Annotated in this window: 859 protein-coding genes, 8 tRNA genes, 1 rRNA gene and 4 pseudogenes (1 of these 872 only partly in view); 499 read left to right on the forward strand and 373 right to left on the reverse strand. The window is 66.9% G+C overall.

What is annotated here, in order from left to right; all coding sequences use genetic code 11:
* The 4 genes from rrf to AB0L82_RS00020 form a co-directional block, all read left to right on the forward strand.
* Positions 1-92 (forward strand): 5S ribosomal RNA (gene rrf, locus AB0L82_RS00005); the annotation flags it as partial.
* A gap of 176 nt (positions 93-268) precedes the next feature.
* Positions 269-1012 (forward strand): rhomboid family intramembrane serine protease, encoded by a 744-nt coding sequence (locus AB0L82_RS00010; RefSeq protein ID WP_364628574.1) that lies wholly within the window; start codon positions 269-271, stop codon positions 1010-1012.
* 33 nt (positions 1013-1045) lie between these two features.
* Complete coding sequence (nucS, locus tag AB0L82_RS00015; RefSeq protein WP_364628577.1) at positions 1046-1726, forward strand: endonuclease NucS; 681 nt, start codon at positions 1046-1048, stop codon at positions 1724-1726.
* 8 nt (positions 1727-1734) lie between these two features.
* A complete protein-coding gene (locus AB0L82_RS00020; RefSeq protein ID WP_364628580.1) occupies positions 1735-2043 on the forward strand; it encodes an ATP/GTP-binding protein in 309 nt (102 codons plus the stop codon).
* 144 nt (positions 2044-2187) lie between these two features.
* On the opposite strand, the gene AB0L82_RS00025 is transcribed toward AB0L82_RS00020, so the two are convergent.
* Entirely contained in the window at positions 2188-3156 is a 969-nt protein-coding gene (locus AB0L82_RS00025) for a hypothetical protein (protein WP_364632686.1), read from the reverse strand.
* An 86-nt stretch (positions 3157-3242) separates the two neighbouring features.
* Positions 3243-3713: a methylmalonyl-CoA epimerase gene (gene mce, locus AB0L82_RS00030; protein WP_364628583.1), complete on the reverse strand. Its 471-nt coding sequence runs from the start codon at positions 3711-3713 to the stop codon at positions 3243-3245.
* Between the two features lie 113 nt (positions 3714-3826).
* Here mce and AB0L82_RS00035 point away from each other — a divergent pair, with 113 nt between their 5' ends.
* The 3 genes from AB0L82_RS00035 (at position 3827) to AB0L82_RS00045 (ending at position 6409) form a co-directional block, all read left to right on the forward strand.
* On the forward strand, positions 3827-5008 hold the full coding sequence (locus AB0L82_RS00035) for an acetyl-CoA C-acetyltransferase (protein ID WP_364628586.1): 1182 nt from the start codon (positions 3827-3829) through the stop codon (positions 5006-5008).
* Between the two features lie 122 nt (positions 5009-5130).
* Positions 5131-5502, forward strand: a complete 372-nt coding sequence (locus AB0L82_RS00040; RefSeq protein ID WP_364628588.1) for a DUF3817 domain-containing protein — start codon at positions 5131-5133, stop codon at positions 5500-5502.
* A 58-nt stretch (positions 5503-5560) separates the two neighbouring features.
* Positions 5561-6409, forward strand: a complete 849-nt coding sequence (locus tag AB0L82_RS00045) for a tetratricopeptide repeat protein (RefSeq protein ID WP_364632688.1) — start codon at positions 5561-5563, stop codon at positions 6407-6409.
* A gap of 120 nt (positions 6410-6529) precedes the next feature.
* Here the strand turns inward: AB0L82_RS00045 and AB0L82_RS00050 are convergent, their stop codons facing one another.
* A complete protein-coding gene (locus AB0L82_RS00050; RefSeq protein ID WP_364628591.1) occupies positions 6530-6760 on the reverse strand; it encodes a hypothetical protein in 231 nt (76 codons plus the stop codon).
* A gap of 210 nt (positions 6761-6970) precedes the next feature.
* Between AB0L82_RS00050 and AB0L82_RS00055 the strand changes: the two genes are divergently transcribed.
* The gene (locus tag AB0L82_RS00055) at positions 6971-7591 is read left to right on the forward strand and encodes a TIGR03086 family metal-binding protein (RefSeq protein WP_364628594.1); all 621 of its coding nucleotides are present in this window, start codon (positions 6971-6973) and stop codon (positions 7589-7591) included.
* Here the strand turns inward: AB0L82_RS00055 and glgB are convergent.
* The 3 genes from glgB to AB0L82_RS00070 all read right to left on the reverse strand — a co-directional run bounded on the left by glgB (position 7535) and on the right by AB0L82_RS00070 (position 12479).
* Positions 7535-9751, reverse strand: a complete 2217-nt coding sequence (glgB, locus tag AB0L82_RS00060) for a 1,4-alpha-glucan branching protein GlgB (RefSeq protein WP_364628597.1) — start codon at positions 9749-9751, stop codon at positions 7535-7537. The genes AB0L82_RS00055 and glgB overlap by 57 nt on opposite strands.
* Complete coding sequence (locus tag AB0L82_RS00065; RefSeq protein WP_364628600.1) at positions 9751-11751, reverse strand: alpha-1,4-glucan--maltose-1-phosphate maltosyltransferase; 2001 nt, start codon at positions 11749-11751, stop codon at positions 9751-9753. Before AB0L82_RS00065 ends, glgB begins: the two co-directional genes overlap by 1 nt.
* Before the next feature lie 77 nt (positions 11752-11828).
* Positions 11829-12479, reverse strand: coding sequence for a hotdog domain-containing protein (locus AB0L82_RS00070; RefSeq protein ID WP_364628602.1), 651 nt, complete (start codon positions 12477-12479; stop codon positions 11829-11831).
* A gap of 194 nt (positions 12480-12673) precedes the next feature.
* Between AB0L82_RS00070 and glgP the strand changes: the two genes are divergently transcribed.
* Complete coding sequence (gene glgP, locus AB0L82_RS00075) at positions 12674-15241, forward strand: alpha-glucan family phosphorylase (protein WP_364628604.1); 2568 nt, start codon at positions 12674-12676, stop codon at positions 15239-15241.
* 13 nt (positions 15242-15254) lie between these two features.
* Here the strand turns inward: glgP and AB0L82_RS00080 are convergent, their stop codons facing one another.
* On the reverse strand, positions 15255-17309 hold the full coding sequence (locus AB0L82_RS00080) for an AMP-binding protein (RefSeq protein WP_364628607.1): 2055 nt from the start codon (positions 17307-17309) through the stop codon (positions 15255-15257).
* A gap of 268 nt (positions 17310-17577) precedes the next feature.
* Between AB0L82_RS00080 and AB0L82_RS00085 the strand changes: the two genes are divergently transcribed.
* The gene (locus AB0L82_RS00085) at positions 17578-18939 is read left to right on the forward strand and encodes an NCS2 family permease (protein ID WP_364628610.1); all 1362 of its coding nucleotides are present in this window, start codon (positions 17578-17580) and stop codon (positions 18937-18939) included.
* Positions 18940-19089: 150 nt separating this feature from the next.
* Here the strand turns inward: AB0L82_RS00085 and AB0L82_RS00090 are convergent, their stop codons facing one another.
* The 3 genes from AB0L82_RS00090 to AB0L82_RS00100 all read right to left on the reverse strand — a co-directional run bounded on the left by AB0L82_RS00090 (position 19090) and on the right by AB0L82_RS00100 (position 23291).
* Positions 19090-21153: an ATP-dependent DNA helicase gene (locus AB0L82_RS00090; protein ID WP_364628612.1), complete on the reverse strand. Its 2064-nt coding sequence runs from the start codon at positions 21151-21153 to the stop codon at positions 19090-19092.
* 88 nt (positions 21154-21241) lie between these two features.
* A complete protein-coding gene (locus AB0L82_RS00095) occupies positions 21242-21811 on the reverse strand; it encodes an isochorismatase family protein (protein WP_364628615.1) in 570 nt (189 codons plus the stop codon).
* A gap of 181 nt (positions 21812-21992) precedes the next feature.
* Entirely contained in the window at positions 21993-23291 is a 1299-nt protein-coding gene (locus AB0L82_RS00100) for a nicotinate phosphoribosyltransferase (protein ID WP_364632690.1), read from the reverse strand.
* 275 nt (positions 23292-23566) lie between these two features.
* Here AB0L82_RS00100 and clpS point away from each other — a divergent pair, with 275 nt between their 5' ends.
* The 10 genes from clpS to rdgB all read left to right on the forward strand — a co-directional run bounded on the left by clpS (position 23567) and on the right by rdgB (position 30506).
* Positions 23567-23842: an ATP-dependent Clp protease adapter ClpS gene (gene clpS, locus AB0L82_RS00105; RefSeq protein ID WP_364632692.1), complete on the forward strand. Its 276-nt coding sequence runs from the start codon at positions 23567-23569 to the stop codon at positions 23840-23842.
* A gap of 22 nt (positions 23843-23864) precedes the next feature.
* A complete protein-coding gene (locus AB0L82_RS00110) occupies positions 23865-24434 on the forward strand; it encodes a DUF2017 domain-containing protein (protein WP_364628617.1) in 570 nt (189 codons plus the stop codon).
* 31 nt (positions 24435-24465) lie between these two features.
* The gene (locus AB0L82_RS00115) at positions 24466-25527 is read left to right on the forward strand and encodes a P1 family peptidase (protein WP_364628620.1); all 1062 of its coding nucleotides are present in this window, start codon (positions 24466-24468) and stop codon (positions 25525-25527) included.
* Between the two features lie 125 nt (positions 25528-25652).
* Entirely contained in the window at positions 25653-26102 is a 450-nt protein-coding gene (locus tag AB0L82_RS00120) for a M67 family metallopeptidase (RefSeq protein ID WP_364628623.1), read from the forward strand.
* Between the two features lie 32 nt (positions 26103-26134).
* The gene (locus AB0L82_RS00125; RefSeq protein ID WP_364628625.1) at positions 26135-26413 is read left to right on the forward strand and encodes a MoaD/ThiS family protein; all 279 of its coding nucleotides are present in this window, start codon (positions 26135-26137) and stop codon (positions 26411-26413) included.
* Between the two features lie 3 nt (positions 26414-26416).
* Entirely contained in the window at positions 26417-27379 is a 963-nt protein-coding gene (locus AB0L82_RS00130; protein ID WP_364628628.1) for a cysteine synthase, read from the forward strand.
* Positions 27380-27500: 121 nt separating this feature from the next.
* Positions 27501-28199, forward strand: coding sequence for a rhomboid family intramembrane serine protease (locus tag AB0L82_RS00135; protein WP_364628630.1), 699 nt, complete (start codon positions 27501-27503; stop codon positions 28197-28199).
* Positions 28200-28273: 74 nt separating this feature from the next.
* Positions 28274-29038, forward strand: a complete 765-nt coding sequence (locus AB0L82_RS00140; RefSeq protein ID WP_364632693.1) for a cyclic nucleotide-degrading phosphodiesterase — start codon at positions 28274-28276, stop codon at positions 29036-29038.
* Positions 29039-29124: 86 nt separating this feature from the next.
* Complete coding sequence (rph, locus tag AB0L82_RS00145) at positions 29125-29898, forward strand: ribonuclease PH (protein ID WP_364628633.1); 774 nt, start codon at positions 29125-29127, stop codon at positions 29896-29898.
* Complete coding sequence (rdgB, locus tag AB0L82_RS00150; RefSeq protein WP_364628636.1) at positions 29898-30506, forward strand: RdgB/HAM1 family non-canonical purine NTP pyrophosphatase; 609 nt, start codon at positions 29898-29900, stop codon at positions 30504-30506. Before rph ends, rdgB begins: the two co-directional genes overlap by 1 nt.
* A gap of 83 nt (positions 30507-30589) precedes the next feature.
* Here rdgB and AB0L82_RS00155 read toward each other — a convergent pair whose 3' ends face one another.
* From AB0L82_RS00155 to AB0L82_RS00170, 4 genes are all read right to left on the reverse strand, one after another.
* Positions 30590-30997, reverse strand: a complete 408-nt coding sequence (locus AB0L82_RS00155; protein WP_364628639.1) for a DUF3817 domain-containing protein — start codon at positions 30995-30997, stop codon at positions 30590-30592.
* On the reverse strand, positions 30994-31458 hold the full coding sequence (locus AB0L82_RS00160; protein WP_364628642.1) for a transcriptional regulator: 465 nt from the start codon (positions 31456-31458) through the stop codon (positions 30994-30996). The genes AB0L82_RS00155 and AB0L82_RS00160 overlap by 4 nt, the downstream gene beginning before the upstream one ends.
* A gap of 71 nt (positions 31459-31529) precedes the next feature.
* Positions 31530-32405 carry an oxidoreductase gene (locus AB0L82_RS00165; protein ID WP_364628644.1) on the reverse strand — a complete coding sequence of 292 codons (876 nt, stop codon included), beginning with the start codon at positions 32403-32405 and terminating at the stop codon, positions 31530-31532.
* A 155-nt stretch (positions 32406-32560) separates the two neighbouring features.
* Entirely contained in the window at positions 32561-33499 is a 939-nt protein-coding gene (locus AB0L82_RS00170; protein ID WP_364628647.1) for a sigma-70 family RNA polymerase sigma factor, read from the reverse strand.
* Positions 33500-33572: 73 nt separating this feature from the next.
* Here AB0L82_RS00170 and AB0L82_RS00175 point away from each other — a divergent pair, with 73 nt between their 5' ends.
* The gene (locus AB0L82_RS00175; protein WP_364628650.1) at positions 33573-34229 is read left to right on the forward strand and encodes a TetR/AcrR family transcriptional regulator; all 657 of its coding nucleotides are present in this window, start codon (positions 33573-33575) and stop codon (positions 34227-34229) included.
* A 110-nt stretch (positions 34230-34339) separates the two neighbouring features.
* Positions 34340-36376, forward strand: coding sequence for an MDR family MFS transporter (locus AB0L82_RS00180; protein ID WP_364628653.1), 2037 nt, complete (start codon positions 34340-34342; stop codon positions 36374-36376).
* A 59-nt stretch (positions 36377-36435) separates the two neighbouring features.
* Here the strand turns inward: AB0L82_RS00180 and AB0L82_RS00185 are convergent, their stop codons facing one another.
* From AB0L82_RS00185 to AB0L82_RS00195, 3 genes are all read right to left on the reverse strand, one after another.
* A complete protein-coding gene (locus tag AB0L82_RS00185) occupies positions 36436-37650 on the reverse strand; it encodes an FAD-dependent monooxygenase (RefSeq protein ID WP_364628656.1) in 1215 nt (404 codons plus the stop codon).
* 202 nt (positions 37651-37852) lie between these two features.
* The gene (locus AB0L82_RS00190; protein ID WP_364628658.1) at positions 37853-38515 is read right to left on the reverse strand and encodes a PadR family transcriptional regulator; all 663 of its coding nucleotides are present in this window, start codon (positions 38513-38515) and stop codon (positions 37853-37855) included.
* Positions 38516-38648: 133 nt separating this feature from the next.
* Complete coding sequence (locus AB0L82_RS00195) at positions 38649-39449, reverse strand: helix-turn-helix transcriptional regulator (RefSeq protein ID WP_364628661.1); 801 nt, start codon at positions 39447-39449, stop codon at positions 38649-38651.
* Between the two features lie 158 nt (positions 39450-39607).
* Here AB0L82_RS00195 and AB0L82_RS00200 point away from each other — a divergent pair, with 158 nt between their 5' ends.
* Positions 39608-40051: a hypothetical protein gene (locus tag AB0L82_RS00200; RefSeq protein WP_364628664.1), complete on the forward strand. Its 444-nt coding sequence runs from the start codon at positions 39608-39610 to the stop codon at positions 40049-40051.
* Between the two features lie 50 nt (positions 40052-40101).
* A complete protein-coding gene (locus tag AB0L82_RS00205) occupies positions 40102-41121 on the forward strand; it encodes an NAD(P)-dependent alcohol dehydrogenase (protein ID WP_364628667.1) in 1020 nt (339 codons plus the stop codon).
* 63 nt (positions 41122-41184) lie between these two features.
* Here AB0L82_RS00205 and AB0L82_RS00210 read toward each other — a convergent pair whose 3' ends face one another.
* Positions 41185-41994 carry a LysR substrate-binding domain-containing protein gene (locus AB0L82_RS00210; RefSeq protein WP_364628669.1) on the reverse strand — a complete coding sequence of 270 codons (810 nt, stop codon included), beginning with the start codon at positions 41992-41994 and terminating at the stop codon, positions 41185-41187.
* 91 nt (positions 41995-42085) lie between these two features.
* Between AB0L82_RS00210 and AB0L82_RS00215 the strand changes: the two genes are divergently transcribed.
* The 3 genes from AB0L82_RS00215 to AB0L82_RS00225 all read left to right on the forward strand — a co-directional run bounded on the left by AB0L82_RS00215 (position 42086) and on the right by AB0L82_RS00225 (position 43724).
* Positions 42086-42589: a nuclear transport factor 2 family protein gene (locus AB0L82_RS00215; RefSeq protein ID WP_364628672.1), complete on the forward strand. Its 504-nt coding sequence runs from the start codon at positions 42086-42088 to the stop codon at positions 42587-42589.
* A 141-nt stretch (positions 42590-42730) separates the two neighbouring features.
* The gene (locus AB0L82_RS00220; protein ID WP_364628674.1) at positions 42731-43222 is read left to right on the forward strand and encodes a hypothetical protein; all 492 of its coding nucleotides are present in this window, start codon (positions 42731-42733) and stop codon (positions 43220-43222) included.
* A gap of 34 nt (positions 43223-43256) precedes the next feature.
* Positions 43257-43724 (forward strand): hypothetical protein, encoded by a 468-nt coding sequence (locus AB0L82_RS00225; protein ID WP_364628677.1) that lies wholly within the window; start codon positions 43257-43259, stop codon positions 43722-43724.
* Positions 43725-43748: 24 nt separating this feature from the next.
* Here AB0L82_RS00225 and AB0L82_RS00230 read toward each other — a convergent pair whose 3' ends face one another.
* Both AB0L82_RS00230 and AB0L82_RS00235 read right to left on the reverse strand, forming a co-directional pair.
* Positions 43749-44489 (reverse strand): VIT family protein, encoded by a 741-nt coding sequence (locus AB0L82_RS00230; protein ID WP_364628680.1) that lies wholly within the window; start codon positions 44487-44489, stop codon positions 43749-43751.
* Between the two features lie 94 nt (positions 44490-44583).
* Positions 44584-45720, reverse strand: a complete 1137-nt coding sequence (locus AB0L82_RS00235; RefSeq protein ID WP_364628683.1) for an SDR family NAD(P)-dependent oxidoreductase — start codon at positions 45718-45720, stop codon at positions 44584-44586.
* 96 nt (positions 45721-45816) lie between these two features.
* On the opposite strand from AB0L82_RS00235, the gene AB0L82_RS00240 reads away from it, so the two are divergent.
* Complete coding sequence (locus AB0L82_RS00240) at positions 45817-46260, forward strand: MarR family transcriptional regulator (RefSeq protein ID WP_364628686.1); 444 nt, start codon at positions 45817-45819, stop codon at positions 46258-46260.
* Positions 46261-46345: 85 nt separating this feature from the next.
* Positions 46346-47431: an ionic transporter y4hA gene (locus tag AB0L82_RS00245; protein WP_364632694.1), complete on the forward strand. Its 1086-nt coding sequence runs from the start codon at positions 46346-46348 to the stop codon at positions 47429-47431.
* An 8-nt stretch (positions 47432-47439) separates the two neighbouring features.
* On the opposite strand, the gene AB0L82_RS00250 is transcribed toward AB0L82_RS00245, so the two are convergent.
* On the reverse strand, positions 47440-47643 hold the full coding sequence (locus AB0L82_RS00250; protein ID WP_364628689.1) for a nuclear transport factor 2 family protein: 204 nt from the start codon (positions 47641-47643) through the stop codon (positions 47440-47442).
* A 443-nt stretch (positions 47644-48086) separates the two neighbouring features.
* Between AB0L82_RS00250 and AB0L82_RS00255 the strand changes: the two genes are divergently transcribed.
* From AB0L82_RS00255 to AB0L82_RS00305, 11 genes are all read left to right on the forward strand, one after another.
* A complete protein-coding gene (locus AB0L82_RS00255; protein WP_364628692.1) occupies positions 48087-48935 on the forward strand; it encodes an ABC transporter permease in 849 nt (282 codons plus the stop codon).
* Positions 48932-49798: an ABC transporter permease gene (locus AB0L82_RS00260; RefSeq protein ID WP_364632695.1), complete on the forward strand. Its 867-nt coding sequence runs from the start codon at positions 48932-48934 to the stop codon at positions 49796-49798. Before AB0L82_RS00255 ends, AB0L82_RS00260 begins: the two co-directional genes overlap by 4 nt.
* 33 nt (positions 49799-49831) lie before the next feature.
* Positions 49832-50830, forward strand: coding sequence for an MlaD family protein (locus tag AB0L82_RS00265; protein ID WP_364628695.1), 999 nt, complete (start codon positions 49832-49834; stop codon positions 50828-50830).
* Entirely contained in the window at positions 50827-51822 is a 996-nt protein-coding gene (locus AB0L82_RS00270) for an MCE family protein (protein WP_364628698.1), read from the forward strand. The genes AB0L82_RS00265 and AB0L82_RS00270 overlap by 4 nt, the downstream gene beginning before the upstream one ends.
* Positions 51823-51833: 11 nt before the next feature.
* On the forward strand, positions 51834-52823 hold the full coding sequence (locus AB0L82_RS00275) for an MlaD family protein (RefSeq protein ID WP_364628700.1): 990 nt from the start codon (positions 51834-51836) through the stop codon (positions 52821-52823).
* A complete protein-coding gene (locus tag AB0L82_RS00280) occupies positions 52823-53905 on the forward strand; it encodes an MlaD family protein (RefSeq protein WP_364628703.1) in 1083 nt (360 codons plus the stop codon). The genes AB0L82_RS00275 and AB0L82_RS00280 overlap by 1 nt, the downstream gene beginning before the upstream one ends.
* 197 nt (positions 53906-54102) lie before the next feature.
* Positions 54103-55200 carry an MlaD family protein gene (locus tag AB0L82_RS00285; RefSeq protein ID WP_364628705.1) on the forward strand — a complete coding sequence of 366 codons (1098 nt, stop codon included), beginning with the start codon at positions 54103-54105 and terminating at the stop codon, positions 55198-55200.
* Positions 55197-56153, forward strand: coding sequence for an MlaD family protein (locus AB0L82_RS00290; RefSeq protein WP_364628708.1), 957 nt, complete (start codon positions 55197-55199; stop codon positions 56151-56153). The genes AB0L82_RS00285 and AB0L82_RS00290 overlap by 4 nt, the downstream gene beginning before the upstream one ends.
* A gap of 21 nt (positions 56154-56174) precedes the next feature.
* Positions 56175-56819, forward strand: coding sequence for a hypothetical protein (locus tag AB0L82_RS00295; RefSeq protein ID WP_364628710.1), 645 nt, complete (start codon positions 56175-56177; stop codon positions 56817-56819).
* 217 nt (positions 56820-57036) lie between these two features.
* Complete coding sequence (locus tag AB0L82_RS00300) at positions 57037-58353, forward strand: lipase family protein (RefSeq protein ID WP_364632697.1); 1317 nt, start codon at positions 57037-57039, stop codon at positions 58351-58353.
* Positions 58354-58444: 91 nt separating this feature from the next.
* Positions 58445-59251, forward strand: coding sequence for a nuclear transport factor 2 family protein (locus tag AB0L82_RS00305; protein WP_364628713.1), 807 nt, complete (start codon positions 58445-58447; stop codon positions 59249-59251).
* Positions 59252-59664: 413 nt separating this feature from the next.
* On the opposite strand, the gene AB0L82_RS00310 is transcribed toward AB0L82_RS00305, so the two are convergent.
* Entirely contained in the window at positions 59665-60684 is a 1020-nt protein-coding gene (locus AB0L82_RS00310; protein WP_364628716.1) for an AraC family transcriptional regulator, read from the reverse strand.
* A 70-nt stretch (positions 60685-60754) separates the two neighbouring features.
* Here AB0L82_RS00310 and AB0L82_RS00315 point away from each other — a divergent pair, with 70 nt between their 5' ends.
* The 4 genes from AB0L82_RS00315 (at position 60755) to AB0L82_RS00330 (ending at position 64225) form a co-directional block, all read left to right on the forward strand.
* The gene (locus AB0L82_RS00315; protein WP_364628718.1) at positions 60755-62248 is read left to right on the forward strand and encodes an NAD(P)/FAD-dependent oxidoreductase; all 1494 of its coding nucleotides are present in this window, start codon (positions 60755-60757) and stop codon (positions 62246-62248) included.
* A 90-nt stretch (positions 62249-62338) separates the two neighbouring features.
* Positions 62339-62986: a hypothetical protein gene (locus AB0L82_RS00320; RefSeq protein WP_364628721.1), complete on the forward strand. Its 648-nt coding sequence runs from the start codon at positions 62339-62341 to the stop codon at positions 62984-62986.
* Positions 62987-63104: 118 nt separating this feature from the next.
* Positions 63105-63746 carry an Rv3235 family protein gene (locus tag AB0L82_RS00325; RefSeq protein WP_364628723.1) on the forward strand — a complete coding sequence of 214 codons (642 nt, stop codon included), beginning with the start codon at positions 63105-63107 and terminating at the stop codon, positions 63744-63746.
* A gap of 134 nt (positions 63747-63880) precedes the next feature.
* Positions 63881-64225: an Lsr2 family protein gene (locus AB0L82_RS00330; protein WP_364628725.1), complete on the forward strand. Its 345-nt coding sequence runs from the start codon at positions 63881-63883 to the stop codon at positions 64223-64225.
* Between the two features lie 102 nt (positions 64226-64327).
* Here the strand turns inward: AB0L82_RS00330 and AB0L82_RS00335 are convergent, their stop codons facing one another.
* Positions 64328-68041 carry a BTAD domain-containing putative transcriptional regulator gene (locus tag AB0L82_RS00335; protein WP_364628728.1) on the reverse strand — a complete coding sequence of 1238 codons (3714 nt, stop codon included), beginning with the start codon at positions 68039-68041 and terminating at the stop codon, positions 64328-64330.
* Between the two features lie 264 nt (positions 68042-68305).
* On the opposite strand from AB0L82_RS00335, the gene AB0L82_RS00340 reads away from it, so the two are divergent.
* The 3 genes from AB0L82_RS00340 (at position 68306) to AB0L82_RS00350 (ending at position 71825) form a co-directional block, all read left to right on the forward strand.
* Positions 68306-68536: a hypothetical protein gene (locus AB0L82_RS00340; protein ID WP_364628731.1), complete on the forward strand. Its 231-nt coding sequence runs from the start codon at positions 68306-68308 to the stop codon at positions 68534-68536.
* Positions 68537-68680: 144 nt separating this feature from the next.
* Entirely contained in the window at positions 68681-71227 is a 2547-nt protein-coding gene (locus AB0L82_RS00345) for an ATP-dependent Clp protease ATP-binding subunit (protein ID WP_364628734.1), read from the forward strand.
* Between the two features lie 94 nt (positions 71228-71321).
* Positions 71322-71825 (forward strand): PaaI family thioesterase, encoded by a 504-nt coding sequence (locus tag AB0L82_RS00350; RefSeq protein ID WP_364628736.1) that lies wholly within the window; start codon positions 71322-71324, stop codon positions 71823-71825.
* A 19-nt stretch (positions 71826-71844) separates the two neighbouring features.
* Here AB0L82_RS00350 and AB0L82_RS00355 read toward each other — a convergent pair whose 3' ends face one another.
* From AB0L82_RS00355 to AB0L82_RS00365, 3 genes are all read right to left on the reverse strand, one after another.
* Positions 71845-73269 carry a WGR domain-containing protein gene (locus AB0L82_RS00355; protein WP_364628739.1) on the reverse strand — a complete coding sequence of 475 codons (1425 nt, stop codon included), beginning with the start codon at positions 73267-73269 and terminating at the stop codon, positions 71845-71847.
* Between the two features lie 85 nt (positions 73270-73354).
* Positions 73355-74185, reverse strand: coding sequence for an MIP/aquaporin family protein (locus AB0L82_RS00360; protein WP_364628741.1), 831 nt, complete (start codon positions 74183-74185; stop codon positions 73355-73357).
* 115 nt (positions 74186-74300) lie between these two features.
* Positions 74301-74864 carry a heme-binding protein gene (locus AB0L82_RS00365; protein WP_364628744.1) on the reverse strand — a complete coding sequence of 188 codons (564 nt, stop codon included), beginning with the start codon at positions 74862-74864 and terminating at the stop codon, positions 74301-74303.
* Positions 74865-75069: 205 nt separating this feature from the next.
* Between AB0L82_RS00365 and AB0L82_RS00370 the strand changes: the two genes are divergently transcribed.
* Positions 75070-76290 carry a sensor histidine kinase gene (locus AB0L82_RS00370; protein ID WP_364628747.1) on the forward strand — a complete coding sequence of 407 codons (1221 nt, stop codon included), beginning with the start codon at positions 75070-75072 and terminating at the stop codon, positions 76288-76290.
* Entirely contained in the window at positions 76287-76922 is a 636-nt protein-coding gene (locus AB0L82_RS00375; RefSeq protein WP_364628750.1) for a response regulator transcription factor, read from the forward strand. Before AB0L82_RS00370 ends, AB0L82_RS00375 begins: the two co-directional genes overlap by 4 nt.
* On the opposite strand, the gene AB0L82_RS00380 is transcribed toward AB0L82_RS00375, so the two are convergent.
* The 4 genes from AB0L82_RS00380 to glpK (AB0L82_RS00395) form a co-directional block, all read right to left on the reverse strand.
* Positions 76923-78098, reverse strand: coding sequence for an FAD-dependent oxidoreductase (locus AB0L82_RS00380; protein WP_364628753.1), 1176 nt, complete (start codon positions 78096-78098; stop codon positions 76923-76925).
* A gap of 80 nt (positions 78099-78178) precedes the next feature.
* Complete coding sequence (gene sigJ / locus AB0L82_RS00385; RefSeq protein WP_364628756.1) at positions 78179-79123, reverse strand: RNA polymerase sigma factor SigJ; 945 nt, start codon at positions 79121-79123, stop codon at positions 78179-78181.
* 82 nt (positions 79124-79205) lie between these two features.
* A complete protein-coding gene (gene glpD / locus AB0L82_RS00390) occupies positions 79206-80885 on the reverse strand; it encodes a glycerol-3-phosphate dehydrogenase (protein ID WP_364628758.1) in 1680 nt (559 codons plus the stop codon).
* Between the two features lie 52 nt (positions 80886-80937).
* Positions 80938-82464: a glycerol kinase GlpK gene (gene glpK, locus AB0L82_RS00395; protein WP_364628760.1), complete on the reverse strand. Its 1527-nt coding sequence runs from the start codon at positions 82462-82464 to the stop codon at positions 80938-80940.
* Positions 82465-82615: 151 nt separating this feature from the next.
* Between glpK (AB0L82_RS00395) and AB0L82_RS00400 the strand changes: the two genes are divergently transcribed.
* The 3 genes from AB0L82_RS00400 (at position 82616) to AB0L82_RS00410 (ending at position 85824) form a co-directional block, all read left to right on the forward strand.
* Positions 82616-83380: an IclR family transcriptional regulator gene (locus tag AB0L82_RS00400; RefSeq protein WP_364628762.1), complete on the forward strand. Its 765-nt coding sequence runs from the start codon at positions 82616-82618 to the stop codon at positions 83378-83380.
* An 85-nt stretch (positions 83381-83465) separates the two neighbouring features.
* A complete protein-coding gene (gene glpK / locus AB0L82_RS00405) occupies positions 83466-84980 on the forward strand; it encodes a glycerol kinase GlpK (RefSeq protein WP_364628765.1) in 1515 nt (504 codons plus the stop codon).
* A 10-nt stretch (positions 84981-84990) separates the two neighbouring features.
* Positions 84991-85824 (forward strand): DUF72 domain-containing protein, encoded by an 834-nt coding sequence (locus AB0L82_RS00410; protein WP_364628768.1) that lies wholly within the window; start codon positions 84991-84993, stop codon positions 85822-85824.
* 64 nt (positions 85825-85888) lie between these two features.
* Here the strand turns inward: AB0L82_RS00410 and AB0L82_RS00415 are convergent, their stop codons facing one another.
* On the reverse strand, positions 85889-86890 hold the full coding sequence (locus AB0L82_RS00415; protein ID WP_364628771.1) for an acyl-ACP desaturase: 1002 nt from the start codon (positions 86888-86890) through the stop codon (positions 85889-85891).
* A gap of 304 nt (positions 86891-87194) precedes the next feature.
* On the opposite strand from AB0L82_RS00415, the gene AB0L82_RS00420 reads away from it, so the two are divergent.
* From AB0L82_RS00420 to AB0L82_RS00430, 3 genes are all read left to right on the forward strand, one after another.
* Positions 87195-88436 carry a KasA/KasB family beta-ketoacyl-ACP synthase gene (locus AB0L82_RS00420; RefSeq protein ID WP_364628774.1) on the forward strand — a complete coding sequence of 414 codons (1242 nt, stop codon included), beginning with the start codon at positions 87195-87197 and terminating at the stop codon, positions 88434-88436.
* Between the two features lie 121 nt (positions 88437-88557).
* Positions 88558-90453 (forward strand): long-chain-fatty-acid--AMP ligase FadD32, encoded by a 1896-nt coding sequence (fadD32, locus tag AB0L82_RS00425; RefSeq protein WP_364628777.1) that lies wholly within the window; start codon positions 88558-88560, stop codon positions 90451-90453.
* Positions 90454-90658: 205 nt separating this feature from the next.
* Positions 90659-91477 (forward strand): DUF5995 family protein, encoded by an 819-nt coding sequence (locus tag AB0L82_RS00430; RefSeq protein ID WP_364628780.1) that lies wholly within the window; start codon positions 90659-90661, stop codon positions 91475-91477.
* Between the two features lie 12 nt (positions 91478-91489).
* Here the strand turns inward: AB0L82_RS00430 and AB0L82_RS00435 are convergent, their stop codons facing one another.
* Positions 91490-92809 (reverse strand): diguanylate cyclase, encoded by a 1320-nt coding sequence (locus AB0L82_RS00435; protein WP_364628783.1) that lies wholly within the window; start codon positions 92807-92809, stop codon positions 91490-91492.
* A 117-nt stretch (positions 92810-92926) separates the two neighbouring features.
* On the opposite strand from AB0L82_RS00435, the gene AB0L82_RS00440 reads away from it, so the two are divergent.
* Positions 92927-93733: an SAM-dependent methyltransferase gene (locus AB0L82_RS00440; protein ID WP_364628786.1), complete on the forward strand. Its 807-nt coding sequence runs from the start codon at positions 92927-92929 to the stop codon at positions 93731-93733.
* 72 nt (positions 93734-93805) lie between these two features.
* Here AB0L82_RS00440 and AB0L82_RS00445 read toward each other — a convergent pair whose 3' ends face one another.
* Positions 93806-95206 carry an MFS transporter gene (locus AB0L82_RS00445; protein WP_364632699.1) on the reverse strand — a complete coding sequence of 467 codons (1401 nt, stop codon included), beginning with the start codon at positions 95204-95206 and terminating at the stop codon, positions 93806-93808.
* A gap of 175 nt (positions 95207-95381) precedes the next feature.
* Positions 95382-95927 (reverse strand): NADPH-dependent FMN reductase, encoded by a 546-nt coding sequence (locus AB0L82_RS00450; RefSeq protein WP_364628789.1) that lies wholly within the window; start codon positions 95925-95927, stop codon positions 95382-95384.
* A 217-nt stretch (positions 95928-96144) separates the two neighbouring features.
* Here AB0L82_RS00450 and AB0L82_RS00455 point away from each other — a divergent pair, with 217 nt between their 5' ends.
* Positions 96145-97311 (forward strand): lipase family protein, encoded by a 1167-nt coding sequence (locus AB0L82_RS00455; protein ID WP_364628792.1) that lies wholly within the window; start codon positions 96145-96147, stop codon positions 97309-97311.
* Positions 97312-97316: 5 nt separating this feature from the next.
* Here the strand turns inward: AB0L82_RS00455 and AB0L82_RS00460 are convergent.
* From AB0L82_RS00460 to AB0L82_RS00470, 3 genes and pseudogenes are all read right to left on the reverse strand, one after another.
* Positions 97317-98363, reverse strand: a pseudogene (locus tag AB0L82_RS00460) (YeiH family protein); the annotation flags it as partial.
* A gap of 97 nt (positions 98364-98460) precedes the next feature.
* Positions 98461-98616, reverse strand: a complete 156-nt coding sequence (locus tag AB0L82_RS00465; protein WP_364628794.1) for a hypothetical protein — start codon at positions 98614-98616, stop codon at positions 98461-98463.
* A gap of 175 nt (positions 98617-98791) precedes the next feature.
* Positions 98792-99850, reverse strand: a complete 1059-nt coding sequence (locus AB0L82_RS00470) for an AraC family transcriptional regulator (RefSeq protein ID WP_364628797.1) — start codon at positions 99848-99850, stop codon at positions 98792-98794.
* 82 nt (positions 99851-99932) lie between these two features.
* Here AB0L82_RS00470 and AB0L82_RS00475 point away from each other — a divergent pair, with 82 nt between their 5' ends.
* Positions 99933-101651: a GMC family oxidoreductase gene (locus AB0L82_RS00475; RefSeq protein WP_364628799.1), complete on the forward strand. Its 1719-nt coding sequence runs from the start codon at positions 99933-99935 to the stop codon at positions 101649-101651.
* A 41-nt stretch (positions 101652-101692) separates the two neighbouring features.
* Here the strand turns inward: AB0L82_RS00475 and AB0L82_RS00480 are convergent, their stop codons facing one another.
* Together AB0L82_RS00480 and AB0L82_RS00485 are read right to left on the reverse strand one after the other, a co-directional pair.
* Positions 101693-102664 (reverse strand): nitronate monooxygenase family protein, encoded by a 972-nt coding sequence (locus AB0L82_RS00480; protein ID WP_364628801.1) that lies wholly within the window; start codon positions 102662-102664, stop codon positions 101693-101695.
* Between the two features lie 80 nt (positions 102665-102744).
* Positions 102745-103986: an oxygenase MpaB family protein gene (locus tag AB0L82_RS00485; protein WP_364628804.1), complete on the reverse strand. Its 1242-nt coding sequence runs from the start codon at positions 103984-103986 to the stop codon at positions 102745-102747.
* Positions 103987-104200: 214 nt separating this feature from the next.
* On the opposite strand from AB0L82_RS00485, the gene AB0L82_RS00490 reads away from it, so the two are divergent.
* Together AB0L82_RS00490 and AB0L82_RS00495 are read left to right on the forward strand one after the other, a co-directional pair.
* Positions 104201-104866 (forward strand): TetR/AcrR family transcriptional regulator, encoded by a 666-nt coding sequence (locus AB0L82_RS00490; protein ID WP_364628806.1) that lies wholly within the window; start codon positions 104201-104203, stop codon positions 104864-104866.
* 1 nt (position 104867) lies between these two features.
* Complete coding sequence (locus AB0L82_RS00495; protein ID WP_364628809.1) at positions 104868-105407, forward strand: helix-turn-helix domain-containing protein; 540 nt, start codon at positions 104868-104870, stop codon at positions 105405-105407.
* 10 nt (positions 105408-105417) lie between these two features.
* Here the strand turns inward: AB0L82_RS00495 and AB0L82_RS00500 are convergent, their stop codons facing one another.
* Positions 105418-106071 carry a TetR/AcrR family transcriptional regulator gene (locus AB0L82_RS00500; RefSeq protein WP_364632701.1) on the reverse strand — a complete coding sequence of 218 codons (654 nt, stop codon included), beginning with the start codon at positions 106069-106071 and terminating at the stop codon, positions 105418-105420.
* Between the two features lie 198 nt (positions 106072-106269).
* On the opposite strand from AB0L82_RS00500, the gene AB0L82_RS00505 reads away from it, so the two are divergent.
* Genes AB0L82_RS00505 through AB0L82_RS00530 form a run of 6 tightly spaced genes read left to right on the forward strand, consistent with a single transcriptional unit; the run spans position 106270 to position 112859 of the window.
* A complete protein-coding gene (locus AB0L82_RS00505; RefSeq protein WP_364628811.1) occupies positions 106270-107130 on the forward strand; it encodes a metal-dependent hydrolase in 861 nt (286 codons plus the stop codon).
* Positions 107131-107160: 30 nt separating this feature from the next.
* Complete coding sequence (locus tag AB0L82_RS00510) at positions 107161-108039, forward strand: metal-dependent hydrolase (RefSeq protein ID WP_364628814.1); 879 nt, start codon at positions 107161-107163, stop codon at positions 108037-108039.
* Between the two features lie 9 nt (positions 108040-108048).
* Positions 108049-109617 carry an NAD(P)/FAD-dependent oxidoreductase gene (locus AB0L82_RS00515; RefSeq protein ID WP_364628817.1) on the forward strand — a complete coding sequence of 523 codons (1569 nt, stop codon included), beginning with the start codon at positions 108049-108051 and terminating at the stop codon, positions 109615-109617.
* Positions 109614-110546, forward strand: coding sequence for an SDR family NAD(P)-dependent oxidoreductase (locus AB0L82_RS00520; protein ID WP_364628819.1), 933 nt, complete (start codon positions 109614-109616; stop codon positions 110544-110546). Before AB0L82_RS00515 ends, AB0L82_RS00520 begins: the two co-directional genes overlap by 4 nt.
* Positions 110543-111607, forward strand: a complete 1065-nt coding sequence (locus AB0L82_RS00525; protein ID WP_364628822.1) for a ferredoxin--NADP reductase — start codon at positions 110543-110545, stop codon at positions 111605-111607. Before AB0L82_RS00520 ends, AB0L82_RS00525 begins: the two co-directional genes overlap by 4 nt.
* Before the next feature lie 28 nt (positions 111608-111635).
* Positions 111636-112859, forward strand: a complete 1224-nt coding sequence (locus AB0L82_RS00530; protein ID WP_364628825.1) for a serine hydrolase domain-containing protein — start codon at positions 111636-111638, stop codon at positions 112857-112859.
* Positions 112860-112982: 123 nt separating this feature from the next.
* On the opposite strand, the gene AB0L82_RS00535 is transcribed toward AB0L82_RS00530, so the two are convergent.
* Both AB0L82_RS00535 and AB0L82_RS00540 read right to left on the reverse strand, forming a co-directional pair.
* Positions 112983-114218 (reverse strand): amidohydrolase, encoded by a 1236-nt coding sequence (locus AB0L82_RS00535; RefSeq protein ID WP_364628827.1) that lies wholly within the window; start codon positions 114216-114218, stop codon positions 112983-112985.
* Entirely contained in the window at positions 114215-115453 is a 1239-nt protein-coding gene (locus AB0L82_RS00540; protein WP_364628829.1) for an MFS transporter, read from the reverse strand. Before AB0L82_RS00540 ends, AB0L82_RS00535 begins: the two co-directional genes overlap by 4 nt.
* Positions 115454-115503: 50 nt before the next feature.
* On the opposite strand from AB0L82_RS00540, the gene AB0L82_RS00545 reads away from it, so the two are divergent.
* The 14 genes from AB0L82_RS00545 to AB0L82_RS00610 all read left to right on the forward strand — a co-directional run bounded on the left by AB0L82_RS00545 (position 115504) and on the right by AB0L82_RS00610 (position 132404).
* Positions 115504-116631: an Lrp/AsnC family transcriptional regulator gene (locus tag AB0L82_RS00545; RefSeq protein ID WP_364628832.1), complete on the forward strand. Its 1128-nt coding sequence runs from the start codon at positions 115504-115506 to the stop codon at positions 116629-116631.
* Positions 116632-117014: 383 nt separating this feature from the next.
* Positions 117015-118709 carry a thiamine pyrophosphate-binding protein gene (locus tag AB0L82_RS00550; RefSeq protein ID WP_364628835.1) on the forward strand — a complete coding sequence of 565 codons (1695 nt, stop codon included), beginning with the start codon at positions 117015-117017 and terminating at the stop codon, positions 118707-118709.
* Positions 118706-119365 (forward strand): SRPBCC family protein, encoded by a 660-nt coding sequence (locus AB0L82_RS00555; protein ID WP_364628837.1) that lies wholly within the window; start codon positions 118706-118708, stop codon positions 119363-119365. The genes AB0L82_RS00550 and AB0L82_RS00555 overlap by 4 nt, the downstream gene beginning before the upstream one ends.
* Before the next feature lie 3 nt (positions 119366-119368).
* On the forward strand, positions 119369-120385 hold the full coding sequence (locus tag AB0L82_RS00560) for a 3-oxoacyl-[acyl-carrier-protein] synthase III C-terminal domain-containing protein (protein ID WP_364628840.1): 1017 nt from the start codon (positions 119369-119371) through the stop codon (positions 120383-120385).
* A gap of 9 nt (positions 120386-120394) precedes the next feature.
* Complete coding sequence (locus tag AB0L82_RS00565) at positions 120395-121399, forward strand: aminotransferase class I/II-fold pyridoxal phosphate-dependent enzyme (protein ID WP_364628843.1); 1005 nt, start codon at positions 120395-120397, stop codon at positions 121397-121399.
* Between the two features lie 122 nt (positions 121400-121521).
* Positions 121522-121911: a MarR family transcriptional regulator gene (locus AB0L82_RS00570; RefSeq protein WP_364632703.1), complete on the forward strand. Its 390-nt coding sequence runs from the start codon at positions 121522-121524 to the stop codon at positions 121909-121911.
* A 165-nt stretch (positions 121912-122076) separates the two neighbouring features.
* On the forward strand, positions 122077-123879 hold the full coding sequence (locus AB0L82_RS00575; RefSeq protein WP_364628846.1) for a long-chain fatty acid--CoA ligase: 1803 nt from the start codon (positions 122077-122079) through the stop codon (positions 123877-123879).
* Positions 123880-124232: 353 nt separating this feature from the next.
* Complete coding sequence (locus AB0L82_RS00580) at positions 124233-124640, forward strand: hypothetical protein (RefSeq protein ID WP_364628848.1); 408 nt, start codon at positions 124233-124235, stop codon at positions 124638-124640.
* A 102-nt stretch (positions 124641-124742) separates the two neighbouring features.
* Positions 124743-126254 (forward strand): condensation domain-containing protein, encoded by a 1512-nt coding sequence (locus AB0L82_RS00585; RefSeq protein ID WP_364628850.1) that lies wholly within the window; start codon positions 124743-124745, stop codon positions 126252-126254.
* A gap of 3 nt (positions 126255-126257) precedes the next feature.
* On the forward strand, positions 126258-127601 hold the full coding sequence (locus tag AB0L82_RS00590) for a glycosyltransferase (protein ID WP_364628852.1): 1344 nt from the start codon (positions 126258-126260) through the stop codon (positions 127599-127601).
* The gene (locus tag AB0L82_RS00595; RefSeq protein ID WP_364628855.1) at positions 127598-128554 is read left to right on the forward strand and encodes an ATP-binding cassette domain-containing protein; all 957 of its coding nucleotides are present in this window, start codon (positions 127598-127600) and stop codon (positions 128552-128554) included. The genes AB0L82_RS00590 and AB0L82_RS00595 overlap by 4 nt, the downstream gene beginning before the upstream one ends.
* Positions 128555-128615: 61 nt before the next feature.
* Positions 128616-129449 carry an ABC transporter permease gene (locus tag AB0L82_RS00600; protein ID WP_364628857.1) on the forward strand — a complete coding sequence of 278 codons (834 nt, stop codon included), beginning with the start codon at positions 128616-128618 and terminating at the stop codon, positions 129447-129449.
* 15 nt (positions 129450-129464) lie between these two features.
* Positions 129465-130805, forward strand: coding sequence for a hypothetical protein (locus AB0L82_RS00605; RefSeq protein ID WP_364628860.1), 1341 nt, complete (start codon positions 129465-129467; stop codon positions 130803-130805).
* 96 nt (positions 130806-130901) lie between these two features.
* A complete protein-coding gene (locus AB0L82_RS00610) occupies positions 130902-132404 on the forward strand; it encodes an NAD(P)/FAD-dependent oxidoreductase (protein ID WP_364628863.1) in 1503 nt (500 codons plus the stop codon).
* Positions 132405-132469: 65 nt separating this feature from the next.
* Here AB0L82_RS00610 and AB0L82_RS00615 read toward each other — a convergent pair whose 3' ends face one another.
* The 3 genes from AB0L82_RS00615 to AB0L82_RS00625 form a co-directional block, all read right to left on the reverse strand.
* Positions 132470-133006 carry a hypothetical protein gene (locus tag AB0L82_RS00615; protein WP_364628866.1) on the reverse strand — a complete coding sequence of 179 codons (537 nt, stop codon included), beginning with the start codon at positions 133004-133006 and terminating at the stop codon, positions 132470-132472.
* Positions 132967-133419, reverse strand: coding sequence for a hypothetical protein (locus tag AB0L82_RS00620; protein WP_364628869.1), 453 nt, complete (start codon positions 133417-133419; stop codon positions 132967-132969). The genes AB0L82_RS00615 and AB0L82_RS00620 overlap by 40 nt, the downstream gene beginning before the upstream one ends.
* A 120-nt stretch (positions 133420-133539) precedes the next feature.
* Entirely contained in the window at positions 133540-133743 is a 204-nt protein-coding gene (locus AB0L82_RS00625) for a hypothetical protein (RefSeq protein ID WP_364628872.1), read from the reverse strand.
* Between the two features lie 83 nt (positions 133744-133826).
* On the opposite strand from AB0L82_RS00625, the gene AB0L82_RS00630 reads away from it, so the two are divergent.
* Complete coding sequence (locus tag AB0L82_RS00630) at positions 133827-134852, forward strand: helix-turn-helix transcriptional regulator (RefSeq protein WP_364628875.1); 1026 nt, start codon at positions 133827-133829, stop codon at positions 134850-134852.
* Positions 134849-136270, forward strand: a complete 1422-nt coding sequence (locus AB0L82_RS00635) for an aminotransferase class I/II-fold pyridoxal phosphate-dependent enzyme (RefSeq protein WP_364628878.1) — start codon at positions 134849-134851, stop codon at positions 136268-136270. The genes AB0L82_RS00630 and AB0L82_RS00635 overlap by 4 nt, the downstream gene beginning before the upstream one ends.
* 103 nt (positions 136271-136373) lie before the next feature.
* Here AB0L82_RS00635 and AB0L82_RS00640 read toward each other — a convergent pair whose 3' ends face one another.
* Entirely contained in the window at positions 136374-138605 is a 2232-nt protein-coding gene (locus AB0L82_RS00640) for an Rv1355c family protein (protein WP_364628881.1), read from the reverse strand.
* Positions 138606-138641: 36 nt separating this feature from the next.
* Here AB0L82_RS00640 and AB0L82_RS00645 point away from each other — a divergent pair, with 36 nt between their 5' ends.
* Genes AB0L82_RS00645 through AB0L82_RS00655 form a run of 3 tightly spaced genes read left to right on the forward strand, consistent with a single transcriptional unit; the run spans position 138642 to position 141409 of the window.
* On the forward strand, positions 138642-139979 hold the full coding sequence (locus AB0L82_RS00645) for an aromatic amino acid ammonia-lyase (protein ID WP_364628883.1): 1338 nt from the start codon (positions 138642-138644) through the stop codon (positions 139977-139979).
* Entirely contained in the window at positions 139976-140347 is a 372-nt protein-coding gene (locus tag AB0L82_RS00650) for a hypothetical protein (RefSeq protein ID WP_364628886.1), read from the forward strand. The genes AB0L82_RS00645 and AB0L82_RS00650 overlap by 4 nt, the downstream gene beginning before the upstream one ends.
* Complete coding sequence (locus tag AB0L82_RS00655) at positions 140348-141409, forward strand: aminotransferase class V-fold PLP-dependent enzyme (protein ID WP_364628889.1); 1062 nt, start codon at positions 140348-140350, stop codon at positions 141407-141409.
* A gap of 4 nt (positions 141410-141413) precedes the next feature.
* Here AB0L82_RS00655 and AB0L82_RS00660 read toward each other — a convergent pair whose 3' ends face one another.
* Positions 141414-142112 (reverse strand): hypothetical protein, encoded by a 699-nt coding sequence (locus AB0L82_RS00660; protein ID WP_364628891.1) that lies wholly within the window; start codon positions 142110-142112, stop codon positions 141414-141416.
* A 150-nt stretch (positions 142113-142262) separates the two neighbouring features.
* Positions 142263-143804: a carboxylesterase family protein gene (locus tag AB0L82_RS00665; protein ID WP_364628894.1), complete on the reverse strand. Its 1542-nt coding sequence runs from the start codon at positions 143802-143804 to the stop codon at positions 142263-142265.
* A 66-nt stretch (positions 143805-143870) separates the two neighbouring features.
* On the opposite strand from AB0L82_RS00665, the gene AB0L82_RS00670 reads away from it, so the two are divergent.
* From AB0L82_RS00670 to AB0L82_RS00680, 3 genes are all read left to right on the forward strand, one after another.
* Positions 143871-145238, forward strand: a complete 1368-nt coding sequence (locus tag AB0L82_RS00670) for an ROK family transcriptional regulator (protein WP_364628896.1) — start codon at positions 143871-143873, stop codon at positions 145236-145238.
* 88 nt (positions 145239-145326) lie between these two features.
* Positions 145327-146676 (forward strand): M20/M25/M40 family metallo-hydrolase, encoded by a 1350-nt coding sequence (locus tag AB0L82_RS00675; RefSeq protein ID WP_364628899.1) that lies wholly within the window; start codon positions 145327-145329, stop codon positions 146674-146676.
* Positions 146673-148199: a YfcC family protein gene (locus AB0L82_RS00680; protein ID WP_364628902.1), complete on the forward strand. Its 1527-nt coding sequence runs from the start codon at positions 146673-146675 to the stop codon at positions 148197-148199. The genes AB0L82_RS00675 and AB0L82_RS00680 overlap by 4 nt, the downstream gene beginning before the upstream one ends.
* Position 148200: 1 nt before the next feature.
* Here the strand turns inward: AB0L82_RS00680 and AB0L82_RS00685 are convergent, their stop codons facing one another.
* Positions 148201-148764, reverse strand: coding sequence for a TetR/AcrR family transcriptional regulator (locus AB0L82_RS00685; protein ID WP_364628905.1), 564 nt, complete (start codon positions 148762-148764; stop codon positions 148201-148203).
* Between the two features lie 109 nt (positions 148765-148873).
* Between AB0L82_RS00685 and AB0L82_RS00690 the strand changes: the two genes are divergently transcribed.
* Entirely contained in the window at positions 148874-150184 is a 1311-nt protein-coding gene (locus tag AB0L82_RS00690) for a family 1 glycosylhydrolase (protein ID WP_364628908.1), read from the forward strand.
* Positions 150185-150233: 49 nt separating this feature from the next.
* Here the strand turns inward: AB0L82_RS00690 and AB0L82_RS00695 are convergent, their stop codons facing one another.
* The 3 genes from AB0L82_RS00695 to AB0L82_RS00705 all read right to left on the reverse strand — a co-directional run bounded on the left by AB0L82_RS00695 (position 150234) and on the right by AB0L82_RS00705 (position 153120).
* Positions 150234-151226: an LLM class F420-dependent oxidoreductase gene (locus AB0L82_RS00695; RefSeq protein ID WP_364628911.1), complete on the reverse strand. Its 993-nt coding sequence runs from the start codon at positions 151224-151226 to the stop codon at positions 150234-150236.
* A 110-nt stretch (positions 151227-151336) separates the two neighbouring features.
* Positions 151337-151804 (reverse strand): MarR family transcriptional regulator, encoded by a 468-nt coding sequence (locus AB0L82_RS00700; protein ID WP_364628914.1) that lies wholly within the window; start codon positions 151802-151804, stop codon positions 151337-151339.
* A gap of 95 nt (positions 151805-151899) precedes the next feature.
* Positions 151900-153120, reverse strand: coding sequence for an IS110 family transposase (locus AB0L82_RS00705; protein WP_364628917.1), 1221 nt, complete (start codon positions 153118-153120; stop codon positions 151900-151902).
* Positions 153121-153345: 225 nt separating this feature from the next.
* On the opposite strand from AB0L82_RS00705, the gene AB0L82_RS00710 reads away from it, so the two are divergent.
* Together AB0L82_RS00710 and AB0L82_RS00715 are read left to right on the forward strand one after the other, a co-directional pair.
* Entirely contained in the window at positions 153346-153669 is a 324-nt protein-coding gene (locus AB0L82_RS00710; protein ID WP_364628920.1) for a rhodanese-like domain-containing protein, read from the forward strand.
* 81 nt (positions 153670-153750) lie between these two features.
* The gene (locus tag AB0L82_RS00715; RefSeq protein ID WP_364628923.1) at positions 153751-154473 is read left to right on the forward strand and encodes a dienelactone hydrolase family protein; all 723 of its coding nucleotides are present in this window, start codon (positions 153751-153753) and stop codon (positions 154471-154473) included.
* On the opposite strand, the gene AB0L82_RS00720 is transcribed toward AB0L82_RS00715, so the two are convergent.
* From AB0L82_RS00720 to AB0L82_RS00730, 3 genes are all read right to left on the reverse strand, one after another.
* Entirely contained in the window at positions 154374-155276 is a 903-nt protein-coding gene (locus tag AB0L82_RS00720) for a sterol desaturase family protein (protein ID WP_364628926.1), read from the reverse strand. The genes AB0L82_RS00715 and AB0L82_RS00720 overlap by 100 nt on opposite strands.
* Before the next feature lie 116 nt (positions 155277-155392).
* On the reverse strand, positions 155393-156688 hold the full coding sequence (locus AB0L82_RS00725; protein ID WP_364628928.1) for an MFS transporter: 1296 nt from the start codon (positions 156686-156688) through the stop codon (positions 155393-155395).
* Entirely contained in the window at positions 156688-157323 is a 636-nt protein-coding gene (locus AB0L82_RS00730; RefSeq protein ID WP_364628930.1) for a GntR family transcriptional regulator, read from the reverse strand. Before AB0L82_RS00730 ends, AB0L82_RS00725 begins: the two co-directional genes overlap by 1 nt.
* A 180-nt stretch (positions 157324-157503) precedes the next feature.
* Between AB0L82_RS00730 and AB0L82_RS00735 the strand changes: the two genes are divergently transcribed.
* Positions 157504-157968 carry a YiiD C-terminal domain-containing protein gene (locus tag AB0L82_RS00735; protein WP_364628932.1) on the forward strand — a complete coding sequence of 155 codons (465 nt, stop codon included), beginning with the start codon at positions 157504-157506 and terminating at the stop codon, positions 157966-157968.
* Positions 157969-158044: 76 nt separating this feature from the next.
* On the opposite strand, the gene AB0L82_RS00740 is transcribed toward AB0L82_RS00735, so the two are convergent.
* From AB0L82_RS00740 to AB0L82_RS00755, 4 genes are all read right to left on the reverse strand, one after another.
* A complete protein-coding gene (locus AB0L82_RS00740) occupies positions 158045-159265 on the reverse strand; it encodes a cytochrome P450 (RefSeq protein ID WP_364628935.1) in 1221 nt (406 codons plus the stop codon).
* A gap of 225 nt (positions 159266-159490) precedes the next feature.
* Entirely contained in the window at positions 159491-160507 is a 1017-nt protein-coding gene (locus AB0L82_RS00745) for an NADP-dependent oxidoreductase (protein ID WP_364628938.1), read from the reverse strand.
* Entirely contained in the window at positions 160507-161061 is a 555-nt protein-coding gene (locus AB0L82_RS00750) for a helix-turn-helix domain-containing protein (protein WP_364628940.1), read from the reverse strand. Before AB0L82_RS00750 ends, AB0L82_RS00745 begins: the two co-directional genes overlap by 1 nt.
* A 6-nt stretch (positions 161062-161067) precedes the next feature.
* Positions 161068-161760 (reverse strand): type 1 glutamine amidotransferase domain-containing protein, encoded by a 693-nt coding sequence (locus AB0L82_RS00755; protein ID WP_364628943.1) that lies wholly within the window; start codon positions 161758-161760, stop codon positions 161068-161070.
* A 118-nt stretch (positions 161761-161878) separates the two neighbouring features.
* Here AB0L82_RS00755 and AB0L82_RS00760 point away from each other — a divergent pair, with 118 nt between their 5' ends.
* Positions 161879-162805, forward strand: coding sequence for a LysR family transcriptional regulator (locus AB0L82_RS00760; RefSeq protein WP_364628946.1), 927 nt, complete (start codon positions 161879-161881; stop codon positions 162803-162805).
* A gap of 39 nt (positions 162806-162844) precedes the next feature.
* On the opposite strand, the gene AB0L82_RS00765 is transcribed toward AB0L82_RS00760, so the two are convergent.
* From AB0L82_RS00765 to AB0L82_RS00775, 3 genes are read right to left on the reverse strand one after another with little or no spacing between them, the layout of a single operon-like run.
* Positions 162845-164611: an oleate hydratase gene (locus AB0L82_RS00765; protein ID WP_364628948.1), complete on the reverse strand. Its 1767-nt coding sequence runs from the start codon at positions 164609-164611 to the stop codon at positions 162845-162847.
* 38 nt (positions 164612-164649) lie between these two features.
* Positions 164650-165510, reverse strand: coding sequence for a 3-hydroxyacyl-CoA dehydrogenase (locus AB0L82_RS00770; protein ID WP_364628951.1), 861 nt, complete (start codon positions 165508-165510; stop codon positions 164650-164652).
* The gene (locus AB0L82_RS00775) at positions 165511-166143 is read right to left on the reverse strand and encodes a helix-turn-helix domain-containing protein (protein ID WP_364628953.1); all 633 of its coding nucleotides are present in this window, start codon (positions 166141-166143) and stop codon (positions 165511-165513) included. It lies immediately after the preceding gene.
* Between the two features lie 163 nt (positions 166144-166306).
* Between AB0L82_RS00775 and AB0L82_RS00780 the strand changes: the two genes are divergently transcribed.
* On the forward strand, positions 166307-167626 hold the full coding sequence (locus tag AB0L82_RS00780) for a hypothetical protein (RefSeq protein ID WP_364628956.1): 1320 nt from the start codon (positions 166307-166309) through the stop codon (positions 167624-167626).
* A gap of 10 nt (positions 167627-167636) precedes the next feature.
* Here the strand turns inward: AB0L82_RS00780 and AB0L82_RS00785 are convergent, their stop codons facing one another.
* From AB0L82_RS00785 to crcB (AB0L82_RS00820), 8 genes are all read right to left on the reverse strand, one after another.
* Positions 167637-168812 (reverse strand): hypothetical protein, encoded by a 1176-nt coding sequence (locus tag AB0L82_RS00785; RefSeq protein ID WP_364628959.1) that lies wholly within the window; start codon positions 168810-168812, stop codon positions 167637-167639.
* 132 nt (positions 168813-168944) lie between these two features.
* Entirely contained in the window at positions 168945-169820 is an 876-nt protein-coding gene (locus AB0L82_RS00790; RefSeq protein WP_364628961.1) for an alpha/beta hydrolase, read from the reverse strand.
* 38 nt (positions 169821-169858) lie between these two features.
* The gene (locus AB0L82_RS00795) at positions 169859-170665 is read right to left on the reverse strand and encodes a phosphatase PAP2 family protein (protein ID WP_364628963.1); all 807 of its coding nucleotides are present in this window, start codon (positions 170663-170665) and stop codon (positions 169859-169861) included.
* A gap of 127 nt (positions 170666-170792) precedes the next feature.
* Entirely contained in the window at positions 170793-172196 is a 1404-nt protein-coding gene (locus tag AB0L82_RS00800) for an aminotransferase class I/II-fold pyridoxal phosphate-dependent enzyme (RefSeq protein ID WP_364628966.1), read from the reverse strand.
* A complete protein-coding gene (locus tag AB0L82_RS00805) occupies positions 172193-178588 on the reverse strand; it encodes an SDR family NAD(P)-dependent oxidoreductase (protein ID WP_364628969.1) in 6396 nt (2131 codons plus the stop codon). Before AB0L82_RS00805 ends, AB0L82_RS00800 begins: the two co-directional genes overlap by 4 nt.
* A 61-nt stretch (positions 178589-178649) precedes the next feature.
* Complete coding sequence (locus AB0L82_RS00810; RefSeq protein WP_364628971.1) at positions 178650-179273, reverse strand: GNAT family N-acetyltransferase; 624 nt, start codon at positions 179271-179273, stop codon at positions 178650-178652.
* A gap of 237 nt (positions 179274-179510) precedes the next feature.
* Positions 179511-179870: a fluoride efflux transporter CrcB gene (gene crcB / locus AB0L82_RS00815; protein ID WP_364628973.1), complete on the reverse strand. Its 360-nt coding sequence runs from the start codon at positions 179868-179870 to the stop codon at positions 179511-179513.
* Positions 179867-180394 (reverse strand): fluoride efflux transporter CrcB, encoded by a 528-nt coding sequence (gene crcB, locus AB0L82_RS00820; RefSeq protein ID WP_364628975.1) that lies wholly within the window; start codon positions 180392-180394, stop codon positions 179867-179869. The genes crcB (AB0L82_RS00815) and crcB (AB0L82_RS00820) overlap by 4 nt, the downstream gene beginning before the upstream one ends.
* Positions 180395-180498: 104 nt before the next feature.
* On the opposite strand from crcB (AB0L82_RS00820), the gene AB0L82_RS00825 reads away from it, so the two are divergent.
* Positions 180499-181632, forward strand: a complete 1134-nt coding sequence (locus AB0L82_RS00825) for an LLM class flavin-dependent oxidoreductase (RefSeq protein ID WP_364628978.1) — start codon at positions 180499-180501, stop codon at positions 181630-181632.
* Positions 181633-181642: 10 nt separating this feature from the next.
* Positions 181643-182317, forward strand: coding sequence for an FMN reductase (locus AB0L82_RS00830; protein WP_364628981.1), 675 nt, complete (start codon positions 181643-181645; stop codon positions 182315-182317).
* A gap of 29 nt (positions 182318-182346) precedes the next feature.
* On the opposite strand, the gene AB0L82_RS00835 is transcribed toward AB0L82_RS00830, so the two are convergent.
* Positions 182347-183243, reverse strand: a complete 897-nt coding sequence (locus AB0L82_RS00835) for an alpha/beta hydrolase (RefSeq protein ID WP_364628983.1) — start codon at positions 183241-183243, stop codon at positions 182347-182349.
* Positions 183244-183453: 210 nt separating this feature from the next.
* On the opposite strand from AB0L82_RS00835, the gene AB0L82_RS00840 reads away from it, so the two are divergent.
* Complete coding sequence (locus AB0L82_RS00840) at positions 183454-184716, forward strand: hypothetical protein (protein WP_364628986.1); 1263 nt, start codon at positions 183454-183456, stop codon at positions 184714-184716.
* 9 nt (positions 184717-184725) lie between these two features.
* Here AB0L82_RS00840 and AB0L82_RS00845 read toward each other — a convergent pair whose 3' ends face one another.
* Positions 184726-185157, reverse strand: coding sequence for a hypothetical protein (locus AB0L82_RS00845; RefSeq protein ID WP_364628988.1), 432 nt, complete (start codon positions 185155-185157; stop codon positions 184726-184728).
* A gap of 124 nt (positions 185158-185281) precedes the next feature.
* On the opposite strand from AB0L82_RS00845, the gene AB0L82_RS00850 reads away from it, so the two are divergent.
* From AB0L82_RS00850 to AB0L82_RS00865, 4 genes are all read left to right on the forward strand, one after another.
* The gene (locus tag AB0L82_RS00850; protein WP_364628991.1) at positions 185282-186022 is read left to right on the forward strand and encodes a glutamine amidotransferase; all 741 of its coding nucleotides are present in this window, start codon (positions 185282-185284) and stop codon (positions 186020-186022) included.
* Between the two features lie 56 nt (positions 186023-186078).
* Entirely contained in the window at positions 186079-187608 is a 1530-nt protein-coding gene (locus tag AB0L82_RS00855; RefSeq protein WP_364628995.1) for a phosphatase PAP2 family protein, read from the forward strand.
* Between the two features lie 77 nt (positions 187609-187685).
* On the forward strand, positions 187686-188459 hold the full coding sequence (locus AB0L82_RS00860; RefSeq protein WP_364628997.1) for a hypothetical protein: 774 nt from the start codon (positions 187686-187688) through the stop codon (positions 188457-188459).
* A 117-nt stretch (positions 188460-188576) separates the two neighbouring features.
* Positions 188577-190835: a germacradienol/geosmin synthase gene (locus AB0L82_RS00865; protein ID WP_364629000.1), complete on the forward strand. Its 2259-nt coding sequence runs from the start codon at positions 188577-188579 to the stop codon at positions 190833-190835.
* On the opposite strand, the gene AB0L82_RS00870 is transcribed toward AB0L82_RS00865, so the two are convergent.
* The 3 genes from AB0L82_RS00870 to AB0L82_RS00880 all read right to left on the reverse strand — a co-directional run bounded on the left by AB0L82_RS00870 (position 190822) and on the right by AB0L82_RS00880 (position 193860).
* Positions 190822-192180: a hypothetical protein gene (locus AB0L82_RS00870; RefSeq protein ID WP_364629002.1), complete on the reverse strand. Its 1359-nt coding sequence runs from the start codon at positions 192178-192180 to the stop codon at positions 190822-190824. The genes AB0L82_RS00865 and AB0L82_RS00870 overlap by 14 nt on opposite strands.
* Positions 192181-192308: 128 nt before the next feature.
* Entirely contained in the window at positions 192309-192917 is a 609-nt protein-coding gene (locus AB0L82_RS00875; protein WP_364629004.1) for a dihydrofolate reductase family protein, read from the reverse strand.
* A gap of 64 nt (positions 192918-192981) precedes the next feature.
* Positions 192982-193860 (reverse strand): LysR family transcriptional regulator, encoded by an 879-nt coding sequence (locus tag AB0L82_RS00880; RefSeq protein WP_364629007.1) that lies wholly within the window; start codon positions 193858-193860, stop codon positions 192982-192984.
* An 84-nt stretch (positions 193861-193944) separates the two neighbouring features.
* Here AB0L82_RS00880 and AB0L82_RS00885 point away from each other — a divergent pair, with 84 nt between their 5' ends.
* A complete protein-coding gene (locus AB0L82_RS00885; protein WP_364629009.1) occupies positions 193945-194970 on the forward strand; it encodes a bile acid:sodium symporter family protein in 1026 nt (341 codons plus the stop codon).
* Here the strand turns inward: AB0L82_RS00885 and AB0L82_RS00890 are convergent.
* Entirely contained in the window at positions 194933-195928 is a 996-nt protein-coding gene (locus tag AB0L82_RS00890) for a polysaccharide deacetylase family protein (protein ID WP_364629012.1), read from the reverse strand. The two genes, AB0L82_RS00885 and AB0L82_RS00890, sit on opposite strands and share 38 nt — an antisense overlap.
* Positions 195929-196040: 112 nt before the next feature.
* Here AB0L82_RS00890 and AB0L82_RS00895 point away from each other — a divergent pair, with 112 nt between their 5' ends.
* The 3 genes from AB0L82_RS00895 (at position 196041) to AB0L82_RS00905 (ending at position 198142) form a co-directional block, all read left to right on the forward strand.
* A complete protein-coding gene (locus AB0L82_RS00895) occupies positions 196041-197375 on the forward strand; it encodes a putative glycoside hydrolase (RefSeq protein ID WP_364629015.1) in 1335 nt (444 codons plus the stop codon).
* 127 nt (positions 197376-197502) lie between these two features.
* Positions 197503-197733: a lipopolysaccharide assembly protein LapA domain-containing protein gene (locus tag AB0L82_RS00900; RefSeq protein WP_364629018.1), complete on the forward strand. Its 231-nt coding sequence runs from the start codon at positions 197503-197505 to the stop codon at positions 197731-197733.
* Between the two features lie 103 nt (positions 197734-197836).
* Positions 197837-198142, forward strand: a complete 306-nt coding sequence (locus AB0L82_RS00905) for a hypothetical protein (RefSeq protein WP_364629021.1) — start codon at positions 197837-197839, stop codon at positions 198140-198142.
* Here AB0L82_RS00905 and AB0L82_RS00910 read toward each other — a convergent pair.
* Both AB0L82_RS00910 and AB0L82_RS00915 read right to left on the reverse strand, forming a co-directional pair.
* Complete coding sequence (locus AB0L82_RS00910) at positions 198137-198805, reverse strand: cysteine hydrolase (RefSeq protein ID WP_364629023.1); 669 nt, start codon at positions 198803-198805, stop codon at positions 198137-198139. The two genes, AB0L82_RS00905 and AB0L82_RS00910, sit on opposite strands and share 6 nt — an antisense overlap.
* Entirely contained in the window at positions 198789-199115 is a 327-nt protein-coding gene (locus tag AB0L82_RS00915) for a hypothetical protein (protein WP_364629026.1), read from the reverse strand. The genes AB0L82_RS00910 and AB0L82_RS00915 overlap by 17 nt, the downstream gene beginning before the upstream one ends.
* A gap of 111 nt (positions 199116-199226) precedes the next feature.
* Between AB0L82_RS00915 and AB0L82_RS00920 the strand changes: the two genes are divergently transcribed.
* Positions 199227-199580 carry a helix-turn-helix domain-containing protein gene (locus AB0L82_RS00920; protein WP_364629029.1) on the forward strand — a complete coding sequence of 118 codons (354 nt, stop codon included), beginning with the start codon at positions 199227-199229 and terminating at the stop codon, positions 199578-199580.
* A 3-nt stretch (positions 199581-199583) separates the two neighbouring features.
* Here AB0L82_RS00920 and AB0L82_RS00925 read toward each other — a convergent pair whose 3' ends face one another.
* Positions 199584-200483: a MarR family transcriptional regulator gene (locus tag AB0L82_RS00925; RefSeq protein WP_364629032.1), complete on the reverse strand. Its 900-nt coding sequence runs from the start codon at positions 200481-200483 to the stop codon at positions 199584-199586.
* 69 nt (positions 200484-200552) lie between these two features.
* On the opposite strand from AB0L82_RS00925, the gene AB0L82_RS00930 reads away from it, so the two are divergent.
* Positions 200553-201356: an SDR family NAD(P)-dependent oxidoreductase gene (locus AB0L82_RS00930; RefSeq protein WP_364629035.1), complete on the forward strand. Its 804-nt coding sequence runs from the start codon at positions 200553-200555 to the stop codon at positions 201354-201356.
* Between the two features lie 5 nt (positions 201357-201361).
* Here AB0L82_RS00930 and AB0L82_RS00935 read toward each other — a convergent pair whose 3' ends face one another.
* The 5 genes from AB0L82_RS00935 to AB0L82_RS00955 all read right to left on the reverse strand — a co-directional run bounded on the left by AB0L82_RS00935 (position 201362) and on the right by AB0L82_RS00955 (position 206928).
* Positions 201362-202363, reverse strand: a complete 1002-nt coding sequence (locus tag AB0L82_RS00935; protein WP_364629038.1) for an ABC transporter permease — start codon at positions 202361-202363, stop codon at positions 201362-201364.
* A complete protein-coding gene (locus AB0L82_RS00940) occupies positions 202360-203886 on the reverse strand; it encodes a sugar ABC transporter ATP-binding protein (RefSeq protein ID WP_364629041.1) in 1527 nt (508 codons plus the stop codon). The genes AB0L82_RS00935 and AB0L82_RS00940 overlap by 4 nt, the downstream gene beginning before the upstream one ends.
* An 82-nt stretch (positions 203887-203968) precedes the next feature.
* Positions 203969-204922, reverse strand: coding sequence for a sugar ABC transporter substrate-binding protein (locus AB0L82_RS00945; protein WP_364629044.1), 954 nt, complete (start codon positions 204920-204922; stop codon positions 203969-203971).
* Between the two features lie 25 nt (positions 204923-204947).
* Positions 204948-205988: a LacI family DNA-binding transcriptional regulator gene (locus tag AB0L82_RS00950; protein ID WP_364629047.1), complete on the reverse strand. Its 1041-nt coding sequence runs from the start codon at positions 205986-205988 to the stop codon at positions 204948-204950.
* 133 nt (positions 205989-206121) lie between these two features.
* Positions 206122-206928: a DUF1460 domain-containing protein gene (locus AB0L82_RS00955; RefSeq protein WP_364629051.1), complete on the reverse strand. Its 807-nt coding sequence runs from the start codon at positions 206926-206928 to the stop codon at positions 206122-206124.
* A gap of 115 nt (positions 206929-207043) precedes the next feature.
* On the opposite strand from AB0L82_RS00955, the gene AB0L82_RS00960 reads away from it, so the two are divergent.
* From AB0L82_RS00960 to AB0L82_RS00995, 8 genes are all read left to right on the forward strand, one after another.
* Positions 207044-207658, forward strand: a complete 615-nt coding sequence (locus tag AB0L82_RS00960) for an NAD(P)-binding domain-containing protein (RefSeq protein WP_364629053.1) — start codon at positions 207044-207046, stop codon at positions 207656-207658.
* 66 nt (positions 207659-207724) lie between these two features.
* Positions 207725-208468 (forward strand): hypothetical protein, encoded by a 744-nt coding sequence (locus AB0L82_RS00965; protein ID WP_364629055.1) that lies wholly within the window; start codon positions 207725-207727, stop codon positions 208466-208468.
* Between the two features lie 48 nt (positions 208469-208516).
* The gene (locus tag AB0L82_RS00970; RefSeq protein ID WP_364629058.1) at positions 208517-209695 is read left to right on the forward strand and encodes a cytochrome P450; all 1179 of its coding nucleotides are present in this window, start codon (positions 208517-208519) and stop codon (positions 209693-209695) included.
* Positions 209696-209872: 177 nt separating this feature from the next.
* Positions 209873-210328 carry a hypothetical protein gene (locus AB0L82_RS00975; protein WP_364629061.1) on the forward strand — a complete coding sequence of 152 codons (456 nt, stop codon included), beginning with the start codon at positions 209873-209875 and terminating at the stop codon, positions 210326-210328.
* 3 nt (positions 210329-210331) lie between these two features.
* Entirely contained in the window at positions 210332-210883 is a 552-nt protein-coding gene (locus AB0L82_RS00980) for a hypothetical protein (RefSeq protein WP_364629064.1), read from the forward strand.
* Positions 210884-210888: 5 nt separating this feature from the next.
* Positions 210889-212130, forward strand: a complete 1242-nt coding sequence (locus AB0L82_RS00985; RefSeq protein WP_364629067.1) for an MAB_1171c family putative transporter — start codon at positions 210889-210891, stop codon at positions 212128-212130.
* 284 nt (positions 212131-212414) lie between these two features.
* Positions 212415-214034 carry a hypothetical protein gene (locus tag AB0L82_RS00990; RefSeq protein ID WP_364629070.1) on the forward strand — a complete coding sequence of 540 codons (1620 nt, stop codon included), beginning with the start codon at positions 212415-212417 and terminating at the stop codon, positions 214032-214034.
* A 176-nt stretch (positions 214035-214210) separates the two neighbouring features.
* Positions 214211-215242: an alpha/beta hydrolase family protein gene (locus AB0L82_RS00995; protein WP_364629076.1), complete on the forward strand. Its 1032-nt coding sequence runs from the start codon at positions 214211-214213 to the stop codon at positions 215240-215242.
* Here the strand turns inward: AB0L82_RS00995 and AB0L82_RS01000 are convergent.
* Positions 215239-216666 carry an MFS transporter gene (locus tag AB0L82_RS01000; protein ID WP_364629079.1) on the reverse strand — a complete coding sequence of 476 codons (1428 nt, stop codon included), beginning with the start codon at positions 216664-216666 and terminating at the stop codon, positions 215239-215241. The genes AB0L82_RS00995 and AB0L82_RS01000 overlap by 4 nt on opposite strands.
* 96 nt (positions 216667-216762) lie before the next feature.
* Between AB0L82_RS01000 and AB0L82_RS01005 the strand changes: the two genes are divergently transcribed.
* Positions 216763-217845 (forward strand): Lrp/AsnC family transcriptional regulator, encoded by a 1083-nt coding sequence (locus AB0L82_RS01005; protein ID WP_364629081.1) that lies wholly within the window; start codon positions 216763-216765, stop codon positions 217843-217845.
* A gap of 24 nt (positions 217846-217869) precedes the next feature.
* Here the strand turns inward: AB0L82_RS01005 and AB0L82_RS01010 are convergent, their stop codons facing one another.
* Together AB0L82_RS01010 and AB0L82_RS01015 are read right to left on the reverse strand one after the other, a co-directional pair.
* Entirely contained in the window at positions 217870-218385 is a 516-nt protein-coding gene (locus AB0L82_RS01010; RefSeq protein ID WP_364629083.1) for a TrmH family RNA methyltransferase, read from the reverse strand.
* Between the two features lie 107 nt (positions 218386-218492).
* Positions 218493-219089 (reverse strand): phosphoribosylanthranilate isomerase, encoded by a 597-nt coding sequence (locus AB0L82_RS01015; protein ID WP_364629085.1) that lies wholly within the window; start codon positions 219087-219089, stop codon positions 218493-218495.
* Positions 219090-219198: 109 nt separating this feature from the next.
* Between AB0L82_RS01015 and AB0L82_RS01020 the strand changes: the two genes are divergently transcribed.
* Entirely contained in the window at positions 219199-220947 is a 1749-nt protein-coding gene (locus AB0L82_RS01020) for a hypothetical protein (RefSeq protein ID WP_364629088.1), read from the forward strand.
* Between the two features lie 133 nt (positions 220948-221080).
* Here AB0L82_RS01020 and AB0L82_RS01025 read toward each other — a convergent pair.
* Positions 221081-221162, reverse strand: a tRNA-Leu gene (locus AB0L82_RS01025).
* A 389-nt stretch (positions 221163-221551) separates the two neighbouring features.
* On the opposite strand from AB0L82_RS01025, the gene AB0L82_RS01030 reads away from it, so the two are divergent.
* Both AB0L82_RS01030 and AB0L82_RS01035 read left to right on the forward strand, forming a co-directional pair.
* Positions 221552-230872, forward strand: coding sequence for a fatty acid synthase subunit beta domain-containing protein (locus AB0L82_RS01030; RefSeq protein WP_364629091.1), 9321 nt, complete (start codon positions 221552-221554; stop codon positions 230870-230872).
* Positions 230873-230994: 122 nt separating this feature from the next.
* A complete protein-coding gene (locus tag AB0L82_RS01035) occupies positions 230995-231417 on the forward strand; it encodes a holo-ACP synthase (protein WP_309231616.1) in 423 nt (140 codons plus the stop codon).
* On the opposite strand, the gene AB0L82_RS01040 is transcribed toward AB0L82_RS01035, so the two are convergent.
* Positions 231394-232041, reverse strand: coding sequence for a TetR/AcrR family transcriptional regulator (locus AB0L82_RS01040; protein WP_364632705.1), 648 nt, complete (start codon positions 232039-232041; stop codon positions 231394-231396). The two genes, AB0L82_RS01035 and AB0L82_RS01040, sit on opposite strands and share 24 nt — an antisense overlap.
* Before the next feature lie 340 nt (positions 232042-232381).
* On the opposite strand from AB0L82_RS01040, the gene AB0L82_RS01045 reads away from it, so the two are divergent.
* The gene (locus tag AB0L82_RS01045) at positions 232382-233677 is read left to right on the forward strand and encodes a hypothetical protein (RefSeq protein WP_364629094.1); all 1296 of its coding nucleotides are present in this window, start codon (positions 232382-232384) and stop codon (positions 233675-233677) included.
* Between the two features lie 97 nt (positions 233678-233774).
* On the opposite strand, the gene bcp is transcribed toward AB0L82_RS01045, so the two are convergent.
* Positions 233775-234248, reverse strand: a complete 474-nt coding sequence (gene bcp, locus AB0L82_RS01050) for a thioredoxin-dependent thiol peroxidase (RefSeq protein ID WP_364629097.1) — start codon at positions 234246-234248, stop codon at positions 233775-233777.
* A 99-nt stretch (positions 234249-234347) separates the two neighbouring features.
* Here bcp and AB0L82_RS01055 point away from each other — a divergent pair, with 99 nt between their 5' ends.
* The gene (locus tag AB0L82_RS01055; protein WP_364629100.1) at positions 234348-235451 is read left to right on the forward strand and encodes an RNA-guided endonuclease TnpB family protein; all 1104 of its coding nucleotides are present in this window, start codon (positions 234348-234350) and stop codon (positions 235449-235451) included.
* A 252-nt stretch (positions 235452-235703) separates the two neighbouring features.
* Entirely contained in the window at positions 235704-235925 is a 222-nt protein-coding gene (locus AB0L82_RS01060; protein ID WP_067574554.1) for a DUF3618 domain-containing protein, read from the forward strand.
* Between the two features lie 73 nt (positions 235926-235998).
* Here AB0L82_RS01060 and AB0L82_RS01065 read toward each other — a convergent pair whose 3' ends face one another.
* The gene (locus AB0L82_RS01065; protein WP_364629103.1) at positions 235999-236301 is read right to left on the reverse strand and encodes an excalibur calcium-binding domain-containing protein; all 303 of its coding nucleotides are present in this window, start codon (positions 236299-236301) and stop codon (positions 235999-236001) included.
* A gap of 387 nt (positions 236302-236688) precedes the next feature.
* On the opposite strand from AB0L82_RS01065, the gene AB0L82_RS01070 reads away from it, so the two are divergent.
* A complete protein-coding gene (locus tag AB0L82_RS01070) occupies positions 236689-237153 on the forward strand; it encodes a MarR family winged helix-turn-helix transcriptional regulator (RefSeq protein WP_364629106.1) in 465 nt (154 codons plus the stop codon).
* Between the two features lie 7 nt (positions 237154-237160).
* On the opposite strand, the gene AB0L82_RS01075 is transcribed toward AB0L82_RS01070, so the two are convergent.
* Positions 237161-238219: a crotonase/enoyl-CoA hydratase family protein gene (locus AB0L82_RS01075; protein WP_364629109.1), complete on the reverse strand. Its 1059-nt coding sequence runs from the start codon at positions 238217-238219 to the stop codon at positions 237161-237163.
* Between the two features lie 68 nt (positions 238220-238287).
* Positions 238288-238605 carry a hypothetical protein gene (locus tag AB0L82_RS01080; RefSeq protein ID WP_364629111.1) on the reverse strand — a complete coding sequence of 106 codons (318 nt, stop codon included), beginning with the start codon at positions 238603-238605 and terminating at the stop codon, positions 238288-238290.
* A gap of 122 nt (positions 238606-238727) precedes the next feature.
* On the opposite strand from AB0L82_RS01080, the gene AB0L82_RS01085 reads away from it, so the two are divergent.
* On the forward strand, positions 238728-239576 hold the full coding sequence (locus AB0L82_RS01085) for a GNAT family N-acetyltransferase (RefSeq protein WP_364629113.1): 849 nt from the start codon (positions 238728-238730) through the stop codon (positions 239574-239576).
* Here AB0L82_RS01085 and AB0L82_RS01090 read toward each other — a convergent pair whose 3' ends face one another.
* The gene (locus tag AB0L82_RS01090) at positions 239577-240203 is read right to left on the reverse strand and encodes an APA family fibronectin-binding glycoprotein (protein WP_364629116.1); all 627 of its coding nucleotides are present in this window, start codon (positions 240201-240203) and stop codon (positions 239577-239579) included.
* A gap of 89 nt (positions 240204-240292) precedes the next feature.
* The gene (locus tag AB0L82_RS01095; protein WP_364629119.1) at positions 240293-240733 is read right to left on the reverse strand and encodes a MarR family winged helix-turn-helix transcriptional regulator; all 441 of its coding nucleotides are present in this window, start codon (positions 240731-240733) and stop codon (positions 240293-240295) included.
* A gap of 80 nt (positions 240734-240813) precedes the next feature.
* Between AB0L82_RS01095 and AB0L82_RS01100 the strand changes: the two genes are divergently transcribed.
* Positions 240814-241185: a cupin domain-containing protein gene (locus AB0L82_RS01100; RefSeq protein WP_364629121.1), complete on the forward strand. Its 372-nt coding sequence runs from the start codon at positions 240814-240816 to the stop codon at positions 241183-241185.
* A gap of 19 nt (positions 241186-241204) precedes the next feature.
* Here AB0L82_RS01100 and AB0L82_RS01105 read toward each other — a convergent pair whose 3' ends face one another.
* Complete coding sequence (locus AB0L82_RS01105) at positions 241205-242434, reverse strand: MFS transporter (RefSeq protein WP_364629124.1); 1230 nt, start codon at positions 242432-242434, stop codon at positions 241205-241207.
* Between the two features lie 78 nt (positions 242435-242512).
* Positions 242513-244195, reverse strand: a complete 1683-nt coding sequence (locus AB0L82_RS01110) for an ATP-binding cassette domain-containing protein (RefSeq protein WP_364629127.1) — start codon at positions 244193-244195, stop codon at positions 242513-242515.
* Positions 244196-244313: 118 nt separating this feature from the next.
* Here AB0L82_RS01110 and AB0L82_RS01115 point away from each other — a divergent pair, with 118 nt between their 5' ends.
* From AB0L82_RS01115 to AB0L82_RS01130, 4 genes and pseudogenes are all read left to right on the forward strand, one after another.
* On the forward strand, positions 244314-244961 hold the full coding sequence (locus AB0L82_RS01115) for a CoA pyrophosphatase (protein ID WP_364629130.1): 648 nt from the start codon (positions 244314-244316) through the stop codon (positions 244959-244961).
* A gap of 83 nt (positions 244962-245044) precedes the next feature.
* Positions 245045-245413 carry a hypothetical protein gene (locus AB0L82_RS01120; RefSeq protein WP_364629133.1) on the forward strand — a complete coding sequence of 123 codons (369 nt, stop codon included), beginning with the start codon at positions 245045-245047 and terminating at the stop codon, positions 245411-245413.
* 117 nt (positions 245414-245530) lie between these two features.
* Positions 245531-245725: an RGCVC family protein gene (locus AB0L82_RS01125; protein WP_364629136.1), complete on the forward strand. Its 195-nt coding sequence runs from the start codon at positions 245531-245533 to the stop codon at positions 245723-245725.
* Positions 245674-245820 (forward strand): annotated as a pseudogene (locus AB0L82_RS01130) (hypothetical protein); the annotation flags it as partial. The gene AB0L82_RS01125 and the pseudogene AB0L82_RS01130, both read left to right, overlap by 52 nt.
* Here the strand turns inward: AB0L82_RS01130 and AB0L82_RS01135 are convergent.
* Both AB0L82_RS01135 and AB0L82_RS01140 read right to left on the reverse strand, forming a co-directional pair.
* Entirely contained in the window at positions 245754-247001 is a 1248-nt protein-coding gene (locus AB0L82_RS01135; protein WP_364629139.1) for an acyl-CoA desaturase, read from the reverse strand. The pseudogene AB0L82_RS01130 and the gene AB0L82_RS01135 sit on opposite strands and share 67 nt — an antisense overlap.
* A gap of 57 nt (positions 247002-247058) precedes the next feature.
* Complete coding sequence (locus AB0L82_RS01140) at positions 247059-247784, reverse strand: TetR/AcrR family transcriptional regulator C-terminal domain-containing protein (protein WP_364629142.1); 726 nt, start codon at positions 247782-247784, stop codon at positions 247059-247061.
* 202 nt (positions 247785-247986) lie between these two features.
* On the opposite strand from AB0L82_RS01140, the gene AB0L82_RS01145 reads away from it, so the two are divergent.
* Positions 247987-249441 carry an aldehyde dehydrogenase gene (locus AB0L82_RS01145; RefSeq protein ID WP_364629145.1) on the forward strand — a complete coding sequence of 485 codons (1455 nt, stop codon included), beginning with the start codon at positions 247987-247989 and terminating at the stop codon, positions 249439-249441.
* Positions 249442-249613: 172 nt separating this feature from the next.
* Positions 249614-251215: an ABC-F family ATP-binding cassette domain-containing protein gene (locus AB0L82_RS01150; protein ID WP_364629148.1), complete on the forward strand. Its 1602-nt coding sequence runs from the start codon at positions 249614-249616 to the stop codon at positions 251213-251215.
* Positions 251216-251261: 46 nt separating this feature from the next.
* Here AB0L82_RS01150 and AB0L82_RS01155 read toward each other — a convergent pair whose 3' ends face one another.
* Complete coding sequence (locus AB0L82_RS01155; protein ID WP_364629151.1) at positions 251262-252296, reverse strand: alpha/beta hydrolase; 1035 nt, start codon at positions 252294-252296, stop codon at positions 251262-251264.
* A 72-nt stretch (positions 252297-252368) separates the two neighbouring features.
* Positions 252369-255083 carry an AAA family ATPase gene (locus AB0L82_RS01160; RefSeq protein ID WP_364629154.1) on the reverse strand — a complete coding sequence of 905 codons (2715 nt, stop codon included), beginning with the start codon at positions 255081-255083 and terminating at the stop codon, positions 252369-252371.
* Between the two features lie 123 nt (positions 255084-255206).
* On the opposite strand from AB0L82_RS01160, the gene AB0L82_RS01165 reads away from it, so the two are divergent.
* From AB0L82_RS01165 to AB0L82_RS01175, 3 genes are all read left to right on the forward strand, one after another.
* Positions 255207-255635, forward strand: a complete 429-nt coding sequence (locus tag AB0L82_RS01165; RefSeq protein WP_364629157.1) for a hypothetical protein — start codon at positions 255207-255209, stop codon at positions 255633-255635.
* A complete protein-coding gene (locus AB0L82_RS01170) occupies positions 255635-255757 on the forward strand; it encodes a hypothetical protein (RefSeq protein WP_364629159.1) in 123 nt (40 codons plus the stop codon). Before AB0L82_RS01165 ends, AB0L82_RS01170 begins: the two co-directional genes overlap by 1 nt.
* A 233-nt stretch (positions 255758-255990) precedes the next feature.
* Complete coding sequence (locus AB0L82_RS01175) at positions 255991-257718, forward strand: glycosyl transferase (protein ID WP_364629162.1); 1728 nt, start codon at positions 255991-255993, stop codon at positions 257716-257718.
* Positions 257719-257820: 102 nt separating this feature from the next.
* On the opposite strand, the gene AB0L82_RS01180 is transcribed toward AB0L82_RS01175, so the two are convergent.
* Positions 257821-257896 (reverse strand) — tRNA-Lys (locus AB0L82_RS01180).
* Between the two features lie 342 nt (positions 257897-258238).
* On the opposite strand from AB0L82_RS01180, the gene AB0L82_RS01185 reads away from it, so the two are divergent.
* Positions 258239-259450 (forward strand): Ig-like domain-containing protein, encoded by a 1212-nt coding sequence (locus tag AB0L82_RS01185; RefSeq protein WP_364629164.1) that lies wholly within the window; start codon positions 258239-258241, stop codon positions 259448-259450.
* Between the two features lie 82 nt (positions 259451-259532).
* Here the strand turns inward: AB0L82_RS01185 and AB0L82_RS01190 are convergent, their stop codons facing one another.
* The 3 genes from AB0L82_RS01190 to AB0L82_RS01200 form a co-directional block, all read right to left on the reverse strand.
* Positions 259533-259949 carry a hypothetical protein gene (locus AB0L82_RS01190; protein WP_364629167.1) on the reverse strand — a complete coding sequence of 139 codons (417 nt, stop codon included), beginning with the start codon at positions 259947-259949 and terminating at the stop codon, positions 259533-259535.
* Positions 259950-260033: 84 nt separating this feature from the next.
* Positions 260034-260678, reverse strand: a complete 645-nt coding sequence (locus AB0L82_RS01195) for a cyclase family protein (protein ID WP_364629170.1) — start codon at positions 260676-260678, stop codon at positions 260034-260036.
* 115 nt (positions 260679-260793) lie between these two features.
* Positions 260794-262272: an FAD-dependent monooxygenase gene (locus AB0L82_RS01200; protein ID WP_364629173.1), complete on the reverse strand. Its 1479-nt coding sequence runs from the start codon at positions 262270-262272 to the stop codon at positions 260794-260796.
* A gap of 70 nt (positions 262273-262342) precedes the next feature.
* Between AB0L82_RS01200 and AB0L82_RS01205 the strand changes: the two genes are divergently transcribed.
* Positions 262343-262996: a TetR/AcrR family transcriptional regulator C-terminal domain-containing protein gene (locus tag AB0L82_RS01205; protein WP_364629176.1), complete on the forward strand. Its 654-nt coding sequence runs from the start codon at positions 262343-262345 to the stop codon at positions 262994-262996.
* Positions 262997-263094: 98 nt separating this feature from the next.
* Here the strand turns inward: AB0L82_RS01205 and AB0L82_RS01210 are convergent, their stop codons facing one another.
* From AB0L82_RS01210 to AB0L82_RS01235, 6 genes are all read right to left on the reverse strand, one after another.
* The gene (locus AB0L82_RS01210; protein WP_364629179.1) at positions 263095-263469 is read right to left on the reverse strand and encodes a YbjQ family protein; all 375 of its coding nucleotides are present in this window, start codon (positions 263467-263469) and stop codon (positions 263095-263097) included.
* A gap of 167 nt (positions 263470-263636) precedes the next feature.
* The gene (locus tag AB0L82_RS01215) at positions 263637-265127 is read right to left on the reverse strand and encodes an amino acid permease (RefSeq protein WP_364629182.1); all 1491 of its coding nucleotides are present in this window, start codon (positions 265125-265127) and stop codon (positions 263637-263639) included.
* A 34-nt stretch (positions 265128-265161) separates the two neighbouring features.
* A complete protein-coding gene (locus AB0L82_RS01220) occupies positions 265162-266232 on the reverse strand; it encodes a Glu/Leu/Phe/Val dehydrogenase dimerization domain-containing protein (RefSeq protein ID WP_364629185.1) in 1071 nt (356 codons plus the stop codon).
* A gap of 258 nt (positions 266233-266490) precedes the next feature.
* Positions 266491-269961, reverse strand: coding sequence for an indolepyruvate ferredoxin oxidoreductase family protein (locus tag AB0L82_RS01225; protein ID WP_364629188.1), 3471 nt, complete (start codon positions 269959-269961; stop codon positions 266491-266493).
* A gap of 199 nt (positions 269962-270160) precedes the next feature.
* Entirely contained in the window at positions 270161-270646 is a 486-nt protein-coding gene (locus AB0L82_RS01230; protein ID WP_364629191.1) for an Lrp/AsnC family transcriptional regulator, read from the reverse strand.
* A gap of 102 nt (positions 270647-270748) precedes the next feature.
* A complete protein-coding gene (locus tag AB0L82_RS01235) occupies positions 270749-271291 on the reverse strand; it encodes a hypothetical protein (protein WP_364629194.1) in 543 nt (180 codons plus the stop codon).
* Between the two features lie 188 nt (positions 271292-271479).
* Here AB0L82_RS01235 and AB0L82_RS01240 point away from each other — a divergent pair, with 188 nt between their 5' ends.
* Entirely contained in the window at positions 271480-272190 is a 711-nt protein-coding gene (locus AB0L82_RS01240; protein WP_364632707.1) for a GNAT family N-acetyltransferase, read from the forward strand.
* A 63-nt stretch (positions 272191-272253) separates the two neighbouring features.
* Positions 272254-272520 carry a helix-turn-helix domain-containing protein gene (locus AB0L82_RS01245; protein WP_364629197.1) on the forward strand — a complete coding sequence of 89 codons (267 nt, stop codon included), beginning with the start codon at positions 272254-272256 and terminating at the stop codon, positions 272518-272520.
* A gap of 271 nt (positions 272521-272791) precedes the next feature.
* On the opposite strand, the gene AB0L82_RS01250 is transcribed toward AB0L82_RS01245, so the two are convergent.
* From AB0L82_RS01250 to orn, 5 genes and pseudogenes are all read right to left on the reverse strand, one after another.
* Positions 272792-273175, reverse strand: coding sequence for a nucleotidyl transferase AbiEii/AbiGii toxin family protein (locus tag AB0L82_RS01250; protein ID WP_364629200.1), 384 nt, complete (start codon positions 273173-273175; stop codon positions 272792-272794).
* 31 nt (positions 273176-273206) lie between these two features.
* Positions 273207-273539 (reverse strand): annotated as a pseudogene (locus AB0L82_RS01255) (nucleotidyl transferase AbiEii/AbiGii toxin family protein); the annotation flags it as partial.
* Positions 273529-274101, reverse strand: coding sequence for a type IV toxin-antitoxin system AbiEi family antitoxin (locus AB0L82_RS01260; RefSeq protein ID WP_364629203.1), 573 nt, complete (start codon positions 274099-274101; stop codon positions 273529-273531). The gene AB0L82_RS01260 and the pseudogene AB0L82_RS01255, both read right to left, overlap by 11 nt.
* A gap of 324 nt (positions 274102-274425) precedes the next feature.
* A tRNA-His gene (locus AB0L82_RS01265) sits at positions 274426-274498 on the reverse strand.
* Between the two features lie 66 nt (positions 274499-274564).
* Positions 274565-275182 carry an oligoribonuclease gene (orn, locus tag AB0L82_RS01270; RefSeq protein ID WP_364629206.1) on the reverse strand — a complete coding sequence of 206 codons (618 nt, stop codon included), beginning with the start codon at positions 275180-275182 and terminating at the stop codon, positions 274565-274567.
* A 143-nt stretch (positions 275183-275325) separates the two neighbouring features.
* On the opposite strand from orn, the gene AB0L82_RS01275 reads away from it, so the two are divergent.
* Complete coding sequence (locus AB0L82_RS01275) at positions 275326-277068, forward strand: helicase HerA-like domain-containing protein (RefSeq protein ID WP_364629209.1); 1743 nt, start codon at positions 275326-275328, stop codon at positions 277066-277068.
* Positions 277069-277089: 21 nt separating this feature from the next.
* Here AB0L82_RS01275 and lysA read toward each other — a convergent pair whose 3' ends face one another.
* The 6 genes from lysA to AB0L82_RS01305 form a co-directional block, all read right to left on the reverse strand.
* Positions 277090-278436 carry a diaminopimelate decarboxylase gene (gene lysA, locus AB0L82_RS01280; RefSeq protein WP_364629212.1) on the reverse strand — a complete coding sequence of 449 codons (1347 nt, stop codon included), beginning with the start codon at positions 278434-278436 and terminating at the stop codon, positions 277090-277092.
* Positions 278437-278565: 129 nt separating this feature from the next.
* The gene (cmrA, locus tag AB0L82_RS01285; protein WP_364629215.1) at positions 278566-279360 is read right to left on the reverse strand and encodes a mycolate reductase; all 795 of its coding nucleotides are present in this window, start codon (positions 279358-279360) and stop codon (positions 278566-278568) included.
* A 37-nt stretch (positions 279361-279397) separates the two neighbouring features.
* The gene (locus AB0L82_RS01290) at positions 279398-280030 is read right to left on the reverse strand and encodes a hypothetical protein (protein ID WP_364629219.1); all 633 of its coding nucleotides are present in this window, start codon (positions 280028-280030) and stop codon (positions 279398-279400) included.
* Positions 280030-282057 (reverse strand): NADPH-dependent 2,4-dienoyl-CoA reductase, encoded by a 2028-nt coding sequence (locus tag AB0L82_RS01295; RefSeq protein ID WP_364629222.1) that lies wholly within the window; start codon positions 282055-282057, stop codon positions 280030-280032. Before AB0L82_RS01295 ends, AB0L82_RS01290 begins: the two co-directional genes overlap by 1 nt.
* Entirely contained in the window at positions 282054-282647 is a 594-nt protein-coding gene (locus AB0L82_RS01300) for a PadR family transcriptional regulator (protein ID WP_364629224.1), read from the reverse strand. Before AB0L82_RS01300 ends, AB0L82_RS01295 begins: the two co-directional genes overlap by 4 nt.
* 134 nt (positions 282648-282781) lie before the next feature.
* Complete coding sequence (locus AB0L82_RS01305) at positions 282782-284209, reverse strand: MFS transporter (RefSeq protein WP_364629227.1); 1428 nt, start codon at positions 284207-284209, stop codon at positions 282782-282784.
* Between the two features lie 186 nt (positions 284210-284395).
* Between AB0L82_RS01305 and AB0L82_RS01310 the strand changes: the two genes are divergently transcribed.
* Positions 284396-285367 carry a helix-turn-helix transcriptional regulator gene (locus AB0L82_RS01310; RefSeq protein ID WP_364629230.1) on the forward strand — a complete coding sequence of 324 codons (972 nt, stop codon included), beginning with the start codon at positions 284396-284398 and terminating at the stop codon, positions 285365-285367.
* Positions 285368-285384: 17 nt separating this feature from the next.
* Here the strand turns inward: AB0L82_RS01310 and AB0L82_RS01315 are convergent, their stop codons facing one another.
* Together AB0L82_RS01315 and AB0L82_RS01320 are read right to left on the reverse strand one after the other, a co-directional pair.
* Positions 285385-285852, reverse strand: coding sequence for a hypothetical protein (locus AB0L82_RS01315; protein ID WP_364629233.1), 468 nt, complete (start codon positions 285850-285852; stop codon positions 285385-285387).
* 47 nt (positions 285853-285899) lie between these two features.
* Positions 285900-286694 carry a hypothetical protein gene (locus tag AB0L82_RS01320; RefSeq protein ID WP_364629236.1) on the reverse strand — a complete coding sequence of 265 codons (795 nt, stop codon included), beginning with the start codon at positions 286692-286694 and terminating at the stop codon, positions 285900-285902.
* 443 nt (positions 286695-287137) lie between these two features.
* Between AB0L82_RS01320 and AB0L82_RS01325 the strand changes: the two genes are divergently transcribed.
* Positions 287138-288457 (forward strand): MFS transporter, encoded by a 1320-nt coding sequence (locus tag AB0L82_RS01325; RefSeq protein ID WP_364629239.1) that lies wholly within the window; start codon positions 287138-287140, stop codon positions 288455-288457.
* Here the strand turns inward: AB0L82_RS01325 and AB0L82_RS01330 are convergent, their stop codons facing one another.
* The gene (locus tag AB0L82_RS01330; protein ID WP_364632709.1) at positions 288458-289096 is read right to left on the reverse strand and encodes a TetR family transcriptional regulator; all 639 of its coding nucleotides are present in this window, start codon (positions 289094-289096) and stop codon (positions 288458-288460) included.
* Between the two features lie 189 nt (positions 289097-289285).
* Here AB0L82_RS01330 and AB0L82_RS01335 point away from each other — a divergent pair, with 189 nt between their 5' ends.
* Genes AB0L82_RS01335 through AB0L82_RS01345 form a run of 3 tightly spaced genes read left to right on the forward strand, consistent with a single transcriptional unit; the run spans position 289286 to position 291866 of the window.
* A complete protein-coding gene (locus AB0L82_RS01335; RefSeq protein ID WP_364629242.1) occupies positions 289286-290347 on the forward strand; it encodes a ferredoxin reductase in 1062 nt (353 codons plus the stop codon).
* Positions 290348-290360: 13 nt separating this feature from the next.
* Positions 290361-291509, forward strand: coding sequence for an acyl-CoA desaturase (locus tag AB0L82_RS01340; protein WP_364629245.1), 1149 nt, complete (start codon positions 290361-290363; stop codon positions 291507-291509).
* The gene (locus AB0L82_RS01345) at positions 291510-291866 is read left to right on the forward strand and encodes a hypothetical protein (RefSeq protein ID WP_364629248.1); all 357 of its coding nucleotides are present in this window, start codon (positions 291510-291512) and stop codon (positions 291864-291866) included.
* Here the strand turns inward: AB0L82_RS01345 and AB0L82_RS01350 are convergent.
* The gene (locus tag AB0L82_RS01350; RefSeq protein ID WP_364629251.1) at positions 291860-292474 is read right to left on the reverse strand and encodes a DUF4254 domain-containing protein; all 615 of its coding nucleotides are present in this window, start codon (positions 292472-292474) and stop codon (positions 291860-291862) included. The two genes, AB0L82_RS01345 and AB0L82_RS01350, sit on opposite strands and share 7 nt — an antisense overlap.
* A 461-nt stretch (positions 292475-292935) precedes the next feature.
* Between AB0L82_RS01350 and AB0L82_RS01355 the strand changes: the two genes are divergently transcribed.
* Positions 292936-293256, forward strand: coding sequence for a hypothetical protein (locus AB0L82_RS01355; protein ID WP_364629254.1), 321 nt, complete (start codon positions 292936-292938; stop codon positions 293254-293256).
* 348 nt (positions 293257-293604) lie between these two features.
* Here the strand turns inward: AB0L82_RS01355 and AB0L82_RS01360 are convergent, their stop codons facing one another.
* From AB0L82_RS01360 to AB0L82_RS01390, 7 genes are all read right to left on the reverse strand, one after another.
* Positions 293605-294204, reverse strand: coding sequence for an ATP/GTP-binding protein (locus AB0L82_RS01360; RefSeq protein ID WP_364632711.1), 600 nt, complete (start codon positions 294202-294204; stop codon positions 293605-293607).
* A complete protein-coding gene (locus tag AB0L82_RS01365; protein ID WP_364629257.1) occupies positions 294185-294613 on the reverse strand; it encodes a DUF742 domain-containing protein in 429 nt (142 codons plus the stop codon). The genes AB0L82_RS01360 and AB0L82_RS01365 overlap by 20 nt, the downstream gene beginning before the upstream one ends.
* Entirely contained in the window at positions 294610-295038 is a 429-nt protein-coding gene (locus AB0L82_RS01370) for a roadblock/LC7 domain-containing protein (RefSeq protein WP_364629260.1), read from the reverse strand. Before AB0L82_RS01370 ends, AB0L82_RS01365 begins: the two co-directional genes overlap by 4 nt.
* The gene (locus tag AB0L82_RS01375; protein ID WP_364632713.1) at positions 295035-297905 is read right to left on the reverse strand and encodes a nitrate- and nitrite sensing domain-containing protein; all 2871 of its coding nucleotides are present in this window, start codon (positions 297903-297905) and stop codon (positions 295035-295037) included. The genes AB0L82_RS01370 and AB0L82_RS01375 overlap by 4 nt, the downstream gene beginning before the upstream one ends.
* A gap of 247 nt (positions 297906-298152) precedes the next feature.
* Complete coding sequence (locus AB0L82_RS01380) at positions 298153-299136, reverse strand: ATP-binding cassette domain-containing protein (RefSeq protein WP_364629263.1); 984 nt, start codon at positions 299134-299136, stop codon at positions 298153-298155.
* Positions 299133-299939, reverse strand: coding sequence for an ABC-2 family transporter protein (locus AB0L82_RS01385; protein ID WP_364629266.1), 807 nt, complete (start codon positions 299937-299939; stop codon positions 299133-299135). The genes AB0L82_RS01380 and AB0L82_RS01385 overlap by 4 nt, the downstream gene beginning before the upstream one ends.
* A gap of 4 nt (positions 299940-299943) precedes the next feature.
* Positions 299944-300747: an ABC-2 family transporter protein gene (locus AB0L82_RS01390; RefSeq protein ID WP_364629269.1), complete on the reverse strand. Its 804-nt coding sequence runs from the start codon at positions 300745-300747 to the stop codon at positions 299944-299946.
* 319 nt (positions 300748-301066) lie between these two features.
* Between AB0L82_RS01390 and ectB the strand changes: the two genes are divergently transcribed.
* Complete coding sequence (gene ectB / locus AB0L82_RS01395) at positions 301067-302329, forward strand: diaminobutyrate--2-oxoglutarate transaminase (protein WP_364629272.1); 1263 nt, start codon at positions 301067-301069, stop codon at positions 302327-302329.
* 145 nt (positions 302330-302474) lie between these two features.
* Here the strand turns inward: ectB and AB0L82_RS01400 are convergent, their stop codons facing one another.
* Together AB0L82_RS01400 and AB0L82_RS01405 are read right to left on the reverse strand one after the other, a co-directional pair.
* Positions 302475-304658 carry a protein kinase gene (locus AB0L82_RS01400; RefSeq protein WP_364629275.1) on the reverse strand — a complete coding sequence of 728 codons (2184 nt, stop codon included), beginning with the start codon at positions 304656-304658 and terminating at the stop codon, positions 302475-302477.
* A gap of 194 nt (positions 304659-304852) precedes the next feature.
* Positions 304853-305413, reverse strand: a pseudogene (locus AB0L82_RS01405) (serine/threonine-protein kinase); the annotation flags it as partial.
* Between the two features lie 172 nt (positions 305414-305585).
* Between AB0L82_RS01405 and AB0L82_RS01410 the strand changes: the two are divergent.
* The 4 genes from AB0L82_RS01410 to AB0L82_RS01425 are packed head-to-tail and all read left to right on the forward strand — an operon-like array spanning position 305586 to position 309273.
* Positions 305586-306410 (forward strand): ABC transporter permease, encoded by an 825-nt coding sequence (locus AB0L82_RS01410; protein WP_364629278.1) that lies wholly within the window; start codon positions 305586-305588, stop codon positions 306408-306410.
* Entirely contained in the window at positions 306383-307120 is a 738-nt protein-coding gene (locus AB0L82_RS01415; protein ID WP_364629281.1) for an ABC transporter ATP-binding protein, read from the forward strand. Before AB0L82_RS01410 ends, AB0L82_RS01415 begins: the two co-directional genes overlap by 28 nt.
* Positions 307117-308118: an ABC transporter substrate-binding protein gene (locus tag AB0L82_RS01420; RefSeq protein WP_364629284.1), complete on the forward strand. Its 1002-nt coding sequence runs from the start codon at positions 307117-307119 to the stop codon at positions 308116-308118. Before AB0L82_RS01415 ends, AB0L82_RS01420 begins: the two co-directional genes overlap by 4 nt.
* A gap of 9 nt (positions 308119-308127) precedes the next feature.
* Positions 308128-309273, forward strand: a complete 1146-nt coding sequence (locus AB0L82_RS01425; RefSeq protein WP_364629287.1) for an LLM class flavin-dependent oxidoreductase — start codon at positions 308128-308130, stop codon at positions 309271-309273.
* Here the strand turns inward: AB0L82_RS01425 and AB0L82_RS01430 are convergent.
* Positions 309270-310550, reverse strand: coding sequence for an oxygenase MpaB family protein (locus AB0L82_RS01430; RefSeq protein WP_364629290.1), 1281 nt, complete (start codon positions 310548-310550; stop codon positions 309270-309272). The two genes, AB0L82_RS01425 and AB0L82_RS01430, sit on opposite strands and share 4 nt — an antisense overlap.
* 62 nt (positions 310551-310612) lie before the next feature.
* Between AB0L82_RS01430 and AB0L82_RS01435 the strand changes: the two genes are divergently transcribed.
* Entirely contained in the window at positions 310613-311227 is a 615-nt protein-coding gene (locus tag AB0L82_RS01435; RefSeq protein WP_364629293.1) for a TetR/AcrR family transcriptional regulator, read from the forward strand.
* Positions 311228-311325: 98 nt separating this feature from the next.
* Here AB0L82_RS01435 and AB0L82_RS01440 read toward each other — a convergent pair whose 3' ends face one another.
* The gene (locus AB0L82_RS01440; RefSeq protein WP_364629296.1) at positions 311326-311871 is read right to left on the reverse strand and encodes an HD domain-containing protein; all 546 of its coding nucleotides are present in this window, start codon (positions 311869-311871) and stop codon (positions 311326-311328) included.
* A gap of 122 nt (positions 311872-311993) precedes the next feature.
* Here AB0L82_RS01440 and AB0L82_RS01445 point away from each other — a divergent pair, with 122 nt between their 5' ends.
* Positions 311994-312902 carry a LysR family transcriptional regulator gene (locus tag AB0L82_RS01445; protein ID WP_364629299.1) on the forward strand — a complete coding sequence of 303 codons (909 nt, stop codon included), beginning with the start codon at positions 311994-311996 and terminating at the stop codon, positions 312900-312902.
* Positions 312903-312997: 95 nt separating this feature from the next.
* Positions 312998-313273 (forward strand): hypothetical protein, encoded by a 276-nt coding sequence (locus AB0L82_RS01450; RefSeq protein ID WP_364629302.1) that lies wholly within the window; start codon positions 312998-313000, stop codon positions 313271-313273.
* Between the two features lie 31 nt (positions 313274-313304).
* Here the strand turns inward: AB0L82_RS01450 and AB0L82_RS01455 are convergent, their stop codons facing one another.
* A complete protein-coding gene (locus AB0L82_RS01455) occupies positions 313305-313895 on the reverse strand; it encodes a hypothetical protein (RefSeq protein WP_364629305.1) in 591 nt (196 codons plus the stop codon).
* Positions 313896-314216: 321 nt separating this feature from the next.
* Between AB0L82_RS01455 and AB0L82_RS01460 the strand changes: the two genes are divergently transcribed.
* From AB0L82_RS01460 to AB0L82_RS01470, 3 genes are all read left to right on the forward strand, one after another.
* The gene (locus tag AB0L82_RS01460; RefSeq protein ID WP_364629308.1) at positions 314217-314711 is read left to right on the forward strand and encodes a hypothetical protein; all 495 of its coding nucleotides are present in this window, start codon (positions 314217-314219) and stop codon (positions 314709-314711) included.
* Between the two features lie 158 nt (positions 314712-314869).
* Positions 314870-315649: an ANTAR domain-containing protein gene (locus AB0L82_RS01465; protein ID WP_364629310.1), complete on the forward strand. Its 780-nt coding sequence runs from the start codon at positions 314870-314872 to the stop codon at positions 315647-315649.
* 53 nt (positions 315650-315702) lie between these two features.
* Positions 315703-316440: a GAF and ANTAR domain-containing protein gene (locus tag AB0L82_RS01470; RefSeq protein WP_364629313.1), complete on the forward strand. Its 738-nt coding sequence runs from the start codon at positions 315703-315705 to the stop codon at positions 316438-316440.
* Between the two features lie 227 nt (positions 316441-316667).
* Here AB0L82_RS01470 and AB0L82_RS01475 read toward each other — a convergent pair whose 3' ends face one another.
* Positions 316668-316943 carry a hypothetical protein gene (locus AB0L82_RS01475; RefSeq protein ID WP_364629316.1) on the reverse strand — a complete coding sequence of 92 codons (276 nt, stop codon included), beginning with the start codon at positions 316941-316943 and terminating at the stop codon, positions 316668-316670.
* A gap of 463 nt (positions 316944-317406) precedes the next feature.
* Here AB0L82_RS01475 and AB0L82_RS01480 point away from each other — a divergent pair, with 463 nt between their 5' ends.
* Entirely contained in the window at positions 317407-317838 is a 432-nt protein-coding gene (locus tag AB0L82_RS01480) for a hypothetical protein (RefSeq protein WP_364629319.1), read from the forward strand.
* A 45-nt stretch (positions 317839-317883) separates the two neighbouring features.
* Positions 317884-318582 (forward strand): TetR family transcriptional regulator, encoded by a 699-nt coding sequence (locus AB0L82_RS01485; RefSeq protein WP_364629322.1) that lies wholly within the window; start codon positions 317884-317886, stop codon positions 318580-318582.
* Here AB0L82_RS01485 and AB0L82_RS01490 read toward each other — a convergent pair.
* On the reverse strand, positions 318579-319160 hold the full coding sequence (locus tag AB0L82_RS01490; protein ID WP_364629325.1) for a TetR/AcrR family transcriptional regulator: 582 nt from the start codon (positions 319158-319160) through the stop codon (positions 318579-318581). The genes AB0L82_RS01485 and AB0L82_RS01490 overlap by 4 nt on opposite strands.
* 86 nt (positions 319161-319246) lie before the next feature.
* Here AB0L82_RS01490 and AB0L82_RS01495 point away from each other — a divergent pair, with 86 nt between their 5' ends.
* Entirely contained in the window at positions 319247-320287 is a 1041-nt protein-coding gene (locus tag AB0L82_RS01495) for a beta-ketoacyl-ACP synthase III (RefSeq protein ID WP_364629328.1), read from the forward strand.
* A 3-nt stretch (positions 320288-320290) separates the two neighbouring features.
* On the opposite strand, the gene AB0L82_RS01500 is transcribed toward AB0L82_RS01495, so the two are convergent.
* On the reverse strand, positions 320291-320506 hold the full coding sequence (locus AB0L82_RS01500) for a hypothetical protein (protein ID WP_364629331.1): 216 nt from the start codon (positions 320504-320506) through the stop codon (positions 320291-320293).
* Between the two features lie 101 nt (positions 320507-320607).
* Here AB0L82_RS01500 and AB0L82_RS01505 point away from each other — a divergent pair, with 101 nt between their 5' ends.
* A complete protein-coding gene (locus tag AB0L82_RS01505) occupies positions 320608-321150 on the forward strand; it encodes a YaeQ family protein (RefSeq protein ID WP_364629334.1) in 543 nt (180 codons plus the stop codon).
* Here the strand turns inward: AB0L82_RS01505 and AB0L82_RS01510 are convergent.
* On the reverse strand, positions 321101-322492 hold the full coding sequence (locus AB0L82_RS01510; protein ID WP_364629337.1) for an ammonium transporter: 1392 nt from the start codon (positions 322490-322492) through the stop codon (positions 321101-321103). The genes AB0L82_RS01505 and AB0L82_RS01510 overlap by 50 nt on opposite strands.
* Positions 322493-322573: 81 nt before the next feature.
* Complete coding sequence (locus AB0L82_RS01515) at positions 322574-323542, reverse strand: transcriptional regulator (RefSeq protein ID WP_364629340.1); 969 nt, start codon at positions 323540-323542, stop codon at positions 322574-322576.
* 223 nt (positions 323543-323765) lie between these two features.
* Here AB0L82_RS01515 and AB0L82_RS01520 point away from each other — a divergent pair, with 223 nt between their 5' ends.
* Positions 323766-325013, forward strand: a complete 1248-nt coding sequence (locus AB0L82_RS01520) for a glycosyltransferase (protein ID WP_364629343.1) — start codon at positions 323766-323768, stop codon at positions 325011-325013.
* Between the two features lie 107 nt (positions 325014-325120).
* On the opposite strand, the gene AB0L82_RS01525 is transcribed toward AB0L82_RS01520, so the two are convergent.
* The 6 genes from AB0L82_RS01525 to AB0L82_RS01550 form a co-directional block, all read right to left on the reverse strand.
* On the reverse strand, positions 325121-326170 hold the full coding sequence (locus AB0L82_RS01525) for an ABC transporter ATP-binding protein (RefSeq protein WP_364629346.1): 1050 nt from the start codon (positions 326168-326170) through the stop codon (positions 325121-325123).
* A gap of 16 nt (positions 326171-326186) precedes the next feature.
* Positions 326187-327002 (reverse strand): molybdate ABC transporter permease subunit, encoded by an 816-nt coding sequence (gene modB, locus AB0L82_RS01530; protein WP_364629349.1) that lies wholly within the window; start codon positions 327000-327002, stop codon positions 326187-326189.
* 19 nt (positions 327003-327021) lie between these two features.
* Positions 327022-327819, reverse strand: a complete 798-nt coding sequence (gene modA / locus AB0L82_RS01535; protein WP_364629352.1) for a molybdate ABC transporter substrate-binding protein — start codon at positions 327817-327819, stop codon at positions 327022-327024.
* An 86-nt stretch (positions 327820-327905) separates the two neighbouring features.
* Positions 327906-328304 (reverse strand): TOBE domain-containing protein, encoded by a 399-nt coding sequence (locus tag AB0L82_RS01540; protein WP_364629354.1) that lies wholly within the window; start codon positions 328302-328304, stop codon positions 327906-327908.
* 98 nt (positions 328305-328402) lie between these two features.
* Positions 328403-328675, reverse strand: a complete 273-nt coding sequence (locus tag AB0L82_RS01545; RefSeq protein WP_364629357.1) for a GlsB/YeaQ/YmgE family stress response membrane protein — start codon at positions 328673-328675, stop codon at positions 328403-328405.
* 145 nt (positions 328676-328820) lie between these two features.
* A complete protein-coding gene (locus AB0L82_RS01550; protein WP_364629359.1) occupies positions 328821-330314 on the reverse strand; it encodes a carboxylesterase family protein in 1494 nt (497 codons plus the stop codon).
* 242 nt (positions 330315-330556) lie between these two features.
* Here AB0L82_RS01550 and AB0L82_RS01555 point away from each other — a divergent pair, with 242 nt between their 5' ends.
* From AB0L82_RS01555 to AB0L82_RS01570, 4 genes are read left to right on the forward strand one after another with little or no spacing between them, the layout of a single operon-like run.
* Positions 330557-330901: a YbaB/EbfC family nucleoid-associated protein gene (locus AB0L82_RS01555; RefSeq protein ID WP_364629362.1), complete on the forward strand. Its 345-nt coding sequence runs from the start codon at positions 330557-330559 to the stop codon at positions 330899-330901.
* 3 nt (positions 330902-330904) lie between these two features.
* On the forward strand, positions 330905-331192 hold the full coding sequence (locus AB0L82_RS01560) for a hypothetical protein (protein ID WP_364629365.1): 288 nt from the start codon (positions 330905-330907) through the stop codon (positions 331190-331192).
* A 1-nt stretch (position 331193) separates the two neighbouring features.
* On the forward strand, positions 331194-332402 hold the full coding sequence (locus tag AB0L82_RS01565) for a hypothetical protein (protein ID WP_364629368.1): 1209 nt from the start codon (positions 331194-331196) through the stop codon (positions 332400-332402).
* Between the two features lie 7 nt (positions 332403-332409).
* Positions 332410-332949 (forward strand): hypothetical protein, encoded by a 540-nt coding sequence (locus tag AB0L82_RS01570; protein WP_364629371.1) that lies wholly within the window; start codon positions 332410-332412, stop codon positions 332947-332949.
* 118 nt (positions 332950-333067) lie between these two features.
* Here the strand turns inward: AB0L82_RS01570 and AB0L82_RS01575 are convergent.
* Positions 333068-333141, reverse strand: a tRNA-Arg gene (locus AB0L82_RS01575).
* A 204-nt stretch (positions 333142-333345) separates the two neighbouring features.
* On the opposite strand from AB0L82_RS01575, the gene AB0L82_RS01580 reads away from it, so the two are divergent.
* The 8 genes from AB0L82_RS01580 (at position 333346) to AB0L82_RS01615 (ending at position 345923) form a co-directional block, all read left to right on the forward strand.
* Positions 333346-335385: a cytochrome c oxidase assembly protein gene (locus AB0L82_RS01580; RefSeq protein WP_364629373.1), complete on the forward strand. Its 2040-nt coding sequence runs from the start codon at positions 333346-333348 to the stop codon at positions 335383-335385.
* Positions 335382-336341, forward strand: a complete 960-nt coding sequence (locus tag AB0L82_RS01585; RefSeq protein ID WP_364629376.1) for a threonine/serine dehydratase — start codon at positions 335382-335384, stop codon at positions 336339-336341. Before AB0L82_RS01580 ends, AB0L82_RS01585 begins: the two co-directional genes overlap by 4 nt.
* 130 nt (positions 336342-336471) lie before the next feature.
* A complete protein-coding gene (locus AB0L82_RS01590; protein ID WP_364629379.1) occupies positions 336472-336918 on the forward strand; it encodes a single-stranded DNA-binding protein in 447 nt (148 codons plus the stop codon).
* Between the two features lie 10 nt (positions 336919-336928).
* A complete protein-coding gene (ettA, locus tag AB0L82_RS01595; RefSeq protein WP_364629381.1) occupies positions 336929-338605 on the forward strand; it encodes an energy-dependent translational throttle protein EttA in 1677 nt (558 codons plus the stop codon).
* 442 nt (positions 338606-339047) lie between these two features.
* Entirely contained in the window at positions 339048-343949 is a 4902-nt protein-coding gene (locus tag AB0L82_RS01600) for an NAD-glutamate dehydrogenase (RefSeq protein WP_364629384.1), read from the forward strand.
* A 14-nt stretch (positions 343950-343963) separates the two neighbouring features.
* The gene (locus AB0L82_RS01605) at positions 343964-344410 is read left to right on the forward strand and encodes a thioesterase family protein (protein WP_364629386.1); all 447 of its coding nucleotides are present in this window, start codon (positions 343964-343966) and stop codon (positions 344408-344410) included.
* Positions 344395-345099 carry a hypothetical protein gene (locus tag AB0L82_RS01610; RefSeq protein WP_364629389.1) on the forward strand — a complete coding sequence of 235 codons (705 nt, stop codon included), beginning with the start codon at positions 344395-344397 and terminating at the stop codon, positions 345097-345099. The genes AB0L82_RS01605 and AB0L82_RS01610 overlap by 16 nt, the downstream gene beginning before the upstream one ends.
* 92 nt (positions 345100-345191) lie before the next feature.
* Positions 345192-345923 carry a dienelactone hydrolase family protein gene (locus tag AB0L82_RS01615; RefSeq protein WP_364629392.1) on the forward strand — a complete coding sequence of 244 codons (732 nt, stop codon included), beginning with the start codon at positions 345192-345194 and terminating at the stop codon, positions 345921-345923.
* Between the two features lie 8 nt (positions 345924-345931).
* On the opposite strand, the gene AB0L82_RS01620 is transcribed toward AB0L82_RS01615, so the two are convergent.
* Positions 345932-346249: an AzlD domain-containing protein gene (locus AB0L82_RS01620; RefSeq protein WP_364629395.1), complete on the reverse strand. Its 318-nt coding sequence runs from the start codon at positions 346247-346249 to the stop codon at positions 345932-345934.
* A 96-nt stretch (positions 346250-346345) separates the two neighbouring features.
* Positions 346346-347137, reverse strand: a complete 792-nt coding sequence (locus AB0L82_RS01625; RefSeq protein WP_364629398.1) for an AzlC family ABC transporter permease — start codon at positions 347135-347137, stop codon at positions 346346-346348.
* 202 nt (positions 347138-347339) lie between these two features.
* On the opposite strand from AB0L82_RS01625, the gene AB0L82_RS01630 reads away from it, so the two are divergent.
* Positions 347340-347912 (forward strand): XRE family transcriptional regulator, encoded by a 573-nt coding sequence (locus AB0L82_RS01630; protein WP_364629400.1) that lies wholly within the window; start codon positions 347340-347342, stop codon positions 347910-347912.
* Positions 347913-347930: 18 nt separating this feature from the next.
* Here AB0L82_RS01630 and AB0L82_RS01635 read toward each other — a convergent pair whose 3' ends face one another.
* Complete coding sequence (locus AB0L82_RS01635) at positions 347931-348626, reverse strand: HNH endonuclease (protein WP_364629402.1); 696 nt, start codon at positions 348624-348626, stop codon at positions 347931-347933.
* Between the two features lie 235 nt (positions 348627-348861).
* On the opposite strand from AB0L82_RS01635, the gene AB0L82_RS01640 reads away from it, so the two are divergent.
* The 5 genes from AB0L82_RS01640 to AB0L82_RS01660 all read left to right on the forward strand — a co-directional run bounded on the left by AB0L82_RS01640 (position 348862) and on the right by AB0L82_RS01660 (position 352536).
* Entirely contained in the window at positions 348862-349266 is a 405-nt protein-coding gene (locus tag AB0L82_RS01640) for a globin (RefSeq protein ID WP_364629405.1), read from the forward strand.
* A 178-nt stretch (positions 349267-349444) separates the two neighbouring features.
* Positions 349445-351040, forward strand: a complete 1596-nt coding sequence (locus tag AB0L82_RS01645; protein WP_364632715.1) for a glycoside hydrolase family 13 protein — start codon at positions 349445-349447, stop codon at positions 351038-351040.
* A 77-nt stretch (positions 351041-351117) separates the two neighbouring features.
* Positions 351118-351399: a hypothetical protein gene (locus AB0L82_RS01650; protein WP_364629408.1), complete on the forward strand. Its 282-nt coding sequence runs from the start codon at positions 351118-351120 to the stop codon at positions 351397-351399.
* A gap of 10 nt (positions 351400-351409) precedes the next feature.
* Positions 351410-351853 carry a DUF5130 domain-containing protein gene (locus tag AB0L82_RS01655; RefSeq protein WP_364629411.1) on the forward strand — a complete coding sequence of 148 codons (444 nt, stop codon included), beginning with the start codon at positions 351410-351412 and terminating at the stop codon, positions 351851-351853.
* 347 nt (positions 351854-352200) lie between these two features.
* Positions 352201-352536: a helix-turn-helix transcriptional regulator gene (locus AB0L82_RS01660; RefSeq protein ID WP_364632717.1), complete on the forward strand. Its 336-nt coding sequence runs from the start codon at positions 352201-352203 to the stop codon at positions 352534-352536.
* Between the two features lie 271 nt (positions 352537-352807).
* On the opposite strand, the gene AB0L82_RS01665 is transcribed toward AB0L82_RS01660, so the two are convergent.
* From AB0L82_RS01665 to AB0L82_RS01675, 3 genes are all read right to left on the reverse strand, one after another.
* Positions 352808-353398 (reverse strand): ATP-dependent Clp protease proteolytic subunit, encoded by a 591-nt coding sequence (locus AB0L82_RS01665; RefSeq protein WP_364629414.1) that lies wholly within the window; start codon positions 353396-353398, stop codon positions 352808-352810.
* A complete protein-coding gene (locus tag AB0L82_RS01670) occupies positions 353395-354000 on the reverse strand; it encodes an ATP-dependent Clp protease proteolytic subunit (protein ID WP_364629417.1) in 606 nt (201 codons plus the stop codon). The genes AB0L82_RS01665 and AB0L82_RS01670 overlap by 4 nt, the downstream gene beginning before the upstream one ends.
* A 166-nt stretch (positions 354001-354166) precedes the next feature.
* Positions 354167-354721, reverse strand: coding sequence for a hypothetical protein (locus tag AB0L82_RS01675; RefSeq protein WP_364629420.1), 555 nt, complete (start codon positions 354719-354721; stop codon positions 354167-354169).
* A gap of 95 nt (positions 354722-354816) precedes the next feature.
* On the opposite strand from AB0L82_RS01675, the gene AB0L82_RS01680 reads away from it, so the two are divergent.
* Positions 354817-356142, forward strand: coding sequence for a hypothetical protein (locus AB0L82_RS01680; protein ID WP_364629423.1), 1326 nt, complete (start codon positions 354817-354819; stop codon positions 356140-356142).
* Positions 356143-356199: 57 nt separating this feature from the next.
* Here the strand turns inward: AB0L82_RS01680 and pepN are convergent, their stop codons facing one another.
* Entirely contained in the window at positions 356200-358788 is a 2589-nt protein-coding gene (gene pepN, locus AB0L82_RS01685) for an aminopeptidase N (protein ID WP_364629426.1), read from the reverse strand.
* 182 nt (positions 358789-358970) lie between these two features.
* On the opposite strand from pepN, the gene AB0L82_RS01690 reads away from it, so the two are divergent.
* Complete coding sequence (locus AB0L82_RS01690; RefSeq protein ID WP_364629429.1) at positions 358971-359807, forward strand: phosphoribosylaminoimidazolesuccinocarboxamide synthase; 837 nt, start codon at positions 358971-358973, stop codon at positions 359805-359807.
* A gap of 1 nt (position 359808) precedes the next feature.
* Here AB0L82_RS01690 and AB0L82_RS01695 read toward each other — a convergent pair whose 3' ends face one another.
* Positions 359809-360483 (reverse strand): NAD(P)H oxidoreductase, encoded by a 675-nt coding sequence (locus tag AB0L82_RS01695; protein WP_364629431.1) that lies wholly within the window; start codon positions 360481-360483, stop codon positions 359809-359811.
* Positions 360484-360601: 118 nt separating this feature from the next.
* On the opposite strand from AB0L82_RS01695, the gene AB0L82_RS01700 reads away from it, so the two are divergent.
* Positions 360602-361525 carry an AraC family transcriptional regulator gene (locus AB0L82_RS01700; RefSeq protein ID WP_364629433.1) on the forward strand — a complete coding sequence of 308 codons (924 nt, stop codon included), beginning with the start codon at positions 360602-360604 and terminating at the stop codon, positions 361523-361525.
* Between the two features lie 9 nt (positions 361526-361534).
* Here the strand turns inward: AB0L82_RS01700 and AB0L82_RS01705 are convergent, their stop codons facing one another.
* From AB0L82_RS01705 to AB0L82_RS01715, 3 genes are all read right to left on the reverse strand, one after another.
* Entirely contained in the window at positions 361535-362797 is a 1263-nt protein-coding gene (locus tag AB0L82_RS01705) for a sigma-70 family RNA polymerase sigma factor (protein WP_364629436.1), read from the reverse strand.
* A gap of 9 nt (positions 362798-362806) precedes the next feature.
* Positions 362807-363208: a YciI family protein gene (locus AB0L82_RS01710; RefSeq protein ID WP_364629438.1), complete on the reverse strand. Its 402-nt coding sequence runs from the start codon at positions 363206-363208 to the stop codon at positions 362807-362809.
* A 104-nt stretch (positions 363209-363312) separates the two neighbouring features.
* Positions 363313-364533 carry an FAD-dependent oxidoreductase gene (locus tag AB0L82_RS01715; protein ID WP_364629441.1) on the reverse strand — a complete coding sequence of 407 codons (1221 nt, stop codon included), beginning with the start codon at positions 364531-364533 and terminating at the stop codon, positions 363313-363315.
* Positions 364534-364678: 145 nt separating this feature from the next.
* Here AB0L82_RS01715 and AB0L82_RS01720 point away from each other — a divergent pair, with 145 nt between their 5' ends.
* Positions 364679-365341, forward strand: a complete 663-nt coding sequence (locus tag AB0L82_RS01720) for a DsbA family protein (protein ID WP_364632719.1) — start codon at positions 364679-364681, stop codon at positions 365339-365341.
* A gap of 58 nt (positions 365342-365399) precedes the next feature.
* On the opposite strand, the gene AB0L82_RS01725 is transcribed toward AB0L82_RS01720, so the two are convergent.
* On the reverse strand, positions 365400-366389 hold the full coding sequence (locus AB0L82_RS01725; protein WP_364632720.1) for a M48 family metallopeptidase: 990 nt from the start codon (positions 366387-366389) through the stop codon (positions 365400-365402).
* Positions 366390-366488: 99 nt separating this feature from the next.
* Positions 366489-367496, reverse strand: a complete 1008-nt coding sequence (locus tag AB0L82_RS01730; RefSeq protein WP_364629444.1) for a M48 family metallopeptidase — start codon at positions 367494-367496, stop codon at positions 366489-366491.
* Between the two features lie 102 nt (positions 367497-367598).
* Here AB0L82_RS01730 and AB0L82_RS01735 point away from each other — a divergent pair, with 102 nt between their 5' ends.
* Both AB0L82_RS01735 and AB0L82_RS01740 read left to right on the forward strand, forming a co-directional pair.
* Entirely contained in the window at positions 367599-368072 is a 474-nt protein-coding gene (locus tag AB0L82_RS01735) for a ribose-5-phosphate isomerase (RefSeq protein ID WP_364629447.1), read from the forward strand.
* Between the two features lie 87 nt (positions 368073-368159).
* A complete protein-coding gene (locus AB0L82_RS01740; protein WP_364629450.1) occupies positions 368160-368972 on the forward strand; it encodes a DNA-formamidopyrimidine glycosylase family protein in 813 nt (270 codons plus the stop codon).
* Between the two features lie 12 nt (positions 368973-368984).
* On the opposite strand, the gene AB0L82_RS01745 is transcribed toward AB0L82_RS01740, so the two are convergent.
* On the reverse strand, positions 368985-369425 hold the full coding sequence (locus tag AB0L82_RS01745) for a hypothetical protein (RefSeq protein WP_364629452.1): 441 nt from the start codon (positions 369423-369425) through the stop codon (positions 368985-368987).
* 173 nt (positions 369426-369598) lie between these two features.
* Between AB0L82_RS01745 and AB0L82_RS01750 the strand changes: the two genes are divergently transcribed.
* Positions 369599-370843 carry an MFS transporter gene (locus tag AB0L82_RS01750; protein ID WP_364629454.1) on the forward strand — a complete coding sequence of 415 codons (1245 nt, stop codon included), beginning with the start codon at positions 369599-369601 and terminating at the stop codon, positions 370841-370843.
* Between the two features lie 101 nt (positions 370844-370944).
* On the opposite strand, the gene AB0L82_RS01755 is transcribed toward AB0L82_RS01750, so the two are convergent.
* The 4 genes from AB0L82_RS01755 to AB0L82_RS01770 form a co-directional block, all read right to left on the reverse strand.
* Complete coding sequence (locus tag AB0L82_RS01755; RefSeq protein WP_364629457.1) at positions 370945-372219, reverse strand: glycosyltransferase family 87 protein; 1275 nt, start codon at positions 372217-372219, stop codon at positions 370945-370947.
* Positions 372220-372279: 60 nt separating this feature from the next.
* Positions 372280-373554, reverse strand: coding sequence for a phosphatase PAP2 family protein (locus tag AB0L82_RS01760; protein ID WP_364632722.1), 1275 nt, complete (start codon positions 373552-373554; stop codon positions 372280-372282).
* Positions 373555-373718: 164 nt separating this feature from the next.
* Positions 373719-374597, reverse strand: a complete 879-nt coding sequence (locus AB0L82_RS01765; protein ID WP_364629460.1) for a DUF1542 domain-containing protein — start codon at positions 374595-374597, stop codon at positions 373719-373721.
* Positions 374598-374824: 227 nt separating this feature from the next.
* Positions 374825-375829, reverse strand: coding sequence for a GGDEF domain-containing protein (locus tag AB0L82_RS01770; protein ID WP_364629462.1), 1005 nt, complete (start codon positions 375827-375829; stop codon positions 374825-374827).
* Positions 375830-376250: 421 nt separating this feature from the next.
* Between AB0L82_RS01770 and AB0L82_RS01775 the strand changes: the two genes are divergently transcribed.
* The 3 genes from AB0L82_RS01775 to AB0L82_RS01785 all read left to right on the forward strand — a co-directional run bounded on the left by AB0L82_RS01775 (position 376251) and on the right by AB0L82_RS01785 (position 377515).
* Positions 376251-376321, forward strand: a tRNA-Gly gene (locus tag AB0L82_RS01775).
* Between the two features lie 41 nt (positions 376322-376362).
* A tRNA-Pro gene (locus AB0L82_RS01780) sits at positions 376363-376439 on the forward strand.
* Positions 376440-376678: 239 nt separating this feature from the next.
* Complete coding sequence (locus tag AB0L82_RS01785) at positions 376679-377515, forward strand: hypothetical protein (protein ID WP_364629464.1); 837 nt, start codon at positions 376679-376681, stop codon at positions 377513-377515.
* 48 nt (positions 377516-377563) lie between these two features.
* On the opposite strand, the gene AB0L82_RS01790 is transcribed toward AB0L82_RS01785, so the two are convergent.
* Positions 377564-378289: a GntR family transcriptional regulator gene (locus AB0L82_RS01790; protein ID WP_364629467.1), complete on the reverse strand. Its 726-nt coding sequence runs from the start codon at positions 378287-378289 to the stop codon at positions 377564-377566.
* Between the two features lie 130 nt (positions 378290-378419).
* On the opposite strand from AB0L82_RS01790, the gene AB0L82_RS01795 reads away from it, so the two are divergent.
* The gene (locus AB0L82_RS01795; RefSeq protein ID WP_364629470.1) at positions 378420-378758 is read left to right on the forward strand and encodes a hypothetical protein; all 339 of its coding nucleotides are present in this window, start codon (positions 378420-378422) and stop codon (positions 378756-378758) included.
* Here the strand turns inward: AB0L82_RS01795 and AB0L82_RS01800 are convergent, their stop codons facing one another.
* Positions 378759-379520: a hypothetical protein gene (locus tag AB0L82_RS01800; RefSeq protein WP_364629472.1), complete on the reverse strand. Its 762-nt coding sequence runs from the start codon at positions 379518-379520 to the stop codon at positions 378759-378761. It abuts the gene before it with no gap.
* Positions 379521-379714: 194 nt separating this feature from the next.
* Between AB0L82_RS01800 and AB0L82_RS01805 the strand changes: the two genes are divergently transcribed.
* Both AB0L82_RS01805 and AB0L82_RS01810 read left to right on the forward strand, forming a co-directional pair.
* Positions 379715-380194: an NUDIX domain-containing protein gene (locus AB0L82_RS01805; RefSeq protein ID WP_364629475.1), complete on the forward strand. Its 480-nt coding sequence runs from the start codon at positions 379715-379717 to the stop codon at positions 380192-380194.
* 80 nt (positions 380195-380274) lie between these two features.
* Entirely contained in the window at positions 380275-382362 is a 2088-nt protein-coding gene (locus AB0L82_RS01810) for a glycosyltransferase family 39 protein (RefSeq protein ID WP_364629478.1), read from the forward strand.
* A 211-nt stretch (positions 382363-382573) separates the two neighbouring features.
* Here AB0L82_RS01810 and AB0L82_RS01815 read toward each other — a convergent pair whose 3' ends face one another.
* Positions 382574-385150, reverse strand: coding sequence for a polynucleotide kinase-phosphatase (locus AB0L82_RS01815; protein WP_364629481.1), 2577 nt, complete (start codon positions 385148-385150; stop codon positions 382574-382576).
* A complete protein-coding gene (locus AB0L82_RS01820) occupies positions 385150-386745 on the reverse strand; it encodes a 3' terminal RNA ribose 2'-O-methyltransferase Hen1 (RefSeq protein ID WP_364629484.1) in 1596 nt (531 codons plus the stop codon). Before AB0L82_RS01820 ends, AB0L82_RS01815 begins: the two co-directional genes overlap by 1 nt.
* 181 nt (positions 386746-386926) lie before the next feature.
* Here AB0L82_RS01820 and AB0L82_RS01825 point away from each other — a divergent pair, with 181 nt between their 5' ends.
* The 6 genes from AB0L82_RS01825 to AB0L82_RS01850 all read left to right on the forward strand — a co-directional run bounded on the left by AB0L82_RS01825 (position 386927) and on the right by AB0L82_RS01850 (position 393170).
* Positions 386927-387487 (forward strand): FKBP-type peptidyl-prolyl cis-trans isomerase, encoded by a 561-nt coding sequence (locus AB0L82_RS01825; protein WP_364629486.1) that lies wholly within the window; start codon positions 386927-386929, stop codon positions 387485-387487.
* Between the two features lie 171 nt (positions 387488-387658).
* Positions 387659-389053, forward strand: coding sequence for a trigger factor (gene tig / locus AB0L82_RS01830; protein WP_364629489.1), 1395 nt, complete (start codon positions 387659-387661; stop codon positions 389051-389053).
* A 151-nt stretch (positions 389054-389204) separates the two neighbouring features.
* Positions 389205-389786, forward strand: a complete 582-nt coding sequence (locus AB0L82_RS01835) for an ATP-dependent Clp protease proteolytic subunit (RefSeq protein ID WP_364629492.1) — start codon at positions 389205-389207, stop codon at positions 389784-389786.
* 33 nt (positions 389787-389819) lie between these two features.
* On the forward strand, positions 389820-390497 hold the full coding sequence (locus tag AB0L82_RS01840; RefSeq protein WP_364629495.1) for an ATP-dependent Clp protease proteolytic subunit: 678 nt from the start codon (positions 389820-389822) through the stop codon (positions 390495-390497).
* A gap of 267 nt (positions 390498-390764) precedes the next feature.
* Complete coding sequence (clpX, locus tag AB0L82_RS01845; protein ID WP_364629498.1) at positions 390765-392045, forward strand: ATP-dependent Clp protease ATP-binding subunit ClpX; 1281 nt, start codon at positions 390765-390767, stop codon at positions 392043-392045.
* A gap of 192 nt (positions 392046-392237) precedes the next feature.
* Positions 392238-393170, forward strand: a complete 933-nt coding sequence (locus AB0L82_RS01850) for a DUF389 domain-containing protein (RefSeq protein ID WP_364629501.1) — start codon at positions 392238-392240, stop codon at positions 393168-393170.
* A gap of 13 nt (positions 393171-393183) precedes the next feature.
* Here the strand turns inward: AB0L82_RS01850 and AB0L82_RS01855 are convergent, their stop codons facing one another.
* The 6 genes from AB0L82_RS01855 to AB0L82_RS01880 all read right to left on the reverse strand — a co-directional run bounded on the left by AB0L82_RS01855 (position 393184) and on the right by AB0L82_RS01880 (position 399147).
* Positions 393184-393753, reverse strand: coding sequence for a carboxymuconolactone decarboxylase family protein (locus AB0L82_RS01855; protein ID WP_364629504.1), 570 nt, complete (start codon positions 393751-393753; stop codon positions 393184-393186).
* Between the two features lie 259 nt (positions 393754-394012).
* Positions 394013-394564, reverse strand: a complete 552-nt coding sequence (locus AB0L82_RS01860) for a hypothetical protein (protein ID WP_364629507.1) — start codon at positions 394562-394564, stop codon at positions 394013-394015.
* Positions 394565-394646: 82 nt separating this feature from the next.
* Positions 394647-395021: a nuclear transport factor 2 family protein gene (locus tag AB0L82_RS01865; RefSeq protein WP_364629510.1), complete on the reverse strand. Its 375-nt coding sequence runs from the start codon at positions 395019-395021 to the stop codon at positions 394647-394649.
* Between the two features lie 101 nt (positions 395022-395122).
* A complete protein-coding gene (fdhD, locus tag AB0L82_RS01870) occupies positions 395123-395935 on the reverse strand; it encodes a formate dehydrogenase accessory sulfurtransferase FdhD (protein ID WP_364629512.1) in 813 nt (270 codons plus the stop codon).
* Positions 395936-395941: 6 nt separating this feature from the next.
* On the reverse strand, positions 395942-398242 hold the full coding sequence (locus tag AB0L82_RS01875; RefSeq protein ID WP_364629515.1) for an FdhF/YdeP family oxidoreductase: 2301 nt from the start codon (positions 398240-398242) through the stop codon (positions 395942-395944).
* Positions 398243-398676: 434 nt separating this feature from the next.
* Positions 398677-399147: a hypothetical protein gene (locus AB0L82_RS01880; protein ID WP_364629518.1), complete on the reverse strand. Its 471-nt coding sequence runs from the start codon at positions 399145-399147 to the stop codon at positions 398677-398679.
* Positions 399148-399199: 52 nt separating this feature from the next.
* On the opposite strand from AB0L82_RS01880, the gene AB0L82_RS01885 reads away from it, so the two are divergent.
* Genes AB0L82_RS01885 through AB0L82_RS01895 form a run of 3 tightly spaced genes read left to right on the forward strand, consistent with a single transcriptional unit; the run spans position 399200 to position 404078 of the window.
* Positions 399200-399829 carry a hypothetical protein gene (locus AB0L82_RS01885; RefSeq protein WP_364629521.1) on the forward strand — a complete coding sequence of 210 codons (630 nt, stop codon included), beginning with the start codon at positions 399200-399202 and terminating at the stop codon, positions 399827-399829.
* Complete coding sequence (locus AB0L82_RS01890; protein WP_364629524.1) at positions 399826-401754, forward strand: hypothetical protein; 1929 nt, start codon at positions 399826-399828, stop codon at positions 401752-401754. Before AB0L82_RS01885 ends, AB0L82_RS01890 begins: the two co-directional genes overlap by 4 nt.
* Positions 401751-404078: a serine/threonine-protein kinase gene (locus tag AB0L82_RS01895; protein WP_364629526.1), complete on the forward strand. Its 2328-nt coding sequence runs from the start codon at positions 401751-401753 to the stop codon at positions 404076-404078. Before AB0L82_RS01890 ends, AB0L82_RS01895 begins: the two co-directional genes overlap by 4 nt.
* Positions 404079-404124: 46 nt before the next feature.
* Here the strand turns inward: AB0L82_RS01895 and AB0L82_RS01900 are convergent, their stop codons facing one another.
* Entirely contained in the window at positions 404125-405573 is a 1449-nt protein-coding gene (locus AB0L82_RS01900; RefSeq protein ID WP_364629529.1) for an FHA domain-containing protein, read from the reverse strand.
* 221 nt (positions 405574-405794) lie between these two features.
* On the opposite strand from AB0L82_RS01900, the gene AB0L82_RS01905 reads away from it, so the two are divergent.
* A complete protein-coding gene (locus AB0L82_RS01905) occupies positions 405795-406298 on the forward strand; it encodes a hypothetical protein (protein WP_364629531.1) in 504 nt (167 codons plus the stop codon).
* 88 nt (positions 406299-406386) lie between these two features.
* Here the strand turns inward: AB0L82_RS01905 and AB0L82_RS01910 are convergent, their stop codons facing one another.
* Positions 406387-407928, reverse strand: a complete 1542-nt coding sequence (locus tag AB0L82_RS01910) for a glycerol-3-phosphate dehydrogenase/oxidase (protein ID WP_364629534.1) — start codon at positions 407926-407928, stop codon at positions 406387-406389.
* Positions 407925-408551 (reverse strand): TetR/AcrR family transcriptional regulator, encoded by a 627-nt coding sequence (locus AB0L82_RS01915; RefSeq protein ID WP_364629537.1) that lies wholly within the window; start codon positions 408549-408551, stop codon positions 407925-407927. Before AB0L82_RS01915 ends, AB0L82_RS01910 begins: the two co-directional genes overlap by 4 nt.
* 116 nt (positions 408552-408667) lie before the next feature.
* Between AB0L82_RS01915 and AB0L82_RS01920 the strand changes: the two genes are divergently transcribed.
* Positions 408668-410245: an FAD-binding oxidoreductase gene (locus tag AB0L82_RS01920; protein ID WP_364632723.1), complete on the forward strand. Its 1578-nt coding sequence runs from the start codon at positions 408668-408670 to the stop codon at positions 410243-410245.
* Positions 410242-411168, forward strand: a complete 927-nt coding sequence (locus AB0L82_RS01925) for a YegS/Rv2252/BmrU family lipid kinase (protein WP_364629540.1) — start codon at positions 410242-410244, stop codon at positions 411166-411168. The genes AB0L82_RS01920 and AB0L82_RS01925 overlap by 4 nt, the downstream gene beginning before the upstream one ends.
* Positions 411169-411175: 7 nt before the next feature.
* On the opposite strand, the gene AB0L82_RS01930 is transcribed toward AB0L82_RS01925, so the two are convergent.
* The 4 genes from AB0L82_RS01930 to AB0L82_RS01945 form a co-directional block, all read right to left on the reverse strand.
* Positions 411176-411793 (reverse strand): AAA family ATPase, encoded by a 618-nt coding sequence (locus AB0L82_RS01930; RefSeq protein WP_364629543.1) that lies wholly within the window; start codon positions 411791-411793, stop codon positions 411176-411178.
* Between the two features lie 142 nt (positions 411794-411935).
* The gene (locus AB0L82_RS01935; protein ID WP_364629546.1) at positions 411936-413078 is read right to left on the reverse strand and encodes a cytochrome P450; all 1143 of its coding nucleotides are present in this window, start codon (positions 413076-413078) and stop codon (positions 411936-411938) included.
* The gene (locus AB0L82_RS01940) at positions 413075-414373 is read right to left on the reverse strand and encodes a DegT/DnrJ/EryC1/StrS family aminotransferase (protein WP_364629548.1); all 1299 of its coding nucleotides are present in this window, start codon (positions 414371-414373) and stop codon (positions 413075-413077) included. Before AB0L82_RS01940 ends, AB0L82_RS01935 begins: the two co-directional genes overlap by 4 nt.
* Before the next feature lie 2 nt (positions 414374-414375).
* Positions 414376-415599 carry a hypothetical protein gene (locus AB0L82_RS01945; protein ID WP_364629550.1) on the reverse strand — a complete coding sequence of 408 codons (1224 nt, stop codon included), beginning with the start codon at positions 415597-415599 and terminating at the stop codon, positions 414376-414378.
* A gap of 237 nt (positions 415600-415836) precedes the next feature.
* Between AB0L82_RS01945 and AB0L82_RS01950 the strand changes: the two genes are divergently transcribed.
* A complete protein-coding gene (locus tag AB0L82_RS01950) occupies positions 415837-416625 on the forward strand; it encodes a helix-turn-helix domain-containing protein (RefSeq protein WP_364629553.1) in 789 nt (262 codons plus the stop codon).
* On the opposite strand, the gene AB0L82_RS01955 is transcribed toward AB0L82_RS01950, so the two are convergent.
* A complete protein-coding gene (locus AB0L82_RS01955) occupies positions 416626-417417 on the reverse strand; it encodes an alpha/beta hydrolase (RefSeq protein ID WP_364629556.1) in 792 nt (263 codons plus the stop codon).
* 431 nt (positions 417418-417848) lie between these two features.
* On the opposite strand from AB0L82_RS01955, the gene AB0L82_RS01960 reads away from it, so the two are divergent.
* The 9 genes from AB0L82_RS01960 to proB all read left to right on the forward strand — a co-directional run bounded on the left by AB0L82_RS01960 (position 417849) and on the right by proB (position 430593).
* On the forward strand, positions 417849-420542 hold the full coding sequence (locus AB0L82_RS01960; RefSeq protein ID WP_364629559.1) for a valine--tRNA ligase: 2694 nt from the start codon (positions 417849-417851) through the stop codon (positions 420540-420542).
* Between the two features lie 65 nt (positions 420543-420607).
* Positions 420608-421978, forward strand: coding sequence for a folylpolyglutamate synthase/dihydrofolate synthase family protein (locus tag AB0L82_RS01965; protein ID WP_364632725.1), 1371 nt, complete (start codon positions 420608-420610; stop codon positions 421976-421978).
* Positions 421975-422382: a DUF4233 domain-containing protein gene (locus AB0L82_RS01970; RefSeq protein WP_364629561.1), complete on the forward strand. Its 408-nt coding sequence runs from the start codon at positions 421975-421977 to the stop codon at positions 422380-422382. The genes AB0L82_RS01965 and AB0L82_RS01970 overlap by 4 nt, the downstream gene beginning before the upstream one ends.
* Positions 422383-422442: 60 nt before the next feature.
* A complete protein-coding gene (gene ndk / locus AB0L82_RS01975) occupies positions 422443-422859 on the forward strand; it encodes a nucleoside-diphosphate kinase (protein WP_364629563.1) in 417 nt (138 codons plus the stop codon).
* Between the two features lie 409 nt (positions 422860-423268).
* Positions 423269-426607 carry a translation initiation factor IF-2 N-terminal domain-containing protein gene (locus AB0L82_RS01980; protein WP_364629566.1) on the forward strand — a complete coding sequence of 1113 codons (3339 nt, stop codon included), beginning with the start codon at positions 423269-423271 and terminating at the stop codon, positions 426605-426607.
* A gap of 526 nt (positions 426608-427133) precedes the next feature.
* Positions 427134-427445, forward strand: a complete 312-nt coding sequence (gene rplU, locus AB0L82_RS01985; protein ID WP_067568881.1) for a 50S ribosomal protein L21 — start codon at positions 427134-427136, stop codon at positions 427443-427445.
* Between the two features lie 40 nt (positions 427446-427485).
* Positions 427486-427752: a 50S ribosomal protein L27 gene (gene rpmA / locus AB0L82_RS01990; RefSeq protein WP_364629570.1), complete on the forward strand. Its 267-nt coding sequence runs from the start codon at positions 427486-427488 to the stop codon at positions 427750-427752.
* Between the two features lie 157 nt (positions 427753-427909).
* Complete coding sequence (obgE, locus tag AB0L82_RS01995) at positions 427910-429361, forward strand: GTPase ObgE (protein ID WP_364629572.1); 1452 nt, start codon at positions 427910-427912, stop codon at positions 429359-429361.
* Between the two features lie 131 nt (positions 429362-429492).
* The gene (gene proB, locus AB0L82_RS02000) at positions 429493-430593 is read left to right on the forward strand and encodes a glutamate 5-kinase (RefSeq protein ID WP_364632727.1); all 1101 of its coding nucleotides are present in this window, start codon (positions 429493-429495) and stop codon (positions 430591-430593) included.
* A gap of 4 nt (positions 430594-430597) precedes the next feature.
* Here the strand turns inward: proB and AB0L82_RS02005 are convergent, their stop codons facing one another.
* On the reverse strand, positions 430598-432739 hold the full coding sequence (locus tag AB0L82_RS02005) for a DUF6585 family protein (RefSeq protein ID WP_364629575.1): 2142 nt from the start codon (positions 432737-432739) through the stop codon (positions 430598-430600).
* 378 nt (positions 432740-433117) lie between these two features.
* Here AB0L82_RS02005 and AB0L82_RS02010 point away from each other — a divergent pair, with 378 nt between their 5' ends.
* A complete protein-coding gene (locus tag AB0L82_RS02010) occupies positions 433118-433642 on the forward strand; it encodes a DUF4254 domain-containing protein (protein ID WP_364629578.1) in 525 nt (174 codons plus the stop codon).
* Positions 433643-433838: 196 nt separating this feature from the next.
* On the opposite strand, the gene AB0L82_RS02015 is transcribed toward AB0L82_RS02010, so the two are convergent.
* From AB0L82_RS02015 to AB0L82_RS02030, 4 genes are read right to left on the reverse strand one after another with little or no spacing between them, the layout of a single operon-like run.
* The gene (locus AB0L82_RS02015; protein WP_364629581.1) at positions 433839-434936 is read right to left on the reverse strand and encodes a methyltransferase; all 1098 of its coding nucleotides are present in this window, start codon (positions 434934-434936) and stop codon (positions 433839-433841) included.
* A 40-nt stretch (positions 434937-434976) separates the two neighbouring features.
* Complete coding sequence (locus tag AB0L82_RS02020) at positions 434977-435384, reverse strand: hypothetical protein (RefSeq protein ID WP_364629584.1); 408 nt, start codon at positions 435382-435384, stop codon at positions 434977-434979.
* Between the two features lie 5 nt (positions 435385-435389).
* Positions 435390-436862, reverse strand: coding sequence for an MFS transporter (locus AB0L82_RS02025; protein ID WP_364629586.1), 1473 nt, complete (start codon positions 436860-436862; stop codon positions 435390-435392).
* A gap of 45 nt (positions 436863-436907) precedes the next feature.
* Positions 436908-437750, reverse strand: coding sequence for an NAD(P)H-binding protein (locus tag AB0L82_RS02030; protein ID WP_364629589.1), 843 nt, complete (start codon positions 437748-437750; stop codon positions 436908-436910).
* A 111-nt stretch (positions 437751-437861) separates the two neighbouring features.
* Here AB0L82_RS02030 and AB0L82_RS02035 point away from each other — a divergent pair, with 111 nt between their 5' ends.
* Positions 437862-438350, forward strand: a complete 489-nt coding sequence (locus tag AB0L82_RS02035; protein ID WP_364629591.1) for a MarR family winged helix-turn-helix transcriptional regulator — start codon at positions 437862-437864, stop codon at positions 438348-438350.
* Between the two features lie 88 nt (positions 438351-438438).
* On the opposite strand, the gene AB0L82_RS02040 is transcribed toward AB0L82_RS02035, so the two are convergent.
* The gene (locus tag AB0L82_RS02040; protein ID WP_364629594.1) at positions 438439-440556 is read right to left on the reverse strand and encodes a RecQ family ATP-dependent DNA helicase; all 2118 of its coding nucleotides are present in this window, start codon (positions 440554-440556) and stop codon (positions 438439-438441) included.
* A 117-nt stretch (positions 440557-440673) separates the two neighbouring features.
* Entirely contained in the window at positions 440674-441279 is a 606-nt protein-coding gene (locus AB0L82_RS02045; protein ID WP_364629597.1) for a TetR/AcrR family transcriptional regulator, read from the reverse strand.
* Between the two features lie 71 nt (positions 441280-441350).
* Between AB0L82_RS02045 and AB0L82_RS02050 the strand changes: the two genes are divergently transcribed.
* Entirely contained in the window at positions 441351-442097 is a 747-nt protein-coding gene (locus AB0L82_RS02050) for an MBL fold metallo-hydrolase (RefSeq protein ID WP_364629600.1), read from the forward strand.
* Positions 442098-442198: 101 nt separating this feature from the next.
* Complete coding sequence (locus AB0L82_RS02055) at positions 442199-442681, forward strand: hypothetical protein (protein ID WP_364629602.1); 483 nt, start codon at positions 442199-442201, stop codon at positions 442679-442681.
* Positions 442682-442735: 54 nt separating this feature from the next.
* On the opposite strand, the gene AB0L82_RS02060 is transcribed toward AB0L82_RS02055, so the two are convergent.
* Positions 442736-443956, reverse strand: coding sequence for an RtcB family protein (locus AB0L82_RS02060; protein WP_364629605.1), 1221 nt, complete (start codon positions 443954-443956; stop codon positions 442736-442738).
* 164 nt (positions 443957-444120) lie between these two features.
* Positions 444121-444675 (reverse strand): helix-turn-helix domain-containing protein, encoded by a 555-nt coding sequence (locus tag AB0L82_RS02065; RefSeq protein WP_364629607.1) that lies wholly within the window; start codon positions 444673-444675, stop codon positions 444121-444123.
* Between the two features lie 103 nt (positions 444676-444778).
* Here AB0L82_RS02065 and AB0L82_RS02070 point away from each other — a divergent pair, with 103 nt between their 5' ends.
* The 3 genes from AB0L82_RS02070 to AB0L82_RS02080 all read left to right on the forward strand — a co-directional run bounded on the left by AB0L82_RS02070 (position 444779) and on the right by AB0L82_RS02080 (position 446137).
* The gene (locus AB0L82_RS02070) at positions 444779-445213 is read left to right on the forward strand and encodes an SgcJ/EcaC family oxidoreductase (RefSeq protein ID WP_364629610.1); all 435 of its coding nucleotides are present in this window, start codon (positions 444779-444781) and stop codon (positions 445211-445213) included.
* A gap of 91 nt (positions 445214-445304) precedes the next feature.
* Entirely contained in the window at positions 445305-445772 is a 468-nt protein-coding gene (locus AB0L82_RS02075; RefSeq protein ID WP_364632728.1) for a MarR family transcriptional regulator, read from the forward strand.
* Positions 445769-446137, forward strand: a complete 369-nt coding sequence (locus AB0L82_RS02080) for a DUF5313 family protein (protein WP_364629613.1) — start codon at positions 445769-445771, stop codon at positions 446135-446137. Before AB0L82_RS02075 ends, AB0L82_RS02080 begins: the two co-directional genes overlap by 4 nt.
* A 46-nt stretch (positions 446138-446183) precedes the next feature.
* On the opposite strand, the gene AB0L82_RS02085 is transcribed toward AB0L82_RS02080, so the two are convergent.
* From AB0L82_RS02085 to AB0L82_RS02105, 5 genes are all read right to left on the reverse strand, one after another.
* Positions 446184-446597 (reverse strand): DUF4189 domain-containing protein, encoded by a 414-nt coding sequence (locus AB0L82_RS02085; protein WP_364629616.1) that lies wholly within the window; start codon positions 446595-446597, stop codon positions 446184-446186.
* A gap of 88 nt (positions 446598-446685) precedes the next feature.
* Complete coding sequence (locus AB0L82_RS02090) at positions 446686-447147, reverse strand: pyridoxamine 5'-phosphate oxidase family protein (protein WP_364629619.1); 462 nt, start codon at positions 447145-447147, stop codon at positions 446686-446688.
* 62 nt (positions 447148-447209) lie between these two features.
* Complete coding sequence (locus AB0L82_RS02095) at positions 447210-448151, reverse strand: alpha/beta hydrolase (protein WP_364629622.1); 942 nt, start codon at positions 448149-448151, stop codon at positions 447210-447212.
* A 99-nt stretch (positions 448152-448250) separates the two neighbouring features.
* Positions 448251-449003: a glucose 1-dehydrogenase gene (locus AB0L82_RS02100; protein WP_364629625.1), complete on the reverse strand. Its 753-nt coding sequence runs from the start codon at positions 449001-449003 to the stop codon at positions 448251-448253.
* 29 nt (positions 449004-449032) lie between these two features.
* Positions 449033-450154 carry an LLM class flavin-dependent oxidoreductase gene (locus AB0L82_RS02105; protein WP_364629628.1) on the reverse strand — a complete coding sequence of 374 codons (1122 nt, stop codon included), beginning with the start codon at positions 450152-450154 and terminating at the stop codon, positions 449033-449035.
* Positions 450155-450316: 162 nt separating this feature from the next.
* Between AB0L82_RS02105 and AB0L82_RS02110 the strand changes: the two genes are divergently transcribed.
* The 4 genes from AB0L82_RS02110 to AB0L82_RS02125 are packed head-to-tail and all read left to right on the forward strand — an operon-like array spanning position 450317 to position 454313.
* Positions 450317-451072, forward strand: a complete 756-nt coding sequence (locus AB0L82_RS02110) for a glucose 1-dehydrogenase (protein WP_364629631.1) — start codon at positions 450317-450319, stop codon at positions 451070-451072.
* A gap of 13 nt (positions 451073-451085) precedes the next feature.
* Positions 451086-452753 carry a 3-oxosteroid 1-dehydrogenase gene (gene kstD, locus AB0L82_RS02115; protein ID WP_364629634.1) on the forward strand — a complete coding sequence of 556 codons (1668 nt, stop codon included), beginning with the start codon at positions 451086-451088 and terminating at the stop codon, positions 452751-452753.
* Position 452754: 1 nt separating this feature from the next.
* Entirely contained in the window at positions 452755-453486 is a 732-nt protein-coding gene (locus AB0L82_RS02120) for a glucose 1-dehydrogenase (RefSeq protein ID WP_364629637.1), read from the forward strand.
* An 11-nt stretch (positions 453487-453497) separates the two neighbouring features.
* Positions 453498-454313 carry an SDR family NAD(P)-dependent oxidoreductase gene (locus AB0L82_RS02125; protein ID WP_364629640.1) on the forward strand — a complete coding sequence of 272 codons (816 nt, stop codon included), beginning with the start codon at positions 453498-453500 and terminating at the stop codon, positions 454311-454313.
* A 101-nt stretch (positions 454314-454414) separates the two neighbouring features.
* Here AB0L82_RS02125 and AB0L82_RS02130 read toward each other — a convergent pair whose 3' ends face one another.
* On the reverse strand, positions 454415-456034 hold the full coding sequence (locus AB0L82_RS02130) for a FadD3 family acyl-CoA ligase (protein WP_364629643.1): 1620 nt from the start codon (positions 456032-456034) through the stop codon (positions 454415-454417).
* Positions 456035-456289: 255 nt separating this feature from the next.
* Between AB0L82_RS02130 and AB0L82_RS02135 the strand changes: the two genes are divergently transcribed.
* Together AB0L82_RS02135 and AB0L82_RS02140 are read left to right on the forward strand one after the other, a co-directional pair.
* A complete protein-coding gene (locus tag AB0L82_RS02135; RefSeq protein ID WP_364629646.1) occupies positions 456290-458455 on the forward strand; it encodes a pyruvate, phosphate dikinase in 2166 nt (721 codons plus the stop codon).
* Positions 458445-459224, forward strand: a complete 780-nt coding sequence (locus AB0L82_RS02140; RefSeq protein ID WP_364629649.1) for a tyrosine-protein phosphatase — start codon at positions 458445-458447, stop codon at positions 459222-459224. The genes AB0L82_RS02135 and AB0L82_RS02140 overlap by 11 nt, the downstream gene beginning before the upstream one ends.
* Positions 459225-459230: 6 nt before the next feature.
* On the opposite strand, the gene AB0L82_RS02145 is transcribed toward AB0L82_RS02140, so the two are convergent.
* Positions 459231-460319: a winged helix DNA-binding domain-containing protein gene (locus tag AB0L82_RS02145; RefSeq protein WP_364629652.1), complete on the reverse strand. Its 1089-nt coding sequence runs from the start codon at positions 460317-460319 to the stop codon at positions 459231-459233.
* A gap of 163 nt (positions 460320-460482) precedes the next feature.
* Between AB0L82_RS02145 and AB0L82_RS02150 the strand changes: the two genes are divergently transcribed.
* Together AB0L82_RS02150 and AB0L82_RS02155 are read left to right on the forward strand one after the other, a co-directional pair.
* Positions 460483-461625 (forward strand): DUF6236 family protein, encoded by a 1143-nt coding sequence (locus AB0L82_RS02150; RefSeq protein WP_364629654.1) that lies wholly within the window; start codon positions 460483-460485, stop codon positions 461623-461625.
* A 246-nt stretch (positions 461626-461871) separates the two neighbouring features.
* Positions 461872-463347 (forward strand): FGGY-family carbohydrate kinase, encoded by a 1476-nt coding sequence (locus tag AB0L82_RS02155; protein WP_364629657.1) that lies wholly within the window; start codon positions 461872-461874, stop codon positions 463345-463347.
* Between the two features lie 53 nt (positions 463348-463400).
* Here the strand turns inward: AB0L82_RS02155 and AB0L82_RS02160 are convergent, their stop codons facing one another.
* Positions 463401-464264, reverse strand: a complete 864-nt coding sequence (locus AB0L82_RS02160) for an alpha/beta hydrolase (RefSeq protein ID WP_364629659.1) — start codon at positions 464262-464264, stop codon at positions 463401-463403.
* Between the two features lie 190 nt (positions 464265-464454).
* On the opposite strand from AB0L82_RS02160, the gene AB0L82_RS02165 reads away from it, so the two are divergent.
* The gene (locus AB0L82_RS02165) at positions 464455-464625 is read left to right on the forward strand and encodes a CopG family transcriptional regulator (protein ID WP_364629662.1); all 171 of its coding nucleotides are present in this window, start codon (positions 464455-464457) and stop codon (positions 464623-464625) included.
* 3 nt (positions 464626-464628) lie between these two features.
* On the opposite strand, the gene AB0L82_RS02170 is transcribed toward AB0L82_RS02165, so the two are convergent.
* The 5 genes from AB0L82_RS02170 to AB0L82_RS02190 all read right to left on the reverse strand — a co-directional run bounded on the left by AB0L82_RS02170 (position 464629) and on the right by AB0L82_RS02190 (position 471687).
* The gene (locus AB0L82_RS02170) at positions 464629-466017 is read right to left on the reverse strand and encodes an FGGY family carbohydrate kinase (protein WP_364629665.1); all 1389 of its coding nucleotides are present in this window, start codon (positions 466015-466017) and stop codon (positions 464629-464631) included.
* 16 nt (positions 466018-466033) lie between these two features.
* Positions 466034-467041, reverse strand: coding sequence for a zinc-dependent alcohol dehydrogenase family protein (locus tag AB0L82_RS02175; RefSeq protein WP_364629668.1), 1008 nt, complete (start codon positions 467039-467041; stop codon positions 466034-466036).
* Positions 467042-467152: 111 nt separating this feature from the next.
* The gene (locus AB0L82_RS02180; protein WP_364629671.1) at positions 467153-468157 is read right to left on the reverse strand and encodes a glycoside hydrolase family 172 protein; all 1005 of its coding nucleotides are present in this window, start codon (positions 468155-468157) and stop codon (positions 467153-467155) included.
* Between the two features lie 122 nt (positions 468158-468279).
* The gene (locus tag AB0L82_RS02185) at positions 468280-469224 is read right to left on the reverse strand and encodes a tyrosine-protein phosphatase (RefSeq protein WP_364629674.1); all 945 of its coding nucleotides are present in this window, start codon (positions 469222-469224) and stop codon (positions 468280-468282) included.
* Positions 469225-469293: 69 nt separating this feature from the next.
* A complete protein-coding gene (locus AB0L82_RS02190) occupies positions 469294-471687 on the reverse strand; it encodes a PEP-utilizing enzyme (RefSeq protein WP_364629677.1) in 2394 nt (797 codons plus the stop codon).
* 168 nt (positions 471688-471855) lie between these two features.
* Between AB0L82_RS02190 and AB0L82_RS02195 the strand changes: the two genes are divergently transcribed.
* Both AB0L82_RS02195 and AB0L82_RS02200 read left to right on the forward strand, forming a co-directional pair.
* Positions 471856-473364, forward strand: a complete 1509-nt coding sequence (locus tag AB0L82_RS02195) for an FAD-dependent oxidoreductase (RefSeq protein ID WP_364629680.1) — start codon at positions 471856-471858, stop codon at positions 473362-473364.
* Between the two features lie 69 nt (positions 473365-473433).
* A complete protein-coding gene (locus tag AB0L82_RS02200; protein ID WP_364629683.1) occupies positions 473434-474810 on the forward strand; it encodes an acyl-CoA dehydrogenase family protein in 1377 nt (458 codons plus the stop codon).
* On the opposite strand, the gene AB0L82_RS02205 is transcribed toward AB0L82_RS02200, so the two are convergent.
* Complete coding sequence (locus AB0L82_RS02205) at positions 474811-475836, reverse strand: ATP-grasp domain-containing protein (protein WP_364629686.1); 1026 nt, start codon at positions 475834-475836, stop codon at positions 474811-474813.
* A gap of 401 nt (positions 475837-476237) precedes the next feature.
* Between AB0L82_RS02205 and AB0L82_RS02210 the strand changes: the two genes are divergently transcribed.
* From AB0L82_RS02210 to AB0L82_RS02250, 9 genes are all read left to right on the forward strand, one after another.
* Entirely contained in the window at positions 476238-477995 is a 1758-nt protein-coding gene (locus tag AB0L82_RS02210; RefSeq protein ID WP_364629688.1) for an alpha/beta hydrolase, read from the forward strand.
* 121 nt (positions 477996-478116) lie between these two features.
* Positions 478117-479277: a 3-hydroxy-9,10-secoandrosta-1,3,5(10)-triene-9,17-dione monooxygenase oxygenase subunit gene (gene hsaA, locus AB0L82_RS02215; protein ID WP_364629691.1), complete on the forward strand. Its 1161-nt coding sequence runs from the start codon at positions 478117-478119 to the stop codon at positions 479275-479277.
* Positions 479278-480132: an alpha/beta fold hydrolase gene (locus tag AB0L82_RS02220; RefSeq protein ID WP_364629694.1), complete on the forward strand. Its 855-nt coding sequence runs from the start codon at positions 479278-479280 to the stop codon at positions 480130-480132.
* Positions 480133-480236: 104 nt separating this feature from the next.
* Positions 480237-480758: a DUF664 domain-containing protein gene (locus AB0L82_RS02225; RefSeq protein WP_364629697.1), complete on the forward strand. Its 522-nt coding sequence runs from the start codon at positions 480237-480239 to the stop codon at positions 480756-480758.
* A 96-nt stretch (positions 480759-480854) separates the two neighbouring features.
* Positions 480855-481271, forward strand: coding sequence for a YciI family protein (locus AB0L82_RS02230; protein WP_364629699.1), 417 nt, complete (start codon positions 480855-480857; stop codon positions 481269-481271).
* Entirely contained in the window at positions 481272-482480 is a 1209-nt protein-coding gene (locus AB0L82_RS02235; protein ID WP_364629701.1) for a DUF6596 domain-containing protein, read from the forward strand. It abuts the gene before it with no gap.
* An 88-nt stretch (positions 482481-482568) separates the two neighbouring features.
* Entirely contained in the window at positions 482569-484107 is a 1539-nt protein-coding gene (locus AB0L82_RS02240) for a cytochrome P450 (RefSeq protein WP_364629704.1), read from the forward strand.
* A 7-nt stretch (positions 484108-484114) separates the two neighbouring features.
* Positions 484115-484885: a TetR/AcrR family transcriptional regulator gene (locus AB0L82_RS02245; RefSeq protein ID WP_364629707.1), complete on the forward strand. Its 771-nt coding sequence runs from the start codon at positions 484115-484117 to the stop codon at positions 484883-484885.
* Between the two features lie 25 nt (positions 484886-484910).
* A complete protein-coding gene (locus AB0L82_RS02250) occupies positions 484911-485102 on the forward strand; it encodes a hypothetical protein (protein WP_364629709.1) in 192 nt (63 codons plus the stop codon).
* 44 nt (positions 485103-485146) lie between these two features.
* Here the strand turns inward: AB0L82_RS02250 and AB0L82_RS02255 are convergent, their stop codons facing one another.
* Both AB0L82_RS02255 and AB0L82_RS02260 read right to left on the reverse strand, forming a co-directional pair.
* Positions 485147-486763, reverse strand: coding sequence for an FAD-dependent oxidoreductase (locus tag AB0L82_RS02255; RefSeq protein WP_364629712.1), 1617 nt, complete (start codon positions 486761-486763; stop codon positions 485147-485149).
* An 86-nt stretch (positions 486764-486849) separates the two neighbouring features.
* Positions 486850-489150, reverse strand: coding sequence for a LuxR C-terminal-related transcriptional regulator (locus AB0L82_RS02260; protein WP_364629715.1), 2301 nt, complete (start codon positions 489148-489150; stop codon positions 486850-486852).
* A 173-nt stretch (positions 489151-489323) separates the two neighbouring features.
* Between AB0L82_RS02260 and AB0L82_RS02265 the strand changes: the two genes are divergently transcribed.
* Entirely contained in the window at positions 489324-489686 is a 363-nt protein-coding gene (locus AB0L82_RS02265) for an MmcQ/YjbR family DNA-binding protein (protein ID WP_364632730.1), read from the forward strand.
* A gap of 8 nt (positions 489687-489694) precedes the next feature.
* Here the strand turns inward: AB0L82_RS02265 and AB0L82_RS02270 are convergent, their stop codons facing one another.
* The 6 genes from AB0L82_RS02270 to AB0L82_RS02295 all read right to left on the reverse strand — a co-directional run bounded on the left by AB0L82_RS02270 (position 489695) and on the right by AB0L82_RS02295 (position 496095).
* Positions 489695-490639, reverse strand: coding sequence for an alpha/beta hydrolase fold domain-containing protein (locus AB0L82_RS02270; protein WP_364629718.1), 945 nt, complete (start codon positions 490637-490639; stop codon positions 489695-489697).
* A gap of 24 nt (positions 490640-490663) precedes the next feature.
* Positions 490664-491266 (reverse strand): hypothetical protein, encoded by a 603-nt coding sequence (locus tag AB0L82_RS02275; protein WP_364629720.1) that lies wholly within the window; start codon positions 491264-491266, stop codon positions 490664-490666.
* A 107-nt stretch (positions 491267-491373) separates the two neighbouring features.
* Positions 491374-492594 carry a bifunctional 3,4-dihydroxy-2-butanone-4-phosphate synthase/GTP cyclohydrolase II gene (locus tag AB0L82_RS02280; protein WP_364629722.1) on the reverse strand — a complete coding sequence of 407 codons (1221 nt, stop codon included), beginning with the start codon at positions 492592-492594 and terminating at the stop codon, positions 491374-491376.
* 149 nt (positions 492595-492743) lie between these two features.
* The gene (locus AB0L82_RS02285; protein ID WP_364629725.1) at positions 492744-494459 is read right to left on the reverse strand and encodes an MFS transporter; all 1716 of its coding nucleotides are present in this window, start codon (positions 494457-494459) and stop codon (positions 492744-492746) included.
* Positions 494460-494538: 79 nt separating this feature from the next.
* Positions 494539-495189 (reverse strand): PadR family transcriptional regulator, encoded by a 651-nt coding sequence (locus AB0L82_RS02290; RefSeq protein ID WP_364629728.1) that lies wholly within the window; start codon positions 495187-495189, stop codon positions 494539-494541.
* A gap of 69 nt (positions 495190-495258) precedes the next feature.
* Positions 495259-496095 (reverse strand): IclR family transcriptional regulator, encoded by an 837-nt coding sequence (locus AB0L82_RS02295; protein WP_364629731.1) that lies wholly within the window; start codon positions 496093-496095, stop codon positions 495259-495261.
* 248 nt (positions 496096-496343) lie between these two features.
* Here AB0L82_RS02295 and AB0L82_RS02300 point away from each other — a divergent pair, with 248 nt between their 5' ends.
* The 7 genes from AB0L82_RS02300 to AB0L82_RS02330 all read left to right on the forward strand — a co-directional run bounded on the left by AB0L82_RS02300 (position 496344) and on the right by AB0L82_RS02330 (position 502730).
* Positions 496344-496856, forward strand: a complete 513-nt coding sequence (locus AB0L82_RS02300; RefSeq protein WP_364629734.1) for a flavin reductase family protein — start codon at positions 496344-496346, stop codon at positions 496854-496856.
* A gap of 85 nt (positions 496857-496941) precedes the next feature.
* A complete protein-coding gene (locus tag AB0L82_RS02305; protein ID WP_364629737.1) occupies positions 496942-498096 on the forward strand; it encodes a Rieske 2Fe-2S domain-containing protein in 1155 nt (384 codons plus the stop codon).
* Positions 498097-498107: 11 nt separating this feature from the next.
* The gene (locus AB0L82_RS02310) at positions 498108-498353 is read left to right on the forward strand and encodes a hypothetical protein (protein ID WP_364629740.1); all 246 of its coding nucleotides are present in this window, start codon (positions 498108-498110) and stop codon (positions 498351-498353) included.
* A gap of 32 nt (positions 498354-498385) precedes the next feature.
* The gene (locus tag AB0L82_RS02315; protein ID WP_364629743.1) at positions 498386-499492 is read left to right on the forward strand and encodes a ferredoxin--NADP reductase; all 1107 of its coding nucleotides are present in this window, start codon (positions 498386-498388) and stop codon (positions 499490-499492) included.
* Positions 499493-499511: 19 nt separating this feature from the next.
* On the forward strand, positions 499512-500390 hold the full coding sequence (locus AB0L82_RS02320; protein ID WP_364629745.1) for a VOC family protein: 879 nt from the start codon (positions 499512-499514) through the stop codon (positions 500388-500390).
* 98 nt (positions 500391-500488) lie between these two features.
* Positions 500489-501697 (forward strand): LLM class flavin-dependent oxidoreductase, encoded by a 1209-nt coding sequence (locus tag AB0L82_RS02325; RefSeq protein WP_364629748.1) that lies wholly within the window; start codon positions 500489-500491, stop codon positions 501695-501697.
* 1 nt (position 501698) lies between these two features.
* Entirely contained in the window at positions 501699-502730 is a 1032-nt protein-coding gene (locus AB0L82_RS02330; RefSeq protein ID WP_364629751.1) for a zinc-binding dehydrogenase, read from the forward strand.
* Between the two features lie 56 nt (positions 502731-502786).
* Here AB0L82_RS02330 and AB0L82_RS02335 read toward each other — a convergent pair whose 3' ends face one another.
* Positions 502787-503629 (reverse strand): SAM-dependent methyltransferase, encoded by an 843-nt coding sequence (locus tag AB0L82_RS02335; protein WP_364629754.1) that lies wholly within the window; start codon positions 503627-503629, stop codon positions 502787-502789.
* A 109-nt stretch (positions 503630-503738) separates the two neighbouring features.
* Positions 503739-505433, reverse strand: coding sequence for a nitroreductase family deazaflavin-dependent oxidoreductase (locus tag AB0L82_RS02340; RefSeq protein WP_364629756.1), 1695 nt, complete (start codon positions 505431-505433; stop codon positions 503739-503741).
* A gap of 119 nt (positions 505434-505552) precedes the next feature.
* On the opposite strand from AB0L82_RS02340, the gene AB0L82_RS02345 reads away from it, so the two are divergent.
* Entirely contained in the window at positions 505553-506131 is a 579-nt protein-coding gene (locus AB0L82_RS02345) for a TetR/AcrR family transcriptional regulator (protein WP_364629759.1), read from the forward strand.
* A gap of 49 nt (positions 506132-506180) precedes the next feature.
* On the opposite strand, the gene AB0L82_RS02350 is transcribed toward AB0L82_RS02345, so the two are convergent.
* Together AB0L82_RS02350 and AB0L82_RS02355 are read right to left on the reverse strand one after the other, a co-directional pair.
* Positions 506181-507038 (reverse strand): ribokinase, encoded by an 858-nt coding sequence (locus AB0L82_RS02350; protein WP_364629762.1) that lies wholly within the window; start codon positions 507036-507038, stop codon positions 506181-506183.
* An 81-nt stretch (positions 507039-507119) separates the two neighbouring features.
* The gene (locus tag AB0L82_RS02355; protein ID WP_364629765.1) at positions 507120-508646 is read right to left on the reverse strand and encodes an MFS transporter; all 1527 of its coding nucleotides are present in this window, start codon (positions 508644-508646) and stop codon (positions 507120-507122) included.
* Positions 508647-508872: 226 nt separating this feature from the next.
* Here AB0L82_RS02355 and AB0L82_RS02360 point away from each other — a divergent pair, with 226 nt between their 5' ends.
* The 6 genes from AB0L82_RS02360 (at position 508873) to AB0L82_RS02385 (ending at position 514108) form a co-directional block, all read left to right on the forward strand.
* On the forward strand, positions 508873-510141 hold the full coding sequence (locus AB0L82_RS02360) for a glutamate-5-semialdehyde dehydrogenase (RefSeq protein ID WP_364629768.1): 1269 nt from the start codon (positions 508873-508875) through the stop codon (positions 510139-510141).
* Positions 510102-511046 carry a MoxR family ATPase gene (locus AB0L82_RS02365; protein ID WP_364629771.1) on the forward strand — a complete coding sequence of 315 codons (945 nt, stop codon included), beginning with the start codon at positions 510102-510104 and terminating at the stop codon, positions 511044-511046. The genes AB0L82_RS02360 and AB0L82_RS02365 overlap by 40 nt, the downstream gene beginning before the upstream one ends.
* Before the next feature lies 1 nt (position 511047).
* Complete coding sequence (locus AB0L82_RS02370; RefSeq protein ID WP_364629774.1) at positions 511048-512541, forward strand: VWA domain-containing protein; 1494 nt, start codon at positions 511048-511050, stop codon at positions 512539-512541.
* 10 nt (positions 512542-512551) lie between these two features.
* Positions 512552-512878: an MmcQ/YjbR family DNA-binding protein gene (locus tag AB0L82_RS02375; protein WP_364629777.1), complete on the forward strand. Its 327-nt coding sequence runs from the start codon at positions 512552-512554 to the stop codon at positions 512876-512878.
* 99 nt (positions 512879-512977) lie between these two features.
* Positions 512978-513664: an RsiV family protein gene (locus tag AB0L82_RS02380; protein WP_364629779.1), complete on the forward strand. Its 687-nt coding sequence runs from the start codon at positions 512978-512980 to the stop codon at positions 513662-513664.
* A 96-nt stretch (positions 513665-513760) separates the two neighbouring features.
* Complete coding sequence (locus AB0L82_RS02385) at positions 513761-514108, forward strand: DoxX family protein (RefSeq protein WP_364629782.1); 348 nt, start codon at positions 513761-513763, stop codon at positions 514106-514108.
* A gap of 621 nt (positions 514109-514729) precedes the next feature.
* On the opposite strand, the gene AB0L82_RS02390 is transcribed toward AB0L82_RS02385, so the two are convergent.
* Positions 514730-516055: a helix-turn-helix transcriptional regulator gene (locus AB0L82_RS02390; protein ID WP_364629785.1), complete on the reverse strand. Its 1326-nt coding sequence runs from the start codon at positions 516053-516055 to the stop codon at positions 514730-514732.
* A gap of 165 nt (positions 516056-516220) precedes the next feature.
* Here AB0L82_RS02390 and AB0L82_RS02395 point away from each other — a divergent pair, with 165 nt between their 5' ends.
* From AB0L82_RS02395 to holA, 13 genes are all read left to right on the forward strand, one after another.
* On the forward strand, positions 516221-516574 hold the full coding sequence (locus AB0L82_RS02395) for a hypothetical protein (RefSeq protein WP_364629788.1): 354 nt from the start codon (positions 516221-516223) through the stop codon (positions 516572-516574).
* A 178-nt stretch (positions 516575-516752) separates the two neighbouring features.
* Positions 516753-517037 carry a hypothetical protein gene (locus AB0L82_RS02400; protein WP_364629791.1) on the forward strand — a complete coding sequence of 95 codons (285 nt, stop codon included), beginning with the start codon at positions 516753-516755 and terminating at the stop codon, positions 517035-517037.
* Positions 517038-517137: 100 nt separating this feature from the next.
* The gene (locus tag AB0L82_RS02405) at positions 517138-517314 is read left to right on the forward strand and encodes a hypothetical protein (RefSeq protein ID WP_364629794.1); all 177 of its coding nucleotides are present in this window, start codon (positions 517138-517140) and stop codon (positions 517312-517314) included.
* Between the two features lie 18 nt (positions 517315-517332).
* Complete coding sequence (locus AB0L82_RS02410) at positions 517333-517803, forward strand: Imm15 family immunity protein (RefSeq protein ID WP_364629797.1); 471 nt, start codon at positions 517333-517335, stop codon at positions 517801-517803.
* A gap of 100 nt (positions 517804-517903) precedes the next feature.
* Positions 517904-518101, forward strand: a complete 198-nt coding sequence (locus tag AB0L82_RS02415; protein ID WP_364629799.1) for a hypothetical protein — start codon at positions 517904-517906, stop codon at positions 518099-518101.
* 54 nt (positions 518102-518155) lie between these two features.
* Positions 518156-518767, forward strand: a complete 612-nt coding sequence (gene nadD / locus AB0L82_RS02420; protein ID WP_364629802.1) for a nicotinate-nucleotide adenylyltransferase — start codon at positions 518156-518158, stop codon at positions 518765-518767.
* Complete coding sequence (rsfS, locus tag AB0L82_RS02425) at positions 518764-519177, forward strand: ribosome silencing factor (protein ID WP_364629805.1); 414 nt, start codon at positions 518764-518766, stop codon at positions 519175-519177. Before nadD ends, rsfS begins: the two co-directional genes overlap by 4 nt.
* On the forward strand, positions 519177-519836 hold the full coding sequence (locus tag AB0L82_RS02430) for a histidine phosphatase family protein (protein ID WP_364629807.1): 660 nt from the start codon (positions 519177-519179) through the stop codon (positions 519834-519836). Before rsfS ends, AB0L82_RS02430 begins: the two co-directional genes overlap by 1 nt.
* A complete protein-coding gene (octT, locus tag AB0L82_RS02435; RefSeq protein WP_364629809.1) occupies positions 519826-520587 on the forward strand; it encodes a diglucosylglycerate octanoyltransferase in 762 nt (253 codons plus the stop codon). The genes AB0L82_RS02430 and octT overlap by 11 nt, the downstream gene beginning before the upstream one ends.
* A gap of 77 nt (positions 520588-520664) precedes the next feature.
* Entirely contained in the window at positions 520665-521504 is an 840-nt protein-coding gene (locus AB0L82_RS02440) for a DegV family protein (RefSeq protein WP_364629812.1), read from the forward strand.
* Between the two features lie 116 nt (positions 521505-521620).
* Positions 521621-522805 carry a helix-hairpin-helix domain-containing protein gene (locus AB0L82_RS02445; RefSeq protein WP_364629815.1) on the forward strand — a complete coding sequence of 395 codons (1185 nt, stop codon included), beginning with the start codon at positions 521621-521623 and terminating at the stop codon, positions 522803-522805.
* 362 nt (positions 522806-523167) lie between these two features.
* On the forward strand, positions 523168-524355 hold the full coding sequence (locus AB0L82_RS02450; protein WP_364629818.1) for a ComEC/Rec2 family competence protein: 1188 nt from the start codon (positions 523168-523170) through the stop codon (positions 524353-524355).
* A gap of 42 nt (positions 524356-524397) precedes the next feature.
* The gene (holA, locus tag AB0L82_RS02455; RefSeq protein WP_364629820.1) at positions 524398-525372 is read left to right on the forward strand and encodes a DNA polymerase III subunit delta; all 975 of its coding nucleotides are present in this window, start codon (positions 524398-524400) and stop codon (positions 525370-525372) included.
* A gap of 113 nt (positions 525373-525485) precedes the next feature.
* Here the strand turns inward: holA and AB0L82_RS02460 are convergent, their stop codons facing one another.
* Positions 525486-526229 carry a hypothetical protein gene (locus tag AB0L82_RS02460; protein ID WP_364629822.1) on the reverse strand — a complete coding sequence of 248 codons (744 nt, stop codon included), beginning with the start codon at positions 526227-526229 and terminating at the stop codon, positions 525486-525488.
* 189 nt (positions 526230-526418) lie between these two features.
* Positions 526419-526682 carry a 30S ribosomal protein S20 gene (gene rpsT, locus AB0L82_RS02465; RefSeq protein ID WP_364629825.1) on the reverse strand — a complete coding sequence of 88 codons (264 nt, stop codon included), beginning with the start codon at positions 526680-526682 and terminating at the stop codon, positions 526419-526421.
* A gap of 208 nt (positions 526683-526890) precedes the next feature.
* Here rpsT and AB0L82_RS02470 point away from each other — a divergent pair, with 208 nt between their 5' ends.
* From AB0L82_RS02470 to AB0L82_RS02485, 4 genes are all read left to right on the forward strand, one after another.
* On the forward strand, positions 526891-528525 hold the full coding sequence (locus AB0L82_RS02470; protein ID WP_364629828.1) for a circularly permuted type 2 ATP-grasp protein: 1635 nt from the start codon (positions 526891-526893) through the stop codon (positions 528523-528525).
* Positions 528526-528588: 63 nt separating this feature from the next.
* Entirely contained in the window at positions 528589-529557 is a 969-nt protein-coding gene (locus tag AB0L82_RS02475) for an alpha-E domain-containing protein (protein ID WP_364629830.1), read from the forward strand.
* Positions 529554-530396 (forward strand): transglutaminase family protein, encoded by an 843-nt coding sequence (locus AB0L82_RS02480; RefSeq protein ID WP_364629833.1) that lies wholly within the window; start codon positions 529554-529556, stop codon positions 530394-530396. Before AB0L82_RS02475 ends, AB0L82_RS02480 begins: the two co-directional genes overlap by 4 nt.
* Positions 530397-530450: 54 nt before the next feature.
* Positions 530451-531230 carry an aquaporin gene (locus tag AB0L82_RS02485; protein ID WP_364629836.1) on the forward strand — a complete coding sequence of 260 codons (780 nt, stop codon included), beginning with the start codon at positions 530451-530453 and terminating at the stop codon, positions 531228-531230.
* A 144-nt stretch (positions 531231-531374) separates the two neighbouring features.
* Here the strand turns inward: AB0L82_RS02485 and AB0L82_RS02490 are convergent, their stop codons facing one another.
* From AB0L82_RS02490 to AB0L82_RS02510, 5 genes are read right to left on the reverse strand one after another with little or no spacing between them, the layout of a single operon-like run.
* On the reverse strand, positions 531375-532652 hold the full coding sequence (locus AB0L82_RS02490) for a hypothetical protein (RefSeq protein ID WP_364629839.1): 1278 nt from the start codon (positions 532650-532652) through the stop codon (positions 531375-531377).
* Positions 532653-532664: 12 nt separating this feature from the next.
* Complete coding sequence (locus AB0L82_RS02495) at positions 532665-534086, reverse strand: serine/threonine-protein kinase (RefSeq protein ID WP_364629841.1); 1422 nt, start codon at positions 534084-534086, stop codon at positions 532665-532667.
* 8 nt (positions 534087-534094) lie between these two features.
* On the reverse strand, positions 534095-535330 hold the full coding sequence (locus tag AB0L82_RS02500) for a hypothetical protein (RefSeq protein ID WP_364629844.1): 1236 nt from the start codon (positions 535328-535330) through the stop codon (positions 534095-534097).
* A complete protein-coding gene (locus AB0L82_RS02505; protein ID WP_364629847.1) occupies positions 535317-536780 on the reverse strand; it encodes a serine/threonine-protein kinase in 1464 nt (487 codons plus the stop codon). Before AB0L82_RS02505 ends, AB0L82_RS02500 begins: the two co-directional genes overlap by 14 nt.
* Before the next feature lie 55 nt (positions 536781-536835).
* Positions 536836-537411, reverse strand: coding sequence for a type II toxin-antitoxin system PemK/MazF family toxin (locus AB0L82_RS02510; RefSeq protein ID WP_364629849.1), 576 nt, complete (start codon positions 537409-537411; stop codon positions 536836-536838).
* 156 nt (positions 537412-537567) lie between these two features.
* Between AB0L82_RS02510 and lepA the strand changes: the two genes are divergently transcribed.
* From lepA to AB0L82_RS02525, 3 genes are all read left to right on the forward strand, one after another.
* Complete coding sequence (lepA, locus tag AB0L82_RS02515) at positions 537568-539421, forward strand: translation elongation factor 4 (protein WP_364629852.1); 1854 nt, start codon at positions 537568-537570, stop codon at positions 539419-539421.
* Between the two features lie 395 nt (positions 539422-539816).
* Positions 539817-542195 carry a hypothetical protein gene (locus tag AB0L82_RS02520; protein ID WP_364629855.1) on the forward strand — a complete coding sequence of 793 codons (2379 nt, stop codon included), beginning with the start codon at positions 539817-539819 and terminating at the stop codon, positions 542193-542195.
* Positions 542192-544012: a hypothetical protein gene (locus tag AB0L82_RS02525; protein ID WP_364629857.1), complete on the forward strand. Its 1821-nt coding sequence runs from the start codon at positions 542192-542194 to the stop codon at positions 544010-544012. Before AB0L82_RS02520 ends, AB0L82_RS02525 begins: the two co-directional genes overlap by 4 nt.
* A gap of 16 nt (positions 544013-544028) precedes the next feature.
* Here the strand turns inward: AB0L82_RS02525 and AB0L82_RS02530 are convergent, their stop codons facing one another.
* On the reverse strand, positions 544029-546083 hold the full coding sequence (locus AB0L82_RS02530) for a glycoside hydrolase family 15 protein (protein WP_364629860.1): 2055 nt from the start codon (positions 546081-546083) through the stop codon (positions 544029-544031).
* Positions 546084-546148: 65 nt separating this feature from the next.
* Between AB0L82_RS02530 and AB0L82_RS02535 the strand changes: the two genes are divergently transcribed.
* The gene (locus AB0L82_RS02535; RefSeq protein WP_364629863.1) at positions 546149-546385 is read left to right on the forward strand and encodes a hypothetical protein; all 237 of its coding nucleotides are present in this window, start codon (positions 546149-546151) and stop codon (positions 546383-546385) included.
* A gap of 152 nt (positions 546386-546537) precedes the next feature.
* Positions 546538-546792, forward strand: a complete 255-nt coding sequence (locus tag AB0L82_RS02540) for a hypothetical protein (RefSeq protein ID WP_364629866.1) — start codon at positions 546538-546540, stop codon at positions 546790-546792.
* A gap of 5 nt (positions 546793-546797) precedes the next feature.
* On the opposite strand, the gene AB0L82_RS02545 is transcribed toward AB0L82_RS02540, so the two are convergent.
* Positions 546798-547856, reverse strand: a complete 1059-nt coding sequence (locus AB0L82_RS02545; RefSeq protein ID WP_364629868.1) for a M48 family metallopeptidase — start codon at positions 547854-547856, stop codon at positions 546798-546800.
* A 70-nt stretch (positions 547857-547926) separates the two neighbouring features.
* Between AB0L82_RS02545 and AB0L82_RS02550 the strand changes: the two genes are divergently transcribed.
* The 7 genes from AB0L82_RS02550 (at position 547927) to AB0L82_RS02580 (ending at position 552761) form a co-directional block, all read left to right on the forward strand.
* Complete coding sequence (locus tag AB0L82_RS02550) at positions 547927-548016, forward strand: Ms4533A family Cys-rich leader peptide (protein ID WP_324192512.1); 90 nt, start codon at positions 547927-547929, stop codon at positions 548014-548016.
* A 199-nt stretch (positions 548017-548215) separates the two neighbouring features.
* Positions 548216-549256: a sulfate ABC transporter substrate-binding protein gene (locus AB0L82_RS02555; protein WP_364629871.1), complete on the forward strand. Its 1041-nt coding sequence runs from the start codon at positions 548216-548218 to the stop codon at positions 549254-549256.
* Positions 549257-549291: 35 nt separating this feature from the next.
* Positions 549292-550176: a sulfate ABC transporter permease subunit CysT gene (gene cysT / locus AB0L82_RS02560; RefSeq protein WP_364629874.1), complete on the forward strand. Its 885-nt coding sequence runs from the start codon at positions 549292-549294 to the stop codon at positions 550174-550176.
* Positions 550173-550982 carry a sulfate ABC transporter permease subunit CysW gene (gene cysW / locus AB0L82_RS02565; protein ID WP_364629877.1) on the forward strand — a complete coding sequence of 270 codons (810 nt, stop codon included), beginning with the start codon at positions 550173-550175 and terminating at the stop codon, positions 550980-550982. The genes cysT and cysW overlap by 4 nt, the downstream gene beginning before the upstream one ends.
* The gene (locus AB0L82_RS02570; RefSeq protein WP_364629880.1) at positions 550979-551992 is read left to right on the forward strand and encodes a sulfate ABC transporter ATP-binding protein; all 1014 of its coding nucleotides are present in this window, start codon (positions 550979-550981) and stop codon (positions 551990-551992) included. The genes cysW and AB0L82_RS02570 overlap by 4 nt, the downstream gene beginning before the upstream one ends.
* 212 nt (positions 551993-552204) lie before the next feature.
* On the forward strand, positions 552205-552516 hold the full coding sequence (locus AB0L82_RS02575) for a hypothetical protein (RefSeq protein WP_364629883.1): 312 nt from the start codon (positions 552205-552207) through the stop codon (positions 552514-552516).
* Positions 552468-552761: an MTH1187 family thiamine-binding protein gene (locus AB0L82_RS02580; RefSeq protein ID WP_364629886.1), complete on the forward strand. Its 294-nt coding sequence runs from the start codon at positions 552468-552470 to the stop codon at positions 552759-552761. The genes AB0L82_RS02575 and AB0L82_RS02580 overlap by 49 nt, the downstream gene beginning before the upstream one ends.
* A gap of 62 nt (positions 552762-552823) precedes the next feature.
* Here AB0L82_RS02580 and AB0L82_RS02585 read toward each other — a convergent pair whose 3' ends face one another.
* Positions 552824-554188 (reverse strand): nucleobase:cation symporter-2 family protein, encoded by a 1365-nt coding sequence (locus tag AB0L82_RS02585; RefSeq protein ID WP_364629889.1) that lies wholly within the window; start codon positions 554186-554188, stop codon positions 552824-552826.
* A gap of 181 nt (positions 554189-554369) precedes the next feature.
* Between AB0L82_RS02585 and pucL the strand changes: the two genes are divergently transcribed.
* The gene (gene pucL, locus AB0L82_RS02590; protein WP_364629892.1) at positions 554370-555290 is read left to right on the forward strand and encodes a factor-independent urate hydroxylase; all 921 of its coding nucleotides are present in this window, start codon (positions 554370-554372) and stop codon (positions 555288-555290) included.
* A 25-nt stretch (positions 555291-555315) separates the two neighbouring features.
* Here the strand turns inward: pucL and AB0L82_RS02595 are convergent, their stop codons facing one another.
* Positions 555316-556839: a helix-turn-helix domain-containing protein gene (locus tag AB0L82_RS02595; protein WP_364629895.1), complete on the reverse strand. Its 1524-nt coding sequence runs from the start codon at positions 556837-556839 to the stop codon at positions 555316-555318.
* A 117-nt stretch (positions 556840-556956) separates the two neighbouring features.
* Here AB0L82_RS02595 and AB0L82_RS02600 point away from each other — a divergent pair, with 117 nt between their 5' ends.
* On the forward strand, positions 556957-558036 hold the full coding sequence (locus AB0L82_RS02600; protein ID WP_364629898.1) for a CobW family GTP-binding protein: 1080 nt from the start codon (positions 556957-556959) through the stop codon (positions 558034-558036).
* Positions 558037-558049: 13 nt separating this feature from the next.
* Here the strand turns inward: AB0L82_RS02600 and AB0L82_RS02605 are convergent, their stop codons facing one another.
* The 3 genes from AB0L82_RS02605 to glp all read right to left on the reverse strand — a co-directional run bounded on the left by AB0L82_RS02605 (position 558050) and on the right by glp (position 560843).
* Positions 558050-558478: a molybdenum cofactor biosynthesis protein MoaE gene (locus AB0L82_RS02605; protein WP_364629901.1), complete on the reverse strand. Its 429-nt coding sequence runs from the start codon at positions 558476-558478 to the stop codon at positions 558050-558052.
* Positions 558471-559550 (reverse strand): bifunctional molybdenum cofactor biosynthesis protein MoaC/MoaB, encoded by a 1080-nt coding sequence (moaCB, locus tag AB0L82_RS02610; RefSeq protein WP_364629904.1) that lies wholly within the window; start codon positions 559548-559550, stop codon positions 558471-558473. The genes AB0L82_RS02605 and moaCB overlap by 8 nt, the downstream gene beginning before the upstream one ends.
* Positions 559551-559637: 87 nt before the next feature.
* A complete protein-coding gene (gene glp, locus AB0L82_RS02615) occupies positions 559638-560843 on the reverse strand; it encodes a gephyrin-like molybdotransferase Glp (RefSeq protein WP_364629907.1) in 1206 nt (401 codons plus the stop codon).
* 86 nt (positions 560844-560929) lie between these two features.
* On the opposite strand from glp, the gene moaA reads away from it, so the two are divergent.
* From moaA to AB0L82_RS02630, 3 genes are all read left to right on the forward strand, one after another.
* Positions 560930-561988 (forward strand): GTP 3',8-cyclase MoaA, encoded by a 1059-nt coding sequence (moaA, locus tag AB0L82_RS02620; RefSeq protein ID WP_364629910.1) that lies wholly within the window; start codon positions 560930-560932, stop codon positions 561986-561988.
* A complete protein-coding gene (locus AB0L82_RS02625) occupies positions 561981-562223 on the forward strand; it encodes a MoaD/ThiS family protein (RefSeq protein ID WP_364629912.1) in 243 nt (80 codons plus the stop codon). The genes moaA and AB0L82_RS02625 overlap by 8 nt, the downstream gene beginning before the upstream one ends.
* Positions 562224-562337: 114 nt before the next feature.
* On the forward strand, positions 562338-562481 hold the full coding sequence (locus AB0L82_RS02630) for a hypothetical protein (protein ID WP_364629915.1): 144 nt from the start codon (positions 562338-562340) through the stop codon (positions 562479-562481).
* Between the two features lie 195 nt (positions 562482-562676).
* Here the strand turns inward: AB0L82_RS02630 and nadE are convergent, their stop codons facing one another.
* Positions 562677-563516 (reverse strand): ammonia-dependent NAD(+) synthetase, encoded by an 840-nt coding sequence (nadE, locus tag AB0L82_RS02635; RefSeq protein ID WP_364629918.1) that lies wholly within the window; start codon positions 563514-563516, stop codon positions 562677-562679.
* A 4-nt stretch (positions 563517-563520) separates the two neighbouring features.
* Positions 563521-564144: a helix-turn-helix domain-containing protein gene (locus tag AB0L82_RS02640; RefSeq protein WP_364632732.1), complete on the reverse strand. Its 624-nt coding sequence runs from the start codon at positions 564142-564144 to the stop codon at positions 563521-563523.
* Positions 564145-564301: 157 nt separating this feature from the next.
* Between AB0L82_RS02640 and AB0L82_RS02645 the strand changes: the two genes are divergently transcribed.
* The 7 genes from AB0L82_RS02645 to AB0L82_RS02675 all read left to right on the forward strand — a co-directional run bounded on the left by AB0L82_RS02645 (position 564302) and on the right by AB0L82_RS02675 (position 571573).
* Entirely contained in the window at positions 564302-564871 is a 570-nt protein-coding gene (locus tag AB0L82_RS02645; RefSeq protein ID WP_364629921.1) for an NADPH-dependent FMN reductase, read from the forward strand.
* 207 nt (positions 564872-565078) lie between these two features.
* Positions 565079-565666 carry an NAD(P)H-dependent oxidoreductase gene (locus AB0L82_RS02650; protein WP_364629923.1) on the forward strand — a complete coding sequence of 196 codons (588 nt, stop codon included), beginning with the start codon at positions 565079-565081 and terminating at the stop codon, positions 565664-565666.
* Positions 565667-565773: 107 nt separating this feature from the next.
* Positions 565774-566664: a G1 family glutamic endopeptidase gene (locus AB0L82_RS02655; RefSeq protein WP_364629926.1), complete on the forward strand. Its 891-nt coding sequence runs from the start codon at positions 565774-565776 to the stop codon at positions 566662-566664.
* Positions 566665-567151: 487 nt separating this feature from the next.
* On the forward strand, positions 567152-567391 hold the full coding sequence (locus AB0L82_RS02660; RefSeq protein WP_364629929.1) for a redoxin NrdH: 240 nt from the start codon (positions 567152-567154) through the stop codon (positions 567389-567391).
* Positions 567392-567456: 65 nt separating this feature from the next.
* Positions 567457-567927 carry a class Ib ribonucleoside-diphosphate reductase assembly flavoprotein NrdI gene (gene nrdI, locus AB0L82_RS02665; protein WP_364629932.1) on the forward strand — a complete coding sequence of 157 codons (471 nt, stop codon included), beginning with the start codon at positions 567457-567459 and terminating at the stop codon, positions 567925-567927.
* 56 nt (positions 567928-567983) lie between these two features.
* The gene (gene nrdE / locus AB0L82_RS02670; protein WP_364632733.1) at positions 567984-570065 is read left to right on the forward strand and encodes a class 1b ribonucleoside-diphosphate reductase subunit alpha; all 2082 of its coding nucleotides are present in this window, start codon (positions 567984-567986) and stop codon (positions 570063-570065) included.
* A 449-nt stretch (positions 570066-570514) separates the two neighbouring features.
* Positions 570515-571573: an alpha/beta hydrolase family protein gene (locus tag AB0L82_RS02675; protein WP_364629935.1), complete on the forward strand. Its 1059-nt coding sequence runs from the start codon at positions 570515-570517 to the stop codon at positions 571571-571573.
* Here AB0L82_RS02675 and AB0L82_RS02680 read toward each other — a convergent pair.
* Positions 571547-571807 carry a hypothetical protein gene (locus tag AB0L82_RS02680; RefSeq protein ID WP_364629938.1) on the reverse strand — a complete coding sequence of 87 codons (261 nt, stop codon included), beginning with the start codon at positions 571805-571807 and terminating at the stop codon, positions 571547-571549. The genes AB0L82_RS02675 and AB0L82_RS02680 overlap by 27 nt on opposite strands.
* Positions 571808-572076: 269 nt before the next feature.
* Between AB0L82_RS02680 and AB0L82_RS02685 the strand changes: the two genes are divergently transcribed.
* Positions 572077-573294, forward strand: coding sequence for a lipase family protein (locus AB0L82_RS02685; protein WP_364629941.1), 1218 nt, complete (start codon positions 572077-572079; stop codon positions 573292-573294).
* Between the two features lies 1 nt (position 573295).
* On the opposite strand, the gene AB0L82_RS02690 is transcribed toward AB0L82_RS02685, so the two are convergent.
* The 4 genes from AB0L82_RS02690 to AB0L82_RS02705 all read right to left on the reverse strand — a co-directional run bounded on the left by AB0L82_RS02690 (position 573296) and on the right by AB0L82_RS02705 (position 577379).
* Complete coding sequence (locus AB0L82_RS02690; RefSeq protein WP_364629944.1) at positions 573296-574570, reverse strand: helix-turn-helix domain-containing protein; 1275 nt, start codon at positions 574568-574570, stop codon at positions 573296-573298.
* A gap of 128 nt (positions 574571-574698) precedes the next feature.
* Complete coding sequence (locus AB0L82_RS02695; protein ID WP_364629947.1) at positions 574699-575373, reverse strand: histidine phosphatase family protein; 675 nt, start codon at positions 575371-575373, stop codon at positions 574699-574701.
* A 48-nt stretch (positions 575374-575421) separates the two neighbouring features.
* Positions 575422-576717: a HAMP domain-containing sensor histidine kinase gene (locus AB0L82_RS02700; RefSeq protein ID WP_364629950.1), complete on the reverse strand. Its 1296-nt coding sequence runs from the start codon at positions 576715-576717 to the stop codon at positions 575422-575424.
* Positions 576714-577379, reverse strand: a complete 666-nt coding sequence (locus AB0L82_RS02705; protein ID WP_364629953.1) for a response regulator transcription factor — start codon at positions 577377-577379, stop codon at positions 576714-576716. The genes AB0L82_RS02700 and AB0L82_RS02705 overlap by 4 nt, the downstream gene beginning before the upstream one ends.
* Before the next feature lie 436 nt (positions 577380-577815).
* On the opposite strand from AB0L82_RS02705, the gene mgtE reads away from it, so the two are divergent.
* A complete protein-coding gene (mgtE, locus tag AB0L82_RS02710; RefSeq protein WP_364629956.1) occupies positions 577816-579240 on the forward strand; it encodes a magnesium transporter in 1425 nt (474 codons plus the stop codon).
* A gap of 116 nt (positions 579241-579356) precedes the next feature.
* A complete protein-coding gene (gene nrdF / locus AB0L82_RS02715) occupies positions 579357-580328 on the forward strand; it encodes a class 1b ribonucleoside-diphosphate reductase subunit beta (RefSeq protein ID WP_364629959.1) in 972 nt (323 codons plus the stop codon).
* Positions 580329-580530: 202 nt separating this feature from the next.
* Here nrdF and AB0L82_RS02720 read toward each other — a convergent pair whose 3' ends face one another.
* Positions 580531-581634 (reverse strand): ABC transporter substrate-binding protein, encoded by a 1104-nt coding sequence (locus tag AB0L82_RS02720; protein WP_364629962.1) that lies wholly within the window; start codon positions 581632-581634, stop codon positions 580531-580533.
* A gap of 188 nt (positions 581635-581822) precedes the next feature.
* Here AB0L82_RS02720 and ctaD point away from each other — a divergent pair, with 188 nt between their 5' ends.
* From ctaD to AB0L82_RS02760, 8 genes are all read left to right on the forward strand, one after another.
* On the forward strand, positions 581823-583559 hold the full coding sequence (gene ctaD / locus AB0L82_RS02725; RefSeq protein ID WP_364629965.1) for a cytochrome c oxidase subunit I: 1737 nt from the start codon (positions 581823-581825) through the stop codon (positions 583557-583559).
* Positions 583560-583687: 128 nt separating this feature from the next.
* On the forward strand, positions 583688-584635 hold the full coding sequence (locus AB0L82_RS02730) for a nitronate monooxygenase (protein ID WP_364632734.1): 948 nt from the start codon (positions 583688-583690) through the stop codon (positions 584633-584635).
* Between the two features lie 135 nt (positions 584636-584770).
* A complete protein-coding gene (gene serB, locus AB0L82_RS02735; protein ID WP_364629968.1) occupies positions 584771-586033 on the forward strand; it encodes a phosphoserine phosphatase SerB in 1263 nt (420 codons plus the stop codon).
* A gap of 99 nt (positions 586034-586132) precedes the next feature.
* Positions 586133-586579, forward strand: coding sequence for a protease inhibitor I42 family protein (locus tag AB0L82_RS02740; RefSeq protein ID WP_364629971.1), 447 nt, complete (start codon positions 586133-586135; stop codon positions 586577-586579).
* Positions 586580-586650: 71 nt separating this feature from the next.
* Positions 586651-587406 carry a peptidyl-tRNA hydrolase gene (locus AB0L82_RS02745; RefSeq protein ID WP_364629974.1) on the forward strand — a complete coding sequence of 252 codons (756 nt, stop codon included), beginning with the start codon at positions 586651-586653 and terminating at the stop codon, positions 587404-587406.
* 9 nt (positions 587407-587415) lie between these two features.
* Positions 587416-587778: a hypothetical protein gene (locus AB0L82_RS02750; RefSeq protein ID WP_364629977.1), complete on the forward strand. Its 363-nt coding sequence runs from the start codon at positions 587416-587418 to the stop codon at positions 587776-587778.
* Between the two features lie 25 nt (positions 587779-587803).
* A complete protein-coding gene (locus tag AB0L82_RS02755) occupies positions 587804-588637 on the forward strand; it encodes an ABC transporter ATP-binding protein (RefSeq protein WP_364629979.1) in 834 nt (277 codons plus the stop codon).
* A gap of 205 nt (positions 588638-588842) precedes the next feature.
* Positions 588843-589295, forward strand: coding sequence for a MoaF N-terminal domain-containing protein (locus tag AB0L82_RS02760; RefSeq protein ID WP_364629981.1), 453 nt, complete (start codon positions 588843-588845; stop codon positions 589293-589295).
* A gap of 1 nt (position 589296) precedes the next feature.
* Here AB0L82_RS02760 and AB0L82_RS02765 read toward each other — a convergent pair whose 3' ends face one another.
* Positions 589297-590169, reverse strand: a complete 873-nt coding sequence (locus AB0L82_RS02765) for a LysR family transcriptional regulator (RefSeq protein WP_364629984.1) — start codon at positions 590167-590169, stop codon at positions 589297-589299.
* Positions 590170-590252: 83 nt separating this feature from the next.
* Between AB0L82_RS02765 and AB0L82_RS02770 the strand changes: the two genes are divergently transcribed.
* The 5 genes from AB0L82_RS02770 to AB0L82_RS02790 all read left to right on the forward strand — a co-directional run bounded on the left by AB0L82_RS02770 (position 590253) and on the right by AB0L82_RS02790 (position 595357).
* Complete coding sequence (locus tag AB0L82_RS02770) at positions 590253-591476, forward strand: MFS transporter (RefSeq protein ID WP_364629986.1); 1224 nt, start codon at positions 590253-590255, stop codon at positions 591474-591476.
* Between the two features lie 61 nt (positions 591477-591537).
* Entirely contained in the window at positions 591538-592308 is a 771-nt protein-coding gene (locus AB0L82_RS02775; protein ID WP_364632736.1) for an NUDIX hydrolase, read from the forward strand.
* A gap of 79 nt (positions 592309-592387) precedes the next feature.
* Positions 592388-593155 (forward strand): enoyl-CoA hydratase-related protein, encoded by a 768-nt coding sequence (locus AB0L82_RS02780; RefSeq protein WP_364629989.1) that lies wholly within the window; start codon positions 592388-592390, stop codon positions 593153-593155.
* A 48-nt stretch (positions 593156-593203) separates the two neighbouring features.
* Complete coding sequence (locus tag AB0L82_RS02785; protein ID WP_364629992.1) at positions 593204-594181, forward strand: class I SAM-dependent methyltransferase; 978 nt, start codon at positions 593204-593206, stop codon at positions 594179-594181.
* Between the two features lie 12 nt (positions 594182-594193).
* The gene (locus AB0L82_RS02790) at positions 594194-595357 is read left to right on the forward strand and encodes a class I SAM-dependent methyltransferase (RefSeq protein WP_364629995.1); all 1164 of its coding nucleotides are present in this window, start codon (positions 594194-594196) and stop codon (positions 595355-595357) included.
* Here AB0L82_RS02790 and AB0L82_RS02795 read toward each other — a convergent pair.
* Together AB0L82_RS02795 and AB0L82_RS02800 are read right to left on the reverse strand one after the other, a co-directional pair.
* Positions 595298-596632, reverse strand: a complete 1335-nt coding sequence (locus AB0L82_RS02795) for a hypothetical protein (protein WP_364629998.1) — start codon at positions 596630-596632, stop codon at positions 595298-595300. The two genes, AB0L82_RS02790 and AB0L82_RS02795, sit on opposite strands and share 60 nt — an antisense overlap.
* Before the next feature lie 163 nt (positions 596633-596795).
* The gene (locus AB0L82_RS02800) at positions 596796-597440 is read right to left on the reverse strand and encodes a hypothetical protein (RefSeq protein WP_364630001.1); all 645 of its coding nucleotides are present in this window, start codon (positions 597438-597440) and stop codon (positions 596796-596798) included.
* 135 nt (positions 597441-597575) lie between these two features.
* Between AB0L82_RS02800 and AB0L82_RS02805 the strand changes: the two genes are divergently transcribed.
* On the forward strand, positions 597576-597842 hold the full coding sequence (locus AB0L82_RS02805) for a MarR family transcriptional regulator (protein ID WP_364630004.1): 267 nt from the start codon (positions 597576-597578) through the stop codon (positions 597840-597842).
* A 7-nt stretch (positions 597843-597849) separates the two neighbouring features.
* Here the strand turns inward: AB0L82_RS02805 and AB0L82_RS02810 are convergent, their stop codons facing one another.
* The 3 genes from AB0L82_RS02810 to AB0L82_RS02820 all read right to left on the reverse strand — a co-directional run bounded on the left by AB0L82_RS02810 (position 597850) and on the right by AB0L82_RS02820 (position 601368).
* Positions 597850-599220: a PQQ-binding-like beta-propeller repeat protein gene (locus AB0L82_RS02810; protein ID WP_364630007.1), complete on the reverse strand. Its 1371-nt coding sequence runs from the start codon at positions 599218-599220 to the stop codon at positions 597850-597852.
* A 172-nt stretch (positions 599221-599392) separates the two neighbouring features.
* The gene (locus AB0L82_RS02815; RefSeq protein ID WP_364630010.1) at positions 599393-600046 is read right to left on the reverse strand and encodes a response regulator transcription factor; all 654 of its coding nucleotides are present in this window, start codon (positions 600044-600046) and stop codon (positions 599393-599395) included.
* Positions 600043-601368 (reverse strand): histidine kinase, encoded by a 1326-nt coding sequence (locus AB0L82_RS02820; protein ID WP_364630013.1) that lies wholly within the window; start codon positions 601366-601368, stop codon positions 600043-600045. Before AB0L82_RS02820 ends, AB0L82_RS02815 begins: the two co-directional genes overlap by 4 nt.
* A gap of 124 nt (positions 601369-601492) precedes the next feature.
* Here AB0L82_RS02820 and AB0L82_RS02825 point away from each other — a divergent pair, with 124 nt between their 5' ends.
* Positions 601493-603043, forward strand: a complete 1551-nt coding sequence (locus AB0L82_RS02825) for a multicopper oxidase domain-containing protein (RefSeq protein ID WP_364630016.1) — start codon at positions 601493-601495, stop codon at positions 603041-603043.
* A 43-nt stretch (positions 603044-603086) separates the two neighbouring features.
* Here AB0L82_RS02825 and AB0L82_RS02830 read toward each other — a convergent pair whose 3' ends face one another.
* Entirely contained in the window at positions 603087-604247 is a 1161-nt protein-coding gene (locus tag AB0L82_RS02830; RefSeq protein ID WP_364630019.1) for an FAD-dependent monooxygenase, read from the reverse strand.
* Between the two features lie 220 nt (positions 604248-604467).
* On the opposite strand from AB0L82_RS02830, the gene AB0L82_RS02835 reads away from it, so the two are divergent.
* On the forward strand, positions 604468-605214 hold the full coding sequence (locus tag AB0L82_RS02835) for an acyltransferase (RefSeq protein ID WP_364630022.1): 747 nt from the start codon (positions 604468-604470) through the stop codon (positions 605212-605214).
* Positions 605211-605753 carry a DUF1697 domain-containing protein gene (locus tag AB0L82_RS02840; RefSeq protein ID WP_364630025.1) on the forward strand — a complete coding sequence of 181 codons (543 nt, stop codon included), beginning with the start codon at positions 605211-605213 and terminating at the stop codon, positions 605751-605753. Before AB0L82_RS02835 ends, AB0L82_RS02840 begins: the two co-directional genes overlap by 4 nt.
* Here AB0L82_RS02840 and AB0L82_RS02845 read toward each other — a convergent pair whose 3' ends face one another.
* On the reverse strand, positions 605754-606740 hold the full coding sequence (locus AB0L82_RS02845; RefSeq protein ID WP_364630028.1) for a LacI family DNA-binding transcriptional regulator: 987 nt from the start codon (positions 606738-606740) through the stop codon (positions 605754-605756). It lies immediately after the preceding gene.
* Positions 606741-606910: 170 nt separating this feature from the next.
* Between AB0L82_RS02845 and AB0L82_RS02850 the strand changes: the two genes are divergently transcribed.
* Genes AB0L82_RS02850 through AB0L82_RS02870 form a run of 5 tightly spaced genes read left to right on the forward strand, consistent with a single transcriptional unit; the run spans position 606911 to position 612142 of the window.
* Positions 606911-608200 (forward strand): amidohydrolase family protein, encoded by a 1290-nt coding sequence (locus AB0L82_RS02850; protein WP_364630031.1) that lies wholly within the window; start codon positions 606911-606913, stop codon positions 608198-608200.
* Positions 608201-608225: 25 nt separating this feature from the next.
* The gene (locus AB0L82_RS02855) at positions 608226-609713 is read left to right on the forward strand and encodes an FAD-binding oxidoreductase (RefSeq protein ID WP_364630034.1); all 1488 of its coding nucleotides are present in this window, start codon (positions 608226-608228) and stop codon (positions 609711-609713) included.
* Entirely contained in the window at positions 609710-610897 is a 1188-nt protein-coding gene (locus AB0L82_RS02860; protein WP_364630037.1) for an ABC transporter substrate-binding protein, read from the forward strand. Before AB0L82_RS02855 ends, AB0L82_RS02860 begins: the two co-directional genes overlap by 4 nt.
* Positions 610894-611673, forward strand: a complete 780-nt coding sequence (locus tag AB0L82_RS02865; RefSeq protein ID WP_364630040.1) for an ABC transporter permease — start codon at positions 610894-610896, stop codon at positions 611671-611673. The genes AB0L82_RS02860 and AB0L82_RS02865 overlap by 4 nt, the downstream gene beginning before the upstream one ends.
* A gap of 34 nt (positions 611674-611707) precedes the next feature.
* Positions 611708-612142, forward strand: a complete 435-nt coding sequence (locus AB0L82_RS02870; protein ID WP_364630043.1) for a cupin — start codon at positions 611708-611710, stop codon at positions 612140-612142.
* A 3-nt stretch (positions 612143-612145) separates the two neighbouring features.
* On the opposite strand, the gene AB0L82_RS02875 is transcribed toward AB0L82_RS02870, so the two are convergent.
* From AB0L82_RS02875 to AB0L82_RS02890, 4 genes are all read right to left on the reverse strand, one after another.
* Positions 612146-613297 carry a serine hydrolase domain-containing protein gene (locus AB0L82_RS02875; RefSeq protein WP_364630046.1) on the reverse strand — a complete coding sequence of 384 codons (1152 nt, stop codon included), beginning with the start codon at positions 613295-613297 and terminating at the stop codon, positions 612146-612148.
* 77 nt (positions 613298-613374) lie between these two features.
* Positions 613375-614637: a glycosyltransferase family 4 protein gene (locus AB0L82_RS02880; RefSeq protein WP_364630049.1), complete on the reverse strand. Its 1263-nt coding sequence runs from the start codon at positions 614635-614637 to the stop codon at positions 613375-613377.
* 37 nt (positions 614638-614674) lie between these two features.
* Complete coding sequence (locus tag AB0L82_RS02885; protein ID WP_364630052.1) at positions 614675-616264, reverse strand: glycoside hydrolase family 57 protein; 1590 nt, start codon at positions 616262-616264, stop codon at positions 614675-614677.
* Complete coding sequence (locus tag AB0L82_RS02890; RefSeq protein ID WP_364630055.1) at positions 616261-617043, reverse strand: class I SAM-dependent methyltransferase; 783 nt, start codon at positions 617041-617043, stop codon at positions 616261-616263. Before AB0L82_RS02890 ends, AB0L82_RS02885 begins: the two co-directional genes overlap by 4 nt.
* A gap of 191 nt (positions 617044-617234) precedes the next feature.
* Between AB0L82_RS02890 and AB0L82_RS02895 the strand changes: the two genes are divergently transcribed.
* From AB0L82_RS02895 to AB0L82_RS02915, 5 genes are all read left to right on the forward strand, one after another.
* On the forward strand, positions 617235-618020 hold the full coding sequence (locus tag AB0L82_RS02895) for an electron transfer flavoprotein subunit beta/FixA family protein (protein ID WP_364630058.1): 786 nt from the start codon (positions 617235-617237) through the stop codon (positions 618018-618020).
* Positions 618021-618057: 37 nt separating this feature from the next.
* Positions 618058-619017, forward strand: coding sequence for an electron transfer flavoprotein subunit alpha/FixB family protein (locus AB0L82_RS02900; RefSeq protein WP_364630061.1), 960 nt, complete (start codon positions 618058-618060; stop codon positions 619015-619017).
* A 144-nt stretch (positions 619018-619161) separates the two neighbouring features.
* The gene (locus AB0L82_RS02905; RefSeq protein ID WP_364630064.1) at positions 619162-619614 is read left to right on the forward strand and encodes a hypothetical protein; all 453 of its coding nucleotides are present in this window, start codon (positions 619162-619164) and stop codon (positions 619612-619614) included.
* Between the two features lie 138 nt (positions 619615-619752).
* On the forward strand, positions 619753-620028 hold the full coding sequence (locus AB0L82_RS02910; protein ID WP_364630067.1) for a hypothetical protein: 276 nt from the start codon (positions 619753-619755) through the stop codon (positions 620026-620028).
* 50 nt (positions 620029-620078) lie between these two features.
* Entirely contained in the window at positions 620079-621020 is a 942-nt protein-coding gene (locus AB0L82_RS02915) for an aminoglycoside phosphotransferase family protein (RefSeq protein ID WP_364630070.1), read from the forward strand.
* 3 nt (positions 621021-621023) lie between these two features.
* On the opposite strand, the gene AB0L82_RS02920 is transcribed toward AB0L82_RS02915, so the two are convergent.
* Complete coding sequence (locus tag AB0L82_RS02920) at positions 621024-621434, reverse strand: DUF1707 domain-containing protein (protein ID WP_364630073.1); 411 nt, start codon at positions 621432-621434, stop codon at positions 621024-621026.
* A gap of 64 nt (positions 621435-621498) precedes the next feature.
* A complete protein-coding gene (locus AB0L82_RS02925) occupies positions 621499-622356 on the reverse strand; it encodes a LysR family transcriptional regulator (RefSeq protein ID WP_364630076.1) in 858 nt (285 codons plus the stop codon).
* A gap of 113 nt (positions 622357-622469) precedes the next feature.
* Here AB0L82_RS02925 and AB0L82_RS02930 point away from each other — a divergent pair, with 113 nt between their 5' ends.
* The 10 genes from AB0L82_RS02930 to AB0L82_RS02975 all read left to right on the forward strand — a co-directional run bounded on the left by AB0L82_RS02930 (position 622470) and on the right by AB0L82_RS02975 (position 632286).
* Positions 622470-623762 (forward strand): NAD(P)/FAD-dependent oxidoreductase, encoded by a 1293-nt coding sequence (locus AB0L82_RS02930; RefSeq protein WP_364630079.1) that lies wholly within the window; start codon positions 622470-622472, stop codon positions 623760-623762.
* Between the two features lie 114 nt (positions 623763-623876).
* Entirely contained in the window at positions 623877-624905 is a 1029-nt protein-coding gene (locus AB0L82_RS02935) for a hypothetical protein (RefSeq protein ID WP_364630082.1), read from the forward strand.
* A gap of 9 nt (positions 624906-624914) precedes the next feature.
* Entirely contained in the window at positions 624915-625532 is a 618-nt protein-coding gene (locus AB0L82_RS02940; protein ID WP_364630085.1) for a PadR family transcriptional regulator, read from the forward strand.
* 55 nt (positions 625533-625587) lie between these two features.
* The gene (locus tag AB0L82_RS02945; RefSeq protein WP_364630088.1) at positions 625588-626607 is read left to right on the forward strand and encodes an ATP-binding cassette domain-containing protein; all 1020 of its coding nucleotides are present in this window, start codon (positions 625588-625590) and stop codon (positions 626605-626607) included.
* Positions 626604-627359 (forward strand): ABC transporter permease, encoded by a 756-nt coding sequence (locus tag AB0L82_RS02950; RefSeq protein ID WP_364630091.1) that lies wholly within the window; start codon positions 626604-626606, stop codon positions 627357-627359. The genes AB0L82_RS02945 and AB0L82_RS02950 overlap by 4 nt, the downstream gene beginning before the upstream one ends.
* Positions 627360-627402: 43 nt before the next feature.
* Positions 627403-628089 carry an SDR family oxidoreductase gene (locus AB0L82_RS02955; RefSeq protein ID WP_364630094.1) on the forward strand — a complete coding sequence of 229 codons (687 nt, stop codon included), beginning with the start codon at positions 627403-627405 and terminating at the stop codon, positions 628087-628089.
* Positions 628086-629153 carry an S-adenosylmethionine:tRNA ribosyltransferase-isomerase gene (locus AB0L82_RS02960; RefSeq protein ID WP_364630096.1) on the forward strand — a complete coding sequence of 356 codons (1068 nt, stop codon included), beginning with the start codon at positions 628086-628088 and terminating at the stop codon, positions 629151-629153. Before AB0L82_RS02955 ends, AB0L82_RS02960 begins: the two co-directional genes overlap by 4 nt.
* A 211-nt stretch (positions 629154-629364) precedes the next feature.
* Entirely contained in the window at positions 629365-630210 is an 846-nt protein-coding gene (locus AB0L82_RS02965; protein ID WP_364630099.1) for a GNAT family N-acyltransferase, read from the forward strand.
* A 6-nt stretch (positions 630211-630216) separates the two neighbouring features.
* Entirely contained in the window at positions 630217-631143 is a 927-nt protein-coding gene (locus AB0L82_RS02970; RefSeq protein WP_364630102.1) for a lysophospholipid acyltransferase family protein, read from the forward strand.
* Positions 631144-631245: 102 nt separating this feature from the next.
* Positions 631246-632286 carry an AraC family transcriptional regulator gene (locus AB0L82_RS02975; RefSeq protein WP_364630105.1) on the forward strand — a complete coding sequence of 347 codons (1041 nt, stop codon included), beginning with the start codon at positions 631246-631248 and terminating at the stop codon, positions 632284-632286.
* Between the two features lie 25 nt (positions 632287-632311).
* Here the strand turns inward: AB0L82_RS02975 and AB0L82_RS02980 are convergent, their stop codons facing one another.
* Entirely contained in the window at positions 632312-632878 is a 567-nt protein-coding gene (locus tag AB0L82_RS02980) for a GAF domain-containing protein (RefSeq protein WP_364630108.1), read from the reverse strand.
* Positions 632879-633106: 228 nt separating this feature from the next.
* Here AB0L82_RS02980 and AB0L82_RS02985 point away from each other — a divergent pair, with 228 nt between their 5' ends.
* The 7 genes from AB0L82_RS02985 (at position 633107) to AB0L82_RS03015 (ending at position 639319) form a co-directional block, all read left to right on the forward strand.
* A complete protein-coding gene (locus AB0L82_RS02985) occupies positions 633107-633934 on the forward strand; it encodes a SigB/SigF/SigG family RNA polymerase sigma factor (protein WP_364630111.1) in 828 nt (275 codons plus the stop codon).
* Positions 633935-633993: 59 nt separating this feature from the next.
* Complete coding sequence (locus tag AB0L82_RS02990) at positions 633994-634533, forward strand: TerD family protein (protein WP_364630114.1); 540 nt, start codon at positions 633994-633996, stop codon at positions 634531-634533.
* 103 nt (positions 634534-634636) lie between these two features.
* Positions 634637-635824, forward strand: coding sequence for a SpoIIE family protein phosphatase (locus AB0L82_RS02995; RefSeq protein ID WP_364630116.1), 1188 nt, complete (start codon positions 634637-634639; stop codon positions 635822-635824).
* Positions 635821-637437 (forward strand): CHASE3 domain-containing protein, encoded by a 1617-nt coding sequence (locus AB0L82_RS03000; RefSeq protein ID WP_364630119.1) that lies wholly within the window; start codon positions 635821-635823, stop codon positions 637435-637437. The genes AB0L82_RS02995 and AB0L82_RS03000 overlap by 4 nt, the downstream gene beginning before the upstream one ends.
* Positions 637434-637877, forward strand: a complete 444-nt coding sequence (locus AB0L82_RS03005; RefSeq protein WP_364630122.1) for a response regulator — start codon at positions 637434-637436, stop codon at positions 637875-637877. The genes AB0L82_RS03000 and AB0L82_RS03005 overlap by 4 nt, the downstream gene beginning before the upstream one ends.
* 45 nt (positions 637878-637922) lie before the next feature.
* Complete coding sequence (locus AB0L82_RS03010; RefSeq protein WP_364630125.1) at positions 637923-638369, forward strand: anti-sigma factor; 447 nt, start codon at positions 637923-637925, stop codon at positions 638367-638369.
* An 8-nt stretch (positions 638370-638377) separates the two neighbouring features.
* Positions 638378-639319: a sensor histidine kinase gene (locus tag AB0L82_RS03015; RefSeq protein ID WP_364630128.1), complete on the forward strand. Its 942-nt coding sequence runs from the start codon at positions 638378-638380 to the stop codon at positions 639317-639319.
* 22 nt (positions 639320-639341) lie between these two features.
* Here AB0L82_RS03015 and AB0L82_RS03020 read toward each other — a convergent pair whose 3' ends face one another.
* The 6 genes from AB0L82_RS03020 to AB0L82_RS03045 all read right to left on the reverse strand — a co-directional run bounded on the left by AB0L82_RS03020 (position 639342) and on the right by AB0L82_RS03045 (position 642858).
* Positions 639342-639701: an STAS domain-containing protein gene (locus AB0L82_RS03020; protein ID WP_364630131.1), complete on the reverse strand. Its 360-nt coding sequence runs from the start codon at positions 639699-639701 to the stop codon at positions 639342-639344.
* A 213-nt stretch (positions 639702-639914) separates the two neighbouring features.
* Positions 639915-640070: a DUF6131 family protein gene (locus tag AB0L82_RS03025; RefSeq protein WP_364630134.1), complete on the reverse strand. Its 156-nt coding sequence runs from the start codon at positions 640068-640070 to the stop codon at positions 639915-639917.
* A gap of 104 nt (positions 640071-640174) precedes the next feature.
* Positions 640175-641023 carry an ABC transporter permease gene (locus tag AB0L82_RS03030; protein WP_364630137.1) on the reverse strand — a complete coding sequence of 283 codons (849 nt, stop codon included), beginning with the start codon at positions 641021-641023 and terminating at the stop codon, positions 640175-640177.
* Positions 640983-641795, reverse strand: coding sequence for an ATP-binding cassette domain-containing protein (locus AB0L82_RS03035; RefSeq protein ID WP_364630140.1), 813 nt, complete (start codon positions 641793-641795; stop codon positions 640983-640985). The genes AB0L82_RS03030 and AB0L82_RS03035 overlap by 41 nt, the downstream gene beginning before the upstream one ends.
* Positions 641792-642295: a MarR family transcriptional regulator gene (locus tag AB0L82_RS03040; RefSeq protein ID WP_364630143.1), complete on the reverse strand. Its 504-nt coding sequence runs from the start codon at positions 642293-642295 to the stop codon at positions 641792-641794. The genes AB0L82_RS03035 and AB0L82_RS03040 overlap by 4 nt, the downstream gene beginning before the upstream one ends.
* Positions 642296-642327: 32 nt before the next feature.
* The gene (locus AB0L82_RS03045) at positions 642328-642858 is read right to left on the reverse strand and encodes a phenolic acid decarboxylase (protein WP_364630146.1); all 531 of its coding nucleotides are present in this window, start codon (positions 642856-642858) and stop codon (positions 642328-642330) included.
* Between the two features lie 204 nt (positions 642859-643062).
* Here AB0L82_RS03045 and AB0L82_RS03050 point away from each other — a divergent pair, with 204 nt between their 5' ends.
* The 9 genes from AB0L82_RS03050 to AB0L82_RS03090 all read left to right on the forward strand — a co-directional run bounded on the left by AB0L82_RS03050 (position 643063) and on the right by AB0L82_RS03090 (position 652299).
* Positions 643063-643863, forward strand: coding sequence for an alpha/beta hydrolase (locus AB0L82_RS03050; RefSeq protein ID WP_364630149.1), 801 nt, complete (start codon positions 643063-643065; stop codon positions 643861-643863).
* Between the two features lie 133 nt (positions 643864-643996).
* Positions 643997-645058, forward strand: a complete 1062-nt coding sequence (locus AB0L82_RS03055) for a fused (3R)-hydroxyacyl-ACP dehydratase subunits HadA/HadB (RefSeq protein ID WP_364630152.1) — start codon at positions 643997-643999, stop codon at positions 645056-645058.
* A gap of 57 nt (positions 645059-645115) precedes the next feature.
* Entirely contained in the window at positions 645116-646087 is a 972-nt protein-coding gene (locus AB0L82_RS03060; RefSeq protein ID WP_364630155.1) for an oxidoreductase, read from the forward strand.
* 167 nt (positions 646088-646254) lie between these two features.
* Positions 646255-646821, forward strand: coding sequence for a hypothetical protein (locus AB0L82_RS03065; RefSeq protein ID WP_364630158.1), 567 nt, complete (start codon positions 646255-646257; stop codon positions 646819-646821).
* A 4-nt stretch (positions 646822-646825) separates the two neighbouring features.
* The gene (locus AB0L82_RS03070) at positions 646826-647632 is read left to right on the forward strand and encodes a helix-turn-helix transcriptional regulator (RefSeq protein ID WP_364630161.1); all 807 of its coding nucleotides are present in this window, start codon (positions 646826-646828) and stop codon (positions 647630-647632) included.
* Between the two features lie 103 nt (positions 647633-647735).
* Positions 647736-648956 carry a cysteine desulfurase family protein gene (locus AB0L82_RS03075; protein ID WP_364630164.1) on the forward strand — a complete coding sequence of 407 codons (1221 nt, stop codon included), beginning with the start codon at positions 647736-647738 and terminating at the stop codon, positions 648954-648956.
* Between the two features lie 2 nt (positions 648957-648958).
* Complete coding sequence (gene mnmA, locus AB0L82_RS03080) at positions 648959-650080, forward strand: tRNA 2-thiouridine(34) synthase MnmA (protein ID WP_364630167.1); 1122 nt, start codon at positions 648959-648961, stop codon at positions 650078-650080.
* A 229-nt stretch (positions 650081-650309) separates the two neighbouring features.
* Positions 650310-651356 carry a methionine synthase gene (locus AB0L82_RS03085; RefSeq protein WP_364630170.1) on the forward strand — a complete coding sequence of 349 codons (1047 nt, stop codon included), beginning with the start codon at positions 650310-650312 and terminating at the stop codon, positions 651354-651356.
* A 103-nt stretch (positions 651357-651459) separates the two neighbouring features.
* Positions 651460-652299: an SAM-dependent methyltransferase gene (locus AB0L82_RS03090; RefSeq protein ID WP_364630173.1), complete on the forward strand. Its 840-nt coding sequence runs from the start codon at positions 651460-651462 to the stop codon at positions 652297-652299.
* A 4-nt stretch (positions 652300-652303) separates the two neighbouring features.
* Here AB0L82_RS03090 and AB0L82_RS03095 read toward each other — a convergent pair whose 3' ends face one another.
* Both AB0L82_RS03095 and AB0L82_RS03100 read right to left on the reverse strand, forming a co-directional pair.
* Positions 652304-652675 (reverse strand): hypothetical protein, encoded by a 372-nt coding sequence (locus tag AB0L82_RS03095; RefSeq protein ID WP_364630176.1) that lies wholly within the window; start codon positions 652673-652675, stop codon positions 652304-652306.
* Between the two features lie 79 nt (positions 652676-652754).
* A complete protein-coding gene (locus AB0L82_RS03100; protein WP_364630179.1) occupies positions 652755-654008 on the reverse strand; it encodes an ATP-binding protein in 1254 nt (417 codons plus the stop codon).
* A gap of 149 nt (positions 654009-654157) precedes the next feature.
* Here AB0L82_RS03100 and AB0L82_RS03105 point away from each other — a divergent pair, with 149 nt between their 5' ends.
* A complete protein-coding gene (locus AB0L82_RS03105; RefSeq protein ID WP_364632738.1) occupies positions 654158-654952 on the forward strand; it encodes a metalloregulator ArsR/SmtB family transcription factor in 795 nt (264 codons plus the stop codon).
* A gap of 13 nt (positions 654953-654965) precedes the next feature.
* Here the strand turns inward: AB0L82_RS03105 and AB0L82_RS03110 are convergent, their stop codons facing one another.
* Entirely contained in the window at positions 654966-655814 is an 849-nt protein-coding gene (locus AB0L82_RS03110; protein ID WP_364630182.1) for a LysR substrate-binding domain-containing protein, read from the reverse strand.
* 100 nt (positions 655815-655914) lie between these two features.
* On the opposite strand from AB0L82_RS03110, the gene AB0L82_RS03115 reads away from it, so the two are divergent.
* On the forward strand, positions 655915-656631 hold the full coding sequence (locus tag AB0L82_RS03115) for an SDR family oxidoreductase (RefSeq protein ID WP_364630185.1): 717 nt from the start codon (positions 655915-655917) through the stop codon (positions 656629-656631).
* Between the two features lie 56 nt (positions 656632-656687).
* Here AB0L82_RS03115 and AB0L82_RS03120 read toward each other — a convergent pair whose 3' ends face one another.
* Entirely contained in the window at positions 656688-657107 is a 420-nt protein-coding gene (locus AB0L82_RS03120) for a PPOX class F420-dependent oxidoreductase (protein ID WP_364630188.1), read from the reverse strand.
* Between the two features lie 121 nt (positions 657108-657228).
* On the opposite strand from AB0L82_RS03120, the gene ligA reads away from it, so the two are divergent.
* Entirely contained in the window at positions 657229-659307 is a 2079-nt protein-coding gene (gene ligA, locus AB0L82_RS03125; RefSeq protein WP_364630191.1) for an NAD-dependent DNA ligase LigA, read from the forward strand.
* Positions 659308-659356: 49 nt separating this feature from the next.
* Positions 659357-659857: a GNAT family N-acetyltransferase gene (locus tag AB0L82_RS03130; protein ID WP_364630194.1), complete on the forward strand. Its 501-nt coding sequence runs from the start codon at positions 659357-659359 to the stop codon at positions 659855-659857.
* Positions 659858-660044: 187 nt separating this feature from the next.
* Here the strand turns inward: AB0L82_RS03130 and AB0L82_RS03135 are convergent, their stop codons facing one another.
* The 3 genes from AB0L82_RS03135 to AB0L82_RS03145 all read right to left on the reverse strand — a co-directional run bounded on the left by AB0L82_RS03135 (position 660045) and on the right by AB0L82_RS03145 (position 661798).
* Entirely contained in the window at positions 660045-660566 is a 522-nt protein-coding gene (locus tag AB0L82_RS03135) for a hypothetical protein (protein WP_364630197.1), read from the reverse strand.
* A gap of 1 nt (position 660567) precedes the next feature.
* Positions 660568-660981 (reverse strand): hypothetical protein, encoded by a 414-nt coding sequence (locus AB0L82_RS03140; RefSeq protein ID WP_364630200.1) that lies wholly within the window; start codon positions 660979-660981, stop codon positions 660568-660570.
* A 166-nt stretch (positions 660982-661147) separates the two neighbouring features.
* Positions 661148-661798, reverse strand: coding sequence for an amino acid-binding protein (locus AB0L82_RS03145; protein WP_364630203.1), 651 nt, complete (start codon positions 661796-661798; stop codon positions 661148-661150).
* A 276-nt stretch (positions 661799-662074) separates the two neighbouring features.
* Between AB0L82_RS03145 and gatC the strand changes: the two genes are divergently transcribed.
* Entirely contained in the window at positions 662075-662374 is a 300-nt protein-coding gene (gene gatC / locus AB0L82_RS03150) for an Asp-tRNA(Asn)/Glu-tRNA(Gln) amidotransferase subunit GatC (protein WP_364632740.1), read from the forward strand.
* Complete coding sequence (gene gatA / locus AB0L82_RS03155) at positions 662371-663840, forward strand: Asp-tRNA(Asn)/Glu-tRNA(Gln) amidotransferase subunit GatA (protein WP_364630206.1); 1470 nt, start codon at positions 662371-662373, stop codon at positions 663838-663840. Before gatC ends, gatA begins: the two co-directional genes overlap by 4 nt.
* A gap of 87 nt (positions 663841-663927) precedes the next feature.
* On the opposite strand, the gene AB0L82_RS03160 is transcribed toward gatA, so the two are convergent.
* Both AB0L82_RS03160 and AB0L82_RS03165 read right to left on the reverse strand, forming a co-directional pair.
* Entirely contained in the window at positions 663928-665382 is a 1455-nt protein-coding gene (locus AB0L82_RS03160; protein WP_364630209.1) for an alpha/beta-hydrolase family protein, read from the reverse strand.
* Between the two features lie 257 nt (positions 665383-665639).
* Positions 665640-666335: a hypothetical protein gene (locus AB0L82_RS03165; protein WP_364632741.1), complete on the reverse strand. Its 696-nt coding sequence runs from the start codon at positions 666333-666335 to the stop codon at positions 665640-665642.
* Positions 666336-666768: 433 nt separating this feature from the next.
* On the opposite strand from AB0L82_RS03165, the gene AB0L82_RS03170 reads away from it, so the two are divergent.
* The 5 genes from AB0L82_RS03170 (at position 666769) to AB0L82_RS03190 (ending at position 672348) form a co-directional block, all read left to right on the forward strand.
* Positions 666769-667986, forward strand: a complete 1218-nt coding sequence (locus AB0L82_RS03170) for a histidine kinase (RefSeq protein WP_364630212.1) — start codon at positions 666769-666771, stop codon at positions 667984-667986.
* 188 nt (positions 667987-668174) lie between these two features.
* Positions 668175-668834 carry a response regulator transcription factor gene (locus AB0L82_RS03175; protein WP_364630215.1) on the forward strand — a complete coding sequence of 220 codons (660 nt, stop codon included), beginning with the start codon at positions 668175-668177 and terminating at the stop codon, positions 668832-668834.
* Positions 668835-668907: 73 nt separating this feature from the next.
* Positions 668908-671043, forward strand: a complete 2136-nt coding sequence (locus AB0L82_RS03180; protein ID WP_364630218.1) for a protein kinase — start codon at positions 668908-668910, stop codon at positions 671041-671043.
* Positions 671044-671269: 226 nt separating this feature from the next.
* Positions 671270-672151: a helix-turn-helix transcriptional regulator gene (locus AB0L82_RS03185; protein ID WP_364630221.1), complete on the forward strand. Its 882-nt coding sequence runs from the start codon at positions 671270-671272 to the stop codon at positions 672149-672151.
* Positions 672148-672348, forward strand: coding sequence for a DUF397 domain-containing protein (locus AB0L82_RS03190; protein WP_364630224.1), 201 nt, complete (start codon positions 672148-672150; stop codon positions 672346-672348). The genes AB0L82_RS03185 and AB0L82_RS03190 overlap by 4 nt, the downstream gene beginning before the upstream one ends.
* Before the next feature lie 9 nt (positions 672349-672357).
* Here AB0L82_RS03190 and AB0L82_RS03195 read toward each other — a convergent pair whose 3' ends face one another.
* The 6 genes from AB0L82_RS03195 to AB0L82_RS03220 all read right to left on the reverse strand — a co-directional run bounded on the left by AB0L82_RS03195 (position 672358) and on the right by AB0L82_RS03220 (position 679419).
* Entirely contained in the window at positions 672358-673389 is a 1032-nt protein-coding gene (locus AB0L82_RS03195; RefSeq protein WP_364630227.1) for an ATP-dependent 6-phosphofructokinase, read from the reverse strand.
* 87 nt (positions 673390-673476) lie between these two features.
* On the reverse strand, positions 673477-674376 hold the full coding sequence (locus AB0L82_RS03200) for a hypothetical protein (protein ID WP_364630230.1): 900 nt from the start codon (positions 674374-674376) through the stop codon (positions 673477-673479).
* 100 nt (positions 674377-674476) lie between these two features.
* Positions 674477-675286 (reverse strand): hypothetical protein, encoded by an 810-nt coding sequence (locus AB0L82_RS03205; RefSeq protein WP_364630233.1) that lies wholly within the window; start codon positions 675284-675286, stop codon positions 674477-674479.
* 133 nt (positions 675287-675419) lie between these two features.
* Positions 675420-677309: a protein kinase gene (locus AB0L82_RS03210; protein ID WP_364630236.1), complete on the reverse strand. Its 1890-nt coding sequence runs from the start codon at positions 677307-677309 to the stop codon at positions 675420-675422.
* A gap of 51 nt (positions 677310-677360) precedes the next feature.
* Positions 677361-678020 (reverse strand): response regulator transcription factor, encoded by a 660-nt coding sequence (locus AB0L82_RS03215; RefSeq protein WP_364632743.1) that lies wholly within the window; start codon positions 678018-678020, stop codon positions 677361-677363.
* Between the two features lie 13 nt (positions 678021-678033).
* Positions 678034-679419, reverse strand: coding sequence for a histidine kinase (locus tag AB0L82_RS03220; RefSeq protein WP_364630239.1), 1386 nt, complete (start codon positions 679417-679419; stop codon positions 678034-678036).
* 199 nt (positions 679420-679618) lie between these two features.
* Between AB0L82_RS03220 and AB0L82_RS03225 the strand changes: the two genes are divergently transcribed.
* Genes AB0L82_RS03225 through gatB form a run of 4 tightly spaced genes read left to right on the forward strand, consistent with a single transcriptional unit; the run spans position 679619 to position 684784 of the window.
* A complete protein-coding gene (locus AB0L82_RS03225) occupies positions 679619-679948 on the forward strand; it encodes a hypothetical protein (RefSeq protein ID WP_364630242.1) in 330 nt (109 codons plus the stop codon).
* Positions 679949-680001: 53 nt separating this feature from the next.
* Entirely contained in the window at positions 680002-680763 is a 762-nt protein-coding gene (locus tag AB0L82_RS03230; RefSeq protein ID WP_364630245.1) for an ABC transporter ATP-binding protein, read from the forward strand.
* Positions 680760-683255 carry an FtsX-like permease family protein gene (locus AB0L82_RS03235; protein WP_364630248.1) on the forward strand — a complete coding sequence of 832 codons (2496 nt, stop codon included), beginning with the start codon at positions 680760-680762 and terminating at the stop codon, positions 683253-683255. The genes AB0L82_RS03230 and AB0L82_RS03235 overlap by 4 nt, the downstream gene beginning before the upstream one ends.
* Before the next feature lie 14 nt (positions 683256-683269).
* Positions 683270-684784 (forward strand): Asp-tRNA(Asn)/Glu-tRNA(Gln) amidotransferase subunit GatB, encoded by a 1515-nt coding sequence (gene gatB, locus AB0L82_RS03240; RefSeq protein WP_364630251.1) that lies wholly within the window; start codon positions 683270-683272, stop codon positions 684782-684784.
* Between the two features lie 121 nt (positions 684785-684905).
* On the opposite strand, the gene AB0L82_RS03245 is transcribed toward gatB, so the two are convergent.
* Positions 684906-686054 carry a PQQ-dependent sugar dehydrogenase gene (locus AB0L82_RS03245; RefSeq protein ID WP_364630253.1) on the reverse strand — a complete coding sequence of 383 codons (1149 nt, stop codon included), beginning with the start codon at positions 686052-686054 and terminating at the stop codon, positions 684906-684908.
* 135 nt (positions 686055-686189) lie between these two features.
* Between AB0L82_RS03245 and AB0L82_RS03250 the strand changes: the two genes are divergently transcribed.
* Positions 686190-687131 carry a DoxX family protein gene (locus AB0L82_RS03250; RefSeq protein WP_364630256.1) on the forward strand — a complete coding sequence of 314 codons (942 nt, stop codon included), beginning with the start codon at positions 686190-686192 and terminating at the stop codon, positions 687129-687131.
* Positions 687132-687206: 75 nt separating this feature from the next.
* Here the strand turns inward: AB0L82_RS03250 and AB0L82_RS03255 are convergent, their stop codons facing one another.
* The 4 genes from AB0L82_RS03255 to AB0L82_RS03270 all read right to left on the reverse strand — a co-directional run bounded on the left by AB0L82_RS03255 (position 687207) and on the right by AB0L82_RS03270 (position 690557).
* Positions 687207-687506 carry a hypothetical protein gene (locus AB0L82_RS03255; RefSeq protein WP_364630258.1) on the reverse strand — a complete coding sequence of 100 codons (300 nt, stop codon included), beginning with the start codon at positions 687504-687506 and terminating at the stop codon, positions 687207-687209.
* Positions 687507-687518: 12 nt separating this feature from the next.
* Entirely contained in the window at positions 687519-689360 is a 1842-nt protein-coding gene (ilvD, locus tag AB0L82_RS03260) for a dihydroxy-acid dehydratase (RefSeq protein WP_364630261.1), read from the reverse strand.
* A 128-nt stretch (positions 689361-689488) separates the two neighbouring features.
* Positions 689489-690292: a PH domain-containing protein gene (locus AB0L82_RS03265; protein WP_364630264.1), complete on the reverse strand. Its 804-nt coding sequence runs from the start codon at positions 690290-690292 to the stop codon at positions 689489-689491.
* Positions 690293-690383: 91 nt separating this feature from the next.
* The gene (locus tag AB0L82_RS03270; protein WP_364630267.1) at positions 690384-690557 is read right to left on the reverse strand and encodes a hypothetical protein; all 174 of its coding nucleotides are present in this window, start codon (positions 690555-690557) and stop codon (positions 690384-690386) included.
* A gap of 34 nt (positions 690558-690591) precedes the next feature.
* Between AB0L82_RS03270 and AB0L82_RS03275 the strand changes: the two genes are divergently transcribed.
* The 3 genes from AB0L82_RS03275 to ilvC all read left to right on the forward strand — a co-directional run bounded on the left by AB0L82_RS03275 (position 690592) and on the right by ilvC (position 694151).
* On the forward strand, positions 690592-692544 hold the full coding sequence (locus tag AB0L82_RS03275; protein ID WP_364630270.1) for an acetolactate synthase large subunit: 1953 nt from the start codon (positions 690592-690594) through the stop codon (positions 692542-692544).
* Entirely contained in the window at positions 692541-693044 is a 504-nt protein-coding gene (ilvN, locus tag AB0L82_RS03280; RefSeq protein ID WP_153810031.1) for an acetolactate synthase small subunit, read from the forward strand. Before AB0L82_RS03275 ends, ilvN begins: the two co-directional genes overlap by 4 nt.
* A 105-nt stretch (positions 693045-693149) precedes the next feature.
* Positions 693150-694151, forward strand: coding sequence for a ketol-acid reductoisomerase (ilvC, locus tag AB0L82_RS03285; RefSeq protein ID WP_364632745.1), 1002 nt, complete (start codon positions 693150-693152; stop codon positions 694149-694151).
* A gap of 23 nt (positions 694152-694174) precedes the next feature.
* Here the strand turns inward: ilvC and AB0L82_RS03290 are convergent, their stop codons facing one another.
* Entirely contained in the window at positions 694175-694834 is a 660-nt protein-coding gene (locus AB0L82_RS03290; protein ID WP_364630275.1) for a hypothetical protein, read from the reverse strand.
* A gap of 63 nt (positions 694835-694897) precedes the next feature.
* Here AB0L82_RS03290 and AB0L82_RS03295 point away from each other — a divergent pair, with 63 nt between their 5' ends.
* Positions 694898-695638: a TetR/AcrR family transcriptional regulator gene (locus AB0L82_RS03295; protein ID WP_364630278.1), complete on the forward strand. Its 741-nt coding sequence runs from the start codon at positions 694898-694900 to the stop codon at positions 695636-695638.
* Positions 695639-695693: 55 nt separating this feature from the next.
* On the opposite strand, the gene AB0L82_RS03300 is transcribed toward AB0L82_RS03295, so the two are convergent.
* Together AB0L82_RS03300 and AB0L82_RS03305 are read right to left on the reverse strand one after the other, a co-directional pair.
* Positions 695694-696047, reverse strand: coding sequence for a hypothetical protein (locus AB0L82_RS03300; protein WP_364630281.1), 354 nt, complete (start codon positions 696045-696047; stop codon positions 695694-695696).
* A 107-nt stretch (positions 696048-696154) separates the two neighbouring features.
* Entirely contained in the window at positions 696155-696925 is a 771-nt protein-coding gene (locus AB0L82_RS03305; RefSeq protein ID WP_364630284.1) for an SDR family oxidoreductase, read from the reverse strand.
* 119 nt (positions 696926-697044) lie between these two features.
* Between AB0L82_RS03305 and AB0L82_RS03310 the strand changes: the two genes are divergently transcribed.
* From AB0L82_RS03310 to AB0L82_RS03320, 3 genes are all read left to right on the forward strand, one after another.
* Positions 697045-697665 carry a helix-turn-helix domain-containing protein gene (locus AB0L82_RS03310; protein ID WP_364630287.1) on the forward strand — a complete coding sequence of 207 codons (621 nt, stop codon included), beginning with the start codon at positions 697045-697047 and terminating at the stop codon, positions 697663-697665.
* A gap of 289 nt (positions 697666-697954) precedes the next feature.
* Positions 697955-698860 carry an alpha/beta fold hydrolase gene (locus AB0L82_RS03315; RefSeq protein WP_364630290.1) on the forward strand — a complete coding sequence of 302 codons (906 nt, stop codon included), beginning with the start codon at positions 697955-697957 and terminating at the stop codon, positions 698858-698860.
* Positions 698861-698907: 47 nt separating this feature from the next.
* Positions 698908-699834, forward strand: a complete 927-nt coding sequence (locus tag AB0L82_RS03320) for a NaeI family type II restriction endonuclease (protein ID WP_364630293.1) — start codon at positions 698908-698910, stop codon at positions 699832-699834.
* 86 nt (positions 699835-699920) lie between these two features.
* Here AB0L82_RS03320 and dcm read toward each other — a convergent pair whose 3' ends face one another.
* Positions 699921-701168: a DNA (cytosine-5-)-methyltransferase gene (gene dcm, locus AB0L82_RS03325; protein WP_364630296.1), complete on the reverse strand. Its 1248-nt coding sequence runs from the start codon at positions 701166-701168 to the stop codon at positions 699921-699923.
* A gap of 169 nt (positions 701169-701337) precedes the next feature.
* Between dcm and AB0L82_RS03330 the strand changes: the two genes are divergently transcribed.
* Positions 701338-701799, forward strand: a complete 462-nt coding sequence (locus tag AB0L82_RS03330; protein WP_364630298.1) for a very short patch repair endonuclease — start codon at positions 701338-701340, stop codon at positions 701797-701799.
* Positions 701800-701974: 175 nt separating this feature from the next.
* On the opposite strand, the gene AB0L82_RS03335 is transcribed toward AB0L82_RS03330, so the two are convergent.
* The gene (locus AB0L82_RS03335) at positions 701975-702805 is read right to left on the reverse strand and encodes a hypothetical protein (protein WP_364630301.1); all 831 of its coding nucleotides are present in this window, start codon (positions 702803-702805) and stop codon (positions 701975-701977) included.
* Between the two features lie 199 nt (positions 702806-703004).
* On the opposite strand from AB0L82_RS03335, the gene AB0L82_RS03340 reads away from it, so the two are divergent.
* The 4 genes from AB0L82_RS03340 (at position 703005) to AB0L82_RS03355 (ending at position 707822) form a co-directional block, all read left to right on the forward strand.
* Positions 703005-703682 carry a hypothetical protein gene (locus AB0L82_RS03340; RefSeq protein ID WP_364630304.1) on the forward strand — a complete coding sequence of 226 codons (678 nt, stop codon included), beginning with the start codon at positions 703005-703007 and terminating at the stop codon, positions 703680-703682.
* Between the two features lie 47 nt (positions 703683-703729).
* Positions 703730-705154: a transcriptional regulator gene (locus tag AB0L82_RS03345; protein ID WP_364630307.1), complete on the forward strand. Its 1425-nt coding sequence runs from the start codon at positions 703730-703732 to the stop codon at positions 705152-705154.
* The gene (locus tag AB0L82_RS03350; RefSeq protein ID WP_364630310.1) at positions 705151-707001 is read left to right on the forward strand and encodes a DEAD/DEAH box helicase; all 1851 of its coding nucleotides are present in this window, start codon (positions 705151-705153) and stop codon (positions 706999-707001) included. Before AB0L82_RS03345 ends, AB0L82_RS03350 begins: the two co-directional genes overlap by 4 nt.
* 272 nt (positions 707002-707273) lie before the next feature.
* Positions 707274-707822: an HNH endonuclease gene (locus AB0L82_RS03355; protein ID WP_364630313.1), complete on the forward strand. Its 549-nt coding sequence runs from the start codon at positions 707274-707276 to the stop codon at positions 707820-707822.
* On the opposite strand, the gene AB0L82_RS03360 is transcribed toward AB0L82_RS03355, so the two are convergent.
* Genes AB0L82_RS03360 through AB0L82_RS03370 form a run of 3 tightly spaced genes read right to left on the reverse strand, consistent with a single transcriptional unit; the run spans position 707819 to position 709978 of the window.
* Complete coding sequence (locus AB0L82_RS03360; RefSeq protein ID WP_364630316.1) at positions 707819-708670, reverse strand: oxygenase MpaB family protein; 852 nt, start codon at positions 708668-708670, stop codon at positions 707819-707821. The two genes, AB0L82_RS03355 and AB0L82_RS03360, sit on opposite strands and share 4 nt — an antisense overlap.
* Before the next feature lie 8 nt (positions 708671-708678).
* On the reverse strand, positions 708679-709260 hold the full coding sequence (locus tag AB0L82_RS03365) for a TetR/AcrR family transcriptional regulator (protein WP_364630319.1): 582 nt from the start codon (positions 709258-709260) through the stop codon (positions 708679-708681).
* A 40-nt stretch (positions 709261-709300) separates the two neighbouring features.
* A complete protein-coding gene (locus AB0L82_RS03370; protein WP_364630322.1) occupies positions 709301-709978 on the reverse strand; it encodes a nitroreductase in 678 nt (225 codons plus the stop codon).
* A gap of 81 nt (positions 709979-710059) precedes the next feature.
* Between AB0L82_RS03370 and AB0L82_RS03375 the strand changes: the two genes are divergently transcribed.
* Together AB0L82_RS03375 and AB0L82_RS03380 are read left to right on the forward strand one after the other, a co-directional pair.
* The gene (locus AB0L82_RS03375; protein ID WP_364630324.1) at positions 710060-710515 is read left to right on the forward strand and encodes a helix-turn-helix domain-containing protein; all 456 of its coding nucleotides are present in this window, start codon (positions 710060-710062) and stop codon (positions 710513-710515) included.
* An 81-nt stretch (positions 710516-710596) separates the two neighbouring features.
* Positions 710597-711103: a GNAT family N-acetyltransferase gene (locus tag AB0L82_RS03380; protein WP_364630327.1), complete on the forward strand. Its 507-nt coding sequence runs from the start codon at positions 710597-710599 to the stop codon at positions 711101-711103.
* Here the strand turns inward: AB0L82_RS03380 and AB0L82_RS03385 are convergent, their stop codons facing one another.
* Together AB0L82_RS03385 and AB0L82_RS03390 are read right to left on the reverse strand one after the other, a co-directional pair.
* Entirely contained in the window at positions 711104-712216 is a 1113-nt protein-coding gene (locus AB0L82_RS03385) for an MBL fold metallo-hydrolase (protein ID WP_364630330.1), read from the reverse strand.
* A 73-nt stretch (positions 712217-712289) separates the two neighbouring features.
* Positions 712290-712940, reverse strand: coding sequence for a dihydrofolate reductase family protein (locus AB0L82_RS03390; RefSeq protein ID WP_364630333.1), 651 nt, complete (start codon positions 712938-712940; stop codon positions 712290-712292).
* Between the two features lie 285 nt (positions 712941-713225).
* On the opposite strand from AB0L82_RS03390, the gene AB0L82_RS03395 reads away from it, so the two are divergent.
* From AB0L82_RS03395 to AB0L82_RS03415, 5 genes are all read left to right on the forward strand, one after another.
* Positions 713226-715256, forward strand: a complete 2031-nt coding sequence (locus tag AB0L82_RS03395) for an ATP-binding protein (protein WP_364630336.1) — start codon at positions 713226-713228, stop codon at positions 715254-715256.
* A 244-nt stretch (positions 715257-715500) separates the two neighbouring features.
* A complete protein-coding gene (locus tag AB0L82_RS03400; RefSeq protein ID WP_364630339.1) occupies positions 715501-715716 on the forward strand; it encodes a cold-shock protein in 216 nt (71 codons plus the stop codon).
* 946 nt (positions 715717-716662) lie between these two features.
* On the forward strand, positions 716663-717841 hold the full coding sequence (locus AB0L82_RS03405) for a globin domain-containing protein (RefSeq protein ID WP_364630342.1): 1179 nt from the start codon (positions 716663-716665) through the stop codon (positions 717839-717841).
* A complete protein-coding gene (locus tag AB0L82_RS03410) occupies positions 717832-718551 on the forward strand; it encodes a DivIVA domain-containing protein (RefSeq protein WP_364630345.1) in 720 nt (239 codons plus the stop codon). The genes AB0L82_RS03405 and AB0L82_RS03410 overlap by 10 nt, the downstream gene beginning before the upstream one ends.
* Positions 718552-718594: 43 nt before the next feature.
* Positions 718595-719011: a globin domain-containing protein gene (locus tag AB0L82_RS03415; RefSeq protein ID WP_364630348.1), complete on the forward strand. Its 417-nt coding sequence runs from the start codon at positions 718595-718597 to the stop codon at positions 719009-719011.
* A 109-nt stretch (positions 719012-719120) separates the two neighbouring features.
* Here the strand turns inward: AB0L82_RS03415 and AB0L82_RS03420 are convergent, their stop codons facing one another.
* Positions 719121-720242, reverse strand: a complete 1122-nt coding sequence (locus AB0L82_RS03420) for an alkaline phosphatase family protein (RefSeq protein WP_364630351.1) — start codon at positions 720240-720242, stop codon at positions 719121-719123.
* A gap of 198 nt (positions 720243-720440) precedes the next feature.
* Between AB0L82_RS03420 and serA the strand changes: the two genes are divergently transcribed.
* Together serA and AB0L82_RS03430 are read left to right on the forward strand one after the other, a co-directional pair.
* On the forward strand, positions 720441-722039 hold the full coding sequence (gene serA / locus AB0L82_RS03425; RefSeq protein ID WP_364630354.1) for a phosphoglycerate dehydrogenase: 1599 nt from the start codon (positions 720441-720443) through the stop codon (positions 722037-722039).
* A gap of 262 nt (positions 722040-722301) precedes the next feature.
* Positions 722302-723309: a 3-isopropylmalate dehydrogenase gene (locus AB0L82_RS03430; RefSeq protein ID WP_364630357.1), complete on the forward strand. Its 1008-nt coding sequence runs from the start codon at positions 722302-722304 to the stop codon at positions 723307-723309.
* Between the two features lie 270 nt (positions 723310-723579).
* Here the strand turns inward: AB0L82_RS03430 and AB0L82_RS03435 are convergent, their stop codons facing one another.
* On the reverse strand, positions 723580-724758 hold the full coding sequence (locus tag AB0L82_RS03435; protein ID WP_364630360.1) for an MFS transporter: 1179 nt from the start codon (positions 724756-724758) through the stop codon (positions 723580-723582).
* A 325-nt stretch (positions 724759-725083) separates the two neighbouring features.
* Here AB0L82_RS03435 and AB0L82_RS03440 point away from each other — a divergent pair, with 325 nt between their 5' ends.
* From AB0L82_RS03440 to AB0L82_RS03455, 4 genes are all read left to right on the forward strand, one after another.
* Positions 725084-725857, forward strand: coding sequence for a fumarylacetoacetate hydrolase family protein (locus AB0L82_RS03440; protein ID WP_364630362.1), 774 nt, complete (start codon positions 725084-725086; stop codon positions 725855-725857).
* 13 nt (positions 725858-725870) lie between these two features.
* On the forward strand, positions 725871-727331 hold the full coding sequence (gene gltX / locus AB0L82_RS03445) for a glutamate--tRNA ligase (RefSeq protein WP_364630365.1): 1461 nt from the start codon (positions 725871-725873) through the stop codon (positions 727329-727331).
* Between the two features lie 165 nt (positions 727332-727496).
* Positions 727497-727568, forward strand: a tRNA-Gln gene (locus tag AB0L82_RS03450).
* A 75-nt stretch (positions 727569-727643) separates the two neighbouring features.
* Positions 727644-727716, forward strand: a tRNA-Glu gene (locus tag AB0L82_RS03455).
* A gap of 58 nt (positions 727717-727774) precedes the next feature.
* Here the strand turns inward: AB0L82_RS03455 and AB0L82_RS03460 are convergent.
* Together AB0L82_RS03460 and AB0L82_RS03465 are read right to left on the reverse strand one after the other, a co-directional pair.
* Positions 727775-728278, reverse strand: coding sequence for a PPOX class F420-dependent oxidoreductase (locus tag AB0L82_RS03460; protein WP_364630368.1), 504 nt, complete (start codon positions 728276-728278; stop codon positions 727775-727777).
* A gap of 144 nt (positions 728279-728422) precedes the next feature.
* Positions 728423-729124, reverse strand: a complete 702-nt coding sequence (locus AB0L82_RS03465) for an IclR family transcriptional regulator (protein ID WP_364630371.1) — start codon at positions 729122-729124, stop codon at positions 728423-728425.
* A 138-nt stretch (positions 729125-729262) separates the two neighbouring features.
* On the opposite strand from AB0L82_RS03465, the gene leuC reads away from it, so the two are divergent.
* From leuC to AB0L82_RS03480, 3 genes are all read left to right on the forward strand, one after another.
* The gene (leuC, locus tag AB0L82_RS03470; RefSeq protein ID WP_364630373.1) at positions 729263-730687 is read left to right on the forward strand and encodes a 3-isopropylmalate dehydratase large subunit; all 1425 of its coding nucleotides are present in this window, start codon (positions 729263-729265) and stop codon (positions 730685-730687) included.
* A 55-nt stretch (positions 730688-730742) separates the two neighbouring features.
* A complete protein-coding gene (gene leuD, locus AB0L82_RS03475; protein ID WP_153807886.1) occupies positions 730743-731351 on the forward strand; it encodes a 3-isopropylmalate dehydratase small subunit in 609 nt (202 codons plus the stop codon).
* Positions 731352-731507: 156 nt separating this feature from the next.
* Positions 731508-732149 carry an HU family DNA-binding protein gene (locus tag AB0L82_RS03480; protein WP_364630377.1) on the forward strand — a complete coding sequence of 214 codons (642 nt, stop codon included), beginning with the start codon at positions 731508-731510 and terminating at the stop codon, positions 732147-732149.
* A gap of 195 nt (positions 732150-732344) precedes the next feature.
* Here AB0L82_RS03480 and AB0L82_RS03485 read toward each other — a convergent pair whose 3' ends face one another.
* The 3 genes from AB0L82_RS03485 to cofC all read right to left on the reverse strand — a co-directional run bounded on the left by AB0L82_RS03485 (position 732345) and on the right by cofC (position 736386).
* Positions 732345-733301 (reverse strand): bifunctional NUDIX hydrolase/histidine phosphatase family protein, encoded by a 957-nt coding sequence (locus AB0L82_RS03485; RefSeq protein WP_364630380.1) that lies wholly within the window; start codon positions 733299-733301, stop codon positions 732345-732347.
* Positions 733298-735487: an RNA degradosome polyphosphate kinase gene (locus AB0L82_RS03490; protein WP_364630383.1), complete on the reverse strand. Its 2190-nt coding sequence runs from the start codon at positions 735485-735487 to the stop codon at positions 733298-733300. Before AB0L82_RS03490 ends, AB0L82_RS03485 begins: the two co-directional genes overlap by 4 nt.
* 62 nt (positions 735488-735549) lie before the next feature.
* Complete coding sequence (gene cofC, locus AB0L82_RS03495) at positions 735550-736386, reverse strand: 2-phospho-L-lactate guanylyltransferase (protein WP_364630386.1); 837 nt, start codon at positions 736384-736386, stop codon at positions 735550-735552.
* A gap of 152 nt (positions 736387-736538) precedes the next feature.
* On the opposite strand from cofC, the gene AB0L82_RS03500 reads away from it, so the two are divergent.
* From AB0L82_RS03500 to AB0L82_RS03510, 3 genes are all read left to right on the forward strand, one after another.
* Positions 736539-737534, forward strand: a complete 996-nt coding sequence (locus AB0L82_RS03500; protein WP_364630389.1) for an NAD(P)H-dependent glycerol-3-phosphate dehydrogenase — start codon at positions 736539-736541, stop codon at positions 737532-737534.
* 85 nt (positions 737535-737619) lie between these two features.
* On the forward strand, positions 737620-738720 hold the full coding sequence (locus tag AB0L82_RS03505; protein ID WP_364630392.1) for a D-alanine--D-alanine ligase family protein: 1101 nt from the start codon (positions 737620-737622) through the stop codon (positions 738718-738720).
* Positions 738721-738773: 53 nt separating this feature from the next.
* Positions 738774-739097, forward strand: coding sequence for a DUF6191 domain-containing protein (locus AB0L82_RS03510; protein WP_364630395.1), 324 nt, complete (start codon positions 738774-738776; stop codon positions 739095-739097).
* Between the two features lies 1 nt (position 739098).
* Here AB0L82_RS03510 and AB0L82_RS03515 read toward each other — a convergent pair whose 3' ends face one another.
* Entirely contained in the window at positions 739099-739875 is a 777-nt protein-coding gene (locus tag AB0L82_RS03515; RefSeq protein ID WP_364630398.1) for a DUF3515 domain-containing protein, read from the reverse strand.
* A gap of 165 nt (positions 739876-740040) precedes the next feature.
* Here AB0L82_RS03515 and AB0L82_RS03520 point away from each other — a divergent pair, with 165 nt between their 5' ends.
* The 3 genes from AB0L82_RS03520 to AB0L82_RS03530 are packed head-to-tail and all read left to right on the forward strand — an operon-like array spanning position 740041 to position 742070.
* Positions 740041-741039 carry a thiamine-phosphate kinase gene (locus AB0L82_RS03520; protein ID WP_364630401.1) on the forward strand — a complete coding sequence of 333 codons (999 nt, stop codon included), beginning with the start codon at positions 740041-740043 and terminating at the stop codon, positions 741037-741039.
* A 47-nt stretch (positions 741040-741086) separates the two neighbouring features.
* Entirely contained in the window at positions 741087-741764 is a 678-nt protein-coding gene (locus AB0L82_RS03525; RefSeq protein ID WP_364630404.1) for a uracil-DNA glycosylase, read from the forward strand.
* A 36-nt stretch (positions 741765-741800) separates the two neighbouring features.
* A complete protein-coding gene (locus tag AB0L82_RS03530) occupies positions 741801-742070 on the forward strand; it encodes a hypothetical protein (protein ID WP_364630407.1) in 270 nt (89 codons plus the stop codon).
* Between the two features lie 15 nt (positions 742071-742085).
* Here AB0L82_RS03530 and AB0L82_RS03535 read toward each other — a convergent pair whose 3' ends face one another.
* A complete protein-coding gene (locus AB0L82_RS03535; protein ID WP_364630410.1) occupies positions 742086-742580 on the reverse strand; it encodes a GNAT family N-acetyltransferase in 495 nt (164 codons plus the stop codon).
* A gap of 92 nt (positions 742581-742672) precedes the next feature.
* Positions 742673-742864 (reverse strand): 50S ribosomal protein L28, encoded by a 192-nt coding sequence (rpmB, locus tag AB0L82_RS03540; RefSeq protein ID WP_039799620.1) that lies wholly within the window; start codon positions 742862-742864, stop codon positions 742673-742675.
* A 312-nt stretch (positions 742865-743176) separates the two neighbouring features.
* On the opposite strand from rpmB, the gene AB0L82_RS03545 reads away from it, so the two are divergent.
* The gene (locus AB0L82_RS03545) at positions 743177-745033 is read left to right on the forward strand and encodes a DAK2 domain-containing protein (RefSeq protein WP_364630413.1); all 1857 of its coding nucleotides are present in this window, start codon (positions 743177-743179) and stop codon (positions 745031-745033) included.
* Entirely contained in the window at positions 745034-747301 is a 2268-nt protein-coding gene (gene recG / locus AB0L82_RS03550; protein ID WP_364630416.1) for an ATP-dependent DNA helicase RecG, read from the forward strand.
* 47 nt (positions 747302-747348) lie between these two features.
* Here recG and AB0L82_RS03555 read toward each other — a convergent pair whose 3' ends face one another.
* Together AB0L82_RS03555 and AB0L82_RS03560 are read right to left on the reverse strand one after the other, a co-directional pair.
* A complete protein-coding gene (locus tag AB0L82_RS03555) occupies positions 747349-748770 on the reverse strand; it encodes a short-chain fatty acyl-CoA regulator family protein (RefSeq protein ID WP_364630419.1) in 1422 nt (473 codons plus the stop codon).
* A 216-nt stretch (positions 748771-748986) separates the two neighbouring features.
* Positions 748987-750201 (reverse strand): DUF445 family protein, encoded by a 1215-nt coding sequence (locus AB0L82_RS03560; RefSeq protein ID WP_364630422.1) that lies wholly within the window; start codon positions 750199-750201, stop codon positions 748987-748989.
* 102 nt (positions 750202-750303) lie between these two features.
* Here AB0L82_RS03560 and AB0L82_RS03565 point away from each other — a divergent pair, with 102 nt between their 5' ends.
* Together AB0L82_RS03565 and AB0L82_RS03570 are read left to right on the forward strand one after the other, a co-directional pair.
* Complete coding sequence (locus tag AB0L82_RS03565; protein WP_364630425.1) at positions 750304-751212, forward strand: helix-turn-helix domain-containing protein; 909 nt, start codon at positions 750304-750306, stop codon at positions 751210-751212.
* Positions 751199-751570, forward strand: coding sequence for an SgcJ/EcaC family oxidoreductase (locus AB0L82_RS03570; protein ID WP_364630428.1), 372 nt, complete (start codon positions 751199-751201; stop codon positions 751568-751570). The genes AB0L82_RS03565 and AB0L82_RS03570 overlap by 14 nt, the downstream gene beginning before the upstream one ends.
* Before the next feature lie 3 nt (positions 751571-751573).
* On the opposite strand, the gene AB0L82_RS03575 is transcribed toward AB0L82_RS03570, so the two are convergent.
* Positions 751574-751753: a DUF1737 domain-containing protein gene (locus AB0L82_RS03575; RefSeq protein WP_364630431.1), complete on the reverse strand. Its 180-nt coding sequence runs from the start codon at positions 751751-751753 to the stop codon at positions 751574-751576.
* 205 nt (positions 751754-751958) lie between these two features.
* Between AB0L82_RS03575 and AB0L82_RS03580 the strand changes: the two genes are divergently transcribed.
* From AB0L82_RS03580 to coaD, 3 genes are all read left to right on the forward strand, one after another.
* Complete coding sequence (locus AB0L82_RS03580; protein WP_364630434.1) at positions 751959-755363, forward strand: pyruvate carboxylase; 3405 nt, start codon at positions 751959-751961, stop codon at positions 755361-755363.
* Positions 755364-755373: 10 nt separating this feature from the next.
* Positions 755374-755931, forward strand: coding sequence for a 16S rRNA (guanine(966)-N(2))-methyltransferase RsmD (rsmD, locus tag AB0L82_RS03585; protein WP_364630437.1), 558 nt, complete (start codon positions 755374-755376; stop codon positions 755929-755931).
* 77 nt (positions 755932-756008) lie between these two features.
* Positions 756009-756494 (forward strand): pantetheine-phosphate adenylyltransferase, encoded by a 486-nt coding sequence (coaD, locus tag AB0L82_RS03590; protein WP_364630440.1) that lies wholly within the window; start codon positions 756009-756011, stop codon positions 756492-756494.
* A gap of 58 nt (positions 756495-756552) precedes the next feature.
* On the opposite strand, the gene AB0L82_RS03595 is transcribed toward coaD, so the two are convergent.
* Together AB0L82_RS03595 and AB0L82_RS03600 are read right to left on the reverse strand one after the other, a co-directional pair.
* The gene (locus AB0L82_RS03595; protein ID WP_364630443.1) at positions 756553-757677 is read right to left on the reverse strand and encodes a hypothetical protein; all 1125 of its coding nucleotides are present in this window, start codon (positions 757675-757677) and stop codon (positions 756553-756555) included.
* Positions 757678-757950: 273 nt separating this feature from the next.
* Positions 757951-758487: a GtrA family protein gene (locus tag AB0L82_RS03600; protein ID WP_364630446.1), complete on the reverse strand. Its 537-nt coding sequence runs from the start codon at positions 758485-758487 to the stop codon at positions 757951-757953.
* A gap of 252 nt (positions 758488-758739) precedes the next feature.
* Here AB0L82_RS03600 and AB0L82_RS03605 point away from each other — a divergent pair, with 252 nt between their 5' ends.
* From AB0L82_RS03605 to AB0L82_RS03630, 6 genes are all read left to right on the forward strand, one after another.
* A complete protein-coding gene (locus tag AB0L82_RS03605) occupies positions 758740-759486 on the forward strand; it encodes a DivIVA domain-containing protein (RefSeq protein ID WP_364630449.1) in 747 nt (248 codons plus the stop codon).
* A gap of 76 nt (positions 759487-759562) precedes the next feature.
* Positions 759563-760177: a DUF177 domain-containing protein gene (locus tag AB0L82_RS03610; protein ID WP_364632747.1), complete on the forward strand. Its 615-nt coding sequence runs from the start codon at positions 759563-759565 to the stop codon at positions 760175-760177.
* 81 nt (positions 760178-760258) lie between these two features.
* A complete protein-coding gene (rpmF, locus tag AB0L82_RS03615) occupies positions 760259-760441 on the forward strand; it encodes a 50S ribosomal protein L32 (protein WP_330182376.1) in 183 nt (60 codons plus the stop codon).
* A 19-nt stretch (positions 760442-760460) separates the two neighbouring features.
* On the forward strand, positions 760461-761225 hold the full coding sequence (gene rnc / locus AB0L82_RS03620) for a ribonuclease III (protein ID WP_364630453.1): 765 nt from the start codon (positions 760461-760463) through the stop codon (positions 761223-761225).
* Positions 761226-761231: 6 nt separating this feature from the next.
* A complete protein-coding gene (mutM, locus tag AB0L82_RS03625) occupies positions 761232-762089 on the forward strand; it encodes a bifunctional DNA-formamidopyrimidine glycosylase/DNA-(apurinic or apyrimidinic site) lyase (protein WP_364630456.1) in 858 nt (285 codons plus the stop codon).
* Between the two features lie 111 nt (positions 762090-762200).
* Positions 762201-762788 carry a dihydrofolate reductase family protein gene (locus AB0L82_RS03630; protein WP_364630459.1) on the forward strand — a complete coding sequence of 196 codons (588 nt, stop codon included), beginning with the start codon at positions 762201-762203 and terminating at the stop codon, positions 762786-762788.
* Here AB0L82_RS03630 and AB0L82_RS03635 read toward each other — a convergent pair.
* From AB0L82_RS03635 to AB0L82_RS03665, 7 genes are all read right to left on the reverse strand, one after another.
* Positions 762785-763234 (reverse strand): DUF350 domain-containing protein, encoded by a 450-nt coding sequence (locus AB0L82_RS03635; protein WP_364632749.1) that lies wholly within the window; start codon positions 763232-763234, stop codon positions 762785-762787. The two genes, AB0L82_RS03630 and AB0L82_RS03635, sit on opposite strands and share 4 nt — an antisense overlap.
* A 39-nt stretch (positions 763235-763273) precedes the next feature.
* Entirely contained in the window at positions 763274-764440 is a 1167-nt protein-coding gene (locus AB0L82_RS03640; RefSeq protein WP_364630462.1) for a glutathionylspermidine synthase family protein, read from the reverse strand.
* Positions 764440-765555: a hypothetical protein gene (locus AB0L82_RS03645; RefSeq protein WP_364630465.1), complete on the reverse strand. Its 1116-nt coding sequence runs from the start codon at positions 765553-765555 to the stop codon at positions 764440-764442. Before AB0L82_RS03645 ends, AB0L82_RS03640 begins: the two co-directional genes overlap by 1 nt.
* A gap of 36 nt (positions 765556-765591) precedes the next feature.
* On the reverse strand, positions 765592-765873 hold the full coding sequence (locus tag AB0L82_RS03650) for an acylphosphatase (protein WP_364630468.1): 282 nt from the start codon (positions 765871-765873) through the stop codon (positions 765592-765594).
* On the reverse strand, positions 765870-766334 hold the full coding sequence (locus tag AB0L82_RS03655) for an OsmC family protein (RefSeq protein WP_364630471.1): 465 nt from the start codon (positions 766332-766334) through the stop codon (positions 765870-765872). The genes AB0L82_RS03650 and AB0L82_RS03655 overlap by 4 nt, the downstream gene beginning before the upstream one ends.
* 74 nt (positions 766335-766408) lie before the next feature.
* A complete protein-coding gene (locus tag AB0L82_RS03660; protein ID WP_364630474.1) occupies positions 766409-767077 on the reverse strand; it encodes an HAD family phosphatase in 669 nt (222 codons plus the stop codon).
* 60 nt (positions 767078-767137) lie between these two features.
* Positions 767138-767803, reverse strand: coding sequence for a maleylpyruvate isomerase family mycothiol-dependent enzyme (locus AB0L82_RS03665; RefSeq protein WP_364630477.1), 666 nt, complete (start codon positions 767801-767803; stop codon positions 767138-767140).
* A gap of 82 nt (positions 767804-767885) precedes the next feature.
* On the opposite strand from AB0L82_RS03665, the gene AB0L82_RS03670 reads away from it, so the two are divergent.
* Together AB0L82_RS03670 and AB0L82_RS03675 are read left to right on the forward strand one after the other, a co-directional pair.
* Positions 767886-768323: a MarR family transcriptional regulator gene (locus AB0L82_RS03670; RefSeq protein WP_364630480.1), complete on the forward strand. Its 438-nt coding sequence runs from the start codon at positions 767886-767888 to the stop codon at positions 768321-768323.
* Between the two features lie 147 nt (positions 768324-768470).
* A complete protein-coding gene (locus tag AB0L82_RS03675) occupies positions 768471-769667 on the forward strand; it encodes a cytochrome P450 (protein WP_364630483.1) in 1197 nt (398 codons plus the stop codon).
* Positions 769668-769670: 3 nt separating this feature from the next.
* On the opposite strand, the gene AB0L82_RS03680 is transcribed toward AB0L82_RS03675, so the two are convergent.
* The 4 genes from AB0L82_RS03680 to AB0L82_RS03695 all read right to left on the reverse strand — a co-directional run bounded on the left by AB0L82_RS03680 (position 769671) and on the right by AB0L82_RS03695 (position 774019).
* Positions 769671-770372, reverse strand: a complete 702-nt coding sequence (locus AB0L82_RS03680) for a response regulator (RefSeq protein WP_364630485.1) — start codon at positions 770370-770372, stop codon at positions 769671-769673.
* Complete coding sequence (locus tag AB0L82_RS03685; RefSeq protein WP_364630488.1) at positions 770369-772867, reverse strand: sensor histidine kinase KdpD; 2499 nt, start codon at positions 772865-772867, stop codon at positions 770369-770371. Before AB0L82_RS03685 ends, AB0L82_RS03680 begins: the two co-directional genes overlap by 4 nt.
* Complete coding sequence (locus AB0L82_RS03690) at positions 772864-773016, reverse strand: hypothetical protein (RefSeq protein ID WP_364630491.1); 153 nt, start codon at positions 773014-773016, stop codon at positions 772864-772866. The genes AB0L82_RS03685 and AB0L82_RS03690 overlap by 4 nt, the downstream gene beginning before the upstream one ends.
* 334 nt (positions 773017-773350) lie before the next feature.
* A complete protein-coding gene (locus AB0L82_RS03695; RefSeq protein WP_364630494.1) occupies positions 773351-774019 on the reverse strand; it encodes a hypothetical protein in 669 nt (222 codons plus the stop codon).
* A gap of 293 nt (positions 774020-774312) precedes the next feature.
* Here AB0L82_RS03695 and kdpF point away from each other — a divergent pair, with 293 nt between their 5' ends.
* From kdpF to AB0L82_RS03715, 4 genes are read left to right on the forward strand one after another with little or no spacing between them, the layout of a single operon-like run.
* The gene (gene kdpF / locus AB0L82_RS03700) at positions 774313-774399 is read left to right on the forward strand and encodes a K(+)-transporting ATPase subunit F (protein ID WP_364632752.1); all 87 of its coding nucleotides are present in this window, start codon (positions 774313-774315) and stop codon (positions 774397-774399) included.
* Entirely contained in the window at positions 774400-776070 is a 1671-nt protein-coding gene (gene kdpA / locus AB0L82_RS03705) for a potassium-transporting ATPase subunit KdpA (protein ID WP_364630497.1), read from the forward strand.
* 1 nt (position 776071) lies between these two features.
* A complete protein-coding gene (kdpB, locus tag AB0L82_RS03710) occupies positions 776072-778219 on the forward strand; it encodes a potassium-transporting ATPase subunit KdpB (protein WP_364630499.1) in 2148 nt (715 codons plus the stop codon).
* 1 nt (position 778220) lies between these two features.
* Positions 778221-779102, forward strand: a complete 882-nt coding sequence (locus AB0L82_RS03715; RefSeq protein ID WP_364630502.1) for a potassium-transporting ATPase subunit C — start codon at positions 778221-778223, stop codon at positions 779100-779102.
* A gap of 76 nt (positions 779103-779178) precedes the next feature.
* Here AB0L82_RS03715 and AB0L82_RS03720 read toward each other — a convergent pair whose 3' ends face one another.
* The 5 genes from AB0L82_RS03720 to AB0L82_RS03740 form a co-directional block, all read right to left on the reverse strand.
* The gene (locus AB0L82_RS03720; protein WP_364630505.1) at positions 779179-780774 is read right to left on the reverse strand and encodes a substrate-binding domain-containing protein; all 1596 of its coding nucleotides are present in this window, start codon (positions 780772-780774) and stop codon (positions 779179-779181) included.
* 32 nt (positions 780775-780806) lie between these two features.
* Positions 780807-783029, reverse strand: coding sequence for an acyltransferase family protein (locus tag AB0L82_RS03725; protein ID WP_364630508.1), 2223 nt, complete (start codon positions 783027-783029; stop codon positions 780807-780809).
* Positions 783030-783137: 108 nt separating this feature from the next.
* Complete coding sequence (locus AB0L82_RS03730) at positions 783138-783575, reverse strand: carboxymuconolactone decarboxylase family protein (RefSeq protein ID WP_364630511.1); 438 nt, start codon at positions 783573-783575, stop codon at positions 783138-783140.
* Between the two features lie 200 nt (positions 783576-783775).
* Positions 783776-784900 carry an acyl-CoA dehydrogenase family protein gene (locus tag AB0L82_RS03735; RefSeq protein ID WP_364630513.1) on the reverse strand — a complete coding sequence of 375 codons (1125 nt, stop codon included), beginning with the start codon at positions 784898-784900 and terminating at the stop codon, positions 783776-783778.
* Between the two features lie 2 nt (positions 784901-784902).
* Positions 784903-786135: an acyl-CoA dehydrogenase family protein gene (locus tag AB0L82_RS03740; RefSeq protein ID WP_364630515.1), complete on the reverse strand. Its 1233-nt coding sequence runs from the start codon at positions 786133-786135 to the stop codon at positions 784903-784905.
* 164 nt (positions 786136-786299) lie between these two features.
* Between AB0L82_RS03740 and AB0L82_RS03745 the strand changes: the two genes are divergently transcribed.
* Positions 786300-786740 (forward strand): DUF1707 domain-containing protein, encoded by a 441-nt coding sequence (locus AB0L82_RS03745; protein WP_364630518.1) that lies wholly within the window; start codon positions 786300-786302, stop codon positions 786738-786740.
* Positions 786741-786812: 72 nt separating this feature from the next.
* Here the strand turns inward: AB0L82_RS03745 and AB0L82_RS03750 are convergent, their stop codons facing one another.
* The gene (locus AB0L82_RS03750) at positions 786813-787016 is read right to left on the reverse strand and encodes a cold-shock protein (protein ID WP_067574676.1); all 204 of its coding nucleotides are present in this window, start codon (positions 787014-787016) and stop codon (positions 786813-786815) included.
* A gap of 340 nt (positions 787017-787356) precedes the next feature.
* Here AB0L82_RS03750 and smc point away from each other — a divergent pair, with 340 nt between their 5' ends.
* Complete coding sequence (smc, locus tag AB0L82_RS03755; protein ID WP_364630522.1) at positions 787357-790965, forward strand: chromosome segregation protein SMC; 3609 nt, start codon at positions 787357-787359, stop codon at positions 790963-790965.
* Between the two features lie 106 nt (positions 790966-791071).
* Complete coding sequence (locus AB0L82_RS03760; RefSeq protein WP_364630525.1) at positions 791072-791731, forward strand: HAD family acid phosphatase; 660 nt, start codon at positions 791072-791074, stop codon at positions 791729-791731.
* A 3-nt stretch (positions 791732-791734) separates the two neighbouring features.
* Here the strand turns inward: AB0L82_RS03760 and AB0L82_RS03765 are convergent, their stop codons facing one another.
* A complete protein-coding gene (locus tag AB0L82_RS03765; RefSeq protein ID WP_364630528.1) occupies positions 791735-792631 on the reverse strand; it encodes an NmrA family NAD(P)-binding protein in 897 nt (298 codons plus the stop codon).
* Positions 792632-792736: 105 nt separating this feature from the next.
* Here AB0L82_RS03765 and AB0L82_RS03770 point away from each other — a divergent pair, with 105 nt between their 5' ends.
* The 3 genes from AB0L82_RS03770 (at position 792737) to AB0L82_RS03780 (ending at position 795530) form a co-directional block, all read left to right on the forward strand.
* The gene (locus AB0L82_RS03770; RefSeq protein WP_364630531.1) at positions 792737-793543 is read left to right on the forward strand and encodes a TetR/AcrR family transcriptional regulator; all 807 of its coding nucleotides are present in this window, start codon (positions 792737-792739) and stop codon (positions 793541-793543) included.
* A gap of 111 nt (positions 793544-793654) precedes the next feature.
* Complete coding sequence (locus tag AB0L82_RS03775) at positions 793655-794995, forward strand: hypothetical protein (protein ID WP_364630534.1); 1341 nt, start codon at positions 793655-793657, stop codon at positions 794993-794995.
* 121 nt (positions 794996-795116) lie between these two features.
* Entirely contained in the window at positions 795117-795530 is a 414-nt protein-coding gene (locus AB0L82_RS03780; protein ID WP_364630536.1) for a hypothetical protein, read from the forward strand.
* A gap of 57 nt (positions 795531-795587) precedes the next feature.
* Here AB0L82_RS03780 and AB0L82_RS03785 read toward each other — a convergent pair whose 3' ends face one another.
* The gene (locus tag AB0L82_RS03785) at positions 795588-796175 is read right to left on the reverse strand and encodes a helix-turn-helix domain-containing protein (RefSeq protein ID WP_364630538.1); all 588 of its coding nucleotides are present in this window, start codon (positions 796173-796175) and stop codon (positions 795588-795590) included.
* A gap of 95 nt (positions 796176-796270) precedes the next feature.
* Here AB0L82_RS03785 and AB0L82_RS03790 point away from each other — a divergent pair, with 95 nt between their 5' ends.
* Positions 796271-797377 carry an FAD-dependent monooxygenase gene (locus AB0L82_RS03790; protein ID WP_364630541.1) on the forward strand — a complete coding sequence of 369 codons (1107 nt, stop codon included), beginning with the start codon at positions 796271-796273 and terminating at the stop codon, positions 797375-797377.
* Positions 797378-797386: 9 nt separating this feature from the next.
* Here AB0L82_RS03790 and AB0L82_RS03795 read toward each other — a convergent pair whose 3' ends face one another.
* Positions 797387-797776 (reverse strand): DUF2237 domain-containing protein, encoded by a 390-nt coding sequence (locus tag AB0L82_RS03795; RefSeq protein WP_309231366.1) that lies wholly within the window; start codon positions 797774-797776, stop codon positions 797387-797389.
* Positions 797777-797991: 215 nt separating this feature from the next.
* Between AB0L82_RS03795 and ftsY the strand changes: the two genes are divergently transcribed.
* From ftsY to ffh, 6 genes are all read left to right on the forward strand, one after another.
* Positions 797992-799584: a signal recognition particle-docking protein FtsY gene (ftsY, locus tag AB0L82_RS03800; RefSeq protein WP_364630545.1), complete on the forward strand. Its 1593-nt coding sequence runs from the start codon at positions 797992-797994 to the stop codon at positions 799582-799584.
* A 206-nt stretch (positions 799585-799790) separates the two neighbouring features.
* Positions 799791-801143 carry an ammonium transporter gene (locus AB0L82_RS03805; RefSeq protein ID WP_364630548.1) on the forward strand — a complete coding sequence of 451 codons (1353 nt, stop codon included), beginning with the start codon at positions 799791-799793 and terminating at the stop codon, positions 801141-801143.
* Between the two features lie 3 nt (positions 801144-801146).
* Complete coding sequence (locus AB0L82_RS03810) at positions 801147-801485, forward strand: P-II family nitrogen regulator (protein ID WP_364630550.1); 339 nt, start codon at positions 801147-801149, stop codon at positions 801483-801485.
* A gap of 114 nt (positions 801486-801599) precedes the next feature.
* Positions 801600-804107, forward strand: a complete 2508-nt coding sequence (locus AB0L82_RS03815) for a [protein-PII] uridylyltransferase (protein ID WP_364630553.1) — start codon at positions 801600-801602, stop codon at positions 804105-804107.
* Positions 804108-804262: 155 nt separating this feature from the next.
* Entirely contained in the window at positions 804263-804571 is a 309-nt protein-coding gene (locus AB0L82_RS03820) for a hypothetical protein (RefSeq protein ID WP_364630556.1), read from the forward strand.
* Positions 804572-804678: 107 nt separating this feature from the next.
* A complete protein-coding gene (ffh, locus tag AB0L82_RS03825) occupies positions 804679-806250 on the forward strand; it encodes a signal recognition particle protein (protein WP_364630559.1) in 1572 nt (523 codons plus the stop codon).
* Positions 806251-806365: 115 nt separating this feature from the next.
* Here ffh and AB0L82_RS03830 read toward each other — a convergent pair whose 3' ends face one another.
* Positions 806366-807076, reverse strand: coding sequence for a GntR family transcriptional regulator (locus tag AB0L82_RS03830; protein WP_364630562.1), 711 nt, complete (start codon positions 807074-807076; stop codon positions 806366-806368).
* 116 nt (positions 807077-807192) lie between these two features.
* On the opposite strand from AB0L82_RS03830, the gene AB0L82_RS03835 reads away from it, so the two are divergent.
* The 26 genes from AB0L82_RS03835 to AB0L82_RS03960 all read left to right on the forward strand — a co-directional run bounded on the left by AB0L82_RS03835 (position 807193) and on the right by AB0L82_RS03960 (position 832515).
* Entirely contained in the window at positions 807193-808728 is a 1536-nt protein-coding gene (locus tag AB0L82_RS03835) for an ABC transporter ATP-binding protein (RefSeq protein ID WP_364630564.1), read from the forward strand.
* On the forward strand, positions 808725-810302 hold the full coding sequence (locus AB0L82_RS03840; RefSeq protein ID WP_364630567.1) for a hypothetical protein: 1578 nt from the start codon (positions 808725-808727) through the stop codon (positions 810300-810302). The genes AB0L82_RS03835 and AB0L82_RS03840 overlap by 4 nt, the downstream gene beginning before the upstream one ends.
* Positions 810299-811222 (forward strand): ABC transporter permease, encoded by a 924-nt coding sequence (locus AB0L82_RS03845; protein ID WP_364630570.1) that lies wholly within the window; start codon positions 810299-810301, stop codon positions 811220-811222. The genes AB0L82_RS03840 and AB0L82_RS03845 overlap by 4 nt, the downstream gene beginning before the upstream one ends.
* Positions 811219-812190, forward strand: a complete 972-nt coding sequence (locus AB0L82_RS03850) for an ornithine cyclodeaminase family protein (RefSeq protein ID WP_364630572.1) — start codon at positions 811219-811221, stop codon at positions 812188-812190. Before AB0L82_RS03845 ends, AB0L82_RS03850 begins: the two co-directional genes overlap by 4 nt.
* 26 nt (positions 812191-812216) lie before the next feature.
* On the forward strand, positions 812217-813194 hold the full coding sequence (locus AB0L82_RS03855; RefSeq protein WP_364630575.1) for a BMP family protein: 978 nt from the start codon (positions 812217-812219) through the stop codon (positions 813192-813194).
* Complete coding sequence (locus AB0L82_RS03860; RefSeq protein ID WP_364630578.1) at positions 813191-813409, forward strand: hypothetical protein; 219 nt, start codon at positions 813191-813193, stop codon at positions 813407-813409. Before AB0L82_RS03855 ends, AB0L82_RS03860 begins: the two co-directional genes overlap by 4 nt.
* A 74-nt stretch (positions 813410-813483) precedes the next feature.
* Positions 813484-814584 (forward strand): amidohydrolase family protein, encoded by a 1101-nt coding sequence (locus AB0L82_RS03865; protein WP_364630581.1) that lies wholly within the window; start codon positions 813484-813486, stop codon positions 814582-814584.
* Between the two features lie 214 nt (positions 814585-814798).
* A complete protein-coding gene (locus tag AB0L82_RS03870; protein WP_364630584.1) occupies positions 814799-815377 on the forward strand; it encodes a Uma2 family endonuclease in 579 nt (192 codons plus the stop codon).
* A 306-nt stretch (positions 815378-815683) separates the two neighbouring features.
* On the forward strand, positions 815684-816238 hold the full coding sequence (locus AB0L82_RS03875) for a dihydrofolate reductase family protein (RefSeq protein ID WP_364630587.1): 555 nt from the start codon (positions 815684-815686) through the stop codon (positions 816236-816238).
* A 201-nt stretch (positions 816239-816439) separates the two neighbouring features.
* Positions 816440-816886: a 30S ribosomal protein S16 gene (rpsP, locus tag AB0L82_RS03880; RefSeq protein ID WP_364630590.1), complete on the forward strand. Its 447-nt coding sequence runs from the start codon at positions 816440-816442 to the stop codon at positions 816884-816886.
* Positions 816886-817128, forward strand: a complete 243-nt coding sequence (locus AB0L82_RS03885; protein ID WP_067574801.1) for an RNA-binding protein — start codon at positions 816886-816888, stop codon at positions 817126-817128. The genes rpsP and AB0L82_RS03885 overlap by 1 nt, the downstream gene beginning before the upstream one ends.
* Positions 817129-817668 carry a ribosome maturation factor RimM gene (gene rimM, locus AB0L82_RS03890; protein ID WP_364630594.1) on the forward strand — a complete coding sequence of 180 codons (540 nt, stop codon included), beginning with the start codon at positions 817129-817131 and terminating at the stop codon, positions 817666-817668. It abuts the gene before it with no gap.
* Between the two features lie 5 nt (positions 817669-817673).
* Positions 817674-818363: a tRNA (guanosine(37)-N1)-methyltransferase TrmD gene (trmD, locus tag AB0L82_RS03895; protein ID WP_364632754.1), complete on the forward strand. Its 690-nt coding sequence runs from the start codon at positions 817674-817676 to the stop codon at positions 818361-818363.
* Between the two features lie 189 nt (positions 818364-818552).
* A complete protein-coding gene (locus AB0L82_RS03900; RefSeq protein ID WP_364632756.1) occupies positions 818553-820907 on the forward strand; it encodes a Tex family protein in 2355 nt (784 codons plus the stop codon).
* A gap of 310 nt (positions 820908-821217) precedes the next feature.
* Positions 821218-822087, forward strand: a complete 870-nt coding sequence (locus AB0L82_RS03905) for a hypothetical protein (RefSeq protein ID WP_364630597.1) — start codon at positions 821218-821220, stop codon at positions 822085-822087.
* Between the two features lie 23 nt (positions 822088-822110).
* Positions 822111-823778 carry a thiamine pyrophosphate-binding protein gene (locus AB0L82_RS03910; RefSeq protein ID WP_364630601.1) on the forward strand — a complete coding sequence of 556 codons (1668 nt, stop codon included), beginning with the start codon at positions 822111-822113 and terminating at the stop codon, positions 823776-823778.
* Between the two features lie 221 nt (positions 823779-823999).
* Positions 824000-824341, forward strand: a complete 342-nt coding sequence (rplS, locus tag AB0L82_RS03915) for a 50S ribosomal protein L19 (RefSeq protein WP_364630604.1) — start codon at positions 824000-824002, stop codon at positions 824339-824341.
* A gap of 191 nt (positions 824342-824532) precedes the next feature.
* On the forward strand, positions 824533-825207 hold the full coding sequence (gene lepB, locus AB0L82_RS03920; protein WP_364632758.1) for a signal peptidase I: 675 nt from the start codon (positions 824533-824535) through the stop codon (positions 825205-825207).
* A gap of 31 nt (positions 825208-825238) precedes the next feature.
* Positions 825239-825976, forward strand: a complete 738-nt coding sequence (locus AB0L82_RS03925; RefSeq protein ID WP_364632760.1) for a ribonuclease HII — start codon at positions 825239-825241, stop codon at positions 825974-825976.
* Between the two features lie 43 nt (positions 825977-826019).
* A complete protein-coding gene (locus AB0L82_RS03930) occupies positions 826020-826325 on the forward strand; it encodes a DUF2469 domain-containing protein (RefSeq protein WP_067514125.1) in 306 nt (101 codons plus the stop codon).
* Between the two features lie 85 nt (positions 826326-826410).
* A complete protein-coding gene (locus tag AB0L82_RS03935; protein ID WP_364630608.1) occupies positions 826411-826770 on the forward strand; it encodes a YraN family protein in 360 nt (119 codons plus the stop codon).
* Between the two features lies 1 nt (position 826771).
* Entirely contained in the window at positions 826772-828280 is a 1509-nt protein-coding gene (locus AB0L82_RS03940) for a YifB family Mg chelatase-like AAA ATPase (protein ID WP_364630611.1), read from the forward strand.
* A 149-nt stretch (positions 828281-828429) separates the two neighbouring features.
* Positions 828430-829704: a DNA-processing protein DprA gene (dprA, locus tag AB0L82_RS03945; RefSeq protein ID WP_364630614.1), complete on the forward strand. Its 1275-nt coding sequence runs from the start codon at positions 828430-828432 to the stop codon at positions 829702-829704.
* Positions 829705-829793: 89 nt separating this feature from the next.
* Positions 829794-830717, forward strand: coding sequence for a tyrosine recombinase XerC (locus tag AB0L82_RS03950; RefSeq protein WP_364630617.1), 924 nt, complete (start codon positions 829794-829796; stop codon positions 830715-830717).
* Between the two features lie 148 nt (positions 830718-830865).
* Positions 830866-831666, forward strand: a complete 801-nt coding sequence (locus tag AB0L82_RS03955) for an N-formylglutamate amidohydrolase (protein ID WP_364630620.1) — start codon at positions 830866-830868, stop codon at positions 831664-831666.
* 84 nt (positions 831667-831750) lie between these two features.
* Positions 831751-832515: a siderophore-interacting protein gene (locus AB0L82_RS03960; protein WP_364630623.1), complete on the forward strand. Its 765-nt coding sequence runs from the start codon at positions 831751-831753 to the stop codon at positions 832513-832515.
* A gap of 102 nt (positions 832516-832617) precedes the next feature.
* On the opposite strand, the gene AB0L82_RS03965 is transcribed toward AB0L82_RS03960, so the two are convergent.
* Positions 832618-833184 carry a DUF1990 domain-containing protein gene (locus tag AB0L82_RS03965; RefSeq protein ID WP_364630626.1) on the reverse strand — a complete coding sequence of 189 codons (567 nt, stop codon included), beginning with the start codon at positions 833182-833184 and terminating at the stop codon, positions 832618-832620.
* A gap of 16 nt (positions 833185-833200) precedes the next feature.
* On the reverse strand, positions 833201-833746 hold the full coding sequence (locus AB0L82_RS03970) for a peptidoglycan DD-metalloendopeptidase family protein (RefSeq protein WP_364630629.1): 546 nt from the start codon (positions 833744-833746) through the stop codon (positions 833201-833203).
* 156 nt (positions 833747-833902) lie between these two features.
* Between AB0L82_RS03970 and AB0L82_RS03975 the strand changes: the two genes are divergently transcribed.
* From AB0L82_RS03975 to tsf, 4 genes are all read left to right on the forward strand, one after another.
* Positions 833903-834337 carry a DUF202 domain-containing protein gene (locus AB0L82_RS03975; RefSeq protein ID WP_364630631.1) on the forward strand — a complete coding sequence of 145 codons (435 nt, stop codon included), beginning with the start codon at positions 833903-833905 and terminating at the stop codon, positions 834335-834337.
* Positions 834334-834663, forward strand: a complete 330-nt coding sequence (locus tag AB0L82_RS03980) for a DUF202 domain-containing protein (RefSeq protein ID WP_364630633.1) — start codon at positions 834334-834336, stop codon at positions 834661-834663. Before AB0L82_RS03975 ends, AB0L82_RS03980 begins: the two co-directional genes overlap by 4 nt.
* A 226-nt stretch (positions 834664-834889) precedes the next feature.
* Positions 834890-835753: a 30S ribosomal protein S2 gene (gene rpsB / locus AB0L82_RS03985; protein WP_364630636.1), complete on the forward strand. Its 864-nt coding sequence runs from the start codon at positions 834890-834892 to the stop codon at positions 835751-835753.
* A 103-nt stretch (positions 835754-835856) separates the two neighbouring features.
* A complete protein-coding gene (gene tsf, locus AB0L82_RS03990) occupies positions 835857-836681 on the forward strand; it encodes a translation elongation factor Ts (protein ID WP_364630639.1) in 825 nt (274 codons plus the stop codon).
* Positions 836682-836768: 87 nt separating this feature from the next.
* On the opposite strand, the gene AB0L82_RS03995 is transcribed toward tsf, so the two are convergent.
* The 4 genes from AB0L82_RS03995 to AB0L82_RS04010 all read right to left on the reverse strand — a co-directional run bounded on the left by AB0L82_RS03995 (position 836769) and on the right by AB0L82_RS04010 (position 838962).
* Positions 836769-837083 carry a hypothetical protein gene (locus AB0L82_RS03995; RefSeq protein WP_364630642.1) on the reverse strand — a complete coding sequence of 105 codons (315 nt, stop codon included), beginning with the start codon at positions 837081-837083 and terminating at the stop codon, positions 836769-836771.
* A 4-nt stretch (positions 837084-837087) separates the two neighbouring features.
* Complete coding sequence (locus tag AB0L82_RS04000; protein WP_364630645.1) at positions 837088-837462, reverse strand: hypothetical protein; 375 nt, start codon at positions 837460-837462, stop codon at positions 837088-837090.
* Positions 837463-837540: 78 nt separating this feature from the next.
* On the reverse strand, positions 837541-838068 hold the full coding sequence (locus AB0L82_RS04005; RefSeq protein ID WP_364630648.1) for a cupin domain-containing protein: 528 nt from the start codon (positions 838066-838068) through the stop codon (positions 837541-837543).
* Between the two features lie 9 nt (positions 838069-838077).
* Entirely contained in the window at positions 838078-838962 is an 885-nt protein-coding gene (locus AB0L82_RS04010) for an NmrA/HSCARG family protein (RefSeq protein ID WP_364630650.1), read from the reverse strand.
* A gap of 123 nt (positions 838963-839085) precedes the next feature.
* Here AB0L82_RS04010 and AB0L82_RS04015 point away from each other — a divergent pair, with 123 nt between their 5' ends.
* The 4 genes from AB0L82_RS04015 (at position 839086) to AB0L82_RS04030 (ending at position 842586) form a co-directional block, all read left to right on the forward strand.
* Complete coding sequence (locus tag AB0L82_RS04015) at positions 839086-839946, forward strand: helix-turn-helix transcriptional regulator (RefSeq protein WP_364630653.1); 861 nt, start codon at positions 839086-839088, stop codon at positions 839944-839946.
* Positions 839947-840108: 162 nt separating this feature from the next.
* Positions 840109-840843: a UMP kinase gene (gene pyrH / locus AB0L82_RS04020; protein ID WP_067567919.1), complete on the forward strand. Its 735-nt coding sequence runs from the start codon at positions 840109-840111 to the stop codon at positions 840841-840843.
* A gap of 37 nt (positions 840844-840880) precedes the next feature.
* Positions 840881-841438 (forward strand): ribosome recycling factor, encoded by a 558-nt coding sequence (gene frr, locus AB0L82_RS04025; protein ID WP_364630657.1) that lies wholly within the window; start codon positions 840881-840883, stop codon positions 841436-841438.
* Between the two features lie 101 nt (positions 841439-841539).
* The gene (locus AB0L82_RS04030; protein WP_364630660.1) at positions 841540-842586 is read left to right on the forward strand and encodes a phosphatidate cytidylyltransferase; all 1047 of its coding nucleotides are present in this window, start codon (positions 841540-841542) and stop codon (positions 842584-842586) included.
* A 38-nt stretch (positions 842587-842624) separates the two neighbouring features.
* Here AB0L82_RS04030 and AB0L82_RS04035 read toward each other — a convergent pair whose 3' ends face one another.
* Entirely contained in the window at positions 842625-843050 is a 426-nt protein-coding gene (locus AB0L82_RS04035; protein ID WP_364630663.1) for a TIGR03618 family F420-dependent PPOX class oxidoreductase, read from the reverse strand.
* Positions 843051-843168: 118 nt separating this feature from the next.
* Between AB0L82_RS04035 and AB0L82_RS04040 the strand changes: the two genes are divergently transcribed.
* A complete protein-coding gene (locus AB0L82_RS04040) occupies positions 843169-844083 on the forward strand; it encodes an AraC family transcriptional regulator (RefSeq protein ID WP_364630666.1) in 915 nt (304 codons plus the stop codon).
* 24 nt (positions 844084-844107) lie between these two features.
* On the opposite strand, the gene AB0L82_RS04045 is transcribed toward AB0L82_RS04040, so the two are convergent.
* Complete coding sequence (locus AB0L82_RS04045; RefSeq protein ID WP_364630669.1) at positions 844108-844431, reverse strand: lipopolysaccharide assembly protein LapA domain-containing protein; 324 nt, start codon at positions 844429-844431, stop codon at positions 844108-844110.
* A 175-nt stretch (positions 844432-844606) separates the two neighbouring features.
* On the opposite strand from AB0L82_RS04045, the gene rlmN reads away from it, so the two are divergent.
* Positions 844607-845719, forward strand: a complete 1113-nt coding sequence (rlmN, locus tag AB0L82_RS04050; RefSeq protein WP_364630672.1) for a 23S rRNA (adenine(2503)-C(2))-methyltransferase RlmN — start codon at positions 844607-844609, stop codon at positions 845717-845719.
* A 4-nt stretch (positions 845720-845723) separates the two neighbouring features.
* Here rlmN and AB0L82_RS04055 read toward each other — a convergent pair whose 3' ends face one another.
* The 7 genes from AB0L82_RS04055 to AB0L82_RS04085 form a co-directional block, all read right to left on the reverse strand.
* Positions 845724-846272, reverse strand: coding sequence for a hypothetical protein (locus AB0L82_RS04055; protein WP_364630675.1), 549 nt, complete (start codon positions 846270-846272; stop codon positions 845724-845726).
* 112 nt (positions 846273-846384) lie between these two features.
* Complete coding sequence (locus AB0L82_RS04060; RefSeq protein ID WP_364630678.1) at positions 846385-849636, reverse strand: DUF87 domain-containing protein; 3252 nt, start codon at positions 849634-849636, stop codon at positions 846385-846387.
* Positions 849633-850253, reverse strand: a complete 621-nt coding sequence (locus tag AB0L82_RS04065) for a hypothetical protein (protein ID WP_364630681.1) — start codon at positions 850251-850253, stop codon at positions 849633-849635. Before AB0L82_RS04065 ends, AB0L82_RS04060 begins: the two co-directional genes overlap by 4 nt.
* 210 nt (positions 850254-850463) lie before the next feature.
* On the reverse strand, positions 850464-852116 hold the full coding sequence (locus tag AB0L82_RS04070; protein WP_364630683.1) for a sulfatase-like hydrolase/transferase: 1653 nt from the start codon (positions 852114-852116) through the stop codon (positions 850464-850466).
* A gap of 145 nt (positions 852117-852261) precedes the next feature.
* Positions 852262-853263, reverse strand: a complete 1002-nt coding sequence (locus AB0L82_RS04075; RefSeq protein WP_364630686.1) for a Gfo/Idh/MocA family oxidoreductase — start codon at positions 853261-853263, stop codon at positions 852262-852264.
* 37 nt (positions 853264-853300) lie between these two features.
* Entirely contained in the window at positions 853301-853666 is a 366-nt protein-coding gene (locus AB0L82_RS04080) for a DUF1304 domain-containing protein (protein WP_364630689.1), read from the reverse strand.
* A 15-nt stretch (positions 853667-853681) separates the two neighbouring features.
* Entirely contained in the window at positions 853682-854662 is a 981-nt protein-coding gene (locus tag AB0L82_RS04085; protein ID WP_364630692.1) for a zinc-binding alcohol dehydrogenase family protein, read from the reverse strand.
* Between the two features lie 232 nt (positions 854663-854894).
* On the opposite strand from AB0L82_RS04085, the gene AB0L82_RS04090 reads away from it, so the two are divergent.
* Together AB0L82_RS04090 and AB0L82_RS04095 are read left to right on the forward strand one after the other, a co-directional pair.
* Complete coding sequence (locus tag AB0L82_RS04090) at positions 854895-855602, forward strand: hypothetical protein (protein WP_364630695.1); 708 nt, start codon at positions 854895-854897, stop codon at positions 855600-855602.
* A gap of 258 nt (positions 855603-855860) precedes the next feature.
* Positions 855861-856508 (forward strand): hypothetical protein, encoded by a 648-nt coding sequence (locus AB0L82_RS04095; RefSeq protein WP_364630698.1) that lies wholly within the window; start codon positions 855861-855863, stop codon positions 856506-856508.
* A 93-nt stretch (positions 856509-856601) separates the two neighbouring features.
* Here the strand turns inward: AB0L82_RS04095 and AB0L82_RS04100 are convergent, their stop codons facing one another.
* Together AB0L82_RS04100 and AB0L82_RS04105 are read right to left on the reverse strand one after the other, a co-directional pair.
* Entirely contained in the window at positions 856602-856910 is a 309-nt protein-coding gene (locus AB0L82_RS04100) for a hypothetical protein (protein ID WP_364630701.1), read from the reverse strand.
* A gap of 123 nt (positions 856911-857033) precedes the next feature.
* Positions 857034-857318: a DUF2631 domain-containing protein gene (locus AB0L82_RS04105; RefSeq protein WP_364630704.1), complete on the reverse strand. Its 285-nt coding sequence runs from the start codon at positions 857316-857318 to the stop codon at positions 857034-857036.
* Positions 857319-857418: 100 nt separating this feature from the next.
* Here AB0L82_RS04105 and dxr point away from each other — a divergent pair, with 100 nt between their 5' ends.
* The 3 genes from dxr to AB0L82_RS04120 all read left to right on the forward strand — a co-directional run bounded on the left by dxr (position 857419) and on the right by AB0L82_RS04120 (position 861640).
* Positions 857419-858603, forward strand: coding sequence for a 1-deoxy-D-xylulose-5-phosphate reductoisomerase (gene dxr, locus AB0L82_RS04110; protein ID WP_364630707.1), 1185 nt, complete (start codon positions 857419-857421; stop codon positions 858601-858603).
* A 22-nt stretch (positions 858604-858625) separates the two neighbouring features.
* Positions 858626-859828, forward strand: coding sequence for a M50 family metallopeptidase (locus AB0L82_RS04115; RefSeq protein WP_364630709.1), 1203 nt, complete (start codon positions 858626-858628; stop codon positions 859826-859828).
* Positions 859829-859990: 162 nt separating this feature from the next.
* Positions 859991-861640, forward strand: a complete 1650-nt coding sequence (locus tag AB0L82_RS04120) for a TerD family protein (RefSeq protein WP_364630711.1) — start codon at positions 859991-859993, stop codon at positions 861638-861640.
* A 6-nt stretch (positions 861641-861646) separates the two neighbouring features.
* Here AB0L82_RS04120 and AB0L82_RS04125 read toward each other — a convergent pair whose 3' ends face one another.
* Positions 861647-862324: an endonuclease V gene (locus AB0L82_RS04125; RefSeq protein ID WP_364630714.1), complete on the reverse strand. Its 678-nt coding sequence runs from the start codon at positions 862322-862324 to the stop codon at positions 861647-861649.
* A 183-nt stretch (positions 862325-862507) separates the two neighbouring features.
* Between AB0L82_RS04125 and ispG the strand changes: the two genes are divergently transcribed.
* From ispG to AB0L82_RS04140, 3 genes are all read left to right on the forward strand, one after another.
* Positions 862508-863665: a flavodoxin-dependent (E)-4-hydroxy-3-methylbut-2-enyl-diphosphate synthase gene (gene ispG / locus AB0L82_RS04130; protein ID WP_364630717.1), complete on the forward strand. Its 1158-nt coding sequence runs from the start codon at positions 862508-862510 to the stop codon at positions 863663-863665.
* A 69-nt stretch (positions 863666-863734) separates the two neighbouring features.
* Complete coding sequence (locus tag AB0L82_RS04135; protein WP_364630720.1) at positions 863735-864598, forward strand: GNAT family N-acetyltransferase; 864 nt, start codon at positions 863735-863737, stop codon at positions 864596-864598.
* A gap of 95 nt (positions 864599-864693) precedes the next feature.
* Positions 864694-866481 carry a penicillin-binding transpeptidase domain-containing protein gene (locus tag AB0L82_RS04140; protein ID WP_364630722.1) on the forward strand — a complete coding sequence of 596 codons (1788 nt, stop codon included), beginning with the start codon at positions 864694-864696 and terminating at the stop codon, positions 866479-866481.
* 40 nt (positions 866482-866521) lie between these two features.
* Here AB0L82_RS04140 and AB0L82_RS04145 read toward each other — a convergent pair whose 3' ends face one another.
* From AB0L82_RS04145 to AB0L82_RS04180, 8 genes are all read right to left on the reverse strand, one after another.
* Positions 866522-866728: a hypothetical protein gene (locus AB0L82_RS04145; RefSeq protein ID WP_364630725.1), complete on the reverse strand. Its 207-nt coding sequence runs from the start codon at positions 866726-866728 to the stop codon at positions 866522-866524.
* 208 nt (positions 866729-866936) lie between these two features.
* Positions 866937-867449: a peroxynitrite isomerase gene (locus AB0L82_RS04150; protein ID WP_364630727.1), complete on the reverse strand. Its 513-nt coding sequence runs from the start codon at positions 867447-867449 to the stop codon at positions 866937-866939.
* 87 nt (positions 867450-867536) lie between these two features.
* Positions 867537-868367 (reverse strand): ABC transporter permease, encoded by an 831-nt coding sequence (locus AB0L82_RS04155; RefSeq protein WP_364630730.1) that lies wholly within the window; start codon positions 868365-868367, stop codon positions 867537-867539.
* A 1-nt stretch (position 868368) separates the two neighbouring features.
* Positions 868369-869202, reverse strand: a complete 834-nt coding sequence (locus tag AB0L82_RS04160; protein ID WP_364630733.1) for an antibiotic transporter — start codon at positions 869200-869202, stop codon at positions 868369-868371.
* Positions 869199-870197, reverse strand: coding sequence for an ATP-binding cassette domain-containing protein (locus tag AB0L82_RS04165; RefSeq protein ID WP_364630736.1), 999 nt, complete (start codon positions 870195-870197; stop codon positions 869199-869201). Before AB0L82_RS04165 ends, AB0L82_RS04160 begins: the two co-directional genes overlap by 4 nt.
* On the reverse strand, positions 870194-883546 hold the full coding sequence (locus AB0L82_RS04170; protein WP_364630739.1) for an amino acid adenylation domain-containing protein: 13353 nt from the start codon (positions 883544-883546) through the stop codon (positions 870194-870196). Before AB0L82_RS04170 ends, AB0L82_RS04165 begins: the two co-directional genes overlap by 4 nt.
* Before the next feature lie 63 nt (positions 883547-883609).
* Positions 883610-884074, reverse strand: coding sequence for an AMP-binding protein (locus AB0L82_RS04175; protein ID WP_364630743.1), 465 nt, complete (start codon positions 884072-884074; stop codon positions 883610-883612).
* 149 nt (positions 884075-884223) lie between these two features.
* The gene (locus AB0L82_RS04180; RefSeq protein ID WP_364630746.1) at positions 884224-885087 is read right to left on the reverse strand and encodes a helix-turn-helix transcriptional regulator; all 864 of its coding nucleotides are present in this window, start codon (positions 885085-885087) and stop codon (positions 884224-884226) included.
* 179 nt (positions 885088-885266) lie between these two features.
* Here AB0L82_RS04180 and AB0L82_RS04185 point away from each other — a divergent pair, with 179 nt between their 5' ends.
* Together AB0L82_RS04185 and AB0L82_RS04190 are read left to right on the forward strand one after the other, a co-directional pair.
* On the forward strand, positions 885267-885710 hold the full coding sequence (locus AB0L82_RS04185) for a DUF4254 domain-containing protein (RefSeq protein ID WP_364630749.1): 444 nt from the start codon (positions 885267-885269) through the stop codon (positions 885708-885710).
* Between the two features lie 328 nt (positions 885711-886038).
* Entirely contained in the window at positions 886039-886401 is a 363-nt protein-coding gene (locus AB0L82_RS04190; protein WP_364630752.1) for a hypothetical protein, read from the forward strand.
* A gap of 87 nt (positions 886402-886488) precedes the next feature.
* Here the strand turns inward: AB0L82_RS04190 and AB0L82_RS04195 are convergent, their stop codons facing one another.
* The 7 genes from AB0L82_RS04195 to AB0L82_RS04225 form a co-directional block, all read right to left on the reverse strand.
* On the reverse strand, positions 886489-887286 hold the full coding sequence (locus AB0L82_RS04195; protein WP_364630755.1) for an ABC transporter permease subunit: 798 nt from the start codon (positions 887284-887286) through the stop codon (positions 886489-886491).
* A gap of 3 nt (positions 887287-887289) precedes the next feature.
* Complete coding sequence (locus AB0L82_RS04200) at positions 887290-888186, reverse strand: 2-aminoethylphosphonate ABC transporter permease subunit (RefSeq protein ID WP_364630758.1); 897 nt, start codon at positions 888184-888186, stop codon at positions 887290-887292.
* A complete protein-coding gene (locus AB0L82_RS04205; protein ID WP_364630761.1) occupies positions 888183-888362 on the reverse strand; it encodes a hypothetical protein in 180 nt (59 codons plus the stop codon). Before AB0L82_RS04205 ends, AB0L82_RS04200 begins: the two co-directional genes overlap by 4 nt.
* Positions 888359-889543, reverse strand: coding sequence for an ABC transporter ATP-binding protein (locus AB0L82_RS04210; protein WP_364630764.1), 1185 nt, complete (start codon positions 889541-889543; stop codon positions 888359-888361). Before AB0L82_RS04210 ends, AB0L82_RS04205 begins: the two co-directional genes overlap by 4 nt.
* Positions 889544-889568: 25 nt before the next feature.
* A complete protein-coding gene (locus tag AB0L82_RS04215; protein ID WP_364632762.1) occupies positions 889569-890606 on the reverse strand; it encodes a 2-aminoethylphosphonate ABC transporter substrate-binding protein in 1038 nt (345 codons plus the stop codon).
* A 128-nt stretch (positions 890607-890734) separates the two neighbouring features.
* Positions 890735-891418, reverse strand: a complete 684-nt coding sequence (locus AB0L82_RS04220; RefSeq protein WP_364630767.1) for a phosphonatase-like hydrolase — start codon at positions 891416-891418, stop codon at positions 890735-890737.
* 15 nt (positions 891419-891433) lie between these two features.
* Positions 891434-892549, reverse strand: coding sequence for a TIGR03364 family FAD-dependent oxidoreductase (locus AB0L82_RS04225; protein WP_364630770.1), 1116 nt, complete (start codon positions 892547-892549; stop codon positions 891434-891436).
* Positions 892550-892647: 98 nt separating this feature from the next.
* Between AB0L82_RS04225 and AB0L82_RS04230 the strand changes: the two genes are divergently transcribed.
* A complete protein-coding gene (locus AB0L82_RS04230) occupies positions 892648-893373 on the forward strand; it encodes a GntR family transcriptional regulator (protein WP_364630773.1) in 726 nt (241 codons plus the stop codon).
* A gap of 36 nt (positions 893374-893409) precedes the next feature.
* Here the strand turns inward: AB0L82_RS04230 and AB0L82_RS04235 are convergent, their stop codons facing one another.
* Both AB0L82_RS04235 and AB0L82_RS04240 read right to left on the reverse strand, forming a co-directional pair.
* Positions 893410-894402: a hypothetical protein gene (locus AB0L82_RS04235; RefSeq protein WP_364630776.1), complete on the reverse strand. Its 993-nt coding sequence runs from the start codon at positions 894400-894402 to the stop codon at positions 893410-893412.
* Between the two features lie 72 nt (positions 894403-894474).
* Complete coding sequence (locus AB0L82_RS04240) at positions 894475-895143, reverse strand: TetR family transcriptional regulator (protein WP_364630779.1); 669 nt, start codon at positions 895141-895143, stop codon at positions 894475-894477.
* 93 nt (positions 895144-895236) lie between these two features.
* On the opposite strand from AB0L82_RS04240, the gene AB0L82_RS04245 reads away from it, so the two are divergent.
* Positions 895237-896781, forward strand: a complete 1545-nt coding sequence (locus AB0L82_RS04245) for a hypothetical protein (protein WP_364630781.1) — start codon at positions 895237-895239, stop codon at positions 896779-896781.
* A gap of 46 nt (positions 896782-896827) precedes the next feature.
* The gene (locus tag AB0L82_RS04250; RefSeq protein ID WP_364630784.1) at positions 896828-898423 is read left to right on the forward strand and encodes a GMC oxidoreductase; all 1596 of its coding nucleotides are present in this window, start codon (positions 896828-896830) and stop codon (positions 898421-898423) included.
* Between the two features lie 21 nt (positions 898424-898444).
* Here the strand turns inward: AB0L82_RS04250 and AB0L82_RS04255 are convergent, their stop codons facing one another.
* Positions 898445-899458 carry an LLM class flavin-dependent oxidoreductase gene (locus AB0L82_RS04255; protein ID WP_364630786.1) on the reverse strand — a complete coding sequence of 338 codons (1014 nt, stop codon included), beginning with the start codon at positions 899456-899458 and terminating at the stop codon, positions 898445-898447.
* Between the two features lie 121 nt (positions 899459-899579).
* On the opposite strand from AB0L82_RS04255, the gene map reads away from it, so the two are divergent.
* The 3 genes from map to AB0L82_RS04270 all read left to right on the forward strand — a co-directional run bounded on the left by map (position 899580) and on the right by AB0L82_RS04270 (position 903023).
* Positions 899580-900443, forward strand: a complete 864-nt coding sequence (map, locus tag AB0L82_RS04260) for a type I methionyl aminopeptidase (RefSeq protein WP_364630789.1) — start codon at positions 899580-899582, stop codon at positions 900441-900443.
* A 37-nt stretch (positions 900444-900480) separates the two neighbouring features.
* The gene (locus AB0L82_RS04265; protein WP_364630792.1) at positions 900481-902070 is read left to right on the forward strand and encodes a cobyric acid synthase; all 1590 of its coding nucleotides are present in this window, start codon (positions 900481-900483) and stop codon (positions 902068-902070) included.
* A gap of 389 nt (positions 902071-902459) precedes the next feature.
* Entirely contained in the window at positions 902460-903023 is a 564-nt protein-coding gene (locus AB0L82_RS04270) for an alpha/beta hydrolase (RefSeq protein WP_364630795.1), read from the forward strand.
* 59 nt (positions 903024-903082) lie between these two features.
* Here the strand turns inward: AB0L82_RS04270 and AB0L82_RS04275 are convergent, their stop codons facing one another.
* Positions 903083-904132, reverse strand: a complete 1050-nt coding sequence (locus AB0L82_RS04275; RefSeq protein ID WP_364630798.1) for an alpha/beta hydrolase — start codon at positions 904130-904132, stop codon at positions 903083-903085.
* Between the two features lie 173 nt (positions 904133-904305).
* On the opposite strand from AB0L82_RS04275, the gene mqo reads away from it, so the two are divergent.
* The 7 genes from mqo (at position 904306) to AB0L82_RS04310 (ending at position 911719) form a co-directional block, all read left to right on the forward strand.
* Positions 904306-905832, forward strand: coding sequence for a malate dehydrogenase (quinone) (gene mqo / locus AB0L82_RS04280; RefSeq protein WP_364630801.1), 1527 nt, complete (start codon positions 904306-904308; stop codon positions 905830-905832).
* Between the two features lie 18 nt (positions 905833-905850).
* A complete protein-coding gene (locus AB0L82_RS04285) occupies positions 905851-906303 on the forward strand; it encodes a GNAT family N-acetyltransferase (RefSeq protein ID WP_364630803.1) in 453 nt (150 codons plus the stop codon).
* A gap of 180 nt (positions 906304-906483) precedes the next feature.
* Complete coding sequence (locus AB0L82_RS04290; protein WP_364630806.1) at positions 906484-908649, forward strand: magnesium chelatase subunit D family protein; 2166 nt, start codon at positions 906484-906486, stop codon at positions 908647-908649.
* A gap of 148 nt (positions 908650-908797) precedes the next feature.
* Positions 908798-908941, forward strand: coding sequence for a hypothetical protein (locus AB0L82_RS04295; RefSeq protein WP_364630808.1), 144 nt, complete (start codon positions 908798-908800; stop codon positions 908939-908941).
* 90 nt (positions 908942-909031) lie between these two features.
* Complete coding sequence (cobO, locus tag AB0L82_RS04300) at positions 909032-909652, forward strand: cob(I)yrinic acid a,c-diamide adenosyltransferase (RefSeq protein ID WP_364630811.1); 621 nt, start codon at positions 909032-909034, stop codon at positions 909650-909652.
* Complete coding sequence (locus AB0L82_RS04305; protein WP_364630813.1) at positions 909646-911184, forward strand: cobyrinate a,c-diamide synthase; 1539 nt, start codon at positions 909646-909648, stop codon at positions 911182-911184. Before cobO ends, AB0L82_RS04305 begins: the two co-directional genes overlap by 7 nt.
* Before the next feature lie 193 nt (positions 911185-911377).
* Entirely contained in the window at positions 911378-911719 is a 342-nt protein-coding gene (locus AB0L82_RS04310) for a cobalamin biosynthesis protein (protein ID WP_364630816.1), read from the forward strand.
* A gap of 245 nt (positions 911720-911964) precedes the next feature.
* Here AB0L82_RS04310 and AB0L82_RS04315 read toward each other — a convergent pair whose 3' ends face one another.
* Both AB0L82_RS04315 and AB0L82_RS04320 read right to left on the reverse strand, forming a co-directional pair.
* The gene (locus AB0L82_RS04315; RefSeq protein WP_364630818.1) at positions 911965-913065 is read right to left on the reverse strand and encodes a hypothetical protein; all 1101 of its coding nucleotides are present in this window, start codon (positions 913063-913065) and stop codon (positions 911965-911967) included.
* A gap of 14 nt (positions 913066-913079) precedes the next feature.
* Positions 913080-914213, reverse strand: a complete 1134-nt coding sequence (locus tag AB0L82_RS04320) for a phosphotransferase family protein (RefSeq protein WP_364630820.1) — start codon at positions 914211-914213, stop codon at positions 913080-913082.
* Positions 914214-914538: 325 nt separating this feature from the next.
* Between AB0L82_RS04320 and AB0L82_RS04325 the strand changes: the two genes are divergently transcribed.
* The 3 genes from AB0L82_RS04325 to AB0L82_RS04335 all read left to right on the forward strand — a co-directional run bounded on the left by AB0L82_RS04325 (position 914539) and on the right by AB0L82_RS04335 (position 919138).
* Entirely contained in the window at positions 914539-915885 is a 1347-nt protein-coding gene (locus AB0L82_RS04325) for a DoxX family protein (protein ID WP_364630823.1), read from the forward strand.
* Between the two features lie 424 nt (positions 915886-916309).
* Entirely contained in the window at positions 916310-917587 is a 1278-nt protein-coding gene (cobA, locus tag AB0L82_RS04330) for a uroporphyrinogen-III C-methyltransferase (protein ID WP_364630826.1), read from the forward strand.
* Positions 917588-917677: 90 nt separating this feature from the next.
* Positions 917678-919138, forward strand: a complete 1461-nt coding sequence (locus AB0L82_RS04335; RefSeq protein ID WP_364632764.1) for an MFS transporter — start codon at positions 917678-917680, stop codon at positions 919136-919138.
* A gap of 4 nt (positions 919139-919142) precedes the next feature.
* Here AB0L82_RS04335 and AB0L82_RS04340 read toward each other — a convergent pair whose 3' ends face one another.
* Positions 919143-920135: an SMP-30/gluconolactonase/LRE family protein gene (locus AB0L82_RS04340; protein ID WP_364630828.1), complete on the reverse strand. Its 993-nt coding sequence runs from the start codon at positions 920133-920135 to the stop codon at positions 919143-919145.
* On the reverse strand, positions 920080-921408 hold the full coding sequence (locus AB0L82_RS04345; RefSeq protein WP_364630830.1) for an MFS transporter: 1329 nt from the start codon (positions 921406-921408) through the stop codon (positions 920080-920082). The genes AB0L82_RS04340 and AB0L82_RS04345 overlap by 56 nt, the downstream gene beginning before the upstream one ends.
* An 83-nt stretch (positions 921409-921491) precedes the next feature.
* Here AB0L82_RS04345 and AB0L82_RS04350 point away from each other — a divergent pair, with 83 nt between their 5' ends.
* The gene (locus AB0L82_RS04350) at positions 921492-921938 is read left to right on the forward strand and encodes a helix-turn-helix domain-containing protein (RefSeq protein WP_364630832.1); all 447 of its coding nucleotides are present in this window, start codon (positions 921492-921494) and stop codon (positions 921936-921938) included.
* Between the two features lie 71 nt (positions 921939-922009).
* Entirely contained in the window at positions 922010-922633 is a 624-nt protein-coding gene (locus tag AB0L82_RS04355; protein WP_364630835.1) for a metal-dependent phosphohydrolase, read from the forward strand.
* Positions 922634-922717: 84 nt separating this feature from the next.
* Here the strand turns inward: AB0L82_RS04355 and AB0L82_RS04360 are convergent, their stop codons facing one another.
* A protein-coding gene (locus AB0L82_RS04360; protein WP_364630838.1) for an aspartate aminotransferase family protein crosses the window boundary here: on the reverse strand, positions 922718-922746 show its 3' end. 1357 nt of this gene lie beyond the right edge of the window; only the last 29 of its 1386 coding nucleotides appear in the window; the start codon falls outside the window, past its right edge; its stop codon occupies positions 922718-922720.

Consider the following 922746-nt stretch of genomic DNA (forward strand, 5'->3'; position numbering starts at 1 on the left):
CGCCCGGTCCCATTCCGAACCCGGAAGCTAAGGCCACCTGCGCCGATGGTACTGCACTCGACAGGGTGTGGGAGAGTAGGACACCGCCGGAACATAATTCGAGAAGACCCCCAGCATTCGCTGGGGGTCTTTTTCGTTTGTCGACTTCGTTTGTCGACCGAGTTGCGAACGTTGCGAGATCTGTCTGAGATATGCGAGAGATCTCTGAGAATTTCGGTTGTTTAACAGCATGTTCTCGAGGAACTCGTAGTCTGTACGGAGCGGCGCCATGGATCATGGAGGCAGCGTCGTGGAGAAGGAGAGCACCGTGGTGATCGTCGAGCCGGTCGCAACGACCCGTACGGGTTGGCGTCGCCTGTTCCTGCCGGTCACCTATGGCTATGCGGCCCTGCTCATCTCGGTCACCGTACTGCTCTCCATCCTCAGCGAGGCCACGCAGACCCGGGTGGTGCTGCACGCCAGCACGAATCTGTACAACCTGCTGCACGGCCGTATCGGCACCCTGTTCTCCAGTGCCTTCGTCATCGACGATCTGCAGAGCGCCGCGGTCATCATTCCGCTGCTGGCCTGTCTGCTCGCGCTGGCGGAGATGAAGTTCGGCGCGCTGCGCCTGCTGCGCATCTTCGTGGTCGGTCACGTCGGCGCGACGGTCATCGTCGCCCTCGGCCTGTGGATCGCGGTATCGGCGAATTGGCTGCCGGTGGAGGTCACCCATGTCTCGGATGTGGGTGTCAGCTATGGCGCGATGGCATTGATCGGCGCTTTCATCGCACTGGTTCCCTCGCGCTGGAAGCCGACCTGGGCCATCACCTGGCTGGCCGTCGCGGTCGCCGGTGTGGCGATGGGCCGCACCTTCACCAATGTCGGTCACCTGCTGGCGTTCTCGATCGGCCTGCTGGCCGGTTATCGGGTGCTGCGCCGCGGTCGTACCGAGCTGCCGAAGCTCAATGCCTGGGAGGGCGGGCTGCTCACCGCGGCCTCGATGCTCGGGTACATCATGCTGGTCGGTTAATCCGCGAGAAGGGCCGTCCCCTAGAGTGCTTGGGTGCGCCTTGTGATTGCTCGTTGCCAGGTCGATTACGTCGGTCGTCTGACCGCCCACCTCCCGATGGCCCGCCGCCTGCTCATGGTGAAGGCGGACGGTTCGGTGCTGGTGCATTCGGACGGCGGTTCCTACAAGCCGCTGAACTGGATGAGCCCGCCCTGCTGGCTGGAGGAGCGGGAGCCGGATACCGAAACGGCGCAACAGCTTTGGGTCGTCACCAATAAGGCCGGCGAGGAATTGCGGATCACCGTCGAGGAGATCGAGCACGATTCCAAGCATGAGCTGGGCATCGATCCGGGTCTGGTGAAGGACGGCGTCGAGGCGCATCTGCAGGAGTTGCTGGCCGAGCACATCGAAACCCTGGGCGCGGGCTACTCGCTGATTCGCCGCGAGTACATGACCGCCATCGGCCCGGTGGACATCCTGTGCCGCGATGCCGACGGCGCGACGGTGGCGGTGGAGATCAAGCGCCGCGGTGAGATCGACGGTGTGGAACAGCTGACCCGCTATCTGGAGCTGCTCAACCGCGATCCACTGCTGGCGCCCGTTGCCGGTGTGTTCGCCGCCCAGCAGATCAAGCCGCAGGCCAAAACCTTGGCCGCCGATCGCGGGATTCGTTGCCTGACACTGGACTACAACGCCCTACGCGGCACCGACAGCAGCGAATTCCGGCTGTTCTAGGGTTGGTTATGCCCCGCCGGAAACCTCGCCCCAGGGATGCTCAGGCGCGGTCCCAGCCGGACCGGCGCCCGCTCGGTGACGTCTTCGGCCGCACCGAGGACGGCCCCGGCGGTGACGAGACCTACATGGTCCGCACCATCCCCGGCACCCGAGCCACCAAGTACTACCGCTGCCCGGGCTGCGATCACGAAATCCCGCCCGGCGTAGCGCATATCGTGGCCTGGCCCGCCTACGGCGGCGAGGACGATCGCAGACACTGGCATACCGGTTGCTGGAAGGGCCGTCACACTCGCGGCATCACCCGCCGCTGGTCCTAAGCCTCCCGCGTGGCTTTCGTCCCGTCCAATTCGAATGAGGCGCCGGGAATACCGCGCCCCGAGGATGTTTCGGTGAAATAAGGAAGGCCGCTCCCGGATCGGGAGCGGCCTTCAGGTGTGCGGGTGTCGCCCGGGCGGAGGATGCTAGCCGGAGATGTCGGCGTTCTCGCGCTCTTCGTCGACGAGGTCGTCGTCACGAGTGTCGATGGCCTTGCGGCTGCTCTTGTTCAGCGAGCGCTGTTCGGGAGCGCCGTCCAGCAGTTCGCTTTCGCGGTTGACGGCGGCGAGCATGGCCGGCACCGAATCGAGCTGACCGCGGATGCCGAGCAGCTGGGCCAGCACGCGACCGCGCAGGACGCGCATTTCCTCGGCCAGTTCCTTGGCGTGCGCGATCTTGCGATCGGCGGTGTTGGTCGCCGAGGTGATGAGGCGGTTGGCCTCGTCGGTGGCGTCCTTGATGCGCTGGGCGGCCTCGGCGCGCGAGGTGGCCTCGAGCTCTTCCATGGCGCGGGTGAGCTTGGTGCGGCGCTCGGCCATGGTGACCTCGAAGTCCTGCTGCGCGGCCTTGCGCTTGGCCTCGGACTCCTTGGTGAGGCGATCGGCTTCGGCGTTGGCCGCTTCGACGATCTTGTTGGCCTCGGAACGGGCATTGGCGAGGGTCTGCTCGAATTCGATTTCGAGCGCCTCGCGCTTCTCTTTGGTTTCAGAGAGGAGCGATTCGTACTTACCACGCATCTCGGTCGCCTGCTGTTCGGCGATCGAGATCATTTCGGCGGCCTCGGCCTGGGCCTGCGCCCGCACCTCGGATGCCTCGTCGGAGGCCAGACGCAGCATGCGCGAGATACGGTCCGACATGCCTTCCGCGGTGGTCGGCGGCACGGAGAGGCGGTCGACCTCCTTACGGAGCTCGTCGATCTCGTCGCGGGCGTCCTCCAGCTGGGCCGCCAGGTTGCGCGCCTGGGCTGCGGCGGCATCGCGATCGGTCGCGGTGACCCTTAGCTCGGCATCGAAACGGTCGAAGTAGTTACGCACCTCGTCACGGTCATAGCCCTTCCGCACGACGGTAAAGGGCAGTGCAACGAAGCGATTACGATCGGGCTCAGTGGACGACATGGCACACAAACTACAGCCTGGTGACCACTGATGGTGACCCGACCGCGAATGTTGTTACAGCCTCTTTAGGGTCGCTGATCTCGGTACTAGTGGGTAGTTTTCGCCGCCGGTTCGACGAGTTCGACCAGCACACCGCCAGCATCCTTCGGGTGGATGAAGTTGATGCGCGAACCCGCTGTTCCCCCGCGTGGGGCTTCGTACAGCAAACGCAAGCCCCGTGAACGCAGAAACGCGGAGACCGCCTCGATATCGGTGACTCGATATGCGAGCTGCTGCAGGCCAGGCCCGTTTCGGTCGATGAACTTGGCGATGGTGGAGGACTCGTTCAGCGGAGCCAGCAACTGGAGGGCAACAGTCCCGGCGGGTGCGCCCGCATAGGACAGCATGGCCTCGTGCACGGCCTGCGCCTCGTTGATCTCGCGATGTGCCTCCACCATCCCGAGATTGTCCCGGTACCAGGCCACAGCCGTATCGAGATCGGGGACAGCGATACCGACATGATCGATGGCGGTGATGTATTCGGCGGGGATGAATTCGGTGTTCTCGGTGTTGCTCACCCTTCGAACGGTAGCGCGCACCTGGGGAAGGCCGCCCGGGTCGGTCGGGTTACCTTTGAGTAGGGCTCCGATGGTTGGCGGAGCCACATCACTCGACGTAAGCGAGGCCTATCGTGACCACCACCGTCATCGTCTCCGGCGCCCGCACCCCGATGGGTCGGCTGCTCGGTTCGTTGAAGGATTTCAGCGGCTCCGATCTGGGCGGCATCGCCATCAAGGCGGCCCTGGAGAAGGGCGGCGTCGCCCCGGAGCAGGTCGATTACGTGATCATGGGTCAGGTGCTCACCGCGGGCGCGGGCCAGATCCCGGCCCGGCAGGCCGCGGTCGCCGCCGGTATCCCGATGGATGTCCCGGCGCTCACCATCAACAAGGTCTGCCTGTCCGGCATCAACGCGATTGCCTTGGCGGATCAGCTGATTCGCGCCGGTGAGTACGAGATCGTGGTGGCCGGCGGCCAGGAGTCGATGACCCGCGCACCGCACATGCTGGAGAAGAGCCGCGAGGGTTTCAAGTACGGCGACGTGACGCTGCGCGATCACATGGCGTACGACGGCCTGCACGACATCTTCACCGATCAGGCGATGGGCGCGCTCACCGAGCAGCAGAACGACGTGCAGACCGTCACCCGCGAGGAGCAGGACGCGTTCGCCGCCGCCTCGCATCAGCGCGCGGCCGCCGCGTGGAAGAACGGCCTCTTCGACGATGAGGTTGTGCCCGTTGCGATTCCGCAGCGCAAGGGCGATCCGGTGCAGTTCGCCTCCGATGAGGGCATTCGCGCCGACACCACCGTCGAATCGCTGTCCAAGCTGCGTCCGGCCTTCCGCAAGGACGGCACCATCACCGCCGGTTCCGCCTCGCCCATCTCCGATGGCGCGGCCGCGGTCGTGGTGATGAGCAAGGAGAAGGCCGAATCCCTGGGCCTGTCCTGGATCGCCGAGATCGGCTCCGCCGGTGTGGTCGCCGGCCCGGATTCCACCCTGCAGGATCAGCCCGCCAACGCGATCATCAAAGCCTGTGCCCGCGAAGGCATTTCGCCCACCGATCTGGACTTGGTCGAAATCAACGAGGCGTTCGCGGCGGTCGGCGTCGCCTCCACCCGCAAGCTCGGCATCGACCCGGAGAAGGTCAACGTCAACGGCGGCGCGATCGCCGTGGGCCACCCCCTCGGCATGTCCGGCGCCCGCATCGTCCTGCACCTGGCCCTCGAACTGAAGCGCCGCGGCGGCGGCATCGGCGCGGCCGCCCTCTGCGGTGGCGGCGGCCAGGGCGACGCCCTCATCATCCGCGTCCCGTAGGACCCACTCATCGAAGGGGGTTTGCGGGGGAAGCCCCGCATTCCCCTTTCCCTTCCGCCGCAGGCGGGGGTGTGACCCATCTCCACTACGGGTCGTCGTAGCGGTCCGGCACAATGGACGCCATGGGTGACTTCTTCGACCTGAGCACGGTCGCTAAGCGGGTTCGGTTCTTCGGAATTCTGGAGGCCCCCAGCTGGGCGCTACTGCTGCTCGGGTCGGTGCTCAAGCGCGCGGACGCGCTGGGTATCGCCGATGGGCCGATCACGTGGCCGGTGATGGTTTTCGGCATGCTGCACGGGGCGATTTTCGTCGGATTCGCGATCAGCGTGCTGCTGGCCTCGCGCGAGTTCGAATGGCCCGCCAAGACCACGATCCTCGGATTGGCCTCCACCGTGGTGCCTTTCGCTTCGGTGTTCTTCGAGCGCTGGGCGATCCGTACCGGTCAACTCGGGGAATTGAGTGAGGCTGCGGCACCCGCCGCCGCGCGTTCGTGACAGACTTGTAGTCGTGACTCGACCCGCGCGACGCCCCTCAGCCGCCGCTGCCGCCGCTATGTCCGGCGCGGTGGACCTGTCCAGCTTGAAGCAGCAGCCGGTGACGGATGTGCCCGCGGGGCACGCCGTCACCGAGGCCGATTTCGAGACCAAGGTGCTGCGCCGCTCCACCCAGGTGCCGGTGGTGGTGGCGCTGTATTCGCAGCGTTCCCCGGGCAGCATCGAATTGGTGAAGCTGCTGGAGCAATTGGTCGCCGGTAACGGTGGTGAGTGGGAGCTCGCCACCATCGAGGCCGAGGCCAATATGCGGATCGCGCAGGCGTTCGGCGTACAGGGCATTCCGACCGTGGTGGCGGTGGCCGCCGGTCAGCCGCTCGCGGATTTCACCGGTAATCAGCCCGAGGCGCAGGTGCGGCAGTGGCTCGATGCGGTGGTGGACGCGGTGCGCGGCAAGCTGCCCGGTGTCGGCGAGGGTGAAGGTGTGGCCGAGGAGCCGGAGGATCCGCGTTTCGTGGCGGCCGAAGAGGCTTTGGAGCGTAGCGATTTCGCGACCGCGGAGGCCGCGTACAAGGCGATTCTGAATGCCGAGCCGGGCAATGCCGAGGCCAAGGCCGCGCTGCGCCAGGTGCAGTTCATCGCGCGCGTGCAGGAGATCGATCCGGGCGCGATCGCCAAGGCCGAGGCCGATCCGGCGGATCTGGACGCGGCGCTGGCCGCCTCGGATCTGGAGATGTTCAATCAGAAGCCGGAGGCGGCGTTCGATCGCCTGATCGGCCTGATCAAGCGCACCGCCGGTGATGACCGCACCCGGGTGCGCACGCATTTGCTGGAGTTGTTCGAGCTGTTCGATCCGGCCGAGCCGATCGTGATGGCGGCGCGCCGCAAGCTGGCCGCCGCCCTGTACTGATTCCCGTACAACACTGATTCCCGTACAACGCAACCGCGCCCCCGCCGAATCGGCGGGGGCGCGGTCGTTTTCACCGTGGTGCGCTATCCCCGGCCGTAGGGTCGCCGGGGAGCGGCGCTACTACTTGGCCGGGTCGGTGGCGGGCTTGCTGCCGAGGCTGCCGGTCAGCGTCTCCAGCAGCTTGGGGAGCAGCGAGGAGGAGCCGGTGGTGCCGGTGGGATCCGGCTCGCCCGGGGCGACCACGGGGGAGGCGGAGACCACGGGGGCCTCAGCGGAGGCCATGCCCGCGCCGGAGCCGATGATGGCGGTCGCGGCGGCACCGATGAGCATGGCAGTTCCGAGCTTCTTCATGCAGATTCATTCCTCTTCAAAGGTTTGCGAATAGTTGGCGGCGCCGCCTCGCCAAGTCCACTACAGCGCAACATGATTCGGCAGCCCGAATAGTTCGGGGCATGGAATTCTGTAACGCGTTCCGGATGCCCGCACTTCTGCGGGGTTGACCCCGCGGGGTGGTCCGGCTATGGGCTGGCCAAGTCCGGAAAAATTAGTAAGCTGATGCTTATGATTGAAACATACGACGAACTGCTCGCGGCCGGACCAGAACTGCTGTCCCTCGATGCCCGCGCGGTGCGCACCAGCGTCGATGTGGTCTCGCAACTGTCCATCGCCGACCTCGACGCCCCCACCCCGTGCGCGGGCTGGGCATTGCGGGATCTGTTGGAACACCTGATCATTCAGCATTACGGCTTCGCCGCGGCCTCCCGGGGCGAGGGTGACCTCGCGCTCTGGAAGCCGATCCCGCTCGGCGCGGATCCGATCGCGGAGTACCGTGCCGCGGCCGAGCACGTACTGGCCGCGTTCGCCGTCCCCGGCGCACTGGAGCGGAGCTTCCCGCTACCCGAGATCCGGGACGGCATCGTCATTCCCGGCGCGCTCGCGGTCAGCTTCCATTTCGTGGACTACGTGGTGCATTCCTGGGATGTGGCAAGGGCTTTGGACCTGACCGTCGACTTCGACGCCGATGTGCTGGCGGCGGCGCTGCTGGTCGCGCAGGCGGTGCCGGGCGGTGAGGTGCGCACCCAGCCGGGCGCGTCCTTCGCCCCGGAGATCATCCTGCCGGACGGGTCAGGGCTCGATCAGGTCCTCGCGGTGCTGGGCCGTTCGCCGAGCTGGCCGCACTGAGTCGGCGGGCGGCGCGGTCGGCACCAGCCACAGCCCGCTACTGGGCGGCAGCGTGATGACCGCGGACGCCGGGCGGCCGTGCCAGGTCTCGGCGGTCGCGGTGACCGCGCCCAGATTCCCGATTCCATTGCCGCCGTACGCGATCGCATCGGTATTGAGGACCTCGCGCCACGCACCGGTGCCGGGCAGGCCGATGCGATAGTCGCGATGTTCGGTCCCGGAGAAGTTGTAGACGCAGGCCAGGATCGATCCGTCCGCGCCGTAGCGCAGGAAGGACAGCACGTTGTTGGCGCGATCGTCGGCGTCGATCCAGGAGTAGCCGCCGGGGGAGGTGTCCTGGCTCCACAGCGCGGGCGTGGCCCGATAGCGCTGGTTCAGATCCCGTACCAGGGTGTGAATGCCTTGGTGCAGTGGGTTTTCCAGTTCGTACCAGTCCAGTCCGCGGTCGTGATCCCATTCGCGGAACTGCCCGAATTCCTGTCCCATGAAGAGCAACTGTTTACCGGGATGCGCCCACATGTAGGCGAGCAGCGCGCGCACGCCGCTGGCCTTGGTGAAGTCGTCGCCGGGCATGCGGGTCCACAGCGTGCCCTTGCCGTGCACCACTTCGTCGTGGCTGATGGGCAGCACGTAGTTCTCGCTCCAGGCGTAGGTGAGCGAGAAGGTGATCTCGTTGTGGTGCCAGGTGCGGTGCACGGGATCATGTTTCAGATATCCGAGGGTGTCGTGCATCCAGCCCATATTCCATTTCATGGTGAAGCCGAGGCCGCCGACTTCGGTGGGGCGGGTGACGCCGGGCCAGGTGGTGGATTCCTCGGCGATGGTGACCACGCCCGGATGGTGCTTGTGCACGGTCGCGTTCATTTCCTGCAGGAACGCGACGGCTTCCAGGTTCTCGCGGCCGCCGTGGATATTCGGCTCCCAGTCGGGGCGCGAGTAGTCGAGGTAGAGCATGGAGGCGACCGCGTCCACCCGCAGCCCGTCGATGTGGAATTCCTCGATCCAGTAGCGGGCGTTGGCGACCAGGAAGTTCCGCACCTCGTGCCGGCCGAAGTCGAAAACGTAGGTGCCCCAGTCGAGTTGCTCACCGCGCCGGGGGTCGGGATGTTCGTACAGGGCGGTGCCGTCGAAGCGTGCGAGAGCCCATTCGTCGCGCGGGAAGTGCGCGGGCACCCAGTCCAGTAGCACGCCGATTCCCTTGCGGTGCAGGTGATCCACGAACCAGCGGAAGTCGTCCGGACTGCCGAACCGGGCGGTGGGCGCGTAGTACGAGGTGACCTGGTACCCCCACGATCCCCCGAAGGGATGTTCGGCGATCGGCAGCAGTTCGATATGGGTGAAGCCCTGGGCGGCAACGTATTCGGCGAGTTGTTCGGCCAGTTCGCGATAGCCGAGCCCGGGCCGCCAGGAGCCCAGGTGCACCTCGTAGGCGCTCATGGGGGAGCGGGTGGGATCGTGCGCCTCGCGGGTGCGCAACCATTCGCCGTCGTCCCAGGTATAGGAACTCTCGGTGACGATGGACGCGGTGGCGGGCGGCACCTCGGTGGCGAAGGCGAAGGGGTCGGCGTGGTCGACGATGCGCCCGTCGGCCCCGTGCACCCGGTATTTGTATTTGGCCCCGGCCTCGACCCCGGGCAGGAACACCTCCCACACACCGGAACCGCCGAGTCGGCGCATGGGCGCGGTATGCCCGCTCCATCCGTCGAAATCGCCGATGACCGCGACCCCGCGCGCGTTCGGCGCCCACACCGCGAAGGCGGTGCCGGTCACCTCGCCGTCGAGGGTGGTGTAGCGCCGGGGGTGCGCGCCGAGCACATCCCAGAGCCGTTCGTGCCGTCCCTCGCCGAGCAGGTGCAGGTCGAGCTCGCCGAGGCCGGGCAGGAAGCGGTAACCGTCTGCGTCGATGACGGTGCGGCCGCCCGGATACGACGTGACGATGCGGTAGTCCCACAGTTCCGGAAACGGCACGGTGCCTTCGAATATCCCGTGTTCGAGATGTTCGAGCGGATGATCGTCCGCCCCGATGCGCGCCGCCACCGTCTCCGCGTGCGGCCGCAGCACCCGGATGACGGTGCCGTCCGGATGCGGGTGTGCGCCGAGCACGGTGTGCGGATCGGGATGCGTTCCGGCGGCGAGCAGCAGCAGATCGCGCCGGTTCATCAGAAGTTTCTTCGATACGCGAGTTCGGTGCGGGCGGCGGCGGGGACCGGTGGCAGCACGAGAATGTGCGCGACCGCGCGCGCGGGGTCCAGGCGCACGAAATTGTGCTGGCCCCAGTGGTATTCCTCGCCGCTGATCTCGTCGTACACCACCGGGCGGTCATGCCATTCGCGGCCGATGGCGGGCAGATCGAGCGAGATGTGGCCCTGTTCGGGACCGTACGGGTTCAGGTTCACCACCACCAGGACGGCGTCACCGGTGCTCGGATCGAACTTCGAGAAGGCAAGCAGCGCATCGCTGTCCGTGCCGTGGAAGTGGATGCAGCGCAGCTGTTGCAGGGCCGGATGCGCGCGCCGGATCTCGTTGAGCCGGGTGATCCACGGTTCGAGGGATTCCCCGCGCGCGGCCGCCTCGGCGTACGGGCGGGGCCGCAGTTCGTACTTCTCGGAGTCGAGGTATTCCTCGCTACCGGGTTGTGCCGCTTGATGTTCGAAGAGTTCGAAGCCCGAGTACACGCCCCAGGTGGGCCCGAGGGTGGCGGCCAGCACGGCGCGAATGGCGAACATGCCCGGCCCGCCGTGCTGGAGGGTCTCGTGCAGGATGTCGGGGGTGTTCACGAACAGGTTGGGCCGGGCCTCATCGGCTTTGGCCGCCAATTCCCTGCCGAATTCCTCGAATTCGTGCTTGTGCACCCGCCAGGTGAAATACGTGTAGGACTGGGTGAAGCCGCGCCGGGCCAGGCCGTAGAGCCGGGCGGGGCGGGTGAACGCCTCGGACAGGAAGATGATCTCCGGATGCGTGCGCCGCACCTGCGCGATCAGCCACTCCCAGAAGTCGGCGGGCTTGGTGTGCGGATTGTCGACGCGGAAGATGGTGACGCCCAGGCTGATCCAGTGCCGGACCACGCGCAGCACCTCGGCGTACAGGCCGTCCGGATCATTGTCGAAATTGACCGGGTAGATGTCCTGGTACTTCTTGGGCGGGTTCTCCGCGAAGGCGATGGTGCCGTCCGGCAGGCTGGTGAACCATTCCGGATGCGCGGTCACCCAAGGGTGATCCGGCGCGCACTGCAGCGCCAGGTCCAGGGCCACCTCCATCCCCAATTCCCTTGCCGATTCCACGAATTCGCTGAAATCCGCTTCATCGCCCAGGGCCGGGTGGATGGCGTCGTGCCCGCCCGCGGCGGAGCCGATGGCCCACGGCGAACCCACATCGCCGGGTTCGGCGGTGAGGGAGTTGTTGCGCCCCTTGCGATTCACCGTGCCGATGGGGTGGATCGGCGGCAGGTACACCACATCGAATCCCATGGCGGCGATGCGCGGCAGATCTTTGGCGGCGGTGGCGAAGGTGCCGTGCACGGGCTTGCCGTCGGCATCGCGGCCGCCGGTGGAGCGCGGGAAGAATTCGTACCAGGCCCCGTACAGCGCGCGCTGTCGTTCCACCAGCACGGCGAACTGCGGCCCCTGTGTCACCAGTTCGCGAAGCGGTGTGGCGCGCAGGATTTCGCTCACTTCGGCGCTGAACGCCGGGCCGACCCGCGCGGGCAACTGGGCATCGCCGCGCAGTGCGGCGGCCGCCGCGCGCAATGCCTCCCACTGCTTCTTCGGCACCGCCTGCGCGGCCCGTTCCAGCAGGCGCGCACCGATTTCCAGATCATTGGCGAGATCGATCGCGGTCTGCCCGACCGCGAGTTTCGCCTCGACGGCCGAGCGCCAGGTGGCGATGGGATCGCTCCAGCCTTCGATGCGATAGGTCCACAGTCCCGGTTTCCCGGGTGTGAAGACGGCATTGAAGACATCGGGCTGATAGTCCGGCGTCATGCGGATGCGCTGCGACCGGGAGGATCCGGGCGCTTTCACCGCGAGGGTGGCGGCCACGGCGTCGTGCCCCTCGCGCCACACCACGGTGCGCACCGGGAACACCTCCCCGACGACGGCCTTCGCCGGCCGACCGCCGGGTATCGCGGGGGCGGTGTCATCGATGGCGATGCGGCCGGTCACCCGTCCGAACTTACCGGGTGCCGTGCCCGCGTGATGTCCCGCCGCCGAGGTGTCGCCGCCGCGACGCGCGTATGTGGCTACTGCTGGCCCGGCTTGAGCATGAGGAACAGGCCGTTGGCTTCGGCGCACAGGCGCTCACCGTCGTGCAGGGTGGCGCGGACGAAGACCTTGCGGCCCTCCACTCGCTCGACCCAGCCGTGCACCGCGAGTTCGGTGTTCAGCGGGGTGATGGAGCGGTAGTCGACGTGCAGGTACGCGGTGCGGGTGACGGCGCGGGTGTGCACGGCCGCGGTCATGCCGAGCAGATCGTCGAAGCCGAGGGCGATATGCCCGCCGTGCGCCGCGCCGTTACCGCCGAGATGGAAGGTGCGGAAGCTGATTCGCGCCCGTACGCCTTCGCGGTCGGCCTGATCCACCAGGTACGGCGGCAGGGTGAGATTGCCGCGCGAGGGCAGATCGGTGCGATGCCAGCTGGGCGCGGACCATTCATCGGTGACGACCTCGTCGAGACGCTCATTGAGCTTCTTCAGCTCGGCGATGGCTTCGAGGGCGATCTCATCGGTCGGGCTGGCCAGGCGCACCCGGTCCATCAGGCCGCGCACCTGCTCGATGAATTCGCCGTAGTGGGCGCCGCCCCTGCTGTTGTCCCGGCCCAGTTCCGCGATCGGCCGGAATCCGCCCTCATGGTGCTCCTGGGACGGAGGTGTCTCGACCTGCTGCTCGCTCATGAGAACACGTTATCGGTTGCCACCGGAATGCCATCGGCTGGGTTGTGCGTAATACACATGCCCGGTATTCGCGGCCCGCCCCATTTCTGGACTGAGTGCAGCGGGGGAGCGAAGCGGAGGAGCGGAGGGAGGGAAGAAATGGGGCTTAGGGGGCCGCGAACCCGCCGGAGCGAAGCGGAGGCAAAATAGACACCGTGAAGGCATTGCGTCGTTTCACCGTCCGCGCCCATCTGCCCGAGCGGCTCTCCGCGCTGACCGAGCTGGCGACCAATCTGCGATGGTCCTGGCACGGTCCCACGCAGGATGTGTTCGCCGCACTCGATCCCGCCCTGTGGGTGGAGGTCGGGCGCGATCCGGTGCGCATGCTCGGGGAGGTGCCCGCCGAACGGCTCGACGAGCTGGCGGCGGATGAGGCGTACACCCGGCGCGTGGACGCCGCCGCCGCCGATCTCGCCGACTATCTGGCTCGCCCGCGCTGGTTCCAGCGGCAGGAGCAGGGGCCGAAGGGTATCGCCTACTTCTCGATGGAGTTCGGCGTCACCGAGGTGCTGCCGAACTATTCGGGCGGACTCGGGATCCTCGCGGGCGACCATCTCAAGGCCGCGTCCGATCTGGGTCTGCCGCTCATCGGCGTCGGGCTGCTGTACCGGTCCGGATACTTCCGGCAGTCGCTGACCGCCGACGGCTGGCAGTCCGAGCACTATCCGGCACTGGACCCGCAGGGCCTGCCGCTGCGACTGCTCACCGACGGCGGCGCGCCGGTGCTGATTCACGTGGCCATGCCCGAGGGCCGGGTCTTGCGGGTGCGGGTGTGGATCGCGCAGGTGGGGCGAATTCCGCTGCTGCTCCTGGATTCCGATATCGCCGACAATGATCCGGAACTGCGCGCGGTCACCGACCGGCTGTACGGCGGCGATCAGGATCACCGCATCAAACAGGAGATCCTGGCCGGTATCGGCGGCGTGCGGGCGGTGCGCGCCTACACGCGCGCGTACGGGCTGCCCGATCCCGATGTGTTCCATATGAACGAGGGCCACGCGGGTTTCCTCGGCATCGAGCGCATTCGCGAATTCATGGTCGCCGGAATGGATTTCGACGCCGCGCTGACCGCGGTGCGGGCCGGAACCGTCTTCACCACGCACACTCCGGTCCCGGCCGGTATCGACCGGTTCGCGGGCGCGCTGGTGCGGCGCTACTTCGGCGGCGCGCACGGTGAGCGGGAATCGCTTGTGCTGCCGGGTGTTTCGGTGGATCGCATTCTCGCCATGGGCCGTGAGGCCGATCCGTCGGTCTTCAATATGGCGCACCTGGGATTGCGACTGGCCCAGCGCGCCAACGGCGTATCGAAACTGCACGGTGAGGTGAGCCGCGATATGTTCGCGCCGCTGTGGCCGGGCTTCGACGCGTCCGAGGTGCCGATCGGCTCGGTCACCAATGGCGTGCACGCGCCGACCTGGGCGGCGCGCGAATGGATCGACAAGGCGCGCGAACTCATCGGCGATGAACTCGTCGAGGAGGCGCGCGGCTGGGAACGGCTCTGCGATGTGGACCTGCGCGAGCTGTGGTCGACCCGGAACGCCTTGCGCGGCATCCTCGTCGACGAGGTGCGCCGCCGGGTGCACGCGTCCTGGCTGGAGCGCGGCGCGGCCCCGGCCGAACTGGGCTGGATCGACGACGTCTTCGATCCCAAGGTGCTGACCGTCGGCTTCGCCCGCCGGGTGCCCACCTACAAGCGGCTCACCCTGATGCTGCGTGATCCGGATCGCCTGCGCGCCTTGCTCCTGGACCCCGAACGCCCGGTGCAGCTGGTCGTCGCCGGTAAATCGCATCCGGCCGATGACGGCGGTAAGGCGCTCATCCAGCAGATCGTGCGGTTCGCCGACGATCCGGAGGTCCGGCACCGCATCGTCTTCCTGCCCAACTACGACATGTCCATGGCCCGGTACCTGTACTGGGGATGCGATGTGTGGCTGAACAATCCGCTGCGGCCGCTGGAAGCCTGCGGCACCTCCGGTATGAAGTCGGCGCTCAACGGCGGGCTCAACCTCTCCATCCGCGACGGCTGGTGGGATGAGATGTACGACGGTGAGAACGGCTGGGCCATCCCCACCGCCGACGGTGTGCGCGATGACCACCGGCGCGATGATCTGGAAGCCTCCGCGCTCTACGAATTGCTGGAACGCGCTGTGCTGCCGCGCTTCTACGATCGCGATCACGATGATCTGCCGGTGCGCTGGATGGAAATGGTGCGCCATACGCTCCAGACGCTCGGCCCCAAGGTGCTGGCCTCGCGCATGGTCCGCGATTACGCCGTCGACTACTACACACCCGCCGCCGCGGCCTATACGGCGGTGTCGCAGAACGATTTCAAGGGCGCGCGGGACCTGTCCGAATACCGCCGCCGCATCGAATCCGCCTGGCCGACAGTCCGAGTCGTGCAGGTGGACAGTTCCGGTCTGCCGGATATCCCGGTCATCGGCGCGGATCTGGCCCTGCGCGCCCGCATCGATCTGGGTGGCCTGACGCCCGCCGATGTCAGCGTGCAGGCGGTGCTGGGCCGGGTCTCGACCGCCGACGACCTCACCGATGTGCACACCATGCCCATGACCCACACCGGAACGGACTCGGGCACAGAGGTTTTCACCATCGAAACCCCGGTGCCGCTGTCCGGCGCGGTCGGCTACACGATTCGCGTGCTCCCGAGCCACCCGCTGTTGGCGTCGGAGTCGGAGGTCGGCCTGGTGGCTACCCCGAGCCCCTAGTCCCCTCGGGGTCCTAAGTCGCCTGTCCCAGTGTGCGTTTGAGGATCTTCCCGGTCGCGTTGCGCGGCAGCGCGTCCAGGAAGGTCACATCGCGGGGCACCGAGAATCGGCTGACCCGGTGCCGAATGTAGTTGCGCACCATCTCCGAATCGAGTCCGGAGCCGGGCCGTTTGACCACGAAAGCCGCCAGCCGCTGGCCGAATTCGTGATCCGGCACGCCCACCACCGCGACCTCGCTCACCTGCGGCAGGTGCGAGAGCGCCTCCTCCACCGAGCGCGGGAAGACGTTCTCACCGCCGGAGATGATCATCTCGTCATCACGCCCGGCCACGAAAAGTTTCCCGGAGGCGTCCAGATAACCCACATCGCCGGTGTCGAGCATGCCGTGCGCCTCGGCGGGCGGGGTGGCGTCGGTGTAGCCGTCGAAGAGCATGTGATTGCCGACGAAGATCCGGCCGGTCGCGCCGACCGGCAGAATCCGCTGATCCGGTCCCAGCACACCGATTTTCGTGCCGAGTGGCGGCCGTCCGGCGGTGGTCGGGGACATGCGCAGATCGGCCGGATCGGCGATGCTGGCCCAGGACACCTCGGTGGAGCCGTACACGTTGTAGAGGATGTCCCCGAAGGTGTCCAGGAATCGCAGTACGGTCGCGCCCGCGATCGGAGCCCCGCAACTGGCGACCACTTTCAGACTGGACAGGTCATACCGCGCCCGCACGTGCTCGGGCAGATCGAGGATGCGGTTCACCATGATCGGCACCACGATCAGCGCGGTCACCCGATGCTCGGCGATCCGCCGCAGACAGTCCTCGGCGTCGAAGCGGTCGTTCAGCACCAGGGTGGCGCGAATGGCCGTCGAGATCTGCAACGCCGCCAGCCCCCAGGTATGGAACAGCGGGGACGGAATCAGCATGGTCTCGTTGACGCCGAACGGGATTCGCGACAGCAGCGCCGCGACCGTCCCGAAACCCTTGGGATGCGGTCGCCGCGCGCCCTTGGGCGTTCCGCTGGTCCCGGAGGTGAGCACGATCAGCCGCCCGGGCCGGGAAGGCTTCTTGGCGGTCAGATTGCGCATCGAGATGAGGTCCTCGATGGTGGTGCGCCCCGGTTCGGGCGGCCGGTCATCGGTGGTGAAGCGCGGCAGATCCGCAGGCAGATACCGCACCAGATGCTCGAACTCACTGTCCACGAACAGCGCCGAGAGCGCGTGCCGGTGCACGATCTCCTCGATCTGCCGGGCGGGCAGCCCGGTATTGAGCAGCACCGCGTCCGCGCCGGATTTGCCCGCGGCCACCATGGCCTCGACCATGCCGGTGTGATTGCGGCACAGCAGTCCGACCGCGGTGCCGGTGCCGAAGCCGAGCGCACCCATCGCGCCCGCCAAAGCGGTACTGCGCGAATGCAATTGATCGAAGGTGCTGGAGTACCGATCGTCGAGGACGGCGAGCCGGTCGGGGGAGTGCGCCGCCGCGGCCGCGTACCCGCCCGCCAGGCTGAACCCCCATTTGGCCAGGCTGCCAATCTGTTTCAGCCCTACATCGGGCCGATAGGTGCGCACCACCCCGGAGGCCACCATCTGTCTGGCGACGCCCGCCTGCAACTTCATCGGCGAGTCCTCGCCATTGACGATGACGGCGGTCGGCGCGCCGGTGACCAGTTCGGCCGCGCGCTTGAGCCCGGCGTGCGTCCAGGACACCGCCGCGGCGTTGGGCAGCTGCGCCGCCAGCGGATGCACCAGCGCCGCTTTGAAATACGTGACGGACACCCGGGTCTTATCGCCGGCCTCGCGCAGCCGTACGGCGGCGAAACTGCCGGTGGCGGCGCAATGCAGTTCGAAGCTCTCGTATTCGCGGCCCAGGCGCATCTGTACCTCGAGCGTGCGGACTTCCTGTCCTACGCCGCCGACCCGCAGCGTCAGAGTCGGGTATTCCGCGGCGGCGTCACGTTCCTCACAGGCGCCGATACCGCGAAAGAGCCGGGGGTAGGACTGCGGCTCGACGAGCACATCCCAGAGTGATTTGCGACTGATCGCGAACTCGGCGATCGCGTCGATGACATCGGTAACCACGCATTTGCACTTCTCGTCCGCCGGTTCGAATCCCTCACCCCCGGATTACGCATTTGTAACGTCTCAGACAGTCGTGCGCAAGCTTTTCGTATTACCGGTGAGTAGTAATTTTATTTGCCCTGTAATTGCGCTTACGCCACTGGAAAAACAACGGTGAGGCAGGTGCGATTGCCCACGATTCGCCGGGCCGGTTGAACATCCGGCGAACGGGACAAGTACGGTGCCATGGCACCACTCTGCCCTCCTGTCGACTGGAGACCACACACTCATGAGCACCGACGTCCGCACGCGCACCAAGGGGCGCATCGACGCGTACTTCGGCATCAGCGAACACGGCTCGACCGTCAAGCGTGAGCTGATGGCCGGAACCATCACCTTCCTGGCCATGTCGTATGTGCTCGCGGTCAACCCGGCCATCCTCGGCGACCACGGCGTGCTCGGCGACAAGGGCATGCCGACGCAGGCGGTCTTCACCGCCACCGCCGTCGCGGCGGTCGTCGGCACGCTGGTGATGGGCATCTGGGCCAAGTATCCGGTGGCGCTCGCGCCCGGTATGGGTCTCAACGCGTTCTTCGCCTACACGGTCATCCTGAACATGGGAATCCCGTGGCAGGAAGCGCTTTCGGGCACCTTGCTCTCGGGCATCATCTTCTTCGTCCTGGCCATCACCAAGGTCCGCGAGAAGATCATCGACGCCATCCCGCTGCAGATGAAACTGGCGGTCGGCGCCGGTATCGGCATGTTCGTGGCCTTCTTGGGCCTGAAGAACGCGGGCATCGTGGTCGCCAGTGACGCCACCTTCGTGCACCTGGGCGACTTCCACAAGGGCACAACGCTATTGGCGCTGTTCGGCCTGCTGGTGACGGTCGTCTTCCTGGTGCTCGGCTGGCACGGCGCGGTGCTCTACGGCATCCTCTCCACCACCATCCTGGGCATTGTCTGCGGTCTGGTGGAACTGCCGAATTCCATTGCGGCACTGCCGCACGGGCTGGACAAGACCTTCGGCCAGGCCGTCATCCATCTGCCGGACGCGTTCACCGGGCAGATGATCATCGTGGTGCTCACCATGCTGTTCGTCGACTTCTTCGACGCCTCCGGCACCTTGATCGGTGTGGCCAATCAGGCCGGGCTGCTCACCAAGGAGGGCAAGCTGGAGCGCGCCGGGCAGGCGCTGGCCGCCGATTCGGTCGGCACCGCGGCCGGCGCGATCATCGGCACCTCCACCACCACCGCGTACGTCGAATCCACGGCGGGTGTTTCGGCGGGCGGGCGCACCGGTTTGACCGCGGTGTCCACGGCGGGCTGGTTCCTGCTCGCCATGTTCCTGTTCCCGCTGTTCGCGGTCGTCGCCGATGTGCCGTCGGTGACGGCTCCGGCGCTCATCGTGGTCGGCGTGCTGATGTCGCGCGCGCTCGGCGATATCGACTGGAGCCGTTTGGAATACGCGGTTCCGGCGTTCATCACCGTCATCATGATGCCGCTGACCTATTCGATCGCGAACGGCATTGCCATGGGCCTGTTGTTCTACCCGATCGTCATGGTGGCCAAGCGACGCTGGCGCGAAGTGCATCCCGTGATGTGGGTGCTGATGGCGGTATTCCTGTCGTACTTCTGGTTCCTGGCCGAATAGTCGGGCCGGGGCGGTTTGTGGTCCCCGCGCCGCGTGCAGGGCTTGGCGCGGGGACTATGACACTGCCGATGTGGGAATTGGGGGGTCCACCGGAGTATCGCAAGCCAATTTACTTCTGTTCGGAAGTATGAACCACCCGTGTGACTGTTCTCACACGGGTGTTTTGTTTTGCGAAACACTTTGTGTCAAACGCGCCAAAGCCTTTGTCACCACTTGTGGATCGGATGTTTCCCAATAGGGCGGCAGTGACGCTCGCAAATATCCGCCATAGCGCGCGGTCGCCAGACGTGAATCCAGAATGGCGATTACACCGCGATCATCCACGCTGCGCAGCAGTCGCCCGGTGCCCTGTGCGAGCAGCAGTGCCGCGTGATTGGCGGCGACTGAGAGAAATCCATTGCCGCCCCGCGATTCCACCGCGCGCTGGCGGGCGATCAACAGCGGATCGTCCGGGCGCGGGAACGGAATGCGGTCCAGGATAACCAGACTCAGCGAGGGACCCGGCACATCCACGCCCTGCCATAGCGAAAGGGTGCCGAACAGCGAGGTTTCCGGATCGTCGGCGAATTTCTTGACCAGTGCGCCGGTGGCGTCATCGCCCTGGCACAGCACCGGGGTATCCAGGCGTTCGCGCAGAATCTCGGTGGCCGCCTTGGCCGCTCGCATGGAGGAGAACAGGCCCAGGGTGCGGCCGTTGGCCGCGGTGATGAGCCGTTCGATCTCGTCCAGATAGGCGGTGGGCAGGCCGTCCCGGCCGGGGGCGGGCAAATGCTTTGCCACATAGAGGATTCCGGATTTCGCGTGATCGAAAGGGGAACCCACATCCACCGAATTCCAGCGCAGTTTCGCTGCGTCGGAAGGGGTTTCCTTACCGCTGGCCAATGCCGGATCGACCTGGGCCGACGATTTGGGCGGCAGGCCCCAGGTGACCGCCAGATTGTCGAACGAGCCGCCGATCTGCAGCGTCGCCGAGGTCAAAACCACTGTGGCGGTGCCGAACAGCTGGCTGCGCAGCAGTCCGCCCACCGAGAGCGGGGCCATGTGCAGGGTGCGGCGCGGGACGCCGCGCATCTCGTCCACCGAGAGCCAGATGACATCGCGGTGCGCGGCCGGATCGGGTTCCTCGTAGGTGGTGAGCACGCGCACCGCGGCATCGTGCACCTCCTCGATGGCGGCCAGCGCCTGATTGCGCAGCGCCGCGCCCTCGGGATCGGCCTGCGCGCTGTTCGCGCCCTGCGGGGCGAGCGCGGTGCGGGCATTCCACGCCGCATCGCGGATCAACGCCAAAACCGGTGCGGCGCCGTCGGGTAGGCGATCCCAGCGGCCGGGATTCAATTCGTCGAGCAGGGTGTGCCAGGCTTCTGCCGCGCCTTCGAGCCGATCCACTTCCTGCTCGTCGATGAGCTTGGTGCAGCGTTTGGCGGCGGCGCTGATCGCTGCGGTGGACAGCTCCGCGGTGGCCACACCCGTGACCCGATCCACCAGTTCGTGCGCCTCGTCGATGACGACCACATCGTGTTCGGGCAGCACCTGGATACCGCTGATGGCGTCGATGGCCAGCAGCGCGTGATTGGTGACCACCACATCCGCGGCGCCGGACTCCGCGCGCGCCTTCTCCGCGAAGCAGTCCTGTCCGAAGGAGCAGCGCGACTTCCCGAGGCACTCACGGGAACTCACGCTCACCTGCCGCCACGCCTGATCGCTCACCCCCGGAGTGAGCTCATCCCGATCGCCCTTCTCGGTATCGGACACCCACTCGTGCAGCCGCTGCACCTCGCGCCCCAGTCGCGAGACCGCGAAGGCGTCGAACAACTCCGCCTCGGCGGGCTCGTCCGGAATCGCGCTATTGATCTTGTTCAAGCACAGATAGTTGTTGCGCCCCTTGAGAATCGCGAACTCCGCCACGCGTCCCAGCGGTTCCGCCAGCGCCTGACTCAATCGCGGCAGATCCCGATCCACCAGCTGCCGCTGCAATGCGATGGTCGCCGTCGACACCACCACGGTCCGCCCGGTCCGCACCGCGTGCCGCAGACTCGGCACCAGGTACGCCAATGACTTTCCGGTACCCGTGCCCGCCTGAACGGCCAGGTGTTCCCCGGTATCGATGGAATGCGCCACCGCCGCGGCCATCGTCTGCTGTCCCTTGCGCTCTTTACCTCCCAGCGCCTCGACAGCAGTGGCCAATAGCTTCGGGACCGGTGGGAGTTCAGGCACGGCGGCCAGGGTACTGCGCGCCGCCGACAACCCGCGCGCAAACCTCGGTGTGCCGGACGATCCGACGCGTGCTAGCCGAGTGAGCTACTCACTTCTCCAGCGTGCCCGCGAGGTCCACGCCGGAGGAGCGCAGGGTGTCGAGCGCGGTGCGGACGGTCGCGGGCGTGACGGCGGCCGTGAGCCCGAGCAGGACGCGGGTGTCGAAGCCCGCCGCGCGGGCGTCCAGGGCGGTGGCGCGCACGCAGTGATCGGTGGCGATGCCCACCACGTCCACCGCGTCGATGGCGTGCGCGCGCAGCCAGTCCGCGAGGCCGGTGGAACCGTCCGACGCGGTGCCCTCGAAACCGGAGTAGGCGGCGGTGTACGCGCCCTTGGAGAAGACCTCCTGAATCGGCGCGGTATCGAGCGCCGGATGGAAATCCGCCCCCGGCGTGCCGACCCGGCAGTGCGGCGGCCAGGTGTCCACGTAATCCGGGGTGTCGGAGAAATGCGCGCCCGGATCGATGTGGAAATCGCGAGTCGCCACCACGGCGGTGTAATCCGAGACCCCCAGGTACCGGGTGATCCGCTCGGCCACCGCCGCTCCGCCCGCGACGGCGAGCGATCCGCCTTCGCAGAAATCGTTCTGTACGTCGACGACGATCAAGGCTCGGCTCATGGCGACCTCCCGTGGATGAACCGCGACGGTTCGATGCTCGTATTGCATTGTGCCGCCCGCTGGTCAGCGTGGTCCACGCGCGGTCGGCGGACGCCATTCTCGACGCTCGAGCCCCTCCTCGCGCGTCGAGACATGGCGACCGATTCGGTGCCTGCCGAGCCCGGCGACCGGGGTGCGCGCGCTAGGCGGTGAGGAAGGTGGTCGGGATTGCGGGTTCGCCCGCGGAGAGTTTGAGGCCCTCCCAGGGCAGGCTGATCAGGCCCTGTGCGACCAGGTCCCGGCTCTGCTGGAGGGTGGGCTGGTCGGGGAGGATCTCGCCGTCGCGGACGAGGGGGGTTTGCAGGTCGCGGATCTGGAAGCCGTTGGGCTCGGGATGGGGTGCGGAAGCGGGGTAGACGATTTCCTCCACGACCGTGCCGGTGCTGCGGGACAGGCGCACGGCCTTCTTGGTGCCGCCGCGAGATTCCTTGTGCGAGCTGCGTTTCGCGACCGGGACGCCTTCGACCTCGACGAGTTTGTAGACCATTCCGGCGGTGGGCGCACCGGAGCCGGTGACCAGGGCGGTGCCGACACCGTAGACGTCCACCGGTTCGGCGCGCAGCGAGGCGATGGCGTACTCGTCGAGATCGCCGGAGACCACGATCCGGGTCTTCACCGCGCCGAGTGCGTTCAACTGTTCGCGGACCTGGCGGGCCAGCACCCCCAGATCACCGGAATCGATTCGCACGCCGCCCAATTCGGGTCCGGCGACCTCGATGGCGGTGGCGACGCCGCAGGTGATGTCGAAGGTGTCCACCAGCAGGGTGGTGCCGACGCCGAGCGCGGCGATCTGACTGCGGAAGGCGTCGGCCTCGTGTTCGCCGTCGGATCCGCTGTGCAGCAGGGTGAACGCGTGCGCACTGGTGCCCGCGCCGGGAACGCCGAAGCCGCGCACGGCTTCCAGATTCGAGGTGGCGTCCAGCCCCGCGAGATACGCGGCCCGCGACGCCGAGGGCGCGGCCAGCTCATGCGTTCGGCGCGAACCCATTTCGATCATGCGCCGCCCGCCCGCGGCGCTCACCATGCGCGCGGCCGCGGCGGCGATGGCGCTGTCGTGGTTGTAGATCGACAGCGCCAGGGTCTCCAGCAGCACGCATTCGGCGAAGGTGCCGCGCACGGTCAGGATGGGGGACCCCGGGAAATACAGCTCGCCTTCGCGATACCCGTCGATATCCCCGCTGAACCGATAGTCCCGCAACCACGCCACGGTGTCCGGATCCAGGAACTTCCCGACGATCGCGAGTTCGGGCTCCCCGAAACGGAATTCACGCAGCGCCGCCAGCAGCCGCCCGGTCCCCGCCACCACGCCGTACCGCCTGCCATGCGGCAATCGCCGGGCGAATACCTCGAACGTGCACCGCCGATGCGCGGATCCGTCCGCCAGCGCGGCGGCGAGCATGGTCAGCTCGTACTGATCGGTCAGCAATGCGGTGCTGGTCATCCCGGCGGCGATCGTCACGGGTTCCACTGTAGGCACAGACCGAACGGTCATCCTGGTGACACCGCCCCACGACACGTCGGCGATATAACGCTCGTGGTGGGCGTGTCGTGTGGGCTGTTGTTTCTTCGGGGTCGAGTCGTACCCTGGACGTTATGGGTCTGTGCAGAGAAGACGCTGTCCGGATTGCCGCCCGGACGGGCGGCGTGAGCGGGACGGTATCGGCGGCACAACTGACATCATCGACTTCCCGGGTCGTACTGGGCGCGTCGCAGGCCATGCCCGAGGCGGTCGAGTACACCGAAATCCTCGAGGCCGAGGACCGCCCTTGGGTAACGGTCGTTTGGGACGATCCGGTCAACCTCATGCACTACGTGACGTACATCTTCCAAAAGCTGTTCGGCTATAGCAAAGCCAAGGCAACCGAACTCATGCTTCAGGTGCACAACGAGGGCAAAGCCGCCGTCTCCTCCGGCTCGCGCGACAAGATGGAACACGACGTGCAGCGCCTGCACGAGGCCGGACTATGGGCGACCATGCAGCGTGACCAGTGACCCGGGCGACTACGGTAGGCCCGTGCGGAAGTGGAGCAGGAAGAACTCCCTGGGCGGGCTGAAACTCCGTTCGGAAATGGACGCCCACGAGGCGGAGGTACTGCGCTCGCTGGTGGGCGCGGTGACCGGATTACTCACCGACCGAGCCCGTTCGGCCCCCGAGGACGATCTGGCCGCCCTCACCGGGTTACAGCTGGGCAACTCCACCCCGCCCGATGACCCGCGCCTGGCCCGGCTGCTCCCGGATTTCCACCGCAGCGAACCCGGTTCCCCCGACGCCGACCGCGCCGACCTGAACAGCGCACTGCGCAGTCTGCACGAACCCGACATCATCGAAACCAAGGTCTCCGCGGGCCTGGTCATTCTGGAAACCCTCCCGCCGCAGGGCGGCAAGGTGGTCATCACCCCGGAGCAGGCCGAGCACTGGCTCACCGCCCTCAATGACGTCCGCCTGGCCCTGGGCACCGCGCTCGATATCAGCGCCGATATGCCCGATCAGTTGGACGAGGATGATCCGCGCGCCCCGAGCCTGGACGTCTATCACTGGCTCACCTGGATGCAGGACTCCCTGCTGCAAGCGCTCATGCCGTAATCGCGCCCCCGCCACTTCGGAGGTACACATCGTGAACAACAGTGCGGGACCGAACAATTCGATCACCGATGTGACGGGCGTCCTGGTGGGGCACGAACATCGCATCGATTCGAACGCCACCCTCGGCACCGGCGCGGCCACCGGCTGCACCGTGCTGCGCGTCCCCGGCGGCGCGACCGCGTCGGTGGATGTGCGCGGCGGCGGACCGGGCACCCGGGAAACCGATCTGCTCGATCCCGGCAATACCGTGCGCCAGGTGAATGCCGTATTGCTCACCGGCGGAAGCGCTTACGGCCTCGCCGCCGCCGACGGCGTGATGCGCTGGCTGGAAGAACACCACGAGGGCATTCCGATGGATCCGGCCGATCCGTCCCGCGTGGTGCCGATCGTTCCGGGTGCGGTGATCTTCGATCTGCCGGTGGGCGCGTGGGATATTCGGCCCGACGCCGATTTCGGTTTCCTCGCAACGGATGCCGCCGCAACGGATTTCGCCTGCGGTTCGGTGGGCGCGGGCGCGGGTGCGCGCGCCGGTTCCATCAAGGGCGGCGTCGGCACCGCCTCGGTCCGCTTCACCGACGGCCCGGCCGCCGGAATCACGGTGGGCGCGTTGATCGTCGCGAATCCGGTCGGCTCGGTCTTCGATCCGCGCACCGGATTGCCGTGGGGCGCGGGCACGGACGGTCCGGACCATTTCGGCCTGCGCCCGGTCGCGGCGGACAAACTCGCCGCCGCCAACGCGCTGCCCGTGAAGAGCACCGTCCTGAACACCACCATCGGCGTGGTGGCCACCGATGCCGCCCTGGACCCCTCGGCCTGCCGCCGCCTGGCCACCACCGCCCACGACGGTCTGGCCCGGGCCATCCGCCCCGCGCATTCGCCGCTGGACGGTGACACCCTGTTCGCCCTGGCCACGGGTGCGGTCACCCCGGCCCCCACCTTCCCGCTGCCCCCGGCCTTCCCCGCCGACCTGCTCCTGCTCGACGAGCTCTGTACCGCGGCGGCGGTCTGTGTGGAACGCGCCATAGTCGACGCCATCCTGTCCGCCACCTCGGTAGCCGGAATCCCTTCCTACGCGGAACTTTTCGGCGAATAGCGTGATGCGCACCGGGTGTCGCCGATCACTCACGCCGCGACGGGCGCGGGGTGTGATCCCGGTCGCGGGGAATAGGTGAATATTCTGACCTGTTGAGGGCAGCGGTAAAGGGAAGGATTCGAACTGTGCTGGTGATCAGGGCCGATCTCGTGGAGGCGATGGTCGCGCACGCGCGCGCCGATCACCCGGACGAAGCCTGCGGTGTCATCGCCGGTCCCGAGGGTTCGGATCGTCCGGAGCGTTTCGTGGCCATGCTGAACGCCGAACGCTCGCCCACCTTCTACCGCTTCGATTCCGGTGAGCAATTGCGCGTCTGGCGCGCGATGGACGACGCCGATGAGGAGCCGGTGGTCATCTACCACTCGCACACCGCCACCGAGGCGTACCCGAGCCGCACCGATATCTCGTACGCGTCCGAGCCGAACGCGCATTACGTGTTGATCTCCACCCGCGACGCCGACGCGCACGAGCTGCGCAGCTACCGCATCCTCGAAGGCGTGGTCACCGAGGAGCCGGTCGAGATCGTCCCCGCCTACTCCGGCACCGGGTCGGATACCGAATCCGCCGACGCCTGAACATCTTCCGCCGGAAACAGCAAGGAGTCCCAATGCCGGTCACCGTCTCCATCCCCACCATCATGCGCACCCTCACCGGCGGTGAGAAGCGCGTACAGGCCGAGGGCGCGACCCTGGCCGAACTCATCGACAACCTGGAGGCCAACCACACCGGCCTCAAGGAGCGACTGCTCAAGGACGGCAAGCTCAACCGCTACGTGAATATCTACGTCGACGACGAGGATGTGCGCTTCACCGGTGGTCTGGCGGCCGAGGTGCCCGAGGGCGGCACCGTCACCATCCTCCCGGCGGTCGCCGGCGGTTCCCGCTAAACCGTGGCGCGCTACGAGTCGCTGATCGCGACGCTCGGTGATACGCCCCTGGTGGGCCTGAAGAACCTGTCCCCGCGCTGGGACGGCGAGAACCATGTGCGGCTGTGGGCCAAACTCGAGGACCGCAATCCGACGGGTTCGATCAAGGATCGCCCGGCGCTGCGCATGATCGAACAGGCCGAGGCCGAGGGCAAGCTCACGCCCGGCTGCACGATCCTGGAGCCCACCAGCGGAAATACCGGCATCTCGCTGGCGATGGCCGCGAAACTCAAGGGCTACCAACTGGTCTGCGTCATGCCGGAGAACACCTCGGTGGAGCGCCGTCAGCTGCTCACCATGTTCGGTGCGCGCATCATCGACTCGCCCGCCGCGGGCGGCTCCAATCAGGCTGTGGCGCTGGCCAAGCAGATCGCCGCCGAACATCCGGACTGGGTGATGCTCTACCAGTACGGCAATCCGGCGAACGCGCTCGCGCACTACGAGACCACCGGCCCGGAGATCCTGGCCGACCTGCCCGAGATCACGCATTTCGTGGCGGGCCTGGGCACCACCGGCACCCTGATGGGCACCGGCCGCTTCCTGCGCGAGAAGGTCCCGTCCATCGAGATCGTCGCCGCCGAACCGCGCTACGGCGAACTCGTCTACGGTCTGCGCAATATCGACGAGGGCTTCATCCCGGAGCTGTACGACGCCTCGGTGCTGACCTCCCGCTTCTCGGTCGGCCCCTACGACGCGGTCCGCCGCACCCGCGAACTGGTCCTGGAAGAGGGCATTTTCGCGGGCATCTCCACCGGCGCGATCCTGCACGCGGCCCTGGGCGTTGCCAAGAAGGCCGAAAAGGCGGGCGTCACAGCCGACATCGCCTTCGTGGTGGCCGACGGCGGCTGGAAATACCTCTCGACCGGGGCCTATGACGGCACCCTGGAAGAGGCCGAAGACCGGCTGGAGGGGCAACTCTGGGCCTGAGCGCTCGCGGCGCCGATCGCTTGGGGCGCTGATCACTCGGGCGCGGTGGTCGCGCGTGCGGGCCGCCGGGCGAGCAGCGGCGGTACGCTCGGGGCAGAGCTTGGCCTAGGAGGTACCGGCTATGGGCGGCAGCGGCGTCGGCGCGTCATTCGATCCGGATCGGATCGCGCGACTGCGGGGGCAATTGACCAATCCCGGCGTCGCACAGCGCGGGGGCGGCGCGCTGAAGCTGCTGTGGCAGCGGGCGATTGCGATCATTCTCGCGTTTACCGCCTTCCTCTACGGGGTAGAAGGCGTCGACACCGTCACCGGCCATCACCTCGACGAGGCGGGTGGTGTGAAGCCCCGTCAACTCGACGGTTTGGACGGGATTCTGTTCGCCCCTGTGCTGCATGCCAATTGGCCGCATCTGCTCGGTAATACGGTTCCGGTATTAGTGCTGGGTCTGCTGACCCTGCTGACGGGTATCGGCCGGGGCCTCGCGGCGACCGCCATCATCTGGGTGATCGCGGGGACCGGCACCTGGCTGATCGGCCAAAGCCACTCCGTTCACGTCGGCGCGTCGGTGCTCGTCTTCGGCTGGCTCACCTACCTCATCTCGCGCGGTGTGTTCGCCCGCAATGTGGTGCAGATCGCCATTGGCCTGGTGGTGGGGTTGCTGTATGGCTCGATTCTGTGGGGTGTACTGCCCGGACAGCCCGGAATCTCTTGGCAAGGGCATCTTTTCGGGGCGGTGGGTGGACTGGTTGCGGGGTGGGTACTCTCAGCGGATGAACGTCGTCATCGTCGCGGGGCCAACGCCGGCCGACTCGTGTCGTAAGGGTGACGGTGGACCCGGTCGGCGATTTGGGGGATCCCTCCTTGAGTGAGACAGCAGCGTGGCAGCATGGGGGAATGCGCCTCACCGTGATCGGGTGCTCGGGCAGCGTGTCCGGCCCGGATTCCCCGGCGTCGGGATACTTGCTCACCGGCCCGGATATGACTCCCACCGTCATCGATTTCGGTCCCGGCGTGCTGGGCGCGTTGCAGCGCCATCTGGATCCGGGCGAGGTGGATATCTTCCTCACCCATCTGCATGCCGATCACTGCCTGGATCTGCCCGGGCTGCTGGTGTGGCGGCGCTACCATCCGAATCCGCCAACGGGTAAGGCCATCGTGTACGGGCCTTCGGATACCTCGTTGCGCATCGGCAACGCGTCCGCGGAGATCGGCGGCGAGACCGATGACTGGTCCGATGTGATCGATATGCGGCAGTGGTCGGTGGGGGAGCCGATCCCGTTCGGTCCCGGCCACACCGTCGAGGCGCGCCGCATGTACCACCCGCCGGAGTCCTACGGCCTGCGCATCAAGACCGCCGCCGGGCGCACCTTCGTCTACACCGGCGATACCGCCATCTGCCCCGAGGTCTACGACCTGGCGCGCGGTGCGGACGTACTGCTCGCCGAGGCGTCCTGGACGCACGATCCGGCGAACCGGCCCCCGGGCATCCACCTCTCGGGCACCGAGGCGGGCATGATCGCCGCCGAGGCGGGCGTCGGTGAACTGCTGCTCACCCATATTCCGCCGTGGACCTCGCGCGAAGATGTGATCGCCGAGGCGAAGGCCGTTTTCAGCGGTCCGGTGCACGCGGTGTCCCCGGGCGAGACCTTCGACATCTGACGCTCCCGATCCCACCATTCGCCGACATGTCCGCGACCCGTATGGGCCGCGGACATGTTCGTTCCGTGCACTATTAGGCTGGGCCCGTGTCTAAACGAGCCGATGGCAGGGCGGATGACGAACTCCGCGAGGTAAAGATCACCCGTGGGTTCACCACGCATCCGGCGGGATCGGTGCTGGTGGAATTCGGCGGGACGCGCGTCATGTGCACCGCGAGCGTCACCGACGGGGTGCCGCCGTGGCGTCGCGATTCCGGATTGGGCTGGCTGACCGCCGAATACGCGATGCTGCCCGCCGCCACCCACACCCGTTCCGGGCGTGAGTCGGTCAAGGGCAAGGTCGGCGGCCGCACCCAGGAGATCTCCCGTCTGATCGGGCGTTCGCTGCGGGCCTGTATCGATCTGTCCACCATCGGCGAGAACACCATCGCGGTCGACTGCGATGTGCTGCAGGCCGACGGCGGCACCCGCACCGCCGCGATCACCGGTGCGTACGTTGCGCTTTCGGATGCGGTCACCTATCTGGCCGCGGCCGGGCAGTTGACCGATCCGCAGCCCATCTCCTGCGCCATCGCCGCGGTGAGCGTCGGCGTGGTGGACGGCCGTGTGCGCCTTGATCTTCCGTACGAGGAGGATTCGCGCGCCGAGGTCGATATGAACGTGGTCGCCACCGATACCGGCACCCTGGTCGAGATCCAGGGCACCGGTGAGGGCGCGACCTTCCCGCGCTCCACCCTGGACAAGATGCTGGACTCCGCGCTCGCGGGCTGTGAGCGCATCTTCCAGGTGCAGAAGGAAGCGCTCGCACTGCCGTATCCGGGCGTGCTCCCGGAGCCGTCCGAGGGGAAGAAGAAGTCCTGATGTCCCGCCGCGTCCTGGTCGCCAGCCGAAATGCCAAGAAGCTCAACGAATTGCGCCGCATCCTCGATGAGGCCGGTATCGCGGGCGTCGAAATCGTGGGCCTGAACGACGTTCCGGAATACGAGGAGGCCCCCGAAACCGGCGCGACCTTCGAGGAGAACGCTCTCGCCAAGGCCCGTGACGGTTTCGCGGCCACCGGATTGCCCTGTGTCGCAGACGATTCCGGTATCGCGGTAGACGCACTGAACGGTATGCCCGGTGTGCTCTCGGCACGCTGGTCCGGTACGCACGGCAATGACGAGGCCAACAACACCCTGCTGCTGGCCCAGCTCGGCGATGTCCCGGACGAGCGTCGCGGCGCGAGCTTCGTCTCGTCCTGTGCCCTGGTCGCGGACGGTGTCGAAGAGGTCGTGCGCGGCGAATGGCCGGGCGTCATCTCCCGGAATCCGTTGGGCGACGGCGGTTTCGGCTACGACCCGCTCTTCGTTCCGGAGGGCGGCACCGTCTCGGCGGCGCAGCTCACCCCGGCCGAGAAGGACGCGGCCTCTCATCGCGGCCGCGCCCTTCGCCAACTGCTCCCGGCTCTGAAAGCCTTGGCCGCCAACTGAATTGACCGTGTAATTCCGGCAACGCCAGCACAGCGAACGCGCCCCCATCCATCGGATGGGGGCGCGCTCGTCGTGTGTGCGGCTCAGAGCCCGAAGGCGGCCTTGACCTCTTTGGTGCGCATGTGCTCGAACACGAAGGACAGGAACGGAACCGTGCCCGCCAGGCAGGTCAGCGCCGTGGTGACCGGCTTCCACCGCGCCTTGATGCCCAGATCGATGGTCATGACCAGGTACAGCATGTAGAAGATGCCGTGCACCTGCCCGACGTAGAACAGCCAGTGCGGTGCGGTGCTGCTGTCGTCCAGCAGCAGGTACTTGTAGATCACCTCGCCGGTGAGCACCAGCAGCCACAGACCGGTGATCCAGGCCAGAATCCGGTACCGCAGCAGTGCGCCGCGGATCTTCTCGGGTGCGGCCGCGCCGAGCGGTCGGGGCGCGAGGGTTTCCGCACCGGTCGCGACGGGGGCCTGGGAGTTGTCGCGCGCGGTCACCCGGCGCTCCTTTCGGGGTGGTTGCGCAGCCCGGCGTCCTGGATCTGCTGATCGAGATCGCTGGCGTGCAGTTCGGCCAGGTACCTGTTGTATTCGGCGGTCTGCGGATCATCCTGGGCGGCCGCCTTGGGCCGCTCGGGCAGCAGTCCGGCCGGAATCTCGCGCGGCGCCTGCGGCTTGGGCCGCTTCGGGCGCGGCGCGACTTCGCCTTCGGCGACCGGCGGCGCGGCTTCGAACTCGGCCTCCAGTTCGGCGTCCTTCTCCAGCCGCACGAATCGGAAGTAAGCCCACACCACGAACCCGGCGAACAACGGCCACTGCAATGCGTAACCGAGGTTCTGCGCGGTGCCGGTGCCGGATTCATAGCGCCCCCACTGCCACCAGCCCAGGCCCAGGCAGGCCACGAATGCCACGACCACGAACACGATCAGGGCCGGACGGCGTTGGGGAGCGGAAGACACCATCCCACGGTACCTGCCTACTACGGCCACCGTAGTAGGAGGTCCATCGCATTATCGGAAGCTGTTGATGCTCAGAACTTGTAGGTGACGCCCGTGAGCCGCTCGGACTCCTCCCACAGACGACGCCACAGTTCGCGATCCTGGGACAGCTTGCTGGAGGGCGCGTGCTCGACCGGGCCCTTATTGCCCATCAGGCGGGCCGGGCCCCAATAGACGGTGGGATCGGCGTCCGGTTCGGTCGCCCCGAAAAGGGAGGAGTGCGCGGCCAGGGCGGGTGCGTGGCCGACCAGGCGGATGACCGGTTTGGCGATGCGGTCGATGGGGGTTTCGGTGCGGGCGAACAGATCGGTCGCCGAGACGCCGGGGTGCACGCCGTAGGAGCGCTTGCTGGAACCGGCGGCGGTGAGACGGCGCTGGAGTTCGCGGGCGAACATCAGATTCGACAGCTTGGACTGCGCGTACGCGAGATTGCGCTGGTACCTGCGGTTTTCGTAATTGAGGTCGTCGATCCACAGCTTGGGGGTCTGCTTGTGCGCGATGGACGCCAGCGTGACGACGCGATCGCCGATCTTGTCCAGCAGCAGCCCGGTGAGCGCGTAGTGGCCGAGATGGTTGACGCCCCACTGGGTTTCGAAGCCGTCCTTGGTGCGCGAGAACGGTACGTTCATCAGCCCGGCGTTATTGATCAGTACATCGAATTCGCCTTGGCTGTCCGCGAATTCGCGAATCGATTCCAGGCTGGCCAGATCCAGTCCGGCGACCCGCACATCGCCGTCGATGCGGTCGGCGACCTCTTGCGCCTTCGCGGTATTGCGGCAGGCCATGATGACGGTGCCGCCCTTGCTCGCCAGCACCTTGGTGGTCTGCTCGCCGAGCCCGCCATTTGCTCCGGTGATCACGAAGGTGCGCCCGGACTGGTCCGAGATATCGCTTGGCTTCCATGCCATGGCTGTTGACCTCACAGGTTCGGCTTCGGTGCGCTTCGTCGCGCACACGGTCCGCTGATCTTACTCCAGAGTAAGTTCCTGCGATAGGCCGAGTGTCCGGGACGCACCGGACGGTGTCCGGGACGCGCCGCAAGCCGCGCGACGCGTCCCGGAACTCAGCCGAGCATGTCCGCCAGAGCCGACATGCGCGACGGCTGCCGCAGCCGCTGCATACCCTTGGACTCGATCTGCCGCACCCGCTCCCGCGAAACTCCGAACAGGCGGCCGACCTCCTCCAGGGTGCGCGGCTCCGCACCGTCCAGACCGTAGCGCAGTGTGATGACCTGCGCCTCCCGCTCCGGCAGACCCGCGAGGACTTGGCGGATCCGGCCGCGGGCGGCGGCCTCGGTGACGGTCACCGAGGGATCCGGTGCACTGTCCGCCAGCAGTGCGCCGAGTTCGGTGGCGTCCTCCTCGCCAACCGGGAGATGCAGCGAAATCGGTTCGCGCCCATGGCGTAGCACCTCGCGCACCTGCTCGACCGGAAGCTCCATCGCCGTCGCGAGCTCGTCCATCGTCGCTTCGCGCCCGAGCTGCTGGGACAGCTGTCGCTGCGTGCGCTTGGCCCGGTTCAGCACCTCCACCACGTGCACGGGGACCCGAATCGTGCGGCTCTGATCGGCCAGCGCGCGCCCGATGGACTGTTTGATCCACCAGGTCGCATAGGTCGACAGCTTCAAACCGCGACGATGGTCGAACTTGTCGATGGCGTGCATCAGGCCCAGCGTGCCCTCCTGGGTCAGGTCCAGCAGCGACATGCCCGCCGGAGTCGGATAGTGCTTGGCGATGGAGACCACCAGGCGCAGGTTGGCGCGCACCATATGGTCCTTGGCGCGCCGGCCGTCGGCGCTCGCCAGCTGTAGTGCGCGCCGTTCGGCGGCGCTGAGTTCGATTGCGGTGGAAGCGGACTCGTCCATTCGCTGCCGCGCCAGCCGTCCGGCTTCGATGCGTTCTCCCAATGCGTACTCATCCTGTGCGGTCAACAACGCGGTGCCGCCGATGCGACGGAGGTAGTCCTTGATGGCGTCTTCGCTGAGGGTGATCGCGCTACTCATGCCGACAAACTTAGATGCGACCTAAAAATATGTCAAGAATGAATTTGTGACGGAATCAGATATAGTCCTCGACATGAACGCACAGATCACCGATGGCAGGTCGGCGGGCCTGCGGGAGCGCAAGAAGCAGCAGACCCGGCAGCACATCTCGAACACCGCCACCCTGCTGTTCCTGGAACGCGGCTACGACAGCGTCACCATCGCCGAGATCGCGGCCGCCGCGGACGTCGCCAAGATGACGGTCACCAATTACTTCCCGCGCAAGGAAGACCTGGTGCTCGATCTGCACGACATCTTCGTGGAGACGCTCGCGCAGACGGTGCGTGAGCGCGAGATCGGCGAATCGGCGCTGGCCGCGCTGCGCCGCAACTACCTCGCCACGGTCGCGGAACGCAATGCGGTGGTGGGCTTCTCCGGCCCCGACTTCGCCCGCCTGATCACCAGCAGCTCGGCCCTGGTGGCGCGGCTGCGCGAATTCCACGAGGAGCGCGAGCGCCGCCTCGCGGCCTGCCTGGCCGCCGAAACATCCGCCGGGCCGGACGAATTCGCCCCGCGGGTGGCGGCGGCACTGCTCGGCGGCATCCATCGCGCGCTGTTCGAGGAGACCCTGCGGCGCACGGTCGCGGGGGAGTCCAATGACGTCATCGCCGGGGCGCTGACCGGGAATGTCATCACCGCGTTCGACACCCTGGAGCCGTCGCTGGGTGACTACGCGGTGCGCGCGAAATAGGGCGTATTCGGCACCCGGGCGTGGATCCCAGCCTAAAGCGTGCCGGGATGACGGACTGGTTAGCCGTGTCGTTGCTGTGTCTTCGGTAGTGGGCGAAACATACTGGGCCGATGACCGGTGCCAGCGTGGCCGTCGCTCCTTCGGTGCCCCAGCCTCTGAGTCGGGCCCGGATCAATGTCATCTTCGGCACGGTGGTGCTCGGGATGCTCATGGCGGCACTCGATTCGACCATTGTCGCCACCGCCCTGCCCACCATCGTCGCCGATCTCGGCGGCTCCGGGCATATGGCCTGGGTGGTCACCGCCTATCTGGTCGCCGAGGCCATCGCCACGGCGCTGGCCGGAAAATTCGGTGACCTGTTCGGGCGCAAACTGATCTTCCAGCTCAGCGGGGCCATTTTCATCCTGGGTTCGATCGTCGCCGGAATGGCGCACGGGATGGATTTGCTGATCATTGCCCGAGCCGTGCAGGGGCTGGGCGCGGGCGGACTCATGGTCACCTCGATGGCGCTGATCGCCGATGTGATCCCGCTGCGCGAACGCGGCCAGTACCAGGGTGCGCTGGGCGCGGTGTTCGGCGTGACCACGGTGGTCGGCCCGACCCTGGGCGGCCTGTTCACCGATCACCTGAGCTGGCGCTGGTGCTTCTACGTGAACGTGCCCATCGCCATCATCATGATTCTCGTTGCGGCGCGGACGATTCCGGTGGTCCGCAATGCGGTGAAACCGATCGTCGACTATCTGGGCATCGCGCTCATCGCCATCGGTGTCACCTGCCTGATCCTGGGCCTGGAGTGGGGCGGACAGGAATACGCCTGGGGTTCGGCCATGATCATCGGGCTGTTCGCGGCGGCCGTGGTGGCGCTGGCGGCATTCGTCGCGGTGGAGCTGCGGGCCGAGGAGCCCATGCTCCCCATGCGCCTGTTCCGCAGCAATGTCTTCACCGTCTGCTCGATCCTGAGCTTCATCGTCGGCTTCGCCATGCTCGGCGCGATGACCTACCTGCCCGCGTTCCTGCAATACGTGAAGGGCGTATCCGCCACCGCTTCCGGTGTGCAGACCCTGCCGCTGGTGGTCGGACTCTTCGGCACCTCGATCCTGTCCGGCACCATCGTCGGCCGAACCGGCCGGTACAAGTTCTTCCCGATCGCGGGCACGGCGGTGATGGCGCTGGGCCTGTTCCTCATGTCCACCATGGATGCCGGTACGAGTTTCTGGTTGCAGTCGCTGTACATGCTGATCCTGGGCCTCGGCATCGGCCTGGCCATGCAGGTGCTGACCATCGCGGTGCAGAACAGCGTGCCGTATTCGGATCTGGGCACCGCGACCTCGGGTGTGACCTTCTTCCGCACCATCGGCAGCGCCTTCGGCACCACGGTTTTCGGCACGCTGTACTCGAATCAGCTGGGCCCGCACCTGACTTCTGCGCTGATGGAGGCGAAGGTGCCGCCGGAGGTGGCGCAGAATCCGCAGGCGCTGCGCGCGCTGCCGCCGGAACAGGCCATGCCGATCATCGATGCCTACGCCACCTCCATCGACTATGTCTTCCGCTGGGTGGTGCCGGTCGCGGTGCTCGGCTTCCTGATCGCCTGGTTCCTGAAAGAGGTTCCGCTGCGCGACAGTTCGCGCGGTCAGGCCGCCGATGTCGGCGAGGGGTTCGCGGTGCCGGACTCCCCGGATCGCGGGGTGCAGATGGAGCGGGCCATCGTGCGGGTGCTGCGCAAACTGCGTGACAACGCCGTCCCCGAACCGGGCATCCTCGCGGCGTCGGGCAGTTCCCTGGCCAAGGATGAGGCGTGGGCGCTCGGCCAGGTGCGCATGTATCAGCGCCTGCGCGGTTCGGTCACGGTCTCCGATATCGCCAAAACCCACTGGGTGCCAACGGAATTGGTGGAACCGGTGTTCGAGAAGACCCAGCGCGAGGGTCTGGTCCGCCGCGACGGTGAGGAACTCTCGCTCACCGACCGTGGCATGCGCGAGGTCGACACCGTGCACACCGCCTGGAAGCACTGGCTCGAAAACCAGCTCGACGACTGGGATCTCACCGATCCCAAGGACCGCGCCCTCTTCGATCAGAGCATCGACAATATCGCCACCAAACTCCTCGACGAGGCGGACTACCCGGACGCCCTCCCCGCCAAGCGCTGAACGCCCGTACGACCGTGGCCGTTGCCTGGAAAGGCAACGGCCACGGTCATTTCCATCGCTCAGGCGGTGGCCCGGACCGGTCGCACCGGTGCGTCCCAATCGATTCGGAAATGCTGCTCGGGTCCGAACACCTTCTCCGGATCCATGCGCTTGAACATCATCGGCATGATCATGCCCATGAACGCCCGGGTCACCGGACCCGCCGCCTTGGTGTTATTCATCCGCTTGACCCGATTCGCGACCCCTTCCACCCGGGGCCGCCGCAGCGCCTCATAGGTGGCGAAAGCCAGTGCCGGATCATCGATATCGCGCAGGCAGTGCGCGAGTTCGATGGCACTCTCGATGGCCATGGACCCGCCCTGCCCGGAGGTATTGCTGGGCGCGTGCACGGCGTCGCCGGTGAGCACCATGCGCCCGCGATACCAGTGCGGTACCGGCGGCATGATGTGCAGCGCGCCGACGACCTGCAAATCCGCCGCCTGGGTGGCCTGCGCCAGCGCCGCACCCGGGGTGTCGTCCGCGTACGTCTCGCGCAGGATGCGCAACCATTCCTCATTCGAGACGCTGCGCGCCTCGGTGAGTGAAAGGTATTGCGGGTGCGGCAGATTCGCACCCCAGGCGACGCGCCCGTCCGGCATGACCCAGTACAGGTAGTAGGCGCGCTTGCCGAAGGCGAAGGTCATATCGGACGGTTCCAGATCCACCGGGCATCGCGTGTACGCGCCGAATCCGAGCATATTCAGATACTGCGGTCCCGGAGCCTTCGGATCGATGAGGGTGCGCACGGTGGAGCGGATGCCGTCCGCGCCGATGAGCACATCACCGGTGGCGCTGCTGCCGTCGGCGAAATGCGCGGTAATGCCGTCCGCGTTCTCCTCGACTTCGACCAGTCGCCGGTTGTACTCGAATTTCACCCCGGCGGCGACGGCGACATCGTGCAGCGCGGTGTGCAGATCGGGCCGGTCGACCAATTGCAGCGGTTCGACGCCCTTGATCCCGGGCAGTTTGATGATCTTGCCGTTGACCGACATGGATTGCGCCCGGATCGGCGCGGCAATGGCCCGGACGGCGTCCGCGGCCCCGATGATCTCCAGCGCGGCCAGCCCGTTGGGGGCCAGGGCCAGGTTGGAGCCGATGCCGTAGGCGGGTCCCGGGTACGCCTCGAAGACGCGGGCCTCGATCCCGGCCTTGTGCAGCGCGGCCGCGACGACCGGTCCGGAAATGCCGCCGCCGATGACGAGGGCGCTGCGAATAGCGCGTGAATTGATGGACATGGGTTGTCTCCCTGAATATTCGAAGGGTGCGATAAACCCCGAATCAGAGCGCGCGCGGAGAACCCAGTTATCCTGTAGTTGCCAAACTCGGTACGAGTTCGCCTGCACGAGCACGGATCGGGAAGGTGTGTTCCCGGGTCTCGGCGGTGGTGTTGCAGCACCTTCGCCGGGGCCCGGTCTTATCGGTGAATCGATCGGTGGTTCAGTCCGGCGGCGATTGCGCGCCGGGCAGCCCTCCCTCCACTTGCGCCACGACATCGGCGGGCAGGGAGCCGCCGCTATGCCACTCCCGCCACTGGTCTACCTGGGGAAAACTGCCGTCGGCGAGGGTATCGCGCAGCGTGCGCGCCCAGTTCGCCTCCGCGGTCAGCATGGTGAGCTCATAGTCGTTTTCGACCAGGAATAGGTGCGGCAATGAGCCTGCGAGCGAATCGATTTGGGTGCGGATGGCGGCGATGGTCGTCTCCAGCTTGGTGATTCGGTCGGTGAGCAGGCCGATCACCTCATCGGGCGGCAGCACCGAGAGCACCGAGAGTCCGGCCATGAACGGCCGCTGTTCGGGTTCCGGGCTGGCGATGAGTTCCCTTGTCCAGTCCGTGAGTTCGGCGCGACCGGCCTCGGTGATGCGGTAGATGGTGCGTTCGGGGCGGGCCCCGTCGCGCTCACTGCCGGTGACCTCGAGGAAGCCGTGTTTGGTGAGGTTGTCCACGACGGTATAGAGCGAACCCCATTTGACGCCCATATCGTGGTCTTTGCCGTACTCCCGCAAACGGGCGGCGATCTCATAGCGGTGCATGGGCTGAATGGCCATGACCGACAGCACCGCCAGTGCCATCAGATTTCCGACCTTGCGCTTGCGAGCCATCTCCGGCACCTCCCTTACTCGTCTACGAATATACGTCTACGAGTATATGAAAAACAAGGGCCGATACCTGCCCCGAAACGACAGCGCGCCCCGCACGGCAAGGCCGTGCGGGGCGCTGGGTTCGGTTCGTGCGTCAGGAAGTGGCGAAGCGTGCGCGCAGATAATCCGAGGTGGCCTGATCGGCGGGCAGGAAAGCCTCCAGGTGCAGTTCGGCCAGGGTGATATCGGTGGCCGTCGCGAACGAGGTCAGCGTCGTGATCAGGCGCAACTCGCCACCGGGACTGCGCAGCCGCAGCGGTACCGCGAAACCCAGGTGCTGCGGACCGGGATCGACCGGGGGCAGGTACGCCTCCAATTCGGTGATGAGCGCGTCCAGATCCGGATCCGGACTGCGTGCCGCCCGATTGCGCAGGCTGTCGGTGATATGCCGCCCCCATTCGGGCAGATTGATCACCCGCCGGGCCAGGCCGTCCGGATGCAGCGCCAGCCGCAACACATTCAACGGCGCGTCGAGCAGCTCCGGCGCGCAGCCCTCGGCCAGCATCTCGAATGCGGCATTGGCCGACACCAGGACCCCATACGGCCGGGTCACCACGGCCGGATACGGCAGGTGCCCCTGCAGAATGGTGTCCAGCGCGTGCCGTACGGGACCGAGTTCCGGTGCGTCCAGAGCGGATTCGGGAAACGCGGGAGCGTAACCCGCGGCCAGCAGCAGCGTATTGCGTTCGCGCAGTGACAATCCCAGCGATTCGGCCAGCCGCACCACCATGGTGCGCCCGGGATGTGAGCGACCCTGCTCCAGGAAGCTCAGATAGCGCTGACTCGTCTCGGCGCTGATCGCGAGATCGAGCTGGCTGATCCGGCGCCGGGTGCGCCAGTGCCGCAACTGCTGTGCGAAGGGGCTCGCCGGTGCTGCCACCGCCATGATCGTCATACCTCCACTGTGTGCGCCCGGCCGTCTCCGGGCGATTCCCCGGAGGGAATGGCCCGCCTGTGGAATGACAAGCGCGGCCATTCGATCATTCCCCGCGGAGCATGATCATTCCCTGCGGGGAATCGCGCTCGATCGCGCCGCCGAACAGACTTTCGGTCATGAGCAACGAGCTGAACACCGCCGCACTGACCACCCTGACCGAGCAGTACATCACCCTCTGGAACGAGGCCGACGCGGCCGCTCGCACCAAGCTGATCGCGGAACTGTGGGCCGAGGACGGCGCGCAGGTGCTGACCGATCCGCCGCAGGAGATCCGCGAGGCGGCCGCCGCCATCGCCTTCCCCGTCCCGTACCTGACCGTGCGCGGCCACCGCGAGCTGGACGCCCGGGTCACCCGGGCCTACGAAATGTTCATCGCCCCGGGCGAATACACCTTCCAGCCCCTCGGAGTGGCACAGCGCCTGGCCGGCGGTCTGGCCGGTCTCGGCTGGGCGATGGTCGCCACCGCGGACGGCTCGATCGGCGGCACCGGCTACGACGTGCTGGCGCTGGACGAGGACGGGCGCATCCGCAGCGATCACCAGTACATCGGCCCCGCGTAGCGACACCTTCATCGGCACAACAACTTTCGAACGCTTTCAGGAGAACCACAATGAATGGCATTGCGTACCAGATGGATCCGCTACGCGGCCTCGACGGCCTCGGCACCCGGGCGCAACGGCTGCCCGAGCCCGGACCGCATCAGGTCGTCGTGAAGGTCCGCGCCACCTCGCTGAATCGTCGCGACATCCTGCTCTACGAGGGCAAATACCCGGTCCCCATGACCCCCGGCATCACGCCCCTGGTCGACGGCGTCGGCGAGGTGATCGCCCTGGGCGAGGGCGTGACCCGCGCCGCGCTCGGCGACCGGGTCACCGGCACCTACTTCGTCGCCTGGAACGACGGGCCGCAGACCCAGAAGTCCTCCTTCGAGCAGTACGGTGCGAATCATCACGGCTGGCTGGCCAACTATGTGCTGCTGGAAGAGGATTCGGTGGTGCACGTCCCAGAGCACCTCACCGACGCGGAGGCCGCATCGCTCACCGCGGCGGGCCTGGTGGCCTGGTCGGCGCTGACCAAGCCGGTTCCGGCGGGACCGGGGGATACCGTGCTCACGGTCGGCACCGGCGTGGTCGGGTTGTTCGCCGTCCAGCACGCCAAAATGCTGGGGGCGCGGGTCATTTCGATCACCTCCTCGCCCGATAAGGCCGAGCGCCTGCGCAAACTGGGGGCCGATGAGGTCATCGACCGCAAGGAATTCCCGGACTGGGAGCAGCGGGTCCTGGAGCTCACCGGTGGGGACGGCGTCCAGCATGTGATCGATGCGGTCGGCATGCCGACGCTGCCGAAATCGCAGGCGTCCGGGGCCTACAACGCGATGATCACGCTGATCGGCGCGTTCCCGGCCGAGGCCGGACAGCAGCCCGGTGATCCCACGGGCTTCAAATACCTGGGCGTGCGCCGGATCGCGGTCGGCTCGCGCGCCGATTTCGAGGCGATGAACCGCACCATCACCGACCATCGGATGCGGCCGCTCATCGACCGGGTGTTCCCGTTCGACCAGGCGCGCGAGGCGTTCCGCTACTACACCGAGGACGACCCGTTCGGCAAGGTCGTCATCTCCGTCGCCTAGCCGCCCGCCCCGTCATCCCGGCGCGCTTTGGGCCGGGATCCACAGCCCGGCCGCGATATTCATTCAGCCGGGCTGGGCGGCGACCTCCGCCGCGCTCACGAACTCACGGATACGCGCGGTGTCATTTCCCCTGCGCCACAGCAGCACCCACTGAACCGGCGCGGCATCGCGGAGCGGGACATAGGCGACATCGGGGCGGGCGTGATAGCGCTGCGCGTGAGCCCCGATGGGCAGCACCCCCTTGCCCGCGCCGACCGCGGTCAGCAATTCACCGGTGGTCCCGGTTCCGGTCAGCACGGTGGTGGCCGGGATATCGGCAAGGGTCACCGAACGTCGCTGTGCGAGGCGGTGATTCACCGGCACCGCCAGTATCCGGGCCTCGGTGACCAGCACCGGCCCGGCGGTGATATCCGGATCGTGCACCGGCAGCACCCCCAGTGCGATATCGATCTCACCCTCGCGCAACCACGGAATCACCTGTGCGGGTTGAGCTTCCCGAATTCGCACGGCGCACTCCGGCATCCGCTCGCGGAAGAGTTCGGCCGCGCGGGTGAGTAGTTGTCCGGTCGCCGCTTCCACGAACGCCACCTCCAGGGTGCCACCGCGTCCGCGTCCGGTCGCCACGGTGTGCGCCACCGCCGCCGAGATCCGATCCCAGGCGGGCCGCAGTTCGGCGTAGAGATCACGCCCGGCCGGTGTCGCCGCCACCCGCCTGCTACTCCGGTCGAAGAGCGGAACGCCCAGTCGCCGTTCGAGTTTGGCCACGGTCTGGCTCACCCGCGCGGTGGAGATGTGCAGCCGGTCGGCGGTGCGCCCGAAGTGCAGCTCCTCGGACAGGGTGAGCAGGACCTCTATTTCATGCCGCTCCAGCATGTCCGCCTCCACCAGCATCGTTAAGCCGTGCTTGACGATCGTTGCACACCGTCGCATTGCCGCCGCCCGCGCGGCCGCCGACAGTGAAGCAATGCCTGTCACCGCACCGCACGCCCTGTCCGCCCCGATCGCCGACTACACGGCGACGGTCCGGGAATTACGCGATCGCGCCGAGATCACCGATGCGCTGTACCGCTTCGCCCTCGGCCAGGATCTGGGCGATCGGGAATTGTTCGCCTCATCGTTCACCGAGGACGCCGAACTCGACTTCCAGCCGGCCGCCGACCGCTGGGGTGGCAAGGCCCCGCTCATGGTGGGCCGGGATTTCATCGTCGACACCATCCTGAGCGGCTTCGCGGGCCGCGTCGACACCAGCCACCAGGTCACCAATCCGCGCGTTGTCATCGACGGCGACACCGCCTGGCTGACCGCCATGGTCGAGGCGCAGCACCTGCGCACCTATAACCACGATGTCTTCGCGCTGCTGAAGAACCGCTACGAGGTGGAGCTGGTTCGCGATGGTGAGCGCTGGCTCATGCGGAGCGTCCGCATTGTGAATATCTGGTTCACCGGCGACCCGAAAGCCATCTTCTAGCAATCAGAGAAAATAGATACTGAGCTGGAATGATTCTGAGTCATTAGGTCGATTCAGGTTCATGGCAAACCTGTGTACGGTCCTGGAAGACGAGCTTTTCGGATCGGCGGGCAAGCTGCCCGGGAATCGAAGGAGTTTCCGGTGTCCCTCGGCGCGGTGCGCGATAAACCTCAGGTGAGCGACAACGACGGCACACCCGGCGTGGTGGAGTCCGGCGAGATGTCGGCGCGCACCCTGGTGCTGATGATCGTGCTCTCGCTGGGCGTGGTGCTGGCCCTGGTCGGTGGCAGTGTGCGCAGCAGCTTCGGCGGCACCGGCGACTCCTCCGATGAACCCGCGGCCCCGGTCACCAGCTCTACCCAGCAGCCAGCCGGTGCCGGATCGTCACCTGCGTCGGCTCCCGCGCCCGCACCGCCCCCGCCCGCACCGGCTCCCGAACCGGCGCCAGCCCCCGCTCCGGCCCCCGAGACGTATTACGCCCCGGCCCCGGTCGCTCCGGCTCCCGCGCCCGAACCCGCGCCGCCGCCCGCGCCCGCCCCGCCGCCGCCCGCGCCGGTCATCCCGGACATTCTCGCTCCCATCCTGCCGTTCCTGCTGCCACCGCCCCCGCCACCACCACCCCCGGCGCCCTGACCGGCGGTCGGCCGGAATCCGAAGGAGGACAACCATGCTCGGTAGCCCGCGGCAATCCGACTCGGCGCACGAAGGCGATCTCGACCCGCGCGGTCTGGCCGCGGTCGTCCTCGTTTCCGGGCTCATGGTGCTCGCCATCGGCGCGGGCATGCTGCTCACCCGCTCCGGCGATACCGACGCGAATCCCGTTCGCGGCGTGCTGGATCCGAGCCGTACCTCGATGTATCACCCGCCGGCCGCGCCCGCCGCGGTCGTTCCGCCCCAGCGTGATTCGGTGGTCCCGGGCAATGGGCTGCTGCCCCCGTCGCAGGCTCCGGCGGCCGGTCCCGCCGCACCGGTGAACGGTCCCGCCACCCCGCAGATCGGGTCCCCGGAGCTGGTGTATCCGCGCATGGCTCCGGCGAATCCGCCTGCCGCACCCGCCAATTCGCCGCCCGTGGCGGTGGCTCCGCCCGTCGCACCGCATCCGGTGGACGTTCCGATCCTGCTGCCCCCGCGATAGTCCGGCGTCGCGGGACGGTTCGCGCTAAATTCCGGAAAACCCTGCGAGCTGACCGATTCCGTAGGTGACCGCCATGGCGAGCGCGCCGCCGAACACCACGCGCAGCACCGCTCGCCCCCGACTGCCGCCGCCGAGACGTGCGCTCACCGAGCCGGTGATCGCCAGTGCCACCAGCACTGCCGCGAAGGTGACGGGAATTCGCCACGAGACCGGCGGCAGCAAAATCGCCAGCAGCGGCAGAATCGCGCCGAGCGTGAACGACACCGCGGAGGAAATGGCCGCATGCCACGGATTGGTGAGTTCGGTCGGGTCCAAACCCAATTCGGCTTCCGCGTGCGCCCGGAACGCGTCATGCGCGGTGAGTTCCTCGGCCACCTGTCGCGCCGTCTCCTTGGAGAGCCCCTTGCCCTCGTAGATCTGCGCGAGCTCGGCCAGTTCGAACTCCGGTGATTCGGCCAGTTCCCGCCGCTCCTTGGACAGCAATGCCCGCTCACTGTCCCGCTGCGTGCTCACCGATATGTATTCGCCCGCCGCCATGGAGATCGCACCGGCGGTCAATCCCGCGATACCCGCGGTGAGAATCGCCGAACTCTCCGTCGTCGCCGCGGCCACACCCACCACCAGCCCGGCGGTGGAAACGATCCCGTCATTGGCCCCGAGCACCCCCGCCCGCAACCAGTTCAGCCGCGAAGCCAGCCCCTCGTTATGCGGTTCATGCGGATGCGGTTCCCCGACCCCGCCCGCCTCGACACTCGTTTCGGCCACCCCGAAAGCCTATTCCACCCGCTAGGCGATTTGCCGTATCCGCACGGTTCGGCCGGTGCGGCCGGTGGCGCCGAGGATCGCGATGGTCGCCATATCAGTGCGCGGCCGGGCGGGTGGCGGGCTGGAACTTGAAGGAGACGGCTTCCATGAGGGGTTTGTGCTGGGTCTTCTGGACCGCGGCGATGCGCCACTGGCCATCCATATCGCGAATGACGGTGTAGGTGGCCAGTTTTCCGAGCTTCTTGGCCGTGCCCTTATCGGATTCGCCGCGGGTGAGCACGATCGCGGTGTCCGCGCCGTAGCGGCGGATCTCCAGGATGTCGATGGTGAGCCGGGTGCCCTTGAGGAAGCTGTCGAACAGCGCCTGATGTGCGCCGCCGATCTCGTCGCCGCCGTGGTAGACGGTGCCGACGTAGGTCACGTCGGTGGCATCGGCGGTGAAGCAGGCGCCGTAGGCGGCGCCGTCGCCGCGGCCCCAGGCGTCGGCGCTGCGCTTGATCAGGGCGCGGATGGCGGTGGTGTCGATTTCGGTGGCGTTCATGGTGGCTGCCTTTCGGTAGTGATCATTGGTGTGGACGATTGGCCCGCTGCCGTCGGTCAGCGCGGCCAGTGCGCGGTCGACCACCTGCTGCGGCGTCTGCACGTACTCGGCGGGGACGCCTTCGGCGGTCTGCGAGCGGGTGATGGTCACGCCGGGGCACAGGCCGATGACCCGTACGCCCCGCGAATGTTGTTCCTGCCAGAGGGCTTCGGAGAAGCTGGCGACGAAAGCCTTTGTGGCGCTGTATATCGCGAGTTCGTTCCGAGGTTCGAAGGCCAGCGTGGAGGCCACGTTGACGAGCGCTGCCCCCGGCTCGGCCCCGGCGAGGAAGTGGTGTGCGAGCGCGATCACGCTGCGGCAGTTGAGATCCAGCATTCCCAGCGCGTCCGCCACGGGGGTGACGGTGAACTCGCCGTGCGTCGCGGTGCCCGCATTGTTCACCAGCACCGCGTAATTCGCCGCGTCGAGCCGTTCGGTGACGGTCCGCACGCCGGCGCTGGTAGCGAGGTCGGCGATCAGGAATTCGTGGTCGTTCCCGATCTCGGCCCGGAGTTCGTCCAGTCCGGCCGCGCCCCGGGCCACGGCGGTCACCGTGTATCCGCGTGCCGCCAGCGTGGTGGCGAAGGCCCGCCCGATACCGGCGCTCGCACCGGTGACCAGTGCTCGTCCGGTCCGCGTGGTGGGGGTCATTCGAATCAGCCTCCGTGTTATTCTTCTGCCTAGAAGATGTTTCTTCTTTTAAGAAGTTTCTTCGTTGAGGAAGAGATTAGGTGTAGGAGGCGAACCGTGTCAACACCCGCGGGATCGAAAGAGAGCGAAATCTTCCGGCGGTACGAAAGTGCCGTCGTTCTGCATGCTCAGGCGGGCGCGAAGGCCGTCGGATTGGGCGCGACCGATCTGTACGCGCTCAATATCCTGGGGTTGAGCGGGGCGATGACCCCCGGCGAACTCGGCACTCGCACCGGCCTGACCACCGGCCCGACCACCCGCCTCATCGATCGGCTGGAGGCGGCCGGTTATGTCCGGCGCGCCGCCGATCCGGGGGATCGGCGCAAGGTGATCGTGGAGCCGGTCGGCCAGCCCACCGAGTTGGATAGGGTGCTCGCGCCGGTGCGCCGGGCGATCGGTGAGATCATCGGCGATTACCCGGCTGACCAGCGCGCGGTGCTGTTCGACTACTTCGAGCGCGCGGCCGCCGCCTATCAGCGCGCCGCCGGCGAGATCGGCTGACAAGCGTCATACCCCCGGCTCGCCGAGGGAGGTCTGGCTCTCGTTTTGCGGTGAATGCGAACAATTTGCTGGAACGATGAAGGTCATGGTGCGCATCGTCTGTCGCTATTGGTCACTAGTCATTCCGCTCGTCGCCGCCCTGGTACTGGCCCTTTCCTGGGGTCGTGACCTCGGTCCGGCGGTGGTGGTACTGGTGTCCGCGGCGCTGGTCGGGGCGGTGTTGTCGGCGGTCAGTCATGCCGAGGTGGTCGCGCACAAGGTGGGTGAACCGTTCGGATCGCTGATTCTCGCGGTGGCGGTGACCATCATCGAGGTCGGCCTGATCGTCACGCTCATGCTCTCCAGCGGTGACAAGGCGGCCTCGCTGGCCCGCGATACCGTCTTCGCCGCGGTGATGATCACCTGCAACGGCATTCTCGGCCTATCGCTATTGGTGGCGGCGGCGAGACGGCGGCTGGCGGTCTTCAACGCGGAGGGCACCGGCGGCGCGCTGGCCACGGTCGCCACCCTGGCCACGCTGAGCCTGGTGCTGCCGACCTTCACCACCAGTGAGCCCGGCCCGGTCTTCTCGGCCTCGCAGCTGATCTTCGCCGCGACGGCCTCGCTGGTGCTCTACGGCGTCTTCGTCATGGTGCAGACGGTCCGGCATCCGGGTGACTTCCTACCCGTGGAGGACGGCGACCAGGCCGATGACGACCATGACGAAATGCCCACGCGCAAAAAGGCTTTCATCTCCCTGGCATTGCTGCTGGTGGCCCTGGTCGGTGTGGTCGGCCTGGCCAAGCTGGTATCGCCGTCCATCGAAAGCGGTATCGCCGCAGCGGGTTTGCCCGCCTCCGCGGTGGGTGTGGTGATCGCACTGCTGGTGCTGCTGCCGGAAACCATTGCGGCCGTGCGGGCCGCGCGCCGCGAACGGGTGCAGATCAGTCTGAATCTGGCGCTGGGTTCGGCGATGGCGAGTATCGGCCTGACGATTCCGGCCATCGCGCTGGCGTCGATCTGGATCGAGGGTCCGCTCATGCTGGGCCTGGGCGCGACGCAGATGGTGTTGCTGGCGTTGACCGTCGTGGTCGGCGCGCTCACCGTGGTGCCCGGCCGCGCGACGCTATTGCAGGGCTGTGTGCACCTGGTGTTGTTCTCGGCCTTCGTCTTTCTGGCTGTCAGTCCGTGATCGCGGGTTCACGAGGTCCAGCGATAGATCTGCCCGTCCCGTAGTTCGTACGCGCTGGCGGGTTTGACGCCGTCGTGTCCGGAGAGCAAGGCCATGACCCGGGTGCGCCCGCGCGTGGTGATGCCGTCCTCGGTCCAGTGCACGTAGGGGTGTACCAGTTTGGCGAATGCCGTCCAGTCATCGGACGCGACCGCCGAAAGGACTGCCGACACTGTTGGATCCACAGGCACAGTGAACACTCCGGTCGGTCTTTACGCGCTGGCATGGCGGAAAACCGCCATAGCCGATGCGCACCCGGTATGGGTGGATTCAGGTAGCTGACAGTTCACCAAATTTCGGTTTTGGTATCGCACCAGCCGTTTCAGGTGGCCTGCCGCCGGTTCACTGGACGTGTGTCCAGCATCATATCGATAGCGGTAGCAACTAATAACAAGTTCTAGATCCGCAGGTCACATAGGCAATCGGGTTCTTGAACAGGATCGCCCCACATGTACTGGAAGGTAACTTAGAGTCCTGGGTCACACTTCCGACGGATTTGTTGTAACTCCGCGTAACCATTAGCTTTGATGGCAGGCAGTGTTGCCGATCACGGAGAAGAAGATTTGAACCTCGTCACCCGGCGCCGAATTCGGCGTCTCGCAGAAGTCACCCCGCAATGACCCGGACCCTCGCGCGCCGCTCGGCCGTGCGCAGCAATGTCCGCATCGTTCGCGAGAACTTCTCCGGCACCGCGGTGGCCTCCCTGCGCACCTTCGGCCGCGCGGCCGGCATCGCCCAGGAATCGGTGGCGGGCACCTTCACCGATATCGCGCGCCGCGAATTCCAGTGGAAGGAAGCCATTCTCCAGGCCTGGCGGCTGGTGACGGTGACCGCGATTCCGGCCATCCTGATGGCGATTCCCTTCGGCGTCATCGTCTCGGTGCAGGTCGGCAACCTCATCCACACCCTCGGCGCGGATTCGCTGCTCGGCGCGACCGGCGGCCTCGGCGTCATCAAACAGGGCGCACCGCTGGCCACCGGCTTCCTGCTGGGCGGCGCGGGCGCGGCGGCACTGGCCGCGGATCTGGGCGCGCGCACCATTCGCGAGGAGATCGACGCCCTGAACACCATGGGCATCAGTCCGATTCACCGCCTGGTGATTCCGCGCATGGTGGCCATGCTGGTGGTCGCCCCGCTGCTGAACGTGCTGATCATCTTCGTCGGCGTGCTCGCCGGATACGTGGTGGCCATCGGCGGTCAGGGCGTCACGCCGGGCAGCTACTGGGCCACCTTCGGTTCCTTCACCACCACCGCCGACGTCTGGATCTCGCTGCTCAAGGCGGTCATCTTCGGTTTCATCGTGGTGATCATCGCCTGCCAGCGCGGGCTCGAGGCCAAGGGCGGGCCGCGCGGTGTGGCCGATGCGGTGAACGCCGCGGTGGTGCTCTCGGTGGTCTCGATCGTGGTGGTCAATCTGATCGCCACCCAGATCACCGCCATGTTCCTGCCGACGAGGCTGGCCTGATGTCCGCTACTTACGTCCCGAAGGGACTGGGCTGGTTCGCGCGCTTCTATCACCGGCGCGGGCTACTGCTGCGCCGCGTCGAAGGCGTGGGCTTCGTGCTCTCCTTCGTCTGGCAGGTGCTGTCGTCGATTCCGTTGACGCTCAAGCGCTATCGCGACGAGACCATGCGCGCCATCACCAATATGACCTGGGGTCGCGGCTCCATCATCGTGGGCGGCGGCACCGTCCCGATGATGATCGTGCTCGGCCTGGTCATGGGCGCCTCGGTGGCGGTGGAATCGTTCGCGACCCTGGACATGCTGGGCATGGGCCCGGTCACCGGCCTGGTGTCGGCGTACGCCACCACCCGTGAGCTCGCGCCGATCGCGGCCGCCATCGGGTTCGCCGCGCAGGCGGGCTGTCGCATGACCGCCGAGATCGGTTCCATGCGCATCTCCGAGGAGATCGACGCCATCGAATCGCTCGGCCTGCGGTCGGTTCCCTTCGTGGTGACCACCCGCGTGCTGGCCGGTGTGGTCGCGATCGTGCCGACCTTCCTGATCGCGCTGATCATGTCGTATCTGGCGTGCCGCGGCCTGATCACGCTGGTGCACGGATCATCCGCGGGCGTGTACGACCATTACTTCTTCCAATTCGTCTCCGGCTTCGATGTGATCGCGGCGGTGGTGAAGGTGGCCATCTTCGCGGTGGTGGTGATTCTGATCCACTGCTACTACGGCTTCTTCGCGACCGGCGGTCCCGAAGGTGTGGGCATCGCCTCCGGCAAGGCCGTGCGCGCGAGTTCGGTGGCGATCATCGCCCTGGACATGGTGCTCTCGCTCGGGCTGTGGGGCTTCAATTCGGCGATCACGTTCACGGGGTAGGGGATGCCGAACTACGGAATGCCTGGTGTTGCCGTGGACCGGAAACGGTCCATGGCGGTCGGCGCGGTCGCGCTGGCGCTGATCGTCGCGGTGGCGATCGGCTGGACGGTGTACTCGTCCGCGAAAACCGAAGACGGACTTGCGATTACGCTGCGCACCGAACAGATCGGCGACGGCGTGCTGGTCGGCACCGAGGTGCGGGTGAACGGCGTGGTGGTCGGCAAGGTCACCGATATCGCCCCGGACGCGCACGGTACGCAGCGAATCGGGTTGCGGCTGGACGATTCCCGGTTGTTCGGGATCGACGATTCCATGCTGGTGGACTACGCGCCCGCGAACCTGTTCGGCATCAGTGAGATCGAATTGCGTGGCGGATCCGGCGGTGCGCCGCTGCACGCGGGCGCGGTCATCGATCTGACCGGAGCCCGGGCGAACGCGGTCTACGACGCCACCATGGGGTCGATTCTGCGCAGCGCCTCGCAGGTCGGCGGTTCGGTGCTGACCCCGCAGATGGCGTCGGTGATCGCGCAGGCGGCCGCCGATACCGAGGCTTTGACGCCGCTGGCGCAGGCCCTCATCACCGCCACCCGCACGGTCGCGGACAACCAGAAGATGCCGCTTTCGGAGCTGATGGGCCAGCTCGGCCCGGCGTTCGACGGCGGCGGCAAATTCGCCGGTGCCACCGTGCAGGTGGTCGACATGATCCGCAGTGTGCAACGGCTGCAGGGCAATCGGGCCACCTACGATTCGAATCTGGCGCTGGTGACCGGGCAGCTGCTGCCCGAACTCGCGAAAACCCTTGGCACGGCCGGTAATCAGCTCTCCGGACTGACCGATATGCTCGCGCCGGTGCTGGCCATGCTGGCCCAGATGGTGCCGCAGCCGCAGCAGTCCAGCGCCGAATTGCGCACGCTCATCGAGCGTTTGCGCGCCGCCATGCCGGATAACGGGCAGGGCCCGGTGCTCAATGTCGAGGTCGATCTGCGTGGCGTGCCCGCCGTCGCGATCCCGCTGCTGGGAGGCGCGCGATGACGGTCAAGGGCGCCGCCTGGCGGCTCGGCCTGTTCACCACCGTGATCGTGGTGGTGCTCATGCTGGTGATCACCGCGATTCAACGGCCGGTATCGGGTGAAACCGAAACGCACGACGCGATTTTCACCGATGCCAATGGGCTCAAGGTCGGTGATGACGTGCGCATGTACGGCGTGCAGGTCGGCAAGATCAAGCACATCGAACTGGAGGGCGCGAAGGCGCGGGTCCAGTTGTCGGTCAAGACCGACGCACCGATCTACGACAACAGCAAGCTCGCTATCCGGTATCAGAATCTGACCGGGCAGCGCTATGTCGATCTGCAGCAGCAGCCGCAGCCGGGGCAGCGCGTCAAGGCGGGCGCGCGCATCGAGATCGACCACACCGTGCCGTCTTTCGATGTGACCAGCCTGTTCAACGGCCTGAAGCCGGTGCTGTCCACCATTTCCCCCGAGGCCATCAATCAATTCAGCGCCAGCATGGTCGCTTTGATCGAGGGTGACGGCAGCGGTGTCGGCCCGGCCATGGACGCCATCGGCAAACTCGCGTCCTACGTGGACAATCGGCAGCAGGTGATCGGCACGCTGATCCGCAATATGTCCGATCTCGATGATCGACTGAGCGGCCGGGTGCACTATCTGGTGCCGCTGCTGGCGCGCCTGAGCGACATTTTCGAAGCGCTACAGGCGAATATCGGCGGGCTGGCGCAGTTCGCGGCGACCGCGCCGTCGGTGCTCGGCCCGATCGACAGCCTGTTGCGCACGCTGGGCATCGACAGCGGCAGTGATGTGGACGCGCTGATTCGCCGCGTCTTCCCGGACGCGCAGCAGGCCGTCGAGGTCTTCGGCCGCCTGCCCGCGGTGCTGGCCGCCGCCGATGTCTCCGCGCCCAATGCGACCGGCTGGAAGCCGGTGTGCAGCAAGGGCAATGCCGACGTGCCGCCACTGGTGCAGGTGCTGATCTCCGGACAGCAGGTGTCGATATGCAAGGGATGACGTTGCGGCGCTTGTTCGTTCGGAATGACCGCGTGGTCGATGACGCCACCAAGAAGAAGCGCGAACTGCGCCGGGGCATTATCGGCGCGGCCCTGGTCGCGCTGGGCCTGCTGGCGGCGGGCGTGCTGTTCGTGGTGCCGTTCGGCAAGCACACCTACACCGCCGAACTCTCCGAGGCGCAATCGGTGAAAACCGGTGACGACGTGCGCATCGCGGGCATCTCGGTGGGCGAGGTGAAATCACTGGAGCTGAAGCCGGATCGCGTGGTCATGCGCTTCACGGTGAATTCCGATGTGTTCCTGGGTGATCAGACCTCCCTGGACATCCGCATGCTCACCATTGTCGGCGGTCACTACGTCGCGGTCTTCCCGGCGGGCGATAAAGCCCTGGGCGACAAGGCGATTCCGCCGGATCGGGTGCGCCTGCCGTACAGCCTGGCGCAGACTTTCCAGGACGCGGCGACCCCGCTGGCCAAGATCGACGGTCAGACGCTGAACCGCAATCTGGCCGCGCTCGGCAATTCCGTCGACGGTGCGCCGGACAGTCTGCGCACCACATTGCAGACCGTGAGCACCTACGTCGACGCTCTGGATCGCCAGCGCACCCAGGTCTCCAACGCGGTCTCGGTCGCCGATGAGTACGTGCGCATGTACGACGGCGCCAAAACCGATCTGGGCCGCCTGATGGACAACGCCAACCTGCTGGTGACCGTGCTCGCGGACAAGCACTCCGAAATGGCGGAGGCGCTGCGCCTGCTCAGCGCGGTGCTCGATCGGCTCGATGGCGCGCAGCCGCAGTGGGACGCCTCGCTCAAACCCAAACTGAACGATGCCATCACCCAGTTGGAGCAGCTCGGAACGCGTTTCGCGCCGACGCTCACGGCGGCGCGGGAGCTACAGCAGAAGCTGTCGTCACTGGTGATCCCGGACGGTGGCGTGACCATCGACCAGTCCGCCCAGACGGTGCCGGTATGCGTGCCGCTGCCCGGAAAGGACTGCTGATGCTCAAGCGGATGCTCGCCTCGCAGGCGTTCATGTCCATCGCCGGTGCGGTGGTCGTGGTGGTGCTGGCCGTGGTCGGTTACCTCATCTACTTCGATCCCATGAAGAAGACCGAATCCTATTGCGCGGTAATGCCGGACGCGGTCGGTCTGTACGTGGGCAACAAGGTGACCATGCGCGGTATCGCGGTGGGCACGGTGACCTCCATCGATTCCGACGGCGCGAAGGTGAAGGTCGGCTTCTCGGTGGACGCGAAGTACCCGGTGTACGCCGACGCCGCGGCCACCACGGTCGCGGATTCCATTGTCGCGGACCGCAATCTGGCCGTACTGGCCAGCGGGAAGAACCGGGCGCACTGGGACTCCTCGCAGTGCATCAGCAAAACCCTTACGCCCAAGAGCATTACCGAGACGCTGACCGCGCTGGCGGATCTGTCCTCGCAATTGCAGCAGGCGCAGGCCCCGGACGCTCTGGCACACGGGCTGGCCGGGCTCGATACCGCGACCGCGGGCGCGGGACCGCAGATCAACGCGATCGTCAAACAGCTCGGTTCCGCGCTGGCCGCGCCCGATGCCGATATCGGCCATCTGGCCGGAATTTTCGACGCCTTCGCCTCGGTGGGCGAGAAGGTGGAACAGCACTGGGGCGATCTGCGCTCGATGCTGTTGCGCCTGGCGCCCGCGCTGAACAATGCCAGTACCGAATTGATCGGTCCCGGAGCCGAACTCATCGACCGGCTGGGTCAGGCCCTGCCCATGCTCAATGATCTGATCACCATTGTCGGCGATCCGATCATGCGGGCGCTGGACGACACGCTGCCGCTGGTGCGCCTGCTGCGCGCCAATGTCGGCTCGCTCTCGGAGATCATGCTCAAACTCCCCGTGCTGACCAATGCCGCCAAATCGGTCATGGGCTCCGGCGTCACCTACGGTTCGCCCCGCGCGGCGCTGCCCGCCCCGGACGCCGCCCAGGTCTGCGCGGCCGTGAACGCCGTCACCCCCGGCGCGTGCACCGACCCCGGCAACGGCATGGTCGATGTCCCGCTGGTGCCCCTCGTGCTCGGAATGGCAGGTGCGCGATGAGAATCGGACCTTGGGAAATCACCCGCAACGCCGGTTATATCCGCTTTGCCCACCAGGTAGTAACGCCTGAGCAACCCGCACCGACACACCTCGTGCAAGCAGGGGCTGCGCTGGCCGCAGGTACTGCCGGGCCTATGGAATTTGCGATGAGGGCAGATTCCGCACACCGGGCAGCGACCCCCGGGCGTGCGGGCTCCGTGCCGAGGGCAGTCGGCCGGAGCCACCCCGCCTCCTTCTCGGGCAAACGCATCGGACAGGCCGTCGGCGCGGTGTTGTTGTCGGCGGGCCTGGTGGCCGGTGCGGCGGGTTGCGCGTTCGATCCGGCTTCGGTTCCGGTGCCGGGCACTTCGGTGTCCGGGCCGACGTACCGGATTCACATCGAGTTCGGCAATGTGCTGAATCTGCCTGCGCGGGCGAAGGTTATCGCCAATGGCGCACAGGTCGGGACGGTTGCCGGGGTGCGCGTGGTGGATTCGGCGCATGCGGGCGGACGCGGCGGCTATGTGGTTGTGGACGCCGACATCTCGACCAAGGCGCAATTGCCCGCCACCACCATCGCCGAGCTGCGGCAGAACACGGTGCTCGGCGATATCCATCTCGCGCTGACCACCCCGCCCGACGGTTTCGGCGCGCTGTTGCGCGAGGGCGGCACCATTCCGCAGGAGCGCACGCATCCGGCGGTGCAGCTGGAGGACACCATGGCCGCGCTGGCCGCCTTCACCCAGGGCGGTGCGGTGAATCAGTTGCAGGACATCATCAATCGCTTCAACACGGTGCTGCCCGCCGATCCGAACGAAACCAAGCGCATCGCGCAGAACGCGGCAGGCAACGCCGTGGATCTGGCCGCGAATCTGGATCAGGTCGACTCGCTGCTCAACGGCCTGGGCGTCAATGCCCAGGTGCTGCACGATCGCGCGGATTTCCTGGATCACGAGCTGAGCCAGGAGTCGGTGGACACCCTGAACGGCGTCACCGACTCCATTCGCGGTGTGGCACAGATCTTCACCTCGCTCGGCCAGCTGGGCAATTCGCTGGCCTGGCTGGCCCCCGTGGTGAGCTCCGCCGATGGTGCGGCGAAAGCGTTTGTGCCGCTGGCTTTCTTGGGCTCGCCGCTGGATCTGTCGGTGTCCTCGAATCTCTCGCTGCTGGTTTCCCTGCTGCGCGACAAGCTGATTCCGTTCGTCGAGCACGGCCCGAAGGTGAATATCACCGGCGTGCACACGGATTCGGTCTCCAAGGACGACCAGGTGGGCAATATCCTCTCCACCCTGCGCATGATCGGAGCGGTGCGATGAAATGGGGTTCGCTGGCATCGCTGGGCGGTATCGCCGCGGTCACCGTGCTCGGCGCGAGCTATCTGACCTTCGGTGTGGTGCGTGCGGATCCGTTCGCCGAGTACACCAACGCGTCCATGGTGCTGGCGAATTCCGGTGGCCTGAGCGTCGGTTCGCCGATTCTGCTGACCGGTATGAAGATCGGCCGCATCACCTCGGTGGACAGCAATGCGCGCGGTGTGGAGGTCGGTTTCCGCATCGACGCCGATCGCAAGGTGCCCACCGACAGCGTCATCAGCATCGAACAGCTCTCGGCGCTGGGCGAGCCATACGTGGAGATCCGTCCCAAGACCGGCGGTGCGCCCTACCTGAAGAACGGTCAGCGCCTGGATACCTCGGCGGTGAAATCCCCACTGTCCATTCCCGAGGTATCGCGCCTGGTCAACAAGGTGATGAACCAGCTCGATCCGGCGGTGGCGGCCTCACTGGCCAATACCCTCGGGGTAGCGTTCCACGACACCGCTTCGGCCATGCCCGCGCTCACCCGCGCCGGTGATCTGCTGGCGTCGGCGATCATGAGTCGCGAACCCAAAATCGCGCAGCTACTGAATAGTTTCCAGGCCGCCGCCTCGAATATGGACGGTATCCCGGAGGCGACGGCGGCTGCCGCGCCCGCGTTCATCCGGTTTGCACAGTCTCTGAACGATCTGGTCGAGGCGGTCGGTAGACTCACCGATCGAGTGCCCGGACCGCAGTCCTATGTGGACAGCAATGGGCTGGCACCCTTCCTGGCGAAGCTGACCGATTGGTTGCAGCAGGCCGGACCCGAACTGAAAACCCTCGCGCCCCAATTGCAGCCGCTCGCCGATGCCGCACGCACGACCGGGCCGCAAATAGATATCAGCGCCCTGATCTCGCAGGCCCTCGCCAGTACCGGCGATAACGCCGTGCGGGTGCAGGTCAACGTCAATTAGTCACCGAAGAAGGAGAAGCGGATGTCGCAGGACACCGAGCCGAAGCGGGCAGTCGACGCGGAGGCCGCTGCCGTCTCCGTTCCCGAGGCTCAGCAGCCCGAAGCGCCGAAGGTCGAGATGTCGAAGCCCGAAGCGCCGCAGGCCAAGACCGTCTCGCTGAAGCTCTCCACGCTCGGCACCGTCGCGGCGGCCGTACTCCTGATCGGTGCGCTCATCACCGTGAGCGCGCTGTGGCTCTCGGCGCGCGGGGATCTGCGTGACCGCGATGCCGCGGCCGCGGACGCGCAGCGCGCCGAACAGATCGCCACCGACTATTCGGTCGGCGCTTCCAATATCAACTTCTCCGATCTGAATTCGTGGACCGGCCGCCTCAAGGCCAACACCACGCCCACGCTCGCCGATAAATTCGAGGCGACCGCGCCGAAGTTGCAGGAGATCCTGGTTCCGCTGAAGTGGACCTCGAGCGCGACTCCGGTGACGGCGAAGGTGATGTCGCAGAACAACGGCGTCTACCAGGTGAATGTGTTCCTGAATGTCACCTCCACCAATGCGCAGAATCCGCAGGGCGTGCAGACCACCGTCACCTACACCGTCGCGGTCGATCCGAACAATGGCTGGAAGGTCGCCGATGTGGGCGGTATGAATCTGGCGCTGCCCAAGCAGTGATCCCGCGGGACTTCCCGTCGTTCGGCCCCACCGGCACTTCCGGTGGGGCCGAACTCATTTGGGCGGGATTGCGATCCAGGTCACTTTCATGCGATAGTTCTCCCATCGTGTGAGACGGAGCAGTCTCACATTGCTTCGGAGGTGGAAGAGAGTGCGCAAGCCGAAAACCGCACGGCGAATAGCCGTCGTGCTGGCCGCAATCCTGTCGTCGGCTGCCATGGCGGCCGACGGTAATGCGGGGGCGGATCCGATTCCGGTGCAACCGGCACCGGCGATCGCCGTTCCGCCGGAACTGGATTCGGCCTTCTATCGCCCCGCACCGGATGTGATCGCGAGCAAGGCCCCGGGCGAGATCATTACCGCCCGCCAGGTCAATGTCGCCAATTTCGGTGTCATCCCGGTGAATGTGGACGCCTGGCAGCTCTCCTACCGCTCCAATAACAGTCGCGATGAGCCGATAGCGGCCGTGACCACGGTGTTGAAGCCGCGTGGTTCGGCCCCGGACAAATTGCTCTCCATGCAGATCGCCGAGGACTCGCTGGCCGGATACTGCGCGCCCTCCTACGCGGTGCAGCAGTGGTCGCTGAGCGCGCTCGGCGGTCAGGTCGTGGTGCCCGCCGAATTCGCCGTCACGCAGGGGGCGCTGGCGCAGGGCTGGGCGGTAACGATTCCCGATCATCAGGGCCCGAATGAGGCGTACGCCGCCGGACCGCTGGGCGCGCGCATCACCCTCGACGGTATTCGCGCCGCGAAGAATTTCGACCCCTTGCGACTGGCCGCCGATACCCGCATCGGCATGTACGGCTATTCCGGCGGCGCGATCGTCACCGGGCATGCCGCGGAATTGAAGCAGTCCTACGCCCCCGAACTGAATATCGTCGGTGCGGCCGAAGGCGGTGTGCCCGCCGATTTGGGTGTGACGCTCAATGTGGCGAACGGGCAGGCCACCTCGGGCCTGATCTTCGCCGCGGTGCTCGGATTGACCCGGGAATACCCCGATTTCGCGCGTTTCGTGAATGAGCGCATGGATCCGTTCGGGCAGACCCTGGCCGCGGTCAAGAACAATCTGTGCCTGCAATACACCGCCGCGCTGCTGCCCTTCCTGAATCTCAAGGGCATGCTGCACACCGCCGGTGATCCGCTGCAGGAGCCGGTCGTCGCCGATGTCCTGGACAAGACTCGAATGGGCAAGATCGTCCCCGATATGCCCATGTACATCTGGCAGGGCAATCCGGATGAGGTCATTCCGGTCGGCCAGGTCAATACGCTGGTCGACACCTACTGCCGAAATCCCGAAGCGAATGTGCAATACACCCGCGAGCACCTCGGCGAGCACGTCGTCACCGAGATCTCCGGCGGCGGCCCGGCCATGTTGTGGATGAAGGATCGACTCGACGGTGTTCCGGCGCAACCGGGTTGCTCCACCACCGACGCCGGTTCACTATTCCTGAACCCGCAGGGCACGACCCTGCTGTTCAACACCTTCGGCGAGGTGTTCGCGTCCTTCTTCGGAAAGCCGCTCGGCGCGAAGTGATTCGGGGCGGACGGTGGTGGCCGACCGTTCCCGTGACGCCGGACGGGGCGGCCGGTATCATCGCGCGCGCTACTGATCACCTGGAGGAACCGTGTCCGCGAACCCCACTGCCGCCGAACTGCTGGCGACCGTCGAAGCCTCCCCGCGGGCGGTGGCGGCGCATGATCGCGCCGCCTGGGTCGGCCTTTTCGCCGATTCGGCCGGCGTGGAGGATCCGGTGGGTTCGCGCCCGCATATCGGCCGCGCCGCCATCGAGCGGTTCTACGACACCTTCATCGCGCCCAATGGCATCGCCTTCGATGTCGCGCACGATGTGGTCTCCGGATCGACCGTGTTCCGCGATCTGACCATCGCCACCACCATGTCCACCGGTGTCACCCTGCACGTGCCCATGCACCTGCGCTATGACGTCACCGAGATCGACGGTGAGCTGAAAGTCGCCGCGCTGCGCGCACATTGGGAACTGCCCGGCATGATCACCCAGCTCATGGGCTCGGGTGTACAGGGCCTGCTGGCGGGTGCGAAGCTGGGCCCGCAGCTGCTCGGCAATCAAGGCGTCGGCGGCGCACTGGGTTTCATGAAGGGCATGCGCAGCGTCGGGCCCGCGGGCAAACAGGCCGCCGGTCGCCTGCTGGACGCGGCGGGCCGCGGCGAATCCGCCGGAGCGCACGCCGCCCTGGCCCCGGTGCCCCGGCTGTCCTGGGCCGAGGATGAGCGAATGTCCTTGGAGGACTTCATCGTTCGCGCCAAGGGGCTGCGCTGGAGCAAGCCCATCGCGGCGGGCCGCACCGTCACCGCCACCGTCGAAACCCGCGACGGTCGCGGCATTGCCCAACTCGACTTCCACGAGCGCGGCACCCGCATCGAAGCCGTCCGCGTCTTCGTGCCCTCGCGCTAGTCCCGCCCGCTCACGATCGCCGAAAGTGGATCGGTGCGGCTGAAATTGCTGCCACCGGCCGCGCCGACCACCTTCCCGTGCACGGCGATCATCCACTGTCCGCACACGCACCGTAGGTACTGCACCGAGCGGTGCGAGGACACGGGCGTGGGGGAGGGCCAAGCGCAGGAAGGGCATTCGGCTATCACCACTTCATCCTGCGCGCGTACGCGGCGGCACGCTCGCAGGACACGCGGCAAGATCGCAAACTGATTGCGAGAATTGCCTGGTTCACATTGCCCGATTTCCCAATGGATACAGGCGAACTCGAGCGGGTACTCCCCGCTCGCGTTCCGTGCGCCGCCCGATCGCGGTGGTGTCGTACCGGATGCCGTTGTGTCCCGGCGGCTTTGCCGGATACCCGCGCGCGGTCGTCAGTGCGCCGCGCCGCCACCACCGCGCCGCACCGCGGTAGGCGTTGTGCCCCACCAGCGCTGGCAGCACCGGGTGAAGGTGGATTGTTCGGACAGTCCGACCAGCGACGCGACCTGACTCATCGGCATATCGGTGGTGGTGAGGTAGCGATGCGCCTCGGTGCGCCGCACCTCGTCCAGCAGTGCCGCGAAGCTGGTGCCCTCGGCGGCCAGACGGCGTTGCAGTGTGCGCGGATGAATGGTGAGCAGCCTAGCGACAGCGCCGATTTCGGGCGCTGCGGTGCCGAGCAGCTTCTGCAGCGTGATGCGCACCTGCGGGGTGAGCGCTCTCGAATCCCCGCCGGACAGCTGTGCCAGGAAGGCCATGGCGAGCCGATGCAGATTCTCGTCACCGCCGGACAGCGGGCGATTGGCCAGACTGCTCGGCACCCGCAGCACCGCTGCCGGTCGCTCGATTCGCACTGGCGCGCCGAAGAATTCCTCGTACACCGCGATCGGCGCGGCCGGGCGATAGGGCAGTTCCACCGAGCGCAGCCCGTAGCGTTCCTCGGCCAGCCGCTGAATCGTGCGGTGTACGAAGGCCAATCCCACATCGGTGCCCTGCACCGGCGTCGGCAGTCCGTGCGCGGTGACGCCGTAGCGCAGCGCGGTGACCCCGCGATCGCCGTACGGATCCGGTGTCATGGTCAGGCTGAGCGAGCGCGCGTGCACGAATAGATAGCGCGAGGTGCACTCCAGCACATCCGCGAGTGTCGGCGAATTGCGGATGGCGAGCGCGAGCGGTCCGAGCATGTCCAATTCCTGCCGCCGGGACATGCGCAGCCCCAGATCCGGACAGTTCAAGCGATGCGCGGCCAGCTCGAGTGCCGCGCCGACGGCCTGATCGGGGACGAGCAGATCGTCGGTGTCCAGGGCCTCGGGCGGCAGCCCGCAGAGCGCGGCGAGCTCTTCGGCATCGCCGCCCAGTTCGGAGACGGTGGCGCGAAAGCCGCGCAATCCGGCGGATCGAATGACCGACATGTCGTTCAGAATCAAATACTTGTCGCGCAGAGTCAAGAAGGGCGGGCCCGGCGGACGCAGACTGGAGTTCATGAGCGCCGCGACCTCCAGCACAGTCGAGCATCTAGACGTCGTGATCGTCGGGGCCGGACTCTCCGGCATCGGCGCGGCGTATCGATTGCAGGCCGAACATCCCGGCCGCAGCTACGCCCTGCTCGAATCGCGCGCCGCGCTCGGCGGCACCTGGGACCTGTTCCGCTATCCGGGCGTGCGCTCGGACAGCGATATGTTCACCCTGGGCTACCCGTTCAAACCGTGGACCGATGCCAAGTCCATCGCGGACGGCCCGTCCATCCTGCGCTACATCACCGAGACCGCCGTCGAGAACGGCATCGACAAGCACATTCGCTACGGCACCAAAGTGCTTGCCGCGCAGTGGGACAGCGGCGATTCCCGCTGGACGCTGACCTTGGAGACGCGCACCGGCGACAGCGTGGAACAGCGCACGCTCACCTGTGGCTTCCTCTACTCCTGCGCGGGCTACTACAACTACGACCACGGTTACGAGCCGGAGTTCCCCGGTATCGCCGATTTCGCGGGCACCGTCGTGCATCCGCAATTCTGGCCCGAGGACCTGGATTACACCGATAAGAAGGTCGTGATCATCGGCAGCGGCGCGACCGCGGTGACCCTGGTGCCCGCCATGGCCGAACAGGCCGAGCAGGTCACCATGCTGCAGCGCAGCCCCACCTGGATCTCCGCGGTCCCGGGCCGGGACAAGATCGCCGACCGGGTGCGCGAACTGCTGCCGCCGGGGCTGGCGCACCGGGTGATCCGCACCAAGAACATTCTGTTCAATGTCGGCTTCTATCAGTACTGCCGCCGCCGCCCGGAATCCGCGCGCAAGATGCTGACCGGGCTCACCGCGCGCATCCTCAAGGATGACGCGCTGGTGGCCGAGCATTTCACCCCCGACTACAACCCGTGGGATCAGCGGCTGTGCGCGGTGCCCGACGCCGACTTCTTCAAGGCGATGCGCAAGGGTAAGGCCGAGGTCGTCACCGATCACATCGAAACCTTTGTGCCGGAAGGGATTCGACTGAAGTCCGGGCGGGTCTTGGAGGCCGATGTGGTGATCACCGCGACCGGTCTGCAACTGCTCGCCTTCGGCGGTATCGGCCTCTCGGTCGACGGGGCTCCGGTGGATCTGGCCGATCAGTTCGTCTGGCAGGGCACCATGATCACCGGCGTGCCGAATTTCGCGGTCTGCATCGGCTACACCAACGCCTCCTGGACGCTGCGCGCCGACCTGTCCTCGCGCCTGGTGTGCAAGGTGCTCGGCTATATGGATCGCAGCGGCTACCGGGCCGTCGTCCCGCGGCCCGATCGCGCTCTGGGCGAGCGCCCGCTGCTGGATCTGGCCTCCGGCTATGTGCAGCGCTCGATTTCGGAGTTCCCGCGCCAGGGCGACCGGCATCCGTGGCAGGTGCGCCAGAACTACCTCATCGATTCGGCCACCACCATGCGCACCGATCTGCGCAAGACCCTGCGCCCGGTGGCGGCGAAGACCCCCGCCCGGGTCTGAGTTCGCGACCCGCGCACTGATGTGGCCGCACCGCTCGCCGTGTGGTAGGTCACAGTGGGCTGTGAATTGCCAGTCGTTAGCATCGGATTCGTGAGAGCGAAGCGGACGGCGGCGGCGGTGGCGACCATGGCGGTGCTGGGATCGGCGGCGTGGCTGCTGCCCGCGGCCGCGCACGCCGCCCCACCCGCCGCGGTGGATCTGTGGACCGTGCCCACCGCACCGGCGGATTCCGCGACGCTGATCGTGGCCTACAGCTTCGGCAATCGGCTTGCGCCCGGCACGGATTCGACGCGCACCATCGGCGAACCGGGTCCGGTGAACGAGGCGCTGGCCGCGGCCGTGGTGGCCGCACGCGGTGATCGAGCTGTTCCGGTCTACGCGCAGACCGAGATCGCACAGGTGCTGCGGGACCGGTACGGCCTGACCGATGTGATTTCCATCGATCCCGATCGTGCCGCCGACGGCACGCTCGTCTACCTCTCCACCGACGGCGTGGCGGCCAAGGTCGCGGAATTGCGCGGCGGCGCGGCGGCTTCCGACGCCGCTGCCGTGGTGGCGTTCCAGGACCATCTGTGGCGGGCCACCCGGACCACGGCCAAGCGCGGATTCCATGCCTTCGCGCCCGCCGGGGTGGCGATGCCCGCACAGTACGATCCGCAGTCCGGTCAGCCGTGGACGACGAGCCCGTTGCTGTATCTGCCCACCGATTTCGCCGGGCGGCTGGCGCTGCTGAAGTAGCCCGCGCGCGACATTCCGGCAAGGGGTGCGCGAAGCCGCACTTGGGGTTTACCGCTGGCTACATCGCATGTCAGGCTGCCGATACGGCCGGCTGAATCCGCCGGGGAGGGGAGCGCAGATGATTTCCGGTGATGCCGCGATACCGATTCCGGGTGCCGCCGCGGTGATTTCCGGCATTGCCGCGATACCGATTTCCGGCGTTGCCACGATGCTGCCCGCACCCGATTTCGAACCCGCGACAGCGGCCTGTATCCGGTCCCGGAGTCGTCCCGCGCGGCGGCGCGCCCGGGCGCGAACGCAATCGGCGGCGCAATCGAGCCCGCGCTCCTGTCGCAATCACGTCATGCGTAATGCGGCCGCGCGGCGCACCGGAACCGTTGCGCTACAACGGGTATTACAGGCTTCGCACGCTGCGAAATCACACCCCTGTGACGCGGGCGATACCGCCCCGCGTCAATTCGCCGGGGCGGCACTGCGGTTGGCTCTCGAGGTGCTCGACGGGCGGCGCTCACCGGTACAACTGCGCCCGCTCGCGGAGCCGAGTGTGATCGCCGTACTGCGCACTTTGGCCGAACACGGGCAGGCCCCCGGGAGTGAACTCGGCGCTGCCACCCTCACCAGGATCGATGTGATCATGGCCGGTGCGGGGGCCGCGGAAGTGTGCGCGGGATACGACCGGGGAACGCGACATTTCGCACTTGCCGCCCGTATTGTCCGCGGTCGTTCCGGGTGGCGGTTGACCGTTTTCCGGGTGTGCTGAAGACCGGATGGTCTCCGCGGTAATAGCAGAATAGTCTGATCTCACCGAATTCCATTCGCGCCTGGTTTGAAACTACCCCGCCGCGGCATTAGCATTTCGGCGAATAGCGGCACCTCTACGTGGAAGGGCAGTCCATGGCGAAGAAAGTCACCGTAACTCTGGTTGACGACTACGACGGCGAATCGAAGGCCGACGAGACAGTCTTTTTCTCGATCGATGGCTTGGACTACGAGATCGATCTGTCGATCAAGAATGCCGGCAAGCTGCGGGAGTCTCTCGAACCTTGGACCGAGAAGGCCCGCAAGGTCGGTCGTTCCAAGCAGCGCAAGGTCACGGCCGCGGGCGGGCGCACTCGTCCGGCCGTTGACCGGGAGGAAAGCACCGCGATTCGGGAGTGGGCGCGCGCTCAGGGCCATCAGGTCTCCTCGCGTGGCCGTATCCCGGCCGAGATCGTCGATGCTTACCAGCGGGCGAAGTAAAACCGGGCGATTAACCCTCGCCCGTAGGGAAATTCGGCGGCAGCCGGTGGCCTTCTGGTCACCGGCTGCTGTCATTCCGAGTGGAAATTTCCGACCCAGATGTTAAGCAAGGCGAAGTAGCGAATTTCCGGCTATCGGAAGTTCGGTCCGGATTCGCTCCAGTTGCCGCTCGGCGCGTTCGCGATGTGCGGTCGCCGCGGCGGTATCGCCGAGCGCCTGTGCGAGCGTGGCCAGTACCGTCTCCATCGGTCCGAACGAGGCCATACTGGTTTCGCTGCCGATGATCGCTCCCGAATGCGGCAAAAGGTATTCATAGAGCGCCGCGATATCGTCCGTTTCGCCCAGTGCGATGGCGGTATGCGCGCGCAGTGCCGACATCAGCATCGGATACATCTCCTCGCGCACCCCGGCCGTCTCGCGGTAGACCGCCCGCGCCCGGTCGAGATCACCGGCGTGCACGAGCGAGAGCGCGTACGCCTGCCCGAAAGTGCCCGGCAGCAGCGTGTAGGTCTCGCCCAATCGCCCCACCAGTACCGACAGATCGCCGCGTGCCCATCCGATCGCGAGCGCGCAGAACAGTTTCGCCTCGGCCGCGTTGGCGATCCCGGAACGCGTTATCCGCCTGCCGAATTGCTCGTACAGCCGCTCGGCGGGCTCCACCTCACCGCGCAGCAGCTCCAGGCTCGCCGCGAAACAGCTGACCAGATCCAGCAGCGACTGCAATTGCCCCTCGTCGGCCAGCTCCACCGCCTGCGCAGCCAGCCGCCCCGCCTCCCGCAGATCCGACCGCGCCACCGCCGCACGGTATTCCATATAGTGCGCCACGGCCTGATACTCGGCCAGCCCCGCCCCCGCGGCCACCAACTCCATCTCCGCGATCAACGCGAAGAAGTCGACCCCGTAGTCGTACTCCAGATACGTCACCGCATTGACTGCCGCACAGAACAATTCGGTATCGCCGAGCGTCCGGGCCAGCGCCAGCGCCTCCCGCGCCAACCGCTGCCCCGCCTCATACTCCTCCAGCCCCGCCTCGAACGTCGCCGCGATCAACAGCCGCACCAACTCCTCCAGCGAAAGCCCTTCCGTCACACCCCACTCCGCCGCCGACGCCCGCAACCGCCGCGCCGACAGATCCATATCGGATATGAATTCGCCGGGGGCATAACGGGGTTCGCCCTGCGCGGAGCCCGCGTAGGCGTCCCATCGGGGCGATTGCCCCTGTCCGGCACTCGGCCCCATTGACTGTGGTGTCGTTGCGGCCGTCTCGCCGTCGGTCGCGGGGGATCTGCCGGGCGCGAAGGCCGTTTCGCTGTCGTCTGCGAGTGATGATTTCCGTGCGGCGGGTGTTCCGGTGACCGATTCGGCGGTCCGGAACCCGGCGGGGTAGGTGATGCCATAGGGGGCCAGCGCGCGGGACAGGGCCTGTCGCATGCGGTGGTCGGGGGTGCGCCATTCCCGGATCGCCCAGATGACCGGTGCGCGCCAGCAGGTCAGGGCCTGCGCGCGCAGGCGGGGGGAGCCCAGGGTTTCGGCGAGGGTGAGGGCGCGGGCGCGTTCGGCGCGGGCCTCACGGTGCATATTGTCGTAGGCCAGTGCGGTGACCAGGGCGCAGCGCGTATCCAGCAGGGCGACGCGATCGGCGTGTTCGGCGTGCTCCGCGGTGTCACCGGCGAGTTCGTGCAGTTCCACCGCGGCTCGGAGCAGGCGCACACATTCCGCGCGATTGCGCTGTGCGGTCCGTCGGCGCGCCGCAGTGCGCACGTATTCTATTGCTGCCCTGGCAGTTTCGGTGCTGGCGCCGAGGATGGCGTGCCGCGCCAGCACATCCGAATCGCGCGCCAGGGTGGGCTGGGAATCGGCGTGGGAGCGCAGCAGTTCCAGTGCCGCCCAATGCATCCGGCCCCGGCGCAGCGGTGGGATACCGAGGTAGACGGCATCGCGGATGAGGGCGTGCACGAATCGGATGCCGCCGGTGCTGTCGGTGCCCACCAGCCCGGCGGCCTCGGCGGCGGCGATCAGATCGATGAGGGCGTCCTGTACCAGCCCGGACGCCAGGGTGAGCAGCCCGAGATCCATACCGCTGCCCCAGATCGAAATGTGTTGCAGCACTTCGGCGACGCCGGTGGGCAGCCGCGCGATGCGGTTGTCGACGATCTCCCGAATGGAGTCCGGCACCTGCTCGATATTCCCGTGCGCGGCGAGCAGCTTCGCCAGTTCCCGCACGAAAAGCGGATTGCCGCCGGTACGGCCGTGCAACTGCGCCAGCGTCTCCGGCCCCAGCGGCGCGAGTCCGGCCGCCTCGGCGACCTGTCGTGTCCCCGCCTGATCCAGTCCGCTCAACTCCGTCTGCACGGAGGTCGACCGGGCAAGGGCGGCGGCGGTATCGCGCACTCCCGGCCCCGCCTCGGATCGCCGCGCGGTGACGATCACCAGCACCGGCTCATCCCGCAGCCAATGCACCACCTGCCGCAGCACCTGCAACGTCGCCGCATCGGCCCGGTGCACATTCTCCAGCAGCATCACCACCGGCCCGAAACCTGCCGCCTGCCTACATGACTGCGCCAATCGCCGCGACAGCGTGAACGCGTCCTCGTCCCCGCCGGTGCGGCTGTCGGGCGTCCCTCCCGCCCACCCGGTTCCATCGACGCGGCTGTCGCCGATCACTCCTGCCCGGTGGATATCGTCACCGGTCGGAAACGGTTGCGGTACTGCGCTGTCCAGTGTCGCGCTGATTTCGGTCCAGGCCCAGGCCATGGGCGCTCCGTCGATTTCCGGGCAGTTGCCGGTGGCCGCGATCCAGCCGGTGGCGGTCAGCGCGGACAGCACGCTCTCGGCGAGGGTGGTCTTGCCGATTCCGGCTTCGCCGGAGATCCACGCCAATCGCAACCGTCCGGCCCGCGCGTTCTCGGAGAGGGTGAGCAGTTCGGAGAGTTCACCGGAGTAGCCGGTGGCGGAGGGGGTTTCGGGAAAATAGCCGACGGTGGCCGGATGTGGTTCGGCGGTCTCTGCGACGGTGAGCAGTCCGCCGGGAACGGTGAGTTCGGCGGCGTGGGTGAGGATCGCGGTCTCCAGGTGCCGTAGTCCCGGTCCCGGGTCGACGCCGAATTCGTCGCTGAGGAATTCGCGGGAGCGCCGAATTGTGGTGAGCGCCTCCAATTGCTGGCCCTGTTGATATTGCGCGGTGGCGAGCAGCCGGACGAGTTCTTCGCGTCCGGGGTGTTCGTCGAAGAGCGCGCGCAGTTCGATGACGACCTCACCCGCCCGCGCCAGTTCGAGTTTCGCCTGTGCATTGAGTTCGACGGCGGTGAGGCGCAGATCGGTGAGCCGATCCGCCTCCGCGGCGGCCCATTCGAAGTCGGCGAAGGCTTCCAGCGCGGGCCCGTGCCATTGCGTGAGCACGGTCTCCAGCAGGGCGTTGCGTTCACCGGGCGCGGGCCGGGTCTCGGGATTGCTGATCAGTTCCTGATAGGTCCGAAGTTGCTGTTCGAATTGCCATGCGTCCACGGCATTCTCGGCGATTTTCAATGCATATCCGGACGATTCGGACACAATGTATCGGGCGGGCGCGCGGCGTGCCCGATCCGGTTCGAACAGCCGCCGCAGATTGTGAATATGTACCTGCAGGACCGAGGCGGCCTTGGGCGGCGGCATCCCCGCCCACAGGTCATCCACCAGCCGTTCGGCGGGCACGGCCTGGCCGCGACCCACGATCAGCCGTCCGAGTACGGCCCGCTGCATCGGGGTGCCGAGCGCGATCCGCTCACCGCCGAGGGTCAGGCGCAGCGGGCCGAGCACCCGTATCTCCGGCCCTGTCATCCACCCTCCTGGCACCCCGGAAGCAAACTGGACGTTCGCCGCAAGAAGAGCACTATCCCGCAAAAACTCGAAGATGCCAAAAGTTTGCGCAATAGTTGTCGGATAGTTATGGGCGTCCCGGAGCGCGGCCCGAATCTCGTGCTACGGAACATTGTTCGCCGCGCATACGGTATTCGCCCGCCGGGCAACCCCACCGGAAGTGAATCGGAAGTGGCGTGCCGGATACTTTCGGGTGGAAGCGAACCTGAGGAAGAGGTGTCCGACATGTTGGAGCAATGCGATTTCCCCAGCGGATTCGGAGAAAGCGGTGTGGAGCCCGCTGCGGACGGCTTCTACGTCGACCGTGACGGCGATATCTGGGAGAAGCAGGACCACAGTTGGCGATTGATTCTGCAGCGCGGCGTCGCGGTGGATCCCATGTCCCTCTGGGATTGGACCGAGGGCCACGTACGCGATTACGCGCCCTTCGCCCCGGTGGGCGCCGGCGCGGAGTAACCGCCCGGAACTGAACACAAACGCGTTACGGTCCCTTGCCCTTTCGAGCCCGGTCGCTAGTGTGGATGCGAGTTCGCCATACGTATGCTGACGCGTCCTGGCTGCCGTGAAACGGGCGCGCCCGCCTGATGCCACGAGGTGACAATGACTCAGGGTTGGCCAAGCTCCAGGGGCTCCTTCGACTCCATCGACGATATCTTCGAGCGCTTCTTCGGGTCCGGTATGACGGCCCAGCCACCGGTACAGCGCATCGACCTGACGCGGTTGCTGAGCGAAAGCGCCAAGGCCGTCGTGGACGGCGCCCGCGCGGCCGCACACGAATGGGGCAGCGCCGAGATCACCCCCGAGCATCTGCTCTACGCGGCCGCCGACACCGAACCGGCGACCAGCATCATCGCCGAGATCGGCCGGGACCCGAAACAATTGCGCGAACAGATGCGCAGCGCCGCGGGCAGCGGCATCGGAGCGCACGGCGGCGGGCACGCCCTGGCATTGAGCCCGGCGGCCAAGGCGGCCCTGCGCAACGCACAGCGCAGCGCGGCCGAGGCGGGCAGCAGCTATATCGGCCCGGAACACATCCTGCTCGGCATCGCCGCCAGCCCGGACACCCCGGCCGCGCAGGCGCTCGCGGGCGCGGGCAAACTCCCGACCGCCAACGCGCCCAAGGAACCCAGCGATACCCCGACCCTGGACGAGTACGGCCGCGATCTCACCGCCGAGGCCCGCGCGGGCAAGGTCGATCCGGTGGTGGGCCGCGCCCAGGAGATCGAGCAGACCGTGGAGATCCTGTCCCGGCGGCGCAAGAACAATCCGGTGCTCATCGGCGATCCCGGCGTTGGCAAGACCGCCATCGTGGAGGGCCTGGCTCAGCGCATCGTGAATGGTGATGTGCCCGAGATGCTCGCGGGCCGTCGCGTCATCGCGCTGGATGTGGGTTCGCTGGTGGCGGGCAGCAAGTATCGCGGTGAATTCGAGGAGCGGCTCACCAAGATCCTCGACGAGGTGCGCGCGCACTCCGAGGAATTGGTGATCTTCATCGATGAGCTGCACACCATCGTCGGCGCGGGCGGCGGCGGTGAGGGCGCGATGGACGCGGGCAATCTGCTCAAACCCGCACTGGCGCGCGGTGAACTGCACTGCATCGGCGCGACCACCATCGACGAATATCGCAAATACATCGAGAAGGACGCCGCGCTGGAGCGACGCTTCCAGCCGGTCATGGTGTCCGAGCCGTCGGTGACCGACACCATCGAAATCCTGCGCGGGCTGGTCGATGTGTACGAGGAGCACCACCAGGTGCACTACGACGACGAGGCGCTGATCGCCGCGGCCGAACTGTCCGATCGCTATCTCACCGACCGGTTCATGCCGGACAAGGCCATCGATCTGGTCGATCAGGCGGGTGCGCGCGTCCGATTGCGCACGCGCACACTGGATCCCGAGGCACGTGAGCATCAGGAGCGGCTGGCGAGCCTGCGCCGGGAGAAGGATGCCGCCGTCGCCGGTGAGGATTACGCGAAGGCGAACAAGCTCAAGGACGAAATCGCCAAGGCGGAAAAGGATTCCGGCTCGGACGACGCCGCCCCCGCCGAGGTGCAGCAGGTGACGGTCACCGATATCGCCGAGGTGATCTCACGCCAGACCGGCATCCCGGTCGCCGATCTCACCGTCGAGGAACGGCAGAAACTGCTGAAACTCGAAGAGGTGCTGCACAAACGGGTGGTCGGCCAGGACGAGGCCATTATCGCGGTGGCCGAAGCGGTGCGCCGAGCGCGCGCCGGACTCAAGGATCCCAATCGGCCGATCGGCTCCTTCCTGTTCCTGGGCCCCACCGGCGTCGGCAAGACCGAACTCGCGAAAGCGCTGGCGCAGGCCGTATTCGGCGATGAGGACCGGCTCATTCGCTTCGATATGAGCGAATTCCAGGAGAAGCACACGGTATCCAGGCTGGTCGGCGCGCCGCCCGGATACGTCGGCTACGACGATGCCGCCCAGCTCACCGATAAGGTGCGCCGCCAGCCGTATTCGGTGATCCTGTTCGACGAGGTGGAGAAGGCGCACCCGGATGTGTTCAATGTGCTGCTGCAACTCCTCGATGACGGCCGGGTCACCGATTCCAAGGGCCGCACGGTGGATTTCAAGAACACCATCGTGATCCTCACCAGCAATATCGGCTCGGACATCATCCTGGCCGCGAAAGATGGTGACCTGGAATCGATTACGCCGCAGCTGGAGGAACGCCTGCGTCAGCATTTCCGGCCCGAGTTCCTCAATCGCCTCGATGAGCAGATCGTCTTCCACCGCCTGGACCGCGATCAGCTGCGCAATATCGTGGATCTGGTGCTGGACGGCACCCGCCGCCGCCTGCGCGGTCAGGACATCGAACTCGATGTCACCGATAAGGCCATGGACTGGCTCGCCGACACCGGCTATCAGCCCGAATTCGGCGCCCGCCCACTGCGCCGCACCGTGCAGAAGCAGATGGACAACGCCCTGGCCAAACAGATCCTGGACGGTGCTTTGGGCGCGGGCGATACGGTCCGCATCGACGCCGATGCCAACGGCCTGGTCATCGAGGCCGTGCACCGCGACGGCGCCGAGACCAGCGAGGGCACCATCGCCTCGATCGACAAGGGCTCCCACTCCAAGAACGGTCGCGCCAAATCCGGCAGCGCCAAGTCCAAGCACTAGCCGACTACAGACAGCGCCGCGCCGGGTCCACTCCCGGCGCGGCGTCACCTTCCCGGCACTCGCTTTGAATTCGAATCTGGGTTAACTTTTGAGGATGGAACACGATCGCGAATCGGCAGCGCTGCCGCTGGGTGACCTGTTTGCCGATGGCCCGTTTCCGCCGCACCACCACGGGTGTTTCGGCTGCGGGCCGTCGAATCCGGCCTCACCGCGCATGGTGTTCGAGCGCCGCGGCGACACCGTGCGCGGCATGTTCACCATGGATGAGCGGCATCAGGGCGCGCCGGGCGTGGCGCACGGCGGCATTGTCGCCGCGGCCCTGGACGAGGCGTCCGGATCGATTCTGTTCCCGCTGCGCCAGCCTGCGGTCACGGTGAATCTGGACGTGAACTTCCGCGCTCCCGCCCGGTTGGGCCGGGAATTCGTGGTCACTTCGCAATTGACCGCGCGCGAGGGCCGCAAGATGTTCATCGACGCGGTGCTCACCGACGGCGATACCGTCATCGCCACCTCGCGCGCGCTCTTCCTGACCGTCACCCAGAGTCATTTCACCGATCTCGGCGCGACCCCGGGTGAATTGTTCAGTCTCGGTATCTGATTCAGCCCCTCGCGGTGCTTCAGCTCAGTCGCCGGATATCACCGCGCACGCGGTAGAAGCCGCCGCGCGCGGATTCGGAGACCGAATCGACCACGTAGCGCACGCCCGCCTCGCGAATATCGCGGGGGAACTGCACATTCCAGCCGTTCCGATAGCCGGGGGAGACCACGTGCACGCGCAGGTTGCCGCCGTCGTTCACGCATTCCACGATCACGCCGTCGCCCGCGTCGACGGCCAGTTCGACCGTGGCACTGGGCGTTACGGCGGAGATCTCCGGGGCCTTCACCGAAAGCGTCTGCGGCAGCACACCCTGTTCGGCGTCGTGGATGGCGGACTCGCTCACATCCAGGCAGGCCAGTGAGCCATTGGTGGTGACCAGGTACAGCTTCTCGTCGTGGTACTGCATGGAATACGCCGAACCGCAGCCGGTTCCGAGCTTCCACAGCCGCTGACCGCTGGAGTCGAAGCAGTACACCGAGGAGTAGTTGTCACCGGCGAAGACATAGCGCCCGTCCGGTGAGGTGGCGCAGGAGAACACCATCGCATCGCACTGGTAGCCGCGATCGGACTGCCCGTTCTTGGCCACCATGCGCACCTGATTGCGGCTGGTGCCCGCGTACACCGCGTCGGCTTCCTGCCAGCCGAACAGCACCGCGCCGTCGGTGCGCACCTGCCATTCGTTATTGCCGCTCTCCAGATCGTATTTGGTGACGCCCTTCGAATGCCCGTGGTAGACACCGTCATCGTCGATGCGGACCATCCAGCCGGAATCGCCGTTGCTCTGCCGCGACCACAGCGATTCCTCCTCGTGGTCGATGACGGTGAGCCCGCCCTTGCGGTCCGAGACGCCGAGAATGCCGTCGTGGATATCGAGCCAGTAGATGTCGACATTGGCGGCGATATCGTAGGCCGCGCGCGGCACCTTGCCGGACAGATCGTAGACGCGGCCGTCATCGCAGCCCGCATAGATCCAGAAGTCGTCGGCCACAATGCATTTCACCGCGTCCGGGAGGCGGAAGCGGCCGGTCACCTCGCCCGCCGGGGTGAGCGTGAAGACATCGCCGCTCTCATTGCCGACCCAGCAGCGCTGTTCGTCCACGAAGATGCCGAAGGCGGCCGCACCGGAATCGAAGGTCCACAGCACGGGAGCCTTCTTCGCGGTGGAGCGCTGGGAGACGATGGCGCGCCGGGTGACCGGGCGCGCGGCCCGCGCGCCCATGACGGCGGGCGCGTACCCCTTGCGCACCTTCTCGCCGAGCTTCTTGGCGGCCGCGGCGCGCGCCTTGTCCACGGTGGCAAAGGAACTCACCCGGACCTGCCCGGTTTCCCCGATGCGGCCGAAACGAATGGTCACCTGGGTGTCAGCCACCACGACCTCGTAGAACTTGTGTGCCGAACCGCTGTCTTCCGACAGTTCCAGATAGGTGGTTTCCCCGGTGGTCATGCGCCGCGCTCCAAGCTTCCGTCAACGTTTACGCCGCGAAAGCTAGCAAGCCGCACCGACATTCGCTCCCCGGGGGCGGGGCGAATCAGAGGTAGAGCTGTGCCACCAGGCCCGCGAGCGCACCGCCGACCAGCGGTCCGAGCACCGGCACCCAGGCGTAGGCCCAGTCCGCGTTCTTATGCCGCGAGCCCGGATGCGCGGGCAATTGCTCCTCCACCCGCTCGGCGACGCCGCCGCCCGCGTTCAGATCGGCCGGAACCCGTTGCGGGAGCATATTCATCGGGCGTCCGGTGGGCAGCAGCGCGTAGGCGATGCGGGGTCCGAGATCGCGCGCCGGATTGATGGCGTATCCGGTCGGGCCGCCCAGTGATGCGCCGATGCCGACCACCAGCAGTGCCGCCGCCAGCGGTCCGAGTCCGCTCGGGGTGTGCCCGAAGGCCAGGATCACGAATACCAGCGCGAAGGTGGCGATGACCTCGGTCAGGAAATTCCACCGGTACGAGCGGATGGCGGGACCGGTGGAAAACACCGCCAGCTTCTTGGCCTCATCGGGTTCCTCGTCGAAATGCCGCTTGTACGCCACGAATGCGGCGCAGGCTCCGACGAACGCACCGGCCAGCTGCCCGGTGAGGTAGGCGACGGTGTTGCCGAAGTTCACCGGTACGCCCGGCGCGTACTCGTCGGCCCCGGCGAACAGATTGCCGATGGTGACGGCGGGATTGAGATGGCCGCCGGTCTTGTAGGCGACGTAGACGCCGCCGAATACGCCGAGCCCCCAGCCGAAGGTGATGAGCAGCCAGCCGCCATCGAAACCTTTTGATTTGGCGAGCAATACGTTGGCTACGACTCCGGCGCCGAGCAGGATGAGGATCCCGGTGCCGAGCGCCTCACTCACGAATATCTCGCTGAAGTTCATGGATGACCTCCGATCGGGTGTTCTTCCGCTACTGCGGCCATACCTGATCAGACTCTACGGTTTGAACTTCAGCAAATCTCCAGGAACACGCGCCGGTGCCTCGGCGGGACGGACGTCAGTGGCCGAGCGCGGCCGCACCCGCCTGCGCGAACTTCTCATCCTGATCACCGCTCGGCGCGCCGGCTACGCCGATGCCCGCGATCGGCGCGCCCTTGGCGTCCACGGGTGCGCCGCCGGCCAGGAACAGCGTTCCCGGAATCGCGGCCAGCTGCGGCGCGCTCTGCAACCGCCCGGCCAGCTGCGAGGTCGGCGCATTCCACGACACGGCCGTGAACGCCTTCTGCTTGGCCGATTCGAACGACTGCGGTCCCGCGCCGTCCCCGCGCAGCACCACGATGGTGTTCCCGTCCCGATCCACCACGGCCACGCTGACCCGCTGATTCTCCTGCTTCGCCGCATCCAGCGCGGCCTGCGCCGCCTTGGTCGCGGCGGCCACGGTCAGATGCGTGGTCTGCTGCAGGTTCGCATCCGACGCGTCGGCCACAACCGGCGCCTTCACACCCGGCTCGGTGCTGTCCGCATTGGACGCCACGACACCGACCACCCCGGCGGTCACCGCCACCGCGGCCACCCCGCCGACCAGAATCCGGTTCCGCACCGATACACCCTTGCCGCCCATGCCATTTCCTCACGCTCGCACTCGTTCCGAGCCGACAGGCTCGTTCCCCACCAATCCTGCGACCCGAAACCCCGCCCGCCATCCCCGTCCCGGCTACGTTCCGCACCCCACCCGGCCGACCCCCGTATCAGCCGATCGGTTGACCCGCGAACCCACCCGAACCAGGCACAATGACACTGTTTGCCCCGACCGAGGAGGTGCGAGAGTGTCCACGCCGCACGCGGAAACCGCCGACGCCCGCCGCCTCGGTCTGGTGATGGATGCCGCGTTCTATGTACTGCTGGCCGCCTCGCTGGCCCGCTTCCTGATCCGGCATCATGACACTCCGCGCGCGTCCTGGGTCATCGGGCTCTCGGTGCTGCTGGCCGTGCTCTATGCACTCGACGCTCGATCGGATCGCCACCGCGACCGTCCCGACCATCCGTTACGGCCGTGGCGCACAGTCTGGTTCGGGTCCGTGGTCGCGGTGTGGGCGGTGCTGGTGGTGTTGGGACCAAGCTTCGCCTGGTGTGCGGTGCCGCTGCTGTTCCTCGCGCTGCGTATTCTGCCGCAGCGGGTGGCGCTGGCGCTGTCGGTGCCGCTGACCGCGTTGGTGGTGTGCACGCAGATTCGGCTGGCCGGTTGGCTGGATCCGAATCTGCTGCTTGCCCCGCCCGCGGTGGCGGCGATCGTCATCTCCGTCTTCGTGTATATGCGGCGACAGACCGAACGGCAGGCTGTACTCATCGCGGATCTGGTGCGGACCAGGGCGGAGTTGACGGGGATCGAACGGCGCGAGGGGATGCTGGAGGAGCGGGGGCGGCTGGCCATGGAGATACACGACACCCTGGCGCAGGGGCTCTCCAGCCAGCGAATGCTGTTGCAGGCGGCGGAGCTGGTGTGGGCGGAGGATACGGCACGGGCGCGGGAGCATGTGCGCACCGCCGCCGGGATCGCGGATCGGAATCTGGCCGAGGCGCGGCGATTCGTACACGATCTGGCTCCGGCCGAGTTGGCCGAGAACGGTTCGCTCGCAGCGGCTTTGCGCACGCTGGCGGCGCGTGAGACCGGTGCCGGGGAGTCCGCCGCCGCGCTGGGCGGGCTGACGGTGAACCTCCAGTTCGACGGGGTGCCCGCGGATCTGCCCGCGCGAGTGGAGTCGACGCTGTTGCGAATCGCGCAGGGGGCGTTGGCGAATGTGCGGGAGCACGCGGGTGCGGCTACCGCCACGATCACGCTGACCTATCTGGGTGATCAGGTGGTGCTGGATATCGCCGATGACGGGTGCGGGTTCGATCCGGAGCGGCTCACGTCCGAACCGGAACGCGGGCACGGGCTTCCGGCGATTCGGGCCCGGGTGCGGCAGTTCGGCGGCGCGGTGACCATTGAGTCCGCGCCGGGGGAGGGCACCGTGCTCTCCGCCGCGATCCCATTGGAGCGGTCATGACGGAGTCGGCTGTGCGCCTGGTGATCTGCGATGACCACGCGGTGGTGCGGGCTGGACTGCTGGCCCTGCTGTCGAGTGCGCCGGGGATCGAGGTGATCGGTGAGGCGGGCAACGGTCCCGAGGCGATTGCGCTGGCCGAGCGGTTGCGGCCGGATGTGGTGCTGATGGATCTGCAACTCGGCGGCGATATGGACGGTGCGGAGGCCACCCGGCGGATCACCGAATTCGCTTCTCCCACACCGCGGGTGCTGGTGCTGACCACCTATGACACCGATGCGGATATCAGCCGTGCCATTGCCGCCGGGGCGACCGGATATCTGTTGAAGGCCGAGAGTCCCGAGGAGCTGTTCGCCGCGATTCACGCCGCTGCACAGGGGAAGACGGCGTTGTCGCCACCGGTGGCGCACCGTGTCATGGCGCAGATGCGCAATCCACGCCCCACCTTGACCGCGCGCGAACTGGATATCCTCGCCCAGCTCGCGCGCGGTCTCGGCAATCGCGAAATCGCTCGCGCCCTGCACATTTCCGAAGCCACCGTCAAAACCCACCTCGGCCGCATCTACGACAAACTCGCCGTGGACACGCGCGCGGCCGCGGTCGCGGTGGCGAAGGAACAGCGCCTGCTGCCTTGATCACGCGGTGACCGGGGTGGTCACCACGATGCGGCGGCGACGGCTCGGCAGCATCATGGTCGGATGCGCGACGCTCCACGCGGCGCCCGCGCAGATGAACTGCTTGATGCGCACGCCCGTGCGGCCGGTGAAGATCTTGTCCGTGGGCTGATCCTCATCGGTCACCTTCTGCACCAAAGCATCTCGGCGGCCCAGGCTGATGCACTGCATGTTGTAGCCGATCGGGGTTTCGATCACCTCGCGACCGGTCAGCCGTGCGGCGAGGGCGTCCGAGCCCTGCCACGACATGGGAGTCGCGGTGGCGCAACCCATTCGCAGGGTCTTGCCGCCGACACCCGCGACATGCGCGGCATCGCCGAAGGCGTACACGTCGGGGTGCGAGACCGAGCGCATGGTGCCGTCGACGACGATCCGCCCGGCCTCGGACACTTCCAGGGTGGTGGCGGCCGCGATGGGATGCACCGCGAAACCCGCGGTCCACACCGTCACCTGTGCCGGAATCTCTTCGCCCGCAGTGGTTTCCACGCCATTCGCGCCGACCCGAGCGATCTCGGTGCGCTCGTGCACGGTGACCCCGAGCCGATCCAGCGCGGTCCGCAGGTACTGCCGGGCCTGCTCGCTGAGCCAGTCGCCGATACCGCCGCGCGCCGCGATGGCGACCGCGAGATCCGGCCGGGCCTCGGCGATCTCGGTGGCGGCCTCGATACCGGTCAGTCCGCCGCCCGCGATCAGCACCGTTGCGCCCGAAGGCAATTCACTCAGCCGCGCGCGCAGTGCCAGTGCGGCCCGCTTGCTCGCGACATTGTGGGCGTACTCGGTGACGCCCGGGACCCCGTAGTCGGCGACGGTGCTGCCCAGGGCGTAGACGAGAGTGTCATAGCCCAGTGTCTCGGCACCGTTCTCGCCGAGGAGATCGACAGTCTTCGCGTCGACATCGACCGCGCTGACCCGCGCTACTTTCACCCGAACCCCGGTGCCCGCGAACATCTCGCGCAGCGGACGCTGCTTCAATTCCTGTCCGCTGGCGAGCTGATGCAGGCGCACCCGCTCGACGAAATCGGGATCACCGTTGACCAGGGTGATCTCGACGTCATCGCGGTGCAGCCGCTTGGCGAGGCGTCCGGCGGCGGTGGCTCCGGCGTATCCGGCTCCGAGGACGACGATGCGGTGGTTCATGGTGAGCTCCTATCTGGATTGCGACACCTCCTGAACCGGACAGCGTCGCAATCCCTGACAGAACTCGGATGTGATGTGGGTCACCAGCTCCCGGCGAGGGGCTGATGCGGTGCGGAAGCGGCCCACTGCCGGGCGAGGCGCTCCAGTTTGTCGGGATTGACCTGGATATTGATCGCCACGACGCCTTCGGGGGTCGCGTTCAGGGCGAAAATGCCGTAGACCCGCCCGGCGACCTCGACCAGCATCGCGGGATCGCCATTGACCTCGACGGCGTAGAACGTCGGCTCGCCGCCGACGTAGGCGACCTTGGCAGGGGTCGACCGGAAGATATCGCGCAGGTAGCGGGCGATGGCGAGCGCGCCGTTGACCGGGGTCTTGCGGGCCGGAACCGTGCTGCCGCCGTCGGCGATGCTGACCGCGTCGGCGGTGAGCAGGCGAATGAGCGGTTCGGTATCACCGCTCAGCACCGCGGCCAGGAATTCCTCGACGACCTTGCGCGCGGCCGCCGAATCCACTTCGATGCGCGCTTTCTCGGCTCCGACATGCTGTTTCGCCCGCCGATAGAGCTGCTGGCAATTCGATTCGGTGATTTCGAGGATCGCCGCGATCTCCCGATGCGAATGCCCGAACGCCTCGCGCAGCACGTACACCACGCGCTCATTGGGCGAGAGCCGCTCCATCACAGTGAGCATGGCGATCGACACCGACTCCCGCTGTTCGACGGTATCGGCTGGTCCCAACATGGGATCCCCGGCCAGCACCGGTTCCGGAAGCCACTGCCCCACATAGGTTTCCCGCCTGGCTCGCGCCGAGGTGAGCTGATTGAGACACAGATTGGTGAGCACCTTGGTCAACCACGCCTCGGGCACCTCGATCAATGCCCGGTCCGCCGCGTGCCAGCGCAGATACGCATCCTGCACGGCGTCCTCGGCATCACCGGCCGACCCCAGCAGCCGATACGCGATCGCCTCGAGCCGCCCCCGCGACCGCTCGAACAGATCGGCTTCATACGTAGTGACCACCATGCCCCAATCGTCGACCATCAGGATCGACAACGTGGAAAGGGGTGCCGCCGTATTCCGGCGGCACCCCTTTCCACTGTTGCTACTAGCTGACCGCGAGCAGGCGGGCGGCGTTGGCGGCCTCGTCGTCGTTCGCCTCGTTGGCGGCGAGTTCGGCGTGGACGCGGTCGTAGTACTGGTTGATCTCCGCATTGGTGCGGTCGTCGTCCCAGCCCAGGTGCGGGGCGATGAGGCGGGCGATTTCCGGGGCCGCCTTCAGACCGCGGTCGGGCACCTCGATGGAGATGCGGGTGCGGCGGGTCAGGACATCGTCCAGGTGCAGTGCGCCCTCGTGGGTGGCGGCGTAGACGGCCTCGGCGGCCAGGTAGTCCTCCGCGCCCGGAATCGGTTCGCGCAGTTCGGGAACCGCGGCGATGAGGTCGAATACGCTCTCGGTGAGCGAACCGTAGCGGCCCAGCAGATGGCGCACGGTCTCGACCGGCAGTTCGGCGCGGGCCGCGACATCCTCGATATCGCCCAGCATGTCCTGGTAGCCGACCGCGCCGAGCAGCGGCAGATCCGCGGTGACCGAGGACGGCGCGTCGCTGCCCAGTCGCGCGGCGGCGGCGTCGACCACATCGGCGGCCATCACCCGGTAGGTGGTGTACTTGCCGCCCGCGATGACGAACAGCCCGGGGGCGGGTTCGGCGACCGCGTGTTCGCGCGAGAGCTTGGAGGTCTCCTTGTTGGCGCCGGTCATGAGCGGCCGCAGTCCGGCGTAGGTGCCGACGATATCGGCGCGCGTAAGCGGTTCGCGCAGTAGCGAATTGATGTGGTCGAGGATGTACTGCACATCCGCGGCGCTGGCGGTCGGATGGTTCTTGTCCAGCGACCAGTCGGTATCGGTGGTGCCGATGATCCAGTGCTCGGCCCACGGGATCACGAACAGCACGGACTTCTCGGTGCGCATGATCAGACCGGTGTTCATGTTCAGCCGCTCGCGCGGCACCATGATGTGCACGCCCTTGGACATGCGCACGTGGAACGGGAATTCCACGCCGGTCATCTTGATCATGTCATCGGTCCACACCCCGGTCGCGCTGATCACGGTGCGCGCCCGAATCGTATGTTCCAGACCGGTTTCCAGATCCATGACCTTCGCGCCGACAACCTGCTCACCGTCGCGCAGCAGTCCGGTGACCTTGGTCCGGGTGAGCACGGTCGCGCCATGCTGGGCGGCGGTGCGCGCCAGGGTCATGGTGTGCCGGGCATCGTCGACCTGGGCGTCGTAGTACTTGATCGCCCCGGTCATGGCGTCATCCTTGAGCGCGGGCGCCAATTCCAGTGCGCCCGTGCGGGTCAGATGCCGGTGCATGGGCACCGCGCGCGCTCCGCCGAGGGTGTCGTACAGCGCCACGCCCGCGCCGATGTAGGCGCGCTCCCAGACGCGATGCTGGAGCGGGAACAGGAACGGCACCGGGTGCACCAGGTGCGGGGCCAGCTTGTTCAGCAGCAGCCCGCGCTCCTTCAACGCCTCACGGACCAAAGCGAAGTCGAGCTGTTCGAGGTAGCGCAGACCGCCGTGGATGAGTTTGGACGACCGGCTCGAGGTGCCTGCGGCGAAATCGCGCGCCTCCACCAGGGTGACGGACAGTCCACGCGAGGCGGCGTCCAGGGCCGCTCCCGCGCCGGTTACGCCGCCACCGATCACCAGGACGTCGATCTCGGTGTCGCCGAGCGCATCGATGGCCCGGGTGCGGTAGGCGGGATCCAGTTGTGCGGACACGAAAATCTCCTTGTTATCGGTGTTTTCAGTCATCGGGGGCAGTCCTGGGCGATCAGTCGTCGTCATCGATATCGACCCAGTCGAGCGTTCGTGACACCGCTTTGAGCCAGCGGGCGTACCCGCGCTCGCGCTGCTGCTCGGAAAAGGTGGGCTGCCAGCGTTTGTCCTCGTGCCAGTTGGCGACGAGTTCGTCTGTGTTGTTCCAGAATCCGACGGCCAGTCCGGCCGCGTAGGCCGCGCCGAGCGCGGTGGTCTCGGGCACCATCGGCCGCGAGACCGGTACGCCGAGGAAGTCGGCCTGGATCTGCATGGCCAGTTCATTGGAGGTGACGCCGCCGTCCACGCGCAGCGTTTCGAGCTTCACCCCGGAGTCGCGCTGCATGGCCTCGACCACATCGCGGGTCTGGTAGCAGATGGATTCCAGTGTGGCCCTGGCCAAGTGGGCGTTATTGCTGTAGCGGGACAGGCCCAGGATCGCGCCGCGCGCATCGGGCCGCCAGTACGGTGCGAACAGTCCGGAGAACGCGGGCACGAAGTACACGCCGCCGGTATCGCTGACCTGACTGGCCAATCGCTCGATTTGCGATGCGCCGGAGATGATTCCGAGCTGATCGCGCAACCACTGCACGGCCGATCCGGTGACCGCGATCGAACCTTCGAGCGCGTACACCGGCTTCTCGTCGCCGAACTGGTACGCGACGGTGGTGAGCAGGCCGTGCTTGGAGTGCACAATATCGGTACCGGTATTCAGCATCAGGAAATTCCCTGTGCCGTAGGTGTTTTTGGCCTCACCGGTCCGGAAGCACACCTGGCCGACGGTGGCGGCCTGCTGATCGCCCAGTACCCCGGCGATTTTCACCGAGCCCTTGAACGGCCCGTCCGGATTGGTGGTGCCGAAGATCTCCGGGTTGGAGGAGGGTGCGATGGCGGGCAGCATGGCGCGCGGAATCCCGAACACCGACAGCAATTCCTCGTCCCAGTCCAGGGTTTCGAGATCCATCAGCATGGTGCGCGAGGCATTGGTGGGATCGGTGACGTGCACGCCGTCGCGTACACCGCCGGTGAGATTCCAGATCAACCAGGTGTCGGGGGTGCCGAACAGCGCGTCACCGCGTTCGGCGGCTTCCCGCACACCCGCGACGTTGTCGAGAATCCATTTGAGTTTGCCGCCGGAGAAATACGGTGCGGGCGGCAGTCCGGCGCGCTGACGGATGAGATCGCCGTTCCCGGCCTTCTCGATCTCCTTGATGATGCGATCGGTGCGGGTGTCCTGCCAGACGATGGCGTTGTAATAGGGGCGTCCGGTGCGGCGGTTCCACACGATGGTGGTCTCGCGCTGATTGGTGACGCCGACGGCGGTGAGGTCCTGCGCCGTGAGTCCGGCCCCGGCCAGGGCGCTCTTGATGACGGTGCGGGTGCGTTCCCAGATCTCGTCCGGATTGTGTTCCACCCAGCCGGCCTGCGGCATGATCTGCTCATGTTCGAGTTGATGGCGGGCAACCACCGCGCCGCCGTGATCGAACACCATGAAGCGCGTGGAGGTCGTGCCCTGATCGATGGCTCCCACGTACTGCGTCATCGCGGTCCCTTTCCGGATACTCGTCGTTGAGTCCGTAATCCCTGGTGAGACCGGTTGCGGCCGGGCCCGAGGTCCACGTTACGAAGTGGAGGGTGTCACCGACAGGGTGCGCGTTCGACAATGCCGAACGGTTTGCTGATAGGTTACGACCATGCCCGGCCCGATTCAGTCGATCGAGCGCGCAGCGGCCATGCTGCGCCTGCTCGCACGCGGATCCGGGCGCATGGGAGTGGGGGAGATCGCGGCGGCGCTGGGGCTGGCCAAGCCGACCGCGCACGGGATCCTGAAGACCCTGCAGGGCGTCGGATTCGTGGAGCAGGACGCGGTCAGCGGTAAGTATCAGCTCGGGTCGGCACTGGGTGAGCTGGGCGCGGGCTATCTCGATGCCAATGAGCTGCGCTCGCGCGCGATCAACCGGGCCGATGCGCTGGCCGCGCGCACCGGGGAATCGGTGCGCATCGCCGCGCCGGTGCACGGCGAGGTGCGGGTGATCCACCATGTCTTCCGCCCGGACAACACCTCGCAGGCGCTCGAACTCGGTGAAGTGCTGCCGCCGTACGCGACGGCGCTCGGAAAAGTGTTGCTGGCCTACGATTCCGAGCTGGCGGCCGTGGTGCGCGAGGCCGAGTTGCCCGCACTGACCCACCGCACCATCACCGATCGGCCCGCACTGGGCCGCGCCCTGACCGAGGTGCGCCGCACCGGCTGGGCGGGGGAGATCGGCGAATACCGTTCCGGCGAAGCCGGTATCGGCGCACCGATTCGGGCGCGGGGCGGCCTGGTGGTCGGCGCGATGGGCATCACCGGACCCATCGATCACCTCTGCGACGGTCAGCTCCGCCTCCGCACCGCGCTCATCGCGCAGGTTCGTGATGCGGCACAAGCCGTTTCGCGCGATTTGGGCGGTGCACAGTGATAACGCGCCCGGTGATCGGCTCCACTAGGTTGACCATATCCCGTTGCCGCACAGGGGTTCCCATGCCGGATCGGAGCGAGCTCGGATGACGCAGCGCTATGTTCTGGCGATCGATCAGGGCACCACCTCGACCCGCTGCATCCTGTTCGATCAGCGCGCGCGATTCGCGGGGGTGGCGCAGCGGGAGCATCGGCAGCACTACCCACGGCCCGGCTGGGTGGAGCAGGACGCGCTGGAGATCTGGAAGACCGTGGAGCGGGTGGTGCCCGCGGCGCTGCGGGATGCGGGCATCACGGCGGATCAGGTGGCGGCGCTGGGAATCGCGAATCAGCGTGAGACGACCGTGGTGTGGGATCGGCGCACCGGTACGCCGATCGGGCGTGCCATCGTCTGGCAGGATGTGCGCACCGAGGCGCTGGTCTCCGAGCTGCGGGAAACACCGGGGGCGGAACGGATTCGGGAACTGTGCGGTCTACCGCTGGCCACCTATTTCGCCGCGCCCCGACTGCGCTGGATGCTGGACAACGTCTCGGGTCTGCGCGAGCGCGCCGAACGCGGTGAGGTGCTGTTCGGCACCATGGAGACCTGGCTGATCTGGAATCTCACCGGCGGCGCGGATCACGGGGTGCACGTCACCGATGTGACCAACGCCGGGCGCACACTGCTGATGAATCTGGCCACCCTGGCCTGGGATGACGAGCTGTTGCGGTTCTTCGATATCCCGAAGGCGATGCTGCCGCGCATCGAACCGTCCACCGGGGATTTCGGGGTGGCCCGCCGAGTGGTGCCGGGCGTGCGCATCGCGGCCGCACTCGGCGATCAGCACGCGGCGCTGTTCGGTCAGACCTGTTTCGCACCCGGTGAGCTCGAATGCACCTATGGCACAGGCGGATTCCTGCTCATGAACACCGGCCGCGAACTGGTGCGCTCCCAGCACGGGCTGCTCACCACCATCGGCTATCAGATCGGCCCGGATCCGGTGTACGCGCTGGAGGGCCCGATCGCGGTGACGGGTTCACTGGTGCAGTGGCTGCGCGACAATATCGGGCTCATCGCGAGCGCGCCGGAGATCGAAACCCTCGCGGGCACAGTCCAGGACAATGGCGGCTGCTATCTGGTGCCCGCGTTCTCGGGTCTTTACGCCCCGCATTGGCGCAGTGACGCGCGCGGTCTGCTCATCGGTCTCACGTCCTATATCACCAAGGGCCACATAGCCCGTGCCGTCCTGGAGGCCACCGCGTGGCAGACCCGGGACGTGGTCGAGGCCATGAACGCCGATGCGGGACTGCGCGCCGAGTCGCTCCGGGTGGCGGGCGGAATGACCTCCGACAACCTCCTCATGCAGATAGTCGCGGATGTCCTCGACATACCGGTCATGCGCCCCATCGTCTCCGAAACCGTCTCCCTGGGCGCGGCCTACGCGGCGGGCCTGGCGGTCGGTTATTGGCCGGATCTCGAAGGGCTGCGCCATAACTGGCGGGTGGCGGCCCAGTGGGTGCCGCGCATGGATCCCGCCCTGCGCGCCGACGAATACGACAACTGGCGGCGAGCCGTGGAGCTTACCTTCGGTTGGCTGCGCCCCAAGAAGCCCTTGACCTAACGTGGCAGATATGCGGTTGTACGTGGGATGCGCGATGTGGACACACCCGGACTGGCAGGAACGCCCACTTCCCCCGACGGAGCGCCTGCGCACCTACGCCTCCTGGTGCAACGCGGTCGAAGGCAACACCACCTTCTACGCCACCCCGCAGCGCCGCACCGTCGAATCCTGGTCCCGCCAAACCGATCCCGACTTCCGCTTCGTCATGAAGCTGCCGCGCACGGTGACCCACGACCGCCGCCTGTCCGGCATAGACAACGATATGAACCTCTTCCTCGACGCCATCGAACCCCTCGGCCGTCGCCTGCACGCCCTCTGGATCCAACTCCCCGGCTCCTTCACCGACCTGAAAGCCCTGTCCAACCTCCTCGAAGGGCTTCCCCCGCATTACCGCGCGGCCGTGGAGGTCCGCCACCCCGCCTTCTTCGAAAACCCCAGAGCCATAGCCCAATTGGAAGCCGTTTTGGAAGCCGCGGGCGCGGAGTGGATCCCCTTCGACACCACCGTCCTGTTCGCCGCGGGCCCGATCAGCACCGCCGAACGCGAAGCCCAAGCCAAGAAACCCAAACTCCCGCGCCGCACCAGGGCTCTCACCGAATTCCCGATCGTCCGCTACCACGGCCGCGATGATGCCGCCGCCACCGTCGCGGGCTGGCAACCCTGGGTGGAGCAAACCGTCGCCTGGCTCCAAGAGGGCCGCTCCCCAACGGTTTTCATTCACACCCCCGACAACGCCACCTCCCGCACCCTCTCCCGCCGCTTCCACGCCGAAGTAGCCACCCATCTCCCGGATCTGGAGCCGCTGCCCGATCCCATCCCGACCGATCCCATGACCCTGTTCTGAGGGGTCGGACGCAATCGAAAACGCCGCCCCGGAACGGATTCCGGGGCGGCGCTGGATGCGAAGGTCAGACCACGAGCAGGGCTGCCTGTTTCTCCGCGCGTTCGGCGTCGCGGGCGAGGGAGCGGTCGCGTTGTTCCTCGAACTTGACCACGTCCTTGCGGAGCTTGTCGAGGTAGTCGCCGAGTTCGTTGCGGAGTTGGTCGCCGTACGCGCCGAAGTCGGTGCGGTCGAAGATATTCCACTTCTTCAGGACGGGCAGCAGGACCTCCTCCAGGTGCTGGCGGAGGTCGTAGATGCCGTGTTTGGCCATGAGGACGCCGTTGCGGCGGAAGTTGGGCATACCGGCGCCGGGCATCTCGAAATTGCGGATCATATGGGTGATGGCTTCCATGGACTGATCGGGGGAGAGGTCCAGGGCAGCGCCGCACAGGTTGCGGTAGAAGATCATGTGCAGGTTCTCGTCGGCGGCGATGCGCTGCAGCATCCTGTCCGCTATGGGGTCATTGCAAACTTTGCCGGTATTGCGATGCGAAACGCGCGTCGCCAATTCTTGAAAAGTGACATAGGCGACGGAAGCCATAAATCCGGCAGCAGCCGGAATGGCGTTGGTGCCGATACGTTTCCGCGCGATCTGGGTCGCGCTGTAGCCGTTGGTCATATGGATCATCCGGGCGTGTTCGAGCGCCTCGGGATCGACGCCGCGGGTCACCACCAGATAGTCGCGCAGTACGATGCCGTGCCGGTTCTCCTCGGCGGTCCAGCGGCCCACCCAGGTGCCCCACGGACCGTCCATGGAGAAGTTCTCCGAGATCTCCCGGTGGTAACTGGGCAAATTGTCCTCGGTGAGAAGATTGGTGATCATTGCCGCCTTGGCGACCTCGCTGAGCTGCGACTCCTCCGGATCCCAATCCTTACCGCCCATTGCTGCGAAGTTGCGACCCGCATCCCACGGCACGTAGTCGTGCGGATGCCAGTCCTTGGCCATGGATAGATGCCTATTCACATTCGCTTCGGCGATCGGCTCCAGCTCGATGAGCATCTCGAGCTGCGTGAGATTCCTGGCCACCGTCGTGTGCCTCCCTCGAAATGGCAATGCGCTGCGGAATGATGCAGTAGAAAGCGCTTGAGAACTGGCGATCGCCGCCGCAGGGAAGACGCCGCCGGGAAGAGTTCCGGGGATGTCCGCGTGTCGGTCAAAGAGACTGGTCGGCTTCGCCTCGGATAATCTAGCCCAGTTCGCCGGAGATTGGCTTCATCCCCCGCCGAAGTGTCAACCGGCCGGGTGCGTTCGCTAGTTGCTACCAGTCCTTGACAGCCCACGCGGATCGAAATCTGGTTCGCCGGAGCATTGCTACGGAGAGTGAACGATCATGCAGACGCCCAAAAGGAAGTTCCCGAACGTCGTGGTCACCAGCTTGGCGGCCACCACCTCCATTGCCGGTGACGTCGATTCGACCTGGAAGGGCCTACTCAACGGCGAGAGCGGGATCGACGTTCTCGAGGACAGCTTCCTCGACGATTTCGGCCTGCCCGTGCGCATCGGCGGACATCTGAAGGTGTCGCCGACCTCGGTCCTCGAACGTGAGGAATGCCGCCGCACCTCGTATGTCGAGCAGATGGCGCTGGTGCTGGGCCGCGAGGTCTGGCGCAACGCGGGCAGTCCGGAGGTGGACGGCGATCGCCTCGGTGTGGCCATCGGCACCGGTCTGGGCGGTGCGGAAATGCTGATCATCGCGCGCGACAAACTTTCCAGCGGCGGCTACCGCAAGGTCTCGCCCCTGACCGTGCAGACCATCATGCCGAACGGTCCGGCGGCCGTGGTCAGTGTGGAGCTGGGCGCGAGGGCCGGTGTGACAACGCCTGTTTCGGCTTGTTCGTCCGGTTCGGAGGCGATCGCGAACGCCTGGCAGAAGATCGTCATGGGCGATGCCGACATGATGATCACCGGCGGCGTGGAAGGTTCCATCCAGGCGCTCCCCATCGCGGGCTTCTCCATGATGCGCGCCATGAGCACCCGCAACCATGATCCGAAGGCCGCCTCACGCCCCTTCGACCGCGACCGCGACGGTTTCGTCTTCGGTGAGGCGGGTGCGCTCATGATCATCGAAACCGAGGAGCACGCGCTGGCCCGCGGCGCGAAGATCCACGCCCGAATCATGGGCGCGGGCATCACATCCGACGGTTTCCACCTCGTCGCACCCGATCCGGAGGGCACCGGGGCCGCCCGCGCCATGAGTCGCGCCATGGAACACGCCGGTATCTCCAAATCCGATGTCTCGCATATCAATGCGCACGCCACCGCCACCCCGATCGGCGATACGGCCGAGGCGAACGCCATCTATCAGGCCGTCGGCAACCACGCAGCTGTCTACGCGCCGAAGTCCGCGCTGGGCCATTCCATCGGTGCCGTGGGTGCGCTCGAATCGGTGCTCACCGTGCTCAGCGTGCGCGACGGAATCATCCCGCCCACCTTGAATTTGGACAATCTGGACCCGGAAATCGACCTTGACGTGGTCGCCGGTTCGGCGCGCTCCGGTACCTACGAGTACGCGCTGAACAACTCGTTCGGTTTCGGCGGCCACAACGTAGCCCTGGCCTTCGGCCGGTACTGAGTGACGTGCATCATGGACACCTGCTAGTCTTCCCCAGCCCCAGCTACTTCTCGGGCTTCGGTGTCGATTCTTGTTCGGTGTCACTGCACAGTCATTTCTGTGAGTTGAAAAAGGATAGGGAATGATCGGCGAGACCATTGATGACTATCTGGACGAACGCGGCAATATTCAGATGCCGAGCAACCAGACCATGATCGACCTGGTCGACAAGCACTCTGCGGCGCAAGGGGATGAGCTCGCCTACCGCTATGTCGACTACTCCCGCGAACGCGACGGTGAGTATTTCGAGCTGACCTGGAACGAGTTCGGTGTCCGGTTGCGTGCGGTGGCAGCCCGGTTGCAGCAGGTGACGCAGCCGGGCGATCGAGTCGCCATCCTGGCGCCGCAGGGGTTGGACTACATCGTCGCCATGTACGCGGCGGTCTACGCGGGTTGTATCGCGGTGCCGTTGTTCGACCCGGATGAGCAGGGTCATTCGGATCGGTTGCACGCGGTGCTCGACGACTGTCAGCCCGCGGCCATCCTGACGATCGGTCCCTCGGCACCCGGTGTGCGCGAGATCTTCCGGGATCTGCCCGCGCCGAAACGGCCGCGCATCATTGCGGTGGAAGCGATTCCGGACAGCGTCGGTTCCGCCTGGGTGCGCCCGGACATCAATATCGACAGCATCGCGTACCTGCAGTACACCTCCGGTTCCACCCGCACGCCCGCCGGTGTGGAGATCACGCACCGCGCGGTCGGCACCAACCTGCTGCAGGTGATCAATACCGTTGGTATCACCGAGAAAGCGCGCGGCGTCACCTGGTTACCGCTGTTCCACGATATGGGCCTGTTGACGGTCATCCTGCCGACCATCGGCGGCAAGTTCATCACCATCATGTCGCCCAGCGCCTTCGTGCGCCGGCCGTACCGCTGGATCAAGGAACTGGCCGCGCAGGAGGACGGCGCCGAGATCTTCGCCGCCGCACCGAATTTCGCGTTCGAGCATGCCGCGGCGCGCGGTCTGCCCAAGCCGGGTGAGGAACTCGACCTCTCCAATGTGATCGGCCTGATCAACGGCAGCGAACCGGTGTCGGTGACGTCGATGAAGAAGTTCAACGACGCCTTCGAGCCGTACGGTCTGCCCAAGACCGCGATCAAGCCCTGCTACGGCATGGCGGAGGCGACGCTGTTCGTCTCGGCCACCAGGCGCGAGGATGAGGCGCGAGTGGTCTACGTGGACCGCACCGAACTCAATGCCGGGCGCATGACCGAGGTCAGCCCGGACGCGGAAAACGCTGTGTCCCAGGTGTCTTGCGGTTATGTGGCGCTGTCGCAGTGGGCGGTGATCGTCGATCCGGAGACCGGTGCGGAGAAGCCGGAGGGCGAGGTCGGCGAGATCTGGCTGCACGGCAAGAATATGGGCATCGGCTACTGGGGTCGCCCCGAGGAATCCGAGGCCACCTTCCGCAATCGCCTGAAAGTCCGTCAGCCGCAAGGCAGTCACGCCGAGGGCGCGGATGACGACGCGGATTGGATGCGCACCGGCGACTTCGGTGCGTACCTGGACGGCGAGCTCTACATCACCGGCCGCGTCAAGGATCTGGTGATCGTGGACGGGCGCAATCACTATCCGCAGGATCTGGAGTACTCCGCGCAGGAGTCCAGTACCGCGCTGCGCCCGGGATTCGTTGCGGCATTCTCGGTTTCGGCGAATCAGATGCCGGTCGAGGCGGCCACGCCGAACGGGGTGAAGCTCACCCTGGATCCCGGCGACAATGCCGAGCAGTTGGTGATAGTGGCCGAACGCGGCACCGGCGCGGCCAAACTCGAACCGGAGCCCATCGCCGAAGCGGTGCGCACCGCCATCGCCAAACGGCACGGCGTCACCGTCCGCGATCTGCTGCTCGTCCCGGCCGGTTCCATTCCGCGTACCTCCAGCGGCAAGATCGCCCGCCGCGCCTGCAAGACCGCGTACGTCGAAGGCACCCTGCGCGGCGGCTACCGCCAGCAAGCCTTCCCCGACGTCACGGAGTAACGCTTCGTCGTCTCGGGATAACGGGGAAGCTCGGCCCGCGTGCGCTGCGCGCGGGCCGTTTTCGTGCCAAGGGGGATTGGCACGGCGGCGCGTACCGGGCAGGTAGTCAGACCGGTCCGTACACTTTCTGGCCGTGTGGACTTCCGCCCGGATCGGGCTTCTTCTGACGACTACCGCTGCCGTGCTGGCCTTTTCCGGAACGTCGGTGGCCGGTGCGACGGAGGTGGCACCGGCATTCTGCGGAACGCCGCTCTCCGCCGATGAAATCGGGACAATCGGCCGACTATCGGACACTTCAGACCTGACCGGGGATGCGTTGCAGCGGTTGGAGACCGCCGTGCGCCGCAATCATGAGATCACCGAGATCCTCACCGCGCACAAGGATCGCCGGGGACTGTTCGGCATCGGCCTGGACGGCGTCGAACAGGTCGCGGTCATGCCCCTGCAGGAGGATCCCACCGCCTTCCAGGACCGCGATTACGCGCACGCCATCAGCCTCGAGCTACTGAGCCGCTACCTGAACAACCTGCATGCCGAGTTCACCGGCGGCGCGGTCGAATCCCATTGGGCGCGTTACTTCGCGCAGGCGGCGCGGTGCGAGCTGTCCGGGGCGCGGGTGGCCATGTCCGGCTACAGCGCGCATCTCGCGGTGGACCTGTCGTACTCCATCGCCGCGATCGGCACCCGCCCCGAGAACGCCCCCGACTACTTCAAGATCGTCGCCGCCATCGCGGGTGCGGGCGATGTCATCGTGGACCGCACCAAAGAGGTCTACAACGCCGATCTCGGCCCGCTGTGGCGCTTCTACTTCGTCGGCGAGGGTCTGGACCTGCTGGTGGGCAAGGGCGTCGCCACCAAACCCCTGCTGGTCCTGGCCGACCTCGGCGCGAACGTCGTGATCTTCGGAAACGGTCTGGCTCTGGAGGATCCGGCCCTGCACGACGCCACCGCCGGCGAGATCCGCGCCCTCACCGATGCCGCCGACGTCGCCTTCCAGGTGCTGGCCGACATCCACGCCCTCTAGCGCTGCGCCGAATCAGCCTGCGGCGGTATCGGTTCGGCGTCGTCTACGTCCCGCCGCCTTGGCCCAGTACATCGAGTAGTCCGCGGCCTGCAGCAGGTCGTCGGCTGTCGTGTGCGCCGCGTACTCCTCGGCGATGCCGACGCTGGCGGTGACGGTGAGCCGATGCCCCTGCACCTCGAACGGATGGGTGAAGGCGCGGCGTACACAGCGCGCGATCTCATCCACCTCGGCGGTGGAGTTCGGCACCAGCACCACGAATTCGTCACCGCCGATCCGGGCGACCAGCTGCCCGAAGCCGTCCGCGCAGGCGTCCAGCCGCGCGGCGGCCTGCACCAGCAGTTCATCGCCGACCGCGTGCCCGAAGGTGTCGTTGACGGCCTTGAAATGGTCCAGATCCACATAGCAGAGCCCGACCCGGCTATCCGGATCGGTGAAGGCGGCGGTGAGCGCGTCGAAGAAGCGGGAGCGATTGGCCAGCCCGGTCAGCTGATCGTGGTGGGCGCGATAGTGCAATCGCTCGCGCAGCGCGCGCCGCTCGGAGATGTCCTCCACCAGAATGAGCGTGTACTGCGGCTGACCGTGATCATCGCGAATCAGCGAGACATTGATATTGGTCCACACGGTGCGCCCGTCCCGGTGCGGATACGCCTTCTCCAACTGCGCGTTGTCCACATCCCCGCGTAGCACCGACGCGTACAGCGGCCACATCTCCGGATCATCGTCGGGATGGCTGAGATCGGTGACTTCGAGGGCGCACATCTCGGCGGGGGTGTAGCCGAGCATATTCGCGAAAGCGGCGTTCACTTCGATGATGCGTCCGGTCATATCAGACAATCCGGTGCCAATTCCGGCCTGCGCGAACACCGCCCGGAATCGCGCCTCACTGGCTCGCAGTTGTTCCTGCATGTGTAATCGCGCGGTCATCTCCGCCACCCGCACGCTTTCCTGCTCGGTGAGCAGCCAGCGCCGGAAGGCGCGAACATAGCCGGTTGTGAAGGCGCCCAGCAACTCTGCGGCACGCGTGGCCGGAATCGCGTTCTGCTGAGCGAAATACGCGTCGAGCACCGAGACGCAGCGGCCCAGCACCTCATCCCCGACGAAGTGCGCCCGCGCCAGTTCCGCGCCGAGTTCGGCCACCCGTTCGGCGGGCTCGCCATTGCGCGCGGCGGCATCGACCTGCCCGGCCAGCCGGGCGAGCAGTGCGATGGTCTCGTCGCGGCTCATGGGCACGACGTGATCGCGGGCTCCGCTGTCGAGCGCGGCCACCCACTGATCGACCAGTTCGGCGTGCGGGCCACCCTGCTCCGGCCCACCCCCGGGATCCGACGCCATGAGGGTCGATGGTAGCCCCGCAGCTCCGCTCCCGCGAACCCCGGCCCCGTGGCCGCCGGTGATATACCATTGCGGCGCTTCACGATTGGTAGCAGGTTCGAGAGGGGCTAGGAATCGATGACCAGACCGAGTTGGGCACCGGAGGGTATCGATCTCGATCGCCCCAGCGCCTCCCGCGTATACGACTACTTCGTCGGCGGTATGCACAATTTCGAGATCGACCGCGAACTCGCGCAGATGATCGAGAAGTTCACCCCGAACGTCGCCGAGACCATGCGCGCCAACCGCGATCTGCTGCGCCGCGCGGTGCGCCTGCTGACCGATGCGGGCATCGACCAGTTCCTCGATCTGGGTTCGGGCATCCCCACCGTCGGCAATGTGCACGAGGTGGCGCAGGCCCGGAACCCGCAGGCCCGGGTGGTCTACGTCGATATCGATCCGGTGGCCGTCGCGCACAGCCAGGCCATCCTGGACGGCAACCCGCTCACCGCCGTCATCCATGCCGATGTGGCGCAGGCTGATTCGATCCTGTCGAGTCCGGATGTGCGGCGCCTGCTGGACTTCGAGCGTCCGATCGCCGTATTGCTGCTCGGTGTACTGCATTTCGTTCCCGACGAGTCCGATCCCGCCGCGGCCGTGGCGAAACTGCTGGATGCCTGCGTACCCGGCAGCTATGTCGCCATCACCCACGCCACCGCGGACGGTCAGCCGCAGGAGGTGCTGGACGCGCAGAAGCTCTCCGGCCGCACCTCGACCGAGATCACGCTGCGCGGCCGGGACGAGATCGCCGCCTACTTCGGCGACTGGACCCTGCTCGAGCCCGGCCTGGTGCAGCTGCCGCTGTGGCGTCCGGAGGATCCCGCCGATATCGGCGAGAATCCGGAACGTTCCGGCGCGTACGGCGGTCTCGCCAAGAAGGACTGACCGCGGTCCGCTCGGGGCGCGATCAACGCGATACCGCGGCGGCGAGCAGACTCGCCACCGCGGTGTGTTCGGTTACCGCGCCGCGCGGCGGAAGGTGAGTACCGCCGCCAGGGCCGCCACGGCGGCGATGACCGCGGCCGCGCGGAACGCAGCCGCGAAACCGTCGGTGAGAGCCAGTGTGTCGCCGAGCTTTTCGGCTCCGGCGGCCGAGGCGATCGCCGTCACCGCGGCCAGGCCCAGCGCCGAACCGATCTGATAACCGGTGTTCACGATGCCCGAGGCCAGCCCGCCCTCTTCCGGCGGCGCGGCCGAGATGGCGGTTTGCAGCGACGGCACGAAGGCCAGTGACATGCCCAGCGCCGCGATCAGCGAACCCGGCAGCACATCCACCAGGAAGTTCCCGTCCGCGCGCACGAAGGACAGCCACACCAGACCGGCGGCCAGAATCAGTAGTCCGGTGACGATCATGGTGCGAGCGCCGAAGCGCGCGAACAACTTCGGTGACAGCGCCACCATGCCCGCCATGATGAGCGCGGTCATCGGCAGCAGCGCCGCACCCGACGGGAACGCCGAATATCCGAGCACCTGTTGCAGATACAGGTTCAGGAAGAACCACATGGGCACCCACGCCGCACCGAGCAGCAATTGCGCCAGATTGGCCGCACCCAGGTTCGGGGACCGGAACACCGACAGCGGCATGAGCGGTTCGCTACGGCGAATCTGAATGGCCAGGAACGCGATCAGCAGCACCGCGGCCAGCGCGAGCACTCCCCAGGTGGCTCCGGAGAGCCAGCCCGCCTCCGGTGCGCGGACCACGGCGAACACCGCCGCGCCGAGTCCCAGGGTGGCGGTGAGCGCGCCGAGCAGATCGACCGAACCGTGCGGAGCCAGAGCACCACCGGGAACCAGGGCGGGAGCCGCGATCAGCGCCAGTACCGCCAGCGGGATATTGATGTAGAAAACCCAAGGCCACGAGGCGTATTCGGTAATCAGCCCGCCGAGGAAGACGCCCGCCGTGCCGCCCGCGGGCGCTGCCGCGCCGTACACCGCGAACGCTTTGGTCAGCTCCCGGGGGTTTGACCCGAACAGCATCATGAGCAGGGTCAGTGCCGAGGGCGCGATGAGCGCCGCGCCCGCACCCTGGATACCGCGCCCGATCAGTTCGACCGTGGCGGAGGTGGCCAGGCCCGCCAGCAGTGATCCGAGGCCGAGGATCGCCCAGCCGGTCTGGAATATCCGGCGTGCGCCGAGAATGTCGGACAGTTTGCCGCCGAGCAGTAGCAGTCCGCCGAAGACCACCACGTAGGCATTGAACACCCAGCTCAGGTTCTCCTGCGAAAACCCCAGCGCGCCCTGCATTTCCGGCAGCGCGACGCCGATGATCGAGGTGTCCATGATGACCATGAACTGGGCCAGGGCGATGAGGGCGAGGGCGGCCCACCGTCGCGAGGACGGTGGCGCCTGAGTAGCGATGGACACGGTCTCACTCCTTCGAAGGTTCGATGCGTTCTTGTATACCCATGGGGGGTATGCTGAGGGAATGGTGAGATCCGTGATTCATTTCATACCCACCGGGGGTATGAAAAAGGCGGCCCCCCGGTTAAGGGAGCCGCCGTCATACCGCTTGCGATGGAGCGCTTTTCGCGGCTCAGGCCGCTTTCGCGCGGATGTACGCCGCCAAGGCGGGCAGCACCGCGTCGAGGCGTTCGCGCACCTCGGGTGCGGCCACCAATCCGTCCGGACCCAACTGTTCGCGCACCACGGTGATCCGCCCGGATGCCGGTTCGGCGATATCGGCGCTCACGTAACCCAGTACGGTGCGCAGGGTTTCGATCGCCGCGTCGCCGCGGCCGGGATAGGCCACATTGATCCACGCCACCGGTTTGTCCACCAGATCGCCGGTGCCGACCGTCCATTCGAGCAGGTTCTTGAGACTGCCGGGAATCATGCCCGCGTACTCGGGCGTGCAGATGAGCACCGCGTCGGCATCGCCGAGCTGCTTGCGCAGGGCCTCGACGGTCGCGGGGGCGGGGTCATCGCCGGGGATGAACTGGGGCAGGTGCACCAGCCCGTCGTAGAGCGTCGTCACGAAATCGGCCGAGGCCCCGGCCGCGATGGTGCGCAGCGCGGCGGTATTGGTGGAACTGTCCCGGGTGCTGCCCGAGATCAGCAGTATGCGCAGGGGTGTGGTCACAGTGCGGGCAACGTGCCTGGCCGCGCGGGTATTTCGCGGGCGGCCCCGAGTCCTCTTCCGTCCCACCGAGTGGGAGGTGTTGGTTCATAACCTGTCACTTCGTCCCATTTTCGGTATCGTGGGCGGAATGCCGCACTGTCCCGGACAGTGATAAACGTTCGGATTCGATTGTGCGACAACTACATAGCGTGTGTTTGTGTTCGAAAGGCAGGCGACGATGACTGCGTTCACCAACCGCTTCGACGAGGCGGCGGTCGGTGCCGGAGGCTCCACCGAGGCATACGACGGGCTGGGTCCCGGGCGAGTGCTGGCGGCGGAGCCGATGACGGCGTACCTGCTGCCCGGGGTGCGACTGCCCGCCCGCGCCTGGCGAATCGAGTACACCACCACCACCCGATCCGGCGATCCGACGCAGGTCACCGGCACCGTGCTGGTTCCGCGCGAACCATGGCGCGGTCCGGGCTCACGACCGCTGATCGGCTATGCCGTCGGCACCCAGGGCCTGGCCAACAAGGTCGCCGCCGCCTCCTGGCAGTTCCGCTTCGGCCTGGAATACGAATCGCTCTTCATCACCGCGGCGCTGCGGCGCGGCTGGGCGCTGGCCATCACCGACTATCCGGGACTCGGCAATCCGGGCACGCACCCGTACGTCATGGGCCACTCGCTGGGCCCGGCCGTACTGGACAGCATGCGCGCCGCCCGCCGCCTCACCGCCGCGGGCCTGGATCCGAATGGCCCGCTGGGCATCTACGGCTACTCCGAGGGCGGTTGCGCCGCGGGCTGGGCGCTGCAATTGCAGCCCTCCTATGCCCCGGATCTGCCGCTCGCCGGCGGCGTGGTCGGCTCCGCCCCGGCCGATCTGGTCGACATGATCAAGTTCCTGGACGGCACCCCGTACGCCTTCCTGCTGTTCTACGGCGTGCTCGGACTCGACGCCGCGTACCCGGAACTCGATGTGCTGCAATACCTCAAGCCCGCGGGCCGTGCGCTGGCCGCCATCCTGCGCCGCACGCACGCGATTCCCGCCGCGGTCGCCGGTATCGGCCTGGGTCTGGTCGTGCCGACGAAGGTCTCCACCTACTGCTACCGGATGCCGTTCGAGGTGCCCGAGGTGCGAGCGCGCCTGCTGGAGAACAAGCTCGGCGCGATCGCCCCCGCGACGCCGGTGCTGGTGGCGGGCGGCACCGCCGAGCAGATCATTCCCTATCCGCAGGCTGTCCGATTGGCCGAGCAGTGGAAATCGCTCGGTGTCGATGTCACCATGCTGTCCATGCCCAGGCGTGAACACATCACCGGCGCACTGTCTTTCGCGCGACCGGCGCTGAGTTTCCTGGCGGACCGCTTCGCCGAATCCGGCGCGACAGTCCTGAAGCGCGGCGCGTAACCGCGTCAGACCCCGACGCTCCAATGCAACACGCGAGAAGTGAACAGCACCAGGCCGAGTGAGACCACCGCGACGGTGACGAGTCCGACGATGGCGACCACCAGTGGCCGCCAACCGGTCCGCGCCAGTTCGCGAATATTCACATTCAGCCCGACGCCCGCGAAGGTGAGCAGGAACGCCCAGCGCGACAGATTGGCCAGGTTCGTGGTCTGCTGCTTGGTCAGCCAGTGCGCGGTCGCCACCGCGGACACCGCCAGGAAGCCGAGCACGAACTTGGGGAACTTCTCCCAGACGAACGCGGCCTTGGCGCGCACGCCGGGGGCGATGGCGTCGGCCTGGCCGCGCGAGGCCCAGTAGGCCGCGAAGCCCAGCACCACGAAGCCGATGAGCGCGTTGCGGGTGGACTTCACCAGCACCGCGACCTTGCCCGCGGTATCGGAGTACAGGTAGCCGGTGGCGGTGGTCTCGGCCGTATTGTCAACGGCCAGACCGGCCCACAGCCCGAACTCGTGATCGGTCAGCCCCATGGCGTGACCCAGCGGCGGCAGCGCGAACAGCGCGACCGCGCCGAGCGCCAGAATCGCGGCGATGGCATAGCTGACATCGGAATTGCGCGCCCGGATCGCACCCTTACCGGCGATGATCGCGGATACCCCGCAGATGGCGGTGCCGATGGCCAACAGCGACCCCAGCTTGCCGGACAGCCCCAGCAGCCGCGCCACCAGCAGGATGATGGCCCCCGAGACCGTCATATCGACCAGGATCTGCAGGAAGCTGGTGCCGCCCAGCTTCGCCACATCGCCGAGCAGGAAGCGCGAGCCCAGCGCCACGATGCCGATCTTCAGCCAGAATTCGTAGGTGCCCACGCCCGGCCGGAAAATGCGATGCAGCCCAATGGTATTGGTGATGAGCAAGCCGATCAGAATGGCCCACAGCACGTACTCGATATCGGGCACGGTCCAATGCTGGTGTTTGGCAAGGGAATTCCACCAGATCTGCGCGTACTTGCCGAGCACGCCGACGCCGATGAGCAGCGCGATGCCGGGCAGATAGGACAGCAGCCGGTTCAGCGTGAGCGGCCCGTTATCGGTGGTCTCATCGAATTCGTCGGAGGTGGTGTTCGCGGTGATCGCCGTATCGCTCATGCCGTCACCACGGAATCTTGGGCAGGGCATCGAAAATGGCGAGCACGGTGGCCACGCCCGCCACGATCACGGACCACCAGTCGGCGCCGAGCCGCCCGAGGGCGTCCAACCACGACGATCGGGCGCCGGATGACTCCGGCGCGGGATGAGAACTTGTCACGACTTGCCTCCAGAAACACACTGCGGGTGGACCCCCGCTGGGCCGCAGACCTGCACTATGAGGCTGGGAACGGTTGCGAACCAGTGTTGAAATCGCGGTGATTCCGGATGCGTGGGTTCGGCCGCCGATCAGGTATCCGGCGGGCCGATCCAAGCGATCGCGGTGATGGACGGGCTCAATCGCGGCGGTGGGCGCGGCGATGCGCGGCCGGGGTGGTGCCGGTCCAGCGTTTGAACGCGTGGATGAACGGCGTCGCTTCGGCATAGCCGAGCCGAATCGCTATGTCGTCGACGGATAGCGGTGTGGCGGTGAGCATTTCCTCCGCGAGCGCCTGCCGCACCTCGTCCAGTAGCGCGCGATACGACGTGCCCGCGGCCACCAGGTGGCGGCGCAGCGTGCGGGTGCTGAGATTGAGATCGCGGGCCACCGCGTCCAGGCTGGGCGGTGTGCTGAAACCCGTTGTGCCCGAACCGGGCAGCAGTCGATCGCGAACCTCGCCGGCGATTCCGGTGCGGGCGCTGCGCCGGTGCAGCAGTTCCCGGCACTGCGCCACACATACCGCCCAGGTGGGTTGATTGGCCTGGGGGAGCGGGCGAGTCAGCAGATCCGGATCGATGCCGAAAATGGTGTGCGCGCGATCGAAACGCGGGCGCACCCCGAAAAGCGCGGCCATCCGATCGACCTGATCGGTTGCGGGATAGCAGAATTCGGCGCTGCTGAAATCGACGCGCGCGCCCAGCAGATCACTCATCACCCGGTGCATGGCGACGATATCCCGCTCCACCAGGAACCGCTGCACATCCGCCGGGACGGTGTCGTGGTGAATCCAGGTGATCACCTCGTGCGGGCGCGATTCCACGATCGGCGTGCAGAACGCGAAACCGAGCCGGTAGTAGCGCAGCGCCAGCGAAATCGCTTCGCGCAGTGTGGGACTGGTGACGCACGCGTACCCGAAGATGCCGAAGGTGCTGATCCGGTAGCGCCGCCCGACCTCGACGCCCAGCGCGGGCACATCGGTGACCTCGCGCACCAGATTGCGCACCACCGCGAGTTCGGCCTCGGCGGAGACCTGCGCCTCCGGATCGCCGAGCTGTGCCACGCTCACCCCGGTATCGGCCAGCATGCGCGCGAGCGGCACCCCGTGCTCGGCCGCGAACTCGGCCATGACCGCGACGCTGGCGGTGCCGCGCGGAAAATTCCAGGTGCGGACCTCCGGCTCCTCGAGCGTGCTCATACCCCAAGTATGTCCGAAACTGTGGATTTCTTGGCCGCCGCGCATTCTCGCTCGCATCGCCGCTGGTCGTAGCGTTTCCGGCATGCGCTTCGACTACGACGTGATTGTCATCGGCTCCGGTTTCGGCGGCAGTGTCAGCGCCCTGCGCCTGACCGAGAAGGGGTATCGCGTCGGCGTGCTGGAGGCCGGGCGGCGGTTCGAGGACCACGAATTCGCCAAGACCTCCTGGCGCGCGCGGCAGTTCCTGTGGGCTCCCGCGCTGGGCTGCTTCGGAATTCAGCGCCTGACCCTGCTCAAGGACACCTTCATCATGAGCGGTGCGGGCGTCGGCGGTGGTTCGCTGGTGTACGCCAATACGCTCTACCAGCCGCCGGACAAGTTCTACGCCGATCGCCAGTGGGGGCATATCACCGACTGGAAGGCCGAACTCGCTCCGCACTACGACCAGGCCAAACGCATGCTGGGCGTGACGACCAATCCGGCCACCACGCCCGCGGACCGGGTTTTGCGCGAGGTCGCCGACGATATGGGCATCGGCGACACCTATCAGCGCACACCCGTCGGCGTCTTCTTCGGCGGACCCGGTCGGCGTCCGGGGGAGGACGTGCCGGATCCATTCTTCGGCGGCGTCGGCCCGGACCGTCGCACCTGCACGCACTGCGGTGAGTGCATGACCGGGTGCCGCCACAATGCCAAGAACACCCTGGTCAAGAACTATCTCTACCTGGCCGAAAAGGCCGGTGCCACAGTGCATCCGCTCACCACGGTGACCGATGTGCGCCCGCTGTCGGGCGGCGGCTATGCCATCGAGACGGTGCGCACCGGGCGGCGAATTCGCAAACAGCGGCGCGAATTCACCGCCGAGCAGGTGATTTTCGCGGCCGCCTCGCTCGGCACCCAGCGGCTGCTGCACCGTCTGCGCGATCGTGGCTCACTGCCGAATATCTCGCCCCGGCTCGGATATCTGTCCCGCACCAATTCCGAAGAGCTGCTGTCCGTTCGGAGCCGGGACCGCGATAACGACTTCACCAAGGGCGTGGCGATCACCTCCTCCATCCACCCCGACCCGGACACCCATATCGAACCGGTCCGCTATGGCAGGGGCAGTAATGTCCTGGCCCTGATGACCACCGCCATGGTCAGCGGCGAACCGCCGCGCGGTCGGCGCTGGCTCCGCGAATTGGCCAGGAACCGGCGCGATCTCGCGAAAATGCACAACCCGCGCCACTGGTCCGAGGAGATGATCGGCCTGCTGGTCATGCAATCGGTGGACAATTCGATCACCACGGTCACCAAGCGCGGCCTCTTCGGCCGCCGCATGACCACCACCCAGGGCGAGGGCGACCCCAACCCCACCTGGGTCCCCTCCGGCCATGAGGTCGCGCACCGCGTCGCGGCCAAAATCAATGGCTTCCCCACGGGTTCGGCCACCAGCAGCATTTTCAATATCCCCATGACCGGCCACTTCCTCGGCGGCTGCGCCATCGGCGATTCCCCCGACACCGGCGTGGTCGACCCCTACCACCGCCTCTACGGCCATCCGGGCCTGCACATCATCGACGGCTCCACCATTTCCGCCAACCTCGGCGTGAACCCCTCCCTCACCATCACCGCCCAGGCCGAACGCGCAACATCGCTGTGGCCCAACAAGGGTCAGCCCGACCCGCGCCCGGCCCTCGGTGCGCCCTACGAACGCCTCACCCCGATCACGCCACACAACCCGATGGTCCCCCCGACCGCCCCCGCCGCGCTGCGGCTCCCGATCATCGCGATCAACGACACGGCACCTGCGGAAAGCTGATACCCGCCGAGCCCCCTTGGAAAGGGGGGCTCGGCGAACTATTACAGCTGAGCCAGACGGGTTTTCGCGTCGGCGTATTCGCGAGCCAGGCGATCCACCAGGTCGGCGGTGGGCACCACGGCGTCGACGGCGGCGATGCCCTGGCCCGAACCCCAGATATCGCGCCACGGCTTGGGCCCGATGGTGGGGGAGTCGCCGGTGCCGAAGTCCATGGCGGACGGATCGGCCTGGCCGAGGTTGTCCGGATCCAGGCCGGCGGCGGTGATGCTGGGGCGCAGGTAGTTTCCGTGCACACCGGTGAACAGGTTGGAGTACACGATGTCCGAGGCCGAGGAGTCGGCGATCATCTGCTTGTAGCCGTCGACGGCATTGGCCTCCTCGGTGGCGATGAAGGCGGAGCCGATGTACGCCAGATCCGCGCCCGCCGCCTGGGCCGCGAGGATGGACCGGCCGTGCGCGATGGCTCCCGAGAGCAGCAGCGGCCCGTCGAACCAGGCCCGAATCTCCTGGATGAGCGCGAACGGCGATTGCGCGCCCGCATGCCCGCCCGCACCGGCGGCGACGGCGATGAGGCCGTCCGCGCCGCGTTCAACCGCCTTGTGCGCGAACACGTCATTGATCACATCGTGCAGCACGATGCCACCGTAGGAGTGCACGGCCTCGTTCACATCCGGACGCGCGCCGAGCGAGGTGATGACGATCGGCACCTGGAATTCGACGACCGTGGCCAGGTCCTCCTCCAGCCGGTCATTGCTCTTGTGCACGATCAGATTCACCGCGTACGGCGCGGACGGCTGCTCCGGATGTTCCGCGTCATGTTTGGCGAGCGCCTCGTTGATCTGGATCAACCATTCGCGGAACTGCGCCTGCGGCCGGGCGTTCAGCGATGGGAACGAACCCACCACGCCCGCACGGGATTGCGCGATCACGAGCTCCGGCCCGGAGACGATGAACATGGGGGACGCGACGGCGGGCAGCCGCAGACGTTCGGACAGGATGGGCGGCAGGCTCATTGACGCATTTCCTTCGATGGGCGGTTAACTTCGCGCGGGGCGCGCTGGTGATACTGCCAGCGCGCGCCCGCGCCCGCGATTCAGGCCGCGTGACCTATGTAGTTGACCGACCCGCCGATCGTCCCCTGCTCCTTCGGACCGATCAGGACCTTGATGAACGACTGCTGCGCGCGCAGCCCCGCGCGGGCCTGCCGAGCGCGCCAGCCGGGCACCAGCATGCCGACGCCGGAGCGCGCCACATTGACCGGGAACTTCGCCACCGGATACCAGGGCGGCATATAGCCGGGCAGGCCGAGCTGCCGCATCCGGCCCCGCCCCAGGAAGGCCGTGCTGATCGAAAGATGCTGTGCCCAGGCGATTCTGCGGCGCAGTGCCGGAAGTGTGGAGTAGTGCCAGGTCAGCGGGTCCTCGGCCATGGGCCGGGCCAATTCCATACTGCTGTCGTCGGGCGCGGTGAGGACGCTCAGATAGTGGTAGAGCTGTTTGGTGGCGTCCAGGAACCCATTGGGCAGGTACCGTTCCTCGATTCCCATAACCCAGCCGACATAGCGGGTGAGGTGCACGATGGCGTCGAGTTCCCTGGGTGTGAAGACATTGCCCATCATCATCCCGGTGAGCGCGGGCGCGTAGAGCGCGCCCAGCATGGTGACGGCCATATCGGTCTGATTGACCGGCACGCCCCATTCCTCGGCATTCCACTCCGGCAGTTTCGCGACGTGCCGCCGTACGAAGGTGTGGATCAGCCGCACGTGCAGGGTGGAGCGAAAACCCTTGCCGCCGGGCCGCATTCCGCCGTCCGAGATGACGTCCAGCGCCCATTTCATGGTTTCGGCGAAGCGCTGGCCGCCGCCGGTGGCACCGCTCTTACCGGTATTGGTGAGCAGCAGCGTGCGGTTGATGCCGGAGGCGACGAATCCGCCGAGGAACGGCACATCGCGCGCGAGATAGATGCCGTCGAGTCCAGCGGCCTGGAAGATGCGCTCGCCCAGTTCGATTCGCTTCCAGTCCACCCATGCGGGCGGGTTCTCCACCTGGGTGAAGAAGGCGCGCAACGGTTCCGGTGCGTCCGGGACATTGTCGATACCGTGCTCCAGCGCCCGATCGAAGAGCGGCCGCACCTTGCCCATTCCGGCCGTGTACATCCACTCGACCAGCTCGTCCATGGGCCGGTCGCCGATGGTCAGGGCCTCGCCCATGGCCGTCCACTCCGCATCGTCCGGCGGCCGCATTCGCATCAGCTTGGCGACCGGGCCCAGTACCGGCACCGCGGCCGGGTGCACGGGGTGCCGGGTCGGAATGGTGGACGGTCGAGTGCGCGTCATCGGGCAGCTCCTTCGCAATTCTGGTGAACTTCCTCACCAGATATCTGGCAATAGTCTCCACCAGACGGCCGATTGTGACAAGACTCGAGAGAAAATCTCTCATGCACTCAGACCTGCTCAGGGGTGGTATCGGGCCGGGCCGAGCCTGTCACCAGTACGTTTGGTGATAGGCTTCACCAAAATTGTCAAGAATTTCGGACGGGCGGTGCGGCACGTGGTAGCGGATCGCGGGCGATACGCCGGACTCAGCGCCGAGGAGCGCATGCGGCAGCGGCGCGGGAAATTGCGCGAGGCCGCCCTGGCGACCATTGCCGAGCAGGGCCTGTCCGGGCTCAAGGTGCGGGCGCTGTGCGCTCGCGCGGGTCTGAACGACCGCTACTTCTACGAGAGCTACGCCGATACCGACCAATTGCTGTTCGAGGTCATGGAGATCGAACTCGCCGCCGTCATGGCCGAATTGGTCGCCGTCATCGCCACCGAACCCGCGGATGCCCGGGTGCGCCTGCGCGCGGTCGTGGAGGCCGGAATCGCCGCGGTCGCGGACCATCCGGTGCGCCGCGCCATCTTCATCGATTTGCAGACCACCGGTGAATTGCGCCGCCGCCGCGCCGAATTCGTCGCCATCGTGGGCGGCATCATGCTGGATCAGGGCCGTGAGCTGCTGGGCGCGGACGCCGTCACCGGCATCGACGCCGAACTCGCCGCCCGCACCATCTCGCACGGCGGACTGGAGTTGGTATCGGAATGGCTGCGCGGCGATCTGGATATCGAGCGCGCCCGGCTCATCGACTTCCTGGTCGCGATGATTCTGACCACCTCGCAGATCACCACCACCGTGCGCCGGGAAATGGCCGGGGCCGCCGATGGATCGCGGGGCTGAGATGGCGGCCGAACCCCGGGTGGATTGGCTGGCGGGCGGTGTCCGCCGCTCGCTCGCCAGTGATCGGATCGTCGCGGTCGCGCGGGAATTGTTCCTGGCCAAGGGTTTCGACCGGGTCGGCGTGGATGATGTGGCGGCGGCCGCAGGTTGTTCCCGGGCCACCCTGTACCGGCATTTCAAGGGTAAGCCCGCGCTGATCGACGCGGTGATGGCGAATTCCGCCGTGGTGGTGGCCGAACGGGTCGCGGCGGCGGTGCGGCGCTACGAGGGTTCGCGCCGCATCGTGGAGGCCATTCTCGCCTCGGTGACGGCGGTGCGCTCGGATCCGGCGATGGCGCGCTGGTTCGCGGACCGCGCGGGCGGCACCGACGAGGTCTTCGCCACCTCACCGGAACTGGGGCGGATCGCGACCGTGCTGACCGGTATCGCGCCCGATGACGAAGCGGCGCAATGGATTGTGCGGGTGGTGCTGTCCCTGCTGTGCTGGCCGCTCGCCGATGCCGCGAGCGAACGCCGCATGGTGGAGCGCTTCGTCAGCTGACCAGCGGATCTCAGCTGAGCAGCGGCGCGTCCGGATCCAGGATCAATCCGCGTGACTCGGCCGTGGAAGACAGTGCGCCCCAGGCGAAATGGGTGAGCTGTTCGGCCAATTCCTTACCGTCGATGACCGGATCGTTGAGCCAGCGCAGCACGCCGAGCCCGACCGCGCCCAGTAGCGCGTCCACCACGAACTGGGTGTGTTCCCCGTTCGCACCGCGCAGGCGCAGCACCCCGGACAGGAATTCGGCGACGGCGTCGGAGAGCGGCCGCCCGTCCTCGATCAGTCGCGCGGCCCCGAACGCCGCCACCACGTGCGAGCTGACAATGAACCGAAACAGGTTGGGCCGCTCGGAAACCAGATCGATATAGGCGGTCAGCGCGATGCGAATCGCCTCGCGTGCCGAGGCGGCGGGATCGAACAGCGGCGTCACCCGCTCCACGATCAGTTCCTGCACCCGCCCGCTCACCGCGGCGAGCAGTTCCACCTTGTCGCCGAAGAATCGGTACAGCTTGGGGCGAGGTATACCGGCCGTTTTCACCACATCGTCGATGGACAGATCCGGCCCGTGCGCGTCGATGGCGCGAATGGTGGCCTCGATGAGTTCGGCGCGCACCAGCGCGCGATGTGTATGCCAGCGGTCATGTCTGGCATCGCCTTTGAGCATGCCCGCGCCTTTGAGCACGGCCGCCGGACCGCGCGGGATCTCGGGCAGGGGATCGCGCGGCGGATCGGAAGCCATGCGGAAGATTCTAATTCGATCCGTTACGGCACCCCCCTTGCTAGCTGTCTGGGACAATCCTACACTAACATCACATCGAACACTCAGTACTAGGTACTCCGTGTTGCACCAAGGATGGTCGAGATGACACTTGCCCCCGTAGCAGGCACCTATCCGAAGGCCAGGCGGATCAAATTCCGCTTCGACCAACACGATTCGAACGATAAGTACTTCGTCGACGGCGATATGGTCTTCAGCCACTTCGTCGCCGGACTCTCCGGCGGATTCCCGCCCGGTGAGGAATCCTTCATCCGCTCGGTTCGCCGCGTGGCCGACCGCATCACCGATCCACTGCTGAAGAAGCGCATCGCCGGCTTTGTCGGCCAGGAGGCCACACACGGCCAGGAGCATCGGCAGCTCAATCGCAAACTCGTCGAAATGGGTTATCCCATCGAATGGATCGATACCGAGCAGGCGCACGCCCGCATGCTCGCCATCGAGGAGCGCTTCTCAGCTCTGGTGCATCTGGCCGCCACCGCGGCGGCCGAGCACTACACCGCCGTGCTGGCCGAACGCGTACTCTCCAGCGACGAGATCCAGTCCATCCCAGCCGAACCCGAGTTCTGGAACCTGCTCAACTGGCATGCGCTCGAAGAGCTGGAACACAAATCGGTGGCCTTCGACGCCTTCCGCGCGGCGGGCGGCACCGAGGGCGTGCGCATCGGCGTGATGGCCGGGCTGTACGCCTTCACGCTGCCGTTCACCTTCGGCAGTCTGGCGTACGCACTCGTCCGCGATCCGGTCGCCCGCCGGCAGCCGGTGCGGGTCGCCCGTGAGGCGTACGACCTGTTCCGCGGCCCCATCTTCCGCGGCCTCATGGTCGAGCTGGCCAAGTACATGCGGCCCGGTTTCCATCCCGACGACATCGACACCACCGCCCTGCTGAAGCACTGGCAGACAGAGCTTTTCGGCGATGACGGCGTACTCGTCGACCACCTGAAGTAAACACAACTCCATCTGAGAAAGGACCGGCCAATGACGATCGGTCAGGACGCCAAGTCCCTCACCCCCTACCCCAAGGTCCGGCGCATGCGATTCCGGTTCGGCCAGCCCGAACCGATGACGCACCTCTTCGCCGAGGGCGATATCCCGCTCACCCATCTGATCGCCGTGCTCTCGGCGGTCTTCCCGCCCGGCGAGGAATCCTTCATTCGCTCGGTGCGCAAATTCTCCGGTGAGATCACCGATCCCGTGCTCAAGAAGCGGGTGGCCGGATTCATCGGGCAGGAAGCCGTACACGGGCAACAGCATCGCGTGCTCAATGAGCAGCTCATCCGGCTCGGCTTCCCGATCGTGCGGGTCTTCACCTTCGATCCCGGGGCGCGGCGCGAACGCGCGCTCATCGCGGTCGAGAACATGGTGCCGCGGCAGGTGCATCTGGCCGTCACCGCGCTGGCCGAGCACTACACCGCGACGCTGGCGCACCGGGTGCTCGGAACGCCGGAGATCCAGGCTCTGCCGGGAGATCCCGAAGTGCTGAACCTGTTGAACTGGCACGCCTTCGAGGAGCTCGAGCACAAGTCCGTCGCCTTCGACGTCTATCGCGCCACCGGCGGTTCGGAAGTGCTGCGCATCGGGCTGATGGCGGGCAGTTACGCCCTCACCATTCCGGTCGTCGGACTCGGGGTGTTCGCCTCCATCCTGAGCGATCCGCGTAGCTGGCGGCCGATCAAGGTGGCCCGGCAGACGGTGAAACTGGTGCGCGGCCCGATCGTGAAGGGCCTGCTGCTGGAGATGCGGCCGTACATGCGGCCGGGCTTCCATCCTGACGATATCGACACCGGCGAACTGCTCGAACGCTGGCGCGCCGAATTATTCGGTGTGCGGGGCGAACTCGTCGATCGCATCGGCTGAGGACCACGGATGAACAATTTCGGCGACAAGGGTGCGCCGGACCGAACTCGTCCCGATCACGAGGTCATCGTGGTCGGGGCTGGTTTCGGCGGCATCGGCACCGGTATCGCGCTGCAGCGCAAAGGCATTCACGACTTCGTCATCGTCGATAAATGGGATCGGGTCGGCGGCACCTGGCATGCCAACACCTATCCCGGTGTGGCGGTGGACATTCCCTCGTTCATCTACAGCTTCTCCTATGAGCAGCGCGGCGACTGGTCGCGGATCTTCGCACCCGGCAGTGAACTTCGCGACTATGCCGAGAGCATGGTCGACAAGTACGGGCTGCGATCCAAACTGCGCTTGAACACCACCATCGTGGCGGCGGAATTCGATGACGAGCACAGCCTGTGGCGGTTGACCTCGGACGGTGGGCATGAGCTCACCGCACGGCATATCGTGCTGGCCATCGGCGGTCTGGAACGACCGAAGATGCCCGATATCGAGGGGCTGAACGATTTCGGCGGCACCCTGGTGCACACCGCCATGTGGGATCACGATGTCTCGCTGCGGGGTAAGCGGGTCGCGGTGATCGGCACGGGTGCGACCGCGCTGCAATTGATCCCGGCGATCGTCGAGGAGACCGGGCACCTCACGGTCTTCCAGCGCACCCCGATCTGGGTATTCCCGAAGAACGACGCCGAGATCGGGGTGCTCGGCCGACAGCTACTGGGCCGCAGGCGGATTCGCTCCGCCTTGCGCATCGCGGGAAATCTGGGCACCGAACTGGCCATGAGCGGAATGGTGGTCGGTCCGCCCTGGCTCACCGAATCCGGGCGGCGGCTGGCCGAGGGGCCGATTCGCCGATGGATGCGGAGTCAGGTGGACGATCCGGTGCTGCGGGACAAGCTGACCCCGCGGTACGGGCTCGGCTGTAAACGGCCGTCCATGTCCAATGACTACCTCGAGACGTTCAACCGGTCCGATGTCAGCCTGGTCACCGATTCCATCGAGCGCATCACCGAACGCGGTGTGCTCACCGCGGACGGCACCGAGCACGAGATCGATGTGCTCATCTGCGCCACCGGTTTCAAGCTCTGGGACAAGGGCGCGATCCCGCCCTTCCCGGTGCGCGGGCGGCGCGGGCTCGATCTGGAGCGATTCTGGGATGAGCACCGGTACCAGTCGTACCAGGGTGTTTCGGTGCCCGGTTTCCCGAACGCCTTCACCATCACCGGGCCGTACGGCTTCGTGCTCGGCTCCTATATCTGGATGATCGAGGCCACCGCCGCACATCTGAGCCGCGCCATCGCGGAGGCGAATCGCCGGGGCGCCACCGAGATCGAGATCCGGCAGGAAGTGCACGACGAGTATTTCGAGCGGTGCCTGCAACGGCAGCGGAAGAACTTCCTGTTCACCCCGGTCTGTGCGGGCTCGAACACCTACTACATCGACAACAAGGGCGATTCCCCGTTCCGGCCGTCCACGCACGGCGAGATGTATTGGCAGAACCGGCATTTCGATCTCGACGTGTACCGGTACAGCACGGGCGCACCGCATCCGGCGGATATCGCGGCCCTGTCCGAGGAGGTCTCGTGAAACTCAATGACATCCGGCCGCGCCTGGTCGTGGTCACCGGTGCGGGCAGCGGTATCGGGCGGGCGGTCGCCTTGCGCTTCGCGCGCGGCGGCGCGCAGGTCGTGGTCTCCGATATCGACAAGGACGCCGCGCTGGCCACCGTCGCCAAGATCCAGTCCGAGGGACGTCGCGCCGTCGCCATGCAATTGGACGTGACCGATCCGGCGGCCTGGAAATCCTTCGCCCGGGATGTGCACGCCGATCTCGGGGTGCCCGATGTGCTGGTCAACAATGCCGGAATCCTGGTCAGCGGAGCGTTTCTCGATCTGGAGCCCGAGGATTGGGAACGGCAGCTGTCGGTCAATCTGCTCGGCGTGGTGTACGGCTGCCGTGCCTTCGGCAAACAGATGATCGAGGAGGGCAAGCGCGGGCATATCGTCAATATCGCTTCGGCCGCCGCCTTCACGCCGACCCCGGTCATGTCGGCCTACTCGGTGTCCAAGGCGGGGGTGAAGATGCTCACCGAATGCCTGCGGCTCGAACTCGCGCCGAAAGGCGTTGGTGTGAGCGCCATCTGTCCAGGGGTGATCAACACCAATATCGGTGATCACGCCATCACCGTCGGCGTCGATCCGGCGCTGGTGCAGCGCGGTAAGGAAATCGCCAGGCAGGTACAGGATTTCGCGGAACGGCTGCCGTTCTCGCCGCTGAGCCCGGATCTGGTGGCCCGCGCGGTGGTGCGCGCGGTGCGCTTCGATCTGGCGGTGGTGCCGGTGCGCACCGAGGCGTGGCTGGGCTACTTCATGCTGCGCCTCGCGCCCGGCGTCAATCGCCGTATGACCCAGCCGATTTCGATGGAGCGCATCGAATCCGCGGGTGCCTGGCTGCTGAATCGAATCGGCTACCAGGTGCCGCCCGAAGTGTCCGTGGGCTCGGGGAGAGCCGGATGAACGCACGCGCCCACCGGATCAAGGTGCGCGAGGTCGTCAGCGAGACCGCCGAGGCGGTCTCGCTGGTCTTCGATATCCCGGAGGATCTCGGCCGCCGATTCGCCTATTCCCCGGGACAATTCCTGACCCTTCAGGTGCCCAGCGACCGCACCGGATCGGTGGCCCGCTGCTATTCGTTTTCCAGCAGTCCGCACTGCGGCGACCGCCCGACGGTGACGGTCAAGCGCACGCCGGACGGCTACGCCTCGAACTGGATTTGCGACAATATCGAGGCCGGATCGATCGTCACCGTGCTCGAACCCGCCGGAAACTTCGTGCCGCGCAACTGGAATCGGGATCTGCTGCTGTGCGCGGCGGGCAGCGGGATCACCCCGGTGATGTCGATCCTGAAATCGGCGTTGTTCCTGGGCCGATCGAAAATCACACTGCTGTACGCCAATCGGGATCGGTCCTCGGTCATCTTCGCCGAACAGCTGCGGCAGCTGGCACAGCGGTATCCGCGAAGGCTCACCGTGCTGCACTGGCTGGAATCCGAGCGGGGTCTGCCCACCGCCCGGGGGCTGGCCGGACTGGCCAAACCCTATCGCGGCTATGAGGTCTACCTCTGCGGCCCGGCCGGGTTCACTATGGTTACCCGGCAAGCCCTGGCACAATTGCGGATATCCGAGCGCGTCATCCGCCAGGAGGAATACCGCTCGCTGACGGAGAACCCGTTCGAGCAACCCGCACCGGCGGTCACGGCCGCGGCGGCGGCGGTCACAACCGCGGCGCCATCGAACGCGGATACCGCCGTCGTGCGGGTCGATATCGACGGGCAGACACACCAACTCGCGTGGCCGCATGGCCGCAAACTGCTGGACGTCCTGCTCGAGCACGGTATCGACGCACCGTATGTCTGCCGGGAATCCGCCTGCGGAACCTGTGTCTGTCGCGTGGAGCGGGGGAGGACGCGCATGCTGATGAACGAGGCCCTCATCGACGAGGAACTCGCCATGGGGTTGACCCTGGCCTGCCAGACCCTGCCCGAATCCGACGACCTGCACATCACTTTCGACCAGTAATTCCGGCCCGACAATGAGGTTGCCCGCCATGCTGACCCCGACCGCCACGCTGACTCTGCCCGAGGGAATCCGCGGCGCCGCGGACCCGCGCTTCGCCGCCCCCGTTCGCGCCTTCGCCCGCCTGTTCACCCATTACGTGCGCACCGGCGGTGCGCTCTCGGTACATCTGAGAGGTGAACCGGTGGTGCGCGTCTGGACCGGCACCGCCGACGCCGCGGGCGATATCCCCTGGGAGGCGGACACCACGGCACTGACCTTCTCCACCACCAAGGGCATCACCTCGCTGGTGGTGCACCGGCTGGCGGATCGCGGACTGCTCGATTACGACGCGCCGGTCGCCGCGTACTGGCCCGAATTCGCTGCGGGCGGAAAGCATTCCATCACCGTGCGCGATGTTCTCGCGCATCGCGCGGGGCTCTCGGATCTGCGCCGCGTGGTGCGCGCGCCCGGCGATGTGCTCGATCACCTGCTCATGGAACAGCGCCTGGCGGCGGCCACCCCGGACTGGACCCGCGGGCTGCCCGTCTATCACGCGGTGACGTTCGGCTGGCTGCTCGGCGGTCTGTGCCGCGCGGTCACCGGTCAGGGTATGGCCGAGCTCTATCGCGCCGAAATCGCCGACCCGCTGGGCATTACGGGCATACATCTGGGCCGCCCGTCCGATGGCACCCCGGTCGCCGACCTCGTCGGTCCCAGCCTCGATGCCGCCGGAAGCCGCCTGGGCAAACCGATCACCCTCGCCGCGGTCCGGGTCCCGCTGGTGGGCAAGGTGATCAGCTCCATGCATTTCCACGGCGGGGAGCAGGCCGTGCGCGGACCGATTCCCGAACTGTCGTACTCCGAAAATGGCGCAGCCACCGGCGTTTTCACCGCCGACGCGATCGCGAGTGTGTACTCCACCCTCGCCAATGACGGCAACCGCGGTGACACCCGGCTGCTCTCCTCACGGACCACCCGCGCCCTGATCCGCTCCACCAACACCAGCCCCGATCCGAACCGCCTCACCTTCTGGCACCTCGGCTATCACCCCTTCCCCACGGTCGGAGCACCCCGCGGCCTCGGCCATATGGGCCTGGGCGGCTCCGGCGGCTGGGCCGACCCCGATTCCGGCCTCTCGGTCGGCTTCGTGCACAACCGCCTCGACCTGGCCCGCCTGCCCATCGATATGACCCTGATGTCGCTCCTGCTGCCCGCCGTGACCCGAGCGGCATCCACCGCGGTCCGCGCCGAAAGCGCCACCCGCGCAGCCTGATCCACCGCCGCGTACGCGCGCGGAAACAGGACCGGGTGGGACGACCCGCGCCGAACCCGCGGCACCCGGTCCTGCTGAACCCTCTCGCCGGAATGAAGGGGCCGGTGATTTATGCGCGAGGATTTATGCGCGAGCGAGTTCCGAGCGCGCGGCGACCACCATCGCCGTGATCATCGCGGGCAGCGTCTGCGCCGGGTCCGGTGCGAAGCGCGGGGAGTGATTGGAGGGGAAGCGCGGCGGAATGGTGTGCTCGGCCAGCATGAGCGCCTGATCCTCTTCGGTGAACCGCGCCGCGTCGATACCGCCGATATGCCAGAACACCGACGGGCACCGCGCGGCGGTGCCGAAGACCCCGAAATCCTCACTGCCGGTGAGCGGATGGGTCAGCGGCATGACCGGGACCCCGCCGTCGGTGAGCGTCCGCATGATGCGTTCGGTCGCGCCGTCGGTATTCACCGTCACCGGGAACGGGTCGTACGGGGTTACCTCCGGTGGGACGGGCGCGCCCGCGCCCTCGGCCTCACTCGCGGCGAGACGGGTGATGTCGTCGAGCATGGCCGCCCGCGAGGAATCGCTGAAAGTCCGCAGCGTGAGCAGGATTTCGGAGGTCTCGGCAATGATATTGGGCCGGGTGCCCGCGTGCAGCGCGCCCGCCACCAGCACCGGGCTCGCCGGCACCGCGGCCTGCCGGGCGGCCAGCGCCTGCATGCGCACCACGAAATTGGCCGCCATGAGCAGCGGGTCCACCGCCAGATGCGGTTGCGAACCGTGCCCGCCACGCCCGGTGAACCGCACCCGAATGGAATCCGAGGCGGCCATGATCGGCCCGCTCTTGCTGATCGCCAGTCCGGCGGGCAGCGGCGCGACATGCTGGCCGAGCACGATGCCCGGGGTCGGAAAGCGTTCCAGCACCCGATCGTCCACCATGCGTTGCGCGCCCGCGCCGGTCTCCTCGGCGGGCTGGAAGATCGCCACCACGGTTCCGGCGGGACGATCCTGGGACAGCTGCGCACACGCGCCGAGCAGCGCCGTCACATGCGTATCGTGGCCGCAGGCGTGCATGACTCCCGCTGTGCGCGAGGCGTATTCGAGGCCGGTGGCCTCCTGTACGGGCAACCCGTCCATATCCGCGCGCAGCCAAACCACCGGTCCCGGGGCACCCCGCAGTACGCCGACCACGCCGGTGCCGCCGACGCCCGTGGTCACCTCCCAGCCGTCCAGCTTCCGCAGTTGCTCGGCCACCAGACTCGCGGTGCCGTGCTCTTCGCCGGACAGTTCCGGATGCTCGTGCAACTGCCGGTAGACCTGCTGCCAGTGCTCGGATATCGCTTGTGCGACAGCGGTATCGGTGGTGGTCACGGGAGACTCTCCTTCGTCGGTTCGACCGCCGGCGCGCGCCGGGCCACCTTCGCCCGGAACTCGTCCGCGGTCTGCGGGACCAGCGACGCCGCCACGATGCTGAGCAGCGGTCCGATGGCCATGATCTCGAAAGCCGTTGTGTAAGAGACGTGGTCGGTCACCACCCCGAAGAGCAGCGGGCTGAGCACACCCGCCACCTGACCGCCGAAAATAATCACACCACTGGCCGCGCCCATATACGCGCTGCGCAACGCCCGCAGCGGCACCGAGAACGCGGGCATGAACGCCAGCCCGGCCGCCAGACTCATCACGGTGCCGACCACCACGAACAGCGGAAACGGCTCGGTGCGCGGCAGTACGAACAGCATGACCGCGGTGAACGCCATCGCGGGCACCACGATCACCCGGGGCCGTCCGCCCAGCCGATCGGAGAACCGCGCCCCCAGCACCACACCGGCCCCCGCGGCCAGGGTCGACGGCACCGCCGCGACGGCGACCAGGGTCATGGATACCCCGCGCTCCTCCTGCAGGAAGGTCGGCGTCCACGCGGTGACACCCCAGACCAGCACGTCATAGCCGAAGAAGATGGCGGCGTAGCCGAGCAGCGCGGGGGAGAACAGCACCGCGCGCCGTTCGGCCGCCGACAGCTCCTCGTTCTCCTGGGTCGCGTCCTGCGGCAGCGGTTCCGGCATCCATTTGCGCCACGCGATGATCACCGCCACACCGAGCACCGAGATGAGCGCGAACATGATCCGCCACCCGACCGTCGGCAACAGGATGCCGGAGATCACCGCCGCCGCCAGAATCCCGACCGCGTTCGAGGAGTTGGTCCAGCCGGTCGCGGTGGTGCGCTGCTCGGGGACCGAACGCTCGGCCAGCGCCTTCATCGCGGCGGCCGGGAACACGCCCTGCACCAGTCCGAACAGGAAGCGAATCGCCAGCAGTACCGCGAAAGACCATGCGACGGCGGTCAATCCGGTGAAGACCGACCATGCGATCAGCCCGATGGTGCCGACCTTCAGCGCCCCGTAGCGGTCCGCCAGCAGCCCGCCCGGCACCTGCACGATCGCGTACGCCAGGAAGAACACCGAGATGAGCAGACCCTGCTGGGTGTGGTCCAACCCCAGATCCTTGCCGATCGACGGCAACGCGAAATTGATCACGGTCCGGTCGATGTAGTCGACAACCCAGGCCGCGAACAACAGCATGACGGTTATCCGGGTGGTGCGTGGCATTCCTGCCCCTTCACAACGTGGAGGCGTGGCGAAATGCCACAATGGCCCCCATGGCCGAGGATATGGCGAAATCGCTGGATAACGCCATTTCCGATCAACTCCCGCCGGATTCCGCCACCGGCGGCGGTCGCGCCGGGATCGAACCCGCCGAGGCCCGGGGGATCGCCGCGGGGTTCGGGGAGCAGGATCTGGATCTGGTCAACGCGTTGCAGATCAATCCGCGCGCCTCGTGGACGCGGATCGGCGCATCGCTCGGAGTGGACGCCACCACGGTCGCGCGGCGCTGGGCGCGGCTGCGCGGGACCGGGCTGGCGTGGATGACGGCGTACGCGCCGGAGTTCGCGGTCATCGGCTACGTGCGCATGCACTGCCGGGCCGATGCGGTGGCGATGCTGTCCGATCGGATCTGCGCGTACGAATGCGTCTTCTCGGTGGAGCGCACCAGCGGGCGCTACCAGTTGAATCTGTCGGTCGCCGCCGAAGACGCCTGCGCGCTGGATGATTTCGCGGTGCGCGCACTCGCCGCGCTGCCCGGTGTGCTGGACGTGCGGGTCGCGGTGGGACTGCGCATCTATATCGAGGGCGGGCACTGGCGGCCGGGCGCGCTGGATCCGGTGCAGCGCACCCTGCTGACCGATGCGCAGCGGCATCCGCGCGCACCCTCGCGGGTCCGCGCCGGGGATATCGAACTCATGCTCGCGCTCGCACCGGACGCCCGCCGCGGTATCGCCGAATTGGCCGCCGACACCGGACTGAGTGAGACAACCGTGCGCCGACGCCTCGCGGATATGACAGGTTCGGGTCGTTTGCAGATTCGCTGCGACTTCGCTCAGCAGTCCGCGGGCTGGACCGTGAACACCAACCTGTGGGTACGGCTGCCCGCCGGTGAACTCGACGCGCTGGGTGCCGAACTCGCGCACTGGCCCGAGATCCGGCTCTGCGCCGCCGCTACCGGTGCCAGCAATGTGCTGGTCATCGCCTGGCTGCGCTCGCAGCACGAATGCATCCTCCTGGAAAACCGTCTGCTGCAAAGTTTCCCGAATCTGGACATTACCGAGCGCCAGCTAACCCTGCGTGCCCTCAAACGTATGGGCAGACTGCTCGCACCGGACGGCGCCGCCACCGGCCATATCCCCTTCGCGGTGTGGCCCGCCCCCGTCGCGAGCCGGGTTAACTAGGCCCGGGAGCGGGGCCCTGTCCATGTGCCGGGGCTCAGAACCGGTGCGGTGCCATTGGTTCCGGGCACAAGGTTCCGGTGAATACCGCGCTCGGACTTGCTTTCGGGCGCTCGGGACCTAGATTGAACCCGCGCGGGGTCTGAACCGTTAGTCCTGAAGAGTCGATCGAATCCCGGTTGCGGGCGAGATGCCGACTCGAATGCCACCGCATTCGGGTCGCAGCGCCACCGAGATCCGTTCGGCGGCGTCCCTACACGCCAAAATCGCTGGCTACCAGCACTTTTCAAGCAATCCTGTGACCTGTGACACATTGTCTGGGACGGGCGTCCGTGGATACATTGTGGACGATGTATCGCGGGCAATGTATATCGAAACGGGGGATCGTGAGCGAACGCGGAGCAGCCGTTCAGACCGTCGCGGACGTCATCGTCGCGCGACTCGGCGCCTACACCGATCACCTGTTCGGCGTGGGCGGTGCCAATATCGAGGACCTGTACGACGCCGTCCAGCGCCGCCCCGATCTGCTGACCGGCATTGTCGCCAAACATGAATTCGGCGCGGCCACCATGGCGGACGGGTATGCCCGCGCCACCAATCGGCTCGGCGTGGTCGCCGCCACCTCCGGCGGTGGAGCGATGAATCTGCTTGCGGCGCTTACCGAGTCCTACGACTCGCGGGTGCCGGTGCTGGCGCTGGTCGGTCAGCCGCCGATCGGGTTGGAAGGCCGGGGTGCGTTCCAGGACACCAGCGGCGGGCACGGGCGGCTCGATGCCGAGCGCATCTTCGGAGCGGTCAGCGTCTCGTGCGTGAAAGTCGCACGGCCGCAGGATATTCACGCCGATCTGGAGCGAGCCATCGAGGCCGCGCTCGCAGGTGGTCCGGCGGTATTGTTGCTGCCCAAGGATATTCAGGCGGCCATAGCGCCCGGTGGTTCGTGGCCGGTATATCGCGAGGCCGATCCCGTGCCCGCGCCCTGGCAGGTCGACGTGCGTGCCGCGGGGCAGCTCGCCGAGGCCGCCGAACTGCTCACGCTGGCCGCCGGACAGGGTCCGGCGGTGATCATCGCCGGACCCGAGATCGCGCGGGCCGACGCCCGCGCCGAACTCGCCGCGCTGGCGATATCCCTCGATGCCCGGGTGCTGGTCACCCCCGACGCCAAAGACGCTTTCCCGAACCGGCATCCGCGTTTCGCCGGTGTCACCGGCATCATGGGGCATCCGCACGCGCCGGAGCTGGTCGCGGCCGCCGCGGTATGCGTACTGGCCGGGACGCCGCTGTCGATGACCGCGCGCGCCGGATTGGACGAGGCGCTGGCCGCCTGCCCCCGGGTGCTGCATCTGGGCGAGGACGAGCCGTTCGTACCGGTGCGGGTGCGTGTGCCCGGATCGCCGCGCCGCCGCCTGCTGGAGCTGTCCGCGCGTGCTTCGCGGCCGGGAGTCGGGGCGGCACAGCCCGCTCGGGACGCGCTGCCGGTGCTGTCGCCGCCGCCCGCGAACGGGCCCGGCGTGCGCTATCGCGATGCCGTACAGTCGATTTCGTCGCGCTTGGAACCCGGCACCGATGTGGTTGCCGATGCGGGCAATACCGGTGCGGCGGTGGTGCATCACCTCCCCGTTCCCGACGGCGGGCGCTTCCTGATCGCGCTCGGCATGGGCGGTATGGGTTACTCCTTCGGCGCCGGTATCGGCTGTGCGCTCGGCCGTCGCCGCCGCACCTTCGTAATCGCCGGTGACGGTTCGTATTTCATGCACGGCAACGAGGTGCACACCGCCGTCGAATATCAGGCCCCGGTCACCTTCGTGATCTTCAACAACAACGCGCACGCCATGTGCGTCACCCGCGAACAGCTCTACTACTCGGGCGACTACAGCTACAACCGCTTCCGCCCGGCGGAGATCGGCGCGGGGGTGGCGGCCATGTTCCCGCAGCTGCCCGCCTATACCGCGAGCACCCTCGCCGAATTCGACAACGCTCTGGACAAGACCCGCAATGAGGCGGGCCCGGTCTTCATCGAAATCCTGTGTGATCCAGATGAACTCCCTCCCTTCGCCCCCTTCCTGAAGGAGCCCCGCGCATGACCGACACCATCAAGGCCGAACCGGTCGAGGTACCGCATCTCGACGTCCCCGGCGTGTATCGCATCGAGACCATGTCCCTCAAGGAGGGCATGCCGATGGTCCTGGACATGACCCGGGCGGTGTACCCGCACGATGAGATATTCGGCGAGTACTGCACCGTCAACGAATACATCGACGCACCGCCGGACGAGGTGTTCGAGTACCTCTCCGATACCCGCAGCCTGTGCGAATGGACCTACAGCATGCGGGGTTTCGAGCGCACCGACACCCCGGACCTGTGGGTCTCGGACGATCGCATCGGCTCGCACACCCGCATCTACACCCGCACCGAATCCAGCCGCGAGACCCGCACCGTGGACTACCACTGCGCCTGGGATCAGGGTGAGCACCTGTGGATGATCTACCTGATGCGGGTCGTGGACGCGCAGAAGGTGCTCAACAAGCCGGGTTCGGTGGTGCTGTGGACCAACTGTCACCACCCGTTCTACGACGAGAACGCCTACCCCGCGACCGCGCCGGAGGGCCGCCCGGTATGGGTCGGCGACTTCTGGCACCTCTTCGCCGCCGGGCATCTGCTGGAACTGCGCAATCTCAAAGCCATTTGCGAACACCGGCACGCCAACGGCCAGCCGATCAAGCCCGAATGGATGGACTGAATCATGACCACAGCTACCGTCAGCCTGCTCGACGTCGCCGGGTACCTGCCTGAAACCGTCGTTCCCGCAGACTATTTCGCGCAGTACGCCGATGCAGAGGACGTCACCGCGAACATCATGTTCAAATCGCCCAAGTTCCGGCATCACGTGGCGCCGGGTGAGACGCCCGCCGATATGGCAGAGCGCGCCGTCGCCCCGCTGCTGGACCGACACGGGCGAGATGTGTTGCGGGACATCGATGTTCTGATCGTGCACACCCAGCTCCCGGAGACCGGCATCGTCGGCAACGGAGGCGAGGTCGCCGCGCGCCTGGGCATCAATCCCGAATGGCTCATCGATCTGCACAATGGCGGCTGCGCGGCCTTCGTGCACGCCATGAAGCTGGCCCGGCAGATCCTGGTCAGCACCGATGCCAAGGCCGCGCTCATCGTCACCATTCAGAACGCCGCCGGGCAGATCTTCACCCAGGAGCAGGTGCGCGGAAAACCGCAGGCCGCCATACCCGGTGACGGTGCGGGCGCGGGTCTGCTGGTGAAGTCGGATATCTCGCCCATCCTCGATATCGAGACCCGGCATCTGCCGCAGTTCGCGGGTGAGATGACGGTGCTGGCCGATCCGCCGCGCAAGTACTGGGAGGCCGGGCCGGGCCAGATGCATGTCGGCTTCACCGAATCCAAGATCGCCAAGGTGCTCGGGCGCGGCAATCGGATCGTGCCGGAGGTGGCGCACGCGGTGTGCGAGCGGCTCGGCGTCCCCAGCAGCGAACTGGATCTGCTGGTCACCAATCAGCCCAACCGCGCGTTCCTGCGCAACTGGCGCGATGCGCTGCTGCTGCCCCAGGACAAGCATCCGGACACCTTCGACGAATGCGGAAACCTGTTCGGCGCGGGCATTCCCGTCAATTTCGATCGCGCGATCGATGAGGGCCGCGCCGCACCCGGATCGCTGGTGATGTTCGCCGGATTCGCGCACGCCGGCGATTTCGCGGCCGCCGCCGCGGTGCGCTGGGGCGGGCGCTGAGGCGACGCGATGGCACCCCTGGCCCCGCTCGGGCATCAGTTGCAACTCAATGAAAACCCCTATGGGCCACCGGCTTCGGTGCGTGAGGCGCTATCGCGCGCACTGTCCTCGGCGAATCGGTATCCGGAGTTCCTGCCGCAGCGGCTGCCCCGGCTGATCGCCGAGCGGCTCGGGGTGGACGCCGATCGCATCGTGGTCGGGGCCGGGGCGACCGGCGTCATCATGCATATCGTGCAGGAATTCGGTTCCGGCGGTGCGGGTGTGGTGATGGCGACGCCCACCTTCGACGGGTATCCGATCCTGACCACCATGTCGGGCGGGCGGCCGATGACCGTACCGCTCACCCCGGACGGACGGCAGGACCTCGACGCGATCGCCGACGCCATCGATGAGCGCACCCGGCTGGTGGTGCTGTGCAGCCCGCACAATCCGACCGGAGCACTGATCACGCCACGGGAATTCGAGAAGTTCCTGCACCGGGTGCCCGCGACGGTCCCCGTCGTGCTGGACGAGGCGTATGTGGACTTCGTCCCCGGCGAAGATCGCATCGAAGCTTTGGCATTGGTCGACCGACATCCGAATCTGCTGGTGCTGCGCACCTTTTCGAAGGCGTACGGACTCGCCGCGCTGCGTGTCGGCTACGCCATCGGGGATCCGGAGCTGATCGAGCGAATCGCCCGCTGGCAGTTGCCCTTCGGGATGAACGCGCTCGCCGAGGTCGCCGTGCGCGCCTGCTATGCGGCCGAGCCGGAGATCGCGGCCCGGGTGAGCGTGATCGCCGGGCATCGGCATCGCCTCACCGCCGGACTGCGTGAGCTGGGTCTGTCGGTGCCGGACAGCTATGCCAACTTCTCGTATCTGACCCTGCCCGAGCCGGATATCGATCGGGTGGCGGCCGCCTTGGCGGGTGCGGAGATTCACGTCAAGCGCTATCCGACCGGTATCCGCATCACCGTCGGGGACCGCTCGGCCACCGACGCCGTTCTCGCCACCGTGCGCAGTACAGTGCAGTAATGTCAGAAAATCCGCCTTCCGCACCCGATGGGCACCGGGCCGGAGCGGACGAGGAGATCGACTACGCGCTTCTGTCGCTGAACGCTCAGCTGTGTTTCGCGCTGTACTCCACGTCGCGGTCCATGACCGCTGCCTACCGTCCCTTCCTGGACGATATGAATCTCACCTATCCGCAGTACCTGGTGCTGCTGACGCTGTGGGAACGTCCCGGAATCACCATGAAAGAGCTCGGCGAGCATATTCACCTCGACTACGGCACGCTGTCACCGCTGGTACAGCGCCTCACCGCCAACGGTCTGGTGGAGAGTGAGCGCAGTGCCTCCGATGGCCGGGCGCTGGTCTTGCGCGCCAGCGCCGCCAGCGCCGAACTGCGGGTCGCGGCCCAGCACATGATCCATGCCGTACTCGAATCGGTCGGGCTGCCGATCGAGGACATCGAGGCATTGCGGGACCGGGTCAACGCGCTGGGCGCGCGGCTCGACGCCATGGTCGTGGCCGCCCGCTCCCACTGATGGGAATGGTCTGCGGCACACTCGGGTGATGTGTGCGGTGTTCGCCCGCACATTGTGATCCACCGCGCAGGGCTCCAGCATTGTGAGTTGGCCCTGCTTCGGGGGTCATGCGAGAGTGTGCCCGCGTGCCGGACACGGGGACCGGCAGCAGAGAGGTCGTAACAGATGGGTTCCACCGCGGTTGCAGGGCGCGAGTTCGAGGTGCAGGCGTCCTACACCATCGCCGAGGGTGCGGCGCTGACCGATGTCATCGACAACCTGGAGCGGGATTCGCCGAATTTCGTGGCGTTCCAGATCCCCGAGGGCTCCGGCTGGCGCGATGTGACGGCGGCCGAATTCGCGGCGCAGGTGCGCGCGGTGGCCAAGGGACTCATCGCCTCCGGTATCGAAGCGGGGGATCGGGTGGCGCTCATGTCCGCCACCCGCTACGAGTGGACCCTCATCGACTACGCCATCTGGACCGCCGGTGCGTGCACCGTGGCCATCTACGATTCCTCCGCCACCGATCAGGCGCAGTGGATCCTCTCGGATTCGGGCACCAGACTGCTCATCGTCGAGAACGAGCGGCATGCCGCCGTCGTCGCCGAGATCAGCACGCCCGATCTGGGCGAGACGCTGCGGGTGGACGCGGGTGCGATCGATACGCTGATCGAGCGCGGAAAGTCGGTGCCGGACAGCGCCATCGCCGAGCGCCGCGCCCAGGTGCGCGCCGAATCGCCCGCCACGCTCATCTACACCTCCGGCACCACCGGGCGTCCCAAGGGCGTGGTGCTGACGCAGTCGAATCTGCTGGCCGAATCCATCTCCGGCAAGATCGCGCTGCGACATCTGCTGGCCGAGGGCAAGACCACGCTGATGTTCCTGCCGCTCGCGCACGTCTTCGCCCGCGCCATCGCGGTGGGCTCGCTGGCCGCCAAGGTGACCGTCGCGCACACCTCCGACTGGACCACGCTCACCACCCAATTCGCTTCGTACAAGCCGGATTTCATCCTGGCGGTGCCGCGCGTATTCGAGAAGGTCTACAACGGCGCGCGCCAGCAGGCGCATGACGGCGGTAAGGGCAAGATCTTCGATCTGGCCGCCGATACCGCCATCGCGTACAGCACGGCGTTGGAGACCGGTGGCCCGGGACTGGTGCTGCGGGCCAAACACGCGCTGTTCGACAAGCTGGTCTACTCCAAACTCCGTGCGGCCCTTGGTGGTCGGTGCACCGGGGCAGTGTCCGGCGGCGGTCCGCTCGGTGCGCGGCTCGGCCATTTCTTCCGCGGTATCGGCGTTCCGGTCTTCGAGGGCTACGGCCTGACCGAGACCAGTGCTGCCGTCACGGTGAACACGGTGTCGCAGATGCGGGTCGGCACCGTCGGCGTGCCCATCGAGGGCAATGCCGTGCGCATCGCCGACGATGGTGAAGTCCTGCTCAAAGGCTCGGTCGTCTTCGACGGGTACTGGAAGAACGACGCCGCGAACGCCGACGCCTTCACCGACGGCTGGTTCCACACCGGCGACCTGGGCGCGCTCGACTCGGACGGCTTCCTGTCCATCACCGGCCGCAAGAAGGAAATCATCGTCACCGCCGCGGGCAAGAACGTCTCGCCCGCGCCGATGGAGGACACGCTGCGCGCGCATCCGCTGATCGGGCAGTGCATGATCGTCGGCGATAACAAGCCGTTCGTCGGTGTGCTGATCACCCTGGACCGCGACGCGCTGCCGGGCTGGCGGCAGCGCAACGACATCCCCGCCGACGCCACCATCGAGGATCTCACCGTCAACCCGATTCTGGTCGCGGAAATCGATGCGGCGGTGGCGGATTCGAACAAGAAGGTCTCGAAGGCCGAGGCGGTCAAGAAGATTCGCATTCTGTCCGCCGACTGGACTCAGGAAACCGGTGAGCTGACACCCAAGATGTCGCTGAAACGCGCTGTGGTGCTTGAGAAGTACGCCGACGAGGTCGCGGCCATCTACTCCTGACGCACCTCGGTCACACCGCTACCCCGCAATCCCCCGTTCGCCGCGACAGGCGAGCGGGGGATTGTGCGCTCCGGGGTTTAATTCCGCGCGGTGAAAACCATTGAAAGTGAATGACTGGGCAAAATTGGCTTTCAGTGGTCTGGCACACAGTAGAAGTGCACGGGAACATTCCGTTAACCATTTGTTTGCACGCCGGTGTATTGCATCCATCTGGTAACAATGATGTTCTTGGTTCGCGCCCGACTCGGCGCATTCCCGGCAGCGTCGCCGCCGCTCTCTCAAACTGCTCGTCAGCCGAGCCGCCGTTTCGGCGCACCGCTCCAACTGATGAAGGTTCGAAAGGATTTCAGGCCATGAACGCACGTATCGTCATCCGGGTTGCCGCCAGCTGTGCGGGCACCGCGCTGACATTCATCGCGCCTGCCCTGGCTACCGCCGCACCGGCGGGAGGCGATATCCCGCCTCCCGCCGATGCGACCGCTCCCGCCCCTGTTCAGTCCGTTCTTCCAGCGCTCGGTTCCGGTAGCGCGGCCGCCGGAACAGGCAGTTCGACCGGAGCCGGCGTTCTCGGAGCACTCGGCACCGGCAGTTCCGCCGCGGGTTCGCTGGCCGGACTCGTCCCGGGACCGGGATCGGTATTGAGCCTGCTGGGCACCGGCAGTGGCGCGGCAAGTGGTTCGGCACAGGCGGGCGGCACGCTCGCGCAGGCCCTCGGATCCGGAAGTGCCGCAGCGGGTGCGGGCTCCTCGGGTGTGAAGTAAGTCAATAGCTTTCAATTCGCCAGACGTGAATTGAAGGGCGTGGAATTTTACGGAATCCCTACGCCCTCACCGCCGGGCATGAAATTCGATGAGGACATCGATATGGAATACACACATCTTTCCGAATTCGCCCTGCGCCCGGGCACATTGACGCTGTGGCGGCCGGAACTGGCCGCCGGACAGGAGTGGACGGGCGATCCCCGGCCCTTCACCAGTGTGCATGTCCGGCACTGCCTGGACACCGACGCCACCGATCCCAAGCCCGGCCGCGGCCGCTGGATCGGCACCATCTTCGAAATGGACGCGGCCTTCGAACCCGAGCACTGGCGCGAGACCGTGCGGTTGTGGCATGCCCGGCACGAAGGTCTGCGCACCACGCTCGATCGGCACACCGATTCCGAACCGCGGCGACTGGTGTGCGCACCGGAGGCGGTCGCGGTCGCCGACGAACCGGTGCCCGAGCTCACCACCCCCGGTGCCATCACCGAATACCTCTGCGACGCTTTGGAATCGCGACTGTCCGCACTGGTGTGGCCGCACTGCCTGCTCGCCACCGTGCAACACGAGAGCGCCGACTTCACCGTGCTGATCGCCGCCGACCACTCGGTAATGGACGCCTACTCCCAGGCCATCGTGATCCTGGAACTGCGCACCCTGTATCGCTCGGTGGTGGCGGGCGAACCCGTGCGCGAATCGGTGACCTTCGGCAGCTCCGCCGATTTCGCGGCCCTGGAGCGCAGCACCGCCGCCGCGCTCACCCCGCAGTGCGAGGCCGTGCGACTGTGGCGCACCTTCCTGGACGGGTCCGGCGGCATGCTGCCGCGCTTCGAACCCGCCATCACCGCGGGCAGCGGTAATCCCTCCGAATTGCCGCAGACCAGCGTCTCGCGAAAGCTGCTGCCGCTGGATGAACTCGAACGCATCGAGACCATGGTCACCGCGCGCGGACACCGGCTGTCCGTGGCGGTATTCACCGCGCTGGCCATCGCCTACCGGCGGGCCTTCGGCTACATCTCCATGCGGGCGATCATGCCGATCGCCACCCGCCCGGATCTGAAATGGCTCGAATCCATGGGCTGGTTCGTGAATGTCGTCCCCATCGACATCACACTGTCCCCGGATCTGGATCTGGACAACGCCCTCGAATCCACCCGTAAAACCCTGCGCCGCTCCAAGGTCGCCAATGACGCCACCTGGACCCGCGCGCTGGAGCTGCTCGGCTGCGAGGACCGCCCCCGCTTCGGCATCTCCTTCCTGGACATTCGCGTCCTGCCCGATTACGAACTCGTCGAATCCCTGCGCGGCCACACCCTGCGCGCCGAGTCCTACTCCGGCGACGAGGTCTTCTTCTGGATTGTTCGCGCGGCCGACGGCCTGCGCCTGTCCACCCGCTTCCCGGCCGCCTTCCCCGCTCACGAAATGGACCGGTTCCTCACCGAATTCACCCGCGCCATGCGCGAATTCGGTGGTGCGAGCTTCGTGGATCGCGAATCGGCGGCCCTGGCGGAAACCGGTGACCTGGTTCGCGAGGTGACGGATTTCCCCGCGACGGACTCCGTGGATGCCGCGAATGATGGTGCGGTGCAGCGGGTTCCGGTTGCGGCGCAGGGCTGAGCCGTGAGGGTGCTATTGGCCTTCGCGGGCAGCCGGGGTGATGCGCAGCCGGGGGCGCTGCTGGGCCGGGAACTGGCCGCGCGCGGCCATGAGGTGACCGTGGCTGTCTCGCCGAACCTGGTGGAATTCGTTGCCGGGAACGGTGTTTCGGCAGCGCCGTTCGGTGTCGACAGCGCCGCGCTGCTGCGGGCGCAGCAGCACGACCACCGCTTCTCCAGTTGGAGTCCGGTTCGGCGACTTCAGGCCCTGGTGGATCTGCAACGGCGCGGATTCGCCGAGGCGGCGGCCGATCTGCTCGCCATGGCGCAGGACGCCGACGTCCTCGTCACCGGTATGGCGTGCGAGGAGATCGCGGCCGAGGTGGCGCGATCGCGCGGAATTCCACTGGCCGCCATGCACTTCTTCCCGATCCTGCCGAATCGATCTGTTCCGGTGGCCCCCGCACCCTGGGGTCATCGCGTACCGGGCGCGATGAATCGGCTGGGCTGGCTGGCCCTGACCAAGGCCCGCGCCTGGTCGCTCGCCCCGGAGATCGATACCCTGCGCCGCACCCTCGGTCGCTCCACGGCCCATGAAGTCGCGCCGCGGACCGCTATTCAGGCATATGACATCGAGCTCTTTCCCGGTTTGGCGGATGAGCTCGGCGCTGCGCCCGTCGTCGGGTTTCCGGTTGTGCCAGGCGCACAGGGTGATTCGGCGGCACCGGGTGCTGTCGGGGTGATTCCCGAGCCGTTGACCGAGTGGCTGCGGGCGGGGGAGCCGCCCGTGTACGCGGGATTCGGGTCCATGCCCGTCGCCGATCCGGAGGCGGTGCGGGGCATGGTGCGCGAGGTGTGCCGTCGCCAGGGCCGCCGGGTGTTGTTGACCGGCAGCATGTTCGAGCCCGAGCTGAGCGCGGAGGCGGCGGTGCTGGCGCAGGTCGATCATCGTGCGGTGCTGCCGCGGTGTGCGGTGGCGATTCATCACGGCGGAGCGGGTACCACCGCCGCCGTGCTGCGGGCCGGGGTGCCGTCGGTGATCTGCGCGGTGCAGGCCGATCAGCCCTACTGGGGTCGGCAGTTGACCGCGCTCGGGCTGGGCTCCACGCTGCCGTTCACACAGTTGTCGGCGGATCGCCTGGAGCAGGCGCTGATTCGCGCCACCGAGCCCACCGTCACGCTGCGGGCCTCGGCCTACGGTCTGCGGTTCCGCGATGACGGGGTCGCCCGGGCCGCCGATGTCATCGACGCACTGATCCCCGCCGACGTGGATTCCGGCGCACCCCGGGCGAATTCAGTCCCATCCACGACCGATCCGGCAGCGCTGCCGGGCGATATGGCTGCCATCAGGATCGGAGATACTCGATGAGTTCCGAGCTCGCAATCGAAACACAGTCGCTGGGAAAGACTTTCGGCTCGCTGACCGCGGTCGACAAGGTGGACCTGCGGGTCGAGGCCGGTACGGTATTCGGCCTGCTCGGCCCCAATGGCGCGGGCAAGACCACCACCGTCAGAATGCTCGCCACCCTGTTGCGCCCGGACTCCGGGACGGCCAGCGTCTTCGGCCACGATGTGGTGCGCGATGCCACCGCCGTCCGCTCCATGATCGGTCTCACCGGCCAGTACGCGGCGGTGGACGAGAACCTGACCGCACTGGAGAACCTACGCCTGTTCGGCCAGCTGCTCGGCCTGACCCGCCGCGCCGCCGCCCGCCGCGCCGAGGAACTGCTGGAACAGTTCGAGCTGACCGCCGCCGCCCGCCGCCGCGTCGGCACCTTCTCCGGCGGTATGCGCCGCCGTCTGGACCTGGCGGCGACCCTGATCACGTTGCCGCCGTTGATCTTCCTGGATGAGCCGACCACCGGCCTGGACCCGCACACCCGCGAGAGCATGTGGACCATCGTGCGCGAGCTGGTCGGCCGCGGCGCGACCATCCTGCTCACCACCCAGTATCTGGAGGAGGCCGACGCGCTCGCCGACCGCATCGCGGTCATCGACCACGGCACCGTGGTCGCGGAAGGCACGGCGGCCGAACTGAAGTCGTCGCTCGGCGAGGAGATGCTCCGCATCGACCTGGTCGATCCGGCCCAGCGTTCCCTGGCGGACGCGGCGGTCGAGCGCATCGTCGGCGTCACCCCGCTGCACGGTGACACCCCCGCCACCCTCTCGGTTCCGCTTCGCGATATCGAGAGCGCCGCCGACGTCATCACCGCCTGCCGCGACAGCGGAATCCGACTGCGCGGCTTCGCCGTCGACCGCCCCGACCTCAACTCGGTCTTCCTCACCCTCACCCGCAAACCCGAGCGGAGGGCGTCCGCATGACGGCCCGAACCTCTTCCGCCGCACCGAATCCCCGCACCCGCACCGAGAGGAGGACCCACGCATGACCGTCCTCACCGAGATCCCCGTGACCGCCGAACCCGAGGCCCGCATCGAGCGCAAGCCCACCGTCCGGCACGTGGGACCGCTTGCGGCGCTGCGACAGTCGCTGACCATGGCCAAGCGCGGCATGTTGACCTTCCGGCACAGTCCGCAACTGCTGTACGACGCGGTGCTGCTGCCGATCATCGGGCCGCTGTTGTTCGGCAGTGTGTTCGGCACCGCCATCGCGGGCAGCATGCACGCCTACCTGCCGACCCTGATACCGGGCGTGCTGGTGCAGATCGTGCTCACCTCGTCGGTGGCGACGGGAGTGCAACTGTCCGAGGACATTCGGTCCGGTGTCTTCGATCGCTTCGTCGCCATGCCGATCGCGAGGTCCGCACCCGTCACCGGTGCGCTGGTGGCCGGGGCCACGCGGTACGTGATCGCCGCGGTCATGGTGCTGGTGGTTGGCTTCGGAATGGGTTACCGCCCTGAACATCCCGGTGGCCTGGTGCTGGGCGCGCTACTGGTGGTGCTCGCGACCACGGCGCTGAGCTGGATCTTCGCCTTCATCGGCGTGACGGTGGCCAAACCCGCCGCGGTACAGGGCATGTCGATGCTGGTGCTGACCTTCCTGAGTTTCGCCTCCAATGCCCTGGTGCCGGTGGCGGCCATGCCGACCTGGCTGCGGCACGTCTCGGACTACAACCCCGTCTCACATCTGGTGGCGGCCGTGCGCACCCTCGCCGATGAGGGCCGCGTGGGCGGCGACCTGATGTGGTCGGTGGCGGCGGCGCTCATCGTCGCGATCGTGTTCGCCCCCTTGACCGTTCGCACGCTACGCAATCGCTGATTCGGAGGATCCGGGATGAACCGGCTGACCGCAGACGATGATCTGTTCCTGAAACTGCACGCCCTGTATGGCAACGCCCTGGTCAATCAGCTGGCCTGGCGTTTCGACGAACCCGTGGATCAGGCTGTGCTGGAACGCTTTCACGCGCATCTGGCGCACGGCTTCCTGGCCCGGCGGGTGCGCACCACGGCGGTGCCCTTCGCCCGCCCGTGGTGGGTGCCCGCCGCGCAGTCCATTCCATTGGCGTCGCAGTCCGAGCGGGTTCCGGAAGACGGCGTGCTGGACTGGTTCTTCGACCAGAGCCGCGTCGATTTCGACCCCTCGGTGGGCCGGGTGTGGCGGCTCTCGTCCGCCCCGACCGATACCGGCGGCATGCTGCTGTCCCTGGTCACCTCGCATGTCGGCGCGGACGGGGGAGCGGTCCTCTACGCGGTGGGCGATGCCCTGGACCGCCTGGATTCCGGTGCGCCGGTGGATATCGCGACCAGCTCCGGCCGTCTCGTCGGCGACCTGCCGTCAACGGGGTTGTACCGCAGTCACTTCGCCGACGCGCTCGGTCAATTGCGCGCCGCCGCGAAGGGAATTCGCGCCGCCTTCGCCGCTCGCGATGTCCAGGAACCGGCGCGCAATCCACGCCCGGCCGAACCCGCCCTCGACCTGCCGGACCGGCATACCGCCGCGAGTCTCGTGGTGGAAGTCGGCCTGGCCGAATGGAATACGGTCGCCGCCGCGCACCAGGGAACGGCCAACGGCCTCATGGTCGGGGTCGCGGTCGGCATCCTCGGCCGCACCGGGCGCATTGCCGACGGCGCCGAGGTGCGGGTGGACATTCCGCATTCCATGCGCCTTCCGGACGATCCGCGCGGCAACGCCACCACGGGCCTGCCCATCGCCGTGCGCTACCGCGCGGGTGAGCTCACCGATCTCGCGCAGGTGCGCGCCGCCATCAAGAAGGCCGCGCGTGCCTACGCCGATCCGGCGACCACGCCCGCGCTCCAGCATCTGCAACCGGTGCAGATGATGCTGCCCAAATTCGTGCTGGACCGTTTCTCCCGCACCGCCAAGGCTCCCGAATGCCTGTGCACCAATCTCGGCGAAACCGGTCAGACGGTGGCGAACTTCGCCGGTGTGCGCGCCCGCTCGGTGCTCATGCGCCCGGTGGTGTGCACCAATGACACCGAACTCTTCCGCCGCGTCGAGGTGGGTCTCAATCTCTCCTGGTCCAGTGATGGCGAAACCGTCACCCTGGCGGTGACCGGCGCGGATCCCGATCGATTCCCGAACAGGGAAGCCCTGCGTGAATGCGTGGCCAAGGAATTCGCCGCCTGGGGTCTGCACCCGGTTTTCTGGTCCTGAACCAGCGTCAGAGTAGACGTTACTATGGATAACAGATAACATGCGGGAAACCCGGACGACGGAGCCCGGGCATGAACAGACGAAGCGAGTACCTCAATGACGCGGCATGTCGACGTACTGATCATCGGCGCGGGCCTGTCCGGTATCGGCATGGCCTGCCATCTGACCCGGGAGAACACGGGTCGCAGCTATCTGATCCTGGAACGCCGCACCGCCATCGGCGGCACCTGGGACCTGTTCAAGTACCCGGGCATTCGCTCCGACTCCGATATGTACACCTTCGGCTACGGCTTCCGCCCGTGGATCGGCACCAAGGTGCTCGCCGACGGGCCGCATATCCGCCAGTACGTCGAGGACACCGCCGCCGAATACGGCGTCACCGAGCACATTCGCTTCGGCCGCAAGATGACCACCGCGAGCTGGGACAGCGCCGCCGGCCTCTGGACCGTGCAGGCCCTGAACGAGACCACCGGCGAGACCGAGACCTACACCGCGAACTTCGTGGTCGGCTGCACCGGCTACTACGACTACGACAAGGGCTACCGTCCCGAGTTCCCGGGTGAGCAGGACTTCACCGGCCGGATCATCCACCCGCAGCACTGGCCCGAGGACCTCGACTACACCGGTAAGCGCGTGGTGGTCATCGGCAGCGGCGCGACCGCCATCACGCTGATCCCGGCCATGAGCGATAAGGCCGCGCACGTCACCATGCTGCAGCGCTCGCCCACCTATATCGCCGCGCTGCCCGCCAACGATCCGGTCGCGGTCGGCCTCAAACTCGCGAAAGTGCCTGCCGCCATTGCCTATCGGGCGGGCCGGGCGCGCAATATCGCCCTGCAGCGCGCGAGTTACCAACTGTCCCGGACCAATCCGAAGCTGTCCGCCAAGCTCATGCTGGCCGCGGTGCGCGCCCAGATCGGTTCCGGAATCGATATGCGGCACTTCACCCCGTCCTACAACCCGTGGGATCAGCGCCTGTGCGTGGTGCCCAACGGTGATCTGTTCAAGACGCTGCGCAGCGGTAAGGCGTCCATCGCCACCGATCAGATCGAGACCTTCACCCCGAACGGCATCAAGCTGCGCTCGGGCGAGGAGTTGGCCGCCGATATCGTGGTCAGCGCAACGGGTTTGACCGTGCAGATGCTGGGCGGGGCCACCCTCGAGGTGGACGGTGAGCAGTTGGCGACGCGAGATCTGGTGGCGTACAAGGGCGCTCTGCTCGGCAATGTCCCGAACCTCATGGTGATCCTGGGCTACACCAACGCCTCCTGGACCCTCAAGGCCGATCTGGCCGCGGAGTACTTCTGCCGCCTGCTCAACCATATGAAGGCCGAGGGCTACACCGAGGTCGTGGCCGTGCCCGAGGAGGGCGATCGCTCCGAGGCCTCGCTCATGGGCGGCGCGCTCACCTCCGGATACATCCAGCGCGGCGACGGTGTCATGCCCCGCCAGGGCACCCGCGGTCCGTGGCTGGTGATCAACAATTACTTCCGGGACCGCGCCATGCTGCGCAAGGGCGCGATCGAGGACGGCATCCTGCGGTTCCGCCGCCGGGTTCGCAAGGCCGAGCCGGTGGCGGCCGAATCGCGTTCCGCCTGACCATGATCGCGTGACCACCGGGCGGTGGCGATGTCCCCTCCGCGCCACCACCGCCCGGCACCCGGTCAGGCTCTGGTGGTGCCGATCAGCAATGCCATCAGCACCAGGCAGGTGGCCGCGGTCATGGAGGACATGGCCCAGCGGCTGATATGCCTGCTGCCGGTGCGGATATTGGTGACGGTGGAGGCCCGGAACTCCCCGGTCCGGCTCCGATGTCCCTCGGCGAAGGCCGGATCACCGCTGTGCAGATCGGTGCCGAACCAGGGCAGGAAATGCAGTGTCCAGCGCACGCCCGCGTCATCGGTGATGCGCAGGCGCATACCGGTGCGCCAGCGAATCGGCGCGAACGGCCGGGCCAGGCGCGAGATGAGCCCGATGCGCGCGCCCGCCACCACATGTACGAGCAGCGCTGCCGCCGCCACCGCGCCGACCGTGGCGGTCATGATCGCGCGTGAGAACGGCGGCAGGCCCTCCAGGAAGAGCGCGGCGGTGGCGAGCAGGAACCAGAACGGTTGCAGCACCGGCATTTCCATCGGTCTCGGATCCACGGTGACGGTCCCGGTCAGGCTCGACCGGCGGTAGCCTGCGGTCGGCAGCGGCACTGCCGCGATCCGAGGCAGCGGCTGTGCGCAGCCGGGGCGGTGCCCGGCCGCGATGTGACCGGTCCAGCCGCAGCGTTGACATCGGAGTGTGGCGTCGGAATACACAGGTTCTCCTGACTGCGGAGCTGATCGCGCTGTGCCATCCGAATCGACAGGCGCAGTACGACTTCCCGCAGGGTGGTGCCGAGTTCAGCGGCCCGGATGGCGGCCAGTTCCAGGGCGAGTTCACCGTCGGCGAGGGCGGGATCGCTCAGGATCTCGTCCAGCACCATGCCGCTGACGGCCTGTTCGAAGCTCAGCGGCCGGTCCGGAAGCCAACTCAATTCCCACTCGTGTTCGGAAGTAGTTGAGCGCAGGGCGATTTCGGGAGTCACGTCACTGGTTATCAACCACGTGGTGAATGCGAGGGCCATGTGAACACCTCCTCGGGAAGTGCAGGCGATTCCGCGGCTGAAACCGCCTGTGCCATCAAGGGTATGCGATATCACACATGGCAAAAAGCGAGTTCTTGTGGTGCAGAGCGCTATTCGAGATCAAGTTGGGATATGAAATATGCTTTCTGATGACTGAGTATCTGGAATCTGCTCACAAATAGGCGGGATCGCTTGAAATCCGAGGCGAAAATGCTTGCCGCAGAGCACGGATGACTGCACCGCACGCTTCGAGTAGCCGCAGTTCGGGCCTGTTTTTTCTGCTGCAATCTTGCAAATCGAAAACTCGCCGGACTTGCCTGGCACACATGACACATCGTGCTTACTATGGGTGCCGCATGGCACGTGGTGGCACGGCTAATTTTCGGAACTCTGATGGGAGAGGCAGCATGTCTCGCTCAGCCGCGGACGGCGAGCAGGTCGGTGAGCTGGTCCGCCGACTCCGCAAGGAACGCGATCTCACGCAGTTGCACCTGGCCGAACAGGTCGGCTGCTCGCGCAGTCTGATCCAGCAGATCGAGAACGGCACTCGCATACCGCCGCTCGCGCTGCGGGAGCGACTGAGTTCGGTTCTGGGCGAACGCATGCCGGTCGTCGGCACCGAAACGCAAGCCGACCTGGTCAGCAGTGATCTGCGCATGCAGTTCAATATCCTGCTCGGCAAGGATCCGGAATCGGTCGCCCGGGTGCTCGCCATCGCCCAGAGCCTGATCGATGTCGGCGCGGCGCGCAGCGAGGTCGCCCCGCTCGGCTTCATCGCCAAACGGCAACTCGAACGCGCGGAAGAGCTTTTGACCCAGATCCCTTCGGGTAGTGCCACGGTATGGGAGTGGAACACCATCAATGACTGGCTGACCGTGCTGGGCCGCGCGTCCCGGGCGATCTGCGCCATTCACACCGCGGATCTCGGCGCCATCGGCGGTGACCTCGGCGATGAATACCACCTGGAGATCATGCGCATCGCGCGCGCCGGGGTGTCGGTGCGCCGGCTCTACGTCATCGACGCCATCGCCGATGTGGTGCCCTATGAGGACAAGATCTGGCAGCAGGTGCGCGCCGGGGTGGAAACGGTGCTGGTGGATCGTGCACACGCCAGCAACGCGCAGAGCATGTTGATCGTCGACGAGAGCTATGTGACCACCGGCGAATACGATTACGCGCGGCGCGAACGCGTCGCTACCCGCTTCTCCGCGCTCAAACACGATGTGCAGTTCGCGCAGAGCAGGTTCGACAAACTATACGAACTCAGGAGTGCCGGAATGGCCCTCGTGGTCAACGAAATCATGGCGCAGCCCACGCTGGCGCGGTTTTCGAGGCTCGGACCCGAAGACAGTCGTGCGCTGTTCCGCGACGCACTGGCCCAATCCTGGGCCGAGGGCGCGGGCGCGTCGAGCGGTGAAGGCGGGTACCGGTGACCGAACGCACGGCAGTGCTGTGCCCGGACCCGGTGCGGTTGACCAATCGCTCCGATGAGCGCAAACAGGCCGCACGCGCCTTCCTCGGCCCCGATCCGCTGTTCCCGGGGACCCGGGGGCGGACCTATCCGGGCATCATCGATGCCTACCACGGCGAGACCGGCTTGGAGATGGACGAGCTCACGGTCGCGGCCCTGAACACCGCCTGGCATGAGCTGATGACCCGCACCCAGCCCGACGAGTACCGGGACGGACGGCTGTACGACAAGAAGCAGCCCCTGGTACTGCGAAAGCTGGCCGCGGACAGTCTCTTCCAGCGGCTGCACGCGCCCGTGCCGGAGGTGGCGGGCGTACGGGTCGATCCCGCCGAGGTGCTGGTGTGCCCGTACTCGAGCACGGTGTTGCTGGAGGAGGCCATCGCCACCATCGCGCGGCCCGATGGCGTGCTGGTGTGTCCCGAGGGGTATTACAAGAGCGCCAGCGTGCATATCGCCAAGTACGGATTGCGCATGGTGTCCAGTGCGGCGACGGCCGATCGCGCGTTCAAGATCGATCCCGTCGAATTGGCGCGGACGCTGGAACTCCATGCCGCACAGGGGAATCTGTGCGGGGTCATGCTCACGCTGCCCGGTAATCCGGTGGTCGCGGACTACACCGTCGCGGAACTGACCGAGATCGGCCGGGTACTGGTCGCGGCCGGGGTGCCGATCATCTGCGATATGTCCTTCGATCTGCTGGTCGATGATCATCTACCGATCGCCGCGATCACCGTTCCGACCGCGGACGGTCCCGTGCGGCTCTATGATCGCGTGCTCAGCATCACGGGAAACTCCAAGGCGTACAACGCATTCGGCCCGAACAAGATCGGTGCGGCGTGTTCGGGCGATAGTGCCTGGCTCGACCAGATCCGCGCGCGACTGGCCGTATCGTTCCAGCGTGAGACCACCCACCTGGCGCGCGCCACCATCGAACATATTTCCCCGGATCAGCTGGCGCACAACCGAAGCCGTCTGCGCGCGCAAGTAGATACGGCCTGGGAACTGCTGGCGGCGGTCAATCTGCGCCTCGGCGCGGAGCTACTGCATCCGCTCGGCAGCAGACAGGGCATGTTCGTCACGGTCGAATTCGACGCCGAACTGCTCACCGCCGCCGGTGTGCACACCAGCCCCGAACTGGAGGACCTGCTGCTCACCATGGCGGGAATCGACAGTGTCGCCCTGGGCCGCACCGGTTCCCACCGCCTCGGCGTCCGCCTCAACGCGGCCGCCCCGCGCTACGGCGCGGGCCAGGAGGACCGGGCACTGGAGCTGCTGCACCAGCTCTTCGATCGCCTCGAATGCCTCATCGAACGCCTGCGCGGCGGCATGACGTACGGGGATGCCTTGTCGGAGCGGCACATTCCCGCCATCGCGTCCTGAGCTAGGAACCGGCCGTCCGCGGATCCCGAGAGGTGATCCGCGCGACGTCATGCTCCCGGCACGAACTGGGTAAGGATGAAGCTCGCCACCAGGATGGCTCGGATCAGCTCAGGGTCAGCACCGATTCCAGGGGCAGGCGCAGTGAGCGGGCGGTGGGCGGTGCGGCGTGCGCCAGGCGGAAGAGCAGGACTTCGGCGTGGTCGGCGGGGGTGTCGAAGAGACGGCGATAGCGCTGGCGCAGGGTGGTCAGCTGGGTGCGTTCCCGGGGGTCCAGGCCCGCGCCGCCACCGCGTTCCAGTCGGGCGAAGAGGTAGGGCAGGGCCGTCATGGGTTGCAGTGCGATGGACTCGCGGGTGGCGGTGAGCCAGAGGCGCTGCATGATTCGGCCGCCGCGCAGATAGCTCTCGCGGCCGATGCCGGGAACGGTGAGCAGGCAGACGGCGGAGGCCGAGGCGACGGCACTGCGCGCGAGGTCCTCCAATGCCCGCCCGCCGCCGATATCGCGCAGACAGCGCATGACATTCCAGTCGCGGACCAGGTGCAGGGCGGTGCGTTCGGCGGCGGTCAGTTCGGCGGTGGCCAGATCGAGGCCGTGCCGCTGGGTGCGGGCTTCCTCCGGGGTCCAGCGATAACCGCGCATGGCTTGGTGATGCATCGACTCGTTCAGCAGGGTGAGGCGGTCCGCCGCGCCTATGAGTGCGCCTGCCTCGTCGAGATCTTTTGGTGTGCAGAGGAATTGCAGATTCGCGCCATGCGATTCGGCGGTGGTGGCGAGCAGGTCGGATATCCGTGGTTCGAGTTCGCGGTGTTCCTGGCGGACGCGATTGGTGATCCGGGTGACCAGGTGCGAGCCGAGCCGGTCGACGGTGAATATCGCTGGTGCGGGGGTGAATTCGACGGTCGCCACCAGATCGGGTGCGGTGGGATCGGGCCAGGTCTCGGGGTGCGCGCACAGCCCGAGCTGGGCGGCGGCCAGCTCGATATTCTCCAGCAGCGCGCCGAAACCCACCCAGGTGGCGCAGTTCTCGAAATCCAGGGCGGGCAGATCGCGCGCCGGATCGTGGCGGCATTCCAACCGGGCGTGATCGCGCCGCCAATGCAGCGTCCAGGGCTGGGCATTGTGCGCGGACGGGGCGAGGGTGCCCAGGGCGGCGATCCAGCGCACGGCGTCATCGGCGAGCACCTCGCCGTTGTTCGATACGTCTCGGCCGGTGGGTTTCGGCGGTAGCGACGGGGTGGTACGAGCTTCGGGGGCGATGGCGAATTGCGGTGCGGGAGTGACCGGTTCGCGGTAGAGCGCATGGCGTTCGGTGACGAGTTCGCCCGGGTCGACGTGATAGCGGCCGGAGGGGATGTCCTCGCCCAAGAGCAGGCGGCGGGCGGTGTCGGCGAGTATCGCGCCGCCGAGTGCCACGCCCGAGGCCAGTTGCGGCCAGCTGCCGATGGAGTGGCCGACCTCGGGTAGTGACGCGGCGGCGCGGGTGCTGGGCGCGCCGAGGATGGCCATGATGTGCGGGATCTTGTCCCGGGTGGACAGGCCCCGGAGTTCTTCGGCGCGCAGCGATCCCAGCAGACCGTGCAGCAGCGGCCGGCCCGGCTCCAGATCGAAGCGTTCGACGTCCAGCATGCCGCGGTCGCTGGTCTCCATCAGCACCGGAATGCCGTGCGCGCGTGCGCGTTCCCGGATCAGCACCTTGGTGTGCAGGTCATCGCATTCCTCGATGAGCAGGTCCAGCCGCCCGCCGCCGAGCAGGAAGTCGTCGACGAACGAGTCGCGAATACCGTTGCTGTGCAGTTCGATTCGCAGGAACGGATCGATCTCCAGCAATTGCCGGGCGGCCAGCACCGTCTTGTCGACGCCGAGGTCGGCCACCCGCGCGCGCAGCCGGTTCAGGTTGGTGAGGCCGAGCCGGTCGAAGTCGGCGAGTTTGAACTCCCCGCCGATGCCCTCCATCGCGAGGGTGACCGCCGCGGCGTTGCCGACCGAGAGTCCGACGATGCCGATGCGCATACCGGCCAGCCGCTGCTGTTCTGCGCGGGTGATCTTGTACCGATTGCGGTCGGCGCGCACCGCGCGGAACTCCTTCTCGGGCAGCAGATGTACGAGATCGCCCGTCCACGGGTACCAGACCCACACGCCGTACTCGGCGAGATCGCCCGGCGTCGCGGTACCGCGTGACGTTCCGAGTTGCCGCAATTGTCCGGTAATCGTGTCATGTATTCGCGGGTCGGCCGAGGCGCGGAGTTCGGCGAGCGCGAGCCGATCCCTTTCCGAGGCCGCATTGAATTGAACTGGCCGCCATTCAGAATTGCTCGCGTCGATCCGGGTCCGCATTATTCAGGTCTACACCCGGAACACTCGATCATGGCTATGATTGGAATAGCTGATCACTGGCTGAATATCGCCTGTTTCCATTGCTCTACTGCGTCATCGAATGCTGCGAACTGGTGCTCGGAGTTGGTGCGCGCCATGCTGCTCGCGCGGGTGTGGAGCCTGGCGCACGGTAATTCCGGCGCCTCGCCCGCGATACTGCACCGCCTGGTCGAGGTGCTCGGCACCGGCCTGGCCCCGGTGGTACCGGAGTACGGATCCGTCGGCGCGAGCGGGGATCTGGTGCCGCTCGCGCACGCGACCGCCGCTCTGATGGGACGCGGGGACATGTTCGAGGGCGTGGAACGGCTGCCCGCCGGGGTCGCGCTCACCCGTGCGGGCCTGGCGCCGCTGCCGCTGGCGGGCCGCGATGGACTGGCCCTGGTCAACGGCACCGCGCTGACCGGCGCGGCGGGCGGGCTGGCCTGTGCGGCGGGCGGGCTGGCCTGTGCGCAGGCGTCGCGCGCGGTGCGCACCAGCCTGCTGCTCACCGCGGCGCTCGCCGAAATCCTCGGTGTGGATACCGAATTCGCCGACGCGGCACTGGCCGAAGCCTCCGGGCACGGCGACGCGGGAATGGCGGCCCGGCTATTGCGCGCTCTGCTGGCGGGTTCGGTGCCCTCCGGTACGCGTCCGCTACAGGAGCCGTACAGCCTGCGCTGTGTACCGCAGCTGGTCGGTGCGGCGCTCACCTCGGTCCGGCACGCGACCAGCGTCGTGACCGCAGATCTCAATGGGGTCAGCGACAATCCGCTGTTCTTCCTGCGGGTGGGGGAGGTGGTACACGGCGGCAATTTCTTCGGTCAGCCGGTCGCCTTCGCCGCGGATCTGGTCTCCAGCGCGCTCACCCAGCTCGCCAATCTCGCTGAGCGGCAACTGGATCTGCTCATGGATCCGCACCACAATACCGGCTTGCCGCCGTCGCTGTCCGCCGCGCCGGGCCGCAGGCACGGGTTGACCGGTGTGCAGATCGCGGCCACCGCCATCGTGGTGGCCATGCGGCGCGCGGCCATTCCCGCTGCGATGCAGAGTATTTCCACCAACCAGCACAACCAGGACATCGTCCCGTTCGGTACGCAGGCCGCGCTCACCGCGTACGAGCAGGCGCGCAAGCTGCGCTGGATACACGGTTCTCTCGCGGTGGGGTTGCGGCAGGCGCTGCACCTGGCGGACAACCCGCCGCTGTCGGCGGCCGGTGCGGCCTTCTTCGAACAGCTTTGCGCCGCAGTCGCTCCCGTCGATCCGGACCGGCCGCTCGATGCGGATGTGCGGCGCGCGGCCGATCTGCTGGACGACATATCGGCCGCCGAACCGGAATTCGGAGGGCAATGGAAATGACCGTCGCACCGGAAGACCCCGGCAAACTGCTGCTGTGCCTCGAATCCACGGTAGGTGCACCACAATCCGATATCGAGCTACCGCCATGGCTGGTCGAGCTGCGTGAATGCCGGGCGCGCATAGCGTGGAACAGCGGCCGCCGCCCCGATTTCCGGCAAACCGACGGCACTTTCGTCGATCCGGACCCGCACGACCTGCGCGCCTATCACCTCATGGTGCGAACCGATGCGGGCGAGCTGATCGCGTGCTGTCGCTACGCGCCGCTGGAAGCGGCCGTATCGAACCCCACCGCAGCGGAGCGTGAATCATGCCAGTTCCGGTACCGGTGGATATTTCGCACCGAATGCCGGGATGGGCAGACTTGGTAGATGACGATCGCGTCGAATCCGGCCCTGCTGTCCGATACCGTCCGGGAGGCGTTCGCCCCGACGGTCACCTATCTGAACGCGGCCGGGTACGGACTCATGCCCAGCGCGGTGCTGCATGCCGTCGAGGCGGCCGAACGCGGCAGGGCGAGCGGTGAATTCGAGATAGCGGACGTCGACGCCACCATGCGCGCCTGCCGTGCCGCCTTCGGCGCACTGGTCGGGGTGCGCCCGGATCAGGTGGCGGTCGGGGCGCAGGTGTCCCAGCTCGTCGGGCTGATCGCGCAGAGCCTGCCCGCCGGTGCCCAGGTGCTGGTGGGCGAACATGAATTCACCTCGGTGACATGGCCTTTCCTGGCGCGCGATGATCTGCGGGTGCGGATCGTTCCCATGGCGGAACTGGCCGCGTCGGTGCTGCCGGAGGATGATGTGGTGGCCGTCGCCGCGGTCCAATCGGCCGATGGCTACGTGGTGGACGCCGCGGCGCTGACCGCCGCCGCACACGCCAACGGCGCGCGCGTACTGCTCGATGTGAGTCAGGCCGCGGGCTGGCTTCCGGTGCACGACACCGGCGCGGATTGGATTGTCAGCGTCGGGTTCAAATGGCTGCTGGGTCCCAAGGGCACCGCCTTCCTGGCCGGAACCGATGCCGCGCTCGATGCGCTGCGACCGATCGCCGCGGGCTGGTACGCCGGGGACGAGCCGTGGCAGACCTGCTACGACGCGCCCCTGCGACTGGCGCGCGATGCCCGCAGATTCGATGTCTCGCCGGTCTGGCCCGCCTGGCTCGGCCAGCGCCCGGCGCTGGAACTACTGCTCGAGGTGGGCATCGAGAACATCCGGCGGCACAATCTCGCGCTCGCGAACCGCCTGCGCGCGGGTCTCGCTCTGCCCGTGGGTAATTCGGCCATTCTGTCGGTACCGGTGGCACCGGAGACGCTGGAGCGATTGCGCTCCGCGCGGGTGATCGGTGCCGTGCGAGCCGGGCGGCTGCGGCTGGGCTGCCACCTCTACAACACCGAGGCCGATATCGACCGGGCCTTGAACGTGCTCACCGATCACTGACCGGTCAGATCGGCTGGAAGCCCGCGCCCAGGCCGCCGTGCGCGTCCGCGTCCGCCCGAATCGCGTCGAAGGACACCGCGACCACCGGCGAATGCAGTGGATTGGCGGAATTGGTGCAGCTGAAACGCATTCCGGCGGTGTCACTGATCAGCGCCCGCGACACCAGCCCCACCAGCCGATTACCGACGGTCAGCGGACCACCCGAATCGCCGTAGCTCGAACACGCCTGATCGATGAAACCGCCCGGCCCCGCGGACCATACGACGCCGCAGGCGAATCCGATGGTGCGCCCGTTCTGGCAGGCCACATCCAAAGCGGTGGGCGCGGAGCCGATCTCGGTGATGGTGGTCGCGCCCACCGTGCGCAGCGGGGTCACCTTGGCGGGATCGAATTCGATGACGCCGTAATCGAGATCATTGTCGGAGTCCCGCATCACCCCGACCACGCCCGCGTCCGGGAACTGCTCGCCGCGCACCGGTGTCCCCGCTTCGGCGCAGTGTCCGGCGGTGAAGCCGACCAGGCGGCCGGCGGCGTCATTGCCGATGGTGGTGAGCGTGCATTTGGTGGACCGGCCGAGCACGATTCCGGATCCGCCGCCCAGCGCGGCCTCGGTCTCGCCCGGCGCGGCCTGCGCCTGCGTGACCGGCAGCCCGAGCATGGCCATCATGACGGCGGGCACGGCCCACCGGCGAAATCCGAGCATCTGGAACCACCCATCCGTCTCGACACCCTCCGACCTCGGAGTTGCCCTCAGTTTGCCATTGCGGTGCATGGACGGGGCATACCCGGTGCGCCCGCCGTCACGCTCGCCGGTCGATATTCGGCGTGGCGGCGGGCGCGGCCGGTTTCCGGGTCAGCGCGACCAGAGCGCCCTCTGACCGGCGAAGGGATCGGCCTGCACCCGGGGTGAATCCGACCAGATCATGGTCTGACGCTGCTCCGGGGTGTATCGCGGCCAGGCCGCACCCGGATCGCCGGAGGTGATGAAGGACACCCAGGATTTGTGCACCGCGTCCGCGAGGGACTGCGGCGGATTGTCACCGGCCACCGCGGTGGCGCCCTGCGCCTTCAGGCAGTCGAAGGCGAACGGCACATCCAGGCAGTGGAAGGAGCTGCCCTGGAATTTCGGTGCGCTCGACGCCCAGGTGAACTCGTACAGCCAGGTGGGCTGATTGCGGGTCGCGCGGTCCTCGGCCAGCCGGTAGGTGGGTGCGCGCAGCAAGAGATCACTCTGCGCCTGGCCGAGCAGCTGTGCGGCATTGTCACCGGGGTACGCGGTGCGGAAGGCGTCGATATCGCCGGGCGGCAGGCCCATGGCGGCGAAGGCGACGGGCAGGGTGGCATCGGTGACCGGCTGCTCGCTCGCCATACCGTTGAATTCGTCGCGGGTGAAGCCGAGCAGCAGCGGAACATTGGTCGCCCCACCGGATTTCAGCAGCTCCGGGGTGGACCGCGGAATGGTGCCGCCGTCGGCGAACGGGGCCAGTCCCAGGGCGGACACGGTCCCGCTGTCGGGGCCGATGGCGCGCAGCTTATCCTCGAGATCCTGAATCCGGCTGCCGGACAACCCATTCAGCGCAGCCGTCGTGGCGGGCAGGCCGGTGCGCCTGGTGAACAGTTCGGCCTCGGCCACCGCGGTCGCCAGATCATTGGGCTGGGACACCGCACCGGAGGCCGAAATGCCCGCGTGGAAAAGACCTTTCGCGGACGGTGCGGCCATGAGCGCCCACACCGCGCCGCCGCCCGCGGACTGTCCGGCGATCGTCACCCGGCCCGGATCACCGCCGAAGGCCGCGATATTGTCGCGCACCCAGGTCAGCGCCGCGATCCAGTCCAGCACCCCGCGATTGTCCGGTGCGCCCTGGACCCGCAGGAACCCCTCGATGCCGAGCCGATAGCCGACGGACACCACGATCACGCCGTCCCGATTGAAGGCCGCCCCGTCGTACCAGGGACTGGCCGCACTGCCCGCCACGAAGCCGCCGCCGTGAATCCACACCAGCACGGGCAGTTTCGCGCCGGTATCGGGTGTGAAGACGTTCAGGTTGAGCACCCCGTCGCCCGGGATGCTCGGCTCCGGAATCGCGGTCACCTCGGAGAGCCCCTTGCGCTGCGCGGTGGGCCCGTACTTCGTGCAATCGAGCGGTTCATGCCACGGGGTCGGCGGTACGGGGGCCGCGAATCGCAGCTCACCCACCGGGGGCTGCGCGTAGGGGATACCCAGATACGCGGTGCCGGTCTCGCGCCGCACCCCTGTGACCGGTCCGTACGTGGTGATGACCGTATCCGCCGGGCCGGTCTTGTCATCGGACTTGCTGGTCGAACATGCGGTGGCCAAGGCCAATACGCCCGTTCCGAGCAGTAGTGAGCGGCGTCCGAAGTGCGGTACTGGCATGGCGAACCTCTGGTCCATATTTAAGTCAACGGTTGAAATAATTATGGGCCAGCATAATGTCGACCTGTGAAGCACGCACATCCGCAGGGGGACATCGCGCGGCGCCCGGCCGATTCCGCCGCGGTGCGCCGCCGCAATCTGGGTGCGGTGCTGCGGCATATCGCCGAGCACGGGCCGTGCGCGCGGACCGAAATCGCGACCGCCACCGGATTGGCGCACGGTTCGGTCACCGCGCTCGTCGGCGATCTGATCGAGCGCGGACTCGTGTACGAGGACGATGCGTTGCGCAGTGGCGGGCGGGGTCGCCCGGGTCGTCCGCTGCGGCTCGCCGCGCGCCGCGCGCTGTCGGTGGCCGTGCAGATCACCGCCGAGCAATTGCGCGTGGTCGTCGCCGATCTCGGGGGTGAGATCGTCTGGCGCGAGTCCGCACCGCATCGCAGTGCGCCCGGCCGACCGGAATCCATGGCCGACGCGGTCGCGGCGGCCGTGCTGCGCGCCGAGCGAGCCGCCGTCGCGACGGTGCGATCGGAACGCGGTGCTGTCGGGCGGACCGCCGTCGAAAGCGATTCCGCCGCAGCTGCTTCCGGCGCGATCGGCGCGGGCGGGCGAGCGGGCGAGCCGGATTCGGCAGATTCGATACCGGTGCGGATCGTGATCGCGATGGCGGGGCCGGTGCGCGATGACGCCGCGCAAACGGTCATGGCTGCGGCGGATTTCGGGTGGTTGGAGCCGGTGCGGCTGGGGGAGCTGGTGGCGGAGCGACTGCCCGGGATCGGGTGTCCGATCGATGTGGTCAATGACGGGAATTCTGCGGCGCTGGCCGAGTATCACGCGCGCGGTCGGCGGGGCAGGCTGGTGCTGATCGAGGCGGGCACCGGTATCGGCGGTGGCGTTGTGCTGAACGGGCGCATTGAAATCGGCAGTCACGGGGTGGCGGGGGAGCCGGGGCATATGCCGGTCGCGCTGGACGGGCCGGTATGCCTGTGCGGGGCGCGCGGATGTCTGGTGCTCTATGCCGGGCCGGAGGCGGTGCTCACCGCGGCTGGACTGGGGGAGGAGTTCGCCCGCGACGGGCTCGAGGCCGCCTCGGCGCTGTTGATCGACGCGCTGGCGGCGGGTGAGGCCCGCGCGGCGGCCGCGCTGGAGACCGCGGGGCATGCGCTCGGCGCGGTGATCATGAGCATCACCGCACTGCTGGATGTGGATGAGGTCGTGCTCGGCGGGCTGCTGGCGCAATGGTTTCCCTGGCTGGAGCCGACCATCACGGCTCGGCTGGCCGGGCGGCGGGCACTGGCGCGCGGGGTGGAACTCGGAATCGGACCGGCGGTGCTGGGGGAGGACGCCATGCTGCTCGGGGCAATCGAATTCGCCAGGCGCACAGTGCTTTCCGATCCGGCCGCGGTGCCGGTGCGGATGGACGCGCCCGGGGTCTGAAACACGCCAGCATCGGCGTGACCTGGTGGTTCGGCAAAGATCGCCACAGATTCGCTGATCTGACCGCGAGTGGTGGTTTCATAGCGGAATGGATCTGCGGCCGGACCTGCGTGGCACTGTCGGCGACCTCATGCCCGAGCTGAAGGATCTGCTCGAGCGGCTGGTCGCAATCCCCTCCATCGCCTTCCCGGACTATCCGAAAGAGAATGTGCAGCGCGCGCACGATCTGGTAGCGGATGAGTTGCGAAAGTCCGGAGTCGCGGATATCTCGGTACTGAATCTGCCGGATACCTCCCCGGTCATCTACGGCCGGATTCCACCGCCGCCCGGCGCGCCGACCGTACTGCTCTACGGCCACTACGACGTTCAGCCCTCGGGCGATGAAAGTCTGTGGAATACACCGCCGTTCACGCCGACCGAAAAGGACGGCGCGATCTACGGGCGCGGCGCGGCGGACTGCAAGGCCAATGTCGTCGCCCATATCGGGGCGCTGCGGGCCTACGGCGGCAAACCGCCGGTCGGGGTCACCATCGTCATCGAGGGCCAGGAGGAGTACGGCTCCGGCTTCGACGACTATCCGGGGGAGAAGCCGGACCTGTTCCAGGCCGATGCCCTGCTCATCTGCGATGCCGGGAATATCCGCGCGGGCACGCCCACCCTGGTCACCGCATTGCGCGGTGTCGCGGACGTTTTCGTCGAGGTGCGCACGCTCGCCGCCCCCGTGCACTCGGGGCAGTTCGGCGGTGCCGCCCCGGACGCGCTGCTCGCACTGGTGGCCGGGCTCGCCACCCTGCACGACGCGGATGGCAATGTGGCCGTGAAAGGTCTGCGCCGGGACGACTGGACCGGTGCGAACTACACCGATCAGGAATTCGCCGAAATCACCGGTATGGCACCGGGAATGCCGCTACTCGGCACCGGGCCGATCGGTGAGCGCATCTGGTACGGCCCGGCCATCACGGTGATCGGCCTGGACGCGCCACCGGTGAAAACCGCTGCGTCGGCAGTGGTTCCGTACGCCAAGGCATATCTGAACGTGCGCGTGCACCCGGAGCAGGATCCGGCCGAGGGGCAGCGCGCGGTCATCGAACATCTGAAGAAGGTCAAGCCGTACGGCATCGAACTGACCGTCACGGGTGGTGATGTCGGCGCCGGATTCGCCGCCGGGACAACCGGTCCCGCGTACGCCGCCATGCGGGAAGCCATGGGCAAGGCATGGAATACCGAGGTCGTCGATTCGGCCATGGGCGGCTCCATTCCGCTCACCAATTCCATGGCCGCGGCCAATCCGAACGCCGAGGTGATCATGATCGGCGCGGAGGACTCCAAATGCAATATGCACGGCTTCAATGAGCGAGTCCTGTTGAGCGAGTTGAGCAATACCGCGCTCGCCGAGGCCGAGTTCTTCCAGCTGTTCGCGAACAGGATGCGCAAATGAGCGACACCACGGTGGCCGATCCGGCTCCCGCTCCGAAACCCGCGCAGCACAAGAAGAAACGCGGCTTCCCCTCCACCTACACGATTCTGGCGGGCGTCACGGTCGCGGTGTGGCTGGCGGCCTTCGTGATTCCGCCGGGTGCGTACCAGGTGGACGATAAGGGCCACACCATCGCCGGGTCGTACCACCGCATCGAGGGTGCGAAGGGTTTCGGTGAGCGCCTGCGGGATCTGTTCCTCGCGCCGGTGAACGGGCTCTACGGGATTCAGGGGCAGGACGGTCAGGTCGCGCCCGACAGTTCCGGCGCGCTCTACGGTGCGGCGGCGGTCTTCCTGTTCGTGCTCGCGGTGGGCGCGTTCATCACCGTCGCCTTCGCCACCGGAGCGCTGGACAGCGGTATCGGTCGGCTGGCCTACAAACTGCGCAGCCGGTCCTTCCTGCTCATCGTCGGCATCATGGTGGTGTTCGCCATCGCGGGCACGGTGGAGGGCTTCGCGGAGGAAACGCTGGGCTTCTACGCGCTGCTGGTCCCGCTGATGCTCGCGCTCGGTTATGACCGTATGACGGCGGTCGGGGCGATCATCGCGGGTGCGGGCATCGGCGTGCTGTGTTCCACGGTCAACCCGTTCGCCACCGGCACCGCCTCCTCGGCGGCGAATGTGGCCATCGGCGACGGCATCGTGCTGCGACTGGCCATGCTGGTGGTGCTCACCATCGTCACCGTCGCGTATGTGCTCTGGTATGCCCGGCGGGTCAAGAACGATCCGGACAAGTCCTGGTCCGGCTGGCAGCCCGGGGACCGGGATGTGAAAGCCGAAGAGCACGAACCGGATCCGCTGACCGCGCGGCAGGTCGCGGTGCTGTGGCTGGTCGGGCTCACCTTCGCGTTCATGATCTTCTCGATCATCCCGTGGGGCACGGTGATCAATGGCCCGGACGCGAAATCCTTTCCTTGGGAACTGGATTGGTATTTCCCGGAGCTGACCGCGCTGTTCCTGGTCGGTGCGGTGGTGATCGGCCTGGTGGGCGGGCTCGGCGAGGGCAAGATGTCCGAGGCTATCGGCAAGGGATTCGGCGATTTCGTCGGCGCGGGCATCGTGATCGTGCTGGCGCGCGGGGTCACGGTGATCATGAACAACACCCAGATCACCAGTACCGTGCTGCACGCGCTGGAGGGCGTGGTGACCGGGACGTCGTCGGCGGTGTTCGCGGTCGCGGTATTCCTGGTGAATGTGCCGCTCGCCTTCCTGATTCCGTCCACGTCGGGGCATGCCACGCTGGCCATGCCGATCATGGCCCCGCTCGCGGATTTCGCGAATGTGCCGCGCTCGCTGGTGGTCACGGCATGGCAGTCGGCCTCGGGCTGGGCGAATCTGGTCACGCCGACCACCGCCGTGGTGACCGGTGGTATCGCACTGGCCAAGGTGCGCTACGACCGGTACGTCAAGTTCATCGCGCCGCTGATGGGCATTCTGTTCGTGCTGATCTGCGTATTCCTGGCCGTCGCGGCCTGGATCGGCTGACTCAGCGAATCAGGTTGCGCCAGCACCGTTCCAGATGCGCGGCCATATCGAAGCTCGGATCGATGAGCCAGCGCGATTGCAGGCCGTCGGCGAGGGCGAACAGGGTGGTGGCGGCGTCGTCGGGATCCAGGTGCGCGGGCAGTCGCCCGGCATCGCGCAGGGTGCGCAGGGAATGCGAAAAGCCTTCGATGCCAAGGCGATACCGTTCGCGCATATAGTCGTGCGCGGGGTGGCGGGGGTCGGCGGCGGCCGCCTGCATATGGGTGAACAGTTCGATGAGCCCCGGCACCCGGGCATTGCGCCGCACCACGTCGATGAAGGCTTCCGGAGTGTATTCGGCCGCGGCCGCCACATCGGTCTCATCGCGGCGGCGCAGCACCGCGACGAACAGTTCCTCCTTGGAACCGAAGTAGTGCAGCAGACCGCCCTGGCTCAGGCCGACCGCCTCGGCCAGTTCGGCGACCGAGGTGGCCAGATAGCCGCGCTCGGCAATGGTGCGCAGCGCGGCGTCGAGAATCTGCTCTCGCCGCTCGATGCCCTTGCCATAGGGTCCCCGTTTCGCCACGCACAGAGTCTAAAGCCAGGTCCGGGGTGTTCTTGCCACTCAAAACCGAGCGCTGTACGGTTTTCAATGCGGCCGCTGCCGCGCCCGAGCGAAGGAGAATCCGGTTCCGATGCGTGTCCGTCCTCGATATTTCGCCCCCGCCGCCCTGGTCGCCGCCACCCTCGTACTTGGCATCACCCCGGCCGCCGCCCGTCCCGCCCCGCCGACCCAGGTCGCGCCGCTGGGCAGCGATTTCCTCTGGGGTGTGGCGGCCTCCGGCTTCCAATCCGAGGGCGATGCCCCCGACAGCAATTGGTCGCGCTACGTGGCGCAGGGCAAAACCGATGACCCGTACCGGGACTCGATCGACTTCCACTCCCGCTTCCGGTCGGATATCCAGCTCGCCAAGAACCTCGGCGTGAAGGTGTACCGCATGGGCATCGAATGGGCTCGCGTACAACCGCAACCCGGCGTATGGGACGAGAACGGCCTGAAGTTCTACGATGACGTCATCTCCACCATCACCGCCGCGGGCATGCAACCCATGCTCACCCTCGACCACTGGGTCTACCCCGGCTGGGAGGTCGATCGCGGCGGCTGGAACAACCCCGCCATCGTGCCGGACTGGCTGGCCAACGCGCGCACCGTCGTGGACCGCTACGCCCATTTCAACCCGCTCTGGGTCACCTTCAACGAGCCGGTCATGTACATGCTCAACGAGACCCGCCACGGCGGTATCTCGGCCGCGGCCATTCCCGCCATGACCGATCGAATCGCCCAGGCGCACAACGGCATCTACGACTACATCCATCGGGTGCAGCCGGGAGCCATGGTGACGAGCAATGTCGCCTACATCCCTACGGCCGAGGACGCGATCAACGGCCCGCTCATGAACGCGATCGCCGCCAAGCTGGACTACATCGGCATCGACTACTACTACGGCATGTCCCCGGACGATATGCGCGCGATCTCCACCGAACTCTGGAAGAACTCATTGCAGCCCGAGGGCATCTACTATGCGCTGCAACACTATTCACGGGCATTCCCGGATAAACCGCTCTATATCGTCGAGAACGGCATGCCCACCGAGAACGGCCTCCCGCGCGCCGACGGCTACACCCGTGCCGACGACCTCCGCGATACCGTCTACTGGATCCAGCGCGCCAAGGCCGACGGTATGAACGTCATCGGCTACAACTACTGGAGCCTCACCGACAATTACGAATGGGGTTCCTACACACCCCGTTTCGGTCTCTACACGGTGGATGTGCTGACCGATCCCACCCTTACTCGCAAACCCACCGACGCGGTTCCGGCCTATACGGCCATCACCGCCAACAGCGGTGTCCCGGCCGATTATCGCCCCACCCGCGACCCCAAGGCATGCTCCCTGGTGGACGCCCTGGCCAGCTGCGCCGATCCGGTCACCGTCCCGCGCTGATCGGACGCAAACGCCCCCGGCCGCAATGGGCCGGGGCGTAGGTGATCCGTCAGCGCAGGGCGGGGATTACCTCGTTCTCGAAGATTTCGATGCCCGTGGTGTCGTAGGCGGCTTCCGGGAAGTAGTGGATGCTGTACGACAGGCCGAGATCCTTTGTGCGGGTGATGTTCTCGATGACCTGCTCGGGGGTGCCCACGGCGGGGCTGTTGCGGAAGAGGCTGTCCACATGGGACTTGGCGGCTTCCTCGCCGAGGGTTTTGGCGAAGCGGACTTCCAGATCGGTGAGGCGCTGCTGGACCTCGGATTCGGTCGCGCCCACCAGGGTGTTGAAGTTGGAGCTGCGGGTGATGGCATCGAAGTCGGTGCCGACCTTGTCGCAGTGGCCGCGCAGCAGCTCCGACTTGTGGGCGAACTCCGTCGGATCGCCCGAGAAATTGGTGTACTGCGCGTACTTCGCGGCAATCCGCAGCGTCACCTTCTCGCCGCCGCCCGCCACCCAGATCGGAATTCCGCCCTCCTGCAACGGAAGCGGGCGGACGATGGCGTTGTCCACCTGGTAATGCTTACCGTCCAGGGTGGCCGCACCGGTCGTCCACGCCTGCTTGAAGATCTGCACGCCCTCGTCGAGGCGGCCGAGACGTTCACCGGCGGAAGGGAATCCGTAGCCGTAGGCGCGCCATTCGTGTTCGTACCAGCCGCCGCCGATGCCCATTTCCACGCGGCCGCCGGAGATCAGGTCGACGGTGGCGGCCACCTTGGCCAGGTAGGCCGGATTGCGGTAGCTGATGGCGGTGCACATCTGGCCGAGGCGGATGCGGGAGGTGGTGGCGGCGAAGGCGGACATCAGGGTCCAGGCCTCGTGGGTCGCCTCTTCGGTGGGGACCGGCACGGTGTGGAAGTGGTCGTACACCCACAGCGATTCCCAGTCCGCGTTCGCGTCCGCGCGCTGGGCGAGATCGCGCATTACGTCCCACTGTGCGGCGGGGTCGATATCGACCAGGTCCAGCCGCCAGCCCTGTGGGATGAAGATGCCGAAACGCACGAGTTGTCTCCTCCGTATGGATGGATGGTTCCGGCGATCCACCCTTCCCCCTCGTCAGCGCGAGGGCAACTATTCGACTCCGAGCGCGCCGAACTCTCAGGCCGATGCGATCAGCGGGTGCGCCGCGGTGCCGGATCGGGTAGTTCGGCGGGGCTGAGCACCTTGCGCAGGGCGTTCGCCACCGTCTCCAGTTCCGCGTGATCCAGTTGCCCGCCGAAACGGCGTTCGATGCCCGCGAGATAGTGCGGTGCCGCCTCCCGGAATCGCTCCCGCCCCTTTTCGGTGATGCCGACGAAGGCCGAGCGGCCGTCATCGGGATTGGATTCGCGTCGCACCAGCCCGTGGGACTCCATCTCGGTGACCAACCGGCTCACCCGGGTTCGGCTCAGCACCACCCGTTCGCCCAGATCGCTCATCCGCAGTTGGTGCGGCCCATCGAGTTCCAGCAGGACGTCGTACCAGCTCAGCGGTAGTCCGGTGGCGCGGCGTAATTCGGCGTCGAGTTCGGGCACCAGTGTGGCGTGCACCTGGAGCAGTGCGGCCCAGGCGGCGACGGCGGGGTGAGATTTCGGCGGCACCGGTTCAGCATAACCGGTTGCGTGCGCGCGCACCTAAGTAGTAGCGTGCACACGCACATACTTTTGTGTTCGGGAAAGGACTCTCAATGACCAAGTCAAGCCGCGGTAGCGACGGGATTCGGTGTGTCGAGGGTGAATTCGCGGCCGTCGCGCAGCAGTGCCCACAGCAGGTCGACCAGCCGCCGGGCCAAGGCTAGGAGGGCTTGGGTATGGATGAGTCGTTCGCTGCGCTTTCGGTCGTAGAACCTCCTCGATGGGCCGTCGCGGTATGCGGGCCCGATGCTGGACAGGGCTGCCATGTAGAACACCCTGCGAAGTCGCCGGCTGTAGCGTTTCGGGCGTCTCAAGTTGCCGCTGACGCGGCCGGAATCGCGTGGGACAGGCACCAATCCGGCGTAGGACGCCAACCGGCCGGCGGTCGCGAAAGATGCGAGTTCGCCGCCGGTGACAACGAGGAATTCCGCACCGAGTCCCGGACCCATCCCGGGCAGGGATTCGATGATCTTCGCCCAGGGATGCTGCCGGAACCGGGTCGCGATGAGCTTGTCGAGCTCTTTGATCTCATGGTCGAGATCGAGCAGTTTGGTGGCCTGGCGCTTGATCAACATCGCGGTGTCGGCCTCGCCGGGAAGTGCCAGGTCCTGGGCCACCGCTGCCGCGTGGGCCGCGGCCGCGGTCTTGCCGATTCCGGCGGGCCATGCCTTGTTCTGAGCGAGATAGGTTGTGAGGCCGTCGATTCCGGCCGCACGAATCTCGGCCGGGGTGCACATCCCGGCGACCAGGATCAGCGGCGTCCGCACCGTGTAGTCGAACGCGGCCTCGAGCGCGGGAAAGATCGATCCGAGCAGCGACCGCAGCCGGTTGACCCCGGCCACCCATTCCGACATCAAGTCGGTGCGGTAACTGGTCAGCTGGGTCACCGCGACGACCAACTCGTCGGGCATGGCGATCTGGCTCAGATCGTTTCGCAGGCGCGCGGTTTGGGCGATCACCCGGGCGTCCTTGGCGTCGGTCTTGCCTTCACCCCGGAACCCGCGAGCCATGCTGTTGGTGACCTGGCCGGGCACATAGATGACGTCCTGGCCAGCGGTCAACAGCACGGTGATCAGCAGCAACGCCATCGGGCTGGTCGGATCGACCGCCCACTGCACCTGCTGCGCCGACTTGGCCGCGCGGGCGATCAACGCCTCGACCGCGTGCTGGTCATTGCCGATTTTCTGGCTGAACACCACCTTGCCGTCGCTGTCGATCGCGCACGCATGATGCGCGGCCTTTCCGACGTCGATACCCACCCAGATCTGAGGGCGAACCGTCACCCATCCACTCCTGTCACCGCACGTCAGGCCCATGGACAACCCCGCCGACAGATCCCTAAACAGCGACGACCCGCAACAGCTCTCAATCAGCGAACGGAGCGTCCGGCGCGGCAGGGCAGCCAGTCCTTTCGAGCCTCAACAGCAGGCAAACGACCATCAGCTACACCCCACCACCCCGGGCATCCGGGGCACCAACCCCAGACACTTCAACCTTAGGGAAAGACCATGACCACGTTGATCACTCGCGAAGAACTGGCGCACGAGATCGAGGCCGGAGCGGTGACGGTGCTGGACGCCCTCGGCGGCGAGTACTACGCCAAGGCGCATCTGCCGGGTGCGATCGCCCTGGTGGAGGCGGACGTCGAGACTCTCGCGCCGCGACTGCTGCCCGATAAGACCGCCGCCATCGTCACGTACTGCTCCAATGCCGCCTGCCCCAACAGTCAGAATGTCGCGGGCAAGCTGGAGCGGCTCGGCTACACCAACGTGCGCAAATACCGTGACGGCATTCAGGATTGGGCCGAGGCGGGCCTGCCAATCGAGAGTTAAGCCCGGAGAAATCGTCCCAGACGCTCTAGAATCCGCAGCAGTCATCATTCGGTGTTCGCAGACCGCGGAGGGGGCTCGTCGATGAGCTCAATGCAATTGGACGCGCCCGACGGGCCCATCGAGGCCTATCTCGCCACACCGTCGGGCGACGGCCCGTGGCCCGGGGTGGTGGTGCTGCACGACATGCTCGGTATCGGCAGCGCCGTACAGAAATCCACCCGAATGCTCGCCGATCACGGCTATCTCGCCATCGCACCGGACCTGTTCGCGCGCGGCAAGGTTCGGTGCGTGCCGGGCATGATCCGCGACCTCATGGGCAATAACCGCGATGGCGTCGCGGTCCGCGATATTCTGGCCGCCCGCGCCCAGTTGATAAGTGATCCGCGCTGCACCGGCAAGGTCGCGGTGGCGGGCTTCTGTCTCGGCGGCGCGTTCGCGCTGCTCGTGGCCACCGAGGGATTCGACGCGGCCGCGCCGTTCTATCCCGCCGGACGCGGCAATTACGAGGAGATGCTGCGCGGAACCTGCCCGGTGGTGGCCAGTTACGGCCGGCGCGATCCCCAGAACATCGGGCGCGGACCGAAACTCGAGCGCGTCCTCACCGCGGCCGGGGTGCCGAACGATGTGAAAACCTATGCGGCATCGGGGCATTCGTTCGCCGATGACCATCCGGGGCAGCCGCTGCTGAAGGTGATGGGCCTGGGCTACAACGCCGATGCCACGTCCGACGCCTGGCGGCGCGTCTTCGCCTTCTTCGACACCCACTTATCGCCCGGCGACCAGCCCGGCGGGCCGAAGGAATAACCCAGCCAGTCCCGAATTCGCCTGCTGGAGCGCAGATCCCGCCACAGCGCGCCGAACTCGTAGTACTGCAAAGTGAGTACATTGCCGCTGTCGATATTCTTGGTCAAACCGTAAGTGGGACGGAAGGTTTCGGCCCGGAAGGTGCCGAACAGCCGATCCCACAGGATGAATATGCCGCCGTAGTTCCGGTCCAGATACTCCGGATCGCTGGCATGGTGCACGCGATGGTGCGAGGGCGTGTTGAACACGAACTCGAACCAGCGCGGCAGCCGACCGATGGTCTCGGTGTGCACCCAGAACTGATAGATCAGATTGAACGACCAGGCGGTGAACACCATCCACGGCGGTACGCCCAGCAGCGGCAGCGGAATCCACGCCAGCAGTTCGAACCACGGATTCCACTTCTGCCGCAGCGCCGTCGCGTAGTTGAAGTACCGGCTGTTGTGGTGCACCTGATGCGCCGCCCACACCACCCGCACCCGATGCGAGGTGCGGTGATAGACGTACCAGAGCACATCGACCGCCAGGATCACCGCGACCCAGCTCAGCGGATTGCGCGGATCGACCTGCCAGGGCGCGTGCACGTACAGCACCGCGTACCCGAGCAGCGCCACGAATTTGGCCGCACCGCTGACGAAGATCGATACCAATCCCATGATCAGGCTGTTGCGCGCATCGGACTTCTCGTATCCGGTGCGCTCGTCACCGTGCGCCCGCAGCGAGAGGATCTCCACCACCATGGCGAGCACGAAGAACGGGATCGCATACGTCACGGGTTGATTGATCTGGTCCCACAGATTCACGGCGGCTACTCCACTCCCGCGCCGATGTGCGCGCGGTCACTACATCTGCCTTGACTGTAAGGCTCACCATGCGATCTCCGGAAGCCCGCGTTTCCGGAAACGGGCGCGCACCGAGTTCAGTCTCGGCGACAGCGCATGACCAGTCCCAGGCAGACCGCCGCCAGCACCGCGACGACGGTGAACATGGCCGGATACCCGATGCCGGTGCCGTCGTGCAGCATTGCCATCACGGCGGGCACGCCGAAGCCCAGATAGCTGACCGCGTAGAAGACGGCGGTGAGACCCGCGAGATCCTCCGGCCCAGCCATGCGCTCTATCTCCAGCAGTCCGGCCACCAGGCCGATACCGAATCCCATGCCGAGCACAGCGGCGGTGGCGATGGTGAGCCACAGTGTGAGCGCGCCGGACGCCGCGGCGGCCAATGCCATTCCGGCGATCACCAGCAGCAGCGCCAGCACCGGCAGCCGGATGGTGCCCGGCCGATCCAGCTTGCGCGCGACGGATTGGATGGCGAAACCGCAACCCAGGGTGATCACGGTGATGAGCGCCGAGAACGCGATGGGCGCACCGTGCACACGCGGCATCATCAAGGTCGGCATGATCGCGTAGGCGGTGGCCGATGAGGTGAACAGCCACAGCGAGACCGGCAACGCGACCAGCCGGAACCGCCGATGCGCCGCGGCCGGAACCTTGAGATCATCCAGCAGTCGAGCGGTAGTCGGCATGGGCACAAGGGTTTCCGGCGTCCGAGTCAGCGCGGCGGCAGCGGCCAGGCACAACCCCACATTGATCAGATAGGGCAGCACATCAGGTAGCGGACCCCACTGCGCCAGCACTCCCGCCACACCCGCACCCACGCCGAACCCGCCGGTGAGACTCATGGCCGAACGCCGCGCCCCGAGCCCGGAAGCGTTCTCGCCCGCGAACGGCGGCTGTGAGAGCTCCTTGAGCCAACTGCTGCCCACCGCCATGGCCAAACCGATGGCGACACCACTGAGCACGCGACCGGCGGAAAGCATTGGCACGGACGAAGACCCGAAGGCGAGCAGCAGCGATCCGGCCGCCGCGATCAGCGGCGCGGGCCGCATGAGCCGCCCCCGCCCGTACCGATCCGACAGCGGCCCGCCGATCAGCAACGCGGGCACGATCCCCAGCACATACTCGAACAGCAGCAGATCAACCGTGGTGACCGGCAACCCGTCCCGCTTGTACATCACCAGCAACGGCGTGAATTCGTTTCCGCCCCAGGCGATCGCGAAGATAGCCGCGCTGACGCTGAGCCACGCCCGGCTATGTGTCGCCCGCGCCGCGATGGGCCGGTCCAGGACTGCGACGGTGGTCGTCGCATTCGCCGCATCGGTGAGATTGCCTGCGTGGCCCATATTTTCGAAGTCGTTGATTTCGGTCGCCATCACAGCCCTCTCAGGGTCACGCCGTGCACGTCCATGAGGTGCTGGGCGAGGGCGGTGGCGAAGCCCGCGGTGTCACCGGATTCGATGAGGTCGGCGAGGCGGGCGTGCTGGGCGATGATGCGATCGGTGTGGATCTCGCCGTGGCGCAGGGCGACGCTGTTCATGCGGCGCTGGCGTTCACGGAGGGAGTCGTAGAAACCGGCGAGCAGGGGATTGCCCGCGGCGACCACGTATTCGCGGTGGAAGTCGGCGTCCACGACGGCGAATTCGTCGAGATCACCGCTCGCGGCGAGGGCGCGCTGGCGATCCAGGGAAGCGTGCAGGCGGGCGATGAGGGCCGACCGGTCGGTCTCGGCGAGAGCGCGCACGGCACCCGTCTCGACGACATAGCGCGCCTGTGTCACGTCCTCCGCCTCGTGCGAGGGCACCGGCACCACCAGCGCACCGCGCTTGGGGTACAGCTTCATCCAGCCCTCGGTCTCGAGCCGCAGGAACGCCTCGCGCACCGGCGTGCGCGAGGTGCCGAGCGCGGTGGCGATCTCGCCCTCGCTGATCAGCTCGCCGCCGGGGAGTTCCCCGCTCAGGATGCGTTCCTTGACCTCGCGGTAGGCCCGCTCGGCGGATGAATACGTCATAGACACAAGTTGCATCCTAGGTATCCGACCGGTCGGATTTGCTGGGATGTGGCCGGTCTCACCGGCCCGCCGTCCCGGCCCGACGGCCACGCCGACCCGGGGACTTGCGCGCGCCGAACCTTTGGCACGATGATCTGTGCTGTTGGCATGCTGCCAGTAAGTCTGACAGGGAGGTCCCGCATGGCGAATGACGCCACCCCGCCGCTGAACGAAGTCGTGAACGGCGCACTCGAATTCACGATTCCGATCGCGCACAAGATGGGGATCAAGGCTACCGAGGTCCGGCCGGGCTATGCCGCCACCCGGGTTCCCATCGAGGGCAATGGCAATCACTTCGGCGTCATGTACGCGGGCGTGCTGTTCACCGTCGCGGAAATCCTGGGCGGTGCGCTCGCGGTCGCCAGTTTCGACGGCGCGCTGTACTACCCGCTGGTCAAGGACCTGCACATCTACTTCCGCAAGCCCGCCGCCACCGATGTGACCGCAGTGGCCGAGCTATCGGAGTCCGAGATCGCCCGGATCGCCGAGGAAGCGGAGTTGAAGGGCAAGTCCGACTTCACCCTGAAGGCGACCGTCACAGATGCCAATGGCGTCGTCGTCGCCGAGACCGAGGGTGTCTACCAGCTGCGCGCCCACCGCAAGTAGGCGGCCGGGCCCGGTAGCGCACGCCGATACCGGGCCGCGGCGCGGCGGCCGGATATCGCGGCACGAGCGCCGCCCGTCAGGCGATGCGCAGCGGGAGCCGGTGGTGTCGGCGCACGAAGATGCTCGGAAACCATTGCGGCGGTGCGTCATCCACCAGGGTGAAGGTCGAGGTGCGGTCCAGTAGCGCGGTCAGCGCGGTGGTGGCCTCGAGTTTCGCCAGCGCCGATCCGACGCAGAAGTGCACGCCGCGGCCGAAGGCGAGATTGTTCGCGCCACCGCGGCGATCCAGATCCAGGGTGTCCGGATCGTCGAAGCGGGCCGGATCGCGGTTGGCCGCGCCCCAGGAGAGCAGCAGGTGACTGCCCGCCGCAAGCTCGACGCCGCCCAGCGTGGTGTCCGCGGTGACGTGCCGATGATGTCCTCGGAAGGGCGATTCCAGGCGCAGCGCCTCATCCAGGAACGCGGGCAGCAGGGCGGGCTCGCGACGGAGTTCGGCTTGCAGCTCGGGGTTTTCGGCCAGTATGCGAACGGCATTGGCGATCAGCCCGGCCGAGGATTCACCGCCCGCGCCCACCAACTGCACCAGCACCAGTACGGCCACGGTATCGGTCAGTGTGCCCGCGGCGCAGGCTCTCGCGAGCACGCCCAGTAGGTCATCGCCCGGGTTCGCCTCGGCGGTTTTGAAGGTGGTGTAGAGGTAGCCGGTGAGTTCCGCCGCGGCGGTGACCGAACGGCCGAACCCATCGGAATCGACTACGCCGCCGAGCATTTCGGTGCTGTCGTAGGCCCAGTCGAGCAGCCGCGGGACATCCGCGTTCGGCAGTCCGATGATATCGGCGACCAGGGCGAGCGGGAGCCGGTCGGCGACGGCGGTCGCCCAGTCGATGCGGCCGTCACGCGCGTGCGCGGACCACAGACTGTCCACGAGCTCGCGGACGGTCGGTCCGAGACCGCGAATTCGCTTGGCCAGCAGTGGTTGTACGAGCTTGCGATGCGCCAGGTGCGTGGGATCGTCGGCGGTGGCGAGCACATGCACGGCTTGACCGCCGCCATCCATATCGAAAGTGGCGGGCGGACCGTCGCTCTGCCGCAGCAGCACCCCGGTCAGGTTGGAGGAGAAGGCATCCGGCCGCCCGATCGCCTCGGCGACCAGATCCCAGGAGGTGACCAGGTGGAAGTCCGTCCCCGGAATCCGATACACCGGAGACCGCTCCCGCAGCCGGTGATACAGCGGGTACGGATTGTCCAGGTGGACGGGATCGAAGATATCGATCGCGTCCGGTGCGGTCTGCGTCATTGCCCACTCCGGTGTCGGGAACCTCTGGTGGGCTCACCGTCTCCGCTGCTGATCCGGGTGTCAACAAGTGTCTCCGGGTGAGACGCCAGCGGACCCGCCGGACGCGATGAACCGGCCTCGTAGTTCGCGAAATACTCTGGTGAAAGCATGAATTCGCCGCGAGACAGAAGATATCTTCTGTCTCGCGGCGAGATATTCGCGACCGCTTCGAGCGCAGCCGGATCTCTACCCGTTGTGCGGCAGGCGCACCAGCATCTTGCCGGTATTGGCACCGCTCATCATGGCCGTGAACGCGTCCAGCGTCTGCTCGATCCCGTCCACCACGGTCTCCTCGGCGCGCAGCGAACCGTCGGCCAGCCAGCCGGCCGCCTGTCCGATCCACTCCGGGGCCTGATGCAGATGATCGCTGACATTCATGCCGCGCAGGTTGATTCGCTTACCGATGGCCAGCGGCAGATGCGCGGGTCCGGGGGCGAGTTCGGTGTCGTTGTACACCGAGATGGCCCCGCACAGCGCGATCCGCCCGTACCGGTTCATGGCCACCAGCGCGGCGTCGAGGTGATCGCCGCCCACATTGTCGAAGTACACATCGATGCCCTCGGGCGCGGCGGCGGCCAACTGCCCCACCAGCTCACCCTCGCGATAGTCGATGGCGGCATCGAAGCCGAATTCGTTCAGCAGCCGCGCGGTCTTGGCCGGACCGCCGGCCGAACCGATCACCTTGGACGCGCCGAGCCGCTTGGCGACCTGACCCGCGATCGAGCCCACCGCACCGGCCGCGCCGGAGATGAACACCACATCGCCCTCCTTGACCGGGGCGACCTCGGTCAGGCCCGCGTACGCGGTGATGCCGGTGGTGCCGAGCACGCCCAAATACGCTTGCGCGGGCGCGATTTCGGCATTCACCACCTGTACGGCGGCGCCGTCGAGCAGCGCGTATTCCCGCCAGCCGTAGAAATGGCTGACGACCGTGCCGACCGGCACATCGTCCGCGGCCGAGGCGACCACGGTGCCGACGGTCCCGCCGGTCATGGCCTCACCGAGTACGAAAGGCGGGATATAGGATTCGACATCGTTCATGCGCCCGCGCATGTACGGATCCACCGACAGCCAGTCATTGCGCACCAGCACCTGTCCCGGCCCGGGCTCGGGCAGCGTGACGGTGGCGAGTTCGAAATCGCCGGGCTTGGGCTCGCCGAAGGGGCGGGCGATCAGACGCCATTCACGACTGTTCACGGTCATTACTGTTCTCCTTCAAAGGTTTTCGATGACGCGCCGAGCCCGGCCAGGACGGCGTCGGACGCGGTGCGCAGTAGATCGGGGCGGCCCGCCGAGAGCAGCCCGATGGTGGCGGCCAGCACGATCCGGGCGGCGTCACCCGGTCGCTTCAGCTCGGCCTCGGTGAGCACCCCGGTGAGCAGCTCGTGCAGTTCATCGGTGAAGCCGCGGCAGATATCCCCGCACAGCCGGGCCTGTTCGTCGAGCAGTTCGGCGGCGTGCGGTGAGGCGGCGAACGGTCCCGCCATCAGTTCGGCCTTGGCGGTGACGATGCCGAAGACCCTGTCCGCCAGGGGAATCGGCGCGACGGCCGATTCCCGCGCGGCGGTCAGCGCCTGCTGGTGCAGCCGTTCGGCGATGCGCCGCACGGCATCGTCCTTATTGCGTACGTACTGGTAGACCGCCGACCTGGAAACGCCTGTCTCAGCTGCGATATCGTCCATGGTGGTGCGCCGCGCCCCGTACCGCAGCAGGCAGCGCAGGGTGGCGTCCAGGACATCGGCGGTCCGATCGGGCATGGCGGGTCAGAGCGCCTTCAGCAACTCCGCCGCCAGCGGGGCGGAGGAGGCCGGGTTCTGCCCGGTGTAGAGATTCCGGTCGACCTCGATATGCGGGGCCCACGGCTCGCCCTCGCGGAAGTCGGTGCCCAGTTCGACGAGCCGATCCTGGAGCAGCCATTTGGCCTTGTCCGCCAATCCGGCCTGGGTCTCCTCGGCATTGGTGAAGCCGGTGAGCCGGTAGCCCGCGAACGGCGACTTGCCGTCGGTGTCGGCGGTGGCCAGCAGTGCGGCCGGGGCATGGCACACCACACCCAGGGGCTTGCCCGAAGCCAGTGCGGCGGTGAGCAATTCACCGGATACCGGATTGACGGCCAGATCTTCCATCGGCCCGTGCCCGCCCGGGTAGTAGACCGCGTCGTAATCGGCGAGGTCGACCGTGCTCAGATCAATGGGCGAACTCAATTCGGTTGCCTTGCGCAGGATTTCGGCGACCTTCTCCGCGCCCTCGGGACCGCCGTTGGCCTCGGGGGCGAGGCTGCCGCGATCGATCGGCGGTACCACCGCGCCGGGGGTGGCGACGACGATGTCGTGCCCGGCCGCCTTGAACGCCTCATAGGGCGCGGCGAACTCCTCGGCCCAGTACCCGGTGGGGTGCTGGGTGCCGTCGGCCAGCGTCCAATGATCGACGCCGGTCATGACGAACAGGATCTTGGCCATGATGCTCCTCGCTCGGAATGGTCTCTTACCGATGAACTGACACTCCGTACGTGGAATGTCAGGTTGTCTGGTTCCACCGTAGGTACGCGAACATAGATCGACCAATAGACTCGCCTATATGAGACATAGGCAGACCGATGGATCCGTGGATTTGGCGCAGCTCCGGACGTTTCTCGCCGTCTACCGGGCCGGATCGCTCACCGCGGGCGCGAGCCAGGTCGGCCTCTCCCAGCCTACGGTGACGACGCAGTTGCAAGCCCTGGAACGACACCTGGGCCGCCCGCTCTTCGAACGCCTGCCGCGCGGGGTCAGCCCCACCGCGGCCGCGCACGATCTGGCCACCCGGGTGGCGGAGCCGCTCGACGCGCTGGAGACCGTGGTCGCCGATTCGCCCGAGGCGGACACCCCCGAACCCCCGGTGTTGCTCGGCGGTCCCGCGGAACTGCTCGCCGCGCTGACCCTGCCCGCACTGGCCCCGCTCATCTCCCGGGGTATCCGGTTCACCGTCACCACCGGACTGGCCGATGATCTGCTCACCGATCTGCGCCTGGGCAAACTCGATCTGGTGCTGTCCACCATTCGCCCGCGCGGGCGCACCGTTCTGGCCGAACCGCTGGCCGATGAGGAGTTCGTGCTCGTCGCCGCACCGCAGGTGGCCGCGCATATCGATATCGAGCGATTGCGCGTCAATGATCTCGCGGGGGTGCCGCTCATCAGTTATGCGGCGGATCTGCCCATCCTGCGCCGCTATTGGCGGCACGTCTTCGACACCCGGCTGGAAGCCGAAGCGGCCCTGGTGATTCCGGATCTGCGCGCGGTGCTGTCCGCGGTCGTCGCGGGTGCGGGCCTGTCGGTGCTGCCGCGCTATCTGTGCGCGCGTGAACTCGACACGGGGTCGATTGTGACACTGCTGGATCCGGAGGATTCGCCGATCAATACGGTTTATCTCGCCCGCCGCGTCGGCGGTCCGGCTCGCCCGCATATCGATCTGGTTCGTACCCGCCTGGTGGAGGCCGCGGAAGTGTGGCGGGCCTGCGTGCACTGAGCACACCGACCCGCCACGGTACCGAAATACGCTGCGGCGCTACTTATCCGAGATCAACCCGAATTCGCTGAGCAGTTCGCCCACCTCGGTCGAATCGAGGCGTTTGAACAGCTGTTTGCGCAGGATCTGCGGTCCGGGCAGATCGATGGCCTTACCGTCCCGTAGTCGGCTGGTCGCCGCCAACAGTGAGCGAATGTCGTAGGTGGAGTTGAAGACCTCCGGCACCCCGCGTTCGATATTCAGCAGCTGATACGCCGCCTCCATACCGGTGCGCACCGAATACTCGGTGGTGAAGATGCAATCGCGGCTGGTTTCGGAGAACTGCCCGATGAACGCGAAGTTGACTGATCCGTCCGGCACCACGTTCGGCCGGTCACCGGCCTTGCGCGGCATGAAGAACGCGGTCACGTACGGCATCATGCACGGTACGCAGGTGGCGGCGTTCGCGGCCAGGTCCGGAATATCGGCAACCGGAACACCCATGTGGTACAGCCATTCCTGGGTGATCTCCTCGCCCGTGCACTCCTGCATGGTCTTCTTCACGTAGTCGCCGGGCACATCGGCGAACAGCGAATACACCCACACCACGATCTGATCCTTGGGCTGCTGTTTGAAGTGCGGCTGCCGGTTCACCGTCCAGCTCAACAGCCAGCTCGAATCCTTCGCCGTGACAATGCCGCCGGTGACGACCTTGCCGCTGAACGGATCTCGCTTACAGATCTTCTGAATGTATTCGGGGATACGCTGATCCAGCGTGGTGACGGTGGCCGATTCCCATTTGGTCTTCTCGATATCGCCCGCGAACACCTCCGGGCGGCCGAACGCCGGATCTTTCGCCGCGAGGGTGCGCCACAGATCCCAGGCGGGCGCGGGGCCCGTGTTCAGTTTCGCGGGGGTGTCCTGATCGCCCTCATCGGAATTCTCGGTCAGCGAGCCGATGGTCATGAGCAGCAGATCGTTCTCGCTCAGATCCACCCCGCCCTCCACGCCCTCGGACACCCAGTGAATCCGCGTGGCCTGCTTGCGTTTCCCGCTCAGATCGAAATCCACATCGGTGACCGTGGTATCGAACTTGAAGTTCACGCCCTGATCGAGCAGCCACTGGTACAGCGGCAGGACCAGCGATTCGTACTGGTTGTACTTGGTGAACTTGAGCGCCGAGAAGTCCGGCAGACCGCCGATATGGTGGATGAAGCGGTGCAGGTACAGCTTCATCTCCAGCGCGCTGTGCCATTCCTCGAAGGCGAACATGGTCCGCCAGTACAGCCAGAAGTTGCTCTGCAGGAAGTCTTTCGAGAAGACCTCGTCGATGCGCTTGTCCTCCATCTCCTCACGCGTGGCGAGGAAGACCTTGACGATCTCCTTCTGCGCCTTGTCATTCAGCGTGAACAGACCATCGGTGTGCGCGTCCTGACCGCGTTCCACGGTGGCGCGCTGTAGCGAGAAGTTCGGATCGTCCTTGTTCAGCCAGTAGAACTCGTCCAGCACGCTGGCCCCGTCGATCTCCATGGACGGGATGGTGCGATACAGGTCCCACAGGCATTCGAAATGGTTCTCCATCTCGCGGCCGCCGCGAATGACGAAGCCCTTCTTGGGTTTACGGATACCGTCCAGCGCACCGCCGGGCAGTTTCAACTCCTCCAGAATGGTGATCTTGTCACCCGGCAACTGCCCGTCGCGGATCAGGAAGGCGGCGCCGGACAGCGAGGCGAGACCGGACCCGACGAACCACGCCGTTTTGCCGTCGACGCCCTCGGGCTTACGCGGGCGCGCGAAGGCTTCGTAATTGCCGCTGCTGTAGTACATATGACTCCCATCCCTGGTTGTTTCGAACGTCGGGCGGATCAGTTGCCGTACTTGTAGAAGCCCTCTCCGCTGGCGATGCCGAGCTTGCCCTTGCCGATGTAGTTGTCCTGCAACCACTTCGCCAGCTGCTTACCGTTCTCGTCGGAATTGACCAGGATGTTGTACGGGGTGGTCAGGCCGATGATGTCGAGAATCTGGAACGGCCCCATGGGCGCGCCGGTGGCGATGCGCCAGGTCTTGTCGACCGCTTCGGGATCGGCGTAGCCGTTCGCGCTCAAATCCATGGCGGCATTGAGTAGCGGGACCAGCAGCGAGTTGAGGACGTAACCCGCCTTCTCCTTATGCAATTCGATCGGCACCATGCCGATGTTGGACGCGAAGTCCACCACGGCCTGATACACCTTCGGATCGGTCTCCGGGGTGCCCATCACCTCGGCGGTATTGAACTTCCACACCTGATTCGCGAAGTGCAGCGCCAGGAATCGATCCGGCCGGCCGGTGAATTCCACCATGGCGCTGGGCAGCAGTGTGGAGGAGTTGGTGGCGAAAATGGTGCGCTCCGGAGCGAGTTCACCGAGCTTGTGATAGGTGTCCTGTTTGATCGAGAGCACCTCGGGCACCGCCTCGATGACCAGGTCGGCGTCCCGAACCGCCTGTGCCAGATCGGAAGTCAGCGTGATGCCGGATGCGGTCTGCTCGGCTTTGCCGTCCCCGGCCCCGCTCACCTCGTCTCGGTAGATGGCCGCGAGCTTGTCGAAACGCTCGCTCGCCGCCTTCAGCGCATCGTCATTGATGTCGTACGCGGTGACGTCGAAGCCGCTGAACGCGGTCTGGAAGGCGATCTGCGATCCCAGTACGCCGGTCCCGAGTACGGTCACCTTGCGGATGTCGATGGTCAATTACCTCTCCTCTGTTCGGGTTTGGCTGACGGATGTATGCAGGGCCGCGAAGAATCCGGCCACGATCTGGGCGATCTGCCCGCGCAGATCGGTGAGCGGGTCGGACCCGGGGTGCGCCCCGGTGGCCGGGCGAGCCAGTGCCAGATGCAGCACCGCGAAGACGCTGCGCCCGGCGAGCCGGGAAAGCTCTTCCAGCCGAGGCGATTCCAGTCCGCGTGCGCGGGCGTCGACCGCGAGCCGGTCGGCGATCATGGCCTCCAGTCGCGCGACCAGTGCCAATCCCTCGGCGCGATATCTGTCGTCAGGTGGGCCGAAGAGCAGCTCGCGCTGATAGGCCACGGTGTTCTCGGTGCTGCGCGCGGCGGATCGCACGGTGGGCCGGATGAGTTCGAGCACCGTCTCCACCGGATCGTCATGGGCGCGGGCGCGCTGCTCGGCCAGGTCCAGCGCGGACCGGAAATCGGCGTTGTAGACCATGAGCAGCAACTCGCCCTTGGAAGCCGCGTAGCGGAACAGCGTTCCCGCGGCGATATCCGCGCGATCGGAGATCTGCTGGGTGGTGACGCGCGCGAAGCCGTTTTCCGCAAATAGTGATGCGGCAGCGTCGAAGATGCGGCCCTGCTTATCTCGCATACCGCGTACACGCCTTCCGACCTGGGTCGATTCTTGCGGAACGGGCATTGCACACCTCCGGATCGCCCTTGAATAATGAGCGGACTCATTTTCGAGCGTACTCGTGGCTACTGAATCCGCAACCCTCCGGCGCAAATTAAAGACTGAGCAGTATGTTGTGAGGGTGCGTCGTCTGCGCGACCTCGTGGAAGTGGTGACCGCGTTCCTGGCAGCGGCGGTCGCCTGCCTTTCGGTGATGATGCCCGTGGACTTCGCCCGGGTCGCCGGCAGTTCGGCGCTGCATCAATACCTGCTGGTGGTGAATGTGCCGCGCGCCGATACGGCGGGTGCGATCTCGGCGGTGGTGGCGGTGGTGCTCGCGGTCTCGCTCGGCGACACCCGCCTCACCTGGATCTGCGCCGGCGTCACCGGAATCGCGTTGCTCGCCAACGCCGTATTGAGCCGGCGGCTGGATTCGGATGTCTCGCTCACCACATCGAACTACATCGATTCCATCTTCGGTGGTGTCCTGCTCGGGCTCATCGGCGCGGCCGTGCTGCGCTCGCGGCGCACCGGCGCGGCCTTCATGCTGGGTGCGGTCGCCAGCGTCGTGCTCGGCGATCTGACTGAATTGCCCAGTGCCGCGGCTACTTACACTGGAATCGGCACCGATTCACCACCGCTGTGGGCGATCTTCGTGGTGGTCCTGCTCATCATGCTCTCGACCTGCTGGCATCGCCGTCGCCGGGTGGAGATGGTGCACGAGTTGGACGCGCCGTTCGGGACGGTGGTGGCCGGAGCCATCGGCGCGGGCTCGACGCTGCTCGCGGTCGAATGGTTCACCCGGCAGCAGGTGGATACCACCGCCGCCGTGGTGGCGGCCGCGGCGACCGTCATCGTCGCCGTGCTCACCGCCTTCATTCTCACCGGTCGTGACGGCGGCATCATTCTGATCGGCGTCGGACTGGCGGCGGTGGGCAGTGCCATTGTGGCTGTGCCACGGCCGAGTTGGGTGCATCCGCTGCTGTTCGTCGCGGTGGCGGCGGGACTGTGGCTGGGGGATAGGCGGCGCTATCCACTGGTCGCCATCGCAGTGATCGCGGGACTCGCGCTCTTCGCGGCCCTGGCCCCGGTCTCCGATCAGAACCGGGTGATTCCCTCGATCGGAGCGCTCGCACTGGCCGCGATCACCGGATACGGCTACGGGGCCACCCGGCCCGAGCTACTCCAGAACCGGGTCCTGGGCATCGCGGTGCTGTTCGTGCCGTCCGTGGTGCTCGCGGTGCGTGGTGCACAGGACACCACGGCCGGTTATTCACACCTGTGGTACCGATCGCCGTCGACCGCGCACGAGCCCAAGGCCGGCTGGATGGCGCTGGGTATCGCGCTCGGCTGCGCGCTCGGACTGATGTGGCTGCACAAGATCCGCCCTGCCACCCGGCCGTCCACCGTGTACGCGGAAGCGGTTCGGGCGCAGGGCGATTCGGTTACCGACGGTCAGTAGTGCGGATCGCTCAGTAGCGCAGCACCGCGATGGCGGCCGGGGCGATGGCGCTCTTGAAGAGTCCGGCCAGCGCCTCTGGCGGCAGCATGTACACCGCGCCCTTGTTCTCCAGGGTTTTCACCGTGGCGTATTCGGTCAGGTCTATCACCGAAGTGCCCGGCTCGGAATGGGTTTCGACAGCGTCGGCCATTTCGTCGAAACGGCCCAACTCCACCGCGCCGTCGGTGAGCAGCAGCGTGTCCACCCGGCCCTGGAAGGCCGCACGCACCACCTCGCCGATGGTGACCGCGACCTTGGTGGGACCGTCGGCCAGCAGTAGCGCGGCGCGTTCCAGGGCGGCGCGTTCACCGGCCTCGAAGTGCGGGCGCACCACCTGATAGGCGGTGTCGTGCAGTTTGCCGTTCAGCAGGGCGGCCGGATTCTTCTCCACGGTGCCGACCAGCAGCGGGCCCAGGGTGCTGCGTTTCTTGAACTGGCCGCCGAGTTCGGGATCGGCGATGAGCACCAGCGGGATGGCCTGATCGGCCAGCCGGCGCTCGACCGCCGAGGCGACCTTGCCGACCCAGTCGTCCAGCACGGATTTGCGCCAGTCCGTTGGTGTTTCGCCGTATGCCTGGGTGGAGGTGGTGGCCTTGCCGCCGGTGTGCGGGCGCGCGGTCGGACTGGCCAGGATCCGGCTCTGATTGTCCTCGTCGAGGTTATCGGTGGGGCCACCCGGCAATCCGGCCTCCGGGTCCGGGGTGAGCGCGAATTTGGAGCCCGCGTACAGCGCCGCGCCGTCGGCGGTCAGGGTGAGCACCGCGAACTTGCCGTCGGCGGACAGCAGCGGTAGCAGCGGCTTCACATAGAAGCCGGGTTCGATATGCACCTGTTCGGTGAAGGTGAGCGGCACCGTGAATCGGTACTGCGAACCGTCCGCGCAGAGGAAGAGCGCCAGCCCCTCATCCAGATGCTGCCAGAACGGATAGTCGTCCAGCAGCGCCTCGCCGGGGGCGAGCAGGGCATCGGCCTCGCGTTTGCCGACCCCGTCGGCGACCAGTGCGGCATGCGCCTCGGTGAGCAGATTCCGGAGCCGGATCGGGTCCTGGCGCGTTTGCGGACCACTGCTGTGCGTGGGCAGATAGATGGAGACGCCGCGCCCGGGCGCGGCGGAGATGAGCGTCGTCAGGTCGGACTGATTGAACATCGGCCGTCCTTCGGTAGAGGTTGGTTGGTCGATCCTCATGCAGGTTTTCGCCAGCCTACGCCTAGCCGAGATCAGCGCACTTCGATCGAGACCGTGGCCGCGATGGCATCGGCGGGCGCTTCGATCCGGGTGTCAGTCCTGGATGGGGTTGGGGGCCGCGGGGGCGGCGAGGAAATCGCGGAGGATTTCGGTGAAGCGGTGCGGGGTTTCGACATTGGGGCTGTGGCCGGCGTTGTCGATGAGTTCGAAGCGGGCGCCCGCGGCGATGTAGCGGTCGCGGGTGGTGGCCCAGTCGTACATACCGTCCAGGCGGCCGTGGATGACCAGGGCGGGCAGGGCCAGGCGGCGGAGTTGGCGGTCCAGGGGGTCGGTGGCCAGGGCCTGGCGGCGGACCGTGGTGACTTCGCGATAGGCGCGCCAGGACATGGCGCGGTGGTCCAGGAACATCTGATGCGGGCTGGGGACCGCGCCGGATAGTTCGAAGCCGGGGGCGAAACCCTCGCGCAGGGCTTGGCGCACAATCGGTTCCGGGGCGAACCGCTGGATGAACCGGGCGACCGGGCCGAGGGCGAGCAGGGCGGCCCCGGCCGGGACGTGCAGATAGCTCAGGTCCGGGGCCTGATCCAGGATGATGATCTCGGTGATGCGGGGTGAGCGCGCGGCCACGGCCAGCGCGGCGTCCGCACCCCAGGAGTGTCCGCACACCGCCACCTGGGCGACGCCGAGTTCATCGAGCACCGCGGCCAGCATGCTGCCCTGTCCGTCCTGGCCGAATCCGGCTTCACCACCGGTGCAGCCGAATCCGAGCAGATCGACGCGAATCACCCGATAGGTATCGGACAGCAGCGGCGTCACCGCGTCCCACCAGTGCAGTGAACCCTCGAAACCGTGCAGCAGCAGTACGGGTTTGCCGTCGGCCGGTCCGTCCTGGCGCACGTGGACGCGGCGGCCCTGCACGGTGATGAGGTCACCGATCCGCGCGCGAGACTTGGTTTCGGTAGACGTCATTGTCCTCGGCACCGGCTTTCTGCAGTCGAACGGTCGACTCAGATCCTCTCATTTCCGTGCATTTCCGGCATTGACCCGGGCCGCTCGAATACCGGCGGATGCAGCAGCGTCGCCACCGCCAGCAGCGCGGTGGCGATGATGGCGTCGAACCAGTAGTGATTGCCGGTGCCGACCACCACCAGCGTGGTGACGGCCGGATGCAGCAGTAGTAGCCAGCGCCATTGGGTGCGGGTGGCGGCGATCAGGCCCAGCGACAGCAGCAGCGCCCAGCCCACATGCAGCGACGGCATGGCCGCGAATTGATTGGAGAGGGTGTCGGTATCGGGCGGCCCGTAAACCGATTGACCGTATTTCGCCGCCAGATCCACGAATCCGTACTCGGGCAACATGCGCGGCGGGGCGAGCGGAATGAGCATGTGCAGCGCCAGCGCCGCGGCGGTGAGCGCGACCATCAGATTGCGGGTGACCCGGTAGTACATGGGCCGGAAGGTCCACAGCCACAGCAGCGCCGTGATGGCCACCGCGAAATGCGCGGTGGCGTAATAGAAGTTCGCGGGCACGGCCAGGAACTCATGTTTGACGAAGATCGATTGCAGCGCTTGCTCATTCGGCATCTGCAGGCGGTCTTCCCAGGTCAGCAGCATGCGCGCGTTGGCGAGGGCGTGCGTCTGCTCATCGGCCGCGAGCATGCGGCCGACGCGGTAGGTCAGATAGAGCACGGTGATAACCACGAGTTGGACCACGGCCTCGCGGCCGCGGCCGTGCACGGCCGCCCGCGTTCGATCGATGACGCCGGTTCCCGATGGTGAAACGCGTACGGGTGCATCGAGATCCAGTGCCACCATTGGCGCGGCCTCCTCCTCGCTCGGCTGACCGCCCTCCGGGAAGTTAACCGGAGTGATATCCTCCGGTTAACCTAGCACCACCTTCTCGTCACTGGAAATGGGGTGTGATCCGAGAGACACGGATCACTCAGACGGCCGCCGTTTCGGGCAGCCCCGCAGCCAAGGCAATGGTCTCGGCCAGTAGGCCCGCGGTCGAAATCAGCTGCTGTGCAGTGTGTTCGGAGGTGATGAAGAAGCGCAGCCGCTCCTTGCCCACCGGCACCGCCGGGGCCGAGATGGCCCCGGCGTACACCCCGCGCTGGAGCAGCGCGGCCGAGACGAATCCGGCCCGCATCTCGCCGGGCACGATGACCGGGCAGATCGGGGTGCCCTGTGATTCGCCGAGGTTCAGACCGCGCTCGCGCAGCGCGGCATGGAAGATCTCGGAGTTCTCCCACAGCCGCGACACCCGCTGCGGTTCGGCCTCGAGCACCTCGAGTCCGGCCATGGCGGCCGCGATGGTCGACGGCGCGGGACCGCCGGTCAGCATGGCCACCCCGGGTGCGCTGGCCTTCATCGCCCCGATCAGATCGGCGTCCGCGGCGATGAAACCGCCGCAGCTGCCCAGGGCCTTGGACAGCGTGCCCATCCAGATGTCGACCTCCGCGCCCGCCATTCCGTAGTGCTCGCGTATACCGTGCCCGCGTTCGCCGAAGACACCGAACGAATGCGCCTCGTCGACCATGACCGCGCAGTCGAATTCCCTTGCGATGGCGGCGAGTTCGGCCACCCGGCCGACGGTGCCGTCCATGCTGTAGTGGCCCTCGAGCACCACCAGTGCGCGATTGAAACCGCCGCGCGACATGCGCAGCACCGCGCGCAGCGATTCGGGATCGTTATGCCGGAAATTGACGCGGCGGCAGCCCGCCCACTGTGTCCCCGACACCACGCTGCCGTGGATGAGCGCATCGCAGATGGCGACATCGCCCTCGCCGAGCAGGAAGCCGATCACGCCCGCGTTGGTGAGGTAGCCGCTGGTGGTCACCATGGCATCGCCCGCATCGTAGATATCGGCCAGCCGCCGCTCGAGTTCGCCGTAGAGCGGAATCTCCCCGGAGACGATGCGACTGGCCGAGGCCGACGCCCCGTAGTGATCGAGTGCGTCCTTGGCGGCTTCGATCACGTGCGGATGGTTCGACAGGCCCAGGTAGTTGTAGGCGCTGAAGTTCACCAGATCGGTGTCATTGGCCCGAATCACCGTGTCATTCGGGCTGTTTCGCGGCAGGAACAGCGGATTGACCAGCCCGGACTGCGCCGTGATGGCGGCGATGGCGGCCTGTTTGGCCACCGTTGCCGCGACCTCCGGATGATCCGCGAACTGGCGGCCTGGACCGCGCACCGGCCGGGCGGCCGCCGCGGGACTCGCGGCGGCCGGACGAGCGGCAGCGGGTCGGATGGCACCGCCGTTCGAGCGCGGTGCGGTCGCCACACCGCCGCCGTTACCGGTGCCCGCCAATAGTTTCCGGGCGATATCCCGTGCGGATTCGGTCATGCTGTCACCTCCGTGGGTGTCGGAGCCGCATCGGTGAGGCCGGTTGGATCTGTCGAATCGGTGGTGCCGATGAGGAATTCGGCGGCGCGAGCACCCGCCTGTTCCAGGGTGAAGGTGCGGCCCATCTTGAGCGCGGTGAGATCGATGCCGAGCGATTTGCCCACCAGCGCACCGAATTCCACCGCCATGAGCGAATCCAGGCCGAGATCCGGGACGGGGACGGTGAGATCGATGGAATCCGGGTCCACGCCCATGACCACCGCGAGCTGCTCGGCGAGCATATGCGCCACCACGTCCCCGCGCTTCTGGGCGTCCAGGGCACGCAGGGCGGCCACCAGATGTGATGCGGCGGAATCATCTTCGGCCGCCGCCGCGATCTGCTCCCGCACCCGCCCGACCATGCTGAAGAACGGGACGGTCGAGGCCACCTTGCCCCAGTCCACCGGAATGATCGCCACCTGATGGTGGATGCCGAGTTCCAGTGCCTTCTCCAGGAATTCGGTGCCCTCGTCCATATCGATATCGTCGAAACCGGTGGTGCGCAGATAGCGCGCCACGCTCTCGTCATCGGCCATACCGCCGCCGGACATATGGCCCCAGCCGACGGCCAGCGCCGTACCGCCTTCGCGGACCACCACATCGGCGACCGACTGCAGGGCGAGATTCGCGGCGGTGTACGAGTATTGGCCGATTCCGGCGAAGATCGAACTGCCGGAGGAGAACAGCACGAACAGATCCAGTTCGGCATTCGCGAGATCGAGGCCGTAGCGCAGCGCGCGCACGCCTTCGATCTTGGGCCGGTACACCGCGGCCAGGCTGTCCCGGTCCATCACCGAAATGCGCTTGTCGTCAACGACTCCCGCGGTGTGGATGACACCGCGCAGCGGCGTTTCCGCCGTATTCGCCCGGGCGATGACCGCGGCCATGCCCTCGACATCGGTGACGTCGACGCGTTCGGTGATCACCTCGACGCCCTCGTGCTCCCATGCGGCCAGCTGATCGCGGCTGGCCGCGGTGGTCGCGCCATTGCGGCCCAGCAGGGTGAGATGCCGTGCGCCCGACCGCACCAGCCAGCGCCCGACCGCCAGGCCGAACGCGCCGAAGCCACCGGTGATCAAGTACCGCGCCGCCGGATCGATGGCCAGGCGCGGAATCTGCGGCCGCACCAGCGGTGCGACGGCCTCCATGCTCACGGCGATGCGGCCCAGCTGCGTGGAGCGCGCCACCTCCTCGAAAGCCTTTGCCACATCGTCGGTCTCGTACAGCTCGAACGGCAGTCGCCGGTACCGGCCGGACGCCAGCGCGGCCTCCACCCGCTCCATCAGCTCGATGGTCTGCGTCCGGCGCAGCGCCAGCATGCGATCGAGATCGAAGGAGTGGTAGGAGATGTTCTTGTCGAAGTACTTCAGGTCGAGCACGCCGCCGCCGTAGATATCGGCCTTGCCGATCTCCACGATGCGCCCGAATTCGGCCACCGCCTTGAAGTTCCGGCGCAGGATCTCCCCGGGCGCGGTGCTGATCACCACGTCCGCGCCGCGGCCGTCGGTGAGCGCGAGCACGTCATCGGCGAAATTCAGCGAACGCGAATCCAGGACGTGATCCGCACCCTGACCCAGCGCGTAGGCGCGCCGGTCACCGGTGCTCGCGGTGCCGATCACGGTGGCGCCGTGCAGTTTCGCGATCTGCACCGCCGCCGTGCCGACGCCGCCCGCCGCACCGTGCACCAGCACCACATCACCGGTGCGCACCCGCGCCAGTTCCAGCAGCGAATGCTCGGCGGTGGCGAAGGCGACCTCACTGGTGCAGTAGCCGGGTTCGGCATCGGGGGATACCGGGCTGACCAGGGTGCGGTCGGTGGTGTGGAAGCGGCTGATCATGCCCTTGGAGGAGAGCATGACCTTATCGCCTACCGCGAGATCGGTGATGTCCGAACCGATTCGGACGACGATCGCATCGCCCTCCATACCGGGGACCGCGCCGAAGTAGGTTCCGGCCAGCTCCTCCTCGTCCAGGACGCCGAGCACCTTGAGCGGATCCTTGTAGCCGAGGCCGACGGCCCGCATGCGGACCTCCAGCTCACCGGGACCGGGTTCGCGGCGGTCGCAGCGCCGCCAGCCCAGCCGGGACAGCAGCTTCGACTTCGGGAGCTCCAGGGTGAAGTTGGCTTCCGGATCGGTCAGCGGCACCGCCTGATCGATGGCTTCGATGCGATCGGGCAGGGATGCGTCCACCACCGGAATCCAGCGCAGGCCATTGCGCAGGAAGATCTCATCGGCGTTGTCGTAGCTGAACGCACCGGTGATGGCCAGCTCCGCGGCGATATCGGCCGCGGCGGTGCCGGATTCGATATCGACCAGTCGCCAGCGCAACCGCGGCTGTTCGTTCAGCAGCACCCGGCGCGCACCGGCGAGGGCGGCATGCGCCGGATTCGGCGTCGCCTCCTCCTCCGGATGTGCGAAGGCGCGTTCGGTCACCACGCTCACGTGCAGCGAGCCGTCACCGATCATCGGGGTTTCGACGCCGCGCCGTTCCAGCCAGCCGTCGAAGAACTCGTCGAGGGTGAGGGCGAGGCGGCGCAGGGTCCACAGATTGTCGAGGTCTTCGTACTCGGCCCCGGCCACCACGATGACGTGCAATCGCTCGATGTCCTCGGCCGTGGCCGTCAGGAGCTGTTCGGCGACAAGGGCTTCCAGATCCTCTCGCTGCGGATCGCCGAGTGTGACCAGTCGGTCCGTGCCGACCGCCGCCGCGATATCGGCGGCCCGGGCGCCCGCGTGCACGCCCAGCTCGAGTACCAGCGCGGCGGTATTCGCACTGTCCGGCAGCGCACTTCGATCGATCGGATCGCGCAGCTCCCAGCGGTCCTCGTAGAAGAAGTCCGTCATGCGTTGCAGCGCACCGCGTCCCGGCGCGATGGAGCCGAAGCGCATACCGATGAGCTGCAATACCACCCGCTGTTCGGCATCGAGCAGATCGATATCGGCGATCGGATCGGCGCTGGTATCCAGGCGCGCTACCACCGTGACCCGGTCCGGAATGGCATCGAAGGCACGGACCTCGGCGACCCCGATGGGCACCATGGCCCCGTCCTCGGGACCGCCGACGCCCGCCAGCAGCGCCGCCACGCTCTGGAGCGCGGCATCCACCACGCACGGGTGCACCAGATGTCCGGGGGCCGCCGCGCCCGCGCCATTGAGCGCCTCGGGCACGGTGCCGTCCAGGGTGGCCAGCACCGTGGACCCGGAGACGCGCACCGAGGTGGCGCGCTGGAAAGCCGGACCGTACCGCAATCCGCGCGCGGCCAATCCGGCGTAGAACGCGGCCGGATCGATGGCGTGCATCTCATCGATAGCGGGCAGGTCCACCTTGCTGGATTCGAAGACGCCCTCCACCAGGCGACCGGTCGCGTGCACCGTCCACAGCGCGTCCACGGTCGCGCGGGAGCGAATGGTGAAGCGCCGGGTCGAATCCTCCACGTGCAGTTCGACGGTCGGCGCGGCCCCGTCATCGATGATCAGCGGTGCGATGAAGCGCACCTCCTCGACCGCCACCCGGCGGGTCTCGGTGCGCAGCGCGGCCGCACTCAGCGCGGCGTCCAAATAGGCCGCGCCGGGCAGGATTCGAGCGCCGCCGACCACATGGTCGGCCAGCCACGGCATCGCGCCGACGCTGAGCTGAAGCCGCCACGAGGTCGAGGCATTGTCCAGATCGGCATCGCCCAGCATGGCGTACACCCCGGGCGTCCCGTGCTGGAGCTGGGTGAACACCGGCAGCTCATGCCGCAGGTGGGTGCGCTGCCACGGATAGCGCGGCAGATCGATATGCGGGGTGATCAGATCGCCGAAGAGTGGTTCCAGCTCCAGCACGCCCGCGCCGTACAGTCCGGCGATGGTCTGCCGGATGCTCTCGGCATCGGCCTGTTTGCGATTGAGGGTCGCCACCGAGGTGCCGGTCTCGCCCGCGCCGATGAGGATTTCGCGAATATTCGCGCCCAGCACCGGATGCGGGCCGACCTCCAGGAACACCCGATGCCCCGCGTCCACGAACGCGCTCACGGCATCGGCGAATCGCACCGGCTGCCGCACATTGGCGCACCAGTATTCGGCATCCCAGTCACCGGCGACGACCTCGCGGCCGGTGACGGTGGACAGCAGCGGGATGGTCGGGTCGGTGAGCGTGAGATCGGCGAGCGCCGTGCGCAATTCGCCGAGAATCGGCTCCATGAGATAGCTGTGGTACGGCACCTCGACCTGCAGGCGGCGCGCGAAAACACCCTCCGCGGTGAGGCTTTCGGCGATCTCGTCCAACCGCGTCTCGGCCCCGGCCAGGGTGACCGCGCTCGGGCTGTTCACCGCGGCGATATCGACCAGATCATCACCGTCGATCAATTCCAGTGCGGCCGCGAGCGGCAGCCCGATCGCCAGCATGCCGCCCGAACCGGCGGTGGTGGCCTGCAATCGAGCGCGGTGGTAGCTGACCCGCAGCGCGTCACGCAGCGAGAGCATGCCGGTGACGTACGCCGCCGACACCTCGCCGACACTGTGCCCGACCACCGCGGCCGGATGGATGCCCAGCTCATCGAGCAGGGCGAACAGCGCGACCTGCACCAGGAAATTGGCGGGCTGCGCGATGGCGGTGCCGGTGACCCGGGATTCCTCCTCCGGGCGCAGCAGTTCCTCGATGATGGACCAGCCGGAGATCTCCTGGAACACCGCGTCGATGCGCTCCGCCTCGGCGGCGAAAGTGCCGCCCGCGGTAAGCAGTTCGCGACCCATGGCCCACCACTGCGGTCCCATACCGGTGAAGACGAAGACCGGATCGGCGACCTTGCGCGGCACCACCTTGGTGGCGGCACGACCGCCGCCATTGGCGTATTCCACCAGGGCCGTGACCAATTCGGCGTCATCGCCGAAGGTCAGGCCGGTGCGGAACTGGTGATGCTGGCGGCGGGTCCAGGCCGCCTCGGCGAGCAGGCCCGGATCCGCGCCGTCGGCGATGAGTTCGGCATAGCCGCGCGCCAGTTCCCGCGCTGCCTGATCGGTGCGCGCGGACACCGGCAGCACGCCGTAATGCCGTGGTTCGCGGTCTATTCCGCTGGTCTGCCGGTATTCCTGGAGAATGGCATGGGCATTGGTGCCGCCGTAGCCGAAGCCGTTGACGGCCACGGTCATTCGCTCGACCTCCGGCCCGACCGGCTCCGCCTCCAACTGGAGTTTGATGCCCAGCTCATCGAAGGGGATATCCGGATTGGGGGTGTCCAGCCAGCCCTGCGGTGCGATGGTGCGCTTGGAGATGGCCAGCGCCGATTTGATGATGCTGGCAATGCCCGACGCGGCCTCGGTATGCCCGAGCTGGCCCTTGACCGAGCCGACGCCGACCGGTGCGGTGCGGCCCTCGACCTGACCGTAAGCCCTTCCGATGGCACGCAATTCGAGTGGATCGCCGACCGGGGTCCCGGTGCCGTGCGCTTCCACGTAGGTGACTTCGTGCGGTGCGATGCCCGCGCGCCGCGCTACCGATTTGGCCAGCGCCTCTTGTAGATCCGCGTTCGGCACCGTGATGGCCGAGGTGCGCCCGTCCTGATTGGAGCCGGTGGCCTTGATGACCGCGTACACCCGATCGCCATCGCGTTCGGCGTCTGCCAGCTTCTTGAGCACCACCATGCCCGAGCCCTCACCGCGCCCGTAGCCGTCGGCGGCGGCGTCGAAGGGCTTGCTGCGCCCGTCGGCGGCCAGGAAGCCGCCCTTGCACATGGAGACGAACGCCTCGGGCTGCAACAGCATGGTGACGCCGCCCGCGATGGCGACCGCGCAATCGTCGTTCGCCAGCGCCTGACAGGCCAGATGCAGCGCGACCAGGGAGGACGAACAGGCGGTGTCCACGGTGAGCGCGGGGCCGACCATATTGAGCGCGAACGCGATTCGGTTCGACAGCATGGTGTACGACGCGCCCGCGGCGGTGTGCATATCGACGTACGGCAGCGCGGTGCTGGTGCCGGAGATGGCCAGCTGATCCAGGGTGAACGCGCCGATGTAGACCCCGATCGGGGCGCCGGAGATATGCCCGGCGATGCCCGCGTCGTCGAGCGCCTCCCACGCGACCTCGAGCACCAGGCGCTGCTGCGGATCCATGGCGGCCGCCTCGCGCGGTGAGATGCCGAAGAAATCCGGATCGAAGGCCCAGGGATCGCCGGTCATGAACGCGGCGCGTTTGGTGTACATGCGGCCCGGCGTGCGCCGGTCCGGATCGTAATAGCGGCGGTAGTCCCAGCGCTCGGGCGGTATTTCCGCGACCCCGTCGCGTTTGTTGATGATGAAGTCCCAGAAGGATTCCGGTGAATCGATACCACCCGCGTATCGGCACCCGATTCCGACAATGGCAATGTCAGACACTACGACTCCTCGGCAAATCAGCTCGAACTCTTGATCCCCCCCGAGAAGGCTGCGGAACTCGCTACGGCACCGGAACCGGCTGTCGCAGAACGAAATTCATCTCGGGACCGGTACTCCCGATCCGGACCCGGCGAATCAACCCATAGCCGAAAGTGGCGTAGTACGGCATATTGCCGTCCTTGCAGATACCGCCGACGGTCTCGTTGCGCTCATCGGCGAGCGCGTCCAGCCAATTGACCAGCGAGCGGCCCACGCCCGCGCGCTGCACCGTCGGATCCGCGCCCAGGTACACCATGAAGTGGTGTCCCTCGACCGGCCTGACCTCGGCGATGGCATTGTCAACGTGTACGCCCCGGGTGGTCCCCGCGCCCATGGCGGCCAGCAGCAGCGGCCCCGAAATCGCTTCGCGCCACAGTGATTTCCGGTATCCGGCCGGGTACCACAGCAGTGCGCCCACCACCTTGCCGTCGACCGTCGACACGGCCGCGCCGCCGGCGGGCAGGAAGCGGTACCTGATCATGATGCGCAGCATGCGCGGTGATCTGCGATGCCGGTCCGCCGCATCGGGGAAGACGTATTCCTCGATCGGATCATCGGTCGCGAAGGCCCTGGAGATGATCCGCGCAATGTCCTCGATGTCCTGCGAGGTAGCCCGGCGAATGACCGGTGTACCCGACTGATCCAAGATTTTTCCCTCGATAGTTCCCGGCTTGCCCCATGCCTGGGCGGTAGCCGAACAAGGCTACTGACCAGTAGGTTACATGGCCGGGATTAACTCGCCACCCGTTCGCGTTGTGGCATAAAACAATTCACCCGGCCATTGCCTGTGGGAGGTTCATAATCTAAGGTGCCGCCGATCAAATCCGTTGGGGCGCAACACTATCGACTCAGACAGCCGTGTATCGCCAGTGCTGGGAATGGCTCACAATGCGGCTTGAAATGCGGTGTAGCTCAACAGAGTTGCGCCCAATCCCGCGATGACGCTCACGACGATATTCATCGCGGCGTACAGGTATGCCCGCTGTTCGGTCAGTCGCACGGTTTCGTAGCTGAACGTGCTGTACGTGGTGAGCGCACCGCAGAATCCGGTGCCCGCCAACGCGTAGACCGGACTCGAGACCGCGGCTCCGGCCAGGCCGCCCAGCACCGCGCAACCGATCAGGTTCACCGTGAAGGTGCCCCACGGGAAGACGCTGTCGTGCTTGGACTGAATCGTGCGATCGGTCAGATAGCGCAGCGGTGCGCCGATCATCGCGCCGAGTACGACGAGCAGGGCGGTCATCGCGCGGTCTCTTTCTCGCGCAGCGCGCCGTGCAGGGTGCGGGTGAGTGCGATCGCGGCGAGGGTGGCGAGCAATGCGCACACCAGTGTCCCGGCCAGATACGCGAAGGCGAGCGGGACCGTGCCCGGCCGCAGCAGTCCGCGCGTCTCATTGGCATAGGTGGAGAAGGTGGTGAAGCCGCCGAGAATGCCGACGCCCAGGAACGGCCGGGTGAGCGGATGTACCGGGCGGATCTCGGTGATGGTCGCCATGAGCACGCCGATCAGGAAACAGCCGAGCACATTGGTGGCGAAGGTGGCCCAGGGGAACCCGCCCGCGGGGGTCGGCCACATCCGCGCGAGGCCGTAGCGGCTCAGCGCGCCGAGTGCGCCGCCGACCGCGATCACCGTGAGTACGGTCGCCGGATGGTCGGTGAGTTCGCGGCGCTGGGCGGGGGAGTGCACGTCGATATCGGAATCGATCGGACCGCCGATCGGTTCGGTAGCCTCGGGTACGGCAGTGCCGTCCTTATTCGTGCTGCTCATCGGGTCCTCCGCACGATCGATCAGGGTAGCGGAATAACCTGTGAGACCCGCCGGTTCATTTGGTTGCCATATCCACAAAGTGGCTTTCGATCCGAGGAGGACTCGTGCAGTTCGGAATCTTCACCGTCGGGGACGTCACCACCGACCCCACCAACGGCCGCACCCCGACCGAGGCGGAGCGGATTCAGGCGATGGTCGCCATCGGCGAGAAGGCCGAAGAGGTCGGACTCGACGTCTTCGCCACCGGTGAGCACCACAATCCGCCGTTCGTGCCGTCCTCACCGACCACCATGCTGGGCTATCTCGCCGCCCGCACCGAGCGCCTGATCCTGTCGACCGCGACCACGCTGATCACGACCAATGACCCGGTCAAGATCGCGGAGGATTTCGCCATGCTGCAGCACCTCGCGGGCGGGCGTGTCGACCTGATGATGGGACGCGGCAATACCGGACCCGTATACCCGTGGTTCGGCAAGGACATTCGCGACGGCATCCCGCTGGCGGTGGAGAACTACCACCTGCTGCGGCGCCTGTGGCGCGAACAGCGCATCGACTGGGAAGGCCGATTCCGCGGGCCGCTTCAGGGTTTCACCTCGACCCCGGCTCCGCTGGACGGCACCCCGCCGTTCGTATGGCACGGTTCGATCCGCTCGCCCGAGATCGCCGAACAGGCCGCGTACTACGGTGACGGGTTCTTCCACAACAACATCTTCTGGAACAAGGAGCACACCGAGCAGATCGTGCGCCTGTACCGGCAGCGCTTCGAGCATTACGGACACGGCAGTGCGGATCAGGCCATCGTGGGACTCGGCGGTCAGGTGTTCATGGCCGAGACCGAGGCCGAGGCCAAGAAGCGGTTCCGCCCCTACTTCGACAACGCGCCCGTCTACGGGCACGGACCGTCGCTGGAGGATTTCACCGAGCTCACCCCGCTGACCGTCGGCACCCCGGAGCAGGTCATCGAACGCACCCTCGGCTTCGCCGATTACGCGGGCGATTACCAGCGCCAGCTGTTCCTGATGGACCATGCCGGTCTGCCCCTGGACGTGGTGCTCGAACAGATCGAGATCCTGGGCCGCGAGGTGGTTCCGGTGCTGCGCAAGGAGTTCGAGCTGCGCCGCCCCGAGCATGTGCCCAGCGATCCGCCCACCCACGCCAGTCTGGTCGCCGCCGGTCCCGACGCCCCGCACCACCTGGTCGAACCCGCCCGTGACCGCATCGCGGCCGAATCGAATTGAGGCACAACAGATGAGCCGCAAGGTCGTGGTCCTCACCGCCGGACTGTCCCAGCCCTCCTCGACCCGCCTGCTCGCCGATCAGCTCGCCGCCGCCGTCTCGGCGGCGGTCGGCGGGCGCGGCGAGAGCGTCGAACTCGACGTGATCGAACTGCGTGAACTCGCCACCGAACTGGCCGCCACCATGGCCACCAGCGGCATCCCCACCCCCGCCGTGGCGGCCGCCCGCGAACGAATCTCCCAGGCGGACGGCCTGATCGCGGTGACCCCCGTCTTCGCGGCGAGCTATAGCGGCCTGTTCAAGATGTTCTTCGACATCCTCGACCCGGACGCCCTGAACGCCATGCCGGTCCTGATCGCGGCTACCGCGGGCACCCCGCGGCACTCCCTGGTCCTGGACTACGCCATGCGGCCGCTGTTCACCTACCTGCGCGCGGTGATCGTCCCGACCGGCGTCTTCGCCGCGACGGAGGATTTCGGATCGACCGGCCTGGCCGATCGAATCCACCGCGCCGCAACCGAATTCGCGACCCTGGTGGTAGCCGAGCCCGCGGCCGTCGGCGGCTTCCTGCAGGAGCCCGAGCCCCGTAAGCGCCATTCCGGCAACTCGCTCGGCGCGGTGACCCCCTTCAGTCGCCTGCTCGCCGGACACACCGGCAGCGGACCGGTACCGGCGAAAGAGCGCTGAGACACCGGCGAAGAGCGCTGAGCCGAACGCTATTTGGTGCTGTCGGCCAATTCGATCAGGCGGGCGCGAACCAATTCCGGGCGTTCGTCGATGACGAAATGGCCGCAGCCGGTGACGGCTTCGAAGGTGTAGTCATCGGCCTTGGCGGTGGCCGGATCGGCCATCGAGTGATGGACGGCTACGTCGTCCACGCCGAAGAGCGCACGAATGGGGATGGTGCCGCGGCGGCGCTCCGGATTACGGGCGGCCTGGGGGATCTCCTTCAGCCAGAAGGTGCGGTAGGTGTCGGTGGCGGCCTTGGCACAGACCGGATCTCGGAAGCGGTCGGAGAAGATGCGGATGTCCTCGCGGCTGACCGATGAGCGGTCGCTGATGGCGGCGGTGATGAGCCGATTCAGGAAGCCGGTGCGCTGTTGGATCGGCTTGCCCGCGACGGCGATCAGTGGCTGGTAGGCCAGGAATCGCCAGATATTGCGTGCCACAACGGAAGTGGGCACCCAGGGGTGCGCCATATTCATCGCCAGGTAGCCGGAGAAGCGGTCCGGGTTGCTCAGGATCATTCGGTAACCGATGAAAGCGCCCCAGTCGTGGCCACCCAGTAAGACCTGCTCGATGCCCATTTCGTCGAGCAGCGCGAACAGATCCGAGGCCACATCGTCCTTGGCCCAGCGATGCGGTGCGGGTCCGGACCAGCCGTACCCGGGCAGATCGGGAACGATGATGCGCAGTCCCGCAGGCGGATTCGCGAGCAGCTCGCGGTACGCGTAATGATGCTGGGGCCAGCCGTGCAGCAGCAGTACCGGGCGGCCGTCCGCCGGTCCGGCCTCGGTGACGTGGAATTTCACGCCGCGCGCGGTGACGAATGAACGCCGTACCCCGTCGATCTCGGGTGGTAGGGATGCGGCGGCACTGCCGAATTCAGCCATGCGGCCACGATATCCGGCGGTGCGAGGTCCCGCCTCCTACCGCGGGCGGAGCCCGGACGCCGCCCACGGGCGGGCCGCGCGGATCTGTTCCGAGGTGCGCCGACGCTGTCAGCAACCTCCCAGTCAAGCCGCCGGGTCGCGCCCGCCGACCGTGCCCGATACCGTGAAAACCGCCCGTACGCACGGCGTCCAGGCCGTACTCTCGGGAGGGTGTGGCTCGATCTGATCTCCATTCCATTGTTCACCGGGGTCATCGGCTATGTCACCAACTGGACCGGCATCCTGATGCTGTTCGAGCCGATCCGCTTCCACGGTTTCCGCTTACCCGGCTTGCGCTGGGTCTTCCCCTATCTGCCGCGCCGCGTTCAAGTGCTGCCGCTGCTGTCCGCCGACGGTCAGGTCGGGTGGCAGGGCATCGTGCCCTCGCGCGCGGAGAAAATGGCCAGCATCGCCGTCGACAAAGGGCTCTCCAAACTCGGCGGCATGTCCGACTTCTATCGCGAGCTGGATCCGGACAGTATCGCCGAACAACTGGTCACGCTCACCCGGCCGCAGGTTCCGACCATGGTGGCGCGCATTCTGGAGCGGCGGAATCCGCAATTGTGGTTCAACCTGCCCGAATCCGCGCGTGAACTGGTGTTCCGCCGGGTCGCCGAACAATTACCGGCGAGCGCCCGCGCCATTACCGATGGCATCGGCGACCATATCGAGGAATTGATCGACCCCAAGTGGATGACCATCCGGCATCTCACCGCCAATCCGCGCCTGATCAATCGCATATTCCGCGAGATCGCCGCATCGGAACTGCGCTTCATGCAGAATTTCGGCTTCTACTTCGGCTTCCCCATGGGTTTCGTGCTGGTCGCCATCCTGCATTTCTTCCCGTACTGGTGGGTGCTGCCGCTGGGCGGCGTGGTGATCGGCTACATCGTGAACTGGGTCGGCATCACCATGATCTACGAACCGCTGCATCCGAAGTGGTGGGTGCCGTGGCGGCAGGGTCTGATGCTCAAGCGCCGCAATGAGATCGCCGACGGCTATGCGGAGATCATCGCGGGTGAGGTGATGACGCCGCAGAATCTGGCGCGGGAATTGCTGGCCGGTCCGCGCGCGGACCGCACCACCGCCATGCTCGACTCGATTCTGAGCGCGTCCATCGATCAGGCGGTGGGGCAGGCCAAACCCGCGCTGCGATTCTCCTTGGGCCGCACCGGTTATGACCGCCTCAAATCCGATGCCACCCCGGAGATCCTGCAATTGGCGCACACCGCGTTCGACGATCCGTCGTTCCTGTCCTCCCAGACCGCGCGCATTCGCGATTTCGTGGCGACCCAGATGCGGGCCCTGGATCGCCGCGATTTCGTGGACCTGCTGCGTTCGGCGACTCGTCAGGACGAGTGGCTGCTGTTCGTGCACGGCGCCGCACTCGGTGTGCTCGGCGGTCTGCTGCACCTGGCCATATTCGGGGTTTGAGCCCGAGCGCTACACCGGGGTGATGGTGGCCACGATGGTGTGGATCGCGCCCTCGGTCATGGCGAAGGTCTCCACGATGTCCACCGTCATGAGCCGGATTCCGGCGACCCCGGAGTCGAGCAGATAGCGCGCGGTGACCACATCACCGGCTTCGGAGAACTTGATATCGCGCACCCCCTGGATCACCTGATACTGCACACCGTGTTCGAGGTCATTGGACAGCTGCGGTCCGGAGGTCCCGGTCTTCAATCCCGCCTCCACGCGGGTCGCGTCGGGGGTGAAGCGCACCGCGCTCGCGTCATGCGAGACCAGTGCGTCGATGTACGCCTTGGCCATGGCGGCGTTGGGACTGAGCGCCGGATCCGTTGCCGCCCCGGAGCTTCCCGAGCCGAAGGTGAGCGCCGCTGCCGCCGCTGCCGAGACGACTGCAACCTGTTTCATTTTCATGGTCACATCCTGTCAGCAAACCCGGTCCGCGCGGGCGCGATCCGGAACTCGGACCGGGTAATCATCGCTAAATGGACTTCCCAGTTTTCCGGGCGCTCGGTATTCCATAATCGAATCCATGCCCAAGCCCTGCGTACTGCTGCAGTTGCGTCCGGAAACCGCCGCGGCGGATGACGAATACGCCGCCATCCTGCGCATGGGCGAGCTGTCGCCCGGCGATCTGGTGCGGGTGCAGATGGATCGCGAATTCCCGGATCTGGCGCTGGACGACTACTGCGCGGTGATCGTCGGCGGCGGTCCCAGCAATGTCAGCAATCCCGACGCGCGCAAGTACGACTATCAACGGAAATTCGAGCCCAAGCTGCGCGAACTGGTCTCCGAGATCGTGGCGCGGGACTTTCCCTACCTGGGCGCGTGCTACGGACTGAGTATTCTGGCCGATGTGCTCGGTGGACGGGTAAGCGATGAACGCTACGGCGAAACCGCCGGGGCGACCACGATCGAGCTCACGGCCGAAGCCGAGCGGGACAGCCTGCTCGCGGGCCTGCCGCATTCCTTCCGGGCCTTCGTCGGCCATAAGGAAGCCTGTCAGGAGACCCCGCCGGGCGCGGTGCTGCTGGCCGATTCCGCGGGCTGCCCGGTGCAGATGGTGCGGGTCGGCGAGCACGTGTACGCCACCCAGTTCCATCCCGAACTCGACGGTGACGGGCTCGCGCTGCGCATCGAGATCTACCGCAACGCAGGCTATTTCGATCCCGAGGAGGCCGACCTGCTGACCGCCCTCGGCCATCGCGAATCGGTGCCCGTACCCGCGGAGATACTGCGCCGCTTCCTCGACCGCTACTACCGTGATCGATGAGTGCGCCGGTGGCGCAAGCACTTCGCCGCATCCTGCCACCCGGTAGGTTCGATGGGGTGAGTGCTTGGTTTGGGCGAAAGTTTCGACAGGTAGGCAATTTCGACCGGGCCGTGAACGGTGCGGTGGGGCGGATTCCGGTGACGGCGGTCGATCGCGGCATGCTGCGACTGACCCATACCGCCGATCGCGGCGTGCTGTGGGCGGGCATCGCGGTGCTGCTGGCCGCCCGCCAGGGTTCGACCCGGCGCGCGGCGTTGCGCGGCGTCATCTCGGTCGCGGGTGCGAGTTTCACGGTCAATGTGGTGCTCAAATCCCTGTTCGCGCGCCGTCGCCCAGCTGCCGAGGCGCTGCCCGCGGCGCGGCGGCTGCTGCGCTTCCCGACCTCATCGTCCTTCCCCTCCGGGCACAGCGCCTCGGCGGCGGCCTTCGCGACGGCGGTCGCGCTGGAGAGTCCGCGTGCCGCGCTGGTGGTCGCCCCGCTGGCGGCCTCGGTCGCGTATTCGCGGGTGCACACCGGTGTGCACTGGCCCTCGGATGTATTCGTCGGCGCGGCAGTGGGTTCCGGTGTCGCGCTGGCCACCCGGCGCTGGTGGCCGGTGCGCGTCTCGGATGAGGCGCAGGCGCGGCTGGTGCGCGAGGCTCCGGCCCTGGTCGACGGCAAAGGTCTTGTACTGCTGGTGAATCCGGTTTCCGGCGCGGCCGGTTACGACCCGTACGACGATGTGGTCGCGGCGCTGCCCGCCGCGACCGTCTACCGCACCGAGCCGGGCCGCGATGTCGTGGAGCATCTGGAGACGCTGCTCGCGGAGTACACCGGTGAGGTCCGCGGGGTCGGGGCGGCCGGTGGTGACGGCACCATCGCCGCGGCCGCCACGGTCGCGCTCCGGCACGATCTGCCGCTGGCGGTCATCCCCGCCGGCACGCTCAATCATTTCGCCCGCGATCTCGGCGTCTACGATCTGCTCGAGGTGGTGGATTCCACCGGTGCGGGCGAGGCCGTCGCGGTCGATATCGCGAGCGTGGAACTCGAGACCGCCACCGGTTCGCGCACCCACCATCTGATCAATACCGCGAGCCTGGGCGCGTATCCGGATCTGGTGCGGCTGCGCGAGAAATGGCAGGGGCGCTGGGGTAAGTGGCCCGCCTTCGCGGTCGCGCTCATCATCATGCTGCGCCGCGCGGAGCCGATCCGGATTCGCTTCGAGGATCGCTGGCACGATGTCTGGTTCGTCTTCATCGGCAATGGTCCCTACCATCCGCACGGTGCGGTCCCGGCCTTCCGCTCGCGGCTGGACGCCGGACTGCTCGATGTGCGCTGGGTGCGCGCCGATGTCCGGTTCTCTCGTTCGCGTGCGGTGCTGGCGTTGTCGCTGGCCGCGATCGGCCGCAGCAAGGTGTACGGCGAACGCCAGGTGCCGGAGTTGACCGTGCATTTGAATGAGCCGGAGTCGGTCGCGGCCGACGGCGAGGTGCTCGGTGCGGCCGTGCGCGTGCACTTCTCGATCGCCGGGCAGGTGACGGCCTATCGCCGCGACGAATCCAATCCGCGCTGGGCGAATCGTCCGCGCCCGCACCACCGCGGCTGACCCTTCCCCTTGTAGAGTTCGGAACACAGGTTCTTCCGCTGGTTGCCGTGTTCCGATCTCTTCGCGAGGGGAATTCGATGAAGCATTCAGCTCGACCGGGCGCCGGCCTGTGCCTGGCTTTCATCGCCCTTCTCCTGACCGGATCCGCCTGCGCCACTTCCGCCGCCGATGATCCGACCGCGGACGTAGATACCGGGGCCACCCCGGGCACCTACTCGTACTGGGTGCCGCCCGCGGATCCGACCTCGTTCAGCATGCCGATGATCCTGGTGGCCGATCCCGGCAATTACAACGCCTACTGGTCGAATCAGTTCAGCCTGAACGACGCCGCGCACACCGGCGGATACCTCGGCTTCCAAACCCATGACACCGGCGGCGGCATGTTCCTGGGTTCGTTGCGGAACGCCAAATCGGCGAAACCCGGTTCGGACAACACCTACTGCGCCGAATTCGGCGGTGCGGGCGGCGGCATGTCCTGCCGTTGGAACGAGCGCCCCCGCCCGGGTGATCAGTATCTGCTCACCGTGAGCAAGGCGGGCAGTCACGGCTGGACCTTCACCGTGGTCAACTCCACCGCCAACACCACCACCGTGCTCGGCACCATCTACACCGAGACCGACGCCAAACTCTCCGGCGCCGACTTCGTCTCCTGGACAGAGTATTTCGACTGGAACGACCCGGCCACCACCTGCGCCCAGGCCAAATACTCCAAACTCCTGTTCGGCATCCCCGCCACGAGCGCGGGCAACGGCCACTACACCGGAATCGACACCCGCAAACGCTGCCCTCGAATGGAGCGCGTAACCCTGAGCCCCGCGGGCGCGACCCAGGAGAACGGTCCACAGCCGTAACTCGATCTCCGGACATCCGCGCAACGGACCGCTGAGCATGTTCCGATTCCCGTGAAAGTTGGCGGCGCTGGTCGTACCGTTGTTGGGGGCGTTTTAGTCGATGACTAGGGGGTTGCTGTGCAGCCGTTCGAACTTCCCGATTTCTATATGCCCTATCCCGCGCGGCTGAACCCGCATCTGGAGCAGGCCCGTGCCCATACCCGTGAGTGGGCCGCTGACATGGGGTTCTTCGAACCGCAAGCGGGGCATCATATTTGGGACGAGTCGGATCTGGAGCGCCACGACTACGGGTTGCTGTGTGCATACACGCACCCGGATTGTGATGGCGCGGAACTGGATCTGATTACCGACTGGTACGTCTGGGTGTTCTACTTCGACGACCACTTCCTGGAGCTCTACAAGCGCACCCGGGATATCACCGGTGCGCGCGACTACCTGGAGCGGCTGCGGGAATTCATGCCGCTCACCGGAATCGATATGCCAGAGCCGACCAATCCGGTGGAGCGCGGCCTGGCGGATCTGTGGCCGCGCACGGTGCCCGCCATGTCCCTGGACTGGCGCAAACGCTTCGCCACCACCACCCAGGCGCTGCTCGAGGAATCGCGCTGGGAGCTGAACAATATCGCCGAGGGTCGCGTCGCCAATCCCATCGAATACATCGAGATGCGGCGCAAGGTCGGCGGTGCGCCGTGGTCGGCGAATCTGGTGGAACACGCGGTGGGCGCGGAAGTGCCCGCCCAGCTCGCGCCCACCCGGCCGCTGCGGGTGCTGTGCGATACCTTCGCCGATGCCGTGCACCTGCGCAATGACATCTTCTCCTATGAGCGCGAGGTGCGGCAGGAGGGTGAGAACGCCAACTGCATCCTGGTCATGGAGCGTTTCCTGGGGGAGGAGACGCAATCGGCCGCCGAGATCGTGAACGATCTGCTCACCTCGCGGGTGCAGCAGTTCGAGTACACCGCGCTCACCGAATTACCGCTGCTGTTCGCCGAATACGGCGTCACCCCGGCCGAGCAGGCCGATGTGGCGTTGTACGCCAAGGGATTACAGGACTGGCAGTCCGGCGGGCACGAATGGCATATGCGGTCCAGCCGGTATATGAACAAGGGCAGCCGCAAGAGCGCCACCCATGCGCTGCCCGCCGCTCTAGCTCCGGCGGGTCTGGGCATGTCGGCGCTGCGAATTACCCCGAGCAGCCTGGGGCTCAAGCGATTCGCGCGATTCGCGCATCAGCCGTTCGAGCCGGTCGGCCCGACGCCGCTGCCCGAGATCTACATGCCCTTCGAACTACGGCTCAATCCGCTGCTGGACAGCGCCCGCGAGAACGTCGTCGAATGGGCGCGCGCGATGGGCATGCTCGAACCCGTGCCCGGCCTCGAGGTGAACATCTGGAGCGAGGCTGATCTGCGCGATTTCGACTTCGCGCTCTGCTCTTCGGGATTGGACCCGGACGCCACCGCCGACGAACTCGATCTGGCCACCGCCTGGCTCACCTGGGGCACCTATGTGGACGATTTCTATCCGGCCGCGTTCTTCCCGACCCGGAACGTGATCGGCGCGAAGGCGCAGGGGCACCGGTTACAGCAGTTCATGCCGATCGACCAGCCGGTCGCCGCCGTGCCCGCGAATCCGCTCGAACGCGGCCTGCTCGAACTGTGGACCCGGACGACCGCCCCCATGGACGCCGAGCAGCGCGGCGAATTCCGCAGGGCCGTACAGAGTTTCCTCACCGCCTGCGAATGGGAGGTGCTCAACCAGACGCTGCATCGCATCCCCGATCCCATCGACTATGTGGAGATGCGCCGGGACACCTTCGGCTCCGATCTGACCAAGGCGCTGTCCCGGCTCTCGCACGGCAATCTCGTTCCGCCGCATGTGTATCGGACCCAGACGCTGTCGAATCTGGAGAACACCGCCGCCGATTACGCCATCCTGCTCAACGATCTGTTCTCCTATCAGAAGGAGACCGAGTTCGAGGGCGACTTCCACAATGGCGTCAGCGTGATCCGCAATTTCCTGGACTGCGACCGCGATCGGGCCGTCACCCTGATCAATGATCTGATGACGGCCCGGCTGGAACAGTTCGAGCGGGTGGTGAGCCGGGAGCTGCCGACGCTGTACGAGGAATACGACCTCGACGAATCGGTGCGCCGGGTGCTGAATCAGCGCGCCGCCGAACTCCAGGATTGGATGGCGGGCATCCTGAACTGGCATCTGCACTGCCGTCGCTACACCGAATCCCAACTGGTGCGACGATTCCGGCCGGAGCCGGTCGCGGCGGCGGCCCGGCCCGAACTGCCATTCCTGCGGCCGACCGGGCTGGGCACGCTCGGACTGCGCATCGGCGCGGCCCGAGCGCAGGTCACCTCCGGGTGACGCACACCGTCGCACCTAGGCTGATGCCCGGATCGATGGTGATGTAGGGCGAACCCGGCGGGCAATTCGCGTCATTGGGCTGATGCACATCGGTCACCTGGAAACGGGCAGCCGGATCGCCGCAGTCCAGCCGCCGGGTGCGGGCCGAGGTGCCGGTGCCGTCGACGGCGATGCAGTCGCCGAATGTGGCGTAACCGCTATCGCTCTGATCGGCCGGGCCCAGGCAGATCGACAGCACCAGATCGGTCTTGTCATTGCTCGTCATCGAGAACGCCGAGGCGGCAACGATATCCGGGCATTGCGGGCGCACCGGCTGCTGGTAGCCGGTGCTCACCTTCAGCACCTTCTTGGACGCCTCGGGCGCGGTGCAGGCCACGATCTTCTGCACATTCCTGTCGAGGCAGTCGCCGACCACGGCGCTGCCCAGATAGGTGGGATCCGTTGCGGTCACGCACAATACGATCGCCCGGCCGCCCAGTGACGCCTGTGCGTACGCCTGTCGCGCGGTGGTCTCGTTCTTGCACGCCTGATCGGTGACCGGCACCGCCAGATGCATTTCGACGGCCAGCACCTTCGCGCCGAAAACTCCTGTGCCGCAGGGCACCCGTAGAATCGTATCGCCAGCACCCTTCACATCGACGCAGTCACCGGCCTGCACCGCGCCCGGATCGTTCATATTGATTCGGGTCGGCGCGAGACACAGCACGGTCTCCACCTTCTCGCCCGCATCCACCGGTTCGGCGACCGCCCTGGTGACATCGGGATATTTGGTGCACACCGATTCGAGCGGATACTTCACATCCTCCCGGGCGGCGATCCGATAGAGCGCGTTCGGGTCCGCGCAATCGAATTCGACCGGCGGATTCGATGTGATCGATACGCACGCGTTGAAAGCGAAGCGCTGCAACGGATCCGGCCGGGTCACCAGGTACCCGGCCACCGATCCGGCCACCGCCACCACGAACGCCACCGCCACCGCCGCCCATACCAACGGCCTTCGCGTCCAGGACTTTTGCGGCGGCTCTACCGGATGATCGGTCGGCCACGGACCGGGCGGGACGGAGCCGGGTGGAACGGGGCCGGGCGGTATCGTTCCGGCACCCCACCCGGCAGTGGCGGTCGGCGGCGCGCCCGTCCACGGTTCCGGTTCGGCGGGCGCGGGCCACGTCGCGGGGGCCTGCACCGCGGGCGACTCCCCGGTGGGCGGCGGCGCCCAGCGTGAATGGGCAACCGGGTTCGGTCCGGCGGCCGCCCATTGGACCTCGGCCGGATGATTCGGTTCCGGCGCCGGGGCCGGGCCGGTATGGACGGGTTCGTCGACAGAATTGTCCGACTGGTCGTGCACTTTTCTTCCCCCACCAGCTGTTACGCGGTATTCGAGTCCCCGCGGTCGCGGGGGAAGATGATCTTAACCGGGCCGGGCGACAGTGCCGCCCGATCTGTCTTACGGTGCGGCCCAGTCCGTCTCGGCCATCAGTCCTGCGACAGATGGCGGGTGGCCTCGGTGTAGCCGCCGGTGCGCGACTCATGGTCCGAGGTGTAGATCAGGTGCAGCACGCCGGTGCTGAACGGGGTGGCCGAGAGCAGCCGCAGCGGGATCGGGTCGCCCTCGTCGAACAGGCGCAGACCGCTCCGCAGCGCGATCGGATGGACCAGCAGGTGCAGTTCGTCGAGCAGGCCCGCGGCCAGCAGCTGCCGCACGATGGACGGGGAACCGCTCATGGCGATATCGGTCTCGCCCGGCTCCTGCTTGAGCGCGGTGACCGCCTCGATCAGATCGCCCTTCAGCAGTTCGGAATTGCGCCACGGCAGGTCCAGATCCTGATGCGAGACGACGATCTTGCGCGCGTCGCCGAGCGCTTTCGCCATACCGGCGTCCTCACCGCCACCGTTCTCGCGATCCGGCCAGGCGGCGGCGAAACCCTCGTAGGTGGCGCGGCCGAGCAGCAGGGTGTCGGCGGTGGCGAGCTGGGAGCCGACGGCCGCGCCCATCTCGTCGTTGAAGTAGGGGAAGTGCCAGTCCTGGGGGTCGCCGATCACGCCGTCGAGCGAAATGAACAGTCCCGCAGTGATTTTCCGCATTGTGAGCTCCTTGCCGAAGTTGGTGTCAGCAGTACAGACGGGGCCCGCTCCGGAAAGTAATCGGTCACCAGCCGGGTCGTGCGCGATCGCCGTGTTTGAGCCGGTTGGTGTTCTCCACGATGGCCCGGGTCAATGCCTGTTCGGGTGCGGACTGCGCGCGGCGGGAGGCGGAGATCAGCACGAATTCGATGCGTTCGGGACGGGGCACCGGCAGGCCCGCGACCGGGTACAGATCCGGCGGCAGCAGTGCCTCGCTGTGCACCACGAAGCCGAGTCCGGCGAGCACCGCGGCGCGAAGTCCCAACTGCCCCTTGGTGGTACAGGTGATCCGGTATTCCAGACCGGCGTGTTTCAGCGCCGCCAGCGCGGATTCGCCGGACAGTCCGGGCGGCGGGTAGGCCACCACCGGGATGGGCCGGGTGAGATCGGGGACGGCCCCGTCCGGTCCGGCCCAGATGAACCGGTCCTCGAAGATCAGCTGTCCGTGGCGCTGGCCCGGTCGGCGTTTCACGAAGGCCAGATCGATGCGATCGGCGCGCAGATCGGCGTGTATCTCATCGCTGAGTCCGATGAACAGCTCCAGATCCACCTGTGGATAGGCCCGCCGGAATTCCAATAGGATCGCGGGAAGTGCCTGGGAGACAAGGTCTTCCGAGACGCCGAAGCGGATCCGGCCGGTGATCGGCTCACCGCCGAACAGCCGCATGGCCTCGTCCTGGGCGTCGACGATGGTGCGCGCCAGGCGAATCAGGGCCGCACCCTCGGTGGTGAGCGTGACCGCATGCGTATCGCGGGTGAAGAGCTCCCGGCCCAGCGCGGATTCGAGCTTCTTGACGTGCCCGGAGACCGTTGGCTGGCGCAGCCCGAGCTGCCGGGCGGCCTGACTGAAACTGCGGTACTGCTCCACCGCCAGGAAACTGCGCAGCATGACCGGATCGAGCATCGGCGCTCCTATCGCGATTCGTGATAACGAATATAGCGGATATCGCATTCTGCTATGTACTGCCGGACCGTAGCGTCGCCAAGTGTGAAGGTGCTGAGCAAGTTCCATCTCGACGGTTTCATCCTCGGTCTGCTGACCATGGTCTTGCTGGGCGCGTTGGTACCCGTCTCGGGGTCGGCCGCCGATATCTTCGGCTGGATCACCAAGGCGGCCATCGCTCTGCTGTTCCTGCTGTACGGCACCCGGCTCTCACCCGCCGAGGCGTGGGCGGGTCTGAAGCATTGGCGGCTGCACCTGACCGTGCTGTCGGTGACCTTCCTGATCTTCCCGGTGCTCGGGCTCGGGATCTGGTTCCTGGGACGTGATCTGCTACCCGCCGATCTGCGCACCGGTGTGCTGTTCCTGTGCCTGGTGCCGTCCACGGTGCAGAGCTCCATCGCCTTCACCTCCATCGCGCGCGGCAATGTGGCCGCGGCCATGGTCAGCGCCTCGGCCTCGAATGTGCTCGGTGTGCTGCTGACCCCGCTGCTGGTGGTGCTGCTCATGACCACCGGCGGCGGGGTGCGCATCGGTGCGGGCGCGATTCTGGCGATCATGACGCAATTGCTGCTGCCGTTCCTGATCGGCCAGCTACTGCGCCCGGTGATCGGCGGCTGGCTGACCCGGCATCAGCCGCTGGTCAAATACGTCGACCGCGGTTCGGTGCTGCTGGTGGTGTACACCGCGTTCAGTGCGGGCACGGTGCAGGGCATCTGGCGGGCGGTGCCGCCGATTCGGATTGCCGAGGTCGCGGTGATCTGTGCGGTGCTGCTGGCCGCGGTGCTGGCCATTTCCGGCGGTGTGGGCAGGCTGTTGCACTTCGCGCTCGCCGATCGCATTGTGATCACCTTCGCGGGCTCGAAGAAGAGTCTGGCCTCCGGCCTGCCGATGGCCGCGGTGCTGTTCGCCGGTCAGCAGACGGCGCTGATCGTGCTGCCGCTCATGATCTTTCACCAGATTCAGCTGATCGTCTGCGCCTTCCTGGCCCCGCGGTTCGCGCGCAAGCACGCGGAAGGTGAGCCCGTGCCGCCGGTCAGTACGGTGCCGATTGCGGCGACCAGCGCGCGGTGAGTTCGCCGGAGAGGTTGCGGGGGAACGAGATTCGACCGGGATTGCCATCGCAGGTGTAGCGCTGCTCCGGATGGTCGGTGAGGTGATCGAGCCAATAGGCGGAGTCGAACGGCACGGGCGCGCGACCCGAGCGAATGCGCGGAATGGCGGTGGCGTCGAGCGCTCCGAACGGGGAGGGCGCGGGTTCCGCGCCGACCAGCATGACGGCGTCGAAGGAATACGGTGTGCCGTCCCAAGTGCCCGCGCTCGCCAGCCCGCGATCCGATGGTGAGATGCCAAGGGGCAGTGCCATTGTCCGGATCGGTGAGTTCGGAACCGCGGCGGTGATGGCGCGCAGATTCTCCACCAGTTCGCGCTGCACGCCGGTGCTGTCCAACCGGCCCAGGTTGGCATGCGTGGCGGTGTGCGCACCGATCTCATACCCGTGCGTGGCCAGCCAGGGCAGGGCGCGCGGATCGTTCGCGAACGGTTCGTTGTTGACGAAGAATGTTGCGGTGGAGCCGAATTCGGGATGTTTGGCGTGGAAATCCTCGAGTATGCCGATGGCGCTGTCCGGCGTCGGAGTGCCCTCGGCGGTGAAGGCGAGCTGGCTGATGGTGGAATCGTCGAAGGTGAGCACCACCGGATGGGTGCCTGCGGGCAGATCGATCGCGCCGGAGACATAGCGGGACACCGTGATCGGCCGGTAATTCTCGCGCAGCAGCCGATCCAGTTCGGCGCGGAACTTGTCCGGCGTCTGGTCGTAGTCCCCGGCGGGGGCGGGGGAGAGCTGGTGATACATGAGAATCGGGATCAGCCCGAGTTCGTTCGCGCCGACGGCGGCCGGATCGGGTGGCGGCTCGGTGGTGGCCGAGGGCGGAGTGGTGGCCGGGGCCGGGGGGCTTTCGCTACCGCCGCAGGCGGCGGCGAACAGCAGCAGTGCGGCGGCGGCGACCCGCAGGGCCGTGATCTTGGCCATTGTCGAACTCTACTGTCCGACAATCCGTCTCGGGCGAGAGTCGGAAATCCCAACCGCCCGGCTCGCCGACAGCGGATAGTTGAGGGACCTCGAGTGAGAGTTGGTGTGGGCGTTGCTGAAGCGGGTCCCGGCCACCGGGCGTCGACGACTGTTGATCGTCGGCACGGTGGTGGTGATTGTCGTGGCCGGTGTGATCATCGGCTTCCTGCGTACCGATCCCGCGGCGCGAACCGCCTCGGCGGCGGTACCGCTGGCGTTGGAGGTGACCCAGCCCGATCCGGTCACCTCGCTGCATGCGCCGATCACGGTGCGCGGGAAGGCGACCGGGGCCAAGAGCGTCACCGTCGCGGGTAAACCGGTCAGTCCCGGGGCGGACGGTACGTTCGCGCTCACGGTGCCGGGTCCGGCCGCCGGGGCCACCGTGGTCGCCACCGACGGTGATGGCAAAACCGTCACCCAGCCCATCACCACCCGGGCCGAGGTGCCGCGCATTCGCGCGGTGCATGTCACCGCGTACGCCTGGGCCTATGAACCCATGCGCGAAGATGTGCTGAATATGGCGCGCGAGGGGCGGATCGACACCGTTCAGCTCGATATCAAGGATGAGGACGGCGTCGTCGGCTACGACTCGCAGGTGCCGCTGGCCCGCGAATCCGGTGCGTCCGCGGCCATCTACGATGCCGGGTCGGCCCTGAAGACACTGCACGATATGGGTATTCGGGTGGTCGGGCGGATCGTGGCCTTCCGGGACAAGACCATGGCCGAATGGGCGTGGCATGCCGGGCATCAGGACTGGGTGATCCAGAATCCGGGCGGCGGGCCCTACGCCAGCCACTACGGCGCGATCGCGTTCACGAACTTCGCGAGCCCCGAAATGCGCCGCTACAACATCGATCTCGCCACCGAGGCGGCCGGTCTCGGGTTCGACGAGATCATGTACGACTACATCCGCCGTCCCGATGGGCCGCTTTCCAGCATGGTGTTCCCGGGACTGGTCGATACGCCGACGGTGTCGATCGCGGAGTTCCTGCGCGAGAGCCGGGATCCGGTGCGGGCGGCGGGCGCGTTCCAGAGCGCGGCCGTCTTCGGCATCGCCGCCACCCGGCCCGATGAGATCGCCCAGGACATTCCGCAGATGGCTCGGCATCTCGACTACGTCGCGCCCATGCTCTACCCCTCGCATTGGAATGCGGGTGAATACGATGTGGCGAGCCCGAATTCGCAGCCGTACGACATCATCTTCCGGTCACTCCAGGATTTCCAGCGCCAGGTGGAGGGCACCGGGGCGAAGGTGATTCCGTGGCTGCAGGATTTCAGTCTCGGGGTGAGTTACGGCGATGCCCAGGTGCGCGCGCAGATCGATGCCGCGGCGGCGGTGGGGATTCCGAGTTTCTTCCTGTGGAACGCGTCGGTGAGCTATCACGCGGGGGCGCTCGACCCGGCGTGATGACAACGGTGGACCCGGGCGCATGCTCGACTCGCCTGGGCCGGTGATCTGGTTTCGACCGGGGTGCGGGGGATAGTTGACCGTATAGCTACACCGACCGGTCGGAACTATCCCGCCAGGAGTGCGCATGAGTAGCCCGGAAAAGCGGTCCTTGCTCTCCCGCATCACGCCGAACCAGTGGATCGCCCTGGTCATCACGGTGCTGGCGGTCATCTTCGTGGCCGCGAACCGGAACAAGGTCTCCATCGAATTCCTGCTCGTCTCGGTCACTTCGCCGCTGTGGCTGATCCTGCTGGTGATGTTCGTGATCGGCTGGATCGCGGGCCTGCTCACCGCCCGGTCGCGCCGCCGCCGCTAACCGGACATAGGTGAGAATTGGCGCGAAGGCTGAATTCGGCGGAAATCGGTGCTGTACTTGAGCCGGTTTATTACGAATTGGTCTCGGGCTGCGAGGTGGCGCGATGGTTCGGAAGGTCAAGCGGTTAGGTTCGGCGCGGTCGCGGCGGCAGTTGATGCCGCTGCCCGGTGGCTATCCACCGCGGACCGCACCGTACTACCTGGTGCCGATTCGGCCCGCGCAGGCTCCGCGCACGGATTACACGGAGCCCGGCGGCGAGATACTGCTGCTGGTGCTCGGACTGCTCTGCTTCGGAGCGGGCGCGGTGCTGGCGGTGCACGGCGTGGTGGTGATCGCCATGGTGCTCATCGCACTCGGCGGTTTCCCTATCTACTTCGCGAAGGTGATCCGCGCCCAGCGCCGGCTATGACGTGCGTTTCATCAGATCGAGCAGGGCGGCCGTGTCGGTCGTGCGCGATCCGCCCGCGAAAGCCAGTGTGGCATAGGCGCGTTCGGCCGCTTCGGGATGTCCCGCGCCGCAGGCGTCGGTCACCATGACCGGGAGATAGCCGAGATCGGTGGCGTGCCGCACGGTGGGTTCGATGCCCACCTCGAGCGCAATGCCCGCGATGGCGAACGAGTCGATTCCCAAGTCCCGCAATACGATATCGAGCGGGGTGCCGACGAAGGCCGACATGGCGATCTTGTCGAACACCACCTCGTTCGCACCCGGCTCCAACTCGGGCACCAACTGGTACTGGGCCGACCCCTGCGGGAACGCCGCCTGTACTTCGTTGGGATCGTCCTTGCGCTGCCATTCCATCGCGGTCCGCAGTTGCGAGACGCCCGCCGCCGCTACCGGCATCGACATATGCCGGGTGTACAAGACGCGGAAACCCTTCTCCCGGGCCATATCCCGGATTCGCACGCAGTTCTCGACGATGCGGGCGGCATCGGGAATCTGCCGCACGATCCCGACCTGCATGTCATAGATGATCACCGCCAGCCGCCCCGGATCGACCACATCCTCGACCGTCTGCGGAATGCTCAATCCGTACGCGTACCGCACGCCGCCCTCACTTGGTCCGGTCATAGGGCTCACCGACGTCGACCGAGGTATTCATCAGCGCCTCCAATGGCAGTGGTGCGGTCACCGGCACATACGTCCACTCCAGCAACCCCTTCTTGGTCAGCGGAAAATCGTCGATATACCGCTTCGCCTCCTCCACACTATCCACCTCGAACACGATCACCACCCCTGGTTCGTCGGCCCGGGCGTAGTTCTCCCGCACGATCCCCGCCTTCCACAGCCGCCACACATTGGCGACTTCTTCGGGTAGGAAGGGAGTGATGGTCTCCAACGTAACCCCCGGCTTGAAACGATCAAATGTAATGACCTTCATGAGCTTTCGACTCCGTATCGGCAGTTTCGACGCTTGCGTACGGAGTCCATGGAAGCCCGATGATTACAGTCTTACAAGAACGCACTTTCCGGTAAGCACCCCGAGGTAACCATGCCCGCGAAGCGCTACTACTGCCCCGTCGAGGTCACCGTCGACCTCATCGGCGGCAAATGGAAACCCGTAATCCTCGCCCACCTCAAGGAGGGCGCGCACCGCTACGGCGAACTCCGCCGCCGCATGCCGAACACCAGCGAGAAGATGCTCATCCAGCAACTCCGTGAACTCGAGGCCGATGGCCTGGTCCGCCGCACCGCCACCGCCACCGTCCCACCCCAGGTCGACTACGACCTCACCGACGAGGGCTGGACCCTGGTCCCGGTCCTGACCGCGCTGTACGAATGGGGCGAAAAGCGCGGCGCCAGAGCGGGAATCATCCTGGAGAACATCACCCCGCAGGTGGGTTGAGGATCAGATCAGGTGGCTGCCGGGCCGGGGGTCACCAGATGCGGTCGCACCCGGATCCGGGGAACCCGGGTCGACGGTGACCGTGTGGTGGTCGGCTACGCCGCGGGTGAGTTCGATGTGCAGCGTCGCGCCCGTGGACAGTGCGGTGTGCAGGGTGTCGATGGCGCGCAGGCTCCGGCCGTCGACCGCGGTGAGCACATCGCCGGTTCGGATTCCGGCTTTGTCGGCGGGGGAGCCGGGGGTGACTTCGCGGACCAGCAGACCGGTGATCGGGGGCAGGCCGACGGCCCGGCGCATGGTGACGGCGAGGTGGGCGGGGGCCAAAGTCATTCCCAGTCCGGGGGATTCGACGTCGGGGGTCGAGCCCTCGAAGGAGACGAGTAGGCGGTGCAGCAGGGTGCGGAGCGTATCGCGCTCGTCGGGGCCGAGGGCGGACAGCATGCGGTTTTCCAGGTCCAGGTGGGCGGGAGTTACCCGGTCGAGGCGTTCGCGGCCCGAATCCGTCAGTGCCACCAGGGTATTGCGGCGGTCGGCGGGGTCGGCGGTCCGGGTCGCCAAGCCCTGCTCGACGAGCCGGTCGACGCGGACGCTGATCGTTCCGGAGGTCAGCCCCAGTTCGCGCATGAGGTAGCGCTGGGAGACGCCGCCGGTGTTCTCGTGCAGTCGGAGGGTGGCCAGCGCGATGTAATCCGGTCCGTTGAGGCCGAATTCGACGAATCCGGCTTCGATCTCGGCATCCAGGAAGCGGCGCACCTTACCGAGTCGCTGCACGATCGCGACCGGTGAGAAGTCCAGTTCGGGTTGTACGCGCGCCCAGCCCGCCAGCAGTCGATCCACCGAATCCGGTGGTCCGGCCTGCTGTGGCCCGGCCGGGTTCGATTCATTTCCGGTTGACGAAGGCATTCGCTCACCCTACGCTTCGGATCAATAGTTTGGACTCAAGCTATTGAATCAAGCGAAAGCGAATCACGCATGGACCTGCAACTCGACGGGAAGCGCGCCCTTGTCACGGGCAGTTCGAATGGAATCGGACGGGCCATCGCGCTCGCCCTGGCCGCCGAAGGAGCGGCGGTCGTGGTGCACGGGCGGGACCCCGAGCGCACCGGGGCGACCGCCGACGCCATCGCGGCGGCGGGCGGCAAAGCCGCGGTGGCCCTTGGCGATCTGTCCTCCGATGATCCGGCCCGCGAGGTGGCCGATACCGCCACGGCGGCCTTCGGCGGTATCGACATCCTCGTCAACAATGCGGGCGGGCTCGGTGCGGACGGCTGGACCACCGCCACCTCGGCGGACTGGCTGGCGCTCTACAACACCAATGTCGCCGCCGCTGTCCGGCTCATCCGGGCGCTCACTCCGGCTATGCGAAATGCCGAGTGGGGACGCGTAATTCAGATCGGCAGTGCCGCGAACCCCAACCCGCTACCGCCGCGCGCCGCCTACAGCGCCGCCAAGGCGGCCCTGGCCAATCTCACCGTCAGCCTCTCGAAAGAGCTGTCCGCCACCGGCATCACCGTCAATACGGTCAGCCCCGGCCCGGTTCACCTGCCCGCCTTCGACGATTTCGCGCGCGAGTTCGCCCGCGCGCACCACCTCCCCGACGATATCCCGGCCGCCACCCGCGTCCTGTTGGACGGCCCGCTCGCCAACCCGTCCGACCGGCTCACCGAACCCGCCGAAATCGCCGCCCTCGTAACCTTTCTCGCCAGCCCGCTCGCCGCCTCCGTCAACGGCGCGAACCTGCGAATGGACGGCGGCATGGTCCCCACCGTCAACTGAGGTGGTCAGGCCGCGCCGGAGAGATGGGTCATGAGGCGTTTGCGGTAGGCGTCGAGGATGACGGCGATGATGATCACCGCACCGGTGACCATGATGCGCTGGAAGTCCGAAACTCCCATCAGGAGTAGGCCGTTGGTGAGGACGCCGAGCAGACAGGCGCCCAGCAGGGTGCCGATGACCGAGCCGCGGCCACCCGACAGGCTGGCTCCGCCGATCACCACGGCGGCGATGGCGTTGAGTTCATAGCCCTGGCCGAGAATGGGGCTGGCGACCCCGAGGCGGGCCATGTAGATGACGGCGGCGATGCCCACGCACAGTCCGCCGATGACGAAGCAGACGATTTTGATCAGATTCGTGCGATGGCCCGAGAGTCGCACCGCCTCCTCATTGTTCCCGGTGGCATAGACCAGGCGGCCGAAGACGGTGCGGGACAGGATGAACCAGGCCGCGGCGACGATCAGCAGCGCCACCGCGAAGACGGCGGGTATGCCCGCGATGGTGCGGGTTCCGAAGGCGGTCAGTTCCTTGGGGAGGCTGTAGATGGTGCGGGCATCGGTGTACTGCTCGGCCGCACCGCGTGCGAAATAGAGCATGCCGAGGGTGACGATGAAGGACGGGACACGCCAGCGTTCGGTGACGAAACCACTGATCAGACCGCAGAGTGCGCCGATGACAAGGCTCAATGCGATCCCCGCGGGGATGGAACCCGCCCCGCTGTTCTCCATCGCCTTGCCCGCCACCACCGCGCAGAGCGCGATGACCGAACCCACCGAGAGGTCGATGCCGCCGACGAGGATGACGAAGGTCATCCCCACGGCCAGAATCGTATTCAGGGTGATCTGGGTCATGATGTCGCGGATATTGCCGGTGGTCGCGAAATGCGGTGCGGCGGCTAGGAAGAACGCGGCCAGGGCCACCAGGGCCACGCCGATTCCGGCTTCGCCGAGCACCTGGGTCAGGATGCGGTTGGTGCGGGTGTCGGCTCGTACCGTGCTCAGGGATGTCATGCTGCACCACCGTTTTTCAAGTAGCCCGAGTAGGCGAGGTTGAGGATGTGTTCGGGATCGAAGTCGGGGCGGGCGATTTCGCCGGTGATCCGGCCCGCGGAGAAGACCAGAATGCGATCGCAGACGCCGATGAGTTCGGACAGGTCGGAGGAGACCATCAGCACGCCCTTGCCGGTATCGGCGAGATTCAGTAGCAGCTGGTGGATTTCGTAACGCGCGCCGACGTCGATGCCGCGCGTCGGCTCGTCGACGATCAGCAGATCGGTGTCGGCCGCCAGCCAGCGGCCAAGCACCACTTTCTGCTGGTTGCCGCCGGACAGCGCGCGCACGGTTTGCTCCACCCCGCTCGATTTGATCCGGAGCTTGTCCGAAAGCGCACGCGCCGAAGAGTTTTCGGCTCCGCGCCGGAGCAGCCCCAACCCGCTGACCTGGTCCAGGCTGGCCAGGCTCAGATTCGCGGCGATGGACAGATCCAGCACCAGCCCCTGTGCCTTGCGATCCTCGGTGAGCAGGCTGATACCGCGCCGCACCGCCGCGCGCGGATTCGGAATCCGAGTCGCGTTGCCGCGCACCGTGACCGCGCCACCGGCGGCCCGATCCGCGCCGAAGATCGCGCGCATGGCCTCGGTACGTCCGGAGCCGACCAATCCGGCCACCCCCACCACCTCACCGGCGCGCACCGTGAACGAGATCGGCGGGGTTCGCGGGGTCACCGTCAACTCCCGCACCCGCAGTAGCTCCGGGCCCAGCTCGCGGGGAGTGACCGGGGGATATTCGGCGGCCAGCTCGCGCCCGACCATCATGCGCACCAGCCCGGGAATGTCCAGCCCGGCGATATCCCGCGCCGCGACCCCGGTTCCATTGCGCAGCACGGTGACTCGATCGCCGATCTCGAAGATCTCGTCGAGATGATGCGAGATGAAGATGATCGCGACGCCCTCCTCCCGCAGCCGCCGCATCACCTTGAACAGTGTGGCCGTCTCGCGCGGGGTGAGGGTGGCGGTGGGCTCGTCCATGATCAGCAGACGGCATTCGGTGGACAGCGCCTTGGCGATCTCCACCAGCTGCATCTGCGCGATGCCGAGCCGCCCGACGGGGGTGTCCGGTGATACGTCGAGCCCGACCTGCTCCAGCAAACCGGCTGCCCGCCTGCGCATTTCACGACGATCGACGATCCCGAACCGGCGCGGCATGCGCTGCAGGAACAGATTCTCGGCTACGGTCAGCGCGGGCAGCAGCGCCAATTCCTGATGCACGACCTGGATTCCGGCGTGCAGCGCCGCCGCGGCGGATCCGGGCCGATGCTCCGCACCGCCCAGCCGCATCCGCCCGGAGTCCGGCTGTTCCAGTCCCGCAAGGCATTTCACCAGCGTCGATTTTCCGGCGCCGTTCTCACCGATCAGCACGTGAATCTCTCCGGCGGTGACGCTCAGATCGACGCCGTCCAGCGCCGTGACGCCCGGATAGCGTTTGGTAAGACCGGTGACCTCGAGCAGGACGCCGGCCGTTGATTCGGGGTTCATACCGTTTCCACTACTCTCGCCGATGGACCGGGGTGGAGTCGCTTGGATCGACTCCACCCCGGCCGTGTCCACACCGGGCCCCTCACGCCCCGGCGGTGACCACGTTCATGCGGGTCTTCTGCCAGCCGGTGACGGCCTGCCCATTGATCAGCTGCATGGCCACGTCGATACCGTCGCCCGCCTGTTCGGAGCCGTACTGGTCGAGGGTGGCCAGCATGGGCCCGTTCTTCAGGAACGGCGTGACCGCCGGAATATTGTCGATGGACACGACTTTCACATTCGCGGAGCGTTCCTGGATCACCTTGATCACGCCCAGCGCCATGGAATCGTTGGAGGCGAGTACACCCTGGATATCCGGGTGCGCGGTGAGCATATTGCCGAATACCGTGTACGCCTCATCGGTTTCCCAATGCGCGGTCTTGGAATCCAGCAGCGTCAGCTTCGCCTCGGCGACGGTGTCGTTGAAGCCGTTCTTGCGCTGTAGTGCGTTGTCGGCGCCCGGATTGCCTTCCAGGATAACGACTTTCCCGCCCGGTACGGCCTTGGCCAGCACATCGCCGACCTGTTTGGCCCCGGCGCGGTTATCCGGTCCCACCAGCGGGATATCCACACCGGCGGCCTTCAGCGCGTCCGGATCCAGCGCCACATCGATATTGACGACCTTGATTCCGGCCTTGCTCGCCTTGACCACCGACTGCACCAGCGCCTTGGAATCGGCCGGTGCGATCACGATCGCCCGCACCTGCTGGGTGATGCATTTGTCGACCAGTGCGATCTGCCCGTCCACATCGGTCTCGTTCTGAATGCCCGCGGTCTGCAGATCGAGCGTGCCGAGCTTGTCGACGTGCTCTTTCGCGCCCTTCTGCATCTGCTGGAAATACTCGTTCGCCAGCGATTTCATGATCAGGCAGACCTTGGGCTTCCCGCCGGAGTCCCCGGACGGACCGGAGGCGGTCTGTTCGGTGCCGCAGCCGCTCAATACCAGCGCGGCCGCGGCCGTCACGACGGCGAGTACCGTCCCTGTGCTTCTTTGCATTTCGGATTTACCTCTCTTTGTGGAGCTAGCGCCCGGCGCTGATCGCGGAATCACCGCCGAGCGGGTCCGGGCAGCCGCAGGAGCCGCGCGCGACCAGCGTGGTGGCGTGACTGATCCGGCTGGGCGCCAATCCCGGATCCGCGATCTTGGCGAGCAGCCATTCGACCGCCGCCCGTCCGAGTTGTTCGAAGGGCTGCCGCATGGTGGTGAGCGCGGGCACCGTGTACGCGCTGCCCTCGATACCGTCGAAGGCGCACAACGCCAGGTCCCGCGGCACCCGCAGGCCCAATTCGGCCGCCGCGCGCAGTACTCCGAGCGCCTGCTCGTCACTGGCCACGAACAGCGCCTCGGGCCGATCCGGCCGGGCCAGCAGCGCCCGGCCCGCGCGATAGCCCTCGGCTCGCCCGAACGCGGTGTGCACCAGCAGTTCGTCGGCGGGGCGCTGTCCGGCATCGGCGAGCGCGCGTCGCCACCCCGCGACCCGATCGACGGTCGGATGGATACCGGGCACCCCCGCGATACAGCCGATCCGCGAAAGCCCGTGCCCCAGTAGATGTTCGGTTGCCGCGTACGCGCCACCCGCATTGTCGACCAGTACATGCGCCGCACCGGGCAGTTCCAATTCCCGATCGAGCACCAGTCGCGGCACGGCGGTTCCGGCGAGTTCGGTGACCCAGCTGCCGATTCCGTGCGCGGGTGCGACGATCAGCCCGTCCACCTGCCGGTCGATGAATATTCGAATGTAGGCGGCCTCGCGCTCGTCCCGGTCCATGGCATTGCCGAGCAGTAGCGTGTATCCGGCCTCGAACGCGACATCCTCGATGGCCCTGGCCAATTCGGCGAAGAACGGATTCGAGTTGTCCGGCACCACCAGCCCCAGCGTCATGGTGCGCGAGGTCTTGAGCGAGCGGGCGACCGCATTGGGCCGGTATCCGAGTTCCTTGACCGCGGCCAGGATTCGCTCCCGCGTCGCCGGGGCGACCCCGCGCGGACCATCGTTCAGGACGTAACTGACCATGGCTTCCGACGTTCCCGCCAGCCGCGCCACATCCCGCCGCGTGACCATATGACCCCGATCAACTCGTGTTGATTGAGGAGTATGCAGCGAATCGGACGCCGCCGGAGCGGATTCGGGAAAACGTTTCAGCAGCGCGTCACGTGGCTAACGGAGCCGGTGGAATCGCGCCTCGAGCGGCCGATCAGTTGGGCCGCAGCACCACGAGACCGGGTGTGGTGCCCAGGTATTCGCGCAGCGGGGTGTCGACCACCTGATACGCGGCGAGCGAGGTGGCATTGCGGAAGACCGGACCATTGGGCGTCGATACGAAGATGCCGACGTGCGTCACATCCAGGCCGGGCTGATCGGCGTAGGCGGCCAGATAATCGCCGGTGCGCAGCTGTGAGATCACCGAATCGGTGACGGCCCCGGCCGGAATGTAGGTGATATTGCGATCGACCGTGGGCAGCCCGGGCAGATACACGCTGCCGTCCGACTTCAGATTGAGGTGCTTGGGAACCGTCACCGCCGCGGGTGTGAGCCCCGCGGTGATATCCGTGGCCGCCGTGCGCGGGGTGTTCGCCCAGTCGGTGAAGAAGTGCTTGCGATTCGCGAAGGCGACCGTGCCATTGGTGTAGCGGGTCTCGGTCAGAGTGGTGAGGAAGTCGGCCCGGTTGCTGGAGCGAGTGAGGGCTTCGACGTAGTCGAGGAAGGTGAAGCAGTCCACGCGACGCAGGTCGACGATCAGTTCCTCGGGCTGGGTGGCCGACCCGACCAGCATGTTCGCGCCGTACGGGGTGCCCAGCAAGCGCGCCGACAGCAGATTGATCAGATCACCCTTGGTGGCTCCCGACGCGGCGGAATTGCGCAGCGCCAGCAGCTCGTCCAGCTTGCTCGCGGACGCGTCGTCGATGGTCGCGGCGGGCGTGGCCAGGGCGGCGGGACTCAGCAGTCCGGCGCCACCGGCGAGCACCAGAAGGACGAACAGTATGCGGGTGAGGGTGCGCACGTCGCCTCCGGGAAACAGTCGATCGGTGAACGGGTTCGCTCCCCACCGTAGCCGGGTCCGGACCGGTCAGGAATCGAGAAGCGCCGGAACCCGCCTCCGACCTAGCGTTATTCACATGTGCAGCATCTATTTACAGGGCCCGGGCCTGCGGGCCGATGGGGTGCGACGGGCGAGCGTCGCGGTCATCGGAACGGGGCGGGTGGGTCGCGCGGTGGGTTACGCGCTCGCATCCGCCGGGCATTGCGTCGGCTACGGCTCACGCACGCCGGGGCGGGACAGTTTCAGCGTCGCCGATGCGGTGGCGGGCGGTGACGCGGTGCTGGTGGCGATTCCACCGCGGGCCGTCGCCGATTTCGCCCGCGAGCACGCATCGGCGCTGGCGGGCAAACTGGTGCTCGACGCCACCAATGACGTCATGGGAACACCCGCCAATGCCGCCGCGATATTCGCCGAATACGCGCCGGACTGCCGATACGTCCGCGCGTTCAACAGCCTCGGTGCGGAGCTCTTCGAGAACCCGATCATCGACGGCGCTCCGGCGGATCTGTTCTTCTCCTGCGCGGAATCGGATCGGCCGGAGGTCGAAACGTTGATCACCGCGGTCGGTCTGCATCCGGTCTACGTCGGCGAGAACCATGAATTGGTCGACGGTGTCATGCGGCTGTGGCTCACCCTGGCCATGGGCCGAAACCTGGGCCGCGATATGGCATTCCGCATGGTGACTCGCTGACCTGCGATTGTTCGGCCGTGATTCGGCTCGGCGTGCGCTCCCAGCCAGTCCGGACATAATGCGGCAATGGGTATTTTCAGGCCGACCTGCCCGGTGGGGGAGCTGGAACGGCTCTGGGTCGAGGAAATGCTGAGCTGGTGCGCGGCGCAATTCGGCCCGCGCACCCTGCGCACGCCCGTCGTACTGCCGACCTCGGAATGGTTCCCGGACCCGTACTCCGGGACCGAACCGCAGGTCCGCGCCCTGGTGGACAGCGTCGGCGAATTCATGGGCGTCCACGGCGATCGCCTTGTGGTGGAGGTCAATTCGGGCCGCGACCCGCTGCCCGAGGGGATGAGCTTCCTGGAGGGCACCGCGAACGGCGAGGCGGGCCACTATCGGCTGGAGCACGGGCGCGCGGTGGTCTCCCTCGATATGGGGCGGTTGCGCTCCCAGCTCAGTCTGGTGGCGGCGATCGCGCACGAACTCGCCCATGAACGACTGCTGGGTGAGCGGCGCATCGATCGCGACCGCCGCGACGGTGAACAGCTCACCGATTTGGTGACCGTCTACCTCGGCCTGGGTGTCTTCAATGCCAATGCGGCCCTGCAATTCTCCCAGAATCAGCGCGGCTGGCGGTCGCAGCGGCTCGGCTATCTGTCGCAGCCGATGTTCGGCTACGCACTGGCCTGCTGGACGCTGATGCGCGGCGATCCGAAACCCGTCTGGGCCCGGCATCTGGACACCAATCCGCGGGTGTACATGAAACAGGGGCTCAGATATCTGCGCTCCAACCCGGACGTGCTGCCCGATTGGCGCGAGACCCATTGAGCCGCTTGGTGGATGATGGCTGTGCACCGCTTGGGCGATGATGGATCGGTGCAGACTATCTTCGATGCGGAATTCGCGCGCGAACCCTGGCCGGTGCTGCGTTCGCTGCGGGACGACGGGGGCGTGCACCGGGTCGCGACGCCGGACGGTCCGCCCGCCTGGCTGATCACCCGCTACGCCGATGTCCGCGCGGGATTGCTCGACGATCGGCTCTCGACGAATCTGCGGTACAGCCGCGGTGACGACTATCGGGGTTTCGCGGTCCCGGAACCGCTGGATGTCTTCCAATCCAGTGAGCCAAGCGATTTGGCGCGGCTGCGCAGCCTGGTCGTCGGCGAACTGCGGCTGGCCGGGGACTGGTCCGAGCGGGCCGCGGAGTTGGTCGGCAAATGCGTGGCGGAGGTGAACGGGGCGGCCGAATTCGACTTCGTGGAGCGGGTGGCGCTGCCGCTGCCCGCCGTGATTCTGGGTGAACTGCTGGGATTGCCCGAGTCCGAACGGGATTCGCTCGCGGCATGGGCCGAAGCCACCATGGCCCCGGACGCCCGGCCGCGTGCGCGAGACACCCTGGCCGCCATGCAGCGGATTATCTCGGCGGTCATCGCACGCGGTCGCGACGGTGCGGACGACACCATGCTCGGCCGCCTGGTGTGCTCCGGAATCGGCGGTACGGCGGGCGATTCCGGTGAACTGCCCGGATTGCTCTTCTACCTGCTGTTCGTCTGGTACGAGGTGCTGATGGATGTGCTCGCCGGTGCGGTGCTCACCCTGTCCACCCGGCCCGAACAGCTCGCCGAACTGCTGTCGGCCGATCGATCGGTCGCGGTGGATGAGCTGCTGCGCTTCCTGTCCCCGCAGGTGCTGGCGAGTCCTCGTTTCGCGACAACCGATCTGGTGATCGCGGGGCGGTCGATCGTGGCGGGGGAGACGGTGCTGCTCTGCCTGGCCTCGGCGAATCACGATCCCGAACGATTCACCGGCACAGTGGAATCGAACGGTGCGGTGGCCCTGGACGTGCGCCGCGCTCCCAATCCACATGTGGCGCTTGGGCATGGCGCGCACGCCTGCGTCGGTGCGGCGTTGCTGCGCCCGGTGCTGGCCTCGATACTCGGTGAGTTGTATCTGCACCTGCCGCGGCTCCGAGTGGCCGATACCGAACAGAATGTGCCGTGGCGCAGCGGGTTCCGGCATCGCGGCCCGCTCGCATTGCCGGTGCTGGCCCGATGAGGTGATCGGCGATGAATGGGGCGAGCGACTCTGGTCGCCCCATTCGACTTCGCGTACGAACCGCACGGGAGTCGATGCCCTCCCCTTCGGGGGCAGCGGCTCGTGCGCGATCACGAAGTAGGCATGAGTATATGATCAGGGTCACCGCGACTGTCAACTGCAGGAGACAAGATCAGAATGGTTGCCGCGCAACAGCATCCGTTCACCCGCGCGCTCAATGCGCTGATCGCCGGTATGCATCCGCCCGTGACCGGCCAGGGGCGGGACGGGGAGATCACCCATCGGGCATTGGCGGAGAATATCCAGCACACCACCGGCGTCAGTCTGTCGGCGAACTATCTGTGGAAACTGCGCACCGGTCAGACGGTCAATCCGTCCTTCGAAACGCTCGAGGCGCTGCGCGGGTACTTCGGCCTGGACAGCCTCGATCCGCTGACCAATCCCGAACTGGCCGTCGCACGCGCCCGCGAACTCGCATTGATCAACGCGCTCAAGGGAACCGCCGATGCGGCGGCCCTGGAACTGGTGCTGCGGGACGGGCTGGCGCACGGTACCGTCCGAGCCGAGACGGTCGCGGCCATGCTCGATATGCTGCGGCGGATCGAGGCCGAAAACTATGGGGAAGACTTGTGAGCCATGCGGATCGCGGTCTGGGAGGGCGCTGAGCATCCGATGATGGAGCACCGGCGGCTGCGGCGTGAACTGCGCGGGCTGGGACTGCCCAGCCGCTTCACGGTGGCGGAACTGGCCGAGGCGCTCGCGCGGCGACGCGGACGGCCACTGCGGTTGCGGCCGGAACCCTTTCCGGTGGCCGGACTTTCGGGCGGACTGCTGGTGACCCGGGATATCGACTTCCTCGCCTATCAGAGCAATACCAGCGAACTGCATCAGGATCACATCGTCTGCCATGAGTTCGGGCATCTGCTCGCCGGGCACGAACCGGTGACGGTGACCGGACAGGATGCGCTGCGCCTGCTCGCGCCCAATATCGATCCCGCCGTGGTACGGCGCATGCTCGGGCGCAGCTGTTCGGCCGAACATGAGGAGCGCGAGGCCGAGCACATCGCGGATCTGCTGATGGCACACCACATCACCCGCTGGACGCCGCGCGCGGAATGGGTGCTGCCCGAGAACGCGCCCGCCGATATCCGCGGCCTGCTCGATACGCTCGGACCGGGAATCGACTGATCGCAATGCATTTCGCCCTGGTGTACGGCAGCGTCGGCGTATTGGCGGTACTGGTCTTCGGCTGGCGATTGATGCTGGCGCTGCGCGGTACCCGCTTCGCGTCGCGATGGGCGGTCGCCGTCGCCATCGCTTGCGCGGCACTGGGTTTCGAGGCGGCGGTACCGCAGACCTACGAATGGATCAGCCGGATCAGCGGTATCCCGAATCTGGCGACGCTGATCGTCTATTCGGCCATCGCCACCGCGACACTGGCGCAGTTAGTCTGGACGACATATTTGGTCGCACCGGACGCCGTCGCGGGATCGGAGGCCGAATCCGCACCGGACACGGCGGTGGCCGGCCCGATCGCGGGGCGAAATATCAATGCGCGCAGGGTGATTCTGGTCAATGTGGTGGTCGTGCTCGCGATGGTCGCGCTGTTCTGCGCCGCCCCGGTGCACGATGAGCCGCACGCGACCGACTTCGACTATCACTACGCGACCGTTCCGCTGGTCGACGTCTTCCTGGGCATCTACCTGTGCGCCTACACCCTGTCGCTGCTGCGCATCGTGCTGCTGTGCCGCACCTGGCTGCCGCTGGTGCGCGAACAGCCTTGGCTGCGACGCGGTTTGGTGCTGCTGGTGACCGGATCCGCGATCGCCATCGGTTACAGCGTCGGCAAGATCGCCGCGCTGATCGCGGCCTGGGCCGGCGTCGACGCCCGCCGGTTGAATATCGAGATCGCGCCCGCCTTCGCCAGTGCCGGCGCGGCGATCATGCTGCTCGGCTATCTATGCCCCTCGCTGCTGCCGCAGGCGATGGCGGCGGTCCAGCGGGCGCGGGCGCTGCCCCGGCTGCGTCCGCTGTGGCTGGCGTTGCGGGCGGCGGCTCCCGAGGTGGCGGCGGCCGCACCGGTGACCCGGCGCGCGGCGCGGGACCGGCTGTACCGCCGGGTCATCGAGATCCGGGACGGCCTGCTGCTGTTGCAACCGCACCTGAGTCCCGAAATTACCGCGCGCGCAATCGAAATCGTGGACGGTATGCACGTGCGAAGCGCGGATCGGGAGGCGGCCGTCGAGGCGGCGCGCATCGCCCTCGCGCTCGATGCGTTCGGGCGTGGGGATACCCCGATCGATCGCGGTGAGATCTTTCGCCGCCCCGCCAAGCCCACCTTCCTGGGGGAAATCACCTGGTTGGGGGCGGTTTCGGAGGCGTACCGCAAATATCCTGTCGCCGCGGCGGCCGCAGGCGACGCAACTCGCACCTGACGAAATCGCCTGTTACCGCTATCCTTTCCGGTGCGGGCGTGATGTTCGGTATCCCCTTCTCGAACATCACGCCCGTCCAAATGTTTTGACCCGCAGTGTGTTCCGAATATTCGACCGCTGGCGCCGGGTTCTCGTAGCCGGGCTGCGAGCCGGTTGCGGCGCTGTGCCCGCATTTGTGCACGGGCACGACAGCGCGGTTGTTCTCCTGGTGATCTGCCCGATGACCGTGCGCCCGGGGCCTGGAAGTGTGCAGTGCAATACCGCGCCACACCCCCCGGAGCACAATGAAGCATCGCACCCCCGCCCGCATCTGCGCGCTCGCCCTACTCGCCTGTGCGCCGCACGTGGCGGGAATCGCTCAGGCGCAACCGGATTCGGCGACGTGGTACGTCAGCGCGGCGGCCGCGCCGGGCGGCACCGGCACGGTGGACGCGCCGTTCGATTCGCTGGCGGGCGTCGAGGCCGCGGCGGGGCCCGGCGACACCATTGTCGTACAGCCGGTCGCAACCGGCGTGCGTCCGTTGGACGGCGGTATCGCGCTGAAACCCGCTCAGCGGCTCATCGGCGGCGGCGACGCGGTCATCGGCGCGGCGAATGACGCTCCGCTGCCGCGCATTACGAACAGCACCGGCGCACATGACGGTGACGCGGTGCGCCTGGCTCCCGGTGCACAGGTGCGCAACCTCGTCATCGACGGGGCGCGGCGGGGCGGCATCTACGGCAGCGATGCCGCCGATGTGGTGATCAGCGGCAACAGCGTTTCCGCCACCAATCAGCAGTGCGCGGACGGGTTCATGATCGGCCCGTTCAGTCTGCCGCCGACCATTCCGCTCGGGGTCGCCATCGATCCGCTGCCGGACTTCATCACGCTGAACAACGGCTGGGCGGGCATCATGACCGATTTCGCCACGGCGGCGGGCACCGTGCGCATCGAGGGAAATACCGTGCACGACACCGCCTGCGGAGACGGCATCGATATTCGCGCCCGTGGCGTCAGCCGGGTGATCGCACAGATCATCGGCAATACCACCCGCGATATCAACCTCGGGTTGGCGAAACTGTCCGTCCTCGCGCTGGGGTTGCAGGCCGATGATGACGCGCGGCTCACGGCCGAACTGTCGGGGAACAGACAGCTCGATATCGCGCCGCCGAGTTCACCGCTCAACCACCTCGCCGACAGCGAAGGGGTGTTCATCAATCCGCTCGGTCGCGCGCGGCTGGATGTCACCGTCGACCGCAATGAGTTCCGCGACGGCGACGGCAATTTCTCCGCCAACGGACTCGAATACGTCACCACGAGCGGTGCGCCCGAGAGCCGGGTGACCGTCACCGACAGCACTTTCGACAATGTCAGCGGTGACGTGATCGAGAACTACAACCTCAGCCCGGGCGGTGCTCGCCAATCGTTGACCCTCGACGGTGTGCGCGCCCGGCACTCGTCATTCCCGGGGGCGGCGCTCAATCCGCTGATTCCCGCCAATCTCGGCACCTGCCTGGTGACCACCAACTTCGGCCGCACCGCGCACACCGATCTCACCGTCACCAATTCCGAATTCGGCCAGTGCAGCGCCGACGGGATCGGCCTGATCGGCTACACCCCGACCGGTCCCGGCCCGGCCACCGCCGAACTGGTCTTCGATATTCGGGACAGTTCCATCGGCGGTACGGCGGCCAATGGCCTCGCCATCATCAATATCGGTGACACCGATATGCGCGGCAGCGTCACCCGCACCGCCATCGCCGGAGCGGGCGGCTCGCTCATTCACGCCCGCAACAGCGGCGGAAACACCCGTCCGGCGGTGCGATTCGGGCCGGGCACACTCGACGGTATCGCACAGCCCTGCCTCGCCGCGGGCGGTCCACGCATCGACCTCGCCGCCATCCCGGTGAACTGTCAGCCCTGAGACCTCCGCGTGTCCCCTGCCCGACAGCCCTCCGAAACCTGCCGTTGGCCACGGGGTGCCAGACTCGCCGCGCCACCGCCCGCACCGCTCCCATCGCGGTGCGGGCGGCGGCGGCAATCGGTGGTTTCACCGCGGCGCTTCCGGGTGCGGCGGCGCAGTAGAAATAGGGCTCGAACGTGCGTATTCGCTGGACAATTCGGGGCGCGGCCGTACTTCTGGCCGTAGCCGTCGCCGCGATGACGCCGCAGTCGTTCGCACCGCTGCCCGTGGCCGCCGCCGATCCGGAGACGAACGCGCCCGGTGATTCGCACGTGGTGAGCATTCACGTCGACGATGTCCGGCACTGGGTCATCACCGTCTTCTCCGCCGCGATGGACAGCGAATTCACCGTCGAGGTGCAGCGCCCCTCCGACACCTCCGTACCGCGCCCGGTGCTGTATCTGCTCAGTGGCGGCAGCGGCGGCGTCGGGCCCGGCTCCTGGGATCGGCAAACGCACGCGACGGATTTCCTGGCCGATAAGCAGGTCAATGTCGTGCAGCCCATCGGCGGCGCGGCATCCTATTACGCGGATTGGCGGAATCCGGATCCTCGGCTGGGCATCGTCAAATGGAAAACCTTCCTCACCGATGAACTCCCGCCCCTGCTCGATACCGCCCTGGGCGCGAACGGCCGCAATGCCATTGCGGGCGTATCGATGTCGGGCACCTCGGTGCTGCAACTCCCCATCGCCCGCCCCGGTCTGTATCGGGCCGTCGCCGCCTACAGCGGCTGCGCCCAGATCTCGGACCCCCTCGGCCAGGCCTACGTTCGCCTCACCGTCGCCTACAGCGCCGGTGACGCCGCCAATATGTACGGCCCGCCCGGCGACCCCATGTGGGCCGCCAACGACCCCTACCTCAACGCCGAATCCCTGCGCGGCCTCGACCTCTACCTCTCCAGCGGCAACGGCCTGCCCGGCCCCTACGACAAATCCGGCGGCCGCGGCCTGGTCGGCGCGGGCCCGGGCGCCCTGGTGAACCAGGTCCTGGTCGGCGGCATCATCGAAGCCGCGACCGACCAGTGCACCCGAATCCTCGCCGACCGCCTTACCTCCCTGAACATCCCCGCCACCGTCAACCTCCGCCCCTACGGCACCCACTCCTGGGGCTACTGGGACGACGAGTTGAAGGCATCCTGGCCCGTGCTAGCCCACGGCCTCGGCCTCTAGCGCGACCGCGTCCCCGCGGCAGTCGCCATCTGGCCAGCCGAATCATTTTGTACTGCATAATGTTTCGGGCGGCGCATCAGGAAGGCGGTCAGGAGTGCGCCGAGTAGGGCGATCGTGCCGCTGACGGCGAGGGTGAGTTGGACGCCGGCGGCGGTGGTGGCGGGGTTGTCGAGGATGTGGTGGGTGCGGTGGGTGAAGAGGCCGCCGAGAGCCGCTATGCCGAGGGCGAAGCTGAGTTGCTGTGCGGTATTGAGTGCGCCCGTTGCCATTCCGGCGCGATGCCAGGGGACCGCGGACATGGCGGCGGAGCTGAGGGTGGCGGTGGCGAGGCCGACGCCCGCACCTACCAGCAGGGAGCCGGGGATGAGGGCGGGCCAGCTCGCATCGCCGTGCACGAGTAGGGCTCCGATCGCGCCGCCCAGGGCGATCAGGGCCAGGCCCGCGCCGATGATGCGGCCGGGATTGTCGCCGTGCAGGTATTTGCCGAGGGAGCCCGAGACCAGGAATGCCATGAGGGACAGGGGGAGTCCCACCGCGCCCGCGGCGATCGGGGTCAGGCCGAGGCTGGATTGCATCCAGATCTGGGTGTACATCAGGGCGGCGAAGGCCGCGAAATACAGGGTCGCGCCCGCGATGAGCACACCGGTGAAGAAGCGGTCGCGGAGCAGGGTGAGATCCAATATCGGTTGCTCCGTGCGGATTTCGATCACTACGAAGGCCGCGAGGGCGATGGCCGAGCCGAGCAGCAGCCACCAGGTGAGCGCGTTGGTCCAGCCGTGCTCATTGGCGCGGATGAGGGCGTAGGTCGCGGTGGCGGCGCTCGCGGTGAAGATCGCCATACCGGCCAGATCGATCCGGTTACGCTGTGCGCGTTCACCTTCGGTGAGCACGAGCAGGCAGAGCGCGATGGCGAGCACGCTGAACGGCAGATTCACGAAGAAGATCCAGCGCCAGGACGCGATCTCGGTGAGCAGACCGCCGATGATCGGGCCGATGGCCGAGGACGCGCCCGCCACCGCACCCCACATGCCATATGCCGCACCGCGATCCCGGCCCGCGTAAGCCGCGTTCAACAGCGCGAACGTGGTGCAGGACATGGTGGCCGCGCCGATGCCCTGCACGATCCGCGCGGCGATGAGCACCGTGGGATTCGGGGCCAACCCGCAGATCAGGGACGCCGTGGCGAACAGGGCCAGCCCGGCCAGATAGGTGCGGCGATGTCCGGCCAGATCGGCGATCGCACCCGCGCCGAGCATGAGCGCGGCCATGGCGAGGGCGTAACCGTCCACCACCCATTGCAGCGCACCGAAGGAGGCGTCCAGGTCGGTCCGCATATCGGGCAGTGCGACGTTCACGATGGTGACGTCGATCAGCAGCATGAAGGTGCCCAGGCACACCGTCAGCAGCGGTAACCATTTACGCAATGTCGTTGTCCTCTCGAAGCATTGATGAGGCGTCGAGTATCGGAATCGACCACGCATTCGGTCGCCCGGCAGTGGATTCGGCGTACATTTCGTGCTGTGACAGCCGCTCCGACGCCTGAAACCGCCATGCTGGACACGCTGGATGCGCGAATCGTGCATGCCCTCCAGCTGGAACCCCGTATCCCGTTCGCGCATATCGCCGCCGGGCTGGGAGTCGCCGAACAGACCGTCGCCCGGCGCTACCGGAGGCTGCGCCGGGACGGCATCGTCCGGGTGATCGGTGCGGTCGACGCCCGTGCGCTCGGCGAGAGCGACTGGATCATTCGCCTGCACTGCCGCCCGGACGGCGCGCTCGCGGTGGCCGAGGCGCTAGCCCAACGCGATGACGCGGCCTGGATCAGCATCGCCGACGCGGGTGCGGAGATCGTCTTCTCACTGCACCCGCGCAGTCAGCGGGACCGGGACGATCTCCTGGTGCAGAGGTTGCAGCGCAGCGCCCCCGTGCATGACATCACCGCCGCGATGATCCTGCACCGCTTCGTGCGCGGTGATGTAATCGACTGGCGCGGGCGCCAATTCGCCGCGAACGCTGGTGTGGGCGGCGAGTCGATTCCAGGGACCGACCGCGAATCCAGTTCCCGCGCAGCGGAATATGCCGAGGCCGAACTCCGTATCGGAGAGTCGGATCGCGTCCTGCTCGAACTGCTGGCCCGCGACGGTCGCACCAGCTACACCGTGCTGGCCCGGGCCACCGGGATGAGCATCGGCCGCGTCACCCGCCGCATAGCCGCGCTGCGGGCGGGTGGCGTGCTGTACTTCGATCTCGATATCGCGCCCGCCGTGGCCGGTTCGGGCACCGCGGCATTCCTGTGGCTGCGGGTCGCGCCCGCGCACCTCGAAGCGGTCGGCCGCGCCGTCGCCGAACATGACGAAATCACCTATGCCGCGGCCATATCCGGATCGTTCAATATCTTCGCCGTGCTCCAGACGGACAGCACCACCGCGCTCTACCGGTACGTGACCACCGAGATGTCAGCGCTGGAGGGCATTCACGGTTTCGAGCTCTCCCCGGTCCTGCACCGCCTGAAGCAGGCCGGGGCCCGCACCACCGGCGGCAAGCTGGCGCATCCGAAACCACTTGCCGCCCGCCCGGCCCGCACCCGTTCCGCCGCGAAGTGAGTGTTGTACGAAAAATGCTGCGCCTCAACACAGTCCGGCGAGTTTGTAGAGCACCAGTGAACCCGCCACCGCCACATTGAGACTCGATCCGGTGCCCACCATCGGAATCTCCACCGCCACGTGCAGTAGCTCCAAACCCTCCGGCGGAATCCCGTCTCCCTCATTGCCCAGCACCATCACGGTGCGCCGCCGCGCCACCGGCAGATCCGCCAGCCGAATCGATTCATCGGTGAGCTCCACTCCGACCACCGCGGACCCGGCCCGCTGCCGTTCCAGCCAGCGATCCACCCGGCCGTCGACCCAGTGCACGCACTGGTGATGCCGCAGGGTGTTGCCGCGGCTCAAAGCCTCGGGCACCCAGGGCAATCGGGGCACCGCCAAACAGGCTCCCACCGCATCGCAGGTGCGCAACAGCGTGCCCAGGTTCACCCCGTGTTTGGGCCAGAGCGGGGCGGCGATCAGATGATTCCAGCAACCGTGCGCACCCGGCCGCCGCTGTCTGCGCAACTCACCTCGCGACCGCAGTCGCGCGGCGGTCATCGGCGGGAGGGAACGCTCTTCCCCTGGGAGAAAACAAGTTTCATAGGAACGATGCTTGGCGGCGCATCGGGGCCATCGTCGAGAACAATCGGTGCGTCAACGATACCTCAGGAACCGGCGCGGGCCGCCGCGACGAATTCGCGCATGCGGCCGTGATCCTTCACACCGCGACTGGACTCGACACCGCTCGACACATCCACACCCCACGGTTGCGCGGCGGCGATGGCCTCGGCCACATTCGACGGGGACAGCCCGCCCGCGAGCAGCCATTGCCCGGTGGGCCGGGTCCGCTCCAGCGCGCCGAGATCCCAGCGCTCGCCGGAACCCGCCTGCGGGGAGTCCAACAGCAGCCACTCCTCGCCGTACGCGCCGGTGCGCACATCGGTATCGGCCGTCAGCGCGGTCGCGCGCAAGAGCCGGAAATCGGAGAGTTCGGCGAAGGCGGCCGCATCGTACGACCCGTGCAGTTGCAGGGCGTCCACACCCGCCGAACGCGCCAGCTCACCCGCCTGCGCCGCCGAGATACCGTGCACGACACCGACGGACAGCACATGCGCGGGCACCCCGGTCAGCAGCGTGCGCACCCGCTCCACCTCGACCTGGCGCGGGCTCGCGGTGAAGACGAACCCCACCGCATCGGCTCCGGCCGTCACGGCGGTGGCCACATCGGCCTCGGTGCGCAGACCACACAGCTTCACGAACATGCCGAAAACCGTATCCCGGCGCGAGTTGGGCACTGTGCCGGGTGCCGCGGGGTGTTTCTCGGGGGATTCCCCATGGCGGCCGCCCGAATTCGTTGGCAGCGTGCAACACATGAACAAAGTTGTTCGGCGCGTGCGTATTTCGGCGGGCGTGCTGATGGCGGTGCTGCTGGCGGCGGGCGGGGTCACCGGTGTGGCCGCCGCCGATCCGGAACCGGTGAGCGCGGCGACCGATCGGCAGGAACAGGAGCTGTCCACGCGGGACGGCATCGTCACCTCCTACGTCAGCTTCGCACTCCCGCTGCCCGCCGCCGCGCCCGCGCATCCGGCGAGCTGTGACCGGGTCGGATTCCTGCGCTATCGCCCGGCGGACGGTTCCGCGGACCCGGACGACGCCGCGCACGTGGTGATCCAGCAGCAGGGGTTGCACGGCGGTGCGGTCAATTCCGACAGCGTGGCCTTCAACACCGTGCATTCGGCGATCGCACAGGGGCAGCGCATCGAATACTGGGCGCTGGCCCGGCGCAGCGCCTGCCTCGACGAAACCCGCGGTTTCGATTACGCGCTGCGCACCGGCAACTACCTCGACGCCGTCGACTACTACTTCAACGGCCTGCCCATCGACGGTGAACGCTTCGCTGGTTTCCGCACCTCCGCGGATCTGCCCGTGCTCGACTACATGGGCCTGGACCGCGTCCTGCGTGACCAGTACGAGGTGATGCTGCACGAGATCCCCGCCCTGGCCGACCGGCAGCGCAAATTCGTGTGCACCGGAATCTCCTTGGGTGGCTTGGTCACCGGCTTCTTCTCCGATTGGGACTTCGACGGCCGTCCCGGCGCTGATCAATGCGCCGCCTTCGCCGCGCAGGACTCCATGGTCTCCTCGGACCCGGTCGCGCTGCAGAACACCCCGATCCTGCACGACATCACCAATGCCCTTGTCGGCCCGCTGGATTCGATCCTGCAGGGCGGATTCAAGGTCAATGTCCTGCCTCGTATCTTCGGCCCCGCCCCCGGCCTGGGCACCCGCGCCTTCTTCCTGCTCCGCCTGGCCGGACTCGCCGCGCACCTGGACCCCGACGGCGAAAGCCAACTGCTGTCGCATCTTCCGCGCGATGCGGACATCGACGGCACCTTGAATCTGCTCGGCGCTCCCACCTGGTCGGCGTTCGCCACCGGCGGCGCGGACGGCTCCGGCACCCTGCGCGACTACCGTTTCACCAATACCGCACTGCTCGGCGTCCTGATCGACAACAACTCCTCCAACTTCTCCCTCTTTCAGCAGGGGGTGGGCGCACTCTCCGGTGGTCCCGTCCAGGACAAGACCTTCCCGAATCCCGGTGAGCTGACCCAGCTCCCACTCCTGGGCAACTTCCTCCGCATCACCGCCGGACCCCAGCGCCGTGTCGCCCCGACCGACCGCACCGCCCTCTACACCTGGCGCAACTACAACGACGTCACCGGCGTCCCTTACACCGCGCCCGGTCACGAAGTCGCCGACATCGGTGATGTGGCAAGGCAATTGGCCTCCGGCTCCCCGGGCGGCTACTGGGAAACCTACTTCCCCCTACGCGTGATCACCGATATCGCCGCAGGTTACGGCGGCGCGCGCGGCGGCGACCGGGCAGTGCTTCGCTACCACGGCATGAGCCGTCTCAAGCCGAATTTCGTGGCCTGGGCGGGCGACAGCCCCGTCCCGCCCGCGACCGGCACCTTGTTCCCCACCCCCGCCCTGGCCACCGTCGTCACCCTCCCCGGTTACAACCACGTCGACACCATCGGCGCTGCCCTCACCCAGAACGACGGCCAACCCGACCACAGCGCCTGGCAGCTGGCGCTGTTCATCCGCGGTCTGGGATGACCGAATCGTCCGAGACCCGAAGCGAAGTCGCATTTGCCCGATGATTGCGGGAGGGCGCCGGAGGCGTCTGGCAACCGCGCTGAAATGGGAAATCCCGGCTACTGCCCGATGGGCGGTATGCCGGGATTTCTTGTGCGCGAGGCGGGACTTGAACCCGCACGTCCGTGGACACCAGAACCTAAATCTGGCGCGTATGCCAATTTCGCCACTCGCGCTAACGGTACGACCGTCCAAACTTTACCGGGCGAAACGAGGATCGCGAAGCATCGGGTCGGTGTGGCGTACTGGTCGGTAACCCTACCAGGGATTATAACGATTTGATAAACGGCAATATGAGGGGCCCTCATATTTCCTACACGGGTGTAACCGGCCTCACCAGCGGGTTCAAACATGAGGGAGGGTCATGTTTGCGGGCATTCTGGTACGACCGTGCCGAAATACTCGAGGGTAGGTCTTGGGGCGGTAACCAAACATGAGGAGAACCTCATGATTTTGTGGAATCCTCGGCGTCTACCAGGGCCAGTTGGCCGGAGGAACACCTGCGCACCGTGAGCGCGGCCCAGTCCTGTGGGGACGGGGACGCCAGGAGAAGGAAGTCGAAGTCTTGACGATCAACGAGAGCACCGGAACCGGATCGAAGGCCGAACGGGCCCGACAGAACCGGGATAGTGGAGTCAGGTCGTCGCTGCTCGATCGGTTGCTGGGGGGTGCGCCCTACGCGCTGGCCTTCGGTGGACAGGGCGCCGCCTGGCTCACCGAGCTCGAGGAAATCGGGCGGGACAGTGCGCTCGAGCCCGAATTGACCGCACTGGTCAACGAGGCCGCCGCCAAACTGGAACCGGTTGCCGCGCAACTGCTCGTGGTGCGCCCGGTCGGTTTCGACCCCGTCGGCTGGATGCTCGAGGAAGAGCTCGCCGACCCGGATCAGGGGGAGGTGTCGGCGGCGCCCTCCGCGCAGGTGTTGCGTTCCGCCGCGGTCTCCATGCCCGGTGTGTTCCTCACCCAGATCGCCGCACTGCGGGCGCTGCGCCTGCAGGGCCTCGATATCGCCACCCAGGCTCCGGCCGCCGTCATCGGGCACTCACAGGGCCGGATCGCCGCGACCGCCGCGCAGGCGCACGGACAGCGCGATGCCGAACTGCTGGCCATCGCCCAATTGATCGGCGCCGCAGCCGGACTGGTTGCCCGCCGCCGCGGCCTCATGCCGATCGGCGACCGCTCGCCCATGGTCGCGGTCTCCAATGTCGATCCCGAGCGTTTGCAGGCCGTCGTGGACGAGGTCTCGCGCGGAGTGGACGCCGAGAAGGCCGCCGTGCTCTCCATCCGCAACGGCCGCCGCCGCGCCGTGCTGAGCGGCCCGGTCGCGCAGCTGGATCGAGTTCGCCGCCGCGCCGCCGAGATTCACGATGAACAATCCGCCGAGCGCGATGCAAAGAAGCGCGGCGGTTCGGTCTTCGCACCGGTCTTCGAGGACATTCCGGTCGAGGTCGCCTTCCATCACCCCGCGCTCGCCGAGACCGTCGATCTGGTCACCGGCTGGGCCGGGCAGTGCGGCCTGGACGCCGAACTGGCCGGTGCCCTCGCGCAGGAAGTGCTCGTCGATCCGATCGACTGGGTCGCCATCGTCGATGACACCGTCGCCCAGGGCGCGCAGTGGATCCTGGACCTCGGCCCGGGCGATCTGCTCACCCGCCTGACCGCCGGATCGCTCAAGGGCACCGGCGTCGGCGTGCTCGCCGCCTCCACCCGCCCGGGCCAGCGCAGCCTGTTCACCCCCGGCGCGGCCCCCGAAATCGCCCCCGCCTGGGCCGAATTCGCGCCCAAGCCGGTGCGCCTGCCCAATGGCCGCGTGGTCGTGGAGACCGCGTTCACCAAGCTCACCGGTCGCTCGCCGATCCTGCTCGCGGGCATGACCCCCACCACCGTCGACGCGAAAATCGTTGCGGCGGCGGCCAATGCGGGCCACTGGGCCGAGCTGGCCGGTGGCGGTCAGGTCACCGAGCAGATCTTCGCCGACCGTGTGGCCGAGCTGAAGACGCTGCTGCATCCGGGCCGCTCGGTGCAGTTCAACTCGCTGTTCCTGGACCCGTACCTGTGGAAGCTGCAGCTGGGCGGAAAGCGCCTGGTACAGAAGGCTCGTAGCGCGGGCGCGCCGTTCGACGGCGTCATCGTCACCGCCGGTATTCCGGAGCTGGACGAGGCCGTTGCCCTCATCGAGGAGCTGACCGAGGTCGGCATCACGCATGTCGCGTTCAAGCCGGGCACCGTGGCGCAGATCCGCGCCGTGCTCCGAATCGCCGACGCCGCACCGGATTACGCGGTCATCATGCATATCGAGGGCGGCCGCGCCGGTGGCCACCACTCCTGGGAGGACCTCGACGACCTCCTGCTCGAGACCTACGGCGAACTGCGCGGCCGCGCCAATGTGATCGTCTGCGTCGGCGGCGGCATCGGCACCCCCGAGCGCGCCACCCAGTACCTCACCGGCTCCTGGTCGCAGGGCTACGGCTACCCGGTCATGCCGCTGGACGGCGTGCTGGTCGGCACCGCCGCCATGGCCACCCTGGAGGCCACCACCACGCCCGAGGTCAAGCAGCTGCTGGTCGATACGCCCGGCACCCCCGACTGGGTCGGCGCGGGCACCGCCATCGGCGGAATGGCTTCCGGCCGCAGCCAATTGGGCGCGGACATCCACGAGATCGACAACTCCGCCTCGCGCACCGGCCGCCTGCTGGACGAGGTCGCCGGTGACGCCGACGCCGTGGCCGCGCGCCGCGACGAGATCATCACCGCCCTGAACGGCACCGCCAAGCCGTACTTCGGCGATGTCGCCACCATGACCTATCTGGAATGGCTGGAGCGCTACGTCGAGCTCGCCGTCGGCCTGGACCGGCGCCGGGATTTCGACTGCGGCGGCGATTTCGCCTCCGCCATCGCCGACGCCACCGCCTCGGTCTGGCTGGACATCACCTGGCGCGACCGATTCGCGGAAATGGTGCGCCGCACCGAATCCCGCCTCAACCCGGCCGACCGCGGGCAGATCGACACCCTCTTCGCGGATGACGCGGACTTCGAGACCCCGGTCAAGGCCATCTGCACCCTGAAGGAGCAGTACCCGGCCATCGCCGAGGCCGTGCTGCACCCCGCGGACGTCCCGTTCTTCACCAGCCTGTGCAAGACCCCCGGCAAGCCGGTCAACTTCGTACCCGTCGTCGACGGCGATGTGCGCCGCTGGTGGCGCTCGGATTCGCTGTGGCAGGCCCATGATCCGCGCTACAGCGCCGATCAGGTGTGCGTCATCCCCGGCACCGTCGCCGTCGCGGGCATCACCCGCGTGGACGAGCCGGTCGGTGAACTGCTGGACCGCTTCGAACAGGACACCGCCTACTCGCTGGTGCGCGCGGGTGTCGTCCCGGCCGCCGTGGACGGCCGCCGCCGCGCCGCCGTCACCGCCGGAGCCATCGATATCGTGCTGGCCGCACCGGATGTGCAGTGGTCGGGTCGCACCACCGTCAACCCGGTGCACCGCCTCGGTGATCTCGGCGAGTGGACCCTGAACGGACAGGGCGCGATTCACCCGCCGACGGGCGCCACCCTGACCCCGATCGCCGGTCCCGAGGATGATCACGCCTACGTCGAACTGGCCGTCCCGCTGCTCGGCCGCGACGCCGTGCGCATCCGCGTCACCGTGCCCGTGAGCGTGTACAACGGTGGCGCACCGGTCATCACCGAGGACGACGCCACCACCGCCATGTCGGCGCTGCTGGCCGTGGCCGCCGGACAGTCGCTGCCCGAGGTCAAGAATGTCGACGGCGCGAAGGTCGCGCACTTCAACGTCGCGTGGAGCCCGGACCTGATCGCCGATCACGCCGGTGTCACCGGATCCGGCCTGCCGGACAGCCTCAGCACCCTCGGCCGCACCGTGCCCGATGTGCTCGTCGGCGCTTGCTGGCCGGCGGTTTTCGCGGTGCTCGGCGCGACCCGCACCGCCGATGACCGCAGCGTCATCGAGGGCATGCTGGACCTGGTGCACCTGGATCACCAGATCCAGCTCATCGGCGAACTGCCCTCCGCCGCAAGCGTTCTCGCCGTCCGCGCGGAAGCGGGCGAGACCATCGACACCGATATGGGCCGCGTCGTCGAGGTGCGCGTGCGCATCTCCGGCATGCTCGACAAGCCGGAAACCGGCATGTCCATGCCGACCGTCGCCACCCTCACCGAGCGCTTCGCCATTCGCGGCCGCACCGGTGCGGGCGAACTCTCCGATCCGCCGCGCGCCGGTGGCTCGCTGTCGGACAAGGCGACCGACACCCCGCGTCGCCGCCGCCGCGATGTCACCCTGACCGCACCGCGCGCCATGGCCGCGTTCGCTCAGGTCTCCGGCGACCACAACCCGATCCACACCTCCGACGCCGCCGCCAAGCTGGCCGGTCTCGGCAGCCCGATCGTGCACGGCATGTGGCTGTCCGCCGCCGCGCAGCATGCTGTTTCGGCGATCGACTCCGGGGACAAGGTGCCCCCGCGCACCCTCACCGCCTGGACCACCCGCTTCCTCGGCATGGTGCGCCCCGGTGCGCAGATCGATGTGCGCGTGGAGCGCGTCGCGGTGGATCAGGGCACCGAGATCATCGAGGTCTCCTGCCGCATCGAGGGCGATCTCGTCATGACCGGCACCGGCCGCGTCGCACCGCCCAAGACCGTCTACGCCTTCCCGGGCCAGGGCATTCAGACCAAGGGGATGGGTCTGGACGCGCGCACCCGCTCGAAGGCCGCCAAGGAGGTCTGGGACGAGGCGGACAAGCACACCCGCGAGGCCCTGGGCTTCTCCATTCTCGCCGTGGTGCGCGATAACCCGACCTATCTCAAGGCGCGGGGCGTGGAATACCGCCACCCGCAGGGCGTCCTGCACCTGACCCAGTTCACCCAGGTCGCCATGGCGACCCTCGGCGTGGCCCAGGTCGCCGAACTGCGCGAGGCCGGTGCCTTCATCGAAGGGGCAATGCTCGCGGGGCATTCCGTCGGTGAGTACAACGCGCTCTCGGCCGTGGCCGGGGTGCTGCCGCTGCACGCCGTGCTCGAGGTGGTGTTCCAGCGCGGCTCCGCCATGCACGAGCTGGTGCCGCGTAATGCCCAGGGCTTGAGCGACTATCGGATGGCCGCCATCCGCCCGTCGCAGATCGGCATCGCCGATCACGAGGTCATCCCGTTCGTGAACCGCATCGGCGAGGAGGCCGGTGAGTTCCTCGAGGTGGTGAACCTCAACCTGCGCGGTTCGCAGTACGCCATCGCGGGCACCGTCGCCGGACTCGAGGCCCTCGAAACCGAAATCGAGCGGCTGCGTGCCGAAACCGGCGGTAAGCGCGCCTTCGTGGTGATCCCGGGCATCGATGTGCCGTTCCACTCCACCGTGCTGCGCGCCGGTGTGCCGGAATTCCGGATCAAGCTGGAGGGCCTGCTGCCCGCCGACCTGCACCCGGAACTCCTTGTCGGACGCTACATTCCGAACCTGGTGCCGCGACTGTTCAACCTGGAGCGCGATTTCATCCAGGAGATCGCCGACCTGGTGCCGTCCGAACCGCTCGCCGAAGTGCTTGCGAATTGGGACGATTGGGCCGCCCGGCCGACCGAGCTGTGCCGCGTGGTGCTGGTCGAGCTGCTGGCCTGGCAGTTCGCCAGCCCGGTGCGTTGGATCGAGACCCAGGATCTGCTGTTCACCGATGCCGAGCACGGTGGCCTGGGCGTCGAGCGGTTCGTCGAAGTCGGTTTGGCCGCAACGCCCACCGTCGCGAACCTGGCCTCGAACACCCTCAAGCTGCCCGCGTTCTCGGACACCACGGTGGAGGTGCTCAATATCGAGCGCGAAGCCGCCATCGTGTACTCGACCGATACCGATCCCGCACCTGTGGACGAGCCGGAGGACACCCCGGCCGAGACCGCTTCCGCCGCAACGGCTCCCGCCGCTGCCGCCGCCCCCGCGGCCGCCCCGGCCGCCACCGGCGGCCCGCGTCCGGACGACATCGGCTTCGCCGCCGCCGACGCCACCCGCGTGCTCATCGCGCTGTGGACCAAGCTGCGGATGGATCAGATCGGCCCGGTCGACACCATCGAGGGACTGTGCGACGGCGTCTCCTCGCGCCGCAATCAGCTGCTCGTCGACCTCGGCGCGGAACTTTCGCTGGGCGCGATCGACGGTGCGGCCGATGCGGATATGGGCGCGCTGGCCAATACGGTCGACCGCCTGGCCCGCACCTACAAGCCGTTCGGTTCGGTGCTCTCCGATTCCATCGGCGATCACCTGCGCAAGGTCTTCGGCCCGTCCGGTAAGCGGCCCGCCGCCATCGCCGAACGCGTCAAGAAGGTCTGGGAACTGGGCGACGGCTGGGCCAGCCATGTCACCGCCGAGGTGTCGCTCGGCACCCGCGAAGGCGCGTCCGTACGCGGCGGCGATCTGGGCGGACTGGTGTCCGGTGGCCTCAATGACGGTGCGGCCGTTGACGCCGCGATCGATGCCGCCGTGCAGGCCGTGGCCGCGCGCCGGGGTGTCGCGGTATCCATGCCGTCCGCCGGTGGCGGTGGCGGTGCGACCGTCGACGCCGCCGCGCTGGGCGAATTCACCGAGCAGATCACCGGTTCGAACGGTGTGCTGGCCACCGCCGCCCGCGTGGTGCTGGAGCAGCTGGGCCTGAGCGAGCAGGTGTCCGCGCCGGAAGCCTCCGACGATTCGCTCGTCGATCTGGTCTCCGCCGAACTCGGCACCGACTGGCCGCGCCTGGTCGCCCCCGCGTTCGACGCCCGCAAGGCGCTGCTCATCGACGACCGCTGGGCCAGTGCGCGTGAGGATCTCGCGCGCCTGTGGTTCGGCAGCGATGGCGAGCACGACATCGACGGTTACATCGGCGCCGGGGAAGCCGTTGCGGCACAGGCCACTTGGTGGCGCACCCGCGCCATGGGCGAGGCCCGCTCGGTGCTGGCCGGGCTCTACGGCAAGATCGCCGAGGCCGCGCTGACCAAGGCCGATCCGGGCGTCTGGTCCGATGACATCGCCGTGATCACCGGCGCGAGCAAGGGTTCCATCGCGGCCGCCGCGACCGGACGCCTGCTCGCCGGCGGCGCGACCGTCGTCGTCACCACCTCCTCGCTGAACGATGATCGCATCGCCTTCTACAAGAAGCTGTACCGCGAGAACGCCCGCAACGGCGCGGCCCTCTGGGTGGTGCCCGCGAATATGGCCTCCTATGCCGATATCGACGCCCTCATGGACTGGATCGGCAATGAGCAGGTCGACAATGCCGGTGGCGCGAAGGTTCTGGTCAAGGAGGCCATGATCCCGACGCTGCTGCTGCCGTTCGCCGCACCTCGCGTCGCCGGTGATCTGGCCGACGCCGGGGCCCGCGCCGAAATGGAGATGCGCGTTCTGCTCTGGTCGGTGGAGCGTCTCATCGGCGGTCTGTCCAAGCTCGGCGCGGATCACAATGTCGAAGCCAAACTGCATGTGGTGCTGCCGGGTTCGCCCAACCGCGGCATGTTCGGCGGCGACGGCGCGTACGGCGAATCCAAGGCCGCGCTCGATGCCGTGGTCGCCAAGTGGCGCGCGGAGAAGACCTGGTCCGAGCGGGTCACCCTGGTGCACGCGCTCATCGGCTGGGTGCGCGGCACCGGCCTCATGGGCGGTAACGATCCGCTGGTCGAGGCCGTGGAAGCGGCGGGCGTGCACACCTGGTCCACCCTGGAGATGGCCGATGAGCTGCTCAAGTGGTGCACCTCGCGGGCTCGTATCGTCACCGCGTCCGGACCGCAGCAGATCGATCTGACCGGCGGCCTGGCGCGCGCCAAGCTGGACCTGCCCGCGCTCGCCAAGCAGGCGCGCGAACAGGCCGAGGCGGCCGAGGATGCCGAAGCCGTTGCCGCCAAGACGATTTCGGCGCTGCCCGCACCGCCGACGCTGTCTTCCAAGCTGCCCGTCCCCGAATGGGGTTCGGTCACAGCCGATCTCGACGATATGGTCGTCATCGTCGGCGCGGGCGAGCTGGGCCCCTACGGTTCGGCGCGCACCCGCTTCGAGATGGAGGTCTCCGATCAGCTCTCCGCCGCGGGCGTGCTGGAGCTGGCCTGGACCACCGGCCTGGTCACCTGGGAGAACGATCCCAAGCCGGGTTGGTACGACGTCGAATCCGGTGACTACGTAGACGAATCCGAGCTCGCCGAGCGCTACCACGACACCGTGGTCGAGCGCTGTGGTGTGCGCCGGTACGCCGACGACGGTCAGATGCTGGACAACACCGCTCCGCTGCTCACCTCGGTGTTCCTGGACAAGGACCTGTCCTTCGTGGTGAACAGCGAGTCCGAGGCGCGTTCCTTCTACGCCGCCAACCCGGAGCAGACGGTCGTCACACCCGTCGAGGGCACCGGCGACTGGCAGGTGACGCGCAAGGCGGGCACCGAGATTCGGGTGCCGCGCAAGGCCAAGCTGTCCCGCGTTGTCGGCGGCCAGATCCCGACCGGCTGGGATCCGACCCGCTTCGGCATCTCCGCCGATATGGCGAATTCGGTTGACCGCGTGGCGCTGTGGAACATCGTCTGCACCGTGGACGCGTTCCTGGGCTCGGGCTTCAGCCCCGCCGAGCTGATGCAGTGGGTGCACCCGTCGCTGGTGGCCAACACCCAGGGCACCGGTATGGGCGGCATGTCCTCCATGCGCTCGCTGTACATCGACAACCTGCTCGGTGAGCCGCACGCCAACGACATCCTGCAGGAGGCGCTGCCGAACGTCGCGCTGGCGCACGTGGTTCAGAGCTACGTGGGCTCCTACGGCGGCATGATCCACCCGGTCGCCGCCTGTGCCACCGCGGCGGTCTCCGTCGAGGAGGGTGTGGACAAGATCAAGCTGGGCAAGGCCGATCTGGTCGTGGCCGGTGGTTATGACGATCTCGGCATCGAGGGCATCGTCGGCTTCGGTGATATGTCCGCCACCGCCGATTCGGCCGTCATGTCCGCCAAGGGCATCAGCGACCGCTACTTCTCCCGGGCCAACGATCGCCGTCGCGGCGGCTTCGTCGAATCCATGGGCGGCGGAACGGTATTGCTCGCTCGCGGAACCGTCGCGCTGGAGATGGGCCTGCCGGTGCTCGGTGTGGTCGCGTACGCCCAGTCCTTCGCGGACGGCGTGCACACCTCCATCCCGGCCCCCGGACTGGGTGCGCTGGGCGCGGGTCGCGGCGGCGCGGAATCCAAGCTGGCCAAGGAACTTCGCAAGCTCGGCGTCACCCCGGACGAGATCGCGGTGATCTCCAAGCATGACACCTCCACCGCGGCAAACGATCCCAACGAGTCCGAGCTGCACGAGCGCCTCGCCGATGCCATCGGCCGCTCGGAAGGCGCTCCGCTGTTCGTGATTTCGCAGAAGACCCTCACCGGTCACGCGAAGGGCGGCGCGGCCTCCTTCCAGATGATCGGCCTGTGCCAGGTGCTGGAACAGGGCGTCATCCCGCCCAACCGCAGCCTGGACTGCGTGGACGAGAAGATGCGGGCGTACCCGCACCTGGTGTGGGTCCGCGAGGCCATGGAGATGGGAGATCGTTTCCCGCTCAAGGCCGGTCTGGTCACCTCGCTCGGCTTCGGCCACGTATCGGGACTGGTGGCCATCGTGCATCCGCAGGCGTTCATCGCGGCGCTGGATCCGGACAAGCGCGAGGCGTACCAGCGTCAGGCGCAAGAGCGTCAGCTCGCCGGACGTCAGCGCCTCACCGAGGCCATGTGCGGCGGCGCGCCGCTGTACGAGCGCCCGGCGGATCGCCGCCTCGGCGGTGACGGCACCCCGGCCAAGAAGTCGCGTCAGCTCGAAGCGGATCTGCTGCTCTCGCCGCAGGCCCGATTGGGTTCGGACGCAACCTATGTCGCGGTGCCGCCGGGACCGGCCTGCCGGTAATCCGGTAATACTCAGCCCGCATAGCTGAACATCCCAACCAGCGGAGCCTACGGAACCGTAGGCTCCGCTGTTATGTATGTTGCAGGAATCTGCACTCATCAGGAATCGAGGAGTCCCGCGCTGTGACAATCCTTGGCATCGGCCTGGATTTGGTTTGCATCTCCGAATTCGCCGAACAGCTGGAACGCACCGGCACCACCATGATCCGGGAGAGTTTCACCGCCGGCGAGCGGCGCTATTGCCAGAGCAAAGGCACCGATCCGGCCCGCAGCTACGCCGCCCGCTGGGCCGCGAAGGAAGCGGTCATCAAGGCGTGGGCGTCATCTCGCTTCGCCCGCAGCCCGCAGATCGGCGACAATCCCTACCCGTTGATCGAGGTGGTGAATGACGCCTGGGGCCGCCCCAGTATCAAATTGCACGGCCTCGCAGCGGAATTCCTGCCCCGGGTGCGAGTTCACCTCTCGCTCACCCACGATGGCGATACCGCCGCCGCCATGGTGGTGCTGGAGGATCCGGGCGAACTAGCCGACCTCATCCAGGGGTGAGGGTGTGCGCTGACCGCCGCTGCGGGATTCCTTCTCGGCGATCAGCAGATACGCGACCATGAGGCGCTTGAGCTCGGCGACGGCGTCCTCATGGCTGAGTCCGTCCTGCACCGAGAAATTCAGCATCGAATAGACCACGTGCACCAGCACCTGCGCCATCATCGAACGGCGGATGCGGGGGGTGCGCGGCATCAGCGAGCGCAGCATCTGCGCCACCGCCTCGGCGAATTCCTTCTCGTGGATCGCCCCGGTGGCCCGCGTCGACGGCGTCGACTGCATGGCCAGCCACACCTCGCGGCGGGACGGATCGGTCATCCACAGATCCGCCAGATGATCGACCAGCGAATTCATATGGCGTAGCCAGTCCATGGACGGGATCTCGCCGTGGAAGTCCTTGAGCTCCTGCGAAACCGCGACCAGATCCTGGCGATTCAGCTCGCAGACGATCACGTACTTGTTGGCGAAGAACTGGTAGAGGGTGCCGATGGGGACTTCCGCGCGGGCCGCGACTTCCTCACAGGTGAACGACTCGAAGCCGACCTCGACGAGCAATTCGCGTGAGGACTGCAACAGCGCGTCGAACTTGCGTTTGCTCCGTTCCTGCGTCGGGCGGCGACGGGGCATCAGCTCTTGCGGGTCGTCCTGCAACTCCAACGCAGGGTCCGGTCGTCGAGTCGACCTGGTTCCCGTGCGTGCTTCCACGTTCAACAGCCTAGAGGTAGCGACACTCCGATGACACGCTGCGGTAGTTCGTGTGTCCCTCTGTCGGTCCGGAAACTCACCAATCCGCAACCGGGAACGGCGACGAACATTCATCGCAGCTGCCTCCCGGCCGCGTGCTCGCACACTCCTCGGGGGCTTTATCCGAACGCTGTTTTCGTCTCGAGAACCGTGTCCCGGCAAAGGGGACACGACGACGTTGGAAGGCTGATCTGTGGTTGCTTCTGCTGTTGTCCGATCCACGGTGACCATCGGTGTCGCCACCGAGCGCGGCATCGTGCGTGCGGTGGCCCTCGCCGACGACGGCGACAGGCTGCCGGAACGCGTGGTGATGGAACGCGTCGAGCGGATCACCGGCGATACGAAGGCCGATCTGGCCGCGGCGGTCGAGCTGGTGCTGGAGGAGATCGCGGGCAAGCTCAGCCCCGATCGCGATATCGTCGGCGCTGCCGTCGCCTACCGGGACGCCGCCGAGCGGCGGGCCATCGTGACCCGCCTGGCATCGGGCGCGTGGCATGAGGCCTCGCTGGTATCCGCCAAGGCCGCGCACCTGTCCGTGGCCCGCGCCATGACCTGGGTCGACGAATTCGAGGATCTGGCCATCTGCGAGGTGGTGCCGGGTTCGCAGGCTTTCTCGCTCATCGATTCCGAGCGCAACCGGGTGCTGGCCGCGGTCAGCCTGACCGGCGGCGCGACCAATGACGAGGCCATGAGCGCTGCCGTCACCGCCGCCTGGGATCAGTTCGACGCGGCCGGGGTGAAGCCGGACGCGGTGGTGCTGATCGGTTCCGCCGCAACCGAACCCGCCGTCGTCGCCGCGCTCGAAGCGGGCTTCGGCGCACCGGTGATCCCGTGCTCGGTGGCCGCGAACGCACCCGCCATCGGTGCGGCGCTGTCCGCCATCCCGGAGGCCGAATACGCGGGCGAGGCCGCCGAGCGGATTCGCCGGGCGCGCGGTACCGCCGCGCTGTTCGCGGCGGCCAGTGTGCTCGCGGGTGGTCTGGTCGCGGGTGGCGTGTACGCGGCGAGCAATAACTCCAAGTCCGTGCCCGAGCCCATGCTCACCGATGCCCGGGTGTCCGCCGACGCGCGCACCCAGGGCGTCGAACATCCGATCGGCGAGCCGGGTATCGATACCGGTTCCGCGTCGCCGGTGGAAGGCGTTCCGGGCGATGCGCCCATGACGACCGAGGCCGCCGCGCCGCTGTCGGCCGAGCCCGCGCCGGAGCCGCCCGCGCCGGATGTGGTGACCATCGATCCGGCCACCCTCAACTGGGGTCCGAAGAATCCCGAAGCGAAGCAGATGCGGCCGTCCAAGCCCCTGCTGATGGCGCAACCGGAGACCGAACCCGCGGCGCTGCAAGCGGATTCCATCATCCCGGCGCCGGCGCATTCGGCCGCGCTCACCGATACCGGTCTGTTCGCGGGGGAGCAGGCACCGCCCGCGCTGGATTCGCCGGAATTCGGGAAATGGTGGGATAACCACTTCCGCATGATGATGCAGTGGGCGGCAGCGCAATTGGTGCCGCGCGGGGTCTAGAGCTGGCCGCCGTCCCCCGCCGCCGCCTGCGCGGGGGACAGGTCCAGGTTCGAGTCCCGGCCCGTTGGGGGCCGGGACTCTTCCTATTTTCCGGGTTTTATACCGACAGGTCGCGGCGCAACTTCGCCACGTGCCCGGTGGCGCGCACGTTGTATTGCGCGACCTCGATCTTGCCGCTCTCGTCCACCAGGAAGGTGGACCGAATGACGCCGGTGACGGTCTTTCCGTACATGGTCTTCTCGCCGAATGCGCCGTACGCCTGCAATGTGGCCTTGTCCGGATCGGACAGCAGCGGGAAGGTGAGCGCCTCCGCATCACGGAACTTGGCCAGCTTCGCGGGCTTATCGGGGGAGATGCCGATGACTTCCAGTCCGGCTTCGTTCAATTCGGCCAGGCTGTCCCGGAAATCGCAGGCCTGCTTGGTGCAGCCGGGCGTACTCGCGGCCGGATAGAAGTAGATGATCACCTTGCGTCCGCGGTAATCGCTCAGCGACACATCCTTGCCATCGGCATCGGGAAGTGTGAAGGCGGGCGCGGCGTCGCCGGGACTGAGTCGACGGTTCTCGGTCATGCGTACTCCTGCGTGAGGTCCCTGCCCCGCAGGGCGGGAGAGCGATGCGGATCTCCGAAATCCAGGATCCGTTCGAACAAATGTGCTAGTTTTCTGGCTATGGTCTCCGCTGTAGTGAAGCGGGCATTCCGATTCCGCTTCTATCCAACCGATGCGCAAGCCGCAGAGCTGACGCGCACCTTCGGCTGTGTACGCAAGGTATACAACCTGGCTTTGGCCGCACGCATCGAGGCATGGGATGTGCGTGGTGAAAGGCTTGGCTACAACGCGACTTCGGCGCTGTTGACCACATGGAAGAAGTCCGAAGAACTCGCCTACCTCAACGATGTGTCCTGCGTCCCGCTGCAGCAGGCGCTTCGGCATTTGCAGACGGGCTATGCCGCGTTCTGGGACAAACGCACCCGGCGTCCGCGTTTCAAGTCTCGCAAGAAGTCTCGTGCGAGCGCGGAATACACGAAAAGCGCATTTCGCTACCGCGAAGGTCGCCTCATCCTGGCCAAGATGGCTGAACCGCTGAACGTGATCTGGTCCCGATCGTTACCTGACGGCGCAGAGCCCTCAACGGTCACCGTCAGTTGCGATCAGGCGGGTCGGTGGTTCGTATCGCTACTGTGCGAAGACCGCAGTGTGCAGCCACTTCCATGTATCGAGAAGGTTGTCGGGATCGACATGGGTCTCGACTCGCTCGTGACGCTGTCGACAGGCGAAAAGATTCCGAACCCTCGATATGAACGGGCGGATCGGATCAAACTTGCCCGGGCGCAACGTGACCACGCGCGCAAGATCCCGGGATCGTCCAATCGAAACAAGGCTCGCCGGCAGGTGGCGCGAATCCATGCGCGCATCGCCGACCGACGTCGCAATCATCTGCATGAACTGACCACTCGGCTCGTGCGTGAGAACCAAACGCTCGTGCTCGAGGATCTCGCGGTACGGAATCTGATCAAGGGTCGTGCGTTGGCCAGGGTCATCTCGGACGCGGGATGGCGTGAGTTTCGGACCATGTTGGAGTACAAGGCGAACTGGTATGGACGCGAGTTGATTGTGATCGACCGCTGGTTCCCCTCGTCGAAGCTCTGCTCATCATGTGGAGCACTTGCATCCTCGATGCCACTCCACGTTCGAGTGTGGATTTGCGACGAGTGCGGCGTCTCTCATGACCGGGATGTCAACGCCGCGAAGAATTTGCTGGCCGCTGGGTGAGCGGTGACAGTCTGTGGAGAGGGTGTAAGACCTCAACGGAGCACTCCGGGCGGGCAATCGTCGCAGAAGCAGAAATTCGAATCGCGAGGTTCGGAACCCCTTGCCCAAAAGGGGGACACCAAGCCGCCACCGTAGTAGACGGGTCGGACGGCATGCGGGCGATACACTCCAGAGCAGGTCGGCAGCCCGGCGTGGCTTGCCGCCTCGAGACAACGGTGCCGCCGGTGCGCGGCTTTCAGACAGGAGTGTGACGTGGCGAGAGATACCGAGGCCATCGAGCGTGAGATCGAGGCCGCCCGGAGTAGGCTCGCGAACACCCTCGACGAACTCGCGGTGCGGGCCGATCCGCAGCGGTTGGCGGACAACACCAAGCAGGCGCTGGTCGCCAAGGTGAACGAGCCGAAGATCAAGTACAGCCTGATCGGCGCGGGCGTGGTCGTGGTCGGCCTGATCCTGATCAAGGTGTTCCGCTGAATCCAGCGAGTTGAGTTCGAATGAAAAAACACCCGGTGCGCTGGCACCGGGTGTTTCTCGTTATCGGGGCGAATCAGACCGTGGGGCAGGCCATTCCGTCGCCGTCGGGGTCCAGGTGCGGGCCGTAACCGGGCTCGCCGCGGAAGAGCGGAGCGTGCCCGGCGGCGCGGGCCTCATCGCAGTTCTTGTAAGCGCCACCGGCGGAACCGGTCTGCGCGAGATTGGCCGAGCCGGTCGCGCCGGAACCGGTGTCGATGGCGGAGGAGCCGGTACCGGAGGAGCCGGTCGGCACATCGGCGAGGGCAAGGGCGGAGGGGGCTGCAAGAATCGTCAGTCCCGCGACGCTGGCGGTGACGAGAAGCCGGCGAACGTTCATGTATTCCTCAATGTCGGCGCAATAGGGTTGGCAGCGGCCCGATTCGGCGCGGATGCCACCGCCGTCGCGTGGGGTGCGACTCGGTGGCCGGTTCGGGTCCGGCGTCTACAGTTCCGGCGCAACGTTGCATTGTCAACCGGATGAGCTATTCATCCAGGTAAATGACTATGCGCCGAGTGTCTGCCGGGAGATGTTCTGCCAGAACATGTCCCATTCGTCCTACTCGGAAATCAACTACGCGCTCGTTGATCTCCGCCCTCGCATTACGACGAACGGACGGTACCGCACTCCGGTTCCCGAATCGCGCGGCGCGTTCGGCAATAGCATTTCCATAATGCGTGACGGCTGTTGGTGTCCATGTCAACCAAGAGGGGATACTATGTATTCATGACCCGCTGGTTGAGCGAAGAGGAACAGGCGACCTGGCAGTCCTATATCCGTATGCGGCAGCGGCTCGAAGCAGCCATCGCCGCCGGACTTTCCAAGGACGGCTTGTCCACCTCGGACTATGAAGTACTGGTCGCGCTGTCCGGGGCGGGCGGACAACTGCGCGCCAAGGAATTGGGCGCGGAGATCTGCTGGGACAAGAGCAGGCTGTCCAAGCATTTATCGCGGATGGCCGCGCGCGGACTGGTCGATCGGTGCCAGGCCGTCGACGACGCCCGCGGCCGCGAGGTCCGATTGACCGAGCAGGGGCGGCGGGCGCTGGAAACCGCCGCACCCAATCACGTGGAATTGGTGCGGCAGTTGTTCATCGACGATATGGGTCCGGCCGAAGCCGCCGCGCTGCGCTCACTGTCCGAGCGAGTGGTTTTGCGCGCCGAGCGCACGGACGTACCCGGAATCGGCTGATCCGGCGCTATTCGGCTCGGCCCTTCCAATCGCCGAACGGCTCGTCGCGTTCCCGGACCGCCTCACGGAAACCGGCGGTGGCGGCGCGCAATTGGAAGGCATAACCCTCGCGGGTATGCCGGGAAACACCGTCGAATACGGTGCTGACCATGCCGGAATTCGCCACGCCCTGATTGAGCAGTGCGCTGTTGAGCGCCAGCTTGGCCATGATGAGCTGATTGATCGGCACCAGCGAAATACGGTGCAGCAGTTCCTCGGTGCGCGCGTCGAGTTCGTCGGCGGGCGCGGATTCCACGGCCAGCCCCCACTCCCGCGCCTGCGTGCCGGTGAGGCTGTCACCGGTGAAGAGCAGGCGTTTGGCGCGCTGATCGCCGATGCGATGCGCCCACATGCCCGCCGCCGGAATACCCCAGGTGCGGGTGGGCGGATAACCGATGCGGGCGTCATCGGCGCAGATGATCTGATCGGCGTACAGCGCGATATCGGTGCCGCCCGCGATGGCGAAGCCGTGCACCTTGGCGACCGTCGGCTTATTGGCGTACAGCAGGCTGGCGAAACCGCGGTTGAACCGCGACATCATGGCGTAGTCGACCATGGGATCCCAAGTGCCCCAGGGATTGTGGTTACTTGCCTGCACGACCGGATCGAGCACGGTGCCCTCGACCGGCTGCGCGCCCTCGGCGGGGGCGAAGCTGTTCTCGGCGAAGATCGACAGGTCGTAGCCGCCGCAGAAGCCCTTACCGCGCCCGCTCACCACCATGACGTGCACGCGCGGATCCAGATCGGCGCGCTCGACGGCGGCCGCCAATTCGATCGGGGTGTCCGCGGTGATGGCATTGCCGTGCTCGGGGCGATTGAAGGTGATCCGCGCGATCCGCCCGGTCACCTCGTAAGTCAGTGTGCGACCGGCGATTTCGCCCTCGGGCTGGGGGCGGCCGGTGAACAGGGAATCGTCGCCGCCGGTCAGATCGTCGCGCCAGGCGGCGGGACGGGTTCCGGCGTGCTCGGCGGTCGGTCCGGGGCGCTGCGCCGCGGGGCCGGGATGCTGCTCGTGATCGGGGGACACGCAAGCAGTGAACCCCCGTTCATTTCTTGCTGTCAAGGGGTGACTGGCGGCGCGCGGTGTTCGGATGTTCAGTCGGTCCAAGGGCGGACCGGGGGTTTCACCCACAGGATCTTCTCGTCCGCGTGGGCGCGGGCGGCGGCGGGATGATCGGGATGGCGTGCGGCCCAGGCGTCCTTCTCGGCCAGCAGTTGCGCCACCACCTGCCAGGTCTCATCGGTGCTCGGGGGATTGGTGTCGGCCGCCCGGGCGAGCTTGCGCTGCTGCGCCTGGGGGAGATCCAGTAATTCCGGTCCGGTGATGGCGCGAGCCCAGATGTACGCCGCCAATCGCCGGGCCTTGTCCTCCCGGCTGCGGCTCGCATGATCAGAGTGCGCGTAGTCGGCCATATCGCAACTCCGCAGGTAGTCCACTATGTCGAGCCCGACCCTACCGCAGCGCCGACAGTCTCGCCGGGTGATCCGGCGCAACACCGGTGAGCCGCGGACGGTGTGCGGTTACCGTGGATCGCATGCCGGATGCCGCCGATCTCGTCATCGACCGCGCCACCCTCGCCGATTGGGCGACCGTCACCGCCTGGGCCGATGCCGAGGGCTGGAATCCGGGGCTACGCGACGGCGTGCCGTTCTTCGCGCAGGATCGCGACGGATTCTTCCTCGGGCGGCTGGACGGCGAACTCGTCAGCGCGGTCTCGGTTGTCAACTACGGCAGTGAATTCGCGTTTCTGGGGTTCTACCTCGTCCGGCCGGATATGCGCGGCGCAGGATTGGGCCTGGCCACCTGGAAGGCGGGGCTGGCGCACGCGGGGGAGCGGGTGGTCGGACTGGACGGGGTGCCCGATCAGCAGGACAACTACCGGCGCAGCGGGTTCGAACTCGCCTATCGCACTGCGCGTTTCACCGGGAGTCCGGCATTGCCCGCACCGGATTCGAGTGTGCGGGTGCTTGCCGAGCGTGATGTGCCGGAACTGCACGGCTACGATTCCGCCTGTCTCCCAGCCGATCGCCCGGATTTCCTCACCGCCTGGCTGAGCAATCCCGGCCATCGCACGGTGGTGCGGATCGTCGACGGTGTCCTCACCGGCTACGGAACCATCCGTCCCGCGCGGGATTCGCATCGCATCGGGCCGCTGTTCGCCGATACCGAGACCGACGCGCGGCACCTGCTGGCCGCATTGGCCGTCGAGGCGCAGGGCGGGCCGGTGGCGATCGACGTCCCGCTGCGCAATGCCGCCGCGGTGCTGCTGGCGGAGGAGGCGGGTCTGAAGCCGAGCTTCGAGACCGCCCGCATGTACACCGGTGCGCCCCGAACCCATTCCGGCGACAAGGTTTTCGGCACCACCACGCTCGAACTCGGCTGATCAGATGGGTCGCAGTGAGGCGGCCAGCCGCTGCGCGGCGGCGCGATCGACGGGTGCTTTCGCGCTGCCGAGCCAGCAGACCCACCAGCGCCGGGTATCGGACTGCACCACCGCGGCGTAGACCTCGGCGGCGGGGGTGCCGGGATCATTGAAGTCGACCCGGTAGAAGCACGACTTGCCGGTCACCTCACCGCCTTTCACATCCAGGACTTCCTGGTCGACGCGGGTGCCGCTGTCCGGGAAGAAGAATTCCCCCATGCCCGAGCCCAATGAGCAGGCGGCGCGGGTGTCATCGGGTTCGGCTGCGGCGAACAGTGATTCGTCGAGTTTGCCGAGCAGGATCATGCCGTCCCCGCCGCCCTGCTTCTCCAGCGCGGCCTGTCCGAAGATCAGGTGGTCGTCGCCCTGCTCGGGCATCTGCTGCCAGCCGTCCGGCGCGACGAAACTCATGCCCGCCGCGCTGCTGCGGATCCGATCGGCCTCATCGTGCCTGCGGTGCACCTGATCGACGATCGAGTATCCGATCCCGGCCAGCGATGCCACCAATCCCAGTACGCACAGCGCGATCACCCAGCGCGCGGTGCGCGCGGACACCGGCCGCTCGGCGTCGATCTGGTTCGGTTCCACCCCGCGACGCTAACAACGCTGCTGGTCAGGGGCATTGTGGCGGGTGACGCGGCGCGCCGGACGGGTTTATCACGATCGGGCCACCCGGGTCACCAGGCCGAGGGTCGCACCCGGCCGGGCGTCACCACGTGGGCGAGCATATTGCGCAGTTCGACGGTCGCGCCCGGCCCGAGCGCCCGTGCCCACCGCTCGGTGAACCGGGCGGCGGCGGCATCGGCGGCGCGGGTGCAGGCCCACCCGCGCTCGGTCAGCGTGATCACCTTCGCGCGGGCGTCCGAAGGATGCGGATTGCGTTCGGCGTAGCCCTTTTTCACGAGCTCCTCGACCAGCTGGCTGGCCGCCTGCTTGGTCACCCCGAGATGTTCGGCCAGTTCCCCGACCGTGGCCCCGTTCGGCGCCATGCGCACGAACGCGAACCCGTGCGTGGGCCGGATATCGGTGAACCCGGCCGCGACGGTGCCGTCGTGAATGGCATCGGTGACCTCGGCCGCCGCCGCGAGCAAGAGCATCGGCAAATCCTGAGCGGGCATGAATGCATCTTGGCACTTGACAAGAAAGACAACAAGCTTGACTATATAGACAAGTTACTTGACTAAAAGGAGTCATCGAAATGCCAGTCGTCCGCACCGCCGACCTCCAGTCCCACCGGCTGCACGGCTCCACCTTCACCCCGTTGATCCGCCCTGCCACCGGCAGCGCCGAACTCTGCGTCTGGCGGCTGGAAGTGGGCCCCGCCACCACCGGCGTCAGCCACCGCATTCACCGCGAGGAAGCCTTCGTCCTGCTCTCCGGCTCCATCTCCCTCACCATCGAGGGCGAATCCCACACCCTCACCCCCGGCGAGGCCGCCGTGGCCCCCGCCGGCTCCACCATCAGCCTCACCACCACCGACCTCCCCGCCACCGTAATGGTCACCGCCCCAGTCGGTTTCACCGGCGAACTCCCCGACGGCACCATCGTCAACCCACCCTGGGTCAACTGACCGCCGTTACTGTTCCGAACTAGTGATTCGCACTCGGATTCGCGACCGCAGGGGCGGGGAAGCCGTGGGTTCGTGCCGAGAGGACAACGGCGGCAACGGGTGCCAGCAGAATCAGGACGGCCCAGGGGAGGGTGGCGGCGGAGAATTGGCCCAGTAGTAGGCCGCCGATGACGCCGCCGAGGGCCATGGCGACATTCCAGAGGGTGACGAGCATGGCCTGGGCCGAATCCGCTGCGGGGCCACCGGCATTGGCCGCAGCGGTTTGCAGAAGGGTAGGGAGGCCGCCCCAGCCCAGGCCCCATAGGGCGGCTGCGGCGTAGACGAGGACGGGGTGGTGGGCGAGGGTGGCGAGGGTTGTCGTCGCGAGGGCGACCAGGAGCACGCTTGCGATGGTGAGGGTGCGGAGGCGGCGGTCGATGTGTGCGCCGACGAGCCAGATGCCGGCCAGTGAGGCCGCGCCGAAGACGAGCAGTATCGCGCCGGTGGCGTCGGTCATGCCCGCGTGGTCCAGGAATGCGGCGATGTAGGTGTACAGAATCGTGTGCGCCAGTACGAAAGTCAGGGTTACGAAGAGCACCGCGGCCACGCCGGGGACGGTCAGGGCGCGGGTCATCGGCGGGCGTTCGCCGGACGGTTGGCCCGGCTGTTCGGGAACGCCGAGGCCGATCCAGCCGAGCAGGATGACGGTCAGGCCGGTCATGATCAGGAACGCCACTCGCCAGCCGACCGCCTGCCCGATGAACGTGCCCGCGGGTACGCCCAGGGAGAGCGCGACCGGAATTCCCGCCATCGCGATCGCAACCGCCTTGCCCTGCAGGTGATCCGGGGCCAGCCGCCGGGCGTACCCGGCCAGCAGCGCCCAGGCCAGTCCGGCCGCCACCCCGGCCAGGAAGCGGGCGGTCATGGTCACGCTGTAGTTCGAGGACAGCGCGGTGACGGTATTGGCGGCCGCGAAGCCCGCCATCGCGGTGAGCAGCAGCCGTTTACGGCTCCAGCTCGCGGTCGCGGCGGTCAGCGGAATCGCGGTGAGCGCCGTCCCCAGCGCGTAGACGGTCACCGACTGTCCCGCCGCGGATTCGCCGACCCCGAGATCCGCGCTCAGCGCGGGCAGTACGCCCGCTGGGAGAGTTTCGGTGAGGCTGGTGATGAACACCGCCTGCGCCAATGCCAGCAGGGCGAACGTATTGAGTTTCGTGACCCGTTGCGGCGCAGCGGATGCGGTGCGCGGGGCCGTATTCGGTGTTGTCATGAACCGAATGCTCGAACCCTCACACGTATGTGAGGGTCAACCCGGATCGCTGTGAGCTACCCCATATTCGCGCGAACCCTAGCGTGCGCGCTGTACCCGGGTCTCGTTCCAGACCGGCGTACTGGACTCGTAAACGACTCCGTCGGAACCGAATACGAGGAAGCGATCGAATTCGCGCGCGAACCAGCGGTCGTGGGTGACGGTGACGACCGTCCCCGCGAATTCGGCGATGGCCTGTTCCAGCGCGTCGGCGGAGGCCAGGTCCAGGTTATCGGTCGGCTCATCGAGCAAAAGCATGGTGACGCCGGACAATTCGAGCAGCAGGATCTGCACGCGGGCCTGCTGTCCGCCGGACAGATCGTCGAAGAGGTTCTCGGCGGCCCGCGCCAGCCCGTACCGATCCAGCACCCGGCTGGCGGCCTCGCGTCCCATCCCGTCGCGATGTTCATCGCCGCTGTGCAGGATCTCTAGCAGGGTGCGCCCGGAAAGGTCCGGGCGGGAATGGGTTTGCGCGAAATACCCGGGACGCACCCGGGCGCCCAGCGCGGCGGTACCGGTGTGCGGCACCGGTGCGATCTCACGATCACTCACCGGGCGATGCTCGATATCGGGATCGGAGCCACCGGCGGCCAGCAGCCGCAGGAAGTGCGATTTCCCGGATCCATTGGCGCCCAATACCGCAACGCGATCGCCGAACCAGATTTCGGTATCGAACGGCCGCATCAGACCGGTCAGCTCCAGCTGCTCGCACACCAGCGCGCGCTTACCGGTCTGCCCGCCGCGCAGGCGCACCGAAATGCGCTGCCGGATCGGGGTGGCCTCGGGCGGCCCGGCGGCCTCGAATTTGGCCAGCCGGGTCTGAGCGGCGTGATACCGCGCCGCGATGCCGTCATTGAACTTCGCCTTCTCCCGCAGGCGCAGGACCAGTGCGCGCAGTTTGGCGTTGTCCTCCTCCCAGCGGCGGCGCAGTTCCGCCAACCGCGCGGTGCGGTCCTCGCGGGCCTGCTGGTACCCGGCGAAGCCGCCGCCGTGGATCCAGGCGGTCGCGCCGTTCACACCGGGTTCGAGGGTGACGATGCGCGTGGCCGCGTTCGCGATCAGCTCGCGGTCGTGGCTGATGAACAGGACCGACTTACTCGATTCGGCGATCGTGCGTTCCAGCCACTGCTTGCCCGGGACGTCCAGATAGTTGTCGGGCTCATCGAGCAGCAGCACCTCGTCGGGACCGGCGAACAGGGCCTCGAGTACGACCCGCTTCTGCTCACCGCCGCTCAGGCTGCGCACCGAACGCCATTTGGCGCGGTCGAAGTCGACGCCGAGGGCGGCCATGGTGACTTTGTCCCAGAACCCCTCGATCTCGTATCCGCCGACGTCGCCCCACCCGGTGAGGGCGTGCGCGTACGCCAATTGGGTTGTCTCGTCATCGGTTTCGATCATGGCGTCCTCGGCCGCGTCCAGCGCCCGCGCGGCCGCCCCGACCGCGGGATCCGCCACCGACAGCAGCAGATCGCGCACCGTCGACTCGTCATCGATCTGACCGATGAACTGCCGCATAATGCCCATTGATCCGGAACGCGTCACCGCGCCCTCATCGGCGGTGAGGTCCCCGGCGATGATCTTCATCAGGGTCGTCTTACCGGTGCCGTTGGGCCCGATGAGCGCGGCCTTCACCCCGTCACCGATACGGAAGCTCACTCCGCTGAGCAGCTGTCGTCCATCGGCGAGGAAATACTCGATCTCGGAAACGTTCACGTGGGCCACGGGACCCCAGGCAACCGCAAACGCTCAGGTAAAGCAACCCGATTCCCCGGCGAGCGCCGGTACCGGAGGCCAGGCCGCCGCGTTGACGCCGATCGTCGCGGCGAATTAGGTTCGGCATATGCGGGTCTATGCGGACGGTGGCGAATATCGCTGGAGTGATGTGCCCGCCGGCCAGCTGCGCGCGGCGATATCCGGCGCGCTGGACGGTTTCGCGCGCCGGGCCGCCGAACTCGACGGCCGCAAAGCCGCCGCGGTCCTGATCGCGGTCGCCGAATACGCCGGGGGACAGGGCATCTGGCTGACCGAACGATCCCCGGGCCTGCGCGCCCACGCCGGACAGCTGGCCCTGCCCGGCGGCAAAGTGGATCCCGGCGAGGACGCGGAAACCGCGGCCCTGCGTGAATTGCACGAAGAACTGGGCATCGCCGTGCCGCGCGATGCCGTGCTCGGGCTGCTCGACGACTATCCCACCCGCTCGGGCTATGTGATGACCCCCGTCGTGGCCTGGCTCGGCGACGCACCCGCGCCGACCCCGAATCCCGCCGAAGTGGCTGCGGTGCATTGGATTCCGCTGTCGGAATTGGATGTCGAACCTCGCTTCGTCCCCGTTCCCGGCTCCGATCGCCCCGCGATCCAGCTCCCTCTTCTCGGCGGCCACCTGCACGCCCCCACCGCCGCGATCCTGCACCAGTTCCGCGAGGTGGCGCTGCATCGCCGGCCCACCCGCGTAGACCAGATGGATCAGCCCCGATTCGCCTGGGAGTGACCGGCCCCGCCGGTAACGTCCCGTTCCGTGGGCGCGACATTCCCAAGACCGCGTTTGAAGCATCTCGACCGAGAGGGATTCGAATGAGGAAATCGATAGTCGTCAGCACCCGGGTCCTAGCCGCCGCGACGGTGGGTCTGGGTTTCGCCGCCGTAATCGGCTCGGGCACGGCGCAGGCCGCGCCGCAGGATTGCCAGATCACCCGGGATCTGACCGGGGCCACGGCGGTCTGCCATGACGATGACGCGCCCGCCGGGCGTGAATACGCCTTGATCGTGGACTGTTTCGGCCTGCACGGTGTGCCCAATGCCTTCCCGTTGATGGCCATCGGCCCGTACAGCGGGTCATGGAGCGGCTCCTTCAGCCCGTCGGGTCAGGGCACGGCTTCCTGCCTCGGGCCCTTCAGTGTGGGTACCGCCACGGGTGCTCACGTGGCGATTTATCGCGACTGACCCTTTGCGCTGACCGTCCGGGTGCTCGGACCGGCTCATGCGAATCGCGTATCCGGACCGTGTAGCCTGGATGTCAGCGACGTATATCTACAGTGTAGGTCTACGGGAGGGAGCGACATGTCCTCGAACGAGCCGACCACTTCCGTGGCCGCCGATTCGACCGAGTTCTCGTGTGCGGTATGTCCGCACGATCGGGAAGCCCACGGCCGGATCGGACTTCGGTACTGCTCCGCGACCCTGGCGAGCGGACTGGAACGCGCATGCGCCTGTGCCCGCCCGGCCGATCACCAGGACACCTACTACCGTCGATAGGAAGCATGACCATGGCAGTGCAAACGCCTTACGAGCGTCGAGTGATTCGGGTTCGGGATGTGGTGCGGGCCAACTCGGGGCTCGATGAAGAATCCGCGACCGCACTCGCGGTGCGGGTATTGCATGAACTCGACACGATCCCCGAGAAGATTCGCTGATCGGCTGTCCCCGGGGCCGGTGTTTCGGACTCGGGGACAACGGCGGCCGGATCGCGATCCGGCAGCGCGAGCTCGTTGATCAGCCGCCAGGTCTGAAAGTATTGGCGCGGTAGGGAACCCGTGGTGTACGGGATGTCGTACTTGTCGCACAGTGCCCGCACCCGCACCGCGATTTCGGCATAACGATTGCTGGGCAGATCCGGGAACAGGTGATGCTCGATCTGGTAGCAGAGATTGCCGCTGAGGAATGCCAGCGTCGGCCCCGCGTCGAAGTTCGCGCTCCCCAGCATCTGCCGCAGATACCAGTCCGCCTTGGTCTCGTGCTCCAGCGCCTCGGGGGTGAACTTCTCCGCGCCGTCGGGGAAGTGGCCGCAGAAGATCACCAGGTAGGCCCATAGATTGCGGGCGAGATTGGCGGTCACGTTCGCCGTCAGGGTGCGCCGCCAGCGGCGTCCGCTCAGGATCGGCAGCAGTACGTAGTCCTTACCGGTCTGCCGGACCACCTTGCGGATCAGCGCCCTGGTCTCGGCGGTGCGCGCGGCGGGGGTTTCGGCGCGGTCCTGTTCGGAGTAGAGATCGTGCAGGGCGATGCCCCATTCGAAAGTGGCTGCCAGGAAAAGGTTTTGCAGCGGTTGCAGTAGGAAGCGCGGCCGCCACGGCTGGTCGGTGGTGACCCGGATGACGCCGAAGCCGATGTCATCGTCCATGCCGAGCACATTGGTGTAGAAGTGATGCCGGAAGTTGTGCGAGTATCGCCACTGCGAGGACAGTCCGGCCATATCCCATTCCCAAGTGCTGGAACGGATTTCGGGATCGTTCATCCAATCCCATTGGCCGTGGCCGACATTGTGGCCGATCTCCATGTTCTCGATGCTCTTGGCGGTCGCCAGACCCGCCGTCCCGAGGAGCCAGCCGAGCCTGCCCCGGCTGACCGCGATGGTCAGCCGGGAGGCGGCGTCGAGGGTGCGCTGCAATGCGATGGTGCGGCGGATATAGCGCGCATCGCGGGTGCCGCGCTGCTCCTCGATATCGCCGCGGATCTCATCGAGCTCCCGTCCGAGCGATTCGATATCGGAGGGACTCAGATGCGCGTACACGGCGACATTGGTGATGGCCATTCTTCAGCCTATGCCGTAAGACAGCGTCTGTCTACATCGTAGAGTTACAACGTAGAATCAGTGCTGACCGGCACCGTTATCACGCGGCAGGGTCGCGGCGAGACCGGTCAGCAGGATATCGAGCCCGCGTTCGAGTTCGGCCCCGCCGTCATAGGACGCCAGCGCCGGTGCGAGCCCGCGCAGCAGCGGGAACTCCGCGATCGGCAGCCGGTACAGGCCCAGGCGCAGCAGATCATCGGTCTCATCGGGGTTCTCCACGATTTCCTGGAGCTCGTTGAGCACATGCCCGTACAGGAAGCCGAATACGGCCCGATAGATGTGCAGGGCGTCCGGACCGGAGAATCCGGCATGCGTCAGCAGCGCCAGGATGTCCTCCAGCGGTCGCAGCACCGCCTGCGGCCGCAAGCCCAGCGGCGTCGCCAGCGGCCGGGTCACCAGCAGCGGCACCACGCGCGGATGCTCCAGTGCGAGCTTACGGAAATCCCTTGCCACCGAACGCAATTGCGACATCCAGTCCGGATCCGTCGCATCCACCGACAACTCCGCGAAGACCACCTCGGCCACCCCGTCCAGCACCGCGGCCTTATTCGGCACATGCCGGTAGATCACCATCGGATCCCGTCGCACCGCCTCCGCGAGCCGCCGCATCGACAGTCCGTCCACCCCGTCCCGATCGACGATCCGCAGCGCCGCGTCCAATACCGCCGCCCGGGTGATCGGTCCCTCCACCGGCCCGTCCCCGGTGGAGCCGGATCGGCCGCGGTTGGTTGGCTTGTCAGCCATATCGGATGCCTCCTGCTTCGGAAGTTGGCCACTGTACCTATGCATCGTAGACCTACATCGTTGACAGACCGTTCATGTGACGTTCACCGACGTCGCGGTGTCGAACAGCGTCGGAGAATACGTCATTCGACGCTCGCGGCCGGCGCTCGGCCGTCCCTAGCGTCGGAGTCATGACGACCCCATTCCCGCTCGGAGCGGATGAATGATCACCTACGACCGGCTCTATATCGGCGGTTCGTGGACCGAACCCAGCGAACCGGCGCTGCTGGAGATTCTCTCGCCGCACGATCGGTCGCGCATCGGCCAGGCGGCGCAGGCGCATCCGGCCGATGTGGATCGCGCGGTGGCGGCGGCGCACACCAGCTTCGAGAGCCGGGCGTGGCGCGATACCGCCCCCGCCGAGCGAATCGCGGTGCTGCGCAGGTTCAATGAGCTGCGTGAAGAGCAAGCCGATCGGATCGCCGAGCTCATCACCGCCGAAAACGGTTCCGCCGCATGGTTCACCGGGGCGGGACAGGCAGCGTTGACCCGGCAGGCGAACGCCTACTTCGCGGCGGCCGAGCATTTCGACTGGGAGCGCACCCTCACCCCGTCGGACCCGGACGCGCTGGTGCGCAGCGTGGTTCGGCGCGAGCCGGTGGGCGTGGTGGCCGCGGTGATTCCGTGGAATTCGCCGTTCTCCTCCGCGACCTCGAAGATCCTGCCCGCCCTGCTCGCCGGAAATTCGGTGGTGCTGAAGGTATCGCCGGAGAATTCCCTGAGCATGGGCCTGCTGGCCGAGTTGATCGATCGCGTCGAACTGCCCGCGGGCGTGCTCAGTGTGTTTCCCGCGGAACGGGAAACGAGCGAATATCTGATCTCGCATCCGCTGGTGGACAAGATCGCGTTCACCGGCTCGACCGCCGCCGGCCGGCGGATCGCGTCCATCGCGGGCGCGCAGCTCAAACGGGTCAGTCTCGAACTCGGCGGCAAATCGGCGGCGGTGATCCTGCCCGATGCCGAGCTGAGCGCGGTGATGAACGGCCTGAAGTTCGGTTCGCTGTTGAACAATGGCGAATCCTGTATCGCGCAGACCAGGATCCTCGCGCCGAATTCCCGCTATGCGGAGGTGGTCGCGGCGCTGGCCGCACTGGTCGGCTCGCTGCCGGTCGGTGATCCACGCGATCCGGGCACCTTCATCGGGCCGATGGTGCGCGGCGATCAACAGCAGCGGGTTCGCGACTACATCGAGATCGGGATCGCTGAAGGCGCTCGCGCGGTCTGCGGCGGCCCGCACCTGCCGCCCGGCCTGCACGACGGCTTCTATGTCACGCCAACGGTTTTCGCCGATGTGACCCCGGATATGCGGATCGCCCGGGAGGAGATCTTCGGCCCGGTGCTGGTCGTCATCGGCTACGACGATATCGACGATGCCATCCGCATCGCCAACGATTCCGACTACGGGCTCTCCGGTGGCGTGTGGTCGGCGGACCGGGACGCGGCCATCGCCGTCGCGCGCCGGATTCGGGCCGGGACGGTCACGGTCAACGGCGCACCGGTCGGATTCGACGGTCCCTTCGGCGGATTCAAGGCCAGTGGGATCGGCCGCGAGTACGGCGCGGTCGGTCTGGGGCAGTACACCGAATACCAGACGATCACCGTCCCGGACCGCGGGTAGAGTGGCTGGGTGCTGATCGAGGAAGTCGACAGAATCCAGCCGCCCAGTCGAAGGCGGCGCTTCTCTCACGCATTCGCCCGGTAGTACGCACCGGGATCCTCGCCTTCGTCTGGCTCCGCCACGTCCGAAATCACGTGCGGCCGCTCTCACGAGCAGGAACGAGTCGACGATCATGTCCACATCCCTATCCACATCCGCTGCGGTCACCCTGCGGAAACTGTCCTTCGAATGGCCCGACGGCACCGTCGCCCTGGCGGGGCTCAACGGCACACTGGGCACCGGGCGCACCGGTCTGGTCGGTCGCAACGGCGCCGGGAAATCAACGCTGTTGCGCTTGATCGCCGGACTGCTGACCCCGACCTCCGGCAGCGTCGAAACCACCGGCGCGGTGGGCTATCTCCCGCAGACGCTCACCCTCGGCCGCGACACCACCGTCGCGGGCCTCCTCGGGATCGCGGACAAGCTCGCGGCATTGCGCGCGATCGAATCCGGTGACACCGCGGACGAACACTTCGAGACGATCGGCGACGATTGGGACATCGAAGCCCGCGCCGATGAGTCATTGCACGAAATCGGTTTCAGCGCGGCGGATCTGGACCGCCGCGTCGGGGAGCTGTCCGGCGGTGAGGCCGTGCTGGTGGCGATCACCGGGCTGCGCATCCAGCGCACGCCCATCACACTGCTCGATGAGCCGACCAATAACCTCGATCGCGACACCCGTGCCAAGCTGGCGGGATTCGTGGATTCCTGGCCCGGCGCCCTCATCGTGGTGAGCCACGATCTCGAACTGCTCGAACGCATGGACGCCACCGCGGAACTGCACGGCGCTGCCCTGGAGGTATTCGGCGGCCCGTACAGCGCCTGGAAGGCGTACGTCGACCAGGAGCAGGCGGCCGCCGTTCAGGCGGCGCGAACCGCTGAACAGGCGTTGAAGGTCGAGAAGCGGCAGCGCATCGAGGCCGAGACCAAACTCGCCAGACGTGAGCGCACCGCCCGCGCGACACAGCGGGACGGCGGAATCCCGCGGATTCTCGCGGGCAACCGGGCCAGCCGGGCGCAGGGGTCGGCGGGCGCGCTGCGCGGCACCCTCGATGCCAAAGTGCAAGCGGCCCAGAGCATTCTGGATACCGCGGCGGCGCGGGTGCGCCAGGACGAGCATATCCGCCTCGAACTGCCCGATCCGGAGGTGCCGCGCAGCCGCCGCGTCGCGGAACTGGCGGACGGCGACCATCGCATCGTCATTCAGGGACCGGAACGCGTCGCCCTGATCGGCCCCAACGGGGCGGGCAAGTCGACGCTGCTCGAGCAGTTGCGCGCGGGGAGTCATCCGGAACGCGGTGTGCTGCTCACCGATCGGGTCGGATATCTGCCGCAACGCCTGGACAATCTGGACGAGCGGGCCGGTGCCCTCGACAATGTGCGCGCGGTGGCCACCACGGTCGCGCCGGGCACGATCCGAAATCAGCTGGCCCGCCTGCTACTTCGCGGCAGCAGCGTGGATCGGCCGGTGTCGACGCTGTCGGGAGGTGAGCGTTTCCGGGTATCGCTGGCGCGCTTGCTGTTCGCCGATCCGCCGCCGCAACTGCTGATTCTCGACGAACCGACCAACAACCTCGACATCGCCAGTGTGGATCAGCTGGTCGAGGCCCTGGCCGACTACCGCGGCGCGATACTCGTTGTCAGCCATGACTTTCCGTTCCTGCGCCGGATCGGCATAGCGACGGTGGTCGAGCTCGATTCCGGCGGCGGTATGCGGCGTCGCGATTCGCTGTAGGCGACAGCGCCGGGCCCGGTTGTATCGCCGGGCCCGGCGCTCACCGTCAGAGGTGGTCGGCGTCGATGATCGCCTGGGCGAACGGCTGCGGCGCTTCCTGCGGCACGTTGTGCCCGATGCCGTCGAGGACGCGGTGTTCGTACTTCCCGGTGAACTTGGCGCGGTACGCCTTTCCGTCCTTGGCCGCACCGTCGAAGTCGCTCGCGATCGTGATGGCGGGCACCGATATCGCCGGTCCGGTGGCGAGCCGCTGTTCGTAGGCGTCGTACTGCGGTTCGCCCGGGGCCAGGCTCAAACGCCACCGGTAGTTGGAGATGACGACGTCCACCTGATCGGGGTTGTCGAAGGCGGCGGCGCTGCGGTTGTAGGTGGCATCGTCGAAATTCCATGCCGGAGAGGCACGTTGCCAGATCAGCCGGTTGAAATCGCGGCGATTGCGTTCATAGCCCAGGCGGCCGCGCTCGGTCGAGAAGTAATACTGGTACCACCAGCCCAATTCGGCCTCGGGCGGCAACGGCTGCTGCTGGGCCGCCTGCTGGGTGATGAGGTATCCGCTGACCGCGACCATGGCCTTGACCCGCTCCGGCCACAGCGCCGCGATGATATCGACCGTCCTTGCGCCCCAATCGAATCCGCCGAGCACGGCCCGGTCGATATGCAGCGCGTCCATGAAGTCGACGATGTCGCGCGCGATGGCCGACTGCTGCCCGTTGCGCACGCTCTGCGCGGAGCGGAAGGTGGTCTCGCCGTAACCGCGCAGGTACGGCACCAGCACCCGGTAGCCGGACGCGGCCAGCAGCGGTGCCACATCGGCGTAGCTGTACGCGTCATAGGGCCAGCCGTGCAACAGGATCACCGGCTGTCCGGTGGCGGGCCCGAATTCGGCGTACGCCACATTCAGCGCACCGGCATCGATCTTCTTGATCGGACCGAGGCTGGTATTCGCTCCCGATCCGGCCCGCAGGGCCGCACCCGGGACGGTGGTCGCGGGTGCGGGGTCGGTGGAGCAGGCGGTGAGCGAGGCCGCGGCCAGGCCCGCCGCCAGCGCTCCGGTGAAAAGTCCGCGTCGGTTGATGTTCATGACGGCAACGCTAGGGAGCGCACCGGCCCCGCCGCGTGCGTCGGTTGACGTAATCGGTGTCGGTCCGGACGATCAACCGGCGGTTTCGGCCAGGGTGGGCAGCAGCGCCGCCAGATCCCCGCGTGAACTGATGCCGAGCTTGGGGAAGATGCGGTGCAGATGGGTGCTGACGGTCCGATGCGACAGGTACAGCCGCTGCCCGATCTCCCGATTCGTCAGCCCCTGCGCCGCCAATTGCGCGATGCTCAGCTCATGCGGGGTGAGCCGCTCCCGTGCGTCCGGATCGCGGTTCGGGCTGGATTCGCCCGCGCTGCGCAGTTCCAGGCGGGCCCGCTCACTCCACGCGGTGAAGCCCAGGGCGTCGAAAATCTCACGGGCGGTGCGCAAATGCGTGCGGGACTCCACGACCCGGCGCTGTCGCCGCAGCCATTCGCCGTACGCCAGATGCAGGCGGCCGCGTTCGGCGGGCCAGCCGGTGAGATCGGCGGCCAAGGCCGCGGTGAACAGTTCAGCGGCCGACTCCCCGGCGAGAACCGCACGGGCATAGCGCATTCCGATATGCAGGGCGGGCGAGGAGGTGGCCGCCGCCACCGGTTCCAGATCGCGCAGCAGGGCGGTCGCGGCCTCGGTCTGCCCGGCGCGGACCGCGGCCTCGGCGAGTTCGGTGAGGAAACACGCGCGCAGCGATAGCGAATACGACGGGTCGAGGGGGTCGTGGATGCGGGCCAGATCGGTGAAGGCGTCATCGAATCGGCCCTCGCCGAGTGCGATGAGCCCCCGGGACAGTTGCACGTTCGCCAGGACGGGGCGTGCGCCCGCCGCGAGCGCGATCCGTTCGGCGTCCGTGGCGAGAGTCGCGGCCTGCGGGTAATCGCCACGCAGCGCGGCGATTTCGGCCTGGGTCGCGCTGACCGTCGCATACATGAAGGGCTGGCCGGTCTCCAGCGCGAAGGCCGCGGACTCGGCCGCGATGGGGGTGGCGGCGGTGAGGTCACCGAGCCGGGTCAGGCTCGACGCCTGGATGGCGAGCGCTCGGGTGAGCAGCCCCAGCCGCCCGGCGGAACGGAATCCCAGCGCGGCGGCCGCGGCGAAATGCGCTGCCAGATCGAACGCGCCGACCTGGTAGGCGGCGCTGCTGAGAGAATGATCGGCCTCGGTATCACGCCCGGTCGTCGCGGCCAGCACCCGCAGCTGGTCCAGGACCTGGTCGCCGCGCTCGAACGGGGCCACGATCGAATCGATGGCGAGCTTGCGATGATCATCGCCGGGGATATCGAAGGAATCGGCGACCGTGAGCACCGCGTGCCGGATATCGGGTCCGGGTTCGGACCAGAAGCATCGCGCGGCCGCACCCCACAGCATGCGCAGCGCGGCATCACGGAAACCGTCGGCGGCCACCGAGGCGGCCAGCGCGGCCAGTTCACCGATATGCGAAGGGCTTTCGCGCATACCGTCCTCGAATCCGCTGAGCACCCATTTCGCGGTGGCCTCCTGGGCGGCCGTGAGGGGGAGCGCGCGGGCAGCGGCGACCAGTCGTTCGACCGTATCCCGGTGCCCGGAGTCGACGGCCAATTCCGCCGCGCGCAACAGCCGATCCGCGCGGCGGCCGGGCGAAACGCTCAGGGCCGCGGCGCGTTCCAGTGCGACGACCGCGCCGCCGCGGTGCCGGGACTGTTCGGCGGCCTGCTCCAGAGCCGCGGCCACGGCTTCGTCCGCGCCCGCCGTACCGGCCGCGCGATGCCACAGTTGGCGATCCGGTGATTCCTCGAGTGCTTCGGCCAGTGCCAGGTGTGCGCGGCGGCGTTCCGCATCGGTCGCCGCCGCCACCAGGGCGGACCGAACCAGCGGATGGCGGAAGGTCACCGTGCCCGAGCCGATGCTGATCAAACGGGCGGTCACGGCCGGAGCGAATACCTCGGTGGTTACCGCGGATGCCAGCAGAATCCCCGTGGCGGTGAGTGTTTCGGCGGCCGAGTCGCCGTCGTCGAGTGCCGCGACCAGCAAAGCCGATCGCGTCGGCCCGGGCAGTGCCGCGCCGCGTGCGGAGAAGGCCTGTTCGAGCCGCTCGGTCAAGGGCAGGACCGGGGCGGCATCGCCGAGATCCACAGCCGCCGTGGGCAATTCGGTCAGCGCCAGCGGGTTGCCGTGCGACTCGGCGAGGACTCGCCGTCGCAGTTGCGCGGGCAGGTCCGGTGCGATGTCGTCGAGCAGCGCCGTCGCGGCGTCATCGGGTAGCGGGCCGAGCCGCAGTACCGAGAGTCCGGCGGTGCGCAGCGGCGACTCGGTGGCGGCGCGCAGGGTGGCCAGCATCGCGACGGATTCGGAATCGATGCGCCGCGCCACGAAGGCCAGCACCTCGGCGCTGGCCGGATCGAGCCAGTGCGCGTCCTCGGCGACGACCAGCACCGCGCGCTCGGCTCCCGAGTCCGCGAGCAGGGTCAGGGCCGCCATGCCGACCAGGTGCACACTCGGCTCAGCGGTGCTGTCCGACATACCCAAAGCGGTTGTCAGCGCGTCGAACTGACGCGGCGGCAGCGCGTCGAACTCGCGCCGCAGCGGGTACAGGAGCTGATGCAGTCCGGCGAACACCAGGGTGCGCTCGGCTTCCGCCCCGGCGGTGCGCAGCACCCGCAGCCCCGCGGCGTTCGCGGCGGTGACGGTCCGCTCCACCAGGGTCGACTTCCCGATGCCGGGTTCGCCCTCGAGCAGGATGCCGGCGTGCTCGCCTGGGCCGTCCACGAGCGCGGCCAGCTCTTTCAGTTCGCTGTCGCGTCCGAACAACCGCATGGTGACTCTCCTCCCGGTCCCGCGGGTACGAGTCCGGAGGCAGACCCTACCGAAACTGGATTACGTCAAGACAGCGTCATCCGACAGATTCGGCGCACCACCGTCGGAGGCCAAGGTCATTCCATGGCTACCGTTCGTTTTCACCTCATGTCCACGCTGTCTCCCGCCGAAGTCCTGCACGTGCTGACCGACTTCGGGCCCACCCGTCCCGAGGCATGGCCGACCATCGACGCCGAGCATTTCGTCGTCCACGCCCGCGGCGATGATTGGGCCGAGGTCACCGAGGGCACCGCCGCCGCCTGGGAGCGCGCCCGCTATCAGTGGGATCCGGCGGGCGACACCGTCACCATCACCACCCTGGATTCCAAACTCTTCGGCGCGGGCGGCGGCTGGATCTTCCACATCACCCCCGAGCTCTCCGGCAGCCGCGTCGACGTCGAATTGACCCGGACCCCAAAGGCATTGAAAGGCAAGCTGCTGGCGGCACTCCTACCCCTGATCGGCCCGTCCTCGCTACGCAAGTCCTTCGCCACCCCACTGCGGGCCGCGTGATGTCGCACACCGAATACCCCACGATCGCAACCCTTTTCGTCTGCGGCCCGATCGCCATGCTGATCTGGTCCGAGACCGCGGTACTACACGGCCGCGGACCCTCCGCGCGCGAACTCGGCTGACGGGGAACGGAACCCGGGCGCACACCGCTCGACAGCACGAGCTCGGTCGAGCCCGGGTACCGTCAACGCCTGTTCATCGTGATGTTCAGAGGAGTTGACGCGTGGCACTGGGGTGGGTAACCGAACGGACCGTGGGGGACCGATCGGAGGGGGTGGTTCCGGACCGGTCGACACCGGACGGAAATCACCCCGGGGGTGGTCGCTTCACCTCGCTCGGGCGGCGAATCCGCTCGGTGCGAATCGATCTCATCGTCGCCGGCGGCTATCTGTCGCTGGCGGTGCTCGTATTGTCTCGGCTGTGGGCGCATCCGCGCAGCGGGTATCTGATCAAGAGCGATCAGGACCAAACCCTGTACGAATGGTTCTTCGCGCTGACGGCGCACAAGATCACCAACTTCGAGAATCCGTTCAGCACGTCGATGCAGAATTTCCCCGACGGCGTGAACCTGATGGCCAACACCCTCATGTACGGGTTCGGCATACCGCTCACGCCCGTCACGCTGCTGTTCGGGCCGACCGTCACTTTCGCGCTGGCGCTCACCCTGGGGCTGTCCGGTACCGCGTTCGCCTGGTATCTGGTGTTCTCGCGTGAGCTGGTGACATCGAAGTTCGCCGCGGCCGTCGGCGGTGCGTTCTGCGGGTTCGCGCCCGCCATGATCTCGCACACCAACGGCCACCCGAATTACGTTGTGCTGGTCCTGCTTCCGTTCATCGCCATGCGGGTCATCCGGATGGCGCGGCGGGTGAACGACGCCCCGGAGCACGGCACGGCACCGCGACCGCGTGATTCCATCGCGCTGGGTCTGCTGGTCGCCATGCAGATCGCGCTGGGTGAGGAACCGCTGCTGCTGTTCGCGTTGAGCTTCGCGGTCTTCGGACTGGCCTACCTGCGCACCCGCCGCGCCATCGTGGCCACGTTGCGCACCATCGCCCGGCCGGTGCTGCTCGCGGCGCTGATCACCTTGACGCTCACCACGATTCCGCTGTGGTGGCAGTTCCTCGGCACGCAATCCTATGGTTTCGTCGGCCACGGCCGCGTCGGCAACGACCTGCTGACGCTGTTCCAGTTCTCCTCGTTCTCGGCGGGCGGGACCTTCTCCTTCGGACCCGATGTGAGCATCAACCCGACCGAGCACAACACCTACTTCGGCTGGCCGCTGCTGCTGCTCGGTGCGATCACCGCGTACTTCCTGCGGCACGAGCGCATCGTGCGAGCGGCCCTGACCGTCATCGTCGTGTTCATCGCCCTATCCCTGGGCATCGTGCTGTTCATCGGCGGCTTCTTCACCGGGGTGCCCATGCCGTGGTTCGTCTTCGGCTGGATTCCACCGTTCAACGGAATGATCGAATCCCGCTTCGCCATGGCCGCCATCCCGCCGATCGCGATCATCCTGACCCTGGGCACCCAGCGTGCGATCGATCACCGGCGCACCGCCACCACCCGGTGGCAGCCCCTAGCCTGGTTCACCGCCCTGGCCTGCGCCCTGCTACCCATCACCCCGACCATGCTGCCGGTGGTGGAACGCACAGCCACCCCCGCTTTCTTCACCGATGGCTCTGTGCGCCGGTACATCTCGGACGGTTCCGTGGTGATCGTGCCCCCGCCCACCCCCGTCGACGCCGTCGCCCTGCGCTGGCAACTCGACTCCGACTTCACCTTCCCCCTGGTCGGCGGCTACTACGTCGGCCCCGGCACGGACAAGTCGGCCCACTACGGCCCCGTCACCCGCCCCACCGGCAACATGCTCACCCTGATCCGCATGTTCGGCACCATCCCGGCAATCGACCAGCCCGCCCGCGACCAAGCCCTGGCGGACCTGCGCTTCTGGCACGCCGACGTGGTGGTCCTCCCACCCACCACCAACACCGACGCCCTCCGCAGCGCCATCGACCAACTCCTGGGCTTCCCCGCCCAACAGGTCGACGGCGTCTGGCTCTGGGACGTCCGCCCCCTGCTCTGACCCGGCCCCCGCCAATCACCTCGACACCGAAAGTGATTGGCGGGGAACAGGTTCGGCACCAACGAAAGATGGCCCCGACCGTTACCCGTCGGGGCCATCTTGTGGTGCGCCATCAGGGACTCGAACCCCGAACCCGCTGATTAAGAGTCAGCTGCTCTGCCAATTGAGCTAATGGCGCGTGTTTGCTCTGCTTTGAAGCTTTCCTGTCCGGTTGGCCTCTCTGCGGTGCGGAAGAAACATTAACAGGAGGTGTGGCAGAAAGTGAAATCGGTACGTTGAGCTGGGTTTTTGGGAGAGGGGGCGATCTTGCGGGTGGGTGTTAACGAATTGGGGGTTGGTACGGATGAACCGGTCGAGCCCTAGCGGGGGTGCGGTATCGGCGTGTGGTGAGGGCGTACGGCCTGGCAGAATGGTCGGGGCGTGGTCTCGGCCGAACCCCGTGGGCGTGGTGGTCGAGCAGGCGTGGTCGGGGCGAAATCTCCGGGCCGACACACGCACCGAGACATGGAGTGGGGTTGTAATGAGCAATGGTCAGGGCCGTTCGACGCGGTGGCGGGGATCCGTAGCCGTGCTGTCCGTGCTGGCGCTTGCGCTGGTGGGGTGCTCTTCGGGGAGTTCGTCGAAGGATTCCTCCTCTGTCGCAATCGATTCCAATCCGGTCAGCGAATTGGTGAAGCCGAAGCTGGTCTCGCCCATCAAGGATGGGCAGAAGGGCGTCTCGCCCGGCGATCCGCTGGTGCTGCAGGTGCAGGACGGCAAGCTCACCAATGTGACGCTCACCAATCCCGAGGGCAAGGCGGTCGGCGGTGAACTCGCCAAGGACGGCCTGTCCTGGAAGCTGACCGAGCAGTTGGGCTTCGCGCGCACCTACAAGCTGGCCGTGGAGGCCATCGGCCTGGGCGGTGCGAGCACCTCGACCATGAGTTTCAGCACCATCTCGCCGAATAACCGCACCCACCCGTACCTGCTGCCCGCCGAGAACGAAGTGGTCGGCATCGGCCAGCCGGTCGCCGTGCAGTTCGACGAGAACATCCCGGACCGCAAGGCCGCCCAGAATGCGATCAAAATCACCACGACCCCCGCGGTGGAGGGCGCCTTCTACTGGGTGAACAACCGCGAAGTGCGGTGGCGGCCCGAGCATTACTGGGCACCCGGCACCAAGGTCGATATCGCCGTGAACGTCTACGGCAAGGATCTGGGCAACGGCCTGGTCGGTGATACCGACATCACCTCGAGCTTCACCATCGGCGAGGCGACGATCTTCTCCGCCGACGACAACACCAAGATGGTGACCGTCGAGAAGAACGGCCAGGTGGTCAAGACCATGCCGACCTCGATGGGCAAGGACTCCACCCCTACCGATAACGGCATCTACATCGTCGGCGACCGCTTCGACAAGATCATCATGGATTCCTCCACCTACGGTGTGGCGGTCAACTCACCCGCGGGCTACAAGACTCCGGTGGACTGGGCGACCCGAATCTCCTACTCCGGCATCTTCTTCCACTCCGCACCGTGGTCGGTCGGCCAGCAGGGCTACAGCAACACCAGCCACGGCTGCCTGAACCTGAGCCCCGCCGACGCCCGCTGGGTGTACGAGAACTCCAAGCGCGGTGACATCACCATCGTGAAGAACACCGTCGGTGGCACGCTGTCCGGTGTGGACGGTCTGGGCGACTGGAATATCCCGTGGACGCAGTGGAAGGCCGGCAACGCCGACGACAACCGCTGATCCGCAGACATGCGAAGGGGCTCCGGCTGGATAAGCCGGAGCCCCTTCGCATTGCTCGATCGTGCCCGCCCCCGAAAGTCTCCTACAGGGTCGGCAGTCCGAGACTGCCCTTGCCGTTCAAGCTGTCGCAGCCGAAACCGGCCTGTCCCAGCACGGTGGACGCGCTACCGGTGACCGCGCACAGCGTCTTGTAATCGCCCAGCAGCATCTTGTCCAGATTCGGCAGGCCGAACGATCCGGTGCCGGTGGAGCCGGTCGTCGCGAGCCCGCCCGAGCTGCCGGTCTTGGCCGATCCGGAGGCGGAGCCGGTGACCTCTGCCTGCATGGGATCGTCGCTCTGAGTCTTGCTCGAGGCGTCGGTGAGAGTGATCTCCGCAGAGGCGACCGCGGGAGCGGCGCTCAGAATCGCCGCCGTGGCCAGCAGAGTTGTTACGGTACAACGCTTCACGTAATGGTCTTCCTTGATCGAGCCTGGGTCGGGGGCCCCGACCTCCCCCATGTGAGAAGCAGTCTACGAAGATCAAGTGGTATGCGCCACAAAATCAGGTCCAGTGCTGTTTCAGTCACAATCGGAATGGGTATCTCACCCGATGCGAGCGATCGCTCGCACGGGCGCTCCGTCCGCGCCGGGCAGGTTCAGGGGGAGTAGGGATACCTCCACGCGATGACCCAGCTGCTGTTCGCTCAGCACCCGGTCCAGCGCGGTGAGATTCTCGGCGATCACAGCGTGCGCGCCGCACAGGATCCTATGTGACGGAATGTCTTGCGCCGGAGTCGGATCCACACTCAGCGTATCGATCCCGACGGTCCGAATCCCGGACTCGACCAGATAGGCCGCGGCCGCCGAATCCAGATACGGATGGGCCAGGTAATCGGGTGTTCCCCAGTGCTCGGACCAGCCGGTGGCGACCAGCACGATCTGTCCCGCGCCGATCTTGCCCTCGAAGTACTCGCGGCCGATCGCCGTGCGCGGCCCCAGGCCCCGCGCGTCCACCACCACCGCCGGTCCGAGGAACTGCTCCAGCGGCAGCGCGTCCAGCGCGGGCAGGGTGTCGTCGATATGCATCGGCGCGTCCACATGCGTCCCGGTCTGCGAGCCCATATCCACGTGCAGCACATTCACCCCGTCGACGGCGACGGTCAGCGCCGGGCGAATGCTCACCTCGGGATCGCCGGGATACACGGGCATTGCGGTCCGCAACGGGACCGACAGGTCGATGATGCGCACGCGCTCAGCCTAGAACCCGAGGCGCGGGCAGCCTAGAACCTGAGGCTTCGGGGCCTTGAAACCGGAGACTCACCAGGTTTGGAACCGGCTACTCGCCGGACTTGGAACTCCAGGCTCACGCGGCAGCGCCGGACCAGTCGTCGAGGGCCTCGCCGAGTCCCGGCAGCCCGGGTTCATCGGTTGCCCAGGCCGCGTAGCCGTCCGGGCGGATCAGGATCGCGGCGGGGACCGGGATCGGGCCGACCCCGGGAACACGCCACGGCGTCCCCGGGGTGTGGGCGGTGACGATGTCCACTCGAGCACTCCATTCGGGGCCCGCGGGAGCCTCGGTCTCGTTGAGCAGCAGCAGGATTGGGTGAGCCCGGCGTAGCAGTTCGTAGACGCGGGAGGTGCCGGTGGCGGTGCGCAGGATCGCGTCGGGGACGCGGCGGCCCGCCAGCGGGTGCTCACATTTGGTGTCGTACCGGATATCCAAGGCGGTGATCTCCAGACCGAGGCGATGCCGGATTGGATCGGTGGCGATGAGTTCGCTCATGACATCGCGCAGCGCGTCGGAATGTGTGCCCGGGCGCATGAGCGCGGTTTGCGCGCGGGTGTTGTGCAGGACGCGGGCGGCGATGGGGTGGCGCTCGGATTCATAGGTGTCCAGCAGGGATTCGGGAGCGGTGCCGTGCACGGCGGCCGCGAGTTTCCAGCCGAGGTTGACCGCGTCCTGGATCCCGAGGTTCTGGCCCTGCCCGCCCGCCGGATAGTGAATATGCGCGGCATCGCCCGCGAGGAAGACCCGGCCGGTCCGGTAGCGCTCGGCCTGGCGGGCGGAGTCGCCGTAGTGGGTGACCCAGCGCGGGCTGTGCATACCGAAGTCGGTGCCCGCGAGTTCGGTGAAGTGGGCGCGGAAATCCTCGAAGGTCAATTCGGTGCCGCGCGGCAGCACCAGATCGTGGCGCTGCACGATGAGCCGGTACCAGCCGGGCTCGAACTGGATGGCGGAGTAGTCGCCCGCGGCGCCGCGGCGGCCGAAGAACGGCGCCGCGGGCGGATCGGCGAGTTCGACATCCGCGAGCATGCCGGTGGCGGTGGCATCGGTGCCTGGAAAGCCGATACCGGCGAGCTTTCGGACCGAACTGCGGCCACCGTCGCAGCCGACCAGATAGGCGGCGCGCACGGTGCGCGGATGTGCGCCACCGAGCTCGACCCGCACGCCCGAATCATCCTGCGAGAAGCCGGTGACGGGTGAATTCCACGCCGTATCGACGCCCAATTCGGTTGCGCGGCCTTGAAGTTCGCGTTCCATCACCGATTGCAGGATGGCCAGCATGTACGGGTGCTCGGTATCGAAGTCACTGAAGTCCAGCGGCAGTCCGCCGAAGTGACCGGCCTGCATGCGGCGGCCCTGCGGGAGCAGCCGGTCGAGCAGGCCGCGCTGATCCAGGATCTCCATGCTGCGGGCGTGGATGCCACCGGCCCGCGATTCGCCGGTGCGGGCGGGGAGTCCGTCGACCAGGGCCACCCGGACTCCGGCCAGGCGCAGTTCGCTCGCGAGCATGAGCCCGGTCGGTCCGCTACCGGCGATGACGACGTCCGTGGTCTCCATGACAATCTCCTTAACAACGTTAAACCCTTAACGTCGTTAAGGAGACCAGAACGCTGTTAAGGTGTCAAGGGTGAGCGAGAAACCGGCTGTGAAGCTCGATACCAAGGCCATCGCCCGGGCCGCCCTCGAGCTGCTGGACGAGGCCGGGCTCGACGGACTGACCATGCGCAAGGTCGCCGCCGCGCTGAATGTGCAAGCGCCCGCGCTGTATTGGCATGTCAAGAACAAACGCGAACTGCTGGACGCCATGGCCCAGCACATCTTCGTGGCCGCCGTGGAGGGGCTGGAAGCGCCGCGCCAGGGGGTGGACTGGCGGGACTGGCTCATCGAACTCGCGCAGCGGCTGCGGCAGTCCATGCTGCGCTACCCGGACGGCGCGCGCGTCTCCGCGGGCACCTTCATCGATGACGAAGCCATGTGGCGCACGGTGGAATTGACCCTGCGCACGCTGGAGGACGCCGGACTGGCCCGGGATTCGGCCGAACGCGTCTTCCCCATCCTGCTGCACTACACCACCGGATTCGTCATCGAGGAGCAGGCGCGGACGGGGGTGGAATACGCCGAAAACCCTTATGCGGCGGGACAGCTGGAGCAGGCCGTCGATTCCGGCCGCTATCCGCGCACCGCTCGCATGATCGCGGGTTTCGCGGCCGTCGACCCCGATGTGGAATATCTCACCGGACTCCGCGTCATACTCGCCGGAATCGAGGCCGCGCCGGAGTAGCGGGCGCGCCCGACCGTGAAAACGACTGTTCCGGAGACGGGATTCAGCCGCGATCCGACGGGATCGCGGCTGACCGTTTGCGGGACTGTGGAATTCGATTACAGCTTGTCGGCGCGTATGCGGACCGCCGTGCCGTAGGCGCAGATCTCCTGGCCGATATCGGCGAAATCGTTGGCGTCGAAACGCATTGCCAGTACGGCGTCCGCGCCGAGCTCCAGCGCGTGCTCGACGAGACGCTGCCGGGCCTCCTCGCGGCTGTCGGACAGCATCTTGGTCATACCCTTGAGTTCACCGCCGAACATGGACTTCAGGCCCGCGCCCAGCTGTGAGCCGAGGTGGCGGCTGCGCACGGTGAGGCCGAAGACATCGCCGAGCACCTCGGTCACCTGGTAGCCGGGCAGATCATTCATGGTGCTGACGATGACGTGGTCCGTGCCGATGCGGCCGGTGGTGTGATCCTCGTTGACGCTCATGGCGTTTCCTCTCGTCGATGCGTACCCCTCGATCCTCGGTAATCGGGGGTGCGCTCGACATCGCCCGCAGGTCCCGAGCCGATCGGTCTCAGGTCCCGAATCGGGTCATCCCCGAGTAGCGCGAAAGTGCGAATCACCCCCCTCATCAGGATGATTCGCACCCTTGGTCAGCTGACGGGCGAGGCTTCCGGCTCGTCCTGCGCGCTCTGCCGCCGCAGCACCGAATGCTTGCGGCTGTAGGCGAAGTAGACGATCACGCCCAGCGCCATCCAGACCACGAAACGCAGCCAGGTCTCGATGGAGAGGTTGAGCATGAGCCACAGGCATGCCAGCGCCGCCAGGATCGGGACGACCGGAACGAAGGGGACGCGGAAGCCGCGCGGCAGATCCGGGCGGGTGCGGCGCAGGATCGGGACGCCGATCGACACCAGCACGAAGGCGACCAGCGTGCCGATATTCACCATCTCCTCGAGCGTGCCGAAATCCACGAAACCCGCGAGCAGGGCGCAGACGATGCCGACGATGACCGTCAGGCGCACGGGCGTGCCGTGCTTACCGGTGCGCGCCAGACCGCGCGGCAGCAGGCCGTCCCGGGCCATGGCGAACAGCACCCGGGTCTGACCCAGGAACATCACCATCACCACCGTGGACAGGCCCGCGAGCGCGCCGATGGAGATGATGTTCTTCACCCACATATCCCCGTGCAAGGCGAAAGCCGTTGCCAGGGTGGCATTTCCATTGGCCAGCGCGGTGTACGGGACCATACCGGTCAGCACCAGCGAGACCGCGACGTAGAGCACGGTGACGATCGCGAGCGAACCGAAGATGCCGCGCGGCACATTGCGCTGCGGATCGCGCACCTCCTCGGCGGTGGTGGCCACCACATCGAATCCGATGAAGGCGAAGAACACCAGGCTGGCCGCGGCCAGCAGGCCGTACCAGCCGAAACTCGTTCCGCCGGAACCGGTCAGGAAGCTGAACAGCGACTGATGCACCCCGCCCGCCTTCTCCGAGGGCTGCGACGGCGGAATGTACGGGGTGAGATTGGACGCCTTGAAATAGGTCGCGCCGACCACCAGCACCAGCGCGATCACCGCCAGTTTGATCCCGACCGCGATGGCCGACACCCGCGAGGAGAGTTTGGTGCCGGTCGCCAGCAGCACCCCGACCACGGCGATGATAAGCACAGCGCCCCAATCGAAATGGATCGAACCGAGTTCGAGGATGGGCGGGCGGGAACCCAGTACCTCACCGAGATACTGGGACCAGCCCTTGGCCACCACGGAGACCGCGAGCGCGAATTCCAGAATCAGATCCCAGCCGATGATCCACGCGATGATCTCGCCGAAGGTCGCGTACGCGAAGGTGTACGCACTGCCCGCCACCGGTACGGTCGAGGCGAATTCGGCGTAGCAGAGCGCGGTCAGCCCGCACGCGATCGCCGCGAAGACGAACGCCAGCGATACCGATGGCCCGGCCACCGTGCCCGCCGTGCGAGCGGTGAGGGTGAAGATGCCCGCGCCGATGACGACCGCGACGCCGAAGACGGTGAGGTCCTTGGCCGTTAGATCCTTGCGTAGCTTGGCATCCGGGTCATCGGTGTCCCGGATCGACTGTTCCACTGATTTGGTGCGGAATAACCCGCTGGTGATCGCCACTTCTGGTCTCCTCCTTGAAACTCCGGCGTCGCGGTCAGATGGTCCGCGGGATGGCGTCGAGCCGGCGCTCGGCGAAACGATTCGCCGCCGCCCCGGTGCCGATGCCGGAAGCCTGTGCCGCCGTGATGATGTCGCGGCAGCGGTCGTAGATGGCCGTCACATCGGATTCGATGGCGACGGGATCGGCGGCGCGCAATTCGCCCGCCACCTGCATGAGGCCGCCGGCGTTGGCGACGAAATCGGGGACCCAGGTGATACCGCGCTCGTTCAGCGACCGCTCCACCTCGGGGGTCGCGAGCTGGTTGTTGGCCGCGCCGCACACCAGTTTCGCTTCGATGGTTTCGGCGGTGGTCGCGGTGAGAATGCCGCCGAGGGCGCACGGGGCGTAGATGTCCACGGGTGCGGTGGCGACGGTGCTCAGCAGGCGAACCGACGGGTGCTGCCGCGAAATACGCTGTAGGGCCGCGTCATTCACATCGGTGGCGCATACCTCCGCGCCGTCGGCGAGCAGCATGGCGATGAGCTCGCCGCCCACCTTGCCGACGCCTTCGACGCCGACCGTGCGACCGGCCATCGACGGTGCGCCCCAGACGGATTCGGCTCCGGCGCGCATGGCGTGGAAGACGCCGAGCGCGGTCAGCCGGGCACTGTCACCGGAGCCGCCCGCTGCGGTGCTGCGGCCGGTCACGAACGCGGTGTGCTTACCGATGACATCCAAATCATCGGTATTGGTGCCGACATCGCCCGCCGTGATGTATCGGCCGCCAAGGGTATTGACGAACCGCGCGTACGCGGCCAGCAGTTCCTCGGTCTTCATGGTCGCCGGATCGCCGATGATGACGGCCTTGCCGCCGCCCAGATTCACCCCGGCCGCCGCGGCCTTGTACGTCATGCCCCAGGACAGCCGCAGCACATCCTCCAGCGCCGCCGATTCGCTCGCGTACGGGTAGAAACGGGTGCCGCCGAGCGCGGGCCCCAGCGCGGTCGAATGGATCGCGATGATCGCCTTCAACCCGCTCTTATCGTCCTCGCAGAACACGACCTGTTCATGGCGTCGCGAGCTCAGTTCCTGCGAACGGCCGAAAACGCCTGTCTCGGTGTGCATTGCGGTCACAATCGATTCCTCTCTGCATGCCGCATGGTGGCGGCGGGGGTGGTGCCGCTTGTGGCGGCATACCGGTTCACGCCGGGTGTGGCGGTACCGGTGTGGATCCCGGCCGAAAGCACGCCGGGATGACGAGACAGAGTCTGTGCGGAGGTTGGTGGGGGCGGCTCGCCATGTCAGTGGCATTCCGCACCGTCATCCCGGCATGGTCTTGGCCGGGATCCACACTCGCGGTGCGGAAACCTCACGCGGCGGATGTCAGTCGAGGCCCAGGTCGCGCAGGCCGGACCAGTACAGGTCGACGTTGGCGAGTTTGACGTCCTCGTAGCCGCGGACCAGGTCGGGGAGGGTGGCGGCCGCGGTGGCGGTGTCGTAGGTGTCGGGGGTCAGGGTGGTGGCGAGGCGCTGCACGAGGGCGGTGTAGTGGGCGAGCAACTCGCGCTCCACCTTTCGGACGTGAGCGTATCCGAAGGGGTCCAGGCGGGTCCCGCGCAGCGACTTCCCCTTGGCGAGAAGCTTCAGCGCCACATGGGATTTGGGGCCGAGGCCGATCTTCTTCTTGCGGCCCATCGCGCGCAGGATCGGCGGATGCAGTTTGTAGGTGAGGTTCTCGCCGTCGGGCACCTGTTCGCTCACCTGCGCCAGGAAGGCGGGATCCACCAGCAGGCGGGCCACCTCGTACTCGTCCTTGTAGGCGGTGAACTTGTGCAGGCCGCGGGCCACGGCCGCGCTGAACTCGGTGCGCTCGGTGACGGATCGTTCTGCCGCCCACACGGATTGGACCGTGTCCACATAGCGGCGGGCGACCTTGATGTTCTGGTAGCGCACCAATTCGGCGGCGCGCAGTTCCACCAGTCGGCGCACCTCACCCTCGAAGCCGGTTCCGGCCAGCAGTTCCGGCGGGAGCGCGGCCGGGGCGCGCTGCGGCGCAATCGGTTCGACCGCGGCGGCGAAGGCGGCGGGATCCGCGATCGCGACCCGGCCCCAGCGGAAGGCGGCGATATTGGCCCCCACCGCGACACCGTTGATGCCGATGGCCTCCTCGATCGCCGCGGCGGGCAACCGGAGTCCGCCGGTCTGGAAGGCCGCGCCGACCATCAGGAAATTCGCGGCGGCGGTATTGCCGAAGAGCTTCTCGGCCGCTGCCAACGCGTCGAAATGGCTCAGCGAATCCGACACCGCGGCAAGTCGATCCAGCAGTTGCGGCGTTTCCGGATAGCTGACCGACTTGTCGTACACCATGTCACCGGTGGGCGTACGGCTGGTGGAGGCGATCGCCACTGTGCCGGAGGGATTTCCGTACTGGAGGTTCTTCGGATCGGCGGCCGTCAGCAGATCGATGGCGATGACGCAGTCCGCGCTGCCCGGGGTGAGCCGGTTCGACGGCTCCAGCGTCGTGGTCGAGAACCGCAGATGCGATACGACCGGTCCGGCCTTCTGGCTCAATCCGATCTGATCCAGGCTCTCGACCTCGTACCCGGCTCGCAGTGCGGCCGTGGCCAGTACCTGGTTGACCGTGACGATGCCGGTACCGCCGATCCCGGCGAGCAGCACATTCTGCGTGCCCACCGGCGCGTCCAGTCCGGGATCGGCCACCACCGGCGGCTCGGCGCGCTTACGGGACTTCTTGCGCCCCTTGGCATCCGGAACCACCTCGACCGTCACGAACGACGGGCAGTCCCCGTCCAGGCAGCTGTAATCGGTATTGCAGGAGGTCTGATCGATCCGCGTCTTGCGCCCGAATTCCGTCTCGACCGGTTGCACCGAAAGGCAATTGGACTTCACACCGCAATCACCGCAGCCCTCGCAGACCGCCTCGTTGATCACCACGCGGGTATTGCGCACCGGCAGCGTGCCGCGCTTGCGCTGCCGTCGCGCGTCGGCGGCGCAGTGCTGGTCGTAGATCAGCACGGTGACGCCTTCGATCTCGCGCAGCGCCCGCTGCGCCTCGTCCAGCCGGTCGCGATGCCACAGCAGCGTGCCCTTGGCCAGTGCGCGCCGATTGTGCCGCTTGGGTTCATCGGCGCAGATGATGATCTGCTTGACGCCCTCGGTGGTGAGCTTATGCGTCAGCTGCGCCACCGACAGGATGCCGATGGCGTCCTGCGCGCCGGTCATGGCCACGACCTCGTTGTAGAGCAGTTTGTAGGTGATGTTCACCCCCGCCGCCACGCACGCCTGCACGGCCAGCTGCCCGGAGTGGAAGAACGTGCCGTCCCCGATGTTCTGGAACAGATGCGGCACATCGGTGAACGGCGCCTGGCCGATCCACTGACTGCCCTCACCACCCATCTGGGTGAGTCCGGTGACGGCGCTGTCGCCGCGGCCGGACATGGTCACCAGGGTGTGGCAGCCGATACCGCCGCCACCGATCGAACCCTCCGGAATCGCGGTGGAGCGATTGTGCGGGCAGCCGGAGCAGAAGTACGCGGTGCGCTTGGTGGACAGCACCTCCAGCGAAAGTGCGGGCGGGGCAGCCCTTTTCAGCTCGACGTGTGCGCGCAGCACCCGGCGCAGCGGAGCGAGGAGTCGCCCCGGGGTCAGTTCGCCGTCGGCGGGCATGAGCGGCGTACCGCGCTCATCCAGCTTGCCCAGAATGCGCGGCGCATCGGCCGTGCCGTACAGGATCTCGCGAATCTGCGTCTCGATGAACGCGGTCTTGTCCTCCACCACGATCACCTGCTCGAGCCCCCTGGCGAACGCGGTGACCTGCTGTGCCCCAACGGGATACGGCATACCGATGCGCAGTAGTCGAATCCCGGCGCGATGCAGGACCGCCTCGTCGACGCCCAGATCCAGCAGCGCCTGCCGCACCGCGTCGAAGGTGGTGCCGGTGGCGGCGATGCCGATCTTGGCGTCCGCCGGATTCACCTCGATGACATCGAGATCATTGAGCGCCCCGAACTCCCGCACCGTGGCCCAGCGCGGCCCGTACAGATCCGCCTCGGCCAGCACGCTGTCCGCCGGAGCCGCCATCGGCCGCTGCCGATAGACGAAAGGCTTCCCCTCCCACTGCACTTCGGGAATCGTGAGGGGTAGATCCGCGACCGTGGCATCTACCGTCCAGGCCCCGTCCGCGACATCGGCGACGATCTTCATGGCCACCACGCAGCCCGAAGCCCGCGACAGCGCGACCCCGGCCATACCCATGGTGATGATCTCTTCCGCATTGCGCGGGAACAGCACCGGCACACCCATGGCGGCCAGCGAGCGCTCGCTCACGGCGGGCACGGTGGAGGATTTCGAGGCCGGATCATCGCCGACCAGCAGCAGTACGCCGCCGCGGGCGTTGACCCCGTACATATTCGCGTGCCGGATGGCATCGGTGGCGCGATCCACGCCGGGGCCCTTGCCGTACCAGACTCCGATGACCCCGTCGTGGGTGGCGCGCCCGGCGGGCAGATCGGCTTGACTGCCCCACACCGAGGTGGCGGCGAGTTCCTCATTGAGTCCGGGTACGAAGGTGATGTCGTGCTCGGACAGCACATTCGGCATGCCGAGCAGCATTTTGTCGACCCCGCCCAGCGGGCTGCCCTGATATCCGGAGACGAAGGTGGCGACTCGGCGGCCGGCGCGGATATCGCGCACATGCTGTTCCACCAGTAACCGTGCGATGGCCTGCACGCCGGTCAACAGGACCGGTCCGGCGCCGGAGCGATAGCGGTCGGCGAGGTCGTACGGGGCGGCCGGTTCGGCCTGCTGCGATGAGGGGCAGGCAACGCTGGTCATGAACGGTCACCACTCTTTCCACAGCCCAGATCGTGAGCTGCAAACGACAGGGACTAAGCAATCGGTGCTGCGAAATCTGCCGTTAAGGGGTGATCTGTGTCAACAGAAGGGCAAAAAGTTGATCAGACTGCTCAAAAGTGATCTGCGGCACTTCTGCGCGTACAACATTCTGCTCGAGCGAGGGGAGACCCGGGTCACATCATGTCGGGTTAGTCGGTTTTGTCAGATGCTCGACGAGCGGCAGTGACCGGTACTCGATCGGGGTGGCGAGCGCCAGCATGGTCTCGGTATGCCGCACCCCGTGAATGGCGTGCACGCGCTGAATGATCCCCAGCAGATCCTGCTGCGACTGCGCCGCGATCCGCACCAGCAGATCCGAACGCCCCGTGGTGGCGTGCACCTCGAGCACATTGGGGAATTCGCGCAGCGCCTCGACAATCCCGTCGATCTTGTTCTGATCCAGTTCCACCCCGAGGAACGCGTGCACCGCGAAGCCGATCGCCTGCAGATCCACCGATGGCGGATAGCCGCGCACCGCCCCCGATGCCTCCAGCCGTTTCATCCGCGCCTGCACCGTATTTCGCGCGATCTGCAACCGCTGCGCCAATTCCAGGATCGGCGCTCGCGGATCGGCCGCCAGCTCCGCCAGCAGTGCGGCATCGAGTGCGTCGATCTTGATGGTCATGCCGCATTTTCGCATGGCGGAGGCGGCCAACTCGGGTGTGCCGGGAATGCGGCCGCGTAGGGGAACGGATACGCGGCCCCCGTGCTGTTCCGGGCGGGCCGGTTACGACACCGCTCCGATGAAGCCGCCGATAGCGGCACCGATGGCACAGCCGACAATGGCTCCGACCAGGAAGAACCAGATGCCGATCACAATGCCGACCAGACAGCCGACCGCTGCCCCGGCCAGTATCGCGCCGCCATTGGCATCGACGGTGTGCACGAAGGGCAGACCCTGGCTACTGGTCGCCGCGGCTGTCGGACCGCCCACCGGGGTGAGGGTCAATTCCGTGGCACTGGCCAGAGTCGGTGTGACGGAGAGGGATTGACCCACATCCGTCTGCAGGGTCGTCGGTATGGCGCCGACGATCGTGCCGTCGTCCGCGACCACCTGTACCGCGTCCGGGGTCAGCACGAAGTGGCCGGAGGCGAGGGTGACGAGGGCGTTCGAATGATCGGCGGCGAGGGTTGTGGTGTAGCCGACCTGGCCGTCCACGCCGCTGAGGGTGATATCGGCGAGACCGGCTTCCCCGTGTGCCGTCGCCATGGTGGTTACGGTGGCTGCGATCGCGAGAACCGCTGTGGCCACCAATTTCTTGATGAACATTGTCTTTCCATCCGTCCGGGTTTTCCTTTGCTGTTCCCCCGACGAACGGCACCGGATGTCTGTCGATTATGCGCTTGCGGAGGGTTAGCTGTCGATGGTTTTCCGATCTTGTGAGCGTCAAGGATTGCAATCAGCTCGAGCGGTTGGAAATACGTTGCGGGCGAACCGGATTGAATGGCGTTGTGCAGATCAGCAACGGGACAGCCATCGATGTAGACACCTCGCTGCATCCACTCGACGATCCGGTGCGGGCGTCGCTGCGCGGCGTACACGCCCGATTCGCCACCTGGGTGGGGCGAATCGGCCGCTACGACCCGGAGGTCGCGCGCTTCATCGGCCATCCGCCCGAGCTGGACGAGCAGGACTGGGCCGATCTGGCCACCGTGCTCGGCCCCGGCGGCGGCACCGCCCTGCGCGGCCTCGGCCATGAACTGCCGCCCGGCTGGATCGTGCATCAGGTGCTGGATTCGGTGCAGATGGACGGTTCGGGCCTGCGCGTCGCGCACGATCCCGAACTCGACATCCTCACGCCCGCCGACGTACCCGAGATGCTGGCGCTGATCGCCCGCACCGAACCCGGGCCGTTCGCACCCCGGACCATCGAGATGGGCACCTATCTCGGCCTGCGGGTGGACGGCCGCCTGGTAGCCATGGCGGGCGAGCGCATGCATCCGCCGGGCTGGACCGAGATCAGCGCCGTCTGCACCGATGCCGAATTCCGCGGCCGCGGTCTGGCTTCGCGTCTGGTGCGCGCGGTCGGCGCGGGTATCCGCGAGCGCGGTGAAATCCCGTTCCTGCACGCGGTCGCGCACAACACCACCGCGATCAGCCTGTACGAAACCCTCGGCTTCACCCTGCGCAAGCGCGGACAGCTGACTTTGGTGCAGGCTCCGGACTAGCGCGCAATCGATTGCGGCGCAGTTCGGTCACTCCGCCTGAAACGTCCCTTAAAGTCGCAATCGATGGTCACCCGAGACGGATCCGACCGGCGCTCCGCCGCAGTCCACCTACCCGCGCGGCACCGGATCGAGCTCGACCGCATTCAATTCGCTCACGATTTCGGGGTCGCCGTGCGCACGGCCCGCGCATCCCGAGGCTGGTCGGTGCCGTCCCTGGCCCGGCGGGCCGCGCTGTCGCGCGCCGAGATCGACGCCATCGAATCCGGGCTGCCCATGCCGGGCACGGTGCTGGCCCGCGTCGCGGCCACGCTCGGTATCGCCGTGCCATGAAAAACAGCTCAGGCCCGAGGTATACCTCGGGCCTGAGCTGTTGGGTGACCGACGGGATTCGAACCCGCGACAGCCAGGCACAAGATCGCAGGATTTCTGGGGGTCCTGACGCATCCTCGGGCAGCCCCGGATAGCGAGAAAACCGCAGTTCCATGGCGAATATCTGTGATGGTCCGCGTCCCGGTCGGTCCTCGATCGTCCTGCGGTGTCCGTGCTCAGAAATTGGAAATGAGTTGGAAAGGTTGTTCGGGCCATCGCAATGCCGGCGTGCCTACTCGGCGATACGTGCCCAGGCGCTCCGAACCGCGGCAAGCGCTTCCTCTGCGGTGATGTTCAGCCGGGTTTGCCCGGCTAGTTGCGAGTTCCAGTCGACTTCGGCTGGTGCGCGATCGAACAGTTCGGGGCTGGGGAGCCGGTTGGTAGGGCCGTACCGGCGATACAGTGCGCCCGCGTCATCGTCGATCGCGCCGATGTTGTTCAGCGCCCACAGATCCCAGAGATCGCGGGACGCACGGCGGTCGTGCCACGTCGCGGTCTTTCCGGCGACGAAGGCCGGCAGCGTGGGCACAAACAGTTCGGCCGCTGGCACGTCGCCATAGCGCTGTTCGAGACTGCGAAGTTCGGTGGGCCACAGGGCCCGGCCGCGTGCGGACAACAAACTGAACTTTTACCGATATGCCAGATGCAGTGCGAAGACTGGCGGCACCGGTATCCGGGACGTCGCTGAGTGGCGGCACCCATTCCAGCCGACCATAGCTACGTGCGACCGCACGCGGCAGCTCGACATCGAGCTCGGTCGCTAGGACTGTTCGATTCTCCAACGCGACCAGATCGATGTCCTCGCTGAGCCTGCCGCTGGCCAAATGTGTACGGGCGAGCGCGGTTCCGCCGATGAAATGCAGTCGGTCACCGAAGCGGCGGCCGATTGCGGCGAGTAGGTGGGAGATTAGATGGTCGCGCTCGACCTGCTCTGGAGATACGCCGAATTGAGCTGCGACACTGTCATGTTCATCGTTCATTCCCCACCCAGTCTTCTGCGCGACGAAGCGCCGAGCGCAGGCGCTGATCGGCCGCGAGCTGTGTAAGTCTCGTCGAATCGCTTCGGCGGTAAAGCGCGGTGATGGCCGCATGAACCTCTGTTCCGGCATTGCCCAGTTCCGGGCGCCGGGCGAGATCGAGGACGGTCTGTTCCGGCGTGGTGACCAGCATCGGGCCCAGCGGCGACTCGACGCGCTCGGCGTCGAGAACCTCGGTATCGCGGCGAACGAACCGAACGTGTGCGGGTCGGTCGGTCAGCGCGATCGGTCGGTGTTGAGTCGGAACCGCGATTACTGCTGTCGCCAGCGCGCGGGGTATCGCTCCAAGCACGCGCGCCGCGCTGATGCCCATGACGACAGCATGATCCGCCCCGTAAATCGAGGACGCGATACCTGCGGCCGCTGCCTCTAAGCCGGGCAGCCAAGTACGGCCGATGTAGTCCGGCGGGATGATGATGTAGTAACCGTGAGCGACACGGTGCAGCACGCCCCGATCCACCAGTCGCGCGACCTCGGGCCCCGGCTGTGCATAGATTTCGGTCAAGTCCTGCGGTCGCACTGTTCTCAGCGGTGCCCGCCAGAGTCGGCTCGGTAGCAAGGTGCTGTGTCGTTCGATCACCGCTAACACCATCCTTCAAACAGTATGCATTTCTTTGGCTATAACCCAATAAAATGCATACTACTGCCCCTAGGTTTCATCTTGCTAGCTACTCGGCCGGAGATCATCCGCATGCTCGAACGGTGCTCAACGCCTACGTCGCATGAGGAGGTTGGAAGAAATGGCTTCAGAAGTTGGTGAGAAGTTGGAAAGAGTTCGAGTAAGCAAAAGGCCCAGGTCGGAGAAATTTCTCCGACCTGGGCCTTCTCGGGTGACCGACGGGACTCGAACCCGCGACAGCCAGGATCACAACCTGGTGCTCTACCAACTGAACTACGGTCACCATTGCCGGTTGTTTCCGGCGCGGTAGATCGTATCGCGATCCGCCGCTGAGTACCTAATCGGCTGGTTAAGCGGTATTTCCGGTCGGTTTCCGGCTGAGTTCGGCCGCTACGACGGCGATCTCGGCGGTCGAGGGTCCGGGCGGGGCGACGAAGGCGGTGCGGCGGTAGTACTGCAGTTCGCGGATGGATTCCTGGATATCGGCCAGGGCGCGGTGGGCCAGGCCCTTCTCCGGCTGGCCGAAGTAGATGCGCGGGTACCAGCGGCGCGCCAATTCCTTGATGGAGCTGACATCGATCATGCGGTAGTGCAGGTGGGCGTCGAGGATGGGCATATCGCGGGCCAGGAAGCCGCGATCGGTGGCGATGGAGTTACCGGCCAGCGGTACCGTGCGCGGTGCGGGCACGTACTGCTTGATGTAGTCCATGATCTGCTGCTCGGCCTCGGCCAGGGTCACGGTGGAGCGGCGGACCTCTTCGGTGAGTCCGGAGCGCGCGTGCATCTCGGTGACCACCGGCGGCATGGCCGCCAAGGCCGCGTCATCGGCGTGAATGACGATGTCCACGCCCTCGCCGAGAATATTGAGATCACTGTCCGTCACGAGTGCGGCCACCTCGATCAGCTTGTCGCTGTCCAGGCGTAGGCCCGTCATCTCGCAATCAATCCACACCACTTTGTCTGACACTCGGGACACGTTAGTCGTTTCCCGGTCGGCGGCCCCCGCGCCCGGCCGCGTCGGGTCCGGTTTGCCACCCGACCGGGCAGTATCCTTTCGGCAAGTTCCGCGATCGTTTGTCGGTTTGGCTAGAGCAGACGGAGGACAGCGCGATGACCACCCCGCAGGAGAAGGCAGCGGCGGCCCGTAAGGCCGCGGAGGAGGCCGCGCGGATCGCGGCGGAGGCGGTGGCGGCGGCCGATGCCGCTGAAAAGGAAGCTGCCGAACAGGAAGCCGCCGATAAGGCCGCCGCCGAGGCGAAGGCCGACGCCCCCGCGAAAGCCGCCGACGGCAAGGCGGATTCGGGCTCGGCGGACGCGGGCGCACCGGATGAGGTCGCGGCGCAGGGGATCGCGGCCGGATACGCGTTCGAGGGGCTCGCGCTGGAATTGGGCACCGTCATGGTGGACGGAAAGGTGCATCCCGATGCGCGGGTGCGGATTCCGATGAAGACCATGAATCGGCACGGGCTCATCGCCGGTGCGACCGGTACCGGTAAGACCAAGACGGTGCAGGGCATCGCCGAGCAGTTGTCGGCGGCGGGGGTGCCCGTCGTGGTCGCCGATATCAAGGGCGATCTGTCGGGGCTGGCGCAGCCCGGGCAGTCCAATGACAAGATCCTCACGCGCGCACAGGAAACCGGTGATCCGGACTGGAAGCCGTCCGGGTTCCCGTGCGAATTCGTCTCACTGGGCACCGAGGGGATCGGGGTGCCGATTCGCGCCACCATCACCTCGTTCGGGCCGATTCTGCTGTCGAAGGTGCTGGGGCTCAACGAGACTCAGGAATCCACGCTCGGGCTGATCTTCCACTGGTCGGATCAGAACGGTTTCCCGCTGCTGGATCTGAAGGATCTGCGCGCGGTCATCCAATTCCTCACCAGCCCGGAGGGCAAGGAGGAATTGAAGGGGATCGGCGGTGTGTCCGCGACCACGGCGGGCGTGATCCTGCGCGCGCTGGTGAATCTCGAGGCCGACGGCGGTGACACCTTCTTCGGTGAGCCGGAACTGGATCCGGCCGATCTGCTGCGGGTGGCGGGTGGACAGGGTGTGATCACGCTGTTCGAATTGGGTGCGCAGGCGTCCCGCCCGCAGATGTTCTCCACCTTCCTGATGTGGGTGCTGGCGGATCTGTTCCAGACGCTGCCGGAAATCGGCGATATGGATAAACCCAAGTTGGTCTTCATCTTCGATGAGGCGCATCTGCTCTTCACGGGTGCCTCGAAGGCGTTCCTGCAGCAGGTCGAGCAGACCGTGAAGCTCATCCGATCCAAGGGCGTGGGCGTGTTCTTCTGCACGCAGCTGCCCACCGATATCCCCAATGCCGTGCTCTCCCAGCTGGGTGCGCGCGTACAGCACGCGCTGCGTGCCTTCACCCCGGAAGATCAAGCGGCGCTGTCGAAGACGGTGCGCACCTATCCCAAGACCGCCACCTACGATCTCGAAAAGGCGTTGACCTCATTGGGAATCGGTGAGGCCGTGGTCACCGTGCTCTCGGAGAAGGGTGCGCCCACCCCGGTGGCGTGGGCGCGCATGCAGCCACCGCGCTCGCTCATGGACACCATCGGCGACGATGGAATCCGTTCCAAGGCACAGCAATCCACGCTGTACAGCAAGTACGGGCAGACCATCGACCGGCAATCGGCCTACGAGATCCTGGCCGAGAAGCTGGCCAAGGCGGCCGAGGAGACTCCCGAACCCGCGCCGTCGCGCGGGCGGGCCAAGGCGCAGCCGGTCGATGAATCCATGGCCGAGAAGATCGTCAACAACACCGCTTTCAAGAATTTCCTGCGGTCGGCCGCCACCGTGGCCGGGCGCGAGATCGGCCGCAGCATCTTCGGCACCCGGAAGCGATAGCGGCACTGCCGGTTTCGGCGCTCAGTGGCCGATATCGCGGCGCATCAGATCCTCGATGGTTTCGCGGCGGACCAGCTCCCGGGTGCTGCCGTCGCGGACCGCGATGATGGGCGGGCGGCCGACGCCGTTGTACGACGAGGACAGGCTGTGGTGGTAGGCCCCGGTGCAGGGCATGGCGAGCACTTCGCCGGGGCGCAGATCGGCGGGCAGGCGGACGTCGGTGGCCAGGATGTCACCGGCCTCGCAGTAGCGGCCCGCGATATTGGCGGTCATATGCGGGCCGGTGGGGTGCCGATTGGCGACTACGGCCTCGTAGCGTGCGCCGTAGAGGGTGACGCGAGGATTGTCGCTCATCCCGCCGTCGACGGTGACGAAGGTGTGGCCGCCTTCGACGTGTTTGATGGACAGCACGCGGTAGAGCGTGATGCCCGCGCGGGCCACGATGGCGCGGCCGGGTTCCATGGCGATCGTGGGACGCGGGAAGGCATAGCGCGCGCAGGCCGCGTCCAGTGAATCCTCGATGATGTCCGCGAGTTCGGCCAGATTCATCTCGGCGTCGCCGGGGCGGTAGGCCACCGCGTGGCCGCCACCGATATCGAGGGTGCCGAGGGTGACGCCGTAATCGTCACGGATCCTTGCCATTTCGCCGATCATGCGACGGATGGCCTCCCCGTAGGGGAAGGTATCGTAGATCTGCGAGCCGATATGACAGTGCAGCCCGGCGAATTCCAGATTGGGTTGGCGCACAATGCGTTCCACGGCTTCGCTGAGCGCGTGGCTGCCGATGGTGAAGCCGAATTTCTGATCGGCGACCCCGGTGCGCACGGCCGGATGCCCGTGCACGTCGACATCGGGGCATACGCGCAGCAGCACTCGCTGCGGTGTGCTCGCCAGCGCCGACAGCAGGGTGATCTCGGTCAGCGAGTCGATGACCACGCGGCCGATTCCGCAGTTGATCGCGGTCTCCAGTTCGGCGAAGGGTTTGCCGTTGCCGTGCAACATGATTCGCTGCGGATTCACCCATGAGGACAGTGCGACGGCCAGTTCCCCGGCCGAGCACACATCGAGCGAGAGGCCCTCTTCGGTCACCCATTCCGCGACCGCCCGGGTGAGCAGCGCCTTGCCCGCGTAGAGCACCTCGGCGTCCGGGAATTGCCGCCGATACGCCTGGCAGCGGGAGCGGACTTCGGTCTCGTCCAGGATGTACGTGGGGGTGCCGTACTGGTCGGCGATATCGGCGAGCGCGACCCCGCCGACGGTGATGCGACCGTCGGCGTCGTAGTGCGTTTCCCGCGGCCAGACCGAGGGGTCGAGGCGAGGAAGCATGCCCCCCGACCGCAGCGACGGGAAAATGTCGAGCAGCGTCACGATGTCTCCTGGATGCGTCCCCGCTATTCCGTAGGCGGGGCCGAATCCAGGACTACGCCGGATCGGGCAGCCGGGGCATATCGGCTACGCGTCCTTGACGACCGGTCGCGTGATCTTGACGGTTTGCGCTCAGCTGCCGAGCTTCTTGTAGGCCGCGCCCGCGACCAGCGAGGTGATCGAGCGCGGGCCGAACTGCCCGGCCAGGCTCATACCCTTGCTGATCAGGCCCGGAACCACGCGCATCTTATTGCGGGCCAGGGCGTCGATGGTGATCTTGGCGGTGTGCGCGGCGGTGACCCAGATGAACTCCGGGATCTTGTTGCCGACCTCTTCCTGATCCGGATTGTCGGTGCGCACCGGGCCGGGGGCGAGCAGCGTGACGTGTACGCCGTGCTCCTTCATCTCCCCGCGCAGCGATTCGGCCCAGGTATTGGTGAACGCCTTGGACGCGGCGTAAGTGGCATTGTTCGGGATCGGCATATTGCCCGCCGCGGATCCGGTGACCAGGATGCCGCCGCTGCCGCGCTTGACCATATTCGGCAGCACCGCGAGCGAGAGGTCGTGCACGGCGACCGCGTTGAGCTCCATGATGTCCCGCTCATAATCCAGATCCAGCTTGGCCAGCGACCCGAAGGTGGCGACGCCCGCGTTATTGCACAGGATCGCGATATCGCGTTCGGCCAGCTCCTTGGCCAGCGGTGCGCGCTGTTCGCGGTTGGACAGGTCCACCGCGCGCACCTCGGCGGTGATGCCGTACCGCGTGCTCAGCCGGGTCGCCAGCTCCTGCAGCAGGTCCTCCCGGCGCGCGACCAGGATCAGCGAATACCCGCGAGAAGCGAGCTCCTCAGCGAGCGCGACCCCGATCCCCGAAGAGGATCCGGTCACAACGGCACGATTATCAGCGGTAGGCGCAGGCAAGCTCACGACCGAAACCCTACCCACTCCCACCCCGCCCGCACCCTCAGGTGCGGGGCTTGGGCTCCATGAAGGCGATGCCCCAGTCGAGGTGGCCGCGCCACACCGGGGCGATGCGGCCGCCCTGAACGGCGGGGCGGGGGTCGCCGATGGGTCCGCCCGCGGCGCGGATGGCCGCCACGGCGGCGTCCAGGTCGGGGGTGAGGAAGGCTACGCCCGCGAGATCGGCGGGCAGGCCGGAGCCGACGGCTTCGATGAAGGGTTCGCCGACGCGGTAGAAGGCCATTTCCGGGCCTTCGGGACCGCGCGGGAAGAAGCGGCGGCGCGGCGGAATGCCCAGTACCGCGGTGAGATTGGCCGCGCCTTCGTCCAGGTTCGGCATCCAGTAGACGACGTGATCGACGATCGTCACGCCGTTCGGGTGCACGGTGTCCGATGCGGAGCCGTTCGAGGCCCGGTCCGGCCGTGCCGTGGCCGGGCGTTGCGCACCGGCATCGGCCGCCAGGTACGGAACGCCGAGAAGTTCTGGGGCGGCGTATGTTTCGTCGAAGCCCCAGGCGGGTTCACCGATGGTGCAGGCGACGTGGCCGATCCGGAATTCGCCGTCGGCGACGGTGAAACCCAGGGCCGCCCAGGCCTGCTCGGTTCCGGGCAGGCCCAGGCGGGTGAGGGTGGGCATCAGAGGGCTGCCGCCAGCCGCGTGCCCTGGTTGATGGCGCGCTTGGCGTCGAGTTCGGAGGCGAGGTCCGCACCGCCGATGAGGTGGATTTGCACGCCCGCCGCCTTCAGCGGCTCCTCCAGATCGCGGACGGATTCCTGTCCGGCGCAGAGGATTACGTTGTCACATTCGATGACGGTGGGGCGCTGACGCTTCTCACCGAAGCTGATGTGCAGGCCCTTGTCGTCGATGCGCTCGTAGTTGACGCCGCCGATCTGCTCCACGCCCTTGGCCTTGACGGCCGCGCGGTGCACCCAGCCCGAAGTCTTGCCCAGATCCTTGCCGAACGAAGAAGCCTTGCGCTGCAACAGCACCACCTCGCGGGCGGCGGGGGAGGGCTTGGGCGCGGTGAGGAAGCCGCGGGCGTTCGGATCGTCGGAGACGCCCCACTCTTCCTTCCACTCGTCCAGCTTGAGGCTGGGATGCCCTTCCACGGTGAGGAATTCGCTGACATCGAAGCCGATGCCGCCCGCGCCGATGACGGCGACCTTCTTGCCGACCGGCTTGCCCTCGCGCACCAGTTCGGCGTAGGTGAGCACCTTCGGATGGTCGATGCCCGGGATATTCGGGATGCGCGGCTTCACGCCGGTGGCCAGGATGACCTCGTCGTAGCGGCCCTCGATGAGCTGCTGCGCGGTGGCGCGGGTATTGAGATGGACGTTGACGCCGGTGATTTCGAGCTGGCGGGTGAAGTAGCGAACGGTTTCGCTGAACTCCTCCTTGCCCGGGATGCGGCGGGCGATATCGAACTGGCCGCCGATCTTGTCATCGGCCTCGAACAGATCCACGTGGTGGCCGCGCTGGGCCAGGCTCACCGCGGCCGAGAGTCCGGCCGGTCCCGCGCCGACGACCGCGAACCGGCGGGTGCGGCGGGTGGGCAGCAGCTTCAGTTCGGTTTCGTGTCCGGCGCGCGGATTCAGCAGGCAGGACACGGTTTTCATCTGGAAGGCGTGATCCAGGCAGGCTTGATTGCAGGCGATGCAGGTGTTGATCTCATCCGTTCGCGCCTGCTGCGCCTTGCGCGCCCACTCCGGATCGGCCAGCAGTGGCCGGGCCAGCGACACCAGATGCGAATCGCCGCGGGTGAGGATCTCCTCGGCGGTCTCGGGCATATTGATGCGGTTCGACGCGCAGACCGGAATGCTGACAATGTCTTTGACCTTGGCGGTCCACTCCACGAACGCCGCGCGCGGGACCGAGGTCACGATGGTGGGGACGCGGGCCTCATGCCAGCCGATATCGGTATTGATGATGGTGGCGCCGGCGGCCTCCACATCCCGTGCGACATCCGCGATCTCGTCCCAGGTCTGGCCGTTCTCCACGAAATCGGCCATGGACAAACGGAATACGATGATGAAGTCGGGCCCGACGGCCTTGCGCACCTTGCGCACGATCTCCGAGGCGATGCGGCGGCGGTTCTCCGCCGAGCCGCCCCACTTGTCCTTGCGCTTATTGGTGCGCGGCGCCAGGAACTGGTTGATGAAATAGCCTTCACCACCCATGATCTCGACGCCGTCGTACCCGGCGAACTTGGCCAGGGCGGCGCAGCGCGCGTAATCGTCGATGGTCTGCTCGACGCCCTTGCTCGAAAGAGCGCGCGGGCGCAGCGGATTGATCGGGGCCTTGATGGAGGAGGCCGAAACACTGCCGGGCATATAGGAATAGCGGCCCGCGTGCAGGATCTGCAGCGCGATCTTGCCGCCCTCGGCGTGCACCGCCTTGGTGATGACGCGGTGCCGGTATGCCTCGGTCTTATTGGTCAGCTTCGCGCCCAGCGGCATCAGCCAGCCGGTGCGGTTGGGTGCGTAACCACCGGTGATGATAAGGCCCACACCGCCTTTGGCGCGTTCGGCGAAGTACGCCGCGAGCCGGTTGGTATGCCAGGCCCGATCTTCGAGACCGGTGTGCATGGAACCCATCACCACGCGATTGCGCAGGGTGGTGAATCCCAGGTCCAGGGGTTCGAACAGATGCGGATAAGCGCTCATTGCCGAGTGCCTTTCGGGTCGGACGCCTGCGACGGGGCTGTGTCGCGCGGCGGGTTGTCTTTGTGCAGAGCGGCAAGAATCTCGTCGCACCAGTCGATGAACCCCTCCTCGACGCGGATGCCACCGCGGAGGACGAGGTACTGGTGCAGGGTGCGGCCGGTGAGCTGATCCGGCGCGGGGTAGTCCTTCTTCTCGAAGGTGCGGTACAGGTCGAGCCGGTGCGCGTGCTCGTCGCGGTGGCGCTTGATCTCTGCGGCCAGGGCGGGGACGTCGCCGAGCGAGGCGGCGCGCAATTTCACGCCGAGCTCATTGCGCATCGGCGTGGTGTCCATGGGTTCGGCGATCCAGCGGGTCAGTTCCGCGCGGCCCGCGTCGCTGACGGTGTAGACCTTCTTATCGGGGCGGCCCGCCTGGGCGACGGCCTCGGCGGTGACCCAGCCCTGTTCCTCCATGCGCTTGAGCACACGGTAGATCTGCTGGTGGGTGGCGTTCCAGAAGAAGCCGATGGATTTGTCGAAGCGGCCGGCCAGGTCGTACCCGGAACTGGCGCGTTCGGTCAGCGATACCAGTAGCGCGTGTTCGAGGGCCATGCGGCCAGGGTAACTGAGACGGGACGTACTATGCAATTCAGTGCATAGGGAATGTCGTGCCGGAGATTCGCCCGGAAAATACCGAAGCGGGGCACCCGCGATGGGGTGCCCCGCTGACCCGTAGCGGGCCTGACTCAGCGTGCGGCGCGGGCCGCGAGCGCGGCGGCGACCAGCACCGTCACCCCCTCCACGATGGCGGTGGTGCCGACCGCGTGCGAGGCGGATAGCGCGGTGCTTCCGGCCAGGCTCAGGAAGACTGAACCGAAACTGGCGATGCCGACCACGATGCCCAACTGCACATTGGTGACCAGGATGCCGCTGGCGTCGGCGGCCAGGGCGAGCGGGATCCTGGCGGTGGTGCGGGCCATGAGCGGACTGAAGGACAGGCCGAAGCCGATGCCCATCAGGCCGAAGATCGTCAGCTCGAGCGGGCCCAGGTCGGCGCCGTCGCGCATGAGCAGGCCCATGATCACCATGGTGGCGGCGGCCAGCACCAGTCCCGCCGGAATCATGGTGGCGTGCAACCGTTCCGGGATGCGCTGCCAGTTCAGGCTGGCCAGGGCGAAGGTGATGCCCATGGGCAGGAACAGCAGTCCGGCGTGCAGGGCGGAGTAGCCGAGTGTGCTCTGCAGGTGGATGGCCATCACGAACAGCCAGCCGCCGAAGGTGCACATCACCACGAAAAGTGTTGCGGCGGTGAGCACCAGCCCGGGGGCGCGCAATACCCGATCGGCGAACAGGGGTTCACCGCCGCGGTGGTGCACCCAGCGCTCCACCAGCCAGAAGCCCGCGAATCCCGCTGCGGCGGCGGCCAATGCGATCCAGGTCCACACCGGCCAATCCTGCTCGTGTCCGAGCACCAGCGGCAGCACCAGCAGCAGGACCGCCGGAGTGAGCACCGCCAGACCCGCGAGATCCAGTTTGCGATCGGTGCGCGCGGTGCTCGGCAGGATGCGCGGTGCGACGCCCAGCAGCGCCAGCCCGATCGGCACGTTCACCAGAAATACTCCGCGCCAGGTGGTTCCGGCCAGATCGGAACTCACGATGAGCCCGCCGAGGATCTGCCCGACCACCATGCCGCCGGAGATGACGGCCGCGTACGCCGAAAGCGCCCGCGCCCGAGTGGTTCCCGTGAACGTCCGCTGGATCAGCGTCATCACCTGCGGCACCATCGCCGCCGACCCGATGCCCTGCAGGAACCGGAATACGATGAGCGGCCCCACACTCCAGGCCAATCCGCACGCCAGCGACGCGACGGTGAAGATCGCCAGCCCGGCCACGAACATGGTCCGCTGCCCGAACCGATCACCCAGCCGCGCCCCGGTGACGAGCAGCACCGCATAGGCGATCACATATCCGGAGACGATCAATTGCAGCCCGGAACCACTGGCGTGCAACGAGGTTCGCATGGCGGGAATGGCGACATTGACAATGGAGGCGTCCAGCACCGCCATGAACTGCCCGAGCAGGATCACGGTGAGAACGGCGAGCGCGCGGCGACCGGTTCCGGCGACAGCCGGAGCCGCCACCACCGGCGGTGATTGGGTCAGGCTCTGAGTCATGGGAATGACCATCCGCCGCCCCGGAACCGGGTACCAGGAGCCTGCTTATGCTGGTACTACCACCACCTGGATACGGGTGCGGATTACGACCAGTATGGAGAAGTGAATCCCGTAACCGGAAATACCGCAGCCGACCGGCGTGAGCACGGGGTTGGCCCCTTCGATGGGGACGGGAGGGTGTTGCGGATGGAGCTGGTTCCCCGGGATCAGGCCGAGGTCGCAGCGGTACCACCGGATACCCGGGCGGTGCGCAAGACGCGGCGGGATGAGTTGTCGGCGTTTCTGAAGTCGCGGCGAGCGCGGATCACACCGGGGGAGGTGGGGTTGCCCACCGGATCGCGGCGACGTACGCCGGGTTTGCGGCGGGAGGAGGTGGCGCAGCTCGCGGGGGTGGGGATCACCTGGTACACCTGGCTGGAGCAGGGGCGCGATATCCATGTGAGTATTCAGGTGTTGGAGGCGATTTCGCGGACGTTGTGCCTGGATGGTGCGGAGCGGGCGCACCTGTATCGGCTGGCGGATGTGCCGACGATTCCTGCGCCGCAGTTCGATGAGCCGGTGCCGGAGGAAATACAGGTCATTCTCGATCATCTGACACCGTTGCCCGCGGTGTTGCTTTCGGGCAAGTACGACGTGCTGGCGTACAACTCCGCGTATGCCGCGCTGTGCCCGGGTTTCGTGCTGGGGGAGCGGAACATTCTGCGCAAGGTGTTCCTGGCTCCCGAATGCTGCAATCCCTATGCGGCGCAACATGAGTACCTGGCTCGCATGGTCGGCTATCTGCGCGCCGCCTATGTGAAGAACCTGCACGATCCGGTGTGGACGGTTTTCATCGATGATCTGGTCGCCGCCAGTCCGCTGTTCGCGGAGATGTGGGCGCGCAATGACGTCGCGTTCCCGGTCGGGCGCATCCGGGTGATTCGCAATGTGGTCACCGGCGATATCGAGATGACTATGACCAGCCTGTCATTGCCGTCGATCGCGGGCGCGTGGGTGCAAATCCTGACCCCGGTCGACGAGGACGGCTGGATACGGCTGCGCGCACTGCTGGAAATGACGCAGGAGCAGCGGCGGCAACCCTGGGTGCGCCACTTCGAGCAGTTTCATCCCGAAGCGGTTGGCCGCGTGAGAATCCCGGCCGACAGCACGCCGGGATGATCGGTCGATCTCGCGGTTTACCAGCCGCAGGGCCCTACGCTCACTTTGATGACGACCGCGGTGTGGTTCCGCACCGCCGCGATCTGCTCGTCGGTCAGTACGGTGACATCCCGGGTTCCTCGGTCCTTCACCGTAGGCGTCGGATTCGAGAAGAACGACACACCTGCCCCACAGCCGTCCAGTCGTTCTCCACGTGCCACCGCGTAATCGACATCGGGATGTTGCGCCGCCCATCCGGCGTCGGCAACCTCCACCCTCTTCAATTGAATCGTGGGGATAGACACGACTGCCACGATGTCGGGGGCGGGTGCGGGCCCGATGAAATATGCTTCCGCGAGAGGCGGATTGTCGCCGTCATCGATGTTGACGATTCCGGTCCGAGTGAAACCGGCGACGGTCGCCTGTTCGACGATCCGTCGTGCCTCGTTCGGAGGTTGACTCTCGTGCTGCAGTCGGTAGTGCCCAAAAGCCAGTATTCCCAGCACAATCGGTAAACCAAGACCCCACCGGAACCACCCGCTGCCTCGAAATCTCACTTATAGGCTCCACTGCCATAGAGGATCTGGTCTGCGTATCGGACGACATTCACCGTGCTCTGTCCGTGCTCCACTTCGTTCGGCAGGAAGTTGCTACCACCCGTGGCTACCCCCTGTGACCGTCCCAACGTCCCGCCCGCGTTGTAGCCGGAACCCAGGAACTGATCCAATGGCGTCGTGCGCAGCTGCTGCGGTGCTTGGGATGCCGCGCCGTCATAGAGCATCTTCAAGTTGTAAGCGGTCATCTTCATCGCCAGATCATCATTGCCGATCAGGTCTTTGTATTCGTACCCCTGCAACTGGGGATATCTGTTCCGCACTTCGTTGAACTGATCCTTCTTCATATTGGTCAGACCGAGCGAGTTACCCGGGTCGTCCTGAAACATGGTCAATATATGGCCATGTTTCAGCTTCTCCCAGGTGGACTTGTCCGCACCTACCTGAGATGCGTTGTAGCGGGCCTGATCCCATAAAACCCCGGCCTCGGCTCCGTTCGGATTGATGCGAGACTTGAATGTCGACGGATCATCCAGGGCTGTGTAGAGGTTGCTCTTCTCGCCGGCGCTACCCTCCAGGCCGAGGCGCAGCGGCGCACCCTCTTGAAGAGCCATGGCAAGCACCAAATCTGGATCGACACCCGCCTCGTTTCCGTACTTGACCGCCTCCTTGGCCCAACTGGTTAGCTGCGGACCGTATTTGTCGAGCGCACCGGTGTCAACGGCCGTAGTCGGTGTCGGCGGTGCGGTCCATGTAGCGGCGACATGGGGCGGCGTCGTCGGTATCGGGTCCATGGGAACATGGGAAATATTCGGGTCGTCGAGCCGCACAGGTCGGGGTAGTGAAGCCATACCCAGGGGCGCGTGGCCCAGCTGTGGCACCAACCCGATGGGCACATGAGCGAGGTGCGGTACCAGACCGCGCGGGCTATTTCCGAACATGGCAGTACTTTCCGGGGATAACAACGGGTAGGACGCCGAACAAACCGGCGTGGGACCGGCGCGACGCGCCGCGGAACCGGGGTGCGGCTCGGAGTCGAAACAGCTGGCCCGCCCAGTTCATCTAGTTGATTGCGTGGTGAATGGACTGTGCGGCAACGTCTTTGAACGTGTATCCGCCTGCGGGTCGACCTTAGCAGCGGATAGGTGGTGATCACCGGGATCGCGACCAACAGTGCGTGTGCTTGGCTGGATGTGTTCGGCCGGTTCTTCGGTACTTGGTCGTCTATGCTGCGCGCATGGCTGAGGTTTCCGGGCAGGAGACGGTCGGGTCGGCTGCCGGGCGGGGGCCGGTGGTGTCGTGGGGCCTGTGGGATTGGGGTGGGGCCGCGTTCAATGCGGTGATCCTCACGTTCGTGTTCTCGGTGTATCTCACCGATAAGGTGGGTAAGGATCTGCCCGGGGGTGTGTCGTCGAGTGCCTGGCTGGGGTGGGCGCTGGGGCTGGCCGGGTTGGTGGTGGCGGTGACCGCGCCGGTGAGCGGGCAGTTCTTCGATGCCACGGCGAAACGCAAACTGTCGCTGGGCGTGCTGACCTCGTTCACGGTAATGCTGATGGCGGCAATGTTTTTCGTGCATCAGAACTACCACTACCTGTGGGTGGGGCTGGTGCTGCTGGGTATCGGCTCGGCGACGTTCGAGCTGTCGCATGTGCCGTACAACTCGATGCTGCGGCAGGTGTCGACGCCCGCCAATGTGGGGCGGGTGTCCGGATTCGGCTGGGCCATGGGCTATTTCGGCGGCATCATCCTGCTGCTGATCGTGTATTTCGGCTTCATCTCCGGTAAGGGCGACTATCGGGGTCTGCTCGGCGTGCCCACCGATGACGGCCTGAATATCCGGCTGGTGGCGCTGGTGGCGGCGGTCTGGTTCGCCGCCTTCGCGCTGCCGCTGTTCCTGTTCGTTCCCGAATTGCCGCGCACCACAGCCGATCCCGGCGCGGATACGCGCAAGCTCCGGGACGCGTATCGCATTCTGTGGCGTGATGTGCGCGAACTCTGGCGCGCCGACCGCCGCGCCGTCGGATTCCTGTTCGCCAGCGCCATCTTCCGCGACGGCCTGGCGGGCGTGTTCACCTTCGGCGCGGTGCTGGCGGTGCGCGTCTACGATATCGCCGACTCCGATGTGCTGCTGTTCGGTATCGCCGCGAATGTCGTTGCCGCCCTTGGCGCGATCACCGCCGGCCGAGTCGACGACCGCATCGGCCCGAAACCGGTGATCGTGGTCTCATTGGCCGCCATGATCGGGTGCGGACTGGTGTTGCTGGTGGTTTCCGGCCCGCTCATGTTCTGGATCTTCGGCCTGCTGCTGACCGTATTCGTCGGTCCCGCACAGTCTTCCGCGCGCACCTTCCTGATCCGGGTGACGCCGCCGGGCCGGGAGGGGCAGATGTTCGGTCTCTACGCCACCACCGGCCGCGCCGTATCCTTCCTGGCCCCGGTGCTTTTCGGGTTCTTCGTCTGGGCGACGGGTTCGGAGCGGTTCGGCATCATCGGTCTGCTGCTGGTGCTCGCGCTGGGTCTGGCCGCACTGCTCCCGGTCCGGCAGCCCGCGCTCTGATCACGGATGGGAGACGGCGTCCGGATCCCACGCACCCATACCCAGGGCGATCAGGCGCACGTGCAGCACGGTGCGGTCGATGATGCGGTTGCGATCGCGCGGGGTGGCGACCACGTAGTCGGCGATGCGGTCGGCGACGGTGGCGACGATCAGGTCGGCGGCCAGCTCCAGATCCTCGGGGGACCAGTGGTCGAGATTGCGCACCCGGGACAAATCGACCACGAGTTCGCGCACGATGAGCTGCATTTCGACCGCGATGGCGCCGCGCAGCGCCGCCGATCCGCCGTGGCGTTCGCGAATCAGGAAGCCCCACAGATCGGTTTTGCTGTCGACCTGCTCGAAGACGAAGCGGACGGTCGCGGCCAGGCGCGCGTCGGGGGTGCGGCGCATCTGTCGCAGTGCCAGCCGGAGTTGGCGCACGCCCTCCTCGACGAGGGTGGTGCCGAGTTCGTCGAGTGAGGTGAAGTGCCGGTAGAACGCGGTCGGCACGATGCCCGCGGACCGGGCGATCTCACGCAGGCTCAGGGCGGCGAAGCCGCGTTCGGCGGCCAGGGCGAGGGTGCCGTCCAGTAGTGCCGCGCGGGTCCGTTCCTTGCGCTCACCCCTGGTTGCTGCCTGCTCGCTCACATCGATGAGCATACATTCGTTCACATTCGTTCCATTCGTGAGATGTCGTGTGGGTCACACGATCTGCCGGTTGAACTCGATGGCCTCCAAGCGGCACACTAGTTGAGTGTACAGATGTGCACCGAAATCAGCGCCCGCTGAGATCGTGCACATCGAAACGTGACAGCGTCGCCCAGCCCGGCGGCGCGACAGGAGGCCAGAATGGTTGGACTCATCGACCTCGTGGAGAAACTGACCACTCCGCATCAGCTGGACCGCTATCTCGAGCTGGTCCGCCCCAACTTCACCCTGCGCGATATGCGCGCCGAGATCACGCACGTGCGCCGCAGCGCCGTCGGCTCGGTGACGCTCACGCTGCGCCCGACCCGGCAGTGGCGCGGCCACCTCGCCGGTCAGTATGTGCAGATCGGCGTGGTCATCGACGGTGTGAAGCACACCCGCTGCTATTCGCCGGTGAACAATGACCGTCGCCGCGACAAGCACATCGAACTCACCATCAAGGCGCATCCGCACGGCCTGGTGTCGAATTATCTGCACGAGAACGCGATTCCCGGCATGGTGGTCGACCTGGCCCCGGCGTCCGGCGTCTTCCACCTGCCCGCCGAGCGGCCCGATCGCATCGTGCTGATCACCGGCGGCAGCGGTATCACCCCGGCGCTGTCCATGCTGCGCACGCTCGCCAGCGAGCGGTATCAGGGCCGGGTGCTGTTCCTGCACTACAACCGTTCACCGGAATGGGTGCCGCATCGCACCGAGCTGGAAGCTCTCGCGTTGCAGCACAACAACTTCCGGGTCGAACTGCTTTACCCCGAGCTCGGCGGCGACGCGAACTTCAGCTACGACGAGCTGGAGCGGCTCGCGCCGTGGTTCCCGTTCGCGCAGACCTACCTGTGCGGCCCGCCCGGACTCATGAAGGCCGTGCGCACCGTGTATGAGGCCGAACAGCTGGAAGAGCGGCTGCACTCGGAGGAGTTCACGCTCACCGTCGCGCCGTCGGATCCGGCCACGGCCGAAGGCGAGATCACCTTCTCCGGCACCGGCAAGACCGTCGAGAACAATGGCGCGAGCCTGCTCGAGCAGGCCGAATCCGCCGGTCTCACCCCGGAATACGGCTGCCGCATGGGTATCTGCTTCACCTGCACCGCGGTCAAGCGCAGCGGCTGCACTCGCAATCTCCGCACTGGCGAGGTCGACGCGGACCCGGACCAGCCCATTCAACTCTGCATCAACGCCCCCGTCGGGGACGTCGACATCGCTATCTGAAGGAGGAATCGTCATGGCGATTCTCACCGAAACACCCGCGGGTCCCGTCGTACTGAGCCAGGAGCAGGTCGAGGAGATCGGCCGCGCGCTGGACGAGATCCGCGCCCGCGTCACCGACGATCTGGGCGAGCGGGATCGCGAATACATCTACTCGATCATCAAGGCGCAGCGCGGTTTCGAGATCGCCGGCCGCGGTCTGATGTACCTCGGCTTCCTGCCGCCGTTCTGGCTGGCGGGCGTGGCCGCGCTGTCGGTGTCGAAGATTCTCGACAATATGGAGATCGGCCACAATGTCATGCACGGCCAGTACGACTGGATGCGTGAGCCGGGCCTGAACTCACGGGTCTTCGAATGGGACACCGTCTGCCCGGCCGATCAGTGGCGGCACTCGCACAACTACATGCACCACACGTACACCAATATCCACGGCATGGACCGCGATATCGGCTACGGCATCCTGCGCGTGGACGAGCAGCAGCCCTGGAATCCGCTGCGGCTGGGCAACCCGCTGTACGCGTTCTTCCTCATGGTCGCGTTCGAATGGGGCGTGATGGGGCATGACCTGGAGGTGGAGAACATCGTCCAGGGCAAGCGCAAGTGGTCCGATATCAAGGCGCTGGTCAAGGGTCAGGTGCGCAAGGCCGGACGGCAGGTGCTCAAGGATTACGTGGTGTTCCCGGCGCTGACCGGACCGCTGTTCCTGTCCACGCTGGCCGGTAACTTCACCGCCAATATCGTGCGCAACCTGTGGACGTTCTCGATCATCTTCTGCGGGCACTTCCCGTCGGGCGTACAGACGTTCACCGAGGAAGAGTGCACCGAGGAGACCCAGGGCGAGTGGTATGTGCGCCAGATGCTGGGCTCGGCCAATATCGACGGCAGCCGCCTGTTCCACATCATGAGCGGCAACCTCTCGCATCAGATCGAACACCACCTGTTCCCCGACCTGCCCGCGAACCGGTATCCGGAGATCGCGCCCGAGGTGAAGGCGCTGTGCGAGAAGCACGGTCTGCCCTACAACACCGGTAGCTTCAGCCAGCAGATCGGCTCGGTCTGGGCCAAGCTGTTCAAGCTCGCGCTGCCGCCGGTGCTCGCGGGGAAACCGCAACCCAACGGTGTTATCGTGATGCGCCGGGGGCAGGCTAGCGAAGTGGGCGTGTGAATGATCGGAAAATTCGAAAGCAATAAGGATCTGATCCAGGAACTGACGTCGTCCGGAGCCCGGCACGTCGGCAATATCGCCTCGATCATCACCGGAACGGTCGCCGAGGTGACCAAGGAGATCGGCGACTGGATCACCGACGCCATCGAAATGCGCGAGGCGGCCGCCGCGGCCGCTCAGGACGCCGCCAGTCAGCGCGCGTCCGCCGCGGATCTCGAAGACTTCGACGATGATTTCGACGGCGACGTGGAACCCGTTGCGGCCCAGACTGATTCGCCCAAGGCCCAGCCTGGTGCGGTAAAGGTGGAGCCGGAGCCGGAGTTCATCGACGCCGAGATCGTGGAACCGCGTCAGTAGACGGGCAACCGCCTACGGTGCTGTGCCACTTCGGTAATCAGATCCTTATAGCCATCGGCGAGTTCGGCGAGGCGATACCACTGTAGGTGCGCCTCGCTGTCCGCGTGCCGCGGCGGCTCGCCCAGATGCGGGCTGCTGCGCCGCCGCGGGCGGCCGTCCGGATTCTGTTTGCGCACTGCGCCCTCCGACCGAGCAGTGTTCAAAGCCTGTTGCGCCGCAACCCATTTCGCCGCCATGCGGTCTATCACCGCGCCGAGCGTCTCGGTGTGCAGTGAGGCCCCGCCGCGATGCGGGATATGGATCGCCACCCATTCGTCGATGCGCGCCACCAGCTCGGTCCGCCGGGCGTCGATATCTTCCACCAGCCCGATATGGTCGGCCACGCGCTGCGGTGTGGCTCCGGCGGCGTGTGCCGCCTCCTGTGCCCGATGCCTGCCCTCATGGCATTGCACCAGGTCGTGGGCCGCGGCCAGCACCTCGCGATCGGGGTGGGCGGCGTCGGAAGGGTCGGTGCCGAGTGTGGAGACCGGTTCCTGGAAGGCGCGCAACAGCATTCTGGGCGATGGTAGCTCGGCTCCGTACCCCGTACCGGTGTAGTCCGTTGCCATATTTCCCACCCTTAGCCAGTGCAGTTTGGATGCGCCAGAGCCGAGGAGGTTTCGGGGAGGGGCTCCCCTCGGCTCCGGCGCAGGCCCGCATGCCGGGACGCACAGCCCACCACAAACGGCACGGTGAAGAAACCGGGAAATTCGCGACGGTGCGATGGGGAGACTGTCCGAAATACGGGACTATTTCAGGAAAGCGCGATAGTCGGACGGGCGCAACCAAACGGCGCTCGATCGGCGAACCTGGCGGAGAATCGTTATACAGCATTACAACTGAGTCACGTGGGGGTTGTGAAAGGTGGCTGATCGACACCTCTTCGGGCGTGCATCTGCACGGCCTGGTCGGTCGGTTCCTGGCCGGTGCCGCGTTCGCCTCGATCGAGTCCGTTACTCGGGCTTATGAATAGCTATCGGCGCGGCGCGCCGGGAGCGCTGCGCGCCGCGCTCGATTAGCCTGGGTATTCGTGCCAGCCTATGCGTCCTCACCCGAGCTGCGCTTCGGATTCATGTTCGCGCTGGAAGACCCGGAGCGAATCGCCGAAGTCGTGCGCACCCTGATTGTTCGCCGGCGGGTGTCGGTATTCCGGCTCGCGCACCTATCCAATGACGACGGACCGCCCGAACGCTATGTCGTGAACTGGGCTGCGGTACCGCAGATCTCGGTCACCACCGCCGCGCCGACCCCGGATGAGCTGCGTTCCTCGGGAACGATGCTGGTCAACGCGTTCCTGGGGGAAGACGGTGAAGTGAGCCTGTACGCGGCGGACGGGCACGCCCCGAACTAGTGTGTCGGGCGACACACGCCAACTTAGTTACCTCTCAGCAACAGGCAAGGGCGCTGTAAGGGAGCCCCTGCAAGGTGGGTCACGTCGCCGGTCGGAAATCCCGGACGGAGGCGAACCAACAGAGAGGTTGAAAATAATGATCCCGGTTATCATCGATACTGGTAGCGCCGCCCTGAACGGGCTCTTCAACACCGGTAGCGCTGCACTCAGCGGTATCCTCAACACCCTGTTCACCGGCTCCTTCGGCGGCCGTTAAACCTCATCTCCCGGAAGGGTTTTCGGGACACCGCCCCGAGTGCGCACGCACTCGGGGCGGTTTGCGGTCGCGGTGGGGCGGCCCGGGTGAATTCAGAGCGCCAGGGCGGGGGAGCGGCGGGCCTGCAGGATTTGTTCCAGTAGGGCAACGAGGATGGTTTTCACCGATTCCCGGTCGCGCGCATCGCAATCCAGCAATTGGATGGACGGGTCGATATCGAGGGCCTCGCGCACCTCGTCGAGTTCGAAGGCCGGTGCGGCCTCGAATCGGTTGACCGCCACCACGAATGGGGTGCGGCGCTGTTCGAAGTAGTCCAGTACCGGATAGCAGTCCTGGACCCGATCGGTGTCGACCAGGATAACGCCGCCGAGCGCGCCGTCCAGCAGATCGTCCCAGAGGAATTCGAAGCGTTCCTGGCCGGGGGTGCCGAAGAGATAGAGCACCAGCGAGTGATCCAGGGTGATGCGGCCGAAGTCCAATGCCACCGTGGTGGTGGTCTTTCCGGTCGCGCGGCCGGGGGTGTCGACCCCGACCGAGACCTCGGTCATGGCGGCTTCGGTGGCGAGCGGCTCGATTTCGGAGATGGCGCCGATGAGCGTGGTCTTGCCGACGCCGAAACCGCCGCTGACCACGATTTTCACCGAGGAGGCGAGCGGGGCGGGGGCGGGAATGTCAGAGTGCCCGTACAAGATCCCGGATCCTTTCGATCGCGGAGGTGGACAGTTCACTACCCTGGCTCACCGCGACATGGCCGGCGGCGACCAGATCGCTGACCAGGACGCGCGCCACCCCGACCGGCACCCGCAGCGCGGCGCCGATCTCGGCGATGGAGTGCGGGCGCTGGCACAGCCGCACCACCCGTTCCAATTCGAAACGCAGTGGGGCGGACAGCGCGGCGGGCGAGGCGCGCACCAGGGTTTCGATGCGCAGTCCGTCGACCAGCGGCGTGGTGCGTCCGGCGGTCATCATGAACGGCCGCACCACCTGTAGGTCGGCTTCCGCGGCGCCGGGCGAGGTGTCGATCTCATCGGCCGCGGCGCCCTGCCGCATCGGGAATCCGGTCATCATCCGGGCGTCCGGCAACCGGTGCGAATCATTCATCGGGCCAGCGATTCTCGCAGTTCGGTGATGAGCGCCGGGGTGAGCAGCGCGCCGGCGCGCTCGGCGAGCACGGCCATCTGATATCCGACCAGGCCCACATCGGCCTGGTGTTCGGCGATGACGCCGATGCAGCTGCCATTGGTCATCGCCGAGACCAGCAGGAATCCCCGCCCCATCTCGATCATGATGAGCCGCAGTCCGTCGAAATCGTAACTGCGCGAAGCGCTTCGACCGAGGCTGGTGAGCCCCGACACCATGGCCGCGAGCCGGTCGGCCCCATTGCGGTCCAGTCCCTGGGACATGGCCATGAGCAGCCCGTCCGAGGAGACCGCCACCGCATCGCGCACACCGTCGGTGCCGCGCACGAAATCGGCCAGCAGCCAATTGAACGCGTGCGGATCGGTGTCGGGGTAGTGGGTCGTCACCTGCGGTCCTCCTGATTCTTCGAGCCGGGTCGAGCCGATGCGCCCGTATCCTGCTGCGGCACAACGCGTTCACCGCGCTGATGCCCGGCCCGGAACCCGGCGAGCATGCCGCGCACCGCTTCCGGGGTGCGATCGGCCTGCGGAACTGCGGGCGGGGACGGCGGTGCGGGTTGGGCGCCACCCGGCGTGACACCCGAATTCTCCCGAGTCTTCCGGCTGCGCTTGACGAGACCGTTTCGTGTGCGTTGCACCTGCGGGACGGATCCCGGAACATCAGCCGCCTCCGCCGGTGCGGGCGGCGTCGATCCCGGCGCGGCCGCCGCACCCGCGATGACGGCCCGCGCGGGGTCGACCGTCGCGCGACGTCCGGCCGTACCGTCCGGGAATCCGGTGGCGGGCACCTCGCCGATCACTTCGGATCCGCTGCGGTGGTTCGATACCGGTTGTCCCGCGGTGGAGTACATCCCCTCGTCCATACCCGTCGAAAGAGCCGCTGCTGGTGGAACGTTGGCGAAGGGCGCGCCGGTCTCGTTCCTGCCGACGGTCGAACCAGCCTGTCCCGCAGGGGGATCGGCTGGATCCGCGAGAGGAATGAGTTTGACGCCGCTGCCGCCGGTGGGGACCGAGCGCGCGCCGTTGGCGTATCTGTCGCGCGGGTCGGAGGGTTCGATGATGCCGCCGGTGGTCAGACCGCCGGCGGTGAACGCGATGTGCGCGTTGCGGCCGGTATCACCGGCGGAGGCGAATACCGTTGTGCTGAAAGGGAAGTCGCCGGTTGCTGTAGTCGGGTGCGGTTCAGCGGATTCCGGGGCGGTCGCCGCGGCCAGTGCTCTGGCGGGACTGTGGCGGCCGTAGCTGGGCTCGGGCATATCGTCGGCGGGAAGTGCCGCGACAGCAGCGTGTTTCGAGTCCAGGCCCGGGGTTTCGGCGATCGGGGGCGGGGCCTGATCGCCCAGCAGGGATTCGGGGATCAGCAGACGCGCCACCACACCGCTGACGGGGGAGACGGTGAGTTCCACCTCGATGCCGAGGCGTTTGGCCAGGCGGCCGACGACGAAGTGGCCGAGATAGCGGGTGGGGGCCACCAGGAAGTCGGCTTCGCCGCGCAGGCGGGCATTGGCCACCGCGAGTTGATCGGCGGGCATGCCCACGCCGTGATCCACCACGGCGAGCAGATAGCGCGGGCCGATGCGGCGGCCGTAGATCTCCACTTCGAGATCCGGTGGGCTGAAGGCCAATCCGTTCTCGATGAGTTCGGCGAGCATATGCGCGAGCTCGCTGACCGCGGAACCGGCAATGGCGGCATCGTCGACGCGCCGCATGATGACGCGGCGATAGTCGTCCACCTCGGACAGGCCCGCGCGAATGACATCGGTGAGTGGAATGGACTGCGACCAGCGGCGCGGACTGGATTCGCCGACCAGCACCAGCAGGCTTTCGGCATTGCGGCGCATCCGGGTGGCCAGATGGTCGAGCTCGAAGAGATTGGACAGCGCGCTGGGATCGAGTTCCTCGCGTTCGAAATCGCTGATCAGGCCGAGCTGGCGGCGCACCAGATTCTGATTGCGGCGCGCCAGGTTGGCCAGTGATTCGGTGGTGTTGCGGCGCAGCCGGGCCTGGGCGGAGGCGAGTTCGAAGGCGGTGGCCTGGACGCGGTCCAGGGCCGTTGCGACCGAGGCGATTTCCGCGCCCGCCGCCGCGTCGGCTCGTACCGGTTCGGGCGGCGCGGGGTCCTCGACGGCGCTGTCGTGCCATTGCGCGACCAGTCGCGGTAGGCGCTCATCGGCCACCGCGTCCGCCTCGCGCGCCAATTCGGCCAGGGGGCGCACGATGGCGCGCACGGTGGTGACCACCAGCGCCACCATGGCCGTGATGGCGAGCAGTGCGACCAGCGTGTACACCCCGAGCACCACTGCCGCGTCGCGGCGCAATTCGGTGGCGCGGGCGTGAATCTCATCGCCGATGCCGCGCTGCACGACGCGTTCGGCATCGATGACCGAGGTCATCTGCCGCCACCAGTCGGCCGGATTCACCGGTTCGGTGAGCGGGCCGCGCACCGAGCCGATGGCGATGGCCTCGGATTCCGCGGCCCGCACCGATTCGTCGGTGCGCATGGCGGCATAGAGCCGGGCACGCTGATCCGGTGTGGCATCGCGCTCGAAAGCGGCGACGGCGGACTGCTTTCCGGCGCGGATATCGAGGAACTGCACATACTCGCCGGGGCCGAATCCGCCCGCGGCGAAGACACCGTTGAGAAATCCGCGCTGCTGTGCGGTGGATTCCTTGACATCACCGAGTGCGTAGAGGGTCTGCAACCCATGCCACAGCGCGGTATCGCGCGCGCTGTCCAATCCGGGGCGTGCCTGATTCAGTGCGAGAATCGCGCCGGTGTAAAACGTGAACGAGGCCGACCGGTCGATATGCCGGGTATCCACATCACCGCGATTGGCGCTCAATCCGGACAGTCGTCCGAGGGCGTCGCGCACCTGTGCCGATCCGGGCGCGTCCGTGCTCAACACCCGATTCAACTGCCGCAGTGCGGCATCCACCGCGCCGCGCTGTGCGGTGACCGCGCCGCGCGCGGAATCGTCACCGCCGAGCAGGCCATTGGTGAGTCCGCGTTCACGCTGCACCTCGTGCACCAGATCCTGTACCGCCAGCGCGAGATCCACCGCGTGCGCGGTGGATCCGGTATCGCGATACTTGGTCACCTCACCGGCGATGATGACGGTGAGCAGCGCCAGCACCAGCGCCACCGCGAGCAGCAGAATACGCCGCAGACGTGCGCGAATAGTGCGCGGCCGAATGAATTCCAATGCGGGCGTGAGTTTTACGTTACGGTGCGGCAACAATTGCGCCGGACGCATTTTCACACGCACTCCTGAGAATCGGACCACCACGCAATCCCGAATCGTGTGCGCGGAGAATTACCAGCAAGATGGCATACCCGGACGGACACCGCAATTCGAACCGGTGCGGTGTGGCGTCGGGAACCTCGCCGGGTTCGAGCTATGACAAATCTGCTCACAATCGGTGAGGAGCAGATGTGATTTCCGCGACCGGGGGAAGACAATGAGGTGAACAGCTGTCGGCATTATTCGCGCTTTTGTCGGATCACGAAAGCGGATGCGCCGCGGCCTCGTAGATGCGCCGCACCACATCCTCGATATCGGGTTCCTCGATGGACAGATCGCGCACCTCGGCCCGCGCCGACACCGCCGCGAGCAATTGCGCCGCCGTGGTGATCTCGGTATCGAAGGCGAGTCGCTGGCGCATACCGTCGCCCTCGCTGGCGAGCAGTTTCGCGCCGGGCAGATCGGTGAGATCGGTTGTGGGTTCGGCCAAATCGACGGTCAGCACCCGATGCGCGCCGACGGTGGCGGCCAGTCCGGTCAGTGAACCGTCGTAGACCAGACTGCCGTGATCGACCACCAGCACCCGTTCGCACAGCCGCTCGATATCGCCCATATCGTGCGTGGTGAGCAGCAGGGTGGTGCCGCGACTGGTGCGCTCATGCCGCAGGAATTCGCGTAATCGCTGTTTGGACAGCACATCCAGGCCGATCGTCGGCTCGTCCAGGATCACCAGTTCCGGTGAATGCAGCAGCGCCGCAGCCACTTCCGCGCGCATGCGCTGGCCTAGTGAGAGCTGCCGTACGGGGGTGTCGAGGGTGCTGCCCATCTCCAGCTGTTCCACCAGCTCGTCCGTGCGCCGTCGCGCCGTGCCCGGCTCCAGCCGGTGAATGGCCGCCAGGATCGAAAACGATTCGCGCAGTGGCAGATCCCACCACAGTTGCGAGCGCTGCCCGAACACCACCCCGATGCGCGCCGCCAGTTCGCGGCGCTGCCGCACCGGATCGAGCCCGCAGGTGCGCAGTCGTCCGGCGCTCGGCACCAGAATGCCGGTGATCATCTTGATGGTGGTGGATTTGCCCGCGCCGTTCGCGCCGATGTATCCGACGGCCGCACCGGGTTCGATCCGGAAGCTCATATCGTCGACCGCGGTCAGCACCTCGCGCCGGCGTCGCCAGCGTCCCTGTTTCCGGCTCAGGACGAAAGTCCGTGTCAGTCCGGCAATGTCGATGATGGGTTCGCTCATCCGCCGCCTCCCTGATAGTGCCTGGTGCCCAGCCGCCACGATGTCAGCGCGATCACCCACACCCACGCCGCCGCCAGTGGGGACGCCCAGGCCAGCCAAGTGGTCAGCGGTGGCGATCCGGGCAGATCCAGCAGGGCGATGGTGGGCAGATAGGAGCTGAACGCGACCGGAATGAGAAATCCGAAGATGAGTTTCATCGGTGTGGGGAATACCGAGGCCGGTTGCATGGACGCGTACGAGCCGCCGTAGGTGAAGGCATTGGTCAGCTCCGCCCCGTCGATGAGGAAGAACTGCACCCCGGCGGCGGTGATGAAGAGTCCGGCGAAGATCGTGATGCCGGATATCAGGGTCACCGTGAAGAGCGCGAGATGCGCTGCGGTCCAGTCGATGTCATTGCGGGCGATGCCGAATCCGAGCACGGTGGCCGCCACCGCGATGCGCGCCACCCGGCGCAGTGCGATATCGCTGGTCATGAGTTGTAACAGCAGCGGTTGCGGGCGCAGGTAGAAGGCGTCCAGTTTGCCCATGCGGATATAGGTGGGCAGCGTGTCCGCGTGCCCGACCAGCATGTCGGCGATGGCGAAGCAGGTATTGCTCATTCCGAACAGCAGCAGCATCGAATTCAGGTGCAGTCCGCCCAGTTGCGGCACATTGTGGAAGATCACCCACATTTCGCCGAATTCGACGAGCCCGATCAGGAAGGCGCTGAACACATCGGTGGCGAAGGACAGCGGATAGGCCCGCTGCGCGCGTAGTCGGGATGCGAGTACGGCGCGATAGGGCGCGAATCGGGAGGGGCGCACGCCGTCAACCACCCTGCACCTCCAGTTTCCGGCGGCCCGCGCGCAACAGCAGTTGACCCAGTGCCGTCAGGGTGGCGAGCCAGAAAGCCTGCGCCAGCACGATTCCCATCGCCGCCATACCGGTGGTGCGGCCGGACAGCACATCGATGGGCCATTGCAGCATGGAGGGGAACGGGGTGCAGTAGGCGATGGTGCGCAGCCAGTCCGGGAACAGGTGCACGGGCGCGAACAATCCGGCCAGGAATGTCCCGCAGATCATGTGCAGGGCCCGCAGCCCGCGCGTTTCCACCAGCCAGAATCCGGCCAGGCTCACCGCGAACATGGACAGGAACGACAGCGCGATGGCCATCGCGAGGCTGAAGAAGCCCAGAATGTAGGGTCCGGCGGTGGTGGGCAGCGCCAATCCGAAGGTGAGCGCGCCGACCAGCATGCTGGGGAGTCCGCGCGGCAGCAGCGAATAGGTTGCCCGGCCGATGTATTCGGCCAGGTGCGCGCCTTGGATATCGATGGGCCGCAGGAAGTCGATGGCCACATCGCCGGTGCGAATGCGTTCCACGATATCGGGCAGGGTCCAGAACGCGATGGCTCCGAGCAGCCCCTGGGACAGCCAGATGAACGCGCCGATGGTGCCTCGGTCGTAGCCGCCGAAGCCGTTATTGGCGTGCACGGCCGCCATCAGCACGGCCGCGCGGACGAAGCCGAACACCACGTTCGTGATGAGTCCGGCCAGCATTGCCAGGCGATAGTGCGATTGCCTGCGAAATCCGGCCTTGACCAGTTGCCAGTAAACCCCCACGTCGGCACGCACAAGAAGTTCACCTTACCGGACCCGGCGAAACCGGCAATGCCGCTGCCCCGCAGCGGTTTTCCAGCGAACCGCGAATCCGGGCCGAGGCGCACCGGGTGTTCGCGAGGTCTTCATCCTGAGGGGTTTGCTTCGTCCGGTTCGCCGGGGGTTATGCTCATGCTGTCCCGGGCGAGACGATCGTCACTTCTGTCCGGTTCGGTGTGTGGCCCGCGCGATGGATTGCGCGAGATTGCCCGATTTCACCGAAAACCCTCCGCGGCGCGAGCGATCGATGGTAGAAACATCACTGTTTCACTTTGCTCCGACGCTAGGACGATCGATGACCGTGGCCGAGACGACTGTTTTCGAGACGCTCGAATCCAACGTGCGCGGTTACTGTCGTGCCTGGCCGACGGTGTTCGACACCGCGCGCGGCTGCTGGCTCACCGATGAGAACGGTAAGGAGTACCTGGACTTCTTCGCCGGTGCGGGCTCGCTCAACTACGGGCATAACAACCCCGTGCTCAAGAAGGCCCTGATCGACTATCTGGTCGGGGACGGCATCACGCACGGACTGGATATGTCCACCGTCGCCAAACGCCGTCTGCTGGAGACCATCCGCGATGTGCTGCTCATCCCGCGCGGGATGGAGTACAAGGTGCAGTTCCCCGGCCCCACCGGCGCGAACGCCGTGGAGGCCGCACTCAAGCTGGCGCGCAAGATCACCGGGCGCACCGCGGTGCTGAACTTCACCAACGCCTTCCACGGTATGACCCTCGGCGCGCTGTCGGTCACCGGCAATGCCGCCAAGCGCGCGGGCGCGGGCGTACCGCTCATCCACGCCACCCCGATGCCCTACGACGGGTATCTCGAAGGCGTCGACGACTTCTCGTGGATGCGCCGCACCCTGGACGACAGCTCCTCGGGCATCGACAAGCCCGCCGCGGTGATCGTGGAAACCGTGCAGGGCGAGGGCGGGGTGAACGTCGCCCGCGCCGAATGGCTGCGCGCCCTCGCCGATATGTGCGCCGCGCGCGGCATTCTGCTCATCGTCGACGATGTGCAGATGGGTTGCGGGCGCACCGGACCGTTCTTCTCCTTCGAGGTCGCCGGTATCCAGCCCGATATCATCACGCTATCGAAATCCATTGGCGGCTATGGCCTGCCGATGGCGCTGGTGCTGATGAAGCCCGAACTCGACCAGTGGACACCGGGCGAGCACAACGGTACGTTCCGTGGGAACAATGCCGCCTTCATCACCGGTGAGGTCGCGCTGCGCGAGTACTGGACCGGTGCGGGCATGGAAGCCGCCACCCTCGCCAAGGGTGAGCACATTCGCAAACACCTCACCGCCATGACCGAGGCGTTCAGTGGCACCTCCACCCGGGGCCGCGGCATGGTGCACGGCCTGGTGTTCGACGATGCCTCGCAGGCCGCCAAGGTCAGCAGCATCGCCTTCGAACTCGGGCTGCTGGTGGAGACCTCCGGTTCCAATGACGAAGTGGTGAAACTGCTGCCGCCGCTGGTCGCCACCGAGGACGAACTCACCCACGGGCTCGGACTGCTGACCCGGGCGGTCGAGATAGTGCGCGACGCGCACTGAATAACCCGGTGCGCCATGCCGTTCGAGCGGCGCGCCCCCCGAACGTCGTCACCGCCCACACCGGTGCCGACCCTGATGCCGGGCTCCCAGCTGCGGAGGGAGCCCGGCATCTCCTATTTCCGGATGCCCTCGCGACCGCTGCGCGCTAGCCGAGTTTGCGCAGAAACCATTCCAGCAGTTGCTGTTCGGACTTGGGCCCCAGATGCGGATCCGCCTGCGGCAGTGCGCAGAAGATGGCGGCGGTATCGAATTCGTCCGGCAGCGCGAGCAGGCATGCACGGCCGTTCTGCGTCTGGTCCGGATCCGGATAGCAGTAGTACCGCCCGACCAATTTGCCTTCCTGCCGCCAGACCGTATCGCCGCGCTCCGGCCCGCCACCGCAGGCATGGCCTTTCAGCAGATCCAGATCCTGTTGATACAGCTGGGTCGCCGAGGCCCGATCGGCGAAACCGAGGAAGCCGGTCACCGGAAAGCCGTTGGCGTTCACACAATCCACCGTGGCGTTCGCGGCCGAACCCTGCGGCACCTCACCGTGGCGGCAATTGCCGGTGCGCCAATCCTTGCCGAGATCGGTCAGCAGTTTGCGATCGGCGGGGGAGAAGACATCCGGATCGCGGGCGCGGTCGGCGGAGCGGAACTGCCAATAGTCCTGCCGCGCTTCCCAATCGCGCAGCGGCTGATCGGACACATCGTCCCAGAGGTACATGGCCATGGCCGGAATCTCCTCGTTCGTCACGATGAACGCGGGCTTGGGCGCCGGGCCGATCTTGGTATTGGTGTAGCAGCCGCGCCGCCCCACCTCCTTGCCATCGCGTGTGGACGGCGCGTCCACGCCGGGCGGATCACCCGGGCACGCGCTGAGTTTGGTGACGTCCAGCACCGAGGTGTAGTACTCGTGCAGCTTGTCGGCATCGCGAAAACGCCAGAACCGGACGCCGGGATTGCCCGCGTGATAGTTCACGGCGCAGGACAGGATCGCCAGACTGTACTCGTCGGGCTCCTCGTGCACGCAGTTCGCGCGATTGAACGCCGGACGTTCGGTGAACGCCAGCAGATCGATATCGGCCTGCGTGAGCGCGCCGGCGTTCGGCACCGCATGCCCGGTCCGAAGCGGCTGTGCCGCGGCCCATCCCGCGAACCCGAGCGCCGCCACGATCAGCGCGGTGACCACCCCCAGCGCCAAGGGGCGAGACGGTCGGTGCACCCGGCCCGCCAGCCGTGCCGCCGCACCTGTTCCGGCGCGCACGGATTGTGCGTTGTCCACCGCGTCCGGCTCCGCTCCGGGCGCGCCCCGCGCGGTGGCGTGGTTCGGGGGATTCCGCGCCGTGCGCGAACCGTTTTCGGGGTTCGGCACCGGCTCGCGGGTGGAATCGCGCTCGGGTGTGGCGGGGGTCGAATCTGTTGGCGTATCCCGCATCCCGGCAGCGGATTTCGTTTCGTCGCCATGGTCGATGTCCGCGCTTGTGAGGGTCGGCTCGCCGGCTTCGGGAGGTGCGGTGAGGGCGGCGCGTGCGGCTTCGGCCAGATCGCCCGCGGTGCGGTAGCGCCCGGCCGGGTTCTTGGCCATACCGCGCGCGACCACGGGATCGAAGGCCGCGGATACCGTGGGGCGGACCAGGCTGGGGCGGGGGACCGGGTCGAAGAGGTGGGCGCGCATGATCTGTGCGTCCGTATCGCCGATGAAAGGTCGTGTACCGGTCAGGCATTCGAACAGGACACAGGCCAGGGCGTAGACGTCGGCGGCGGGGGTCAGGTCCCGGGAGGAGAAGCGTTCGGGGGCCATATAGCCGAAGGAGCCGACCGCGGAACCGTCGGCGGTGAGCGCGGCATCGGTGGCGGACTGGGCGATGCCGAAATCCACCAGGTAGGCGAAGCCCTCGGTGGTGAGCAGGATGTTGTCCGGCTTGATATCCCGGTGCAGCAGGCCGTCCGCGTGCGCGGCGTCCAGCGCCGCCGCCACCTGATCGATGACCGCGACGGCGCGCTCGGGCGTGTCATATCCGATGCGGCGCAGTCGATCACGCAGGCTCTCCCCGTCGACCAGGCGCATATCGATGTAGAGGTGGCCGTCGATCTCGCCGTAATCGTGGATCGGAATCACATGCGCCTCGCGCAGCCGGGCCGCCGCGTGCGATTCACGCTGAAAACGCCTGCGGTACACCGGATCCTCGGCCAGCCGCGCGGGCAGCACCTTGATCGCGACGGTGCGATCCTTGACCGTGTCGTAGGCCTGATACACCTCGCCCATACCGCCGCGGCCGATCAACCGATCCAGCCGGTAGGGCCCGAAACGAGCCCCGACGACCGGCGCGCGCTCCGGATTCGTCATATCCGCCTCATCCGAAATTCTGCTGGAACCAGGACTGCAGTGCCGCTTCGTCTTTCGGGCCGTTCTCCGGATGATCCTGCGGCAGCGTACAGGTGATGACGAACAGGCTGAGGGTGCTGTGCACCGCCACCAGACAGGTTTGCGCCGGATCGGAGGAGGTGTTTGGACGTCACCGCCCACCCCGCGAAACCCAGTGCGGCGGCGGCCAGTGCGCCGGCGCTGGGGTAGCGCTCCTGGGGAGTCTTGGCGAGCCCGCGCGCGATGACCGGATCGAAGGTCGCGGGCACCGAGGCGCGCACCCGGCTGGGGCGTGGCGGTGTCTCGAACAGGTGCGCCCGCATGATCTGGGCGTCGTTCGCACCGGTGAACGGCCGCACGCCGGTGAGGCATTCGTAGAGCACGCAGGCCAGCGCGTACACATCGGCGGCGGGCGTCAGCTCGGTGGCGGCGAAGCGTTCGGGGGCCAGCAAGCGCATATCGATGAACAGGCGGCCGTCGATCTCGCCGTAGTCGTGAATGGGAATCACATGCGCCTCGCGCAGCCGGGCCGCCGCGTGCGATTCGCGTTGGAAGCGCTGCCGATACATCGGATCCTGGGCCGGCCGCTCCGGCAGCACCTTGATGGCCACCGTCCGGTCCTTGACCGTGTCGTAGGCCTGATACACCTCGCCCATGCCCCCGCGCCCGATCAACCGGTCCAGCCGATCGAGGCCGAACCTGGATCCGACGGTGAGCGGGTGATGCGGACTCGTCATGGCGTTTCGGCTCCTCGTCGCGGATCCATTGTGGCAGTCCGTGAATCCGGCTGATCAAGAATCACATGGATTACAACCGGTGACGAGCCGGGCGCGGGGCGGCAACCTCGAACGAGGCGGCCGTGGGTTGCGGTCGCCCGGTCCCCGTCCCCCATTCGCCCGAGGTGCTTTCGTGTCCTCAGTTGCCGTACAGGCCCGGCCCTTCGCCGTCCGGCCCCGTTTGGCGCGCCTGCCGCGCCCGCCCGCCTCGTGGGTCCGGTTGATCAGTCCGATCCTGCTGGTGGCGCTGTGGCAGCTCGCCAGCGCCACCGGGGTGCTGTCCGAGCGGCTGCTGGCCTCGCCGGTCACCGTGGTGCACACCGCCGGTGACCTGCTGTCCGACGGCACCCTGGTCGACGCGCTGACGGTGTCGCTACAGCGGGCCGCGGTCGGATTCGCCATCGGCGCCATCGCCGGTATCGCGCTGGCGCTCGCCGCCGGGCTGAGCCGGGTCGGCGAGAATCTGGTCGACCCGATCCTGCAGATGCTGCGCACGCTGCCGTTCTACGGGCTGATCCCGCTGTTCATCCTGTGGTTCGGAATCGGCGAACTGCCCAAGATCGTGCTGGTGGCGTTCGGCGTGGCGATTCCGCTGTACCTCAATACCTTTGCCGGAATCCGCAGTGTGGACGGCAAACTCGCCGAGCTCGCGCAGGTGCAGCAGCTCGGGCGGGCCGCGCTCATCCGGCACATCGTGCTGCCGGGCGCGCTGCCGCAGGCGCTGGTCGGACTGCGGCAATCGCTCGGGGTGGCGTGGCTGGCGCTGATCGTCGCCGAGCAGGTCAATGCCGATGCGGGACTGGGCTACATGATCAATAACGCGCGCGAATTCCTGCGCACCGATGTGATCGTGGTCGGGCTGCTGGTCTACAGCGTGCTCGGACTGCTCACCGACGCCTTCGTTCGGCTCATCGAGAGAAGGGCGCTGTCATGGCGACGCGGCTTCCTGGCAACGTAGCGACCGATACCGCCGCCCGAGTTCGCGGTCTGGTCAAGGACTTCGGCGAACGACGGGTGCTGCACGGCATCGATCTGGATATCCGGCCCGGCGAGTTCGTGGCGTTGCTCGGTCGCAGCGGTTCGGGCAAGTCCACGCTGCTGCGCGCGCTCGCGGGACTCGACAAGGCCACCGAGGGTGAGCTCACCGTCCCCGGTGAGGTGGCCGTCGCTTTTCAGGAACCACGCCTGGTGCCGTGGAAGCGGGTCGCCGCCAATATCACTCTCGGTCTGCGGCAACCGAATCCGAAGCAGGCCGCGGCCGATGCCCTGGCCGAGGTCGGCCTGACCGAGCGCGCCGACGCCTGGCCGCTGACCCTGTCCGGCGGTGAGGCGCAGCGAGCCTCGCTGGCCCGCGCCCTGGTGCGGGAACCGGATCTGCTGCTGCTGGACGAACCCTTCAGTGCGCTGGATGCCCTGACCCGCATCACGATTCACAATCTGGTGCTGGAGCTGTGGGCCAAACATCAGCCCGGCGTACTGCTGGTCACCCACGATGTGGACGAGGCGCTGCTGCTCGCCGATCGCGCCCTGGTGCTGGCCGACGGCCGCATCGCCCGGGAACTGCGCATCGAGCTGCCGCGCCCGCGCCGCCGTGACCACCCCGAATTTCTCGCCCTGCGAGCGAACCTGCTCGCGGAACTCGGCGTGACCCCGGAAGGAACCGCATGAAACCCGTCACCAGACGCCTGTTCGCCGCACTGGCGGTCACCACCGCCCTGGTCACCGCGGCCTGCGGCAGTGGTGACGACAACACCAAGGGCGTGAATGCCGATGGCTCGGTGGATCTTTCGCAGGTGACCCTGCATATCGGTGACCAGAAGGGGCAGGCGTTGCAGGCCCTGCTCGAGGTGTCCGGGGAGAGCAAGAACCTGCCCTACAAGCTGGAATGGTCCACCTTCACCGCCGGTCCGCCCATCCTCGAGGCCATCAATGCCGGATCGGTGGATCTGGGCGGCGTCGGCAATGCCCCGCCGGTCTTCGCGGCGGCCGCCAAATCGCAGATCAAGATTGTCGCCAGCTACTCCAGTGGATTGCAGGGCCAGGCCATCCTGGTGCCCAAGGACTCCACGCTGAAGGATCCGAAGGACCTGCGCGGCAAGAAGATCGCCGTCACCAAGGGCAGTTCGGCGCATCAGCACCTGCTGGCCGTGCTCGCCAAGAACGGGCTCACCTTCGCCGATATCGAACCGCAGTACCTGCAGCCCGCCGATGCGCTGGCGGCGCTGTCCACCGGACGGGTCGACGCCTGGGCGGTGTGGGATCCCTATGTGGCACAGGCCGAGCACGACGGCAATCGGGCGCTGGTGACCGGTGAAGGCTATGTGCGCGGTGACGCCTTCTTCGTGGCGGGCACCAAAGCCCTTGCCAATAAAGCCAGTTCGGCGGCGCTGAAGGATCTGCTGATCCGCATCCAGCGGGCGCACGCCTGGATCAAGTCCAATCCGGAGACTTGGGCCAAGCAGTCCGCCGATATCACCGGCGTGCCCTACGACGTCACCCTGGTCGCGGTGAAACGCGCCTCGTACCAGCATCATCCGCTCGATCAGGCGACCATCGCCGAGGAGCAGGCGGTGGCCGACGCGTTCACCGACGCCAAGCTCATTCCGAGCAAGGTGAACATCACCGACTTCGTCGACACCCGCTTCAATGACCGCTTCACCTCCTGAGGAGATCGAATGAGCCTGTCATTCCACTGGTTTCTGCCCACCTCCGGTGACTCGCGCGGCCTCGTGGTCGGCGGGCACGGCACCCCGATGTCCGGTGATCGCCCGGCGTCGCTGCACTATCTGAATCAGATCGCGGCGGCCTCGGAGACCAACGGCTTCGAAGCGGTGCTCACCCCGACCGGCTCCTGGTGCGAGGACGCCTGGCTGACCACCGCCATGCTGGCCGGGACCACCGAATCGCTGAAATTCCTTGTCGCACTGCGCCCCGGACTGGTCAGCCCCACCCTCGCCGCGCAGATGGCGGGCACCTTCCAGCGGCATTCCAACGGGCGGCTGCTGCTCAATGTGGTGACCGGAGGTGAACCGGCCGAACAGGCGGCGTTCGGCGACTTCGCCGATAAGGAGACCCGGTACGCGCGCACCGGGGAATTCCTGCACGTGGTGAAGTCACTGTGGAATTCGCATGAGCCGTTCTCCTTTGCGGGCGAACACATTCGGGTGGAGAACGCGCTGCTGTCCAACCATCCGGACCCGGTGCCGCCGGTGTTCTTCGGCGGATCCTCCGCACCCGCCGGGCCGGTCGCGGCCAAATACGCCGACACCTACCTCACCTGGGGTGAACCGGTGCTCGCGGTGAGCCGCAAACTGGAGTGGATTCGCGGGCTCGCGGTCGATCACGGGCGAAAGCTGGACTACGGCTTGCGCATTCACGTGATCACCCGCGATACCTCGGAGGAAGCGTGGGCGGTCGCGGACAAACTGCTCGCGGGCATCGACCCGGCCGATATCGAACGCGTGCAGGCCGCCCTCGGCAAGAGCGAATCCGAAGGTCAGCGCCGGATGAGCGAACTGCACAACGGCAGCGTCGACCGCCTGGAGATCGCACCCAACCTGTGGGCGGGCGTCGGCCTGGTCCGCGGCGGCGCGGGCACCGCCCTGGTCGGCTCGCACGCCGAGGTCGCCGAACGACTGCTGGAATACGCGAAGGCCGGCATCAGCCAATTCGTGCTGTCCGGCTACCCGCACCTGGAAGAGGCGTACTGGTTCGGCGAGGGCGTCCTGCCCATCCTGGAACGAAAAGGCGTGTGGCAGCACCCGAACCACCGCCCCGCACCCCCGGCCGCCATCCCCTTCGCAGGCGCGTCCAGCAGCTAGCGGCGGAACTCCTCCACGGGGTGGAACTCCGCGGCCCGGTCGCCGACTTCGTTGCGGTACCACCGTTCTCGGCGGTGGCGCTGCACGCGGTCGGCGATCGTGTCCAGGCCGGGGATGATTCGGCGCAGGGTTTCCGCGCCGAAGAGTATGGGGGCCTGGGCGATCGGGTGCAGGATCCAGGGGAAGCGGTGCGGCATGCGGTGCCGGGCGTAGGTGCCCGGTGGGAGCCAGAATCCGGTGTAGCCGATCTGCACGCGATAGTTGAACTCGTCCCGAATTCGCCTGGGCCACGGGCTGTCCGGCTTCGGTTCGAAGGCGGGCAGGTACGACTCCACCAGTTCCTCGCCATCCGCGCCCGCGGTGAACGCGCGCTTGACGAAGGCGGCGAACATGAGCTGCACCGATTCCCGGAAATCACGCGGATACCAGGCGGGCTGCACGCCGAGCAGATGACCGACGTACCGCCAGAAGTGCAGCGTCGCTTCGATTTCGGTGATCGTGGTCTGATGCCCGACGCTCCACAGTGCCAGACCCGGCACCACACTGCCGCCCATCAGGGTGAGCGTCGCATCGCCCACGCTGATCGGCACTCCCCAAGCGGCGTAATCCCATTCGGGCCGTTGCATGAGCTTGCGGCGAATGAAGACGTGCATGATGCGCACCCGCATGGCGGTCTGCCTGCCGCGCGCACCCGGATCCAGGCCGCCCGGATCGGAGACGTCGATCCAGAAGCGCACGGTCTCCAACTGCCGCTTATGCGCCTTGTCCCCGGCGTAGCCGCCCGCGTACGACAGCGGTTTGGCGATCGAACTCTCCGAATACATTTCCAGCGTGCTGGTGGTGGCGAAGCTGAAAACCGATGTGCCCCAGCGCCGGAACACCTTCGCACCCGCCGCGACCAACTCCGGATCGAACCATTCCGGCGGCGTCTCGAACTCCTCGAACAGCCGGACCAGCGTGGCGGGCGCGTCCGGAACCGATTCGATACCGTGCGCCAGCGCCCGATCCAGCATGGCCCGGCCCGCCGCCGGACCGAGTTCGCCCAGGTACACCTCGTCCACGAAAGCCTCCGCCACCGGATCGGCGTGGTAATACGCCTCGCCGAACTCGCGCACCAGCGCATCGGAGGGCTGTGGATCGAATCGGAAGAAAGCGCGCCAGATCCGCCGTGCGCGTTGGACACTGGGATCGTCGCGCCGCTCCCAGTACCGGAATTCCGTCGGAATGCGGCCCGCCGCCGCTACTTCCATGGCGGCCGGAACCTTCTCGCGAGTCATAATTCGAGGATAAAGTGAGTAGATGCTCACCTTCTACTCACTTTTGCGCACCGGGTCGGCGGATGCCTGACAACCCCGCTGTACAGCGCCGGAAGCCGAGTCAGGACCGTGCACGGGAGACCCGCGAGCGGATTCTGGACTCGGCAGCTCAACTTTTCGCCGAGCACGGCATGGCCGAGATCTCCACCAACCGGATCGCCGCGCACGCGCACATCAGCATCGGCTCGCTCTACCGGTATTTCGACGATAAAGCCGCCATCATCGATGTGCTCCGCACCCGCCTGCTCACCGATTTGGAGGAGCGTTTCACCGAGGCGGTCCTCGGCAGCATCGGCCTGCCGCTGCGCGAATCGGTGGGTTCCAGCCTGCGCGTCATCATGCACGCCGTCGCCGACCGCCGAGATCTGGTGCGCGCCTTGGCCGCCGACGCCACCGTCGCGGGCATCGGCTTCGGCGGCCTCGAACGCCGCCTGCTGCTCCTCACCCGCGCCTACCTACTCCAGCAATTGGGCCCCCGCCCCGACGCCGAACTCGACACCCGAGCCTTCGTCATGGTCAACGCGGGCCTTGCCGCCAGCCTCCGCATGGCCCTGCAACCCCCACCCGGCCTCGACCCGGACCGCATCATCGAGGAAACCGCCACCATGCTCGGCGATTGGCTAACCGCCGCAACCTGATTCGCGACCGGATCGGCTGTGTCGACCGCTCGCGCAGGTCAGCCGGACCGCCCTAGGTCAGGCGGGTGTGCGGCAGACCGGACGGGTTGCCTCGCCGATTATGCGGCGGCGACGCGGGCGATGACGGGCCGCCACCACCCCAGCGGGTGCACGGTGAGGCCGATGACCTTGCCCGCGTCATCGGCACGGCGCAGGGTGAGCGCGGCTTCGAAATCCGGGTCGGCTTCGAAGGCGGTGATCTCGGCCGGAGTCATCGGGCCGCCCTGCGCGATCAGGGTGCGCTGACTCGACGGCGAGAGCGCCGAGGTGTGCGCGGCATCGGTTGCGGCGAGGTAGCGCTTGGCGGTGACGTGCAATTCGACCAGCCGGGCCACCCGGTCGCCGAGCAGTTCGCGCACCGCGTTCGCGCCGTGCACACCGTGACCCGCGTCGTCGCCGGGGAACAGTACGTGGCCGATATCGTGCACGAGCCCGGCCACCTGGAGTTCCTCGTCATCGGGGTGCTGCTGCCGCAGGATCTCCGCGCACTGCCGGTCATGATCGAGAATGTCCACCGGATCACCGCTGCGATCGGGCATATCCCAGGCGTCCTCGCAGTCGGCCAGCAGCGTCATCAGGTCATCCACCGTCGCGATATTCGTCACCCTGGTCACTCTGGCCCAGCATCGTGAACGACGGGTGAAGCCGTCGTATCGGCCCTGTTCGGCGCGACGGCGAAGATGGTGGCGGGTCGCTGCGGGGTTGCGGTTGGGCATAGGGTTGTCCTATGACGCTGTCACCTCGGGTGCCTGATCTCGCCGCGCTGGATCTGCTGCTGTCGGTGATCGAACTGGGGAGTCTGGGTAGGGCGGCGAAGGCGCACGGGATCAGTCAGCCGTCGGCGAGTTCGCGGATTCGGTATCTGGAGCAGCTGGTCGGGGTGCCGGTGCTGGAGCGGACGACGCTGGGATCGCGGGCCACGGCGGCGGGGGCGTTGATCGCGGAGTGGGCGCGCGATGTGGTGGAGGCGGCGCAGCGGCTCGACGCCGGCATCGATTCACTGCGGGAGCAGCGGGATTCGCGATTGCGGGTGGCGGCGAGCCAGACCATCGCCGAGTACCTGTTCCCGAAATGGTTGACCGCCTTGCGAACTCGCATGCCGGATATGTCACTCGCACTGGAGTCCGGGAATTCGGCGGAGGTGGCGCGGGCGGTGCTGGACGGTCGCGCGGGCATCGGCTTCGTGGAGAGTCCGGCGGTGCCGGGGGAGCTGGAGACGCATCTGGTGGCCCGGGATCGGCTGGTGGTGGTGGTCGCGCCCGGTCATCGCTGGGCGCGCGGGCGGGTCATCACCGCTCGGGAGCTCGCCGATACCGCGCTCATCTACCGGGAATCCGGATCCGGCACTCGAATCTCCTTCGAGCGAGCCATGACTCGCGTTATCCCGGACTGGCGGCCCGAGGTCGCGCTGGAACTGTCCTCCACCACCGCCATCAAAACCGCGGTCGCCGACGGTATCGGCCCGGCGGTGCTGAGTTCGCTGGCCGTGGCCGGCGAACTAGCCGAGGGATTACTGGTGTCGCCCGAGGTGACCGGTCTGGATCTGAATCGGGAGCTGCGCGCGGTGTGGCCCCGGGGGCAGCGCCTCACCGGCCCGGCCCGAGACCTCTACAGCATCGCTGGTCGCCCGGCGTAACGCCGATCACTTACCGCGCCCGTACGGTTTGCATAGCGAAGGCTCAAGTGCGCCAACGCCTCACGCGCCGGTCGCCAAGGGGTTATGGTCACGACATGGTGCGATCAGCCGTCGCCGCCGACCCGGACGAGCCAGACACTCCGGGGTCCGCGCAGCGTCCTCATCTCGAGGTGGTTCCCACCGATCCGGAGGGGGAGCCGCCACCGCAACCGCCGCTGGGCGCCAATCCGCTGGCCGCGGCCGATATCGCCCGACTACCGGCGGCGGCCCGGCATCGGATCGCCGCCTTCATTCATTTGCAGATCGCCGCGCTGGAGGAGATGCCGGATCCGCTGCCCGACAGCGATCCGAATCCCGAACCCGCACAGTGATTTCGCCGCATACGCGGTAATCGATAGCGCGTTACGCGCAGAAGTAACAGACGCCGTTCGCGGGCAACTGGATGAAACACTCCTGGCACAGCGCCTCGCGCACCGGCTCCGGCTTGACCTCGGCCTGGGGTGTGCTGATGGTCATGCTGCGCTTGGCAGCCACCTTCGGGGTGAGCGGGGGCACACCGCCGTCGGCGGGAATCGCGGCGCCGTAGAACTGGTAGCACTGCCAGCGGGCGTAGGCCGCGTGCAATTCCAGATCGACCGGAATCGGCAGCCCCGCCAATTCGAGTACGTATTTGTAGGCATCGCCCACGGTGTGGTTCTGCCGTACGCACAGCGCGGGCAGCGGCGGTTCCCCCGCGCTGTGGCAGCGCCGGGCCACCTTGCGCAGGATGGCGTCCATCCAGGTGCGCGTCGGGGCCTTGGTGTGCACGCCGGAGACTTCCTGTACCCGCTCGGCGAGTTCGTTCACTGTGACGAAATGTCCGTACCCGGTTGCGGTTTCGGCCAATTCGGCGTGCGCTGCCAGCGCCCAAGCCACTGTTGCCTCACGGAACGGCACCGCGGTGCCGTCACCTGCCCGCCATGCTCCTGCCGTGGTGGCTACGGAATCCTTCATCACCTGTCCAAGTTATCGCGTCGGTTGCCGAACAAGTCAATGGCCTCCCGCTTCGCGGCCCGATCGGTCGGTGCGAATTTCGGCACGCGATTCGAAGGGGCCGAGAGATCGGTCTGCGCCATTCCCGATGCATACCGACCGGTGTGGGGTGAGTTTACTTGCGCGGCAACGAGTTTTACTTCGCCGCACATACTACAACGATAGAATGGATTTGGTTCGGTCCGACCCGCGGCTATCCAGCGGCTTCGATGGCTCCGGACTATCCCGCTCCAGACCCCGGCGGTTTCGACAGCTCGTTCGAACCTGCCCGAAGGGGGCGTGATGGACGGCACCGAGAACACCAGCGCCGGTGTGGGATTCGACAGTGGCGCGGAATTCGATCATGTTTCCCCGAGCGCCCGGGTGACCCACCCCACTGTCATACCGCGCCCGAATTCCGACGCCATCGCCGGTGACGACGATTTTCGGCAATGGACGGTGGTCGCGGTAATAGTCGAAGCCGACCGGGTCGGACTGCTGCCCATCGGCATGGTCATGGCCGCGGACCTGGAACTGGCGGCGGGACAGGTATGCGATCGCCTGCCCGCGCCCGGCGCGATACCCGGCGCGCGTTACCTGGTCGCATCGCCGTGCACCCTGGAAGTGGATATGCGCGCCGGACGCGTGGTCACCGTGCCGCAACTCACCTGGGTGAACCGTATGAGCTGGGGTGCGAATGCCTGGGCGGGCACCGAATGGGTGCCCGCCGAGGGCGGTCTGCGCATGCTCGACCCGGAACGCTGGCGACCGGCGCTACGCCGCAGCGCGGGGTTGTGAATGAATCTCGGACCCTCGGGTTACCGATGGTTTCCGTCAAATCGCATAAAGTGGCGCGAATACACCACGGTTCAACAGCCAGCCGTGATCCGGCACACCGAGCTTGGACGGGAGCGAACCATGGTGTTCGACCTGCCGCGCGGTCCCGGTGGCGCGCGGTGAGCCCCGATCGCGCCGCGGTCGCCCGGTTCCTGTCGGTCCTGCGTGAGCTCGGCGCGGACGCCGACCTGGCCCCGGTACACGGAGATCGCCTGTGCTCGGCCTGCGTTCGGGTGCTGCCGGTGCGAGAGTCGGCGATCACCCTGGCCATGCCGGAGAACCGCTGGGAGGTGCTCGGCTCGTCCGGCCCCGCCGCGGCCCGGCTGGCTGATGCCCAGGCCGCTGTCGGCGAAGGTCCCGGGCCGGAATCGAACCGGTCCGGCGCGGCCAGCCGGGTGCCCGATTTCGGCAGCGCCGTGGCCAGGGGGCGCTGGCCGCTGCTGGCCCAGTGGAATCGGCTGCCGCTTACCCTCGAATCGATCTGCTCGGTGCCGCTGCGCCTGGGCGCGATCCGGGTCGGTTATCTCGACCTGGTCGGCGCGGACGCGGTGCTCGGCGATGTCCAGGCGTATAGCGATGCCTTGCAGATCGCCGATGTCATCACCACCGTGCTGCTGGCCGCGGTCGCGCCGCCGGAGCACAATGGTGGCCGCGATCTCAATGGACTCGCCCTGGGGCCTTGGTGGGAGCAGTCGGTCTCGGCGCGTGAGATTCATCAGGCCACCGGAATGGTTGCGGTGCAATTGGATTCGACCGCTGCCGTCGCCTATGCGAGATTGGTCGGACATGCCTTCACCACCGGCGTCACCCTCGGCGATACCGCCGCCGAGGTAGTTGCCCGCAGACTGCGCTTTCGCCCCGATCACAACCCCGACCCCGAACCTGTTCCCGAGCGCTGAACCCGCCCGCGGGAACCCGCCATAGGATTGACGAGAGAAGAGGTGAGTGGAGGATGGCAGTTCGAGATGGTGCGCTGACCGCCGCATTGGTGCGGATGGTGGATACCCTGGTCGTCGACTATGACCCGGTGGAGCTGACCCAGGAACTGGTCGACACCAGCGTCGATCTGCTGCCCGCCGACGCCGCCGGACTACTGCTGGCCGACGGGCACGGCGAGCTCCAGGTGTTCGCCTCCACTTCCGAGGAAACCAGGCTGCTGGAGTTGCTCCAGGTCGAATCGGCGGCGGGACCGTGTTTGCAGGCGTATCGCACCGGCGAACAGGTGCTGGTCGAGGATCTCGAACGCGGCACTCAGCGCTGGCCCGCCTTCGCCGAACGCGCGGCCCTGGAGGGCTTCCGCGGCGTCTGTGCCCTGCCGCTGCGGCTGCGCAACGATCGGATCGGGGCGCTGAACCTCTTCACCACCCGCCCGGGCTCGCTCGGCCGCGACGATGTGCGCATCGGGCAGGCGCTGGCCGATTTCGCCACCATCGGCATCGTGCACGCGCGTATTCTCGCCGACTCGCTGACGGTGAACGATCAACTCAGCATCGCGCTGAACAGCCGGGTGGTCATCGAACAGGCCAAGGGCATGCTCGCCGAACGCGCCGCCCTCGATATGGATACCGCGTTCGGATCGATGCGCAAATACGCCCGCGACCACAATCTGCGCCTGGCCGATGTGGCGCGCGGGCTGGTGGATCGCACCATCGATCTCGAAACCGTTCTCGCGCACCGTATTCGCAAGTGATTCCGCGGCACGCGGATTCGTGCCGAGGATTCATTGCGGTTATCTCGCGGTGCGGCCTGCGGTAGAATCCATACCGCACGTCGAGTGCTCCGGACCCCGGTGGTCGATTTGCGCACGGCAGGGACAGTGGTTGTCCGCCGACGCGAATATGGAGCACCACAATGCATTTCCGTAAGTACAGTCGTATGTTCCCCTGCACGAACAGCGCGGCGGGGTCGAATCCCGTTTCAGCGCAGGCGTCTACGCGATCTCCCGTGATCGATGCGCAATTCGGTCATGACGAACCGATCCCCGGCGACCGCGACCATGGCCCGGCTGGTATCGCGAATCAGCAGATCCAGTTCCTCGATGACCTCCGAAACGGCGATCCCGGCGGCGCGGACCTGGGCCGGACTCGATTCTCTGCGGTGCAGGACATCCCGCAGTTCGTGCAACTCGACCTCGACGTCGAACAGTTGCCGCACCAGTCGCTCGCTGGAATCGGCGAAAATGGCGGTGATCAACGGTGATTGCGACGTCGACCGTGTACCTGTGGGCGCCTGCGGTGCGCCCGATGCTGACAATCCAGGGTCCGACATTTCGTTCTCCTGGGTCGATCGCACGAAATCCCGAGCGACGCTGCGGAACTCGGCGCGAGAATGCCTTCAATGCTACGCCCGTCCGGCGCCGCGCCGCGGACCTCGTACAGGGTTGCACCACTCTGCCGGGGAAGAGGGGGTGAGGACATGGTGGGCATCGGGGCTGAGCAGGCCGTAATCGCCGCGACGGCAAGATCGATGGCACACGCGCGTCGTGGTCCGGCGGCCGATATCGATGCGGATGCGGATGCACCGGATATCGGCTGGCCGGGATTCCGGCTCGCGGTGAGTTTACTTGTGTGGCAACGCGTTTTATCTTTTCGGACACCGGGCCGCGCTAAGGTCGGAAAGGTTCGGTACCAACGCGCGAATCCGCCCGGGGGGCGCGATGAACAGCACCGAAAATAGCGGTGGCCGTGAGAGATTCGGCTTGTTCCCGGCTCCCGTCGAGGACGATCCGGGCGCTGCCTTCCGGCAGTGGACCGTGGTCGCGGTGCACGTCGACGCCGGCCGGGTCGGTCTGCTGCCCATCGGCGTGGTGGTGGCCGCGGACCTCGCCCTCGCCGCCGGGCAGGTCTGCGAACGCGTCCCGGCCCCCGGCCCGATCGCCGGAACGCACTACCTCGTCGCCTCCTCCTGCGCACTGGAACTCGACCAGTTCCTCGGCAGGATCGTCGCGGTCCCGCAGGCCAGCTGGGTCAATCGCATGCAGTGGGCGGGCAATGCCTGGGTCCCCGGCGAATGGCTCCCCGCGGCGGGCGGCCTGGGCATGCTCGATCCGCAACGCTGGCGCACCACCCCGGGTCGCCCGGCGCGCTGAATCCTCTATAAATATGGAGGCGGGTGGACGGCGGAAGGAACGCGAATGGGGCGAAACGTCGGCACTGCGGGAGGGTCTGCCGATCGATCGGCCCGGCGTGGGGCGATCTGCGGTGCCGCCCTCGAACTCGCGGCCCAGGGCGGGAATCGGGCCGTCACCCATCACGCCATCGACGATCGGCTCGGGATCGCGCGCGGGTCGACCTCGTATTACTACCGGACGCGGCAGGAATTGTTGCGGGCGGCGGTGATTCACCTCGCCACGACGTCACGGCGGGCGTTCCAGGCCGCGCTGGGCGACGGGGATGCGAGCGTGCCCACGGTGGAATCGGCCGCGGATCTCATGGCGGGACAGCTCGATCTGCTGCTGGGGCCGCGACGGCCGGACGCGCTCGCGCGCTATGCCCTGGCCGCCGATGCGGCGGGGGATGCGGAGCTGCGCGAGGCGCTGGCGGGCTGCCTCTTCTCGGTGCCCGCGGCCACCGGGCTGTTCGAGGCGCTCGCCGCGGCGGATTCGAAGCAGGTCACGCCGAGCCGGAAACGGGCCGTGCCGGAGTCGGGGCAGCTGCTCGGCCCGGAGCAAGCCGCGCGGGATCTGGTCAGCCTGCTCGAGGGTCTACTCCTCGATCGTTTGCACGGCACCCGCTCGCTGCTCGGGCTGGAGGCCGGGACACCCGCGAGCCTGGCGGATCTGCGTCCGCCGGTGCTGCGCTGGCTCACCGTGCTGGGCAACGGGATTCGCTAGCGCTCCGGTAGGTGGTGGCGCAGTAGTACCGCGAGCTGATCGCGGGCGTCGTCGAACGGGTGGCTGGATTTGAGCGCCCGGCTCTGCACGATCGCGCCCTCGATGACCGAGAGCAGCAGTCCCGATAGCGAATTCGCGGTGCCGCGGTTCAGGCCCGCGGCGACCAGGCCGTCAGCGAGCCGCGCGGTCCATTCGGTGAACGCCTGTCCGGCGGTGGCCTGCACCGAGAGGTCGAGTTCGTCCAGGGCGGCGGCCATCATGAACGAGCCCGCGCGATAGTCGCTGTTCTCCAGCCCCGTTCGCCAGAAGGCGAGCAGATCGTCCAGCCAGCGTTCGGCGGAGGGTGCGCCGGGCAGCGCGTCGGCCATCCGGCTCACATGCTGGTACACCACCCTGGACACGATTCGCGCCGCCGCCTCCACCAGTTCGCCCTTACCGGAGGGGAAGTGCTGATACAGCGAATTGCGGGAGGCGTTACTGCGCTTGAGCAGCTCACTCAGCCCCGCCGCGTGCACTCCGTGCTCCTGCACCGTGGCGATGGTGCTCGCGATCAACCGTGCGCGCGGTCCCGCCGTCATGGAAAGTCCTCCAAACCTTGCTTGAACCGATCGGTCCATGTTAAACCTATCCCTGTGAACCGATCGGTTCACTTCGAGAGGATGACATGCCCGCGCACATCGCCACCGCAACGCCGGTAACCCACGCCACCACCCTGGGCCTCGGCGTATACCGTCCCCGCCGCATCGTCCCGAACGCGGAGATCGTCGACCGCATCGATTCCTCGGACGAATGGATTCGCACCCGTTCCGGGATCGAGGCCCGCCACTGGGCCGAAGCCGACGAGACCATCGTGTCCATGAGCACCGCCGCCGCCCGCGACGCGCTCGCCGCCGCGAACATTCCGGCCGAGCAGATCGACGCCGTCATCCTGGCGACCTCCTCGCAGATGGTGCTCGGCCCATCCGCCGGCGCGGTCGTCGCCACCGAACTCGGTATGCACGACACCGCGGCCTTCGACGTCTCGGCGGGCTGCGCGGGCTTCTGCTACGCGCTGGCCAATGCCGCCAATCTGGTGCGCGCGGGCCAGGCCCGGCACGTACTGGTGATCGGCGTCGAACGGCTGTCGGACCTGCTCGATCCGACCGACCGCACCTGCGCCTTCATCTTCGCCGACGGCGCGGGCGCGGTCGTGGTGGGACCGTCCGATGTCGAGGGCATCGGGCCGGTGGCCTGGGGTTCGGACGGCAGCCAGACCGCGGCCATCAAGCAGGACAAGGACTTCGCGCAATACTTCGCCGAGGTCGCGGCTGCCGAGGCCAGCGGCGGGACCACCGAACGCCCGTACATCCGGATGAACGGCACCGCCGTATTCCGCTGGGCCGTCACGTTTTTGGAGAAGGCTTGCCGCGACGCCCTGGACCGCTCCGGGGTCACCGTCGACGATCTCGACGCATTCATCCCGCACCAGGCCAACAGCCGCATCACCGACGCCCTTACCCGCGCGCTGCATATGCCCGACTCGGTGGCCATCGCCCGCGATATCGCCGAAACCGGCAACACCAGCGCCGCGTCCATTCCGATGGCGATGGAACAGCTGCTGCGCACCGGCGCGGCCAAGCCCGGTGACACCGCACTGCTGCTCGGTTTCGGTGCGGGCCTGGCCTACGCCGGTCAGGTGATCACCCTCCCGGCCATCCCCTCCTGAGCGCTATCGCTTGCGCCGGGCGACCCACGCGCTCAATAGCACCGTGACCAGGCAAACGGCGACGGCCGACTGCGCGAAATAGCTCGACGTGCGGTCGGAGTCGCTGTCCCACCTGGCCACGAAGAAATACAGACTGATCGACACCAGCGCGGCGGCAATGGCGGCGCCGACCACCCTGATTCCGATCGATGTCTTATTTCCCGATCCCCCCAAACGCATTACTCGACTGTAGCGATGCCGGGACGGTCTCGGGTGCCGCGCTTCCCAGCCGGGACGCGGCCGGGAAAGCGCCGTTCGATAGCCGATAAGCTGCTGGAACTATGGCCCTGAGCGCAACGATGCACACCTTCACGATTCAGCTCGCCGATATCGATCGCGGGGTGTACGAGGACCTGGAATTGCGGGTGGCCCGGCATCCCTCGGAATCGGCCGAGTTCATGGTGACGCGCTTGCTGGCGTACCTGCTCGAATACCAGGAGGGGATCGCGTTCAGCGAGGGCGGGGTGTCCGCCACCGATGAACCCGCGGTGCTGGTGCGCGATCTCACCGGGCAGATCACCGCCTGGATCGAGATCGGCGCACCCGACGCCGAGCGGGTGCATCGCGGCAGCAAGCTGGCCGGACGCGCGGCCATCTACACCCATCGTGATCCGGTGAAGGTGCAGGCGCTGTTGGCGGGCAAGCGAATTCACCGGGTCGAGGACATTCCGCTCTACAGTTTCGACCGCGAATTCATCGATGCCGTGGTGGCGGTGCTGGATCGGCGCAACACCGCGTCCCTGTCGATCACCGAACGGGTGCTGTACCTGGATATCAATGGCGCCAGTCTGCGCGGATCGGTGGCGGAACAGCCGATCGGATAGCCGATCCGGCCGGGGACACCGCGGAAACGCCGAGATCGTAAGCGGATTCGGCGTGCTCGGCCTCATCGATGCCGGTGATCTCGGCCTCGTGATCGACCCGGAAACCGATGGTCTTGTGGATGAGCCAGCCGACGATATACGTGGCCACGAACGAATAGAGCAGGACCGCGCCCGCCGCGATCAGCTGTCGTTGCAACTGGGTCCAGCCGCCGCCGTACAGCAGCCCGTTACCACCCGCCGGATTCACCGTGGCATCGGCGAACACACCCACCAGCAGGGTGCCGACCAGGCCGCCCACCAGGTGCACGCCGACCACATCGAGCGAATCGTCGTAGCCGAAGGTGAATTTCAGCCCGACCGCCAGCGCGCAGATCACGCCCGCCGCCACCCCGATCGCCAAAGCGCCCGTCGGGCCGACGAATCCGCAGGCCGGGGTGATCGCGACCAATCCGGCCACCGCGCCCGAGGCCGCACCCAGGGTGGTCGGCTTACCATCGCGCAATTGCTCGACGATGATCCACGCCAGCGACGCCACCCCCGTCGCGATGGTCGTATTGGTGAAGGCCAGCGCCGCGAGATCCCCTGCGGTCAAAGCGGATCCGGCATTGAAGCCGTACCAGCCGAACCACAGCAGCGCCGCGCCGAGCAGGGTGAACGGCACATTGTGCGGGCGCGGAATACTGCGCGGCCAGCCGTGCCGATCACCGATCACCAATACCAGCGCCAGCGCCGCCGCACCCGCGTTGATATGCACCGCGGTACCGCCCGCGAAGTCGAATGCCTTGAGCCGGTTGGCAATCCAGCCGCCGACCGCGGCGGAATCGCCCGCGGAATCGGTGCCGGTGAACCCGTTCGCGCTGAAAACCCAATGCGCCACCGGGAAATACACCACGCTCGTCCAGCCCACGATGAACACCACCCAGGCCCAGAACTTCGCGCGGCCCGCGATCGCACCCGATATGAGCGCGGTGGTGATAATCGCGAACATGAGCTGGAACATCACGAACGCCATGGTCGGAATCTGATGGCCGGCCGGACCGGACAGCGTGCCGTGCGTATCACGCAGCATCACCTGCGACATACCGCCGATCAGGCCCTGATAGGCGTCGGAGCCGAATGATTCGCTGTATCCGTACAGCAGCCACAGGGTCGTCACCACACCCAGGGCGACGAAATTCATCATGAGCATGTTCAGCACGCTCTTGCCGCCGACCATGCCGCCGTAGAAGAAAGCCAAGCCCGGCGTCATCAACATGACCAGTGCCGCACTCGCCAGCACCCACGCGGTATCTCCCGAATTCACGCTATTACCTCTTATTTCCACGGGATTCGCGTGAAGCATCGAGAGTTACTGTTTCGCCGGTGCGGCTCATCGTGTTTCGGGTCGGTGAATTCGAGCGGCCGCGCCGTTCATAGATTGCGGCTATGGCAGAGTTCGGGCGGTCGCGGAGGCGTAGCGGTGCGCCAGGCGGGTGAACGCCGCCGTGAGTTCGGGCGGCCCGACGATTTCGATATCGGCGTCGAATACGCCGAGGGCGCACGCCAATGCGTTCCAGGACCAGGAACCCAGAATGACCCGGCAGCGATTCGGGCCGAGCTCCTCGACAACGCCGTCGCGGGCGAACTCGGCGACGGTCGCGGCGGGGGCGTCGAGCATCACCTCGCCCAGGCATGGCCAGCCGCCGGTGCCGTCCGAGCCTTGGAATCTGCTGGTGACGAAGGCCGCGACCGAACCGCCGGGAAGATCGCGTGGGACGAACCGGGGACCGTTCGGAATGCGCGGGGTGATGCGGTCGGCGCGGAAGATGCGCCAGTCCTCGCGATCCAGATCCCAGGCCACCAGATACCAGCGGCCGTACCTGGTTACCAGGTGATGCGGTTCGGCCCGGCGCGGGGGAGACTCGAGATCCGTTGCGGGAGAAGCGTAGTCGAAGCGGAGCACTTCACCCGCGTGTACCGCGGCGCTCAGCGTCAACAGGGTCGCGCTGTCCGCCGGAGTGATCGGAGCGGCGACGGTGGTCACCTGAAAGGCGTCGATACGCCCGCGCAACCGCGCGGGCATGACCTGGCGCACCGTGTGCAGTGCGCGCAGCGCGGCCTCCTCGATACCCGCGCCCGCGGTCGCGGCGATGCGCAGGGCGACGGCCAGCGCCACCGCCTGCTCATCGTCGAAGAGCAGCGGCGGCAATTCCGATCCGGCCTCCAGCCGGTAGCCGCCGTCGGGACCCTTGATCGCGGCGATCGGATAGCCGAGCTCGCGCAATCGATCGACATCGCGGCGCACCGTGCGGGCACTGATATCCAGGCGCTCGGCCAGCAGCGAACCCGGCCAGTCCCGGCGGGCCTGGAGCAGCGAGAGCAGCGCCAGCAGTCGCGCGGAAGTCTTCGGCATGCTGTCCATGCTGCCAGAAGAAGCGGACATATCCTGGCCTCTTCTACCGCGAGAATTCTCGTACCCACTCCGACCGGTAATGGAGTAGTCATGAGCAGCGACACCGTGCGGTACCAGCCCGCCTGATCTCGTTCGAAATACCTTGGCGCTCATCGGAAACCGTGCCGATCATGATCGATATCGATAAGATCCGTTGCGGCTCTTGATGATCGGATGAGGTGTGATGGCCAGAACAGTGATCGTCGGAATCGGCAGCCGGGGCGATGTCGCCCCGCTGACCGGGCTCGGCGTGCGGTTGGCGGCGGCCGGGCACGAGGTCGTCATGGCCGCGCACGAGACCTTCGCGGATATGATCACCGGCTGCGGGCTGCGATTTCGCTTGCTGGAGTTGAACTTCGGCTTCGAGGGCGACTACGCGGAGATTCAGCGCAAGACCGTCGCGGCGTTCAATACGCCCGACGGGTTCCGGACCATCGGCGCGGGCTTGATCGCGGCCCTGCGGGACGAGCCCGCGGATCTGCTGCTGCTCACCCCGTACGCCGAATTCGCGGGACTGCCGTTCGCCGAGGCCGCTGGGATTCCCACCATCGCGCTGCGTTTGCAACCCACCTGTGCCACAGCCGATTACCCGCCCGCGGTGGCGGGTGTCTGGTCGCTCGGACCGGTCGGGAACCGATGGGCGTCCGATATCGGAGCCTGGCTGGTGGATCGCCGCTACGGCGGGGTGGTTCGCGAATTCCGCCGCGAACTGGGTCTGCCCGAGGTCTCGGTACGAGAACTGCGGCGTCGGCGCACCGCGGCGGAATGGCCTATCCTGCACGGCTATTCGCCGACCGTCGCGCCGCGACCCGCCGATTGGCGTACGGGCCTGGAGGTTTCGGGCTTCTGGTGGCCCGCCCGGCCCACCGGGTGGGAGCCGCCCGCCGATCTTGTGGCGTTTCTGGAGGCGGGCCCGGCACCGGTCTTCGTCAGCTTCGGCAGCAATATCAACAATCCGGAGCGCACCGCCGAATTGGGCGAGATCGTCGGGACCGCACTGCGCCGCGCCGGGGTGCGCGCCATCGTCGAATCCGGCTGGACCGGGCTCGCGGTCTCGGACGACGATGTCATCACCATCGGCGAAATCCCTTATGACTGGCTGTTTCCGCACCTCGCGGCCGCCGTGCACCACTGCGGTGCGGGCACCTGCGCCGCCGCCCTGCGCGCGGGCGTGCCCACCGTCGCCGTACCGGAGATTCCGGAGCAGCAATTCTGGGCGCACCGCCTGGACCTGCTCGGCGTCACCGCCGGAATCACCCGCCAGCCCAAGCTGACCGCGGACTGGCTGGCGAGCGCGATCACCACCGCGACAACCGATTCCGGCTTGCGTGGCAGAGTTGGCACGGTGGCCGAGCGTCTCGCGGACGAAGATGGTGCGGGCGCGGTGCTCGAGGTCATCGACGGCGTGCTCGAGAAAACGGCGACCCGCTGACGGGGCTGTCCTCGACCGCCCGGCTGGGATCTGATCGGTGGCCGTAGGCTGCGGCACGTCCTTCGTGCCCGATCCGAATCGACTCGGGCGGCGGCATATCCGCCTGATCACGCCGGATAGACGTGAATCTCGGTGGCCTTCAGTGAGGCCCACAGGCGCATACCGGGTTCGAGTCGCAGTTCCGCGACCGCCGCCGGGGTGATATCGGCCAGCACCGGCGGTGCGCCGTCCAGTCGGACCCGGGTGGTGTTGGCATGCTGTTCGAAGCCCGCGACGGTGACCGGCCAGGCATTGCGCGGGCTGCCGGTGGGCTGGGTGAGGTGCAATCCGACCGCCGTGGGGGAGAAGGCCGCGAACACCCGTCCCGACGCGGGTTCGGATCCGGTGAGCGTGCCGCCCGCGTCGACCGCGATCTCGGTGCCCATGGCGGTGCCCCGAAACAGGTTGAGTCCCACCAGATTCGCGACGTAGTCGGATCTGGGCCGCCGGGCGATCTCGGTCGGCGCGCCCTCCTGCACTATCGCGCCGTCCTCCAGAATGATGAGCCGGTCGGCCAGCACCATCGCATCGAGCGGGTCATGCGTGACCAGCACCGTATGTCCGGTGTATCCGCGCAGGTGATGAGCCAGATCGGCGCGCACCTGCAACCGGGTGCTGGCATCCAGCGCGGCCAGCGGCTCATCCAGCAGCAGTAAATGCGGTTCGGTGGCCAGTGCGCGCGCCAGCGCCACCCGCTGTGCCTGCCCGCCCGATAGTTCGCGCGGTCCGGATTGCGCGAACTCGCTCAAACCGACCCGATCGAGCCAGGCGGCGGCGCGTTCCCGGGCGGCGGCGCGGCGCACACCGCGCGCCCGCAAGCCGAACGCCACATTGTCCAGCGCCGAAAGATGCTGGAAGAGCAGATAATCCTGGAAGACCACGCCGACCTGGCGGTGCTCGGCCGGAATGAACACCGACGGCGGTGCATCCCAGGTGTTCTCGCCCAGGCGAATCGTGCCGCCGGTGAGCGGGGTGAGCCCGGCCAGCGCCCGCAGCGCCGTGGTCTTGCCTGCCCCATTCGGGCCGAGCAGCGCGATCACCTCACCGGGCGCGGCGGTGAATTCGATATCGAGGCGGAACGGCGCGCGCTCGACACACAGTGCGGCGTGCAATGTCATACCGGCTCCTCGGGCCTCATACCGCGCCTCGAATCCAGCGCTCTCGCAACGAGATCAGCACGCCGACCGAGACCACCAGCAGCACTATGCTCAGCACGATCGCGGCATCGGGATCGGTTTCCAGCGCGAGGTACACCGCCAGCGGCATGGTCGTCGTCTTACCGGGGAAGTTACCGGCAAAGGTGATGGTCGCGCCGAACTCACCCAGCGCACGCGCCCAGCACAGCACCGTGCCCGCCACCACCCCGGGCAGCACCGATGGCAGCGTCACCCGGCGGAAGGTGTACCACGCGGACGCGCCCAAAGTCGCTGCGGCTTCCTCGAATCGGGTATCGGCCGCGCGCAGCGCACCCTCCACCGAGATCACCAGGAACGGCATGGCGACGAACGCCTCCGCTACCACCACACCGGCCGTGGTGAACGGCAGTGAGTATCCGAACCAGTCGTAGATATAGCGTCCGACCAAGCCGCGGCGGCCGAGCACCAGCAGCAGCGCCACACCGCCGACCACCGGCGGCAGCACCAGCGGCACCGTCACCAGTGCGCGAATCAGGCCGCGCCCCGGCAATTGCGCGCGCGCCAGCAGCCAGGCCAGCGGAATCCCCAGCACCAGGCAGATGCACGTCGCCAGCGTCGCGCTGATCAGTGAAAGCCGCAGCGCCTGACCGACTTCGGCGCTGAACAGCCGTTCGGGCAGCGTGCGCCACGGGGCGCGCACCAGCAGGCCGATCAGCGGGATCAGCAGAAATGCCAATGCGCAGACGGCGGGCAGCATGAGGGCGATCGGCCGCCGCCCCCGCACTGCCCGCCGCCGCGCCGAGGTTCCGGTCACCGGCACGCTCGAAAAGCCGTCACGGGGTGTCGAATCCGGCGTCGGCGAACACCTTCTTGGCCTTGTCCGAGGAAATGAACGTGACGAACGAGGCGGCCGCCGCGGCATTGGGCGCCTTGTTCAGCGCGGCGATCGGATAGGTGTTGATCGCCTTGCTCGACTCCGGGAAATCGATGCCCTCGACCTTGTCACCGGCGGCCTTCACATCGGTCCGGTACACCAGCGCGGCATCCACCTCGCCGAGCGTCACCTTGGTGAGCGCGGCCTTCACATCCTGCTCACGGGTATCGGGCTGCGGGGTGATCGCGGCGATCTCGAACACCTTCTTCGCCGCCGCGCCACAGGGCACCTGCTCGGCGCACAGCGCCAGCCGCGGCTCGGTCTTGCCGAAATCCGCGATTCCGGTGATATGACCCGGATTGCCCTTGGGCACGGCGATTTCCAGCCGATTGCTGACGAAGGTCGCCGGGGTGCCCTTCACATCGCCGGCGTCGACGACCTGCTGCATATTCGCCGGGGCCGCCGAAGCGAACACATCGGCGGGCGCGCCCTGCGTGATCTGCTGTGCCAGCGCCGAACTGCCGCCGAAGCTGAACACCACCTTCACGCCGGGATGATCGGTCTCGAACTGCTTGCCGAGCGTGGTGAAGGTTTCCGTCAGTGACGCCGCGGCCAGCACCGTCACCGTGCCGGAGAGCCTGTCGGAGTCGGCGGGCGCGCTCGAATCCTCGGAGTCGTTCGAGCTGCAACCCGCCAGACCGGCGGTGAGGGCGAGCGCGGCCGTGGCCGCGATGAAGCTGATCCGCAAATTCGTCACGCAGTAGAGCATATTGCCGTAGGCGCGGTACGCAAGGCGCGTTTTCGCCAGAGAATCGGACAGGATCGACCGGTGGATTTGTAGGATCAGCTCTCCGGGACCTCGACCACCACATGCGTCGACTTCACCGAGGCGACCGCGACACTGCCGACCTCGAGCCCCAGCTCATCCACCGATTCCCGGCTCACCAGCGATACCAGCCGGAACGGCCCGGCCTGCAATTCCACCTGCGCCATCACCGTGTCCTTGACGATCCGCGTCACGATCCCGCGCATCCGATTGCGCGCCGACACCGCCACCGTGATCCCGGCCTCCGGTTTCTCGGCATTGGCCTGCAGGAACTCCGCGAGCTCGCGCCCGCTGACACCCATCCGCCCGTTGTCCAGCTGGATGGCGCTGAGCCGCCCCTGATCGATATACCGGCGCACGGTGTCATCACTGACACCCATCAGAGCGGCAACCTCGCTGATCCGCAGATTCGACACAACCTGCAGCCTATTGACGTATCCACGGAACGCAAACGATATGGATTCGCCCGGTGACCGTAGTCGGCCACCGGGCGGATCACTCACCCATCCGGGCGTCAGCGCAGGGCGCGACGACCCGTGACGAGGTTGACCAGGAACAGCAGCACCACCGCACCACCCAGGCAGGTGAAGAAGCTGAACCACAGCCCACCGCCCTCGACGTCCACCCCGAACAGCTTCAACAGGAAGCCGCCGATCAGACCGCCGACGATGCCGACGACGATATTGAGCAGGATGCCCTGCTGCGCATCAGTTTTCATGATCTTGCTGGCGATCCATCCGGCCAAACCGCCGATGATGATCCACCCGAGAATGCCGAGGCCGAGCATGATGCGTCTCCTTATCAGAGGTCGGCGCCGAGGAACCGGCGCTCTGCTCAGCGCATACCCGCAATTCCGCGATCGATGCGCGGGCCCACCATGTTCGTCCCGCCACACCGGGGCTCGCGCGTCGATCCGGCCGGCTACGCGGGCCTCACCGTCCGAGCGAGGCGCGTAATGCGGTGAGTTCGGCCGCGCGGGGGATCGGTGCGACTGCCGAGTCCGGGGCGTCGAAGACCATGACCCGCTGGGAATCCGGGGTGAGCGCGGACCAGCCGGGGTCGCCGGTGGTGGCGAACGCGAGCCAGGCCGCGCGCATGGTGTCCGCGAGTTGTTGCGGCGGGTTCGGGCCGGTGAGGCTCGAGGCCGCGGCGAGGGTGTCGAAGACGAAGGGGAGTTCGAGGGCGTGGCAGGCGTCGAGGTGCTGTATCGGTGTGCGCCAGGCGAATTCGTAGACGAAGGTGGGGGCGGGGGCCTGGGCGCGCAACTCCGCTATGCGCAGGGAGCTGTCGCGGAAGGCGAAGTCGGTGATGATGGCGGCGTACAGGTCGGCGGATGAGGCGTCGGGGCGGTCGGCGGCGTAGGCGTCGGCGAGGGATTCGTCGAGTCCGTTGCGGCGCAACAGGAATGGCAGGATGTCCGCGGTGATGGCGGCGTCGATGCCCGCGCCGACGGTGAAGAAACGGAATTCGTCGGAGGTCGTTCCGATGAGCAGCGGTATATCGTGGCCGCGTCCGGCGGCGATGCCGTCGATGGGCGCGGCCGGGACCACCTCGTCATCGATGACGGGGAACAGGGTCATCAAACCCATCCCGTGCCGGATTATCGACGCGCCCCAGCGATCCGGATTCGGATCCTGCACCATTTCGAGCCCGAGCTGATTCTGTGCCGCGAGCAGCTTTTCCGAATCGACGGCAGCGAAAGCCGCTGCGGTCGGCTCGATTTCGAGCATCGCCGCCAATGCGGCGGAGACCTTCCGCGCGTCGTCGGCGGTCGCCGCGGTGCTGCCATTCCCGCTCTGCATGACGGCCTTGCCGAACAGCCCCACGGCGGCGGGCGAAGCCAGCAGCGCCGCGATACTCATGGCCCCGGCGGATTCCCCGAACACCGTCACATTGCCCGGATCACCCCCGAACCCGCGAATATTCTCCCGCACCCACCGCAGCGCACTCAATTGATCGAGCAGCCCCCGATTGTCCGGAGCCCCCTCGAGCACCGCGAACCCGGGAATCCCCACCCGATAATTGATCCCCACCACCACAACCCCACCGCGAGCCAGCGACGCCCCGTCATATATCGGAATGCTGTTCGCCCCTCGACTGAACGCACCCCCGTGAATCCACACCATGACGGGCAGATCGGTCCCCGAAGGATCCGGCGTCCACACATTCACCGTCAGCGATTCAACCCCGGGCCGGATATGCGTCCCGAGCAAAGCCGCAATAGCAGGTGGATACGGAGTCTGCGCGCACGTCGCACTGTATTCAACCGCCGCCCGCACCCCCTCCCAAGGCGTCACCGCCCCGGGAGCCGCGAACCGCGCCGCCCCCACAAGCGGTGCCGCATAAGGAATCCCGAGAAACGCCGCCACCCCCTCCACCGCCCGCCCACTGACCTTCCCCCCGGTCACCTCGACAATCGGTTCCATCGCGGCACGCTCCTAGCCCCTCGGCATTACATTCCCGTCGACACTAACCAGAACCCGCTCAGCCAGTACCGGTTTCGATCCCGACGGGGACAGCGCGATCGACTCGACTGGAACTACCCGCTGTCTTCGACAGCGCTGCGCTGGCCGAATCGCCGCCGCGATGGTTGCGAGGTAGCTGCGGCGGTCGATACGGTTTGCGCGACCTGTAAAGAACTACAGGCGGGGTGTACACGGGGGTAATAGTGAGCAGCAATGCCGAGTTGGCGGCCCGCGCCGAGCGAATCGACGCGGAGATCTCGCAGGTGCGTGGGCGGGCGCAAACCACCGACGGTTCGGTGGTCGTCGAGACCAATCCCTACGGCTCCATCACCGGTCTGCACTTCTCGTCGCACGTGACCAGCGTGGAGCCCAGTCGGCTTGCCGCGGTGATCGTCGAGTTACACCGCCGTGCATACGAGGACGCCAAAGCCAGTGGTGCCAAGGTCTTCCAGGCGATCAAGGACAACGGTCAGGCGCGGCGGGTAGCTGAACGACCCAGCGATGAGTGGGAAGAAGTTGTGCCCGTTCGCTATACGTCGAGCTTCTGAGCCGTGGTCGAGTTCGATACCGGGCGTATGCGCGGCATGGCCAACGATCACCGAACCCATGCCGACGCCATCGAGGCCCTCACTCCGTTCGCCAAGGACGAGGTCAAACTCGTGCGGCCCAAGATGGAGAAGTCGGTGTTCGCGACCCGCATCGAGGAATGCCTGAAGGCGATGGACAACGTCACCGATCTGCACGCCAAACGAATGCGCTCGTTTGCCGACCTGACCGATGCGGCCGCGGCGGTCGCGGATCAAATGGATGACGACAATGCTGTGACATTCGGAGGATGACGTGGCGGGAGACGAGAAGAACCTCACCATCTCGATGGTCTTGGCGTGGGACCTCGGAGAGCCGATCAAGATTGCCGAACTTGTCGACATGTCCGCCAAGAAGCTGAAACAGCAACTCGACGACGCCGATGACCAGGTTCAGAAGGCGGAGCAGTGGTTCGGGGCGCAGGCCGGTCTGAGCGCACGAACCATGTCCAAGGGATACCGGACCGACGGGGAGACGACCGCCGGTGTGTATGTGGCCATGGCCAAGGCGATGCAGGATGGCGTCGGCACGATCGGAAAGAAGATCGACGACGTGCGTAGCTTGATCTCCGACGTCGAGAATTCCGATTACGGCCTCTTCTATGAGGACGACGGATCGGTGAAGTCACGCGAATCGAACTGGGAGACTGCTGCTCCGCCCTGGGGGATCGTTTCCCTCTACCTGAAGCAAGGCGAAATCAATCGGCTGGACCTCAGGTTGAAGAAGGCGCTCTGGGAGGTCGCGCAGGAGGACGAGCGGGTCGCGGAGCGGGTATCCGAATGCATTGAGAAGCTTGCCGATTCGGTCAAGAAGGAGATGGCCGGCAACTACACCGATCAAGGATTGCTGGACATCCTCACGAAGTATCAGACTCCCGACTCGACCAAGGACGGGATAATGTGGCCGAACGCCACCCAGCTCGAATATGTTCGGAAATACTATGATCCGACTTTCCAACCCAGATTCGTTACCGCCGATGAGGCCGCTGTGCTCAATGAGTTGAGCCTCGCCGAGCAGGTGAAGTTTTTGAATATCCAAGTGGATGCCGCGAACTTCGGCAAGAACAACAAGTACACAGATTTATACCCCAACGCCGAGCAGGACGGAAAGGGCGACGCTGCTCGTCACATCTACTGGAACGCCCGGATGACGCAGGAATTCGGTACGGACTGGACGACGAGATACACGACCTCACATGAGAAGACCGGCGGAAACGTGGCTGCGCGTGAAGCAATGGACCTCTACAACAACAGCCTCGGCCGTGCCATCGGGCAGGATACCGGCGCGGATGACGCTACGATTCGCGCGCGGGTGCTCAATGAGATCGACAACGGTAAGGCGGTCGTAATCGTAGGTACCGGCGCTGATGGAAAGTTTCCGCAACTTGCATGGAGTAAAGACACTCCGACTGATCAAACAATCGTTGGCCCGGGCGTTGGCATTCCGCTGCCGGTAACGAAATGAGGGCGGTGTGACGAAGATGCTGATGCGCGCTGGGCTGACGGTGTTTCTCGCGTGCCTGATTACTTCTTGTGGAATTGCTGCTCCACCTGACGGGCCGGTGCGGACAACCCAGCCGCAGGACTGTAGTGGCGGAACCTTCGATTTCGGTACTTCGGGCGGTGCCCAGCCCTTGGGTTCCAGTGACCTGATGCTTCAGAAGATGCTCGAAGCCCGTGCGAACAAGCAGACGATCGCGATGCAGGATCTCGCGCACTCCGCTGGTTGGTCCGACGAATGGGATCGGATGGTCGAGGTCGGTGAGCATACAGAGCGAGATGAACTGAATTCTCGTGCTCAGACGACCGGATACTGCTGGAAGAATCTCCCACCGACCTCGCCGATGTCCGATCGGCCGTCGGATACCTACTATCTGTTCGTCCGCAACAACCGCCCGGTGCAGTTCATCCAGGTCCGTCCCAGCGAGAACCCGATTATTCTCCTGCGAGGCGTGGTGCTGACCAAGGAAACGGTGTTGAGGTACTACGGCTCACGGCTCAAGCCGGAGTAGGTCGTACCGCTCGGTGCCCCGACTGTCCGTCTCCGGTGACAGTCCCTAGGTGTTTGAGCCCCGTTCGGGACGGGTAACCCTGAACCCGACAACACTGTCGAAGTTCAGAGCACCGAAGCGCCCCCGGCAGGAATCGAACCTGCGACCTAGGGATTAGAAGGCCCTTGCTCTATCCAACTGAGCTACGGAGGCAGTGCGGGGCATCTGGGCGATGCGGCCACCAAACACCTTGAACCATATTGATCTCGGTGTCCAGCGACTTGAGTATAGCGAGCGTCCAGGTGGGGTTTGGGGGGTCGGCTGGCAACCGTTCGGCGCGTCGCGTGGGGGTGCGCGGACCGGAGGTCGGGAAACCCCCGGGAAGTTCGGACCCTTACTCCGAACTACCCTGGGCGTATGTCGTCACCGCAGGACTCGCCCGCAGCTACTGGTGTTCAGGTGACTCGGGCGGGGTCGGGCGGGAAGGTTTCGGTGCTCGCGGCCATGGGCGGCGCGGTTGCGGCGGTGGTCGCGGCGCTGGTCGTCGGGCTTTCCTCGGCGCAGGCGCTGAGTCTGCTGGGAATTCCGGATCCGGGGCCGCTGACCACCTACGGGCTGCCGGCCTTGCGTGCGGTCGCCGATCTTGCTGCCGCGCTGACCGTCGGATCGCTGCTGTTCGCGGCGTTCTTCGTACCGCCGCAGGCCGATGGACTGCTCGATGTTGGCGGTTATCGGGCGCTGCGACGCGCCGGGAACGCGGCGCTGGTGTGGGCGGGTGCGTCGGCGCTGCTGGTGCCGTTGACACTTTCGGACACCACCGGGCAACCATTTCTGGACTCGCTGCGTCCGGAGTCGGTGTGGCGCGCCGCGAATCAGGTCGATGTGGCCGGGTCGTGGCGGTCCACGGTGTTCTTCGTCCTGGCGCTGGCGGTGGGCTGTCGCCTCGCGCTGCGCTGGGGCTGGACGCCGGTGCTGCTGTTGCTGTCGGTGATCTCACTGCTGCCGGTCGCGCTGACCGGGCATTCCTCGGCGGGCGGGGCGCATGACATCGCCACCAATAGCCTTATTCTGCATCTGCTTTCGGCGTGTTTCTGGGTGGGCGGATTGTTCGCGGTGCTGGCGTACGCGCTGCGCGACGGCAAATACACCGCGCTGGCCACCCGCCGATTCTCGAAGATCACGACGATTTCCTATGTGGTGATCGCGATCAGCGGTGTGATCAATGCCTGGATTCGGGTGCCGTGGGCGGATCTGTTCACTACTACCTATGGCCGCCTCGTACTGGCCAAGACGACGGCGCTGATCGTGCTCGGCATCATCGGCTATTTGCAGCGGCAGCGTGCCATTCCCGCGCTGGAGAAAGATCCGAGCGATCGTGGTGCGCTCATCCGATTCGCCGGAGTCGAATCGCTGATCTTCGCCGCCACCATCGGCCTGGCGGTCGGCCTCGGTCGCACCCCGCCGCCGGAATTGCGCAGTGTCCCGACCCCCGCCGAGGTCGAGATCGGCTACAACCTGGCCGGTCCGCCGAACCTCGCGCGTCTGGCCTTCGACTGGCGCTTCGATCTGATCTTCGGCACCCTCGCGATCGTGCTGGCGGTGCTCTACCTGCGCGGTGTGGCACGGCTGAAGAAGCGTGGTGATGCCTGGCCCGTCGGACGCACCATCTCCTGGATCGCGGCGTGCGCGGTGCTGCTGATCGCGACCAGTTCCGGTGTCGGCCGCTACGCCCCGGCCATGTTCAGCGTGCATATGGCCCAGCACATGATGCTGTCCATGCTCGCCCCGATCCTGTTCGCACTGGGCGGCCCGGTGCTGCTGGCCCTGCGCGCGCTGCCGCCCGCCGGTCGCGACGCCCCGCCCGGACCGCGCGAGTGGATTCTGGCGGCCGTGCACAATCCGGTGTCGCGCTTCATGACTCAGCCCGTGGTCGCGGCGGTGTTCTTCGTGGCCGGGTTCTACGTCCTGTACCTGGGCGGCCTTTTCGACCAGTTCGTCGGCTCGCACGGTGCGCACCTGTTGATGAATGTGCACTTCCTGCTGAGCGGCTACCTCTTCTACTGGGTCGTCATCGGTATCGATCCCAAGCCGCGGCAGGTGGAGCCGCTGACCAAGCTGGGCATGGTGTTCGGTTCGCTGCCGTTCCACGCGTTCTTCGGTATCGCGCTGATGAGCATGAACACCGTGCTGGGCGGCTGGTTCTATCGCGCGCTCGGCCTGGGCTGGAACAACAATCTGCTCGACGATCAGCACACCGGCGGTAGCCTCGCCTGGGCCAGCGGTGAAATCCCATTGGTGGTGGTGATGCTGGCGCTGCTCATCCAGTGGTCGCGCAGCGATAAGAAACTGGCCACCAGGCTGGACCGCGCCGCCGATCGGGACGACGACGCGGAACTGGCCTCGTACAACGCCATGTACGCCGAGCTGGCCCGGCGTGATCGAGAGGTACGTAAGTGAACGACGTCGCCCAGGCGACCCGGAAGATCAAGCGGCTCTATCGATCCGACGTGCGGCGCGCGCGCCGCCTGCTGCACGGCCAGACCCGCAAGACCCCCGTGTTCCACACCGATATCCAGGGTCCGCGCGGCCCGGTGCCGGTGACCCTGAAGCTCGAACACCTCCAGCACGGCGGCACCTTCAAGGTGCGCGGCTGCCTGAACGCGCTGTTGCAGGCGGACCCCGGAATCACGCACGTGGTGATCGCCTCCGGCGGTAACGCGGGCATCGCCGCGGCGCTGGCCAGCTCGCTGCGCGGACTGTCCTGCACGGTGGTGGTCCCCGAATCCGCCCCGCACACCAAGGTGGCGGCCATGTGGTCGCACGGGGCCGAAGTGCTGTGGCACGGAACGACTTACGCCGAGGCGCACCGCTATGCCAGCCAGCTGGCCCGCGAGCGCAAGGCGATGCAGTTGCACGCCTATGACCTGCCCGCCATCGTGGCCGGTGCGGGCGTGGTCGGGTTGGAGATCGAGGAGCAGGTGCGCGGGCGGCCGCCGGTGCTGGTGGCGGTCGGGGGCGGCGGCCTGGTCGCCGGGATCTCGGTGGCGATCGGGCTGCGCGGCCGGGTGATCGGGGTGGAGCCGCAGGGCGCGCCGACCCTGCACAAGGCGCTCGCGGCGGGGCGGCCGGTGGATGTCGATGTGTCCAGCGTGGCCTCGGATGCCCTGGGCGCCAATCGGATCGGCGATATCGCCATGGAGGTGGCGCAGCGCTATGCGGTGCGATCGTTGCTGGTCAGCGATGATGCCATCGTGATGGCGCGGGAGTACCTGTGGCGCGAGTTCCGGATCGTGGTGGAGCCCGCCGGAGCCACGGCGCTGGCGGCGATCCAGAGCGGGGCGTACGTTCCGGCGGCGGGGGAGCGGCCGGTGGTGGTGCTGTGCGGGGCGAATACCGATCTGGCGACGCTGTAGTCCGCTGAACTCGGGTTATCCACAGCGCCGAGTTATCCACAATCGCGGAAGTGGGTCTGTCGCGCGAGTTCTCGCCGGTTCACGCTGGAGTCACGACAGCAGACGAGCTGAATCGGCAAGGGGGACAGCGATGTACGAGGCGAATACCGCGGTGATAGGCCGGGTGGTCACGCATCCGAGCCGGCGGGCACTGCCCAATGGGGAACAGGTGCTCAGTTTCCGGCTGGCCAGTACGACCCGGCGGTTCGATGCCGCTAGCGGGGAGTGGGTCGATGGTGGCACCCTGTATTTGACGGTAACCTGCTGGCGCAAACTCGTGGAGGGTGTCGAGGCGTCCCTGCAGCGCGGTGACCCGGTCATCGCCTACGGTCAACTCCGCTCGAACGAGTACACCACCCGAGACGGTATGGAGCGCAACGATCTCGAGATGCGCGCCACTGCCCTCGGTCCCGACCTGGGCCGTTGCACCGCCCCGGTGCAGCGCAAACACTTCGGCCACGGCGACCGCCCCGAGGCGTCGCCGGCGCCGCCCACAGATGCCGACCGCGCCGGAGAACCGGCAACCCAACACAGTTAGGCTTGCCCATATGGCTGAGTTCATTTACCAGATGATTAAGGTTCGAAAGGCGCATGGCGACAAGGTCGTGCTCGACAATGTGACCTTGAACTTCCTTCCGGGCGCGAAGATCGGTGTGGTCGGCCCGAACGGCGCCGGTAAGTCGAGTGTCCTGAAGATCATGGCGGGACTGGACCAGCCGAACAACGGTGAGGCCTGGCTGGCGCCGGGCGCGACCGTCGGCATCCTCATGCAGGAGCCGGAGCTCAACGAGGAAAAGACCGTTCGCGGCAACGTCGAGGAGGGCCTCGGCGAGGTCAAGGTCAAGCTCGACCGGTACAACGAGGTCGCCGAGCTCATGGGCGTCGAGTACACCGATGAGCTCATGGAAGAGATGGGCCAGCTGCAGGAGTACCTCGACCACGCCGATGCGTGGGATGTCGACTCCCAGCTCGAGCAGGCCATGGACGCGCTGCGCTGCCCGCCGCCGGACGAGCCGGTCACCAACCTCTCCGGTGGTGAGCGCCGTCGTGTCGCGCTGTGCAAGCTGCTGCTGAGCAAGCCCGATCTGCTGCTGCTCGATGAGCCCACCAACCACCTCGACGCCGAATCGGTGCTGTGGCTGGAGCAGTTCCTGGCGAACTACCCGGGCGCCGTCCTGGCCGTCACCCACGACCGGTACTTCCTCGACAATGTCGCGGAGTGGATCCTCGAGCTCGACCGCGGCCGCACCTTCCCCTACGAGGGCAACTACTCCACCTACCTGGAGAAGAAGGCCGAGCGCCTCGAGGTGCAGGGCAAGAAGGATCAGAAGCTGCAGAAGCGCCTCAAGGAGGAGTTGGCCTGGGTCCGCTCCGGCGCCAAGGCCCGCCAGGCCAAGAACAAGGCACGCCTGGGCCGCTACGAGGAAATGGCCGCCGAGGCCGACAAGATGCGCAAGTTGGACTTCGAGGAGATTCAGATCCCCGCGGGTCCGCGTCTGGGCTCGGTCGTCGTCGAGGTCGAGAATCTGGACAAGGGCTTCGGCGATCGCATTCTGATCAAGGATCTCTCGTTCACCTTGCCGCGCAACGGCATTGTCGGCGTCATCGGCCCCAACGGTGTCGGTAAGTCGACGCTCTTCAAGACCATTGTCGGGCTGGAGAGCCCGGACAGCGGCATCGTGAAGGTCGGCGAGACGGTCAAGCTGAGCTATGTCGACCAGAACCGCTCCGGTATCGACCCGAACAAGAATGTCTGGCAGGTCGTTTCCGACGGGCTGGACTTCATTCAGGTCGGCAATCAGGAAATGCCTTCGCGCGCTTACGTTTCCGCGTTCGGGTTCAAGGGCCCGGATCAGCAGAAGCCGGCCGGTGTGCTCTCCGGTGGTGAGCGCAACCGCCTGAATCTGGCGCTGACCCTCAAGCAGGGCGGCAATCTGATCCTGCTCGATGAGCCCACCAACGACCTCGACGTCGAAACCCTGGGTTCGCTGGAGAACGCGCTGGAGAACTTCGCGGGCTGCTCGGTGGTCATCTCCCACGATCGCTGGTTCCTGGACCGCACCTGCACGCACATCCTGGCGTGGGAGGGCAACGACGACAACGAGGCCGCGTGGTTCTGGTTCGAGGGTAACTTCGAGGCGTACGAGGCGAACAAGATCGAGCGCATGGGTCCGGAAGCGGCTCGCCCGCACCGGGTCACGCACCGCAAGCTCACTCGCGGTTAGACCGACTCGGTCACTGTGCCGTGCCCCGAGTGATCGGGGGCACGGTCTCCAAGTTTGTCCCGCGGCCGATCGCGGTCGCGGGACGAGTTACGGCAAACGCGTGGGGTCGTTCGGGGATCACCGCGCGTAAGCCGCCAGCCGTTAACTGACGGCTCGCCGTTCACCCGGATGAGCATGAACATGCCCATCGATGAACGGCTATCGAAGAGCGAACTCGACAGTTTCGCGTACGCCCTATTGCGTGAAATGTCTTTTGGTGCAAGGTTTGTCGTGCGCGACCTGGTAGTTCCGGTCAGGTATGGCGAGTGCCGTACCGCCCGGTTTGCCCGAACCGTGCGACGCGTCGTGGCATTGACAGGAATTCAGCCCGGCGCATGCGCCGCCCAGCTACTCTCGGACCGGCGTCACTTGGTTACGGAACCGAATCCCAGGAGTTGGCGAAATGACGGTCTCGTCCGAATTGTCCAGCGCGGCCTGGGCTGCGAGTTTGCCCGCGTCGTTGCGAGGCAACCTCGTATCCCTCGAGGAGGCGTATTTCCGCCACGTCGACGCGGGCGACGCCGACTGCGCTATCCCCGTGACTTCGACTCAAATCTTCCGCTGCCAGATCGATCTGGCGGCCGAGCGCACCCTCGGCACCGCGAATCTGCGTGTCTACCACCCGGAGGACGACGCCGACCTCGGCGCGGCGGTCCAATTGGTCACCGAGGATATGCCGCTGCTGGTCGAATCGGTCACCGCGTACCTGAGCCGCATGGGCGTCAGCGTCAGCGAGGTCGTACACCCCATCTTCGAGGTCACCCGCGATGCGTCGGGGCGGCTGGAAACCGCTGTCCCGCACGGGGTGGACGGCAATGGCGGCACCGGTCTGCGCGAATCCTGGATGCACGTGCAACTGCACCCCTCCACCAGTCGTGAACAGCTGGAGCAGGTCGCGCTGGGCCTGCCCGATGTACTCACCGATGTGCGCCAGGTCATCGGAGCGACCGGGGCCATGCGCGAGGCGCAGAGCCGGGTCGCCGATGAACTCGACAATGCCGCCAAAGCGGGCGCATCTCCGTTCACCGCAACAGATCTCACCGATTGCGCCAATCTGCTGCGCTGGCTCGCCGACGGTCATTTCACCCTGCTCGGCTACGCGCGCTATGAGCGCAGCACGGTGGACGGCCGGGCCAAGTCGGTCATGGCGCCGGGAACCGGTCTGGGCGTACTGGGTTCGCCGGACGGCACCGATTTCCGCGTCCCGGACAACAGTGGCGCCGCACCGCTGCTCATGCTCACCCAGGGCCTGGTCCCGGCCACCGTGCATCGCGCGGTCTACCCGTACTTCGTCGGCGTCGCCGAAATAGACGAATCCGGCAGTGTCACAGGCGAACACCTCTTCATCGGCGTCTTCACCGTGACCGCCCTGCATGAGAACGTGCTGGACATCCCCGTCATCGAACGGCGGGTGCGCACCCTCATCGAGGCCAGCGGTTTCGATCTGGATTCGTTCTCCGGTCAGCAGATGCTCGAGGTCATCCAGTCCTTCCCGCGCACCGAACTGTTCTCCTCGGACGGTGCCGCCCTGCGCCGCACCGCCAGCGCCGTGCTGAATGTCGGTATGCGCCGCCAGGTTCGGCTCTTCATGCGGATGGACGGCTACGGCCGCTTCGTGGCCTGCATGGTGTATCTGCCGCGCGACCGCTACACCACCCGGGTCCGGCTGGAAATGCAGGACATCCTGGTGCACGAGCTCGGCGGCGACTCCATCGACTATTCGGCGCGCGTTTCCGAAAGCGACCTCGCCAGTGTGTATTTCACGGTGCGGCTGCCCGATGAGGGCGCGATCGCCGATACCGATGAGCCCAACCGGCTGCGCATCCAGCATCTGCTCGCCGAGGCCACCCGCACCTGGGAGGACCATCTGCGCGATGAGGTGGCGACTTCCACCGTGCTGGATCCGTCGGTGGTACAGCGCTATGTCGACGCCCTGCCCGAGAGCTACAAGGAGGATTTCGGCGCCGCCCGCGCGGTCGCCGATATCGTTCGGCTGCAACGTCTTCAGGACGGCGGCATCGACCAGTACCTGTACCGGAACCGCGATTCCGACCCCGGCTCCTGGCGCTTCACCCTCTACATCGGCGGTAACGGCATCTCGCTGAGCCAGGTGCTGCCGGTACTGCAGAGCCTGGGCGTCGAGGTCATCGACGAACGCCCGCACCAGCTGGAATTCGATTCCGGTCCCGAGCAGTGGGTCTACGATTTCGGCCTGCTGGCCCGCCCGGAACTGCTGCGCGCCGCCCTCGATCGCAATATGGACGCCGAGTTGGTGGAGTCATCCACGCGGTTGAGCGCCCTCGACGATCAGGTTCGTGGTCTGCGTGAGCGTTTCACCGCCGCGTTCGAAGCGCTCTGGTACGGCCGCGCCGAGGCCGACGGGCTGAACGAACTGGTGCTGCGCGCCGATCTGCACTGGCGCACCGTCTCCATCCTGCGTGCCTACGCGAAATACCTGCAGCAGGCCGGATTCCCGTACAGCCAGGCCAATATCACCCGCGTGCTGCTCGCCTATCCGGACGCCGCACGCATGTTCGTCGACCTCTTCGCCGCGCTCTTCGATCCCGATTCCGCCGACGAGAGCCATGCCCGCGATCTGGAAGGCGCCGTGCGCCACCGCATCGACGAGGTGGTGAGCCTGGACGCCGACCGCATCCTGCGCGCCATCCTCGGGCTCATCAAGGCCACCCTGCGCACCAACTACTACGTCACCGATGCCGAGGGCCGCTCCCGCGACTACCTCTCCTTCAAGGTGGAGCCGCGCGAGATCGCCGAATTGCCCAAGCCGCGACCGCAATTCGAGATCTTCGTGTACTCGCCCCGGGTCGAGGGCGTGCATCTGCGCTTCGGTCCGGTGGCGCGCGGCGGGTTGCGCTGGTCCGACCGCCTGGAGGATTTCCGCACCGAGATCCTGGGCCTGGTCAAGGCACAGGCGGTGAAGAACGCGGTCATCGTCCCGGTCGGTGCCAAGGGCGGTTTCGTGGTGAAGCAGCCACCGCTGGCCACCACCGATCCGGTGAACGATCGACAGGCCCTGCAGAACGAGGGCGTGGCCTGCTATCGCACCTTCATCTCCGGTCTGCTCGATGTCACCGACAATGTGGATCGCGCTACCGGACAGGTGATTCCGCCCGCGCGGGTGCGCCGCCTCGATGACGATGACACCTACCTGGTGGTCGCCGCGGACAAGGGCACCGCCACCTTCTCCGATATCGCCAATGATGTGGCGAACCAGTACGGCTTCTGGCTGGGCGATGCGTTCGCCTCCGGTGGTTCGGTGGGTTATGACCACAAGGCCATGGGCATTACCGCCCGCGGCGCGTGGGAATCGGTGAAGCGGCATTTCGCCGAGATGGATATCGACACTCAGACAACGGATTTCACCGTCGTCGGTGTCGGCGATATGAGTGGCGATGTGTTCGGCAACGGCATGCTGCTGTCCCGGCATATCCGCCTGGTGGCCGCGTTCGACCACCGCAATATCTTCCTGGATCCCAATCCCGACGCCGAACGCGCGTTCGTCGAACGCGAGCGCATGTTCGCACTGCCCCGTTCGTCCTGGGCGGATTACGATCGCTCGCTGATCAGCGAGGGCGGCGGCGTTTTCGACCGCACCGTGAAATCCATTCCGATCAGCGCGCAGGTTCGCGAGGTGCTCGGCCTGGCCGCCGATATCACCGCGCTGTCCCCGCCGGAATTGATGCGCGCCATTCTCACCTCACCGGTGGGTCTGCTCTGGAACGGCGGTATCGGCACCTACATCAAGGCCAGCACCGAGACCAATGCCGAAGTGGGCGATAAGTCCAATGACGCGATCCGGGTGAGCGCGAATGAATTGCGCGTCAAGGTGATCGGCGAGGGCGGCAACCTGGGTGCGACGGCCCTGGGCCGCATCGAGTTCTGCCGTCTCGGCGGCAAGATGAACACCGACGCGCTGGACAATTCCGCGGGCGTGGACTGCTCGGACCACGAGGTCAATATCAAGGTGCTGCTCGACGGTGTGGTGTCGGCGGGTCAGTTGCTGCCCGCCGAGCGCAATCCGCTGCTGGCCTCGATGACCGATGAGGTCGCCGCACTCGTCCTGCGCGACAACGTCTCCCAGAACTACCTCATGGGCATGTCCCGGGCCGAGGCTCCGCGCATGCTGAACGTGCACCAGCGCGTGATCGAGGAACTGGAGACTCGCCGCGGCCTGGACCGCGAACTCGAGGCGCTGCCCAGCGATGCCGAGATGAAGTCGCGGCAGGAGCAGGGCACGGGTCTCACCTCGCCGGAACTGTCCAATCTCATGGCGCACGTGAAGCTTTCGCTCAAGACCGATCTGCTGGCCAGCGATCTGCCGGACAGCGCGCACTTCTCCGCGCGGCTGCCGCAGTACTTCCCGACACCGCTGCGCACCCGCTTCGGCGCGGCCATCAAGAAGCACCGGCTGCGCCGCGAGATCACCACCACCATGCTGATCAACGAGATGGTGGATCTGGGCGGCATCACCTACGCGCATCGGCTCAATGAAGAGATCGGCGCGACGGCCTCGGACGCGGTGCGCGCCTTCACCGCCGCAACCCAGATCTTCGGACTGCACACCACCTGGGATCGCATTCGCGCCGCCGATATCTCGACCGGGATGAAGGACGCGCTCGAACTCGAGACCAAGCGCACCCTGGATCGCGCCTCGCGCTGGCTGCTCAACAACCGGCCGCAGCCCATCGCGGTCGGCGCGGAGATCCACCGGTACGCGCAGGAGGTGCGCCAGCTCTCGCCCAAGGTGTCGGGCTGGCTGCGCGGCCATCACATCGACACGCTCAACGAGCAGTCTCGGGCGATCATGGCCCAGGGCGCGCCGTCGGAGTTGGCGGCCGAGGTGTTCGGGCTGCTGAATCTCTTCCCGCTGCTCGATGTGATCGATATCGCCGATATCACCGATCGCTCGGGTGAGGAGGTGGGTGCGCTGTACTACGCGCTCAACGATCACCTCAAGATCGATTGGCTGTTGCAGGCGGTCAGCCACCTGGAGCGCGGTGATCGCTGGCATGCGCTCGCCCGGCTCGCTCTGCGCGACGATATGTACGGTTCACTGCGCTCGCTGACCCTCGATGTGCTCTCCGCCGGTGACCCGGAGGAGACGGCCGAGGAGAAAATTGCATACTGGGAGTCGAAAAATCAGTCCCGTCTGGGTCGCGCCCGCGCCGCCCTGTCGGAACTGTTCGAATCCGGAACCCACGACCTGGCCACGCTGTCCGTTGCGGCGCGACAGGTACGCAGCATGGTGAGCGGGGTGGGCGCCCAATCGGAGGTACCGCGTTGACGAGTGTCGGTTCATTGAGTGACCAGGGCAAGACGCAGGCGCAACCCGCCCGCTTCCACACCAGGGTCGAGGTGCGCTGGTCCGATATGGACGCCTTCCAGCACATCAACCATGCGCGCATGGTGACCCTGCTGGAGGAGGCTCGCATCCCCTGGTTGTTCACCGATGACCGGCCCACCGTGCGGTTGCGCTCCGGCTGCGTGCTCGCGGATCTGCGCGTGCAGTACAAGGGTCAGCTGCGGCATGAGGATTCGCCACTGGATGTGTCCATGTGGATCGATCGCATGCGCGCGGTCGACTTCACCGTCGGCTACGAGGTGCGGGCCGCTGGTGCGGATCCGGCCTCCCCGCCCGCGGTGATCGCCTCCACCCAGCTCGCCGCCTTCGATATCGACACCCAGCGACTACGCCGCCTGGACACCGCGGAACGGGATTATCTGTCGCTGTGGCTGGCCGACTGAGCCCGACCACAGTGACGTTCGGCGAACAGACCCTGCATATTCCAGATCCCGCGGAACGCGAGAATCTGGCCGCCTTCATCACCCATGCGGTGCGATTGGATCCGGGCGCGGTCATTCGGCTGCGCCGGCGCGGGGATCGCTATGTCTCCGCCTGGGCCGGAACCGGTTTCGAGGCGCTGGCGGTGCGCACCGTGGTTGCCGAACTCGGCACCGACGATGTGACCGTACTCGGTGACGCCGTGCTGGCCGGACTGCACGGGCCGGGCTCGGCGCAGCCGTTCCCGCTCGGCTACGCCATGGATTCGGCCTGGCGCAGTGCGCTGCCGCCCGAATCGGGTTTCGTGCACATCGATGACATACCCGCCCGCATGCTCGTCGAATTGGCCGAGCGCGGTGCGGAATTGGCGCAGGAGCACGGGTCCAGCCACGGCCCGCCCGCTTCGCTGCTGGATCAGACGGTGCTCACCGTCTCCGGCGCGGGGGAAGAGGTCGAGGTGCCCATGCGTGTCGTTTTCGCTTTGGCCGCAATGGATTTCATCCCGCACGGTGGCGAGAAGACCGATTCGCGCCGCATTTCGGTCGATGAGATCGTGCGGGTGCGGGCCGCCCGCACCTGGCTGCGCCTGGACGCGCGCTACGGTTCGGTGGCCCGCCGTCGCGGTCCCGCGATTCCGCTGCTCTCGCACTGACTTTCGTGTGATGATCGCTGCCATCGGTGAGCCGATGGCAGCGATCGATTTCTCGATTGGCCGACGGTGTCCGCCATAACTACCTTGGGCTCATGAGTGATACCGGCATCGTGACCGAATGGATCGATATCGAGATCGACGGCGCGGTGATGACCACCTATCTTGCCCGCCCCGAAACCCCCGGTGACTATCCGGGAGTCGTTGTCGGACATGAGATCTACGGTCAGCACGAATCGGTGCTCGCGGCCGCCGAGCGCCTCGCCGCCCTGGGCGTGACGGTCCTGGTCCCGGACCTGTTCTACCGCACCGAACCCCGTGCCACCCTGGAATGGACTCCCGAAGGACGCGACCGCGGACTGGAACTGCTCCGCACCCTCGATCGCGCGGGCGTGACAGCCGACATCTCCGCCTGCCTCGAAGAACTGAACCGCTGCGATGCCACCTCGGTGGGCATGGTCGGCTTCAGCGCGGGCGGCCACGTCGCCTACTACGCCGCCACCCAGCTCCCGCTGAATGTCGTCGCCGCCTTCTACCCTGGCTGGCTCACCAACACCGAAATCCCGCTCTCCACACCGGAACCCACCATCGAGTCCACCGCCGGAATCACCGGCCGGGTCCTGCTGTTCTTCGGCGGCCTCGACCCGCTCATCGACGCCGAAGCCCGCGAGGAACTCGAAAAAGCCCTCTCCGACAACAACATCGACCACGAACTCATCCTCTACGAGGACGCCCCGCACGGCTTCGTCTACCCCGGCCGCGACTGGTACCGCCCCGAATACGCCGAAGACGCCTGGGCCCGACTGGTAAACCTGCTGCGCGCCTGAGGCTTTCGTCAGTGCACGCCGAGCATCCGCAGCCCCGACGTGATCACTGCCGCCGCCAGAATCACCACCAACAGCGGTGCTCGCCGCCACGCCAGCACGGCGGCGGCGAGCACACCCGCAGGTAGTGCCAGCCCGAAATCGCCGCTCCCGGATGGCACCAGCGTGGTGACCGCCAATGCCGCGAGCAACACCACCGAAGCGATCTCCAGCAGCTTCACCGTCCGCGGCGACACCTGCACCCGACTCCGCAACGCCGGACCGGCGAAGCGGAAAGCGTAGGTGCCCACGGCGAGTGCGATGACTCCGGTGAGCAGTGTGGTGGTCATCTCGGCCCCTCTCGCGGGATTCGTTCCGGTGGTGGTCGACGTCGTGTTCGGGGACGGACTCTCCGGCGCGCCGGAAAAGTGCCGCCCCGCAGGGGTTTACGTGTGTGTGCTGCTCGAAGCCAATGACGCGGACGCGTCGGCACCGGTCGCATCTGTGGTGTCGGCCGGATCGGCGGGCAGGTTCGTTCCGGGGAGCTCGGCCGTATCGGCGGGATCGACCGCTCCCGCGCGCCTCGCGACCAGAAGTACGGCGGTCAGTGCGAGCAGGACCGGCAGGCCCGCGCCCAGGAAGGGAGCGGAGATCGCGGCGACGGCCGCTCCGGCGAGCGCGGCGGTGCGCGTGAGCGGATCGCGCAGCGCGGGCAGCACCAGGGTGATGAGCACCGCGGGGAAGACCGCGTCCAGGCCGAAGGCGTTGGGGTTGGGGACGACTGAGCCGAGCATCGCGCCGATCGCGGCCCCCAGTGGCCAGGCGGCCAGTACCGCCAGGCCGCAGAGCCAGTAGGCGGCGCGGCGGCGGGTGCGGTCGGGCTGAGCCAGGGCCATGGCGACCGATTCGTCGTTCATGACATGGGTGCCGATGAGCCGCCGCCAGCCGGTGCCGACGACGTCGGGTACGGACAGCCCGTACGGTACGTGCCGGGCGTTGACGAGCAGTCCGGCCAGCACGGCCGCGATCAGGCTGCCGCCTGCGGTCAGAATGCCCAGGAAGACGAATTCGGATCCGCCCGCGACCACGGCCACGCTCAGCAGCATGGGTAGCCAGGTGGGGAATCCGGCGGTCACGGCCGTCGCGCCGTATGACACGCCGATCATGGCGACCGCCAGGCAGATCGCCGCTATTCCCGTCAGTACACCCCGATCGAGTGTTCGCCATATCGAACGCATGCCGTCTATAGTGAACGCATCTCGTTCGCTAAGTCAAAGGATTCCCGTTGCCGACGTTCGGCCATGTCGTCATGTCCATGACCAGGCGATTTATTCGGGGTGTAGTTCGATCCGGCGTTGGAAACCCCGTCGCACCTGTACGCCGGACCCGCGTGGCCGGAGTCGTGTTCCCGGTCCCGCGCCGGTACTGTGTGAAGCCGATATGACCGTGTCCGACAGCCCTTCCGCCGCGTCTCCGCAAGAGGCGATCGCCGCTGCCCTACGCCGCGAGCGCGCCCGCGCCGGGCTCTCGCTGACCGAGGTGGCGAAGAAGGCGGGGATCGCGAAATCGACTCTCTCGCAATTGGAGTCGGGGTCCGGAAATCCGAGTATCGAGACCTTGTGGGCGCTGTGCGTGGCGCTGGATATCCCGTTTTCGCGCCTGCTGGATCCGCCGCGGCCGATGGTTCAGGTGATCCGCGCGGGGGAGGGGGCGATGCTCGCCTCATCGCAGTCGGAATATCGAACGACGCTGCTGGCGGCTTCTCCGCCCAATGCGCGGCGCGATATCTACCGCATCAAGGCCGAGCCGGGGCACTCGCGTGACTCGGATCCGCACAGTCACGGTGTTGTCGAGCACATCGTGCTCGGTGGTGGTCGCGCGAAAGTCGGTCCGGCCGATGCTCCGGTGGAGCTGAATCCGGGGGATTACATCTGCTACCCCGGTGACTCACCGCATGTGTTCGAGGCGCTCGAGCCCGGCACCTGGGCACTGCTGGTCAGCGAATACAGCTGAATCGGGTGGGCGTCTGTGTCAGGCGGCGCCTTCGCCGAGGTACTGCAGCCAGGTCGGGTCCAATTCCGAACTGGCGGTGAGTAGTCGCCAATGCGGACCCTTGGGGGACACCAGTTGATGGTGCAGCGTCCAGCCCAATTCGCTGAGCAGTTTGTCGGCCTTGCGGTGATTGCAGGGGGCGCAGGAGGCCACGCAGTTCTCCCACGAGTGCGCGCCGCCGCGGCTGCGCGGAATCACGTGGTCGATGGTCTCGGCCTTACCGCCGCAGTACGCGCAGCGGTAGCGATCTCGGTGCATGAGCGCGGCGCGGGTCATGGGCACCCGGGCGCGATAGGGGACGTGCACGTAGGTGCGTAGTCGAATCACCGAGGGGAGCGCCACCGAGGTGCCGGCGGAATGTACGACCGGACCTTCGGGATTGTCGTGAACGGTATGCGCCTTATCGCAGATGAGCAGTACGACGGCGCGGCGCGCGGACAGCGCGGTGAGCGGCTCATAGGTGGCGTTCAGGAGCAGAACGCGACTCTTGCTCCAGCTCAGGCCGGGAGTGACATCGGCCGGGCGATGCGCGGAATGATCATGATGCGCATCCGGATAGGAATGTTCGGACAAGATGTGCAGCGGAGTAGCCCCCGACCCACGATTGTGGACATCGGCGGGCTGGAGTTGTCGGTGCGTGCGCGCCTCGTGCCGGGCGCCGTGCCGCTGCTTCATGGGCTATACCCCGAATTCGTATTCGTCCGATGGTGTGGTAATCGGCAGACTGCCACCCAGTTGACCATGGAACGGCGCACATTGCACGGTGATTTCGCACATTGTCGGGCACAAACGGATGAACGACGCGTGACGGTATGAAACACCGCCCGCGACCAGCCCGTTCCCGCAAGATCATCCCGTCCAGACCCCGCCCCGGGCCGTGCGATATCGATGCGACGGGCACAATGGGTGCGTGACTTCCGGCGAGCAGACAGCGACCTCCTTCTATGAGGCGGTCGGCGGGGCAGCGACCTTCGAGCGGATCGTTGCCGCTTTCTACCGTGAGGTGGCCGCCGATGAGGTGCTGCGCCCGCTCTACCCCGAAGCGGATCTCGGGCCCGCCGAGCGCCGCCTGCGGATGTTCCTGGAGCAGTATTGGGGTGGCCCGCGCACCTACGGTGAAGAGCGCGGACACCCACGCTTGCGGATGCGGCACCACCCCTTCAAGGTCGGGCCGATCGAGCGTGACGCCTGGCTGCGCGCCATGCATATCGCGGTCGCCGAGATCGAGCCCGCACTGCTCGACGACGCCCACCGCAAACAGCTGCTCGACTACTTCGAGATGGCCGCCAATTCGCTCATGAACTCGCCCATCTGAATTCATGCCGCAGAAGTTGTAGGCCCCCAGAGCCTTTCCGGTTCCACGGCTCGCCCGCTGATCATTTGCTGAATCTGGACAAGTGTCGTCGTCACCCCCTCGAGTGTCGGCGGGCTGAGGCACCATTACGGCTGTGACCGACAACTTCGCCGCCGTGCCCGGCGCTGTTCCTTCCGCCGTGCCGGATGCGCTGTTTCCGCAGCCGCCGTGGTGGCGATCCGCGGTGTTCTATCAGGTGTATCCGCGCTCGTTCGCGGACTCCGGTGGTGACGGCGTCGGTGACCTGCGCGGATTGCGCGACAAACTCGGCTATCTGGAGTTGCTGGGGGTGGACGCGCTGTGGATCTGCCCGGTCATGCGCTCGCCCATGGCCGATGGCGGCTACGACGTCTCCGATCCGCGCGATATCGATCCGCTGTTCGGCGGGGTGGCCGCGCTGGACGATCTGATCGATGAGGCGCACCACCGGCATATCCGGGTCACCATGGATCTGGTGCCCAATCACACCAGCGATCAGCATCACTGGTTCCGCGCGGCGCTGGCGTCCGCACCGGGGAGCCCCGAGCGCGCCCGCTACTGGTTCCGGGACGGGCGCGGGCCGGATGGCAGTGTGCCGCCGAACAATTGGCCCGGTATCTTCGGCGGCCCGGCCTGGACCCGCGTCATCGAGGCCGATGGCAGACCCGGGCAGTGGTATCTGCATCTGTTCGCGCCGGAACAGCCGGATCTGAATTGGGAGAATCCGGAGGTGGCAGCGGATTTCGAGCAGACCATCCGGTTCTGGCTGAATCGCGGCGTCGACGGATTCCGTATCGACGTCGCGCACGGAATGGCCAAACCCGCTGGTCTACCCGATATGGAACTGCCCACCCGGCCCATCGGCGATGACCATTTGGTGGTGCACGACGATGATGATCCGCGCTTCAACAATCCGGGCGTGCATGAGATTCACCGCCGCCTGCGCCGGGTTATGGACGAATATCCGAACGCGGTGTCCATCGGTGAGGTGTGGGTCGACGACAACATCAGATTCGGCGAATACGTCCGTCCCGATGAGCTACATCTGGCATTCAATTTCCGATTAGCGGAGACGCCGTTCCATCCCGACAGAATCCGTGACGCTGTGGACAATTCGCTGCGCGCGGTCGCGGCGGTCGGTGCGAGTCCGACCTGGACGCTGTCCAATCACGATGTCGAGCGCGAGGTCAGCCGGTACGGCGGCGGGGCGCTGGGGCAGGCTCGGGCGCGGGCCATGATCATGCTGGAGTTGGCGCTGCCGGGCAGCGTATTCATCTACAACGGTGCGGAATTGGGTCTGCCCAATGTCGACGATCTGCCCGAGGAGGCGCTGCAGGATCCGACCTGGGAGCGTTCCGGGCATACCCAGCGCGGGCGGGACGGCTGCCGGGTGCCGCTGCCCTGGGAGGGGGAGCGGCCGCCGTTCGGATTCACCTCGGGGACGCCGTGGTTGCCGATGCCGCCGCAGTGGGCGGGGGTGACGGTGGAAAAACAGTTGGAGCGTTTGGACTCCATGCTGTCGCTGTATCGGATGGCGATCGAATTGCGGGCCGAGCGAAAGGAATTCATCGGGCCCGGACTGGAGTGGTACGGAAGTCCGCCCGGTTGCTTGGCATTTCGGCGCGAAGGCGGGCTGCTGTGTGTGCTCAATGCCACAGATGCGGCGATTAGTCTGCCCGCGGGTGAGGTGTTGCTGACGAGCGCTCCGATTAGCGCTGGAAAACTTCCGGCAAACTCGACTGCCTGGCTTGTTTGAGCTGAATCACGACGACACGTGCGCGCACACGCTCACCGGTCGGTCGCGACGATCCGGGCATCGATTACCGTTGGGCTGTGAGCATTCTCCAGACAGTGCTGATCTACGTCGGCATCCCGCTTGCGATCTATTTGGTGATCGCCGGATTGTCGTTCCTCGGTAAGCCGCTGCCCGGCAAGAAGCCGGACCACTTCGCGCTGGGCGCCAAGTGGACCCAGCCTCCCGTGCTGTGGAGCGCGACGGACGAGGTGACCGGTTCCGGTCATCACGACAATGCTGAGTCATCGCATGGCAACCATGCTGCTATCGAATCCGCCGCGGCGGACCTGATCGGAGGCCGGGCAAGTGGCAAGTTCTAATTGGCCCGCTGTGAACGAGGCCGAGCTACCGCACGGCTACGCCGTCACCGTCAGCGGGCGCGTCTCCGGCGTGCACGAGGCCGGTGATGTGTTCAGCGAGGTGCCGTTCACCGATCACGAGCGCCTGCTCATGGATAACGCGCTCACCGATGCCACCCGTGCCACCAAGGTGCGGTTCAACATCTTCATCGGTGATCTCGGCGCGGATTCCGGCGCCGGCGCGGACGCGGTCTTCCCCGGTACCCCCGAGGCGGCTCGCTCGGTGCTGATCGCCGTCGACCCGAACGCCCGCGCCGTCGAGGTCCGCTCCGGCCGCGATGTCGCCGAGCGCGCCAACGATCGCGTCTGCCAGCTCGGTTCCACCGCCGCCCAGAGTTCCTTCCGCCAGGGCGATCTCATCGACGGCCTGGTCTCCGCGGTGCGCGTCATGGCCGCCGCCATCGGCCGCGTCTGACATTCGCACCGGCGTCGCGAATACGCGCGACGCCGGACCCTTTCGCACCCCTTCCGTCTCCGCGCCCCGGCATGTCCGGTGCCCGTAGAGGGAAGGGGTGCGCTGCTTCGTTCTGCTCAGAGCAGAACGAAGCGCGCCGCCGCGCGTCGCGGACTTACGCTCGGACCATGTCCGAGCTGCCGCGTCTCCATTCCATCCCCGGCGGACTTGCCGAGCGGTCCGAAACCGAACGCCCGCAAGCCGGAGGCGAGGCGCGCGGTGAACTGACCCGCCCGGCGCTGCAACCGGTCGCCGGTGACCCCGGGAAACGTCCCGAATCCCGCCGCCCGAACGAGCAGCCTCGCACCCTGCGCGCGGTCCGCGAACCGCTCTGGCGCGAAGTGCTCGGCGCGGAACTGCGGGCCATGCGTCAGGCGAACGGCGAGAAACTCGTCGAAACGGCTGGGCGCGCGGGCATCTCACCGCAGTACCTCTCCGAGGTGGAGCGCGGCCGCAAGGAACCCTCCAGCGAAATGATCGCCGCCCTGGCCGGTGCCCTCGGCACCGATCTGATCGGCCTCACCGAACAGGTAGCCAACGCCCTGCGCCGCCAGCGCCTGGCCGCCATCCCCGCCACCCCGCGCCCCGCGCCGGTCCAGCGTCCGACCGCCCAGGCATACAACGCCTTGCTCCTGGCCGCCTGACCCGCCGTCGGCAACCTCGACTTCGGTAGGAGGCAGGGGTATTCGACAGGGAGCGGTCAAAGCGCTTTCGCAACGCGGCGGCCGGTTCATTCGATCGGCCATCGCCGTTTCTGCCCTCGCTCGCTACTCCGGCCTTCGTGCTTGGATCGTCGGTGACGTCGTGGCAGTCTGCTTCGCCGCCCTCGGGTGCGCGGTATACCCCGTGCTCCGCTGGTGGTGCGCGGAGCGCGGGGCTGCGCCGCTTCCTCGTCGCGCCCGATGGGCGGTGAAATCAGGCTCGGGGGTCCAGGATTCGGTCTACGAGGCCGTAGGCGAGGGCGGCTTCGGGGGTGAAGACGCGGTCGCGGTCGGTATCGCGGCGGAGGGTTTCCAGGGGTTGGCCGGTGTGCAGGGAGAGGATGTCCTCGACCTGGCCGCGCAGGCGCACCACTTCGTCGGCCTGGATGATCAGGTCGGGGATGGTGCCGCGGCCGCTGATGGCAGGCTGGTGCAGGACAACGCGGGCGTGCGGGAGCATGGTGCGCATCCCCTTCGCGCCGCCCGACAGCAGTACCGCGCCGACCGCGATCGCCTGTCCCACACAGGTTGTCGCCACGGGAGCCGAGATGTGCTGCATGGTGTCGTAGACCGCGAGCATGGCGGTCAGGTCGCCGCCCTCGCAGTTGACGTACAGGTTGATCTCCTGGCCCGGGCTGTCGGCCTCGAGATGCAGGAGTTGGGCGATCAGCGCGTTGGCGACGCCGGAATCTATTGGGGTGCCCAGGTATACGATGCGCTCGGCCAGCAGATGCGAGTAGACGTCCATGATGCGCTCGCCGCGCGGATGCTGGGCGATCACATTGGGGATGGTGTAGCTGCTCATGCCGAGATTCCCATCTTCTGCTTCTGCGGGATGATCTGCCAGAAGGATTCGACGATCTCGTCGATGAACCCGTATTCCTTGGCCTGGGTCGCGGTGAACCACCGATCGTGCAGCGAGTCCTCGTAGATCTGGTCGAACGGCTGACCGGTGTCCTGTGCGATCAGCCCGAGCACGGTCTGCACGGTGTAGCGCAGATCATCGGCCTGCACCTCCACCTCGACCGCGCTGCCGCCGATACCGGCCGACCCCTGATGCATGAGGATCCGCGCGTGCGGCAGTGCGAACCGCTTCCCCGGAGTCCCCGAGGAGAGCAGGAATTGCCCTGCACTGCAAGCCAATCCGAGCGCAAGCGTGGAAACATCGCACGGCACCAACCGCATCACATCCCGTATGGCGAGCATCGCGGGCACCGACCCGCCCGGCGAATGAATCCACAGCGAGATCCCCGTCTCGGGATCCTCTGCCGCCAGCTGCAACAACTGCGTCATCAACAGCGACCCGTTGTCATCGTCGAGCCCACCGTCCAGCACCAGAATCCGCTTGGCGAAGAGCTGTTCCCGTGTGCGCCAGTTGAACATCGGCGTCTTCTCATCCTGTGCCATGACTCCACCGTGCCGCACCGGCACCGCGATTTCCGCCGGTGCTGCCCACAGCGGATCCGCTCACAGCAGCCCGCGTCGAACCGCCTTCTGGCGTCGGCTGGTGTTGGTCACCGAGCCCGGCCCGTCACGTCCTGGCGACTACGCTTGCGCTTCGGCGCTATGTCCGTCAGCGGCAGCGCCAGTGCCCTACGACGTGTGTCGCAGTATCCTGTTCGCTTGCAGCCGTAGGGTTTTGGGAGAACCAGACATCCATTGATCCGCTCTGCCGGTCCGCGTCGACGGTGATGGTTCCCGGTGGATCGGTGCGCTGTCCGGGCAGATATCGCATGACTCGGCCCATGGATTCCATGCCGCCGGGGATGTACAGCCGGGCGTTGGTCGCTGCGAGTTGCCGTGACCCCGGCGGCGGCCCTTGCGCATCGGTGGGAATCACGATCTCGAGCACCACCTTCCGAGTCCCCACACTCCCCACGATGCTGACCCAACTATTGCTCGCACCGGCGCATTGCGTCGCCATCAGGGGCGGAAGCGAAATCTCCGAACGGTGCACGTTCACGCCGAGATTCAGCTCTCCGCTGACCTCCCCGGTGAAAGTCAGTGCCTCCCGAACGTCCGCGAGCGGCCGCTGCGGATTGAACCATCGATCCTGCACCAGCAGGCCGACCCACACGACCAAAACGGCGCAGGCGAAGGCCGCCAACCCCCACTGTGCTCTTCGCACCGAGCCCGCTGATCCCACGCCGCGATTCTGCAACCGAACCGTCTGTGCCGCAACCATATCCGCACCGCGATACCGAAGAACATGGAGATACGTCAGTGACCGACCATCCGATACCCGGCACTCCGCTGCCGAACCCGCTGCCCGGGATGCCGGCAATGGCGGTTCCCGATGACGCATCCGGCGGCGAAACCGGGGTGGACCAGCAACCGGCCTTCAACAGCGTGCCGCAGACCCAGGATTGGCGCGACCGCATCAATGACGGCGCCGCCGTGGCACTCGGATACTTCGATTCGATGAAGGAACCGCTCGCCGCGTCACTGCTCAGGCGATACCTCGGTAAGGATGAGGGCGGAACGCTCGGTACGGACTATGTCTTCAGCGATCGTCAAATGGACCGGATTATCCACGCGCCCTCGGTGCAGAACACCATCAACCACGGTCAGTGGATAGAACTGGTCGACGGAAAGTGGCATAGCAGCGATACGCCCGGAGCGCCCGGGACCGTCTACCAGCGTGGTCTGAATGATGAAGTCGCCGATGCGATCACGCGTGCACGCACCGATCATTCGCTGTACGGACAGCAGCAGAATGTCGTGGTGCCGTGGATGAACACGACCGTGGAGCAGGACGATCAGAACAGGAACGATCTTTCGGGCACCGGACACGATATTCACGATTCGCTGGGCAAGTTCCACACGGGCGCCACCGGCAGAATCGTGGTCACCCCGGTGGATCCGGCGAATCCGGATGGCCCGGTGAAATACACCATGGACTACGGTATCCACGTCTGGGATTTCGAGAAATTCAATCAGACTCCCACCGACGATGCCGGATACGGTTCGAAAGAAAAGATCGTAATCAACAACAATATCGGCAGGGCGCATGAACTGGGGCTGGGCAGGCAGTTCCAGGATTATGGCACTTCGGGGCTGCGTTCCAGGTCCGCGGTCGTCGGCGCCGACGGGCGGCCGATCGGGAATGTGGACGACGGCTACAAATCACTGCAGGCGTGGCAGGAAGGCGGTCCGCTGACTATCCAGCCGTGGCGCCAAAAGCCTTGGTTATCAGACTATTTGAAGGTCTGGTTCGCGCAGGGCGGTGATGTCCGAGGCCCGGGGTCATCGATCGGTGACAAGATTCCCGCCTTCCTGTCCGACGGTGAATTCGTCGTCAATGCCGCGTCCGCGAGCGCGAACCGGCCATTGCTGAAGGCAATCAACGATGATCCGACCTATATGGCGAAATATGCGCACCAGATGGAGACGATGGTGGCCACCGCCCTGACCAAGGTCCGTGCCCCGTCGAGATCACCGGGCGGAACAGCGGATCAGTCCATGCGAGTGCATGTTTCGGCATACGACGTCCACGAAGCATTTGCAAAGGCCAAGCTGTGGGAGCAACGTCATCACATGGGTGAGTAACGCCCGCAGCCCCTTTCGCGCGGGGGCGAAAGAGGCTGCGGTACTTCTGGTTTCGGGTTAGGCGCGGTCGAAGGCGCGGGCGCGGAGGGAGCGCTCGATGCCTGCTTTGCCTTCCACCACGAGGCGGCGGAGGGCGGGTGGGAGGTCGCCGGAGAGGAACTTGTCGGCTACCGCTACGGCCTCGTCGGAGATGGCCCAGTGGGGGTAGAGGCCGACCACTACGGTTTGGGCTACTTCGCTGGAGCGGCGGTCCCAGACCGATGGGATTTCGGCGAAGTAGCGTTCGACGTAGGGGGTCAGGAGGTGGGCTTGGCCTACCGGGGCGAAGCCGGCGACGATGGCTCGGGCGGTGATGTTCGGGACCGAGTCGTCGTCCATGACCGTGGCCCAGGCTTGTGCCTTGACCGGGATCTGGGGGCGGGCGGTGGCTGCCGCGGCGGCTTGGCGGCGGCCCGCGGCGGTGTCGTCGCGGGCGAGTTCGCCGTCGATGACCGGGGTTTCGGTGCCGTCGTTGTCGATGTCACCGGCGGCGGCGAGGGCCTGGATGAGTCGCCAGCGCAGGTCGGTGTCGACCACCAGGCCGGGCAGGCCGGCGGCCGCATCGCCTTCGAGGACCTGACGCAGCGCCTCGACGTGGCGGACCGACAGGTGCGCGCCGGTGAGGGCGTTCACGAAGGCCAGCTGGTAATCCGAACCCGGCTCGGCGGCCCGCGCCAGCGCCAGCAGGCGGTCGGCGAACTCCGGCCAGCCGGTGTCGGTGGCCCAGTTCGGATCGGCGTAGGAGGAGATCGCGGTGTGCGCCTGCATGAGCAGGCGTTGCACCACACCGATTTCGGTCTCCGAGCCGACGCCGCGCTGCACCAGCGCCACGAAGTCGCGGGCCCGCATCTCGGCCTGCCGGGTCATTTCCCAGGCGGCCGACCAGGCCAGCGTGCGCGGCAGCGGTTCGGCGATATCGGCGATGCGATCGACAACGGTCTCGAGCGAGCCGGAGTCCAGCCGCACCGAGCAGTAGGTGAGGTCGTCGTCATTGACCAGCACCAGCTTGCCCTGCGCGACACCGATCAGCTCGGGCACCTCGGTGCGCTCGGCCGGATCGATATCGAGCTCGACGCGCTTGGTGCGCACCAGCTTTCCGTCCTGATCGTCGTAGACGCCGATGGCCAGGCGATGCGTACGCCGCTCACCCGCGCCCGGCTCCGCGCCGTCCTGGATAACGGTGAACGAGCTGTACCTACCGTCCGCGTCGACGGTGAACTCGGGCCGCAGGATATTCAGGCCGGTGGTCTTGAGCCACTGCGCGCCCCAATCCGACAGATCGCGTCCGGACGCCTTCTCCAGCGCGCCCACCAGATCGTCGAAAGTGGCGTTGCCGTAGGCGTGTTCGGTGAAGTAGTCGCGCAGACCCGCCAGGAACGGCTCCTGCCCGACGTACGCCACCAGCTGCTTGAGCACCGAAGCGCCCTTGGCGTAGGTGATTCCGTCGAAGTTCACCTCGACCGCGTGCAGATCCGGGATATCCGCGGCGATGGGGTGCGTGGACGGCAGCTGATCCTGCCGGTACGCCCAGGACTTCTCCACATTCGCGAAAGTGGTCCAGGCATTGGTGTATTCGGTGGCGTTCACCTGGCACAGCACCGAGGCGAAGGTGGCGAACGATTCGTTCAACCACAGGTCGTCCCACCACTTCATGGTGACCAGATCGCCGAACCACATGTGCGCCATCTCGTGCAGCACCGTCTCGCAGCGGCGCTCGTACGAGGCGCGAGTCACCTTGGAGCGGAACACATAATCTTCCAGGAAGGTGACCGCGCCCGCGTTCTCCATTGCGCCCGCGTTGAATTCGGGCACGAACAGCTGGTCGTACTTGCCGAAGGCATAGGGCACACCGAAATTGGTGTGATAGAAGCCGAAACCCTGCTTGGTTTCGGTGAAAAGCCGTTCATGGTCCATGAATTCGGCGAGCGAGGCACGGCAGTAGATGCCCAGCGGGATATCGCCGTGCTCGTCGACATAGGTGTCGGTCCACTTGGCGTACGGTCCGGCGATGAGCGCCACCAGATAGGTGCTCATGCGCGGGGTGGTGTCGAAAGTGTGCTCGACGACCGCACCGATGCTCTTGGTCGAGGTGGTTGCACCGTTGGAGATGACCTCCCAGTCCGCGGGCGCGGTGACGATGACATCGTAGGTGGCCTTGAGGTCCGGCTGGTCGAAGCACGCGAACATGCGCTTGGCATCGGCGGTTTCGAACTGCGAGTACAGGTACACCTTGTTATCGGTGGGGTCGACGAAGCGGTGCAGGCCCTCGCCGGTGTGCGAGTACTCGGCATCGGCCTCGACGACCAGTTCATTGCGCGCGGCCAGCCCCGTCAGGGTCAGGCCCTTGGATTCGTCGTAATCGCTCACATCGACCGCGACGCCGTTCAGCACGGCCGAGCGCACGCCCGCGCCGACGAAGTCGATGAAGGTGCTCGCGCCCGGCGTCGCCGTGAATGTCACCGTGGATCGCGAGAAGAACAGGTCACTGGTCGCCGCTTCGGCGCTGGTGGGCTGCCCGGTCAGGTCCAGTTCGACGCGGTAGTTATCCACCTGGACCGTCGCGGCGCGCTCGATCGCCTGCTCGCGGGTGAGATTCGGTGCGGACAAGGGTGCTCCTTCGCTCTCGCAAGTGCTGCGGGCGGCGCTGCCCGCCGTAAAGCCAACGGTGCCCACAATGCCATGTCGGCGCAGCGCATGGCAGGCGCATGCCTCGTCCCGGCGGGTGCGAGCGGGCAGCAGCCCCTCGGTAGGCTGTGCGGCGGCAGCGATCCAGTCTGAGGAGGACAAAGTTGAAGCACATTCACGCCGGTAAGGTGCGCGACCTGTACGAGGACGGCGATTCGCTGATCCTGGTCGCATCCGACCGGGTGTCGGTGTACGACGTGGTGCTGCCCACCCCGATTCCGGACAAGGGCGCGATGCTTACCCAGCTGTCGAACTGGTGGTTCGGGTTCTTCGACAGCATTCCCAATCACATCGTCTCCACCTCCGATGTGCCCGCGGAGTTCGCCGGGCGCGGGGTGCGGGTCAAGCCGCTGAAGATGCTGAAGGTCGAATGCGTCGCGCGCGGGTATCTGACCGGCGGCGGGCTGGCCGAATACAAGCGCAGCGGCACCGTATCCGGTATCGCGCTGCCGCCCGGACTGGTGGATGGTGACAAGCTGCCCGAACCGCTCTTCACCCCGTCGTCGAAGGCCGATGAGGGGCACGATGAGCCCATCTCGTTCGCCGATGTGATCAACCAGGAGGGCGAGGAGGTCGCGAACAAGCTCCGCGACCTGACCCTGGAGATCTATTCGCGCGGTGCGGCGCACGCCGCCGAGCGCGGTGTGATCATCGCCGACACCAAGGTCGAATTCGGCTGGGACGGAGAGGTTCTCACCCTCGGCGACGAAGTGCTCACCTCCGATTCCTCCCGCTTCTGGCCCGCCGATGAGTACGCACCCGGCCGTCCGCAGGCGTCGTTCGACAAGCAGTACGTGCGCGACTGGTCCACCGGCACCGGCTGGAACAAGGAGTACCCCGGCCCCGAGCTCCCCGCCGAGGTCGTCGAGGTCACCCGCCAGAAGTACATGCAGGCTTACGAACTCATCACCGGGACACCCTGGGTGAGCAGCGCCGAGTAGGTCAGGCCGGGACGCGGTCGGCTGCCAGGAAGTCCGAAACGTGTTCCGCGGCTTTGCGTTCGAAGTCGGCGAAGTGGGCGTCGCGGGCCGCGCCCTGGACCGCGTCGCCGATTTCGAGTTTGCCCTCGGCGTCCAGGCGCTGGGGGCGTTCCTCGGCGTCGGGCAGCACGACGGTGCGGGAGTCCGAGACACCACAGTAGTAGGCGATCGCGCCGCTGAGCTGGGTGTCTAGCATGGTCTGGATGGCCGGGATGATCAAGTCGTCGGCGGTCGCGCCCGCCAGGCCGAGCCACAGCATGCGCTTGCCCGCGAGTTTCGGCTTACTGCGGCCGTAGGCGAAGCCGTAGTTCCAGACGCGGTCGACCCAGCCTTTGAGCAGGGCGGGCGCATAACCCCAGTAGATGGGAAAGACGGGGATTATCAAGTCGGCGGCCAGGATTCGGCGCATATGGTCTTCGACCTCGGGGGAGTAGGTCTTGTCGCGATCGTTCCAGTCGGGCTGATCCGCGGTGTTCATGCGCGGGTCGAAGCCCTCGGCGGTCAGGTCGAGCAGGTCGACCGCGTATCCGGCCTCCTCGAGCTGGGTCGCGGTGCGACGGGCGATATGCGCGGTCAGCGAATCGGCGCGATGATGTGAGACGACGATGAGGGCGGTACGACTATCGTTGTGCGACAAGGGAATTCCTCCTGATCGAGCGGTGGTCGTGCGGTGCTGTATCCAGTACACCGGTTGCGGCGTGGACGATCCATGGGTGATCCACTCCGATCGATAGGAATTCGTCTACGCTCGAATCGTGGACCCCTTGAGTCAGCTGTTGAGCGGAATTCGCGCCGAAGGGTCGGTCGTCACGCATGCGGTGCTCACCGCGCCCTGGACCATTCGCTTCACCGACGGCGCGCCCATGACCATGATCACCGTGCTGCGCGGCGGCGGCACCCTGGTGCTGGCGGACGGCACCCGGCAGTGCCTCGCCGCCGATGACACGGTCATCGTGCGGGGTCCCGAACCGTTCCACTTCACCGATCGCCCCGAATCACTCGGCGTGCCGCATACCGAGTACGAGATCGCCTGCTTCACCGAAGTCGACTGCACCGCAGCGGATTTGAGCGGAATCAACTGGGGTGAGGATGCCGGGGAGGCGACCGCCCTGCTGGTCGGCGCGTACCGCGCCTCCTCGCGCCGCCACGAACGCCTGGTGCGCGCCCTGCCGCCCGCACTGGTCATCCACGAGGACGCCGAGATCTGCCCGTGGATGGAAGCGGCCGCCACCGAGGCGGTCAGTCACAGCGCGGGTTCGCAGGCGATGATGGACCGCCTGCTGGACTGGGGCCTGGTGTGCACCCTGCGCAGCTGGTTCGAACAGGCCGGTGCCGATGCGCCCGGCTGGTACCGCGGCGTCGAGGATCCCCTGGTCGCCCCCGCTCTGGAAGCCATCCACGCCCGTCCCGGCCTGCCCTGGACGGTGGCCACGCTGGCCGCCCAGGCGGGCGTCTCGCGCGCCCTGTTCGCCAAACGTTTCACCGCGATCATGGGCACCCCACCCCTGGCCTACCTCACCGAACTCCGTATGGAGGAGGCCGAAGAACTGCTCACCGCAACCGATCTCACCGTCGCCCAGATAGCCAGATCCCTCGGCTACGCCGACGCTTTCGGCTTCAGCGCCGCCTTCAAACGCCACCGCGGCCTGAGCCCCACCGGCTTCCGCGCAGCGGCCTGACCGGCGCGATCAGTGCTGCTCGCGTAGCAGTGCCGCTCTGAGTGTCAGGTAGTTGCGTTCGGGGGTGCTGGTGGTGCGACCGGCGGCGGCCGTGTACGCGGTGATCGCCGCCGTGTAATCGCCTGCCATTTCATGGAAGTGGCCGCGTACGGCGTCGAGCCGGTGCGAACCCTGCAGTGGCGCTTCGAGAGTCGCGGCGAGGTCCAGCCCGGCCTGCGGACCGTCGACCATGGCCAATGCCACCGCGCGATTCAGTGTGACCATGGGGTTAGGTGCGATGCGTTCGAGTCTGTTGTACAGCGCCAGGATTCGATCCCATTCGGTGTCCTCGGCCCGTCGCGCCTGGGCGTGCAGCGCGGCGATGGCGGCCTGGATCTGGTACGGCCCGGTCAGCCCGCCCGCCAGTGTGGCGGTGATGAGCCGGACGCCTTCGGTGATGGTCGCGCGCTCCCACCGCCCGCGATCCTGTTCGGCCAGCGGAATCAGCTCACCGTGCGCCCCGGACCTGGCGGCCCGTCGCGAATCGGTCAGCAGCAGTAGCGCCAAGAGTCCGGTGACCTCGGAATCATCCGGTAGTAACCGATGCAGCGCGCGGGCGAGCCGAATCGCTTCCGCGGAAAGGTCATTGCGCCGCAGCTCGGTCCCGGTACTGGTGTGCCCCTCGGTGAAGATCAGATAGAGCACCTGCAACACCGTGCCCACCCGTGCCCGCCATTGCTGTGGGTAGCCGGATTCCCCTGTCTCCGAGCTGCTTTCGCCGGACTCGAAGGGCCGATCCACCGCTGCCAGCCGCTTCTTGGCGCGCGAGATGCGCTGTGCCATGGTCGATTCCGGCAGCAGGAAGGCGCGGGCGATCTCTTCGGTGGAGAGTCCGCCGACGGCGCGCAGCGTCAAAGCGATGGCGCTGGCCGGGGACAGCACGGGATGGCAGCACAGGAAGAACAGTGTCAGCGTGTCATCCCGCTCATCCATGGCGTCGGAGAGTTCGGCCGCGGCGGGCACTTCGCGCAGCATGGTCGCGGTTTCGCGATTGCGCCGCGCCACCTCGGCGCGCACGGTGTCGACGAGCCTGCGGGCCGCGACCTGGATCAGCCAGCCCCGCGGATTGTCCGGCGTGCCCTCGTCGGGCCACTGGGTGGCGGCCGCGAGCATGGCCTCCTGCAAGGCGTCCTCGGCGGTGTCGAAATCCCCGTAGCGCCGGGTCAGCACCCCGAGGACCTGCGGGGCGAGTGTGCGCAGCAGGTCCTCGACCTCATAGGTGGTGGAGCCCATCGAACCGGGTCACAGATCGCTGGTGGGTGCGCTCATCACCGCGCGCACCTCGATGTATTCGCCGATCGGCTTTCCGCCCGGGCCGGGTCCGGCCGAGGCCCGGGCCGCGATCTCCAGTGCTCGTTCCCGGCTGTCGACGTCGATGAGGTAGTACCCGGCGAGGAATTCCTTGGTCTCCGGGAACGGCCCGTCGGTGATCACGGCGGCGGACCGTCCGTCCGAGCTGACCAGCACCGCGTCATCGGGTCCGGCCAGCCCCTGCGCGTCCACCAGCTCGCCGGACTTGGCGAGTTCCTCGCCCAGCGCACGCTGAAAATCGATGTGCGCCTTGATTTCCTCCGGCGTCCATTCGTTGATCGGCGTATCGCAGTGCGCATTGGCCCCGTAGGTCTTGAGCAACATGTACTTCATGGTCGACTCCTATGTTCGGTGCGCCGGGCGGGCGCGTTCACGGACAGGTCGGAGCCCGGGCCGCGAATTCGACACGGTTGTTCGAACGCGATGGGTGACGGTCGTCACAGCGAAATCGAGGTGTCGGCCAGCCGGTCCGGATCGACCGCCTCACCGCCCAGGATCAATTCCTTGATCCGGTCGCCCGCATCCCAGATATTCACGTTCATCCCGGCGAGCACCCGATTCCCGGAGTCCAGCCAGAAGGCGATGAATTCGCGTTTGCCGAGATCGCCGCGTACCACCACGCGCGCGGTCTGCTTGGCGGACGCGTAGCCGGTGTACTCCATGCCGAGGTCGTATTGATCGGTGAAGAAGTACGGCAGCCGGTCGTAGACGGCGTCCTTGCCGAGCATGGTCGCCGCCGCCACCGCGGGCTGATTGAGTGCGTTGGCCCAGTGCTCCACTCGAATTCGGCGTTCCAGCACCGGATGCTGTTGATCGGCGATATCCCCGACGGCGACGATATCGGGATCGCTGGTGGCCAGGCTCTCATCCACCAGTACGCCCTCACCGGTGGCCAGTCCGGCATCGACGGCGAGTTCGATATTGGGTCGCGCGCCCACCGCGATCAGCACCGCGTCGGCGGGGATGACGGTGTCATCGGCGAGCCGGACCCCGCTCGCGCGCCCGTCGGCGACGGTGATCTCGGCGACCTTGGTCGCGACGCGCAGATCGACGCCGTGCTCGCGATGCAGATCCGCGAAAACCTGTCCCATCTCCGGCCCGAGCGCGGTCTGCAATGGCACGTCCAGCGATTCCAGAACCGTCACCTCCAGCCCGGCATTGCGGGCGGCGGCGGTGACTTCCAGGCCGATCCAGCCCGCCCCGATCACCACGAGTCGGCCGGCGCTGCCGAACATTTCGAGGATCGCCTCGGAGTCCTCGGCGGTGCGCAGCGTGTACACCCCGGCCGCATCGGCTCCCGGTATCGGCAGCTTGCGCGGCCGAGATCCGGTGGCCAGCGCCAATTTGTCGTAGGTGATCGTCGTATGATCCGGCAGCGTAATGGTTTTCGTGGCCCGATCCACCCCGGTCACGGTGGTGCCGAGCAGCACCTCGACGTGATGATCGCGATACCACTGCGACTGCTCCACGATCGTGTCCGCGGGCGTCTTCTTACCCAGCAGGCAGTCCTTGGACAGCGGCGGCCGCTCGTACGGTAATCGCTCCTCCGCGCAGACGAGGGTGATCGTCCCGTCGAAATCATTGGCGCGCAAGGCCGCCGCGAGCTTGGCCGCTGCCAGCCCACCACCTGCGATGACAAACCTGGATGCCGTGGTCATGTGTGACCTTCCTGCGCCGCCCATCCGCGGCTGCCGACGACGAAGGCTGATATTCCGACCCTAACCCGCAGAACGCGCCCCTCGGCGGAAATATCGGTAAGAAGGTGCATTGTTGCCCATAGGGGCGGCCATGCCCGGCCGACGAATGCGAAAGGGATTACTCGTGAGTGACACCAACAAGGACCGGGTCGACTTCTGGTTCGATCCGCTGTGCCCGTGGTGCTGGATCACCTCCCGCTGGATCCTCGAGGTCGAGCAGGTCCGCGATATCGATGTGAACTTCCACGTGATGAGCCTGTCGGTGCTCAACGAGGGCCGCGAGGGCCTGCCGGAGCAGTACAAGGAATTGCTCGCGACCGGGTGGGGTCCGGTGCGCGTGGCCATCGCCGCCGCCGCGAAGAACGGTGACGAGGTGCTGCCCGCGCTCTACACCGCGATGGGCACCCGCCTGCACAATCGCCGCGCCGAATACGAGACGGACGGCCCGCGCGAGGACCTGCTCACCAAGGTGATCGCGGAATCGCTGGCCGAGGTGGGCCTGCCCGCCGAGCTGGCCGAGGCCGCCACCAGCACCGAATACGACGAGGCGCTGCGCGTCTCGCACCATGCCGGTATGGACAAGGTCGGGCCGGATGTCGGCACGCCGACCATCCACATCAACGGGGTCGCCTTCTTCGGGCCGGTGCTGTCGCGGATTCCGCGCGGTGAGGTCGCGGGCAAGGTGTGGGACGGCGCGGTCGCGCTGGCGTCCTACCCGCACTTCTTCGAGCTCAAGCGCACCCGCGACGAGGATCCGCAGTTCGACTGATTGTCGCATCGGGCCGGTATGCTAAGGGCCCGCCGGAAACGGCGGGCCCTTGACGTTGCTACTGCTCGAAATAGGTTGTGGCGGAACCATATCCGGCCGGTGGCGGCTGCTGCTGCGGATAGCCGCCGTACGGCGCGGGCGGTTGTGCCAGCGCGGGCGGGGCGGGGCGCAGGAACAACCTGCCGTGTCTGCTGCGATCGCGCAGCGCCCACATGCGCCAGGTCAGCACCGGATGGCTGGACAGCGCGTTCACCACCCAGACGAAGAAACCCTTCTCCTGCGGTGCGCGATCGGCCATCTCGTCGAATCCGACAATGGCATTGAGGTATTTGCCGCCGGCGAGCGTCTGCATCGCGGTGGGCGCGCCCAGATGCCGATTGCAGTAGCCGTGATTATCGGCCGTGTACTCCTGCGCGCGAATCAGCGAATTGCCCAGGATCGGCAGGAACGGTCCCAGGAACATGCCCAGCTGCCGCCAATAGGAGACATGCCCCGCCGCGATATGCCCGACCTCGTGGCCGATGATGAACGCCAACGCATCGGGTTGCCGTGCCGCACCGCCGATTTCGAACAGATCGCTGTACACCACCACGTAGCGGCGGAAACCGTGACCGGAGGCGAAAGCGTTGATCTGACCATTGCCGAGCACCACGTATGCGTCCGGAACCGTCTGCATTCCGAAGCGCGCGGCGGCCTCCTGCACCATCCGATAACCCTCGGGGAACTGCGTCGGCGACATTTTCACGCCGTTCACCCGCTGCGTCGCGTAATTCACACCGCGGCCGAACCACAGCAGCGGCGGCGCGAAAGTGAACAGCAGCACATATTGATTCAGGCTGCCGGTCAGCAACAGCAGCAGCGCGAACATATACGCGAGCACGGTCAGCACGACCACGACCGCCAGCAGCGGGATCTCCCAGCTGTGCCGGGCGGGCATACCGAATGGGGACAGCCCGCGAGTCGGCTGATGCGGGGGGACCTGCGGCGGTGAATAGCCGGGCTGGGCAACCCATCCCGGCGGGCCGACCTGCGGATTCCAGCCGGTCATCCCCGTGACCGGATTCCACCCCGGATGGCTCCCCGTGACCGGATTCCCCTGCTCGGCGTTCGGCGGCTGCGACTGATCGTCGGACGTCATGAGCAAACTCTATGCGGACGGGGGAGCCGGGCGCAGGAACAGCTTCCCGTGACGGCTGCGATCGCGCAGCGCCCACATCCGCCAGGTGTTCACCGGATGACTGGCCTGCAAGTTGGTGAGCCAGACGAAGAATCCGGTTTCGGTGAAGGCGCGGTCCGCCATTTCGTCGAATCCGACCATCACACCGAGGTATTTGCCCGCGGACAGCGTGGTCATCGCGCCGGACGCGCCCAGGAAGCAATAGCTGTAGCCGTGATTATCGGCCGTGTACTCCTGCGCGCGGCTCAGCGCCGGTCCGAGCACGGGCACGAATTGCATGAGTATCGTGCCGAATTGCCGCCAATACGAGGCGTGTCCCGCCGCGATATGACCGACCTCGTGACCGATCACGAAGGCCAGCGCCTCGGGTTGCCGTGCCGCACCGCCGATTTCGAACAGATCGCTGTTGACCACCACGAAACGCCGGAAACCGTGACCGGCCGCGAAAGCATTGAGTTGCCCATTGCCCAGCACCACATAGGCATCCGGGACCTTCTTCATACCGAATCGCGTCGCCGCCTCCTGCACCATGCGATAGGCGTCCGGGAATTGCGTCGGCGACATCTTCACCCCCGATACCCGCGCCGCACCCCACTGCGAACCGCGCAGGAACCACACCAGAATCGGCGCGAACGCCAGAATCGACAGGTACAGATTGTCGGTACCGCGGCTCACCGCGAAAACCGCGTAGGGATAGGCGAATACGGTCAGCACCACGACCAGCACCAGCAGCGGGATCTCCCAGCTGTGCCGGGCGGGCAGCCCGAACGGGGACAGCCCGCGCGTCCGCGGATCCATCGGCATGCGCGGCGGCAGCTGTTGCGGGCGCGTCTCATCCGGCGCGACCGGACCCCAGCCGGGCGGGCCGGTGGCCGGATCCCAGCCGGTCATCCCCGATACGGGATTCCAGGCCGGGCCGTTGACCGTGGTCCGGGCGGTCAAAGCGGGCATTCGTTCTTGGCGGTCATCGGACGGCATGGCGCACCTTCGCATCGGAGGCCGGAAAGTTGGCACCTGTTATTCGCGCTCCCGCTCACCCACCGTTAATGGCGGATCGGCGCTCCTGAGAGAATCCCTGCCATGCGCGTATACCTGGGTGCCGATCACGCCGGCTTCGAACTGAAGAACCACGTCAAGTCCCACCTGGAGGGCCAGGGCCACGAGGTCGTCGACTGCGGCGCTCTCGAGTACGACGCCCTCGACGACTACCCGGCCTTCTGCATCGAGGCCGCCCGCCGCACCGTCGCCGATCCCGGCAGCCTCGGCCTGGTCTTCGGCGGCTCCGGCAATGGCGAGCAGATCGCCGCCAACAAGGTCCCCGGCGCCCGCTGCGCTCTGGCCTGGAGCGTGGAAACCGCTCAGCTCGCCCGCCAGCACAACAATGCCCAGCTGATCGGCGTCGGCGGCCGCATGCACAGCACCGAGGAAGCCCTCGCCATCGTCGACGCCTTCCTGGCCGCCGAATGGTCCGATGAGGCCCGGCACCAGCGCCGCATCGACATCCTCGCCGAATACGAGAAGACCGGCGTCGCCCCCGCCGTTCCCGCGTACTGAGTTCCGCCACCCCGGAATAGGCCACGCCGCCGCGAACTCTCGTTCGCGGCGGCATTCCTGTTTTCCCGCAGAGAGATCGGTGAGTTCGTGCCCGAAGGCCACACACTGCATCGCCTGGCAAAGCTGCATCAACAGCGCCTGGCCGGTGCGCCCGTGCGCGTCTCCAGCCCGCAGGGCCGCTTCGCCGCCGAGGCCGCCCGCCTCGACGGCCACGTCCTCACCGGCGCCGAAGCCTGGGGCAAACACCTACTGCACCACTACGATTCGGGCCTCACCGTCCACATCCACCTGGGCCTCTACGGCAAATTCTACGAATCCCCGGTCCCCATGGGCGAACCCGTCGGCGAAGTCCGCCTGCGCATGTACGGCCCCGGCCGCAAAGACACCCCCTACGGCATAGACCTGCGCGGCCCCAACACCTGCGAAATCCTCCTCGCCCCCGAAATCGACACCCTCACAGCCCGTCTCGGCCCCGACCCGCTCCGCGGTGACGCCGACCCGGACCGAGCCTGGCACCGCATCTCCCGCTCCCAGCGCCCCATCGGCTCACTTCTCATGGACCAGAAGGTCATCGCGGGCGTAGGCAACGTCTACCGCGCCGAAGTCCTCTTCCGCCACGGCATCTCACCGAGGCGCCCCGGCAAACAGCTGACTCACGAAGAGTGGCAAGCGATCTGGACCGACCTGGTGGCCCTCATGAAGGTGGGCGTCAAACGCGGCGTAATGGTCGTAGTCCGCCCCGAAGACGACCACGGCGCACCGTCGTACTCCCCGGACCGCCCCCGCACGTATGTCTACCGCCGGGCGGGCGAACCCTGCCGGTTGTGCACCACCACGGTCCTGCACTCGGTCATGGAAGGCCGAAACCTGTTCTGGTGCCCCACCTGCCAGCCCAGCTGAGCGCGTTCGTCGCTATTGCAGGCAGGGGGTGGTGGTGTCGGAGGCGGGGACGACCGTTGTCTGCAGCGATACCGGCGCCGCCTGGAACAGGCCACTGCCCGTCCCGAGGTCCACGATCTTCGAGCTGCCGAAGGTGATCAGCAACTCCCCGCCGGGCGTGCCGTCGCCGGACAGCTTCAATGTGTGCCGACCTGTCGCGGTGGGCGTCCAGTTCACCGAACTCATGTTCCAGTCATGCCAGTCGACCGGAATCGGAACTCCGTTATCGGTGAAAACCAGCCGGCTACCACCGGGCGAGTAGTGCGAGAGCCATAGTTCGTAGGTCTGGCCGACATGGCATGAACCGGTCAGGGCGTCGGTGTGGATTGTGGTTGTGCCAGCATGTGCGGCTGGTGCGGCGATGGTCACGCCCGCGGCGGCGATGGCGAAAGCTGTTGTGAGCGTGGACTTCATTGATCTCTCCCCGTGTAGATCCGGCGGCGCAAATCTAGCAGTTGTGAACTGAATCTGTTTCACATTTGGAGTTGGAATCAGCGTGATTTCCACGGGGTGGAAAGGGCGTTGTCAGGGGTGGGGTGGGTTCGGAGAGTGAGTGGGCGTTATCGGGCACTCACGGAGGCTGGAAGTTGACTGTCATTCGGCAGGTTGAGGGGGCGGGGGAGGTGTCCTCGCTGCGGCCGTTGTTGTTCACCGTCTATCTGCCCGCTACGGCCTATGGGATCGGGATGGGGGCGGCGGCGCCGGTGATGGCGTTGACGGCGTTGAGTCTGGGGGCCTCGCCCGCCGTGGCGGGACTGACGGTGGCGCTGGTGGGGTTGGGGCAGGTGCTGGGGGATATTCCGGCGGGGCAGGTGGTTTCGCGGCTGGGGGAGCGGCTTTCGATTGTTCTCGCGAGTTCCGCGGGGGTGCTCGGGGTGCTGGCGTGTCTGCTCGCACCGAGCGTGCCGGTGCTGTGTATGGGACTGGTGGTCGTCGGACTGTCCAATGCCGTATGGGGATTGGCGCGGATGAGCTATCTGTCGGAGGTGATTCCGTTCGAGCGGCGGGCTCGGGCCATGGCGTTGTTCGGCGGGGCCATGCGGCTGGGGAGTTTCCTCGGGCCGTTTCTCGGGGCGGCGGCGATCATCGGATTCGGTACGCGCGGTGGGTTCGTCGTTCAGTTGATCGCCATCGCGGTGGCCGGATATCTCATGACGAGGCTGCCTGATCCGCAGACCGCGAACTCCGGGATAGATAGGGTGCCGCCGCTTTCACTGCTGAGCATCGGCCGTGCCCATCGCACCCTGCTGTTCACCCTGGGGGGCGGATCGCTGCTGATGGGTGCGGCGCGCTCGGCGCGCGATGCCATATTGCCTTTGTGGGCAGACCATCTCGGCGCGAGCGCCGCGACGGCCGCGCTCGTCTACGGGATCGGGGCGGGGTTGGACGTCCTATGCGCCTATCCCGCAGGGCATTTGATGGATCGCTTCGGCAGGCGATTCATCGCGGTGCCCTCGCTGGCCATTCTGGCGATCGGGTATCTGATTGTGCCGCTTGCCGATTCGATCGCCATTCTCACCGTGGCCGCGATTGTCATGGGCATCGGCAATGGCATCGGCAACGGCGTCATCATGACCATCGGCGCCGATGTCGCCCCGGCCGCCACCCGCGCCGAATTCCTGGCCGCCTGGCGATTGACCCACGACTGCGGCTTCTTCATCGGTCCACTGCTGGTCAGCGGCCTGGCCGCACTCGCACCGCTCGCCGTCGCGGTGGTGACCCTGGGGGGAGTGTCGGCCCTGGGCGCGGTGGCGATGGGCCGCTACATCCCGGTGTACATCCCGTGGCCGGGCCGGAATCAGTGCTCGCAGAGCGAGAATTCCCGCTCGTAGATCTCCTCGTTGTGTTCGTCGACGAAGAACTTCCGCTCCCGCATGAGTTCTTCGCGCCGGATAGCTCGGTCATGGAAATCCCCCCGAAGTGCGATGGTGAACTAGCCGATATCCGCTGTCGAGACGGTCCGGGTGCGCAGCGCGACCAGCCACCACAGTCCGAGTGCGAGCAGCGCGATGGTGGTGATGATGTAGATATCGCCGAAGATGCTTTGCCACCAGGACCATTTCAGTTCCTGATGTCGGCCGTTGGGCACGATGCCCGGGCCGATCAGGAAGGGGATGGTGAAGGCGGCGGTGAGGGCGGCCGGGGCGCGGCCGGGTTGGGTGGTGGCCCAGGCGATGGCGGCCACTATCGCGGGGCCCGCCCAGATCCAGTGGTGGGTCCAGGAGACCGGTGAAATCAGCAGCAGGACCGCGGCATTCACCAGCAGGGCGGCGACGGAGTAGACGGTGAGTGCGGGCTGATCGGCGAGGGATTCGGCCTTGAACAGGTAGTGCATGAGGATCGCGCCCGCGCCGACCACGACCAGGCCGGTGGCGAGCCACGCGATTGTGGCGGCCGAATGCGTCAGGCCGAGGCGGAAGAACAGGCCCTTGATCGACTGGTTGCCGACGTAGTCGGGGGAGCCGATGCGGTTGGTGTCGGTGACCGCGTGGAACCAGTAGTCGCGGGATTCACGCGGGAAGAGCAGAAAGCCGCCTAGTACGACCGCGATCGCGGTCGCCGCGGAGGTGGCCGCGGCCTTCCAATCCCGGCGCAGCAGGAAGTAGAGGATGAAGGCCGCCGGGGTCAGTTTGGTGACCGCGGCGATGCCGATGAGCACACCGCGCGGCCAGCGCGGTTTCTCGGTGAGGCAGTCCAGCGCGACCGCGGCCATCAGCACGAGATTGATCTGCCCGAACCACAGTGTGGTGCGGACGGGTTCGATGGCCAGCAGCGCGAAGACCGCCGTCGTGGTCAGCGTGAACTTCGTGCGCACCGCCAGATCGGGGCGAATGCGCGAGAGCACCAGCCAGATCGTCACCCCGAGACAGGACAGCGAGCTCGCCGTCACCAGGATTTCCGCCAGCCACAGCGGCGTCACCGCCAGCGGAATCATCAGGATCGCGGCGGACGGCGGATAGGTGAACGGCAGATCGGTATGCCCCGCCACCGGCAGGGTCGGTCCGTACAGGGTGCTGCCGTGCAGCCAGGCGCGGGTGACGACCCGATACACCTGCAGATCCAGGAAGCCGTGCATGCGTGAGAACAGCATGGCGATGCCCACCGAGAGCAGAATTCCGATCGCGAACGGAACGCGCGGGATATTTCTCAGGTCATCGGACTTCGCTTTGCGCAGCACTCCCCGCTGCCCCGTCCGCATGGTGATCATTCGGCAGACACTAACCCTTCGGCCTTCGCATAAGTTGTCCGGATTGTATTGCGGGAGTAGCTAGTTGATGACCACGGATTCCCGCGCGATCCGGCCGCCCCAGTCCGCCAGGCGACCGCCAGGGGGACTGAACCAGGTCGCATAGAAGACCAGCGAAACTACGGCAAGCGAGCCCAGCACGGCAAACCCGGCCACCACCGGATACGCGGACATGGTCACCGGCAGGAAGCGGTAGGACAGCAATAGCCCCGCGAACACCGTCACCCCGAGCGTGACGATCCGCACCCGGTACCGATTCCAGCCGCGATCGGGTTCCCGCAGCGCCGACTCCACCGTCAGGCACAGCACCGCGCCCGCCACCAGATCGCAGCCGTAGTGATAGCCGAAACCCAGGGTCGCCAGCAGCGTGCACACCAGCCAGGTCGCCCCCGCCCAGCGCAGCCAGCGCGGGCCGCCGCGCGAATGAATGAACAGCGCCGTCGCCCACGCGGTATGCATGGACGGCATGCAATTGCGCGCGGTGACGGTGTCGAACAGCAGCGGTTTCGGCATGGAGGTCAGCGCGGGCAGCACCTGCGGCCAATCCCCGATCTGCAGACCGTTGCCCTCGGGTCCGTACGCGAACACCGGTCCGACCACGGGAAAAAGCACATAGCCGAGCGGCCCGACCACGCCCAGCACGAGGAATGTCCGCAGCAGATTGTGTCGCGGCCACGGACTCGTCGCCACATTGCGCAGTTGCCACACCGCGATCGCCACCGCCGCCACCGGCAACTGGATGTAGACGACATGCAGAATCCCGGACGGAATCGGACCGAGCGCCTCCAGCGCCCGCCCGACCAGCCACGCGGGCTCACCCAGCGCGTGATCGGCGAGCTGCACGTACTGATCCAGCACCCGCGGCCCGGCGATCACGCTGACCATCAGCCAGGTGTCGGCGACCTTCGAGGCCATGATGAGCAGCACACCGAACGCGATGGCGTGCAAGGCCGTCCGGCGCCGCTGCCCGTCCCAGCGCGAGGCGGCGATCGCCAGTCCGGTCAGTGCCAGCGTCGGCCCGGTCCCGATCGACACATGCCAGCCGCACAGCGCTTGCAGGCCCAGGGTCAACAGGTCCAGCACCGCTGCCGCAACCAGGCTGACGACCCGGATGCGCGCGGTCACCCCGACGCAGGCCAGTCCCAAACCCGCCCACGAAACGAACGCCGACTGCGGATTCGCGAAATAGTCGTCGATCAGACTGTGCAGCGGTCCCAGCACTCCGTGATCGGAGGCCCACCACTGCGCGGCGATCAGCAATATCGCCGCAACGGCCACCCCGGCGGCAGGCAGCACCCGGGATCCCGCCCCGGCGCCGGACGACGACGGGCCGGAAATCTTCACCTCGTGGTCGACCAGCACCGTCAATCGATAACACAGGCCAAACGGAGGCACAACTTCCGGTTACCGCCAGACGTACAAGCGACCGACCAGCACTCGAGCGTGGTTCGGGGAGCGGGCTAGATGCCGCCGCCGTCGAAGCCGTCGAAACCACCGAAATCGCCATAGTCTCCGAAATCACTGCCGCCGAGATCGGATCGCGGGTCCGCGAGGCCCGCATCGGTGAAGCCCGGATCGCCCGTGCCGTAGCGCTGGTCGCCGTACCCCGGATCGCCGTACCCCTGATCGGCACCGCCCGAGTCGTAGCCCTGATCCCCGTTGTCTCCCGCGTCCAGCCCGGCCTGATAGCCGTCGCCGTACCCGCTCTCGAAGGCGGCCGCGTTGTAATCCACCCCGGACATCCCGCCGAACAGCGCGTCGAACAGCAATACCGAGCCGACGCCCCACGCGCCCGCGACAAGCGCTGTGCGCCACCAGGGTTCGGAGTACCAGCCCGCGGGGACCGGACGGCCCGCCACGCGTCCGCCCGGGTAGTAGTTCGGCGTCCGCGCGGAGGGATCGGCGGACGCCTCGATGCGGCGGCCGTCGAATTCCACGGCGCGATCCTCGGTGACCTTGCCCGCGCTGCGCTGACCGTCGAGTTCGGGGACATCGGGCCCCGGATCCATTTTCATGGCCGAACGGGCGGCACGGACGTAATAGAGGCCCTCCAGCGCGGTCTCCTTGGCGAGCCGGGCCTGTGCCGGCGTGGTGGCCTGCTCGATCTGCGAACCCGCGGCGTTGAATCGTTCGCCCGCGTCGGCGAGCGCCTGTTTGGAGGGTTCGTCATTGCCGGTCAGGTTGTAGACCTGCCCGCCGAGGCGCTCGATGACGCGCCGTGCGTCGGCTTTCGCATCGGCGAGTTGGGCATTCGCGCGGGATCGCCGACCGCGGCTGACGATGAGCACCGCCAGCAGTACGACGATCAGCAGAACGAGTAGTACGACAACCGTAGCCACGCGAACCACCCTACGCGGCAGCGATTGCTGTCCAGTTGCTATAACTCGCCGCACGTTCGTATGCGCAGCTCGGTCCGGTGCGCGCGGGCAACTCGGCCTCGCGACGCCGGGCATGAGGGGTGTCGATCACCCGCCGCACGGCGGCGTGGACTGCCTCCGTCCCGGATGATCCGGACGGTGGCGAATTCGGCGCTGTTCCCCCGCGCCGAGGCTCGTCCTCAGGTCGCTCAGCCCGCTACCGCGGCGAATCTGCCGGTGGTGGTTGCTGAGTCGACCTCCTCTGGGTCGAGCTCCGATATGGCGAATTGCCGCTTTCCTGCGGTTTTGGCGGAATACATGGCACGGTCGGCGCTGCGCAGCAGATCGGCGAAATCGCAGTCGCGGCCGGGCGGGCAGAACGCGGTGCCGACACTGGCCGAGGCCGGTACCGGACCCGCCGCGGTGTGCACGGGTTCGCACAGCGCCGCCAGCACCCGCATGGCCAGCTCGCCCAGGGCATTGCGGCGGGCGGGCAGCGCGACCACGAATTCGTCACCGCCGTAGCGCGAGATGACCGTCTCGGCCGGGCAGGCGGCGCGCAGTCGTTTGGCGATGGTGACCAGCACCTCATCACCGACCGAATGCCCGTAGCCGTCATTGATCTGCTTGAAATCGTCGAGATCGATGAGCAGCAGGCCGATGCCGCGCGCCGGATCGGTGGCCATCACCCGTACCCGCTCCTTGAGCAGTGAGCGATTGGCCAGATCGGTCAGCGCGTCATGGGTGGCTTCGTGTCGCAGCCGGGTCTGCAGGGCCGCGATTTCCTGCACCCGCACCGACACCGCCTCGGACAGGCTGCGTTCCTGCTGTGCGAGCGCACGCTGCTGCAGCGCCTCGGCATAGCTGTCGATGGCCTGGCTGGCGATGAACGGCCAGCGGGTGGCGATCAGCGATCCCGGTTCACCCGGTGCGAGCCCGAGCAGGGCGCGGCTGGCGGGTGCGAGCATGCGGGTGCGCTCGAACGGCGATTCGGCGAGCCGCCGCCCGATGCTGCGGGCCGCGGGCACCGGAAATGGTTCGGACCCGGCCAGTTCCAATAGTTCACCGATGATGCGCCCGAAGATGCGTTCCACATCCTCGGGTTCGAGTGCGGGCACGGTGGAACCGGTTCCGCCGGGATGCACCGCCCGGACCCATTCCCGGATGGTGGCCGTCACGACGGCGGTGGTGCGGGCGTCGATGCGGATGGGCATGCGCGCTCACCCTGCGAACGTGACGTCTGGCCCGGCGGGGCCGGGACCGGTGCTGCCGGCGATGGTGCTGCTCGCGCCGGTGTTGCCCTTCGGATCGAACTCACTAACTCGCGGTTGGCATGTGTGGTGCACGCTCACCGCCCCCTTTCCAGATACCCCCGTCCGGACAAAAAGGATCCTAGCAAGCCACCCGGCATCGAAAACCCCTGTTTCAGAACGGGTTCCCGACACCTCGCGAATGGCGATCGGATGTGTGATCGTTCCTGGGAGCCAGGCGTTACACCCAATTTCCGCGAGTCTTCCCGACGCGCCGACGCTCCGCTCGACCGGCGGGAATATGCCCGTATCCAGCCCGATTGGCATTGGATGAGTGAGATTAGGTACAGTGCTCAACGCACGCACCGGCAGTCTCGGGGTGCACGCGGGTGTAGTTCAATGGTAGAACTTCAGCCTTCCAAGCTGATAGCGCGGGTTCGATTCCCGTCACCCGCTCTTCTCCCGTCTGGGAGCTTCGGCCCAGGCCGAACTGGTCACGGGGTGTAGCGCAGCTTGGTAGCGCATCCGCTTTGGGAGCGGAGGGTCGCAGGTTCAAATCCTGTCACCCCGACCATCTTTCGATTCCACCAGCGGTGCTCGCCACAACAGGGTGGTGCCTTGCGATTCCGGTTCGGGTGAGATTTCCGACACTCGACTCCACCGCACCCCCGGCTGTTGTCGAGGCCGATTCCACTGTCCACGACCGATACTCGCAATTCGCCCATGTCGGCAGTGGTGGTGATGTCTACCCGGGTTGCATCGGCGGGGCGATACCGATCACGCCGGCGGGCCGGTGGGGCGAAAATCGTGGGTATGACCGAGCTTTCGCTGACCGATGCGCGCCGGGACGAGTTGGGTGCGCTGCTGGGGGACGAGGGGCGGCTGCGGGGTGAGTTCCCGAAGGTGGCCGACTATCTCGATACCGCGCCCAGATTGCCGGGTACCGGGGACGCGGCCGCCGATGCGGCGTTCGATCTGCGGTTCGTGCACTTCATGACCGGTGGGGAGGAGATCAGCCGGAATCCGTACTGGGACATCGTCGGGCCGTCGGTGTCGGAGCGGGACGGCGTGCCGGTCGTGGACGGCGGACGGGCCACGGGGAGCGCGCGGCTCGGATACGCGCAGACCATTCTGCAGGCCGTGTACGCCTATGCGATTCCCGCGCCGCGCACGCTGCGCTGGGCGGCCGAGTTCTGTGCCGGGCGGTCGGTGCTGGAACTCGGTGCGGGACGCGGATATTGGGCCGCGCAGCTCGCGAGTGTGGGACTCGAGGTCGCCGCCTATGACTCCGAGCCGCCGGATCGCACCGTGAATCTGTCGTTTCCCGGAGCGTCCGGGCAGCGCGATACCTGGTATCCGGTAGGCGATCTCACCGACTGCGCGGCGCGCGTGTCGGATAGGTCCGGTGAGGTGCTGTTCCTGTGCTGGCCGCCCGGCTGGGGCAGCACCATGGCCTCGCAGGCGCTGACGGATTTCGTCAGCGCCGGTGGCGAGCGGGTGCTCTTCGTCGGCGAGCCCAAGGGCGGCAAGACGGGTGACGACGCCTTCTTCGAGACGCTCGCCACCGACTGGCGGCTGGAATCCGAAGACGCGCACTACGTTTCGTGGTGGAACCTGTCCGATGTGGCGCAAGGCTGGGTACGGCGCTGAGTCACGGGGGTAACGGAGATTCGGCCCGGCGTCCCTACCGATGAGTGGTCAAGCGGTGGGGATGGGCTCGGCTGTCGGCTCGGGTTCGGCCGGTTCTGCTTCTGCTTCCGGGTCCAGGCTCATGCGGAAGACGAAGGCGGAGTAGCGGTCCAGGGGGAAGGAGATGTCGCAGGCCATCAGGACGCGGTCGTCGCGGGCCAGGAAGCGTTGGCGGACGTGTTTGACCAGGGCTCCGTCGGGTGTATTCAGCCATGCCGCATGGGTTTGGGCGGGGAGTCGGTCGGCGATGGTCTCTTCCAGGAAGGCCGCGCCTTCGGTGCCCTCGGTGTCGAGTGGCTGATAGGCGTCGGAGATGGAGATGGGGCGGCCGTCCTCGCTGGCGCGGGTGGTGATCTGGGTGATCTCCTCGCCGAGGTGGACGCCCAGGATCTCGGCGAGGGTCTCGGTGGCGCTCAGGCGTTTGCTGGTGCGCTCGACCTTCACCTCCCGGTCCGTCTCCTGGCCGAAACTCGTTTCCGGACTTTCCATTTGGCGTTCGGGCGCGAGTCGCACCAGGTCGATGCGGTCGGCGACGAAGGTGCCGCGGCGTTCGACGCTGCGCACCAGGCCCTGGCTGAGCAGTAGTTTCACCGCGTGCCGGACCACGATCTGGGAGACGCCGTTGCGTTCGGCGATCTCGGCGTAGCTCGGTAGCTGGGTGCCGGGCGGCAGTGCGCCGGTACGGATCTGGCGTGCGTACTTACCTGCGATGGCCACGTAGGCGGGTTCTGGCATGTGCTCGGTCCTTCGAATCACGTTGTCCCCGTTCTCAACAATATTCCGTATACCCAGTTGCGGATGTGCAGTTGTGGATATACTCAACTGGATATACGCATTCGGTCCACGGGTAGATCGAGGGGGCGTCATGAAGTTTCGGCCGACCGCAGTCGGATATCTGCGCAGTGATGTCAGCGGCCTCCGGCAGGCCTGGGATGAGGACCAGATCCGCAAGCGCGCCCAGCGTCTGGGCTACGACTTCGCCAAACTGGTCATCGCGGACGCCCGCTCCGGGCGGCACCTATTGGCCGGTCTGAAGACGATCACCACTCGCCTGGACGCCGAAGCGATCATTGTTCCCAGCGCGCGGCATTTCGACGGGGCGACGGTGCCCGATGACCTGGTGCAGGTCGCCGATGTCATCACCGTCGATCCCGAGGAAACGTACGCGCGCTGGGCAATTCGGCCCCCGGCGGGTTTCCGCTGACTAGTTCGGCTGCGCCGCGGGCTGTGCCTGCGGCGCGGTGTTCTGTGCCTGCGGCGCGGTGGTCTCCGGGGCGGCCACCGGTTTGTCGGCCCACTTGGAGGTGCCGGCCGGAGCCTGCAGCGTGGTGAGCAGATCGATGCCTGCGGCGATCAGCGTCGGACCGCCCACCGCGATCGAACCGAGGATGCCGCCGATGGTCGCGCCCGCCATGAATCCGGGCAGGCAGCCCGCCGCGATGGTGGCCAGGCAGCCGATGGTCGCGCCCAGCGCCGTGCCGACGAAGGTGCCGATGGTGGTAGCCAGGCCGAACTGGGTGCTGAAGAAATTGAGCGCGCGCGTGTCCTCATTCGCCGACGCGATGGGTTTCACGGTGATCTGCTGATTGGCGTCGAGGCCCGCCGGTTTCTCGGGCGTGAGCACCAATACGGTGTTATTGCGCTGAATTTCCGGTTTGACCGGAACATCGACCCCGGCCAAATGGAATTCGAGTGGCAGCGTGAGCAATACGCCGCCCCGCTCGTCCTTCACATTGACCACGTTCACCGTTCCGGCGGGGTCGGCGCCGGGGGTGTGGGAGAGCTCGAAAGTGCCGCCCTTGAGAGTGGTGACGACCGTTTTGTCCACCAGCTTCGCGGAATACGAAACATTCTGGGGTGCAGCGGGCTCGGCGTTCGCCAGGCCGGTTGCCGCGGTCAGTGCGCCGATTACGAGGGAAGCTGCCGCGGTGGAGCTGCGGAACGCCATGCGGTATCCAATCGTCATCAGGTTCAGGCAAAATCCAACCAGCGAAGCTTAGTGGAATACGCAGGGGCCGACCGGGTTTCGGTCGTAAAGGATTTCCGCGAGGAATGTCCGAAATTACCGAAAGAACTATTCACCTGACCGGTTTGCTGGCATATCGCCGCACCGGATGCCCCGAATGTGCGCATACATCCCGAACGAGGCACACTGCGCACATGACCCTCAGGTACAGCGCGGGCGTGCTGCTCTTCCGCCGCACCCCCACCCTCGAAGTACTGCTCGGCCATATGGGCGGACCGCTCTGGGCCAAGAAGGACGCGTCCGCCTGGTCCATCCCCAAGGGTGAGTACGAACCCGGCGAAGAGGAGCAGCGCGTCGCGGCCGCACGCGAATTCACCGAGGAACTCGGCCTCCCCGTCCCCGACGGCGAGTGGCTCGCCCTCGGCGAGGTCGAATACGGCAGCGGCCGCAGCCGCAAACAGGTCACCGTCTGGGCCGTCGAAGGCGACCTCGATCCGGCGCTGGTGGTGCCCGGCACCTTCGAGATGGAATGGCCGCCGCGTTCGGGCCGCCTCCAGGAGTTCCCGGAGATCGACCGCGCCGAATGGTTCGCCATCGACATCGCCCAGGAGAAGCTCGGTAAAGGTCAGCGACCCTTCCTGGACCGGCTCGCTGAACTCGCGAACAACCTCTGACCTGCCCGAAAGCGGCCTTCACAGCAACCTCGCAGGCTGATCCCAGCTGAAACCGTGGCACGGTGGCGAGGGTGGATCGCATGATCGATACAGCTACTGCGCCGGGGTCCGGCGGTGCGCCGCCCGCGGCGCCGACGCGAGCGGGTCGGCGTCCGGCGACCACGTCCGGACCACTGCGGCGCGAATACATCTGGCTCGCACTGCTGCTGGTGGGCACCGGAGCCGCGTATCTATGGAATCTGACCGCCAGCGGCTGGGCGAATTCGTTCTATGCCGCGGCCGTGCAGTCCGGAGCGAAGTCGTGGAAGGCGTTCTTCTTCGGCTCCTCGGACTGGGCCAATGCCATCACCGTCGACAAGACCCCGGCCTCACTCTGGCCGATGGAGTTGTCCGCCAGGCTATTCGGCTTCGGCAGCTGGACCATGCTGCTCCCGCAGGTGCTGCTCGGGGTGGCGTCGGTGGCGCTGCTGTGGGCGGTGGTGCGACGGCATTTCGGGGCGAACGCCGGACTGCTGGCCGGACTCGCACTCGCGGTGACTCCCGTTGCGGCGCTGATGTTCCGGTACAACAACCCGGACGCGCTGCTGGTATTCCTGATGATCGCCGCCGTATGGACCATGCTGCGGGCGCTCGACGACGGCCGCTGGCGCTGGCTGGTGCTGTGCGGGCTGCTCGTCGGATTCGGTTTCCTGGCAAAGCAATTACAGGCCGGACTGGTCCTGCCCGCGCTCGCGCTCACCTATCTGTTCGCCGGTCCGCCCAAGCTCGGCAAGCGCATCGCGCAGCTGTTCGCGGCCGGTGCCGCGATGGTGGCGGGCGCGGGCTGGTGGGTGCTCGTCGCCCAGCTGTGGCCCGCCTCCGATCGGCCGTATTTCGGTGGCTCCACGAACAATTCGATCATCGAGCTGACCCTCGGATACAACGGCCTGGACCGGCTCGGACTCGGCTCCGGGAGCGGTAAGCCGGGCGGCGGCGGGGCTCCCGGTGGCGACCCGGGTGGTGGCGTGACCGCCGGTGTCGATCTCGCCGCTGGCGGTGACATGCCGCAGATGCACGGCGGCTTCCACCCGTTCGGCGGCCAGGCCGGAATCACCCGCCTGTTCAACGAGACCGTCGGCGGTCAGATCGCCTGGCTCATCCCGGCGGCCCTGATCCTGCTCGTGGCGGCAATCATATTGCGCGGCAGGGCTCCTCGCACCGATGGCAAGCGCGCCGCGCTGCTGCTGCTCGGCGGCTGGGGACTGGTGACCGGGCTGGTGTTCAGCTTCATGGGCGGCATCTTCCACGAGTACTACACGGTGGCACTGGCTCCCGCGCTGGCCGGAACCATCGGCGCGGCCGGTGCGGTGGTGTGGGCCGAACGCGAGCGCCGCTGGGTGCGGGCGGTACTGGTGCTCAGCGTGGCGCTGACCGCGCTGACCGCCTTCGTACTGCTATCGCGCACACCGGATTTCGTGCCGTGGCTGCGGTGGTTGATCGTCGGCGTCGCGGTGCTCGCGGCGGCGGGGCTGGTGCTGCGCGGTGGACGCCGCCTCACCATCGCCACCCTCTTGGCCGCGGTGTTCGTCGGCCTGGCCGCACCCACCGCGTATGCCGTGGAAACCCTGCGGCAGCCGCACACCGGCGGCATTGTGAAGGCCGGTCCCGCAACCGATTCCGGCTTCCCGGGCTTCCCCGGTGGCAATCGCGATGCCCAATCCGATCCGGAATCGGGTGCAGCGGCCCCGGGTGGCGATGCACCCGGCGGTGCGACCGACGCGGGTGGTGACGCCGATCGCGAACGTGCCGGCGGCGGTGGCCCGATGGGCGATGAGAAGCCCGGCGACGAGGTCCTCGCCCTGCTCGAACAGGACGGTTCCGCCTATACCTGGGTGGCCGCCACCATCAGCTCCAACAACGCGGCGTCCTACCAGCTGGCGGCGGATTACCCGGTCATGGCGATCGGCGGTTTCGGCGGCGGCGATCCGGCCCCGACCCTCGCGCAATTCCAGCGGGACGTCACCGAGGGCAAGATCCACTACTTCATCGCGGGTGAGAACCACGGACCCGGCGGCTCGAGCACCTCGGAAGGTTCGAAGATCACCGCCTGGGTAAAAGATCATTACACCGCGACCGAGGTGGACGGGGTCACGCTCTACGACCTGACCGCGACCCCGAAGGCCGGGTGATATGAGGGGCGGTACGGGCCGGGTGGACCGGCCCGTACCGGTCAACCCGCTGCCGGTGTGGATCCCGGCCATAAGCACGCCGGGATGACGGGACTTTTCAGCGAGGTGGCGAGAGGTGCCCGTGCTACGTCGGTTCGGCCGGGGCGCATCGCCAATGTGGCGAGGGCGCGTATCGCCTGCGGGTCGGCGGCACGCGCCCTCGGTGTCTCGACTAGAGCCGCGGATCGATGGGCTCGGTCTCCAGGGCCAGGACGGCGAAGACGGCCTCGTGGACGCGCCAGAGGGGTTCGCCGGTGACGAAGCGGTCCAGGGCTTCCAGGCCGAGGGCGTACTCGCGCAGGGCCAGTGAGCGTTTGCCGCCGAGGCCGCGCTGGCGCAGGCGGGTGAGGTTGGCGGGGCGCAGATACTCCGGGCCGTAGATGATCCGGAGGTATTCCGGGCCACGGCATTTCACGCCCGGCTGGACCGGACGCCCACTGCGGGTGCCGGATCCGGTGACCAGCGAGCCGGTGGGCTTGACCACCATGCCCTCGCCGCCCGCCGCGGTGAGTTCGATCCACCACGCGGTGGCCGCGGCCTCGCTGTCGGGGTCGGACAGGTCGACCGATACCCGCCGGGTCGGGGTGAACAGTTCCGGATCGGCCTCGATCAGCCGATCGATGCGTTCCAGGTGCCAGTTGTGCTCGCGCACGGCGTAATTCACGCCCTGGGCGGCCAGGATCTGGAACGGGGCCAGCCGCACGCCGTCGAGACCGTCCACGGGCCAGCAGTAGCGCCCGTACGCGGTCGTGAAGGCCGCCGCGTCGGCCTCCCGGTCCCGGGTGCGTTCGGCGAGATCGGTCACGTCCAAACCTCTCGCACCGGCGGCGGCCAGCACCTGGGCCGCCGCGCCCAGCGAAGCCCGGGCGGCCGCCCCGACCGCCGCGTACTGACTGCGCAGCAGCCCCAGCGCCTTGGCCGACCACGGCAGCAGTTCGGTGTCCAGGGCCAGCCAGTCGGTACCCAATTCCTCGAAGAGCCCGGCCTTCTCGGCCGCGGCGCGCACCCGTGCCAGCAGCGTCTCGGCCTGTTCCGGATCGTCGAAGAACGGCCGCCCGGTACGGGTGTACACCGCGCCGGTACTGCCGTCGGTCACCCCGAACCGATCGCGGGCGGCGTCGGCGGAGCGCGCCAGCACCGCGACCGCGCGCGATCCCATGTGCTTCTCCTCGCACACCACGGTCTCGACGCCTTCGGAGCGGTAGTACTCGAACGCCTGCGCCGGATACTCCAGATATCCGTCGAGAGTCGATGTGGCGCAGGGCGACATGGTCGGCGGCAGGTAGACCAGCCAGCGCGGATCGATGGCGAACCGGCTCATCACCTCGAGCGCCGCGCTGGCCGCGTCCTCCTGCACGCTCACCCGGGACAGATAGCGGGTCTGCACCACCCGGCGGCCGATCACATCGTCCAGGTCCAGTACGGCGGGATCGCGATGCACCATGCCGATGCCGGGTACCACGCTCGGCGTCTCCAGCGGTCGCGTCGGCTCGTACCAGACCTGTTCCGCCGGAACCGAAACCGGTTCGCGCTCGGGGTAGCGCAGTGCGGTGAGCCGCCCGCCGAACACCACACCGGTATCCAGGCAGAACGTGTTGTTCACCCACACCAGTTCGGCCATGGGCGTGTGCCCGTACAGCACCAGCGCTTTGCCGCGATAGTCATTGGCCCATGGATAGCGCACCGGCAAGCCGTATTCGTCTGTCTCACCGGTGGATTCGCCGTACATGGCGAATTCGCGCACCCTTCCGGAGGCGCGGCCGTGGAACTGTTCCTTCAGCCCGGCGTGCGCCACCACCAGATTGCCCTCGTCCAGGACGTAGTGGCTGATCATGCCGCGCATGAATTCCCGTGCGGTCTTGCGGAATTCGTCATCCTCGCCGTCCAGCTGCGCGAGCGATTCGGCCAGCCCGTGCGTGGTCCTGACCTTGCGCCCGTCCAGTGCCCGCACCAGTTTGAACTCGTGATTCCCGGTGACGCACAGCGCGTTTCCGGCTTTGACCATGCCCATGACCAGCCGCAGCACACCCGGGGTGTCGGGACCGCGATCGACCAGATCGCCAACGAATACCGCGGTGCGCCTGTCCGGATGCCGCGCGTCCACCGCCCGCCCGGCGGTATCGCGGGTCAGCGCGTAGCCGAGTTCGCCCAGCAGCGTCTCCAATTCGGAACGGCAGCCGTGGATATCGCCGATCACATCGAACGGCCCGGTCAGATCGCGGCGATCGTTCCAGAGCCGCTCGTTCACGATGGTGGCCGCGTCGATCTCGGCGGTGCCGTGCAGCACGTGCACGCGCCGGAAGCCCTCGCGTTCCAGCAAGCGCAGACTTCGCTTCAGATCGCGCTGCTGCCGCGCCACCACATGCCGCCCGAAATCGCGATCGGGCCGGGAGGCATTGCGTTCCGCGCATTCCCGCTCGGGCACGTCCAGCACGATCGCCACCGGCAGCACATCGTGCGCCCGCGCCAGCTCGATCAATTCCTGCCGCGCCTTGGGCTGCACATTGGTGGCGTCGATGACGGTGCGCAGCCCGCGCCGCAGCCGGACACCGGCGATGTGATGCAGCAGTGCGAACGCGTCGGGTGTGGCCGCCTGATCGTTCTCGTCATCGCTGACGATACCGCGGCAGGCATCGGAGGACACGATCACCGTCTCGCGGAAATGCTTGCGCGCGAAGGTGGATTTACCCGATCCGGTACTGCCGATCAGCACGACCAGGCACAGTTCGGGAATGGAGAGCTCAGCCATTACGCCGCTCCCTTCTCATCATTCGCGGCCCTGGTGAAGACCGCCATCTGCGTGGGCGGGCCGAGCTCCTCGTCGGGTATTCCGACGGGCTCGAATCGCACCCGATAGCCATAGGTTTCGCCGACCCGGCCCGCCCAGTCGGCGAATTCGGCTCGGCTCCATTCGAATCGGTGATCGCTGTGCCGGAAAGCGCCGTCCGACATCCCCTCGTAGAGCGCGTTGTACTCCCCGTTGGGCGTCGTCACGATCACCGCACCGGGTGCGGCGGCACCGAATACGGACTGCTCCAACGCGTTCAGTCGAGGCAGGTCGACATGCTCGATGACCTCCATGAGCACCGCCGCGTCGTATCCGCGCAGCGCGGCGTCGGTATAGGTCAGCGCCCCCTGCCGCAGCGCCACCCGGCGCGTCTGCCATTCCGGTAGCCGTCGCATCCGGCGCTCCGCGATCCGCAATGATCGAACCGAGACATCAACGCCGACAATCTCATTGAACGATTTGTCCGCCACCAGCTCGCGCAGCAGCGCGCCTTCGCCGCATCCGAGATCCAGCACCCGCTGCGCCCCCGTGGACCGCAGCGCCTGGAGCACCGCCGCCCGCCGCATTACCGCGAGCGACCGCACCGGCGCATCGGCCACGATCGGATCGGCGGATTCGGCGGTGCTGCCGGTCGTACCCGTATCGCTCGAGGCGTCCGCCTCCACGGTGACATCGGCTGTGGTGCTGCGGGATTCGTCTCCCCCGGACAGTACGGCGGCAGCGGCTTCCGCCGTCGCCGCCGCCACTTCCCGCGCGAGGTCGTCGATATTGACGTCGACGGCCCCGAACGATTCGGGTTCGAGATCGTCCAGTTCGGCCAGCCGCGCCAGCGCCGCGCGCACCAGCGAGTGCCGCCGCGCCAGATAGCGCCGGGTGATCCAGTCCCGCGCCGGATGGCTATTGAGCCAGCCCGCGCCGAAGCGCAGCAGTTTGTCGATCTCCGCGGTGTCCAGGAAGTAGTGCTTGCTGCCGTCGAGTACGGGCAGCAGCACGTACAGGTGCGACAGCGCGTCCGAAAGCCGAAGCGTGCCGGTCAATTCCAGCCGCAGATAGTGCGAGTCACCCCAGTCCGGGAAGGCCGGATCCAGCGGCAGGGGAGTGGCCCGCACCGTCCACCCGAGCGGCCCGAAGACCTGTTCGGCGGCCTCGGCCCCGCCCTTGCACGGCACCGCGGGCAATTCGATGCGCAGCGGCAGCGCGGTCTCCGCCAGTTCCGGCCGCTGCGCGCACCGCCCGTGCAGCGCGGAGCCGAATACCGACGAGATGGCGACGGACAGCAGCGATGACGCCGCGTACGGCCGATCGTTCACGTACTGGCCGAGACTGAATTCCGTTGCCCCCTTCGTCTTTCCGCGCACCAGCCGGACCGGATCGATCTCCAGCAGCAGCGCGGCGGTGCAGCGATCGGCATCGGCCTCGGGATAGAGCACATGCGCCACCCCGTAGGACTGTTCGAACGTCTGCACCTTGCCGGGGTTCTTGTGCAGCAGATATCCCAGCTCGCTCGCCGCCCATTCGGCGTCATCGGGTCGGGTACAGGTAATCGTCAGCAGCACCCGTCGAATGCTTCCGTACCTCGACAAACCGGGCAAACACATTTCCCGTCACCTACCCGGCCGCTATTCCCGCGAACCCGCGTCGTGTTGGGCCTCGACGCCGGAATTCGGGACAACCGTGTAGTTTCGGCCCGGTGCCGCACGCCGTGCGGCGTCGGGTGATTCGGTGCGAGGAGCGGGAATGCGCGTTGCGGGCAAAGCCGGTGTGATCAGTGCGGTGGCGGCGGCGGTGCTGTTGATGGCGGGCTGCGGCAGTGGCGATGACACCAAGGCGGCCGCGACGACCACGGCCAAGGCGAGCACCTCGGCCGCGGCGCAGACCAGTTCGAAGGGCCGCGAGTGCACCGCCGACGACATCAAGGTCGACGGCGGTTTCGGCACGGCCCCGACCATCACCATCCCGGACAGCTGTGATCCGCCCAAGACGCTGATCACCAAGGACCTCACCCCGGGCAGCGGCCCGGGCGCGCAGGCCGGTCAGAAGCTGACCATGAACTACACCCTGCTCACCTGGTCCGATAAGAAGAAGCTGGACAGCTCCTTCGATCGCGGTGAGCCCTTCGCGCTGACCCTCGGCGCGGGCGAGGTCATCAAGGGCTGGGATCAGGGTCTGGTCGGTGTGCAGCAGGGCGCGCGCCGCCTGCTGATCGTGCCGCCGGACCTGGGTTACGGCGCGGGCGGCCGCGGTATGAAGCCGTACGAGACGCTGGTCTTCGTGACCGACGCCGTCAAGGTTGGTTAGCTGACCGAAGGCCGTCCACCAGGGGGTTGCGACGGCCGGGACGCCGTACCCGTCCGGTACGGCGAGCTTTGCCATGACCGGTTATCAGGCCGCATCGACCGTCGACTAACCTGGTCGGGATGCCTGTGGGGGGAATGAACATCATTCCACGAACGAACAAGGAGCATGTCCGTGAAGAGCACCGTCGAGCAGCTGAGCCCGACCCGGGTCCGGATTAACGTCGAGGTGCCCTTCGAGGAGCTGAAGCCGGATTTCGACAAGGCATACAAGGCGCTCGCAGGGCAGATCCGCATCCCCGGCTTCCGTCCGGGCAAGGCGCCCGCGAAGCTGATCGAGGCCCGCGTCGGCCGCGGCGCCGTGCTGGAGCAGGTCGTCAATGACGTCCTCCCCAAGCGCTACAGCGATGCCGTGATCGCCACCGAGGTCAAGGTCATCGGCCAGCCGGAGATCGAGATCACCAAGATCGAGGACGGCGAGGAGCTGGCGTTCACCGCCGAGGTCGACGTCCGCCCGGAGATCACCCTCCCCGACTTCTCCGCGATCGCCGTCACGGTTGATCCGATCGAGGTCGAGGACAAGGACATCGAGGAGCAGCTCACCTCGCTGCGTCAGCGCTTCGGCACCCTGACCGCGGTCGAGCGCGAGATCGCCGACGGCGACTTCGTCTCCATCGACCTGTCGGCCACCGTCGACGGCGCCGAGGTCGAAGAGGCCTCCACCACCGGTCTTTCGCACGAGGTCGGCTCCGGCCAGCTCATCGAGGGCCTCGACGAGACCCTGATCGGCCTCAAGGCGGGCGAGTCCAAGGACTTCACCTCCAAGCTGGTCGCCGGTGAGCACGCGGGCAAGGAAGCCGTCATCACCGTGACCGTGCAGTCGGTCAAGGAGCGCGAGCTGCCCGAGGCCGATGACGAATTCGCCCAGCTGGCAAGCGAATTCGACACCATCGACGAGCTGAAGGAAGACCTCAAGGGCCGCGTCGAGCGCTCCAAGAAGGTCGAGCAGGCCGGCGCCATCCGCGACAAGGTGCTCGAGAACCTGCTCGAGACCGTCGAAATCCCGCTGCCGGAGAAGGTCGTCCAGGCCGAGATCGACGCCGTGCTGCACGACGCCGTGCACGGCTTCGACCACGACGAGGCCAAGCTTGCCGAGGCGCTCGAGGCGCAGGGCTCCTCCCGTGAGGAGTTCGACAAGGACACCAAGGAGTCGGCCGAGAAGTCGGTCAAGACCCAGCTGCTCCTGGACGCCGTCGCCGAGGCGGAGAACACCCAGGTCGGCCAGGACGAGCTGTACGAGCGGATCATCTTCCAGGCGCAGCGCTACGGCATGTCGCCCGATCAGTTCATCCAGCAGATCCAGCAGGCCGGTCAGCTGGGCGCGGTCTTCGCCGATGTGCGCCGCGGTAAGGCCCTCGCGGGTGTGGTGGTCCAGGCCACCGTCACCGATACCGCGGGCAATGCGGTCGACACCGCGGAAATGTTCGGCAACCCGGCCGAAGAGGCCGAGGAGATCTCCGCCGAAGAGCTCGCCGAGGTCGCCGATGCCACCGAGGCCGAGGCCAAGTAAGTTTGCGCTGTGAGCGAAGCAGGGCGGTACCGGGAGTTCGGTGCCGCCCTGCTTCGTTAGTGTCTGTGTCAGCGAATCAGTAGGGGCTTGGTGGGACCGAGCCGGTGAGAGAGGGCAGGTATCCGTGACAATCAATCAGGCAGGGGTGCATATGACATCCGCGACTGCTGGTCTGAACCTCAGTGATTCGGTGTACGAGCGCCTGCTGCGCGAGCGCATCATCTTCCTGGGCAGCCAGGTGGACGACGACATCGCCAATAAGCTGTGCGCTCAGATCCTGCTGCTGTCGGCCGAGGATCCGGAAAAGGACATCTCGCTCTACATCAACTCGCCGGGTGGTTCGGTCACCGCGGGTATGGCCATTTACGACACCATGCAGTTCGCCGAATGCGATATCCGCACGGTCGGTATGGGTTTGGCCGCGTCCATGGGTCAGTTCCTGCTCGCCGCGGGCGCCAAGGGCAAGCGGTTCGCGCTGCCGCACTCGCGGATCATGATGCACCAGCCGTCCGCCGGTATCGGTGGTTCGGCCTCCGATATCGCCATCCAGGCCGAGCAGTTCGCCTACACCAAGCGCGAATTGAATCAGCTGCAGGCGCTGCACACCGGCAAGTCCGTGGAGCAGGTCACCGAGGACGCCGACCGCGACCGCTGGTTCACCCCGACGGAAGCGCTCGAATACGGCTTCATCGACCAGGTGATCACGCACGCGCGCCAGGCCAACGGCGCTTAATCACCGCCCACCACACAGACTTTGGAGACGCATATGTCGAGTACGTTCGACCCGCGGTCCGCGGGCATCACCTTCGCGGCGGCCGGTGCCTCGCTGCCGCAGGCGCGCTACATCCTGCCCCAGTTCACCGAGCAGACCACCTACGGCGTCAAGACCTCGGACCCGTACAACAAGCTGTTCGAGGAGCGAATCATCTTCCTGGGCAACCAGGTCGACGACATCTCCGCGAATGACATCATGGCGCAGCTGCTGGTGCTGGAGTCGCAGGATCCGGACCGCGACATCACCATGTACATCAACTCGCCCGGTGGCTCGTTCACCGCGCTGATGGCCATCTACGACACCATGCAGTACGTGCGCGCCGACGTCGTGACCGTCTGCCTGGGTCAGGCCGCCTCCGCCGCCGCCGTGCTGCTGGCCGCCGGCGCCCCCGGTAAGCGCGCCGCGCTGCCGAACGCCCGCGTGCTGATCCACCAGCCGTCCACCTCGGGCGGTATCCAGGGTCAGGTCTCGGATCTGGAGATCCAGGCCGCCGAGATCGAGCGCATGCGCCGTCTCATGGAGACCACGCTGGCACGGCACACCGGTAAGGACGCGGACACCATCCGCAAGGACACCGATCGCGACAAGATTCTCACCGCCGAAGAGGCGAAGGAGTACGGAATCGTCGACACGGTGTTCCAGTACCGCAAGCTCAGCGCACAGAAGTGAAGTGGGCGGGTGGCGGGGCCGGTGCGTCTCCGCCACCCGGACAGGGGTGAGTCCACGCACATGTCCGATGAGAAACGTGCCCAAGTTGTCGACCTCGGTCGCGGATAACGGGTACGGTCACTCTAGGGACCTTTGCTCGTGGTTGTCGGCACCCGCCGCACCGGCCGTACCCGCAATCGCCGGGGGCGGCATACGCTTTATAGGTGGCACTTCGCCGGCAGCCGGGATAGATGGTTGCACGCGGACAAGGAAGTAGGGACCCAGGAGATGGCGCGCATCGGTGATGGCGGCGATCTGCTCAAGTGCTCTTTCTGTGGGAAGAGTCAGAAGCAGGTCAAGAAGCTCATTGCGGGACCAGGGGTGTACATCTGCGACGAGTGCATCGATCTGTGCAACGAGATCATCGAGGAGGAGCTCGCTGAAAGCAGCGAGGTCAAACTCGATGAGCTGCCGAAGCCCGCGGAAATCCGCGACTTCCTCGAGCAGTACGTGATCGGGCAGGACGCCGCGAAGAGAACCCTGGCCGTAGCTGTGTACAACCACTACAAGCGAATTCAGGCCGGTGATAAAGGCCGCGACTCCCGAGGCGAATCGGTCGAGTTGATGAAGTCGAATATCCTCATGCTCGGCCCGACCGGCTGCGGTAAGACCTATCTGGCGCAGACGCTGGCCAAGATGCTGAACGTGCCGTTCGCCATCGCCGACGCCACCGCGCTCACCGAGGCCGGTTATGTCGGTGAGGATGTCGAGAACATCCTGCTGAAGCTGATCCAGGCCGCGGATTACGACGTCAAGCGCGCCGAGACCGGCATCATCTACATCGACGAGGTCGACAAGATCGCCCGCAAGTCGGAGAACCCGTCCATCACCCGCGATGTCTCCGGTGAGGGCGTACAGCAGGCGCTGCTCAAGATTCTCGAGGGCACCCAGGCCTCGGTGCCGCCGCAGGGCGGTCGCAAGCATCCGCATCAGGAATTCATCCAGATCGACACCACCAACGTGCTTTTCATCGTCGCCGGTGCGTTCGCGGGTCTGGAGCGGATCGTGCAGGATCGAGTCGGTAAGCGCGGCATCGGTTTCGGCGCCGAGGTGCGCTCGAAGTCCGAGATCGACACCGCCGATCACTTCGCCGAGGTGATGCCCGAGGATTTGATCAAGTTCGGTCTGATCCCCGAGTTCATCGGCCGTCTGCCGATCGTCGCCTCGGTCACCAACCTGGACAAGGAATCCCTCGTCCGCATTCTGGCCCAGCCGAAGAACGCACTGGTCAAGCAGTACGTGCGCCTCTTCGAAATGGACGGCGTGGACCTGGAATTCACCCAGGACGCACTGGAAGCCGTTGCGGATCAGGCGATCCTGCGCGGTACCGGCGCCCGTGGCCTGCGCGCCATCATGGAGGAAGTCCTGCTTCCGGTCATGTACGACATCCCCAGCCGCGACGATGTCGCCAAGGTCGTCGTCAACGCCGACACCGTGAACGACAATGTGCTGCCGACCATCGTGCCGCGCAAGCGTCAGTCCCCGGAGCGCCGCGAGAAGTCGGCGTAACCCGCACAATCCGCAGCCGGCCCCGCGAGACCACCTCTCGCGGGGCCGTTTTGTGTCCGCGTCACCGAATGGCGATTCCGCGATTCCCGCGACCGCTGTGCCACGATCACTGGGTGCTGCCGGTTACGCGGGTAAGGGACCGGCAGCCCCGGTCCACGCGCGGGTGACTTCGGCTGCGAAGGAGGCGATGCGATGCTGCATCTGCGAGTGATCTGCCCGGCCGCCCGCACCGATCGAGTGCTGGAAGTGCTCGCGGCCGAACCGGCGTCCACCAATGTGAGCGTGCTGCGCGGCGCGGCCGTGGCACCGGCGGGCGATCTGATCGAGGCCGATGTCTCGCGGGCCATCGCGGATGAGCTGATCGTCGCGCTGCGGGCACTGGATCTGGTTGAGCTGGGCGCGATTACGCTCGATGCGACGGGGACGGTGCTCTCGGCCGCCGCGTCGCGGGCGGAACGGGCCGCACCCGGCCGGGCGGACGAGTCGGTGGTGTGGGAGCAGATTCGCAATCAGGTGCATCGGGCGTCGGAGCTGACCCCGACCTTCTTCGCCTTCCTGACCATCGCGTTCCTGCTGTCGGCCGTGGGCGTCACCACGGCGTCACCGCTGACCCTGGTCGGTGCGATGGTCGTCGGTCCCGAATTCCAGCCTCTCGCAGCGCTTTCGGTCGGCATGGTGCGCCGTGATCGGCAGCTGGTCCGGCGCTCGCTCGGCACGCTGGCGCTCTCCTTCCCGGCGGCCATGCTGGTCACGGGTGCGGCGACGCTGCTGTGGGTTCGCTTCGGCTGGATCGGGGTGGCGGATGTGGAGAACGCCCGCAATTTCGACTTCATCTACGAGGTCGGCCCGTTCTCGCTGGTCGTGGCATTGCTGGCCGGTGCGGCGGGCATGCTGGCGCTGGTGACCTCGACCTCGGCGGTGCTGGTGGGCGTGTTCATCTCGGTGACCACCGTCCCCGCCGCCGGTTTGGCGGTGGTGGCGGCGATCGCGGGCAAATGGCATGTGGCGGGGAGTTCCATCGCCCAGCTCGCCATCAATCTGGCGGGCATCGTGCTGGCCGGAGTCGCGGTGCTGCTGTTGCGGCCGCGCGCGACCCGGCGCTGGACCAGAACGGCTAATGCATAGCTATCAATTGCGGTCAGGCCCAGGGGACTCGGCAGGAATCCCGGCTGAAGCCCTGATCGGTGATGCCGAGCGCGTGATAGGCGCGGGCGCGGGAGTTCTCCAGCGCGATCTGATAGGTCAGTTCCATGACGCCCTTGGGGCCGAAGCGATTCCGGAGATCGGCGACCTGTTCGTCGGTGACGGTGGGCGGGGTGGCGGTGACGGCATCGGCGTAGGCGATGGCCGCGCGTTCGTCCTCGCTGTAGGCCGGGTTGGTCCGGAAGTCCTCGATATGACGGAGCTTGTCGATATCGAGGTCGTCCAGGCGCATGAGCATGGTGCCGAAATCCACGCACCAGGAACAGCCGACCGTGCGCGCCACCTGATAGACCGCGATCTCGCGGATATTCGCCGGGAGCACCGTACTGGCGCGTTCGACCAATCCCTCGTGGATGGAGGCGGCCAGGAACAGCCGGGGATGATTGGCGGAAACGGTGAATGGTTCCGGGACCTCGCCGAAGCGGCGCTTCATGTACCAGTACAGGACTCGGGTCAGTGGTCCGGCCTGCTTCGGGCCGACGACGGGGATGCGGGTGACGCCCATGGTGGTCTCCTTCGATCCGCGGGTGCTATCCCTTGGACGAGAGACCGCCGTCGAACGTGACGCTCAGCGGGCTGTGAACCAGCTCACTCCACCCCGAATACCGGTCGATAGGTATGGAATCGGTGACGATCGACGAATCGATCGCGCCCGGCCCGGGAATCGCCGTTGACTCCCCGTGGTTCGCCGTTGAACCTTTATCCCTTTGCTTGAAAATCGGCGCTCGCTCTTCACCTGTTACGACGGTGCGGGCCACCGAAATTCATCGCGGCGGACGCGATCCCGACCGGGAGCGACGCGGGAATTTCAGGGTGAACGGCGCGGGCTCGGGAATCGGGCGGCGTTCGCGCGGGGCGACCAGAATGCAGGCCAGGCCCAGGGCGGGCAGCACGATGGCGGCGATCACGCTGAGCGTGAAGCTGACCGTGCTCATCGCATCGGGCCGGTGGAAGGTGTGATAGATCAGGTGCGGGACGCCGAAGACCAGCCAGCCGAGGCCGGCGGCGCGCGCCAGCAGACTGTCCATGAACCACAGCGCGGCGCAGGTGACCGCGGCCGCGCCCAGGAAGAACGCGCCGACGTCGGAGGCCAGGTGGTGGTTGTACGGGCCGTCGACGGCGATCCAGCGCATCCCGAAGCCGGGGAAGCTGGTGTACCAGGAGTGCGGCGCGAAGACCGCCCAGGCGCCCACGATCAGCCCCTGCAGCGCCAAAATTCCGAGCATGATCTGCAATGCCAGCCAGCGTCGCCGGTTGATTTCCAGGCGCATGCGCACCCGGATGCCGTTCTCGCTGCCGTGCAAGGAGATTCGCATCGGCCCTCCCGTTCCGTTGCCGAATCATTCAGTGCTGACACCGTAATTCGGCAATCGGAAGGGGGCAAGCGGCCCGGTGTGACTAGGCGGGACCCATGGCCATATTGTCCGGTCCCCAATAGGCGCGCATGAGGACGATCTTGCCCTCATCGTCGAATTCCATGATGTCGATGGGCGAGAGCGTCATCTGCTGATCGCCGAAACCGCCCACCAGCGTGAACGATACGGCGGCATGCTTGCCCGCGACCTTGATATCGAGCAGTTCGGTGGTCTTGTTCTGCATATGCTCGAGCGCGGCGTACATCTCACGAATGGAGTCGTGGCCCTTGCGCGGCTCACTGCCGACCGGATCCTCCACCACGGCATCGGCGGCGTACAGCTGCACGATGTCGTCGGTCGGCCCGCTGGCCACCAATTTCACATACTGCTCGACCACATCGCGAACCTGCGCTGCCATGGCATCTCCCATAAGAATTGAAACGTGTTCTAGGTCGGAGAGTAGCAGCCGACCGGGCTCGCGCGCCCCCGTCAGCCCCACTCTGCGGAACTCGCTCCGGATCAGACGGCGATGCGGCGGGTGGCGGTGTACACGTTCATGGATTCACCGCGCAGGAAGCCGACCAGGGTGAGGTCGGATTCGGCGGCCAGGTCCACGGCGAGCGAGCTCGGGGCCGAGACCGCGCCGAGCAGCGGAATACCCGCCATGACGGCCTTCTGCACCAGTTCGAAGGAGGCGCGGCCCGAGACCATGAGCATGAGATCGTGTGTGGGAACGCGGTTTTCGCGCACCGCCCAGCCGATCACCTTGTCCACGGCATTGTGGCGGCCCACATCCTCGCGCACCACCAGCGCTTCACCGTCGAGGGTGAACAGGCCCGCGCCGTGCAGGCCGCCGGTGGCGTCGAAAAGCACCTGGCGGGAACGCAGTTCGGTGGGCAGCGTGGCCAGCACGCTCGGCTTGACCTCGATGCCGTCGGCGGGGATGGGATGCCGGGTCAGGGTGCGCACCTCGTCCAGCGCGGTCTTACCGCAGAGGCCGCAGGCGCTGTTGGTGAGGAAATTGCGCGGGCGCACCTCGACCGGCCGGCGGAACTGGACGTCGAGCACGTTATAGGTGTTCTGGCCGTTCTCATCGGTGCCGGCGCAGTAGCGGGCGGTGACGATGTCCTCGGCGGTGGCGATGATGCCCTCGCTGAACAGGAAACCGTGGATCAGATCGATATCCGCGCCGGGGGTGCGCATGGTGACGGTCAAAGACTCACCGCCGGTGCGGATTTCGAGCGGCTCCTCCACCGCGAGGGTGTCGGGCCGGTCGATCACACCGGTCGGGGAGATGCGCAGGGTGCGGCGGCGGGCGGTTACTCGGCTCACGACGTCCTAGGTCCTATGGATATGGCGCTCGAAGCGGACGGTGACGGCTTTGGAGACGGGGGTGTTCGACCGGCGCGCGACATGGTCGAGCGCGACGAGCGGATTGGTCTCCGGATAGTAGGCGGCGGCATTACCGCGCGGGGTGGCGTAGCCGACCAGGCGGAATCCCTCCACCCGGCGTTCGCTGCCATCGGTCCATTCGGAGATGACATCCACGAGATCGTCCTCGGCGAAACCCAATTCGGTGATGTCCTCGGGGTGGACCAGCACCACGCGGCGGCCATTGTGGATACCGCGATAGCGATCGTCCAGGCCGTAGATGGTGGTGTTGTACTGGTCGTGGCTGCGCAGGGTCTGCAGGATGAGGCGGCCTTCGGGCACCGGCAGCCAGTGCAGTTCGTTCACCGCGAAATTGGCCTTACCCGTGGTGGTGCGGAATTCGCGGGCGTCGCGCGGTGGATGCGGGAGCTGGAAACCGTTGCGGCCCCGCACTTTCGCGTTGTAATCGGCGCAGCCGGGCACCACATCGGCGATGGCGTCGCGAATCCGGTCGTAATCGCCGCGCAGCCGCGCCCAGGGCACCGAATGCCCGGGGCCGAACAGCGCCTCGCCGAGTTCGCACACGATCGCGACCTCACTGCGCAGTTCGGTGCTGACGGGCTTCAGCCGGCCGGTGGACAGGTGCACCATGGACATCGAGTCCTCCACCGAAACCTGTTGGCGCACACCATCCTGCATATCCTCATCGGTGCGGCCCAGGGTGGGCAGGATGAGCGCGGTGCGGCCGTGCACCACATGGCTGCGATTGAGTTTGGTCGAGACCTGCACGGTCAGTGCGCAATTGCGCAGTGCGGCCTCGGTGACCGCGGTATCGGGGGTGGCGGAGACGAAATTGCCGCCCATGCCGAAGAACACCTTGCCGCGCCCGTCCCGCATGGCGCGAATGGAATCGACGGTGTCCCAGCCGTGTTCGCGCGGGCTCGTGATGCCGAACTCGCGATCCAACGCGTCCAGGAAGGCATCGGGCATCTTCTCCCAGATGCCCATGGTGCGATCGCCCTGCACATTGGAATGCCCGCGCACCGGGCAGACGCCCGCACCCGGCTTGCCGATCATGCCGCGCATGAGCAGTAGATTGGTCGCCTCCTCGATGGTGGCGACGCCGTGCACCTGCTGCGTCAAACCCATTGCCCAGCAGATGATCACGGCCTTGGATTCGGCCAGTAGCGCCGCGGTGCGATCGAGGTCGGCGCGGGTCAGCCCGGTGGCCTCCTCGACAATGCCGAGATCGACCGCCCGCGCCTGCTTCTCGTATTCGGCGAAACCGGCGGTGTGCGCGTTGACGAATTCGTGGTCCACCACCGTGCCGGGCTCGCGGTCCTCGGCCTCGAACAGCAGTTTGCCCAGGCCCTGGAACAGCGCCATATCGCCGCCGAGCCGGATCTGCAGGAAGTCGTCGGCAATGGTGATGCCGGAGGTGAAACCCTTGATGGTCTGCGGATCCCGGAAGCCGATCAACCCGGTCTCGGGCAGCGGGTTGACCGCGATCACCTTGGCGCCGTGCGCCTTTGCCTCACCCAGGGCGGACAGCATGCGCGGATGGTTGGTGCCCGGATTCTGCCCGGCCACGATAATGAGATCGGCCTTCTTGAAATCGTCGATCGTCACCGACCCCTTGCCGATGCCGATCGAGGAGGTCAGTGCCGCGCCCGAGGATTCGTGGCACATATTCGAACAGTCCGGCAGATTATTGGTGCCGAAGCTGCGCACCAGCAGCTGATACAGGAACGCGGTCTCATTGGCGGTGCGACCGGAAGTGTAGAAGACCGCCTCATGGGGGGAGTCCAGGCCGCGCAGCTCATCGGCGATGATGCGGTAGGCGTCATCCCAGGCGATGGGGGAGTAGTGCGTATCGCCGGGGCGCAGCACCATCGGATGGGTGATGCGGCCCTGCTGGCCGAGCCAGTAGCCGGATTTGCCGTCCAGATCCGCGATGGAGTGCTCGGCGAAGAACGCGGGGGTGACGGTGCGCAGCGTGGCCTCTTCGGCGACCGCCTTGGCTCCGTTCTCGCAGAATTCCGCGGGGCGGCGGGTGCCGGTCGGCTCCGGCCAGGCGCAGCCGGGGCAGTCGAAGCCGTGTCGTTGATTGATCCTGGTCAGGGTGCGGGCGGTGCGGATCACGCCCATTTCCTCGACGGCGCGTTCCAGGGCCACCGTCACGGCCTTCACGCCCGCCGCCGCGGTTTTCGGAGGGGTGACGGTCAGCGCGGCCTCATCGATGTCTTTTTTCGGCGCGGCACGATGCATAACGGCCATTCTCCTCTCGAACGGACCCGGGGTACCGAAGTGGTCCTATGAATCCTAGGCCGGTGAACATTCGGCGGCTCATCCGCGATATAGGGAGCACGGGAAACACGCGCGCGACGGGGGGCGCTGGGCCGTACCATCTAACCAGCGAGGTTACGCCGGATGGACACACCAGTAGTATTCGGTCCGCGTGCCGGCGAACAGCACCGGCGTGCGAAATTTCCACGCGGCGTACGGAATTCGGGCCGCATCCCAGGACTTCTCGCGGCGTTCTGCGCACTCGTCGCCATGGTGCTCGCCGCCGGGATCGGTGCTGCCGAACCGATTCCCGCGCCCGCGCAATCGGTCGGCGCACCCTCCGCCGATCGCCTGCCCGCCAATGGTCCTCCCGCCCTGCTGAATTCGCCGGGCACCACGACACCCGCACCACCCGGCTACAACGGCTGCACCACCTCCGACTGCACCGGCACCCACGACGGCAACCCGCAGCCCGAATACTGCCGAGACGGCTCGGTCAAACCGCGCAGCGGCAAATGCCCCGCCACACAACCCGAATACTGCCCGGATGGGTCCGTGAAACCCGCCAGCGGCAAGTGCGCACCCGTCATCGAATACTGCCCCGACGGGTCGGTGAAACCGTCCAGCGGCAGCTGCCCGAAGCCGGTCGAGTACTGCCCGGACGGTTCGGTGAAACCCGCCAGTGGGGTGTGTCCGTCGACGACGCCGCCGGAGAAGTGTCCGGATGGCTCGGTGAAGCCCTCGAACGGGGTGTGTCCCACGACTGCTCCGCCGGAGAAGTGTCCGGATGGTTCGGTGAAGCCCGCGAATGGGGTGTGTCCCACGACTGCTCCGCCGGAGAAGTGTCCGGATGGTTCGGTGAAGCCCGCGAATGGGGTGTGTCCCACGACCGCTCCGCCGGAGAAGTGTCCGGATGGTTCGGTCAAGCCTGCGAACGGGGTGTGCACGACGACGCAGCCGCCCGAGAAATGCCCCGACGGGTCGGTGAAACCGGCCGGCGGTAAATGCGAGACGGGTGGCGGGAACCCCAATCCGGGGGGAGGGAATCCGAATCCCGGTGGTGGGAAGCCGAATCCGCCGGTCACCACGCCGCCGCCCACCGAGGATCCGGGGCAGAGCGTTGTGCCGCAACCGAATCCGGACACGCAGCCGCCGAATCCGGAGACTCCCAAGCCCGCCGGGTCGAATGATGTGTTCCCGGCCAATTCCGGGCTGTCGCTGAACCCGGTCGCGGTATCGCCTGGCGCGTCGGTGACCGTGACCGGGCGCGGCTGCGATGCCAACGCGAATGTGAAGCTCTCCATCGGCGGTGTCGGTGCGGGTGATACCCGTGCGCGGGCGGACGGCGGCTTCGACGCCACCTTGCCCACGGGCGCAACCGAAATCGGCCAGCATCAGGTGACCGCCGAATGCGGTCCCAAACTCGCGGCGGACCTGGACGTCGTCCTGGTCAGCCAGGTGGGCGGCGATGCCGGTACCGCCACGGTGCTGCTGTTCTTCCTGCTCATCGGCGGCTGGTTCCTCGGCCATCGCCTGGTATCCCATCTGCCCGCCCGGAGGCCCAGATGACCGTCCGCCGCAGCAGCCGTGCCCTGGCCGGGGCGCTGGCTGTATTCCTCTCTGCCGCAGTATTGTTCGGCCCGGCCGCGGCCTCGGCGGCGGACGGTGTGCGCGCCAACGCCAGTATCGAGGGGCGAGCCATCGCGGGCGCGGATGCCCGCAATCCGGTGCGCCTGGACCCTGCCAAGGTCAGTCAGGTGACCGTCGAGGTGGTCAACGACACCGCCCAACCCGTCACGGTGCGCCGCGTGGATCTGGCCGGGCATATCCTCGGCCTGAACTTCTTCTCCTACTCCACCTCGGTCGAATTGACCGTCGCCGCAGGCAAGTCCGGGAAGCTCACCTACCGCTTGGACCCCGCCGGACTCGACGGCCAGGCCACCGGTCTCATCGGCGCGGACCTCACCCTGATCGGCTCCGACGGTAAACCCCTGACCAGCACCCACACCGTCGTCGATGTACGCGGCTCCCTGGTCTCGGTCTACGGCCTCTTCGGCATCATCCTCGCCGTCCTCACCCTCCTCGCCATTGCCGACGCCGCGTTGACCGTTGCCAGACACCGCCTCTCGGCCAACCGCTGGCAGCGCGGTCTGCGCCTGCTGGCTCCCGGCATAGGCATCGGCCTCATGATCGGCTTCACCGCCTCGGTAGCCCGCTGGTGGGTCCCCGGCACGGCCCTGTGGCTCTCCCTCGCGGGCGTCACCGCCACCGTCTTCTTCCTCGCGGGCTACCTCTCGCCCACCCCGCGCCCTCCGAGCGATCTCGAACTCGACGCCGAAGACCTCGCCGCCGCAAGAGAACTCGACGCCCACGGCTACCCGGCAAGCTCCTCCGATCTGGCCACCGCTCTCCCCGGTACGAGCGGTAACCACCCCGATATGGCCGGTATGTCCGCCAACCCTGGCGGTGGCTACGCACCCGCCGGTGCGGTCGGCTATGCCCCGGGCGGTGTGGTCGGCCCCGTTCCGGGTGGTGTGGTCGGCCCCGTTCCGGGCGGGGGAGCCGCCCACAACCCGGGCGGTGCACGGGGTTTCAACTCCGGCGGTTCGCCCATCCCTCGTTCGAACACCTATCAGCCCGGCCGAACACCCAGCCGCCCGATGCCGATAGTCGGCATGCGGCCACCGCCCTCCGGCGAAATCCCCAGGCCCACGGGCGCTCCCGACCTTCCCGCCACCGCAATGCCCGGTTCCCCGGCCTTCCGCGCCGCGCCCGCACCCCAGACAACGGGCCGAGGCCCCGGCGGCACGCCGATTCTCAGCCCCGACGAACTCGAGACCCTCGGCTATCCGGCGGGCAGCGCGCGCGGCCGACAGTCGACCGCACCTACCACCGGAAGACAGCCCGCCTCGCGGGTTTCCGGCCCCGAAACGCCACCCGTTCCCAAAGGCAACGCCAATCCCGCCGCGCCGATCGAGGCGACAACCCGAGCGGCGCACGGACCACATGCCCCGGCCGAATCCAAGCCCGACCTGCGGAAGCCGGAGCGACACGCCACTGAGATTGCTCCGCCCCCGGAGTCCGCGAAAGCCTCGCCGAACCCGTCGGAACCTGCGGAAACGATGGTGTCCCCGGGTCCGGAAAACCCGGCGGGCGCGGCCGAGACAGTCATGTCGCCCGCAGCGGAGAGCCCTCCGGGCGAGAGCGTAGGACCTGCGGCACCGCGAGAGTCGCAACGCAAGGTGGTGCGGCCCCCGAGCCCGGTGGAGGAGGAGACCATCGGGCGCAAGCCGGTCCCAACTACCGAGTCGGTGTCGCCCACCGCGCCCCCGGGGCCGCAGCAGAAGGTGGTGCGGCCCGTGGGGCCGGTGGAGGAGGAGACGATCGGGCGGGAGCAGGTCGGGCGGAAGCCCGTGCCTGCCGGTGAGGATGAGCCGACCATTCGGAATGGGCCGGGGGAGTGGCGGTTTCGGCCGGGAGGGGCGGGACGATGAGCGTGCGGGATTTGGATCAGGGGGATATCGAGCGGGTGCGGGCCGCGTTGCCCGCGTATGTGGTGGAGGGGCAGGTGGGGCGGGGCGGGTGCGGGGTGGTGCTGGCGGGGACGCATCGCGGGTTGCGGCGGCGGGTGGCGATCAAGCAGATTCCGCCGCAGTTCGCCCATGACGCGCAGGTGCGGCGCCGGTTCGTGGCCGAGGCGCGGGTGATGGCGGCGCTGGATCATCCGCATGTGGTGCCGGTGTACGACTACATCGAGCATGAGGATATGTGCCTGCTGGTGTTGGAGTACCTGCCCGGCGGCACCGTCGAAAGTCGTTTCATGACAGCGGGATTCGAGGCTACGGCGGCGGTCGCGGTGGCCTTGTCCTGTGCCGCCGGACTGGACGCGGCGCATCGCAATGGCATTCTGCATCGCGATGTGAAGCCGTCCAACCTGATGTTCTCCGCCAATGGCACGCTCAAACTCACCGATTTCGGCATCGCCAAGATCGTCGGCGGTGAGGACACCCTGGTGACCAGAGCGGGTGAGATCATCGGCACCCCCTCCTATATCGCCCCCGAACAGGTTCGCGGCCAACAGCTCTCACCCTCGACCGATGTGTACGCCCTGGCCACCATGCTCTACCAACTCCTGTCCGGCACGCTGCCCTTCCCGCCCGGCCAGGACGCCATGGCCATGCTCTTCGCCCACGCCTACGGCGAACCCGTCCCGCTCGATTCGGTGGCCCCCACCGTCCCGCAGCCCATAGCCGAAGTCGTCATGCGCGGCCTCGCCCCCGACCCGATCGAACGTTTCGACACCGCCGAATCCTTCGGCATAGCCCTGGCCGAACCCGCCGCCCACTGCTGGGGCGCGAATTGGCTCACCCCCGTCGGCATTCCATTGATCGGCGCGGACACGATAGTCGCCGCCGCCACCGGCACCCCGCGCCCCTTCACACCCCCACCCTTGCCTGCCGACCCGTATCGCGCCGGCGGCCGCGATCGCACACCGAACCCCGCCCGCTCCGACGCGGACCCCCATTACTCCGGCAGTGCCGGTCGCACCCCGAATCCCGCTGGAGCAGCAGGCAACCCGAACTCCACAGGCTTCGGACGCGGCTTCCGCCCCACCCCGAATCCCTCCGCAGGTTTCGACTCCGGTCCGCGAACCCCGCCTTCGGGCAATCGGGAGGATCCCACTGTCCGTGCGGGACAACCGTTCCCGGGGACCGGGCCGTCTCCCACCCGGGTGGGCGGGCCGTTCGATCCGACACTGCGGGCCGGACAGTCGCGGCACCCGCAGGACGGAACGCGCAGGGGTGCGGGCGATTCGGTCCCGCCCCTGCTTTTCGGCAGTGAGTCCGGTGACGGTACCGGCGGATCGTCGGGAGGACAGCGCGGCGCGCGGAATGGACCACGGCCCGGGCAGACCGGGGGGAACACTCCCCGGGTGCGGCCGCCGGATCGGGCTCGGGCCGCAGCGGCGGCGGGGTGGATCAGCGGGCCGCTGGTGCGGGTGCGGCCGCTGGAACCCATTCGGCACAACGGGGTTCGGCTGGTCGATGTGGATCGTAAGGATTTGGTGCCGGTGCAGCGAGTGGTGACGCTGCGGTCGCCGCGGCTGCCGTTCGTGGCGGCCGCGGTACTGGGCGTTGCGGTGGTCGCGGCCGCGGTGCTGGGGATCGGTGCCGGATCGGCGCGGGATGTTCCGGCGGGGGCCGTGCGGGTCGCGGGGGTGGATCCGGCCGCGGTGAGCCGGGTGGATGTGGACCTGTCCAAGCCGCTTCCCGTCACGCTCAACGGTGTCGACGCCGATTCGGTGCGGCTCTCGCTGAAGGTGCTGGGTGCGACGGTTGGAGGTACGGCGACCGATATGAGCCCGGGAACCGAGGTCGAGGTCTCGCCACCGGTGAATCCGTATGTGCTCGCCGGAAACCAGACCGCCGAATTGGCGTTGTTCCGCAATGGGTCCCAGGTGCAGTCCTACGAATTCGGCATGCACTCCACCCAGCGCGCCACCACGACGGCCACCGCCATCGGCACCCTGCTATTGATCCTGTTCGCCGCCGCCTACGCCGAATCCAACGCGCGCACCCTGCGTAGAGGCAGTTCCCGCATCGCCGCCACCATCGGCTTGACCCTCAGCACGGCTGTACTCGGCATCGCGGCGGTTGCCGCGGCCTGGATACTGCTGGGTCGCGAACCCACCTTCGCGACCGTAATCGTCTGTGCCGCAGTGGGAGCCGCGGCCGGGGCCGCCCTGGCGACCGGCTGCCGTCGCGTCGGCAAACGCTTCCGCTACGTCCGAGTCCTCCGCATGCGCGAGCGTGCCTGACGCCGCGTGCGAGATGGTTCATGCACCGACGGGATGGAGCGGTTGGTCAGCGGCGGCTGGGGTTGGGCTGATAGGTGAGGATGCGGTCGCCGACCCGCAGGCTCCAGCCGGGTTTGAGCTCCATGGGGCGCTGCCCCACGCGGATCCATTCCTGGGCTCCGGGAGCCGCGACGTAGGTGCCGCCGGGGGTGGCGGCGTCGCGGATCAGGACCAGGCCCTTATCGATGAAAACGTGGGCGTGCACACGGGATACGTGGCGGTCGCGGGGGATGACGATCGGTGCGGCGGCGGCACGGCGCACCGATTCGTCGATCATCGGGTCGCGGCCGATCACGTAGGGCCGGTCCAGCGGATAGTTCGCGCCGTCGGCGGAGGTGAGCGCGCCGGGACGGCCGCCGATCTTATCGGTCTCCGGTTCCACGCGTCCCGCAATGGGTTTCACTCGCGGAGCGGAATCTTCTTCGGCGGCAGCGGCTTTCGCGTCGTAGGCGGCGGTGGGAGGCTGATCCTCCGCATCCGGGCGGGTCTCGGCTTCGGCGGCATCCGGAGAACTGTTGTCCCGCACCGGTGTCGCGATATCCGATACGGCGGCCCGCTCACCCGAGACCGGATCGGCGATGGGTACGGCACGGCTCGCCTTCGCGGCGGCGGCTCGCGATTCCTCGGCCTCGAGGGCGGAGATGGCCTGGGTCTCCTCCGGTGTCGCCCCCGGCGCGGTCGCGGCTCGGTGGCGCACCGCCCCGGAGTCACCGGGGATCGCACGCCCGGGCTCGGAATCACCGGACGACGGCCGCACGGCGGCGGCTCCGCCGTTCACCGGGCGAATGGGCTCCGAACCACCGGCCGCGGCGGCGTTCTCGCGTCGCGGTGCCTCCGAGCCGGGAGCGGGGAACCGGGTGTGCGACGGCGTCGGCGTGGATGTCCGTCTGGTCGCGTCATGGGTGGGTGTGGCCGGACTGGTTTCGGGCGGCGGCGGTTTCGGGATGGATGCCGTCGTGGTGCGCAGGGGCGGGGTGATCCCGCTGGGCGGGGCGTTCATGATGAATCCGCCCGCCGCGGCGATCCCGGAGCGTAGATCGGTGTGCGGGACCGCGTTACCCGGATCACTTTCCGCGCTCACGGTCAGTTTGCGCACCGGATCGCGCAGGATTTCATCGACCCAGGTCATGGCCCGCGCCCCGGATAGATGCCGGGAACCCTCCGGCCCGTCGACGATCGCTCGCACCGGCCCGCGCAGCAGCACCAGAATTCCCCCGGAGGTGGGCGCGACCACCCCGAATGACGGCGGTTGCGCGGACCCGCTGCTGAATACGGTCGCCGCCAGCCGCTGCGCGATCGCTATCCCGGGATCGGCCGCGGTCGCCGCCGTCTCGGCCGCGCCGAGTATGCGTTCGGTGGACGGGCTCGTCCCCGCCAGGAAGATGACGACATTGCCGAACCGCGCGACCAGCCCATCCCCGCGCATCAGCCCTACGGTTGTCGGAATCCGCCCCATTCGCGCCTCCTTATGTCCGGCGCCCACAACATCGCAGCCCAGCATAGGGTGCTCCCCGCCCTGACCGCATCGGTCGAGAAAACAGCCGACCGGTCCACCGAAGGGCGACACGGACTCGCCGGATTGTCGGAATACTCCGCGCGAGCGCATTCGGGGCGCGAGGATCGGGGGAACGCGCCGGTGCATTCGGTTCCGGCACACCCGATGAGGACCGAATCCATATGGGCACGATCACCAGGAATACGCGCGTCACCCGCTCGTCCGCCGGGAATCAGCGCGCTGCGGGGCACGTCGGCGGAGACCGGCGGGCCGCCGGGTCTGCCATCCAAGGGCGTATCGCCGGGCCGCTCGCCGTGGCGGCGCTCGCGTTCGGCGTCACCGCGCTGGCCGCACCCGCCGGTGCGACCGCCACCCGGGTCGGCGCGGAACCCGGCCTGAGTTTCGGCTCCGCGAGCAGCTACGGCACCGGTTGCGGTTACATGGTCAACGCGTACGTGGATGACCCGTCGACTCCGGTCGTCTTCTACGACAACGGCATTCAGTTCGCGGTCGCGCGTCCCTCCGGTGCGCTGGCCCAGGCCCGCTGGACTCCGGCCACGGTCGGCCCGCATCGCATCACCGTCGTCCAGCACAGCGCCCCGGGCGAGGATGTCGTCCCGTGGCTGGACCTCACCGCCGCGACCGGGCTCAGCAGCGGTTCGGGCTGCTACGTCGTCGGCGGCTAGGCCGAATCCGCACGATGCGGGCCGCATCCGGTGCGAGCGGGACTGATCGGGCACCGGTCGTACCCGCTCCCGCGCAGTCGCGGCCGGATCAGGGCCGGATGAAAGCGGCCTCGGCGGCCGGGGTGGCGGCCTTGCGGTCGGTGGCCACCAGTCCGATGCGAGTGCGGCGGTCCAGCAGATCGTCGATATCGAGTGCGCCCTCGTGGGTGGTGGCGAAGACGAATTCGGCGGCGGTGACATCGATTCCGGGGGCGACCGGGGCGGCCAGTGCCGGATCGTGGTCGATCAGTTCGAGAATGTCGGTCGCCTCGCTGCCGTAGCGTTCGACCAGTCGATTGGGCGCTTCGATGCCATCGCGCGCCTTACCGGACACCGCGCCGATTAGCGGGAGATCGCGGGTGCGGCACGGGCTCGCGGTGAGGTGCGCGTGCGCGATGGCCGCGTCCACGGTGTCCTCGGCCATCTTCCGATAGGTGGTGAGTTTGCCGCCGACCACGGTGATCAACCCGGTGGGGGAGGTCAGCACGGCGTGCTCGCGGGAGATATCGGCGGTGCTGTCGTCACCGGTGCGCAGCAGCGGGCGCAGCCCCGCGTAGGTGCCGCGAATATCGTTGCGGGTCAACGGTTCCCGCAGCACCGTATTGACGGTGTCGAGCAGGAAATCGATCTCGGCCTCGGTGGCGTGCGGCACGTCCGGGACCGGACCGGGTGCTTCCTCATCGGTGAGCCCCAGGTAGACGCGATTGTGCGCGGCCGGAAACGCGAAGATGAACCGGCTGGTGCTGCCGGGAATCGGCACCGTCAGCGAGGCGGTGAGCCCGCCGAACGCGGCCGCGTCGAACACCAGGTGGGTGCCGCGCGAGGGCCGCAATTCGATGCTCGGATCCACCTGATCGGCCCAGACGCCGGTCGCGTTGATCACCGAACGCGCTGTGACGGTACGGGTTTCGCCGGTGAGCCGATCGGTCAGCACGGCCGAGGTCCCGGTGACATCGCTCGCCGCCACCCGGGTGAGCACGGATGCCCCGTGCAGCGCCGCGGTGCGCGCGATCGCCACCACCAGCCGCGCGTCGTCGACGAGCTGCCCATCCCAGGCGAGCAATCCGCCGCGCAATCCGTCCCGCCGCACGGTCGGCGCGAAGCGCAATGCCTCGGCCGCCGCCACCCGCCGTGAACGCGGCAGCACCGCCGCCGAGGTGCCCGCGGTCCGCCGCAGCACATCCCCGGCCAGGAACCCGATCCGCACCAATGCCTTCTGTGCCGCACCGATATTCGGCAGCAGCGGCACCACCTGCGGCAGCGCCCGGGTCAGATGCGGTGCGGTGCGGGTGAGCAGGATATCCCGCTCCACGGCGCTCTCGTGCGCGATGCCCACCCCGCCGCTGGCCAGATACCGCAGCCCGCCGTGCACCAGTTTGGAACTCCACCGGCTGGTCCCGAACGCCAGATCATGCTTGTCCACCAGCACCGTGCGCAGCCCGCGCGAGGCCGCGTCCAAAGCCACACCGGCCCCGGTGATTCCGCCGCCGATCACCAGCACATCGATGGTCTCGTCGCCGAGCGCCGCCCATTCCCGTTGCCGCCGAGCGGCGTTGAGCGCCGAGCTGGGCCGAGCCGAAGTGTCGTTCATGGGAAGACCTTTCGCCGTGGAGCGGTGGAGAGGACCGGAGTCAGATAGCCGGTGATGGCCCGGCCGAGTTCGATATCGAGCTGATCCGAATCGAGGAAATCGGTGACGGTGCCCGCGGATTGGACGGCGGACTGCGCCAGCAGCAACAGCATGGCGGCGAGCTGTTCGGGTTCGCCCTCGCGAATCGACCCGTCCCGCTGGCCTTCTCGAATGGTTTCGGCGAACAGCCCGATCAGCGCGCGCTGATTGCGGCCGAGCCGTTCGAAGACGTAGGTGAGCATGACATCGGCATCGGTGCGGAAGATCTTGGCGAACAGCGGATTCCGCCGCATCATCGAACCGCCGCCGACGATCGCGCCCACCAGTCGCTCACGCGCGGTGCCGCCGTCGGGGATGGCCTCGGCGATGATCTCGCGCAATTCGCGCACCAGCAGATCCGCCACCAGCGATCCGGTATCGGCCCAGCGCCGGTACACGGTCGGCCTGCTCACGCCCGCGCGCCGCGCCACCTCGGTGAGCGTGGTGCGCCGCACGCCGAATTCGGCCACGCAGGCGCGCGCCGCGTCCATGATGGCCCGGTCGACGGCGGATGATGGTTCGGTCGAGGCCACGGTTGCCGCCATCCTTGGGAGGGTTTCGTTACTGCTTGACATTCTATGTCAGACTGTAACGCATGGTCGACACACGAGCAGCCTCCGCATCCACGGAAAACCCGGGCGAGCCGCAAGCCCGCGCGAGTATGGTGTGGGACGCCTGGGGCTCCCCGTCCGGACACAAACCGTTGCCCGAACAAATCCGGGGACTGCTCGCGCAGGTATTCGGGGTATCCGGTGAGCCGGCGACCCGTCGCGATGAGGGCGACGTGCCGCTGCGCGCATCGGCCCTGTCCCCGGAACAGCAAGCCGGGCTCGGCGCGGTGGTCGGTACGGACAACCTCTCCCTCGACCACCGCGATCGCCTGCGGCACGCGGGCGGCAAGAGCACCCCCGATCTGTTGCGCCGCCGCGATACCGCCCCGCAGGACGCCCCCGACGCCGTCGTCTTCCCCGCCGACCACGACGAGGTCACCGCCCTGCTCGAATACTGTTCCGGCAGCGGCATCGCCGTGGTTCCCTTCGGCGGCGGCACCAGCGTCGTCGGCGGATTGGACCCGGCCCGAGGCATTTTCGGCGCGGTCATCGCCGTGGACCTGCGCCGCCTGGACACCATCACCGAGGTGGATCCGATCAGCGGCACCGCCACCCTGGGCGCGGGTCTGACCGGTCCGCGCGCCGAGGAACTCCTTGCCGAGCACGGACTTTCGCTCGGCCACTATCCGCAGAGCTTCGAATACGCCACCATCGGCGGCTTCGCGGCCACACGTTCCTCGGGTCAGGCGTCGGCCGGATACGGCCGCTTCGACGATATGATCCAGCGGCTCCGAATCGCCACGCCCGCAGGCGGTCTCGATCTGGGCCGGGCTCCCGCCTCGGCCGCCGGACCCGATCTGCGTGAACTCTTCTCCGGTTCCGAGGGCACCCTCGGCATCATCACCGGCGTCACCCTGCGCGTGCATCCCGTCCCGGAGACCACCGCGTACCAGGCGTGGTCCTTCCCGGACTTCGCCACCGGCGCGAACGCGCTGCGCACGGTCATCCAGGCGGGTGCGGCACCCACCGTGATGCGCCTGTCCGATGAGGCCGAGACCGGCCTGAACCTGGCTCGCGCCGGGGATATCGGCGGCGCACCCGTCGGCGGCTGCTTGGCGGTCACCACCTTCGAGGGCACCGCGGCGCATGTCGCGGCCCGCAGCGCCGAAGCGACGGATCTGCTCAGCGCCGCCGGTGGCACCGCTCTCGGCGAGAATCCGGCCCGCGAATGGGAGCACGGCCGTTTCGCCGCACCCTATCTGCGAGATGCCCTGCTGGACGCCGGAATTCTGTGCGAGACCCTCGAAACCGCGACCACCTGGTCCAATCTCGCCAACCTGAAGGCGAAAGTCACCGCCGCACTGACCGATTCGCTCACCGCACAGGGCACGCCTGCCCTGGTCATGTGCCATATCTCGCACACCTACCCGACCGGTGCCTCGCTCTACTTCACCATCGTGGCCAAGCAGGCCGACGATCCGATCGCACAGTGGGCCGAGGCCAAACACGCTGTCGGCGATGCCATCGTCGCCGCCTCGGGCACCATCACCCACCACCACGCCGTCGGCGCGGATCACCGCCCGTGGATGACCGCCGAAATCGGCGATCTCGGCGTCCAGGTGCTGCGCGCGGTGAAGAATGCCGTGGACCCCGCCGGAATCATGAACCCTGGGAAGCTCATTCCGTGAGAGAGATTCGCTCCGTACTGCTGGTGACCAATCCGCTGTCGGGCCACGGTAAAGGCGTGCAGGTCGGGATCGCCGCCGCCAACCTGTTCGCCGAACGCGGTATCCAGGTCATCGAGATCAGCGGTGATTCGGCGACCGATACCGAGAACCGGGTGCGCGCCGCGCTCGCCGATCCGGCCGCCCGGCCCGACGCCGTGGTGGCGGCGGGCGGTGACGGCCTGACCTGCGTGGTGTTGCAGGCGTTGGTCGGCACCGGTGTTCCGCTCGGGCTGGTGCCGGGCGGTACCGGTAACGATCTGGCCCGCGAGGTCGCCATCCCGGACGAGGCGACCGCCGCGGTCGATGTGGTGCTGGGCGGTAAGACCCGCACCATCGACCTGGGCACCGTGCAGGCCGAGGCCGCCGCGCGCCCGATGTGGTTCGCGACCGTCACCGGCACCGGCCTCGACGCCCGAGTCACCTTGCGCGCCAACCGAATGACCTGGCCCAAGGGTCCGCTGCGCTATACCGTGGCCGCCCTGCTGGAGCTGGTGGGCAAGCTCGCGGTGCCGTATCGCATCGAATTGCACGGCTCACCGGATCATCCGGACGGCACCGTGATCGAACAGGACGCCATCATGGTCGCGGTCGGCAATACCCGCACCTACGGCGGCGGCATGCTCATCACCCCCGACGCTGTCATCGACGACGGCCTGCTGAATCTCACGGTCGTCGGGGCCATGCCGCGCCGGGATCTGCTGCGCCTGCTGCCCGCGCTGTCCGCGGGCAAGCGCATCGAGCATCCGGCCACCACCCAGTACACCGCCGCGCGCTTCACCCTCACCGCCCCGGACGCGCCCGCGACCGCGGACGGCGATCCGGCGGGCATGCTCCCCGCCACCTTCATCGCACATCCGGGTGCGCTGGAAATCCTGGTCCCCTGAACCGAATTCAGGCCGGGAAGGACACCTCGGCCAGTTCGGTGACGGCCGCACGATCCAGGATGACCACCGATTCGGGCGCGGGATCCGGCTTCACGCCCGCGCCCGCCCGGTCCATCAGCCGCTGCCAGCGCATGCAATGCCATTGGAAGCTGAGCTGGCTCACGGTGCGCCCGCGGGAGACCTGACCGGCCCGCGCCAGTTCGGCCGAGGCATCGATCATGACCAGGTGCACGGGGCGGCCCACACCGCGCGCCCACGCCGCGACCAAGCGCCGCACCCAGTTCCGGGTACCGCAGTCGTGAATGATCACCGGTCCGTCCGCGTGCCGCAGGGCGGTGCGAATCCGCAGGTAGTGCGTGAGGTGCACGATCGGCAGCAGCAGCGGGTACGGTACCGCGCGCAACCGGCGCTGCCACCATTTGCGCGACTGGTGCGAATCCACCAGCAGTGCGCCCATCGGGCTCAGCGCGGGCTCGACCGCATCGGGGTAGTCGCCGAACAGTTTTCGCAGGGCGGTGCTCTTGCCCGCACCCGGCACACCGGTGAAGATCACGGCGGCGCTTGCGGGATAACGCAATTCGCGAATGGCATGGCCGCGCAGATCGTGCACCCGATGGGGCGTCATCGTGCGCGGCCTCGGATACGGAGGGTCGTTATCGGCCTGTAAGGCGGGTTCCAGCGGGGGATTCACCCTTCAAGCATCGGTAACGGACACCATTCGGACAACCGGGATTTCCCCTGATTTTTCCCGAAGAGCCATCGCGGGGTCACCACCGCACCGGCAGGGTGCGCAGGCCGCCGGTGAAGACATCGTCGCGCATGATCAAGGTCTGCTTGTCCACCGCGAGCCGCATATCCGGGAATCGCGAAACCAATTGCCCGAAGGCGGTGTGCAGTTCGATCCGGGCCAGCGGTGCGCCGATGCAGTAGCGCGCACCGTATCCGAAGGTGAAGTGCGCGCCCTGCTGGCGGGTGAAATCCACCCGGCTCGGCTCGGGGAAGACCGTGGGATCGTGATTGGCCGAGGTGAGTCCGAGCAGCACCAGATCCCCGGCGGCCACCCGCACCCCGTCGATGTCCAGATCGGTACGGGCATACCGCGGCAGATTCGTCGGCTCGCAGGCGCGCAGCAGTTCCTCGGTGGCGGAGGGCAATAGCGCCGGATTGTCGTGCAGCGTGCGCCACAGCTCCGGATCGGCCAGCAGCATGAGCACTCCGACACCGATATGCACCACCGAGGTCTCATGCCCCGCGAACAGCAGCATCATGGCGAAGGTGGCGATCTCCTCCTCGGTCAATTCCGGATCGGCGCACAACCGCGAGGTGACGTCATCGCCGGGATCACGACGCTTGCGCTCCACCGACTTCCGGCAGTACTCGAACAGCTCCGCCACGCCCCATTCGACCTTCGCCCGATCCCGCACATCCCCGACCGCGGTCACCCACTCCCGGAACCGATCCCGGTCGTCATAGGGCACCCCGAGCAATTCACAGATCACCAGCAACGGCAGCGGCAGCGCCAGCGCGGTATGCAGATCCGCCGGAGAACCCTGCGCTTGCATCTCATCGAGCAGTCGCGCGGTGATGGCCTCCACCCGCGGCTGGAACTCCCGCATCCGCCGCACCGAGAAATGCGGCTGCAGAATCGATTTCATCCGCAGATGATCCGCGCGCTCACTGGCGAAGTTCCCCACCGGACCGCCGAAGAACGCGGATTCGCCCATCCGCGAGGCGGTTTCGGGATTCGGATGCGAACGCCCCAGATTCGGCTCCGCGAACAACTCCCGCACCAGGTGATATCCGGTCGCGAGCCACGCCGGATCCCCGGTCGGCGTCCGCGTCGCGCTCATTCCGGTGACCGGACAACCCGGCGACGGGATATCGGAGAGTGGCGGGTCGGAAAGCGTCATGCCGAAATGCCTTTCAGTGCGGGGGAATCCGCGTCCGTGAGCGATCCGGAGGCTGCGCGGACCTTCGCCAGGGCGGTGAGTATGTCGTCGATATCGGTGCGGTCACCGAGCAGCACGCTGTGATGCATGAGCAGGGTGTGGTCGCGGTAGGCGTGCGCACCGGAGAAATCGCGGCCGGTGGCGCGCACCGCGTCCCAGAGCCGGGCGAAGCGCGGTTTGGTATGTGCCCGTAGCAGATTGCCGCTGGGCAGGGGGACGCGCGGCGGATAGACCTTGGTGCCCAGCTCGGCGGATAGCGCGGCCGCGATCTGGTCGACGGATGTCCCACCGAACGTCCCCGGTGCGAATCGGATGCCGTACTCGTAGATCGCGCGCCGATCCACCTGCGCGGGAACGGGAATCGAGGACAGGCCGGGTATCCGGGTCAGACCGTCCTCGAGTTCCGTCGCCCGAATCTCTCGCCGTGCGTGCTGAATATCGAGCCGCGGCAGCTGATCGAGCAGCACCCCGGCCGTGAGCTCGGACATGCAGTAGTTGCCGCCCATGATCTCGCCGAGCTCGACCAGTTCGTATTCGCCGGGTGCGGGCGCGTCCTCGGTGTAGCCCCGGGAATCGGCGCGCAGCATGAGCATGCGCCGATACAGCTCGGGGCTATCGGTGATGGCGGCTCCGGCCTCACCCGCCGCCAGGGATTTGGCCGCGCCGAGGCTGAACACCCCGATATCGCCGAAGGTGCCGACCGCGCGCCCATCCCAGCGCGCACCGTGCGATTGCGAACAATCCTCGATGAGCCCGACACCCGCCGCCCGGGTCAGTTCGGTCAACTCCACGATCGGTGCGACCGTGCACGCCAGATGAACCGCGATCACCGCCCGGGTGCGCGCGGACCATCCGGCCCGCACCTGATCGACGGCCAGGCAACCGGTTTCGGGATCCACATCCACCAGTACGGGCAGCGCGCCGACCCGCAAAACGGCCGTGGCCGGGGCCACCCAGGTCAGCGCGGGCACGATGACCTCGTCACCCGGGCCGACGCCCAGCGCCTCCAGCGCGATGACCAGCGCGCTGGAGCCGTGATCGACGCTCACCCCGTACGCCGCGCCGTTGTAGCGCGCGAACGCCTCTCCGAAGAGTCGCTCCCTGGACTTCCCGCCCCCGGGTGCGTACCAGCTCACCGACCAGCGCGAAGACCGCAGTGCGGCAAGCAGTTCGGTCTCGGTGGCGACGTCGTACTGCGGCCATACCGGCCAGTCCCGCGCACCGCGCACCGGTGCGCCGCCGTGTATCGCGAGCATGATCAGACGCCCTGATGCCGGGTGCGGCGGGCAGATCCATGCGCCGCCGGTATCGCGGCGGCGGTCAATCGTCTCCCGGCCATCGACGCGGCGGGGGAGGGCTGGGCGATCACCTCGAGTGCCTCGCGAATCTCCGGGATCGAAACATGCACCAGCGGAAGATCGCCGGTCATCGCGGGGCAGCCGAGCCCGCGCAGCAGCACGAACGGCAGCGATTCCGGCCGCGCTTCCAGATAGCCCTTCTTATTGTCGTCCTGCGCCACCGCGAGCACATCCGCCACCGAAACCGTCGGCGGCAGGCACGGTTCCACACCCAATCCGGTGATGATCTCGTAGTGCGCGCTCACCTCGTCATCGCCGAGCCAGCCGCGCGCGTGTGAGATGTGCGCCGCCACCAGCATTCCCACCGCTATCGCCGCGCCGTGCGCTATTCCGGCCGATCCGCGTACCCGGTGATCGCAGATTTCGATGGCGTGCCCGACGGTATGCCCGTATTCGAGCACCAAACCGGAGCGCCGCTCATGCGTATCATTGCGCGTGACAGCGGATTTGGCCTCGATACTGGCATCCAGCAGCCAGGTGAGCGCGGCGGGCGCGGCCAATTCGTCGGCCGCGATGATCGCCCGCAGCCGGTCCAGCGCCACGGGGCGAATGGCCAGGCAATTCTTCGCCATTTCGCAATAGCCGGAACGCAATTCGTCCGCCGGCAGCGTCGCGAACAGTCGCACCTCCGCGTACACGGCCGTCGGCGCGTAATAGGTGCCCAGGTGATTCTTGCCCACCGGACTGTTGATCGCCTGTTTCAGCGACAGCACCGAATCCATCGCGGCGATGGTGGTGGTCGGCACATGCACCAGCCGCACGCCCCGGAACAGCAGATTCGCCATGAGCCCGGCCAGATTTCCGGGCACGCCACCACCGAACGCCACCACCACCGAACGGCGGGTCACCCCCGCGCGCAGGGCCCGCTCCAGATGATCGGTGAGACAGGCCAGCGTCTTCATGGATTCGCCCGCCCGATGACTGAGCACAATCGCCGGGGTGCTGCCGGACAGGCGCTCGATAATCGGCCGATACAACCCGAGCACCGTATCATCGGTGACGAAAACGAGTGTGTCCGCCTGTAATCCGGCAATCCCCTCGGCTATATCCGCGAGGCAGTCCTCGCCGAAGGAATACGAATACGATTCCGCGCCGATCGAAATGGCGCGCGATGTGATGCCCATGGTCTCACTCCTGCCCGGTCTCGCCTGCCCCACAGGCAAATATCGGCGCGCGGCGCGCGGCTCGGCAACCGCTGGGATACCCCAGTCAGGATGTGCCCCGCGCCTCGGTACCACTCGCCGGGACACCCGCTTGCCCGGGTGCCACTGGCAGGGGTAGCGCGGGACTCCGCCAGGGCTGGGGGAGTGCGGCACGGCCCGGTAGGGTGCGATCCGGGGGCAGGAGAGAGCGGAGAACTGTTGTCCGACAATGACATCGCGGTCGAGGCCGCGGATCTGCGCGCTCCCACCCTGGCCGAGTTCGTTCGGGAGCGGCGCAGCGGGCCCACCTCCGCGCATCCGGCCGGACTGACCCGCAAACAACTCGCCGAGGCCACCCACGCCAGCCTCGGCTATATCGCCAAGATCGAACAGGGCGAGGCGCTCAATCCCGGTCCGGCCATTCTGGATTCGCTCGCGAATGTGCTCTGCCTGGACTCCGCCGAACGCGTGCACCTCTACCATCTGGCGCAGCAGCGGCCCGCCCCGCCGACCCCGGAATCACTGCGGCCCAACAGCATTGCCGCGGGCACCGTCCGCACCACCCTGGACGCCCTGCTCCCGCATCTGGCCGCCGCACTGGACGAGGGCTGGCGCGTGGTCGACTGCAACAGCGCCTTCGACGCGGCCTTCCCGGGCCTCGGCCGGGGCGGTCACGTACTGCGCTGGCTCTTCACCGATCCGCGCGCCCGCATAGTGATAGAGGAATGGGAACAGGAGGCCCGCCTCATGGTCGGCCGCTTCCGCGCCTACGCCGCCGATGCCGCCGACCGCGACGAAATCGAGTCACTGCTGGCCGAACTCGGTGAGCATGCCGACTTCCGCCGCCTCTGGGAGGACGCGCACGTGCGCATCGGCCGCCCCGAATCCCAATTCCGCCTGCGCAATCCGGAAACCGCCACCGTCTTCGACGTCATCGTGCAGCGCTACCGCAGCACCACCCCGAAATTCGCCCACCAGCTCTTCATAGGTCTGGTCGGCGCTGCCTGATCACTCCGGCAGTCCGTCGAGGAAGGTACGCAGCAAGGTGTTCACCTCGTCGGCGTGGGTGAGGTTCGGTGACATGGCGGCCCCGGCGATGGTGTGCACCGTCGTCGGCGCGCCGAAGGCCCGGGCCATGCGCAGCACCTCGTCCGCATCGGCGGTCTGATCCCCGACGCCGCGCAAAACGATTGCCGGACAGGTGATCTCGCCGAGCAGCCCGAGCACCGAATCGCGGTTGATCAGGCAGTCCGCCGAGAGTCGCAGCCGGGTGCGATCCCCGGCCAGCCATTTATCGCGCCACGGCTGTTTATCGTCATCGGTGCCGCCCACGGTGAGCGCGGACACCATTTTGATGATCGGGGTCAGCGGTGCGCTACCGGCCCAGGCGTCCAGGACCTCGCGGTATCCAGGTTTGCGGCGCGCGGGCATGGCATCGGCGGTGGAGCCGATCGCGATCACTCCCCGCGATCGCGGCCGGGCCAGCAGCGCCATCCGGACCGCGGTGAACGCCCCGTGCCCGACCCCGCCGACCACCGCGCGCTCGATGCCGAGCTGATCGGCCACCGCCCAGGTATCGCGCGCCAGATCCCAGTAGCTGAATGGTGTTCCGTCGTCCTCGGACAGGCCGTGCCCGCGCGAATCGACGCACACCACGCGGTAGTGCGGGGCGAGTGCGCGCCGCTGCGGCGCGAAGCTCTCCTCGTCCATGAAGAAGCTGTGCCCCAACAGGACCGGCGGTCCGTTCCCTCCCGTATCGGTGTAATGGATCTTCGCTCCCCCGCGAGCTACGAACGGCATCTTCGGACCTTACGACAGTCCTCCGACGCACAAGCCCGACTCCGAGTGTGAAATGTAATGCAGTCACTCACGTCGCTGACATGCGAAAACCGCTGGCCGCCAGTGATATTCGGGTCTTGCCCCGAATGCCTCCACCCGCGTACGCAGCATCCCTGCGGGTAGCGAAGGCCATGCGGCGCACGCAACGCAGTTGCAACGAATTGTGGCCTACCCTGGCCCATTTGGGTCAGAACCTGAGAATTGCTTATGGAATCCGAGGTCCCGGCCGAAACGGCGGTAGGCTTGCTCTCGAAGGCGAGGCCTTCGGTGTCCCTCATCCGCCGAAGGTCTCGCCCTTCGGCTGTCCGGGGCCTTACTCCTCCGCCGTCCGGGTCGGGACGCCACACAGCGGCGCTGTCAAGCCCTGCCGGGCCCTCAATTAGAATCGCACGGTGACCAGCACAGCCTCTGAGAACCCGCGTAATCGTGCCGATGCCCTCCCCAAAAGCTGGAACCCCAGTGAGGTAGAGGCCGACCTGTACGAGCGCTGGGTAGCCGCTGGTTACTTCTCCGCCGACGCGAACAGCGCCAAGCCCGCCTACTCGATCGTGCTGCCCCCGCCGAACGTGACCGGCACCCTGCACATGGGCCACGCCCTCGACCACACCCTGATGGACCTGCTCACCCGCCGCAAGCGCATGCAGGGCTATGAGGTGCTGTGGCTGCCGGGCATGGACCACGCCGGTATCGCCACCCAGTCCGTGGTGGAGAAGCAGCTCGCCGTCGACGGCAAGACCAAGGAAGACTTCGGCCGCGAACTCTTCATCGACAAGGTCTGGGATTGGAAGCGCGAATCCGGCGGCGCGATCCAGGGTCAGATGCGCCGCCTCGGTGACGGCGTCGACTGGAGTCGCGACCGCTTCACCATGGACGACGGGCTCTCCCGCGCCGTGCAGACCATCTTCAAACGCCTCTACGACGCTGGTCTGATCTACCGCGCCGAACGCCTGGTGAACTGGTCGCCGGTGCTCGAGACCGGTATCTCCGACCTCGAGGTCGACCACAAGGAGGTCGACGGCGAACTGGTGTCGCTGCGCTACGGCTCGCTCAACGACGATGAACCGCATGTGATCGTCGCCACCACCCGCGTGGAGACCATGCTCGGCGATACCGCGGTCGCGGTGCACCCGGATGACGAGCGGTACAGGGCGCTCATCGGCACCACCGTCTACCACCCCATTACCGGCCGCCAGATCCCGATCGTCGCCGACGATTACGTCGACCCCGAATTCGGTTCCGGCGCAGTCAAGATCACCCCCGCGCACGACCCCAATGACTTCGAGCTCGGCCTGCGGCACAACCTGCCCATGCCGACCATCATGGACAAGACCGGCAAGATCGCCGACAGCGGAACCGAATTCGACGGTATGGACCGCTTCGAGGCCCGGCTCAAGATCCGTGAACGCCTCGAGGCCGAGGGCCGCGTGGTCGGCCGCAAATACCCGTACAAGCATCAGGTCGGCCACTCCGAACGCTCCGGCGAACCCATCGAACCGCGCCTGTCCATGCAGTGGTGGGTCAAGGTCGAGGGCATCGCCAAGGCCGCCGGCGACGCCGTGCGCAACGGCGATGTGAAAATCCACCCGGCCAGCCAGGAACCGCGCTGGTTCGACTGGGTCGACAATATGCACGACTGGAACATCTCCCGGCAGCTGTGGTGGGGTCACCGCATCCCGATCTGGTACGGCCCCGCCGGTGAGATCGTCTGCGTCGGACCGGACGAGCAGGCCCCCGAGGGCTACGTGCAGGACCCGGACGTGCTCGACACCTGGTTCTCCTCGGGACTGTGGCCCTTCTCCACCATGGGCTGGCCGGACTCCACCGCCGAACTCGAGAAGTTCTATCCCACCAGCGTGCTCGTCACCGGCTACGACATCCTGTTCTTCTGGGTCGCCCGGATGATGATGTTCGGCATGTACGTCTCCGAGGACGAGGCGCTCACCACCGGCAAGCCCGCCGACCAGAAGCAGGTCCCCTTCCAGGACGTGTTCCTGCACGGCCTGGTCCGCGACGAACACGGCAAGAAGATGTCCAAGTCGCGCGGCAACGGCATCGACCCGCTGGACTGGATCGACGAATACGGCGCGGACGCAACCCGATTCACCCTCGCGCGCGGCGCACAGCCCGGCGGCGACCTGTCCGTCGGCACCTCGCACGTGACCGCCTCGCGCAGCTTCGTCACCAAACTGTTCAACGCCACCAAGTTCGCGCTCATGAACGGCGCGCAGCCGGGCGAACTGCCCGCCCGCGACACCCTCACCGATACCGACCGGTGGATCCTGGACCGCCTCGACGAGGTGCGCGCCGAAGTCGACGCCAGCTTCGACCGCTACGAATTCGGCAAGGCCTGCGAAGCGCTCTACCACTTCGCCTGGGACGAATTCTGCAGCTGGTACCTGGAATTGGCCAAGGTGCAGTTCGCCGAATCCGAGGAGCGCGCCGCCTCCACCCGCATCGTGCTCGGCAATGTGCTCGACGCGGTGCTGCGCCTGCTGCATCCGGCCATCCCGTTCGTGACCGAACAGCTGTGGCTCGCGCTCACCGGCGGCGAATCGGTGGTCGTGGCCAGCTGGCCGCAGGCCAGCGGCATTGCCGCGGACCAGGTTTCGGCCACCCGCGTCGCCGACGCACAGCGCCTCATCACCGAGATCCGCCGCTTCCGCAGCGATCAGGGCCTGTCCGACAGCCAGAAGGTCGCGGCCAAGCTCATCGGCCTGGACGGCGCGGATCTGCTGGCACAGCAGGCCGAGGTCACCAACCTGGCCCGCCTCACCGCGCCCGGCGACGATTTCGCCGCCACCGCCTCGGTCGAGGTGCGATTGAGCGGTGCCACCGTCACCGTCGAGATCGACACCTCCGGGACCGTCGACCTGGTGGCCGAGGCTCGCCGCCTCGAAAAGGATCTCGCCGCAGCACAGAAGGATCTGGCCACCACCACCGCCAAACTCGGCAACGAGGGCTTCCTGGCCAAGGCCCCGGACGATGTGGTCGCGAAGATCAAGGCGCGCAAGGAAATCGCCCAGTCCGAGGTCGAGCGCATCGGCGCACGGCTCACCGAGATCGCGAAATCGGGGGAGGGCAAGTGAACAGCGAGCCCGAACGCCAGTACGTCGAAGGCCCGATAACCACCTCCCCGGTGGACCTGGCCGAAATGGCGCTGGTCGAGGCCGAACTCGACAAGCGCTGGCCGGAAACCAAGATCGAGCCCTCGCTCACCCGCATCTCCACGCTGATGGATCTGCTGGGCTCACCGCAGCACGGTTATCCCGCAATCCATATCGCGGGCACCAACGGCAAGACCTCGGTCACCCGCATGATCGACGCCCTGCTCACCGCCCTGCACCGGCGCACCGGCCGCATCACCAGCCCGCACCTGCAACTGGCCACCGAACGCATCGCCATCGACAACGCGCCCATCCCGCCCGGGCGCTACGTCGAGCTGTACCGCGAACTGCTGCCGTACCTCGAGATGATCGACAAGCAGTCCGCGGCGGCGGGCGGTCCGGCCATGAGCAAGTTCGAGGTGCTCACCGGTATGGCCTATGCGGCCTTCGCCGAAGCGCCGGTGGACGTCGCGGTCGTCGAGACCGGAATGGGCGGCACCTGGGATGCCACCAATGTGATCGACGGACAGGTCGCGGTCATCACCCCGATCGGGTTGGACCACACCGACTTCCTGGGCCCGGACCTCACCTCCATCGCGGGGGAGAAGGCCGGAATCATCAAGAAGGCCCCCGCCGACGAACTGGTGCCGCGCGATACCGTCGCCGTCATCGCCGAACAGCAGCCCGAGGTCATGGAGGTGCTGCTGCGCCGCGCCGTCGAGATGGACGCTGCCGTCGCGCGTGAGGGTTCGGAATTCCGGTTGCTCGCGCGCCGCGTGGCCATCGGCGGTCAGGTGCTGGAGCTCCAGGGCCTCGGCGGCGTCTACGACGACATCTTCCTGCCGTTGCACGGTGAGCATCAGGCCAAGAACGCCGCGCTGGCACTGGCCGCGGTCGAGGCGTTCTTCGGTGCGGGCGCGTCCCGCCAGCTCGATATCGATGCCGTGCGAGCCGGATTCGCCTCGGTCGCCAGTCCGGGCCGGATGGAACGCATGCGCAGCGCGCCGACCATCTTCATCGACGCCGCGCACAATCCGCATGGCGCACAGGCACTCGCGGCAACGCTCACCAGCGAATTCGACTTCCGCAAACTGGTCGGCGTGGTCGCGGTGCTCGGCGATAAGGACGCGGGCGGCATCCTGGACGCGCTGGAACCGATCCTCGACGAAATCGTCGTCACCGAGAACGGTTCGCCCCGAGCCCTTCCCGTCGACGATCTGGCCAACCTCGCCGTGCAGCGCTTCGGCGATGAGCGGGTGGCCGTCGCGCACGATCTGCCCGACGCCATCGAAACCGCCATCGCCCTGGCCGAAGAGGGCGAGAGTGGCGAACTGGTCTCCGGAGCGGGCATCGTGGTCACCGGGTCGGTCGTCACCGCCGGATCGGCCCGTTCACTGTTCGGAAAGGATCCCGCATGAGCGACGTGGCGCCCGAGGGCGTGCCGGAGCCCAGCACCGACCCGTGGAAGGGCTTCCGGGGCGTCATGGCCGGAACCCTCGTCCTCGAGGCCATCACCGTCCTGCTCGCGCTACCCGTGGTCGGCGTGGTCGGCGGCGGCCTGAAATGGTGGTCCGTCCTCTACCTGGTCGGCCTCGCGGTGCTCATGTTCCTGGGCGCGGGCATACAGCGCCGCCCCTGGGCCATGTCCTTCAACCTGGCCACCCAGGCGGCCCTGCTCGCGGGCGGTTTCATCCACCTGTCGATCCTGATCATCGGCGTGGTCTTCGCCGCGGTCTGGCTCTTCATCCTCTTCCTGCGCGCCGATGTGCGAAAGCGAATCGCCGGGGGGTTGCTACCGAGCCAGCGCGTGTCCGGAGCCTGAATCCGGTCGCTTTTCCCGCATGAATTTTCTCCCTGGTAAAAGCCATATACCCTTTGCGGCGTGACTGAGCAGACTTTGGTACTCATCAAGCCCGACGGCGTGGCCCGCGGCCTGATCGGGGAGATCATCACCCGCATCGAGCGCAAGGGTCTGAAGATCGCGGCGCTGAAGCAGGTGATCGTCTCCGAGGAGATCGCCGTCGCGCACTACGCCGAGCACCGGGAGAAGCCGTTCTTCGGCTCGCTGATCGAATTCATCACCTCCGGCCCGGTCGTCGCGGCCGTGCTCGAAGGCCCGCGTGCCATCACCGCCTTCCGTCAGCTCGCCGGCGGCACCGATCCGGTCGAGAAGGCCGCCACCGGCAGCATCCGCGGCGACTACGCCTTGGAGACCCAGTACAACCTGGTGCACGGCTCGGACGCGCCCGAATCCGCCAAGCGGGAAATCGCGCTCTGGTTCCCCGAATTCACCCTCTGAACCGGTCCCGACTCCCGGGACTCTCGTGCGCCGCTGCGGGGGCAGCGGCGCAGTGTGGGATACTGGCATCGGAAGTGGTCCCTGCCCGCCATGTGCGGTGGGTGCTGGCCACCTCTGATTGACACCACGGCACGACGGACGATCATCGCTGCCGCCGACGGCTTCAAAGACTCGGTTGTCGGCTAGGCACGCTGGATGAACGCTCGTGACGTGGAGTTGAGCCAAACCACACCCAGGCGCCACGTGACCAGTTAGCCCGAACGACGAGATACAAGGTGATAACGGGCACGCGGCGCGCAGACCATTGATCTCGCGCCCGCAGGACGCGAGGCGAAGACAGTGTCCCCGCGTCGGCCGCGTCACTCTGTCACTCTTCGGAGGGACGCGCCCGGGGGCCCAAGGAGATTTCGTGGCCGAAAAAGAGCCGCACGAAGCAACACAGGTGAACGCCGACGGGGAGGCCGCGGACACCCACCCGGCCACCGAACAGTTGCCGGAACGGATCCGAGTGCACGCACTGGCGAAGCTGCTGGGAACCACCAGCAAACGTATCCTGGCCCACCTGACCGAGATGGGCGCGCAGGCGCGCAGCCCGCAATCGAGTCTGGACCGCACGGTCGCCGAAACCGTCCGCGACGCCTTCGGCCCGCGCTCGGTCGAACCGCCCGCCACCGTCGACGCCGCCATCATCGCCGGTGATGAGCTCGCCGCCGACGAACTGGCCGCCGAAGAGGTGGAAGCCGCCGAGGCCGCGATCTCCCAGCCCGAGATCGCCGAAACGGCCGCACCTACGCGCAAACGCGCCCCCAAACTTTTCACCAGCCCGTTCCAGCAGCCGGAACTGCCGGTCGACGAGCCGATCGTGTATCAGCCGTCCGCACCCGTGGCCGCGCCGCTCTTCCTGTCGCCGGATCTCGCCGCCGCCGAGGAAACCCGCCGCAAGATCCGGTCCGAGCGCAAGCCCAAGGCCGAGGACAAGCCGCGCGAGGAAGCCCCCCGCGCACAGCAGGCCCGCGAGGACGCCCCGCGCGAGGACAAGGTCCGCGCCGAGGACAAGACCCGGGTCGAGACCAAGGTCGCCGAGGAGAAGGCGTCCGAGGACACCGCCTCCGATGAGGGCGACGACGAGCAGGACTGGGAGGACGACGGCACCCGCCAGGAGCGCGGTGACGGCGCGTCCCGGCGTCGCCGTCGCGGTCGTCGCGGTCGCGGCCGGGGTCGCGGCGAACAGCATCCCGATGACGAGAACGGTGAGATCGATCCCGAGATCGAGGATCAGATCCGCGCGGACGCCGAGGCCGAAGCCGAGGATTCCGAGGACGACGCCGATGATTCGGCCGTGCCCGAGGGTTCGAGCAGCCGTCGTCGCCGTCGCCGTCGTCGCCGCAAGGGTGGCGAGGACACCGATAACGAGCCCGAGGTGGCGGAGGACGATCCGCCGAACACCGTCGTGCATGAGCGCGAGCCGCGCAGCAAGCGCCGCGCCGCCGCGAAGGAGAGCAACCCGGACGAGGTCCAGGGCATCAGCGGTTCGACGCGGCTCGAGGCCAAGCGTCAGCGTCGCCGGGACGGTCGTGAGGCCGGTCGCCGTCGCCCGCCGATCCTGACCGAATCCGAATTCCTGGCCCGCCGCGAATCGGTGGACCGGGTAATGGTGGTGCGCGACAAGCACTTCCCCGATCACCCGACCTCGACCACGCAGGTGGCGGTGCTCGAGGACGGCGTCCTGGTCGAGCACTTCGTGACCAGTACCGGTTCCGCGTCCATGGTGGGCAATGTCTACCTGGGCAAGGTGCAGAACGTGCTGCCGTCCATGGAGGCCGCGTTCGTCGATATCGGTCGCGGCCGCAATGGCGTGCTGTACGCGGGCGAGGTGAATTGGGAGGCCGCCGGCCTCGGCGGTCGCGAGCGCAAGATCGAGCAGGCGCTCAAACCCGGTGACACCGTACTGGTGCAGGTCTCCAAGGATCCGGTGGGCCATAAGGGCGCTCGCCTGACCACGCAGATCAGTCTGGCCGGTCGCTTCCTGGTGTACGTGCCGGGCGGCACCTCCACCGGTATCTCGCGCAAGCTGCCCGATACCGAGCGCAAGCGGCTCAAGGAGATCCTGCGCGATATCGTCCCGCAGGACGCCGGTGTCATCATTCGCACCGCGTCCGAGGGTGTCAGCGAGCCCGAGCTGGCGCGCGATGTGGAGCGGCTGCAGCAGACCTGGCGCACCATCGAAGAGCAGTCCAAGGGCGGCTCCGGCACGCCCAAGACGCTGTACGAAGAGCCCGACCTGTTGGTCAAGGTGGTTCGCGATCTGTTCAACGAGGACTTCTCCAAGTTGATCATCGAGGGTGAGCGCGCCTGGACCACGGTGGAGAACTACGTTCGCACCGTCGCCCCGGATCTGCTTGTCCGCGTGGAGAAGTACGAGCATCAGAATGTCGACGTGTTCGGCAGTCTGCGCATCGACGAGCAGTTGGCCAAGGCCCTGGATCGCAAGGTGTGGCTGCCCTCGGGCGGCACCCTGGTGATCGACCGCACCGAGGCCATGACCGTGGTCGACGTCAACACCGGCAAGTTCACCGGTGCGGGCGGCTCGAACCTGGAAGAGACCGTCACCCGCAACAACCTGGAGGCGGCCGAGGAGATCGTGCGCCAGATGCGGTTGCGCGATATCGGCGGCATGATCGTCGTCGACTTCATCGATATGGTCCTCGAGTCGAATCGGGATCTGGTGCTGCGCAGGCTGACCGAGGCGCTCGGCCGCGATCGCACGCGTCATCAGGTCTCCGAGGTCACCTCGCTGGGCCTGGTCCAGATGACCCGAAAGAAGCTGGGCACCGGTCTGGTCGAGGCGTTCTCCACCACCTGTGAGCACTGCCACGGCCGCGGCCTGATCGTGCACAACTACCCGGTCGAATCGGCTCCGGCCGAGGAGGGCGTGGGTCGTCGCGAGGGTTCGCGCCGCCGCCGCAAGGACCGCGGCAACGCCGCGCCCGAGGCTCCGGCCGTTGTCGAGGCCGCCCCGGTGGTCGTCGAGGAGCCGCGCGAGAACAAGGAGAAGGCCGCCGCCAAGCGGGCTCATCCGGTCGCGCTCGCCATGGCCGCGCACCACGACGATGATCTGCATCACGCCGAGGGTCACGACGACGAACAGCACGATGTCGCCGATGAGGTCGCCTACGCGCAGCAGGCGCTGGCCGATGCCGCGGTAGCGGGTGCGGAAGCGGTCGCCGCCGCCAATGCCGGGGCGAGCACCGCTGATGAGACCGCTACGGCGAAGGCGTCGACGAACGGCACCGCGCATTCGGCCGATACCGCTTCGCACGCAATCGAATCCGAGGTGCTGACCTCCGCCGCGGACGCGGTGGTGGAGGAGGAGGCCATCGAGGCCGCCGCCGAAGCCGCCGTACTGGTGGAGCAGGCCCAGGCCGCCGAGTCCACGCCGACCCCGGATCCGGTTGTCGCCGAGCCGAAGCCGGCCGTCGAGCCGAAGCTGGCGGTCGCCGCGCCGGAGGTGACCGAGAAGGTTTCGGCAGAGCCCGGTCGCCGGGCCGGACGCCGCCGGGTGGCGCGTGCGGTCACCGCTCCCGCCTCCGCCAGTGAGGGCGCGGTATTCGTGCTCTCCAGCGCGGATCAGTCGCAGACGCCGAGCCTGTCCCTCGCGGATCTGACGCCGGTGGAGGTGACGCCGCGGGCCCGCCCGCGCCGTCGTGCCGCCGGACGCCCCGCGGGCGCCCCGGAGGGCGAGAACTGATCGTCCGGTTCGACAAGGTCGAATAGTCGTGGCCCCGCCGTTCCGATGGCGGGGCCACGATTGAACTCCGGGCGGCTACTTCTTCGAGGATCGCGCGCCGATATAGGTGCTGGCGATGACCATGAGCGCGAAGATCAGGGCGATGATCACCGCGGCGATCGGCCAGTTCATGATGTCCTCCAATATGGGAAATACCGTGCTGAGCTGTGGTTCCCACGATATTCGCCCGGTGCCGGAATCTCCGGAGCCGTAGGTCCCGCATGTCCTGGTCCGAGGTCCCCGGTCGCGGTGACCCCGGTTTGGAGGGGCTGAGCATGTCCTGTACTCTTGGACAGTCGCTGCCCCCGGCGACAGTGCTCTGCTGTGCAGCATGATTCAGCAAATGCGCTGTGTGTACGAGGGTCCGGTTCAAATGTGAACCACAGGCCCGAGGCGGCGGTGAATACCAGACCAGTCATTCGGCGGTTTCCGGTGCAAAGCCGGAGGATCAGCCGTGTAGTACTACAGGAAGAAGGGCAGCCGACCGATGGCAACGTACGCAATCGTCAAGACCGGCGGAAAGCAGTACAAGGTCGCGGTTGGTGACCTGGTGAAGGTCGAGAAGATCGAGGGTCTGCCGGGCACTTCCGTGTCGCTGGCGCCGGTGCTGCTGGTTGATGGCGCCGAGCTGACCACCGATGCTGACAAGCTGGCGAAGGTCTCCGTGTCCGCCGAGGTCGTCGAACAGACCAAGGGCCCGAAGATCCGCATCCACAAGTTCAAGAACAAGACCGGCTACCACAAGCGTCAGGGCCACCGTCAGAAGCTGACGGTCCTGAAGGTCACCGGCATCAAGTAATCCGACTTGGGGTTCGTCACCCCGGCACGAGGAGTTTGAAATGGCACATAAGAAGGGTGCATCCAGCTCGCGCAATGGTCGCGATTCGAATGCCCAGCGGCTCGGCGTCAAGCGTTTCGGCGGCCAGGTCGTCAAGTCCGGTGAGATCCTGGTTCGCCAGCGCGGCACGCACTTCCACCCCGGTGTGAATGTCGGCCGTGGCGGCGACGACACCCTGTTCGCCCTGGCGGCGGGCGCGGTGCAGTTCGGCACCAAGCGTGGTCGCAAGACCATCAACATCGTGGTTCCGGAGCCGGTGTCGGCCTGACGCCGTCACGGAGCTAATCCACACGCACTTCGCGACGCGGGTCAGGGTTGAAATAGCCCTGGCCCGTTTTGCTGTTTTTACGTAGTTCGCTCATGACACGTGCCGATCCGGCCGTGCGATCGCAAGACGACTGTCCTGAAGGAGGATGATCACCGATATGTCCAAATTCATCGACCGTGTCGTACTGCACGTGCGTGCGGGCAAGGGTGGGCACGGCTGTTCCTCGGTGCGCCGGGAGAAGTTCATGCCGTTGGGTGGACCCGATGGCGGTAACGGCGGCAATGGCGGGGATGTGATCCTCGAGGTCGACGGCAATGTGCACACCCTGCTGGACTTCCACTTCCACCCGCATGCCAAGGGCGGCAACGGCAAACCGGGCGAGGGCAATGACCGCAGCGGTAAGCGCGGCGAGGGCCTGCTGCTGAAGGTGCCGGACGGCACCGTCGTGATGAGCACCGACGGTGAGATCCTGGCCGATATGGTCGGCGTCGGCACCCAGTTCATCGCCGCGCGCGGTGGCCGCGGCGGGCTCGGCAATGCCGCGCTGGTGTCCAAGGCGCGCAAGGCCCCCGGTTTCGCGCTGCTCGGCGAGGAGGGCCAGGAGCGTGAGCTGATCCTGGAGCTCAAGTCGGTGGCGGATGTGGGCCTGGTGGGCTTCCCGTCGGCCGGTAAGTCCTCACTGGTGTCGGTGCTGTCCGCGGCCAAGCCGAAGATCGCCGATTACCCGTTCACCACGCTGGTGCCGAATCTCGGTGTGGTGCTCGCGGGTGAGACGAGTTTCACGGTCGCCGATGTGCCGGGTCTGATCCCGGGCGCGAGCGAGGGCCGCGGTCTGGGCCTGGACTTCCTGCGGCATCTGGAGCGCTGCGCCGTGCTGGCGCATGTGGTCGATTGCGCGACCCTGGATCCGGGTCGCGATCCGATCTCCGATATCGACGCGCTCGAGGCCGAGCTCGCCGCGTACCAGCCCGCGCTCAAGGGCGATGAGGGATTGGGCGATCTGGCGGACCGGCCGCGCGTCGTCATTCTCAACAAGGCCGACGTCCCCGATGCCGCCGAGCTGGCGGAGATGGTGACCCCGGAGCTGAAGAAGCGCGGCTGGCCGGTGTTCACCATCTCGGCGGTGAGCCGGGAAGGCTTGCGGCCGTTGACCTTCGCGCTCGCGGACCTGATCAAGGAATACCGCGACGCGCATCCCAAGGCCGAGGCCAAGCGCGCGATCATTCGCCCGGTTGTCAAGGGCGACAGCGGTTTCAAGGTTATTCGCGATCCCGAGGTCGAGGGCGGCTTCATCGTCAGCGGTGAGCGGCCGGAGCGCTGGGTGGCGCAGACCCAATTCGACAACGAGGAGGCCGTGGGTTACCTGGCCGACCGCCTGGCGCGCCTCGGTGTCGAGGAGGAGCTGGTCAAGCTGGGCGCCGAACCGGGCGCACCGGTGACCATCGGCGATTTCTACTTCGACTGGGAGCCGCAGATCTCCGCCGGCGTGGAGACCATGATGACCCGTCGTGGCGCCGACCCGCGCCTGGATCAGACCGAGCGCATCGGCGCGGCCGAGCGCAAGCACGCCTCGCGGGCGCGCCGCGGCCTGATCGACGACGAGGGCTAGCAGTAACCGCCCGCACCGGGATTCGCGCGAATACCGGTGCGGGTGATAGGGATTCGAAGCGGCGGTACCGTACCGCGGGCGAATTGAGGTGTGGTGCAGTGAGTTCGAGTATCACGCGGGCCGAGTCCGAGCTGAGCGAAGCGCGGCGGGCGATCGCGACGGCGCGCAGCGTGGTCGTCAAGATCGGTTCCTCGGCGCTGACCAGTCTCGCGGGCGGTCTGGAGACCGAGCGGCTGGACCGGCTGGCCGATGCCGTCGAGGCGCGGATGCGGGCCGGTTCCGATGTGGTCGTGGTGTCGTCCGGGGCCATCGGCGCGGGTATCGCGCCGCTCGGATTGTCCAAGCGGCCCAAGGATCTGGCCACCAAGCAGGCCGCCGCGAGTGTGGGCCAGCTGGCCCTGGCGCACGCCTGGGGCACCTCGTTCGCGCGCTATGACCGCGTGGTCGGCCAGGTGCTGCTCAGCGCGGGCGATTTCGGCCGCCGCGAACATCATCGCAATGCCCAGCGCACCCTGGATCGGCTGCGCTCCCTGCACGCCATCGCCGTCGTGAACGAAAACGACACCGTCGCAACGGAAGAGATCCGTTTCGGTGATAACGACCGGCTCGCCGCGCTGGTGGCGCACCTGGTCGGCGCGGACGCCCTCATCCTGCTATCGGATGTGGACGGTCTCTACGACGGCGACCCTCGCAAGGGTTCCGCCAATTTCATTCCCGAGGTTCGCAGCAGTGCCGATCTGGATGGCGTAATCGCCGGTAGCGGAGGCGCTTTGGGCACCGGTGGCATGGCCTCGAAGCTGGAAGCCGCGCGGCTGGCCGCCGATGCCGGAGTGCCGGTGTTGCTGGCCGCCGCATCCGATGCCGCCGCCGCGCTGTCCGGCGCGACCGTGGGCACCGCTTTCGCCGCCCGCCCGGTCCGCCTCTCGGCTCGTAAGTTCTGGGTCCGCCATGCCGCCGACAGCCGGGGCGCGGTGCATATCGACGCGGGCGCGGTACAGGCCGTCGCCGAACGCCGCCGCTCCCTGCTCGCCGCCGGAATCACCAAGGTGGCCGGGCGTTTTCACGGCGGCGATGTGATCGACCTGATCTCCCCGGACGGCGCGGTCGTCGCCCGCGGGGTAGCCGCCTTTGACAGCGATGAACTCGAATCCATGAAGGGCCGCTCCACCGGCGACCTCCCCGAGAACTCACAGCGCCCCGTCGTGCACGCCGACGACCTGGTCAAGGTCTGACCGTTCAGCGTGCCCGGGTGCGCAGGCGCTCGGCGAGTTCGAGGAAGACGAAGACGTTCGGGATGGCGTTCGCCGCGACCTTGGTGAGCGAGAGCCATTCCCCGGCGACGCGAATCGCTATGTAGCCCTTGTCGACTCGGATCTCCTGCACCTCACCCCAGGGCACCGAGCGGTTATGCGCGCGAATCGCGCCGTGGCTCAGGGTTATCGAGCCGAACTCCAGGGATTTCCCGGTTTCGGCGGCGGCGAGGGCGAGCGGCAATTGCGCGGCCGTCACCCGCCGCCGGATCTCCGGTCCCCAGTGCTCGGCTCCGGCGAATCGATCCGTGATGAGGTAGTCGGCCCCGGACGGATCGGTCAACTGATAGCGGTAGGTCCAGGACACGCCGGTCTCGGAGCCGTACATGCGGTGCGAGACGCGGGTGATGTCCTCGATCACCGATACTGTCTCCCAACGGAATACGTGCGTCCGCCCGCCGCTCTGCACCACCGCGCCGTGCTCGAACAGGCTCAGCTGCGCATCCCGGAATTGCGATCCGGTGCTCTGACTGCCCGCGTACTTCACCCGTGCCGCGGTGTGTTTGGGCGAACTGATGAACTGCCGCAGCCATACCAGCCCGGCGACGCCGAGGAACAGTATCGCGACCGCGAGCGCACTGCCCGCGCCGTCGGTGATGAAGCTGGCGGTGACGATCACGCCGAGAATGGCGAGCGGAATACCGTAGATCCACGCGCGCGAACCCCCGAACCAGCGGTGTGGATGAGTCGAGACGTGTTGCCCGAGGCCATGTTTCGCAGCGGCATCGATTATGAGCGGAGAAGGTTCGTCGCGCTGCCGCCCGCCCGATCCCGCCGCCCCGGACCGCTGCCGCGCCTCGGTCGACGCGTGCGCTGTTTGTGACCCGTCATCGTGCGGGGCGGACGCCTGTCGTTGGTCGTCGCGTGGGGTGGATGCCCGTGGTGCCTCGGCCTGCGGGGTGGCTGTAGGTGTGTCGTTGGCCGGGGTGAACGTGCTTGTGCCGGTCGGGTTTCCGATACCGCTCAATGGGACGTCCAGGAGGTGTTGGTCGCCGATGGCACCGGTGAGTACCCCGGTCAGTAGCGCCGCGCCGATGGCCGCGGACTCGTCCGGATGCATGCCCCGGTAGGGTTCGCCGCCGAGTTCAGTCATCAGCGCGCTGAAGGCGGGCATGCGGCTGGCTCCACCGACCGGTATCACCCGGTTCACCTCGCGCATCGAGAGTCCGGCGTCGGCAAGCGCTTTCGCGATTATCGCCCGGCAGCGGTCGAGCAGGTCCGTGGTGAGTTCGACGAAGTCCGCGCGGGTGATGTTCTCGGAGAGGAACATCGGATCTCCGCCGCCGTCGGTGGCGATATGGGGCAGGTTCACGGTGCTGGTCGCGGCGCTGGAAAGCTCGATCTTGGCCTGCTCGGCGGCTACTCGAAGGCGCTGTAGCGCAGGTGGATTCACGCTCAGGTCGACGCCGGTACGGGCGTGGAACCGCGGCGTGATGGAGTCCGCCAGGCGCTGATCCCAGTCATTGCCGCCGAGCGTGTTGTCCCCGCCTGTCGACCGCACCGAGGTAACGCCATCGCCGATCTCGCACAGCGCGACGCTGAACGTACCCGCGCCGAGGTCCACCACGAGTGCGATCTCCCTGTCGGGCCGGGTGTGCGCCGCGTAGGCGAGGGCGGTCAGGCTGGTTTCGCCGACCAGCCGCAGCGCTCGCAACCCCGCGAGTTCGCAGGCTTCGAGGGTGGCGCGGCGTTCGGTCTCGCCGAGGTGGGCGGGTACGGCCAGCACCACATCGGTGAATTCCTCGCCGAGCGCGGCCTGGGCGTCGCGTTTGAGTTTGCGCAGTACGCAGGCGGTGATCTGGGGTGCGGTGTAGGTCTTTCCGTGGTCGGTGAAGGTCCAGTCGGTGCCCAGGTGCCGTCGCACCTCGGAGGCGGTCTGTTCGGGATGCTGGATGGCTCGGTCGCGGGCCTTCCGTCCGACGATGACCGAACCGTCGTCATTGAAGCCGACGACGGACGGGGTGTACTGCGCCCCCTGGGCATTGGCGAGGATGCGGGGCCGCCCGTTCTCCAATACGCAGACAATCGATTTCGAGGTCCCCAGATCGATCCCCACCACGCGCGTCATCACTACCCCCTGTGCGGCGGGAGGTTCCGCGGCTCCCGCCGATGTTCGTGTGCGAAAGCGACTGTGCCACAGATCCGGAATCGTCGACAATGGGGCAGGTAGCGGCGATTTTCACCGACCGGTCGGTCCCATATACCGCATTTCCGTGCGTGTCGGCACGGCGCGGCGAGCGAGGGGCATCGGAAGGCCATGGAAAGGGCAGTGGGCGGGCGAGCTTTTCCGCGCATCCTGGAAGTTGCACCCGGTGCCGCATCGTAGATGTGCCCTTCGTCGATAGCGGTTGCCTGGATCCGGCGCGGTCCGCCCTTGCCGCGCCGGGCTCGCGGTCCGGCGACCGCCCGCGGCGCCGGGTGCGCCCGCACCGCCGTGGAGGTAGGTATGTACATACCGCAACCGGACGACACGCAGTTGTCGTGGGCGAGTGGCCGTGACAATGTCCTCGCTCGCCGTGACGACGGCTTCGCGCATCGTCCCCTACTGCCCGACTGGCATGAGCTGCTGGCCGCCTTCTGCGGCCATATCGGTGACCAGTCCGATGATCATCCGGTGACCCGCTGGGCCCGTGGCCTGGCCGAACTGCATTTGGAACGCAATGCCGAACGCGGCGATCCGGGTGCGCCGGATCCGAGCGGCATCGACGAACGCCGTGCGCAGACGGTCACTTTCATCGATGAGTGGGTGACCAGGCGGGCGCGCCGCCGGGAACCGCGCGGCGAATCCCTCGGATCCCTCATCGACGCGATGGCGGCCGCGCATGTGCGTGCGGTGCATCTGCTCAAGACGGTGGACCGGGTATCGGACCAGCAGGTGCACGCGGCCTGGTACGACCTGGCGGAGATGGCCGCCGGGTGGACGGACCGGGCGGCGAATGTGCTGGGCGCACAGGAACGAAGATCGGCGTAGCGCGCTTGATTGAGCCGCGTGATGCGGGGTAGTGCGTGGAAGACTCCCGGTGGCAATTGGGTGCGCCGGGGTTGGGATGCGAAGTCGCGGTGTTGGAATGCTCTGGTGCGGCGGTTGTCCGAGCGATCCGGTGCTATGACGCGCAGCCCTGCCAGCGGTGATCGGCGCAAGGGGGCCGATCACCGCCGGGGGAGGATCAGCGTGCCGGGCGCGCTTCCAGGACGCAGTCCGGGGCGGCGGTGTGCACGGTGCGGGTGAGGATGAAACCGCTGCGGGCCAGCAGATTCCGGAATTCGGCTGCGGTGCGCTCCCGGCCGGTCGCGTTGACCAGCATCTCCAGGTCGATGAATTTTCCGGCATGCGGCCGCTGATGTTCGGACAGCACGATCTCGATGACGAGCAGGCAGGCGTCGGGTTCCATGGCGGCGCGCACGGTGCGCAGAATGCGTTCGGCCTCGTCATCGGACCAGTCGTGGATGATGTGTTTGAGAATGTAGGCGTCCCCGCCCTTGGGCACCGCTTCGAAGAACGAACCCTGCTTCACTGAAAGTCGTTCCGCCAGTCCGAGTTTCGCCACCTGTGCGGGTAATTCCGCGACTACCTCGGGCAGATCGAAGATGATGCCGCGCGCGGCGTCGGTGCGGCGCAGGATATCGGTGAGCAGACTGCCCTGTCCCGCGCCGATATCCACGAGCGTTCCGAATCGCCCGAAATCGTATGCGGCGAACAGTGGTTCGGCGGACAGTGTGCTGATGCTGGTCATGGCCCGGTCGAACATATCCCCGATATCGCGGTGCGCGGCGGCGTATTCGAAGAACGGCATCCCGTCCAGCGCCGGTCCGACCGACTGTCCGGTGCGCACCGCGTCCGCCAGATGCGTCCAGTGATTGCGGTGGAAATCCGATCCGAAGAACAGGATCACATCGCGCAGCGTGACGTCGGCGTCACTGCGCAGCGCCTGTGACATCCCATTGAGCGCGTAGGAACCATTGCGCCGCTGGCTGAAGATATCGAAGCTGATCAGCAACCGCATGAGCCGCCGCAACCCGTCCTCGGACACCCCGAGTGCGCGGGCCAGTTCATCCGGTTGCCGCGGTCCGTCGGCGAGCGCGTCGGCGACCCCGAGCGCGGCGGCCGCGTGGATGCCCTGGGTGAGGAATCCGGTCATCTGCAGTTCGAGTAGTGCGATATGCCCGGGAACCAGCCGCCGGTGCAATGCGGCCAGCCCGTCGCGAAACCAGCCGAGGGCGCGTACCAGGGGGAGCGGCGGAACTGATGCGGAACTGGATGTCATGGTGGACTCCAACCGTTTTCAGGCAGCGGATGCGTCGAGCCTACCGCCGGGCTTCGAGATTCTCGGTCATGCGTTCGAGCACGGAGACCGCGGTGCGATATTCGTCGTCGGTGACGCCGGCGAGGGAGACCTCACGGAAGGTGTCGATACTCGCGCCTACCTTGACCAGTCGTTCCCGGCCGTCATCGGTGAGCGCGAGCCGCTCGGCGGCCGGGCGGGCGACCCAGCCGTCGGTGAGCAGCAGGGTGATGGCGGTGTCCAGGTCGGCGGCTTCGGCATTGGCGACCAGGATGGTGTGCACCTCGTCGTCCGCCACGTCCTTGCCGTCGCGGACGACATTGAGGACCTGCCAGGCGAGCCGGGTGAGGCCGAATTCGGCCAGGGTGCCGTTCATGTAGTGGGTGATGGCGCGATCGGTGCGATTGAGCCAGTAGCCGATGGGCTTCATGGGAATCATTGTCCTTCGGTGATTTCGGCGGCGGCGTGTTTCGGCAGCAGCCGGTAGACCAGGCAGCAGGTCAGGGTGAGGGCGGCGATGACCAGCAGGCTGGTCGGCGCGCCGCCCGAGGTGTGGAAGTAGACGGTGGTGACCGCGGCCGCGCCGATGCTGTTGGCGAGCTGCTGGACCGCCGACAGTGTGCCGCTGGCACTGCCGGATTCGACGGGATCGATATCGCCGAGGGTTACCCGGAAGATGGTGCCGAAACACGCGCCGAGGCCGAGGCCGGTGAGCAGGATGGGTGCGATGAGCGCCCAGCCCGAGAGCGCCGCGCCGTAGTGGTGGGTGAGCGCGTAGAGGGTGAGACTGCCGGTCAGCGTGAGTAGCAGGCCGATGAGCACGAGGGTTCGGCCCAGGCGTTCGAGTAGTTGATGGGTGGCGATGGAGGCCACGATAATGCCGACGGCGAGCGGGGCCAGGGCGATCGCGGCCTGAGTCGGTGTGCGGCGCAACACATCCTGCAGGAACAGCGAGAGCACGTACAGCAGGCCGGAGGTGGCGGCGAAGTAGATCAGGCCGAGCAGCAGCCCCGAGGTGAAGCCGCGATTGCGCAGTAGCGAGGGTTCGATGAGCGGTGCGGCGGCATGCCGCTGGCGCAGGCAGAACCCGGCGAAGAAGGTGAGTCCGGCGATGAGCGCGAGGATGGGGCGGGCGGTCCAGCCATTGGCCGGGCCGTCTATGAGGCCGTAGAGCACACCGAGCATGGCGGCGGCGAGCAGTGCGGAGCCGAGTCCGTCGACGGTGACCCGGCGATCACCGGTGTCCCGGGGCAGCAGCCGGACCGCGAGGCCGGTGGCCAGGCCGCCGAGCCCGATATTGATCAGGAACATCGAACGCCAGCCGAGTTCGAAAAGGTCTGCGTCGATGAGGAATCCGGCGAGGATGGGGCCGCAGATGGCGGACAGTCCCAGGGCCGGGGCGAAGACGCCGAACGCCTTGCCCAGTTCGTCGCGGGGGAAGATGGCGCCCAGAATTCCGAAGCCCTGCGGGATGAGCAGTGCGCCGAAAGCGCCTTGGAGCAGGCGGAAGACAATGATGGCGGCCGGGCCGAAGGTGAGTCCGCAGGCCACCGAGGCGACGGTGAAGCCGACTATGCCGATGAGGAACAGCCGGCGGCGGCCGAATTTATCGCCGAGCCGCCCGCCGACCACCAGCAGCACGCCCATGGCGAGTGCGTAAGCGGCGCCGAGCCATTGGATCAGCGCGTCACCGCCGCCGAGATCGGCGGCGATGGTGGGGGCGGCGATGGTGGTGATGGTGGAATCGAGCAGATCGAGGATCTCGGCGAAGAGGATGACCGCGAGGACGGCCCAGCGGGCGCGAATCTCCGTGCGGGGGACCGGTGGTACGGCGGCGGGTGCCACGGGCTCGGCGGTGGCGGGCGCGGGTTGTGCCGCGGTGGGCGAGGGTTGTGCCGGGGAGGACATGAAATGCCTTGGGGGAATCGGGATCTCAATGGCTCGAGACCGGAATCAGTTGGAAGAGAAAGCGGCCGCGTGCTCGCGCACCCACTGGGGGAAGGTGCGGGCGGGGGTGCCGAGCAGGGACTGGGTGGTGTCGCCGAGGGGCTCGGGGCGCTCGGTCACCGAGGCCCAGAAGGTCAGCAGGGAATCGACCAGTTCGGCGGGCATCTGCCGGCTGAGTTGAGCGCGGGCGGCGTCGGGGGTGATCTCGACGATCGGGATATCGCGGCCGAGCACCTCGGCGATGGCGGCGATCTGAGCGCGGAAGGTGAGCGCCTGTGCGCCGGTGACATGGTATGTGCCGCCGCGCAATTCATGCCCGGTGAGGGCGGCGAAGGCGATATCGGCGATGTCATCGGTATGGATGGGCACGATGGCGGCATCGGCGTAGGCGTGCTCGATGGGCAGGCCATTGCTGATGAACCAGGCCCAGCCGAGCGCATTGCTGGCGAAGGCGCCCGGGCGCAGCACGGTGGTGGTGATATCGGAGGCGGAGAGCGCCCGCTCGACATCGAGGTGATGCGCGCCGAGGGAATCATCGGCGGCGGTGGGGCTCAGCACCGCGGACGAGGACACCAGCACGATGTGTTCGACACCGGCGGCGCGGGCCGCGGTGATGAAGGCGTCGATACCGGCGGGCTCGGCGTAGAGCAGCACCTGGGTGATGCCGGCGAGCGCGGCGTCGAAGGTTTCGGGGGCGTTGAGCCGGAGTTCGGCGACGTCCACTCCGGCGGGGACGGTCAAGGCGCTCGGAGCGGCGCTGGCGGCGCGGACGGGCAGTCCGGCGGTGTGCAGTTTGGCGATGAGCGACTGGCCGATCTTGCCGCGAGCGCCGGTGACGAGGGTGGTCATGGGATTCTCCATCGGGCTGGTGTTCTGTGTTTGTGTACATATGCATGTTGTCATGCACACAATTGTAAGTCAACACATGTCTTCTATCTGGCATGGATATACGATGTGCATATGACCGCCAAGGACACCCGCACCCCCGATGACCTGCTCAATGCCGTGGGACCGGCCTTCGGCAAACTGCGCCGCACCTCACTGCTGGAGGTCGAGAACCCCATCTCCGCAAAGGATTTGAGCCGCACGCTGGTGTTGAATCTCATCCAGGAGCACAACGCTCAGCCGGGGGCGGAGGTGACCGTCGGCAAGGTCGCCGAACTACTCGGCACCGATCCGTCGGTGGCCAGTCGCATGGTCAGCGAGAACATCAAGGCGGGCTATCTGATTCGCGCCGCCTCGCAGCAGGACGGCCGGCGCACCGTACTGGAGTTGAGCCCGCAGGGCGAGGAACTCATGACCCGGTTCCGCAAGCATCAGCGCGACGCCTACGACTACATCACCGCCGACTGGCCCGAATCGGACCGCCTGGATTTCGCCCGGCTCATGCTCCGATACGTCGATTCCCTCGAAGCGCTGAAGGATCGAGGGCTCGCCAAAGACGCCTAGCATCCAACTCCGAGGCTGCCCGGCGCTCCAACGCCGGAAGCGGTCGGCGGCTGGGACCGGGGCCTGTGGCAGGGTGCGGATTCCCGGCTCAGGAGGGTGTTGCCAGGGCGAAGGGTAGGACGGCGTCCGCACCGGCGGCGCGCAGGGCGCGGGTGGCCATGGTGAAGGTCCAGCCGGTATCGGTCAGGGCGTCGACCAGCAGGATGGGGCCGTCCACCTCGGTGAGATCGGGTGTCTCCCAGGCATTGTCGAGCGCGGCGACGCGATGCGCGGAGTTGACCGCGGAGACCGGCGGGAGATCGGGGCGCAGGTGGAGGGTGCCCAGATCGCGCAGGCGGCCGATCTCCGCCAGGCGCGCGGCGAGTGAGGTGGTGAGCTGGCGGTGGCCGGGGGAGTCCAGGGCCAGCACCGCGGTGGGGCGTTCGGCCCAATCCCATTCGCGCAGCACGATGGTGCAGGCTTTGAAGACCTCATCCGGGACGGGCGCGTCGGGTGCGTCCAGCAGTGCCCGCAGGCGCTGACCCCAGCCGAGATCGCTGAGACGGCCGAGCACCCGGCCGGTCTCCGCGCCGTGAGTGATCTTGCCGGACAGTGAGATTCCGAGTTTCGACATGCCGGTGGGCCACTGCTTGCGCGGCGCGAGATCGATGCCGGGGCGGTCCAGGCGGGTGCGGATGGCCGCCAGATCGGCGGCGTCGACCGTGGTGTCCTGACTGGTTCCGGTGCAGTTGTCGCAGCGCCCGCAGCCGGGGGAGTCGGCGCGCAGATCCGGATCGTCGAGTTGGCGGCGCAGGAAGTTCATCCGGCATTCGGCGGTGGACTGATAGTCGATCATGGCCTGCTGCTCGGCGTTTCGGGCGATGCTCAGGCGCTCATAGCGTTCGGTGTCGTACTCCCAGGGCTGCCCGGTGTCGATCCAGCCGCCGCGCACCCGCTGCACCGCGCCGTCCACATCGAGCACCTTGAGCACCATTTCCAGGCGGGAGCGGTTCAGCTCCACCAGGGGTTCGAGGGCGGCGGTGGACAGTGCGCGATCGGGATTCAGCGCGGCCAGCACCGAGCGCACGATGTGCTCGCGCGGGAACGCCACCGAGGCGAAGTAGCTCCAGATCTGGCGGTCCTCCGGCCCGGGCAGCAGCACCACCTCGGCGCGTTCGGTACCGCGCCCCGCGCGGCCGACCTGCTGGTAGTAGGAGATGGGCGAGGACGGCGCGCCGACGTGCACCACGAAACCGAGATCGGGTTTGTCGAAACCCATACCCAGCGCGGAGGTGGCGATGAGCGCCTTGACCTCGTTGTTCAACAGCGCGGCCTCGAGCGCCTCACGTTCGGTGGGGTCGGTCTGACCGGTGTACGCCGCCACATGGTGACCGTGTGAGTTCAGCACGTCTGCGAGATCGTGCGCCGCCGCCACGGTGAGCGCGTAAACGATGCCGCTGCCGGGCAATTCGTGCAGCTTGCGACTGAGCCAGGCGGTGCGTTCCACCGCGTCGGGAATGCGCACCACGGACAGGTGCAGCGATTCGCGGTCCAGGCCGCCGCGCAAAACCAGTGTGTCGGTGCCGATCTGCGTCGCCACATCGGTGACCACGCGGTCATTGGCGGTCGCGGTGGTGGCCAGTACCGGCACATCGGAGCCGAGATCGGCGATGAGCGTGCGGATTCGGCGATAGTCGGGCCGGAAATCGTGCCCCCAGTCCGAGACGCAGTGCGCTTCGTCGATCACGACGAGTCCGGCGTCGGCGGCCAGCTTGGGCAGTACCGCATCGCGGAAGTCGGGATTGTTGAGCCGTTCGGGACTCACCAGCAGCACATCCACCTCGCCCGCCGCGACCTGGGCGTGGATCTCGTCCCATTCGGTGACATTGCCCGAATTAATGGTCGCGGCAACGACTCCCGCGCGTTCGGCGGAGGAGACCTGATTGCGCATGAGCGCCAGCAGCGGTGACACGATCACCGTCGGCCCGCGCCCCGCCGCGCGCAGTAGCTTGGCCGAGATGAAGTACACCGCCGACTTACCCCAGCCGGTGCGCTGCACCACCAGGGCCCGCCGCCGCTGCACCACCAGCGCCTCGATGGCCACCCACTGATCCTCGCGCAACCGCGCGTTCGGCCCGGCCAGCTCACGCAACAGCCGTTCGGCATCGGGTCGCAGCTCACTGGAGGTACCGGTTCGGGTCGCGTCGGTCGAGGTCACGCGCTCCATCGTGCCTCACCGCACCGACACGACCCAGCCCGGCGGCAACCTCGCACCCCGACACGCTGTGTGTTCCAGGCGTGTCCGGCGAATCGCGATCGGCATGCGCCCCGGTCGGCAGTGGAATTACGCGTGCGCCGCCGCGAGGTGTGCGTCGACCATGGTGCGGATCAAGGTGTCGATCGGCGGCCAGGGGAAGCTGGGGCGATCCTGGCGCAGCGTGATCATGCCGTGCATGGCGGCCCAGAGGCATAGGGCCGTGGCGTCCGGGTCGGTGCTGCCGCAGTCGGCGGCCGCGTCGATGAGCAGTCGCATGGTCGGCAGCCCGGGGAGCTGCCCCTCGGTGGGTTCCCACCCGGGTGTGCCCGCGGTGCCGAACAGGACGCGGTAGTGACCGGGATTCCGGGTGCCGTAGTCGACGTAGGCGCGGCAGACCGATGAAAGTCGTTCGGCGGCATCGTCTTTCGGAACCGCATCGCGCGCGGCCTCCAGTGTCTCGCGCAATTCGGCGAACCTGACCTGGTACACCGCGGTCAACAGCTCACGCCGATCGGCGAAATGCAGGTACACGCTCTGCGGTGCGATCCCGGCGGCGCGGGCCACCGCGCGCAGTGACAGCGCCTCCTGCCCGTCCAGATCTTCCAGCAGCGTGCTGGCCGCCGTCACCAGTTCTTCGCGCAGCAGTGCGCCCTCGCCGCGGCGATTACGGCTGCGAATGGGTTTGTCCGACACCTTGACAGCGTACCAAGACGGCCGTCTACTTACATCCGTAAGCAGACGGCTGTCTTGTTAAGGAAGAACCCATGCTCACAGTCACCCGCGTCGTCCACGCCAGCGTCCTGCTCGATTTCGGCGGCGCGCGCATCCTCACCGATCCGTGGTTTTCCGAACGCCGCTTCTACTACCAGGGCGAACCGCGCGGTATCGCCACCGCCGCCGACCTGCCCGAGCTCGCGGGCATCGTCATCAGCCATGAGCACTACGACCACTGCGATCTGGATGCCCTGATCGAATATCCGGACAGGACAGTGCCTTTCGCGGTGGTGCCCGGTCTGGCCGCCAAGGTGCGCGCCGCCGGTTTCGCCAACGTGACCGAACTCGCGCCCTGGCAGACCACTCGACTCGGCCCCGTGGCGGTGACCGCCGCACCCGCGAAACACGGTGTCCCCGAAGTGACTTTCGTGCTGCGCGCGGATGGCCACACCGTCTATTTCGGCGCGGACACCCTGCGCATCGCCGAACTGGATGAGGTCGCCCGCCGCTTTCCGGATATCGATCTGGCCCTGCTCCCCATCAATGGCCTGCGCATCCGCCCGCTGCTGAATCACCAGGTCGTCATGGACGCCGCCGAGGCCGCCGACCTCACCCGCGCCCTGCGTCCCCGCCTGTCGGTACCCATCCACTACGCCTTCACCAGCGGCCCGATAGGGGATCGCGTGATGACCAAATCCGATCGCAATCGCCCGGATCTCTACCTCGATGCCGCCGCCGATCTGGCCCCGGATACCAAGGTGCACATCCTCGATCCGGGCATATCGCTCACCGTGTGACCAGCTTCGTTGCGGCTCGGTCAAGATCGCGCACAATCCCCGGTGGTGGCGGACAATGAGGTGCCGGAACCGCGCGGTCTTCCGGTGACAGGGAGACGGTCATGCCGGAGAAGTTTCCGTCGCCCGCCGGGTGGACGCCACCGGGGGCGCAATTTCGCAGTAGCGGAGGGGTTTCGAGGGCTCTCACCGGCGCGCTCGTCTGCCTGATCCTCACGCCCATCGGCATTGTGTTCGCCGCCCGGGGCGCGGCGGATATGCGCCAGTGGGGGATCCTCGGTGACTTCGCCGACCGCCTCGGCTCCACCTTGCAAATCCTGTTCGGCGCGGCCCTGTTCCTACTGGTGGCAGCCCTGGCCGCCTACTCTCCGGCGGGAACCATTGTGGCGGGCCTGATCTGGGGCGTACTCCCCGGTCTGCTGCACCTGATCTTCCCCGACGACACCTTCCGCATCATCGGCGATCTGCCCCGCATCAGCGATGACCTGCACGTGGCCCTCTACCAATGGCTGCAATCCGGTTTCCCGCTGATAGTCGGAATCCTTCTGATCGGCGCGGGTGTGGCCACCACCCTGCGCCGCCGCTGACCGCTCACCGAACTCGTTCCGGCGCAACCGAATCCGATTGCGCCGGAACGCTCGTCACCCCTTTACGCACAGCACCTGTCGCAGCGTATGCACCACATCCACCAGGTTCCCCTGCGCCGCGATCACCTGATCGATGTCCTTGTACGCACCCGGAATCTCATCCACCACCCCCGCATCCTTCCGAGACTCCACCCCCTCGGTCTGCGCGATGAGATCCGCGACAGTGAACTGCCGCTTGGCCGCATTCCTACTCATGCGCCGCCCCGCCCCATGCGAAGCCGAGTAGAACGAATCCGGATTCCCCTTCCCCCGAACCACATACGACCGCGTCCCCATCGACCCCGGAATCAACGCCAAATCCCCCTTCCCCGCCCGCACCGCACCCTTACGGGTGACGAGCATGGGAACCCCGTCGATAATCTCCTCCGCCACATAGTTGTGATGGCAGGAGATAGGCGTATCGAACACCACCTCACGTTCGGAGAATTCCTCCCGCACTGCCTTGCAGACCAGCGCCAGCATTACCGCTCGATTTCGAGCCGCATACTCCTGCGCCCACGTCAGATCGCGGCGGTACGCGGCCATTTCCGGTGTACCGGAGACGAATACAGCGAGGTCCTTGTCCGGCAGGTCCTGGTTATGCGGGAGCACGCGCGCGACGGCCATATGTCGCTCGGCCAGTTCCTTACCGATATTCCGGCTTCCGGAATGCAGTAGTATCCATACCTGCTGCTCCGAATCCAGACAAACCTCGCAGAAGTGATTCCCTCCGCCGAGCGTGCCCATCTGCTTGTGCGCCTTGGACTCTCGCGACTGAACCGCCGGATCCAGTGCCGCGAAGCCCTTCCAGAACCGATCCCATCCGGCGCGCTGCGAATTGCTGACCTGGTGTCCGGAGACCTCCGCGTTCAGCCGATTCACATTCACCGAATCATCGTGTGCCGCAAAGCCGACCGGTACCGCCGCCTCGATCCGGGTGCGCAGCGCGTGCAGGCTGTCGGGCAGATCACTCGCCTTCAGCGAGGTCCGCACGGCTTCCATTCCGCACCCGATATCGACGCCGACCGCCGCGGGCGAGACCGCGTCCCGCATCGCGATGACGGACCCGACCGTCGCCCCCTTGCCGAGGTGCACATCCGGCATGACCCGTACCCCGTGCACCCATTCCAGCGCGGCGATATTGCGCAGCTGTTGCAGGGCGGCGGGCTCGACCTCGTGCTCGTGGGCCCACATGAGCGTCTGCGCTCGAGTTCCGCGCAGCTCTACGGGAAACATTGGAATTCCTTCCTTCGGATTGCCCTTCACCGTAGGTGCCCATCCGTCGGGGCGCACCGCATTTTCCGCGGGCATACGCCCCGGAACAGCTCAGGGTTCGACGAAATCGGCTGCTGGGGAACGGAGACCACCATGCGAATGGTCGGCGATTCGCGATTGGATATTCAGCGGGGGCGCAGGCCGTCGAGGATGACGGCGAATCCGCGTTCGCGCTGCGCGGCATCCATGGCGTCCAGATGCACGGCGATGAAGAAACCCTTGAGGACCGACATGAGGTCGCCGAGTTCGATATCGCCGCGCACCGCCTCGGCCCGCTGTGCGCGAGTCAGCAATTCGCCGATGGTGGCCTGTAACTCTCGCGTCGGACCCGCGTAGGTGTGCGCGCCCTGCGGTCCGAGCGCATCGGCGAGATCGCGTTTGACGCCGCCGCCGGAATCCATCTGCCGCAGGAAGGCGAAGAAGGCCGCGCCCGCGTCGTCGGCGGTGAGGGCATCGCGGGCGCGCCCGGTCATGCGGTCGACGCGATCCACGATGGCGGCCTCGAAAAGTGCTTCCTTGGTGGGGAAGTGGCGGTACACGGTGCCCGCGCCGACGCCCGCGCGCCGCGCGATCTCGTCCAGGGGTACCGAAATGCCCTCCGCGGCAAAGGCTTCCTGCGCGGCGGCGAGCACCCGCTCGCGATTGCGGCGGGCGTCGGCGCGGAGCGGGCGTTCGGTCATCACCGGCAGCCTACCCATTGACAACCGGGGCGAGCGCCCCGAATACTAATCGGGGCGTACGTTCCGTTTAATTCCGAATACTTCCCCATCCCGTGGAGACCTCATGTCCACTGCCGTGAAAACCCCTCGTGAACTGGTAGAACGACTCTTCAACGGCCTGCCGGACCGTGATCCGGACGCCTTCGCCGCACTGATGGCCCCCGATGCCGTCTTCGAAATCCCCTTCACGATTCCCGGAATGCAGACCCGCTTCGAGGGTCGCGACGAGATTCGCGAGCATCTGGCCCGCTGGTGGTCGGGCAGCGTCGCCGAGGTGCAGGTGCACGCCATCGACGCGGCCATCTACGAAACCACCGATCCCGGACTGTTTTTCGTGGAGAACGATGTCGAGCTCACTCGCAAGGGTGAGCCGCGCGTCCGGGTGCGCACCTCGGTCAATGTGGTCCGGGTGCGCGACGGTCAGGTCGTGCTCTTCCGTGACTACATGGACACCGCGCGCCTGCTCGCGTTGTCCGGAAGGCTGCGCGAACAGGTGTGACCCGGATGACCCACTCGATCGCGTGCCAACAGTTAGTGCATTAACTATTATTGCCCTAACGGTATGGATCGAGGAGGGCTGAGCTGTGGAGTTGGATGTCGAGGATCCGCTGCGGTTGGATCGGCAGGTGTGTTTCGCGCTGGCCGTCGCCAATCGCGCGGTACTGGCCGTCTACCGGCCGCTGCTCGAACCGATGGGCCTCACGCACCCGCAGTATCTGGTGATGCTGGCGCTGTGGGGAGAGGCCCCGATGTCGGTGAAGGATATCGGCGAGGCCATCCAACTCGATTCGCCGACGCTGTCGCCGCTGCTCAAGCGGCTCGAAGCCGCCGGGCTCATCACCCGGCGGCGGGACGCGCACGATGAGCGCAATCTCGTCATCGATCTGACCGCGGCCGGGCGCGAACTGCGTGAGCAGGCCGAGAAGATTCCACCGGCGGTGGTGGAACGGCTCGGCGTCAGCCTGGCCGATCTGGAGGATCTGCGCGAGGTGCTCAATCGCGTGAATCAGGCGGCGCGCCGATCGGTGCTGTCGGACACGAAGGGAACCCGGTCATGAAGCATCCCAATCCGGCGCAGTGGATCGGCTATTCGTGCGGTATGCGACTCCCGGATGAGCTCCAGGAGTGGGTCCGCAATGATCTGACCGGAAAGTTCGCGGTGCCAAGGCATTTGGTGCGCGGCATGTTCCCGCTGCTGCCGATCTTCGCGGCGTTCCTGCTGTTCCCGGGCGAATTGTGGTTGCGCGCCAGCATGATTCTGCTCGCCGTGCTGCTGGCGGGGTTCTACATCATCGCGTACATGCCGATGAACCGCGCGCATCGACTGGAAAAGCACGGTCTCCCAGCCGATTTGGAAAACCCGACGCGGGCGTCACAGCGTGCGGCCGAGCGCGCGGCGTACGAGGCACGCTACGGGCGATAGTCGGAAATGGCAGCGGCCGAATCCATTCGGCCGCTGCCATTCGCCGCTACTGTGCGTTCTTGGTGCAGGCCGAGGCGATGACCTTGGCCGCGCGCGGGCTGGCGCTGCCGAGGTCGGGGAACGGCGGGTTGCTCTCGCCGAGCCCGGCGACCGCCGCGCCTTCGGCCTCCTCGCGGGAACCCGCTGCGGCCCAGCCGAATGCGCCGTCCGCGCCCTGGGCGAGCGCACCGCACCCGTCGGTGAAGCGGAAGACGATTTCGCAGTCGTAGTTGGCGCACTCGCGGATGGCGGCGGCGTCCGCGGTCACCTTGGTGTTCTCGGCGGTGACGACGCCGCCGTTCTTGAGCTTGGAGACCGCGATCGCGCCGTAGTACTGCGGTGCGGCGTGCGCGGTGGCGGTAGCCAGGGCGCAGGACATGGTCACGGCCGCGGTGAGTGCGGTGATTCGAGCAACCGACAAGAGAATTCCTGACGTTTCAGAAACTGGGCGAACGAGGCCGATAGTAGACGATCGACCTTGCCCGCCTGGTCGGCTTGGGTGAACCGAATCAGTCGCGCACGGCACGCGCGGGCAGCAGCCCGAACGGGTCCGGATGGATCTGCCGCGCGAAGTCCATCACCTCCACCGCGTGCGGGCGCAGCCGCAGCAGTACGAAGTCGTCACCGTCCGGTCCGGCGGGGAAGAATTTCTCGAAGCCATTGATCCAGCGCTCTTTTCGCGTGGCGAGGTCATCGACGATCTCGGCGGTGGCGTGCACGCTCACATAGGCCGGGGTGTCCCGGTCCTGCACCGCGTAGGTCACGTTCGGATGCCCGGCGATATCGGCGGCCTTGCGGGATTTCGGGCTGGTGCCGATCCAGATGGTCCCGTCGTCGTCGAGGCCGACGTGCTGCACCAGCCGGGCATTGGGGATCTCATCGCCGATGGTGATGAGGAAGCCGTAGGTGTTGGAACGCAGCAATGTCGCGGCGACCTCGAATAGTTCGGCGGTGTGCGGACCCTCGGACATCGCGTTCTCCCATCACTCCATATAGATCGTTTGCTCTATATAGAGTGATCGTACTACTTCGTTCAGGAGAGCGCTTTGCGCAGGGCCGTGAAGGCGGAGCCATTGGCCTGCCGGGTCTCCGGAAGATGCCAGGCCATCGTCATGAACCCGTGGATGGTCCCGTTCCAGCGGTGGATCTCGGTCGGCACCCCGGCATCGCGCAGCAGCCGGCCGTAGTGCTCATCCTCATCGCGCAGCGGATCGAACTCGGCGCTGGCGATATAGGCCGGTGGCAGTCCCGTCAGATCAGCGAGCAGCGGATTGGCGTACGGGTCCGACGCGTCATCGACGGAGTTCAGGTATTGCTGCCAGTACCAGCGTATTTGGGCCGCCGTGGTGAAGTAGCCGGTGGCGTTCTCCGTATGCGAAACCGAATCGCAGGCCGGATCCAGCATGGGATAGAGCAGCAGCTGGAACGCGATATCCGGACCGCCGCTATCGCGGGCCTGGATGGCGGCGACGGTGGCGAGGGTGCCGCCCGCGCTGTCACCGGCCACCGCCAGCCGTGCCGGATCACCGCCGAGGGCTTCGGCATGGTCCGCGACCCACCGCAGCACCGCGTAGGCGTCATCCGAGGCGGCGGGGAAGCGGGCATCCGGCGCCCGGCGGTAGTCGACCGAAATGACAATGACCCCGGCCTCATTCGCCATGACGCGACAGAACCTATCGTGACTCTCGAGATTGCAGAGCACGAAACCGCCGCCGTGATAGAACACCACGACTCCCGGCGTCCGTTCGGTGAGCGCGGGCCGATAGAGCCGCACCGGCACCTCGGGTGCGCCCTCGGGTCCCGGCACCAGCCAATCCTCCACCCCGCCAACGGGAATCGGCTCGACGGCGGGCGGCGCGGGTCGCGCGGCCAGGAATGCCCGCGCCTCGGCGGCATCGACCACCTTGGTGCCGAGCTCGGGGAAAGCGGCGGTGGCCGCATCGGTGAAGGCTTGCCATTCCGGCGACAGGGGCATCGCGGACTCCTGGGATGGGCTGGGGAACTGTGGGTTTCGGGTAAGTGGAGCGCCGCCCGCTTCGCAGGCGCGGGCGGCGCTCCCGCCATGAGGTCTGAACTACATGCCGCGCGGAATGAACTTGCCCGCCGCCAGGCCGCCGTCGATGGAGACCTCCGCGCCGGTGATGTAACCGGCGGCATCGGAGGCCAGGAAGGCGACGAGTTCGGCGACCTCCTCGGGCAGCCCGCTGCGCTCCAGCGGCAGATTGGGGAAGCTGCCCGGACCGGTGGTCAGGTACGGAACCATCGGGGTGGCGATGGGTCCGGGGTAGATGGAGTTGACGCGAATCTGGTTCAGCCCCAACTCGAGTGCGGCGACCTTGCTCAGTCCGCGCAGCCCCCATTTGGAGGAGCCGTAGGCGGCGTGGTTCATCAGACCTTCGAGCCCGGACTGCGAGGAGATATTGACGATCGAGCCGCCGCCCGCCGCGATCATGGCCGGAACCGCGGCCTTGATGCCGTTGAACGCGCCGACCAGGTTCACCTTCAGAATGCGTTCCAGCTCAGCGGAATCGGTCTCCATGAGCGGTTTCATAATGTAGATCGCCGCATTGTTGACCAGCACGTCCAGCTTGCCGAACGTCGAGACCGCCACGGCCACGGCCGCATCCCAGCTCTCCACGTCCGAGACATCGTTCTTGACGAAACGCGCTGCCGCGCCGAGGGATTCGGCGAGTTCCTTACCCTCGGTCTCCAGGACGTCGGTGATGACGACCTGCGCGCCGCGCTCGACGAACAGTCGTGCCTCGGCCGCGCCCTGTCCGCGCGCCGCGCCGGTGATCAGGGCGACTTTGCCGGTGAGATCAGCCATGTGGAGCTTCCTTCTACTAGATCTGCTTGCTACTGAAAGTGGGGAATGACCTTCTCGCCCCACTGGCGAATGGTTTCCATGCAGGCGTCCTGCGGCACCGTGCCCATCTGGATGAGGCACAGGATCTCGTCCGCGCCCGCGGCTCGCAGCCGTTCGACGTACGCGATGGCGTCGTCGGCGGTGCCGTAGGCGTGATCGGTATTGAAGATGGCGGTGGATCCGGATTTCACCGGAATCTTGGCTTCGTGCAGGTAGGCGACGTGTTCCTCGGCGGCCGCGCGCATATTCGCGATCTCGTCGGCGTCGGGGTCCACGGCCGCGTCCGGTACCGGACCCGCACCGTAATAATGCTTGATGGCCTGTGCGAAGAACCGCTGTCCGCGCGCGCCGATCTGCCGCGCGCGTTCGCGATCATCGAGCACGATGGTCGGGCACAGCGCCGCGAAGTGATCGTTCACCACCGTGGAGACGAAGCGCTCCCCGGTGCGCTCGGCGATGGCGATGTCATAGATGCGGCGTAGTTCGGCGATCTCCTCGATACCGCCGAAACCCAGTACCAGCGCACCGATTCCGTAGTCGGCGGCGAGTTTCAGGGTGTCCCTGCGAGTGCACGCCATGAACAGCGGCGGATGCGGTCGCTGTACCGGACGCGGCAGCAGATGATGCGGCTCGATATCCAAAAGCTCACCGTGATAGGAGAATTCGCTCTCCGGATGCTGCCAGGCGGCCGCGATCATCCGCAGCGATTCCTCCACCTCCTGATGCGTGCGATCGGGATCGACTCCGCACATGGAGGTTTCGACGGCGGTGGATCCGCGCCCCGCGCCCAGGTTCAACCGCCCGCCGGACAGCACATCGAGCATGGCCGCGCGTTCGGCCGCCCGCACCGGATGATTGAAGTTGAACGGCATGCACACCACGCCGTGCCCGATCCGTATCCGCTCGGTCTTGGCGGCCACCCAGGTCAGGAAGATCTCCGGCGCGCTCATATGCGCGTACCACTTGAGCCCGTGGTGTTCGACCGCCCATACGGTGTCGAAGCCGACCTGATCGGCGAGCACCGCCTGTGCCACGGAGTCGTGCAGCACCCGCGCCTCATGGGCCGCCGTCGGGTCGGCCATCTGCGCCTCGAAGATCATCGAGAACTTCATCCGGGTGCTCCCTACCGCCATTCCGGCCGCTATGCCTAACCGGAATAGTTCAGGACTCAAACCCTCAGGTCATTCGGATGTCTCAGTGGCCGGGACCACACCGTGCCGCACCCCGGCCCCGGTCTTAGCGTCGGTTCAAACGCTGAGGAAGGACGGGATTCGGTGGGACAGCTGGACGGGAAGGTCGCGCTAGTCACCGGCGGTGCGCGCGGCATGGGAGCCGAGCATGTGCGCCGCTTCGTGGCCGAGGGCGCGCGGGTGGTGTTCGGCGATGTGCTCGATGAGGAGGGTAAGGCCCTCGAAGCCGAGCTCGGCGACGCCGTGCTGTTCGTGCACCAGGACGTCACCGACGAAAGCGATTGGCAGGCGGCGGTTTCCGCGACCATCGCGCAGTTCGGCCGGCTCGATGTGCTGGTCAACAACGCGGGCATCCTGCGTTTCAAGAAGCTGCTCGAGATGACCCTCGATGAGTGGAACCTCATGCAGTCCATCAATGTGACCGGGTCTTTCCTCGGTATCAAAACCGCCGCGCCCGCCATGATCGAATCCGGTGGCGGCTCCATCGTCAACGTGTCCTCCGTCGAGGGGTTCGTCGGCGCGGCCGGCCTGTCCGCCTACAGCGCGAGCAAGTTCGCGCTGCGCGGGCTCACCAAATCCGCCGCGCGGGAGCTGGGGCATTCGGGTATCCGGGTGAACTCCATCCATCCCGGCGGCATTGCCACCCCCATGACCGCCTCGGTCGCCGGTGCGACCGGTCTGGACGGCAATTCCTTCTTCTCCGATCTGCCCATTCCGCGCTGGGGTCAGCCGGTCGAGGTGTCCGAAGTGGCGCTCTTCCTGGCCTCCGACGCCTCGAGCTACTGCACCGGCGGCGAATTCGTCGTCGACGGCGGCATGCTCACCAGCTGCGGCTATTAAGGACTGATACGCAATGGAATTCGAATTCGACGTCGTCGTCGTCGGCTCCGGCGCGGCCGGTATGACCGCCGCGCTGACCGCCGCCTATCGCGGGCTGTCGGTGACCCTGATCGAGAAGAGCCGGTTGTTCGGCGGCTCCACCGCGCGCTCCGGCGGTGGTATCTGGGTACCCAATAACCCGGTACTGCGGGCCGCGGGTGTGCCCGACAGCCCGACCATGGCCCGCACCTACCTGAAAGCCGTTGTCGGCGATCGGGTTCCCGAGGCCAAGCAGCGGGCGTTCCTGGACAAGGGCCCGGAGATGTTCTCCTACATCGGCGCTCGCTCGCAGCATTGGGAATTCGTCTACGACCGCGGCTATTCCGACTACCACCCGGAGTTTCCGGGCGGTCTGGCGCAGGGTCGCAGCATCGAGCCCAAGGTGATCGATGGGCGGCTGCTCGGCGGTGATCTGCACAAGATCAACCAGCCGACCATGTCCGCGCCCAAGGGCATCGCCATCACGGTCAGCGATTTCCACGATCTGAATATGATCGCCCGCACCTGGGCCGGTAAGAAGACCGCGGTCAAGGTCGGCGCGCGCACCGCGCTGGCGCTGGCCAAGGGCGCGCTGCCGTTGAGCCTGGGCAAGGCCCTGGCCGCCCGGCTGTGGCTGTCGCTACGCGATGCCGGGGTGCCGGTGTGGCTGAATACCCCGCTGACGGAACTGATTTCCGAGGGCGGCGCGGTGGTCGGCGTGGTCGCCGAACATGAGGGCAAACAGGTCACCATCAAGGCGCGCCGCGGTGTGGTGCTGGCCGCGGGCGGTTTCGAGCACAACCTGGAAATGCGCAAGCAGTACATTCCCGGACCGCAGTCCACCGAATGGACCGTGGGCGCGACCGAGAATGTCGGCGAGGGCATTGTCGCGGGCCAGAAGGCTGGTGGCGCTGTCGATCTCATGGATGACGCCTGGTGGGGTCCGTCGGTGCGCAGCCCCGAGGGCCGTCCGCCGTTCTTCTGCCTGGCCGAGCGTTCGCAGCCGGGCGCGATCATGGTCAATGACAATGGTGAGCGCTTCGTCAACGAATCCGCGCCGTATGTGAACGTGGTGCACAAGATGTACGAGCAGGAGGCCGCCGGGGTCGGCAGCATTCCCGCGCACTTCATCTTCGACCAGAACTTCCGCGATCGGTACCTGTTCCTGGGCAACTTCCCCAAACGTCCACTGCCGCAGGCGTATTTCGACAAGGGCATCATCAAGCAGGCCGATACCCTGGCCGAGCTGGCGGGCAAGCTGGGCATTCCGGCGGATAAATTGCAGGCCACCGTCGAGCGCTTCAACGGTTTCGCCGAGAACGGTCGCGATGAGGACTTCCTGCGCGGTGATTCGGCCTACGACCGCTACTACGGCGATCCGACCGTCAAGCCGAACCCGACCCTCGCACCGCTGACCCGTGGCCCGTTCTACGCGGTGGAAATGGTGCCCGGCGATCTCGGCACCAAGGGCGGTCTGGTCACCGACGAGCATTCCCGCGTGCTGGACGACAACGGCGCGGTGATCACCGGTCTCTATGCGGCGGGCAATAATTCGGCCGCCGTCATGGGCAATGACTACGCCGGTGCGGGCGCGACCATCGGACCCGCGATGGTCTTCGGATACATCGCCGCCAACCATCTCGCCGATCTGGAAGAGCACTGATATGGGACGCGTCGGCACCAAGAATGTGATCGTCACCGGCGGTGCGCGCGGTATGGGCGCGGCCTTCGCGCGCAAGCTCGCCGCCGAGGGGTCCAAGGTCGTCATCACCGATGTGCTCATCGAGGAGGGCGCGGCACTGGCCGCCGAACTCGGCGAGAACGCGCTGTTCCTGCCCCTGGACGTGACCGACGAGGCGGCCTGGAACGATGTGGCCGCCACCGCCGAGGAGCGATTCGGGCCGGTATCCGGACTGGTCAACAATGCGGGCATCGTGCACGTCGATCCGATCGAGAAGCTGTCCGAGGCGGACTACCGCAAGGTCATCGACGTGAATCAGGTCGGTGTCTTCCTGGGGATGAAGGCCGTGGTCGGCTCCATGCGTCGCGCGGGCGTCGGCTCGATCGTGAATATCTCCTCGACCGGCGGGCTGATCGGATACTCCAACATCCTGGGTTACGTCGCCTCGAAGTGGGCGGTGCGCGGCATGTCCAAGACCGCCGCCCAGGAATTCGCGGCCGACAATATCCGCGTCAATTCCGTGCACCCGGGCATTGTCGCCACCGAGATGGTCGCGACTTCCGAACGCTCCCAGTCGATTGCGGCCAAGCAGCCGATCGCGCGACCGGGTACCCCGGAGGAACTGGCCAATCTGGTCCTGTTTCTCATTTCCGACGAGTCCTCCTACAGCACCGGGTCGGAATTCATCGCCGACGGCGGCTTCACCACTCAGTAAAAGGAAACGCTATGAAGGACTTCCACGGCAAAGTCGCCGTCATCACCGGCGCCGGTGCCGGTATCGGCCGCGCCCTGGCCCTCGAACTCGCCCGGGGCGGAGCGCAATTGGCGCTCTCGGGCCGCAATATCGAGAGTGTCGCCGAGACCGCGGCACTGTGCGAGCAGGCCGGTGCGAAAGCCCGCGCCTACAAGTTGGACGTCACCGATCGCGCCGCGGTGTACGCGCACGCCGATGATGTGATCGCCGATTTCGGTAGGGTGAATATCGTCGTCAACAATGCCGGCGTCTCGCTGACCGCCAATGTCGAGGATGTCTCCTGGGACGACTTCGAGTGGATCTTCAATATCAATTTCTGGGGAACGGCCAACGGCACCAAGGCTTTCCTGTCACACGTCATCGCCTCCGGTGACGGGCATATCGCCAATGTGTCCTCCATGTTCGGCCTGGTGGCCTGCCCGAGCCAGAGCGGTTACAGCTCCTCGAAGTACGCCATGCACGCCTTCACCGACGCGCTGCGCCAGGAAATGATCATCGCGGGTCACAATGTCGGCGTCTCGTCGGTGCACCCGGGCATGATCAAGACCGAAATCGCCTGGAAGGCACGGGCTTCGGCCAACCGCGACCGCGACGCCCTGGCGTCGAACTTCGACAGCCTGGCCAAGACCTCGCCCGAACAGTGCGCGCGGATCATCGCCAACGGCATGAAGAAGAACAAGCCGCTCATCCTGATCGGCACCGACGCCAAGGCCATGAACTGGATGCGCCGCCTACTCGGCTCGGCCTACATGAAGCCCCTGACCGCGCAGATGCGCAAGGAGATCTGACACCGGCCATCAGCCCGGGCCGGTCTCCCGCAGCCCCGCACCCCACCCGGGTGCGGGGCTATCGGGGCATCCTCTGTCGCGATATTGCGGAAAGCGTTCGGTCAGGCGGGATTTCGCAGCTCGCCCTTGACGACCTTGCCGCCGGAATTGCGCGGCAGGCGTTCGGTGAAGACCACCTCGCGGGGGACCTTGTACCCCGCGAGGCGGGTGCGCGACCATTCGATGATGTCGGCCGGATCCGGATCGGCGTCATCGTTCGGTACGACCACCGCACGGCCCACCTCGCCGAGGCGGGGATCCGGCACGCCGATCACCGCTACGTCGTGAACGGCGGGGTGCTGCAACAGGACTCGTTCGATTTCGGCGGGGTAGGCATTGAAGCCGCCGACGATGAACATGTCCTTGAGACGATCGGTGATGCGCAGGTAGCCGTCCGGGGCGAGGGTGCCGACATCGCCGGTGTGCAGGTAGCCGCCGGGGTCGATGACGGCCGCGGTGGCCTGCGGATCGTCGAGGTAACCGCGCATGACATTGGGGCCCTTGACGATGATCTCACCGGGTTCGCCCGGTGCGGTATCCGCGCCGCTCTGGTCGACGATGCGGATCTCGGTGCCGGGCAGGGCTTTTCCGGCCGTATCGGAGAGCAGTTCGGCGGGGGCGTCGGGCGGGCAGATGGTGACCACGCCGATCGATTCGGTGAGGCCGTACGCGGTGAACACGTAGGGCACACCGAGATCGGTGCGGATTCGTTCCACCAGTTCGGCCGGTATGGGCGCGCCGCCGGTGCCCGCCAGCCGCAGCGAACCCAGCAGGAAGTCGCCGTGGTCGGCGCGCAGTAGATCGGTGAAGAGCGTTGGCGGACCGGCCAATACGGTGATCCGCTCATGTTCGATGAGCCGCAGCACGGCTTCGGCGTCGAAGCGTTCGATCGGGATCATGGTGGCGGTGCGCAGCAGGCAGGCGATGATGCCCGCCTTGTATCCGAAGGTGTGCGAGAACGGATTGACCAGCAGATATTTATCGCGCGGCCGCAGGGTCACCGCATCGGCCCAGAGCGCGAAAACCTCCAAAGTCTGCCGGTGCGTGGCCAATACGCCCTTCGGCGCGCCCGTGGTGCCGGAGGTGAACAGGATGTCGGAGATGGATTCCGGATCGATCTCCGCCCGGCGCTCGGTGATCGCGTCCGGCGGCACCACCGTGCCCGGCGCGAGAAAACCCGCCCAGGAACTGATATCCCAGTGCTCGGCCGCCGCGCCCAGGGCGTCGTCGAGCAGGATCAGATGTTCCAATGCCGGTAGCGGATAACCGGATTCGGCCAGCATCGCCGGATAGTCCAGGTCCAGGAATTCCTGCACCGTGCACACCGCCTTGGCCCCGCTGCGGGTCAGCACCTCGGCGGCCTCGGGTCCGCGCAACCGGGTGCTGATCGGCACCAGCGTCGCCCCCGCGCCCAGCATGCCCAGCGCGGTCACGATCCACCGCAGGCCATTGGGTGCCCACATGCCCACCCGATCCCCGGTCTCGATCCCCGAGGCGATCGCCGCCCGGGTCACCGCATCGACCTCCGCGGCCAGTTCGCCGAAGGTGAGCCGCCCCACGGGCCCCGCCACCGCCACCGCATCGGGATAGCGCCGCGCACGATCCGCGACCAGGGCGGGGATGGTCGAGACCGGGGCGTTCGCGGAGCCGCCGCCGATGGAGTCCGCATACCGCCGATCCATCCGCCCATCCTGCCGCACGCCCCCGCCCCCGATGCCCGTTTTCACAGTGCCATCCCGCTGACCGGCCGTGCCATCGATTCGTGTCGCCGTAGGGGGTTCCGGTGATCGGGATGCGGGTTGGGGGTGAGGGGGGTCGCGCGGCAGGCTCGGTGAAAGAGAGATTGCCGCAGCTGTTGGCGTGCGGTGTGGCCCGGCAGGCCGCCGGTGAGCGGCGAGCGCGGAGTGCTGATGAATTCAGAACATCGAAGGAGTGACATGACCGCCGGAGCGGAGCTTGCGCAGCGACCCGATGTGGCGGCCGACGCCGTGACCGTCGTCGAACTCGACGGCGCGGTCGAGCCGTCGCGGCAGCGGATCGGCGGCAAGGCGTGGAGCATCAATCACATGCGGGCCCTCGGGCTGCCGGTGCCGCCCGCGTTCGTGATCACCACGGCGGGCTGGGCCGATTACACCGAGCGCGGTGCGATCGCGGCGGAGATCTGGGAGCAGGTGCGAGCGGGCATCGCCGGGATCGAGCGCGGCACCGGCCGGCGGTTCGGATCCGCCGAGCGGCCGCTGCTGGTGTCGGTGCGCTCGGGCGCGGCCATCTCAATGCCCGGCATGATGGATACGGTGCTGAACCTCGGTATGACCGATGCCGTGCAGCGCGCCCTCGCCGAGGAGACCGGCAACCCCGGCTATGCCGATGACACGCGTGCGCGTTTCGTGCACCAGTACCGCGAAACCGTGCTCGGCGATGCGAACGGCACCGTGCCGGTCGATCCGTGGGAGCAGTTGCGCGGTGCCATCGAGGCGGTGTTCCGTTCGTGGGATTCCGCGCGCGCCAAGACCTATCGCCGTAATCGCGGCGTGCCGGACACCCTCGGCACCGCGGTCACCGTGCAGGCCATGGTGTTCGGCAATCTCGATGCCGAATCGGGCACCGGCGTGCTGTTCAGCCGCAACCCCAATACCGGCGACGGACCGGTCTACGGTGAATGGCTGGTCGGCGGCCAGGGCGAGGATGTGGTCTCCGGCCGCCTCACCCCGCGCCCGCTCGATGAGCTCGCCGCCACCCAGCCCGCCGTGCACGCACGCCTGATCGCCGCCACCGAATTGCTCGAGCGCGACGGCCGCGATATGCAGGACATCGAATTCACCGTGGAATCCGGAACACTCTGGATGCTGCAGTCCCGCGCCGCCAAGCGGTCCGCGCGAGCCGCGGTGCGCACCGCGGTCGCCATGGTGGCCGAGGGTCTGATCAGCGCCGATGAGGCCCTGGATCGCATCACCGCCGATCAGGTGCGCGAGGTGCTGCGCCCGGCCTCGGGTGACACCACAGGTCGCGAACCCCTCGCCCGCGGCGAATCCGCCTGTCCCGGTCTGGCTTCCGGTGTGGTCGTGACCGATCCCGACGAGGCCGAGACCCGCGCCGAAGCCGGTGAGGACGTCATCCTGGTGCGCCCGACCACCAGTCCGGACGATCTGCACGGCATGATCGCCGCCCGCGCCATCGTCACCGAATTGGGCGGCACCACATCGCATGCCGCGCTGGTGAGCCGCGAACTCGGCCGCCCGTGTGTGGTCGGCTGCGGTCCGGGCGTGGTGGCGGCGCTGGTCGGCCGCACGGTCACCGTCGATGGCGGGGCCGGACTCGTGCTGGACGGCGAGATCGTCGCCAAGCCGGTCGAACAGGTCATTCTCGCCGATGTCGCCCAGCTGGCCCAGTGGGCCGGCGTGCCGGACGATCAGCTCGCCCAGCGCCTCGAAGAGCGTGCCACCGGATCGGAACCCACCGAGCAGGAGCAGGTTTCGACCGCGCACGCCCCCATCACCGAACTGGCGCTGCTGCGTCTGGTCGGCATCAAGGGCCGCGTGAACGCCGACAATCTGGCGCTCAGCCTGTTCGCCGACGCGGCCGAAATCGCCACGCACTGCGCCGGTCTCGTGGACGCGGGCCTGTGCGCGAACACTCCCGCGGGTTTCCGCCTCACCCCCGAGGGCCGCCCCCGCCTGGAACAGCTCCTCACCGAGGAGCGCGGCACCGTCGACGCCGCCGCACTCACCGTCGCCTACGACGAATTCTGTGTCTATAACGCTGATCTCAAGGTCATCATCACCGACTGGCAGATGAAGGATCCGGCCACGGTCAACGATCACGCCGATACCGATTACGACGCGGCGGTGCTCGCCCGCCTGGCCGACACCCACCGCGCGTTGCGCCCCCTGGTACAGCGCCTGGGCACCCTCGCCCCGCGCCTGTCCCGCTACGCCGATCGCCTGGACCGCGCCGTCGAGCGCATCGCCGAAGGAGATCACACCTACGTGGCCCGCCCCATCATGGACAGCTACCACACCGTGTGGTTCGAACTGCACGAAGATCTGATCGGCCTGTGCGGCCTCACCCGCGCCGAGGAAGCGGCGGCCGGTCGTGCCCACTGATCCCGCGGCCGCCATGGCCGTTTCGCGCTGGATCGACTTCGCCGAGATCGACAATGTCCGCGATCTCGGCGGGCTCCCGGTCACCGGCGGCGGCACCACCCGTTACGGCGTCGTATTCCGTTCCAGCACCTTGCAGCAGGCCACCCCCGCGGACCTGGGGCAGCTCCTCGAACCCCTCGGCCTGCGCACCATCATCGATCTGCGCCTGCCCGACGAGGTGGAGCGGGAGGGTTACGGCCTGTTCGCCGACGCCGCGGTGCACATCGCCAACCTGCCGATCCGCAAGTCGCCCCAGTCCTCGCTGGCCGCACGGGATCTCGTCCCGGATAAAACCCGGGTCGACCTCACCGACCTCTACGGCCAGTTGCTGGCGGGCAGCGGTGAGCACATCGTCGCCGCCGTCCGGCTGATCATCGATCCGGAACGCCGCTCGCTGCTGTTCCATTGCGCCGCGGGCAAAGACCGCACCGGCGTCCTGGCCGCGATCCTGCTCGACGCGGCGGGTGTGCCCGCCGAGGTGATCGCCGCCGACTACGCCCTCACCAATGAGCGCATGCAGCGCGTCCGCGACCGCCTGGACGCCCTGCCCTCGTATGCGGGTCTGCCGCAGGCGAATACCGGCATCCTGGCCATCACCCCGCAGGTGATGCTCGGTTTCCTGGAGAACCTGTACGCCGATCACGGCGGCGCGGCGAAATGGCTGCTCGCGAACGGGCTTTCGGAGGAGGAGCTGGAATCCTTCCGCGCGGCCATGGTCGAACCCGCCTGACGCGCCCTATGCGGGGGTGATGCGGATTTCGCCGTTTCCGCCCGGGAGCACGACCGGCAACAGTTCCGCGGCGGCCGCGTATACCGCCGCTTCCTCGGCCGGGGTGAGGGGATGCCACGGCGTCACCCGCAGGGTGTCGCCGTCGAGATCCCAACGGCCGTGCACGAATCCGTCGACCAGGTACATCGGCACACCGCCCGAGGCGATCTTGGCGATGCGGGCGCGGTCGGCATCGCAGATCACCCGGCTGCGGTCCTTGTGGCCGAGCAGGGCATTGTCGAACGCGGGCAGGAAGCGGACGGGAACGGGCAGGTCCGCATCGGCCAGCGGGGCATCGGGCAGGTCGAAGAGTTCGCGGCCGGACTCATCGCGGAGTACGCGCAGGCGAGGCCGTAGCCGCTCCATCACCTCCGCCAGCTTGGTTGTGCCGGACCAGGATTGGACGTCCGCTACGGTGGCCGGGCCGAAGGCGGCCAGATAGCGCAGGATCATGGTGTCGGGAGCCGGGGCGTCCAGGGGCGCGCCCAGCCATTCCTCGGCGAGACTGATGGAGACGCGGCGGTTGCGCCACGCACCCCACGCGCCCGCCTCCGGGTTGTGCACGACGGGGGTGAGCAGGCCGAGCGCCGCGGGCAGGCGTTCCGGATACGGGGTGGGGAATCGTTCGGCCAGGGTGCGGCTGATCTCGGTGCGGGTCAGGGTGCGGCCGGTCAGGAGATTCCTTCCGGCGGTGCGCAACTCGGTGTGGTCGAGGTGTTCGACCGCCTCGCGGTAGTAGGCGAGCCGCAATTGGGATTCCACCGCGGGGCGGACGGTGGGGTAGAGCCAGCGGTAGTCCGCCGCCGTGGCCAGGTGCACCGTGCGGCGAATCATGGTGGCGCGCACGATGGTCCGATCCCGGAGCAGTGAATCCAGTTCGGCGGTGCGGAAATCGGTGAGCCGGGTCCACAGGCCGATGAACGGCCAGTTCGCCTCCTGACCCTGTACCGCCACCAGATGCCGGATGAGCTCGGCGGCGGGCATGGTGACCCGTTCGGTCAGCAGCTGGCGCGTCAGTAGGGTCCGGTTCAGGCGGCGCGGTGAGATCTCCGTCATGAATCCAGTGTCCAACCTAATTAGGTCAGCCTGTGTCCTAGCTCGACAGAAGTTTGCGGCCCGCATGCCGGCTGTGCATCTGCGAGTTCGAATGTGCTGGCGCGCAACGAGAGTCGCAAAGAATCTTGATCCGGCGAGTTCGATGAGCTGTCATGCTGGGTCGGTGTCGACGATTGCGCTGTACTACCCCCGGATGCGTTTTCAAAGCGAGGACTGGCTCAAGCTGGCCATGCTGACCTGGGACCAGGTGGGGCGGATACGGCCTCGACTGGCCATGGACGCCGACTCCGACCTGGTGCGGGAGCTGGCGGCGGAATCGGACTTCCTGTTCGACCTGGAGCCGACTGAGCGGGAACTGGACACGGTGGGCCGGGTGTTCGGTGAGATCGTCGAGCTGGGCGGTGCGAGCCTGCGCGAGCGCTTCTCGGTGGCGAGCGCCCCGCAAGCGCCCCGGCAACCGCACTCGGCGGGCCTGCGCGCCAGATATCCCGGGCTGACGTGGGTCTACGCGGGCGGCGCGGGCCGCAAGATGACGCATCACCTGTTGCTCTCGCTGGTCGACGCGGAATTGGCGATCGTCCGGGAGCAGGACGGTGCGACCCACGTCGGACTGCATCCGGCCTTCGCGCGCATCTATCTGACCGCCCTCGCGGACGCGGTGACCGAGAACGCCCTGCTCTCGCCGGTCACCGACGATCTGGATGCGCACAGCGCCGTCGGCACCCTGGACCGGCTCTATGAATTACTGCTGGTGAAGGGCGCGACCCGCCCCGCCATCGGCGATGTCGATCACGCGTACATGCACATCGCGGTCGAGGCGGTACTGCGGCCGGTGAATATCACCGAGGTGCCCGTCCGCCGATTGATCGACTTCCGCGAACGCCATGCCGCCGAATTGGCGGCCTTCCGAAAACACGTGGGCTCGCTCGCGGAAGAACTGGCGCGCATCGGCGCGATCGAGAATCCGGTGGCCGCACACGCGCATCTGCACAGCGTCTACCGCACCACCACCAAACCGCAGCTCGATGAACTACGCCGCGCCCTACACGGATTCGGGCTCGAATCCGGTACCGGCATGCTCGGTCTCAAGGTTGATCTCACGGGCGCGTCCGGCACCGTGGTCGGCGGCTTCGCCGCAGCGGCCGGACAACCGGTGGTGGCCGCGGCCGGACTGACCCTCACCATCGCCCCGTACGTGGCGGGCCGCCTCAAAGCCAGGCGCACACTGCGCGAACAATCCTCGGTGGCCTACCTGCTCGCCGTGGACCGCGATCTCGCGAGCCGATCCCTCTTCAAGCGCCGCTGAATCCCGTAGTCGATCTTCCGGATTCGGGCGTATGAGTCCCGGGGAACTGGGATTCTGAAGGGGAGTCGAGTGTCCACCCAGCGTGGGGAGGCAAGGCAATGGCCCGGATCGGCGTTATCAGCATTTGCGATGGTCGTGACCGCGTGCACGAGGAAATCGTCGGATTCATTCGTACGACCCGGGATCGGCGGGCGGCGTGCCAGTTGATCGGCGACAGCCCGGACGAATTCCGCAGGGCGGGCTGACATGCTGCTCGGCATCGATATCGGGACCTCGGGATCCAAGGGCGTACTCGTCGACCACGACGGCATGGTGACGCTGCGAGCCGAACGGCCGCACGGTGTTTCGACGCCCCGGCCCGGCTGGGTGGAACATGACGCGGAGACGGTGTGGTGGGCGGACTTCCTCGCCATCGCGCGCGAGCTGGTGGCGGCGTCCGGCGGGGCGCGGATCGACGGTATCGCGGTAAGCGGTATCGGGCCCTGCCTGCTACCCGCCGACCGCGACGGGCGGCCGTTGCGCCCGGCCATCCTCTACGGCGTCGACACCCGCGCTGGCATCGAAATCGAGGAACTGACAGCGGAATTGGGTGCGGACACGGTGCTGGAGCGCTGCGGTTCACCACTCACCAGTCAGGCCGTCGGACCGAAACTGCGCTGGCTGGCCCGGCATGAGCCGCAGGTCTGGAAACAAACCCGAATGCTGTTGATGGCCAGTTCATTCCTGGTGCATCGACTAACCGGGCGCTATGTGCTCGACCATCAATCGGCCAGTCAGTGCGTGCCCATGTACGACCTGATGGCTCGCACCTGGGCCACCGACTGGGCCGATTCGGTCGCCCCGGGCCTGCCGTTGCCCGAATTGGCCTGGCCCACCGAGATAGTCGGCCGCGTGACCCCGCAAGCCGCCGCGGTGACCGGACTTCCGGCCGGTCTGCCGGTCACCACCGGCACCATCGACGCCTGGGCCGAAGCCGCGGGGGTCGGCGTCCGCGCGCCCGGCGATGTCATGATCATGTACGGCACCACGCTGTTCCTCACCCAGGTGCTCACCGAGCCCAGCCCGCATCCGGGCCTGTGGACCACCTGCGGAACCTGGCCCGGCACATACACATCCGCCGCGGGCATGGCGACCTCGGGCGCGGTCACCGACTGGTTCCGCACCCTGTCCGGCGGCGAATTCACCGATCTGGTCGACGAGGCGGCGAACGTTCCACCCGGCAGCCGCGGTCTGCTGGTGCTGCCCTACTTCGCGGGCGAGCGCACCCCGCTCTTCGATCCCGACGCCCGCGGCATCATCGCGGGCCTGACCCTGACCCATCAGCGCGCCGATATCTACCGCGCGATCCTGGAGGGCATCGGCTACGGCGTTCGCCACAATCTCGAAGCCATGACCGTCGCGGGCGGTACGCCGACACGTTTGGTCGCGGTCGGCGGCGGCACCAAGGGCGGGCTGTGGACCCGGATCATCTCCGATATCACTGGTCTCCCACAGCAACTCCCCGCCGACACCATCGGCGCATCGCTCGGTGATGCCCTGGTGGCGGCGGAGGCCATCGGCCTGGATACCTCCGGCTGGAACCCGATCACCACCACCATCGAGCCGGATCCGGGTAATACGGCTCGATACGCGCCCTATTACCGCCACTACCGCAGCCTTTACGAATCCACCCGGGCCACCACGCATTTCCTCGCGGCCGAACAGCACCGCGCCGCCGGATGAATCGCTCGCGTCCGGCGGTGTGCCACAGGGTGATCCGGCGGGCACGATGGGAATCAGGCGGTGTGCGAGAGGATCTCGGGCACGACGGCATCCCAGGTGTGCGAGGGGAGGGTTTCGTGGCCGGTCCGCTCCAGCGGTACGAAGCGCGCGCCGGGAATCTCGGCCGCCAGGGCACGGCCGTGCTCGATCGGGAAGAGCGGATCCTCATCGCCGTGCAGCACCAGGGTGGGGATCGCGATGTCGCCGAGGCGATCTCGCCAGGGCTGCCCGGCGTCGATGAGATACGGATTGGTGAGCTGGGCGGCGATATTCGCCGCGCGGTCCACCACGAGCTCGGCTTGCGCGCGCTGTGCGGCGGTGTCGAACGGCCGGGAGCGCGCCGCGAACGGGCGCATACCCTCGACCAGATAGTCGACCACCGCATCGCGGTCGGCCCAGTCCGGAGCCGGTTCCTCGGCGGCGAAATACTTTGCCAGCTCCGGTGAGATACCGGGCAGATCCGATTGGGTATGGCCCGGACCGCCCGGTGTACCGGAGGCGATGGTGAGACTCGCGACGAGTTCGGGATGATCCAGCGTGAGCAGCTGCGCGACGGCCGAGCCCTGGGACATACCGACCAGATGCGCCCGCCCGATCCCGAGCTCCCGGATGAGCGCGGCGGTATCGGCCACCAGATCGTCCAGCCCGTAACCGGGTTCGCCCACCGGGAAGGTGGTCGAGCGCCCGGCATCGCGGCTGTCCACCCGCACGACATAGCGTCCGCCCGCCACCAGTCGCTCGACGAATCCCGGTTCCCACGCCAGTAGCGATTCCCCCGCACCGTGCAGCAGCACGATGGCCGGATCGCCCGGATCCCCGGCGCTCGCCACGCACAGGTCGACGTCGTTCACCCGGATGATCCGTTCGAGAGAACCCATGACCACTCCTCGATCTCGTTGCAGGTATGGGGGACAGTAGCTTTCACCACCGACAGGTTCGACCCTTTCGGCGTGCCCGCCCCGATGCGCCGCCGCCCCGGTTCCGATAGTTCAACCCCCGGTTACCCGCCGGTTGCGCCCGCGCTCGGATCGGCAGACAGGGCGGCCCGGAAGTGGTACAACTTGCGCCGTGGCATGGACGTTGCGGCTCAATGAGCAAGAAGAGGCTGCGCTACATGCGCAAGCGGCACTGGAGGGTAGATCCAAGCAGGAGATCACCCGGGACGCACTGCGCACCTATCTGGAGCGCCAGCGCACCTGGGAGGAATTCCTCTCCGACGATCCGGTGGTGTTCGGTTAGACCTCAGTTGTAGTAGGCGTCTCGAATGGTTGCGTAGCGTTCGCGGATCGCCGCGCCGGTGGCCGGTGTGGCGGTGTGGAATTCGGTGGCCTGCGGAATGGGCCAGCGCGGCGGGAGGGGTCCGCCGCGCAAAGCCCAGGCGGCCTGGCGGGCCGCGCCGATGGCCACGTATTCGCCCGGATGCGGCACCGCGACGGTGCGGCCGAAAATGGTGGCCGCCGCGTGTGCGATGAGGCGCGAGCGGGCGGCCCCGCCGATGAGCAGAATGCGCCGCGGGGTGGTGGGCAGCCGGTCGAAGGCATCGGCGATATTGCAGAGCATGCCCTCGATCGCGGCCCGCGCCAGATGATGCGGGCGCATGGTCGCCGGGCGCAGGCCGTGCAGGCTGCCGGTGGCGTCCGGCAGATTCGGCGTGCGCTCACCGGTGAGATAGGGGAGCAGGGTCAGCCCGTCCGCACCCGCCGGGGATTGTGCGGCAAGCACTTCCAGCCCGGAGATATCGGTGCCCAGCAGGGTCGCGGTGGCATCCAGGACGCGTGCGGCATTGAGCGTGCACACCAGCGGCAGGAACGCTCCGGTGGCGTCGGCGAAACCGTTCACGGCTCCGGTGGCATCGGCACTCGGCCGCATGGACCGGGTGAAGATGGTGCCGCTGGTTCCCAGTGACACCACCACATCACCGTCGGCGATACCCAATCCCAGTGCGGCGGCGGCATTGTCGCCGGTTCCGGCCGCGACCAGCCGCCCGCCCGGCGTATGCCCGGCCACCTCGGCCGGATCGAGCACCCGGGGCAGTCCGGGCGTGCGACCGCGTAAAGCCATGGCCAGCAGGTCGGTTCGATAGTGCCCGGTGGCGGGCGACCAGTACCCGGTCCCGGACGCCTCACCGCGATCGGTGGTCGGCTCCTCTTCCGGATGCCCGCCGCGCAACTGCCAGGTCAGATAGTCGTGCGGCAGCAGCACCCGCATCGTGCGATCCGCGAGTTCGGGTTCGTGATCGGCGAACCAGCGCAGTTTGGCCACGGTATGCGCGGCCAGCGGCACACTGCCCACCGCATCGGCCCACGCCTGCGGCCCGCCCAACTCCGATACCAACTGCGATGCCGCCTCGGCCGAGCGAGTGTCGTTCCACAGCAGCGCGTCCCGCACCGGCACGCCCGCCACGTCCACCGCGACCAGCCCGTGCTGCTGCCCCGCGACCGCGATGGCCTCCACATCCCGCATCATTCGATCGCAGGCCGAACGCAGCGCGTCCCACCACAGCGCTGGCGCTACCTCCGTGCCCTCCGGATGCGGTATCTGCCGCTGTCGCAACACCGTTCCGGTGTCGGCGTCGCACACCACAAGTGTGCAGGATTGCGTCGAAGAGTCCACTCCGGCAACGACCGTCATTGGCCCCTACCCGTTCCTATCGTGCCGCCCGTCCGGGATGCAGCTGGATTTTGCGGCCGGTGCCCGCGCGGAAAGTCCGCAGGGCATCACCGAATTCGTCGAGCGCGAAATCGTGGGTGATCATGGTTTCGGCGTCGATGACGCCTTCGCCGAGCAGATCCACGGCTCGCCCGAAACTGTGCAGGACCGCCATCGAACCGACAATGGTGATCTCGTCGTTGTACACGCGGAACGGGGAGATGACCGCGCGCGCGTCGGCCGCCGCGACCCCGAATTGCTGATAGGTGCCGCCGCGCCGCACCCGCGATAGGCCGTCCTCGATCGCGGCAATCGTTCCGCTGCAGTCGATGACGATCTCCCAGCCCTCCGGCCGATCCATATCGTCGGCGGAGACGGCGGCCGCGTCCGCGCCGAGCGTGCGCGCCACCGCGAGCCGATCGGCATTGGTATCGGCCATCGATACCGACGCCGCCCCGGCCGCGATCGCCAATTGCAGCATGAGCAGACCCATGGTGCCCGCACCGTAGATCAGATAGTGCGAGCCGAGTTGCCGTGGCAGCACATCGAATCCGTGCACCGCGCAGGAGAGCGGTTCCACCAGTGCGCCATGCGCGGCGGACAGATGCCCGGGCAGCCGATAACAGTTGGCGGTCGGCACTTTCACGTACTCGGCCATCGCGCCGTCGACGGTATCGCCGATGGCGCCCCAGTTCTCGCAGAGATTGCCGCGCCCGATCGCGCAGTAGTGACAGCGCCCGCAGAACAGCGAGGGATCGACGGCCACCCGATCACCCACGCGCACTCCGGCGGCGCCGGACCCGAGAGCTACGATCTCCCCGGCGAATTCGTGTCCCGGGATGATCGGATAGGGCGTCGGCGGGAATTGTCCCTCGACGATATGGATATCCGTACCACAAATCCCGACCGCATCGACTCGGACCACCGCTTCCCCCGCCCCCGGCGTGGGATCCGGCACAGTTTCGACCGAGAACTTCGCGGGCTTCTCGACCACTAACGCGCGCATACAAATACCATGCACCCGATCACCGCCCGGTCGGCGCGTTTTACCCAATAGCAATCACATCGTCGATCTCATTTCGTCCTGATTGCGGGCGGAATTAGGGGGATCGGGGGATCAACGGACCGATTGGTACCACAGTGCGGTGGTCGAAACATGGGCGTGTTCGAGTGGAAGATAGTGCCCGTCCTCGCGCCTGCCCAGTGCCTGCACGGTGGCCCGCAGACCGTGTTCGAAACAGATCGGATCGGGAATGTGCCAGCGGTACATGCCGAATCGCTGCTGCGGCTCGTAGATGCGATCGCGCGGCTGCACCTGCACCAGACCCAGATACGGTGTCGAGTAAGGCAGTTGCGCGCCGTTGAGATCGAAATTCCAAGCGCCGCCGAAATAATCCTCGGTACCGGTGCCGCAGATGGTCGGGAATTCGTCGTCGTCATCGAGATAGAACTTGAGCTCGCCCTCACCCCACCAGCCGGGCACGCGCGGTTCGATCGCCAAATAGGTGCCCACATAGCGGCCCGCCGCGCCCGCGACTTCCACGAGCGGATGCACCGCGGGGGAACCGAGCGGATCACTACAGCGCCAGCGCGCGTGCAGATATCCGGCGCTATCGGGTACGTCTTCTTCCAGATAGGTGATCTGGTAGTACACCGGCACCGTGCGTTCCGCGCCATTGTGCAGTGTGATGAGCGCGTGCGCGCCGAACGGCATGGGCCAGTAGCTGTTCAGACCGCCCGCCGGGGCCACCACGATCATCTGCGAATTGACCAGTGCCAGTTGCTCCCAGCCGTTGCAGAAGAAATCGCCCAGCGGCACCGCGATCGCGGCCTCGGGTGAGCCGTCCCAGTACACCTGAAGGGTGAAGTCCCGCAGCAGGGTGCGGTCGGTGGTGAGCCAGATATGCCGGATCACACCGGGTCCGGTGATATCGGCGAGCGTGACGGTTTGTCCGGGTTCGATATCGACCGAGGGCGAGACCTTCCAGCCGCGGCCCAGTCCGGCGGCTGCGTACGCCCCGGTTCCGGAGATGGCGCGCCCGCCCGCACCGGGCTCGCCGGTGGGGTTCTCCGCGCTGATCGAGCGGGTGCGCCGCCCGTCGAGCTGCCAGATCTCCTGCACCGTGCGAATTTTCGCACGTACCGGGGGCGCGTGTCCCGGACATGCGGTCTTCGGAGTGTCCCCGTCACACGCGAATGCCGGCGCCATCCCACACGTGGCGCCGGCATTCGGTGGTTCGGCGACTAGCTACCGAAGGACCCGGTGGAGATGCCACCCTTCTCGATCAGCTTGTCCTGCAGCAGCTTCACGGTCTGGGCATCGACGCCCAGGCCCTTGGCGATGAAATCGTTCATCGAACCGTAGGACGCCACGGCCTGGGTCAGCGCCGCGTCCAGGTAGTCCTGCTGCACACCCAGCACGGGCTCGAACAGGGTGCGGTCCTTGACCAGACCCTGGGCGACCAGCGCGCCCAGGGTGGCCTTGTTGCTGCCCGCCAGGCGATCGTTGGACAGCAGGAAGTTGCTGTTGATCTGCGCCTGCGGGGTGCCCAGGATATTCATCAGGAACGCGGTCATCAGACCGGTGCGGTCCTTACCGGCGGTGCAGTGGTACAGCACGCCGCCGGAGGTGGTGGCGATCTCCTGCAGCGCCTGACCGAACTGACCGCGTGAGGTGGCGTCGGTGATCATCCACCTGTAGTAGTCACGCATGTACTGCGCGCCCTTGCCATCGCCGAGCGCGGCCTGCTGCGCGTCCGGGCCGCCCTGGACGAGCTTGCCGAAGAACACGTAGAAATCGTTGGCCGGATCGTAGACGGGCAGCTTCAGGCCGGTGATCCCGGCGGGTAGCGGCTTATCCGGATTGGCGCCGCTCTCGGTCGGGCTGCGGAAGTCGATCACCTTGGTGATGCCCGCGGCGGTCAGGGTCGACAGATCGGCGTCGGTGAGCCGGTTCAGCGCGTCGGCGCGGAACACCAGGCCCGCCTTGATCTTGCCGTTCTGCGCGGTCACGCCGCCGATGTCACGGGCATTGGGTGCGGCCTGGAGTTTGAAGTCCACACCGATCGGGGCCTGCTGCGCGATCGCGATCGGGGCCGCCGTCGCGGGGGTCATCGCGATCGGGAAGACGGTGATCAGCGCGGCGGCTACACCTGTCAGGGTGCCGCGTACTGCGCGCGAAATCGTCACTATCGATTTTCCTTTCCATCACGAGCCGGACAGTGGGTATCCGGCCCGGGTTCATGGGCCCGCGCGCGGCTATTCGGCGTCGGTGAGCAGGGTGATGGTGCCCGCCGCCCCGTCGACCCGCACCCGCTGTCCGTCCTTCAGGCTGGTGCTGGCGGTCTTGGTGTCGACCACGCAGGGCACGCCGAATTCGCGGGCCACGATCGCGGCATGCGATGCGGCGCCGCCGATATCGGTGACCACCGCGCCCGCGTAGCCGAACATGGCGGTGTGGCCGGTATCGGTGACGGCGGCGACCAGGATGTCGCCGGGCTCGATATCGTCATCCAGCGACAGCACCTTCTTGACCACGCCCTCCACCACGCCGGGGCTCACCCCGAGACCGGTGAGGGTCTCACCGACCGGCAGCGCGCCGGAGATCTCCTCGGGCTCCCAGACGCCATTGATGACATCGGGCATGCGCAGACCCTGGAACTTGATCCGCTCCGCGCGGCGGCGAGCCACCCGCTCCTTCAGATCGGTGGGGGCCCAGAGGATTTCATCGAGGGTGAGGAAGGCCGAATCCTCGATTGCGGTGAGCTTGCCCGCCTGGATCAGGCGCGCCGCGCGCTCCTGGGTGACCAGGCGCAGGCAATTGGTAACCCGCACAACGGCATCGCGGGCGCGCTCGCGGTAGACGGTCGCGCCGACCGCCATCTTGGCGGTGCGGCCGGTCGGATCTGCGACCGGTTCCCGGTGCGGCGCGGGCATTTCCGCGGCGCGACCGGCGGCGGTCACCAGCAGTTCGGGGCGATCGCCGAAGGTGGCGTTGATGAGTTCGCACTCACCCGGGCCGCGGTGTCCGATCCGGGCCAGCTCCTGATCCAGGGCCTTGGCGAACTCCGGCGACTTCTCCCGGGCCGCACCCACATCACCGCTCTTGGCGATGTTCTGGAGTCCGGAATCCTTGCGGCACAGGGCCGCCAGGCGTTCCACGGCCAACATGGTCTTGGCCGACTCGAGGCGCTCCAGATTGATCTTCACCTCGCCCTTGTGCGCGGCGGTAGCGGCCCCGGTCATCATGACGCCGATGGAGGCGGCCTGCCACGCCTGGTTCAGGCGGTCCCGCCACAGCAGCGCGCGGGCGTGCAGCTGTTCATCGGTGAGCTCGGAAATACGGTCGCGGTCAAGGGCTTCCGCGTGCGAGGCGGCGTTGATCAGCTCCGCGGTCTTGCGGAAACTCAGCGCGGTCGCGCCGACTCGGCCCAGTGCCTTGAAGGTGCCCAGGCGAGCGGAGAATCCGCTCGCCATGGCCGGGCGGCCCTTGGGGTGCAGTTCCACATCGCCGATGGCGCCGTAGACATCGCGGCGCACGCTCTCCTCATCCCAGCCCGGCATATTCTCCGCGGAGAACACGCCGATGGAGGCGTTGATGTACATATTGTGGCCCATGACGCCGGTCACCCGGGACACCCAATGTTCCAGTGCCACACCCTCGATGGCGATCATATGGCCCATCGCCTCATTGCCCAGGCGGATCGCGCCCGCCTGCAGATCGATGGTGAGCGGGGTGAGCGGACCGGGCAGCGCCTCGGAGGTGTTGGTGGCGGTGAAGACCGGGATGCGGTCGTCCATCAGATCGTCGAACTCGCCCTGAAGTCCTTCGGGGGCAGAGGTTTTCAGCTGGTAGCCGTCCGAGGTGGGTGCGTTCTGCGGCACCACGTGCGCGGGCAGCGGAATCGCGCCGCGCCGGTTCCGGATGCCGGAGCCGGAGGCTTTGCGCCCGTGCAGACCGCGCACCACATCGGCGACCGTCTCGCGGGCGGTCCAGCCGTACCGGAAACCCCACTCCTCACGGGCGGCGACGGTATCGACCGGGGTGCGGTTCGCGGCCGAACGGGGCAGCCACGCGGAGTATTTGACGCCTTCATCGGCGAGCGCCTTGCGCACGTCATCGCCGGAGACCTCGCCGGGAGCGGCCAGGCCGACGGTGCCGGTGCGCTGGGAGAGCGCGGCCAGCACCAGGAAGCGCTCCAGATCGTCATAGTGCAGCACCTGCAATGCGGCATTGCCGCGCGCACCGGCCAGATTCTCCAGCGCGCGCCAGCTGCCGCCGTCGATGCGGCGACCGGCGACCAGGGCGGTACGCACGATCACCGCGTCCACGCCGCTACCGGCCACGATCCGCTCGACCGACGAATCCGAGCCCGCCGCAACGGGAATCACCAGGCGCGCACCGGTGGCCTGCGCGGCCGCGACGATTCCGGCGACCGCGCGGCCCGCCAGATGCACCACGGCGTCCGCACCGGCGGCGGCGCGGGCGCACACCTGCGCATCGGACAGATCGCCGACGATCACCTCGACGCGCGGGTCCACGTAGCGGTTGCGCTGCCGGTCCAGGCCGACGACCTCGTGCCCGGCGGCCAGCAGCATGCGCGCCACAGACCGTCCGCTGGGCTCGGTGACTCCGGTGACCAGAATCCGCATTGACTCTCCTCCAACTCGTGCGGCGACCCCAACCACAGTGACGCCGTTCACACACCATCCCCAGTGCGCTGCCCCGGGACCGGTCACAGTCCCGGTCAACGGGATAGACGAGTCGGTGAGCAAGATGGGGCGCTATGTCCGACCGGTCCGAGCGGGCACCGTGCAGGCATGACAGCGCGCAATTCGGTCACGCCCCGGGCGGCCGGCGAGGTGAGCAACTACGACATCGAGACCGATGTACTGGTCATCGGCTACGGCGCGGCCGGTGCGAGCGCCGCGTTCGAAGCGGCGCGCACCGGTGCGCGGGTGCTCATCCTGGACCGCTCCGGCGGCGCGGGCGGGGCCTCGGCCATGTCCGGCGGTGAGATCTACCTCGGCGGAGGCACCCCGATCCAGGTGGCCTGCGGTTTCGACGACACCCCGGAGGCGATGGCGGCCTTCCTGAAAGCCGCCATGGGCGCGGGCGCGGACACCGCCAAGATCGACGAGTACAGCGCGGGCAGCGTCGAGCATTTCCACTGGCTGGTGGATCGCGGCGTGCCCTTCAAGCCGACCATGTGGGACGCGCCCACCTGGGTGCCGCCGACCGATGACGGGCTCATGTGGCTGGGCGAGAACAGTTGGCCCTTCACCGAATCGGCCGCACCCGCCCCGCGCGGGCACCGGCCCACCGCCGCGAACTTCGGCGGCAAGCTCCTGATGGAATGCCTGTCCGGCGCGGCCGAATCCGCCGGTGCCACGGCGCTTTTCGACACCCAGGCCACCACGCTGATCGTCGGCGACGACGGCGTGGTCGCGGGTGTGGTCGCGCGGCAGTACGGCAGGGAGATCACCATCCGCGCCCATCGCGGTGTCGTCCTGACCACCGGTGGGTTCGTCGATAACGACGCCATGCTCACCGCGCACGCCCCGGAACTGCTGGGCCACACCAAGGTCAGCGCGGGCACCGATGACGGCAGCGGCATCCGCATGGCCCAGGCGCTCGGCGCGGCCGTGCGTCATATGTCCTCCGGCCAGGTCGGCATGTCCCTGATCCCGGGGCTCGCGGCGCGCGGCATGGTCGTCAACGCGCGCGGTCAGCGCTTCATCAATGAGGACACCTATCCGGGCCGCATCGGCCAGGCCGCGCTCTACCGCAACAATATGGGCGGCGCGTGGGCGGGCGGCGATTCGGCGGTCTGGGTGATCGTCGACGAACAGGGCTTCGAGGACGTCCCCGAACCCCAGCGCTGGGGCGTACAGCCCACCCATGTCGCCGAAACTCCCGCCGAGCTCGAACAACTCACCGGCCTGCCGACCGGCTCGCTGACGGCCACCATTGCCCGCTACAACGAATCCGCTTCGGCCGGAAAGGATCTCGATCTGCACAAGGCGTCACGCTGGCTGCGGCCGTTGACCGCGCCGCTGGCCGCGATCGATGTGAAGGCCGGTATCCGCCCGCCCGCCGAGGCTGGTGACCGGCGCGGCACCGGGGCCTCGGTCTTCACCCTCGGCGGCCTGCACACCGACCTCGACGGCCACGTCCTGGACCTGAACGGCGACCGCATCCCCGGATTGTTCGCGGCGGGCCGGGCCGCCAACGGCCTGCACGGCTTCGGGTACATCTCCGGCACCTCCCTGGGGGACGGCACCTTCTTCGGCCGCCGCGCCGGAACCGCCGCCGCTCGCACCGAATAACTCGCGGGCGGCTTCCGCGCAATCGCGGAGCGGGGGTGTTGATCGCCCGCGCCCGGGTATCGCCGGTGTGTGAGCTTCGATCTGACACCGACGGCCGCGCAGCACGATCTGGCCAAGCGGACACACGTATTCGCGGAGGAGGTCGTGCGGCCGGTGGCGGCGCGGTACGACCGGGAGCAGGAATTCCCCTGGGAGGTCTTACAGGAGGCGGCCGAGCGGGGGTTCTACAGTCCGCTGTTCTATCGGGATCTCATCGGGGATCCCACCGGACTGTCGCTGCCGATTTTCATGGAGGAGCTGTGCTGGGGCTGTGCGGGCATCGGATTGGCGATTGTGATGCCCGCGCTGGCTCTCTCCGCCATCGGCCGGGCCGCCACCCCCGAGCAGATGTTGCGGTGGGCGCCCGAATGTTTCGGCACACCGGGGGATTTGAAGCTCGCGGCACTGGCGATCTCCGAACCGGAGGGCGGCAGCGATGTGCGCAATCTGCGCACCAGAGCCGTTCGCGACGGTGACGACTGGATCATCCACGGGCACAAGATGTGGATCGGCAACGGCGGTATCGCCGATGTGCACGTGGTGAACGCGGTGGTCGATGAGGAACTGGGACATCGCGGGCAGGCGCTGTTCATCGTCCCCGGTGGCACGCCCGGCCTCGAGATGGTGCGCAAGCTCGACAAACTGGGGTGCCGGGCCTCGCATACGGCGGAGTTGACCTTCACCGGCGTGCGCGTACCCGGGGAGAATCTGCTCGGGGGAGCGGACAAGCTCGAACATGTGCTCGCCAAACGGCGCGAGGCGGTCCGGGGCGGCGGCTCCGGCTCGGTGACACTGGGGACCTTCGAGCAGACGCGCCCCATGGTGGCCGCGCAGGCCATCGGAATCGCCAGGGCCGCAATCGAATACATGACCGCCTATGCCACGCGCCGGGAAGCCTTCGGCGGGCCGATCATCGATAACCAGGGAATCGCTTTCCCCATCGCGGATCTGGCCACGCAGCTCGATGCCGCGCGTTTGCTGACCTGGCGGGCGTCGTGGATGGCCGCCCAGGGGGTGCCGTTCGAACGCGGTGAGGGCTCGATGTCCAAGCTGGCGGCCAGTGAACTCGCGGTGCGGGCCACCGAGCGAGCCATTCAAACCCTCGGCGGCTGGGGGTACATCACCGACCATCCGGTCGAGAAATGGTATCGAGATGCCAAGCTGTACACCATCTTCGAGGGCACCAGCGAGATTCAGCGCATGGTGATCTCGCATGCGCTGGGCGCGGCCGAGGGCAGGCCGCCGCTGCACATTGACCTGGAACCCTCGGGCGGACCGCTGAACCGCGTATTCGGCCGCGGCACGCCGGTGCGCACCAGGGCCGCCGCGGCCGCGCTGAATATGCGCGACCGCGTTCCGGAGCCGGTCAAGCAGGCCGCCCTGCGGATCTTGCGCCCGCCGCGCTGATCACCTGATGACGACCAGCGAGGTCGGCGACGGATCCGGGACGGCGGGCTCGGGCGTGACCTCCATGACGGCTTCGGCGACAGCGAGCCGCACATTCAGTCGCGGTGGATTACGCAGACCCGAATCACCTTGCAGCAGTAGGCGAACTGCCGCCCACGGCATGTTGACATCGGCGAACGCGGTCTGGAACAGCCCCGCCGATGGTCGTGGATTGGCCTCCAGCAGAACGGGTTTGCCCTTGTGGAACCGCAATTGCACATTGGTCAGATAGGCCAGTTCGAAATGTTCGACCAGCCTGCGCGCGATGGCGACCGCCTCCGGATCCTCCAGCAGCATGCGGAACCGCCCCTGTTTGGAACGCGGAATGCCAACCAGCAGTTCACCTCCCGGTGCGGACAGGCAGTCGATGCTGATCTCCGGCCCGTCCAGGAACGGCATGACGAGCAATTCCGGGACGCGCTCGCCCAGATCGGCGGCGCGTCGCATGGCATCGGCGACCGCCGCGACCGAGGCCGTCGGCATGGGCGGGGCCAGCAGATCCGCCATGCTCAACGGCCGATCCTGCAGCATGCGGAAGCCGAAGGCCGAATACTCGCCGCTGGGCTTGACGCAGAGCGACTCATCGGTGAGCGAGAGCTCCTCGACGGCCGCCAGCAAGCCCTCCGCATCGTCCACCGCCCGCCACGGCGGCACGGGAATGCCTGCCGCACCGGCGGATTCGTAGGTGGAGACCTTATTGGTCAGCACCTGCACCGCCGCCGGCGGCGAACACATCAGGCTGGTGCCGATCGCGGCGAAGTCCGCGCTGCGGCCCGCGAGCGCGGTGAGCCGGCGCGGCGGGATGAGCACATCGATTCCGTGTTCGCGGCAGAAATCCAGCGCGAACTCGGCGTACTCGTCATCCCCGACATGCCGCGGTTCGACGACCGGCACATCGCAGACCGAGAGCGCGACCGCTCCCGGATCCACGTTTCCGGCGTATATGGTGACATCGACCCCATCGGGGTTTCCTCGTAGCAAACGCATTACCTGGGCGCTGACAGCCCCGGCACTGCTCAGCCAAATCCGAAGCGTTATAGCAACGCTCCTCTCTACTTCTACTGCGGCCGAGCGGTGCGAACCTTGGCGCGATCGGGTGGTGCGCGGATCGTAGCCCGGTTCGGTGACGATCGGATTTCGGCGAGAAAGACCCCCGGTTTCCCTGCCGCTCGACATCTGCCGAATGCCTGCGGGCGAAACCAACCTCTGCGCGAGCACGCTACTACGAACGGTGCTGGTCCGCCTTCCGGCGCGGCCCGGGCGGCCGGATCGAAATCGATTCGGTATCAACACATTTGGATCGAGGTCCGATCGCCCGCACGGAGGCCGTCCGAGGACCCGGCGTGTCGTGTAGCCGGAGAATTGCCGGGGGCGGGAAGACTCGGGGTATGACTACCGAGCCACGGCAGGGCGAGTCGGTGCCCACGCGGATCTGGGGCTGGCTGCGGGCGGCCGAACACGCGGTCCGGCCGAACTATGCCGGGGTGGTGGTGGCCGCCATCTTCTTCGCATGGTCGGTATCGCCCTCGCTGCTGCCGCGTGAGTGGATCTTCCAGGGGCTGGTGAGCGGGATCAGCGCGGTCATCGGGTACGGGGTGGGATGCGTACTGGATTGGGCGTTCCGCAAATGGGTGTGGCCGCGCCTGCCCGCCGCGTGGCGCGAGCGGGCCGGGCGATGGCAGCCCTCGGACCGGGCGCGGCAGATCACCAAGCTCGTCATCGTGGTGGGCGCGGCCGTCGGGGCGGCGGCGGTGCTGGCGCGCTCGGCCCGCTGGCAGCGCGACCTCGAGGTGCTGATGGGTATGGCTCCGACCAACACCTCGAGCTATCTGCGCACCGAACTCGTGGCGGCGGCGACCGTGGCGCTGGTGATCGGTGCGTATCGCGCGGTGCGATGGCTGTTCCGGCTGCTGATCCGGGTGCTCAATATCGATTGGCGGATTCCGCGCGGTATCGCGGTGCCGGGCGCGGTGGTGGTGATCGCGGTGCTCTCGGTGCTGCTGTTCCAGGGCGTGCTGGCGAAAGCCTTTTTCTCCGTGGCGAATTCGGCGTTCAGCGTGCGCAACAGCAATACCTCTCCCGCGGCGGTGCAACCGCAGTTGCCGGAGCGGTCGGGGAGTCCGCAATCGCTCGCGCCGTGGAATACCCTCGGCTCGGAGGGGCGCTGGTTCGTGTCCTATGTTCCGACCGCGCAGCGCATCGCCGAGGTGACGGGAAAGCCTGCGCGCGAACCGATTCGGGTGTACGCCGGGTTGGAATCGGCGGAGACCGAAGAGGACATCGCGAACCTGGTGGTCAAGGAACTCGATCGCACCGATGCCTGGGATCGTCAGGCGCTGGTGGTGGTGACGACCACCGGCACCGGCTGGGTGGATTCCACCACCGCCGCCTCCATCGAATACATGTACGGCGGGGACAGCGCGATCGCCGCGACGCAGTACTCGTATCTGCCGAGTGTGCTGTCATTCCTGTCGGATAAGGAGAAGGCCGCCAATGCCGGGCGGCTGGTGGTGCACGCGGTGCACGAGCGCTGGGCGCAACTGCCGCCGGACCATCGGCCCAAACTGCTGATCTACGGCGAGAGCCTGGGCTCGCAGGGCTCCGAGGCCGCGTTCACCGGACTCGATGACATTCGCACCCTGGTCGACGGCGTGCTCTGGGTCGGACCGCCGAATTCGAATCGGCTGTGGACGCAGATCACCGAACGCCGCGATCCCGGCACCCCCGAAATCCTGCCCATCTACGCGGATGGCCTGGTGGTCCGCTTCGGTGCGACCGCCGCTGACCTCGAACGCCCCGACCGGCAATGGCTCTCGCCCCGCGTGGTCTATCTTCAGCACGCCTCGGACCCCATCGTCTGGTGGTCACCGGATCTGCTCTTCACGCAGCCCGATTGGCTGAAGGAACCCCGCGGTTCGGATGTCTCCAAATCCATCCGCTGGTGGCCCGTCGTCACCTTCTGGCAGATCAGCGCCGACCTGGCCCACGCCCAGAAGGTCCCATCGGGCCACGGCCACCGCTACGGCACCACCGTCCTGGACGGCTGGGCCGCGGTAACCCAACCCGCCGACTGGACCCCCGACCGCGTGCAGCGCATCCGCCAAGCCCTCGACGAAGACATCACCTGGGAGTACGCCCACAAATAGTGCGAAGCGGTGTGGCATTTACCTGCCGCCGATTCCGTTGACCGGGACTTTTCGACTCGGCATAGTGTCGCGCGCCATAGCGTCGGGTGCAGGAACCACTGCACGAGGAGGAAACACCCGCATGACTAACAAGGTGCTCGATCGGGTTCGCGATCTGCTGCCCGCTATCCGGGAACGCGCGGTGCAGGCCGAAGAGCAGCGGCGGGTGCCCGACGCCAGCATTGCCGAACTCACCGAGGCCGGGGTGTTCCGCATGTTGCAGCCCAAGCGTTTCGGCGGCGACGAGGCCTCCCCGGTGGACTTCTACCAGGTGGTGCGCGCGGTCGCGACCGCCTGCCCGTCCACCGCGTGGGTGACCTCGGTGCTCGGCGCGCACCCGTGGCAGCTGGCCCTGTTCGATGATCGCGCCCAGCAGGATGTCTGGGGCGTGGATCCGGATGTGCGGGTGTCGTCCTCCTACGCGCCGACCGGCAAGCTCACCGCCGTCGAGGGCGGGTTCGAGATGTCCGGCCGCTGGAGCTTCTCCTCGGGCTGCGATCACGCGCAGTGGGTGTTCCTGGGCGCGCTGCTGCCCACCGACAAGGGCATGGACTACTTCACGGTGCTGGTGCCGCGCACCGACTATGTCATCGACGATGTGTGGCAGGTGTCCGGCCTGTCCGGCACCGGCTCCAATGACATCGTCATCGAGAAGGCATTCGTCCCGGCCTACCGCCTGTACTCCGCCACCGATCAGGCGAACCTGATCGGGCCCGGCCAAGAGGTGAATACCGCTCCGCTGTACAAGATCTCGTTCGGCAGCGTGTTCTCCAACACCATCACCGCCCCCATCATCGGCGCGGCCGAAGGGGCGTACGAGGCGCATATCGAGCGTCAGCGTGAGCGCGTGCGGCTGTCCTACGGCGGCCAGAAGGTCTCCGACGATCCGTTCGCGCATGTGCGAATCGCCCGTGCCGCCAGCGAGATCGACGCCGCGATCCTCCAGATGGAGCGCAACACCACCGAACAGCTGCGCTATGCCGAAGCGGGCGAGGAGATTCCGTTCGAGGTGCGCCTGCGCGCCCGCCGCGATCAGGTGCGCGGCACCGAACGCGCCCTGGAGGCAATCGATCTGCTGTTCAAGAACTCCGGCGGCCACTCCATCAAGAAGCCGAATCCGATCGAGCGGCACTGGCGCGACGCGCACGCGGGCAGCGTGCACGCCATCAATGACGTGGAGCGCGCGCTGGCCATGTTCGGCAAGGGAGCGATGGGCCTCGAGGTTACGGATCGGATGCTGTAAATGACTCTGACCGTTGAGAATACCGAGCGCTGGGTCACCGTCGACGGGCATGAGCTGCGGTACCACGAGGCGGGCTCCGGCGCGCCCCTGGTACTGCTGCACGGCTCCGGCGCGGGCGTCTCGGGCTGGGCCAATTTCGGCGACAATCTGCCGATCCTGGCCGAGCACTTCCGCTGCCTGATCCTGGATCAGCCCGGCTTCGGCGCGAGCGGCCGTCCGGAAGTGTACGAGCGCAACTACCTTCGCATCGCCGCCGACGCGGTCATCGGACTGCTCGATGAGCTCGGTATCGAAAAGGCGCATCTGCTCGGCAATTCCATGGGCGGCGGCGTGGCGGCCATGATCGCGCTCGATCATCCGGGCCGAGTGGATCGCGTGGTGCTCATGGCCCCCGGCGGCGTCGGGGTCAATGTGCTCGGACCCGAACCGTCCGAAGGCATTCGGCGGTTGATGGAGTTCAACGCCAACCCCACCGATGAGCGCGCCATGGGCTTCCTGCGCGCCATGGTCTTCAACGAGGCCACGCTCACCGAGGAACTGATCGCCACCCGGCTGCAGGCGGCGGCCGATCCGAAGGGCCAGGCCGCCCTGCGCGATGCCTACGCCACCTTCTACAACCCGAAAATGGCTGAGCCGCTGCCATTGTGGGCGCGGCTGAAGTCCCTCCAGCACGAGGTGCTCATGCTGTGGGGCCGCGATGACCGCGTCACCCCCGTCGAGGGTTCGCTTTTCCCCGCCCGCCAGCTCCCCAATGCCGATCTGCGCATCTTCTCGCGCTGCGGTCATTGGGTGCAGGTGGAGCGCAAGGACGCCTTCGAACGCGCCGTGATCGATTTCCTGAACCACGGCCTGTAGTCACCCGCCATCGATTCTCGCGCCCGTCCCGATTCCGGGGCGGGCGCGAAGTCGTTCGCGAAAACCCGGTGTCGCGCCGACGTCACCGCCGGTAACGTCCCCTCATGACCTGGATCGCCCCGGATGTCGAACGCACCACCCAACTGCTCGTCGGCGATGAGCGCGCCGTACTGCAATCGCTGCTCGATCGCGGCCGCACCATTCTGCTGTGGAAATGCCAGGGCCTCAATGGAACCCAGCTCTCCGCGCGCAGCGTCGAACCCTCCACGCTGTCCCTGCTCGGCCTGCTCCGGCATCTGACCGAATGCGAGCGCGGCTGGTTCCGCATTCGCGCCGCCGGTGAACAGCTCGACTACCTCTACAGCTCCGAGACCAATCGGGACGGCGATTTCGACGATACCGATCCCGATGCCGCCGAAGCCGACTACAACCGCTTCCTGGAGGAGATCGACCTGTGCGACAAGGCGGTCGCCGCCCTGCCGCTCGATTACACCGTGCCGCATCCCCGCACCGGCCTGGACATGTCCCTGCGCTGGATCTACCTGCACCTCATCGAGGAATACGGCCGTCATGACGGCCACGCGGACTTCCTGCGCGAACGCATCGACGGCGTGACCGGGTACTGATCGCGATTTCACCGGCCGTGTCCGAAACTGGAGGACAGCTTCGACGTCCCCTGTGAATCGCGCCTTCCCGGTGCGATCAGCCGGAAAGGAACAGTCATGAAGTACATGATCTTGGCTTACGCCTCACAGCGGGACTACGACGGAATGGCGGGCGGAACGACCGAGACGCCGGCGTGGACGTCGGAGGAATTGGCGGCGATGACCGAATTCATGTCGGCGGCCAATCAGGAGCTGGCCGACTCCGGCGAACTGATCGAAACCCGCGGTCTCGCCGCGCCGGTGCACACCCGGCGGGTGGGCAACGGTGACGGAGCTGCCTTCGTCACCGACGGTCCCTACGCCGAAACGCAGGAGGTGCTGGCCGGATACTGGATCGTGGAGTGCGAAAGCTTCGACCGCGCAACGGAAATCGCGGTCCAGCTGGGTAAGTGCCCGGCCCCCGGACATCTCGCCGGTCGCGGCTACGCCGATGTCCGCCCGATTGTGGACGGCGCGACCGAACTGGTCTTCTGAATGACCTTCGTCCCCGATTCGGACCTGCGGCGGCTCACGCCGCAGGTCCTGGGCGCACTGGTACGCCGTTACGGCCATTTCGACACCGCCGAGGACGCGGTCCAGGAGGCGCTGCTGGCGGCGGCGGCGAGATGGCCGAGCGAGGGTGTACCCGATGATCCGCGCGGTTGGCTCATCGCGGTCGGCGCGCGCAAGCTCACCGACCTGCTGCGCGCGGAACAGGCGCGCCGCCGCCGCGAGGACCGGGTCGCCCGCTGGGAACCGCCGCCGCGGGTCGCCGATAGCACCCCGGCCGATGACACCCTGATCCTGCTGTACCTGTGCTGCCACCCCGCACTACCGCCCGTTTCCCAGGTGGCGTTGACGCTCCGCGCGGTGGGCGGCTTGACCACCACCGAGATCGCCCGGGCGTTCCTGGTGCAGGAGTCGGCCATGACCCGCCGCATCACGCGCGCCAAGGCGACCATCAAACAGAGCGGACTGCCGTTCGCCGCCCCGGCCGCCGCCGAGCGCCCGGACCGGCTCACCTCGGTACTGCATGTGCTGTACCTGATCTTCACCGAGGGGTACGCCGCGACCACCGGCCCGGCGCTGCATCGCGTGGAGTTGTCGGCCGAGGCGATTCGCCTGGCGCGCATGGTTTTCCAACTGCTCCCGGAGGACGGGGAAGTGGCCGGGCTGCTCGCCCTGATGCTGCTCACCGATGCCCGTCGCGACGCTCGCGCCGCGTCCGACGGCACCCCGGTCCCGATGGCGGAGCAGGACCGAACCCGTTGGGACGCAGCCGCTATCGCCGAAGGCATCGCACTGATCACCGCGGCTCTCCCGCGCGGTCCGGTGGGTCCCTATCAACTCCAGGCCGCCATCGCGGCCCTGCACGATGAGGCGCCCACCTACGATGCCACGGATTGGCCGCAGATCACCCTGCTGTACGAACAGCTGCTGGCTCGCACCGATAACCCGGTCATCGCTCTGAATCACGCTGTCGCCGTGGCGATGTCCCGTGGGCCGCAACAGGGTCTGGACCTGATCGACAAACTCCGAGCCGACCCGCGCCTGGCCGATGACCATCGCCTGCACGCCGCCCGCGCTCACCTGTTGAACATGCTCGGCGATCCCGAGGCCGCGCGTGCGGCGTTCGGCAGGGCCGCGACGCTGACGACCAATCTGCCGCTACAGCGCTATCTGCGCGCACAGGCCACCGGGTGAACCATTGACCGAGGCATCGTGTCTCACTACTGTGAGTGGGACATCACGTCTCATGTGGAGAACATGCCGACTGGTAGGGAGCCCGGTTATGGCCGCCGATGTCGATTCCGCGATCCGTCCCTCGAGAATGCACCCACCGAAGTGGACCCCGGCCTTCATTCGATGGCACGGCACCCCGATCACCTGGCGGCAGTCCACCCGCCTGGCGCTGGGAATCCTGCCCCGGGTGCGCGATCACACCGTGCTCGACTACGTGGCGAGCCTGCCCGGTGCGGACGATGTCATGGTGGCGCGGGTGCCGTTCAAGAGATTCGTGGTGATCCGCAGTCCGGAACTGGCGCGGCAGATTCTGGTGACCAACCAGAACAATTACGCCAAGAGCCCCGAGTACGACATGCTGGCCGTCGCCTTCGGCCGCGGCCTCGTCACCGATATGAACGATGAACTGTGGCAGCGCAATCGGCGGCTGGTGGGTCCGATCTTCGGTAAGCGCAATGTGGACGGCTTCGCACCGGTGATGGTGGCGGCCGCCCGGGACGCCGTGGCGCGTATCCGCGATCTCACCGCGCGGACCGGGACCGTGGATGTGAATGCCGAAATGAACCGGCTCACACTGGATGTCACCGCCCGCACCATGTTCGGCACCGATATCACCGGGCCCATGTCGGAGGTGGTGCTGGCGCGTCTGCTCCGATTCTTCGGCCGCGGTTTCATGACCAATGCCAGTCATCCACTGCACAATTTCGCGGTCTGGCTGCACCGGCGCACCGGCCGGGACGGCGATGCCGCCAACTCGCGCTGGTCGATTCAGGTCATGCGCGCCGCCGGCTGGGTGATCGAACCGCGTGCCATGCGCGATCTGCGCCATGCCGAGAACGTGGTGGACGGGTTGATCGCCGCGCATCGCGACGGGCGCATCGACCGCAAGGACAATCTGCTCGCGCTGCTCATGGACGCCGCCGATCCCGAAACCGGTTACCGCTACAGCGATCAGGAGATCCACGATGAGCTGATGACCTTCATCGGAGCCGGAATGGAAACCACCGCAACGGCTTTGACCTGGGTCTGGCAGCTGCTCGCGGAGAATCCGCGGGCGCGCGAACGGCTTTACGCCGAGGTCGACTCGGTGCTCGGCGATCGGCCCGCCACCGCCGCCGATCTGGAACGACTGCCGTGGACCCAGGCGGTCATCGCCGAGACCATGCGGATGCTGCCGCCGGTCATCGGCCTCGCCCGCACTGCGAAGGAGCGGGACACCCTCGCCGGGTATTCGATCGAGCCCGGTACGACGGTCGCCATCGTCATTCACGGTGTGCACCACCACGAACGGGTGTGGGATCGGCCCGATGACTTCGATCCCGGCCGCTATCTGCCGGAAAACCTGGAGCGCGAACAGAAGCGCGCCTCCATTCCCTTCGGTGCGGGTAAACGCATGTGCGTCGCATCGGGTTTCGCGAGTATGGAGGCGACCCTGGTGGTCGCCACCTTCGCACAGCACCTGCGATTCGAGGCCGTCTCGCCCGAGCGGGTCCGCCGTCAGATCTCCTTCACCGGCGGTCCCGACGGTCCGCTGACCATGCGCCCGCGGTTCCGCGCGGAACCGGAATCCGCGAGCCGCGCCGTATAGTCGGGTCGTGGACCTGCCGATGGACCTGCGAAAACGCCGTAAGCAGTCGCATAAACGGCGCTGGAGCGAACACAATTCGACCCGGCAGACCCTGATCCTGCAGGCCGCCGTGGAGCTGATCGAGGAGTATGAGTCCGGCGCGGAGATCTCCATCCAGCAGATCGCCGAGCGCGCCGGACTGGCCCGCTCGGTGCTCTACCGCCAGTTCGACAATCGCGAGGATCTGGACGCCCGTATACGCGAATTCATCCAGCTGCGCGCGATCGAACAGTTCGAATCCGCGATGGTCCTCGATCCCGCCAAGACCGTCGGGCAGACCTTGCTCGATCTCATGCGCACGGTGGTGGGCTGGGCCGCCGACCATCCCAAGCTCTATCGGTTCGAACAGAGCGGACGGTTACACGGTCACAGCGCACCGCAATCCGGCGCCGTCGTCGGCAGGCAGCGGCTGGCCGAGCTGGTGTGGCAGCGGTTCTCCACCGTGACCGCGGTGCTCGGCATCGATGTGCGGCCCTTCCATCCGCTCGCGCACGGCGTCATCGGCCTGGTCGAGGGTGTCATCAACCAATACATCGTCGCCCCGGGCGATTCCGGCCGCGCCGATCCGGAGGCCATCGCCGAACTTCTCGCCACCTCGGTATGGCACCTGTTCTCCGGCCATGCCGCCGACAATGGTTACCGCTTCGACCGCGATGCCAATGCCGCCGCACTGCTCGGCGGACTGCTCGACACCGCCGCCGACGGAAAGCGCCCTCCCGCCGCGGAATCCGGCCGGTAGCGCCTCCCGCCGCGGACCTGTCTGGGTGTCGATCATCCAGTACTTCGTATTCCTGTTCGTGGTGCAGGCGCACTGGACGACCCCGTACAGCTGGATTCGCAATGCCATCAGCGATCTCGGGGCCGAGACCTGTTTTCATTCCGAATCGGTCGAGGCGAACGCATCGCCACGTTCCCGGTACTCATGTGGCTCATCCTGTGCGGTGCGTACCTTCTGATCGGCTCGCGCGGCGCGGTCGCCGTTCCCGAATGACGGTGTGGCTCAACCCAGAATGAGCGCGGCCGCGTGCTCGCCGATCATCATGGTGGAGGCATTGGTATTGCCGCCGACGATGCTCGGCATGATCGAGGCGTCGGCGACCCGCAGCCCTTCCACACCGCGCACCCGCAGCGTCGGATCCACCACCGCGCGTTCGTCCACGCCCATGCGGCAGGTGCCGACCGGGTGGTAGACGGTGGTCGCCCGATTCGGGACCTCGGCGGCGAGTTCGGCGCGGCCGGGATACTTTGTGCCGGGCTCGATTTCGGTGTCGACCAGGCCGTCGAGTGATTTCGCGGCCATGATTTCGCGGATCAACTCCATGCCGTGCACCAGCGTGTCCAGGTCGCGCTGTTCGGCGAGATAGTTGGGGTCGATGGCGGGCGCGGCGGCCGGGTCGGCCGAGGTCAGCCGTAGCGTGCCCCGACTCTGCGGGTAGATCAGCGTCGACATGATGGTCAGCGACTGGCGCGGGTCCGGGGTGTGCCGGATCGGGGCATCCTGATTCGGGCCGGGGTAACTCCAGGGGAGCACGTGCAATTGGAGATCGGGCACCTCGGCCGCATACGGGGTGCGCAGGAACGCGACCACTTCGAACACACTGCGCGCGAGCCAGGTGCTGTTGTTGCGCAACGATTCTCGCAGTAGTGCGCTGGCGAAGTAGCCCGGTGACGACCGCCGCACGGCGGTGGGCATGGCGAAGGTCATCGGCACGAACAGGTGATCGTGCAGGTTATCGCCCACCGGCAGATCGGCGACGACATCGATATCGAAGGCGCGCAGGTGATCGGCGGGGCCGATGCCCGAGAGCATGAGCAGTTGAGCCGAGCCGAAAGTGCCCGCGCTGACGATCACTTCGCGCTCGGCCCGCAGCGTCTCGGTGCCGCGCTTGGTGCGGACCTGTACGCCGATGGCCCGCCCGTTCTCGATCAGAATGCGCTCGACCTGTGTATTCGGCAGCACCGTAAGGTTTTTCGGCCGATCGTCGAGATATCCGACAGCGGTGCTGGAACGCAGCCCGTTGCTATTGCTCTGCTGGAAGAGCGAAACGCCTTCCTGCTCCGCGCCGTTGTAGTCGGGATTGACCGCCGCGCCGGTGGTTTCGGTCAGCGCACCCATGAACGCCTCGGACGCGCCCGTCAGCTCGCGCGCCCGAATCACCTTGATGGGCCCGGATTCCCCGCGGAATTCGTTCGCACCGTCCTCGAACGATTCGAACTTCTTGAAGCTCGGCAGCACATCGTCATAGGCCCAGCCGGTATTGCCCTCGGCGGCCCAGTCGTCGAAATTGCGCCGATTCCCGCGCACGAAGACCATGCCGTTGATCGAGCTGGAACCGCCGACGACCTTGCCGTGCGTCTGCGGTACACGCCGCCCGAGTGCGTGCTTCTGCTCGACGGTGTAGTGCCCCCAGTCGATGATCTTCTTCAACTGCGGCACGGCGTGCATCGGCCCGATCATTCCGGGCTTGCGCACCAGCCTGGTGTTATCCCGCCGTCCCGCCTCGATCAGCGTGACACTCGCCCCGGTATCGGCCAGCCTGCGCGCGATGATCGCCCCCGCACTGCCGGAACCGATGATGATGTAGTCCGCCGTCGCCACGATCAGCCCTTCTGTCAACACACTCCACGCCGCGCCCCTGCGGCGAAACTGGAACGTGTTGCGAAGCTACTCCGAAAACGGCCGCGTGGTAACCCGTTTCAAGGTCAGAGATCGTGTTCGTGCGCCCAGGCTGCCACCTGGGTGCGGGAGGTGAAGCCCAGTTTGGTGAGGATGTGCTCGACGTGGGTTTCGGCGGTGCGGATGGAGATGACCAGGTCGGCGGCTATGCGCTTATTGCTGTGCCCGGCGGCCACCAGGCGCGCCACATCCTTTTCTCGACGGGTCAGCACGTTCGTCTCCGACACCGCGACAGGGGCTTTGCGGGGTGCGCGCTTGGGTGCGGCGGGTTCGGGTTGCGCGGAGACGACGGTGCGGCCGAGCGCGTAGTCGATGGCCTCGGGCAGCGGCATATTCGCGCCGGAGCCGAAGGCGGCGCGGAAGGCGTCCTCGCCGAGAGCGTCTCGGACCTTGAGGCGTTCCTTATCGCCGACGGCGACCGTGATGGTGTGCGCCAGGCGAATGGTGCTGCGCTGCAAGGATTCCGCCGCGCCGAGCAGCCGGGCGGCGCGGGCGTAGTCACCATTGGCCGAGACGGTCCAGGCCAGCCCCTCGAAAGCGGAGGAGAGCCAGACACAGCGGTCGAACAGGGCCAGCTGTTCGATCGCGCGGCCGTGGAATTCGGCCGAGGCCGTCAGATCGCCGAGCCGCCAGTGATCGATGCCGACGGTCCACAGGGCCAAGCCGCCCAGCAGGTGTGAACCGCTGGCGGTGGTCAGCTCCAGGAAACGGTTCGCCAGTTCGGTGCGGCCGGGGGCGTCCAGCACCATGGCGCACATGAAAGCGAAGGCGTGACTGTCCATTTCGATGGCCTGCTGATTGGTCTCGACCGCCAATTCGATGGCGGTGCGGCCCAATTCCAGCGAGCGCTGGCGGTCGCCCTCGGCGAAGGCGAGCAGCGAGCGGTCCAGCGCCGCCTCCGCCATGATCTCCGAACCCTCCAGCGTGGCAGCCAATTCCAGGCATTCCTGCACCAGGCGCGCGGCGGAGACCTGATCGCCGAGCAGGGCGGCCAGCGATGCGGCCGAGGACAATGCCTTGGCGCGTTCGGCGGTGGGCTCCGGATTGCGTTCCAGGGCTTCGGTGAGCCAGCGGTAGCCCTCGGACAGGAAGCGATTGTGCTCCCAGAACGGCCGCAGCACGGTCACCGTGGCAATGGTCTCGAGCGGTTCGTCCTCGAGTCCGGAGCGCAGCGCCGCACGGAGATTCGCGTGTTCGCGGGTGAGTTCGCGGAACCACTGCACATCGTCGGCGGTCCAGTACGCGGTCTGCCCGCGCAGAGCCAGATCCCGGTAGTGCGCGCGATGGCGGGCGCGCACGGTGTGGATATCGCCGCGCTCGAGCAGCCGGTCGGCCGCGAATTGGCGGATCGGCTCCAGCATGGAATAGCGCGCCACCTCACCGTCATAGCGTTGCGCCACAACGGATTTGTCGACCAGTCCGGTGAGCGCGTCGATCAGCGAACCCCGGCCGAGATCGCAGACCGCCTCCGCCGCCTCGATATCGAACCCGCCCGCGAAGACCGAAAGCTGTTCCCACAGAGACTGTTCGGCGGGCGTGCACAGGTTGTAGCTCCACCGGATCGCGCCCTCGATGGTCTGCTGCCGTTCGGGCGCGGTGCGCGGTCCGGCGCTGAGCAGTCCCATGGTGTCGTCCAGCCGGTGCAGGATCTGTTCCGGGGTGAACATGCGCAGGCGCAGCGCCGCCAATTCCAGTGCGAGCGGCATACCTTCGAGCCGGCGGCAGATCTCGGCCAGCACTTCCCGATTGCCCGGTGTCGCTTCGAATTCCGGGTTCGCGGCACTGGCGCGTTCGATGAACAGTTGCAGCGCGTCGCTCTCGTCCCCGGTATCGGCTTCGGGAATGGTGAGCGGCGGCACCGGCATCACCTGTTCGCCGGGAATGCCCAGCACTTCGCGGCTGGTGGCCAGCACCCGCACATCCGGTGTGGTGGCGATGATCCGCCCGACCAGCGCCGCGCACGCCTCGATGAGATGCTCGCAATTGTCCAGAATCAGCAGCAGCCGCTTATCGGCGAGGAATTCGGTGAGCCGGGGCAGCGGTGCGGTGGACTCATCGCGCAGGTTCAGCGCCTCGGCCACGCTGAGGGTGACCAGGTTCGGATCGTGCAGGTCGGCGAGCTCGACCAGCCACACGCCATCGGGGAACGCGCGCGCGACCAACTGCCCGATCTGCCGGGACAACCGGGTCTTGCCCATACCGCCGGGACCGAGCAGGGTCAGCACCCGGGTGGTGGGCAGTAGCCGTTTGGCGGTAGCCAGCTCGTCGCGGCGGCCCACAAAGGAAGTCACCTCGGCAGGGAGGTTTCCATTGACACGCCGCGCCATGAGCTCCAACCTATGTGATCTGTCACGCTCCCTGCTACCACCGGGGCATAAACGCAGTTCGCGTCGTCTGGTAAACGTTTGTCAAGCGCTGTTGCGGACCCGGCTAGACTGCGTTGGTGCCGCCGAAATCGCGTCGCGCCAGGCTCGCCGATGTGCACGCTCTCGCCGAGGGCATGCCGCACGTGACCACCGTGCGGGGGCCGGTCGCGGACAACCCGGTCTATCAGGTGGGCGGGAAGTCCTTCATCTTCTTCCGCACACCGCGACCCGATGCCGTCGATCCGGAGACCGGTGAGCGCTATCCGGACGTCATCGTCTTCTGGGTGCCGTCCGAATCCGATAAGCAGGCCATGGTCCAGGACCCGGATTCGCCGTTCTTCACCACGCCGCATTTCAACGGGCATCTCTCGGTACTGGTGCGTTCCTCCCGGCTGGGTGAGCTGAGCCTGGCCGAGCTCACCGAGGTGATCCAGGACGCCTGGCTCTCCCGCGCGTCTCCCACTCGCGCGCGCAAGTGGCTCGCCGAGCACTCCTAGCATTTCGTTTACGGCGCAGTGGTTTTCACCGGCGTCAGGGCGGTGCGTAGCGCGCCCAAGATCTGGGCGCGGCCGACGCGTCCCTCCCGGGTGGGCGTGAGCGGGTAGACGTGCACCAGCCCCGCGCCCTCGTGATACTCGACCTCGACGCCCGCCAGGCGGGCCTTGTCGACCAGCAGCCGGGTATCGGGCAGCACGATGTCGCGGGTGCCGCTGAACACCGTCAGCGGGCCAAGCCCGCGCATCTCACCGAGCAGGGGACTGACCCGCGGATCGGTCAGCGGCAGCTCACCGCGCCACAGGTCGATGAATACCCGGGTGCCCTCCTTGCCCAGCCACGGATCATCGGGCAGCACCACATCGATATCCGGATTGCTCAGCGACAGTTCCAGCGCGGGGGAGATCAATACCGTGCGCGGCAGCACCACCTGATGTTCGTCCCGCAGCACCTGCGCCGCGGACAGTGCGATCTGCCCGCCCGCGGAGTCACCGGCCAGGCAGACCTCTCCGTACCGGGACCTGTTGTCCAGCACCAGTTTCGCGACCGCCTCGATCACCTGTCCGGCGGTGCCGAACGGCACCAGCGGATAGATCGGCACGGTCACCGTGGTGCCCGCCTCGGCGGCGATATCGGCGGCCAGCTGCCAATGCTGCGGTGCGATCTCATTGACCCAGGCGCCGCCGTGCATATAGACCACATTCCCGCGCGGCCGCCCGGTGCGCGGAATGATCGTGTAGATCGGCCAGCCCCGGCTGTGATCCACCGACACCACCACATCCGAGCGCAGCCGCCGCGGCGGACCGTAGGTCTTGGGCCGCAGACTCCGCTCGCGCAGATGCTTGCGCGCGGGCTCGACGGTGAGGAATGGCCGATTCGCGCGAATAACGCGCAGGTAGGCGGGAACTACCCGGCGGCTCAGAAAGCTCGCCCGAGATGCGTGGAACGCCGTCATGCGGCGACCATACCGTCGCCGGGGCTATGCCGGAGGCACCTTCATTTCACTCACCAGCCAACGGCCGTCCGCCTGCTCGTCGAGCTGGGCCAGCGCGGACATGGAAGTCGAGTGCGTCTCATTGGCGATGCTGGCCACCGTCTGGTTCACGAACACCAGCACCTCGGCGTGGTGCGCCGCCAAGCTGGTGAGACCGCAGCGCGTTTCACCCGGCTTGCTCCGCGTTTGCGCCTGGGTCAGGAATGATCGCAGCGACGGCCAGTTCTGGATGAACGTCTGCCGCCAGTCCCCGGTGGAAACGTCCAGCATGGCCGCGCGGTATTTGTCGAGATCGGTGAAGTCATAGGTCGCCATCTGCACCGCGAACTCACACGCCGCCCGCCGCGCCTTCTCCCGCCGGTCCGCCGCCGCGTTCAGATCCGAGACGTCCTGCCGCAGTTGCTCTTCGGTATCCGCGCCGCGCCGCGCCGACTGCTGCTCCCCGGAATACAGCAGCAGTAACCCGATGGCGGCCGCCACACAGATCAGCGCCAACCCGGCCGATATCCAGGACACCGCCACCGGCGACCGCAGCCCCCGATTCCGCCGCGGCCCCGGTGCCTGCGGGCCGTACCCCGGCATCGACATGGCAGTTCTCCTCGTCATGACCCTGCCGAGATGCTATCCCGCCCGCACCGACGATATCCGTCGCAGCGGGGAACTTGCTGCGCGGCTTGCGCCGATGTGCCGAGATGCTAACCCGCGGCGTCGATTTGCTCGAGGTGGTGGCTCATGCGGTCGCGTTTGGTGCGCAGGTAGTGCACGTTGTGTTCGGTGGGCTGGGTCTGTAGGGGGATGCGGGCCGTTACCGGGATGCCGTGGGTTTCCAGGCCGGATTGTTTGGCGGGGTTATTGCTCATGAGCAGGACCGATCGGACGTTCAGGTCGGTGAGAATGCGGGCTGCCGCGCCGTATTCGCGGGCGTCGATGGGCAGGCCGAGTTGGACGTTGGCGTCCACGGTGTCCGCGCCTCGGTCCTGAAGTTCGTAGGCGCGCAACTTGTTCAGCAGTCCGATGCCCCGGCCCTCCTGGCCGCGCAGGTAGACGATGACGCCCCGGCCCGCAGCGGCCACCGCCTCCAGGGCCGCGTCGAGTTGTTCGCCGCAATCGCAGCGGCGGGAGCCGAAGGCGTCGCCGGTGAGGCATTCCGAATGCACCCGGACCATGGTGTCGTCCCCGGCGGGATCGCCGTACACGAGCGCCAAATGCTCTGTGCCGGAATGCTCGTCGGCATAGCCGACCACCTGGAAATCGCCGAACCGGGTGGGCAGGCGGGTCTCGACCACGCGGGAGACGCCGTTCTCCAGGCTCTTGCGGTGGGTGATGAGGTCGGCGATGGAGATGATCGGGATGCCGTGCTCGCGCGACATGATCAGCAGCTCCGGCAGTCTCGCCATCGAGCCGTCGTCATTGACGACCTCGGCGATGACACCGGCGGGCCGCAACCCCGCCAGCCGCATCAGGTCGACAGCGGCCTCGGTATGACCCGGGCGGCCCAGCACGCCAAGGGGATTCGCGCGCAGCGGGAACACGTGACCCGGCCGCGACAGCTCAGCGGGGGAGGTGCGCGGATCGGCGAGGACCCGCATGGTGCGCGCGCGGTCGGCGGCCGAAATACCGGTGCTCACACCGGAAATCGCGTCCACGGACACGGTGTACGCGGTCCCCTTCGGATCCTGGTTGACCGCCGCCATGGGCGGCAGCTGCAACCGATCGAGATCCTCGCCCGCCATCGGCACGCACACCACGCCGCTGGTGTGGCGCACCAGGAAGCCGATGTTCTCCGGCGTCGCGAATTCGGCCGCGAGGATGAGATCGCCCTCGTTCTCGCGATCCTCGTCATCCACCACGAGCACCATGCCCCCGGCGGCGATGGTGGCCACCGCGGTCACAATGGCATCGAGTTCACCGGTCATCGTCGACCACCTCTCTGTTATGCCTAATAGAAATATGCGGGGCGCGGAACAGCGAGGTGGGGTCCCGGTCACCGGATGGCAATACCGCCCGAAGACAAAAAATATGGCCCGGAGGCAATAAGCCTCCGGGCCATACAACCGGCCGCGAATCAGTGCGCGGTACCGCCCGTTGCGGGGGAGCGACCGGCCTTCATGATGATCGCGCCGACCAGCGCGAGCGCCGAGGTGGCCGCGATCACGTAGAAGCTGATCTCATATCCCTTGTCGGCGAACAACATCGGGATTTCCTTGGTGACCGTGGGCGCGCCCAGCACCGTCACATCCGCCTTCACCGGATTGGCGTTGAGGAAGGCGGTGGCGACCGCCAGACCCAGGGCCGCGCCCATGGCCTGCATGACGCCGAGCATGCCCGCGCTGATGCCCTGCTGTTCCGCGGGCACCGCCTCGACCATGAGATTCGGTGTGGCCGCGTAGTAGAGGCCGAACGCGATACCGAACACCGCGCTGATCGCGGCCTGCATACCCCAGCCGTGCGAGGTCGCGCCGTAGGCCAGCGCCGCGCCGACGAAGATCACCAGTGCGAACACCAGCGGCTGCCGTCCACCCGAGCGCCGGATCCACAGACCGCCGAGGAAGCCGAAGAGCATGGCGATCAGGGATTGCGCGAGGGTGATGTGCGTGGCGAACTTCAGCAGGCTGAATCCGTCACCGTACGAATAGCCCGGCTGCAGTTGCACATCCACCATATTCGGCGGCAGCTGCGCGTAGACGGCCTCCGGCGGCACCTTCACCGCACCCGGCGGCAGTTCCACACCCGGCGGCAGCGCGGCCTTGGCCTGCGCTTCGGCCTGCGCCTGCGCCTGTGCCAGCGCACCGGCCTTGACCTGATCCCAGGTGGCGGTCTTGACCTGCTCGACGACCTCCGCCGACGGCGGCGACTGCGTCATATAGCCGGTCGCGTAGGACTGGTAGCCGATCATGAACGACGCCAGCAGCGCGATGAACAGCAGCACGCTCACCCGCGGGGTGAACAGCAGCTTCATATCCATGATCGGTTGCGAGACACGCTTTTCCACGATCGGGAAGATGGCCAGCAGCGCGAGGCCGCCGATCAGCCAGGCCAGCGAGGTCGGCTTACTCCAGCCCCACTGCTGCCCGTTGTCCAGGTAGACCAGGGTGAGCACCAGACCCGCGCCGAGCAGGGTCGCACCGACCAGATCGAGCTTCTGTGGCACCCGCAGCTTGGACTCCGGCACGATCGCGATCACCAGCGGAATCATCACGACGGTGAAGGCGAACAGGAACCAGAAGATGGCGCGCCAGCTGTGGCTCTCCACGATCCAGCCGCCGATCAGCGGTCCGGCCAGCGCGGAAACGCCGAGGCCGGTGGAGGCGACACCGAGGCCGACCGGAACCAGCTTGCGCGGCATCAGGTCTCGAATGAGGCCGTACGAGATGACCGCCGTCGCAATGGCGGTGGCCTGCAGGCCGCGGCCGATCAGGAACAGGCCCCAGTTGCTGGTGACGGCGCAGATGGCGCAGCCGATCATGAACAGCACACCGCAGACCAGGAACATCCGCTTCTTGCCGACGATGTCGGAGAGCTTGCCGATGATCGGCGAGGTGGCGGCGCCGACGACGCCGAAGATGATGATGGCCCAGTTGATGTTCGCGCCATGGCTCGGGAACGTCGGTGCGATTTGGCGCAGCGCGGCCGAGACCATCACGTACTGCATGGGCGCGACCTCGGTGAACAGCACGATCACCGCGAGGACGGAGAAGATCCGAAGCTTTGACGCACCGTCGAGGCGACCGGTGTCGTCGATGGTGCCGGTGGGCACCTCAGGGGCGACGGAGGTGGACATATTGCGTCCTCCAGTGGGTAGGTAACACGATTGGTGAACCGTGTCACAGCCCGGGGCCGCCGCCTATGGACTAATCCGCTCAGTGGGAATTCTTCGAATTCTCTCTACCAGTGGCTTTCTTGCGGCTACGCTGCTTCGCCAGCTTGTCCAGATCGGTCAGCAGGTCCTGCGCGAATTCGCGTTCGGCCTCGTAATGGCGTACGCACCACCGCAGTACCGCGCTCGGGTACGCCCACTCCGGATTGGCGTCCGCGCCGTCCGCGTCGATCTGCGCGCGCCGCTGCATCTTCTCCGCGTAATCGATGTGCTGGGTGAGGATTTCGCGCATGCGATCGGGTTCGGCGAGATGGCCCAGCCAAGCCCGCAGCATCACACTGTGTTTGAGCACCGGGGCTTCGACGGGGGAGTGATTCACCCAGTGCGAGGCCGCTTCCCGGCCGCTGTCGGTAATGGCGTACATGCGTTTGCCGCGCATGCCGTCCTCGGAGACCACGGTTCGCGAGGTGGCGTAACCGTGCTTCTCCAATCGTTTGAGTTCGGCGTAGATCTGACTGAACGACGGACTCCAGTAGAAGAACTGCAGGGACCAGTCCGCCCACTTCTTCAGGTCGTAACCGGAGAGTTCATCGGCGTGCGAGAGCATGCCGAGTACCGCCCAGGCCGTGGTCGGCAGCTCCGGAATCGACTGCGGCTCTTCGCCGTTCGTACCGTGCGCCGCGCCATCGGTCATGGCTGAAGGGAATCGCCCCCGCATAGGACTGCCTTTTCTGTTCAAGGAAAGGAAGAGGACCCGATTGGATCAGCGCCAGTGCGCGCGACGCGGGAACAGCGTGCGACCGGCCTCGTGCGCGACCTCGAGCACGACGCGGGCCAGCCGGTCATAGCTCATACCGTCGGCGCGACCCGAGAGCGACAGTGCGGCGGGTGCGGTGCCCCGGCCGCGCAGCGGCGCTGCGACACAGGCGATTCCGACCACGGCCTCTTCGCGATCGATGGCAACGCCCTGGCGCATGCGGATCTGCGCGAGTTCGCGCGAGAGCGCCTCGGGCTCGCAGATGGTGCGCGGGGTCAGGCGCGGCAGGCGGTTGCGCAGGGCGGCCTCGGCGATATTGGGCTCGAGACAGGCGAGCATGGCCTTGCCGACACCGGTGGCGTGCGCGGGCATGCGGCCGCCGAGCCGGGTGGGCAGACTGGCGGCGAAGCGGCCGCCGGCCTTGTCCAGGTAGACCACATCGCGACCGTCGAGCACCGCGAGGTGGCCGACCATGCCGGTGCGCTGGCTCAGTTCGTGCAGCAGCGGGCTGACGGCATCGCGAATCTCATTGTGGTCGGCGGTGAGTCCGCCGAGTTCGAGGGCACGCATGCCCAGGCGGTAACCGCCGGAGGTGTGCGCGAGCCAGCGCAGCTTGATCATCTGATCGAGGATGCGGTGCACGGTCGAACGCGGCAGACCGGTGCGCTCGACCAGGCCGAGCAGGGTGAGCGTGGGGGTGGAGGCGTCGAATGCGTCCAGAATGAGCGTCATCCGCTCGATCATCGAGACCGGAACCTCGGCGCCGGAGTTACGAGACTCCTTGGCGCGCACGGGCGAGTGAGTGTTGCGCGCTTCCGCCGAGGGGAGCATGGCGACGGACATTTGAGCCTCCGTTGGTGCAGACATCCAGTCTAGGGATATGCCGATTAGGTATGTATCGAGTTCGGACCTTGTGCTACCCATCACAGTGCCCTGGGCCACACCGGAGGGAATCGGGAGAACTACGTAGCTTTTGTCCCGTTCTACGGATTCATGTCTCGGTGACCGAACCCCGATATTGACGCCTCCCCGCGCTGACCTGCTGTTATGACTGGCAGCCATATTTCGAACCGAAATAAGAGGGAGTCGCCGTGGAACCGGTGCTGGAGGTGGATCGGGTGTCTACGGAGATCGATCAGGCAGCGTTCAAAGCAGTGCTGGGGCGCTTCGCCTCCGGGGTCACTGTGATTACCGCCATTGACGAGGGGAAGCCCGTGGGGTTCGCCTGCCAGTCCTTCGCATCGCTGTCCATCGATCCGCCGCTGGTGAGTTTCTTCCCCGCGCGCACCTCGAGCACCTGGCCGCGCATTCGCCGCGCCGGGCGCTTCACCGTCAATATCCTGGCCGACCATCAGGATCAGATCTGCCGTCAGCTCGGGCGTCCGGGCGCGGACAAGTTCGAGGGCGTCGAATGGACTGCCTCCGAGAACGGTTCGCCGCTGCTGACCGGTGCGCTGGCAACCATCGATTGCGAACTCCACGATGAGGTCGACGGCGGTGACCACACCGTGGTCATTGCCCGCGTGACCGGTCTGAACGAGCATTCCGAGGCCACCCCGCTGCTCTTCTACCGCGCGGCCTTCGGTCGTCTCGCACACCAGTAGCAACCTCCCGGCCAGTGGGACAGCCATTGTCACCGGCGTCACATCGGCCGCAACCATCAATACAAGGCAAGGGAGAGGAATTCACATGACCACCACCGACGGTGCCGCGGAAGTGCGAGTGATCGACGCGGGCGCACCGCCCACCCGATTCGCGCGCGGCTGGCACTGCCTGGGGCTGGCCGAGGACTTCCGGGACGGAAAGCCGCACGCCATCAAGGCATTCGGCACCGAGATCGTGGTGTTCGCGGCCGAGGACGGCAGCCTGAACGTGCTCAACGCCTACTGCCCGCATATGGGCGGCAATCTGGCCGACGGCACCGTCAAGGGTGATTCGCTGGCCTGCCCGTTCCACGATTGGCGCTGGAACGGTAAGGGCAAGTGCACCGGCATCCCGTACGCGCGCCGGGTTCCGCCGCTGGCCCGCACCAAGGCGTGGCCGACCATGGTCGAGAACAAGCAGCTCTTCGTATGGAACGACCCGGAGGGCAAGCAGCCCCCGGCCGAGGTCGCCATCCCGCGCATCGACGCCGCGTTCGACGATCAGTGGACCGACTGGACCTGGAATTCGATGATAGTGGACGCCAACTGCCGCGAGGTCATCGACAACGTGGTGGATATGGCGCACTTCTTCTACGTGCACTACGGGTTCCCGACGTTCTTCAAGAATGTCTTCGAGGGGCACACCGCCAGCCAGTACATGACCTCGGTATCGCGCGAGGACATGATGGGCGCGACCGCGAAAGCCCTGGGCGGCAAGAACGTTCTGCAATCCGAGGCGGCGTACTACGGGCCCTCCTACATGATCGATTACCTCAAGAGCGAGAGCGCCAACGGCCTCGTCGTCGAGGGCTACCTGATCAACTGCCACTACCCGATCAACGAGAACCAGTTCGTGCTCATGTACGGCGCGATCGCCAAGAAGCCCTCCGGCGTCTCGCCCGAGCAGGCCGATGAGATCGCCGAGAAGTTCGTCGGCGGGCTCGGCAAGGGCTTCGAACAGGACGCGAATATCTGGAAGCGCAAGTCGCGCATCAACAATCCGCTGCTGTGCGAGGAGGACGGGCCGGTCTACCAGCTGCGTCGCTGGTACGAGCAGTTCTACACCGATGCCGCGGCCGTCACCGAGGAGATGACCACCCGCTTCGAATTCGAGGTGGACACCACCCGCGCGGTCACCGCCTGGGAGGCCGAAGTCGCGGACAACCTGGCCAAGCGTGCCGCCGCCGCAGCAAACGCCTGAAAGGCACTGCCATGGATAAGGTTTCGTGCCGGTCCTGCGGGACCTGCGTGCTGGTGGAGAAATTCAGCCCCCAGCACACCAGCGTGCAATGGAATAACGCCGCCGTGGCGGCCTGCACGGAGCTCTCCACCACCGGCCTGAGGTCGCATACCTGCCACGCCCTGCGCGACAGCATCGACGCCGCGGTGGCGGCGGGCGAGCTGGGTTCGAGCACCCGCGATGTGGATGTGCTGACCCGCGGCCGGACCTTGGCCTGATCGAAATACACAGCACAGGAATGGAACTGGCGATGACCGTGACCGACATCGAACCGGATGCGACCGAGCTCGAGGCCGAGTTGGAGACAGCGCAACAGGCCGATGGCATCGCGTCGGTGCGGATCGTGCGCGTGGTGCGGGAGACCGATGACGCGGTATCGCTGGAGCTCGCGCCGGATGACGCCCATGCCGGGCGGTTCGGGTACAAGCCGGGGCAGTTCCTGACGCTGCGCATTCCGAGTGAGCTGACCGGGTCGGTGAGCCGGTGCTATTCGCTGTCCAGTGCGCCGCACGAGGATGGGCCGCTCAAGGTCACCGTCAAGCGGACGATCGAGGGCTACGGCTCGAACTGGTTGTGTGACAACGCGGTCGAGGGGATGTCCCTCGATGTGCTGCCACCCGCCGGGCTGTTCACGCCCGGTTCGCTGGATACCGATCTGCTGCTGTTCGGCGGCGGCAGCGGTATCACCCCGGTGCTGTCCATCCTGAAATCCGCGCTGGCGCAGGGCACCGGACACGTCACGCTGGTCTACGCCAACCAGCATGAGAACTCGGTGATCTTCGCCGCTGAACTGGCGGAACTGGCTGCCGCACACCCGGATCGGCTGCTGGTGCTGCACTGGCTGCAATCGGTACAGGGCCTGCCCACAGTGGAACAGCTTGCCGCGCTGGCCAAGCCGTGGGCCGAGCGTGAGGCGTTCGTCTGCGGACCCGCGCCGTTCATGGACGCGGTGAGCGCCGCCATGGCTTCGCTCGGCGCGGATCGCAAGCGCGTGCACTCGGAGAAGTTCGTCTCGCTGTCCGGCAATCCCTTCGAAACCGACGGCACCGCCGTCGATATCGACGCCGCCGCGGCCGATGGTGACAATGCGACCGTCAAAGTCGAACTCGACGGTGAAAACCACGAATTCACCTGGCCGCGCAAGCAGACACTGTTGGATGTGCTGCTCGCCAAGGGCTTGGAAGCACCTTTCTCCTGTAAGGAAGGCGCGTGCAGCGCATGCGTGTGCCGAGTGGTCTCCGGCGAAGTCACCATGCGGCGCAATGAAGTGCTCGAAGACGCCGATCTGGAAGACGGCTATGTGCTGGCCTGCCAGGCGGTTCCGGTGACCGACGACGTTTCCGTCACCTATTCCTGAGATATCGAGGAGTACAAACATGGCTGCTTTCAGCTCTCTCGGCTACGTGCGGGCCCGCATCGCGGATGTGCAGGCGTGGCGCGAATTCGCGTTCGACACCATCGGTTTCGCCGAAGGCACCGGACCCAATCCGGAGTCGATCTACCTGCGCACCGATGAGCACACCTACCGCCTGGAATTGGTGCCCGGTGAACGCGATGAGGTCATCGCGGTCGGCTGGCAGGTCGCGGACACCCGCTCGCTCGCCCTGGTGCGCGAGACCCTGGAGAAGGCCGGAATCGCCGTCGCCACACTGAGTGTCGAGGACGCCGCGAACCGGCACGTCGAGGAGGCCATCAGCTTCGTCGATCCGTCCGGCTTCACCATCGAGGTCTTCCACGGCCCGCTGCTCGATCACACCCCGGTGCTGACCAAACACGGCGCGCGTTTCATCAACGGTGATCTGGGCCTGGGGCATGTGGTGCTGCCGGTGCGCGATATCGAGGACGCGCGCAAGTTCTACACCGAGGTACTGGGTTTCGCCTCGCGCGGTTCCTTCCGCGTCGGCCCGCCCGGACATCCCATCTGGATTCGCTTCATGGGAGTGAACCCGCGCCATCACAGCCTCGCGCTGATTCCGGGCAGCCGTCCGGACGGACCGGGCATCGTGCACATCATGGTCGAGGTCGACTCACTCGACGATGTGGGCCGCGCGCTGGATCGCGTCACCAAGGCGGGCTACCACCTGTCCTCCACGCTGGGGCGGCACACCAACGACAAGATGATCTCCTTCTACGTCCGCACCCCCGGCAACTGGGACCTCGAATTCGGTTGCGAGGGAATGCTGGTCGGCGACGACTACGTCGCCGAGGAGATGACCGCGGACAGCTACTGGGGCCACGAATGGGCTAGGGGCTGACCCGCCCGCACAGACCCGGCCGCGCCTCCGCCAGAGCCCCGGCGGGGGCGCGGCCGTTTCGGAGCACAACTGAATACATCGCAAAGGAGCGTCGAAAGTTGTCTCTGCCCACTGCATCCGGACCCACGCGGTTCGGATTCTTCATCGCGCCCTACCACCCGTTGAACGGCAATCCCACATTGCAGATCCAGCGGGATCTGCAATTGGTCGAGCTCGCGGATGAGCTCGGATATCAGGAAGCCTGGGTCGGCGAACATCATTCCGCCGGAATGGAAATCATCGCCGCGCCCGAGGTCTTCCTCGCGGCGGCCGCCGAGCGCACCAGCCGAATCCGGCTGGGCACGGGCGTGAATTCGCTGCCCTACCACCAGCCCATGATGCTGGCCGATCGGCTCTGCCTGCTCGATCACCTCACCAAGGGTCGCGTCATGATGGGCATCGGCCCGGGGCAGCTCGCCTCGGACGCCTCCATGATGGGGGTGCCGCAACCGCGCCAGCGCGACATGATGCACGAATCCATGGACACCATCGTGCGATTGCTGCGCGGGGAGGCCGTCACCGCCAAGACGGACTGGTTCGAGCTCAATGAGGCTCGGCTGCAATTGCTGCCGTATCAGCGGGGCGGACTGGAAATGGCGGTGGCATCGACCATTTCGCCATCGGGTTCGGTGCTGGCCGGAAAGCACGGCGCGGGGCTGCTGTCCCTCGCGGCGTCGGATCCCTCCGGATATGAAGCGCTGCTGCCGAATTGGAAGGTCTACGAACAGGCCATGGCGGCGAGCGGGCATACCGTGGATCGGTCCAAGTGGCGGCTCGTCGCGCCCATGCATATCGCCGAGACCCGGGAACAGGCGCGCCGCGAAGCCGAATGGGGCGTCGGGCATTTGGTGGATTACATCAAGCGGCTCAGCGGGATGGACGTGCCGTGGGGCGATACCGCCGCCGAGGCGATCGAACAGTGGACCGGTCCCGGCTTCCCCGCCTTCGGCCGCGCCACCATCGGCTCACCCGATGACGCCATCGAGGCCATCGAAGCGCTCGCCGAACAGTCCGGCGGATTCGGTACTTTCCTGGTGCTGGCGCTCAACGTCGCCGATCCGGAAGCCTCCCGACGGTCGGTGAAACTGTTCGCCGAGCACGTGATCCCGCATTTCACCGGCGCGAATCGCAGTCGCATCGCCTCGCTGGATTGGGCCAACGCGAACAGCGAACGCCTCATGTCCGGTATGCGCGCGGGTGTGGAAGCCGCGTTCGAACGGCACGGCCAGGCCCTGGCAGCTGCCCTGACACCCGCTGAAGGGAAGTGACATGCGCGCGGTAGTGATGCGCAATCGCAAGCTCATCGTCGACGAGGTGCCCGATCCGGTGCCCGGTCCCGGTCAGGTGCTGGTCGAGACGATCGCCTGCGGTATCTGCGGCTCGGATAAAGCCGCCCTCGATTACACCGATGAATTCCTGCAGGCATCCCGCGACAGCGGTGTGCCGACCTTCCTGTTCGATCCGTGCCGCGACATGGTGATGGGTCATGAACTGTCGGCCCGGGTTATCGGCGCGGGTCCGGACACTCCATTCGTGGAGGGCCAGAACGTCGTTGCCCTGCCGTGGGCGCTGGACTCCGCCGGTGGCATTCACGGCGTCGGCTACTCCAACGATTTCCCGGGCGGCTTCGGCGAGCGAATGGTGTTGCAGGCCATGGCCTTGGAGCCCATTCCCGAACATGTGCCCCCGCACGTGGCGGCGATGACCGAACCGCTCGCCGTCGGTTTCGGCAATGTGGCGCGCACCGGTATCGGTCCCGAGGGCACCGGCATCGTCATCGGTTGCGGCCCAGTCGGTTTGGGTGCGGTGGCCGCCCTGGTCGAACGCGGCGTCGCCCCCATCGTCGCCTCCGACCCGTCCAAACTCCGCCGCGAAGCCGCACTGCGCCTGGGCGCACACCGCGTGGTGGATCCGGCCGTGGAAGACCCCGTCGAGGTATGGCAGGAATTGGCCTCCCCCGGCCAGCAACTGCACGTCTGGGTCTGCGCCGGCGTCCCCGGCCTCCTCAACGACCTCATGTACAAGGTCCCCAGGGAAACCAAGATCCTGCAAATCGGCTCGATCATGACCGACGATGTCATCCGCCCGATCGTAGGCATCTACAAAGACATCTCCCTCCAAATGTGCATGGTCTACCCCCACGAGGAATACGCCAAAACCCTGCACCGCATAGCCGACGGCGTAATAGACGCCGAATCCCTCATCACCACCCAGGTAGGTTTCGACGACGTCTCCGACGCCATAGAATCCCTCCGCCACCCCGACGACCACATCCAAATCCTCGTCCGCCCCAACCTGTAGTCCCCCGAACAGCGCAGACCCGATGCCAGACGGGTCGGCGTTGTCGGGAGCACCACTCAGTCCGCGACGACTACAGCCCGCACGAGTCGGCACAAATCCGCGGGGTGCAGCGAGTCGGTGCGCCGCCAAAGTGCCGGATCGACCGCGTCGCGCTGCGAAACATGTTCCGCCACGGCGAATCCATGTTTGCCCAGCAGTTCGGAGAGTGTCTCGGGGGAGTAGTAGCTCAACCATGGCTCGCCCTGTTCGGCGGCGGCTGGAAGTGCGAATTCGGCGTAGGCGGTACCGGATTCGTCGCGCAGTTCGGCTGGCAGCGCGTACTCCATCACCAGTTCGGTGCCGGGAGCGAATCCACTGAGGACCGCCAGCGTTGCCGCGATCGCCGATTCGGTCAAATACATGCTCACGCCGAGCCAGCTCACCAGGGCGGGCTTCTGCGCGTCGAAGCCGTGTGCGGCCAATTCCGCCGCCAGGTCATCGCGTTCGAAATCCACGCCGACGAATCGTGCGGCAGCACCATCGATTCGTGCGGCTTCGAGTAATTCCCGCTTCCATTGTTGTGTGGCAGGGTGATCGACCTCGAACACCGCGATCTCCCGGGCGAGCGGGGATCTGTAGGCGAAAGTATCCAGGCCCGCGCCGAGGATCACGTACTGCGGGAAGCCCGCAGCCGCACGTGTTTCGGTGTAGCTGCTGCGTGCGTTGACCTGCGCACGCGTCCCACACAGCACCACATGATCACCGAACTGCCGGTGATACCCGAGCACCTCTTCAGCGCGCCCACCGAGCAATTCGGCCGCCAGAGTGTCGCGAAACAGATACGGCTCACTATCCACCACAAGATGCGCCGCGCGCCCACCCGCCGCCATCATCGCGGTCCTACTGGGTCCGCCATCCATAGAATTCTCCTGCACCATCGTCGGGAAAACCGATGCTAGACAGGAAAATTGGATTTCGCATTCAGCATATCACACGAAAATAAATATCCGATAACGCAATTCGCCCGTTTCAGTCGGCGAAGGTGATTCGGACGGTGATGGGGGTGGTTTGGAGGGCGGCGAAGGTGTTGGTGACGAGGGGGGCCAGGAGGGGGTGGGGGGCGAAGGTGCGGGCGCGGGCTACTACGTCGTCGTCGGGGAGGAGGGTGGCGGTGCCGGTGCGCCATTGGTTGCCTTGGCGGACGCGGATTTCGGGGTTGGCGGTGAGGTTGGCGCCCCAGCCGGAGCGGGTGCCGTGCTGGGAGATGACCCAGGCGCCCTTGTCGTCGAAGAGGACCGAGACGGGGACGCGGCGGGGTTGGCCGGATTTGCGGCCTACCGTTTCGATTTCGGTGGCCAGGGCGGTGCGGACGCCGACTCGGCTCAGGGCGCGGACGGTGGGGTTCAGGACGTAGCGGCCCATGGCGCGTTCGCGGCGGAACTTGGTGGCGTTCTTGTCGGGGGCGGAACCGGGGGAGCGTTTGCTGCGCAGGGCATCGAAACCGTTGCGGCGCAGCATGGTTACCGCGGTGCGCCAGGGAGAGCGCTCTGGATCCGGGTCGCTGCCCGCGCCGAGCAGATGCAGCTGATCGGTATGCCATTGCAGGTCCAGCGCACCGTCGAAGGCCTTGAGGCCGTTGTTCGAGGCGAGCTGCGGCGGCAGTTTCAGCGAAATCGCGGGGGCGTGCAGGCGGTCCGCGCCATTGAGGAGATCGGCTGCGGCGGAGGGGATTACGGCGGCGGGGCGGCCCAGGCCGACCAGATCGCAGTTGCCCTCGGCGATGGCCTCGGACATGGCGGCGTGCGAGCGGAAGCCGCCGGTGACCGCGATCGGCACCGCGCCCGCGGCCTGGCGGGCGGATTCGGCGTACTCGAGGAAGTACGCCTCGCGGGCCTTGGTGCTCGCCGCGACCGTGCGCGGGCGATTCAGCATGGCGGGGGATTCGTAACTGCCACCGCTGATTTCGATCAGATCCAGGCCCTCGGCGGAAAGCTGCTCGATCACCAGGCGCGATTCGTCCTCGGTGAAACCGCCGCGCTGGAAGTCGGCGGAATTGAGTTTGATGCCGACGCCGAAACCCGGACTCACCGACGCGCGAATGCCGCGCACCACCTCCAGCACGAAGCGGCGACGCCGCTCGGCATCCCCGCCCCACCCGTCGGTGCGCTGATTGGACAGCGGAGACAGGAACTGCGACACCAGGTATCCGTGCGCGCCGTGCACCTGCACGCCGTCGAATCCGGCGGCCTCCGCGACCCGCGCCGCGGTGCCGAAGCGGCGGATGATGTCGTGGATCTCGTCCTCGGTGAGCGCGCGCGGGGTGGGTACGCCAGGAATGCTGATGCCGATGGCCGAAGGTGCGACAGTGCGATTGCGGGTGACCAAGGGATTGGCCTGGCGGCCCGGATGATTCAACTGCATCCAGAGCTTCGCGCCGCCGTCTTTGCCCGCTTTGGCCCAGCTGGTCAGTGCTTCGAGGTGTCGTTCGTCCTCGATGGCCACATTGCCGGGTTCGCCCAGGTGGCGGCCGTCGACCATGACATTGCCGGTGACGATCAACCCGTACCCGCCGGTGCTCCAGCGCGCGTAGAGTCGTTGCAGCCGTTCGTCGGGGGCGAGGGCGGAATTGCCCAGTCCTTCGCTCAGCGCGGATTTCATCAAGCGGTTCGGGAGTACCTGGCCACTGGCCAGCGGCAGGGGATCGTGCAGGGTTTTGGTAGGCATGGGTGACCCCGATTCGTCGTCGAGTCAGTGGCGGCGGTCTACACTGGAAATGGTAGACCAATCGGTATATCTCGGACGGTAGTACACCGATCGGTATACGGCAAGGAAGGATGTAGTCCATGGGAGCCCGCGACCGCCTCATCGACAGCGCCATCGCCCTCATGCGCTGCAAAGGGATCGCCGGAACCGGAATCGCCCAATTACTCGAACACAGCGGCATCTCCCGGCGCTCGGTCTACCTGAACTTCCCCGGCGGCAAATCCGAACTCATCGCCGAGGCCACCCGGACCGCCGGCCAGGCGTCCAGCGCGCTCATGCGCACCCTCACCGCGGGCACCGATCTGGCCACCGTCATCGCCGCCTTCCCCGCCATGTGGCGCGAGGTCGTGGTCGCCAGCGATTTCACCGCGGGCTGCCCCATCGTGGCCGCGGCCCTGGGCCGCTCGGAATCCCCGGAAGCCGCCGATGTGGCGGGGGAGACCTTCATCGAATGGGAAAGCATCCTGGCCGAACGCCTCGAAGCCGAATCGGTCGCCCCGGAGACCGCCCGCTCCCTGGCCACCACCATCGTGGCGGCCGTCGAAGGCGCGGTCGTCATGTCTCTGGCCACCCGCTCCACCGATCCGCTGGAGCGCGCCGGAAAACAACTCGCCGACCTGGTCAGCATGCATACCGGCAAGAAAATCTCGGCCGCCTGAACATCCCGCGTGAACCGGCACGAAGGCCAGGATCGCGCGAGCGTCGAGATCAGCGGGAGAGCAGCCGCTCGATCTCGCGCTGCGTCGGAATCGATACGCTCGCACCGAGTTTCGTGGTGGCCAGCGCGCCCGCCGTGCACGCCCACGCCAGCGCGATCTCCGGACCCTCGTGCCAATGCGCCGCGAGCGCACCGGTGAACGTGTCCCCGGCTCCGGTGGTGTCGACCACCTCGACCCGAACTCCCGGCTGCGGCAGCGTGATTCCGTCCGGACCGCGATAGATCGCCCCGTCCGCACCGAGTGTGGTGATCACATGCGGAACACTATCCAGGACCGCGCCGAGCTGTGCCGCCTCACCCTCGTTCACCACCGCGATATCGATCTCGGCCCACAGCTCATCCGGAAGTTCGCGCACCGGTGAAGGATTCAGAATCACCACGGTGTCATTGGCCCGCGCGTGCCGAGCCGCCCGCAGCACGGTCGGCAGCGGAATCTCCAACTGGCACAGCAGCACATCGGCCTGTGCGATGGCCTCGAGATCCCCGACATCCAGCGCTGTCATCCGGGCATTGGCCCCGCCCACCACGATAATGCTGTTCTCACCACCGGAATCCACGATGATCGCCGCCACCCCGCTGGCCCCGCTCAATCGCCGCAGTCGCGAAACCTCCACTCCCGCATCGGAAAGCACCCCGCGCAGCTCATCGGCGAAGATGTCATCCCCGACCGCGCCGATGAACCCCACCGAGCCGCCGGCCCGCCGCGCCGCGATGGCCTGATTCGAGCCTTTCCCGCCGGGCACCAGTGCGAAGCTCTCCCCGGACACCGTCTCGCCGGGTTCCGGCCGCCGCCCCACGGTCGTCACCAGATCCATATTGATGCTGCCCACCACCACAATCCGCGCCATGAGCGTCACGGTAGTCGCCGATCCGCCGCCGACGACGCACCGAGCACACACGCGTCACCGCAAGTCTCGCCGCGGCGGGTGCTACGCCGGATGGTCGCCGCCGTCCGCCGGTACCGCCGCCCGGCCCGGCTCCAGCGGCGGCGCACCGATGGCGCAGTTCACCTTGCACTGCGGTGCGGCCGAGGCGGGCGCGGTGGCCAGGGCATCGTCCCGGACGGTGAAGAAGGCCAGCACCGCGGCCGCGACGACGATCACGACGCAGATCAGCAGCGCGATGCGGAAGCCGTGCTGGAAGGTCGACGGGTTGCCGTAGGCATCGCCGGTGAGCCCGGCCAGCGGTGGAATGGCAGCCACCGCAAGGAGTCCGGCGGCGCGCGCGACCGCGTTGTTGACCCCGCTGGCCACGCCCGCGTGCCGTTCGTCGGCGGTGGCGAGCACGGTCGCGGTGAGCGGAGCGACGGCCAGGGTCAGGCCGATGCCGAAGACGATCGCGGCGGGCAGCACCACGGTCACATACGAGGAGTGCTCGCCGATGCGGACCATCAGCAGCATGCCCAGCGCGGCCAGCAGTACGCCGAGGGTGATCGGTTTACGCGGTCCGATCCGCTGCGCCAGCGCACCGGCGCGCGCGGAGAACAGCAGCATGAGCACCGTGCCGGGCAGCAGTGCGGTGCCCGCCGCGATCGGGCTGAAACCCGACACCACCTGGAGGGTGAGCACCAGCAGGAAGAACACCACGCTCATCCCGCCGTACATGGCGAAGGTGACGACATTGATCGCGGTGAATTGTCTGGAGGCGAACACATCCACCGGAACCATCGGGGATGGGCCGTCGTCGCGCGCCGATCGTCTGCGCTCCACGAGCACGAACGCGATACCGGCCGCCACACCCGCCACCGCACTGCCGATCAGCAGCACGCGATCGGTGTCATGTTCGGGTGCGGTGGTCAGCGCGTAGGTGATTCCGGCCAGGCATAATGCGGCCAGCACCGCCCCGAGCACATCGAACTTCCCGTGCGCTCGCGGATCGTAGGTCTCGGGCACATGCCGTGCGGCGACCGCGATAACCACCAGTGCCAGTGGCACATTCAGCAGGAACACCCAGCGCCAGCCGACGTACTCGACCAGATAGCCGCCCAGGAACGGTCCGATCGCGCCCGCCACACCGCCGAGCCCGGACCACGCCCCGACCGCGCGAGCGCGATCCTGGGGTTCGAAGGACGCCTGGATGATCGCCAGCGATCCCGGTGTCAACAGCGCGCCGCCGACGCCCTGGAGCGCCCGCGCCGCGATCAACATCGAAATATCCTGTGCCGCACCGCAGAGCGCCGAGGCCAGCGCGAACCAGATGACGCCGATGATGAATACGCGGCGGCGGCCGTACCGGTCGCCGAGCGCACCACCCAGCAGAATCAAACCCGCGAGGGTGAGCGAATAGGCGTTGACGGTCCACTGCAATCCGGCCATCGACGCGCCGAATTCGTCACCGATCCTGGGCAGCGCCACATTCACGACGGTGGCGTCGAGCATCGCCATCCCGGAACCGAGCACCGTTGCCAGCAGAACCCAGCGTCCGGCGGCGGACGAGAGACGAATGCTCGCGGTCATGTGGTCACGGTAGCCCGCACCGCCGACACTCGCCGGTCTCGGGAAACCGGCCGGGTCGGCCGGTGTGTACGGGCCCGGTCCGCCGCACGCGGGCCTGTCGTGCGCGGCGGTGCGCAGCACTCGGCGCAGGCGGCACGAGAGGGCCGCCGTCTATCCCGGTGAGTCGCTCGAATAGCCGTTCGGGCCGGGTATATAGGCAGTACCCGGCGGTAAGTACGCTGTAGCCATGACTGTCTCGACCACCACTGAACTGGACGACGTCCGCGAGGTGGTGCATGCCGCGGCGCGCCGAGCCCGGGTGGCGTCGCGCACGCTCGCCCAGCTCACCACCGCGCAGAAGGACGCCGCACTGCACGCCGCGGCCGACGCGCTGCTCGCCGCCAAGGATCGTCTGCTCATCGCCAATGGCGAGGACATCGAGATCGCCCGGGCCGGGGGCACCGCGGAAGCGCAACTCGACCGGCTGCGCCTGACCGAGGCCCGCATCGACGGCATCGCGTCCGGACTGCGGCAGGTCGCCGGGCTGCCCGATCCGGTGGGTGATGTGGTGCGCGGTTCCACGCTGCCCAACGGCCTGGAGATCCGGCAGACGCGCGTCCCGCTCGGCGTGGTCGGCATGGTGTACGAGGCGCGCCCCAATGTCACCGTCGACGCCTTCGGGCTGACCTTGAAGTCCGGTAACGCGGCGCTGCTGCGCGGTTCCTCCTCGGCGGTGCGCTCGAATGTGGCGCTGGTGACCGTGCTGCGCGAAGCGCTTGCGGCGCAGGGCCTTCCGGAGGACGCGGTGCAGTTGCTGCCCGCCGACGACCGTTCCAGTGTCACCCATCTGATCCAGGCGCGCGGACTGGTCGACGTGGTCATTCCGCGCGGCGGCGCGGGCCTGATCAACGCCGTGGTGCGCGATGCCCTGGTGCCGACCATCGAGACCGGCACCGGCAACTGCCATATCTTCGTACATCGCGATGCCGATCTGGATATGGCCGAATCGATTCTGATCAATGCCAAGACCCGGCGGCCGAGCGTCTGCAATACCGCCGAGACGGTGCTCATCGACGCGGCCATCGCCGATACGGCCGTACCGCGTCTGATCAAGGCACTGGAGACCAGCGGCGTCACCATTCACGGTGATCTGCCCGGTCTGGTGCCCGCCACCGATACCGACTGGGCGGATGAGTACCTGTCCCTCGATATCGCGCTGAAGGTCGTCCCCGATCTGGACGCCGCCGTCGAGCACATCAACCACTGGGGCACCGGCCACACCGAGGCCATCGTCACCGGCGACCTCAAGGCCGCCCGCGAATTCACCGGCCGGGTGGACGCCGCCGCCGTCATGGTCAATGCTTCGACTGCGTTCACCGACGGTGAGCAGTTCGGCTTCGGCGCGGAGATCGGCATCTCCACGCAGAAATTGCACGCGCGCGGCCCCATGGGCCTGCCGGAACTGACCTCCACCAAATGGATCGTGTGGGGCGACGGCCAGATCCGGCCCGTCTAGCACTTCGAGGAAAGGCAGCACCCGTGGCTTCTACAGCACCGATCCAGGAGCCGATCTTCGCATCGGTCGACGATGTGATCGAACGCCTGGCCGGAACCGGCTACCTGGCCGATAAGGCCACCGCCACTTCGGTTTTCCTCGCGGACCGGCTCGGCAAACCACTGCTCATCGAAGGTCCGGCCGGTGTCGGCAAGACCGAGCTGTCCAAGGCGGTCGCCGAGGTCGCGGGCGCGGAACTGGTGCGCCTGCAATGCTATGAGGGCGTCGACGAATCGCGTGCGCTCTACGAGTGGAATCACGCCAAGCAGATCCTGCGCATCCAGGCGACCTCGGAAAACGATTGGGCCGAAACCAAAGCCGACGTCTTCACCGAGGAATTCCTGCTCTCGCGGCCGCTGCTCACCGCGATCCGGCGCACCGAGCCGACCGTGCTGCTCATCGACGAGACCGATAAGGCCGATGTCGAGATCGAGGGCCTGCTGCTCGAGATCCTGAGCGACTTCTCGGTCACCGTCCCGGAATTGGGCACCATCACCGCGACCCGCAAACCGTTCGTGGTGCTGACCTCCAATGCCACCCGCGAGCTGTCCGAGGCTCTGAAGCGGCGCTGTCTGTACCTGCACATCGACTTCCCGGATGAGGATCTCGAGCGCCGCATCCTGGCCAGCCGGGTGCCCGAGCTCAAGCCCGCCGTGGCCGCACAGCTGGTGCGGGTCGTGCACGTACTGCGCGGTATGCAGCTCAAGAAGCTACCCTCGGTCGCCGAGTCCATCGACTGGGCGCGCACGCTGATCGCCTTGGGCGCAAAGGATCTGGACGAGAAGACGGTGCGCGCGACGCTCGGTGTGGTGCTCAAACATCAGGCCGACCATCTGCGTGCGCAGTCCGAGCTGAAGCTGGCCTGAGATGGCCGGCTCGTCGAACAAATCCCGCGGGCTGGTCTCCGCGGCCATGCGCGCGGTGAGCGGTGCGCCCGCCGCCAAACCGCCAACGACGGCCGAGCCCACCGCCGAGTACGGATTCTCTGGACATCTGGTGGGGTTCGTGGAGGCGTTGCGCGCCAGGGGGATTCCGGTCGGGCCGTCCGAAACCGTCGACGCCGCACAGGTTGTCACCGTGCTGGATCTGATGGATCGGGAAGCGCTGCGGGAGGGGCTGGCGTGCGCGCTGCTGCGCCGCACCACCCAGCGCGCCACCTACGACGGACTGTTCGATCTGTGGTTCCCGGCCGCGCTCGGTGAGCGCGTCGGGGCCGAAGAGGTCGAGATCCCGTTGAAGCCCAATGGGGCCGTCGACATTATCGAGCTGCGAAAGATGCTGGCGGAGTTGCTGGTTCAGGACCCGTCCGGTGAGCAGGAGCGTCAACTGCAGGCGCTGGCGGCACAGATGGTCGAACAGATGGGCCAGTATCAGGCGGCGGGCGGTCCGTCGTTCTCCGCGTATCAGACGTTGAAGGATCTGCAGCCCGAAATCCTGGTGGCCAAACTGCTCGCCGGGCTCACCGCGGGTATGGACAACTCCGATTTCGACACCGAGGTCGCCCGGCGCACCGCGCGTCAGCGCATCAAGGGGTTCCGCGGCACCGTCGAAGCCGAAACCCGCCGTCGCGTCGCCGAGCGCATCGGGCGCGAACGCGTCGCCACGTACGGCGTCGCCCGCCAGGCCGAAGACGCCGACTTCCTGCGCATCTCACAGAACGAACTCGACGATCTGCGCCGCTCCAGTCAGCGCCTGGCTCGAATCCTGGCCTCCCGCTTGGCCGCTCGTCGTCGCCGCTCCCGTCGCGGTGAGATCGATCTGCGCAAGACGCTGCGCAAATCCATGTCCACCGGCGGTGTTCCCATCGATCTGGTGACTCGCAAACCCCGGCCCGGGCGTCCCGATCTCGTTCTGCTGTGCGATATCTCGGGGTCGGTGGCCGGTTTCTCCAGCTTCACCATGGTGCTGGTGAACGCGCTGCGCGAACAGTTCTCCCGCGTCCGCATTTTCGCGTTCGTGGACCGCTCCGATGAGGTGACCAAGCTCTTCGACTCGGTGACCCCACTGGATCAGAGCACCCGCCGCATTTTCACCGAAGCCGATGTCGTGGGTATCGAAGGCCACTCCGACTACGGCTCCGCCCTGGAAGGTTTCGCCGAGAACTTTCCCGACGCCGTCACCAGCCGCACCTCTCTGCTCATCCTCGGCGACGCCCGCAACAACTACCGCGATCCGGCCCTGGGTACCCTGGCCGACCTGGTAGCGGTCGCCAAACACGCCTACTGGCTCAACCCCGAAGCCGAAAAGATGTGGGGCACCGGCGATTCCGCCGCCAAGAAATACGCGGAAGTGATCGAGATGCACGAATGCCGCTCCGCCCGCCAACTCACCGCCGTAGTCGGCCGCCTACTACCCGTCTGAGGAGCCACCCATGGATCTCCTGACCTACTGCCTCGCGAAACCCGGTGCCTGGCAGGACGAACCGTGGGAGGGCGATGTGGTCGCCAAGGTGGGGGACAAGATCTTCGCGTTCGTCGGGAGCGGGGCGGCCGTGACGCTCAAATGCGGTAGTAAGCCCGAGGCCGATGAATTGATCGCCATCTATCCGGATGATGTCTCGCTCTCGGCGTATATCGGGCGGTACGGGTGGGTTTCGGTGAAGGTCGGGGGCAAGGTGCCCGAGGACGAGTTGCTCGAGCTCATCGACGCCTCGTACGAAGCCATCGTCGCGAAGCTGCCGAAGTCCAAGCGGCCCTGATCTGCGTCGTTGGTGGGTCATTGGTGATTCATTGGCGGGGACCGGGAATGTACCGGGCAACGCCGGAAATCGTCCGGCCGCGCCGATCCGGAGCCTGATATGCGACGCCGTGCCCTCGCCCACCTGTTCACCGCCGCCGTGCTGGCGGGGCTGACCGCATCCGCCGCGACGGTGGTCGCGCACGCCGACACCGGGTTCCGCATGTCGGAGTACACGCTGACGGGGAGCAACTACAAGATCTCCGTGCCGCGCACCGATATCGACGGTGTGGATGGGCCCTATCTCGCCGCGCGCGACGAGTTCAACAGCTCGCTGCGCGGAGCCGCCGACGGGTACATCGCCAAGGTCACCCCGACCCTCAACCTGTCCACCTCGGTGAACTTCACCTACGTCGGGCCGCACCTCTTGAGCGCCAAACTCGGGGTCAACTACTTCGCCGAACATGCCGCACATCCCTACGAGGACTTCACCACCCACACCACCAGCCTCGACAGCGGTAAGGCCATTCAACTTCAGGATGTCTTCACGGACTTGAACGCGGGCTTGACCGTGCTGTCGAAGCAGGCCGCCATCCTTGTCCCCAAGACCAATGCGGGCGACACCTACTACAGGGACGGCATCCTGCCCACCGTCGACAACTACCGCAATTGGGCGGTTGATTCGGGTGGCATGCGGATCTACTTCGGTGAAATCGGTTCGCACGCGGCCGGAAACATCGTCATCACCGTCCCGTGGTCGGCGCTGTCATCGGTGTTGTCCCCGCAGATGAAGGCGCTGGTCGCCTGATCCCGCGCCCCCGATGTCACACCCCGGCACGCTGCGTCGTCCTCTTGATGAACCGGCCCGAAACGAGGGCCCATCAACAGAAATCGAGAAGACGCCATGAACACCGCCTACATCATCGTCACCATCGTCGCCGCCGCCTGGGTCGGCTTCTCGGCTTTCTCGCTGCTGCGCAAGGCGCCGTTCGTGGTCGACCCACTGATCGAATACGGTGTGCCGCAGTCGTGGTGGGCTCCGCTGGGAGTGGCCAAGGCCCTCGGCGCGATCGGCCTGATCGTGGGCCTGTTCATTCCGGCCATCGGCATCGCCGCCGCCATCGGCCTGATCCTCTACTTCGCCGGTGCGGTCATCACCGTGCTGCGCGCCCGCTCATACAAGACCGTCGCCTTCCCGCTGCTGTACCTGATTCCCGTAGCGGTCGCGGTGGGCCTGGGCGCCGCAGCTTGAGAATGCGGGCGGTCTCCGATCCGAATCAACGCCGACCGGGTAATGATGGCTGTCTCGCCGCCGCCATCATTACCCGGTCGCCGTTATTCACCTGTGGCGCACGCTATCCCGGGATCACAAAGCTCCCGTGCCCGGCGATATGCGGCTGATCGGTATCGATGGTGACTTCGATCCGCCCCGGCGCCTTCCCGGTCCACACCGGAACCCAGAGCGCGGTATGACTACCGTCATCCCCGAGCGGCACAACCGGATTGACCGCACTAGCCCCGGTATCGAGATTCCGCCAACTCACCGTCGCATTCACCGCACATCCCCCGGAACCCGATGCGAGCGTAGTGAATTCCGCCCGGATCCACATCACCTGATCCCCATAGAAATCCCGCGCCGGATCATAAAACCCCCGCACCTGCCCGAAACAGGGCACCAATCCACCGCCGAGAGTCATCGCGGGATTCACGGTGGTGACCGGATCAGCCCACGAGGTTCCCGTCGCACCTACCAGACCGACAATCACACCGGCAACTCCACACAGAGATCGACGCCAAGCCACGAACACCTCCAGGATCGATTGTTGCGATACCCGACCCTACGAGACGACCGCACCTCCGCGATCAAGATCCGCTAGGCCGCCCGGATGAGCGCATCGAACCGCCGCCCGAAATGCTCCGCCTCGGAGCCCCGCACACCAGCGGCAGCGCGCCGCACGGGCCGCAATTCCGCCACCAGCCGCGGCGAATCAACCTGCGATTCGAGCAAATCCAGCGCCCCGTGCCCCGCCCCGATCGCCGCCGCCGAATCACCCAGCCCGGCAAGCGAAGCCGCGAAATAGGCTCGATACGACGCCTCATCCCGAGGCAGATTCTCCGCCCGATCAATACTGTCGCGGAACAAATCCGCCGCCCGAGTGTGCTGCCCGAGTAACTTGCGCCCTCGCGCCTCATGCACACGCAACTCGGCCTCGGTGACATGGCTCAACCACGCCGGGTCGGCGCTGTTGTCGAGGCCGAGATCGAGTTCCCTTCCGACACGGGTCAGCGCACGTTCGAACTCCCGGCTATCGCCGACCGCCGCGTACGCGATCGACTCCTCGGCGGCCTTGAGCGCTTTCAGCCGGACCGATGACAGCTTGCGGACGAGTTCGGTGGATCGCTGTGCGAGGCGAACGGGTTCGAGATCCATGGTTGGCACGGCTGCGGCGATATTCGCGAGGTCGCCCAGCGTAGCGGCGAGGAGTACGGAATCGCGACTTTGCTCGGCCAACAGCACCGATTCCATGAGTTGCTGCCGTGCGAGCAGGGGTTGGCCGCAGTCGCGCGCCAGCCAGGCCACCGTATTCGAAAGCCAGCCGATGGCACTGGCGAGCTCGAGCCCGATCAACGGACTGTATTTGCCGTGGTCGAGCAGTTGCCGAACGAAGCGGTATTGACCGAACGCACGCTTGGCGATCCCACCACCACCCTGCAGGTTGTCGTGCTCCCACAACTGTTCGGTCAGGGTCCTGATGTGTGTGAGATGACTCGGTTTCACCTGGATCGGTGTTGTCCACCCGGTCGCCCCGGTGCTCGCGAACGCGGCCGCTAGTCCGAACTGTCGTCGATCCACGTCATCGGCTCCTTCCCGGTCCCCGACTTCGATGGTCCGCGCATCGTCGGGTTCGAGCAAGAGTGGCAGCAGCGCCAGACGTGGAATTCCGAGTGCATCGGTGATGCGCTTCAGCTCACGGATGTCGAAAACCGTTGCGACATCACCACGCTCGACCCGGCCGGTATGCGTGCGATCCCAATGCAACAGCTCACCGAAATCGCATTGGGACAAGCCCATGGCCTTGCGTACCAATGCGAGCGCCGGTCCGATCCGCTCTTCCGACAGAAGTTGTCGGAAGGATGCGAATTCCCATACCGCACAGCCTGTTTCATCGCCGTTCGGCCCACCCCGAGTCGATTCCATGGCAGAAACGGTAGGTCGCGAACTGAAATCACTGACGTCGATCAGACTGATTTCTGCTTGTCAACGGCAGATTCTGCACATTCGCCAGGTGCGGAATCTGCTGTCGCTCGCCGCGGCCGCGCCGCCCAAGCTGAGTTCATTCACATCGGCTCAGGGAGGTTCAGGATGACTCGTCCGTACATGGCCCCACGGCCTCTCAGATCTTCACTGCCCAAGGCGGTCGGCTACCTGCGTCTCGACCTGAGTGGAATCGCCTGGGAACGAGACGAATTGGAACTTCTGGAGCTCGCGAGTCACCACGGCTACGATCTCGTCAAGACCCTCCGCACCAGCCCCGAAATCCGGGAACCGGTGCAGCGCCTACTGATTGTCGTACGCCGCCTGGACGCACGCGCAGTCCTCACCCCAACCCTCGACCACATCGGCCCTCCCGAACCGATCCGCCGCGCCTGCGACCTGATCGTCGGATCACCCGAACTGATTCTGCCTCGTTTGAACGCCTTCGACGGCGGGTGGTGATCCCATTGACGAGCTGGATCACCTTCGTGACCGCAGTGATTGCCCAACTGGCAATGTGCGCCCCTATCCTGACCCTCGGAATCTGGTGGCCACAACCCGAACCGCCCGCGAGCCCACACCCGGTGCGCGGCCGCCATCGAGCAAGCCGCCACCGAAAGCAGCCGCCACGAAGGGCGTGATGAGCTACAGCGCAGAAATTATGGAAACCCAGGGCGACTACTCCCTGGTCAAGTGGGAAGGAAGGAAATTCCCCGGCCTCCTGATCCAAGGCGATACCTTGACCACCGTCCTGGACGACCTCTCGGAAGCGCGATCCGAACTCGACGGCGGCAACGTCGATGACGGTAAATTCGCACTCGGAGAAGCACTCCGGAAGGTAGAGCAGATGCTCAGCTCCTACGAGGAAATGATGCTCCTCGCAGGCGTTAAGCTGCCCTATTTCCGGTCTGATCATGCAGAATAGGTCCGTTCTTACTATAGAACAGGTCGTTGGATCGAATTCGCTTGCAGCGGTTCTGATTGTGCGGTGCTTGGAAGACGTAGTGCGAGTTGGGGATCAGGTAATGATCGGGCAGTCTCATGACGGCTCGAATCTCGCTGTCGCCTTGGTGGTCGACGAGATACTTCGCTACGGCAGACCTTGCGAATCCCTCAACGCTCCGCACGTCGCCGAACTCAGCTGCTCCGGTGCCGGAGCTGAGCTGGTCGGCGGTATGTCGAAAATCGTTGTGTGGAAGTAATTTACGGAGTTTCGAATCATGTTCATATCCACATTCGATGAAGAGCCCCTCTGGTATCGCTTGGCCGAGATCGAATATCTGAGTCAGCTGCCGATTGTCGATCGGAATCGCTTGCTGATCGGACTTGCGATCGAGAAGCTGCTCGGGGAGGGCGATGGCGAAGCGGACGAGGGTAGTCGTTATCTGCGGATGGTCTCCGTAACGGGCTGGTGGGATGTGGATGAGCGCGGATGGACTCGCAACGACGGGACGAAAGCGCTGCTGGCGCCCAATATTTGGATCGGCAATAAGGCGTCGGAGCCGATGAGGCATTTCCGGATGGCAGCGGCTGAATCGGAGTGCGCTGCGTTCGTGAAGGCGGCTGTTCCGAATGTGGAGGAGTATCGACTTTTCGAGAACTGGAAAATGTCGGGAGGTGAGCGGTTTTCGGTGAACCGCGTCTATGTATGTCCGGTGCGGGCTGACGTTCCGGATGAGTGGATAGCTTGATCAGGATCGGCGCTGATCGCCAACGGATGAGTTCGCCGGTGGTTGGTTGGAATTGGGTGCCGTCGGTGTTGCCATCTGCTGACAGGGTCCAGGTGCAGATGTGGCCGACAACCTGATCCGGTGCTACGGCGCGCACACCACGCTGGTCTCGTACCCCGCCGCGAACCCGGTACTGCTCCCCTTCCGCGAGCAACGCCTGTTCGCGGCACTGCGGCTGACGCTGGCCGACGGCCTGATCCGGCGCATCGACACCACTGTCGACCCCGGGCGAGCCGCCGCTGCGCCCGGTTCCGGATAGCCCCCGGTAAGCTCGGGTTTTGTGCATACGAACGGGCGCCGCAAGCTAGGGGTGATGGGCGGCACCTTCGACCCCATCCACCACGGGCACTTGGTCGCGGCCAGTGAGGTCGCTAATCGGTTCGCGCTGGACGAAGTGGTTTTCGTCCCGACCGGGCAGCCCTGGCAGAAGGCCGACAAGTACGTCAGCTCGGCGGAAGACCGCTATCTGATGACCGTCATCGCCACCGCGAGCAATCCCAGCTTCTCGGTCAGCCGCACCGATATCGACCGCGGGAAAAAGACGTACACCGTCGACACCCTGCGTGAGCTGCGCGAACAGTATCCCGAAGCGGATCTCTACTTCATCACCGGTGCCGACGCGCTGGCCAGCATCCTCACCTGGCAGGATTGGGCCGAACTGTTCGAACTGGCGAAATTCGTCGGAGTGAGTCGTCCGGGGTACGAATTGAACATCGACCATCTGGCCGACCATCTCCGCAACTACCCCGCCGACGCCGTCACCATGATCGAGATCCCGGCGTTGGCGATCTCGTCCAGCGAATGCAGAAGGCGGGCCAGTGAAGGCCGGCCGGTGTGGTACCTCGTCCCCGACGGGGTCGTGCAATACATATCTAAGCGGCACCTTTACGTGCCGGACAGCAACGGGAAGGTAGCAACAGGGTGAGCGCATCCGTCGAAGCGGTGAAGATGGCAACGGTGGCCGCATTGGCGGCCGACGAGAAACTGGCATCGGACGTCGTGATTCTGGACGTGTCCGAGCAGCTGGTGATCACCGACTGCTTCGTGATCGCGTCCGCGCCCAATGAGCGCCAGGTCAACGCGATCGTCGACAATGTCGAGGACAAGCTGCGCGAGGCCGGATACAAGCCGGTGCGCCGCGAGGGCACCCGCGAGGGCCGCTGGGCGCTGCTCGACTACGTCGAGATCGTCATCCACATCCAGCACAATGACGAGCGCGACTTCTACGGCCTGGAACGGCTCTGGAAGGACTGCCCGCAGGTGCCGGTCGAAGGTCTGGAAGATCAGCGCGCGAAGGCCGCCGAGGCCGGAGACGACGAGGCCGGAGCCGAGTAGTGAGCAAGCTTGCCGGCGTCCGCCGTTTGATCCTGTTGCGGCACGGGCAAACCGAATGGAACGCCACCGATCGCATGCAGGGCCAGATCGACACCGAACTCAGTGATGTCGGCCGTCGCCAGGCCAAGGACTGCGCACCGGATATGGCGTCCAGCGATGTCCTGGCCATCATCTCCTCGGATTTGCGGCGCGCGCACGACACCGCGCTGTGCGTCGGTGAACACGCCGGACTGCCGGTGACCACCGATATCCGGCTGCGCGAAACCGATCTCGGACAGTGGGAGGGGTTGACCCATCACGAGGTCGACGCCCTCGCCCCCGGCGCGCGCAAGGAATGGCGGATGGACGCCACCTTCACCCCGCCCGGTGGTGAATCCAAACTCCAAGTGGGCGCTCGCGCACTGCCCGTGGTGCAGGAACTGTTCACCGAGCGCCCCGACTGGCCCGGCCGTACCATCATCCTGGTTGCGCACGGCGGATTGATCGCGGCGCTGACCGCGGCGATCCTCGATCTCCCGCCGGTGAACTGGCCGGCCCTGGGCGGGCTCGCCAACACCAGCTGGGTGCAGTTGACCAGTCACGGTCCGAGTCTCGACCGGCCCGGCTGGCGTCTCGATGTATGGAACGCGCTGGCGAAGGTAGCTCCCGATGTCCTCTGACACCCCCGAACAGCAAGCCTCCGGCGAACGGCCGGTGCTGCTGGTCATCGCCGACTCGCTGTCCTACTTCGGGCCCAAAGGCGGGCTGGCGGCGGATCATCCGCGCATCTGGCCGAATCTCGTTGCGGCCGAACTGGGCTGGGATGTGGAGTTGGTGGCGCGCATCGGGTGGACCTGCCGGGACGCCTACTGGGCGCTGATCGGCGATCCGCGGGTGTGGGCGACCGTGCCGCGCGCGGGAGCGGTGGTATTCGCGACCGGCGGCATGGATTCGCTGCCGTCACCGTTGCCGACCGCGTTGCGCGAGCTGATCCGTTATGTGCGACCGGCTTTCGCGCGGCGGCAGGTGCGCACCGCGTACAACTGGGTGCAGCCCAAGCTTTCCCCGCTCGGCTGGCCGGTGGCGTTGCCGCCGTCGGTGAGCGTCGACTATCTCGAGCAGTCGCGAAACGCGCTGGCGGGGTTGCGGCCCGAGCTTCCCATGGTGGCCGTGCTGCCTTCGGTGCATCAGTGCGATGCGTACGCCCGGCATCACAGTGGACGCGAACCCATGGTCAAGGCGGTCACGAAATGGGCTGACACCCATTCGATTCCGCTGGTGGACCTCGGGGAAGCAGTGCGCGAGAACGTCTTCCACGGCGATGCCAATCCGGACGGCATCCACTGGGGCTGGGAAGGGCATGTCGCGGTGGCGCAGGCCATGGTGAAGGTGCTCTCCGAGGCGACGTCCCGCGAGGTTCGGACTGCATGACGGGCTCGTACGGCAGAACGAGCCCGCTCGGCTCGGATCGCGTGAAAGGCATTGCGCGCGAGGGGGATCGCTAGCCGATGCCCGTGGTGGTGGTCACCGATTCGTCGGCCAGCCTGCCCGCCGAACTCGCCAGCGAACTCGGCGTGCTCGCGGTGCCGCTGCACATCCTCGTCGACGACCGGGAAATCCGGGAAGGTGTGGACGAGTGCGATATCGACTACAGCTCGTCCACGGTGACCACCTCGGGGGCGTCACCGGGTGATCTGAAAGCGGTGTACGAACAGGCGCTGGAACTCAGTGGCGGGGATGGTGTTGTCGCCGTGCATATTTCGCGACAGCTGTCCGGTACCTGGGAGGCCGGGCGGCAGGCCGTGCGCGATATGGACTCCGACAAGGTGCGGCTGGTCGATTCGCTCAGCGCCGGGCTGGGCACGGGTCTGCCCGTGCTGGCCGCGGCTCGCCGGGCGCGCACCGGTGCGCCGCTCGATATCGTCTATGACGCGGCGGTCTCGGCCGCCAGTCGCGGACGGGCGTTCATCGTGGTCAACCGCACCGAGCAATTGCGCCGCGGCGGCCGATTGAGCACGGCGGCAGCGTTCTTCGGCACCGAACTGGTTACCAAGCCGATCCTGCAGATCGTCGACGGACGGCTGGAATTGCGCGAGAAGGCCCGCACTCGGTCCAAAGCCTTCGCCAAGCTCGTCGCGGCGGCGGTGGACGCGGCTGGCGACGACGGCGCCACCGTTGCGGTGCAGCACCTCGGCGCGGAGGAAGCGGCGAACACCGTCGCCGGACAACTCCGCGATCTGATCCCCGGCATCCGCGAACTCATCGTCGCCGAGTTCGGGCCAACTCTCGGAGTACATCTCGGCATGGGCGCGGTCGGCGCGCTCGTCGTGCCGGGCGGCTGCGGCTGACCAGCGCTGACCCGAGCGGAATCCGGTTGTCCACAACCGGAATTTCATCCACAGGCCGACCGAAACCCCAGGTCGCTGCCACGGCCTGATCCGGCGCGACCCATACCGTCGCTCCCATGCCGAAAACCGACGAACGCAGCGAGGTCAGCCGCCGCCTCGGCGGCCTCACCCACCCCCAACCACCCCTCGCGCCAGCAGAATTCGCCCCCACCCCACCCCATCCACCCCGCTGGAACGACGATTCCCTCACCCCTCCCCGCCGCACGGTCAGAAGTTGCGAATCCGACGGCTGGGACACCGACCCCGCCGAGGCCGGGTACTCCGTAGACCGGGACGAGTGGGCCCCTTCGGACCGCGAAAGCGGATCATCAACTCCCGCATGGCTGTCCGAGCCCTGCGGTCCGGTCTCGCTCTGGCATGAACGCCTGGTCCCGGAGCGGTTCCGAGGCACCCGCTGGGACCCGGGTCCACGCGGCGCGGTCGTCCTGACCGCCGTCGCGGTGGCCGTCGTCATACTGGCGGCACTCCTCACCTTCCGGGAAAGGCCGGTGGCGCAGGCGGTTCCGCCGATCACCGTCGCGGGCGAGAGCGCCATCGCCGATTCGGATGCCGGTGGCGGCGTGCCCACGACGGGTCGGGCCGGTGCGCCCAAACCCGCCGTGCCCAGAACCACCGCGCCCGCACGAGTGAATCCGCCGGGCAGTGGTTCGGCCGCGCAGCTTCCGGCCGGATCGAACCCACCGGGTGGCGGGCTCGCGGCGCAAGCGCCCGCCGCTGAACCGAATTCAGACCCCGAGGTGAGCGGCCACCCCGCCAACACCGGCGAAGTGGTGGTCAGCGTTATCGGCCTCGTCGAGCACGGCGGGCTGCGCCGCTTCCCACCCGGAGCACGTATCGCAGACGCCCTCAAAGCCGCCGCCCCACGCCCCGAAGCCGATCTGTCCGGCCTCAACCTGGCCCAGCACCTCTGCGACGGCGACCAACTCATCGTCGGCCGCACCGGCCCCCGCCCCGGCACCCAACAGGTCGGTAGCAAGGTAATCAACGGCACCGGAACCCCTTCGCCCGCATCCACATCCCCGGGCGCAACCCGCACCACCGGCCCACCGCAAAAGGTCAACCTCAACACCGCGACCGAAGCCCAACTCGATACCCTCCCGGGCGTAGGCCCGGTCACCGCGCGCGCCATCCTCACCTGGCGTACCCAGCACGGCCGCTTCACCTCGATAGACCAACTCGCCGAAATAGAGGGCATCGGTCCCGCCCGCCTCAACCGCCTCCGCCCGGTGGTGACCGTATGACCGTCGGTGAGGATCGTGAGCGTGGTATCGAGGTCGGTGGCGATGCGGGTGAGCTGCCGGACGAGCTGGATGCTCGATTGGTTCCGGCGGCGTTCTGTTGTTGGGGCGCGACGATTGTGGCTCTTGTCGGTGGGTGGCGGGTTGGAGTGTGCACCGCGGTGGGGTGCCTGTTGCTCGGGGTTGGGGTGTGGGGGTTGATGATTCGGTCGGGTGGGTGGCGCAGGGGTGTGGGGTGGGTGATGTTGGCGGCGTTTTCGGTGGGGGCCGGGTTTGCGGGGGCGGGGGCATGGCATGAGTGGCGGGTCGCCGGGCATCCGTTGCGGGCGGTGGGGAAGGGGGAGCGGGTTGAGATCACCTTGATTGTGGCTGATGATCCGAAGGCGCTGGTGGAGAAGAAGTTCGGGGGGAGGAAGGTGATGTTGCGGGGGGATTTGGTGGAGTTTCGGGCGGGTGGGGAGGTGGTTCATGCCGGGGGAGCGGTGGTGGTGCTGGCACCGGAGGCGGGGTGGCGGGGGTTGTTGCCCGGGCAGCGGGTGGTGTTTCGGGCTCGGGTGGCCAACGCTTTACGGTCGGATTTGACCGTGGCCATGCTGCGGGCCGAGGGTGCGCCGGTGGCGGTGGGGCGGCCGCCCTGGTGGCAGCGGGCGGCGGGACGGATGCGGGAGGATTTCGGGACCGCGGCGCAGCGGGCGTTGCCCGGGGATGCGGCGGGACTGTTGCCGGGGCTGGTGATCGGGGATACGTCGCGGCTTCCGGAGCGGGTGCGGGAGAGTTTCCGGGAGACGGATCTGGCCCATTTGACCGCTGTCAGCGGGGCCAATATCACGATCTTGCTTGCGGCCGTACTGGTTTCGATGCGCGCCTTGACCGTCGATCCGCGGGTGGGGGCGGTGGCGGCGGTGATCGCGCTGGTGATGTTCGTGATTCTGGCGCGGCCCTCGCCGAGTGTGCTGCGGGCCGCGGTCATGGGTGCGGTGGCCTTGCTCGCGCTGTGTACGGGCCGGAAGAAGCAGGCGCTGCCCGCGTTGTGCACGGCGATCATCGTCCTCCTGGGCTGGTCGCCGCGGTTGGCGATGGATGCCGGGTTCGCGTTGTCGGTGCTGGCGACGGCGGGGCTCATCGTGCTCGCGCCCGGGTGGTCGGATTGGCTTCGCGCACACCGGTGGTGGCGCATTCCGGCTGACGCGTTCGCGGTGGCGGCCGCGGCGTTCGTGGTCACCACGCCGGTGGTCGTCGCGTTGACCGGGCACCTCAGTCTGGTGGCGATCGTGGTGAATGTGCTGGTGGAGCCGGTGATCGCGCCGATCACCATCGTGGGCGCGGTCGGAGCGCTGCTGTCCTGCTGTTGGACACCGCTCGCGGAGCTCGTGCTGTACTGCACGGCCCCGCCGCTATGGTGGCTGCTCACCGTGGCCGAGCGGTTCGCGGCCCTGGGCGCTTCGGTCACGCTGCCCACCGGTATCCGTTCCGGTGTGGTCGCGGCCGTGGTGTGCGTACTGGTCGTCGCCGGGCTCCGGCCGCGTGCACCCCGCCCGGACACACCCTCGTAGCCGGGGTGCGGGGTTGTCGGGGTGGGCTCGTAGGATCGCGGGGTGAGCCAACGACCAGCGCCCCTGCATCTCGTGCTCGGTGATGAAGAATTGTTGATCGAGCGGGCGGTGTCGGGGATCACCGCGCAGGCGCGGGCTGCTACGTCGGAGCCGGATTCCATGCCGGTGGACCGGCTGCGAGCGGGGGATGCGAGTACCGCCGAGTTGGCTGAGCTGCTGAGTCCTTCGCTGTTCGCCGAGGATCGGGTGATCGTGCTGGAGGCGGCGGCCGAGGCGGGCAAAGATGCCGTCGCGGTCGTCACCGATGCCGCTTCTTCACCGCCCGACGGCGTGGTGCTGGTGATTCTGCATTCGGGCGGCGGGCGCGCCAAGGCGCTCGCACCGGCATTGCAGAAGATGGGCGCGGTGGTGCATCAGGCCGCCAAGGTCGCCAAGGCCGGTGAGCGGATCGAGTTCGTGCGCAATGAGTTCCGCGCCGCGAATGTGCGCGCCTCGGCCGATGTGGTGCAGGCCATCATCGAGGCGGTCGGCAACGATCTGCGCGAATTGGCCGCTGCCACTTCACAATTGGTCGCTGATACCGGCGGCAAGGTGGATGTCGCCGCCGTGCACCGCTACTACTCCGGCAGGGCCGAGGTCACCGGATTCGATGTCGCCGACCTCGCGGTCGCGGGTGATCGCGCCGCCGCCATGGAGGCATTGCGCTGGGCCACCGACCGCGGTGTTCCGGCGGTGCTGCTCGCGGACGCGCTCGCGGATTCGGTGCACACCATCGCCCGCGTCGGTTCGGCGGGCCGCGGTGACCCGTTCAAACTCGCGGGCGATCTCGGCATGCCCCCGTGGAAGGTGAAGAAGGCCCAGGGCCAGGCGCGCGGCTGGACCGGGGTCACCATCGGCCAGGCCCTCAAGGTCGTCGCCGGGCTCAACGCCGACGTCAAAGGCGGTGCGGCCGATACCAATTACGCCCTGGAACACGCCCTCGCACGGATCCTCGACCTCCGAGAATCCGCCTCCTGATCGAACGGCCCGGCGGGAAGCACTCTCACCGAACCGAATCCACCGGCGGACGCGAACGGCCCGGCGGGAATCACCTCCGCCGAGCCGAATTCACCGCTGCTGCCGCGAACGGCTCACGGCTCCCAGGTGATCTGGCCGCCCTCGAACTGCTGGGCCTTACCGTCCTTGTAGTTGTACTCATCGCTGGTCGGGTAGCCGTAGCGGCCGTTCTCCGAACCGTTGCGCACCCAGTCGTCGCGGATCGCGCCCCAGATGGTGCGGGTGCCGCCCTTCTGCGAGGTGTAGATCGCGCCACCCTCGAAGAGCTGATAGCGGCCGTCGCCCTTATTGGTCTTGGCCTCATCGGAGATCGGGAAGCCCAGCGGGCTGTTCTCCCATCCGGCCGCGGCGTACTTATCGCGGATCGCGCCGCTGATCACATGCGTGCCCGACCCGATCGACCAGTAGATCGATCCGCCCTGGAAGTGCTGGAACCGCCCCGGCTTACCGGTCGCGCCCTCATCGGTGGTCGGGTACTTCAGCGCGCCGGACTCCGCGCCCACCCCGCGCCACTTGTCCCGGATCGCGCCGCCGATGGCATGCGCGTCGGTCGCGGGCGTCCAGTAGATGGAGACGTTGTTCGCGAATTCCTGCTTCTTACCGCCGGCGGCGGCATCGGTTTCGGGTCCGGTCGGATCACCGAAGAATCCGGGCCCGCCCGCCCCGTCGTATTCGACCTCGATCGCCCCGCCCACATCGAACGGTCCGATCGGCCGGGCGGCAGCGGTGCCGACTCCGGTCGCCAGCACGGCCGCGACCGCGCCCGCGGCCACCGCCGCCCTGGTCCAGGACGAATTCTTCGGACTCAGCGATGTCAAGAGATCTCCCAATGCAGCTGGTATGTACGTCCCCCGACGTTCCGGTGGCCCCTGCGGCCAACCGCAGCCATCTTGCAGGGAACCGCGCGACTCGGCAAGTTCCCAGGTTCGTGAAACGACAAAACCACCGTGGTCATCGTGGCCACGGTGGTTGTTCGAAGCATGATGCCGGTACGTATACCGGGGTGATCAGCCGAGCTTGTTGAAGGCCAGCGACAGCGCCGACTTCTTGTTGGCGGCCTGGTTGATGTGGATGACACCCTTCGAGGCGGCCTTGTCGAGGCTCTTGCTCGCGGACTGCAGCAGCTCGCTCGCCTTGTCCTTCTCGCCCGCCGCAGCGGCCTCGCGGAACTTGCGGATCGAGGTACGCAGCGCGGACTTCACCGACTGGTTGCGCTGACGCGCAAGCTCATTGGTACGGATCCGCTTCATCTGGGACTTGATGTTGGCCACGCTTGTTTCCTCGTGTTCCTTCGTTTGGTGGTTTATGCGGGAAGCAAAGTCTTCGGGCGCACTACGCAGCCTGTAGCGCAGCACCGACGGTCGAGGTTACCAGGCAACAGTCCGGGGTATGAAATCGACCCTGCCCGAAATACCCCCGATACGAGAAATTTATCCCGGTCCAACTGCGTGTTGCTCCTGCGTGATGGACTATTTTTGCATGACCCCCGCCGCAGCCGCACGAGCGGCCACGGCCGCTCCCATAACGAACGGCCGCGCCGAGACCAACGGTGCGCACACAGGAGTCTTCGAGGGATACCGCCCCGGGCGTTATTCGAAGGCTTATGACGAGATGTTCGACCCCTCCGGTAGACCCCGCGCGCCCTATCGGGGCATCTTCGCGGCGCTGGCCACCATCGACGCGTCCGACCTCGCGGCGCGCGCCGAGGCGCTGGCCCGGGCCTTCGTGGATCAGGGCATCACCTTCTCGCTATCGGGCCAGGAGCGGCCGTTTCCGCTGGACCTGGTACCCCGGGTGATAGCCGCCACCGAATGGACCAAACTCGAGCGCGGCATCAAACAGCGAGTGCGGGCCCTCGAGGCCTTCCTCGCCGATGTCTACGGTGAGCAGACCATCCTGCGCGATCGGGTCATCCCGATGCGGCTGGTCACCTCGTGCGCGCACTTCCATCGCGAGGCCGCCGGGCTCATCCCGCCCAATGGTGTGCGGATTCACGTCGCGGGCATCGATCTGATCCGTGATGAGCACGGCGACTTCCGGGTGCTCGAGGACAATCTGCGCTCACCGTCCGGTGTGTCGTACGTGATGGAGAACCGCCGCACCATGGCGCGCGTGTTCCCCGACCTGTTCGCCTCGCATCGGGTGCGCGCGGTCGGCGACTATCCGAGCAATCTGCTGCGCGCCCTGCGCTGCGCCGCCGCGGCCAATGAGGCCGATCCCACCGTGGTGGTGCTCACCCCCGGCGTCTTCAACTCCGCGTACTTCGAACATTCGCTGCTGGCCAGGCAGATGGGTGTGGAATTGGTCGAGGGCCGCGACCTGTTCTGCCGCGACGGCGTCGTCTATATGCGCACCACGGCGGGGGAGCGACAGGTGGACGTCATCTACCGCCGCATCGACGATATCTACCTGGACCCCATGCAGTTTCGCCCCGATTCCATGCTCGGCGTCGCCGGAATCCTGAACGCCGCCCGCGCGGGAACGGTGGTGCTGGCCAATGCGGTCGGCAACGGCGTCGGCGATGACAAACTCATCTACACCTATGTGCCCGCGTTCATCGAGTACTACCTGGGCGAGAAACCGATTCTGCCCAATGTGGATTCGTACCGCTGCTGGGAACCCGAGGAGCGCGACGAGGTGCTCGATCGGGTCGCGGAATTGGTGGTGAAACCGGTGGAGGGCTCCGGCGGCTACGGCATCGTCATCGGACCGGACGCCACCCCTAAGGAACTGGAGGCGATACGCCGCAAAGTGCGTGCGGATCCGCGCGGCTGGATCGGCCAGCCCGTGGTGCAATTGTCCACGGTGCCAAGCAAAATCGGGCCGAAGCTGGCCCCGCGGCATGTGGATCTGCGGCCGTTCGCGGTCAATGACGGTGAGGACATCTGGGTATTGCCGGGCGGATTGACCCGCGTGGCGCTGCCGGAGGACTCGCTGGTGGTGAACTCCAGCCAGGGCGGCGGGAGCAAGGACACCTGGGTGCTGGCCGCGAGAACCTCGGGGGCGGAACGGGAATTGTCCGGGGATCAATTGGTGAGCGAACAGCTCATTCCGGGGGATCGCGATCAGGCGCGAGAACCCTCGCCCGCACGGGCGAATCAACAACAGCAATAGCAAACAACAGCAATAGCAACGGCGCTGCTGATGGGTGGAATTACAGCGTTAGGCGGTTGAATTATGTTGGCGCGCAATGCCGAATCCCTCTTCTGGATCGGCCGGTACATCGAACGCGCCGAGTACACGGCGCGAATACTCGACGTCGCGGTGCATCAATTGCTCGAGGATGCCACGGTGGACCCGGATCGAACGTCGCGAGTTCTGTTGCGGGTCTTGAGCATCGAACCGCCCGAAGAGGAACTCGACGTCTGGTCGGTGACCGAACGCGTCGCCTTCGGCCGGGACCACGGCGGTTCCATTGTCGACTCGATCAGCAGGGCTCGCGAGAATGCCCGGGGGGCAAGGGAAGTCGCGTCCACCGAAATGTGGGAATGCCTCAACTCCACCTACAACGGGCTGGCCGCGGCCGAACGCGCCGCGCGGGCGCTCGGCCCGCACGAGTTCTGCCACTACATCACCGATCGCGCCGCCATGTTCGCCGGACTCTCCGATTCCACGCTGAGCCGGGACGACGGCTATCGCTTCCTGCTCTTGGGTCGTTCCATCGAGCGCGTGGATATGACTGTGCGGCTGTTGCTTTCACGTGCGGGTGATCGCACCTCCTCGCCCGCGTGGGTGACGGTATTGCGCTCGGCCGGAGCCCACGACCCCTATCTGCGCACCCATCGCGGTGTGCTGGACGCCAATCAGATCGCCCAATTCATCCTGCTGGACCGGCTTTTCCCGCGTTCGGTCTTCCATACCCTGCGGGTGGCCGAAACCTGCCTGCAGGAACTGGATCAACGGCCCAACAGCCGTTTCGCCGCGCGACAGGAAGCGCATCGACTATTGGGGCGGGCGCGCAGCGAATTGGAATTCCTCCCCGCGACCGTCCTGCTCGAAGACCTCCCCAGCCGCCTGATCTGGTTGCAGGAAACCTGCCACGAAGTGGGAGAAGCGGTGGCGCTGCAATATTTTCACGCCGAGTCCTGGGTGTCCTGGACCGGACTGCACGGCCGCAACGGCAGCCGGATCGAGGAAGCGGTATGAGCTGGCGCATGCGGGTGGTGCACACCACCGGATATGTCTACGACGCGCCGGTATCGCGTTCGTTCAACGAGGCGCGCCTGAGCCCGCGCGCCGACAGCAGGCAGAATGTCATCCTCAATCGGGTCGAAACGGTGCCGTCCACCCGGTCCTTCCGCTACGTCGACTACTGGGGCACCGCGGTGACCGCCTTCGACCTGCACGCCCCGCACACCGAATTGGAGGTCACCAGCTCCTCGGTGGTGGAGACCGAACCCTTCGCCGGACCCGCCGAGGAACTGTCCTGGGAGGAACTGCGCGCCGGGGATATCGCCGATCGCTACGACGAATTGCTCACCCCCACCGCCTATGTGCCGCGCGAACGCCGCCTCGCCCCGGTCGCCCGCCAGCTGGCGCGCGGCGTGCCGCCCGCCAAAGCCGTTGTGCGCGGCGCGGAATGGGTGCACCGGGAAATGAACTACCTGGCCGGAACCACCTCGGTGCACACCTCCGCAGTCGAGGCGTTCGCGGAAAGACAAGGGGTTTGCCAGGATTACGCGCACCTGACCCTGCTGCTGTTGCGCGCCATGGGAATTCCCAGCCGCTACGTCTCGGGCTACCTGCACCCGGACCCCACCGCCGAAGTGGGGCGCACGGTAGCCGGGCAGATGCACGCCTGGGTGGAAGCCTGGACCGGGCAATGGTGGGGCTACGACCCCACCAACAACATTCCCGTCACCGAACAACACGTATCCGTCGGAGTAGGCCGCGATTACGCGGATGTGCCCCCACTCAAAGGTATCTTCAGCGGAAGTGGGTCGACTGATCTGGAAGTGGAAGTGGAGGTCACTCGACTCGCGTGAGGTCAGAACACAGGTGCTCTCCCATCAGGGCGGGTCGATCCGGGAAGGTGGCTGATGTCTCCCACAGCGCAGGAAGTCGTCGAAGAACTGGGCGAGATGGAACCGATCTCGCTGAGCCGGAAACTCTTCGCGGAGGGCTTCGGCACCTTCGTACTGGTGCTCGGCGGCGTGGGCACCGCGGTGCTGGCCGGGGAGCGCGTCGGCGCGCTCGGTATCGCCCTGGCCTTCGGATTCACGCTGCTGTTCCTGGTGTACGCCATCGGACCGGTCTCGGGCTGCCATGTGAATCCGGCCGTGACGGTGGGGCAGCTACTGCTGGGCCGGGTGTCGGCCGGGGTGGCGCTGGCGTACATGGTCGCGCAATTCGTGGGCGGGTTGCTCTCGGGCGCGGTGATCTACGCGATCGCCAAGAACCTGCCGTCCTATGACCGGGCCAAGGATGGACTGGCCGCCAACGGCTGGGGCGCGCACAGCCCGTCCAAGGTCGAACTGGCCGGGATCACCACCAATGGCTATGGTCTGGCCGCCGCCATCACCGTCGAGGTGATTCTCACCGCGCTGCTGGTATTCGTGGTGCTGGCCTCCACCGATCAGCTCTCGGATGTGCCGCTGGCCGGGTTGTCGATCGGCATCACCCTCGCCGTCATCCACCTGATCTCGATCCCGGTGGACAACACCTCGGTGAATCCGGCGCGCAGCCTCGCGGTCGCGTTCTTCCAGGACGGTGCGCCCGCACAGCTGTGGGTGTTCATCGTCTTCCCGCTCATCGGCGGCGTGCTCGGTTCGCTGGTCTACGGCCTTATGTTCGGCCGCTCACGGAACATGGTGAGCTGACACCTCTTCGCGATTCCCGTGCCCCCATTCCTGCGGAATGGGGGCACGGTGCGTAGCGAGGGAAGGTGCGTCCCATTCGAGAGGCGGGGTGCGCTGGAGAGGACGCGGCGTCCAGCTCTCGTCGGAGCGCACGTGTGCTCGGCGTTAGCGGGTGTTCACGAGCAGGGCGTATTGGGCGGCGGCGCGCTGGCGGGCGGTTTTCTCGTCCTGGCCGCTGACGACGGCCCAGTAGCGTCCGTCCATCAGGAAGCAGCGGTAGCGGGTTTCGCGGGCGTTGTCGGGGACGTCCTTACCTCGGAAGCAGGCTGCGTCGGGGACGCCCGCGGGGGTCGCGGCCGGGGTGTCGCCGTTCGCGGTGGCGGCCGCGACGACGCGGTCGTGCATGCTGCGCGTGTGTGCCAGGTCCGATAGTCGCATCAGCCACCAATCGCCGATGAAGGCCGCGCGCTCGATCGGATCGGGTTCGAATTTCTTGGCCGCGCCACCCTGGCCGAACAGGTGCGTGATACCGCGCGGACCGTAGACCACACCGGTGCCGTGGGCGAACCCGAACCAGTTCGCGTCCGCCGGGGTGCCCGCCTGATCCGCGGCCGGATACGGCCATGTGGTGGCGTCGGGATGCAGTAGGCGGCGCAACATATCGTCGCCGTCGAAAGGCATGGCGGACAGCTTGTCCGGTGCGGTCGGCACGAATCCGTCCAGCAGCGGGAGCTCCGCGGCCAGGGCCGCGCTCGCGCGTGCGCTCAATGCCGCCGCGTCCACCACCCGATCGGCCGCGTACACCACGACCACGAAGGATTTATGCGCCAGCGCGGTCACCAGTACGGGCGATCGCTTGCGCGAAATGCCGTAGGCGTCATCGAATCCCGGGATGGCGATCCGAATGGTGTCCGGATTGCGGGCCATATCCGCCGCCGCGATCCGGCCCGCGACGAGCCTGGCGATCGGATCCGCGCGGAAGTTCAGCACGGTCATGCGCAGAATCTTGGAATCGCCGACCGCGGGCGGGCTCGCGGGGCTGTCGGTCCCGTTGACCGCGTAGCCGGCGATCATGCCGTACTGGGCGATCGGCTGTAGCGCTATCTCCGGTGCGAGCACCGCGGTGCGCCCGGGCGTGGGCAACAGCGCCGAGCCGCCGTAGCTCAGATCCTTGTCGAAATCGGCGGGCTTGACCACCACCTCCGCCAGTCGCGCGGATTCCATGACACGCCCGTACGTGTCATTGTCATTGGCGGGCACGGCACTCGGTTGTGCGGATAGTTCGCCCATATCGAGCGCGGCCAGGTTCGGGGTGCTCTGCCGGGCATTGCCGGGCACGACCTCGCCACCGCAACCGCCGAGCACTCCGGCCAGCACGGTCAGACTCGCCGCACAGGCCATCGCGCGCCGCCGCGCGCGCTGCCGGAATTCGTCGTTCGTCACACCTGGTCCTCGCTAGATCGGGGCGTCCGGCCACCATTGGTCGTAGAGTTCACGACCGGATTTCGCCCCGGTGAATCGCATTGTGCAGAAATTGCGTGCGGCGCCGTCGAAACGGATGTCCAGCTGTCCCTTCGGGCTTCCGTCACTGTCGAAGGTCTTCCACTGCGCCTGACCGGTGCCCGAGGCGCGCGACCAGGACTCGCCGTCCTGCGGATTGCCGGTCGGCTCCAGGCCGCGCATGGCCGAGCGATCGGAGGCGCAGGTCAGCCACAGCGATACGCTGCCGGTCGAACAGACCAGGACGGGTTGATCCAGTACATCGTCGAGCGGAACCGCCCTATCCCGGTCGTCGGAGGCGGTGCACCGCAAGCCCTGATAGCCGCGCGCGGCGGGCGTGGCCGGAAGCAGGGCGGGGAAGGCGTCGACCATGAAACCGAAAGCGTGCCAGGGTGATCCGGCGCTCGCGGTGGGACCGGGGGGCGGGCCGCCGGAACCGGTCATGCGGGTGATCGTCACGATCGTCGCGGCGGCGATCACCGCCACCGTCGCCGCGATCGCGATGAGCAGGCGCGGGCGACGGCGCCGGGGCGGTGCGGACGCGTGCCCGCGCAGTGCCGCCACCGCCGCCTCGGCCAATTCACCGCAACTGCGATAGCGATCGTCCGGGTCGTACGACATGGCGCGCGCGACAACGGAATCCAATGCCTTGGGAATACCCGGGACGACGGTGCTCGGCGCGGGACGCGGCGCCGTCAAATGCGCGTGCATGACCGCGGCGGCCGTCTCACGCGGGAAAGGCACGGTCCCCGTGAGCAATTGGTGGAGCGTCCCGCCCAGCGCGTACACATCGGTGCGCTCGTCGAGCCGCCCGCCGCCGATCTGTTCGGGCGCGGCGAAGGCCAGCGTGGCCAGCACCCGGCCCACCGCCGTGAGCGCCACGGATTCCGTTATCGCGCGGGCGATTCCGAAATCGGTGACCAGCACCCGATCCGCGTCCGCGCCCGGCTCGATGAGGATATTGGCGGGCTTCACATCCCGATGCAGCAGTCCGGCGCGATGCGCGGCGTCCAGGCCCCGGGCGGCTCCGGTGATGATGGCCACCGCACGGTCCGCGGGCAGCCCGCCCTGCTGTCTCACCAACTGCGCGGCATCGCATCCATTGACGAATTGCATAGCGATCCAGAGCATGTCGCCCGCATCGCCGCAATCGTAGATCGACACGATATTCGGATGATCCAGCCGCCCGGCCAGTTCGGCCTCGCGCAGGAATCTGGCCCGGAATTCGGCATCGGCCCCGTCCGACAGGATCTTCAGCGCGTCCTGGCGCGGCAGCCGCGGATGCCGGGCCAGGTACACGCTGCCCATACCGCCCGCGCCGATCCGCCGTTCGATTCGATACCCGGCCACCACCGCACCCGGCTCCAAGGCGCGCATCCGCGGCCCTACCGGTTCCGCACCAGTAGCGCGTACTGCGCGGCGGCCCGCTGGTGCACCGACTTCTCATCGGTCGCGTTCACGATCGCCACGTAGCGGCCGTCCTGGACGACGCAGTAGTAGACCGGCACGATCTGTTCGTGCCGAAGACATTTCGCGTCCGGCACGGGCGGATTCGCCAGTGGGGTCTGCATCTGCCCGTACCCGGACTCCTCTTTCGCCAGGCGGCGGGCGGCCGTCGCGTCGCGCAGCCGGAACAGCCAGCCGCGATCGATCAGGGCGATGCTCTCGATGGCGTCCTCGGCGATACCCGCCGCCGTGCTCGCCGCAGGCAGGGCCAGCCGGGAACCATTGGGGCCGAAGACAACTCCGCTCGGTTCGAGGTAGCTGCCCTTGCCCGCGATAGTGGATCCCTGAATCTTGGTGATATACGGGTATGACCATTCGCCACGCGTGGTCGGCACCATGCGCCGCAGCATGCCGTCCGCATCGAACCGCAGTTTGGGCAGGTCCGCCACCGGGGTGGGCTGGAATCGGTCCAGGCGCGGCAGTTCGACGGCGATCGCCTTGGACGCGAGCCGGGTCAGCTCACCCAGATCGGGGTTCGGATACCGCACGAAAATCGCCACCACGTAGGTCCCGTGCGCGAGCACGAATCCGATCGTCGGCACCGTGGGCCGCCAATGTCCGCGCGCCGCAGGGTATTCCGGAAGGGTGACCGGTGCGTTCTCGGGATTCACCGCGAAATCCGCCGCCTCGATCTCGGCGGCGGCGGACTGCGCCGCCGTGGCGTCGGGCAGCCGCAGCACGGTGGTGCCCACCGACCAGGGCGGATCATTGGCCGGGCAATTCTTCGGCGGGCAGCCGTTCACCGAATACCCGGCCAGCATCCCGTATTTGGTCAGGATCGGCACCGCGACATCGGCCAGAATGCCCATGGTGTCGGCCGGGCGCGGCAGGGGCAGCGGGAAGGACGGGCTCAGCGACGGGTCCACCTCGCGCGGATCGGTCACCGCTTCGGCCATGCGCGCCGATTCGATGAGGCGACCGTATTTGTCCTTGGAATTGCTCGGTTCGGAGAGCGTCTCCGCGCCGAATTCACCGAAATCCAGTGTGCTCAGGTCGATATCGGCGGTGGTCGCGGATCCGGGCACCGTGCGGGCGCCCCACAGCAGCACCGCGATCAGCAGTGCGACCACGATGAAAGCGAGCGCGCCGAGCGCCGTGCGGTTAGAGCGGAGCATCTGGCCACCAGGTGTCGAGCAGGGTCTGACCGGTCACCGTGATGCTCCAGAGGTCGATGACGCAGAAATTGCGGGCCGGATCGTCGAACGCTATGCGGACATTGCCCTGCGGTACGCCGTTGCCGTTGCTGTCGCCCCAGACGATGCGTCCCGCGCCACTGTCGCGGGTCCACAGTTTGCTACCGGCGACGGCGATCGGCGATCCGATATCGGGCATGGACAGGCGGCTCGATAAACAGTGCACCCAGATCATGTCCACCGGATCGCCGTCCCCGCTGCACACCAGCCAGATCTGCTGCCGCCGTACATCCAGCGCCGCCGTCGCGCCCTGCTCATCCTTGGTCTCGCACCACAGACCGCCGTAGCCGCTGGTCGTCGGCGTGTGCGGCAGCAGTTTCGGGAAGGCCGCGACGGCGAATCCGGCCACGCCCCACGGGCCGCTGTCATCGGTGATCGGGGCCGCGAAAATGGTTGCGGGGGAGGACTTCTCGGGATGGTTGGTGCCGAGTACGAACGCGGTGGCCGCGATGGCGAGTACCAGGGCGACGGCGGCGACCGCGCCCGACAGCAGGCGTTTGCGGTATCCCGCCGGGTGCGGGACGGGCGCGACCGCCTCACCTCGCAGCGCCGCGCCCGCGGCTTCGGCGAGCGCACCGCAGCTCCGATAGCGCTGATCCTGTTCCTTCGCCATCGCCCGCGCGATCACCCGATCGAACTGTTCGGGCAGACCGGGCACGACTTCGCTGGGACGCGGTGGCGGCTCCATCAGATGCGCCTGCATCACCGCGACGGCCGTCTCGTGCGGGAAAGGTTTGGCGCCGGTGAGCAATTGGTACAGCGTCGCGCCGAGGGCGTAGACATCGACGCGGTGGTCGAGGGTTTCGCCGCGCAGCTGTTCGGGGGCCGCGTAGGCGACGGTCGCGAGCACTTCACCGGCGGCGGTGAGTTCGGTGGATTCGCCTATGGCGCGGGCGATTCCGAAATCGGTGACCAGCACGCGATCCGGGCCGTCCGGATCGGGGGAGACGAGGATATTGGCGGGCTTGACATCGCGGTGCAGCAGTCCGGCCGCGTGCGCGGCATCCAGGCCGCTCGCCGCTTCGGTGACCACATGTACCGCGCGTTCGGGCGGCAGGCCGGACGGGAATTCGCGCAGCAGGTCGGCGGCGTCCGCGCCCTCGACGAACTGCATTGCGATCCAGAGGGATTCGTCCTCCACACCGCGATCGAGGATCGCCACCACATTGGGATGCGCCAGCCGGGCGGCGAGTTCGGCCTCGCGCAGGAAGCGCGCCCGGAACTCGTCATCCGAACTGCTGGTGTCGGACAGCACTTTGAGCGCGATCTGGCGGGGTAGTCGCGGATGGCGCGCCAAGTACACCGAACCCATACCGCCCGCGCCGAGCTTGCGTTCGATCCGAAAGCCCGCGAACACTTCTCCCGCCCGCACGGACAGAGTGTCCGTTTACCGACCGGTCTCGTCAATACCCTGCGATAAAAATCGGCTAATGCCAGTGGTATTCGGCGCACAGGCGATGCGCGACCAGGTCGAAAGTCTTGCGCGGCACGATCGCGCCCTCCCGCCGGATACCGTCCTCCGGCACATCGAGCACCCGATCCAATCGCACCCAGCTCGGCCGCCCCGCGTGATCCCACGCCCCCGGGCCGATGCCGACCCAATTGTCATGCCGCGCGTGATCCTCATTGCTGGACAGCATCAATCCCAGCAGCGTGCCGCGCTCGCGCCCGACCACCAGCACCGGACGGTCCTTGCCATTGCTCGGATCCTCCTCGTACGGCACCCAGGTCCACACGATCTCGCCCGGATCGGCCCGCCCGTCCAACTGCGGGCTGTACACGATCTGCCGCGCCCGCTCCCGCGACGGCACCCCCGCCGACGACGTCGGCCGCACCTTCACCGGCGCGGGCTTCGGTGAGATCGCACGCGCCGCCCGCCCCCACACCGAGGACCCGGCCACCCGCTCGATCAACTTCGGTCCCTGCTGCTTCACCAGATGAGAACCCTGTTCCTTAGCCACGATCCCCAACTGCTTCCCCAGCGCGTTCCACCTGCCAGCCATGCGGGGAGCATAGTGGCGCCGCGCGATGTTCTCATCCGGGCCGGATTCGCCTGTGCGAATGGGCCGTTCGCGCACTGGTGACTCCGCTGGCGAGAGCGGTACCTGGCGCAACGTAGACTTCGGGGTTGACATGCCGCTGTTTCGCCATGCCGAGGAGTGACTCCGATTAGCAGTTTCGCCGATACGACGTTCACCGATCCGTCCCGGATCAGGAACTTCTGCATCATCGCCCATATCGACCACGGGAAATCGACCCTGGCCGATCGCATGCTGCAACTCACCGGTGTGGTCGAGGAGCGGGCCATGCGGGCCCAGTACCTGGACCGGATGGATATCGAGCGGGAACGCGGTATCACCATCAAGGCGCAGAATGTGCGGCTGCCGTGGCAGGTCGATGGTGAGGACTATGTCCTGCATTTGATCGATACGCCGGGGCACGTCGACTTCACCTATGAGGTGTCGCGTGCGCTGGAGGCGTGTGAGGGCGCGATCCTGCTGGTCGACGCGGCGCAGGGGATCGAGGCGCAGACGCTCGCCAATCTGTATCTGGCGATGGACAAGGACCTCACGGTCATTCCGGTGCTGAACAAGATCGACCTGCCGGCCGCGGACCCCGATCGGTACGCCGCCGAGATCGCGCACATCGTGGGCTGTGAGCCCGAGGATGTGCTGCGGGTCTCCGGTAAGACCGGCGTCGGTGTGGCCGAACTGCTGAATGAGGCCGTGCGCGTGGTGCCGCCGCCCGTCGGGCAGGCCGACGCTCCGGCGCGTGCCATGATCTTCGACTCGGTATACGACACCTATCGCGGTGTCGTCACCTATGTGCGTGTGGTGGACGGCAAGCTCACCCCGCGCCAGAAGATCAAGATGATGTCCACCGGGGCCACGCACGAACTGCTCGAAATCGGCATCGTGTCACCCGAACCCAAGCCCACCCAGGGGCTGGGCGTCGGTGAGGTGGGTTACCTCATCACCGGTGTGAAGGACGTCCGCCAGTCCAAGGTCGGTGACACCATCACCAGCGCCCGCGACGGCGCGACCGAGGCGCTCACCGGATACCGCGAACCGCGGCCCATGGTCTACTCCGGGCTCTACCCGGTCGACGGCTCGGACTACCCGAACCTGCGTGACGCGCTCGACAAGCTCCAGCTCAACGATGCCGCGCTCACCTATGTGCCGGAAACCTCGGTGGCCCTCGGCTTCGGCTTCCGCTGTGGCTTCCTCGGACTGCTGCACATGGAGATCACCCGCGAACGCCTCGAGCGCGAGTTCGGGCTCGACCTGATCTCCACCGCGCCCAACGTTATCTACCGCGTGGTCATGGAGGACGGCACCGAACACGTCGTCACCAATCCCTCGTACTGGCCCGAGGGCAAGGTGAAGGAGATCTACGAACCCATCACCAAATGCACCGTGATCGCGCCGAGCGAATTCATCGGCACCATCATGGAGCTGTGCCAGGCGCGGCGCGGTGAGCTGCTCGGTATGGACTATCTGTCCGAGACCCGCGTGGAGATGCGGTACACGCTGCCCATGGCGGAGATCATCTTCGACTTCTTCGACTCGCTGAAATCCCGCACCCGCGGCTACGCCTCGCTCGATTACGAGGAGGCGGGCGAGCAGGCCGCCGCGCTGGTCAAGGTCGACATCCTGTTGCAGGGTGAGGCCGTGGACGCGTTCTCGGCGATCGTGCACAAGGATGCCGCGCAGGCGTACGGGCACAAGATGACCACCAAACTGCGCGAGCTCATTCCGCGTCAGCAGTTCGAGGTGCCGATTCAGGCCGCCATCGGATCCAAGGTCATCGCGCGCGAGAACATCCGCGCCATCCGCAAGGACGTGCTGGCCAAGTGCTACGGCGGTGACATCAGCCGTAAGCGCAAACTGCTGGAGAAGCAGAAGGAAGGCAAGAAGCGGATGAAGACCATCGGCCGCGTCGAGGTCCCGCAGGAAGCCTTCGTGGCGGCGCTGTCCACCGATTCGGCCTCGGACGGCAAGGCCAAGAAGTAACTCTCGAGCTCCCGTGCCCCGCTGCCTGACGGCAGCGGGGCACTGTTGTAGATGGGGTGGGGTGGGTGGCCTGACGGCCGCGAGGCGGCGGGCTCGACTGGCGAAAGCCTCGCGATGCAAGGCTTGCCATGCGAGGTTTGCGAAGTTCGGGTTGGGCGGTGGGCGTGCGATTTCCGAGGTGATTTGCCGGTCGGGCGCACGGTTGGCTTTGCAGCCAGATTCTGGGGCTTCCGTACTGATATGCAGGGTGACAAGCTATGTGTCGCACGGCTGTACACACCGGCTCCTACCTGGTGGATGTGACAGACCGGGTATCCGGAAATAGGGTGTGAAACGAGTTTGAAGACGGCGGTCCGCCAGCGGCGGACCGCCGATCCTTGAGAGCGGGAGCCTGTATGACGCGTGAGCGGCCTATCGACGACGACGCATCCGGGACGGGCGACGATTACGCGGGCGATACCGCATACCAGATCGCCAACGGTGTGGCGCGCACGGCGAGGGCTGGCGCGTATGTGACGGGTGGAGCGCTCATCGCCTCCGCGGGGACGCGCAGCGGCGACGGTCCGGCTCCGGCCATCGACCATGACAGCCGCAATGTGAGCTGGCAGCAGGCCAACGATCCGCAGCCGGACGTGCCGAGCCCGACCCTCACCTTCCCGGACCTCACCGCCGACCAGCTCCCGCCCGCACACCTGCCCACCGGCATGCTGCCGGTCGCCACGCAGGACAATCAGCACTACGGCACCGATGCCGGACTGCTCCCGGCCGACTACGGCTCACAGCCCTCCGCCGATACGAGCATGTCCGGATTCAACGGCGTCGGCATTCCGGACACCGATCTGCCGCTGTCCTTCCGGCTGCCCGACTATCAGCAGCAGCCCGGATACGAACTGCCCAACGGCGGCGGACCGGTCGACTCGAATCAGCCCTGGGACCCGCAGCAGCCGGGCAACGGCGATTCGGAATGGCAGCTGCCCGATACCGATGGCTCCGGTGGTGGTTGGCAGATCCCCGGTGCCGATGGTTCGGGCTGGCAACTGCCCGGCGCGGACGGTTCGGGCTGGCATATCCCGGGCGCGGACGGCGGCGGCGGTTTCGGCTGGCAGATGCCGGGCGGCGACGGCGGCCATGGCTGGCAGATTCCGGGCGGCTTCAAGCTACCCGGCGCGGACGGGCACCTACCCGGGATGGGGAACCTGCCCGGAGCGGGTGATCCCATCGGAAGTGGTTCGCACGGCGGCATTTTCGACGGTATCGGCGACGGCCCCGTCGGCATCGCGATCGATACCAACTGGGCCGTGAACATGCATGTCGGCCTGGACGGCGTGCACTTCGAATCCAACCTGCAGGTCAATATCGGCGTCGGCAATGTCGGCCATCAGCTCGATCAGTTCACCCAGGATATGGGCCAGGGCATCGGGCACATCCCGAATGGCATCGACCCGAACGGCAATCCGCTGCCCGCCGGTTCCGCGCCCTGGGGCAGTGATGCGGTGAACCCGGGCGCGCAGACCACCGGCGCGAATCTGCCCGGCCAGCAACCCAATTCGGCGACCGCGTCGGCCACCGACCCGCACGGCCCCGGAGCCGGTGTGCCGGGTGCGGGTATCGGTGCGCCGGGTGCGCACGGTGGCGGAACCGGTTCGCACGGAACGGGTTACGGCTCACACGGCGCGGGAAGCGGTGCGCCGCTGGGTGGTTCGACCGGTGCGCCGGGTACGGCTCCCGGCTCCTCCTTCGGCCTGCCCGCCGGCGGGACGGGTGCGCCCGCACCCGCCTATGTGGCCCCGGCCGCACCCGCGCCGATCGCGACCCCGGTCGCTCCGGCCGCGCCCATCGTGGTCGCCCCGGTGGTGCCCGCCGCCGTCGCCCCCGTCGTGGTGGCTCCGGTCGCGGTGGCGCAGCCGGTGGTCGCGACCCCGTTGCAGACCACCATTCAGCCCGATGCCGCACAGCATCCCATCGCGAATCTGCTCACCACGCCGAGCCAATCGCCGCTGTACGCCTCGGCGGCCCAGGCGCCCGCGCTCTTCGAACACCACGGCAATCATCCGGTGCTGCTGGCCAATGGCGGCCATCCGGACGTGAGCACGATCGCCAAGCCCACACCGGTGACCACCGAACCAGGCACCACCGTGCCCAAGATCAGCGTGCCGCCCAAGACCGATCCCGCGCTCACCACGGTGCCCTCGGTACCGGTGACCACCAAGATCCCGGGCATCACCGATCCGACCACGACCAAGCTGCCCGGTATCACCCTGCCGACCACCACCGCGCCGCACACCACGGCACCGCACACCACGGTTCCGCCGGTCACCACGGATCCGGATACCGGCACCACGCGCCCGAACACCGGCGGTGACACCGACGGCCACAGCACCGCGCCGACCATCACCCCGCCGAGCGATACCGTTCCCACGCATCAGCCGCCGGTCACCAATCCGTCCCATCCGAGCTCGGACGCGACGGTGCCGACGGTCGCGCCGACCGTGCCCCCGGTGACGCTGGATCCGCCGGCGGCCACCGTACCCGCGGTGCCGACCGGACAGCCCCAGACCAACCCGCCCAAACCGCAGGACGCTCCCAAACCGGCGAAACCCATTGCCGAGGTGAATGATTCGGGTCAGCACCTGATGCCGATCGCGGACGATTCCGCACTGCATCCGGTCTACCTGATGCATGACGGCGGCCTCGGCAGCCACCTCATCACGGACGGCAGTCTCACCGACAGCCACTTCCCGGTGCATGCCGCGTTCGACCATACGCTGCTGTGAGCGGTGTCGAACGCCTTGTCGCAGTGAAGAATCCGGACACGATGGGCCCGTTGCTCGGGTTGCTCGACGAGCTGCTGGAGCCGGTGCACGCCGCGGGCCGCGCGGATCTGGCCGGACGGCTGGGCATCGCGCGCGCCCGGCTGTCCGATCCCCGGGTGCGCCTGGTCGTGGTCGGTGAGTCCAAGAGCGGAATGAGCACGCTGGTCAACAGTCTGATCGGCGCGCCGGTGAGCGCGACCGACAGCCCGTCCAGCGTGCCGGTGATCGCCGAGTACGGACCGCATTCCAGCGCCACCCTGGTGCGCGCCGGTAGTGGTGGCGGTGTGGCCGAACGGCAGTCCGTCGATCCGCGGCAGGCGGTCGCCGAATCGGCCGCCGGTGGTGTGCTGCGGGCCGAGTTCACCGAGCCCAGTGCGCTTTTGGCGGAGGGCTTCGTGCTGCTGGACGCACCGGGTTCGCCCGCGGACACCCCGGCCACCTGGTCGCTGCTGGCCGTCGCGGACGCCGTGCTCTACGTGGCCGATGCGGCGCGGCCGTTCACCGCCGGGCAGATCGGGCAGCTGCAACGCATTCAGCAGGTCTGCCCGACGGTCGTCTGCGTGCTCAACAAGATCGATCAGTATCCGCAGTGGCCCGAGGTGCAGCAGCATGACCGGCGGCTGCTCGACGCCGCCGGGCTGGCCTTCGCCGTCGCACCCGCTTCGGCGCGGCTGCACGAGCACGCCCGCTCCACCGGCGATCAGCAGCTCGATCTGGAATCCGGTGTGCCGCAACTGCTCGATCATCTGCGCGACTATGTGCTCGGCAATGCCGACGCCGTCGCCGCCGATGCCGCGGTGCGCGATATCGGGCTCATCAGCGATCATCTCGCGCTCGCGCTGCGCACCGAGGCCGAGACGCTGCGCGATCCGCGCCGCTACGGCGTCATCACCGAACAGTTGCGCCGCACCCGCGAGGAAGCCGAACAGCTGCGCCAGCGCACCGCGAACTGGCAGGTCACCCTCGCCGACGGCGCGGGCGAATTGATGGCCGACACCGAACATGATCTGCGCCACCGGCTGCGGAGCCTGATCCGCGATGCCGAGGCCGACATCATGAAGCGCGATCCGGCCCGGCGCTGGGCCGAGTTCGGCGCGGACCTCGATGCCAAGATCTGCGAGGCGGTGGAGGAGAACTTCGTCATCGCGCACTACCGCTCGGTGGAGCTGGCCGAGCAGGTGGCGGCGAAATTCCCGGACCGCGGCATCCCGACACCCGAACTGCGCCTGGACAATCCGGGCGAGGTCGGTGAGGTGCTGGAACCGGTCACCTCGCTGGATAAACTGGACAGCGCCAAACCCGCTGTGGCGCAGCAGTTCCTGAATATGCTGCGCGGCTCCTACGGCGGCGTCCTGATGGTCGGCCTGGCCACCAGCCTGCTCGGCATGTCCCTGGTGAACTGGTACTCCGCCGGTGCGGGCGTACTGCTCGGCGTCAATGCCCTGTGGGACGACCGCAAATCGCGCAAACAGCGCCGCCAGGCCGAGGCCAAGGTCGCCGTCGCCCGCCTCATGGACGATGTGATCTTCCAGGTCAGCAAGGAATCGCGCTACCGCCTGCGCGCGGTGCAGCGCAATCTGCGCGACCACTTCACCGAAATCGCCAATGAGACACTGCGTTCGGTGGACGCCTCACTGCGCGCCGCCGAGGAGGCCGCCGCCGTGCATTCGGGCGCGCGCCGCGAACAGCGCCTCACCGAAATCGAGTCATCGCTGGTTCGCCTGCACGATCTGCGTGAGCGCGCCGATGCCCAGGGCGGCGGAAACCCTTCGTACTGAAGGGTTTCCGCGCCGGTCAGGACCGGCCGGGGTGGGCCGGGTTGAACTGGCCGGAGTGGTGCGATTCCTCGGCGCGGATGACGTGCATGACCGCGTTGATCAGCGCCAGATGGGTGAAAGCCTGCGGGAAATTGCCGAGGTGGCGGCCGGTACGGGTATCGATCTCCTCGGCGTAGAGCTTGAGCGGGCTGGCGTAGCCGAGCAGGCGTTCGCACAGTTGGCGGCCGCGCGCCAATTCGCCGATCTCCACCAGCGCGGACACCAGCCAGAACGAGCAGATGGTGAAAGAGCCCTCCTCGCCGGACAATCCGTCATCGGTGGTATCGGTGCGGTAGCGCAGCACCAGCCCGTTCTCGGTGAGTTCATCGGCGATGGCGAGCACGGTGGCGCGCACCCGATGATCGGTGGGCGGCAGGAAGCGCAGCAGCCCCACCAGCAGCAGTGAGGCGTCCAGATTGTCGCTGCCGTAGGTCTGGGTGAAGACCCCGGCCTCGTTCACGCCATTGTCGAGCACGTCCTGCCGGATCTCGTCGGCGATGTCATGCCACTTCTTGGCGTAGTCGAATTCCCCGTGCCACTCCGCGAGTTTCGCGCCGCGATCCAGCGCGACCCAGCACATCACCTTGGAACAGGTGAAGTGCTGCGGCTCCCCGCGCACCTCCCAGATGCCGCGATCGGGATTGCGCCAGTTCTCGATCGCCGCCTGCACCTGCCGTTCCAGCATGGGCCACAACGTCTCCGGGACCTGCTGCCGCGATTTCACGTGCAGGTACACCGAATCCAGGATGGTGCCCCAGATATCGTGCTGTTCCTGGTTGTACGCGCCATTGCCGATGCGCACCGGCCGTGCGCCGTCGTATCCGGACAGGTGCGAAAGCTCGGATTCGGTGATCTCGCGCTCGCCGCCGATACCGTAAAGCACCTGTAGCGGAAGGGCTTTGCCGTTCCCCGCGGTGGTGACATCGTGCAGGAAGGCGAAGAAATCATCCGCTTCGCGATCCAGGCCCAGCGTGTACAGCCCCCACAGTGCGAACGTCGAATCGCGCACCCAGGTGTAGCGGTAGTCCCAATTGCGTTCCCCGCCGGGGGTTTCCGGCAGCGAGGTGGTGGCCGCCGCCATCAGCGCGCCGGTCGGCGCGTAGGTGAGCCCCTTCAGCGTCAGCGCGCTGCGCTGCAGGTAGCCGCGCCACGGATGATCCGGGAAGCGCCCCAGTGTGATCCACTGCCGCCACGCCTCGGTGGTGGTCCACATCTTCTCGGCGGCTTCCTCGAAAGTCTTGGGCGGCTCCAGATCCGACCAGGACAGCGCCACGAAGACCTGGTCGCCCTCCTTCATGCGGGTCCGGGCACGGGCCTCGCGCCCCTCCAGCCCGAGCCGCAGATCGGTGGTCAGGGTCAGCGACGGGCAGCCCTCGCGCTCACTGCTGGCGGTGGCCTGTTCGTACACGTCACCGCTGTACTCCCAATTGGCCGCGCCCAGGTGGTAGTCGAAGGCGGGTTCACAGCTCATCTCCAGCTCGACCACGCCGTTCACGCATTTCACCGTGCGCAGCAGCATGTGCTCGGCGTCCCAGTCCATCGGGGTGCGCTTATGCGAGCGGCTGCGCGAGCGATTGTTGTGCCACGGCCCGAGCACCAGGGCATCGCGCACGATGAGCCAGCCGGTCTCGGTCTGCCAGGTGGTTTCCACGATCAGCCCGCCGGGCAGATAGCGTCGTGCGGCGGGCACATTGCGCCCGTACGGCCCGATCCGGAAGTGTCCGGCGCTGCGGTCCAGCATGGACCCGAAAATGCTGGGGGAGTCCGGTCGTGGCACGCACATCCACTCCACCGAACCGTTGCGGGCGATGAGGCAGTTGGTCTCGCAATCGGACAGGAACGCGTAATCGTCGATGGGCGGGAACGGCGAATAATGGCCGGTCCCGGTCGCCGAGGGCAGGAATCCGTCATTGAGCGGGGCATCCGGCCTATCGGTCGAATCCCGCGGCGGGTCGAAGGACTCGCCGCCGAGCGTGCCTGTCTCGCTACCCAGCGGCCGGGTGTCGGACTCCGGTTCGTCGTAGGACTCCATGTACACATCTTCTGTCCAATCAGCCCGAATCGTCCACCATCGCGTCTTCGGCCTAGGCTGATGTCGTGCATCGGATCGCAGGATGGTGGGACGGCGTCGAACTATGGGTGGCCGGCCTGCCGTTCGTCCCCCAGTTCGCCGTGGTGCTGGCCGCCATGGTGCCGGTTTGTTTCGCCATCGCCTACGTGCTCGATCGCGTGCTGCGGGTTGCGCTGCGCGCACTGGGCCGGGATCGGGTGGCTGCACAGGAGGCCGCGGCGCCCGCCGCGCAGCCGCGTCGTATGCGTAAGGAAGCCGCCTGATGCCCCGCTCTCGTGTTCAGCTCGCTCTGATCGCGCTGCTCGTACTGGTCGTCGTCGCTTGGCTTTTCGCGCGCTGAGTTGGTCGGTTGTTCATCGGCTGAATCGCCACTGGTGACCCACTTTGTCGGATGCTGCGCGTACGCTGCTGCACCATGTCAACCGATGAAGGCTTGGAACTGGAGACGTTGCTGTCCGAGGAGGACTTCGAGGAGGAGCCGCGCCTGATCGCGACTCACCTCGCGGGCCCGGACGAGGTCATCGAAATGGTGAAGGCGGCGCAGCTGCTCGGCCTGGGCGTCCGCCTCGTCAATCGCATCCGCCCCGATGAGGAGGATGCCGAGAGTGCCACCGAAGAGTGGATTCTCGACATCCTGGAAGCCCCGCCCGTTGTCGAAGGCGACGAGTAACCCCGTCAGTTCTTCGTTTCCCCGTCCCGCCATTCGCTGAAACGCTTCCCGATCTTCGAAACCGTTTCGCCCACTTCCTGACCCACCGTGCCGACCGCGGATCCGACATCGCGTCCGAGGTTGCGCACGGTGCGGATCAGCGGATCCTCGGATTGATCGAAGTTCTGCCGGTACGCCCGTGCCGCCTCCTTGACCTGATCGCTGATCTTCACGTTCCGGTCGTGCTCGCGCAGCGGGTACTGCCCGGACAGAATTCGGTCGTAGTCACCGCTGGTGATCCAGCGCCGCAGTTCGGCCGCGCGCAGCACCGAGAACGGGTGCGTCTGCAGTTCCAGATTCAGCAGTTTCAGCACGCCGTCGCGCAGATCGCCGGTGCGGTCGTAGTCATCGGCCTGCGCCAGGAAGGCCGCATGGCTCATCTGATCCACGCGCGAGCCGCCCGCCAGCTTCATATGCACCCGCACGGACGCGTCGACGTCCTGTCCGCACAGCAGTCCCGCGCGGTCCCCCGACAGTTCGGATTTGCGGCTCCACTCCATCAGCGCGGCCACGATCGCGCGTAAAGCCCAGCCGCCCACCGGAACCCAGCCGATGCCCGCGGCCAGATTCATCAGATGCATGAGCATGGTCCGGTACACCGCGTGCCCGGACAGCGCGTGCCCGAGCTCATGGCCGACCGCGAAGCGCAGCTCCTCGGGATCGAGCAGATCCAGCAGTCCGGTGGTGAGCACGATGAACGGCCGGTCCATACCGATGGTGAAGGCATTGGCCGTGGGGTCCTGGAGCACGAACAGCTCCGGGGTGGTCTTGGCGTCCAGGATGCGCACCGCGTCCGCGCGCAGCTGGTGAATGTTCTTGAACTGCCGCTCATCCACCCGCACGGCGGAGGCCAGATACAGCAGCCGATGCTGGCGTTCGGCCAGCAGACCGGACAGCGTGCGCAGCAGCACATCGAAACCCGAGAGCGAGCGCAGCGCGACCAGCGCGGTGCGGTCGGCCGGATGCTCCCAGGCGCGGGTCGAAATGCCGGGGAACTCCCGGCGGACTCGATCAGGACTTGTCATAGGTGGATCCCCCGTGTGCATACTCACAGTGATTCGCGGCCGTACCGGCCGCTCTGCTACAGTCTGCCGCGTGTCGTCGAGTGTTGTGCCCCAGGTCCGCCATGAATTGGCGTTGATCGCTGTGGGCTGCCTCGTGGTCGCGGACATTCACTGTCGCTGATTGCCGACCGGGCACCGCTGCACGTCTGAAGTAGACTGGCGCGCGCACCTTTCGCAGTAGTTCCCGGATCCCAGACGGTCCCGATTCCTCATCTCGGACCGCAGCGCCACCGTCGCCTCATAACGACGGGTCTACGGCATCACCTCATTACCCGCCTCCCCGGTGTCCACCCGGCGGGTTTCTCGAAAGGTCCACCCCGATGTCTCGCAACTCCCGGCTTTCTCGCCGATCTATCGCCGTCGCCCTGACCGCGGTCGCAGCCACCGTGCTCACCGCGTGCGGCGGCGGCGCGAGCGATTCCTCCGACAGTTCTGCGGCGGACGGCAGCGGCGGCACCCTGAACCTCTACGCCTACGCGGTCCCGAAGCCGGGCTTCGACAAGGTGATCCCGGAGTTCAACAAGACCGATGCCGGTAAGGGCGTGCAGTTCCAGGCCTCCTACGGCGCCTCGGGCGATCAGTCCCGCAAGGTGAAGGACGGCGCGGAAGCGGACGTCGTGAACTTCTCGGTCGAGCCCGACGTGACCCGCCTGGTGGATGCCGGTCTGGTCGACGCGAGCTGGAACGCGGACGCCAACAAGGGAATTCCGTTCGGCTCGGTCGTTGCCATCGTGGTCCGCAAGGGCAACCCGAAGGGCATCAAGAACTGGGACGACCTGCTCAAGCCGGGCGTCGAGGTCGTGACCCCCAACCCGTTCTCCTCGGGTTCGGCCAAGTGGAACCTGCTCGCGCCGTACGCGGCCAAGAGCGACGGCGGCAAGAACCCGCAGGCCGGTCTGGACTACCTGTCGCAGCTCATCTCCCGCGATCACGTGAAGGTGCAGCCCAAGTCGGGTCGCGAGGCCACCGAGACCTTCCTGCAGGGCACCGGTGACGTGCTGCTGAGCTATGAGAACGAGGCCATCTTCTCCGAGCGCAACGGCGATCCGATCGAGCACTTCATCCCACCGGTGACCTTCAAGATCGAGAACCCGGTCGCGGTGCTCAAGAACAGCAAGAACGCCGCCAAGGCCACCGCCTTCAAGGACTTCCTGTACACCCCCGCGGGCCAGAAGGCTTGGGCCGGCGCCGGTTTCCGCCCGGTCGACCCGAAGGTCGCCGCCGACTTCGCCAAGGACTTCCCGGCCCCGCAGAAGCTGTGGACCATCGCGGACCTCGGCGGCTGGAAGGCTGTGGACAAGGATCTGTTCACCAAGGACACCGGCACCGTCGCGGTGATCTACGACAAGGCCACCAAGTAGTCAGGTGACCTGGGACACAGGCGATACTCGATACCGTGAGTGACAGCAGCACGAGCGCCGGGACCGATCAGGGTCCCGGCGTTTCGGTAGACAAGAAACCCAAGCCGGGCCGGTCCTGGCTGCGGGTGACCGGGTCGGTCGGCCCGATCGGCATCGCCACGTCGGTGCTGTGGCTCAGCATCATCGTGTTGCTGCCGCTGGCGGCGCTGACCTACAACTCCTTCGGAGACGGCTGGTCCGGCTTCTGGGATGCGGTCACCGCGCCGTCGGCGATCGATTCGCTGAAGGTGACGATCTTCGTTTCGGTGATCGTCGCGGTCGTGAACGTCATCATGGGCACCCTGATCGCCTGGGTGCTGGTGCGCGACGAATTCCCGGGCAAGGGGATCGTGAACGCGCTGATCGACCTGCCCTTCGCGCTGCCCACCATCGTGGCCAGCATCGTGCTGCTGGCGCTGTACGGGCCGCGCAGCCCGATCAACGTGCATCTCAATGCCACCCAGCCGGGCATCATCGTGGCGCTGGCGTTCGTGACGCTGCCGTTCGTGGTGCGCTCGGTGCAGCCGGTGCTCATCGAGGTCGACAAGGAGGTGGAACAGGCCGCCGCGTCGCTGGGCGCGGACAACTGGACCACCTTCCGGCGCATTCTGCTGCCGACCCTGGCCCCGGCCATCATCAGCGGCGGCGGGCTCGCGTTCGCCCGCGCCATCGGTGAATACGGATCGGTGGTGCTCATCGGCGGCAATATTCCGCGCGAGACGCAGATGGCCTCGCAGTACATCCAGCAGCAGATCGAGATCGACCGGCCGGTCAACGCCGCCGCGGTATCGGTCGCGCTGCTGGTGATCTCGTTCGTATCCCTGCTGGTGCTGCGCTTGTTCGCCGACCGGACCGCCCGCAAGGAACAGGAATCGCGATGAAACTCGCTCCGTGGACGCGGATTTCGCTGCGCACCATCGCGCTCACCTATCTGGGTGTGCTGCTGATCCTGCCGCTCGTCATCATCTTCTGGCGGACGTTCGAGCGCGGTGTGGGTGCGTTCTTCGATTCCATCACCACCCCGGCCGCGCAGTCCGCGCTGCAACTGTCGCTGGTGATCGTGGCGATCGTGGTGCCGATCAATGTGGTCTTCGGTGTGCTCACCGCGCTGGCGCTGGTGCGCGGAAAGTTCCCGGGCCGCAACCTGGTTCAGGGTCTGGTCGATCTGCCGTTCGCGGTTTCGCCTGTCGTGGTGGGTGTTTCGCTCATCCTGCTGTGGGGTGCGCACGGCTGGTTCGGCGGACTGGAGAATCACGGCATCAAGGTGATCTTCAATCTGCCGGGCATGGTGCTGGCCACCATCTTCGTGACGCTGCCGTTCGTAGTGCGCGAGGTGGAGCCGGTGCTGCACGAGATCGGCGACGATCAGGAGCAGGCCGCCGCGACACTGGGCGCCTCGCGCTGGCAGACGTTCTGGCGCATCACGCTGCCCGCCATCCGCTGGGGCCTGACCTACGGCATCGTGCTCACCGTGGCGCGTGCGCTCGGCGAATTCGGTGCGGTGATCATGGTGTCCACGGCGCTGCCGGGTAAATCGCAGACGCTGACGCTGCTGGTGCACGGGCGATACACCAACGATCACAACACTTTCGGCGCGTACTGCGCGGCGACCCTGCTCATGGGAATCGCCCTCATTGTCCTTCTTCTGATGACTCTCCTCGAACGCAAGCGGGGCACTGCCAAATGATCACCGTGACCAATGCCAACAAGCACTACGGGACCTTCGCCGCGCTCGACGATGTCAGCCTGGACATCCCGTCCGGTGAGCTGACCGCGCTGCTCGGGCCGTCCGGATCGGGCAAGTCGACGCTGCTGCGGTCGATCGCGGGACTGGAGACGCTGGATTCGGGCATCGTCACCATCGCCGAACGCGATGTGACCAATGTGTCGCCGCAGAAGCGCGATATCGGATTCGTCTTCCAGCACTACGCGGCGTTCAAACATATGACCGTGCGCGACAATGTGGCGTTCGGGCTCAAGATCCGCAAGCGGCCCAAGCCGGAGATCAAGAAGAAGGTCGACGATCTGCTGGAGATCGTCGGGCTCGACGGGTTCCAGCATCGGTATCCCGCACAGCTTTCCGGCGGTCAGCGGCAGCGCATGGCACTGGCTCGCGCGCTCGCGGTCGATCCGCAGGTGCTGCTGCTCGATGAGCCGTTCGGTGCGCTGGACGCGAAAGTCCGTGCGGATCTGCGCACTTGGCTGCGGCGGCTGCACGAAGAGGTGCACGTGACCACCGTGCTGGTCACGCACGATCAGGAGGAAGCCCTCGATGTGGCCGACCGCATCGCGGTCATGAACAAGGGCCGCATCGAACAGGTCGGCACCCCGGAAGACGTCTACGACCGTCCGGCAAACGATTTCGTCATGTCGTTCCTGGGCGCGGTGGCCAAGCTGAACGGACATCTGGTGCGCCCGCACGATATTCGCGTCGGCCGCGATCCCTCCATGGCATTGGCCGCGCACGAGGGCACCGCGCAGTCGGCGGGCGTCACCCGCGCCACCGTGGAACGAGTCGTGCACCTGGGCTTCGAGGTGCGTGTCGAACTGCGCAACGCCGCCACCGGCGATATTTTCACCGCCCAGGTCACCCGCGGCGACGCCGAGGCACTGCACCTGGCCGAAGGTGAGACCGTCTACGCCCGCGCCACCCGCATTCCGGAACTGCCGGTGGCCGAGCCCGTCAAGGCGCTCTGACCACACACGCCCGACCGTCATCCCGGCGTGCCAGCACCACCAGTCATCCCGGCGTGTTTTTGGCCGGGATCCACCGGTATCGGTGCGACACGCCGGGCGTGAGGGTGCGAACCTTTCCTGGAGCTTTACCAATCGGTGATCGATGCGCGACGCTGTTGGCAGCAGTGGATACCGACCACTCGTTCCGCGATCGACCGATGGAAGGCCCGCACATGGCCTTGACCGAATCCGAAGCCCGGGTGCTCGCCGCCCTGTCGCGGCCGGAATTCCCGGCCGCGCTCACCGTCCGGCAACTCTGTGCCGCAACGGGTCTCACCGCCGGCGCGACCCGCCGCGCACTGCACGGCCTGTCCCATACCGGCCTGGCCCTGTCCACCCTGCACAGTCCGGCCACCTGGCAGGCGACCCAGCGCGGTCGGCTTACCATCCATACGCCGATCTATCGCGACTACCTCACCCGCAGGAGGCCACCGCCATGCTCGCCGCATTCTCGATCACCCCTATCGGCGCAGGTGAAGACGTAGGCGAACCGGTGGCCGCGGCCATTCGCGTGATTCGCGAAAGCGGGCTGCCCAACCGGACATCGGCCAGTTTCACCGAGATCGAAGGCGAGTGGGACGAGGTCTTCGCCGTCATCAAGAAGGCCACCGACGCCGTGCTGGCGGTATCGAACCGGTGCAGCATCATGGTCAAAGCCGATGTCCGGCCCGGATATGACGACATGCTGACCGCCAAGGTCGCGACCGTCGAGCGCTACCTGAGCGACTAGCTGAGCCGAGGCCGCGAAATCCGTGGAATTCGCGGCCTCGCTCCCCGATGAGGAGGCGGGGTTCAGGCGGGAATCGGGTCCTGGGGCTCCGGTTCCGCGGGCGCGGGTTCGGTTGCGCCACGGGCGATGTCACCGAGCTTGGTGTGGTTCAGCAGCAGGTTCAGCGTGAAGGCGGTGGCGGCGGCCAGTGAGATACCGCTGTTCAGCAGGATCTGCGCCGAGGTCGGGAACTTGTCGAACATGCCCTTGGTGAGCACCGGAACCAGGCCGACGCCGATGGACACCGCGACGATGCTGAGGTTCACCCGGTCCGAGAGATCCGCGCGGCGCAGGGTGTCGACGCCGATCACCGCGATGGTCGCGAACAGCACCAGGCCCACGCCGCCGACCACGGGCTGCGGCACCGCCGCGACCACCGCGCCGAAACGCGGTACCAGGCCCAGGATTATCAGCAGCGCACCGCTGACCGCCGTCACATAGCGGCTGTACACCCGGGTCGCGGAGACCGCGCCGACATTCTGGTTGAAGACCGTATCGATGAATGAGCTGAAGACACCGGCCAGCACCGCCGAGAGCCCGTCACCGATCAGGCCGCGCGCCACATCCCCGCGCTCCAGCTGCTTGCCGGTGATCTCGCCGATGGCCAGCATGCTGGCGGTGGATTCGGCGAAGACGACGGCCATCACGATGCTCATGGCCACCACCGCGGCGATGGGGAATTGCGGTGCGCCGAAATAGAAGACGTGCGGTGCGCCCAGCCAAGCCGCGTCCGAGACGCCGTCCAGTTTGATCAATCCCATCGGGATGGAGATCAGCACACCGACGATCAACGCGATGAGAATGCCCAGCTGCGACCAGATGCCGCGGCCGAATACGGTCCCGATCAAGGCGATGAGCAGCACCACCGCGGCCAGCACGATATTGGAGATCGCGCCGAAGGACGGCGCTTTCGGATTGCTGCCCACAATGAGCCCGCCCGCCACGCCGATGAGCGATACACCCACCACCGTCAGTACGGTTCCGCTGACCAGGGGCGGGAAGAACCGCACCACCATGGCGAACGGCCACGCCAATGCGATGCCGACCAGACCGCCGATGAGCATGGAACCGTAGACGGCGGGCAGGCCGTACTGCTTGGCGATCAAGATCATCGGACTCATCGCCACGAAGGTCGCGCCGGTGATGATCGGCAGCCGAGCGCCCGCGATCCGGCCCAGCCCGAGGCTCTGGATGAGCGTGATGATGCCCGCCACCAACAGGTCCGCGCTGATCAGCAATCCGACGGTGGCCTTGTCCAGCCCGGCGGCCGCACCGAACACCAGAGGTACGGTCACACAGCCGGTGTACATGATCAGCACGTGCTGAATACCGAAGGCCAGCAGTCGATGCCAGGGCAATCGGGTGTCGACGGGATGGGGCGTGGTCATGAAGGCTCCTTGCGGCGCGTGCGGTTGATTCAGGCTAGGCAGTCGTCGCGGTGCGGCGGTTTGTTCGAAATGCCAAGCGGAGCGCGGATCGCGTGCGGTGTTTTGTCTTCCGAACCAGCGTGTGCGGCGGCGTCGATCCGCCACAGTGGGGCAAGGTGTTCATCGACCACGGGAGGCGACCATGACCGAGTTGACCGGCAAGATCGTGCTCGGCCCGCATCAGTATGGCAAGGCCGAGAACCGGGTGGTGCGCATCTATCGCGACACCGCGCGGCATGAGATTCGCGATCTGAACGTATCGTCCTGTCTGCGTGGGGCTTTCGACGAGGCGCATACCGCCGGTGATCAGGGCGGGGTGCTGCCCACCGATTCGCAGAAGCAGACCATCTTCACCTACGCCAAGACGCACGGCGACGGCAGCATCGAACAGTACGGGCGGGCACTGGCCCGGCATTTCGCCGATGACATCGCGACGGTCGAGTCGGCGCGCATCGAGATCGAGGAATTCGCGTGGCAGCGGGTGCCGGTGGACGGCGCCGGCCACGACCACACCTGGACCCGGGTCGGCCCGGAGGTCCGCATCGCCGCCGTCACCGTCACGGGAACCGGTGCCGCACAAAGGGAATGGGTGATCGGCGGCGTCAAGGATCTGGTCATCCTCAAATCCACCGGTTCGGAATTCGCGGGCTTCCTCACCGACGAATTCACCGTCCTGGAACCCTCCTACGACCGCATCCTGGCCACCAGCCTCACCGCCCGCTGGCGCTTCGCCACCGATCCGGACGATTGGAACGCCACCTACGACGGCATTCGCGCGGTCATGATCGCGAAATTCGCCACCCTGCACTCGAAGGCATTGCAGCAGACCCTCTACGAAATGGGCCGGGCCGCCCTCGAGGCATACCCTTGCCTCGCCGAAATCCGCATGTCCGCCCCCAATAAACACCACTGGTCTTTCGACCTGTCCCGCTTCGACGTCCCCAACAACGGCGAAGTCTTCTACGCCGACGACCGCCCCTACGGCCTCATCCAAGCCGCGGTCCTGCGCGAAGACGCCCCGGACGCGGGCACCGCCTGGGAGCCCTACACCGGCGCGGTCTGATCGCTCCGCCACCCCGGCCGACCTGCTACGCCGGGGTGGCGTGCGCGGTGAGGGTGCGCATGGCGAGGTACAGGTCGAGGCGGTCGTCGAGGTGGCCGAGGTCGCGGCCGGTGAGTTCCTCGATGCGGCCGATGCGGTAGCGAACCGTGTTGAGGTGCAAATGCATTCGGTCGGCGGCCTGCCGCCACGAGCCCTCGCAGCCGAGGAAGACTTCCAGGGTTTGCAGTAGGTCCGCGCCGGTTCTGCGGTCGTAGTCCAGGACGGGGCCGAGGACGCGTTCGGCGAAGCGGCGTTGCAGTCCACCCGGGACGGCGGTGAAAAGCCCTACGGCCGTATCGATATCGGCGATGCGGATGCTCACCGGTGCGTCGTCATCCCGTGCGGCGGTGGCGGCCGCCGCGGCGGCGGCGATTGCGCCGGACAGGGATTCGTCCCGCTGCTGCGCGCTGACACCGAAGGCGATGCGGACGCCCCTCGTACCTGGTTCGCCGCCGCCGTCGGAGTCGATGGGCCGCAGGGCGCGCAGAGCGGGAGCCAATCGGCCGAGACGGCGGCGCAGTACCTCCGCCGTATCGTCCTGGGTGCCTTCGGCGATCGCGACGAGTCTGCCCTCGCGATCCACCGAGGTGGTGACGCCGGGCAGGGCATCGTGCAGTGCGGCACGTACCTCGGGAAGCCCTATGACGGTACGGGTTTCGGCTGGATGGAGTTCGCACACCACGGCGACCGCGCGCGTATCGGGGCGATCGGCCGGTGCGGTGGGAAAGCGGTCGATGAGTTCCCAGTCCAGGTGCAGGCGATCCATACTGCGCTGGCGGTAGAGCTCGGCGATGGCGGCGAGGTCGGCGGCGAAGACCTCGGGTTCGGCGGCGGCGGGACGAATCACCAGGTACCAGGCGGTGATTCGATCTCCCGCGCCGACCTGGAGCACGCGCATCGCACCGGTGGTGACGGCGGGCAGGCGGGGTGCGGTCAGCGCGGTGGCGACGATGCGGTCGAGGTCGTCCTCGGAAATCGGTGCGGTTCCGGCGATTACGCGGCCCGTGGCGGTCACCACCCAGGCGGCTATCTCCTGTTCCAGGGCGATATCGGCGATCAGGTCGCCGATATCGCTGCCGCCCGCGACGGCGGCGAGCAGTCGGCGCTGGTGGTCCACCCGGGATTGCACGCGCCGCCAGCGCAATTCGGCGGCCTGTTCGGCGAGGTATTCGATGATGCGGCTGAAGGGCACGCTCTGCGGTGCGGACAGCAGGGGCAGGCCGTGCCGTTCGCACGCGGCGATCACATCGTCGGGGATGTGGCCGTGCAGCGCCTGGCCCGCGATGAGTCCGGCGATTCCGGCCTCGGCGAGCATGCCGATATAGCGGTCCGAATCCGCCGCGGCCTGCCGCCACACCAATCCCGTGCACACCAGCGCGCCCTCGGTCACGAAGGGCCGAGGGTCGGGCATATCGGTCGCGCATACCCGTGCGACCGGTCGGTCCAGTTCTCTCGTATCGCCGTGCAGCAGTCGCATTCGCAATTGCGGCGCAGCGAGTATGTCCCGCACCAGCACGGCGCACCTCCCGTGTTCGGTCCGAATGTCCGCCACGCTAGAACGCGGGTATTTCCGCGCCGTTTCATCCATGCTGCGTCCGCCGCACCGGCCCTCGGTAGGGTGGACCGAATGAGTCGGCGCATCCCCGTTCTGATCGTGGCCGGATTCCTGGGCGCCGGTAAGACGACCCTGCTCAACCGCCTGCTGCGCCATCGCGAGCTGCGGATCGGCGTGGTGGTCAATGACTTCGGCGCGGTGAATATCGACGCCATGCTGGTGGCCGGACAGGTCGACGCCATGGTGTCGCTCGGCAACGGCTGCGTCTGCTGTGCGGTGGACGTCACAGAACTCGACGACCTCTTCGATCGGCTGGCGCATCCGAAACAGCGCATCGATGTGATCGTGGTCGAGGCCAGCGGTCTGGCCGAACCCCGCAATCTGATTCGCATGGTCACCGGCAGCGATAACCCGCGCATCCGCTACGGCGGCCTCATCGAACTGGTGGATGCCGAGCACTACGCCGAAAGCCGCGCCCGGCACCCCGAACTCGACACCCACCTGCGCATGGCCGATCTGGTCGTACTCAACAAGGCGGACCGGGTGGCCCCCGAGGCACTGGCCGCGCTCCGCACCGAGATCACCGACCTCGTCGGACAGGTCCCGGTCTACGCCACCTCGCATGGCCGGATCGAACCCGCGCTACTGTTCGACATCCCGGAGCGTCCCGCCACCGAACTCCGTGTGGGCCAACAGCTCAGCTTCGACGAACTGCTGCTCGAGCATTCGGACGATGAGTACGACGACCATCATTGCGACGGTGACCATGACCATGCGGGGCATCGCCACCTGCATGACGCCTACGAGAGCGTCTCCTTCACCAGCACCGCCGATCTGAACCCGCGCGAACTGATCGCCGTGCTGGAGGACCCGCCCCCGGGTCTGTTCCGAGCCAAAGGCATCCTGGCCTTCGCGGTGCCGGAGGATTCCCGGAAGTTCCTGCTGCACATGGTCGGCCGTCACATCACCATCGAGCCGACCACCTGGTCCCGCAACGAACCCCGCACCAGCAGTCTGGTCCTGATCGGCCCGGGGTTGGACGCCGACCTGATCACCAAGCGCCTGGAATCCACCGTCCACACCGCCCCGGAGCCGCTGGACGCCCACGCGCTCCTGCCCATCTGGCGCTATGTGGCCGCCACCGACGATTAGCCGGCACCGAGGATCAACCGCAGGCGTTCACCCATTCGGAAAGGCCGTCGGTGAAGAGCTGGCGCTTCCAGATGGGGACTTCGTGTTTGATGCGATCCACCAGGGTGGCGCAGGTGGCGAAGGCCTCGGCGCGATGCGGTGCGGCCACCGCGACCGCGATGGCCAGATCGCCGATGGCCAGCGGGCCGATGCGGTGAATGGCGGCGACCGGGAGCCCGGAGGATTCGGCGACCTCGGCGCAGACGCGGCGCAGGAATTTCGCGGCGTCGGGGTGGGCGGAGTATTCGAGGGCCGAAACCGCCTGGCCGCCATCGTGATTGCGGACGGTGCCGGTGAAGACCACCACCGCGCCGTGCTCCGGACCGATCACGGCCTTCTCGACCTCGGCCGGATTCAACGGCTGATCGCTGATGTAGGCGAGCAATTCGGTGCCGTCATTCATGGCTGCCTCCTCCGGCCACCTGGGCCAGCAGATGTTCGAGAAGCGGTGTCAGGACCGCGATTCCATCCTGCACGCCGCCGGGGGAGCCGGGCAGGTTCACGATCACGGTGCGGCCCGCGAGACCCGCGACGCCCCGGCTCAGGGCTGCGAGCGGGAATTTCGCGGTGCCGCGCTGGCGAATCGACTCGGCCACACCGGGGAGTTCGCGATCCAGTACGGCCAGGGTGGCCTCGGGGGTGCCATCGGTGGGGGAGGCTCCGGTGCCGCCGGTGCTGATCACCAGCGCCGGTTCCGCCGCGAGCGCCTCGGACAGCCCGTACGAGATATCGGCGTCCGCGTACACGAGCGGCCCGCGCACCGAGAAACCCTGTTCCCCAAGCCATTTCGCGAGCACCGGCCCGGTGGTGTCCTCGCGTGATCCGGCCGCCGCGCCGGTGGAGGCCACCAGCACCACGGCGCTCTTCCCAGTGCCGTACGCGGGAGTCGGAGTGAGGTGCGCAGCCCCCGCCGTGCCGGAATCGACGGCGTGCGAATGCTGTCCGTGCGCACCATGATCCGTAGCGTGGCGCACCGCGCTGTCGCGTGAAGTCTCAGCGAGTTCGCGCTCGCGCACCCAATGTCCGTGCTTGCCACCGTCTTTGGTGAGCAGGCGCACCGCGTGCAGCGAAGCGGCCGGATCGACGGCCTTGATCATGTCGTGCAGGGTCAGGCCCGCGACCGCGACGGCGGTGAGCGCTTCCATCTCCACGCCGGTGGGGCCCTTGGTCTTGGCGACGGCCTCGATCGTGATGGCGGTTTCGGTGAAATCGAAGCTCACGTTCACCGAGGACAGCGCCAGCTGATGGCACAGCGGAATGAGCTCGGAGGTCTTCTTCGCGCCGTTGATCCCGGCCAGCCGGGCGGTGGTCAGCACATCGGCCTTGGGCATACCGTCGGCGCGCACCAGCCGGACCACCTCGGCGGTGGTGTGCAGCTCACCGGCCGCGACCGCGATCCGGGCGGTGTCGGCTTTGGCGCTCACATCGACCATGCGCGCGCGGCCTTCGTGATCGACATGCGACAGCTCACTCATCCCACCAGCCTTCCACAGCCGTCCGCACCACGACATCAGAGGGCAGCACAGATCACGCCCCGGCAATCGGGGTTTGTTCGGGTGGATCTACAGGGGCCAGGTGCGCACGATCGTCCCGGCGGGGATGTCGGTATCGGCGGCGGGGATATCGATCAGCACATCGGCCCGGGCCATGGTCGCGATCAGATGTGAGCCCTGACCGGCCAATGGCTGGACGCCCTCGGGGGTGAGCAGTCCGCGCAGCAGCTGGCGTTTACCGGCGGGGGAGTGCAGCGCAGCCAGCACCGCAAGCTCCGAGCTGACGATCGGCGGCAGCCCGCCGAGTTCGCGCAGGATGGGGCGGGCGAACATGTCGAACGACACCACGGTGCTGACCGGGTTGCCCGGGAAATTCAGGATCGGGGTGCCGTCGACCACGGTGATGCCCTGTGGTCCGCCGGGTTGCATTGCGACATGGCCGAATTCGCCGCCGAGCGTGCTCAGCACCTCCTTCACCACCTCGAAATCACCCATCGACACCCCACCGGAGGTGAAGACCAGATCGGCGGCGGCGACCGCTTCGTCGAGGCGGCGGCGGAATTCGGCGTGATCGTCGGTGGAGTGCGCGATCGACACCACCTCCGCGCCGTTCTCGGTGAGCGCGGCGGCCAGCGCCAGTCCGTTGGAGTTGTAGATCTGTCCCGGCAGCAGCCGCAATCCGGCCTGCACCAGCTCATCGCCGGTGGTGATGACCGCGGCCCGCACCCGCCGGTACACGGGCAGTTCCGGCAGTCCGACCGCCGCCAGCGCGGCGATATGGCGCGGCTTCAACAGCGTCCCCGCCGCCGCCAGCAACTGCCCGGTGCGCACATCCGTCCCGGCCTCGCGCACGAAATCACCTGCGGCGCGGCTTCTTTCGATGATCACCGCATCGCCCTCGACGCGCGTGTGCTCGACCGGCACCACACAGTCCGCGCCCGCCGGAATCGGCGCTCCCGTCATGACTTTCAGCGCACCGCCCGCGGGCAGCGTTGCCACGCCGGTGTTCCCGGCCGCCACCACACCCGCCAGCGGCAGCGTCACCGGCACGATCGCCACCGATTCCGCGCGCACCGCGTACCCGTCCATGGACGAATTCCGGAACACCGGCAGATCCAGGGGGGAGTACACATCGGCGCTCAAGCGCCGCCCGAGCGCATCGGCCATCGGCACCGCTTCGGTCTCGCGCGCGGCCAGCGGTCGCAGCAGATCCTCGATGCGTTGCCGGTGGTCGTCGACGGAACGAACCGGGGCCAGAGCATGCCGGGAACTCATGTCGGTGAGCCTATACGCGCCCTCGATCCGGACAAGCCGGGTCGTCGATCCGGCGGGGGGCTTGCGCGGCCGGACATAATGGTCGAATGACCGTGGTCGCTATGGGGATGCCCGCCGTACGTACCGGGCAGCCTTCCCTCGATGGCCGCCCGGACACTCCACTGCTGTTGGATCGATACGGTCGCATCGGGCGTGACCTGCGGGTATCCATTACCGAGAAGTGTTCGCTGCGCTGTACGTACTGCATGCCGGAAGAGGGTTTACCGCCCATTCCGGCCGACGAATTACTCACCGCCGCCGAGATCGTCCGGCTGGTCACCCTCGCCGTGCGGGAGCTCGGCGTACACGAGGTGCGCTTCACCGGCGGGGAACCGCTCATGCGCCGTGACCTGGAGAAAATCATCGCGGGCTGCCGGGCCGAACTGCCGGGCACACCGCTGGCCATGACCACCAACGGCGTCGGGCTCGAACACCGCGCGAGCAAACTCGCGGCAGCCGGGCTGAATCGCATCAATGTCTCGCTGGACACCGTCGATCGCGAAGGTTTCGCCGCCCTCACCCGACGGGATCGACTGGACTCGGTCTTCGCGGGCATCCGCGCCGCGCGCCGGGCCGGACTGACGCCGATCAAGGTCAATGCCGTGCTGATGCGGGAAACCCTCGCGGGCGCGGGCGATCTGCTGCGCTGGTGCCTCGACGAAGGGTGCGATCTGCGCTTCATCGAGGAGATGCCGCTCGACGCCGATCACGAGTGGGCGCGCGCGAATATGATCACCGCCGCCGAACTGCTCGAGGTGCTCGGCGCGCGTTTCACCCTGACCGAGACCGATCGCGATGATCCCTCGGCCCCCGCCGAACGCTGGCTGGTGGACGGTGGTCCGGCCACCGTCGGCATCATCGCCTCGGTGACGCGCAGCTTCTGCTCGGACTGCGACCGCACCCGCCTGACCGCGGACGGCCGGCTGCGGTCGTGCCTGTTCAGCGATCAGGAATACGACATTCGAGCCGCACTGCGCTCGCACGCCTCGGATGCCGACATCGCCACGCTGTGGCGCGGCGCCATGTGGAACAAATCCGCGGGCCACGGTATCGACGCCGCCGGTTTCGTCCCGCCCACTCGAACGATGGGAGCCATCGGTGGTTGAGGTTCGCTATTTCGCCGCGATCGCGGATGCGGTCGGCAAACCGGGCGAACTGCTCGAGTTGCCGTCCGGTGCGACCGTCGGCGATTTGCGCAGCACGCTCGCGCACACCTACGGACCGAAACTCGAGCCGATGCTCAAGGTCTGCGCGTACCTCATCGGCGATGAGCTCACCAGGGACGCGACGACCGTGCTGTCTCCCCGGGTGGATGTGCTGCCGCCGTTCGCCGGAGGCTGATGGCCGCGCCCGGTGACCATGAATAGGTCACCTGACCAGCAAAAAGGTTGGTAACGAATAATTCGCCATGCCGATATTCGGACTGTCCAGTCCCTCTGATCGGGAGGTGTCGCCATGGCGCGACTGTTGCCCGCTCTACTCCTCGGCGCATTCATCATCGCCGCCGTTTCCCTGGCCACCGGCAGTTCGGTCACCTCCCTGCATTGCGAACAAGCGAGAATCGCGGTCGCACCCGCGGTGCACACCGAGTTCAGATGAAATGTCTTCGGCGCCAAAGTAAGCGCGCCCGTCGCAATCGATGCGGCGGGCGCGTGAAACGTGATTACTGATTCAGTCGGTTCGGGGTAACTCCGGGGGAACGCCCGAAATGGTTGTCGCACCTGACCGTTTGTACGCGTGCACAACGGTTCACGGCTCCCAGCCGTGCGCTGAAGTCTCGCAGAGGCGGGATTGCTATTTCCACCAGGTGTCGAGCGGGGTCACCGGAACCGTGCGCTTGTGGCGGGTGTTCCGGAAAATCGACTCCACGCGTTCGGCGACTTCCGGCGTGACATCCTTACCCTCGAGATAGTCATCGATCTCGGAGTACTTCAGGCCCAGGGCCTCTTCATCCGGAAGGGACGGGCGGTCGTCCTCCAGATCGGCGGTGGGGACCTTCTGCCAGGTGCTGGGCGGTGCGCCCAACTCCTGCAGCAGGGCTGCGCCCTGGCGCTTGGTGAGCCCGGTGAGCGGGGTGAGGTCCACCGCGCCATCGCCGAATTTGGTGAAGAAGCCGGTAACGGCTTCGGCGGCGTGATCGGTGCCGACGACCAGCATATTGAGCTGACCCGCGATGGCGTACTGCAGCACCATGCGTTCGCGCGCTTTGATATTGCCGCGCACGAAGTCTCGCAGCCGGGTGGCGCCGCCGAGCAATTCGTCGATGCCGTAGGCGGATTCCTCGGCCGCGGCATCGGCGCTGGGCTTGACGTTCACCGTCACCGATCGGTCGGGCTTGATGAAACGCAGCGCGACCTGAGCGTCCGCTTCGTCGAACTGCTTGCCGTAGGGCAGCCGCACGGCGACGAAGGTGGCCTCGCGGCCCTCGGAGCGCAGTTCCTCGGCGGCGAGCTGGCACAGGCGCCCGGTCAGCGTCGAATCCTGGCCGCCGCTGATGCCCAGGACGAATCCCTCGGCGGGCGTGGACCGTAGATAGTCTTTGAGGAAGTCGATGCGCCGCCGCACTTCGGTTTTCGGTTCGATGTCCGGCAGTACGCCGAGTTCGGCGATGATCGATTCGCGCAGGTCTCCCATGCGTTCACTCTACTGCGCGGTGATCTTCCTCGGCGCCCGGAACGACTCGGCGCACCAGGGCTTCCCAATTGTCGCCCACCTGAGCCAGGGTGAAACCGAGCTGCCGGGTCTGATGCAGCACCAGACCCGCGTCCAAGGGCGCCAGCAGGGCGTCGGCCAGGAGCGAGATCTCGCCCGGAATTCCGGCCTGGCGCAACAGGATCGACACGTGCGTCTTGGTCAGGTTGTAGGGCGGTCCGGCGTAGCGGTCCGGACTGCTGATGGTGGCGGCGCGCAGCACGTCGCCCTCGATCTCGGTCAGGGTGAGGCGGGCGCGGCCGTAGGCCACCAGTCGTTCCAGCGGCGGTGCGCCCGGTCCCAGCGGCGGCGGTCCGAACATGTACGCGGCCTGCAGGTTTCGATCGGATTCGTCGAGCAGCGCGTACATCAGTCCGGCGCGATTGCCGAAGCGGCGGAAGACCGTGCCCTTGCCGACCCCGGCCTGTTTGGCGACCGCGTCCATGGTGAGGGCGTCCGCGCCGTCGCGGCGCACCAGTTCGACGGCCGCTTCCAGCAACAACTTTCGGTTGCGAGCGGCGTCCGCGCGTTCGGCGGGTTCGCTGTCGACGATCGACAGCGCGGGCCCGATGCCGAGCGGTTGGGCCAGGGGTACGGGCGTACCCGTGCCGGGGGGTTTGGCCGAGCTCACAGTGAACCTCAAATCGCCGGGATGAAAGTGGACCGTGGTCCGGTTAGATGCTACCGTAAGCGCCGCCAAGCGCCAGAGAGCATCAGGAGTTAATGCCATGACGATCAAGATTCTCGCCATTTCCGGTGGACTGCGCGCCGCCTCCACCAATACCGCGCTGCTGCGCGCGGCGCAGCAACTCGCCCCGGAGGGCGTCGAGATCGAGATCTACGACGGTATTCGGGACCTGCCCTATTTCGATGAGGATCTCGAGGGCGATGTGCCCGCCGCGGTGGTCGAGTTGCGCGAGCGGATTCGCGACGCGGACGGTGTGCTCATCGCCAGCCCCGAGTACAACTACAGCATTCCGGGTGCGCTGAAGAACCTGCTGGACTGGGCTTCTCGCCCGTACGGCCAGTCCTTCCTGACCGATAAGCCGGTCGCCATCATGGGCGCGTCGGGTTCGCAGTTCGGCACCGTGCGCGCGCAGAACCATCTGCGCGATGTCTTCCACTGGCTGGATTCTCAGGTCGTGACCAAGCCGGAGGTGCACGTGGGCGCGAACTACACCCGCTTCGACGAGCAGGGCAACCTCACCGATGAGACCAGCCGCGGCTTGATCGCCGGACTGATCGCGGCCCTGGTCGTGCAGATCCAGAAGTCCCGGACGGTCGGCGCTGCCGCCTGATCCGCTTTTAATTCCAGTGAGGCCAAGGCTTTTCAGCCTTGGCCTCCGCTCGTTACCGTCCGAATCAAGGTGCGCAGGAGTTTTGCCTCGAAGGGTGTCGCAGGTCATAGCCTTGCCGCCGCCACCCCGGAATGAAAACGGACCGCAGTCCGGTTATCTCGGAGTACGAATACCGCCACTGGATACAGACCCGCAGGAGTGATCACCATGTCGCAGACCCGCATCATCGCCCTCGTCGGCAGCCTCCGCGCCGCCTCGATCAACCGCCGCCTCGCCGAGGCCGCCGCGCAGACCGCGGCCGGCGATGTCGAGATCACCATCTACGAGGGTCTGGGCGATATCCCCTTCTACAACGAGGATCTCGATGTGGAAGGCCAGGTTCCGGCCACCGCCGCCGCCCTGCGCGAGGCCGTCGGCGCGGCCGACGCGGTCCTGCTCGTGACCCCCGAATACAACGGCACGCTGCCCGCGGTACTCAAGAACGCCATCGACTGGGCGTCCCGGCCGTACGGCGCGGGTGCGCTCAAGGCCAAGCCGTCGGCCGTGATCAGCGCGTCGATCAGCTCGAACGCGGCCAAGTGGTCGCATGACGACGCGGTCAAATCGCTCGGCGTGGCGGGTTCGAAGGTGGTCGAGGAGGCGTCGCTGAACTTCGGCACCATCGGCCAGCGCTTCGGCGAGACCCATCCGGCCGACGATGCCGAGGCGCTCACCCAGCTGGCCGCCACGGTGCGCCTGCTCGCGGAGACCGCGCAGGCCCTCGCGGAGACGGCGCAGGCCACAGTCAACGTCTGAGCAACTATCGGGTGACTCCAGCGGTAACCGCTGAATCCAGTGTGAGGCCACGGCTTTTCAGCCGTGGCCTGCCGCATTTCCGGGGTGCTCCACGCTACCTTCAGCTGATGAAGCTACCGAGTGGCAACTCATCGTGGAGTCGCTGCCTGCTGACCGCCGCGCTGGCAGTTTCCGCCACCGCCGCCGTGGTCACCGCGAGCGATGCGACCGCCGAGGCCAATGTCCGCCTGTACCTCGGCAATTGGGCCGGATACGTGGTGAAGGGCGATTTCCGGGAGGTCAGCGCGACCTGGACGCAGCCCGAGATCTCCTGCACCAATGCGGGCACGCTGCAACGGATCGTGCCCTGGGTCGGATTGAACGGTGCGAACGATCTGAACGGTCAGGTGGCATTGCCGCTCATGCAGACCGGGGTGGAATCGCTGTGCGCCAGCGATGCCGCCTTCTACGCGGCGCTGCCCGGATTGCAGTTCGAGAATCTGGCCGCGGATCTGTCCTATGCCGATCCCCGGCTCTCGGGCGCGATCATGCGCGCCGGTGACACGGTCTCCAACGCGCTCAGCGGTGCGATGGACGGTGTGTGCGCGACGGGCGTGCTGAGCGGAATGTGCACTCCCGAAAAGGATGTCGACGGGTGGTGGGAGGCGTATCCGGCCGCGCCGGTGAGCTATGACGATGTCGCGGTGCGGCCCGGTGATGTCATGCGCTCGACCGTCGGCTGGGATGGCCACAACTATGTGATGACCCTGGAGAACCGCACCGGCAATTGGACGCGCACCACGACGCGGCCGTCCGACGCGCCCGCGCGCACCGCCGAGATCGTGATCGAGGGGCACCTCGACGCGGCGCTGCCCGGATTCGCGCCGATCACCTTCACCGAGATCCAGATCGACGGCAAACCGCTCTCGGCCTATGACGCCCAGACCTACGGCATCGCCGCGACGAATCGTTTGCTCGCGCCCGGTCCGGTGGACGGCTCCAGCTTCACCATCGGCTGACGCGGTGTGCGCCATCGTGGCGTGTTGTGGACCGGGATCCGCGACACGCCGGGGCGGTGCCGGATTTCGCTCCCCGGGAGCCGGATCCCGCGCCACGCGCGAGATCGGATAACCCCACGCGCGCGCGTGGCGGGTGGGACACGCGGGAAACGTGTTGATCAGGGTGAATGGTGTGTTTGCCGGAAGTGTGCTGGTTGCCGAAATTGTGATCTGCGCCTCAGTCGTGTCGGGTTGCGAATCGAGCGTCCTGGCACTTCGTTCACTCGAATTTCACCTTTGTGGTTCGCAACATGTCGTGTTGGATGAATCTGTCGGCCACTAGGTGTAGTGTCTTGGGAGCTGGAAGGGCACGCGGCGAGACCCTCGAAGGGAGCCACGCGACCAGGGACTTCGGTCTCGCGTCCAGGGGTTTGCGCACTTACTACATGGTTCTTGTTTTCAGCCGTGCACTGCATCGGATCTAAGGCAAGGAGAAGGGGAGATACCAATGACCATCACCGTTTACACCAAGCCCGCTTGTGTGCAGTGCAACGCAACGTACCGTGCCCTCGACAAGGCCGGTGTCGCGTACGACGTCATCGACATCTCCGAGAATCCCGAAGCCCGCGATTACGTGATGGCGCTCGGGTACCTCCAGGCTCCCGTCGTGGTCGCCGGTGACGCGCACTGGTCCGGCTTCCGCCCGGATCGCATCAAGGCGCTCGCCGAGTCCGTCGCCGTCGCCTAGCGGACCGAAGCGGCCGATCGACGGTCGGCCGCTATGCGAGTTCGCCCGAGCCGAGAGGAGTCGAGATGGCTGAGTTGTCCACGGGGACAGCGAATCTGGTCTACTTCTCCAGCGCATCGGAGAACACGCACCGCTTCGTGGAACGGCTGGGCATTCCCGCCGTCCGCATACCGCTTCATACCGCCGACTCACTGCGAGTCGACGAACCCTACGTGCTGATCGTCCCCACCTACGGTGGCGGTCGGCACGTTCTGGGTGGTGCGCGGCCCGATAAGGAGTTCGTCCCCCGTCAGGTGGCCAAATTCCTCAACGATCCGCACAATCGCGCACTGCTGCGCGGCGTCATCGCGGCCGGCAATACGAACTTCGGTGATACGTACTGCTTTGCGGGCGAAGTGATTTCGCGCAAAACCGGAGTGCCGTACCTGTATCGCTTCGAACTCATGGGAACTGCCGAGGACGTCGAGCGCGTCCGAGAGGGATTGGAATCGTTTTGGCAACGACAACCGCACCGGTCGGAAAGAATGCCCGCGTAGAACGCCCCGTCAGCGGTGATTCCACCGCGGGGCTGGACTACCACGCGCTCAACGCGATGCTGAACCTGTACGGCCCCAATGGCGAGATCCAGTTCGACAAGGACCGCGAGGCCGCGCACCAGTACTTCCTGCAGCACGTCAATCAGAACACGGTCTTCTTCCACAACCTGCGTGAGAAGCTCGACTACCTGGTCAAAGAGAACTACTACGAGACCGAGGTGCTCGACCAGTACAGCTTCGACTTCACCAAGAAGCTGTTCAAGCAGGCGTACGGCAAGAAGTTCCGCTTCCCGACCTTCCTCGGCGCGTTCAAGTACTACACGAGCTACACGCTCAAGACCTTCGACGGTAAGCGCTATCTGGAGCGTTTCGAGGATCGCGTCTGCCTGGTCGCCATGACCCTGGCCGCCGGTGACGAAACCCTCGCGCAGGAACTGGTCGAGGAGATCATGGACGGGCGTTTCCAGCCCGCCACCCCGACCTTCCTGAATTCGGGCAAGAAGCAGCGCGGTGAGCCGGTGTCCTGCTTCCTGCTGCGCATCGAGGACAATATGGAGTCCATCGGGCGCTCCATCAACTCCGCGCTGCAGCTGTCCAAGCGCGGCGGCGGTGTCGCCCTGCTGCTGAGCAATATTCGTGAGACCGGCGCGCCGATCAAGAAGATCGAAAACCAGTCCTCGGGCGTCATTCCGATCATGAAGCTGCTGGAGGACTCGTTCTCCTATGCGAATCAGCTGGGTGCGCGCCAGGGCGCGGGCGCGGTGTACCTGCAGGCGCATCACCCCGATATCTACCGCTTCCTGGACACCAAGCGCGAGAACGCGGATGAGAAGATCCGCATCAAGACGCTGTCCCTCGGCGTGGTCATCCCGGACATCACGTTCGAGCTGGCGAAGAAGAACGAGGACATGTACCTGTTCTCGCCGTACGACGTGGAGCGCATCTACGGCGTGCCGTTCGCCGATATCAACATCACCGAGAAGTACTACGAGATGGTCGACGACAAGCGAATTCGCAAGTCCAAGATCAAGGCTCGCGAGTTCTTCCAGACCATCGCCGAGCTGCAGTTCGAGTCGGGCTACCCGTACATCATGTACGAGGACACCGTGAACCGGGCGAACCCCATCAAGGGCAAGATCACCCACTCGAACCTGTGCTCGGAGATCCTGCAGGTCTCCACCCCGTCGCTGTACAACGACGATCTGTCCTACTCCAAGGTGGGCAAGGACATTTCGTGCAACCTGGGTTCGCTGAACATCGCCAAGACGATGGATTCGCCGGATCTGGCCAAGACGGTGGAGACCTCGATCCGCGCGCTCACCGCGGTGTCGGATCAGACGCATATCAACTCGGTGCCCTCGATCGAGCAGGGCAACAACGAGTCTCACGCCATCGGCCTGGGGCAGATGAACCTGCACGGCTACCTCGCTCGTGAGCGCGTGCACTACGGCTCCGAAGAGGGCATCGACTTCACGAACATCTACTTCTACACGATCGCCTACCACGCGGTCCGTGCCTCGAACCTGATCGCCAAGGAGCGCGGCCGGGCGTTCGGTGGCTTCCCGGAGTCCAAGTACGCCAGCGGCGAGTACTTCGACAAGTACACCGATCAGCTGTGGGAGCCCAAGACCGATCGCGTCCGCGAGATCTTCGCCGAGGCGGGCGTGCACATCCCCACCCAGGAGGATTGGCGCGAGCTCAAGGCTTCGGTCATGGAGTACGGCATCTACAACCAGAACCTGCAGGCCGTCCCGCCGACCGGTTCCATCTCGTACATCAACCACTCCACCAGCTCGATCCACCCGATCGCCTCGAAGATCGAGATCCGCAAGGAAGGCAAGATCGGCCGCGTCTACTACCCGGCCCCTTACCTGACCAACGAGAACCTCGATTACTTCCAGGACGCGTACGACATCGGCTACGAAAAGGTCATCGACACCTACGCCGCCGCCACCCAGCATGTGGATCAGGGCCTGTCGCTGACCCTGTTCTTCAAGGACAGCGCCACCACCCGCGATGTGAACCGCGCTCAGATCTACGCCTGGCGCAAGGGCATCAAAACCCTCTACTACATCCGCATCCGCCAAATGGCTTTGGAGGGAACCGAAGTAGAGGGCTGCGTGAGCTGCATGCTCTGAGGTCACCACCGCACATCCGAAACACTGCATAGTCGAAACGAAAGGGACGCCCCCGGTGAAAACCGGGGGCGTCCCTTTTCGTCGTGGATCGTCCCGGCCTTAGAACGAAGTCATTGTGAGGTCTCCAGAACCTGACGCGGGCGCTGTCGGGGGACTGTGGCGATGATTACGCTCGCCTGTGTCACGGCATCGGAATCAGATGCGCGGCCGATCCCGTGATCGGAAATCGCACCGGGACAAGTGTTTTGGAGGTGAGGACGGGTCCTTCTCCTGCCCCCGTGAAAGAGGGACCGCTGAATAGATCTAAATCGGAAGTCCGGTGCGGCGTAGCCGCGGAGATACCGGGTACCCACCCGCCGAGCAGCACACCTCGCAGCCGCTCGGCGGGTTTCCGCAAATCAACTCCAGATCCGGTTCGGTATGCGAGGGCCGCTGTGAGGAGAGCCCCCGTGGTTCGGGAATCGAACGGAACGACCGAGAAGCGGATGCCGAAGGGTGCGCTGCTGCGCCGTGCGGGAGTGGGGGTGGCGGTAGCGCTGGCCTTGGCGGCGGGGCTGCCCGCGGGCGGTGTCGACGGCTCATCGGCGCCGATCGCGCTGCGGTCGAACGTTATTCGGGTCGAGCCCATAGGACCGCATTGGGAGCGGGTATTCGTCGCTTCCGCGGCCATGGACCGGGCGGTGGCGGTGGATGTGTTGCGCGGCACCGGAACCGGTCCGCGAGCCACCCTCTATCTACTCGATGGTGTTGACGCCGAACAGGTTTCGGATTGGCTCACCAAGGGCGGCGCGGCCGAGTTCTTCGCCGACAAACCGGTCGATGTGGTGCTGCCGTCCGGCGGCACCGGCAGTATGTACAGCGATTGGCAGCGGCCGGACGCGGTGTTGGGCTGGAACCGCTGGGAAACCTTTCTGACCGGGGAATTGCCCGGTGTCATCGAGCCCTATCTGAATTCGAACGGCCGTCGCGCCATCGCGGGCGTATCGATGGGCGCGCAGGGCGCGATGATGCTCGCGCATCGGCATCCCGGTTTCTACCGGGCCGTCGCGGGAATGAGCGGTTGCTATTCCACGATGGACAGCGCGGGTTCGGCGGCCACCACGCTGACGGTGGCCTCGCGCGGTGGGAATGTGGTCAATCTGTGGGGTCCGCCGGGAAGTAAGGAATGGCGTACGCATGACAGCACCCTGGGTGCGGAGGCCCTGCGCGGCATGGTTATTCACCTATCGGCCAATACCGGAATACCGACGGTCCCGGATATGACCGACCTGGTGCGCGCACCGGATCCGGTGAAGGCGCTGCAGGAAGCCGGCGGCGGTGTGGTGCTGGAGGCGGGCGCCCGGTTGTGCACCGAACTGTTCGCGAAACATCTGAGCGATCTGGGAATTCCGGCCACCGTGCATTTCGAGGACACCGGAATTCACGGCTGGGCCGATTTCTCGGCCGAACTCGGCCCGGCCTGGCAGACGCTGGCGACCGCGCTAGTGCCGCAGGCCGTTCCGGGGTAGCCGGCGCAGACCGGGCCGAATGCGGCCGTCGACGGTGACGATGAGTCCGGCCCGCACCGCGGCCGCGGCGAAGGCGGCGGCCTCGGGCCAGGTGGCCGCGTATTCCATGGCCAGTTCCGCACCGTCGTCGGGTCCGCCGAGGTAGACGGTGACGCGGTGGGTGAGGGCTGCGCCGGAGCTGTCGTATACGGGCCTGCCTGCGGTGATGCTTGTGCTCTCGGTGGTGCTGGTCATCTCGGCTCCCCATCGGATTGTTCCTGTAACCGACCGTAACTGGAACCTGTTGCATGGGAGGCGATTCCGCGGGGTGCTTGGAAGGTTCACGAGCCCGTCGCGACTCCTCTTGTCATTTGTCGGAACTGGAATGGCCGTTGCTCACAACAACTTTCGAGAGCCGTTGTGATCTTTCGGAAGGTTTTCCGCAGCTCTCCCGGACCCATGCGCTTTCGCTCTAGGCTGCGCGGGGAGATCCTGCGTTCAGCCGGAGAGAGGAAGAGACCCGGATGAGGATTCGAACTCACCACCGACATCGACTACGACTAGCGGCGCTCCTCGCGGTGGGATGTGCTTTCGCCCCGGCGGTGGCGGCCGCCGGACCGGTCTACCCGATCGCGGACCCGGACCCGTTCTACGCCGCGCCCGCCGATATTGGCAACCACCAGCCGGGCGATGTGCTCGCCGTGCGCCCCATGCCCGCGCTGCCGCAATTCCCCAATACCGATATCAGCCTGGTGGAATTCCGATCCACCAGTTCCGAGGGTCAGCCCATCGCGGCCACCACCACCGTGCTGTCCCCGCGCAATCGCGCCGCGGACGCGCCCATGCTGTCCCTGCAGCAGATCATCAACGGCCTGGGTTCGCAGTGCGCGGTCTCGCGCGTGCTCTACACCAGTGATCCGAATCTGATGATGCGCGAGGCTCCCGCGTGGAATGTGGTGCTGCAGCGCGGCTGGAGCATCGCGCTGCCGGACCACCTCGGACCCCACTTCGCCTATGGCGCGGCCAAACTCGGCGGTCAGATCACCCTGGACGGCATCCGCGCGGCGCAGCGCGTCCCGGAATTGAAGGTGCAGCACAGCCCCGTCGCCATGGCGGGTTATTCGGGCGGCGGGATGGCGACCGCGTGGGCGGCGGCGCTGGCCCAGTCCTATGCCCCCGAATTGCATATCGCCGGTGCGGCCATGGGCGGCGTGCCGATGAATCTGGTGACCATGCTGGAGGCCATGGGCCTGAACCGGCATCCGGTGTTCGGCCTGGCGATGGCGGCGGGTCTGGGCCTGGAGCGCGAGTATCCGGATCGTTTCCCGATCAGCGCGCAGCTCAATGATCGCGGTCTGGCCATTCGGGACAAGCTCGCGAACAGCTGCACCAACGATATTCTCACCGCGGGGGCGGGGGTGGGCGCCATGGATGTCGCCAAGACCACCATCATGACCGAGGATCCGACCGCGCGCGGCGTGGTGGAGGAGAACAGCCTGCAGCTGTACCCGGGTGTGCCGAATATGCCGGTGTTCGAATGGCATTCACCGATCGACGGGTTGATTCCGATCGATGCCGTGGTGGACACCATCCACCGGTATTGCGCCTCGGGGGTGAAGGTCTGGTCCGAACAGGTGCCGGTGCCCGATCATCTGACGGCGGCCGTGCTCGGCCTGCCCGCCGCGGTGTCCTGGCTCGAGGCCAGGCTCACCGATAAGCCCGTGGTCAGCAATTGCGCGTGACTCACCCCGCCTGATACGTCCGGGCGACCAACGCGGACCGCAGGTACCACAGCCCTGCGGCCTGCGTCGGGTCGAAGCCCGTCAACTGCCCGATCCGTTTGAGCCGGTAATCCACGGTATTGGTGTGCACGTGCAGGATTCGCGCCGTGCGCTGGCGATTGAGGTTATTGCTGATATGCGTGCGCAGCGTCTCGAGCAGCTCCGGATGCAGATCCAGCGGATCGAGCAGTGAGCCCAGATGATCGCGGCCCGGACCGGGCCGGGTGAGCTGATATTCCAGCGCGAGTTCGTCGAAGCGGAACAGCCCGCGGGTGAGCCGCAGCCGGTGCACGATATCGAGCAGTTCGTGCGCCTGATCGGCGGCGTCCGGAATCCCCTGCGGCGTAGCGGAAATCATGGTCGCCGCGATCGGTACCCGGGCCGCCCGCGATAGTCGTTCGATGAGCTCGTCGAGTTGATCGTCGGCCAGCGCGTCGGCCGGCACCAGGATGGTGCCGCCGTCCACGCTCAGCAGCGACAGCACCTTGGCGGCGTATCCGTGCGCGAGTTCCGCCTGTAGCCGTCGCAGTTTGCGCCGCGCCACCACCGCGCCCTCCACGGTCGGTGAGTGCTCCTCCGGATGCTCCGGAATCGACACCGCCAGTACGTAATACGATTCCGCGATCTCGATACCGCATTCGCGCGCCATGGTCGAGGTGCTGTGCCCGCCGAGCAGCGCCGAGGTGAGGGTGTGCACCGCGGTGTGGTGTTCGCTGACCACCGAGCGCAGTTCTCGCACGTAGGCGAGTGAGACCGCGCAGGTCATCCGGTCCAGCAGTTCCACCACCATGGCGGCGCCGCCGATGATGCTCTCCATATCCCCGGCCGCGACCACCAGTTCGACATCCCCGTCCGGACTGTCCTGTCGCATATGCCGGGACATGGCATTGGCGATCACCAGATCCGAGCCGATCTTGAAACCCTCGTGGATGGCGTGATGGATGGTGTCGATGGGGATGCCCTCGCGCGCCCACTGCGCGGCGGCCTCCTCTAGCCGCTTGGTCTTCTCCGGCAGGTCTTTCCCGTCCAGCATGCCCACGGCCAGTTCCAGGCACATGCGGGTGATGGCGGTGACGTCACCGTGAATGGCATCGCCGGGCAGGGTGCCGCAGGGTGCGACGGTCTCCACGAAATGCCCGACCATATGCCGTGCCAGCGGACCGACGTCCTGCAGTGGCGAGGACATGGGGGTTCCCGAGACGATAAGCCCGGCGCGGGCCGGAATCTCGACGGCCATAGCGCTCCTTCCACTACCGGGGGCTAACCCTCCGGTAACGAAACGCTAACGTATGACGGCCCGCAGAGGGGGAAGTTGGCCGCGAGCTGTGATCCGCCGCAATGTCGGCCCGGCGATTCGGTGACATCTCACAAAACCCGACCGTCCAGCCGATCCAGATGCGCCGTCGCGTTGTAATCGACGCGGGTGAGCCCCGCGCCGGTGCGCGCCCAGCGGCTGATGGACCCGTTGCGGATCTGATTCCGTTCGATCGCGAGGATGGCCTGCTCATCGAGTCCCTCGATGATGTACCGCGCCATGACCACCACGATGTCATGGGCGAAGATGAGCACATGCCCGTCCAATTCGGGCAGTAGCGTGCGCAGCCGCAATGCCACATCGGTCCAGGATTCCCCGCCCGGCGGGCGATAGTAGAAGCGCCCCAATCGTTCCCGCCGCGCCTGCTCGCCGGGATAGCGCCGCCGCCAGCCCAGATCGGTGAGTCCCTGCAGCGTCCCGATATCCCGGTCCCGCAACCGCTCATCGATTCGCACCGCCGCGGGTCCGATGAATTCCAGTGCGAGGGAAGCGGTTTCGCGAGCCCGACGATACGGTGAGCACAGCACCGTCCATTCGCGATCGGACTGCCCGGCCAGCCAGGCCCCGATCGCCGTGGCCTGCCGGCGCCCGAGATCGGTCAGCGGCACATCGGGATCCCTTGTGCCGTCCCCGAATTCCTCGGCGTCGGTGCCCGCGAGCAGTGCGGCGGCGGCATTGCTCGCACTCTCACCGTGCCGGATCATCGTCAGCGATTGCAGAGTCATGGCAGCCCCAGATTACGCCGCCCGAGCCGTCGCATCGCGGTAAGCGGACTATCGGGCCGGAACCCCGACGGTGATATCGGCCGGGGGCAGCCACAGCGTGGCGATGGTGCCGCCGCCCACCGCGGGCTCGATGGCGGCATTGCCGCCGTGCGCCTGCGCCACCCACGCGACCAGGGCCAATCCAATGCCATTGCGGCCGGTGCGGCCCGCCGACCCGCGATTGAAAGGGCTGGCGGACATGACCGGATCCACGCCGGGGCCGTGATCGCGCACGCTCACCCGGCCCTCGGCGATATGGATCTCCACCGGGGCGGCACGGTTGACCGCACCGTGGGTGAGACCGTTCTCCAGCATGTTCCGGATGGCCAGGCTCAGCAGTTGCGGATCGCCGACCACCACCGACGGATGCGCGGTGACCACGATGCGGTCATCGGCCGCTTCCTCGGCGACGGCCTCGGCGAGCTGGTCCAGGCGCAGCATGGTGCGCTCGGGTTCGGCTATGCCGGTTTGCATTCGGGCGCGCGCGAGCAGACCGGTGACCAGGCGGGCCATCCGGTCGGCGAGTTTTCGGGCCTCGGCCAGGGTCTGCTGCACCTCATCGGGTTTCGGGCGGGATTCGGTGAGCAGTTTCAAAGTCGTGAGGGGCGTGCGCAATTCGTGCGCGGCGTCGCCGAGGAACTGTTCGTGCTCATCGAGCATGTGCAGGGCCTGGCGCTGACTGCGGCCCGAGAGCAGATAGGCGACGGCGGTGGCGGCCAGCACCAGCAGGGTGCCGCCGATCAGCAAGGCCCACACCAGCATCAGATGGTCGTCCGGGTTGTCCATGGCATCGTCCGCGGCCAGGATGACGACGATATTGTCCCAATCCGTCCAGTAGACAGGGGTTCCCGAGACGGTGACCGGGCGGCCGGTGATGGCGGTCGATTTCCGCAGCAGCGATTTGTACAGCGTGCCTTCGGAATTGTCCTCGACCTGCGTTGCCAGCGTGGACAGTTCGCTGTCGGCGGGCATCAGCGAGCGCTGATAGGTGTGCGTCTGTTTCCACGGCTGGCCCTGCTCGCGCACCAGTACGACGACCCCGGTGCCGCCCTGCGCCAGTTCGTCGTCGATCACCGTGGACAGATCCAGGGTGTTCTTCTCATCGTGCTGGATGGCGCGGGCCAGACCGCCCGCCACCTTCTCGACCTGTCGATCGGCTTCGATGGTGCGTGCGTGCGAATCTATGGTGGCGGCAACGCATCCGAGCACCAGCACGGTGGTGGCGGTGATGATGGTGACCAGTCCGGTCATCAGCCAGCGCGCCCGCCGCAGTCGCGCCACGGCGGGGGAGCGATGCGAATTCACGCCACCCCGCCCAGGAGAAAGCCGGTGCCACGCACGGTTTCGATCACGCACGGCTCACCGAGCTTGCGGCGCAGCTTGGCCACCACCGCGTCCACCACATTCGATGCGGGCTCGGCCATTTCGTCCCAGCAGCATTCGATGAGATCGGTGCGGGTCACCACGCTGCCGAGCCGGGTCGCCATGAGTTCGAGCACGGCGAATTCCTTGGGCGTCAACGCGAGCATGATGCCCGCGCGGGTGACCCGGCGGCGCATGAGGTCGATATCGATGTCCGCCACCGTGATTCGGGCGGCGGTGGGCTGATCGCGGCGGCGGCACAGCGCGCGCACCCGCATCACCAGTTCGGGCAGGGCGAAGGGTTTGGTCAGATAGTCGTCCGCGCCCTGTTCGAATCCGGCGAGGCGGTCGTCCAGCCCGTCCCGGCCGGTGAGCATGAGCGCGGGCATGGTGTGCCCGGCGTGGCGCGCCCCGGCGACCAGATCCAGGCCGTCGCCGTCGGGCAGGCCGCGATCCACGACCAGGCAGTCGTAGGTGTTGATGGTTATCTTGAAATCGGCGTCGGCGATATCGAAGGCGTGGTCCACCGCGAACCCCGCCGACCGCAACCCATCGGTCACCTCACGACCGAGTTGCTGGTCGTCCTCCAATACCAAAACGCGCACAGGGCCAGACATTAAGCCATTTCGGACACCCACCCAACGCATCGGGTGCGGTCGTGACCGCGAAATGATCGGAAAATTATGCGCCGTTCATTCACCGTCATCGAGCCTCTCACGGAACCGCCGGTCCGGGCACGGTTGTGATCCTCGACTCCCGCCGCGCCGTGTGTCGCTACACCGTGCGGCGGGTCGTCGCCACGGGCTGTATCCTGCACAGGGATGCTTATGCACACCCGCGGTTCGGCGGGTGATTCTTATCGGTGCACGACGGCTTCGAGGAGGTGGGTCGCATGCGTAGCGAGCCCCCTAGTCGAAGGCCGCGCGGCGCCGCCTCCTCGTACTGCCGGTAGTTCTCTGCTGCGACGGGTCGGTGCCCCGCGGTGTGACCACTTGTGTCCATCCGTTCACCCTTGACTCGCCTTCCGGCTGAGGTTCCGCCATGACGCAGACCGATCTGCCCGTCGTCTCGACGCTGCCCCCTGTTCTCCCGACGCTGCCCGAAAACAGCCCCGTCGCCGTGGAAACGCTACGCGCACAGGGTGTTTCGCTCCGCGATATCGTCGACTGCCATCATGTGGCGGCGACCATGGAATGGCTGGACAATCATCCGCCGCATGTCATCGCCGATGAACTCGCGCGCATGGACGCGGTATCGGCGGTGATGGCCTTCCGGCTGCTGGACAAGGATCGCGCCCTCGATGTGTTCGAGGAGCTGGAACCGATCGATCAGCAGCAGATCCTGCACGGTCTGCGCGATCAGAGCTTCCGCGATCTGGTCGAGGAGATGGATCCCGACGATCGCGCCCGCATGTTGCGTGAGGCTCCGGCCAAGGTCGCCAAAAAGGTGCTGGCGGGCCTGAGTTCGGATGAGCGTCGCATGACCGCCACCCTGCTGGGCTATCCCGAAGGCTCGGTCGGGCTGTACATGACGCCGGAAGTCGTTGCGCTGCCGCGTAATCTGCCGGTGTCCGCGGCCCTGCAAACCGTGCGCGCCAAGGGCGCGAACGCCGAAACCGTCTACACCCTGCCGGTGGTGGACGCGGGCCGCCGCCTCATCGGCATCGTGGAGCTGCGTGAGCTGGTGCTCTCCTCACCCGATGCCATGATCGCCGATCTCGTTGTCTCCGAACCGGTTTACGCGCGCGCCACCGATTCGGCGGAGAAGGCGGCCCGGCTCATGCAGGGCGCCAACCTGATCAACCTGCCGGTGGTCGACAGTGAGGATCGGCTGGTGGGCCTGCTCACCATCGACGATGCCATCGAGGTCATCGAGGCCGCCGATTCCGAGGATGTGGCGCGCCAGGCGGGCACCACGCCGTGGGCCGGTCATTACATGGCGGCGGGCGTCCTGCAGCTCGCGCGCTACCGGGCGCTGTGGCTGATGCTGCTGCTGGTCGCGGCCACCCTCACGGTCACGGTGACCGACTTCTTCGAGGGCACCCTGGAACAGGCCGCGCATCTGGCGCTGTTCATTCCGCTGCTCATCGGCGCGGGCGGCAATGCGGGGGCGCAGGCCGCCACCACCTGCGTGCGCGCGCTCGCGGTCGGTGAGGTGCGGGTGTCGGACCTGTTCAAGGTGATCTGGCGCGAATGCCGGGTGGGCCTGCTGCTGGGCTGCATGCTGGCCGTGGTCGGCATGCTCATCGCCGGGATGTTCGTGGGCGCGAAAATCGGTGTGGTGGTGGGCATCACGCTCATCGTCATCTGCGGCTGGGCGGCGACCATCGGCGGCACCATGCCGCTGCTGGCCAAGAAACTGCGCATCGATCCGGCTGTGATCTCCGCCCCGATGGTCACCACGCTGGTCGACGCGACCGGGCTCGTGATCTATTTCATGACAGCGAAATTGGTTCTCGGCATCTGATCGGCGGACGGTTGAAGACACAAGGGCTTGTGCTGCGCACTGAGGCTCTCCCCCAGTAGTAGTGTTCAAGCCACGAGGATGGGTGAGCTGAGAGGATGACGGTGGACCACACGACCATGCGTGTAACCAAGGTGATTGATCGGGTATCGGCGATCAACTGGAACCGCGTAATCGATGACAAGGACGCGGAGGTCTGGGACCGGCTCACCGGAAACTTCTGGTTGCCGGAGAAAGTGCCGGTCTCCAATGATATTCCGTCATGGGCCACGCTGACCCCCAGCGAGAAGCAGCTCACCATGCGGGTCTTCACCGGCCTCACGCTGCTGGACACCATCCAGGGCACGGTCGGCGCGGTCAGCCTGATCCCGGATGCGCTGACCCCGCACGAAGAAGCCGTCATGACGAACATCGCCTTCATGGAGTCGGTGCACGCCAAGAGCTACAGCCAGATCTTCTCCACGCTGTGCTCCAGCCGCGAGATCGACGAGGCCTTCCGCTGGTCCGAGGAGAACCGGAACCTGCAGCGCAAGGCCGAGATCGTGCTCGAGTACTACAACGGCGAGGATCCGCTCAAGCGCAAGGTGGCCTCCACCCTGCTCGAGTCCTTCCTGTTCTACTCCGGCTTCTACCTGCCCATGCACTGGTCCTCGCGGGCCAAGCTCACCAACACCGCCGATATGATCCGCCTGATCATTCGCGATGAGGCCGTGCACGGCTACTACATCGGCTACAAGTTCCAGAAGGGCCTGGAACTGGTCTCGCAGGCCGAGCGCGACGAACTCAAGGCGTACACCTTCGAGCTGCTGTTCGAGCTGTACGAGAACGAGGTCGAGTACACCCAGGATCTGTACGACGAGGTCGGGCTCACCGAGGACGTCAAGAAGTTCCTGCGCTACAACGCCAACAAGGCGCTGATGAACCTCGGCTACGAGGGCCTGTTCCCCAAGGACGAGTGCGACGTCAATCCGGCCATCCTGTCGGCGCTTTCGCCCAACGCCGACGAGAACCACGACTTCTTCTCCGGCTCGGGTTCCAGCTACGTCATCGGCAAGGCCGTGAACACCGAAGACGAGGACTGGGAGTTCTAGGATCTCCTGAAAGAAGCCCGGCACTCCGATTCACGGATGCCGGGCTTCGTTTCGGATATGGGACGTGACAACTGATTTCGTGAGATCCGGGTAACTCACCGGGTACGTCGAAATCGGTGCCCTGCCCAACCGGCGCTACGCGTGCATGGCGTGATACGGCTCTCAGCCGTGCGCCGAAGTCGCGGGGAGGCGGGGGAGCAAGTCAGTCGCTCACATAGGCGTTGAGCATCTTCAGATCCTCGAGGATCGCGCGGGCCGCGGTAATGCCCGAACCGTGCCAAATGCTGTCCTCGACAACGAATTCCCGGCGATCGGTGACCGCGCTCAGCGATTTCCAGTCATCGCCGTGCATGATCGATTCGGCGTTCTGCTGACCGTCCTTGCCGTCGAACATCAGGAAGATGATGTCGCCCTCGACCTTGTTGCGATCGGTCTCGCTGCCCAGGCTCGCCACATCGTAGGAATTACCGCGCTGGGACGGCGGGCGCTGCACCCCGGCATCGCCCAGTACGAGCCCGGCGAAGCTGTTGCCGCCCTGCACCTGGATGACCTTCGGATCGAAGCGCAGCACCGACGCCTGGGTCAGGCTGGCGGACTGCGCGTTTCCGGCGTCGCGCGCGGCGGTGCGGTAATCCTCCAAAGCCTTGGTGGCGGCGGTCTTGCGATCCAGGGCCGCGCCGTAGGTGCTGAACTCGGCCTGCCAGCCGTTCTCCGAACCCGCGAGCACGGTGGGGGCGATGGCCTTCAACGCGTCGTACTGCGCGCTGTCCGCACTGGAGCCGAGGATCAGATCCGGTTTCAGCTCCGCCACTTTCGCCGGGTCCGGGGCGGTGACGGTGCCGACCGGGGGGATCAACAGCACGCCCGTGCCCAGGTAGGAGGGTTGCGGGGTGGGACCGGAAACCGTTGCGGCCCCGACGACTCGCTCCCACAGGCCCAGTGCGCAGACCGCGTCCAGGGCGGCGGTGGACAGCACCACAACGCGTTTGGCGTCGGCGGGCACCTCGGTGATTCCGGCGGTGTGGTTGACCGGGACGGTGCCCGCGGTCGCGTCGGGGGAACTCGGCAGCGCGCACGCGGCCCGGGTATCGCGCTCCAGACCCACCACGCCGGCCCCGGCGATATTGGTCGTGGTGCGCACGATCGAGCTCATGGCATCGTCCGTACCCTTGCCACACCCCGCGAGTAGACCCGCCGGTAGCACCGCGGCAGCGGCCAGAACAGCGCCCCAGGTGCGCAAACGGCGCACGGGGGCGGCAGTGGAGGCGAACGTGATTCGGGTGGAAGCGGACTCGCGCACCGGCATGGCTGGCAGCGTACATCCGGCGACCCCGACACCCAATTACGACACAGAGTAGGACCAGCCCGCGACCGCTGTGGGAGCACGGTTTACGATCCTTGAAGCGCTAGGCCCCCCGTCGTTCGTCATGCAGCGAACTGGACGCCGGAAGACCCGCGTACGAACGACCAGTAGGCACCTGTTCAGGAGGATTTGTGACTGCCGTAGAGCCACAGCCAGTCCGTCAAGTGGAGGCGGCTCGGCCCTACCCACAGCGGGTGGGTCCCAAGGGTTCGTTTATCTACAAGATGGTCACCACGACGGACCCGAAGGTCCTGGGCGTCATGTACCTCGTGACCGCCATGTCCTTCTTCCTCGTCGGCGGACTCATGGCGCTGCTGATGCGCGCCGAGCTGGCTCGCCCGGGCATGCAGTTCCTGTCGCCCGAGCAGTTCAATCAGCTGTTCACCATGCACGGCACGATCATGCTGCTGTTCTACGCGACCGCGATCGTGTTCGGCTTCGCGAACATCATCCTGCCGTTGCAGATCGGCGCGCCCGATGTGGCGTTCCCGCGTCTGAACGCGTTCAGCTACTGGCTGTACCTGTTCGGCGGCACCATGGCCACCGCCGGTTTCATCACCCCCGGTGGTGCGGCCGACTTCGGCTGGACCGCGTACACCCCGCTGTCCGACATCGTGCACTCCCCGGGCGTCGGCGCCGACCTGTGGATTCTGGGTCTGGCCGTGTCCGGTCTGGGCACCATCCTCGGTGGCGTCAACATGCTCACCACGGTCGTCTGCCTGCGCTGCCCGGGTATGACCATGTTCCGGATGCCGATCTTCACCTGGAATATCGCCGTCACCAGTGTGCTTGTGCTGCTTGCCTTCCCGCTGCTGACTGCGGCGCTGTTCGGCCTGGCGTACGACCGCCACCTGGGTGGTCATATCTATGACCCGGCGAACGGCGGTGCGCTGCTCTACCAGCACCTGTTCTGGTACTTCGGTCACCCGGAGGTCTACATCATCGCGCTGCCGTTCTTCGGCATCGTGTCGGAGATCTTCCCGGTCTTCAGCCGTAAGCCGATCTTCGGTTACACCACACTGGTTTACGCGACGCTCGGTATCGCCGCGCTGTCCATCGCCGTGTGGGCGCACCACATGTACGCCACCGGCGCGGTGCTGCTGCCGTACTTCTCGTTCATGACGTTCTTGATCGCCGTTCCGACCGGTGTGAAGTTCTTCAACTGGATCGGCACCATGTGGCGGGGTCAGCTGACCTTCGAAACGCCCATGCTGTGGTCCATCGGCTTCCTGGTGACCTTCCTCTTCGGTGGTCTGTCGGGCGTCATCCTGGCCGCCCCGCCGATCGACTTCCACGTCTCGGACACGTACTTCGTTGTGGCGCACTTCCATTACGTGCTCTTCGGCACCATCGTGTTCGCGACCTTCGCGGGCATCTACTTCTGGTTCCCGAAGATGACCGGCCGCATGATGGACGAGCGTCTGGGCAAGTGGCACTTCTGGGCGACGTTCGTCGGCTTCCACACCACGTTCCTGGTGCAGCACTGGCTGGGTAACGAAGGTATGCCGCGCCGCTACGCCGACTACCTGCCGACCGACGGCTTCACGACCCTGAACACCATCTCCACCATCGGTGCCTTCATCCTGGGTTCGTCGATGCTGCCGTTCATCTGGAACGTCTTCAAGTCCTACCGCTACGGCGAGGTCGTCACGGTCGACGATCCGTGGGGCTACGGCAACTCCCTGGAGTGGGCGACCTCCTGCCCGCCGCCGCGGCACAACTTCTACGAGCTGCCGCGCATTCGTTCCGAGCGTCCGGCCTTCGAGCTGCACTACCCGCACATGGTCGAGCGCATGCGTGCCGAAGCCCATGTGGGCTGGGGCGCCAAGCCCCACACCGTGCACGAGCTGGAGAAGGCTGACAAGTAGCAGCCCGACCCGAATCACCGCGATGGCGGCCGTCTTTCGACGGCCGCCATCGGCGTATCCGGGGTAGGGACGACTGACCGCGGCAGCCGATTCCGGTATAGAAATGTGGAGTGACCGAACGCGATCCGATGCCGGAGCCCGAACTGTCCACCGCCTGGTCGCGGGCGATCGGACTGCGGTTACCCGTGGTGAACGCACCCATGGGAGGCGTCGCGGGCGGGCGATTCGCGGCGGCGGTCACCCGCGCGGGCGGACTCGGCATGATCGGCATGGGCGGTGCGGGATCGCCCGCCGCGCTCGCGGCCGAGCTGACTCATCTCGACGGGTTGTCGGGGTCGTTCGGAATCGGCCTGGTGGACTGGGTGATTCGCAAGGAGCCCGAACTACTCCCCGCCGCCATCGCGGCAGGTCCGACCCTGATCTCGGTGAGCTTCGGTACCGATCTGTCCTGGGTGGGGCGGCTGCACGAGGCCGGAATCCTCGCGGCCACACAGGTTTTCAGCCTCGACGACGCGCACCGGGCGGCTGACGCCGGGGTGGATGTGCTGGTCGCGCGGGGTTTGGAGGGCGGCGGCCACGGTGCGGTGGAAGTGGCGACGCTGCCCCTGCTCGAATCGATTGTGGCCGAGGTGCCGGTGCCGGTGCTCGCCGCGGGCGGTATCGCCACCCCTCGTGATCTCGCGGTCGCCCTGGCCGCAGGGGCGAGTGGGGCGTGGCTGGGCACCTGTCTGGCCGCCTGCACCGAATCCCTGCTCGCCGAGCCGGAGCGCCAGGCCATGGTGGCGGCGCAGGGCCGGGACGCGGTCGTCACCCGGCTGTTCGATGTGGCCAAGGGATTGCCGTGGCCGGCGCACTTTCCCGCGCGTCTGCTGCGCAATGCCTTCACCGACCGCTGGTCCGAGCGCATCGGTGATCTGCCCGATCAGGCCCGCACCGAATTGGGCGCCGGGCTCGACACCGGTGACCGCGACATCGTTCCGGTGTACGCGGGCACCGGTGTCGGCGCGATCACCGAGGTCCGCCCGGTGGCGCAGGTCCTCGACGAGCTCTGCTCCGGTGCCGCGAAGCTGTTGTGACATCCGCGGCCGCGCGGCCGATATGCTCGCCGACCCGGCCGCCGGGTCGCTCATGCCGCTGTGACGTCCGTGACGGTGGGCGGCGCGAGCCGGGGACGACTTACCTGACAGAATGGACGCGCCTCGCCGCATGTCATGCGGGGGGAGTCGCGAGAACGGGAGTTTCGATTGAGCACGACGTCTGACACGACGGTTCTGGTCACGGTCACCGGACCCGACAAGCCGGGCGTGACGTCGGTATTGCTCGCGGCGCTGTCCAATAATGCCGTCAGCCTGCTCGATGTCGAGCAGGTCGTGATCCGGGGGCGGCTGACGCTGGGTGTGCTGGTGTCCTGTCCGTGCGATCCGGAGGGTTTGCAGGATCAGCTCGAGGACGCGATGGCCAGCGTCGGCATGAACGTCGATGTGGAGATCGGGGCGGATTCGGTCGCGGGTGCGCGACTGTCGACCCATGCCGTGGTGGTGCTGGGCAGTCCGGTCACCGCGCGCGCGTTCAGCGCGATCTCGCGCAAGCTCGCCGAACAGGGCGCGAATATCGATTCCATTCGCGGTATCGCCGACTATCCGGTGACGGGCCTCGAGCTCATGGTCACCGTGCCGCCCGCGGCGGGGGCCGAGACCACATTGCGCACCATGCTGGCCGTGGTGGCCGCCAAGGAGAGCGTCGATATCGCGGTCGAGCGGGCCGGACTGGCGCGCCGGTCCAAGCGGCTCATCGTGTTCGATGTGGACTCGACGCTGATCCAGGGCGAGGTCATCGAAATGCTGGCCGCGCACGCCGGTGTCGAGGATGAGGTGCGCGCCGTCACCGAGGCCGCCATGCGCGGTGAGATCGATTTCGCGGAATCGCTGCGCCAGCGCGTGGCCACCCTGGAGGGGCTGGACGCGTCGGTCATCGACGAGGTCGCCGATCAGATCGAGCTGACCCCGGGCGCGCGCACCACCATTCGCACCTTGCGCCGCATCGGTTTCCGCTGCGGTGTGGTGTCCGGCGGTTTCCGTCAGGTCATCGAACCGCTCGCGCACGAGCTGGAATTGGATTTCGTCCAGGCCAACACCCTGGAGATCGTGGACGGCAAGCTCACCGGCCGCGTGGTCGGCGAGATCGTGGACCGGGCCGCGAAAGCGGTCATGCTGCGCCGCTTCGCCGCCGAATCGGGCGTGGCGATGGAGCAGACCGTCGCGGTCGGTGACGGCGCGAACGATATCGACATGCTCAATGCCGCGGGTCTGGGCATCGCCTTCAACGCCAAGCCCGCGCTGCGCGAGGTCGCCGATACCGCGCTCTCGCATCCGTTCCTGGACGCGGTGCTGTTCATCCTCGGCGTCACCCGCGCCGAACTCGAGGCCGCCGACGCCCAGGACGGCGGTATCCGCCGGGTGCCGCTGCCCCGCTAGACACCAAAACGTGTTGGGCCGCCTGCACGATCGGCGGCCCTCCCGTCGGTAGCGTGATCGCAATGCTTCGATCACGACGATGGGAGGCTGTCCGTGCGGATGCGCATACCACTGGCGGTAGTGATGCTCGGGCTGGCTCTGGCCGGATGCGGTGGTAACGACAACCCGAATGAAGTGCGGCCCACCACAACCACTTCCGCCGCCCGTCACGTGCCCGAGCCGGTCGTCGCCGCCAAGGATCAGGACGGTAAGGACATCCCGCTGACGGTGGGTCAGGGCCTGACCGTGAAGCTGGCCGCCAACCCCACCACCGGATACCTGTGGCAGCTGGCCGAACTGGACCGGAACATCGTCGAACAGGACGGGGGTATGGAGTACGAACAGGATCCGAGCCCCAACGGCATGGTCGGCGTGGGTGGCACCGCGATCTTCCGGTTCACCGCGCAAGCTCCCGGCGCGACCCGGCTGGTGCTCGAATACCGGCGGCCGTGGGAACAGGGCATCGATCCGGCCGAACGTTTCACCCTGAACCTGAAGGTTACGTAATCGGGGCTGGGCCGGTGCTTTTCGAAAAGTGATTACCCTGGCTCAGAGTTGTTGTGTCGATGAGGAGTGTGATGCCGGTGTCCAGTGTCGAATCCACGATCGATGCCGGGTTCGTGGCCCGGCACGCCGAACTGGCACAGGGCTACGGCGGTGGCGGCGATCCCGAGGACCCGGCGCTGGTGCAGGCCATGCAGATGGTGCTGCACATTCCGAAGATCGATCCGCCGCGCCGCAGCGCACTGCTCGCGGCGGCCGCCACGGCGGTGGTGGCGCTGTGCCTGGACGAGCGCGTCGGCGACGGCGGCGAATGGGAGGAGCGCTACCTCACCTGGAAGCGCTCCCGAATTCGCAAGGTGGCCAGGCGGGCTCGCGGCGCGCAGTGGCTGGCCGCGCAGGAGGTGCCGGGGGTGACCGTCGAATTCGAGGGCGCGCAGGCGCGGGCGCTGGTTCCCGGCGCGGTCGGAGAAATCGACCCGCGGATCAAACGCCTTCAGATCGGCGGCACCGAATTGGAAGTGGATGAACCGATCTCGATCGATCCCGGGTATCCCACGCTATGGGTCGATGCGAAATTGGGTATGACAGTGGGTAAGGCCGCCGCGCAGGTAGGGCACGCGAGCATGCTGCTGGCCGGGTTCATGCCGGTAGGGCAGGCGCATGCCTGGGCCACACGCGGTTTCCGATGCACTGTGACCGACGCGGACCCCGAGCACTGGGCACGGTTGCTGCGGCGAGTGGCCGAGGGTACCGCGATCGCGGTGCGCGACGCCGGATTCACCGAGGTGGCCCCCGGCTCGATCACCGTGATCGCGGTACCGCCGAACTGAATAAGGCGAATGCCCGAAAGTGTCCACGCCGCGAACCGTTCGGTCCGCACACTGGCCTATGTGCGCTGGGGTATCGACTTCACCGAGCTGCAGGAGAAGGATCGGTGCACGAGTTTCCGCAGGAGGAAACACGATATGACGACACTGCTGATTGTTCTCATTGTCTGGGTTGTGCTCTCGATCCCGGTGGCACTGCTCCTGGCCCGCATGTTCCGCTCCACCGGCGAGGACGCGCGCGGTCGTGGCCACACCCATAACCGGCACCGCCAGGGTCATGCGCGCAGCCCCGAGGAACCGGAGCTATCCCGCGGATCGAGCTCCGGATACGGTGCGGGAGAAGGTGACACGCATCGAGTTTTCCCACCACGTTGACGAGCGTCCAGGGCGGTGGGCCAAGATGGACCCCGTGCCGCAACCGGATCCCGATCTGCTCATCGACTTCAACGATGTCACCGTCCGACGTTCGGGCCATACGCTCGTCGGACCGGTCACCTGGCAGGTGGAACTCGACGAACGCTGGGTAGTGCTGGGCCCCAACGGCGCCGGCAAGACATCACTGCTGCGCATGGCCGCCGCCGAGATGTTCCCCACGTCGGGTGCCGCCAATCTGCTGGGGGAGACCCTCGGCAAAGTGGATATGAACGAACTACGACCGCGCATCGGCCTGTCCTCGGCCGCGATCGCCGGGCGCATTCCGGTCGATGAGAAGGTGTCCGATCTTGTGGTGTCCGCCGGATACGCGGTACTCGGTCGCTGGCGGGAGCGCTATGACGACATCGATACCGATCGCGCCGTGGACATTCTGGAAAGCCTGGGCGCGGAACATCTTTCCGATCGCGCCTACGGGACGCTGTCCGAGGGTGAGCGCAAACGGGTGCTGATCGCCCGCGCGCTCATGACCGATCCGGAACTGCTGCTGCTCGATGAGCCCGCCGCCGGGCTGGATCTGGGCGGGCGTGAGGAATTGGTGGAGCGGCTCGGCGATCTGGCGGCCGATCCGGACGCGCCCGCGACGGTGCTGGTCACCCATCACGTGGAGGAGATTCCGCCCGGGTTCACGCACGGCCTGCTGCTCAATGAGGGCAGTGTGGTGGCGCAGGGTCTGCTCACCGATGTGCTCACCGCCGAGAATCTGAGCGAGGCGTTCCGGCAGTCGATCGCGCTGGACAAGATCGACGGCCGCTATTTCGCGCGCCGCGCACAGCGTTTCGGGCGGCACCGCAACCGCTGAATGCGGCACTGCAACCGCTGAATCCGGCACCGCAACCGCTGAATCCGGTTCGCGCTTGCCCGGCGCGCTGCCATTGCATCGGTTGCCGACAGCGGGCAAACTGTCGGCAATATCTCCAGTTTCAGCGTTGAACTGGTCTGTCGATGCAATCGCCGACGCATTGCCATTCTGTGGCGAATGTTCGGCGCGGGCGGAGGGAGCAGGGGTGAGTCGCACACTCGGGATCGTGGCGCTCATGGCGGTGGCGCTGGCGGCGGCGGCCTGTGCCGCGGATCCCGCACCGCCGCACAAACTCTCACCCTCGGAATCGGCGGAGGGTCTGGCGCCCGCCGCGATTCCCGCCGAATTGGTCGGCAAGACCGTACAACTCACCTATGACAGCGGGTCCGGCGGCACCGCGACCTTCGGCGGCGATGGGCGCACGCTCACCTATGTGGCCGCCGATACCGGGCGCAAGACCACCTCGCCGGTGGCGGTGGCCGCCGTGGAACCCGGCATCTTCCTGGTCACCTGGACCGATGACACCAGCGCCGCGGTGATCAGCCAGGTGCAGGACTTCCGCACCGGCAAGGTGCGCGGCACCTGGTCCCGCCAGGACGGCGCGACCGCACCGGTCGCCATCGAAACCCGCAGCGGCTCGGTGCACCTGATCGATTGATTCAGTAGCGATTGCGGCGGCACAGCGCCTCGATGACGACGCGCGCGGCATTGGACGGGGTGCGGTTGGCATCGTGCGCGACCGCGAGATGCCAGGGAATGGGCGTGCCCGCGCGTTCGGACCAGACGATCGAATCGGTGGTCTCGGCGGTCGAACGCGGTATCAGCAGGACGCCGAAATCCTTGGCGGCCAATTCCATCGCGAATATCTGATCGGCCACTTCGATCACGCTGTCGCGTTCGGGGAACAATGCGTCCGCCACACCGCGAATACCCCAGCCGGGCGCGAAATCGATGAATCGGATACCCGCCAGATCCGCCGCGTCGAAGGGGCGGCCCGCCAGCGGATGGCCGGGCGCGGTGCCCAGCACGATGGTCTCCGAGCTGATCGGATACATCGTCAGCCCGTCGATCTCCTGGCTCATTCCGGCCACCAGCGCGATCTCCAGACTGCCGTCGCGCAATCCGGCGATATTGCCGCGCACTCCCGAAATGTTCTGCCGCATTTGCAAAGTCACCTCCGGATAGCGCACGCGCAGTTCCGAGATGATGTTCGCGTAATCGAGGGTGTGGATATTCATGAAATTGCCGATCACCACCTCACCCCGCACCTGACCCCGGGCCCGGTCGATGCCGTCGGCGATATCGTGCCTGGCCCGCAACATGATTCGGGCCGGTGCCACGGCCTCGCGCCCGGCGTCGGTGAGTCGCAACCCGTGCGGGGTGCGATCGAACAGCCGCGCCCCGAGTTCGCGCTCCAGTTTGGCGACGCTGGTCGACACCGCCGACTGCACCAGATTCAGGGTGCGCGCGGCGGCGGTGAACGACCCTTCCTGCTCGCAGGCGAGGAAACATTCGATCTGCCGGATCTCCACCGCGTCATCATATCGATTCAGTAGATGGCTCCATCAAAACTCATCGCTTCCATTGATGCGCCTCAGGTCGGACCATGAATACCGTGACCATTTCGCCCGCTCGTCCTGCCGCCCCGGACGCCGTGTCCTCGCCGCTGACTCGCCTGACCGTGCTGGTGTTCGCGGTCACGGCGGGTTCGTCCGCCGCCTGCCTCTACTACCTGCAACCGCTACTGCACCAGGTGGCGAGCGATCTGCGCGTCTCTTCGGTGGCGGCGGCCCTGCTGGTCAGCGCCGCGCAGGTCGGGTATCTCAGCGGCGTCGCACTGCTGGTGCCGCTCGGGGATTTCCTGGAGCGGCGGCGCATGGTGCCGGGACTGCTGGCTGTTTCGGTTGTGGCGCTGGGCCTTTCCGCCGCCGCGCCGAATCTGCCGCTACTGCTGCTCGGCGTGTTCGCCACCGGCGTCACGGCGTCGGCGGCACAGGTGGTGGTGCCGTGGTCCTCGGCGCTGGCCGATCCGCATAAGCGCGGCGAGATCGTCGGCACCGTGATGAGCGGGTTGCTGCTGGGAATCCTGTTGTCGCGGGTCATCTCCGGAGCCATCGCCGAATTCGCGGGCTGGCGCGGGGTGCTGCTGGTGGCCGCCGCCATCCAGCTGATCATGTCGATCAGCGTGTATCTGCTGGTGCCCGCGACCGGCCGGGCGGCGACCGAGGAGAGCTATCCCGAGGTGCTCGCCTCGGTGCTGGGCCTGATTCGCGAACACGCGGTGCTGCGCCAGCGGATGGCGCTGGGATTCCTTGCCATGGCCTGCTTTTCGGGCATGTGGACCGGTTTGGCGTTCCTGCTCGCGGGTTCCGGGTCCAGTTCGTACCACTATTCGGAATTCGTCATCGGCCTGTTCGGGCTGGCCGGTGTGGCCGGTGCGCTGGGCGCGCCGATCGTGGGACGGCTGGCCGATCAGGGCCGGTTGCGCATGGTGACCACGCTGGTGTGGGTGACCGTGCTGATCGGCTGGGGGCTGCTGGCCTGGGGCGGGATCAATGTGTGGGTGCTGATCATCGCCCTGCTGGTGTTCGATTTCGGCGTGCAGGGCATCCAATTGTCCAATCAGAGCGCCATTTACGCGCTCGATCCGGCGGCGCGCAGTCGGCTCACGACCGCGTACATGGTCACCTACTTCCTGGGCGGCGTGGCCGGTTCGGTGACGGCCGGTTCCGCGTACCAGGCCGGGGGATGGGGTCTGATCTGCGGAATCGGCATCGGCGCTACGGTGCTGGCGCTCGCGCTGTGGGGGATGTTCGCCAGGCGCCCTAGCAACCGTTAGGGTGCGAAAGGTGAGTGAGACTGTTCCCGCCGTCGCGCCCGTCAAGGACGCCTCCACGGTGATGCTGGTGCGCGATGGCGCGCGCGGACCCGAGGTTTTCCTGCAGCGGCGCGTCGTCGGCATGGCCTTCGCCGCCGGTATGACGGTGTTCCCCGGCGGCGGCGTGGACCGCTCCGACGCCTCGGTGACCCTGGAGTGGGCCGGGCCGGACGCGCGGTGGTGGGCCGAGCGCTTCGGCACCGATGCCGGGCGCGCGCAGACCCTGGTGTGCGCGGCGGTGCGCGAGACCTTCGAGGAATGCGGTGTGCTGCTCGCGGGGCCGACCGCCGATACGGTCGTCACCGACACCTCGATCTACGCCGAGGCGCGCGGGCAGCTGGAGCGCCGCGAACTCTCCTTCGCCGAATTCCTGACCCGCGAGAATCTGGTGTTGCGCGCGGATCTGCTGCGGCCGTGGGACAACTGGATCACCCCCGTGGTGGAACCGCGCCGCTATGACACCCGCTTCTTCGTGGCCGTGCTGCCCGAGGGACAGCTCGCCGACGGTGCGACCACCGAGGCCGATGTGGTCACCTGGTGCACCCCCGACGAGGCCATCGACCGCTGGAAGCAGGGCCTGGACGTGCTGCTGCCGCCGACCTGGACCCAGCTGGTGGCATTGCGCGAATTCGATTCCACCGCCGCCATTCTGGAGGCGGTCCGGACCATCGATCCGATCATGCCGATCTATGACCCCGAGGCGAAGCTCGCATTGGCGTTCCCGCACGCGGACCGCTACTTCGCCGATCTCCCGGAGAACGCCCGCCTGCGTGGTTCGCAGCGCCCGGAGTGAGCGCGCGTCCGGTTTCACCCGTGGCGCGCGCGGCGACCGGTGTCGGACCGGGCGGTTGGACGGAAGTAGGGTGACCGCTGTGGCCGAATTCGTGACCGTGGACCGGGGTGTGGCGGAGGGCATTGCCGTGCTCCGCGTCGCGCGCCCGCCGATGAATCTGATCGATCTGCAAGTGGCCCTCGAGGTCGCGGCCGCCGCGGATGCGATCGCCGCTGACGCGAGCGTCTCCGCGGTCGTCGTGTACGGCGATGAGCGGGTGTTCTCCGCGGGCGATGAGATGGCCGAACTGGCCGGATTCACATCCGAGCAGGCCGAGGCCGTGGTCAAGGATTTCCAGGCGGCGCTGAGCTGCCTGGCTCGGCTGCCGCAGCCGACGGTCGCGGCCATCAGCGGTTATGCCCTCGGCGCGGGATTGGAACTGGCCCTGGGCGCGGATCGCCGCATCATCGGCGACAACGTGAAACTGGGTCTGCCGCAGATCAAGGCGGGCCTGATCCCGGTCGCGGGCATTCGCCGCCTGAGCCTGCTCATCGGCCCGTCGCAGGCCAAGGATCTGGTCTACAGCGGCCGCTTCGTCGATGCGAAGGAAGCCGCGAGGATCGGCCTGGTCGACGAGGTCGTCGCCCCCGATGACGTCTTCACCGCGGCCCTGCGCTGGGCGCGGCAATTCACCGGCGGCCCGGCCCTCGCCTTGGCCGCCGCGAAGCGGGTCTTCGAGGCGGGTACGCACGGGCATGATCGCGCGCGCACCGAGTGGACCGCGCTGTTCGGCACCGAAGATCAGCAGGTTGGAACACGTTCTTATTTGGCCGATGGTCCAGGTGCGGCCTCGTTCACAGGCCGTTAGCCGGGCCGATAACCGGCCCCACCGGGGTATTCATTAGGCTGCCCTGTTATGACCGTTCGTCCTGAAGACCCCGCGCCGAACCCGCACGCCACCGAGGCGGAGGTCCAGGCCGCGTATTCCGACAACAAGCTCGCGCAGGTGCTCTACCACGATTGGGAAGCGGAGACCTACGACGACAAATGGTCCATCTCCTATGACGAGCGCTGTATCGAATACGCGCGCGGCCGCTTCGACGCGGTCGTGCCGGATGCCCCGCTGCCGTACGAGCGGGCTCTCGAACTCGGTTGCGGCACCGGCTTCTTCCTGCTGAACCTGATGCAGGGCGGTGTCGCCAAGCGCGGTTCGGTCACCGACCTGTCCCCGGGCATGGTCAAGGTCGCCACCCGCAATGGCCAGAACCTGGGCCTGGACGTGGACGGCCGGGTCGCCGATGCCGAAACCATCCCGTACGAGGACGACACCTTCGATCTGGTGTGCGGACACGCTGTGCTGCACCACATTCCGGATGTGGAGCTGGCGCTCAAGGAGTGCCTGCGCGTACTCAAGCCGGGTGGGCGTTTCGTCTTCGCCGGTGAGCCGACCACCATCGGCAATATCTACGCGCGCCGCCTGGGCCAGGCCACCTGGAAGGTGACCACCGAGATCACCAAGCTGCCGTTCCTCAAGGACTGGCGTCGCCCGCAGGAGGAGCTCGACGAGTCCTCGCGCGCGGCCGCCCTCGAGGCCGTCGTCGATCTGCACACCTTCGATCCGTCGGATCTCGAGGCCATGGCGCGCAGTGCCGGCGCCGTCGAGGTGCAGGCCAAGACCGAAGAGTTCGCCGCCGCCCTGTGGGGCTGGCCGGTGCGCACCTTCGAGGCGGCGGTGCCCGCCGAGAAGCTCACCATCGGCTACCGCATGGCGCAGTACCGCGCCTGGCTCGGTTTCAGCTGGCTGGACGAGAAGGTCATGCGCCATATCGTGCCCCGTCAGTTCTTCTACAACGCCATGATCACCGGCGTGAAGCCCGGCGTCTCGGCCAAGTAGGACCGAAACCCGGTGGGCTACGCCTTCTCTCGTGATGACGTCGCCCACCTGGGCAGCGCGGCCGGTGCGGCCGCGCTGACCGAGGTCGGCGTCTTCGCGCTGACCCCGGCCTCGCTGCTGCGGGATCTGGAACAGATCCGCCGCGCGCACGGTGACCGCGCGGCCGCCCTGGTGGAGACCGTCCGCCTGCGCCGCCGCGCCACCGCCAAACTCTCCGATGCGGGGGAATGGCTCTTCACCGATGACGCTCTCCAGCAGGCCACGCCGACGGCCGTGGCCCGGCATCGCGCCGAACGCCTGAAGGGCCGCAGCGTCCACGACGTGACCTGTTCCATCGGAGCCGAACTCGCCGAATTGGCGCGGGTCTGCCCGGCGGTCATCGGCAGCGATCTCGATGACGTCCGGCTGTCCATTGCCGCGCACAATCTCTCGAATGCCCGGAATGTATTGCTGGCCAAGGCCGACGCACTGCGGCCGTGCAGTACCGCCGAGGTGGTGATCGCGGATCCGGCCCGCCGCGCGGATGGCCGCCGCACCCACGATCCGGCGAAACTGCAACCGCCGCTGCCGGATCTGCTGGCGGCGTACGCGGGCCGGGATCTGGCCGTGAAGTGCGCTCCCGGACTGGATTTCGACCAACTGGCCTGGGCGGGGGAGATCGAGGTCGCGTCCCTGGACGGTGCGGTGCGCGAAGCCTGCCTGTGGTCACCGGGACTGGCGGAGGCGGGCGTAACCCGCCGCGCCACAGTGCTTTCCAGCTCGCGCGCCCCGGAGATCCTGACCGATGCCGAACCGGACGATATCCCCGAGCGCGAGCCCGGCGCATGGATCATCGATCCGGACGGTGCGGTCATCCGGGCCGGACTGGTGCGGCACTACGCCGCCAAACACGGTCTGTGGCAACTCGATCCGCGTATCGCCTACCTCACCGGCGATACCGTTCCCGAGGGGATGCGCGGCTTCCGCATCCGCGACCGCATGGAGTTCCGGGAGAAGCCCTTGCGCGCCGAACTGCACCGGCGGGACTGCGGCCCACTGGAAATCCTCACCCGCGGTGTCGATCTCGATCCGGACGCGCTGCGGGCCAAGCTCAAACCCCGTGGGAAACAACCGCACTCACTGGTTATTACCCGGATAGGCAAGACCGCCACCGTCTTTCTCTGCGACACTCCGTAGCCGGTACAGCAGGTAGATCACGCCGCCGCAGCCGATCGCGATGCCCAGGGCGGCATAGGCGGGCACCGGATCGTGCGGCGCGGGGGCTACCCGATACCACCCGGGGGAGTAGCTGACCCGGCCGAACAGGCGACCGCGCAGGGCCACCGCGGCGGACGGCACGAACAGCGCCCCGATGGCCACCACCATGCTGGTCGCCAGGGCCGGGAGCGCGGCCGCCACGCTGTAGCCGCCGACCAGGCCGATGCACACCACCCCGAGCACCGAACTCACCTGTCCCGGCGTGGTGACCAGCGCGAGAATCATGGCTACCAGCGCCATCGCGAACGACAGCGAGATCGCCACCGGCGGCAGCGGCCAGCGCCGCGCCGCGGCCAGCCCCAGCCCCACCGCCAGGATGACCAGCGCATCGGCCCACCACGGGCGCGGTACGGTCACCGTCGCACTGGCGGCGGCGGCGAACGCCACCAGCAGCAGCACCGGGATACCGTCGCGCCCGGGCAGCATGAACGCCGAGATCGCGCTGCCCGCGATGACCACCAGCACCGCGATCACCACGACCGCCGGATGCGCACCGCTGTGCGAGAGCCATTTCGAGGTCATCGCCACGCTGAAGATCACGATCGCGCCGGAGACCACGGTCGCGAGCGATACCCGCTCATCGGGCGGGGCCACCGGAAATCCGATCGCGCGAATGAGCAGGCCGAGCCCGATCAACACCAGCGCCAGCACGATCAGCCAGACCGGTGGCGCGTCACCGAGTACACGCTCGATCGGATTGAGGTCGCCGCCCGCCGCGGGCCGCTGCACGATATTGCCGAGCGCGGCCGAGCTGATGACGCCGAAAAGGTAGACGCTCGTGGCTTTTCGGCTCGTCCACACCACCGGTGCGAGACTGCCGACGATCACCCCGGCCCACAGCGAGTCGACGAAATTGAACGTCGTCAGCGAATCGATGTCGACCCAGGGCAATCCGGCGTGATTGGCCAGAATGCCCAACAGGCCCAGGGTGGTGGCGAACCAGGCCGCGCGGGCGCTGCCGAGGCCGACCACCAGCGCCGCCGCGAGCACCGCGACCATGGCGCCGGATTCCATCGCGCGCGGCACGCTGCGAATCATGAGATCGACCTTGTAGGGCGGTAATCCGTACCAGCCGTAGCTGACCGGCATCATGATCGCCAGACCCGCCGTGGCCGTCGCCGTGTAGACCGCGGAGACGCGAACCAGCATGTTCCAGCGGATCTCTACGCCCCAGATGGTGCTGCGGCGATTCATGCGGGTGCCGGGTCCGGGGCCGCTGACGAATCGGCGGCGTGTTCGGCATCCGGATAAGTCATAGCGATCACCCTCCCAGCTGCCACGCTGATCCCCGCGGAGCGACGCGCAGCTACTTCACGCGCCGCCGCACCCCGTGCCGACACCGGAATCGGCGCAAGGGTCAGATGCCGTCGATGGCGGCCACGGTGAAGGGGCCGGGAGTGCCCGCGCCCATGGGACCGCCGCGATCGAACTGGGAGATCACCACCAGGGCGCGGTCTCCGGCGTGGGCGATGGTGGTCGGAATGGCGAGGGCCGCATCGGTAATGCGCTGCTGCCGGGTGGCGTTCGCGCCGTTATCGCTGATCTGCCAGCGGCTCACGGTGTTGTCCTTGTTCTGTACGACCCAGAGGGTGTCGCCGCGCATTTCGAGGCCGTCGCCGTTGATCATGCTGCCGCCGTGCTGGGTCACCTCGGTGATGGAGCGCTCGGCGTCGAGGGTGATGCGGTAGAGCTTGCCGGTGCCCATATCGACCACCAGCAGGTAGCGGCCCGCCGGATCGGAGACGATGCCGTTCAGGAGCGTGGGGGATTGCGCCGCTGGATCTTTCGCGGAGCCGAGATCGGCGAACGGACGCAGTTCGCCCTTGCCGCCGTGTGCCATGGCGTCGGTGAGCTCGGCGGCGGTGATGCGGTAGACGACCGGTGCGACACTGTCGGTGAGGTAGACGCTGCCGTCCGGGGTGATGGTGAGATCGTTCACGAAGGGCTGGCCTTCGGGGAGTTCGAAACTCGCCAGCCGGGCGCGAGTTCCGGTGTCGTACACCGTGACTCCGCGGGTGTGGTCGATGACCCATAGTCGCCCGGCGGTGTCGACCCGCAGGCCGTTGGCGGTCTGACGGCCGTCCGTGCCCGCGGGCAGGAAGATCTCGGCCTTGAACAGGCCCTGCAGGCCGCGAAGTTGCCCGCGCTGAAACCGGCGGGCGTCACCGTCCCGCAGTACGCGGCCCTGTTCGTGCTGAGCGAGAGCTCCGGAATTTCAGCGGCCGCGCTGGCCCGCCAATGCGGCGTCACCCCGCCGACCATGAATACGGTGCTGGCCAATCTCCAGGACCGCGGCTTCATCGAGCGCGCCCTCGCCGACGAATTCACCCCCGCCGAACGGGAGACGCTGTCCGCATTGCTCGAGCGCGCCGCCGTCCGGCTGGACTCGATTCGTCCGGAATAGCCTCGAGTTACTGCTTACCGGGCTTGAAGACGAACAGTTCGCCGATGCGGGTCGCCACCACGATTTCGCCGTTCGCGCCGATGGTGGTGCCGACGGTGGTGCCTTCCGCGCCGGGCAGTTCATGCGAGTCGACGGTCGCGCCGGAATGGGTGTCGAAGGTGACCAGGGTGAGGTTGTCGCCGATCGGGGCGACGGTGTAGCCGGTACCGCCCGCGGTCTGCACGGGTCGGCCGCGCAGGGCGAGATCCTTGCGCTCCCAGACGATTTCGGGTGCGTCACCCTTGTCTCGCAGTGCCATCAGATGGCCGTCGTCTCCGGCGGGGATGAGCACGCCGTCGGCGACCGAGACCGAGCCGCGGATCGGGAAGCCGAGCTCCTGAACCCATTTGGTCTTGCCGTTGGAGGCGTCCACGGCCATCAGATGATTGTCGTTGTCACCGACGTAGAGGGTGGAACCGTCACCGGACAGGGTGGGGCTGGTCGCGCTGCCGCCCGCGAGCATGGTGGCGGTCCAATCCTTGCGGATCTCTTTGCCGTCGTAGGTCAGCGCCACCAGATCGGCGCTGCCCTGACCCGGCCGCCACACCGTGGCGTAGAACCGGCCCGACTTCTCGTCCACCGCCGACACATTCGCGACCGGGCACTGCGGTCCACCGGTCGAGCAATCGTCCAAACCGGTGAAATCCGGCGGGCGCGGCAGATCCGGGAACTTCAGATAGTCCGGATCACCGAGCAACTGGAAGGTGGAGACCTCGCGATTGCCGGTCTGGCGGCTGAGCACATCCACCTGACCCAGTTGGGTCACGGTCAGCACCTTGCTGTCCCCGGTGAACTGCACCGAGATCGGCACGCCCGCCTGCGGTGTGCGCCAGCGCGGCTGGCCCAGCGCGTTCAGCGAGGTCACCCCGCCGTCATCGCCGACGTAGATATTGGTGGTGCCATCCACGGCCATACCGCCCGCAATGGCGCTGATGCCCATGGGATTACAGAACCGCTTGCGCCCGGTCGGCATGAGGAACGAGAAGATGGCGCAGGACGGCGTGCGCGTGGTGACCACGATCTGACCCTCCGGGCCGACCAGCGCGGGCGCGGCCAGCGGCCCGCCCACCGGACGTGACCAGCTCAAAGTCAGCGCGCGCGATCCGGTGACCGGACTGGTCGCGCTATTGCGGGCATCGTGGAAGGCCAGCGGCCAGCCCTTACCCGCACCGACCTTGATGTCGTCGACAGTGGTACTGCCGCAGGCGCTCAGCGCCAGCACACCGACGGCCGCCAGCGCGAGCGCCCGCGTGCCGGATCGTAGCCAGGCCGGCGCGAGACGATCCGATGTGCGCGAGCCCTGTTCGTCACGCCCGGTCTGCCGCCTGCCGCTTCGCACCTGCTGGTGTCCCTTCTGCCAGTACGGAGTCACTGAAATGCCGTGGGGGCTGACGCAGCACGGTGGTCGGGCTGATGCAGCCGCAGCACAGCCTACTTCGCCGTTTTCCGCCCGGGCCGATACCCCGTGCGGAGCGTCCGAACGCGCGGCACCCGGCGGGTCCGATGCCTTGCTAGCGCGGTTCGGTTCCGCTGATCCGGGAGGCGTACACCGCGAGCCGCACCCGATTGTCGCGCCCGGTCTTCTCCATCAGATTGGCGATATGGGTTTTCACGGTGGTGACGCCCAGGTGCAGGCGATCCGCGATCTCCTGATTCCCGAAGCCCTCGCCGACCAGCGCCAGCACCTCGCGTTCGCGCGGCGTCAGATCCGGTGCGGCGGTATCGGATTCGGTGGCCTCATCGCGGGTGGTGACGACGCGATCGACCAGGCGGCGCAGCAGGGGAGGGGAGAACAGCATGTCGCCCTCGGCGGTGCGGCGGATGGCCGCGAGCAGATCCGCGGGCTCGGTGTCCTTGACCAGATAACCCGTCGCGCCCGCCGCGAGCGCGGGGAAGAGATGATCATCGTCATCGAAGGTGGTGAGCACCAGGATCTTCGCGCGCGCACCACCGCGCACGATCGATTCGGTGGCGGCGACACCGTCCAGACCGGGCATGCGCAGATCCATGAGAATCAGATCCGGAGTGAGTTCGGCCGCGAGCCGAATGGCCTCCACGCCATTGGCGGCCTCACCGACCACCCGGAGATCCTCGGTGGATTCGATGAGCATGCGCAGCCCGGCCCGAACCAGCCGCTGATCATCCACCAGCAGTACCGAGATCACGCGACCGCTCCGTTCGTATCCGGCAGCCAGGCATGGACGATCCACTCCGTGCCGTCATCCCCGACGGCCACCCGGCCACCGGCGAGCGCCACCCGCTCACGCATTCCGATAATGCCGTGCGCGCCCGGCGGATTCGCGCGGGTGCCGCGTCCGGCCGCCAGGCCACTGCGCACATGCAGGGTGACTCCATGCCGATCCGAGGCGGCACCGCGGCCGGGGGCGCTATCCGCCGTCTGATCCCGGTGCGCCTGGATGGTGTCTCCCGCCGGGGCGATCACTAGGTGCACCGGGCGCGCGGGATCCGCGTACTTCATGACATTGGTGAGCGATTCCTGCACCAGGCGCAGCAGGGTGAGGCGGCCGATGGCGTCCAATCCGTCCGTGCCCGTCCGGATTTCGGCGTCGACGGTGAAACCGGCGGCGCGCACGCGATCGGCGGCCGCCTCGATCTCGGTGCGCAGCGCGGCCGAATCCACCAGTGCCACTTCACCGAGCGCGGGATCGCGCAGCGCCGTGAGCAGGCGGCGGATATCGGTGAGGGCGTCGGAGGCGGTGCCGTGCACATCGTCCAGCACCGCGTGCACGCGCGGATCGGCATCGGCGACCACATGCCGGGCGACGCCGATGCGCAGCACGATCGAGGCCATGTGATGGGCGACCAGATCGTGCAGTTCGCGGGCCAGCGCACCGCGTTCCACCAGCCGGGTGCGCTGTTCGGCTTCGGCACGGCGGTTTTCGGCATCGGCGGCGCGCAGGCGCAGGCTCACCGCGAGTTCGCGCTGCCCGCGCAGATACAGCCCGAGCAGCACCGCGAGTCCGACGTACGCGCACACCTCGAGCACCGGGGTCGCCCGCGACACCGTCTGATCGTGATAGCCGCTGCGGCCCAGCAGGACCGCGATCGCCCAGGCCGCCGTCGCCGGCACCACGATCGAATTGCGGTGCGAGCGCCGGATCACATCGACCAGGGCGACCGCGCCGAGGAACGGGACCAGCCCGGACAGACCCCACGCCGGAATCCGGAACATCGGGATCGCGAGCGCCGAGATGAGCAGCGACGCCGTCAGCGGCCAGCGCGCACCGAGCACGAACAGCACGCTGGCGGCCATGGCGAGCAGCCAGTAAACACCTGGCACTCGGTACTGGCCGGGGAAGGTGCTGGCCGCCAGCAACAGTGGGACCAGCAGCACCGGCAGGCCGCGCACGAGGGCCGCGACGCGCTGCCGATCCGGGGTCTCTATCACGCTCCCACCGTAGGCGACGGGTCCCGCGAAGCGTGCGCCGACCAGGCCGGGCACCGCGGCATCGCCGCTGGTTAGCACGATTCCCGCATCCCCACAAGGTCCGCCGGGAGGAGTGCGGGCGGTTGATCTCGGACCCCGCGCAGGATCGAAGGCAATCGCCTGGCAATCGAAGCTGGAGGAGTCGTCGATATAAGGAGCAGTCGTGGTCTCGAGGCGAGGCTTTCTCACCGGAGTCGCCGTGTCATCGCTGGCGCTCACCGCCGGATGCACGAGCGGCCGATCCGGTCTGCCGTCATCCGGAACCGGGCCCGAGGGAACCCGCCCACTGCCGATCCCGCCGCTCGCACCCGCCACCGTCGGCGCGGACGGGGTGCGCCGCTTCACCCTCGAAGCCAAGGCGGGCAGCACCGAAATGCGCGCCGGACAGTCCACGCCCACCTGGGGATACAACGGTGCCATCCTCGGCCCGACACTGCGGGCCAAGCGCGGTGAACAGGTCGCGTTCACCATTCACAACGCGCTGGCCGAACCGACCACCGTGCACTGGCACGGTATGCACGTCCCCGCCGCCTGCGACGGCGGCCCGCATCAGACCATCGAACCCGACGGCGTATGGCAGCCGAGCTGGACCGTGGAACAGCCCGCCGCCACGCTCTGGTACCACCCGCATCCGCACGGCAGCACCGAAAAGCATGTCTACCGTGGGCTTTCCGGCTTCTTCCTGCTCGACGACGCGGACTCCGACCGCCTGGAGCTGCCGAAAGACTATGGCGTGGACGATATTCCGCTGGTCATCCAGGACCGCCGCCTCACCGCCGACGGTGCGCTGGACGAATCCGATCCCAGCGATATCGGCCTGCTCGGCGATCTCATCATCACCAATGGCATTGCGGGAGCACATCTGGACGTCACCACCGAGCGGGTCCGCCTGCGCGTTCTGAACGGGTCGTCCGGTCGCCTCTACAACCTGGTCTTCTCCGATAACCGCGAATTCCAGCTCATCGCCACCGATGGCGGCCTGCTCACCGCGCCGGTTCCGCTGCGGCACATCCAGATCAGCCCCGGCGAACGCGTCGAACTCGTGGTGCAGGTGCGCGCCGGTGAACCGGTCACCCTGCGCACCCTCCCGATCGAACAGCGCGCGGGCATCAAGAAGCCCGCCGCCTTCGGCTTCGACGACACCTTCGACATCCTGCTCCTGCGGCCCGCCGAGACGCTGAAAGCATCGGCCCCCGTACCGAATTCACTGGTCGCCATCCCCGCCCTGGTCGCCGCGGGCACCCCGGCCACCCGCGCCTTCGACCTGCGCTGGCACATGATCAACAACCAGCGCATGGACATGAACCGCATCGATATGACCATCCCGGTCGATACCACCGAAGTCTGGACCGTCCGCAACAGCGACGACTGGCCACACAACTTCCACGTCCACGACGTCCAATTCCAGATCACCGCCATCGACGGCCAGGCCCCGCCCCCGGAACTCGCCGGCTGGAAGGACACCGTCTACACCACCCCCGGCCCCGCCTACACCCTCGCCATGCGCTTCGCCGGTCATACCGACCCCACCTACCCGTACATGTACCACTGCCACCTCCTCATGCATGAGGACGCGGGCATGATGGGCCAATTCCTCATCCTGGCCCCCGGCCAGCAGCCCGCCCCCATGAAAATGGATATGCCCGGGATGGCAGGCCACGACATGCCCGGAATGACCATGCCCGGCATGGGAACTCACGGCGGGCACGGCTGACCCGCCCCGTCGAATGACAAGAGCTGGAATGGGGGAGGGGAGATCAGACGCGCGAGGCGAGCATCGCGGTGCCGAGCAGCGAGGCGCTGATCGCGTCACCGGCGTACACCCGCATCGCGGCCTCGTACTCGGCGATCGCGCGCACCGGATCATCGCGTCCCGCGGCAAGTGCGGTGGCCAGGACCGCGGCGTCGCGCAGCGCGGTATTCGCGCCGAGTCCACCGGCCGGGCTCATGACGTGGATCGCGTCGCCCAACAGGGCCACCCGGCTGCTGGATCGAGCCTCCAGGGGAGCCGCGCTGCGAACGGTCGTGGCCGCGAACGCGTTTCGATCCGCGGCGGCGAAGACCTCGCGCAGCGCGGGATGCCAGTCCGCCGTGGCGCGCTCGATCGCCGCCAGCACCTCGCCGGTATCGGCGACATCGTCGAAACCGAAGCGGTCGCGCGGGCCGAAGATCGCCCAGTACAGATAGTCCGGGACCGGCGTCAGCCCGGGCGTGAAGTTCGACTGCCGGAAGGTCATCGAATCCAGCACCGCCACGAACCCGTCCGCGAACACCACCGACGTTCCGGTGAGCAATGCGACGGGAACGGTCTCCCCGAGCGCACCGGTGAGCACCGTTTTGCCGTAGCCGCAGAACGCACCGGTATCGGCGGGTTCGGCATGCGGCAGCAGTTGCCTTCTGACCACCGAATGCACCCCGTCGGCCGCGACGACGACATCCGCGTCCACGCTCGTCCCGTCCTCGAAATGCGCGGTCACACCGTCAATGGACTCGGTGACGCGGTGCAGCGCCTTACCGAAGCGCACCCGATCGGCGATGCCGTGCAGCAGCACCTCACGCAATGTCAGCCGGTGCACGCTCAAATCCCCGGGCCCGTCCCCGGAGTCGATCTCATCGACTTCCGAAGGTCGCCAGGTCTCGACCGCGCGCCCGGCGGTGTCGCGCAAACGCGGATCGAGGAACCGCCCGCCGGTGGTGGTGACCGCGCAGGTCGCCCGGAACAGCTCGTACTGTTCGGCGCTCAGGCAGTCGGCCAGCCCGCGCTGTCCGGTCTCGTCGATCCGAATGCGATATCCCTGTGTCCGGCTGTCCGCGCCGGGATCCTTCTCATAGACCTCGCACTCGATCCCTCGCGCGCGCAATCCCTGGGCCAGGCAGAGTCCGCCGAGCCCCGCACCGATGATCGCGATCCGCCCCATACCGATACCTCAATCTCCATTAGCGCTCCGTCACCGCACGAACCGTGCGAATTCACCCTGCGCGCCCCCGCTTGCGCCCGCCTTGCGCCGCGCTGGCATCGAAAAGCGGCCGGAATTGGCGTCCCCGCGTCGTCGCGCGCGAGACGCGGGTCATATGGTGTGAGGCGAGATTGCCCGATCGGGCGGCAGTATCGGCCCAGCGGAAAACAGGGAGCAGTTCGTGACGAGCATGTGGGGCGCACCGTTGCGCACGCGGTGGCGTGGGTCGCGTCGAAACGATCCGGAACAGGCGCGTTTCCTCACCGTGGCCTCGGCCAAGTGGATGCTCGCCAATCGCGCCTACACGCCCTGGTACCTGGTGCGGTACTACCGCCTGTGGAAGTTCAAGATGGCCAACCCGCATATCGTGCTGCGCGGCATGGTCTTCCTGGGCAAGAACGTGGAAGTGCACGCCACCCCCGATCTGGCCCGCCTGGAAATCGGCAAATGGGTGCATATCGGTGACGGCAACGCCATTCGCTGTCACGAGGGCTCGCTGCGCATCGGCGACAAGGTGGTGTTCGGCAAGGACAATGTCGTCAACACCTACCTCGATATCGAGATCGGCGAATCCACCCTGGTCGCCGACTGGTGCTACATCTGCGATTTCGACCATGTCACCGATGACATCAACATGCCCATCAAGGATCAGGGCATCGTGAAGTCCCCGGTTCGTATCGGCCCGGACACCTGGATCGCCGCCAAGGTCACCGTGCTGCGCAGCACCCGCGTCGGCCGCGGTTGCGTGCTCGGCGCGCACGCCGTGGTCAAGGGCGATGTGCCCGATTACGGTATTGCCGTCGGCGCGCCCGCCCGCGTGGTCAAGAACCGCAAGGATGCCTGGGACGCGGCCGCGGAAGCCCGCGAAGCCCATATGGCCGCCCTCGCCGATATCGAACGCAAGAAGAACGGCGTCGCCGCGTCATGACCAGCTATGCCGCCTTCCTGCGCGGGATCATGCCCGCGAATCCGAATATGAAGAACGAGAAGTTGCGCGCGGTCTTCGAGGGTCTCGGGTTCACGAAGGTGGCATCGCTGCTCAGCAGCGGCAATATCGTGTTCGAAAGCCCCGAAACCGATGTGCCGGAACTGGAATCGCGGATTCAGGCGGCACTGCAGGCCGAACTCGGCATCGGCGGCGGCACCATCATCCGCAGCCGGGAACAGTTGCGGGAGTTGGTCGACTCCGACCCGTTCACCGGGCTGACCCATTGCCGCGAAACGTATTTGACGGTCACCTTCGTCAAGGACACCGCCGCGGGCCCGCCCGGGGCACTCGATGACACCACCGCGAAGGCGGTGCGCGTGCTCGCCTTCGACAAGCCCGCCGCCGCGGTGCTGTCGGTCATCGACAACACCGATCCCAGCACCACCAATTTCATGGCCTGGATCGAGAAGAGCTACGGCAAGGAAATCACCACCCGCACATTTCTCACCGTGCAGAAGACGCTGAAGAAGCTGGGCTGATCAGTCCCGGACGATCAGATCGGCGGTGAAAACCGCTGAGGGCGGGTTGATTCCGGTTCTAATTCGATCGATGAGCAGGCGGGTCGCGGCGACCGCCTGCTCTTCGCGTTTGGTGTCTATCGCGGTCAGCGGCGGCTGGCTCAGGCGCGCGATCATGCCGTCGGCGGTGACCAGGGCGATATCGGAACGCCCGGCCTCGGCCAGGGCCGAGGCCACCCCGCGCGCGATGGAATCCAGCGGGGCGTAGACGCAGTCGGTGTCCGGGAACCGTTGCAGCAGTTCGGCGGTCGCGATACGCCCCGCCGCCACCCGCGCCTCGCCCGCATCGGTGATCTGTACCCGGGGCGTAATGCCTTCGCGCGCACACCAATCCAGGAAGGCGTGGTGGGTTCCGGCGGCGGTCTGACGTTTGCTCGCATCGACGATGAGGGCGGGTCGGGTGTGCCCGCGCGCCCGGAAATGCGTCATGGCGCAGGCGACGGCGCTGGCGCGGTCCAGGGAAACCGTTGCGACACCCTCATTTTCGGTGTCACCGCTGATGACCACCACCGGCATACCGCGTTCGGTGAGCGCGGCGACCAGGCCCTCGGCCGGATCGGGATCCACCAGCAGCACCCCGTCCACCGCGAGCTGCTGTACCCAATTCCGTTGATCCGCGGGCGGAACCAGCGTGAGGGCGTACCCCTGGGCGAGGCTTTCGGTGGCCGCCGCGGCCGCCGTGCGCATGTACCAGTCCAGGCGGCTGTCCCGATCCGCGCTCTCATCGGTCATGAGCGAGGCGACGATGGCGAGGGTATTGCCCGCCCCGGTGCGCAGCGCGCGGGCGCGCGGATCGGCCTGATAGCCGAGGGCCGCGGCGACCTGCCGAATGCGCTCGCGGGTACGGGCGTCGATACGGCCCTTACCGTTGAGCGCGTGCGACACGGTGGCGACCGAGACTCCGGCGGCGCTCGCGACATCGCGGATGGTGGGTCGCGATCGGGCCACCGGTATTCCTCCTGATCGAGCGTGAACGGTACGGCGTCCGATGCTACACGCTGTGCTTAAACGTTTTGGCAACAGACTTGTAAAACGGATTCACGCCGCCGAAACGTGTGGCGCGCAAGCTGATCCGCAACGGTGCGAAAACGTTTTGGCACCGGGATCGGAGACAGCTGATGGCACCTCGCACCGTCTTCACCGACGCCGTGCTGTTCCCCGTGCACGATGACCGCCGCCAGCCGTATCGCGGCTGGTTCGCCGTCGACGGCGCGGGCCTGATCACCGATATCGGCACGGGGGAGTATGTGCCGGGCGCGCAGGCCGACAGCGTGGTGGAACTGCGCGGTGCGCTGGTGCTGCCGGGTTTCGTATCCGCACATAGTCACCTGTGGCAGAGCGTATTTCGCGGCGTCGCCGACGGGTGCACCACCATGGGCTGGATCGACAAGTTGCACAGGCGATTCGGCGCGGCCTTGGAACCCGGCGATATGTACGCCTTCACCGTGCACGGTCAGCGGGATCTGCTGCGTCAGGGCATCACCACCGTCTGCAATCACACGCACGAATTCGGCGACGGCCCGGCCGAACAGTGGCAGGCCGCGCTCGACGGCGCACAGCGCACCGTCTACTCGTTCTCGCCGCCGCTGTGGCGCACGGCCGACGAAAGACTCAGTGAGCTGGACAAATTCCTGCACCTGAGCGCTGACGACCGGCACCGGGTGCTCGCGCTGTCGATGAACACCACCGCGTTGCACAGCGTCGAGCACATGCGGCGGGAGAGCGAAATACTGCGCGAACTCGGCGTCGGCCAGCACGCGCACTATCTGGAGGATCCGACAGTCGCTGTCGCGCAGCAGGATTCGTTCGACGACCTGCTGGCGGGCGGCCGGGTGGGCGCGGACACCGTCTTCGCGCACTTCATCCACACCACCCCGCGCATTCGCGATACCGCCGCCCGCGCCGGTGCCGCCATGGTCTGGAATCCGCTGTCCAATGGCCGCCTGGGTTCCGGAATCGCCGATATCCCGGGCTATCTCGCCGCCGGACTGCGGGTCGGCATGGGTGTGGATGGTCAGGCCAGCGCCGATGTCGGCGACCCGTTCCAGAATATGCGCACCGGCCTGTACCTGCTGCGCGCCGCCGCCCACGATCCGAAAGTCCTTGACGCACGCCGGATTCTGCGGATGCACACCCTGGACAGCGCCGCGGTCCTCGGCGTCGGCGACCGTGTCGGCAGCCTCGAAATCGGCAAGGCCGCCGATTTCGTGGTCTGCGATCCACCCGCCCCCTATGCCCATCTGCCCGCCGATCAGCTGTGGTCGTTCGCGGTCCTGGCGCTGTCCGCCGCCGATATCACCGAGGTCCGCGTCGGCGGCGTGCGCGTCAGCACCGGACCGGCCGATCGCGACCGAGCCCTGGAAAGCGACTGCGCCCGGCGCGTTTCCCGTCTCTATCAATCGGTCTGAACCGTTCATCCGAAGGAGCCGCCCCATGTCCGCACCCGTGGATTCCCTGCCCATCGAACGATTGGCCGCCGATCTCGGCGCTATCGAATATTCGGTGGATGAGCGCGTACTGCGCGCCAAGAGCCGTGACCGCTTCGCACAGAGCCCGCTGCTGCGCGAGGTCATGCGTGGCCTGACCGCCGATATCTATATCGCCCCCGTCTCGAAGGAGGAGTTGCGCATTGCGGTGGGTTCCTGTGCGCGCCATCGCATTCCGATCACCGTGCGCGGCGGCGGCACCGGCCAATTCGGCCAGGGCGTGCCGCTGACCGGCGGCGCGGTCATCGATGTCACCGGCATAGTCGGCGTTCTCGGGCAGCGACTCGGTACCGTGCGCGCATTGTGCGGCACGCTGATCGCCGATATCGACGCCGAAATCCGGCCCACCGGATGGGAATTGCGCATGCATCCCTCCACCACCCGCAAGGCCACCATCGGCGGCTATGTGGCGGGCGGGCATGCCGGAATCGGCAGCTGCCAGTGGGGGATTCTGCGCGATCGCGGCAATATCACCGCCATCGAGGTGATGACCGTGGAGGAGGAGCCGCGCCTGATCGAGCTCACCGGCGACGCGGTGAATATCGCGCATCACGCGTACGGTGCGACCGGCATCATCACCGAGATCGAACTGCCCACCGCACCCGCCTGGAACTGGCAGGAGCTGGTCATCGCCTTCCCGGAGTTCGCGCAGGCCGTCCGCTTCGCCGTCGATGTCTGCGAGAGCGAGGGCGTACTCAAGAAAGTCGTGTCACCGCAACAGCATCCGCTGCCGACGCTGTATCCCGATCTGTCCCGGCTGATTCCCGAGGGCCATTCCATGGTGCTCATGATGGCGGCGGAACAGAGCATGCCCAATGTGGCCGATCTGGCCGCCGATAATTCCGGCGCGATCGTGAGTCGCTGCGATGAGGGCACGGGCTCGTATCGCCTGCCGCTGTACGAATACACCTGGGGGCATTCGATGATGCACTTCCAGCGCAAGAACCGCGGCCTCATCGGCCTGCTCGCGCTGTATCCGCAGGACGGGCTGTACGAATCGATCCTGCGGGTGTGCGAGGAGTTCGCGGATCTCGGGCCCACCCACGTGGAGATGAAGCGTTTCGACGGCGGGCTGTCCGCGCAGGGATCTCCGGTGTGGGAGTTCGAATCCCAGGAACATCTGGCCGAGGTCACCCGGCGGCTCCAGGCGGCTGGACTCTCCATCGCCAATACCCATACTCCCACGCTGCTGGCCAGCGGTATGAAACCGTGGGCCGCCGCCGAGGCCGAGTTCAAACGCCGCGTCGACCCGTATCGCCTGCTGGCACAGGGCAAGTCGGACGATGAGGTGGAAGACGACCTCATCCGCTCCACCCAGCTCCCCAACAGCGGCTGGTCCTACCGCCTCACCGATTCGACGGGCGAATCCGACACCGCCGCACTCGATCCGGCTCCCACCGCCGCGAACGGCGTGACTCCGGAGTCGGTCCGATGAGGGCGCGTCGAACCCCGGGCATATCGGCCCGGCTGACCGGAATCGTCGCGGCACTGGGTATCGCGGTGGCCGCCTCGCTCACCGCCTGTTCCTCCGACACCCCGGCCCCCACCGCCTTCGACGGTCCCATCGGCGCGGTGAACCTGCGCGAGGTCTGCCCAGCCACCGTCGTGGTGCAGAGCGGCTGGAATCCCGAGGCCGAGTTCGGTTTCCTCTACAACCTGATCAGCGCGCACCCGAGTATCGACGCCGGGCGCAAGGCCACCACCGGACCGCTGTTCGCACACGGTGAATACACCGGGGTGAACCTGGAGATTCGCGCGGGCGGTCCGGCCATCGGATTCCAGCCGGTCATGTCCCGCATGTACCAGGATCACGACATCACCCTCGGTTTCGTCGATACCGAACAGGCCGTGTTCGCCTCCGCGACCGCACCGGTCACCAGTGTTTTCGCGCCGATGACCAAGAGTCCGCAGATGATCATGTGGGATCCGCAGACCTATCCGGGGGTCAAGACCATCGCCGATCTCAAGGCCGCCAAGGCCAAAGTGCTCTACTTCCAGGGCGAGGCGTATATGAACTATCTCGTCGGCGCGGGCGTCCTGGACAAGAGCCAGACCGATTCCAGCTATGACGGCACCCCGTCGTATTTCGTTGCGGCGAACGGTAAATCGGCCCAGCAGGGCTTCGCCAGCACCGAACCGTACGTGTACGAACATCAGGTGCAGGCGCGGAACAAGCCGGTGGCCTATCAGCTCATCGCGGATGCGGGCTTCCCCACCTACAAGTCCACCATGGCCGTGCGCAGCGGTGAGCTCGCCCAGAGTTCGGCCTGCCTGAAGAAACTCATTCCGGTGCTGCAGCGCAGTGTGATCGACTATCTCGCCGCCCCGGACGCGGCGAACAAGGTGATCGTCGATTCGGTCGCGGCCTACAACACCGGCTGGACCTACGATGCGGACAATGCCCGTTACGCCGTGCGCACCATGCTCGCCGACGGCATCGTCGGCAATGGAACCACCGGCGCGCTGGGCGGTTTCGACCCCGCGCGGGTCGGCAGGATCCTCGACGTCACCGAGCCGATCTTCACCGCCGACGGCGTGGCCCTGGCTCCGGACCTCACCCCCGATCGGCTCGCCACCAATGAATTCATCGATCCCGCAATCGGATTGAGCAGCTCATGACGCGCCCCTCCCGGATACTGGCCCCGATCGCGGTGCTCGCCGCCCTGATCGGGGTCTGGTACCTCATCACCTATGTCGTGCTGTCCCCGTCCCGCCGCTTCCTGATGCCGCCTCCGCAGCAGGTGATCACCCAGGGCATGTTCGGACCGCATTCGGACCAGATGTGGAATGCGCTGGGCCGCACCGGCATTGTCGCGCTCACCGGACTGAGCATCGCCGCCGTGCTCGGTATCGCCTGGGCGGTGCTGATGGCGCAGTTTCGCTGGGCCGAGACCGCGCTGTTCCCCTATGCGGTGATGCTGCAATGCATTCCGATCCTGGCGCTGGTTCCGCTCATTGGCTTCTGGTTCGGGTTCGGTTTCCAGGCCCGGGTGCTGGTCTGCGTGCTGATCGCGCTGTTCCCGATCGTCTCCAACACCGTCTTCGGCCTGAAATCCGTCGATGCCGCGCATCGGGACCTGTTCGCGCTGCACCACGTCGGCAGGCTCACCCGGCTGCGGAAACTGGATTTCCCGGCCGCCCTGCCCGCACTGTTCGCGGGGCTGCGGATCTCGGCGGGTCTGGCGGTGGTCGGCGCGATCGTCGGCGATATCTTCTTCAAACAGGGCGATCCGGGCATCGGAATTCTCATCGACACCTACCGCGCCCGCCTGCAATCACCGCAATTGTTCGCCGCGATCATCGTCGCGTCCCTGCTCGGCGTCGGCGTCTTCACCGCTTTCGGCAGCCTCACCAGGCTCGCGGTCGGCAGTTGGTATCAGCCTGCTCGCGAATGACCCGCGCCATGATCGCTCCCGCTACGCTGATGCGGTGACTTCCGGTCTCCGCACAGTGCTGGCCGGCGCGGCCGCGCTGACCCTCACCGGCGCGCTCGCCGGAACCGCGCACGCGACGCCGCCGGACGGTGTCAGCGCGGTGATCCTGTCCCGCACCACCATCGGCGATACGGATTACATCCTGCGCGAAATCACCATCGCGCCAGGGGGTTCCACCGGCTGGCACTATCACGACGGCACGCTCTACGCCGCCTTCCGGCAGGGGCAGCTGTTCCACTACGACGCGAACTGTGAACAGGACGGCGCGGGCGGTCCGGGTACCCCGATCGTCGAGCGCGCCGGTAGCGGCAATGTGCACGTCGAACGCAATCTGGGCACCGAACCGCAGATCCTGGATGTGCTCTATGTGCTGCCCGCCGGGAGTCCGCTGTCCGAGGACGCGCCGAACCCCGGCTGCCCCTTCGAATAGCGTCTACAGCGCGGCGTACACGGCCTCGATCAGCTGATATGCCCGGCGATCACCGGCCAGCCAATCCCGGCGCAGATTCGGGATGAACGCCATGGCGATACCGTTGTCGATATCGCCGATGCCGATCGCTCCGCCCGCGCCCGGATGGCCGAATACGGTGCGGCGTGCGGATTCCGGGACGATGAAGTTCTCACACGGGCGCATGAAGCCGAGGCCGAACGCGCTCTCCAGCCCGAGCGCGGCGTCGACGCCGCGCACCTGTTCGCGCACCGCCACCTGCAGCAGTTCGGGGCGAAGCAGGCTGCCGCGCACCAGATCTCGATAGAACTCGGCCAGCGCCCGGGCAGTGGTGAACATACCGACCGCCGGCCAGCCGCCCGCCTGTACCTCCGGACCGTTGTAGGAGCCCCTCGGTGCGGTGGTGCCGCGCAGCAGCATCGACTCCGGATCGCGGAAGATCTCGGCCAGCCGGGACACCGTCGCGGCGTCCAGGGGATCGGTATCGGACCAAACCTGTTGTGCGGCAGGGGGGAATTCGCTGCGCGCGGTCCGCCCGCGCACCGCGGCATCCGCGCCGATATGCAGGTCCGCGCCCAGGCGCGCGCGGGTGTACGCGCCCACGGTCGAATCGGTATGGCGGCGAACGAGTTCGCCGACCAGCCAGCCGAATGTCAGTGCGTGATAACCGTGCCGGGTGCCCGGCTCCCATTCGGGTGTCTGCGCCGCGAGCCGCGCGGCCATCGCCCCGGCATCGGCGGCCTCGGCCACCGATACCGGTCCGTCGAAGGCGGGCAGCCCGGCCTGATGGCTGAACAGTTCGACCGTGGTGGTCGATTCCTTTCCGGCGCAGGCGAATTCGGGCCACCAGCGGGCGACCGGTTCATCCAGGCGCACGCCGTGTTCATCGGCGACCTGGAGTGCGGCGGTCGCGGTGACCGCTTTCGTGCAGGAGAACGCCACGCACGGCGTATCGCGCTCCCAGGCCCGCCCGGTCCGGGAGTCGGCGAGCCCGCCCCAGAGATCGACCAGCAGCCGATCGCCGGCGTAGACCGCGACGCCCGCACCCAGGTTCGATCCGTCCGCGAAGCTCGCCTCGAAGACCTCGCGCACGCCCCGGAACGCCGGATCGGCATAGCCGTCGACTCGCACATCCATGCGGAGAATTAGAACACGTTACAGTTCTGCGCCGCCAGTGATCCCATGGGAAAGTCCGGCGCGCGGCGGCGCCGGACTCAGTACGGCTGGTTCGGATCCCGTTCCGGCAGTGGGCGTTCCACGATGACCGGGCGGCCGATCGGATTGCGCACCCCGCGCTTGGCGGACTGGTAGACCAGCGCGGTCTCCTGCGCTACCACATCCCAGGCGAAATCGGCGGTCAGGCGTTCGCGCGCGGCCCAGGCCCGATCCTGCGCGGCGGTCGGATCGTCGAGCACGGTGCAGACCGCCTCGACAATGCCGTTCACATCGGCGGGTTCGAACGACGCGCCGGTGACGCCGTCGGTCACCAGATCGCCGAGACCACCGGCGGTCGAGGTGACCAGCGGAGTGCCCGCGGCGGCGGCCTCGAGGGCCACGATGCCGAACGGCTCGTACCGGCTGGGCAGCACGATCGCGTCGGCGCTGTGCAGCCAGCCGAGCAGATCGGTGTGATCCAGGCGGCCCACGAAATTCACCGCGCGCGCGACGCGATGGGCACGAGCGCGCTCGCGCAGCCAATCGATCTGGGTGCCGATACCGGCGATGGTGAGCGTCGCGCCCGGATGCGCCTTGCGAATGCGCGGCAGCGCGGCGATCGCGTCCTGCACGCCCTTCTCGTATTCGAGCCGCCCGACGTACAGCAGCCGCGGCGGTCCGGACAGCGGCGCGCGCTCGCGGAAGGTCCACGAGCTCACGTCGATACCGTTGCGGATCACCGTGACCGGTGTGCGCTCCGGGGTGTAGAGCCGCTCGACCTCGTCCTTCATCGACTCCGAACAGGTGATGAGCGCATCGGAATCGTGCGCCAGCCACCATTCGACCGAATGCACCTGCTTGTTGACCCGGCCCGACACCCAGCCGCTGTGCCGGCCGGCCTCGGTGGCGTGAATGGTCGACACCAGCGGCACGTCATAGTGCTCGGCCAGCGTGATCGCCGGATGCGCGACCAGCCAGTCGTGCGCGTGCACCACATCGGGGGTCCAGCCCTCGCCGATGCCCGGCTTGTTCAGCGCGATGCCCGCGCGCACCATGGCGTGTCCCATGGCCAGGGTCCAGGCCAGCATGTCCGTGCCGAAATCGAAGACCGGCGGATCCTCGGCCACCGCGACCACCAGCACGCCGTCCTCGATGAACGAGTGCGTGGGGTGCGTGGTGGCGTCACTGCCCATGGGGCGGCGCGCCAGCACGACGACCTCGTGCCCGGCGGCGGCCAGCTCGGTGGCCAGGTGATGGACGTGGCGGCCCAGCCCACCGACTACGACGGGTGGGTACTCCCACGACACCATCAAAATCTTCATTGGGGTCCTTCTGTATCAACGCGGCGTCCGCGGGCCCCTACGTGGTTACGCAAGCTGCCTCCTTCGGGTCCGTCGCTCCCGCCGTCGCGGGGCCGAGCCTGCGCGCGTCGAGCGCCGGGAAGAATCCGTCGGCCGCGTACCATCCTGCCGCCAACTGCTCCGCTTTGGCGAGTTGTCCGGCCGCTACCGCGGCCGCGATCTCGCGCACGGCGTGCGCGTGTTCATGGGCTCGGTCACGCGCGTAACCCGCCGCGGAATCCTTGGAGACCATGAACGCCCAGTCGCTGGAGACGGTCAGAATCGCCTCGCGCAACAGCTGATCCGCGACCCGGTCGCGCAGCCCGCCGAAGCTGGATTGCCCATCGCCGGAAGGGATTTCGACGCGCATCTTGTCCAGGGTGTCGAGCGCGAGCCGCACGATCTCGGCATTCAGATCGACCAGATCCTGGACCTGATCCCCGGCCCACACCCGCCAATCCTTGCCCGAACCCCACGACGAGTCGCTGAGCTGCACCGATTCCCCGACATAGCCATTGGCGCGGGCATCGGCGAGGGTGCCGACGGTGACGCCCGCCTCGGGCAGCGCGCGCAGCACCTGCTCCAGCCACTGCGGACCCTCATGCCACCAGTGGCCGAAGAGTTCGGTATCGAATGCGGCCACGACCAGGGCCGGACGGCCGATGCGCGCGGATTCGGAAATCAGCCGCTCGCGCACGGTCGCCACGAAATCGGCGACATCGTGCTCGATGGCCGCCGCGGCGAGCGCGGGATCGTAAGGGGCCTTATCCGGACCGGACACCGTCTTGCCCGTCACCCGGGACGGTTTGAGACCGGTGGCGTGATCATAGTGATGGAAATCACGGTACGCGGCATGCCCCGGATACCCGGATTTCGGCGACCAGACGCGATAGCTGACGTGCAGATCGCGTCCGAACGCCACCACATCCGAATCCCACACCGGGCGGCCCAGGGTGGTGTCACCGCGCAGCGCGGGACCGTCGACCATGAAGTGCGTCACACCGGCGGCGTCGTATCCGCGTTCCATTCCGGGCGTGAATCCGCATTCGGGGGCCCAGATTCCGGAGGGGGTGTGACCCCAGCGCTGCCGGGCGTCGGCCAGGCCCTCACTCAGCTGATAGGCGCGCAGGCGCTCATCCAGCAGCGGCTGGAACGGATGCGCCAGCGGACCGCCGAGCAGTTCGATCGCCTCGGCATCGATGAGTTCGCGCCACACCGGCGACGCGCCGTGCCGCCACCGGGTTTCGAAGTCCTCGAGGGATTCGCTCGCGAGCCGATGCTCATGACTGCCCAGTGCGACATTCCCGGACATGGACGCCTCATCGGCGCGCAGTCGCCAATTGCCGAGCCAGTGATGCATACCGGACAGGCTGTGCGGGTCATCCAGCTGCGCCGCCAGCACCGGTGTGATGCCCAGGCTCAGTAGATGCGAACGCCCTTCCGCCGCAAGGGTTCTCAGTACCTTCGCGACGGGAAGGTAGGACGCCGCCCAGGATTGGTACAGCCATTCCTCGCCGACCGGCCAGCGTCCGTGATGTGCCAGCCACGGCAGATGCGAGTGCAGGACCAGCGTGAACTGGCCCGGCACGGGTGTCGCCTTACCGCTCACGGTTTCACCGCGATGGCCACCAGATCGAGGCTGGCGTCGATATCGGCGTCGGAATCGGCGAGCAGTTCGAAGTCCTCGGTCCGCACCGCGGCGACGTCGGCGGCCAGTTCGGCGGGCCAGGGCTCGCCCGCGATGGCGCGTTCGATCTGCGCGTCGATGATCGATCCGCCCCACTTCTCATCGAGCGCGGTGATGGCCGCGCCGTGGAATACGCCCGCCATCAGCTCGATCTGGAAACCGGCCTCGACGCAGAGTTCGGTCAGTTCGGCGGCATTGAGTTCGCGGGTGTGGAACGGATTCAGCGGGGTGTCGCGGCCGGGCGAGAAGGTGATCCGGTTCGGCGTGCTGATCAGCAATTTTCCACCGGGCTTGAGGACCCGCAGGCATTCGCGAATGAACTGCGACTGATCCCAAAGGTGTTCGATGACTTGGAAATTCACCACGACATCGACCGATTCGTCGGCCAGCGGCAGATCGGCGAGATTGCCCTGCACCATTTCCACGGCCGGGTACTTGGCGCGCACATGCGCGACGGCGCTGTCGTCGTAATCGAGTCCGGTCACCTTTTCGGCAACGCCGGCGATCATATTGGCGCCGTAGCCTTCTCCCGATCCGGCCTCGAGCACGGTCTTACCGGCGCAGTGCTCCAGCAAACGCGCATAAGCGATTTCGTGCCGGCGGAACCAGTAGTTCTCCTCGGCAATACCGGGCACCGTCCGTTCACCGGTCAAAGGCAGCGGATCGGTGTGGTTTTCGGTGGGTATCACGGCCTCGCTCATTGGATCGACGTTAGCGGTTGCCCATATCACAGCGACGACCGGATCGGCCGATGGAGAACATCACAGCCTAAGTTACCCACGAGTAACTTAACGTAGGGTAATCTCCAGCGCGAGCTACTTGTGGACGTACGGCCAGCAGATCGTGCGACCGCCACACCCGTGCCATCAGAACAGGAGGTCGACGAAGACCCATGCCGAACATCGTCGTACTGATCAAGCAGGTTCCTGACACCTGGTCCGAGCGCAAGCTGACCGATGGTGACTACACCCTCGACCGCGAGGCCGCCGACGCCATCCTCGATGAGATCAACGAGCGCGCCGTCGAAGAAGCGCTGCTGATCAAGGAGGCCCAGGGCGGCGAGGTGACCGTGCTGGCCATGGGCCCGGCCCGTGCCACCGAGGCCATTCGCAAGGCGCTGTCGATGGGTGCCGACAAGGCCATCCACATCAATGACGACGCGATCCACGGCTCGGACGCCGTGCAGACCGCCTACGTGCTGGCCGCCGCTCTCGGCCAGATCGAGGGCATCGAGCTCGTCATCGCCGGTAACGAGGCCACCGACGGCCGCGCGGGCGCGGTTCCGGCGATCATCGCCGAGTACCTGGGCCTGCCGCAGCTGACGCACCTGCGCAAGCTGACCGTCGACGGCGACCGCATCTCCGGTGAGCGTGAGACCGATGAGGGCGTCTTCAAGCTCGAGGCCTCCCTCCCGGCCATCGTCTCGGTCACCGAGAAGATCAACGAGCCGCGCTTCCCGTCCTTCAAGGGCATCATGGCCGCGAAGAAGAAGGAAGTTCAGACCTTCACGCTGGCCGATCTGGGCGTCGACCCGGAGACCGTCGGCGTTGCGAACGCCGGCACCCAGGTGACCGGTGTGACCCCGAAGCCGGCGCGCACGGCGGGCGAGAAGATCGTCGACGAGGGTGAGGGCGGCCAGCAGATCGCCACCTACCTGGTCGGTCAGAAGATCATCTAAAGCCGCCGAGCCCAACGAACTTCAGGAGAGAAAGACAATGGCAGAAGTACTTGTGCTCGTGGAGCACGCCGATGGTGCGCCCAAGAAGGTGACCACCGAACTCATCACCGCCGCCCGTGCGCTGGGTACCCCGGCCGCCGTCGTGGTCGCCGCCCCCGGCACCGCCGACAAGCTGGCCGACGCGCTGGCCGCCGCCGGCGCCGAGAAGATCTATGTCGCGGAATCCGATGAGGCCGAAGGCTTCCTGGTGACCCCGAAGGTCGACGTGCTCGCCGGTCTGTCCGAGTCCGCCGCCCCGGCCGCGATCCTGGTCGCCGCCACCGCCGACGGCAAGGAGGTGTCGGGCCGCCTCGCCGCGCGCATCGGCTCCGGCCTGCTCGTCGACGTCATCGCGGTCGACGCCGACGGCACCGCGCAGCACTCCATCTTCGGTGGCGCGTTCACCGTGGCCGCCAAGGCCACCGGCGATGTGCCGGTCATCTCGGTGCGCCCCGGCGCCGTCGAGGCGGCCCCGCAGGCCGGCGCCGGCGAGAAGGTCGTCGTCGAGGTTCCGGCTCAGGAAGAGGGCGTCACCAAGGTCGTCTCGAAGGAGCCGGTCGCCGGTGGCGATCGTCCCGAGCTGACCGAGGCCGCGATCGTGGTCTCCGGTGGCCGTGGCGTCGGTTCGGCCGATAACTTCGGCAAGGTCGTCGAGCCGCTGGCCGACGCCCTGGGTGCCGCCGTCGGCGCTTCCCGCGCCGCCGTCGATTCGGGTTACTACCCGGGCCAGTTCCAGGTCGGTCAGACCGGTAAGACGGTCTCCCCGCAGCTGTACATCGCCCTGGGTATCTCCGGCGCGATCCAGCACCGAGCGGGCATGCAGACCTCGAAGACCATCGTCGCTGTCAACAAGGACGAGGAAGCCCCCATCTTCGAGATCAGCGACTACGGCATCGTCGGCGACCTGTTCAACGTCGCCCCGCAGCTGACCGAAGCCGTCAAGGCCCACAAGGGCTGAAACGCTTCGCGCTGAGCGCACTTCGATCGGCCCCCGGCTTTCGAGCCGGGGGCCGATTGGCATTTCCGGCCCACCCGCCGCGTCGGGGCTGGGCCGGACATGTGAAGATCGTCAGGCTTGTCGAGGTTCGCGAGGTGTTGCGCCGTGGGGCGACGTGGAAGAGAAGAACCGTCGGACGGGCGTGCCGATGCCGGGACGGCCGATGCCCCCGGACTGCCCGGATTGCCGGATATCGTCGCCGCGTTCCACTGGGACCTGGCCGAATGGCTCGGCACCGATGCGCTCCCCAAGGTGTTCGACCGCATCTCCGGTGCGCTGGACGAGGCGTTCACCTCGGTGGTGACCACCGGGCACGCCGTGGATCGCGAGACCCTGCTGGGCGGACTGTGGTCGGCGCGAAACCTGCAGCCCGGGTTGGCGATCGAGATCTCCGATGTTCAGGAGATCGCCCGCAGCGGCAATCTCATCGTGCTGCGTTTCGTGGCCGAGAACATCGTCGGCGAGGCCAGGACGCGCCGGACGGTGACCGCGGTCCTGGTCACCGACGGCCGCACCTATCTCTGGCGGACCGTGCACGAGACCGCGGTTCCGGACTGATCCGGAGGATGTCCGCGCCCGCGCTGCCACAGCTTTTGGGGGCAGTGCGGTTTCGTCGAGTCCCATCCTGTGAAATGACAATGCTTTAGATTCTGGGCACCGCGAGATTCGCGGACCTGTATCGAAAGTTGTTGTGCTATGCGCTCTCTCGTTATTTCCGGATTCGCCGCCGCGACGCTCCTGGTCGGCGCCGGGGCCGCCACCGCCGCCCCTGTCCCGCTCCAGCCCGCGGACGCCCCCGCCGCCCAGGTCGCCGATCTGACCACCGGGAGCACCGGCATCGACTTCCTCACCGGCTCGGCCCGTTCCAGTCTCATGAACGGCGACTGGTTGTCGGGTTCGGCCGCGCCCATGGTGCTCGGCTCGCTCGCGCTGGGCTGCATTCTGCGCAATGTCTGCATGGGAAACGGCTAGGCCGATAACCGCCGGAACGCAGTGCTCCGGAAATCTGGCAGGCTGGACCGATGTCGATCATGCTGCCGCCCGAGGTCGCCGAGAATATCGCCGAGGTGTTCGAGGATCGGGGGCGGCAGTGGCTGGCGGATTTGCCTAAGGTGATCGCCGAGCGTTGTGCGGCTTGGGAATTGGAGATCATCGGGGAGGCGTTCGGGGGCGGGACGCATTCCTATGTCGCGCCGGTGCGGCGGGCGGACGGATCGGTCGCGGTCCTGAAGATTCCGGTGATCGATCCGGAGAACCTGGGCGAGGCGGCGGGGCTGTACTGCTATCGCGGCGATGGCGCGGTGCGACTCCTCGAATTCGACCCCAGCACGAATTCGCTGCTGCTGGAATGGGCGAAGCCGGGTAGTCCGCTGCTCGTGCAGCCGGGCTTTCCCAGTTTGGAAGGGCGGCCGGAGAATATCGGCCTGATCGAGCAGGCGTGCGCGCTGTATCGCCGATTGCGGTGCGAGCCCGCGGATGTGCCCGCCGAATTCCCGCCGCTGCCCGAGGCGGCGGGAATGGTGGCCGAATGGGCAGGGATGTTCGGTGCGCCGGAAGCCGATATCGCACAGGTGATTCCGGATCTGCTGCTGGTTCGCGCGCGGGAATGGTGTGAGCGGCTGGCGGTGCCGGACGGTCCGCTGCTGGTGGTCAATCGCGATACCCATCTGGGCAATATCGTTGCCGCCGAACGGGAGCCGTGGCTGCTCATCGATCCCAAGGCGTATCTGGGCGAGGCGGCGTTCGACGCGGGGTTTCTGGTGATGATCCAGGTGCAGAGCGATCCGGTGGCCGAACACGCGGCGGCGGTGGTGGATCGGACCGCGGTCGCGCTCGGGGTGTCCGCCGAGCGGGCGCGGGGCTGGGCGTTCATGCGCGCCATGGAGGAGATCGTCTGGGCTGTCGAGGATGACGAGCCCGACGATCTGCGACTGCATCTCGCGGTCGCGCACGCGCTGATCTGACCGTCAGCGGTTGTGCTGATCCTTGTTGACCAGGTAGCCGACCGTGGTCGGAATGAACAGCGCCAGACCCCACGGCACCGCCACCCAGAACGGCCAGAAGTAGCCCATACCGGTGGCCAGCCAGATCAGCGTGACCAGGATGCTCACGAAGACCCAGGGCGTCCACATGATCTTGACCCAGGTCGGGAAGACGCCCGGATCCTTGGCGATGGCGGGTCCGGATTTGGAATTGCGCTGTGCGGGAAGGTCGGACAGCACCGGCGTCAGTTCGCCGTAGGTCTTGGCCGCGTAGACCTGCTGCACACGCTCGTCGAATTCGTGCAGATTGATCCGGCCGTCATCCATGGCCGACCGCAGTTTGGTGACGATCTGTTCGCGGTCGGCATCGGAGGCCCGCATGTTCTCCTGGCTCACGATCCTCAGCGTAGGGCGGTGCGCGGCCGTTCGCTGCCCCGATTGTGCAGGGGAGTAGGAAATTTCACGCGCAGTGCAGGGCGGCCAGCAGCGTGGTCAGGATGGGGGAGGGGCGAATATCGCTGCGCACCACCGCCGATACCGGTATTCGCAGTGGATGTCCGGTGAGCCGCAGGGTCGCGATGCCCTCGGTGTGCGAGTCCGCGTACAGGATGGTCCAGGCGTCCGGCCGGTTGATGAGTTCCATGGTGGCGGTGTGGTCCGGCGGAATGGGCGGGCCGTACGCGGGACCGGTGGGCAGATCGGCGAAGGCCGAGCGCACCACATTGTGCAGCAGCACCTGATCGTGTTCCCCGGGTAGTAATAGCGGATACGCACCGAGCATGGCGAGCGTCACATCCGTGCGCCCGGCCAAGGGGTGTGCGGTGGAGGTGGCGATGACGAGGTCCTCCACCCAGAGCTTCTCGACGGTCAGTCCGGGCTGATCCACACTGCCCCGGATGAGAGCAAGATCACAGTCGCCGTCCGCGACCGCCTGAATGCGCTGACGGAACGGTTTGATGACGAATTCGATTTCCGCACCCGGATGCGCTTCCCGCGCTCCGGCGATGGCGGAGAGCGATCTTGTTGCGAAGCTCATATTGGCGGCGAGGCGAATTCGTGGGCCGGAGGCCCGTACAGCTGCGCGAATGGCGGATTCCAGGCTCAACATTTGCTTCGCAAGGGGAAGTAGCCGAGTGGTCGCGTCGGTGGGTACGACCGATCTTGTCGACCTTTCGAAGAGGGGTACGCCAAGGTCGCGTTCCAGTCGCGCGATCTGATGGCTGATCGCTGATTGCGAAATGAAACAGCGGGTGGCCGCGCGGCTGAAGCTGAGCTCCTCGCAAACGGCTACGAAGTAGGCCAGCTGTCGCAGCTCCACGGCACTTCTCCAATTCATGATCAATCTAGATAAGAGTCATATTGATTATGCGCCCTGACCCCTGGAACATTCACGTTCCGAATCGCGGTTAGTCATGAGAGAAGGAGGCTGTCATGTCGTTCGCGGGTGCGGGTGTAGAGACCGTAGAGGTCGTCATTGTTGGTTCGGGCTTCGGTGGGCTTGCCGCCGCCAAACAGCTCAATAAGTCGAAGGTTCCCTACGTCCTTATTTCGAGTACCCCCGAACACCTCTTCCAGCCGCTGCTCTACCAGGTCGCTACGGGTGTGCTGGGCTCCGATGAGATCGCCCCGCCCATCAAGAACATCCTCGATCATCACCGCAACGGTCAGACCCGCGTCGGCAAGGTGACCGCCATCGACGCCGAGAACGCGATCCTGACCTACGAGACCGCCGAGGGCCCTAAGCAGATCCGCTACGGCTCGCTCATCGCGGCCACCGGCGCCAGCCAGTCCTATTTCGGCCGTGACGATTTCGCGGACAAGACCTACTCGCTCAAGACCATCGACGATGCGAAGGCCCTGCGCGCGCAGATCGATCGCGTCTTCACCGAGGCCAAGACCGCCGATCCCGAGACGCGCCGCCGCCTGCTCAGCTTCGTGGTGGTGGGCGCGGGCGCGACCGGTGTCGAGGTCGCGGGCCAGCTCAAGGAACTCGCCAAGCGGTACTACGACACCGATGATTCGGTGGTCCTGGTCGAAGGCGCGGGCGTGGTGCTGCCCCCGTTCGGCGGCGGACTCTCGGAGTACGCGAAGGGCTCGCTCACCAAGAGCGGCGTCGAGGTGCTGACCGATACCTTCGTCACCGATATCGACGAGGGCAAGGTCACCGTCAAGAGCAAGGACGGTGTGGAGCGCGGTATCGCCGCGGAGACCGTGGTGTGGTCGGCGGGCGTGCAGGTCGGCGGTTTCGCCGAACTGCTGGCCGAGGCCACCGGCTGCGAAACCGACCGTGCCGGAAGGCTGCTCATCAATCCGGACTGCACCGTCGGCGGTCACGCCGATATCTACGCCATCGGCGATATGACCTCGCTCAAGGGCTATCCGGGCCAGTCGCCGGTGGCGATGCAGGAGGGCCGCCACGTCGCGGACATCATTCGCGGCAAGAAGCAGGCGGCCACCGAATTCAACTACTGGGACAAGGGCAGCATGGCGGTCATCAGCCGCTTCAGTGCCGTCACCAAGCTGAACGACAAGATCAAGTTCACCGGCACCCTGGCCTGGTTCACCTGGCTCGCCGTCCACCTGTTCTATCTGGTCGGCTTCCGCAACCGCTTCGCCGCGGTGTTCTCCTGGCTGGTCGCCTTCATCGGCACCGGCCGCCCCGGTTTCGCCGAGGTCGAAAAGACCACGGAGGCAAAGGCTCTGGAACCGCCTCGCGCGGCCTGACCCAGCCCCCGTCCCGAGCCGCCCGGTAGTCCCCACCGGGCGGCTCCTTTGTGCCCGAAACCTGTCGGTGCCCCTCGGTAAGCTGCGGTTATTCGACGGGGAGGGAGAATTCGAATGGGGAACGGAACTTTCTGGGAGCGAGAGCAGTTGGCGTCCGGGACGCCGGAAACTCTGCTGTGGAAATCGTTTTCGGCGGCGTTGGGTCGGACACTGTTCAACCTTCCGGCGGAAACCTACCTGTCGCTTACCGCGCGTGAGTTGTCGGCGCAATTCGTGCGGGGCAGCGCTGAGCTCTACTGCGAAGTCGTGGTCGACGCCGGTGCGGGAGAGACGGCGGCCGTGGCGGCGTGGCTGACCGCACAGGGCTGGGATGAGCCCGATTCCGATGCTCCATACAACTGGCGTCGCGGATTGCCGTGCTCCGCGGCGCTTTCCGACTACGAGCAACTGGCCACGCTCGTTGTAGCGGTGCAGCGTGAGGTCCAGAGGCTATGGCTGCCAGCGGAATTGACGACGGAGACCCGGACCGTCGAAGCTCGGCAGGCTCCTTCGAGTGCGGTCGCGGATCCGCTCGCCGATGTGTATCCGTTGCTGAAGCCGGGCGGCTGGCCCGATGCCGCGCATGCGCCGCACTTCACCTTCGGGTCGGAGCGGCAGCGCATTGTCGTCTCCTACGCACACGATCGGCCCGATTCGTATCAGGCGATCCTCGATGGCCATCCGGAGGCCGATGATGAGCGGCTGCCGGATCGAGCCATGGCCAATCTTGCCGCGCTGCACTACGAGTGGCAGTTCACCGAGTTGCAGTGGCTGCGCATCGCCCATTTCTCCGGGTACGACTTCGCCGCGGAGAAGCTGTTCGATCCGGCCGCTATGCGCGAGGCGCATCGACTATTGGGAACCGGGGAGATGATCGTCTCGGTACCCCGGCGCACCGTGCTCTACGCGTTCCCGCACAGCACCCTGGACACGATGGAGTCGACGCGGCAGATGCTGCGCTTGGTCGAGCGCACCTATGCCGACGATTCCCACGGCCATGCCGCGATCACCCCGCTGCTGTTCGTGGTGCGCGACGGTACACCGGTAAGTGTGCTGGATCCTGCTGACCAGGCTCCAACCCGCAGGCATCATCGGGCGCGCTAACCTGCGGATATGGGTGTTCCTACAACGCGTTTGCTGGTGTTGGCGGTGGTGCGGCTGCTGGGGCCCGTGCACGGGTATGACGTGCGGCGGGAATTGTTGTCCTGGCATGCGGATGATTGGGCGAATGTGAAGCCCGGGTCGGTGTACGGGGCGTTGAATACGCTGGCCCGCGACGGGCTCATCTCGGTGGGGGAGGTGGGGCAGGAGGGGGCGCGACCCGAGCGCACCACCTACCGGCTGACCCCGGAGGGGGAGAAGCAGTTCGGGGAGATGCTGCGGGACGCGCTGTTCGACGCCGATCAGCTCAAGCATCCGTATTTCGCGACGGTGGCGCTGTTTCCGCACGCCCCCAAGCAGGACGTGATCGCGGCGTTGCGCAGTCGGATTCTCAAATTCGAAGCGGCACTGGTGTTTCTGGAGCGGGAGGAGGAGCGGATTCTGGCGGGCAGCGGTAAGCCCGAGGAGGCCGAGCCGTATCACGTGGCCGATGCCATCCGGCTGTCCGCCGATCACACCCGGGCGGATCTGGAGTGGTCACGGCGCACGCTGGGCCGCATCGAGCGCGGTGAGCTGGATGTGTGGACCGACGGTGCGGGTGGTTCCTGGTCGGTGCCGACGATCCGTTAGTCAAGATTTAATAGTCAAGCTTGACTATTAAAAATCTCGTTTCTACCGTTGGGGTGTGGAAACGACACTCGAGCGACGCCACGACGCGGATCCGGCCATCCGGGTTCGCGGGCTGGCTCGCACATTCAAAACCAAAACCGGTGCCGTGCAAGCGGTTTCCGGTATCGACTTCGATGTGTACGACGGCGAGATCATCGGGTTGCTCGGGCCGAACGGGGCGGGCAAGACCACCACGCTGCGGATGATCTCGACCCTGCTGGCGGCCACGGCGGGGGAGGCGACCATTGCCGGGGCGGATCTGCGCACCGCCGCGCGCACCGTGCGCTCCCGGATCGGTTACGTCCCGCAGGGCGGATCGACCTCGGACTATGAGCTGGTCGACGATGAATTGGTCTTGCAGGCAAGACTTTTCGGCCTGTCCAAGGCCGAGGCGATGGCCAATGCGGCGGAATTGGCCAAAGCCCTGGAGTTCGACGGGCTCGGCCGCCGCAAATGCGCCCAGCTGTCCGGCGGGCAGCGGCGGCGGGTGGATATCGCCCTGGGCATGGTGCACCGCCCATTCCTGATTTACCTCGATGAGCCGACCACCGGGCTGGATCCGCAATCGCGCGCGAACCTGTGGGAGCACATTCGGCGGTTGCGCGATGAGGGCACCACGGTGGTGCTGACCACGCATTACCTCGAGGAGGCCGACGCCCTGTGCGATCGGGTGCTGGTCATGGATCACGGTGAGATCGTCGCGCAGGGCTCACCCGAGGAGCTCAAGCGCAGCATCTCCGGCGATGTGATCAGCCTCGAAATCGACAGTGACAGCGCCGATCTCGCCATGGAGATCGCCGAAGCCACGGTCGCCGTGCGGAGCCGGTTGCGCACCGATGGGCATGAGAACGGCCACGCCGGAACGACTCTCGTACATCTGACCGTCGACAAGGGGGATGCGGCGGTGGTGCCGCTGCTGCACGCCCTCGGCGATCGCGGTATCGCTCCGGGTGCGCTTACCATCAAACGTCCCAGCCTGGATGATGTCTTCCTCACCCTCACCGGCCGTTCGCTCCGGGAAGGAAACCACTCATGACATTCCTGCGCGATACCGGTCTGGTGTTCTGGTCCCAGCTCCGGTCGAATCTGCGAAATCCGGTGTGGGTCATCATCGGATTGACCCAGCCGATCCTGTACCTGGTGCTGTTCGGCCCGCTGCTGAAGGGCGTGGCCGGATCCTTCGGCGCGGACCCCTGGAAACTGCTCACGCCCGCCCTGGTGATTCAGATCGGCCTGTTCGGGGCCATGTTCGCCGGTTTCGGCATCGTCGGTGAACTGCGCGCCGGTGTGGTCGAACGCCAGCGGGTCACCCCGGCCCCGCGCGGTGCGCTGCTGGTGGGCCGGGTGCTCAAGGATATGGCGGTGCTCATCGTGCAGGCGCTGGTGCTGGTCGGGGTCGCCATGGCGGCCTTCGGCCTGCGCCCGGATCCGCTCGGCCTGGTGCTGTCGGTGCTGTTGATCTCGGTGATGGCGGCCGGGCTCGCATCGGCGTCGTACGCCCTGGGCCTGTGGGCCAGGGAGGAATCGACCCTGGCCTCGGTGCTGAATTCGGTCTCGGTGCCGATCATGCTGCTGTCCGGGATTCTGCTGCCGATGAATGTCGGTCCGACCTGGTTGCAGAACATCGCGAAGGCGAATCCGTTCTCACACACCGTCGATGCCGCGCGCGCCCTGTTCCGCGGCGACTTCGGTTCGACCGATGTGTACGTCGGCACCATTGTCACGGTGGGCGTGGCCCTGCTGCTCATGGTGATCGGAGCGCGCAGCTTCGCCCGCGAGAACGCGTGAAAGACCTTGACCTGAACTGAGGTTCAGGTTTCACGATGGGATCATGAGCAAGCAGAGAAGAGCCCTGATCACCGGGGCGTCGGCGGGATTCGGGCGCGCGGTCGCGCTCGCACTCGCCGAACAAGGGTGGCAGTTGATCATTACCGCGCGCGGGGCGGCGGAGCTGGAGAAGGTCGCCGCCGCGACCGGAGCGCGGGCGGTGGCCGGGGATATCGCCGATCCCGGACACCGCGAGCTATTGGCCGCGGCCCTGGGCTCCGATCCTTTGGATCTGGTGCTCAATAACGCGAGCGCGCTCGGCCCGAGCCCGCTGCCGACCCTGGACCGGATCGCGCTCGCCGACCTGAGCGCGATCCTGGAGACCAATGTCGTTGCGCCCCTGGCGGTGCTGCAACTGGCCCTGCCGCTACTGCGCGCCGCCGACGGCGTTGCGGTGAACATCAGCTCGGACGCCGCCGTCGGCGCGTATCCGGGCTGGGGTGGTTACGGGTCGTCCAAGGCGGCGCTGGATCAGCTCACGGCGGTGCTGGGCGCGGAGCAGCCCGAGTTGCGGATCTACAGCCTCGATCCGGGCGATATGCGCACGGCCATGCATCAGGCGGCCTTCCCCGGTGAGGACATCTCCGATCGCCCGGAGCCGGAAACCGTGGTGCCCGCCCTGCTGCACCTGCTCGGCACCCGCCCCGCGAGCGGCCGCTATGTGGCTTCCGAACTCCCGGTGTCGTCATGACGGTCGAGCTGGAAGCGGTGGAATTCACCCTCCCGGACGAGCTGTCCGCGACCAGTCCGCCCGAGGCGCGCGGGCTCGCGCGCGATGAGGTGCGCCTGCTGGTCAGCGACGGCGGCGCGGTGACGCACGCCCGCTTCCGGGAGCTGCCGGATTTCCTGCGCCCGGGAGACCTTGTGGTGGTGAACAATTCGGCCATGGTCAACGCCGCCGTCGCGGCTCGATACGGCGAAGACGCGGTCGTGCTGCACTTCTCGACCCGGCTGGACGACGGCGGCTGGGTGGTGGAACTGCGTGACCCGCGCGGTACACCGTGGGCCGGAACATCGCCGGAAACCGGTGCGCGCGTGGGCATTCCGGGTGGTCACCGGGCGGTGCTGCGCCGCCCGTGGTTCCCGGGCGCGGACCGCCTGTGGATCGCCGATACCGACACCGATGTGCCCGCGCTGCTGGCGCGGTACGGCAGGCCGATCACGTATTCCTATATCGCCGAACGCTGGTCGGCCGACTACTACCGCACCGTCTTCGGCCGCGAACCCGGCAGCGCCGAAATGCCGAGTGCTGGCAGGCCGTTCACCGATGCGCTGATCACCGAATTGGTGGCGCGCGGGATCGGGCTGGCGGCGATCACCCTGCACACCGGCGTCTCCTCGCCCGAGACCGGTGAACCGCCGAACCCGGAACGCTTCGCGGTACCCGCGCTCACCGCCGAACTGGTGAACCTCACGCACGCCATGGGCGGCCGGGTGGTGGCGGTGGGCACCACGGTCACCCGCGCCCTCGAATCCGCCGTCGGGGCAGACGGTCTGGTGCACGCGGCATCGGGCTGGACCGAGCTGGTGCTCGGCTGTCACCATCCCGCGCGCGTCGTGGACGGCCTGATCACCGGCTGGCACGCACCCGGGGCGTCACATCTGCATCTGCTGGACGCGGTCGCCGGACCGGAGGTGGTGCGGCACGCCTACCGCATCGCGCTGGGCACCGGATATCTGTGGCACGAATTCGGCGATACCGCGCTGCTGTTCGCGGACCGACCCGGCGCGGACGGCCCCGCGGACGAGGCGTAGAGTCGCCATCTCCGGCGCTCGCGGGGCACTCGATTCGAGGGCTCGGACGGGGGTCGTACCCACTCGGGATACGAGCATCAGTCCTGGTAGGGAACGTTTCGTGGCGGTCGGATGAACGCGCGGTGTGGTCTGCGTCGCGTTCACCGGACTGGCATCGAGACGCCATCCGGCGGTCGCTCCGGCGCAGTCTGGGACTGGCTTGATCAACCGTATGACCACCAAGGCAGCGTCGACTTCCAGCCTGCTCCCACGCGAGTCATATATTGCTCCGGAGCCGCCCCGCACCACCGGCCGCTCCCAGTACTCCCTGGTTGTCGCCTCCGATGCCGAGCATCGGGAAGCGGCGCAGCGCCTGCGGTATCAGGTGTTCGCTGCCGAACCGGGCTTCAGCATTCCCGACAATGGCACCGGCCTGGACGCCGACCGTTTCGATGAGCATTGCGATCACCTGCTGGTGCGCGATGAGCTCACCGAACAGTTCGTCGGCTGCTACCGCATGCTGCCCCCGGACAAGGTGACCGCCGCCGGCGGCTACTACACCGCGACCGAATTCGATTTGGCCGCACTGGATCCCACCGGTAATCGGATCGTGGAGATGGGCCGCGCCTGCGTGGTGCCCGATCACCGCAACGGTTCGGTGCTGACCCTGATGTGGGCGGGCATCCTGCACTACATCCAGCTCACCGGTTACGACTGGATCATGGGCTGCGTTTCGGTGCCGATGCAGGCCACCCCGGCCGACGCGCCCGGTGTGAATGTGCGCGGCGTGCGTGATCTGCTGCTGAAAAAGCATGCGCTGCAAGCTGATCGGCATGTGCGCCCGTACAACCCGGTCGTGGTGGACGGTCGCACCCTGGACGAGCTGGCAGCCCCGGCCCGCCCGAAGATGCCGCCGCTGCTGAGCGGTTACCTGCGCCTGGGTGCGGAGATCTGCGGTGAGCCCGCACACGATCCCGAGTTCGCCGTCGCCGATTTCGTCGCCCTGTTGGGCCTGGACACCATCAACACCCGCTACCTCGAGCGCCTGCAGGGCGCGGTGGCCACTCTCGAGCGGTGATGACCCATGATGCCCGAATGCCCGCCCGCCGCCCCGACCGCGCACGCCTGGATGCCGTCCAGCCCGTGCGGACCCGAATGCGTCGAAACCGCCGCTGAGGCAGGCCGATTCCGTTTCGCGGCCCGTATCGCGGGTATCGGCGCGGTCGCCGTCTCCTTCCCGATCGCCTATCTGGCGACGCCGCGCCGCTACCGGGCCCGGCTGCAAACACGCTATGCCCGGACCCTGTTGTCCTGCTGCGGGATTCAGGTCCGCGTCGTGGACAAGCGCGGCGTTGTGCCCGCGCAGCGGGGCACGCTGGTGGTGGCCGGTCATATCGGCTGGACCGATATCATCGCGCTGTCGGCGGTGCAGCCCACCGCCTTCGTGGCCCGCGCCGATATGATCGAATGGCCGGTGCTGGGCGATATCGCCCGCAAGGTGCGTGTCATCCCCATCGAGCGCGAACGCCTGCGCGAACTGCCCGGGGTGGTGCGGCGTATCGCCGATCGGCTCGCCGCGGGTGAGCGCATCGGCATCTTCCCGGAGGGCACCACCTGGTGCGGTCGCGCGCACGGCCGCCTGCGGCCCGCGCTCTTCCAGGCCGCCATCGATACCGATACCCCGGTGCAGCCGATTCGACTGCGCTATCTGGATCGGCACGGTGAGGTCTGCACCGTCCCGGGTTTCGTGGGCGTCGACACCATGGCCGATTCGTTCCGCCGCGTACTGCGCTCGCGCGGTGTGGTGGCCGAGTTGGTGCTGCAACCCCTGGAACAGCCCGGAACCGATCGCCGTGAACTGGCGAATCGGTGCGAGCAGGCCATTCGCGGTGACGCGGTGGATCGTGCCTTCGCCGATATCGTCGGCCGCGACGAACCCGGTTCGGACCGTACCGAATTGACCGTGCAGGCCCCCGAACACCGGCATCCGAAACTCCCGGTCCGGGTCTGACGGGCGGTTCGGACAGACCGCACGGCACGCGAACTCTGTCACCGCGTGCCGTGCGCGCAGATTTCGGGTAGCTGCGAGCCGGATGTTTGCGAAGATGGCGACATGTCTGAAGCGCCCGGGCGTCTTCGCGCCATCCACAATGCCGCTCTGCTGGTCGAATTCGCTGCCCAGCGTGGGCTGGCGCTGCGGAATGTGCTGTCCGGAACGGGTATTACGCCGGATGATATCGCCGATCCGGACGTCATGATCACCCGTGAGCAGGAATTCGAGCTCATGCGAAATATCGTGGCGGGCACCGACGACGAACCCGGTCTGGGTTTGCTGGCGGGCATGCTGTGTCATCCGACCAGTTTGGGGATCTGGGGTTTCGCGCTCAGCACCAGTGCGACCCTGCGGCAGGCGCTCGAACTCGGCCTGCGCTATCTGGACCTGTCCTTCGCGGCGGGTGAGATCCGGCTGGAAGCCAAAGGCGCACAGGTGGAGATCATTCGCGACGACAGTGCGGTGCCGTCCGAATTGCGGCGCTTCACCCTGGAGCGGGATATGGTCGCCATCGGCATCACCCAGCAGGATCTGCTGCCGCTGCGGCTGCCCGCCGTGCGCCTGGAACTGGCCCTGCCCATGCATCCGATGTACGAGGCGGTCTCCACCCTGCTCGGCGTCTCGGAGATGGTGTTCGACGCCGACCGCTCGGCGCTCACGGTGCCCACCGCGGCGCTGGAACTGCCGCTGCCGCAGGCGAATCCGGCCAGTATGAAGCTTTACGAGGAGCAGTGCGCCGAGATCGTGCAGCGCCGCCGCAATCGTTTCGGGGTCAGCGAACAGGTCCGGGAATTGCTCATCCACCGGCACGGCCTGGCCGAACAGTCCGATATCGCCGCCGATCTCAATATCAGCGTGCGCACGCTGCGCCGCCGACTCGCCGCCGAGGGCACCACTTTTCGGGAACTCAGCTCCGAGACCATCGGCCTGCTCGCCGAGGAATTGCTCAGCACCGGCCTCACCGTGGAGAGCGTCGCCGACCGCCTCGGCTACGCCAGCGTCTCCGCCTTCGGCACCGCGTTCCGCAGCTGGCGCGGTCAAACCCCGGGCCAGTACGCCCGCGAGAATCGCCTGCTGGCGCCATTGCGCGGTCACCGCTGACGGGCCGCCGCTCGTCGCGAGATCGTCAGTGCTCGTCACGGGATTGTTCGGCGAGCACTCCCGCGCGCCGCAGGGCGCGCGCCTGCAGAATGCCGATGGTCGCGGTATCGGCCAAGGCCTGTGCGACGCGAATATCCTTGTCCGGCAAGCCGGTTGGCGCCCGGCCGAAGAGATTCAGGGCGCCGACGGTCTCCTGGCGCAAGCGCATCGGGAAGGCGTGCACGCTGGTGATACCTTCCTCGAGCATGCGCGGGCCGAAGATCGGCCAGCGGTGCGATTCGGCCGTGAGATCGTCGGAGCAGACGGGCTGCCCGGAATGCACGCAATCCCAGCAGGGACCCTCGTTGGTCTGGATCTGGAACAGTTCCAGCTGCGCGGCCTGTTCAGTGGAGGAGGCCAGCACCTGCAGCCCGCGCTGATCTGACATGAGAATTCCGGCGGTGGCGACGTCGAGGAGTTCCACACTGCGGGCGACGAGTCCATGCAGCAGGTCGGTGACGTCATAATCGTCGACCAGGGTGTCCGCCATCTGCACGAAGGCGTCCAGCAGCCGGGACTCCCGATCATTGCTCGTCGGTGCGGCGTTGGACATGCGGGATCTCCTGATTCCTGATTGCCGGCCAGTTCGGTACCGGCGACCGCGGGCGCGACTGCTCGGACGGATACCCAATTCCGGGACCGATAGCCGCCGAACCCTCGATATCGCTGCTAAGCTGGTCGAAAAGCACGATTCGTCTTCGGACCTCGTGTCTTTCTCCGAAACCGCTGTCCTTGACCCCGGCAGTCGAACGCATTTCGTGCGACGACAGAGGGTGTCACAGTGCAGACCAGAACCCAGCTTCGTAATTCCGCGGGTGGTGAGCCCGCGCGCACCGCCCGCCCCGGTCGCGACAGTTACGACGATATCGAGCCCCTGCTGGCCGAGCTCGCGGCCGTCGCGATATCCGATCCGCGCCGAAAAGCGCTGCGGGAGGATGTGATTCGACGCTGTCTGCCGCTCGCCGAACATATCGCCCGCCGTTTCGCCGGACGCGGTGAGACTTTCGACGATCTATTGCAGATCGCGCGGCTCGGACTGCTGCAGGCGGTGGACCGCTTCGATCCCGGCTACGGCGCGACCTTCCTGGCTTTCGCCATCCCGACCATTATGGGCGAGGTGCGCAGGCATTTCCGGGACCACACCTGGGCGGTGCGAGTTCCCCGGCGCGTCAAGGAGATTCAGCAATTGCTCGGCCCGGTCACCGAGGCGATGACGCATCGGCTGCGGCGCGCGCCGACCGCGCGGGAGATCGCGGCCGAACTTCAGGTGGAGCTGGAGGAGGTCACCCAGGCGCTGGTGGCCCGCAACGCCTATCAGACCACCCCGATCGACGCGGTGACCGAGAACGAGAACGGCAATGCGGCGATATCCCGGAACGAGGCGCTCGGCGCCGATGATCCCGAATACCGCCATGTGGAGGATTATCTGGCGGTGCGGCCGCTGATCGCCGAGCTGCCCGAGCGCGAGCAGCGCGTATTGGTCCTGCGCTTCTTCGAATTCCGCACCCAGAACGAGATAGCCGAACAGCTCGGCGTCTCGCAGATGCAGGTCTCCCGCATGCTGTGCCGAACCCTGGATACGCTGTGCGAGCAAGCACTCCGGGATTGACAGCGCCGTTTCGTCCGGGTCGGACCGGGAATAGCCGGGTGGACGAAAGGTGACACCCGGTGGCAATTCTTCTTCAGCACCCGGACGGTTCCGCGCTCGAATGCGTTGCGGTGGCGTTGGGTTGGGACGCCGAGCGCACCGTCGCGAACAGGATCGACCTGAATATCGCGGCGCTGCTGTTCGGTGGTGACGCGTTGCTGGATGTGGTCTATCACGAGCAGCTGTTATCGCGCGATGGCTCGGTCCGGCATACCGGTGACAACCAGACCGGCGAAGGCCGGGGGGACAACGAGGTCATCTCGTTCAATCTGGCCCAGCTCGCACCGGAAGTGACTTCGATCATCGTGGTGGTGACCTCATACACCGGACAGAGCTTCGAGGACATCGACAACGCGTACTGCCGGTTGCTCGATATCGACTATACGAATGAGATCACCCGCTGTGTCCTCACCGGCGGTCCCTATACGGCTCTGGTGATGGGCAAACTCTTTCGCACACAGCAATTCTGGGGTTTCGACAATATCGGGGCGGGCATTCCAGCGGTTCACGTGGCCGAAGCCGTTCCGCACGCTGTCGCCTACCTGGCGCCACTGTCGTGAGCGCGACGGCGACCGATACCCGGCGACGCGCGAACATCGTGCACCAACTTCCGGCGCGGCCCCGGGTATGACATGGTGAGCGTCCGGAAGGAGGATGCGATCGATGTCCAGCGGGCGAACTCGGCACCGGGAGCTCACGGTGCTGCTGGTCGAAGACGATAAAGCCGACGCGTTGCTGGTCGAGGAACTGGTCGACGAGGGCTCCCCCGACGTGCGACTGGTCTGGGTGCGGAGCCTCGCGCTCGCCTGCGAGCGATTGGCCGAGGCGGCGCCGGACTGCGTGCTGCTCGATCTGCACCTGCCCGATTCGGATGGGCTCGCATCGCTCGAGCGCATTCGGGCGGTGAACGACGAGGTTCCGGTGGTGGTGCTGACCGGACTCGATCAGGAGCGCAACGGTTTGGCGGCGGTGGCCGCGGGTGCGCAGGACTATCTGGTCAAGGGCCGGGTCGAAGCCGAATTGTTCGGTCGTGCAGTGCGATACGCGATCGAGCGCAAACAGGCCGAGCGTTCGGCGGTGGCGCTGCGGGCCGGGCAGATGCGGGCGCTCGAGAACGCCCGCCTGGAGCGCGGCCTGCTGCCCACCCCGCTGTTCCGCGGCGATCCGATCGTCGATGTGGTGTCCCGGTATCGGCCGGGTCGCGCGCATTCACTGCTCGGCGGTGATTTCTACGATGTGGTGCAGCGGTCGGACGGCGCGGTGCACGTGCTCATCGGTGACGTCTCCGGGCACGGGCCCGATGAGGCCGCCACCGGGGTGGCGCTGCGATTGGCCTGGCGCACATTGGTTTTCAGCGGTATCACCGGGGCCAGGCAGTTCCAGCTGCTCGATGAGCTGTTACGCGCCGAACGCACCGGACCGCATACCTTCGCCACCCTGACCACCCTGACCCTGCTGCCCGGCAGCCATACGATCCGGGTGATGCGCGCCGGTCATCCCGGCATGTTGGTGCGCACCGGCGCCGATGTGTCCTGGCTGGAGGTGCCGGGTGGACCGGCGCTCGGATTCTTTCCGGGACAAGCGGATTGGCCGATCCACGAGCATTCGGTGCCGCCCGGCGCCGGTCTGGTGCTGTTCACCGACGGACTGTTCGAAGGGCATACCGGCCCGGGGGACGAGCGCTTGGGTGAGCAGGGGCTGCTCGCGCTGGCACGCACGGTGACCGCCGAACGCCCGGACGATTTCCTGGACGAGCTCATCGCCCGCGCCGAGGCGCTGGCCGAACAGCGCGGTGGCCTGGCCGATGATGTGGCGGCGATGTACCTGCGCTGGACCGCGGACAGCCGATGAACAATACCGATCGGGTGCTGAACCGCACCGCGCATATGACGGTGCAGTCCTGGTTCCAGCTGGTGCTCGCGCTCATGGTGATCGTCGCGGTGGCCGGTTCCGGGGTGGCCGGCATCGCCATCGCGCGCACCACCGCGGTCTCGGATCGCCTGTCCCTCCAGATTCAACCCGCCGCCACCGAGGCCTACCGGTTGCAGGCAGCACTGGCCAATCAGGAGACCGGTATTCGCGGTTACGCCATCGCGGCCGATCCGCAATTCCTGGCGCCTTACACCGACGGCGAGCAGGACGAGGCGCGGTCGGTGGCCCGGCTGCGTGAGCTCCTGCACGATCGCCCCGAACAGTTGAACGATCTCGACGAGGTGGAACGGTCCGCCGATATCTGGCGCCGGGACTTCGCCGAGCCCGCGCGAAACGCCGTCACCCCCGGCGTACCGCGCCCGCTCGACGGTGCTCTCGCCGCACGCGGCAAGGCGGCGTTCGACGATCTGCGGGTGCGGTTCGCGAACCAGAACGCGAGTCTGAACGCGGCCGTGCGACAGGGCAATCAGGATCTGACGCGCCAGCGCACCGTCCGCAATGCCGCACTGGTGGGCATGGTGACGGCCTTCCTGCTAACCGGTCTCGCGCTCATGATGCTGGTGCGCCGGCTGATCGCCCGCCCGCTGCACGCCCTGCGCACCGCGACCGGACGGGTCGCGGAGGGCGATTTCGGGCACCGCATCGCCATTTCCGGTCCGGCCGATCTCACGGCGGTCGGTGAGGCGGTCGAGGGTATGCGCCGCCGAATCGTCGCCGAACTCGAATCCAGCCGGGTCCAGGAGGCCACGCTGGCCGAACTGGCCGCCGATCTGGACGCGCAGGCAATGGAATTGCGCCGCTCCAATGCCGAGCTGGAGCAGTTCGCCTACGTCGCCTCGCACGATCTGCAGGAGCCGCTGCGCAAGGTGGCCTCGTTCTGTCAGCTGCTGGAGAAGCGGTACGGCGATCAACTCGACGATCGTGCGAAGCAGTACATCGAGTTCGCGGTGGACGGCGCCAAGCGCATGCAGGTGCTCATCCAGGATCTGCTGACCTTCTCCCGGGTGGGCCGGGTGGACGGCGATTCGGTTAGAACCGGACTGGATCGGGCACTCGATCGAGCAGTGGCCAACCTGGCCTCGGCAGAGGACACCGGCATGCACCTGGATCGCCCGGATACACTGCCCGAGATCACGGGTGATCCGACGCTGCTGATCATGCTGTGGCAGAACCTGATCGGGAACGCGATCAAGTTCCAGCGCCCCGGTGTGCCGCCGATCGTGCGGGTCGGCTGCGAACCCGAGCCGGGTGAGCAGCCGGGATGGCGACTCTCGGTGGCGGACAACGGTATCGGCATCGCGCCCGAATTCGCCGATAAGGTTTTCGTGATCTTCCAACGGTTACACAGCAGGGACGAATACAGCGGAACCGGAATAGGATTGGCGCTGTGTAAGAAGATCGTGGAGTTCCATGGCGGCCGGATCTGGATCGATCCGGACTACACCGGCGGAACGCGTTTCTACTTCACGCTCTTCGACGCTTCGCCGCGATCCGAGGAATCCGCAGCCCCCGAGAAGGAGTTTCGCGCGTGACGCAGCTGGCCCGGCCCATCGACATCCTGCTCGTCGAGGATGATCCGGGTGATGAACTCATCACCCGGGAAGCGTTCGAGCACAATAAGATCGGCAATACCCTGCACGTGGCGCGGGACGGCGCGGAGGCGCTGGACTTCCTCTATCAGCGCGGCGCGTTCGAGGGGGCCCCGCGCCCCGATCTGATTCTGCTCGATCTCAACCTGCCGAAATACGACGGCCGCGAGGTGCTCGGGCGCATCAAGGAGGATCCCGAGCTTTCGCACATCCCGGTTGTCGTACTCACCACCTCCGCCGCCGAAGAGGACATTCTGGGCAGCTATCAGCTGCACGCCAACGCGTATGTCACCAAACCGGTGGATCTGGATCAATTCGTGCTGGCTATCAAACAAATCGACGACTTCTTCGTCCAGGTTGTCCGATTGCCCGGACGGTCGTGAATTCCGATTCAGGCGATCGCGTAGCATTCCAGAACGGAGGGTGACATGAATAGTGGTTCCCCGCAATCGTGTTCGGCCCCGACTACGGTCGGACTCCGGGTGTCCGCCACACCGGATCAGCTGGTCATGCTGCGCGCGCTCGCCGAAACCGTCACCTATATCGCCGATTTCGGTATCGACGAGGTCAGTGATATCCGGCTCGCCCTGGACGAGATCGCGACCGTGGTGATCGGCGCGGCGGTGCCCGGTTCCGCCCTCGACTGCGACCTGACCTATGACGAGCACGGACTGTCCGCCCGCATCGCGGCGGTCACCGCCGCGATGATCGACGCGGACGGCCGCGGGCTCGGCTGGCATATCGTGCGCACCCTGACCGATTCGCTCGATATCGATCAGGGGCCGTATGCCATCCCACAGCGCGGGTACCCCCTCGTCATCGAATTCCGGCGACTTCGCCAGCACGCGCGAGGGCCCGGCCGACCGCACACCTAGGCGGATTCATGAGCAGTGACACCGGCGACGCCCCGTCGGACCCCTTCCTACATCCCGCGTTCTTCTATCGCGACAGTCATGAGTACCTGTCGGGCACAATGGAATTCATCCGTGCCGGGCTGGCGAACGCCGAACCCGTCGCGGTCGCGGTGCCTGCGGAGAACCTGGACCTGCTGCGCGATGCGCTCGGCGCGGACGCCGGGGCGGTGCGACTGCTCGATATGTCGGTGGCGGGCCGCAATCCCGGCCGCATCATTCCCGGGGTATTGCGCGCCTTCACCGATCGCCATCCGGACTCGCGGGTGCGGATCATCGGCGAACCGATCTGGGCCGGGCGCTCGGCCCTGGAATATCCGGCCTGCGCCCAGCACGAGGCGCTGATCAATACCGCGTTCGCCGGGCGCGCGGCGACGATGCTGTGCCCGTACGATATCGCGCGACTCGATCCGGGGGTGCTGGACGACGCGCTCATGAGCCATCCCACCAGCATCGACACCGGCGTCGAGAGCATCAGCCCGAACTACGATCCCGATCGCGTCGTGGCGGCCTACAACCAGGCATTGCCCGCGCCGCCCGCCGCCGCCGGCGTACTCGACTTCGACGAGGCGTCCCTGGCGGATATTCGATACGCCGCCACCGAATTCGCCCGCGACGCCGGAATGAGCAGTGAGCGCGGCACCGATCTGGAACTGGCCGTGGCGGAGGCGACGACGAACTCGGTGGTGCACGGCGGCGGGCGCGGCATCTTCGCGCTGTGGTCGGCGGGGCGGCAGATCATCTGCCAGGTCCGCGATCGGGGATATATCGCCGATCCGCTGGCCGGGCGGCTACCCGTTCCCGGTTTCAGCTGCGGCGGCCGTGGCCTGCTCCTGGTGCATCAGCTGTGCGATCTGGTCCGCATGCATACGACCCCGCTCGGCACCACGCTGCAAATGCATTTCGCCCGTTGAGGGATGCGGGCCCCGTTCTCGGCTATTCGCGCGATGAATCCTCGACCGCCAGAGCCGCTTCCAACGTCTCGTAGACATCGAGCAGCTCGTCCATCCCGGTCAGCTCGATGGGGCGTCGCACCGGGAACGAACCGACGACGCGCACCGTGCGATCACCGGCGGATTCCAGCGCCTGCACCAGCACACTGAGCCCGGCCGAACCGAAGAAACCGACCTCGGACAGATCCAGCACGATCAACTCGGCACCGGTGGCCAGCGCCTCGCTCACCCCGGCCGACAACTTCGGCGCCGACACCATATCGACCTCACCGGCGGCGGCCAGTACCACGGCTGCTCCGGCGGATCTGGTCTGCACCGTCAGTTCACGGGTTTCACTGCTCACCGATCGTTCCCCTGTCGCACCGTCACGTCGCCACCTCCGAAACACATTGGGCGTCGCACGACCGGGCTGGTCCCGCCGACGCGGTAACAGTACCCGTGCGACGGGATCTCCAGCAAAGGTACGCAACCGATTTCGCGCACACCATGATATCGGGGCGAAGGGTCACCCGGACGCGGGCCGCGCGGGGGCGTGGGAACGCGGTATCCGGGCTGATCAGAAGTAGTGACTGCGCCCGCCGATCGGCCGTCCGACCGCACCGAGCAGCATCAGCACCGCGCCGACGACGAGCAGCACCACGCCGATGGTGGTCAGAATCGGAATGCCGAGCAGAATTCCGGCGAGCAGGACGATGATTCCCAGCACTATCATGAGAAAACCTTTGGACGGGTGAATATGACACCCACGCTTTTCCCGGCCCACCGCGCGTCAAACACGTGATCATCGCCCGGTGTAAGCCATTCGGCGGTCCGCCCTCATCGCACCAGCCGCCCCAGCAGCGCCGCGGCGGTCGCGATACTGAGCGCGGCGGCGCCGATCAGCACGCCGAAGTCCAGCCACAGATTCGCCGGGGTGCCGATGAGCAGACCGCGCAGCGCGTCCACCTCATAGCTGAGCGGATTCACCTTGCTCACCGCCTGCAGCCAGCCCGGCATCAGATCGGTCGGATACAGCGCGTTGGAGGCGAAGAACAGCGGCATGGTGATCGCCTGGCCGATGCCCATCAGCCGATCCCGCGCCTGCACCAGCCCGGCGATGGTCATGGACAGGCAGGCGAAGAACGCGGTGCCCAGGAATACCGCGGGCACCGTCGCCAGAATGCGCAGCGGATTATCGGTCAGCCCGACGCCCATGAGCAGTGCGACGATGACGATCACCACGATCTGCGCGACCGCGCGAATGCCCGCGGCGAAACACTTTCCGGTGATCAGCGCCGCGCGCGGGGTGGGGGTCACCAGCAGTTTGGTGAGAATGCCCGCATCGCGATCCCAGATGATCTGGATGCCGTAGAAGATCGCGATGAACAGCGCCGACTGCGCGATGATGCCGGGGGCCAGGAAATCCAGATAGGGCACCGAACCGGTGGGCAGGGTGTGCAGGCGCGCGAAAGTGGTGCCGAAGATGACCATCCACAGCACGGGCTGGATTGCGCGGGTGAGGATTTCGGTCTGGTCATGGCGCAGCTTGCGCACCTCCACCGGGGCGAAGGTGCCGATCCGGGATGTCAGCCGGGGGACGCGCCGCCAGCCGCGCGGCGCCAGGATCGGGGTGAACGGGGGCTGATCAGCCCATACGGGCGGCCGAGCGGCGAGTGCTTCGGACATTGCGCATGGCTCCTTCGGTGGTGTCTTCGAGTTGTTCGCCCGCGTAATGCCGGAACACGTCTTCCAGGGTGGCCTCGGGTGCGACGGCCGCCTTCAGCTCCGCCGGTGATCCGGTGGCGCGCAGAATTCCCTTGTGCAGCAGGGCGACTCGATCACACAGTGCGTCGGCCTCGGCCATGTAGTGGGTGGTGAGCAGCACGGTGGTGCCGTATTCGGCGCGCAGTTCGGCGACGCGTTCCCAGACACTGTCGCGCGCAATGGGATCCAGGCCGACGGTGGGTTCGTCCAGCACCAGCAGCGCGGGCCGGTTCACCAGTGCCTGCGCCAATTCCAGGCGGCGGATCATGCCGCCGGAGTAGCCGCCCGCCAGCCGATCGGCCACCTCGGTCAAATCCATCGCCTCGAGCGCTTCACCCACCCGGCGGGCGCGATCCTTACGGGGCAGATCGTAGAGGCGGGCGAACCAGTCCACGTTCTGCCGTCCGGTCAGCCCGGCCTCGATCGAAAGCTGCTGTGGCACATAACCGAGGTTGTAGCGGACGTCGGCGGCCCGGGTGCGCACATCGAGCCCGAAGATCCGCACCGTGCCGGAGTGGATCGGGGTCAGTGTGGTGAGCAGTTTGATAGTGGTCGATTTGCCCGCCCCATTGGGGCCGAGCAGGCCGAATACCTCACCGCGCGCGATGCTGATGGTCAGGTCGTCGACGACGGTATGGCTGCCGTAGCGGTGGGTCAGGCCCGCGCATTCGACGGCGGGCGGGGAGTCTGTCATCTGCTTTCGCCTCGGTTCTGCTCGTAGTCGTGCAGCACATCGGTCAGCCGGGTCATGGCCCGGAGTCCGGCGTGCAATTCATCCCGCTCCGTCGCGGTGAGTTGTTCGAAGGCGCGCGCCACCACCGTGATTCGCTGCTGCCGCGTCGCATCGGCGATGCGCTGGGATTCGGGGGTGAGCGACAGGCGCATGGTGCGCCGGTCCTGTGGATCGGGTTCGCGCACCAGCAAGCCGGTTTTCACCAATTCGGTGACCAGGGTGGAGACGCTGTTGGCGGCCGAACCGAGTTCGGCCGCGGCCTCTTTCACCGAGATGCCGGGTCTGCGGCCGACCAGGCGCAGGAACTCCGATTGGGTACCGGAGAGCGCGGGCTCGTCGAAGGTGCGCCCGGCCAGGCGGCCGACCTGACGGCGCAACCGCCCCATGGAGCTGAACAGCAGGGTGAACAGCTCGGCATCGGCGTTATCGGGGAGCGTCGCGTCGGGGCGCGGGTCGGCCATGCCCGCCATAATACCTCTGCTTCAGAGGTATTTCAGTTCGTGCGTGAGTCGTACCCCAGCGGGAGCTTGTTCGGCGGCCGGTCGATGACGGTGTCGTCATCGGGTGCGCGCCGCTCCAGGAAGGTGACCTGCCCGGTGGAGGAGACCAGGGTCAGGGGGTAGGTGGGCCCGCGCTCGCGATCGGCGATGATCGCGTCCGCGTTGTCCTGGTAGAGCCCGAGCGTGCTCTCGGGGTAATCGAGCATCCACTGCGGATAGGTGATCGTGGTGTGCACGCGCCGCTCGTCGAGCCACAGGATGACGATGGTGGTGGTGCCGGTCGGCTCCACCCAGGCGAGCTTGTACAGATCCGCGCCCAGCCGCACCATCTTGGCCGGTTGATTCTTCGACCAGCGGCCGAACATGGGCCCGATCAGGCAGCGGAATTCCACCGTCTCCGCATTGCGCACGTACAGCTCGTATTTCCAGCCGTTGTCGTAGGCGTAGATGAGATGACTGCCGATGAGACCGGAGAGATCCCCGGTGGCGGGCGAGCTCGACGGGATGGACGTACCTGTGCTCATCGGTAGCTCCTTGCTCGGAAGGCTTCCCTGCGAGTATCGAGTTCCGCTGGCCAGCGTAACCGCGAAAGTCCCGCGGCCTGGGGTTTTCCCGGTCGAGCCCGGGTCGGCGCACCGTCCGGCGATTAGAACGTGTTCCTGTTATCGTCGAGCGGGCGTCGCACGCGTGTGCTCGACGCGCCCGAAAGTCCTTGGGAGGGAAGCGCTATGCCGTTCGTGACCACCGGTGACGGAGCCGATGTGCACTACCTGGACACCGGCGGCGACGGTCCGGCGGTCATCCTGGTGCACGACATCCTGCTCGACGCCACCCAGTGGCGACCGCAAATGGCATCCCTGGCACCCGATTACCGGGTGATAGCCATCGACACCCGCGGGCACGGCGAAACCCGCGATCCGGGAACACCCTTCGACTACACGCTGCTGGCGCAGGACTGCTGGGCCGTCGCCGACGCACTCGGACTCGGTGCGGTCGTGCTCGGCGGCCTGTTCCACGGCGGCATCGTCGCGCTCCGGGCCGCCCGGCTCGCACCCGCCCGCGTGCGCGGCCTGCTGCTGATCGGCACCCGCGCCGATGCCTACAACCCCGAGGAATACGCCGGATACAAATCGATCCTGCTCAAGCAGTGGGTGCTGGGCGCCGAACCGCTGGAGCCGATCGCCCGCCTCATCGCGGCGCAGATGATCGGCGGCGACGCCGAACAACAGCGCTACTGGCTGGATATATGGGAGCGCTCGGACCGTAGACGGCTCGAACAGGCCATCGTCGCGCTGCTCGAACGCGAGGGTATCGAGAACGATATCGCCGAGATCACCGCACCGGCCCTGCTCCTGCACGGAGCGGGCGATGTCGTCCACACCGCGGCTCGTATGCGGAAACTGGCCGGGCAGTTGGGCGGATCGACCCGCCTCGAAACCATCGACGCCGAGCACGTCACCCACACCGTCACCTGGACCCACCCGCACCTCACCGACCCGCTGATCCGCGAATTCCTGGACGCGCTCTAACTCGGCGGATGCTCGCCACCCCGCGTGACCCCGTGTGTCGTTCGCCGTGCGCTGGCATATTCGCAGCAATCCTTAATGGTCGTCAGCTCCGACTACTGCGCGAGCGAAACTTCGAGCGAAGGAGAAGGGTTACGTGGAGGTCGTCGCAGTCCCGGATGAGGAAATTCTCATCACCTCGGTTACGGATCCGGTTGCCCACGCGCTGTCGGTCGTCGGCCGCCGCTATCGCGTGGCTGACCACTACGAGGTGGGGCGCGAGAAGGTGCGCGAATACGCCCGTGCCGTACAGGATGCGCATCCGGTGCACCGCGTGGACGGCGTGGCGGCCGAGTTCGGCCATCCCGGACTGGTGGCCCCGCCGACCTTCGGCGCGCTGCTGGTCGGCGCGGTGCAGGACGCGCTCGGCGAGATTCTCACCGGCTACGACCTCAGCTCGACCATGCAGACCGATCAGACCTTCGACTATCTGCGGCCGATCGTCGTCGGCGACCGCCTCACCAGCAATGTCTGCCTGCACTCGTTCCGCCAGGCGTTCGGCGGTGATCTGCTCGTGGTCGAGAACATCGTCACGAACCAGCACAGACAGATCGTGCTCAACGCGCGCACCGGTCTGGTCGCCCGATCCGCGCCGTCCGAGGCGAATGCCGGAATCGTGGAATCGCTGTCGAAGATCATGCGCCAGCCGACCCCTCGAATCCGCGCGGTGACCCCGGCCCCCGACCTCCCCGACGCGTCGAGTGCCCCCGCATCGCCGAGCATCCGCACCCGCGCCGCGCATACGGTCTCGGAGGGCGATCGACTACCGGACCGCATCGTCGACCTCACCCTCGGCGACCTGGTCAACTACGCCGGTGTCGCCGGTGACACCAACCCGATCCACTGGCACGGCGACGCCGCCCGCCTGGTCGGCCTGGACGGCACCGTGGCCCACGGCATGCTGACCATGGCCCTGGCGGCGGGATTCGTCACCGAATGGCTGGGCGACCCCACCGCGCTGCGCCATTACAGCGTCCGCATGACCAGCCCCGTCCCGGTCACCGCCCAGGGCCCCAGCACCATCGAATTCCAAGGCCGCGTAAAACAATTCGACCCCGGCACCAATCAGGCCGTCATCGCCCTCACCGCCACGCACGCCGGACGTAAGATCTTCGGCCGCGCCACCGCGACCGTGCGACTCTCCGATCATCCGGCGTGAGCGGAATCGCGCCGCATGCCCGACGCCGGGCGTGCGGCGCGACTAACCTCGACAGGTGTGTCGAACCGAAGTCCACGCGAGCCCGGTGCGGCAGAGCCGTGGACGGCGGCCGATATCCCCGATCTGACCGGTAGGACGGCGGTGGTCACCGGAGCGAGCGCCGGGCTCGGAGCCGAAACCGCGCGCCAACTCGCCGCTCATGGCGCACGGGTGGTGCTGGCCTGCCGCAGCGTGGATAAAGGGGAGTACGTCGCGGCATCGATCCGGCAGCGGAGTCCGGACGCCGAATTATCGGTGGTACAGGTGGATTTGGCGTCGCTGGCATCCGTGCGCAGCGCGGCGGCACGGCTGCGCGAGCGATTCGATCGGGTCGATCTGCTCGTGAACAACGCGGGCACGCTGTTCCGCAATGGGCCGCACAAGACCGTGGACGGTTTCGAGCCGACGTTCGCGACCAATCATCTGGGCCATTTCGCTTTCACCGGACTGCTTTTGGATCTGCTGACCGCCGCACCGGCGGGCCGAGTGGTGGCGGTCAGCAGTCGCGCGGCCGGTTATCGGCGTACCGTCCTGGATCTCAGCGACCTCGCCTATGAGCGGCGCGCGTACAAACCGATGTTCGTCTACGGGCAGTCCAAACTCGCGAATCTCCTGTTCGCCTTCGAATTACAGCGCCGGCTCACCGATGCGGGCGCATCGCTCATCGCCCTCGCCGCCTACCCCGGGGTCGCGGATTCCGATTTCAACAAGAACCTCGGCGGAACGGCACGGTTTCTCGCCAGACCCGAAATGCGCTGGTTCTCCCAACTTCTCACCCAGACCACCGCGATGGGCGCATTGCCGACATTGCGAGCGTGCACCGATCCGTCGATGAATGGCGGCGACTACATCGGGCCCGTCGGCCGGACCAAGGGTCATCCGATCCGGCGCGAGCCCGCCCCGCGGGCGCTGGATCGGCAGCTGGCAAACGATCTCTGGGCGGAATCCGAACGGCTGACCGGTGTGGTCTATCCCTTCCCACTCCCTTGAAGGCATATCCGCGCACAGTCTGTTAACGTCCCGTCTCAGTTCTAATGGCGTGAATTCGATTGGGGCAAGGCATGATTAACGGTGGACCGACTGTCAGGTCGACTGGCGCGCGAGATAGCGGAGAGCCGAGCGCCGCACCGGCACCTGCCCCGCGCAACCCCAGGACGATGTGGCTGGTCGGCGGGGCGGTCGCCGCCGTACTGCTGATCGGTGGCGTTATCGCTGTCGTCGTCACCAATTCGGATTCCTCTTCCGATAACCCCGCGGCCAAGACGATCACCGAACTGCCCGATCAATGCAGCCTCATCTCCCCGGAAACCCTCTCCGCCATCGCCCCCGGTGCGGGCTGCCGCACACAGGCGTTCACCGGTAGATCGATTTCGGTATCCCCGACCTGGACGGTGGAATCAGGTAGGAACGATCCCACCGCGATCAACGTGACGCTCACTCGCACAACCGAACCCAAGCGCATGTACGACGACGCCAAGGGCGCGGTCGACCTGTTCAATTCCGCACACGATATCCAGATCTCGAATCCGCTCCAGATCGGCAACGCGGCGCAGGTGAGCGGCGGCAGATCCCGCATCAATCCCGCACTCTTCGAAGCCCGCGCGATCGGCCGCCTGGACAACGGCGCCGTGGCAACCGTGACCTTCACCTCCGGAATCGACGCCGCCACCGCGGTGGAAGGCGCCTCCCGAGCCCTGTCCGACGCACTCGGAAAGCTCCACTGACAAGATGGCGAACGCGGGTGGCAGGCGCGAAAAGAAGCCACCGTTCGACAAACTGGTGCAGCCCAGGGATCACTTCCTGCGCCTGATGCAGGAACTCGACACCACCGCGCGTGTGGTCGGGAAGAGCCGCAGGGAAATCGCGGCGGCGGTCCATACGAGCCCCGCGACGCTGGCCAAATACTTTCGCGGCGATCGTGAGATGCCCAACTCGGTGCTGGTTGATATCTGCAATGAGCTGGGTATGCCCAAAGCGCTGGCAAAGAAGATCGCCGCGGCCGTACTGCCCGGGCTGGTGCCGGACGAGACCGGCAGCTGGCCCCCGCGGTTCGCGCCGGGCGATATCGCGCTGCTGGAATCGATTTCGGGTCCCGCCTACTTCGCCAAGAACCCCGAGGGCCGGATTATGGCCACCAATAAGTCGTTCAAGGAGTACTTCCCCTGGATGCCGGTGCCGTCGGAGGGAAATCCCGTCGATATGCCCGTGCAGTTGTTCACCAACCCCGGTGCACGTGAGTCGTTCGGCGACTCCTGGGAGTTGATCGCCGGACGGTCCGCGATGTGGTTGATGATCTTCTGCCCCGCGGTGGTTCCGGCGGAGCGAATGGCGGAGATCTTCGACCTGTGCCGCGGGAATCCCGAATTCGAGAAGATGATGTCGGTCATGCCGACCGAAGCGGAGTTCTCTGACATCGTGCTGTCGGTGAAATGTCCCGACGGGGTGCGCCGCGAGCACGCGGTCAAATCCCTGGGGCAGGACTGGCCCGATCCCGCGGCGTGGAGCCTGCACACCATGACCTGTCTGGAATCATGAGGGAATGCCGCGCGGGGAATACCCGGCGGTGGTCGGTGGGTTGGACCGCTGAGGGGATCCCCTGAGATTTCGCAGGTCAACGATGGGTTAGGCTTTGTCGGTTATGAAGTCGGCTTTCCCGGGTCCGGTCGGTGCCCAGACGGTCTACCTCGATCACGCGGCCACCACACCTATGTTTCCGGTCGCTGTCGAGGCGATGACGGCTGTCCTGGGGGCCGGTGGCAACGCGTCATCGCTGCACGGGTCGGGGCGGGCGGCGCGGCGGTTGCTGGAGGAATCGCGGGAATCGATCGCCGCCGGGCTGGGGGCGCGGCCCTCGGAGGTGATCTTCACCTCGGGCGGGACCGAGAGCGACAATCTGGCGGTCAAGGGGATCTACTGGGCGCGGCGCGATGCCGAGCCGGTGCGCACCCGGATTCTGGTCAGCTCGGTGGAGCATCACGCGGTGCTCGATACCGTGGAGTGGCTGGAACAGCATGAGGGCGCGCAGGTGACGTGGCTGGAGGCCGACGCCGAGGGCGTCATCTCGCCGCGGGTGCTGCGCGAGGCGCTGGCCGCGCATGCCGAGGACACCGCGCTGGTGAGCGTCATGTGGGCCAACAACGAGGTCGGAACCGTACAGCCGATCGCTGAATTGGCGGCCGTGGCACAGGAATTCGATGTGCCCATGCACAGTGACGCGGTGCAGGCGGGTGCGCAGCTGCCCATCGATTTCGGCCGGAGTGGTTTGGCCGCGGCGAGTTTCGCCGGGCACAAGGTCGGCGGGCCGCACGGTGTCGGGGTCCTGCTGCTGGGCCGTCAGGTGTCCGCGGTGCCGCTGTTCCACGGCGGCGGACATGAGCGAGATCTGCGCTCGGGGACTTCCGATGTGGCGGGCGCGGTCGGTTTGGCCGCCGCCGTTCGCGAGACGGTCGACGGAATGTCCGCGCGCACAATGGAACTCACCCGGCTTCGGGATCGGCTCATCCATGGCGTGCTGGCGCAGGTGCCCGAGGCCATTCTGAACGGGCCCAGCGGCGACCGGCGACTGCCGGGTAACGCCCACTTCACGTTTCCCGGCTGTGAGGGCGATTCCCTGCTCATGCTGCTCGATGCCGCCGGGATCGAATGCTCGACCGGATCGGCCTGCAATGCCGGTGTCGCCGGACCCTCCCATGTGCTGCTGGCCATGGGCGTGGAACCGCGACTGGCACGCGGGTCACTGCGATTCACCCTGGGACACAATTCGACCGACGCCGATATCGACGCCTTGCTGGCCGCGCTGCCGCAGGTCGTGGATCGGGCGAAGGCGGCCGGAATGGCCGGCGCGAAAGGAGGCTTCTAGAGATGCGAGTGCTTGCCGCGATGAGTGGTGGCGTCGATTCCGCGGTGGCTGCCGCGCGCGCCGTCGAGGCCGGACACGAGGTGGTCGGCGTACATCTGGCACTGTCCGCGAATCCGGGCACGCTGCGCACCGGATCGCGCGGCTGCTGCTCCAAGGAGGACGCCGGTGACGCCCGCCGCGCCGCCGATGTGCTCGGAATCCCGTTCTACGTCTGGGATTTCGCGGACCGCTTCAAAGAAGACGTGATCGACGATTTCGTCGCCGCGTACGCCGCCGGTGAGACCCCCAACCCGTGCCTGCGCTGCAACGAGAAGATCAAGTTCTCCGCGCTCGCGGATCGCGCGGTGGCGCTGGGCTTCGACGCGGTCGTCACCGGGCATTACGCCCGCCTCGAGGACGGCGTGCTGCGCCGCGCGGTGGACGAGGACAAGGATCAGTCCTATGTGCTCGCGGTGCTGACCGCCGAGCAGCTGTCCCGCGCCATGTTCCCGGTCGGTGACACCCCCAAGCCCCGCATTCGCGAGGAAGCCGCCGAACGCGGTCTGGCCGTGGCCAATAAGCCCGACAGTCATGACATCTGCTTCATTCCGTCCGGTGACACCCAGGCGTTCCTGGGTGCGAAGATCGGCATCCGCCCCGGCGCGGTGCTCGATGCCGACGGCACCAAGCTCGGCGATCACAAGGGTGTGCACGAGTTCACCATCGGCCAGCGCAAGGGCTTGGGCCTGCCCGGTCCGGCCGCCGACGGCAAGCCGCGCTACGTCACCGATATCGACTCCGAAACCGGTACCGTGCGTGTCGGTTCCGCCGCGGACCTACAGGTCTGGACGGTGCTGTCCGATCGCGCCATCTGGACCTCGGGTGAAACCCCTGTCGGCGAGATCGAATGCGTCGCCCAGGTGCGCGCGCACGGCGGCACCGCCCCCGCGGTCGCCGAGGCCGTCGACGGCGGTCTCATCGTCCGCCTGCGCGAACCCCTCACCGGTGTGGCGCGCGGTCAGGCCGTGGTGCTCTACCTGCCCGACGCCACCGGCGATCAGGTCATCGGCAGCGGCACCATCACCGGGACCGAGCGCGAACCGCATTCGTACGCAAACGAACTGGTGTCGGACAACGCTCAGTGAGACCGCTCCCGCAGTAGCGGGGGTGATTACCGCTTACCGGCGTCCCGCCCGGTATTGCGGCGTGCCGAGGAGGATGTCGCCGGTGCGACGGGCTCGCGCGGGTTGGTCGGCACCGCGATGTTCCCGGGTATTGCCCGGTGGTAACGTGCGCCGATCCCGGGCCTCGGCCTGTGCCGGTGCGAAGTGCCGGAAATCCAATCTGTAGGGCCGAGTGATACGGGGTACGTGGATGAGCGAGATCGAGAGCGGTTCCGGCGTATTACAGGGCGGCATCGCCACCGGCGTCGGTTCGTGGCCGGGCGCGGATCCGCGCGAGGCCGCGGCCACCGTGGTGGGGGAACTGGCGGCGCTGCCGCATCTGGTGGAGTTACCGGGGCGGGGCGTGGGTTCGGACATGATCGGCCGGGTCTCGGCACTGCTGGTCGATATGCGCTTCGACAGCACCACGCGCGGCTATCGGCTCGCGGTGCGGCCCGGTGCGGTGTCCCGGCGCGCGAACGATCTGCTGCGCGCGGATATGGACGCGCTCGAAGAGGCTTGGGAGACCGCGGGTCTCGCGGGTAGCGGGCGGCCGATCAAAGTGCAGGTCACCGGGCCGTTGACGCTGGCCGCCCAGGTAGAGTTGCCGCTCGGGCATCGGGTGCTCACCGATTCCGGTGCGGTGCGCGATCTTTCGGAATCCCTCGCCGAGGGCGTGGCCGCGCATGCGGTGGAGCTCGGCAGGCGGCTGGGCGCGGATGTGCTCGTGCAGTTCGACGAACCGCTGCTCACCGATATTCTGGACGGCACGCTGCGCGGGGTGAGCGTGCTCAATACCGTGCGCGCCATGCCGGAGCCGGAGGCGCTGCACATTCTCGACACGGTGATCGACGTGCAGCCGGGTCCGGTACTGGTGCACACCTGCGCCGCCAAGCCCGCGCTGGGTTTCCTGCGCCGAAGCGGCGCCGCCGCAATCGGATTCGATATGGCGACCATCGGCGTCAAGGATCTCGATCGGGTCGGCGAACTGCTGGATGACGGCAGGCATCTGGTGCTCGGGCTGGTGCCCACGAGCGCCCCGGACAAGCCGGTCACCTGGCGTGAGATCGCCGAACCCGGTGTGCGCCTGATCGATCGGCTGGGTTTCTCCCGCCGCCTGCTGGCCGAACAGATCCTGGTCTCGCCCGCGTGCGGTCTGGCGGGCGCACCGCTGTCCTGGGCGCGCCAGGCGCTGACCCTGGCCGTCGAAACCGCCGCCGTCTTCGCCGACGAACCGGAGTCGATCAACTTCGAGTGAGCGGCAACGACTTTCACCCCGGCCCCGGGCCGTCTAGCGTCGACGGTGGCCCGTCTGCCTATCGCGGGCCATGGGTCGCGAAGTTGGGGAGTGGGAATCAGTCATGACCGAAGCAGCAGCGCCGGTGCCGGTTGCCGGGGTAGCCATGACCGCGATCGGGATCGCGGTGGTCCGGGCGCGCGAGACCGAGCGGGCGGACCGGCTGTACAGCGATCCGTTCGCGCAATGGTTCGTCGACGCCGCCAAGCCGAGCTTCGCCGAACGATGGGATCAGCTCACACCGGTACTGGACCTGTTCTACCCGGCGCGCACCGTGGCCGTGCGGCTGGTCGATGACCGGGTAAAAGCGGCTGTGCGTGAAGGTATTCGGCAGATCGTCGTATTCGGCGCGGGCCTGGATACCCGGGCCTTCCGAATGGATCTGCCCGCGGAGACGCGGTTGTTCGAAGTGGATCTGCCGGAGACGTTCGCGTTCAAGGAGCCGGTGCTGACGCGCGGCGGGGCCACGCCGCGCTGTGAAAGGCATGTGCTGCCGGTCGATTTGCGCGACGACTGGGCGCACGCGCTACCGGCGCAAGGATTCCGGCCCGAGGAGCCGACGCTCTGGGTGGATGAGGGCGTACTCGGCTATCTGCTACGGCCCGATGCCCGGCGGGTGCTCACGACCCTCGACGAATTGTCCGCCCCGGGTAGCCGTTTCGATCTCAGCAGTTTCGCGGTGGACCCGAACAGCGGTGCGTTCCTGGCGCTGCGGCGACTGGTCTCCGGGTCCGATGCGGGCGAGCCCGAGGCGGCCGGTCTGGGTGCGGACATCGAGGAGTGGCTGCACGAGCACGGTTGGGACACCTCGTACCAGACCTGGGCAGAACAGGCCGCGTCCGTCGGCCGCCCGGACACCGATGGCGGTCGGGAGACCCGCACCATCGCCGCGATCCGCCGCTGAGGCGTTAGTTGCCGGGATTGCGCTGCTGACGGGACCCGAAGTACGGCCGCACGCCCGGATGTGCGAGCTGCCAACGGTCCGGCTTACCCGCCGGATAGGTCACCGGGATCTGATCGCCGACGGCGGGCCACTGGTTGACGTCCCAGGCGAACCGCCCGTACACCTCGTGCGCGACCACCATGGGCCCGGAAATGCTGCCGCTGATGGTCACGTACTGCTCACCGGAGGCGTTCGGGAGCGGGCTCACCCCGGTCACGTACAGGAAGCCGGATTCGGGTTCGGCTATCGGCCCGCTGCCCCGGCCGCGCCGGAACATTGTGATGGTCGCGATCAGCGCACCACCGATCACCAGAACGAATAACAGCTGCATGAGCATGGCACCCACTCTAGGCGCGTCCGGCGGCCCGCGCCGCCGGACGGTTGCTGAAGAGTTGCTTTGAATCGGTCCCGATCGCTCAGTGCGGTTGCAGTTCGGAGGTCCCGATCGCGGTGCGGCGCACGCCCCACACCGTGGTGCGCTTGGTCTGCGACCGCCCGTTGCCGCGATCGATCAGCGTGCGGTTGGCGGTGGTGAACACCAATTGCGCGCCCTGGGTATTGGTTTCGGGATTCTGGAACAGCTGGATGAGGCTGTCCGCGGTCTCGGGCGTGAGGTGTGCGTCGATATCGTCGGCGATGAGCACGCCGCCGGTGTCCAGGGCGTCCAGCATGGGCGGCAGCAGCCGCAGCATGGCCAGGGTGGAGCTGGATTCGTCGGTGATGTCGAACGCGGTGTCGATGCCCTCGTGCACCAGTCCCAGCCCGACGCCGCGCCGGTTGACCATGCGCGAGTACAGCGCATCGCGCGCGGCGAACAGGTTGGAGAGCTCACGCTGCAACAGCACCACGGTGATGCCGTGCTCGAGGAACAGCTCCTCGGCGTAGCTCGCCGATACCGTGCAGGATTCGATTTCCTTTGTGGTGGTGGCGATATCGTTGTCGAGATCGCGTAGGTAATCGCCGTACATGGGGTCGTCGCCGGGGAGCAGCAGATCGGTGATGCCCAGATCGGCCGAGCGCAGCAGTGTCAGCAGCCGCACCGCGTGATCGGTGGAGCGCGAGATGTGGCTGCCCACCCGGTGTGCGATATCGGCCGGATCGGGCTGCCCGCACTGCACCTCCAGCAGCGATTGGAACCAGCGGTAGGCGGGCACCAGGGGTTCTGCGTACAACTGCCCGGACAGGCTCAGCAGCAAGGCATTCGGGCGCACCAGCGGCACCACCGCGCCCAGTCCGTAGCGCGCGGCCTCGAACATGGGACCGATGCGAATATCCTCGCCCGCGCGCTCGAACACGATGCGCTTGCGATTGTGCGGATGCGAATGCAGCCATTCGGCGCTCACATCGGCGTTGTCGAGCCGGAAGCCGTAGGTGTACGGGCAGCCCTCGGCGACGAACTGGGCGATGAATTCCGAAGGGCGGTCCGCGAATCCGAGATGCGGGGTGCGGACCGGACCGGAGAACGGGTCCCAGCCGGTGACGGAGTTGAGCACCGCGTCCCGCATCCGGTCGAGGGCGTCGACGAGGCTGGTCTTGCCGGTTGCGGCAGCGCCGTAGACGGCGGTGACGGGCGCGGCGACCGGGCCGTTGCCGCGGGTGAGCCGCAACTCCTGCGGTTCGGCGAGGGATCGGTGGTTCGCCACCTGAAAACTGCGCAACACCCTGGTCATCCTGCCGGTACGCGGGCGTTAAAGCGACTCGCCCGTATCGGACATGTTTCGCAAGAATGGCTTCCATTGACATGCATCCGAATGGTTGCCTATTATCAAATAGGCAACCCAATGGTTGCATGAAGTGCTCGAGTTCGAATGAGGTGCAGGTGGACGAGGTTTTCAAGGCGCTGTCGGACCCCAGCCGCCGCCGGCTGCTGGACAGTTTGAACGACCGCACCGGCCAGACCCTGCGCGAACTCTGTGCGGAATTGGAGATGACCCGTCAGGCCGTCAGTAAGCATCTGGCGGTGCTGGAGGCCGCGAACCTGGTCACCATTCGGTGGCGCGGCCGCGAAAAACTGCACTACCTCAATGCCGAACCGGTGAACGCCATCGCCGAGCGCTGGATCAACCGCTATGACCGCGGCCGGGTGCACGCCCTGGCCGACCTCAAAACCGCATTGGAGAGCGCCACCATGAGTGAGGAATTCGTCTACACCACGTACATCCGGACCACCCCCGAGCGGCTCTGGCAGGCCCTCACCGATCCGGCCTTCACCCGCCGCTACTGGGGCGCCACCTTCGAAACCGATTGGCAGCCGGGCTCATCCATGACCTGGGAGCAGCAGGGCTGGGTGAGCAAGGATCCCGAACAGGTGATCGTCACCGCCGACCCCTACACCACCCTGTCCTACACCTGGCATACCGTCGACAAGGCGTTCGCCGACCAATTCGGTTTCAGCGCCGAGGATTTCGAGCGGCTTTCCACCGAGCCCCGCTCCACCGTCACCTTCGAACTCACACCCGTGGGCGAGACGGTGAAACTCACGGTGCTGCACAACGGCTTCGGCCCCGAAAGTCTCATGCTCGCGGGTATCCGCGAGGGCTGGCCCGGCATCCTGTCCAACCTCAAGACCCTGCTGGAAACCGGCGAGACCCTGCCCGAACCCACCGAGGACTGAGCCGCCGGGCGCGTTATTCGGCTGCGAGAGCGGCGAATTCGTCGATGAGCGGACCGTGCCGATCGGCCGCCCACGCCAGGCTCACCTGTCCGTCCGCGATATCGGAGACGGGGATGTAGGTGACATCGGGCCGGGTGTAGAAGGTCGCGACCGACAGCGGCAGGAACGCGATCCCGCGCCCGGCCGCCACATGTTCGAGCTTCTCCTCGACGCTGCGGTACACCGGTACCTGGGGCTGCTCCGATTCGCCTGTGACAGCACGCCATTCGGGGACGATGTCGATATTCTGCAACAGCACGTCCCCGGCCAGATCCGCGATCTCCACCGATTGCTTACCGGCCAGGCGATGTCCGATGGACACCACCACGACCCTGGGCTCGGTGTACAACTCGCGCACGCGGAGTCCGGCGGTGTCGATGGGCGGGCGCACGAAGCCGATATCGACCCGCCCGTCGTGCAGCACCGTGATCTGGTCGTCCCAGGTGGTGCGCACCAGTTCGATATCGAGGCCGGGATGCCGCGCGGCGAGTGCGCGCACCGGCGCGGTGACGATCAGCCCGGGCATGAATCCCACTGTGAGGGAATCGGTTCCGCGTGCCGCGCGCACTGCCCGGCGCTGTATCGCCTGGGCGTCGAGGAGCAGTCGCCGAGCATCGGTGAGCAGTTGTTCGCCCGCCGCGGTCAGCACCGTGCCGCGCCGATCCCGCTCGAACAACGGCACCCCGAGTTCCTGTTCCAGGGCGCGAATCTGCCGGGACAGCACCGGCTGAGCGATATAGAGCCGCTCGGCGGCGCGGCCGAAATGCAGCTGCTCGGCCACGGCGACGAAATAGCGCAGCTTGCGGAGATCGAGATCGCCCATGATGCCCTCAGGGTATTACAGCGGTGGATATAGGTCTTGGACGGATGGCACCGCCCGAGCCGAGAGTGGCAGGACAGTTTCCGATCGAAAGGCACACCACATGTCCCTCACGGACCAGCACGTAGTCGTCCTCGGCGGTACCTCCGGCATCGGTTTCGCGGTCGCGGCCGGGGCCGCCGAACAGGGTGCGCGGATCACCGTCGTCTCCAGCCGCGAAGAATCGGTGAAACGCGCCCTGGCCGAATTGCCCTCGGGCGCGGCCGGTCTCGTGGCCGATCTCGGCGATACCGCACGGATCGGCGAACTGTTCGAGGAGATCGGCCCGTTCGATCATCTGGTCTACACCGCAGGTGAGGCGCTGCTGCTCTCGCCGCTCGCGGATCTGGATCTCGCCGCGGCCCGAAAGTTCTTCGAACTCAGGTACTTCGGCGTGCTCGCCGCCGTCCAGGCCGCCGCATCGCGGGTGCGACCCGGCGGTTCCATCACCCTCACCACCGGTACCGCGAGCCCGCGCCCCGTACCCGGTTCCACGGTGCCGTCCAGCCTCTGCGGTGCGATCGAGGCCCTGACCCGTGCTCTCGCAGTCGAATTGGCCCCGATCCGGGTGAACGCGGTCATGCCCGGCGTCGTTCGCTCCCCGCTCTGGGCGCTCCCGGAGGAGGTGCTCGCGGACTTCTACCGGGATACCGCCGCGAACACGCCGCTGGGCCGCGTGGGGGAGGTGCGAGAAATCGCCCGGGCGTTCCTGTTCCTGTTGGAGCAGCCGCACGCGACCGGCAGCATCGTCACCCTCGACGGCGGCGCGGTGCTGGCCTGAGCCGAGGTGGGCGCGAGGTCCGATCGCTGATCGCACGCGGTACCGGGCCAACCCGATCAGCGTGTCAGGCCGTAGGCGTGGTTCGGCCTGATCCGGACCACCGCGCGCCGATCGGCCACCATCGCCCGGCGGTAATCGTCCCAATCGGGATGTTCACCGCTGACCGCCCGGTAGTAGGCGATCAATTCCTCGACCGTGGCGTCCTCGGGCTCGGCTGCCACGGGGGACACCTCGGCCTCGCCCTCGAGGACCACGTACGACCAGAAGTCGGGACTGCTCACGTGCAGCGCGGCCCAGGGCTCCCGGACGAGATTGAAGTACTTGGCCCGATCGGCGGTGATCGAGATGCGGATCAGCCCGTCGTCCCCGACCCAGTGCGTCACATTCGACTGCTGCGGCCGCCCGTTCTTGCGAATGGTGGTCAGGATCGAGTTGTGCTGCGGGCGCGCGAATTCGATCGCGGTGGCGATGTCCATACCGCGGACAACCCGCCCGCCCGGACCGGTGTTCCCGGTCCCGGATAAATGTCCGCGCGACCCGCGCGACGTGCGGGAATGCTGCGCGAAGGTGTCGGTGGGCTGGGCTAATGTGCAGGTTGTGAGCGAATCGGGCATCGACATCACCCCGGCGAGTGGGGACGAGCGCGTGGCGTGGCAGCAGCTGGCGGAGCAGGTGCGCGATCACCAATTCCGGTACTACGTGCGGGACGCGCCGATCATCACCGATGGCGAATTCGATGAGCTGTTCCAGGCGCTGGTGGCCTTGGAGGAGGCGCATCCGGATCTGCGCACACCCGATTCGCCGACCCAGGTGGTCGGCGGCGGATTCACCACCGAATTCGCGCCGGTGGATCATCTGGAGCGGATGTACTCGCTCGACAATGTGTTCAATGCCGACGAGATGCGCGCCTGGATCACCCGCGTCGAGGTGGAGACCGGAGCCGATACGCATTTCGTCTGCGAGGTGAAGATCGACGGCGTCGCGCTGAACCTCGTCTACGAGGACGGCAAACTGGTGCGCGGCGCGACCCGCGGCGACGGGCGCACGGGTGAGGATGTCACGCTCAATGCCCGCACCATCGACGATATCCCGCACGAGTTGATCGGCACCGACGAGTTCCCGGTGCCCAAACTGCTCGAGGTGCGCGGTGAGGCGTATATGACGCTCGCCGATTTCGAGAATCTGAACGCCTCGATCGTCGCCGAAGGTAAACCGCCGTACGCGAATCCGCGCAATACCGCCGCCGGATCGCTGCGCCAGAAGGATCCCGCCGTCACCGCGCGCCGCCGCCTGCGCATGATCTGCCACGGCTTCGGCCGCACCGAAGGCTTCAGTGCCGCATCGCAATACGAGGCGTACCGGGCGCTGGCGGCCTGGGGGCTGCCGGTCTCCGCGCACACCATTCGGGTCCAGGGCATCGAACCGGTGCTGGAGCGCATCGCCTACTGGGGTGAGCATCGGCACGATATCGAGCACGAGATCGACGGCCAGGTCATCAAGGTCGACGATTTCGCACTGCAACGCCGCCTCGGCGCGACCTCGCGGGCCCCGCGCTGGGCCATCGCGTACAAGTACCCGCCCGAGGAAGCCACCACCAAACTCCTGGACATCCAGGTGAATGTCGGTCGTACCGGCCGGGTTACGCCGTTCGCGGTCATGCGGCCGGTGACGGTCGCGGGTTCCACCGTGGCCATGGCGACCCTGCACAATGCCTCCGAGGTGGTGCGCAAGGGCGTGCTCATCGGCGATACCGTCACCATCCGCAAGGCCGGTGACGTTATCCCCGAGGTGCTGGGTCCGGTGGTGGACGCGCGCACCGGCGATGAGCGCGAATTCATCATGCCCACGCACTGCCCCGAATGCGGTACCGAACTCGCTCCCGCCAAGGAGGGTGATGCCGATATCCGCTGCCCGAATCAGCAGTATTGCCCGGCGCAGTTGCGGGAGCGGGTATTCCACGTCGCGGGTCGCGGCGCGTTCGATATCGAGGCGCTCGGTTATGAGGCCGCCATCGATCTGCTGAAGTCCGGCGCGATCGAGGATGAGGGCGATCTGTTCGCCCTCGATGAGGAAAAGCTGCTCGGCACAACGCTTTTCACCAATAAGAGCGGCACGCTGTCGCAGAACGGCAAGCGGCTGCTGCAGAATCTGGAATCGGCCAAGGATCGCCCGCTGTGGCGGGTGCTGGTGGCACTGTCCATCCGCCACGTCGGCCCCACGGCCGCAAGGGCTTTGGCGTCCGCGTTCGGCAGTATGGACAGCATTCAGGAAGCCACCGATGAGGAGCTGGCCGCCGTCGACGGCGTCGGCCCCACCATCGCCACCGCGCTCGAGGAATGGTTCACCGTCCAGTGGCATATCGACATCGTGGACAAATGGCGGGCCGCCGGCGTCCGCATGGCCGATGAGCGCGATGAATCCATCGAGCGCACTCTCGAGGGCCTGTCCATCGTGGTCACCGGTTCCCTTCAGGACTTCACCCGCGACGGCGCGAAGGAGGCCATCCTGATCCGCGGCGGTAAGGCAGCTGCCTCGGTCTCCAAGAAGACCGCCTACGTCGTCATCGGGGAGGCCCCCGGCTCCAAGGCCGCCAAGGCCGAGGAACTGGGCGTCCCCATCCTCGACGAAGCGGGCTTCAAACGCCTCCTCGCGGATGGCCCCGAAGCGGTCTCGTGATCGAGTGTCCAATGGTGTTGGGGGTGTGGGGTTCGAGGATGGAGTGGTGATGAGTGACGCGGGTGTGACGATCCGGGATGTCGAGCCGCGGGAGTACGCGGCCGTCGGGGCGCTGACCGTGGATGTGTACGTCGGCGAGGGCCATGTGAATCCCGAAAGCCCCTATGTCGCGGAGCTCGGCGATACCGCGACGCGGGCCGCGAGCGCCGAGATCCTGGTGGCGGTCGCGGATGGCGATGTGGTCGGTTCGGTGACGGTGGCGCGCGCGGGTACCGAGTTCGCCGATATCGCTCGCGAGGGTGAGCTGGAATTCCGAATGCTGGTGGTGGGCAAGCAGGGTCGCGGGCTCGGCGTCGGAACGGCGCTGGTGCGCAAGGTGATCGATATCGCGCGCACGGAGGGCTGGCGGGCGGTGGTGCTGACCACCATGCCGACCATGCTCGATGCCCGCCGCCTCTACGACCGGCTGGGCTTCGAGCATGTGCCGGAACGGGATTGGAAGGCCATGAGCGGGCTGCCGCTGACGGTCATGCGACTACCGATGCAGTGATGCGGACACGCGTGTGCCCGAGTCCATCGGAGCGAATCACGATGGACCCGGGCGCGGATCCCGGTCGAGGCAGGCAGCCCTGACAGGGGTGGTGCGGATCCCGGTCCACAAGTACGCCGGGATGGCTGGGTCGGTCGGGCATGCCCCGCGTGGTGCGGCCGAGTGGGCATGCCCGGGTGGTGCGGGGCTAGGTGAGCGCCCCGTCGATGCACAGGCTGGCGGTGCGCCAGGTCGGTGCGGGCTTGGGGGAGTCGAACTTCCAGTCCGAGATGGGTGTGGCGGCCTTCCACATCAGCCCGCCGCCCGGTATGCGCACCACCTGGTAGACGTCATCGGTGCCCTCGATGAGCTGGTTGCCGGTGCAGTAGTCGTTGTAGGCGGTGCCGGGTTGTCTTGCGCCCGGGCTGAATTGGCCGAGCGGGTTGGCGATCGCGCCGGGGGTGGCGGCGGTGCTCGCCTTGGCGGTCTTGCCCTCACCGAACCAGTAGGGCTCATTCGCCTGGTTGCCGCAGCGGTAGGTGGATCCGCCCGCGACGACGGTCTTGCCGACGGCGTAGGGCTGTCCGGCCCACAGGCAGCTGGCCCCCGGGCGTGCGCCGCGGGTTTCGGCTTCGGCGGTGCCCGCGACGAAAGGTAGTGCGGCCGTGGTCAATACGGCGACGGCCAGCGGTGCGAGGGTGCGGCGGCGGGGCGCGATGGTGATGGTCATCTCAGCACCAGCTCGCCTGGGCGCGGCAGACGGTCCAGCTGCCATCGGGATTCGCATTGGTATTCCAGGTGGTCTGATCGCCGCCATTGGGGCGATTGCGCGTGGGTTCGGGTGGGGTGGCGCGCATTTCGCGCAGGTACTGCTGATGCTGGTTGCGCAGTACGGGATTGGAGTCGGTGTGGTGGAAGCCCATCGGATCGATGGCGTGCATACCGGTGCCGCCCATATTCGGCGGAGCGTTGCGGCTCGGCGCGGAGCGGGTGCTGTCCCGCGCGCCGTCGTCACGGGAGAGTGATTCCGCGGTGGCGGCGCCCGCGGTGATGGTGGCGGCGGCGGTGGCGCCGATGACCTGTGCCAGGGTCAGGGTTACGCGGCGGAGGTTCGAGGTCGAGCGATTGTGCTGCATGGGCGTCATTGCCTCTCTGCTATCTACGTACCTACACCGTAGATGACCTACGTAGCTGAATAGTAGGTAAAAGCTGAGAAGATGGTCCCGAAACGATGACGGACGCGAAAACGCCTGCCGCACAAAGGAATCGCGCCGGTGCGAGTTGACTCACACCGGCGCGATTCGAGAAGTACTAGCCCAATACCGTGGCGATTATCCCCGCGAGGTAGCCCAGCCGTGCCACTTCGGACGGCCGGAAATCGGGTCCGCCCGGGCGGCCCAGCAGCAGCACCTTGCCGGTATTGCCCAGCGGCGCGGCGGCCAGTTTGGTGTCCATATCGCGCCACAGCTCCGGCACCCACTCGCCCTCACCGTCGAGTACGGCGGGCTTCTCCAGGGGCATCCACGGGGCCTCGGCGGCCTGCGTGGACGGCGCGCTCTGGCTGCCGACCACCCGGTACGCGCCGGACGGGCCCATATCGATGACCGTGCTCCAGCCCACCCGCAAGACGCGGGGTACGCCGTCGACCAGCACCTGCAACCGGTCGTCGCGCGCATTGGCGACCTGGTCGATGAGTTCGAGCTCGCGATGCGTGTCCAGCATGCCCGAGTACGGGCGGAGCGAATCCACCTGTACGTCGTGCAGCGACTCCGCCGCCGTGATGAGTGTGTCCGGAAGAGCGCCCGACGGTACCTCGACCACTATGTCGTCGATCGCGAAACCGTCACCGCGTTCGACGACATCCAGTGAAAGGATGTCGGCGCCCACGGAACCCAGCGCGAGTGCGAGCGAACCGAGACTGCCTGGACGATCCGGAAGTTGCACGCGAAGCAGGTATGACACGTGCCTTCCTTTCATTCCTCTGCGACCGAAACTTTCGGACGGGTACCCGAGTCCCGCAATATTTACACCCTCGGGTCATGGTTATCGAATCGAAGGGAACCGTGTGACCCGGGCCACTTACCGATCGGTCACCTATCAATTCGGGGCGTCTCCGATAACGGTATCGCGGGCCGTGATTCGGCGCCGGGCGACACCTGTCACCGCCGGTCCGACACGCCCCGCTAGGCTGTCACGAGTCGAATCACCATGCTCGAACCAGTCGAAAGGGGTCCCGCGGTGCCCGCCATCTCCAGGGACGAGGTCGCTCATCTCGCCCGGTTGTCCCGGCTCGCTTTGACCGATGACGAACTCGATCTGTACGCCGGTCAGCTGGATTCCATCCTGACCCACGTCGCACAGATTTCCGAGGTCGCCGCGGCCGATGTCCCCGCCACCGCCTCCCCGAATCCGGCCACCAATGTGACCCGCCCGGATGTGGTGCAGCCGTGCCTGACTCCCGAGCAGGCGCTGTCCGGCGCGCCCGCGGTCGAGGAGCAGCGGTTCCTGGTTCCGCAAATTCTGGGAGAAGGCGAATGACCGACCTGACCAAGCTGAGCGCGTCCGCGCTCGCGGAGAAGATCCATGCCCGCGAGGTGTCCTCGGTCGAGGTGACCGAGGCGCATATCGCGCGCATCGCCGAGGTCGACGGCGAGATCAACGCCTTCCTGCACGTCGCCGGTGAGGCCGCGCTGCTGACCGCCGCCGAGGTGGATCGCGAAATCGCCGGTGGCAAGACCGCTTCCGCGCTGGCGGGCGTGCCGCTCGCGCTCAAGGACGTCTTCACCACCACCGATATGCCGACCACCTGCGGGTCGAAGATCCTCGAGGGCTGGACCGCGCCGTACGACGCGACCGTCACCGCGCGACTGCGCGCGGCCGGCATCCCGATCCTCGGCAAGACCAATATGGACGAGTTCGCCATGGGCTCCTCCACCGAGAACTCCGCGTACGGGCCGACCCGAAACCCGTGGGACACCACCAGGATTCCGGGTGGTTCCGGCGGCGGTTCGGCGGCGGCACTGGCCTCGTACCAGGCTCCGCTGGCGATCGGCACCGATACCGGCGGTTCCATCCGCCAGCCCGCCGCGGTCACCGCGACCGTCGGCACCAAGCCCACCTACGGCACCGTATCCCGGTACGGCCTGGTCGCGTGCGCGTCCTCGCTGGATCAGGGCGGGCCGTGCGGGCGCACCGTGCTCGATACCGCGCTGCTGCACGAGGTCATCGCCGGGTACGACCCGCGCGACTCCACCTCGCGCAATGTGCCGGTGGCCCCGGTGGTCGCGGCCGCGCGCGAAGGCGCGAAGGGTGATCTGTCGGGCGTGAAGGTCGGTGTGGTCAAGGAACTGCACTCGGACTCCTACCAGCCCGGTGTGATCGCCTCCTTCGATGCCGCCGTCGCACAGCTCAAGGATCTGGGCGCCGAGGTCATCGAGGTGTCCTGCCCGAACTTCGAGCACGCGCTCGCGGCCTACTACCTGGTCATGCCGTCCGAGGTGTCGTCCAACCTGGCGCGCTTCGATGCCATGCGGTACGGCCTGCGGGTCGGCGATGACGGTACGCACAGCGCCGATCAGGTCATGCAGCTCAGCCGTGCGGCCGGATTCGGCCCGGAGGTCAAGCGCCGCATCATGATCGGCACCTACGCGCTGTCGGCCGGTTACTACGACGCCTACTACGGTCAGGCGCTCAAGGTCCGCACGCTCATCGCGCGCGACTTCGACCGCGCCTACGAATCGGTGGATGTCCTGGTCTCCCCGACCAGCCCGTTCACCCCGTGGAAGCTCGGCGAGAAGGTCAACGACCCACTGGCCATGTACCTCTCGGACCTGTGCACCCTGCCCACCAACCTGGCCGGGCACTGCGGTATGTCGGTGCCGTCGGGTCTCAGCGCGGACGACGGCCTGCCCGTCGGCCTCCAGATCATGGCCCCGGCACTGGCGGACGATCGCCTGTACCGGGTCGGCGCGGCCTACGAGGCGGCCCGCGGCGATATTGCCTGACCCCTCCGATCGCATAGTGCGATAAACGAATTCGGCTCCCGGCTGACACTGTCAGCCGGGAGCCGTCGTTTGCGGGTCCGCGGTACGTCAGCAGCTGCCAAGTGCGCCACCCTGATCGGTGCCGTAGCGGTGGCCGTGACCGGCGGGAGCGTCAAGGGCCGCGAGCAGATCTGCGCTGGTTTGCAGGAAGCTCAGCATTGGGAGCCATTGCGGGACAGGGGCGTCCGGGCGGGTGCCGGTGAGATTCGGCGGGCTCCACAGCAGTGACGGGGACCAGTGCACGACCGGGTCGGAGGCGTTCGCGAGGATTGTCGCCCCGCCGCGATGGACATCGTTGGCGGGCGGTCCGGCCCACAGCACCGCGCAGGCGCGACGGTCCTGTTCGGCGTCGGTGGCGAAGATCGAATTGCCGCCGAGCGCGCCCAGGCTCTGACCGTAGACGTAGAGCTTCGGCGGATGCGGGAGAGTCGAAATCCGTTGTTCCACAGCCGTGAACAGGGCCCGGGCGGATTCCTCGGCGGCCGCGCGGCCGAACATGAAGGTGACCCAGCTGGGGGCGTCCGAGTACTGCACTCCCACCAGCGCCACATCGCCGCCGAACCGCTGATCCAATCCGGTGGCCGCTTCACCGTCGATCCACCCGGACCCGGTCGGCACGGTCGCCACCAGGTTCGCCCGCTCCAACCCGCCCGAACGCTCCAACTCCCTAATCGCCAGCGCCACACGCGCGTTCAGATCCGGTGCGGAATTCAGCCCCACGTACACCCGCACACTCTGTGCGGGCGATCCGGAGACGAACTTGCGTCCCTGCGAACCGAGCGAGGGCCAACTGGCCGCCGACACCGGACTCCCCGACCGATTCGGCGAAACCGGCTGCACCAGCGTCGGATCCACATAGGCATTGGCCGCCGCATACGACGCCTTGCGCCAATCCACCACGGTGGGCACCACTACGAACTGCGCCGTCACCGCGAGGGCGACCACTGCCAGCAGACTCCGCAACCGACCCAATCGCCGTACCGCCCAGCGAATTCCGAGGCAGATCCCGACCACCAGCCCGACGATGGCCGTCGACCACATCGCCCACTGCACCCAGTACAGGGGACCGACCGGTGAGACATCCATCGCATCACGCAATCGGTTCTGCCAATGCTGTGCCCACGCCATCGCGACCGCCGTCACCGGACCCGCCGCCAACAGCGCGGGCAACCGCAAACGCTCCCGCATCGTGCCCCGCTCGAACCCCATCCGGCGCACAGCGATTCGGCCGAGTCCGACCACGCCCAGACCGATCAGCACCAGCAGTGCCGTCACAATCCCCTGTGCCGAGGGAGTCCGCGGCAACAGTCCCGGAGCCAGCGACGCCAGCACTCCGAAACCGACCCCGAGCGTCGTTCCTGCCCGTGGCCAGCCGAATCGCCAAGGCGCACGTCCGTTTTCGGATATGGATTCGAGCCGCCCGGACTCACGGACCCGCTCGTCCCGGGAGACCGCGTCCGGCCCGCTTCCCGCGTCCGCCCGTGCGGTGGCAAGTGCGCTCAACGCTGCCCCGTCAGCGCCTACTCGACCGTTGCGCCGGGTATCGTTCGTCGCGAGAATGACGTCGCTCCGCTCGGCTCCGCTTCTTCCGGGTCTGTGGCCGCCGTCGCGATGGGCCGGCGCCGCGGCGGTGGTTGTCGAATCGGCTACGACGCCTGCGCCACCGGATGTATTCGCCCGCGGTGAATCGGGTCGCGCGGCATTCTCGCTCTTTGGCCGGTCACCCGTTCGCGCCGACTCGGACTGTTCGATGTGTGTGCTCACAGCGTCACCGCCTGCGCCAGGGGCATGCGCGAAGTCGATGCCGAATTGATCGCGGTCGGCAGCGAGCGGCGGGACCTGCGGGCGAAGAAGGTTGCGGTGGCGGCGAATACGGCCGCCAGGAGGCCGAAGGCGCTGTAGCGGACGATCGGGGAGGGGGCGCTATCGGTGGAGTCGAACATGGCCTCGTGGACGGGGACGCCGTAGTCCTGGCGGGCGGAGTTCAGGTCCACGAAGGTGGCGGCGACTCCGGCCATGAGCTGGCACTGAGCGCGGGAGAGGGCGTCGGCGCGGGTCAGGCAGGATTCGTGCATGCGCTGATCCAGTGCGGCGTCGGCGGTTTGGCGCGCCCAGGGGCCCAGGGGCTGGCCGTGGCTATCGGCGTAGCGGAGCATGTCGTAGCCGAGATCGTGTGCCTTGCAGGCGGTGTCGAATTCGCGGGGGAGCGGGATGGGCGAGGAGCAGTCACCGTTGGGGTTGACCAGCATGCCCGCCTCGATGACCGGGCGGTAGCCGAACTCCGCGACGAAGCTGTCCGCGATGGCGCTCGGATCCGGCTGCGTGGCAGTCGATTCCATGATCCCGATGCGGGCGGCCGCGTCCTCAGCGATCACCGGCGCGGTCGCGGCGGCTCCCGCCGACGGAGCGAAAGCCACTGCGACGGAGAACAATACGGTCGCCGCACCCGCGAGCATGCCGACCCGGTGCAGTCGGCTGGCGCCTGGAGCATCAGCGCGTCGTGCATGGGTGCCGGAGCCCGGCAGATCCGCCGCATCATCGTGGCGGCGCGGTGTGTGATCCGCGGTGGGCGCGATCGGCTCAACGATGTGATCGGTCGCGAAGCGGCCTGCGCGATGGCCGTTGTCAGGGGTGGAAATGCCTGCGCCGGTGGTGCGGCTCGCGCCGGCCGCGGGCTGGGTATCCAGGTCCGGAGTGCCCGGGTGGGACGGGAACGCTCTCATGGCCAAGACGCTAGGAATGCGGGTGACCGGGGGGCTTCACGCTGCGGGGGTGTTCGGTGGTGGGTGAGGTGGGGGAGGGCGGGGTGCGACTGATACCGGGGTAGGGGGTGCAAGATGAGCCGGGGGTATGAGGTGCGAGGGCCGGGAGTTCTCTACCGTCGAGGGCATGGTCGGTAACTTGGGCAAACGGGTGAATTCGGGGCGAGCTCGGCAGTGGGTCGACATCGTCACGGTGTTCGTCGCGCTGGTCTTCATGGCGGTGGCGTGGCCGACACTGCAGCTCACCCATCAGGTGCCGGCGGCGGCGATGCCGTTCATCGCCGGATTCGCGGCCTTCCCGGTGCTGCTGGTACGGGTGAATCCGGCGCTGGGCTGGGCGGTCTCGGCCGGATCCGCACTGCTCATCTCACTGGCGGTACCGCATCAGCCGGGCAATACGCTGCCGTTCCAGGTGGTGCACATCCTGTCGCTGTTCGTCCTGGTCTTCGCGGTCGCGGTGCGCGCGCCCATGCAGATCGTCGGCGTGGCCTGGCTCGCGACCTCCCTGCTGATGGCCACCACCATGGCCCAGACCGGGGACAGTTTCGCCGAGGCCGGATTCGGCTGGCCCATCGCCATCACCGGGCTGGTGATCTTCGGCCTGCTGGTGCGCTGGGTGGTGGTGTCCCGGCAGCAGCTGCTCAAACAGTCCGAGGAGACCGAACTCGAGCGTGCCCGCCGCGCGATCCTGGAGGAGAAGGCGCGCATCGCCCGCGATCTGCACGATGTGGTCGCGCACCATATGTCCATGGTGGTGGTGCAGGCGCAGACCGCGCCCTACCGCATCGAAGGGCTCTCCCCGGCCGCGTGCGAGGAATTCGAATCCATCGGTTCGGGAGCGCGCGCCGCGCTCAACGAGATTCGCGGACTGCTGGGCGTGCTGCGCAGTGACGGGCAATTGCCCGAGCACGCACCGCAACCCACCGCCACCGATGTGCTCGCCCTGCTCGAGGGTGCGCGCCGCGCCGGGGTGCCGCTCACCTGGACCATCGACGGGAATCTGGACGCGATCCCGGACACCACCGGTCTCGCGCTGTATCGCATCGCGCAGGAATCGCTGGCCAATGCCTCCCGGCACGCGCCCGGCGCCCCGGTCTGGGTGCGCATCACCACCGCGGCCGCGCTGAATCTGTCCATCGCCAATGACCGCCCGCACAGCGCACCGCATACCGATCACGTCGGCGGCAGCGGTATCGCGGGTATGCAGGCCCGGGCCGTCGCGGTCGGCGGCAACCTCACCGCCGCACCGCGTTCCGACGGTGGCTTCGAGGTGCGGGCGGAGTTGCCGCTGACGCCCGGTGTCGCCACCGTGAGCGGGCGGGCGGACCTGCACCCCGCCATCTGATTCGTGCGATTCGCGTCCCCCGCACCGCCCGTGCGGGGGACGCGGTCGCGTATGGACGGGGCAGCGCCGGGTCCCGCTCGGCGATCCGATTCGCCGGATATCGCGGCGCGTCGGGGTGCGAAGTCGATGTGGCTGAGGCTCTCCGGCGCGTGGCGTGGCAAACTCGGTTGGGTGCGTGAGGTGGGACTGTGGCGATAACGGTGTTGATCGCCGATGATCAGGCGATGGTGCGCGCGGGTTTCGGCGCGCTGCTGGCGGCGCAACCCGATATCAGCGTGATCGGGGACGCCCCCGATGGGAAAGCCGCTGTGGCGGAAGCGAAACGGCTGCGCCCGGATGTGGTGCTGATGGATGTGCGCATGCCGGAGATGAATGGGCTCGATGCCGCGCGGGCGATTCTGTCCGCCAATTTCGATCCGCCGGTGCGGGTGCTCATGCTCACCACCTTCGATATCGACGATTACGTGTACGAGGCGCTGGGCATCGGCGCGAGCGGATTCCTGCTCAAGGACGCGCCCGCCGAGGAACTGGTGCGCGCGGTGCGCGTGGTCGCCGCCGGTGACGCGCTATTGGCCCCGACGGTCACCCGCCGGCTCATCGCCGATGTCACCAAGCGCCGCAATCGCCGTGCGCCCGCGCCCGCGCTCGGGGTTTTGACTCCCCGCGAGCGGGAAGTGCTGGAACTGGTCGCGCGCGGGCTGTCCAACGCGGAGATCGCCGAGAATCTGTTCGTGGCCGAGCAGACCGTGAAGACCCATGTCTCCAAGGTTTTCGCCAAACTGAATCTGCGCGATCGCGCGCAGGCGGTGGTACTGGCGTACGAATCCGGCCTGGTGACACCGGGCTGAAATCGGGCCGGTCGGACGGTATTTTGCGCGGTAGGCTCACGGACTCGAACGTCACCGGAAGGGGGTCGTCACAGTGTTGAACAACGGTGACGTATTCGCCGGTTTCACCATCGAGAGGATGCTCGGTCAGGGCGGTATGGGGTCGGTGTTCCTGGCCAGGCATCCGCGGCTGGGGCGGCTCACCGCACTCAAACTGCTGAATCGGGAACTCTTCGCGGACAGGGAGATTCGCGCGCGCTTCGAGCGCGAGGCGGATCTGGTGGCGCAACTGGACCACCCCAATATCGTCGAGGTGTACGACCGCGGCACCGAGGATGAGCAGCTGTGGATCTCCATGCAGTTCATCGACGGCGTGGACGCGGCCGGGGTGAATGTCACGCAGTTGCCGCCCGAGCGCGCGGTGCAGATCATCGAGGGTGTCGCGGACGCACTCGATTACGCGCACGCGCGCGGTGTGCTGCATCGGGATGTCAAGCCCGCCAACATCATTCTGGCCCGGGCGGTCGCGGGTCACGGTGAGCGCGTCTTCCTCACCGATTTCGGCATCGCCCGCCTGCGCGAGGATTCCACCCATCTCACCCAGCGCGGCATGTTCACCGCCACCCTGGCCTACGCCTCCCCGGAACAGATGACCGGCGGCCACCTCGACCACACCACCGACCAATACTCCCTGGCCTGTGCCCTTTACTGGCTCCTTATCGGCGCGGGCCCCTACGACTCCCCGCATCCGGGCGAACTCATCCGCGGCCACCTCCAACTCCTCCCACCCCCGGTCTCCCTGCGCCGCCCCGGCCTCACCCAGGCCATGGACGCCGTCCTCACCAAGGCCATGGCCAAACGCCCCGCCGACCGCTTCCCCTCCTGCTCCGATTTCGCCAAGGCCGCCCGCCACGCCCTCACCAACACCACCCCCCTGCACCCGCCCGGCTACCCGGGCCAGCCCTACAACGTCGCCGTGCCCGTCTACGGCGCCCCACCGGCGGGCGCCTATCCCGCCGCCCCACCCGCCTATTCCCCTGCGCCCCAGAACTACCCGCCACAACAGCCCCCGGCCGTACCGCCCCAGGGCTACCCGCCCGCACCGCAGCCTGGCCAGCCCCCCGGCGCGGCACCTGTTCCCGCCCAGTCATATTCACCAGCCCCCCAGCCGGGTGCGGTACCCGCCCAGGCGTATCCGCCCGTAGCGCCGAACTATCAGATCCAGCAACAACCGCAGGCCCCAGCCCAGCCCGGTGCGGTCCCCTCGGGTCCTCAGCCACCCTTCGCTCCGGTCGGCCCGCCTGTCGCCGCGGACCCGGCAGTGCCACTGGACGATTCGGCATTCCGGCCCACCGACTCCTTCCCGACCCACCGCTCTCCCGCTGCTCCGGCGGAATCCTCCCCATCGGGCGCAGACCCCGCAGCGACTTCGACACCGGCGCAGGAAGATTCACCCCGCCAACTGACGGCCGAACCGCATCCCGCGCCGGACCTTGCCGCTCGCCCCACGGACTCGTTCCCCACCCATCGCCCACCTGCGGAATCGCAGTCGCCAGGCGTGGAACCGTCCGACTCGCAGGATGTGCCACCCGGGTCCGGTGATGAGTCCGCTCATGGCTCGCCTTCGCATGGTCCTGAGGCGGATTCGTCGATCGGCGTGGACTCGGCCGAATCGCGTACCTCGGCTTCCGGTCAATCGGAACTTCCGATGAGTTCGCAGGAACACGAGCCGGATTCACCCGATCAGCCGGAGACGAGCGCATCCCCGGCCGCGGAATCCGGGACCCGAGAAGATTCCCGCGCGGCAAGCCATCCCGATGCGGCGCAGCGGAATCCGGAGTCCGGGGCATTCGTGCCCTCGACCGGGGCAGGGGCGACCCCACCGAGTCAGCCCGCCGCGGTATCCGACGCCTCTGACCCGGATCGGGTGTGGGCGCGCGGTCCCGGTGCGGGAGTGCCGCCCAGCGAGCCCGCTCAGACCTCGGATTCCGGTGCGGTGTCACCGGTCGAGCCCGCCCGGAGTCCGGAGCCCGCTCGGAGTCCGGAGTCCGGGCCGGTGCCGCCCGCACCGGCCTTCGCTCCACCCGGATACCCGATGAATTCCGCTCCACCGCAGCAGGTTCCGGAGCCTGTCGGCAAATCGCAACTCACCGCCCTGGTGGTGCTGGGGCTGGCGGCGCTGGCACTGCTGTTGATGCTGGCGTTCGTGGTGATTCAGGTGGCCGGGTAGCGGCGCTCGGCGGGGAGTTGTGGTGCGCCCGGCTCGGGGACGAGTGGGTCCGAAATCAGGGCTCCGGCTCTCGCCGGGCGCTGTTCCAGTCCAGCATTGGCGGGTGCGGGCGGGCAATGGAATTCGCGTGTCGGCGGAAAGTTTGTGAAACCTCCAGGTCGGCGTTCATATTGCGTGGGAGCATCGTTCACAGTGACCGAAAACCGCCTTCGCGGGGGAGGACTCGATGTCCGATCATGGTTCTACGCTGCCGCGCCGCCAGTTGGGGCGATACCTGCGCGAGGGGCGGATGCAATGCAATATGACCATTGCCGAAGCCGCTTCGATGATGGAGTGGAGCGAGTCGAAACTACAGCGCCTGGAGACCGGAAACGCGGAAAAGATTCGCGTACTGGACATTCGGGAGTTATGCCGCATATATGACTTCGACGATGAGTTCAGTTCCGCCGTCATGGGTCTGGCCCAGCAGGCCAGTGTCAAGTCCTGGTGGCACGAATACGACGACCTCATTCCCGAGGGCTTCAATGTCTATGTGGGCCTGGAGGCCTCGGCGCGCAGTCTGGTCTCCTATCAACCCGATCTCATCCCCGGACTGCTGCAGACCACCGATTACGCACGCGTCCTGATCAGTGATTACTGGCCGGATGCTGAGGGCGGTGACATCGACCGCAGAGTGCAGTTGAAGATGCGCCGGCAGTCCCTTTTGACCAGAAAACGCAATGCCGCGAGCTTCACCGTAATCGTCCACGAAACGGCATTACGCCGGGTCGTGGGCAGTCCGAGGATCATGTCCGCACAGTTGCGACGCGTCGCGGACATGTCGACACTCCCGACGATCGCTGTGCGTGTACTACCCTTCTCCGCGGGCGTCCCGATCGGCCATACCGTGGGGCCGTTCGTGATTCTGGATTTCGGCCGGGACACAGTAAACCGACCGGTCGAACCCACCGTGGTGTACCTGGAGAACTTTCTCGGCGACCTCTATCTGGAAAAGCAGGCCGCGGTCGAAAAGTATCGCCAGGCATACCAGGCTCTCCAGCACTCGGCGCTGGATGAGGCCAGTAGTAGGGATCTGTTGCGCAAGGCAGCGAAGGAGTACGGAACGTGAGTGACGAACCGTCCGGCAACAGGTGGTTCAAGAGCGCCCGCAGCACCGGGGCGAAGGAGTGCGTGGAGATCGCATTCCTGGAAACAGGTGTGGGAGTTAGGGATAGCAAGAATCCGGCCGGGCCCGAATTGCTATTCGGGCCCGCCGAATGGGACAGATTCACCGCCGCGCTGCGGCAGGGGCGTTTCGAGGTGTAGCGGGACTACTCAGCCGAAGAAAGCCGCGGCTTCCCGATAGCGTTCCTGCGGAACGAGTTTGAGCTGTTTGGTCGCCTCGGACAGCGGCACCAGTTCGATTTCGGTGCCGTGCGCCGCGACCATCTGCCCGAATTGACCGGCGTGCACGGCTTCTGCCGCATGCACGCCGAAGCGAGTGGCCAGCACCCGGTCGTACGGGGTGGGCGTACCACCGCGCTGCACATGCCCCAGCACGGTCACCCGCACCTCTTTGCCGATGCGCCGTTCGATCTCCGGCGCGAGCTGCTGCGCCACACCCGTGAAGCGCACATGCCCGAATTCGTCGATGCCGCCGTCGCGCAGCGCCATGGATTTCGGATCCGGATGCGCCCCTTCGGCGACCACGCAGATGAAGTGCGAATCCCCGCGCTGGAAGCGCCGTTTCACCATGGCGCACACCTCGTCCACATCGAACGGCACCTCGGGCACCAGGGTCAGATGCGCCCCGGAGGCGATACCGGAGTTGATGGCGATCCACCCCGCGTGCCGCCCCATCACCTCGACCAGCATGACGCGCTGATGCGATTCCGCGGTGGTGTGCAGCCGGTCGATGGCCTCGGTGGCGATGGCGATGGCGGTGTCGTGCCCGAATGTGGTGTCGGTGCAGTCGATATCGTTGTCGATGGTCTTGGGGACGCCGACCACCGGGACGCCTTCGTCGGCGAGCCAGCTGGCGGCTGTCAGGGTGCCCTCGCCGCCGATCGGGATGAGGGCGTCGATTCCGTTGTCGTCCAGGGTCTGTTTGATGCGTGGCAGTCCGGCGCGCAGTACGTCCGGATTGGTGCGGGCGGTGCCGAGGATGGTGCCGCCCTTGGTGAGCAGCCGGTCGGTGCGGTCATTGTTCAGAATCTGGATCTTGCGATCCTCGAGTAGCCCGCGCCACCCGTCCTGGAACCCGACGATCGCGTCGCCCCAGCGGCCGTTCGCGGTGCGAACGACAGCTCGGATCACCGCGTTCAGTCCAGGGCAGTCTCCGCCTCCGGTCAAGACTCCGATGCGCATGGCGTCTATCTTGCCCCGAGTCGGGGTCGCGGTGGGGCGCGCCCCCGTGAACCGCTGGTTAAGAGGCCCTCAGCGCCCACTGAGAGTTCAGCACTTACCGCCGCGCAACTCGTTCAGATGCGAATCGATCAGCCCGGCGATCTTGGTGAGCATGGCGGTGCCGTCATCGAAGGACCCCGAAGCAGGCTGCGCGGCAATCGCGATGGCCACCTGCCCGCCGGTGACCGGAATCAGCCCGAACTGCCGGACCAGATAATCACCGCTGGTATCGGGCCCCCAGCCGCCCTTGAATTGCGCCCCGCTGAGCGTGCCCAGCCCCCAGCGCTGTCCGGAGCTGATCTTGCCCATCAGCGAGGTGACCGAATCCGATTGCGGCAGACAGGGCAGATGCGCGGCGAAGGTGAGCTGATCGGCGATGGCCCATTCGGCCTGCCCGAAAGCCGAGTAATCCGAACGGGAACGGTTCGCGGGCACCTTGGTGGTGTTGTCGCCGCCCTCGCGCAGCACATCCTGCACCGCCTGCGCGGCGACCTCCGGTGTGCCCAGGGACTGCCACAGCATATCCGCGGCGGCATTGTCGGAGTTGGTGATCGCATTGCTGGCGGCCCCGGTATAGCCCGGATTCGCGCGCAGCGCGGCGAGGGTGAGCGGCACCTTGATCGAGGACCAGGCGGGCCCTACGGTCCAATCCCCGAGTGTCATGGCGCGATCGCTGTTCACCGGCAGAATCGCCAGCGCCACTTTGCCATTGAGGCTCTGGCGTAGCTCATTCTCGAAATCCCAGGCCAGTGTGCCCGGCATGGCCGCCACCAGCGTGGACGGGAGTGAGCCGGGCGCTTTGGTCGCGGCGGTGGTGGCGGTGGGGACGATCGCGGGCTTGCTGGAGCATCCGGCGGTCACCAGCAGGACTGCCGCGCAACAGCTCACGATCGCGGCCAAGCGTCCGCGCGGCGAATATGGTGCGTCCACCCGGGTTACCTCCATCATCTCCGGCGAGTCCCTGTTTCCTAGCGGACTCACCGGTATGCGTCAATCTCGAGGACGCTCTCTCAACCTCGAGAATTGCGGTGCCGCCCGGGGCTTTCCGTCAATGTGAGCAGAGCCCGCCGTGTAGGTCGGGCAGGTGATCGCCGAGCAGCAGCGCCATCTTGTCCATCATGTCGGTGGCATCCTCGAAGCTGCCGGAGGTGGGTTCGGCGGCGAGCGCGACGGCGATCGGACCGGCCAGCGTCGGGATCAAACCGAACTGGCGCACCGTGTAATTGCCGGTGTCGTCATCGGGTCCCCAGCCGCCCTTGAACTCCGCGCCGATCAAACGGCCCAGACCCCAGCTCTGGCTCGGGGTGATCTCACTCATCAGTGAGACAACCGAATTCGCGCGCGGCAGGCACGGCAGCTTGGAGGCGAACTTCACCTGATCGGTGAGCGACCAATCCGTCGCGCCGAAGGCGAGCAGATCATCCGAGCCCAGGGTGGCCAGGCGGGTATGCCGCGCGGCCACATCGGTGGTGGCGTCGCCCGCCTCGCGCAGGATCGACTCGACCGCGGCCGCTGCCTGCGAGCCGGTGCCCAGCGAGTTCCAAAGCGTTTGCGCCGCATCGTTATCGGAGAAGGTGATGGCGGCTTCGGCCAGCTCCCGCAATCCGGTCGGATCCTGGCGCATGGCGGCCAGCGCCAGCGGCACCTTGATGGTGGACCAGGCGATGCCGGTGGTCCAGTTGCCCAGCACCGTCATATCGCCGCCGCCCACCGGCATCACCGCGAGCCCGACGCGACCGTCCAGCGCGGACTGCAGATCCGCGAAATCCGCTGCGAACGTAATCGATTTCGGCAGTCCGAACATATCCGGGAAGTTCGGCGCGATCATCGACAGACTCGGCGTCTCGGTCGTCTCCAAAGCGGGCGGGACCTCCGCGGAGCCCGTGGCCGGCGCATCCGCCGAACTCACGTGCATCGCGCACGCCGATACCGCCAGCAGTGTCGCAAACGAGAAACATCGAGCAATGGCCTTGCGACAGGCCGGTACCGGATCAGTAGACATACACCACCGCGTTCTCACCACCGATGCAGGTGACCAATTTCCCTGTCGCCGTGCAGTTCATCGTGTACGCCCGATTTGTTACCGGGCTGACCACCACCACACTACTTGTTGTACCCGGTCGTCCTGTAGTCGCGTCGGCATACGCCCGGCGCACTTCCTCCGCGAAAGGGCAACTGGTGACGGTGGATCCGGTCGCGGACCCGGTGTAGCCATTGAGTACCGGGTACGACAGCTGGCACGGCGACGCGCCCGCGGGCAGCTGTACCGGGGCCGTCGAGGTGGTGCTCGGCGCGGTCGAGGTCCGGGGCTGCGACGTCGGCGCGGTATAGCTCGGATTGCCCTGTGCCACGGTCACACTCGGTGCTTCGTTGCCGGAGCGATCCAGGACTTGCCAGCCCACCGCACCGGCGATCGCGGCGATCGCGACAACCAGTACGCCGATCGAGATCGGCACCGCCATCGATTTGCGACGCGAGCGTTTGTACGGTCGCGGCGGCGGTGGCGTATCCACGCGCGGATGGTCCGAGGTCGGGTAGAGCGACGGATCGGGCGTTGGCGCATATGGGAAGTCCTGCTCCCGCTGCGCATGCCCCCACGCCTGCTGACGGCTGTGTTCGGCCGCGCCCTGCGGTAGCGGGCTGTAGTGGAAATCGCTGACCCGCACCACGGTCGGATCGGTCGGCACGATCACCGGCAGGTCCGAGGTGCCCGGGCCCTCGGCCGGATCGGTCGCGGGGAAGGCTCCGGTGACGTAGGCGAACGCACCCGTATTCGGTTGCACAACAGTCGGATCCGAGTTCCGGATGGGCAGCACGGTGGTGGGCTGGCTGGGCTGCTGACCGCGCTGGGCCGGTGCCGGGAACGGCGGCACCCCGGTCGCCGGCGCGCCATGCGGCAGTCCGCCGGTGGCGGGCGCGCCGGGCGTACCCGGCGTCAGCGCACCGGGCATGGCTCCGGGAGGTCCGCTCGGCAGGGTGCCGGGGGCCGCGGGCGGGACCGTGCGACCCGGCTGCAGGTACTCGGTCGGCGCGGCATCGACCACACCGCCCGCGAGGGCAGTCCGTGCGGCCCTGGCGAATTCGCCCGCGGTCAGGAAACGACTATTGGGATCCTTGGCCAGCGCCCGCGCCACCACCGCGTCCAGGGCGGCCGGAATTCCGGCACGCTGCAGACTCGGCCGCGGCGCCGGATCGGACAGGTGCGCCCGAATCAGAACGCTCATATTCTGCGCGGCGAACGGTTTATTGCCCGTGAGGCATTCGTGCAGTACACATCCCAGCGAGTAGAGATCCGCGCGCCCGGTGACCGGACCCGAATCGTCGAACCGCTCGGGAGCCATGTACGCGTACGACCCGACGGCGGTGCCCGCGACGGTGATGGTGGTATCGCCCTCGGCGCGCGCGATGCCGAAATCCGCGAGATATGCGAAATCCGCATCAGTTACCAGGATATTGGCGGGTTTCACGTCCCGGTGCACGAGACCCGAGTAGTGCGCGGCGTCCAGCGCCGCGGCGATCTGCTCGATGATGCCGACCGCGCGCATCGGCGACATCGGTCCCTGGGACTCCAGCAGACTGCGCAGATCCTGCCCGCGCACCAGCCGCATATCGATGTACAGCTGGCCGTCGATCTCACCCCAGTCGTGGATCGGGATGATGTGCGGTTCGGCCAGGCGCGCCGCCGCCTGCGATTCACGGCGGAAACGTTCCTGGTAGGCGGGGTCTTTCGCGAGTTCCTCGGGTAGCAGTTTGAGCGCTACCACCCGATCCTTGGAGGTGTCGTAGGCCTCGTAGACCTCACCCATACCGCCCCTGCCCAGCAGCGAGCGCAACTCGTACGGCCCGAACCTGCCGCCGGCCCGCGATGGCGGTGCATCCACCCCGTCAAACCTCCAACCTCATCAGGCACGATGCGAGAAGTCGCTCGCACCTCACCCCTCGAGGTTGGATTCTCCCGGTGCGACTACGCCATGGTCAAACGCGAACACGATAGCCGCGGCGCGATCACGTAACCCGAGCTTCCCGAAAATGTGTCCCACGTGGCTTTTCACCGTAACTTCGGAGATGCCGAGCGCGCTTGCGATCTCGGAGTTCAGGCGGCCTTTCGCGATGAGTTCGAGCACTTCGAGTTCGCGCACGGTGAGTTCGGACAGGCGACTGCCCGCCGGCGCGGGCGTTGGACGTGCCGACCGGTATGCGGTGAGCACCCGCGGGGTCACCGACGGATCGAGCCAGGAACCGCCCGCGGCGACCGTGCGCACGGCGCGGATCAAATCCTCGGCGGGGGAGTCCTTGAGCAGGAATCCGGCCGCGCCCGCGCGTAATGCCCCCGATAGCAATTGATCATCATCGAAGGTGGTCAGCACCAGTACCGGCGGCGCGTCGGCGCGTGTGCGCAGGGTGCGGGTGGCCTCGATGCCGCCGATGCGCTTCATCCGCAGATCCATCAGCACCACATCCGGATTGTGCGCCGCGACCGCGGCGGGCACCTCGTCACCGTCGGCGCATTCGCTCACCGCGAAACCGTCACGGCGGCGCAGGATTCGGCGCAGGCCGCCGCGCACCAGCTCCTGATCGTCGACCACGAGCACCCCGACGAGGTGTTCATCCGGCTGCGATGTCACGCGCACTCTCCTGAATTTCCTTGGCCACCATGGGATTCGGCCGGTCGTGCAGTTTGCGTGCCATTGATTGCAGGGCGCCGCGCAGGGAATCCTCGGCGCTGACCGCCATGCACGCCAACTGGCTCGACATCGGTATCTGGGCGTACACCCGCCAGCCGTCGTCCACCGGCCCGGCGGTGAGGGTGCCGCCGAGCAGTGAAATGCGCTGGCGCATACCGGATATACCCATACCCCGGCCGGGGCGCACGGCCGCGCCGGTGGGCAGGGTATTGACCACTTCCACCTTGATATCCCTGCTGCACAGCATGATTCGCAGCCGTGCCGCCGCACCGGGGGCGTGCTTGGCGATATTCGCCAGCGATTCCTGACTGATCCGGTACAGCGCCAAGCCGACACCGGCCGAGATATTCGACGGATCGCCGTCGAGGGAGTACTCCACCGGCATACCCGCCCGCACGAAATCCGCCACCAGATCCGGCACGTCCTCCAGCCCCGGCTCCGGGGTCTGCGAGGCGGGGCGCTGATCCAGCAGACCCACCGTGCGGCGAATATCGGCCATGGCCTGCCGGCCCAGCCGCTCGGCATCGGTGAGCGCCTCCACCGCATCGTCCACATCGCGATCGGTTTGCAGCGCATGCCGGGCGGCGGTGACGTGCAGCAGGGTGATGCTCAGCGAATGCGCGATCACATCGTGCACCTCGCGGGCGATGCGGCGGCGCTCCTCATCGGCGGCCTGGGTCGCCCGGATCTCCTGGTAGTCGCGTTCCTGATAGAGGTAGCGGCGCTGATAGTTCAGCATCTGGCCGGTCATCCAGCCGCAGGTCACCGCGAAGAACCAGATCGGCATGCCGATATCGAGGTGCCCGATGGAGGAGAAGAACATCAGTTCCGCGACCATGGCCAGCGCCAGCGGAATGCTCGCGATCATCGGGGCCAGCGCCGCGATCTCCCCGGCGGCCGCTATGAGAACGAAGGGTGCGGAATCGGTCGGCACCGGCTGGGACAGGAACACCGCCTCGGAGGACATGGTCAGGCCCGCGATCAACAGCGGTTTCGGCACCAGCCCGAAGAACGCGTACAGCGGACCGGTGCTGTAACTCAGCAGCAGGGCCACGATCGGCAGCAGACTCGGCCAATAGCCCTGGTGATAGCGCTGGAACACGGCCAGGCCCGCGACCGTGAACAGCACGATATCGATGAGCGCGACGATATTGGCCGGATAGCCGAACTGCTCGGCATTGCGCTGGAACTCGGTCACCGGATGTCGCGCGAACTCCCGAATCCGGTGCCCGCTGTCCCGCACCCAGGCCTGAAAATCCCGCAGCGCACGCCCGATCGCGTTGGGGGTGGCGTCGGTCACGTTCATTCTGCAAGGCTAATGGCCGAATCTGACGGCGTACATCGTTCGCGGGCAGGGGCCGTGCTCCTACCGGGGTAGGAGGTCAAGTCGCTGCCGCGGCACGAAGACAGCTCGGGTTCGCCTCCGTAGCGTTCTCGGTCATACCGGTCCGCCGCCGATCCGGCCGGGCCGTGACGGGAGCACCTTCGAAGAAAGGCTGGGGGCCATGACCTGGGCAGATCAACACGCTCGCACCGACATCCTGCACACCATCCTGGACCGCGCCGCGCGAAATCCCGCAGATGCCAGGCTATTCGACGATATTCCCGATCTCGACCGGTTGTTCGGCGGTCGCGAGGGAGTATTGCTCGCACTGCGGCATCGCTGGGAGAACCATCTCTCGGTGAAACTGGATCACGCACTGGCGGAAGGCAAGTCGGCGGTCGAGATCTTCCTCGAGCTCTCCGCCGAACAACCCGCCCTGCGCGCCGTCCTGGACGCCTACGACACCGACCAGCTCTACCAGCGCCCGCGGACGCGGGCGCTGGCACGCTGAGCCTCCCACGGGCTCGACGCACTACCGCACGCTGATCTACGAGGGGACGCACCATGCTGGAATTGACCGACGTGACAAAGGAATACCGGGTGGGCGGGCAGACCGTGCGCGCGCTGGACGGCATCAGCCTGCGCATCGAACCGGGGGAGTTCACCGCCATCATCGGTCCGTCCGGATCGGGAAAATCCACGCTGCTGCATCTGCTCGGGGCGCTCGACTCACCCGATACCGGGTCGATTCGATTCCGGGACAAGGAGATCGGCGATCTGGACGATGATCGGCAATCGGAATTCCGGCGACATCAGGTCGGCTTCATCTTCCAGTTCTTCAACCTGCTGCCCACGCTCTCGGCCTGGGAGAACGTCGCCATCCCGAAACTGCTGGACGGCACCGGATTACGCAAGGCCAAGCCGCGCGCGCTGGAACTGCTCGATATGGTCGGGCTCGGCGAACGCGCCGAGCACCGGCCCGCCGAACTCTCCGGCGGACAGATGCAGCGCGTCGCGGTGGCCCGCGCCCTGATCATGGATCCGCCGCTGATCCTGGCCGATGAGCCCACCGGCAACCTGGACTCCAAGACCGGTGCGGCGATCCTGCAACTGCTCGGTGACATCACCCGCGAGGGCAACTCGGTGGTGATGGTGACCCACGATATGGGCGCGGTGCGGTACTGCGACCGGGTCATCACCCTGCGCGACGGGCTGATCGGCTCCACCGAACTGGTGGAGCGCACCGATGACGGTGAGGTGCGCACCGTCCCGGTGACCACCGCACCGGCCGCCGACGCCGATGACGCCGGGGTGGTGCGCGCATGATCCAGGCGATCTGGGATCGGCTGCGGCTGTTCAATATCGGCGAACTCCTCGCCCACCGCGGCCGCACCACCATGTCCATGGTGGTGATGGGAGTCTCTGCCGGACTGCTGGTTTCGGTCTTCAGCATCTCCGGATCCATCACCGGATCGGTGGACAAACTCACCCACAGCCTGGGCGGCAACGCCGCGCTAGAGATCAGCGGCGTCACCGATGCCGGATTCGATCAGGCGCTGCTGCAACAGATTCGGGGTACCGCCGGGGTGGGGACGGCGGTACCCATGCTGCGCGAATCCGTCGGCGCGGGCGCGAGCCGGGCGCTGCTGATCGGCGCGGACGCCAGTGTCTCCGAACTCGGCAGTGATCTCGGTGGGCCGCTCAAAGACCAGGCGAGCAAGCTGCTGACCGTCTCCAACGGCGTGCTCATCGGCTCCGCCATGGGGCATAAGGAGGGCGATCGCATCCAGCTCGGCGCGCTCACCGCCACCGTGGCCGGGGTGCTGGACGAGTCGACGTCCGAGAAAATCAATGACGGGCATATCGTCATCGCGCTGCTGCCGGTGGCGCAGAAGATCACCGATCGCGCCGGGCGGCTGGATTCGGTGCAGATCATTCCCGCCGCGAATACCGATGTGGATCAACTGCGTTCGGCTCTCACCCAGGTCGTCGCCGGTCGCGCCGTGGTCGCGGATCCGGATCTGCGCACCGCCCAGGCGGGCGGATCGGTGCAGCTGGTGCGGTATTCGACGCTGGCCTCCTCGGCGTCTGCGCTCATCGTGTCCGCGTTCCTGATCTACAACGCCATGAGTATGGCTGTGGCGCAACGGCGTCCGACGCTGTCGCTGCTGCGGGCCATCGGCGGCAAGCGCGGGCCCATGGTGCTCGGGCTGCTGGTCGAGGCCGCCATTCTCGGACTGTTCGGCGGGATCACCGGTTCGATCATCGGCATCTTCATGGGTCGCGCGGCCATCGAGAAACTGCCCGCCGCCATCGTGCAATCGGTCGAGGCGCGTACCGAATACGTGGTGCCCGGCTATGCCATTCCGGTCGCCATCGCCGCCTGTGTGCTCGCGAGTGTGGCTGCGGCCGCCATCGCTGCGCGCCAGGTGTACAAGGTCGCGCCCATCGAGGCGCTCGCACCGGTCGGCACCTCCACGGCGGACACCGTGAATCCGATCATGAAATACGGTGCGCTGGTATTGGGCGCGATCATGGTGGGCGGCGCGGTCGTCATCGCGAACGCCGATATCGGGCGCTACTCGCTGGCCGCGATCTCACTGGCGATCACCGGTGCGGTGGTGCTCTGTTTCGCCGCGACCGGGCCGATCGTGCGCGTGATCGCCTCGGTGGCAAGGCTGTTCGGTGCGCCCGGGGCGTTGGGGGCGACCACGCTGGAGCGGTCGCCGCGCCGGGTGTGGGCTACCGCCATGACCGTGATGATCGGTGTCTGCGCCACCGTCGCCATGGGCAATGCCTCGCGCAATATGGTCGACGCGGCCGCCGCCACCTTCGAAAGTCTGGGGCGCACCGATATTTTCGTCAGCGCCACCGCCATGGAGCAGTTCCCCACCGGGCCGATTCTGCCCGCGGATCTCAAGGACAAGATCCGGGCCATTCCGGGGGTCGGCGAGAGTGGTTCCGCGCAAATGGCTTTCGCCACGCTCGGGCGCGGGCGTGTGATGCTCCAGGGTTATGAGGGTGGGGTGGCGCGCAGTTCCGCGCTGGACGGGACCTCCGAACGCGATCTGGCTCGCATGGCGGCGGGTGAGGGTGTGGTCATCTCCCGCGATGTGGCGCGCTCGCTGGACGTGCACGAGGGGTCCGGGCTCGATCTGCCCACGCCCACCGGCATCCACCACGTCACGGTGTTGCGCATCGTGCCGTACTTCTCGGCCATCGCCGGAATCGTGGTGCTGGACTTGAACATTCTGCGGCAGTGGTATCAGCGGCCGGGGGAGACGATCATCGGGGTCGACTTCGCTCACGGTGCGGACCACGCCGCGGTGTTGAACGCCATTCGGGCCGTCGTCCCCGCCGATTTCCACGTGGCCACCGGTAGCTCGGCGGTGGACGCCATCGCCAGCAGCGTGCGGCAGGGCTCGTCGATCAGTGCCGCGATTCTCTGGATAGTCGTGCTGGTGGCGACGGTCGCGCTGCTCAACACCCTGATGCTCTCGGTGCTGGAGCGGCGGCGCGAATTGGGTGTGCTGCGTGCCATGGGGACCAGTCGCAGGTTCCTGCTGCGCACGGTCCTGACCGAAGCGGTCGGCATCGGTGTGACCGGTGCCGCACTGGGTCTCGCGGTCGGGTCGGCCGTGCATTACCTGGCGACGGTGGCGCTGAGCCGCGCCATCTCCATCGACATCCACTACCAGCCGAGCATTCTGCTGGTGATCTACGCGGTCATCGCCCTGATCCTGGCGCTGCTCGGGTCCATCCCACCCGCGTTGCGCGCGGCCCGCCTGCCCATCGTCGAGGCGCTCGCCGTCGACTGAATAGGATGGACGCCATGAGCGCAGCCACGGTCGACTTGATGGACTACACCGACGTCATCAGCCGGTACGAGCCGGTGCTGGGTATGGAGGTGCATGTCGAGCTGGGGACCGCGACGAAGATGTTCTGCGGCTGCCCCACCGAATTCGGCGCGGAACCCAATACCCAGGTGTGCCCGGTGTGTTTGGGCCTGCCGGGCTCCCTGCCGGTGGTGAACGAGAAGGCCGTCGAGTCGGCCATTCGAATCGGGCTGGCGTTGAACTGCTCGATCACCCCGTGGGGTCGGTTCGCGCGCAAGAACTACTTCTACCCGGATCAGCCGAAGAACTACCAGATCAGCCAGTACGACGAGCCCATCGCGACCAACGGCTACCTCGATGTGATCCTCGATGACGGCGAAGTCTTCCGCGTCGAGATCGAGCGCGCGCATATGGAGGAGGACACCGGTAAGTCCACCCACATGGGTGGCGCGACCGGTCGCATCCACGGGGCCTCGCATTCGCTGCTGGACTACAACCGCGCGGGCGTGCCGCTCATCGAGATCGTCACCAAGACCATCGAGGGTGCGGGCGAGCGCGCCCCCGAGGTGGCCCGCGCCTACGTCACCGCGCTGCGCGAGGTGCTCAAATCCCTCGACGTCTCCGATGTGAAGATGGAGCAGGGTTCGCTGCGCTGCGATGCCAACGTTTCCCTGATGCCCAAGGGCGCCAAGGAATTCGGCACCCGCACCGAAACCAAGAACGTGAACTCGCTCAAGAGCGTCGAGGTCGCGGTCCGCTTCGAAATGCGCCGCCAGGCAGCGGTATTGGCCTCCGGTGGCTCGATCACCATGGAAACCAGGCACTTCCACGAAGCCGACGGCACCACCTCCTCGGGCCGCCCCAAGGAATCCGCCGAGGACTACCGCTACTTCCCGGAGCCGGACCTCGAGCCGGTCGCACCGGACGCCGCCTGGGTCGAACAGCTGCGCGGCACCATCCCCGAGTACCCGTGGCTGCGCCGCGCCCGCATCCAGTCCGACTGGGCGCTGTCCGACGAGGTCTTCCGCGACCTGGTCAACGCCGGCGCCCTGGACCTCATCATCGCCACCGTCGACGCGGGCGCCTCGGTGGACGCCGCCCGCTCCTGGTGGGTCGCCTACCTCACCGAAAAGGCCAAGGAGCGCGAGGTAGCCCTCGAAGACCTCCCCATCACCCCCAAGCAGGTAGCCGAGGTCGCGGGCCTGGTAGAAGCCAAAACCATCAACAACAAGGTGGCCAAGCAGGTAGTCGACTTCGTCCTCGCCGGCGAAGGCGAACCCGCCGCCCTCGTCGAATCCAAGGGCCTCGGCATGGTCAGCGACGACTCCGCCCTCCAAGCCGAAGTAGACAAGGCCCTCGAAGCCAACCCCGCCATCGCGGACAAGATCCGCTCCGGCAAAATCCAGGCGGCAGGCAAGGTAGTAGGCGACGTCATGAAGGCCACCCGAGGCCAAGCCGACGCAGCCCGAGTCCGCGAACTCGTCCTCGCCGCCTGCGGCGTCACCGAATAACCACCGCAACACAAATGGCGCACGGCAATCCTGCCGTGCGCCATTGCTTTTCGCGGGTCGCGGTACTGCTCACTCGAGCAGGAGGGCGTGCGCACCCGGAGATGCGCACACCGTCGAGGGCCTAGTCCGGTCCGGAACCCTGGCCGTTGGACGGGGGTGGGATTCGGACGACGCGGTCGTCGTATTGGTTGGGTTGGCCGTCGGTTTTGTTGACCGTTGAGGACCAGATGTTGCCGTCGCCGCCTATGGCTGCGCCGTCGAGGCGGCCGTATTTGTCTTGGGCGAAGAGGGAGGGGGCGGCGGTTACGGCGTGGGTGTCTTTGTCGGCCTTGGCTATTGCCATGGCTTTTTGGTTGGTCAGGGCTATGGCTACGCCGTCGGTGGCGGCGGCGCAGTTGGCTACGCCGGGGTGGTCGGGCCAGCTCCAGGCTTTGACGGCGGTGCCGTCGGGGCCTATGCGCTGGAGGCGGTCCTCGGTGGCGGTGCGGTCGGTGACCCAGATGGAGTCCTGGTGGTCCGAGCAGACGCCGCCGGCTACGCCGATACCGGACAGGACCACATCGGCGGTTGCGCCGGGGGCGGGGGAGTTGACGCTCAGCAGCTTTCCGGCCATGGAGCCGTTGTCGTTGGCGGCGTTCGGGTTTCCGGTGTCGCCGGTCAGGACCAGCATGCGGTCGGAGGTGTGGAATTCGAGGGAACCGCGATTGCCGGTGGGGCCCTTCGGGATTCCGGTGAGGATGGGCTTGGGGACGCCGCCGTCGGTGGAGATGCGGACCACGCGGTTATCGGCGCCGGTGGTGATGTAGGCGTAGATGAGGCCGTCTTCGGAATAGCTGGGGGACAGGGCGAGTGCGGTCAGGCCGCCGTCGCCGGAGGAGTCCACATCCAGCTTCGCCACCTCGATCGGCGCGGGCGGCATGCCCTCATCGGTGGCGACCACCTTCAGGATGCGGCCCGTGGTGCGCTCACCCACCAGCGCGCTCGCACCGTCCGGCAGCGTCACCAGACCGCCCGTGGTGTCCAGGCACGACACCACCACCAGCGGATCGGGATCCACGCACGGCGCGGCCGGTCGCTTGGCCGTACTGCTCGGCGGATTCGGCTTGCTGGTGCCCTGCTCCGCATCCTGCCAGTTCGGCTCGGTGGTGAACGGGGTGGAGGCGCGATCATCGAACCGGGCGCACCCGGAGAACACCAGGGTGCCCGCCAGTACGCCCACCACGATTCTCCGTGCGCCCACCCCGAACCGGCCCGCGGCAACCAAACTCATGGTTGAGACGTTACGGAAAACCCGGCGCGAATGCGCGAACGGGGTGGCCTCGGTTATGACGGACATCGGAACTGGACAGTGGACACGCCCACCGACAGCCGTGTGCAGAGCCCGGTTGCCGAATAGTCTGGCCGCGTGACCGAGAAGCCGACCGAGCCCGCTGCCGACGCGCTGGGCAGTGCCGCGCCCGAAACACCGAGGCCGGTGGGTGAACCGGTCCGCAGCCCCTTCGATTCGCCCACCGAGCAGTTCTCCACCGCCACGGTGAAATCCGACCTCGACACGGTCGCGACGGCGAAGACGGATCCGAGCATCGCCCCGACCGTCAAGGCGGACCTGCACAAGGAACCGCCGCGCACCGATGAGGAATTGGGCCTGGACCCCGAAGTCCCGCTGTACGCGGAGATGAAGGAGGCGATCACCGGCGCGAACACCGCCGTGCCCGCCGCCGATTCCGCGCCCACCTACGCCTTCGCGAGCATCCCGCCCGCCCCGAACGGCGGCACCGAACCCACCACCCGCATCCGCCGGCGCGGCGATGAACGCCGCGGCACCCTGGACCTGGGCCTGCTACTGCTGCGCCTGGTGGTCGGCGGCACCTTCGTCTACCACGGCCTGCAGAAGGCGGCGGGCTGGTTCAACGGACCCGGCTACGACGGCATTCGCACCGCCATGGAGAACGGCGGATGGAAGCACGTCGATATCGCCGCCCCGATGCTCATCGCGGGCGAACTCGGCGGCGGCATCCTGGTGGCGCTGGGCCTGGCGACCCCGCTGGCCGCGGGCGCGGTGCTCGCGGTGATCATCGATGCCTGGCTGTGGAAGCAGGGCATGGCCCCGGGTTTCCAGTACAAGGCCGAAAAGGTCTCGGTGGAAATCGAATCCATCCTCGCCGGAGCCGCGGCGGCCATCATTCTCACCGGTCCGGGCCGGCTCTCGCTCGATCGCGGTCGCGGCTGGGCCACCCGCCCGTTCCTCGGCTCGCTGGCCGCGCTCATCGCCGCCATCGCCGCCGCGATCCTCACCTATATCTATCTGCACGGCGGCAACCCGCTCGAGGGCGTCGGCCCCTTCTGATCTCGAGACACCGAAACAGCAAGCGGCCCGGGCAATCCCATCGGATTGCCCGGGCCGTTCGCTATGCGCGGACCGCTACCACTGCGTGGCGTTGAAGCGTTCCCATTCTTCGAAAGTCTCCTGGTGCAGGCGCATCACCTGAGTGGACTTATCGTCGATCTGGTCGTTCAACATCGCCCGGTGGGCCGCGATGTTCGCGGCCTCCGCCGGGCTCGCCATGTACTCCTGGTTGGCGAGTTCACGGGACTGGGCGTTCAGCTCATCGGCTTCGGCGAGGAGTGTCTTCGCCTGGGCGTTGCGGGCATCGCAACGCTCCAGCATCGAGGAGTACGCGGCCAGCATCGTGTCGGCTTTGCCGACGTATTCGATTGTCATTCCTGCTCTTTCTTACGGCACCCGCCGCACAGCGCCCTTGTCTGCCGAGGTCGCCAGCGCGGCGTATGCCCGCAACGCGGTGGTGACCGGGCGCTCGCGGTTCACGGGCTGCCAAGGCCGTTCGGACGCTTCCATTTTCACGCGTCGCTCGGCGAGAACTTCATCGGGTACCAGCAATTCGAGGGCACGCGTGTGCACATCGATGCGAATCCGGTCGCCGTTCTCGATCAGGCCGATGGCGCCGCCGCTGGCCGCCTCGGGCGAAACATGGCCGATGGACAGGCCCGATGTGCCGCCGGAGAACCGGCCGTCGGTGATGAGCGCGCACACCTTGCCCAGGCCCAGGCCCTTGAGGAACGAGGTGGGATGCAGCATCTCCTGCATGCCCGGCCCGCCCGCGGGACCCTCGTAGCGCACCACGACGACATCGCCGGGCTTGATCTCCTTGTTCAGGATCTTGGAGACCGCGTCCTCCTGGGATTCGACCACCACGGCCGGACCCTCGAAGGTGAACAGATCCTCATCGATACCGGCGGTCTTGAGGATCGCGCCGTCGGGCGCGATATTGCCGCGCAGCACGCACAGCCCGCCCTCGACGGTGTAGGCGTGCGCGAGATCGCGAATGCAGCCGCCCTCGGCATCGGTGTCCAGCGAGGACCAGCGGTTATCGGTGGAGAACGGTACGACGGTGCGCACGCCACCCGGCGCTGCGTGGAACAGTTCGACCGCTTCCTCGGACGCCTTGCCGGAGCGGATATCCCAGGTGTCCAGCCATTCGTCGAACGACTTGGTGTGCACCGTGGACACCTCGGTCTCGAGCAGGCCCGCGCGGCGCAGCTCACCGAGGATGGCGGGAATGCCACCGGCGCGGTGCACATCCTCCATGTGGTAGTCCGAGTTCGGCGACACCTTGGACAGGCAGGGCACCCGGCGCGAGATCTCGTCGATGGTCTGCAGATCGAAGTCGATCTCACCCTCCTGCGCCGCCGCGAGGGTGTGCAGCACGGTGTTGGTGGAACCGCCCATGGCCACATCGAGGGCCATGGCATTGTGGAAAGCCTTGACGTTGGCCACATTTCGCGGCAGCACCGACTCGTCGTCATCGCGGTACCAGCGGTTGGCGATATCGACGATGACCCGCCCGGCCTTCTGGAACAGCGCGCGGCGAGCCGAATGCGTGGCGAGGGTGGAACCGTTGCCGGGCAACGAGAGTCCCAGCGCCTCGGTGAGGCAGTTCATCGAGTTGGCGGTGAACATGCCGGAGCAGGAACCGCAGGTCGGGCAGGCCGACCGCTCGACCTCGGACAGCCCGTCATCGGTGACATTGGGGGAGGCGCTGGCGGAGATGGCGGTGATGAGGTCGGTCGGCGCCTGCGCCACACCGCCCACGACCACGGCCTTACCGGCCTCCATCGGACCGCCGGAAACGAATACGGCGGGGATATTGAGCCGCATGGCGGCGTTCAACATGCCGGGAGTGATCTTGTCGCAGTTGGAGATACAGACCAGCGCGTCGGCGGTGTGCGCATTGGCCATGTACTCGACCGAATCGGCGATGATCTCGCGCGAGGGCAGCGAGTACAGCATGCCGCCGTGACCCATGGCGATGCCGTCATCGACCGCGATGGTGTGGAATTCGCGCGGTACGCCGCCTGCCGCCCGGACCGCCTCGGCCACGATCTCGCCGACTTCCTTGAGATGCACGTGACCCGGTACGAACTGCGTATACGAGTTCGCGATGGCGACGATCGGCTTCCCGAAATCGGAGTCGGTGAGGCCGGTCGCGCGCCAGAGCGAGCGAGCGCCCGCGGCATTGCGTCCGACGGTGGTGGTGCGTGAGCGAAGCGGTGGCATGGGGTCCTCGGGTTCTCGTCGCAGGGGGCTGATCGGCGACTACGCCGAATGCTTTCGGCGCGTTCCAACGTTACTCCCGCGCGAATCGATCCCCGTCAGCGCCCGAAACCTCGCACCCCAACACGCCGCTACTTGTCCGAAGTATCGCTTTCGGGGATGTCCACCTCGTCCGCATCCTCCGGTTCGATGAACGGATCCGGAATGCGCCCGTCCGATGCCTCGACCAAATCGCGCAATCGGTCATAACTGACAGCGGGCAAACTCACATCCGAGTCATCGGCCAAATGCGCCTGCAGGAATCCGCGCTTGGGAATCCGCAGTCCCTTCACCTGGTCCCACTCGATATGGCGGGTCGAGAACAGCGTCCGCAATTCCAGTCCGTCGGCCGAGACCTTGGTGCGAGTGCGCTCGATCCACACCGCCATCGCGACCGGAATCGCGAACAGCACCCACAGCACCTGCGGCATCCCGGAGAACGGGAAGATCACACCCATCAGCACCATGAACACCGCGATATGCGCGAGCCTGGTAAGCCCGATCACCCGCACGCCGGGGTCCGGAATATGCCCGCGCGCACCCAGTACCAGCGCCCGCAACCGCGCGAAATCGACGCCCGGCAGCGCGATGTCCTCGCCGCCCGTGGTGTGCAGATACACCCGCCCGAATCCCGGAATGCGAACTCCGGCAACCTCGGCCCACGGCACCCTGCGCGTACGCGTCAGCCCGCGAGTCTCCACGCCTTCGCTGGTCAGGTCGGTTTGCAACCTGAGTAGCCAGAGCGGCAGCACGATGATCAGCGGTGCGATGAGTACTCCCGGCAACCACAGCCAATCACTGCGGAAGCGGACCTGCGGGATCGGACCCGTGTCCGATCCGGGGTCGGGGGTGTGGGACGATTGTGCCGGTGGCACGGACTGATGCGGTGATGACACACCCCCATCCTCGCATTGTGTTGAACTAACCCGAACAACCGCTATGTCTCACATAATGAGACACACATGGTCAGATGTTTGACTCCGCGGCTCATGCGCGCATACCGTCGAGCGCGTGAATCGAATCGAGTTGCTCGTAATCGGCCGGCGCGTCCAGCGCTGAGCCGACGACTATAGAGTCAATTACGTCAGCTCGCAGCTGCGACGCGCCACCCTCGAACAGCCCCCGGCTGTCGAGGGCTTTTTTGTGTTCAGGCAAGTCCATGAACTGGAACGACAAGCAGTAAGGAATCCAGACGGTGAGCGCACCTACCGCCCGACCCGGGCCCTCGGCCCGACGGCCCGCGCCTTCGGCCCCCGCGGCCACGGCTCCGGCCACCACTCCGAACCGCCGCCAGGTCCCGCCCGAGCGGGTCACCGGCGCGCAGTCCGTTGTCCGCTCCCTCGAGGAGCTCGGCGTCGACACGGTATTCGGTATTCCGGGCGGCGCGATTCTTCCCGTTTATGATCCGCTGTTCGACTCGACCAAGGTCCGCCACGTGCTGGTCCGCCATGAGCAGGGCGGCGGCCACGCGGCCACCGGCTACGCCCAGGCAACCGGCAAGGTCGGTGTGTGCATGGCCACATCCGGTCCGGGCGCGACCAATCTGGTGACTCCGATCGCGGACGCCCAGATGGATTCGGTGCCGCTGGTGGCCATCACCGGTCAGGTCGGGCGCAGCCTGATCGGCACCGACGCCTTCCAGGAAGCCGATATCTCCGGCATCACCATGGCGTGCACCAAGCACAACTTCCTGGTCACCGACCCGATCGATATCCCGCGCATGCTGGCCGAGGCGTTCTACCTGGCCGCCTCCGGCCGCCCGGGCGCGGTCCTGGTCGACATCCCCAAGGATGTGCTGCAGGCGCAGACCACCTTCAGCTGGCCGCCGGAAATGCGGCTGCCCGGCTACCGTCCGGTGACCAAGCCGCACGGTAAGCAGGTGCGCGAGGCCGCGCGCATGATCATGGAGGCCAAGGCCCCCGTGCTCTACGTCGGCGGCGGCGTCATCAAGGCCGACGCGTCCGCGGAACTGCTCGAGCTGGCCGAGCTGACCGGCATCCCGGTCGTCACCACGCTGATGGCCCGCGGCGCGTTCCCCGACACCCACACCCTGAACATGGGTATGCCCGGTATGCACGGCACCGTGGGAGCCGTTGCGGCGCTGCAGAAGTCGGATCTGCTGATCACCCTCGGCGCACGTTTCGACGACCGCGTCACCGGTCAGCTGGATTCCTTCGCACCCAATGCCAAGGTCATCCACGCCGATATCGACCCGGCCGAGATCGGTAAGAACCGGCACGCGGATGTCCCGATCGTGGGCGACTGCCGCGAGGTCATCGCCGAGCTGATCGAAACCCTCAAGGCCGATCCGGCCGCCACCGGCACCCCGCTGCTGGAGCTCGGCGACTGGTGGAAGTACCTGTCCGGTGTGCGCGATCAGTACCCGCTGGGCTGGAAGACCCCGAGCGACGGTTCGCTCTCGCCCGAGTTCGTCATCGAGAAGCTGGGTCAGCTCGCCGGTCCGGACGCCATCTACTGTGCGGGCGTCGGCCAGCATCAGATGTGGGCCGCCCAGTTCATCAAGTACGAGAAGCCGCGCACCTGGCTCAATTCCGGTGGCCTGGGCACCATGGGCTACTCGGTGCCCGCCGCCATGGGCGCCAAGATGGGCATGCCGGACCGTGAGGTCTGGGCCATCGACGGTGACGGCTGCTTCCAGATGACCAATCAGGAATTGGCCACCTGCGCCGTCGAGGGCGTGCCGATCAAGGTCGCGCTGATCAACAACGGCAACCTGGGCATGGTCCGCCAATGGCAGACCCTGTTCTACGAGAAGCGCTACTCCAACACCGATCTGGGCACGCACACCCTGCGCATCCCGGACTTCGTGAAGCTCGCGGAAGCCCTGGGCTGCCACGGTATTCGCGTGGAGAAGGAAGAGGACGTCGAGGCAGCGATCCGCGAGGCGCAGTCCATCAACGACCGTCCCGTGGTGATCGATTTCATCGTCGGCAAGGATGCGCAGGTGTGGCCGATGGTCGCCGCCGGCACCTCCAATGACGAGATCATGGCCGCGCGAGGCATCCGCCCGCTGTTCGACGACGATGAGGCCGTGGACGAGCCCGCCGTCATCCACGAGGCCATGTCGCATGAGAAGGCCACCCTGACCGCCCACGACAAGGCCGCCCAGAAGGGTTCCGAGGAATGAGCACGACCCACACCCTCTCCGTCTTGGTGGAGGACAAGCCCGGCGTGCTCGCGCGTGTCGCCAGCCTGTTCTCCCGCCGCGGCTTCAATATCGAGTCGCTGGCGGTCGGCGGCACCGAGATCCCCGAGATCTCGCGTATGACAATCGTTGTGACGGTTGAGGATCTGCCGCTCGAGCAGGTCACCAAACAGCTCAACAAGCTGGTGAACGTCATCAAGATCGTGGAGCAGGACGACGACAGTTCGGTCGCCCGCGAACTGATCCTGGTGAAGGTGCGCGCCGACGCGAGCGTCCGCACCCAGGTCATCGAGGCGGTGAACCTGTTCCGCGCCAAGGTGATCGACGTGTCACCCGACGCGCTGACCATCGAGGCGACCGGGACCCGGTCCAAGCTCGACGCACTGCTGCGCATGATGGAGCCCTACGGCATCCGTGAAATCGTGCAGTCCGGAGTCGTCGCGGTGGGACGTGGACCCAAGTCCATCACCGCGACTCGCTAGTAACCGGCCGCCTCGGCGGCCAATCGCTCCACCGCCCGGCATGCTTGGCCGGGGCCGAAACTTAGACACAGAATCCAGAAGGAGAAACCCAAAGTGGCAGTCGAGATGTTCTACGACGACGACGCTGACCTGTCGATCATCCAGGGCAAGAAGGTCGCGGTCATCGGCTACGGCAGCCAGGGCCACGCCCACTCGCTGAGCCTGCGCGACTCCGGCGTCGACGTCCGCGTCGGCCTGACCGAGGGTTCCAAGTCCCGCCCGAAGGCCGAAGAGGCCGGTCTGACCGTCGGCACCCCCGCCGAGGTCTCCGAATGGGCCGACGTGATCATGGTGCTCGCGCCCGATACCGCGCAGGCGTCCATCTTCACCAATGACATCGAGCCCAACCTGAAGGACGGCGACGCGCTGTTCTTCGGCCACGGCCTGAACATCCACTTCGGTCTGATCAAGGCTCCGGCCAATGTCACCGTCGCCATGGTCGCCCCGAAGGGCCCGGGCCACCTGGTGCGTCGTCAGTACGTCGACGGCAAGGGCGTTCCGGCGCTCATCGCGGTCGATCAGGACCCGAAGGGTGACGGCCAGGCGCTGGCGCTGTCCTACGCCAAGGCCATCGGCGGCGCGCGCGCCGGTGTCATCAAGACCACCTTCAAGGAAGAGACCGAGACCGACCTGTTCGGTGAGCAGGCCGTGCTCTGCGGTGGCACCGAAGAGCTGGTCAAGACCGGCTTCGAGGTCATGGTCGAGGCCGGCTACGCGCCCGAGATGGCGTACTTCGAGGTGCTGCACGAGCTCAAGCTGATCGTCGACCTCATGTACGAGGGTGGCATCGCCCGCATGAACTACTCGGTTTCCGACACCGCCGAATTCGGTGGCTACCTGTCGGGTCCGCGCGTCATCGACGCCGGCACCAAGGAGCGCATGAAGGCGATCCTGTCCGACATCCAGGACGGCACCTTCGTCAAGCGCCTCGTCGCCAACGTCGAGAACGGCAACACCGAGCTCGAGGGCCTGCGCAAGGCCAACGCCGAGCACCCCATCGAGGTCACCGGCGCCAAGCTGCGCGGCCTGATGAGCTGGGTCGACCGCCCCATCACCGAGACCGCCTAGTCTCGGCGTACGCGCCGTAAGTTCTACGCGCGCACCGCATTACGGCCCGGCACCTTTCGGGGGTGCCGGGCCGTCGTGATTCCTACGGCCAGCAGCCAGATCATGGTGAATCCGCCGAGGGTGGCTGTGGTGCCCCAGCCGTTGGCGGCGTAGAAGTTCGCGGGGGTGTTTCCGAAGAACATCGACGGGACGAAGGCCAGGTTGATCAGGCTGAGGGCGAAGGCCGTGGTCGCGGTCCAGCGGGGGAGTAGTCCGGTGCGGCGGACGGCGAAACCGAAGGCGCAGAACATGAGTGCCTCCAGAAAGCGCGAGATGGTGCCGTACAGGATGTAGGTGCCGCTGACCGTGACGGTGGGGTCGATGGGTTCGGGGGCCTGGATGACCGCGCCGACCTCGAGGCCGGTGGAGACCAAAGCCACTGTGAGCCAGATGAGTCCGGCATTGGCGGCGATCCCTGCGATCCAATCCGCTTCCGGGAGTGCGCGTTTCACCAGATAGCCGAAGCCGGTGAAGAAGATGATCAGCGTGGTGATGCCCGCGAGCCCGAAGAGGCTGCGGGCCAGCACATTCCAGTCCGGCGGCGGGCCGTCGTAGATGAAGTAGAGCGGTATTTCGATCAAGGTGAGCGCGGCCCCGATGATGGCGGCCGTTCCGGTCACTCTGCGCAGCAGGTTGGTATCCATGCCAGCGATAGTATAAGACTTATACTATAAGGTCTATGTTAAAGTTTTCGCCTGGAGGTGACTGTGGCGGAGATTCCGGATGACCTGCGGAGATTGTGGCGATTGAACACCGGTTCGCGGCTCGGCCGACGGGCTGAACTGGATACCGATCGGATTGTCGCGGTGGCCGTCGGACTGGCCGACCGGGATGGCGCGGCGGGCGCGACGCTGCCGAAAATCGCTACGGCACTGGGGGTTACGCCCATGTCGCTGTACCGGCATATCGGTTCCAAGGATGAGCTGATCGCGTTGATGGCCGATGCCGCCTTCGGTCCTGTCCCGGAATCCCTTATCTTGGAAGAGCTTTGGCGTCCGGCGCTGCGCGGCTGGGCACTGGCGCAAGCCGATGTCTTCCGCCGCCACGCCTGGCTGGCGCAATTGCCCATCAGTGGCCCGCCTCGCGGTCCGCACGCGGTCGCCTGGATGGATGCCGGACTCCGGGCGCTGCGTGCCACCGACCTGGATTGGGCAGCGAAAATCGGCGTGATCACCGTGGTCGGCGGCTATGTGCGCCAGGCCTTCGTCACCGGCCGCCAGCTCGCGGAATCCTGGAGCGCGGAGGGTGTCAACGAGGCCGAATCGCTCCGCAACTACGTCGGTGAACTCCGGGAAGTGCTGGACGCGAACCGATTCCAGGATATCGCCGCTCTATTGGATTCGGGGCTGCTGGAATCGATTCCGGAAGGGCCGGATTCGGCTGACGCGGACTTCCGGTTCGGGCTGGAGTTGATCCTCGACGGCGTCGCGGTCACGGCCGGTCCCTGAACATGCGGCGGCCCAGCATCCCAACTGATGCCGGGCCGCGTTCTTCTCGGGGGTATCAGCTTCCGAAGGATCCGGTCGGAAGCCACTGCCGCAGCAGGGATCGCAGCGGATCGTGCCCGCGATTCCACTGGTCGCGGTCATCCCAGTGATCATGCCGATCGTTGCGGTCCCAGGGATTGTTGCGATCCCACGGGTTATTGCGATCCCACGGGTTGTTCCGGTCCCAGGGATTGTTCCAATCGTCGCGGTCGTTGTGGTGCGGCCGGCTGATTTCGGTGACGTCCGGTCCGGCGGTGGTGTCCGCCATGGCCGGAACCGCCACCGCGGTAAGGGGAATCGCGGCGATCGCCCCGGCCACGGCAACCCGGGCGATCATCCGTCGTGCGGAATTGTTTCTCGGCGAGCTCATATCGTTCACTGTGCCGAACTCGGGCGTCGAAAAGATATGGCTTGAAAGGAGTTCGGTGAGAATTCAGGGTGCGGCTACGTCTCGGGTATGACTTTTCCCCGAGCCGGTCAGTAGTGGGTGCCGCCGTCGATGCGGATCTCGGTGCCTGTGATGAACGCGCCGTCATCGGAGGCGAGCATGGCCACCACGCCGGCGACGGTATCGGGCGAGGCGAAGCCCTGGCCGATACCCGGGGCCAGCTTCATGAACAGGCTCAGATCGGCGTCGGCGGGCAGGCCCGGGCCGCGGCCGTCGGTCATATCGCTCGAAATCGAGCCCGGGGCGACCGCGACCACGCGCAGGCCCTGCTTGCTGTATTCGGCGGCGAGCGCGTGCGTCATGGACATGATGCCGCCCTTGGACGCCGCGTACGCGGACATGTACGGGTGTGCGAAGAACGCCGAGGTCGAGGTGAAATTGACGATGACGCCCTTATCCGAGGCGAGCAGCGCGGGCAGCGCCTCGCGAATCATCAGGAAGGTGCCGGTCAAATTCACAGTGATGATCTTGGTGAAATCGGCGAGTGGCATTTCGTGGGTGTGCGCGGACCGTAGAATTCCGGCGGCATTGATCAGCGCGTCCAGCCCGCCGAGATTCTCCAGCGCGGTGGCGACGCCCGCCCGCACCGAATCCTCATTGCCGATATCGACGGTGACGGTGCTGAGTCGCTCGGCAGTGCCCTGCTCGGCGGCCTGTTTGACGGTTTCGGCGAGCCCGGCCTCATTGACATCGGCCGCGACGACCCGCCCGCCCTCACTGAGCACGCGATGCACGGTGGCCCGGCCGATACCCGAGCCAGCGCCGGTGATGAGTACTCGGCGATCGGTGAAACGCTCCATTGCGAACTTCTCCTCTATGGTCTCGATCCCCCGTACTTGACACGCTACGCCTACATGGCACGTCGTGCCAGATCGGCATCCGGAGACTAAGATGGGAGCACCCGACCGAAGGACATCCCATGCCCGTAGCCGAGCAGCGCCCCACCCTGGCCGAGCGCCGCAAGGCCGAAACGCGCCTGGATATCGCCCGCATCGCCGCGCGGCTTTTCGCCGAACACGGCACCGCCGAGGTCACCGCCGATCGCATCGCCGCCGAAGCGGGCATCGGCCTGCGCACCTTCTACCGCTACGCGCGCACCAAGGAGGACGCGGTCGAGCCCATGCTCACCACCGGCGCGCAGCGCTGGATCGAAGCGATCTCGACCGGTCCGCACCGCCTGCCCACCCTCGCCGAACTCGAGGTCGCCGCGGTGCAGGCGGTGACCGTCGAGGTGGGGGAGGACTTCGAACTCACCCGCGGCCTGCTGCGCGCCATGGAAACCGATCCGGCCCTGCGCGCGGTCTGGCATCGCATCAATATGGAGGGCGAGCGTGAATTGCGTTGCGCTCTCGCTGAATTGGCAGGACCGGACGCGGATCCGGTGCGACTGCGCCTGCTTGTGGCCGCCGCTGCCGGAGCGATTCGAATCGCGTTGGAGCAGTGGGCGATTGCCGATGGAGCCGGGAACGCCGGTGCGGAGGAAGCGACTCCGGCCGCATTGGTGGTCCGCTGCATTCGCGCATTGGGCGCGGGCCTATAGCGCTCGGGCGCGGGTCTTCGTTCTTGGGCGGCGGTCATAGTCGGCTCTCGGGCCGCGGTCATAGTCGGTTCGTGGGCGACAGCCTTAGTCGGCTCTCGAGTGGCGGGCCGTAATCGGCTCGCGGTGACGGCAGGGTCCTGTATGACCGCCGTCCCTGAACGGCGTTTCGTCCCCATTCCTCGCATTCGCGCCCGCTAAGGTACGCCGAGCGACCTTCTGGCTACCTACCATGCGTGCCGACCCGCGGAGGAATCAGTTGCATCGAATCTGTAGTCGTATCAGTCTTTCCGTGGCAGCGGCGGTAGCCCTGCTCATCACCGCGGGCACCGCCTCCGCCGAGCCCGAGCAACTCCCGGTCAACTACTCGGTGGCGCAGTGGTTCATCGACGCCAACACCGCCAAGGCCCCCTTCACCCCGCCCGGCGGCAACGACTGGACCTGCGTCCCCACCGCCGCCCACCCCGAACCCGTGGTCCTGGTGCACGGCATCGCGGGCAACGGCGCGGGCTGGCCCGCCATGTCCCCGTTGCTGCACAACAACGGCTACTGCGTCTACTCCGTCACCTACGGCATCTACCCCGGCCAGGGCGGCCTCATCGCCGGTGCGGGTGGCCTGGAGCCAATTCCCCAGTCCAGCAAGGAATTACGCGACTTCGTCAACCAGGTCCTGCAGCAGACCGGCGCTCAAAAGGTCAACCTCCTGACCTGGTCCGAAGGCACCCTGGTAGCCGCCAACTACCTGCTCTTCGACGGCGGCAACGACGTGGTCGACCAATCCTTCAACCTGGTCCCCATCTGGGCGGGCACCCACGCCGCCGACCCCCTCGTGAACGCCGCCTACGGCCTCAACGTGGCCCCCGAAATCTTCGCCGCCCTCCGCCCCATCTGCCAGGGCTGCGTAGACATGCTCCCCGTCTCCGACTTCATCCACAACCTGCAAGCCGCAGGCGTCTACGCCCCGAATGTCCACTACACCAACCTGGTAACCCGATCCGACACCGAAGTCATCCCCTACACCAGCGGCATCCGCGAAGCCCCCAACGCCACGAACATCGTCCTGCAAGACGTCTGCCCCGTGAATCTCGCAGGCCACAACAGCGTCTCGGTAGACCCCACGGTCGCCGCCCTCATGCTCAACACCTTCGGCACCCCAACCGAAGTCCCCTGCGCCCCATCCCCATCGCCGTCGATCTGATTCCACCGGGCACTCGATGAGAGGCCTGGCTCCGCTAGATTCGTGGTGTGGCTAGCCTCTTCGATGACGTCGACGACACCGACGTGGCTCTTGATCAGGTAGTAGATGAGATCAAGAGCCTGGATCCTGATGGGAAGCGATGGGCCGAGGTTCTCCGGCACACCTACGACATGATCTACAACGGTTCCGAAACCGGGCGGTTTCGCTGGGCCGATCTGATGAAGACGGAGAAGACCCATTTCGGAACGCTCTTCGAGATCAACGCACAGCGGGAGTTCGAATTCGACGGGGGTGACACGACCGACTTCCGGATCGCGGGACACCAGGTAGACGCGAAGTGGAGCCAAAGAGATGGTGGCTGGATGCTGCCACCAGAGGTGCTCAACGAATTGGCGCTGGTGGCGACGGGAAGTGACGTTGCGGCTACCTTCTCGATCGGGGTTGTTCGTGTGACACCTGCACATCGCCGTGAGGGCGAAAATCGTGACAAGAAGAGTTCTCTGAATCAAGCGGGTCGTGAGGCGGTGCGCTGGATATGGAGAGATGCTCCGATGCCCGCGAATATATTGCTGCAGCTACCGGCCGCCGTCGTAGATCAAATATTCGATAGCTCGTCCGGCTCGGAGCGCGTCAATCGCCTCTTCCGGGTCGCTGAGGGAAAACTTGTGCATCGCAGCGTGGTACGTACCGTCGCGATGCAACTTGATGACCAGAAACGTGTTCGGAACAACGGCGGTGCAAGAACAGCGCTGAAGTCGGAGGGCGTCATTATTCTCAGCGGATATTATGCGCATATCGCTGAGCGCCTCGGCGTGCCCGTGCCCGACTTCAAGCACTACATTTCTGTTCGTGTGGTCCCGGGAGGTAATTCAGATCCGATGATCAGCGGGGCGCGGTGGCGCAGAGCTCGTCCAGGAGAACCGATCTGTATCGCACCAGATCTTCCTAGGCGCGGAATTCGCGAGGAGGATTAGTATACGCAGATTCTGCATGTGAGGCAATGGCTCAGCCTCAATGCTGTCCGGGCGACAGCGGAACGGCATTTTTGCTGGGAATCGTGCTATGAGGCGCGCTGAGTTTCTTCTGATGGCATATCGAATTGTAGCTGATCGGATTGAATATCCCGCTTTCGCATCGCATCATTGGACAATTTCTCGCGCTTTCGCGCCGCCTCTAGAACCTTGATGATCGACTTTCCCACAGCTTCAGCCACCGGCGGGGGGAAAGCATTCCCAACCTGTCGATACTGTGCTGTCTTGCCGCCGGAGAATTTCCACTCGGATGGGAATCCTTGAATGATTGCTGCCTGTTGCACGGTTAGCATCGGCCCGTCGGGGCCGAAAAGATCACGGTCCTCAGTGTGCTTTTGGAGGCAGGTTTCGATGTCGTTGGCGACCCCCATTCCGGAAACGCCCAACTGGCGCCAAGCCGCCTTTGCCCGGCTGGGTCCAAGATCTGCTCCCCCGTGCTTTTTCGATCCACCGACAAGTGTCGGCGCGATGCCGCTGGCTTTTTCCAGCCAAGTCTTGTAGGCAAGATCTGCGCGTTCCTTGTGCTCACCTTGAGAATACCGACTGTACCTTTCCTGCATCGATTTCTTAAGGCTTTCGGCAACGGTGACTTGCTTTTTTCGCGCCGATCCGGGCCAGATGTATTTTTCATTCCCGTTAAGTCCCTGAATTACATCGTTGCGAAATGCCACGAGAATGGCGCGTGGGCGAAGCTGCGGAACGCCGAAATTGCTCGCCTCCAATACACCCCACTGGCTGATTGTGTATCCGGGGCCTTTCGCTGCTAGTTCTTCGCCACCTGCTTGCCGACGGTCTCCGCGTTCCAGTCTCGTCTTGATCCAGCTTCGATATTCCGAGAACTTCGGATCCATGATCCCGCGGACGTTCTCGATCATCACGGCCCGAGGCTGGAGGATCTCTACCAGTTCAAGCATACGAGGGAAGAGGTCTCGCTCATCGTCCTTGCCCAGTTGCTTGCCTGCGTGTGAAAAAGGGGGGCATGGAACACCGCCCGCAAGGAGATCGAGCTCCCGAGGCTCCAGCCTTTTCGCACCCTCGCTCATGGGCTGTAGCGGATTGAATTCATTTACGTCAATGGGAAGGATTGCGCAATTGTCGGGCTTCCATCCCAGTGCCCTGTTTGTTTTGATGTTCAGTTCAAGTGTCTCTATTGCGTATTTGTCGATCTCGACCAGCGCCAAGTGGTCGAAACCTGCCTGGTGCAGTCCCACCGCTTGTCCGCCGGCGCCCGCGCAGATCTCGATCGAGGTGTACCGGGGTGACTTCTTGTGAGTCATGCGCCATCACCTGCCGAGCGGAAGGTCTCCCTGCCGATGCCGGCATGGGCTTCGATGACACGAAGGTCGGTCACTCTGAGGCCTTTCACTGCAGAGGGCAGGGTCATGAGGTGGTGTGTGCTGGAGTATCTTTCCGTACGGCATGAAAACGCTTGGAACTGGGACAGACGTGACCGAGAGTCGATCCGAAAAAGCCCGCCGGGTTGCCCATGAACGGGGCGTCTACCCAGCGCCGCTCAATGATGGCCGCTCTCGTAACATGCGAGCCAACCGGCGGACGGATACAAAACCAGAGGTCGCGTTGCGTCGTGAGCTGCACCGGCTCGGCTACCGGTATCGGAAGGACTTCAGACTCGACCTCGGATCGGCGAAAGTCCGGCCTGACATAGTCTTCACGGCGCGCAAGGTCGCTGTCTTCGTTGATGGGTGTTTTTGGCATGTCTGCCCTGTGCATGGCCGTCAGCCGGCAACCAACGAATGGTACTGGGCCCCAAAACTTCGCCGGACGATGGAACGTGACCTGGCCGCGAACATCGCACTGGCGGAAGCCGGCTGGCGGGTGGTTCGCCTCTGGGAACACGAGAGTCTGCACAGCGCTGTCGCCGCTGTCACCAGAGTCTTGGAAGGCTGAACCGAACACGTGAGCGATCATATGGGATAGATCGCCGCAGCGTTGCCGGACTCTCCGGACATGCGCGCAGTAAGGGCCAAAGTGCCGAGTGGAGGTCCGACTTCGTTGCAGCCCAACGGCATCAGATACCAAGCGGCAATCCGTTCGCTGTCGTGGTTTCAGCGTTCGAAGCTGGTCAACTCCTGCCACCGAGTGCGTTGCTCAGCAAAGTATCGGCGTCCTCGCATCTTTCGTGCCGGATAAGTGATTGAGCGACCCGGATCGCATCACGAACCTCACGCTGCCGCCCCGCGAAGCCGATGATCGTTTCGGCAATGTCGGACATGCCTCGGTCCCTGCACGTGGCGATGGCAGTCGCTGCTTCGTCGGCGGGAGCTTCGATGCCGACGTGACGTACGAGGCCATTCGCTCGCTCGAGATCGCCGGCGAGGAGGTAGTCCGCGAGATCGGTGACGGGCGGCCAAACCAGATCTATTGTGCGACTGTTGTGCCGGTCCCCCAGGACCTGGGGGACCGGCACAACGACAGGCGAAGGCTGGTTCAGATGATCAGTCAGAAGCCGAATGAGGATGGCCGGGTGAATCTCGTCAGCCGGCTTGGTCTCGATGGTTACAGCGGCTTCGTGCTCCGACGTTTCGGTTGTGGAACAGCCCGGACACGTCGTTCCGCAAACGGAACACTCGCCAGTTGGCTGGTAGGGCAGCGACAGCAGTGCCACTCGCAGCCGGAAGAGTTCCGGCCAGCTGATGATGCCCTCCGGTCCCGCCTGCTTCTCCGCGAGGACATGCAGCTTCTTGAGTCCGTCGATCTCCGCTTTGTCCGGCGCGGACTTACAGGTGCCGTTTGCCAGACCGTTGAGGACAGGATTGCTCAGCAGGACTTCCTTGGCGATAGCCCGGCACGAGGGACCTGCGCAGCGGATCAGGCTTCGCACTGCCTCGGCCAGCTGACGCTGGGCGGGGCCGAGATGGAGATCAAGGTCGTTGAACTCTCCAGGTTTCGGCAAGTTGGTTCTCCCCCAGAAGAATTGATGCGCAGATCAGGCCATCTTCCGCCTTTTGGGCCCGAAGCGTTCGCTGTCTCTGACTTGATTTTTCTGACACGCGGGCTCTTCCCGAGTGCTGTCCTCGTGGGGTTGCATTGCGATGAAGCCGAGCGAGGTCTGCTCGGGATCTATTCGCATTTGACCGGAAAGTGGGCTTCCCATGGCGATGCCGTCCTGGAACGATTCGAGTCTCGGCACGATGAAACGCGTTGGTCTTTGGCTCAATCAAGTGGTTGGTGTCGGCGAGTTGTTCACCAAAACCCAACTTCGCGAGGCATTTCCGGAGACCTCTCAGATTGACCGCCGGATGCGCGACCTGCGTGACTTCGATTGGCGCATAGACACCAATCGTGAGGATCCGACTCTGGGCTCGCATGAGCACCGTTTCGTCAGCGAAGGTGTCGCCGTCTGGGAGCCGGGCAAGGGAACGAGGAAGACCGGCGCAACGGTCACCGCGGCAGAGCGCCACACGCTGATGATGCGGGACGGTCACAAGTGCCGTTCATGCGGAATCGGCCCGGGCGAGCAGTACCCAGGTACGTACATCGCATCACAGCTCGATGTCGCTCGCCGGTCGGTTCGTTTGCCCGATGGCGCGACCGCCCTGCAGACGATGATCGAATGCAACCGCTGTCGTATCGGAGGCCGCGATCTGACCGCAGACTTGGGTGATGTTCTGGAGCGCATCGCGGCGTTGCCGTCGTACGAACGCAAGATGCTGGCGTCGTGGGTGGAACGAGATGCGCGCAGTTTCAGCGAACCCGAGGATCTGTGGGCGGCCTACCGTACGTTGCCGGCGGACGCCAGAGACGCAGTCCGGCAGGCATTGAGTAGCTAGCCCTCATTCGTCAGGCACTTCATCCCGTCTCGAGGAGAAAACCAGATATGTCCATGGACTTCGGCGTCCCGCCGAATGCTGCAGAAACCCGCCGGCTCGTCGAGGAACGGCTGAAGGAGCAGCACAGCAGCGCCGGAGTAGCCGAGACCTTGACTGTCGAGTGGCGCGGTGGCCCTCGCCATGTCGAGGTGATCGATGTACCGCTGAATGTGCTCTTCTACAACCCTGGAACGCATCGCATCCGCGCGCAGCGCAGCCTTGACCTTCAGCGCGATGCCCATCTGGCCGCCGATCCCTGGAGTGCGGAAAGCCAGGACTACCTGCGCCATCTGCTGACCATCCGGCCGTCAGATCCCGACCATCGCGATGCAGCGTTCGACGATCTGAAGAAGAGTCTTCAGGAGCACAAGCAGAATGAACCCGGGCTGATCACTCGTGACGGGATTCTGGTCAACGGCAACACTCGTTGCGCGGCGCTGCGAGAACTCAAGAGCGCCAACCATATCCGGGTCGGTGTTCTGCCGGAATCCTGCGACTGGCGTGATATCAACGATGTCGAGTTGTCGCTACAGCTGCGCCCCGACAAAAGGCGTGACTACTCCTACATCAACCGATTGCTGGCAATCGAGGAGCAGCGAGACGAATTGCGTCTTGACCTGTCTGTCATTGCCAAAGCGTTCCGGACAGACGTTCGATCCTGTGAGCGGGACCTCTGGGTCCTCGCTCAGCTTCGCGACTTGATTACTCGTAGCACCACCTCCGGCGGAGCAGCGTTGCGGTTGATGGACCTCGAGCGCTCGCAGGAGAAGCTCGCGGAGCTCTATCGCGCATACGACAGGGAACAACCCAAGAGTCGAGAGCGCGCTGATCTGCTGAAGGAAGCCAGACTCGCCGCTATTGTGCTCGACTTCTCCAAAACCGATGTGCGCCATATCGGTTCGGACTTTCAGAGTCGGTATCTGGAGAAGACCCTGCCATCCGAGTTTCAGGCAGCCGAAGGCACGACGCCGGCCGCGGTTTCGATTCCAGGCCTGAACCGGACCGTCAAGGGTGCGAGCGCAAGTGTTTCGGCCGCACGCGCGGTTACCGATAAACTGTTGAAGGCCAAGGCGATGGAGGCAGCCCGTGCCGACGTGACACCTGCCGAACAATCGGCGGCGATGGGCGTGATCGCGGCCTACAGGGAAGCGTTCAACGATGCAATCGACAGCGCCGGCCGCGATAACCGGCTGCGCAAGAAGCGTCTGGCGGCCCCGGAGCGAATCAGTGATGCGTGCAAGGACCTCGAGCAGTCGATTACAGATGTCGTAATGTCTCGTGGCAACGCCAGTCTCGATGAGGGCGCATTCGACGATGCGCTGGAGCAACTCCGGGGCATTCTCGGCAAGCTTGCGATCGAGGCTCAGCGCAGTATCGATCTGCCAGGAACAGGATTGTCCTGGTTGATCGGGGCAGTGGAGCAACAGTCATGAGTATTGCAGAGGCCGCGGGACTTTCACTGCGGCTCGGTTTCGATGTGACGCGGACATGCGTGGAGTTGCGAACGGTTGCTGGATTGCAGCTCGACTTCGCGCACTTGATTGCCCGGATGGCCACCGGTGGCCAGCGTGGACCGCTATCCGCGGAAATCGAGCTCGACAATTTTCTTGCCAACCTCGGCGAGCTGGCGACATGGACTCATGACGGCGTCGAGTGGGATTCGGATCTGGTCGACCTCGTCAATGGGGTGCTGGACGATGCGGAAACGGTCGAGCGCAGTCTCGAGGGCGGGCCGACTCAAACCGATAGGGATACCGTCGGGGTCGATGACGTCGGCAGCCTGCTGGGTGCGGAATGGACAGCCGACCTGACCTCATTCCAGCGCCGCGATATCGCTCGATTGCTCTCGCTGCGGCACGGCGCGAACTTCAGTGTCCCCGGAGCTGGGAAAACACGTGTGGCGCTTGCCGTTTACGCGGCGATGCGCGAGCGGGGAGATGCCACCCGACTCTTGATCGTGGGGCCGAAGTCCGCCTATGAGTCCTGGGAGTTCGAGAGCTCTACCTGTTTCAAAGAGCCACTGCGAACCGCGGTACCGGGCCGCCCGGACGATCCGCTGGCCGAGCTGCGCATGGTGAACTATGAGCGTCTGGATCGTTCGCTGGGCAAGCTCGCGGCATGGCTCCGAGCAGGTCCCGCCATGGTTGTGCTCGACGAAGCTCATCGGATGAAGCTCGGTGCCAGCGGTACGTACGGGGCCGCCTGCCTGGCTCTGGGGCCACTCGCGACCAGACGACTTATCCTGACCGGAACGCCGGCTCCCAACGGTGCCAAAGACTTGGAGAACCTTCTGTCATTCGTGTGGCCCGGCCATGGCAAACGAGTCGTTACCGAGGCCGTCGGCGGAGGCGATTTGGCCTATGCCAGTTCGGTATTGCGTCCGTTGTTCACTCGTACGACCAAGCATGAACTGGGACTGCCACCGTTCGAGCCGAGGGTGCGCTACCTCGATATGCCACCGCTGCACGCCGAGATCTACGAGGCTCTGAAGGGCAACTTTTCTGCTCGCGCCGAAGGAGCGCGCGGCAGTATCGAGTCGCTGGGGAAGGCAATGCTCCGGCTCTTGATGGCGGCTACCAGCCCCGCCTTGCTGCTGGAAGGCGCAAGCAGATACGAGCCGCTCGAATACCAGCTGCCACCATTGGAACCGGCTCCCGGTGACTCGCTGTTCGAGCTTCTGCAGAACCTTCCGAGCTATGAATTCTCGCCGAAGTACCAGGAGATCGCAAAAATCGTTGCGGACAATGTTGCGCAGGGGCGAAAGACGTTGGTGTGGACGACCTTTGTCCGCAGCCTAACCACCTTGGAAAAACTGCTTTCGGGGTATGAACCCGCAGTGGTCTACGGCGGGACTGTTGACCGTGAAGAGCAGATACGCCGGTTTCGCGAGGACGCTGACTGCCACGTCCTGATCTCGAATCCGGCAACTCTGGGCGAGGGCATCAGCCTTCATCAGGTCTGTCATGATGCCGTCTACGTCGACAGAGACTTCATGGCAGGACGCTTTCTGCAGAGCCTGGATCGAATTCACCGACTGGGTCTGGCGCCCGGCACCGAAACCAGGGTGACCATCCTCGCAACGAGGAACACCGTCGACGAGGTGGTGCGGATCCGGTTGGAGCAGAAGCTGGAGTTCATGGGCCGGATTCTCGATGACCCTGCTGTCCAGCAACTCGCCGATCTGCAAGAGGAGCCAGCCGCAGGCGCAGGGATGGACGCGGCCGATGTACGGGCTCTACTTCGGCATCTCGACGAATCGGCGATATCCGGGATTGATTGAGTTACTGCACCTTCCGCCGACGACGCGCCGACACGGCACCCAGCAGGCGGTGTTTGCCACGATGTTTGTGCGAATCTACTGTGGTTCAGATGGTTCGGAACCCCGCGTGGACTCGGGACGAGTTGATCCTGGCATGTGACTTGGTCATGCGGAACGGATGGGCTGAACTGCGTGAAAATGATGCTCGGGTGCGGGAGTTGTCGGAGCTGCTGCGGTCGTTGCCGATCCATCCTTCTGCGGTACGTGACGAGAGATTCCGAAGTCTGAACAGCGTGTCGCGCAAGACCACGGATATTGCTACGCGGCATCCGGATTACAGCGGAAAGCGCACCCGCGGTGGCGCATTGGATCTTGCGGTGTTGAACGACTTCAGGGCAGCTCCGGCTCAGATGCAGGCCGTCGCTGCTCAGATTCGCCGCTCGGCCGCATCTGGGGAGTTGACCGTAGACATCGCATTTGTCGACGCCACTGTCGAATCCGGCGAAGGTGTCCGAGAGGGCGGTCTGCTAGAAGCGCTGCACTACCGGCGCGAGCGCAATCCCCGAATCAAGAGAAAGAAGATCGCTCAGTTCCTGCGCCATCATCGCCGGGTGCACTGCGAAGTCTGCGGCTTCGACTTCGAAGCTGTGTACGGCGAGCGCGGTAAGGAGTACATCGAGTGCCACCACATACTTCCTTTGCATGTTTCAGGTGAAACAGAGACCAGACTTGCTGATTTGATTCTGCTCTGCTCGAACTGCCACAGGATGGTTCATCGCGGGCCACAATGGCTGCGCCCTAATGAGTTGCGCGAGATCGTGGTGGCCAACACGGCACTCTAGGACGATGTTTGCTTCCGGCTCTGCCGTATCCCCTGCCAGGCGTCGGGGATGTAGCGGAGGCGTTCGGGGGCGAGGGTCCAGGCTGTGCGGATTGTGTGGCGGAAGAGGGTGAAGGCTAGGGCATCTGCTCGGGTCCAGTTCCAGCCCAATATCTTTCGGGCTTCCGGGGGCATGGTGGCGTTGGAGAGCCAGACGCCGATTGACATGACGGGGTAGCGGATCAGGGGCCAGAGGGGTTTTGGGATGAAGGGTGGGGCGGGGACTTTGGCTTTGTGGATGGTGGCGGCGAAGGTGGTGGTTTTGTTGGATTGCAGGACCTCCTGCCACATGTGAAGCCAGTAGGCGCGGTAGTTTTCGTAGTCGCCGAAGGCTGGGCGGTCGGACATGCCGTATAGGCGCCACCAGGTGAGACCCTCGGCCACCAACTGGGCTTTTTCGGCTTCGGTGAAGGGGGTGCCGAAGAATTCTTGGGTGGCGATGATGGATTCGTAGAAGGTTACGTGGGTCCACCAGAAGACTTCGGGGTTGAGGGCGTGGTAGCGGGTGCCTTCGGGGGTGATGCCTTTGATGGGTTTGTGGAAGTCTCGGACCTTGCGGGCTCGGGATTCGGGGTCGGGTTGGTAGATCATCGCTTGGATGGGGGCTACCGAGCGGTCGAAGCGGTCCATGGGGTCGGTGAAGAAGTTCGAATGGTGCTGGAGGGCGGCGTTCAGGACGGGGTGCATGTTCTGTAGGGTGCCGGCGCGGCCGAGGATGAGCATGGAGCGGATGTCGCCGAAGTGCTTCCAGGTCAAGGAGTTCGGGCCCAGCGGAGCGGAGGTGTTCCAGCCGGGGAGTTTGTCGAACACGGGCGTGCCTAACTCTGGGAGAAGCCGGGGGACAGTAGGGCGAGCGTGGTGTCGACCAGCTCGTCCACGGGGACTTCGGGGTGGGTGAGCCACCAATTCGCTACCGCTACAACGGATGACACGAGGATCGTGGCCGCGATCTCGGGGGTGTGCGGGGAGGCTCGGGGGTTCGGTGGGGGGAGTAGGGCCAGGATGCCGCGGTGGGAGAGGGAGCTCAGCTGCGCTACCACCTCGGAGATGTCGGGATCCTTTGTGGGAGAGAGGATCAGGCGCGTCGCGAGGGGGCGGTCCAGCATGAAGGTGAAGTAGGCGCGCAGGGCGCGGGGGAGGCGGGATTCGGGTGCGGCGGCCACCTCGGCGGTGATGCGGGCCAGCAGGGCTTCGGTTTCGGTGGTCAGCAGATCCAGGACCAGATCCTTCTTCGACGGGAAATGGTCGTAGAGGACCGGGCGGGTGATGCCCGCGGCGGTGGCGATATCGCGCATGGAGACCGCGTCATAGCCGTTGGCGGCGAACAGGTTTCGGGCGGCGTCGAGCACCAGCACACGACGTTCTGGGCCCTTCAGGCGACGGACCGGGCTAACCGACACGTGTGTAGGTTAACCCGGTCCCGAAGATCGCGAGGCGGAATCAGCTGGTGTGCCAGGTGATCACGTTCGCGAGATCAGCACGGGTGGTGCGGAATCCGTTGACGGCGTGATCGGGGTCGGGATAACCGAAGGACACCCCCGCGATGATCTGGCGACTCTCGGGAATGCCGAAGTACTCATGGAGGAAGGGGGAGTAGGACGCCAGGGCGGCTTGCGGGGCGGTGGCGATGCCGAGGCTTTGGGCGGCCAGGAGGAATGAGGTCAGGTAGAGGCCGCAGTCGACCGCGCCGTAGACGCCGAGGTCTGCCTCGGTGGTGAGGATGGCTACGTGGGGGGCGTCGAAGAGTTCGAAGTTGCGGAGCATTTGGCGGAGGGTGCCTTCGTGGTCGCCTCGGGCGACGCCGACGGCGGTGTAGAGCGCGCCGCCACACTCTCGGCGGCGGTCGCGGTAGACGCCGTTGTAGGCAGGGGGGAAGGGGAGGTCGGATTCGGTGGGGGTGCCGTTGATGTGGTCCAGCAGTGCCTTCCGGAAGCGGTCGGTGGCGTCGCCGTCGGTGATGGTCAGTTGCCAGGGCTGGGTGTTGCACCAGGACGGGGTGCGCTGGGCCGCTGTCAGGACCTGTTCGATGGTCTCGCGCGGGACCGGGTCGGGGCGGAAGGCTCGGCAGGTGTAGCGCTCGTCGAGCAGGGTGCGCAGGGTGCTGTAGGGGTCGGTCATGGGGGTCGCCTCTCCTTTGGTCTCGAAATGAGACCGATTGAACTTGGTCTCATATTAAGACCAAATGGGTAGGATTGGGAGATGCGGTATGAGGAGCTGGCCGAGGAGCCCTGTTCGATCACGCGGTCGCTGGTGGTGCTGGGGGATCGGTGGACGCTGCTGGTGATGAAGGCGGCGTTCTCGGGGGTGCGGCGGTTCAACGGGTTTCAGAACTATCTGGGGATCTCGCGGGGGCGGTTGCAGGATCGGCTGGATCGGCTGGTCGAGCATGGGATTCTCGTGAAGCAGAAGCCAGAAGTCGGTGTGCACGAGGAGTATCGGCTCACCGCCAAAGGGCATGAGGTGTATCCCATCCTGATGGCGTTCAAGGATTGGGGGGATGCGCATATGGCCCCGGACGGGCCGCCCGTGTACTACCGGCATCGGGACTGTGAGGGGGAGGCGCATGTGCACCTCGCGTGTGATCGCTGCGAACGTGAGCTCACCGCGCGCGATGTCGTGCCCGAGGCGGGACCGGGAATGCTGGCGCAGGTGTGAGCGCTCGCTCTCCCATGAGCCACCAGCCCTGGCATGGGCGATCCGGCACCACTGTGACCGGCCGGTCCTATAGTCGGCGGCATGGGTGAGTTGACGGTGCGTCCGGTCGAGGCCGCGGACGAGAAATTCCTGTGGGCGATGCTGTTCGAGGCCTCGTATTCCCATGAGCAGGGCCGGGTTTCGCCCGAGGAACTGCGGGATGTGCCGACGCTGGCCCATTACGTCGAGGGCTGGGGTGCGCCGGGGGATGTCGGCGTCATCGCGGAGCGGGACGGGGTGCCGTGCGGGGCCGCGTGGCTGCGGCTGTTCACGGGGGACAATGCCGCCTACGGATACGTGGATGACGAAACACCGGAGCTGGCCATCGGTGTCGCGCCCGGACAGCGCGGCGGCAGGATCGGCACCGTACTGATGACCGGTCTGCTCGAAGTCGCCCGAACCCGCTTCGCGAGTGTGAGTTTGAGTGTGCGACAGGAGAATCCGGCGCTACGCCTGTACGAGCGCCTGGGATTCGTCGTGGTGCCGAGTTCCGCGCACACCAACCCGGCCGGCAGTACCAGCCTCACAATGCTGTTGCGGTTCAGCTGATTACGCGTCGAAGGCGAGCACCCCGGGCGTGACGTAGTCGTCCGGATCGAGCAGCATGCGCAGCTTCGGGCCGTCGGGGATCCCCGCCAGCGCGGTCTCCAGCGGTGCCCGGAAGGCCGAACCGCGCGCGGTGATCAACGGCAGCCAATTGTCATGATGGTTGGGCACGAACACCTTTGCCCGCAGCGCCTCGATATAGCTGCGCGGATCGCGCAGGCCGTTGGTGAACTGGTTGTACCCCTGCACCGCACCCACGTGGACATCGGACACGGGTAGCTCGCGCAGCGTCTCGAGCACCTCCGGCGCCTTGTCCAGCAGCGGCCCGGACGAGTCATGCCAGGTGAGCGTGAAATTCTCGGTGCGGAACTGGTACAGCAGCACCCCGCCCTCCGGATCGGTCAACCGCCGGATGAGATGGGCGGTATCGGCGAGAGTCGTTGGATACCTGCGCATATCGCGGATCTGCGGGATGGGCTTGACCGGTTCGCAGGCATCCGCGCCCGCGTATCGCTCGGTGCGCGCGGAATGGATGTGCCGAACCGCGGTCACCGAAATCCCGGGCGCGAGTTCGAAATCGTAGCGAGCACCGGGCCGGGATTCGCTCGAACCCAATGTCACACAGGCGAATTCGGGCGCATCGACCTGCTTGCGCGCGGTCGCGCAATGTTCGGCCGTTCCGTAGATCACCGCACCGCCGGCCTGCGCGATCGGCCCGGCGTCGGCGGCATGATCGAAATGCCCGTGCCCGATGAAGATCGCCGCCGGTCGCAGTGCCGCCACCTCGGCGGGTGTGGTCGGCACGTAGCCGGAGGTCGCGCCGCGCGGCACCCAGGCATCGAGCAGGAATACCGAACCACCCAGCGCCACCGCGAAACTCGCGCATCCGAACCAGCTCAGCACCACCTGATCCGAACGCACCGCGCCGGTTTCGGCGTCCACCATATCGGCTCCGAAGAACCGCCGCCGTGCCGCGATGGTCTCGGCGAGCGTCGGCTCGGCGATCGGCTGAACTCCGATGCGCTCGGCGAGTGCGCCGAAGCCGCGCCGCAGCGGCGTCACCAACCCGCGCTGAATCGACTCGCCCAGACTGCCCAGCTCAGGATTGCGCGCCACCGATAGTCCTCTCGCCCGCGGAACCGCCGGTCCCGCCCCGTCGCCCGCATTCTGCCCGGGTTCACGCGGCTTGTCAGCGAGCCTGCTTGGTGAAGGTCAGGTGGGTGACGTTCTCGGACGACTCCTTCCGGGTGCACGAATATCCCGGCAATGTGCCCAGACCGTCGTAGAGGCGTTCTCCCGCGCCGAGCAGCAGCGGTACCTGGGCCAGGTGCAGTTCGTCGACGAGTCCCGCGCGCAGGAACTGCCGGACCGTGGCCGCGCCGCCGCCGAGGCGCACATCTTGGCCGCCGGCGGCGTCGAAGGCGCGCTTCAGGACCGCTTCGGGGGTGTCGTTCACGAAGTGGAAGACGGTGCCGCCCGCCATTTCCACCGATGGCCGCGGGTGGTGGGTGAGGACGAAGGTGTCGTGGTGGTAGGGCGGGTTCGGGCCCCACCAACCGGTCCAGGAGTGGTCCGGCCATTCGCCGCGGATCGGCCCGAACATATTGCGCCCCATGATGGTCGCGCCGATGTTCACATCGCCCTCGACGGCGTAGCGCTGGTCGATGCCGCCCTCGCCGGTCGCCGCCGCGCCGGACATGCCGCGACCGTAGTCGGTGTCGAAGATCCAGGTGTGCAGATCCTCTCCGCCTACGCCCAGGGGGTTGTCCAGGCTCTGGTCCGGCCCGGCGACGTAGCCATCCAGGGAGATCGACAGGTTGTGCACTCGAAGTTTCGGCATGACGCACCTCATAACTGGTTGTGGTTTGCAATCGGTTAGCAGCATAGATCCAACCGGTTGCGATGCGCAATCGGCTTGGCGAAAAAGCTTTGAACGGAGCACGATTCGGTCACCTAACCGTTAACCGAGACCTTGCCGTTGCGCTGGGCTACCCCTCGGTGAATGTCGGAACACGACCGTGACGAACTGGTAGGTGAATGTTCAGCCCTTTGTTAATCACGTGGCGTTGCATCGATATCAGGGATAGCTGAACGGAGGCTATCGATAGGGCAATTGGGGACCACCATGTACAACGACGTGCATGCGGCCGCGCGGGACGACCACAAGTACACGATGCGGATCAGCCGGCTGGCCATAGACAAACTCGGAATCCGGCTCTACGACCGGGTTTCGGCCGTACTGGCCGAACTCATCGCGAACTCCTACGATGCCGACGCCACCGAGGTGGAGGTCTCACTACCGTGGGGCGTCACCCTCGCCGGTACGGTGCGCGCCGCCGATGAGCCCGCGTATCAGATCGTGGTGTCCGACAACGGACATGGCATGACCACCGAGGAGATCAATCAGCACTATCTGATGGTCGGCTCGGACCGGCGCGTTCGCTACGGCACCGACCTGTCCCGCGAACGCGGGCGACCGGTGATGGGCCGCAAGGGAATCGGCAAGCTCGCCGCGTTCGGCATCTGCCGGACCATCGAAGTGATCACCGCCGGAAGCCATTCCGGCGATGAGGGCGCGCTCGGCTGGCCCGTCTCCCATCTGGTGATGGATCTGGACGATATGCTCTCGGACACCGAACGCGACTACTACCCGCAACCGGGTCCGCTGGACGGCACCTTCACCGCCAAGCGCGGCACCACCGTCATTCTGCGAGACTTCTTCCGCAAGAGGGTGAATACCGGCACCGAACTGAGCCGCCAGCTCGCTTCGCGCTTCGGTATCGAACGCTCGGACTGGCGGGTGCGGGTGCGCAATTGCATCGGGCAGGAGAGCTTCACGCTCAGCGATCTGGCCATCGATGTCATGGAGGACACCCGCATCGACGTGAGCAGGGTGCCGGTGCGCTTCGGGCATAAATTCCTGCCGATCACCGGCTGGATCGCCTATTCGAAACAGCCGTACCGCGATGACGCCATGGCCGGGGTGCGCATTTACGCGCGCGGCAAAATCGTCGCGCAGACAAGGGATTTCGGCATTCCCGCCGGATTCACCGGTGAGTTCAAACTGCGCTCCTATCTGGTCGGCGCGGTGCACGTGGACTGGCTCGACGATGAGGAGGATCTGGTCCGCTCCGACCGGCAGGACATCATGTGGAACTCCCCGCGCGGTGAGGCGCTGGCCCAGTGGGGTCAGGCGTTGATCAAGGAGATCGGCCGCATCGGCGAGAAATCCATTCGCCGCCGGGTCTGGGAGGAGTTCGTGGACCGCTCCCGGTTGCGCCAGACGCTGGAGGCGATCGCGCCGGGGGACCGGCTGTTCCGCGATTCGGTGATCGACGCCGCGCGAATCCTGGTGGCGCACAAGGACCGCGCCTCACTCGATGATCCCGCGCATATCGAGAACATGGTGCGCCTGGCGCTGTCGCTCGGACCGCAGCGCAGCCTGCTCGAAACCCTCAAGGAGATAGCGGATGACGCCGATCAGGAACTCGATGTCGTAGTGGCGCTGTTCGAACGGGCCCGCATCGCCGAAATCTATTCGCTCGGCCAGATCGCGAGTGAACGCGTCGCCGTGGTGGATCGGTTGCGCGCGCTCATCGACGAACGCCGCTCACTCGAGCGTCCCTTCCAGGAGCTCATCGAGAGCGCGCCGTGGCTGCTCGCACCGGAGTGGACGCCGCTGGGCATGAACGAATCGCTCAAACGCGTGCGCGCCAGCTTCGAACGCTGGTACGCGCACAAGTTCGGCACCACCCTGCTCACCAGCGCCATCGGCAGTCCGAAACGCGAGCCGGATTTCGTGCTGCTGCACGATTCGGGCGAGCTGTGGATCGTGGAGATCAAGCGGATGGACTACCACCTCACCGATGAGGAGTACAACCGCGCGGTCAACTACCTCTACGAACTCGATCGCTTCCTCGATGAGAATCCCCGCATCGGCGCCCAATTCCCGCGCCGCAGGCTGACTTTCATCGTCGACCACATCGACCGCCTGGGCCCGGCGTCGCTGTCCTCGCTGATGAGCGATCAGCGGGTGGACCGCCGCACCTGGCGCGAACTCCTGGACGCCACCTTGCGCGCGCATCGCGACTTCCTGGATCGCGTCTACGCCATGCGCGGCAGCCAGGAGGACGAGGGCACGGCCCGGGCGGGCTAGCGAATTCGGCCCGCTCGGCGGGCAACCCCCCAGCGCGATGCGACACCTCCAATGGCGTGGGTGTCGCATCGCTTTCGTCCGGCCCGCGATTTCGGGACCTGTCACAGCGGGGCGGCAACACCATAGAACCGGACGAGTCGGACGCCCTGCGCGGGCGCGTGCGTGCGGTTGCCGTCCGCGTGACACCATGGACCCGCGCGCGGGGGCGCAACTCTGTTATCCGGACGGTCGAGAAGGTTTGGAAATGCTGCACGGCACGGTCAAGTGGTTCGACAGCGCTAAGGGCTTCGGATTCATCAGCCCCGACGGCGGCGGTCCGGATGTGTTCGTGGAGTACACCGCCGTCGAGGGTGACGGTTTTCGTTCGCTGGCCGAGGGACAGCGCGTGGAGTTCGAGGTGCGTCGCACCAAGCCGGGGCCGGAGGCGGTCATCGTGCGTGTCGTCGCGGCGGGCTACTGAGTAATTCCGCGGCGGTCGGCGGCGTATGCGCCGAATCGGCCGGTGCCGGTCCGGTGAATTCCTTTGCGCCTCGCGCGACTTCGTTGCCGTGGTAGTCGGCGATTGATGCGATTGCATTTGTGCCCGCAATTCGACGGTATCTGATTCCTATATCTCCTCCGCTGTCGCGAGTCAGGCGAAACCATCGGGCTGCTCGCATATTTCGAGCAATATCGAATAGCGCGTGGTCCTCGCGATGCGGCCGCGAACAGAACGCTCTCTCCGCTGTCCGATAGGAATCGGACAACTCTCATGCCCGGCTCTCCCGCAAGGTGGCAGAGGCCGGCGGGGGTGCTCTCCCGTGACACTCTCCCGGAGGCCGGAAGCGCTGCTGGTCCAGGCATTTTCGCAGCTCCCATGCCCATGGAAATAGGGGCGTGATTGGCACGTTATAGACGAGAATTTGATCTGAACATGACTCGGGTCACACAATCCGATTTCGGTGACGCCGATCACATCGTGCTAATGCCCCGTAACGAGCGCGAAAAGCCCGCCGATATGCTGGCTGTCGGAAGTACAACCGAGATTCATTGAGAGGCATTTACATGATCCCCGTTATCATCGACACCGGTTCCGCTGCTCTGGGTGGTCTGTTCGACACCTTCGGTGCCGCACTGCATGGCATCCTGAACACGCTGTGGACCGGCTCCTTCGGCCGCTAAAAAGCGCCACACGAGCCGAAAAGGCCGACCTCGGGTTTCGCAGCCCTGAGGTCGGCCTTTTGTCATTTCCCGCGAATTCGTGACCGATCACATGCCCATCACGGCCCGTGTGTGGCCTGCATCGCAACCGCTTGTGATAGCCGATAATTAGCCGGTCAAACGAAGTTTTCTCTCGTTTCGACAGCCCTCTCCCGATGCCCTAGGTTGGCCGGGGTCAGACGGCCGTCCAAGAGAAAGCGGGGCCGATGAACGTCGATGCCCTCAAAGCCAGCTGGCGCCTCGTAGAACGCGCCGGCGACGAAGCGATCCAGTACTTCTACGCACACCTGTTCCTGGCGCACCCCGAGGTCCGGGACATGTTCCCGATCCGGATGACCACCCAGCGCGGCCGCTTCTTCGCCGCCCTCGGCCGCATCGTCAGCAATGTCGAAACCCTGGCCGCCGATCCCGAATTCGTCGCCCAGCTGGGCCGCGACCATCGCCGCTTCGGCGCGGTGGCCGCGCACTACCCGGCCGCGGGCGGATCCCTGCTCGCCACCCTCGCGCACTTTCACGGCCCGCGCTGGACCGAGGAATTGGCGCAGACCTGGACCGCCGCGTACCAGGCCGTCGCGGGCATCATGATCGCCGCGGCCGAACAGGCCGAGCAGATCGACGGCCAGCCCGCCTGGTGGGAGGCGGAAATCGTCGCCACCGAGAAGCGCAGCATCGATGTCACCGTGCACACGGTGCGACCGCTCCAGCCGTATCGGTACGCCGCGGGCCAGTCCCTGGCCATCGAGATCCCGCAGCGTCCGCGACTGTGGCGCTACTACTCACCCGCCAACGCGCCGCGCGCCGACGGCACCTTCGATATCCACGTCCAGGTGGTGGACGGCGGCGAGGTCAGCGCCACCTTCGCCAGATCGGTCCGGCCGGGTGATCGGTTGCGGCTGGGCGCACCGGTGGGGACGGCGTTCGTGATCCCGCCGAACGCGGTCGACAATCTGCTGCTCATCGCGGGCGGCTCCGGATTGGCGCCGCTGCGAGCGGTTTTGGACGGTATCGAGGATGAGGCGCACAGCACCGGGATCGCACCGCGCGTGCACCTGTTCCACGGTGTGCGCACCGCCTGGAACCTCTACGACCATGAGGCGCTGACCATGCGCACCGAGCAACCCTGGTTCACCTACACCCCGGTCGTCTCCGAGGATCCGGGATTCCACGGCGTACAGGGCACGGTCGGCGCGGTCGCGGCGCGCGGCCGCGATCTGACCGGCGGCGCGACCGCACTGGTATGCGGTTCACCGAATATGGTCGCCGCCACCGTTTCCGCGCTCACCGGCGCTGGAATGCCGCGGCACGCAATCAGATTCGAGACGTTCGGCCAATCGGCGGCGTCCGACCAGCAGCGCGGATTCGACAAGGTTGGCCAATGGATGTGACACCCGAAGACATTCAATCCGCCCGATTCAAGGGTGCGCGACTGGGACGCCGCGGCTATGACGCGGACGATGTCGATCTCTTCCTCACCCAGGTGCGCGGCGCCATGACCAAGGTGGCGCGCGAGAATCGGCAGTTGACGCTCACCAGCAATTCCGAGGAACTGGCCCGGTTGCAACGGGAAAATCGGCAGTTGGCCTCGAAATGCGATGCGCTGCAAATGCAGATGCAGACCATGGCCTCCGCCGGGGAGCTCGCCGAAATGCAGCGCCAGCTCGCCAATGCCAATTGGGAGATCTCCCGGCTTCAGGGCGAGATGGCCAAGGACGCGCTCGGCATCAGCGCCCAGGCCGTCGACGTGCTCAATCGCGCGCAATTGTCCGCGGATTCGATCGTGGAACAGGCCGAGGAACACGCCCGCGACCTGATGCGGGTCGCGCGTGAGCAGCAGCGCGAAATGCTCTATCAGGCAAGGGAATCCGGGGTGCGCGCCACTGGCGGCGACCAGGAATCCATGGAACAGTTGCGCGCCTACTCCGGACTGCTGCGCAACCAATTGCAGGCCATGATCATGACGCTGTCGGTGGAGGTGGACAAGCTGGCCCTGCTCCCCATGCCCGGCGTGACCGATCCCGGCTCGGAAATCACCAGCGGCTCTTCACGTTCGCGTGATCTGCCGGTCACCGGATCATGGCAGCCTTCGGACAACTGAGTATCGAATCATCAACGCAGGAAAGAGAAGTGGGGGAACCACAGTGAATATCGAAGCATTGCAGTCGAGTTGGGTTCAGGTCGGCGCCGCCGGTCCCGAAGCAGTCGAATACTTCTACGACCACCTGTTCAAATCGCATCCCGAGGTGCGCGGCATGTTCCCCGACGATATGGGCGAACAGCGCACGCGCTTCCTGAACGGTCTGGGCCGGATTGTCACCAATGTCGAAACCCTCGCCGCCGACCCGTCTTTCGTGCAGCAGCTGGGCCGGCAGCACGGCAAGCTCGGCGTGATCGCGGACCACTATCCGGTCGCGGGGGCCTCACTGCTCGCGACCCTCGAGTACTTCCTCGGCGAGCAGTGGACGCCGGAGCTCGCCGCCACCTGGACCGCCGCCTACGGCGCGGTGGCCGAGATCATGATCTCCGCCGCAGCGGAACCGGCCGCCGCTACCGCCTGACGCCCACCCGTCATCCCGGTGCGCTTCTTGGCCGGGATCCACACTGCGGCTGTGGATCCCGGCCAAAGCATGCCGGGGATGACGAGGGCTCAGGCCGGAATGGCGGAGGTCATTTACCGGCCGAGCCGCTGGCGGAACCGCTCCCGGAACCGCTGCCCAGGATGCACAGCGGGTTGTTCACCATGGCAGCCTCGGCCGAGCCGGAGGACGAACCCGTCGCACCGGAATCGATGGCGGGCGTATTCGGCACCGGCGCCGCCGGATTCCCGGAACCGCCGTCGCGCATCGACCGGCCGTCCAGGTTCGATGGCGCGGGGACGCCGAGCAGATCCAGCACCGTCGGGGTGATATCGGCCAGGGTGTACCCGTTGTTCTGTGCGCCGCCCGCGAAATCCGGCCCGCGCGCGATCACGAAACCGGCTGTCTCATAGGCGCTTTGACCGCCGTGCCCACCCTCGGGCTTATGGCCGTGATCGGTGGTGACCAGAATCGTCCAGCGCTCATTGCTGTGCGCGGCCGCCCGCGCGTCCACCGCCCGGGTGATCTTCCCGACCAGCGTGTCCACCCGCTGAATCGCGTCCCGGTACGCCTGCGGCCAGATGCCGCGCAGCGTATGCCCGGTGATATCGACCTGATCCAGATGTGTGAACACCAGATCCGCGCCGTCATCGGTGACGGCCGAGACCACCTGTGCCGTCGCGTTCGAATCCGCGGTCGATTCGCAGACTCCCGCGCCGGTCGGATCGATCTGCGTTACGGAAACCTTGTCCGCGTGCGGATTTCCGGTGCGCGCGATCATGCCGATCTTGTCCCAGGTGCCGAGCGATTCGGTGGTCAGGTTCGGCCGGGCCTGCTCGAGCTGGGTGAACACCGTCGGATACGGCGCGAAAGGTGCGGGCGTACAGGTGGAGTCATTGTCCTTGATGCCGTGCTTGGTATCCCATACCCCGGTCAGCGCGGTGGCCCAGGAGACGCACGACATGGTGGTGTGCGGCGCGATCGAGGTCCGCGCCAGCGTGCCCTGTGCGGCCAGCAGTCCGAGGTTGGGTGCGTTGGCGGCGAGCACCTCGCTGTACAGGGTGCCGTCGATGCCGATGACCACGACCTTGTTCACCGTCGGGGCGGCGGTCGCGGGAGCCGCCGCGGCGAGTGGCAGGGTGGTCAGCGCGGCCGCGGCGAGGACGCGAGCGGTGCGAGGCGATAGGGGAGCGCGAGTCGACCTTGGAGACATGCCGCGCAACCTAGATCATTCGGCCCGTCTCGCGCGGCAAAACTGGACAATTGACCACGAGAGTCTCGATGGTTGAGAAAAAGCGCACGTCACCGATGTGATGGCACGCGTCTACCGGGCGGTAATCCGAGATCAAAACCGGACCACTAAGCTAGCGCCCGTAAATCCCGGATCCCTTTCCCGCAGGAGTACCCCACAGTGAGCCAAGCAGGCCGTCCTGTAGTTCTGATCGCCGACAAGCTCGCCCAGTCGACCGTCGACGCACTCGGTGACGCCGTCGAGGTTCGCTGGGTCGACGGCCCCAACCGGCCCGAGCTGCTCGCCGCCGTCCCGGAGGCCGACGCGCTGCTGGTCCGCTCCGCGACCACCGTCGACGCCGAGGTCCTCGAGGCCGGCAAGAACCTGAAGATCGTCGCCCGCGCGGGCGTCGGCCTCGACAACGTCGATGTGCCGGCCGCCACCGAGCGCGGTGTCATGGTCGTCAACGCGCCCACCTCGAATATCCACACCGCCGCCGAACACGCTGTGACGCTGCTGCTTTCGGCCGCGCGCCAGATCCCGGCCGCCGATGCCACGCTGCGTGAGCACACCTGGCAGCGCAGCAAGTTCAACGGTGTCGAGATCCTGGGCAAGACCGTCGGCGTCATCGGCCTGGGCCGGATCGGCCAGCTGTTCGCGCAGCGCCTCGCCGCCTTCGAGACCAAGATCGTCGCGTACGACCCCTACACCTCGCCGGCCCGCGCCGCCCAGCTCGGCATCGAACTGCTGACCCTGGACGAGGTGCTCGAGCGCGCCGACTTCATCTCCATTCACCTGCCCAAGACCCCCGAGACCAAGGGCATGCTGAACAGCGAGACCCTGGCCAAGACCAAGAAGGGCGTCATCATCGTCAACGCCGCCCGCGGCGGTCTGATCGATGAGCAGGCCCTGGCCGACGCGATCAAGTCGGGTCACGTGCGCGCCGCCGGTCTGGACGTGTTCGAGACCGAACCCTGCACCGACAGCCCGCTCTTCGAGCTGCCGCAGGTCGTCGTCACCCCGCACCTGGGCGCTTCCACCGCCGAGGCGCAGGATCGCGCGGGCACCGATGTGGCCAAGTCGGTCAAGCTCGCCCTCGCCGGTGAGTTCGTCCCCGGCGCGGTCAATGTCACCGGTGGTTCGGTCTCCGAAGAGGTCGCCCCGTGGCTGGAGATCGTCCGCAAGCAGGGCGCCCTGCTGGGTGCGCTGTCCTCGGAGCTCCCGGTCAGCCTGGAGGTTCAGGTCCGCGGTGAGCTGAGCGCGAGTGATGTTGCGGTGCTGGAGCTTTCGGCTCTGCGCGGCGTCTTCTCCGCCCTCATCGAGGATTCGGTCACCTTCGTCAACGCCCCGGCGCTGGCCAAGGAACGCGGCCTCGAGGCCACCGTCACCACCGTGTCGGAGAGCCCCACCCACCGCAGCCTGGTGGACCTGCGCGCCGTCTTCGGCGATGGCAGCACCCTGAACGTGGCCGGCACCCTGACCGAGCCGCACCAGGTCCAGAAGATCGTCAACATCAACGGCCGCAACTACGATATGCGCGCCGAGGGCCTGAACGTGGCCGTGCTGGCGTACGAGGACAAGCCGGGTCAGCTCGGCCGCCTGGCCACCAAGCTCGGCGAAGCCGGTATCGACATCCTGGCCGCCCAGCTCACCCAGGACCTGGACCAGGACGGCGCCACCGTTGTCCTGCGCGTCAACACCGAGGTTCCGGCCGAGGTGCAGTCCGCGATCGCCGAGGCCGTCGGCGCGGCCAAGGTCGCCCAGGTCAACCTGGACTGAGCGGAACCGGGCGTAATGCCCGAAAGCGATTGCCGCCGAGCCCCTTCCATATATATGGAAGGGGCTCGGCGCGTATCGGCGGACGCCGGCGCAGCCGCGCCTGTCCGCCTCGACCGCGTCCTCGGCTGTCCGGATATTCGCGGACGGAATGAGCTCGTCCCAGTGTGTGGGAGCGGTTCGCCCTGGTGACAGGGGTGCGCGGGGCACCCGCTATCGTGGCGACTGTTCACGGGCGCATATATCCGAACGGAGCATTGTTTACATGAAACTCGCTGTCATCCCGGGCGACGGAATCGGTCCCGAGGTCATCGCCGAGGCACTCAAGGTGCTCGACGTGGTGGTGCCCGGTGTCGAGAAGACCGAATACGATCTGGGCGCGAAGCGGTTCCATGCGACCGGGGAGATCCTGCCCGACAATGTGATTCCGGAGCTGAAGCAGCACGACGCGATCCTGCTCGGCGCGATCGGCGATCCGTCCGTGCAGAGCGGACTGCTCGAGCGCGGACTGCTGCTGCGCACCCGGTTCGAGCTCGATCACCACGTGAACCTGCGTCCGTCCAAGCTGTACCCGGGCGTCACCAGCCCGTTGAGCGGTGATCCGGAGATCGATTTCGTCGTGGTCCGCGAGGGCACCGAGGGTCCGTACACCGGCACCGGCGGCGCGATCCGGGTGAACACCCCGCACGAGGTCGCGACCGAGGTCTCCACCAACACCCGTTTCGGCGTCGAGCGCGTGGTGCGCTACGCCTTCGAGGCCGCGCGGGCGCGCCGCAAGCATCTGACCCTGGTGCACAAGAACAATGTGCTCGCGTACGCCGGTTCGCTGTGGACCCGGACCGTCGCCGAGGTCGGCGCGGAGTACCCGGATATCGAAACCGCCTACCAGCACATCGATGCCGCGACCATTCATATGGTCACCGATCCGGGCCGCTTCGACGTGATCGTCACCGACAATCTGTTCGGCGACATCATCACCGACCTGGCCGCCGCTGTTTCCGGTGGTATCGGCCTGGCCGCGTCGGGCAATATCGACGCCTCCGGCACCAACCCGTCCATGTTCGAGCCCGTGCACGGCTCCGCGCCCGATATCGCGGGCCAGTCCAAGGCCGATCCGACCGCCGCGATTCTCTCGGTGTCGTTGCTGCTCAACCATCTCGGCAAGACCGAGGAGGCCGCGCGCATCGAGGCCGCCGTCGCCAAGGATCTGTCGGTCCGCACCGGTCCGGCCTCCACCGTCGAGGTCGGCGATCGGATCGCCGCCGCCGTCTGATCGGACGCCGCGGCTCGATTCGACTCCGAAACGCCGAACGGCCCCGCTCCCGGATTCCCGGGGCGGGGCCGTTCGAGTTCCGAATCCCTGAGTCGCACAGGTGTTTACCGGCGAGTAAGCTCCGTTTCGCGGCAAATCGGGTGTCCGGAATTGAAACCTGATGGGGCAGTGAGACATATCGCATTCATGCATTCGGATGCGAAAACGTAACGGGGGCAGCCCTTCCGGATTTGCGGGAGATCAGCGGTCAGCGCATCCGAGGTTGAAAGATCAACGGGAAGCCCTGGGCACCAACGGGACTGCGACCGCCGCGACCACCGCCGCCAGCGCGTAGACGATCGGGAATCCGGCCGCCGTGATCAACGCGCCGAACCCGGGCGCGACCGCCGCCACGGCCAGATTCTGACCGGTGTTCTGAATACCCAGGCCCCGCCCGGACCAGTACGGTCCCGCGATCTCGGCCACCGCGGTGAAGGCCAGTCCGTTATCGGTGACGGTGATGACCGAGGCCGCGACCAGAATCGGAATCGCCGCCCACCACCACTGCGCCCAGGCCGCGAAGGCCAACGCGGCCATGGAGATTGCCGCCGCGATGGCGACCGTGCGCAGCGGGCCCAACCGGCTCGCGACCCGGTCGGACCAGATGCCCGCGCCGATTCGCCCTCCCGCGCCCAGGATTTGGGTGATCGTGACCAGCACCCCCGCCGCCGCCAGTGACCAGCCGACATCGCGGTGCAGCCACAGCAGTGCGAAGGTCCACAGCGTGCCCTGCGGGACACACAGCAGCACCGATACCGCGTGAATGCGCCACAGGGTGGAATCGCCCCGATAGGGATTGACGGGACGCCCTGTGTCACCGATGGATTGGGGGCGCGGCGGATCGATGATGCCGACCAGGCAGGCGATCGCGGCCGCGCCGGCCATCAGCGCGGGCACCAGGATGGCGGTCGAGAAGCCATGTGCCGCAGCGATGGCCGGAATGCTCAGCGCCCCGATGCCGACGCCCAGCGGTTGTGCAGTTTGCCGAATTCCCATGGCCAGTCCGCGTTTATCCGGCGGGAACCAGCCCACGATGACGCGCCCGCTGGCGCCGTTGGTGCTCGCCGCGCCGACGCCGCCGATGAACAGCAGTGCGCCCAGCGCGATGTAGTTGGTGACGGTCGCCGCGGCGACGCCCGCGACGAACATCAGCGCGGGACCGGCCACCAGCACCTTGTGCTCACCGATCCGGTCCACCACATAGCCCCACGCGATCAGTGTGCAGACCAGTCCGATGACCGGCATGGCGACCAGCAGACCGGCCGTGGCCAGCGACAATCCGCGATCGGTCAGGGCGGGCAGCAGGAACGGGGTGCCGTTCACGAACACCGCGCTGGCGCTCTGCGCGAAGACGCCGAGGGCCAGCATGCTCCACCGTCGGGCCGATCCGATCTGTGTCACGGTGGTCATGTCCGCACCTCTATCTCACTATGTGAAACTGATGTCTTACTCTGTGAACATCGGACCTTACGATACGCCTGGGGCATTTGGCTATTTCAGTGGCATGCTGTCTATTTGCTCACACCCCTCGGGGCGGTCCGGGGAACCTCCGCGGGGCGTCGAGTTGCCTTGCGTACAAGGGCTTTCCACATTTCCGGCGACCCGATGCGGGCGGGCATGCCGCAGCCTCTCGGCGGGTCCCGCGCCCGCACCCCGGCCGCCCGCCCCGATCGCCCCCGCTCTCGCCGGTCGGGTGCATTAGGGCAGGTGGAAGCCGGTCGATAGGATGCGAAACATGCGCCTAGGTCGAGTTGCCAGCCCAGATGGGGTCGCTTTCGTAAGCATCGAAGGGGACGGCCCGAGCGCCGTGGCCCGTGAGATCGCCGAACATCCGTTCGGCAACCCGACGTTCACCGGCCGCAGCTGGCCGCTCGCCGATGTCCGCCTGCTGGCGCCGATTCTGGCCAGCAAGGTGATCTGCATCGGTAAGAACTACGCCGACCACGCGGCCGAAATGGGCGGTCCCGCACCGGCCGACCCGGTCATCTTCATGAAGCCGAACACCTCCATCATCGGCCCGAACGTGCCGATTGTGTTGCCGCCCAGCTCCTCTCAGGTGGATTACGAGGGTGAACTCGCCATCGTCATCGGCCGCCCCTGCAAGGATGTGCCCGCCGCCCAGGCGTATCAGGTGATTCTGGGCTACACCGTCGCCAATGACGTCACCGCGCGCGATCAGCAGAAGCACGACGGTCAGTGGACCCGTGCCAAGGGTTATGACACCTTCTGCCCGCTCGGCCCGTGGATCGAGACCTCGCTGGACCCTTCGGATCTGGAGATCAGCACCGAACTCGACGGCGAGGTGAAGCAACGCAGTCGCACTTCACTTCTGCTGCACGATATTCCGAAGATGATCGAGTGGATCACCACCGTGATGACGCTGCTGCCCGGCGATGTCATCCTGACCGGCACTCCCGCCGGTGTCGGCCCCCTGCAGGCCGGTCAGAGCGTGTCGGTGACCGTCGAAGGTATCGGCACCCTCACCAATCCCGTTGCCGCCAAACGCTGATCGAGAGAGAGACATGACTGACGTTCGGGTCCGATTCTGCCCGTCTCCCACCGGCACACCGCATGTCGGCCTGGTCCGCACCGCGCTGTTCAACTGGGCCTACGCCCGCCACACCGGCGGCAAATTCGTCTTCCGCATCGAAGACACCGACGCCGCACGGGATTCCGAGGACTCCTACCGGGCGATCCTGGACGCGCTGCGCTGGCTCGGCCTCACCTGGGACGAGGGTCCGGAGGTCGGCGGTCCGTACGAGCCGTACCGGCAGTCCCAGCGCCGTGACCTTCATCTCGATGTGGTGCGACGGCTGGTGGAGGCCGGGGAGGCCTACGAATCCTTCTCCACCCCTGAGGAAGTCGAGGCCCGGCACAAGGCCGCCGGCCGCGACCCCAAACTCGGTTACGACAACTTCGACCGCGACCTCACCGATGAGCAGATCGCGGCGTACCGGGCCGAGGGCCGTCCCGCGGTGATCCGGCTGCGGATGCCCGACCACGATCTGTCCTGGAACGATCTGGTGCGCGGTGAGACCACCTTCCGCGCCGGTGTGGTGCCGGACTTCGCGCTCACCCGCGGTAATGGCGATCCGCTCTATACGCTGGTCAATCCCGTCGACGACGCGCTTATGAAGATCACCCATGTTTTGCGCGGCGAGGACCTTTTGTCTTCCACGCCCCGGCAGCTGGCGCTCTATGAGTCCATGATTCGGATCGGCGTCGCCGAGCGCACTCCGGAGTTCGGGCATCTGCCGTTCGTCATGGGCCAGGGCAACAAGAAGCTGTCCAAGCGGGATCCGGAGTCGAATCTCTTCCATCACCGCGACCGCGGCTTCATTCCCGAGGGTTTGCTGAATTATCTGGCGCTGCTCGGCTGGAGCATCGCCGATGATCATGACGTCTTCTCCATGGCCGACATGGTCGCCGCGTTCGATATATCGAAAGTAAATTCGAATCCGGCCCGTTTCGATCAGAAGAAGGCCGACGCTCTGAACGCCGAACATATTCGGTTGCTGGAGCCGGGTGATTTCGCTCACCGGCTCCGGGAGTATCTGACCGAACACGGTCATATCGGCGCGGAGATCGACGAGAAGCTCTTCCTTGCGGCCGCAGATTTGGTGCAGACCCGCATCGTGGTTCTGGGTGATGCGTGGGGTCTGCTGGAGTTCTTGTTCGTGCCCGCCGAAGATTTCGTGATCGATCCGGCCGCACGGGAAAAGAATCTCGGCGCCGATGCCGTTCCGGTATTACAGGCGGCTATCGCGGCAGTGGACGGTGTTTCGGAATGGAATGCGGACGCACTCGGGGAAGCGCTCAAGACCGCGCTCGTCGACGAGTTGGGTCTCAAACCGCGTAAGGCGTTCACCCCGGTGCGCGTCGCGCTGACCGGATCGCACATCAGCCCGCCGCTGTACGAGTCGATGGAACTGCTGGGCCGCGAGGAGTCGCTGCGCCGGTTGCGCGCCGCGAACGCGGGCTAAGCGGGAGCAGGGTTGGCAGAGGGCCGGTGAACAACGCTCGAACAGTTCGAAAACCGGCCTCTGACCAGCCGATTTGTATATAACCCGGCAGGTGCTGCTAATCTTCTTCTCGGCCGGAAGCGGTCAGGGAGTTCCCACTGGGAGCAACCTGAAAGCCCAGGTCAATGGGGTATGGTGTAATTGGCAACACAGCTGATTCTGGTTCAGCCATTCTAGGTTCGAGTCCTGGTACCCCAGCTCCGAGAGCTTTTCGAAGCTTTCGAAATGCTGGAGATTCGGTGGTCCGGCCACCGAGAAATCGACAGCACTCCTGGTCCCGTCGTCTAGCGGCCTAGGACGCCGCCCTCTCAAGGCGGTAGCGCGGGTTCAAATCCCGTCGGGACTACAAAGTAAAGGCCCCCAGCCAATCGGCTGGGGGCCTTCGCTTTTCACATACGCCCTGCTCAATCCTGATCGGTGATGGTGCTGCCGCCCAAGGGCATTGCGGGCAGCCCCAGTTTCCGGTGATCCCAGCTGCGCACTCGCTCGGGCACGATGCGAATCGCGATGCGCTTGTTCAGCATCTGCTCCACGAACGGCTTCATCTCTTCGCTGTACGGCCCGGTGTACCGCTCCCACACACTGATTCCCACCTGGAACAGCGCCGCGGGATCGTCATCGATGATCTCGGCGCGGCCCTCGATGGACACCCCGCGCAACTGGTCGTAGGTGTCCCCGGCCTCGAGCAGCACGGTCACCCGTGGATCGCGGCGCAGATTCACCGCCTTCTGCGATTTCGCCTTGGTCTCGAACCAGATTTCGCCGTTGATCAGGCCGTACCACATGGCGGTCAGGTGCGGGGTGCCCGCGGGACCGAGCGTGGCGAGGTTGGCGATTCGGCTGCGCCGCAGGAATTCCGCGATCTCCGGGTCGGACATCGTGATCTGAGCGCGTTGATTGACTCCCATCGGCCGACTGTAATTTACGGCGTATGAGGCGGGTCACACCGGACCGTCCGGTACCGGATGCGCTGATCGTCCCGCTGCGGCCCGAAAACGCCGACGCCCCCACCGGATTCCCGGCGGGGGCGTGAAAACGGCTGTGCGGGCCCGTCAGAGGCGTTTGTGCAACGCGTCCGCCGCCGCCACGAGATCGGCGGCCCAGCGCGCGCCCGGGCGGCGGCCCATCCGATCGATCGGCCCGGAGACCGAAACGGCCGCGATCACCACACCGGTCGCGTCGCGCACCGGCGCGGAAACGCTGGCGACGCCCGCCGCCCGTTCGGCCGCGCTCTGCGCCCAGCCGCGCCGCCGCACCTCGGCCAGCGCGCGCTCACCGAAGACCGCCTCGGGCAGCACGGTGCGCTGCAGATCCGGATCAGCCCAGGCCAGCAGGACTTTCGCGGCCGAGCCGGCGGTCATCGGCATGCGCGCCCCGACCGGAACGGTGTCGCGCAGCCCGGACGCGGGCTCCATCGAGGCCACGCAGACGCGCGCGTTGCCATCCCGCCGATACAGCTGCACGCTCTCGCCGGTGATCTCGCGCAGGCGCGGCAGGATGGTGGCGGCCGCGTCCAGCAGCGGATCGCTCGCGGTGGTAGCCAGCTCCGAGAGCGCGGGCCCCGGGCGCCACAGGCCCTGGCTGTCGCGGGCCAGCATGCGATGTGTCTCCAGGCCCACGGCCAGGCGATGCGCGGTGGCGCGGGGCAGGCCGGTGCGGGTGCACAACTCATTGAGGCCGCAGGGTTGCTCGGCTACGGCGTGCAGGACCGCCATGGCTTTGTCCAGAACACCGATACCGCTATGCTGTCTCATAGAACGATATTAGCGTCTCGCATACTGGGAAACGCAAACCGCGTCGCCCAGGCCCCGGAGCCATTCGGCCCGGGTGGTCGGGCGCTCCCCGCGCCAACAGCCCCGGCACGGGAATGTCTATCGAGAGGTGATGGAGATATGGCCGAGCGGCCACGCACTCTGGCGGAGAAGGTCTGGGACCAGCACGTCGTCGTCCAAGGCGAAGGTGAAGGCGCGCATCGCGAACCCGACCTCATCTACATCGATCTGCACCTGGTGCACGAGGTCACCAGCCCGCAGGCGTTCGACGGCCTGCGCGCGGCCGGTCGCCCGGTGCGCCGCCCCGATCTCACCATCGCCACCGAGGACCACAACGTCCCGACCATCGATATCGACAAGCCGATCGCCGATCCCATCTCGCGGCTGCAGGTCGACACCCTGCGCAAGAACTGCGAGGAATTCGGTGTTCGCCTGCACCCCATGGGCGATCTCGATCAGGGCATCGTGCACGTTGTCGGTCCGCAGCTGGGTCTGACCCAGCCGGGCACCACCGTCGTCTGCGGTGATTCGCACACCTCCACGCACGGTGCTTTCGGCGCGCTCGCAATGGGTATCGGCACCAGCGAGGTGGAACATGTTCTGGCAACGCAGACTTTGTCGCTGCGCCCGTTCAAGACCATGGCCATCAATATCGACGGCACGCTGCCCGACGGGGTGACTTCCAAGGATGTGATTCTGGCGGTCATCGCGCAGATCGGCACCGGCGGCGGCCAGGGCTATGTGCTCGAGTACCGCGGTGAGGCCGTGCGCTCGATGTCCATGGAAGCCCGGATGACCATGTGCAACATGTCCATCGAGGCCGGTGCGCGCGCGGGCATGGTGGCCCCGGACGAGATCACCTACGAGTTCCTGAAGGGCCGCCCGCACGCCCCCGAGGGCGCGGATTGGGATGCCGCCGTCGCCGCCTGGGACGCCCTGAAGACCGATGAGGGCGCGGTTTTCGATGCCGAGGTGCATATCGACGCGAGCGCGCTGACCCCGTTCGTCACCTGGGGCACCAACCCGGGACAGGGCCTGCCGCTGGGGGAATCGGTGCCGGACCCGGAGCAGATCGTGGACGAGAACGAGCGTCAGGCCGCCGAAAAGGCGTTGCAGTACATGGACCTGACGCCGGGCACCCCGTTGCGCGAGTTGACCGTGGATACCGTTTTCGTCGGCTCGTGCACGAATGGCCGTATCGAGGATTTGCGTGCGGTGGCCGATGTTTTGAAGGGCCGCAAGATCGCCGAGAGCGTGCGCATGTTGATCGTTCCCGGTTCCATGCGGGTGCGCGCGCAGGCCGAATCCGAAGGGCTGGGCGAGATTTTCACCGCGGCCGGCGCGGAATGGCGGCAGGCGGGCTGCTCGATGTGCCTGGGAATGAACCCCGATCAGCTTTCGCCCGGTCAGCGCTGTGCCTCCACCTCGAACCGGAACTTCGAAGGGCGACAGGGCAAGGGCGGTCGCACACACCTGGTGTCGCCGCTGGTCGCGGCCGCCACCGCGGTGCGCGGAACCCTGTCCTCACCGGCGGATCTCAACTGATTTCGGCTTTACCGGCCCGTAATCCGCTGCCCTCACAGACATCAGGAGAAACACGATGGAAGCCTTCAAGGTCCACAAGGGGATCGGCGTTCCGTTCCGCCGATCCAACGTCGACACCGACCAGATCATCCCCGCCGTCTACCTGAAGCGCGTTACCCGAACGGGTTTCGAGGACGGACTCTTCGCGGCATGGCGAACGGATCCGAACTTCATTCTGAACGCCGAGCCCTACAACCGCGGCAGTGTGCTGGTCGCCGGTCCGGATTTCGGTACCGGTTCCTCACGCGAGCACGCGGTTTGGGCGCTGAAAGACTACGGGTTCCGCGTGGTGATCTCGTCCCGCTTCGCGGACATCTTCCGCGGAAACGCCGGTAAGGACGGGCTTCTGACGGCTCGGATGGCGCAGAGCGATGTGGAATTGCTCTGGAAACTGCTCGAGGAACAGCCCGGTTTGGAATTGGCGACGGACCTCGAGGCGCGCACCGTGACGGCCGGAACGGTCGTGTTGCCGTTCGATATTGACGACTACACGCGGTGGCGCCTGCTGGAAGGTTTGGACGACATCGGCCTCACTCTCCGGCACAGCGACCAGATCGGTCAGTTCGAAAACGCAAGGCCGACATGGAAACCCACCACCATTCCGGCGCGTATTTCGCAGACGTAATCATTGGGGGGCGTTAGCTGAACGCCCCCAAACGAGGTAGCTGGTCGTGTGCCATCTCTCATCAAAATGGGTGTGGCAGATAGACTCTTGCTCAAAGAAGGTTTACCGTGGTACCTAGTCGGTCCGACGACGGGCCATTAGTCTGCGGAGGATTCAATGAACAAGGCGGAACTGATCGATGTTCTGACCGAGAAGTTGGGTACTGACAGGCGCACCGCTACTGCTGCAGTCGAGCAGATGGTAGATACGATCGTGCGTGCTGTGAACAAAGGTCAGAGCGTCACCATCACGGGATTCGGTGTGTTCGAACAGCGTAAGCGCGCGGCGCGCGTTGCTCGTAACCCGCGCACCGGCGAAACCGTCAAGGTGAAGCCGACTTCGGTGCCTGCCTTCCGTCCCGGCGCTCAGTTCAAGGCGATCATCGCCGGCAAGCAGAAGATCACCGCGAGCGGCCCGGCCGTGAAACGTGGTGTGGCTGCTCCGGTGTCGGGCAAGCCGGCCGGTGCGAAGAAGGCCGCTGCCAAGAAGACCGCCAAGAAGGCCGCCACCAAGGCACCGGCCAAGACCACGGCGAAGAAGGCCGCGACCAAGGCTCCGGCCAAGAAGGCCACCGCCAAGAAGACGGCGACCAAGGCTGCTGCCAAGAAGACGGTCACCAAGGCCACCGCCAAGAAGGCGCCGGCCAAGAAGACCGCCGTCAAGGCGACCGCCGCCAAGAAGGCCACCGCCGCCAAGAAGGCACCGGCCAAGAAGGCTCCGGCCAAGAAGACCGCGGCGAAGCGCACCGCTCGCCGCTGATCGCTCGAACAGCCCGTCGCTGACGGGTTTTCGGCACCGCACAACATGTGAGACGGCCCGGCATCGCCGGGCCGTTTCGCACGTTCGGGGGTAGTTGTTCGGAGGCATTCGGCCCGTCAGAGGCCGGAAATGGTTCGGCCGCCGGGTAATTGCCGCAAAACTGTAGTGCGAAATATCCCGGCGGCTCGAAATGCCCTAGCGCCGAATGTCGGTCGGGTTCAATGCGCGATCGAGATGATCGGCGGCGACCAGCCGGCCCTGCTGCACCGAGAGCACCCAGACGCTGCCCTTGCGATTACGGGCGGGCGGCAGCGTGACGCCGTCCTTGGCCGCCCACCACTCCAGTAGATCCGGAATCACCTTGCCCTGACTGCAGATCACCGGAATCTCCCGCTCGGCCGCCAGATCCCGAATGCGCTTGCGCGCGGTGTCCGGGGCGGCGGCGTAACCGGTTTCGGACAGTTGCGGCTCCAGTTCGATGTCCAGGCCCAGCTTTTCGGCGATCGGGGTCACGGTTTGGACACAGCGCACCGGTGGGGCGGAATGGATTTCGGTGGGGCCGAACGCCAGCAGATTCGGCACCAGATCGCGAGCCTGTGCGCGCCCGGCCTTTTCGAGCGGACGGTCCTCGTCCGCACCGGCGAACCGATCCCGGCGGCCCGCCTTGGCGTGGCGCACCAGCAGCATGGTGGCCGTATCCGGCGGCAGCCGAAGGAAATTGCGCACGATGTGGCGATCCATGGGATAGGACAGCGCGTCCATCAGCCCGTCGATCCGATGCCACTGGAGCACATCGACTTCCGAGTTCGATTCGAAATCGCCGTCGAGAATCTGTGCGGCCCAGTAGTCCACGCGCTTGAGCTTGCGATGTCCGGTCACCGGATAGGTGACGTGGCCGAGGTAGCGGCCGAGCCGGGAGTGGATCCCGGTCTCCTCGGCCACTTCTCGCACCGTCGTCATCACCAGGCTCTCACCCGGGTCCACCTTGCCCTTGGGCAGTGACCAGTCGTCGTACTTGGGTCGATGGACGAGGGCGATCTCGATGGCCCCATCGGGCGCGTAACGCCACAGCACGGCCCCCGCGGCCGGAATGTTGGCTTTCACCCGGGGATCCGGGAAATCGGCGGCGGGGGAGTAGTCCGGTGGTGTCACGGGCGATCCGGACGCCGCAGTCGCATGAGGTAGTCCTGATGGTCGCGAATCTCTTCACCGGCGACATCGGGATCGGGCTGGGCGACCCAGCTGCCGTCGGGCCGCAGTACCCAGCAGCGGGTGGTGGGGTAGAGCGCGGAGTCGAAGACCTCGCCCAACTGCTGTGCCAGCTTCGGATCCTTCACCTGCGCCAGCACTTCCACGCGCCGGTCCAGATTGCGATGCATCATATCGGCGCTGCCGATCCAGTACTGATCCTGGGCGGCGAAGTGCAGGATGCGCGAATGCTCCAGGTAGCGGCCGAGAATCGAGCGCACCTCGATGTTCTCGCTCATCCCGGGCACGCCCGGGCGCAGCCCGCAGATACCGCGCACCACGACCTGTACGGGCACGCCCGCCTGCGACGCGCGGTACAGCGCGTCGATGATCTGCTCATCGACCAGCGCGTTGGCCTTCAAGCGGATTCGCGCCGGAGCGCCCTCGGCGGCCAGTTCCACCTCGCGCTCGATGCGCTCGATAATCCCTTGCCGCACACCGATGGGCGCGACGAGCAGGTTGCGGTAACTGGATTTTCGGGAGTATCCGGTGAGCGAGTTGAACAGATCGGTCAGGTCCGCGCCGATTTCCGGTGCGGCAGTGAGCAAGCCGACGTCCTCGTACAGGCGCGCGGTCTTGGGATTGTAATTACCGGTGCCGATATGGCAGTAGCGGCGGATGGTGGCACCCTCGCGGCGCACCACCAGGCAGGTCTTGCAGTGCGTCTTGAGACCGACCAGGCCGTAGACCACGTGCACGCCCGCCTGTTCCAGTGCGCGAGCCCATTTGATGTTGGCCTGCTCGTCGAAGCGGGCCTTGATCTCGACCAGTGCCACCACCTGCTTACCGGCCTCGGCGGCATCGATGAGCGCGTTCACGATCGGGGAGTCACCCGAGGTTCGGTACAGCGTCTGCTTGATCGCCAGCACCTGCGGATCGGCCGCGGCCTGTTCGATGAAGCGCTGCACGCTGGTGGAGAAGGAGTCGTACGGGTGGTGCACCAGTACGTCGCCCTCGCGCAGCGCCGCGAAAACGTTTCGGGGCGTTTCCCGTTCGCCGAAGGCGGGCGGGGTGGCGGGCACGTACGGGGCGTCTTTGAGATTGGGACGGTCCACGCCGTACACCTGCCACAGGCAGGACAGGTCGAGCAGGCCGGGCACCTGGATGACATCGCCGGGATCGACATCGAGTTCGCGCAGCAGCAGATCGAGCATGTGCTCGGTCATATCGTCCGAGACCTCGAGGCGCACCGGCGATCCGAAGCGGCGGCGCGCGAGTTCGCGCTCCAGGGCCTGCAGCAGATCCTCGTCGCGGTCCTCCTCGACCTCGAGGTCGGCGTTGCGGGTGATGCGGAACGAATGGTGTTCCACCACTTCCATTCCCGGGAAAAGCTGATCCAGGTGCGCGGCGATCAGCTCTTCCATCGGCAGGAAGGGCGCCAGTCCGGTGCCTTGCGCCGCACCGGATTCGCGCGGCGAACGGCGCACGCGCACGAAGCGGTCCACATTGTCGGGCACCTTGACGCGCGCGAAGTGCTCACCGCCGGTGACCGAATCCTTCACCGTGACAGCGAGATTCAGGCTCAATCCGCTGATGTACGGGAACGGGTGCGCCGGATCGACGGCCAGCGGGGTCAGCACCGGGAAGACCTGATCCTGGAAATACCCGGACAGCCGCTGCCTTTCACCGTCGTCGAGATCGGCCCAGCGGGTGATGGCGATGTTCTCTGCGGTGAGGGCGGGCAGCACCTGATCGAGGAACACCCGGGCATGGCGGTGCGCCAGATCCTGGGTGCGGGCCGCGATCATCTCCAGCTGTTCGGTGGGGGACAGCCCATCGGCGGACCGCACCGACAAACCCGTTTCGGCGCGGCGTTTGAGCCCGGCGACGCGCACCATATAGAACTCGTCGAGATTGGACGCGAAAATCGCGAGGAATTTCGCCCGCTCCAACAATGGTTGCGAGGTGTCCTCGGCGAGCGCGAGAACGCGCGCGTTGAAATCGAGCCAGCTGAGTTCTCGGTTCAGGTACCGATCCTGTGGCAAACGTGCCGCTGCCGTGGCAGTGGGCGGTGGGGTTGCCGCGGGCGGGGCCGCGGGTAGTAGCGGCGGTTGCTTGACGGTATCCGTATCGCTCACTCTCACGATCATTCCTTATGTCGTGTGCGGGGTGCCGTTCTGACACCGTCCATTGCAGCGCAGATCACGCCCGGTCAGCACAGTGAGGAACCTGTTCGCTGTACTTGTTCGACTCCCCGACACGCCTGCGACACGCCGATTTCACTGAGCAGCGTGTCCGTGGCCGCTCCGACGCCGAGCGCGGCGGCGCGATCCAGATCCGCCGCCGTGTCCACGTCCTGCCGTAATCCGGGCCAGTCACCGAGCAATTCCACCGCGCCCGCCGCGATATGCCTGCGGGCCGAATCGGGGCCGAAAAGCGGATCCAGCGCGGTGCCCGGATCCCGGACGAGCAATGCCACGGTGCCGCTGCCGTCATGATCAGCAACCACCGAGCGTCGATGTTTCGCCGCACTCACCATGTCCGCGAGTTCGCGCGACCGCAACGCGGGCAGATCAGCCTGCAGCGCAAGCAGATCGACCGGACCGTGCGCACTCCTGATCGCCGCCGCCCCGGCCGCCAGCGCGGCATTGAGCCCACCCGGAATCGCCGGTTCGGGCTGTACGCGCGCACCGAGCCCGCGCACCAATTCACGCACCACCGGATCCGGCGTCACCACCGTCACCGACGCGACGCTCGCCGTGGCGACCGCCGCCGTCACGGTGTCGGTCAGCATCGCCAGCACCAATCTGGGCCGATCGCGCGGCAGCAGCCGATCCGCGAGCCGGCTCTTGGCCAGCTCGAGATTCTTCACCGCGATCACGGCGTGCACGGTGCCCAATTTGCCCTCCGCTGCGCTCCGGGCGGGGTTCGCGGCCCGGGAAGTCTCGATTCTTCCCTCCTCCGCTCCTCCGCTGCGCTCCTCCGCTCCGTCAGTCCAGAATCGAGACGGCCGCGAACCATCGGCGTCGATGCACTCGGTCGTGCGCATGCCCGAATCCTCCCACTCCAAAGTCACGGGGGTGTGAGCGCCCGCCCACCTAGCTCGATAACCCGTAGTACCCGCTCTGGCTTCCCCGCGCCCGGAGTACCCGGTTTGCGATGCTCGGCGCGGTGGATTTCGGGCGCGCTTATATTGGGCAGATGGCTAGGGCAGCGGTGTTGGGGGCGGGGTCGTGGGGGACCGCGTTCGCGAAGGTGTTGGCGGAGGCGGGAACCGACGTCACGATGTGGGCGCGACGGCCGGAGGTGGCCAAAGTGCTGGGCACCGAACATCGCAATCCCTGGTATCTGCCCGAGGTGACGCTGCCGCCGATCGCCGCCACCGATGATCATCGGATCGCGTTGGCAGGCGCGGACATCGTGGTGCTCGCGGTGCCATCGCAATCGCTGCGCGCCAATCTCGCCGAATGGCAGCCCGCCATTCCCGAGGACGCCACGCTGCTGAGTCTGGCCAAGGGCATCGAGACCGGCACCCTGCTGCGCATGAGTCAGGTCATCGCCGAAGTCAGCGGTGCGGATCCGAGCCGGGTCGCGGTGCTGTCCGGGCCGAACCTGGCGCGCGAGATCGCCGATCGGCAGCCCGCCGCCACCGTCGTCGCCTGCACCGATACCGCGCGGGCCGAAGCGGTGCAGCACGCCAGCGCCACCGGATACTTCCGGCCGTACACCAATCACGATGTGATCGGCTGCGAGATCGGCGGCGCCTGCAAGAACGTGATCGCGCTGGCCTGCGGTATCGCCTCCGGAATGGGGTTGGGCGACAACTCGATTGCCAGCCTCATCACCCGCGGGCTCGCGGAGATCATCCGGCTCGGCGTCGCGGTCGGCGCGGAACCGGTGACCCTGGCCGGACTCGCCGGGGTCGGCGATCTGGTCGCCACCTGCACCTCACCGCTCTCGCGCAACCGTTCCTTCGGTCATGTGCTGGGCGCGGGCGGCACCATGGAGGCCGCCCAGCAGGCCACTCATGGCCAGGTCGCCGAGGGTGTGAAGTCCTGCACATCGGTGCGGGCGCTGGCCGCCGCGCACGGGGTCGAGATGCCGCTGACCAATGCCATGCATCAGGTCTGCCACGAGGGGCTGCCCACCGCCGATGCGGTCGGACAGCTGCTGGGGCGGCGGCTCAAGTCCGAGTGATTGCGGTGCGGCGTGGCGCGATTGCGACGCGACCTGGGGCGACCGCGTAACCGCACTGCCATCACCGCCGGATATGGTTCCGGGCATGACCAACAGGATCCGGGTGGCGGTGGTGTTCGGCGGGCGCAGCAACGAGCATGGCGTCTCGTGTGTGTCGGCCCGTACGGTCTTGGGCAGCCTCGATCCCGAACGGTACGAGGCGGTTCCGATCGGCATCACCCGGGACGGCACCTGGGTGCTCAATGCCGCGGACTCGCACGCGCTCACCGCGGACGCGAGCCGGGAACTGCCGTCGGTGGATTCGATCGGCACCGAGTTGACCCTGGCCGCTGATCCCAGTCGCGCGGGCGGACTTGTTCCACTCGACAGCGCGGACGCGGCGATCGGCAGCGTGGATGTGGTTTTCCCGGTGCTGCACGGCCCATTCGGTGAGGACGGCACCCTGCAGGGGCTGCTGGAACTCGCCGGGGTGCCGTATGTCGGGCCGGGTGTACTGGCCAGCGCCGCCGGGATGGACAAGGAGTTCACCAAGAAACTTCTTGCGGCGGAAGGTCTTCCGGTCGGCGTTCAGGTGGTGCTGCGGCCGGGTGTCGCGACTCTCGCCGAGGCCGATCGTGATCGGCTGGGGCTGCCGGTGTTCGTCAAGCCCGCGCGCGGCGGATCCTCGATCGGCATCACCAAGGTCGATGGCTGGGATGAGCTCGACGCCGCTATCGCCGTTGCGCGCCAGCATGATCCGAAGGTGATCATCGAGGCCGGCATCATCGGCCGCGAAGTCGAGTGTGGCGTACTGGAATTCCCGGACGGCCGGGTGGAAGCCAGTGTGGTGGCGGAGATTCGGATGCCGGAGGAAACCCCCGAGGGCCCCGAGTTCTACGACTTCGACACCAAATACCTCGACGACGTCTGCGAATTCGACGTCCCCGCCAAGCTGGACGACGATGTGTCGCAACAGATTCGGGAACTCGCGGTGCGGGCGTTCCAGGCCCTGGACTGCCAGGGACTCGCGCGCGTCGACTTCTTCGTCACCGCGGACGGCCCGGTCATCAACGAGATCAACACCATGCCCGGTTTCACCGCCATCTCCATGTACCCGCGCATGTGGGAGGCCACCGGCATCGACCGCGGCGAGCTGGTCACCACGCTCGTGGAAACCGCGCTGGCCCGGGGCACCGGCCTGCGCTGACTCCCCCAACCGGTGGAGCTGCCATCAGACCTGAGGTCGATGGCAGCCGCCGGGTGCTGAGTACCCTGGATGGCGTGCTCATGGCGATGACCATCCCCGGCCTGGCGATTCTGATAATCGTGGTCGCCTTCGCGGAGGTCGGCTACCGGAAGGTGACGGGCCGCACCGGGCTCCCGTGGATGCGCGGCAGCGAGGATGAGAATCGCAGCGCGGCCGCCATCGGGTTCGAGCAATTCGGCTCGGTCTTCGAATCCGGTAAGAAGCACGAATTCGAACAGCGGCAGTCGGTGCTGATGCACCGCGAGAATCCGGGCGATGGCACCGACGGTATGAAGATCGATCTCACCACCGGGAAAGCCCGGCTGCCCAAGCTCTGATTCAGTTCGGCAGCGGTCCCGGATCCAGCGCCTGCTGCGGCATCGCCTTGCTGACGGCGTCCGAAATCTCCTGCAGCGGAGTCGGTCCCGCATTGTCGGGCATGGTCAGCGCGATGTACGTACCGCGATCCACCGCCCAGTAGGTGCCCGAGGCCGCACCGCTGGTCTGATCGCGCACATCGAACCAGTTGACGCCGTTCACGACCTGCAACGGTGAGGCGCGATTGAATTCCAGCGGCCGATCCAGCCCGCAGCGCAGCACGATGGCGTCCCCGCCGTCCGACAGCTGCCACGCCTTCGCACCCACCGGCGCGGGCTGCACCAGTTCGGAAGTGGTGTAGTCGCCGAGCTTCTCGGGCAGTGCGGGCAGCAGTGCCGAACACAGCGGCCCAGCCGCGGCGGGGGCCTGCACCGCACCCAGCACCAGCGGCTCGCGCGCGGGATGCCGATTGGCGAGCACACCCATCACCAGCACGCCCGCCACGAGTGCGATCGGCAGTGCGACGGCGGTGGCGATCAGCGCGGGTGAGCGGCGTTCGGCCGGTTCGTCATCGGATTCGCCGGTGTCCGTGGACTTCTCCGCGCCCGCGGCGGCCGCATCGGCCGCCTGTGCGCCACTGCCCGCCGAGTTCGCAGGCTCGGTGGTCGTGCTGGACTTCGACTCCTCGGCGGCCGCCCGCGTATCGGCGGCAGCGCTGTCACTCGCGTCTGCGGCGGGCTTGGCGATATCTACCGTGCCGGGTTCGGTGGCGTCGCTGCCGTGGGTGTCGGTGCTCATCCGGTTGTCGGTCCCCGATCGTGCCGGGCCGGGCACAGCGCGTCCCGGCTGGTGGTCGTCGATTGCGTGTCCGAGGGTACCGTTTCCAGGTCGAGCGTCCGCAGCCCACTCATTGCCGAGGAGACCGTCATCACCGCCAGCAGCAGTCAGCGTCGTGGCTCCCGTATGAAGTTTCCGGGGTACGGCAGTGCTGCGGTGACGGTGCGGGAGGTGGGGGAGTTCGGGGTGATCGCCCGGATCAACGCGGGGCGCAAGCAGGGGCCGGGGGTGCTGCTCGGGCCGGGGGATGATGCGGCGGTAGTCGCGGCACCCGATGAGCGGTTCGTGGTGACAACGGACATGCTGGTGCAAGACCGGCATTTCCGGCTGGACTGGTCCAGTGGGCATGACATCGGGCGCAAGGCGATCGCGCAGAACGCGGCCGACGTCGTGGCGATGGGAGCCACGCCGAGTGCGTTCGTCGTCTCGTTCGGTTGCCCGCCCGAGACCCCGATCGATTTCGTCACCGATCTCGCCGATGGCATGTGGGCCGAGGCCGAGCGCGCGGGTGCGTCCATCGCGGGCGGCGATGTGGTGAGCGCACCGCTGCTGGTGATCTCGGTGACCGCGTTCGGTGATCCGGCCGGACGCGAGCCGATCCTGAAATCCGGTGCGCGGCCGGGCGATATCGTCGCCGTGGCCGGACTGCTGGGTTGGTCCGGCGCGGGTTTCGCGCTGCTGCACGGCGGCGTCGAGCCGGAGCATTTCCGCTGCGTCGACACCTCACGTTTCGCGGATGTCATTGCCGTGCACAAGGTTCCGCAGCCGCCGTACGAGAAGGTGCTGACGCTGCCGGATACGGTGCGGATCACCGCCCTCACCGATGTCTCGGACGGCCTGCTCGCCGATGTGGGTCATATCGCCGAATCCTCCGGTGTGGCTGTCGATCTCGACTCCGTCGCACTGCGCGATCCGGTGCTGGAGGTGATCGCCGACGCGGTCGGCGCGAACGCCCTCGACTGGATTCTGACCGGCGGCGAGGATCATGCCTTCGCCGCGACTTTCACTGATGCCGTTGATCTTCCCGCAGGTTGGGTGCGTATCGGCCGCGTCACCGAGGGCTCCGGTGTGACCGTGGACGGTATCGCCCGAAACGGACTTACCGGTTGGGAATCCTTCGCATAGGTGGGCGGTCTTCCCTCGCGAAACTCGCCACGATAAGTTCTCCCGACATGGGCAACAAACCGCTGTCGGAGGTCGTCGATTCAGGATGGGCCGAGGCCCTGGAACCGGTGGCCGATCGCATTGCCGAGATGGGCGAATTCCTCCGTACCGAAAACGCCGCAGGCCGTGGCTATCTCCCCAAGGGGGAGAATGTGCTGCGCGCCTTCCAGCGACCGTTCGACAAGGTCCGGGTTCTCATCGTCGGCCAGGATCCGTACCCCACTCCCGGCCATGCCATGGGGCTGAGTTTCTCGGTGGAACCGGATGTGAAACCGGTGCCGCGCAGCCTCGCCAATATCTTCTCCGAGCTCACCAAGGATCTCGAACTGCCGATGCCGTCGAACGGTGATCTGTCGCCGTGGTCGGATCAGGGTGTGCTCATGTTGAACCGAGTTCTCACCGTGCAGCCGGGCCAGGCGGCCTCGCATCGCGGTAAAGGCTGGGAAGCGGTGACCGAGCAGGCAATTCGCGCGCTCGTGGCCCGTGATCAGCCGCTCGTCGCCATTCTGTGGGGTAAGGACGCCTCCACTCTGAAGCCGATGCTGGGGTCCACGCCCTACATCGAATCCGCCCATCCCTCACCGTTGTCCGCCTCGCGCGGATTCTTCGGATCGCGCCCGTTCTCCCGAACCAATGAATTGCTGGGTACATTGGGTGCCGCGCCGGTGGACTGGCGTCTGCCCTAGAGCGCGAATCCGTTGATCCGATTCAGGAGCATGTGAATGCAGAACAAGACTGCCCGTGGTGTTTTCGTGGTGCTGGCGGCGGGAGCGGCCCTCGCCGCCGCTCCCGCGGCGGCCAATGCCGCGCCGTTGACGCTGGAGCCCTTCACCGACGCGCCGGTGGCTACGACGACCGAAGGTGGCACCCAGGTGGCGAGCTTGTTCGACACCAATAGCGCCACCACCATGAGCTCGCAGGTGACCTCGCGGATCGCCTGCCTGCCGATGACGATCAGCCAGAACCTGGATTGCTTCACCGGCGATCGCTGATCGAGCCCGACGCCCTCAGCGCCCCGCGCGGCGCACCATTCGAATTTCGATGGAGGGCGTGAAGGCTTCGACTCGGCGTTCACCGTCGGGCTCGAAGCCGAATTTGCGGTAGAAGGCCCGGGCACGCGGATTCTCCTCGAACACCCAGAGTGAGGTATCGGCGTCCTGGGCCAGCACCGTTTCCATGAGGGTGTGCGCTACTCCGGTGCCGTACCAGGCTTTCCGGACATACATGGCGCTGATTTCGCGTTCCGCGACGGGTGATTCATCGCGAGCCGGTCCGGCACTGGCGAATCCGATCACAGTGCCGTCGACGACGGCGACCACATTGCGACCGGGATAGTTCACCCGGATCTTCTCCCACGCCGCCGCGCGCCTATCGATATCGAACGCGTCGAGCACATGCGCGGGCACCAATCCCTGATACGCCTCGCGCCAGCACGCGATATGGCATTCGGCCATGCTGCGCACATGTTCGGCCTCGAGCGGAAGCACCTGCCACTCACTCATTTTCGACCCCTGCGGTCCCAAAGTGCCCGGAGCACAGCAAAAGCCCCGGATCACCCATTGTGGGTGCCGGGGCTCTTACAGAAAAGCGGTAATCAGCCGCGGGCGACCTTGCCGGCCTTCAGGCAGGAGGTGCACACGTTCATGCGGCGGGTGTTGCCGGGGGCAACCTGGGCGCGCACGGTCTGAATGTTCGGATTCCAACGACGGTTGGTGCGCCGGTGCGAATGCGAAACCGACTTACCGAAGCCGGGGCCCTTGGCGCAGACGTCGCAGACGGCAGCCATAGTCGCGAGCTCCTTCATGTCATGTTGGGACGCGCTGCTCGAATAAACAGCGTGTCCGGAAACGTAATGTCTGGGGACGTGCCTGCCAGCGAATCGCTAGCGAACGCGTTTCTGATGCCTGAGAAGGATCAGTGCCCGCGTCGGGCAACCGTGCAAGAGTAACCGCCGCCCGCATGTCGTGTCCAATTGCCCCCCACTTCGCTGGGAGAGCCTTGCGAACGAACGGCAGGTGACGGCGCGGTGTCCACACTCCGGACTAGGCTGGCAGCCGGGGGAACAGCGACTTTGATGTGCGGTGAAAGGACGGTGCCGGTGCCCGGGGTAGGGGACGTGCTCGACGGTGAGGCGCTGCTGCGCTGGGGACAGGCCTGCCTGTCCGGGCTCGAACGGCACCGCGATGAGATCAACGCCCTCAATGTGTTCCCGGTCGCGGATTCCGATACCGGGACCAACCTGCTGGCCACCATGCGCGCCGCGATCCATGCCGCCGAAGAGGCGGCTCACCGGGTCACGAACCGCCGGATCGTCGAGTCCACCGGTCTCGCGGTGACCTCGGAGAGCGGGCGCGCGGAATCGGAAGGCACCACGTCGCCGGGTGCGCGGGCCGCGAGTGGTCACGCGGCCGCCGGATCGCCGGAGGCTGCGGCCGGTGGGGTGCCCGCGCGAATTGTGGCCTCGGCCATGGCGCGGGCGGCGACGATCGGGGCACGGGGGAATTCGGGGATCATCCTTTCGCAGGTGCTGCGGGGGGTGGCCGATGCGGTGCGTGATGAAGACCTCACCGAGGCGACGCTGCGACTGGCCCTGCGCCGGGCCGCGCGACTGGTGCGCGGGGCGCTGAGTTCGCCGGTGGAGGGGACCATGCTCACCGTGCTGGATCGGGCGGCCGATCACGCGGCGGAGTGTACGGAACAGACCCTGCGCGCGGTGGCGCTGGCCGCGGCCGACGGGGCGGCCAAGGCGCTGGGCGAGACGACATCGCAATTGGGTGTGCTGCGCCGCGCCGGGGTGGTGGACGCCGGAGCGCGCGGGCTGCTCGTGCTGCTCGATGAATTGGTGGTCGCCACCGGTGGGCAGGCTCCGGACCGTCCCGAGTATCTGCGGCAGGCCGAACGCGCGGTGTCCGCCGGGCCGGGTGGCGGGGGAGTTATGCCCGGATCGGGGGCGGGGTCGCTCGATGACAGTGACGCGCATGCGAATGACGGTGCCGGGCATGCGAATGACGGTGCGGGGCATGCGAATGACAGTGTCGCGCACGCACTTGTCGGTGGGGCACCGCACTATGAGGTCATGTTCCTACTGACCGGGGCCGATGAGGCGGGTGTGGCCGAGTTGCGCGAAAAGCTTGGGGGGCTGGGGGATTCGGTGGTTGTGGTGGGGGATGGGGCGGGAACCTGGTCGGCGCATGTGCACTGTGCCGATGCCGGGGCGGCGGTCGAGGCGGGGATCGCGGCCGGGGAGCTGAGCGGAATTCGGATCGAGACGCTGGCGGCAGCGGGGCCGGTACCGCTGGGTACGGGGGAGCGCGGCATTCTGGCGGTGGCCACCGGGGATGGGGTGGTGCGGCTGTTCGAGGACGCCGGGGCGCAGGTGCTCCAGGGGCGGGTGACGGCGGAGTCGCTGCTGGCCGGGATCCGGCGGCTGCCGCATCGCGAGGTGCTGGTGCTGCCGAACGGGGCCCTGCCCGCGCACGAGTTGATGGCGGTGAGTGTGGCCGCGCGCGACGGCAATCGGGATGTGCTCATGCTGCCGAGCGGGTCCATGGTGCAGGGGCTGGCGGCGCTGTCCATGCACGACGCCGGGCGGGCCGCGGCCGACGATGTCTTCGCCATGTCCGAGGCGGCCGCCGGAACCCGTTGGGGCGCTTTGCGAATCGCGCCGGAACGCGCGCTGACCATAGTCGGCATGTGCGATGCGGGCGACGGTCTCGGGCTGGTCGGGCACGATGTGGTGGTGATCGATCCCGATCCGCGCGCGGCCGGGCGTACGCTGCTGGATCGAATGCTGGGTCTGGGTGGCGAATTGGTCACCATGCTCATCGGCGCGGATGCGCCGCAGGGACTTTCGCAGGAGTTGGCCGAGCACATCGGCGCCGCGTTCCCGGGTGTCGAGGTGGTGACGTATCCCGGCGGGCAGGCCGGTGATCTGGTGCAGATCGGGGTGGAATAGGTGGCGACACTGGGTGATCGGCTCGACCATGTGCTCGGGGTGAAAGCCGCCGAACCGCTGGCCGAGGCCTTCGATATGCATACCGTCGAGGACCTGCTGCGCCACTATCCGCTGCGCTATGCCACCCAGGGCCAGCCCCTCACCGAGGAGGCGCCCGAGGAGGGCCAGCACATCACCGTCATGGGCCGGGTCACCAAAACCGATCTGCGCCCCATGAAGAATCGGCGCGGCAGCCTGCTCAAGGTGAGCCTGGACACCGGCGGCTCGAAACCCATCGAGGTCACCTTCTTCAATGGCGACAAGGTGCGCCATCTGGTGAAGGAGGGTGTGCGCGCCATGATGTCCGGCACCGTGCACTGGTGGCGGCCGGACCGCTGGAATCTCTCGCATCCGGATTACCTGATCCTGCCCGATAAGGAGGGCGGTTCCATCGAGAACCTCACCTCGGTGCGCGGCGGCGGTGCGCTGCGCGGTCTGGCGGCGACCGCGAAAGGCGCGGGCGGCGTGGACGTCTCGTTCTTCGAACGCGAGTTCATCCCGGTCTATCCGGCCACGGCCAAGGTGCAGAGCTGGGATCTGCTGCGCTGTGTGCGCCAGGTGCTCGATCAGCTCGACCCCATCGAGGATCCGCTCCCGGTGGAGCTGCTCGAGGAGCATTCGCTGCTGCCGGTCTCGGACGCGCTGCGCCTGATCCACCTACCCGACAGCAAGACCGATATCGATCAGGCCAGGGGCCGACTGCGTTTCGACGAAGCCCTGGCTCTGCAACTGGTGCTCGCCGAGCGACGGCATCAGGCCGAGGGCCGCACCGCCAAACCGAGCCTGCCCCGCACCGACGGTATCGCCGCCGCGTTCGACAAACGCCTGCCCTTCGAACTGACCGAGGGGCAGCGCACGGTGATCGACGAGATCTCCGCCGATCTGTCCCGCACCCACCCCATGCACCGTTTGCTCCAGGGCGAGGTCGGCTCCGGTAAGACGATCGTCGCATTGCACGCCATGCTCCAGGTGGTCGACAACGGCCAGCAGTGCGCCCTGCTCGCGCCGACGGAAGTGCTTGCCTCCCAGCACTATCGCTCGCTCAAGGCGATGCTCGGCGATCTCGCCACCGCCGGTGAACTCGGTGCGGCCGATATCGCCACCAAGGTCGTATTGGTGACCGGTTCCATGTCGGTCGGTCAGAAGCGCGCCGCGCTGCTGGACGCCGTCACCGGTGAGGCGGGCATTCTCATCGGCACGCATGCCCTCATTCAGGATTCGGTCGAGTTCTTCGATCTCGGCATGGTGATCGTCGACGAACAGCACCGCTTCGGCGTGGAACAGCGAGATGCCTTGCGCGCCAAGGCGAAGAACGGCATCAGTCCGCATCTGCTGGTCATGACCGCGACCCCGATCCCGCGCACCATCGCCATGACGACCCTGGGCGATCTGGAAACCTCCACCCTGACCCAGCTGCCGCGCGGCCGGTCGCCGATCACCTCGAAAGTGGTGCCCGCCAAGGTGAAACCGTCCTGGGTGGATCGCGCCTGGGAACGCATTCACGAAGAGGTGGGGGCGGGTCGCCAAGCCTATGTGGTGTGCTCCCGCATCGGCGATGAAGAGGAGAACGGAAAGACCAAGGGCCGCAAGAAGTCCGAAGAGGAGAAGGAAGGCCCCACCACGCATTCGGCGGTGGACATCTTCGAGATGCTGAGCACCGGGCCGCTGAAGGACCTGCGCGTCGGGCTGCTGCACGGCCGCCTGCACTCGGATGAGAAGGACCGGGTCATGCGCGCCTTCAACGACGCCGAGATCGATGTGCTGGTCTGCACCACGGTTGTCGAAGTGGGCGTTGACGTTCCGAACGCCACCGTCATGGCCATTCTGGACGCCGACCGCTTCGGGGTGAGCCAGCTGCACCAGCTCCGTGGCCGCGTGGGCCGAGGTAAACACCCCGGATTGTGCCTGCTCATCACCGAATCCGGTCCGGTCGGCACCGCCATGGCGCGCCTGGAGGCGGTCGCCGGAACCACCGACGGTTTCGAACTCGCGGTGCTGGACCTGCGCCAGCGCCGCGAGGGCGATGTGCTGGGTTCGGCGCAATCCGGCACCGCCCGCAGCCTGCGCCTGCTGTCGCTGCTCGACGATCTCGAGGTGATCACCGCGGCGCAGCAATTGGCCAGGGAGGTAACCGAATCCGATCCGGGGCTGAAGAAACATCCGGGCCTGGCCAGCATGATGCACGCCGCCGTCGACGGCGAGCGCCTGGAGTACCTGGCCAAATCCTGACCGCCGTGCGGGTAATGGCGTTCGCCGACGCCATTACACGCACCTCCTCAGCGGGGCAGGCGGGGATAGGGCAGATCGCTGCTGGTGTGTTCGGTGATGGCCAGGGGGCGGCCGATTTGCGGGAACGCGCGCTGGGCGCAGTTGGGGCGCTCGCAGACCTTGCAGCCCGCGCCGATGGGTATCGCCGCGGCCGGATCGTCCAATTGCAGCCCGCGGGAATAGGACAGGCGATCGGCGTATTCGATATCGCAGCCCAGCCCGATGGCGAATTCCTTTCCGGCGGTGCCGAATCCGGTCGGGGTGGGGGTGGTGGTGCGAGCGATCCAGAGGTAGCGGCGGCCGTCCGGCATGGCCGCCACCTGGGTGAGCATGCGGCCCGGATGGGCGAAGGCCTCGTGCACGACCCACAGCGGGCAGCTGCCGCCGACTCTGGAGAAGTGGAAGGCGGTGGCGGACTGGCGTTTCGAGATATTGCCCGCGCGATCGGTGCGTATGAGGAAGAAGGGGACCCCGCGCTGGCCCTGGCGTTGCAGGGTGGACAGGCGATGACAGACGGTTTCGAAGCCGACTTCGAAACGCAGGCTGAGCAGGTCGATGTCGTAGCGTAGTTCTTCGGCCGAGCGCAGGAATTTGCTGTACGGCAATACGAGTGCGCCCGCGAAATAGTTGGCCAGGCCGATGCGGGCCAGGGTTCTCGATTCCCCACTGAGCGAGGGGGTTTCGTCCAGCACCTCGTCGAGTAGGTTGCCGTGCAACAGGAATGCCAGCGTCGAGGCGATCTGGAAGGCGCGCTGTCCGGGGCGCAACCGCCGCGCCAGGGTCAGGGTGCGGGTTTCCGGTTCATAGTGGCGCTTGGGCACATTCGGGTCCGCGCCGTCGCCGCGCACCAGCACGGTGACGCCCGCGCGCTCCTCGGCGACCCGTGCGAGCTGGCGGTCCAGCGAGCCCACCGTCAGCCCGCAGTCCTCGAACAGCCGCTCGGCGGCCAGATCCAATTGCGCGATGTGATTGTGGTGGTCGTAGAAGAAATCTCGCACGTCCTCGTAGGGCATGGGCACGCCCGGGGCCCCGGTGGGGGTGGCCACCTTCGAGGACAGCAGATCGAGTTGATCGGTGGCCGCGCGTAGTCGGCGGTGCATGGCCACAACGATTTTCGCGACTTCCGGCATTCGGGTGGCCAGATCTTCCACCTCGGCGACCGGCGCCGCATTACCGCCCGCGGCCTCGACCAGTATCTCGTGTAGGTCCGAGACCAGCCGGGCATCGGAGTCCGCGGCGAAGAACTGCACATCGAGATCGAACGTGGAGTTCAGTTTGAGCAGTACCGGAATGGTGAGTGGCCGCTGATCCCGCTCGAGCTGGTTGAGGTAGCTGGGCGAGAGATCCAGGGATTTGGCCAGGGCCGCCTGGGTCATTCGCCGTTCCTCGCGCAACCGCCGTAGTCGAGCACCCGCATACATCTTGCGCACAGTGCAGGATGCTACCGATCGCGCTTCGCAAACATCGCAATTTGAAGGGACTTGCCGCTATTTCTTATTACTGCGTGGCGTTTCGCCATCGCGATGCGGCTGCGTAGCGTGCGAATTCGGCGGTCTGAATTCTCATACGCAAGGCACTCATCGTACGCGGGAGCGCCCCCGGCCGTTGCCGAACCGGGGTGGCAATCGGACAGCGGATCGGTCCGGTCACGCCAGTATGAGGTGAACCTGAAGTTCGCCGACGAGGAATCCGAGGACCGCTCCGATGGCGACCAGCTTCCACTCGTCCTGTTTGAAGGCCGGGCGCAGCAGGCCCTCGTACTCGTCATCGGTGAGCTGTTTCGTCTTCTCGATGACCAGACTGCGCACGTCCAGGGCCTCGATGGCATGCCGGTCGAAGCCGGAATGCGCGGCGGCGCGGACGTGCTCGAGCACGAAGGTGACGGCATCGCGTTCGATGGCGGTATAGCTGTCCCGCGCGACCAGCAGCATGAGCGGTTTCGCCGGACCGGTCTGTACGTTCAGGAATTCGCTGACGTGATGATTGAGCAGTGACGCCAACCGGTCGGCACGCTCACCGTTCAGCACGGCCTCCAGAATCCGTGCGGGGGTGAGGATTTCGGTGGCGATCAAATCGCCGTAATCGGCGCACACCTGCTCGCGGCGCTTATGGAACAGGCCCTGCCAGCGCAACGGTCCGATGCCGATCGGCTTGACCGGCCGGAAGATCATCTGCAGCGCAAGCCAATCCGTCACCAGACCGGTGAAACCGCCGAAAGCGGGCATGAGCCAGGAGGAATGGGTGAACGCCCAGGTGATCATCTGCACGAAACCCAGCACCGTGCCGAAGATCAGCCCGGACCGCACGATGAAGCGCAGCTCATGCGCGCCCACCCGGCGCACCATCTCCACCAGCAGCCGTTTATCGTCCACCAGCGCGCTGATCGCCATACCGCGCAGATCCATCACCTGATCGATATTGGTGCGCAGATCGAACACGATGTCCTCGATCAGGCGCGGCAGATCCCGTTGCGCGCGTTCGATGATCGCGCGCCGCGCGGCATCGGGCATATTCACCCACAGCCGCGGCTGATGTTTCAGCATCATCTCGCGGACCATGTAGTCCACGCCCGCGTCCAGCGGTTCGCGCAAACGCGTTGTCAGTTCGGCGATATCGATGCGGGCGATGATGTCCTGCGGATCGATGAGCTTGCCGAACATCAGGTCGACGGCGATGGTTGCCATGCGTGGTGCCGAGCGGGGGATCACCCCCTGCCAGCCGAACCACGGTGGGATGCCGCGGAATTCGAGCGGGTACATCAGCATCCGCACGGCGACGATCTTGGTCACCCAGCCGATGAGGGCCGCCACCACCGGAATCGAGCAGTACAGCAGCCAGTGCTCGGTGAAATCCGCGATCACGACGCGAGCTGCCGCGCGATACGTATTGCCATGACCGCTCCCTGGTGCGATTATTCGAATCCTGTGATTCGGCTATTCGTATCGAGAGGCTAGGAGACGCGCGTGCCCGCTGGCAAGACGAGGACGGCCGACAGCTCCCCGCCCACCCAGCGCGTCATCTCCATCGTGGAATTGCTGGCCGCCCAGCGCACCCCGCTCACCTCGGCCGAAATCGCCGACAATCTCGAGCTGAACCGCTCCACCGCCGGGGCCATCCTGGCCGCGCTCACCGAACGCGGCTGGGTGCGCCGCCTGCCCGATCTGACCTACCGCGTCGGGCCCGCGCTGGCCGCGCTCGGTGTCCGCGCCGCCGATTCGCGCGGCGATCGCGCCTGGCTCAATACCGAATTGGAGCGACTGGCCGAACAGGTCGACTGCGGTGCGGCCCTGACCGCCATCGACGGCGAATACCTGGAATTCCTGGCGGTCACCCGGGACCGGCTCACCGTCGGCATGAAATCCGGGGTCCGCATTCCGCTGCGCGCGCCGGCGGGGGCGGGCATGATCGCGCACTGCGGTCCCGGCCGCCAACAGGATTGGCTCGACACCCGCGGTCCCGAACGCCGCGATGAATACCGCGAAGTCCTGAATACGCTGCGCGCCAACGGTTTCTGCGCCTGGCGGCTGGAACCCGACAGCCTGCCCACCGCCCGCGTGCTGTCGGAGGTCGCCGATCACCTCTCCGAACATCCCGCGAACAAGGATCTGCGCGGCCGCGTGCTGGCGCAGCTGGCCACCATCGTCGGCCCCGCCTACGATCTGGCCGCCCTCGACGAGGACGTTCCACTGCCGCTCAGCTACATCAGCGCCCCCGTCTTCGACGGCAGCGGTCACGCCGTGATGGAACTCCAGATCGGCCCGCTCCGCACCGATGTCACCCGCGACGAACGCCGCCGCTACCTCACCGAATTGGCCGCCGCCGCCCGCCGCATCGGCGACGGCGTCGAAAGGAAGAACAATGTCCGACCCTGATGCCCTGGTCCGTGCGATGTGCGCGGCCTGGGCGAAACCCGATCCGGATCACATCGCCTCGTTCTTCACCGAGGACGCCGTCTACCACAACATTCCCATGGAGCCGGTGGTCGGCCGCGTGGCCATCCGCGATTTCATCGCCGGTTTCGCCGCCGCCCTGGACGGCATCGACTTCACCATCCACCGCCAGCTCGTCACCGGCAATCTGGTCATGAACGAACGCACCGACACCCTGCGGACCGCGGCCGCCGCCACCGATCTCCCGGTGATGGGCACCTTCGAAATCACCGACGGCAAAATCTCCGCCTGGCGCGACTACTTCGACCTGGCCCCCATCACCCGAGCCTTCGGCGGCTGAGGCTCAACTCTCGCCGTCCAGCACGAGCGCCTGCGCCGCAATGACATTCGTCCCGTTGAAGGTCACCGAGGGCGAGCCGTGCAGGCGATAGCCCTGATCGAGCAGCGCGCTGACGCGCTCGCAGAAGGTCGCGTCGTCCGGGCCGGTGAGGAGGCGATAGCGCAGGCGCTGCGGGCTGTTCATGGTGCGAGCCTAGAGGGGCGGGTGTTTTCGGTACTGGCCTTAGCAAGTCGGCGAATCCCGGTGTGCGGTTCCGGCTAACCTCACCGGAGGCTATGTGTCCAGGTGATGAACACAAATTCGCAACCGACCGGTATGTGACTGTGAAGATTGCTGCGAAGGTGACTTCGATGCCCGTTCGATACGCGAGGGCAGGTACCTTGGTCGAATGTTCTCCAAAGTCCTGGTCGCCAACCGCGGCGAGATCGCCATTCGCGCGTTCCGCGCGGCCTACGAACTCGGCACCGGCACCGTCGCGGTGTTCCCGTACGAGGATCGCAATTCGGTCCATCGGTTGAAGGCCGACGAGGCGTACCAGATCGGCGAGCCGGGCCATCCGGTCCGGGCGTACCTCTCGATCGCCGAGATCATCAAGGCCGCCAAGACTTCCGGCGCGGACGCCATCTACCCGGGTTACGGTTTTCTTTCCGAGAATCCGGACCTGGCCGCGGCCTGCGCCGCCGAGGGCATCACCTTCATCGGGCCGTCGGCACATGTGCTGGAGCTGACGGGTAACAAGGCGCGCGCCATCGCCGCCGCCAAGGCCGCCGGGCTGCCGGTGCTGGCCTCGAGTGAGCCGTCCTCGGACGTGGACGCGCTGCTGGCCGCCGCCGAGACCATGGAGTTCCCGGTGTTCGTCAAGGCCGTCGCCGGTGGTGGCGGGCGCGGTATGCGCCGGGTCGCGGATAAGGCGCAGCTGCGCGAGGCCATCGAGGCCGCCGCGCGTGAGGCCGAGTCCGCGTTCGGTGACGCCACCGTCTTCCTGGAGCAGGCGGTGATCAATCCTCGTCATATCGAGGTGCAGATCCTGGCCGATCAGCACGGCAATGTGATCCACCTGTACGAGCGGGACTGTTCGTTGCAGCGGCGGCATCAGAAGGTCATCGAGATGGCGCCCGCGCCGAACCTGGATCCCGCACTGCGCGAACGGATTTGCGCCGACGCGGTGGCCTTCGCCAAGGAGATCGGCTACTCCTGCGCGGGCACGGTCGAGTTCCTGCTCGACGAGCGGGGCAATCATGTGTTCATCGAGATGAATCCGCGTATCCAGGTCGAACACACGGTGACCGAGGAGATCACCGATGTGGATCTGGTGCAGTCGCAGATGCGGATCGCCTCGGGTGAATCGCTGGAAGATCTTGGGCTGAGCCAGGATTCGATCGTTATTCGCGGTGCGGCGCTGCAGTGCCGGATCACCACCGAGGACCCGGCCAACGGGTTCCGGCCCGATACCGGCCGTATCACCGGTTACCGCTCCCCGGGCGGCGCGGGCGTCCGCCTGGACGGCGGCACCAATGTCGGTGCCGAGGTCGGCGCGTACTTCGACTCCATGCTCGTCAAGCTCACCTGCCGCGGCCGCGACTTCCAGACCGCCATGGCGCGCGCTCGCCGCGCGGTCGCCGAATTCCGCATTCGTGGCGTGACGACCAATATCCCGTTCCTGATGGCGGTGCTGGACGATCCGGATTTCCGCGCCGGGCGCGTCACCACCTCGTTCATCGATGAACGGCCGCAACTGCTCACACTCAAGAGCTCCGCGGATCGCGGCACCAAGATCCTGAACTATCTGGCCGATGTCACGGTCAACAAGCCGCACGGCACCCGGCCCACCAAGCTGTACCCGCACGACAAACTGCCCGCGCTCGATATGACCGTGCCCCCGCCGCCCGGATCGCGGCAGCGCCTGCTGCAACTGGGTCCCGAGGGCTTCGCCAAGGCGCTGCGGCAGCAGCAGGGCGTGGCGGTCACCGATACCACCTTCCGTGACGCGCATCAGTCGCTGCTGGCGACCCGCGTGCGCACCAACGGTCTGCTCGATGTCGCCGGGCATGTGGCGCGCATGACTCCGGAACTGCTGTCCATCGAATGCTGGGGCGGCGCAACCTATGACGTGGCCTTGCGGTTCTTGTACGAGGATCCGTGGGAGCGGCTCGCGGCGCTGCGCGAGGCGGTGCCGAATATCAATTTGCAGATGCTGCTGCGCGGGCGCAATACCGTCGGCTACACCCCGTACCCCGAAAAGGTCACGCGCGCGTTCGTTTCCGAGGCCACCGCGACCGGCATCGACATCTTCCGCATCTTCGACGCGCTCAACAATGTCGACCAGATGCGGCCCGCCATCGACGCGGTCTGCGAAACCGGCACCGCGGTAGCGGAAGTCGCGCTCAGCTACACCGGGGATCTGTCGAACCCCAACGAAGACCTCTACACCCTGGACTACTACCTCAAGCTCGCCGAGCAGATCGTCGAGGCCGGGGCGCACATCATCGGCATCAAGGATATGGCCGGACTGCTGCGCGCACCCGCCGCCGCGACCCTGGTGACCGCGCTGCGCCGCGAATTCGACCTGCCGGTGCATGTGCACACCCATGACACCCCCGGCGGGCAGCTGGCCACCTATCTGGCCGCCTGGCAGGCCGGTGCGGACGCGGTCGATGGTGCGAGTGCGCCCATGGCGGGCACCACATCTCAGCCCGCGCTCTCGGCAATCGTTGCCGCGGCGGCGAATTCGCCGCACGACACCGGACTCAACCTGCAGAACGTGTGCGATCTCGAGCCGTACTGGGAAGCGCTCCGAAAGGTCTACGGACCCTTCGAATCCGGGCTGCCCGGCCCGACCGGGCGCGTCTACCACCACGAGATCCCGGGTGGTCAGCTCTCGAACCTGCGGCAGCAGGCCATCGCATTGGGCTTGGGTGATCAGTTCGAAGAGGTCGAAGCCAAATACGCTGCGGCGGACCGGCTGCTGGGCCGCCTGGTCAAGGTCACCCCGTCCTCGAAGGTCGTCGGCGATCTCGCCCTCGCGCTGGTCGGCACCGGTGTCGACGTCGAGGACTTCGCGAACGACCCGGGGCGCTACGACATCCCCGATTCGGTAATCGGTTTCCTGCGAGGCGAACTCGGCACCCCGGCGGGCGGCTGGCCCGAACCGTTCCGCAGCCGCGCCCTCGCCGGTCGCGGTCCGGCCAAGCCGGAAACCCAGCTCACCGCCGATGACGAGGCCGCCCTGAACGGCACCTCCGACGAACGCCGCGCCACCCTCAACAACCTGCTCTTCCCCGGCCCCACCTCCGAATTCCTCGCGCATCGTGAGAAGTTCGGCGATACCACCAACCTGTCCGCGAACCAGTTCTTCTACGGCCTGCGCCACGACGAGGAACACCGCGTCCAGCTCGACAAGGGCGTCACCCTGCTCATCGGCCTGGAGGCGATCTCCGAACCCGATGAGCGCGGTATGCGCACGGTGATGTGCATCCTCAACGGCCAGTTGCGCCCCATCACGGTGCGCGACCGCTCCATCGCCAGCGAGGTCCCCACCGCCGAGAAGGCCGACAAGACCAACGCGGGCCACCTCGCCGCACCGTTCGCGGGTGTGGTGACCCTCGCTGTCTCCGAAGGCGATTCGGTATCGGCGGGCGACACCATCGGCACCATCGAGGCCATGAAGATGGAAGCCGCCATCACCGCCCCCCGCGGTGGCGTCATCAAGCGCGTGGCCATCAGCAAGGTCCAGCAGGTGGAAGGCGGCGACCTGCTCGTCGAACTCCGGCTCACCGAGGCCGCGGCCGAATGATCGCAACCCGATGACCCGCATCATCTCGGGCACCGCGGGCGGACGCCGGCTACGCGTCCCGCCCGCGGGCACCCGCCCGACCTCGGATCGCGTCCGCGAAGCCCTGTTCAACCTGCTCGAGGCCCGGATGGACTTCGACGATATGCGGGTCCTGGACCTGTACGCGGGCTCCGGGGCGCTGGGCCTGGAAGCGTTGTCGCGCGGGGCATCCCACGCGCTGCTGGTCGAATCCGACCGCAAGGCGGCCACGATCATTCGAGGCAATATCTCGGACCTCGGCCTGCCCGGCGCGGAACTCCGAATGACCACCGCCGCGGGCACGCTCGGCGGTCGCCCGGCCGCCCCCTACGACCTCGTCTTCTCCGATCCGCCCTACGCGGTCGAGGTATCCGAGGTCCTGGACGACCTGCGCGCCCTCATCGCCAACGGCTGGCTCCACGACGGAGCCCTGCTCGTCGTCGAACGCTCCACCCGTTCCCCCGAACTGATCTGGCCCGAGGGATACACGCCGCAGAAGTCCCGCGTATACGGCGAAACCCGCCTGGATCTGGCCGAATACCAGCCCTGAGCGACCATGCCGACCCAGCGCCGGCCGCTCGACAGGCAGCCCGGCCGGGCCGGTGCGCGCTGGGGTAGCGTTCGGCCATGGCTGGAGCATTGTGCCCGGGATCGTTCGATCCCGTGACCAAGGGACATGTCGATGTGTTCGCCCGCGCGGCTGAGCAGTTCGACGAGGTGATCATCACGGTGGTGGTGAATCCCAACAAGCAGGGGATGTTCACCGTCGAAGAGCGGATGGAACTCATTCGCGAGGTGACGGCGGATCTGCCCAATGTGCGCGTCGAATCCTGGCGCGGGCTGCTCGTGGATTTCGCACGCGAACAAGGGGTTACCGCGATCGTCAAGGGACTGCGGGATGCCAACGATTACGCGTACGAGCTCCAGATGGCGCAGATGAATCGCAAGCTCACCGGGGTGGACACCTACTTCATCGCCGCCAATCCGGAGTACACCTTCGTATCCAGCTCACTGGTCAAGGAAGTCGCCAAGCTCGGCGGTGACATCTCCGATCTGCTGCCCCCGATCGTGCACAAGGCACTGCTCGCCCGCATCGCGGAAAACCAGGGCTGATACGAGGCCGGTGTGGGTGCGCTCGCTCGATCGCACCCACACCGCCCCCCGTCTCCGCCTATAGGCGCAGGGCCGGGATCCGGCGCGGGGCCGGGGCCGGTGCCGGTTCCACGCGGCCGTCGGCGCGGCGCGGGCGGGACAGGGCGGTGCGCAGGCGGCGGGCCGGATCGTCGGTGTGCAGTTCGTTCCAGGTCCAGCGGATGACGTGGAAACCCAAGGCGCGCAGGTAGGTTTCGCGGATCTGTTCGCGGCGCAGGGCCTCGGGGACATTGCCCGCGGCGTGTAGCAGACGGCCGTAGCGCAGCGGTCCGTCGAATTCGCAGAGCGTGGCGAATTCCTCGTAGTAGAAGTCGACCCGGCCCACGAAACGACCGTCGGGGGTCAGCACATTGCCCTGGGTGGCGGGTGCGGGTAGACCCTGGCGGCGCAGCATCAGGCGACTCAGGGATTCACCCGCGCTCTGACTGCGGCCGTCCAGGGCCGCGACCACCCGTTTGGCCTGGGCGATGCCGTGCCGGCATCTCGCGAGCGAGAGTTCTTCGGCCAGTTCGGCTTCGGTGAGGCCGAACATCCCGGTCAGGCCGTCACCCGCCACCACGGCCGCCTCGAACGGCAGGGACAGCGCCAGATCGATCACCGTGCGCGCGGGCGGGGTGACCAGCATGCCGTCGATCTCCACTGCCGAATCCAGCGGGGAGCCATGCACTTTCGTATACGGCCGGGTGCGACCGCCGCCCCGGCGATTGCGGGTCACGCACACTCGATCCAGAGGGGTCCGCCACAGCGGAGCGCCGTACAGCACCGCGGCCGATTGATGGCTCACCACACTGCCTTCCGCCATCTCCGGCAGCACGGCCTCGATCAACAGCCGATGCCGATCCCGCCAATTCTGCGCGGATACCCCCGCCGCCATGGAGATGCCCCAGGGCGTCGAATCACTCGCGATCGATCTCCCGGGCACGGCGGTGTCCGTCCGCCCGGGCACCCCGCTCGCCGATGGTCCCCGGCGGATTGCGGCGTTCTCGCGTGCGGATATTTCGCCGGTGAACGGTCCCTCCCTGCCGGGTATCGCGTTATCCGGCGAACCGCAGCCCTCGAGCAGTCGCCTGGCCAATCCCTTTGGCGCGCAATGCCGTCGGCGTTCGGTATCGGCATCGGGCGCGGAGTCGCCGGGGCGCTTCATTCGCCCTCCCCGCGCGGGCGTCCGCGCCGCCAGCCATGTCTGACGCAGGATGCGTGCGCTCGTCCGGCGGGGCGCGGGGGAGTGGGGCGGCGGGTATCGCGCCGTCCGCCGAGGCATCCGTGCGATCTCTGCATGGGAGGAACCCCTTTCAATCGGTCGATGCTTGCTTTGACGCAGCCATCGCCGAGCGGGTTCCGCCGTACCCGGAAATAGCGAATCCCCGCACCCCCTGCCGAGTTTCGGCCGGGTGCGGGGATTCGCCGCGAGTGAGTGTCAGAAGACCCAGAGGCGCAGGGTCAGGAAGCGAATGGTGCCGACCGCGGCCGTGATCGCCAGTACCGCAGCGGCTTCGGCGATATTGCCGAGCCCGGGTGCGGTCGATTCCAGCAGCGCCAGTCCCGCCGAGGTGATCGCCAGACCCGCCAGCGCCAGTCCGCCGCCCTCGAGCTGCGCGGTGTACCAGCGCACCCGCCCGGCCGCGTGGAAGCTGAACCGCCGGTGCAGTTCATTGGCGAGCGCGGTGCTCACGATGGATCCGGCCAGATTGGCCAGCTGCGGGCCACCGCCGTAGAAGGCCAGGAACAGCAGCAGATAGCCGACATTGCTGAGTCCGCCGACGAGGGCGAACCGCAGCAGCTGGGCGATGGCGTGCTCACCGCGCAACCACGCGCCGACCTGTTCGGTCCAGCGCGCCCCCGCGGTGCGGACGGCCTCGGTGCCGGAGACCATGGCCTCGGCGCCATATGCGTAGGCGTCGACCAGCGCGGTGCCGGGCGCTGCGGCCCGCTGCGGCATGTCCAGAACAGCCATCGTCATATCCCTCGAACACGTCGGGACGTGCCCTGCGGAGTCATCCCTGTAGAGGCTCCGCCGTCCCGACACAACAATTTCTTGTTGCTTGAATGTAAACCAACTGGAGGGGTTTCCTCCACTTCTTTTCGTGTGGTGTGAAACAGGTCTCCGACACGCCGGGTTCGAACCTTGGTGACAGCGCTCGGAAGGGCAGACTTGTTCCCGCGGAGGTCTCGCCGTGTAGTCCAGGCAGGAGAGTGGGGTAGCAACATGTACCGCGTATTCGAAGCGCTCGACGAACTCGTGGCCATCATCGAGGAGGCGCGGGGCATTCCGCCGACGCGCAACTGCATCGTCCCGCGCGGTGAGGTCCTCGAACTGCTCGACGATGTGCGCGAGGCTCTGCCGGGTGAACTCGACGACGCCCAGGATGTGCTCGACCACCGCGACAAGATCGTGGTCGATGCCCGCAATGCCGCCGAGAGCACGGTCAGCGGCGCGAATCAGCAGGCGCACGACACCGTCACCGGTGCTCGGGACGAGGCCGATCGCATCCTGTCCGACGCCAAGGCGCACGCCGACCGCATGGTCGCCGAGGCCCGCGCGCACGCCGAACACCTGGTCAGCTCCGCCGAGGCCGAGGCCGAACGCGTCGTCGCCGAGGGCAACCAGGAATTCGACATGGTCACCGGCCGTGCCCGGGCCGAGGCCGATCGCATGACCGCCGCCGGTCAGGCCAGCTACGACCGCTCGGTCGCGGACGGTAAGGCCGAACAGGAACGCCTGGTCTCGGCCACCGAGGTGGTCCGGGCCGCGCATGTCGAATCCGCCCGGCTCATCGATACCGCCCAGGCCGATTCCGATCGCCTGCGCACCGAATGCGATGACTACGTCGACGGCAAGCTGGCCGACTTCGAGGAGACCCTGCACAGCACGCTGCGCATCATCGGCCGCGGCCGCAACCAGGTGCGTTCCGGTACGAGCGTGCAGGATTACGCCGCCGAGTTCCGCCGGTAGCCGGTTTGGGCGCAGCAGTACGTTTCGGTATTGTTGGGTGGTTGCCCATTCCATACCGAACGTGAGTGAGTCCTTGATGTCCGAATCCGGTTCCAAGCCGCGTCACCGTCGCACGACGGTCGACGACGCGGGCTTCAATCTGGATACGCGACGCCTGGGCCGCAAGCCGGGGTCGATCCTCCCGGTCCAGCGCACCTTCACCACCGACAACCGGATCGGCCTGGAAATGGTCGGTATCCCCGCGGGCGGTGAGGTCGAACTCGATCTGACCCTGCAGTCGGTCTCCGAGGGCGTGCTGGTGCTGGGTACGGTGCACGCGCCCATCGAGGGTGAGTGCTCGCGCTGTCTCGAATCGTTCACCGACGATATCGAGCTGCATCTCACCGAGCTGTTCGCCTATCCGGACAGCAATACCGAGAAGACCACCGAGGAAGACGAAGTGCATCGCCTGGTCGATGACATGATCGAACTCGAAGCGGCCGTCATCGACGCCGTCGGTCTGGAGCTGCCGCTACAGCCGCTCTGCGAGCCGGATTGTGCCGGATTGTGCCCCGAATGCGGCGTACGGATGGCGATTGCGGGTTCCGGCCATGGTCATGAGATACTTGACCCTCGCTGGGCCGGGCTCGCGAAATTGGATGTCGCGGACGACAACGTCGTCGGTGACGCAGCCCCCGGAAGCGGCGCTTAGGCGCTGTACCGGACCCATCAACAGATTTATCCTTGCGGGCCACAATGGCGCCGTGAGTCAGAGGACAGAGGAGAAGTAGTCGTGGCCGTTCCGAAGCGCCGGATGTCCCGTTCCAACACCCACTCGCGCCGGAGCCAGTGGAAGGCCAGTGCGCCTACCCTGATCACCTGCCCGAACCGTGCCTGCGGCCAGCAGACCCTGCCGCACATCGCGTGCCCCTCGTGCGGCACGTACAAGGGCCGCCAGGTCACCGCTGCGGTCTGATTCTCTGATCCAGCCGATCGTGACCGCCAGCAAGGACGCGGCGGAGGTGCCCGCCGTGGGTGACTCCGCCGACCATTCCAGCCTGCTCGAAGCGCTCGGCGTCGGCCTGCGACCGGACCTGTTGCGCCTCGCGCTCACCCACCGGTCGTATGCCTACGAGAACGGTGGGCTCCCGACCAATGAGCGCCTGGAGTTTCTGGGCGACTCAGTTCTCGGCCTGAGCATCACCGAACGTCTTTATCTGGAGCATCCGGATAAGTCCGAGGGCGAGCTCGCCAAACTGCGTGCCAGCGTGGTGAATATGCATGCCCTGGCCGAGGTGGCTCGTACCCTCGGCGCGGGCGGGCTCGGCACTCATCTGCTGCTCGGTAAGGGCGAAGAGCTCACCGGCGGCCGGAACAAGCCGAGCATCCTCGCCGACGGCATGGAATCGCTGCTCGGCGCGGTGCATCTCGAGCACGGCATCGACACCGCCCGTGGCGTGGTGCTGCGGCTGTTCGCCGACCTGCTCGAGCGTGGACCCCGCATGGGGGCCGGGCTCGACTGGAAGACCAGCCTGCAGGAGCTGACCGCCGAGCGCGGTATCGGCGTGCCCAGCTACGAGATCACCTCCACCGGACCCGACCACGACAAAGAGTTCACCGCCACCGCGGTGATCGGTGGGAAGGCGTACGGCCAGGGGGTGGGACGCTCCAAGAAGGAAGCCGAGCAGAAGGCCGCGGGCGCCGCCTATCAGGCGTTGAACGCCGAAAGTGCCGCTGCCGCCGGGGAATCGGCGCAGTAGCCGCCGATGCCCGAACTTCCCGAAGTCGAAGTCGTACGGCGCGGGCTCGCCGAACATGTGGTGGGCCGCGTCGTCGATTCGGTGCTGGTCAAGCATCCGCGTTCGGTGCGGCGGCATCTGCCCGGCGCCGATGATCTGACCGCCCGGCTCACCGGCCTGCGGGTCGAATCCGCGCAGCGGCGCGGCAAATTCCTCTGGCTCACCTTCGATGAGCCCGATCTCTCCCTCGTCGTGCATCTGGGCATGAGCGGGCAGATGCTGGTGCAGCCTGCCGACGCCGCCCTGGAGAAGCACGCGCACATCATCGCCAATCTCGATACCGGCGATCAGCTGCGGTTCGTGGATCAGCGCACCTTCGGCGGCTGGCAGCTCGCGGAGCTGGTCGAGGTGGACGGCACGCTGGTGCCCGAACCGGTCAAGCACATCGCGCGTGATCCGCTGGATCCGCTCGTCGATGACGAGCAGATCGTCTCGGCCATTCGCGCCAAGAACTCCGAGATCAAGCGGGTGCTGCTCGATCAGACCGTGGTGTCCGGGGTCGGCAATATCTACGCCGACGAGGCGCTGTGGCGGGCGAAGCTGCATGGGGAACGGGTGGCGTCGAAGCTGACCCGGCCCGCCGCGCGCGGCCTGCTGGGCGAGGTACGCACGGTGATGAGCGAGGCATTGCAGGCCGGTGGCACATCCTTCGACGCGCTCTACGTCAACGTGAACGGGCAATCCGGGTACTTCGAGCGCTCACTCAACGCCTACGGCCGCGAGAGCGAAGCCTGCCGCCGCTGCGGTGCGCCGATGATCCGGGAGAAGTTCATGAACCGGTCCTCGTTCTCCTGCCCGCGCTGCCAGCCCCGGCCCCGCGGCTGATCGCCACGTCACTGACAGTTCATGCCCGCTGTTCGGACTAGCCTCCCTATCGAAGGCCTTGAAGCGCTACCTTTTTGACAGCGGCATGTGTGGTGCCGGCTGGAGGGACCAATGCGCAAACTGACCTATTACGTGGCAGCCACCATCGACGGATTCATCGCCTCCGACGACGGTTCGGTGGACTTCTTCCCGGTCGGGGGTGATCACGGTCCCGCGATCGTCGCGCAGTACCCGGAGACGCTACCGACCAAGGTTCGCGAGGCGCTCGGTGTGGACCGCAAACCCTTCAGCACCTTCGACACCGTCATCATGGGCCGTAAGACGCACGATTTCGGGGTGCGCACGGGCACGTCCAGCCCTTACTCGCATCTGCGGCAGTTCGTGGTCTCGCAGACCCTGCCCGAGTCGCCCGATCCGGATGTGGAATTGATCACCGGCGATCCGCTGGCGCGGGTGCGCGAACTCAAGCGTGAGAAGGGGCTGGGCATCTGGTTGTGCGGCGGCGGTGAGCTGGCGCAGACGCTGTTGCCGGAGATCGATCAGATCTTCCTGAAGCTGTACCCGATCGTGCTCGGACACGGCCGCCCGCTGTTCGGCACGGCCGGATCCCGGCTGCCCGAGGCCACCCGCTACCGGGTGCTCACCAGCCGGGTGTTCGAGGACGGCGTGGCCTTCCTCAAGTACAGCCGGGTCCGCTAGAGGATCGCGACCGCGACGACCAGGCCGAGCGCGAAATGCGCGGCGGCGACGACGAGAGCCTCGGTGGAGAACGTGGGGCTCTTCAGTACCTCGCCGATATCGATGCCGAGTACCGCTTCGATCACGCGCACCGAAATCACCTGGGCGACAATGCCGACCAGACCGTAGATGAGCGCCGCGATCAGGCCCTCGGACAGCTTGCCCGCCTGCGCGTAGATGGCCAGCACCACGATGAAGGCCATGCTGAGCATGCCCGCGGCGCTGACGATCACGGCGTTGGGCAGGCCCTGGGCGACCATATGGCGCAGGTTGCCCGGGGTGGTCAGATCGACGGCGTAGAAGCCGATGAGCATGAGCGCCAGGCCGATCAGCGCGTACAGGAGGATCGCGCCTACGCCACGACCGAGTGAGCTCCAATATCCCGATTCGAGCGCGAGCGTGGTGATCATCTGGTGGGTCCTCCGGTAGGGGTGGAAGGTTGGGGGTCAGGGCTGCGGAATGCGGTGGGGCACAAACGTAGAGGTGTCATCGGTGATCAGGCCGACTGTTTCGCGGATGCCCAGGCCCGCGGAGGTGTCGCCGACGATCCACGCGCCCAGCACCGGGCGCATACCGTCGAATTCCGGTAGCGGGTCCAGCAATTGATAGACGAAGCCCTCTTCGCCGTAGACCCCGCCGGTCGCGGTTTCCATGCCCGCGCCCACGATGGTCATATTCGCGCCCTCGCGGCCGAGCTTGGGTTTGCGAATGTATTCGGTCAGCTCGTGCGGGTCATCGAGGTAGGCGGGCAACAGGTTCGGATGCCCGGGGTACATCTCCCACAGCACCGCCAGTAGCGCCTTGTTGGAAAGCATTGTCTTCCACAGTGGTTCGATCCACATGGTGCCCGGCAGGGATTGGGTGACGCGTTTGCCGAAGTCGTCGTCCAGCACCCATTCCCAGGGATACAGCTTGAAGATGGAGTCGACCGGGGCCTCGGCGAGATCGACGAAACGCTCCAGCTCGGTATCGAATCCGATTTCCTCGATGGGCAGGGCGATGGTGTCGAAGCCCGCTTCGGCGGCGGTTTCCTGCATATAGGCGGTGGTGACATTGTCCTCACCGGAGGCGTCCGCGCCGGACCAGGTGAAGTGCAGTTCCGCGCTGGGCAGCAACTCGCGCACCTCACCCCAGCGCTCGACCAGCTTCTCGTGCAACGAGTTCCACTGATCGTCGTCCGGGTGGGTGTCGGTGAGCCAGTGCCACTGCACGATTGCCGCCTCCAGCAGGGAGGTCGGCGTATCGGCGTTGTACTCCAGCAGTTTCGCCGGTCCGCGACCGTCGTAGCGCAGGTCGAAGCGGCCGTAGATATGCGGGTCCGAACGCTTCCAGGAATTGGCGATGGGTTCCCAACTCCACTGCGGCAGACCGAAATCGGCGAAACGCTCGGTCAGGATGATCTGTTCGACGGCGTGCAGGCACATGGTGTGCAGCACCTCGACCTGCGCCTCGAGCGACAGGATCTCATCCATATCGAATTCGTAGTGCACCGATTCGTCCCAGTACGGGCGCGGCTGGCCATTGGTATCGCGTCCGGGCGAGCCGTAGACCAGCCCCTGACTCTCGATGATCTGCTGCCAACCCGGGCGCGGAGTGCTCCGCACTCGCCGCATCAAGAACCTCCACCGCTGATTTTGGAACCGAGCCCGCCGCGCTGAATCGTGCTGCCGCTCTTGGTTTTCACGTCCGCGCCCTTGGGCAGCACGGTGCTGCCGCCGGTCGGTGCGTGGCCGATGGTATTGCCGCTGCCACCGTAGTAGTAGCGGTACTGGCTGCCATTGAGAATGAAGATTCCGCCCAGTCCGGTACTGCCCGTGCGCTTGGCATCATCGCAGTAGTTGTCCGGAATGACGATTTCCTGATTGTCACTGGTGGCGGTGACGGTCTGGCCGTTGCCGACCGCGACCACCTGACCCTTCTTGGCCACCACCGTGCAGTAGGCGGTCACCTCGGGCGTGGTCAGCGCGTCATACGCGAGATATCCGCCGCCCACCAGCGCCGCCACGCCGACCACGGCCGCGCCGCCGATGAGCACCTTCTTCTTTTTCTTGCGCTTGGTCTCCGCGGCCTCGGCGGCGGCCTGTTCGGCCTCCTCGGCGCGCTTGCGCGCCTTCTCCCGGGCGCGCGCCTCCGCGACCGTGGGCGGCCGGGGCGCGGTGACCCCGGCCTCCTGCCGATTCACGCTGCCGCGGCGCGGCTGGGGTGCGGGCTGCGGCGGCGACGGCGGATATACCGGAGGCACCGGAAGTTCGAAGGTGGGCGGCGGCGCGAATCCGGTCGGCTGGGTCACCGGAGCGGTCGGCTGCGCATCGAAAGGTGCTGCGCGCTCGGGGGATACAGCGGGCTCAGGGGACGCAGTGTGCTCGGAGAACACAGCGGGTTCGGTCGAACCGGCGGGTTCGGTGGAACCGGCGGGTTCGATGGAACCGGAGGGTTCGATGGAACGGGCGGGTTCGGAGGAACCGGCCGGTTCGGAGGACACCGTGGGCGCGGTGGACTCGACGGGCTCGGGCGCCGCGTCAGGCTCGGGTGCGGCGGCGGGCGCGGGGGTGGTCTCCTGCGAGTCGCCGCGCGTGGGGAGGGTGCGTCCCCCGCTGCCCCACGGGCGTCCGGTGGCCGGGTTGATCGCGGGATCGGGGGTGGCGGGATCGGGAGTTTTCGCGGAGCTATCCGGGTCTGGCTGCCGGTTCGGGTCGTCCGGGGTGCCGCCGAAACGTTCAATGGCCAACGATCGACTCCTGGGGCTTCTCGACCTGCGCGCACATCAGCGCTCCTCGAATCCGATTATGCCGCCCTGGGCGTCCAACCAGTCGGTAACGACCAGGTCGACCCGACCGGGTGTGTCGCCGGAACGTAGCAGGCTCAGCAGGGTTTCGCACGCCGTACGCGGACCTTCGGCGACCACGTGCACGCGGCCGTCGCGGTGATTGCGGGCGTACCCGGTCAGGCCCAATTCCAGGGCGCGGGACCGGGTCCACCAGCGAAAGCCGACGCCCTGCACCTGGCCGTGCGCCCAGGCGCTGAGCCGGACGGGGGATTCGGTCATTCGTCGACGCGGAAGGTCAGGTTGACGGTGGTCCCGGCCTTGAGGGTGCGGCCCACGGTGCAGACCTTGTCGATCGAGCGCTGCGCGGCGACCAGCAGGCGTTCGCGGGTGGCCTGATCGAGTTCGCTGAGATCCAATTCGAAGGATTCGTTGAGCTCGGGATAGGTCTCGTTCTCGCGGTCGGCGTCACCGGAGACGCGCACGGTGGCGTCGAAGCTCTCACCGAGCTTGCGCGAGAGGGTGAAATCGGCGCTGAGTCCGGTGCAGCCGGCGAGCGCGATCTTGAGCAGCTCGCCCGGGGTGAACGCGCCGGGCACGCCCGCGGACGCGATGAGCACCTCGCCGCCGCGATTATTGCGGCCGGTGTAGGCCCGGGTCCCGGTGCGCTCGGCCCACAGTTCGACCGGTTCGGCGGATGGGGCGGCGGTGGCGTTCTGGGGCGCGGCGGTCTGTTCGGACATACCAAGATCCTCGCATTCGTGCGGAATTCACTGCTGTTCGGTTCGAAACAGTGCCGTGGTCAGCGGAATTCCACTCAGCGCACGGGTGTGAGGTCCACGACCAGTTCGGGGGTCAGCGCCTTCAGGTTCTCGGCGACATACGAGGCCAGCGCGAGCGCGTCCGGCTTGAGCGGGTAGCGCGGATGCGGGACGGCGATGACCGTCATGCCCGCGGCGTGCGCGGCGCGCAGGCCATTGCTGGAATCCTCGATGGCCACGCAGTGCGCGGGCTCGATACCGAGTCCGGCCGCCGCGGCCAGGTACCCGTCCGGTGCGGGCTTACCGCGTTCGACCTCCTCGGTCGAGACGGTGGTGTGGAACAGGCCGGTGACGCCCATATGGTCCAGCACCACATCGATGAGTCGGCGCGGTGAGGAACTGGCCAGACCGAGGGTGAACCGATCGGCGAAGCGCCGCACGGTCTCCACCGCATCCGGCATCAGCGGCAGGTGGTCGGCGTACCGGGCCGCCATGCGGGAGATGACGTCCTCGGCAACCTCATCTGGTGTGCGCCGCCCGTCCAGCAGATCCGCACTGGTGTACGCGGCCCATTCGGCAGTGCTCATCCCCATGAACCGATCCTGGGTATCGGGCAGCCAACGCCCGTGCAGTTCACCGATATACGCCCGCCGCACCTCCTCCCAGATCGGTTCGGTGTCGATTAGGACCCCGTCCATATCGAAGACGATCGCGGCAACAGACATGTGCTCCATCGTCCCGGTCACCCCCGGACCCCGCGCGCCGGGGGTGACCGGACGGGCCGGTCAGTCGAACTCCGCCGGTGCGGCCGAGGTGTTTTCGAGCCGGGCGGCGAGGGTGGCCACGCCCGGGCCGTGGACCTGTGCGAGTCCGGCGGCTCGGCCGGTGACCAGGAGCAGCAGGGCCAGCGCGGGTCCGCGGATCTCACTGCCGAGGCCGTAGGTCCACACGGTGTCGGTGGCGATCAGGCGCAGCCCGTCCAGTCGGTGCCGATCCCAGACCGGCCAGCCGACCTCGACGGCGCGGTCGGCTCCGGCGGCGGCGGCCTGCGGGGTGACGCGCAGCGTGCGGCCCAGCGGAATCGCGATGTCCTGACCGTGCACGATGGTGTCGAAGTGGATATTGCGATAGTTGGTGAGCGCGGGCAGCTTTCGTGACGCGGCGTGTGCGCGCAGTTCCGCCACCGGGTCATGGTCCGGGTCGGCCGCATAGTCCAGCGTGAGTATGTCGATGAGCCGGTTGTAGTTGCCGCGAGCTCGAATCGCGGTGCGCAGCATGGTTTTCGGGGGAATCCGCAGCGGTACGCAGGCCACATGTGCGGCCACGTCGCGCACCCGCCAGCCCGCGCACAGCGACGGCCGATCCCATTCCTCATCGGAGAGTTCGGCCAGGAGATCCGCGATGGCCAGGCGCTGCTGTTCGATGATTCGCCAACTGGATTCGCGATCCATGATGGTTCCCGCTTCCGATAGGATTAGTCAGCCTCTCTGTCTAATATAGTAAGAGGATCTGACTAAACGTCAAGGAGTTGCGATGGCAGGCGATGAGATGAACGTGGGGCTGCTCATGTTCATCGCCCATCGATCGATGGAACAGCGCACCTTCGATGCCCTGGTCGAGGCCGGGCACGGGGATATCACCACCGCGCAGGGCCGTCTCGCGGCGCAGATCGGCCCGGACGGTACCCGCCTCACCGAATTGGCCGAACGGGCACAGGTGACCAAGCAGACCGCGGGATTCCTGGTCGATCAGCTCGAGCGCGCGGGATATGTGGAGCGCGTCCCCGATCCGACCGACGGGCGCGCGCGCCTGGTGCGGTTGTCCGAACGCGGGCGGCGGATGGCCGAGTTCGGCAATGAGGTCTCGGCGAGCATCGAGCGCGAATGGGCCGCGCATCTGGGCGAGCGGCGCATGGGTCAGCTGCGTGAGGTGCTGGCACGGTTGCGTGAAATCACCGATCCGTACGCCTGATTCGTGGCGGTCCAGCGGTTCCGCCCATTTCGCTGACACGGTGTCCACTGAATGAGATGGTGTGGGGGAACGTGAGTACGGGCGCTGGTGTGCGGTTAGCGTCCGAATCGAAAGACATACACCCGCAAGTGAATACCGAGGTGGGCCGTGGGCACGGTCATGGATATCTACGATCCGGAACTCTATGTGGACGGGCCGATCCACGAGATGTTCGCCGAATTGCGCGGCACCCGGCCGGTGTACTGGCAGGACATGCCCGGTGAGCCCGGTTACTGGGCGATTCTCAAGCATGCGGATGTGGCGCATGTGGCGCGCAATCCGCTGCTGTTCTCCGCCGAGCAGCAGGGCGTGATGCTGGAGAATCAGCCGCCCGAGCGCCTGGAGCAGACCCGCAACATGCTGCTCATGATGGATCCGCCCCGGCATACCGATTACCGCAGGCCGCTGGCCGAACATTTCAAGGCGCGGGTGATCGGCGAGATGGAGGACCGGGTTCGTGCACTGACCCGGCGGCTGCTCGAAAACACCGGCGGTGACGTGGAATTCGTGCACGAGGTCGCCGGGGTGCTGCCGAGTCAGGTGGTCGGCGGGCTGTTCGGGATTCCGGAAGCGGACTGGCCCGATATCCGGCAGTGGGCGGAACAGTCCACCAGTCAACAGGATCCGGAATTGGTCGGCGATTTCGATACCACGGCCGAGATGACGAAAATGGCGATCTACGCTATCCAGTTCTCCATGGCACGGCGGGAGCGGGAGCCGCAGGCGGATCTGACCTCACTCATCCTGGCCGGTGAATTCGGCGGAAAGGCCATGTCGGACATCGAATTCGGCAGTTTCTTCACCCAGCTCGTGATCGCCGGGAACGACACCACCAAAACGATGCTGTCCTCGGGAGTGCAACTGCTACTGCGACATCCGGAACAGTTGGCGGCGCTGCGGGACAACCCCGCGCTGATTCCCGGTGCGGTGGAAGAGATTCTGCGTTTCGCGAATCCGCTGCACTACTTCCGCCGCACCGCCACCGCGGATACCGAGATTCGCGGTGTGCCGATCAAGGCCGGTGACAAGGTCGCCATGTGGTACACCTCCGCCAATCGCGATGAGGACGTCTTCGCCGATCCGCAACGCTTCGACATCACCCGAAACCCCAACCCGCACCTGTCCTTCGGCCTGGCCCAGCACTTCTGCCTCGGCGTACACCTGGCCCGCATGGAGGGCCGCGTCTTCTTCGAGGAATTGCTCGCCCGCTTCCCGAAGATCGAGCAGACCGGCGATGCCCGCCGTATCCGCTCCAATCTCAACAACGGACTCAAATCCCTGCCTCTACGCCTGACTCGCGAGTAGGTCTCAGACCTGGAAGCGGTAGCCCATGCCCGCCTCGGTGAGCAGATGTTTGGGCTGGGACGGATCGTCCTCGAGTTTGCGCCGCAGCTGGGCGAGATACACACGCAGATAATGGGTTTCGGTCGCATACGACGGACCCCAGACCTCGCGCAGGATCTCCCGGCGGCCCACCAGCTTGCCCTTGTTGCGCACCAGCATTTCCAGCATGCCCCATTCGGTGGGGGTGAGGTGCACATCATGGCCGTGCCGGGTGACCTTCTTGGCGGCGAGATCGACTGTGAACGAGGAGGTTTCGATCACCGGTTCGGAGCTGTCCGCGGTGCCCGCCGAGCGGCGGACCGCGGCGCGCAGGCGGGCCAGCAGTTCATCCATGCCGAAGGGTTTGGTGACGTAATCGTCGGCGCCCGCGTCCAGGGCCTCGACCTTGTCCGAGGAGTCGGTGCGGGCGGACAGCACGATGACCGGGGTGGTGGACCAGCCGCGCAGTCCGGCGAGCACCTCGATACCGTCCATATCGGGCAGGCCGAGGTCGAGCACCACCACGTCCGGATGTTTCTCGGCGGCCGCGCGCAGGGCCGCGGCCCCGGTGGCGGCCGTGGTCACCTCGTAGCCGCGCACCGACAGGTTGATGCGCAGTGCCCGCAGGATCTGCGGTTCGTCATCGACCACCAGGACTTTCGTCGGCGCCGGCGCCGCGTTCGTCACGGGTTCTCCTGTTCCTCGCATGCTTGTAGGTCGATCACCATTGTCAGGCCGCCGCCGGGGGTGGCCTCGGCGTGCACCGTGCCGTCCATGGCGTCGACGAATCCGCGCACCACCGACAGGCCGAGGCCGACGCCGGTGGAATTGTCGCGATCGCCGAGCCGCTGGAAGGGTTCGAAGAGCTGATCTTCCATACCGGTCGGTACACCGGGTCCGGTATCGACCACGGTAATCGCCACCCGCTTACCGGTGTGCTCCGCCGTCACCCGCACCGGCGAGTCGCCGGGGGAGTACCGCACCGCGTTATCGATGAGATTGGCCAGCACCCGCTCCAGCAGGCCGGAATCCGCGCGCACGCAGACCGTGCCCACCTCCACCTCGACCCGGTTCATGGCGCGGCGGCCCATACCCCGGGTGCCCATGCCCATGAGCGCGTGATGCACCACCTCGTCGAGATAGGTGCGCCGCATCTGCGGTTTGATCACGCCCACCGCGAGCCGCGAGGAATCGAGCAGATTACCGACCAGCGCGGTCAGCTGATCCACCGATTCCTCCACCGTGGCAAGCAGTTCGGCGGTGTCCTCGGGGGAGAACTCCACATCGTCACTGCGCAGACTGGAGACCGCCGCCTTGGCCCCGGCCAGCGGCGTGCGCAGATCGTGGCTGACCGCGGACAGCAATGCGCGGCGCAGCTTATCGGCCTCCATGACCGCCTGGGCCGCGCCCGCCTCCTGCTGCAATCGCTTCTGATTCACCAGTCCCGCCGCCTGATTCGCGACCGCACCGAGCACCAGCCGATCGCCCGACGCCAGTGCCCGCCCGCGCAGCAGCAGCCAGTGCAAGTCATCGCCCGCCTCCACCGCGGTGAAGGCGTCGATCACCTCGGTGGGCGGATCCTCGCCGACCGAGGCCACCATCTCGTCATCGGTGATGAGGCTGACCGCTTCCTGATTGAAGGTTTCGCGCGCCCGCTCCAGCAGATCCGGCAGATCCGCGCCGTGCAGCACCGCGCCCGCGAACAGCGTCAGCAATTCGGCCTGCCGGGATGCCTTGCGCGCCTCGCGAGTTCGTTTGGCCGCCACATCCACCAGCGCCGACACCGCCACCGCGACCATCAGCAGCACCACGATGGTGAGGAAGTTATCCGGATCGGCGATGGTGAGGCTGTAGCGCGGTGCGGTGAAGAACCAGTTCAACAGCACACCGGAGAGCAGCGCCGACAGCGTCGCGGGCGCGATGCCGCCGAACAGCGCGACCACGATGACGCCGATGAAGAACACCGCGCTCTCGCCGCCGATATTGAGCCAGCTGTCCAGCCACAGGGCGGTGAGCAGGCAGATGAGCGAGGGCACCAGTAGTGCGGCGGACCAGGATCCGAGTTTGCGCTCGCGGGGCGTGAGCGAGGACCAGCGAAAACCGCGATTGGATTCCTCATGGGTGACCATGTGCACGTCGATCTTGCCGGATTCCTGTACCACGGTCGCGCCGATGCCCTCGTCGAGCATGCGCGCCCAGCGTGAGCGCCGCGAGGTGCCCAGCACCAACTGGGTCGCGTTCACCTGACGCGCGAAATCCAGTAGCGCGGTGGGGACGTCGTCGCCGGTGACGGTGTGCAGGCTCGCACCCAGTCCGGTGGCCAGATCGCGGAGCCGGGTGATCCGCTGGGCGGACACCCCGGCGAGCCCGTCACCGCGAACCACGTGCACCACAATGAGTTCGGCGCTGGATTTGGCGGCGATGCGGCTGGCGCGCCGCACGATGGTCTCGGATTCGCCGCCACCGGTCACCGCCACCACCAGGCGTTCGCGCGCCTCCCAGGTATCGGTGATCTTGTGGTCCGCACGGTATTTCGCCAAGGCAGCGTCCACCTGATCGGCCAGCCACAACAGCGCGAGTTCGCGCAGCGCGGTCAGATTGCCGGGCCGGAAGTAATTGCGCAGTGCGGCATCGACTTTGCTCGCCGCGTACACATTGCCGTGAGACATCCTGCGCCGCAACGCTTCCGGGGTGATATCGACCAGCTCGACCTGATCGGCGGAGCGAACCACCCAGTCCGGCACGGTTTCCCGCTGCACCACCCCGGTGATCTGCTCGACCACATCGTTGAGGCTCTCCAGGTGCTGCACATTCACCGTGGACACCACATCGATCCCGGCGTCCAGCAGTTCCTGCACGTCCTGCCAGCGCTTTTCGTTTTTGCTGCCCGGCACATTGGTATGCGCCAGCTCGTCCACCAGCACCACCGCGGGCGCGCGCCGCAGCACCGCCTCCACATCCAGTTCGGGCAGCGTGGTGCCGCGATACTCGATCATCCTGGGGGCGATCCGCTCGATCCCCGCCAGCATCTCGGCCGTCTTGGATCGCCCGTGCGTCTCGACCACGGCCGCGACCACATCGCGACCGCGTTCGAGCCGCCGATGTGCCTCCGACAGCATCGAGAACGTCTTGCCCACTCCGGGGGCAGCGCCGAGGTAGATCCGTAGCTGGCCGCGTTTCACTCGTCCATCATCACGCGTGCGGCCGGAAAGTCCGGGCGGGCCGCGCGCACCCGCGCCCGATTCGGTTCGGTGCTCGCGAGCACCCGCAGCAACAGCGCGGCAGCCAGGAATCCGAAGATCACCATCAATGGAACGACGATGTCCGGCACGATCTCTCCTCAGTCGGCGGAAAAGCCCGGCCGCCATGGCCGGACTCCCAAGGATGACCGTCGATTTCGCCGCGGCGGCCGATGCTGACGCTTTCTTAACGCCCGCGTGTCGTGATTCCGGCGACAGTCGCCCATTCGGCTGACGGGGACCGATCCGGCCGGGGAGATGTCGGTGGAGGGCCCGCCCCGCGGGTACTGGCCACCGGGAGCGCGAGGGCGGGGCCTCCACCCCTCGAAGTGGTCTGGTTACCCACACGATTCCCAGAACCGTCGCCAACTGTAGGGGGCGAGTTATGACCGAACACGGCTCGCGATGTGACCTATCGTGCCAAAGCTATTTCGTGGCGAATGCGTGGTCCCAACTGGTCGGCGCGGGCCCGAAAGTGCGCTGGCCGTTGCTGATCACGGATTTGGCCAGGGCCCGGTTACCGATGGCGCCGATGACCGCGCCGATGCCCGCGGGCAGGGTCTTGCCGAACATGAGCACACCGCGTTTGACGACGAATTGCACGATGAAGCGTTTGGCCATGGCGTTGTCGATGTTCTTGATCACCGGCAGGTGATCGCCGACGGTACTGGCCCAGTCGCGGGCGGATTGACTCGCGCCCTTACCGAGCAATTGCTCCCCGGTCTCGCCCAGCACCACACCGGCTACCAGGGTGCGGCGCTGTTTGGGCGGCAGATCGCCCATACCGTGCACCGCGCCCAGCGACGCGGCGTACAGCGCCGAGGTCTCCAGGAAGAACACGGATTCGACGCCGCTGACGGCCAATCCGATGAGCGTGCCCACACCGGGCACCGCGGCCGAGAGCCCGGCCAGGGTCCCGCTGATGGTGACCACCGTGAGGTACCGCAGTTCCAAGCCCTGCTCGATACCCGCCGGCGAGCGATCCGGATGTTTGCGGTGCAGTCGCGCCACGTATTTGGCGGCGAGCGGGGCCTGGATCCCGGTGCCGCCCTTGAGGACCAGCTCCACTGACTTCTGTAGTGCGCGTTCGAACATGGGGCCTCCCTTGTCGGCTGCCTGATGAAGGTTACGGAAGACCTGCGCCACGCCCGCATTCCGACACACCGAGCTGAGCGTGTAAGCGGAGCGTCAAGGCGCGACCGCGAGACGCTAAGAAGGCGTAAAGGACCTCGAATAGCGACCAATCGACCGCTTGACTCGCTCTGCCGCACCTGAGGCGCGGCACCGGTTAGAGAGAGGTTTCGATAGATGTCCGTCGTGGTGTTCACGGTGCTGACGGTGGCGATTTTCGCCCTGCTCGGCCTGATCCAGCGCGGGGTGGAACGGCTGTGACGCAGAACGTTATCGGTCTGGTTCTGGCCGTCGGCATCGCCGTTTTTCTGATCGCGGCATTGCTGTACCCGGAAAGGTTCTAAGTGAGCACGACTACCGCGGGGCTCATCTTCACGATGGCCCTGGTGATCGCGCTGGCCCTGGTGCATGTACCGCTCGGCGATTACATGTACCGGGTTTACAGCGGAGATAAGCATTCCAAGGCCGAACGCGGCCTGTACCGCGCCATCGGCGTACAGCCCGGGGTCGAACAGACCTGGGGCGTGTACGCGCGCAGCGTCCTGGCCTTCTCGGCCGTGAGCATTCTGTTCCTGTTCTTCCTCCAGCTGATTCAGGGCAAACTGCCGTTGCACCTGAACGATCCGGGCACCGAGATGACCCCGGCGCTGGCCTGGAACACCGCCGTCAGCTTCGTCACGAATACGAACTGGCAGAACTACTCCGGTGAATCGACCCAGGGCCACCTGGTGCAGATGGCCGGGCTCGCGGTGCAGAACTTCGTCTCGGCCGCCGTCGGCATGGCGGTGGCGGTGGCGCTGGTGCGCGGCTTCGCGCGCAGGCACACCGGCGATCTGGGCAACTTCTGGGTGGATCTGGTGAGGGGAACCATCCGCATTCTGCTGCCCCTGGCGTTCGTGTCCGCCATCGTGCTCGTCGCGAGCGGTGCGATCCAGAACTTCCACCTGCACGATCAGGTCGCGCAGACCATTACCGGTGGGACACAGACGATCACCGGCGGACCGGTCGCGAGCCAAGAGGTCATCAAGGAACTCGGCACCAATGGCGGCGGCTTCTACAACGCCAACTCCGCGCATCCGTTCGAGAACCCGAACGCCTGGACCAACTGGCTGGAGATCTTCCTGCTGCTGGTGATCAGCTTCTCGCTGCCGCGCACCTTCGGGCGCATGGTCGGTTCCAAGAAGCAGGGTTATGCCATCGCCGCGGTCATGTCGGTGATCGCGCTGGCCAGCACCCTGCTGACCAACCTGTTCCAGTTGCAGCACCACGGCACGGTTCCGACCGCGCTCGGTGCGTCCCTGGAAGGGGTGGAAACCCGCTTCGGCGTATCGAATTCGGCGACCTTCGCCTCGGCGACCACGCTCACCTCGACCGGTGCGGTGGACTCGTTCCACGATTCGTACACCAGCCTCGGCGGCATGATGACCATGTTCAATATGCAGCTCGGCGAGGTCGCGCCCGGCGGTACCGGATCCGGTCTCTATGGCATGCTGATCCTGGCGGTCATCACGGTGTTCGTCGCGGGCCTCATGGTCGGGCGCACCCCGGAATACCTCGGCAAGAAGATCACCCCGCGTGAAATCAAGCTCGCCGCTTCGTATTTCCTGATCAGCCCGCTCATCGTGCTCATCGGCACGGCGGTCGCGATGGCCATGCCCGGACAGCGCGCCAGTATGGCGAACGGGGGACCGCACGGACTCTCGGAAGTGCTGTACGCCTTCACTTCCGCCGCCAACAACAATGGCTCCGCCTTCGCGGGACTGTCCGGCAATACCGAATGGTTCAACACCGCGCTCGGCCTGGCCATGGTCTTCGGCCGCTTCCTGCCGATCATTTTCGTTCTCGCACTGGCCGGTTCGCTGGCACAGCAGGGTTCGACGCCGGAATCGATCGGCACGCTACCGACACACCGGCCGCAGTTCATCGGCATGGTCGTCGGCGTGACCATCATCCTGGTCGCCCTGACCTTCCTGCCCGCGCTGGCGCTCGGGCCGCTCGCCGAAGGAATCCACTGACATGTCTGCTCCCACCATCGAACCCGCGGTGACGCCGGCGGCGTCGGCGCCCAAGGGCCGGGTCACCAGCGGACTGTTCGATCCGCAGCTGCTGCTGAAGTCCGTGCCGGACGCGGTCAAGAAACTGGACCCGCGCACGCTGTGGCGCAATCCGGTCATGCTGATCGTGGAGATCGGCGCGGTGTGGTCCACCATCCTCGCGATCGTCGACCCTTCCTTCTTCGGCTGGGCCATCGTCGTATGGCTCTGGGCGACAGTGCTTTTCGCCAATCTGGCGGAGGCCGTCGCCGAGGGGCGCGGTAAGGCGCAGGCCGACACGCTGCGTAAAGCCAAGACCGACACCGTCGCCCGCCGCCTGGCCAACTGGTCACCCGGCGCACGGGTGATCGAGGAGAAGGTCGCCGCGGCCGAACTCCAGCGCGGCGACTTCGTCGTCGTGGAGGCGGGCCAGGTCATTCCGGGTGACGGTGATGTCGTGGAAGGCATCGCCTCGGTGGACGAATCGGCCATCACCGGTGAATCCGCGCCCGTCATCCGCGAATCCGGCGGCGACCGTTCCGCCGTCACCGGTGGCACCACGGTGCTGTCCGACCGGGTGGTCGTGAAGATCACCCAGGAGCCGGGCGGCAGTTTCATCGACAAGATGATCGCGCTCGTCGAGGGCGCGTCGCGGCAGAAGACGCCGAACGAGATCGCGCTGAACATCCTGCTCGCGGCGCTCACCATCATCTTCGTATTCGCGGTCGCGACCTTGCAGCCGCTGGCCATCTACTCCAAGGTCAACCTGCCCGGCGTGCCGGACAGCTTGGCGCTCAACGGCAATGGCATCACCGGCATCGTCATGGTGTCACTGCTGGTCTGCCTGATTCCGACCACCATCGGCGCGCTGCTCTCCGCCATCGGCATCGCCGGTATGGACCGGCTGGTGCAGCGCAATGTATTGGCCATGTCGGGCCGTGCGGTCGAGGCTGCGGGCGATGTGAACACGCTGCTGCTGGACAAGACCGGCACCATCACCCTCGGCAATCGCCAGGCGTCGGACTTCGTGCCGATGCCGGGTGTCACCGCCGACGAAATGGCCGATGCCGCACAGCTTTCCAGCCTCGCGGACGAGACCCCCGAGGGCCGCTCCATCGTGGTGTACGCCAAGACCGCGTACAACAAGCGCGAGCGCACCCCCGGTGAGCTCACCGGCGCGACCTGGGTGGAATTCACCGCCCAGACCCGCATGTCGGGCGTGGACCTGTCCGATGGTCATCAGCTGCGCAAGGGTGCGGCCAGTGCGGTCACCGAATGGGTGCGCGCACAGGGTGGTTCGATTCCGGACCTGCTCGGCCAGAGCGTGGACGGCATCTCCGCCTCCGGCGGCACACCGCTGGTGGTCGCGGAGGTCAGGGACGGTAAGGCCCGGCTGGTCGGCGTCATCCATCTCAAGGATGTGGTGAAGCAGGGCATGCGCGAGCGCTTCGACGAGATGCGCAAGATGGGCATCCGCACTGTCATGATCACCGGCGACAATCCCTTGACCGCCAAGGCGATCGCCGATGAGGCGGGCGTGGACGACTTCCTCGCCGAGGCCACCCCCGAGGACAAGCTGGCCCTGATCAAGAAGGAGCAGGCCGGTGGCCGCCTGGTCGCCATGACCGGTGACGGCACCAATGACGCGCCCGCACTCGCCCAGGCCGATGTCGGTGTGGCCATGAACACCGGCACCTCGGCCGCCAAAGAGGCGGGCAATATGGTCGACCTCGATTCGGATCCGACCAAGCTCATCGAGATCGTGGAGATCGGCAAGCAATTGCTGATCACCCGCGGCGCGCTCACCACGTTCTCCATCGCCAATGACATCGCCAAGTACTTCGCCATCATTCCGGCGCTGTTCGTGGCGCTGTACCCCGGCCTGGACATGCTCAATGTGATGCGGCTGGCGAGCCCGCAGTCCGCCATCCTGTCCGCGGTCATCTTCAACGCGATCATCATCGTGCTGCTGATCCCGCTGGCGCTGCGCGGCGTGGCCTATAAGCCCGCGGCAGCCTCGAAGCTGTTGAGCCGCAACCTGGCCGTCTACGGCGTGGGTGGGATCATCGCCCCGTTCATCGGGATCAAGCTGATCGACCTCGTCGTCCAATTCCTCCCCGGGATGTCCTGAAATGCGCATGTCAACCTGGATCCGGCAGCATGTGGCGGCCCTGCGCGCGCTACTGGTGCTGACCGCGATCACCGGAATCATCTATCCGCTGGCGGTTTTCGCGATCGCACAGCTGCCCGGCCTGAAGGACAACGCCGACGGGTCGCTCATCGAATCGGGTGGAAAGACGGTGGGCTCCAGCCTCATCGGGCAATCCTTCACCGATGACAAGGGCGGCGCGCTGGTGCAGTACTTCCAGAGCCGCCCGTCGGCCGCCGGGTCCAGCGGATACGACCCGACCGCCACGGCCGCGAGCAATCTCGGCCCGGAGAACATCGTGGACAGCGCGCCGGACAAGATCGGCCTGCTCACCACGGTGTGCACCCGCAGCAAGACCATCGGCGAACTGGAAGGCGTGGACGGCGCTCGCCCGTTCTGCACCCCCGGCGGCGTGGGCGCGGTGCTCTCGGTGATCGGCCCGCGCCAGACCAACGGCACCGTCGACCATCCGGAGAAGGTGGTGAGCGTCAACGAGTTCTGCTCGGTGACCAAGACCCCGTTCCTGGCCGAGTACCAGGGTGTGAAGGTCGAATGCGCCACCGACGGCGAGGATTACTCGGCCGGGCTCATCGTCCCCGTTCGCGGTGACGCCCCGGCACAGCCGGTCGTGCCCACCGACGCCGTCACCGCCAGCGGCAGCGGTCTGGACCCGCACATCTCCCCGGCGTACGCGGATATCCAGATCGCTCGAATCGCCAAGGCCCGCAATGTCTCCGCGGATCAGGTGCGGGCACTGGTGGACGCGCACACCAGCGGTCGCGTCCTCGGCTTCATGGGCCAGCCGCGCGTGAACGTGGTCGAACTCAACCTCGATCTGGACGGCAAGTACCCGTTCCGCGCCTGATACCCGCCCGGCGTCGGCCGGTGGAATACGCAGGCCCACAGTCACTCTCGTGCGGAGTGACTGTGGACCTCGCGCCTCATGGGTTCGGGGTGCACGTGGTCGGATTCGGCAGTTCCGTGCAGGGCGTATTGCCGTAGGACCGGACGACGTCCTTGCCCTGTAGATCGGTCAGATAGCGCAGGAAGGCCGCCGCCAGCGAATCCGCGGGGAGTTCTCCGTTGCTGTAGGCGTATTCGACATTCCAGAACGGATAGGCGTGCGCGGCCACCTGTTCGCGGGCGGGGGACTGGCCGCCGATGGTCACCGCCTTGATATCGGACACCTTCGCGGCGTCGGCGTTCTCGGCGTAGCCGATGGACCCGCGCAGTTCCGCGACGGTTTTGAGCATGTCCTTGGTGATCTGGACCTCGCAGAAGGACGCGCCGCCCGGATTACCCGCGACAATGGCACGGCAGCTGGTGGCGGGCGGTGCGGGGGGCTGCCCGTCACCCAGCAGGCGGGTGCGGAAGGTCTCGCGGGTACCCGAGCCCAGCGACCGATTCACCACGCGCACCGGCAGATCCGGACCGCCCAGCTGTTGCCAATTCGCGATCCGGCCCGCGTAGATATCGCGAATCTGCGCCACGGTGAGATCGGTGACCCCCACACCGGGATTCACAATCATGGTGAACAGGGACAGCGCCACGGTGCGTGGACGCAGATTCGGATAGCCGGGACCCTTGGGTCCGTCGCTGACGGCCAGCAGATTCGGATTGTCCGTGCCGTCATCGTCGACGCGGCTCAGGCCGCGGTCGGTGCCGTCGAACTCGAAACTGAAATCCGCTCCGTCGCATAGTTTGTGGTATGCGGTGGCGGCATCGCGCATGACCGGCTCGAACGCCGTCGATCCCACCAGGGTGAGCTTGCCGCTGGTGCACTGGGCGTTCACCACGGTGTCCTGGTCGCGCAGGCCGACGACATACTGAACGGCGACGACCGCCACCAGGAAGGCGATCAGCGCGAGCAGGCGCGGGGAACGGCCGGAGTTGCTTCGGGTTTCGGCGACACTGCCGCCTTTGATCTTGGCGCGCACCGTCGGCGCGGGATATTCGCCCCGGCCCGCGCTGCGTTCCAGAATCGCCAGGATCTTGTAGTGGTCGCTGCGATTCATCGGCACCTTGGGCAGGTCGATGATGCCGACGTGGTGTGCGGCGTCCTCGCGCGCGCCGATTCCGGTGCCGGGTCGCAGGCAGTCGCCGAGCGTGTCATCGCTGAGTTCGGTGACGGCCATACCGATGACGCGGCGGTTCGGGAAATGAATGTGCACGCCGACCTTTTCGGCCTCGGGCACTGCGTAATCGCCGTCGTCGATATCGGTCGCGCCGTCGTTCTCGATGCGGACCAGAACGACGGAAAGGTCCTTCAGCTCCGGTGGCGTGCCGGTGCCGTCCGGCCGCAATTGCGGTAGCACACCGGGGAATACGGATTCGATTTCACCGGTGACCGGCGTATCCATCTGCACCCGGTAGCCGAGTCGTTTGCGCCCTACCAGGACGAACTCCCAGACGAACGCCGCGACCGGCACCACAATGCCGATCAGCGCAAGAACGATTTCGATAGGAAAGCCCCCGCCGTTCACCAGACCTCGAATTCTGTTGTCCGCCCGCAGGATCGAGCTGCTGGGCTGCACCATACCGATCCAGGGTTACCGGAACGAGAACGAACTCACCACCAGCCCAGAATCGGGCGTAGCTGGCGTTCGAGTTCCGGTGCCAGAGAACGGGAATAGCTCGCGGTGAGGTGATGCTCATCGTGGTAGATGAGGATATTGCCCTCCACCACGGCGCAGACCGTGGGTTCGCAGACCGCGTTGTTCAGGTCCAGCACATGCACATTGGGGAAATCGTCCGAGGCCGCCAGCGCCGGATTCACCGCCGAGAGGGCGTCGGGGCGTTTCATCCCGCATTCCACCCGATTACCGCCCGAGGCCAGGCAATCGATGGCGCGATAGCGAATTCCATTGCGGCGCAACCACGGCGTATCGCGCATGGCGAGCACCTGCAAACCGCGATCGGCGAGTTCATGCCAGACGTCGAGGTAATCCTGCGGAATCTCGTCGCCGCCATTGTCCGCGGGCCGGGTGCCGGTGGTGAAAACGTAGTCGGGGCGTTCCGCGCCGAGCCGCTCGATCACATCGTGTGACCAGTCCTTGCAGTCCGGATTCTGCTGACCCTTGTACATGGGTTCCTCCGCCACGGTGAGCGGGCACCCCATCTTCAGGTAGACGCTGATCTTGAAGCGGTACTTCTCCGCCACGATCTGCAGAGCCGGAATCCAGTGCTCGGCATGGGAATTGCCGACCACCGCGATGGTGCGATGCGCGTTCGCGTCACCGTAGGCGCAGGTGACCACCGAGCGGGTGTCGAAATCGGCGATACAGCTGTCCCGGGTCGGATAGGCGACATCGGCCGGGGCTTCCTCGATGGTCGGCCGCATTGGCGCGCGCGGCACCAGCGCGCCATCGGCGAGCGCCGCCGCGCCCGGATATTTCGCCGGATCGAGCTCACCCACCGCGTGCGCCTTCGCACCCATGCTCCACTGCCAGGCGACGGTCGATCCCAGCAGCAGTACGCCCACCGTCGAGACCGCGACGCCGATCAGCACGCGGGCGCGGGCGGGCGCGGCGAGCACGGCCGGCGTGGACCGCAGGCGCAGCGGTTCCTCCACGAAACGGTGTGTGAGATAGGCGAGTACGAACGAGACCAGGATGATGATCAGCCCGCCGACCGCACCGGCCGCACGCGAATGCCGTTCGCCCAGATAGAAAATCAGAATCGGCCAATGCCACAGGTACAGCGCGTAGGCGAAACCGCCCAGCCCGACCATGGGCGCACTCGCCAGCAGGCGATTCACCAGCGGCTGTCCGGCGGTGGCGAGTCCGGCCCCGGCCAGAATCAGCGCGACGGTCGCCAGCACCGGAATCAGAGCGTACGGACCGGGGAAGACCGAGGAGCCGTTCACCAGCCAGCCGCACGCGATGATCGCGGCGATACCCGCCCAGCCCAGCATCTCGCGCACCGGTTTGGGCAGCTTGACCAGCGGAGCCGCCAGCGCCAGCAGCGCACCGGTGAGAGGCTCCCAGGCGCGTGCGAAAGTGTCGTAGTAGTTCCAGCCCTGCTGGGTCGAAACCCCTTCGGCGGCATAGCAGAACGAGGCGACCGCGATGGCGGTGAAGATCACGGCCAAGCCGATGCGCAGCACATTCTGCCGCGAAGTCCGCACCATCCGGCGGCCGAACCCGGAACGCAGCAGCGCCCGCATCGGACCCGAGGCCAGCACACCGCGCACGGGGGTGAACCGGCGCAGCGCCGGACCCCGGCGGCACAGCCACGCCACCGTCGCGATGATCAGCAGCATGCCGAGATAGCACTGCCCCTGCACCGACATGGACCACAGATGCTGCAGCGGACTCACCGACGGATCCGCGGCCAGATAATCCGACCAGGACAGCGCCAGATACCAGTTCTGGTAGTAGAACAGTGACGCCAGCGTCTGCGCCGCGATATCGGACCAGCGGGTGTGCGGCAGCAGCAGCACCGCCGCGATCACCACCGCCGCCAGCACCACCACCATGGCGGGCAACAGCCGTCGCAGGGTCCGGCGAATCGTCGCGGGCACCCCGACGACGCCCGAATCCGAGCGTCGCACCAGCATCCCGGTGAAGAAGAATCCGGACAGCACCAGGAAGACGTCCACGCCGCCGGACACCCGCCCGAACCAGATGTGGAACGCCACCACCAAGGCGATGGCGATCCCGCGCAAACCGTCCAGATCGTGCCGGTAGGCCCCCGGATCATGCGCCCCGGAACCCGGACTCGGCACCGGTGCGGCCTGAGGCTCGCTGTCCGGCGCTGACGGCGCGGGCTGATCGGTGCTGGCAAAGGACATGGCGGCGACCATTCTGGTATCCGTAGCCGCATATTTGCCAATCGCCGCACGAATCTTCACCGGAATGTGGCCATCGTCCCGATGATCGCGGGGGTGGTCCGACCCTGATCAGTCCGCGTCGTAGAGGCGCAGCGGGACGCCGATGCGGTTCCAGAGGTTGATCTGGGCGGTGATGGCCACCAGGCCGCCGCGCGCGCCCTCGTCGAAATTCTTCTCGACCTCGGCCCAGATCTCGTCGGAGACGCCGTGTTCGCCGAGTTCGGTGGCGGCTTCGGCGTATTCGAGCGCGGCGCGCTCGGCGGGCGTGAACTGGTCGGATTCGCGCCAGGCGTTCAGATGGTAGATGCGCTTCTCGGTCTCGCCCTCCTTGCGGGCCTCGGTGGTGTGCATCTCGATGCAGAAGAGGCATCGATTGATCTGGGACACCCGGATCTTCACCAGTTCGCGGACTGTCGCGTCGAGCGGGCCGCGCCGAATCGCGACCTCGGCCGCCATCCACGCCTTGTAAACCTCGGGCGCGACCGCTGCCAGGTTCATTCGTGACATGTGCTCGTCCTTTCATGACGTGCCGATCGGTTCGGTACACACCTTGGACGAGAAAGGGCGCGCGTACGTGACGCGAGGCGACTGTGCGGCCGATCACAGCGTGATCCGCCGGGTCCGCGCACTGGTTCGGATGTGCGGACCCGGCGGTCACCGTGGCCCCACCCCCTGGGGCCCGGAGGCCGTAACCGTGGTTCGGGCGGTTACGGCCGGGTCAGTGCCGCATAGCGGGCGGTGTGGTGCGCGGTGGTGCCGTATTCGTACTGCACGGCGGTGAGACGTTTGAAGAAATGGCCGATGGCCAATTCCTCGGTCATGCCCATGGCCCCGTGCAACTGCACCGCCTCCTGCCCGATGAGGCGGGCGGCCCGGCCGATGGTGGCCTTGGCGGCCGAGGCCGCCTTGGCGCGTTCGGCCGGGGTCGCGGTCAGCTTCAGCGTCACCAGATAGCTTGCGGCAACGGCCTGTTCGAGTTCCAGATGCATATTCACCATGCGGTGCTGCAGCGCCTGGAAGCTGGCGATGGGGACACCGAACTGGTGCCGCTGCTTGGTGTATTCGACGGTATCCGCGACCACCTTGCGCATGGCCCCGACCGCCTCGGCCGAAATCGCGGCGATGGCTTCGTCGATGGTCGCCGCCACCGCACCGCCCGCATCGGTCAGCAGCAGGGAATCCGCCGGGAGACGCAAGTTCTGGAAGGTCAGGTCCGCGGCCGGGCGTTCGTCGATGGTGCGGTACGACTCCACGGTGAGCCCGGCGGGCGGGTTGGCGGCATCGAAATCGACCGCGAAGAGCGCGATTTCGCCGTCGATCGCCGCGGTCACCAGCAGGTGGGTGGCGATCGGGGCCGAGGTGACCACGGTCTTCACGCCGGTCAGCAGCCAGTCGTCGCCCTCGCGCACGGCGCTGGCGGCGATGGTGCCGTAGTCGTAACCGGACTGGGGTTCCAGTCCGGCGAAGCCGATGACCACCGAGCCCTCGGTGATACCGGACAGCAGATCCTCGGCGCGCTTACCGCTCGCTCGCCGGAGCAGCCCGCCACCCACGACCACGGTGTCCACATAGGGTTCGACCACCAGCGCCCCGCCGAGCGCCTCGGCGATGATCATGGTCTCGACGGGTCCGCCGCCGATGCCGCCGACCGATTCGGGCAGCGCCGCGCCCAGGATGCCGACCTCCTCGGCCAGTCCGCGCCACACCCGCGGCTGCCAGCCCGCGCCGATTCGCGCTGCGGCACGGCTGCTTTCGAGGTCGTAGCGGGCCGCGAGATATTCGACGACGGTATCGCGGAGCAGTTCTTGTTCAGCGGTGAAGGAGAAGTCCATGGCTACAGTCCCAGGGTCGCTTTGGCGATGATGTTTCGCTGAATCTCATTGCTGCCGGCGTAGATCGAACCGGCGCGATCGTTGAAATAGCGCAGCGGCGCGACCGCCTGCCATTCCTCGCCGGAGACGAAACCGTCCGCGGGCGGGGTGAAATCGGCGATCGGCCCGCCCGGCATGGTGGCGTGCGGCTGATAGACCCGCCCGCGCGGTCCGGCGGCCTCGAGCGCCAGTTCGGTCAGCGCCTGGCTCAGTTCGGTGCCCAGAATCTTGATGGTGGACGCGGCCGGACCCGGATCCTTCCCGCTGGAAACCAGTGCGAGCGTGCGGTATTCGAGGATCTCCAGCACATCCGCGCGCATCCGGGCATCGGCCAGCTTGGCCGCGAACGCCGGATCATCCAGCAGCACACCGCCGTTCGGGCCGGGCTGGGTGCGGGCGGCCTGTGCCAGCTCCTCGGCCATCACCTGTAGCGCCGGGGCCGCCGCGCCGCCGCCGCGCTCGAAATTGAGCAGGAATTTGGCGACGGTCCAGCCATCGTCGATGCGCCCCAAGACATTCGCCTTGGGCACCCGCACCTGATCGAAGAAGACCTGATTCTGCACCTGTTCGCCGGAGGTCATCACCAGCGGGCGGATCTGGATGCCGGGCGCGTCCATCTCCATCAGCACGAAGGTGATGCCCTGCTGCTTCTTGGCCTGCTTCGAGGTGCGCACCAGCGCGAAGATCCAATTGGCCTCGGTGGCGTGCGTGGTCCAGATCTTGGATCCGGTCACCACCAGCTCCTCACCGTCCTCGATCGCCGCCATGGACAGCGAGGCCAGATCGGATCCCGCCTCGGGCTCGGAATAGCCCTGGCAGAAGAACACCTCGCCGGTCAGGATGCGCGGCAGGAAGAAATCCTTCTGCTCCGCGGTGCCGAACGCCATGATGGCGTGCGAGACCATGCGAATCCCCATGGGGGACAGGTTCGGCGCACCGGCGAGGGTGCATTCGCGGCCGAAGATGTAGTGCTGGGTCAGGCTCCAATCGCAGCCGCCGTATTTCACCGGCCACGCGGGTGCGGCCCAGCCCTTGGCGTGCAGGATGTGCTGCCATTCCATGCTGGCCTCGTGGTCCGGATAGACGCTGGTGGCCAACCGTCCCGCGCGCCGCAGTCCGGGGGTCAGATTCTCATCGAGGAAGCGGCGCACTTCATCGCGAAACGCCAGCTCAGCGGGCGACCAGTCGAGGTCCACGAAAACTCCTTGTGCGAAGAACCGACCCCAACCATCTCACTGCCTCACCCTCGCTGGCAAATGTGCTGGCACCTGCCCTCACTTGACGGGATTGACATTCCACTGTGGAGGAATATCCTGGGATGTAAGACGTTCCACAAAGGAATATCGAGGAAGGAACGATCATGGACATCAGCCCCGGTACCCGCGCCTCCGATGCCGAGCGCGCACAGGTCGCCGAAGCGCTGGGCCGCCATATGGCCGATGGCCGCCTGGACGTCGCCGAATACCACGAACGCCTGAACCAGGTCTACGCCACCGCCACCCGCGAGGACCTGGGCCGGGTACTCGGCGATCTGCCGAAACTCTCGAAAGCGCCTGTGGCGCAATCGCGCTCACTGGGACGCTTCCCGATCTGGCAGCGCATCGAGGGCAGCGCCTGGCTCGCGGTCGGACTGCTCTGCGTCGCCATCTGGGCCATGGTCTCGGTGGCGGCGGGCGAGTTCACCTACCCCTGGCCCGTATGGGTCATCGGCCCCTGGGGTGCGGTACTGGCTTTCCGTGCCGTCATGGGTTGGGAGGCGACCGCCTCGAACCACTGCCGCGTGGATCTGCGCGCGCGATAGGGCAACGGACGGCAAAAGACCGGCGGCCCGGTGCACCGAAGTGCACCGGGCCGCCGGTCGAACTCCTGCTAATTAGGCAGGGGTGATGTTCTCGGCCTGGGGGCCCTTCTGGCCCTGCGCGATGTCGAACGAGACCTTCTGGCCCTCGGTCAGCTCGCGGAAGCCCTGAGCGGCAATGTTCGAGTAGTGGGCGAACACGTCAGGGCCGCCACCGTCCTGCTCGATGAAGCCGAAGCCCTTTTCGGTGTTGAACCACTTCACGGTACCGGTAGCCACGATTGACTCTCCTCTTTGTTTTGGTGCGACCCGCACTTTGCGGGTCTGATGTCGCTGTAATGACCCCGTCAGGAATCACTGGAAACACAAATGCGCGCCTGCGTGATGGTCAGCAGGCGCGTACTGAAGTCTGTGAGAACCAAAAGTTGCAACACGAAAGACAGTACCTGATCTCCGGGACATCCGACGAATTCCCACGGTGTGGACGTGTCGCAAGTCATTAGCGCGACGAATGACGACCCGGACCACTGCGATCACCCCACCCGCCGGTCGGCGCTCGACAGGACGCGTTGTCGGCATACTCGGGGCAATCGCGAATTACCGGGTAGCCTGGGCGGCTGTGCACCTCAAGAGTCTGACGCTGAAGGGCTTCAAGTCCTTCGCGTCCGCGACGACGCTGCGGTTGGAACCCGGCATCACCTGCGTGGTGGGCCCCAATGGGTCGGGGAAGTCGAACGTCGTCGACGCCTTGACCTGGGTGATGGGGGAGCAGGGCGCGAAAGCGCTGCGTGGCGGAAAGATGGAGGACGTCATCTTCGCCGGCACCGCCGGCCGCGCGCCGCTGGGGCGCGCCGAGGTGACCCTGACCATCGACAATTCCGACGGCATGCTGCCCATCGAGTACTCCGAGGTCTCCATCACCCGCCGCATGTTCCGCGACGGCGCCGGTGAATACGAGATCAACGGCAATTCCTGCCGCCTGATGGATGTGCAGGAATTGCTCAGCGACTCCGGCATCGGCCGCGAAATGCACGTCATCGTGGGTCAGGGGCGGCTTTCGGCCATCCTGGAATCCCGGCCCGAGGATCGCCGCGCCTTCATCGAAGAGGCCGCGGGCGTGCTCAAACACCGTCGCCGCAAGGAGAAGGCGGTCCGCAAGCTGGACGCCATGCAGGCGAATCTGGCTCGCTTGACCGACCTCACCACCGAACTGCGCCGCCAGCTCAAACCGCTCGGACGCCAGGCCGAGGTGGCCCGGCGCGCGGCCACCGTACAGTCCGAATTGCGCGACGCGCGCCTGCGCTTGGCGGCCGATGACCTGGTCAGCAGGCGGCATGAGCTGGAGAGCCAGCAGAGCAAGGAATCGTACGCGCGCGAACAGCAGGTCAACGTGCACGCGGAATTGGATGCCGCCAATGCCGCACTCGCACAGCAGGAATTCGAGCTGTCCCGGCTCACCCCGAGCGCGGAGGCGGCGGCGCAGACCTGGTTCCAGCTGTCCGCATTGACCGAACGCGTCAATGCCACTATTCGAATCGCCCGGGACCGCGCACGAAATCTGACCATCGAGCAACCGGTCGGCGAGGGCCGCGATCCCGATCAGCTCGAACGCGATGCCGACCGGGTCGAGGCCGAGGAGGCCGAACTCGTCGAGGCCGTCGAGATCGCCACCGAAACCCTCGAGGCCGCCCGCGATCTGCTGCACGAGCGCGAACAGGCCGCCAAAGCCGCCGAACAGGCGCATCTGGCCGCCGTGCGCGCCATCGCCGACCGGCGCGAGGGCCTGGCCCGGCTGTCCGGACAGGTCGACACGCTGCGCTCGCGCGCGCAATCGGTGGACGGGGAGATCAATCGCATCTCCGCCTCCATCGCCGAGGCGCGCCAGCGCGGTTCGGCCGCCGACGCCGAATTCGAGTCCGTCCAGGAGGAATTGAGCGAGCTCGATTCGGGCGAGGCCGGATTGGACGCCTCCTACGAACACGCCGCCGAGGCCCTGCAACTCGCCGATCAGCGTGTCACCGAACTGCGCGAACAGGATCGAGAGGCCGGAAAGCGCGTCGCCTCGCTGACCGCGCGCATCGAAGCGCTCACCATGGGCCTGGCCCGCCGCGACGGCGCGGCCTGGCTGCTCGAACACCGCGCCGACGGACTGCTCGGACCGCTGTCCGGGCTGATCCGGGTGCAGGGTGGCTTCGAAGCCGCCGTTGCCGCCGCGCTCGGACCGCTCGCCGATGCCGTCGCCGCCGATACCGGGCCCGCCGCGCACGCCGCCGTGCGCGCGCTCAAGGACGCCGACGGCGGACGCGTCGCGCTGGTGTACGCCGGTGCGGCACAACCGGATTCGCGCGGCGGCGGTGCGCTGCCCGACGGTGCGCGCTGGCTCGCCGACGTGGTGGAATGCCCCGATCACATGCGCGGTGCGATCGCGGCGCTGACCACGGGCATCGCCGTTGCCGCCGATCTGGAGACCGCAACCCGCGTCGTCGCCGCCCGCCCCGAATTGCGCGTGGTCACCCGCGAGGGCGATCTCACCGGTGCGGGCTGGGTGCTGGGCGGTTCCGACCGCGCGCCCAGTCAGCTCGAGGTGCAGGCCGAAATCGATTCCGCCAAGGCCGAACTCGACTCCTGGGTGCGCCATGCCGAGGAATTCGAGGCCGCGCTGTCGGGTGCGCTCGCCGAACAGACCGACCGCAAGGAAGCCGTCGATCACGCGCTGCTCGCCCTGCACGAATCCGATCAGGCGCTGGTCTCCATCTACGACCGGCTCGGACGGCTCGGCCAGGGCGCGCGCAATGCCCAGCGCGAATGCGAACGACTGCTCGCCCAGCGCGCCGAAACCGAGGCCGGGCGCGAGGAGACCCTCGCCAAACTCGCCGAACTCGAGGACCGGCTGCGGCATGTGGAAGGTGAAGGCTCCGACCTGGATTCGGATTCCGCCGGTACCGAGACCGCCGGATACGCCCGCGAAGAAGCCGCCGCCGCGCTCGCCGAAGCCCGCACCATGGAGGTGGAGGCGCGCCTGACCGTGCGCACCGCCGAGGAACGCGCGGAATCGGTGCGCGGCAAAGCGGATTCGCTACGCCGCGCCGCCCGCGCCGAGCGCGAGAACCGCGCCCGCGCCGAACGTCAGCACGCCGCGCGCCGCCAGGCCGCCGCCGTCGCGGCCGTGGTCGCCGAATCCGCCGAGAAGGTCGCCGCCGAACTGGAGAAGGTCGTCGCGCAGGCCGCGCTGCGCCGGGACGAATTGGTGCGCCGCCGTACCGAATTCGCGGCGCAGGTGGATCAGACCAAGGAGCGCGCCCGCGCCCTCACCACCCAGCTGTCCCAGCTCACCGATGTCGTGCACCGCGACGAGGTGGCGCGCGCCCAGGCGGCGCTGCGCATCGAACAGCTCGAAACCACCATCTCCGAACAGTTCGGGTTGGCCCTGGACGACCTCATCAACGAATACGGTCCGGACACCCCGATGCCGCCGACCGCACTGGAGATGATGGAGTACGAGGCCGCCAAGGAACGCGGTGAGCAGGTCACCGAACCGCAGCCCATGCCGTTCGACCGCGCCACCCAGGAACGCCGCGCCAAACGCGCCGAGAAGGATCTCACCACCCTCGGCAAGGTGAATCCCCTTGCGCTGGAAGAGTTCGCGGCCCTGGAGGAGCGCTACAACTTCCTCGCCACCCAGTTGGAGGACGTCAAGAAGGCCCGCCAGGATCTGCTCGACGTGGTCGCCGAGGTCGACGCCCGCATCCTGCAGGTCTTCACCGAAGCCTGGGAAGACGTGGAGCGCGAATTCGTCGGCGTCTTCGGCAAACTGTTCCCCGGCGGTGAGGGGCGGCTGCTGCTCACCGATCCCAATGACATGCTCACCACCGGTGTCGAGGTCGAGGCCCGCCCGCCGGGTAAGAAGGTCAAGCGGCTCTCGCTGCTGTCCGGTGGCGAGAAGTCGCTGACCGCGGTCGCGCTGCTGGTCGCCATTTTCCGCGCCCGGCCGTCCCCGTTCTATGTCATGGACGAGGTCGAGGCCGCGCTGGACGATACGAACCTGCGCCGCCTTATCGGCCTTTTCGAGCAGTTGCGCGAGAAGAGTCAGCTGATCGTCATCACGCACCAGAAGCCGACCATGGAGATCGCCGATGCGCTCTACGGTGTCAGCATGCGCGGTGACGGAATCACCCAGGTGATTTCGCAGCGATTGCGCGGCGAGAATTTGGTGGGCGCGTCCGCATAGTCGGTGCGATGCGGGAATCCCATTGAGTGGGAGTGAAATTCCCGACAAGCCGACTATTTGAAACATGATCACGTCGGAGTGGTGCGGCGAATAGCCTCCGGGGGCTATGAGAGCTTCTTTCGCAGGTATTGCCCTCGGTGTCGCCGCAACCCTCGCCGTCCCGGCCGTCGCATTCGCCGACAGCGGATCGTCCTCGCTGTCCGGCGGGACCGGATCCTCATCCCTGTCGGGCGGGGGCTCCGGCTCCTCCTCGCTATCGGGCGGGGGCAGCAAGCCCAGCTACAGCCAGTGGATCGCCGATGTCACCGCCGTCACCACGCAGGCGCAGAGCTACCTGACCGCCGCACTGCCCGGCGCGACCAAGCCCGCCATCGTGCTCGATATCGACAATACGAGCCTGGAGACCAGCTACAACCCCAGCCCGATCGTCCCGGCCATCCCGCCCGTGCTCGCCCTCACCAAATGGGCCAAATCCCAAGGCGCCGCGCTCATTTTCGTGACCGGACGGCCCTCGGTGCTCGGCATCTACACCCAGGCCAACCTGGCCGCGGTGGGGTACTCGGTGGACGGGCTGTACGGCGGCGGGCTCACCACCGGATCCGCCGGTGCGGGCGCGCTGGAGTCGTACAAGACCGGCGCCCGCATCGATATCGAGAGCAAGGGCTACACCATCGTCGCCAATATCGGCAACAGCGCCTCCGATCTCGCGGGCGGGCATGCCCAGCAGACGTTCAAGCTGCCCGATTACGACGGTGCGCTGAACTGAGTCTCAGTCCGCGAGTAGCGGTTTCAACTGTGCCGCACCGGTTTCGGTGAGCCACTGTTCGAAAGTGCGCAGCGTGGGCAGGATTTCGCGCAGCGCCGGAATATCGGCGCGCCAGCCCTTGCCGGTGCGCGTCATTCGGTAGATATTGAGGACCTCACCGCCGAGACCGGCGGCGAACTCCTCGGGCAGTTCCTCGTAAGTGACGGTGTGCCCGGTGATCTCACTGATCACCGCGGCCGCCGCCACCATGGTGCGGGCATCACCCGCCAGCTCCAGAATCTGCCCGTGGAAACGTGCGGGTTCGGCGAAGGCCAGTTCGGCGAACGCCGCCACATCGTCCACCGCGATCATCTGGATCGGGATATCGGCCGGGAACAGGTGCCGGTGCACGCCCGCCTTGATGCCGTCCATCGGAAGGCCCTGCGCCAGATAGTTTTCCATGAACCGCACCGGGCGCAGAATGGTCCACTCCAGGCCGCTGCCCCGTATCGCGTCCTCGATGCGGCGCTTACCGTGCGCACCCCACTGCGCCTCGGCCTCGAACGAGGCGATACCCGAGAAGACGAGCTGCCGCACCCCGGCCGCCTTCGCCGCCGCGACAAGGTCCTCCCCGCGCCGCGCCTCCAGCTCGACATCCCAGCCATCGGGCCCGAACGCCGCGGGCGGAATGAGGAAAACCGCACTCGCCCCCTCCACTGCGGCCGCGATCGTCTCGGGCGCGTCGAAGTCACCCCGCGCCAACTCCGCTCCGGCGGCCGCGAGCCCTTGCGCCCCAGCCGATTCCGTATCCCGGACCAGCGCCCTTACCGGCCGCCCCGCCGCCAGCAGCCGTCGTGCCGTCGCACCACCCTGCTTCCCGGTCGCGCCGGTCACCAGGACGAGGTCATTTCCCACAGACATGTGTTCTCGGTTCCTTCGGTAGTATTCGGGTCGGCCGACCCGAATAGCGACGCTACGACCGGGCGTCATCAGGTCGCCAGCGCCGACAAGGAAAGCCGTAACGAAATGAATGCCCCGGCCGGGTCCCGCCCCGCCCCCGAAATCCGCCGTGCCTCCGATGGCAGCCCGGCGGCCGCTCGCGCCGATGCCCGCCGCAATCGAGCGCTGGTGCTCGCGGCCGCGCAGCGCGCCTTCGCCGAGGACGGCACCTCGGTGTCCCTGACCGAGATCGCGCGTCGCGCGGGCGTCGGCGCGGGCACCGTGCACCGGCATTTCCCCACCAAAGTCGAACTGCTGGAAGCGGTTCTGCAACAGCGCGTCGACCGCCTCACCGCGCTGGCCGTCGGCTACCGGGACGCGCCGGACGCGGGCCTGGCCTTCTTCGCCTTCTGCACCGAGGTCATCACCTCGACCAGCGGCAATACCGCCCTGTGTGAAGTCCTGGACAGTGACGGCTGGCCGCGCGACATGCTCCGGGAAGCCGGGCAGCGCTTCCACCGTGCGCTCACCCCATTACTCGACGCGGCCCAGTCGCAGGGATCGGTGCGCGCGGACATCGCCCTCGCGGATGTCCTTGCCCTCTACACGGGCTGTGTTGCCGTCCAACGTGTTTCACCCGGACCCGGACTCGCCCGCCCGGCCGCCCTGATCCTCGACGCCATGCGCGCGACGCCCGCACACCCCATCGTGACGAAACCCCCGAAGTCCGATGCACCGCGTGACGAAACCACCCACCGTAACGAAACCACCCGCCCGCCCTGCCCCGTCTGCGCCACCCCCATCCGCCCCACCGGCACCGGCCGCCCCGCTCGCTACTGCTCGCCCGCCTGCCGCCAGAAGGCCCACCGCCGACGCCACACACCCCTGTCCTGAGCACACCGCGGGAGACCCCAATCGGTGTTGTCGCGCGGATTGTGGTCGGTCGGAGTGGTGGGGCAAAGATGTACGCGCACAGGAATGGTCGCGCGCGGATAGGCTCGCGGGGTGGTGTGGGTGTCTGCGGTGGCGTTCGGGGTTGCCTGGTGGCTGGGGTGGTACCTGGTGGCGCGGGATGCGCGTAAGGCGGTGTTGCGCAGGGCGGCGGCCGGGCTGATCGCCTATGCGATCGCGGTGGTCGCGGATCAATTGGCCACGGGGGACGCGTGGTTCGACGGAATGCGGATCGTGCTGGTGTGCATTCCGGCGGTGGCGTGGAGCGGGGTGTTCACACTGCTGCTCACCGAACGGTGGGCGGTGCACGCGGATCGGCTGTGGCGGTTGGGGCTGGTGCCGGTGAGCGCGGTGCTCGCCATGCCCGCGGCGGCCGGATTCCTGCCCGCCGGTTATGTTCTCGGCGCTCTCGCCCTGCTCGCGCTGATGGCCTGCATGCTCGCCGTACTCGGTCAGCAGGGGGATTGGGCCGAGGACGCGCGGCGGCCGGTGACCGGACTGCTCACCGTGGGCGCGCTCATGTTCGGACTCAGTTCCTCGCTGATCCTGCTGGGGCTCAATGTATTACCGCGCACCGCCATGCTCTCGGCCATCGCGGTGGATCTGGTGCTGCTCGGCGTCGGCATCGCGGTGCTGGACGCCTTCGAGGAAGGGCAGGCGCTGCGCGCGGATATGCTGCGCTCACTGTTCATCTCGGCCACCGCCGCCACGGTGTTCGGCGGTCAGGCCGCGGTCGCCATCGTGCTGGCGGGGGAGCGGCCCGCACTGGTGGTCCTGCTCTTCGGGGCCATCGCCGCCGCCATCGCCATGCAGGTGCTCAACGCGCCGATCCAGGCGAGCATCGACCGCTTCGCCTTCGCGCCACCACTGCGCGAGGCGCGCGACGAACTGCGCACCGCCGCCGAGGAATTGCCGCGCAAACGCATCGAGACCGGACTCGCCGCGCTCGGCGAGGAGGAGTTCGCCCGCATTACCCGGCGCGCGCTGAGCCACTACGCCGATCTCGGCAAACTGGTCGCCAGCCCGCTCATCGATCTGCCCGCCATCGATGCCCGGTTGCGCGGCCGCGATACCCCGGCCGGACCGCTCGATCGCGCCACCGAACTCAAGGCGCTGCTGACCGAGAGCATCAGCCACCTCAAACCGCGCACCGGCGAGGACTTCGGCACCAGTGAGGAATGGCGGCACTACAACTCGGTGTACTTCTACTACGTCGCGGGCATCCGCCCCTACAGCGTGCGCACCAAACGCACCGACCTCGACCCGGTAGCGCGGCGCGCCCTGACCTGGTTCGCGGATCAGGTACCCGAACGGACACTGCACAATTGGCAGAACGCGGCAGCGAGAATCATTGCCGCACAACTGCGTGCGGGGCTGGACAGCACGGTTTCCTGAACCGATAAATCGCTCTCACCTGCGGTTGGCAGTACTTTGCAGCTCTTGGGATGGTGACGGCAGTGCGGTAACGGCGAACGTCGGTACATCGCAAGCACCGCTTCGGAAGGAACCGATTCCCATGACCGCCAGCACCGCCACCGCCCCCCGCCTGATCGCCGGAATGTCCCCGCTGCGACTGGCTTACGAAGCCGACGGCATCGTCACCCTCGCCTCTGGCATCCTCATCGCGGCCCTGTCCGGGGTGCTCGACACCGCCCTCGGACTCTCCACCGAACTGCTCCTGGGCGTCGGCGCGTTCTTCATCCTCTACGCGGCAGCCGTCCTCGTGGTCGCCACCCGCCGCGAGATCCCGCGCCGCCCGGCCGCTTTCATCGCCGCACTGAACGCGGTATGGGCGGTCGACAGCGTCATCACCGTCGAAGCGGGCTGGGTGCATCCCACCACCCTCGGCACGGTGGGCATCCTGTTCATCGCCGCCTTCACCGCCGCCATGGCCGCGGTGCAGACCTACACCCTGCGCACCTCCCGCTGAACCGCACACCATCGACCATGCCGCCCGGCTGCCGGCCGGGCGGCATCGCGGTGCGGTTCAGTTCGGCGAATCCGGTTGCGGGCGTAGGCCGTCCAGCATGACCCGCAGCACGCGGTCGACGGCGTCGGGATACGACTCGCCTTCGCGGGTGTAGACCTGCACGGTCATGAGCAGCGAGATGTCGTCGGGGCCGATATCGGGGCGCAGATCGCCGTCGGCCTGCGCCCGGGCGGTCATACGGGTCACCAGATCCACGACGGCCGCGCGGACGTCGACCAGGCGGGGGTCGGCGTGCATGGCCCGGTGTACGGCCGGGCCGATGGCGGAAGACTGTGCGCCGAGCTGCATTTCGACGCATTCGCGCAGGAAGCGGCGCATACCGCGCCAGGCGGTGCGCTCCTCGCGCCAGGCGGTGGCGGCCAGATCCGAGAGCCGTTCCAGATGCGCCTGCGCGGTGCCGACCAGCAGGGCATCGCGATCCGGAAAGCGGCGGTAGAGGGTGCCGACGCCCACCCCGGCGCGGTCTGCGATCTCCTTCATCGGCACCTCGGTGCCGCGCTCGCGGAAGACCGCCAGCGCGGCATTGACGATCTGATCCCGATTGCTGCGCGCATCGGCCCGTAGGCGGTCGGCCGTCGGACTCACCTCCAAAAGTTTAAGTGGACGAAATGCTTCCGTTTAGCTTAGCATCGAACTAAGCGGACGAAATACGTCCACTTAATTCGATCGAGGTGATTCCCATGAGCACGAAGGTGCTGATCTCGGGTGCCGGTGTCGGCGGCTCGACCCTGGCCTACTGGCTGAGCGAGCACGGTTTCGATGTCACGGTGGTGGAGCGCGCCACCGGGCAGCGCTCCAGCGGAAATCCCGTCGACGTGCGCGGATACGCGGCCGATGTGGCGGAGCAAATGGGTGTGCTGCCCGAATTACGCGAGGCGGCAATCGATGTCGACCGGCTCAGCTTCATCGACGCGGCGGGGCGGCCGCGCGTGTCGGTGGCCACCAAAGCGGCCGACGGTGCGGGCGAGGTCGAACTACCCCGCGCCGAACTGGCGAAGATCCTGCTCGGCGCGGCGCGCGATCGGGCCGAAATCCGCTGGGGCGACACCATTACCGGCCTGGAACAGGATGATTCGGGGGTATCGGTGAGTTTCGAACAGCACGCCCCGCAAACCTTCGACTATGTGGTCGGCGCGGACGGCCTGCACTCGAATGTCCGCCGCCTGGCCTTCGGCCCGGAGCGGGATTTCGTGCGGCATATGGGAATCTACGTCGCCACCCTGCCGGTGGACCGTATCTACGGCGATGCGCGCGAGGTCGTCATGCACAACACGCCCGGGCGTTCCATCTCGGTCCATCCCGCCGGTGGGAAGCCGCTGGCCGCCTTGATGTTCCGTAGTCCCGCGGTGCCGGACTACGACTATCGCGATGTGGCGCAGCACAAACGCCTGCTGCTGCACGCATTCGACGGACCGGTCGGTGTCTTCGGCTCGGTGTTCGAACAGATTCGAGACGCCGACGACCTCTACTTCGACTCGGTCAGCAAGGTCCGGCTCGACACCTGGTCGAAGGGTCGCATCACCCTACTGGGCGACGCCGGTTCCAGCGTCTCCCTGTTCGGCGACGGTTCCAGCCTCGCCATCGCGGGGGCGCACACCCTCGCCGAGGAATTGGCCCGCACTCCAGGCGAACCGGACACCGCCCTGCGTAATTACGAACGGCGGCAGCGGGTCCGGTCCGATCCCAAGCAGAACGGCGCGCGCCTCGCCGGGGCGTTCATCGTCCCCGGCAGCCGCCTCGGAATCCTGGTGCGCGACACCGCAGCCCGCCTCATGCGGCGCGCATGACCCCGGCCGCTAGAGCAGATCGCTGACGTCGTCCGGCACATCCACGGCGTATTTGCGCAGCGTATCCATCGGCACCACCTCGAGAGCGTTCTCGTGGGTGGCGGCCAGCACCACCGGTGCGGCCACCCCGTCCTCGTGCGCGTGCAACCAGCGCACCGCCACCACACACCAGCGATCGCCCGGCTGCAGGCCCGGAAAGTTGTTCTCCGGCCGTGCGGTGAGCAGGTCGTTGCCGATCGACTTCTGATGCTCCAGGAACTCCGCGGTCACCACGGTGCACACGGTATGGCTGCCAAGATCTTCGGGACCGGTGCTGCAGCACCCGTCCCGGTAGAAGCCGGTGAGAGGATCGGTGCCACACTCCTCCAGCGGTCCCCCAAGCACATTTCGATCGGTCACGTCGCCGATCCTATTGTCTCGGTGTCGCATTCGCCGCTCCTTCCGCACTGTGGTGCGTTGTCGAGCAGACCGGTCGGTAGTTCGCGCATTTCAGGGGCACCGAATCGGCGTGTCCATAGCCATCGGGCACCGATGTGTGCTAGATGACACTGCCCCGCAACTCGTGGGTAGGTATGTGAAACCGGCAATAGCGACCCCTCTGAGAGGATGGCCTGGTGACTGCACAAGCCTGGATCCTCATCGCCGCCATCGCCGCGGTCCTGCTGGTGGTGTTCGTGTCGGGATTCGTCCTGTACAAGCGCCGCCGTATCTCCCTCGCCCCGGCCGCCGAAGAGGCGAAGCCGGAACTGACCGACCGGTCGGGGGGATACACGGCATCGAGCGGATTCAGCTTCAGTCAAGGCGGCGGGACGGCGACCCTGCCCAAACCCGCCCCCGAACCCGAACCGGTTCCGGTCGAGCGCACCGATACCGAAGGTCAGCCGCACGTCGGCGATGACGCCGCCATCCCGCGCGATGCCGCCAAACGCGGTATCCACGATGTCCGGCTGCCCGATCCGGTCCAGGGTCCCGAGCTGGCATCGGAGGCCGCCGAGACCGCGCCCGTCGAGACCGAAGCCCCCGAGGCCGATACCGCGCCCTCGATCGGCACGGTTCCCGCCGAAGCGGCGGATATCGCCGCCGCGGCGGCCGAGGCCGAGACCACCGAGGCTCCCGCCGATACCTCCGCACGTGATCAGGCCGCCGCTGCCGCGGTAGCGCCCGCCGAGGCGGCACCGTCCGTCAGCCCGGAAACCGTCGCCCCCGAAACCGTCGCTCCCGCCGAGGTTTCCGCTCCTGCCGCCCCGGCCGAGCCCGAAGCCGAGATCGACTTCACGGCCGATATCGAGCCCACCGCCGGTCGCCTCAACCGCCTGCGCGGCCGACTGGCCCGCTCTCAGAACGCGGTCGGCAAATCCCTGCTCGGCCTGCTCGGCGGCGGTGACCTCGATGAGGACTCCTGGGAGGAGATCGAGGACACCCTGGTGATGGCCGATCTCGGCACCGCCGTGACCGCCGCCATCGTGGCACGCCTGCGCGAGGAGATGGCCGCGCGCACCGTGCGCACCGCCGCCGATGCGCGCGCGGTGCTGCGCGAGGTGCTCATCGAGGCGCTGCGCCCGGAGCTGAATCGCTCGATTCGCGCACTGCCGCACGAGGATCATCCGGCTGTACTGCTGGTCGTCGGCGTGAACGGCACCGGAAAGACCACCACCACCGGCAAACTCGCGCGCGTGCTGGTGGCCGATGGCCGCCGGGTGCTGCTCGGCGCGGCCGATACCTTCCGTGCCGCCGCCGCCGATCAGCTGCAGACCTGGGGTGAGCGCGTGGGCGCGGAGACCGTGCGCGGGAAGGAATCCGCCGATCCGGCGGCCGTCGCCTTCGACGCGGTCAGCGCGGGCATCGATCGTGGCGTGGATGTGGTGCTCATCGATACCGCGGGCCGCCTGCACACCAAGACCGGCCTGATGGACGAGCTGGGCAAGGTCAAGCGCGTGGTGGAGAAGAAGGCCGAAGTCGACGAGGTGCTGCTGGTGCTCGACGCCACGGTCGGACAGAACGGTCTGATGCAGGCCCGGGTGTTCGCCGAGGTCGTCGATATCACCGGTGTTGCCCTGACGAAGCTGGACGGAACGGCCAAGGGCGGCATCGTCTTCCAGGTTCAGCATGAGCTGGGCGTACCCGTGAAACTGGTTGGTTTGGGAGAGGGTCAGGACGACCTCGCACCCTTCGAACCGGGCGCTTTCGTGGACGCGCTACTGGGCTGAGCCCCGTGTACCACGGGAAACACCAATAACCTCACGCACCGCTGGTAACAGCGGTGCGAACGAGGAAACCTGACCGAAACACTGCAATCTCATCCGTTCACCTATGCGAAACGCCGCAGGATCACGGAGGAAACACCGCTGCCCGAACCTTCATGTCAGGCTCATTCGCCGTTATCGGCTGGGCCCGAGATGAGGAGGAAATTAAGGTGGCGTTCCCCGTTTTAGGCGCACCTGACGCCGGTGATACCGCATGGATGCTGGCAAGTGCCGCGCTCGTGCTGTTGATGACCCCCGGCCTCGCATTCTTCTACGGCGGCATGGTCCGTTCGAAGAATGTCCTGAACATGATCATGATGAGCATCAGTGCCATGGGCGTTATCACCGTCCTGTGGGTGCTGTACGGCTTCTCCATGGCGTTCGGCGAGGACAAGGGCAATCTGTTCGGCGATCCGGCGCAGTACTTCGGCCTGAAGACATTGTTCGGCGGTCAGTACCTGACCAGCGCGACCGATGCTTCCGTCAAGGTGGCTATCCCACTTGCCGGAACCATCCCGGCCACGGTTTTCGTGGCCTTCCAGCTCATGTTCGCGATCATCACCGTCGCCCTCATCTCGGGTGCCGTCGCCGACCGCCTGAAGTTCGGCTCCTGGCTGCTCTTCGCGACCGTGTGGGCCACGGTCGTCTACTTCCCGATCGCGCACTGGGTCTTCGCCTTCGACGGCGTGACCGGTGAGCACGGTGGCTGGATTGCCAACAAGCTCAAGGCGATCGACTTCGCGGGTGGTACCGCGGTCCATATCAACGCCGGTGTCGCGGGCCTGGTCCTGGCCATCGTCCTCGGTAAGCGCAAGGGCTGGCCGGGCACCCCGATGCGCCCGCACAACCTGCCGTTCGTCATGCTCGGCGCGGGTCTGCTGTGGTTCGGCTGGTACGGCTTCAACGCGGGTTCCGCGGTCGGCTCCAACGGCATCGCCGGCGCCACCTTCGTCACCACCACCATCGCCACCGGTGCGGCCATGCTCGCCTGGCTGCTGGTGGAGAAGGTGCGTGACGGTCACGCCACCTCGCTCGGCGCGGCATCGGGCATCGTGGCCGGTCTGGTCGCCATCACCCCGTCCTGCTCCTCGGTCAACGTGATCGGCGCGCTCGCCATCGGTGTGGTCGCCGGTGTGCTCTGCGCCCTGGCGGTCGGCCTGAAGTTCCGCTTCGGCTTCGACGACTCGCTCGACGTGGTCGGTGTTCACCTGGTCGGCGGTATCGCCGGCACCCTGATGGTCGGCCTGGTCGCGGCCCCCGAGGCCCCGGCAGCGGTCAAGGGCCTGTTCTACGGCGGCGGTTTCGATCAGCTGGTCAAGCAGGCGATCGGCGCCGGTGCGGTGCTCGCCTACTCCGGTATCGCGACGCTCATCATCGCGCTGGCGATCAAGTACACCATCGGTCTCCGCGCGAACGAGGAAGCCGAGTTCCAGGGCTTGGACGAGTCGGAGCACGCTGAATCGGCATACGATTTCGCTGCTGTGGGTGGCACGGCACGTACCACCGCCGTCAAGGAGGCATGACGCATGAAACTGATCACCGCAATCGTCAAACCGTTCACGCTCGAGGACGTCAAGACCGGGCTGGAGCAGGCCGGCGTACTCGGCATGACCGTCAGCGAAGTGCAGGGCTACGGCCGTCAGAAGGGCCACACCGAGGTCTACCGCGGTGCGGAGTACTCGGTCGACTTCGTCCCGAAGGTCCGGGTCGAGGTGGTCGTGGACGACGCCTCCGTCGACAAGGTCGTGGAGGTCATCGTCGAGGCGGCCCGCACCGGCAAGATCGGTGACGGCAAGGTCTGGGTGACCCCGGTTGACGCCATCATCCGGGTCCGCACCGGCGAACGTGGCTCGGACGCTCTGTAATTCACGAAGTGAGCGGCGGCCCCGTTCCCACCGGATGAGGACCGGTAGGGACGGGGCCGCCCTCGTGCTCGGGCAGGGTGGAAAGTCCCGGTGGCAGCCGGGATCACGAACTGAATGAGATGGGTGGTCGGTGTGGGTTTCCAGCAGGCACGCGATGAGAAGGACGCCAAGGACTCCAAGGACCCTGCGGAGCAGGTCTCGAACGGCGCCTCGGATCTGGTCCGGGCCCGCAACCAACTACTCGCCGAACACAGCGCGCACGGGCGCGCCACCCGACTGGAACCGGAAACACTGCGCCTGGCCCTGGTCGATCTGTACGAATTATGGCTGACCACAAAGGGTCACGAGGTCGGCATCGTCGACGGCAGCGGCCTGGCCATCGTCGCGGTGGGCGGTCTGGGCCGCCGGGAGATGCTGCCCTATTCGGATCTGGATCTGGTGCTGCTCTACGACGACGTCGACCCGGCCAAGGTCGCCGAGGTCGCCGATCAGCTCTGGTATCCGCTGTGGGACGCGCATATCAAGCTCGATCACAGCGTGCGCACGGTGCCGCAGGCACTGCGCGTGGCCGCCGATGACCTCACCGCCGCGCTGGGCATGCTGGAGGCCCGCCATATCGTCGGTGACGAGGGGCTCAGCAATCTGCTCATCAGCGGGGTGCGACGGGATTGGCGCGCCGGGGTGCGGTCCCGGTTCGACGGTCTCATCGCACAGGCCGAAACCCGTTGGCGGCGTAGCGGAGAGATCGCGCATCGCGCCGAACCCGATCTCAAGAACGGGCGCGGCGGACTGCGCGATATCCAGCTGCTCGACGCCCTCGCCATCGCACAGCTGACCGATGCCATGCCGGGGCTCGGTCCGGATGTGCCCGGCGGCGGCTTGAAGCAGGCCCAGCGCAGATTGCTCGATGTTCGCACCGAATTGCATCGGGTCGCCGGTCGCGCCCGCGACCAACTGCGCGCCCAGGATGCGGACGAAATCGGCGCGGCCCTGCGCATCGGGGATCGCTTCGACCTCGCCCGCACCCTCAGCGATGCGGCGCGAACCGTCAGCTATTCCACCGATGTCGGGCTGCGCACCGCCGCCAACGCGCTGCCGCGCCGCGGTCTCGCCCGCCTGCGCCGCATGCCGGTACGCCGACCACTCGATGAGGGGGTGGTCGAGCATTCCGGTGAAGTGGTGCTCGCACGAGACGCGCGGCCGCAGCGCGATCCCGGACTGATACTGCGCGTGGCCGCGGCCTCGGCGCAGACCGGATTACCCATGTCCGCGACGACGTTGAACAGACTCTCCGAGGACGCGCCCGAACTACGCGAGCCATGGCCCAAGGAAGCCCTCAACGATCTGCTGGTACTGCTGGGCGCGGGCCGCGGCACCATCGACGCCATCGAGGCCCTGGATCGAACGGGCCTGTGGGGCAGACTCTTTCCGGAATGGGGCGTGGTGCGGGATCTGCCGCCGCGCGATGCCATGCACACCTGGACCGTTGACCGTCATCTGATGGAGGCGGTGGCGCAGGCCGGTGCGCTCTCCACCCGGGTGGCGCGCCCGGACCTGCTGTTGGTCGGCGCGCTGCTGCACGATATCGGCAAGGGCCGTACCGAGGATCACAGCGTGGTCGGCGCGGAACTGGCCACCTCCATCGGGCGCAGGCTCGGGTTGTGGCCCTCGGATGTGCGCACGCTCTCGGCCATGGTGCGTCAGCATCTGCTGTTGCCCGATACCGCCACCCGCCGCGATCTGGCCGATCCGGACACCGTGAAAATGGTGGTCGACGCGCTCGACGGCGATCCGCAACTGCTCGAATTGCTGGCCGCGCTGGCCGAAGCCGATTCGCTGGCCACCGGGCCGGGCGTCTGGAACGACTGGAAAGCCTCGCTGATCGGCGATCTGGTGCGCCGCTGCCGACTGTCCATGGCGGGGGAGGAACTGCCCAAACCCGATGCGATTCCGGATGATCTGCGCGAACGGGCCGAAAACGGCGGCGTGCATGTGGAATTGAAGCCGGGGGAGGGGCGGTACACCCATATCGTCACCGTGGTCGCACCGGACACTCCCGGTCTGCTCTCCGATGCCGCGGGCGTGCTGGCCATGCATTCGCTGCGCGTGCTCTCGGCCGAATTGGCGAGCGTCGGCGCCTCGGCCATCGATACCTTCGTGGTCGCGCCGCGTTTCGGAAATCCGCCCGATGCGGGTCTGCTGCGGCAGGAATTGATCAGGGCCATAAACGGTGATTTGGACCTGGTTTCGGTGCTCGCGCGTAAGGAACGCGAAGCGGGCGGCACCCAGCCCAGCCCTTACGCACAAGCCGCGCCGCGCGTGCTCTGGAATGAAACCGCGGACCCCGGACGGGTACTGCTGGAATTGCGCGCCGAGGATCGAATCGGATTGCTGAGCCGTTTGGCCGCGGCGCTCGCGGAATCCGGTGCGAATGTGTCCTGGGCGAAGGTGCATACGCTCGGCGCGGCCGTCGTCGATACGTTCTGCCTGGATCTGGGCGCCTCCGACACGCCGGAACGCCGCGCGGAAATCGAGGCGGCGGTGCTCGCGGTAGTTCCTCCGCAACAACCGAAGAAATTGCCCGAATCGGACACTGAAAACGGATCAACCTCGGTTTTCTGACCGGTCGCCAGGATGCTGTATTAACTGGCAAACCGTACGTTTGCCAGTTAATCCGATCGTTGCACGTAATTTGCTGAAATACTGATCACGCGGTACTCACCGCCCCCTAATATCGCCTCAACCAATGCTGTCGCGCGTATGAGGGGAGCTGGTCGGTGGCCATCGAAGTTGTTTCAGCGTCGATGATGACAAGCGATATGACCACGCACATCGCGCGCTGCGTAGGCGGCGATCGCTGGGTGGTTTCCTGGTTGCCCGGCCGCACCCTCTCCGGTCAGCAGGCGGTGACCGCCATGACCATCGCCTCCACCATCGCCGACCACGCGCCCACCGAATCCGACTGGGCCGTACTCGACGGACTCGCCCTCGGGCTCGGGCTCACCGCCCGCGAAGCTGTCGGCATGGTGGCCAGCGAACAGCACGACCTGCGCCGCCCCGCCACCCGCCCGCGATCGCTGGAATAGCCCGCGCGCACCGAAATAGCGCAGCGTACGGGTCCTGGAATAACGGCCCGCCGCAGATCCCACTACCCTGGTATCTCGAGTGACGTCCCTCGAGATCAGGAGCATCGGTGTTCGAATCCCTTTCCGACCGGTTGGCCGGTGCCCTCAAGGATCTGCGCGGGAAGGGGCGCCTGTCACCTGCCGACATCGATGCGACCGCCCGGGAGATCCGGCTCGCGCTGCTCGAGGCCGACGTCGCACTGCCCGTGGTCCGCACCTTCATCGCCAAGATCAAGGAGCGCGCCAAGGGCGCCGAGGTGTCCGCGGCGCTGAATCCGGCGCAGCAGGTCGTCAAGATCGTCAACGAGGAACTCATCGCCATTCTCGGCGGCGAGACCCGGCGACTGCGGTACGCCAAGAACCCGCCCACGGTCATCATGCTGGCCGGTTTGCAGGGTGCGGGTAAGACCACCCTCGCGGGCAAGCTCGCGAAATGGCTGAAGGGGCAGGGGCATCAGCCGCTGCTCGTCGCCTGTGACCTCCAGCGACCCGGCGCGGTCACCCAGCTCCAGGTCGTGGGCGAACGGGCCGGTGTGCCGGTGTTCGCGCCCAATCCGGGCACCTCCATCGGCGGTGGCGAGAACCCGCTCGGTGTGTCCGCGGCCGATCCGGTCGATGTGGCGCGGCGCGGTATCGAAGAGGCCAAGACCAAGCAGTACGACATCGTGATCGTCGACACCGCCGGTCGCCTCGGCATCGACGCCGAACTGATGGCGCAGGCCGCGGGCATCCGCGACGCCGTCAACCCGGACGAGACGCTGTTCGTGCTCGACTCCATGATCGGCCAGGACGCGGTCACCACCGCCGAGGCGTTCCGCGACGGCGTCGGCTTCACCGGTGTCGTGCTCACCAAGCTCGACGGTGACGCCCGCGGTGGCGCGGCGCTGTCGGTGCGTGAAATCACCGGCCAGCCCATCCTTTTCGCCTCCACCGGCGAGAAGCTGGAGGACTTCGACGTCTTCCACCCCGACCGCATGGCCAGCCGCATCCTCGGCATGGGCGATCTGCTCACCCTGATCGAGCAGGCCGAACAGGTCTACGACGCGCAGCAGGCCGAGGAGGCCGCGCGCAAGATCGGCTCCGGCGAGCTCACCCTCGAGGACTTCCTCGAGCAGATGCTCGCCATCCGCAAGATGGGTCCCATCGGCAATCTGCTCGGCATGCTGCCGGGCGCGGGGCAGATGAAAGACGTGCTCGCACAGGTCGATGACAAGCAGCTCGACCGCGTGCAGGCCATCATCCGCGGTATGACCCCCGCCGAGCGCGATAACCCGAAGATCATCAACGCTTCTCGCCGCCTGCGCATCGCCAATGGTTCCGGCGTCTCGGTCTCCGAGGTCAATCAGCTCGTCGACCGCTTCTTCGAGGCCAAGAAGATGATGGGCATGATGAGCCGCCAGTTCGGCCTGCCCGGCTCGCGCGGTGGCAACAACAAGAAGGGCAAGGGCAAGAAGGGTAAGAAGGGCGGCCGCGGGCCGACGCCGCCGAAGATGCGCGGTGGTTTCCCGGGCATGCCCGCACTGCCCGGCGGTATGCCGGGTGGCATGCCGGACCTGTCCAATATGCCCGCGGGCCTGAACGAATTGCCGCCGGGCCTGGAAGGTTTCGATCTGTCGAAGCTGAACTTCCCCAAGAAGTAAGCGCCCCAATACCTTTCGGCCCCGTCAAGTGACGGGGCCGAAACGCGTCCCCGGGTCGTTTCTGACGCCGGAATCCGTGTGGGGCGAAATCCCCTGCGTTCGAGGTTGATTCGGCCTAACTCGCGGGGGTCGGTCGCCGTCTGCGGCGGCCCCTGGCCACCAGTTCGGGATCGAAATCCGGATCGGACCAGGAGTGCGCGAGCGCGAGGCTGGGGGCGCGGCCCGCCGCCACATGCGCAAACGCGCACTCCGCCGCGCCCGCGGCGTCTCCGGCGGCGATCAGCCGGTACAGCACCTCGTGTTCGGAGCACTGTTCGGCGGCATCGCGCGAGGCCGTCAGGCGGAAGAGCCATTCGGTGCGGGCGGCCAGCGGGCGCATCTGGGTGCTGAGCAGGGGATTGCCCGCCAGTTCGATGATTTCGGCGTGGAAAGCGGCATTGGCGGTGGCGATGCGCTGCGGGTCGGCGGCGCGGGTGGCCGAACGGGCCTCGGCGAGTAGGTCTTTCAGCGGTCGCAGGGCGTCGGGGGTGGCGTTGGCGGCGGCCAGGCGGGCGGCCAGCGATTCGAGCGCCTCGCGGACGTCGAACAGATCGTTCACATCGGCGGGGGAGAAGGGGGCGACCAGCGCGCCCTTACCCGGCACCAGCAGGACGAGACCCTCGGCGGCGAGTACGCGCAGCGCCTCGCGCAGCGGGATGCGGGAGACCTCGAGGTCGGTGGCCAGATCGCGCTCCACCAATCGCTGTCCGGGGCGCAGTTCGAGACCTACGATGCGCTGCTTGATCGACTCGTAGGCGCGGTGGCGCAGAGAACCTGGTTCCGTCACGACTTTCCACAGTATCGGGCCGCGTGCCGGGTTTTCCGGACCGAAACATTCATGGAACTCGCGCGCCACACGCACCCTCGAAAGTTAGCGGTATACCACTAACTGGAGGTTCGATTGTGCAGACGGCCCTGGAGCTGACCAGCGTCGGCAAGAGTTTCGGTGCGGTGCGGGCACTCTCGGACGTCGACCTCACCATCGCGCTCGGCGAGGTGCACTGCGTGCTCGGGGAGAACGGCGCGGGCAAATCGACGCTGTGCAATCTCGTCTACGGCGGCGCGGCCCTCGACGCGGGCCGGATGCGATTGTTCGGCGAGCCGTATCGCCCGCACCGCCCGGCGGACGCGCTGCGCAGCGGAATCGCCATGGTGCATCAGCATTTCAGCCTGGTGCCCACCCTGACCGTGGCCGAGAATCTGCTCCTGGGCGCGGGTACGCGACTGCGCCTGCCGCGCCGGGAGCTGACCACCCGGGTGGCCGCGCTCACCGACGAGTTCGGACTGCGCGTGGATCTCGGCGCGCGCGCCGGGGAACTGTCGGTCGGCGAACGCCAGACCGTCGAAATCGTGAAATGCCTACTGCGCGAACCACGTCTGGTGCTGCTGGACGAACCCACCGCGGTGCTCGGCCCCGCCGAGATCGACGCGCTGCTGGACACCTGCCGCCGCATCGCCGCCTCGGGGCGCGCGGTCGTATTGGTCACGCACAAGCTCGGCGAGATCGAACAGGCCGGTGACGCGGCGACCGTACTGCGCGGTGGCCGCGTGGCGGGTTCGGGTCCGCTGGCCTCGTTCACCCGTGACGAACTGGTCGAACTCATGGTCGGCCGGGAGTTGGCGGAGCTGGATCAGGCACTGGTGACCGGTGATTCGGTGCCGCGCGCGGTCCGCGACTTCACCGGTATCGCTCCGATCGCACGGGTCGGCGGGCTGCGGTTCACCCGCCCGGACGGGGCGGCGGCGCTGGACGGGGTCGAACTCGAACTGCGGCCCGGTGAGATCGTCGGCATCGCGGGCGTCGAAGGCAACGGTCAGAGCGAGTTGATCGGCGTACTCAGCGGCGCACTGCGTCCCGATGCCGGTGAATTCCATTTGGATGGAACAGATCTCACCCGGGCCACGCCCGCCGTGCGGACCGCGCACGGCCTGGGCGTCATTCCCGAGGACCGGCATCACGAGGGCTGCGTTCCCGCCATGAGCGTCGCGGAGAACCTCACCCTCGGCCGGTTGCGCGACTTCCGCCGCCGCGGCCTGCTGGACCGCAAGGCCATCGCGGCAACCGCCGCGCACGCCATCGACACGTACGCCATCAAGGCGTCATCGCCCGGTGCGGCGATGAGCACCCTGTCCGGTGGCAATCAGCAAAAAGTCGTCGTGGCAAGGGAATTGGCCATCGACCCGCTGCGCTGCCTACTGGCCGCCCAGCCCACCCGCGGCCTCGATCTGGGTGCCGTCGACGCCGTCCTGGACCGCCTGCGCGAGGCCGCCGCCTCGGGTGCGGCCGTACTGGTCGTCTCGCACGAACTCCCCGAACTCCTCACCCTGTGCGACCGCATCCTGGTCGCCTACCGCGGCCGCCTCCTGGGCCCGGTCGACCCCACCGACCCCGGGGCCAAAGAAAAGATCGCCCACCTCATGCTCGGGACCACCTCATGAACTCACTCGAGAACTCCGCATCGGTCGAAACCCCTGCACCGGAACTGGACCCGGCCCCGCTGGCAAGTTCCGCCGCACGCGAAGCCTCCGGTGCAGGCGAAATCCCCACGCCGGGCGAGAACACAGTGTCAGGGAAGGTCGACGTGCCGGACGAGACCGCGGTAATCGGCGATCCATCCCCGGTGAGCGGTGTCACCGCATCCGAGGCGAACCTCGGGGCCGGGGAGCGCGCCGTACCGGGCACGACGGCTGCCGTGCGGGCTGACGTTTTGTCACACGAGATCGGGATCGCGGTGCCGGGGCAGCGGGTACGCGGAGAGCGCGTCGAGCCGGGTGACGATGCCGCTGACTTGGGCAAACGGTCTGCGAGGGGCGGAAACTCCGCGATCGCCGAAGGTCCCGTGCCGGGCGAGCACGCTGTTCTCGCCTCCGGGGTTGCCGGGATGAGCGGGCCGGTCGCCGCTCGTTCGCAGGCGACGAATGGGCGGAAATCCGCCGGGCAAGTCCTGCTGCAAGAACTGAGAAGTGTTCGGGTGGGCGGTGTTTCGCGGAATCTGGTGGTGTACGGAGGCGCAATCCTCGCGGCGCTGATCGTCGGATTGTTGCTCGTGATCGGGGGCGGGGCCGCGCCGGTCACTGCAGCGAACGCGTTGTGGGAGGGGATGTTCGGGACGCCGTATGCGTTCGGGAGTGCGTTGAACGCGGCGGCGGTGCTGGCACTCATCGCGACCGGGTTCACCATCGCGCATCGGGCGGGGCTGGTGAATGTGGGCGGCGAGGGGCAGCTCGCGCTGGGCGGTATCGCCGCCACCGCGGTGGGTGTGCACCTCCCGTCGGGAATGCCCGCGGCCGTAGGTGTTCCGCTCATTGTGGTGGCCGGATTCCTGGCGGGGGCGGCGTGGGCGGGGATCGCCGCCTGGCTGCGGGTGCGGCGCGGGACCAGTGAGGTCATCACCACGCTGCTGTTGAATTTCGTCGGGCTCGGGCTGGTGACGCTGGTGGTGCACGAGGCCGGACTGCTGCGGCAGCCGGTGACCTCGGTGGAGACGCTGCCGCAGTCCGCGCCGCTGGCTGCCGGTGCGCGGTTGCCGCTGCTCGGTATCGAGGGCTCACCGGCGACCATCGCGGTGCTGGTGGCGGCGATCGTCGTCGTGGTGACCGCGATCATCCTGCGGCGCACCGCGATCGGCACGCGGCTCACCGCCGTCGGATTGTCCGAGGCCGCCGCCGCACGGCTCGGTGTGCCGGTGGCGCGACTGCGGTTCGGCGCGCTCGCGGTGGCGGGCGGGCTGGCCGGGGTCGCGGGTGCGGCGCTGGTGGCCACGGTGCCGTTCGTGCTGGCGGAGAACTTCACCTCCGGATACGGCTTCGCGGGACTGGTGGTCGGACTGCTGGCGCGCGGATCGCTGACCGCGGTCGCCGGAATCGCGCTGGCGTTCGGGCTGCTCGCCTCCGGCGGCATCAATCTGCAACTGGCGGCGTCGGTTCCGGCGTCCTCGATCCAGGTGGTGCAGAGCGTTTTGATCATCTTCGTCGCCGGTGCGGTGACCCTGCGGAAGGCGGCCCGGCGATGAGCGCGGTCGGAGAACTTCTCGATGGTGGTGTGCGCCTGGCGATTCCGCTGGCAATGGCCTCGGCGGGCGAGCTGGTGAGCGAACGCGCGGGGGTGCTCAACCTCAGCGTCGAGGGCATGATGCTCACCGGTGCGTTCGCCGGTGCGGTCGGCGCGCACAGCTCCGGAAGCGCGGTCGTCGGCGTCTTGTGCGCGCTGGTGGCGGGGCTGCTGGTGGCCGTGATCCAGGCCGTCTCGAGCGTGACCTTGCGTGCCGATCAGATTGTCACGGGCGTGGCGGCCAATGCCCTCGCGCTCGGTGCGACCACCTACGGCTCACGGTTGTACTTCACCGGCGGTCGCGAGGTTCCGGGCTTCGATCGGCTGGAAATCCCCGTCCTGCACGAGATTCCGCTGCTCGGCCGCGCACTGTTCGACCAAACTCTGCTCGGTTACGCCGGTATCGGGCTCGCGGTACTGCTCGCGGTGCTGTGCTCGCATCGCACCGGCTGGGGTCTGGCGCTCAGCGCGATCGGCGAGGACGCGGTCACCGCGGATCGATCCGGCCTGCCGGTCAACCTCTTCCGCTATGCGACGGTACTGCTGACCGGCGTCATGTCGGGTCTGGCGGGTGCGCATCTGGCGCTGGCCGATGTGCACGCGTTCACCGACAATCTCACCGCCGGGGCGGGCTATCTGGCCGTCGTCGCCGTGATCGCGGGTAAGTGGCGGGCCTGGCCGACCCTGCTCGCCTGTCTGTTCTTCGGCCTGGCCCAGGCCCTGCAGTTCGCCGCACCCGCATTGGGTGTGCATCTGCCGACCGCGGTGCTGGTCATGTCCCCCTATCTGCTGGCGGTGCTGGCGGTGAGCGGACTGGTCGGAGCCAGCCGGTCACCGGCCGCGCTCACCCTGCCCTTCCGTCGAGAGGCTCGAGCCCGATGACCCTGATTCTCACCAGATCCGATGTGCTGCGCCTGATCACGCTGCCGGAGGTATTCACGGCGGTGCAGCGCGCGCACGCGGATCTGGCTCGCGGCGAGGCGGTCGCGCCCGCACCGCCCGCCATGCGACTGCCCGGCTCCGACGCCGCCTTCCTGGTGATGGCCGCCGCGTCGCGCCCGGCCGGATTGGCGGTGGTCAAACTGCTCGCCGATATGCCCTCGAACGCGGATCATGCTCTGCCGGTGCAGCGTTCGGCGATTCTCGCGGTATCGGCCGCGGACGGATCCTGTGAGGCGCTGATCGACGGTGCGGCCGTTACCCGGGTGCGCACCGCGGCCGCTTCGGCCGTGGCGACGGCGGCACTGGCCCGCCCGGACAGTCGCGTACTGGGTCTGGTCGGCGCGGGTGCGCTGGCCCGGGCGCATGTGCACGCGCTGGCCGCGGTGCTGCCGTTCGACCGGATCGTGGTGTGGAGTCGCACCGAGGCCACCGCGCGCGCCTTCGCCGCCGAGACCGGAGCCGAAATCTGCACTGCCGCAGCGGATGTCGTGCATGACGCCGATGTGCTGTGCACCCTGACCCCGGCGCGGGAGCCGGTGGTGCGGGGTGCGTGGTTCCGTCCCGGTCTGCACGTGAACGCCGTCGGCGCGCCGCCCCGCGCGGATCATCGCGAAATCGACAGCGAGGGTATGCGCCGCGCCCGCGTCGTGGTGGACAGTCGCCTGTCCGCGCTGCACGAATCCGGTGATGTGCTGATTCCGTTGCGGGAGGGCGTTTTCGGGCCCGAGCACATCGATACCGAATTGGGTGAGGTGCTCATCGGCGCCAAACCCGGTCGCACGGAACGCGATCAGATCACCCTGTTCAACTCGCTCGGCATCGGTCTCCAGGACCTGGCCGCCGCGCGCCTGCTGATCGACGCCGCCCGCAAACACGGTATCGGCGCCGATATCGACCTGACCGCCTGAAACACCAACCCCCCGAAGGAAACACCATGAAGAAAATCGCTGTCGCCCTGCTGACCCTGGCCGTCGGAGCGTCCGTCGCCGCGTGCGGCAGCGGCGCGGAAGACACCGGCGGCAAGCTGAAGGTCGGTGTCATGTTCCCAGGTTCGCTCTCCGACGACGGCTTCATGCAGTCCGGGTACGAGGGCTATCAACGCATCGAAAGCACTCTGGGAGAGAAGGTTTCACTCAGCAAGGTGGAGCAGGTGCAAACCGCCGACTATCAGCAGGTGCTCACCCGCCTCGCGTCGACCTCGAATCTGGTGGTGTCCTTCGGCGGTCAGACCGATTCGGTGCTGCGCCAGGTCGCCCCCGCCTTTCCCGGGGTGAAATTCGTCGAGATCGGCGGTCCCGCCGATGCCGCCCCGCTCGCCAACCTCGCCTACTACGACCCCATGCAGGATGACGGCGGCTATCTGGCGGGCGCGTATGCCGCGCTCACCAGCAAGACCGGCAAGGTCGCCTTCCTCGGTGGTCTCGAGCTGCCCGCGATCGTCAAGACCGCCAAGGCTTTCGAACAGGGCGCCAAGCAGGTGAAGCCCGAGATCACCGTGCTCGCACCGCAGTACGTGGGCGATTTCAACGATGTCGCCAAGGCCAAACAGGCCGCGCAGGCCGGAATCGGCGCGGGCGCGGACGTTTTCGGCCAGCAGCTCAACCTCGGTCACCAGGGTGTCGCCCAGGCGGCCAAGGAGGGCAATGCCTCCGTCGTCGGCGGACCGGTGGTCAAGTCGTGCGAGGCGGGCAGCGGTTACGCGGGCTTCGTCAAGGAGGACACCGGCGCGGAACTCGAATACGCCGTGCACGCCGTCCTGGACGGCACCTTCAAGGCCGAACAGGTCCCGTTCGGGCTGGCCTCGGGCAAGAACGCCACCGATATCGTGCTCTGCACCACCGACCCGGCCATCACCGCCGCCATGGCGAAGGTCAAGCAGGACCTGACCGCCGGGGTCCTCACCATCAAATGACCGCGTCCATGTTCGGCCCGCCCGAGCGGCGGGAAACATTGCGGCCGAAGCGAATATCGACGGCTGCGGGCCGGACCGGTGTGGTGCTGCGCTTCGGCGTCTTCTGCGGACCCGGCGCGGCACGCAGCGCGGAGATGTTCGCCCTCGCCGATGCCACCGGCTGGTCTCCCCGGTACCCCAGCGCCCGCGAGGCGTGGCGCAGCTTCGCCCGCTGATCTTGCGCACCGCGCGGCGGTAGTTTGTAGTGGAGCCGAGGGTGTCCGGACACGACGTGGCGAGGAGGCCGGCGATGCGTCTGCATTTCCGTGGTGTGGTGCTGCCCGAAGGGGAGTTGCGCGATATCTGGGTGCGGGACGGGGTTATCTCGTACGAGCCGATCGCCGATGCGGACACCGTGCACGCCTCGGGTTGGATCGTGCCCGGGCTGGTGGACGCGCACTGTCATGTCGGCATCAAATACGGTGGCGGGGACGAGGATTCGGCGGGTGCGGTGGCGCAGGCCGAGGTGGAGCGGGATGCCGGTGCGCTATTGCTGCGCGATGCGGGATCACCCATCGACACCAGGTTCATCGATGAGCGCGAAGACCTGCCGGAGATCATTCGCGCCGGGCGGCATATCGCCCGGCCGCGCCGCTACATTCGCGAACTCGGGATCGAGCTCGACGATGAACGGGATCTGCCGGAGATCGTCGCGGAACAGGCGCGGCGCGGGGACGGCTGGGTCAAGATCGTCGGTGACTGGATCGACCGGTCGGTGGGGGATCTGGCCCCGCTGTGGTCCGACGCCATTCTAAAAGAGGCCATCGACGCCGCTCATCGAGAGGGCGCGCGGGTGACCTCGCATGTCTTCGGCGAGGACGCGCTGTACGGCCTGCTGGAAGCGGGCATCGACTGCATCGAGCACGGCACCGGCCTCACCGATGACACCATCGAGATGATGGCGCGCAACGGCACCGCACTCGTTCCCACCCTGATCAATATCGACACCTTCCCCGAAATCGCCGACAGCGCAGGCAAATTCCCCATCTACGCGGCGCATATGCGCGATCTGCATCGCCGCTCTCGCGAGACCGTGGCCAAGGCCCACGATGCGGGCGTCCCCATCTACACCGGCACCGATGCGGGCGGTTCCATCCCGCACGGCCGCATCGCCGACGAGGTCGCCGCCCTGTCCGGCGCGGGTTTCTCCAATCACGACGCCCTCGGCGCATCCGCCTGGAATGCCCGCACCTGGCTCGGCCGCTCCGGCATCGAACCCGGCGCCCGCGCCGATTTCATTGTCTACCAACAGGACCCCCGCCTCGACCTGACCGCCCTGACCACCCCCGCCTGGGTGGTGCTGCGCGGCCATGTCTACGACCGCCGCGACCCGGTCACCGCATACCGGTAATTCCATGGGCTATTCGCCCGCCGCCCACCCTCCTAGAATCCAATGACCCAGGCATTCGGAGGGGAATTGCCATGAGCACCGTTCCGGCACCCCGTCGTGGGCGGTTTACGCCTCGCATCAGCGCGTTCATGTCGGTGATGCATGTCAGAATGGCAGGGATCGAGCGTAATCCGACCGCACGTGCATGTGGCGACATGGTCGGACGGAAATGACCATGACAGCGGAGGTTTCGACTATTCACCCACTGGGGCCGACGACCGTGGAGGACTGGCTGGCTGAGGAGCAGCCGGCCGATGGATCCCGTCTCGAACTCATCCTGGGGTACCGCTATATGACACCTGCGCCCGGTGGCTGGCATCAACACGCCTCGTTCCAGCTTGCGAAAATCCTCGACGCCGCAGTGTCTGAGGCGGGTCGTTCGGATCTACGCGTTCTCCCCGCGGTCGCGGTGAAGATCAGCACCGCGTTCCGGACCGGCGTCATTCCCGATGTTGCCGTGGTCAGCGCCGGCATCGATCGGACCAGTTATGAGCCGGATGAACTCGTGCTGGCCGTCGAGGTGTGGTCGCCCGGCAATACCCGCGAGGAGCGGGATACGAAAATGGCGGGCTATGCGTCCGCTCGGGTCCGGTATCTGTGGACCGTCGAGCTGCTCGCGGGCAAACCTGCCAAGTTCTGTTGCTACCGGATGGGTGAAACCCGGTATCGGCAGGAGGTCTACGCGGCAGCGGGCGAGACCGTCGTCGCGCCCGGACCGGTCCCGGTCACGGTCGACACCTCGCTCTTGAGCTGACCGCGCGAAATCGGCTCACAGGTTGGTGGATTCGACTACGCGAAACAAGTGAATCAGTCATGCTTCACATGTTTTGTCGTTCCACCTTGTTAGGAGAAGACCTTGGGTTCCGTTGAAAGCTTTGCGACGGCCGTACTGGCCGGACTGGTCGTCAAGCTGCTGACCGGCAGCATCGGCCACTAGGACCATGCGGACAGCCCATCGGAGTCGCGCGGGCTCCGGTGGGCTGATTCGTGCCACCGATGAATTCCCGGCGGCCGGGGAGTCCCTATTGGATAGGCGTTTGCACCGATAGGGAGGTTGATCATGCGGGATCTGGTTGTCACACAGAACATCACGCTCGACGGAGTCATCGACGCGAGTCAGGGGTGGTTCACCGTCGGTGCGGGGGAGCAGGGCGAACTCGACGATGTGCTCGCCGAACTCATGAAGCACACCGAGGCGTGCGATGCCGTGCTGTACGGGCGGGTCACCTTCGAGGGCATGCGCGAGTACTGGCCCAAACAGGTCGACGATGACACCGGCATCACCGCCGAGTTGAACGAAATGCGCAAGTACGCGGTGTCCCGGACCATGGGCGATCCAGCCTGGAACAATTCGATCGTGCTGCGCTCGCTCGACGAGGTGCGCGCGATCAAGCAGCAGCCCGGAAAAGATATCGTCAGCACCGGCAGCATTACCCTCGTGCATGATCTGACCGCCGCCGGACTGGTCGACGAATACCGGCTGTTCGTCTATCCGGTGGTCCTGGGCCAGGGTGCGCGACTGTTCCCCGAGGGTGCGAAGGTGCCCGCGCTGCGGCTGGTCGAGAGCAAACAGTTCCGCTCCGGCATCGTGCTGCTGCGCTACCGCACCGACTAGCCCGATTTCCGGGGCGTGCACCCCGTCTGGCAGAATGGTCGCTCGTCCTCGTCGAGGACAGTGCAGCCCGTCTCCGGATACGTTCCGCGCGGCGGTCACACACTCAACGCAAAACCGGGCCCACCCCGTGTGGGCTGCTGAATTGCGCCGTGACCACTCAGGCTTTCCCGCGTGGAAGGCCGCCATCGAAAGGCACAGCTCATGGCTGTTCGTATCAAGCTGACCCGTCTGGGCAAGATCCGCAACCCGCAGTACCGCATCGTCGTCGCCGATGCCCGTACCCGTCGTGACGGCCGCGCGATCGAGTCCATCGGCATCTACCAGCCGAAGGAAGAGCCCTCGCTCATCCAGATCGATTCCGAGCGCGCGCAGTACTGGCTGGGTGTCGGCGCGCAGCCGACCGAGCCCGTGCAGCGTCTGCTGGAGATCACCGGCGACTGGCAGAAGTTCAAGGGTCTGCCGGGCGCCGAGGGCACCCTGAAGACCAAGGCCGCCAAGCCGTCCAAGCTGGACCTGTTCAACGCCGCGCTGGCCGCCGCCGACAGCGAGCCCACCACCGAGGCCGTCACCCCGAAGAAGAAGGCCGCCAAGAAGGAGGAGGCCGCCGAGGCTTCCACCGAGGCTGCCGAGACCCCGGCTGCCGAGTAATGACGGCCGTCGTCGCCGATGCCGTCGAACATCTGGTTCGCGGCATCGTCGCCAATCCGGACGATGTCCACGTCGAGCTGATCACCAGCCGTCGTGGCCGGACCGTCGAGGTGCATGTGCACCCCGATGATCTGGGCAAGGTGATCGGGCGCGGTGGACGTACCGCGACCGCACTGCGCACCCTCGTCGCCGGTATCGGCGGTAAGGGCATTCGCGTCGACGTGGTCGACACGGATCAATAGATGGAACTCGTCGTCGGGCGGGTCGCCAAATCGCACGGTGTGCGTGGCGAACTCGTCGTAGAGGTCCGCACCGACGAGCCGGATCTGCGTTTCGCGCCCGGCAGCACCCTGTCGGGGCGGCTGCCGCGCGCGAAGCAGACCCAGAAGTACGTAGTGGAGTCGGCCCGGGAGCACTCGGGCCGGCTTCTCGTGCGTCTGGACGGGCTCGTCACGCGTGAAGCCGCGGATGCGTTGCGCGGCATGCTCTTCGTGATCGACACCGCCGATCTGCCGCCCTCGGAGGATTCGGACGAGTACTACGATCACGAACTCGAAGGTCTCACCGTGCGATTGGGTGACGGCACCGTTGTGGGCAAGGTCCGCGAAGTGCTGCATTCCGCTGCGGGAGAACTGCTTTCGATCACCGCGGCCGAAGGCTTCCCGGGTCCCGCGGGCCGAGAAATCCTGGTGCCCTTCGTGAATGCGATGGTCCCGACCGTATCGATCGCCGATTCTCTGATCGTCATCGATCCGCCCGAGGGTCTGCTGGATCCGGAGTGAGCGCGATGCGAATCGACGTCGTCACGATCTTCCCCGAATATCTGGAGCCGCTGCGAACGGCCTTGCTGGGCAAGGCAATCGACAAGGGACTGCTGGAAGTCGGCGTACACGATCTGCGTGACTGGACGCACGACGTGCACAAGGCCGTCGACGACACCCCGTACGGCGGCGGCCCCGGCATGGTCATGAAACCGACCGTGTGGGGTCCGGCGCTGGATGATGTCTGCCCGGAGGACGCGCTGCTGGTGGTGCCCACCCCCGCCGGTGTGCCGTTCACCCAGCGCACCGCCGAAAGATGGTCCACCGAAAAGCATTTGGTGTTCGCGTGCGGTCGCTACGAAGGTATCGATCAGCGCGTCTTCGAGGACGCCGCCCGGCGCGTGCGCGTCGAAGAAGTCAGCATCGGTGACTACGTATTGATCGGCGGCGAGGCCGCGGTGCTCGTCATGACCGAGGCCGTGGTGCGCTTGATGCCCGGCGTGCTCGGCAATAAGCAGTCGCACGAACAGGATTCGTTCTCCGACGGACTCCTGGAGGGCCCCAGCTACACCCGCCCGGTGTCCTGGCGCGAACTCGACGTCCCCGACATCCTGCTCTCGGGCAATCACGCCAAGATCGATGCTTGGCGTCACGAACAGTCGCTGGAGCGCACCCGCGCCCGCCGCCCCGATCTGCTGCCGCCCGACGGCGAATAATCTTCGCGCAGTTCGCTTTGTTGCCGTTCAGGCGCGGCCTTTATCGGTTTTAGGTGCGGCACTGTGCGAGCCTGTCGCCGCACGACGGTAGTGTCTGCGGGCGTGACGATAGCCTCCGAACCTGTCAGCGCAGACACCGTCAGCTCCACCGGAACCGGAACCGTCCGCCTAGCCAGTGTCGGCCGCCGTATCGCCGACGAGCTGGGGGTGCGGGAAGAACAGGTGCGTGCCGCCGTCGAACTCCTCGACGCGGGCTCCACCGTTCCGTTCGTGGCCCGGTACCGCAAGGAGGTCACCGGCGGTCTGGACGACGCGCAACTGCGCCAACTCGATGAGCGCCTGAACTACCTGCGCGAACTCGACGACCGCCGCGGCTCGATCATCGAATCCATCCGAGGCCAGGGCAAACTCGACGACGCGCTGCACGCGCAGCTCATGCTCGCCGACACCAAGGCCCGGCTCGAGGACATCTACCTGCCGTACAAGCCCAAGCGGCGCACCAAGGCGCAGATCGCGCGCGAGGCCGGGCACGAGCCCGTCGCCGACGCTCTGATCGGCGATCCTGCCACCGATCCCGCGCAGTACGACGCCGAACAGCTCGACGGCGCGCGGTCCATCCTGGTGGAGCGTTTCGCCGAGGACGCCGACCTGGTCGGTGAACTGCGCGAACTCATGTGGAATCGCGGGCAGATCAGCTCCAGCGTGCGCGCGGGCAAGGAAGAGGCGGGCGCGAAGTTCGCCGACTACTTCGAATTCAGCGAACCGTTCTCCAAACTGCCCTCGCACCGCATCCTGGCGCTGCTGCGCGGTGAGAAGGAAGAGGTGCTCACCCTGCACCTCGAGGCCGACACCGAAGAGCCGGAGCCCGGCGAGCGCACCATCTACGAGGGCCGCATCGCGCACAAGTTCGGCATCGCCGCACAGGGCCGCCCCGCCGACACCTGGCTGCTGGACACCGTGCGCTGGGCCTGGCGCACCAAACTTCAGGTGAGCCTGGGCATCGATATCCGGATGCGCCTGCGTCAGAGCGCCGAACGCGACGCCGTGGACGTCTTCGCCATGAACCTGCGCGATCTGCTGCTCGCCGCACCGGCGGGCACCCGCCCGACCATGGGCCTGGACCCGGGTTTCCGCACCGGCGTGAAGGTCGCCGTGGTCGACGCCACCGGCAAATGCGTCGCGACCGAGGTCATCTACCCGCATACCGGTCAGACCGAGAAGTCCCTGGCCGTGCTCGGCGCACTGGTCGCGCGGTTCAAGGTGGAGCTCATCGCCATCGGCAACGGCACCGCCTCCCGTGAGACCGATGCCCTTGCCGCCGAACTCATCTCGCGCATTCCGGAGAACAAGCCCACCAAGATCGTGGTCTCGGAAGCGGGCGCGTCGGTGTACTCCGCCTCGGCCTACGCCTCGGTGGAACTGCCCGATATGGATGTCTCGCTGCGCGGTGCGGTCTCCATCGCGCGCCGCCTCCAGGACCCGCTGGCCGAGCTCGTGAAGATCGACCCCAAATCCATCGGCGTCGGTCAGTACCAGCACGACATCTCCGAAACGCTGCTGGCCCGCTCCCTCGGCGCGGTCGTCGAAGACGCCGTGAACGCCGTCGGCGTCGACGTCAACACCGCCTCGGTACCGCTGCTGTCCCGCGTCTCCGGCATCACCGGCTCGGTCGCGGAAAGCATTGTGGCGCACCGCGATGCCAACGGCCCGTTCCGCAGCCGCACCGCACTGCTGAGCGTGCCGCGCCTGGGCCCCAAGGCTTTCGAACAGTGCGCGGGCTTCCTGCGCATCCGCGGCGGCGACGATCCGCTGGACACCTCCTCGGTGCACCCCGAGGCGTACCCGGTGGTCCGCCGCATGCTCGAGGCCAGCGGTCGCGGTATGCACGAACTCATCGGCAACACCACGGCATTGCGCGCCCTGCGCCCCGCCGACTTCACCGATGAGCGCTTCGGTGTTCCGACCGTCACCGACATCATCGCCGAACTCGAGAAGCCGGGCCGCGACCCGCGCCCCGAATTCAAGACCGCCGAATTCGCCGCTGGCATCGAGAAGGTCGCGGATCTCAAGCCCGGCATGGTGCTCGAAGGCGTGGTCACCAACGTGGCTGCCTTCGGTGCCTTCATCGATGTCGGCGTGCACCAGGACGGTCTCGTGCACGTCTCCGCCATGTCCCACAACTTCGTGAAGGACCCCCGCGAGGTCGTCAAATCCGGCGATGTCGTGAAGGTCAAGGTCATGGAGGTGGACGTGCAGCGTCAGCGCATCGGCCTCTCGCTGCGCCTCGACGATGAGCCCGGTGCGCCCAAACCCGAACGCGGCGAAGGACGTCCGCGCGGTGGCCAGGGTGGCGGCGCACGTCAGGGTGGCGGCAACCCGCGCGGTCAGGGCGTCAGCGCACGTGGCAACCAGGGCGGCGGCCAAGGCGGCAATGCCCGTGGCGGTCAGGGCGGCGGCGCACGCCAGGGCGGCGGTAACCGTCCGCAGGCCGCCCCGAGCGGCTCGATGGCCGATGCCCTCCGCCGCGCGGGCTTCGGCAAGTAGATCTCGCACGCAGATGCGGTGGCACGGGTAATCCCGAGAGGGAGCCCGCGCCACCGCATCGGCGCTCGTCCGAACCCCGTGGCGAAGTGACCACCGGGGGGTCGACCGCCTGTGCGGTCTCGCGCCTCGGCCCGGCGGTCACCGCTCCGGCTCGCCCGTGCCGGTGTCTTTTGTCTTGTTCCCCGTTGGTTCGGGTTCACGGAGCGGCCGACGGCGAGGTGCAGAATGGCGTTGACGTGGGCACTCCCGAGGCGTCGCTACGCTCGGTCGTGACCTTGCCGGCGCGACGGATCGTGGAGACGAGACTGGGATGAAGGGTTTGCACCGCTGGTGGGAGCACGATGTAGTGGAGAACGGGCGGCTACCGCTGGCCTGCCTGCTATTCGGCTTCATCGTCGGTTTCATCCTGATTCGAATCAGCGTGCGGCTCATTCGCAAACAGGTGCGCTGGTGGCCCGGCAATGTCCGCGCGGGCGATGTGCACATCCACCACATGGTGTTCGGCGTGATCCTGGTGCTGGGTTCGGGCGTCACGCTGGTGACGCTGTACGACAGCAGCAGCGGTGTGGTCGGCGCGGTGGCGGCGGTCTTCGGCGTCGGCGCGGCCCTGGTGCTCGATGAGTTCGCACTCATCTACTACCTGCGTGATGTGTATTGGGAAGAGCAGGGCCGCACTTCGGTGGACGCCGTATTCGTCGCGGTCGCGGTCACCGGTTTGCTGCTGCTCGGTTTCCATCCGCTGTGGCTGCTCGATATCAATGATTTCCGGCGCGATCCCGGGACCGCCGAGCGCACCCTGATCGCCGCGTTCGCGGTGGTGAATCTGCTGCTGGCCGCGATCGTCATCGCCAAGGGCAAGATTTGGACCGGCCTGTTCGGCATGTTCTTCCCGCCCCTGCTGGTGGTCGGCGCACTGCGGCTGAGCCGTCCGGGTGCGCCGTGGGCGCGCTGGCGGTACGGCAACCGCCGCGGCCGCATGCGGCGCGCGATCGTGCGCGAACGCAAATACCGGCGGCCGGTCATCCGGGCCAAGATCTTCCTGCAGGATCTGGTCGCGGGTAGCCCGGATGTCGCGCATGTGCGCAGGGCAGCCGAGGAAGAGTTGGTGCGCACCGTCGTTCCGGCCCCGTCGGCCCCGTTACCCACGCCACACCTGGGTAGCAGAAAGATTGCTGACTGACGGTCGGCATGCCAGGGTTGGGCATGGGCTACGTTGTCGGCGATTACCTGCTCGATCGGCTCCACGAACTCGGCGTCACCGAGATATTCGGTGTCCCAGGCGATTTCAACCTGCAATTCCTGGATCACGTGGTCGAGCACCCGGGTATCCGATGGGTCGGCAGCGCCAATGAACTCAATGCCGGATACGCCGCGGACGGGTACGCGCGATTGCGCGGCATCGGCGCGGTGGTCACCACCTACGGCGTCGGTGAGCTCAGCGCCGTCAACGCCATCGCCGGTAGCTATGCCGAGTACGTGCCCGTCGTACATATCGTCGGCGTGCCCGCCAAGGACATTCAGGCCAATCACCGCATCATCCATCACACGCTCGGTGACGGCGATTTCCATCATTTCCGGCGGATCGCCGCCGAAGTGACCTGTGCGCAAGCCGATCTCGGCGCGGCCGATGCGTGCCAGGAAATCGATCGGGTGCTGAATTCGGTACTGGTGCACCGGCGTCCCGGATATCTCATGCTCGCCACCGATACCGCGCGCATCGAGGTGAGTCCGCCGACCACGCCGCTGGCCCCGCCCGCCGACTTCAGCAGTGCCGGTGCGCGAACGGCTTTCACCGCGGCGGCCCGCGAATTCCTGGCCGATCGCCGGGTCACGGTGCTCGCCGACGTCTTCGTCAATCGCATCGGCGCGACCGATCAGTTGCGCGGTTTGCTGGCCGCCGGTGATCTGCCGTACGCGACGCTGGCCTGGGGCAAAACCCTCGTCGATGAATCGACCCCGAACTTCCTGGGCGTCTACACCGGTGCGGCCTCACCCGAGACCGTGCGCGCGGCCGTGGAGGATTCCGAGCGATTGGTGACCGTCGGCGTGCAGTACACCGACAGCATCACCGCCGGATTCAGTCATCGCATCGACGCGCGGCGCACCATGGAAATCGGCCCGGAGCGCACGGTCATCGGTGGTGTGGACGCGTATGCCCCGCTCTCGCTCCCGGCGGCGCTGGAGATCCTCACCGAACTAGCCGCTGAATTCGCGGCCCCCGACAAGACCACCCCCACCGCCGATGTCATCCCCGCCGTCACCGATCCCGGTGACACCCCGCTCACCCAGGCGACCCTGTGGCCGCTCATCGCCGGAGCCCTGGACAACAACAATGTGGTTGTCGCGGACCAGGGTTCGGCCTTCTTCGGCCTGGCCACCCTGCGCATGCCGAGCGGTATCACCTTCATGGGCCAGCCGCTCTGGGGTTCCATCGGCTACGCCCTGCCCGCCGCGCTCGGTGCCGGGCTGGCCTGTCCGGATCGGCGCGCGGTGCTGGTGATCGGTGACGGCGCGGCCCAGCTCTCCATCCAGGAACTCGGCACCTGGATTCGTGAGCGACTGACCGGTGTCATCGTGCTGGTCGACAATGACGGCTACGCCATCGAACGCGCCATCCACGGCCCGGCCGCCCCGTACAACGACATCGCGCCCTGGCGCTGGTCCGAACTCCCGCACGCCTTCGGCGGTGACGAGGATTCGGTGCTCACCCTGCGCGCGACCACGGTCGGCGAACTTCGCGAATGCCTGGAGGTAGCCGCGGCCGCCCAGGACTGCCTGGTCTTCCTCCAGGTGGTCACCGGCCGCACCGACTATCCGCCGCTGGTATCCGATATCGCCTCGGCCATCACCCGCGCGAACAGTCGCTCCTGACCGCCTCGTACGCTGATCAGGCGGTTCGGCGGTGGACCCCCGATTACAGCGCGGGCGGTTCCGTCTGGCACAATGCTCAGGTTGCCTTGGACGTGTTCGAGTGTTGAACACGGCTGCCGGGGCACCGCCCAATATCCGGAGCACGAACCGGTAGAGCATCTCCCTTCCGGGCAGGTAGCCACCAGGTTCCTCTGTTCGCGCGAATCCATATAAGGACGGAAATGAACACCCTCGACTTCGTCGACGAAAAGTCGCTGCGCACCGACATCCCGGCGTTCCGCCCGGGTGACACGGTGAACGTGCACGTGAAGGTTATCGAAGGCAACAAGGAGCGCATCCAGGTCTTCAAGGGCGTCGTGATCCGCCGCCAGAACGGTGGCATCCGCGAGACCTTCACCGTGCGCAAGGTGTCGTTCGGTGTCGGCGTGGAGCGCACCTTCCCGGTGCACTCGCCGAACATCGATCACCTCGAGGTCGTCACCCGTGGTGACGTCCGCCGCGCGAAGCTGTACTACCTGCGCGATCTGCGTGGCAAGGCCGCGAAGATCAAGGAAAAGCGCTGATATAGCTTTTCGCTCCGAACGCCGAGTAGCCCGGCACCGCATGGTTCTTCGCGGTGCCGGGCTACTCTGTTCCGGTGGCAGACGAGAGCGAGTCGGTGACGGTGTCCGGTGCGGACGACAGCGGTCGGGCAGCGGATGCGCCGACGACCGAGCCGAAGAAGAAGCAGCGGCCGTTCTGGCAGGAACTGCCGATGCTCATCGGCATCGCCGCGGTCATCACGGCGCTGGTGGTGACATTCATCGGACGGCCGTATGTGATTCCGTCGCAGTCGATGGAACCCACCCTGCACGGCTGCGCGGGCTGTACCGGCGACCGCATCTACGTGCAGAAGCTGAGCTACTACTTCGGTGATCCCAAACCGGGTGACGTGGTGGTGTTCGTCGGCCCGACCGACGACTGGAACAAGCACTACACCTCCATCCGCTCGAAGAACACCGTGATGCGCGGGGTGCAGAACTTCTTCTCGTTCTTCGGCCTGGTGCCGCCGGATGAGAACGATCTGGTCAAGCGGGTCATCGCGACCGGCGGGCAGACCGTGCAGTGCTGTGACGCGCAGGGCCGAATCCTGGTGGACGGCAAGCCACTCGACGAGCCGTACGTGAAGTTCAACAACAAATTCGATCCCGAGCACCCGGATGTCCCGTTCAACGCCGGCGGCCGCGCGTTCGGCCCGATCAAGGTGCCGAACGGCAATCTGTGGGTGATGGGCGACAACCGCGCCGAATCCGCCGACTCGCGCTATCACATGCGTGATGAACTGCAGGGCACCGTGCCCGTGGACGATGTGCGCGGTAAGGCGGTCTACAAGATCTGGCCGCTGGGCCGGATCGGATTCGTGAAGTCGCAAGACCCGCAGACCAACTGAGCTCGAGCGGGATAATCGACCGGTGGGGAAGATGGCGAACGGTGGCGTGGCGCGCAAAACGCGCGGCGGCAAGAAGATTCAGCCGATCGAACGCGGTGATTGGCCGCCGCGCGTCGTCATGCGGCGCGCGGGCGGGCTACGCACTCTCGAAGCGGCGCTGATCCGCAGCGGACTGGGTCCGGTCGCGGGCGTCGACGAGGCGGGCCGGGGTCCGTCCGCCGGACCGCTGGTGGTGGCGGCCTGTCTGCTCGCACCCAAGGCGTACACCTCGCTGTCCGGGCTCGATGACTCCAAGAAGCTCACCGAGGCCGCGCGCGAGGAGCTGTTCCCGATCATCAAGCGGGTCGCGCTGGCCTGGAAGGTGATCGTCATCCCGGCCTGGGAGATCGACTCCATCGGTATTCACGTCGCCAATATCGAAGGCATGCGGCGTGCGGTGGCCGGACTGGACCCGACCCCCGGGTACGTTCTCACCGATGGGTTCCGGGTGCCCGGGCTACCGGTGCCGTCGCTGCCGGTGATCGGCGGCGACGCGACGGCGGCCTGTATCGCCGCGGCGAGCGTGCTCGCCAAGGTCACCCGGGACCGCATGATGGTCCAGCTCGACGAGCAATTCCCCGGCTATGGTTTCGCCGGTCACAAGGGCTACAACACGCCCGAACACACCGAGGCCCTGCGGCGGTTGGGCATCACCAGTGAGCACCGGCGGTCCTGGCGCAATGTGCGGGAGACCGGCCGGGTGGCTACCGATACCGCGTATGCGGGATGATGTCCGTACACCCAGTTGGGCGACAAGGAGGACGTTCCACCCGATGAGCGCCGAGGATCTCGAGAAGTACGAAACCGAGATGGAACTCTCGCTATATCGCGAGTACAAGGACATCGTCGGCCAGTTCTCATATGTGGTGGAGACCGAGCGCCGCTTCTACCTGGCAAATACGGTCGAGCTGCGGCCGCAGAACGCCGATGGCGAGGTGTACTTCGAGGTGCGCATGTCCGATGCGTGGGTCTGGGATATGTACCGGCCCGCTCGCTTCGTGAAGCATGTTCGCGTCATCACCTTCAAAGATGTCAATATCGAAGAGCTGGAGAAGCCTGACCTGCGGCTTCCGGAGTAATCCACAGCCTTTCGGCATCCACAGGCAGTCTGTTTCCGCAGGTCGGCATGGCCGGGTCCGTCATGGGCCCGGCCATGCTGGCTGAATGGGAGACAGTCTCGCGCTCGGAGCGCATGGGGAGGAGTTGGCGGCGCGGTATCTGAGCGCCGCCGGGATGGAGATCGTTGCCCGCAATTGGCGATGCCGGTACGGGGAACTGGATCTGATCGGGCGGGACGATGCGGGGATCACCGCCTTCGTCGAGGTGAAAACGCGGCGCAGTCGCGCCTTCGGCCCGCCCGCCGAGGCGGTCACCTTTCTCAAACAGCAGCGCATCCGGCGGCTGGCCCTACTGTGGCTGCACGAACAGCAGGGGCCGTGGCGGCGGGTCCGGTTCGATGTGGTGTCGGTGCTGATGCGGCCCGGTACCGAACCGGTGATCGAACACCTCAAGGCGGTGTTCTGAGATGCCTTTGGGGAGAGCGTTTTCCGTGGCGGTGGCCGGGGTGGACGGAACCCTGGTGGAGATCGAGGCCGATATCGGCCAGGGGTTGCCCTCGGTGCATCTGGTCGGGCGGCCCGATACGACACTGCAGGAATCCCGGGATCGGGTGCGCGCGGCGGTCAGCAATACGGGGGAGAAGTGGCCGGACGGGCGGGTCGTGCTGGCCCTGTCACCGGCGACCCTGCCCAAGGTGGGCTCGGTCTATGACCTGGCTCTGGCCGCCGCCGTGCTGGACGCGGCGGGCACCATTCCGGCGCATCGGCTGGCCGATACGGTGCTGCTGGGCGAACTGGCCCTGGATGGCCGGGTGCGCCGCGTGCGCGGCATCCTGCCCGCGGTCCTGGCCGCCCGAACCGCCGGTCGCGCCACCGTCGTGGTGCCGACGGCGGCCTTGCCCGAGGCCGGGCTGGTGGACGGTATCCGGGTGCTGGGCGCGTCCACCCTCGGTGAACTGCTGGATTGGCTGCGCGGCACCTTCGACCTGGCCCTGCCCGCACCCGCCTCGCCACCGCTGCTGCCACCCGTGGGCGATCTGCGCGAGGTGGTCGGCCAGGACGAAGCCCGCTGGGCATTGGAGGTGGCCGCCGCCGGCGGCCACCACCTGCTCCTGACGGGTCCGCCGGGCATAGGCAAAACCATGCTGGCCCAACGCCTTCCGGGCCTGCTGCCACCGCTGCGCGAACGCGAGTCCCTGGAGGTGACGGCCATCCACTCGGTGGCGGGCATCCTCTCCGACGATCACCCGCTGATCTTCTCCCCGCCCTTCGTCGCGCCGCACCACTCGTCCTCGGTCGCGGCCATGATCGGCGGCGGCTCGGGCTCGGCCCGCCCGGGAGCGGCCAGCTGCGCCCATCGCGGCGTCCTGTTCCTCGACGAATGCGCCGAGATCGGAACCAAGGTTCTGGAGGCGCTGCGAACTCCCTTGGAGGAGGGCGAAGTTCGCATAGCCCGCCGCGATGGCGTGGCCCGCTATCCGGCCAGATTCCAACTGGTCCTGGCGGCGAACCCGTGCCCCTGCGCCCCCGCCCGCGATATCGACTGCATCTGCGCCCCTTTGGCCCGCCGTCGCTATCTCGGCAAGCTCTCGGGACCATTGCTGGACCGCATAGACCTGGCAGTTCAAATGCATGCCCAATCCGCGGGCGCGTTCAGCGGGGAGGAAGTCGAAAGCAGCGAGGCTGTTCGAGCACGGGTGGCCGTTGCCCGCGATGCCGCCGCCGAACGCTGGTCGGCCCTGGGTTTATCCACCAATGCCGAAGTCCCGGGCCACATCCTGCGCCAGAAATTCCGCCTCCCCCGCGAGGCCCTCGCCCCCGTCGAAAACGCCCTCCGCCACGGCCGCATGTCCGCCCGCGGCGCGGACCGTGCCATCAGAGTCGCCTGGACCGTCTGCGACTTACGCGGCGGCGATCTCCCCACCGCCCAGGACATCCTGCAAGCCTTGAACTTCCGCCAGCGAGGTGCCGCATGACCGGTTATCGGCCCGATGAGACGACCGGGCGCGGAGCGCGGTCCTCGTCTGAATCACGCTGCTCCGCAGGCGAATCCGGCGCGATGGAGTCCGAGGTCGAAGGTGATCACGGTGCGGCGTCTGCGCCGCTGGCTGCGACCGACACTCGAATGACCACGGAAGCGGCGGCGAGGGCCACGGATGCCACGACCGTGGCGACGGTCGCCGCCGGTACTCGCAACGCCACTGCCACCGCGACTCCCGGCGGTGATCCGGATGAGCGGCGTCTGGCGTGGGTCTACCTGTCTCGAGTGGTCGAAGGACCATGCGCGGCACTGAGTTCGCTGATCGAGTCGGTGGGGGTGATGGAGGCGGCTCGGGCGGTGCGTACGTGTGCGTTGCCGGAAGTGTTGCGCGGGCCCACCGAAGCGCGGCGGGGGATCGAGCAGGCCGAGGCGGATCTGGCGTTGATGGATCGGCTTGGGGGACGGGTGATTACGCCGGATGACGCGGAGTGGCCGGCGTGGCGGATGCTGGGGTTGCGGCAGTTGGATCCCGAGCAGGATGAGGCGGCCGCTGTGCCGCTGGTGTTGTGGGCGCGGGGGCCGCGTTCCCTGTTGGAGTGCACCGAGCGGGCCGTGGCCGTCGTTGGTGCGCGGTGCAGCACCGGGTATGGGAATCACGCGACGGGGGAGATCGCAGGGGAGCTCGCGGTGCGGGGGTGGACGGTGGTGTCGGGGGCGGCCTTCGGGATCGATGGGATGGCGCATCGGGCGGCGCTCGCGGTGGGCGGGTGCACGATCGCGGTGCTGGGGTGCGGGGTGGATCGGCCGTATCCGGTCCAGCACGATCATCTGCTGGCCGAGATTGCTGCCACGGGGCTGGTGGTCAGCGAATATCCGCCCGGGACCGGTGCGCGTAAGCATCATTTCCTGGCGCGGAATCGACTTATCGCGGCGTTGGCGGACACCGTGGTCGTGGTGGAGGCGGGGGCGCGCAGTGGGGCGCGCAATACCGTGAAATGGACTCGGCGGCTTGGGCGTCCGGCGTTGGCGGTGCCGGGGCCGATCACCTCCGCGGCTTCGGTGGGGTGTCATCGCATGATTCGGGAGGGGGAGGCGTTTCTGGCCACCAGCGCGGCGGACATTCTCGATGAGGCTGGGCCGCTGCGGCTTTCACTGCCGGGGAAGGTGCCGTCCGCGCCGGAGGACAATCTGTCCGATGAGGAGGCGCTGATCTACGCGGCGCTGCCCGCGGTCGGGTCGCGGGTGCCGCGGTCATTGGTCGCGGAGACCGGTCTCTCGATGCCCGCGGTCCGGGCGACGCTGTCCGGTCTGGAGATTTCCGGGCTGGTGGCCTGTGACGACTCCGGTTGGTACCGCCTGAACCAGTCCGCGCCGGTCGGTGCGCAGGCGATAGTGGCCGAACACGATCGGCATCGTTGAACAGCGTCGAGGCACGATGGCACCTGGGCCCTACGGCGACGGCGGCGCGGGAACTTGCTTTGCGGGAGGGGGAGGGTGAACGTGGGGGGATGAGTGGACTGCCCGAGGATTTGGAGGCCTTGCTGACCGAGTACGGGCGGCATCTGCGGCTGGGGCGGAATCGGTCGGAGCATACGGTGCGGGCCTATTCGGGGGATGCGCGATCGCTGCTGGAGCATTTGGTGGCGCGATCGGCGGATTCCGGTGTGGCGGAAGTGGATCTGGCGCTGTTGCGGTCCTGGCTGGCGGAACAGTCGGCGGGCGGTGCGGCCCGCACCACCATGGCGCGACGGACATCCTCGGCCCGCACTTTCACGGCTTGGCTGACGCATACCGGGAAACTCGGGGTGGATCCCGGACCGCGGCTGGGCTCGCCCAAGGCGCATCGGGTACTACCCGCGGTGCTCGGCCGGGAGCAGGCGCGGGCAGCCATGGACGCGGCGGAATCCGGTGCCGCACAGCATGATCCGATGGCTCTTCGGGACCGCCTGATCGTGGAGATGCTGTACGCCACCGGAATTCGGGTGAGCGAACTGTGCGGCCTCGATATCGACGACGTCGACCGCGAACGCCGCCTCGTACGCGTACTCGGCAAGGGCAACAAGGAGCGCGCGGTGCCGTTCGGCCTCCCCGCCGATCAAGCCCTGGACGCGTGGCTGCGCTACGGCCGCGCTGCCCTGGCGATCCCGGATTCCGGTCGCGCCCTCCTGCTCGGCCGTCGCGGCCGTCGTCTCGATCAACGCCAAGCCAGAACCGTTGTGCACGAGGTGATTTCCGCGATCCCCGGTGCCCCCGATATGGGCCCGCACGGTTTCCGTCACACCGCCGCCACCCACCTCCTCGAGGGCGGCGCGGACCTGCGCGTAGTCCAGGAGATCCTCGGCCACGCCAGCCTCGCCACCACCCAGCTCTACACCCACGTCTCCATCGACCGCCTCAAGAAAGCCCACGATCAAGCCCACCCCCGCGCATGACCGCCGATCTTCTCGGGAGGCCGTACGGCCCAGGTTCGCTCGGGCGCACGATCTTTGGCGGTCTGGCCGCAGTACACGGCCCAGCTCCGACCATCCGCGCGATCGCCGACCGTGTCGAGGAACCGTGCGACCGGGCACACTCGCGCGCATGACTGTTCATCGGTTTGCCGACTCGGTCGATCTGCTGCCTGGCGCGGCGAATTCGGCGGTGATACTGCATGTTCCGCACTCCTCGCGCGTGATCCCGCCCGCCGTCCGCGCCGATATCCTGCTCGACGAGCGGGCGCTCGCGGACGAACTGGATCACATCACCGACGCGCATACCGAGCGGATGGCCGCCATCGCGGCGGGACTCGCTCCGGTTCGGCCCTGGCGGTTCGTGAATCGGCTGTCCCGGCTGGTGGTCGACCCGGAGCGTTTCCCGGATGAGCGGGAGGAGATGCTCGCGGTGGGTATGGGCGCGGTCTACACGAGGACGACGCATCGGGAAGCCTTGCGCGCCGCGGACTTCGACCCGCAACCGCTGCTGGGCGAGTACTTCCGTCCCTATGCCCGGGCGATGGCCGACGCGGTGGCCGATCGGGTCGCGGCCACCGGCCGGGCCGTCATCATCGATGTGCACTCGTATCCGGCCGAGCCGCTGCCGTACGAGCTGCACGGCGACGGCGTTCGCCCGCCGATCTGCTTGGGTGCGGACGACTTTCACACGCCATCGCGGCTGACAGCCCGCGCCGCCGAGATTTTCGCCGAATTCGGGGGAGTGGGCATCAACAGCCCGTTCGCGGGCACCTACGTACCCCTGGACCGGTATGGAACAGATGCGCGCGTCGCCGCGTTGATGCTGGAAATCAGGCGGGACACCTATATGAGCGAACCCGGTGGCCCGCCCGGAGCGGGTCTGGAACGCCTGGCGGTCGCGCTGGCCGCGCTGATCGATGAACTCTCATGATCGACGCCATATCGAAGTCTATCGACGAGCTATCGTCAGCCGTGCTACGTTGAGTTAGGTAATCCTAATAATGGAGGTGGCTCCTTGGCTCGCGCCCGCACAACCTTTGTCGTCCAGAACACCATTCGCCTGTCCGAGCACCTGATTCGCGTCCACCTCGGCGGACCGGGCTTTGCCGCGTTCGAGCCGAACGCGTTCACCGATGCCTACGTCAAACTGGCCTTCCCCGGCCCCGACGGCGACACCATGCGCACCTACACCGTGCGCTCGATCGATACCGCCGCACAGGAGATCGCCATCGATTTCGTCTATCACGGCGATGAGGGCGTGGCCGGTCCCTGGGCCGCCGCCGCCGAACCCGGCGACACCATCGACCTGCTCGGCCCCGGCGGCGCCTACGCCCCGCGCCCGGACGCCGACTGGCATCTGCTCGCCGGTGACGACTCCGCCCTGCCCGCCATCGCCGCGGCCTGTGCCGCGCTCCCCGCCGACGCGGTGGGCCGGGTATTCGTCGAAATCGCCGGTCCCGCCGACGAACTCGCCTTCGTATACCCCGAAGGCGTGAAGCTGACCTGGATCCATCGTGGCGACGCCGCCCCGGGCGAACTCCTGGCGGCCGCGGTTCGCGCCGAACCCTGGCTCGATGGCCAGGTCCAGGTCTTCATCCACGGTGAAGCCCAAGCGGTCATGCACGACCTGCGTCCCTACATCCGCAAGGAACGCGGCATCACCGCCGAATGGGCGTCGTCCATCTCCGGGTACTGGCGTCGCGGCCGCACCGAAGAGGGCTTCCGCCGCTGGAAGTCCGACCTCGCCGAGGCTGAGAAGTCCGCTCCCGCAGGCGTTTAGCTACACGAGGCCACCCCACTCCGCGCTTTGGTTCGGTGCTACCCGGTTCAGTCGGGTGGTCGGGTTCAGGGGCCGCCCCCGGCCCAGGTACCGGGCCCGTGGTCAGTGTGCGGTGGTTCCCTGCTCCGGCTTCGGTTTGCGTTTGGCTGCCCGATCACAGGATCGGACCGTCATGATGTAGCGCCAGGCGAACCAGCGCTGAATGAGCCGGACCACCGGCCCGCCCGCACGGACGTACCAGGCACCGGGACGGGAGAACGCCGCGATCACCCCGTACACCGATTCATCGGTCGGGTCGTATTCGATCGCGAACAACTCCTCACCGCTTTCGGGGTGCCCCGGCAGGGTGCCGTAGGCGAAGCCGCGGCGATTCGGCTCGTCCACGACGTACACCACCCGGCAGGGGGCGGTGATTCCCAGCGGGCCGATACCCAGTCGGACCGTGAGCTCGGTGCCGGGTTCGGCGGTGGGGGTATCCGCCGCGACGAAAATCCCTGTTCCGCGCTGCATCTCGTATTCGAGGACCTGGCTGGCCGCATGGTTGAACATGGCCCTGCCGGTGCCGATGCGGCGGCGCATTCGGAAGTGGTGATAGCCCTTCGGGAAGTCGCCGGTTGTCGCGCCGACATCGGGATAGGTGAAGGGGATGATGGCGGGTTCGTGCGGCATGTCCTACATCCTGGCCTCAGTTGGCCTCGAGTGGTTTGAGTCGGATGGGCGTTCGATGAATCAGGCCCAGCGGGTCCAGATAATCACGGGAGCGGCGTGCTCCCCAGTGCAGGCAGGCCGCGACCGGGCAGCCGTCGTGCCCGCGATTCAGTACGCCCACGACCGCGCCGCGATTCACGGTGCGGCCCAATGGGATTGACGGGGTGACGGGTTCGTAGGTGGTGCGCAGTCCACCGGGATGATCGATGGAGACTACCGGTTTCCCGGCGATGATTCCCGCGAACGCGATGGTTCCCCCGCCCGCCGCGAGCACCTGCTGGCCGGGCGTTCCGGCGAGATCCACCCCGCGATGCCCGGGCAGCCAATTCCGCTCGGGTTTGTCGAAGGCGCGCACGACCGCCGGCCGCGGCCGTAGCGGCCAATCGAATTCGCCCGGCGCGGCGAGGCCCGAGGGCGCGAAGACGATCGGCCCGATCAGCAGTATGGGCAACCAGCCGAAGGCGATCGGCGTGAGCCGTCGCACCGGGAGCCGGGCGAGAACGATCGACACGAGCGGACGCATGCGTTCACTGTGCGCGTCCACGCCCGCCGCCGGACTACCGTGAATGGCGAATGTGGATAGCCCGCGCGATGTGAATACCGCGCGATTGACATGCTCGAAACCGGCTGGACCAGGTGTTTCGAATAGGCCGCCGCGTATGCGAAAAGGAGAACAGGCATGGGCTCCGCCGAGCCGCCCGGAAATTCCGCGAACGTGGATCCGGCCGTGAGCGACCACGATATCGCCGCCGCCGAGGCCCGGATCGAAGAGCTCATCGAGGTCGGCGAAACCGAGCTCGACTACCGCTTCACCCTGGCAAACGAACGCACTTTCCTGGCCTGGATGCGCACCGCCCTGGGGCTGCTCGCCGGTGGCGTCGCCGTGCACGAACTGGTGAAACCCTTTCGCCACCACGGTGTCCGCTCGGCCGTCGCGATGAGCTGCATCGTGCTCGCGGGCATCATCGCGCTGGGCGCGTACGGCCGCTGGCGGCATGTGCAGTCCGCCATGGAGCGCGGTGACACGATGCCGCGCACGCTCATGGTCCCGATTCTGGCCGCCGGTATCGCGATCATCGCGGTGCTCGCTGGTATCGGCCTGCTGCTGTCGTGACCACTCCGGAGGCGGGTCTGGCCGCCGAGCGCACCGCCCTGGCCTGGCGGCGCACCGCGATCGCGTCGATGGCCAATGCGGTGCTGTTCCTCAAGGCCGCGTTCAGCAGTGATTGGCGTCCGGTGACGGTGGCGGCGTTTCTGGCCACGATCGCATTGCTGGTGGTCACGGCCGTGTGTGTGCGTCGCGGTCAGGTGCTGCATTCGCATCGAAAGGGTGCGTGGGACAGGGGTGATCGCGGTATTGCCGCGGTCGCCGTGGCGGTGGGCGGCGTGGTTGCCGTCGCGTTCGTGCTCGCGCTCGAATATGCGATCCTGGAGAAGTAGGTATTGCCAGGTCAGCCCCCTTCTGTTAGGGCCGATTTCGGCCTGGGGTGACGGCACCGTAAACTGATCCAGCGGTTTGCTTGAACGCAATCCGACTTCGCGCGCCCACATCGAGGGTCGTCGGCTGGTCCCCCAGATTTTTCATTGGCGGGTTCCGAGGGCTGTGGGCGCCAGGGCAGAGATCGCCGATTTCTGCGTCAACCAGCAATGAAAGGGTTACGGGGCCATGCCTGTCGTAACAATGAGGCAGCTGCTCGACAGCGGCGCGCACTTCGGACACCAGACCCGTCGGTGGAACCCGAAGATGAAGCGTTTCATCTTCACCGACCGCAACGGCATCTACATCATCGATCTGCAGCAGACGCTGACCTACATCGACAAGGCCTACGAGTTCGTCAAGGAGACTGTCGCCCACGGTGGCACCGTCCTCTTCGTCGGTACCAAGAAGCAGGCCCAGGAGTCGATCGCGGCCGAGGCCACTCGCGTCGGCATGCCCTACGTGAACCAGCGCTGGCTGGGCGGCATGCTCACCAACTTCGGCACCGTGCACAAGCGCCTTCAGCGTATGAAGGAGCTCGAGGCCATGGAGCAGACCGGTGGCTTCGAGGGTCGCACCAAGAAGGAAATCCTCATGCTCACGCGTGAGAAGAACAAGCTCGAGCGCACCCTCGGCGGCATCCGGGACATGGCCAAGGTTCCCTCGGCCATCTGGGTCGTCGACACCAACAAGGAGCACATCGCCGTCGGTGAGGCTCGCAAGCTGAACATCCCGGTCATCGCGATCCTGGACACCAACTGCGATCCCGACCTGGTCGACTACCCGATCCCGGGTAACGACGACGCGATCCGTTCGGCCGCGCTGCTGACCCGCGTTGTGGCTTCCGCAGTCGCCGAGGGCGTGCAGGCTCGTGCCTCGCGTGCCGCCGGTGACTCCAAGCCCGAAGCCGGCGAGCCGCTCGCCGAGTGGGAGCAGGAACTGCTGTCGTCGGCCACCCCGGCCGCCGAGGCTGCCGCTGAGGCCCCCGTCGAGACCGCGGCCGAGGCCGCTGTCGCCGAGGTCCCCCCGGCCACCACCCCGGCTGATTTCTGAGCCGCGTCACACGCAGTTAGTTCACCCTGCCGCCCCTTCCTGTTCGGAAGCGGGCGGCATGGTGTGACAAACCCACAGACTCACACTGAGGAGGCTCGCCGCCATGGCGAACTACACCGCCGCTGACGTGAAGAAGCTTCGCGACCTCACCGGCTCCGGCATGATGGACTGCAAGCGGGCGCTCGAGGAGAACGACGGCGACTTCGATAAGGCCGTCGAGACCCTGCGCATCAAGGGCGCCAAGGACGTCGGCAAGCGCGCTGAGCGCGCCACCGCCGAGGGCCTGGTCACCGCCGCTGACGGCGTGCTGATCGAGATCAATTCCGAGACCGACTTCGTCGCCAAGAACGCGGAGTTCCAGGAACTGGCCAACGCGGTCGTCGCCGCTGCCGCCAAGGCCCGCCCGGCCGACCTGGACGCGCTCAAGGCTGTCGACCTGGGCGGCAAGACCGCCGATCAGGCCGTGCAGGAGCTGGCCGCGAAGATCGGCGAGAAGCTCGAACTGCGTCGCGTCGTCTCCTACGACGGCCCGGTCGCGACCTACCTGCACAAGCGTGCCACCGATCTGCCCCCCGCCGTCGGCGTGCTGGTGCAGTACACCGGTGACAGCGAGGCTGCCGCCGAGGCCGCCCGCGCCGCCGCCATGCAGGTCGCCGCGCTCAAGGCCAAGTACGTGACCCGCGATGAGGTTCCGGCCGAGCTGGTCGAGAAGGAGCGTTCGATCGCCGAGGCGACCGCGCGCGAAGAGGGCAAGCCCGAGGCCGCCCTCCCCAAGATCACCGAAGGTCGCGTCAACGGCTTCTACAAGGACGTCGTCCTGCTGGAGCAGCCGTCGGTCACCGACAACAAGAAGACCGTGAAGCAGCTCCTGGACGAGGCCGGTGCCGTTGTCACCGCCTTCTCCCGCTTCGAGGTCGGCCAGGCGTAATTCGCCTGCCACACCCCAAAAGGCCCCTCGCCCATCATCCTTCGATGAGCGAGGGGCCTTTTGCCGTCCACAGGGTTCGCCGATTGATCAGCAGCCCATGTTGCCGTCTCGCCCGGTGCCCGCATAGCTCCCGGTGGTACTGCAATTGCTGGTGCTGCCGGTCGCCAAGTAGTTGAAAATCAGCGCGGGGAACAAGACGAAGTCCACGACGGTGTTGACCGCGGACGCGTACAGGTTGAACAGCGCCCCCTTGTCATCGCCGCCCTGAACCATCGTGGACCGTGCGCTTCCGGTGGGGATCGGTGCGGTGTCGGCCGCGGCCGTTCCCGCAGCCGCGGTCAGTGTCGCGACGATCGCGAGTGCTGCGATGCCGGTGCGAACCACACGTCGTTGGGATTGCATGTGATTACGCGCCCTGGTGGTTGGTGGCGCAGGTGGTGCAGATGCCCGAGCCCGAAAGCAGTGCCGAGAGAATCGGCGGCCAGATCAACTGCACGACAGAACTTCCCGCTGCCTCGGCGCTGAACGAACTGAAGTCGGGCAGGTGATTGGCTTGGGCCCAGCCGCTTTCGGAGTTCAGCAGGGGTCCGAGGAGATTGAACGAGCCGGTGGCCGAGCCCGCGCCCGAACCGCTGGGGGCGTCCGCGACCGTGGCTGCGGGTGAGGTGTCGGCGGTTGGGGTGAGCGGGATATCCGCCGAGGCATGGCCCGCGGTGGTTGTCAGGGCAGTCGCCATGGTCAGACCGGCTAGAGCCACCCCGGCCCGGTGCTTGATGTTCATGCCCGTCAGATTAGTGAACAGTTGACATTTCAGATTGAATTTCGCAATGTGGGCTCGAGTTTCGTGCCGGACCGGACTTCACGACACCGGGCGATTCTGTAGTGCGGTGAGCTGGTGGATGTCGTGCTTCAGGCGTAATTCGGCGATGAGGTCGGGGGTGGCTTCGCCGGAGGAGAGTAGTTCGCTGAGTTCGGCGAGGTATTTCTCGTGGCCTGACGGGGTGACCAGGAAGAGCATTGTGGCTGTTGTGGTGCCCGGGTTGTGGAAGGCGTGCGGGCAGCCCGCTGGGACGTGCATGAAAGAGCCTGGGCCGCCGCGGAATACGGTTGTGCCGTCTTCGGCTTGCCAGGTGGTCCAGTCGCCGACTGGGGCGGCGGCGGGGTGGAAGGCGAGTAGGTCGAGTTCGCCTTCGACGATGTAGAAGATCTCCTCGGCGTGGCCGTGCCAGTGGGCGCCGACGTCGAAGCCGGGTGGGACCTGGGCTTCGAAGGCGGACCAGGCGTCGGAGCGTTCGGCGCCGACTTTGAGGGTCATGGTGGGCTGGACTTTGGAGCCCGCCCCGGGCGGTAGCAGGAGGCCGTTGCCGGCCAGTAGTCCGTCGGTCACGGTGTCACCTCACAGTTTCCAGTCGGTGGCGCTGAGCCAGCCGTTCAGGTCGAGCAGGTCCGGATGGGCCGCGCGTAACCCGTCGAGATCGACCGATTCGTGCGGGTGGGTATTGAAATGCGCGAACATCTTGGCGACCTGTTCGTCGAAGGCGCGGATCTGCTCGATCGGGATCTGTACCGTGCGCGGGGTCAATCCGGCTGCGCGGCCGAGGATTTCGGCGATTTGCGGCGGTGTCAGGACGTCTCCGGCCAGCACCAGGGTGCGGCCGAGGAACTCCTCGGGCCGGTCGAAGGCGATGGCGGCGAAGCGGCCGATATCGTCGATGGCGATGAGCGGCATGGGAATCTCCGGGGCCACCGCGAGGGCCAGCACCAGGTCATCGCCATCGCGGGCGGGCTTGTTGTAGGTGGCGAAATTGTCCATGAACAGCACCGGGCGCAGAATCGTCGCGGGCAGTCCGAGTTCGCGAATCCGCTCCTCGATGCGCTCCTTGGACCGGTAGTACTCGATACCGGAGTCCGTGCCCGCCCCGCTGAGCGAGCTGTACACCAGCTGCTCGATGCCGAGTTCCCCGGCCAATTCGGCGATGCGCCGCCCGCGCCGCTCCTCATCCGCGACGGCGGCGAGGCTGATGTTCACCCCGGACATCATGGTCAGCATGAGGAAGACCCCGTGCGCGCCGTCCATGGCCTTGCGTAGTGAATCCTCGTCGTCGAGGTCGCCCACCATCAGTTCCGCGCCCGCCGCGCGCAGTGCGACGGCCTTGGGAGCTTCCGGGTCGCGGACGAAAGCCCTTACCGGCCAACCCCGTTCGAGTAGCGCGGTGGCGGCGGCCCCGCCCTGGCGGCCGGTGGCTCCGATGACCAGGATCGGTGCGGTGTGCTCGGTCATTATGTACTCCCTGGAGTCCCTGCGGATTTCGTTCTCCCGTTGGTAATGACGCTACGAAGTCGGGCGCGGTGCTGTCCTGGTAGCGATACTGCTACCCAGAGCACGGTGCGAGGGGGAGTCGAAGTGGTAAGTGGCAGAAGCGGCGCCGGTTCGGCCCGCCGGTCGCAATTGGCCGAGTTCCTGCGGGCGCAGCGCGCGCGGTTGCAGCCCGCCGATGTCGGGCTGCTGCCTTACGGTGAGCCCGCCCGGCGGCGAACGCCGGGGTTGCGGCGCGAGGAGGTGGCCGAACTCTCCGGGGTGGGTTTGACCTGGTACACCTGGCTCGAACAGGGTCGCGATGTGGCCGCCAGCCGCCAGGTGATCGACGCGCTGGCGCGCACCCTGCGCCTGAACGCCGATCAGCACCGCCACCTGCGCTTTCTGGCCGGTTTCGCCGAACCCGAGGAGCTGCCCGCGCCCGGGGACAGCACGCGAATGCAACGCCTGGTCGACGCCGTGCTGCCCAATCCGGCCTCGGTGTACGACGGCGGCTTCGACTATCTGGTCTGGAACAGCGCCTATGTGCGGTTGCGTCATGATCCGCTGGATACGCCGGTCGAGCGCCGCAATCTGCTGTGGATGATGTTCACCGACAACGACAATCGCGCGCGCATGCCGCAGTGGGAGGGGGCCGCGCGGGCGGTGCTGAGTCAATTGCGCGATGCCATGGGCCGTCGTCCGGAGGATCCCTGGCTCACCGAATTGGTGGCCGGATTGCGAACGGAGAGTCCGGAATTCCGGAGCTGGTGGGCGGAGTATCCGGTGCGGCGTTTCCGGCCCGCCACCATTTCGATCGCCCATCCCGGCGTGGGCCCGATCGAGCTGGAATTGTTCCAATCGCGCCCGGTGGACGATCCGGAATTGCTGCTGGTCGTGCAGATTCCCGCCACCGAAACGGCCGCCGCGCGGCTCGCCGAGCTGATGCGCGCTCCCGAAACGGGGTAGGCGGTACAGAATTTCTTACGCTGTGCGAGGGTCGCCTCACCCGCGCCCGGGCGCGTGAGGCAGGATATATGGAGCTTGCCACCGTCCCCGCATGATGCGCTGTGCCGGGATGGTCTTTTTCATGTGCGTGGCTACGCATCACCGCGAAGGACAAGGAGACCGATGACGGACCCGGATACGGCCCCCGACCGCAAGGGCTATCGCCGAGTGCTCCTGAAGCTGGGTGGCGAGATGTTCGGTGGAGGCAAGGTCGGTCTCGATCCCGATGTGGTGCAGGCGGTTGCGGAGCAGATCGCGGAGGTCGTCGAGGACGGCGTCCAGGTCGCGGTGGTCATCGGCGGCGGTAATTTCTTCCGCGGCGCCGAACTCGAGGAGCGCGGTATGGAACGCGCTCGCTCGGATTACATGGGCATGCTCGGCACCGTGATGAACAGCCTTGCGCTGCAAGACTTTCTGCAGAAGCAGGGGATCGACACCCGGGTGCAGACCGCCATCACCATGGGTCAGGTCGCCGAACCGTATCTCCCGTTGCGCGCCAAGCGGCATCTGGAGAAGGGCCGCGTGGTGATCTTCGGCGCGGGTATGGGCATGCCGTACTTCTCCACCGACACCACCGCGGCCCAGCGTGCGCTGGAGATCGGCGCGGAGGTGGTGTTGATGGCCAAGGCGGTCGACGGTGTCTTCAACGCCGATCCGCGCGAGGATCCCAATGCCACCATGTTCACCGAGATCACCCATAAAGAGGTGCTCGAACAGGGCCTGAAGGTGGCCGACGCCACCGCGTTCAGCCTGTGTATGGACAACCAGATGCCGATGCTGGTGTTCAATTTGTTGACGAAGGGCAATATCGCCCGCGCGGTCGCCGGTGAGAAGATCGGCACGCTGGTCCGTTCGTGACCGCCAGAAGAACGAATGACGCTGTGGAGGAAACGCCGTGATTGAAGAAGCGCTCTTCGACGCCGAGGAAAAGATGGAGAAGGCCGTCTCGGTGGCGAAGGACGACCTGGGTTCCATTCGGACCGGTCGCGCGAATCCGGGCATGTTCTCCCGGATCGTTATCGACTACTACGGGTCGCCCACGCCCATCACCCAGGTCGCCAGCATCAGCTCGCCCGAGCCGCGCATGCTGATCATCAAGCCCTATGAGCAGGCGCTGCTCAAGGAGATCGAGACGGCGATCCGCAATTCGGATCTGGGTGTGAACCCGACCAACAATGGCGACATCATTCGCGTGCAGGTTCCGCAGCTCACCGAGGAGCGGCGCCGCGAAATGGTGAAGCAGGCCAAGTCCAAGGGTGAGGACGCCAAGGTCGCGATCCGCAATGTGCGGCGCAAGACCATGGACGAGCTGGGTCGTATCCAGAAGGATGGCGAGGCCGGTGAGGACGAGGTCGGTCGCGCCGAGAAGGATCTGGACAAGACCACCGCGAAGTACGTCGGCAGTGTCGACGAGCTGGTGAAGCACAAGGAAGCCGAACTGCTGGAGGTCTAGCGGTTCTGGGCGCGGGCGCTTGGAGTCCGGGCACGGCTGCTCGATATCTGGGAACGGACGACCGGCGGTGTCGGCCGGGGGTAGGGACGAACGGACGACAAGTGAGCGACAGGACAATCGTGGCCGAAGAAACTGCCGCCACCGGTGAGGTGACGCCGCCCGGCGAGGGCACCGCGGGATCGGCGCCCGCGCCGGTGCCGGGGTCCGAGTCGAGTGCGGCGGGGATCGCGGCCGCGGGCTCTGCCGCGGCCGGTTCGCCGGCGGCGGGGGAGCAGGCCGCCGCGGCGGCGTCCGGGGTTTCGCAGCCCGAGGGTGCGGCGGCAGCGCCCGCGTCCAAGGCGGGCCGCAATCTGCCCGCCGCGCTGGGTGTCGGTTTCGGTTTGGGCCTATCGCTCATCGCGATTCTGTTGTTCGCGCCCAAGGTGCTGATCGGTGTGATCGCCGCGGCCGTCGCGGTGGCGACCTGGGAGGTGGCCAAGCGGCTGCGTGAGGCCGATGTGCTGGTGCCGCGCATTCCGCTGCTGGCGGGTGGTCAGGCGATCATCTGGCTGGCCTGGCCGTTCGGCCCGCAGGGTGTGCTCGGCGCGTTCGGTGCGACCGCGCTGACGGTGATGGTGTGGCGGCTGTTCGACCACGGTTTGCGCGCCACACCGCGAAACTATCTGCGCGACAGCGCGATCGGTATTTTCACGCTGTCCTGGATTCCATTGCTGGCCGCGTTCGCGGTGCTCATGCTGCTGGAGGACGACGGCAATCTGCGGGTGCTGACCTTCATGATCCTGGTGGTCTGCTCCGATGTCGGCGGCTATATCGCCGGCGTGCTGTTCGGTAAGCATCCGATGGTTCCGCACATCAGCCCGAAGAAGTCCTGGGAGGGCTTCGGCGGTTCGCTGGTCTTCTGCGTCATCGGCGGTCTGCTGACGGTAACCCTGCTGCTGCAAGCCAATTCGATGATCGGCGTACTGCTGGGCGTGGCCCTGGTACTGGTCGCCACCAGCGGCGACCTGATCGAATCCCAGGTCAAGCGCGAGCTGGGCATCAAGGATATGGGCACCCTGCTGCCCGGTCATGGCGGCATCATGGATCGCCTGGATTCCATGCTGCCGTCCGCCTTCGTGGCCTGGCTGGTGCTGACCGCGCTGCTCTGATTCGAAGTCCCGCATCGGTTTTCACCGGAGGGCGATGGTCACCCGATATCCAATGCGGTGCCGTATAGCCGGGTGACCCGGAGCTTGATCACCACGCGGCCCTCGGCGGCTTGTTCGCGCAGGAATGTCTCCGGATCGTCCTGGTGACCCGCGGCGGCAAGGAGTTCGGCCGGGGAGTCCGATACCTCCGCATCGCCCTCGGCAACCGCGAAGGACCAGACGGTCGGCCCGTTCACGTGCAGCGCGATATGCGGATTGTTCCGCACCTGCTTGGCTTTGAGGCGGTCCGCGGTGGTGGAGATCCGAATGACGCGTGCGGCCGGATCCCAGCTGTACAGCACCGTCGACATGGCCGGGTGCCCGGAGCGTTTCACCGTCGCCAGGACACCGAACTGCTGGGCGGCCAGTATTTCGGCCAGCTCGGCATCGGTCAGCGTGCGCGGGGCGGGACCCTTGTTGCTCATGAAATGTCCTGTCTGAGTGCGGATTCGATAGAACCCACTGTATGAGCACCCGCGCAGACGATAAATCATCGTGAATCTTGTGATGATGTCCAATCGTCTTGCGCATAGTCTTCTCGATATGGATGTTCTGAGTGCGGCGCTGGCGACCGCACGCACCGGCAGTCCCGCGTCCGGCCTGTTCGTGCGGCATGCGCCGTGGGGCCGGGCGTATCCGCGTATCGAGAGTGCCGGATTCCATATCGTTTTGCAGGGCTCGTGCTGGCTGACCAGGTCCGATGCCGATCCCATCGCGCTCGGGGCGGGCGATGTGGTGTTCATGCCGCGCGGTATCGCGCATGAGCTGGTCGATCAGCTCGGCGCGGCGATCACCGAGACCGCCGGACCGGCCGATATCCGTTTCATCGATGGTCCCGGTCCGGTCGCGACGCTGCTGTGCGGCTCTTACCAATTGGCCGCGGATCGCACGCATCCGCTGCTCGCCGAGCTTCCGGAGGTGGTGCACATTCCGGCGCGCCTGGGCAGTCATGCCGCATTGCGCGCCGCGGTGGAGTTGCTCGCCGATGAGCTGCATTCCCCGCGCCCGGGTGGCGATGCCGCGATCCCGCCACTGCTGGAGTTGCTGCTGCTCTATCTGCTGCGCGCCTGGTTCGCCGATGCGCCGCATGAAATGTCCGGGTGGGCAGCGGCTTTCGCCGATCCGGGCATTTCGGCGGCGTTGCGCGATATGCATGAGAATCCGGCGCACGGCTGGACGGTGGAGTCGCTGGGGGAGCGGGCCGGGCTCAGTCGCGCGGCCTTCGCCAAGCGGTTCACCGCCCTGGTCGGGGAGCCGCCGCTGGCCTATCTCACGCGCTGGCGCATGATCACCGCCGCGCGGCTGCTGCGCGAGACCGATGCCCCGCTCGCGGGTGTCGCGCGGCGCACCGGGTACGGCTCGGAGTACGCGTTCGGCAAGGCGTTCAAACGCGAATACGGCACTGCCCCCGGGCATTACCGCAGGACCGCCGACGACCTGCTGCGCGCGGGTGTCTGACGGTCTGCGGGTTCGCCGGTCGCGTTAGCTGTTCTTCTTGGTGGCGCGGCGCAGCTGCAGGATGCGGTAGCCGCCGACGAGCGCGGTGCCCAGCGCTCCGGCCACGACCGACAGCAGCACCAGGACGCCGATGGGCAGGTTCCAGTTCCAGGTGAACAGGGTGACGTGGGCCTGTTCGAGGTTCTGCAGGATGAAGATCAGTACGACGATGCCGAGCAATGCGGCGATGACGAGGCCGACCCAGGCGTAACCGGCGCGGGTCTTGAGGACGCGCTGGCCCTCGTTCGTGCTCTTGCCGCTGCTCGGGGTCGGTTCCGACCCAGCGGTCGGTACGGCGTCGGTGGTCATTGCTAGATCATTGCCGATTGCTATGAACGGTGCACGTATATCGCCCCTAATCTGCCGTATGTCGTTTTCGCGTGTTGTTAGCTGGAACACTGTCGCGGAGCTCACGCCGAATGTGATGAGCGCATCCCACCCCGCACGCCCGGAACGACGGTTCGGATGGAACACTGGAAGGGTTATGACTTCGATCCCTGTGCCCCTCGTGTTCGACGCCCCCCGCCGTGGCCTGCCGCCCCGGCATCTCGCCGATCTCGACGCACAGGAACGCAAGGCTGTGGTCGAGGAACTCGGCCTCCCCAAATTCCGCGCCGATCAGATCGCGCGCCAGTACTACGGCCGCCTCGTCGCCGATCCGGAAAAGATGACCGACCTGCCGGAAGCCATGCGCGCCAAGGTCGGCGAAGCGCTTTTCCCCACCCTGCTCACCGAGGTCCGCCATATCGAGTGCGATGACGGCACCACCCGCAAGTCGCTGTGGAAGGCCAATGACGGCACGCTGCTGGAAAGCGTCCTCATGCGCTACACCGACCGCAACACCCTGTGCATCTCCAGCCAGGCCGGCTGCGGGATGGCGTGCCCGTTCTGCGCGACCGGCCAGGCGGGCCTGACCCGCAACCTGTCCACCGCCGAAATCGTCGACCAGGTCCGCGCCGCCGCGGCCGCCCTGCGCGACGGCGAGGTGGCCGGTGGCCCCGGCCGCCTGTCCAATATCGTCTTCATGGGCATGGGCGAACCCCTCGCCAACTACAAGCGCGTGGTGAACGCGGTGCGCCGCATCACCTCCCCGTCGCCCGACGGTCTCGGCATCTCCCAGCGCAATGTGGTGGTCTCCACCGTCGGCCTGGCCCCCGCCATCCGCAAACTGGCCGACGAAGACCTCTCGGTGACCCTGGCCGTCTCCCTGCACACCCCGGACGACGAACTCCGAGACACGCTGGTACCGGTCAACAATCGCTGGCCCGTCGCCGAAGTCCTCGACGCCGCAAGGTATTACGCCGACAAGTCCGGCCGCCGAGTCTCCATCGAATACGCCTTGATCCGCGATATCAATGACCAGCCCTGGCGCGCGGACATGCTCGGCAAGAAGCTGCACAAGGCTCTCGGCTCCCGAGTCCACGTCAACCTCATCCCGTTGAACCCGACCCCGGGCAGCAAATGGGACGCCTCTCCGAAGCCCGTCGAACGCGAATTCGTCCGCCGCGTCAACGAACAGGGCGTCCCCTGCACCGTTCGCGACACCCGCGGCCAGGAAATCGCCGCCGCCTGCGGCCAGCTGGCCGCCGAGGGCTGATCGCCTACTTGGCCAGGGCTTTACCACCGCTCGGCGCGACGGCGAACCAGGTGTTGCCCACGCCTTGGCCGTTGAGGTCGCCGGGGTTCTTGTCCTTGGAGAAGTAGTAGATGGGCCAGCCGCCGATGGTGATCTGGCAGGTGCCGTCGGGGCGTTCGATGAAACCGGTTGTGGCCGGATCGATTCCGTCTACGTAGAGGGACTGGCCGCGGCTTACCAGCAGGGGTGGCCAGGTGGTGGCGCAGTCGCCTGTGCAATTCGACTTCGACGGGTTGGCGGTGTCCTTGTCGAAGCGGTAGAGGGAGCGGTTCAGGTTATCCGTCACGCGGGGGCCGACTTTGGGGTCGGTGACGACCTTCAGTTGGACGGCGTTGACGCCCTGGGGAGCTGTGCCCGCGTAGATGTTCAGCCAGCCTTGGGTTTTCGCCGGGGACTGGGCCGTTGCCGACGGGGTGGCGGGAGCGGCGGTGGCGGCGGGGCTGGTCGAGAGTGAGACGACCGCTGCGGCCGCGACGGCGACGGCGGCGGTGAGTACGGCTTTGACGCTGGGCATGGATCCTCCGGACTGGCTTTCGTGGGCAGCGCGGCCAAGTCTGGTGCGCGAACAGCGGAAGATCTGTTCGCGCACCGACATTCGTTGTGTCAGCGTGCCGACACAACGGGTTTCAGTGACCGCGAGCCCGGCGCAGCACCTCGTCTTCGGTGAGGGCGCTGGAGGGGTGGTGGCTCAGGGACATGGGGACGGTGATCTTGGCGAAGCCGAGGCCCTCGGTCGCACCGTAGAAGCGGCCCGCGGACAGGCGTGAGATGTCGTCCACCTGACCGCCTTTCGCGCGCGCGAGGTCTTTCGCCGCCTGAATCTGCACCGAGGCGTTGAGCAGGCCGTAGAACTGGGTGGCGGCATTGCCGGTGACCATATTGCTCAGCCCTTTGGGGGCCTGGGTCGCGTAGACCATGCCCAGACCGTATTTGCGCGCCTGGGCGGCCAATTGGATGGTGCTCTGCGAGGACACGGTGCGGCCGATCGCGGGGACGAAAGTCTGCGCCTCGTCCAGCACCAGGAGACCGCCCAATGGCCTGTCCCCGGCCGGATTTCGTTTGATCCACGCGAACAGCGCCAATTCGAGTTGGTTCACGAAGGTCTGGCGCTGCTGTTCGGTCGGCAACCCGATACAGCTGATCACCGAGATGCGCGCGCGTTTTCCGGGAGCGGGAGTGAGCAGCGCGCCCGGATCGAGGCGTTCGCCCGCACCGCCGAACACCGGATCGTTGATCATGGCGGCATTGAGTTCATCGGCCATATCGGCGGCCAGACGACTCGCATTGCGGATCGTGCTGACATCGGAGGGCAGATTACCGAGCAGGGTGATGAACGCGCCGAGTTCACCACCACCCTCGCGGGCGAAATGCGCCAGCGATTCGGTGAGAACCGCTGTGCCGGTGCGAAGTTTCTGGGTGGTCAGGCCGGTGCGCGGAACCAGGCTCGCCACCGAGGCGTCGATCGAGAGCCGGAATTCGTCCGGATCGTCGAGGACGCCGCTGAAATCGGGCAGCGGGTTCAGCGCGATCGGACGGCCCGCCTCGCGGCGCGGGGTCCAGACGATCACCTCGGTCTCGGCCAAATAGCGTTGCGCCCGTTCGGGATCGCGCGGACCCCAGCCGTCCGGCGGGGACGGCCACGGATCGCCGAGCCGGGCCAGATCATTGTTGGTATCGATCAGGATCGACGACACCCCTTGCAGCGCGGCCTCTTCCACCAGACGGCGCAGCAACACAGTCTTCCCCGAGCCACTACCCGCGAAAACCGCCGTGTGCTTGCGCAATTGGATGAGCGGAATGCGGAAGGGCGCACCGTTCTCGATACTGCGGCCGAGCTGGATCGCAGGCGCGCCCGTACCGTCGTCGTGGGCAATACGGCGGGTGGTCGCGTCGGTGGCGGGTGCGCGGCGTTCCCATCCCGCCGCATCGGGGTCCGTAACGATCGGACCGGCGAACGTGGCCGCCATCGTGCCGTCACCGCTGCCCGGATACGGAGCCCGCACCGGCGAATCCAATGCGACGGTGACATCCGGCGCACTGAGATCCGCCGAGTACCGTGCGACGAGCGCCGAGGATTGCTGTGCCGCGATAACTTCGGCGCGAGCGGTAGGGACCGCCCGCCGCAGCAGTTCCGATCCGCTCGCGGGGCGGCGCGCCTCCAGCCAGCCGAGGAATCCCTGGCCGCCGTCGGTGTGCATCACCCGGAGTGCCGCGAACGTGCGTAGATCATCTTCACCTATTGGCAGCGTAATCCCGTGCGCGGCTTCGAATTCGGCTATCGCGGTCTTGGTGACCGGTCCGGGGGAGAAGGTTGTATTGCGCAGGATCACCAGGTGTCGTTTGGTCGCACCGGGATGGATCCCGGCCTCCAGGCAGGCCGAACGCAACCGGGTGAGCACCGCCCTCGGGTGGCCGTGCGCGATGGCGCGGAAACTCCAGTGCTCCTCATCCTCGGTGGCCTCGTCGAGGGTGCGGCGCAGCCGGGCGTGCAGGGATTGCTGCACGATGGTGGGCGGGTCGACGCTCAGCTCGCGCCCGGCCTCGCCCTGTTCCAGGACGTAGCAGGCCAGTGCCGCGTTGAGCAGCGAGAACATTTGATCGTCTTCGTATTTCGGATTCAGCGGCGCGCTCACATCGGCGGTCGCGCGCAGCTCCGCGAAGCGGCGGTCCAGGGCGTCGAGTTCGGTGGCCGCGGGGATGATCCGGGTGCTCACGCGTTCGGTCGCCGGTTTCCCGAAATGCTGGAGTTCGATGACCGTGTTCTCGGCCAGGCATAGTCGGACGTGTTCCTCGACCTGCTGGAGCAGTCTGCGCGGCGTGAAATCGGCGACCACCGGATCGTCGAAGGCGGCGGGCACGACCGGCCAGGTCGGATACGGCGGCTCGAATCCGCTCTCCCCGTAGAGGTTTCCCAGATGCCGCTCGATGATGGCGGTCGCCACCGCGGCCGACGGCATGGCGGTGGAGAGTTCGACCACGGTGAATCGATCCGCGGCCGAGTTCACCGCGCGCGTGGTGATCAGCTCCCACGACTTGGGCAGGCAGGCGGCGACGATGAGGGTGCGGGTGGTCTCCTCGCGCATGCGCATGAGCCCGTCGGCGAGCCGGTTCACCAGCTCATCCCCGTCGGCCTGCCCGGATTGCGCTATGACACTGTCGATTTGGTCGATGGCGAGCACGACGGGCCCGGTCAGCGCGAACAGCCGCGAGATTTCGCCGAAGACCAGCTGCGGTAGTCGATTGCGCCGCCGGAAACCCCACGCCAGCTGATCCGCCGGATCGACGCCATCGTCGAAGGTGAGAAACGTGTGCCCGATATCGCGCAGTTCACGTTTGCCTTGGAAGAGCACCAGCGCGCGCAGGGTGTCCTCGCACTGCACCGCCACCTGCGCGTCCAATTCCGTTACGCGCTCCAGGAATTCGTCGAGATCGGCGCGGCCGATCGCCATGGTGCCGCGCAACCGCATGCGCAGTTCGGTACCGCACCCGGTCAGTTCGGCGAGTGCGCCGAGCATGCGGCCGAGCTGCCCGCCGTCGGACCCCAGCAGCTGCGACACCACCCCGTGCACCGCGCCCGACCAGAATGATTGCCCGTCAATCAGTTTGGGCATGAAGAAGGCCCCGCCCCGCTGCTGCACATGCTGTCGCAGCCAGCCGAGCATATGCGTCTTGCCGACCCCGCGTTCCCCGCTGACCACCAGTCCGGTCGGCGTACTGCGCGGCCGGTTCGCCGCCGCCAGCACCGCCCGTTCGATCTGCGCCACCGCGCGCGGATGCAGCCCGTCGACGTGATAGTTCAGTGGACTCCACACCTCATCGGGTCCGAGCACACTGCCGAATTGCACCGAGGCCAGCGCATACTGCTGTTCCTCGTTCACCGCGCGGCCTCGATGGTGAGCAGATGTCGTGCCGTCCCGCCGAGTACGATCGCCGCGTCCCGATCCCGTTCGGTCAGCGTCTGCTGATCCGCCTCGGCCCGCACGTGCACGTCATCGCGCCGAGAAAGCGATTCCAGCGCCCGGTCCACCTCACCCCGGGACAGCTCACCGAGCTGCTCACGCAGCACCGCGAGCCGCACGGCCGAACCACCGCCGCGCGCCAGCTCCGCGTACGCCGCCTCCACCTGCCCCGCGATATCGGGCTGGAAGAGATCGGCGAGCGCCTGCCCGCTGTCGTCGAGATGCCGTCGCAGCCCGCCCAATACGGCATACAGCGCACCCCCGGCGGCCCCCGCCCGGCTCGGCCGCGCCGCACCCAGCTCCGCCCGGCACCACACCGCGCCGCCATCGGTCAGCTCATGCACGTACGCCCGCCGCACCATGGTGCTGGCCACCAAACCGAGTTCATTGAGCCGCCGGCGGTTCTTCCCGTCGAGCTTGATCCCCGCGATGGCGAACAGCTCACCATTGGTCAGCTCCCGCGCCTCGGCCATCAGCACGAGCAGCACACACCGCTCACCCAACGTCAATCGGTCATCGGCCACGTCAGCCCTCACCCTTCGATCCTCGGTAGAACCGCCCGGCCGCGCTGACGGTGACACCGGCCACCCCACCGCCCCGGGCGATTTCACTGTAGCTATCGATCGGTGAGGCACCTCCGCTTCCGGAAATATTCCATCCGGTCCAGTGCCGCAAGGGGTTTGGGACTTCGAGTGGGACCGCCGCCCCGCGCGCGTGGCTACTTGCCGGTAGGCGGATCTCCGGTGTCAGTGCGTCACCACGAAATCATCCAGGAACGCGCCGAGGCGTTCGGCCTTGGCGGCCAGATTGCGCTGGGAATCGAGGTAGTCGCCGATGCCCTGCTCCTGTGCGGCCTTCAGATATCCGGGCAGCGGCTGCTGGATTTCCTCGCGCACCACTTGATCGAGCAGTTGAGCCGCCTTGTCGCGCAGCGGATTCCCGGCTCCGGCCTGATTGTCGAGTTCGAGCCGCCCGCCCTCGGTGCCGTAGTCGTAGAGCTCGAATTCCTGTTCCTGACCCGGATCGATCTGAATGCGCCCGTCCACCCAGTGCGAGTACGACGCGAATTTGGCATCGGCGGTGCGCACCATGGCCACATGGCCGGGGGCATTGCGATCGAACATGATCGCCGCCTCCTCGATGGTCGACTCATCGGTGGTGTGCGCGACCCACGGCCGCCCCGCCGCCCCCGGATCGCGGCACAGCGCGGCCAGATCGGCCCGGTCCCGCAGATGTTCGTAGCGCCCGTCCGCGCGCCAGTCGTTGCCGCCGGTGCCGATGGTCAGGAGCAGCGGCGCGATATCCACGCTGGAGGTCAATTGCGTGCGGGTGCTCGTCCCGTCCTTCGGACTGAAGTAGCCGCGCGGATCGTGCACGTACAGCGGCACCCGAATCGCCTCGTCGTACGCGCCGCCGCCCTTCCCGTGCAGACCGTGCGAGCCCGCGTAATCACCGTGATCGGAGGTGAACACGATCACCGTATTGGCCGCGACATCCGGTCGTGCGGCAAGCGTGTCGAGCACCCGCCCGATCTGGATATCGACCTGCTGCTGCAACCACAGGTACAGATTGCGCATATCGATCCACGCCTGCCGCGCTTGCGGCGTCCCGTATTCGGCGAGCCCGAACGCGATGGCCGACACCTGCATGAGCGCGGTCTGCAACCGCGGTTTGCGACTCAACTGTTCGGGCGATTCGAAGTTCGGCGGCAGCTCCGAAACCCACTGCGGGATATCCAGATTGGCCTGATCGCGGCGCGTCCAGCGCGGCCAGTACTGGATATCGTGCGGATTCACCAGCGATACCGTGGTGCACCACGGCGCGGTCCCGGCATCGTGTTCGAACCAGTCCGCGAACTGGTCGACGATCTTGGGATCCATCGAAAGCCCCTGTCCGGGAGCCCCGTTCGGTGAGGGATAGGTGCCGCCGCCGAACCCGTACGCGTCCAGCGCCCCGGGCGTCCGATCCGGATAGTGCCCGAGATGCCATTTCCCCCACCAGGTGCTCTCGTAGCCGTGATCGCGCAGCATCGACCCCCAGGTCGGAAACTTCGGTGACAGCGTGGATTCCGAGACCACCATGCAGCCGGTCTGATGGCTGTACAATCCGGTCGCGAGCACCCCGCGCGAAGCGGTGCAATCGTTGGCGGCGGTGTAGTGATTGTCGAAAGACACTCCGCCGGAACGGATTCGCGCCAGATTCGGCAATAGCCCATCCAGCACCCCCTGATCCGGGAACCAGACCGCTGCGCGCATCTCGTCCACCAGCACGACGAGGATATTGGGCCGGTCCGGGTTCACATCGGCGCGCGCCCGGCCCGCCGGTGCGGCGACGGTGGCCGCCGCCGCGGTGGTGGCCGCCCCGGCCAGGAATCCTCTTCTGCTGACGGAACCGAACACTGTGCCTCCCAAAGCCGCCGTGCCGGGCCGAGGGCATACCTCGCCGCGTTGTCACGGCCCGATGCACAGCAGCCTAGGTTCGGGAACGGCGGAAACCATCACCCCGGTGAGGGATGCACCGTCCCTCGCCCGGGGGATCGGCGTCTCAGCTGGGCTGGCGCAGCGGCAGTCCGGCGGCCTGATAGATCGCGTCGATGACGGCCATGTTCTCGACCGAATCCCGCGGCGGCGTCAGCACCGGCGTATCGCGCAGCACGGCATCGGCGAACGCCTCGAGCTGGAAGTCGTAGGTCGGGCGGCGCGTGAACCGTTCGACGCGCTTACCCTGATCGGTGCGCACGGTCAGCCGGTGCCCGAGCTGCGGCCCGATCGGATTGAGCATCCGAAGCTCACCCCGCTCACCGATGACGCGCGCGCTGACCCGCAGCACATCCGAGGACCACATCGAACAGCGAATCCGCCCGGTATGCCCGCTCGGATACCGCAATTCGGCGGTCATGGCGCGGTCGACCCGCGGATCGCGCACCTTCGCCCGCGCCGAGGTGACCTCGGGCTGTTCACCGCCGAGTACGCGCGCCATATGCACGGCGTAGCAGCCGGCGTCCATGAGCGCGCCACCGGCGAGATCGTAGTCGTACCGGATATCGGAGAACTTGGGCAGCGGGAAGCAGAACGCGGTCTCGATCCGCACCAGTTCGCCCAATTCGCCGGAGGCGGCGATGTTTTCGGCCGCCAGCGTGAACGGGTGATAGCGGTAGTGGAACGCCTCCATCACCACCCGATCCGAATCCTGTGCCAGCTCCTGGATTTCGCGGGCTTCGGCGGTATTGGCCGTGAACGGCTTCTCGCACAGCACATGTTTGCCCGCCGCCAGCGCGGCCCGCGTCCACCGCCCGTGCAAACCATTGGGCAGCGGAATGTAGACCGCGTCGAGATCCGGTGCGGTGATCAGCTTTTCGTAATCGTCGTAGGCCGCTTCGATTCCGTGCTTCTTCGCGAACGCCGCCGCCCGCATGCCATCGCGCGCGGCCACCGCCGCGACCGTCACCTCGGGATTGCGCTTGGCCGGGGCGATCAGGGCCGAGGGCGCGATGTTCGCCGCACCGAGCACGCCGATTCGCAGCGGTGCGACCGCGGGTTCATTCATCAGGCCACCGTAATCGTTTATCCGGCAGTGGGCATCGTCACCGCCCGGCGATGAGCACCGCCGCCAGCGCCAATGCGCCCGGCAGCGCCTGCGCGAGGAGAATCCGCCGATTCGCGGTGGCCGCGCCGTACAGGCCCGCGATCACCACGCAGCTGGTGAAGAACACCAGCACACCGTGTCCGTCCTGCCTGCCCAGGATCAGGCCCCACACCAGTCCGGCCGCCAGAAACCCGTTGTACAGGCCCTGATTCGCCGCCAGCGGTTTGGTGGCGGCCGCCATCTCCGAATCGAATCCCGACAGCTGCCGGCCGGGGCCTTTATCCCACAGGAACATCTCCAGTACCAGGATGTAGCCATGTAGTACGGCCACCAGGGCGACCAAAATAGCGGCGACGATCCACATACGCGCTCCTCCGATTCAGGTGGTGACGACGAGTTTGCCCGTGGCGGTGCCGGATTCCATCACCGTATGCGCCTGCCGGATCTCATCGAGGGTGAAGGTACCGCTGATGGGAACCGTGGTGATGCCGTGCGCCACCGCGTCCAGGAACGATTGCAGCACCTCCGGCGGCAGATCACCGGCTTCGCCGCCGTAGGCCGCGAGCCGGACCCCGCGCGGCAGATAGCCGATGGGATAGAAGTTCTCGACCGTCCACTGGTTGGAGAGCATGCCGGTGAAACAGACGACACCGTGGAAAGCGGTGGCGCGCAAGGTGTCCGGCAGCGTCGGCGTCCCGATCAATTCCAGCGCGGTGTGCACCCCGCCGTCGACGAGCTCGCGCACCCGCGCGGCGATATCACCGTCGTCCAGGATCACGTGGTCGACGCCGATCCGATGCAGCGCCTCGGTCTTGTCCGGATTGCGGGTGGTGGCCAGCACGGTCATACCGCGCTGTTTGGCCAGCACCGCGGTGCACATGCCGATCGAGGAGGTGCCGCCGCGAATCAGAATGGATTGGCCGCGCTTGGCATCCAATCCGACGGTGAGCGAACCGTACGAGGTCTGCAACATCTCCGGCACCGCGCCCAGCACATCCCAGGGCAGATCACTGTGGAACGGGATCACCTGGGCGGCGGGTACGCAGGTGTATTCGGCATAGCCGCCGTCGAAGGTGCGGCCCATACCGCCCATCAACGTCACGACCTGCTGTCCGGGTTCGAATTCGCCGCCGGGACATTCCGCCACGACGCCCGTGGCCTCGATACCGAGCACTCGCGGGAAGATCACGCCGTCGGCCAGTCCGAGCCGCGTGTGCAGTTCGGAGCGATTCAGCCCGAACGCCTTGACTCGGATCAGCACCTGTCCGGCTTCGGGAACGGGGATGGGGAGGTCCCGGATATGCAGCGCATCGGGTGGTCCGGGTGCGTCGAGCACCACCGCGCGCATGGTCTCGGCCATTCGACGCCTTTCGATCACGAGCGAATGCGAATCGGTCCGGGCCCCCACATGCTATCGGTGCGGCACCGCTGTGGAGGGGATCACGCAACCGCGGTTTCAGTGAGTTCGGCTATCAATACGCTTTCTTAGCTACCTATCAGTAACTCATTCCTGGACACTTGACTAGCGGGCTTGTTATCTGGCCCGAATCCGAATCTCCGTCAGTGTTCGAGCAAGGAAAGCCTACGAAGTGATGAAGTTCAGCAAATTTGCCGCGACATCGGTCATGGTTATCGCGGCCCTCGGTATCAGCGCCGGAGCCGTGCACGCCGATCCCGCTCCCGCCCCGGTGGTCCCGGGCGCCTCGGACATTGTCGAGGGCCTCAACTCCGCGGTCGACGGCCTGGTGCCCGCCATTCACTGGAACGCCGCGATCGAGGGCGATTCGGTCGTGCTGACCACCGACGCGGGTGCGATGACCACCGAGAATGATCAGTTCCAGCTGCTCGACAACCACGGCGGCCTGGTCGCGGCCTTCCCGCTCGGTTTCATCAAGGATGGCCTGCAGTACCCGCTGAAGGCCGCCATCAACGGTCTGAGCGCGACCCTGACCCCGGATATGGATCCCGCCGCCGCGCGCCCGGTCGATCTGCCGATTCACCAGGCGACCCAGCAGAAGGCGTTCGATGACGCCGTAGGTGCCGCGGGCGCGCAGTTCGGCATCATCACCGCTATCGGAACGCTGATCGGCACCCTGGTCGGCGGTATCGGCGGCTGTGCGATCGGCGCGTTCCTCGGCACCCCGATTCTGCTGCCGGGCTGGCTGGGTGGTTGCGTCGCGGGCGCGCTCATCGGCATTCCGCTGGGTGCGGCCGCGGGCCTGGTCCTGACCGGTGTTCCGGCCGCGATCGTCATCGCCATCGGCTTCTTCCAGCGCGTCAACGATCCCGCGAACCAGTAGTACAGCCCGCTCCGCGGCACTCGGCCGGTACGCATCCTCGGATGTGTACCGGCCTTTGTTATGCACTGAGAGTTTGCTTATTACGGCCTGAAAAGACCGTTTGAACATGAACCGTAACCAAAACGTGCTTGACGACCCATTATCGCCATGATTTGGCAACACCTCGGCAACATAGAAAAACCATTCTATTCACCAGGTGCTCGACGAGGACCTGCTCCCCAAGACAGGGGTCCCGCCCGACGAAAGCGACGAGAAGTCATGCGTTTCAAGAAGTTCGCCGCCACCTCCGCTCTGGCCATCGCGGCCCTCGGCATCACCACCGGCACCAGCTATGCCGCCCCCGCCGACGCCGCCCCGGAAGCAGCGGCCATCCACTACGACGCCAAGATCGAAGGCGCGTCGGTGGTCCTGAAGACCGATATCGGTTCGCTGACCACCGAGGGTGATCAGTTCCAGGTGCGCGACACCCAGGGCGGCCTGGTCACCGCCTTCCCGCTGAACTTCATCAAGGACGGCCTGGCCTTCCCGATCGCGGCCCAGATCGACGGCAACACCGCGACATTGACCCCGAATATGGATCCGGCCGCGGCCCACCCGGCCGATCTGCCGCTGCAGAATGTCGCCAGCCAGGCGGATCAGGACTCGGCCTGGTCGGCCGCCTCCTCGCAGTTCGCGGTCATCACCGCCATCGGCACCATGGTCGGCACCCTCATCGGCGGCGTCGGCGGTTGCGCCATCGGCGCGTTCCTCGGCACCCCGGTGCTGCTGCCCGGCTGGATCGGCGGCTGCTTCGCCGGTGCGCTGGTCGGTATCCCGCTGGGTGCGGCCGCGGGCCTGATCCTGACCGGTGTTCCGGCCGCGATCGGCGTCGGCATCGGCTTCTTCAACCGCATCTCGGCCCCGTAAGCACGGCATCAGCGAAACAACTTCACGCACAACAGACTTCGGGCCGGATCGCATCAAGCGATCCGGCCCGAAGCCGCTGCGGATGTCCGATTATCAGGACTTGGCGCACACACCGTTCAGCAGAATGGTGGCGGTGCCGATGGAGGCGGCATCACCGTTCTTGAGCGCATCGGCGTACTCGGTGATGGCGGTGCGCTCCTGGCCGTCGGCCGGGATGGCCAGCAGCTGATCGGCGACACGGACCTCCAGGTCGTGATCCGGTCCGAGGGCCGTCACGCTACCCAGCACATCGGCCACCTGCGCGCAGGCGGGGGACTGGGCGGAGGCGGTGCCGGCGGGCAGCACCAGCAGGGCGCCGACGGCCGACACGGCCAGCAGGGTGGAGGGCAGAATCTTGCGCATACAGTTCACTCCCGGAAACTTCGGTGGCGGGTTTGCCAACTCGAGTTTGCCTGATGGTCGGGAGGAAAAGATCACAGCCCCGCGAAAATCTTTGCGAGGCTGTGTATTAGCGCAGGTGAGACGCTAGCGAGGCTTGCGTTGCAGCAGCGAGTCGCGAATCAGGACGACAGCCAGCAACACCGCGAAGGCGATCAGGAAGATGTATCCGGTGTGGCCGCTGCCCGAGGACGCGCCCTGCGGGCCCTCGAAGAGCATGCCGAGCAGGATCACGATGACGACCCAGCCCGCGGTGCGGAAGGTACGACGCGATTCGCCGCTCCATCCCCATGCGGCGGACGGAACCTCGGCGGTGTCGACCTTGGTGACGACATCGGCGCTGTGGACGGATTCCAGTTCCGTTGCGGCCACTTTCGCTCCTTATAGGCTCGAATCGAATGCTGGCTCATATCGTGACATACGACCCAGTGTCGTAGCCAGCAGGGTGGCGGTGGATACGGCATGTCACCGGATGGGGCAGGCGACAGGCGATTACGCGGCAGGAGAGAATAAGCGGGTGTCCGACGTTGTGAAGGTTCTGCTGCTGGGCAGCACGGGTTCGATCGGTACCCAGGCGCTGGAGGTGATCGCCGCCAATCCCGACCGGTTCGAAGTGGTCGGTTTGGCCGCGCGCGGTGGCAATACCGAATTGCTGGCACAGCAGATCGCCGCCACCGGCACCACCAATGTGGCGGTTGCGGACGCGGCGGCGGCGGCGAAACTCGGTGTGGCACTGGCCGGTCCGGATGCCGCGACCGAATTGGTGCGGCGCACCGACGCCGATGTGGTGCTGAACGCCCTGGTCGGTTCGCTCGGTTTGGAGCCCACCCTGGAGACCCTGCATTCGGGTCGGCGGCTCGCACTGGCCAATAAGGAATCACTGGTCGCGGGCGGTTCGCTGGTGACCCGCGCCGCCAAGCCCGGCCAGATCGTCCCCGTCGATTCCGAGCATTCGGCGCTGGCGCAGTGCCTGCGCGGCGGCCGCGCCGACGAGGTCGACAAGCTGGTGCTGACCGCCTCGGGCGGCCCGTTCCGCGGCTGGACCGCGGACATGCTGGAATCGGTGAATCCGGCCGAGGCCAAGACCCATCCGACCTGGTCCATGGGTCCGATGAACACCCTGAATTCGGCCTCGCTGGTCAACAAGGGCCTGGAGCTGATCGAAACCCATCTGCTGTTCGGCGTGCCCTACGACCGCATCGAGGTCACCGTGCACCCGCAGTCGATCGTGCACTCCATGGTCACCTTCCGCGACGGTTCCACCCTGGCCCAGGCCAGCCCGCCGGATATGAAACTGCCCATCGCGCTGGCCCTGGGCTGGCCGGATCGAGTGCCCGGCGCGGCCGCGGCCTGCGATTGGACCACCGCGTCGACCTGGACTTTCGAACCGGTCGACAATGAGGTCTTCCCCGCCATCGACCTGGCCCGGCGGGCCGGAACCGCGGGCGGCTGCGTGACCGCGGTCTACAACGCCGCCAATGAAATCGCCGTGCAGGCCTTCCTCGACGGGCTCATTCGATTCCCCGAGATCGTGCGCACGGTCGCGCGGGTCGTGGAGTCCGCCGACCGCTGGACCGCCGAACCCAGTACCTTGGACGAGGTGCTCGCGGCCGATGCGTGGGCGCGAGAAACCGCGCGCACGATCGTGCGCGGCTGACTGCAGGAGGGTTCGGTACCGCATGGTCTACGCGATCGGCTTCGCACTGTTCGCACTCGGTATCACCGTGTCGGTCGCGCTGCACGAATGCGGCCACATGTGGGCCGCGCAGGCGACCGGTATGAAGGTGCGCCGCTACTTCGTCGGCTTCGGCCCGAAGATCTGGTCCACCACCCGGGGTGAGACCGAATACGGCCTGAAGGCGTTGCCGCTGGGCGGTTTCTGCGATATCGCCGGTATGACCGCCCTCGATGAGCTCGAGCCCGAGGATCTGGATCGGGCCATGTACCGGCAGAAGACCTGGAAGCGCCTGGTCGTCATGTCCGGCGGCATCGCGATGAACTTCCTGCTCGGCTTCCTGCTCATCATGCTGCTCGCGGTGGTGTGGGGACTGCCGCGGTTCGATCAGCCGCCCGCCACCCAGCTGGGCGCGATGAACTGCGTGCAGAGCCAGGGGCCGGATCAGAAGTACCTGCCCTGCACCGGTGAGGGCCCGGCGCAGCGCGCGGGCCTGCAACGCGGTGACATCGTGACCGCGGTCAATGGCACCAAGATCAAGACCTGGGAGGACTTCAGCGCCCAGACGCAGAAGCAGACCGGGCCGTTCACCTACACCATCGAGCGCGACGGCAAGACCCTCAGCATTCCGGTCACCCCCGAACAGGCCGTGATCTATCCGACCAAGGACGGCGCGCCCAAGACCGTCGGCAAGGTCGGCGTCGGCCATGACATCTACCTCCCGGTGAAGTACGACTTCCTCGCCGCCATTCCGGCCTCGGCCGCGTTCACCGGTGAAATCGGGCTGCGCACAGTGCAATCGCTGGCGCAGATGCCCGCCAAGGTGGTCGATCTGTGGCATGCGGTCACCGGCGGCGAACGCGATCCGGAGACCCCGGTCTCGGTCTACGGCGCGAGCAAGATCGGTGGCGAGACCGCCGAACACGGGCTGTGGTCGCTGTTCGTGCTCACCCTGGCGAGCCTGAACTTCTTCCTCGGCGCCTTCAACCTGCTGCCGCTGCTGCCCCTGGACGGCGGTCATATGGCGGTCGTCATCTACGAGAAGATCCGCAATGTGCTGCGCGGCCGCAAGGGCCTGCCTGACGGGCCGCCGGTGGATTACCTCAAACTGCTACCCGCCACCTACGTGGTGGTGGTGATCGGCGGCGCGTACATGGTGCTGACCCTGGTCGCCGATATCGTCAACCCGGTCAAGCTCTTCCCCTGACGGTCCGTGCCAATCGCGTAGCGGCCGAACGGCATTGTCGCCCGTTATCGGTAAGGTTGCCGTGGGGCAGCCGTTGAGCTCGGGGTGGGGATAGCGTTCACCGAAGTACCTGGCGCAGTGGATGTCTCGACATTGTCTGCGTGAGAGAACGGTGTTTGCGTCGTGGAGTTGACGCGTGGAGCGAACGCGCCGGTGAATTCGGCCGCGGTATCGCTGGTGCTGCGGTGGGGTTCGGGCCGCGAGGTGGATCCGCAGGCCCTGCTGCTGGATGAGAGCGGAAAGATCCGGGGCAACGACGATTTCGTCTTCTTCAACGCGCCCCGGCATCCCTCGGGAGCGGTGGTGCTGGAGGAAGCCGCTTCGGGCACCGCCACCATGCGCCTGACCCTCACCGCCATCGAACCGGCGGTGCACAAGGTCGTCATCGCGGGATCCGTTGAGCAGGGCTCATTTCGGGATATCGACGCCCTGACCCTGACCGTCCGCGATACCGGCGGCGTCCTGCTCAGCTACCCGCTGCACGGCTCCGACGCGGTCACCGCCATGGTGCTCGGCGAGTTCTATCGTCGCGGCGGCGACTGGAAATTCCGCGCCGTCGGCCAGGGCTGGAGCAGCGGATTGCGCGGCCTCGCAGAGGAATTCGGCGTCGAAGTCGACGACGAACCCGCCCCCGCGGAGGCGATCAGCCCGCCGCCCGTGACGCCCACACCGCCGCCGCCCGTGCCTGATATGCCCGCCGGATGGTATTCCGCCCCAGGTGATCTCACGCGTCTCCGCTGGTGGAGTGGTACGGCGTGGACCGAGGACTACCGCCCGGCCTTCCCCGTCGACGATCCCGCCACCTGTCCCCGGTGCGGGCGGCCCCGGCATGTGCCGCGCTTCGGTGGCGGCGGCCCGGCCGCCTGCCGCTGGTGTGAGGCGGAGGTGAACGGTCTGCTGGAGTCGTGGCGCGGTCGGGTGTGGCAGGTGCTGGCCACGGGCGGCCCGAGCGGCCCGGCCTGGGACGAAGCCTGGTCCATGCTGCGCTTCCACCTCATCGACGAGTCCACCGGACGAGAAGCGTTGCGGCCCCTGGCCATTGCCCACCTCGAACGCGTGGTGGCCTTCGCCTTCGCGGACGGTGAGATCGATCAGAGCGAACTCGAGGATTTCGAGCGCACCATCACCACCTTGCGGATATACACCGACCTCGGCATGGCCGCGCAGCATATCGAGGGCCTGCGGCAGCGCATGCTGCGCGGGCGCGCGCTGACCCAGGTGAAGGTCGGCGACCTGCCGCGCGTCGAGCGCCCGGACTTGCACCTGGAGGCCGACGAGTTGCTCTACCTCGATGTGAACGCCACGCAGATCCGCTATCTGGCCAGCGGTCCCAAGCAGGCGTCCGGCCGTCTGATCGGCAGTAGCAAGAAGTTCCGTTTCGTCGGCGACGGCGCGGGCGTGGAATTGTCCTGGGCCAAGATGGTCGCCGTTCGCCACGAGTACGACACCGTCGTCATCCAGGCCACCACCGCGCGCGGCGGCGGTACCTATCGTGTCCCCGACGCCGAGTACGTGGCCGCGGTGCTCGAGGGTGCGCTGCGGGTGGCCAAGCGCCTGGTGCTGGCTCCGGGCCAGCGCGATTCGCGCGCGGTCCCGCAGGATGTCAAGGCCCGGGTCTGGCAGCGTGACGGCGGCAGATGCCAGCAGTGCGGTGACAACCGGTACCTGGAGTTCGACCACATCATCCCGTGGAGTCAGGGCGGGGCGACAAGTGTGGAGAACCTGCAGATCCTGTGCCGCAAGTGCAATCAGCAGAAGGGTGCGCGCATCTAGCCGGGTTCAGGCCGTCAGCTCACCGAGCAGTTGACGGCACAGCCGGTCCGCGCGCCGGGTGGTTTCGGGCTGCCGGAATTCGGGTGTGAGTGAAAGCACCTGTGCGCAGGCGGTGTCGATATCGATGAGATGCCCCACCGATACGAATACCGGTTTGACGTTGCTGCGAGTGCGCAGCGCCCGCCCCACCACCTCGCCGTCGATGCGGATATCGGTCCACGACCCGCGTTCGCCCCCGGGCGTCTCGTATTCGCCCCACGCGTTCTTGGCCACCCCGAGCGTCGGTATCCCGGCGAGCAGCCCGATATGGCAGGCGAACCCGAATCGTCGCGGATGCGCCAGCCCCTGACTGTCGCAGATAATGAGATCCGGTGTGACACCGAGGTTTTCGAACGCCTCCAGCGTGGTGGGCAATTCGCGGAAGGCCAGCAGGCCCGGAACATACGGAAAATCGGTGGTTCCCCGCGCGGTCGCCGTCGCCACGGTCTCCAACGTTTCCGCGTCCAGTACGACTATGGCCGCGACCACATTGCCGTCATCGTCGTAGGCTGAATCCAGTCCCGCGATCGTGCGAAAGTCCGGCGCTGCGGGGTTGCTCGCGATGATCCGGTCGCGCAGTCGATCTTGCAGCGCCATCGCGTCTTCGGCTGAACGCGGCCAGGGATCGATGTTCGCTACCTTCACTTTTCGAAACGTATACCTTCTCGCCGTCTGCAACGAATACAACCTGTAGGCCCCGGCCCGAATCCGAGCCGCTGCCCGGGCGCAGGTACCCTTGTCGCCGCCGTCACAGGGCGACCGGTATCCGTGCCTCGGTAAGCTCGGGACCGGAACGGGTGAGCACAAGACGAAAGTAGGCAACTGATCGTGAGCAGTGCCATCGCATTGGGGATGCCCGCCGCACCCGCGGCAGTCCTCGCGCCCCGGCGCAAGACCCGTCAGTTGATGGTGGGCAAGGTCGGCGTCGGTAGCGAATTCCCGATTTCCGTGCAGTCCATGACCACCACCAAAACCCACGACGTGAACGCCACCCTGCAGCAGATCGCGGAACTCACCGCGTCCGGCTGTGACATCGTGCGCGTCGCGTGCCCGCGTCAGGAGGACGCGGACGCGCTCGCGATCATTGCCAAGAAGTCGAAACTTCCCGTCATCGCCGATATCCACTTCCAGCCCAAGTACATCTTCGCCGCCATCGACGCGGGATGTGCTGCGGTACGGGTGAATCCGGGCAATATCAAGGAGTTCGACGGCCGCGTCGGCGAGGTCGCCAAGGCCGCCGCCGCCGCGGGCATCCCGATCCGCATCGGCGTCAATGCCGGTTCGCTGGATAAGCGCATGCTGGAGAAATACGGCAAGGCCACCCCCGAGGCCCTCGTGGAGTCGGCGCTGTGGGAGGCCAGCCTGTTCGAGGATCACGGCTTCGGCAATATCAAGATCTCGGTCAAGCACAATGACCCGGTCGTGATGGTGGAGGCGTACCGCCAGCTGGCCGCGCAGTCCGATTACCCGCTGCACCTCGGTGTCACCGAGGCCGGTCCGGCCTTCCAGGGCACCATCAAGTCCGCGGTGGCGTTCGGTGCGCTGCTATCGGAGGGCATCGGCGACACCATTCGCGTCTCGCTGTCCGCCCCGCCGGCCGAGGAGATCAAGGTCGGCGATCAGATTCTGCAATCGCTGAACCTGCGTCCGCGCAAGCTGGAGATCGTCTCCTGCCCGTCCTGCGGTCGCGCCCAGGTCGATGTCTACACCCTGGCCAACGCCGTCAGCGCGGGCCTCGAGGGGATGGAAGTGCCGTTGCGCGTGGCCGTCATGGGCTGTGTCGTGAACGGTCCGGGTGAGGCCCGCGAGGCCGATCTGGGTGTGGCCTCCGGTAATGGCCGCGGTCAGATCTTCGTCAAGGGCGAGGTCATCAAGACCGTGCCCGAACACCTCATCGTCGAGACCCTGATCGAGGAGGCCATGCGCATCGCCGAGGAGATGGGTGAGGCCGCCGGGACCGGTTCTCCCGTCGTCAGCGCCGGATAAACCCCAGGTCGACGCGCGGCCAACGGCGATAGTGCGGCACGTTTTGAGAAGTTCTGGCAGGCTGTGAACGTGCGGAGTGTGCTGGAGCCGACTCGCCGGAGCAAGAACTCCGGAGCCCAACAGCTCGCGAACCGCGATCTGACACAGGTTTTACGCGTCCTCGACGCCGATCCGGTGGCGAGTTGCATGGTGGCGGCCCGGCTCCAGGAGTACGGGCTCGACTCCCGCGGCGCGTACGGCGAACTGTGGAGTCGCGGCGGGCCGGGTACCTCGCTGTGCTTCTCGGGTGCGAATCTGGTGCCGCTGCGCGGCGGCCGGGCCGATCTACGGGCCTTCGCCGAGCGGGCGGTGCGCGGTCCGCGCGCGTGCTCGTCGGTGGTGGGCCGCCGCGAATTGGCGCTGCCGCTGTGGGAGCAGCTCAGCGAGCACTGGGGTCCGGCGCGGGAATTGCGCGCCGATCAACCGCTGCTGGCTCTGGACAAGACCGCGACCGTCGCGCCCGATCTCCGGGTGCGACGGGTGCGTCCGGAGGAGTTGGACCGCTATCTGGTCGCCGCGGTGGCCATGTTCACCGAGGAGATCGGTGTCGATCCGCGCGCCGGGGACGGTGGCCGCAGCTATCGCCGCCGGGTGGCGGGCCTGATCGAATCCGGCCGGGCCTGGGCGCGTTTCGAGGACGGTGAGGTCGTCTTCAAGGCCGAGGTGGGCGCGCTGTCGCGGCGCACCGGGCAGATCCAGGGTGTCTGGGTGCATCCCGAACATCGCGGAATCGGCGTCGGCACCTCGGGTACGGCCGCGGTCGCGAATGTCGTTGTGGCGTCCGGTCGTACCGCGAGTCTGTACGTGAACTGCTACAACGAGGTCGCGCGCCGTGCCTACGCGAAGGTCGGCTTCCGGCAGATCGCGACATTCGCGACAGTGCTGCTCGACTGAACCGATCCCCGTGATGTTGTGATGTTTCAGTGAAAACTGTTCGGCCCCAGTGTGTCGAGCGTGTTTGCCGATAGTTGGCTCTACTATCTGTGCCGATGTCCACACGGGTCTTCACCATGCTGATCGCCGCCGCGATCTCGGTTGCCGCGGTGGGTTGCTCGTCGGGTCCGCAGGGACCGGTGCAAACCGCCGACGCCTTCCTGCAAGCCTTCGCCGAGCATGAGGTCGCCACGGCCGCCGACCTCACCAGCCAGCCCGAAAAGGCCGCTCCCGCACTGAATTCGGCCTGGGATCAGCTACAGGCCGAACAGCTCGTCGCGCATACCGGCGATACCCGCGTCACCGGCGACACCGCCACCGTCGACTACAGCTACGAGTGGCATCTGCCCAAGGATCGCGTCTGGTCCTACAGCGGCCAATTGCAGATGGGCCGCAGTGAGGGCAAGTGGTCGGTGCGCTGGACCTCGGCGAATATCCATCCGCAGCTGGGCAATACGCAAACGTTGCAATTGCGCTCCATCCCCGCGCCCCGGGCCAGGGTGAACGAGCGCTCCGGCAGTGATGTGCTGGTGCCGGGCGCGGTCTATCGCGTGGTGTTCAATCGTGGCGCGTCCTCGAACCCGGTCGCGGTGAGCGCCGCGCTGGCGAATGCCCTGCGGCAGTTCGACGAACGCCTCACCCCCGAGGGCATTCTCGCCGCCGCCCGCAAGGCCGACGGCGGCTACACCGTCGAGGTGCTCTCGGAATGGGAGTACCAGCAGGTGAGCAATGATCTGGTCGGTCTGTCCGGTGTCAGCTTCGGCCGCCAGTGGGATCTGGTGCCCACCGATCGCACCTTCGCCCCCGATCTGCTCACCCAGATCCGCAAGACCGTCATCGACGAGGTGGACGGTAAGGCGGGCTGGAATGTGGTGACCGTCAACGCCAATGGCGGTGACACCGATGTGCTCAAGGAGGTGGAACCGCAGACCTCGCCGTCGTTCTCGCTGAGCGTGGATCGCAATATCCAGAATGCCGCGCAGCGGGCGGTGGACCTGCGCGAGGATCAGGCCATGATGGTGGTGCTGCAACCCTCCACGGGCGCGATTCTGGCCATCGCGCAGAACGAGGCCGCCGATGCCGACGGTCCGGTCGCAGCCTCGGGTCTGTATCCGCCGGGCTCGACCTTCAAGACGGTCACCGCGGCCGCCGCCATGACCGCGGGCAACGCCACCCCGGACACCGTGGTGCCGTGCCCGAGTCAGATTGTGGTTGGGGACCGCACGATTCCCAACTACAACCTCTTCAGCGTCGGCGATGTGCCGATGGCCACCGCCTACGAGCGCTCCTGCAATACCGCGTTCGCGCGGATCGCCTCGGAGTTGGGCGGACAGGATCTGCGCACGGCGGCGGCCGCGCTGGGCATCGGCCCGGACTACACCGTGGTGGGTCTGCCCACGGTGTCGGGTTCGGTGCCGCAGGACGATGATCTGGTGCAGCGCGCCGAGGACGGTATCGGTCAGGGCAAGGTGCTGGTGAGCCCGTTCGGCCTGGCCATGGTGGCGGCCACGGTCGCGAACGGTGCGGCGCCGGTGCCGTATCTGATCTCGAATCATCCGACCGAGATCAAGGGCGATCGCCCGGCACTGAGTCCGGAGGTGATCAATGGTCTGCGTTTGATGATGCGCAAGGTGGTGCTCGGTGGCACCGCCGAGCGCATCGCCGATCAGGGCGAAGTCTACGGCAAAACCGGTGAGGCCGAGGTGGAGGGTGGTTCACACGCCTGGTTCATCGGTTATCGCGGCGATATGGCGTTCGCGACGCTGGTGGTGCGCGGTGGCAGTTCCGACAATGCGGTGGCGGTGACCAGGGATATGCTCACGGCCCTGCCCGCGGGGTATTGAGCGCTGCCTACGGGGTATTCGAGCGGCCGGTGTGGCGGACTCAGCGATCGGCCGGCGTGGGCGCGATGTGCACGCAGGCGGATGGCTGAATCTCCCCCAGGGCGGTATCGGTGACGTAGCGCTGCGCGGCGAGCGTCTGCCCGGTGGGGGGTCCGGCGGTGGAGGCGTCGCCGAGAACTTCCGTGACCGCGGCTCCGGTGAGGATCATGCCCGCGGTGGTGAGTAGCAGGAGTGCCGAACGTTTCATGTCCAACTCCCTTGTTTAGGGGATGAGTCTGGCCACCCGAACGGTCAGTTTCGGATAGCCGGTGCTCATGAGGGTTGGCTGACTGTTTGCCACCGACAGAAACGGTAATCCGGCGGACATATAGGACGCAACCCGTAAGAGTGATCCCGCACACTTGTCGAAACACAGTGCGCCAGGTCACCGTGATGTTGGACGTGAAAGAAATCCGTTAATTCTCCCGGTGCATGGTCGCCGCGAGATGATGCTGCAGCGGTTGCTCGACCGCCGCCATGCGCAGCGTATAGCTCAGGGTGTCACCGGCCAGGGTGATGCTACGGCCCAGTGCCGTCACGGATTTGGCGCTGGAGCTGCGCCCGATGGTCGTCGAATCGAGTTCGATGCGCAGGCCCTCGTCATCGGCGACCAGGCTGCCCTCGCAGATCTCGGTGATACCGGTCGGATGCGCCAGGATCAGTTCGACCCGATCGTCCGGCAGCGCGCGCAGGTATCCGGTCTCGCTGTGCATCGGGCGGCTGCCGTCGGCGGCGCGGGTGCGCTGGCGATAGGTGAGGAAGGGCCGGCCGACATGGCCGAAGTGCACTTCCTCCAGATAATCGAAGGTCTCGATCGTCGGGTACTCACCCTGTCCGCGGCCGCGCCAGGTGCCGAGCAGTGGCGCGAGGTGTGCGATATCCGGGTGGGGCGCGATGGGTGATTGGGGTTCGAGCACGGCGGCCAGCATAGTGCGCCGGGCCCGCTCCGGCTGCCGGTCGGCGCGCCGGGTCGCGGGTATTTCCGGAAAGGGGTCTGGATCAGGACATTTCGCCGCTCAGCGGCGACTTGCCCGGCGATAACCGTAGGCAGCGGGGACGGCGAAGACGATGATCATGCCGACCGACCAGAGCACCGTGAGCAGGAGCGGCCGGGCCAGTGCGCCGCCCTCGGCCAGGGCGCGCATGGAGTCCACCGCCACGGACATCGGCTGATTGCGCACCACCGGTTGAATCCAGTTGGGGTACGCGCCCAGCGGGACGAAGCCGGTGCTGAAGAACATCAGCAGCGAGGACAGCAGCGCCACGCCCTCGACCAGGGTGGATTTGGCCGTGAACACCGCGATCGCGGTGACCATGGTGGCGAAGGCCAGCCCGAACAGCACCGGCAGCCACAGGAACGCGAACGCGGCCAGCGGACCCTCGTGGAAGCGGAAGCCGAGCAGCATGCCGAACGCGATGATGATGATGGTCCCGCAGAAGATGCGGCAGCCCTCGGCCAGAATTCGCGCCGCGAGCCCGGACCCGCGATGCACCGGCAGCACCCAGAACCGCGCGAGCAGTCCGGCATCGCGTTCACGCCCGAGCATGACGCCGCTGGCCACGGTGCCCGACAGCGCGCCGACCAGTGTCACCATCGGGGTGGACCCGTACAGCGCGCTGTGCCCGGAGAACTTCTGAATCTGGCTGCCGACAACGATATTGAGCATGAGCAGCAGCAGGCACGGCACGATCAGCGTCTCCAGCAGCGTGATCGGATCGCGTGCCCAGCGCAGCAGCAGGCGCTGGGTCTGAATCCAGGTGTGCCGCAGCAGCGCCGGGACCGAGGCTTCCCGGACGCGGATGAAATCGGTGGTATCGCGTTCGGCGAGGGTGGTTTCGACGGACATGTCACGACCTCTTCGTATTCAGCCGGACGGTGAAGTACAGCGAGACCACGATGATGGCCGCGGCCCACAGCAGCGGCGGTGTCATCAGCGACCAGGTGACCGCACCGGCATTGCCGCGGGTGTCACCGCCCAGGGCGCGCAGCCCGTAGGCGAATTGCGAGACCGGCTGATTGCGCACGAAAGCCTGTACCCAGTGCGGGAATTGGGTGGCGGGCGCGAGTCCGGTGGAGAGCATGCCGAGAATCAGCGGCGGTAGCACCAGCATCTGCGTGGTGGCCTCCGGACTCTTGGTGACGGTGCCGATGACATCCGCGCCGAGGCTGAACGCGATGCCGATGAGCATGGCGAACGCCAGGAAGCCGATGGTGTTGGCGGTGCCCGCGTGGAAGTGGAAGCCGATGAAATGAATGCTCACCAGTGCCGAGGCCAGGCCCACCACCATGCGGAAGGCATTGGCGGACATGCGCGCCGCGGTCGGGATGAGCGGATGCATGGGCATGGCGTCGAAGCGCCGGTCCAGTCCGGAGACCATATCGGTGGCGGCCCGGAAGGCGGCCGAGATGGCGGTGAACGCCGCGGCCTGGAGTATGACGATCGGTGCCATGAATTGCGCGTAACTGCTGAATCCCGTTCCGGCGAAAGTCATTACGCGATTGAGCGGGATGTAGAAGCTGGCGGTGAAGGTGATCGGCGCGAGCACCGCGGTGATCATCTCACCGGTGGTGATGGCGGGCACGATGAGCCGCACGGTGAGCACCCACCACTGCCGTAGCGTGTCCGGGGTGGCGCGGACGCTGGTGAGCCAGGCGTCCCGGCTGGCGGCCACGGCGGTCATGACCGGCCCTGTTCATCGGTGTCGGACTTCTCGGTGAGATGTCCGGTGAGCGAGAGGAATACCTCGTCCAGCGAGGGGCGGCGCAGTGCGATATCCACCAATTCCATTCCGGCGCTGTCGAGTCGGCGCAATGCCTCGGCGAGGGTTTTCGCGCCTTCGGGGGCGGGGATGGCGAGCCGGTCCACATCACCGCTGAGCAGTGCGTCGCGGTTGGCGTCCGGGAACAGATCGCCGAGCGCCTCGGCGATGGCGGGCAGTTCCTGAATGCGCAGCGGCACGATCTCGCAGTAGCTGCCGCCGGTGCGGGCCTTGAGTTCATCGGCGGTGCCGCTGGCGATGACGACGCCGTGGTCGATGACGATGATCCGATCGCAGAGCGCGTCGGCCTCTTCGAGGTACTGGGTGGTGAGCAGGGTGGTGATGCCGTGTTTGCGGAAGCCGCCGACCAGATCCCACACCCCTTGGCGGCTACGGGGATCCAGTCCGGTGGTGGGTTCGTCCAGGAACACCACCTCGGGCCGCACCACCAGTCCGCAGGCGATATCGATGCGCCGCCGCATACCGCCGGAGTAGGTGCCGACCCGGCGGGTGGCGGCGGCGCTGAGATCGAATTCGGAGATGAGTTCATCGGCGCGGCCGCGGGCGGCGCGTTTGCGCAGTCCCATCAGCCGCCCGAACATGACCAGGTTCTCGTATCCGCTCAACGCGTCGTCGAGGGCGGCGAATTGGCCGGTGAGCATGATGCTGCGGCGCACCTCGGCGGCCTCGGTGGTGACATCGTGCCTGGCCACGGATGCCCGCCCGGCATCGGGTGCGATGAGCGTGGACAGGATATTGACGGTGGTGGTCTTACCCGCCCCGTTGGGTCCGAGGATGCCGAGCACCTCGCCGGGTGCGGCCTTGAAGGTGATGCCGCGCAATGCTTTCACGGCTCCGAAGGATTTCTCGACGCCTTCGACGATGACGCCGTCGGCCGCGCTGTCGGTGGTGGTCACGGTTGCTCTCCCAGGTGTTCGTCGAGAAGGTGTTCGTCCAGGACCCGGGCGATTTCCGCGAGCGCGTGCGGCGCGGTCAACTCCTCGTGGCCGACTTCGATGTCGTGGTTGGTGATGCGGCCGGTGATCCAGGGTCGCCAGCCGGTCGGCCCGAAGATGTCCGACTGCTCCGCGGTGGCGCTGAAATACAGTGCGTCGCCGTGGAATACGGGTCGTTGATAGCCGGTTCGGGTGCGGGCGGAGGCGTTGTAGGAGGCCGCCATGCGTTCCAGGGTGAGCGCGTCGACCAGCGAAACCCCGCCCATGCGTTCGCGGATGAGATCGGCGGCCTCCTGCGCGGTGGCCTCGGCGGGCATATCGGTGATGCCGAAGACCGAGCCGAAGGCGGCGACGAATGAACCGGCGGTGAGCCTTTCGATGCTGTCGCCGTCGATATCGGTGTGGTCGGCATCGAGCAGGGTGAGCACCCCGATCTCCGCGCCCGCCGCCTTCAGTTTCGCTGCGACGGCGTGCGCGATGAGCCCGCCGAAGGACCAGCCGAGCAGGTGGTACGGGCCTTCGGGTTGCAGGCGGCGGATTTCGCGGGCATAGCGCTCGGCGAAATCGTCGATGCTGCGGGCGTGCGGTTCCCCGGACAGGTCGGGGGCCTGCAAACCGTAGATGGGCCGTCCGGGCCGCAGCAGTTCGGCCAGGCCCAGATAGGTCCAGGCGATACCGGAGGACGGGTGGATGCAGAACAGTGCGGGCTGATCGCCGCCGGGGCGGATGGGCAGCACCACGTCCAGGCCGAGTCCCGGCGTCGAATCCGGTTGTGCGGCAGCCAGTGCCGCGAGCGCCTGTTCCTCCAGGTAGCGCTGTTCGGCCTCGGCCGCGATCTTGGCCTCCGGTGTTTCGGCGAAACGCGCTGCGGCGGTGAGGGCTTCGATCCACAGCCAGGCCAGGGTGGCGACCCGCGCCCGGGTGAGCAGCGTGCCGGGATAGGTGAAGGTGGCCTGTAGCCGATCGCCCGACACCACGGCGTTGATCTCGATTTCGGTGGTCACCGGCACCTCGGGATGTTCGGTGGCGTGCAGATCGCCGAATTCCTCGGTGGGCAGCCAGCCGAGCCCTTCCAATCCGGCCGGGATATCGGCGGTGGCGTAGCGGCCCAGGTAGTTGAAGCCGATCCGGCCCGGAACCCGTTGCGGCAGTTGGGCCGCGGTGTCCTGGTTGAGGTACCGCAGCTGTCCGAAGCCGATGCCCCTGTCCGGTATCGCCAGCAGCTGATGCTTCACCGCGCGAATGGCGTCGCCCATGGCCGGGCCGCCGTCGATGGCATCGTCGATATCGATATCGGGCAGATCCAGCCGCACCGGATACAGCGTGGTGAACCAGCCCATGGTGCGGGACAGATCCGCGCCGGGAATGATCTCCTGCTGCCTGCCGTGCCCTTCCATACGCAGCAGTACCGATTCCTCATCGGACCGGGTGCGCCAGCGCCGGACGGCGAGTGCGAGGGTGGTCAGCAGCGCGTCCTCCACACTGCCGCCGAAGAGTGTGGGGAGCGTGGTGAGCAGGGCGTTGGTCACCTCGGCGTCCGCTTCCACATCGACCGCGCGCACGGTGTGCACCTGATCGATGCCCGGATCGAGTTCGCGGCGGCCGATGAGTGGATCGGGTGTGGCGGCCAGTTCACGCCAGTGCGCGAGTTCGGCGACGCGGGTATCGCTGTACGCCTCCTCGTGCAGGGCGTGTGCCCATCGGCGCATGGAGGTCCCCGTGGCGGGGAGCATGGGTTCCGCACCACCGGAGATCTGAGCCCAGGCGGCGATCAGATCGGGAATCAGAATTCGCCAGGACACACCATCTATTACGAGGTGGTGGGCCACCAGGATCAATCTTCCGGAGCGACCGGTCGGTCCGGCCGGGTCCAGCCACACCAATTGCAGCAGTGTCCCGGCGGCCGGATCGAGCCGGCTCATGGCCGAATCGAGCTCGGTCCGGGCGTACTCGCGCAGTTCGGAACTGCCCGCGGCATCGAATTCCACCCGGTAGAGCAGCGCGTCCACATCGACCGCACCGGGTTCGCGGGTCTCCAGCCACCACGCGCCGTCCTCCTCGCGCAGGCGGGCGCGCAACATATCGTGCTGATCGACCACCGCGCCGACGGTGGCGACCACCTGTTCGCGGGTGATGCCCGCGGGCATCTCCAGTACGGCCGTCTGCGCGAAGCGGTTGAAGTCGCCGCCGCGCTCGAGCATCCAGCGCATGATCGGCGTCAGCGGGAATTCACCGACACCGCCGCCGGGCAGTTCCTCGAGGACCACGGTCTCGCCCGCCTCATCGGCGAGCGCGGCCAGGGCCGCCACCGTGCGATGTTCGAAGATCTGCAACGGGGTGAGCTCGAGTCCGTGCAGTCGTGCCCGGGACACCAGCTGGATCGCGAGAATACTGTCGCCGCCCAGGGCGAAGAACGAATCGTGCACGCCCACCCGATCGCGGCCGAGCAGTTCGGCCACGATGGCGGCGAGCGCGGTCTCGGTCGCGGTGGTGGGTGCGCGGTATTCGGTCTCGGCCTCGAAAACCGGCTCCGGCAAAGCCTTTCGATCGAGTTTGCCGACCGCGTTGAGCGGGATGGCGTCCAGCACCACGAAGGCCGACGGGACCATATAGCCGGGTAGCGCATCGGCCGCATGGGCGCGCACCGCCGCGATATCGAGCGTGGCACCCGGTTCGGGCAGCAGGTAGGCGGCCAGCGCCGTCGCCCCGCCCGGGCCCGGAACACCCAGTGTCACGGCGAATTCCACGTTCTCGGCGCGGTTCAGCACCGCATCGATCTCACCGAGTTCGATGCGCTGACCGCGCACCTTCACCTGGAAATCGGTGCGGCCCAGGTACTCCAGCCGGGGCGCGGTCAGCGCACCGGTCCACCGCACCAGATCGCCGGTGCGATACATGCGCTCGCCTCGAACACCGTAGGGATTGGCGACGAAGCGCGCCGAGGTGAGTCCGGGCCGCCGGTGATAGCCGCGCGCCAGCGCCGGACCTGCGAGATACAGCTCACCGGCCACACCGAGCGGCACCGGGCGCAGCCGGTCGTCGAGTACCAGGGTCGCCGCACCGCGAATCGGATGTCCGATGGTGACCGGCTGATCCGCGCGCAATGGATCGGACGTCGTTGCCCAGATGGTGAATTCGGTCGGGCCGTACAGGTTCACCAGCATGCGGCCCGACGCCCACCGGCTCACCAGATCCGGTCCGATGGCCTCACCCGCGACCGCGAGCACCCGCACACTCGGCACCGCCGCCGGGTCCATGGTGGCCAGCGCCGACGGTGTGATCACCAGGTGCGTGACCCGCTGTGCGGCAATGAGTTCGGCCAGCGCGTCACCGCCGAATACATCGGGTGGCGCGACCACCGCGGTGCCGCCGGAACCGAAGGCCATGAGCGCCTCGAACGCGGAGGCGTCGAAACTCGGTGAGGCGACCTGCAATACCCGCGAATTCGCGTTGAGCCCGAGCATATGCTGCTGTGCGCGAACGAGATCCGCGATCCCGCGATGCGAGACCGCGACGCCCTTGGGCGTACCGGTCGAGCCGGAGGTGTAGATGAGCCAGGCCGGATGATCGGGATGGATCTCGCGGTCGGTGGAATACCAGCCGGATTCGATGGCGGCCCAGCGTGATTCGGACGCACCCCAGCCGCCCGCACCACCCTGATCGCCCACGGGGTCCAGGGTCAGCCAGAACACGGTATCGGGCAGCACCGCGCGGTGTGCGGGCGTCGTGAGACCCAGTACGGCTCCGGAATCGGTCAGCATGTGGTCGATGCGATCGAGCGGATGACGCGGATCGATCGGCAGGAAGGCCGCCCCGGTCTTGGCGGTGGCCAGCAGTGCGATCAGGAGTTCGGCGCTGCGCGAAATAGCCAGCGCCACCACGGTTTCCACGCCCGCCCCGGCCTCGGCCAATCGCGCGGCCAGCTGTTCGGCGGCGTCCTCCAGTTCGCCGTAGGTGAGGGTGCGCCCGTCCGCGACGATGGCGGGCCGCTCCGGAGTGAACGCCGATGCGGTGGTGAGCAATTCGGCCAGCGTGCCGGTCGCACCGCCGCGCGGTCCGCGCAGCGGCACCAGTGCGGCGCGTTCGCCCGCCCCCAGCAGATCGATATCGGAGATGCGGATATCCGGATCGGCGGTAATCGCCTCGAGCAGTTGCTCCCACCGTGAGATCAACTGTGCGGCGGTGGTTCGATCGAACAGATCGGTGGCGTAGGTGAGCGTGCCCTCCAGCCCCTGCGGAGTCGAACCCGCGCGGGGATCGCGCAGATCGAAGGTCAGATCGAACTGCGAGGTATCCCGGTCGAAGGGTTCGACCGTGACCCGCAGCCCCGGGAAGTCCAGCTCGGGCAGACTGAAGTTCTGGAGCGACAGCGATACCTGGAACAGCGGATGGTGCGCGGTCGAGCGCGGCGGGTCGAGCACCTGCACCAGCCGCTCGAACGGCACATCGGCATTCGCGAAGGCATCGAGGTCCGAAGTCCGCACGGCGGCGAGGAATTCACGGAATCCGAGGCCCGGATCGACCGGAGTTCGCAGTGCCAGGGTGTTCACGAACATGCCGACCAGATCGTCGAGCGCGGCATCACCGCGCCCCGCCACGGCGGTGCCGATCAGCACATCCGATGTTCCCGCCAGTCGGGACAGCAGCACCGCGAGCGCGGCGTGCACCACCATGAACAGGCTGGATTCGTTCTCGGTGGCCAAAGCGGTGAGAGCGCTGTGCGTTTCGGGTCGCACGATGAACGGCAGATCCGCACTGCGCATGGTCTGCGCCGCCGGGCGCGGCCGATCGGTGGGCAGCTCCAGCACATCCGGCGTGGCCGCGAGACGTTCGCTCCAGAATCGAATCTGCTGTGCGGCGGTCGATTCCGCGTCCTGTTCATCACCGAGCAGCTCCCGCTGCCACAGTGAGTAATCCGCGTACTGCACCCGCAGCGGCGGCAGCGCCTGGCTCGCCCCGCTGACCCGCGCGAGATACGCCGCCATCAGATCGGTGGCCAGCGGAGCCATCGAGGTGCCGTCCGCGCTGACGTGATGCACCACCAGTGCCACGACGTAGGTATCGCCGGATCCGTGGTGCGCGTCTGCCTTCGGAGCATTCGGAGCGGGAGCCGCGCCAACCTCCGACGTCTCGGACTCGGGCGCGGCGGCATCGGTGACATGGAACAGCCCGACGCGGAGCGGAGCTTCTCGCGTCAGGTCGAACCCGGTGCCGGTGACCTCGGCGATCCGCTCGGCGAGCTGCGCGCCGTCCGAGGTCTCGACGACGGTCAGATCGGGTGTGGCGGAATCGATTCCGACCACCACCTGACGTGGACCGTCGGCATCGGCCGGGTAGATGGTGCGCAGGGTTTCGTGCCGAGTCACCACGTCGATGACCGCCTGCCGCAGCGCGTCCACCTCGAGTTCGCCGGTCAAGCGCAGCGCGACCGAGATATTGTACGCCGCCGAGGTCGGGTCGAGGCGATTCATCACCCACATGCGCTGCTGTGCGGGGGAGAGCGGAATCCGGTCGGGTCGAATGCGAGCCGCGAGCATGGGCCGGCCGAAACCCTCACCGGCGGGTACGACGCGGGCCGCGAGCTGGGCCGCGGTGGGGGCGTCGAACAGATCGCGCAGCGCCACGGTCGCGCCCAGCGCGGAGTTGATCCGCGCGATCACCCGCGTCGCGCTGAGCGAGTTGCCGCCGAGTTCGAAGAAGGAGCGGTCGATACTGACCTTGTCCATGCCGAGCACTTCGGCGAAGACCTCGGCCACAGCGGTTTCCACCGCTGTGCGCGGGGCCAGATAGCGCTCTTGCAGGCTGCTGAAATCCGGTGCGGGCAAAGCGGTTCGGTCCAGCTTGCCGACCGGGGTGAGCGGGACGTCATCGAGTTCGATGATGTAGCTCGGCACCATATATCCGGGCAGTGCCGCCGCCACCCGGGTGCGGAGTTCCTCGGTATCGAGGGTGCGCCCCGCCAGCCCGACCACATACGAGACCAGCACGGTCTGACCCGCGGGTCCCGGGCAGCCCAGTGTCGCCGCGTATTCCACCTGATCATCGGCACTGAGTACGGCGTCGATCTCGCCGAGTTCGATACGCAGACCGCGAATCTTGACCTGGAAGTCGCTGCGCCCCTGGTATTCCAGCTCCAGGCGGGTCTCCCCGTCATGCTTCATCTCCACCCAGCGGACCATGTCGCCGGTGCGGTACATGCGGGTGCCGGGCGCACCGTACGGGTTGGTGACGAATCGTGCCGCGGTCAGCCCGAATCGGTTGAAGTAGCCGCGCGCCAGCGCCGGTCCGGCCAGGTACAGCTCACCGGTGACCCCGACGGGCACCGGCCGCAGCCAGGTGTCCAGCACCATGGCCGCCGCACCGCGAATGGGTGCGCCGATGGTGATGGGCTCACCGGGCCGCAACTCACCCGGGCCGGTCGCCCAGATGCTGAATTCCGTTGGGCCGTAAAGGTTCACCATGCGCCGCCCCGGGGACCAGTCGGCGACCAGTTCCGGTCCGGACGCCTCACCGGCGACGGTTAGACTCCGCAATTCGGTGAGCCCGGCCGGATTCATGGTGGCCAGCACCGACGGTGTGATGACGGCGTGCGTCACCCCCTGCGTCCGCATCAGTTCTTCGAGTTCATTGCCGCCGTACACATCCGGCGGTGAGACCACCAGCCGCCCGCCCATGGCGTGCGCCATGAACATCTCGTGCACCGAGGCGTCGAAGCTGGGCGAGGCCACCTGGAGTGGACTGCACTCCTCATTGAGTTCGAGAAAGGTCTCCTGCGAGGACGCCAGATTCGCCAGTCCGCGATGACTGAGCAGCACCGCCTTCGGCTTACCGGTCGACCCGGACGTATAGATAAGGTACGCAACCTGATTCAGGTCGATCGGCCCGCCGCGTTCGGCATCGGTGATCGGTGCGTCCGATACCGTCATGACCCGGCGGATGGTGTTGAGATCATCGAGCAGCAGCCAGTCGATACTGCCCGGCAGCGTCTCACCGACCGCGCACACCGTCACCCCGATGGGCGCGCGCGAATCGCTGATGATGTGCTCGATCCGCTCCACCGGATAGTTCGGATCCAGCGGCAGGAACGCCGCGCCGGTCTTGGCCAGTGCCCATACCGCCACAATGGATTCCACCGAGCGGGTCAGCGCGAGCACCACGAAGACCTCGCGCCCGACCCCGCGCCGCAGCAGCACCCGGGCGAAGCGATTGGACCAGGCGTCGAGATCGCGATAGGTCATGGTGAGCGTGCCGGAACTGATGGCGATACCGTCCGGATTGACACGCGCTCCCGCACCGAGGATTTCGGGCAGCGTGCGCATGGGCACCGGATCACCGCCGCGCACCGGCAGCAGCTGCCGGCGTTCGGCGGGCTCGCAGTGCTGCAGCTGTGCCACGCGGCGCTGCGGTGCGAAGGCGATCTGGTCGAGCAGATAGCCGAATCGATCCAGCAGTCGCCGCGCCTCGGCCTCGGACAGCTGATCGGCCATGAATTTCACGGTGATCTGCAGGCTTTCGGCTCCGTCGGCCGCGCGCTGCGGAATCACCATGAGGTTCAGCGGATACGGCGTCGCATCGGTACCGGACACATCCAGAATCCGCATTCCGGCGATATCCATTGCCTGCGAGAGGGTTTCGCGGTCGATCGGATACGACTCGAATACGGTGAGGGTGTCGAACAGTTCGGGCAGCCCCACCGCCTGGTGAATGGCCGCCAGCCCGACATGCTGATGATCGAGCAGTCGCGTCTGTTCGTCCTGCACTCGCGCGAGCAGATCCGCCACGCGCTCACCGGGATCCAGCCGCACCCGCACGGGCAGGGTATTGATGAAGAGCCCGACCATCTCCTCGACCCCGGACAGTTGCGGCGGCCGTCCGGAGACGGTGCCGCCGAACACCACATCGGTGCGGCCGGTGAGCATGACCAGCAGGAGCGCCCACGCGGTCTGCACGGCGGTGTTCACCGTCGCCCCGGCCGCGCGCACGGTGCCCTCCAGCCGCGACAGCTGTTCGGGACCGAAATCTATTGTCACCATGCCGGATTCGGTGGAGGCGATACCGGCCAGGCTCGGCACCGCCCGGGTCGGCGAATCCACGCCCGCCAGCGCCTCGGTCCAGGCGGCCATTGAGGCGGCGTCATCCTGTTCGCCCAGCCAGGCCAGGAATTCCCGATAGGAGTGCGCGGGCCCGGTGGTGAAGGACTGCCCGGTGATCGCGGCCAGATATCCGGCCAGCAGTTCGCGCACCACCAGCGGCGTGGACCAGCCGTCGAGCACCAGATGGTGATTGGTCATGAGCAGCGTGTACGCCTCGGCCCCGGTGCGAATGAGGCTGAACCGCAGCAGCGGCGGCCGGGCCAGATCGAAGCGGGTGCCCGCATCGACCGCGATCAGCCGCTCCAGCTCGCGGGTGCGCTCACCGGCGTCCTCGATATCGGTGAGATCCAGTTCCTGCCAAGGCAATTCGATGCCGTCGAGCAGCAGTTGCCGTGGCCCCTGCGCGGTCTCGGTGAACACCACCCGCAGCACATCGTGCCGATCCAGCAGGCTCTGCGCGGCGGTGCGCAGGCGCGCGCCGTCCACCCGCCCCGCCAGACTCAACTGGGTCTGCACGGTGTATCCGTCGGCGGTATCGGTGTCGTAGCGGGCATGGAACAGCAGCCCGTATTGCAAAGGCGACAGCGGCCAGACATCGGTGAGCCGCGGGTATTCCCGTTCCCACGCATCGATATTCGGCTGCGTGACCGGCACCAGCCCGAAGTCCGACGGTGTGTGCCCGCCCGCGAGCGCACGCCGCGCATGGCTGGTGAGCCCCGCCAGCGCCGCCGCCCACAGCTCGGCGAATTCGCGCACGCTCGCCGCGGTCACCAGCTCGGACGCGTACGCCCAGGTCACCTCCAGCCCGGCATCGGTATGCATGGCATTGATATCGACCACCGCCGCCATGGGGGCGGCATCGTCATTGGTGGCGTCGAAATACTTGGGCAGCCACGGGGTATCGGCGTCGGCCGCGCCACCCGCGCCGGTGCGGCCCAGGTAGTTGAAGCTGAGCTGCGGTGTGGTCGCATCCGAAAGCGACTGTGCCGTATCGGGATTCAAGTACCGCAGCATGCCGAAGCCGACACCCTTGTCGGGTATGCCGCGCAGCTGCTCCTTGACGGCCTTGAGCGCGATCCCGGCCGCCGGACCCCCGTGGAAGGCATCGTCGATATCGATCCCGCGCAGATCCAGGGCCACCGGATAGACGCTGGTGAACCAGCCGATGGTGCGCGAGATATCCGCACCCGGCAGGATCGCCTCCTCGCGGCCGTGGCCTTCGAGGGTGAGCAGGGTGCGATCGGTCCCGCGCCACCGGCTCGCGGCCAGCGCCAGCGCGGTCAGCAGCGCGTCGTCCACACCGCAGTGGAAGCGCTCGGGAATCAGTTCCAGTGCCGCAGCGGAGGTTTCGGCATCGATACCGGTCCGCAGCTGTTCCATGGTGGCCACGGTGTCGACCGCCGCGTCGAACGGCCGCGCGCCCAGCGCCGGATCGGGCGTCCGGAGAATCTCCTGCCACAGCGGCAGTTCCGCCGTTCGCTCGGCGGCCTGCTCACGCTGTCCGTGCGCCCAGCGCCGGAACGACGTGCCCACCGGCTGCAGTTCCAGTCCGGCACAGGCGGTCGCCAAGTCCGGCAGCAGGATTCGCCACGTGACGCCATCGCTGACGAGGTGATGCAGCACGATCCACAGCAGTGGATCGGCATCGGGGCGTTCGATGAGCACGAAGCGCGCCATCACCCCCGCGGTCGGGTCGAGCAGATCGGCCGCATGCTCCAGCTCGGCCGCGCCCTCGCGCCCGGTGGGCGCGGCCGCCACATCGATGAGCGCCTCGGCCCGCACCGATCCGCGCTCGCCGACGATCCACTCCCAGGCGTCCCCGGGCTGTGTCGTTCGCGCCGCGTCCCCGGCCTCCGCGGGCTCCGGCGCATCGGTCGCGGGGCTCGCCGTCATGGTCCGCCGCAATGTGCTGCGCAGCAGATCGTGCCGGTCGAGCAGCGCCTGTACGGCCGGAATGAGCTGTGCCCGCTCCATCCCACTCGGCAATCCGATCAGCACCGCCTGCGCGTAACGCCGCCAGTGTTCGCCGTGCGTGAGCATGTCGTACACGATCGGCGTCAACGGCACCCGGCCGACACCACCGCCCGGCAACTCCAGCACCACCGGTGCGGTCACCTCGGTGGCGGCCAGCGCCAGTCCGGCAATGGTCTTGTGCTCGAACACATCCCGCGCCCGCAACGCCAGCCCGGCCGTCTTGGCCCGCGCCACCAGCTGAATCGCGATTATGCTGTCGCCGCCGAGCGCGAAGAAATTGTCATCCGCGCCGATATCGGCCGTACCGAGCACCTCGGCGAAGATGGCGGCCAGCTTCAGTTCCCGCTCACCCTCCGGTGCCCGCCCGGTGCGGGTGCGCGCCCCGAACTCCGGTTGCGGCAGCGCTTTCCGATCCACCTTGCCCGCCGGGGTGAGCGGGAAGGTATCGAGCACCATCACCACCGACGGCACCATATGCGCCGGAAGATGATGTGCCACCGTGGCTTTCACGGCCTCCGGATCGACCGGAACATCGGGTGCCGCCAGCACGTACGACACCAGCGCGGTGGCCCCGCCGGGCGTGCTCGCCCCCACGGTCACCACCGATTCCACCCCGGCGTGCCGCGCCACCGCGGCATCGACCTCACCCAGTTCGATGCGGAATCCGCGCACCTTCACCTGGGTGTCACCGCGCCCGGCGTACTCCAGTTCGTGGCGGCCGTTGCGCCGCCGCCAGCGCACCAGATCCCCGGTGCGATACATGCGCTCACCGGGCGCGTACGGATCCGCGACGAAGCGCTCCGCGGTGAAGGCGATGCGCTGGTGATACCCGCGCGCCACCCCCGGCCCGCTCAGATACAGCTCACCGGTCACCCCGGGCGGCACCGGCCGCAGCCAGGGGTCCAGCACCACGGCTCGCACACCGGGTGCGGGTACGCCGATGGTGATCGGCGCGCCGGGAACCAGCGATGAGCTGATGGTCGCGGTCACCGTGGTCTCGGTGGGCCCGTACCCATTGAGCACCGAACGCCCGGCCCAGCGCACCGGCAGTTCCGGCGGGCACGCGTCACCGCCCACCACCAGGGTGCGCAGGCGCGGCAGCGTCTCGGGTTCGAGCGAACCCGCCACGGCCGGAGTCACATTCAGATGTGTCACCTCGAGGGTGCGCAGTACCCGCGCCAGCTCCTCGCCCGCGTACGCGGCGGGCGGCACCACCGCCACCGTGGCCCCGACCGCGAGCGCGACGAGCAGTTCCTCCACCGAGATGTCGAAACTCGGCGAAACAGCGTGCGCCATAACGGCATCCGAGCCCACCCCGAAGGCTGCCCCGGAGCCGGTGGCCAGATTGGCGAGCCCGCGATGGGTCACCCCCACGCCCTTGGGCAGTCCGGTCGATCCGGAGGTGTAGATGATGTAGGCGAGCTGATCCACCCGCACCGGCGCATGCCGATCGGCATCGGAGATATCCGCGGCATCGGCTGCGGCCATGCGCTTTCCGGTCGTCTCGTCATCGAGCACCAGCCAGCGCACCCGATCCGGCAGCGCACCGCGCACCGCGCCCACCGTGACACCGGCGACCACGCCGCTGTCGGTGAGCATATGCTCGATGCGATCCACCGGATAGCCCGGATCGATCGGCACGAACGCCGCCCCGGTCTGCGCGACCGCGATCATGGCCAGCACCGACTCGACCGAACGCGGAATCGAGATGGCAACGGCCCGTTCGGGTCCCGCGCCCGCTTCGATGAGCACCCGGGCCAGTCGATTGGTGTACTCGGTGACCTCGCGATAGGTGAAGGCGGTACCGTCCGCGCGCATGGCGATGGCCGCCGGATCCAGGTGTGCGCCGGTGCTCAGAATCTCGGGCAGAGTGCGCGCGCCGATACCCTTGTGCCCCTGTGCCGGAACGAGTTCCGCGCGCTCCTGCTCCGAGAGCGTGCCAACCCCCGCGAGCGGTGCGCTCTGCCCGCCCGCCAGGAATCGGTGCATGAAGGTCAGGAACCGCGCGTGCAGTGCGGTCAGCACGGCCTCGTCGTAGCGGTTCGGATTGGCCTGGAAGTCGATATGGGTGCGCTCGCCGCCGATACCGGGGTACACGTTGACGAACAGATCGTCGATGAGTCCCGAGGTCAGCACGTGCAGCTGCCCGGTGACCCCGCCCAGGCGGATGCGGGTATCGGCGAGCATGAGGTTCACCGTCGGCCCGAAGCCCGCGATCTCGTCCATGGCCCAGCCGAGATCGCGAATGATGTCCTCCTGCCGGTACCGCTGCCGGCGCAGGGCGGCGGTCAGCTCACCCTGGGTGGCGCGCACCAGCTCACCGACCGTGGCGGTCGGCGACGGATGCAGCCGCAGCGGCACCACATTGGCGACCATGCCGCCCGAGCGGCGCAGCGCCGCGGTGGTGCGGCCGGAGACCGGCAGGCTCAACACGATCTCACCGCTGCCGGTCATGGCGCCGACGAACGCGGCGAAGGCGGCCACCACGACGGGGGCCGGACTGGTGGACAGTTCGGTGGTGACGGCATCGAGCAGGGCGGCGGTCTCATCCGGCAGCGCACCGCTGAGCAGGCGCGGGTGCGCGTCCACCGCGCCCGCGTGTTTACCCAGGTAGACCGGTTCGGCCATACCGATCAGATGCTGTTTCCAGTACTCCCGGTCGGCGTCGATGCGATCGGAGTTCCGGTAGGCGATATCGGCGTCGACGATGGTGCGCAGCGGTTCGGCCTTGCCCGCGGGCGCTTCCTTCCCGGTCACCCGGGTGTTGTACAGCTCCGAGGTGCGCTGCAGCATGGTGAGCGCGCCGACCCCGTCCAGCAGGATGTGATGGAAGCGCGAGTACCAGAACCACCTGTTCTCGGCCAGCTTGAGCATGGCGACGGTGCACAGCCGGTCCCGGGTCAGGTCCAGTGGCGCGGTGTACTCCGCGCGCATCCAGGTCTGGGCCGCGGCATCCGGATCGGGTGCGGCACTGAGATCGATGGTGAGGATGCGGTCGTCGAGCGTGGTGTCCACGAGTTGCCATGGCAGCTCGTCGATTTCGAGCAGGCGCAGATAGCCGGTGCCGAATTCGCGTCCGGCCTGCCGCGCCGCGTCGGCGAGCAGTTCCACATCCACCGCGCCCGCGAGTTCGACGTACTGGGCGATGGAGATCGGGGTGTCACGCGCGAGCTGCTGGGCGAACCAGATGCCACGTTGTGCCGCGGACAGGGCGAAGGCTGAGGTGGCAGAGCTGGAAACCATGAAACATCCTGCGTGCTCGGGTGATTCGACGGATCGCGGGTGGGCCGCTCGCGGGCCGGGGGATCAGGAGGCCATACGCGCCATATGCAGCTCCGCGGCGGAGAGCGGCGCGTCCGAACCGGTCAGGTACTGCACCAGGGTGGAACGCTCGTCCAGTACCAGCCAGCGCGCGGTATCGCCGAAGGCATCCCGCTCGTCCTTGATGGTGATGCCGAAATCCACACGGCTGGCGGTGATTTCGGTGGTGAAGGGCACTGCGGTGGCGCCGGTCTTGGTGATGGCCGCGCGGGCCACGATGGATTCGAGCTGGGGGAGCCCGGCGATGGCGACGCGAGTACCCGGACGAGCGCCCAGGTTCAGCAGCATGCGGGCCATCCGATTGGACCAGCGGTCCAGCTCGGCATAGGTGAGCGCGCAATCGCCGACGGTCGCGGCGACGGCGGCCGGATCGGCCTCGGGGGCAAGCGGCTGTGCGCTCGTACGCAGGGGAACGAGGGTGGCTACGGGCGATTCGACCGGCTTGCACATCGGTAATCATCCTCTCGGAGATGCGGCTACGTGGTGCTGTTGGGGATGTATCCAACTGTCGTCGCATTCGGTTCGATCGGACAGCAACCTCAGTGCTGCCGATCTCCGCTCCGGGGGTGCCCTTTAACCCACCTAGGGTGGGTGGATGATCACTTGCCCATATCCTCGATGGCCTGCTCGATCATGATGGTGGAGTCGCGCGGGCTCAGCGCCATGGCCCGCAACTGGTCGAACATGACCCCGTACCGGCGGACTTCGGGATGGCCCTCGATCAACTCGTCACTGGCGATGCCCTCCACGTAGACCAGTTCGGGATCGGCGGGGTCCGGGAAGTCGAGCAGGGTGAAGGAGCCGAGCATGCCGGGGTGCGCACCCGCGTCGAAGGGCAGGATCTGCAGGATCACATTGCGCTTGTTGGTGTGGTCCAGCAACTGATCGAACTGCTCGCGCATCACCTCCTTACCGCCCACCAGACGTTTGATCACGGCCTCGTCCAGCACCACCCACAGCTCCAGCGGATCGTGCTTGTTCAGCACCTGTGAGCGCTCCATGCGAGCCCGAACCCGTTGTTCGCGAACCTGTTCGGAGATTTTCGGCATGGTGGTCTCGTACACCGCGTTCGCGTACGCCTCGGTCTGCAACAGGCCGGGGACGAAGGTGGCCTGGAAGAACCGGGCCGAGAGCGCCTCGGCCTCGAAGTTGATGTAGGCGCCGTACACCTCGGAGACCGCGTCCTCATATGACCTGGCCATACCGGGTTTGAGGGCGTCCACCAGCAGCTGTAAGGCGTCTGTACGCTGCGGTTCGGCGATGTCGTAGAGCTCCAGCATGGCGGTCAGCGTGCGGCGTTGCGGCCGGGCCTGTGCGGTCTCGATGCGGTAGAGCGTGGTGACGTTGATACCGGTCTTGGCGCTGACCACCTCTTTGCTGAGGCCGGCGGTTTCGCGCATCTCGTGCAGCATCGCCGCGAGCCTGCGCAAACGTACGGTAAGCACGGTTCGCTTGCCTGCCATGACGACCCTTTCCCTTGTCGCACTTGCCCGAACGCAGTATTGCGTTCTTGCATTTGTAAGAGCATGATCCGAGCTAGCCTATTCGTGAAGAACCGATCCGATGAGCGGTATAGCTGAATCCGGAGACCAATCATGTTGGTGCGATTAGTGATGTTGTCGGGTGCTTGTGGGGAGTCACGATGACCATGTCGATAGCCGGCGTTCTGCCGACGGCTCCACAATTGCTCTGTGCCTTCCAAGGCAGACGTTTTCAAGATCGAGTTCTGCTGCGCTCGGCGCACGCTCTCGCGGAGCTGCACGAACGCCGGGCCGAGATAAGCGATCTCATGTTGATCGCCGAGATCGATTGCCGGCGGGGCGAACTCGTTGACGATATCAACGACTGGGTGGAACAGGAACTGCCGCAGCACCGTAACGGCAGCCTGTTGCACACCGAAAGTCTGGGTGCGGTGGTCGACCGCATGGCCATGAGCTGGGTGGAAGCCAACCAGGTCATCGACCATGAGGGCGCGGCCAGCGATAACACCCATAAACACTGGTACCACCTGGCCGAACTCGTCGACGGCTACACTGATCTCGTAATCGATGTGGCCGGCGGCCGCCGCCGTTTACCGGAACAATGATTCCAAATGCATTGACACAATTGATGCATCGGCCCGGAAGCATTGCCGCCGGCGGTGACGTCAACCGAGCAGTGCTATCCGACCAGTAGCTCGCTCGAGCCGCAAGACGTCGCCCGCCTTGAGAACGGCGGGCGCAACGGGGCGCCCCGCCCGGCGTGCCGCGTGGTCGACTGGCGCGGCACGCCCGCTATACGGTGTTGCGCACATGCGTTGTTGTACAAACGCTTCGGTTTGTTTTTGGTATTCGTTCCGCATTTCTCTTGATATGTCATTCGCGAAATTGTGAGTGAAATACGGCATTTCACATCCCAGTGGACGGAGTGCTGTCATGAATACCGGTGAGTACAGCGCCACCGCGCTCTATGAGCAAGCGCGGGGCGGCGTATTCCAGCTGGATCCCGCGGTCGCACGCGAGTGCGCCGCGCACTTCCTGCGCTTCGCGGACCTGCTCGATCCACAGGTCGAGCAGTCCGCCCGCATCCAGGCTCTCGGCGGGTTCGGCGGCTTCGATTCGGCTCGGCAGCTACGCCGTGGCTTCGAATCCAAGGCCGCCGAACTCACCGCGACCCTCACCACCCTCCAGGGGTGCGCCCTGCGCATGGCGGCCGCCTACCTGCTGGCCGCCGGGCTCATCCTGGACACCGACGAAACCCATTCCCGCGCACTGCTATCCGCCCGCGCGGGCCTCTGACTCCGGGACCGATCCCTCACCGGAGAACAGTTGGGCCGGCACCACTGCCAAGGTGCCGGCCCTACTGGCTGTTCCCGATCGTCCGCCTCAGCGCAGCGCGGCCCGGCCCTTCAAACGGCCCAGGATGATCAGGGCGATCAAGGTGACCAGCACCAGCAGCGTGGTGCTGGCGGCCGCGTCGAAGACCTCACCGCGGTCGGTGGCGGCGAAGATGCTGACGGGCAACGTCTTCCACGTCGCCGGGTAGACCATGATGGTCGCGCCGAGCTCACCCATGGACAGGGCGATGGCCAGGCCCGCCGCCGCGCCGAGCGCGGGCAGCAGGAGCGGCAACGTGATTCGGGTCAGCACGCGCACCGGGCCCGCGCCCAGAGATTCGGCGGCCTGCTGATAGCCCGGGTCCAGGCGATCCAGCGCGGCCGAGACGCCGCTGAAGGCGTAGGCCAGCACCAGCACCGTATGGGCCAGGATCACAATCCATTTGGTGCCGCCGAGCAGCAGCGGCTTCTCGTTGAAGGCGATCAGCACGCCCAAGCCGATGGCCACCGAGGGGACCGCGACCGGGACATGGAAGACCGCGTCGGTGATGCGCCGCAACCATTGCGGAGCCTCACGCGAGGCCAGCGCCGCCCAGGTGCCCAGGATCAATGAGATGAGTCCGGCCAGCAGCGCGGTTTGCAGGCTGACCGAGAGACTGGCCGATTCCTCGCCGGAGAGCACATGATCGAAATTGGCGAAGCCCAGGTCCGAGGGGAGCGGGCCGCTCCAGTGTCCGGCCAGAGCGGCGGCGACCACGGTCGCGATCGGGGCCACGAAGACCACGGTGACGACGACCGCGAAGAACGCCAGCACCAGCAGGCGGCCGCGTCGAGTCCATACCAGCATGGCTCAGCTCTCCTTCCGGGCGCTGGTGAGACGGGCGAACAGCAGGCGATAGCCGAGGTACAGGCTCAGTGACAGCAGTACCTGCACCGAGGCCAGCACCGCCGCGCCCGGCAGATCGAAGGTGACGATGCCGCGCGTGTAGATCAGCGCGGGCAGGGTGATCACACCCTTGGCCCCGGTGAACAGCACGATGCCGAATTCGTTGAGCGTCAACAGCAGTACGAGACTGCCGCCCGCCGCGAGCGCGGGCCACGCCTCCGGCAGCACCACCTGGCGCAGCACCCGCCACGGGGTCGCACCCAGGCTGGACGCCACATCCAACTGCTCACGCGGCAGCTGCGCGAACGCCGCCAGCAGCGGCCGCACCACGAACGGGGTGAAGAAGGTGATCTCCGCGAAGATGATGCCCCACGGCGTGGACAGGAAGTTGATCGCGGGTTCGGTACTGCCGGTGAGGTTTCCGATCAGCGCGTTGACCGCCCCCGCCGTGCCGTACAGGAAGGTGAAGGCCAGGGTCACCAGGAACGACGGCAGCGTCAGCACGGTATCGATGAGCCGCCCGACCAGCTGCGATCCGGGAAACGGTATGAACGCCAGCACAATCGCCAGGAACGTCCCCAGCACCAGACAACCCGCCGTCGACCCGACGGCAATGGTCACCGTGCGCCACAGCGCCTTTCGCACCGACTCCTCGGCCAGCACACTGCTCCAGGTCGCCGTCCCGCGCCCACCCGCCTTGGTCTTGGTGGACTCCAGCAGCACCCGCACGATCGGATACACCGCGATCCCGAGCACCACCAGCACCGGCGGCAGCGTCCACAGCACCGGTTTCCACGACCGCTTCGGCGCGAGCTCCTCGGGAGCGGTTGCCGCCGAGGGAGATTCGATCACCGCGGTCATCGCTGCCCCCGCTCCCGCGCAGCGGCGATCCCGCCGGACAACCTCGACCACACGCCCACCCCTTCGGGGCGTGTGACCGAGGCCCGGCGGTCCGCCACCCGGTTCACCGGTTCCGCGGTCGGCAGTCCGGTGATCTGGTCGAGGTGGCGGGGGCGGCGTTTCGGCAGGGGGTTCATGCGCGCACCTCGGAATCGGCGGCGGCGGAGGCGTTTCCGATGGCGGGCGGGATGAGGACGCCGGCCGGATCGGGGAATTTGACGCCCACGTTGTCACCGGCGGCGAGTTCGGTGTGGCCGGGGACGTCGGCGGTGAACTCGACCGGGATACCGGGCACAGTCAGGTGCAGGCGGGTGGCCGCGCCCTTCCAGACCGCGGTGACGACGGTGCCGCGCAGCGCATCTCGTTCGGTGAGCGGCACGATGCGCACGGTGTGCGGGCGCACGCACAGCATGGCGTCGGCGTCGGGGGCCCAGTCGGGGCGGCCGACACCGGGGCGCGGGGCCTCCGCGCGCAGCGTGTGCTCACCCACGGTCACCAGCGCCGCGGTGCCGGAGACGTGTTTCACGGTGCTGGGCAACAGGTTCGCGCCGCCCAGGAAGGACGCGGTGAAATCGGTGGCGGGCTGCTGCCACAGATTGTGCGCGGTATCTATATCGACCAGCCGCGCATCGCGCATCACCGCGATGCGGTCCGCCAGCGCCAGCGCTTCGGCCTGATCGTGGGTCACGTACAGCATCGCCGTGTCCGGCAACGCCTTTCGCAGCTGTTGCAGCTCGCCGAGCATGGACTGGCGCAGCTGCGCGTCCAGGGCGGCGAGGGGTTCGTCGAGCAGCAGCACCCGGGGCCGGATGGCCAGCGCGCGGGCGATGGCCACGCGTTGCTGCTGACCGCCGGAGAGTTCGCGCGGGAGCCGCTTGGCATAGGAACCCATGCCGACCATCTCCAGCGCCTCGGTCACGCGGGTGCCGATCTCATTGCGCGGCACCTGATGTGCCTTGAGCCCGAAGGCCACATTGTCGTGCACCCGCATATGCGGGAAGAGGGCGTAGGACTGCACCACCACCCCGATACCGCGCTTGGCGGGGGAGAGGTTGGTGACGTCGCGCCCGGCCAGTCGCACCGTGCCCGAGGTCGGCCGGACGAATCCGGCCAGGGCCTTGAGCGCGGTGGACTTGCCGGAACCGCTGGGTCCGAGCAGCGCAACCGTTTCCCCCGCGGCGACGCGCAGATTGAAATCGGCCAGTGCGACAGTGCTTTTACGGCGATTGCCGTAGGTGACACCGACCCGGTCGAACACGATGGCCGGTTCGACGGCCTCGGTGCCGGTGGCCGTGGATGTCGTCAACGCGGAGGACATGGTTGCTGCTCCTGTGGTCGGGCGATTAGCTGCCGGTGGCCTTCGTGTACGCGGCGACATCGGTGTCGAGCGAATCGAGCACCGCGTTCCAATCCGGGTGCACCACATCGACATTGCGCACCAGCGCTGCCGGGGACACGGTGTTGCCGGTGGGCGCCGGAGCGTCCTTGAGATCGGTGCGCGCCGAGACGGCATTGGCATCGGTCAGGGTCTTCTGCACATCGGCCGAGAGCAGGTAGGTCATCAGCTTCTTACCGGCGTCCGAATGCGGCGCGCCCTTGGCCAGGCCCATCAGGTAGGGCAGTGCCACGGTGGACTGCTTACCGTCGGCGGCGGCCGGGAAGAAGACGTTGAACTTGGAGCCCTTGTCCTTGATGGTCGCCAGGTTCATCTGGATATCGCCGTTGGCGACGAGGATCTCGCCCTTGTCGACCTTGGCCTGGAGCTTGCCGGTGGAGGAGGACGGGCCGACATTGTTGGCCTGCAACTTGGCGAGGTAGTCCAGCGCGCCCTGCTTGCCGTAGAGCTGTTGCAGCAGGATCAGCACCGCGGTGCCGTCACCGGCCTGGCCGGGGGTGGAGTACTGGATCTTGCCCTTGTACTCGGGCTTCAGTAGATCGTCCCAGGTCACCTTGGCGGCCTCGACGGTCGGGTTGGCGATGAAGCAGAGGTAGTTGCCCGCCAGGCTCACCCAATTGCCCGCCGCGTCCTTCTCGCTGGCCGGGAACGCGCCCAGATCCACGCCGCTGGCCTGCAACAGATTCGACTTGGCGGCCTTCTGCATGAACGGCGGCAGCGTCACGATGACATCGGCCTGCGGGTTGGACTGTTCCTTCTCCACGCGGTTCACGACCTCGCCGGAGCCGGCCTCGACCAGGTTCACCGAAATACCGGTCTGGTCCTTGAACTTCGCGAACTGGGTCTTGTACCAGTCGCCGACGCCGTCGGCGGAGTAGACGGTGACGGTCTTGCCGTCGCTCGAATCGCTGCCGGTGCCGCCGCAGGCGGTGAGGCTGAACGCGACCGCGGTGGCGGAGGTGAGAATGAGAGCGGTACGGGCGATGGTGCGTGCGAGGCGGTTGTTCTTATTACGCACGGTGACTGCAACTTTCAGTTCGTGGGGAGGTGTCGAGTCGAAGGGACGGGGGGTGTACCCGCCGCCCCCTCATGGATGCGGCGGAATCCTGGGGATCAGCCCTTGGTGAGCAGCAGTGCGGCGAAGTCGACCACCGACGGCACCACATGCGTCGCGCCCGCGGCGCGCAGCTGTTCCTCGTTATGCGCGCCGGTCAGCGTGCCCGCGACGATGCGCGCGCCCGCGGCCAGCCCGGTGCCGATATCGCTGGACGTATCGCCCAGTACCGCAACGCGATCCACGGCGTCGATGCCCAGGCGCAGCAGCGCGGTCAGCACCATGTCGGGGTAGGGGCGGCCGCGTCCGGCATCGGACGGAGCCAGGGTGAGATCGGCGATATCGTTCCAGCCCAGCGCGTTCAGCAGCTTGTCCTGGGTCTGGCGGCTGAAGCCGGTGGTCAGCGCCACCTTGATACCGGCCTTGCGCAGCGCCGAAATCGCCTCCTCCGCACCGGGAATCGGTGTGACACCGGCATCGGCGAATTCGGCGTAGGCGGCCTCGAAGGCGGTATTGGCCTGCTGGGCCCGGTCCTCGTCACCGAGCAGCGCGCGGAAGACGACGATCTTGGACTGGCCCATGGTGTCGATCACGTACTGCCGGGCGGCCTCGCGTTCGGGGCCCTGCTCCGGGATGCCCGCGCTGGTGGCGGCCACGTCGAAGGCGCGGATCACCAGCCCGTCATCGGCGACGGTGGTACCGGCCATATCCAGTACCGCGAGATCGATCTGCTTGTAGGACAACTGTTTTCCTTAAAGTCAGAGGTTGAGCAGGTCGGCGGTTTCCTCGCCCAGCGCGGGGCCGAGCGTCATACCGCGGCCACCCGGACCGGTGATCACCCAGACGTTGTCGGCGGCCTGCGCGCGGGTCACGATCGCGCCCGGATCGATGGACTGGCTGTACACGCCCGCCCAGCGCCGCACCACCTGCGGGAGTTTGCGGCCGAGCAGTTCCTCGGCGACGGTGACCAGGTGCTCGTACGGCGCCTCGTCCACATCGAAGTTGAACGGCTCGTCGTATTCGTGGGTGTCACCGATGGTGAGCCCACCGTGCAGGCGCTGTACGCACAGCAGCTGCATCTTGTGCTGCGCGGCCGTGAACGGTTGCGCCTCTTCGTTATTGAGGCGATCGAGCTCCGGCCCCTGGAAGGCGGGGTAGTAGCGGAAGCTGTCGCCGTCGGCGAAGGCGGTGGTGAGCGGTTCGCCCAGTGGCGCGGTCTGCATCATCTGCAACCGCACCCGCCGCACCGGGATATCGCCGACGAGTTCGCGGGTCAGACCCGAATGTGCCGCGCCCGGGCAGGAAATCACCAGATCGCCCTCGTGGCGGCGGCCGCGATCATCGAGCACGGTGGTGCCGGTGATGCCGCGCGCCTCGGTGCCGCCGAAGAAGGTGTAGCGCCCGGTGGCCTCCATATAGCGGCGCAGCGCGGGCAGCGCCTGCCGGGACTCGACCGCGCCGTCCTTCGAACAGTGCAGTCCGGCAACGAATTTGCCGCGCAGGGCCGGGTTGACCTTGCGCACCGCGTCCGGATCGAGCAGTTCGAAACCGCGTTCGGCGGCCGACGGGTTGCGCATGGCCGCCTCGGCCACAGCGAGCTCGTTCTCGGTGCGCACCAGCGTCATCGATCCGGCGGGCCGGAATCCGACGCCGGGCACCTTACCGCCGATCTCCTCCCACAGCTGGCGCGAGCGCAGCGTGATGTCGAGTTCGTTCGCGCTGCGGCCGGACACCCACACCAAACCGAAATTGCGGACGGTGGCGCCGCGCGCCTCCACCTCGCGTTCCAGTTGGATGACTTCGTGGCCGCGTCCGATCGCGGCGAGGGCGTGGGCGGTGCCGAGAATTCCTCCGCCGATGATGACCAATCGCATGGGACTCATGGTGGCCAATGGTCTAGACCTAGGAGTGTTTCGTGTGCAAACGCTAGGTTAACAATTGGTATAGACCAATCTTGTGTACATTGATGGGCATGGACACAACGGACGTTGCCGGGGTGGGCGCCCGTATACCGAAGTCGTACCGAGTGCGCACCGAACTCGAAGCGCTGCTCGGCGAACTCAATGAAGGCGATCCGCTGCCGTCGGAACGCGATCTCGCGCTGCGCTGCGGCGTGGCCCGTGAAACCGTCCGCCAGGCGGTGCGAGAGTTGTTGGTGGAGGGCAGGATTCGCCGCCAGGGTCGCGGCACCGTGGTCTCTCGCCCGAAAATGGTGCAGCCCTTGACCTTGCGCTCCTACACCGAGGGCGCCCTCAAATTCGGCCGCACGCCGGGGCGTCTGCTGGTCGACTGGACCGATATCACCGCCGACGCCGACACCGCCCAGGAACTGGCCCTGCCCGTGGGCACCCCGGTCATGCACCTGGAGCGCATCCTGCTCGCCGACGGCGAACGCATCGGCCTGGAAAGCACTTTCATGCCACTGGACCGTTTCGCCGTGCTACGCGACTTCTACAACCCCGAGACGTCGCTCTACGCCGCGACTCGCTCGATGGGCGTCGCCTACGCCTCCGCCACCGAACGCATCGAAACCGTCCTGGCCTCCCCCCGCGAGGCCGCCCTCCTGGAATGCACCACCGCCCTACCCATGCTCCTGCTGCACCGCCGCAGCATCGACACCGACGGCACCCCGATCGAGCGGGTCCGCTCCCTCTACCGCGGCGACCGCATCGCCTTCCAGGCCGCCCTCACCGACTGACCCCGTTCATGCGGGATGCCCCGTGCTTCGCGGTGGTCAGGATCCGGGCGCATAGCGGGTCCACGCCGCGGACTGTCCGATCAGTTCCTTGCTCGCCAACTGCACGCTCAAGCCCGACCAGCCGGAAGGGCGTGCGAGCCAAGCGATTTGCGTTCCATTGGCGAAGTAGATGTCCCGCGCGAATCCGTCCTCCCGCTGTAGGGCCCCGGCGAATCGTGCGGCCGTCTCGGACTTGCCCAGATCGCCGCTGAGCATGGCGATGGGGTCGTCCGGACCGCGGTCGGCCAGCGCCCGGCGCACGCTGGGATCGTTCGCGACCACCTTCGCGAAGGCTTCGGGCTCGACGACGATCGTCTCGCCTCCGGCATTGCGGCTCAGATGCGGGTTCGTCGTGCCGTAGGGCTGAACATCGCCCTTGAGGTGGAACAGTCCGGTCTTCCTGTCGGCCTCGGCGTGCAGGAACAGCGGGGACCGGTTATCTCGGGTCGCGGCCCAGGGGGAGGCCGCGTAGACGGGTTCGATGTTTTTCGTTCCGGCGTACTCGGTATAGATCGAGCCCTCGTGATGCTTCGCGAGATTCCGCAGATACGGGATGTCCTCTTTCGCAAGGGGATACGACACTCCCCAGATCTTGTCGCCCGCGTTGTGCAGCACATCCTTGCTGACATCACCGCTCCAGAACCACAGGTTCTGGCCGTCGAGATCGGCGCCGCGAACGATCTCACCCGACCTCGTTCGCGGTAGGCGATCGGGAAGCGTCCAGGTGTCGGGGCCACGCCGCGCGAGTTCCTCGAGATCGAATCGCGTGTGGCGGCCATCGGTCGCGAGGACGCGCTCGGCCGCATTGCGCAGCTCATTGCTGAGGGGGACGAGTTTTCCCTTGGCGGCATAGGCGTAGCCGCTGGTGAATTCGGTGAGGGATGCGCTGATCTTGTGGCCGATCCCGGAAAGCCCCCCTACGAGACGATTCATTCCCTGCGCGACCTCCCGGAGCCGTGAGCAGATGGTGAGCCGCAGTGTATTCGCCATCCCGTATCCCGCCCTCGCCAATCGTGGCAAACCGGCGGAATTCCCGCTGATCAGGGAGGAGTCGATGACCGCCTACGGTGCGGGCCGGTCGCGGGGCGGCACCATTTGTCCGAGGGCGCTGGTGATATTGGCGAGGGCGGGGTGCTGGGGAGTGGGGCCGGCTGATCGGGTGGTGGCGGCGGATTCGTTATCGGCGGTGAGGCGGTAGACGGTGCGTTCGAGGATGGGCAGGATGGCGGTGATTTCCAGTGTGCCGCCGGCGAATCGGGCGATCAGGGCCATCACCATATTGGGCAGGATCAGCGCGATGTCCTCGATGTAGGACTGGTCCAGGCCGCGCAGCGCCGCCTCGGCGATGGGGAGGATGGCCGAGACGCCCTGGACGTCCAGGCGATGGCCGCCGGGGGCCGTGCGGGCGTGGTGGTAGGCCTCGAGCATGGTGGGGTGCTTCTCCCAGGGCTCGAAAACGCAGCGCAGTACGCGGGTCATGGCATCGCGCACCGATTCGCCGGGGGTGACGGGTTCCACCTCGGCGTAGGTGTGCTCGGTCATCCACTGTTCGAGCGCGGACACGATGAGCTCATCGCGGGTGGGGAAGAGCTTGTAGACCTTGGTGAGCGAGACGTGCGCGCGGCTCGCGACGGTGCGCAATTGCACGCCGTCGTAGCCGTTCTCGGCCAGCAGTTCCAGGACCACGGCGATTATCCGCGTATATGCGTCCGGCTCTTGATCTTTACCCACCCCATCATGGTAACTTCGTTACTGGTAACCCGGTTACCGGCTGTGCCTCAACGTATTACGAAAGGCTGCCCTCATGGTGGAGGGCGCGTGCCCATGACTTCTTTTCCCAGGTCCCTGCTGCGGCGATCGCTCATCGTGGGATCCGTGCTCGCACTGCTGCCCATCAGCGCGGCGTCCGGCCAATGGCCCTCCGGGTCCTCCGGTATGAATTCCACGGTGGTACGGGCGAATTGCGGGCCCGGCTCGAATCCGGAGACCGGAATGCAGGGTGATGTGCCCGCCGCCGACCGCGACAGCGGGCGCAGCCGCGAGGGTTACAGCTGCAATATTCGCCAGCTCGGCAACTATCCCGGGCGGGGCGGCGGCATCACCTCGGTCAGCTTCGACCACTGCGCCTACATCGGCACCTTCTTCCCCGGCGATCTACTCGGCCCGGTCCAGGGCGTGCAGGTGCTCGACGTCTCCGATCCGGCGAATCCGGTGCTGACCGCCAATCTCGACGAACCCGCCATGCGGGCGGGGACGTGGGAAAGCCTGAAGGTCAACGAAACTCGCAAACTGCTGGTCGGCGCGGGCGTACCCGCGCTGACCGGTGCGGGACTGCTGTCGATCTACGACATCTCCGATTGCGCGCATCCGCGGCTGCTCAATCCGGGGCCGGGCACCGATCTGCGACTGCCGCTCCCGGTCACCTCGCATGAGGGCGGGTTCTCACCGGACGGCAACACCTACTGGAGTTCCGGTGTCGCACCGGGTTTGGTGTCCGCCGTGGATATCTCCGATCCCGCCGCGCCGCATGTGGTGTGGCAGGGATTGCAGGGCTTGTCCATGCACGGCTTCGGCTTCGCGGCCGATGGCAATCGCATGTACCTGGCCAATAACTTCGGCGGACTCAACGTGCTCGATATCAGTGCGGTGCAGCGCCGCGATCCCAATCCGCAAGTGCCGCAATTGGCCTCGATGACCTGGACGGACGGCTGGGCGACCCAGCACGATATCCCGGTGACCATCGGCGGCACACCCTATGTGCTGACCGTCGACGAGGCGGGGTCCGGCGGGGTGAAGTTCATCGATATCTCCGATGACCGCAATCCGCGCATCGTCAACTCCATCAAGCTCGAGATCAATCAGCTCGTCAATCAGGACAGCATGCTCGCCTCCGCCTCGGGCGGATCGCTGTTCGGCTATGACGCGCACTACTGCGCGGCCGATCGCCCGATCGATCCCACCGCCCTGGCCTGCGGCTGGACCTCCTCCGGCATAAGGGTTTTCGATATCCGCGACCCGCACGACATTCGTGAGATCGCCTACTACAACCCGCCCGCGCGCACCGGGAACAACACCGAACTGTGGAACTCCCCGCACGCGCTGGCCTCGATCATCGGCCCGCCGCTGCTCGCCGCGCCGACCATCGCCCAGGCGGTCATCGCCGGGCAGTTCGACCTGTCGCAGGCGCAGAGTGCGCGCACCGGCAGGATCGCACTCGGCGATCTGTCCACCGACTGGTGCTTCTCCGCGCCCGAATGGCGCGGCAACCAGCTCTGGACCACCTGCGCCGATAACGGTTTCCTGGCGCTGGAACTGGATCCGGTCGTCTACACCCCGCCCGCCGATCAGCACTCCACCATCGGTTCCTGATCGCCAAGCGGCACAACACTTTCCGCACACCTTTCGAAGGTTTCGCATGCCCGTACTCTCGCGCCGCTCACTGCTGCTCGGCGCAACCGCCGCCGGAGCCATGCTCGTCGGCTCCCGGAATGTCAACGCGCGCAACGGCATAGCCGCTCGTGTCAACAGCGTCCCGCTGACCCGCGAGGAACATCGCGCCGTGGTCGTCGGCTCGGGCTTCGGCGGCGGCGTCACCGCGCTGCGCCTGGCCGAGGCGGGCGTTCAGGTGCTGCTGCTCGAGCGCGGCATGCGCTGGCCCACCGGGCCGAACGCGGAGACCTTCCCACGTGCGTCCGCACCGGACAAGCGCATGCTGTGGTACCGCTCCAGTCCCGAACTATTCGGTAAGCCAATGGTTTTCGAACCGTACACTGGACTGGTTGAAGCCGTGCCCGGCGAGAACATGACCGCCCTGTGCGCCGCCGGTCTCGGCGGCGGATCGCTGATCTACCAGGGCATGTCACTCCAGCCCACGGAAGCGGTGTTCAACACCCATTTCCCGGAGCAATTGGACTGGGCGACCATGAATCGCGTGCACTATCCGCGCGCGGCCCGCATGCTGGGCCTCGCGGTCGCACCCGATGAGCTCGTCGACAGCCCCAATTACGCCGCCGCCCGCTATTTCGCCGATCGGGTCCGGCAGGCGGGGCTGCCGCTCGCCAAGATCCCCATGCCCATCGACTGGAACTACGCCCTCGCCGAACTACGCGGTGATATGAAACCGTCCTACACCAACGGCGACGGCGCGATGGGCGTCAACAATGGCGGCAAACATTCGGTCGACGTCACCTACCTGGCCGCCGCCGAGGCCACCGGCCGCGTGAACATTCAAACCCTGCACCAGGTTTCGGATATCGAACGCGCCCCCGACGGCCGCTGGGCCCTGCACGTCCAACAGCTCGACACCACCGGAACCGTCATCGCCGACAAACTCATCACCACCCCCGCCCTGGTGCTGTCGGCGGGCAGCCTCAACACCACCGGACTCCTCATGCGCGCGGGCGCGAAGGGGCACATTCCCGACCTCCCCGAGGCGCTGGGCCAAGGCTGGGGCACCAACGCCGACCGCATCTACATCTGGACCGATCCCAACGCGAATTTCGGTACCGCACAGGGCGGTCCGGTCGTCTACGGCTCACTCAACTGGGACGACCCGCACACCGCCCACACCGTCATCCAGGCTTCCATCCCACCGCTGCCCATGGACCCGAAGAGCACCATGATGGTCGGCTACGGCGTCAGTGACGGCCGGGGCCACTTCACCTACGACTCCGCCACCGATGACGCCACCCTGCATTGGCCCGCCGACGGCGATGCCTTCATCCAGGACAACCACATCGGCCCCACCACCCGCCGAATCGCAGGCCCCGCAAGCACTCTCACCGACACCAATGCCGCATTCCCCTCCACCTGGCACCCTCTCGGCGGCGCGTCCATGGGCACCGTCTGCGACCTGAACGGCAGAGTCCTCGGCCAGCGCGGCCTCTACGTCCTGGACGGTGCCCTCATGCCCGGCAATACCGCCGCCTGCAACCCTTCCCTGACCATCGCGGCCGTGGCCGAACGCGCGCTCGACGCCCTGGTCGCCCAGGACGTCGGCACGGTGATCTGAAGCGGGACAGGTGGAGTGCGCTCAGCGCACCTGCGGGGCCACCTTCTCGCCGAGCAGTTCGATATTGCGCAGCACCTTGTCATGCGGCAGGGTGCCCACGCTGGTGTGCAGCATGAAGCGGTCCAGGCCGAGATCGTCGCGGACCTTGGCGATCTTGCCCGCCACGTAGTCGGGGGTGCCCACGAACAGGGAACCGCTCTGCGAGCGCAGCGCCGCGAACTGCTCGCGGGTCATCGGGCCCCAGCCGCGTTCGCGGCCGATACCGGACATGGCGCGGGCGTAGGGGGCGTAGAAGTCCGCGACCGCCTGCTCATCGGTTTCCGCGACATAGCCGTGCGCGTGCACCGCCACCGGCTGCTTCTCATGGCCGCCCTGCTCCAGGGCCTTGTGGTACAGCTCCACCAGCGGCTTGAAACGCGCGGGCTGGCCGCCGATGATCGCGATGGCCAGCGGCAGGCCCAAAAGCCCTGCGCGGACCACGGATTCGGGACTGCCGCCGACGGCGATCCAGACCGGCAGCGGCCGGTTCTCGGTGCGCGGGTACACGATGGCGTCGGTCAGCGGAGCGCGGAAATTGCCCTCCCAGGTGACCGGGCCCTCCTCGCGGATCTTCAGCAGCAGTGCCAGCTTCTCCTCGAAGAGTTCGTCGTAGTCGGACAGGTCGTAGCCGAACAGTGGGAACGATTCGATGAACGAGCCGCGGCCCGCCATGAGTTCGGCTCGGCCGTTGGACAATCCGTCCAGGGTGGAGAAGTCCTGATAGGCCCGCACCGGATCGGCCGAGCTGAGCACCGTCACCGCACTGGTGAGCTGGATGCGCTCGGTGCGCGAGGCGATGGCGGCCAGCACCACGGCGGGGGAGGAGGCCGCGAAATCCTTGCGGTGGTGTTCGCCCACGCCGTACACATCGAGTCCGGCCTGTTCGGTGACCACGGCCTCCTCGACCACCTGGCGCAGTCGTTCGCCCGCGGTCGGCACCGGGCCGTCCCCGCCGACGGGGTGCGTCTCGGCGAATGTCGTCAGTCCCAGTTCCACGGCGTACGCACCTTCCAATGTTGTTTCCAAGTCAACCTGTGAGCTTAAACGGACCGTAGTCCGGAAACATTCCGCGCAGCTCGGGGAGAGTCGCCCGCATCGGCCGGATAGTCTTGTTCTCATGTCAGTGCGCACCCGCCAACCCCTCGTTCCCGGCACCCAATCGCCCATTCGTGAGGTGCCCAAGTCCATCGAGCGGCCCGAGTACGTCTGGAAGAAGACGGCCAAGGAGGGCAACGAGCCCTGGGTGCAGACGCCCGAAACCATCGAGGCCATGCGCATCGCGAGCAAGCTCGCCGCACAGGCCCTGGAAGAGGCGGGCAAGGCGGTCGCCCCCGGCGTCACCACCGATGAGCTCGACCGCATCGTGCACGAATACCTGATCGACAATGGCGCCTACCCGTCGACGCTGGGCTACAAGGGCTTCCCCAAGTCCTGCTGCACCTCGCTCAATGAGGTCATCTGCCACGGCATTCCGGACTCCACCGTCATCGAGGACGGTGACATCGTCAATATCGACGTCACCGCGTTCATCGGCGGCGTACACGGCGACACCAACAAGACCTACCTCGCGGGCGATGTCGACGAAGAGGTGCGGCTGCTCGTCGAGCGCACCGAAGAGGCCACGCTACGCGCCATCAAGGCCGTCAAGCCGGGCCGGGCGCTCAATGTCATCGGCCGTGTCATCGAGTCCTACGCCAACCGCTTCGGCTACGGCGTGGTGCGGGACTTCACCGGCCACGGCGTCGGCCCCACCTTCCACAGCGGCCTGGTGATCCTGCATTACGACCAGCCCGCCGTCGAAGCCGAAATCGAAACCGGCATGACCTTCACCATCGAACCCATGATCAACCTCGGCGGCATCGACTACGAGATCTGGCCCGACGGCTGGACCGTGGTCACCAAGGACCGCAAGTGGACGGCCCAGTTCGAGCACACCCTGGTCGTCAACGAGAACGGCGCTGAAATCCTCACCCTGCCGTGAGTTCGGCCGCCGCCGGGTTCGTGATCGGGCAGCGCGCGTGAAGGGCGCACTGCTGATCGCGGGCACCACCTCGGACGCCGGGAAAAGCGTTGTCGTGGCCGGGCTCTGCCGCATGCTGGCCCGGCGCGGGGTGCGGGTCGCGCCGTTCAAGGCGCAGAACATGTCGAACAACTCCGTCGTCACGCTGGACGGCGGGGAGATCGGGCGTGCCCAGGCCTTGCAGGCGCGCGCCTGCGGGCTGGAACCGAGCGTGCGCTTCAATCCGGTGCTGCTCAAGCCCGGCAGTGACCGCCGCTCACAACTCGTGGTGCGCGGCAAGGCAATCGACACCGTGGGTGCGAAGGATTACTTCCGGCATCGCACCGAATTGCGCGCCATCGTCGCCGAGGAATTGGCGTCGCTGCGCGCCGAATTCGACGTGGTCATCTGCGAGGGGGCGGGCTCACCCGCCGAAATCAATCTGCGCGCAACCGATCTCGCGAACATGGGCCTGGCCCGAGCCGCGGACCTCCCGGTCCTGCTGGTCGGCGATATCGATCGCGGCGGCGTGCTCGCCCACCTCTTCGGCACCGTCGCCATCCTGGAACCCGAAGACCAGCAACTCATCTCGGGCTACATCATCAATAAGTTCCGCGGCGACGTCGACCTGCTCCGCCCCGGCCTGGATCAGCTCACCGACCTGACCGGCCGCCCCACCCTCGGCGTCATTCCCTTCGCCGAAGACCTCTGGATCGATGCCGAGGACTCTCTCGGCACCATCGCGGACGCCCCCGTAGGCCGCTCCCAGCCCCCGCTGGGCAGGGACTGGCTCACCGTCGCCGCCATCCGCCTACCTCGGATCTCCAACTCCACCGACGTGGAAGCCCTCGCCTGCGAACCGGGCGTCTCCGTCCGCTGGGTCACCGACCCGTCCCGCCTCGCCGGAGCCGATCTGGTGGTGCTGCCCGGCAGCAAATCCACCGTCGGAGATCTGGAATGGTTGCGCCGCACCGGAATAGCCGCCGCCCTCCAGGAGCGAGCGGTCCGCGGCGGCCCCATCCTGGGCATCTGCGGCGGCTACCAAATGCTCGCCCGCACCATCGACGACCGCGTCGAATCCGCGGCGGGCACCGTCGAGGGCCTCGGCCTGCTCGACCTGGAAATCGAATTCGCCGACCCGAAGATCCTGCGCCGCAGCGCGGGTCACACCCCCGGTTACGACATCACGGACAGCGGCGTGGACGATGCGAATATCACCACGCCGGACGTCCGGCCCATCGCGGAGAGCGCCGGAATTCCGGTGCACGGCTACGAGATTCACCACGGTCGCGTGCGCCACAACGGCGACCGGCCCTGGCTCGTTCTGGATGGCGTCCCCGAAGGCAGTGTGCGCGGGGCGATCCGGGGCACCCACCTGCACGGCGCACTCGAATCCGACGAATTCCGCCGCGCCTTCCTCCGTGACGTCGCATCCTACTCCGCCGCCGATTTCGTTGTCGCCGAGAATGTCTCGGTCGCCGAGGTCCGAGCCACCCAACTCGACTTACTCGCCGACCTCATGGAGAAATACCTCGACCTTCCGGCCCTGGAACGCCTCATCGACGGGGGCGCACCCCCTGACCTCCCAACCCTCACGGTCAGCCGCTGAATATCTCCGACTCGTGCGGTCGGCTGGTGCGTACCGCGTGTTAATCCTCGATCACCGCACGGGAGAGCGGTGTGATCGGCCGCGCGCGGAGAACTCTCGATCCAGAGCCCGGCCCGAGTTTCCGCGCGGCGCGGGTCATTCGGTGATGGTCCCGGCCTTCCCCGGTCTGGGATCGGTGTCGCACGGCACATGTGACGTTCGGCCGGGCTTCGGGTGGCGGGGGACACGTGGGAAGGCTTGCCCGACAGGCGAATCAGTGGTCTGTGCCACTCGGGCGGTCCGGATTCGGGGAAATCGGCGCGGTTCCATCGACGGTGTGGTGACCGCGCTCACAGGAATCCGGGCGACACGCGTTCGGAGCGTTTGCGCGCCGTGTAGCGTGACTCGATATGGAATCTCGGCGGATCACGGTCGGTGACCGCGTATGGGCCGTGCGGGTCGGAGGCTCCGAATCCCGCCACCACGTGCTCCTACTTCCCGATGCGGGCGATCCGGCCGATGTATATGACCAGGTCTGTGAGCGATTGCAGACCTCGGACCTGCGCACCATCGTGATCGAGCCCGCGGACGGGCTCGATAACACGGCGGTCTTCGGCATCCTCGACGAACTGAAGGTGCCGTGGGCGAATCTGGTCGGTGCGGGCACCGGCGCGGATCTGGCCTGGCAGCTGGCCGCACGCGGCTTCGGCCGCTTCATGAGCCTCATCGCCGCGGGCAGCGGTCATCCGGCCGCCCCCGGCGCGGACGGGGCCATCGCGGACGCCACCTGCCCCCCGGTGGAAATCCCCACCACCCTGCTGGCCACCAAACGCCTGCCCCGCGCGGCCGCCGAAGCCTCCGGCCGCTACGTCTACGGCGAATTCCGCCTCGTCCCGGTCGATGTCGCCGACGTCGCCACCGAAGCGGGCCACGAACTCGCCACGGAGATCGTGCTCCGCACCAGCTTCTGGTGACCCGACCCGCTATCGACCTCGCACCGAATCGAGTGCGAGGTCGATAGCTTTTCCGGGCCCTATGCCTTCGCCTGCGGCGACTCCGCCAGCCACGTCAGCCAGGAATCCAACTCCGCGAACGCCTGGGTGCGCGGCTGTTCCGAGGACAGGAACACGTCGTGACGCGCGCCTTCGATCGGCACGATATTGGTGCGATCGCCCAGGCAACCCGCCCAGCGCTGAATCTGCTTCACATCCAGCACCACGTCCGAGACATCGGCGGCCGGGCCGTACTTGGCCATGAACTTGGTCATCTTGGAGCGCAGCACCAGCGCGGGCACCCCGATATCGAGCCCGCGATGCACCCGGGCATGCCCGCGCCGGATCGCCCGCAGCCAGCCCGCGTGAACGGCGAAGCCGCTCAACGGCTTCCAGTCCAGGTTGTAATCCCATTCCCCGGAGACGGTGTTGTGCAGGCTGTCTCCGTAGGTGGTCGCCTTGCCCAGCGGCAGCGCGGTCAGCGCGCTCAACCGCCCGACCCCCTGCAATACCGCATTGCTCAGCGGGCTGCGGTAGTACGACGGCCCCTGCAGATCGAACCACGGGCTGTTCAGCACCAGCCCCGAAATCCCCTGTGCGCGAGACCCGCCCGCCGCGTTGAGCCGGTTCAGCCATAGCGAGGTGACCAGTCCGCCGGTCGAATGCCCCATCACGAGCACCGGCAGCCCGGTCTCCTCGCGAATGATCTTCAGGGACCGGTTCAGCTCCACGTCGTACAGCGCGAGATCGGTCACATAGTGCGGCGTCTGCCCGTCCCGGGTGGAGCGCCCGCACTTGCGCAGATCCAGCGCGTAGAACGCGATGCCCTGCGCCGCCATGTGCTCGGCGAGGTGCTCCTGGAAGAAGTAGTCGGTGAACCCGTGCACGTACAGCACGGCGCTGCCGGCGGCCGGCGCGGACGCGGGCGAGTAGCGGATCAGCGTGGCGAAGGCGTCGCCCTGCCCGTCCGGGTCCGGCCCGAGCGCCAGAGTCAGCTGCTGATAATCGGATCCGAGCACGTCGGGCTGCCAAACGCCCGCCGCGCCGGTCGATGCGGACGTGGTTGCGGTGGATGACGTATCAGAGGTCACATGGCCCAATGTAAACGGCGAAGGTGAAAAATGAGCGTGGAGGTATCTCTCACATTCGGTCTTTTCGCTGCCTGATTTCGGCGTGTCCAGGGGCACAATCGAAGTTAGGTGAACGACGGGTAACCTAACTGCCGCTGGGTTGCCCTACACAGACAAGGAAGTCGATCAACGCCGTGTCGAACAATGCTGCCACGATTGAAAAGACCGATGTAGTCCTCATCGGCGCAGGCATCATGAGTGCCACCCTCGGCGCACTGCTTCGACAGGTGCAGCCGGACTGGTCGATCTCGCTCTTCGAGCGTCTCGATGCCGCCGCCGCGGAGTCCAGCGATCCGTGGAACAACGCGGGCACCGGTCACTCCGCCCTCTGCGAGCTGAACTACACGCCGCAGAACGCCGACGGCTCGGTGGAGATCGCCAAGGCCATCGATATCAACGAGCGCTTCCAGGTGTCGCGCCAGTTCTGGTCGCATGCGGTCGAGAACGGCATCCTGGCCAATCCCTCGAACTTCATCAACCCCATCCCGCACGTGAGCTTCACGCACGGCGCGGACGGCGTGGAATACCTGCGTAAGCGCCAGGAGGCGCTGTCGCGGCATCCGCTGTTCGAGGGCATGGAGTACATCAACGACAAGGACGAGTTCGCGCGGCGACTACCGCTGATGTCCAAGGGTCGCGATTTCTCCGATCCGGTCGCGCTGAACTGGACCGATTACGGCACCGATATCGACTTCGGTGAGCTCACCAAGGAACTGCTGGCGTACCTCGGCAAGTCCGGTGCGGATATCGCCTTCGGGCACGAGGTGAAGAACCTCACCAAGCAGTCCGACGGCTCATGGCTGGTCAAGGTCCGCAACCTGCGCACCGGTAAGACCCGCGTCATCCACGCCAAGTTCGTCTTCGTCGGCGCGGGCGGCGGTGCACTGCCGCTGCTGCAGAAGTCGGGCATCAAGGAGATCTCCGGTTTCGGTGGCTTCCCGGTGTCGGGTCTGTTCCTGCGCTGCAAGAATCCGGCCCTGATCGCCCAGCACGAGGCCAAGGTGTACGGCCAGGCTTCGGTCGGCGCGCCGCCGATGTCGGTGCCGCACTTGGACACTCGCGTCATCAACGGTGAGCGCGGACTGCTGTTCGGCCCGTACGCGGGCTGGACGCCCAAGTTCCTCAAGGACGGCAAGAACACCGATCTGTTCAAGTCGGTGAAGCCGAACAACCTGTTCTCCATGCTCGGCGTCGGCGTCACCGAACTGAGCCTGGTCAACTACCTGGTGGGCGAGCTGCTCAAGTCCCAGGCCGGTCGTGTGGACGCGATGGCGGAGTTCCTGCCGCGCGCCGACGGCCACGACTGGGATCTGATCATCGCCGGTCAGCGCGTACAGGTGATTCGCCGCAAGGGCGCGGGCGGTGTGCTCGAGCTCGGCACCGCGGTCGTCGCGGCCGAGGACGGCACCATCGCCGGTCTGCTCGGCGCCTCGCCGGGCGCGTCGACCTGTGTGAGCGCCATGCTCGATGTGATGAAGCGCTGCTTCCCGCGTGAATTCGGTTCGTGGGAGCCGAAACTCAAGGAAATGGTGCCCTCGCTCGGGGTCAAGCTGTCCGAGAATCAGGCGCTGTTCTCCGAGGTCTGGGAGTGGTCGCAGAAGGCTCTGCACCTGGCCGACGCGAACACGCCGAACCACTCCGGGGTCGCTTCTCACGCCTAGGTGTGATAGCAACAATCGATGATGTCAACGGTTGCTCTCAAAAGGTCGTGGGCCCAGGATCTGGACACCTCGACTCTGTACAAGCTGTTGAAACTTCGCGTGGAGGTTTTCGTCGTCGAGCAGAAGTGCGCCTATCCCGAACTCGACGGTCTCGACCTCGGTCCGGAAACCCGGCACTTCTGGCTCGACGACGAGGGTGATGTCATCTGCACCCTCCGACTGCTCGAAGAGCATGACGACGGCGTGAAGTCCTTCCGCATCGGCCGCCTGTGCACCACCCCGGCGGCCCGCGGGCACGGCTACACCACCCGCGTGCTGCAGGCGGCCCTCGCCGAAGCGGGATCGGGCGCGACGGTTCGCCTGAACGCCCAGACCTACCTGGTCGATATGTACACCAAGCACGGCTTCAAGATCGACGGCGAAGAGTACATCGAAGACGGCATCCCGCACATCCCCATGCGCCGAGGCTGAGACTTCAAGCCCCGCAACCGATTTCGGTTGCGGGGCTGTTTTTCTATAGGCCGGCCCGGGGTGCGGTGATCGGCGGCGGCACGGCAATCGAGCCTGGCGACCGGGGGTGTGACCGGGCGGGACCGCTGGTGAGTGCGGGGTCATAGCCGGTTCGATGTGGTGCGCGCATAGAGTTGGGGTGTGGCGGTTTCCTCTGCGGTGTATACCGAATCCAAGCGTGCGGCCTCCGATATCGAGGCAGGCTTTCCGTTCTCGGCGGTCGTCGGGCAGGAACGGCTGCAGCTGGGATTGATTCTCTGCGCGGTGCACCCCGGTATCGGCGGTGTGCTGGTGCGCGGCGAGAAGGGGACCGCGAAATCGACCGTGGTGCGCGCGCTGGCGCAATTGCTGCCGCCGGTGGTGGATGAGAGTGGGGCACGTCCCGCTCGGCTGGTGGAGTTGCCCGTGGGGGCCACCGAGGACCGCGTGGTCGGCTCGCTGGACCTGGAGCGGGTGCTGCGCGATGGCGAACAGGCGTTCAAGCCCGGTCTGCTGGCCGCGGCGCATCACGGCGTGCTCTACGTCGACGAGGTGAACCTGCTGCACGACCATCTGGTCGATGTACTGCTCGACGCCGCCGCCATGGGCCGCGTGCACATCGAACGCGACGGCGTCTCGCATTCGCATCCGGCGCGATTCGTGCTCGTGGGCACCATGAATCCCGAGGAGGGCGAACTCCGGCCGCAGCTGCTGGACCGCTTCGGCCTCACCGTGGACGTCGTCGCCTCGCGCGATGTGGACACCCGTATGGCGGTGGTGCGCCGCCGCCTCGACTACGAGGCCGATCCGGCCGGATTCGCCGCGGACTACGCGCCCGCCGATCGTGAAGTGGCCGAACGCATTCTGACCGCGCGCGATCGGCTCCCCGCCATCGCGCTCGACAATGTGGAACTGCGCCGAATCGCCGCGCTCTGCGCCACCTTCGATGTGGACGGTATGCGCGCGGACCTGGTCGTCGCCCGCACCGCCACCGCACACGCCGCCTGGCGCGGCGGTGACGCGGTCACCGAGGCCGATGTGCGCATCGCCGCCGAACTCGCACTGCCGCATCGCCGTCGGCGCGATCCATTCGATGAACCGGGCATCAGCGAGGAACAACTCGACGACGCCATGGCCAAAGCGGCTGAGGAAGCGGCTCGCGCCGGTGACGACCTGGGAAAAGGTGAAGCGGCTTCGCAGGATGCGGAGCCGCAGGACCTCGACCCGGATGATGATCCCGACGGTGGCGTGGAGGACCCGAATTCGCCCTTGAGTGAAGCGGATTCGGCTCAGGGCGCGAACACCGGGCCTGACGCGAATGCGGATCCGGCGCGACCGGCACCCGATGGCGCGCAACAGGATTCGCTCGACGCATCACAGGACGGGATGCTGCCGGACGGATCGGACGACGCGCTTCCGGATGGGCCGCTCGACGATCCTACCGGGCGCGACGCCGATGCCACCGAGTCCAATCGGAAACCGAACGGCGGCAAGGCATCCGCCCGCGAGGGCCGCTCCGCCACCCCGGCCGGTTCGATTGCCAAACCCCCGCGCTGGGAGGTCCCCGGCGTGGGCGAGGGCGCGCCCGGCCGCCGTTCCCGCGCCCGCACCCGCCAGGGCCGAGTCGTGCGCGCCACCCCCGAAACCGGTACCGGCCTGCACCTGCTCGGCACCATTTTCGCCGCCGCCCCACATCAGCGCGCTCGCGGCCGTATTTCCGGCCCGATCGAATTCGCCCCCGGCGATCTGCGCGGCGCGTATCGCGAAGGCCGCGAAGGCAATCTGGTCGTCTTCGTCGTCGACGCCTCGGGCTCGATGGCCTCGCGTGACCGTCTGGCCGCGGTCACCGGCGCTGTGGTGGCCCTGCTCCGCGACGCCTACCAGCGCCGCGACAAGGTCGCCGTGATCACCGTCCGGGGTGCGGACGCCGAACTCGTGCTCCCGCCGACCTCCTCGGTCGATATCGCCGTGCGCCGCCTGGCCGATATGCGCACCGGCGGCAAAACCCCACTCGCCCAGGGACTCCTGAAGGCCCGCGAGGTCATTCACCGCGAACACGTTCGCGACCCGCACCGCCGTCCCATGCTCGTCATGCTCACCGACGGCCGCGCCACCGGCGGCCCGACCCCGGTCCCGCGCGCCCGCACCGCCGCCCGTCTGCTGGCCAACGAATCGGTCACCGCCATGGTCATCGATTGCGAACGCGGCATGATCCGCCTCGGCCTGGCTCGCGACCTCGCTCGCGATCTCCGCGCGGGCTACCTGCAACTCTCCGAACTCACCGGTGACTCGGTGGCGGGCGCGGTCCGGGCCACCCGCGCCGCCTGACCATTCGATCACCGGTGTCGCCCGACAAGCGGGCGCGCTGCCTGCCGGGTGATCGTGCGGCCCGGATCGCACCCCGCTGCACGCCCGCGGCTCGTTGAGTCGCGAACGTGTGCGGGAACCTCCCGCCGGCATTGTTCGTCGTACCGATATGCGTGGATTTCGCCGGAAGAAGAAGACCGAGCGCACCGGCGTCGAGGCCGAGGTCGCCGATGTCGCCGCGGAGGGAGTGGTTTATCTGCTCTTCGGCGGGCTCCGGCGGATCGCGGTGGCGATCGCGCACGCGCTGAGCTGATCGCGCGCCCGGCGGCGGACTCGCGCCGGGCATGTGGCACGGTGGGATGAGCGTTCGGCGCACGCCGCGCGGTGAGAGGAGTTCGATTCCATGCCTCAGGGTGTTCCGCTGGCCGAGAGCATTCCGGACGACGGGCTGACCACGCGGCAGCGCCGGAATCTGCCGGTGCTGGCCGTGCATACCGGGCCGGGCAAGGGCAAGTCGACCGCGGCCTTCGGGATGGCGTTGCGGGCGTGGAATCAGGGCTTCGATGTAGCGGTGTTCCAGTTCGTGAAGAGCGCCAAATGGAAGGTCGGCGAGGAAGCCGCCTTCCGCACCCTCGGCACGCTGCACGAGGAGACCGGCGCGGGCGGCGCGGTGGAATGGCACAAGATGGGCGAGGGCTGGTCCTGGTCCCGCAAACCGGGCACCGATGAGGACCACGCCGCCGCCGCGCTCGCGGGCTGGCAGGAGATCGCCCGCCGCATCGCCGCCGAACAGCACCGCTTCTATGTCCTGGACGAATTCACCTACCCCCTCAAATGGGGCTGGGTCGACGTCGACGAGGTGGTCGAAACCCTGCGCAACCGCCCCGGCAACCAGCACGTGGTCATCACCGGCCGCGACGCCCCGCAGGCGCTACTCGACGTAGCCGACCTCGTCACCGAGATGACCAAGGTCAAGCACCCCATGGACGCGGGCCGCAAGGGCCAGCGCGGTATCGAATGGTGAGCGTGCCCGCCGTCGTCATTGCCGCGCCCGCATCCGGTAGCGGAAAGACCACGCTCGCAACCGGATTGATCGGTGCGCTGCGTCGCGCCGGGCACCGGGTGGCCCCCTTCAAGGTGGGCCCCGACTATATCGATCCGGGCTATCACGGTCTCGCCGCCGGTCGCCCGGGCCGCAATCTGGATCCGGTGCTGTGCGGCCCCGAACGCATCGCGCCCCTCTACCTGCACGGCAGCGCCGACTGCGATATCGCGGTGGTCGAGGGCGTCATGGGCCTGTTCGACGGCCGTATCGACGAGAACAACTCCGACCCCATCGCCGAGGGCTCCACCGCCCAGATCGCCGCCATGCTCGGCGCGCCGGTCATACTGGTGGTCGACGCCCGCGGCCACAGCCAGAGCCTGGCCGCCCTGCTGCACGGTTTCGCCACCTACGACAGCGGAATCCGTTTGGGCGGAGTGATCCTCAACCGCGTCGGCAGCGAACGCCACGAACAGGTCCTGCGCGCGGCCTGCACCCGAGTCGGCCTCCCCGTGCTCGGCGCACTCCCGCGCCTGGCCGAATTGGAAGTCCCCTCCAGACATCTCGGCCTGATCCCGGCTGTGGAGCACGGCTCCGCCGCCCAGGCAGCCGTGGACGCGATGACCGATCTCGTTGCCGCACACATAGATCTGGCTGCGGTAGTGGCACTGGCGAGCTCGCAGACCTCCGGCCCGAGCTGGAATCCCGCCGAGGAACTGCGCCTCGCCGCCGAATCGGGTTCCGCCGCAGGCGCTCTCATCGCGCAGCCGGAGCATGGACCCGCTGCGCGCGTCGTGCCGACTGTCGCGCGGGTGGCTGGGGATTCGGAGCGGGCCGCCGCCGGGGCCGAGTGGGATCGCGGCACCGATCAGGCGTTCGTCACCGGCGGACCGATCATCGCCGTGGCGGGCGGGGCCGCCTTCACCTTCGGGTACGCCGAGCATCGCGAACTTCTGGAGGCGGCGGGCGCGCGGGTTGTAGTGTTCGACCCGATGCGCGATGAACTCCCCTCCGGCACAGCGGGTCTGGTGATTCCGGGCGGTTTCCCGGAGGAACACGCGGCCGCCCTCGCCGCGAACTCACCCCTGCTCGAACAGATTGCCGCCCGGGCGCGGCGCGGCCTGCCCGTCCACGCCGAATGCGCGGGCCTGCTCTACCTCACCCGCTCCCTCGACGGTCACCGCATGGCCGGGGTCATCGACGCCACAGCCGAATTCGGCCCGCGCCTCACCCTCGGCTACCGAGATGCCGTGGCCCTCAACGATTCCCCCCTCTGGCGCGCGGGGGAACGCATCCGAGGCCACGAATTCCACCGCACCCGCCTCACCGCCCCCGCCGCGAACCCCGCCGCCTGGGCCTGGCGCGCGCCCTCCGGCGAAACAGTTCGCGAAGGCGCGACAACCCACCACGTCCACGCCTCCTACCTGCACACCCACCCCGCCGGAAACCCGAGCGCGATAGCGCGATTCGTCGCCACAGCCCGCGCGTTCGCCGACGACGAAGCGCTCGTATGAGACGCCGCCACCTCCGTCCCGGCCCGGACAGGTCGGCACCGAGCCGATTATCGAGATCGGCGGTCCGCACGCCCGGGAACCACCCGCTCGAATCCGCGCACGACCGGCGGTCACGGAGGTCTCACGCGCGTCGAGGCCGCCGATGAGCGGACCCGCGCGAACCGAAGGCGCGCGACCGGTACTCGCGGTTGGCGTGGGCACCCGAACCGGCGTGGAGGCCGCCGTCATCGTCGCGGCGATACGGGAAGTCCTGGGGGACAGCGTGATCGGCTGCCTCGCGACCGTGGACAGGCGCGCGGGGGAGTTGGGCCTGGTGGCCGCGGCACGAGAGCTCGGGGTGCCGGTGATGTCCTTCGCGCCGGGCGAATTGGCGCGGGTCGAAGTGCCCAACCCGTCCGCGGTCACCGCCCAGGCGCTCGGAACCCCGAGCGTGGCGGAGGCCGCCGCGATGCTGGCCGCCGGCGGCGGAGAGCTGGCTGTTCCCAAGTGCATAAATAGGGGAATCGCCTTGGCAGCAGCGGTTATTCGACGCTGAGACCGCACACTACCGGTCGGGTGCGCGGATATACATATGAGGCGGTCGAAATCGTCTTGGCGGCAGCTGTAATTCGGCGCTGGGTTGCGCTCCGCGCCTCGAGCGGGTCAGCCCGGGAATAGGTACCGATGCGGTGGCGCGGTGATACAGCGCCGCCGCGCTCGCCGACCGGTTGGGTAGTCGGCGAGCGCGGCGGGTGGCGGATCACGGCTTGGGACTGCGGGATCCGCCGCTTTCGGGGTGGGTCAGGGGGCTACCGAACCCCAGTCGGCGAAGCCGGTGGGATCGTGGCGGCCCAGGGTGCCGTGTTCGAACAGGCCCCAGCCCTCGGCGTCGCCGCAGCGGGCCTTGCCGACGTGGTCGATGACGCCGAAGGGGATGCGGCCCGCGTTGGCCGGGTCGGTGAGGTCGTAGCGTTTGGCCTCGGACCAGTTGCGTCCCTTCCACTGACCGTGCTGCCAGTCCGGGTCACCGCCGTAGCCCGCGCCGACGTGCAGCGCGATGAACGTGCCCGCCTCGACCTCCACCTCGAGCGGTTTGCCGTCGGGGGTGGTGAGTTCCAGGCGCAGGGCGGTGGGGATGCGGGTGCCGGACTTGTAGGTCAGATGCACTCGCGGCCAGCCCAATTGCTCGATGCGGCCGTCATTCCAGATGCGGGTGGCATCGTTGAGCGTGCGGAACCCGTTGGGCTCCTCCTGCACGATGACGATGATGGAGAACTCGTCGAAGCGCAGCGGCACGTACAGCCACCAGAAGCCTTCGGACGGTTCGGAAGCCAGTCGTCCGGCCGGATCGGATTCACCGACCGGGCGGATACCCCAGGAGCGGTCCCGGGTGCCCATCCAGCTGCCCGGATCGACGGCGAAATCGGTGCCGTCGACATTCAGTGTGCCGGACCAGCTTCCGACCTGAGCGAAGCGCTGCGCCTCGATCATGGCCTTGTTCATGCCGGTGATGATGGTGTGCGCCTCCTCCTGTACGACCGGGAACGAACCCTCCCAGGTCATATCGAAGGACAGCGTCTCGTGCTCGCAGATCACCCGCAGCTTCTGCAGCGGCTCGATCACCTCGATGCGGTATCCGCCGACCGCCAGGTCCAGGCTGCGCTGCTCGAGTGCGTCGGAGAATCGCACCGAATGCTGGATGTCTCCGCGCCGCACGGTGGCGAACGCGTCGGTCACGCCGAGGTTCGGGTACACGCCGAATCCGGTGACCAGCAACAGATCTCCGCCGGTGTCGATGGCGTTGTAGTAGCTGCGATCGTAGAAGTTCTTATCGCTGCTGGCCACCCGCGCCATCGGCTGCGGCGTCTGGTGGATCGGGTATTCGTCCAGAGGGCCGATCATGGGTCGCATATCTCTCAATCCCAGGCGTAGGTGCCGTCGAGCAATGCCTCGAGCAGCTTTCGGTGCATGACGTAGTCGTCGCGGTCGGCGGTGTCGGTGTCCTCGCCGAAGTGGATCATCCGGCGCTTGATGCGCGCCATCACGATCCCGTGCCGCAGTGCGGCATAGGTGAGGTACCAGTCCAGATCGCGCACGGCGTGCCCGGTGGCTTCCTCGTACAGCTTCTCGATATCGCTGCGGCGCAGGAAGTCCGGCAGTCCGGGCTGATCGAACGTGGTCGCGATGTCCTGGAAGAACCGGTGAATCAGGATGGGCCAGGCCACATCCAGTTCGCGCGGTCCGATGGCGGCCATCTCCCAGTCGAGCACGGCGGAGGTGTCGCCGGTCTCCTCGAAGAACATGATGTTGCCCGGGCGCGCGTCACCCCAGCTGAGCACATCGGGCGCGGAATCGTCCGGCCAATTGGCTTCCAGGTATTCGAAGGTGCGCTCCAGCAACGGAATCCGGAATCCATCATTGGCCAGCGCCCAGTCGTACCAGCGCTTCTGCGCCTCGAAATGCCTGCGCAGTGCCGAGCCCTCGCCGTGCAGCATGGGGAAGCGCTCTTCGGGCTTGTCGATGCTGTGCACCCGGGCGATGACGTCGACGGTCTTGCGGGTGATCTCCAGCCGCTCCTCGGGGGTCGCGTCGAAGACCCAGCCGAAGAACACGTACGGCGGATTGTCTTCCGCCACACGGCCGCTCACCCGCTTCATGACCAGGAAGGGCGAGCCCAGAATGGAGGCGTCGTTCTCCATCCAGCACAGCGGCGGCACCGGGATATCGGTGGCCTCGGCGACCGCGGCCATGATGTCGTACTGGGCCTGCAGGTCGTACTTCTCGAAGACCGGGAAGGAGCTGGCCTCCGGTGGCATCCGCGCCACGTACGCCCCGCCCGCGGGCTCGCCGTTCTCGGTCCATTCGGCGTCGAACAGCAGGGTGGTGCTGGACATGCCGCCCGCCTGCGGCTTGGTCAGCGAGGTGACGCGCGGGGCGTCGTCGGCGTCGACCTTGGTGGCGAGCCAGGCGGCCAATTGCTCCGCGAGTTGTGCATCGTCCCGGTCGGAGACGGTGAGTTCCCATCTCTGGTTGGGGTCGTCGGCCGACATGCTTTCCTCCTGGCGTGAAGCGGCGGGCGTGTGCGCGCGGTTCGGGCTGGTGGGCCCGGGTGTGGCGCGTTCCACACGATGTGCAGAAATGTAACGTGTTGCAGTTGAAATGTGCAGGGATTCGGCTGGTAAGTACCGGTGAATGGGATGCCTCTCGACGCGCAATCTGGTAAGTCGGTAGTGCTGGCACGTAGTCCCGCAGAGGTATGCCGCACCATCCCACCGGGGTAGACGAGAACGCTACGAACGGGGGATCCACCCGGAGGCGCGCGGCGGGCACACTCCCTATCGTCGAAAGAGGTTCGCCGAGAGGGGAGAGAGCGCGATGAGTACAGCAGCGGTCGTCGTCGAGGCGGAGCTCGATCCACCCGAATCGGCGACCGCGCGGACATGGAATCCGCTGGCGCGCCTGGGCTTTCGCTTCGTGGTCGCATACCTGACCCTATTCTGCGTCATCTATCCGCAGCCGCTGTTCGCCTTCATCGGCATCATCGCGCTCTGGACGCCGGATCGCATGGTCATGGACTACGCGCAACTGCCGCACACCATCGTGGAGTGGGTGGGGCGCAATATCTTCGGCATCGACGCGCGCCTGCAGCTGGAATCCGGCAGCGGCGATCAGGCGTACCTGTGGGTTCTGGTGTTCTGCATCCTGATCCTCGCGCTCATCGTGACCGCGGTGTGGACCGTCCTGGACCGCAAGCGCACCGAATACCGCCGCCTCGCGGGCTGGTTCCTGCTCTTCATCCAGCTCATCCTGGCCGGGCAGATGCTGGGATACGGCTTCGCCAAGGCGATTCCGCTCCAAATGCAGGCGCCCGGTCTGGCCACCCTCATCCAGCCGTACGGCGAATTCAGTCATATGGCGGTGCTGTGGAATCAGGTCGGCGCGTCACCGGTGTACGAGAGCCTGCTCGGTATGGCCGAGGTGCTCGGCGGTCTGCTGCTGCTCATGCCGCGCACGCGACTCGCGGGCGTGCTGCTCAGTCTGGTCAGCATGGCGCAGGTGTGGGTGCTCAATATGACCTTCGATGTGCCGGTCAAACTGCTCTCGTTCCACCTGCTGTTGCTCTCTCTGGTGCTGCTGGCCCCCGATGCCCGCAGGCTCACGGCGGTGCTGCTGGGACAGTCCGCCGGTCCGTCGACCGCGCCCACCCCGTTCACGACGCCACGTTCGCGCCGGATCGCCGACATCGGCCTGGTGGCACTGGCGGCCTGGTTCGTGCTGGCGCAGGCGGTCGGCAGCTGGCAAGGCTGGCACGAATATGGTCCGGGGCGGGGCAAACCCGAGCTCTACGGCATCTGGAACGTCACCGAATTCACCCGCGACGGCCAGCCGGTGCCTCCGCTGCTCACCGATGAAACCCGCTGGCGGCGCTTGATTTTCGACTACCAGGAGTACGCCACCTATCAGCGCATGGACGACAGCCTGGTCTCGGTCGCCACCGAATACGACAGCGGCGCACACCATCTCACCCTGCACTCACCCGAGACACAGCAGCCGCTGGCCGGCTTCACCTACGACCGCACCGCCCCGGATCGCCTGCTGCTCACCGGTGAACTCGACGGCCACCCGGTAACCCTGTCCCTCACCCGCGTCGACGACAGCGCCATGCCCGTGCGCAAGGGCGGCCTGAACCTGGTGCAGGACAACCCCAATGGCGTGAACTAGTTCCCGACCTGATCGACCCAGCCGGAATCCGCCCGCCCCGAGATTCGCCGGATACCAGATGTCATAGGCCGCGCCGGTGGAATCGCAACAGCCGAAACCCTTTTGCGTGGTCACCGCCCACGGGCCGGGCTGCGAATAGGTCGCCTCGACACCCGTCGCCACCAGCGTCCCGGCCGCTGTATGGGCCGCGCGGACGCGACGCCCGCGAGCGAGAGGGAAACCAGAACCGCGAGCATCCGACCACTGCCCCGCGGCGAATCATAGCTATCAGGCATAGGAAGCCGAACGGGTTTGCGAGGCCAGGCGCAGGGATCGCCATCCAGCCGAGATCCGCCGCCGCCATCGAGGTGGGCTCTATAACGGTTGCTGTGCGGACGCCGGTCGATTGTGGGCGGTTCGCGGCCAGGCCGTAGGCTCAATCCTCGTGCAGTACACGTCAGACGCATCCGATGAACAGCCCGTTGGCGACCCGAACTACCTGGTCGGGCTCGATCTGAACGGTCGGCGCGTAGTCGTCGTCGGCGGTGGGACGGTCGCCCAGCGGCGGCTCGGACTGCTCATCGCCTCCGGTGCGGACGTGCATGTGATCAGCCGAGAGGCCACCCCGGCCGTCGAGGGTATGGCCACCTCCGGCCAGATCACCCTGGAACTGCGGCCCTACGCCGACGGTGATCTCGATGGCGCGTGGTACGCCATGACCTGCACCGATGAACCTGAAACCAATGCGGCGGTGGTCGAAGAGGCCACCCGCGGGCGTATTTTCTGCGTCCGCGCCGACAATGCCCGGCTCGGCACCGCCGTCACCCCGGCGACCGCGCGCTATGACGGTATGAGCCTCGGTGTCCTCGCGGGCGGTCAGCATCGCCGTTCGGCCGCGATCCGAAATGGCTTGCTGGAGGCGCTGCAATCCGGTGTGGTGACCGATGATTCGGGCCCGGTGACCCCCGGCGTCGCCCTGGTCGGCGGCGGTCCCGGCGATCCGGACCTCATCACCGTGCGCGGCCGCCGCCTGCTGGCCCGCGCGAATCTCGTTGTCGCGGACCGTCTCGCGCCCCCCGAGCTGCTCGCCGAACTCGGTCCGGATGTCGAGGTCGTGGACGCCGCCAAGATTCCGTACGGCCGCGCCATGGCCCAGGAGGCCATCAATACCGCGCTCATCGAGGGCGCGAAGGCGGGCAAATTCGTGGTCCGTCTCAAGGGCGGCGATCCCTATGTCTTCGGCCGCGGTTACGAGGAACTCGAAGCCTGCGTCGACGCCGGTGTTCCGGTGACGGTCGTCCCCGGCGTGACCAGCGCCATCTCGGTCCCCGCCCTCGCGGGAATCCCGGTCACCCACCGCGGCGTCACCCATGAATTCGTCGTGGTCTCGGGCCATGTCGCCCCCGACCACCCGGACTCCCTGGTCGACTGGCCCGCCCTGGCCCGACTGCGCGGCACCATCGTGCTGCTCATGGCCGTCGAGCGCATCGACAAATTCGCCGCCGCCCTCCTGGAAGGCGGTCGCGCCGCGGACACCCCGGTCACCATCGTCCAGGAAGGCAGCCTGCGCACCCAGCGCATCGTTCGCGCCGACCTGTCCACGGTCGCCGACCGCGTCCGCGCCGAAGCCATTCGCCCCCCGGCCATCATCGTCATCGGCCCCACCGCCGGTTTCACCGCCGGAGCGCCGGATGGCGAAGCGCTGGACGCGGGAGCGCACTGACCTCATGCCCGGTACGAGCCAGCACGAGATCGGTTGGCCGCGCCGGGTATCCATTACAGTGTCGGAGTGCTCGATAATCCCGCTGCGACGATGCAGTATCCGGTGACCAAGCGGGCGTTCGGCCTCGCGATTCTCGTCCTGAGCGGGTTGCAGCTGATGGTGGTGCTCGACGGCACCGTCATGATTCTGGCGCTGCCCCGACTACAGGAGCAGTTGGGTCTGTCCAGTGCGGGCAGTGCCTGGACGGTGACGGCGTACGGTCTGCCGTTCGCCGGGCTCATGCTGCTGGGTGGTCGCCTCGGCGACTCCTTCGGTCGCAAGCGCATGCTGATTCTCGGTGTCGCACTGTTCACCGTCGCGTCCGCGCTGTGCGGCAGCGCGCAGAACGAAGCCTGGCTGATCGCCGCCCGCGCCCTGCAGGGCACCGGTGCCGCCATCGCCGCGCCGACCGCGTTCGCTCTGGTCGCCAGCACCTACGCTCCCGGTCCGGCCCGCAATCAGGCCATCGCCATCTTCGGTTCCATGGTCGGGATCGGCTCGGTCGGCGGTCTGGTCATCGGCGGTGCGCTGACCCAGCTGGATTGGCGGTGGATCTTCTGGATCAATGTGCCGATCGGCATTCTCATCGTCATCGGCGCGATCAACGAGCTGCGCGATACCGCGCACCAGCGCATCTCACTCGATATTCGAGGGGCGGTATTGGGCACGCTCGCCTGCGTGGCCATTGTGTTCGGTGCGACCGAAGGTCCCGAAATGGGTTGGGGCAGCCCGATTATCCTGGGCTCGGTGATCGGCGGCCTGGTGCTGCTGGTGGTGTTCGTCCTCGCCGAACGCAATGTCGAGAACCCGCTGCTGCCGTGGTCGCTGTTCGACAGCCGCGATCGTGTGGCCACCTTCATCGCCATCTTCCTGACCTCGGGCGTACTGGGCGCGACGACCTTCTTCGTCGCCCAGTTCCTGCAGAACGTGCTCGGCTACAGCCCGCTCTCGGCCGGTCTGGCGAGCATCCCGTTCACCCTGGGCGCGGGTGTGGGCACCGCGGTCGCCTCCAAGGCCGCGCAGTATGTGGCCCCGCGCTGGCTGCTGTTCTCCGCCGCGCTGGTGCTCGCGGCCGGGCTGTACTTCGGTTCCACCATCGACGGTTCGGTGGAGTACTTCCCGACGCTGCTGATCCTGCTGTGCGTGGTGGGTTTCTGCGTCGGCACCGCGATCGTGATCCTGCCGCTGTGCGTGCTGGTCGGGGTGGATATGGCGCATATCGGCCCGCTGTCCGCGGTCGGGCAGATGTTCATGAATATGGGCACCCCGTTCGCGGTGGGCGTGCTGAGCCCGGTCGCACTGTCCCGCACGCTGTCCCTGGGTGGTTCCACCGGGAAGGTCACCGAGATGAACCCGACCCAGATCGAGGCGCTGGGCAGCGGTTACACCCTGGTGCTGCTGGTCTGCGCGATCGGCACCGCGGTGCTGGGCGTGCTGGCGCTGACCCTGCGCTATACGCCCGCGCAATTGCAGCAGGCGCAGCACGCACAGGATGAGGCCCAGAAGTCCTGAGTCCCTACGGCACTCGCGTCACCGCGATGGCCGGTTCGGACAGGCTCCCGAGGTAGAGATTGCCGTCGTGTTCGGCGACGGCGGTCACCAGCGCGTAGTCGACGCCTTCGCGCTGTAGATCGTGCACCTGCTTGCCGTCGAAATCGAAGGCCATCGCCCAGACGGTGCGCGCCGGTTTCGGTTGCAGCCGTTCGGGAATCGCCCAGGAGATCTTGCGGAGAATGCCGGGCAGCGGAAGCAGGGTGTCCAGCAACGGGTTTCGCGGGGATGCCAGCGAAACCCACACCAGGCCATCGCTGCCGAGCAACATATTGTCCGGGAATCCGGGCAGGTTCTGCACCAGCGGATCGCTGGTCCCGGCGCGCGGGCCCGACAGCCAGTAGCGGGTCACCCGGTACGCCCCGGTCTCGGCGACCACCACGCACGAACCATCCGGTGCCAGCACCACGCCATTGGCGAAATCCAGTCCGTCCAACAGGATTTCGATGCTCCCATCGGTGTTCCGGCGCAGCAGCCGCCCGGTTCCGGAATGCTCCATGATGTCGCCCATCCACTCGGTGAGCGGCCAGCGGCGCGAGGATTCCGAGAAGTAGATCGTGCCGTCGGCGGCCGCGACCACATTGCTGGTGAAATTCAGCGGTTCGCCATTGACCTCGGCGACCAGCACCTCGATCCGCCCGCCCGGCTCGTCCAGCCGCAGCAGGCCGCGCTGTGCGTCGCAGATCAGCAGGGAGCCATCGGATTCCGCGTGCAGTCCGAGCGGCCGCCCGCCGGTGTGCGCGATCTGCTCCACCGCACCGGTCGCCGGATCGACGGCCAGGATCGCGCCATTGTCGATACCGGTGAGCAAGCGCCCATCGGCCGCGATGACCACGTCTTCCGGTCCCTTGCCCGGCAATTCGAGTAACCGCAGGGCGGGCATCTCCGGGGTGCTGCGGGTGTCACGGGCACGCGGCGGGGCAGGCGGGGGCGTCCATCGGCGGGGCTGCATCGGCATGGCTCACTGTATCCGCGCGCCACCACAGTCCGAGGGCGGTGAGGCTGAAAACCGCGCCCAGCAGGCAGACCGCCGTCCATCCGAAGGCCGCGTAGACGGCGGTGGCGGCCACGGCTCCGGCCGCGCTGCCGATCGAATAGAAGATCATGTAGCCGCCGATGACCCGGCTGCCCGCATCGGGGCGATGCGAGTAGATCAGGCTCTGGTTCGTGACGTGCACGGCTTGGATGGCGGCATCCAGGGCGATGATGCCGATCACCAGGGCCACCAGCGATTTCGGTGTCAACACGAGCAATGGCCAGGACGCGACCAGTAATAGCAACGCGGACCCCGTCACCCGTCGGCCGTGTCCTCGGTCGAAGAGTCGACCCGCCGGAGTCGCCACCGCCGCACCCGCGACGCCCGCCAGCCCGAAAGCGCCGATCACGGTGTGCGACAGCGCGAATGGCTCGGCGGTGAGCAGCAGTGCGAGCGTGCTCCACAGCGTGCTGAACGCGGCGAAGATGAGCAGGGCCAGCAGCCCTCGGGTGCGCAACAGGGGATCGGTGACGAAAAGCGCGACGGTGGAACGCAATAGCGCCGGATATCGCGATGCGTGGGCCGAGCCCGGGTGCTCGCTGCCAACCCCGAGATCGCCGTCCCCATCGCGCCGAGGCTTCGACCCGATCGGCCCGGGCACATAGGGCAGTGTGCGACGCATGGCGAACACCAGCAGCAGTGTCACCGCCGCCGAGGTGAAATACACCGCCCGCCAGCCCGCGATATCCGCGATGGTCCCGGATATCGTGCGCGCCAGCAGAATTCCGATGACGATCCCGCTCGTGACCCGACCGACAATCCGCCCCCGATCGTCCGGTCCGGTGAGCGCCGCGGCATAGGCGACCAGCGATTGCGCCACCACCGCGAGGAACCCGACGATCGCGGCCGCGCCCAGCAGTACGGGAGTGCGTGTAGCCGTGGCGAATACGAGCAGCGCCACCGCCAGCAGTAGCGATTGCGTCGAGACGAGCGCCCGCCGGGGTAGCAGATCCGCCAGCGGTACGAGCAGGAAAAGCCCCAGCCCATAACCGATCTGCGTGGCGGTGACAATGCCGCCGACGGCCTGCTCGCCGATGCCGAATTCGGCTCCGAGCGTGGCCAGCAGCGGTTGCGCCAGATACACGTTCGCCACGGCGGTCCCGCTCGCAATGGCGAACACCGCCAGCGCGATCCGGCTCGGTTGCCGTCCCGCCGCGGATAGCTCGGCCGCGTCCTGCGTGGGTTCGAGTGTCATACACCCTCCAGTGGTTGCATCTTGCTACCTAAGCTAAAGTAGAGTGGTAGCAAGATGCAACCGATGATCCCGGAGGTCGGACCTTGGTCAAACGCACCCGATTCGACGATGCCGACTGTCCCGTGGCCCGCTCGGTCGATGCCATCGGTGACTGGTGGTCCCTGCTCATCGTGCGTGACGCCTTCGACGGCAGTCGCCGCTTCAACGAATTTCAGCGCAGTCTCGGTGTGGCCAAGAACATCCTCGCCGCCCGTCTGCGCGATCTGGTCGCCAACGAGATCCTGGAAACCACCCCGATCTCGGAAGGCAGCGCCTACCAGGAATACACGCTCACCGAAAAAGGCCGCGCCCTCTTCCCGGTCATCGTCGCCCTGCGGCAATGGGGTGAAGCCTTCTCCTTCGCCGACTCCGAACCCCACTCCGAACTCCTGGACCGTCGCGACGGCCGGCCACTGGCCCCGCTCGAGGTGCACGCCCACGACGGCCGCCTACTCACCCCCGACGATGTCGCGGTAGCCAAACTGAGCTGACGCGGCACAGTGGTGAAAACCACGGCCGCCCTGGGCTGTTGCCGCCCGCGGGAATTCGGCAGACTGCCTGGATGGGGAGAAACCTGGACGCGGAACTACTGGACCGCTGGACCGATCTGGCCGGACCAGGCGCGCGTGAACTCGGCGAAGACCTGGTCCGCCGCTATCGAGAACCACACCGCCGCTACCACACCGTCGAACATCTATCCGCCATGCTCGCGGTCATCGACGACCTCGCCGCCGACGCCGCCGACCTGGCCGCCGTCCGCTATGCCGCCTTCTTCCACGACGCCGTCTACTCGGTCGACGGCGGCGACAACGAGGAGGCCAGTGCGGTGCTCGCCGAATCCGCGCTCCCCGCACTGGGTTTGAGCCCGGAGACGATCGCCGAGGTAGCCCGCCTGGTCCGCCTCACCGCGGGCCACCACCCCGCCCCCGGCGACCGCAACGGCGAAGTCCTCTGCGACGCCGACCTCGCCATCCTCGCCGCCGACCAACCCGCCTACGCCGCCTACACGGCCGCCGTCCGAGCCGAATACGCCCATGTCCCGGACGATCTCTTCCGCGCGGGCCGAGCCGCCGTCCTACGCGGCCTGGTAGACCAGCCCCACCTCTTCCGCACCCCCATAGGCCGAGCCCGCTACGACGAAGCCGCCCGAGCCAACCTCTCCGCCGAACTCGCCACACTCATCTGACAGCAGCCCGCCGCCTCGTCCGGATCGCGGATGAGGCGGCGGGCTGGATTGTGCCGCCCGGTCGGGGCGGCGAAATCTATTCGCTCAGAGCAGCTTCCACGCGCTGGTCAGCG

The sequence above is a fragment of the Nocardia sp. NPDC052001 genome, assembly GCF_040680615.1.
In the GTDB taxonomy this organism is placed as follows: Bacteria; Actinomycetota; Actinomycetes; order Mycobacteriales; family Mycobacteriaceae; genus Nocardia.

Excerpts from the sequence above, each read along its gene's own strand:
- AB0L82_RS01865 (WP_364629510.1), bottom strand. The coding sequence starts at position 395,021 with ATGGCAGCGCAGGTTCGCGATGTGGTCGAGCAGTATGTGAAATTGGTG.
- AB0L82_RS00565 (WP_364628843.1), top strand. The coding sequence starts at position 120,395 with ATGGCACCCCTGGCCCCGCTCGGGCATCAGTTGCAACTCAATGAAAAC.
- AB0L82_RS00675 (WP_364628899.1), top strand. The coding sequence starts at position 145,327 with ATGGATCTGCGGCCGGACCTGCGTGGCACTGTCGGCGACCTCATGCCC.
- AB0L82_RS01735 (WP_364629447.1), top strand. The coding sequence starts at position 367,599 with ATGCGCGTATACCTGGGTGCCGATCACGCCGGCTTCGAACTGAAGAAC.
- AB0L82_RS03770 (WP_364630531.1), top strand. The coding sequence starts at position 792,737 with ATGAATGCCCCGGCCGGGTCCCGCCCCGCCCCCGAAATCCGCCGTGCC.
- AB0L82_RS04100 (WP_364630701.1), bottom strand. The coding sequence starts at position 856,910 with ATGCGCAAGATTCTGCCCTCCACCCTGCTGGCCGTGTCGGCCGTCGGC.
- AB0L82_RS01305 (WP_364629227.1), bottom strand. The coding sequence starts at position 284,209 with ATGACTCAGAGCCTGACCCAATCACCGCCGGTGGTGGCGGCTCCGGCT.
- AB0L82_RS03940 (WP_364630611.1), top strand. The coding sequence starts at position 826,772 with ATGCCTTTGGGGAGAGCGTTTTCCGTGGCGGTGGCCGGGGTGGACGGA.
- map (WP_364630789.1), top strand. The coding sequence starts at position 899,580 with ATGTCAGTGCGCACCCGCCAACCCCTCGTTCCCGGCACCCAATCGCCC.
- AB0L82_RS02160 (WP_364629659.1), bottom strand. The coding sequence starts at position 464,264 with ATGGGTTCTCTCGAACGGATCATCCGGGTGAACGACGTCGACCTGTGC.
- AB0L82_RS02605 (WP_364629901.1), bottom strand. The coding sequence starts at position 558,478 with ATGAATGACGGCACCGAATTGCTCGCCTACATCAGCGATCAGCCGTTG.
- AB0L82_RS03640 (WP_364630462.1), bottom strand. The coding sequence starts at position 764,440 with ATGCGGCGAGTGCGGAGCACTCCGCGCCCGGGTTGGCAGCAGATCATC.
- AB0L82_RS04170 (WP_364630739.1), bottom strand. The coding sequence starts at position 883,546 with ATGGTTTCCAGCTCTGCCACCTCAGCCTTCGCCCTGTCCGCGGCACAA.
- AB0L82_RS02840 (WP_364630025.1), top strand. The coding sequence starts at position 605,211 with ATGACCAGCTATGCCGCCTTCCTGCGCGGGATCATGCCCGCGAATCCG.
- AB0L82_RS00515 (WP_364628817.1), top strand. The coding sequence starts at position 108,049 with ATGAACAATTTCGGCGACAAGGGTGCGCCGGACCGAACTCGTCCCGAT.
- AB0L82_RS02775 (WP_364632736.1), top strand. The coding sequence starts at position 591,538 with ATGCTGGTGCGCGATGGCGCGCGCGGACCCGAGGTTTTCCTGCAGCGG.
- AB0L82_RS02440 (WP_364629812.1), top strand. The coding sequence starts at position 520,665 with ATGCCCGTGGTGGTGGTCACCGATTCGTCGGCCAGCCTGCCCGCCGAA.
- AB0L82_RS01340 (WP_364629245.1), top strand. The coding sequence starts at position 290,361 with ATGGCGATTCTCACCGAAACACCCGCGGGTCCCGTCGTACTGAGCCAG.
- AB0L82_RS00190 (WP_364628658.1), bottom strand. The coding sequence starts at position 38,515 with ATGGCTCGCAAGCGCAAGGTCGGAAATCTGATGGCACTGGCGGTGCTG.
- AB0L82_RS02930 (WP_364630079.1), top strand. The coding sequence starts at position 622,470 with ATGTCGTTCGCGGGTGCGGGTGTAGAGACCGTAGAGGTCGTCATTGTT.
- AB0L82_RS00620 (WP_364628869.1), bottom strand. The coding sequence starts at position 133,419 with ATGGCCCTCGCATTCACCACGTGGTTGATAACCAGTGACGTGACTCCC.
- AB0L82_RS04055 (WP_364630675.1), bottom strand. The coding sequence starts at position 846,272 with ATGCCCAGCGTCAAAGCCGTACTCACCGCCGCCGTCGCCGTCGCGGCC.
- AB0L82_RS02475 (WP_364629830.1), top strand. The coding sequence starts at position 528,589 with ATGTTGGCGCGCAATGCCGAATCCCTCTTCTGGATCGGCCGGTACATC.
- AB0L82_RS04230 (WP_364630773.1), top strand. The coding sequence starts at position 892,648 with ATGGACACAACGGACGTTGCCGGGGTGGGCGCCCGTATACCGAAGTCG.
- pucL (WP_364629892.1), top strand. The coding sequence starts at position 554,370 with ATGACCGAGTTGACCGGCAAGATCGTGCTCGGCCCGCATCAGTATGGC.
- AB0L82_RS00335 (WP_364628728.1), bottom strand. The coding sequence starts at position 68,041 with ATGACAGGGCCGGAGATACGGGTGCTCGGCCCGCTGCGCCTGACCCTC.
- AB0L82_RS00910 (WP_364629023.1), bottom strand. The coding sequence starts at position 198,805 with ATGACCGGACCAAGTGAGGGCGGCGTGCGGTACGCGTACGGATTGAGC.
- AB0L82_RS02390 (WP_364629785.1), bottom strand. The coding sequence starts at position 516,055 with ATGGAATCGACTCGGGGTGGGCCGAACGGCGATGAAACAGGCTGTGCG.
- AB0L82_RS04140 (WP_364630722.1), top strand. The coding sequence starts at position 864,694 with ATGTCCACACGGGTCTTCACCATGCTGATCGCCGCCGCGATCTCGGTT.
- moaCB (WP_364629904.1), bottom strand. The coding sequence starts at position 559,550 with ATGAGTGAGCTGTCGCATGTCGATCACGAAGGCCGCGCGCGCATGGTC.
- AB0L82_RS01225 (WP_364629188.1), bottom strand. The coding sequence starts at position 269,961 with ATGACCAGCGTTGCCTGCCCCTCATCGCAGCAGGCCGAACCGGCCGCC.
- AB0L82_RS00940 (WP_364629041.1), bottom strand. The coding sequence starts at position 203,886 with ATGAACCCCGAATCAACGGCCGGCGTCCTGCTCGAGGTCACCGGTCTT.
- AB0L82_RS00880 (WP_364629007.1), bottom strand. The coding sequence starts at position 193,860 with ATGCTCGATCCGGTCATGCTGCGCAGTTTCCTGGCGGTGGAGCAGTAC.
- glpK (WP_364628760.1), bottom strand. The coding sequence starts at position 82,464 with ATGACGCAGTACGTGGGAGCCATCGATCAGGGCACGACCTCCACGCGC.
- AB0L82_RS00380 (WP_364628753.1), bottom strand. The coding sequence starts at position 78,098 with ATGAACCACCGCATCGTCGTCCTCGGAGCCGGATACGCCGGAGCCACC.
- cobO (WP_364630811.1), top strand. The coding sequence starts at position 909,032 with ATGCCTCAGGGTGTTCCGCTGGCCGAGAGCATTCCGGACGACGGGCTG.
- AB0L82_RS00420 (WP_364628774.1), top strand. The coding sequence starts at position 87,195 with ATGCAGACGCCCAAAAGGAAGTTCCCGAACGTCGTGGTCACCAGCTTG.
- AB0L82_RS02315 (WP_364629743.1), top strand. The coding sequence starts at position 498,386 with ATGACCGTGACCGACATCGAACCGGATGCGACCGAGCTCGAGGCCGAG.
- leuD (WP_153807886.1), top strand. The coding sequence starts at position 730,743 with ATGGAAGCCTTCAAGGTCCACAAGGGGATCGGCGTTCCGTTCCGCCGA.
- AB0L82_RS02025 (WP_364629586.1), bottom strand. The coding sequence starts at position 436,862 with ATGTCCTCCCCGGCACAACCCTCGCCCACCGCGGCACAACCCGCGCCC.
- AB0L82_RS03225 (WP_364630242.1), top strand. The coding sequence starts at position 679,619 with ATGACCTGGGCAGATCAACACGCTCGCACCGACATCCTGCACACCATC.
- AB0L82_RS04180 (WP_364630746.1), bottom strand. The coding sequence starts at position 885,087 with ATGGCAGGCAAGCGAACCGTGCTTACCGTACGTTTGCGCAGGCTCGCG.
- AB0L82_RS04320 (WP_364630820.1), bottom strand. The coding sequence starts at position 914,213 with ATGTCGGCCGACGACCCCAACCAGAGATGGGAACTCACCGTCTCCGAC.
- AB0L82_RS02785 (WP_364629992.1), top strand. The coding sequence starts at position 593,204 with ATGACCGTTCGTCCTGAAGACCCCGCGCCGAACCCGCACGCCACCGAG.
- AB0L82_RS00165 (WP_364628644.1), bottom strand. The coding sequence starts at position 32,405 with ATGGCATGGAAGCCAAGCGATATCTCGGACCAGTCCGGGCGCACCTTC.
- AB0L82_RS02960 (WP_364630096.1), top strand. The coding sequence starts at position 628,086 with ATGACGGTCGAGCTGGAAGCGGTGGAATTCACCCTCCCGGACGAGCTG.
- AB0L82_RS01850 (WP_364629501.1), top strand. The coding sequence starts at position 392,238 with ATGCTGCATCTGCGAGTGATCTGCCCGGCCGCCCGCACCGATCGAGTG.
- AB0L82_RS01230 (WP_364629191.1), bottom strand. The coding sequence starts at position 270,646 with ATGACCATCAAGATCGACGCACTCGATGCCGCACTGCTGGCGGAGCTG.
- AB0L82_RS00775 (WP_364628953.1), bottom strand. The coding sequence starts at position 166,143 with ATGCGAGATAAGCAGGGCCGCATCTTCGACGCTGCCGCATCACTATTT.
- AB0L82_RS03580 (WP_364630434.1), top strand. The coding sequence starts at position 751,959 with ATGTTCTCCAAAGTCCTGGTCGCCAACCGCGGCGAGATCGCCATTCGC.
- AB0L82_RS02890 (WP_364630055.1), bottom strand. The coding sequence starts at position 617,043 with ATGAGCGAGGCCGTGATACCCACCGAAAACCACACCGATCCGCTGCCT.
- AB0L82_RS00100 (WP_364632690.1), bottom strand. The coding sequence starts at position 23,291 with ATGACCAGCACCGCATTGCTGACCGATCAGTACGAGCTGACCATGCTC.
- AB0L82_RS00875 (WP_364629004.1), bottom strand. The coding sequence starts at position 192,917 with ATGCGGAAAATCACTGCGGGACTGTTCATTTCGCTCGACGGCGTGATC.
- AB0L82_RS03815 (WP_364630553.1), top strand. The coding sequence starts at position 801,600 with ATGAGATGGGTGGTCGGTGTGGGTTTCCAGCAGGCACGCGATGAGAAG.
- AB0L82_RS04175 (WP_364630743.1), bottom strand. The coding sequence starts at position 884,074 with ATGTGCAAGCCGGTCGAATCGCCCGTAGCCACCCTCGTTCCCCTGCGT.
- AB0L82_RS03910 (WP_364630601.1), top strand. The coding sequence starts at position 822,111 with ATGGGCTACGTTGTCGGCGATTACCTGCTCGATCGGCTCCACGAACTC.
- AB0L82_RS00555 (WP_364628837.1), top strand. The coding sequence starts at position 118,706 with ATGACCGACACCATCAAGGCCGAACCGGTCGAGGTACCGCATCTCGAC.
- AB0L82_RS02290 (WP_364629728.1), bottom strand. The coding sequence starts at position 495,189 with ATGACCGATGGCGCGGCGCACGGTACGAACGGCGAAGAGCCGCAGTCG.
- AB0L82_RS00975 (WP_364629061.1), top strand. The coding sequence starts at position 209,873 with ATGGTTGCCGCGCAACAGCATCCGTTCACCCGCGCGCTCAATGCGCTG.
- trmD (WP_364632754.1), top strand. The coding sequence starts at position 817,674 with ATGCGAATCGACGTCGTCACGATCTTCCCCGAATATCTGGAGCCGCTG.
- AB0L82_RS01635 (WP_364629402.1), bottom strand. The coding sequence starts at position 348,626 with ATGAAGCAGCGGCACGGCGCCCGGCACGAGGCGCGCACGCACCGACAA.
- AB0L82_RS01335 (WP_364629242.1), top strand. The coding sequence starts at position 289,286 with ATGGTTGGACTCATCGACCTCGTGGAGAAACTGACCACTCCGCATCAG.
- AB0L82_RS03130 (WP_364630194.1), top strand. The coding sequence starts at position 659,357 with ATGAGTGACGCGGGTGTGACGATCCGGGATGTCGAGCCGCGGGAGTAC.
- rpsP (WP_364630590.1), top strand. The coding sequence starts at position 816,440 with ATGGCTGTTCGTATCAAGCTGACCCGTCTGGGCAAGATCCGCAACCCG.
- AB0L82_RS02480 (WP_364629833.1), top strand. The coding sequence starts at position 529,554 with ATGAGCTGGCGCATGCGGGTGGTGCACACCACCGGATATGTCTACGAC.
- AB0L82_RS03780 (WP_364630536.1), top strand. The coding sequence starts at position 795,117 with ATGACCGCCAGCACCGCCACCGCCCCCCGCCTGATCGCCGGAATGTCC.
- AB0L82_RS04200 (WP_364630758.1), bottom strand. The coding sequence starts at position 888,186 with ATGACCGCGGTGATCGAATCTCCCTCGGCGGCAACCGCTCCCGAGGAG.
- AB0L82_RS01520 (WP_364629343.1), top strand. The coding sequence starts at position 323,766 with ATGGCCAGAACAGTGATCGTCGGAATCGGCAGCCGGGGCGATGTCGCC.
- AB0L82_RS02050 (WP_364629600.1), top strand. The coding sequence starts at position 441,351 with ATGCTCACAGTCACCCGCGTCGTCCACGCCAGCGTCCTGCTCGATTTC.
- AB0L82_RS02530 (WP_364629860.1), bottom strand. The coding sequence starts at position 546,083 with ATGGAGTCCTACGACGAACCGGAGTCCGACACCCGGCCGCTGGGTAGC.
- AB0L82_RS03305 (WP_364630284.1), bottom strand. The coding sequence starts at position 696,925 with ATGGAGCGTTTCACCGATCGCCGAGTACTCATCACCGGCGCTGGCTCG.
- AB0L82_RS02690 (WP_364629944.1), bottom strand. The coding sequence starts at position 574,570 with ATGGCCGTCGAGATTCCGGCCCGCGCCGGGCTTATCGTCTCGGGAACC.
- mutM (WP_364630456.1), top strand. The coding sequence starts at position 761,232 with ATGCCCGAACTTCCCGAAGTCGAAGTCGTACGGCGCGGGCTCGCCGAA.
- AB0L82_RS04160 (WP_364630733.1), bottom strand. The coding sequence starts at position 869,202 with ATGACCGCCGTGGCCGCCAGCCGGGACGCCTGGCTCACCAGCGTCCGC.
- ilvD (WP_364630261.1), bottom strand. The coding sequence starts at position 689,360 with ATGCCACCGCTTCGCTCACGCACCACCACCGTCGGACGCAATGCCGCG.
- AB0L82_RS01400 (WP_364629275.1), bottom strand. The coding sequence starts at position 304,658 with ATGACGAATCCGGAGCGCGCGCCGGTCGTCGGGGCTCGTTTCGGGCCC.
- dcm (WP_364630296.1), bottom strand. The coding sequence starts at position 701,168 with ATGACTCACAAGAAGTCACCCCGGTACACCTCGATCGAGATCTGCGCG.
- AB0L82_RS01365 (WP_364629257.1), bottom strand. The coding sequence starts at position 294,613 with ATGAATGATTCGCACCGGTTGCCGGACGCCCGGATGATGACCGGATTC.
- AB0L82_RS02510 (WP_364629849.1), bottom strand. The coding sequence starts at position 537,411 with ATGGCTGGCAGGTGGAACGCGCTGGGGAAGCAGTTGGGGATCGTGGCT.
- AB0L82_RS00330 (WP_364628725.1), top strand. The coding sequence starts at position 63,881 with ATGGCGAAGAAAGTCACCGTAACTCTGGTTGACGACTACGACGGCGAA.
- AB0L82_RS02860 (WP_364630037.1), top strand. The coding sequence starts at position 609,710 with ATGAGGGCGCGTCGAACCCCGGGCATATCGGCCCGGCTGACCGGAATC.
- AB0L82_RS02795 (WP_364629998.1), bottom strand. The coding sequence starts at position 596,632 with ATGAATCGCCGCAGCACCATCTGGGGCGTAGAGATCCGCTGGAACATG.
- AB0L82_RS02730 (WP_364632734.1), top strand. The coding sequence starts at position 583,688 with ATGCCGGAGCCCGAACTGTCCACCGCCTGGTCGCGGGCGATCGGACTG.
- AB0L82_RS02105 (WP_364629628.1), bottom strand. The coding sequence starts at position 450,154 with ATGAAGTTCTCGATGATCTTCGAGGCGCAGATGGCCGACCCGACGGCG.
- AB0L82_RS03515 (WP_364630398.1), bottom strand. The coding sequence starts at position 739,875 with ATGAGCACCGACACCCACGGCAGCGACGCCACCGAACCCGGCACGGTA.
- AB0L82_RS00295 (WP_364628710.1), top strand. The coding sequence starts at position 56,175 with ATGTCGCAGGACACCGAGCCGAAGCGGGCAGTCGACGCGGAGGCCGCT.
- AB0L82_RS01065 (WP_364629103.1), bottom strand. The coding sequence starts at position 236,301 with ATGAACGTTCGCCGGCTTCTCGTCACCGCCAGCGTCGCGGGACTGACG.
- AB0L82_RS00575 (WP_364628846.1), top strand. The coding sequence starts at position 122,077 with ATGGGTTCCACCGCGGTTGCAGGGCGCGAGTTCGAGGTGCAGGCGTCC.
- AB0L82_RS02485 (WP_364629836.1), top strand. The coding sequence starts at position 530,451 with ATGTCTCCCACAGCGCAGGAAGTCGTCGAAGAACTGGGCGAGATGGAA.
- AB0L82_RS00540 (WP_364628829.1), bottom strand. The coding sequence starts at position 115,453 with ATGCCACGCACCACCCGGATAACCGTCATGCTGTTGTTCGCGGCCTGG.
- AB0L82_RS03730 (WP_364630511.1), bottom strand. The coding sequence starts at position 783,575 with ATGTCACGAATGAACCTGGCAGCGGTCGCGCCCGAGGTTTACAAGGCG.
- AB0L82_RS01915 (WP_364629537.1), bottom strand. The coding sequence starts at position 408,551 with ATGGCGGCAACCGTGGCCTCGACCGAACCATCATCCGCCGTCGACCGG.
- AB0L82_RS04315 (WP_364630818.1), bottom strand. The coding sequence starts at position 913,065 with ATGATCGGCCCTCTGGACGAATACCCGATCCACCAGACGCCGCAGCCG.
- AB0L82_RS00345 (WP_364628734.1), top strand. The coding sequence starts at position 68,681 with ATGACTCAGGGTTGGCCAAGCTCCAGGGGCTCCTTCGACTCCATCGAC.
- AB0L82_RS01300 (WP_364629224.1), bottom strand. The coding sequence starts at position 282,647 with ATGGCCCTCGAACACGCGCTACTGGTATCGCTGACCGAACGCGCCAGT.
- AB0L82_RS00050 (WP_364628591.1), bottom strand. The coding sequence starts at position 6,760 with ATGAAGAAGCTCGGAACTGCCATGCTCATCGGTGCCGCCGCGACCGCC.
- AB0L82_RS00505 (WP_364628811.1), top strand. The coding sequence starts at position 106,270 with ATGACACTTGCCCCCGTAGCAGGCACCTATCCGAAGGCCAGGCGGATC.
- AB0L82_RS03115 (WP_364630185.1), top strand. The coding sequence starts at position 655,915 with ATGTCCCTCACGGACCAGCACGTAGTCGTCCTCGGCGGTACCTCCGGC.
- AB0L82_RS02660 (WP_364629929.1), top strand. The coding sequence starts at position 567,152 with ATGACCATCACCGTTTACACCAAGCCCGCTTGTGTGCAGTGCAACGCA.
- AB0L82_RS03235 (WP_364630248.1), top strand. The coding sequence starts at position 680,760 with ATGATCCAGGCGATCTGGGATCGGCTGCGGCTGTTCAATATCGGCGAA.
- AB0L82_RS03070 (WP_364630161.1), top strand. The coding sequence starts at position 646,826 with ATGGCGAACGCGGGTGGCAGGCGCGAAAAGAAGCCACCGTTCGACAAA.
- AB0L82_RS00485 (WP_364628804.1), bottom strand. The coding sequence starts at position 103,986 with ATGACGCGCACTCGACCGTCCACCATTCCGACCCGGCACCCCGTGCAC.
- AB0L82_RS02720 (WP_364629962.1), bottom strand. The coding sequence starts at position 581,634 with ATGCCGGTGCGCGAGTCCGCTTCCACCCGAATCACGTTCGCCTCCACT.
- AB0L82_RS00510 (WP_364628814.1), top strand. The coding sequence starts at position 107,161 with ATGACGATCGGTCAGGACGCCAAGTCCCTCACCCCCTACCCCAAGGTC.
- AB0L82_RS00180 (WP_364628653.1), top strand. The coding sequence starts at position 34,340 with ATGACCGGTGCCAGCGTGGCCGTCGCTCCTTCGGTGCCCCAGCCTCTG.
- AB0L82_RS02125 (WP_364629640.1), top strand. The coding sequence starts at position 453,498 with ATGAAGGACTTCCACGGCAAAGTCGCCGTCATCACCGGCGCCGGTGCC.
- cofC (WP_364630386.1), bottom strand. The coding sequence starts at position 736,386 with ATGCGCACGACCGAGTGCATCGACGCCGATGGTTCGCGGCCGTCTCGA.
- nrdF (WP_364629959.1), top strand. The coding sequence starts at position 579,357 with ATGCGTGTAACCAAGGTGATTGATCGGGTATCGGCGATCAACTGGAAC.
- AB0L82_RS00680 (WP_364628902.1), top strand. The coding sequence starts at position 146,673 with ATGAGCGACACCACGGTGGCCGATCCGGCTCCCGCTCCGAAACCCGCG.
- AB0L82_RS04115 (WP_364630709.1), top strand. The coding sequence starts at position 858,626 with ATGGTCTACGCGATCGGCTTCGCACTGTTCGCACTCGGTATCACCGTG.
- AB0L82_RS02135 (WP_364629646.1), top strand. The coding sequence starts at position 456,290 with ATGACCGCCGGAGCGGAGCTTGCGCAGCGACCCGATGTGGCGGCCGAC.
- AB0L82_RS02900 (WP_364630061.1), top strand. The coding sequence starts at position 618,058 with ATGGCAGAAGTACTTGTGCTCGTGGAGCACGCCGATGGTGCGCCCAAG.
- AB0L82_RS04195 (WP_364630755.1), bottom strand. The coding sequence starts at position 887,286 with ATGCTGGTATGGACTCGACGCGGCCGCCTGCTGGTGCTGGCGTTCTTC.
- AB0L82_RS01450 (WP_364629302.1), top strand. The coding sequence starts at position 312,998 with ATGGTGCGATCAGCCGTCGCCGCCGACCCGGACGAGCCAGACACTCCG.
- AB0L82_RS00725 (WP_364628928.1), bottom strand. The coding sequence starts at position 156,688 with ATGGCGACCGAAATCAACGACTTCGAAAATATGGGCCACGCAGGCAAT.
- AB0L82_RS01755 (WP_364629457.1), bottom strand. The coding sequence starts at position 372,219 with ATGATCACCATGCGGACGGGGCAGCGGGGAGTGCTGCGCAAAGCGAAG.
- AB0L82_RS02955 (WP_364630094.1), top strand. The coding sequence starts at position 627,403 with ATGAGCAAGCAGAGAAGAGCCCTGATCACCGGGGCGTCGGCGGGATTC.
- AB0L82_RS01125 (WP_364629136.1), top strand. The coding sequence starts at position 245,531 with ATGTCCTCGAACGAGCCGACCACTTCCGTGGCCGCCGATTCGACCGAG.
- AB0L82_RS01840 (WP_364629495.1), top strand. The coding sequence starts at position 389,820 with ATGTCGAGTACGTTCGACCCGCGGTCCGCGGGCATCACCTTCGCGGCG.
- mgtE (WP_364629956.1), top strand. The coding sequence starts at position 577,816 with ATGACGCAGACCGATCTGCCCGTCGTCTCGACGCTGCCCCCTGTTCTC.
- AB0L82_RS02405 (WP_364629794.1), top strand. The coding sequence starts at position 517,138 with ATGATCGGGCAGTCTCATGACGGCTCGAATCTCGCTGTCGCCTTGGTG.
- AB0L82_RS01515 (WP_364629340.1), bottom strand. The coding sequence starts at position 323,542 with ATGCCGAAGACTTCCGCGCGACTGCTGGCGCTGCTCTCGCTGCTCCAG.
- AB0L82_RS00315 (WP_364628718.1), top strand. The coding sequence starts at position 60,755 with ATGAGCGCCGCGACCTCCAGCACAGTCGAGCATCTAGACGTCGTGATC.
- rimM (WP_364630594.1), top strand. The coding sequence starts at position 817,129 with ATGGAACTCGTCGTCGGGCGGGTCGCCAAATCGCACGGTGTGCGTGGC.
- AB0L82_RS03310 (WP_364630287.1), top strand. The coding sequence starts at position 697,045 with ATGCCCGTAGCCGAGCAGCGCCCCACCCTGGCCGAGCGCCGCAAGGCC.
- AB0L82_RS01545 (WP_364629357.1), bottom strand. The coding sequence starts at position 328,675 with ATGCTCGGCCTCGGCATTCTCGGGTGGATCATCATCGGCGGTTTGGCC.
- serB (WP_364629968.1), top strand. The coding sequence starts at position 584,771 with ATGCGGGGGGAGTCGCGAGAACGGGAGTTTCGATTGAGCACGACGTCT.
- AB0L82_RS03505 (WP_364630392.1), top strand. The coding sequence starts at position 737,620 with ATGACCAACAGGATCCGGGTGGCGGTGGTGTTCGGCGGGCGCAGCAAC.
- AB0L82_RS00660 (WP_364628891.1), bottom strand. The coding sequence starts at position 142,112 with ATGCTCGGATTTCGCCGGTGGGCCGTGCCCGCCGTCATGATGGCCATG.
- AB0L82_RS01235 (WP_364629194.1), bottom strand. The coding sequence starts at position 271,291 with ATGTTCATCAAGAAATTGGTGGCCACAGCGGTTCTCGCGATCGCAGCC.
- AB0L82_RS03440 (WP_364630362.1), top strand. The coding sequence starts at position 725,084 with ATGCGCCTAGGTCGAGTTGCCAGCCCAGATGGGGTCGCTTTCGTAAGC.
- AB0L82_RS01670 (WP_364629417.1), bottom strand. The coding sequence starts at position 354,000 with ATGGCACAGGATGAGAAGACGCCGATGTTCAACTGGCGCACACGGGAA.
- AB0L82_RS02330 (WP_364629751.1), top strand. The coding sequence starts at position 501,699 with ATGCGCGCGGTAGTGATGCGCAATCGCAAGCTCATCGTCGACGAGGTG.
- AB0L82_RS03650 (WP_364630468.1), bottom strand. The coding sequence starts at position 765,873 with ATGACCGAATCCCCCGTCCGGCTCAGCGCCTGGGCGCACGGCCAGGTG.
- AB0L82_RS01625 (WP_364629398.1), bottom strand. The coding sequence starts at position 347,137 with ATGCGTTCGATATGGCGAACACTCGATCGGGGTGTACTGACGGGAATA.
- AB0L82_RS04185 (WP_364630749.1), top strand. The coding sequence starts at position 885,267 with ATGACCATGTCGATAGCCGGCGTTCTGCCGACGGCTCCACAATTGCTC.
- AB0L82_RS03500 (WP_364630389.1), top strand. The coding sequence starts at position 736,539 with ATGGCTAGGGCAGCGGTGTTGGGGGCGGGGTCGTGGGGGACCGCGTTC.
- AB0L82_RS00310 (WP_364628716.1), bottom strand. The coding sequence starts at position 60,684 with ATGTCGGTCATTCGATCCGCCGGATTGCGCGGCTTTCGCGCCACCGTC.
- AB0L82_RS03430 (WP_364630357.1), top strand. The coding sequence starts at position 722,302 with ATGAAACTCGCTGTCATCCCGGGCGACGGAATCGGTCCCGAGGTCATC.
- AB0L82_RS01705 (WP_364629436.1), bottom strand. The coding sequence starts at position 362,797 with ATGGGCTCCACCACCTATGAGGTCGAGGACCTGCTGCGCACACTCGCC.
- AB0L82_RS02005 (WP_364629575.1), bottom strand. The coding sequence starts at position 432,739 with ATGACGCGCGTGGTGGGGATCGATCTGGGGACCTCGAAATCGATTGTC.
- AB0L82_RS00605 (WP_364628860.1), top strand. The coding sequence starts at position 129,465 with ATGAACCGGCTGACCGCAGACGATGATCTGTTCCTGAAACTGCACGCC.
- AB0L82_RS04150 (WP_364630727.1), bottom strand. The coding sequence starts at position 867,449 with ATGCTGGCCGCCGTGCTCGAACCCCAATCACCCATCGCGCCCCACCCG.
- AB0L82_RS03040 (WP_364630143.1), bottom strand. The coding sequence starts at position 642,295 with ATGGCCGACCCGCGCCCCGACGCGACGCTCCCCGATAACGCCGATGCC.
- dxr (WP_364630707.1), top strand. The coding sequence starts at position 857,419 with ATGGGGCAGGCGACAGGCGATTACGCGGCAGGAGAGAATAAGCGGGTG.
- AB0L82_RS02910 (WP_364630067.1), top strand. The coding sequence starts at position 619,753 with ATGCGCTCTCTCGTTATTTCCGGATTCGCCGCCGCGACGCTCCTGGTC.
- AB0L82_RS00355 (WP_364628739.1), bottom strand. The coding sequence starts at position 73,269 with ATGACCACCGGGGAAACCACCTATCTGGAACTGTCGGAAGACAGCGGT.
- AB0L82_RS01040 (WP_364632705.1), bottom strand. The coding sequence starts at position 232,041 with ATGCCCCGTCGCCGCCCGACGCAGGAACGGAGCAAACGCAAGTTCGAC.
- AB0L82_RS03395 (WP_364630336.1), top strand. The coding sequence starts at position 713,226 with ATGTACAACGACGTGCATGCGGCCGCGCGGGACGACCACAAGTACACG.
- AB0L82_RS00915 (WP_364629026.1), bottom strand. The coding sequence starts at position 199,115 with ATGAAGGTCATTACATTTGATCGTTTCAAGCCGGGGGTTACGTTGGAG.
- AB0L82_RS03715 (WP_364630502.1), top strand. The coding sequence starts at position 778,221 with ATGCGCATGTCAACCTGGATCCGGCAGCATGTGGCGGCCCTGCGCGCG.
- AB0L82_RS01825 (WP_364629486.1), top strand. The coding sequence starts at position 386,927 with ATGCGCGTTGCGGGCAAAGCCGGTGTGATCAGTGCGGTGGCGGCGGCG.
- AB0L82_RS03370 (WP_364630322.1), bottom strand. The coding sequence starts at position 709,978 with ATGACCGACCCCTACAGCACCCTGCGCACCCTGCTCGACGAGCGCTAC.
- AB0L82_RS01910 (WP_364629534.1), bottom strand. The coding sequence starts at position 407,928 with ATGAACGACACTTCGGCTCGGCCCAGCTCGGCGCTCAACGCCGCTCGG.
- AB0L82_RS02915 (WP_364630070.1), top strand. The coding sequence starts at position 620,079 with ATGTCGATCATGCTGCCGCCCGAGGTCGCCGAGAATATCGCCGAGGTG.
- AB0L82_RS00830 (WP_364628981.1), top strand. The coding sequence starts at position 181,643 with ATGAGCCGCAAGGTCGTGGTCCTCACCGCCGGACTGTCCCAGCCCTCC.
- AB0L82_RS04085 (WP_364630692.1), bottom strand. The coding sequence starts at position 854,662 with ATGGCCGAGACCATGCGCGCGGTGGTGCTCGACGCACCCGGACCACCC.
- AB0L82_RS04355 (WP_364630835.1), top strand. The coding sequence starts at position 922,010 with ATGGGGAGAAACCTGGACGCGGAACTACTGGACCGCTGGACCGATCTG.
- AB0L82_RS00755 (WP_364628943.1), bottom strand. The coding sequence starts at position 161,760 with ATGGCCAAGATCCTGTTCGTCATGACCGGCGTCGATCATTGGACGCTG.
- AB0L82_RS01550 (WP_364629359.1), bottom strand. The coding sequence starts at position 330,314 with ATGGAACCGATTGTCGAGGTGACCGGGGGGAAGGTCAGTGGGCGGGCG.
- AB0L82_RS00225 (WP_364628677.1), top strand. The coding sequence starts at position 43,257 with ATGCTCGGTAGCCCGCGGCAATCCGACTCGGCGCACGAAGGCGATCTC.
- AB0L82_RS00350 (WP_364628736.1), top strand. The coding sequence starts at position 71,322 with ATGGAACACGATCGCGAATCGGCAGCGCTGCCGCTGGGTGACCTGTTT.
- AB0L82_RS02545 (WP_364629868.1), bottom strand. The coding sequence starts at position 547,856 with ATGACAAGTCCTGATCGAGTCCGCCGGGAGTTCCCCGGCATTTCGACC.
- AB0L82_RS01715 (WP_364629441.1), bottom strand. The coding sequence starts at position 364,533 with ATGACCACGGCATCCAGGTTTGTCATCGCAGGTGGTGGGCTGGCAGCG.
- AB0L82_RS00500 (WP_364632701.1), bottom strand. The coding sequence starts at position 106,071 with ATGCTCAAAGGCGATGCCAGACATGACCGCTGGCATACACATCGCGCG.
- AB0L82_RS04080 (WP_364630689.1), bottom strand. The coding sequence starts at position 853,666 with ATGTGGATCGTCGCCGCTATTTTGGTCGCCCTGGTGGCCGTACTACAT.
- AB0L82_RS00040 (WP_364628588.1), top strand. The coding sequence starts at position 5,131 with ATGGGTGACTTCTTCGACCTGAGCACGGTCGCTAAGCGGGTTCGGTTC.
- AB0L82_RS00045 (WP_364632688.1), top strand. The coding sequence starts at position 5,561 with ATGTCCGGCGCGGTGGACCTGTCCAGCTTGAAGCAGCAGCCGGTGACG.
- AB0L82_RS02655 (WP_364629926.1), top strand. The coding sequence starts at position 565,774 with ATGAAGCTACCGAGTGGCAACTCATCGTGGAGTCGCTGCCTGCTGACC.
- AB0L82_RS00070 (WP_364628602.1), bottom strand. The coding sequence starts at position 12,479 with ATGAGCGAGCAGCAGGTCGAGACACCTCCGTCCCAGGAGCACCATGAG.
- AB0L82_RS01330 (WP_364632709.1), bottom strand. The coding sequence starts at position 289,096 with ATGCTCATCGATGTGAGCGAGCAGGCAGCAACCAGGGGTGAGCGCAAG.
- AB0L82_RS00930 (WP_364629035.1), top strand. The coding sequence starts at position 200,553 with ATGGACCTGCAACTCGACGGGAAGCGCGCCCTTGTCACGGGCAGTTCG.
- AB0L82_RS03075 (WP_364630164.1), top strand. The coding sequence starts at position 647,736 with ATGAAGTCGGCTTTCCCGGGTCCGGTCGGTGCCCAGACGGTCTACCTC.
- AB0L82_RS03065 (WP_364630158.1), top strand. The coding sequence starts at position 646,255 with ATGTGGCTGGTCGGCGGGGCGGTCGCCGCCGTACTGCTGATCGGTGGC.
- AB0L82_RS00730 (WP_364628930.1), bottom strand. The coding sequence starts at position 157,323 with ATGACGTATTCATCCGCCGAGCGGGCCTACCGCGAGGTCAAGGAACGC.
- AB0L82_RS03140 (WP_364630200.1), bottom strand. The coding sequence starts at position 660,981 with ATGACGCCCATGCAGCACAATCGCTCGACCTCGAACCTCCGCCGCGTA.
- AB0L82_RS02360 (WP_364629768.1), top strand. The coding sequence starts at position 508,873 with ATGACTGTCTCGACCACCACTGAACTGGACGACGTCCGCGAGGTGGTG.
- AB0L82_RS03530 (WP_364630407.1), top strand. The coding sequence starts at position 741,801 with ATGCAGAACAAGACTGCCCGTGGTGTTTTCGTGGTGCTGGCGGCGGGA.
- AB0L82_RS02365 (WP_364629771.1), top strand. The coding sequence starts at position 510,102 with ATGGATCGTGTGGGGCGACGGCCAGATCCGGCCCGTCTAGCACTTCGA.
- AB0L82_RS01470 (WP_364629313.1), top strand. The coding sequence starts at position 315,703 with ATGGCAGTTCGAGATGGTGCGCTGACCGCCGCATTGGTGCGGATGGTG.
- AB0L82_RS01135 (WP_364629139.1), bottom strand. The coding sequence starts at position 247,001 with ATGGCCATCACCAATGTCGCCGTGTACGCGCATCTGAGTCCCTCCGAT.
- nadD (WP_364629802.1), top strand. The coding sequence starts at position 518,156 with ATGGGCGGCACCTTCGACCCCATCCACCACGGGCACTTGGTCGCGGCC.
- AB0L82_RS01615 (WP_364629392.1), top strand. The coding sequence starts at position 345,192 with ATGAGTGATACCGGCATCGTGACCGAATGGATCGATATCGAGATCGAC.
- AB0L82_RS01095 (WP_364629119.1), bottom strand. The coding sequence starts at position 240,733 with ATGCCCGCTCAGGATTTGCCGATGCTCTTGCTCGCGGCGGCGGCCGAG.
- AB0L82_RS02205 (WP_364629686.1), bottom strand. The coding sequence starts at position 475,836 with ATGCGTTTGCTACGAGGAAACCCCGATGGGGTCGATGTCACCATATAC.
- AB0L82_RS00215 (WP_364628672.1), top strand. The coding sequence starts at position 42,086 with ATGCCTGTCACCGCACCGCACGCCCTGTCCGCCCCGATCGCCGACTAC.
- AB0L82_RS01875 (WP_364629515.1), bottom strand. The coding sequence starts at position 398,242 with ATGCATCGTGCCGCGCCGAAAAAAGACATCGATGAGGCCGCGCTGACC.
- AB0L82_RS00545 (WP_364628832.1), top strand. The coding sequence starts at position 115,504 with ATGGCCGAGGATATGGCGAAATCGCTGGATAACGCCATTTCCGATCAA.
- AB0L82_RS00790 (WP_364628961.1), bottom strand. The coding sequence starts at position 169,820 with ATGACGTCTACCGAAACCAAGTCTCGCGCGCGGATCGGTGACCTCATC.
- AB0L82_RS04340 (WP_364630828.1), bottom strand. The coding sequence starts at position 920,135 with ATGCCGATGCAGCCCCGCCGATGGACGCCCCCGCCTGCCCCGCCGCGT.
- AB0L82_RS01810 (WP_364629478.1), top strand. The coding sequence starts at position 380,275 with ATGATCGATACAGCTACTGCGCCGGGGTCCGGCGGTGCGCCGCCCGCG.
- AB0L82_RS03860 (WP_364630578.1), top strand. The coding sequence starts at position 813,191 with ATGACCGCGTCCATGTTCGGCCCGCCCGAGCGGCGGGAAACATTGCGG.
- AB0L82_RS00025 (WP_364632686.1), bottom strand. The coding sequence starts at position 3,156 with ATGTCGTCCACTGAGCCCGATCGTAATCGCTTCGTTGCACTGCCCTTT.
- crcB (WP_364628975.1), bottom strand. The coding sequence starts at position 180,394 with ATGAGCAGCACGAATAAGGACGGCACTGCCGTACCCGAGGCTACCGAA.
- AB0L82_RS03535 (WP_364630410.1), bottom strand. The coding sequence starts at position 742,580 with ATGAGTGAGTGGCAGGTGCTTCCGCTCGAGGCCGAACATGTGCGCAGC.
- AB0L82_RS03745 (WP_364630518.1), top strand. The coding sequence starts at position 786,300 with ATGGACATCAGCCCCGGTACCCGCGCCTCCGATGCCGAGCGCGCACAG.
- AB0L82_RS00960 (WP_364629053.1), top strand. The coding sequence starts at position 207,044 with ATGTGCAGCATCTATTTACAGGGCCCGGGCCTGCGGGCCGATGGGGTG.
- mnmA (WP_364630167.1), top strand. The coding sequence starts at position 648,959 with ATGCGAGTGCTTGCCGCGATGAGTGGTGGCGTCGATTCCGCGGTGGCT.
- AB0L82_RS03765 (WP_364630528.1), bottom strand. The coding sequence starts at position 792,631 with ATGTCTGTGGGAAATGACCTCGTCCTGGTGACCGGCGCGACCGGGAAG.
- AB0L82_RS02060 (WP_364629605.1), bottom strand. The coding sequence starts at position 443,956 with ATGTTTCCCGTAGAGCTGCGCGGAACTCGAGCGCAGACGCTCATGTGG.
- AB0L82_RS04245 (WP_364630781.1), top strand. The coding sequence starts at position 895,237 with ATGACTTCTTTTCCCAGGTCCCTGCTGCGGCGATCGCTCATCGTGGGA.
- AB0L82_RS03100 (WP_364630179.1), bottom strand. The coding sequence starts at position 654,008 with ATGACCAGGGTGTTGCGCAGTTTTCAGGTGGCGAACCACCGATCCCTC.
- coaD (WP_364630440.1), top strand. The coding sequence starts at position 756,009 with ATGGCTGGAGCATTGTGCCCGGGATCGTTCGATCCCGTGACCAAGGGA.
- AB0L82_RS03965 (WP_364630626.1), bottom strand. The coding sequence starts at position 833,184 with ATGCCGCACGAACCCGCCATCATCCCCTTCACCTATCCCGATGTCGGC.
- AB0L82_RS00530 (WP_364628825.1), top strand. The coding sequence starts at position 111,636 with ATGCTGACCCCGACCGCCACGCTGACTCTGCCCGAGGGAATCCGCGGC.
- AB0L82_RS00290 (WP_364628708.1), top strand. The coding sequence starts at position 55,197 with ATGAAATGGGGTTCGCTGGCATCGCTGGGCGGTATCGCCGCGGTCACC.
- AB0L82_RS04250 (WP_364630784.1), top strand. The coding sequence starts at position 896,828 with ATGCCCGTACTCTCGCGCCGCTCACTGCTGCTCGGCGCAACCGCCGCC.
- AB0L82_RS02575 (WP_364629883.1), top strand. The coding sequence starts at position 552,205 with ATGGCCTTGACCGAATCCGAAGCCCGGGTGCTCGCCGCCCTGTCGCGG.
- AB0L82_RS03480 (WP_364630377.1), top strand. The coding sequence starts at position 731,508 with ATGAACAAGGCGGAACTGATCGATGTTCTGACCGAGAAGTTGGGTACT.
- AB0L82_RS01455 (WP_364629305.1), bottom strand. The coding sequence starts at position 313,895 with ATGAAGGATTCCGTAGCCACCACGGCAGGAGCATGGCGGGCAGGTGAC.
- AB0L82_RS01485 (WP_364629322.1), top strand. The coding sequence starts at position 317,884 with ATGGGGCGAAACGTCGGCACTGCGGGAGGGTCTGCCGATCGATCGGCC.
- AB0L82_RS01290 (WP_364629219.1), bottom strand. The coding sequence starts at position 280,030 with ATGCCCACCCTCACCCGCCTGGGCCTGCCCGGAACCGAGCAGGCCTGG.
- AB0L82_RS03670 (WP_364630480.1), top strand. The coding sequence starts at position 767,886 with ATGGCAGGCGATGAGATGAACGTGGGGCTGCTCATGTTCATCGCCCAT.
- AB0L82_RS00270 (WP_364628698.1), top strand. The coding sequence starts at position 50,827 with ATGACGGTCAAGGGCGCCGCCTGGCGGCTCGGCCTGTTCACCACCGTG.
- AB0L82_RS03840 (WP_364630567.1), top strand. The coding sequence starts at position 808,725 with ATGAACTCACTCGAGAACTCCGCATCGGTCGAAACCCCTGCACCGGAA.
- AB0L82_RS03045 (WP_364630146.1), bottom strand. The coding sequence starts at position 642,858 with ATGAGCACAGGTACGTCCATCCCGTCGAGCTCGCCCGCCACCGGGGAT.
- AB0L82_RS01860 (WP_364629507.1), bottom strand. The coding sequence starts at position 394,564 with ATGCGAATCTCCTTGCACGGCAGCGAGAACGGCATCCGGGTGCGCATG.
- AB0L82_RS03390 (WP_364630333.1), bottom strand. The coding sequence starts at position 712,940 with ATGCCGAAACTTCGAGTGCACAACCTGTCGATCTCCCTGGATGGCTAC.
- AB0L82_RS03525 (WP_364630404.1), top strand. The coding sequence starts at position 741,087 with ATGGGCAACAAACCGCTGTCGGAGGTCGTCGATTCAGGATGGGCCGAG.
- AB0L82_RS03420 (WP_364630351.1), bottom strand. The coding sequence starts at position 720,242 with ATGTCTCCAAGGTCGACTCGCGCTCCCCTATCGCCTCGCACCGCTCGC.
- AB0L82_RS00135 (WP_364628630.1), top strand. The coding sequence starts at position 27,501 with ATGGGCGGCAGCGGCGTCGGCGCGTCATTCGATCCGGATCGGATCGCG.
- AB0L82_RS00890 (WP_364629012.1), bottom strand. The coding sequence starts at position 195,928 with ATGGCCAAGATCACGGCCCTGCGGGTCGCCGCCGCCGCACTGCTGCTG.
- AB0L82_RS00170 (WP_364628647.1), bottom strand. The coding sequence starts at position 33,499 with ATGAGTAGCGCGATCACCCTCAGCGAAGACGCCATCAAGGACTACCTC.
- AB0L82_RS04210 (WP_364630764.1), bottom strand. The coding sequence starts at position 889,543 with ATGTCCTCCGCGTTGACGACATCCACGGCCACCGGCACCGAGGCCGTC.
- AB0L82_RS01620 (WP_364629395.1), bottom strand. The coding sequence starts at position 346,249 with ATGACCACCACACTGCTCACCGGAGTCATCGCACTCGCCGTGGGCACC.
- AB0L82_RS02175 (WP_364629668.1), bottom strand. The coding sequence starts at position 467,041 with ATGCGCGCGTTAGTGGTCGAGAAGCCCGCGAAGTTCTCGGTCGAAACT.
- AB0L82_RS01155 (WP_364629151.1), bottom strand. The coding sequence starts at position 252,296 with ATGAACATCAACCGACGCGGACTTTTCACCGGAGCGCTGGCGGCGGGC.
- AB0L82_RS03185 (WP_364630221.1), top strand. The coding sequence starts at position 671,270 with ATGTCCGATCATGGTTCTACGCTGCCGCGCCGCCAGTTGGGGCGATAC.
- AB0L82_RS02310 (WP_364629740.1), top strand. The coding sequence starts at position 498,108 with ATGGATAAGGTTTCGTGCCGGTCCTGCGGGACCTGCGTGCTGGTGGAG.
- AB0L82_RS01445 (WP_364629299.1), top strand. The coding sequence starts at position 311,994 with ATGACGCTGTCACCTCGGGTGCCTGATCTCGCCGCGCTGGATCTGCTG.
- AB0L82_RS00640 (WP_364628881.1), bottom strand. The coding sequence starts at position 138,605 with ATGCGGACCCGGATCGACGCGAGCAATTCTGAATGGCGGCCAGTTCAA.
- AB0L82_RS02495 (WP_364629841.1), bottom strand. The coding sequence starts at position 534,086 with ATGCGCGCCTTGGAGCCGGGTGCGGTGGTGGCCGGGTATCGAATCGAA.
- AB0L82_RS01145 (WP_364629145.1), top strand. The coding sequence starts at position 247,987 with ATGATCACCTACGACCGGCTCTATATCGGCGGTTCGTGGACCGAACCC.
- AB0L82_RS02520 (WP_364629855.1), top strand. The coding sequence starts at position 539,817 with ATGACGCGTGAGCGGCCTATCGACGACGACGCATCCGGGACGGGCGAC.
- rlmN (WP_364630672.1), top strand. The coding sequence starts at position 844,607 with ATGACTTCGATCCCTGTGCCCCTCGTGTTCGACGCCCCCCGCCGTGGC.
- AB0L82_RS00935 (WP_364629038.1), bottom strand. The coding sequence starts at position 202,363 with ATGACATCCCTGAGCACGGTACGAGCCGACACCCGCACCAACCGCATC.
- AB0L82_RS02500 (WP_364629844.1), bottom strand. The coding sequence starts at position 535,330 with ATGCTCCGCTCTAACCGCACGGCGCTCGGCGCGCTCGCTTTCATCGTG.
- AB0L82_RS03660 (WP_364630474.1), bottom strand. The coding sequence starts at position 767,077 with ATGTCTGTTGCCGCGATCGTCTTCGATATGGACGGGGTCCTAATCGAC.
- AB0L82_RS04295 (WP_364630808.1), top strand. The coding sequence starts at position 908,798 with ATGCGTGGATTTCGCCGGAAGAAGAAGACCGAGCGCACCGGCGTCGAG.
- AB0L82_RS02855 (WP_364630034.1), top strand. The coding sequence starts at position 608,226 with ATGTCCGCACCCGTGGATTCCCTGCCCATCGAACGATTGGCCGCCGAT.
- AB0L82_RS00740 (WP_364628935.1), bottom strand. The coding sequence starts at position 159,265 with ATGACGCAGACCGCACCGGACGCGATCGATATCTTCGATCCCGTCCAC.
- AB0L82_RS01020 (WP_364629088.1), top strand. The coding sequence starts at position 219,199 with ATGAACAAAGTTGTTCGGCGCGTGCGTATTTCGGCGGGCGTGCTGATG.
- AB0L82_RS01115 (WP_364629130.1), top strand. The coding sequence starts at position 244,314 with ATGCGGGTCTATGCGGACGGTGGCGAATATCGCTGGAGTGATGTGCCC.
- AB0L82_RS00905 (WP_364629021.1), top strand. The coding sequence starts at position 197,837 with ATGGTTCGGAAGGTCAAGCGGTTAGGTTCGGCGCGGTCGCGGCGGCAG.
- glp (WP_364629907.1), bottom strand. The coding sequence starts at position 560,843 with ATGAGTTCCCGGCATGCTCTGGCCCCGGTTCGTTCCGTCGACGACCAC.
- AB0L82_RS01120 (WP_364629133.1), top strand. The coding sequence starts at position 245,045 with ATGAGGAAATCGATAGTCGTCAGCACCCGGGTCCTAGCCGCCGCGACG.
- AB0L82_RS00255 (WP_364628692.1), top strand. The coding sequence starts at position 48,087 with ATGACCCGGACCCTCGCGCGCCGCTCGGCCGTGCGCAGCAATGTCCGC.
- AB0L82_RS00200 (WP_364628664.1), top strand. The coding sequence starts at position 39,608 with ATGAGCAACGAGCTGAACACCGCCGCACTGACCACCCTGACCGAGCAG.
- AB0L82_RS02080 (WP_364629613.1), top strand. The coding sequence starts at position 445,769 with ATGAAGCATCCCAATCCGGCGCAGTGGATCGGCTATTCGTGCGGTATG.
- AB0L82_RS00055 (WP_364628594.1), top strand. The coding sequence starts at position 6,971 with ATGATTGAAACATACGACGAACTGCTCGCGGCCGGACCAGAACTGCTG.
- AB0L82_RS00690 (WP_364628908.1), top strand. The coding sequence starts at position 148,874 with ATGCGTGTCCGTCCTCGATATTTCGCCCCCGCCGCCCTGGTCGCCGCC.
- AB0L82_RS01055 (WP_364629100.1), top strand. The coding sequence starts at position 234,348 with ATGGTCTCCGCTGTAGTGAAGCGGGCATTCCGATTCCGCTTCTATCCA.
- AB0L82_RS03345 (WP_364630307.1), top strand. The coding sequence starts at position 703,730 with ATGTCCATGGACTTCGGCGTCCCGCCGAATGCTGCAGAAACCCGCCGG.
- AB0L82_RS00950 (WP_364629047.1), bottom strand. The coding sequence starts at position 205,988 with ATGGTCACGCGGCGGGATGTGGCGCGGCTGGCGGGAACGTCGGAAGCC.
- AB0L82_RS01770 (WP_364629462.1), bottom strand. The coding sequence starts at position 375,829 with ATGCCCATCCGCATCGACGCCCGCACCACCGCCGTCGTGACGGCCACC.
- AB0L82_RS00925 (WP_364629032.1), bottom strand. The coding sequence starts at position 200,483 with ATGCCTTCGTCAACCGGAAATGAATCGAACCCGGCCGGGCCACAGCAG.
- AB0L82_RS02965 (WP_364630099.1), top strand. The coding sequence starts at position 629,365 with ATGACCACCAAGGCAGCGTCGACTTCCAGCCTGCTCCCACGCGAGTCA.
- AB0L82_RS03490 (WP_364630383.1), bottom strand. The coding sequence starts at position 735,487 with ATGATCGTGAGAGTGAGCGATACGGATACCGTCAAGCAACCGCCGCTA.
- AB0L82_RS03630 (WP_364630459.1), top strand. The coding sequence starts at position 762,201 with ATGCGCAAACTGACCTATTACGTGGCAGCCACCATCGACGGATTCATC.
- gatB (WP_364630251.1), top strand. The coding sequence starts at position 683,270 with ATGAGCGCAGCCACGGTCGACTTGATGGACTACACCGACGTCATCAGC.
- AB0L82_RS02975 (WP_364630105.1), top strand. The coding sequence starts at position 631,246 with ATGTCTGAAGCGCCCGGGCGTCTTCGCGCCATCCACAATGCCGCTCTG.
- AB0L82_RS02010 (WP_364629578.1), top strand. The coding sequence starts at position 433,118 with ATGTACATACCGCAACCGGACGACACGCAGTTGTCGTGGGCGAGTGGC.
- AB0L82_RS01905 (WP_364629531.1), top strand. The coding sequence starts at position 405,795 with ATGGGCACGATCACCAGGAATACGCGCGTCACCCGCTCGTCCGCCGGG.
- AB0L82_RS00210 (WP_364628669.1), bottom strand. The coding sequence starts at position 41,994 with ATGCTGGAGCGGCATGAAATAGAGGTCCTGCTCACCCTGTCCGAGGAG.
- AB0L82_RS02850 (WP_364630031.1), top strand. The coding sequence starts at position 606,911 with ATGGCACCTCGCACCGTCTTCACCGACGCCGTGCTGTTCCCCGTGCAC.
- AB0L82_RS01835 (WP_364629492.1), top strand. The coding sequence starts at position 389,205 with ATGACATCCGCGACTGCTGGTCTGAACCTCAGTGATTCGGTGTACGAG.
- AB0L82_RS01200 (WP_364629173.1), bottom strand. The coding sequence starts at position 262,272 with ATGGAGACCACGGACGTCGTCATCGCCGGTAGCGGACCGACCGGGCTC.
- AB0L82_RS00785 (WP_364628959.1), bottom strand. The coding sequence starts at position 168,812 with ATGTTCAATCAGTCCGACCTGACGACGCTCATCTCCGCCGCGCCCGGG.
- AB0L82_RS03925 (WP_364632760.1), top strand. The coding sequence starts at position 825,239 with ATGGCGAACGGTGGCGTGGCGCGCAAAACGCGCGGCGGCAAGAAGATT.
- clpS (WP_364632692.1), top strand. The coding sequence starts at position 23,567 with ATGCCCGAGGCGGTCGAGTACACCGAAATCCTCGAGGCCGAGGACCGC.
- AB0L82_RS01435 (WP_364629293.1), top strand. The coding sequence starts at position 310,613 with ATGCCTGACAACCCCGCTGTACAGCGCCGGAAGCCGAGTCAGGACCGT.
- AB0L82_RS01425 (WP_364629287.1), top strand. The coding sequence starts at position 308,128 with ATGAGCCTGTCATTCCACTGGTTTCTGCCCACCTCCGGTGACTCGCGC.
- AB0L82_RS03970 (WP_364630629.1), bottom strand. The coding sequence starts at position 833,746 with ATGCGTCCGCTCGTGTCGATCGTTCTCGCCCGGCTCCCGGTGCGACGG.
- AB0L82_RS01325 (WP_364629239.1), top strand. The coding sequence starts at position 287,138 with ATGGCTGAGGTTTCCGGGCAGGAGACGGTCGGGTCGGCTGCCGGGCGG.
- AB0L82_RS02410 (WP_364629797.1), top strand. The coding sequence starts at position 517,333 with ATGTTCATATCCACATTCGATGAAGAGCCCCTCTGGTATCGCTTGGCC.
- AB0L82_RS02685 (WP_364629941.1), top strand. The coding sequence starts at position 572,077 with ATGAGGATTCGAACTCACCACCGACATCGACTACGACTAGCGGCGCTC.
- AB0L82_RS03110 (WP_364630182.1), bottom strand. The coding sequence starts at position 655,814 with ATGGGCGATCTCGATCTCCGCAAGCTGCGCTATTTCGTCGCCGTGGCC.
- AB0L82_RS03600 (WP_364630446.1), bottom strand. The coding sequence starts at position 758,487 with ATGGCTGTTCTGGACATGCCGCAGCGGGCCGCAGCGCCCGGCACCGCG.
- AB0L82_RS01930 (WP_364629543.1), bottom strand. The coding sequence starts at position 411,793 with ATGACGCCCCATCGGGTGCACGATCTGCGCGGCCATGCCATTCGCGAA.
- AB0L82_RS00010 (WP_364628574.1), top strand. The coding sequence starts at position 269 with ATGGATCATGGAGGCAGCGTCGTGGAGAAGGAGAGCACCGTGGTGATC.
- AB0L82_RS01420 (WP_364629284.1), top strand. The coding sequence starts at position 307,117 with ATGAAACCCGTCACCAGACGCCTGTTCGCCGCACTGGCGGTCACCACC.
- AB0L82_RS00300 (WP_364632697.1), top strand. The coding sequence starts at position 57,037 with ATGGCGGCCGACGGTAATGCGGGGGCGGATCCGATTCCGGTGCAACCG.
- AB0L82_RS01415 (WP_364629281.1), top strand. The coding sequence starts at position 306,383 with ATGGCGACGCGGCTTCCTGGCAACGTAGCGACCGATACCGCCGCCCGA.
- AB0L82_RS02270 (WP_364629718.1), bottom strand. The coding sequence starts at position 490,639 with ATGACGGCGTTCCACGCATCTCGGGCGAGCTTTCTGAGCCGCCGGGTA.
- AB0L82_RS00325 (WP_364628723.1), top strand. The coding sequence starts at position 63,105 with ATGATTTCCGGTGATGCCGCGATACCGATTCCGGGTGCCGCCGCGGTG.
- crcB (WP_364628973.1), bottom strand. The coding sequence starts at position 179,870 with ATGACCGCCCTGCTCGTCGTACTCGGCGCGATGATCGGCGCACCGCTG.
- AB0L82_RS04090 (WP_364630695.1), top strand. The coding sequence starts at position 854,895 with ATGAAGTTCAGCAAATTTGCCGCGACATCGGTCATGGTTATCGCGGCC.
- AB0L82_RS03195 (WP_364630227.1), bottom strand. The coding sequence starts at position 673,389 with ATGCGCATCGGAGTCTTGACCGGAGGCGGAGACTGCCCTGGACTGAAC.
- AB0L82_RS00965 (WP_364629055.1), top strand. The coding sequence starts at position 207,725 with ATGGGTATTTTCAGGCCGACCTGCCCGGTGGGGGAGCTGGAACGGCTC.
- AB0L82_RS00715 (WP_364628923.1), top strand. The coding sequence starts at position 153,751 with ATGAGCTCAATGCAATTGGACGCGCCCGACGGGCCCATCGAGGCCTAT.
- AB0L82_RS02095 (WP_364629622.1), bottom strand. The coding sequence starts at position 448,151 with ATGCCCCTGTCGCCGGAATGGCAAGCCTTCACCGATGCGGCCACCGCC.
- AB0L82_RS03735 (WP_364630513.1), bottom strand. The coding sequence starts at position 784,900 with ATGGACTTCTCCTTCACCGCTGAACAAGAACTGCTCCGCGATACCGTC.
- AB0L82_RS04285 (WP_364630803.1), top strand. The coding sequence starts at position 905,851 with ATGATGTCAACGGTTGCTCTCAAAAGGTCGTGGGCCCAGGATCTGGAC.
- AB0L82_RS03165 (WP_364632741.1), bottom strand. The coding sequence starts at position 666,335 with ATGCTCGCGGGTGCGGCGACCGTATTGTTCTCCGTCGCAGTGGCTTTC.
- AB0L82_RS00585 (WP_364628850.1), top strand. The coding sequence starts at position 124,743 with ATGGAATACACACATCTTTCCGAATTCGCCCTGCGCCCGGGCACATTG.
- AB0L82_RS00440 (WP_364628786.1), top strand. The coding sequence starts at position 92,927 with ATGACCAGACCGAGTTGGGCACCGGAGGGTATCGATCTCGATCGCCCC.
- ettA (WP_364629381.1), top strand. The coding sequence starts at position 336,929 with ATGGCTGAGTTCATTTACCAGATGATTAAGGTTCGAAAGGCGCATGGC.
- AB0L82_RS03350 (WP_364630310.1), top strand. The coding sequence starts at position 705,151 with ATGAGTATTGCAGAGGCCGCGGGACTTTCACTGCGGCTCGGTTTCGAT.
- AB0L82_RS01815 (WP_364629481.1), bottom strand. The coding sequence starts at position 385,150 with ATGGCTGAGCTCTCCATTCCCGAACTGTGCCTGGTCGTGCTGATCGGC.
- AB0L82_RS00710 (WP_364628920.1), top strand. The coding sequence starts at position 153,346 with ATGACCACGTTGATCACTCGCGAAGAACTGGCGCACGAGATCGAGGCC.
- AB0L82_RS02345 (WP_364629759.1), top strand. The coding sequence starts at position 505,553 with ATGGGAGCCCGCGACCGCCTCATCGACAGCGCCATCGCCCTCATGCGC.
- AB0L82_RS01725 (WP_364632720.1), bottom strand. The coding sequence starts at position 366,389 with ATGACCGGCTGGAATCCGCAGGTCGGCCCGCCGGGATGGGTTGCCCAG.
- AB0L82_RS03975 (WP_364630631.1), top strand. The coding sequence starts at position 833,903 with ATGGGCTCCGCCGAGCCGCCCGGAAATTCCGCGAACGTGGATCCGGCC.
- AB0L82_RS01955 (WP_364629556.1), bottom strand. The coding sequence starts at position 417,417 with ATGCCGTTCGTAGCTCGCGGGGGAGCGAAGATCCATTACACCGATACG.
- leuC (WP_364630373.1), top strand. The coding sequence starts at position 729,263 with ATGGCCGAGCGGCCACGCACTCTGGCGGAGAAGGTCTGGGACCAGCAC.
- clpX (WP_364629498.1), top strand. The coding sequence starts at position 390,765 with ATGGCGCGCATCGGTGATGGCGGCGATCTGCTCAAGTGCTCTTTCTGT.
- AB0L82_RS01965 (WP_364632725.1), top strand. The coding sequence starts at position 420,608 with ATGGCGCTGGTCGAGGCCGAACTCGACAAGCGCTGGCCGGAAACCAAG.
- AB0L82_RS02220 (WP_364629694.1), top strand. The coding sequence starts at position 479,278 with ATGACTCTGACCGTTGAGAATACCGAGCGCTGGGTCACCGTCGACGGG.
- AB0L82_RS03810 (WP_364630550.1), top strand. The coding sequence starts at position 801,147 with ATGAAACTGATCACCGCAATCGTCAAACCGTTCACGCTCGAGGACGTC.
- AB0L82_RS01070 (WP_364629106.1), top strand. The coding sequence starts at position 236,689 with ATGACCCGCTGGTTGAGCGAAGAGGAACAGGCGACCTGGCAGTCCTAT.
- AB0L82_RS01430 (WP_364629290.1), bottom strand. The coding sequence starts at position 310,550 with ATGACTCGCGAGAAGGTTCCGGCCGCCATGGAAGTAGCGGCGGCGGGC.
- tsf (WP_364630639.1), top strand. The coding sequence starts at position 835,857 with ATGGCGAACTACACCGCCGCTGACGTGAAGAAGCTTCGCGACCTCACC.
- AB0L82_RS02650 (WP_364629923.1), top strand. The coding sequence starts at position 565,079 with ATGTCGCAGACCCGCATCATCGCCCTCGTCGGCAGCCTCCGCGCCGCC.
- AB0L82_RS02740 (WP_364629971.1), top strand. The coding sequence starts at position 586,133 with ATGCGCATACCACTGGCGGTAGTGATGCTCGGGCTGGCTCTGGCCGGA.
- AB0L82_RS00645 (WP_364628883.1), top strand. The coding sequence starts at position 138,642 with ATGATTGGAATAGCTGATCACTGGCTGAATATCGCCTGTTTCCATTGC.
- AB0L82_RS02400 (WP_364629791.1), top strand. The coding sequence starts at position 516,753 with ATGAGCTACAGCGCAGAAATTATGGAAACCCAGGGCGACTACTCCCTG.
- AB0L82_RS02445 (WP_364629815.1), top strand. The coding sequence starts at position 521,621 with ATGCCGAAAACCGACGAACGCAGCGAGGTCAGCCGCCGCCTCGGCGGC.
- AB0L82_RS01730 (WP_364629444.1), bottom strand. The coding sequence starts at position 367,496 with ATGCCGTCCGATGACCGCCAAGAACGAATGCCCGCTTTGACCGCCCGG.
- AB0L82_RS01805 (WP_364629475.1), top strand. The coding sequence starts at position 379,715 with ATGACCCTCAGGTACAGCGCGGGCGTGCTGCTCTTCCGCCGCACCCCC.
- AB0L82_RS01945 (WP_364629550.1), bottom strand. The coding sequence starts at position 415,599 with ATGGGCATCACATCGCGCGCCATTTCGATCGGCGCGGAATCGTATTCG.
- AB0L82_RS02935 (WP_364630082.1), top strand. The coding sequence starts at position 623,877 with ATGGGGAACGGAACTTTCTGGGAGCGAGAGCAGTTGGCGTCCGGGACG.
- AB0L82_RS03095 (WP_364630176.1), bottom strand. The coding sequence starts at position 652,675 with ATGCTCATGCAGCTGTTATTCGTTCTGGTGATCGGTGGTGCGCTGATC.
- dprA (WP_364630614.1), top strand. The coding sequence starts at position 828,430 with ATGACCACGGAAGCGGCGGCGAGGGCCACGGATGCCACGACCGTGGCG.
- AB0L82_RS01630 (WP_364629400.1), top strand. The coding sequence starts at position 347,340 with ATGACCGTGTCCGACAGCCCTTCCGCCGCGTCTCCGCAAGAGGCGATC.
- AB0L82_RS02355 (WP_364629765.1), bottom strand. The coding sequence starts at position 508,646 with ATGACCGCGAGCATTCGTCTCTCGTCCGCCGCCGGACGCTGGGTTCTG.
- AB0L82_RS03245 (WP_364630253.1), bottom strand. The coding sequence starts at position 686,054 with ATGAGTTTGGTTGCCGCGGGCCGGTTCGGGGTGGGCGCACGGAGAATC.
- AB0L82_RS00560 (WP_364628840.1), top strand. The coding sequence starts at position 119,369 with ATGACCACAGCTACCGTCAGCCTGCTCGACGTCGCCGGGTACCTGCCT.
- AB0L82_RS00835 (WP_364628983.1), bottom strand. The coding sequence starts at position 183,243 with ATGGCTGAATTCGGCAGTGCCGCCGCATCCCTACCACCCGAGATCGAC.
- AB0L82_RS02580 (WP_364629886.1), top strand. The coding sequence starts at position 552,468 with ATGCTCGCCGCATTCTCGATCACCCCTATCGGCGCAGGTGAAGACGTA.
- AB0L82_RS02865 (WP_364630040.1), top strand. The coding sequence starts at position 610,894 with ATGACGCGCCCCTCCCGGATACTGGCCCCGATCGCGGTGCTCGCCGCC.
- AB0L82_RS00655 (WP_364628889.1), top strand. The coding sequence starts at position 140,348 with ATGACGATCGCGTCGAATCCGGCCCTGCTGTCCGATACCGTCCGGGAG.
- lepB (WP_364632758.1), top strand. The coding sequence starts at position 824,533 with ATGCTCATCGGCATCGCCGCGGTCATCACGGCGCTGGTGGTGACATTC.
- AB0L82_RS00900 (WP_364629018.1), top strand. The coding sequence starts at position 197,503 with ATGAGTAGCCCGGAAAAGCGGTCCTTGCTCTCCCGCATCACGCCGAAC.
- AB0L82_RS03460 (WP_364630368.1), bottom strand. The coding sequence starts at position 728,278 with ATGGGAGTCAATCAACGCGCTCAGATCACGATGTCCGACCCGGAGATC.
- AB0L82_RS03120 (WP_364630188.1), bottom strand. The coding sequence starts at position 657,107 with ATGGACATCGCCACCGCGATCGAATTCGCGCGCCCGCAGCACAACTCG.
- AB0L82_RS01275 (WP_364629209.1), top strand. The coding sequence starts at position 275,326 with ATGACCACCCCGCAGGAGAAGGCAGCGGCGGCCCGTAAGGCCGCGGAG.
- AB0L82_RS01745 (WP_364629452.1), bottom strand. The coding sequence starts at position 369,425 with ATGAAGTCCACGCTCACAACAGCTTTCGCCATCGCCGCCGCGGGCGTG.
- AB0L82_RS01600 (WP_364629384.1), top strand. The coding sequence starts at position 339,048 with ATGACGGTCTCGTCCGAATTGTCCAGCGCGGCCTGGGCTGCGAGTTTG.
- AB0L82_RS01185 (WP_364629164.1), top strand. The coding sequence starts at position 258,239 with ATGAGCAATGGTCAGGGCCGTTCGACGCGGTGGCGGGGATCCGTAGCC.
- AB0L82_RS02190 (WP_364629677.1), bottom strand. The coding sequence starts at position 471,687 with ATGCGGATTCTGGTCACCGGAGTCACCGAGCCCAGCGGACGGTCTGTG.
- AB0L82_RS00095 (WP_364628615.1), bottom strand. The coding sequence starts at position 21,811 with ATGAGCCGAGCCTTGATCGTCGTCGACGTACAGAACGATTTCTGCGAA.
- rpmA (WP_364629570.1), top strand. The coding sequence starts at position 427,486 with ATGGCACATAAGAAGGGTGCATCCAGCTCGCGCAATGGTCGCGATTCG.
- AB0L82_RS00085 (WP_364628610.1), top strand. The coding sequence starts at position 17,578 with ATGAGCACCGACGTCCGCACGCGCACCAAGGGGCGCATCGACGCGTAC.
- AB0L82_RS00980 (WP_364629064.1), top strand. The coding sequence starts at position 210,332 with ATGCGGATCGCGGTCTGGGAGGGCGCTGAGCATCCGATGATGGAGCAC.
- AB0L82_RS02170 (WP_364629665.1), bottom strand. The coding sequence starts at position 466,017 with ATGACGGTCGTTGCCGGAGTGGACTCTTCGACGCAATCCTGCACACTT.
- AB0L82_RS02320 (WP_364629745.1), top strand. The coding sequence starts at position 499,512 with ATGGCTGCTTTCAGCTCTCTCGGCTACGTGCGGGCCCGCATCGCGGAT.
- AB0L82_RS00845 (WP_364628988.1), bottom strand. The coding sequence starts at position 185,157 with ATGAAACAGGTTGCAGTCGTCTCGGCAGCGGCGGCAGCGGCGCTCACC.
- AB0L82_RS03885 (WP_067574801.1), top strand. The coding sequence starts at position 816,886 with ATGACGGCCGTCGTCGCCGATGCCGTCGAACATCTGGTTCGCGGCATC.
- AB0L82_RS00610 (WP_364628863.1), top strand. The coding sequence starts at position 130,902 with ATGACGCGGCATGTCGACGTACTGATCATCGGCGCGGGCCTGTCCGGT.
- AB0L82_RS01375 (WP_364632713.1), bottom strand. The coding sequence starts at position 297,905 with ATGCGTCCGGCGCAATTGTTGCCGCACCGTAACGTAAAACTCACGCCC.
- AB0L82_RS03465 (WP_364630371.1), bottom strand. The coding sequence starts at position 729,124 with ATGAGACAGCATAGCGGTATCGGTGTTCTGGACAAAGCCATGGCGGTC.
- AB0L82_RS02280 (WP_364629722.1), bottom strand. The coding sequence starts at position 492,594 with ATGACCGGTGAACTCGATGCCATTGTGACCGCGGTGGCCACCATCGCC.
- AB0L82_RS02940 (WP_364630085.1), top strand. The coding sequence starts at position 624,915 with ATGGGTGTTCCTACAACGCGTTTGCTGGTGTTGGCGGTGGTGCGGCTG.
- AB0L82_RS01505 (WP_364629334.1), top strand. The coding sequence starts at position 320,608 with ATGGCCCTGAGCGCAACGATGCACACCTTCACGATTCAGCTCGCCGAT.
- AB0L82_RS00365 (WP_364628744.1), bottom strand. The coding sequence starts at position 74,864 with ATGGGCGGCAAGGGTGTATCGGTGCGGAACCGGATTCTGGTCGGCGGG.
- AB0L82_RS03405 (WP_364630342.1), top strand. The coding sequence starts at position 716,663 with ATGAACGTCGATGCCCTCAAAGCCAGCTGGCGCCTCGTAGAACGCGCC.
- AB0L82_RS02090 (WP_364629619.1), bottom strand. The coding sequence starts at position 447,147 with ATGTCCGAGGGTCCGCACACCGCCGAACTATTCGAGGTCGCCGCGACA.
- AB0L82_RS02260 (WP_364629715.1), bottom strand. The coding sequence starts at position 489,150 with ATGGCGCGGCGTGTCAATGGAAACCTCCCTGCCGAGGTGACTTCCTTT.
- AB0L82_RS03520 (WP_364630401.1), top strand. The coding sequence starts at position 740,041 with ATGAAGTTTCCGGGGTACGGCAGTGCTGCGGTGACGGTGCGGGAGGTG.
- AB0L82_RS00735 (WP_364628932.1), top strand. The coding sequence starts at position 157,504 with ATGGCGAATGACGCCACCCCGCCGCTGAACGAAGTCGTGAACGGCGCA.
- AB0L82_RS03595 (WP_364630443.1), bottom strand. The coding sequence starts at position 757,677 with ATGAAGCGCCCCGGCGACTCCGCGCCCGATGCCGATACCGAACGCCGA.
- AB0L82_RS03135 (WP_364630197.1), bottom strand. The coding sequence starts at position 660,566 with ATGACCATCACCATCGCGCCCCGCCGCCGCACCCTCGCACCGCTGGCC.
- AB0L82_RS01150 (WP_364629148.1), top strand. The coding sequence starts at position 249,614 with ATGTCCACATCCCTATCCACATCCGCTGCGGTCACCCTGCGGAAACTG.
- gltX (WP_364630365.1), top strand. The coding sequence starts at position 725,871 with ATGACTGACGTTCGGGTCCGATTCTGCCCGTCTCCCACCGGCACACCG.
- AB0L82_RS03605 (WP_364630449.1), top strand. The coding sequence starts at position 758,740 with ATGTACCGCGTATTCGAAGCGCTCGACGAACTCGTGGCCATCATCGAG.
- AB0L82_RS04345 (WP_364630830.1), bottom strand. The coding sequence starts at position 921,408 with ATGACACTCGAACCCACGCAGGACGCGGCCGAGCTATCCGCGGCGGGA.
- AB0L82_RS02380 (WP_364629779.1), top strand. The coding sequence starts at position 512,978 with ATGCGACGCCGTGCCCTCGCCCACCTGTTCACCGCCGCCGTGCTGGCG.
- AB0L82_RS02350 (WP_364629762.1), bottom strand. The coding sequence starts at position 507,038 with ATGGCGCGGATTGTGGTGGTGGGCAGCATCAATATGGATCTGGTGACG.
- AB0L82_RS01310 (WP_364629230.1), top strand. The coding sequence starts at position 284,396 with ATGGAGCTGGTTCCCCGGGATCAGGCCGAGGTCGCAGCGGTACCACCG.
- rdgB (WP_364628636.1), top strand. The coding sequence starts at position 29,898 with ATGTCCCGCCGCGTCCTGGTCGCCAGCCGAAATGCCAAGAAGCTCAAC.
- AB0L82_RS02155 (WP_364629657.1), top strand. The coding sequence starts at position 461,872 with ATGCTGCTCGGCATCGATATCGGGACCTCGGGATCCAAGGGCGTACTC.
- AB0L82_RS04010 (WP_364630650.1), bottom strand. The coding sequence starts at position 838,962 with ATGACCGAGCACACCGCACCGATCCTGGTCATCGGAGCCACCGGCCGC.
- AB0L82_RS03300 (WP_364630281.1), bottom strand. The coding sequence starts at position 696,047 with ATGAGCTCGCCGAGAAACAATTCCGCACGACGGATGATCGCCCGGGTT.
- AB0L82_RS02020 (WP_364629584.1), bottom strand. The coding sequence starts at position 435,384 with ATGAAGCCCATCGGCTACTGGCTCAATCGCACCGATCGCGCCATCACC.
- AB0L82_RS03850 (WP_364630572.1), top strand. The coding sequence starts at position 811,219 with ATGACCCTGATTCTCACCAGATCCGATGTGCTGCGCCTGATCACGCTG.
- AB0L82_RS02395 (WP_364629788.1), top strand. The coding sequence starts at position 516,221 with ATGACTCGTCCGTACATGGCCCCACGGCCTCTCAGATCTTCACTGCCC.
- AB0L82_RS04075 (WP_364630686.1), bottom strand. The coding sequence starts at position 853,263 with ATGAATGAACCCGCGGTCGCACCGCTGCGAATCGGCGTGCTCGGTGCG.
- nrdI (WP_364629932.1), top strand. The coding sequence starts at position 567,457 with ATGGCTGAGTTGTCCACGGGGACAGCGAATCTGGTCTACTTCTCCAGC.
- AB0L82_RS00410 (WP_364628768.1), top strand. The coding sequence starts at position 84,991 with ATGCGGTTGTACGTGGGATGCGCGATGTGGACACACCCGGACTGGCAG.
- AB0L82_RS03200 (WP_364630230.1), bottom strand. The coding sequence starts at position 674,376 with ATGATGGAGGTAACCCGGGTGGACGCACCATATTCGCCGCGCGGACGC.
- AB0L82_RS00570 (WP_364632703.1), top strand. The coding sequence starts at position 121,522 with ATGACCGCTGCCTACCGTCCCTTCCTGGACGATATGAATCTCACCTAT.
- AB0L82_RS00470 (WP_364628797.1), bottom strand. The coding sequence starts at position 99,850 with ATGAGCACGCTCGAGGAGCCGGAGGTCCGCACCTGGAATTTTCCGCGC.
- AB0L82_RS04040 (WP_364630666.1), top strand. The coding sequence starts at position 843,169 with ATGGATGTTCTGAGTGCGGCGCTGGCGACCGCACGCACCGGCAGTCCC.
- AB0L82_RS01710 (WP_364629438.1), bottom strand. The coding sequence starts at position 363,208 with ATGAAGTACATGTTGCTCAAGACCTACGGGGCCAATGCGCACTGCGAT.
- AB0L82_RS02210 (WP_364629688.1), top strand. The coding sequence starts at position 476,238 with ATGACTACCGAGCCACGGCAGGGCGAGTCGGTGCCCACGCGGATCTGG.
- AB0L82_RS03000 (WP_364630119.1), top strand. The coding sequence starts at position 635,821 with ATGAACAATACCGATCGGGTGCTGAACCGCACCGCGCATATGACGGTG.
- AB0L82_RS02230 (WP_364629699.1), top strand. The coding sequence starts at position 480,855 with ATGAAGTACATGATCTTGGCTTACGCCTCACAGCGGGACTACGACGGA.
- AB0L82_RS01460 (WP_364629308.1), top strand. The coding sequence starts at position 314,217 with ATGGACGGCACCGAGAACACCAGCGCCGGTGTGGGATTCGACAGTGGC.
- AB0L82_RS01295 (WP_364629222.1), bottom strand. The coding sequence starts at position 282,057 with ATGAGCGCTTATCCGCATCTGTTCGAACCCCTGGACCTGGGATTCACC.
- AB0L82_RS01895 (WP_364629526.1), top strand. The coding sequence starts at position 401,751 with ATGAGCGTGCGGGATTTGGATCAGGGGGATATCGAGCGGGTGCGGGCC.
- AB0L82_RS03230 (WP_364630245.1), top strand. The coding sequence starts at position 680,002 with ATGCTGGAATTGACCGACGTGACAAAGGAATACCGGGTGGGCGGGCAG.
- AB0L82_RS02695 (WP_364629947.1), bottom strand. The coding sequence starts at position 575,373 with ATGACTCTGCAATCGCTGACGATGATCCGGCACGGTGAGAGTGCGAGC.
- AB0L82_RS02275 (WP_364629720.1), bottom strand. The coding sequence starts at position 491,266 with ATGTCGATGCCGGGGTACGGCCCGCAGGCACCGGGGCCGCGGCGGAAT.
- AB0L82_RS03030 (WP_364630137.1), bottom strand. The coding sequence starts at position 641,023 with ATGTCCGAAGCACTCGCCGCTCGGCCGCCCGTATGGGCTGATCAGCCC.
- AB0L82_RS02540 (WP_364629866.1), top strand. The coding sequence starts at position 546,538 with ATGTCAACCGATGAAGGCTTGGAACTGGAGACGTTGCTGTCCGAGGAG.
- AB0L82_RS01105 (WP_364629124.1), bottom strand. The coding sequence starts at position 242,434 with ATGACAACACCGAATACGGCCCCGCGCACCGCATCCGCTGCGCCGCAA.
- AB0L82_RS03375 (WP_364630324.1), top strand. The coding sequence starts at position 710,060 with ATGCGGTATGAGGAGCTGGCCGAGGAGCCCTGTTCGATCACGCGGTCG.
- AB0L82_RS01890 (WP_364629524.1), top strand. The coding sequence starts at position 399,826 with ATGACCGTCCGCCGCAGCAGCCGTGCCCTGGCCGGGGCGCTGGCTGTA.
- rpmB (WP_039799620.1), bottom strand. The coding sequence starts at position 742,864 with ATGGCTGCCGTCTGCGACGTCTGCGCCAAGGGCCCCGGCTTCGGTAAG.
- cysW (WP_364629877.1), top strand. The coding sequence starts at position 550,173 with ATGAAACTCGCTCCGTGGACGCGGATTTCGCTGCGCACCATCGCGCTC.
- AB0L82_RS00920 (WP_364629029.1), top strand. The coding sequence starts at position 199,227 with ATGCCCGCGAAGCGCTACTACTGCCCCGTCGAGGTCACCGTCGACCTC.
- AB0L82_RS02585 (WP_364629889.1), bottom strand. The coding sequence starts at position 554,188 with ATGACCACGCCCCATCCCGTCGACACCCGATTGCCCTGGCATCGACTG.
- AB0L82_RS02030 (WP_364629589.1), bottom strand. The coding sequence starts at position 437,750 with ATGACCACCCTCGTCACCGGCGCTCGCGGCAAGATCGGCCAGTCGCTC.
- AB0L82_RS01320 (WP_364629236.1), bottom strand. The coding sequence starts at position 286,694 with ATGGACCCGATACCGACGACGCCGCCCCATGTCGCCGCTACATGGACC.
- AB0L82_RS00400 (WP_364628762.1), top strand. The coding sequence starts at position 82,616 with ATGCCCGGCCCGATTCAGTCGATCGAGCGCGCAGCGGCCATGCTGCGC.
- AB0L82_RS02295 (WP_364629731.1), bottom strand. The coding sequence starts at position 496,095 with ATGTCCGTCGCCATGCTCCCCTCGGCGGAAGCGCGCAACACTCACTCG.
- ectB (WP_364629272.1), top strand. The coding sequence starts at position 301,067 with ATGACCGTGGCCGAGACGACTGTTTTCGAGACGCTCGAATCCAACGTG.
- ilvC (WP_364632745.1), top strand. The coding sequence starts at position 693,150 with ATGTTCTACGACGACGACGCTGACCTGTCGATCATCCAGGGCAAGAAG.
- AB0L82_RS02375 (WP_364629777.1), top strand. The coding sequence starts at position 512,552 with ATGGATCTCCTGACCTACTGCCTCGCGAAACCCGGTGCCTGGCAGGAC.
- AB0L82_RS02630 (WP_364629915.1), top strand. The coding sequence starts at position 562,338 with ATGGCGCGACTGTTGCCCGCTCTACTCCTCGGCGCATTCATCATCGCC.
- glpK (WP_364628765.1), top strand. The coding sequence starts at position 83,466 with ATGACGCAGCGCTATGTTCTGGCGATCGATCAGGGCACCACCTCGACC.
- AB0L82_RS01170 (WP_364629159.1), top strand. The coding sequence starts at position 255,635 with ATGTCGCACACCGAATACCCCACGATCGCAACCCTTTTCGTCTGCGGC.
- AB0L82_RS04190 (WP_364630752.1), top strand. The coding sequence starts at position 886,039 with ATGAATACCGGTGAGTACAGCGCCACCGCGCTCTATGAGCAAGCGCGG.
- AB0L82_RS00360 (WP_364628741.1), bottom strand. The coding sequence starts at position 74,185 with ATGAACTTCAGCGAGATATTCGTGAGTGAGGCGCTCGGCACCGGGATC.
- AB0L82_RS01940 (WP_364629548.1), bottom strand. The coding sequence starts at position 414,373 with ATGCTCGCGATACACGGCGGCGCACCGGTGCGCGGTGCGCGGGACTGG.
- AB0L82_RS01245 (WP_364629197.1), top strand. The coding sequence starts at position 272,254 with ATGGTCACCCGAGACGGATCCGACCGGCGCTCCGCCGCAGTCCACCTA.
- AB0L82_RS01920 (WP_364632723.1), top strand. The coding sequence starts at position 408,668 with ATGGTGTGGGACGCCTGGGGCTCCCCGTCCGGACACAAACCGTTGCCC.
- AB0L82_RS02645 (WP_364629921.1), top strand. The coding sequence starts at position 564,302 with ATGACGATCAAGATTCTCGCCATTTCCGGTGGACTGCGCGCCGCCTCC.
- AB0L82_RS02555 (WP_364629871.1), top strand. The coding sequence starts at position 548,216 with ATGTCTCGCAACTCCCGGCTTTCTCGCCGATCTATCGCCGTCGCCCTG.
- AB0L82_RS02745 (WP_364629974.1), top strand. The coding sequence starts at position 586,651 with ATGCCGGTGTCCAGTGTCGAATCCACGATCGATGCCGGGTTCGTGGCC.
- AB0L82_RS03995 (WP_364630642.1), bottom strand. The coding sequence starts at position 837,083 with ATGCAATCCCAACGACGTGTGGTTCGCACCGGCATCGCAGCACTCGCG.
- AB0L82_RS03905 (WP_364630597.1), top strand. The coding sequence starts at position 821,218 with ATGAAGGGTTTGCACCGCTGGTGGGAGCACGATGTAGTGGAGAACGGG.
- AB0L82_RS04205 (WP_364630761.1), bottom strand. The coding sequence starts at position 888,362 with ATGAACCCCCTGCCGAAACGCCGCCCCCGCCACCTCGACCAGATCACC.
- AB0L82_RS03220 (WP_364630239.1), bottom strand. The coding sequence starts at position 679,419 with ATGAACGTGACCGACGCCACCCCCAACGCGATCGGGCGTGCGCTGCGG.
- AB0L82_RS00745 (WP_364628938.1), bottom strand. The coding sequence starts at position 160,507 with ATGACCGTGAACAGTCGTGAATGGCGTCTGATCGCCCGCCCCTTCGGC.
- AB0L82_RS00760 (WP_364628946.1), top strand. The coding sequence starts at position 161,879 with ATGAGACATAGGCAGACCGATGGATCCGTGGATTTGGCGCAGCTCCGG.
- AB0L82_RS01795 (WP_364629470.1), top strand. The coding sequence starts at position 378,420 with ATGAAGTTTCGGCCGACCGCAGTCGGATATCTGCGCAGTGATGTCAGC.
- AB0L82_RS03290 (WP_364630275.1), bottom strand. The coding sequence starts at position 694,834 with ATGGATACCAACCTGCTGCGCAGAGTGACCGGAACGGCCGCCATCATC.
- AB0L82_RS00860 (WP_364628997.1), top strand. The coding sequence starts at position 187,686 with ATGAAGCATTCAGCTCGACCGGGCGCCGGCCTGTGCCTGGCTTTCATC.
- AB0L82_RS01970 (WP_364629561.1), top strand. The coding sequence starts at position 421,975 with ATGAGCGACGTGGCGCCCGAGGGCGTGCCGGAGCCCAGCACCGACCCG.
- AB0L82_RS03340 (WP_364630304.1), top strand. The coding sequence starts at position 703,005 with ATGGCGATGCCGTCCTGGAACGATTCGAGTCTCGGCACGATGAAACGC.
- AB0L82_RS02285 (WP_364629725.1), bottom strand. The coding sequence starts at position 494,459 with ATGTCCACCTCCGTCGCCCCTGAGGTGCCCACCGGCACCATCGACGAC.
- AB0L82_RS01495 (WP_364629328.1), top strand. The coding sequence starts at position 319,247 with ATGCCCGCGCACATCGCCACCGCAACGCCGGTAACCCACGCCACCACC.
- AB0L82_RS01855 (WP_364629504.1), bottom strand. The coding sequence starts at position 393,753 with ATGGGCGTCACCCGCATCCCCGTCGTCGGCCCGAAGCAGGCCGGACCA.
- AB0L82_RS01720 (WP_364632719.1), top strand. The coding sequence starts at position 364,679 with ATGCGAAAGGGATTACTCGTGAGTGACACCAACAAGGACCGGGTCGAC.
- AB0L82_RS01800 (WP_364629472.1), bottom strand. The coding sequence starts at position 379,520 with ATGACGATTGGATACCGCATGGCGTTCCGCAGCTCCACCGCGGCAGCT.
- AB0L82_RS02570 (WP_364629880.1), top strand. The coding sequence starts at position 550,979 with ATGATCACCGTGACCAATGCCAACAAGCACTACGGGACCTTCGCCGCG.
- AB0L82_RS01345 (WP_364629248.1), top strand. The coding sequence starts at position 291,510 with ATGATCGGAAAATTCGAAAGCAATAAGGATCTGATCCAGGAACTGACG.
- AB0L82_RS02385 (WP_364629782.1), top strand. The coding sequence starts at position 513,761 with ATGAACACCGCCTACATCATCGTCACCATCGTCGCCGCCGCCTGGGTC.
- AB0L82_RS01080 (WP_364629111.1), bottom strand. The coding sequence starts at position 238,605 with ATGGCCGACTACGCGCACTCTGATCATGCGAGCCGCAGCCGGGAGGAC.
- AB0L82_RS03090 (WP_364630173.1), top strand. The coding sequence starts at position 651,460 with ATGACCGAAGCAGCAGCGCCGGTGCCGGTTGCCGGGGTAGCCATGACC.
- AB0L82_RS03790 (WP_364630541.1), top strand. The coding sequence starts at position 796,271 with ATGAGCACGAAGGTGCTGATCTCGGGTGCCGGTGTCGGCGGCTCGACC.
- AB0L82_RS03865 (WP_364630581.1), top strand. The coding sequence starts at position 813,484 with ATGCGTCTGCATTTCCGTGGTGTGGTGCTGCCCGAAGGGGAGTTGCGC.
- rplS (WP_364630604.1), top strand. The coding sequence starts at position 824,000 with ATGAACACCCTCGACTTCGTCGACGAAAAGTCGCTGCGCACCGACATC.
- AB0L82_RS00480 (WP_364628801.1), bottom strand. The coding sequence starts at position 102,664 with ATGAGCCTGCCGCCCATCCTGTCCGAACGTCTGCGGCTGCCCGCCGTC.
- AB0L82_RS04000 (WP_364630645.1), bottom strand. The coding sequence starts at position 837,462 with ATGAACATCAAGCACCGGGCCGGGGTGGCTCTAGCCGGTCTGACCATG.
- AB0L82_RS00205 (WP_364628667.1), top strand. The coding sequence starts at position 40,102 with ATGAATGGCATTGCGTACCAGATGGATCCGCTACGCGGCCTCGACGGC.
- AB0L82_RS03015 (WP_364630128.1), top strand. The coding sequence starts at position 638,378 with ATGAGCAGTGACACCGGCGACGCCCCGTCGGACCCCTTCCTACATCCC.
- AB0L82_RS02875 (WP_364630046.1), bottom strand. The coding sequence starts at position 613,297 with ATGGATGTGCGAGTCGACGGCTATGCCGATCCGGCGTTCCGGGGCGTG.
- AB0L82_RS03170 (WP_364630212.1), top strand. The coding sequence starts at position 666,769 with ATGGTCGGTAACTTGGGCAAACGGGTGAATTCGGGGCGAGCTCGGCAG.
- AB0L82_RS02240 (WP_364629704.1), top strand. The coding sequence starts at position 482,569 with ATGGCCGCCGATGTCGATTCCGCGATCCGTCCCTCGAGAATGCACCCA.
- AB0L82_RS01015 (WP_364629085.1), bottom strand. The coding sequence starts at position 219,089 with ATGTTCGTGAAGCTGTGTGGTCTGCGCACCGAGGCCGATGTGGCCACC.
- AB0L82_RS00435 (WP_364628783.1), bottom strand. The coding sequence starts at position 92,809 with ATGGCGTCGGATCCCGGGGGTGGGCCGGAGCAGGGTGGCCCGCACGCC.
- AB0L82_RS01190 (WP_364629167.1), bottom strand. The coding sequence starts at position 259,949 with ATGGGGGAGGTCGGGGCCCCCGACCCAGGCTCGATCAAGGAAGACCAT.
- AB0L82_RS01510 (WP_364629337.1), bottom strand. The coding sequence starts at position 322,492 with ATGCTTCACGCGAATCCCGTGGAAATAAGAGGTAATAGCGTGAATTCG.
- ilvN (WP_153810031.1), top strand. The coding sequence starts at position 692,541 with ATGAGCACGACCCACACCCTCTCCGTCTTGGTGGAGGACAAGCCCGGC.
- AB0L82_RS04145 (WP_364630725.1), bottom strand. The coding sequence starts at position 866,728 with ATGAAACGTTCGGCACTCCTGCTACTCACCACCGCGGGCATGATCCTC.
- AB0L82_RS02470 (WP_364629828.1), top strand. The coding sequence starts at position 526,891 with ATGACCCCCGCCGCAGCCGCACGAGCGGCCACGGCCGCTCCCATAACG.
- AB0L82_RS00595 (WP_364628855.1), top strand. The coding sequence starts at position 127,598 with ATGAGTTCCGAGCTCGCAATCGAAACACAGTCGCTGGGAAAGACTTTC.
- AB0L82_RS04045 (WP_364630669.1), bottom strand. The coding sequence starts at position 844,431 with ATGACCACCGACGCCGTACCGACCGCTGGGTCGGAACCGACCCCGAGC.
- AB0L82_RS01165 (WP_364629157.1), top strand. The coding sequence starts at position 255,207 with ATGGCTACCGTTCGTTTTCACCTCATGTCCACGCTGTCTCCCGCCGAA.
- AB0L82_RS00195 (WP_364628661.1), bottom strand. The coding sequence starts at position 39,449 with ATGACGATCATGGCGGTGGCAGCACCGGCGAGCCCCTTCGCACAGCAG.
- AB0L82_RS04035 (WP_364630663.1), bottom strand. The coding sequence starts at position 843,050 with ATGAGCAACAAGGGTCCCGCCCCGCGCACGCTGACCGATGCCGAGCTG.
- AB0L82_RS03720 (WP_364630505.1), bottom strand. The coding sequence starts at position 780,774 with ATGGTGCAGCCCAGCAGCTCGATCCTGCGGGCGGACAACAGAATTCGA.
- AB0L82_RS02305 (WP_364629737.1), top strand. The coding sequence starts at position 496,942 with ATGACCACCACCGACGGTGCCGCGGAAGTGCGAGTGATCGACGCGGGC.
- AB0L82_RS03010 (WP_364630125.1), top strand. The coding sequence starts at position 637,923 with ATGAATAGTGGTTCCCCGCAATCGTGTTCGGCCCCGACTACGGTCGGA.
- AB0L82_RS00125 (WP_364628625.1), top strand. The coding sequence starts at position 26,135 with ATGCCGGTCACCGTCTCCATCCCCACCATCATGCGCACCCTCACCGGC.
- AB0L82_RS03855 (WP_364630575.1), top strand. The coding sequence starts at position 812,217 with ATGAAGAAAATCGCTGTCGCCCTGCTGACCCTGGCCGTCGGAGCGTCC.
- AB0L82_RS04235 (WP_364630776.1), bottom strand. The coding sequence starts at position 894,402 with ATGGCGAATACACTGCGGCTCACCATCTGCTCACGGCTCCGGGAGGTC.
- AB0L82_RS00525 (WP_364628822.1), top strand. The coding sequence starts at position 110,543 with ATGAACGCACGCGCCCACCGGATCAAGGTGCGCGAGGTCGTCAGCGAG.
- AB0L82_RS00600 (WP_364628857.1), top strand. The coding sequence starts at position 128,616 with ATGACCGTCCTCACCGAGATCCCCGTGACCGCCGAACCCGAGGCCCGC.
- AB0L82_RS03845 (WP_364630570.1), top strand. The coding sequence starts at position 810,299 with ATGAGCGCGGTCGGAGAACTTCTCGATGGTGGTGTGCGCCTGGCGATT.
- AB0L82_RS00800 (WP_364628966.1), bottom strand. The coding sequence starts at position 172,196 with ATGACCGAATCCGCACGGGATATCGCCCGGAAACTATTGGCGGGCACC.
- AB0L82_RS03760 (WP_364630525.1), top strand. The coding sequence starts at position 791,072 with ATGAGAGCTTCTTTCGCAGGTATTGCCCTCGGTGTCGCCGCAACCCTC.
- AB0L82_RS00020 (WP_364628580.1), top strand. The coding sequence starts at position 1,735 with ATGCCCCGCCGGAAACCTCGCCCCAGGGATGCTCAGGCGCGGTCCCAG.
- AB0L82_RS00455 (WP_364628792.1), top strand. The coding sequence starts at position 96,145 with ATGACTGCGTTCACCAACCGCTTCGACGAGGCGGCGGTCGGTGCCGGA.
- AB0L82_RS00245 (WP_364632694.1), top strand. The coding sequence starts at position 46,346 with ATGGTGCGCATCGTCTGTCGCTATTGGTCACTAGTCATTCCGCTCGTC.
- rpsB (WP_364630636.1), top strand. The coding sequence starts at position 834,890 with ATGCCTGTCGTAACAATGAGGCAGCTGCTCGACAGCGGCGCGCACTTC.
- AB0L82_RS02065 (WP_364629607.1), bottom strand. The coding sequence starts at position 444,675 with ATGACCGAACGCCCGCTCCGCGCCGACGCCCGCCGCAATCGCGAGCGG.
- AB0L82_RS03270 (WP_364630267.1), bottom strand. The coding sequence starts at position 690,557 with ATGGACTTGCCTGAACACAAAAAAGCCCTCGACAGCCGGGGGCTGTTC.
- AB0L82_RS02970 (WP_364630102.1), top strand. The coding sequence starts at position 630,217 with ATGATGCCCGAATGCCCGCCCGCCGCCCCGACCGCGCACGCCTGGATG.
- AB0L82_RS00665 (WP_364628894.1), bottom strand. The coding sequence starts at position 143,804 with ATGCCAGTACCGCACTTCGGACGCCGCTCACTACTGCTCGGAACGGGC.
- AB0L82_RS04095 (WP_364630698.1), top strand. The coding sequence starts at position 855,861 with ATGCGTTTCAAGAAGTTCGCCGCCACCTCCGCTCTGGCCATCGCGGCC.
- obgE (WP_364629572.1), top strand. The coding sequence starts at position 427,910 with ATGTCCAAATTCATCGACCGTGTCGTACTGCACGTGCGTGCGGGCAAG.
- AB0L82_RS03665 (WP_364630477.1), bottom strand. The coding sequence starts at position 767,803 with ATGGATCGCGAATCCAGTTGGCGAATCATCGAACAGCAGCGCCTGGCC.
- AB0L82_RS03050 (WP_364630149.1), top strand. The coding sequence starts at position 643,063 with ATGCCGTTCGTGACCACCGGTGACGGAGCCGATGTGCACTACCTGGAC.
- AB0L82_RS04155 (WP_364630730.1), bottom strand. The coding sequence starts at position 868,367 with ATGTCCGTCGAAACCACCCTCGCCGAACGCGATACCACCGATTTCATC.
- fadD32 (WP_364628777.1), top strand. The coding sequence starts at position 88,558 with ATGATCGGCGAGACCATTGATGACTATCTGGACGAACGCGGCAATATT.
- AB0L82_RS02830 (WP_364630019.1), bottom strand. The coding sequence starts at position 604,247 with ATGGGGCGGATCGCGATCATCGGTGCGGGGCTCGGCGGACTCTGCCTG.
- AB0L82_RS00850 (WP_364628991.1), top strand. The coding sequence starts at position 185,282 with ATGCCCAAGCCCTGCGTACTGCTGCAGTTGCGTCCGGAAACCGCCGCG.
- AB0L82_RS02995 (WP_364630116.1), top strand. The coding sequence starts at position 634,637 with ATGTCCAGCGGGCGAACTCGGCACCGGGAGCTCACGGTGCTGCTGGTC.
- AB0L82_RS02040 (WP_364629594.1), bottom strand. The coding sequence starts at position 440,556 with ATGGAGCGCGTGACCTCGACCGACGCGACCCGAACCGGTACCTCCAGT.
- rsmD (WP_364630437.1), top strand. The coding sequence starts at position 755,374 with ATGACCCGCATCATCTCGGGCACCGCGGGCGGACGCCGGCTACGCGTC.
- AB0L82_RS03400 (WP_364630339.1), top strand. The coding sequence starts at position 715,501 with ATGCTGCACGGCACGGTCAAGTGGTTCGACAGCGCTAAGGGCTTCGGA.
- AB0L82_RS01785 (WP_364629464.1), top strand. The coding sequence starts at position 376,679 with ATGACCGAGCTTTCGCTGACCGATGCGCGCCGGGACGAGTTGGGTGCG.
- AB0L82_RS03410 (WP_364630345.1), top strand. The coding sequence starts at position 717,832 with ATGGATGTGACACCCGAAGACATTCAATCCGCCCGATTCAAGGGTGCG.
- AB0L82_RS04325 (WP_364630823.1), top strand. The coding sequence starts at position 914,539 with ATGAGTACAGCAGCGGTCGTCGTCGAGGCGGAGCTCGATCCACCCGAA.
- AB0L82_RS00375 (WP_364628750.1), top strand. The coding sequence starts at position 76,287 with ATGACGGAGTCGGCTGTGCGCCTGGTGATCTGCGATGACCACGCGGTG.
- AB0L82_RS02235 (WP_364629701.1), top strand. The coding sequence starts at position 481,272 with ATGACCTTCGTCCCCGATTCGGACCTGCGGCGGCTCACGCCGCAGGTC.
- AB0L82_RS02750 (WP_364629977.1), top strand. The coding sequence starts at position 587,416 with ATGCCCGAAAGTGTCCACGCCGCGAACCGTTCGGTCCGCACACTGGCC.
- AB0L82_RS03930 (WP_067514125.1), top strand. The coding sequence starts at position 826,020 with ATGAGCGCCGAGGATCTCGAGAAGTACGAAACCGAGATGGAACTCTCG.
- AB0L82_RS01085 (WP_364629113.1), top strand. The coding sequence starts at position 238,728 with ATGCCGGATGCCGCCGATCTCGTCATCGACCGCGCCACCCTCGCCGAT.
- AB0L82_RS03570 (WP_364630428.1), top strand. The coding sequence starts at position 751,199 with ATGTCCGACCCTGATGCCCTGGTCCGTGCGATGTGCGCGGCCTGGGCG.
- AB0L82_RS01100 (WP_364629121.1), top strand. The coding sequence starts at position 240,814 with ATGCCAGTCGTCCGCACCGCCGACCTCCAGTCCCACCGGCTGCACGGC.
- AB0L82_RS02265 (WP_364632730.1), top strand. The coding sequence starts at position 489,324 with ATGCCGCACGTGACCACCGTGCGGGGGCCGGTCGCGGACAACCCGGTC.
- AB0L82_RS03435 (WP_364630360.1), bottom strand. The coding sequence starts at position 724,758 with ATGACCACCGTGACACAGATCGGATCGGCCCGACGGTGGAGCATGCTG.
- AB0L82_RS02055 (WP_364629602.1), top strand. The coding sequence starts at position 442,199 with ATGCCGGAGAAGTTTCCGTCGCCCGCCGGGTGGACGCCACCGGGGGCG.
- AB0L82_RS03255 (WP_364630258.1), bottom strand. The coding sequence starts at position 687,506 with ATGACAATCGAATACGTCGGCAAAGCCGACACGATGCTGGCCGCGTAC.
- bcp (WP_364629097.1), bottom strand. The coding sequence starts at position 234,248 with ATGACCGAGAACCGTCGACTCAGTCCCGGCGACGCCGCGCCCGCCTTC.
- AB0L82_RS01160 (WP_364629154.1), bottom strand. The coding sequence starts at position 255,083 with ATGCGGTTGTTCGGACGCGACAGCGAACTGAAAGAGCTGGCCGCGCTC.
- AB0L82_RS02195 (WP_364629680.1), top strand. The coding sequence starts at position 471,856 with ATGACAGCGCGCAATTCGGTCACGCCCCGGGCGGCCGGCGAGGTGAGC.
- AB0L82_RS00475 (WP_364628799.1), top strand. The coding sequence starts at position 99,933 with ATGCGCTTCGACTACGACGTGATTGTCATCGGCTCCGGTTTCGGCGGC.
- AB0L82_RS00280 (WP_364628703.1), top strand. The coding sequence starts at position 52,823 with ATGCTCAAGCGGATGCTCGCCTCGCAGGCGTTCATGTCCATCGCCGGT.
- AB0L82_RS01350 (WP_364629251.1), bottom strand. The coding sequence starts at position 292,474 with ATGGCAACGGACTACACCGGTACGGGGTACGGAGCCGAGCTACCATCG.
- AB0L82_RS01525 (WP_364629346.1), bottom strand. The coding sequence starts at position 326,170 with ATGACATTGCACGCCGCACTGTGTGTCGAGCGCGCGCCGTTCCGCCTC.
- AB0L82_RS02980 (WP_364630108.1), bottom strand. The coding sequence starts at position 632,878 with ATGTCCAACGCCGCACCGACGAGCAATGATCGGGAGTCCCGGCTGCTG.
- AB0L82_RS03085 (WP_364630170.1), top strand. The coding sequence starts at position 650,310 with ATGAGCGAGATCGAGAGCGGTTCCGGCGTATTACAGGGCGGCATCGCC.
- moaA (WP_364629910.1), top strand. The coding sequence starts at position 560,930 with ATGACCGTGGTCGCTATGGGGATGCCCGCCGTACGTACCGGGCAGCCT.
- AB0L82_RS00495 (WP_364628809.1), top strand. The coding sequence starts at position 104,868 with ATGGCGGCCGAACCCCGGGTGGATTGGCTGGCGGGCGGTGTCCGCCGC.
- gatA (WP_364630206.1), top strand. The coding sequence starts at position 662,371 with ATGACCGACCTGACCAAGCTGAGCGCGTCCGCGCTCGCGGAGAAGATC.
- AB0L82_RS01590 (WP_364629379.1), top strand. The coding sequence starts at position 336,472 with ATGTACGAGGCGAATACCGCGGTGATAGGCCGGGTGGTCACGCATCCG.
- AB0L82_RS00235 (WP_364628683.1), bottom strand. The coding sequence starts at position 45,720 with ATGACCCCCACCACGCGGACCGGACGAGCACTGGTCACCGGTGCGAGC.
- AB0L82_RS03610 (WP_364632747.1), top strand. The coding sequence starts at position 759,563 with ATGTCCGAATCCGGTTCCAAGCCGCGTCACCGTCGCACGACGGTCGAC.
- AB0L82_RS03695 (WP_364630494.1), bottom strand. The coding sequence starts at position 774,019 with ATGTTCGAACGCGCACTACAGAAGTCAGTGGAGCTGGTCCTCAAGGGC.
- glgB (WP_364628597.1), bottom strand. The coding sequence starts at position 9,751 with ATGAACCGGCGCGATCTGCTGCTGCTCGCCGCCGGAACGCATCCCGAT.
- nadE (WP_364629918.1), bottom strand. The coding sequence starts at position 563,516 with ATGGGAGACCTGCGCGAATCGATCATCGCCGAACTCGGCGTACTGCCG.
- AB0L82_RS02145 (WP_364629652.1), bottom strand. The coding sequence starts at position 460,319 with ATGACGGAGATCTCACCGCGCCGCCTGAACCGGACCCTACTGACGCGC.
- AB0L82_RS00750 (WP_364628940.1), bottom strand. The coding sequence starts at position 161,061 with ATGCCCGATCGGACCGCCGATGTCCTGGACGCCACCCTGCGCTGCCTG.
- kstD (WP_364629634.1), top strand. The coding sequence starts at position 451,086 with ATGGAATTCGAATTCGACGTCGTCGTCGTCGGCTCCGGCGCGGCCGGT.
- AB0L82_RS04225 (WP_364630770.1), bottom strand. The coding sequence starts at position 892,549 with ATGCGATTGGTCATCATCGGCGGAGGAATTCTCGGCACCGCCCACGCC.
- AB0L82_RS02100 (WP_364629625.1), bottom strand. The coding sequence starts at position 449,003 with ATGGCTGATCTCACCGGCAAAGTCGCCCTGATCACCGGCGCGGCGCGC.
- AB0L82_RS02950 (WP_364630091.1), top strand. The coding sequence starts at position 626,604 with ATGACATTCCTGCGCGATACCGGTCTGGTGTTCTGGTCCCAGCTCCGG.
- AB0L82_RS02335 (WP_364629754.1), bottom strand. The coding sequence starts at position 503,629 with ATGGATGGCGGACCCAGTAGGACCGCGATGATGGCGGCGGGTGGGCGC.
- AB0L82_RS04270 (WP_364630795.1), top strand. The coding sequence starts at position 902,460 with ATGGAATCTCGGCGGATCACGGTCGGTGACCGCGTATGGGCCGTGCGG.
- AB0L82_RS03950 (WP_364630617.1), top strand. The coding sequence starts at position 829,794 with ATGAGTGGACTGCCCGAGGATTTGGAGGCCTTGCTGACCGAGTACGGG.
- AB0L82_RS03575 (WP_364630431.1), bottom strand. The coding sequence starts at position 751,753 with ATGAACAGCCCGCAGCGCCTGCGCTATCGCCTCCTCACCGGCCCGGAC.
- AB0L82_RS01935 (WP_364629546.1), bottom strand. The coding sequence starts at position 413,078 with ATGACGCTTTCCGACCCGCCACTCTCCGATATCCCGTCGCCGGGTTGT.
- AB0L82_RS04335 (WP_364632764.1), top strand. The coding sequence starts at position 917,678 with ATGCAGTATCCGGTGACCAAGCGGGCGTTCGGCCTCGCGATTCTCGTC.
- AB0L82_RS01480 (WP_364629319.1), top strand. The coding sequence starts at position 317,407 with ATGAACAGCACCGAAAATAGCGGTGGCCGTGAGAGATTCGGCTTGTTC.
- AB0L82_RS04305 (WP_364630813.1), top strand. The coding sequence starts at position 909,646 with ATGGTGAGCGTGCCCGCCGTCGTCATTGCCGCGCCCGCATCCGGTAGC.
- AB0L82_RS01580 (WP_364629373.1), top strand. The coding sequence starts at position 333,346 with ATGTCGTCACCGCAGGACTCGCCCGCAGCTACTGGTGTTCAGGTGACT.
- sigJ (WP_364628756.1), bottom strand. The coding sequence starts at position 79,123 with ATGGTGGTCACTACGTATGAAGCCGATCTGTTCGAGCGGTCGCGGGGG.
- AB0L82_RS01140 (WP_364629142.1), bottom strand. The coding sequence starts at position 247,784 with ATGGCTGACAAGCCAACCAACCGCGGCCGATCCGGCTCCACCGGGGAC.
- kdpB (WP_364630499.1), top strand. The coding sequence starts at position 776,072 with ATGTCTGCTCCCACCATCGAACCCGCGGTGACGCCGGCGGCGTCGGCG.
- AB0L82_RS03655 (WP_364630471.1), bottom strand. The coding sequence starts at position 766,334 with ATGTCCGAACAGACCGCCGCGCCCCAGAACGCCACCGCCGCCCCATCC.
- AB0L82_RS02070 (WP_364629610.1), top strand. The coding sequence starts at position 444,779 with ATGTCCACTGCCGTGAAAACCCCTCGTGAACTGGTAGAACGACTCTTC.
- AB0L82_RS00795 (WP_364628963.1), bottom strand. The coding sequence starts at position 170,665 with ATGGTGGCACTGGATCTCGATGCACCCGTACGCGTTTCACCATCGGGA.
- AB0L82_RS01500 (WP_364629331.1), bottom strand. The coding sequence starts at position 320,506 with ATGCGTTTGGGGGGATCGGGAAATAAGACATCGATCGGAATCAGGGTG.
- AB0L82_RS01380 (WP_364629263.1), bottom strand. The coding sequence starts at position 299,136 with ATGAGCGAACCCATCATCGACATTGCCGGACTGACACGGACTTTCGTC.
- AB0L82_RS03955 (WP_364630620.1), top strand. The coding sequence starts at position 830,866 with ATGACTGTTCATCGGTTTGCCGACTCGGTCGATCTGCTGCCTGGCGCG.
- AB0L82_RS02895 (WP_364630058.1), top strand. The coding sequence starts at position 617,235 with ATGCCGAACATCGTCGTACTGATCAAGCAGGTTCCTGACACCTGGTCC.
- AB0L82_RS00185 (WP_364628656.1), bottom strand. The coding sequence starts at position 37,650 with ATGTCCATCAATTCACGCGCTATTCGCAGCGCCCTCGTCATCGGCGGC.
- nrdE (WP_364632733.1), top strand. The coding sequence starts at position 567,984 with ATGCTGAACCTGTACGGCCCCAATGGCGAGATCCAGTTCGACAAGGAC.
- AB0L82_RS01490 (WP_364629325.1), bottom strand. The coding sequence starts at position 319,160 with ATGACGGCGGGACCGCGCGCACGGTTGATCGCGAGCACCATCGCCACG.
- AB0L82_RS02600 (WP_364629898.1), top strand. The coding sequence starts at position 556,957 with ATGAGTCGGCGCATCCCCGTTCTGATCGTGGCCGGATTCCTGGGCGCC.
- AB0L82_RS00630 (WP_364628875.1), top strand. The coding sequence starts at position 133,827 with ATGTCTCGCTCAGCCGCGGACGGCGAGCAGGTCGGTGAGCTGGTCCGC.
- AB0L82_RS03935 (WP_364630608.1), top strand. The coding sequence starts at position 826,411 with ATGGGAGACAGTCTCGCGCTCGGAGCGCATGGGGAGGAGTTGGCGGCG.
- AB0L82_RS00990 (WP_364629070.1), top strand. The coding sequence starts at position 212,415 with ATGAAGCATCGCACCCCCGCCCGCATCTGCGCGCTCGCCCTACTCGCC.
- AB0L82_RS00650 (WP_364628886.1), top strand. The coding sequence starts at position 139,976 with ATGACCGTCGCACCGGAAGACCCCGGCAAACTGCTGCTGTGCCTCGAA.
- AB0L82_RS02880 (WP_364630049.1), bottom strand. The coding sequence starts at position 614,637 with ATGAAGATTTTGATGGTGTCGTGGGAGTACCCACCCGTCGTAGTCGGT.
- AB0L82_RS03875 (WP_364630587.1), top strand. The coding sequence starts at position 815,684 with ATGCGGGATCTGGTTGTCACACAGAACATCACGCTCGACGGAGTCATC.
- AB0L82_RS01210 (WP_364629179.1), bottom strand. The coding sequence starts at position 263,469 with ATGAGCGTCAACGAGGATCACACCACCGGCCGCATCGGCACGGACCAC.
- AB0L82_RS00580 (WP_364628848.1), top strand. The coding sequence starts at position 124,233 with ATGAACGCACGTATCGTCATCCGGGTTGCCGCCAGCTGTGCGGGCACC.
- AB0L82_RS00140 (WP_364632693.1), top strand. The coding sequence starts at position 28,274 with ATGCGCCTCACCGTGATCGGGTGCTCGGGCAGCGTGTCCGGCCCGGAT.
- rplU (WP_067568881.1), top strand. The coding sequence starts at position 427,134 with ATGGCAACGTACGCAATCGTCAAGACCGGCGGAAAGCAGTACAAGGTC.
- AB0L82_RS03870 (WP_364630584.1), top strand. The coding sequence starts at position 814,799 with ATGACAGCGGAGGTTTCGACTATTCACCCACTGGGGCCGACGACCGTG.
- AB0L82_RS01010 (WP_364629083.1), bottom strand. The coding sequence starts at position 218,385 with ATGACCGCCGCGCGACTGCGGTCGCGAGGTGAGTTGCGCAGACAGCGG.
- AB0L82_RS03725 (WP_364630508.1), bottom strand. The coding sequence starts at position 783,029 with ATGTCCTTTGCCAGCACCGATCAGCCCGCGCCGTCAGCGCCGGACAGC.
- AB0L82_RS02015 (WP_364629581.1), bottom strand. The coding sequence starts at position 434,936 with ATGACATCCAGTTCCGCATCAGTTCCGCCGCTCCCCCTGGTACGCGCC.
- AB0L82_RS03035 (WP_364630140.1), bottom strand. The coding sequence starts at position 641,795 with ATGACAGACTCCCCGCCCGCCGTCGAATGCGCGGGCCTGACCCACCGC.
- AB0L82_RS02130 (WP_364629643.1), bottom strand. The coding sequence starts at position 456,034 with ATGGATCGGCGGTATGCGGACTCCATCGGCGGCGGCTCCGCGAACGCC.
- AB0L82_RS02035 (WP_364629591.1), top strand. The coding sequence starts at position 437,862 with ATGACCGCCAAGGACACCCGCACCCCCGATGACCTGCTCAATGCCGTG.
- hsaA (WP_364629691.1), top strand. The coding sequence starts at position 478,117 with ATGACTAACAAGGTGCTCGATCGGGTTCGCGATCTGCTGCCCGCTATC.
- AB0L82_RS01900 (WP_364629529.1), bottom strand. The coding sequence starts at position 405,573 with ATGGGGCGGATTCCGACAACCGTAGGGCTGATGCGCGGGGATGGGCTG.
- octT (WP_364629809.1), top strand. The coding sequence starts at position 519,826 with ATGTCCTCTGACACCCCCGAACAGCAAGCCTCCGGCGAACGGCCGGTG.
- AB0L82_RS03380 (WP_364630327.1), top strand. The coding sequence starts at position 710,597 with ATGGGTGAGTTGACGGTGCGTCCGGTCGAGGCCGCGGACGAGAAATTC.
- AB0L82_RS00175 (WP_364628650.1), top strand. The coding sequence starts at position 33,573 with ATGAACGCACAGATCACCGATGGCAGGTCGGCGGGCCTGCGGGAGCGC.
- AB0L82_RS01665 (WP_364629414.1), bottom strand. The coding sequence starts at position 353,398 with ATGAGCAGCTACACCATCCCCAATGTGATCGCCCAGCATCCGCGCGGC.
- AB0L82_RS02225 (WP_364629697.1), top strand. The coding sequence starts at position 480,237 with ATGACCTGGATCGCCCCGGATGTCGAACGCACCACCCAACTGCTCGTC.
- AB0L82_RS01790 (WP_364629467.1), bottom strand. The coding sequence starts at position 378,289 with ATGCCAGAACCCGCCTACGTGGCCATCGCAGGTAAGTACGCACGCCAG.
- pyrH (WP_067567919.1), top strand. The coding sequence starts at position 840,109 with ATGACGGACCCGGATACGGCCCCCGACCGCAAGGGCTATCGCCGAGTG.
- AB0L82_RS00765 (WP_364628948.1), bottom strand. The coding sequence starts at position 164,611 with ATGTACTACAGCAGCGGCAATTACGAAGCCTTCGCGCGCCCGCGTAAG.
- AB0L82_RS02120 (WP_364629637.1), top strand. The coding sequence starts at position 452,755 with ATGGGACGCGTCGGCACCAAGAATGTGATCGTCACCGGCGGTGCGCGC.
- AB0L82_RS00985 (WP_364629067.1), top strand. The coding sequence starts at position 210,889 with ATGCATTTCGCCCTGGTGTACGGCAGCGTCGGCGTATTGGCGGTACTG.
- AB0L82_RS01220 (WP_364629185.1), bottom strand. The coding sequence starts at position 266,232 with ATGCACACCGAGACAGGCGTTTTCGGCCGTTCGCAGGAACTGAGCTCG.
- AB0L82_RS02340 (WP_364629756.1), bottom strand. The coding sequence starts at position 505,433 with ATGCCTACCAAAACCCTGCACGATCCCCTGCCGCTGGCCAGTGGCCAG.
- AB0L82_RS02680 (WP_364629938.1), bottom strand. The coding sequence starts at position 571,807 with ATGACCAGCACCACCGAGAGCACAAGCATCACCGCAGGCAGGCCCGTA.
- AB0L82_RS02370 (WP_364629774.1), top strand. The coding sequence starts at position 511,048 with ATGGCCGGCTCGTCGAACAAATCCCGCGGGCTGGTCTCCGCGGCCATG.
- AB0L82_RS03025 (WP_364630134.1), bottom strand. The coding sequence starts at position 640,070 with ATGATAGTGCTGGGAATCATCGTCCTGCTCGCCGGAATTCTGCTCGGC.
- AB0L82_RS02755 (WP_364629979.1), top strand. The coding sequence starts at position 587,804 with ATGGACCCCGTGCCGCAACCGGATCCCGATCTGCTCATCGACTTCAAC.
- AB0L82_RS00945 (WP_364629044.1), bottom strand. The coding sequence starts at position 204,922 with ATGCAAAGAAGCACAGGGACGGTACTCGCCGTCGTGACGGCCGCGGCC.
- AB0L82_RS00340 (WP_364628731.1), top strand. The coding sequence starts at position 68,306 with ATGTTGGAGCAATGCGATTTCCCCAGCGGATTCGGAGAAAGCGGTGTG.